Here is a 655,380-nt window from a genome sequence, read left to right on the forward strand (position 1 = left end):
CGGTTCTCCTCGCTTCACCAAACGGCCGATATACTGAATTGGCTGCGACCCTCTCGTCACTGAAAATATTTCGCCGGAGACGCCGTTGATTGGCGTGGTCCACCTGAGCACCCTGATCGGGCTGCCTGATCGGTTCGTGAGAGTAAAGTCAATAATTAGGGGGGTATCGTTTCCATAAGAAGGCAGGCGCGATTGCAGAACTATCTCAATTTCCTGATTCTGCTGCGCAAACGCCAAAGGCACAACGCTAAAAAAACACGAAAGTGCCAATACAATATTTCGAACAATACTCGGCATTTTTATGCTCCTATATAACCACGATTAGACTCTATTGCTTCGTCTAAGTGAGTTTTTAGTTTGCGATAACATACCGGAAACGCCCACGGCCTACCTTGCAAGTTAGGAATGAAATTGCTGCAGGCCGGGCATTGCAACTTACCGCAAATTCAAAAAAACAGGAACACGAAATCATGTCCGTGGCCTCGTATGCCATCGATTTCGGCTGACACCTTCTTTGGGGTGGTATAAGATGAATGGGTACTTTTCCATCAAGCTCCATAAGAGGGGGCCATCATGAGCGAGCGTCGGAAAGGCATAATAACCAGCTGCGCGATTTTGAGGTTTTTTGCCCTGGTTTTCGGGTTCTGTTTTGCTTTCAGCGGCACTGCTTCAGCTGATTCCTGCGGAACAGAGGCTACTCCCGGTTGGAATCTCGAGAATCCTCCGGCCGAAGATCGTCAAGCAATTCAAGATCTTTTGTCCCGCTATGCCTGGACGATCGACGAAAGAAATGCAGCCGCGTTCACCGCCCTCTTTGCGAAACCGCAATCGTCTTACTACGAGATTTGCAGTACAAGCAGCAGTATCCTCAAGTTGACACTCGACCTTGGTCCGGAGTCGCCAGACGATCTTCTTGAGCAGATGAAAATAATAGTTAAGAAACTGGAAACCGATAAGCTCCAGACCCGGCATCTCGTGACCAACACCTTGTTCGACGTGGTTGATGGTAAGACAGTGAATACCAAATCGATAGTCCTGGTCACTCTGCAGGACTCCCACTCTCCGGCACCGGTTCTTGACTATTCGGCGGATGCCCGGGCCTCTTTTGTAAAGGGCGACGACGACATCTGGGCACCTCGAACTACGGCATTTCCGAGACCTGTGGGGCGGCAAAGCGGTTCGGCCCGGGCTGATGGCGGGAAGTGGCTTCGGTTTTGGTCGTTGAGGTTGATGCTGGGTGCCAAGTTTGGCGTCGCGGCGGCGTTTTCCGCCGCTTTTGGCGTCATGCAGGCGCAGTTCGCCCCTGGTGCCAGACGTAGCGCATCAGATTGTAGGCGAGGTTCGTCATGCCGATCTTGGTCCTGGCGCGGGCGATGCCGATCGTGCGGATGAAGAGTTTCATCTGCGCCTTCTGACGGGCGAAGACGTGCTCGACGAAGGCTCGGGTCTTTGAGCGCCGGCCGTTGGCCCGCGACGTCGCTTCGCTCATAGGCCGGCCCTTCGGCTTCTTGTGGTGGATTTCGGAGACATATCCGTTCCGGTCGAGCCACTCCTCGTTCTTCTTCGAGCGATAGGCGGTGTCGGCCCAGACCGTAGACCCGGTATTGGCGCGGTTGAGCACGTTGCGAAGCTGCGCGCCGTCATAGGCGGATGCGCTCGTGACGTTCCAGCCGCGGATGAAGCCGTGCCGGCGGTCGATGGCGGCATGGTTCTTGTAGCCGAAAGCGGGAATGGCGATGTCGCGCTGCTGCGCCTTTCCCTCCTCGGCGACCTTGGCCTTGGAGAACTTCACCGTCCAGCGGGCATCGCGATCCTTCTGGCGCAGCTTGGCCGGCTTCTCCTTCCATGCGTCCGGCACCTTGCCCGCCTTGATGTCGGCCTTCTCGGCGTCGGTGTTGCGCTGCTTCGGCGCCGCCACGATGGTGGCGTCGACGATCTGCCCGCCCATCGCCAGATAGCCGGCCTTGGCGAGGTGCTTGTCGAAGCGGGCAAACAGGTTCTCCACCGCGCAGGCCTGCGTCAGATGCTCGCGAAACAGCCAAATCGTCTTGGCGTCTGGCACTCTGTCGCCGAGCCCCAGTCCGAGGAAGCGCATGAAGGACAGCCGGTCCTGGATCTGGAACTCGGCCTGGTCGTCGGACAGCCCGTAGAGCGCCTGCAGCACCATGATCTTGAACATCATCACCGGGTCGTAGGCAGGACGACCGCCCCTGGCGCCGTCCGAGCGCTTCAGCACCTTGGCCAAAGGCTTGCGGAAAACCTCCCACGGCACAACGGCGTTCAACTTCTCCAGGGGATCGCCGGCTTCGCTTAGCCGAGCATAGCGCTCATCGATATCCCAGAACCCGGCCTGTCCCCGCATCCAATCCCTCCTTCCAAATCGCAACGGCAGTGAATCACAAACCGGTCAAAATGGGGAGGTTTTTCGAGACCTCCATCTGGCGATTTCAATCGCTTACTGTCCACGCCGACTATGCTGCTGGCTCTGTCGCAGCCAAGAAGCGATGACGCCCAAAGATCGGCTATGGGTTCACTGGCACGCTCCAGTGGGCTGAAATGCGTGCCGTTGCGCTGATCGCTGCTGTCCTCGGCATTGCGCTTCTCCTGCTGTCCGGGACGATCGGGCTTCGACATGCAGCTTTTGTATCGATGCCGCGAGCCGGCGAGAGGCACGGCTCCGATCAGGACGACGTGTTTTGCAACAAGGTGAGTGGCTGCGCGGCTTCACAATTGCCGCGCGGTTCCGCTGTCAAGGTGATGCCTTCTCGCGGCGTCGCTTTCGCTCCGGCTGAACTCGATGGGAAGTCGTTTGCCGAAGCCGTTACGCGATGGAACCCTGACATCTTTTGGGCGCCAGCCTCAAAGAGCACCGACGTCATAACCAGGTCTGGCGATGAAGCGCGGGCGGTGTTCGGTCCTATTCCCGATGGCGATTGCGACAGCCCACAAATGCAGGTCATCCCACTGGAAGTTGATGGCAATGTCGTCGACCTCAAGCCCAACCCGACAAAACCAGGTTCTCCGCTGGAGTTCGAGCACAGGAACGAAAACGGAGAGGTGGTGAGATGGACGGCGACATTGCCCAAATGCGACAAGCCTTCGCTGACTGGCAGCACGACCTACTGTGGGCTGAACTCACGTGTCGCAAGGGTCGTGCGCGGCAACGTTGAATGGCTCTTCCTCTGCAGAAAATCCAATATCAGCCAGGAGGTTAGCACCGATCCCTACTGGACGCGGTCGGATCCGAGATTTTCTGTCTTCGGCACCATCGGGTTCAATCGGAAATCCGGAGAAATTATCTTCTTCGACGGCCGCAAGGACCAGAGCGTGTTCGACTGGTCAAAGCCCTTCGTTCCGCCAGGCGGGCGAAACTATTCCGATAATGTCGGAAGGACTGCGGCGGAGAAAATCTATGATCCGACGTTCAAGATCTCGTGCCATGCATGCCATGACAACAAAAGCCCCTATGTGATCGATCCGCACATTGCACAGAGCAGGGTAGGGTTTCGTTCCGCCGACGATCCCAAATCGACCGCCTTCAGCCTGGGAGATTTACTACCGCATCGGCCGCGGTTGCCGGGCGCGCCGTTCCGCGTGGTCGGCTCCGGCTACACCAGCACCTACCCCAATGAACTTCGCCATGCCAGGACGGTCGACGATCCGACGGGCAACTGCACAAGCTGCCACACGCTTACCACACAAATCACGGGCCGCCGTTTTGCCGCGGACGCAGTGGGGCATGAGCCGACGGTCACGTCGCCAACCTGGGTCCAATTGCTCGAGCTGCGCGAGGAAGAGATCATCTACGCAGGGATCGCCGCACACCGGACGGACTGGGCGGCCGGCAGCGGTGGCGTCCATCCCTGGATGTTGCCAGGGTCCGGCAATGACCTGTCCTCCCGCGCGCCGAGCCTGAGCTCAGAGGACTGGCGGAAGCTGAGCGACTGTCTATGGGGAGCCGGCGGCTCGGAATGTGGCTACCGCCCACTCTACACTAGCTGCCCGGCGCCAGAGGCGGAGGATGAAGGCTCTTCGCTCGCCGATGCCACGCTTCAGCTGTTGCCTCGGCCGCCCGGAGAGGAGGCGAAGACGCGTGTCCTTCGCGCAAGCTGGACCTTTCGCAACAGCTACGGTGGTGTTCCGGAGCGCGACGATGTCAGGATCAATGTGGCCGTCAGGACGGACGCGATTCCGGCAAATGGGGAACCGCCACAGAGCGGCGACTATCCGAGCATCGATCAGGCAAGGGGTACCAACGCCGAGGCCATCTCCGGTTCAGTCAGCGCAGCCGGCTCCAGCTTGTTGGTTGAGAACGTTTCGTTTGCCGGTCACACGAAATGGAGCGATCCGACGCCGTCGATGTCGCCGCGCACCTTCCAGATCGATCTGCCTGGCGAATGCAACCGACGCACCTTGATACGCTTGGTGCCCAAACGGTTCTGCTTCGACCAGAGCGAAGCGGCATTTAGCGCGGCAGATCACTTGATCTACGCCGACGTTCAGTGTGACGAGCTACGATGATCCGCTCGACGCGATCGAAAGCGGCTGATGAGCGCCGGTATTTGCGATAACATGACTGGTGCTACATGGTCGCCGCACCAAGGAGGGTCCCAGAGCAGTGACCACACCGGTTCCATTGGCTAGCCCGATTTTGCCCGGCAGCCCAGGGAAGTCTGTTGCAGAGCGGCGTTATCTCACCATTCTGTTTTGCGACATGGTGGGGTCAACCGAATATGCCGACCGCCTGGATCCCGAGGACTTCCAACGCCTGATCGAGAGCTTTCTGCAGACCTGCAGCAGTGTCATCCGCCGCCGCAAGGGTGTCACGGCCAGCTATATCGGCGACGCCGTCCAGGCCTATTTCGGTTATCCAATAGCTGGCGAGGACGACAGCGAGTTCGCCGTGCTCGCGGCACTCGAGATCGTCGATGCGGTTGGCACCATCTCGGCAAGTCTGGGATATCCGTTGCAAGTGAGGGTGGGTATCGCGAGCGGCCAGGTCGTGGTGGGTGAGTTCGTCGGTGCGCCGAGCGGCGTGTCCACCGTCGCCTTCGGCCACGTCGCGCATCTAGCGGCACGGCTGCAGGTCCTGACCAAGCCGAACACGATCCTTGTCGACGCGGCGACCTTCGAGGCCGCGAGCGGCGCGATTGATTTCACCACGTTCGGCAAACATGAGCTGAAGGGATTCGCCGAGCCAGTCCAGGTTTGGCAGGTCCAACGGGCGCGCATGGTGCCGACTCGCTTTGCAAAGCGTGCGCGCATGACCAAGCTGTGCGGCCGCAATGCCGAATTGCGACTGCTGATGGAGCGCTGGGAGACCGTCGTGCGCGACAGGCGCGGCAATGCGGTGTTGGTCTCGGGGGAGTCGGGAATCGGTAAATCCCGGTTGCTCAACGAGATCCAGCAGCGCCTGCGCAGCTTTCCGCAGCTGACCATGCAATGTTCTCCGACCTTTGAGAACAGCACCCTTTATCCATTCCTCGCGGAGTTGCAGAGGATCGCAACGATCGAGGACGGTGACTCGACGGAAGAAAAGCTGCGAAAGCTCAGCAACGGATTGTCGATAGGTTCTGTGTCCAGCGACGTCGCGCTAGCGATCTTCTCAAGCCTGCTCGGCTTACCGACTATGCCGGACAGGCTTGAAGGGATAAGCGCCGAACGACAGCGCAACATTGCCGAGCAAGCGTTCATCGATTTGGTCAGTTATCTGGCGCGTGCTACCCCGATCCTGATCTTGTTCGAAGATGAACAATGGGCCGACGCGACCTCGCGCGACCTTCTCGACAAGATCGTCGCCAGCCTGGCTTCGACTCCTGCGCTGTTGCTTGTGTCGAGCAGGAACCACTCAAGCGTTCCGTGGGTCGACGGGCCGGACGTGCATCACATCAGGCTTGAAGCGCTCGGCCGCGAGGATGCCGAAGCGATTGTCCATGACATCAGTCCGAATGCGCTCGCTGCTGATGTTTCGGTGGTGCTCGACCGCAGTGAAGGCGTCCCTCTCTATATCGAAGAGCTTACGCGGAGCGTGGTCGAAACAGGATTGCGGCTGGACGTATCGCAGCCGAAACGTCTGTCACCTACGACCAACATTCCGAACTCCCTGCAGTTCTCGCTGCTTGCCCGCCTCGACAGGCTGGGGCCCGCCAAGGAAATTGCGCAGATCGCAGCGGCGATCGGCCGCGAGTTCGATTTCGACGTATTGCGCGAGATCTGCGATTGGCCCGAAGCGGAGTTGCGCGCCGCAGTTGGCGACCTGGTGCGCACGGGGCTGATCGTCGCCGAACGGGGGACAGCCGGCGCGGGCTTTTCGTTCACCCACGTGCTCCTGCAGCAGGCCGCAAGAGGCACGATGCTGCACGAGCGCGCGCAGCAGATTCACCGATTGATTGCCGAATGTATCGAACTGCGCGACCACAACGCGGCTTTTGCCTATCCCGAAGTGCTCGCTGAGCATTTCGCAGACGCAGGTCTGTTCGACCGCGCCGCTGACTACTGGCTGCTGGCGGGGCTGAAGGCGGCCAAGACTTGGGCAAAAGTCGACGCGGTGCGTACCTTCAGGAAGGGGCTTGAAGCCGCGAAACTCTTGCCCGAATCCGACGATCGTAGCCGCAGGCTGCTTCGCTTCGAACTGGAGCTGGGCGACGTGCTCTACGCTGCGCTAGGCTACGTGACGGGCGAGGGCAGTGCCGCATATCAGCGGGCCATAGAACTGAGCGGGAAGCTTGGCGAGCCGGAATCGACGATCAGGGCGCTCGACGGGCTTTTCGGCACCCATTTCAACTCGGGTCAGTTCGGTAAGGCCCTCGCGGCCAGTGATGAGTTAATTCGGGTCGGCGAGGAGGGCGGTTACCTAAACGCGCTCGTCATAGGTCTGCAGTTCAAGGGGATGAGTCTGTTCTCTCAGGGCGAGTTGGTGAAGGCCCGGCAATATCTTGAGCGCGCTCTCAGCCACAAGGACAGCGCAGACAAGGTCGGCAGCGACTTTCCGAGCATGGCCATGATCTACCTTTCCTGGACCTTGCATATTCTGGGATATCGCAGCCAAGCGCTGAAACTCTACCTCGAGGCGGAGGCGACCGTTCGGCAGCAGTCCGCCTATCGTCTGGCCGCCTGCCTGGGAAACGGGTGCGTGTTGTTCGCCTTCCGCGAGGACAGCAATTCGATCGCTCGACTGGCGGATGAACTCCTGCCGCTGGCGCAGGAAAACGGTTTCAATCTCTGGGCAAGGGTGGCGCGCTTTTTTGGCGGCCTGGCTGCGTCGAGCCTCGATGACAGTCTGGTGGGTAGCCACATGATGGCATTGACCGAGAGTGATCTTGAAGATGAGGAGGTCGACAAATCGTGTTATTTAGGCTTACTGGCCAAAGCTTTCATGAACTCCGGGCAATTCAGTATAGCGGCAGTGACCGTTGAGAAAGGTCTGCGCGAAGCCGAAAAGATTGGCGAGCATTACTTTACAGCCGCCTTGCTTCGCATTCGCGGTGAGATCGAACTTGCAAATGGAGCAGGAGACAGAGCGGCGGAGGCTTCTTTCCGCGAGGCGATTGCCTTTGCCAGGCAGCAGAACGCCAGGAGTTGGGAGTTGCAGGCGACCAACAGTCTGGCGAAGCTGTTGCGGTCACAGGGTCGGTTCGAAGAGGCCCGTGCGGAATTGCGGGAGGTCAACGATTGGTTCACCGCAGAAGATGTGGCGTAGTCAGCAGTGCATTGCGTCTCTGCCGGCAATCTCGACGAGCGGCTTCTTTTCGTCGCGAAAATTGTAATCGTGGGTCGAGAGCGGAACGCCCGCGCTCGACCGCATGCAACGGGTCGCGATTGAGAAATGCGCGCTTGAACTAAATCCGCAGGCAAACGGTGACGCCACCGCCGTGCTGGCGGCGCCGATGTGCCCGCCGCCGGCGGGATCGGCGGCAGGAATGGTCGGCTATTTGATCTAATTTCTTTGCAAGCCGTTAATGCGGCCATGCTGTTAATCAGGATTTGCTAATGAATCGTTCAAACCTAAGGCAAGCAATGACCAAGAATCTCGGCAATGCGCGCCACACGCCGGCGAAGGCCCAGCAGGTTTCCCTTCTTGGCAAGGTCGCGCCGACGCTGTTTCCGCTGGTCGCGGCGGCGCTGGGCTACATGATCGGCAGGCAATTCTTCGGCATCTAGCGGGCTTGCCGCTGCCCGGCTTGGCGCCCTCAAACGCCTCAGCGAACTGACCAGACCAACGCGCCGGCCGGCATTCGCGCTGCAGCCGCCGGTCGCCAGAGTTCGGCGTCAGACGTGGACGTCGCCGAAGGAAAGTTCGCCGTCGTCGCGGGCTGCGAAAAAGACGATGGCGAGCAGCCAGGCATAGAATGCCGCCACGACGACCACGATCACCACACCGGGAATGGGGCCAAGGGCGGCGCTTTCGACCGCCTCACGAAGCGAACCGACAAACCCGGTCTTGAGGCCCACGGTCTGAAGGCTGGGGGTCGATATCTTGACCACCCAGGCCAGCAGCAGGATCAGGAACAGGTAGATGTAGTTTCGCCGCAGGCGGCGCGCCAGCGCAGCACGCTGCGACAGCAGGAACTTCGGCGCGCGCAGGCCTTCGCCGACGATGAGCAGCCAATCAGAGGCAAAGTCAGGCTGCGGGGAGAAGATCTGCGCGAAATAGTGGCGTTCGAACTGCCGCACGCGAGCCCGGTAGAAGTCGAAGAACCGATAGCGGCGCGCCTCGATCCACAACAAAAGCAGGATCAGCAGCATGGCGAAGAGCAGCACGCCGTGATGCGCACTGGCCGTGGACAGCGATACCGAAAGCAGCGCCGCCACCACCGTGATCGCCCAGTTCGTCGTCCGGTCGAGCCGGTCGCGCCATCCCGCCATACGGGCAATCTCGGCGCGGTGAAAATGCGACAGCGTGTTCACGCGCTCCGTCGATGAAAGGACGAGGCCCGCGGGTTTTGCCGACGCATCGTTCATGACATCCTCCGGCAAGGACTAGAACACTTTGCCGGCAACATGGTTCCCTGTCGGTCACTCAGGCCCGCCGACCCAGTCGACCAGAAGGGCAACAAGGCCGAAGGCGGCGGCGATGGCGCAGACCGCTGGCCATCCGCCCCAGGTCCAGGCGATGCCGGCCAGCATCGAGCCGATGGCGCCACCAATGAAGAAGATGCCGACGAACAGGCCGTTGAGGCGGCCGCGCGCCCTGGGCTGCAGCAGGTTGATGGCGCGGCGGCCAAGCGTCTGGTCGCCGGTGACGCCGATGTCGAGCAACACGGCGCCGATACCCATCGGCATCAAAGGCCCCCACGGGGCTTCCACCTGGACGGAGCCGGACCACGCCGCGAGCGCCATCGAACCGACCAGCAAGAGGTGGCAGGCGATGGTGGCGGAACGCGTCCAGCCGCGATCGCCGGCGCGGCCGAACAACGGCGTCACCAGCGCGCCGCCGGCGCCGACCAGCGCGAACAGCGCAATGCCGCGCTGGCCGAGATCGAAGGGCGGCAAAGCCAGGCGCAACGCCACCGCCGTCCAGAACAGGCTGAACGCTGCCATCACCAGGGCTGCCGTCAGCGCCCGTCGCCGCAGCACCGGCTCGTCGCGCAGCAGGTGGAGTAGCGAGGCGATCAGCATGCCATAGGACGATCTCGCCGTCGGCCGCCGGTGCGGCAGGGTGAAGGCGAGCACGCAGGCGAGCATGACGAGGGCCGCGGCGCTGAGGCCGTAGAAGGCGCGCCAACCCCAGGCATCGGCGATCAGGCTGGCCAACGGGCGTGCCAGCAGGATGCCAACCATCAACCCGCTCATGACATCGCCGATGACGCGGCCATCCTGTCCGGGCGGAGCCATCGAGGCGGCGATCGGCACCAGGATCTGGATGGCCGAGCAGGCAGCACCGAGGATGAACAGGACGATCAGCAGCGCGGCGGCGGTGGGCACCAGTGCGGCGACGCCGGCCGCCAGGGCCGCCGCGATCAGCATGCGCAGGATCAGGATGCGGTTTTCCGAGAGGTCGGCGAGCGGCACCAGGAAGAACAGGCCGGCGGCGTAGCCGAGCAGGGTGGCCATCGCGACGAGGCCGGCGCTTGCCACACTGGCGCCGAGCGATGGCCCGATCAGGCCGACCAGCGTCTGCGGGGCGAACAGATTGGTGACGATGATGCCGACCGCGGTGGCAAAGAGCAGTGTCTGCGGGCCGGTTATGGTCGCGGCCGGCCCGGCCACCTCATCAACCGTCTCAGGCATTGGCGTATCAGGCATTGGCGTCTCGGGCATCGGGTCCTCAGCAAACTGCATATCGTGGGAAGACTTTATGCCGAAGCATTATCATGCTACAATTCAATCAATTCGATAATGATTATGCGAGAAGCGCATGAACATCCATGATCTCGAAGCTTTCATTGCCGTGGTCGAAACTGGCTCGATCGTCGGTGCCTCGGCCAGGCTCAACCTCACCCAGCCGGGCGTGACGCGCCGCATCCAGAATCTGGAAGACGGGCTGGCGACGGCGCTGCTCGACCGCCAGTCGAAGCCGCTGAAGCCGACTGCCACCGGCCGCGAGGCCTATGAGCATGGCCGCCGCGTGCTGCGCTCGCTCGAAGACCTCAAGGCTGGGGTGTCGCCGCAAGGCGAGGTCAGGGGCGAGTTCCGGCTGGGCATCATGCCCTATCTCTCGGATGCCGCGCTGGCGCTGCCGCTCGACAGCCTGCGCGCGGCCTTTCCGCAGTTGACGCTGCGCATCACCTCCGGCTGGTCGCCGAGACTGGTGGAGCAGGTGGCGCGCAGCGAGCTTGACGCGGTCGCGGTGTGCCTCGCCGAGGGCGTGGCGCCGCCGGACGAACTGGTCCAGGACGATCTCGGCCCGCAGTCGGTGCTGCTGGTAGCGTCGCCCGGCCTTGGCGTGCCGCGGCCCGCCGACCTTGCCTCGCTGTCTCGCTTCCCCTGGGTGATGAACGAAAACGGCTGCGGGTTTCGCGCCTTCATCCGCCAGAGTTTCGAGGGCGCAAGGCTGCCGTTCCAGGTCGGGGTGGAGGCGCTCAGCGTCGACCTCAGAATGTCGCTGGTGGCGCGCGGCCACGGCATCGGTATCGTCACGCCGGGCGCCTTCGCCGACAGCCGGTGGCGTGATGCGGTCGAGGTCATCGACTGTCTGGACTTCAAGCCGCAGGTGCGCGCCTGGCTGCTGCATCGCCCGCCGGCCGGTCGGCTCGGCCGACCCATCGCGCTGTTTCGCGACGCGCTGATCGAAGGGCTTGAGGTGCCGATGCCGCTGGTGTCGTAGTGCGGGTGGACCACAATTTGGAAAAACGACCCTGAAATGATTGAGATACAAAGATTTCCTTCAGGCGTACATCAATAAGCCGGCACAATTTTTAGTCAATCTTTAGACAACATGTCGATTGCCGCAGGTCATGCTGGCAAATGGTTCTTTGTCGGATTCGTCCGAGATGGCAATGATTCATGGCTTGACACTGGGCCAAGATGAAGAGCTATGCTGGATCACGCTCAAAAGTTCGCACGGGGGAATCTGTACATGGATTTCATCGAGAGGTGGTTGGGTATTTCACCTGACGGCGGCGACGGATCGACCGAAGCTCTCTACATACTTGCCGTTGTCGCAATATTGGCGCTTGTCTTCCACAAGCGCATCGTGCAGTTCGCGCGCGGTTTCTTCGCGCGCAAATAGCCAGCGTACCGTTCAAGTTCCGCTTTATTCGTGTGACCAGAGTGCAAGCGGCACCAGTCGTCCAACCAGTCCAAAGCGCTGTTGCCGCGCGAATCCCGTCGCTAATCAGGCGTTGCCCTGCGTTAGCTTCAGAAAGGGAGTCGATGCGTGGAATAGCGGCAATCCTGCGAGCACTGTTCTCCGCCTGGATTCCAGCGCTGATCGAGATGGCTCACCGCTTCTGTCGCCGGTGGCGGCTGGGGGGTGACCGTCGGGTCGACCAGAAGGGGTCCCGGGCACATTGCGTGCCGATCGACCATCCTGCATTCTGCCGGCCCGATCCGCTGATCTACGATCAATACTATCTGATCGGCTTTGGCCTCGCGGTGACCTGGGACAATCCCGACATCGAGGTGCGCCAGGGTGGGGTGCCCGTTCCCGCCGGCAAGTTGCAGGCTGACACCGACTACGAGGTGCGCGTCCGCATCTGGAACGCCTCCAAGGATGCCGTCGTCGTCAATGTGCCGGTTCACCTGTCCTATCTGTCGTTCGGCATCGGAACCGTGTCGAATCCGATAGACACCCGGCCGGTCTCGGTAGGGGTGATCGGATCCGCCAGCCAACCCGGGTTCGTCTCCTTCGACTGGCATACGCCTCGGGAAGCAGGTCACTATTGCCTGCAGGCCTTGCTCGACCCGGCCGACGATGCCAACTTCGCCAACAATCTCGGACAGAAAAACACCGATGTCGGGCTGGCGCAGTCGCCGGCGACATTTCAATTCGAGCTGCGCAACGCCACCCGCCGGCCGCACCGGTATCGCTTCACCGTCGATGCCTACACCATTCCGCCGCTCAACCCCTGCCGTGACGACCGCCAACCGACAGAGGAGGCCGTCAAGGCCGAGCAGAAGCGCCGGCTGGCGGCACATTTGCCGGCGGTTCATCCGCTGCCGCCTGGCTGGAAGGTCGAGATTTCCCCTGACCACCCGTCGCTGGCACCGGGCGAACAGGTGACGATCACGGCGGTCGCCACCCCGCCGAACGGCTGGACCGGCCGGCAAGCCCTCAATTTGAATGCGTTCGACGAGGGTGAGCACGCCAGCGGCGGCGTCACCTTGACCGTCCTCAGCAGAGTGGAGCCGTGATGGCCACCGACGACAAATCCTGGACCACGTGCACGACCGCGGACAAGGTGATCTCGGTCAACCAGTACATCAGCGCGGCGATCACCAGCGGCATATTCGCGGCCGTCATGGCTGTGGTGCTGATCGCGATGGGCGAACCGTGGTGTTTGCCGATTGCGCTTGTGGTGACCGGGATTGTCTGGATCCTCGCCTATTGCGACTGGTGGCTCAACAACCGGCTGGTTTGTCTCGGCGACAAGAGCCCGGTCAGCGTTGTCGGCATGGTCATCAGCATCGAGCCGCCGTCAGAGAAGACATGGCCCGGAAGCCTGGACTCCGACTACAGCCTCAACCTGCTGCTGCCGAACAACCCGGTGGGCGTCAGCCAGGCCGTTGCCGGCGCCAGCGTTCCGTTCGGCTACCTGATGGCTGAAACCGCCACCACCTCCTCGCACGGCTTGCTGTTCACCGGGAATCCAGCGGAGGACAAGGCGACCGGGGTAAAATCAGAGGCACTGCACGTGGAGTTCGAGGGCGCGTCGATCCACGACCTGCAGACCGTCAACATCCTCGCGCTGATTGCAGCCCTGACGGCGCTGGCGGTCTGCATGTCGGGCGTCGGCGTGGTCGTTGCCTACATCCTGGCGCTTCTCGCCTTGCTTGCCGCGCTGCTTGGCGCGGCCTTCAGCAGTTCGGACACGGCCAGCCCGAGCGATGCCGGCCTGCCCAGCATCGAGGTCAACAAGGGCGATGGAACCGGAGCGACAATCCTGGGTGTGACCGGCCGATGGGTCTATGACGCCGGACATATCCACGACAGCTTTCATGAAGGCCACAACGAACTGCATCCGGTCCAGCAGGCGCAGATCCTGGGAGGGCCGTGGGACGGTGACTGGCCCCCCGATATCGACGGGATCATTCGCGGCTACCAGGATGGCTACGCGCAATCCCAGGATCCGCTCACCAAAAGTGAGCAGGCGCGACCCGGCTCCAAGTGGTCGGTGCATCCCTATGTCGACGGCTGCAACGACCGGCCGGATCATCCTCCGCACTAGGTGGTTGCAGGCGACGACGCCAAGGAGCTTCTGGGTGCGGTCGCGAGCTTGTGCATGCATACAGGCAGGGCCGTCGCGGCCGGCGCGTTAGGACAGTCGATACATGCGAATCCTTTCAAGCGGTTGTGCGCACCGGTTCAGATTTTGAGTCCGCGGCTTGAGAATCTGCTCGCCCTTGGGCAACATGGCGGCCATGCCTGAGACGCGAGAATGAACAAGCCGATTTCTGCCGCATCGCCGCGCAAGGCGACGATGACGCTGACCGAGGCGCTCGTTGCCCGCACGATGCGTGCGGTCGAAGATGCCGGGCCGACGCCGGGCATGGTCTACATGACCGACGCCGACTATGCGCGCATCCGCGATGAGGTGCTGGCCGGCGCGCCGCCTGGACCCGTAAAACTGTTCGCCTATGGCTCGCTGCTGTGGAAGCCGGTCGGCGAGGTGAGCGGCGGCGAGCGTGCGGTTGCGACCGGCTGGCATCGTTCGTTCTGTTTTACGGTCAAGCGCTTCCGGGGCACGGTCGAGCAGCCAGGCCTGATGATGGCGCTCGACCGCGGCGGCCAGTGCCAGGGCATGGTTTTTGAGATCGCCGAACCGGTGGCAGCCAATCTGGAAGCGCTGCTGCGCCGCGAGATGACCGTCCTGCCGGCTGTCAACGTGCCGCGCTGGCTGCAGGTCAGGACAGAAGGCGGCATGAGCCGCGCGCTCGGTTTCGTCGTCGATCCCGCCAATCCGCGCTATGCCGGCAAACTCGACAAGCAGGCGATCGCGGCGACGCTGGCCAGGGCCGTCGGCCACTGGGGTTCGGGTGCGGAATATCTGTTCGAGACGATCCGCCATCTCGAAGCTTGCGGCATCCGCGACCGCAATCTGTGGCAGTTGCAGGAACTGGTGGCCGAGGAGATCGGTCGTACCGACGCCGGCTGAAGCTAGCCATTTTCAGCGCCGCCAAATAATATTCAACCAAACGGTTGACAATCAAAAGCCGCACACGCATATTCAACCACATGGTTGAATTACTTACATACGAGATGGATCAGGTCTTTCACGCCCTTGGCGACGCGACTCGCCGGCAGATGCTGCGCGAACTCGCCGGTGGCGGGCGCACGGTGAGCCAGCTGGCCGAACCGTTCGCGATGTCGCTGGCGGCTGCTTCCAAGCACATCAAGGTGCTGGAAAATGCCGGGCTGATCCGTCGCGAAGTGCTCGGCCGCACGCATATCTGCCACCTCGAGGCTGGTCCGCTGGCCAGCGCGCATGAGTGGCTTGGAGCCTACTCGCGCTTCTGGACGGGGCGGCTTGAGATATTGGAACGATTGCTGCGCGAAGACGACGCGCGCAAATCCTCGACACAGAAGAAGGGAGACGAGACATGACCGATCGACATGCCGAGAATGGCTATGGCGTGCTGACCGAGCCGGCCACGTTGACGATCGAACGGCTGCTGCCCGGCCCGGCCGAGCGCATCTGGGGCTACATCACCGACCCAGAACTGCGCCGCCAATGGCTGGCCGCCGGCCCCATGGGAAGCGAGGCCGGCTCGCCCTTCGAACTCACCTGGCGCAACGACGAACTGACCGAGCCGGCCGGCGAGCGCCCGCCAGGATTTCCGACTGTGCACACCATGCCGGGTGAGATCACCGAGATCGATCCGCCGCACCGGCTCGGCATCACCTGGGGCAGCACCGGCGGCGTCACTTTCGCACTGACCCCGCAAGGGAAGGATGTGCTGCTTACCATCGTCCATCGCCGCCTGGGTGACCGCTCGCTGATGCTCAACATCGCCCCCGGCTGGCACATGCATCTCGACATTCTCGCCGCGAGGCTGCGCGGAGAACAGCCGGAGCCGTTCTGGGACGGCTGGGCGAGATTGAGGCTGGACTACGACCGACGCCTGCCGGCCTGAGCAGGAGAAACGCGAAACCCGTGGAAAGGAGACGATAGCGCCGGACACTTCGAGACTTGCCTGACCGATGCTTGACGAGCGGGCGATTGCCCGCATGACGACCGCTGCCCCGCAGCGGCATTTCCCAACATTTCCCGAAATTTTTGAGCCGCCGGCCCGCGGGCCGCACAACCGCGCCTTTGTGCGCCAAGGAGAATGCCATGCGTAAATTGATCGCCGCCATGAAAATTTCCATCGACGGCAAGGCGGAGGGACCGACCGGCATCGCCGACTGGGTGCATGCCTGGTCGGAGGATTATGGGCTGACGGATCAGGTCGATGCCTGCCTGCTTGGTGGCCGCATGTATCCTGGCTACGAGCAGTACTGGACCGCGATCCAGAACGCGCCCAACGAGCCGCTACCGATGACCCGCAAGCCAGCGGCGCGGGAAGAGTTGCCCTGGGCACGCTTTGCCGCCAAAACGCCGCACTATGTGCTGTCGAACACGCTGAATTCAGCCAACTGGCCGCTGACGCGTTTTCTCAGGTCGAACGACGATGTCGCGGCACTGAAGCGCCAGCCCGGCAAGGACATTTATTTGATGGGCGGCTCGACCATCGTCGACAGCCTTACCGAGGCCGGGCTGGTCGATGAGCTGCGCCTCGTCCTCTATCCGCTGATTGCCGGCGAGGGCAAGGTGCTGTTTTCGACGACGGCTCAGCGGCGCGACCTGGAACTGACCAAAGTCGAGCAATTGCCAGGCGGGCGGCTGAGCCTGGTCTACAATCTCACCCGTCCCTGAGCCAGACCAGCATTTCGCCGGGCTCGCGGTTGTCCCAGGCGAAATAGGGAATGGCGGTCAGGCGCGTTTGAGTGGTGGCTGGCGGCGCTGGCCGGTAGAGCCCGCTTTGCCAGCCGTCGCCGGCATCGGCTTGCGCGGTGGCCGACAGCGTCACCACGCCGCCGAGAAGCTCCGGCCGCTGCCGCGCTTCGACGCTTGCCGTCCTCGGCAGCGTCAGGCGATGCAGCTGGCTTTCATTGTCGGTCGCCTCGACGCAGTAGATCAGCGGACCGCGCGATAGCGCGACACGGCCGGCATCCTGCCGCACCTGCGGGTTGGCATAGAGCCGCTCGATCGGCATTTCGAGATCGAGAAGGACGCGGTCGCCCTTCTTCCATGTGCGCCGGATAGCGGCATAGCCGTCGCTGGTGGCATCCGCCAGGCCGACCGGCTCGCCGTTCACCGTCATTTCGGCGCCGGTGCTCCAGGCCGGGATGCGCAGGTGCAGCGTGAACTCCACCGGCGCCTGCGGCTCGAGCGTGATCTCGACGGCGCCGTCCCAGGGATAACGGCTCGCCTGCGTCAGGCTCACCGGGGTGCCTGATATGTCGAAGCGGGCGGTCGAGTCGCCATAGAGATGCACGGCAACAGCATCGTCGGCCAGGCTGTAGAAATAGCTGCCGATCGAGGCGACCATGCGCCCGATATTGGGCGGGCAGCAGGGGCAACGGTGCCATTTCCAGCGGTTATGCTTGCCCCGGCTTTCGAGCGGATTCTCGTAGAAGAACAGCGAGCCGTCGAGCGACAGGCCCGAGATCGAGCCATTGTAGAGGGCGCGCTCCATGATGTCGGCGTAGCGGGCGTTCGGCCCCATGCCAAGCATACGGCTGGCCCAGAACACCAGCCCGACCGCGGCGCAGGTCTCGGCATAGGCGCTCTCGTTGGGCAGGTCGTAATCGCTGGTGAAACCCTCATTGTCCGCCGACGGCCCCAGTCCGCCGGTGATGTAGAGGCTCTTGGTGGTGACATCGTCCCACAGCCGGTCGAGCGCCGTCCGCAGCGTGTCGTCGCCATATTCGGTGGCGATGTCGGCCATGCCGGAATAGAGGTACATTGCCCTGACCGCATGGCCGACGACCTTGTCCTGCTCGCGCACCGGAATGTGCGACTGGTTGTACTCATAGGTCTTGAAGTGGAAATCCTTCGGATCGGCACCGCGGGTGCGCGCCTCCTCGTCGAAGTAATGTGGCTGCTGGCCGCGCTGGTCGATGAAGTATTTCGCCAGCTCCATGTATTTCTGCTCGCCGGTCACCCGCGCCAGCTTGACCAGCGCCAGCTCGATCTCCTCATGGCCGCAATAGCCATGTTTCTGGCCGGGCCGCGGCCCCAGCACCGTGGCGATATGGTCGGCGAAGCGGCACATCACATCGAGCAGTTTGCGTTTTCCAGTGGCCTGGTAGTAGGCGACCGCGCCTTCGATCAGGTGGCCGGCACAATAGAGTTCGTGGCAGTCGCGCAAATTGGTCCAGCGCAGGCCGGGCTGGATGCGCTGATACCAGCTCGAGAGGTAGCCGTCCGGCTGCTGCAGCTTCTCATACATGTCGATGACGGCATCAATCTTCTTCTCCAGCTCGGGGTTCTTGCGCCGGTAGAGCGAATAGGCCGCGGTCTCGATGGTCTTGCCCCAGTCGGAATCCCAGAACATCTGCGTCGTCACCGTGCTGGCGGTGAAGCCGTCGCTGACATGGAAGGGGATGACGACACCGGGCGAGGGCCAGTCCGGGTCGATCTGCTCCAGCATTCGGGCCTCGACACAGCGGTCGTAAAGGATGCCGGCGGTGGTGCTGGCGACGGCGTCGGCGCGGTCGCCCCAGAAACCCTGCACGTCGACCTGCGGCACCGGCAGCGGGCGGAAGGCGAGCTTGGGCTTGCCCGTCTTGCCCGCTCCGACGGTTTGGGTGGATGGCGATGCGGTCATGAACTTACTCCATTCGGTCGAATTACTTGACGGCTCCGGCCATCAGGCCGCGGATGTAGAAGCGCTGCAGAACCAGGAACAGGATGAGGCACGGCACCATCATCACGGTGACGCCCGCCTGCACCGCGCCCCAGTCGATGGCGCCGAAACGGCCCGACTGAAGTGCCGTCATCATCACCGGCAGCGTGAATTTGGACTGGTCGGTCATCAGCACCAGGGCGGCGAGGAACTCGTTCCAGGCGCCGAGGAAGGCAAACAGCGCGATGGTGACGACGCCCGGCCAGACCAGCGGCAGCATCACCTTCACAAGCATGGTGAGATTGCCGGCGCCGTCCATGCGGGCGGCTTCCTCGATCTCGCGCGGCACCGCGTCGAAGGCATTGCGCATCATGAAGATCGAGAACGGCAGCTGCAGCGTCACATAGACGCCGACCAGGCCGGTCAGCGTGTTGTGCAGGCCAAGCTTGGTCAGCACCAGGAAGATCGGCGTCAGGATCGACTGGAACGGGATCATGATCGTCGACAGGATGAGGACGAAGAACAGGTCCTTGAACGGAAAACGGAACCGCGAAAAGCCATAGCCGGCCAGCACGCTGACGGCGACCGACAGCACGACGGTCATCACCGAGACATAGATGCTGTTCTGCGCCGAGATCCAGAGCCCGTCACCGAAGCTGTTGAGCGTGACATAGTTCTCCAGCGAGACGCCCGACGTCGGCCACGGCGGCAGGGGCGGCAGGCGCGCTTCCTGCGCCGGCTTGAAGGCCGACAGCACCGCCCACACGATCGGCGCCGCAAACAGCACCGAGGCGATGATGCCGGTCGAATGCTCGGCGATGCGGGCGGCGAGCCTGCGATTGCGGGAGGTGGCCTGCGCCATCAGTCGAGACCCTCCGGCTTGCGCAGCAGCCACAGCTGGACGAGGCTGAGCGCCACCAGGATGACCAGCAGGACCATGGACAGCGCGGCGCCATAGCCGAGCTTGAACGACACGAAGGACTGGTTGAAGATCCAGTAGACTGCCGTCAGCGTCTGGTTGCGCGGGCCGCCGCGCAGGATGATGTAGAACTGGTCGAAGGCGAGGATCGAGCCGGCGACCGACAGGATCAGCGCCAGCGCCAGAGTGCGGCGCATCAGCGGCAGCGTGATCGCCCTGAACCGGGCGAACGGCCCGGCGCCGTCGATGACCGCCGCCTCCTGCAGGTCCTGCGGGATCGATTGCAGGCCAGCCATCAGGATGATCATGGTGAAGCCGGCGACCTTCCAGACGACCATGGCGATGATCGACCAGAAGGCCGGCTGGAAGGTGGCCAAGAGGTTGAACTTCCTGTCGATCAGGCCAAGATCATAGGCGGCGGGACTGAACAGGCCGGAATCGACGTTCAAGAGCCATGACCAGAGCAGGCTGGCCGAAGCAAAGCCGACGACCGCCGGCATGAAGAACATTGTGCGATAGAGATTGGTCAGCGGACGCGGCCGTTCGACGAACAGCGCCAGCGGAAACGCCACCGCGAAGATCGCGATGGTGACGACCAGTGTGTACCAGCCAGTGAAGCGCAGCGCATTCCAGAACCTGGTGTCGTGCAGGATCGCGACATAGTTGCCGAGGCCGATGTAGCTGCGCTCGCCCATCAGCGGCCAGTTGTGCAGCGACATCCACGCCGTCATGCCGAGCGGGATGAGGAAGAAGACGACGACCAGCGCGACGGCCGGCGCGACATAGAGCAGGCCGATCCACTGCCGGCGGCCGGCGCCGGTGAGCTTTCGGGCGCGTGGTGGGGCAGGGGTTGCTGCTGTGATGGAGGTCATGCTTGCTCTTCCGTTGCATCCGGCGCGCCGCCCTACCTCCCCCTTGTGGGGAGGTTGGACCGCAGGTCCGGGTGGTGGGCCGGCGCCGCCCGCACCCCGCTGCTTCGCAGAGACCCTTCCCACAAAGGGGGAGGGTAAGGAGCGGCGCGCCGGCCACCCGCCCAGGGAGACAGGCGGGCGGCCGGCAGGCGTCCGCTACTTCTGCGGCGCCTGGTCTATGATCGACTGCATCGTCTCCTGGGCATTGGCGATGGCGCCGTCGACATCGTCGCCGAAGAAGACCTCGTTGATCATCTGCGTCCACGGACCGTTGGCGGAGTTGATCAAATCGTTGAACACCACGGAATAGGGGGTGCGACCCTTGGCCATGGCCTCGGCGGCGATCTGGTAGCGCGGATCGAGATCCTTCAGCGCTTCCTTGGCGATGTCGCCGCGCACCGGCAGGCTGCCGTACTTGGCCAGGATGGTCTGGCCCTCGAGCGAATAGGCGAAATCGAGGAACTCCTTCACCACGGCGAGTTTCGGGGTGCCCTTGGTGACGACGAAATTGTCACCGCCGGCAAAGGACGACCAGCCGCTGTCCTTGCCCGGCAGGAAGGTAACGCCGTAGTCGACATCGGGATACTGAGTGTTGAGTGCGCCGATGGCGAAGGCGCCGGACGGCGAGATGCCGATATTGCCGGCGGCGAAGGCGGCAAAGAAGTTGGCACCGGTATCGGTCTGCGCGCCTGCTGGCACCAGGTCCTTCTTGACCATCGAGCGGTAGAGGTCGATGGCGCCGCGCAGTTGCGGGCTGTCCAGCGTCGCCTTCGAGCCATCCTCGCTGAGGATATCACCGCCCGAGGCCCAGATCAGCGGCGTGAAGGTGAAGATGTTGCAGCCGCCGCAATTGCCGGAGAAGTAGAAGCCCTTGATGTTGCCGCCGAGCGCGTTGACCTTCTCGGCGTCGGCGGCGATCTCGGCCCAGTTGGTCGGTCCTTTTTCGGGATCGAGGCCGGCCTGCTTGAACAGCTTCTTGTTCCAGATCAGCACCGAGGCGTCGGCCGAGAACGGCAGGCCGTAGATGTGGTCCTTGTAGGTGCCGGTCTTCACATGCGCAGGCGACAGGCTGGAGAAATAGGGCAGCGACTTCGCCCAGTCGGTGATGTCCTCGAGCTGGCCGGCGGCGGCGAAGGACGGGGTGTAGATCAGGTCGAGCGACAGCGCGTCGGGCGCCGTGCCGCCGGCGGCCGCCGCACCATATTTCGGGATGATCTCGGCATTGGGGATGATGTCCAGCTTGATCTGGTTGGTGTGCGCCTTGTTGTAGGCATCGACGATCCTCGGCATGAAATTCGAGCCGTCGGCGCGCACCCAAATGTTGGCTGTCTCGGCGGCCGCGGCACTGATGCCGCCACCTAGAACGGCAGCGGCCAGGGCCAGTTTGGCAATCAGGTTCCTCATGTTCGTCCTCCTCCAGGGTTCGCCGCGGTCCGCGGCTTGGCGCCGATCGCGCGGCGCGTGGTTTTCAGCCATCCAGCGGATGGCCGCATGACTGCCGCACCACCAGCCGGCACGGCAGTTTTCGAATGCCCGGCGCGGCGGGCTGGCCGCCGACCAGCGACAGCAGGGTCAGCCCCGCCTCGCGCCCGAGGGCGACCAGGTTCATGTCGACCGAGGTCAGCGGCGGGCGCGTCGCCTCGGCCACGATCTCCCAATTGTCGAAACCGATGACGCCGACATCGCCGGGAACGTTGAGGCCGCGTTCGCGCAAGGCATCGATGACACCGCGTGCGATCTGGTCGTTGCCGCAAAAGACGGCGTCCGGCCTTTCATTCCTGCTGTCGAACAGCTGCGCCACCGCCTCGTGACCCCAGGCTTCCGACCAGGAACCGAGCAGCGGCTCGGTGACCGGCAAGCCGTTTTCGGCCAGCACGTCGCGATAGGCCTGCGCCCGCGCATGCACTACGGCAAAGCTTGCCGGCCCCGTTACATGGGCGATGCGCTGGCGGCCGAGCCGGCACAGATGCTCGACCGCCAGCCGCGCGCCGCCGGCATCGTCCGAGACGAAGGCGATGGCGTCGGGATCGGGCTGCGTGAAGGCATAAATCACCGGGACGCGCAGATTGCTGAGGTCGACCGGCAGATGGCGGTCGATGCGCTTGCCGGTTGCGATGATGCCGTCGACGCGCTTGTCGAGCATGGCGTCGACATGCATCTGGCCGAGACGCGGATCCTCCTCGACATTGCACAGGAACACCGAGACGCCATTGTCGACCAGCGCGTCCGAAATGCCCGACATCAGCGGCAGCGAGAAGCGGCCATAGGTATCGTTGGTGAGCAGGCCGACGGTGAAACTGCGTCGCCTGAGCAGGCTCTGCGCCAGGCTGTTGGGCCGGAAGCCGAGACGCCGGGCGGTCTCGCGAATGCGCTCGCGCGTCTCGGCGGTCATGCGCCCCTGGTCGTTGAGCGCCTTGGAAGCGGTAGCGACGCTGACGCCGGCCTGCGCCGCCACGTCACGCAAAGTGACTGGCTTGGAAAAGACCGGGACAGGCTCCGATGCCATCGCGCCAAAGATCCTTAGTTGGGAAAAGGTTTTCCCTTGCAGTCCAGAGAAAGAGCCAGCCTTGCGGCCAACCCAGTCAAAACTGTTGGAAAAACCTTTTCTCAAGTAAGGCTAGGCTACATCCAGAGCTTGTTCAAGGGAAAAATTGCCGGCGCCCGTGGGTGGGATTTTCGCGGCAAAATTCCGGCGAAGTCCGGCCACCCGTCAGTGAAGTGTTAATCGCTCGCGCGCCATGGTGGTCGCCCGCCAGGACAGCAGAGTTCCGCCATGCCCGATACGCCCTACACCCCGAAAGGCCCGGCGCGAACCGATGTCTCGCAGCCCGGCAGGGGAGCAAGGGACGACAGCCGCTCCGACGAATGCCGCCGAGAAGCCGCCACGATCGCCCGGCTCAAGGCCGAAATCGCGGCGCAGGCCGAACTGATTGCCAGGCAACAGCTTTCACTGGCCCACAGCCGCAAAATCTTTGACCGCGCCTCGGCAGCCGCGCGCCTCGGCGTGTGGGAATGCAGCCTGCCCGACGAGCGGCTTACCTGGACCGACGTGGTCTATGACCTGTTCGACCTGCCGCGCGGCTCAGCGCTCGATCGCTCGGAGATCATCAAGTGTTATCCGGCGGAGTCGCGCAAGGCGCTGGACAGCTTGCGCGGCCGGGCGATCGCCGAACGCAACGGCTTCACCCTCGATGCCGAGATCACCACCCTTGCCGGCCGCAGCCGCTGGATCCGCATCACCGCGACGGTCGAATGCGAGGACGGCGTTCCGGTGCGGATCTTCGGCATGAAGCAGGACATCACCGAGGAAAAGATCCTGTCGGACCGGATGCGCTATCTGGCCGAGTATGACGTCATGACGGGGCTGGCCAATCGCGGCCGGTTCCAGGCGCGGCTTGCGCATACGGACGAGGGCCGCTCGCTCGGCGCGCTGCTGCTGATCGATCTCGACGGCTTCAAGGCCGTCAACGACACGTTCGGCCATGTCGTCGGCGACGAATGCCTGAAGGCGGCCGCCGAGCGGCTTGCCGGCAGCTGCGGCGGGGCGGATCTGGTGGCGCGCGTCGGCGGCGACGAGTTCGCGGTCTTGCTCGGCCCGCATCTCGACCGCGGCGCGGTCTCCGGCCTGGCGCGCGGCATCATCGAGGCGATGGGCAAGCCGGTCAGCGCTTGCGGCCAGTCGCTCAGGCTCGGCGCCTCGGTCGGCATCGCGTTCGCCCAGGCTGGCGCACCGTGCGACCTGTTCACGCAGGCCGATACCGCGCTCTATGCCGCCAAGGCGGCAGGGCGCAACACGTTCCGCATCTTCAAGTCCGACCCCGCCGCGAAGGGTCGCAGCGCCGCGGCCTGAGGGCCAAGCTCCGGCGTGTTGTACGGCCTTAGTCGACGGGCGCCGCGCATCTTTCACCAACGCCGTCCCTATCTGCATTTGGCATGCAGGGCGCTCGAGAAAAGAGTGCTATGCAAGGTAAGGGAGCATTCTTGCTCCGGCTCCTTCCCCGACATTCGAGGTCATTTTCGTGCGTGAACCGTCACTGCTGCCTGTGTTTGGAAAACTTGGCGTCAAGGCGCCTGTCGCCACCGTCGCGGCGCCGGCTTCGTCGGCAGGTGTCGCGTTGCGGCTGCGGGAGTTTCTGGCCACACATGGCGGCATGCTGCTGAAGCTGTCGGTCATCGCCTGGACGGTGCTGATCCTGGCGGCGGTGTTTTTCATGATACAGGGCTGACCGGCATGGCCAACCGCTACGCGCTGCGCATGGAGCTGCCCCAGAGCTGGACCATCATCGATGTCTTCACCGGCCAGCCTGCAGTGATCCGGCAAAAGGTGATGGTCGGGATGGGCCCGCGCGAGGCCGAGGACATGGTCGTGCAGATGAACGTCCGTGACGTCAAGCGCCGGGAAAGGGCAGAGCGCAAGTCCTGACCTGTGCCGCCGCCGCCGAGGTCAGCACTTTGCCGCCGGCAAGAGCTCGCCACACACCGCAAACCGAGGATTCCCGTGAGAGCCAGCCTGAAGCAGAAGATACTGGAGGTCTGTGATCGCAAGATTTCCGAGAAAGGGCCTGGCGTCGGCGTATCGTTCTACGCGTTCTTCGCCAACAGGAACGACGACCCCGACCTTTTGATGGAAGCCGCCGAATGGTGGATCAGAACCCACCGCCTCGACCATTTTGAAAAGGCTGAAAAGATACGCACCATGGTCGAGAAGATGGATCTTTGATCTTCGTTTCCATGGATGTCGTTGTCTCAAAACCGGGGCGGTTTTGAGCGGCATGCACCAGGCTGATCAGCCGAAATCGGCGGCCGTCAGCACGTACATGCTCTTGCGGGTGCGGTCGTAGGCCTTCGATGCCACGTCGCGGATGGCGCTGCTCTCGGTATCGAATGTGGCGAGATAGCCGGCTTCATTGGCCGCGGTCGCCGGCTGCATCCTGGTCATCGCATCGGCGGCGACGGAGAAGGAGATCTGGAACATGCCGTCATGGCCGACGAAACGGATGCGCTTGCCGGCTTCGTCATAGCTGCGGCTGCGATTGGGGAAGGTCAGGCTCATGTCTTGACCTCCGTGGCTTTCTTGACCACCCGCTTTTTCTTCGGCGTCGGGTTCAGCGCTTCGGCGACACGGTCTGCCTCTTCCTTGGCCAGCCGCAGCTCCCGAAGCCTTGCGGTCTTGATCTCCCTGGCCCGTGCCTCGGACATGTATTCAGCGGTTGCCTTGTTGCGCTCCGCCGTTTTCTTCTGCTTGTCGACAAAGCGGGCTTCAGCTTTTTCCATGATCGTCTGATTGCCTTCGGCCATCGAAGAAATCTCCCTTGTGCCTGAAATCGTGAAAACGAACTTGTCCGATAAATAGGCACTCAATCGGCAAAATTCAATTTTTTGAATTATTTGACCAATCGGCGATATCACGAAACGGCAAGCCGAAATAATACTTTTGAATATTTATTCCGGCCGCGAATAATTTTTGGCACTCCTATCTATCGAGTGCCAAAGCGCCTATAGGAGGGCGCGGCCGCCTGTGCCGGCCCCAGAAGGAAGTTCTCATGAAGTTTCGGCCACTCCACGATCGCGTTGTCATCCGGCGCGCCGAAGGCGACACGAAATCCAAGGGCGGCATCATCATCCCCGACAATGCCAGGGAAAAGCCGCAGGAAGGCGAAGTCATCGCCGTCGGCCCCGGTGCGCGCGACGAAAACGGCGCGCTCGTTCCACTCGACGTCAAGGCCGGCGACTTCATCCTGTTCGGCAAATGGTCGGGCACCGAGGTCAAGATCGACGGCGAGGATCTGCTAATTATGAAGGAAGCAGATATCATGGGCGTCGTCGACAAGGGCGAGACGGACGTCATCGAAAAGGCCGTCAAAGCCAAGAAGGCCGCCTGACTGGAGCGCCGCGCGCTCCGCGCGGCGACTGATTCACTCCAAATTCGAACTGGATAAAAAAATGTCTGCCAAGGAAATCAAATTCTCCACCGATGCGCGCGACCGCATGCTGCGCGGCGTCGAGATCCTCAACAATGCGGTAAAGGTCACGCTCGGTCCCAAGGGCCGCAACGTCATCATCGACAAGGCCTATGGCGCGCCGCGGATCACCAAGGATGGCGTCACCGTCGCCAAGGAAATCGAGCTTACCGACAAGTTCGAGAACATGGGCGCCCAGATGGTGCGCGAAGTGGCCTCGAAGACCAATGACCTTGCTGGTGACGGCACCACCACCGCCACGGTGCTGGCCGCCTCGATCCTGCGCGAAGGCGCCAAGCTGGTCGCTGCCGGCATGAACCCGATGGACCTCAAGCGCGGCATCGACCAGGCGGTCACCGCCGTCGTTGGGGAAATCAAGGCGCGCGCCAAGAAGGTCAAATCGTCGGCTGAGATCGCGCAGGTCGGCACCATAGCCGCCAATGGCGATGCCAGCGTCGGCGAGATGATCGCCAAGGCGATGGACAAGGTCGGCAATGACGGCGTCATCACCGTCGAGGAAGCCAAGACCGCCGAGACCGAGCTCGACGTCGTCGAGGGCATGCAGTTCGACCGCGGCTATCTCAGCCCGTATTTCGTCACCAACGCCGACAAGATGCGCGTCGAGCTGGAAGAGCCCTATGTGCTCATCCACGAGAAGAAGCTCGGCAATCTGCAAGCCATGCTGCCGATCCTCGAAGCGGTGGTGCAGAGCGGCAGGCCGCTGCTGATCATCTCCGAGGACGTCGAAGGCGAGGCGCTCGCCACGCTGGTCGTCAACAAGTTGCGCGGCGGCCTCAAGGTCGCGGCCGTCAAGGCGCCGGGCTTTGGCGATCGCCGCAAGGCGATGCTGGAAGACATCGCCGTGCTCACATCAGGCCAGATGATCTCGGAGGATCTCGGCATCAAGCTCGAGAATGTCACCGTCGAGATGCTCGGCCGTGCCAAGCGCGTGCTGATCGACAAGGACACCACCACGATCGTCGACGGCGCGGGCACCAAGGCGACCATCCAGGCGCGCGTCGCCCAGATCAAGGGCCAGATCGAGGAGACCACGTCCGACTACGACAAGGAAAAGCTGCAGGAGCGGCTGGCCAAGCTCTCCGGCGGTGTTGCCGTCATTCGTGTCGGCGGCGCCACCGAGTCGGAGGTCAAGGAAAAGAAGGACCGCATCGACGACGCGCTGAACGCGACCCGCGCGGCGGTTGAAGAAGGCATCGTGCCCGGCGGCGGCGTGGCTCTGCTGCGCGCAACGTCGGCGCTTGTCGGCCTGACCGGCGCCAATGCCGATGTCACCGCGGGCGTCTCGATCGTGCTCCGCGCGCTCGAAGCACCGATCCGGCAGATCGCTGAGAATTCCGGCGTCGAAGGCTCGATCGTCGTCGGCAAGCTCGCCGACAGCAAGGACCACAATCAGGGCTTCGACGCCCAGAACGAGGTCTATGTCGACATGATCAAGGCAGGCATCGTCGATCCGGCGAAAGTGGTGCGCACCGCACTGCAGGACGCCGGCTCGATCGCGGCTCTGCTGATCACCGCAGAAGCCATGATCACCGACATCCCTGCCAAGGATGCCGCACCTGCGGGTAATGGCGGCGGCATGGGCGGCTACTAAAGTTTCAGGTGATGCCGGCCTGCTCGGAAACCACCGTTTCCGACTCGGCCTGAGCTGAATCTACGCCGGTTCTAGGAGCCGGACATTACCGCCGGGGGCAGTCTCCCCCGGCGCGCAGGCCTCTAGCCCAGGAGACGGATCCATGATCACGTTCGTGCAGAAGCCAGAGACGGTCGCTACGACCGAAATCACCGAGGAAAGCCGCTTCGACCGCATCCGCAGGATTGCCGCCGACAAGCATAAGAAGTCCGCTTCCGACACGGCAGCGCCTTCAAAGAGCGAGCCCAAACGCCCGATGTGAGCGCTGCGGAGCCGTCGCTGCTTCCGCGCAACGCCAGTATCACATAGCGCGTCAGCGGCGCGAGTCCATCGGGCCGGCCGAACACGTCCAGCAAGTTCCTGTAGGCGGTGTCGGGGTGTCCGGTATTGTCATTATATTAGCTTCAGCGCATATTTGGCGGGCAGTGGGCCCTTGGCCGTCAAGGCGTCCAAGGGCGCCTGCAGTTGCTACCGAAAAAATCACTCCGTGCCGGCTCGAATTTGTCGAGCAGTCACGAGACAATGACATTGGGAGGAATAGTCATGAAAGTGACCATATTGGCAAGCTATGCGCCTCACGCCGCCAAAGGATTGATGCAGGGGTCAGACAGGCAAGCTGCGGTCAAGGCGCTTTTTGAAAGCGTTGGCGGCAAGATGACCAGCGTGATGTTCACGCGCGGCATTTATGACGTCGTCGTCAATGGCGAGGTGCCGGACCAGGTCGCAGGGATGGGCATATCCCTTGCGGTGCGAGCGAGCGGCTCGCTGACAGATATGGTTGTACTGGAAGAACTCGACATGAAGGCAGTGCTCGCGGCTGCCAACAAGGCTGCAGGCGCGTACAAGCCCGCCGGCTGAGGACTTGCCTTCTTGATCAAGGCAGCACGGTTCGATGGACGTGCCGTGCTGCCGAGTATCGGACCGGGCATCCTTCTCGCGACTGTCGCAGCGACCGGAATTCTAACTCTTTGTTTTGACGCAATTCCCTTAGGGAAAGCGCACGCGCTTTTCCCGGGAAAACCGTTTCACACTTTTCCTCGAATTCCTCTAGTATCGCCCAGTGGTCGTTTGGTGCAGAGAGCTTGCCGAAACGAACCGCGATCCTCGATACGGAGACAAGCGATGTTTGCGGCCAAGGCCATCGACACCTCGGACAAGGCTGCGTTCTACCGCGACCTCGCCGCGCAACTGAAGGCGCTGCTCGAGGGCGAACGCGATTCGATCGCCAACGCCGCCAACACCGCGGCGCTGATTTTCCAGATGGTGCCCGACCTCAACTGGGCCGGCTTCTACTTCCTGCAATCCGACGAGGAGATGGTGCTCGGGCCGTTCCAGGGCAAGCCGGCCTGCGTGCGCATCGCGGTCGGCAAGGGTGTCTGCGGAACAGCGGTGGAACTGGGCACCTCGATGCTGATCGAGGACGTGCATGATTTTCCCGGCCACATCGCCTGCGATGCTGACTCGCGTTCGGAACTGGTCGTGCTGCTCGAGGACGATGACGGCGTCTTCGGCGTGCTCGATCTCGACAGCCCGTTGCTCGGCCGATTCGACAAGGCCGATCAGGCCGGCATCGAGACGCTGGCGGCGATCTACGCCGCCGCGAGCTCTTTCGAGGACTGAAGGTTCGAACGCCCTAGAGCGCCTCAGGCGAGCTTCACCAGCATCAGGCTGAAGCAGCCGATGAACAGGAAGGCCGAGAAGGCCAGCGCCAGCGGGCGCAGGCCGCGCGAGCGCAGCTGTGAAATGTCGGCTTGCAGGCCCATGGCGGCCAGCCCCATGGTCAGCATGATGGTGGTGGCGAGCGCCATCGCCGACTTCACGTCGGCCGGCACGCTGACGAGGCTGTTCAACGCCACGACGGCGACGAAGGCGGCGACAAACCAGGGCATGGGCGGCCGTGCCGCCGACTGATTTCTGCTCTTGCGGCGCGCCATCAGGCCGAGCGCGATGACCATCGGCGCCAGCATGGCGACGCGGGTCAGCTTGGCGACGGTGGCGATCTCGCCGGACTGGGTGCCGTTCTGGAAGCCGGCGCCGATGACTTGCGCCACCTCATGGATCGAGGCGCCGGCCCACAGGCCGAAGGCGTGCTGGTCGAGGCCGAGCACGGGCGCCAGCAGTGGGAAGCCGAGCATGGCGACGGTGCCGAACAGCGTGATCGAGGCGACGGCGTAGGTGACGTCCTCATCGCGCGCATCGGTGACGATGTTGGTGGCGACGATGGCCGAGGCGCCGCAGATCGAGGTACCGGCGGCGATCAGCTGCGCCAGCTTGGCGTCGACGCCGATCAGCCGGCCGAGCGTGATGGTGAAGAGGAAGGTGGAGCCAAGCGTCAGCGCCACGATGCCGACGCCGCCGGCGCCGATCGACACCACCTGGCCAAGCGTCAGCTGGAAGCCGAGCAGCACGATGGCGAAGCGCAGCAGCCGGCGCTGCGAAAACGCGATGCCGGCCTTGGCGTGGGCGGGGGTGCCGAGCACGTTGGAATAGATCATGCCGGCGACGACAGCGAGGATCATCGGGCTGAACAGAGCGAAGCCGGACACATTGCGGGCCGAGAAGGCGACGCCTGTGATCATCGCGACCAGCACGATGCCGGGCACAACGCCGTTCCACATCGAATTGAGCGACTTTCGACCTTGGTCGAGTTCGGCGGAAATCAGGCTCTTCGGAATATCGTTCGCGATGTGGGTAAGGGAAGACAATGCAATGCTCCAGGCGTGTATGCCGGAGGAATGCCATTCCTGAACCAATCTTTCCAACGAATTATTTTCGTTAGAACGATCGATTTTAGAGAACGATTGCTGGTCTCATCGCGCAAGCCGCCGCCGTCCTCTTCCGCTAGAGCTGCGCTTCGATGGCCGCCTTGTCGATGACCGACCAGACGTGCCTGATCCTGCCGTCGAGAAATTCATAGAAGACGTTCTCGCTGAAGGAGACCTTCCTGCCGTTGACGGGCAGGCCAAGGAAATTTCCCTTTGGCGTGCAGTTGAATTGAAGCCGGCTGGCTATGAAAGGCGCGTCGGAAATCAGCAGCTGAATGTCGAAATAGAGGTCAGGGATCTCGGAAAAATCCCGCTCCAGCATCTTGCGATAGCCGGACAACCCGACCCGGTCGCCATTGTAGTGCACCTCGTCATGGACGAACCGGTGCAAGGTGCTCCAGTCCTGATTGTTGAGGCAAGCGATGTAGCCGCGATAGGTGTCGGCAAGCTTGGTGTCGGTCACGGCGATTGCTCCGATGATTTATGCCATGCCGACTTCTATCAACTCCGGTGCCTTGGCTAAAGCGCGTCGCGACTGAACGGAATCATGCGATGCGCCTGGGTTGTTGCCCATCCATGTCGACGTACCAAAACCGCTGCGCGGTTGGGACGGCATGCACTAGTGCCGTTTTTGCGCTGCCTTTTGGCGGCGAGATCTGACGGCTTCCAGCAGTTCGTGCTCGCTGGTGTGCGCTTTTCGGAAAAGGGCGACAACCATCATCGCCAAGATTTCCGCTTTCGGATCCAGAGGATCGAGATCCTCATCCGCGCATACCTGGTTGAACACACGTTCGCAAATCGCCAGATCATGATGGCTCAGGCAGGTGCGATTGGAGCGCCGGCGCAGCATCTGCGCGAACCTTTCAGAGCCCGCCGCTCGTGCTTGCGGAGGGTCTTTTGCTGATGAACCGCCGAGGCGATGGACTGTTCGAGTGACACTATCGTCGATAGTGTATTGGAAGCAGTTTACTCGCCGCTGGATGATTGCTGTGTTAAGAGACCCAGAATCAGCGCGCACTCGCGAGCTTTATACTGTCCAACAGTCATGAGTTGATGGTAGTCCTGCCGTTTGTCCTCCGGGATATGAAAGCCACGTCGAAAGTCGGCCGCCTCTTTCGGAGTTCGAGTGCAACCGATCTTGCTGGCGGTGACTTTCAAGCTGGCCAATGAACACCCTATTTTTGCCGCAATATCCTTCAACGGTTCGTTGTTACCATATCCATCAAGAATGATCTTGCGACGAGCTTCGCTGTCGAGCTTTGTGTTCATTCTGACGGCCTCCTCAACTACGACTTCATGATGCCCGATTCTATAAGCATCAGGTTGAAGAGTGTCGTTAGCTTCGCATCCAGAAACTTATCTCGGCATTTATTTCTTACTGTAATCCAGCGTGATCGCCATTTCAGTGGACTCGAGTTCCGCCAGTCTTGCTAGAAGCCTGAGGTACACCACATGATTGAGAGGGGCATGGGCATACCGGAATCGGATATGGCACCATACGATGGACACTAAGAGGCAAGACGAGCCCCCTGGGCAGACGCCGGAGCGTGATCGACGTCGTTGGCCGCGCGAGGCTCAATCCCATAACGAGGCTGCTCCGTCACTCGCGCCGGCGCTCAAGCCGCTGTCCTTTTCAACGCTCGAACTGGCGTCGCAGGATCAATTCGCCGCTTGGCAAGCGCATATGGCACCGCTTGTCGAGGTCAGGTTGCCGGATGACAAATCGCTGGACGATGGCTTTCCCGCCGGCCACACGGCTTGGAATCTCGGTGGCATGCTGATCGTTCAACAGCACGCGCCGGCGCATAGTTACATGCGTTCTGCCGCGAAGCTTCGGTCCAGCGCGATCGATCACTGGTATATCGCCTTGCCACGTACCGGCCGCTCGTGGACGGAGGTCGATCGCCGCATTGCAGAAGGCCAACCGGGCAAATTGGAGATTAGATCGCTTGGCTACCCGTTTCGCGGCAGGACAACAGACTCCGAAAGCCTCCTTCTCTATCTGCCGCGTGATTTGTTCTCTGACGCCTCGGCAAACCTCGACGCAAGGAACAATTCAATTCTATCGGGCAACTTTGCCAACCTTCTGGTCGACCACGTCAACAGCATCGAAGCCAGCCTGCCCAGTCTCACGGCTGATGACCTGCCCCGCATCGTACACGCAACTCGAAGCATGATCATTGCCTGCCTCGCGCCTCCGGCCGAACATGCCGCGGCCGCCGAACAGTTGGCGAGTGTCGCGCTGATGGAGCGAGCGCGTCGATACGTCCAGAACAATCTGGATGCGGCTCATCTGACACCGGATTCAATGTGCCGGGCGCTCGGCGTCTCGCGCTCTCGTCTCTATCAGCTGTTCGAACCGAGCGGTGGTGTTCTCCATTACATACAAAGCCGCCGCCTTCTGGCAGCCCATGTTGCGCTTAGCGATGCGGCGGACAGGCGGCGCATTGTCGAAATTGCCGAAGCCTTCGGGTTTAGTTCCGCGGCTAATTTCAGCCGGGCATTCAGCAAGGAATTCGGCTACAGCCCCCGCGAAGGCCGCGGCACTGTGGTGTTGCCGCGTTCCGCCCACTCTGTTTCGCTTGCTGGACACGAGAAGGCCTCTTCCTTTGAAGGTTGGCTCAAGGCGCTCGGAAACTGAATACGGGGATCGGCGTTGCTGACGGGGCGGGCTCAAAAGAGGCTTGCCCGGGGGCGGGGAAGGCTACGCGGCCTCATGGACCACGATATCGTCGACCACAATATCTTCTTGCGGCACCCATCGCGCTATCAAATCGCATAGCTGATTCCCGCCAGTTCACGATCTGTTAACGAACTGTGACTGTTGATCGTTATCGACAATTTGCCGCCAATCACAGCGGAGCATTTATTGCAACTATTCTGCATGCGGCGCTTGTTAAGACAGCGAGTTGAAAGTTTGCCAAGCTTGACGTTTATGCTATTTTTAGACTGGGGGGCGCGAATCTGCACCGCTTATGGAGGTGGCTCTTGCGCCCAGAGGCATCAGGCGTCGGCAGGGAGAGTGAGGAGCCTTCCTTGAGCGATGCTCCACGTGCCGGCGAAGGGGTTCTCTTCGACCTTTTGGCGAACACGGCCGAACTTTTGTCGTTCTATGACCGCGACTTCCGCCTGACGCACTACGCAACAAGGCTCAAAGGCGTGTACGGAGCCGCGGTGGCGCTGGGCGCCGCCGTCTGGGAGATCTACCCGAGCTTTCTCGATGCGAGGTATCGCGACGAATTTCTTCGTGTCTTCGAGGGTGGCTCTCCGGCAAGCCTCGACCTGCCGCGATCATCGGGCGGAGCGCCCCGGTCGGTTTTTGTCTTCAGCACTGCAGATGGTGCCGGAATCATCGAATCAAGGGACCACGGCGGGCGGAGCGTTGCGGAGGAGCAAGAGCATGTAATTCTCCTCCATCAGGCAACGCACGACGCGCTGACCGGACTGCAGAATCGGCGGCGATTCGGCGAGCGGCTGCAGCAAGCAATGGTGGCCCTCGGCGGACAAAAGCCGAAAACCGCCCTGCTGCAAATAGACCTTGACGATTTTAAAGCGGTCAACGACACGCTCGGCCATGGAGCAGGCGATACACTTCTTCAGCTCGCGGCGGGTCGTATCCGCGACGCGCTGCAGGATGGTGAGTCCGCGTACCGGTATGCCGGCGATGAGTTCGCTGTAATCCAATTGGGAAAAGAGCAGCCAGCAGAGGCTGAGCGCCTCGCCGGGTCGCTGGTCGACGCATTCAAGCAACCTTTCGTCATCAACGGCATTCCCGTCTTCGTCGGCTCGAGTATCGGAATTGCTTTCGGGCCCGAGCACGGGACCGATGGCGAGCAGCTGATGAAAGCCGCTGACATTGCTCTTTACGCAGCCAAGACCGATGGACGCGGCTGCGCTCGAACATTCAACCGTTCGATGCTGCTCTTGCTCGAGCAACGCGAGAACCTGAGGCGCAGCCTTCGAACCGCGCTGGAGCGAGGCGAGCTTTATCTGGAGTATCAGCCGCTCATTCGGCCTCCCTCGTCGACGATCGGTTTCGAAGCGCTGCTGCGGTGGCGGCATCCCGACGTCGGAATCATCCCACCCAGCGTGTTCATACCGATCGCCGAAGCCGACGGTCTAATGGATGAGATTGGACGATGGGTGCTCGAGCAAGCCTGTCGCCAGGCATTGAAGTGGCCTTCTTCGCTGACAGTCGCGGTGAACCTCTCGCCGGCTCAGTTCCTTAGCGGTACGCTGACGGACACGGTCGCGCAGGTTATCGACGAAGTTGGAATCCGGGCCGACAGACTAGAACTTGAGATAACCGAGACGGTCCTTCTTGAGAAGACGATCGACAATATCGATACGTTGAATACTCTGAACGTCTTGGGAATACGAATTTCGCTCGACGACTTCGGAACATACTATTCGTCGTTGAGCTACCTTAAGAACTTTCCCTTCGACACCTTGAAGATCGATCAGTACTTCATTGCGGACCTGGAGGCCGATCTCAAAAGCCAAACGATCGTGCGATCCATCATAAATCTGGCGCACGGCCTGGGAATAAGTGTCACTGCCGAGGGGGTGGAGACGTCGGCTCAGGCACGGTGGCTGATCAAGGAAAATTGTGATTGCCTGCAAGGTAATCTCCTGGGGCGGCCGCTCGGAGCCGAGGCAACCAGCGATTTCATCAGGCGGTCCCCGCCGAAGGTGGTACGGGAGATGGAGAAATCAAATCGGGCGCTCTAGCGCCTTGCACCCTTTGTAAGTGGACAGTCGTCGAAACGATCGACGCAGATGCCACGCAATTCTTCGAGTCAGTGCGGGACTGACTCATTGCGAGACGGTCAAATTTCCGCCTCGGAGGCCATCGCCCCACCAGGGCTCAAATGCTGATGGAATAAGTGAGGATGCCGATGGTACCTGTCCAACATGACCTGGCTGGCGAGCCGACTTTTGAGCCCATGATCCAGATCGACATGGAAATCAAAGCTTTTGTCTCCGCTTGGAGACACTGCGATTATGTGTCGACATACATGGCCCGGATGATCAGTCAAAATAGATCAGACTCGGTCCGGCATTCAAATCTCTTTTCCTCTGCCTTCAACGAACTGCTGGAAATTGCCTTTCGTACGCGCCACGCCGACGGCGAGTTGGCATGCAGGGTGTCTCGCCATGGCGCCACGGACAGGATCGAGCTGACATTCCCATGCGTGCCAGGGGAGCGCCAATTCTACGAAGAAGCGATGTCGCAAGTCGCAGGATTCGAGGCCAGGGAGCGGTACCTCAATTCGGTGTCTGGGGATATCGCGCCAAGCCGGGAGGTCGTACTCCTGGAACTGGCTGTCGACTACAACGCCACACTCAGGGTCGAGGAAGCCGATGGGGATGCAATCAAGCTTGTCGTGGATCTTCCTCTCGAAGGCCTGCAACATTGAGCCCTTACGACCTTCCCCCACGCTTCAAGGCGCAATACGACGCGAACAATCAGGAGTTCTCCATATCGGGGGTGGTCCGGCCTCAGGCGATCGATGAGCTTGGGCCCAGCATAGCGTTGCTTCGCGATGCGATCAGTCGTGTGCGCGGCGTTCTCTACGTCAATGTCAGACGCCTGACGCAGATGAACAACGCCGCGTTTCACGCCTTTTCGCAGATCATCCTTGACGCCTGTCGCGCTCGACCCGATCTCAAATTCGTCGTCATCACGTCAAGCGTCGTCGGATGGACCTCACGAAAATTCGGTCGCTTGAGCGGAATCGAACCGAACATCACGGTCGAGGAGTATGACAGTAAATTCTATCCTGGGCAGGGCTTCCTCGAGGAAGGCGGGTTCGTTCCGATCCTGCGCACACAGACAAAGATGACCTGGCGCCACGAGCGTGCAATCTTGCCGCGACACGGCATGAGGCCCGGGATCGTCATGGCCGACATCTGTTGCGGGATCGGTGATTTCGCCTTGCTGGTGCAGAAGGAGTTCGAGCCATCGCGGATCGTCGCCCTCGACCACTCCATGTCAAGCCTCAACTATGCTCGACGCGTGATGCGGGAGTTCGATATCCGGGGCGTGGAATATACCTATGGCGATGCGTCGGAGATGCTGCTTGACGAAGCGCAGTTTGACTTGGTCACCTGCCGGCATTCCCTTCAAATCTTCAATCGACCAGAACTCATCCTCAAGGAGCTCTACCGCATATGCAAGCCAGGCGGTCGGGTCTATATCACCAACGAGAAGAATTCGCATTGCCTCGGCGAGCCGCGCGCCGAGAGCATTCGCTGGACCTACAACGAGGTGGCGAAGCTGTTCGGGTATTTCGAGATGGACGTCGAGCTTGGGCCCAAGAGCCGGCGATACCTGATCGAAGCCGGATTCGAAGATATACGTGTCGAGACCTTCATGGTCACTAATCTGGACGGTGATCCGCAGGACTTCGCCGATGTCATTGTAGCCTGGGCGGATGTCTATGCGGGCGAGATGGCGACCAGACGCGGCGACGGACCGGAGTTCGTTGCACGGTTCCGGCAGGGCTTCCAGGACCACATTTTCGCTGCGCTCCACCCCAAGGGTTATGCGGGTTGGCCGATTTGGGTCGCATCGGGGCGGCGGCCGCAATGAACGCCAGCGATGAGCCTACACCGCGCTTCGGCCTGCGCTCCTTTCGAGCGAAATTCGTATTGGTCGTTGGCGGCGCCGTCTTGTTCGACCTCCTGCTGAGCGGTGGTCTGGCGCTTTGGAACGTTCAGAAGCTGTCGCGCGATGCCACATCGGAAGTCGGCGAGGGCCTGACGACCGCAAACCAGGAATACATTCGTTCCTATGCCCAATCGACTGCGTTGAGCGTCGACCTGCTGCTCGACCGCGTTCATGGCGACGTCAAGGCGCTGGCCGGCGTGCTGCAGGCCCAGATCGACGATCCGAGCAGGCAGCAACAGGTCGGAGCGACCCTTTCGCATGAGGCGCCAGGCTCCGTGAAGGTCGTCTACGACGCGCGGGGCGATTGGGCGCAGAATCTGCCGGGCGCGCCTTCGGTGGTAAGCGTCTGGGGCTACCTGCTGGGTGCCGACCACACCCCGCTGCCGAGCGTTCAGAAGGAAATAGAAGACAGTACCGTGATCGATCTCGTCGCGCCGACTCTCATGGCCAGCGGGTCGTCCAAATTGCAGATGTACTATATTGGCCCAAAGGAACGGCCGATCTTCAGGACGGTTCCGTATACGGACCAGGCACAGACCTTCGACAAGCTCTATCCGGGTCACAACAAGGCGGAGTTCTGGGAGTTCTTTTTTCCGGGTATCTATGGTTCATGGCAGCAATGGGCCGGGAATCCGGCCTCTCGTCCCGTCCCTGACGACATTACCCAGACAGCGCCTTACACCGATGCAATCACGGGAAAGCTGATCGTCAGCTTTTTCCATCCGCTGTGGACGCGCGATCGCACCGGTATCGCCGGTACTGCGGGGGCAGACATCACTCTCGACCAGCTCGCGCAAGTCGTCGAACGTGTGAAGATCGCTGAAACCGGGTTCGGCTTCCTCACGATGTCGACTGGCAACGTGGTGGCGATCAATCCGTCGGGCCAGGCTATCATCGGCCTGACTTCATCGAGCGATGCGGGCACACAAGGCGTCACTGGCCTGGAGAGGTCCCTGCGGGGAAGTGTGCAGCCGGCAATCGCGTCGCTGCCTCTGGACCAGAACAATGACGGCGTCATTCAACATATCATGCTCGACAGCAAGGGCGAGCGCGTACCCTACATCGTCGTGCTCAAGAGATTGAAGCCGACCAATCTGTGGAGTTCGGGCCCGATCAAGTCCGAAACGATGTCGGTCGGGATCGTCGTTCCCGAACGGGAGATCTATGCGTCCCTGTTCGCCGCGCAACAGAGTATTTCGCGGGCAACCAATCGTATCCTGCTCTTTCAGATCGGCGCGATCATCGTTTCGCTTCTGATCGTTTTCGCGGCCGTGCTCGGGATTTCGAAGCGGATCACCGCGGGTCTCAGGGCGCTTGCCAGCGCGGCCCAGCGGCTCCAGTCCAAAGACTATTCAGTCCGCGTGAGCATTCCGACGCGCGACGAGGTCGGAGCGGCAGGGATCGCTTTCAACCGAATGGCCGAGCAGATCAGCTTTCACACGGAAAACCTCGAGCAGCTCGTCGACGACCGAACCAGGGAGCTCGGGGACGCAAATCAGGAAATATCCGCACTCAACGAAAAGTTGCGGGACGAGAACGTCCGCCTCGGTGCCGAACTCGCAGTCGCCAGGCATATCCAGATGATGGTGCTGCCGAAACCATTCGAGCTCCGAGCGATTCCAGGGCTGGAGATCGCGGCCTATATGCGACCGGCCGACGAGGTCGGGGGAGACTATTACGACGTCCTGCAGAACGGATCACGGGTCAAGATCGGCATCGGCGACGTGACCGGTCATGGTCTCGAGAGCGGCGTGCTGATGCTGATGGTCCAATCCGTTGCACGCGCGCTGCAGGAGACCAACGAAGCGGATCCACACCAGTTTCTGGATCGGCTGAACAGAGCGATCTATAAGAACATCGAGCGGACGAACACAGACAAGCATCTGTCGCTGGCCTTTCTTGATTTTGAGGATGAGCGGGTAACGCTATCGGGCCAGCATGAGGATGTTCTCGTTGTCCGTGCGGGTGGCGAAGTCGAACGCATCGATACGATAGATCTGGGTCTGCCAGTTGGTCTGGAGAAAGACATCTCGAAGTTCATTGCCACGCGGAACATCCTGTTTGGGAGTGGCGATGTGATCGTGCTGCACACCGACGGTGTGACCGAGGCGGAAGACCATGACAGAAAACTGTTCGGGTTCGAGCGCCTCTGCCAGAGCGCCCGAAAACGTCATGGCAGCAGCGCCGAGGATATCAAAACCGGGATCATCGAGGATCTGATGGCCCATATCGGAATCCAGAAGATCCACGACGACATCACCCTCGTGATCATAAGGCACACATAGGATGACCACGCTGTTCGGTACCCCTGACCTTGCAATCGGAATGATGGAAAGCGTCAGCCGCGTGCGGCTGTTCGACGGACCTCTCGACTTGAGCTGGCGTCATTGCGCTACGACTTCGGACTTCATCGCCGATCTTTTCGCATTGCGCTTTCAGTCATCCCGCAATGACTACAGGGAAGTGCGGCACAGCATCGGATACCTGGCCAACGAGCTCATCGAAAATGCTGTCAAGTTTCGCGCCCCGGGTGAAATCGTGATCGAGGCGTCGATGGATTCGGAGTGCTTCAAGCTCAAGGTGTCGAATGACCTCGATGGTGAAGACGCGTCCGAGTTCCAAAGTCTCCTGGCGGACATCACGGTTGGGGACCCCAGAGACCTGCTGATACAGCGAATTGAAGCGAATGCTGCCAACCCCGACGTGACAGGCTCCGGGCTCGGATTGCTGACGTTGATGAGCGACTATGGCGCCCGCCTGGCCTGGATATTCAGCTCCGTCGACGAAACCGATCGGATTTGCCTGGAGACATATGCCTCCATTCCGATCTCGCAAACTCACAACTAGGTCACGAAGCAAGGCCATGGAAATCAAGACAGACGACTACCGCGTGTGGATCGAAGGAAACGAAATTTTCTTCGACGGCGCCATGCGGCTTGCAAGTTCCGAAGCCGGTGCGCCTGTCACGGCTTTGGCGACCAGTGTTCTTGCCGCAAATCCCCCGTCCATTACGCTCAACTTGAAGGACCTCCACTTTCTCAACTCTTCCGGCATCAACCTGCTGGCGAAATTCACCATCGAGGTGCGCAAGCATCCCGAAGTTCGGCTCGTCGTGCGCGGAACGCCCGACATACCCTGGCAATCGAAATCATTGCCGAACCTGAAGAAGCTGCATCCCGCCCTGGTCCTTTTGATGGACTAACCAGGGTCGCCCGAAATTTGACAGGGGACTGCGTGGGTTGGCTGCAATCCTGGATAGGACAGGCCAGTCGGTGATGGTGCAAGAGCGCCGCACCGCGTGCGATATGTACGCCAGGATAAATTTTTGGATGCGAAGCTAACGACAATCCGGCCCCGTGCGCAGATGCTGGCGATGCTCGGCGGGGGCTCGGCACAGGCGGCAGGCGTCCAGGTTGGGAGGATGTCGGGCTGCCTGTGCCGATCAGCCGCCGTTGGTCGGTCAAAGGTGGCGTCATTGAGTAAGCGTGCCAAGGTCATCGGCGGCCGGCTGGAATTTATTCCGCCGCAGATCCCGACTCTGGTCGAGCGGCCGCCCGAAGGTGAGGGATGGGTCCACGAGGTCAAGCTTGACGGGTACCGAACGCAGATCATCATCGATAAAGGCGGCGTGCGTCTCTACAGCAAGAACGGCCGAGACTGGACCACGAAATACTGGCCCATCGCGCTGGCCGCCGAGCTGCCATGCCGGTCTGCCATTATCGACGGCGAGGTCATTGTGCCGGGCGAGCAGGGGGCTCCCGATTGCCCTGCGCTGGAAGCGGCTATCTGGAACGAACCGAGCCGGCTGGTGTTCGTCGCGTTCGACATCCTCCATCTCAACGGTCGCAATCTAACGTCCTTGCCCCTGCTGCAGCGCAAGCAGGCGCTGTGGCAACTGGTCGAGCACGGCCTCGGCAAGATCCAGTACAGCGAGCATTTCGAGGGCAATGCGCTGGCGATCTTCCGCGCCATCGACAAGCTTGAGATCATCATCTCGAAGCGCACCGACAGCCGCTACAGGAGCGGACCGTCGAACACATGGCTGAAGGCCAAATATTTCGAGGAGGCCGGTTCCTGAATTGGGGCGCTTCACCCAAAACCACTGCGCACCTTTGGGTGAGATAAGTTAGAACATGCCGAGGTCGTTGCCCGGCCGCTCGTCTTCCACCAGATACTTTCGTCAACTCCATCTAGCCGCGATAGCGCAAGGCATCGACCAGCAGCGAGAAGGCCGGCGTCGCCTGTCGCCGGCTGGGGTAATAGAGGTGGTAGCCGGGGAAGGGCGGGCACCAGTCGGCCAGCACCCGCACCAGCCGGCCGTCGGCCAGATCGGTCGTCACCTGGTCCTCGGGCAAATAGGCAAGACCCAAGCCGGCAAGCACGGCATTCAACCGCGGCGCGGCAGTGTTGAACACCAGCTGGCCCTCGACCCGCACCTTCATTTCGCGATCCGCCTTCTCGAATTCCCAGGCATAGAGCCCGCCATAGGTCGGTAGCCGCAGATTGATGCAATTGTGGGTGGTCAGGTCCTGCGGCGCGCGCGGCTTTGGCCGGGCGGCGAAGTAGGCCGGCGCGCCGACCACCGCCATGCGCATGTCGGGGCCGATGCGCACCGCGATCATGTCGCGCGCCACCTGTTCGCCAAGCCGCACGCCGGCGTCGTAGCGCTTCGGCGACGATGTCGGTCAGGCCGTAATCGACGATGATCTCGATCCTGATGTCGGGATAGTCGGGCAGCAGCCTGGCGATCGCCGGCCACAGGACCGCATCGGCGGCGTGCTCGCCGGCGGTGATGCGGATGGTGCCGGCGGGCTTTTCGCGCAATGCGCTCAAGGCGGCGAGTTCCATCTCGATCTCGTCGAGCCTCGGCCCGATGCTGCGAGCCAGGCGCTCGCCCGCCTCGGTCGGCGAGACGCTGCGCGTTGTGCGGGTCAGGAGCCGCACGCCCAGCCGCTCCTCCATCGCCCGCAATGTGTGGCTGAGCGCCGATTGCGAGACGCCGAGCCTGGCTGCCGCTCGGGTGAAGCTCCGCTCACGCGCGACGGCGAGGAAGGCAGTCAGCTCGTTCAGATTGTCGCGCGGCATTCATGAGTCCTTCTCATAAGTACATGCCGGATATAGCAGCTAATCGCGATCAATCGCAGGCCCTAAATAGGCATCATCGCAATCGGGCGGCCCAAAGGTGCCGGCTCTGAGGCCGGCGGCCGCGTCTGGCCCGCATCGAGAAGGGACAAAACCATGGATATCAAGCGAAGCGGCTCTCAAGCCTCCGGCAAGGGTCCGGGCGACTGGTTCACCGGCACGGTGCGCATCGATCCGCTGTTTCAAGCCATCGCGCCGGCGCGTGCGGCCGGCAACGCCGTTACCTTCGAGCCCGGCGCGCGCACCGCCTGGCACACCCATCCGCTCGGCCAGACGCTGATCGTCACCGCCGGCTGTGGCCGCGTGCAGCGCGAGGGCGGCCCGGTCGAAGACATCCGGCCGGGCGACGTTGTTCGCTTCGAGCCGGGCGAGAAGCACTGGCATGGCGCGGCACCGACCACAGCCATGACCCACATCGCCATCCAGGAAGCGCTGGACGGCAAGGCCGTCGACTGGATGGAGCACGTCGGCGACACGCAGTATGGTAGGTGACAAATGACGTGGTCGAAGGACGAACTCGGCAGGATCGCCGCGACCGACGATCTGCACATCGCGCCGCTGCGCGATGATCGCGTGACCTTTGGCACGCCGACCTGGATCTGGTCGGTGGTGACCGAAGGCGAACTCTATGTGCGCGGCTACAACGGCCGGAAGTCGCGTTGGTACCAGGCTGCGGTCAAGCAGAAGGCCGGTCGGATCACCGCCGCCGGCATGACCAGGGATGTCACCTTCGAAGCAGTCGATGGGCCGGTCAACGACCGTATCGACGATGCCTACCGGGCGAAATATGCGGCAAGCCCATACCTCGCCCCGATGATCGGTGCGCGCGCCCGCGCCGCGACCGTCAGAATCCTAGCGAAGACATGAAGGAGAACTGAGATGCAAAAGCGCAAACTGGGCCAGGGTGGCCTCGAAGTCTCGGCCATCGGGCTGGGCTGCATGGGGATGAGCCATTCATACGGGCAACCGATGGACACGCCGGATGCTGTCCGCCTGATCCGCTCCGCGTTCGAGCGCGGCGTCACCTTCTTCGACACCGCGGAGGTCTATGGCCCGTTCAAGAACGAGGAGGTCGTCGGCGAGGCGCTGCAGCCGATCCGCGACCAGGTGGTGATTGCCACCAAGTTCGGCATCGACATTGCCGGTACAGCCGGACACGACGGCATGGACAGCCGGCCGGGGCATATTCGCGAGGTCGTCGAGGCGTCGCTAAAGCGGCTTAGGACCGACCATATCGACCTCCTCTACCAGCACCGCGTCGATCCGGTCGTGCCTATCGAAGAGGTGGCCGGCGCGGTGAAGGACTTGATCAGCCAAGGCAAGGTGAAGCATTTCGGCCTCTCGGAAGCGGGCGTGCGCACCATCCGTCGCGCGCATGCGGTGCAGCCGGTCACGGCATTGCAGAGCGAATACTCGCTGTGGTGGCGTGAACCCGAGGAGGCGATCCTGCCGGTCCTGGAAGAACTGGGGATCGGCTTCGTGCCCTTCAGCCCGCTGGGCAAGGGCTTCCTCACCGGCGCCATCGACGCCAGCACAACGTTCGACAGCAGCGACTTCCGAAACACCGTTCCGCGTTTTGCAGAGGAGGCCCGCAAGGCGAACCAGGCGCTGGTCGATGCGATCGTCAAGATCGCAGCCGGGAAGAAGGTGACCCCCGCACAGGTCGCGCTCGCCTGGTTGCTGGCTCGCAAGCCTTGGATCGTTCCGATCCCCGGCACGACTAAGCTCAATCGCCTCGAGGAGAACATCGGATCGGCCGCCGTTGTGCTGAGCGTGGACGATCTTCGCGACATCGAGAACGCGGTCTCGGCGATTGCCGTGCAGGGAGAGCGCTACTCGCCACAACAAGCGGCGAGGATCGATCGCTGAAGCGGAAGGAAAATCCCATGACAGAGAACATCAAGGGCAAGGTCGTCGTCATCACCGGCGCCAGCAGCGGTTTGGGCGAGGCGGCCGCGCGGCTTCTGGCCAAGGAGGGCGCAAAGCTGGTGCTGGGCGCGCGCCGCCTCGACCGGCTGCAGGCACTCGCCGAAGGGCTGAAGCTCAGCCAGGACGCCATCCTTTCGACCGACGTGACGGATGTCGGCCAGGTCCGGCGTCTGGTCGACCATGCGGTGAAGGTCCATGGCCGCGTCGACGTCATCATCAACAATGCGGGCCTGATGCCGCACTCGCCGCTGGAACGCGGCAAGGTCGAGGACTGGGACCGGATGATCGACGTCAACATCAAGGGCGTGCTCTACGGCATTGCCGCGGCACTGCCTCACATGAAGACGCAGAAGAGCGGCCATATCATCAACGTGTCGTCGGTCGCCGGCCACAAGGTGGGGCCGGGCGGCGCCGTCTATGCCGCGACCAAACATGCGGTGCGCGTCATCTCGGAGGGCCTGCGCCAGGAGGTAAAGCCCTACAACATCCGCACCACAATCATCTCGCCGGGCGCCGTGGCGACGGAATTGCCGGACAGCGTCACCGAGCCCGATGTCGCCGAAGGCGTGCGCGCGCTCTACGACCGGGTGGCCATCCCGGCCGATTCCTTCGCCAGGACAGTGGTGTTCGCCATGAGCCAGCCGAACGAGGTCGACATCAACGAGATCCTGTTTCGGCCGACGGCGCAGGAGTATTGACCCGGGCGAAGAGCGTGAACGGCTCAAAGGTAGCGCTCTGTGGCGCCCCCCTCTGTCCTGCCGGACATCTCCCCCACAAGGAGGGAGATTGGCAGTTCGGGCGCCGGCCCTATTCCTGCAACGTCGAAGATTGGCGAAGGCCGCAGTGACTGCCAATCTCCCCCCATCGGAGGAGATGTCCGGCAGGACAGAGGGGGGCGCGAAGGAACTCGACGGTCTTCGCCAGGACGACGAAGGCACATCGTATGCTGGCCCAACAGCTCTGGCTCAACGACTGGCGCGCTGGCTCAACCACTTCGGGGGTTGCGTTTGACAGCGGCGTTTGTGCATCGTTATCTCCAGCCACATATGACGGCCGGCGAAGCCATGCGGCGCACCCCAAGGAGAAAACCATGTCACACAATCTGCAGTTCTATATCGATGGCGCGTGGGTCGATCCTGTTGTGCCCAACACATTCGACGTCATCGATCCGTCGAACGAGGATGCCTTCGCGCAGATCTCGCTCGGCTCCAAGGCCGATGTCGACAAGGCGGTGGCCGCCGCCAAGCGCGCCTTCAGCACTTTTGGCTTCACCGAAGTCGGCGAGCGGCTCGAGCTCTTGAACCGCATCATCGAGGTCTACAAGAAACGCAGCGCCGATCTGGCGCTCGCCGTGTCGCGCGAGATGGGCGCGCCGCGCCAGTTCGCGCTCGACAGCCAGGTCGGCGTCGGCCTCGCACATCTGCAGAAGATGGCCGACGTGCTGAAGTCGTTCGAGTTCCGCCATGTCAAGGGCAGCTCGCTGGTGGTCAAGGAGCCGATCGGCGTCGTCGGCCTGATCACGCCGTGGAACTGGCCGCTGAACCAGATCACCTGCAAGGTCGGTCCGGCCCTTGCCGCCGGCTGCACCATGGTGCTGAAGCCGTCCGAGATCGCGCCGCTCGACGGCATCATCTTTGCCGAAATCTTGGACGAGGCCGGCGTGCCGAAGGGCGTCTTCAACCTCGTCAATGGCGATGGACCGGGCGTCGGCCAGGCGCTGTCCAGCCACCCCGACATCGACATGATGTCGTTCACCGGTTCGACCCGCGCCGGCATCCTGGTGGCCAAGGCCGCCGCCGATACGGTCAAGCGCGTGCATCAGGAGCTCGGCGGCAAGTCGGCCAACATCCTGTTTGGCGATGTCGACCTCGCAAAGGCCGTCACCAAGGGCGTCGCCGGCTGCTTCGGCAACAGCGGCCAGTCCTGCAATGCGCCGACGCGCATGTTCGTGCCGCGCGACCGCCATGACGAGGCTGCCGGCTATGCCAAGGCAGCGGCTGAAAAGTTCACTGTCGGCCCCGCCGATGCGGCCGGCACCAAGCTTGGCCCGGTCGTCAGCCAGGTCCAGTTCGACAAGATCCAGGAGCTGATCCAGAGCGGCATCGAAGAAGGTGCGACGCTGGTCGCCGGCGGCCCGGGCCGTCCCGCCGAACTCAACCGCGGCTACTATGTCCGGCCGACCGTGTTCGCCGATGTCACCCACGACATGCGGATCGCGCGCGAGGAGGTCTTCGGACCGGTGCTGGCGATCATGCCCTATGACCGCGTCGAGGAGGTGATCGAAACCGCCAACGACACGGTCTACGGCCTTGCCTCCTACATCCAGGCCAAGGACATGAAGAAAGCGCGCGAAGTGGCGGCGCGCATGCGCACCGGCAATGTCTATATCAACTATCCGACCTGGGACGCCGGCCTGCCGTTCGGCGGCTACAAGCAGTCGGGCAACGGCCGCGAATATGCCGAATACGGTCTTGAGGATTTCCTCGAGATCAAGGGCATCGCCGGCTACGAGGCGGCGGAGTAGGCACGACGCAGTTCCGGGCCGGCGGCAATGCCGGCCCGTCCTGCAATTCAGGGGCGCGGTCCGCACAGTTGGCCGCGCATGCTTCGCTGCGCATGACCCCGGCAATGGCCGCCCGCGTTACCAGCAAGCTTGGAAGGTCAGCGACTTCGTTGCGCTTGTCGAGGCGAAAGAAGCTGAGAAACCGACCGTTCGCGGCCCGTATCGGAAGGCGACGATTGATTGGTTTCAGCTAGCCCACCTTGGATGAGTGTCAGGACTTCACGAAGGGACTGTTGAGGAAGTAACCTGAAAAACTCTGGGCGAAGACCGTCACCGCGTCTTGCTGCAATTTCATGGAACGACAACATTCCAAACATCGGTAATTCTCCCGTGGTATGTCGGGAGTCTGGCCGTTTGGCATTAGTGCCGCCACCCGTTTCCTGTCGAACTCTCCTATATGCTTAGAGCAAAGCATGGGAGGGATCGACATGGACGATCTTTGCGAGAAGATGGACGCCGTTGCGCCGAAGCCGGGCAAACGCGGTCCCTACAAGAAACAGTAAGATCGTCCATGGCAGATCGAGATCGTTGGATAATTCACATCAAAGAGCTTCGCTCTAGGCACGGCGTAAGCCTCCTCGAAGCGGAACGCATTGCCTTGTCATATCCTGACTGGCGACGTTGGGTCGAACGCCAAATAAACACGGATGAGCGCTGTCGCAAGTTCGCACGCACTCACATGGCAGCCAATCGTCAAGCCTCGCTAATCTACAAAGATGGCAGTGTACTAAAAGTGCGCTGACCTGCGAACTTCGACGCGTGCGTTTATGGGATTACGTCTAGATTTCAAACTGAAACACCATCGGCGACATGGCTTCGTTGCTCGCCGAAAGCGACTGGTGATAGGCTGGATTGCAGGCAGCGGGAGGATTCGAGCCTTGAGTATGGGGAGTTCCCAGCCAAAGCTGGAAGGACAAGAGACCGACGAGAGCCACTACCAGGTTTTTGTCGACGATCATTTTCATTATCGCGATGAGAGCCACCGTTACCTCGACGGAAAATTTCCAACCTACGATGGGGCGGTGGAGCGGTGCCGCGCCATAGTCGACAGCGAACTGGAAGATGCTTTCAAACCCGGAGCGACTGCCGAAGAGCTGTTTGAGAAATACAGTTTGTTTGGCTCGGATCCGTTCATAAAGACACCGCCGGGGCTGCGGGTTGATCCGCCTTTCTCCGCTTGGAATTATGCATTGGAGCGGTGTGAAATCCTGGCTCGCGTCTCGACTGTTCCAAAAACCTGATTGCGCGCGGCCCAGGCTTTTGACTGAGCGCTGATGGGGCTTCGCGGAATGCGTCTGATCCACCATTGGATCTGTTTCTTGCCAATTGGCAAATTCATGCTATATATCTGCCAATAGCGAGGACGCAAAAGTGCAACTTCAGCCCATAGTCACCACGCCGGCCACGGTTGGAAGCGCCATTTCGAATGAAGAGGCGGGCGCGCTGGCGCGCACCACCGTCAACCTGTTCAAGGCCTGGAACCTCACCGACCTGGAGGCCTGCATCCTACTCGGCGGCATGTCGGCGCGCACATGGGCACGTTGGAAGACTGGGGCACGCTGGAAGGAGGGCGGCATCGGCAGGATCGACCGCGACCTGCGCACCCGCATGGCGCATCTGATGGGCATCCACAAAGGCCTGCGCTATCTCTTTACGGAGCCGGCGCGCGGCTATGCCTGGATCCGCAAGCCCAATGCCACTTTCGGCGGCCAGTCGGCGCTCGACCTGATGCTGCGCGGCGAACTCTCCGACCTTGCCGCGATGCGCGAATGGCTCGATGCGGAGCGTGGTGCATGGTGAGTGGGCTCGCGGTTCGGCGCCGCGTCCACTGGCACCAGACCTTCCGCATCATCCGCTCCATCCATCCGCCCATCGACCTCTTCGAGGACATTGCCGACCCGCGTGACTGGGAGGCGCTGGCCGCGGTCGAGGAGAAGACCAACCCGCGCATCAGGCTCGAGATCGGCGACCTTGGCAAGGTGGCGGCCACAAGGCGGGTTTCCGGCCCTGGCGCCAGCTTCGTGATGGCGCCCTTCGTGCATTGCTCGACCCTGCGGCCCGGTCGGTTCTCGGATGGCAGCTACGGGATCTATTATGCCGGCGACAGCGAAGAGGTGGCGCTCGCCGAGACCATTCACCACCATCAGAAATTCATGCGCGCCACCAACGAGGATCCGGGCTGGACGGCGGATTTCCGCGTGCTGGTCGGCAGCGTCGACCGCGACCTCGACGACGTGAACGCGGTGCCCGGCGTGCTCGATCCCGACGACTATACCGCCTCGCAGGCCGAGGGGCGGGCGCTGCGGGAAACCGGCAGCGACGGGCTGGTGTGGAACAGCGTGCGCATGCCGGGCGGCGGCTGCATCGGCATCTTCTGGCCGGACGCCATCACCATTCCGGTGCAGGGCCGGCATTACAGCTATCACTGGGACGGCGCCCGCGTGGATTACGTGCGCGAGCACGATACGGGCAAGGTGCTGGCTGTCACCTGAGGCTGGCGAGAGCGAATTGCATCCGCGGTGAGCTTGGTTGCAACCGCCCCGGATCCCGCTTTACAGGTCGCAGTAAAGTCGATATCCATAAATCCAAGGATTCGGATATATGGATAAAAAAGGCACGTTGAACGCGCTGGCGGCCCTTGGCCAGGAGACGCGGCTGGATGTTTTCCGGCTGCTCGTCCGCGCCGGTCCGGAAGGCATTCCGGCGGGCGAGATCGCCACAAGGCTGGATACGGTCCAGAACACCATGTCGGCGCATCTGAAGGTGCTCGCCCATGCCGGGCTGATCCACCCCCAACGCGATGGCCGGATCGTGCGCTACGTCGCCGACATGACCGGGTTTCGAGACCTCCTGGCCTATCTGATGGAAGATTGCTGCAACGGCGCGCCGGAACTCTGCCGTCCCGTCATCAATGCCGTGACCTGTGACTGCTAGGAGCACGCCGATGAGCGAAGTGGCTGTACGAGATCGCCCGCACCCTGCCGAAGGCCGGCTGAACGTGGCGAACGACCTGCCACGCCGCTGCGTTGCCGAAGCGCTGGGAACCGCGCTGCTGGTCGCGACCGTGGTCGGCTCCGGCATCATGGCATCCCGGCTGACTAACGACATTGCCATTTCGCTGCTCGGCAACACGCTGCCGACGGGAGCGATCCTTGTCGTGCTGATCACGATGCTCGGGCCGGTTTCAGGAGCGCATTTCAATCCGGTGGTCACGCTGGTGTTCGCGCTCCGTCGCGAAATCGACGCGAGGCCGGCGCTCGCCTATGTCGTCGCCCAAATCGTCGGCGGCATCGCCGGGACATTCCTGGCGCACGCCATGTTCGAACTGCCGATCCTGCAGGCCTCGGTGACGGTGCGGACCGGAGCCGGGCAATGGCTCGCCGAGGTAGTCGCAGCTTTCGGCCTCGTCTTCACTATCCTGGCAGGCCTGCGCTTCCGTTCCGACGCGATCCCCTGGCTGGTCGGGCTTTACATAACGGCCGCCTACTGGTTCACGGCCTCGACCTCATTCGCCAATCCGGCCGTCGCCATCGCCCGTGCCTTGTCGGACACGTTTTCCGGCATCCGCCCGGTCGACCTGCCGGGTTTCATATCAGCCGAATTGCTGGGCGCGCTGCTGGCCATGGCCCTGGCGGGCTGGCTGCTTGCCGAACCGAAACCAATCAGACAGATGCAGGCCGCGAAATGACCATCACGATCTATCACAATCCCGATTGCGGCACCTCGCGCAACACGCTGGCGATCATCCGGCAGTCGGGCGAGGAACCAGAGGTGATCGAGTATCTGAAGACGCCGCCGTCACGGCAAAGGCTGGTCGAGTTGATCGCCTCCATGGGCATGACACTGCGAGAGCTGCTGCGCGAGAAGGGCACGCCCTACGCCGAACTCGGCCTTGCCGACCCGAAGTGGTCCGACGACGAGATCCTCGATTTTATGCTGGCGCATCCGATCCTGATCAACCGGCCGATCGTGGTGAGCCCGCTCGGCGTGGTGCTGGCCCGGCCGTCGGAAAAGGTGCTGGACATCCTGCCCAATCCGGAGGTCGGCGCGTTCACCAAGGAGGATGGCGAGGTGGTCATCGACGCCTCTGGCAAGCGGGTCGGCTGATGCTATTTCCATATCTATCGAAATTGGGTTGACGTCTCGACAGGCGCCGCGTAGCTTATTTCTATGAAACTCGAAAAAGCAGCCGCCCAGCTCGAAGCGCTCGGCAATCCGACGCGGCTTCAGCTCTACCGCATCCTCGTGCGCGCCGGTGACGACGGGCTTGCCGTCGGCAGCGTCCAGGGCAAGCTCGATATTCCGTCCTCGACGCTGTCGCATCATCTCAAGCGGCTGGTCGACACCGGCCTTGTGACGCAGGAGCGGCAAGCGACGACGCTGATCTGCCGCGCCAACTATCCGGGCATGAATGCGCTGATCGGCTATCTCGCCGACGAGTGCTGCGCGGATGCCGCCTGCGCGCCTGCCGTCGGCAAAGCGCTGGCCTGATTTTTTTCGCTTTGTAATTCGAAGATACCGGAAGGATCGAATATATGGACATGATGGCAAACCTTCCCGTCGCGGTGATCGGCGCAGGCCCTGTCGGCCTCGCCGCCGCCGCGCATCTGGTCGAACGCGGCATCCGCCCGCTGATCCTCGAACGTGGCGAAAGCGTTGGCGCTGCACTGCTCGAATGGGGCCATGTGCGGGTGTTCTCGCCATGGCAATACAATATCGACGCGGCGGCGCGGGCGCTGCTCGACCGCTCCGGCTGGACGGCGCCGGACATGCGAGGCCTGCCGACCGGGGGCGAGATCGTGCGCGATTATCTGGCGCCGCTTGCCGCACTTGCCGGCATCGCCGCCAATTTGAAGCTAGGAGCCGAGGTCACCGCGATCACCCGCCAGGGACATGACAAGGTTGCCAATGACGGTCGCAAGGACGCTCCCTTCGTCATCCGTTACCGCGATGCGGACGGCGAGCACCGCGTTCTCGCGCGCGCCGTCATCGACGCGTCCGGAACATGGTCGCGGCCAAACCCCATCGGCGTCGACGGGCTGCCGGTTGCCGGCGAAGGCGCGGCTTGCGAGCGCATTGCCTATGGCATTCCCGACGTGGTCGGCAAGGCCAGGGACAGCTATGCGGACAAGCGTGTCCTCGTCATTGGCGGCGGGCATTCGGCGATCAACGTCGCCCTGGCGCTCATGGAGTTGCAGGACGCAGCGCCTGGCACCGAGATTTTCTGGGCGCTGCGTCACGCCAGCGTCGACCGGCTGCTTGGCGGCGGGCTGAACGACCAATTGCCCGAACGTGGCGCGCTTGGCCTCGCCGCCAAGCAGGCGATGGCGGTTGGAAGGCTGAACATGCTGGCGGCTTTCGCCGTCAACCGCATCGAGATGCAAGGCGAGGGGCTTGCCGTCGACGCCAGCCTGGCCGGCAAGCCATTCAGCCTTTCCGTCGATTGCATCGTCGTCACCACGGGCTTCAGGCCCGACCTGTCGTTCCTCGGCGAAATCCGCCTCGCGCTCGATCCCGCCGTCGAAGCGCCGCCGGCGCTGGCGCCGCTGATCGATCCGAATTTCCACTCGTGCGGTACGGTTCCCGCGCATGGCATCCGGGAACTTGCCCATCCCGAACCCGGCTTCACCATCGTCGGCTCGAAATCCTACGGCCGCGCCCCGACCTTCCTTATGGCGACCGGCTACGAGCAGGTTCGCTCGGTGGTCGCCGACATTGCCGGAGACCATGTCGCGGCGCGCGAGGTGCGGCTGGTGCTGCCGGAGACCGGCGTGTGCAGCGCCGATGTCGTGACGGGATCGGACAGTGCTGGTTGTTGCGGCGGGCCCGCGCCCGCCAATGTCGATGCCTGCTGCGTCGAGGATGCGGACGCCAAGGCAAAGGGTGCGTCGGGCTGCGGCTGCGCAACGGGTCCATCGGTTGGCGCCAAGGCGACGGAAGCCGTGGGCGTCGATGCTTGACCGGTCTGTCCTGCGCAAGGCGATATGGGCGCTCGGGCTGACGCAGATCATCGGCTACGGCACGCTCTATTACAGCTTTTCGATCCTGGCGCCGGCGATGGCCAGGGAGTTCGGCCTCACGGAAGGGTGGGTGTTCGGCGCGCTGTTCGCCTCGCTGTTTGCCGGCAGCCTGTTCGCGCCCACGGCCGGGCGCTGGGCCGACCGCTTCGGCGCAGGGCGCATCATGACCATCGGCTCGGTCGCGGCAGCCGTCGCGCTGGCGCTGTGCGCCGTCTCGTCCGGCCGCGTGACCTTTGTTCTGGCCTTGCTGGCGATGGAGCTGGCCTCCAGTTTCGTCCTCTACAGCGCCGCCTTCGTGGCGATCGTGCAGATCGGGGTTACCCGGCCGCAACGCAGCATCACCCACCTGACGCTCATCGCAGGGTTCGCCTCGACCCTGTTCTGGCCGCTGACCTCGGCGCTGCATGCGCATTTGACATGGCGCGAGGTCTATCTGCTGTTCGCGGCGCTCAATCTCGGACTCTGCCTGCCGATCCACGCCTGGCTGATGCGCCTGTCGCGCCGTCACGCGACGAACGCGCCGCAAGAACGCGAGCCGGCCCATGAAGCGGGCGCGGCACTCGATCCGCGACGCGGGCAGGCCGTGTTCCTGCTGATGCTGGCGGGCTTCGCCTCCGAGGGCTTCGTGCTGTCGGCGATCCTCATCCACATGGTGCCCCTGACGGCGGCACTTGGGCTCGGCACGGCCGGCCTCTTCGTTTCGACCCTCTTCGGGCCGGCGCAGGTCGCCAGCCGGTTGATCAACATGCTGTTCGGCGGGCGCCTTCAGCAGACGCATCTCGCCGTCATTGCCGCGTCGCTGCTCACAGCCGGGCTGTGCACGCTGCTGTTGACCACGCCATGGCTGCCCGGCGCTTTCCTGTTCGTGCTGCTGTTCGGCCTCGGTTCCGGTCTCACCAGCATCGTCGGCGGCACCTTGCCGCTCGAGCTCTTCGGCCGCCAAGGCTATGGCGCGCGGCTGGGATGGGCGAGTGCCGCTCGCCAGTTCACCTCGGCCTTCGCGCCGTTCGCGCTCGCCTTCATGATGGCGCGGACATCCGTCGCCAATTCGCTGTGGGTGCTGGTGGTCGTCGCCGCGAGCGGCGTCATGGCCTTCCTCGCCATCGCGCTGCTGAGACGGCGCCACGGCCGGGTTGCGTTTGCGATTGGCGGCAGCCCGGAAGAGGCGAGCTAGCCCGGATATTCAGTGCCGCAGGATCTTGCTGAGGAAAGCCCGGCTGCGGTCGGTCCTGGGGTGCGAGAAGAATTCGTCGGGCGTGCCGCTTTCGACGATGGCGCCGGCATCCATGAACACCACGCGCTGGGCGACCTTGCGGGCAAAGCCCATCTCATGCGTCACCACCATCATGGTCATGCCTTCCTCGGCGACCGCCACCATGACGTCGAGCACTTCCGAAATCATCTCGGGGTCGAGCGCCGAGGTCGGCTCGTCGAACAGCATGATCTTTGGCCGCATGCCGAGGCAGCGCGCGATCGCCACGCGTTGCTGCTGGCCGCCGGAGAGCTGCGCCGGATAGGCGTTGACCTTGTCGGCCAGCCCGACCTTGGCCAGCAATTCGCGCCCGGCCTTTTCGGCTTCAGTGCGCGGGATCTTGCGGACATGGATGGGCGCCAGCGTCACGTTCTCGAGCGCCGTCTTGTGCGGATAGAGGTTGAACGACTGGAAGACGAAGCCGATCTCGGTGCGCAGCTGCGTCATGTTGGTGGCGGGGTCGCCGAGGCGCTGGCCGTCGACGACGAGATCGCCATCCTTGATCGCCTCCAGGCCGTTGACGCAGCGGATCAGCGTGCTCTTGCCCGAGCCGCTCGGGCCGCAGACGACGACCACCTCGCGCGGCTCGACGCTGAGCGTGATGTCCTTGAGCACGTTGAGCGCGCCGAACCATTTGTTTACGCCGCGAAAGTCGATCATACCGGTTTTGGTCATATTTGCCGGACCCTTGGGGTTCGCTGTCACAGCTGCACCTCGCCATGCGCCGCGCCCATGCGGCGCTCGAGCCGACGGGCGAGCATGATCAGGGGATAGCAGACGATGAAATAGCCGACGCCGACGAGGAAGAAGACCAGCAGGCCGTTGGGCACACGCTGCACCACCAGCCAGCCGACGCGGGTGAGGTCGGTGAGTCCAATCGCCGAGACGACCGAAGAGTCCTTGATCAGCAGCACATACTGCCCGACCAGCGGCGGCAGCACGATGCGCATCGCCTGCGGCAGCACCACCTGGCGCATGCGATGCCAGCGCGACAGGCCGGATGCCAGCGCTGCCTCGACCTGGCCGGTCGGCACCGAGCGAATGCCCGCGGCGACGATCTCGCAGATGAAGCAGGCGGCAAGGTTGGTCAGCGCGATGATGCCGGCGGTGAAGGCGTCGAGCTCGATGCCGAGCTCCGGCAGGATGAAGAAGATCAGGAAGATCTGCACCAGGAACGGCGTGCCGCGGATCAGGTCGACCCAGGCGCCGATGACGCTGCCCACCAGCCGGTTGCCGCCGGTGCGCAGGATGCCGAGACCGAAGCCGAGCAAGGTGCCGAGCACCAGGCTGATCAGCGACAGCACCACCGTCATGCCGAGACCGCGCAGCGCCAGCGGATAGCTGCCGGCGAGGCTTTGCAGCTGTTGCCAGATCATGTTCGCGCCCCCGCTGTGCCGAGCCAGCGACCGGAGAGAGCAGCCAGCCCCTTCAGGCCGTAGTAGAGCAGCAGGTAGAAGGCGGCGATGGTGAGGAAACCTTCCGCCGGCATGAAGCGGTCGGAGGCGAGCAACTGGCCGGCGCGGGTCAGCTCGGCGACCGAGATCAGCGACAGCAATGCGGAATCCTTGACCAGTACGATCGCCTGGCCGAGCAGCGGCGGGATCGTCACCTTGAAGGCTTGCGGCAGGATGACCAGGCGCATGCGCTGGACATAGGTCATGCCCGAGGCGACGCTGGCTTCGACCTGGCCGCGTGGGATCGACAGGATGCCGGCTCGAATGATTTCAGCGACATAGGCGCCGCTGTTCAACGATAGCGCGAGGATGCCGACAACCAATTCGGGCAGGACGAAGCCGAGTCGGGGCAGGCCGAAATAGAGGAAATAGAGCTGCGCCAGCAAGGGCGTGGCGCGCACGGCGTCGATATAGGCCTTGGCCGGGGCACGAAACAGCCAGCCGCGCTGCAGGTTCATAGCGCACAGCACGATGCCGACGGCGAGCGCGCCGAGAAAGGACAGCGCCGACAGCCAGACGGTCGTGACCAGGCCCTGCCCGAACAGGGGCAGGTACTCGACGATTGTGCGGAAACTGAAATTCTCGAGCATCGCTGGGCGGTTCCCCAAAGCGGGCGAAACGAAAGGCCAGGCGGCTTCGCGGCGCTCAAGACGCGCGCAAAACCGCCTGGGATCCCAAGGCTGGTTAGTGGTCCTTCTTCCAGGCGTCGGAATTGACCCAGTAGTCCAGGTTCTTCTGCAGGCGCCCATCGATGCTGACCTGGTCGAGGAACAGGTTCATCCAGACCAGCAGGTCCGGCTCGTCATAGCGGGTGGCGAAGGCAAGCGGTTCCTTCGACAAAAGCTCCGGCATGATGGTGAAGGTGCCGGCCGGATAGGCAGTCGACTGGCCTTTGACCGCCGAGACGTCGTTGACGCCGCAATCGGCCTGGCCGTTGTTGACGGCGTCGAGCAGCAGCGGACCGCCGCCCTTGTAGCTCTTGATGTCGGCATCGGTGAAGACGGCCTTAGCCTCCTTCTCGCCGGTGGCGCCGAGCAGCACGGCGATCTTGGTGCCCTTGGCCTTGCAGTCCTCGGTGGTCTTGAACTTGCTGTCTGCCTTGGTGAACACGGTGCTGCCCGTATACATGTAAGGTTTGGTGAAGGCGACCTTCATGCCACGCGCCAGCGTCGGCGTCATGTCGGCGACCAGAAGGTCGGCCTTGCCCGACAGCAGCGCCGGGATCAGGCCGTCCCAGTCGAAGTCGAGGAAGGTGATCTTGACGCCCATTTCCTTGGCCATCAGTTCGGCCAGTTCAACCGAACTGCCGGTGCGTTCGCCATTGGCGCCGACCAGCGAGAAGGGCGGTCCCTGTGTCTGCACGGCGACGCGCAACTCGCCGCGCTTGGTGATGTCGTCGAGCGTTCCGGCACTGGCCGCGGTGGCGAGCCCGCCGAGCGCAAGTCCGGCGATGAAAAGTCTGGCAATCTTCATTTGGCATTCCTCCTTGTTTTATTGTTCCACGTTGTTGTTTCACCCTTCGGGGTGCTTTTTTGAGCGGCAGCGCCGTTGCCGGCGGCAGCCACCGTTCGAAAACCCTCAGTCCCAGGCCACTGTCTCGGTCACAGTGATGCCGCGCCTGGCCAACTCGTCGAAGAAGCGACCATCGGGCACATCGAGCAGCGGGTTGAGCAGGCCTGGTTTGGTGATCTCGCGCCGCGCCAGCATCTGCGCCACGATGCTGGCGGGATAGCCGACGCCGAGGCTCATGCCGAACAGGCCGGAGGCCAGGTCGCGCTCGATGATCAGGTCCGAGGTCACCGTCTTGCGGCGACCGCCTTCGAGGCCGGAAAAGACATTGCGCATCACGCAAAGGTCCTTTTCGCCGGGGCCGTACTGCAGTTGCGGCCCGAGCAGCCGGCCGAGGAATTCGCGCGGGCTGGAGCCGGTGCCGGGCACCTTGTCTTCGGAGAGGAAGCCGAGCTCCTTCAGCGGCGCCCAGAAGGCCGACCATCCCGGCCAGCGCAGCGTATAGCGGCCCGAGCGGCGCAGCCCTTTTGCCGCGTCCAGCATCTCGACATAGTGCAGCGCATCGCCATTGGGGAAGGCTTCCAAAGCGCCAAGGCCCGCCACCTCGATCTCGTGGATGAAGGGGTTGTCATGCTGCCGGCCGGCGGGCACCGCGACGCGTTCGCCGTCCTCGATCATCACGCTGTCGCGGTTCTGGCTGACCAGAACCATGTCGAAGTTCCAGCTCACCTTGTAGCACAGGGGCTTGGCCATCGCCTTCGGCTCGGGGATGCCGCCGCAATAGGAATCGATCGCGGCGATGGTATCGAACTGCCTTGCGACGCGCGCGTAGAGCACCAGGTCGATGCCGGGATCGAGCCCGCATTCGGCCATGATCGGCACACCAGCCTGTTCGGCGGCCGGTGCCAGGTCGGCGATGGCCTTGCCGTAATTGGTGGTGACCAGTGGCGTGCGCGTTGCGATCGCGGCCTGGACCGCCTCACGCATCAGTGGCTGCGGCAACAGGTCGATGACGGCGTCGGCATCCGCCAGCACGCCGGCCAAGGCAGGGCCGATCGCGCCCTGCGGTACCACGAAGCGCACGCGGGCAAGGTCGGTCAGGCCGTCAAGGCGAGCCGCACCGTCCGGTGTCGTGTCGACGCAGACCACCTCCTCGACACCGCTGGCAGCGAGATCGGCGATGGCCGCCCGGCCTTGCAGGCCGAGGCCGCCGAGAACCGCTATTCTCATGCCGGCTCCTTGCGATCGTCCGACCAACAGCCTTCCGGCAGGCTGACCCATTTGTTGCAGGACGCCATGACGACGAAGGTCTCGCTGCGAACGACTTCGCCCGGCTCGCCTGCCCCCGGGATCAGCTCGCTGGTGACGCGGTAGAGATCGGCGACGTCACCGGCCACGGTCACGTCGACGATGATGTCGAAGCGCCCGGTGACCACCGAAGCCGAGTTGACGAAGGGCAGTTCGGAAATGCGCTGCGCCAGCTCGCGGGCCCGGCCGCGTCCTTGCGCATTGATACCGACAATAGCCGAGATTAGCTCGGGGCGCTCGGTCAGGTTCAAGAGCCCGACGATCTTCAGCAGATTGCGGTCGAGCAGATTGCGCAGCCGCGTGCGCACCGTTGGCACCGAAATCGCCAACATCTCGGCGAGGCGGTTGATGCCCGGCTGCGCGTCCTGCGACAGCTGTTTGACCAGCCGCCGATCGGTCAGATCGAGATGTTCCCGCAAAGGCTCTGTCTTTCATAAAAAGAAAAAAGACAGGCAAATTATTTGCCTATATGAAAACAAGCTATGTCACGAATTTTTGAAAAGCAAGGTGTTGTTTTCGCACCAAGTGGCATGGTGCGTCGTCTGGCGCGTTGCGGTTGCTCGCTATTGGGTTGCCGGGTTCAGACCAGCGCGGCAGCCAGCAATTTCGCTTGCGGCGTCAATTCGTCGAAGCTGCGGGCGCACAGATTGAGCTGGCGTGTTGCCCAGTCGTCGGTGAGCCGCAGGCTGCGCAGCGAGCGTGCCGAGTGGCGCGCCGCACTTTCCGGGACGATGGCGATGCCGGCGCCTTGCGCGACGAGGCGGCAGACATTGTCGAGGCCGGGCACTCGGATGCGGATATGCAGATGACCGCCAAGGCGGGCGGCCTGGCGTGTGACGTGCTCCTGCAGCGCGTGGCCTGTGCCGAGCCCGACGAAGGGTTCACCGAGAATGTCGGCGAGGCTGGTGGTGCGGCCTTCGAGGCCGCGCCAGTTCCGCGCGGCGATCACCACCAGCCGGTCGATGAAGAACGGTTTCTGCTCGAGATGCGACAGGCCAGCCCAGGTCGCGGCGATGCCGAGATCGGCCGCACCGCTGGCCACCGCCTCGGCGATCTCATGGCTGGGGCGCTCGTCGAGATCGATGTCGATCTGGGGATGCGTGACAAGGAAAGCCGGCAGGACATCGCGCAGCAGCTCGCCAGTGGCGGCGGTGTTGGCGAGCAGCCGGACGCGGGCGCGAAGACCGGTGGCGTAGGCGCCGAGGTCGCCGGCCATCGCCTCGATCTGGTTCTGCACCGCGCGCGCATGATGCAGCAGCGCCTGTCCGGCCGCCGTCGGCACCACGCCACGGCGGCGGCGTTCCAGCAGCGGCGCGCCGAGGCGATCCTCCATGCCCTTGATGCGGGCGCTGGCCGAGGCCAGGGCAAGGCCGGCGAGTTCGGCGCCATGGGTGATGCTGCCGCGCTCGGCCACCAGCAGGAACAGCCGGAGATCGACCAGATCGAAGCGCATTCTTTTGCTCCTGCAAACAGTTCGCCAGCCGCGCAGCTCCAGCCTTCGTCCGGGACGAAGGCTGATAGTGCAATTTCCACATTGTGACCGGCCCGCATCTGCGTCAAACAGTTTCGGTGGAGATGTCTGATGAGCGAACGAACATCTGGCCGTCCCGGCATTCTTGAAAGCACGGCGATTGTGCTGGCCGTCGCCGTGGCCTGCCTTGCGATGGTGCGGGCGGAGCCCGGCCTGCGAGGATGCGCGACGACCTCCGTCAGCCGCGATGCCGCGCCGGCAAAGTCCAGCCCTGAGGCCGATGCCACGGACATGCTCCTGCATGACTGATCCTGCCCTGAAGGTGCGATCGTGCTGAGCGCCGGTGTCATCACCTGGATAGGTGCGGTGTTTCTCGTCGCCGGCGTGGTCAAGGGCGTCGTCGGCATGGGTTTGCCGACCGTGGCGATGGGGCTGCTGGCGGTGACGATGCCACCGGCGCAAGCCGCCGCCTTGCTGCTGATCCCGTCGCTGGTCACCAACCTCTGGCAGTTGTTGACGGGTCCGTCGCTCGGCGGCCTGTGCAAGCGGCTGTGGACGATGATGGCCGGTGTCGTTCTCGGCACCGTCGCCGGCGCCGGCCTTTTGACCGGCTCGCACACGGGATTTGCCTCGGCGGGGCTGGGCGCGGCGCTGGTGCTTTATGCGCTTGTCGGCCTCGCCAGGGCCGGCTTCACCACGCCGGCGCGCCACGAGGCTTGGACGTCGCCGCTGGTCGGCGTGGCAACCGGGCTGGTCACCGGCGCCACCGGCGTCTTCGTCATTCCGGCGGTGCCCTATCTGCAATCGCTGCGGCTGGACAGGGAAGACCTGATCCAGGCGCTCGGCCTTTCCTTCACCGTCTCGACAGCAGCGCTGGCCATCGGACTATTCAGAACGGGAGCTTTCGCATCGCCGACGATGCAGCTGGCGGGATCGGTCGCAGCCCTGGCGCCGGCGCTGGCCGGCATGGTCGTCGGCCAGGCGCTGCGCCAGCGGATGAGCGTCGAGACCTTCCGCACGGTGTTCTTCGTCGGGCTGCTGGCGCTGGGGGTCTATCTCGCGGGGGAGGTGGTGTTTTAGCCGCGCAGGCCTACCGAACCACCAGGACCGGGATTTCGGTTAAGGACAGCACCTCCGCGGTCTGGCTTCCCAACAGCAGCCTGCCCAGTCCCCGGCGGCCGTGCGAGGCCATCACGATCAGGTCGCAGCCCTCAGCCTTCGACAGTTCCAGGATCGCCTCGGCGGGCTTCTTGTCCTCGATATGCACCACCTCAGCGCGCACATTCGCCAGTTCCGCCGACGCCTTGCATTTGTCGAGCACGTCCTTGGCGTATCGGCGACCACCTTCCTGATAGGCGACGAATTCGTCGCCGGCGGCATAGCCGGCCATGGTGCCGCCCCAGGCGAAGATCGGGAATGGCTCGGTGACGTGGATAAAGGTAACGGTGGCGCCGAGGCGGCTGGCCAGCGCCAGGCCGTGGGCAACGCCGTTGTCGGCCAGTTCCGATCCGTCCGTAGCGATCAGCAAATGTGTGTACATGATGATGTGACCTGTTGTGCAAGGGCCGACACGCCCTTGTGGTGGCGAGAGCCTGTAGCGGCTGACCTTGATATAGTTGCGCCACCGGGCTCATCACAGGGGCCAGCTCGATGCGGATCAGGGCCAGGCGATTGCACACTTTCGCGTTGGCCGGATTCCCCTTTGCCGCGTCCTCCTCTAAGGTGCCGGCGATTTGAGGGACACCCATATGAGCAGCGCATATCCGCAGATCCATCTGGTCCGCCATGGCGAGACGGCGTGGAGCCTTTCGGGGCAGCACACCGGCCGCACCGACATGCCCCTGACGCCGGCCGGCGAGGCTGCCGCGCGCGGCGTCGCCGAGCGGTTGAAAGGCCTGTCGTTTTCGGCCGTATGGTCGAGCCCGTCGCAGCGCGCCTACAACACCAGCGTGCTGGCAGGCTTCGGGGCAGAGAGCGTCAAGAACGACGATCTGCAGGAGTGGGACTACGGCGCCTATGAAGGGCTGACGACAAAGCAGATCCTGGCCGAGCGGCCGGGCTGGAACGTGTTTCGCGATGGTTGCCCGAAGGGCGAGACGGCGGCCGATGTCGCCGCGCGGGCCGATACGATCGTCGCCGCGCTGCGCAAGGCCAATGCCGACATTCTGGTGTTTTCCAGCGCGCATTTCCTGCGGGTGCTGGCGGCGCGCTGGATCGGCCTGCCGCCGGAAGGCGGCGCGCTGTTCGTGCTGGACACGGCAAGCATCAGCGTGCTCGGCTACGAGCACGATCTGACCGAGCCGGTCATTCGCAAGTGGAACCAGAAATAGTCTAGGCAACGCCCTGCTTGTCGAACTTCTTGATCGCCTCGGCGGTCACGGGCGTGAAGAAATTCACCAGATTGCCGTCCGGGTCGCGGAAGAGCAGCGAGCGGTTGCCCCAGGGCATGGTGGTCGGCTTCTGCACGGTTGCGTCCTTGATGGTGTCGGACAGCCTGGCGAATTCCGCATCGACATCGCCGACGCGGAATTCGATGATGGCGGTGTGGTTGTCGGCGGGGCGGGCGACGTCGCCGCCGAACAGCTGCAAGGTACGCGTGCTGCCGATCGCCAGCGTGCAGGCCGGTGTCGCCAGTTCGGCGAAGTCTTCGGTGTAGATCGTCACGGGCATGCCGGTGATCTCGCCGTAGAATCGCACGAGGCGCTGGACATCCGACGTGATGATGCGGACCGAGACGAAATTCATCGCATTTGCTCCCTGATTTGCTGGAGCCACGGTCGGGCTCGTGCGCAGATATAGACCAGCCCTCCTGACAGCTTCCCGTCAGGAGGCCGGCCAGACAGGCGGCAGGCCGAAGGGAGCAAAAAGGTCGGGGCCGAGCGGGCCGACATAGACCGTCAGCGAGGCGATCCCGCCGTCGGCCGGCTCGATGATATGCAGCGACTGGGCGCGCCATTCCGAATCCTGATGGCGCCGCGCATAGATCGCGACCGCGGGCTGGCCGTTCGCGCGGGTGGCGACCGGCTGGTAGCCGGCGAAATTGCCCCAGACAGTCTTGAAGAAACCATGGATCGCCTGGCGGCCCTGATACCAGTCCAGCCATGGCGGCATGTGATAGGTGGCGTCCTCGCGCAGCAGCTCGATGAAGCCGTCGAGGTTGGCGGACTGCCAGGCTTGCATGTAGCGCTCCAGCAGCAGGCCCTCTTCGCCGGTGGGCCGCGACCGCTGCAGCGGACGCCCCTGCGGATAGCGTGCCCCAAGCGTTGCGCGGGCCCGCTGCAGGGCGCTGTTGATCGAAGCGGCGGAGCCGCCCAGCAATTGCGCGCTCTCGAGCGCCGACCAGCCCAGCACGTCGCACAGCAAAAGGGCGGCGCGCTGCGTGGGCGGCAAGGACTGGATCGCGGCGACGAAGGCGAGTTGCACCGCTTCGCGGGTCTCGTAGCGCGCTTCCGGGCCCGGCTCGCCGTCGATAAGGTCCGGCAGCTCGGTGTCCGGGTAGGGCTCCAGCCAGGCGAGTTCGGCGGCGGGCCCGGCAGCGGCGCGCCCCTCGGACGGCGGCCTTCCGGGCTGCTCGACAATGCGATGCGCCGATGACCTCGCGTTGATGGCGTTGAGGCAACTGTTGGTGGCGATGGTGTAGAGCCAGCCGCGCAGCGAGCCGCGGCCATCGAATTGCGACCGGCCGCGCCAGGCTTTCAGGAACGTGTCCTGGACGAGGTCGTCGGCCTCGTGCAGCGTGCCCATCATCCGGTAGCAATGCAGCTTGAGTGCGCGGCGATGGGCCATTGTCAGGCGCTCGAAGGCCAGCCGGTCGAGGATCGGCTGGCCTTGCTCGCCCATTGGCTCAAGCGGGCCAGGAGCGTCTGTCATGTCGAGCCCATTGGGTTGAATTCGACTGGCATCCTGCGCGCCTCATGCCGCCGCCGCAAGTCCGCTGCCGCTGACGGTGAAGGAGACGCCTTGCAGCTTGCCACCGGCGAGCGTGACCACGGCGTGCCCGACATCGGCCGGTGTCTGCATGTCGGTCATGCTGGCGAGGAAATCCGCCGGGCTGATGCCGAGATAGGCCGAGACGCCGTCGATGCCGCGCTGGCCGACGCCGGTGTCCGGCATGATCCGCATCGGCACCAGCGCCATGAAGCGCAGGCCAAGGCCGAGCCGGTCGGCTTCCTTCTGGCAATGGGCGGCAAGGAACATCTGCATGCGCTTGGCGCCGGAATAGCCGCCGGAGTTCGGTGGGCCGCCGCTGAGCGCCGCGCCACTGGAGATCAGCACCACGCGGCTACCCGGCTTCAGCCGGCCCTGAAGTGCGGCCTTGCAAAACAGGAACGATGCCTTGACGTCCATGTCCCAGTTCGCGGAGAAGTCGTCCCAGCTTTGGTCCTGGACCGGCGCCGACGGGGCAAGGGCGCCGGCGCAGATCACTAGAACATCCGGCTCCAACGCGGCGAACACCGCATCGGGCGCGATCTCCTGCGTGGCGTCGACCGCCAATGTCTTCACCCTGGGTTTCTCCCAGGACAGCTGTTTCAGATCGGCTGCACCCCGGGCTACGGCGAGCACCGTCGCACCCTCGCTGAGTGTGGTTTCGACGATCGCGCGGCCGACGCCCCGGCTGCCTCCGACGATGACGACATTCTGACCTTGTAACGATGCCATGGATCACCTCGCTTCTTCCGGCCGCCGGACCATTCCAGCGCCTGTAGATCAGGACAGCGCGCGTGAGCGGAAATCATCGGTGGGGGGCAAGAATTTTTTGGAGGTGTCGCGGTTGAAGGGGCCTGCACCCGCCACTTACCCCGCCAGCAGCGCCAATTCCTCCGGCGTCAGGTGCCGCGCCGTGCCCTTGGCGAGTTCGCCGAGTTGCAGGCGGCCGATGGCGATGCGGATCAGCCGCAGCACTTCGATGTCATGCGCGGCGAGCAGGCGGCGGATGTGGCGGTTGCGGCCCTCGTCGAGCACGATCTCCAGCCAGGCGGTGCGGCCGCCGCTGCGCAGAAGCTCGATCGCGTTCGTGGTCAGGGTCTCGCCGTCGACGGTCACGCCGGCGCGCAATCTTTCCAGCATCGCCGCGTCGGGCACCGTGCCGATCTGCACGTGGTAGGTCTTGGGCAGATGTGAGGCCGGGTCCATCAGCCGGTTAGCAAACTGGGTGTCGTTGGTCATCAACAGCAAGCCTTCGCTCGCCTTGTCGAGCCGGCCGACCGGCGAGACGAAGGGCAGGTCGAGCCCGTCGAGGCAGGCATAGACGGTGTCGCGCTGTTGCGGGTCGTCGCGGGTGGTGACCAGACCGCGCGGCTTGTTGAGGATGAGATAGACCTTGCGCTCGGCAACCACGGGCCGGTCGTCGACGACGATGCGGTCGCGGTTGAGGTCGACGCGAAGGGCCGCATTGCGCACCACCTTGCCGCCGACGCGTACGCGCCCCTCGGCGATCAGCACCTCGGCCTGCGTGCGCGAGCACAGGCCGAGCTTCGACAAAGCGCGGTTGAGGCTGACGCCAGGCGGTTTGCCAGTGTGCGGCTTGCCAGCGCGAGCGTTGCCGGCAGGTGGCCTGCTGTTGGGCGGTGGTGGTCGTGCGGCCATGCTGCTGCGGATCGGTCCGTTGTGTCAGACAGATGCCACGGGCCACGACGGTTTCGCAAGCCGGATGCGGCGAGGCTCGCTCACATGCGGCGATGGCGGGCTGTCTCCTTCCACGAAGCTGTTCTTACCGGAGGAGGCTATTCCCGCCCGTTGAAGAACGCCGTCAGCACGGGCGCGTGCGCGGCGGGTTTCAGCATGTGGTTCTGGCCGGCCAGGGTCCGGTAGCGGGCATTGGGCAGCGCCTCGGCCAGCGCCTTGTTGCCACGCTGCATCCAGAGCGGGCTCTTGCCGCCATCGGTCACCAGGATCGGCACGTGCACCGAAGCCCAGCGGGCAGGGTCTAGCATCTTGCCGCGTTGATCGCCCTCGACGATGGCGCCGTCATAGGGCAATGTATGCGCCACCGCCTTGAGTTTGCGCCAGATCGGCGTCAGCCGCATGAAGACAATCAGCAGGCCGGGCATGCCGACCGATTTGAGGAAGGCGGTCACGGCGTCGCCACGCCGGTCTTCGGCGATCGCGGCCCGGATCGCTGCCCAGTCGCCTTGCGTGGTCTTGCGGCTGTCGTCAACGATCAGCGGCGCTTCGTAGAGCGCCAACTTGCCGATGCCAGGCAGGCGGCTTGCCGCCATCAGCGCCAGCATGGCGCCCGACGACATGCCCCAGACGAACGCCTCGCCGCCGGCTGCCTGGAGCACGGCCTCGATGTCGTCGACCTCGCGCTCGACCACGTAGGGCGCGGTGTCGCCGCTGTCGCCACGACCACGGCGGTCATAGCGGAACACGGTGAAGCTACCTTCAAGCGCCCTGGCGAGTGGAAGGCTCGGGCCCATGGTGCGGGAACAGAGCGCGCCGTCGACCAGGATGAGCGGATGGCCCTGGCCACGGCGCTCGCAGGCGATCGGCGTTCCATCCCGCGACAGGACTGCCTGCGTGGTCGGCTCGGCGTTTTCAGCCAGCATGGTTGCCTCCGATCAGTTGCTCGAGCCGGTCGAAGCTCTGAGTCCAGCCGCCGCGCATGCCGAGTGCCAGCAGGCGCTCGCGGTCGGCAGCGCTGGCCAGCGTCACCTCGAAATGGACGTGGGTTCGCTGCGCATCCGGCGTGAAAGTCACCGTATGGCGGCTTTGCCCCGGTGGCTTGCCGGCCCATTCGCGCAATTCGGGATCCGGCTCGTCGGAATAGACCAGTCGGCTGTTCCCCACGATTTCGAGATAGCTGCCCTGGTTGCGGTAGAGCGCGCCGCTCGAGGTGCGCATGTCGATGCGCCAGCGGCCGCCGACGCGCAGGTCGAGCACACAATGCGGGATGGTGCAGTCCTTGATGCCCCACCATTGCGCCACCAGCGCAGGATCGGTCCACAGCCGGAAGACACGCTCGACCGGGGCGTGGAAAGTCCGCTCGATGGCAAAGCTGCGGTCGTCCGCCGAGGCCATGGGCGCGCTCATTCCGGTTTGTCCGCGTCGCGCCGCAGCAAGTCCTCCATGCGGTCGAAACGGCCTTCCCAAAGCTTGCGGTAGCCGTCGAGCCAGCGGTCGATGTCGCGCAGCGGCTTGAGTTCGATGCGGCTCAGATGCTTCTGCGCCGACCGGCTGCGCGTGACGAGGCCTGCCTGCTCCAGCACGCCGACATGCTTGGAGATCGCCCGCACGGTCAGCGCGAAAGGTTGCGCCAGTTCGGCGACCGAGGCTTCGCCGTCGAGCAACCGGGCAAGGATGGCGCGGCGCGTCGGATCGGCCAGCGCGGCGAATGTGTCGTCGAGGGAGATTTGAGTTGCCATTATGGAACCATTTAGTTCTGGAACTAGTTGGTTCTATAAAGCAATCGGCGCGTCACGTCAACGGTGACCGCCTCACGCCGCTTGCAGAACCCACAGAAGGTGACCGTAACGGCGGAAGTAGCGTGCCACCAGGCGCTGCTGTCTGGCTCTGATGAGGTCGGGCAGGCGCCGCTCCTGGCGCCAGCGCGGCATGTTGCGCCAGAAGGCGATGAAGCGGGCGGCGTCCTCGATCGCTTCTTGCGCCGACAGCGCCGGACCGATCGCCGCCAGGAACAGCGCCTGCGAATGTTTCAGTGCATCGATGACGGCCTTGCGCCTGACATGATCCTGGCGGGCGCGCTCGATGCCGTTGCGGCGGATTGCGTCGAAAGCTTCGAGCAGAGCAGGGCTGTCGCCGGTGTAACCGCAGGCGCGGGCGAAATCGGCGGCAAGGGCGTCCATCGTCACTCCCGGATACGATGCGGCGGGCGGTTCGCGCCCCGACTCACATTTGTGAGTTTATATAAGCATAACTCAAATAAATGTAGAAGAAAAACTTTTGGGAATCTTTGAGATGGGCGACTCGACTCGCGGTCTAAAACACAGGATTATGCGAACAAATCAGGAACAAAAGACGAGGCAGAGGCGATGGCATTGCCAGGCAAGGAACCAGTAATCGCGCATGTCGCCTCGATATCGGTCGAGTGCGCCGATTGCGGCCGCAACAGATGGTGGCGGCCCGATCAGCTGAAGCGGTTCGGGGTGTCGGGGAATACGCCGCTGGCCGCCCTTTCAGGCCGCATCGTCTGCTCGGCCTGCCGCGCCGACGGGCTGCCGGGCGTGGCCATTTCGATCCAGGCGGCGTTCATCGACGAGCGCCAGCGCGTGCGCAGCGAAGCCCGGATGCTGAACGACCGCGAGGCGCCGCTCGAGGGAGCGAGGCGGGCGTGAGGAGAGGGCGCTGCGGGAGCCGCCACCCTAATACCCCAGCAGTTCCTTGAGCGGGATGACGCGCCAGACCTGTTTTATGGCGTAGCGGTTGAAGGTCAGCGTCTTCGGCGGATTGTACTGCTCGACCACCAGCTCGGCGGTGGTGCGCTTGACCAGCTTCTTGATGAAGGCTTTGCCGTTGCGCTCGTTCTCTTCGGGAAAGGTCTCGATCACGACATGGTCGCCGGGCACCGCCTCACGGCCGCCGCAGTAGATCATGTCGCCGGGTTCGTAGCGCGGCACCATGGAATCGGACAGCACGTGCAGCGCAAACACCTTGGGGAGGTTGCGGATGCCGGGCGGACGCTGGACATAGCCGGCCGGCTCGCCGTTCAAGGTGAAGTCGCCGTCATCGCCGCCGACGGCGGCGCCCAACACCGGGATATCCATCGGTCCGGCGGGCGGTGCGCCGGCATCGGTGACGATCTCCACGTCGGCGACCGGGCCGGCATCGTCGAGGAAGACAACCTCGCCCTTGCCCAACGCCACCGGGTCGACGCGCAGGAAGGCGGCGGTCTTCAACAGGTTCTCGGTCTTGGGCAGGTTTCGGCCGGTTTCCCAATTGCCGACGGCCGCGACATCGGTGTCGTTGTGCTCGGCAATGTGGCGCATGACCAGGCCGCGCTGCTTGCGCGCCTGGCGGATCGCGGCCCCGACCTTGATTGACAGTTGCGTTTTTGCCATGGCGCGCATGTGAGCGATGAAAGTGGCTCTCGTCTATGAAAGAATGGCTTGCATATATTTTTGAGTTATGCTTATATGCAGACATGCATAACCTGTCCAGATTCGATGGCGCCGTGGCGCCGGCCTCGCATGAGGCGCACCCGGCGGTCACCACCGCCAGCCATTCCCTTCCGCCCCGGCCGTCCTCCTCCCCGGCCGGAGCGAAGCCCGAGGCGCCTTGCCTGATTGCATCGGCCTCGGATCCGGTCCGCCCGTCACCGGCGACCGGAACGGCCGGAGCCGCCGCTCCCAGCGGCTCCGGCCCCCAATTCGATCGAGATGGCGCTGGCCAGGATTTTGCCGGTCCAGCTGACCGGTCATGCATCCGCACGCAGGATGGCACCGTCATCCTGTTCGATCCGCTGGCGGGCAGGGCGGTTTCGGCCTCCGACAGAAAAACGGCCGAGGCGCGGCTTTCGCGCCTCGCTGAACCGGCCAGGCGGCGAGCCCGCTCCCGGTGAGGCTGAACCGGCGCCAGCCGGCCCCCCGAACAGACAACCCTGACTGCGGTCCAGGCACCGGACCGAGACCGCTCACGCTTGCCCGACGGCGCACGGCCGAAGGCAGAATTTTGAATGGAGCCTTGAGATGGCAAGCTATACCGACGCCGAATTGCAAGTGATCGCCGGCTGGCTGAAGGACGGGCTTTCCGCCTCGAAGATCGCGGCGGCTTTCACTGTGCTGCGTGGCAGTCCGGTGTCACGCAACGCCATCATCGGCATCGTGCACCGCAACACCACGCTGGGCGCGATCGGCTTGGCCTATGGCAAGCGGCCGCCAGCCGGCAAACGCAAGGCGAGCAAGCGGGCGAACGGAACGGGCGGGGCCATCGCCAAGGTGTCCGACACGATCGACGTCGCGCTTGCCACCCGCATCGCCGGCACGCCGGTCCGGCCGAAGCGCTTGCCGCAACCCCTGTCGGTGCGCGAAGTGGGCGTGCTGGTCGCCGATGGCGAAGCCTATCGCCTGGAGATGCCGGTGCCGCCTCGTGCGGCCCTCGGCCGCCAGCCGCATGGCGTGGCGATGCGTTTCATCGACTGCCTGTTCGGCCGCTGCCGCGCGCCGCTGGATCTGACGCTGGAAGAAGATCCTGAAAACGATGCGCCGGGCAGCCGGCCTGGCGCCGACATGCTGTGCTGCGGCATGCGCACCAAGGCGTTGAAAAGCTATTGCCCCTACCACCAGGCCCGCTTTCGCCGCCGCGTTTTTGAGGCGCAGGCGGCTGAGTATTCCTTCCCCCCGTTTACGGGGAGAAGGTGCCGGCAGGCGGATGAGGGGCGGCGCTGAGGTGGCGGGATTGAAAACAGATATGATCTTCAAGCATCCGACCGAAGCGCTGGCGCCGCCCCTCATTGCCCTGGCGGGCATTTCTCCCCGTGAACGGGGAGAAAGAAACCTCGTCGCCCTATTTCGGTATCTGCCGGCCTTGCTTGGGCATGCGGCTTTGCACTGTCCTGGTCTCGAGCGTCATGGCCGGTCCGCCTTCGGCCTCCAGTATGTCGGCCACCCTGGCAAAGCCGGTGAACACTTTCATGGCGTCGGATTCGGAAATCTGCGCTGCAATGGCAGCGCTGCAGGCGTTGAGGGCGCTGCGGTAGACATGGCCGCGCCGCTCGAGCGGCCAGCGCTGCAGGAAGTCGGCGGCGTCGTTGACGCAGTCGATCTCTTCGACCTGTCCGTCGATCCGCACCTTGAGCGGCACTCCGGTCTTCATCGTACCCACGGCGTTCACCTTCACTCTGCGCGGGGCTGGAAACCCCGCTCTTATCAACGCGCCACGCTGGCTGGCGGTTGCATCACATTTTCAGCCCGGCCCTGCCCACCAACCTCACAACCCTCACTGGACCACGGCGTCCAGCCAGGCATGGGCGCGGCTTCTTGGCCTGGCCACCAATATATTCTGTTGGCCAGCCGCCCTGGTGAGGGCGTCGAAGGCGATGCGCTGGCTGCAAGTGCCGTCTACCGCCAAGGCGACGAGCCTGGCCGCCTCGACATAGCCTGGTGCTGTCTTGTCTGGCCATTGCTGCCTGAGCGCGTCGGCGGCCTCGGCCACCGAGCCGACCAACATGGTTCTGCTGTCGCAAAAGCGCAGCGTAACCGGCATGAAAGCTGTCATACGCAAACCTCCCGTTGGTATGGACGCGACATAACGTCGAAAGTTCGCGCTGGTTCCATTAGTCCGGACGCGGATATGACCGCAGTCTCGGCAAGGCGTGTGTCCTCCAGCGCGCTCTGCATTGAGCTGCGCTATCCGCGAGCTGCTCGCCAGAAGGCAGAAGGTACGTTGGTGCCGCCGGTGAAGAGGTGACGCTCTCTGATCGACAGATCGGCGGGACAGCGCCCCCCTCTGGCCTGCCGGCCATCTCCCCCACAAGGAGGGAGATCGGCAGCGTTGCCCGCACCGCCTTTCCTGCAGCGTTGGCGATTGGCGAAAGCAGCGGCAACATCCAATCTCCCCACTCGTGGGGGAGATGCTCGGCAGGGCAGAGGGGGCGCGAAGGATCACCAGCCTCCTAATCCCAACACCCCAACCAGGAGTCTCCCGTGAGCAAGAGAACCAGAGCCGCAAGACCGCAGGCGCCAAAACTGCCGAAGGGCGAGGCCGAGCAGGTGCGCATCCGCCGCGAGATCGGCCATGATTTCGCGCTTAAGGATGATGGCTTCGGCCGCACACGGCTGGCCGCCGGCACCCTGGAGGCAACCCGCGTCTACGAGGTGTCGAATGACGGCTTCACCTCCACCGGCGGCATCGTGCGGGTGCGCAATGTGGATCCGCTGCTGGGCATCACCTCGCTGTCGCGTCAGCAGCGCGAGGCCGGCTTGCGCTACCGCGAGGATTTCCGCTGCAGCCAGCAGGCGAGCGTGAAGCCGATGCGCTGGAGCGAGCGCGTCGACGGCGGTCGGCACGGCGGCGGCATCGCCGACAGCGTGCTCGACGCTGGCCGCGCCCACGCCACCGCGAGCAGGGCGCTATGCCATTGGGAGGTGGCTGACATAGTGCAGAAAGTCTGCTGCGCAGGCGGCTCGATCAAGAGCCTGGCCGAGCAGACCGGCGAGGGGCGGGATGTAGTGACGAAGCTCTTGAAGGTCGGACTGGACCTGCTGGCGGTGCACTATGGGATGATGGTGGGGAGAAGGGTCGGGTGACAGGCGACCCGACCGGCAATGCCGGCCGGATCAGTCTTCCCAGTTCAGGTCATCCGCAGACGCGGATTTCCCATCTGCCTCGCCAAAAACTCCACGAATAGCCTTGCCCGCACCGGCAGCTGCCGGCCGAAGGCATGTACGATGTGGACCGGCATGGTTGGCATCGGCACATCTGGCAGGACGCGCATGAGTCGGGCGGTGTCGATGTCGTCTTGCACGGCGACTTGCAGGAGGTGGGCGATGCCGGCGCCGGAAAGTGCCGCGTTGCGGATGGCGCCGCCGTCGTCGGTGTCGAAGCGGCCGTCGGGCACGATTTCGGTACCGTCGGCGAAAGTGATGGCCCGAGGGCGGCCGGCCGAGACATAGCGGACGAAATCGTGGTGTCGCAGATCGGCGATCGAGGCTGGCAAGCCTCGACGCTGGAGATAGGCGGCGGCGGCCACGAGCACGATCGGCAGGCTGGCGATGCGCCGCGCGGTGAGCCCGGCATCGGCCAGCGTGCCCATGCGCACTGCCACGTCATAGCTCTCGCGGATCAGGTCGGCGTGGCGGTCTGTGACGCTGAGTTCCAGCTTCACTTCCGGCTGCTCGGCCAGGAACAATTGCACCCATGAGGCGATGAGGCCGCGGCCGAGTTCGACCGGGGCGGTGACGCGCAGCAGGCCGCGCGCCGTACCGGTGCTCTGCACGATGTCCTGCGCATCGTCGAGCGCCCGCAGCAGCGGCGCCACCCGCTCGTAATAAGCAATGCCTTCGCTGGTCAGCCCCAGCCGGCGCGTCGAGCGTTGGATGAGTTTTGCGCCGAGCCGCCGCTCCAGCTTCGCCACGCTCTTCGACACGGCCGACGGGCTGGAGCCAATCAGCCGGCTGGCGGCCTGGAACGAGCCGGCATCCACCGTGCGCACGAAAGCGACGAGGCCGGCGGTCTTTTCGAGGATGGTGGTCATGGAGACGTCATCGCATGTCGAGAAGGGGCTGATTGCGGAATTCCAGGCAAGAAAGAATGGCGTACTGACAATCTAATACGCTTTTTCGGCGTGCTTAAATACCGCTCATCGTCAGCATCACAAGGAGAGAATGGATGAGCAGTCTGAACGGCAAGGTCGCCATCGTCACCGGCGCATCGAAGGGTATAGGAGCAGCCATCGCCAAGGGATTGGCGGCGGCGGGCGCGGCTGTCGTGGTCAACTATGCCTCATCGCGGGAAGGCGCCGAGCGCGTCGTCGCCGCCATCGCGGACGCCGGCGGCCGGGCGGTCGCGGTGAAGGGCGATGTTGCGCAAGCGGCTGACGTGCGCGGCCTGTTCGAAGCGGCAAAGTCCTCGTTCGGCGGCATCGACATCCTGGTCAACAATGCCGGCGTGTTCCAGTTCGAGCCGCTGGAGGCGGTGACAGAGGCCGAGTTCCACCGCGAATTCGGCACTAATGTGCTGGGCGTCGTGCTCGCCATCCAGGAAGCGGTGAAGCATTTCGGGCCGGCCGGCGGCAGCATCATCAACATCAGCTCGGTCGCCAGTTCCAATCCGCAGCCCAACTCGCTGGTCTATGCCGCCACCAAGGCGGCGGTGGATTCGATCACGCTGTCGATGTCGCGTGAGCTTGGCGCCCGCCACATCCGCGTCAACGCGATTGCGCCGGGCGGCGTCGACACCGAAGGGCTGCAGCGTGTCGGCATCGTCGGCAGCGAACACGAGGAGGCGCTGGTGGCGGTCACCCCGCTCGGCCGCTTTGGCCAGCCCGACGACATTGCGCGGGTGGCGGTGTTTCTGGCGTCCGACGAGGCGGGTTGGGTGACTGGAGAGCGGATTACGGCGTCGGGTGGGTGGCGATAGGAGGGCGGGCGCTGGTTTTCAAAACAACGCCTTCTCCAGCGGCCGCTCCAGCGTCTCGGCGAAGGCGGTGGCGAGGTGGTGGCGGTCGCGGAAGACCAGCTTGCCGCCGATGAAGACGTGGCAGGCGGTGCGGCCGCAGAAGCGGTCGGTGAGGTCGACATAGAGCGTGTCGGGCACGCTGGCCACGACGGCGCGCTCGGCGGCGGCCGCGCCGTCATTGGCGGCCTCGCTCCTCGGCGTGTCGCAGTGCGGCGACGGCGCCTCGCGCCACCACAGCGCGCGCGCCACGCAGGAATCGGCGAAGCTGGCGTTGATCGGCGTGTCGCGGATCACCGCGGCCTCGACGCCGGCCCGGCTGAACGCCTGCAAGGTCGAGCGCAGGCCGGCCTGCCAGCGCGCGGTCTCGGCGGTGCGGCTGGCGGCGGGCATGTCACGCGTCAGATTGCCAATGGAGAATTCCGAGATCACCACCAGGCGCGGCTTGCGGGCGATGATGTCCGATATCGCCTGCTCGCGCCAGGCGTCGCATTCGGTGTAGTCGCGTTTCAGCACGGTGTTGAAGGTCGAGAGCCGCGAGGCGCGGCACGATGATTTGAGATATGTGACCACCCTGGTGTCGTTGCGCCTGGCCGCCTCGATCAGCGGCGTCGACCAATGGTCGGCATGCGAATCGCCGAACAGCACGATGGTGTGGGCGGCATCCGTGGCGCCGAACGTGCAGGGTTTGGGCGTCACCGTGTGGAAGTCGAGCAGGCAGCTCTTGTCGACGGCGCGCGCGATGGAGGGTTGTTCGGCCGCCTGCTCGATGCCTCGCTGGTCGGGGTCGATGTTGCGCTGGGCCAGATGCGCATTGGCATAGGCCATCGCCACGCCGGCGCCGGTCAGCGCCAGCGCCGGAGCCAGCGCAATTGCAGGAAAAGTGAGACGCGGTCTTGCGTCCGGAATCGCGCTGAAATAAGGAGCCCTGGCGTCCGCCGTCAGCCAGCCGGCGCGTCGTCCGGGGTTCTCGATCAGGCGATAGGTGAACACCGACAGCGTCAAGGCCAGCGCGCCGCAACCGAGGCGCTGCGGCGCGCTGAGATCCGGCACCAGCATCTGGGCATAGACGATCACCGGCCAGTGCCAGAGATAGAGCGAATAGGAGAGCGCGCCGATCCATTGCAGGGGCGGCAGCGACAGAGCGGCGACCGGGCCAAATGCCTGCCAGTTGGTCCGCCCGTTGGCCCACATGGCGGCCTGCTCCTCGCCAGCCCCGCTCAACAGCACCAGCACCGTGCCGGCAACCGGCAGCAGCGCCAGGTAGCCGGGAAAGGGCAGGTCTTCGCTCAGCCACAGATAGGCCGCCGCGATCAGCGCCAGGCCGAGCCAGCCGAGTGCAGCGCGCAGCCACGGACGATGCAGCAGGAACGTCACTGGGACCAGCGTCGCCAGGCCGCCGGCGGCGAACTCCCAGGCACGCAGCGGCGAGAAATAGAAAGCCCATGCCGGTGCGGTGCTGGTCAGCCAGGCGCAGGCGACGAAGGAGGCGAGGCCGGCGACGCCGATCACGGCCACGGCCGTTCGCCGGCCGGGACGCAGCCAGGCCGCCAGCAGAAGCAGCGCCGGCCAGGCCAGGTAGAACTGCTCCTCCACGGACAGCGACCAGAAGTGGATGAAGGGATTGCTGGTGGCATCAGTGGCGAAATAGTCGAACGACCAGCGCAACAGCCACAGATTGATGGCGTAGGCGGAGGCGAACATGGCGCCGCGCGAATAGAGCGCCTGCTCCTGCGGCGACAGGATGAAATAGCCGGCCGCAAGCGTCGCCAGGATGACGAACAGTGCCGCCGGCAAAAGGCGCCGCGCGCGCCTGGCATAGAAGCGCCAGAGGTCGAGCCTGCCGGTGTCGCCGATCTCCTGCATGAGGTGGGTGGTGATCAGCCAGCCGGAGATGACGAAGAATATGTCGACGCCGGCAAAGCCGCCGGGCAGGCCGGCGAGGCCGAAATGATAGGCGACGACGCCGCCGACGGCGAGCGCGCGCAATCCCTGTATGTCCGGCCGGAACGATGCTGCCAAGACGGCTCCTTCGTGCAAGCCCACCTCTTGGCCCACCGCCTGTCCCAGCCCGTCGCAAGTGTCGGCCGGGCGGGTTGACATCGCAATGCAACAAATCTTTCGCAGTGCAACATGGCAAGAAAAGGGAGGTCCTCTCCCACCGGCCGCGCCGCGCCGTCAGCCGCTCCGGATCTGGTGCATCAGGCCTCGCGCGCGAGGCTGGCCACCAGATGATCGACGTCGGGGTCATCGAGCCTGACGATGTGAGCCATCCTTATCGCCTGTTTCAGGCTGATCCTGGTGACGTCCCGCCGCATGATGACCGACACGAAGGTTGGCCCTGATCCAGTTAGGACGATGGCCCTGCCGACCAGGACCGGCTCCGAGATGGGGGCCCATTGCACGGCTATGATCGACGGCTCGCCGGTCGGGCGGCTGTTGATGCCGCTGAAATAGATCCAGTTCAGGCGCGAGATCACCACGCCGTAGTGGTTGCCGGGCGCCCGTGCTCCGCCCTGGTCGTCGCCTGGGCCCCACCGCGTCACGCGCCTGAAGGTAACCAGCTCGGTCTCACGCTGCACGAAGGTGATCGAGCGCATCAGAAGGGCGGGGCGGCCGGGGACCGAAAAATAGGTGAAATAGGTGCCACCGGCGATGGCCGGCGAGGGGGGATGCACCATGGTCTCATACAGTCTCTGGCGCAGCGATGCGTGGCTGTCGCTGGCCGCCATGGCAGCGGGCTCGCGATACAGCTCGTTCTCGTCGATCTTGAAGAAGCTGCAGATCAGCCTGGCGGTGGCTTTGTTCGGAATGGCCTGGCCTTGCAGATAGCGCTCGAACTGGGTGCGGTTGATGCCAAGCTCACGGCACACCGCACTCACGGAAGCGTGGCGTTGGACCAGCCGCCTGAGATTGGCGGCGAGATTCTCGCGAATTGGCACGACATCGCCCCCGCGACGTACGGATGCTTATTCAAGCGATAACTTATATTTTGCCAAACTCGCATGCGGCGACGGTTTCGCGAAGAGGGACTTTGGGCCAATAGCGCGGCCGGTCCGGTGACACGAAGACAGTACGGTTTTGACAGTTTGGCTATGCAAGCCAGCCAAATGGGCGTAATCCAGTGCCAAGAGCGACCTGGATCGGCCACTCGACATCCTGTGATGGAGGGCGGTTTGGATCACACCGGCCTGGTCGAGCTTCTGGACTATACGCAAGCGCAATTGAGCAAGATACGCCAGGCGGTGGCCGCGAGCGATCACGCCGGCGCCATGTTCACCATCGATTGCCTTATCGGGGCGGCGGCCGAACAGACGAAATGCAAGCTCGCAAGCCTGGAGCATGCCGGATTGCCAATTGGCAGAGATGAACCGGTTGGCCGGAACAGGGCGGCGGATGACTATGAAGTCGGTGCGACACGGCCCGGCAAAGTGACATCATCGGGCAAGCCGGCGGCGCGGCGCCCTTGATCAGTCGGCATCGATCTCGCCGACCAGCCTGATATATTCGGCCTCGGCTTCGCCGTAACTGCCATTGGCGAGTTCTTCCAATCCGGCGCGGTCGCGGATGACGATTTCGCCGCGCCGCGAACGGATCAGCGCGCGGCCTTCCAGCAACTGGAGGGCAACGGTGACGCCTGGCCGTCGAACGCCAAGCATGATGGCCAGGAATTCGTGCGTGATGGCCAGGGTTTCGCCAGGCACCCGGTCGTCGCACATGAGCAGCCACCGCGCCAGCCGCTCCTCGAGCTTCAGCCTTGCGTTGACGAGCGCGGTGCAACCGGCCTGCGTCTGTAGCGCGTTGACGAAGCGCAGCAGGAACATCCGCAAGGTCGCACTTGCCGCAAGGGCTGCATTGAAAGGGCCGGCTTCGATGCGGATGGCTTCGCCCTCGAGCTGCACATAGCAGGCATGCACCGCACGGTCGTCGCCCATCACCAGCGAAGATCCCGTCATGCCTTCGAAGCCGATGAAGCCCACTTCGGCCTCGTGGCCGCTGGTCGTGCTGGCGACCACCGAACCGATGCCCCGTTCGATGAAGTAGACGGCTTCGATCGGAATATTGGGGCTCACCAGTATCTGGCGCAAAGGCAGGTCGCAGCGCTGCATATGGGGCTCGAGCAGCGCCAGGTCATCCACCGGCATGCGCCGCAATAGTTGGTTTCGATATTGATGGTTTTTGCCCCGATCAGTCATGGCACGGCCCAATGCAGGGCAAGAGCCATCCGATCTCCCAGCCGTCCGCGCCCCGTATCAACGTGCCGACGATCGCCCGTATATAGGGAGTTTGAAGGAAAAAACCCAGGAATGCGGTATGAAATTCGATGCACGGCGACCCCCACCAATGTTCGCATACGCAAAGTTCGACCTGAACGTTAGTGTCGGAAACGTACCAAACACGTCTTGGTACAAAACCGACATATCCCTTGAGAATGCCGGATCACGGCGACGGTCGATAAAATCTGCCGGCTAACGACAAGAGCGCCATGTCACGTCTGGTCATCCGTTCGAGGCGTGGCTGATGACTCGCGTCTTTATTCGGCAGGCGGGAAAGTGTACGATTTTTACGGTTGGCGGCGCGGACACCGTCAGGCAAGTGGCCGCTGCTCCAAGAGAGAGAGCTTCTCATGTCGAGCCTCAACAAGCGCCATCCCGGCTTCTATCCTTCCGATCTGAAACTGTGCCAACGCGTCTTCGATCAGGTCTGCTCCGAACGCAAACTTGACCCGAGGTCATCGGAGCCGGACGTGCAGCGGCTCGCAGCCACGGTGTTCTCGCTGTTCGAGAATGGCTGCAGCAATGAAACCGAGTTGCTTGAGAGTTTCAGGCGGACCCGCCAGTGACCGAAGTCCGGGTCATGTCCTCGGACACCAGGGTGGCATCGAATTGCGAGGCCAGCACAAGCATCGGCCCGGGATTGATCGAGTTCCGGATCGAATGGCGCGCCAACCGGACAGCGCCAAAAACGGCCGCCCTCCGTCAGTTCTTATCCACCGGCTTCGAACGCATCCTCGACACCGTCTCGCGCTCGGCGCGTTTAGAGCGCAGTGGCGGCAGGCCGCGATCGACCAGGTCCATGTCCTCCAGCACCATGTCGCCCATGCGCTTGAACGCGATGTCGAGCGCGCCGGCGCGGTGGGCCGAGCGCAGGAAACCGGGCAGGGCACGCACCGGATGGTCTTGCGCCAGCGGCTCTTCCGGAAAGACATCGCTGGCGGCGACGATGCGGCCGCTTTTCACCGCCGCCATCAGGGCGGGAAAATCGACGACGCCGGCCCGGCTGAGCAGGATGAAGGCCGCGCCCTCGCGCATGCTCGCAAAGGCATCGGCGCCGAGAAATCCCTGGTTCTCGCTGGTCACCGAAGCGACGACGAAGACGAAGTCGCTCTGCGACAGCACCTCGTCGAGCGAGGCCGGCTCGACGCCGTTGTCGATCAGGATCGACGGCGGCAGCCAGGGATCGAAGACTTTTGTGCGGGTGCGGAAGCCCGACAGCAGCCGGTTCAGCGCGCGGCCGAGATCGCCGAAACCGACGATGCCGACATCGGCCCCCGACAGCAACCGGGCTGTCCGGTTGCCGTCGCCGCCCCACAGCTCCTTGCCCTGGCGAAAGGCGAGGTCGGCGTCGACGATGTCGCGGGCAAGGTTGAGCGCCATGGCAAGGCCAAGCTCGGCCACCGGCTCGGCGAAGACCAGGCCGGTGGTGACGACATGGATGCCGTGCGCAAACAGTGTCTCGTAGGGCATGTTGTTGATCAGGTTGGTCTCGACGTTGAAGACGCAGCGCAGGGCCTTCATCTTGTCCAGCGTTTCAGGCGCGATCGGCGGCTGGCCGACGATGTAGCGGGCTTCGGCCAGCACATCGGCCGGCAATTTTGCGACGCCATCGGGTGTCGTCTCGACGATACGGTATGTTTTCCGGAAGCGTGCCAATTGCGGGGACGTGAAGATGAGGTCGAGCGTGCGCGGTTCCGGCGCGCTGATGACCAGCGGCAAGGTGCTATCTGACATGGCAATTTCCTCCGGGCGCGAACCTCATTGCACATTTTTAGTTTGCACATATCGTTATCCCGTTGCACACTTTTGGGCGACACGCACGGAGACAAAATACCTCCGATTAAACGATTTACAATCGCGAAAAATCGATTTACTCGATTGGCGGCGGGCGAAAAATGCTGACGTCCGCGCCTCGTGAGGAGGACCAATGGCGCATAGGCAGGGCCAGCGGCGGCGTCCGTCGATCCACGACGTGGCAAGCCATGCCGGCGTGTCGGCCGCCACCGTCTCCAAGGTCATGGCCGGTGTCACCACGGTGAAGCCCGAGAATGCCCAGCGCGTCTTCGATGCCGTCGAGCTTTTGGGCTACCGCGTCGATCCGCTGGCCTCCGACATGCGGCGGGCCAAGCGCCGCATCATCGGTGCGATCATGCCCGAGTTCGAGAGCGAGTTTTTTGGCCAGATGGTCACCCAGCTCGAAAGCCTGGCCGAGCAGCGCGGATATACGCTGGTGGCCGCATCGAGCCGTGAATCAGAGGTGCGCGAAAAAGAAATCCTCGAACGCATGCATGACTGGAGGGTGGCCGGCGTCGTGCTGGCGCCGGTGCGCAACGAGCACGGCCCGGCGGCCGGGTTCATGAAGGCCAACGGCATGACCGGCGTGCTGATCGACCGTGTGCTGTCGGACGACGCCTTCGACACCGTGTCGGCCGACAGTGCGGCGGCCAGTGCCGAGGTGGCGCGCGAACTGATCGGCAAGGGCCACCGCCATATCCTGGTTGTCGGCCTTGGCGAACAGGCAGCCACGATGCACGCCCGCCTCGACGGCTTTCGCGGCACCGCGTTGGCGCTGGCGCCGGATGTGCGCATCGACGTCGTGCTTGCCGAAGGCGATGTCGAACCGCTCAGGTCGCAATTGCGCGACTATTTCGATCAAGGCGAAGGTGGGGGCGGGGGCCAACGTCCGAGCGCCGTCTATTCGCTGTTCCTCAAGGGCACGCTTGTGGCGCTGTCCGAGTTCCGCCGGCGTGGCTGGCATTGCCCCAACGACATTTCGCTGGTCGGCTTCGACGACGCCGAGTGGATGCAGGTGACATGGCCGGCCATCGCCGCGGTGGTGCAGCCGGTGCGGCAGATCGCGGGCCACGCCATGGACGCACTGTTTGCCAGGATTGAAGGCGGGGCGGGGCCGCCGAGAGCACGGCTCGAGCCTTGCCAGGTTTTGATGCGGGAATCCGTTGGCTTGCCAGGCAACCGCCTGCATTCCGGGGGAGGAAACCGACAGTAGCCAGTGTCGGCAGGCAGTTGCGCTGCACCTGGCCCTGGCGGCCTGCATGGGAGGCAATCGCCGCTACCGGCTACAGCGGCGCCGTTGCGCTGGAAATCTTCACCAAGCGCTCCGCGGCCTCGACCAGACGCCGTTGCGCGGTTTGTATCCTGCTGCGCAGCGCGATGTTCTCGGCCAGCATTTCTTCCGTGCGTTGAATCGCGAGCTCGGTCCGGTTGATGCGCTGCCTGGCATTGGCAACTTCCAAGGCCAAAATATCGGCCACCATCCCGTGACCGTGGGGTTCCATGGTGTTTGTCATAAGTTTCTAACACCTGACGGGCGATATCGTTCCCGCCTCCTGCGCACACGCGCGCCAAGCATGCAAGGCTGGGGTGATCCGGGCGGGGTGTTCTATGACGCTTCGCCGGCGACAGCATTTGCCCGCCGCAGGCCCAAATGCCGTATCTTGCGGCCGACGATCATCAGCTGGCGCGCGGTGTTGTTGCGCAGGCGGCGGATGCGCCATTCCAGCCCTGTGCCGGTGGTGATCTCCTTGGCATAGTAGCTCACCCGCATGCCGTTCTCATCGGAGGCGATTTTGATCGGGTCGTCATAGAAGGCGCAGATCTTGTCAGCCGCCATGCCTGGTGTTTCGAGCCAGCGCGGAATGTGAACCGAATGGAGCCGATCGACATCGGTCATCACCCGCTCGATGCCGACGCCCGGCGTCGGGCATGTGGTCCAGAAGGCGTCGCCGATGAAGACGACACCATCGCGGCGATGGCCTTGCGTCGTGGTCAGATTGATCTGCCTGACCTCGACAGGGCCTGCCATCTCGAAGTTCCCGCATTGCGCTGATATTTCGGGCATCAGCTCGCAAAGCATCTTTTGCGGGTCCTGGCGAAACGCCCTTGTCCACGGCTCGGCCACCAGCCGGTAGACGAACATGTTCGCCCGCATCTTGTTGCCGATCGGAAAGACGCTGATGTAGGCGACACGGTCCCCGGCCCGTTTGGCGTAGCAGGTGACGGACTGATAGGCGAAGTCACGCGGCGCGATGGCGAGATCGAAGCCGATCGACAGCGAAAATGCCTTGGATTCTTCTATGCGGTTCACGCCGATGGCGCGCCGCACCGCTTCGCTGTAGCCGGTGGCTACCACCAGAAGCCGCGCGTCGATGACGGAGCCGTCGGTGAGCACAAGCCGCTGCTTGTCCGGTCCGGTGGTGATCTCGGCGACTTTGCCCACCGTCAACGGAACTTGCGGCGGCAGCGCGTCGCGTAGGCCGTTGATCAGCGCGCCATAGGAAAATCCAAACTCGCGATGCATTTCACGCGCGAACAATTGTCCGAGGCGAAAGACGTGGACCTCGTCCATCGGGGTGACGAGAGGCAGGAGCGTCGCGTCGAGGCCCAGCCTCTCGAACTGCTGCATCTGCTTCGTGCCGATCTTCTCAGCCCTGAACTCATCGTGATGGACGCGGTGCGGATCGATCAACGCCACCTTGCGCCCGGCTTTTCCAAGCACCGTCGCCAAGGTGGTTCCGGCCAGCCCGGCGCCGACAATCGCCACGTCGACTTCGGCTGGGCCAGCCTCTTCGATAGTCATTTTGCCGCCCTTTCTGCTGGTCATCTTCCTGCTCTGCAATCTGTGGTAGAAAATACGTCCGGACCCAAATCAACCTCAAGCAACCTGCGGGCGCGACTGGTAGTAACCAATGTTTAGGTTAATACCGCCCGCCTCGTTGCTTCCAGCGCGGTGCGATCGCCGAGCCGTCGATGAACTCGAAACCACCCGCCTCGTTGAGCGTGTGGAGCTTGCGTCCATCCCATAGCGCACCTGGATTTAAGATCGTCTCAACAACCTGCTCCATGCCGATCAAATCAAGGTGAGAGATGCGTGCGATGCCGAGCGCCGCGCCATAGCTCCTGCGACAGTCCTGCACCGGGCGCAGCAACTGATCGCCTCGTTTCACCATGCGGCCGGCCGGCCGCGCCGAGGCGATGTCGATCAGCACGGGATTGTTCGGGTGCGGCGTCCAGGGGCCGCGAAAATCCGGCGCCGACCACAGATGCAGCGTGTCGGAGAAGGCGCCTCGACCGTCCCGGACAGTGGCGAACATCCACCAGCTGCCGCCGTGCTCGACCAGGGTGGCGTCGCTGGCGACGACGCCGGACAACAGTGTCGCCTCCTTGACCCAGCCGCCGGGAAAGGCAGTCGCCCGGTAAAGATCGACCGTGCCGTTGGCGCAGCTTTCCGGAACCATCCAGACCTCGCCGTCGCGCTCGAAGACGAAGGGGTAGGAGAGATGGTAGGGCAGTTCCAGCACCGGCTCAGGGCGGCCAACCGGGCCGGCTGGACCGAACGGCACAGCCGAGATGATGGCCTTGCCGAGCCGGTGGATATAGTCCTCGACGAACAGGGTCAGCTGACCCTGATACAGGATCGGGAACGGATCGGCGTAGAAGCGGCTGCCATCGTCCGGCAGCACCTGCCAGCCCGATGCCGTATGGGCGCGCAGGTCGAACAGATCCCGGCCCTTGGTTTGGCGCCAGCCGACCTTCCAGTGCGGCGCGTTGTAGCAAAGATGGTAGATCTTCTGGACGATCCGCCGCGCCAGCGCCTTGGCCGCCCTGACGCCAAGCTTGCCGGCCGAGGGCATCGGCGGCAGGGCACCAGCCTGCGCCGGCTCGGGCAGTGCCGGCACGGCCGACGCTGCGCCCGACATCGCCGCGACGATCAGGCTTGCCGTCCGCGCCAGCATGTCCTGGAAGGACGCCAGCGCGATGCCGCCATATTCGGTTCCCAGGCGCCCGGCGGCAATCGCAGCCCCGTTTTCCTCGACGCGGGCGAGTGGCGTCTGGCCGGCGAGGATCAAGGCGAGCAGGGCGGCTTCCCCGCTGGCGCCGCCATAGGTGACGTGCCAGATCCGTGGGCCTTCGAGCTGAACGTCACCGCAGAGGTCGACGACCAGATCGACCGAAGCGGGCGGCGCGCCATAGCGGGCGAGCGCCGAGCGCGGCAAGCGCTTTGCCAGCCCATCGCGGGGCAGGCCATGGATTGCCGTTTCAAGTTGGAACAAGGCCTCAGCGCTGCGCGGGATACCGCCGCCAGCCGGCCGGGCATCGACGGACAGCTCGACATTCGCGAGTGCGGCCAGGCGTTGAGCGAGCAGGACATGGAAGCCACGGACGCAATCGCCGTCCACGCGCAGGCTTAGCCGCATGTTGAACACCTGGCATCTTCGTGGCCGACGTCAGAACATGGGACACTGGTGTCGGCCCGGTTGAAGTGTTGCCCCATTTTCGTCCGTCTCTCGTTCAGCTGCGCGGTGTCAACACCCCAGTACGTTAACCTAAGCAAACTCCGTGCCAAAATTCATGCGGGTTCCAAACATAATTAATAATGTTTTAACAATTGGAGTAATAGCTAGGTTCATGCCCGCGATTTGGTCTTGCAGGCAAATGGAGTATTGTAGGAGGCAGCTATGCTATCATTTCTGCCCATGGTGCCTCAGCAATACTCTCCGGAAGCAGGATCGGTGGAACCAGCGGGATCATACGCACCCTCGACCGTCGAGCTTGGCGATCTGAAGCGCATTCTGGTCCGCCGCCGTCTCTGGATCATCGGCACCACCGTACTGCTGACGCTCGCAACCCTGCTCTACGGCCTCCTCACACCGCCGCTGTACAGCTCCGTGGCGGAAATCATCATCGATCCGCAAGACCTGCAAGTGGTCACCAACAATATCAATCCGAGCGGGCTGGCGCCCGATGGCGGCATCACACAGGTTGAAAGCCAGGTCAGCGTCGTCCAGTCGACGGGCGTGCTGCAGCGGGCGATCGCGGCGACCAAACTGACCGAGGATCCGGAATTCAACGGGCAGGGCATGCTGTCGCGCGCCCTCGGTTCCGGTTCGGCCGCCACCGACAGGACGGTGGCAACGCTCGACGCCCTGCGCCGGCGCCTGGCGGTGAAGCGGGCGGACAAGGTCCTGGTCATCGATGTGATCGTCACCGCCAAGAGCCCCGACAAGGCGGCACTTCTGGCCAACGCCATCGCACAAGCCTATCTGGCCGACCAGGCGAGCGCGCGCGCGCAAGCCGCCACCGATGCGTCGAAGGCGATCACCGCGCGGCTGGACGAACAGCGCAAGCGCGTTCAGCAGGCCGAGAATGCCGTCGAGGCCTACAAGTCCGCCAACAACATGGTGATGGCGGCGGGCAATCTGGTCAGCGACCAGGAACTGACCGAGCTCAACACGCAGCTTTCGGCGGCGCAAAGCCGCACCGCGACGCTGAAGGCGCAGGTCGACCAGATGCGCAAGCAGAGCGGCACGTCCGATGCAACCTCGGAAGCGATGCGCTCGTCGGTGATTTCGAGCCTGCGGTCGCAGGAAGCAACACTTGTCGACCAGGTCTCGCAGCTTGGCACGGAACTGGGGCCGCGCCATCCGTCGATGATTGCCGCGCTGCAGCAACTGCGTGACACGCGGCAGCTGATCGCGCGCGAACTCGGCCGGATCCAGACGGCCACCGAGACCGATTACGAGCGGGCGGTTGCCAACCAGCAGGCGCTGGAAACGAAAGTCGCCAGCCTCAAGAACAAATCGCTCGACACAGACCAGGCATCTGTGCGGCTGCGCGAATTGCAGCGCGATCTCGAGGCGGTGCGTTCCGTCTACGCAACCTACCTGCAGCGGGCACAGGAAACGCGCGAGCAGATCAACGTCGACAGCACCAATGCTCGCGTCATTTCGGACGCCATGCCCGCCCAGAAAAAAAGCTGGCCGCCACTGGGGCTGCTTTTGTTTGGCGCCGTGTTTGGCGGATTGGGGCTGGGCACCGGCCTGGCGCTGATTGCGGAATACTCCTCGCCGACGGTGCTTTCCAGCGCCCAGATGCAATTCACGATCGATGCCCCCGTGCTTGGCATCCTGCCGGCGGGAGCGAAGGCGGGACGGCGCTGGTGGCCTTTCGGCTCAAGCCCGACCGTCGCGACCAGCCAGAAGACGGATGCCGTCGTCGGCCTTGCGCTCCGGCGCATGTTCAGCTCGGGCCGGCGTCCGCCGGATTGGCCGCTGGTGCCGTCGATCCTGGTGACGTCGCCGCCGGAAGACGGCCAGCAACGCAACAGGATCGCGCGACTGCTCGCCAACGCAGCGGCGGCCAGGGGCAGCCGGGTCCTGTTCGTCGATACCAACACCGGCAATGGCCAGAAGGACCCGCAGCCCGGGATACTCGATGTGCTGCGCGGTGAATATGCGTTTGAAGCCGTCAGCCGGTACGCCCCAGGCAGCAACGTCGCCCTTTTGGGCAGGGGCCGACCGAAGGCGATCTTCCAGGAAGCGCACGGCGTCTACTTCGCGCAGCATATGCTGGCCCAGGCGAGCCGGAGTTTCGAACTCGTTGTCGTCGATGGCGGCGCGCTCGCCGAGAATCTCAATGCCTCGCCGCTTGTCGCTATGGTCGACGAGATCGTGCTCGTCGCCAGGCTGAACGCCACGCCGATGCGCGATGTGACCGCGACGATGCAGGCAATTTCCGTCATGGGGCGGTTGCCGACAGGCGCATTGCTGGTCGACGAGGTGGCCTGACATGGCGTCGGGCTGGAGCGGAACAGCCTCGAATTTCGGCGCTGCCGCGCCCCGCGCCGGCACCTCGGTCGATGCGGTGACCCAGTTTGGACTGATCGCAGCCGTGCTGGTGCTGTTCGCCGTCTCGGGCGGCATGCTGTGGCTGCTGGGCTACAATTACGACGGCCTGTCAGGCAGCGCGGCGACCAAGATACATCCCTCCACCTATCTCATCATTCTGCTGTTTGCCTGGCGTTCGTGCACGTTCGGCAATCCGGTCGGCTATTGCGTCCACGTCGCCGACAGGCGGCCCGCCACGGCACTGATGAGCGTCATCGCCGTCGTGCTCCTGGTCGTCGTCATCGTCAGGCAACGTCCAGGCATGGCCGGCATGATCGACACTTTCGTGGCCTCCGGGCTGCTGGTGCTCATGCTCGGCGAGGATGACGAATGGACGTTCGCCCGGCTGCCCACCGTCATTCATGCGGTCATGACGGTCAATGGGCTGCTCGCCCTTGTCGAATTCGCCACCAAGACACTGGTGTTTCCCTATCGTTTCGATGGCGAGGTGTTTGCCACCGATCCGCGCTCGAGCGCGCTGCAGGGGCATCCGCTGGTCAATGCCACGGTGACGTCGATCTACGTGCTTGCCCTTTTGAGTGGCTCAAGATCGCTGCCGGCTCCGCTGCGGCTGGCGATGATCGGCCTGCAGTGCGCGGCGCTCGTTGCGTTTGGCGGCCGGTCGGCGATGGTGGTGACTATACTCCTCGGCGGCAGCTATTTGCTCTTCCACGGCTTTCGCAAATTGCGCACGGGACGCGTCAACCTGCTCGGCGCCGCTTTGGCGATGATGCTGGCCGCGCTGCTGCCGGTTGCCATCGCCGTATTGGCCTCGCAGGGCTTTTTCGATGCGCTGCTCGGCCGCTTCGTGTCGGATGGCGGCAGTGCCAATGCCCGCGTCGAGATGTTCGAGATCTTCAACTATCTGGAACTGCGCGATGTGATCGTCGGGCCGAGTGTCGATCTCGTCGAGAGCCTGCGTCGGATCAACGGCCTGGAATGGGGTATCGAGAACCCATTCGTCCGCATGACGGTCTACCAGGGCGCCTTCTTCACCCTTTTGATGATGTCCAGCTTCGGGCTGTTCATGCATGAGGTGGCGCGCCGCTGCCATCCTGGCGTCTGGCTGCCGGTGGTGGGCTGGCTCCTTCTTCTCAACACCTCGGAAAGCATCTCCTCCAAAACCACGCTGCTCACCAAGGTCGCGGTGCTGTGCCTTGCCCTTTACCGGCCGGCGCGGTCGGTGATCAGGCCGATCGGCGCGGTTCGTCCTTTCGCGGAAACGCAGAACCGCTCCACATCTTTTTGATGCAATTGCGGGCGGACAGCTGTTTCACAACGCTCAATCAACTGGCTGGTGCCAATGGTCGAGAAGGGGCGCCAGAGGAACGTCCAGGTACATCCTCGGTTGGGATTGTGGGGCCGAGAGCGGTCGGTCGGCTTTTGCGTTCCGATTGGCGAAAGTCGTCCTTCGGGTCACCATGACGACGTTTCAGATAGCCCATTTAGATGGACCCGTTGCCATCCGTTGGTTCAACGGGCTTAGGTTATACTGGCCCGAAGGTGGAGGAGCGCATGCCGGGGCAGTTTGCAATCGGGGTCATCGGCTACGTTCTCGCAGTAAACTTGCTGGCGTATGCCACCATGGCGTTCGATAAGGCTATGGCCAAGAACGGTTCCCAACGCATTTCAGAGTCGACGCTTCTTACACTCGCCATCATTGGCGGTAGCATCGGGACTGTGATCGCGCAAAAAACGATCCGGCACAAGACGCGCAAGGAGCCGTTCCGCTCCAGGCTCGCTCGCATCCTACTGCTCCAAGTCCTCGCGGCAATCGCGATTGAAGTGGGATTGCTCTTTCCGGGATCGCCCGAAACGCTCTCGCAATTCCTCGCATTCTGAGGCGAATTCGTGGGCCGACAGCGGAATGGCGGCTTCTGGCGTCCGAAGAACGATAGCGGACGTTCAGCCCGGTGGAACCAAGGGGTCTGAAGCTGGCCCAAAGCGGCTGTTCTCTGACTAGTTGCGCATAGACGCGAGTGCTACGCTCCAGCAAACCCACGTGACGTCTTAGTCCAGGAGGCATCGTGGCGCGCCCGGAACGAAAGCTTGTGGCGGTTTTGGCAGCGGACGTAGCTGGCTACTCGCGTTTGATGGGAGCTGATGAGGCCGGGACTCTCTTCCATCTAAAGGCACTGCGCGCCGAAGTGATCGATCCAAAGATCGCGCAATTCAACGGTCGGCTGGTCGGCACCGCGGGCGACAGTCTGCTGATCGAGTTTCCCAGTGCTGTCGATGCGTTGCAGTTCGCAGTCGAGACGCAAGAACGCATAACGGCACGCAATACGGATCTTCCTGAAGACCGGCGCATGGCCTTCAGAATGGGTGTTAACGCCGGCGAGGTTATTCTGGATGAGACGACGATCTACGGTGACTGCGTAAACGTGGCAGCCAGGCTGGAAAAGGTCAGTGAGCCCGGAGGTGTCGTCATTGGACGCAGCGTCTATGATCAAGTGAAGGGAAAGATTCCCTATACGCTCGTCGACCTAGGCGAGCATACGATGAAGAACATTGCTGAGCCTGTGCGTGCCTACCGGGTTCAAACAGAAGCGCGGGATGATCCAGAACCTTCAGCGTCAATTGCTTCAGCAGAGGATTTGCCGCTCCCGTTCAAGCCATCGGTGGCAGTGCTGCCTTTCACAAACATGTCGGTGGACCCCGAGCAGGATTATTTCTCGGATGGAATAGCCGAGGATCTCATCACCGAGCTCAGTCGCAGTCAGAGTCTGTTCGTGATCGCGCGCAATTCCTCGTTCGTTTTCAAGGGTCAATCCGTAAACATCACCGAGGTCGGAAGGAAGCTCGGTGTACGGTACGTCGTCGAGGGAAGCGTTCGAAAGGCGGCTGCACGCGTCAGGATCACTGCGCAGTTGATAGAAGCGGCCACTGGCAATCACGTCTGGGCCGAGCGCTACGATCGAGACCTCGAGGACCTTTTCGCCGTTCAAGACGAGGTGACGGAGAGGATCGCCTGGGCACTGGTCGGCAAGGTAGGTGCTGCTGAGATCGTTCGAACCAGGCAAACGCAAACGAGCCTCAGCGCATATGACGCGTTCTTGCGCGGCGTCGATGCTATGCACCAATTCACCGAGAAGGACACCGTCTCTGGTGTCGAGTTCCTAAAGCTGGCTCTTGGCTGGGAGCCTGATTCAGCGCGGGTGCATGCATGCCTCGCAGACGCCTATGCGACCCTCTCCGCTTTCAGAGCCGACGGAGACATGAAGGCGTTGGCCATGCAGTCGGCCTTGCGGGCTATCGAACTCGGCGACGCCAGCGGATTGGCAGAGGCGGTCGTCGCCGCTCTGCATGGATGGAAAGGGGAGTTCGAGGCTGCCGAGACTCATGGGCAACGCGCGCTCGCGATGGGCCCGACAAACCCGGGCGTACTCATCTGGGTCGGATATATCTGCCTTTGGAGTGGTCAACTTACGAAGGCCCGCGAGATCGGCGAGCGGCTCAGACGGCTGAGTCCGCTCGAACACCGCGATGTCCACGAGCTACTCGCATTCGCTTACTATCTGCTCGGTGAATATGAGGCTTCGCTGGATTCGTTCCGCCGTTGGGACAACAACAACTATGATCGCGGGTTCGCCAACCTGGCTGCGTGTCTGGGACAGCTCGGACGCAACAACGAGGCAATATCGGCTTGGGGCAGGTGCCTCGAGCGCAAGCCTGGTTTCACTCTAGGCGACTACAAGCGCGGCTCTCCATATCGCCGTCAGGAGGATGTGGAGCACTGGCTGGATGGCCTGCGCAAAGCAGGCATTGCGGACTGACGGATGACCGATGAACAATCAGGCGGTTCGCCGGAAGCGCAACTGCCGTCAATTACTGACCCGTGACGATCTTAGTCCAAGTGCGCGTCGCCACGCGCTGCGTCTTCGGGTCGTACGGAAAGACGTTGAAAAGCTTCTTTAGCGTGGCATCGTCAGGATAGATCGAGCGGTCGCCGAGAATGCTTCTTTCAACGAATTTTTGTGAAGCCTTGTTGCCATTGGCAAAGAATACATAATTTGTGTTCTTGGCGGCGACTTCAGGCTTCATGAGGTAGTTGATGAAGGCATCCGCTTCGTCCACGTGCGGTGCATCTGCCGGGATTGCCAGTTGATCGAACCACATCACAGTGCCTTCCCGGGGGATCGAGTAGGCGATTGTGACGCCGTTACCGGCTTGAGCGGCACGATCGCGCGCCTTCAGGACGTCGCCCGACCAGCCGATCGCCAGGCAGATGTCGCCGTCCGCCAAAGCATTGATGTACTCGGATGACTCGATTTTGCGGACGTCGGGACGGATACGCATCAATGCCTCTTCGGCCTTGCCGAAGTCTTCCGGCGAGGTGCTCTCGGGGTTCAGCCCAAGATAATTCATCGTGATGGGCAGGATTTCGGTGGGCGAATCGACCACGTAGACTCCGCAGTCGGCGAGCTTCTTCAGCTTCTCGGGATCGAAGAAGAAATCCCAACTGTCGAGTCTGTCGACACCAAGCGCGGCTTTGATCTTCGAGGTGTTGTACCCCAAACCGACCGTGCCCCACATGTAGTTCACCGAATATTGGTTGCCTGGGTCGTACTTGGCGGTGCGCTGGGCGATGACGTCCCACAAATTGGCGATGTTGGGCAACTTCGACCTGTCCAGCTTCTGGAAGACGCCGGCCTCGACCTGGCGGGCCAGGAAACTGGCGCTTGGCACGACGACGTCGTAGCCGGAGCCGCCGGTAAGCAGCTTGGTATCGAGGATCTCATTGGAGTCAAAGACGTCGTACACGACCTTTATACCCGTGTCCTTGGTGAAGTCGTCGATAACCGAGGGATCCAGGTAGTCCGACCAGTCGTAAAGGTTGACGACCTTGTCGGCGGCGTGCGCGGGCAGGGTCATGGCCCCTGCGAGCAACGATGCAGCCGACCAAAGAAGCGCCTTGCAAATCATGTGCTCACCATTGGCTGCAGTCCTGAAGCTGCGAGCGCCGTACGTTGTATACAGCCACGCACGGCTGCAATATTAGCACATGCTGAAAAGAATCGGAGTTGTCTGCTCAACGACTGACATGCGGCGCAGAGCGTTCGACCTCCTGGCCCGTGGCAAGGAGCCCGGTGACGCAGCCGAGTTGGCGGATCATATCTGCCGAGTGCCGTTCCCACCTCCGATGACGTGGTCACGAAAGCGAGCCGTTCCTTATGGGGTTTCGTAGAGTTCCAGCGGCAATCCATCCGGGTCGCTGAAAAAGGTAAACCGTTGCTCTGTATATGGGTCGATCCGGATTGGCTCGACGGGAACGCCGGCGGCCTCCAGGCGCATGATTACCGGATCAAGATTCGCCACGGCAAATGCCAGGTGTCTCAGGCCTGTTGCCTCAGGACGGGACGGCCGCATCACTGGTGCAGGGAAGGAGAACAATTCCAGCTGGACGGACCCGATCCGCAGATCGGCCTTCCATGACTGACGCTCCTCCCGGTAGACCTCCCGGATCAGATCGAGGCCGAGGAGTTCGACGTAGAACCGTCGCGACCGATCGTAGTCGGTGCAGATGAGCGCGACGTGGTGAATGGCGTTCAGCATGCCACGAACTCTAGCCAAGCTGGGATTTGAGGCCAAGGTCGCCATCGGGTGCGCGGCATTTTGTTGATGTCGCCGTTCGCCAGGATCGCCTCGTCCATACGATTTTTCATCTGCGCCCAATCGGCGGCATGATGTTGCCGCCGACGCGCTTGAGACCCGCGCGCGGCTCTACTGGTCCGAAAACTTCACGCTCACGCCGCGCTGGCGAAAATAAGCCTGCATCAACTTGCGGCCCGAGCGGTTGTTCTGCGCCAACTTGGTCGGATCGAACACCGCCTGTTTTACCCCTTCTCGTGTCAGCGCCGCCTTCAGCGTCGCGATATGTGCGTCGATGTCGGCATTGTCCGCCCGGAGCGAGACATAGATACTTTCGGTCGCCTGGGCCACGGTCGGTTCGTTCACTGGTGTCGTCCTTTGGTTGGTTGAGCGGCGGCTACCACAGTTTCGCGGCTCTGGCGATACCGATGAGATTGAAGTCGTCTCTACCGGCATAGCGCGATCCTGGCGCATCCCGACCCCCAAGATGGTCGCTGGAGATGTCTGCTTTCGGGCAACCGCAAAATTGGACACTACGTCCAACTTGCGGCGCAAAGTTGCCGTTCGCGTCATGGAAGACGTAAGTCGGCTTGGCGTCGAACTTGTTCGGAGTGATTGGTTTTTTTTCCTAGTCCGCCGGCATGGTCAGGCCAAGTGCCGCGATGATATCCGGGTCGAGGGCCCGCGTGTTGTCGTCCATCATCCCCATGCCGTCGAAGAGATTCCAGAATGCCCAGCCAAAGCCGAGATCCTCGCCGCCCTGGCGCACATCGGCGATGTAGCGTGCCCGATCGGGATTGGGCGCCGCCACATAGCGAGCGTCGGTGCGCAGCGCGCCGAATTCGCCCATGATGATGCGCTCCGGCGCAAGGCCGTGACTGTCACCCCAGGTGCGAACCTGGCGGAGATATTTGTCGACAAAGCGCCGGTCGGGCTGGGCGTCGAAATAGACCTTCAGCACGCGCTCGGTTTCCGCATAATAGGCTTCCTTGGCCTCATCCGTGGTTTCGGTATCCTGCGCCATGCGCGCCCTGACCGACGCCAGCGTCGCTTCCAACGAGCCGGCGGACGCCGGCCACGGCACGTTGTTGAGCGCACGGTAGACGGGCTCGCGCATCCACGGCGCACCCTGATGGCTGAACAGATAGGGCTCATAGAAGTGGAAGGTGAACAGGATCGGCTCGAACGGCGACAGCGGCGCCGGATCTAGCGCGGTCAGCCCGCCGACCATCGAGCCGCAGCCTCCGGTGACCACCAGCGGCAAGGTTGCAGCCGATGCCCTTGCCGCGGTCAGAAGCGCGAGCTGGACCTGCGACCAGACGTCCGAAGCGCAGGCCTGCGGCGGCTCGTTGACGGCTTCGAGCGCCACCTTGCCGGGTTGGAAGCGCTCCAGCCTGCCGGCAAGTTCGCCGACCAGCCCGCGATAGAGATCGAAGGCGGGCGCGGTGACGCTGGCGACCATGCGGTCAGGATTCCAATAGTGGGTGGCGCCGTTGGCCTGCACGTTGATGATGATGCCGAGGCCCGCATCGAGGGTGGCGCTGACTGCCGCGTCCAGCATGTCCAGCAACAGGGCGCGCGTGGTGGCGTCGGCCGCCAGGAACGGGCCGGGATCGACCGGCAGGCGGATGAAATCGAGCCCCGTGTCGCGCAACCGGCGCAGGTCGTTGGCGGTCGGAACCGGCCGCTGCGGCTGGAAGGGCGGCCAGCCGTAGTCGGTGCGCGGCGTCGGGAATTCACGTGTCAGCGAGAACCAGGGCCAGGCATTGACGCCGCGCCTGAAGGGAGGCTCGGCGGCGCGGGCGAATTGCGCGATCGGGAGAGAGCCAAGTGCCGCGGTCGACAGCGCCGTCCGCAGCACCCGCCGGCGCGACCAGCCTGTCATGCAGTGCCGGGCGATGCGCGATTGGCCGCGACGGCGTCGTCGGCGGTGACACCGAGAAGCCGATAGGCTTCACGCTCATAGGCAGCCAGGACATCCTCCCAGCGGAAGGCTTCGCGGGCGCGGGCCCTTGCCGCGATGCCGCAATTCCTGACCAGGGCGTCATCGTCCTGCGTCTGTTGCATCCGCTCGGCGCAACTGTCGGTGTCGGTGAAGTAGATCGCGGCGGCACCCGCGGTCCAGCGATTGAACGGATTGTCGTGCGCGATCACCATGTTGCCGGCCGCCAGCGCCTCGACCAGCGACGGGTTGGTGCCGCCGACGGTGTGGCCATGCAGATAGGCTCGTGCGTGATAGCGCAGTGCCTTCACCGTCGCCTGGTCGTAGATGGCGCCCGGCAGAACAACCGATCCGTTCGCCGCCTTGCGGACGGCGACATGATAGGGGATTTCGTCCGACAGCGTCCCGAGCACCACCAGCTTCGTGTCGCGCTTGCGGCTGCAAAAGGCTTCGACGATCGGCAGGATGTTGTTGTCGGGTTCGATGCGCGCGATCGAGATCAGATAGCGCCCCGGCTCCAGGCCCAGCGCCCGGACCGGCGCCTCGGGCGCCGATGTCACCGGATCGGCGCCATAAGCGATGGTGGCGATGGCGCTACGCGGCCGTCGCGTCGCCAGATGGTCTGCGATGGCAGGATGATCGGCGACCAGACGATGCGAGGCCCAGGCGCCGATCCATTCGTTGAGCCAGAACCAGCTGCGCGCCGCCATCCCCCATTTGGGGCGTCGCCACTCGATGCCGTCCATATTGGTGAAGATCTTGCGCCCCTTCAGCCTGAGCCAGGTCAGGAAAACCGCGCCGTTGTAGCCGAGCACCAGGCAGACACCCGGCCGCCTGGCGGCGTCGCGCACGCATTGCCAATCGAATTCCAAGGTCGCACGCGGCCCTTTCGAGGCAACCTGGACGTGGATGAGTTCGATACCGCGCCAGGTTTCGCTGCGCACCCTCTGGTCGATCCGCTCGACCTCCTCCTGGCAATAGACGCCGACCTTCCAGCCGCGCCCGGCAAGAAAAAATGCCAGTCTTTCGGCGAAGGTTTCAAAGCCGCCATGGGCCGCGGGTATGCCGCGCGTCCCCAGGATCAGAATGGCAGGCGTCTCTGGTTTCATGGCCGCTGGCACTTTCGGAACTTTATATATTAGCGATTGCTGCATCATCAAAATCGGATGGGCAACTTCCATGCCATCCGACGATTTCGGCGTTCGGGCGGATGATCATCGCGCGGGTTGTAAAAAAACTGTATTGAACCCCGTGGTTGTTTCATTATCGGTCAACCCTTCTGTGCGTATCTGTGTCGAAACGAGGCATTGCCAGGGATTGGGCGTCCGCCAGTCGGGCGGATCAATCAGGCATGGTTCTTGCGAAAAGGTTCCCGCATTCCAGCGCCTGGTGCGATGGCTGCGGCACCTGGCGGGATACAAAGATGCGGATTGCCTGCGTTCATCAGGGCTATGAACTCTATGGTTCCGATCGCAGCTTCGCGGAGAGCGTTGCTGCGCTGCGCGCCGCGTTTCCGTCCGCCGACATCGAGGTGGTGCTGCCGCGCAGCGGGCCGATCGTGCAGATCCTGGAACACCATGCCAGCCGCATCGTCGTCGAGCCGCTCTGGGTGCTGAGGCGCCAGGCCATCCTGCGGCTGGCGACGGTCGAGATGGCGCGATTGCCGATGGCCGTGCTTCGGGCCTGGCGGCGCCTCCGGGATTGCGATCTCACCTACGTCAACACCTCGATCGTGGCCGACTATGCGCTGGCCGCGCGCCTTCTCCCCGACAAGGCCATCCTGCATATCCACGAGATCCCCGAAGGCGTCATGCGCAGGATACTCGTCGGCCTGATGCGCTGGAGCCATGCGGATCTCATCTTCAACTCGCGCGCGACACGCGCCGTGTTCGGCGATCCCAAGGTCTCGCGCACGCATGTCGTCTACAACGGTGTCGCTGGGCCGGCGGCGGCCGAACCAATGACTTATGACGGCAAGCGCCCTTTGCGGGTGCTGCTGCTCGGCCGGGTCAACAGGATCAAGGGCCAGGAGATTCTGCTCCAGGCGATCGCTTCGATGTCACCGGAATTGCGGTCGAGGATCGAGGTGCGGCTGGTCGGCGGTGCCTTCGAAAACGTAGAGCGCGAACGCGCGCTGGCCGAACTGGTCGAAAGCATGGGCCTGGCCGAACGGGTCAGCGTGTTGCCGGTCGTAACGGACCCCTCGGCGCATTACCGCTGGGCCGACATCGTCACCGTGCCGTCGCGGCGTCCCGAATCGCTGGGGCGCGTCGCCATCGAGGCGATGGCCTATGGCCGTCCGCCGCTGGTGTCTGCCATTGGCGGCCTGGTGGAAGTGGTCAGCGATGGCGAGACCGGCTGGCATGTTCCGCCCGGCGACCCTGCCGTCCTTGCCGACAAATTGCGGGAGATCGTCCTTCGGCCAGATGCCTGGCGTGGGTTCGTCGCCGCGGGACGGTTGCGATACGAGGAGATTTTCAGCGAGCCGGTCGCGGCGGCGGCGATCGCGGCGATCGCTAGCGACAAGTTGAGGGCGGCGCTGGCGAAGCCTGGCCGGGCGCATGCCGCCCGCGAAGCGGAGACCAGTCCGTGAAGTTCGTGTTTCCAGGCCATCTGCTGCGGCGCCTTGTGCTGATGATCGGCGGCGAGGCCATACAGAGCGGCTTTCACTTCGCGCTGAACATCACCCTGCTGCACGAGCTGTCGGCGGAAGGCTACGGCATCTTCGCCATCGCGATGGTGATGGGGGGCGTTGGCCTGTCCTACATCAGATCACTGACCGCCGTCCCGGCCAGCATTTGGATGGGCAAGAGCACCAACAGGGCCGGTGTCGACGCGCACGACGTGACGTTTGGAGGGGCCGCGGTGGTCGTCGCGTCGATCATGGGCGCCGTGACCGCGCTGCTGATGCTGCTGTGGGGTGACGCGGGCAGTATCGCCGCCGGTTGCTTCGTAGGGGCGTGGTCGCTGCGCAGCCATATGCGCACGGCATTCTTCGCGCGCCGCCAACAGATGGTGGTCAGCATAAGCGATTTCGCCTTCACGGTTGCCGGTGCCGCAATGGCCGCGCTGGCGATCTGGATGGCGCCGAACGTGCTGCAAATGGTGTTTTATGCCCTTGCAGCGGCCAATGTGATCGGCATGGCGGTCCTTGCTCGCCTGGCGCCCCGTCCGCTTCGCGTCAGTTTCCGAGCGCCCGTGCGGCGACGCTATGCCAGGCTCTGGCGCCAACTGCGCTGGTCGGGATTCAGTGCGACGACCACCAACATCCAGGGTCAGTGCCTGGCGCTGCTGGTCGCGGGTATTGCCGGTCCGGCGGCCTATGCGCCCATCGCGGCGGTTATCGTCCTGTTTGCCCCACTGCGCATCGTCAGCCTGGCCTTTGTGAACATGCTGCAGCCCGAGCTTGCGAAGATGATGGGGAACAATGAAGTCAGGCGCGTGTGGATGCATGCCAAGCTATGGTCGCTTGTCATGGGGCTCGGCAGCCTGGTTTACGGAGCCTGCATCCTGTTTGTCCTGCCGACGATAAAATCCCAGTCGCTCGCGGGAGCTTCGGTCAGCGTCATTGGCCTTCTCGCCGTGGCGAACTTCGTACCGATCATGCTCTACATCATGCCGCGCATCGTCCTCGAGATACTCGGCGAATTCCGGGTCGTGGCGTTCATCACAACGGCCGGCGCGGTCGTTGGTCTGGTCTTGATCGCAATCCTGCTCGCTATCGCTTCCCCGTCATGGTCGCTTGCAGGTGCCGCGGTCTCCGAGACCGTCGTGCTCGTGGCCTCATGGTATTTCGCTCACCGCCACATACTCGCGCTTGAGGGCGCGGATGGCCGGCATGACAGCCAGCCGAAATCGTGGCGACGCACCGAACCCGCCCCGCTCGCCACGGGAAAAAGGTAGGAGATGGACGTGTCGATCCAGACGTTGACGACTGCGCCGCCCGATGCGCCGACCGCTGGAGCGCCAGCACCGGCCGGGCAATCTATCGATGCTTCCCGAAGCATTGCGGGGGGAACCTACACGGCGCGGCTGCACACCAGTCTCGAGGCCGTCAAGCCGCTCTGGCTTCAATGCCAGGCGAATGGGACGTGCTCCGCCCATCAGCTCCATGCATGGGTCGAGGGGATCGTCAAACGGCTGGTGCCTGACGGCGCCGAGCTGCTCATCGTCGAGGTGACCGACGCCGGGACCGGCGAATTCAAGATGCTGGTGCCGCTGATGCGGCGATCGAGGCTCGGACATCGGGTCATCGAATGGCTGAGCTGCGGCGTCTGCGATTATTCAGCGCCGCTTCTCTCGGACAGGAGCCAGTGGACCCCGCAGGCTGCCGAAGCCGCGTGGGCGGCGGTCCGATCCATCCTGCCGCGCGCGGACCGCATCCACATCACCGGAATTCCACGGCAAGTCTATGGAGTGCCCAATCCACTGGCGCTGCTGGCGGTCGCGCAAGAATCCAGCCTGATCACATCCGGCCTCGTGCTGGATGGCGACCCGGCGACCCTCATCAAGCGCCATGGCAGACCGTCCTTCGTCAAAACCTACTACAAGGACTGGCGCCGGCTCGAACGGCACGGCACCGTGGATATGATCGAGGCCAACACGCCGGCCTTGATAGAGCTCGTCTTCGGCGCCCTGGTCGAGATGCGGCTTAAGCGGTTTCGCCAACTGGGGCGTTTCGATCTCCTGGCGCAGCCGGCGGTTGTCGATTTCTACCGAAACGCAGCGCTCCAGGGCCTGTCCGACGGATCGGTGCGGATCTTCGGACTGCGGGTCGGCGAGGATTGGGTCTCTGTCCAGTATATGCTGGTCCGGCAAGGCACATTGCATGCCCTGCTGATCGGAATGGACCTGGAGGTGGTGCCCAACGCCTCACCGGGCCTGGGGCTCATGGGCGAACTGATGGGGTGGGGACTGCGGCAGGGGTTCGACTATTTCGACCTATCGGTGGGCAGCCAGCCTTATAAGGAACAGTTCGGCGCCGTGAGTTCGGTTTTGGCCAAGATCGACGAAACGCTGACGCCGCTCGGCAAGGGCGTAGCAGCCGTCGCTTCGCTTCGCGATCGGGCCGAGCTTTTCGTGCGGTCTCATCCGCGGCTGCTCAAAACCGCCCAGGGCGTAGTGCGCGGCTTGCGAAGGTCGAAGGGCTGAGGGCGGCCGCATTTTGCGCTTGTTCCATATCAAAGAGGCTCGCGTTGATGCGCCTGTCTGGTCTGGAAGAACGCGGGTGGGCGGGGTCCATGCGGCTGAAAACAGGATCGCCGGCGACCGCGTCCGATCGCGGCGGGAGAAAGGTGGGAGGCAAATATGTCGAGCCAGGCAATGCGGATGGCACCGATATCGGCGGCGCAGCCTTCTGCTCCCGCCGCCAGCGCCGATACCTCCGAACGTGTCTACACGGCGCGGCTGCACACCAGCCTCGAGGCGGTCAAGCCGCTTTGGCTAGAGTGGCAGGCCAACGGCATCTGCACCGCCCATCAGCATTACGCCTGGGCCGAAGGGATCGCCACGCGGCTGATGCCCAAGAGTGCGGAACTGCTCGTCGTCGAGGTGAGCGATGCCGCGACCGGCGAGCCCAAAATGCTGGTGCCGCTGATGCGGCGCCGGGCCTACCGCCACTATGTGGTCGAATGGCTGAGCTGCGGCGTCTGCGACTATTCCGCGCCGCTGCTGGCGGATGCCAGCCCGTGGACCAGGCAGGGCGCTGAAGCCGCCTGGGCGGCGGTCTGTTCGGTGCTGCCGCCGGTGGATCGCATCCACATCGCCGGTATCCCGCAGCAGGTCTTTGGCGTGGCCAATCCGCTGGCTCTGCTTTCGGCGACGCGCGATTCCATCCAGGTTACCTCCGGCCTGGTCTTGCACGGCGACCCCGAGGGTCTCATCAAGCGCATCTGCAGGCCGTCCTTCGCCAAGGACTTCCGCAAGCACTGCCGCCGCTTTGAACAACTGGGCGGCCTCAGCCTGGTAGAGGCCGACACGCCCGCCCTGACGGAGGAGCTCTTCGGCACGCTGCTTGAGCTGCGGCTGAAGCGCTTTCGCGAGCTTGCGCGTTTCGATCTCCTGACGCGGCAATCGGCCGTCGATTTCTACCTGAACGCGGCCCTCCAGGGCCTGTCCGACGGATCGGTACGGCTCTTTGGACTGCGCGTCGGGCAAGCCTGGCTTGCCTCCATGCTCGTGCTGGCCAGAAAAGGCACTCTTCATGGCATCCTGCTTGCGATCGACAAGGATGCGGTCGCCAATGTGTCACCCGGCCTGACGACGATTGGCAAGCTGATGATGTGGGGGCGCGAGCGGGGGTTCGATTACTTCGATCTGTCGGTCGGCGGTCAGGGCTACAAGGAACATATCGGTGCCGCGAATTCGGTTCTGTCAGAGATCTGCGAACCGATGACGCTGCGGGGCTGGGGTGCGAATGCCGCCATTTTGTATCGCAGCCGGGCCGAGCGTTACGTGCGCTTGAGACCGCGGCTGCTCAAGGCCGTCCAGAGCGTAGCGCGCGGCTTGCGGCGATTGAAGGACTGAACGCGGTTGTCCGCGAAATTGACAGGACAGCGCGTCTCCGTCATCCTTGAGCCCAGTCGCCAGGCCGTGGATCGCGGCCATGTGGTGTCAGGGCGACCGAGGGCAGCGTCATGTTCAGTCCCGTCATCGGCCAGAATGCCAAGCGCGCCGCGGTGCGCGAGGCGCTCGACCGCCACAAGGTCTACATCACCGCGCAGAGTTTTTCGGCCGGCGCCTACCAGGCGCGCGTGCTGGTCGACGGCGAGGCCTACTGGGTCGACGAATTCCGGCTCGCCCAACTGAAGCGAGGCCTGTCGCCAGCCGAGCTCGAGTTGACGCCGGCCACCGACGATTGAGCCGCACGAAGAGCACGGCGGTCGCTAACGTGCCCCTCCTTCCGGCAAAAGCATGGATGCCACCCGCCAGCGGTCGCGTCTGACCATGCCAACGCCACCCAAGCTCAAAGCCTATCGCGCCAAGCGCGAATTCTCGAAAACGCCGGAACCCGCCGGCGGGCTCGTCGCCGGCGAAGGCAACCGCTTCGTCGTCCACAAGCATCACGCTACCGCCGATCACTATGATCTGCGCCTGCAGGTCGGCGGCGTGCTGAAGAGCTGGGCGGTGCCGCGCGGGCCTTCGCTCAATCCGGCCGACAAGCGGCTGGCGGTCGAGACCGAGGATCATCCGCTGGAATACATCGACTTCGAGGGCGTCATTCCCGAAGGCGAATATGGCGGCGGGCCGATGATCGTCTGGGACACCGGCAGCTGGGCGCCGATGGACGATGTCGAGAAGAGCCTGCGGACCGGCGCCTTCAAGTTTCGGCTTGCCGGCGAGAAGCTCAATGGCGGCTGGATGCTGACCAGGCTCAAACCAAAACCCGGCGAGGACGAGAACAAGAAGAACTGGCTGCTGTTCAAGGAGCGCGACCTTGCCGCCGACACCGCGCTCGACATTCTGGAAGCGCGGCCGGAAAGCGTGAAGTCCGGCAGGCGCATCGAGGAGTTGGCGGCGCCCGCGAAGCCGGCGGCCAAGCCCGAACAGGGTTCGCTGAAGCCCGGCACGCTGCCGGGTGCATTCAAGGCCCAGGCACTCAGCCGCATCGAGCCGCAGCTGGCGACGCAGGCGTCAAAGCCGCCCGATGGCGAGGATACCAACGAGGTCTGGCTGCACGAGATCAAATTCGACGGCTACCGCACCATGGCGCATCTGAGCGACGGCATGGTCAAGCTGATCACGCGCGGCGGCATCGACTGGACGAAGCGCTATGGCGACCTGCCGCATGCCTTCGCCAAACTGCCGTGCCGCGACGCCATCATCGACGGCGAGATCGTCGTGCTCGACGCCAAGGGCATCAGCCGTTTCGCGCTGTTGCAGGAAGCGCTGGCCGGAGGCGCCGGCAGCAGACTGCATTTCTATGCCTTCGATCTGCTTCATCTCGACGGCTGGGACCTGACCAAGGCGCCGCTGGTCCGGCGCAAGGCGCTGCTGGCACAGATGTTGTCCGGCCTCGGCGCCAATTCCGCCATCCAGTTCTCCGACCATGTCGAAGGCTCGGGCCAGGGACTCTACGACCAGGCGTCTGAACTCGGGCTGGAGGGCGTCGTCTCCAAGCGCGCCACCGCGATCTACCAGAGCGGCCGCACCAAGAGCTGGACCAAGACCAAGGCGCTGGCGACCGGCGACTTCGTCATCGCCGGCTACACCACCTCCGCCGCGGCCGAGGGGCTGGCAGCCCTGGGGCTTGCCGAGTTCGAGGACGGCGAACTGCACTATCGCGGCAAGGTCGGCACCGGCTTCGATACCGGGACCGCCGCCGAATTGCTGGCCAGGCTGGGGCCGCTCACATCAGGCGCGACGGCGCCCGAAGGGGTGCCGCGCGAGATCATGCGCGAGATGCACTGGGTGCGTCCGCTGTTTTCGGCGCATATCCACTATGCCAACCGCACCGCGGACAATGCGCTGCGCCACGCGGTGTTTCGCGGCTTGAGGGATGTCGGCCTGTCGACGCCAGTGTCGGCCAAGCGCAAGCGGCTGATCTCGGAGGCCGACCTCGCCACCATCTGGGTGACCAACCCGACGCGGCGGCTGTTCGGCAAGACCGGGCCAACCAAGCTCGACATCGCCGTCTACTACGCGCTGGTCGGCGATTTCATGCTGCCGCACATTCTGGGACGGCCGGTGTCGCTGGTGCGCTGCCCGACCGGCCTGCCTAAGGACTGCTTCTTCCAGCGCCATGCCTTCACCGGCATGCCGCCCTCGGTGGTGACCTTCGAGGCAACCAATTCCGAGGGCGAGACAAAGTCCTATCTCTCGGTCGAAGGCGCCAAGGGCTATCTGGCGCTGGCGCAGTTCGGCGTCGTCGAATTCCACACCTGGGGCACGCATCGCACCAGCCTCGACAAGCCCGACCAGATCGTCTTCGACCTCGACCCGGGCGACGGGATTTCGTGGCGCGAGGTGGTCGAGGCGGCGGTGCATATCAAGGCTGAGCTCGAGGGGCTGGGGCTGGTGCCCTTCGCCAAGACCTCGGGCGGCAGCGGCATCCACATCACCGTGCCGGTGACCGGCAAGCAGAACTGGAAGAAACTGCACCAGGCAACCAGCGCGATTTCCACGCATCTGGCGGCAACCGCGCCCGACACCTTCACCACCACCATGGGCAAGGACAACCGCAGGAAGCGCATCTTCATCGACTATCACCGCAATGCACGCGGCCACACCTCGGCCGCCCCCTATTCGCTGCGCGCCCGCACCAACCTGCCGGCCTCGACACCGGTGAGCTGGGCGGATCTGGAGTCGATCGATGCACCGCAGGATTTGAACTATTCTTCGCTGCCGGGGCTCTTGGCGACATCCGGCGATCCATGGGCGGAGATCGATGAGTTCGCGCGGGATTTGCCCCTTCAGAAGTTGGGTTCCTCGCGCCCATGAAACGGGGCGAGGCACCCAAGTCCATCGACGGTCCTGACAATTTGAATTATTCTCCGCCCTCGACCCTGTGCCGACCTAAAAGATTTCGTCAGGGATTTGCCTGTATTGTGCGGGGTCGGTGTAGGATTTCAGTGGCGTCGCTCGTCCTTCGGACGAACAGCGCTGCACCGATGTGACAGTGCATGGCCGCGTAGGAGTGTTTCATGGCGCCCAGGGCAAGTTGGAAAGGTTACCTCAAGCTCAGCCTCGTCAGCTGTCCGGTGCGGCTATACCCCGCCACCAGCGCGAGCGAACGCATCAGTTTCAACCAGCTGCACAAGAAGACCCACAACCGCATCAACATGAAGCCGGTCGATCCCGAACTGGGGCTGGTCGAGCGTTCGGATCTGGTCAAGGGCTACGAATACGAGGACAAGCAGTACATCATCATCGATGACGCAGACCTCGACGCGGTGCGCATCGAATCCAACCACACGATGAACATCGAGGCCTTCGTCGACGAGGGCGAGGTCGACGTCATCTATCAGGACGCGCCCTACTACATGGCGCCCGACGGCGCGATGGCGGAGGAAACCTTCGCCGTGCTGCGCGAAGCGATGCGCAAATCCGGCAAGCTGGCCATCGCCCGGCTGGTGCTGTCCAGCCGCGAGCGGGTGGTGACGATCGGTGCGCGCGAGAACGGCATGTTCGTGTGTACGTTGAGAAACCCGAACGAAGTGCGTGGAACGGCTGAATATTTTGGCAACATTCCAGCCGGCAAGCCCGACGCGGAAATGCTGCAATTGGCCGAAGCGCTCATCAAGCAGAAGGAAACCACCTTCGATCCGAAGAATTATGAGGACCGCTATGAGATCGCGCTGATGACGATGATCCGCGAGAAGCTGAAGGGCCACAAGCCAATCATCGCGGCGGCCCCCGAACGCGGCAATGTCATCAATCTGATGGATGCGCTGAAGGCCAGCCTGTCGCAATCGAAGCCGCCGGCCAAGTCGAAAAGCAAGGCCGACGAGGTCGCCAAGCCCGCGACCAAGAAGGCGGCAGCGGGCGGCGCTGTTGAAAATCCGCTGAAGGCCAATCTGCTGAAGGCGGTCGGCAAGAGCAAGAAATGACGGCACAAGCCGTCCTGGTCCCGGGGGCCGTCTTCGGCGCGATCGGCGCGCTGGCGGCGTTTCCGCTCAGGCTCGCGGCACGCGAGGTCGAGCGCCAGCACGGCCAGTTGCGGCGCGGCGTCACCAGGCGCACCACGCATGTCGTGTTCGGCCGCTCCGTGCTGGCCAGGGCCGGGCTTGCCAAGAACGGCGACGCCGAGATCGAGCGCCGCGTCGCTGCCGAGCGCATGGCCGGCCGTGTTCTGATCAGCGAGAATGGTTTCTTGCGCATGCTCGGGCTGATGAAGGCGCCGGAGGCGTCCTCGCTGTCGAGGCAATCGCTGATCGAACAGTCGCGGCTGCCAGGCGCCGACCTTGACCTGTTGTCGCTGTTCGATGCCTTCGAACATGACGGCGAACCCTATTCCTTCCGCGACCTGATCCTGGCCCGCAAATATGCCGGGCTGGTGGCCGGCGGGGCGACGTGGGGCGCGATCGCGCGTTCCGTCCATCGCTCCGGGCCGGTGGCTTCGCTGACCGCCAAGTCGCTCAATGTCGGCTCGCAGCATGGGCGGCCCGACGCAATCTATCTCGAGGGCGGCCAGAGCGAGCTCGACGGGCAATTGCTGTTCGATCTGGGCACCGCCGGTTCAGCTGGCGACGACACGCTGGAAGAGCTGTTCGAGGAGGCCGAAGCGGCTGAGGAGGGCGGCGACCATGACGGGGCAGCCGCGCTCTACCAGCGCTGTCTGGCCATCGACCCGGGCGATGCCTTTGCCGCCTTCAACCGCGCCAACTGCCTGCGCGCCGGCGGCCACGCGAGGGACGCCGCGCACGATTATGCCCGTGCGATAAAGCTCGACCCGGTCTTCGTCGAGGCATGGTTCAATCTGGCAGGGCTGATGAGCGAGCAAGGCCGCGAAGCCTCGGCGCGAAGGCATCTGCAGAAGGCCATCGCGCTAGACAAGACCTATGCCGATCCGGTGTTCAACCTCGCCCGGCTGGAATTCGACGCCGGCAATTTGCCGGAGGCGCGCCGCAACTGGGCGCGCTATCTCGAACTGGATAGCGATTCCGAATGGGCGCGGGTTGCGGCCAAGGGGGTGCAGTTCGTGGATATGCAACTGGCGCGGACGGCTGGGTGAGGGGATTGATGCTGGCGCTTGAACACCCCCCTCTGTCCTGCCGGACATCTCCCCCGCAAGGGGGGAGATTGGATGTCGCCACCGCTTTCCCCAATCGCCAACGTTGGACATTGAGCGGAACGTCAAAGCTGCCGATCTCCCCCCTTGCGGGGGAGATGTCCGGCAGGACAGAGGGGGGTTGGACGGAACACGACCTCTCGGGGAAGGCCGCCCTATGACCACCTTCCTCTTCGACGGCCCCGAGACCGCCCCCGTCGCCATCCTGCTCGCGCATGGCGCCGGCGCGTCGATGGATTCTCCCTCGATGACGGCCACCGCCAAGTCGCTGGCGGCGACTGGCTTCCAGGTCGCGCGCTTCGAATTCCACTACATGGCAGCCCGCCGCTACGGGCATCGCAAGCCGCCGCCGCGGGCCGAGACGGTGAACCCGGAATATGTCAAGGCGATCGCCGACCTCAGGACGAAGGGCGTAACCGGCCCACTCATCATCGGCGGCAAGTCGATGGGCGGGCGCGTCGCCTCGATGGTCGCCGACGAGATGTTTGCCAAGGGCGAGATATCGGGCCTGCTGTGCCTCGGCTATCCCTTTCATCCGCCGGCCAAGCCCGAGCAATTGCGGACCAAACATCTCGCCAACCTGAAGACGCCGACGCTGATCTTCCAGGGCACACGTGACGAGTTCGGGACGCAGGACGAGGTCGCGACTTACGCGCTTTCCGACCAGATCGAAATCGTTTGGCTGGAGGATGGCGACCATGATCTCAAACCGCGCAAGAGCGTTTCAGGATTTTCGGCGGCCGAACACTTGAAGACGCTGGCCGAGGCTGTGAAGGCGTGGACGGGCCGGATCGTTTCCTGAGCCGATGAAAATCGCCTCCTTCAACATCAACAACGTCAACAGCCGGCTGGAGAACCTGCTGGCATGGCTGGCGACGGCAAAGCCTGATGTCGTGTGCCTGCAGGAACTGAAGGCGCGCGACACGCAGTTTCCGCGTTCGGCATTGGCCGCGGCCGGCTATGGCGCGGTGTGGAAGGGCGAGCCGACCTGGAACGGCGTCGCCTTACTGGCGCGGGCCTCGGAACCGGTGCTGACCCGCGATGCCTTGCCGGGCGACGATGCCGACAAGCAGAGCCGCTACATCGAGGCGGCGGTGGACGGCATCGTCATCGCTTGCCTTTATGCGCCGAACGGCAACCCTCAGCCCGGCCCGAAATTCGCCTACAAGCTCGCCTGGCATGAACGGCTGGAGGCACACGCCGAGCAGCTGTTGGACACCGGCCTACCGGTGGTGCTGGCCGGCGACTACAACATCGTGCCCGAGCCGCGCGACATCTACGCCACCCGCTCCTATGACGACAACGCGCTGGTGCAGCCGGAAAGCCGGGCGTCCTTCGCCCGCCTGATCGAGCAGGGCTGGACGGATGCCCTGCGCAAGAAGCACCCGAAGGAGACGCTCTATACGTTCTGGGATTATCGCCGAAACCGCTGGCCGCGCGACGCGGGGCTCAGGCTCGACCATATCCTGCTGTCGAAGACACTGTCGCGCCGTCTCACCGCCGCCGGGATCGACCGCGAGGTGCGCGGGCAAGACGGCGCCAGCGACCATGCGCCGGTCTGGGTGGAGCTCAGGTCAGCTTGATGGGAACCTCGACGCCGCCGCTTTCGCATGCGCCATTTTGCGAACACCTTTTCCACTGGTAATCTCGTGAACTGAACTTTGCGGCGTGGGGCGAAGCCTGCGATGGCGCCGAGGGGGGCCGATGAACAGAGTCGTCGACAGGCTGATTGCAATCATCCTGCTGGTGGTGGCCGTGGCTTGCGTCTGGCGCGCCTGGCTGGTGCTTGGCGATGCAGTCGTCGTCTGGCGCGGTGTCTCGCCTTCCGCCGAGGCTTCCGCCTCCATCCGGTTGGCCGCATTGGTGGTGGCGGCACTCGCTTGCCTGATTGGCGCTCTGCTGTTCTGGGCAGGTCGTCTGCCGGGGCGCCCGAACCATCAGGCCGGCGCGCCGCTGTTCGGCCGTGCGGCGGAAGTGCAAGACACCGGCAGGCCCGGCCTGCGCAAGGTGTTTCTCGCCCTGCCATTGGTTGTGCTTGCGGTGCTGGCCGTCGACCGGTTCGGCCCCTGGCATGATCGCGGTGGCGAAATTGCCAGCCAGCCCGGCGAACCCAAGCCCAACGAACCCAAGCAGAATGAACCCAAGCCTGCCGAGCCGAAGGGGCAGGACGTCGCCAGTGCGCCGCCGGTCCAGGAACCGGCAGTTCCACCGGCAGCCACGCCGCCGGCGCCATCTCCGCCCGCCCCACCACCGGAAGCGGTCAACCCGCCCGCGGCCCTAGAGCCGCTGACTCCGCCCGCGCTCGCGCCGCCAACGCCGCCTACGCCCGTTCCGGCACCGCCGGAGGTCGCTGTGATCCCGCCACCGACCGTCGCGCCTCTGCCCCCACCTCCGCCACCGCTGCCGACCGAGCCCGAGGGTCATCGCGACGCTGTCGTCTGGCTGGCCGTGGCGACCGACGGGCACTCGATCATGAGCGCTTCCACCGACCACACGATCAAGCTCTGGGACATCGCCGGCAAGCATCTGATCCGCACCCTCGGCGCCCACAAGGATATGGTGCGCACGGCGCTGTTCATGCCCGATGGCGTCAGCGCGCTGACCGCCGGCGACGACGGCGAGATGGTGCAGCGGAAACTTTCCGACGGCGCTGTGCTGCATGTCTTTTCGGCGGGCGAGAATGGCGGTGTGAACAAGCTGGCGATCAGCCCGGACGGCAAGCGTGCCGTGACCGGCCACGAGACCGGCAACGTCATCGTCTGGGACCTAGAAAAGGGCACCGTGCTGCATGTGATGAGCGGGCACGACTGGTCGGTCAGCGCTGTCGCCGTCTCGCCCGACGGCACTCGCGCCGTCTCGGGCAGCATCGATGGCACTCTCAAACTCTGGGACATCGACAGCGGCAAGCAGCTGCGCAGCTGGCATGGGCATGAGCATGGCACCTATGGCGCCGTGTTCACCGCCGACGGCCATCATCTAATCACCGGCAGCGGCGACTACACGATCAAGCTCTGGGACCTCGACAGCGGCCGCGAAGTGCGCCGCTTCGATGGCCATGAGGGCACCGTCTACACGTTGGCGCTGTCGGCCGACGGCAAGCGCCTGGTCTCCGGTTCGCTCGACGGCACGGCGCGCCTGTGGGACATGGAAACCGGCAATCAGGTCGCCATGTTCGACAGCCAGAGCGGCCCGATCTATGCGGTGGCCTTCGCCGCCGACGGCACGGTGCTGACCGGCGGCTACGACCGTACCATCCGCGACTGGCCGGCCGCAGGCGGCGACGGCGTGGTGCTGTTTGCAGGGGCGCCGGGGTGAATGGCGCGCCCGAGGAGCGGCCGGAGCCATTGCGGGGCGGGGTCAGCTACAGCTTCACGCCATGATCGGGTTCGAAACGATGCAGGACCTCGCGTGCTTCAATATCGACCTCTTCTCGTCTGTCATCTTCGCTGGGATGATCCGCTAATCGGCGCAGATCCTCCTCCAGGCCGCGAAGAACGTCCATCGGCAATCTTTGCACGATCGAGTTGATGCAGTGCCACTTTTGAGTTCCATCCTTTCCCTGAAGGATACGTGAGACCGGATTGATCAGCGGTGTCCCCAAAGTGACAAGGAAATCAGCGATGGGACTAGCCACCGGCCATCGGCAGTCCACTCCAACAGTTGGTCCAAAATCGGCGCAACCGCCGGATAGCCCGCTTCGACAATCAGAGCGATTGAGTCAAGATCGTGCTTGTCGCGTGGGAGCAGGCTCTGTGGGTCAATCATACAAGTCGCTTTCCGCCCATAATCTCTACGCTTTTTGAGTGCTCGAAGATTGCTGTCAATGGCCACACGCCTGTCAACCATCCTTGACCCTCTCGCCGCCCACGCTATGTTCGCGCCATGTCAGCATCCAGCCTCGCGGACAAAGCGCCGCTCATCGTGATCGACCTTCAGACCGGCATGTTCGACGGCGTGCACGAGCCGCCGATCCATGAGGCGTCAGCCATTGCCGAGCGTGCCCGGGCGGTGATCGACTGGGCGCGGCGCGGCGGGCGCAAGGTCGCCTTTGTCAGGCATGACGGACCGGCGGGCGATCCGCTGGCGCCGGGTGAACCCGGTTGGCCGGTGTGGCCCGCTCTCGGCCAGGCCGTGGACCAGCCGACTTTCGCCAAGAGCGTCGGCAATGCCTTCAGCAATGCAGCCCTTGGCGAATGGGTCGCCGGGCAGGGCGCCGGTGCTGTCGTGCTGCTGGGCGCGCAGACCGATTTTTGCGTGGCTGCGACCGTCAAGGGCGCGATGGCCAGAGGGCTTGGCGTCACCGTGGTCTCCGATGCGCACAGCACATTGGACAGCGCCAGTGAGAGCGCCCGGCAGATCATCACCCGCCACAACGATGAATTCGCCGAGGCCGGCGTCAATCTGGTGACGACGAAGGCACTGGTCGGCGGCTGAAGCTGTAACGAATTTGGCGGCAGGCTGATCGTCACTTCGCGCGACAACTTGTCCAGCACTGCGGATCGGACGAGACCGCCAGGTGCCTGCCGTGGTCGACGCGGACGGGGGGGCGCATTGTTGGGATGGCTCGGGCGCCCGCGTCAACCAGGGCGGCTCGTACCGCCGCATTGACATCATTGCACATCGCCCGCCGGCCGACACTTCCGCGAAAGCGGAATAGGCCGGGACTAAAGTGCAGATTCGGCGTCCTGGTCATCACGGCGTGAGACAGTTTCTCTTTCTTGCCGCATCGAATGATTTTCCTCAACCCAAACTGGCCGGCGGGTCGCTGTCGATTCGAAAAGGCGGCTGGATGTTCCGCCGAGCGCGCAGCCCGATCAGTTTGCCGCGCTGCGATCGGTCGCCTGAATCGATCGGGCGGGAAGGGACGACAGCGCACGTTGATCCGACGGCTGCTCGTTGAGGTAGAGCGCGCCGCCCAGGACGAGAAACACCATTCCCACCGCCATCAATCCCACCATCAGCACGGCAATCGCCGTGACCGGGCCGTTGCCTGTTTTGACGACGGTGGATCGATGCGGCATCGTTCTGTCCTCCCGATATGGATCCGGCGGCGCCGGCGATATCGCGACAAACGACAGCCAAAGCGAGATGTTCCCTTCTCCGGACGTCAATCCGGGCCACATCGGCCGTTTGCGTTTTCGCCTAGGACCAAGGTCTTAGGTGCCAGCCGCAAAGGTCCGGGGGGCCCTGTTCGGTTCCGGCAATGTGCATTGGACGTTCCGGTATTTTAGTCAAACGCGATATAATGACGCGGTCGTTTCGCGTGGTCAGGATCGGGAAAAAACTTAGCCGGCCAAGCGTCTTCGCCGCAATCGTGGCACCTAAAATGGCCCCGCTGGCAGCCCTGACGTCACAGGCACAGCGCGGCAACGGCCGCCACCACCGCCGCCACGGGGGCGCAGTATGCCAAGGCTGGAACCAAGCGCCGGCGCTTCGCGTTTTGAGTTTGACCTGTGAGGACTGCCACCTCCGGCCACACCGTCTAAGGCCCGCTTTGCTCCCAGCAAGGCGGGCCTCTTTCTTGTCGGAGCTTCCGGCGAAAACAAGAAAGGCGGCTGGAACGACACGGTGCGCTCTACGTTGGCTAGGCAATGAAAATATTGAGGCCGATCCAGCGCCGGTGGCGACGACCTTTGAAGCCCATGCCATGGGGCGTTCTCCGGTGATCCGTGTAGCTGTTGGCAGTTCTGTGTGCAATTCAGCACCCATCTGCATAATTTATCTACGAAATCCGGAAGCTTTTGTGCCTCTTGGACCGATAGCTGGATCAACAAGCGCCAATATCAGGTCGATTTCGTGATGCTTTCAATTCGGTAATTGAAATGGAACCTCACGGTGGCGGCGGAGTTTTCATCCAGGGCGGAGTTCCGATGAATACAATGGAGGCTATGATGAAACATTATCTTTCGAGTGCTGCGGCCGCGATCGTCCTGATGGGCGGCATTGGCGTGGCGATGGCTGAACACGTCGTTGTCGTCCAGCCGGAGCAGGAGACGGTCGTTCGCCAATACATCAAGAAGGAGCCGCTTGCGTCGGTGAACCTGCTGGGCGTCGAACTCAAGCTTGGCTCGTCGGTGCCCGACACGGTCGAATTGCGTCAGGTGCCCGACGTCAAATATCGCGTCGCCGTGATCAATGACCAGACCGTCCTGGTCGATCCAGAGACACGCCAGATCGTCCAAGTCCTGCACTGAGTGAGGCCCGACGCGTAGGCCGACACACCGGGATTGCCCGCGTTGGGTTGTCTTGGGAGGAGCCCGTCACCAGACATTCGCGTCGGTGGCGGGCTTTCCTTTGAGGCAGGTTTTGCCGTGGTCTATTCGGCGGCCAGCTTGTCCTGCGTGTTCGTCTCAAAATCGCGGGCGTCGTGGCGCTCATGCAGCTGCATGGCGGGTTCACCGAAGGCGCGGTTGACCATGCGGCCGCGCTTGACCGCGGGGCGGGCGTCGATCGCCTTGGCCCAGCGCTGCACATGCTGGTAGTCGTTCACGGACAGGAACTCGCCGGAATCATTGTACATGCGGCCGAGCGCCAGCCCGCCATACCAGGGCCAAACCGCCATGTCGGCGATGCTGTAGTCCTTGCCACCGAGATATTCGGACTCGGCAAGCCGACGGTCGAGCACGTCCATCTGGCGCTTCACCTCCATGGAGAAGCGGTCGATGGCATACTCGAACTTCTCCGGCGCATAGGCGTAGAAATGGCCGAAGCCGCCGCCCAGATAAGGTGCCGAACCCATCTGCCAGAACAGCCAGGACAGCACCTCGGCGCGGGCCGGCTGTTCGGTCGGCAGGAATTCGCCGAATTTTTCGGCGAGATAGACGAGGATCGAGCCGGATTCGAAGATGCGCACCGGGGTCTTGCCGCTGCGGTCCATCAAGGCGGGAATCTTTGAATTGGGATTGACCTCGACGAAGCCGCTGCCGAACTGGTCGCCATCGTTGATGCGGATCAGCCAGGCATCATATTCGGCGCCCTTGTGGCCGCGCGCCAGAAGTTCCTCCAACATGACGGTCACCTTGACGCCGTTCGGCGTCGCCAGCGAATAGAGCTGCAGCGGGTGTTTGCCGACTGGCAGGTCCTTGTCGTGCGTCGGCCCGGCGATCGGCCGGTTGATGCTGGCAAAGGCGCCGCCATTCGCCTTGCTCCAGGTCCATACTTTCGGCGGGGTGTAGTCGGTCATCTCGGGGCCTCGTGGGGAAGGATGGGCAGGTCGCCCTACAACTAGGGTTTCAGAGGGGGAAGTTCAACTTGCGTTGAACTATTGTTGACGGAGGCTCCGTTTTCCCTTCCCCTGGTGGGGTGATCAGCCGGATCGCGAAGCGAATTCATCATGCCAGTGGCCGCGCGAACCGCTTCTCACCCCTTGCACCATCTCCCTTGCGGCATACCTATAGAATTATCACCTATCCAGGAATGACAGCATGACCATCAATCCCAATCCGCGCTCGGTCGTTGCCGTGCGGGCCACCGTTCCGGAGGATGCCTTCACGGCGGGTGCCCTTGGCACGCTCAGGGAAGGCAGCGGTGTCGTCATCCGCAACGACGGGCTGGTGCTGACCATCGGCTATCTCATCACCGAAGCGGAAGAGGTCTGGCTGACCAGTCATGACGGCCGCGTCATCCCGGCGCACGCGCTTGCCTATGACCAGGAATCGGGCTTCGGCCTGGTGCAGGCGCTGGCGCCGCTCGGCCTGCCGGCGGTGGCGCTGGGCGATGCCGGCAAGGCCAGGATCGGCGACGCCGTGGTGCTGGCCGACGGCGTCGGCCAGTCGGTGCAGGCCAGGATCGTCACCAAGCAGGAATTCGCCGGCTATTGGGAGTATCTGCTCGACGAGGCGATCTTCATCGCGCCCGCGCACCCGTCCTGGGGTGGTGCCGGGCTGTTCGGCGCCGACGGCTCGCTGCTCGGCATCGGTTCGCTGCGGCTGCAGATGAGCCGCAACGGCGAGGTCGCCGATATAAACATGGTCGTGCCGATCGACCTTTTGCCGCCCATTCTCGACGATCTCCTGACGCGCGGCCATGTGGCCAGGCCACCGCGCCCGTGGCTCGGCGCCTTGTCGGCCGAAAGCGACGGCAAGGTGGTGGTGATGAGCGTGACCGAAGGCGGCCCGGCCGCCAAAGCCGGCCTGCGGCAGGGCGACATCATTTCCGACATCCGTGACGGCGCGGTCGATGGGCTGGCCGATTTCTATCGCAAGCTGTGGGAGAGCGGCTCGGCCGGCGCGGAGATCCCGATGCGGGTGCTGCGCGATGGCCGCGAAACCTGGCTGCGCGTCAAATCGGCCGACCGCGGCAGTTTCCTCAAGAAGCCGCAGCTGCAGTAGGCATCGGCTGGGGCATTTCGTTGCATCCCAGTCGGCCGCTCACCGCGCCAGCGGGCTGTCCCAGACGACAAACAACAGCGCTTTCAGCTGGGCAAAGCGTTCTGGTCCGAGTTCGGTGCGCCACTCTTCCTCGATGTCGCGCAGGATATCGACCATTTTCCAGAAGGCGGCGTGTCCGCGTTCGGTGGACCGCACCACGCGCGCACTGCCTTCGCCCGGAATGTCGGAGCGCATGAGATAGCCGTAACCTTCGAGACTGCTGAGCAGCTGGTTGATGGCCTGCTTGCTCATGCCTGCGCGCTCGGCGATGGTGCCCGGGCGCGCGCCGTCCGGCCCGGGAAACTGCAGCACCGCCATATGCGGCAGGCGCAATTCGTCGAAGCCGGCGGCGTTGAGCTCCTTGATCAGCCGGCGCTGGATCGCCTGGGCCGGCACGCGCAGCAGCGCGCCGATCAGCAGGTCCTCGGTCTTGGTCTGCAGAACTTCAGCGGATGTGGCCATTGACGATCCGGTAAATTGAGTTTACTCATAGGCGGTAAATGTAATTTACTCGGGGAGCTTATGCAATGCCAGCCTTGGATCTTCAGGTCAATCCAGCCAACGAAACCATCGGTACCAAGGGGCTGTCGGTTCGCTTCCTGGTGTCAGGCGACAGTTCGAACGGCAGCGTCGCCGCCTTCGAACTGATGGTGCCCGGCGCGCAACGGCTGCCGGCGCCGGCGCACAGCCACGACCACTACGAAGAGACGATCTACGGCGTCGACGGGGTGTTGACCTGGACCGTCGACGGCAAGGCGATCGAGGTCGGGCCAGGTGAGGCGCTGTGCATTCCACGCGGCGCCGTTCACCGGTTTGACAACAATGGCACCAGGGATGCCAAGGCGCTTTGCGTCATCACCCCGGCGGCGATCGGCCCGGACTATTTTCGCGAGGCCTTTGCGGTGCTCAATGCTGCCGCCGGCGGCCCGCCGGACAAGCTCAAAATGATGGACATCATGCGCCGGCACGGATTGACGCCGGCGGCGCCGCCACCGAACTGAAGCCGGTCAAAGAGACGCCGGTCACCCGTCGCAAGCGCTGAAATCAGCACCCAGGTTCCAGTCCTTGAAGGCGACGGTCCGGCCTTCCACCGAGACAGTCCTGTGCTTCGAGCTGCCGTCAGGCTGCGTCTTGCTGCTGGTGCCCTTGCCGGTCAGCACGTTGTACTCACAGGCGCTGGCGACATTATCCTGCTGGAAGTCCTCGTAGTCATAGGCAAAACCGGCGACGATGAAGGCACCGTTGCGCCAGGCGATGGTCAGCGTCATGTTGGTCCGCTGGCCGCCGATCGGCATCGCCGGCAGATAGAACTTGATCGACCCGTTCGGCAGCATCGTCAGTTCCGGCTCGGTGTCTGAATTTTCGTAGCCCGGCCGGTCGTAACCGTTCCATTCGCCGAGGATCTGCTCGTGCACGATTTCGACGGGCTTGAGGTAATTGTGCTCCTTGTCCCTGAGGAAGAAGTGGATGTCCATCGGATTGCCGGGCTGGGTCTCGACGACCATGGCAAGGTCGACGGCGCCGTCGCCGTTGAAGTCGCCGGTCACCGCCGTGATGATTTTCAGGGTGTCGATCGGTTCGCCGAGGGCAGCTGTGGGCAACAGCATCGCCAGGGCGAAGAGCAGAGATTTCATGATGTGTTCCCAAGCGTGTGGAACAGGACCATCGCAGGTCTGCGAGATTTCGACAGCGGGTGGAGGAAAATATTTTCGGCCGAGGGGCGGCCTAGTCGCGTTGCGCACTCGCAAACACCACCAGGTTCCCGTCGGGGTCGCGCAGGCGCATGATGTAGAAATCGTCGGCTTCCTCGATCGGGCCGGGCTTGAGGCCTGCATCCATCAGCCGCTGCCGCTCGGGCGCCAGCGGCAGCACGCCGAGCGTCAGCGTGCTGGTACCGGCCTTGTCCCTGTCCTCGAAGAGCTGCACCTCAGCGCTGTCGCTGAACTGCCATTCGGCCAGGCCCGGCATCGGCCGGCGCAGCGGCGCCTTGCCGAACAGCTTTGCATACCAGCCGATGCTCGATTCGAGGTCGGCGCAGCTGACATGGGCGAAAATGGTCTGGATTGTCATCGGGAACCTCCATCCGGCGGTTGCACTGAAGCCGGAACGCGGCGATGGGTGGTGCGTTCCATCGTCATCCGCCAGCAGGCTTTGCTGCTGCCGAAAACTGACAGGGGGCCATATCACGATGCTGACGGATGATGTTTGGCACGATGCTGGAGGCAAGATGACGGTGATCCGAGCGGCAAGCGCAGCGAGCGGGCAGGCCGGCTGATGGCGCCGGTCAAGGTCGATCCCGACAAGGTCAGGGAGTTCCCGGACGCGGCCAGCTTCCACGCCTGGCTCGGCAAGCACCACGCTGCGGAAACCGAGGTGTGGATCAAGATCCACAAGGTGGGGTCGGGGCTGAAGTCGATCACGCCGAAGGAGGCCATCGACGTGGTGCTGTGCTTCGGCTGGATCGACGCGGTGCGCAAGGGGCTCGACGACAACAGTTTCTTGCAGCGCTACACGCCGCGCGGCAGGAAGAGCATCTGGAGCCTGATCAACATCGACAATGTCGCGCGGCTGGTCGAGGAGGGTCGCATGACCGAGCATGGGCTGAGACAGGTCGAGGCAGCCAAGGCCGATGGCCGCTGGGCGCGCGCCTACGGCAGCGGCAAGGAGATGAAAATCCCCGATGACCTGCAGGCAGCCATAGATGCCGAACCCAAGGCGAAAGAGATGCTGGCAAAGCTCAGCGCACAGAACCGCTTCGCGCTTGCCTTCCGCACCCACAACATGAAGACCGAAGCTGGCCGCAAGAAGAAGATCGAGACCTTCGTCGCGATGCTGAAGCGCGGCGAGACGATCCATCCGCAGGGCAAGAAGTAATCCTTTCAGGCGCCGCACTGCCGGCGCTTTGCGTTTAGCCGCACCCGTTTCACACTTTCTCGGAATTGCTCCAGCCACGGTGGGTATTGGCCGCCTCGGGCTTTCGGGTGCCATGCAGTCGATCAAGGCGCTGATTAAGGCCGGCTGCGTCAGATCGAGGTCGATTCGCCGCGGCCGAGAAGGACCCTGTCTCCGCCACTCGCGGGAACGTTCGCAATCCCGATACGATGTCCACTATTCGACATAAACCTTATGTCCCGCATCCCAGGCGGGAGGCGCTTTACAGGATTATGGATATCATATATCCTTAAGGATATTAAATGTCCTCAAAAGGAGAGAGCAGTGACACAGCGCCTGAACGTCGCCCAACAATCGCCTGAGCTATTCAAGCAGCTTCTCGACTTCAGCATGGCCGAGGCGCGCAGCGTGATCGAAGAGAAGATCCGCGATCTGGTCCATATCCGGGCGTCCCAGATCAATGGCTGCGCCTTCTGCCTCGACATGCATGTCAAGGAAGCAAAGATCCACGGCGAGAGCGAGTTGCGGCTCTACCATGTCGCCATCTGGCGGGAATCAAACCTTTTCATTCCTCGTGAACGCGCCGCCCTTGCCTGGACTGAAGCCGTCACGAAGCTCCCCGAGGGCGGTATTCCGGACGAACTCTACGAGCGGGTGCGTGGGCAGCTTTCGGAAAAGGAAATCTCCGACCTGACCTTCTCGATCATGGCCATCAACGCCTGGAACCGTGCTAACGTCGCCTTCAAGACCGTGCCCGGCTCTGCGGATAAACTCTACCGCCTCGACAAGGCAGGCCTGAACTAACCCCGCCCTTTTTACAGACCCATCAATCGATGCGGCGCGACGTGGCGGCCGCTAACGGAGAAGTCTTATGAAAATCGTCATCATCGGGGGCACTGGTCTCATCGGTTCCAAGACAGTCGAACGCCTGCGCAAGCAGGGCTGTGAGGTGATCGCCGCCTCCCCGAATACCGGTGTCAACACCATCACCGGCGAAGGTCTGAAGGAAGCGCTCGCGGGCGCCGAGGTCGTGATCGACCTCGCCAACTCACCCTCTTTCGAGGACAAGGCCGCGATGGAGTTCTTCGAGACGTCGGGCCGCAATCTGCTCGCGGCGGACAAGGCTGCCGGCGTCAAGCATCACATCGCGCTCTCGGTCGTCGGAACCGAACGCCTGCAGGACGTCGGCTATTTCCGTGCCAAACTCGCCCAGGAAAAGCTGATTAAGGCGTCCGGCATTCCCTACACCATCGTTCACTCCACGCAGTTCATGGAGTTCTTGGCCGGCATCGCCCAATCGGGTACGGTCGGCGACGCCGTACATCTGTCGCCGGCCTATGTACAACCCATCGCGTCCGATGACGTCGCCGACGTCATGGCCGGTATCGCGCTCGCCGCGCCGATCAACGGCATGATCGAGATTTCCGGTCCGGAGCGTGTGCGAATGAGCGAGCTCGTCGCCCGCTACCTGAAGGCTGCCGGCGATCCTCGCACGGTCGTGACTGATCCGGATGCGCTCTATTTCGGCGCGAGGCTGAACGACACGTCGCTCGTCTCCGACAACAATCCCCGTCTCGGCCGCATCACCTTCGAGCAGTGGTTTGCCACCTCGGCGCGGAAATGACCGTCACGATGCGCCGCAGCGCAGCGTTCCACTCAACGCATGAAAGGAGTTTCGAAATGATCAAATCAATCGTCGCCGCCCTTATCGTCACGGCTGCCTTGGCAAGCCCGGCCGCAGCCGAGGACACAGGCGGGAAGGCCGCGAAAGTCACGCTCGTCTATGAGCATGAACTGCCGAATGTCCCCGGCAAGAGCATCAAGGGCATTCTGGTCGAATATGGTCCCGGCGGTCACTCGGAAGCGCACACCCATCCGACCTCCGCCTTCATCTATGCGACGGTTCTGGAAGGCTCCATCCGCAGCCAGGTCAATGATGGCCCGGTCAAGGTCTACAAGGCCGGCGAGAGCTTTTCGGAGCTGCCGGGTGACCGCCACAGTGTGAGCGAGAACGGCAGCAAGACCAAGCCAGCGAAACTACTGGCAGTCTTCGTGGTCGACACCAACCAGAAAGAACTGACCTATCCGGTCAAGAAGTAGACCGACCAGACAAGTAGGCCGAAGAGGCCGGGCACCTGGTGTCCGGCCGTTCCGGTAGACGGAAATCATGTCGGCGAGGCCATGTTGGGTGCGTGGCATCCTCAGGGTGCCCGATGGCCCGCCTGTTGTCTGTAAGAAGGACTAGCCATCCGTCACGATCTGCCATTTCCATTCATCCGGCGCGCTCCAGCACCCATTCAAAGCTGCTCTTCCAGAGTTCGGCTGGAATCTCCTGCGCCAGGGCCTCGGTGAGATCGGAAAGCTTGACGCTGCGCAATTTTGCACGCCATGCCTCGTCGGCTTCCCACATGATGCGCGACACCGCGCAAGGGCTGCTTTCGCAATAGTCCTGCGGACGGCATGGGTTGTTTGCGCGGATGTTATTGCACACGAACGTCGGCGTCTTGCCCTCGACCGCTTCGACAATATCCAGGAAGGTCAGTTCAGCCGGTGTCCGCGCCAATCGATATCCACCTGACGGACCCAGCGTCGTATGGACAAGGCCCGCCTGCGACAGGCTTTGCAGGGCCTTGGATAGATACTCCTTGGGAAGGCCGTGGAACTCGGCAAGCGCTTTTGTCGAGAGATAGCGCCCGGCAGGCAGGCCTGCGAGAATAGCGCAGCAGTGCAGCGCCCATTCGACTTGGCTTTTCAGGATCATCGATGAATTCCGGGGTCGATACTGACCGAGCTTTATTAAGGATACAAAATATCCCTATTCTCCTGCGGTGTAAACAGACGGGTTCCCGGTCCCGCTTGAGTGGGGTTTCAGCATCGTCCGCAGGGCAAGAGGTAAGCCGTTCAGGCCCCGGAATGCGGGTCAATGCTGTAGGGATGGACCGGATAGCCGGGACCGATGGCGTCGCGTACGCGGCCAATCCACCCCATGACCGCCGGATAGTCCGCCAGCGAGAAGCCGCAATCCTCGGCGCGATGGCTGTAGGCATAGACGGCGATATCGGCGATCGTGAAGTCGTTTCCGACGAGAAACGGGGTGTCGCCAAGGCTGCGGTTCATGGCGGCGAGGGTGCGGGCTCCGGCTTCGCGCTTGCCTGCAACCATGCCCTGGTTGCGCTCGAGGCGTCCGGTCAAGGTCCAGAAGCGCAGCGAGCCGATGACCGGTTCGACATTGTATTGTTCGAAGAACAGCCACTGCATGACTTTGGCGCGCTGATAGCGGTCCGCCGGCAGAAGGGGCGTCCCTTCGGCGAGGTAAGTCAGGATCGAATTGGATTCGGCGATGGCGCTGCCCTCTTCGAGCTGGAGCACCGGTACGGCACCGGCAGGATTGAGTTCAAGGAAGGCGTCGGTGTGGCTCTCGCCCTCGAAAATCGAGACCTTGCGACTGTCATAGGGGATCTTGAGCAGCCCGAGCAGAACCCGGACCTTCCAGCCATTCTGCGATGGGAGATAATCATGAAGCTTGAGCATGGCTGGTCCTCGTGATGGATCAACCATCGCATGGCGTGCCGCCCGGCCACCACCCGATTCCTGCACGCCATCGCATGAAGACTGCGATCCCAGCCACCTAATAAATCACTTCCGCTCGTGCCATCTTTCTCCCGAAGCAATCGACATCCCGGGAGCAGCACATGAACACGCAATCCAGCAAGGTCGCGCTGGTTACCGGCGCCAATCGCGGCATCGGGCTCGAGACCGGGCGCCAGCTGGCGAAGCTCGGCTTCACCGTTCTGCTCGGCGTGCGCGACCTCGCCAGAGGCGAAGCGGCGGCACGAGGCCTCGACGGCCATGTCGAGGCCATCGCGTTCGATGTCGCGGCGCCTGACGCAGCGGCACTGGCGGCGGCGGATGTCGAGCGCCGCTTCGGCCGTCTCGACGTGCTGATCAACAACGCCGCGATCCACTACGACACCGGTTCGCGGGCGTTGCTGCCGGACTGGAAGGTGATCCGCGAGGCGTTCGAGACAATGTCTTTGGCGCCTGGCGGGCCGCGTCCGCCTTCGCGCCGCTGCTCAAGGCCGGTGGCCATGGCAGGCTGGTCAACGTTTCTTCCGAGGGTGGTTCGCTGGCCTCGATGGGGGCGGGGGCGCCGGCCTATTCGACATCGAAGGCGACCCTCAACGCGCTGACCTGCGTGCTGGCGGCCGAACTGCACGGCGCCGGCGTGCTGGTCAACGCCGTCTGCCCCGGCTGGGTCGCCACCGACATGGGGGGGCCGGGCGGGCGCCCGGTGGCGCAAGGAGCAGCGGGCATCGTCTGGGCGGCGACCTTGGCGGATGACGGTCCGACCGGCGGTTTCTTTCGCGACGGCAAAAGGCTGCCGTGGTGAGGATCCCGGACGCGGGCATGATCGGCGGAGCACAGATTCAACCGCTGTCTGGTTTCGGACGGCTCACTTGTTGAATCGTTGAACCGCTGTAAGGTCTTGATTTCACGCAGTTCCGGGCGGAATGCCAGCTTTCGAAAAACCGCGCAAGAAAAAAGCCGCCCTCGCTTTTGCGAGTGGCGGCCTTTCCCTGGGAGGAAGTCAGAGAGAAGGGCGATCAATAAGCCTTGGCGAGCTTGCTGCCGTCCTTCTTGTGGGGGGTGCTTCTTGACGTGTTGAAAGCCTGGGCTTCAAAAAACTGGTTTCATAGATCTGATCTCACTCAGCCTCATCGTCCGGTGTCACCCCAAGCAGCTCCAGAGCGTTGGCCAGCGTCCTGATGCCTTGCGCCTGCTTGCGCTCGGCACAGAAGCGGATGGCTGTCTTCTGCAGTGTCGTTGCCTCGGCGACCTCGGCTGTCTCGGCTTTGGTCTGGATGACTTCGTCGAGTTGATGACTGAGCCGGTCGCAGTGCTCGCTGCGGGTGATGGCGGCTTTTGCTTCCGACGGTCCGATCGCGGTGACGGCAAGCGACATGCCGAGCAGGGCACCCGTCCATCCGTTCAAACCTCGTTGCATTGCCGGTGACATCCGTTGGCGTTGTGCCGCGACCATTCCGGCCGCCGCGGGATGCTTATGCCAGCCGATCTTTTCGCCAGTTTTTCCGAACTGTTGAATCTTGTTTCTGGATTGTGTCCGGGGACGGTCTTGGTTTCTCCCACAAGAAGGAGGGAAGTGCTGCCGCTGCGGCGCTTGCGCCTCTTCCTCTGGCGCCCGCCATCGCGTATGGCCCCGGGGAAAATCCTTCCAAGTTCCAAGCCCCCCGGAAATCGCATGATCAGACTGGAAAGCATCAGCAAGCAGAATGGCCGTCAGCTTGTCTTCATCGAAGCGTCGGCGGCGCTGCAGAAGGGCGAGAAGGTCGGCCTCGTCGGCCCCAACGGCGCTGGCAAGACGACGCTGTTTCGCATGATCACCGGGCAGGAACAGCCCGACGAAGGCCAGGTGCAGGTCGATCGCGGTGTCACCATCGGTTATTTCAGCCAGGATGTCGGCGACATGGAAGGCCACAGCGCTGTGGCCGAAGTGATGAACGGCGCCGGGCCGGTGAGCGACGTGGCGGCCGAGATGGCCGCACTCGAGGCCGCCATGGCCGACCGCGACCAGGCCGACCAGATGGACGACATCATCGCCAGATATGGCGAGGCGCAGCACCGTTTCGAGGAGCTCGATGGCTATGCGCTGGACGGCCGCGCGCGTGAGGTGCTCGATGGCCTGGGTTTCAGCCAGGAGATGATGGACGGCGATGTCGGCAAACTCTCCGGCGGCTGGAAGATGCGCGTGGCGCTGGCCCGCATCCTTCTGATGCGGCCCGACGCCATGCTGCTCGACGAGCCGAGCAACCATCTCGACCTCGAAAGCCTGATCTGGCTGGAATCCTTCCTGAAGAACTATGACGGCGCATTGCTGATGACCTCGCACGACCGCGAGTTCATGAACCGCATCGTCAACAAGGTGGTCGAGATCGACGCAGGTTCGCTGACCGCCTATTCCGGCAATTACGAATTCTATCAGCAGCAGCGGGCGATCGCCGACAAGCAGCAGCAGGCGCAGTTCGAGCGCCAGCAGGCGATGCTGGCCAAGGAGATCGCCTTCATCGAGCGCTTCAAGGCGCGCGCCTCGCATGCCGCGCAGGTGCAGAGCCGGGTGAAGAAGCTCGACAAGATCGACCGCGTCGAGCCGCCCAAGCGCCGCCAGACGGTGTCGTTCGACTTCCAGCCGGCGCCCCGCTGCGGCGAGGATGTCGTGACGCTGAAGAGCGTCCACAAGGGTTATGGCAGCCGCAGCATCTATGAAGGGCTCGATTTCCAGGTCCGCCGCCGCGAGCGCTGGTGCATCATGGGCGTCAATGGCGCCGGCAAGTCGACGCTGTTGAAGCTGGTCGCCGGTGCTTCCGAGCCCGACGCCGGCACGGTGGCGCGCGGCCCAAGCGTCAAGATGGGTTATTTCGCCCAGCACGCCATGGAATTGCTGGAAGGCGAGCGTACCGTGTTCCAGACGCTGGAGGACGCGTTCCCGCAGGCCGGCCAGGCGCCGCTCAGGGCACTCGCCGGCTGCTTCGGCTTTTCCGGCGACGAAATCGAGAAGAAATGCCGGGTGCTGTCAGGCGGCGAGAAGGCGCGGCTGGTGATGGCGCTGATGCTGTTCGACCCGCCCAACCTGCTGGTGCTGGACGAGCCGACCAACCATCTCGACATCGCCACCAAGGAGATGCTGATCACCGCACTCTCCCAGTACGAAGGCACCATGCTCTTCGTATCGCACGACCGGCATTTCCTGGCGGCACTTTCCAACCGCGTGCTGGAACTGACGCCCGAAGGCATCCACACCTATGGCGGCGGCTATACGGAGTATGTCGAGCGGACGGGGCAGGAAGCGCCGGGGCTCAGGAGCTAAGGGGCGCCAAGCCACTACCCCGCGGCCAGCCACTTGCGAGACTGGGCGAAGGTCTTGAAGGCCTTCGCCTCCATCGGGCGGCCAAGAAAGTAACCTTGCAGGATATCGCAACCAAGCTCCTTCAGGATGCGCGCGTGCTCCATCGTCTCTACGCCCTCGGCAACCACTTCGATGCCGAGCGATTTGCCGATCTCGATGATCGACGACACCAGCTGCCGCTGCGCCATTGAGCCAGTGATGGGCGTGACCAGTTGGCGGTCGATCTTGAGGCGACGCGGCCGCAACTTGAGCAGGGAGACGATCGAGGCATAGCCGGTGCCAAAATCGTCGATCTCGATGTCGATGCCGAGCTCCTTGATGTGCTCGATGTTCCAGGTGACCAGATCGTCGTTCTCGTCGAGGAAGATGGACTCCACCAGCTCGAACGACACGGTTCCTTCCTTGATGGCGAGCTCGCGCAAACCCTTGATCAGGTCCTTGTCCTCCAGGCGCCTGGCCGAGACGTTGACCGAGACACGCGGGATGTTGAGATGGCTGCGCGACCAGCGCTCGAAATTCTCCAGCGCATCCTTGAGGACGATGCGGTCGATCAGCGCCACGACATTGAGCTCTTCGGCCACCTTGAGATAGGCGTCGGGGGCCAGGATGCCACGCCGCGGGTGCTTCCAGCGCGACAACGCTTCGACGCCGACGATCTCGAGCGTCCTGGCGTCGAACTGCGGCTGGTAGTAGGCGACGAATTCATCCCGCTCCAGCCCGCCCAGGATCTCGTCGGCGACCTGCTTGGTCCGCACGATCTCGCTCTGCAGTTCCTCGTTGAAGAACTCGTAGCGGTTGCGGCCACGGCCTTTCGCCCGGTAAAGCGCGAGATCGGCGTTGACGAGCAACTGCTTTGCGTCGACGCCGCTGTTGGCGGCAATGCCGATGCTGACCCCGAACCGGCACTGATGGCCCCGATAGTAGACAGGCTGGCGCATCTCCTCGATGATGCGGTCGGCGAGTGCCGAGAGCGCGTCGTCGTCACGCCCATGGCTTACCACGACGAACTCGTCGCCGCCGATGCGCGCAACGAAATCGCCAGAGCCGGCATTGGCCTTGATGACCTTCGAGGCATGCATCAGCATCGCGTCGCCCGCTGCGTGCCCGAGCGTGTCATTGATCTGCTTGAAGCGGTCGAGGTCAAGATGCAGCAGCGCCATGCGGTCGTGTTGGCCGGTTTCGGCCAGCATCTCGTCGAGATAGCGGCGGTTGGGCAGGCCTGTCAGTGAATCGTGCAGCGCCACATGCTCGATATGCGCCTTGGCAAGCTTCAGCTCGGCGTTCTTCGATTCCGACAGCTGGCGCTCGCGAATGAGGTTCTCGTTGAGCAGGACGTCGCTGGTCACATCCCATTCGGCGCCGATCAGCTTGGGCGTGCCGCCGATGTCCTGGAAGAAGCTGGCGCGCGTGCGCACATGACGGACGGCGCCGTCGGGGCGCAGGAGCCGGTATTGCGAGAAGTAGGGGCCTTTTGTCGTCGCGGCCGAATCGAAGTCCTGCTTTGCCCGCTCGATGTCCTCTGGGTGGATCGCCAGCGCCCAGTCGTTATAGCCTCGTGGCTTGCCGTCGGCCGGCCTGCCATAGATTTCGTTGACGCGGTCGTCCCACAGCAGTTCGTTGGTGGCGAGGTCGTGCTCCCAAACGCCGATGCCCGAGGCGTCCAGCGCCAGCTCCAGGCGACCGGACAGGCGCCTCAACTCGGCGTCATTCCTTTGCCTTTCGCCAAACAGCCGCCCGGCCACGAGAATCGGCAGTACCACCAGCGCGCCGGCAAGTGCCATGAGTGCCCGCAAGGTCCACTGATTTTTCGGAGCCGCTGGCCAGCCATTCTTGGGGATGGCCGAAATTTGCCAGGAACCCGAAGGCAGCTGCACGTCGGCCGCTACGGGATTGCCGGCGACGACCGTGCCGTTGCCGAAGAAACGTTCGCCCCCGCCGCCCAACGCATCCTTGCCGGTCAGCGCGACATCGATGTCGAGAGCGGGGTCGGCCAGTCCGCTTGCCGCGTAGAGCCGGTCGACATCGACGACTGCCGAGACGATGCCCCAGAAGCGGTCGCCGCCTCCCGCCGTCGGCACGAAGACCGGGATGCGACCGATGAAGCCGCGCCCGCCTTGCGCCAGTTTGACCGGTCCGGCAAATACCAGCACGCGCTGGTCGCGCGCCCGAAGCGCTGCCAGGCGTTGCTCCTCGTTCTTGCGGTAGTCGAGCCCGATTGCCTTCTCGTTGCCTTCCATCGGGTACATCAGCGAGATGACCAGGTCGGGCGCGCCGGCGATGTTGTGCAATTGCGATTTCTGCTCGAACAGATTGCCTGCGAGCGACGCAAATCTCTGCTGGCCCATGTAGGGCTCTGTAACGATGGCCGAGACGAGCCCCTGAACAAGCTGGAGATTGCCGTTTATGTTGCCTTCGAGCTTGGCGCGGATGACGTTGACCTTAGCCAGCACATCGGCGCGCGCCAGTTGGTCGGAGACCTTCCTGTTCTGCTGGTCGGCAACGACGGCGCAGACCATGAGCACAACAAAGGCTATTGCCGCCGGCAAGTTGGCGGAAGAAAAAACGGCCTGTCTCAAGCGGCCGAGACTGTATCGCGTTGTGGCCAATTCGACCCGGGTACCTTTGCTGGACAATAGCTCGTCGGTCGATCCTACTGCCAAACGCTTAAATTTAACCTTCCAGGCCAGCCTGAAGTTTCAGCATCGTGCCTATGCCGGCATTTCAGCCCGCAGGCTGAACCAATGCATAGCGGGCTGACGCCGGTTGGACTTCTTCACGGTCAATGCCGGCCGCTAAAGGTTCGCCTTAGTGAAGATGCGCGATGCCCAGTCGAGGAAGACGCGAAGCCGCGGCGAGAGCTGCCTGTTTTGCGGGTAAAGCGCTGACAGCGGTGTCGGCGAGGGCGGGTAGTCGGCCAGCACCTCGACGAGCGTCCCATCGGCAAGGTCCTTCTCGAAGCGATAGCGCGGTGCCTGGATGAGGCCAAGTCCAAGCCGTGCCAGATCGGCGGCGGTGTCGGAATTGTTGGCCGCAACGCGGCCCGGCAACCGGACCTCGCGGGCCTTGCCGGCGACGGTGAATTCGAATGGCAGGGTCTCGCCGGTGCGCGACGAGACGAAGCCCACAGCCTGGTGACCATCCAACGCATCGGGGGAGATCGGCATGCCGTGGCGCTCCAGATAGGCAGGACTGGCGCAGGTGATCTCGCGGATCATCGCCAGGCGCCGCATGATCATGCCGCTGTCGGGCGGCTCGCCGACACGTATCACGCAGTCGACGCCCTCGCGCACGAGATCGACCAGCCTGTCGCTCTGGCCGATCTGCAGGTCGATGCGGGAATAGCGGGCGAGAAACTCGGGCAGGCGCGGCAACAGGAATGTGCGGGTGAGCAGCGTGCTGGCGTCGATGCGCAGCAGCCCGTAGGGCTCGGCATTGCGGAAGGCGGCCTCGGCATCCTCGATCTCGGCGAGGATGGACAGGCAGCGCCGATAATAGGCTTCGCCGTCCTGCGTGGCGTTGACCTGCCGCGTCGTTCGCTCCAGCAGGCGCGCGCCGAGATGCTCTTCGAGCCGCCGGATCGCTTCTGTCGCTGTTGAGCGCGGCAGGCCGAGATCTGCCGCCGCGGCGGTGAAGCTGCGTCGCTCCAGGACGCGGATGAAGAGCCGCATGGTGTCCAGACGATCCATGGTCTTTGTTCGCAGTTTCCGAATAGTCATGTCAATAGGCGGCTGATTATCCGGAAGATGGCTTGGCCTATATCCGTGTCACCAACAACGCGGAGACCTTCCATGACAAATCAGCAGACAGATACAGGCACTCAAACCAGAGCGGCGATTGTGACCGGCGCCTCCAAGGGCATCGGTGCCGCCATCGCGCGGCGGCTCGCCGGCGACGGTGTCGCCGTCGTCGTCAACTATGCGCGGGGACGCGCGGAGGCCGAAGAGCTTGTCCGGGCGATCGAGGCCGACGGCGGCAAGGCGATCGCCGTGCAGGCCGATATCGCCGATCCGGCGGGCCTCACGAGGCTGTTCGATGCCGGCGAGAAGGCGTTCGGCGGCATCGACATCCTCGTCAACAATGCCGGCATCATGAAGACGTCACCGATCGCCGAGACCGATGACGCCTTGTTCGACATGCAGGTCGCGATCAATCTCGGCGGTGTGTTCCGCGGCATGCGGGAAGGTGCGCGCCGGCTTCGCGACGGCGGTCGTATCATCAACTTCTCAAGCAGCGTCGTCGGCCTCTACCAGCCGGGTTACGGCGTCTACGCCGCCACCAAGGCAGGCGTCGAGGCGATGACCCACATCCTGGCCAAGGAGCTTGGCGCGCGCCGCGTCACCGTCAACGCGGTGGCGCCCGGACCGATCGAGACCGCCCTGTTCACGGACGGCAAGAGCCAGGCGCAAATCGAGGCCATCGGCAAAATGATCCCGCTCGGCCGGCTCGGCCAGCCCGAAGACATCGCCGGGCTGGTGTCGTTCCTGGCCGGGCCGGATAGCGGTTGGGTCAACGGGCAAATCATCCGCGCCAATGGCGGCGTGGTCTGAGGAGACAATCATGCAACAGACAATTTTGATCACAGGCGCTTCCAGCGGCTTCGGCGCGATGACGGCGCGGGCGCTCGCAAGCGCGGGCCACACGGTCTATGCATCGATGCGCGACCCGGCGGCGCGCGGCGGTGCTGCGGCAGCCGAGATGGAAAAGTTCGCTCGTGATGAGGGCGTGGCGCTCAAGCCCATTGCGCTCGATGTGACCTCGGACACCTCGGCCGAGGCGGCGGTCCGGCTGATCGTCGGCGAGGCCGGCCGGCTCGACGTGCTGATCCACAATGCCGGGCACATGGGGTTCGGACCGACCGAGGCTTTCGCGCCCGAACAGCTGGCGCAGCTCTATGACGTCAACGTCGTCGGCACGCAGCGTGTCAACCGTGCGGCCTTGCCACATATGCGCTCTCTTAGCCGGGGCCAGATGATCTGGGTCGGCTCGAGCAGCACGCGGGGCGGCACGCCGCCCTTCCTCGCGGCCTATTTCGCGGCCAAGGCCGGCATGGATGCACTGGCGCAGAGCTATGCGCTGGAACTCGCCCGCTTCGGCATCGAGACGACCATCGTCGTGCCGGGCGCCTTCACCAAGGGCACGGAGCATTTTCATCATGCGGCAGCGCCGGCGGATGCGGAGCGCGCCGCGCACTACTGGTCTGGCCCCTACGCCGGCGTCGATCAGCAGGTGCTGAAGGGGCTGGCCGCACTTGAGCCGGCGGATGCCGACCCGGCTGATATCGCGGCGGCCATCGTCGACCTCGTGGCGATGCCGCACGGAAGGCGCCCGCTGCGCCTGCACGTCGACCCCGCTGACGATGGTGCGGCGGTTGTCAATGGCGTCGCCGATCGCGTCCGCGCGCAACTCATGGAACGGATCGGCCTTGCCGACCTGCTCCATCCCCAAGCCTGAAATCCAACCTCAAAGACCAAGGAAAACGATCATGCCATTCGCCAACATCAAGATGCCGCAGGAGGCTCTCTCCAAGGCGCAGAAGGAAGACCTCATCCATCGAACCACGGCAATGTTCGTCGACTTTTTCGGCGAAGGCGTCCGACCCTACACGATGGTGCTGGTGGAGGAAGTCGCCGATGGCGGCTATGGCCGTGCCGACGAAGCCTTCGTCGTGCCAGAGGCCTATCGCGCGAAGGAGTAGCGCCCGAACCGCGCCTTACCTTGGGCAGCTGCCCGGATCACGGCTGAAGTTCACTCCGTCTCGGCCTTGCCTAGACGGAGGGTGCCTTTTCGCAAACAGAGGCCTTCGTCGCGCTTACTTGCCGGCCATGTGATCGGCAAGCTCCTGGGCTTGGGCGAGAAGCGCTGGGAAGACCGGCTCGCCCGGCAGGTGCTGGCCCATGCAGGCACGATAGTCGGCGTCACCTTTCTCCCAGGCGGCATTGGCGGCATCATACGCCTTTTGGTCCTTGAGGTCCGAGGCTTGGTAGGCCTCCTGGAACTTCTGGGCGGCGGCGTCCGCCGAGGCCCACAAGGCGTCGCAGGCGGCGATCTTCGGAACAGGCGGTGCCGCGGGGGCCGAGGCGATCATGACGCTGTTGCCCTTGACGAGCGTGACGATGACCTGCTGGTCGGGGTTCGGTCCTATGTCCTGCGCCCAGCCGCCGAGCCGCGCAAAGGCGATGTCGGCGCCTTCAGGCTTCTTCAGCGGAAAGTCGAGCGTCCCCGTGAACGCGGCGTCGCTGTTGATCGCCTGGGTGTAGAAGGCATCGAGCTTTAGTGCCGCATCGACGCCGGTGGGCAGTCTGAAGCTCGTATCCATCTCGGCGGCTCTGGACTGGAGCCACCGCTCGAGAAGCCCCCGCGTCGTTGCCACCAGGCTCGGGCCGTCGTCGCCTTTGGTGTAGCGCAACCCGTCCAGCATGCCGAACCCGATATCGGCATCGCTCAGGCTTTCGAGATTGATCGTGCCGGTTGCCGGAAAACCTGAAACCGCCAAGGGGCCGAGAAGGACTGAAAGCCGCTTTTCCAGATCGGCCAGCGCTTTCGTCCCGGCGGCATCCAGCGCTTCCACGGGTTCGTTCGCGCTTTCCAGCGCTGCGATAGCGGAAATCGCCTTGTCGCGTGCGGCGATATAGTCGTCCTCCGGCGAGGCCGCGAAAGCGGCTCCGGTCGCGAGTGCGAAAACGATCATCCAGACCAACCGCATGACATAACCCCCTTTATGGCGATCGACAGATTGGGAGCCATCGAGTAGCTTTGCGGCTATTGCGCGGCAGTACCGTCGACGCCAAGCATTGTATGCGTCGGCCGGCCCTCCGCTGGCGCTCCGGGCGTTCGTTGTTCGGAAAGCCAAGCAATTGGCTTTCCGTCCGCTTTGCGGACCACGCCTCACCCCTTCCGCTTCTCCACCTCCGCCTTCCTCAGCAAGAAGCGCTGGATCTTGCCGCTCGGCGTCTTCGGCAATTCGGTGACGAAGTCGATTTCGCGCGGATAGGCGTGGGCCGAGAGCCGCTTGCGGACATGCTGCGCCAGTTCCTCGGCCAGTTCCGGGCTGCCGCGAAACGAAGATGCAAGGATGACGAAGGCCTTGACGATCTCGGTGCGCTGCGGGTCGGGCACGCCGACAACCGCTGCCTCGTTGACCGCCGGGTGTTCGATGAGCGCGCTTTCGACGTCGAACGGACCGATGCGATAGCCCGACGAAGTGATGACGTCGTCGGCGCGGCCGATGAAGCTGATCGACCCGTCTGGCTCGAACTCGACCGTGTCGCCGCTGCGGTAATAGCCGCCCGAAATCGCCGGAGTTTCCGCCTGGTGATAACCGTCGAACCAGCGCAGCGGCGAGTTGGCGATGTCGACGGCAAGGATGCCGGGCTGGTTCGGGCCGAGCTCCTGGCCGGCCTCGTCCAGCACGACGATGCGGTAGCCCGGCATGGCAAAGCCGGCCGAGCCCGGGCGCACCGGGTGCGACAGGCCGTGATGGTTGTTGACCAACATGCCGTTCTCGGTCTGGCCGTAGTGGTCGTGGATCGGCACGCCAAGATGGGCGTCGAACCAGCGGATGACTTCCGGGTTGAGCGGCTCGCCGGCGCTGCTCACCACGCGCAGCCGGCCCTTGATGCGGGCGGCGGCCGCCGCGCCTTCGGCCAGCAAAAGTCGGAAGGCGGTCGGCGATCCGGCGAGGCTGGTGACGCCGAGGCGCTCGATGATGTCGTAGGTGCTGTTGGCGGTGAAGGCGCCTTCGTTGAAGGTCGTGGCGATGCCGAGCAGCAAGGGGCCGGTGATCGCGTAATACAGACCGTAGGCCCAGCCGGGATCGGCGATGTTCCAGAAGACGTCGTCGGGCCGCAAACCGATCGCATCGCGCATATAGGCGCCGAACGCCAGCAGCGCGCGCAGCGGCACCGGCACGCCCTTGGGCAGGCCTGTCGTGCCCGAGGTCGACATCATCATGAACAGGTCGTCGCCTTTGCGCATGACCGGCTCGCAGGACGTCGAGGCGGCGGCAAACGCGGCGCGGAAATCGATGTCGCCCCCCGGCAAGGCTTCACCCGGGGCAAGGATGGTCGCCACGCGGGGGCAATCCTCCACCTCGTCGAGCTTGCCGCGGTTGGCTGTGTTGGTGACGACGAGTTTGGCGCCGCTGGTCTTCAGCCGGTGCTCGATGGCCTTCGGGCCGAAGGCGGTGAACAGCGGCTGATAGACCGCGCCGATGCGCCAGGTGCCGAGGATGAGCGCCACCAGGTCGGGAATGCGCGGCAGCATGCCGGCAACGACATCGCCGGGGCGCACGCCCACTTCCTTGAGTATGTTGCCGACGCGCGCCGACATATCGCGAAGATCATCGAAGCTGAATTCCCGCAGCTCGCCATTGGCGGAGATCGCGCGCAGCGCCAGCCGGTTTTGCCCGGCGTGGCGATCGCAGCATTCGACGCAGGCATTGATGCCGGTCGAGGGGTCGCCATGAAGGCGCGCGACTTCATCCTCGATACGAAAGCGCTGAACGGCATCCGCGTAGCGCGGCAAGCCGGCCGAAGCTCCAACCATCGCTGCATCCCTCCGTGGCGGCGTCCCCGTGGACCATCGTCATTGGCGACAGGATAGCCAAGATCGCACTCATGGTCGATGAGGTGATCGCCGCGAGGCCTGGTGCAAACGGGGCAGGGGCTCGCCTTCCCGCTTCGGGCGCCAGGATCGCGCCGAGGGGTATCCACTGGCCCTAGAGGCCGAACCAGCGCGAGCGGCGGCTCGATCCAAAAGTCTCTTTGTCAGCGCGCAGCGCCACCGAGGGCTCGTGGTAGGTGCCGGTTGGTGCTGGGCCTGAGAAGAAATCGACCTCGACCTTGCCGATGCGGCCGCCGCCGAACTCGATATAGCAGGTGCCGAAGCCATCATAGAGCGAGCCGCTGCCGCTCTGGCGCAGTTTTGCGATGAGCCCGGCAGCGACGGCGCGCGCCGCACCCTCGGCGAACACGCCGGCCTTGGGCGTGCCGGTGTTGGCGCCGTCGCCGACGGCATAGACGTTCTCGTATCTTGTTTCGAGCGTACGCGGATTGACCGGGATCCAGCCGTTCTCGGCCATGCCGCTTTCCAGCACCACTGGCGGCACGCGATGCTTGGGAACACCGAGGAAGAGATCGAACGGCATTTCCGTGCCGTCGTCGAGCACCGCCACATTGCGGGCATTGTCGACTGAGGCGGCGCGCCTGCCGGGGACGAACTTGATGTCGCGTTCGGCAAAGGCCGCCAGCAGCGCTCGCGAGGTATCGGGCGAGGGTGGTACCGGGCTGCCCAGCGGCAGCACCAGGGCGATCTCGCAGGCCTCGCGCACGCCCTGCCTGACCAGATAGTCGTGCAGCATCAGCACACATTCGCTGGGTGCCGGCGGGCACTTGTAAGGTGCCCCGCAGACGCCGACCATCGCCTTGCCTTTTCTGAAGGTCGGCAGCACGTCGCGCAGCCGCTCCGCCCCCGCCACGGTGTAGAACTCGTTGGTTCCCGAAAGCCCTGGCGTGGCGTCGAAATCATATTCGGCACCCAGCGCGACGACGAGGTGGTCGGCGTCGAACACGCCGTCATTGGTGGTCACCCGGCGCCTTTCGGGATCGATCGAGGTTATCGTGCGCTTCAGCATCCTGACGCCGGGCTTGGCGTAGCTTTTGTAGGGTAGGCGCACGGCCTGCGGCGTGTTCAGGCCGAACATCACGTCCAGCTTGGAAAAGCCGAACACGAAGGAATCGCTCTGGTCGATCAGCGTCACTTCGATGCTGTCGCCCATCGCTTCGGAAAGCAGTGTCGTCAGTTCCAGGCCGCCGAAACCAGCTCCCAGCACGACGATACGCGGTTTGCTTGCAGTGTTCATCTTTGTTCCCCACCAATATATCCCGGTTGATCGATCATTCCCGTCGTGGCGGCGGGACTTCCCGTGTCCTCGCCGCCAAAATGTTGGCCGTCCAAGTCCAGGTAGGCTTGGCCGATGTCAGGTCAGGACTGGCTGCGGCACGATGCGGATGTAGGGCTTCGGCTCCTTCCAACCTTGCGGGTAGAGTTGCTTCGCTTCGTCGTTCGACACCGATCCCGCGATGATGACGTCGTCGCCTGGCTTCCAGTTGACCGGCGTCGCCAGGCGGTGCTTGGCCGTCAGCTGCAGGGAGTCCACCACGCGCAGCACCTCGTCGAAGTTGCGGCCCGTCGTCATCGGGTAGGATATCACCAGCTTGATCTTCTTGTCCGGACCGATGACATAGACATTGCGCACCGTCTGGTTGTCGGCGGCGGTGCGTCCGTCGGCGCTGTTGCCGGCCGACGCCGGCAACATGTCGTAGAGCTGCGAGATGGCGAGCGTCGGGTCGCCGATCATCGGGAAGTTCGGCGCCATGCCTTGCGTCTCGGCGATGTCCTTGGCCCAGCCAGCGTGCTTCTCGACGGGGTCGACCGAGAGGCCGATGACCTTGACGCCGCGCTTGTCGAACTCGGGCTTGAGGCGCGCCATGTAGCCGAGTTCGGTCGTGCACACCGGCGTGTAGTCCTTGGGGTGGGAGAACAGGATGCCCCAGCCCTTGCCCAGCCATTCATGGAAACTGATCGTGCCTTCGGTGGTCTCGGCGGTGAAGTCGGGGGCGATGTCTGCGATACGGAGTGACATGGTTGCTTCCTTTCCGGTTGGAATTCGATTGCGGGGGCAAATTAGGAAATCTATGTTCCGCGAGCGTTCCCCGACGCTCCGTGGTTGGTGACGGCTCTGGCGCCCCAGGGCTGGCTTTCCTGATGGTGCCTGTATGCGCGTTTCGATCCATCTGCTCGGCCGCTTCGCCGTCAGCGTCGATGGTCGCCCGATCCCGGCGGCCGACTGGCGGCGCGACCGCGCCTCGGCCCTGGTCAAGCTGCTGGCGCTCAGGGCTGCCCACCGCATCCACCGCGAGCAGGCCATGGAAATTTTCTGGCCCGACGCCGATCCCGAGGCGGCCGGCGCCAATCTGCGCAAGGCCATTCATTTCGCGCGCCGCGCGCTGGGAGCCCACGACCTGATCGAGGTGAGCAACGACATCGTCTCGCTTGCCCCGCATGCCGAGCTCGAGATCGATACCGAAAGCTTCGAGGCCGCCGCCAAGGCGGCGCTGCGCGGTGGTGACCGGAGCGCCTATGAGCGCGCCGCCGACCTTTATGGTGGCAGGCTTTTGCCGGACGATCTTTTCGTCGAGTGGCTCGACACACCGCGCGCGCAATCACAGCAGCGCTACAGCGATCTTTTGCGCGCCGGCGGCCTATGGCAGCGCCTGATCGCGCTCGACCCTGCCGACGAGCAGGCCCAGTGCGCGCTGATGCAGGCGGCACTCGATGCCGGCAACCGTGTCGAGGCCATCCGCCAGTTCAACCAGCTGCGCGACAACCTGCACGCCGAACTCGGCGTTGGGCCGAGTGCGGCGACCATCGCCCTTTACGAGAAGGCGCTGGCCCTCTCCGGCGCCGCGACCGTCAACCCGTCGGAGCGCATCCGCACCTCGCTCGCCTGGGGCCTGGTGCATTTGCAAAGCGGCGAGTTCGACAAGGCAAGCGAGATCGCCAGGCACACCCGCGACCTGGCGCTCGGTGCCGACCTGCCGCGCGAAGTCGGCGAGGCGAGCGCGCTGCTCGGCATCGCCTCGATGATGCGGGCGCAGTGGCCGCAACTGTTCCGCACCGAATTCATCGAATGGGTTCGCGCCAAACCGGCCTTCGTGCAGCATGTGTTCGATGGCCACCTTTGCCTATCCGAATTCTGCCTCTGCAGCGCCTCGGGCCATGCCGAAGTCGCGGGCCTTGCCCGCGAACTGCTCACCGTGGCCGAGGAGGCCGGATCGAATGCCGGTCGCGGGCTTGCCTGCCTGCTTCTGGGCGAGGCGGCGCTGTTTTCGGGCGACCTCGACGAGGCCGAGCGCCACCTGACCGAGGCCGAGCGGCTGCTGCTCGAGGCGGACGCGGTGGCCGGCCGCGTGCTCGCCATAGAGCGGCTGGCCGAGATCGCGCTGGAGCGCGGCCAGAAATGGCGCGCCAGCCGGCTCATCCAACGCGGTCTCACCGACGCCGAACGCTCATGGCTGTCGCCGCACCTGATCATGCGCATGCAGGCGCTGGCCGTGCGGGCGGCGGCGACACCCAAGATGGTGGCGCAGGAGATCCTCGCCGGCGACCGGCTGTTGACCCACGGCGCCTGCCAGCCCTGTTCGATGGCGCTGCGCACGGCCTCTGCGATCGCGCTTGCCGAGGCGGGCGAACTGGACCAGGTCGACCGCCGCCTGAACGACGCCGAGCGCATCGCCGGCATGTGGCATGGCGGTCCCTGGGCGGCCGCCCTCTGGGAAGCGCGCGGTGTGCAGCGGCGGGCGCAGAACCACGAGATCCGCGCGCTCGCCGCCTTCGACGAGGCGGCCTCGCGCTATCAGGAACTCGGCCGCCCGCGCGACCAGGCCCGATGCCTTGCCCGCATGGGCTCCGAGGGTTGACGGCAAGGAATCGGTTCCTCGTCCTATGACGGATGGCGCGTGGGCTGGTCTCACCCGCGAGGGCCTGTATGATCGCAACGGGAATGCCTGGGAGGAGGCTCGCTCATGCGGCTGGATCAGAATCTCCGTCATTGGAGGATTTGGGCACTCATCGCCGCCATGGTGCTTTGGCCGCAGGCGGCGCCGGCCGACGGCATCACGCCGGAGCGGATCACGGCTGCCCTGCCCAAGCTTGAAGCGCTCGCCGAAGCCGCCATTGCGGACGGTGCCGTACCCGGCCTCGCCATCGCCGTCGTGCACGATGACCAGGTGATCTTCCTTAAGGGGTTCGGCCATCGCGAGGCCGGCAAGCCCGAGGTCGTCGACGCCGACACGGTGTTCCAGATCGCATCGCTTTCCAAGCCGGTCTCCGCCACCGTCGTGGCGGCGCTGGTCAGCGACGGGATCGTGTCCTGGGATTCGAAGATCGCCGACCTCGATCCGGCCTTCCGCCTGGCCGATCCCTATCCGGCCAGCCAACTCACCGTCCGCGACCTGTTTTCGCATCGCAGCGGGCTCCCGGGCACGGCCGGCGACGACCTCGAGGACATTGGCTACGACCGTGCCGAAATCCTGCATCGCCTGCGGTTCGTCCCGGCATCGTCGAGCTTTCGCGCCGGGTATTCCTACAGCAATTTCGGATTGACGGAGGGTGCCGTGGCGGCCGCGACGCCGACAGGCAAGCCGTGGGAGGCGGTGGCCGAGGAGAAGCTCTACCGTCCGCTTGGCATGGCCTCGACCAGTTCGCGCCATCCGGACTTCGTCAAGCACGCGAACCGCGCCGCGCTTCACGTCAGGGTCGATGGCGCCTGGGCCGCGAAGATAGAGCGCGATCCGGATGCGCAGGCGCCTGCCGGCGGCGTCAGTTCCACGGCACGTGACCTCTCGCAATGGGTGCGCCTCATCATCGGCAACGGCGTCTACGCCGGCAAGACACTGATTGCCGCTGATGCGCTGGACCAGACGCATGTTCCGCTGATGGCGCGCGGCAACAATCCCGTTTCCGGCGGTGCCTCGTTCTACGGCCTCGGCTGGAATGTCGAATTCGGCCGGCACGGCCTGAGCTGGGGCCACGCCGGCGCCTTCAGCGTCGGCGCGCGCACCCTGGTGACAGTCTTCCCGAAGGAGAACCTTGGCATCGTTATCATCACCAACGCCTTTCCGACGGGCCTGCCGGAGGGATTGTCCGATAGCTTCGCCGATCTCGTCTTCGACGGCACGGTCGAGAAGGACTGGGTGAAGGAGTGGGACGATATCTATGCAGGCCTGTTCGGCCCGGCGGTGGCGGCAGCCAAGGCCACCTATGCAGCGCCACCTTCCCCGGCGAGGCCGGCTGGACCGGCCAGCGCCTATGCCGGCCGCTACGCCAACGACTTCGTCGGCGACGCAATCGTATCGAAAGCGGGAGACGACCTCGTGCTGAGGGTAGGCCCGGCTGCAGCCCGGTCCTATTCATTGACCCATTTCGACGGCGACATTTTCCTGACCTTTCCAGATGCCGAGACCCCTGACAGGCCCTCAGGCGTGGGTTTTGTCGTCGGCCCCGACGGCAAGGCGTCGGCCATGACCATAAGCTTCCTCGACGACAATCATCTCGGCACTCTTCAACGTGTGGGTGACTGACCGTCAAATCGAACAGTGCCGGCGGCAGCTCAAGGCGCCGGGCCGTACTGGAGCAGTTTGAAGCAATCGCCGTTGCCCGACTTCGCCTGCGTCAGGAAGGGTTTGGACCGGTCGATCCATTCCTGATGCGACCTCGCATCGGCTTCGATCGCATCGACCGGTGCAAGGCCAACGAAGCTGCGCCCGTGGCTGAAGAGCCAGCACGCACGGCCGAGAAATCGCCTGCTGCGCTGGCGCAGGAGATCGGCATCGTAGAAGACGTCAAGCACCTCGTGCTTGATCTTGCGCCCCGTTTCAGGATTGGCGATCGCAAGCTCGACCGGCTGGCCGCCGATCGCATCCTGCAGGTCCTTGTAGTCGAGGGCGAGCTGGGTGGTGGCATATTTGATCTCGCTCTCGTCACGCACGATGTCGAACCATAGCGTGGGATCGAGCTCGTTGACGACGAACGACGATTCAAAATCGCGCGACAGGTTGAGGACGTCGAAGTCGCGGACGTCGATGTCGCGCTCGACCAGCGCGATCTCGCCGACCTGCTTGCCGAGCGCCGCCCCCTGCGCGTCGATCGCGGCGTTGGTTCCACCAAGTTCGGGGCTGACATAGGCCCCGCCTTCATCCAGCAGAGCGTCGAATTGGCCGAGCGACCCGACGATGGGGGCGCCGTGGGCGATGCGCGCCGCAAGCTTGGCCAGAACCTGCTGGAGTTCCGCTTCACGTCTGCGCTGGTCCTGGTAATTCTGCTGGAAAAAGAAGATGAACAGCGACACCCCTATGCCGATCAGGATCACGCCCAGCTGCGAAAAGATGTTGCGGTAGTATTCCAGCAGCTTTTCGCGGTGGCGTACATCGTCGCGCACGCTGTGGGCGACGCGCAGATTGACGATCAGCGACAGGATCAGCAGGCCGGCGCCAACCAGGATGAGGCCGCCGATGAGCAGGTAGCCATGGCCTGTGCTGAAGTCCATCCGTTTTCCCCCCTGGACTGCGCAGAATAGTGCCATTTTACTCAAATACCTATGGGCTCGCGTCGACGTGTCTGCGGCAAGCAGGTGGTTGACCCGCCTGGCCATCCGGCCGATAGCTCCGCCAGAAATTTCCCCCGAGACATCAGATGACTTCAGACGCCAACTTCTCCGATGCAGTCGAGCGCATCGACACCTCCGACGCCACTTGGCAGACCGACGTCCGCGCCGGCGTGCGCCATGTGCGCGATCTGGCCGCCCTGCCGCTGTCGCCGGGCGAGCGCGCGGCGGCGCAAGCCGCGGCCGCAAACCACAAGGTGCGCATCCCGAAAGCCTATCTCGACCTGATCGATTGGAACGACCCCGCCGATCCGATCCGGGCGCAGGTCATCCCGTCGCCGGACGAATTGCTGGAGCAGGACGGCGAGCTCGACGATCCGATCGCCGACCATGCGTTCAGCCCGGTGCCGCGGCTGACGCATCGCCATGCCGACCGGGTGCTGTTGTTCCCGACCTATCAATGCGCGGTCTATTGCCGGTTCTGCTTTCGCAAGGAATCGCTGACCTCGATCGGCCGCGGCTATACGCGCGAGGCGCTGGAGCCGGCCTTGGCATACATCGCCGATCACCCCGAAATCCGCGAGGTGATCCTGACCGGCGGCGATCCGCTCTCACTGCCGGACAAGGCGCTGGCTGAAATCCGCGCCCGCATCGATGCGATCGCGCATGTGCGGCTGTTGCGCATCCACACGCGCGTGCCGGTGGCGCTGCCTTCGCGGATCACGTCGGGGCTGGTCGCGGCCCTGCAGGGCCGGCTGATGGTCACGGTTGTCACCCATTTCAACCACGCGCGGGAGATCACCGACGCCACCGAAGCGGCCTGCCGCACCTTGCGGCAAGCCGGCTTCGTGCTGCTCAACCAGAGCGTTCTCTTGAAAGGCGTCAACGACACGGTCGAGGTGCTGGAGGAGCTCTGCCGCGAGCTGATGTACCGGCTCGGCGTCAAACCCTACTACCTGCACCATGGCGATCTCGCGCGCGGCATGGCGCACCGCCGCACAACCATCGCGCAAGGCCAGGCGCTGGCCGCCGCACTGCGCGCCCGCCTGTCGGGCATCTGCAACCCTGTCTATGTTCTCGACCTGCCGGAAGGCGGCGGCAAGGTGCCTATCGGGCCGTGTTATGTCGAGGCGCAGGACGGCACGGACTGGCGCGTTCGCGGGCTGGATGGCGAGGTGAGGGGCTATGCGGAGGTTGTCGGCGGCCCCTAAGCTTGAGTTCCTCGCCCCCACGGAGCGGGGAGAGGCGGCCGCGAAGCGGGCGAAGCGGAGGCGTCGTAGAGCTCTGCCTTCTCAAGAGCGCAATTTGCTTAGGTCAGCGCCATTCCCCTCCGGTTCGGCTTCGCCGAGCCACCTCTCACCCATGACATGGGGGCGAGGAACCCAAGCCTTGTGGCCACTGAGCACTTGAATTCGATTATTTCATAAAAATCTTGTCGCACCGGGAATAAAGGCCCGCCCTGCCGGGTCTTCCCTTCAGCGAGGCCATTCGCCCGGCCCGCAACCCGAAGAAACGAAACAAGGACCTACGAAAATGACCAAGCTCGCTCTCAGCGTGGCTGCCATGCTGCTTGCCTCGAGCGCTGCCTTTGCCGGCAGTGACCACGGCGCAAACAACGCCAATTCACCGGTCGCTTCCGTCGACACCAACGCCACCGCGTCGATCCCCTACATCGCACCTACAGACGGCGTCGACACCAAGGTCACGACCGGGCCGCGGCACGCGACGATGCAATCGAATGCGAGCGAACCAGGCCAAGGCATCTGGGGCCGTTGAGTTCGCCAGGGGTCAAGACCGAATCCCAACGGTTCGGACTCAACCACATCGGGATGGCCTGGGGCTTGGCCCTCCGTAACCCCTTCCGCACCCACCAACAGAGGAGACCACCATGTTCAGCATGACACGACGCACACTGCTTGGATCCGCCGCTGCCGCTGCTGCCTTCGGCCTTGCCGGCAAGCTTGAATTCACCCGACCGGCCTTTGCCGAAACGCCGGTGGAGCCGACAGTCGGTTTCTACAAATACAAGGTCGGCGACATCGAGATCACCGCCATCTACGATGGCATCTGGCGCAAGCCGCATGACCCGGCCTTCATCAAGGATGTTTCGGTCGACGATACCAAGGCAGCACTCGCCAAGGCGGGGCTGACCACCGACTTCATGCCCATTCCGCTCACCGTCGTCGTGCTCAAGATGAACGGCAAGCTGATCATGATGGATGCCGGCTCTGGCGTCGGCCAGTGGCAGACCAATGCCACCCATCTGCCGGCCAACATGGCCGCAGCCGGTATCGACTACAAGGCGATCGACACCATCATGATTTCGCATTTCCACCCCGACCATGTCTGGGGCCTGATGGAAAAGGGCACCAACGCGCCTGTTTTCCCGAATGCCGAGCTCATCGTGAACGCCACCGAATACAATTGGTGGACCGATCCCGGCCGGTTGGCCAAGCTGCCCGAGGGCCGCAAGCCGGCGGGCAAGCGCATCGCTGAAAACTTCCCGAAATGGAAAAACTGGAAGCTGGTCGATGACGGCGCCGAGGTGGCGCCCGGCATCCATATCATCGCCGCGCCCGGGCATACGCCCGGCCACTCGGTCTACCTGGCCAACTCCGGCAACGAGCAGATCATGATCTCGGCCGACACCATGTATGTGCCCGCCCTTCTGGCGCCGCATCCAGAATGGCAGGGCAGCTACGACCAGGACGGGCCGACGGCGATCACTACGCGCCGCAAGATCATCGACCGCGTGATTGCCGACAACATCCGCATCTCGGGCTCGCACTTTCCATTCCCGGGCACCGGCGTCTTCGTCAAGGACGGCAACGCCTACGGCTTCGCTCCGGTCCAGATCTGAGGCCGTTTGGAAACTCTACTCTGGCGGCCATCTGAAGGCGTTTTCTGCACTTCTGTTGCTCACGGACCGGACGTCCGCTGCGCTACGGTTCTCGAATCCACCATCAGCTGACTCGCCAGAGCGAATTTCGAAACGGTCTTCTCAACGCTAGCACTCAACCCAAGCGAGAAAGACAATGAAACATTCTGTTTTTGGCAAACATGCCCTGTTCGGCCTGCTCGGCGCCGTTGCGGTGCTGACCGTGGTTCCGGTCGCGACCATCATGCCCGCCTATGCCGTCGACGACATCGAGGGCGCTGACGCGCCTGACCTCACCGCCGTCAAGGCCAAGATCGAGGCCAAGGACTATACTGGCGCGCTGGCCCAGCTGCGCGACCTGGCGCAGGACACACAGCAGCCCGACGTCTACAATCTGCTCGGCTTCACGCTGCGCAAGACCGGCGACTACAAGACCGCTCTGACCTACTACACCAAGGCGCTGGAGCTGAAGCCCGACCACAAGGCCGCCCGCGAATATCTGGGTGAGCTCTATGTCGAGACTGGCGATATGGCCAAGGCCAACGAACAGCTGACGTCGCTGGAAAAACTCTGTCCGGCCGGCTGCGAGGAACTGTCGGACCTGCAGAAGGCCATCGACACCAAGGTGACGAAGTAAGGCCCAGAGGGCTGTTCCTCGCCCCCACGAATGTGGGGGAGAGGTGGCTCGGCGAAGCTGAGACGGAGAGGGGGCTTGGCGCCGCGCCATCCCTCTTAAGCACCATAGTTTGGGCGCTCGTGGCTGGCGCCCATTGCCGGAGCCGGCATCCCCTCCCTTGCGCTGGCTCCGGCCTTTTTCAATCAGACGCTTGGCAGCGCCATTGCGCCTGTCCGACCGGACGCGGCGCCTGCCTGTTAGAAAAATTGGAGCCCGACCATGACACCGACTGAACTTGCCGCGAGGCTGCACCTCCTCGCCACGAAGCTATACGCTGGGGATGTGACCCTCCTTGCCGGCCGCCTGCTGCTTTCCCTGCTCTTCCTGCATGAAGGCCTGACACTGGCCACCCATTTTGACGGCGCCGCCAAGGCGATGGCCGCGCTGGGCGTCAGCCTGCCGCTGTTTGTTGCCACGGTTGCGCTGCAACTGGGGGCAGGGCTCTCGGTCGGGCTGGGCCTTTTGACGCGGCTGGGCGCCATCGGTCTCGGCCTGTTCTGCCTGGCAACGGCGACACTCTTCCACACCAACTTCGCCAACCAGAACGAATTGCTGCATTTCGAAAAGGATCTCGCCATTGCCGGTGGCATGTTCGTGCTGGCCATATCAGGCGCCGGCAGGATTTCGCTGGACAGGGTGCTCACTGGTTTCGTGAAGCCCCGGCGTGGCGACAAAGACACCGTCGACGCGCTCATGGCGGCCTATCCCCAGCACGGCGAGACCAGCCTGCCAATCTGAAAGTGCCATGACATTTGTGCTCCCGGGCAGCGTTCGGCGCGCTTCGCGGCTGCATTCAACGCAAAATTCCACGCTTGCGGTGGTTGGTACCACGTGCCTTCCCACGCCGGTGCAAACACCACGGCCCTATGATTGGCCAACAGCGTACGAAGGACCAACACGACCGTACGCTGAAGCTGCCGCCGCAAATCCGAAGGCATCGCGGTTGGCTGGTTTCGCCCGAGAGCAATCAAGGGACGGCCTCATGAACGCGGTGCGGGCGGCGCGTGGCGGCCAAATGTCAACTTTCAAAGATGGAGCTTGAAATGAAAAAGATCGTTTTGGCCATTGCCACGGTTTTGCTTGCCTCCGGCACGGCTTTCGCCGGCAGCGACAACTATGGCACGGACTACATCCCTGGCCCCGACGCCTATCCGAGCAGCAGCGTCTACCATTCGATGGGGTCCGATGGCGCCAATGCGCTCGACCTCAGCGGCACGAAGAGCATCGGCACTGCCAACAGCGCACCGGCCCTGGGAGGAAGTGCGAACTCCGACATGTCAGCCGGCTATGGCCAGGGAATCTGGGGGCACTGACAACAAGGCCGGCCGGGAACGGCCGACATCCAGGCGGTGGGCTCGCCCGCGAGCCAGCGCTGCCCAGCGCCTCGCGCATCCCAGCAACTGACCCACGATCACGCAGATTTTTTGGATCATTCGGACAGGTGCGGCGTTCCTCCCTGACGCAACGGAGGAATGATCATGGGCGACGAACGGCATGAGAAGATCCAGCAGCGAGCATACCAGATCTGGGAACGCGAAGGCGGCGGCGATCCCGAGCGGCACTGGCATCAGGCCGCGGCCGAGATCGACCGGGAGGCGGCACTGCCGCTGACGGCCGGCGATGCGCTGCCGGAGACAAGCGAGATCGCCAGCTCAGACGTCCTGGCGGTCGAGGCGCTGGCAATGCGCACCGGCATATCGGGTGACGAGGCGCAGGAACTGATCGACAGGCTGGGCCACGATCGCGCGGCGGTTGAGCAAGCCGCGCGCAACCTCAAGGGCAAGCGGCGGTCCTAGGGAGAGACGGATGATCAGGAAACTCAAGGACGGAAAATACCGCCTCTATTCGCGCAAGAAAGACGAAAAGACCGGCAAGCGGCGCAACCTCGGCACGTTTGACACGCGTGAGGCGGCGGAGAGGCATGAACGCGAGGTGCAGTATTTCAAGCGGCACTGAGGGGTGGTGGGTCACGCCGTGACCCATTTCCACCATCGCACGAGACTTAAACCGCCTCTTGGTTAACAAACGCCAAGACGACCACGCGCGGAGCAACGCAGTAAGAGAGGCTGACCTTGCGGCCGCCTTTGGTCGTCGCTCGGCCTGCGTTGAGGTCCACTTCTATATCCTCATAGCCCAAGACCTCGCGATCGAGCGGATAAACCGCCTTGTAGACCGCTTCCTTGGCGCAAAACAGGAGGCGACCGGCAAGACCCGGGTCCGCTGCGTCTGTCCGGTCCGCAGGGGTCGCAACGAGCGCGAGGAGGTCTTGCGGCAAGGGTTGGGCGGGCTCGACATCGATGCCAAGGGAGCGGATGTCGGTAACAGGCGCAACCGCCGCTACGGCCATTTCGTCGTCATGGGCGAGCGAACCGGTTATCCCGCCGGGCCAGACCGGCGTGCCGGATGGCGCGCGCAGGATGGCGAAGTCGTTGACACCAACATCCTCCAGCAGTCCGTGTGCGATCCAGCGGGCCGCTCCGCTTGCGCGCCGCATGGCCGGCTGGCGCGCGGGGATGGAGCGTGCTTCCTCTGGCAGCAGGTGGGCCTCGTCTCCGTCTTGTATGACCCGGCATCCGATCCGGACACTTTTGGGCGCGATAGCGACCATCGCCTGCAGCAGGGATGTTTGCGCAAGCGCGCTTTCAGGGGAGGGCGGCCGCGTCAACGATCATCCGCCGCGAAGGCGAGGTCGGCGATCATTTCTCCATCCTCGTCGAGCCCTTGTTCCACGAAACCGGCGGCACTGTAGAGCTGTCGTGCTGCTTCATTGTGGGGTTCGTAGCAGATTGAAACGTGCCTGATGTGGCCGAGCTTTCTGATTTCGTCCAGCAGTTCACGCAACGCCGCCTTGCCGTAGCCTCTGCCCTGCCAAGTGCGGTCGATCATGAAGCGGTAGATCCGTGCTTCGTCGTCATCCTGCGGCGCCTCGTACATCAGGAAGCCGACGACACGATCCCCAGCCATCACGACGCGGGGCCGCGCGTCACTGTCAGACATGGCTTCGTCCAGGGACTCCGCATTGCTGGCGACGAGATCCATCTGGTCGGGGGCCAGTTGCAGGGACGTGACCAAGGCCCGGTTGGCCTTGGTCACGGAGGCGAGACGAATTTCTGCGGCCTTCAAGCCGATGCCCTGGAGGCATCGTCCGTGACCGGCTCCACGAACCGATGCAGTTTGGCCGGATTGCCCCGCCAGATGGAGTTGGGCTCCAGCTCTTCGCCCTTCATCACGAACGAGTCGACATCGACCACCGATCCTTCGCCCATCACGACGCCGTAATGGACGAATGCGGAAGGTCCAAGCGTGCAGCCTTTGCCGATGCGGATGTAATCGGACTTGAACGCGCCTTCTTCCAGCGAATGGGCCTGGATGACGCAGCCTTCATTGAGCGTGACGTCATCGCCGATCTCGACCAGCGAACGCTCGGTCAGGTTGCTGCCGCCGTCATAGACCCGCTTGCCGACCTTGACGCCCAGCATGCGCAGGATCATCGGCCGGAACGGCGTGCCGGCAAACAGACGCACGATCGGCGAATCCGCAAGCTTCCAGTGGCGTTCATGGCGCCAGAAGGCGACGTCGTAGATCGTCGTCATCTGCGGCTTCAGCCTGCGAAAACCAAGGCTTGCCCGTTCGACAAGGATGTAGAACGGAATGGTGATCGCGGACGTCAAAAGCACGGCGACGAAGAGCGCGACCTCCGCCCATTCGGTGTAGTAGTTCAGCGCGCGGTCCCAGATCGCCAGTGTGGCGAACAGCATGACCCATTGCGTTGCTACGAACAGCAGGATCGTCACCATGTTGTGGCGGTTCTTGAGCGGGATGCGTCGGCGGCGGTCGTCCTCGTCGACACCGGCGATGAGTTCCTTGTCGCGGTTCACCATGCGCGGGATTTCAAAGGAAGGCGAACCGAGAAGGCCGACATTCTCGCGCAATGGCCCGTCGATGGGGATCATCACCTTGGTGCCGAGCAGGACGTTGTCGCCCGTGCGTCCATCCGGCGGGTAATAGATGTTGTTGCCGAGATAGTTGCGCTCGCCTATCCGCGTCGGCTCGAGCCTGAATGCGGAGGCGGACTTGTGCATGTTGATCATGAAAAGGCCGTCCGACACCATGGTCTCGGTGCCGATCTCGCACAGGAGCGGGTTTTCGTGCTGCTGGTTGCTGCCGAAGTTGGAACCGGTCTGCACCACCTTGTTGAGGTTCCAGCCGATGGCGCGCATGTAGTGCACGATTGCCGAACTGTCGCCGAACAGGAGGCCGAGGACGCGGGAATTGCTCGAGAATTCGGCGGCCGTCTGCAGCCAGTAACGGAAACCGTAGAGCGTGTAGGTGCGGCCTGGCTTCAGGATCAGGCTGAACAGGCGCGGCACCAGCGTTGCCGCGAGAAAGGCCACGGCGATGTAGCCGACAAGCGTGACCGTGGTGCCGATCGCGACAATGCCGATGGTCTCCTGATAGTCGTCGCCGACGTTCTCCCAATAGCTGTGGAACAGGAGCGGCAGCGGGGTGACGATGGCAAACAGGCCAATCAGCTGGACCGCTTCGAAGAGGAAGCGCCGGATGTTGGACGGATCGACGTTGCGCACCTTGCAATAGTCCGCCGTGGTCGGCACGGCCGGCGATCCATGCCAGCGTTCGCCGTCGGGGATGCTCTGCCCGCGGTGCAGCGAGGACGAATGGCCGAGCTGGGCGCCGTCGCCGATGCTGGTGTCGATGTCGAGGGTCGAGCCGACGCCGACGAAGGCATCGCGGCCGATGGTCAGCGGGCCGGTGTGGATGTAGCCGGACTGGGCCCTGAAGCCGAGGATCATCGATTCCTTGCGCAGGATGGTGTTGGCGCCGATCGAAATGAGGTCGGTGCAGACGGGCACCGATTTCGATTCGATGACGGCGTTCTTGCCGAGTTTGGTGCCGAGAAGCTGTAGATAGAAACTGTAGAGCGGGCTGCCCCGGAACAGCACGACGGGTGCGGTTCGGATCAATGTCTTGACGACCCAGAAGCGGTAGTAGCGCAGGCCCCAGATGGGAAACGCCTCGGCCTTCCAGCGGCCGATGAGGACCCATTTCGCGATGACGGCGAAGCCCGACATGCCGAAGAACACGGCGGCCGAAAGCGCCACGCAGCGCAAATAGAGCTGCAGCGGATTGTCGAGCGCGTCATACATCCAGTTGAGGCCGTCATTGAACGCCCACAGCGCCACATAGCTGTAGAGTCCGTAGAACAGGAGCTGCGCCGCGCCGCAGGTCCAGTAGGCAAAATTCGACGCCTTGCGGGTGAGAACGCGCTCATTGGTGGCCGTCGTCATCCCCTCCGCCACGCTTAGGTGTTTGGCGAGGCGCGCCACGGTCGGATAGAGATAGATTTCGCGCATCGACGTCGTCGCCCATTCCTTCCTGGTGCGCACGCGCGCGCAGAAATGGGCCATCAGCAGCGAATTGGCGCCGAGATCGTCGAAGAAGTTGTCCTCGACGGACACTTCGTCGAATTTCAGCACCGCGGCCAGTGCGTCGGCCAGGAAACGCTCGTCGTCATTGCCCGGCGGCACCATCGTGCGATCGGCCGACAGCCGGAGGCTTGTCGGTTTCGGCAGCTGGCGAAGGTCGACCTTGTTGGAGACCGTCATCGGGATCGCCGGCAGTTCCTCCAGGTAGGACGGCACCATGTAGTCCGGCAGGCGTCGCTTCATCACCTGGGCGAGATCCGCGCGGGAAATCGCCGGCAGGCCTGGTTTTGGCGCGTAGTAGGCAACGAGTTCGACGCGACCGGGCTCGATCTCCCAGGTGGTGACGGCAGCCTGCGCGATCTCAGGCTGGTCCAGCAGCACCGCCTCGATCTCGCCGAGTTCGATGCGATAGCCGCGGATCTTCACCTGGGTGTCGATGCGCCCGTTATACTCGATCTCGCCCTTGTCGTTGATGCGGCCAAGGTCGCCCGTCCGGTAGATGCGCTGCGACGGGTTGTTGGGCAGGCCGACGAAATCGGCGATGAATTTCTGGTGCGTCAGATCCGGCCGGTTGAGATAGCCGACCGCAAGCCCGATGCCGGCGATGCCGATCTCACCCAGTTCACCCGGCTCGGCAAGCTGCGGCAGCGAAGCGTCGAGAATGACGATCGAGTAGGTCGGCAACGGCGCGCCGATCGTCACCGGACTGTCGGGCGTCAGCACGCTCATGGTTGCGGTGACGGTGGCTTCGGTCGGGCCATAGGTGTTGAGGATTTGCCGTCCAGGCTTCGACCAGCGCACCACCAGATTGTGCGGGCAGGCCTCGCCGCCCACCAGCAGCGTGCGCAGGCTGGGCACGTCGCTCGCCATCGACGACAACAGGGTCGGGCTGCAGGCCATGCAGGTGATGTCATGGAGCCGCAGGAAATCCGCCAGTTCCTCGCCGACAAGAGGCATCTGGCCCGGCGCCGGCACGACCGTCGCGCCGGCGACAAACGGCACCCAGATCTCTTCGGAGGAAAAGTCGAAGGCGATGGTCATGCCCTGATAGACACGATCGCCCGGCCGGTATCCGTAGGACGCGGCGGCGACCCTGATAAAGTTGACGAAGCTCTGGTGCTTGATGACCACGCCCTTGGGTTTGCCGGTGGTGCCCGAGGTGTAGAGGATGTAGCAGGTGTCGTCCGATACAGCGGTCCTCGCATCCGGCTTCAGCGGCGCGCTGGACTGTTTGGAGATCTCGGTGGCGGCGCTGTCGATCAACAGGTGGGGAACGGGCAGTTGATCGGCTCGCGACGCGTAGGCGGCGATGGTGACGATCAGGCTGACGCTGGCGTCTTCGATGATGAGCGTCATCCGCTCCTGGGGAAACGCGGTGGCCAGCGGCACGAAGGCCGCGCCTGCCTTCATAACCGCCAGCACGGCAACATAGGTCTCCGCCGACCGGTCGAGAATGAGCCCAACGCGGTCACCCCTTCGCACGCCTCGCTTGACCAGCAGGCGGGCGAACTGGTTGGCACGGTTGTCCAGCTCCTGATACGTCCAGACACGCCCGTCGGAGATCACCGCCGGCAATGCGGCAAATGTCTCGGCGAGCTCTTCGAAGACGGTATCGAGCCGCTCACCGGGTTGCCCCTGCCGGGCAAAGTCGGCGCCCGTCAGGACCTGGCTGCGCGCGCCCCTTCCGGAGCCGTGAGCGGCCTCCACGAGCGTATCGACGATTGCCAGGCCAGTTTCCGGCTGGCTGTCCGGTCTTGCCGCGTCCAGTTCGGCGATATCGAAACCTTGGTCCATGTCCATTCTTTCCCGTCTTGGCCGAGCAACGGCTACCGCAGCCGTTTCCGGCCGCCGCGGGAGGTTATGCCATCCGATCTTTTCGCCAGTTTTTCCGAACTGTTGAATATTGTTTCTGGATTGTGTCTGGGCGCTCTTCTTGCCCTCCGCCTTAGGGCTCCGAATTCAGGTCAACAAAGGCCTGACGACGGCCAGTCCGGCGGTGTCGGCGGCTTTTGTGCTGGTGGCTTTTCGATAGGAATTTATTCTTGACATGGTGAGGGCAGCTATGCTACACATTCGTCCATGGTGCTGATTTGCGCCAATGACCCGCCGCACAGGCGGGTTTTTGCGTTTGATGCTTCGTCAACCAACGCGCCGGCGCCCGAAGGAACCCGTTAACTTGGATTTGTTGCGCTGCTCTCCCTTGTTGGTCCTTGGGGGAGGGTGAAGCCTCCGCCGTCGAGCTCCACGGCGCCCCCTCTGGCCTGCCGGCCATCTCCCCCACAAGGAGGGAGATTGGCCGGTACATCCGCTTTCGCTAACTTTCAACGTTGCAAGAAAACGCCGGCGCCGAAGCTGCCAATCTCCCCCACAAGTGGGGGAGATGGCCGGCAGGCCAGAGGGGGGCGCCGTAGGGCGCCACCTTCGTGCAGGCTTCGCGCATGGTCATGCAAATTTTTCGTCCGGATTGGCGCCGCGTTCTTCCCTGACGCAACGGAGGAACCTCAAGCCGCAGGCCTAGCGGCAAACCCACTACGGCAGCGCCCGTGCGCTCTGCCAAAGCCAGATTGCGAGCGAGCCGGATCGCCCACGGATCTGTGTTTCCACAGGCCCTTTCAGGGTACCGGATTTGAACAACGCGCAGTCGCTTCCGGCGGCATCGAGCATTTTGTCGCTCACCGCGACTTCGGCATCCTGGTCGGCCGCGATCTCCATCAGGCGGCTGGCAACGTTGACCGTGTCGCCAATGGCCGCGATGTGCTGACGGCCTTCGCCGCCGAGCCGAGAGGCCACGATCGTTCCGTGGTGGGCGCCGATCTTGAAGCCGAGCCGGGATGCGGTCGGTGCAGGCAACGACGCCAGCCAATCGTTGGTGCGGCTGGAGAGCCCCACACAACAGCGGGCGGCATTGAAGGCGTCATTTGCCGCCGGTTCCGGCAGGCCGAACAGGATCATGGCTCCGTCACCCATGAAACTCGTGACGACGCCGCCGCAGTTCGTCACTTCTTCGCCGACCAACGCATGAAAACTGTTCAGGAGTTCTCGGGTGGCGATCGGTCCCAGTGTTTCGCTCAGTCCGGTGAAGCCGGACAGGTCGATGAACAGGATGGCGGCGTCTGTCCGGACGGGCTCCAAGAGGAAGTCGCCATGCCTGGCCAGCCACTCGCCCATGCCTGGGGCTTCAACGCGTTGAAGCAATTGGCTCTGCGTTGCGAAAAATTGCGCCCGGCTCCTGCCCAGCCAAAGCTGCGCGGCACCGAACAGGATGGCAGGCGGAATGGCGGCGGTCATCGGCAGCGCGGCGCTCAGCCAGATGTGGTGCAAGAAAGCGGTCATGTTGACCACCAGCCAGACCAGGATCACGCCGGCGACCGCCGCGAGGCCGCCGGCGTTTCGCCGCCATGCCAACAGCCCGACAAGGACCATTGGCAGCACCACTGCAAAGCCGGCATCGGCAAGCCGGACATACTGGTCTCGCACGACGGCGTCGCCGGCCATCAAGTGGGCAATCGCCGTCGACATGACTTCGACGCCCGGGAGGATGGGATCGAACGGGGTCGGGTAAACATCGCCGGTGCCGGTCGCAGTGGCTCCGATCACCACAATTCGATCCAGGATCGTGCGGGGATCGAGTTGGCCATCCAGCACGGTCGCCGCGCTGATCGTGCGGATCGTGCCGCGCGGGCCATAGAAGGTCAGAGGCAGGATGTGACCAATGTCGGTCCGGATTGAGCGTCCGCCCAGCGATAGATGATCGGCTGCGATTTCTGGATCCCCTCCTGCTGCCATAGCGGCAACACGCAAGGGGAAAGACGTTTCCAGCCGATCTCCGGCCCGAAACAGCAACGGCACGAAGCGGGGCGTTCCCGTCTTGTCGGTGGCCACGTTGACGACGCCGACAGCTGCGGCATCCGAGAATGCTTTCAGCGGCCACAGAAACCGCTCGGCATTCGGCACGCCGGCGATGGGTCCGTCGCCCTTGGCCACCGTCCATTGTTCACCTCCGGGATAGACCGCCGCGGCAGCGATGACGCTCGCACTCCCGCTCAGCGAACGTGCGAGCGCCTCATCGTTGTCTTTTTCCCCGGGATCGACCAGCAGCAGGTCGAGCGCAATGGCTTTCGGTCCAAGCCGCGCGATCGTATCGACAAGCCGGGCAAGCGTGGCGCGGCTAAGGGGATATGCACCCTCGTGGCGCACCGCTTCGTCGTCTATCGCGACAATGGTGATCAGCTCCGGTGGCTTTGCCGTTCCTCGAACAAGCGTTCGAAGATCGGTCATCGTGGCTTCGACGCGGTCGAGAAACCACAAATTGCCGCGCCAGTGCGCGAAGCCCAGGCCGGCGCCCCAAAGACCCGCCAGGATGAGCGCGATCAGCGTCGGAAGCGCTCGCCTGCTCACTGCGGCTCACTGGCCGAAGCGGGCCAGCAAGGCGGAAACGCGCTTGGCGGGCCAGCGCTTGACGGTCAGCGGTCCTGTTCCGGCCTCGACGTCGACGCCATCGCCCGGCGCCAGCACCACGCCGGCTCTGGACGCGGGCCGGTTCACGGCGACGCGGCCTCTGAGGACGAAGACAGACGTCTTGCCCCCGCCGACGTCGACTGCCCATTTGGTGCCGCGCGCCGCGGCGATCGCCTGCGGGGTGACAACCGCGAAGCCAGCCGGGATCGAGCCGGCCGGAGCATCGAGCAGCAGCGCCTTGCGCCGCAATCTGACCGTATCGACCTTGCCGTTTCGATCGCGGTCCGCCAGCGTGAACCGAGCCCCACCTTCGACAATGATGGTAAGGCCTTCCTGACACCTCAGGATCTGTCGGGACGTGCCGCCCTCCGGCTCGAACGCACACCCTGCGCCCTGCGCCAGGGCGGCATCCACCCAGAAGACACCGACAAACAGGCCAGCCACCAGGCTACGGAAAAATCGGTCCCTTGCGCTCATCGATGTCCCCCTTGCTCTTGTAAATTGCTCCTGCAAAAATCCGCGGCAAGAAAATCTGCCGCCGCCAGCCGGGCGGCATGCGTACGAACCGGCACTTGCAGCCGTGTCGAGCTAAGACAGCAGAATGCCGACCGGCGATCCTAGCACGACAAAGCTGCTCCGACACCAAGCAAGGCCCCGGCCGCGATGCGAATGTCGACGAATGTCAGGCGGTGACGTTTGCTGCCGATGACGCAGTCGAGGTGCTGGAGGGACCGGCAATGACGGAGCGCCCCACGCAAGAAGGGCGAAAAACCCGGCAAGCGGGAGGGGCCTTTCGACACTCGTGAGGCGGTCGAGAAGCACGAGTGTAAGGTGCAGGCGTGTATTGACGTTCGTCTCGGCGAGCGGCGACTCAAATTTCACTGACCATTATTTTGTTGAAGTCGGTGCCGATAGGAGAACGTCTACAGTCTTGGGTTCGGACCAAAAGTGGATAGACCGTTGACGGCGGACTGCAGCAACGCAGCATTTTCCACTTTGAGGCGAAATAATTCTCAACTATGGTCCGCGAGGCTTAAGGCATGGGGGATTGCCGATGGTTTTATCACGCAGGGGTGTCGTGCTCGGCGGTCTGGCGCTGGTCGGGGTCGGTGCAACCGGCAATATTGTTCAAGCCGCGACGGCAAAATCCTTTTTCGCCGGTACCGCCATTGACAACAATTTTGTCTATCGCAAGACCAACTTCGCCAAGATCGACAAGAGATGGCATCGCCAGATCGTCAAGTATTTCAGCAGCGAGCCGGTCGGCACCGTCGTGGTCGACACCCGCCACCACTTCCTCTACCTCATCATGGAAAACAAGACCGCCATCCGCTACGGCGTCGGCGTCGGCAAGGACGGCTTCAAATGGTACGGCCGCGCGACGATCGACCGCCGCGCGCTGTGGCCGCAATGGGTCCCGCCCCCCGAAATGCGCAAGCGCAGGCCGGAGCTACCGCCCATGATCGCAGGCGGCGCGTCCAACAATCCGCTCGGGCCGCGCGCGCTCTATCTGTACCGCGACGGCGCTGACATCGGCTACCGCCTGCATGGCACGCTGGAGCCATGGAGCATCGGCACCGACGCTTCCAGCGGCTGCATCCGCATGTTCCCGGAAGACATCATCGACCTCTACCAGCGGTGCCCGATCGGCACAGCGGTGGAGGTCCTGCCGCACATCGCCGACCAGGCGCCCGCTTCCACCACTGTCGAATGATTGGCGCCTCATGAGCCGCATGATTGAAAACACGCGCCGGCTGCTCGCCGCCAGCCTGCTGGTGCTGGCCGCATCCTGCTCGACCAGCAACACGCTGGCCCCTCCCACGCCCGACGTCACCAACGCCGAGGTTGCCGGCTTCCAGAACGTGCAGCCGGGCAGCGAGGAGGATTTTATCCTCAATGTCGGCCGCCGCATCTATTTCACGCAAGGTTCGGCCGCGCTCGATTCTGTCGCCAAGGCCACCCTTGACACCCAGATCGCCTGGTTGGCAAAGAATCCGCGCTGGCTGCTCAAGCTGCAGGGTTTCGCCGACGATCCCGGCGCGAGCGAAACAGCGCTGTCGCAGAAGCGCGCCGATGCGGTGATGGACTATCTCGCCGCCGGCGGCATAGACCGCAACCGCATGTGGGCCAAGGGCTACGGCAAGGACAGGCTCGTCCGCGACTGCCCCAACTCCGCCTGCAGGTCGCAGAACCGCCGCGTTGTGTCTAATTTGCGCGATGAGAGGGACGAGTCGTAGGGGCTGCTGTTTTGCTTGTCACCAAATCAGAGTCTCACAACGCGACGACGGCATGGCTGCTTTGCGCCTCATGTCGGCCGAAGAGATTGGCTTAACCGCTGTCACCGGCGCCACACCAGAGCGGGAATCTACCCGTCTCTGCACTCCTACCTGTATCATCCGCCGCCGCCCGCTTTGGATTCCGGCATGACTTGCAGCAACGGCTGCGGCGACACTGCGATCTCTCCCGTGAAGGGCCGATCGTGGGCGAGAATCAAGAGAACGGATGCCGCCACGCCCGTCGCAAAACTTCCAAGAGCGATCGCCGATGCCATTCGGTTATCACTGTGAACGATCGCGATCGCGAGAAGAGCACAGAAGGCTTGCAGGATCAGGCAGGCCCACTTCGTGGGGTTGACTTGCGCGGAGCTGACGAGAACCCGTTGGCGACGCGCCTCGAAGGCGTCTTCAAGCCACCTCGTCATCTCGCGCTGCGCGATCTCCTGGCCGGGATTGCTTGGCGTCAAAGCCAGCGTCGTCCGCAGCGCCTCGTTAAGCGCAGGCGGGATTATGGTGACGGTCGCCGCGCCCTCGGCCATCAGTGGCCACTCCTGGCTCGTCGTTTCCTCGATATAGCTGTGCACCAGCGTCCGTAAGCGCGCCTCGGGCTCGCCCGGAAAGCTGCTCGCCAGAAGCACGACCGACCGCAATGCACTGGCCTCGCGATTGACTGCCGCATTGGCGTGATCGTTGTCGCTCCAGACCTGAGCCGCGGTGAACGCCACAAACAAGCCAAAGATGATACCGAGCGGCGGCAACATGCCAGGCGAAAGCGCCTTGAATGACCGCGCCGTGGAGCCCACGGACAGAGCGGCGATGCCTTGGTGCAAGATGAACGCGACGATATAGGTGGCCCCGAACACGACGAGAGCCATCCAGGCGAGTGGAAGAGTATGCAACCAGCCACTCATAGTAGCGCCTGCCCTCCTGAGAATTCGTCGTCAGGCGTTTGTAAGGCCGTCGTTCCACTCGTGGCAATGCCACTGTGTTCCATGCACGGGTGCAATCAGCTGCCCACGCCGGTCGAAAGACCAGCTTTATAAGCGCGTCGCAGGGAGCAATCGCCAATGCCAGAAGCCTAGAGGTACAGCGTCTCCCGATATTTGGGGGCACATGGACGCGGTAGCGCGAAAGATCCGGGACGTCGAGAAAGTGGTGGCGGAGGTCGTCAAGCATTGCCGACGCATGAGCGGCGCGGGGGCGGGGCGGATGATAGCGAGGTTATCAGAGCGTTGCCAAGGAACCCTACGGTGAGGTCGACCGGGCAAAAGTGGGGGACAGGAGGCGGCAAGCCCTAACGTGTATCCATGATTTTGCCGACCTGCTCTTTACTCAGCGGCGTATCGGCTTTGCCTTTGCGAAAATGGCTTCGCATGATGCCGTATTTGATGCCGATTTCTGAAACGACTTGGTCGATGTCGGATTTCAGGTCTTCCTTCTTGGCACGGCCAACAATGGTGACGATGGCTGAACGGTAATATTCCGCGAGGTTTAGGATGACGGATTCTAGGTACGACGGCATTTGGCCGGCATGCACTAACTGGTTTCTTGCCCGGTAAACGCGGTGGATCTGCCATCGCACGCGGTCGTAGTGGTCATCCATAGTGCTATTGACCGCCTTGATGTTTTTGTAGTCCCGCTGGAGCTTGTAGACCCGGTGAAGAGCAAGGGGATTTTCCCCCAGAAGCTGGCACAAGGCAGTTTGGTGAGCCTCGTTCTCGGGGAGAAAGAGCAATTCGGCGAAAGCTTCTTGCCCGTGGGACTCAGTCTCCATCGATCTCGTGATCTTATTGAGCCGACTCCGATACCGAGGAAGCAGTTCATTGTAGGTCGCGATAACCTGGCGACGAGCATGTCGCATAACGATGCATGGAACGATCAGCTTGGCATAGTGCACGATCCGCGCCACCTCGCGTGGCTCGCTCAGCAAAACCTCAATCGCTGACCACAGAGAGATCAGCCGGTTCTCCGGGTTGAAGGACGTGCGGGCCAAGGCTGCGGTCCGTATCGAGCTTATGAGGCGTTCAGTTGAGGGCTCATCAAAGTTGCCTGCGATGTCCGCGGCATAGTTGCTGATAGTACGGGCTCGCGTAACGCGTCTCGTCCTTGCTCCGATGGAAGGTGGACGGGGCTTGTCGTCAAAAAAGTCGGATTTGGTGATTGCCCGACCGGTTTGAGCCCGGTGGAGGGTGACGTGCATTGTTTGCCCCCACTCGCAGTGCATTCCGTAAGGGTCGAGAAAGACAATGGCCCTTTGTGCACTCAGAACTTGATATGCAGAGTCCATCGCAGCTTCGGGGTCGAGCGTTTCTACTGACCATTCCAGCACTGAAGGCAGAACGTCGGCATTTGGGTTTTGATTTAGGGTGTTCTCGTAGGCGCTGCCGGTGACCCGCATTGACGCGTTGAATCCCAGACCGCGAAGGTAATTGCCCAGGTCGCGCGTCACGCCTACCTGGACGACGTAACGATGATTTTTTCCATCGAAGGTTTTGAGAAACTTTTCGAGCGTCTTGCGCCCCATCCTGACCACCGGACGCTCGAAGAACGTGTCCTCCACGACATGCCGGATGTAGTTTCGCTCGTACCCGAGATTGATCAGGTGCGAGCAGTAGAAACCAATCAGCTTTCGGTAGTCCATGCGCTGCTTAGGTTGGTCGAATAGTTCCAGAAGCAAACGCTCAATCGTCGCCTTGTAGTCGACCGCTACGAGTTTTTCGATGAGTTCGAGATGGGATGAGAAATCGTCGAGCGAGAAGCTGGTGCCAAGCAAGTCAATAGGGATTCGATTTCGTCTTCCGCCAAACTCTTTGCTGCCGGGTCCTTTTTGAAAGACCACTTCATTTCTTCGATGATCGGGTCGAGGACAGCATGTGGAACGCGCTGATCTCGCACGTCATCTATCAGATCAAGGGCCTCGTGAACGCGAGCGATGGTATCAAGGGAATATACCCTGAAGCTTTCAAAGGTCGTCGGGGTCAGCATTTCGCTCATAAGCTGAGCCAACATCAGTATACCCCGGCTCCCGTCTGTATCAGGCCATTTGTCTTTTGGCAGACGCACAATTTGATCCCCAGCCGTTTGCGGCAGAGTATTGGCGAAGGTTCTCTTCTTCAAGTTGCGTTGGAGACTTTCCCTAGGCCTTCCGTCAAACTCGCACACCATCTGCGTCTGAGCGGCAGGTGAAATTATTGCCGGTGAGCTATCCGCCCTTGCGACGGTTGGCTAGAAATTCACTTGGGTGCGACCCGGTACAAAAAAGCTGTCGCCCACCTCATCTTCAACCAGGAGGAATCGGCTGCCGCTCTCCACCTCAATTCTGGGATTGGGACATGCAAATGGCCCTACATACGCTCATCAAGGAATAAAACTGACCGCCTCTGCTGTCCTTTCCGACTTTCCGCCGCTCGGTTACGAGGTGCTGGACTGGAACCGATTCCCGCGATGCTATCCGGGGATGTCGAAAAGCATCAGAGTGACGACAACCTCTTTGGCGGTGTCGCTCTGGTTAGCAAGGATGAACCGAAAGCGCGTTTCGCCTTCCTTCACCGGTCCGCGCCGGTACTGCGGGTGCGCCTCAACAGCAGCCTTCGCGCTTTCGATCACTGCGCTGAAATCCTTATTCCGATTGAAGACGATGATCGCAGTCTTCGTGTCCCGCCAAGTGACGTAGGAAAGCAGCTGATCGATCGTCTCTATCATCACCTTTTCGCCGCGCCATATCTTGCACTCAGCGATGAAAATGTTGGCGTTTTCAGAGCGCACCAGAATGTCGGTCTTTCCCGCTGCATTGAAAGTTTCGCCGGTGGCGCCGCCCTCATATTGACCGTTCAGCTGGACTAAGTAGTGAGAACGAATGTCTTCTTCGCCCATCCCCTTAAAGGCGTTAGGGCTTCGCTCCATCACGGTTGTCATGTTCTCGATGATGCCCAGAATGTGCCTGTAGTCAGCCTCGTCAATCGTTGGCTCAGGTTTGAAGGGAGCGCCCGCCGCTGGCTTGGCTACCACAGGAGCAATCTTTCGCCTAACCTCGGACGCACGATAGGTCGTCGGTGCATCCGCGCGCTTCTTCATCGGAAAGCCAAGGGCGGCGACTGTTCCTTTCTGTTGGAGGAGTGAGGCTTTGCGCTGCTCTATCCAGTGCCTGACGGTCTGGTCGATTTCAGCGGGCACGTTCTGGAGGTCATGCCCAATCTGCTCGAGATGCTGACGGATTTCGGCGATCGCTCCATCAATGTCAGCACGAATTCGTTGCTGGTCGCGCCCAGCCGTCCGGAAGTGAAGCACAAGTTGGTCGGCTCCGACATCCGCTCGAAGGCCTGATAGGGTGCGTCGAGAAGGCTCAAAGCGAAAAATGTCCCTATCGCCCCTGAATGGCAGGTGGAATACAACAAAATGCTCTTTCACCTTTTGCTCGCGTTCGTTGAACGGGCTGAAACCATAGTCATCAAATCGACTTGGCCTGCGGGTCGACTCGACCTCCTTTTCGTCAACCCAGACCTCATCCGTGAGCAGGACGGGTACATCGAGGGCATATTCGGCTAGAATGATGCCGACCAAATGGTCGGTGCTGTTGTTCAGCAGCTCGTTCTCCGTGAAGCGGCCAGCTCGTTCGACAGCATGCTGGGGATATCCACGCGCAATATCAAAAACGCTGTTCCCATTGAAAAGAACTTCCTCAGTCATTGCTTGCCCTCACCACGGCGAGTTTTAGAGCAGAATATCACGAGCACCAGGGCAACCAGAGGAAATGCGTTACTTTGGCCGAAGTTATTCACGGCTAAACTTGCCGGGATGGGTACGGTCCGGGGCGAAAGCTGGCCTGACTTTACCGTCCCGCCGTCGTTTTTCGTAGCCAGAAGCCGTCAGTCCGCAAACGGCCCTATCAAGACGTTCGGCATGTAGCCGGTCAGCGCTACTGGCCCTAGTAGACCCTGCGATTTCTCGCGCACGTGCCAAGTTCCGCCCCCTCGCATTAACCATTCGTTAACCATTCACTCGCTAGCGTTTACCTATCAGTAAGGATTCGCCGCCAGTGACTTTTGCCGCTCCCCTCGAGGCCAAATCCATTCGCTTTCGCGCCCGCTCGTTCGTCGCGTTCACGCTGACGCCGGAGGCGCCTTTGGGTGCCTGGCTGGAGGGGCTCGATCACTGGATCGGCAACTCGCCCGGCTATTTCAGCGGCCGGCCGGTGCTGCTCGATCTGAACACGCTGAAGCCGCAGCCAAGCGATATCGCGGCGCTGGTGGCGGAACTCGCCACGCGCGGCATTCGCATCTATGCCATCGAGCTCGAAGGGGCCGCGCTTGGCGCCGAATTGCCGCCGGTGCTGGTCGGCGCCAAGGAGGCGACGACCGATGGTTTGCTGCCCGGCCGCAAGGCGAGGGCGGACGAGAAGGCCGAGGGCAAGGCGCCAGAGGTTCGCGCGGACGCGGAACGCGCAGGTGCCGGACGCGCCGATGTGGGGCGCCCGCAGGCTGACAAGGTTGGCGCAAGCAAAGCAGGCGAGAGCGAGCCGCAGGTTGGGCACGAAGCTTCGGGCACGCTGATGATCAAGTCGCCGATCCGCTCCGGCCAGGCGATCGTGCATCCGCATGGCGATGTCATCGTGCTCGGCTCGGTCGCGTCCGGGTCGGAGATCATCGCGGCGGGCTCGATCCATGTCTACGGCACGCTGCGCGGGCGCGCTTCGGCGGGTGCGCTCGGCAACAAGGGCGCGCGCATCTTCTGCCGCCGCAACGAGGCCGAGCTTCTGGCGGTCGACGGCTGGTACGTGACTGCCGAGGAGATGGAAGGCGTTTCGCGCGGCAAGCCGATCCAGGCATTTCTCGACGGGGACGGGCTGCGCGTCGCGCCGCTCAGCTGACATTTGTTGCGGCCGGCAGGGCCGCTCGACCAACGACATAACAACAACGGAGGCATTTTCATGGGCAAGGTAGTGGTGGTCACCTCGGGCAAGGGGGGCGTCGGCAAGACGACCTCGACGGCAGCCCTGGGCGCCGCGGTCGCCAAGACCGGCAAGAAGGTGGCCCTGGTCGATTTCGACGTCGGCCTGCGCAACCTCGACCTGATCATGGGCGCCGAACGCCGCGTGGTGTTCGACCTCGTCAACGTCATCCAGGGCTCGGCGAAACTTTCGCAGGCGCTGATCCGCGACAAACGGGTGGAGACGCTGTTCCTGCTGCCGGCCTCGCAGACGCGCGACAAGGATGCGCTGACCGAGGACGGTGTCGGCGAGGTGATCGACAAGCTGCGCTCGGTGTTCGACTATGTGTTCTGCGACAGCCCGGCCGGCATCGAGCGCGGCGCGCAGCTCGCCATGCGCTTTGCCGACGAGGCGGTCATCGTCACCAATCCGGAAGTGAGCTCGGTGCGCGATTCCGATCGCATCATCGGCCTGCTCGACGCTCGCACCTTGAGGGCAGAGCAGGGCGAGCAGATCGCCAAGCATGTGCTGGTCACGCGCTATGACGCGGCGCGCGCCTCGCGTGGCGAAATGCTGTCCATCGACGACGTGCTGGAGATCCTCTCGACGCCGCTGCTCGGGATCATTCCCGAGAGCCAGGATGTGCTCAGGGCCTCCAACCTCGGCTCGCCGGTGACGCTGTCTGAGCCGCTCAACGCCGCCGCCAAGGCCTATATCGACGCCGCCAGGCGGCTCGAGGGCGAGGACTTGCCCGTCGTCGTGCCGTTCGAACGCAAGGGTTTCCTCGATCGTCTTTTGGGAAGGAGGGCGGCATGAACCTGCTCGACATCTTCAAGCGGCGCTCCAGTGCGCCGGTGGCGCGCGAGCGGCTGCAGGTGCTGCTCGCCTATGAGCGCCGCAACCGCAGCCAGCCCGACCTCGTCTCCATCCTGCGCGAGGAGATCATGGCCGTGATCGCCAAGCATGTGCAGATCGACCAGGACTATCTGCAGGTCTCGATGGACCGCGGCGAGACCATGTCGACGCTGGAAATCGACATCCAGATCCCCAACAAGAGCGCCGTGCCGCTGGCAATGGCGGGCTGATTTTTTACCCTCCCCTTGTGGGGAGGGTCGATCCGCAAAGCGGATCGGGGCGGGGGATCGGCGCCAGGCACCCCCACCCGGACCTGCGGTCTCGTCTGCCGGGTCCCCGCTGCTGCGCAGCGTCCCGGCGTTCGCTGCCTTTCATCGTGCCACCGGCACGATGAATTCGCTTCGCGAACCGATGGCTTACCCCCACAAGGGGGAGGTGGGGAGATCGCGCAGCGGTCGGGGAGGGGGCCTGCCACGCCGGCAAGCTTCCTCTGAATTCATTTGGGGGTCGAGCCTGTCCCCCACTTCCGTAGGGCGAGAAACCCACATTTTGTGGAGGGTCGGCGCCAACCCACCTACGTTTGGTACCTCCACTTTTGGGGTAGCGTGGTCAGTCTCGCCTGCGGCAATCATCTTGCCGTATGGTAAGCCGGAATGAGACAAGTTTTCTCCGAGGCACCTCTGGAGCTCACGCGCGGCGGCGCGGGCTTTGCCACGAAAAATGGTGCGCGGCGGCGACTTCAGGCCACTGGACGCAAGCGAGAAATCCCCTAGTTTCAGCATTCTACAGGCGGGGCTTCCCATACGGAAGCCGCGGATGTAATGATACATTAGCATTTTGTTAAGTACTGGGTTGGGTATGGGTAGGGGAGTTCGGGCATGAACTTCAAGGGCTTGATCAAGCGCGCTGAAGACGTAGATACCGCACTACAGGAACTGCAGATCGATCTGGCGGATGCGCTGGACGCTAGTCTCAACGCCGAGGACGAGGCGCCGCCAAAGAGCGACGAAGTCCCGGATTCCACGGCGGCTCCCGACGACCCGCCACCCGAGGCCAATGCGGCAAACGCGGATGGTGCGGAGAACGCAGACGGTGCGGGCAATCCGGACAGTCCCGAAACCGGGCCGCGGCTGACGTCCCATGCCCAGACCCGATTGGCTGCGTTGAGCGCCTTCGAAGGGCTGTTCCATGACGCCAGGGACTATATGGAGGAGATCACCGGCAAGCTGTCGGAGATCGCGACCTCACATCACCTGACGCGCGAATACCTCAACATCCTGCATGGCGACATTCTTCGCGCCAACGAGCTGGAGCTGGCCAATGCCGGCCTCCTCGCCGAACAAAGAACGCTGTCGGAAAAGCTGCACGACGCGGGGCGAAAGCTGCGCGAGCGTGAAAGCACCTGCGAAGTGCTGCAACAGCGCGAGACAAGCCTGGTCCAGGACAGGGACGCACTTCGCGCGACGCTTGCCGCGACAAGGCTGGAACTCGCGGAGGCAGCCAATGCGAGCGCAAAGCGCGACGCGGACTTCGGCGACATCGCCAAGCGGCTGACCGCCAGGACCGTCGAGGCCAACAGGCGCTTGCGCGAGAGCAAGATGCTGCGCGAAAAGCATGTCAGCCTGTCGATGGAGCTCGACAAGGCTCTGAAGCGGGAATCCCAGGCGCGCCACCGGCTCGACGAGCTCTCGGCGATCCATGCCAGCGAAGCAGCACGGTTTGCCGAACTGCTCGCCGCGCTCGCCAAGAGCGAGAAAGAGGAAGTGCGGCTCCAGAAGTCGCTCGAGGCCGCACAGGCGAAGCTTTCGGGAATGACCGAAGCGGCCAGTATGGTGGAAGGCGACCGGGAAGCGGAACTGGCGCGCAGCCAGACGCAAATGCGCGGGTTGCGTTCCGAGATCGAGGACCTGCAATCGCGGCTGGAGTGGGCCTCGAACGAGAACAGCGATGCCACCGGCGAGATCGCCAGGCTCAAGACTGAATTGAACGACACGCTGGCCGAAAAGAAAATCGCCGATGAAAAATTGTCCGCGCTCATCGAAGAGAACGAAAACGACAAGGCGAGCCTTTCGAAAGTGAACGCCAATTTTTCACAGCTTGTGCTGCAACAGGCGTCGGAACAGATACAGCTCGATGTCCAGAGGCAGGAATGCGAGGACCTCAGGGCCGAAATCGTGTCGCTCAATGCCAGGATCAAGGAATTGCTGCCCTACGAGCGGCTCCACAAGGCCACCAGCGGCAGACCGCGTGAGAGCACCGTGGTCGAGATCACCGGGGTGGTGGCGGAGAAAGCACGTGCAACGGGCAGGCGGCGCGCCCGCAGGAACCTCCGCGCGGCGCCGTAGCCTACTTCGCAGGCTCGCCGCGACGTCGCTTCGCTCCCGCCCCGCCTGGGGCGGCGAGCGGCTCGTGCTGGTAAAGCTCGTCCATGGTGAGCGATGCCAGGGCGCCGAAAGGTGCCTGCTTTTTCACCCGGCCGCCGCTCAGGATCACCACGTCGTCGCAGAACGAGATGGTGCTGTGATGGTGGCTGATGACGATGGTCGTGCGGCGGCCGGCTCTCGACTTCAGGGTCTCGACGATGGCTGCCTCCGACAGCCCATCCACGGCATTGGTGGCCTCGTCCAGGATCAGGAGATCGGGATCGCGCACCAGGGCCCTGGCCAGTGCGATCCGCTGGCGCTGTCCCGCCGAGAGGTTGATACCCCTGTAGCCGACGAGCGTGTCGTAACCGAGCGGAAGCCGTTCGATGAATTCATGCGCCTCGGCCAGTCTCGCGGCACGCTCGGCTTCGGCGGCCGTGGCCGCGTCCTGCCCGTAGGTTATGTTTTCAAAAATGGTGCCGTCGACCAGTTCCAACTCCTGGCTGGCCAGTGCGATGTGCTGGCGCCACTGGCTGGCGTCGATCCCGTCGAGCGGTGATCCATCGACGAGAATCCTGCCGGTGTCCGGTTCCACGAAGCGGCACAGGAGATTGACGATCGTCGTCTTGCCGGCGCCCGAGCGGCCGATCAGTGCCGTCGAGCGGCCGCCGCGGATATCAAAAGTCGCCGAATGCAGCACCACCTCGCGGCGGTCTGTGCCGGAATAGGTGAACGTCACATCGTCGAACTTGATGCCCTGGCGCAGGCCGTGGAACGGGCCGTCGCCTTGCGGCGGTTGAGGCTTGCCGGACGGATCCAGCATCCATGTCACCTCTTCGAGCGATCCGCTCAGGCCTTGCAACTGGCTCCACGACCCCTGCAGGGCTCGCATATGCGGCTGCAGCCTGTAGAGCAGGATGACAAACGCGATGATCAGCGGGAAATTCACCTGCGCCAGCCAGGCGCCGATCACCACCGCCAGGAACAGCGCGGCGTGGAGAACCTCCGTCAGCGGCGGCAACGCTCCCTGGCGCACAAGCAGGACGAAGGAGGCGCGGCGGACCGCATCGGACGCCGTATCGAATGTCGCCTTCTCCCGGCTCTCCTGTCCGAAGATGCGGATCAGGCGTCCGGCATGCACCAGATGGAGCATCTGCGATGCAAGGTGGTTGTTGCGCGAGGCGACGCTGCGGCTGGGACCTTTCAGATTGGCCGAGAGGATGGCGTGGGCAATCTGGACGACGGCCAGTCCAAGCGTGACCAACAGCGTCATGCGCCACGAAAGCAGCAACAGAAAGGCCAGCAGGATGATGGCGGCCGATGCGCTGACGATGGCCGACAGCATGATCTGGATCGCATCCGATGCCCGCCAGGATTCGTTGGAGATGATGTTGAGCAGCCGTCCCGGACTCTGCCGCAGGAAGAATGGGTAGCCGACCCGCAACAACCGCTCCGACAAGGCGCTGCGGATCGAATGACTTGCCTTGCCATAGATGAAGGTCGTCAGCAGCGTGTTGGCGAAGGCGAAAATGTTCTTCAGGACGATCGAGCCGAGGATGGCGATCGAAATGACCATAAGCCGGTCGCGCTCGCTGAGGTTCGATCCGACATGCTGGAGGACGGCGGAAAAGCCGGCCATTCCCGCTGCATCGCCGTGCCCCATGATAATGCCCAGCAACGGGATGATCAGGCCGATGCCGAAACCTTCGAGGACGGCGCCGACCAGGCCGAGGACCACCACGGCCGGAAGCAGGCGCAGTTGCTTCTTTCCGAACGTCCGGAACAGCATCGGCAGGCTTGGCGGTAGCAATGGCATTATGGCGGTTCAACTCGCTTCGGCATTTGCCTGTTGATCTTGTCGCACCGGCGCACCCTGCGCCCGTCTCGCCAGCAGGAGAACCGCGAATCTGGCGGCGCCGAGCAAATTCATGCCGACGATCGGCCAATGCGACAGGTTGAGTTCACGATCGAACGCAGGCCCGCCCGCCGATTCCCGGAAAGCGGCTCTCGCGGCCCAGTAGAAATGACGCAGCAGCCAGGGCGCATGGCGAACATGTTTCAGGCAGAGCCCGCCATTACCCAGGCTGTAGTCGCGGTGGAGCTTTTCGATCGATTTGCGATCCCGCCGGCCGTGATGATGGAAGATCGTCATGTCCGGCACATATTCGACCGCGATGCCGAGCAGCACCGCGCGCACGAGGTAATCGGTATCCTCCGCCGACCGCAACGGCCCGCCGGCGCCGAAGCGTTCGTCGAAATAGCCGATACGAGCCGCGACATCGCGGTGCATCGTCATGTTGCAGCCCAGCACGAAACCGCCGGGATGGACATCCGGCGTCAAGCGCTCACGTACCCGCGAGCGCTTGATCGTGAAGGGCAAATCCCTGGGATCGCCAAGTTCGACACGGCCGCCCCGGATGAGCCATTGTTCCCCGGACGCATAGTGTCGCTCCAGGTCGCGCAGGTAGTCGCAATGGACCGCGCAGTCATCATCGACAAAGACCAGCACACGGCCCCGCGCGCGCTTCAACCCGGCGTTACGGGCAGTCGCCAATCCGGGGCGGGGCTCGTGAACCGGCGTGAATGGAATGTCCGACATGGCGGCGATGCTGGCCAGGCGTTCCGCCGTGCGGTCGCTCGAGCCGTTGTCGACGACCACCAGCTCGGCGGCGAAACCGGCATGGGCGCGGCACGCGGCCTGCACCGACTTGATGCAAGCCTCGAGCACGGCGACGCGGTTGCGCGTGCAGATGATGAAGCTGACTTCCGGCGCCGATCGTTCCGGGCGAGGATTGGCCGGGACGGCGCCAAGCGCCGTCGAACGATCGCGCTGCAGGGGTTGGTGGGCTTTGACGGTCATCCCTCTAACTCAACTGATAAGGCGCCAGGACCGTCTCGGCGGGCGCGGATTTGAAGAAGTATGCCAGGGCATCCGCCTGCCTGCCGGCCGACAGCGAGGCAAGGCTGAGCCAGGGCGCCCAGGAGCCCGGCCGCAGCGCATATTTCTCGCGGCGCCGGATGACGTTCCATTTCGCGGTCCGCGTCAGCAATTCATGCGTCAGCGAGGGCTGCTTTTCGTCGGCGACGAGTTGGTAAAGGAAATAGAACAGGTTCAGTGCGCCGGCCTCGAAGCTTGGCCGCGTCTCGGCCGGCAGCGAGCAGATCTCCTCCTCCAGCGCGACGATGAAGTTGGCCGCACGGGTAACCGTGTCGAGGCTGACCGCATCGCCGATGTCGCGCAGGTCTCGCGTGGTTTCCGCGAGGCCCTCGCGCTCGAGATTCTCCGCCACGATCCGCAAATGCGTCCGGCGCATCTCCTTGCTGTGCCGGCTGGTCACGCTTGCCTGATGGATGCGGTAGACGACCAGGTTTTCGGGCATCATGGCTGCCGGGTAGCGGCCGGCCAACCGCCTGAAAAGATCGAAATCCTCAGCGTGCCTGTAGGTCTTGTCGTAGTGGAGATCGCCGTCTTCGATGACCTTCCTGTTGTAGACTACCGTCGGGTGCATGAAGATGGTGAAGAACATCGCCAATATGGGAATGCGGCCGAACTGGAACACCGGATCGGGCTTGCCTCTGGCGATGCGGCCGCGGATCAACATGTCGACCCCGGCGCCGCAGAAGCCAAGTTCGGGCCGCCGCTCGAACAGCGCCACCTGGCGCGACAGGCGCCAGGGGTAAGCGACGTCGTCCGCGTCCATCCGTGCGACCAGCTCGCCCTGGGCATTCTGCAGCCCTTCGTTGAGCGTCGCCACGAGGCCGCGGTTTTCGCGCGAGATGATCGAGATTCGGCTGTCGGCTTGCCGGTATCGCTCGAGGATTTCGAGCGAATTGTCGGTCGACCCGTCATCGATGGCGATGACCTCCACGCGACAGTAGTCCTGCCGCAGGATGCTTCCCAGCGCGGCGGCGAGATAGGGCCCGGCGTTGTAGACCGGCAGCAGGACGGAGACGAGCGGCGCGGCGGTCACGGTCTCGCATCCGTTCGCTGGAGGTCGAGCGATGGTGCTGGGCCATCGGGCGATCGGCCGGGCGCCCTCGCGACCCATCCGGCATGGCCGGCGCGTGCCGGCGCGGCATGGGTGCGCGCCACATAGGGGAAGTGGCGCTTCAGGCGGTTGAGCGGCCTTTCGAAAACCACCCAGGAAATCGAGGCCACGACGATCGTGGCGGCGCTTGCTACCAGCAACCGCCCTGGCCCTTGCTCCGAGACATTGAGCGGAATCCACGGCTGCGACTTGACGGCGAGCGACAGCAATATCGGATGATAGAGATAAACGCCGTAGCTGATGCGACCCAAAGCCAGCAACGGCGGCAGCTCGGCAAGCTTGCCGAGGGTGCCGCCAAGGCCGCTCGAACAGGCGGCGACGATGGCCATCAACGGCACCAGCGGCAGGACTTGCAGCAGCAGCCAGCGGGCCCATTCCAGTGTCGGATCGGGAGGCGCCGGGACAAACCACTCGATCATCAGGAATGCGGCCGCGAAGGCAGGCCAGCCCAGCCGCATCCATTGCGGCAGGGCAGCACCTCTGGATCGCCAGCAGGCAAGCAGCGCACCTGACGCCAGCGCATCCATGGATGCCGGCGGCAGCAGGTCGCGTGCCAGCGCCGGGGTGGCGGTGACCGGCCAGTAGAAGCGATAGGCCAGCGACAGCAGGATGATGCCGACGCAGATCGGCTCGAAGCGCCGGCGTGGGACCAGCAGGACGATCAGTGGCCAGGCGACATAGAACTGCTCCTCGATGCTCAGGCTCCAGAAATGGCACAGCACCCAGGGCGTCCAGTCATTGCGCAGCGCATACCAGAAATTCGACAGATAGAGCGCATGCCAGAGCAGCGATGGCCTGGCCTGTTCCAGGTCGAAAACCCAAACGAAACCCAGGACGGCGAAATAGGGAGGAAATATCCGCAGCGCCCGCCTGATGTAGAAGGCTCGCAACGCGTTGCCGGTTTCAAATTCGGCGGCCGAACGCGCTTCCAGCAGCAGGCGCGTGATCAGGAAGCCGCTCAGCACGAAGAACAGCCGCACCCCGATATGGCCCCAGAAGGATGATCCTCCGGCCGCGAAGAAATGCGAGTACAGAACCATCGTCACGGCGATGGCCCTCAATGCATCCAGTTGGATGTCGCGGTTGTTTCCCATCAGCGGGGTCCGCCGGCGTGATGTCCGCGATGAAGCCTCAAGCCGGCCATTTCGAACGGCAGGCCAAGGCGGACGAGGCCCGCCACGGGGCAGGCGCCATCAAAGCCGCGCTTTGCGAGTCCGCTCAGGCCGAGCACGAAATCGACGGACAGGCAGCTCAATTCGGTCAAGCCAGGGAATCCTTCACGGCCTATGTCCAGTCGTTAAAACGAGTCCCCCAGAGGATGGTTCGGCTACCGCATTGTGCAGCGCAACACAAAAAATTTACCAAGCCGAAATACTTGTGTGAGGAGGCGCTAGGTCTTGGTAAAAACCACCCGGAGTTCGGCCTTTTTGGCGATTTCCTCCAGCATCTCAACCCTATCGTTAAGCTGACTTGATCTGCTCGCTTTGGTTGATTGGCGAGAATCTCAGCTTGGAAATTGGAAAGTCTAGAATTTTTCTTAAATCGTTCGCGAAACTCGGAAGTCTATATTCTTGCTATATGATTTCTTCCCCAGATCCACAGCGGATGAATTGGAAACATTGAGTTTTGCGCGATGCAGCATAGCTGCCGGCCTTTTCGTGGTCAACGTCGCAGCAGCCTGCTGAATCGCCACTGAGCACTGCTGCTAAGCCGCGTCCTGCTGGCGACCAATCGCTGTCAACAAGGCACTCGGCGGTGGCTGGGACGGCACGGTCGACAGCGCCAGGCCGGAGATCGTCGACGTCAAGACCGGCCTGCGGCTGGCATCGAGGCTGGCGACATCAGTGACCGGTTGGCGGTTGCCGGCGCCTTGCCCTATCAAGACGTCGGCGCTGTCTCACGACAGGCCGGCCGGTTCGGCCTATCGCGATGCCGCCAGGCGGGTTTGGTCCGGCGGCATGGAGGATGAGCCAAAGTGACATCGACGCCGGTTGCCCGTCGCGAAGCGGCCCCCTTGCCGATCGCCGTACTGATGGGCGCCATGGTGTCGATCCAGATCGGCGCCACCTTCGCCAAGGGCCTGTTTCCGCTGATCGGCGCGCAGGGCACGACGACGCTCAGGCTGGTCGTCGGTGCGCTGATGCTGATCGCGGTCCTACGGCCGTGGCAGATGCGGCCGTCGCGCGCCACCATGCCATGGCTGATCGCTTATGGCGTGACGCTGTGCGCGCTAAACCTTCTGTTTTACGCCGCGCTCGCCACCATTCCGCTCGGCATCGCGGTGGCGCTGGAGTTTTCCGGTCCGCTGCTGGTGGCGACGTTGACCTCGCGGCGTGCCAGCGACTTTGCCTGGATCGGGCTGGCTGTGGCCGGCATCGTGCTGTTGTCGCCTTTCGTCCATTCGCTGCAGCCGCTTGATCCGACCGGGGTGATGCTGGCGCTGGCGGCCGGCGGCTTCTGGGCGCTCTACATCGTGCTCGCCCAGAAGGCGGGTGCTGAACTCGGCTCGCGCACCACAGCCTATGGCCTGGCGATCGCAGCCGTGCTGGTGCTGCCCTTCGGCGTGGCACAGGCGGGAACCGCGCTGCTCGCGCCATCGATCCTGACCAGCGCGCTGCTCGTCGGCCTGTTTTCCAGCGCGCTGCCTTTCTGGCTGGAGATGGTGGCGCTGACCCGGATGCCGGCTCGCATCTACGGCACGCTGACCTGCCTCGAGCCCGGGCTGGGCGCGCTGGCCGGCTTCCTGTTCCTGCACGAAAGCCTGACGGTGCCGCAACTGGCCGGCATCGCCGCGGTGATTGCCGCCGCCTTCGGCACCGCGCTGACGTCGCGGCCGCCGGTCCCGTCGCCGGAATAGCTCCCCACAAGGGGATTGTGCGCTCAGCCGCGTTCGCAATCACCGACGTCGCTCTCCTCTTGGACTTCGCCAAAAAACAACCCATATTGAATCCACGGAGCTTTGAGCGTGACCTTCGCGCGGGTGGCCCTTTTTGCCGCGGCCTTCGTCGCCGCAGCTGTCTTTTCTCCCTTCTCTTCGGCCGGGAGCGAGAAGGTTGCGCTGAGCGTCGCAATCGACGGCGCCATCGGGCCGGCAAGCACCAGGCAACTCGAGGAAGCGCTTGATGTAGCCGCCAAGCGGGGCGCCGAAGTACTCATCCTTCAACTCGATACGCCCGGCGGGCTGGTCACCTCGATGCGCGAGATGATCGCCGATATCCTCGCTTCACCGGTGCCCGTCATCGGCTATGTCGCGCCGGCCGGTGGCCATGCCGCCAGCGCCGGCACCTATATCCTCTATGCCACCCATGTCGCGGCGATGGCGCCCGGCACCAATCTGGGTGCGGCGACGCCGGTCGAGATGGGCGGGCTGCCGTCGCTTCCCGGCGGCGACAAGGACAAGAGCGACCAGAACGACAAGGGCGACCAGAAGGACTCCACCGGGCGGCCGTCAGGCGACGCGATGATGGCCAAGGTGACCAATGATGCGGTTGCCTTGATCCGCTCGCTGGCGGAACTGCGTGGGCGCAATGGCGACTGGGGCGAGAAAGCCGTGCGCGAAGCGGCGAGCCTTTCGGCCAACGCGGCGCTGCAGGAACATGTGATCGACTTCGTCGCCCACGACACCACCGAGTTGTTGCAACAGGCCGATGGGCGGACCGTCGATGTAGCGGGCAGGAAAGTGGTTCTGGCGACCAAAGGGCTGCGGGTCGAGACGCTGGAACCCGGCTGGTTCATCCAGCTTCTCTCCGTCATCACCGATCCGAACGTCGCCATCATCCTGATGCTGGTCGGCGTCTATGCCATCATCTTTGAGTTCACCAGCCCCGGCGCGGTGGCGCCCGGCGTCATCGGGACCATCTGCCTCGTGGTTGGGCTCTATGCACTCAATCTCCTGCCGATCAATTATGCCGGCCTCGCCCTGATGCTGCTCGGTGTCGCCTTCCTCGTCGTCGAGGCCTTCAACCCCACCGTGGTGCTTGGACTCGGCGGCGTGGCCGCCTTTCTGCTTGGCGCCACCGTGCTGCTCAAGACCCAAGGTCCGGGCTTCGCCGTGTCATGGGCCGTCATCGGTCCCGCCGCCGCGCTGACGCTTGGGCTGGCGCTGCTGACGGGCACCTATGTCTGGGCGGCGCGCAAGAGCCTGCCCCGTGTCGGCGGTGAGGCCATGCGCGGACTGTCGGCCCAGATTCTCGACTGGCAGGGCGGCGCGGGCCATGTACTGGCCCAGGGCGAGCGCTGGCGGGCGAAGGCCGACGAACACATCGCACCCGGCGACAGCGTCGAGGTCACCGATATCAGCGGCCTCGTACTGACCGTGCGGCGGCGCGACGCCGGAAGGAATGGAGCGAGAAAATGAGCATCGGTTACGTGGCCTATCTGTTGCTTGCGCTGGTCGTGGTCATGTTCCTGTCCGCAGCCATTCGCATCCTCAGGGAATATCAGCGCGGCGTGGTCTTCACGCTCGGTCGCTTCACCGGGGTCAAGGGTCCCGGTCTCATCATCCTCGTCCCCTTCATCCAGCAGATGGTCAAGGTCGATCTGCGGGTGGTGGTGCAGGATGTGCCGCCACAGGACGTGATTTCGCGCGACAACGTCTCTGTGAAGGTCAACGCGGTGCTCTATTTCCGCATCGTCGACGCCGAACGGGCGATCATCCAGGTCGAGGACTTCATGGCCGCCACCAATCAGTTGGCGCAGACCACGCTGCGCTCGGTGCTCGGCAAGCATGAGCTCGACGAAATGCTGGCCGAGCGCGACAAGCTCAACAGCGATATCCAGGAGATCCTCGACCAGCGCACCGACGCCTGGGGCATCAAGGTCTCCAATGTCGAGATCAAGCATGTCGACCTGAACGAGAGCATGATTCGCGCAATCGCCAAGCAGGCCGAGGCAGAGCGGCTGCGCCGCGCCAAGGTGATCAACGCCGATGGCGAGCAGCAGGCGGCGGCCAAGCTGGTCGAGGCGGGCAAGATGCTGGCCGCCGAGCCGCAAGCCATGCAACTGCGCTATTTCGAGGCCCTGCACGACATCGCCGGCGAGCGCTCGTCCACGGTTGTGTTCCCGCTGCCGGTGGACCTGCTCAGCCAGTTCATGAAGCAGCAGGGAAAGTAGGGAGGAGCGTGTAATCTTCCCCCTTTTGTGGGAGACCGGCGGCCTCACCGCAGCCAGGGCGGATCCGGCGCGAAGCGCTGGCCGATCCAGTCCGCGAAGGCGCGGGTCTTGGCGGCTTGTCCCTTGGCTGAGGGCGTGACGACATAGACCGCGCCTTCGTCGGCCAGCGTCCAATCCTCCAGGATTGGCACCAGCCGGCCGTCGGCGAGCTCACGGCCGACCAGCCAGTCGGTGCTCATCATCAGGCCGACGCTTTGCACGGCAGCCTCGACCAACACCTCGGCATCGTCGGAGACCAACGGCCCGGAAACCTCGACGCGCACGTGCCGGCCCTCGCGGTCGGTCATCTCCCAGGCCGGAAAGGTCTGGAAGCCGCTGAAGCCGAGGCAGGAATGTTCGAGCAGCGCCTGCGGTGTCTCCGGCCTGCCCCTTCGGGCGAGATAGGAGGGGGCGGCGCAGAGCAGCCGGCGCCGCGTCGCCACCTTGCGCGCCACCAGGCGCGAATCCTCCAGCGCGCCGAGCCGCACGGCGACGTCGAAATTCTCGGCGACCAGATCGACGAAGCGGTTGGAGAATTCCACCTCGATGCGGACATCGGGAAATTCGGCAAGGAATTGAGGCAGCAGCGGCCCGATCCACATGCGCCCGAATGTGCCGGGCAGCGCCAGCCGGAGCAGGCCGCGCGGGCGGCCGCCGGCATGTGCCGACGCGGCGGCCTCGGCCTCGTCGACAGCGGCGAGGATGGCGCGCACGCGCACCAGGAATTCGGCACCCGCTTCGGTCAGCGACACGCTGCGCGTCGTGCGATGGAGCAGCCTGACACCCAGCCGCTCCTCCAGTGATTGCAGCCGCCGCGACAGGATGGTCGCGTCACGCCCGACACGCGCCGCAGCTCTGGTGAAGGACCGCGCTTCGGCGATGGCCGCGAAGGCCGCCATTTCGGCAAGGGCGACTGGTTCTTGGGATTGCTGCATGATTCGCAGTACTCAAATGCAAAAGGTAATGATTATCCAGAGATAGCGCAGCAGCTAGGTTCACTCAACCCATCAATCGACGCACCGGAGTGAAACCATGAAAGCCATCGAACTGAGCCAACCCAGGCTGGACGCCTTCCGAGCCGCCACCCTGGCTACCCCCGAACCGCAGCGCGGCGAGGTGCTGATCCGCCAGCGTGCGGCGAGCCTCAATTTCGTCGATGTCGCGGTGGCGAGCGGCAATTATCCCGGACCGAGCTTTCCGCTCATCCCCGTCGCCGACAGCGCCGGCGAGATCGTCGCGCTGGGCGAGGGGGTTACGAGACTGGCCGTCGGCGATCGCGTCGTCGCCCACGCCAAGCCGCGCTGGATCGGTGGCCGGCCGCGCCCTTACGAGATGACGCAGATGCGCGGCATCTCGCTGCCGGGGTCGCTGGCCGAATATGTCGCGCTGCCGGCCAATTCGGTCGTGCCGGTGCCGGCGCATCTTTCCTTCGAGGCGGCCTCGACGCTGCCAATCGCCGGCACCACTGCCTGGAACGCCATCCGCGCCGCCGATGTCGGGCCGGGCTCGGTCGTCGTGCTGCTCGGCACCGGCGGCGTCTCGATCTTCACCTTGCAGCTTGCGAAAGCCGCCGGCGCCACGGTCATCATCACCTCGTCGTCGGACGAGAAGCTGGAGCGGGCGAAGGCACTCGGCGCCGATCATTTCATCAACTACCGCGCGACGCCCGACTGGGACGGCAAGGTGCTGGAGCTGACCGGCGGCCTCGGTGCCGACCTCGTCGTCGAGACCGGCGGGACCGCCACCTTCGCCCGCGCCATCAACGCCACCGCGCCCGGCGGCACGCTGTTCACCATCGGCTTCGTCACCGGCGCCGAGGCCACGGTCAATCTGCTGCCGATCATCATCAAGGCGCTGAGGGTGGTCGGCAACAACACCGGATCTGTGTCCGACCTTCACGACGCCGCCCGCGCCATCGGTGCAGCTGGGATCGAGCCGGTCGTCGACAAGGTGTTTTCGCCCAACCAAGCCGCCGAAGCCTACGCCCACATGGCCGCCGGCGGCCTGCACTTCGGCAAGCTGGTGTTCGGGTTGGAGTGGTGATCGGCGAAGATGGCGGAGCTGCCACTCTCCCCCCTTGCGGGGGCGATGCCCGGCAGGGCAGAGGGGGGTGGGAAGGATCGCCAAACTTCGCGGTTACAACCGGAAATCACTGGACGGCGCGATTGTGATTGATGGTATGGATGGCTCCTGCTCCCGGCGTCGTATTGCGCCATAGTTGGGATGTTGTCGTCCCTAGCAGAGGAGCCATCCATGTCCGAGCTTGCCACAGTTGGTATCGACCTCGCAAAGAGCGTCTTCCAGATCCATGGTGTAGACGAGAATGGTCGAGTTCTCGTGCGCCGCCAGCTTCGCCGCAGCCAGTTGCTCGCCTTTTTCGAGAAGCGTCCTCGATGCCTGATCGGCATGGAGGCTTGCGCAGGTTCTCACGACTGGGGACGCAGGCTTCAGGCGATGGGGCATGACGTCCGGCTAATGCCGCCGTGTTATGTCAAACCCTACGTGAAGCGCGGGAAGACGGATGCTGCGGATGCGGCTGCCATCTGTGAAGCCGTGACGCGCCCTTCCATGCGGTTTGTCGCCATCAAGAGCGAAGCCTGCTCATCGGTTCTGGTTCTTCACCGCACTCGGGACTTTCTGGTTCGCCAACGCACGCAGATCGGCAACGCGATCCGAGCCCACATGACGGAATTCGGTATCATCGCGGCGAAGGGCGCACAGAACGTCGATCGATTGCAGGACCAACTGGATCGGCTGCCGGAAGCGGCTCGGATGCCCGTGAGTTTGCTCTTCGATCAGTTGGCCGAGACGAACAAGCGGATCGAGCGGTTGACCGACGAGATCGAAGAGACCTACGCGCAAAACGAGACAAGCCAGCGTCTGGCTACGATCCCGGGCGTCGGCATGCTTTCAGCGACGATCATTGCAGCGACGACACCTGATGTCAGCAATTTCGACTGCGCGAGGGACTATGCCGCCTGGCTCGGCCTTACACCCAAACCCCACTCTACCGGAGGTAAGCAGAGGGTGGGCCGGATATCGAAGATGGGCAATCGATATATCCGACGGTTGCTGTATCTGGGCGCCATGGCGCAGGTCATGCTCAGATGTAGACTCAAGCGCGAGCCGGGATCGGACTGGCTATCGAGCATGCTGATGCGGAAGAAGACGAAGGTCGTCGCCATCGCCTTGGCGCATCGCATGGCAAGAACAATCTTCGCCGTCCTACGCGACGGCACACGTTACCAGCCGCAGGCCACTGCCGCCTGAAGGGCTCAAGGAACGGTCAGGGCAAAGTGAGGTGATGGCGAACAAACGGAGACGAAGAACCAGGACACCCCGATCAATCCGAAGCGCCTCGAGCGCGCTCGATTGAGTGGGACCTGTTCTCCACGCGGATATTCATCAGGGCGCGCAACGATTCCATTGCACATTCAGACGCCGTATACATGGCCGCAACCGACCTGTTCACCAAACCCGATCCGACACCCTTGACCCGCAGGAGCCATCCAGATGCCGGCGGGACAGTACCCCCTCTGGCCTGCCGGCCATCTCCCCTGCAAGGGGGGAGATCGTCGCCCCCTAAATCAGCTTCTCCAGCGTGATCGGCAGGTCGCGCACCCGTTTTCCAGTGGCGTGGAAGACCGCGTTGGCGATCGCGGGTGCCACGCCGACGATGGCGAGCTCGCCGACGCCCTTGCCGCCGAGCACCGAGGAGTGCAGGTCGGGAATGCCGACCGAGATCACTTCGATGTCTGGAATGTCGGCGTTGGTCGGCACCAGATAGTCGGCAAGGTTGTTGTTGACGATGCGGCCATGGCGGCGGTCGACGATGCCTTCCTCGAGCAGCGCCTGGCCGATGCCCATGATGATGCCGCCCTTCCATTGGCTTTCGGCGAGTTTGGGGTTGTAAAGCCGGCCCGAATCCAGCGCCGACACCACGCGCGACACGCGCACCGTGCCGAAATCCTCGTCGACACGCACCTCGATGAAATGCGCGCACCAGCTGTGGCGGGAATAGTCGCCCTCCGTATGCGGCAGCGCCATGGCGATGGTGGTGTAGTTCTTGTAGCGATCCTGCGCCGTCGAATTGGCCGGCATGGTGTCGCCGGTTGCTTCGATATGGTCGCGGCCGACGCTGCCGAGCAGTTCGGCGATGGAGAGATCAGGGCCGTCACCGCGCGGCGATGAGATACGGCCATTGGCAACGACCAGCGTGTTGGCCTGCAGCGCGTGGAACGGCGAGCGCGGATCGCTGATTGCCAGCCCCACCAGTTGGTCGAGCGCCGAGGTCGCCGCCTTGTAGACGGCGCCGGTCATGACGCCGGCCAGCCGCGACCCGCCGGCGACGCCGGCGCGGGGGAAGCGCGAGTCGCCCAGCTTCACCACGACATTGTCGGCCGGCACGCCGACCGTCTCGGCGGCGGTTTGCGCCAGGATCGTGTAGGTGCCCTGGCCCATGTCGATCGAGGAGCTTTCGACCTCGACCGAGCCGTCGGCGAGGATGCGCACGATCGCCTCGCCATAGGCGCGCCGCACCGGATAGGTGCCGGCGGCGACACCCCAGCCGATCAGCTGGTTGCCGTCGCGCATCGAGCGCGGCTGTGGTGTCCGCCTTTCCCAACCGAAGCGTTCTGAGCCCGCAGCAAAAGCCTCGCGCAACTGCCTGGTAGACCAGGCTTTTCTGGCGTGTGGGTCCTGCTCGGCATAGTTTCTCAGGCGGATCTCCAGCGGATCGATGCCGACCTCATAAGCGAGTTCGTCGATGGCGCTCTCGATGCCGAAGGCCGAGGGGTTTTCGCCCGGCGCGCGCATGGCGCCAGGCACCACCGAATTCACCCGCACGACATTCTGCTTCGAGGAGAAATTCGGCGTCGCGTACATGATCGAGGTGACCGATCCGAGCGGCTCGACCCACATGCCGTCCATCGACGTCTCGTTGATGCCGCGATGCACGATCGACTGGATTTTTCCTTGCCGGTCGGCGCCGATCGTCACCGTCTGACGTGTCGCCGCGCGCCCTCCGTAGCCGGTGAAGGTCTGCGGCCGCGTCATCACCAGCCTCACCGGCCGGCCGAGCATCTTGGCGGCACTTGCCGCCACCGCGCCATGGCTGAGCGCCAGCGCCTTGGAGCCGAAGCCGCCACCGATATAGGGCGAGACGAGCCGCACATTCTCGAACGGCACGCCGAACCATTCGGCATAGGTGCGCGCCATGCCGTCCAGCCACTGGCTCGGCTCCCATACGGTGAGCTTGTCGCCTTCCCACTGGGCGATCAGGCCATGTGGTTCCATCGGCGCCTGGTATTCGCGCGGCGTGTTGTAGGCGGCGCAAATCCTGACCGGAGCCGAGGCGAAGGCTGCCTGGGCGTCGCCCCATTTCTTGGTCATGGCATCGATCGGAATGCCGTCGCCGGCCTTGGCGTCGCTGAGGTCGACAATGGAGGGGGTCTCGTCATAGCTGACTTTGACCAGTGCCGCGGCCGCAACCGCCTGCTCGAAGGTTTCCGCGACGACCGCCGCGACATGCTGGCCTGAGAAGGTGATGTCGCGCGCCAAAGGGCAATAGGGCTTGTCGGGCGGCGGTGTACCGAACCAGTCAGAGGCAGTCCTGAGGCTGATGATGGTGTCCGGCGTCAATACCTTGAGCACGCCGGGCGCTGCTTCGGCCTCGGCGGTATCGATCGAGCGCACCTTGCCTGATGCAATCGTGCTTTCGACCAGCACGGCGTAGGCGAGCCCTTCAAGCTGCTGCTCGACGGCATATTTCGCGGAGCCGGTGATCTTGGCCGGGCCGTCGACACGCGACAGCCGGCCGCCAACGGCGTCGGCGCCGCCATCGGACGCATCACCATGTCTCATGTTGTGAACAGTCATGCCGTTTCTCCCATTTTCAGGATGGCGCGGGCGACGACGCGCGGCGCCAGTTCGATCTTGTAGTGGTTGGCGCCGTTGTCGACGGCGCCTTCGACGGCGAGCAGGCTGGCGGCGCGGACGGCGTCCGGCTCCAGCACCTTGCCCTTCAGCGCCTGTTCCACTGCCCGTGCTCGCCACGGTTTGGTCGCGACGCCGCCCAGCGCCACGCGCAAATCCCGGATGGTGCGCCCGTCAGCCTCGAACTCGATGCCGACAGCAGCACTTGCCGCTGCGAACTCATAGGATTGCCGGTCGCGGATCTTGAGGTACGTGGAACGCCGGGCGGCGGCGGAGTTAGGGATCTCGATGGCGGTGATCATCTCGCCCGGGTCGATCGCGTGTTCCCTGTCGGGCGTGGCGCCGGGCAACAGAAAGAAATCGTCCACCGAAACCCGACGCTCGCCGAGATGGACGATCGCGTCGAAGGCGACCAGCGCGGTGGCGAGGTCACCTGGATACATGGCGATGCAGGCTTCACTGGTGCCGAGCACGGCGTGTCCCCGAGTGACACCGCCGATAGCCGAACAGCCGCTGCCGGGTTCCCGCTTGTTGCAGGCAGGGAAATTCGCCGGATCGCGGAAGTAGGGGCAGCGCGTGCGCTGCATCAGATTGCCGCCGATTGTCGCCATGTTGCGGATCTGCGCCGAAGCCGCCTGCCACAGGGCTTCGGAGACGGCGGGGAAGTGGCGCTTAATGTCAGCATGATCGGCGACATGGCCCATTTTGGCCAGTGCACCGATGGTGGCGCCGCTTGCGCTGACTGCGATCTTGTCCAGCCCTTTGAGATGGGTGATGTCGACGAGGCTGTCGGGCTCGGCAACACCGCATTTGGCGAGATCGATGAGCGTGGTGCCGCCGGCGAGCAGCATGGCGCCGGGCAGGGCGGCTGCCTGACGTGCCGCATCGAGCGAGCCGGCACGCAGATACGAAAAATCTCTCATGACTGGACCTCCAGGGCTGCCTGGCGGACAGCGGCGACAATGTGCGGATAGGCGCCGCAGCGGCAGAGATTGCCGGCCATGTATTCGCGGATTTCTTCGTCCGAGCCGGCATGGCCCTCGCGGATGCAGGCGACCGCCGACATGATCTGGCCGGGCGTGCAATAGCCGCACTGGAAGGCATCCTGCTCGAGGAAGGCAGCCTGCACGGGATGCAGTTCGCCCTCCCGTGCAAGCCCCTCGATGGTGGTGACGGTGCGGCCCTCGGCCTGCGCGGCCAGCGTCAGGCAGGCCAGCACGCGCTCGCCGTCGACATGAACGGTGCAGGCACCGCACTGGCCGTGGTCGCAGCCCTTCTTGGTGCCGGTCAGGCCGAGCCGGTCGCGCAAGGCGTCGAGCAGCGTGACGCGCGGCTCGAGCTGCAGGGTGTGGCGATGGCCGTTGACGTCGAGATGGACGGGAATTGTCGTTTTGGTCATGGGCGTCTGGCTCCAGTTGCTTGACGCGGAGTCGATTGAGCTGATGTTGGGCAGGCAAGGACAGCCGGCAGACCTACCGGATCTCCCAGCTGTCCGTCCCTTCGCTTTCGCTCCGGGCATTCGTCGTTTGGAAAGCCAGGCAACTGGCCTTCTGTCCGCTACGCGGATCACTAGTCATCCCAGCAGGTCCTCGATCCGGATTGGAAAGCGCCTGGGGCGCACGCCAGTTGCATGCCAGACCGCATTGGCGACGGCGCCAGCCGTGCCGGTGATGCCGATTTCGCCAACGCCCTTGATGCCGAGCGCGTTGACGTAAGGGTCGTCCTCGTGGACCAGCAGCGCCTCGACCGACGGCACGTCGGCATTCACCGGGACATGGTATTCGGCGAGGTTGGCATTCTGGATACGGCCCGAGCGCCGGTCGGTGACGGCCTCTTCATGCAGGGCGAAGGAGACGCCCCAGATCATGCCGCCATAATACTGGCTGCGCACCAGCCGCGGATTGATGACCCGCCCGGCGGCAAAGGCACCGACCAGTCGGGTGACGCGGATCTGGCCGAAATCGGGATCGACCTTCACTTCGGCGAACACTGCGCCATGCGCGTGCATGGCATAGGCCTCCCGCGAGGCCGGGTCTGGGGTTCCCGTGCCACGGCCATCGATCTCGGCGAGCCCGGCGCGGGCCAGGATCTCGCCATAGCTTTCACTGCGATTTTCGTCGTCGCGCCGGTAGAGGCGGCCGCCACGCGCCAGGACGCCCTCGTTGCCGGCGCCGAACAACGGCGAGGCTTCATGGCCGGTGGCGAGATCGGCGAGCCTGGCGATGACGGCGGCTCCGGCATTGTGGATCGCCATGCCGGCTGTTGCCGTATGGCCGGAGCCGCCGGCAATGCCTGCGTTGGGCAGGTCGGAGCTGCCGGCCCTGAAATCGACCTGGTCGATGTCGAGCCCCAGCCCGTCGGCGGCGATCTGGGCGAAGGCGGTCCAGGCGCCTTGCCCCATGTCCTGCGCGCCGGTCTCCATCAGGCCGCTGCCGTCGGCCCTCAGCACCGCACGCGCCTCAGCCTGGAACATGATCGCCGGAAAGGTCGCCGTGCCCATGCCCCAGCCGGTCAGAAAGCCATCCTTGTCCGGCATCTGGCGCGGCTGGAGCGGACGGCGCTGCCAACCGAAGCGCTCTGATGCCAGCGTGTAGCATTCGCGCAGCGCCTTGGACGAAAACGGCTTGCCGGTCATTGGCTCGACCTCGGCATAATTGCGCAGCCGAAACTCCAGCGGGTCCATGCCGCAGGCCCCGGCCGCCTCATCGATGGCGCTCTCCAGCGCGATCGAGCCGGTGGCTTCACCCGGGGCGCGCATGAACAGCGGCGTGCCCGTGTCCAGCCGCACCGCCTCGTGCGAAGTGGCGATGGCCGGGCTGGCATAGAGCGTGTGCGAGGCATCGGCGGCCGGTTCGAAGAAATCGTCGAACGTGCTCGATGCGGTCTTGGCGTGATGGTCGATCGCTGTCAGCCGCCCTTCGCGGTCCATGCCCATGCGCAAGGTCTGGCGCGTTGGCGCGCGATGGCCGGCGGGCCCGTACATCTGCTCGCGCCGCAGCACCAGCTTGACGGGACAACCGACGAGACGCGCCGCCAGAATGCCCAGCACCTGCGGCCCGGAGATCATGCCCTTGGAACCGAAGCCGCCACCCAGGAAAGGGCTGCGGATGTGGATGTTTTGCGGCGCGATGCCGAACAGGCCAGCGATGCGGCCCTGTGCCATGGCAAGGCCCTGGCTCGGCGTGTCGATCGACAGGCTGTCGCCATCCCAGGCGGCGACGATCGCATGCGGCTCCATGGCGTTGTGGTATTGGGCCGAGGTCTCGTAGGTCGCCTCGATCCGCGTCGCCGCCGACTCGAGACCGGCCTCGACATCGCCCTTGTGGTGCACCGCAGGACTGCCGATGCCGACACCGCCCGGCACAAAGCTTTCGGCGCCGTCGAGGCCAACGCGCGCCGGCTGCGCTTCATAGCGCGGCGATAGCAGTGCTGCTCCTTCGGTCGCCGCCTCCAGCGTTTCGGCGATCACCACGGCGATGGTCTGGTTCGGGTAGCGGATTCGATCGTTCTGCAACAGGTCGAGCCGGAACATGAAGGGATTGTTCTTGGCATCCGGATCGGTGGCGAGCGGCGGCCGGTTCTGAGGCGTCATCACCTCGACCACGCCCCCGTGCGCCTTGGCCGCCTCGACATCCAGTGAAGCAACGCGGCCGCGCGCGATGCCGCTGACGGCCAGTACTGCGTAGAGCATGCCGGGCGGATGATTGTCGGCGGCGTAACGGGCGGCACCGGTGACCTTGAGAAAACCATCGCGGCGGGTCAGCGGTTGGCCGATGCTGGAGCCCTGCCGGAGATGGGCGGGTTGTTGATTGAGGCTGAGTTCAAGCGTCATGGCGCACTCCGGGAATGGAGGAAAATGGGGAGGCAGGAAGGGCTGGCAGCCGTCCAGGCGTTCCCGCCAGAGCAGACATCAGCGCCCTGACTACGATGCGGCGTGCGAGTTCGATCTTGAACGCATTGTCGCCGGAGGGACTGGCATCGGCCAATGCGGCGTCCGCCGCACGGACGAAGCTCGTCTCGTCGGCATCGGCGCCAAGCAGGACCGCTTCCGCCGAACGCGCCCGCCATGGCTTGGCCGCTACCCCGCCCAGCGCCAGACGCGCCTGGCGGATCTTGCCGCCTTCGACGACAAGGGCAGCGGCGGCCGAGACAACAGCGAAGGCATAGGAGGTGCGCTCGCGTACCTTGAGATAGCGGGCATTGGCGGAGAAGGAGGCGGCCTCCGCCGGCAGGCGCACCCCAACGATCAGGTCGCCGGGCTCCAGCCCATTCTCCCGCTGCGGCGTCTCGCCGGGAAGCCGGTGGAATTCCTCCAGCGTCACATGACGCCGGCCCTTCTTGCCCTCGATCTCGACCACGGCGTCGAGCGCCACCAGCGGCACGCAGAAGTCCGATGGATGCGTGGCGATGCAGGCGTCGCTCCAGCCGAGCACGGCATGCAGCCGGTTCTCGCCACCCAGCGCGTCGCAGCCTGCGCCCGGCTCGCGCTTGTTGCAGGCGCTGGCGGTGTCGTAGAAATAGCTGCAGCGCGTGCGCTGCAGCAGATTGCCGCCGACGGTGGCGGCATTGCGAAGCTGGGCCGAGGCGCCCGACAGCAAGGCCTCCGCCACCGCCGGATAGGATCTGGCGAACTCTGGATCATGAGCGAGGTCGGCATTGCGCACCAGCGCGCCGAGGCGCAGGCCGCCATCGGCCAGCCGCTCAATGCGGTTGAGCTCCGCCAGGCGCGAGATGTCGACGATCCGCTCGGGGCTGGTGACGCCGCCCTTCATCAGGTCAAGCAGGTTGGTGCCGCCGGCGAGATAGGCCGAACCCGGCTCGGCCGCCGCCGCAATGGCGTCGGGAATGGTGGTGGGCCTGATATAATCGAAGTTCTTCACGCCGCGGTCCTCCGGTCGGCCTTGGCCAGTTGTTCCTGGGCTTCCAGGACGGCCTCGACGATGCCGCCATAGGCAGCGCAGCGGCACAGATTGCCGCTCATGCCCTCGCGGATGCGCTCGGGATCGTCGCCGGCCTGCGCCTCGGCGATCAGGCCGAGCGTGCTCATGATCTGACCCGGCGTGCAGAAGCCGCATTGGAAGCCGTCATGGGCGATGAAGGCGGCCTGCACCGGATGCAGGTCTTCACCGTGGGAGACACCCTCGATGGTCAAGACCTTGGCGCCGTCATGGCTGACAGCCAGCGCCAGGCAGGAGTTGATGCGCTTGCCATCGACCAGTACCGTGCAAGCGCCGCACTGGCCGCGGTCGCAGCCCTTCTTGGTGCCGGTGAGCTCAAGCCGCTCGCGCAGCAGGTCAAGCAGTGTGACGCGTGGATCGACCTCGAGTTCGTATCGGTGTCCGTTGATGGTGAGAGCGAGGGGAAGGCTGGTCATGGGCGTCTGGCTCCAATTGCTTGACGCTAATGGGAATGATCTGGTGCCTTGCTGGGGATGAGCAAGGTCACCTTGCGGTCGGGTTGGCTAATCTCCTCGTATGGGGGAGATAGCACTCATCGGTCTTCACCGACCTCCCAGCGGGCGGGGAGGCTACTTTCAGCACGTGACATACCGGTTCGCCTTATTATATGATAAAGGTGCTCCACTAAAACGGAGGCGCCTCCGTTTATTACGTGGGGGCTGACCCGGCCGGGTTCAAGCCCCCCGCCACACCGTGGAGAAAAAATTGGCCGCCGAGCCGTCCGCCATCACTGAAGCGAAGGTCGAAGAGGCCAAGCCGCTGCGCGCCGACGCGCAGCGCAACCGTGACAGGCTGGTCGAGGTGGCGGCCGCCGTCTTTGCCGAGCGTGGCATCGACGCCTCGTTGGAGGAGATCGCGCGCCGTGCCGGCGTCGGCATAGGCACACTCTACCGGCATTTTCCGACCCGCGAGCATCTGGTCGAGGTGGTCTACCGGCGCGAGGCGGAGGCGCTGTGCGCGGCTGCCGGCGAACTCGCCGGAAAACATCCGTCCGATGTAGCGCTGGAGCAGTGGATGCAGCGCTTCGTCGACTATATCGCCACCAAGCGCGGCCTGGCGACCAGCCTGCGCATCCTGCTGACCACCAATTCGACGCTGTTTTCCGACACGTCGGGCCGGGTTTCGCAGGCGTTGCGGCAACTCGTCGAGGCGGCGGTGGCCGAGGGCACGATCCGCGGCGATGTCGACGCTTCCGACGTGCTGCACGCACTGTCGGGCATCTATTCGGCACCCGACACCCCGCAATGGCGCGACCGCTCACGCCGGCTGGTGTCGCTGCTGATGGACGGTCTGCGGTTCGGGGCGGGGAAGGGGTGACTCCGTGGATAGCCTCATCTTGGTGCTGACAAGGTTCGTCAGCGGAGAAGACACCAGCCTGGCCGCCGCCAACAGCCTGGAAGTGCTGCTCGACGAGGCCTATCCGGACGACGAGCTTGTTCAAAGTGCCGTTGTAAAGCTTGCGAGCTACAGGCCCGGTGGTGGCCAGTTTCTGTTCGACACTCCGGAAATTCAACGTCGGCTGCTTCGTATTCGCGACTATCTTTCGCATCGCACCTGATAAGACCGCTCTTGCACTGCGAGGCCGGCATCAAGCTGATGTTCATGGACAGCATCCCGGTTGGCCTCGAATCTCCAAAGGATTTTGCCTCGATGATCTCGGCCGACAGCCAGGGCAACGGCCAGATTGCGGCGCAGATCCTGTCTTCCTGCATGCCGAAGGGCGGCACGATCGGCCTGGTGAATTTCGGCGTCGACTATTTCAGCACCAACGAGCGCACCAAGGGCGTCGGCGAGTGGATGAAGAAGAACCGGCCCGACATCGTCATGAAGCAGGTTGATTTCACCGATCCCTCCAAGGTGTCGCAGATCGCCGGCGACTTCCTCACCGGCAATCCCGATGTGAAGGGCCTGTTTGCGGTGTGGGATCAGCCGGCGCTCGACACGCTGTCGTCGATGCGCGCGCAAGGCATCGACATTCCGATCACCACTGTCGATCTTGGCCTGCAGTCGGCGATCGAAATCGCCAAGGGTGGACCGCTGAAGGCAACCGGTTCGCAGCGCCCCTATGATCAGGGCGTCGCCGAAGCGCTGGCGATGATGAAGGCGCTGATCGGTGAACCCACGTCCGCCTGGGTCGGCGTCCAGTCCTTGCCGGTGGTGCAGTCCAACGTGCTGGAGTCCTTCAAGACCGTGTTCCACAAGGATCCGCCGGCCGAACTGGTCGACGCCTGCAACAGCGCCAAGCCGAAGTGCAATTGAGATAGGCGAAAAGCCATGGGTACGGGGGCGACCCCGTGCCCATGTTTTTGGTAAGAGTGGACGCGACGCGCTTTGGGAATCGGTCTCGCAACAGTCGGCTTCATGCCAAGACGGCCATTCATGGTGAGCAAACGGTATGCTAGGCGTGATCGCTTGATTTGCTTGTCATCCACGCTTTCGAGGGCACCCGATGTATGTAGGCCGTTCCTACAAGGTGATAGATTTCGCACTTTGGTCGCGGCGCAGTGTCATCTACATGGTGGTGGTGAGCGCGCTGGCCGTGGCGGCCTACCGTCTTCCAGGCGTCACCGGGTTCTCAGTGCCATGGTCGGTGGTGCTCGTGCTCGGCACCACCGTGTCACTCGTTGCCGGGTTCAAGAATTCGCAGGTGTTCAGCCGCAGCAGTGAAGCGCTGCAAGCCTTTGCGCAAATTACAGCCAGCAGCCGGTTGTGGTCCAATTTCTGCAGGGACTTCAACGATGTGCCGACAGCCAGGCAACTCATCTACCGCCATCTCGCCTGGTTGACGGCCCTCAGGTTCGCCCTGCGGCGGCCGATGCCGTGGGAATCCATGGGACGGGCGGTCAATGTCGAATACCGGCGGCGTTACAATATCCAGGAGGATGCGGGCTCGATCGCCGACGAACTGCGTCCGCTGTTGGGAGAACAAGCCAACGACGTCGTGAAGTCGCCTCATCCGGCGATAATCCTGCTCGAAATGCAATCGGTCCAGGTCAATGCCTTGTTCAAGGAGGCCAAAATCCCTCCGCAGGTCTATGTCGAACTCGTCAAGCTGATCCGCGACTTCCATGATCAGCAGGCGCGCTGCGATCGCATCAAGAACAATCCATATCCCCGGCAATACGCCATCGTCAGTTCCTTGTTCGTTATGATCTTTTGCACCTTGCTGCCATTTGGCGTCGTTCCAGTCTTTGCCGACATGGGCAAATTGGGCGGCGCACTCGGCCCGATCGCGATCTGGCTCACGATCCCCTTCAGCACACTCCTCGGGTGGGCATACATGTCTCTCGACCAGGTCGGCGAGAGCAGTGCCAACCCTTTCGAGGGCAACGCCAACGATGTTCCGATCTCGCAAATCTGTCGCGACATCGAGATCGAACTGCGCACCGGGCTTGGTGAGGTTGACCTCCCCAAGCCATTGCTGCCAGTCAACGATATCGCGACCTAGGCAAGCGTCGCCGACGGCCGATACTAGGTGCCGGGGCGATCTCTCGCGCTGGCTGGCGATAAAAACCTGGCGTGAATGTCACACTGGCGGATCCTGACTCGTCATGAGGTCGGCACCAACAGAAGGAAGCCAATCATGACCGCAAAACTTGATCTCTTCGCCGCTGCCCCCTCGCTGATGAAGGAATGGCAGCGCGCATCCTTCGCCATTTCCTCCAGCCTCGAGCCCAGCCTGGCCGAGCTTGTGAAGATCCGTGCATCCCAGATCAACGGCTGCGCCAATTGCCTCAACATGCACACGGTGTTCGCACGCGAGGACGGCGAAACCGAGCAGCGCATCTACCTGTTGTCGGCGTGGCGCGAGGCGCCTTGCTACACCGACCGCGAACGCGCCGCGCTCGGTTGGACCGAGGCGCTGACGCGGATTTGCGAAGGTCATACGCACGAAAGCGCCTACGAGGCCCTGGAGGCCGAATTCACGCCGGAAGAGCAGGTCAAGCTCACCTTGATGATCAATGTCATCAACGGCTACAACCGCCTTGCAGTCGGGTTCGGTGGCTGGGCCGATCCGGCGGCGATAAGATCCGCGGCCAAGGCGGCGGCCGCCTGATGACGGGCGCAGGGACCGAGCATGCGGCGGCGGCCTTCGATCCGCTGCGTCCGACGCTGATGCGCGTCGCTTACCGCATGCTTGGCTCCGTGGCGGATGCCGAGGATGTCGTGCAGGAGGCCTTCATCCGCTGGATGCGGGCCGACCGCGGCGAGGTGCGTGAGCCCGCGGCATTCCTGCGCCGCACGGTCACGCGGCTTTGCCTGGACCAGCTCAAATCCGCGCGCCGCCAGCGCGAGACCTATGTCGGTCCCTGGCTTCCCGATCCCGTCGTGGAAGAGGACGAAGTGGATGACGTCACCCTGCCGATGATGCTGGTGCTGGAACGTCTTTCGCCGCTCGAACGGGCGGCCTTTCTGCTGCACGATGTGTTCGGGCTGGGATTCGAGGAGGTCGCGGCCGCCATCCAGCGCGAACCCGCTGCCTGCCGCCAGCTTGCTGCCCGCGCGCGCGCCCATGTCCGCCAGGCGAGACCGCGTTTCAAGGTGGAAAAGCAACGCGGCCTCGAGCTCGCCGAGGCCTTCTTCGCTGCCTCGCGCAGCGGCGACATGAAGGCGCTTGGCGCGATGCTGTCGGCCGATGTCAGCGCCCATGCCGATGGCGGCGGGAAGCGTCCGGCAGCCACGGAAGTGGTCCTGGGGTTCGATGCCGTGATGCAGCAATACGAGCGTGTGGCGGCTTGGCTGCAGAAGAACGCCTCGACGCTTGTTCGTGTCGGTTTCGTCAATGGACTGCCCGGCTTCATCACGCTGGAAGCCGATGGCGAACTGCAGACGACCGCACTCGACATCGAAGACGGAAAGATCGCGGCAATCTATGTGGTGCGCAACCCCGACAAGCTCCGCCACTTGCATTAAAGCGCGTCGCGTTGAAACGGATTCAGGCGACGCGCATTAACCCTTGGCTTCGACCAGGATCACCAGCGATTCCGGTACCACGCCATCGTAGACCATCGCGTCAGCGGCTTTCTGGCTCTGCATCATTGTCGCAAGGGCATCCATGTCCGGGACGTCCATCATCAGGGCCACTCGTTTCGGATTCTGCGGATCGACGAACGTGCGGATGTTGGTGATCCCCAGCGCGCCGAAAAGCTCCTTGCGCTTGGGTGAACTGAGCCAGTGCTTGCTGTCCTTCGTGATGTTGTGATGGCCAATTACGGTTGGCATGGCATCCTCCCCAAGGCGACGCCGGCGGTCGATATCGCCCGCCTGTTGTGCGATCCACCTGTGCAGTCAGTCAGCGCCGTTTCCTCCGGGCTGTCAATTAGCTGTTGCTGATGGATGTGCGGGGATGCCGCTTTCGGGGCGCTCAAAGTTCGAGGCAGACCTTGCCGAAATGCCGTTGGGATTCGTAGTGCGTGAAGGCACCGGCGATGTCCTCAAGCGCAAAACTGCGGTCGATGATGGGCTTCAGACGGTTGACCTCCATGGCCCGGATCATGTCCTCCTGGTCCGCCCTGCTGCCGATCGAGATCCCGCTGATGCGGAGCTGGTTCGAAAACAGGGCCGGGATCGACACTTCCGCCGCAAAGCCGGTCAGGACGCCGATCAGCGCAATATGGCCGCCCGTCCGGCAGGCCGCTATCGACTGCGTCAGCGTAGCGGGGCCGCCGACCTCGATCACGTGATCGACGCCGCGGCCGTCCGTCAAATCCCGGGCCTTTTGGCCCCAGTCCGGCACGGCCTTGTAGTTGATGACGGCGTCGGCGCCGAGGCGCCTTAGCCTTTCCAGCTTCTGCTCGTCGGAAGAAGTGGCGATGACCCTGGCGCCGGCGGCTTTGGCAAATTGCAACGCGAACAGCGATACGCTGCCCGTGCCGAGGACCAGCACGGTGTCGCCGGGTTTCACCTTGCCGCACACAACCAGGCCGCGCCAGGCGGTGACGCCGGTGCAGGTGAGCGTTGCCGCCTCCACATGCGTGTAGCCCACCGGGGCCTTGGTGAAGGCGTGTGCCGGCATGCACACATATTCGCTTGCAAAGCCGTCGAAACTTTCTCCCGGTATGTCGCGCCTGGTCGCAGGCGTCATGTCACCGCCCAGCCACCATGGGTAGAAGGTGCTGACGACGCTGTCTCCAGCCTTGAACGCATCGACATCGTCGCCGACTTCGATCACCTCGCCCGCGCCATCGGACAGCGGAACGCGGCCGTCGGCGAGCGGCATCTTGCCTTGAACGACGAAATCGTCACGCAGGTTCAACGAGCAGGCCCGGATCCTGACCAGCACGTCACCCGGTCCTGTCTGGGGACGGTCTTCCTCCACCAGTTCGAGGTTGCCCAAGCCACCCGGCGCTCTCAGCCTGACCAGCCTCATTGCCGGACCGGCCGGCCGGACATCACCCTCAGCCACGGCGCCAGATGGAAGGCACTCATCAGGAGATACATCACCGGCATGCTGGTCAGCAGCGAAGCGTTCGCACCCATGCACAGGATAGCCGCATCGCCATTCTGAATGCAGCTGAACAGCGCCATCAGGGCGAAGGTGGGTGCCGCGGCGAGGCACAGCCAGTCGGCGAGACCCAGCGTTGCCGGGTTTGTGTCTTCAGCAGGGATCGCGCCGCTGGCACCGGTATGGATATCGCTCATGGTCCTTTTCCCTTGATGGTTGTGCCTTGTTGCGTGCGACCTGCTCGCCAGGACTTGGGTTCCTCGCCCCCACGAGAGTGGGGGAGAGGTGGCTCGGCGAAGCCGAGACGGAGAGGGGGCCGCGTCCTACGAAAGCCCCCTCTCCGGCCGCTTCGCGGCCACCTCTCCCCGCTTTTGGAGGGGGCGAGGAACCCAAGCTGGATGGCGGCCGGACACTCTCAGCAGATCCTTACTGGCCGTCCTTGTCCCTGAACGCCGCTTCGCCGGCAGCCGACACTTCTGCCCATTTCTGGTCGGGCGCGGCGTCGTAATTGTCGTGCCAGTTCCACCAGCTGTAGAGCGGGGTCTGCGGATAGCCTTCGGGCGAGTCTTCCCAGATCTCCTGGCGACCGAGCGGCGTTGCGTCGAGGTAGCTCCACACGGTGCCCATCGCCTCGTCGCCGCGGCTGTTGATGAAATAGGTGCGGAATACCCGGTCGCCGTCATGGATGAAGACGTTGTGGCCGTGCCATTCGTCGACGCCGAAGTCTTTGTCGAAGCTATCGGTGATGGTGTACCAAGGCATCTCCCAGCCCATCCGCTTCTTCAGTCGCGCAATGTCGGCCTGCGGTGCGCGCGAGGCGTAGGCAAGCGTGGTGTTGCGGGCGTTGAGGTGGGCGAGATGGCCGACCTGATCGGCACCGAGCGAACAGCCGCGGCAAGCGTGATCGGGCCAGCCATGGACCCCCGGCTCGAAGAAGGCGCGGTAGACGATCAGCTGGCGGCGGCCTTCGAACAAATCAAGCAGGCTCGCCTTGCCATTCGGCCCGTCGAACACATAGGCCTTGTCCACTTCCATCCACGGCATGCGCCGGCGCTCTGCGGCCAGCGCGTCCTTGGCGCGCAGCGTCGCCTTCTCTTTTACCAGCAGCTCTTCGCGCGCGGCTTCCCACGCCTGCTGTGAAACGATTGGTGGGGTCTTCATTGTGGTGTGCTTGGTCATTGCTCGTCTCCTTTGTCAGTCTGTGGCGCCGTGGCGGCGCGTTGTTGCTTGCGGATCGTGAGGCAGGGTAGGGCGATGAAGTGCAGCGGTGGGAGTTACAAGTGTGACAGGATTTGAATGGGCAGGCCCGCCGCAGCAGGGGTGGCGCCCGGCGCGCTCGACCGTGTCGTTCGTCGCGTGGAGAGGCAGATCGTCGGAGTCAGGCATTGTCAATTATCCCTTATGAGATGCTTAATATCGATATCTAAGATGCTCAGGCTAACGAGTGCCGATATTGGCGTCAACGGCGGCTACGGCGCCTTCCGCCTGTCCTGATGGCTAGGTCATCATCCAAGTCATTGCTGTTTGCCCTGGTGTGCCGCCTGTTGCCGATACGGCTTGCTGGTTGGCGGTCATGACTTAAGTTAGGGCGGGCAGTGCAGGGGTGGGAGTTACAAGTGTGACGGGATTTGAATGGACTCGCTGATCACGGCAGCGGCATTGGCGCTGGCCGCGGGCGATCCACTCGGGGCGTTGGACCGCGTCGCCCTGCGCGAGGACGCGCCGGCGCTGGCGTTGCGCGGCATCGCGATGGCGCAGCTCGGCGACCTCGACCGCGCCAAGGCGCTGTTGCGGCGGGCCGCGCGCGCCCTCGGTCCGAAGGAAGCGGTGGCGCGCGCCAGATGCGTCGTCGCCGAGGCGGAGATCGCACTGGTCTCGCGGGACCTTGGCTGGCCCGCCAAATCGCTGGATGCGGCGCGGGCGACGCTGGAAAAGCATGGCGACCGGCTGAACGCCGCGCATGCCGGCCATCTCAAGGTACGGCGACTGTTGCTGATTGGCCGCCTCGACGAGGCAGAAGACGTGCTGGCCGGGCTCGACCCTGCGCCGCTTCCGCCGGCCTCGAGAGCCGCGCACGAACTGGCCGTCGCCGGCATCGCGATGCGGCGCCTCAAGACAAGGGCTGCGCGCACGGCGTTGGAGTGGGCGCGGCACGCCGCTCGCCGCGCCGGTATCTCGGGGCTGATGGCCGAGGTCGACAACGCATTCCTGGCGCTGGACGCGCCGGCGGCGCGGCTGATCGCGCGTGGCCAGCAACGCCCCTTGCTGCTCGAGGAGGTCGAGGCGCTGCAGGCGTCGCCGGCGTTGGTCGTCGATGCCTTGCGCTATCTCGTGCGCCAGCAGGAAACCATGGTCTCGCTGGCAACGCGCCCGGTGCTGTTTGCACTGGCGCGTACGCTGGCCGAAGCATGGCCGGCGGACGTGTCGCGGGCGACTCTCATCGCACAGGCGTTTGGCGGCAGGCACGCCGATGAATCGCATCGGGCCCGATTGCGGGTCGAGATCGGCCGACTGCGCGCCGAACTGCGCACGCTTGCCGACATCAATGCCACGAGCCAAGGCTTTGCGCTGGCGCCGCGCCAGGCGCCCGAGGTGGTGGTGCTGGCGCGGCCGTTCGAGGAGCGGCACGCGGCGGTGCTGGCCTTGCTTGCCGATGGTGAATCCTGGGCGAGTTCGGCGCTGGCGCTGGCGCTTGGCACCGGCCAGCGCAGCGTGCAGCGGGCGCTGGAGCAGCTTGGCGAGGCCGGCAAGGTGCAGTCGTTCGGGCACGGCCGGGCGCGCCGCTGGATGACGCCGCCGGTGGCCGGATTCACGACGACCTTGTTACTCCCGGCACCGCTGCCGAACGGTTAGAGGATGATCCCTGAAAATGCCCGATCATCTCAGTGAGGACAAAGACATGAAACATTCAGCGGCCGAAATCCTGCGCGAATACGGACCCTTTCCGGGCGTCGACACCGTGCACGGGGTAAGCTTCGACGGGCGCAACGTCTGGTTTGCCTCCGGTGAGAAACTGAACGCCTTCGATCCGGAAAGCGGGCAGGCGCTGCGCTCGATCGATGTCGCCGCGCACGCTGGCACCGCCTATGACGGCCGGCATTTCTTCCAGCTTGCCGGGGATCGCATCCAGAAGATCGACCCCGACACCGGGGAGGTGCTGGCATCCATTCCGGCGCCCGGCGGCGGGCGCGACTCCGGGCTCACCTGGGCCGAAGGAACGCTCTGGGTGGGCCAGTACCGGGAGCGCAGGATTCACCAGATCGACCCCGAGACCGGGGCAATCCTGCGCACCATCGAATCCAACCGCTTCGTCACCGGGGTGACGTGGGTCGACGGCGAACTGTGGCACGCCACCTGGGAGGGCGAGCAGAGCGACCTGCGCCGCGTCGACCCGCAAACCGGCAAGGTTTTGCAGAAGCTCGACATGCCGACCGGCATGGGCGTCTCGGGGCTGGAATCCGATGGCGGCGAACGCCTGTTCTGCGGCAGCGTATCCGCCGGGGTGGTGCGGGCGGTGCGCCGGCCGAGATGAGCTCGCACCCGGCAAATTCGACCGCTGTCGACTGGTCGTTGCTCCCTGTCGAACCTAGATAGGGCATGCGCCGGGCGGACCGCCCGGATCATCTTTTGCAAAGGACCTGCCATGCCTGAACAGATACCGTTGAACGACGGCTCCGCCATTCCCCAGCTCGGACTTGGCGTGTGGCAAGTCGACCAGGATATCACCGCCCGGGTGGTGGGTTGGGGGATCGAGGCCGGCTATCGTCTGATCGACACCGCCGAGGGCTATCGGAACGAGGATGGGGTTGGAGAGGCGATCCGCAGCTCCGGCGTGCCGAGAGGCGAGCTGTTCATCACCTCCAAGCTGCGCAACGGCGCACACCAGCGCGATGCGGCGCTGCGCGCCTTCGACGAGACGATGGAGAAACTCGGCATCGAGCAACTCGACCTGTTCCTGATCCACTGGCCGGTTCCTGGCCAGGACAAATATGTCGAGGCGTGGAAGACACTGGTCGAACTCAGGCAGGCAGGCCGCATCAAGTCCATTGGCGTTTCGAATTTCAACCAGGACCATCTGGAGCGGATCATCGGCGAGACCGGCGTGACGCCAGTGGTCAACCAGATCGAGCTGCATCCCCAGTTCCAGCAGCGCGGTATCAAGGACTTTCATGCCAGCAACGACATCCGCATCGAAAGCTGGAGCCCGCTGGGCAGCGGTCGGCTGCTGAACGACCCGACCATTGCGGGCATTGCCGACAAGCATGGCAAGTCCGCGGCGCAGACGATCATCCGCTGGCACCTTCAGGAAGGGCTGATCGTCATTCCAAAGTCGATCCGCAGGGATCGCATCGCGGCCAATTTCGATGTCTTCGATTTCGAGCTGGATGCGCCGGACCTGCAGACGATCCGGGGCATGGATTCGCCAAACGGCCGCACCGGCCCAAACCCCGCCACGGCGTCGTTCCTGTTCTGAGGGGAAGGCTCTCCCTTCTCCCCTTGTTTGTGGGAGAAGGGCGCCTGCCTCAAGATCGCTCGATGGGCTGGGCGCCGGCCAGATAGCGATCGTTGTCAAACGGCTCGGCTTGATTGCTTTGCAGATCCCAGAGTTGTCGGTGGGTCGCCGGGAGATCGCCCAGATAGACATGAAGCGCGCCGGACCGTACGCTGCCGGTGTTGGCGACCGAATGCACGGTATGCCGGGGCAGGTGCAGCACGGTGGGCGCGGTGGAGTCCTGCCGTCGCGGGGCATCGAGCTTGCTGGCGGCATCGGGATAGATGAAGTTCGTCTCGCCACCCCTGTAAATGCCGATCAACGCGTCCATCAAATGGTTGTGCGGCGGGTACTGCAGACCGGGCGACAGCGTGATGTGATAGATCGTCAAATTCCGGCTTGCATGGAGAAGCACCTCGTCGTCTTCTTCTTCATGAACGAGCACCCCCAATGCGTGAAGACGGTTGGTATGGTCGCCCAACACCGCCCTTATTCGTGCGAGAGGATCGGGACTTCCGGCAGCGTTGACGATATCATCGACGACGGCGTAGAGAGGCGAGCCAACCGGAATAGCCATTGCCAGTTATCCCTTTTGAGATGATCAGATGATATATCTGAGATGCTCAAACCTACTCAAAGTCGATGGCGGCGTCAACCGGATCGCCAGAACGGAACAAGCATGACTCCTCGCGATTTGAATGCCGCATCGCCGAAACCGGCACTGTCCGCCGGCACGGCCGCGGTGCCGTCGACAGCCGATCTGCTGCGCAGCGAACAGGCGTACGAGCAGGTGAAGAGCGACATCGTCGCCTGCGTGCTTCGCCCCGGTGAAACGCTGACGGAAAAGCAGATTGGCGATCGATACCTGATCAGAAAGGCGACGATCCGCGCGGCGCTGACCCGGCTGATGCAGGAGGGCCTGGTCAGGAGCGAGCCGCGACGTGGCTATGTCATCACGCCGCTGACGCTGCGCGATGTCACCGAGATCTTCGATGTCCGCAGTCTGATCGAGCCGGAAGTGTTCAGGGTGGGTGCGTCGGGCCTCACCGAGCGCGGGCTCGAAGATGTCAGGCAGGCAGCCAGGAAGGTGTTGAAGCCGGAGACGCTGCGCAGCCACGTTGCATTCCTGGCGGCGGATCGTGCCTTTCGTCTTGCGTTGGCGGAGATGTCCGGAAATTCACGCCTGGCGCAGTTGCTGGGCCAGATACTCGACCAGTCGGAGAGGGCTCTCCACCTCGGATTCAGGTCGCGCGACTTCACGCAGCTGATCATCGGTCAGCAGAAGGACCTTGTTCATGCCTGCGAGGTGAGCGACGTTTCCGGCATCGTCAAACTTGCCCGCTCGCAGTGCCTCAAGCTCAAGAAGCAGGTGCTCGAAGCCCTGCTGGCAGGCGCCAAGCTCCGGGAAACCAATCTGCAAGACTTCGCTTGATGGCATCCGGTCTGATCGCGCGGCGCCAGCATCGCACGCAAGCTGGGGCGATTGACAACAGGACACGGGACTGACAGGCGTCGACCGGCGAAGCTGTCAATCTCCCCCCAAGTGGGGGAGATGTCCGGCAGGACAGAGGGGGGCGCTGTCCCGCCGACATATCAAGGCGTTCCGGCCAAACCTGCAGCGATCACAATATGTTGGCAGACATTGTCGATGTCGCGGACGACGTCATCATTCCAAAACCGCAGCACCGCCCAACCATCCTGTTCCAGACGCTTCGTCCTGACTAAGTCGGCCACGGTGGAATCCGCTCGGCCGTGTTGCGACCCATCGACTTCCACGACGAGCTTCTTTTCCGGGCAGGCAAAATCGATAATGTAGCCAGCGATCGGATATTGCCTGCGAAAGCCTAGGCCCATCAGCCTATGCGCGCGAAGCTCGTTCCAGAGCTTCAACTCGGCGTTGGTCATGACCTTGCGCATTGATCGAGCGTTTGCGCGGTTCTGCGGAGGCAACGGTGTGTGGGGCATGGCCATTTTCGATTGTGATTGAGGCTGGCGATCTAAGGCGCCCCCCTCTGTCCTGCCGGACATCTCCCCCACTTGGGGGAGATTGGCAGCTTAGCCGCTTTCGCCAACCTTCCGCAGCGTCCTCAAATCCCCGAGCCGTCGAGCTGCTGTGCGTCGTCACCCTCCCAGGGGGCCGGCATGGAGGCGCGGCTGAGATTGGCTGTCGGCAGCGGCATCCAGCATTTCAGTTCCGGTTCGGCGTATTCGACGACGCGTCCCGGCGAGGAGTCCGACGCGCGCCAGCCTTCGCTGGCGAACTGGTCGGCGCGCGACCAATAGGCGAGGTCGACTTCCGCCGGCCCCTGTTCGGACGGGCGAACCGTGACCAGGATGCGGCTGCCATCCCTCGGCGCCGTCGACATGTGGCGCCACCGTTCGGGCTCGTCCATCGCTTTTCCTCCTCGCACTTCCAGCGTCGGGGAAGTGTCGCCTCGCGCTCCGGGGCGGTCAACCCAAAGTTTGCGCCAGCGGGCGAGTCTCGACGATGTCGGAACTTGGCGGGATCAGGCGAGGTTGGCGACCGACATATACTGCGAGAGGGAACTTGAAAACGTCGGTCGCCAGGGGGCGGTTGGGACGCACCACGTTGGGGACGCGATGCAAGGTCAGGCTAAGCGGATGCGGCGCGGCTTCAATCGGAACGCCGTCACATGGTGAACAGGTGGTTACTATCCACAGGGTTCCCTTGTTGCGGATGATCCGGAGACGGTCTTTGGCCTGTGCGCAACACGGCGCGGGCGGCCATGCGCGCTCGACGGGCTGTGATCGGGTTGATAAGCCCGTCTGCGAAAGGAGCGCCTGAGTCGAGATGACCGTTGCGATCGAGATGGGACACACGACCGCAGGCGCCCCGGCGACGCTCGATCTCGAGGAGCTCCTGGCGACGCGCCTTTTGGTGCAGGGCAATTCGGGCTCCGGCAAATCGCATCTCTTGCGGCGGCTGCTGGAGCAGAGCGCCCCCTGGGTGCAGCAGACCATCATCGACCCCGAAGGCGACTTCGTGTCGCTGGGCGACCGTTTCGGCCATCTGGTGATCGATGCCGAGGAGCATACCGAGCGCGGCCTGCAGAGCGCCGGCGAGCGGGCGCGCATCCACCGCGTCTCCACCGTGCTCAATCTCGAGGGGCTCGACGCCGAGAATCAGATGCGGCGGGCCGCCGCCTTCCTCGGCGGGCTGTTCGAGGTCGCTCGCGACCACTGGTATCCGATGCTGGTGGTAGTGGACGAAGCGCAGCTGTTCGCGCCGGCGGTGGCCGGCGAGGTTTCGGACGAGGCGCGCAAACTCTCGCTTGGCGCGATGACCAATTTGATGTGCCGTGGCCGCAAACGCGGGCTTGCCGGCATCATCGCCACCCAGCGGCTGGCCAAGCTCGCCAAGAACGTCGCCGCCGAGGCATCCAATTTCCTCATGGGCCGCACCTTCCTCGATATCGACATGGCGCGCGCAGCCGACCTTTTGGGTATGGAGCGGCGCCAGGCGGAGGCGTTTCGCGACCTGGAACGCGGCCAGTTCATGGCGCTCGGTCCGGCGCTGTCACGCCGGCCGCTCGGCCTGCGCATCGGCCCGACCGACACCAGCCCGCGCAACGGCACGCCGCGGCTGATGCCGCTGCCGGAAGCAGCCCTTGAGGACGCACGCGCCATCATCCTGGCAGCGCCGCCACCCGAGACGGTGCGGCCGCAACGCCGGTCGTCGCCGGACCTGCTCGATCAACTGATGGCGGCGAAGTCGGCGGCACTCGAAATCCGCCCCGAGCCGGTGGAGCCGCAAATCAGCGCCGAGGATCTGGCCGAGCGCCGCGAGCGTGTGGACCGTGTGCTGCGCGCCATCCTGGCGCAGCCGGACGCGGGCTTCCGTGTCATAGGCGTGCTTTATCAAGAGTTCGTGGTGCGCTGCCGCATCGAGGGCCTTGCCTCGGTGGTGCCCGATCTGCCGGAGTTCCGCCGCATGCTGACGGGCGCCCGCGCCGGGCTCGGCTCCGACATGGCAGCAGGGGATGACGCCTGGCAGGACGTCTCGGTGCGTGCCTCGCTGCTGCCTGATGATATGCAGGGCGTGTTCATGATGATCGCCAGGGCGGCGAAGGAGGGCTGGCCTTGCCCGAGCGATGCTGCGATCGCCCGCGCCTATGGCTCCCACTCGCTGCGCCGTGCCCGGCGTCTCCTCACCTACATCGAGGAGCAAGGCCTCATCGTCTGCCAGCTCGACGGGGTAGGCCGGCGTACCGTGACGCTGGTCGAACTCGCCTGGGCAACGGCCCCGGGCGACCCCAACGCCGAGGAGGCGGAGCAGGGACGCCTGGCGGTGTGAGGCGGTAGCCTCAGGTTTCCGGCCTGCCGCGAATTTGCGCCAGTGCCGACAGTCGCCAGCAACCGCTGGCCGTACCTTTTCGGAACCATGCGCCTCATACTTGATGTCTCGGTTTCGAGCGCCAGTGTCGTTCAAAACCCGCCATTTCGCATACGCCCGCCGGCATTTTCCCGGCGAGAATATGACCGCAGCTTGACGTAGCGAGACGTCAAGATGCGGCCGATCTGGATGAGGTTCAGAAGCACAAAGAAAACATTCCAGCCGACCACGTTCATGAGCGGCGCCGGCTGGCTGTAGAAATACACGGCGAGACAGATTGCTGCTGCAGTCGTCAGTATCCGCAGCCGCAAAATATCCAACGTGAAGCAAGCGACCACATACATGATGTTCGCCATGTTTATAAGAATTTCCATTTTCCAATTCCATCTAGTTGCGAACGATCAAATACGATCGTGCTTCAGATGCTCTCGAACGGCATACGAGATTGCATCGCGTCGAAGGCCTATGTCCTTCGGGATATGGTCTGGCAGAGCGCGCAAAGCCCTCTCGGTTCTGCGAGCCTTCAGCCCAATCGAAACATGCTTGAGGTAGTGAAACATTGTTTTCTCCATTCGGTAGGATTCGCGGGCGCTGGTATGCGGGCATGCCGCCTCCAACCGCCGTCTGTTCATTGCCTGTTGGTTGCGCGATGCTGCCCCACGCTGATGACGTGAGGCAGCAACTGGACTCCGTCAGGCGGCCGCTGCTGAAATCGGATCGTTTTGAAGGGTGACGGTGTCGGCCACCGGGTAGAATTCCTCTCCCGGCATGCCGACGCGCTTGGCGTGATCCCGGATGGCCTCGCCGTCTTTCGCCTAGTAGATGCAGAAGGTGCCGATGCGCCCATCGGGTTCATTCACCACGTAACTGCGGATCCAGCGGACTTGGCCCGGCATCTGTTCCTTGGCGACCTTCGCTGATTTCGCGCCGGCGGCTTCGAGTTCCTGCAGAGATGCCCATGCGCTAGGGCGACGGATGACATAGAGGTTCACGATTTTTCCCTTTCGCTATCGCGCCGACCCATTGTCGGCGCCGCTGGTGCCATGCGTGTCTGCATGACAGGGAAAAATTACCTGCTGAGGGGACTGACCGTCCTTATCTCGAGCTTATCTTTGGCTGATCTTCGCCCCGGATAGGCGGCAAGAACTGATCCGTAGCTCATCGCGGCAGGCAAGCGAGCGGCGTTCAGCTGATGAGCTCTTGCCTGGGACCATCGATGAGCGTTTGGCTATCGGGCAAAAGGCTGTGGCGAAGCAGTGCGGCTTCTTGGTCCAGGCGCTGCGATCCCAGGTGACGAGCCGATCTTTCTGCCGCTGTGATCTCTACTTTCGCGCCGCTGACGTAGCCCGAGCCGAGCAGAGCTCTTGCCAACTGCAGGCGAATCCTCGCCGCATGATAATCGACACCGGCGCTTGTCCAAAGTTGCCGGGCCAACAGCAAGAAGGCGATTTTTGTTCGGGTCGTCTGGCTTGCAGAGTGCAGCCTTTGTTTCGGCTATCAGCGCCTGTGTCGCCGGTTGTTGCCGGCGTTGTGGTTGTGCATCGATTTCGGTCAGATAGATTGAGGCTTGGTTCGAGCGTCCACCGCGTACTGCAATGCAGGCTGCATTGACCAACAGGTTTCCGCGCCGCTGAAGATGGAACCATGACACCCCTTGTAAGACACGGTCAATTGCAGCGAGCGCACCTTCCAAGTCGCCGGTTTCGAACAACAGCAAGGCATTGCCCGGCTCCGCGTCCCAGCCAAGTGCATAGGCCTGATCGTAGTCAGCTCGCGCCGACGCGAGATCGCCGATCATGGCGAAAATATCGCCACGGACCCGAAAGCCCTCGCCAAGCGACCACGATTCCTCTGCAGAAAGTTTAGGAAGCGCCTCTTTTATGCAAGCCAGGGCCTCAGGCAAAATCTGTTGCGCCGCAACCACTTCGGCACGATGAAGGTCACAGGCCCCTGATGTTTGGGCAAAGCTTGCGGTACACCAGCTTTCAAAACCTTCGCTCCACTGGCGAGCACGCGACCAATCGGCGAAAGTCCTGCAGCTCCAGAGGATGTTGCAATAGACCAGGCTACCGGTGATTGGGTCCACCTGGCTCGACAACGCGATCGCCGCCGCATGGTTTTGCTGCTCGTTGCCCTCCTCGATCTTCCCAAGCGCCAGATTGTAAAATCCCTTGTAGGTCAGGGTCAGGGCTCGCAGGCCAGGGTCATCGCAATGTTCAGCTATCGAGTGGGCGGCCGAAGCCAACTGAAGCGCTTCCTCAGGGCGGCCGCCTGAGGATGCAAGACGTGACTTCATCCTTAGCAGATACGATTCCGTGCTCGCGTCCTTGGACTGAGAAAGAAGCGAAGCAGCACGTTCCAGCCATCCCTCCGCAACGGCAGCCGCTCCCCGTTCGGCTTGGATCTTGGCAAGTGTCACAGCGGATCTGGCGGCGCGCGCTGAATCCCCAGCCTCGATATGAGCGGCAACGGCGCGGGTCAGCATAGGGATCGCCTCAGTCGGCCGCCCTCCGCATTCAACGACCAAAGCCCAAAGATCGATATCGGCCGGAGAGAGCTTCAATATCCCCAAGACCTGCGAAGAGCTTTGCGGCCGCGCTCCAATCGCGTGCCGCCGCTAGCCTGCGGGCCTGCGCAAGATTGTCATCCCCCGCGAACGTGGCAGGCCGCACGTAGCCCAGTCCTGGCTCATCGATAGCGAAGCGATAGCCGTGGCGGACGTAGCTGTGTATTGCGTCCTGCAATCCGCCCGCTGCAAGGGCCTTGCGTGTAAGGCTAACCACCCGCTGAAGCGAAGCTTCTGTCACAATGACATCCGGCCAAAGAGCGTCCATCAACTCCTCTTTGGGTACAACTCTGCCTGCGTTGCGAACCAGATATACGAGCAAGTCAAAGACAAGCGGCTGGATTTTCTGCCCAACGCCCTCCAGGGACGGTTTGCGGGCAGCTTCATCAAGTTCGAATTGTCCAAACGAATGGTGCATCGCCGTCTTCCGATGCTGCAGTCTACCTTATCGGTCCCAGATATGGGAGCGGCCCCGTTCTAGTTGACGGCAACCCGACTTAAGCTTGCAAAGAGAAGCGCCCGTGACTGTCATTCTTTTGGTTCACGGAGCGTGTCTTGCCGGGTGGGCTTGGCGAAAGATGGCGAGACAATCCGAGATCGCCCAGGACAGACCTTCGGCGGTCGCACGGTTGTCAACTGCTTCGCGCACCCTCTGAGGACATTCACTGGCTTGAAATGAAATGCGCTGCAGGGTTGGCACTGCCAAGCGGCAAATCAGGCCAGCAGCCGCCACATGCGCACGCGACCTGTGCCACGCAATTCGGTTTCCTCGAGTGGGTCGCAAGCGAAATCTGGTCCAAGCAGTGTGTGAGTTGCATCCGAAATACGGATTTCATCGGGCTCGGCGGACGTTTGAATCCGTGAGGCGAGATTGACGGTGTCGCCCCACAGGTCATAGGCAAACCGCTTTTTGCCTATGACGCCGGCGACGATCGGTCCTGAGTGAATTCCAATTCTCAGTCTTAGCGGTTCTCCTGCGAACCGTTCGCGCCGACCCGCCTCGCGCAGTTCAAGTGCATAGTGCGCAAGGGCTTCCGCATGATCGGATCGCGCGATGGGCAGGCCGGCGACCACCATCACACAATCGCCGATTGTCTTGATCTTTTCGCAGCCATATCGTTCCGAGAGCTGATCCGCCACCTTGAAGAAGTAATTCAAGATAGCGAGCGTCGTCACGGCTCCGACGCTGCGCGCTCTTTCCGTAAAACCGACGATGTCGGCAAAAAGCACACTCACCTCCGCGTGGTTGTCTGCAATCTGTTCGTGCGCCTTTAGCCGCTCCGCGATCGACGCCGGAAGAATGTTGAGGAGCAAGGTTTCGGCGCGCTGGTATTCACGCGACAATCCCTCCTGGCTCTCCCTCAACGCCTCGTTCGTCGATCGCAATTTCTCGTTGAGTTGACGCTCCCTCTCTTGCAGGAGCGTCATTTCATAAGCCTTCTGTTGAAGCCGCTGCCTGTTGTCGCGTTCGGCGGTGGCGTCAAGAACGAGCAGCCACACGCAGTCATCGTCAGCAAAAAGGTGAAGGTCCGCGACACGCCCGCCGGGCAGTTCGATCATGGCCATATGAAATGGAAGCTCCGGACAAGGCAGCAAGCCTTCCATGAATTCAAGCTGGTCGCTAACTGGTTTGCCAATGCGAAGTGATGAGAGCCCGTAGTGCTTAAGGTTGCCGCCCTTCGCAGCGATGCAAAGCTCCGCGTCAATTTTCAGATATGCGACAGAGTGCTCACGGTAGAAGAAGTTGAAAATCCAGCTTCTGACTTCTCTTGGCAATCCATGCATGGTCTATTCAGTGACCATCGAAGCAAGCTGACGAAACGCATCATCGACACATTCACCCGAAAGCGCGCTTGTCAGATAGATTTGCCATCCAAGTTGCCTCAGTCCGTCAATCTCACTATCCGGTATTGCCCACCGATCGGCCAGATCGGATTTGTTGAACAGCAACACGAACGGCATAGGCCCGAATTCGGCTTCGACCCGCTCGCGCAGCGTGAGCGCCACGGCAAGAGTGGCGGCGCGGGTTCCATCGACGACAAGCACGAGCCCGGTCGCACCTCGCACATAGCTGACACGGAATGAGCCGATATCGTCTTCGCCGGCTAAATCCCACAAAATCAGATCCACGGTTTTATCCGGGAGTACGACACTCTTCTTGTCGATTTTCACTCCCACCGTGGTCAAGTAGGTTTCCGAAAAGATGCTTTGCACGAACCTGCGCACCAGGCTCGTCTTTCCGACAGCGAACCCGCCCAACATGCAGATCTTTTTTTGCAGCATCGTGGGCCCCGCCCTAGTCCAGGTTTACCGTAACCGAAACCCGGCGATTGGTGGAGCTACCAGTTTGAATATTTTCAGGCACCAACGGCTCGAAAGTTCCCGCGCCCCGAACCAGCAGCAGTTCCGGAGGGACGCCGCGCTTGTTGAGAAGCGCGCGAACTGTCTCGGCGCGGGCGGCGCTGATCGACGCGTTGGCCGTCTCACGGCCAGTGGCGTCCGAATGCCCGGTTAACATGAACCGCGCTGTTACGCCTGACTTGCGGGCATTCTGGGCGAATTCCTTGATTTGATCCGCCAACCTGTCGAGAACCGGCACCTGCTCTGGTCCCGGCACAACTTTGCCGGACGAGAAGAAAATATCGGTCGTCTGGATGGCTTCCCTCAAATAATTAAGTTCTGCAAGGTTCAGCTCACGCAGCTGCGAGACATCCAGAACCACTCCGTCCGCCGAAAGTTGCTCGGAGGCGGCCTGCGCCCGGGTGATCCAGGCGGCAGGAGCCTCACCCACGACAACGATGCGACCCTGGACGATCGAAACCTGAACCGATTTCGGCGGGGTCAGCGACGCCGTCAGCCGCTTCACCACGAACTTCGGATCAAGGCTCTGATAGAATTGCCACTGTGAATGAACGCGGGCAGGATCAACCTCCGTTCCGGACAGCAGAGCTTGCGGGTCGGCGGCAAGCGGGTCTCTCAGGCCGGAAATGTAGAAATGTCCACCCCTCGCCGTTTGTTGGGCGACTATGATTCCCGGTTGGGCCTCAAGTCGCGACACATAATACTGCCAGTGCTCTGCCGCGCGTGCTTCGGGGCTCACATCACGAACCTTGGAGATGTCGAATTCCGGTCTGCCTGCCGAAAGCTGTCGGGCCGCTGCGCGCGCCTTATCTATCCAGGTGTCGGGAGCCTCACCCTCGGCAACGATGCGATCATTGACGATCGAAAATCGTACTGTATCCGGCGGATACAGCGACGCCGTGAGCCGCTTCAACACGAACTCTGGCTCGAGGCTCTGATAGAATTGCCACTGCGAATGAACCCGGGCGGGATCGACCTGCGTTCCGGACAACAGCGACAGCGGGTCGGCGCCAAGCGGGTCTCTCAGGCCGGCAATATAGAATTGGCCGCCGCGTATCTTTTGTTCTGAAACGATGATGCCCGGCTGGGTCTCCAGTCGCGACACATAGGCCTGCCAGCGCTCCGCCGCGCGTGCTTCGGGGCTCACATCACGAACCCCGGAGATATCGAAGACCGGCCCGCCTGCCGAAAGCTGCTGGGCGGCGGCCTGCGCCCGGTTGATCCACGTGTCGGGAGCCTCACCCTCGGCAACGATGCGATCATTGACGATCGAAAGCCGTACCGAATCCGGCGGAGCCAGCGACGCCGTCAGGCGCTTCAACACGAACTCCGGCTCGAGGCTCTGATAGAATTGCCACTGCGAATGAACCCGGGCGGGATCGACCTGCGTTCCTGACAACAGCGACTGCGGGTCGGCGGCAAGCGGGTCTCTCAGGCCGGCAATATAGAATTGGCCATCGCGCATCTTCTGATCTGCAACGATGATGCCCGGCTGGGCCCCCAGCCGCGACACATAGGCCTGCCAGCGCTCCGCCGCGCGTGCTTCGGGGCTCACATCACGAACCTTGGAGATATCGAAGACCGGCCCGCCTGCCGAAAGTTGTTGGGCGGCGGCCCGCGCCCGGTCGATCCACGTGTCGGGAGCCTCACCCTCGGCAACGATGCGACCGTTGACGATTGAAAGTCGTACTGTATCCGGCGGGGCCAGCGACGCCGTCAGCCGCTTCAAAACGAACTCCGGCTCAAGGCTCTGATAGAATTGCCACTGCGAATGAACGCGAGCGGGATCGACCTGCGTTCCGGACAACAGCGACTGCGGGTCGGCGGCAAGCGGGTCTCTCAGGCCGGCGATATAGAATTGGCCGCCGCGCATCTGGTGTTCCGCAACGATGATGCCCGGCTGGGTCTCCAGTCGCGACACATAGGCCTGCCAGCGCTGCCCGGCTTGCCAGGAAAGAAAGAACCAACCGCCTGCAGGTACCAAAACCAGCAGGACTGCAGCCACCACCAGCCACGGAAATCCCTCGTTTGAATCCTCGTGCTTCAGTTCAACACAGGTCTGTAGCTGCGCCTCTACGCCGGCCAACTGCGAACTGTCGCCGTCAAACTGCTCTAGAGCTTCTGAGCTCTCATCGTGGATGCGAAGCAGTACGTCGCGAATTATTTCATGTAATTCCTCTGGCGGATTTCCGCGGATCACCGCAACCAAGGTCGCAAACGGTCCAACTTCCGACCAAAGGCGAAGCTCCCCGAAACGGATAGTGTCCAGTCCGCTCTGTTCTTTCTCGTTGAATGAGTCTTTTACAAAATCTTGAATTGCACTAAGCATCGAAGAAATTAGTTGAGGGTCTTCGCTCGTTGCATTTTCGGCGGCTACATGTGTAATCAATAGCCCGGAATTGCGGTTAATGAGAAAGACATGCTCTACTTGATAGGAGAGGGAATGCTTAAGGACAACTTCTGAGAAGCTCGTTCCTGTCCTCCAGGCTTCAAATCTCCACTTAAGTCCATGCCAGGTAAATATATGCCTTAAAGATTCGTTCAGCGACTGAAAGGTCTGGTCGATCTTTTCGCCGATCGACTTGCGAATAGCCGGCAGAAACACCGGGTATAATATATCCGTCAGCGTGCGCGGGTTCTTCTGGATGGACCGTCGCACGGCCCGCTCGACAACTGGCGCAAAGGCCTCGCCGAGTTGCGCATGAGACGCCGATGCGGCTGCGCTGGGGAGAACGTCCCCCACTGCGGCCGCAAGCTGCTCGGGTTCGTCGAGCAGGTGCGTAACGCGTGAAAGCTCAGAAATTTCGCGGCCGACCAGCAGCTCGCGAAGTGTGTCCATGCGATGGTCGGCGGCTGGAACGTCGAAATGCGCATGATTGTCCGGATCGACGTTCCGGGCAATTTCGACCAACAGCCTAGCCAGAGCCTCGCGATCAATCTCGGTATCGTTCGAGGCTGTACTTTGAGGAAGGTTGACTGGGTCGACGGTTGACGTCAAATTCCGATCAACTCACTTTCCAGCTGCGTTCCGAGTTGTTCTTGTTACCGACGGGATCCTGATTCAGACATTTTGCAACCTCGACAAACAGACCAGCCAAAAGATTTCGGTCGGTCTTGACGTTGCTGAGATCGGAGAACATTTTCTCCATGATCATCTGAACGGTTTCATTCTTTTGCTTGATATCCTCACGCAGCGAATGATCATTTCGATTCATCCGATCGGCAACGTCGCGCTCAAGCTCGCTCAATTGATCCGACAACGCGCGCACCTGCTTTTCAAGTGCCTGATTTTGCTCGCGAAGATTCCGGTCAATCTCCTTGTCGGCCTCGGCTCGTGCGTCTTTTTCGTTCCGCAATTGCGCCGCAAGCGATTCGACCTGCTTCTTTGCATTTGACTCGTACATTTCGAGATTGCGCTTGGCCTCGGATTCGACATCCTTGAAGCGCTGCAAGAACCGTTCTTCAAGCTTGGAAAACCGGCGGTCATAGTCCTGCATCTGGTTGCCGAACAGCAGATCGCGTATCTTGTCGACACCTACAGCGTCGCCGGAGCCTCCGCCCTCTCGAGCCTGGGCCGCCATGAAGTTCAGCCCGTTACCCTCCGCATTACCCATCAGATTTACGTCCGCTTTAACTGCTGGAGAAGCGGCATTCGCAGATTCCTTGGCCATCTTTTTGCCCCAATTGCCATAGTGCAAAACTCGGAAACAGATAAATATGTCAGTAAATTAGCCATGCCGCAAGCTGGAATCTTCCTAGCTTAAGCCGATCCCAGCGTCCCCTTTTCGCCTCTTGAACCAGCAACAAAGGCACGAGTTCCGATTGGCGTCACTCTTGTATTTCTTTGTAGTGGCGGCCAACGCCGGCCAGGCAAATCGCCCGTTGTGCGCAATCTACTTGCGAAAAGTGCAATACGATTTCTGTTATAGGTACTATATTTTATATAGATTTCGCAGACTCTTTCGATTCATCGAAACTCGCGGACCTGTCGGCGCGCGTACTGCCTCACATCCAGCTGTATACTGCGACCGTCTGCTTCCGATGCGAACCCAAAGCTAACAAGGAAGGTCTTCTTTCGGGACGGAGAATGGCTGTTCGAGAATGCCGGGGACAGCGACGGTTGTCGGCGGCAAGGCTGCCTGTTGCCTCTGTGGCCGAAACGCGGCGTGGCGCGGATATTCGGTTCCGCGCCCACGCCCTACCGCTCCTCCACGATCCGCAAATACGCCGCCGTCACGAACAGCACGATCAGCCCGAACAAGATCCGCCTGGCCCCTTCCGGCATTTGCAGGATGGTCAGCAACGTCGTCAGCACGGTGAGGATCAGGGCGCCGATGATGGTGCCGGTGTAACCGCCGCGGCCGCCGAAGATCGAGGTGCCACCGATCACGGCTGCCGCCACCGAAGGCAGCACCAGCGGTTCGGCGAGCGACAGGGAAGGGGCTTTGATCAGGCCGATATAGAGCAGGCCGGTGATGCCGGCGAGCACGCTGGAGATGACATAGAGCGCGGTGATGACCTGCCAGTATTGCACGCCGGAGAGGCGCGTCGCGCGCTCATTGTCGCCGACGGCGTAGAGCAGGCGGCCGAAGCCGGTGCGGCTGAGCGTGAAGACGATGAGTGCGGCCAGCGGCACGAACAGCAGCAGCGCGTTGGGAATGCCGTAAGTCAGGCCGGTGCCGAGCCAGGCGAGGAAGTCTGGTATCCTGGCGCCCGACGCGATCACCGTGCGCTGGTAGACCTGCAGGCAGCCGGTGCCGATCAGGCTGGTGCCCAGCGTCATGATCAGCGGATGGACGCGGAAGACGCCGACCCCGATGCCGTTGACCAGTCCGATCAGCACCGCCGGCATCATCGCCAGCGCGAAGGCCACCGCCGGGTCCTGGTTGACGATTTGCGTGGCCATGATGAAGGCGCTCATCGTCGCCACCGTGCCGATCGACAGGTCGATGCCCCCGGTCAGCATGGTCATGGTCTGGCAGCCGGCGAGGATCGCCAAGGGAATGGCGAATTTGATGGTGTTGGCGATCCAGCGCTCGTTGACGATGCCGGGGCGCAGGACCTGCAGGATCACCACCAGGATGACGAGCAGGATGATCAGCGGGATCAGCGGGCGGTCGGCCATGAAGCGCTTTACGCGGCGGCCGAAGGGGACAGGTTGGGGAGAGATCGCGGTTGTGCTCATGACGCTCGTGCTCGCGATTGGTTTCGCCCGATGTTGGTTCGGTTGACGGGAGAGGATGGTGCTCCATGGCGCCCCATTTCATGCTCACTCATGACTGCCGGCTCCGCATGGTGATGAAGGCGCCGAACATCACCACGGCGACCATGATGGCGCCTTCGATGATGGCGGTGACGTTGGGGTCGATGGCAAGCAGCGTCAGGTCGGTGCGCACCAGCCGCAGCACGAAGACGGCGACGATGGGGCCGAGCAGGCCGCCTTTGCCGCCGCCGAGTGCGACGCCGCCGAGAACCACCGCCGCGACGCTGGCGAGCAGATAGGGGCCGGGAATGGGCGCACCGATGCCGGTGCTCATGGTCAGAGCCAGCCCGCCAAAAGCGGCGAACAGGCCCGACAGCGCATAGGCGATGATGCGGGTACGTGCCACCGGCACGCCACTGCGGAACGCCGCCAGCTCGCTCGAGCCGATGGCATAGATGGAGAGGCCGAGGCGGGAGCGCCTGAGCGGTATCCAGATGATGCAGAGGCAGACGATGAGCAGCAGCAAAGCCTTGGGCTGCCAGGCATCGATGCCGTCGGGCAGGCCGGGTATCGGCACCGTGCCCGAGATCAGCGCCTTCAGCCATTCGGCCGCGGCACCGCCTGGCGCATTGAGCACCAACAAGGCAGCGCCTTGCAGCACGAACAGAGTGGCGAGTGTGACGACGATGTCGGGCACCCGGGTGACGACGATCAGCATTCCGTTGATGGCGCCGAGCACGAAACCCATGGCGAGCACGAAGGGCACCACGAACAGCGCGTATTCTTCGCTGGCGCCTGACATCATCGAGGCGGCGGTGACGCTGGTCAGCGCCATCATGGCGGCGACCGACAGGTCGATGCCGCCGGCGATGACGACGACGGTCTGGGCGGCGACCGCAAAGGCGTAAGGCAGCACGGCGCGCACCAGCGAGCCGAAATCGCCGCTGCCATAGGCCGGCTGGATCAGTTTTGTGGTGATGAACAGGAGGACGAAGAGGACGAACAGGCCGGCGACCCAGCCCTGGCGGCGCAGGAAATGGCTCATGGCGTTGCCCCCGGCGTGTTCGAATCCGAGGAACTCGCGCTCTCCGCGGAAGACGAGTGGGGATCTGCCAAAATGCCGATATCGGCCTTGGCGCCGCGCGGCAGGCCGTAGGCGGCGCGCATCAGCGCCGGCTCGTCGGCCTCCTCGACCGCGAAGATGTCGACGACGCGGCCGCCGAAGATCACGATGACGCGGTCGCAGACACGCTGCACCTCCTCCAGTTCGGAGGTGTAGAACAGCACCGACTTGCCGTGGCCGGCGACCTCGCGCAGCAGTTTGTAGATCTCCTGCTTGGTGCCGACATCGATGCCGCGCGTCGGGTCGAAGCACAGCAAGGTCCGTGTGTCGGCGGCGATCCAGCGGGCGATGGTCACCTTCTGCTGGTTGCCGCCGGAGAGACGCTGCACTTCCCCTTGCGCGCGGGTATCGATCTGCAGCCGCGCGATGGCGCTGACCACCTTGGCGCGCTCCTGGCGCATGGCAATCGGCCCCCAGTTGCGCAAGGCGGCACTGAAGGGCAGCGCGATGTTCTCGCGCACCGAGCGCTGCATGGCCAGCGCCTCGGCGCGGTCGCCTGGCACATAGGCGAGGCCGGCGCGGATGGCGTCGATCGGGTGGGAGAATTTCGCCGGCTGGCCGTCGACCTCTATTGCGCCGCCCGATGGACGGATCGAGCCGGCAAGAGCGGCGAACAGCTCGTCCTGGCCCTGGCCCTCAAGCGCGACGACGCCGGCGACCTCGCCATCGGCGAGATCGAAAGAGACATCGTTGAGCTTGGTTCCGACGCGCAGATTGCGCACCGCCAGCCGCGGGCGGGCAGGGGCGGGCGCAGCCTTTTGGGCAGCGCTGCGGGCGGCGACATGGGTCTTGACGATGCGTGTGCCGAGCATCAGCTCGACGATCTTTTCCTCGACGCCGGGCACGATGTCGACGACGCCGACGGTCTCGCCGTCGCGCAGTACGGTGGCGCGGTCGCACAGCGCCGAGATCTCAACGAAGCGATGCGAGATGAAGATCACCGCGCGGCCGCTGTCGCCCTGGCGGCGCACCACTTCCAGCACCTTTTCGGCAAGGTTGGCGGGCAGCGCCGCCGTCATCTCGTCGAGCAGCAGCACGTCGGGCTCGACGGCCAGCGCACGCGCCAGGTCGAGCACGCGCAGCACGGCCAGCGGAATGTCGCGGGCGGTGTCGCGGATATCGAGATCGGGAATGCCGAGTTCGCGCACCCAGGCGCGGAACGGCTCGACCGGCGTGCCGGTCAGCCGCAGATTGGACAGGACGTCGAGATCGGGGATCAGCGACGGTTCCTGGTAGACGGGCAAAAGGCCGGCGCGGCGGCCGGCGGCGGGTGAGCGTATGTCGCGGGCCTCGCCACGGATCAGGATACGCCCGGCATTGGCAGGAATAGCGCCGGTCAGGATCTTCACCAGCGTCGACTTGCCGGCGCCGTTGGCGCCCATCAGCGCGTGCACCTCGCCCGGCAGCACCGACAGCGATGCGTTGCGCAGCGCGGCAACGGCGCCGTAATTCTTGGCGACGCCGGTGGCGTCGAGGAGCGGGTTGCTGGTCAAATCCGGTGGTTCTCGGGTTGCGTGCTCGGATCACTGCGAATGTCAGCGCCGCCCCTCACTGTCCTGCCGGACGACGACGTTCCTCTCCCCGTCTCTATACGGGGAGAGGATGCCGGCAGGCAGGTGAGGGGCGGCGCCGACCGACGGCCGTTAGCGAAAGCCCAGACTTACTCGCCCGGGCCCTTGCAGGCGACGATCTGGTCCTTGGTGTAGGTGGTCCAGTCGGGGATCGAGATCGAGACCGGCCATTCGGGGCTCAGCGACGGGTCGGCGGCGGCCTTCAGCTTGGCCTTGCCTTCGTCGGTGGCGTTCTCCCACAGCTGCGGCTCGACCAGCACGGTCTGCTGTGCCGGCTTCTTGCCGTCGAGGATCTGCAGCGCCAGCGTCACGCCAGCGCCGCCGATCGAACCGGGGTTGGTGACTGCGGCGCCGACGAGACCCTTGACCGAACTCAACTGGCCGACGAAGCCGGCATTGTCGGCACCGACGATCGGCACCAGCGGCGCCTGCGACTCGACCAGCGCGTCGACGATGACGTTGTCGATGCCGGAGGTCCAGATGCCGTTGATCGGCGTTCCCGTCGAGAGGAAGGAAAGGATCTGCTGCTTGGCCTGGTCCTGCTGCCAGCCGGTGAAGACTTCCTGTGCGACCTTCACGTCGGGGAATTCGGCCAGCGCCTTCTTGAAGCCCTTGTCGCGGTCGCTGTCGGCAGACGCGCCGGCGGCACCGCGCATGTAGAACACTTCGCCCTTGCCGCCCATCTGGCCGAACAGCCATTTGGCGCCGAGATAGGCGTACTGCTCCTGGTTGTTGGAGATGATGTAGGCCGACGGTTCGGTGACCGCCTGGTCGACGGCAACGACGACGATGCCGGCCTTGGTGGCTTCCTCGAGGCCCGCCTTGATGCCGGCCGGATCGGCCGGGTTGACGACGATGGCGTCGACCTTGGCGCTGATCAGGTTGCGGATGTCTTCGAGCTGGCCGGCCGCATCGGTGTTGCGGTGGGCGATGTTGAGCTTGGCGACCTCGCCGGAGGCCAGTGCCTGCGCCTTCATGGCGCAGACCATCTCCTCGCGCCAGCCATTGCCCTGCACGGTGTTGGAGATGCCTATGGTGTATTTGCCCGCGGCGGACGAAGCGCCCACTGAGGCCAGGAAGGCCGCGCCGGCAAGTAGCGGGACCATGGTCAGATATTTCTTCATTTCAGATTTCCTCCACATTGTTTTTCAGTTCAGTTCCAAGTCGTTGAAGCGTGCCGCTTAGAAAGTGATTCAGGCTGCGCGCCTTAAGTTCTTGTTCCATGCATGTCGTTGTCCCAAAATCGCTCCTCCGCGCTTTGGGCGACATGCATTTGCGCCGTCATTTTACGAACGGACGCAGCACATCGCGGGCAAGCAGGAAGCCGCGCTTCACCTGATCGTCGCTGCCTTCAAATCGCCTGTCCTCGTGTTCGATGATGATGGGTCCGTCATAGCCGGCCCGGTAGAGGCCGGAGAAGAAGCCGCTCCAGTCGACATCGCCGAGCCCCGGCATGCGCGGCACCTGCCAGCCTATGCCAGCCGAGAGGATTCCGCGCTCGTAGAGTCCATCATGATCAATCATCAGGTCCTTGGCGTGGGCATGCAGCATGTAGGGGCCGAATTCCCGGATGAAGCGGGCCTGGTCGATCATCTGCCAGACCAGATGCGAGGGGTCGAAATTCATGCCGACATCGCCGCCCCAGGCTTCCAGGATGCGGCGCCAGACCTGCGGCGAATAGGCGATGTTGTGCCCGCCCGGCCACTCGTCATAGCTGAAGATCATCGGGCAGTTCTCGAAGGCGAGCTTGACGCCATGGCCGCGCGCATGGGCGACGATTTCGGGCCAGATCTTGAGCGCCTCCTGCCAGTTGACGTCGACGGTCTTGGCGGCATCGCCACCGCAGAAAGTGTTGACGACAGTTACGCCCATATTGGCGGCCAGCACGATCACCTTCTTGAGATGGCCGATGACAGCCTCGCGGTGGGCAGCGTCGGGGTGCAGCGGGTTGGGATAGTAGCCGAGGCCGGAGACCGAGAGGTTCTTCTCCGCCAGCGAGGCGACGATCTCCCTAGCCTGCGCGGCGGAAGTCGAGGCGGCGTCGATGTGGCTGGTGCCGGCATAGCGGCGGCTGGCGCCCGACGATTTCGGCCAGCAGGCGATTTCCAGCGCCTCGAAGCCGGCGGAGCTTGCCCAGCCGGCGACCTCGCCAAGCGGCGTCTCCGCGAAGGGTGCGGTGAGCAGTCCAAGTTTCATCATGCCTCCCCTGAACAGTTTATCGTTTCACGGAACGAGGAACCGTTCTATCCCTTTGTTTTTGACGCAATTCCGGGCGGAAAACCGTTTCACACTTTTCCTGGAATTGCTCTCGTCGTGGCTTCATGACCGACTTCCACTATGCCGATTGTGCGGGCCGCTTCAACCGTACCGCCTCGCCCTGTTCCAGACTGTGTCTGACGGCGGCCATCGGATCGTCCGACAGCAGCTCGCCGAGCGTTGATGTGACGGACCTGCGGAACACATCGTTCGCGGCAAGGCCGGGCTCGAAAATCGTGTCGATGGCAAGGATGCCGGCCACCAGTGCCTGTGGATCGCGGCCGGTTGCGTCCGATATGTCGGCGACCTTGCCGGCATAGGGGTCCGACACCGGCCAGCGTTTGCCGAACCGTACCGAGGCCTGGATCAGATAGGCCATCCAGCCGGCGACCGGGAGCGCCAGCAGCGCGATGCTTTGGCCCTGGCTCAGGCGATCGCGGATCGGGTTGAGCAGGCGCTGGACGATCTTTTGCGAACCGTCGGTGGCAATCTGGTGGTTGCGGTGGCGGATCGCGATATTGCGCAGCCGCCCGAGGCTCTGCGCGACATAGGCCAGCGGTTCCATGCCCGGCACCGGCAGCAGCGTCGGCAGCGTCTCTTCGACAAGCATGCGTTGCACGAAGGCCAAAAGCAGCGGGTCGGCGATGGCATCGAATGTGTGTTCGAGGCCGGCCAGCACGCCGAGCGTGGCAAGCGTCGTCTGGGCGCCGTTGAGCACCCGCATCTTGAGATGTTCGAACGGCGTGACGTCGTCGACGAAGCTGGCGCCGACCCGATCCCAGCGCGGCACGCGGCCTGCGAATTTCTGCTCGATCACCCATTGCCGGAACGGCTCGCCGACGACGACCGCGGCATCTCGGTAGCCGAAACGCTGCTCGACGCCGTCGTGGTCGGCTTGCGTGACCGCCGGCGCGATGCGGTCGACCATGGCCGACGGGAAGGCGGCGTTGGCCGAAACCCAGTCGGCAAGGCCATTGCCGCGCCGTTCGGCAAAAGCCTGCACGACATTGGCCAGGATAATGCCATTGGCCGGGATGTTGTCGCAGGAGAGCAGCGTCAGCGGCCGGCCATGTGTCGCCCGGCGCAATTCCAGCGCCCGCGCCAACAGCCCGGGCACACTGCGTGGCTTCTCGGGGTTGGCGAGGTCGTGGACGATGTCGGGATGGTCGAGATCGAGTTCGCCGCTGGACGGGATGTGGCAATAACCTTTCTCGGTCACCGTCGTCGTCACCAGCTCGATGTCGGAGGAGGACAGCACACCGAGCGCGGGTGCGGCACTCGCCTGGCTGTCGACGACCTCTATGATGCTGCCGATGACGCGCGCCTCGACGTTGCCGTTCTCGCGGATCAACCGCGTGTAGAGACCGCCTTGACGGCCGAGTGTGTCGGCGAGGCGGGGTGGCCGGATGTTGATGCCGACGACGCCCCAGCGGTCGAAATGGCTGGCCAGCAGATCGTCGGTGTATTCGGCCTGGTGGCAGCGGTGAAAGGCGCCGACGCCGAGGTGCGCCATGCCGGGCGCGAGCGCCGCGCGGTCATAGGCCGGTTTCTGGACGGCGGCAGGCAACCGGGCGAGCAGCGCCGGCCCAAGTGTCTCGGGGGAGAGGGCGACGCTCACCGGTTCGCCCCGATCACCCACTGTTCCTGGTCGACCAGCGTGCCGGTCATGGGTCCGGCCGCGTCGGAAAGCAGGAAGACGGCGAGGTTCGCCACATCGCTTGTCGAGAACAGGCGGCCGAAAGGCTGCGAGGCCTTGGCGGCGTCGAGCCAGCCCGGACCATTGCCGAGCGTCTCGGCCTGCATGGTGCGTTCGGCCGGTGTGTCGGTCCAGCCGACATTGATGCCGTTGACGCGGATGCGGTCGAAGCGATGGGCGTTGGCGGCATTCTTGGTCAGCGTCGCCAGCGCGCCCTTGGTGGCCGAGTACACCGCGAGCTCCGGCGAGCCGCAATGGGCATTGATCGACAGGATGTTGACGATGGCGCCGCCCTGGCCGCGCTTCTTCATATCGGCAATCGCCGCCTGCATGAGGAAGAATGGTGCGCGCGCATTGACGGCGAACAGCGCTGCCCAGTCATCGAGGTCGGCATCGAGGAAGGACGCGCGGTCGGTCAGGCCGGCGGCGTTGACAAGGCCATCGATGCGGTCGAAGCGATCGATGCAGGCTTGCGCCAGCAGGGCAGGGGCTTCGGGGTCGGAGAGGTCGGCGGCGACGAAAACAGTGGGCGTGCCGAGCCGCGAAAGCTCGGCTGCCACGGCATCGCCGCGCGCCTTCTCGCGACCGGTGACCAGCAGACCACCGGCGCCCGAACGCGCAAGCGTTTCGGCAATCGCTCGACCAATGCCTTGCGTCGCGCCGGTGACCAGCACCACCTTGCCTTTGAGCTGAAGCTCCATTCCTCCTCCCGGAACAAAGTTTCTATTTTTCGAAATATGGAACGTCAATTCCCGGCAGTCAATTGTGCCAGCAGCGCCTCATTGGCCGCGGCGCGCGACGACTGCGTGGACCAGCGCCATGCCGACGGCCAGCGACGCCGCCAGCGAGCGGAAGCCGGCAAAGTCGGATTCGACCACCTCCAGCCAGGTGTCCGACAGCCGGATCAGCGGGCTGAAGGTGCTGTCGGTGATGGTGACGATGCCGGCGTTGCGTTCATGCGCCACGGCGACGAGGTCGGGTGTGATCGAATTGTAGGGGCTGAAGGACACCGCCAGCACGGCGTCCTGCCTGCCGATGCAGCCGACCTGGTCAAGCGCGGTGGAGCCGACATTATCGACCAGCACGTTGCGCACGCCCTGCTGCGAGAGCGTCAGCGACAGATAGGTGGTGACGGGGAAGGCGCGCTTGGAGCCGATGACATAGATCAGGTCGGCGGCCGCCAGCAGCGTCACCATCTTCTCGAAACTCTCGATGTCGAAACCGCTCTCGACGCGGCCAAGCGAGGCCTGCGAGGCGCCGACCATGCCGTGCAGGAAATGCAGGTCGGCGTTGGGTTCGCTCCGCTGCTCGCCGCGTCCGTCCGGCCACGACCCTTTGATATGGTCCTTGAACAGACCCTGGAAATCGGAAAAGCCGGCATAGCCGAAGATCTGGGCGAAGCGCACCAGCGTCGAGGGCTGCACGCCGGCCTGTGCCGCCACCTGCGCGATGGTGCCGAGCGCGACGTCGCTCGGATGTTGCCACAGGAAGATGGCGACCTGACGCAGCCGCTTGGGGAAATGCACGGTGCCGGACGACAGCACCGCGCGCAACTCCTCATAGGTCCGCGGCTGGATGTAGCCGAGTGCTGCCAGTGAGCGTCCGCGTTTGCGGGTCGCCGCTTCGTCGGCAACGGACCGTCCCGATGTTTTGCCTGCCCCACTCATGATTTCAGGCTAGCGCGGCACGATCGTTTTACAATATGGAAATTGGAAATCGTGTTCGAAAGCGCTGGTGACGTCATCGGCTTGCAAGCCGTCTGAAGTTGCCTGTCCGGAGGAGTTTGAAGAATCATGGTCTATGCAACATCGGACGGCTCGACACGCCAACGCTTGCGGGTCGGCATGGTTGGTGGCGGCCGCAATGCCTTCATCGGCGCCGTGCACCGGCTGGCCATGCGCCTCGACGACCAGATCGTTCTGGTCGCCGGCGCGCTGTCCTCCGACCCGGAGAACGCCGCCGCATCGGCCGCCGAGATCGGTATCGCGCCGGAACGCAGCTATGCCGATTATCGCGTGATGGCGCAGGCCGAAGCCGCGCGACCGGACGGCATCGAAGCCGTCGTCATCGTCACGCCAAACCATCTGCATGCACCAATCGCGACAACCTTCCTCGAAGCCGGCATCGACGTGATCTGCGACAAGCCGCTGTCGACGACGCTGGCCGACGCCGAAGCGCTGGTGGCGCTGGCGCGGTCGAAGAAACGCCGCTTCGTCGTCACCCTCAACAACACCGGCTACGCCATGGTCCGCCAGGCGCGCGAGATGGCGGCGGCGGGCGAACTCGGGCGCATCGTGTCGGTGCATGGCGCCTACATACAGGACTGGCTGACCAGGCCGATCGACGCCGAAGGCCAGAAGCAGGCGGAGTGGCGCACCGACCCGGCGCGCGCTGGGCAGTCGGCGGTGCTGGCCGATATCGGCGTGCATGCCTTCAATCTGGCAAGCTACATCTCGGGCTGTGAGGCCGAGGCGGTTTCGGCCGACCTGTTCACCGCGGTGCCGGGGCGCCGGCTCGACGACAATGCCCATGTGCTGGTGCGCTGGACCGGCGGAGCACGCGGCACAATCCTGGCCAGCCAGACATCGCCCGGCCACTACAATGATTTGTCCGTGCGCATCTATGGCGACAGAGCCGGGCTGGAATGGTCGGGCGCGCGGCCGGAGGAACTGCGCTTCTCCATCTACGGCGAGGAAAGCCGCACGCTGGTGCGCGGCGGCCATGGCTCAACGCAAGAGAGCCGGCGGGTGTCGCGCATGCCGGCGGCGCATCCTGAAGGTTACATCGAGGCCTTCGCCAATTTCTACCGCGACGCCGCCGATATCATTCGCGCGCATCGCTCGGGCGCGGCGGTCGATCCGGCCCGGGCGGCGCAAGTGCCTGACGTCGTCGACGGCGCGCGCGGCGTGAAGTTCGTCGCGGCGGCGGTGGAGTCGAATGCGGCTGGTGGAGCGTGGACGCAAGCCCGGTTCGGGTGAGAGCGAGGCGCGACCCGATCCGCCCAAACATGACCGCTTCTATCCAGGCCGGAAAGCCTCTAGACTGACGGCTGGTCATGACGAGGGGGCGGCATGGGGCTCGACAGACGGCATTTGGTGCTTGGCGCCGGCGTGCTGGCGTTGTTGCCGGCGGTGCGAAGCTTCGCCGCTGAGACGCTTGAGGACATCAAGGATCTCAAGCCCGGCGAGTTCACCTGGCATCCGGAACGCCAGAAGAAGGGGCCGGTCGCCATCATCGTCTCCTTGCCGCAGCAACGCGTGCATGTTTATCGCAACGGCGTGCGCATAGCCGTCTCGACCTGTTCGTCCGGCAAGCCCGGGCATGAGACCCCGACCGGCATCTTTGTCATTCTCCAAAAGGACAAGGACCACAAGTCGAGCACCTACAATGATGCGCCGATGCCGAACATGAACCGGCTGACATGGTCGGGCATCGCGCTGCATGCCGGCAATCTGCCGGGCTATCCCGCCTCGCATGGCTGCGTGCGGCTGCCGCTCGCCTTTTCCAGCAATCTGTTCGGCATCACCCATATCGGCACGCCGGTCATCATTTCGGGCGCGCGCGGTGACCCGGCCGAACTGACCAATCCCGGAATGGTGCTGGGTGGCTACGCGGCCGGGCAGTTCCAGAACGTCGTCGCTTCCAAGGACGGCCACAAGCGCGCCGCCGATTGGGTCGAGCCGGAGGATTTCCCGGTCACCTCGATCATCGCCTCGTCGGGGGACAAGGAGATCATGCTGATCGAGAACGGCGTGGTCGTGGCGCAGGCGCCATTGACCATCACCGGCTCCGGCGGGCTTGGCAGCCATGTGCTGACCTTGCAGGTGGCGGGAGCCGCCAATGACTGGCAATGGGTCGACATCAGTCGCAGCGCCAGTTCCGGTTCGTTCTTCAACAATGAGCAAGACATGCTCAAGCGGCTCAGCACGCAAAAGAGCTTCCTCGACGCCATGCAGGCGAGGATGCATCCGGGCATGGTGATGGTGCTCACCGACGCGCCGCTGCATCCCGACAGCCGCTCCGGCCATGACTTCGTCGTCATGTCGGCGACGGACTAAGGAGGTTTCCGCTTACGGCGGTCGCGCACGAGGGCGACTTTGACCCGGCTTGAGTGGCTTGATCCGAGGCGGATGGGCTGGGAGGGCAGGTTCAACAGGGGCAGTTGCCCTCGTGAACCATGCGCGTTGCCGTCAGCAGTGCTGATCCCATCCTGCCCGAATATTGCCTTTCCGTGTCCCATCCCGGTTAAAAAAGTATCATCCGTTGCCCTGAATCGTGGTGGCGCCTGCTGTCATGAGCCGGTAGCGTGGTCTCGAAATGCAGAGCCGAAACCAATTCGGCCGGTTTAGGGAATGTGGGCCGAACGCCGCAACGATCCGCGCTGGCCCGGAGGAGACGGACATGGAACCGGACCTGGAAGTTGTCCAGATACGACGCGGTGAGTCCTTCAAGGCGTGGTCGCATGGCTACCCCTTCCACACGGTGCGTTGGCATTTCCATCCCGAATATGAACTGCATCAGGTGATCTTCACCAACGGCCGCTATTTCGTCGGCGACTTCATCGGCGAGTTCGAGCCAGGCAATCTGGTGCTGACCGGGCCCAACCTGCCGCACAACTGGGTCAGCGATATCCCGAGGGACAGCTCCATTCCGCTGCGCGGCCGGATCATCCAGTTCTCGGAAAGCTTCATTGGCGACGCCATGCATGTGCTGCCGGAACTGGCGGGGCTCGGGCCACTGCTCGAGGCGTCGCGGCGTGGCGTGCTGTTTTCCAGCCGCACAAGCAAGGAGCTGGCGCCGCTGATGGAAGAGATGATGCAGGCGCAAGGCGTGCGCCGCATCGAGCTGTTCATGTTGATATCCGGCCTGCTCAGCCGGGCCCAGGAATTCCAGCTGCTCGCCAGCGCCAGCTACCGGCCCGATCCCTCGGGCTACATGACCGCCGGCATGAACAAGGCGTTGGCTTATATCCGTGAAAACCTGACGCAGTTGTTCGACGAGACGGATCTGGCGGCCATTGCCGGCCAGTCGACCGGCGCCTTCTCACGCTCGTTTCGGCGCCACACCGGCATGTCGCTGGTGCAATATGTCAAGCGGCTGCGCATCAACCTCGCCTGCCAGATCCTGATGAGCGACGAGCAGGCCTCGATCACCGACATCTGCTACGAGGTCGGCTTCAACAATCTGTCCAATTTCAACCGGCAGTTCCTGGCGGAGAAGGGCATGCCGCCCTCACGTTTCAGGCGCCTGCTGGCCGACAACATCAACGCGGGAAAAGCCGCTTAACGGAGGAGCCAGGGAGGAACCAAGGGAGGAAGCACAATTTTCGCCTGACAACGTGGCCCGCATAACGCGGTCCGCGATGGAGAGCGCTTTTCCTAGAAATCCTTCGTCAGCGGAGGATGTCGGCGCGGCCAAGAGGCCGGTGTCGGGCCCTGGTTCCCAATTGCAGTTGGGGCGAGGGCGGAGGCGTGTCTTCACAACAAAGCAGTCAACGACCTTCTTACAACCATATCCAGAAACGGAGAAGACCGAATGACCCGATTTTCATCTTCATTGAAGTCCGCCGGCATGGCAGCAATTGCGCTGTCGCTGCTGGCCGGCACCGCCGCGATCGCAAGGGCCGCAGAGGTCACCGACGCCACCGTCGCCTTCCTGATGCCCGACCAGGCCTCGACCCGTTATGAACAGCACGACTATCCCGGCTTCGCTGCCGAGATGAAGAAGCTGTGCCCGGGCTGCAAGGTGCTCTACCAGAACGCCGACGCCGACGCCTCGCGCCAGCAGCAGCAGTTCAATTCGGTGATCTCGCAGGGCGCCAAGGCGATCGTGCTCGATCCCGTGGACTCGACCGCCGCCGCCTCCCTGGTCAAGCTGGCGCAGAGCCAGGGCATCAAGGTCATCGCCTATGACCGGCCGATCCCGACCGCACCCGCCGACTTCTATGTCTCGTTCAACAATGAAGGCATCGGCAAGGCCATCGCCGACTCGCTGGTCGCGCATCTGAAGGCGCTGAAGGTCGGTCCGGCCACCGGCGGCGTTTTGCAGATCAACGGCTCGCCGACCGACGCGGCGGCAGGCCTGATCAAGAAGGGCATCCATGAAGGCCTCGACAACAGCGGCTACCAGATCCTGGCCGAATACGACACGCCGGAATGGGCGCCGCCGAAGGCGCAGCAATGGGCCGGCGGCCAGATCACCCGCTTCGGGCCCAAGATCCTCGGCGTCGTGGCCGCCAATGACGGCACCGGTGGTGGCGCCATCGCGGCCTTCAAGGCAGCCGGCGTCGATCCGGTGCCGCCGGTGACCGGCAACGACGCGACGATCGCCGCCTTGCAGCTGATCATCGCCGGCGACCAGTACAACACCATCTCCAAGCCGAGCGAGATCGTGGCGGCGGCTGCTGCCAACGTCGCCATCAAGCTGCTTTCGGGCGAGACGCCGAAGGCCGAGATGACGCTGTACGACACGCCCTCGCAGCTGTTCACGCCGGCGGTGGTGACGCAGGAAAACCTGAAGGCCGAGATCATCGACAAGAAGATCAACACCGCGGCCGAACTCTGCGTCGATCGCTACGCGGAGGGTTGCAAGAAGCTGGGCATCGGGAACTGACCGCGACCCTTGCCCCGTTCCGCTGCCTGGCCGAACAATAGGCTGGAGCCCCACCCCGAATGCATCGGGGTGGAACAGGCTCCGGCGGCGGCCAGGCAGCGCCTACCCGCTTTTTGAACCGGTCCTTTCTTGAAAGGTATTCCAGGCATGATCGATACCCCGGACGAACCGGTTCCGACAGGCGAGCTGGTGCTCAGCCTGCGCGGCATTTCGAAGAATTTCGGCGCCGTCTCGGCGCTCACCGACATCGATCTCGATGTCCATGCCGGCGAGGTGGTGGCGCTGGTTGGCGACAACGGCGCCGGCAAGTCGACGCTGGTCAAGATCCTGGCCGGCGTGCATCAGCCAAGCTCGGGCACCATCAGCTATCGCGGCAGGCAGGTGACGCTGGCCGACCCGAGTGCGGCGCTGACACTCGGCATCGCCACCGTGTTCCAGGACCTAGCGCTGTGCGAGAACCTCGACATCGTCGCCAACATCTTCCTCGGCCGCGAACTCAACCCGCTGCGGCTGGACGAGGTGGCGATGGAGGTGCGCGCCTGGACGCTGCTCAACGAGCTGTCGGCGCGCATCCCCAGTGTGCGCGAAGTGGTCGCGTCGCTGTCGGGCGGCCAGCGCCAGACTGTGGCGATCGCCCGCTCGCTGCTGCTCGAACCCAAGCTGATCCTGCTCGACGAGCCGACGGCGGCGCTTGGCGTCGCGCAGACGGCGGAAGTGCTCAACCTGATCGAGCGGGTTCGCGACCGCGGCCTCGGCGTCGTCATCATCAGCCACAACATGGAAGACGTGCGCGCCGTTGCCGACCGCATCGTCGTGCTGCGGCTTGGCCGCAACAACGGCATCTTCACCCCCGACGCCTCGAACCAGGAGCTGGTCAGCGCCATCACCGGCGCGTCGAACAATTCGGTGTCGCGACGCGCCGAGCGTCGGCAAGCGCGGCAGGATCAAACCCAGGAGCCACGCCCATGAGCCGTCAAGTGGAACGGGCAGCTCCGCCGCAGCTCGACCGCGCCGACGTGCGCGTCAAGCACGAGGCCGGCTTGAGCGGCAGCATCCGCGCCTTCGTCGACCGCGTGCGCTCGGGCGATCTCGGCTCGCTGCCGGTCATCGTCGGGCTGGTCATCATCTGGACGGTGTTCGCCAGCATCAATCCGATCTTCCTGTCGAGCAGCAACCTGGTCAATCTGCTGTTCGATTCCTCCACCGTCGGAGTCATCGCGCTCGGCATCGTCTGCGTTTTGATGGTCGGCGAGATCGACCTGTCGGTCGGCTCGATCAGCGGCTTTGCCTCGGCGCTGGTCGGCACGCTTTGGGTCAACCAGGGCTGGCCGGTGGCGCTCGCCATCCTGGCCGCGGTCGCCGTCGGCGGCTTCATCGGCGCGCTTTACGCGCTGCTGTTCAACCGGCTCGGCATGCCGAGCTTCGTCTCGACGCTGGCAGGACTGCTCGCGGTGCTCGGCCTGCAGCTCTACATCCTTGGCTCCACCGGCTCGATCAACCTGCCTTACGGCTCGAACCTGGTTAATTTCGGCCAGCTTCTGGTGATGCCGAAATTCGTGTCGTTCGGGCTGGCGGCGGTGCCCGGCATCGTCATGCTGATCACCGGCCTGCGCACCGTTGCGCGACGGCGCGCCGCCAACCTGTCGGCACCCTCGACCGGCGGCATCGTCACGCGGGCGGTGGCGATCACGATCGTGCTCGAACTCATCGTCTTCTACCTCAACCAGGCGCGCGGAATTCCGTGGATGTTCGGCCTGTTCGTCGGCTTGGTCATCGCCATGCATTACGCGCTGACGCGGACGAAATGGGGCCGCTCGATGTCGGCGGTCGGCGGCAACCGCGAGGCGGCGCGGCGCGCCGGCATCAATGTGCGGCTGATCTATTCCAGCGCCTTCGTGCTGTGCTCGATGCTGGCTGCTTTCGGCGGCGTGCTGTCGGCGGCCCGGCTTGCTTCGGCCAGCCAGCAGGCCGGCACCGGCGACGTCAACCTCAACGCCATCGCGGCGGCCGTCATCGGCGGCACCAGCCTGTTCGGCGGCCGCGGCAGCGCCTATTCCGCACTGCTCGGCATCATCGTCATCCAGTCGATCGCCAGCGGCTTGACGCTGCTCGATCTGTCCTCGTCGCTTCGGTACATGATCACAGGCGCCGTGCTTGCCATAGCAGTCATCGTCGACTCGCTGGCCCGCCGTTCGCGTGTTTCCCATGGCCGGGCCTGAACCCATCAACAGGAAGAGAGATATGACTCAACTGTCCGGAAAAGTTGCGGCCGTCACCGGGGCGGCGTCGGGGATCGGCCTCGAATGCGCAAGATACATGTTGGCGGCGGGCGCCAACGTGGTGCTGGTCGACCGCGCCGAGGCGACGCTGAGCAGCCTGTGCGCCGACCTCGGCCCCAAGGCGATCCCGCTGGTGATCGACCTGATGCAGCCATCAAGCGTCGCCACTATGATGCCGCAGATCCTGGAAAAGGCCGGGCAGCTCGACATCTTCCATGCCAATGCGGGCGCCTATGTCGGCGGCGAGGTGCTGACCGGCGATCCCGATGCCTGGGACCGCATGCTGAACCTCAACATCAACGCCGTCTTTCGCTCGATCCACGCGGTATTACCGCACATGGTCGAGCGCAAGACCGGCGATATCATCGTCACCAGTTCGATCGCCGGGCTGGTTCCGGTGGTCTGGGAGCCGATCTACACCGCGTCCAAGCACGCCGTGCAGGCCTTCGTCCACACGGTGCGCCGGCAGGTGGCCAAGCACGGCCTGCGCGTCGGTGCGGTGGCGCCGGGCCCGGTGGTGACCGCGCTGGTTGACGACTGGCCGAAGGCCAAGCTCGAGGAAGAGCTCGCCGCCGGCGGTCTGATGCAGCCGCGCGAGGTCGCCGAGGCAGTGATGTTCATGCTGACCCGGCCGCGCAACGTGACGATCCGGGATCTGGTGATCCTGCCGCAGAGCAATGATTTGTGAGGGGAGTATGGGAGTAGGGGAGTAGGGCAGTATGTTGTTCTGCGGTCCAAAGTCCGGGCTCAAATCTAGTCGCTATTCGCCTGCTGCCTATTCCCCTACTGCCTGCCTTACTCCCCTACTCCCCTAACCGAAGGTTTCCCCATGCCCCATTATCTCGGCATCGACGTCGGCACCGGCAGCGCGCGGGCAGGGGTGTTCGACCAGACGGGAAACCTGCTTGCCTCGGCCAAGCAGCACATCGAGGTCTGGCGCGAGGCCGGCGACATCGTCGAGCAGTCGAGCAACGACATCTGGCGGGCGATGTGCATTGCCACCCGCGCCGCTGTCGCTGAAGCCGGCATAGCGCCCGAGGCGATCGCCGGCATCGGTTTCGACGCCACATGTTCGCTGGTGGTGCTGGGTGAGGGCGGCGTGCCGTTGCCGGTGGGCCCGTCCAACAATCCCGAACGCAACATCATCGTCTGGATGGATCACCGCGCGATCGAGCAGACGCGCCGCATCAACCGCAGCGGCGCGGCGGTGCTGAGCTATGTCGGCGGCGTCATCTCGCCTGAGATGGAGACACCGAAACTCCTGTGGCTTGCGGAAAACATGCCCGCCACCTTCAACGCCGCCTGGCAGTTCCTGGACCTCGCCGATTTCCTGACCTGGCGGGCGACTGGCAGCCTTGCCCGCTCGGTCTGCACGGTGACCTGCAAATGGACTTATCTGGCGCATGAGAGCCGCTGGGATGAGACATATTTCCGCAACGTCGGCCTCGGCGCGCTGGCCGACGAGGCGTTTACGCGCATCGGCACCGAGATCGTGCCGGCGGGAGCATCGCTCGGCGGCGGACTGATCGCGCAGGCGGCGGCCGACCTTGGCCTCGCCCCCGGCACCGCGGTGGCGGCCGGGCTGATCGATGCGCATGCCGGCGGTGTCGGCACGGTCGGGGCGCGCGGCGATTTCGGCAGTGTCCTGTCGCGCATGGCCTATGTCTTCGGCACCTCGGCCTGCACCCTGTCGTCGACCGCCGAACCGGCCTTCGTAGACGGCGTCTGGGGTCCGTATTTCTCGGCCATGGTGCCGGGGCTGTGGCTGAACGAGGGCGGTCAATCGGCGGCAGGCGCGGCCATCGACCATCTGGTGTGCATGCACCCGGCGGCCAGCGAAGCGGCGGCCACAGCGCAGGCCGAGGGGCTCGGCCTCAGCGCCTGGCTCTCGCTGCAGGCACAAAGCCGTGGGGGCGCCGCAGCGACGCCGGCGCTGGCCGGCGATATCCATGTCGTGCCGGAATTCCTTGGCAACCGCGCACCTTTCGCCGACCCAGATGCGCGCGCACTGATTGCCGGGCTCGATCTCGACACCAGCCACGAAAGCCTGGTCGGGCTGTATGTCGCCGGAGTCTGCGGGCTGGGCTACGGCGCGCGCCAGATCGTGCGAGCCGAGCATGAGAAGGGCATTCCTGTCGACACCATCGTCGTTAGCGGCGGCGCCGGGCAAAGCCCGCTGGTGCGCCAGCTGCTGGCCGACACGACAGGCATGGTGGTGGTGGCGTCGACCTCGCCGGAGCCGGTGCTGCTCGGCTCGGCGATGCTGGGCGCGGTCGCCGCCGGCTCCTACAAGGACCTGGTGACAGCCATGGCGGGCATGTCGGAACTCGGCGAGGTCTATCATCCCAACGCTTCGCTGTCCGGCTGGCACGCCAAGCGTTTCGCGGCGTTCGAGCTGTTGCAGCAGGCCGGCAAGGCGATCAGGGGCTGAAGCAGGCAGCCACAAGGATGGCGTTGAACGGCAGAGGAACACACGTGCGCCTAGGCTGTCTGTCGTCGTCTCATTGAACAGACTGGATGAGCCATAGGAGAGCCAGAAGGTTGGCGAGCGACATGCCGGCCGGGCCGAAAGTTTTCATCCGATCATCGATCGTGGCGCCTATGATCGCATCCCCAGCCTGCACAAGGATCATTATCCAGGCGATGGCTTCAAGCCATTCCGTCGAACCCGTAAAAAACGGCACGGCGCTTGCAACCACCAAGGCCACGCTGCGTGCACAACCGTAGAAAGCTATTGTCCGGGCGTTGCCGGTTTCGTTCATGGCGGCAGCCAAGGAGAAACCGAGACTGACGACCGCGCTGAGAGCTGTGACTGACGCGCAAACGATGAAGGCTGTGAACATCGCATTCCATGGCTTGTGGCCGCTGCACCTTACTCGAATAGCCACGGCCTGAAATCAAGTCACTCTTTTGCTGCTACCAGTTACAACTTGCGCGGTCATATGCAGGGCACGACTGGCTTCGGCTGCCCTCAGAGCTCCTTCTGCGCCAATTCCCTGAATTCGTCGGGTACGGAGCGTGCGGCCTCCAGCGCCACCGTGCCGTAGCCGACCGCCTGCTTGCCGAAGCGCTCGCGGATCTTGTCGATGGCGCGGTCGGCACCGAAGCGTGCCAGGCCTTTTCGGGTGCCCGGACGGCGCTTCTCATCGGCGAAGCCGAGCGGCAGTTCGAGTTGCAACTCGGCACTTTCCTCGAGATGCGAGACCGAGATCGCCAGCAACGAGATCGTCTTCTCGTAAGGGTGGTCGGCAAGCGCGCCGCGCACCAGGTCGCCAGCGATCTCGGCCAGCATCGCAGTCGCCGCGATCGGCTGGTCAAGCGTAATCGAACGCGTGACGGCGCTGAGATCGGCAAAGCGCACGCGCACCGTCACCGTGCGGCCGGGCCTTGCCTTGGCGCGCAGCCGGCTGGCGACGCGGTCGGCCAGATGCAGCAAAGTGGGCACGATGACCCGTGCAACGGCGGGCTTCTGGCCGAGCGCCGATTGCGCGCCGGCCGAGTGCGCCTGGCGCTTCGTCTCCAGTTTGCGCGGGTCGCGGTTCCATGACAGCGCCGACAACTTTTCGCCGGCGGCGGGACCGAGCAGCCGCGTCAGCGCGCCGCTATGCGTCCTGGCCAGCTGGCCGATGGTCTCGATGCCGATTTCGGCCAGCCGCGCCTTCGTCGCCGGGCCGACGCCCCACATCAGCCCGACCGGCAGGTCGTGCAGGAAGGCGATCTCGGTGCCTGGGTCGACCACCACCAGCCCGTCGGGCTTGGCGACCTGTGAGGCGATCTTGGCCAGATGCTTGGTGCGCGCCACGCCGATCGAGATCGGCAGGCCGAGCTCTGCCCGGACGCGGCGGCGGATGGTCGTGGCGATCTCTAGCGGGGATCCGAACAGGTGTGTGCAGCCGGCGACATCGGCAAAGGCCTCGTCGATGGAGATGCGCTCGACCACGGGAGTGAAGTCGTCGAGTACTTTGATCGCGGCGTCGCCCAGGCGCTGGTAGTCGCTGAAATTGCCGCCGACGAAGATCAGCTGCGGGCAGAGCTCGCGCGCCTTGCGTCCCGGCATGCCGCCGCGCACGCCGAAGGCGCGGGCTTCATAGGAGGCTGCGAGCACCACGCCGCCGCCGACCGCGATCGGCTTGCCGCGCAGCGACGGATCGAGCAACTGCTCGACCGAAGCATAGAAGGCGTCGAGATCGGCATGCAGGATGGTGGCTGTCGTTTCCATCCCGACCGCACATCCGCAGTTGCTGATAGATTGGAACATATAGAGAACAAAGCGCGCACGACTGTCAAGCTGAATGTCGGCGTCCGGTGCTATCAGCCGCGTTCTTCAGCACAAATTGCACAGGTGACGTCGGACCGCGGTTTTCAACAACGTCTTTAGCAGAGATCGCGGTGGCGCGACCGTTTTCTACAAAGATGAGGATGGCAACATCTATTGCACTTTCCAGGTGCGGGGCCGTGGCGGCGAGAACCTGATCGGGACCTATAGCTATCTCGACCTGCCTCCCATCGGCCGCAATGAAAATGGGCCGTCACATACGCTCGGCGATTGGGTCCGTCTTCACGATGAGTATGATGGTCGCTGATGGTCATTTTGTCGGCGCGAGGGATCGCCTGCCTTGGCAGAGCTTTTGCGATCATGTGTTCGCCAGATGCTCCGCCCGCAACGCCACCTTCATCTGGTCCAGTGCGGCCTCGCCGCCGGCCGCCAGATCATCGGCGTTCCGAGCGAGCTTGTCGTCGGCCTTGCGGTGCTTGCTGCCCCAGGCGCCGAGCGTCGCCAGCACGGGCAACAGGTCGATGCCGGCCTCGGTCAGCCTATAGACCGTTTTCAGCCCGTGTGTCGGGTCGTCGCTGCGGGTGAGGATGCCTTCGTCCTGCAGCGTCTGCAGCCGCTCGGCCAGTGTGCGCGAAGAGATGCCTTCGTCGGACTGCAGGAATTCCCGAAAATGCTTTTTCCCGGCGAAGATCAGGTCGCGGATGATGAGCAGCGTCCAGCGGTCGCCGAGCAGTTCGAGCGACAGGTTGATCGGACAGCCGGACTTTCCCTTGGTCGACATGTCTATGGTTCCATTTTTAAATCAATTTACTATTGACATCATTCTCCGCGGTGCGTCAAATGGTTCCAGAAGTAAATCATTCGTCAGCGTCGGACAAACCGAGGAGAATGACCATGAAAAAGCTTATCCTGCAGATGCAGATGTCGGTCGACGGCTTTGTCGGCGCCGACGAGGATCATCACTGGCAGCTCTGGGAATGGGGCGACGACAGCGCCTGGGACGACGCGCTGAAGCGGGACTTCAACGCCGTCTTCGCCGGCGTCGACACCATCCTGCTCAGCCGCAAGATGGCCGAGGAGGGGTACCTGACCCATTGGGGCAATGCGGCGAAGAAATTTCCGCACGATCCGTTCTATGCCTTTGCGCAACGCATCGTCGAAGCACGAAAGGTGGTGCTGAGCGACAGGCTCAACGCCTCGCGGTGGGAGCGCACAACGGTGGCGAGCGGCGACCTGCCGCGCGAGGTCAAGGCGCTGAAGGCGGGCGTGGGCGGCAACATGGCCGTCTTCGGAGGCGCCGGTTTCGCCTCCTCACTCATCGCGGCCGGGCTGGTCGACGAGTTCCAGCTGTTCGTCAACCCGGCGGTGCTGGGCGCGGGACGGCGGATCTTCGACAAGGGCGGTTTCGAGACCCTGCGGCTGCTCGGCTCGAAAGCCTATGCCTGCGGGATGGTGGTCAACCGATACGCGCCAGTGGCATGATCCGAGGCATGGCGGAGGCATCTCGCCGATAAAAATGTTTGGGCGGAATCCTTTGCCCGCGTCTCTTCGTCTTCAACGTGCGGTCGCCAGAGGGCGGGCGCATCAATCCTGAACGGAGAGACAACACCATGATCCTGGTGACAGGCGCCACGGGCCTGAACGGCAAGGCGATCGTGCGCGAGTTCGCACGGCAGAAGCATGAGGTGAGGGCGCTGGTGCGGGACCCGGCCCGGGCCTCGGCGGCGGGGCTCGACGAGCTTGCCGGGATACAACTGATCGAGGGCGATATGCGCCGGCCTGAAACGCTGGGCGCTGCACTCGACGGCATCGACCGCGTGCTGATGATTTCGACCGCCGCCGAGGACATGACGGAAACGCAGTGCCGCTTCATCGACACCTGCAAGCAGGCCGGTATCGCCCATGTGGTGAAGTTTTCCGGCGCGGAATCCAACATCGGCTATGACGCGACGAAATTCCGCTTCACGCGCATGCATGAGGAGATCGAGCGCTATCTGGAAGGGGCAGGCTTGGCGTGGACGCATCTACGCCCCAGCCAGTTCATGCAGGTCTATCTGCGCGACGCGCCAACCATTGCCGCCGAGGGCGTTTTTCGTCTCGCACTCGGCGACACCGAACTGTCGCCGGTCGATGTCGAAGACATCGCCAAGGTGGCCTTTCGGCTGCTGCGCGATGGCGGCCATGCAGGCGAGAGCCTCGACATGACCGGGCCCGAGGCGCTGACGATGTGCGATGTCGCGGCGCGGATATCGCAAGCGATTGGCAAGTCGGTTCGCTATGTCAATGTGAGCCCTGAAGTGCGGCGCCGCAATCTGGTGGCCGGCGGCATTCCAACCGACTTCGCGGATGCGCTGGACGAGCAACTGGCCGAGCGGCTGCGGCGGCCGAAATCGCGGGTGCATCTGGCGACGCACGAGATGTTCGGCGTGCGGGCAACGTCGTTCGTCGAATTCGCCCGGCGTCATGCCGCAATATTTGGCGGCGAGCACTAGCCGCGCTCGCGCAAAAAACTTCCGCGGCCACGTATCCTTTCCGACCGCCCGTTCGTCCTAGGCTTCGAAGGTCGCGCGGCCCGCGATCCGCAACCCCGGGAGACCATAATGGCGAGCATACAGAGCGAGGCAAACAGGAACCACTACGCGGCGCTGGCTGCCAATGCCGGCAAACTGACGAGCCCGCAAGCGATCATCGACTACAACGACACGCATTGGACGGCGCTGACCGGCGAACCCGGCGGCGTCGACTATATCGAGGTCGATGCCGGTGGCGTGCCGGCGATGTGGATCGTGCCGAAGGGCGCGGACGAGCAGCGGGTGCTGTTCTACGCGCATGGCGGCGGCTTCATCGGCGGCTCGATCTACACGCACCGCAAGCTGGTCGGGCATCTAGCCAAGGCCGTCGGCTGCCGGGCGTTGCTCTACGGCTATCCGCTGGCGCATCAGGCGAAGCATCCGGCCCAGCTCAATGCGGCGATGACCGCCTGGAACTGGCTCACCGACCGCACCGGGCAAGGCTTCGACACCAGGCACATCGCGCTTGCCGGCGATTCCTGCGGCGCGGTGCTGACCTATGGCGTGCTGCAGTGCCTTCGTGCGGAAGGCCGGCCGCTGCCTGCCGCGACGCTGATCATCTCCGGCTGGTTCGACATGGCGCTGACCGGTGCCAGCTATGAGACCAACCGCGACAAGGACCCGGCTTTCGCCAAGGCTGCAGTCGACTGGCTGGTGACGAACTTCATCGACGATGGCGACCGGCTCGCTCCGCTGGTCAGTGCGCTCTATGCCGACCTCAGCGGTTTTCCGCCTGTCTTCCTGCAAGCCGGCGCGGATGAGACGCTGGTCGACGAAAGCCGCATGTTCGCCGAGCGCGCCAGGATGGCCGGCCTCGAGACGCGGCTCGACGTCTTTGACGGCATGCTGCATTCCTTCCAGATGATGGCCGGCAAGGCGCCGGAAGCCGACGAAGCCATCGGCCGCCTCGCCACCTGGGTGCGGCCGAGACTGGGCTTGCCAGGTACCAGCGACAAAGCTGCCGGCGACAGAGCGGCTTGAGCATGCGCCGACTGGTCGTATCGAGCTTCGTGCTTGTGGACGTGCAGCACTTGCGCAATGGTGTGGTGACGCTGACCGATATGCCGCGATGAACCAGCAGATCCGCAAACCCGTCGAACCGGCACAAGGGATGCAGCCGCGGCTTGATTCCGAAGGCCTGTTCGACCAGCGCTACAAAGAGTTCCTGGAGACGGTTTCGCATCTACGGGTCAAGCTGCACCGGTACTGCGCGCGCATGACCGGTTCGGCCCTCGATGGCGAGGACATCATGCAGGAGGCGCTGTTCGAGGCCTATCGCAAGATCGAATTGCTCGACGATGCGCAGGCGCTGCGGCCCTGGCTGTTCCGTATCGCCCACAACCGCTGCATCGACTTCATCAGGAGCCGCCGCGCCCGGCAGCGAGCCGAGGCCGGCTATGCCGGCGACGAGATCGTGCTCCCTGTCGAGCCCGCCGGTCCCGCCGCCGGCCGTGCCATCGAGCGGCTGGTCGTGCATTTGCCGCCGAAGGAGCGCGCCTGCGTGCTGCTCAAGGATGTCTTCGACCATTCGCTGGAGGAGATCGCCGATCTGGTCGGCTCGACATCGGGCGGTGTCAAGTCGGCGCTCAACCGCGGTCGCGCCAAGCTCGCCGTCTTGCCGGCGCAGCCGATCGCGGCACCGCTACACGATGCCGAACTGGCGCGGCTGCTCGACCGCTATGTCGAATTGTTCAACAAACGAGACTGGGACGGGGTGCGGGCGCTGACCAGCGCCGATGCCCGGCTGCGCGTTTCGGACTGCTACAATGGTTTGCTCTCCAGCTCGCCCTACTTCGCCGAATTTGAGCGCAGCGAGCTGCCCTGGCGCATAAGGCCAGGCGTCTTCGAAAGGAAAAACGTGCTGGTCGTCGACCGGCTGCATGGCGTGGCCTGGCGGCCGGCGTATCTGGTGCGGGTCCATGCCGACGGCGGCGTGATCGACCATATCAGCGACTACTATGCGTGTCCCTGGATCCTGGATATGGCATCCGCCGACGCCGGATGAAGTCGGCCTCACTTGGCGTCGTGAAAAATAATGCCGACCGTGTGTCGCATGCCTGAGCGCAGGCGGCTGACGCCGTGGCGCAAGTTGACGCGGTAGTTGCCCTTGGTTCCCTGCACCGGCCGGTTGTGGACGGCGAAGGCAACCGCGTCGCCCTGGCGCAAGGGCACCACTTCGACACGGCTCTGCATGCGCGGCCGCTGTTCTGTCAGCGCGAACTCGCCGCCGGTGAAATCTTCGCCCGGTTCGGAAAGCAGGATCGCCACCTGCAGCGGGAAGGCGAGGTCGCCATAGAGGTCCTGGTGCAGGCAGTTGAAGTCGCCGGGTACATACTGCAGCAACAACGGCGTCGGCCGGGTCTGGCCGGCGGCATGGCACTGTTCGAGAAACTCGGCATGCGTCGCTGGATAGCGCATGGCTTGCCCCATGCGCTCGTTCCACTGATTGGCGACGCCGGCCAGCCTGGGATAGAGCGCGCTGCGCAAGCCGCCCAGGAGGTCGGGCAAGGGATAGCGGAAATAACGGTACTCGCCCTTGCCGAAGCCGTGCCTGGCCATGTGGATGTGGCTGCGGAAGTGCTGCTCATGAGGATAGAGGCCGGCGATCCGCCGGCACTCCTCGGGCGAGAGCAGCTTTTCGATCACCGCGCAGCCGAAGCCGTCGAGCTCGGTGGCAAGGGCTGGCCAGTCGTAAGCGGCGACGCGCGTCTCAGCGGCTTCGACCACGGATGCGGCAACCTTGGCATGGGCGTTCATAGCGTTGCCTCCTTGTCGAGCAGGGCGCGCTTGCGCTCGATGCCCCAGCGATATCCGGACAGCGTGCCGTCGGTGCGGACAACGCGGTGGCAGGGAATGCCGAGCGCGATGGCGTTAGCCGCGCAGGCTGTCGCCACGGCGCGGGCACCGTTCGGCTTGCCAAGGCGGCGGGCAAGGGCGGTGTAGGTGACGGTGGCGCCGCACGGGATGGTGCGCAGCACGTCCCACACCCGCTGCTGGAACGGCGTGCCATGGCGCATGTCGAGCGGCAGGTCGAGACCGGCGCCAGGTGTTTCGACGAAGCGCGCTATCGCCGCGAGATCGTCGCGCAAGGCGGTCTCGTCTTCGACCAGCATCTTACCGGGGAAGTGATTGCCAAGGTCCTGCTCCAGCGCGTCGGCATCCGACCCGATCAGGATGGCGCAGACGCCGATATCACTGCGCGCCGCCAGGATCTTGCCGATCGCGGACTGGCCGATGGCATAGGCGATGGTGTCGTTAGCAGCCATCGCTGTCGGGGCGTTCATTTGGGTTTGCATGAGGTTCATTGCCTTCACTCCTTTGTCTGTGCCTGAACCCTAGTCGCGTGCCGGCCGTGTCTCACTCCGATGCTTGCTTTCAAATTCAAATCGCGAGCGCAAAAGTATGTGCTCTACGGCGCCCCCTCTGTCCTGCAGGACATCTCCCCCACAGGTGGGGAGATAGGCAGCTCTGGCGCCGGCTCTCTTCCTGCAACGCTGGAGATTGGCGAAGGTCGTGGTGACAGCCGATCTCCCCCCGTGGGGGAGATGTCCGGCAGGACAGAGGGGGGCGCCGTAGAGCGCTGATATTGAAACCATTCCCATTTTGTCATGCGACGCGGGTCACGGAGATTTCACCGAGCAGGAACACTTCGCCGGTTAGGAGCCGCAGCTCGATCTCGCCGGTCGCGGTCAGGTTCCACTCGGCTTTGCCGTTATCGACCATCTGACCAACGGTGGTCATCACCAGTGATTTCGCGTCTTGGGTGCGTGGGCTGGCGGCAGCGACGTTGCGGGTCTTCGCATCGGTGGTGGGAGACCTTGCCATCGCGCGCATTGTTGCCAGGTCCTCCCGCCGTCAGGCCCGCGAAGACCGATGATCTGCTGGTCTCGCCCCGCCCGATGCGCCGGACGCCGCCTCCCGGTCGAGCAGCGCGCGCTTGCGCTCCGCACCCCAGGCATAGTCGGACAGCGCGCCGTCTTTCCTAATCACGCGGTGGCAGGGAATGGCGACGGCAAGACTGTTGGCCGCACAGGCGGCGGCTATGGCGCGGGCCGCCCTTGGCGCAGCGATGCGCTCCGCGATCTCGGCATAGGAAACCGTGTGGCCGACTGGGATGTCCTGCAAGGCCCGCCAGACGCGCTGCTGGAACGCGGTGCCTCGCACGTCGAGCGGCAGGTCGAGGCCGAGTGCTGGCGCTTCGACGAAACCGACGACGCGGGCGACCAGAGCCTCGTAGCCGCGGTCGCCGCCGATCAGCCGCGCCTTGGGGAAACGGTCCTGAAGGTCGCGCACCAGCGTGTCCGGATCGTCGCCGAGCAGAATCGAGGCGACGCCCTTTTTGCTCGATGCGACTAGGATGGCGCCGAGCGAGGATTCGCCGACGGCAAAGTGGATCTCTTCATGCGTGCCGCCGGCGCGGTAGCGCGTTGGTGTCATGCCGAGCATGCCGGTGGATTTCTCGTAGAAACGTCCGCTCGAATTGAAGCCGGCATCATAGATCGCCGCTGTCACGCTGGCGCCGTCCTCAAGGCCCTGGCGAACGCGGGCGGCGCGCTGCGCGGCGGCATAGTCCTTTGGCGTCAGCCCAGTGACGGCCTTGAAGACGCGGTGGAAATAGCCGGCGCTGCGCCCGGCAGTAGCCGCCAGTTCGGCGAGCGACGGTTCTTCCTCGCTCCGTTCGATCCTGCGGCAGGCATCGGCGACCATCGCGGCGTTGCCGGCCTCCAGCGACGGGCCATCCGGATTGCAGCGCCGGCACGGGCGAAAGCCGGTCGCCTTCGCCTGATCCAGCGTGTCGTACAATTGCACGTTCTTTGGGTTGGCGCGCCGTGACGGGCAGGAGGGCCGGCAATAGACGCCGGTCGTCGCCACCGAATACCAGAATTCTCCGTCGGCCGATTTGTCTCGCGAAACGATGCGCGCCCAGCGCGGATCGTCGGCAACCGGCAGTGGCGTGGATCTCAGATTCTTGGCCAGGGTGATGAACATGGCCGGCATTGAAGCCGCCAAAAGCCGGCCTCGCCACCCGTTTCCTGCCAAGTGCCTGATCGCCGTCGCCCGAGCCCTCGTTGCTACGCCGCCCGCTTGGGTTCGATCGCAAATGGGCTGAGACCCAACCAGGTCTGCATTTTCCTCGCGATGTGCTGGTCGCCGGTCAACGCGACCTTTGCCCCGGCCTTCTCGACCGTGATCAACCCCATCCAGATCGCCGTCATCGTGTGCAAGTCGGTCGAGACGTAGAGATCGACGTCATAGCCCGGATCGTACCAGCACAGATCGACCTCGCCGTGCTTCTCGACGATCAGCCACCACGACCGTTTGGACGCCGGCAGCTCCTGATACAGAAATTGTATCACCGTGCGCCCATCGGGCAGCGGCGAGGGGTTCAAATTGCGCCGCATGTCCCACATCAGCAACGACGGATCGAGGTTTTTCAGCGACAGCCGGGACTCGACCCATTTCTGTCCCCAGAAGCCCATCGCCTCGACGACCGGGCGCAAATCCCTGCCGGCTTCCGTCAGCCGGTATTCGAAGATGCCTTTCTCGCCCGGCACTTCCTTGCGCTCGATGATCCCGGCCAGTTCGAGCTCCTTAAGCCGTTGCGACAGAAGGGTCGGTGACATTTTCGGCACGCCGCGGCGCAGGTCGTTGAAACGGGTCGAGCCCGCCACAAGTTCGCGCAGCAGAACCATGGTCCAGCGGGTGCAGAGCACCTCGGCTGCCATCGATAGCGGACAGAACTGCTTGTATCCGTGCTGGGTCATGATTGGTGCCTCTCCCTCGAACTGGGCTGAATATTAGGCCTTCATGAATGAAGCGGCCAGTACGGAAACTGTACCACCCCAGTACAGATCGCGGACTGGTTGGCCGGCGCCCTGCCATGCGAGCTCTTGGCCGGTGCACGGGATACCCCTTGCGCTACAACCAGGAGACGACCCATGACCGCTTACATCATCGCAGACATCAAGGTGAAGGACCCGCAGTGGATGCCGTCCTATGCCGCCTCGGTGCACGATCTCGTCCACAAGCATGGCGGCAGATACCTGTCGCGCAGCGGCAATGTGAAAACGCTCGAAGGCAAGCCGCTCGACACCACGCTGATCGCCCTGATGGCGTTCCCGTCGGAAGCGGCGGCGCGTGCCTTCACCAACGATCCGGCGTATGCGCCCTTCGTTTCGGCCCGACAGGATGGCAGCGACAGCCGTTTCCAGATGATCGACAACACTGATCTGGCCGGAACGATCCCGTATCTGCCGAAGGGATGACCGTTCCCGGCATTCGTCGCATCGATTGCGGGATCTCCAAGCAACAACAGTCACAGCGCTTGCGTGTCGGGCCTCCGTATTTTCGGCGGCCGGCCAGCTGTGCTTTTTCAAGAAGAATGGAATGAACATGATATCGAACTTCCGAAACAGGCTTCTCATGGCGGGGGCCATGCTGGCCGTCTGTACCGCATTGGCGCAGGCGCATCAGGAAGCGCCTGCGTCCGGCCCCAATCCGCTGGCCGACAAGGTGCAGGCTGCCAACAGCCGGTTTGTCGACGTCAAGGCCGCGACGGCCGAGGGCTATGCGCCCATTCCCTGCGCCAGCGGCATCACCGGCGGCGCCATGGGCATCCACTACGTCAACGGCCAGTACCTGAAGGACGACAAGATCGACATCGCGCGTCCCGAAGCCGTGATGTACGAGCCGATGGCCGACGGCACGCTGAAGCTGGTGGCAGTCGAATACATCACCTCGAAGGGGCCGGCGTCGCTGGACGGACAGCTGTTCAACTTCAACAGCGCGCCCAACCGCTATGGCCTGGGCGCGTTCTACGAACTGCATGTCTGGGCCTGGAAAGGCAACCCGACCGGCACCTTCGCCGACATGAACCCGAAAGTGTCATGCGAACACGCGATGGCGCCGAGCCAGTAGCCGGCAATGGCCAGGCGGCGCCAATGCCGCCTGGCCACTCGCCCGAGGCCTGTGGGGCGCGGCTGTCCGGCGTCAGCCAGGCCCGGTCATTGTGCTACCGGATCGGGGATCGCCGATCCCAGCTCGGCGATGTCCCGGCTCGTTTGCGGCAGGAGCAAACGCCCCGTCACATACCAGAGCAGGGAGACGACAAGGATCGAGAGGTAGCCATCCACGGCATAGTGCCAGCCGGTATAGACCGAGCCGAACAGGATGAAGGCCGCAAAGGACCAGCCGACGATGGCCCAGCGACGACCGAAACCGGTCAGGAAGAGCGCGTTGAGCGTAACGAAGGCGACATGCATGCTTGGCATGGCGGAGATGCCGCTGCCCAGCTCAGGACGTCCGCTCCTGTAGGCTGCAAGCAGATAGTTGGCATAGATATAAACCGGTGCGGCGGAGCCGTTCTCAGTCAGGGCGGTTCGCAGTCCGGCAAACCGGTCACCGCCGTAGAACTGGTCGTGGAATATCGGGCCGGCGGACGACAGCAAGGTCGCAAGAACGGTGCCGCACAGGATCGTCGTCAGTGCGAACGCCCATAGATAGCGCAAGCGCCTGACTGGATCGCGCCAGAAGGCGACGAACAGCAAAATGCCGAACCATTGGACATGCCAAACATATGCGTAGCCGGCGAAAATCACGGCCGAGAACGGTTCGGGAACGACGCTGTGCGCCCAAGTCCACGGATCGGTGCCATGCAGCCAAAGATCAAGCTCAACCAGGGCGCGGTCGGCGTAGAACGGCACGACGTCCGGGATGGCGACCTTCAGGGTGGTGAAGGCGGTGATGCCGAGATAGAACAAAACGATGACAGGTGTGGCTGCCAGCCAACTCTGGCTGAGCGTGTCGAGCATGTACCTGGTCGGGTTGCGCCTGGCAAATGTCAGCGCCGCCAGGCCGAGCCCAGCCGCCAGAAGCGTGGGCAACAACAAGACGAACGGCCTGGCATAGGAATGCGCCAGATGCAGATAGCGATCCGGCTCCAGGTAAAGAGCAGTCAGGGCATAGGTCAGACACAGGGCAGTCAGCAGCCAACCGCTCCTGGTTGCCGCGACGTCCAGGTCAAGAGGGGCGGACGAGCGGCTATTGCCGCCGCGCTGCCCGGTGTGCGCATTCATCGGAGGACATCCCGCCAGCTGCCCAGAAAATTTCTATGGAGTATTTCGCAGGCGATGTATTACCAACTGGTTACACTTGTATCCAAGTAAAATTTTATTCGTCACACAGTTATAATTCACAATTTGTTGGCAAGGATTCATTGACGACGATGTTGCGCCGCAACGCACCTGCGTCATTCGCCGCCATCCGAGGCTTTCGACCGTTGCAGGCTGCCTTTCCATCAGGCTTCGGCCGCGATTGAACGTGGGGCCATCGCCTGGACGGCGATGGCCCAGCGATCAGGCGGCCTTGACCAGGCCGAGCTGGGTGAGGGCGGCGACGCCGTCGTCGAGGCCGATCTCCTCGACGATCCTGCCGTCGACCACCTTCAGCACGGTGGTGCCTGTGAAGCGCATGGTGCGGCCGGTGGCGGCCGGCAGCGAGCCGACGAGGAAATCGCTGAACGCCGGACCGGTATGCGTGCCGCCGCCCTCCCACTGGCCGACGACATAGTCGCCCTCGGCGATGAGGTCGGCGGTGGCCCAGAAGTTGAGGTCCGGGAAGGCGGCGCGGAAATCGGTCATGAAGGCCTTGATGTCGTCGCGGCCGCGGCGCGGCTCATGCAGCGAGTATTTCAGCAGCATGTCGGATGCGGCGATGTCGTCGACGACAGATAGATCGCAGGTTTCACCCCAGAAGTCGGTGAACCATCTGACGACGACGGCTTTGTTGTCTTCCTGCTTGGTCATTGGGAGGTCCTCTTGTTGTTTGTCTTGGGGATCACCGGCCTTCGCCGATGACCCTGGGCAAGCACTAGGACGATCCGGTGGGGGCAAAACTCCGGTTCTTGCCGGCCAATCGAAAGGCGGGGAGGTGCCGGCAACGCTCACGCAAGCTGGCAACGCAGGATCGCCGCCCTGGGGCAGTCTTCCTTCGGTAACTGTTTCTTCTCTGGTTTTGCTGCAGATTGCCCCGCGGGTGGGGATGAGCGAAACAGACGATGGCGCGTCAGGACAAGAAAACTCGTAGTGGAACGTTCTGGGCCAAGGCCCTGGAACGCGCCCATCTTGGCGTCTGGGACTGGGATCTTGCGACCGGCGACTGCTTTTATTCCGCGACCTGGGCGCGGATGCTGGGCTATGACGAAAGCGAACTTGCCAACACCAGCGACCTGTGGCTGCAACTGACCCATCCCGACGATCGCGAGCGGGCGCTGGCCAGCGGCGACCGCCACATTGCCGGACAGACCGATGCCATCGAGACCGAACTCAGGCTGAAGCACAAGCAAGGCCACTGGGTGTGGGTGCTCGATCGCGGCGGCATCGTCGAGCGCGACGCGTCCGGAAAGCCGCTGCGGCTGATGGGCGTGCAAACCGACATTACCAAGCAGAAGGCGGCCGAAGCCGAGCTCGAAAAGGTCAATGTACGCTTCCGCCTGGCGCTCGCCGCCAGCGGCACCGGCATCTGGCACTACGACATCGCCACCAACAAGAGCTATTGGGACACCCGCACCAGGGACATGTTCGGCCTCGTCGCCGACACCGACGAGGTGACGGCCGACCTTTGGCACAGCTATCTGCATCCCGAAGACAAGGAAGCCACCGAGCGCGCGCACCGGGCACCCATGGGAACGGACGCCGTCATCGCCAATCAATACCGTATCATCAGGCGCGACGGCGAGATCCGCCACATCGAATCGCTGGTCCGCTTCGTCGCCGCCGCGGGCGCCGCCGGCCAGATCCTCGGCACGGTGCGCGACATTACCGAGGAAAAGCTGCGCGAGCAGGAGCTCGCCTACGCGGCCCGCCATGACGCTCTGACCGGCCTGTGGAACCGCTCCGCCTTCGACCAGCTGCTCGCCGACCATATCGCGGCAGGTGCGCCGCTCGCCGTGTTCTATGTCGATCTCGACTACTTCAAGGCGCTCAACGATTTTGCCGGCCACGCCGCCGGCGACCTGGCGCTGAAGAGCGTTGCCGCCGGCATTCGTGCTTGTCTGCCGCCATCGGCGCATGCGGCGCGGCTGGGCGGCGACGAATTCGCGCTGGTGGTGCCGCATTGCGATGCCGCGCAGGCGGAGCGGATCGCCACCGCCGTGCTTGGCGCGGTGCGCGAAGCCGATCTCGGCCCGGCCGCATCGACGCGCAAGCTGGCGGCCTCAATCGGTATCGCCTTCGTCGATGACGCCAGCACCACGGTGGCCGACGCGCTGGCCTGCGCCGACGATGCCTGCTACGCGGCCAAGGCTGCCGGGCGAAACCGTTTCGCTGTGTTCTCCGTCAAGACGGCATCGGGGTCGGGCGGGCTGAATGCGGCGCGCATCGCCGCCGACACCGTCGATGCCATGGAAGACGGACGGCTGAAACTGTTCGGCCAGGAAATCCATCTGCTGGGCAGGCCCTGGGAAGAGAGCCGCCATGTCGAAGTGCTGGCGAGGCTCACCGCACGCAATGGCCGCCTGGTGCCGCCCGGCGAGTTCATTCCGGTGGCCGAGCGGTTCGGCATCGCCTCCAGGCTCGACCGCTGGATCATCCGCACCGCGCTGTCGCGGCACGGCGCGGCGTTGCGCTCGGGCGCGCTGACGCTCGGCTTCAACCTGTCGGCGCAGACGTTGAGCGATCCGCAATTGTGGGCGTTCGTCGATAGTGTCATCGAGGAGACCGGGGCGCCGCATTCGGGCATCGGCTTCGAGATTACCGAGACTGCCGCGGTCACGAATTTCGACGCCGCAGAACAATTCGTGCGCAAGGCGCGCGAGCGGCATTGCCGGGTCAGCCTCGACGATTTCGGCGCCGGCATGAGTTCGTTCGAATATCTCAGGCGTTTCCCCGTCGACACGATCAAGATCGACGGTTCCTTCATCGAGCACATCACGCAAAGCCGCTTCGACCGCGAGATCGTGCTGGCCATCACCAGCATTGCCCGCAGCCTGGGCTGCGCTGTGGTGGGCGAGAAGATCGAACGGCAGGACACGTTGACGATGCTGAGCGATATGGGCGTCGCGTTCGGCCAGGGGTTCTTGCTGCACCGGCCCGAACCGCTGGAGGCGATCGTTACGCGCGCGACCAGGGTGGTGGCGGCCCGAAAGGCATCGTGATCCAAGTATATTGATATCCAGGTATATTGAGGTTCAGGTGTGTTGAGATTCAGGCCGGGCCAGCCGGCCTGAGTCTCAAAACATCTTAGGCGGTTCGCCGCGCCGTCGATTGCGGAAATTCCAGCACTCCAGCCTCGGATGGCCTGTGCTGTGCCTCTGCCACCGTTTCGATCAACAGATCGAGGGCCTCACATGCCATGCGACTCGTCTCGTCACTGCCTTGTAGATAGTGATAGGCGCGTTCGAGGTGGATGCGGGCCGCTGAAAAATCACTGGTCAATGGTCTCTCCATGATCCCGCCCTAATCTATCTTGGCGGGCCTGGCGGAATTCGGGGTAAATATCCACAGGCGGCTTTTATTCAAATGCCGTCGAATGTCGTGCGCTGTCAGGAGCGAAGTCTCCAGCTCGTTGCCTTGTCCTGCTGCGCGGCTAGACTGCGACCTTCCTTGTCAGAGTCGAGATCGATGATTGTCCAGGCCTGTATCAACGGCGCGCGCCCACGTGATTTCCACCCCAGGCTGCCGCTCGATGCACAGGCGATGGCGAGCGACGCCGCGGCCTGTGTCGCCGCCGGTGCGGCCGAATTGCACATCCATCCGCGCATTGACGAACGCGAAAGCCTGGCGGCGGTCGATGCCACTGTGCTGGCGGTGCGCCGGGCCTGCCCGGGCACGCTGATTGGCGTGTCGACCGGCGCCTGGATCGAGAACGATGTCGAGCGGACCCGCGCCGCGATCGGCGCTTGGCAGGAACTGCCCGACTATGCGTCGGTCAATTTGTCGGAGGCTGATGCGCCTGGGGTGATGGAGCTGCTGCGCCAGCGCGGCGTCGGCATCGAAGCGGGGCTTGCCACAACAGCCGATGCCGAACGTTTCGTCGGTCTTGCCGACCACAGCCGCGTGCTGCGCATCCTGATCGAGATCGACATCCAGGACCTGCCGGCTGCACTGGACGAGGCGCATGGGATCGCCGCCGTGCTCGAGCGTGCCGGGGTGCGGCGGCCGATCCTGCTGCACGGCGTCGACGCCACGGTCTGGCCGTTCGTCGCGCTTGCGCATCGCAAGCGCTGGTCGACGCGGGTCGGCCTGGAAGACGGCAGGACGCTCGCCGATGGCAGCGTTGCCAGGGACAATGCGGAAATCGTTGCGGCGGCCGTGGCGACTTTTCGGTCCGCGCCTGCGGGCTGAAAGGCGGTATGCCTCAGGCTTACCCACGGGCAGGTCGTGTCCAGCCGCGTAAAATGTGTTTCTGGATCTTGCCGGATGCGGTGCGCGGCAGCGTATCGGTGAGCAAGAACTCCTTCGGCACCTTGTAGCGGGCGATGCGGGCGCCGCAGTGGGTTGCCAGATCGGCCGGGTCGACAACGCGACCGGGTTTGACCACCACGAAGGCGCGCCCGACTTCGCCCCAACGCTGGTCGGCGACGCCGATCACTGCCGCTTCGGCAATGTCGGGATGATCGAGCAGCGCCATCTCGACTTCGACCGGAAAGACGTTCTCGCCGCCGGAAATGAACATGTCCTTGCGCCGGTCGACGAGGGTGACGAAGCCTTCGCCGTCCTGCCGCGCGATGTCGCCGGTGCGGAACCAGCCATCGACGGTGAAGGCGCGCGCCGTCTCTTCCGGCCGGTTCCAGTAGCCTGATGTGATGCCGGGGCCGGACAGCCAGATCTCGCCTGGTTCGCCGGGGGCGACGTCGCGGCCATCGTCGTCGACGATGCGCAGGCCGATCGTCGGCGCCGCAAGACCGGCCGAGCCCGCCTTGCGGGCGATCCGGTCGGTCTCGACCGGCATGCCGAGCACGGTGCCGGCTTCGGTCATGCCGAAGCCGTCGGCCATGCGCACACCTCGCGCCAGCCACCAGTTGATATCGGCTGCCGGGTTTGGCGCTCCGCCGGTGAAGATGGCGGTGAGCGAAGTCCAGTTCGCAGGCGCAAAATCCGGATGGTCGCGCAGCATTCTGGCCATTTGCGGCACACAGAAATAGTGAGTGACGCCAAGTGCGGGATCGGCAAGGCGACGGTTGGTGAGGCCGGCGTCGAAGCCGGGCGAGATCAGCACCGTGCCACCCTGAAGCAGAGGCGGCCGCAGGTTGGTGATGAGGCCGATGACATGGAACATCGGCGCGTCGCAAAGGAAGATGCTGGCGTTGCCGACTCGCCCCAGCACACCGAAATTGACCGCTGTGGCCAGGGCATTGCGCTCGGTGACGATAACCCCCTTCGGCCGGCCCGACGTGCCGGATGTGTAGAGGATGATCGACGGCGTATCGTCCGCCGGCAACGGGCGACGCGTTGCCGGCGGACGCGCCTCGACCGCCGCCGCGAAGGCCGCGACTTCGACCGGCCTGCAGCCTTTGGGCAGCGCCATATCGAGGGCCGAGTCATGCAACAGAAACATCGGATCGCAATCCTGGAGGATCGTCTTCTGCTCGGCGCTGGCAAGCCGCCAGTTGAGTGGCACGAAGATGGCGCCGAGCCGCATCGCGGCCTGCTGCAGGATCAAGAGATCGGCGCTGTTGCGGGCTATCGTCGCGATCCGTTGCCCGGCCGCGATGCCATGGCCGGCTTCGAGAACGCCGACTGCACGCTGGATGGCTTCGTCCAGCGCGAAATAGGTCCAGCGCCGGCCGGTGGCCAGGTCGACACAAGCGAGACGATCCGGCTGCGCTCTGGCGTGCAGGGACACGGGGTCTGATGTCATCCAGGCCGGCATCTGCATCTCCTCCCCAGGATTGCCTGTGCTTTGCGGATCACCTTGCCTTGTCGTAGGCGCCGAGACCCGGTTTGTAGCTCTTTTCGTCGATGAACTGGCGGATGCCTTCCTTGCGGCCTTCATTGTCGTGGGAATTGGCCGCCTCCTGCGCCCGCACGAGATAGTCCTCGGCATTGTCGTAGGTCATCTCGGCAACGCGGCGGATGGCATCCTTGGTCGCCTTCAGGGCAATTGGGTTCTTCTTCAGCAAGAGCGTGGCGACCTCGGTGACACGCGACTTCAGATCCGCCAGCGGCAGGCTTTCATTGACCAGCTTCCAGGCGGCGGCCTTCCTGCCGTCGATGAGCTCGCCGGTCAGCGCGTGGTACATGGCATCGCGCATCGACAGGAGGTCGACCACCACCTTGGTGGCGCCGCCGCCGGGCAGGATGCCCCAGTTGATCTCGGACAGGGCGAACTGCGCCTCGTCGGCTGCGAAGGCGAGGTCGCAAGCGAAGAGCGGGCCATAGCCGCCGCCGAAGCACCAGCCATTGACCATGGCGATGGTCGGCTTGCCGTACCAGCGCAGCCGCCGCCACCAGCCATACGCTTCGGACTGCGCCTTGCGGATGGCGCCAAGGCCCTTGGCTTCGGTCTCGCGGAAATACTCCTTGAGGTCCATGCCCGCCGACCAGGCGCTGCCTTCGCCGGACAGCACCAGCACGCCGACATCGTCGCGGAATTCTAACTCGTCGAGAACCTCCATCATTCGCCGGTTGAGCGCCGGGTTCATGCAATTGCGTTTGTCCGGACGGTTGAAGCGCACCCAGGCGATGCCGTTCTCAACATCGAAGGCAACGGTCTCATCAGTCATGGTCGGGTCCTCCCGTTTCGCCGCTGCATCGATGAAAATTGCTATGCAGCATAGCGATCATATTTGCTATGTCGCATAGTCTTTTTTGCTTGACAAGGGGCTTGATCGCGGCGATCGGTTGCACCATGGACGAGGCTCACATCAGTAGCAGTGCGCCAGGCGCGACACCCGAAGACGCGCTCGACGCGCAGATCGGCTACAATCTCAAACGCGCCTCGGCCGTTGCGCTCAACGATTTCGCGGTGGAACTGGCCGATGCGGTGCTGCGTCCGGTCACCTACGGCATGCTGGCGCTGATCGACGAGAAGCCCGGCATCCGCGCCGCCGAGCTCTGCCGCCTGCTCGGCATGAAGAGCGCCAACATGGCGCCGCTGCTTGCCGAACTGGAAGAGCGTGGGCTGGTCGATCGTGACGACCATGCCGGCGACAAGCGCGTGCAGATGCTTGCCCTGACGCCGGCCGCCAGGGAGGCCATGCCCGGATGGCGGCGGCAGGTTCGCCGGCACGAGGACCGGTTTCTGCATCGGCTGACAAAAAAGGAGCGTGCGACGCTGCTACGCCTGCTGCGCCTGATCTGGACGGACGAAGAGGTTGCATTGGCGCCAGGCCGTCGCTGACCTCAAATTGGTTGCTGAGGAACCGGCGCTTCCATGTTGTTGAAGGACATTGGGCCGAGGTACCCCTCAGCTGGCTGGCAACGTACCTTGACACCAACGATATCGTCCCAGCCGTTGGTGATGATGTCTCTCGCCCTCTCCTGGTCCTTGAGGGTCGGAAATATCGGGTCGACATCATACCCCTCGTGGTCGAGATGTCCGAGCCTTTCGCGCCAATCGATAGGGACCGATCCACGGCGCATGAGGTCTGCGAACCGGATCGGATAACAATGGCCCTTCAACCAGGCGAGCTGCGCCTCGTCTGAATAAAGATACTCCATCCATAGCCGAGCAGCGTTCGGATGCGGAGCATAGGCGCTGATCGCCTGGACATAGACACCCGCAACGACGGCGGTCCTTGGCCTGATGACTTCGATCCTCGTTGTCCCTTCCAGGCGCTCGCGGTCACCCACCCCGAGGTAATCCCAGCGAACGAGGATCGGCGTGCGGCCGTCAGCAAGCGAGTTGGTACTGCCGATGATGGGAACGAAATTGCCCTTCTCATGGAGATCGGCGAAGAACTTCAGACCCAGATCAGCGGCTCCTTCGACGTTGCCCCCCGCCGACAAGCCTGCGGCGAACACGCTCTGGACCGCTTGATGTGAAGAAATATTGCCGGCGAGGCCGACCGAGTTCCTATACTCCGGCGCGGCAAGATCCGCCCAATCCCGAGGCATCTTGGTGATCAGGTCAGCGTTGATCTCGAACGCAAGGACTCCGTAAAAGCCGCCATACCAATACCCTTGTGCATCCTTAGCCGCTTCCGGGATCGTGTCCCACGTTGACGCTTTGTACGGCTGCAACAAGCCGTCTTCCTTTGCCGATGAGGCGAAGGACATGCCAAGGTCGACTATGTCCGGTGTCTGGGGGTCGGTCTTGCCTCGCCCTGCCTTGATCGCCTCTATCTGATCGGCTGAGCTGGCATGGGGCCGGAGTTCGTTGACTGTCAGGCCGTATCTCGCCTTGAACCTGTCGATCACAACGCCGTATGCGCCCCAGTCGCGCGGCAACGCGATGACGGTAAGCTGCCCTTCCGCCTTAGCGGCCGAAACCAGGTCTTCCATCGCGTCGGCGGACGCCAGGGCGTCGCAAACCGACACGGCACCCGTTGATAGGGCGGCTCCAGCCAGACCTGCTGCCTTGAGCGCATCGCGGCGACTCATCGGTCGCTGACCAGCGGCAGGTTCGACCCTCATTGTGTGTTCGTCTGTTGATCCATGTTTCATGGTTCGTTTTCCTCCGTCGGCTTGCGTTCGATGCAAGTTCCTCCACGTCGAACCTTCTTGGCATCGATCGCGGTTTTGAAGGTGGGAGCGAGCAGCGGGTTCGCGACGTCCTCTGACCCACTATGGCATGTTGGGGGGCTGCGCGATATGCGGTCGCACGAGCAAGGCGTAGATACCTGGAACTAAGCTGCGGCGATGACCACGAGACCCGGACGCACGTCCGAAATGGGCCGTTGAAGGTCCGCTATGAGGCAGCAACCCTGAGCCGGGAAAGGATCAAGACCAGGAATTCAACAGGGTACCAAGCGTCTGATTTTAGCCGCTAGCTGGTTTCCCCGTCCGGCTCCGAAAGCCGCAGCAGCAGGGCGAAGAACGCAATCACCGGCGGAACGATGAAGCACCAGACATTGGCGAAGGCAAAGCCGAGTGCTGCGGCAGCGCAGCCGGTGGCGAACACGGCGACTGCCGACGACATGCGCCGCAGGCGGGCAATGAGGGCAGGGCGGGCCTCTGGCTTCACACCGCCGATGAGATCGCCGAGGTCGATCATGATCTGGGTAGTGGTGCCGGTCATCAGCGTCGAGGGTGGTGCGGCCGCGAGATGGACGCGGTGCACCGCATTCTGGATCGCCATGGCGGCGACCAGCACCATGCCGGTGACGATTGCCGCCGCACCGTCACTGGTGGCGAAGGGGCCAAAGCGGATCGCCAGCGCGGCACCAGCGATCAGCAGCACCAGCTTCGCCGCCAGCAGCGGGCCGAGCGCCGGCAGTCCCAGCCCGCGCAAGCGCTCGCCGGCCAGCCGGGTCAGGATGACGACGATGCAGAACACCGGCAACGCCAAAAGCTTTGCCGGCACGCCCGAGATGCCAAGCACCAGCGAGGCGCCCAGGGTGACGAAATTTCCCGTCACATGCGCAGTGAACAGGCCCTGTAGCGCCAGGAACCCGGCCGTATCGACATAGCCGCCATTGAGGCTCAACAGCAGCGGCAGTGTGGGTTTCATCGTTGCATCTCCTGGCCAGGCCTAGCGGTCAGCGTCTCATATCCCGGCGGAGCGTTCCACCTCGGCGCGGCCCCTTGCCGTCGCCCGTGCGGCCCTTCGCCGTTGCCGGAGCGGCCTCTTCGCCATCGCGAGGTCGCCGCCACATGAACGGCAAACTCGGATGTTCACTTGACGACAATTGTGTTCAACGGAGCTTTTGCATGTCGCTGTCCGGTACGACAACCCGCTATGGAAGCCTTGCCCAGGCATTTCACTGGCTGACGGCACTGCTTGTGCTCATCGCCTTCCTGGTCTCCGAAGGCGGCCCGCCGGCGCGGGTCTATTCCGAGGCCCGCGCCTCGACCCTGTTGCTTCACGAGTCACTCGGTTTTACCGTTTTCTGGCTGCTGGTCGCTCGTCTGGTCTGGCGCCTGTTCGACCGCGTTCCGGATGCTCCGCCCATGCCCGCATGGATGGACGTCGCCGCGAAGGTGACGCATTGGGCGCTCTATGCGCTTCTGTTCGCGGTTCCGGCGACCGCCATGCTCGGCGCATGGTTCGGCGGCCACCCGGTGACGGTCTACGGCCTCGGCGCCATCGGTCCGTTTTTCGGCCCGTGGGGTGCGGGCGCATCGCTGGCGGACATTCACGGCACGCTTGGCAATATCATCCTCTGGCTCGCCGGCCTGCACGCCGCCGCGGCCATCTTCCATCACGTCTTCCTTGGCGATCGCGTGCTGAGCCAGATGCTGCCCGGCTTGCCCAAGGCGCGTTGATATTCAACCGGCCTGCCCATCGTACGGGCTATGAGGAGCAGCGCCGACTTAAACGATGAGCCCGGCCAGCCCGCTACAACGCAACAGCCCGCCCCAATCCCCGCCGAACCGCTTCGCGATAGGCGAGTTCGGCCGCCACCATGTCTTCCATGGCAACGCCCATCGCCTTGTAGACAGTGACCTGCTCGGCGCTGACGCGTCCCGGCCGTAGACCGAGCAGCATTTCGCCGAGTTCGGTTCCGTTTTGCGGATCGAGACCGGCGAGCTCGCTGGAGCCGACCGGGGTCGGGGCGAAGGCTTCGCGTGTCTCGACGAACAGGCTTGCCCGCCTGATGAGGTCGACCGGCAGTTCGCCACCGGGCGGGGCGACGCCCACCGACGAGACATGGGTGCCCGGCCGCACCCAGTCGGCCGAGATCACCGGTGCGTAGGAATGCGTCGCAAGGCAGACGACATCCGACGAGCGTACCGCGGCTTCAAGATCGCTGACGGCGACGACGCCGGGATGCTGCGCGGCAAGCGCCTGCGCATCCGCGAATTCCTTCGAGACGACGCGGATCTCGGCGAAGTCGCGCACCAGCGGCAGAAGGTGCAAGTGCTGGCCGGCCTGCACGCCGGCGCCCACCACCGTCGCCACCTTGGCGTCGCGCCGGGCGAGTTCGCGCACCGACAGCACGGCTGAGCCGGAGGTGCGCGCGGCGGTGATGTAGGTGCCGTCCATGACGCAGACCGGCATGCCGGTCTGCGGGTCGAACAGATGGATGGTGGCGAGGTGGCTGGGGATGCCTTTGGCAATGTTGCCCTCGAAGACGTTGACGATCTTCACCGTCAGATGCATGCCCGCCGTCCAGGCCGGCATCGCCAGCGAATAACCTGCATCGGGAATATCGAGCTGCGGCCGCGCCGGATTGACGACCTTGCCATCGGACAGCGCCTTGAAGCCGCTGGCCAGCGCGTCGAGAAGCTGGCGAAGGTCGATGCAGGTTTTCACCTCGGCTTCGCTCAAGAAGAGCACTGGAGTATCGCCCTTGGCCTGGGCGCTGCGGGAGATCGATAGGGCTGTTGTCATGGGATCCGCTTTCGTTGGCTGCTGGAGTGCACGACAACGGTATTGCGATCTGGCGGCGTGATGAAATATGCTGTTTTTGCGATTTTGGCGTGGTTATCACGCTTGTCCTAGCTCAAATGTGTGAATCCTGAAATGGACGATCTCGACCGTATCGACCGCTCGCTGCTGCGCTTGTTGCAGGAGGATGGCCGCCGCACGACGCTCGATCTGGCGCGGCGGGTCGGCCTGTCGCCGACAGGGGCGGCGCAGCGCGTCAAGCGGCTGTTCGCCGAAGGGTTCATCCGCGCGGTGCGTGCCATTCTGGACCCCGCCAGGATCGGGCAGGCACAGCTCGTGTTCATCGAGGTGCGGCTCGACCACACAGCGCCGCAAGTCTTCGACCGCTTCGCCGAGGCGGTGTTGCGGGCGCCGGAAATCATCGAATGCCACATGGTGGTCGGCGGTTTCGACTATCTGGTCAAGGCGCGCATCGCCGACATGGCGGTGTTCCAGGATTTCCTGCAGCGGGTCATCCTGCCGCTGCCCGGCGTCCGGGAAACGCACACTTATGCCTCGATCGCCAATGTGAAGCCCGACGCCCTGCTGCCTGTCTGAACTCCCAGAGCCATGAGAGATTTTTTCTGCATGCTGGTTCAGGCTTTCTGGTTCGAACTGGATGACGAAACCGGCTATACACCGCCAACTGCCAAGGCTTCGCGCCCGCCAACCCGAGAAGGAAAATCAGATGAGTTCAGAAAAAACAGCTGTCGTCGTGGCTGGCGGCAGCGGCATGGGTGCGGCGGCGGCGAAGCGCCTGGCGGCGGATGGCTTCAACGTCGCGATCCTGTCCTCGTCCGGCAAGGGCGAAGCGCTGGCCAAGGAGCTTGGCGGGCTCGGCGTCACCGGCTCCAACCAATCGAATGACGATCTGCAACGCCTCGTCGACCTGACGCTGGAGCGCTATGGCCGCATCGACGTGCTGGTCAACAGCGGCGGCCACGGGCCGCGCGCGCCGATCCTCGAGATCACGGACGAGCAATGGCACACCGGCATGGGTGTCTATCTGCTGAACGTCATCCGGCCGGTGCGCATCGTGGCACCGCAAATGGTCAAGCAGAAGGGCGGGGCCATCATCAACATCTCGACCGCCTGGGTGGTCGAGCCGAGCCCGATGTTTCCGACCTCGGCGGTGTTCCGCGCCGGGCTTGCCGCCTACACCAAGATCTTCGCCAACACCTATGCACCAGACAATGTGCGCATGAACAACGTGCTGCCCGGCTGGATCGACAGCCTGCCGGCCACCGAGGAGCGCCGCGACAGCGTGCCGATGCAGCGCTACGGCACCTCGGAAGAGGTCGCCGCGACCATCGCCTTCCTGGCGTCCGACGGCGCCGGCTACATCACCGGCCAGAACATCCGCGTCGACGGCGGCATCATTCGCGCTATCTGAGGCGCCGACCGGGAGGAGCACCGTGTCCGACACCTATCTGAGTCTGGTGCCTCATGATCCGCACTGGCACCCCGACGAGCCGGCTGCCGCCGCGGCCGTGAATGTTGCGCGCGGACTGTTCCCGCAGGCTGAGCATGTCGCCGTCGAATCCGAAGAGGGGGTGACGTTTTTCGACGCCGGAGCAAATACGGAAAGCGTCCATTGCCCGTTCTGCGGCGGCGACATCGAGGAATGGTGGGGCGGTGCCATGGACCAGGCCTTCGCGGCAGGCTTCGCCGACCTGTCCGTCACCACGCCGTGCTGCCATAAGCCCGCGTCGCTGAACGATCTGCGCTACGTCTGGCCGGCGGCGTTCGGTGTCTGCGCGTTGACGGTCGTCAATCCGGGAGTGACCTCCTTGGCCAGCGAGCAGTTGCGGGCGATCGAGCAAGCCATGCGTTCGCCGCTGAAGGCGATCTGGCAGCGCCTCTGAGACGACGGATTCTGAATATTCCAAGGAGCAAGAAATGCGGCTTATGATACTCGGCACCGGCTGGATGGCGCAGGAACATGCAAGGCGGTTCGGCGCCATCGAGGGCGTCGACATCGTTGGTGCCGTCGATGTCGATGCGGCGCGCGTCGGCGAATTCGCCGACGGCTTCAACATCCCCAACCGCTTCACCTCACTGGAGGAGGCGCTGAAATGGGGCGGCTTCGATGCGGTGGCCAATGTCACGCCGGACCGCATTCATCATCCGACCACCATGGCGCTGATCGCCGCCGGCAAGCCGGTGCTGTGCGAGAAGCCGCTGGCCGAGAACTTCGGCAAGGCCACCGAGATGGCCGATGCCGCCGAGGCTGCCGGCATCGTCAACATGGTGAACCTCACCTATCGCAATGTCGCGGCGCTGCAGAAGGCCCGCCAGATGGTGCAGGCGGGGGAAATTGGCACGGTCAGGCACGTCGAGGCGTCCTATCTGCAAAGCTGGCTGGTGTCGAAATTCTGGGGCGACTGGCACACCGATCCGAAATGGCTCTGGCGCCTGTCGCGCGGCCATGGCTCGAATGGCGTGCTCGGCGATGTCGGCATCCACATCCTCGATTTCGCCAGCTATGGTGCGGCTCTCGACATCGACCATGTCTTCTGCCGGCTGCGCGCCTTCGACAAGGCGCCCGGCAACCGCATCGGCGACTACGAACTCGATGCCAATGACAGCTTCGCCATGACGCTTGATTTTTCCAACGGCGCCTTCGGCGTGGTGCATGCCAGCCGCTGGGCGACCGGCCATCTCAATGAGCTGCGCCTGCGCATCTATGGCGACAGGGGTGGCATCGAGGTGGTGCACAATCTCGACGGCTCGCTGCTCAAGGCCTGCGTCGGCGAGAATGTCGAGAACGCCAAATGGGAAGAGCTCGACGCCGGCTCGGTGCCAACCAACTACCAGCGTTTCGTCGACGCCGTCACCAGCGGGGTGCAGAGCGAGCCCAGCTTCCGCCACGCCGCCGGCCTGCAAAAGGTGCTCGACCTCGCGGTGGTGTCGGACGAGAAGCGGGCGGAGTTGAAGGCGAATGCCGACTCGCAATAGGGCTTGCTGATATTCAGGTGATGCCGGCTTACAAACGACGGTTCCCTGCGCTTCCGGTGCTCACGTACTTGCCTCATTGGTGCTGCTTATGCGGTCAAGGCATCTTGCAGTTCGGGCTGTTCGAAAAGCGTATGAAGCTCGGAAGCCGGCATTGGACGGCCAAAGAGCCAGCCCTGGACATCCGTGCAGCCATTTTCCCTGACCAGCCTGAACTGGTCCTCGGTCTCGACGCCTTCCGCGGTCGTGGTCATGCCGAGCGTTGCGCCGAGTTCGGCGACGGCCTTGACGATTGCCCGGCTTTCCCCGCTCTCGCACATCAGGCTGACGAAGCTGCGATCGATCTTGATGCGGTTGAACGGGAACGACCTGAGATAGCTCAGCGAGGAATAGCCGGTGCCGAAATCGTCCATGGCGATGCTGATGCCGAGGTCGCGAAGGCTGTACAGCGTATTTATGGTGTTTTCGTTGTGCGCCAGCAGCACCGATTCGGTGATCTCCAGCTCGAGCCGTGACGGCAGCAGGTTCGAAGCCGCGAGCGCCGCGGCAACCTGAAGCGGCAGCCCCTGCTGTTTGAACTGGGCGGGCGAGAGATTGACCGCGACCTTGACGGGCAGGGGCCATTTGGCGGCGTCGGCGCAAGCCCGCTGCATGATCCACTCACCAAGCGTGTCGATGACGCCCGTCTCCTCGGCCATCGGGATGAATTCCGCCGGCGGCAGCAGGCCGAGGCGAGGATGGTTCCATCGCACCAGGGCTTCGAAGCCGGTGAGTTTCGAGGTCTTGGCGTCGTGCAGCGGTTGATAATACACGACGAACTGCTCGTTCGTGACGCCGAGAGCCAGTTCGGATTCGAGTTGGCGCCGCTCCTGCAGTCTTGCGTCCATTCCTGGCTCGAACGACCTGCAGGTCCCGCGGCCTTCCATCTTGGCTTTGTACAACGCCAGGTCGGCATTGCGGATGAGGATTTCCGAACTTTGTCCGTCGTCCGGGAAGACAGCGATGCCGATGCTGCTGCCGATGTTGATCTTGTGGCCCTGTATCAAGAATTCGCCGGCCAGGGCATGAATGACCCGGCTCGCCAGCACACCCGCCTCTTCGTCGCCATCGATCAGGAGCTGGAGGATGACGAACTCGTCGCCTCCGGTTCTCGCGACCATGGCGGTTTCACCCGCCTGCTGCTTCAGGCGCCTCGCCACCGCACCGAGAACCTCATCGCCGATCGGATGGCCGAGCGTGTCATTGACCGGTTTGAAACGGTCGAGATCGACGCAATGGACGGCCAACTTCTCGCCGTCCCTGAGGCTCCTCAGCGCCTCGTCCATCGTGTCGGCCAGGAGGCCCCGGTTGGGCAGGCCGGTGAGAATGTCATGCGTGGCAAGGTGCTGGATCTCGGCGGTGCGTTCCTCGACCCGCCGCTCCAAAGTCTCGGCGGCATTGGTCTGCATCATCATCGTGCGTCCGATCGCATACCAGCAGGCCAGCGCCAGCAGCGTGACCACCGCGACCGCCACATAACCGGCCAGTTCGAATTGCCTCACCGACAGGGCGTCCATGTTGCTGTCGTATCTGCTGTTGGGAAAACCGGCCCAGAGACGCCAGGCGCTTCTGGGATCGTTGAGCGAGAGCGGGATGACTTCGGAATAGATCAGATTGGGGTCGGCCGCCGTGAAGGCACGGGAATCCGCCGCCAGGGCCGTCGACATCTTGTGCTGGTCGGATTCAAATCCGTAGCCTGAATTGACGATGACATAGTCGCTGCTCGGCAACAGTTTCCTCAGTGCCGAGGTGAGCATGATTGCCGAGACGGAGCCGCGCAGGCTGCCATCCTGGCCGAAGACCGGGACCGAAAGGATGAAACCGGAGCGATCCGCGTCATTGCCGGTGTGGATGAAATCCGTGTTGTCGCAGGTGATGAGCTCCTTGGTGCCGATGATCGGCACATTCAGCCCGTCAATGGCGCTCGAATTCGGATAGTTCGCCTTCAGCCAGGCGAGCTGTTTGGCCAGTTCCTGGTACTCATAGGTCTCGACCTCTTCGGCGGGCCGGGTCAGCGCGTTCTCGTCAAGCTTTGCAGACTTTGCGGCTGCTGCGTCGGACCGCGCCCTGGCATTCACGATCAGCTGGTCGAACTGGAGGATCGGCTCCTCGAGCTTTCCGGTCACCGCATCGAAGCGGTCGGGGTCGAAATCCAGCGGCAGGAAGTAGACCTCGGAAATGGAGACGTTGTTGGCGAGGTTGTTGTAGATCTGCTGGATTGTCGCGCGGCCCTCGTCGCCGAGGTTGGTTCCATGCCGGTCGAGGTTTCGGACGCTTGGCAGGTAGCTCAGCGTTCGCACATTCTCGTAGACGGCCCGCAAGGCGTCTTCGACCGTCTTGGCCGTTGTCCTGGCTGCCGCCTGGGAGTTCTCGATGTAGCGTTCCTTGGCAAGCGCGAAGTTCCGCTGGGCGTCGATATGCAAGGCCGCCAGCATCGCTGCGCCGGTCACAAGGATCACAACAAATCCGACTGCTCGCCAGAATGCGTTCATCGGCGTCCCACCATCAATTGGTAAGGGATACCCTAGAGCAGTTTAGGAAGCGCTAATGAGTAAGCGCCAATAACCAATGCCCTTCCTTGCGGCGCCGGCGCCGCCGCACACCAAATCCGGCAAGATCCAGAAACCTGTTTTGCGGGTGCGAGAAAGCGGGATTGGGCATGCGCAAGGTCCAGGCATTCAGTTCGCCGGTACCGCCCTGGCCTGCTGATCGGCATCGGTCAGCGTTTGCAGGAAGGCGACGATGTCGTCGATTTCGGGGTCGGTCAGTGCCGGTTTGTCGCCGGGCTTCTTGCCGAAGGGCGGATCATGGTTGAGGTTGGCCCAGTAAGCCTTTGGCAGATCGTCATTTTTACGGATCTTTCCATCGGCGTTCTTGGGATACCAGTGGCCGGGATCGCTGTCGCGGCTGGCATAGAAGGCGACCGCGTCGCGCAGCGTGTGGAAGTAGCCGTTGTGGAAGAAGCTTTTGCGCAGCGCGACGTTGCGCAGCGTCGGCGTGCGAAACAGGCCGCAATACTCAGCCCGGCCATGGAAGTCGGTCCTGAGCGGCCCGCACAGGCCGAGATCGAAATAGGCGGGGTCGGCATTGGCCGGGATGGCCGGGTTGCGCGGCACGGCGACGGCGATCAGGCCGAAATCGGTGAATTGCGGCGGCTCGCCGTCATTGGCGGGTTCGCTCAGGTGGCAACTGGCGCAATTGCCCTTGGTTTCGTCATCGAACAGCGCGCGCCCGCGCAATTCCTGCGCCGACAGCATCGCCTTGCCGGCGAGGAAGGCGTCGTAGCGGCTGGAATAGGGGTAGAAGTCGGTGCTGCTCTGCTCGAAAGTGCCGAGCGCCTCGGCAGCGGCGTCGAAGGCGTCGTCCGGGTGGTCGAACACGGTGTCGCCGAAGGCGGCCTTGAATTCATCGGCATAGCTGGACTTGCGCAATCCGGCGGTGACGGCGGCGGCATCCTTGTTGGCCATCTCGAGTGGCGACAGCAGCGGGATCTTGGCCTGGTCGCGGCCGCGGTCGGCGCGGCCGTCCCAGGTCAGGCCGCCGGTTGGGCCGTTGTCGACGCTTTCGTCGCCTTCATCCTCGGAATCGTAGAAATGCTCTGTGAAGGCTGGCACTGCCTGGAGGTAACGCAGCGAGGGCACGGCGCGCAGGCCGGGCTGGTCCAGCTTCGGACCGCCCATCTCGACCGGTGCGGCCGACGCCGGACCGAAGGCATGGTGCGGATCATGGCAGGACGAGCAGGATTGTCTGCCTGAAGCCGACAGCGACGGATCGAAGAACATCTTTCGGCCAAGCGCTGTCAGCGCCTGCGCCCGCGCGAAGGCATCCGCGCGCGACATGGGTCCGGGATGGACACTGCCGCTACCGGCGCTGACGGCGTTGCCGGGCAGGATCGTGGCGAGGCCAAACATCGATGCCGCGGCGGTCGCGATCATCAAGCCTTTCCATCGTCTTGAGGTCATAAGGTTCAGTCCGATTTGTTCCGGAATTAGGTCCGCACTGCAACGGATTGATGACCGGTCCACCCGCTCACGCAACCGTGTTCGGATGGGCGATAAATGTCACAAAGGTGACAAAGCATCGACCTAGCGTCCGAAGCCGTGGCTCGTCGCCCCCAAGCCATGCACAGCCCTCTAGCCATCACCCTAGCCATGAGGACCTCCCATGACGCGGTTTACGCTTTTCACCTCGCTTTGCCTGGCCGGCACGGCGCTGGCCTCGATTCCGGCTACAGCCAACGCAGCCCCTCCCGGCTTCGACAAGATCGACACCGTCGTCGTCATCTATGCCGAAAACCGCAGCTTCGATAATCTCTATGGCGGCTTCCCCGGCGCCAACGGCCTGGCCAACCTTTCGGCCGGCCAGGTGCGCCAGCTCGACCGCGACGGCAAGCCGCTGAGCGAACTGCCGCCGGCCTGGGGTGGTCTGACCGCCAAGGGCGTGACGCCGCCGGTGACCGAGGCGCAGACGGCCCATCTCAGCAATGCCAGCTTCGCCATCGACGACGCCAGCGGCTTCAACGAGAAGACCTCCGTCATCACGCGCGACCTCTGGCACCGCTTCTATCAGGAGCAGATGCAGATCGACGGCGGGAAGAACGACAAGTTCGTCGCCTGGGCCGATTCCGGCGGCCTGGTGATGGGTCATTATGACAACTCGGTGCTGCCGATGTGGGCGGTGGCGAAGAAATACGTCTTGGCCGACAATTTCTTCCAGGGCGCCTTCGGCGGTTCCTTCCTCAACCATATCATGCTCGCCTGCGCCTGCGTTCCGGTCTATCCAAATGCCGACACCAGTCCGGTGAAGGGGCAAATCGCCGTGGTCGAAGCCGACGGCACGACGCTGAAGGTTGCCGACAACTCGCCGGCCTCTGCCCTCGGCGGGGCGCCGAAATTCGTCAATGACGGCGCCATCACGCCAGACTTCCACGCCGTCAACACCATGCAGCCGCCCTATCAACCGAGCGCCAACAAGCCGGCCGAAGGCGGCGACAAGGCACTTGCCGATCCGGCCCAGCCGACCACGCTGCCGCCGCAGCACGACATCACCATCGGCCGGCCTGGTATTCCGGCGCCTGGCAGGCAACGCTCGACGGCAAGAACGCGACGCCTGTGCCGAACTTCCAGTTCCACCACCAGCCATTCAACTATTTTGCGGCTTACGCGCCAGGCACGGCCGCGCGGGCCGAGCATCTCAGGGATGGCGGCCTCGACGGGACCGAATTCATCAAGGCGATCGACGACGGCAAGCTGCCGGCGGTGAGTTTCTACAAGCCGCAAGGCAATCTCAACGAGCATGGCGGCTACGCCGATGTGGCGAGCGGCGACCAGCATCTCGCCGACGTCGTCTCGCACCTGGAGAAAAGCCCGCAATGGAGCCATATGCTGGTGGTCGTCACCTATGACGAGAATGGCGGCTTCTGGGACCATGTCGCGCCGCCGAAGGCCGACCGCTGGGGACCGGGCAACCGCATCCCCGCCTTCATCATCTCGCCCTATGCGAAGATGGGTACTGTCGACCACACGCAATACGACACGACGTCGATCCTGCGCTTCATCACCGCGCGTTACGATTTGCCGGTGCTGCCCGGCATCGTCGCCCGCGACAAGGCGCTGCGCAACAACGACCAGCCACCGATGGGCGATTTGAGCGCGGCACTCGATCTCAGCCGCTAGGGCAGCTCAGGACCTTGGTGCGGCGAGCCCCCCTTTGCTCTAGCCGCCTGATCTCCGGATCAGGTCGCGGCCGATCGGCTTCGGCGCCTCGCTGCGCAGCACCAGCGCCGTGGTGACCGCGCCGTGGCGGGCCACCGCGTCGACGATGGTTTCAAGCTGCGCCGGCGAGGGGACGACCACTTTCAGGATGAAGCAATCTTCGCCGGTCAGCCGGTGCACCTCGGTGATCTGCGGCATTTCGGCGAACTGCTTGAGGCAGGGCCGGATGTGCTCATGCGTGGTGCGCACCCGGATGATCGCCATCATGCCGAGGCCAAGTGCGGCGGGATCGATCACCGCGGTGTAGCCGGCAATGACGCCGCGCTCCTCCAACCGTTTCACCCGCTCGGAGGTCGCCGGCTGCGACAGGCCGACCCGGCGGCCAAGCTCGGACATGCCGATGCGGCCGTTTTCCTGCATGGCTTCGACAATGGCGATGTCGGTCGGGTCGAGCGGCGCGCGCTCATCGTTGTTTTTCATGATCACCTTGAATCCATCGGAAATGCCGTGACTTTTCCGATGATTTCCCATTCCCGGGGCCCTGGCAAGACACCACCATGCTCCTTCAAGAGATAGGAGCAAGGCGACATGACGCATTTCATCATCCTGCCCGGCAGCGGCGGTTCGGGCCTAGCCCACTGGCAATCGCGCTGGGAAAGCGCCAATCCGGCGATGCGGCGGTTCCAGCCCTCGAGCTGGGACCTGCCGGATTTCACCGACTGGCTGGCGGCGCTGGAGGCTGCCGTGATCGAGGCGCCGGAGCCGCCGGTGCTGGTCGCGCACAGCCTGTCCTGCCTGCTGATCGCGCATTGGCAGAAGATCTCGCGGCGCCCGGTCCAGGCGGCCTTGCTGGTCGGTGTTCCCGATCCGACGGCGGCCGTGTTCCCGGCTTACGGGATGGCCTTTGCCAAAATTCCCGAGGGCCGGCTGCGGTTTGCCTCGCTGGTGGTGACCAGCACCAACGATCCCTATGGCGCTGCGGACTATGCCGAGGCGAGGGCGAAGCAGTGGGGCAGCGGCCTTGCCGTCATCGGCGCGTTCGGCCACATCAATGCGCAGAGTGGCCTGGGCGACTGGCCGGAAGGTGTTGCGCTTCTCGACGGTCTGGTTTCGGAGGCTCGAGGCTAGCGTCAGCCACCATTCACCAGGGCAAGGATGAGTTTTTGCAGATTGCCGCCCTGGCCGAGTTCGATGCGGTCGAAATCGCGGCTCGCCTGTCGCTGTGCCTGAGACAGTCCGGACAGGCGCTTCGTCATCTCGGCGCGGATCTTGCTGCATTTGGGGTCGTCGGCGACGCTGAGGCCGACGGTCGCCGCTTCGATCTTGCGCACCATGTCGACAATGGTTGCGCCGTGGACCTTCTCATGGGCGCTGACGCCGGCAATGAAAACCTCCCAATTCTTCTGGATTGCTGGCGGCAGTGGCGAGGAGGGACTGGGCAAGGTGTAGGTGATGATGAGCTTCGGCCGTGCCGAGACCAGCACGCAGGCTCCCGCTCGCGCCTGATAGTCCCTAGTCCAGGTCAGCTTGAAATTGGTGTGGGCGATGGCGCGGGCAATGCCGACCTTCGGTCCGTTGTCGCCGATCGAGCGGTAGAGCTCCGGCCCGGACTGGCCTGATATGGCGTAGGTCTCGACCTTCTCGACCGGCTTCCAGTCGGCATGGGCGGCGAGCGGCAAGCCCAACAGGGCGGCCAGCGACAGGCACAGACGAACACAGGCTCTCAACACCGCTCTCCGCACAATCAGGATGGCACGCCGCGACGGGCTATGCCACGGAACCGCTTTTCCTATAGAATGCCGATGGGTGCGGCCGCAAATGCCTGAGGGGGAAGTCATGAGATATCTGATCGTCGCGGGTATGGTGGCGGCCTTGCAGGCCGTACAGCCGGCGTTGGCCGCGTCCTGCGGCGGCTGGAGCGCCGAGATGGAGGAGGACGAGGGCGGCAGCGTGCTGACCGCCTCGGTCTGCGGCGGGCCGAAAGGCGATGCGCATCTGATGCTGGCCTGTTTCGACACGCCGGTGCTGAGCTACGACCTCGGCGCCACCGGCCAGCAACTGGAGCCCGGCATCAGCGGCCCGTTCGACTTCAAGGCCGACGGCAAGACGGTGACGAAGACGCTGCAGCTCGAAGCCATGTACAACTACTTCGTGGTGAACCTGGCCAAAGCCGATCCGCTGCTGGATCTGCTGCGTGGGAAAGGCGATGTGCTGGTCAGCGCCGCAAAATACGGCCAGACCAGTTTCCCGCTGAAGGGCTCGAGCGCGGCCATCGGCAAGGTGCTGGCGCAGTGCGGCAAGGCTAAGGCTGGGGATGCGGATTGATTTGCCTGCGGGATTCGTGGAGCCTGGTCGCTGAACCTCAAACACTGGCGCTGCCCCCCCTCATTGTCCTGCCGGACATTTCTTCAATGCCGGCGCTTTTTCTGCGACGCTGGCGATTGGCGAAATCATTGGCGACGGCGTCCTTCTCCCCGTCACTATACGGGGAGAAGATGCCGGCAGGCAGATGAGGGGCGGCGCCAGCCCTGGCCGTTGCCCAACGTGCAACACACGCCGACGCTATCGGTATTGACAAGCCGGCCTCTGGCTCTGTTCTTTCATGCCCATGATTTACGATCGCTCCCGGCTCGAGGAAGCCTTCCGTTCCAAGTCCCGGCTCAAATTCCTGTTCTTCTGGGGGCATCAGCCGTCCAGGGACGGCCGCATCACCGCGTCCTGCTTCAGCCAGTGGTGGCATGCCTCGTTCACGGTGGCTGGACGCAGCTATCCGACAGCTGAACATTGGATGATGGCCGAGAAGGCGAGGCTGTTCGGCGATGACGAGACGGCGGCGCAGATCGTGCAGGCGGGAAGCCCGAAGCAGGCGAAGCAGCTCGGCCGCCAGGTGCGCGGCTTCGACGAAGGCAGGTGGGACGCGGAGAAGCGGCGCATTGTGGGCGAGGGGAGCTTTGAGAAATTCCGGCAGAATGCGGCCCTGCGCGAATATCTGCTGTCGACCGGTGAGCAGATCCTGGTTGAAGCGAGCCCCATGGACCGGGTGTGGGGCATTGGGCTTGCCGCCGATGACGAGAAAGCAGCCAATCCGCTTTTGTGGCGCGGCGAGAACCTGCTGGGGTTCGCCCTGATGCAGGCGCGCAATCGCCTGCGGTAAGTCATGCAACCATGATCGAATTCCGCCGAGCGCAAGCCTTCGACCTGCCTGATATCGTCGCCATGCTGGCCGACGATCCGCTGGGCGCCGGCCGTGAGGACGCCTCGCTGCCGCTTGCGCGCGGTTATGTCGATGCCTTCAATGCCATCCACGCCGATCCCAATCAGCTGCTGGCGGTGGCCGTGGACGGCGGCGAGGTGATCGGCACGTTGCAGATCACCTTTCTTGCCGGCCTCTCGCGCAAGGGCGCCTGGCGCGGGCAGATCGAGGCGGTCCGCATCGCCAGCCGCCGGCGCTCGGGCGGCATCGGCAGGCAGATGATCGAATGGGCGATCGGAGAATGCCGGGCGCGCGGCTGCAGCCTGGTCCAGCTCACCACCGACAGGTCTCGGGCGGACGCGCACCGCTTCTATGAGGATCTCGGCTTCACCGGCAGCCATCTCGGCTACAAGAAGACCTTGTGATGCCCGGCGTGGTTCCGGGCCGGCGGCAACTGGCGTATAGCGGAAGGCTGTCAGGCTCTATTCAAATTGCCGGGGAGAGCTAATATAGGTCAGCCAGGTTGACCTATATCAAAATTGTCGCGGAGGCGCGCCTTGACCTTGATGAATCTGTTGGCTTCGCGCTCGTCGCGCATGAAGGCGTCCGAAATCCGCGAACTCCTGAAGCTGCTCGACCAGCCCGACATCATCTCGTTTGCCGGCGGCATTCCCGATCCGGCGCTGTTTCCGGCCGAGGCGATCCGCGACGCCTATGCCTCGGTGCTCGGCGGCGGCGAGGCGGGCGCGGCGCTGCAGTACCAGGTTTCGGAAGGCTATCTGCCGTTGCGGCGCTGGCTGGCCGGGCAGATGGGCAAACTCGGCGTCGCCTGCGACGAGGCCAACGTCTTCATCACCTCCGGCTCGCAGCAGGCGCTGGATTATCTCGGCAAACTGTTCCTGTCGCCGGGCGATACCGCACTGGTGACATGGCCGACCTATCTCGGCGCGCTGCAGGCGTTCAACGCCTACGAGCCGCGCTACGACCGGCTGACGGTGGAAGGCGGCAACATGACGCCGGCGGCCTATCACGCGGCCGCCGCCGCGAATGGCGGCAAGGTCAAGTTCGCCTATCTGGTGCCGGATTTCGCCAACCCGACCGGCCAAACCTTGAACCGAAAGCAGCGCGAGGCGGTGCTCGACCTCGCCGGCGAACTCGACATCGCCGTCATCGAGGATGCCGCCTATCGCGCGCTGCGCTATGACGGCGAGGGCGTGCCGCCGATCCTGGCGCTCGACTGTGCTCGCTCCGGCTCTATCGACAAGGCGCGCACGCTCTATTGCGGCTCGTTCTCGAAGATACTCTCGCCGGGCATGCGAGTTGGCTGGGTCTGCGCGCCGCGCCATATCGTCGAGAAGCTGGTGCTGATGAAACAGGCCTCCGACTTGCACAGCCCATCGATCAACCAGGTGGTGATGCACCGCGTCGCCGAAGCCGTATTCGACGGCCAGGTGGAAAAGCTCATCGGCGCCTACCGCGAGCGCCGCGACGGCCTGCTCGCAGCACTTGAAGCCAACATGCCTGAAGGCGTGAGCTGGAGCCGCCCGGAAGGCGGCATGTTCGTCTGGGCTACGCTGCCAGAGGGCGCCGACGCCACGGCACTTCTGGCGCGAGCGGTGAAGGAGGCGCGCGTCGCCTTCGTGCCCGGCAGCGCGTTCTTTGCCGACGCAACCGGGCGCAATACGCTGCGGCTCTCCTTCACGCTCGCCGACCGGCGCGCGGTGAGCGAGGGCATACCGCGGCTGGCGGCCATCCTGAAGGGGTGAAGCCCGCGCCGGGCGCACCTATGCCGCCACGTTCACCATGTGATTGAGCTTCGAAAGCCGGCTGCGAGCCAGCTTGCGGATTGGCTTTTCGAACTCTTCCTCGCCGGTTTCGACGACGAAGACCAGTGTCATGAAATCCAGCATGAATTCGTCGATAGCCGTCGCGATCTTCTGCGATCTGCCCTTGAAGCGATGCAGCAAGGCGTTTGCTTCTTCGACATCGTCGACGCCGGCGCTGTCGACCAGCGCCTCAAGCCTCTGAAAACTGTCCAATTTGATTCCTCCCAGCCGCGCCTCAAAACTTGCCTTGGCGGGGAAAGTTCCGGCGGAGAGGGGTTTTGCGAAAAGAAATCGCCTGCACGCTTGAATTTGCGTGAATTCGACGACCCGTTGGCAATCTTTTTTGTTCGAGTGGAACCTCTGCGGCACATAAAAGTTCTCACAGTGTCTGACCCCCCGTCAGACATCTGAAAGCTCGGTACCAGCTTTCCAAAGGCCCGTCGGATCCCCCTCCCGGCGGGCTTTTCCGTTTGAAGGATCGACCGCGGGCTCCATGCCCGGACGTGTGGTGGGACCTGGCGGTCGGCAAGCACCTGTGTTGACGCCACCCTGTGCGGACCTAAGTTCGCAAGCTCACAAGGAGGAATTTTCATGGAACTGCATCGCGGCCGGCTTATCGATCATATCCAGTTGGTGGTGAGGGACCTCGCCGCCAGCCGGCGTTTCTACGAGGCGGTCCTGCAGGTGCTCGATGTTCCGATCGGCGGTGTCGACGACGACTATTTCTGACGAACTGTTCGTTTCCAGCGCCGACAGTCGGGCGGCGCAGGGAAAGCTCACCGGCCGTCATCATCTCGCTTTCCAGGCAAGGGACCACGCCATGGTCGATGCGTTCTACAAGGCCGGGCTCGCAGCCGGCGGCACGGACAATGGCGCGCCGGGCGAGCGGCCCTACCATCCCGGCTACTACGCCGCCTTCCTGCTCGATCCGGACGGCAACAACATCGAGGCGGTGCATCACGGCCCGGCAAAGCGAAGCGCCGCGTCCGTGACGATCACCTTCTGAGAGACTATTGGGAAATTCTACTCCGGCGGCCATCTAACGGCGTTTTCTGCGCTTCCGGTGCTCACAGACCCAAATGTCCGCGGCGCTCCGGTTCTCGAAACCTCAACCGCCAGAGCGAATTTCGAAACGGTCGCTGAGCGGCTTTCCAATCGCCGTGTATCCTCGTTTATGAGAATCTGAATCTGATCGAGGAAGCGTATGAGCCCACTGTCTGAAACCGTGCCGTTTTTCAGCCAATGGGAAACGCCGGACATGACCATGGAGGTGCTCGCCGAAGGTGCTGAAGTCGCGCTGCGGCGCGATCCGCTGTGGCAAAATTCGGGGGCTGAGACACCGGACGAATACGCGGTCTGGGCCGCCAATATCTGCGGCATGGCGTGCCTGAAGATGATCCTGGCGACCCGCGGCGAGATCGTGCCGACGCTCGAGCTCGCCAGGCGCTGCACCGCCTATGGCGGCTATGTCGTCAACGAGGGCTCGATCAAGGGGCTGATCTATGCACCCTTCGTCAGCTTCGTGCGGGAGACCTTCGGCCTGCGGGCCGAAGTGATAACCAATGTCGCGACATCGGACATTCCGGCGATCCTGGCGCGGTCGCGGTTCTTCATCGCTTCGGTCAGCAGCTGGATCCGCTGGCCCGAGCGCGAGCCGCCGGCGAAGGGAGGCCATCTGGTGCTGGTCACCGCGGCGTCGGACCAGGGTTTCCGCTTTCACAATCCGTCCGGCCATACCAGCGCCACACAGGAGAACGCAGTGTTGGCACCGGTCGATTTCGACCGCTTCTTCGCCAATCGCGGCATTGCGGTTGCCATTTGATTTTTTGACAGTTGAGGGATTTCGATGACGGGCAAGACAAGGGTGGCCATCCTCTATGGCGGGCGTTCGGCCGAGCATGACGTGTCGCGCCTTTCGGCCGCCAATGTGCTGAAGGCAATCGACCGGACGCGCTACGAGATCGTGCCGATCGCCATTTCCAGGGACGGGAGATGGCTGCTGCAAGTTTCGTCCGTCGGCGATGCGGCAGGGGCTCCGGTGTCCGAGGACGGCGTGGAGGTCGCGCTGTTGCCCGGCGGCAAGGGCAGGCTGGTCGCCGTGTCGCGGGATGGAACGCAGCCCAACCCCGTCGATGTCGTTTTTCCCGTGCTGCACGGGCCGTTCGGCGAGGACGGTTCGGTGCAGGGCTATGCGGAAGTCGCCGATGTCGCCTATGTCGGTTGCGGCATCCTCGCCTCGGCCGCCGCCATGGACAAGGATGTCGCCAAGCGGCTGATGCGCGAAGCCGGCCTTGCCGTCGCCCGCTCCGCCACCTTGCTGGGTGGCGAGCCTGTGTCCTTCGACGACGTCAGGGCAAGGCTGGGTCTGCCGGTCTTCGTCAAGCCGGCGCGCCAGGGCTCGTCCTTCGGGGTGAGCAAGGCTGTCGACGGCGCCAGTTTCGCCGACGCTGTCGAGGCGGCTTTCCACCATGATAACAAGGTTTTGGTGGAAGAATTTGTCGAGGGACGTGAGATCGAGTGCTCGGTCCTGCAGCGGGCCAACGGCACGCTGACCGTGTCGCTGCCCGGCGAGATCATTCCGGCCGGCAAGCACGGCTTCTACACCTATGAGGCCAAATATCTCGATGCCGACGGCGCGGTGGTCAAGGTGCCCGCCGATGTCCCGGCCGCGGTTGCCGACATGGCACGCGACATGGCACGGCGCGCCTTCCAGGCGCTCGGCTGCGAAGCCATGGCGCGCGTCGATTTCTTCCTGCGCGCCGACGGTTCGCTGCTCGTCAACGAGGTCAACACCATTCCCGGCTTCACCGACATCTCGATGTATGCCAAGGCGCTGGCGGCATCAGGCACAGGCTACAGCCACACCATCGACGTGCTGATCGAGCACGCGCTGGCCAGGCATGACGCGCGAACGGTCTAAAAGCCTTCCTGAGGGAACGTTGATGCCGGCGGCCTGATTGGCCTTTACGGGATGTGGGGCGGCGGGTTTTCCGCCGCCCCGCATCTTACCGGTCACGGATGATGATGGAGATGCCTTTCGGCATCGACTTCGCCAACCGTAAAGCTCTGGAAGCCTGGCATGAGCTGCCATATGGCCGCAAGGCCGATGATCAGATAGGCCAGGCGGGCCAGCATGGCGCCGCCAAGGACAGTGCCGATTACGTCATAGCCCGTTACACCCATGGACAGGAAGTTGAGACCGCCAAGGATGATCAGGGCGAGTGTGACGAGGTTCATGTTACGCATAAACGCCTCCTAAGGTTGCCTGACAAAAAGACGTCTGAAAAAAAACGCCTTCCGTTTCAAACGGTTCCTTCGATCACCAAATTGTGAACGGCCGCTATTGTCCGTGAATGCAACCAGCTTACCCGACCCGGCTTACTCGACCAGGATATGCGCCTCGCGTGCGGCCTCGACAAACGCCTCCCTGGCGATATCGGGGGACACCTCGCCGCTCGTTGCCCGGCGGCAGGCGCGCAGCGCGGACTGATGTTTCAGGCTGCCGGCATCGCGCCAATGTGTCGTGAGCAATTCGATGGCCTGCTCGGTGTTGGACAGGTTGCGGGTGGACCCGGTGACGCCGACCGAAACCACCACGGGTTTGGAGAACCATGCGGTTTGCATTGGAACCTCGACTGCGTTGCAGTCGTAAACGCTTCTGGCGGCGCGAGGTTGCATCGCCGCCAATCACTGTAGCGTGAGGATCGTCGCCCAACTTTGGCTTATGGATACTTTGTCGTGGCCGGGGGGCTCGGCTCGCCCTCGAGTTCCTTCGGCAGCGGCAAACTTGAGCACCGCAAATGGATTTCGCGGGCGAAGATCTTTCGCTCCTTTTGCTCGTGCTCCTTGATGGCTGCTGCGAGCCCTAGTCCGTAGGGGCCAAGGAACACACCAGTCCCCCAACCGGGATGCTCCTTTTCGCGAGCATCATAGTTCGACGCGTCGACACGGGCCTGTTGACATTCCGGCGATACCCACTTCGGGTCTTGCGTCGAAAGCGACGCTCCATATTCGACAGGAGAGCTCACACATCCAGTTGCTGCCGTGGCCAACGCGACTAACACTGCAAGTCTCATGCCGGGTCTTCTCCAGAGGATTTTCGAAAGTACACAGAACCGTCCATGCGACAAGGGGACAGCTATGGTCAGACTGGGGAATACAGTTCTCGGTGCAGTTGATCTACCGAGGGACATGAATTTTCTTTTCTGGCCCAACGTGCTCGTTCTACCCCATCGCCAAGGCGCGGCCGGGATAGCGCTGGCCGGAGATTTCCCGGCGCCATTGCTTCGTCGCGCGGCCATCTCGCGCCATCCCGATCATCGACCTGCAGCCGGTGACGAGCAGCTCGTCACCGGCGAAAGTTGCACGCCGGCTCAATATGCCCGATCATGACCGTTGGCAGGGGAGAGACCAAGTGGCGACCACTCGTCGAAACGGCATGGCGTCTCCGGCGCATGGGTTGGAGGACATTCTTTCGGCCGCCGCGCCCCACCCGCGAACGTCATTGCCCAATGTGGCGACCACCGTCACGACGGTGGCGGCACTGTATTTCGGGCGCGAGGTTTTCCTGCCGATCGCCATCGCGCTGTTGCTGACCTTCGCGCTCGCGCCGCTGGTCGCGGCGCTGAAACGCGTCGGCATCCCCAGGATCGCGGCTGTCATCGTCAGCGTTCTCAGCGCTTTCGCGGCACTCGCCCTGTTCAGCTTCATTGTCGCCTCGCAGGTCAGCGAACTGGCACAGAACATCCCGACCTACCAGATCAACATCCTGACCAAGATCCGTTCACTCAAGGAAACCGGCGTCGGGGGAGGCATCATTGCCAGGTTGAGCGACGTGGTCGAGCGTGTCGGACAGGAGATCGACAGGCAGGACGCTTCGCCGCCGGCGGCCACTCCGGACAGGCCGGCGCGCGAGCCGGTGCCCGTCGAGATCGTCGCGCGCCAAAAGCCGCTCGAAGTCCTGCAGAGCATCGTCGGTCCGCTGATCAGCCCGCTCGGATCGGCCGGACTGATCATCGTCGTGGTTATTTTCATGTTGCTCGAACGGGAGGATCTGCGCGACCGCTTCATCCGGCTTGTCGGCTATGGCGACCTTCACCGCACCACCGAGGCGCTGCAGGATGCTGCCAAGCGGGTGGGCCGCTATCTGCTCATGCAGTTGGTCGTCAACATCGTCTACGCCATACCGATTGCGCTCGGACTGTGGATCCTCGGCATTCCCAATGCATTGCTGTGGGGGCTGCTGGCGCTGGCGCTGCGTTTCGTTCCCTATATCGGCCCGGCCATCGGCATGCTTTTGCCGCTGTTCCTGGCGCTGGCCGTGGCGCCCGGCTGGTCGCTCGTCCTGTGGACGGCCGCCCTGTTCGTGGTGATGGAACTGGTCACCGGCAACGTCGTCGAACCCTGGCTTTACGGCTCGCGAACGGGGCTGTCATCGCTGGCGATCATCGTGGCGGCCATCTTCTGGACCTGGCTCTGGGGGCCGCTCGGGCTGGTCCTGTCGACGCCGCTCACCGTCTGCCTGGTGGTGCTGGGCAGACACGTGCCGCAGTTCGAGTTCCTCGACGTGCTGTTCGGCAACGAGCCCGTGCTCGAACCCCATGCGCGCCTGTACCAGCGGCTTCTGGCTGGCGATCCGGAGGAAGCCACCGACCACGCCGAGGAGATGCTGGAAGAGAAATATCTGTTCGAATTCTACGACAAGGTGGCCATTCCGGCACTTCTGCTGGGCGAGCGCGACCGTGTGCGCGGCGTCATGGGCGACCTGCAAAGACGGCAGGTGGCGGACAGTGCCCTGACGCTGGTGGCCAACCTCGACGATGAGGCGCAACAGGAAGCGGCCGAGGAGGATGACCCGGCCGAAGCCGGGGAGCCCGGCGATAATGGCGATGGCGCCGGCGTGGACGAGGCCGACCTGCCCGATGGCACTGACATGTCGGTGCTTTGTGCCGGTGGGCGTGGCGAGCTCGACGATGCCGCGGCCGCGATGCTGGCACAGGTGCTGGAAGTGCAGGGCGCGACAGCATCGAAAGCGGGCTTCGCCGAGATGGAACCAGCAGGCATCCGCCGCCTCGAGCTCGATGCCATCGACGCCGTCGTGATCAGCTTCCTGAACCGCGATTCCGTCAAGCACGCGCGTTTCCTGGTTCGCCGGCTGAAGCGTGCGAAGGCGGCGCTGCGGGTGGGCATCGTGTTCTGGTCGGAAACCGGCAATGACGACAAGGAGGCGACCGCCAGGCTGGCCCAGGACATGAACGCGGATTTCGTCGCCCACGGCATGGTCGACGCCGTGGTCGGCGCGCTGTCAAACGAGCCGCCGGTTGCCCTCAAGCTCGTCACCAAACGCCGCATGCGCCGGCAGCGGGCCGCGCCCAAAAAGGTTCAGGCAGCAACCGCGAGCTAGGGGCGTCTTGGCACCGGGCGCACCGGCCCGATTTACGCGCAGCAAATACGCGCTCGCCCTGACCGGCGGGACGGGGTCCGATCTCGACGACCTTGGTCGCGCTGGTGCCATCCTTCGGTCCAAGCGTGAACAGCCAAGACCTGCAACGTCATGGTTTTGATGCCTCCGATGCGTCGTCGCAGTAATGAAAGCTGGCGAGATAGCCGGGGAGCACGCGCATGAACTCCTGTTGATGGGTCCAAGCTCTGCACTCGGCCATGGAAGTCATGGGTTTCACTTGGGGGATCCTGATTAGCTCCCCCTGGTCGGTCAGAAGGATTGTGACAGCGATGGCGGTGAACATGCAGTCATCCATCGACCTAAGGCTGGCGGCATAATAGGCGCCGGGGTTGGGACGGACGTCGTCTGAGGCCGCCTCGAAGACATGGTCAGAGCCGCAGAGTTTCGCGATGCGGGAATCCGCTTTCGCAGCCGTTGGCGCTGTCACGAGAAGAGCGAGAGCGATGATGAGCTTGGCGCGTTTCATGTCATCCTCCCGTCCAATCCGGCACTGGTGGGATCACTTGGAAGCGAAGGCCGAAAGGGATAAGCTAGAGCGGTTTTCCCTTAATCGGAGTCGTTTGTTTGCAGTGAACGGCTTGTTCTGATTCCCTGATCGAAGTGATTTGCGGAAGGAGCAGCGGCATGGCACGAGCTTACAGCCTGGATTTGCGGACGCGTGTTATCGAGGCGATAGAGGCAGGCCTGTCGACCCGAGAAGCGGCACGGCGGTTTGCCATCGGGATATCGACGTCTGGTGCATGGTATCGGGCCTGGCGTTCGAGCGGCAATCTGGAACCTGGGCGGCAGGGCAAGCCGAAGGTATCGAAGCTGGACGCGCACGAGACTTTCATTCTCGCCTTGGTCGAGACCGATGAGCGGGACATCACGCTTGCCGAGATCGTCGATCGCCTTGCGGCAGAGCGCGGGGTCAAAGCCAGCCTGACGACGGTCCATGCGTTCTTCGCAAAGCGTGGCATCACGTACAAAAAAAGACAGCGCACGCGGCCGAACAGCAGCGACCGGATGTTTTGGCAGCGCGGGAAGAGTGGTTCGAAGGCCAACTCGATCTCGATCCGAGCCGCCTGATCTTCATCGACGAAAGTGGCCTCAATACCAAGATGGCCCGGCTACGAGGCCGCTCTGCGCGTGGACAGCGTTGCCGGGCGGCTGTTCCTCATGGGCACTGGAAATCCACGACCTTCACGGCCGGCCTGCGCCTCGACGGGATCGTCGCGCCCTGGCTCCTGGACGGCGCCATGGATGGCGAAGCATTCCTGGTCTACTTGCGCCGCGTCCTCGTGCCGACGCTTCAACCCGACGATGTCGTCGTGATGGACAACCTGCCTGCTCATAAAGTGGTCGGTGTCCGCGAAATCATCGAGGCTGCGGGGGCTTCCCTTCGCTATCTTCCGCCCTACTCCCCGGACTTTAACCCCATTGAGATGGCCTTCGCCAAGCTGAAGGCTTTACTGCGAAAGGCAGCAGCCCGGTCCATCCCGGAATTATGGGACGCCGTGGCCGTCGCCATCGATCGTTTCCACCCCAAAGAATGCGAAAACCTGTTCGCCCACGCCGGCTACGATGCCTAACCGTGATTATCCAGAAACTGCTCTAGGGAGCGCGCCAAGAGGGTGAAATGTCCCGAAAGGCTCCTGAAATTGACCCGAAACCTGCTGAAACGATCACATTCGGCGGTTTTTTCTCGCTGACGAAAAGCAAACAACTCCGGACCGTCGAAGGTAAAGCGGTCGACCTTCGCAGCCAGTCCACCGAGGTGCTCTGCGTGCTCGCGGCGCGACCGGGCGAGATCGTGTCCAAGGACGCGCTGATGCGCGCGGTCTGGCCCGATACCTTCGTGACCGACGACAGCCTGACCCAATGCATTGCTGATATTCGCCGCGCATTGGGGGACGACGCGCATGCGATCGTGGAAACCTTGCCCAAGAGAGGCTACCGACTGAATGCCGATCCATCCGAGGCGGCGGACGCAAACGCCGCGGCTGGCACGGAACGAGCCAAGACACGATTCTCGCAGCGCGGCTTCATTCTTGCTGCGATCGTTCTCGTCGCGGCAGCGATCGGCCCATACTACGGCGCGGAAATATGGCGAGCCGCTCCAGTTCGTTCGAGCGACATGCCGAGGATTGCAATCCTTGCCTTCGACGACTTCAGTGCTGGCGGGGACAAGGGATATCTCAGTGATGCCGTCGCCGAGGGGATCATCACCGAGTTGGCGCGGAGCAAGACCTATGCCGTCATCGCCCGGAACTCGAGCTTCAGGTACCGCGGCCAGCCGGTTGACATCAGGCAGATTGGCGAAGAACTCGGCGTCGACTACCTGCTCGAAGGCAGCCAGCAGAAGATCGGAGACCGGCTGAAAGTGACCGCCCAGTTGCTGAATGCGCATGACGGATCGCATGTCTGGGCCAACACCTACAACCGGGAGATCGGCGATCTTTTCGTCGTCCAGGAGGAAATCATCCGCACGCTTGCGGCTCGGGTCGGGCAAAGGATCGAGCGACCCTTGCCACAGAGCGACGCCGCCCGGGTTAGCGCGCTCAGTTATCTCCTGATGGGGTTTGCCGCGAAGGAAAAGGATTTTTCTGCCGCGGGGAACGAACTGCTGCGGCAGTTCAGCCTCAAGGCGATTGAAGCGGATCCGAACTCCCAATTCGGCTATATCGGGCTGGCCTGGTCCTATCGCTTTGACTCGGTATTCTGGCACAAGCAGGAAAACAACCCCGAAGAGGCGTTGAAGCGGGCCGCAGAGTACGCCGACAAGGCGATCCTGCTCGCTCCGGACGATGCCAACGCGCATCAAATCCGAGCCCAAATCCATAGTGAAGCCGGCGAGATCGAGCAGGCCATTGCGCAGTTCGATCAGGCGATCGCCCTGAACCCCAGCGCCTCGAATATCCTCGAGGGCAGTGCGGCCCCGCTGCTCTTTGCCGGCCGCACCGATGAAGCGATCGATCGGATCGAGCAGGCCAAAGGCATCGATCCCTTCTACCCCGACTGGTACAACTGGGACATGGGCTGGGCGCTCTATGAAAAGAACGATTGTGGGCCTGCGCTAACGGCGATGCGGAAAATGTCCCCAATCCCGATCGCCGCACACCGAATGCTTGCGGGGATCTACGCTTGTCTGGGAAACCAGCGGGAGGCAAAGGAAGCGCTTGCGGTTTTCCTTAAAGACTCGCCCGGCGACTCCATCAGCAAACAACGCAAGCAGTGGGAGAAGAATTGGACCGCGCCCGGAAGCCTCGACCGCTGGATCAAACACATGCGGATCGCTGGGCTGCCGGAGTGAACGGCTGTGCGGCCGGCAGAAGCCAATTGGCCGCATAAAAACCGTTGAAGCCTTTGGATTGTGGGCGGTAGTTGCCCTCAAAACCAAGATCATCCTTCACAGGAATATTGGGTGCGGGAAAGTCGGCAATGGGACCGGCTTGCGCCAGCCAGCCGAGGGTCAATGGCATTTCTAAAGGAACGCTAATATACATGGACGCTCGAAGGAGCAGCGCCTGCCAGATAGTTGAGGAAGGCCATGCGAAGGTTCATCGTCACGGCGGTGTGTATCGCCGCCGCAACAGTCGCCAGCGCCCATGATTGGTACGAAAACAAGTTCGACCCGCAGACGAAATTCAAGTGTTGCGGTGGTTCTGATTGCCGCGCCATACCTCGTTCTTCGGTGCGGATGAGGGTCGACGGCGGTTACATTTACTTGCCGCATAACTTCATCATCCCACGGGACCGCGTGCAGGAATCCCCGGACGACCAATACCATATCTGCGAGAATACCTACGTCGTAACCAATCAGCTGTATTTGCGTTGTTTCTTCGCGCCGCGCGTGAAGATCTCCCTACTCCTCCCAGGTTAAGGTCAATACTGCGCGTCGCTACCGGGATCGTTGCCGCGCCGCGCCGATAAAGCCACGCCAGGCGCGGCGAATTCGTAACCTACTTGGCGGCCGTCTCCGATGGCGCTTCTGCCGGCCCCGAAGGCGCGGCCTCGGCACGGGGCTTGCGCCGTGAAAACAGCGACCTGAGCGTGACGTAGAACACCGGCGTCAGGAACAGGCCGACGAGGGTGACGCCGAGCATGCCGGAGAACACCGCGGTGCCGAGCGACTGGCGCATTTCCGCGCCCGGGCCTGTTGCGATCATCAGCGGCACGACGCCGAGGATGAACGAGAAGGCGGTCATCAGGATCGGCCGCAGCCTGAGCCGGCAGGCTTCGACGGCAGCCTCGGCGGCCGACAGGCCGCGTTCCTCCGCCTGCCGCGCGAATTCGACGATCAGGATCGCGTTCTTGGCGGCAAGCCCGATCAGTACGATGAGGCCGATCTGCACGAGGATGTTGTTGTCCAGCCCTCGGAAAGACACGCCGAGCAACGCCGCGAGCACGCCGAGCGGCACCACCAGCACAATGGCGAACGGCAGCACCCAGCTTTCATATTGCGCCGCCAGCGCCAGGAACACGAACAGCACCGACAGTCCGAAGATATAGACAGCGGCATTGCCGGTGTTGCGCTCCTGATAGGCGAGCTCGGTCCATTCGTAGGAGGTACCGGCCGGCAGCGTCTTTGCCGTGATCCCTTCCATCAATGCCAGCGCGTCGCCCGTGGAAACGCCGGGCGCGGCGTTGCCCTGTAGCGGCACCGAGACGTACATGTTGTAGCGCTGGACCAGCGCCGGGCCGGTGACGTCGCGGATCTCGATCAACGTGCCGAGCGGAACCAGCGCGCCGGTCGCCGAGCGCACCTTCAGTTTCAAGATGTCGGCGCGATCGAGGCGGAACGCCTGGTCGGCCTGCGCCCGCACCTGGTAGACGCGCCCGAAAGCGTTGAAGTCGTTGACGTAGGCGGTGCCCAAATTGATCGACAACGTCTCGAAGATGTTGGGGATCGGCACGTTCAGGATGCGCGCCTTGTCGCGATCGATCGCCAGGAAGAATTGCGGGCTCGACGCGGAGAACGTCGTGAACACGCCCGTCAGCCCCGGCGTCTTGTTGGCCTGGCCGGCGATGTCGTTGGCAAGCGCCAGGACCTGCCGCATGTCGGCGCTGTTGCGCTCCTGGATCAGCAGCTTGAAGCCGCCGGCATTGCCGACGCCGCGGATCGGCGGCGGCGGCAGTGCGATGATGAAGGCTTCCTTGATGGTTTGCAGGCTGCCGAACAGATTGCCGATGACCTTGGTCGCCGACTGGCCGGCTTTCAGTCGCTCGTCAAACGGCTTGAACCTGGCGAAGATCACGCCCGCATTGCTGGCGTTGGTGAAGGTCGCGCCGGAGAAGCCGGCGAAGGCGACTGCGTAGTCGACGCCTGGCGTTTTCTGGATGATCTGCGACGCCTGCTTAATGACCGCATCGGTCCTCGTCAGAGAGGCGCCGTCCGGCAGTTGGACGACGACGATCGCATAGCCCTGGTCGAGCGTCGGAATGAAACCGCGCGGCACCGCCTGCACCATGTAGACCGTGGCGCAGATGAGGGCAGCGAAAACGGCCAGCATGGCGGCGATCGTTATCCACGAGCCGACCAGAACGCGGATGATGCTCGAATACCAATGGGCGACCCTGTCGAAGCCGCGATTGAAGCCGTCGGCGAGCGCCCGTGCGAACCGTGCCAGGAAAAAGCGCGGCGGCGCCGCCGCGGCGTGGTGCGGCTTGAACAGCAGTGCGGCCAGCGCCGGAGAAAGCGTCAGCGAATTGAATGCCGAGATCGCCGTCGACACCGCGATGGTGATCGCAAACTGCAGGTAGAACTGCCCAGAAATGCCAGGGATGAAGGCTGTCGGCACGAACACGGCTATCAGCACCAGCGAGATCGCGATGACCGCCGTTCCGACTTCGTCCATGGTCAGGTGCGACGCAGGATTGGGCGCCAGCCCTCTGGCGATATTGCGCTCGACGTTCTCGACCACGACGATCGCATCGTCGACGACGATGCCGATCGCCAGAACGAGGCCGAACAGCGTCAGCATGTTGAGCGAGAAGCCGGCGGCGTAGAGCACCGCCAGCGTGCCGATCAGCGACACGGGGATCGCCACGATCGGCACGATCGCCATGCGCCACGATTGCAGGAAGACGATGATGACGATGATGACAAGCACCATCGCCTCGAGGATCGTCTTGTAGACCTCCTGGATCGACTCGGCGACGAACTCGGTCGGATTGTAGACGATGTCGTAGCTCAACCCCTTCGGGAAGTCGCGGGAAAGCTCCTTCATCTTGTCCTGGATCTGCGCGGCTGCGGCGAGCGCATTGGTGCCCGGCCGCTGGAAGATGGCGAGCGCCACCGCCGGTTTGCCGTTGAGATAGGAGTTGGTGACGTAATCCTTGGCGCCGAGCTCGATGCGCGCCACGTCCTGCAGCGAGATCAGGCGGCCGTCGTCGGCCGATTTGACGATCACGTATCGGAAGTCGCGTGCGTCGTTGAAGCGGCCTTGCGTGGTGACCGTGTACTGGAACGCCGTGCCGGTGTTGGTCGGCGGCGCGCCGATCGAGCCGCCCGACACCTGGACGTTCTGGTCGCGCAGTGCCTGCACCACATCGCCCGAGGTCATCCCCAGGGCGGACAGTTTTTCCGGATCGAGCCAGATGCGCAGCGAATATTCGCGTTCGCCGAAGATGGTGAGATCGCCGACGCCGTCGAGTCTGAGCAGTATGTCGCGCACCTGCGAGCGGGCGTAGTTCGAGACGTAGAGCTGGTCGTAGGTATTGTCGGGCGACAGCATGTGCACGACCATCATCAGGTCGGGCGAGCTCTTGGTGGTGGTGATGCCGAGGCGGCGGACTTCTTCGGGCAGGCGCGGCTGGGCGATCGACACGCGGTTCTGCACCAGCACCTGCGCCTGGTCGAGATCGGTGCCCAGCTTGAAGGTGATGGTCAGCGCCATTGCCCCGTCGCCCGACGAATAGGACGACATGTAGAGCATGCCCTCGACGCCGTTGATCTCCTGCTCGATCGGCGTTGCCACCGTCGCTGCGATCGTCTCGGCGTCGGCGCCCGGATACTGCGCGCGAACGACGATGGTCGGCGGCGCGATCTCGGGATATTGGGCGACCGGCAGCTGGGTATAAGCAATCCCGCCGAGGATCAGCAGGACGATCGAAACGACCGATGCGAAGATCGGACGGTCGACGAAGAAATGTGCGAACCTCATTGCTGCAACCCGGCGGTCTCGGCCTTGGGCGGCAACGTCACCATCTCGACCTTCACCTTGGTGCCGGGCCTGGCGTGCATCAGCCCGTTGACGATGATCGTCTCGTCGCCGGTCAGGCCCTGGCGGATCACCCGGTAGCCGTCGAGAAGCGGGCCGGTGCGCACGGGCTTCGCCGACACCATCCCGGCCTCATCCACCAGGAAAACGATGCGGCGATCCTGATCGGCGCCGATCGCCTCGTCGGGCACCAGCACGCCGCTATGCGGCAGCGACCCCGGCACGTTGATGCGCCCGAACATGCCTGGCTGGAGAATGCCGTCGGCGTTGGGAAACGTTGCACGCACCCGCATGGTGCCGGTCGCGTTGTCGATCCGGTTCTCGGCAAAATCGAGCTTGCCTTTGAATACCGCCTCCGCGCGGTCGGCGACGCGAACCACCACCTCGAGCCCGCCGTCGCCTTCCTGCATGCTGCCGCCGCGCTCCTTCGCGTCGCGGGCGTAGCTGAAATACAGGCGCTCATCGACGTCGAAATAGAAGTCGATCGGATCGCGCGTAACGATGGTCGTCAGCAAGGTGGAATCCGGCTGCACGAGGTTGCCGACCGACACCAGCCGGCGGTCGATGCGGCCGGACAAGGGCGCCTTGATCTCGGTGAATTCCATGTTCAGGCTGGCCGTCCTCAGCGCAGCCGTCGCGCCCTGCATCTGCGCCTGCGCCGAAAGGTATTCCCGCCGGCGGTCGTCGACCGTCGAGGTTGAGATATTGCCGGTCTTGGCGAGTTCGTCGGCGCGATCCAGCTGCATCTTGGAGAATTCGAGCAGACTCTTGGCGACGTCCACTAGCGATTTGGCGGCATCATAGGCCGCCTGGTACGGACGCTGGTCGATGGTGAAGAGCAGGTCGCCCTTGTTGACCAGTGCGCCGTCCTGGAAGCTGACCTTGTCCAGATAGCCGCTGACGCGCGAGCGGATGGCGACTTGGTCGACGGCTTCGAATCGCCCGACGAACTCGTCGTCTTCGACGATTTCACGGACCACCGGCTTGGCCGCCGTCACCACGGGTAGCGGCTGGTCCTGCGCAAACGCAGTGCTGCTGAAAGCCATGCCGAGCAGGAATGCCGCCGACACGGCGGCGCGGGCAAGCCAGCCGGCCGATCGACGGGGTTGCCCGCCCGCGTCGCGATGCCATTGCGCATCCTCAGGGGTGTCCATTTGCGTCCTCGCTCGCTGGACCCGGAGGTCGGTTGATCCGCTTCTACGCTCAGGCTTGTTCGTCGAGATCAGAGCACTGCAGTGTTGTGCAGGGCAACATGATCATTTTCCATGTCGGCTGAAATGTCCACCCTGTGGCTGCCCCGCACCGGGCTAAAGCGAGTCGAAAGCGTGCGCAGAGGCGCTGCGCTTAGATCCTCGCGCTCCCGGTTGGTATTTCTGGGTTATTGGAATGGCTCAGATTTCCGCCGGCTATGCCCAGACCCCTACCGGTCGACCATCGCCAACCCGCGCTGGCCGTAGCGCGGGCCGGAGATTTTGCTCGGCGCCAGCGCTTCGTCGAGGGCGGCCATCTCGGCGGCATCGAGCTTGATTGCGACGGCGGCGATATTCTCCTCCAGGTATTTCCTCCGCTTGGTGCCGGGGATCGGCACGATGTCGATGCCAAAACCGGTGCCCTTGTGCAGCAGCCAGGCCAGCGCGACCTGGCCCGGCTTGACGCCTTTGGCCGCCGCGATGTCGCGCACCTTGGCCGCTGCCTCGACATTGGCGTCGTAGTTCTCGCCCTGGTAGCGCGGGTCGTTGCGGCGGTAATCGCCCTCGGGATAGTTTTCCGCACGGCTAACCTCGCCGGTGAGGAAACCGCGGCCGAGCGGCGAGAACGGCACCAGGCCGATGCCGAGTTCGCCGAGCAGCGGGATGATCTGCGGCTCCAGATTGCGCTCCCACAGCGAATACTCGCTCTGCACCGCCGACACCGGATAAACGGCATGCGCGCGGCGGATGTTGGCCGCACCCGCCTCGGACAGGCCGAAGAACCGCACCTTGCCTTGGGCGACCAATTCGCCGACCGCGCCGGCGACATCCTCGATCGGCACCGCCGGGTCGACGCGGTGCTGGTAGAGCAGGTCGATATGGTCAGTGGCAAGCCGGCCGAGCGAGCCTTCCACAGCCGCGCGGATATGCTCGGGCCGGCTGTCGGTTCCATCGAGCTGCTTGCCGTTTTCGATGCGGAAGCCGAATTTGGTGGCGATGGTCACCTGGTCGCGCTTGCCCTTCAGCGCCCGGCCGAGCAGGGCCTCGTTGGTATGAGGGCCATAGACCTCGGCGGTGTCGAGGAAGGTGCAGCCGAGTTCGATGGCGCGGTGCAGGGTGGCAATGGATTCGCCCTCGTCGGCCGGACCGTAGGACTGGCTCATGCCCATGCAGCCAAGGCCGATGGCCGAGACCTGCAGCCCTTGGCTGCCGAGCTTGTGGGTTTTCAGGGTCATGGCTGGCGTTCTCCGGTGGGGGGATCACCAGACTATAGCGGCCGCTCGCTCATTTCCCACAGCCTTTCGGCTGCGCTGTCTTCACATGTTCGAGGCCACGTCGCGGGAAGACAGTGGCTTGGGCTTGTGGGCCGGACGCTGCCCTGTCTTGTGTTCAACTTTGCGGGGCGCGGCTTTGACCGTGTTCAAGGTCTTGGGGGTCGCGGTCTTAAGGTTGGCGGTTTGCGGCGCTTGCGCCTTGCGGCGCCTGAGCCAGCTCAAAGACAGTTCGGCAAGGAGACTGCGCAGACCTTTCACAACGTCCTCCTCCTGTTGGGCGACGGGATAATTTCCGATGGCGCGACTTGTTCCACCCACGGATGTTCCCGGGTTGGGCTTGGGTCGAGCGGCGCATGAGACCTAAGTCCGATCACAAACCGCAATGGTCTTGCCGGTGGCGCCGCTGGGAACAGTCGGCTCTCACGGTCGTTGTCCGCTGCAGATTTGCTGGAGGAAGCTATGGATAGGAGTGTTGGCCAGGCACGCTGGTTGCTCGCACCGATCTTCGCGGTTGCCATCACTTTTATGGTGATTGGAATTACCTTCGGCTGACCGACCTCCAAGGATCGACCTCGAACTTTTCCGATCGGCGCAGCCACGTCCCTTCCTGCGCTGATAGGGTTTGCTCGCCGCACCTGTGCGGCGAGCAAACCCTCAAGTCTCAGCCCTTATGTGTCAGTGAGAGTAGTAGGCCAGGGTAAGATAGACTGCCGGTGCGGAGATCAGGCAAATCGCCATTCCGATGACCAACGCCATCGCAAGGCGCTCTGTGCGCCTGACAATATCAGCAAGCTCGTGGTCGTCGGGAGAGGGGATGAGATCAAGCACGGAAAGCACCTCGGGGACACGAGCATGGTTGTCATTTGCGGGTCGGGTGTCGTCGTCATGTGTGCTCGGTCTCTGGATACAGGTCACTGTTCGCCTCGCTGTGGGAAACGCCACGCCGCCGCTGCGGGGACGTTAGAGGTGTTACCCCGCTGTGTGGGGGAATGGTGGACTCTCGGTTGATGCCGAGGAAAAGGGCTCGTGCTCGGCGCCCCGATTCTCGCGCGGTTCTAACGTATCGGCCAGGCATAGGTTGCCCGCTAAGACTTCAGTCGTACCACCCCCGGACCTTAGCCTGAGCGGCGGAACGCAATGCTGTGGGGCTCGTTGCTGACTCGTGATTGGCAGTCAAACCTGGCTGCCAAATTGGCGCAAGAAGGAAAGATTTTGTCATGAAGAAATATCTTGTCAGTGTAGTCGCAGGCCTCGCGCTGGTCGCTGGAATTGGTGCTGCCTTCGCGGAAAACGTCGTAATTCTCAAGCCGGAACAGCAGACGGTGGTTCGCGAATACATCCACAAGCAGAAGCTCGCATCCATCAGCCTGCTGGGTGTCGAACTCAATGTCGGCACGGCGCTTCCGGACACGGTGGAGCTTCACGCCATCGACGTGCCCGACGTCAAATACAAGTACACGGTCGTCGGCGACCACGCCGTTCTCGTGGATCCGGATACCCGCAAGGTCGTGCAGATCATCGAGTAGGCCTGCCGCAGCAGGCGAGCCCGCTTCGCGATCTATTTCGGGAAGCGGGCTCCGTGAATTTCTCCGTTGCGGTCATATGAGGAATCACTAATGTTCACAGACAAAGAGACCCGGTTTTTGGAGGCGGGCATGCTCCTGGCAGTGCCTGTCTGCGTGGCGGTCACCGCGCTGATCGCTGTCTTCGCCTTGGCCAGGCTATGATGGACAATATGGCAGGCAGCCGCTGCGATCTCGAGGCTTGGCAAGTCGGGAACGGGGACGGTTAGCATGAACCGCTTCCTGTTCGTCGCGGCCGACTTTCTTTCCCGGCCCCCGGGTTTCTATGTGATGCTCGTGGCCATGGTAGTTTGCACTGCGCTCGTGCCTTTCGGCCTGACAAATGCGGTTACCTATGCGCTGTCGGTTGCGGCCATCGTGATCACCGGTGTTGTCCTCATACAGGGCTATCGCGACACCGCCGCCATCCACGCCAAACTCAATGAGATCATCATTGCCCTTGACGAAACCCGAAACGACGTTGTCGGGTTGGAGCATGCCGAGCCGGAAGAGATCCGGGCAAAGCTTGTGAAGCTCGAAGAAGAAGCGGCCCGAACAATTGGGCCGGCATAATCCCCATTGCGTGACAAGGAAGATCAGCGGCACGCCGCCTTGCAGGGTTCCAGGAGGAATGAACGATGAGCCCAATCGATCCGCCAGTAGAACGACGCTCTGATGCACGGGGGATTGTTCTGAAGGAGGCGACCATCATCACGGACGATGCCAAGATCAGTTGCTCGGTCAGGAACCAGCACGTTCACGGTGCGGAGTTGCGGGTGGACCCAGGCGTAACAATTCCCGACCGCTTCGTCCTTCACGTGCCCGCGGATGACGCCAGCTATCGTGCCGTGGTTCGGTGGAGACGGAACGAACGGCTTGGCGTGCAGATTTATTGAACCAGGATCCCTGACCCTGCGGCCAGTGGGTGGCCAGGTCGGGACTGCGCTACCCCTGACGAGAATGTGCTACCCCTGACGAGAATGCGCTATCCCTGATATCCGAGCGGCAACCGCATCCAATCCGTTGTCATAGATGCGCGTCAGCACGCCTTCCGCGGCGTTGGCTCGCCGGGATGTGCAACCAATCAGGTCCCGCCCTCCCAAGCTCGCCGGGGCATTGGCAATACGATCCCAAACCGCCCAGGTTCCGTCCGTCTCGATGTGGCAATAGAATCGGTGTTGGTGATTTTCCATAATGGGAAACGTTCAACACCCGCTTTGGGGGCCATGCTGATGGCAAACTGGTTAATGTCGCAGCCGTTTCGACTGAAAGCCGCCTCAGGTGCACAGAGCCGCAAGGCATGGAGCAGGCCGGCAGCGTCCTGCGTCTGGTCGAATGGCGCAGCGCTTACAGGCAGCCCGCCGTTTTGGCTGCCTATTGGATCGAGGCCAGATGAGGCAGGTCAATCGGGGAAATGCGCTCGCCATCTTCATCGGCAAGGCCATCCACGAGCAAACCGGCAAGGCCGTCGAATTCGATCGCCGCGCCAATGAGTTGTGCCGCCTGCAGGACTAGGTGTTCAATGTCCTCGAGGGCGACATTCTCGGCCAGATTCCTGACCCTGACCTGCTCCGCAACCATCGAGATGTTGACGATGCCCGCCTTTCTGAATGCCGTCAGGACCGCTGAATTGACGTCATCGCGCAAGCGCGCCGAGTAATCATACCGCATCGAAACCTCCCAGAGGGATCGTTTTCCGTTCAGGTTCCACTATGCGCCGGGCATGAACTCATGGCAAGTAAAATCTAAAAAAATTCAATTAAATCAGGTAGTTAGCATAGTTACACAAATGCGCAGCCGGCGTTTGATGCTCATCATGCGTGGGATACACCGTTCACCCATCGCAGGGTCTTGACGCAAAATGCGGCCTATCCTAATTATAAGCCGAGTGAGACAGATACTAACTCAACACATTCTTGGTCTTGAGCGAGGAAGCGCCATGGCTGAATTGGAACGCCCCGAACGACTGCAGATCATGCTGACCGCCGATGAACTGGCCGCGCTGGAAAACTGGCGATATGACAAGCGCATGCCGAGCCGCTCGGCTGCGGTCAGGGAACTGCTGCGGCGCGGTCTGGCCTCGGACGGGTTCCTGACGGCGGAGCAAGGGGTGAAGTCGCAGGATTTTGGAATCCTGCCCACCGACGGCAATGGGATTGCCGAGGGCGACAAGGAGTAGGTCGCAACTGAGCTGGTCAGTTGGTCGCAGACGGCAGCGGGCGCCGGCTGACAGGCCGGGACCCGACTGCTCTCGACCCTACAGGATGTTGGTCGTCACTTCGACGACGATCCCGCACCTTCCAAAGAGCCATTCGTGACATGCACGACACGCGATAGCCGCAGGTCCTGCGCATTTCCGTTGATCGACAGCGAAACGCTTTCGCCGATCCGGGGAACCGCCTGGAAGACGGCATCGGTGGCTTCCGGCCGGTTGTCGATCGAGATGCGGCAGTTGACGGTCATGGGATATCTCCTGGGTCTGACGGCCCCCCGGTCGTCAACGCAGGTTCGACAAAATGGTTTTAGGATGGCCGGAGGTGAAACTTATTGGAGCCTGGGTTCGTATAGGGCTCCAGTTGCTCCATTTCTCGTTCTACGCGGAGCAACTGGCTCGCTGGGGAGGGCGTTGGGGCTGCCCCGGCGAGTTGCTTTATTATCGATGATGCAGCTCGCCCGGCTTTGCCTTTGCGGGATTTTCTTCAGGGTGGCCAAGCGGCCCCACGCGCTTCCGGCACCGCATTTTCATTTCGTCTCGCGTGGCACGAGATAGCTGGTCACCGTGCCTTGCCCGATTCCTCGCTTGACCACGACCGTCGTGTATTGCGCAGGCAGGGATGCGGTGACGTTCGGGTCGATCGACTTGCACCTTCCGACGATTTCGCCGTTGGGAGAGCTTGCCAGCCTCCGCGCCAGCGAAGCCCGGCACTGGTCAAGCGATGTGTACATCGTCGACGCCGTATCGATGGGTTTGCACACAGAAGCTTCTCCCCCCGGGCTGCACGAAAGCAAAAGCATCACTGCCGCGGTTGCCGAATCCATTCGTCGAGCTCCATGTTGGATGAGCTTCAACGCGGAAGTGCGACCTTGGTTTCGCGGTCGCTAAAAAACCAATCCGCATTGCCCAACCTTGAGAGCAGAGAAGTGCCAGGGATGCGCGAGGCACTTCGGCGGCGAGCTGCCGCTCAGCTTGTATGATCCAGCAGTCTGGTTGTGGGACCACGACGATGTTCGGTATGGGTGCGGTCGATGCCTTCCACGGTGATCGCGAACGTCCCGTTCTCTATCCTTCCTATCCAGCCTTTGGCTTTCAGATACCAAAGATGAAACTCCAGATGTTCACGCGGGCAGTCGGCCATGCGTTCGAGTTCTGTATCGCCAATGCCGGGATTGTTGACGTCTTGTCGGCGTTTGACATAGAGCAACGAGAGCACTTTGGCCTGAATGACGGCGTCCCGTTCTATGCCTTTGGCGTTGCTGGCTTCCTCGCTCAACTCGCGGCGAATGTTCAAATGCTCTTTATACTCGATGTCGTACTGCGCGCGCTTGACCGGATCTTTGAGCGTATTGTGGGCATCTATGATTTCACTGAAGCGAGATTCGTCGCCGGTATCCCGGTTGTCGGGATGGTAGCGCATGGCAAAATAACGAAATATCCGTTCTATCGTTTCCGAGTTGGCGTTCGGACTGATTTCCAGAAGTTCATAGTAGTCAATGAACAAATCGGCGCTCCCACGACACCACCGTCAGGCAATACATTGGTCTTATAAGACAAAGGGCCTGGCCGCGAAAGAGTTGCGATCACAGGCCCTTGTCGTCGGGTTCGCTTAAAGAGTGCGCCTGTTGTCGCGCAGTCGCAAGCTGGACCATGGTCCGTGGACCTGAGATGGTAAATGCAGCGTCAAAATGCCTGACATAACGGTCAGCGGCGGCACGAGCCTAGTTAGATGCTGCGATCTCCAGCCAAAGCGCGTCGCGTTTGAACGTATTCAGGCGACGCGCTTTGGGTCTTTGTGTTGTGCATTTCGTTTATCCCAAAACCGGCCACTTTTGGGCACATGCACTAACCGCGCGGTCTAGCCTCCGGCCCTGGTCTGCTTTCCGACGGGCTTGCGGCCAATCTGGCGGATCGCCTGTCTCTCAGCCACAAGGTTGTCTTTTTTCTTGCCAGCAGCTCATCGCGATCGCCTTCCGCGCCATGCTTCGCGGCAATCGCATAGTCGGCCCTGTTCGTTCGATAATCGTCCTTTTGCACAGACATTGCTTCCTCCCGTGCCGCGGGCGTTTTTCCCCTTGGCCCGCGCAGGACTAGCTAAATGCCGGTGCACCGCGCGAGTCTACAAATTGGGGATTGTATTAAAATGATACAGGCCGCCGTCGCGCCTGCCTCTCGTTGTTTTTGATGGCGTCTGCCTGGCTCGGTGCCTCCTTGGAGCCTGCAAGATGGAGCCTGCAAGATGGAGCCGGCAAGGAAACCTGGACGCGAGCTACTCCGACAAATCCAACCCGCCGTGAACGGCTCAGTCCACGATGATCTGTCCCTCGACATCTCCGTCGATGCTCATCCCACTCATGCGGTGATGCCAAAAGAGGCACTGGGCCGAATGATGGACAAATGTGCCGTGGTCGTCCCGCGTCGCGTACTCAATCGTTGCGACACGGGCGGCGAAATCTTCTTCGGCATGCAGGAGCCGATAGCCGTCGTATAGGCGAACAGACCTGACTGTGCTGACGGCCGAAGCGGTCCTGAGTGCCGACATCATCCTGACGGCCGAATCGCACGCCGGTATCATGCCCCAGCGCTCGCCATCGGCGTGTGCAGACAGAGCCGCCGTTACCAATAGTGCTGCCAGGCAAACGCGCTTCATCGCCTCGCCTTTCGCCAGCCCACTGCCAGCGCTTCATGCCGTCAATTCGTGAGGTGCTTTCGCCAACGGTCAGCCTGATTGGCGCCGGATGATGGTGGACCTTGCCAAGTTCCCTTGAGAGCTCGCGATTTTTACGCGGTCTGAATCTGTTCGGGAGGCATCCTGTCTGACATTGCAATCAACCGTGCACCGGCAAAGGCGGCCAGAATTGTGAACACCGCAGTGATGTTTAGGAACGCAAGAACGATCCCGCCCTGGTCATAGCAACTGGCGAATTCCATGACATTTCACCCCTTGAAACCACCGTGCATGATGACTCCAGATCAGGCGAAATACAAGCTACCGCTAATGGAGGTAGTGGGTCAGTTTGAAATTCAGGAATTCAGATCGGTAACAGGATTCGCGTAAACGACGATTCCATAGCCTTGTTGCAGCGCAGTCTCCGCAGCATTTCGCAAGGCGTCATCGCCGATCGAAGAAATTTCAATGGCAAGCTTTTTAGCGTCTCTCAGCTCGATCTGCTCCCAGCCGCATGTGGTCAGAAACCGTGGCGTCGATGAAAGCGCGGACTCCAAATCATCGGTATTTGCAAAAACCAAGAGTGCGTGGCGTTCCCCATCGGGATACTCATGATGCTTCTCCGCACAAGCTACAACTTTCAATATATGAACGCTCATTTAGCCTCTCGTACTTTCTTGTAGGGACCGCGCACCACTGGCTTTTCGGCTTCCTTGGCCTCGATCAGCGCAACGATGTCGGCGATCTCCCAAAGCCTGCTAATGACGCGGGCGGCCGGTAGTGTCTCAGTCTGAAATAAGCGGAATGATCAGCACGCCGACGACTTCGATGAGGGGGATTACCACGTAGATAGCAAGAAAGCCGGCAATCCACATCCCGATTTTGACCAGCCAGGACGAATGAAGGGTCGCCCTCCAAGCGAAAAATGCGCTCGCGACGCCCAAACCCAATGCGACGATGCCAATGACCGGAGACCGCGTCATTGGCAGCATTAGATCACCAAAAAGTAGAAAGATCGCGGCAATGAAGATTAGCTGGGCCGCGAGCCCAAATAGAAACGCGCGTTTCACGCGGCCCTCCCGGTGCTATCTTTTATAGGCATCAGGCGACGGCTTTCGTTTGTAAGTGCCGCGCGGCCCCGGCCTCGGCGCAACTGCATTCATCTTCTCGCAAAGATCGTCCGTTGACCAGAGCGTAGCGGAAACGCCAGCGGCCATTGCTGGCGTCATCTTCAGCGTCTTGTGCATTTTCCTTCGCCCGCGTAGGCGAGCGGACAGAGGGCACGCGTTGGTGGGGGGCCTGGTCACCTGGCCGCAATCGCGGCGCTAGCGTACTCGCCAGCCGAACACAAGCCGGTAGGCGATTGCCGACACTATGGCCCCTATTTGTGCGTCGAGGGCGAGCGTGCCGATCGGGTTCGGCCACGGGGCAAGCGCATACTGCAGACACCCTACAGCAAATGCGACAAGCGCCCCCAGGATGATTGCTTGCTTGAAGGAAATAATGACGTGTCCGGGGGCCTTCCCGAGAGGCATTCCCGCTGGCCGATCTGAAGACAAATTTCCGGCCGTCGAAAGAATGGCAGAGTGAGCCCCGGCCACCGCGCTCACCGGCTCGGCTTCGTTGTTCAGTGCCTGCTGCCGATAGGTGTTAAGGACTTCGACCATCTTCTCAGTCGATAGCGGCCATCCCGAACCGGACAGGCCAAGCTCCATCCCAGGCCTCCGGTTCAACGGCGTCTTGGCGCCAAGTTCGAAGCGAAAGCCGATCGACTTGTAGCGGTTCTGCTTCCGGACGTGAAAGCCTTGAATGTCCCGCCATGCAATCTTCAACGGAGATCGAACAAAGCCGCCGCCGATCGCAAACCCACTCCCGTCAAGGATCAAAGCACGCGGGCGGATGAACGATAATGCGCCGCCCAGCGCAGCCAGTCCGAAGAAGACTATGGCAACCCATCCCACGACTTCGTACTTGACCGCGACCAGGCCAGATTGAGCGGCGAAGTCGCGGACCATATGAACTCCCATCCAAACGAAGGCGATGCCTCCGAGGAGATAGAAAAGGCTCTTAGCGCGTGACCCTCTTATGGTCCGAGGCTCGACTGGTTCGGTCGCGTCCTGCATGATTTCCCCCGACACTTTCCTCGCATTCCTGCTGGGACTTTGCATGGGCTGAAGCCGCAACAGAAATTGTCGCAGCCACGATCAATATTCGCGTTCTTGGCCAGCCATTGCTCGCCCCTAAGTATTCCCCAACGGCAGCATCGCGCCAGTCGAGCGCAAATTCAAGCCGGCTCCCCGAAGGGAGTAGCTGACGCCGGCGGAGGGTAATCGTGGGACGTGATCTGCGAGAAATAATGGCCCGCTGCGCGTTCGCTGCAATCCGCCAGCGCTTATTCGACGGATATTTGACGCATCCAGGGTTCTTGGTTCCCGCTCATGGGCTCGAACCACGATTCACGCCTTCAAAGGGCGCTGTCCTACCATTAGACGAAGCGGGAAAATGCAACCTGCGCCGACACCCCTAGCCGGTTCGCGCGCCGGGATCAACGCGATCCTCTTGAGATCGGGTAACTGGCGATCGGCAATTGGCGGTAAGCCGTCACCGTCAAGGGACACGGCCAACCGGCTCGGCGCACCTGTGGACCGGGCAGCGGCCGTCACGGGTCGGGACATAGGCCGACATCGGAACGTCGGGCCAGTCGCATTCGTTGCCGAACTGCCTGACATAGCGGTCATAGGTGTTGGGGCCGGTGGTCAGCACCACGGCGCGGCGGCTCTGGATCAGTTGTTGGAGCTGTTGGCAGCTCATTGTGCGGGTGTCGGGCCGGGCCTCGGTGAGACCGGTCGCGGCGAGCAGCATCGCTACAGTCGTCAAGGCAGTTCGATGGATGGGCATGGTGGTTACCTCAGCGGTTCACGTACCAAGCAAACGTGTCACGCAAAACTCGCATCCCCGCCAGCGGTTTCGCAACAGCGCGATCCTATTTTAATCGAGTAACTGGCGATCGGCAATTGGCGGCAAGCCGTCGCCGTCAATCCGGGAGATCGCCGATCGCCTGGTCGCAGCGGTAGACCGGGCAGCTGCCGTCACGGGTCGGGACATAGGCCGACGTCGGCACCTCCGGCCAGTCGCATTCGATGCCGAATTGCCTGACATAGCGGTCATAGGTGTTGGGGCCGGTGGTCAGCACCACGGCGCGGCGGCTCTGGATCAGCTGCTGAAGCTCCTGGCAGCCCATCGTGCGGGTGTCGGGCCGGGCCCCGGCGAGGCTGGTTGCGGCAAGCAGCATGGCCGCTGTCGTCAAAGCAATTCGGCGGATGAGCATGGCGTACCTCAGCGTTTCACATACCAAGCAAACGTGTCACCCGAAACTCGCATCCCTGCCAGCGGTTCCGCAACAGCCAGTTGGCCGTTTTTTGCGGCGCAACCAAATGCCGCGTCGCGCATTGCTGGGGATGGACGGCAGGAAGCCTTACGAGACCCCGCAATGGCCACCCGGAGACGAGGATCGCGAAGCCATGTGTTGTTCCTTCTGCGGCGGCCGCGACCACCGCTACGAGGATTGTCCGCAACGGTATCCCGAGGCCGATCCTCCGCTTGACGCCCCGGACGACGCCGCCCCCGAACCGAACTGATTGCGAAGCTTTTGGTCCGCGCCCTTCGGTGGCTGTCGCCGTCGGCCAATGAATGTCGCGCGCCGATTGCAACCAAACGCGCCACCACGCATTGGTGGGCATGGGGTGGAATGTCGTCACGCCGTGAGGGCGACGTGACGGGGGAAGGTGGGCAATGACAGAATTGGCAAGCATCAACGGTCCGATGGACCCTCCCGCCGACGCACGGCTGGCGGCTATTGTCGATTCATCCTTCGACGCCATCATCAGCAAGGATTTGAACAGCATCATCACCAGTTGGAACGGGGCGGCGCAGCGCATGTTCGGCTACACCGCCGAGGAGGCTGTCGGGCAATCGGTGCTGATGCTCATTCCCGATCACCTCAGGGATGAAGAGGTCGACATCATCGGCCGGGTTCGCAATGGCCAACTCGTGGCCAGCTACGAGACGATCCGGCGCCGCAAGGATGGCGGGTTCATTGCCGTATCGCTGACCGTCTCGCCGATCAGAAACGCAACGGGCGAGATCGTCGGCGCCTCGAAGATCGCCCGCGACATCACCGCGACCAAGGAGAGCGAGCGCCGGATCAGGCTGTTGTTGCGGGAGGTGAACCATCGCGTCAAGAACCAGTTCGCGGTGATCCTCTCGATGGTCAGGGAGACAAGCAAGCGCTCGACCGATCCGCGCGAATTCGAAGAGCTGATCCGCTCCCGCATCATGGCGCTGTCGCGGTCGCACGACCTGCTGGTCAACTCGGAATGGGCGGGCGCCAGCCTCTTCGACCTCATCCAGGAGCAGCTCAAGCCGTTCGGCCACGAGGCACAGGTATCGCTGTCGGGACCGCTGCTGACCTTGCAGCCCAACGCCGTGCAAAATCTCGGCATGGCATTTCACGAGCTTGGCACCAACTCTTCCAAATATGGCGCTCTGGCGGTCGATGCCGGGAGGCTCGAGATCACCTGGCAGATCGCCGCCGGTGCTTCGGGCAAGCGGGAAATCCATCTCGTCTGGGACGAGACGATGCCGGTGCCTGCAGGCGACCGGCCAGGGGGACGGCAAGACGAAGCCACGCGCAAGGGCTTTGGCACGGTCGTCCTGCAGCGGGTCGCGCCGCAATCGCTGAACGGCTCGGCCGTCCTGGAGCGCAACCCGGGTCGTGTCAGCTGGTCGCTGACGGCGCCGGTGGAATCGATCGTCGTTCCGCAGCTCGGCGCCGAAATGGCTGCCGCGGAGTCGTCTTTCGACCTGTGAGGGTCCGGCCCGGTCGGTTCACCTAACCTTTGGGCGCTGCATCGACTTGAACTCAACCCGGCTTCGCCGGCGGCCAACCTTTTCCATCGACAGGCGTTGTCCCCCGTGAAGGGAAGCGGCCGGGAACAAGGAGGCCGAGATGAGAATCCTCGCCATCGTGCCATTCACCCTGCTGGCGCTGTCGGCAGCGGCGCAAACGGGTCAGCAGCAGGACCCTGGGTCGCAGACCGACAAATGCCGGGTCCAGACCGAACAGGGCGCAAAACAGCAGCCTGGCAGCGACAATCTGACGGACACGCTCGATGACTGCGGCGGTGTGCTGAAACCGCCTGCCACCGGCGATCAGGGGATGGCCACGCCGGCCCCCGATGAAGGCAAGACACCGGTCATCAAGCCGGGCGAAGTGCCGGCCCAGCCGCCGGCACAGTAGGAGGCACGGCAGCCGAAAGGATTAGCGGACCAGCACGCCGGCCTGGTTGCACAGGGCAACGAAAGCTTCCTGCGCCTGGGCGGCACCCGCCTTGTTTTCCAGCGCCGCTTCGACCTGCTCGCGCGCGGCCTGATAGAACGGGCCGCGCTCGGCCTGCGGCCAGTCGATCAGGATTTCGCTGGCATCCTTCAGCGTGGTGATGTCGCGGATCGTGTCCGAGCCATGCGGCCTGATCCGCATCGGTGTCGACAGCATCGGCTCGGCCATTCCTGTTTTCCCGCTAATGAAGGAGTTTTGCTTCGCGCGCGGCGTCGACCATCGCCCGCATCGCCTTTTCCGGCGGCGTCCAGCCATCCAGTGCATCGCGGCAGCTGCGCAATGCCGCCCGGTAGCGCCGGCCCTGGCCCGCCGGCCAGTCGCCGAGGCATTCGAGGCTTTCCCAGGCACTGCGCACCACGCGCTCGCGCCCGGGGCTAAATTTCAGTCTGATCGGATGGGGAAACATCTTGTCGTTCAACGGTCGTCTCCGTGACTGGTGCATGCCGCCCGAAAGGTGCGCGGAGGTTTCGGGACGTCATGCACAAAACGAGGCGCCGGTTAACGTCGGCAACAGGGCAGGGTTCCCTGCCTTCGAGATCAAAATTTCAGTCGCCCGCAACGGCGTCCGACAAGGGCCTCGGCGGCGGCAATTCAGCGGCGTTCGCCGTTGGCCGGTCATGCTCGAACTGCTCGGTGCCGGGCAAGGCATGCAGCCATGTCTCGCGCCGGCTGGTCCACAACTCGTATTCGGGCATGAGATCGGTCGGCGCGATGTCGAGGCTGCCGATCATCACCTCGGCCTCGTTGTCGTCGACCCAGGCAACACGACCGCCGCAAGTCGGGCAAAAGCTTCGCGTGCCATAGGAACTGACGATGCCCGTCGTCTCGAAGGCCTCGCGCGGCCAGATGGCATAGGCCGAATAGACCGAGCCGCTGGCCTTGCGGCAGTCCTTGCAATGGCAGAGCCCGATTCTGAGCGGCGCGCCGTGGACCTCGAACTGCACGCCCCCGCACAGGCAACTGCCGGTCCTGCGTATGGTGTCGGACATGATGCGACCTCCATCTTGTCAGTCTGCTGCGGGGCCGGGCGGGACAGGAGATCGTCCCAGATGTTTCGTCCAGGACAAAGCCCCATCCCGATCCCATTGGACCTAGCCGCGGGCCGCCATATGGGCGTCGAGCTTCTTGCGCGACGGCCCATAGCGCTTGATGATGGTTTGCGCCTCGCTTGGCGGAATGCCGTATTTCCGGGCAAAGGCAGCGACCTCGTAAGGCTCCTCGCTCGAAACCAGCTTGCGGTCCTGCTTCGTCTTCGACTTGTCGTCAGCCATTTCAGGCCTCGCTTTCTGTTGCCGTGGAAACGCGCAGCCGTCGGCGCCCGATTCCACGATCAACAGGACATAACACAGATCGGCCGTCGCGAGTTCCAAGGCCACGACAATATCGCCGTGCCGCCCGACCTCGCTACCGTGGCATCAGGCGGGCGTGAGGCGCTTGGCGGCGAGATACATCAGCGCCGACGCCGCCTGTCCGCGCTCCCAGCCGGCGGCCTCGACCTTGTTGAGCAGCGCGTCGAGATGCGGGACGAGCATCTCCCTGCATTCCTGTTCATACGCGGCGCTCGTCACCGGATGTTGCGGCGCGGCGATGGTCAATGCCTTGGCCATGTCCTGTTCCCCGTTTGAGTGCGGCGCCATCATAACATCAGCCGGCAAAGTGAAATCGGTTTTGCCGCACCAGTGGATTCAACGGGTTAGAGGTGTCTTGGCGCCGGGGCAGGGCGCCTGCATCGGGGATTCCCACAAAAAATCTGGCTGATGTGTCGGATTTGGCGCCGGTCGGCCGTCCTTGGGCCGGAGCCCATTGCAATCCTGGAGAAAAGACCATGTCGTCGCAAATCATTCAGTCGCAAACCACTCAGTCGCAAAGCATTCAGGCACCGTGGCAGACCGCGGCACTTCTCATCGCCCGCCTGATCTTCGCCGGCGTCTTCCTGATGGCCGTGACCTTCAAGTTCATGGGCATGGGCGACACCGCCGGCTATATCGCTGCCGCCGGCTTTCCGTTTCCGCGGTTCCTGGCCTGGTGCGCGGCGCTGCTGGAAGCCGCGCTCGTGCTGTGCTTGCTGACCGGCGCCTTCTTCACGCCGGCGGCCCTGGTCGCCGCCGCCTATGTGCTGTTCCTCGGCTTTTCATTCCACGGACCCAGCCACTGGGCCGGCAACCAGGCCGAGTTCGGCTTCTTCATCGACCATTTTTCGTTCATGGCCGGACTGCTGTTCGCGGCGGTGCATGGCCCGGGCAGGGTGCTCTCGCTGAATCCAGGATGGCCGGGCCGGGCGTAGGCGCGGGAGCCCGTCGCTAGCCCCGGATCAACCATTTGCTCACCTGGCAAGCAGTTTTATGAGTTCACGGCCTGGACCAAACCTTGGAGATGGACGCATGGCGCTCAAACGGATGGACAATGTAGGGATCGTCGTCGATGACCTCGGTCAGACGATTGATTTCTTTCGCGAGCTCGGCCTCGAGCTCGAAGGGCAGGCCACGATCGAAGGAGAATGGGCCGGACGTGTCACTGGACTGGGCGATCAGCGCGTCGAGATTGCCATGATGCGCACACCGGACGGCCACGGCCGGCTCGAGCTATCCCGCTTCCTCACGCCGCGTCCCGTCGCGGATCACCGCAACGCCCCGGTCAACGCTCTGGGCTACCTCCGCGTCATGTTCACAGTGGACGACATCGACGAGACGCTTGAAAGGCTCCGCAATCGCGGCGCGCAGCTCGTGGGCGAAGTGGTCCAGTATAAGGACGTGTATCGGCTCTGCTACATCCGCGGGCCTGAAGGGGTGCTCATCGGACTCGCCCAAGAACTCGGCTGAGCGCAATACGACGGCTAAAGCGCGTCGTCTGAATGGATTCAGACGACGCGCTTTAGGCCTTTGTTTTATGCATGTCGTTCTCCCAAAACCGGAGCCACTTTTGCGCGACATCCATTAGTGCAGCTTGGCCGGCGAAGGCCGGCTAGCGGCCTTGCAGGATCTTGATCACCTTGCTGCTGTCGGCCGATGACGACGAGAGATTGCGGTAGTCGGCATAGGTTATGCGTCCTCTGGCGACGGCATTCCAAAGGCGATTGCAGGTCGTTGCCGGCTGGCGCTCCAGGCTGACGTTGACGACTTCGGCGACGGTCTTTCTCTCGGCCAGCGGCAGTTTAGCCTGGTCCGAAATGCACTCCTTGATGACTTTGGCCTTGATCGCCGGGCTGCCGCTGAGGACGGCCTGGGCGTTGTTGAACTCGCCCTCGCTGAGTGTTGTGCAGCCGGCCAGCATGACGGCGCCAAGAAGCAAGGCGCCAAGGCGCGATTCAAATCTCATATGTCCCCCCAAATTTACAGGCCGCAACCAAGCAAAACTTGGTGACATCGGCAAGACGTTAGATCAATCGCGCCGACGGATAATATTGGGCCAACGGTTTAGCTTGCCCGGAAGTTCGACCTCGCTCGGGATCAGAGCCCGCTTAACATGATCTACGTCATGCGACGCGCCAATCTCCTCGCCAACCGGGAGGGGGTCGGCTATCGTGCCTCACATCTGGTCGTTGTAGGGCTCCTTGATCTGGCCGACCATGCGGGCGAGCTTTGAAAAGGAGGGCATGTCCGCCTCCGGCTGGCATTGATTGGCCAGTTCCAGCAGCCGTATCGGAAAGCTGACGGCGTCGCGGCTTGACGCGGACATGCCTTCGGACCGCTCCTGGCTGATTTCGCCGGCCTCGGCCTTGCGCAAGGCCAGGTCTATTTCCTCCGCCGTCAGCACCCCCTTTTGAACCAGGAGGTGGTTGATCGACGCGACGGCCATCAGCAGGCCTTCGAGTTGCAGATTGGCGACGTTCATGGCGATTGCTCCCGTGGCTATGATCGAAAACGCGCCAGCGGCGTTTCCGCTCCGGCGGTGCGGGCAGGGCGTAGTCGAGGTCGCAAAAAGATCACAGAGCTGGCTGCCTGGAAATGCCTATTCCTGCGTCAGGCGCTCGCCATATTCGCGCCACAGCGCTTTTACTTCCAGACCCCCGAGGCGGGGGATCGAGGGATCCGCCGCGGCGATGGCGACGGCGCTGATGTCGTATTGGGGGTAGGCGTGGGCGACGAAGCGGACCGCCTCGCCAAGCGAGCGCACACGGATGATCGGATCCGCCTGTCCCTGACCGGTGCTGCGCACACCCGAAACCGTGGCCGGCGCATGCCGCACCCTGAAGACGGATGCCATGGTTGGTCTGTCCATCGCCCTCTCCTACAAGGCCGTACGACGCGAATCATTCCATGAGCTTCAGCTAACGGTCTCACAGATGTCGGCTTATGAAAAGCCGACACGAAAAGTCTGGCCTTGTCGCCCGCTCGCATGCCGATCAGGTTGTCCGGTGAGGGCATGCTATTGATTTGGGTATGGTGCCGATTTGCGCCAACGACCTCCAGACCCGCCGCGCCGGCGGGTTTTTTGTTTTCCGGCTGCCCTTTGGCAGTGCGCCAGAACCTGCGCGGTTTCTTATCGGGGAAACCGGAATAGGAATTTTTTCACAGAAAGCCGTTGACGAGGTGAGGGCAGCTATGCTACATATTTGTCCATGGTGCTGATTTGCGCCAACGACCCGCCGCCGAGGCGGGTTTTTGTTTCTAGGCCTTCCGTGTCTCCGAGACGCCTCCTGGTTCTTCATCGAAAGTTGAAATTCGCTTGACGACCTGAAAGGTCGGCTCCTTGGCAGAAAGAACGTCAAGGCATGTCCAGCCGGTTAAGAAGCGATAATGCGTTGCCGGTTGTTGTGTGAACTTCCACGTCTCGGATTGTGTTGTCTCGAAGACGGCTCCCTCTACCCGATAGGCGAAGTGGTGGGGGACGTTGCCTTCCTTGGGCGTGCTCTCATCCTCGGTGCTCAGCGGCATTTCATCGAGAATGCGGATGATCACAGGATTGGTGAAGAGCACGCGCAAAACGTGGTGTTCGTCGCCGGGAATTATGAAGTCCGCGACGACTGCGTCATCTGTCCAGCGGAATTCCAGCAGGTCGCTTTGGACGCAATCTATCTCGGGGGTCACGCTGATTGGGTGGTATCGAGGCAATCGGTGTCACTTTCTATCTGGGCTTGGCCATTAGCCACGGCGACGCGACCGTCTGTGATTGAACTAAATTAAACCAGCCATCAAGGGACGAACGATGCGCCGCTACGCCACCATCATCACCGACGATGACGGCCGCGAGGTCGTCAGCGCCATTGGCGAGTTCGAGGGGGCGGCGCCGCAGCCGCGTCTCGGGCTCATCGAACAGGTCGCGCTCGGCGTGCAGATCGGCATGGTGCGCGGCGGTCCGGTCGATGCGGCCGGCGGCTTCGGGTTTGTCCTGGGATCACTGGGTAGCAGCGACCTGGCGACAGGGGCGGCACGGCTGATGAAGCGGTTGCGCCTTGCCTGCCAATGTGGGGCGGCGGGTTTCGGCGCGGCGAGCTGCAAAGCGGCAACATTGGCCGGCGCGACAGAGGCGAAGGCCGGCTCGGCCAAGCCGGCTCGGGCAGCCGGCAAGCCGCGCAAGCGCGTCGCGCGGTCGAAATCGCAAGTAGCGAAATCCAAAGTGGCGAAATCCAGGACGGCCGCTGCAAAGACCACAGGGGGCGAGCATGGCTGACAAGCCGCCGCCGGCTCGCCGGGCGCTGAAGCGCAGGACCGCGACGCCAGCCACCAAGCCTGCCGCCAGGCGCCAGCCGAAGCGCGCGAAAAAAACGCTCGGCGATGATTTCCTGGCCGCGGTGCGCGCCGATTTCCGCACCCATGGCGCCGGCGTCATCGCCGAGGTGCGTGCCGACAAGCCCGACCAGTATCTGAAGATCGTGCTTTCGGTGCTGCCCAAGGATTTGCATGTTTCCATCAACCAACTGGACGGCTTAAGCGATGACGAGATCCGCAGCCGTATCCGCGGCCTCGAAGCCGCCCTCAAGCCGTTCCTCGAAGACCTCGACGGCGAAGACGGAATATCTGGCGCTGCTGGCGGAACTGGACCGCAGGCGCCGCACTAACCAGCTTGCCGCCTACCGGCCCTATGCCAGGCAAGCCGAGTTCCATGCCGCGGGCGCGCAGAACCGCGAACGGCTGTTCATGGCCGGCAACCAGCTCGGCAAGACCAGGGCCGGCGGCGCCGAATGGGCCATGCATCTGACCGGCCGCTACCCCTCGTGGTGGCAAGGCAAGGTCTTTGACGGCGCGGTCCGGCTGTGGGCGGCTGGCGTGACCGGCGAGGGCACGCGCGACAACCCGCAGCGCGTGCTGGTCGGCCCGCCGCAGCAGCAGGCGGCCTGGGGCACCGGCATGATCCCTGCCGACGCTATTGTGCACACCATCATGGGGCGCGGCGCGCCGGGCGCGCTCGACAGCGTCGTGGTGCGCTGGGGCGGTGGCGGCGACGTGCAGGCCGATGAATCGGTGCTGTCGTTCAAGAGCTTCGAAAAGGGCCGCGAGAAATGGCAGGGCGAGACGCTGCACGGCGTCTGGTTCGACGAGGAACCGCCGCTCGACATCTATTCCGAAGGCCTGACCCGCACCAACGCCACCGGCGGCATCACCATCGTCACCTTCACCCCACTGCTCGGCATGTCGGATGTGGTGCTGTTGTTTTTATCGGCGGAAGAGGTTGAGGGAATGGGGAAGGGGTGAGGGGTTAAGCGGCAGTGGCTTCGATGGCTTCTTGTCTTCGGCTTGTGCTGCCCCTCACCTGCCTGCCGGCATCCTCTCCCCGTATAGTGACGGGGAGAGGGGAGGCTGGCCGCAACCTCGGCTCCTTTGTTCAACGCAGGTTATTTGCGAAACCATTGGTGACTGCGTCCTTCTCCCCGTCACTATACGGGGAGAAGTGCCCGGCAGGGCGATGAGGGGCGGGGCGACGGTGACTAGAAAAGATCGCGCCTTAACAAAACGATACCCCCTTCGTCTCGCAAGGTGATTCAGGAGTTCGCCATGACCCGCCACGTCACCTTCATGACCATGGACGATGCCGAGCATTATTCACCCCAGGAGCGCGCGGCGATCGTTGCCGCCTATCCGACGCATGAGCGGGAGGCGCGCGCTCGCGGCATTCCGGTGCTGGGCTCCGGGCGCATCTTTCCGGTCGCCGAGGAATTGATCGCCTGCGCGCCGTTCCGGCTGCCGCGCTACTGGCCGCGCATCGGGGCGCTGGATTTCGGCTGGGACCATCCGTCGGCCGCGGTCCAGCTTGCCTGGGATACCGAGGCCGACGTCGTCTATGTCGCGAAAGCCTGCCGCGCTTCGCAGCAGACTCCCGCGATGCAGACGCTGACCCTGAAACCATGGGGCGAATGGCTGCCCTGGGCGTGGCCGCGCGATGGCCACCGCGAAACGCTGGAAGGAGCGGGCGTGGCGCTTGCCCGGCAATATTCCGCGCACGGGCTGAACATGCTGACCCGCCACGCGCAATTCCCCGACGGTTCCGTCTCGGTCGAGGCCGGGCTGATGGAGATGCTCGACCGCATGCAATCCGGCCGCTTCAAGGTGTTTTCGACGCTTGCGCCCTGGTTCGAGGAATTTCGGCTTTATCATCGCAGGGACGGCCAGGTTGTAAAACTGCGCGACGATCTGATGGCGGCGACCCGTTATGGCGTGATGATGCTGCGCGAAGCGGTGGTCGATCCGGCGGAGTTCAGGAGCTCGCGGCGACAGGCGAGGCAGAGCGATCCGCTGGGGGAATTTAGGTGAGGGCGAAGTGCCACGTGCTTCGTCATCCTCGGGCTTGACCCGAGGATCCATGCCGCGACTTCCAAGCGTCGCGACGGCACAGAAATTCTGCGCCGCTGCATGCGTCGGCCGAGGTCACGGCATGGATCCCAGGGTCTCCGCGACGTCGCTTCGCTCCTGCTTCGCCCTGGGATGACGAAGTGGCGAGGCTTCGGCCGCTATGCCATCCGTATCATTCCCGCCGCTTCGAATAGCTGCGATGTCTCGAATTGATCTCGTGGGTCACTCCACGATCTTCCAGTAAGAATCCTTGCGGATCACCTTGCCATCGCGAAACGTGTAGAAGTCGCAGCCTTGGACTTCCTTTCTCACACCCTCGCGGGTGGTGCCTGTGAGGGTCCATTTCGAGATGCCGGTATCGGCGGCCGCATCCGCAAAATGTTGGCCGTTGCCGTAGTGGACATCGGGCAAGCCTTCGAAGCGTGTCGCCAGCGCGTCTCGAACGTTGCGTTTGCCCTCGCAACGCGTGCCCCAAGGCATGCTCCCTCTCGGCATCTCCAGGACGCAATCGTCGGCAAAGAATGCCATGATGCGATCGAGATCGTGCGCGTTGAAGGCGTCGCATAGCTCCGTCAGCGTCGATCGAATGTCCATTCGCCCGTCTCCTCCAGTCGTCGGCAGCCTGCGTGTTCGATGCCCGAAGTAGGTCACTGGCGACGGGGCCGGTCAAGTGCGCGGGCCTTCGAGACTCCGCCCGAAAGCGGGAAGCGCACCCCATCGCTCTGGCCTGCCCATGACCCTCCGCATCATCCCCGCCACGCTGCGCGATCTCTCCTACATCGCCGCCAACCTGCGCGCGGAAGACCGCGCCGAGATCGACTGCCAGATTGACCAGTGGTCGCCGGCATTGCTGGCGCTGACGGCGTTGCAGGGGTTCGCCTATGTCGCCGAGCTCGACGGCAATCCGGAGGCCGGCTTTGGCGCCGCCGAACAGCGCGGCGGGCTGTGGATCGCCTGGAGCTGGGGCACGCGCCGCATGAAGCGCTGCGTGCCTGGGATCACCGTGTTTTTTCACACCGTGCTCGGGCCTCAAGTCGCGGCGCGGGGCGCCTGGCGGGTCGAGGCGCGGGCGCTGGCTGCCAATGGACTGGCGTTGCGCTGGCTTGGCCGGCTCGGCGCCACGCAACGCTGCCTGTTGCCGGGCTACGGCAGGAACGGCGAAGATTTTTTCCTCTATGACTGGACAAGAGAAGGCTGGAACCATGTGCCTGTTTCAAAAACCACCGGAACTGAAACCGCTGCCGCCGACGCCGACGGCCGAGGACAAGGATGTGCAGGCGCGCGAGGCGGCGCTTCGGGCTGAGCTCGAACAGCGCCAGGGAACGCTGAGCACCATCAAGACCGACCTCGCGCCGGCAAGCCTCACCGGCCAGCGCCGCGTGCTTCTGGGGCTTTAGACGATGACCGCGATGAAGCGCAGTTTCAGGAAGCGCGTGCTGGCGTGGTGGTTTTGGCGCCGGCATGCTCGGTTGATGGGAAGGCGGGGGTGAGGGTCAGCTGATCTCCCCCCTTGCGGGGGAGATGCCCGGCAGGGCAGAGGGGGGTGGGAAGGATCGCCAACCTTCCCATATCTCACTCTCAACGAAAGTCGGTCATTCCGCCGGCGAGCCTGGCCGGCAAGGCGGTGCGGCCGACCTTCACCGGCCCGCTCGACGTGCTGCGCCGCTCGGCCGAGGCGCGCGACACCATCCAGGTGGTGACGACGGCCATGCAGATGGCGCAGTTCGATCCCGGCGTGATGGACAACATCGACAGCGACGAGGCAATCAAGATCGTGCAGGGCGCCGGCCGCAGCCCGCAGCGTATTTTCCGCCGCAGGCAAGAGGTCGACAACCTGCGCGATGCCCGCGCCAAGGCAAGCCAGGCCCAGGCCGACATGGCGGCGATCGCCAGCGCAGGGAAGGCGGCCAAGGATGCCGTACCGGCGGCCGTGCAGGCGCGCGACAGCGGCCTGCTCGACGGATTGCAAGGCATGCTGCAGGGCCAGGCCGGGCCGGGGGATCCGGGAGGGGCGAGTGGTTCGGCGGGTGGCGGCGCATGAGCCACAAACGCTTTGCCCATTCCGCGCAGGCCGGCGGCCCAACCAAGGCCCGTGAGGCGCTGGCCAAGGCGTATCTCCGGGTGTTTTCCGGCGCCGACGGCGAGATGGTGCTGGCCGACCTTGCGGCGACGGTCGGCTACTACAGGCGCCCGTCCTATGGCGAGTGGATGGCACGGACCCGTACGCCCAACGGCTTCGAGCTGCACAGCGCGCTCAGCAACGCGCGCGCCGAAGTGGTGCAGCACATCATGGGATTTCTGACGCTGGACGAGGCGCAACTGCTGGCGCTGGAGAAGGCGGCGAAGGCTGAGGAGGGGTAGGTGGCGGTTCTGCTGAGTTTGGCGCTCTACGGCGCTCCCCTCTGGGCGGCCGGCCATCTCCCCGCACCGGGGGAGATTAGCCCTCAGCGCGCCGCTTTCGCCAATCGCCAACGTTGCGGAGTGAGCGAGGCGTCGAAGCTGCCAATCTCCCCCCGTGTGGGGGAGACTGGCCGTCACCGGCGCCAGTGCCTCAATAATCGCCGTTATAATACCGGTCGTCGCAGGGCGCGGTGTAGATGCGGCCGTCGCGGTCCTGGTAGCGGCACATCTGTTCGCCGCGGCGTTGCGGTTGCGGGGTGGTGGCTGAGCCGACGACCGCGCCGAGCAGGGCGCCGCTGGCCGCGCCAATGACCGTGCTCTTGGTGTTGCCGCCAATGGCCTGGCCGACGAGAGCGCCGCCGGCGCCGCCGATCAGCGCGCCGGTTCCGGCTCTCTGCTGGCCTTCGGTCTGTGCGCAGCCTGCAAGTGCTGCAGTCATCAGCACGGCGGCGATGGCTTTGTGAAAGTTCATATGAAGTCTCCCTTGAATGCCTGAAATCCCTATCGCTCGCCACGTGCCGCCGCATTGCGGCGGAACGGGGGCACCAGGCCTCACGATATAAGACAGGGTTTCTCGGGCGTTGATGGACCGAGGCCCGAAAACACCTCATGCGAACAAGGCGGTAGCGCCGATCCTTGTCAGAATGATTCAGCCTTTGCCGGTTCGGCCTGGTTGCGCCCGGCCCTTCGCTATCGCTCCGGGCGTTCGTCGTTTGGAAAGCCAAGCAATTGGCTTCCCATGCGCTGCGCGCACCACTCCTCACTGAAACAATGGAGACATACCAATGACCCGAGGTCTTCCCCGCACACTTGTCCGCGCCGCCGCCCGTGAGGCCGGCCTTGCCCCGCCGAAAGCCGGCCTAAAGACCATCACATCAGGGCAGGGCGGCGCCTTCCGCACCGTCTTTTCGTTCAGTGCCATGCCGGTGCCGGTCACAGACGCGCTGGCCTATGCCAGCCAGAAGATCTTCGACTTCACCGACGGCAAGGTGCGCATCAAGGGCGGCACGGCAAGATTGCAGTTCGCCGTACTCAGCCCCCGCGCGGCGACCATCAATGACAATGCGGCACTCACCTGGTCGGTCGGCTCGTCGGCGGCATCGAGCGCGACGCTGGCCTCGACCATGGTCAACGTGCTCGCCGCCACCGCTCGCACGCTCGACGGCGCCGGTGCGGCACTCTCCACCGCCTCGACCGCCGACATCGCCGCCGCCGCGACTCTGGATGGCACCACCACGCCGGTCGATCTCTATCTCAACCTGGCCTTGCCCACCGGCACTGATATCGATGCCGACGGGACGATCGCGGTGACCGGGACGATCACGGTGCTGTGGGAGAACTGGGGGGATAATATCTAGGCGCGCCCACAAACATAGGCGATTGACGCAAGCGGCGATGACGGCCGATCTCCCCTCTCGTGGAGGGAGATTGGCAGCTTTGCCGCCGGCTCTATTCTAACCTCTCACCAAAGGAAATCTCACATGACAGATCTGGCAGACGCCGGGTCCGTGGCGGCGCGTGCGCAGCCGGCGGGCAACCCGGCACGGTCACCGGCTGGTGCGGACAACGGGTCCGCCGCGCCTGTCGTCCAAAGTTGGTTTGACGGTCTTTCCGAAGGCAACCGCAAGCTCGCTGAAACCAAGGGCTGGACCAAGCCTGAAAGCCTCGATCGGGTTTTCACATCCTATGCGGAGCTGGAGCGGCAGCAGGGTGAGAGCCTGCGCGTTCCCCAGCCTGACGCATCCCGGGAAGACTGGGACCGGTTTCATGCCCGGCTGCCGGAGGCGATGCGTCCGGTCACCTCGTCCGAGAAGGTCGAGTACCGACGCCCGGATGGGTTGCCGGAAAACTTCGCCTATTCGGACGAACTCGCCCAGGCGTCCAAGGCCTGGGCGGTCGAAGCCGGTGCCTCGCCGAAGACCGCGCAGGCCTATCACGACAAGTTCGTCGGCTACATGGCCGAGCAGGCAAAAGCACAGGAGATCGCGCTCGCCCGCTCGGTCGAGGCCACCCATGACGACCTTGTCAGGGACTGGGGGCCGACCGACAGCGACGGCTTTCGCCGCAAGCTCGAGGTCGCCAACCGGGCCATGAAGAAGCTCGGCCTGGTCGACGCCTACAAAGCGAAGGGCATCCTTCTGCCTGACGGGGCGCTGACCGATCCGCAGATCGCCAAGGCGTTCCACGCCATCGGCGAGGCGATGTTCACGGAAGACACGATCGACGGCGGTGCTGCTTTCAGCGGAGCCAATCCGTTCAAGCGCAACGCCGCCGGCGAACGCAACATTTCGGCGATTTCAGCCCTCGTCAAAAGCGACCCCGCCCGTGCCCGGAGGCTGGCCCGCGAAGCCGGTGAGAACCCGGATCGGTGGATGCCGAATAATCCTCGCTGACTTTGAGAGATCACCGCTAACCAACGCAAAAGGAAGAGAAAAATGGCAGATGCCTACACCCGTATTGCGGACGCGATCGTTCCGTCCGTCTATGCGCAATATGCGTTCGAGGAACATGTCCAATCGCTCGAAATCTACCAGGCCGGGATCCTGTTTTCCGACCCGGCCATCGCCTCGAAACTGTCTATGGGTGGCCGCTCGGTCGACATGCCCGGCTGGAAGGATCTCGGCAACGATCCGTCCGAGCCGGTCAATGACGATCCGGCCGATTCGATCGAGATGAAGAAGATCGGCTCGCGTCGCGAGGTCGCCGCCCGCGATGTCCGTGCCCAGGCGTGGGGCGTTCCGGACCTGACCTCGATCCTGGCGGGTGACGATCCGCAGAAGCTGATCGTCAAGCGGCAGACCGAGTACTGGCAGCGCGCCAACAAGCTGACCTTGCTCGGCATCCTGAAAGGCGTCGTCGCCGACAACATCGCCAATGACGGCAGCGACCTGGTGCGCACCACCGGCGCCTCCATTGTCGACACCGACATCATCGAGGCCGCCTATCTGATGGGCGACCGCGCCGACAAGTTCAAGACGATCTGGATGCACTCCAAGCAGATGAAGGCGCTGAAGCTCGCCGACCTCATCGACTATGTGCCGTCTTCGCAGCAGGGCGGGCCGCTGATCCCCTATTACATGGGGCTGCGCGCCGTCGTCGACGACGACATTCCCGTAGTGGCGGGCGTCTACACGGCGTTCATGTTCAAGGACAAGGCGATCCTGTGGAACGAGCTGCCGGTGAACACCGAAGGCGGGCCGCTGGAGTTCGACCGCAAGCCACGCCAGGGCCATGGCGGCGGCGTCACCGAAATGGTCGGCCGAAGGCACTTCGTGCCGCATGTTCCCGGCACCCGCTTCCTCGACGCCGCCTCGGCCGGCGAATTCGCCACCGATGCGGAACTGGCGCTGGCGGCCAACTGGGACCGCACCGCGTCGAGCGTCAAGGCGATGACTTTCATCGCGCTGAAGACGACCGAGGCCTGATCAAGCAGGGCGGGGGCGAAGGCTCCCGCTCCCTTTCCGAAACTCGACGCCAGCCCCGCCCCGGATGACCTGCGGCGCGACAAACCAGCCGCCACCCGTGCCGGCAGAGGATCGGGCCGCTGAAACGCGGGCAATGCCTCGTTGATGCGCTGGAGCGGCCGAAGCCCTAGCCAGATCAGAAGGCGGAACTGGCCCATCCGCCGCTCAAGCTTGCTCCGCGGTGATGATGGAGGTCTGAGTGGGAATTGAACCCACTACGTCGGTTTTGCAGACCGATGCGTCACCGTCCCGCCCTCAGACCATCCTGCGTCTTTAGGCAATGCATTGTATCCCGTCAACGAGGGGGAGATCGGATGTCGCGTCGGCTTTCGCCAATCTCAAACGTTGAAGAAGAGGCCCGGCTTTGAAACTGCCAATCTCCCCACTTGAGGGGGAGATGGCCGGCAGGCCAGAGGGGGGCGCCGTGGAGCGCGATCTCTGATTATCGCCATCCAATCCCCAAGCCGCTTCGCAGCGGCTTTTTTCATTCCCGAAGATATCCCCATCAACCCCGTTCACGGAGGCCTGACCCATGGCCATCACCCCGCTCGATATCGCCAATATGGCGCTGGCCGTGCTCGACGAGGCGCCGATCGACAGTCTCGACCAGGACGTCAAGGCTGCGCGCCTCATCAACCTGCATTTCGACCTGACGCGGGAGGCGGAGCTGACCAAATACGCCTGGTTGTTCGCGATCCTGCGCGCCACGGTCGCGGGCTCGGACACCGGCGGCGACGCGTGCAGCCTGAACTTCGCCTACGAGTTGCCGGCCGACTGCCTGCGGCCGCTGCCGCCGACCCGCAATGGCGAACCGGATGGCGTGCCAATCTCGTGGCGGCAGGAGGCTGACCTCATCTACAGCGACCAGCCCGGGCCGCTGGCGATCCGCTATGTCGCCAACCTCACCGATCCGAACGACTGGGACGCGCTGTTCACCGAAGTGCTGGTGGCGGCACTCGCCATCAAGGTCGCGCATCCGCTGACTCACAAGTCGGGCATGATCGACATTGCCCGCTCGGCCTATGACCGGGCGCTTGACGCAGCGCTCAACGCCAGCGCCATCCAGCGCGGCGGCCGGTCCTACACCGCGTCCTGGGCTTACCAGCGCGGCGACAACCGGTTTGCGCCCGGCGACAGCAGGACTATGCGCTGATGACGACGCTCTATCCGATCCAGGACGTCTTCACCCGCGGTGAGATCTCGCCGCGCCTGCACGCACGCGCCTCGCTCGATTTCTATCGAGCGGCACTGGCCAAATGCGAGAACTTCGTCACGCTGCCGCATGGCGGCATCCGCAAGCGTGGCGGCACCTACTTTGCCGGCGAGGTGAAGATTTCGGCGAAGAAGACGCGGCTGATCCCCTTCATCTTTTCGGCCAACCAGGCCTACGCGCTCGAATTCGGCGACCTCTACATCCGCGTGTACGCCTATGGCGCCCGCGTCGGCACGGTCGAGGTGGTGACGCCGTATCTCGAGGCCGACCTGTTCAACCTACAGTTCGTGCAATCCGCGGACCAGATGTGGATCACCCATGAGACCTATCCGACCAAGGTGCTGACGCGCACCGCGCAGACCGCATGGGCCCTGAGCGACTACCAGTTCCTCGACGGTCCCTATGACCCGATCAATGCCACGGCGACGGCGCTGGTCCCGTCCGACTACGGTTCGCTGACGCCGCCGATGACATCCAACGTCGCGCCAAGCGGCACGGTGTCGGGCTTTGGCGGGTCCGTGGACGCGTGGAAAGTGTTCGACAAGGACAGCGTCAGCCACGTCGGCACTGTCGGTGATACCGGTTCCGTCACCTACCGGACGGCCGGCGGCGCGCAGGTCATCGTCGAAAACTACACGCTGACCGCACGCTCGGGCGGCACCCAGGACAGGACGCCGACGAACTGGGTGCTCGAAGGGTCGAACAATGGCACGACATGGGTGGCGCTCGACACCCGAACCAGCGAGATCGCCTGGAACGCCGGTGAAACCCGCTTCTACGAGTTCGTCAACAAGACCGGATTTGAATACCATCGCTTCACCTGGAAGGCGATCGACGGCGCCACCGATGTCGACTTCGCCGAACTGACCTTCAATCGCGCCGCCGCCAGCCAGACGCCGTTCAACCTGACGGCCTCCTCCACCGTCGGCATCAATGGCGGCACCGGATTCCAGGCCAGCGATGTCGGCCGCGCTGTCCGCCTGTTCGGCTCGGACGGGCGCTGGCGTTGGGCCAAGATCATCGCCCGCGCCAGCACCACCGTGGTCACCATCCAGCTTTATGGCTTCGCTCTGCCTGACCTCGGCCCGATCACCCGCTGGCGGCTCGGTACCTTCGTTCCCGGCAAGTACGTCCAGTCGGGCTCGCTCTACGAGGAACGCCTGGCCTTCAGCCGGAAATTTTCGGTCTATGCTTCGGCCACCGGCGATTTCGACAATTTCGCGCTCGGCGAGAAGGACGACGACGCGCTGGAGTTCGTGCAGGCCGGCGGAGGCCAGGCCAACGACATCGTCTGGATCGCCGAATCCGACGGCGCGCTGCTGATCGGCACGTCGGGCGGCGTGCGGGCCCTGTCGGGCTCGGGCATCGACGAGGCGCTGACGCCGACCTCGTTCAAGAACCGGCGTTCGCGCACCTTCGGCTGCGCCCGCATCCGTCCGGTCGATGCCGGCCAGTCGTTCCTCTATGTCACCCGCTCGCGCAAATCGATCGCCGAGCTGACGCAGACTGCGCAGAGCCGTTTCACCTCCGATGATGTCGGCCAGATCTCCGAGCATATCCCGAAGCTTGGCGTGGTCGAACTGGCCTTCCAGACCGACCCGGATCCCCTGCTGTGGTTCCCGCTCGGTAATGGCGAGCTTGGCGGTTATACCCATCAGCCATCCCAGGAAGTCCGAGGCATGCACCGGCATCGCCTGGGCGGCGACTTCGGCGGATTGGGACGGGCGATTGTCGAAAGTGCTGTGGTGACGCCCGGCCAGAACGGCAACGACGATCTCTGGCTGGTGGTCAAGCGCACCATTGGCGGCGCGACCAGGCGCTTCATCGAGATCAAGACCGCGCCCTTCGAATATGGCGCGATGGCGGACGCCTTCGAGGTCGATTGCGGCCTGACCTATTCCGGCGCGGCGGTGACCACGGTGGGCGGCGCGCTACATCTCGCCGGCCAGTCCGTCGACGTGCTGGCCGGTGCAAAGGTCTATCGCGGCCTCACCGTCAGCAGCGGTGGCACCGTGACCTTGCCGCCCGGCTCGGCCGCATCCGCCAAATGGCAGCTTGGCCTGCCTTATGCGGCGGGCGCCGACACGCTGGAGCTCGATGTCGGCGGCCGTGACGGCTCGGTCATCGGCCGCCGCAAGAAGGTGGCGAAAGCAATCCTGTCGCTGCTCGAGACCGACACCACCGGGCTCGAAGTGCAATCGCTCATGCGCGGCCGCTGGGAGCCGGTGCGCATACCCTCGATCGTCGCGCCGGATGGCGGGGCAACGCTGTTCACCGGCAATGTCGAGGTGCCGATCGACGACAGCTGGGAAGGGCAGGGAAGGGTGAGGATCCGCCACGTCAACCCGACCCCCTGCACCATCCGCGCCTTCACGCCGGTGTTCGACGCGGAGCCTTAGCGGCGAGGCGCAAGCCGAAGGTTGCATTCCCGCCCACCCCCCTCTGGCCTGCCGGCCATCTCCCCCGCAAGGGGGGAGATCAGACGGCACCCCTGCCTTCGCCAATCGCCAACGTTGTAGGCGCAGCGGCAACGTCTGAACTGCCAATCTCCCTCCTTGCGGGGGAGATGGCCGGCAGGCCAGAGGGGGGTGCTGTCCCGTCGGCGTTGATCCTTTCCGCTTCGCGGATCGCCCCCTCACTCCCCCAAAAGGACCCCCAACCAATGACATCCCCCCATGCCGAGCAACTCGGCAGGGCGCGGACGGCTGCCGAGTTCGCTGCCGTCATCGCCTTGCTCGACACCGACCTCAACGACGCGCGTCGCCGCAGGGCCGATCTGGCGCAAGCCGAGGATCGCGCGGTGTTCGGCGATGGCGACCTTGCCGCCGCGCGTGCCGCTCTCGACGACTGCAACGCGGCAATCGCGTTGCTGGAAAAGACCATCGACGCCGCCGGCAAGCGCCGCGCGGAGGTCGCGCAGAGCGAAGCCCGCGCCGACATCGCAGCGCTTGGCGACGCGATCAAGGCGAGGGCAGCCCTGCTCGGCGAGCGCTGGCGCTGCGTCCACCGGCTGGTCGAAGAGCTGCGCCAGCAATTGTTCGAGGCCGATGCGCTGGCCCGCGCCATCGCCACCGCCAACGGCCTGTTCGACGCCGCCGGCGTCGCCGATTTGAAGGTGAACCTGACCACCACCCGCCGCACTGCCATGGCCGGGCCGCGTGCCGCCGTGCCCGCCCGGCTCGGCCGGCCGGCGCTGCAGGCCGACCGGCTTTTGCTGTCCTTCCTCAGCCCCGGCGGCGCGCTCGACCCGCGCCCGGCGCTCGGCGCGCCAGTCAAGCGCGTCGAAGGCAAGTCCCCCGAAGTCAGGCGTCCCGAGGGCGCCAAAAGCAAATTCCTTCCCGCAACCAAACCCTTCGGCGAACGAGGCTGAACCATGTGCACACTCGCTCTTCTCGGCACCGCTCTTTCTGTCGGCGGCGCGCTGGCCGAGGGCCGGCAGTCGAAGCAGATGGCCGACGCCCAAGCCAGGGCCTACGAGCAGCAGGCGCGGGCCGACGCGCAAAGCGCCGCCTTCGAACAAGGCCAGGAGCGCCACAGGCAGGATCTCCTGAAGGCGCAGGCGCGCGCCCAGGCCGGCGCTTCCGGTGTCGGCATTGCCGGCTCGCCGGCCGAGGTGCTGGCGGCCAACGCAGGGCAGGGCCAGCTCGACCTCAAGGCGATCCAGTACAGCTCGCAGCTGCGCCAGAACAATCTCGGCACGCAGGCGGCCATCTCGCGCTTTTCCGGCAGGCAGGCGGTGGCGGCGTCGATCTTCAACGCGGGCAATGCCCTCGCTGGCGGCCTTTCCAAAATCTACGACCCGACGAAGAGCCCGACCTCAGGCACGGCAACGAGCGCGGTGCCGGCGCGGTCGGTGATCCTCGGCGGTTCGACCCTCAGGGCTCCTGGGGCGGGGAATACCTAAATGGCGACCATTCCTCTCCAAATAGCCCAGCGCCGGCTCGATACCGGCAATGCGGTGCAATACCCGAACGGCTCACCGGTCGGCCGGGCGATGCAGGGTTTTGGCGACGAGCTTTCCGCCGTCGCCGAGCGCTACCGGCAGATGAAGGAGCGGCAGGACGCGTTCGACGCCGAGATCGCGCGCCGCCGCTTCAACGGCCGCATCGCGCAGGCGGAAGACGAGGTGACGGCCAATGCCCCGGCCGACGGCAGTGGCCTGCATGACGCCATGTACGGCCAGGTCGATCCGCGCACCGGCCGCGTGGTCAAAATTGGCCTGTTCGACACGATGTTCGACGATGCCTTGCAGACCATGCCCGAGAGCCAGCGCGCCGCTTTCGCCAGCCAGAAGGAGGCGACGCGCGCGCCCGGCTCGCTGCGCATGGCCGCAAGGCAGCAAGCGCGGCGTGATGATTATGAGCTGGCCGAGTTGACCGAGGTCGGCAACATCTCGACCAGCGCGATCGCAAAAGGCAATCCGAACGACATCGGAAGTTTCGAAGCGATCCGGCAGAGCGGCTTCGACCTGATCGCCAAGATCGGCAACCCGCTCATCAGGCAGGCGGCGGAGGCCACCTGGCGCGGCAACACGGCCAAGGCGCTGGTCCAGGCGATGATCGCCCAAGACCCGAAGCGCGCCGCCGAGATGCTTGGCACGGCGCAGACCGGAAGCCGGACCAAGAACGGCAGCGCCGGGGCCGTTGGCGAGCAGCAGGGGAACGTCGCAAGTGCTGTGACGACGGCCGTTCAGAGCGCCGGTACGTCAAGCTCTACCCCTGTTGGGGGCCTTCCGAGCGATCGGCAGGGCGCTCCGGTCCAACAGGCTCCCGCCGCTACAACAGACAACGTCGGTCAGCGCTTGAATGGCTCCAAGGCACCATCCGAGAAAGGCGACCGCGCCGGCAAGGCGACGCCCGATGAGAGAGTGGCTCAAGCTTTCCAGAACCACAATTCGGCACAGCCCGATGGAAAGGTCATTTGGGCCGAGGCTCCGTGGATTGCAGACTTGCGACCAGGAGACCTGCAGGATCTCGGTCAGCGGGCGCAAGCGACCATTGCAGCGCAGCTCTTCGATGCGCGCACCAATGTCGAACTCGCCTACCAGAACGCACCCGACGACCTCATGTACACCGGCAACTACTCCGGAAAAAAGCCGGACGATGGAGACTTTGCCGCAGTCTATGGCGTCGATGAGGGCGGCAAACAGTCTCTGGATCTCCAACGGACGTTCAAGGTCGGTCTTCAGGCATTCGACATGCTCAGAATGCCCAAAGACGCCATCGATGCGGCGGTTCTCGCGGCTACACGCAAGCCAGACAGTGCGACGCCGGAACAGGATCAAGCGCAGTTTGAGATAACAGTGTCGGCTGCCAAGCGGGTTTTGCAGGCACGTGCCGCCGCTCCCGCTGATTTCGCTCGCAAGATCGACCCGACAGCGGACGTCTACTGGAAAGCGGTATCGAGCGAGGACAGCTACGATCCGGCTGGCTACCAGAAGGCGATTGCCCGTTCTGTCGCCGTGCAGTTGCAGCTTGGCATCAAAAACATCCAGCCCTTGCCGCAGTCGATCGTCAAGAATCTCGTCGACACCTTGAACGATGAGAACGTGCCGCAACGCGAGCGGGATGCAATCCTGCGTGATCTGTTCGCGGGCACATCAGATCCGGGTGTTCAAGCAGCCATGGCGCTGCAACTGGCCAACGAGAACCAGGCGCGGATCGCCCGGGCCATCGCCAACAATTCAGTTCCCGTGTCTGCAGAGGAGCGCGTGAATCGAAATCTGGCGGCCTTCGACGCCTTGCCTACGCCCCTGAAGCCGCTCGTTGCTCTCAATGACACGGTGCGGCTGATGGCGGATGGCGCCACATTTGGCTACGCGGACAAATTTGCCGCCCTCATGAATTCGCTGATCTCGGGCAGCAATTACGAGGAACAACTCGTTGCTCAACGTGCTGGAACACAAGATGCACAGGATCGAGCCGGGTATGCGGGTACTGCGGCAGAGATCCTTGGCGGCTATCTCAGCGGCAGGGCCCTCGGCCAAGCGGGAATAACTCTCGTTGGCCGGTTTGGCACCGCCGCTATGGAAGGCCTGCCCGGATTTCTCGCTCGCACTGGCCTTCTAGGCGTTGAGGGTGCCGTGTACGGCACGGTAGAGGCCACTGGTCGCGACCAACCCATCAGCAGCGGAGCAGCTTCCGGCGCATTTTCGAGTGCTGGCAGCAATGTTCTTGGGGAAGGCCTTGGCGCTGCCTATCGCCTGGCGGCAGACTGGTCAAGGAGACGCGCGACGTCTTTCCGGCGATCTGCTGAGCCAGCAACAGCAGAAATTGCTTCAGATTCTACGATCTCTGGGGCTGGTCCAAGCTCTCCAGTTGGGGGTCACGCTCCAACCAATAAGGCCCCTGTCGGCCAAGACCTGGGCTTAACCTACATGCCTCATTGGAACGCCGCGCAGCGGGCGGCCGCAGATCTCAAGGTGAAGATGTTGACGGAGGCCGTTACGGTGGTTAGCCGTGCAGTTCGCGTAGGGACATCCGCCCGAAAAATTTTCAAGAGGGCGGGGTTTCTAATTCCGTTCGGCAACGATATCGATCACATAATTGACTTACAATTAGGTGGCCTTCACCAGCTGTCCAACTTCGCCATACTGGATTCAAGTGTTAATCGAAGTTTGGGAAAACAAATTCACGATTTAATCAAAAACTTACCTGTGGGAACTGTCATAAATAAGGTCACAATAGGAGAACGATAGTGTTCGAAGCATTCCGACAAAATTTCCTCATCGACAGCAGGGTTGCGGCGGAAGCCGGCGGACCTGTTGTGGATAGCGGAATCCCCGGCCTGAATGAACTGCTGGCCAATTTCGGGGGAGCTTCTTTCAAGCGGGGTCTGTATCGGATCATCCGGGCACAGGATATGCCAGCCTGGAACGCAAGAATTAGTCTTGGGTTCCCGGAAGCCAATGGGCGGATCACTTGCTTCGGCTACGAGTGGCAAGGCTCCGCGTTTGCAGTTGACACTCAGAGGCTTGAGGAAGGACAGCCTGGCGTGCTCCTGTTTGAGCCGGGTACAGGCGAGGCACTTGAGATCCCTGCCAATATCGAAACCTTCCATGACGGCCTGATCATCGAAAACGCGGATGCCGCACTGGCAGCCAGTCTGTATGAAGAATGGCTGGCGGCAGGCGGGGCGCAGCCAGCCTACGACCAATGCATTGGGTATAAAAAGCCGCTTTTCCTCGGAGGAGAGGACGACATCTCAAACCAGGAGTTGTCGGATCTCGAGGTTTACTGGCACATTATAGGCCAGGTCATAGCCAAGATTAAGGGACGGCCTCCGGGGGTTCGATAAATCTCAGAAATTAACTGAGACGACTTTCACATGACTAGACCTAGGCTGAGATTGATCAAGATGACCTAATTTTAGTGGCCTTAATCGAGGTGGTAGAGCTTGATCAAACTGTTGCACAGTTGGCGGATTTGCCGTCGGGGCATGCTTGGCGCGATACAAAAACCTCGCCGTGGAAGCGTGCCAAGATGCCTGATGAGCCGAAAGAATCGGAGCTGAGTTAGTTTCGTCTTATGGACGTTTCCCATGAGGTTCCGCTGGCCGAGGGTGGGGGAGATCACGTATTGAATGTGAAGCCTCGTTTCCGGGACGACCATATTAGGCATCATCAAGATGCTGGAGATTTTGCGCGCTGGGCTGAGAGGCGATGGCGCAAGAAGAACTTGATTGGTGGAGACGGAGTATGAATGCGATCGCCCCAGATCTCGGCAAGGTCAGTCGTTTGCCGCTTGCGGCGGACGATCCGGACGCGGACGATAATTTTGACGCTGCCCTTGGCGAGGCCCGTGAATACATTAAATTTTTTGAGTGGGGGAAGAATATCAAGACGGAGTATTTTGGATATGGTGCCGAGGGCATAGTATACATTTTTCTCTTCGAGATTTTGCCTGGAAGGTCAGATGTACCCGCATGGATATGGGTGATCGTGGGTGATGTGCCTCCAGCTTACATGCCAGGCGACGACGTCAGAACTTCGTATGAGGCGCTGGATGGATACATTGGCGCCATGGAAGAATGGGTTGAAGCCGCTCGGAAGGGGAAGTCCATTGCGAAGCTGATTCCTGTCAATGTTCCGGCGAATCCCGCCAACGCGGAAATGTTGGGTAGGCGTCTCAAATTCCTGGACGAAAAGGTTCTGCCGCTGCTTCAAGAGTGATGTGTGGTGGCTCGTCGGCAGGTGCGTCAGGGTCCGGCCTCGCGCAAGCGACAGAGACAGAGACAGTCGTGCGAACATCGCGGGATGGGCTGAGCCGGCAATTGCGCAGAATTGCAGGTGATACTGCACCACTTTTCGCCGCCTTCCTCGCTCCCTCTACGTTCAACCTGCACGCAGTGGCAGCCAGACGAACATGGAAGTGCACCGATTTCCGATGAGAATGGCTATACTTTGTGCGGCTATTGTTGACCGCGACCGGTGTCGCTGTCGCGACGCCAGTCCGTGGTTCACACTTGGCTTTTGACTTCACTGCCGGCCAAGGCAATCGCGTTACGCGTCCGGCGGAACTTGTTTCGGCACCGGCCAATACGGTGACTGTGCACGGTTTCCTTTTCGCCACCTGACTCGTTTTCCGGATTTCGCGGCTTTTCCGGTTTGCCCGGCAATCCGATCCAGGCATGCCTCGCCGCCTACCGGCCGGCCGACAGCCCTGCGCAGGGCGCGGTGTCACCCGTAATTCCTCTTGCGTCCGGTTGAAGGGCTCTGGGACCGCTGTGGCAAGCCAATCCCGGCGTTCCATCAAAGTTTAACGATCGGGAAAGGGCCGTGGAAAGCACGTGCGGTAACAGTTGATTCAACCATCGCTGGTATATTAGGGAGTGTAAGTAGCGGCTCCGACAGTGCGGGGGGCGCTGTGTGCCGGAGCCGCCGGCGCAGTCCGGTTGGGGTTGACCGCGCCGTCCTATTCTGGGACAGCGCGGTCAACGATTCGTTAAAATTTTCTGGAACTAATAAAGCTCATGCTAATTGCATCGGCGCCCGACGATTTTCTTTTCGGCGGCTGCCTCGCCTTCCCGGTTAACCTGCACACAATGACGGCCGAACGGACTTGAGTGCACTGTCACGGTAAGTCCGGGCCAGGCTATTTCAAAGCAGGGCCAGGCCGCATCTAGACCGCCACACAATCCGCAACGTTCACAGCCTCGCTTTCGCGGGGCTTTTTTCATGGAGCAAGCCCTATGGCCCGACCTGCAACTGCCGCCGTTCGCCTGTTGACCGGCGAACGCGAACCCGTGCGCGTGGCAACCACGGGCAACATCATCTTGTCGGGTCTGAAGACCATCGACGGCGTGCTGACCGAGGTCGGCGACCGGGTGCTGGTGACGAACCAATCGGACCAATCAACCAATGGCATTTACACAGCCAGCGAAGGCGTATGGTACCGCGCAGCTGACGCGCGCACGTCGCGGACTATGCAGAAGGGGACCACTGTCTACGTGCAACTGGGGTCGGGGAACGGCGCGAAAACGTACCAGTTTAACACTCTCGACCCAGTCATCGGCACTACCAGCCTCAGCATTACGGGGGATGCCGATCCGGTGCTGAAATCTGACATCGTCGATGAAGATGACATGCACTCAAACAGCGATCAAAAAGTGCCCACACAGCAAAGCGTCAAAGCCTATGTGGACAATAACATTTTGCTTGCCTACGGCGGCGCAAAGGCCGCGCTGGCGGCAAAGGCCGTTGACATGTGGAACGGCGTGTCCACACAGATCGAGTGCTTTGGGGACAGCACTATGCTGGGTGTTGACAGCGGTCTTGGAGGGATTACTCCGCAGCCCGCCCCGGACAAGCTGCAATCCGTGCTGCGGGATTACTATTTTAGCTCTGCCGTTACGGTCACCAATCGTGCTGTCAGCGGTTCCCGTTCACAGCAGATGCTTGAGGGCACCGATGGTTCCGGCTCAACATTCGAAGCCAAGATGGCCGTCAGCACTGCGGAGATCGTCATCTGTAATCACTGCATCAATGACTGCCAGAACATACCTCCGACCACACCGGATCAGTATCGGAAAAACCTGCTGGCATTTGTCAATGCTTGCATCAAGTACGGCAAAATTCCGATCCTGCAGACGCCCAATCCGATGTTTGCTATTGCCGCCTTGGGGACGCCCGACAAGGCAAACCGACTGAAGAACTACGTTCAGATCATGCGGGACGTGGCACTGGCTAGCGATGCGCCTCTCATCGAGGTTTACGACATGATCAACTCATGGGTGCGCACTGGCCGCTACCGCGTGCCGGACCTTGTGCCGGATGGATGCCACCCCACGGTAATCACCTATCGGGCTATTGGCTTACAGATGGCGACCCCCTTCTTGCATCCTCATGCTGGTCTTGCTGGTCCTGAACAGTTTATATCGACCATCGAGGGAGCCGTTACCATCGATCCAGCGAATGCGCCCCTCCCTGCGCCGGCCACACGGACAGGCTTCCAGTTAATCTCGGACGCCATAGACCACGCCAAGAGCCTCAAGGTTGTGGTGCGCGTCGACGTGCCGGGGTTAGACATCTGCATCGCCTATCCCATCTGGGCTGGCGGCAAGAACGGTGTTGACGTCGCTTGGGATCAAGTGTCGGTCGGTGGCATCAACCAACTGTCGACAGCCGCTTTTGGCGGTGACTTTGTGCATGATCACGAAGTGTGCATCGCGCGGGACGTTCCCGTTGGGCTCCATCTGCTCACCATGGCATCCGGTGGCGGGACAGCCTCCCTCGGCCTCAGCTACGTTAGATCGAGAAGGACGAGAACCAAGAAGGCATTCGTCGGAGGTGCGCAAAGCCGTGACCTTTGGAGGGATCGCGCCTTGCAGACGATTACGCACTATGGGGCCGGTCCAGACAGCGCCTTCATTGAAGACGATCTCCTGATCTCGCCGCATTTTGCAGCGGGTGGGCTCGACATCACCTTCAACTCAAACATGGCGAAGGACACTCAATTCATCCTGTACGGCGTCACGACAGTAGCCTCTGGTGGTGCTGGCCCCCTTACAGCCCGTATGGGAGTCGGCGTCGGACTGGATGCCTCCGGCTTCGTCAACGTCTACCAGTTGACAGGCGCCGCCACATACGCAACGACCGCTCTTAACGCCGTGGATTTTAGCGGTGTGGCCCGCCAATGGCGGCTTATCCTTGCGGCCGGTACGTCTAACCTTCAAGTCTTCGTCAGCGGTGCCAACCTTGGCACCGTGGCGCTCACCGGGCCATACCTTGGCGGCTTCATGGGGGCGCGCGCGAACGGCGCAGGCAAAACCATCATCGTCACCGACCTTCGCGACATCGAGCATTAGCGCCCGGCGTTGATCTTGCGTCGAAATTCTAATCCATGTACGGCAGGGACATCACGGTTTGGCGGTGGGGTCGATCTGGGAAAAACAATGACGCCGGGCAAGTCGGACCGCTTCCCCTACCTCAGCGCGCTGCGTGGTATAGCCGCCCTGTGGGTCGTGATGGCTCACGTCGCGCTGATGCCCAATCCGCGCTTTGTGCTTTCATGGTGGCCGGAAACATTAGTCCGAAGCGGCGTCATGGGCGTCAATCTGTTCTTCCTTGTGAGCGCCTTTTCCCTCTGTCTCACAATGCCGAAGCACGACAACGAACAGAGGCCATATCTCGGCTTCATGCTGCGGAGGTTTTTTCGGATAGCTCCGCTGTTCTATGCCGTCGTAATCTTTTCGTATTGGTGGAACCCGGCCGGCCTTCCCTACAATCTCAAAACGATCCTGGCGAACCTGACGTTTATTTTCAACTTCATCCCAGGCCGTGGCTACCAGACCTCCATCATCTTTGCGGGTTGGACGATTGGTGTTGAGATGGCGTTCTACCTGGTGTTCCCCTTCATTTACGCGAAGACCAAAAGTGTAACCTTGGCGATCCGAGCGCTTGTCATTGCGCTCGTCGTGGCCACGGTCTTTCGCTCGGTCATCGGGGATCTAGTGGCAGACCCGGGCATCTATATTCGTCAATCGATATTTGACCTGGCGCCGATGTTCATGTTCGGAATCATCGCGTTTCATGTGGTTCAGATTGCCGGCGAATGGACCCATAGACGGGCGATCGGCGCCGTCCTGCTGGCGTCCGTGCCGCTTCAGTTCTATGTGATTGTCACGGGTAGGGTGCCATTTGGCCCGGCTATCTATTGGCAAGGGCCGATGTTTTTTTGCCTGCTGGTTGGGCTCTACCTGTTCCCCATCAAGCCGCTGGTCAACGCGGCAACGAGATGGCTAGGCGATATCAGCTATTCGGTCTACCTAGTGCATGGTCCGATTATTGCTGCTCTTTTTCCGTTGTTCGGACGGCTTCGGCACTCAGGGCTCAGCGAACTTCAGGCCTATGCGCTTGCGCTCGCAATATCGTTACTGTGTATCGTCCCGGTCGCAACGCTGACTTTCCACGCATGGGAGAACTGGACCAATGAATGGGGCAAACGCTTTGCCTCGCGACGCGCCGGCAAAAAGCGTGTCGAGATTGATGGGGTCAAAGTCGAGAGGCCGGCAGTGCCTGTCGCCGCCTAACCCTAGGGTGAGTTCTTGCCGGCCGCCTGCTTTGTGTCGAGAAACGGGAAGATGGCTACGCCGTTCTTGGCCGCTATAAGTTGCACGCCGGCTTTCGTCCAATGCATGCTATCCCAAAAAACCGGCGCGGATTTGTCGGTAAATATTTCGCACTGGTTATGCGGGCATACGGCAACCAACGGATCGATATAACTTACGTGCGATAGCGTCTTGAGGAAAGTGTCGATCTTTCTGGCCACGGGGCTGATTTCTCGGAATGCGTACTCATCGATGCCTGCAAAGGTGCCGTGCTTATTAAGCAACTGAAGGCTGCTGCCTGTGAAATTTTTGCTGCCGACAACGTAGATTGGAGCGCTTGTTTGGGATCGCATTTCGTCAACCGAAGTCTGGACGTATGGAAATGCGAAATCTTGCCAATACAGCGCGATCATCACCAGATCGGCATGCTCTAGCGACGCCGGTGTGGACCGGATGAGTGAGTACGCTTCGTTGCAGGGTTTCATAACTGCTGCAGCAAACGGGTTTATTGATTTCCAATACCTGTCAGACAGGTCGACAGGGAGGGTCGGTACGCCACACCGCCAATCGAGTTGGCGATAGATAATTTCGAATTGTTTTGCCGCGCCAGTCTCAACGAGCAGGTTAATGATATCCGCTCCCTGAGAGTCTCCAATGATCAGAAGATGCCTTTTGGTGGTTTTGAAATCGTGCGGTGTCAGCAACGGAGTGGAGTTCGAAAAGGTGTATGTGTGTTCTTTTCTCAGGTCCAAAACATAAGCATTACGGAATGCAGCGGGCATCCGCCAGACCCACCCATCTGTCGCCCAGCTCTGTGTGGCGGCTGCCATGAGGCCGGCAGTGAGGCAGGCGAAAATCAACGTCTTCCCCAACTTCAACGGGCACGGCTTGCGATAGCGCACTTCGATGAAATGGTAACTGGCTGCGCCAAGGGCCAAGGTTGAGACAAGCGAGGCGAGGATCTGCCACACTTCCAAGGCGCCAAATCTATACACCATGAAGACAACCAGCGGCCAGTGAACCAGATAGACCGAATAGCTGATCTTGCCGAGGTAGATAGCCGGTCTGAACTGAGCCTGTCTTGCCAGCCGGCCCTGACCGCCGAGCAGCATCAATGCCGCGCCCAGGACGGGCGCGAGAGCGGCAACGCCAGGATAAGCCGTCCGTCCTGAATAGCCGAAGATGGCAAACAGGATCGCGGCCAGCCCCACGACATAGAGCAGGTCAGCATACACTTTCGACAACCGTCTCTCGGTAAGAAACACCAGCCCGCCTGCAGCGAACTCCCAGACCCGGAATGGGACGAGGAAAAAGGCTGCCGTCGGATCGTACCCCATCATCCACAGGCAACCCGCCAGGGATGCAGCGAAGGCTGCAGCGATCAAAGAGAAGGCCACCCAATAGCTTTTTCGAACGGCCATGGCGATGAGGAAGGGCCAGAACGCGTAGAACTGCAATTCAACGGCGAGCGTCCAAATGTGAAGCAGCGGCTTCAGAATTGCGCCGGAATCGAAGTAGCCTGACTGCATCCAGAAATCGACGTTGGCCAGTCCAAGCAGAGAGAATATCGCTGACCTCGACAGGTCCTGGAATTGCTCCGGTATGAACAGAAAAGCGGCGACGACGAAGGTGACGACGATCGTTGCAAACAGGGCTGGCAACAGCCGGCGAGCGCGCCGAGCGTAGAAATTCTTGAGTGAGAACCGACCTTGCGCGCTCTCAGTCCAGATGATGCGTGATATCAGATATCCGCTGATTACGAAGAAAACATCAACGCCAACAAACCCGCCGCTAACCGTCGTCCAGCCGAGATGAAACAGCACGACCGCAGCAACCGCAATCGCCCGCAAGACGTCGATATCTGAACGATGATCCGACCTGCTGCCAATATCCGTGGTCGACTTGGCTTCTACCATTTGATCCATAGAAATCGTCTCTACGCGAAGGCCATATTCCAGGCAATCCATTGCGCCTTCCGGGTGCTGATAATCCCCAATCCCCAACGCAATGTGACCTGTCATCGCATCGGGCGGTGGTGCGATGCCGGAATTGCCCGGCAACCGCCGTAGAGGATGGCTTTGGAGACTTCGGGGCTGTGCACTATCGGAACGTCCAGTTCCTGCGCGCCGTCGCGTCATTGATGGTCTTGGTCAGTCATGTGCTTCACCCCTTCGTGCCGATGCGGGGGCACCGGACAACGCCTTACATCTACAATTTCGGGCCTGGCGGTGTTGACATCTTCTTCGTTATTTCGGGCTTCATCATCTACACCGTTGGAGAAAGGGCCGGCAGCCAGTCCATGGATAGGGGCCGGTTTGCCGTGTCGAGCGGTGGCTTCTGGACAGGGTCTGCAATGCCTTGATCGGAATGCGCGTCAGGGTTTCGACAATCCAGCCGGCCGAGTGACTGGGACCACTCGCCGAGCGTTTCGGGTTCAGAGTGGTATTTCCCCAACCCGAGCTGTTCCATCCAGTGTGATGTTCGCCAACGTCCGCCGCTATGTGAGCGCCGGCGCCCCCGAGGCTTCCTCCGGTGCTGGCTGGCCGGATCTAACACCTCCATTGGCAACCGGTTGCTGAGGCGCCGGTGGCTTGGGCGCCAGGCGCGATATGCGTCTGCGCAGCGGCGTCTCGACGTAGCGGAATGAACAGTAGCTGGCGATCGTCACAACGATCAATGTCAGCCCGAACCAGATGGGTTTGGGCAAAAGCGAAATTGGCGTCCACATCTTGATCGCGACATGGATGGGCAGATGGAGCAGATAGAGGGAATAAGAGATGTCGCCATACCACTTCAGCACGCCCCGCCCCAACAGGCGCTGGGCAAGCGGGGAGGCTGTCGAAACCAGGACGAGAGAAGGCAGATAGACAAGGTACAGCGTGCCGCCGAAAAGGGATCTTGGCAATTCCAGGACATCGATCATTCCAGGCCAGGACAAGACGTAGAGGACCAGCAGTGCAACGAACGGGACGTTGTACGACTTGTCCGGCTCAAGTTCGATACGCCCGGCGACGACGCCGGCGAGAAACAGAGGGGCGGCCTGCATGAGAAGGGCGTGCCGATAGCGGCTCCCTGGAGAATGGCCGCCGCCGCGAGCAGCAAGAAGTTGGCAGCATTGCCCAGACGCTGGCAAATCCACCAGATCAGCGGAAAAACCAGATAGAACTGGATCTCTCTCGGGATCGTCCAGAACACGGATTGGCCGGCCCAGAATGCGTAATGGTGCCACCATCCATCCCATTTCAACCCGTAAAAAGGCTGGCCCCGACCTGTCAGCAAAAGCCAGGCATAGGCTGCCGTCACGCAGATCAAAAACAGTGGAAGGACGCGCGCCGCGCGCTTGACCCAGAAGTCGATCACCGCCGAGCCTGAAATCGGGGCAGTCGAATACTTCCTGCCCATCAGAAACCCGGACAGCACGAAAAAAAGTTCAACGCCGATGAGGCCGCACCAGGCAAAGGTGAGGGGATGCCAGGGTGTATCGGTCGCGAAATGCTGAAGGAAGACTGACAGCGCGGCGATGCCGCGCAGCCCATCGAGCGCGAATATTCGCGCATTGTTGTTCAGCAAGTTAGATCCCTCGTCCTGCGCCAACTATAGCCAAATTCCAAAACTCAGCAACCTGCCCGGAGAGGGCGGAAAGGAACTGCCATGGACCGCAACTTTGCGCGGGCGCTTGCGCTCGTCTTGAAATCGGAAGGTGGGTGGTCGGACAATCCGGCCGACCCCGGCGGCGCCACCATGAAGGGTGTCACGCTCGCCAACTTCCGCCGTTATGTGAAGGCGAATGCCAGCAAGGCTGACCTGCGCAAGATCAGCGACCAGCAGGTCGCCGCCGTCTTTCGCCGCTACTACTGGGATGCGGTGCTCGGCGCCGAATTGCCCGACGGGGTCGACCATGCCGTGTTCGATTTCGCCGTGAACAGCGGGCCGGGCAGGGCGGCGAAAGCCCTGCAGGCGGCCTTGGGCGTCGCCCAGGATGGCCGGATCGGGCCGGCCACCCTTGCCGCGGCCAGGGCAAGGCCGGCCGGCGTCACCATCGACGCGCTATGCGATGCGCGGCTGGCGTTTCTCAAACGGCTGCCGACATGGGCAACATTCGGGCGCGGCTGGTCCGATCGCGTCACGTCGGTGCGGGCTCAGGCCTTGCTGATGTCGGCGACACCTGTGACCGCGCCGGCGCCTGTGCCGGCCGCGCCGTCGCCCGGCGCCGAAAAGGCCTTTGGCGGGGCGCCGGCGGCCCAGCCCGTGCCGCCGGCCGTCAAGACTGCTGCCGCCGCCGGCATCCTTGTCCTCATCGCCGGAGCGCTAGCGGCCTTCCGGCAGCACGTCACCGATCTTTTCGGGAGCCTCTTTTGATGAAATTCCTCAACACCAACGCGCTGCACAATCTGCTCAACACGCTGATCGCGATCATCTGCGGTGGCGCCCTGGTCGGCTTCGACTGGACGATGTTCGGCGTCACTGATCGCACCGCGCTTCAGATCAGCGGCGCTATCGCCGTTGCCAAGATCATCATCAACGCGGTGCGAGACGGTCCGCTCGGCATGGTCGCGCCGTCGCCGCCGGTCGAGGAGAAATGAGATGGGAGCGCTCGCCATGCTTGGCCAGTTGTGGCCGTATCTGCTTGCAATGGGTGCCGCGCTCGCCGGTCTCTGGACGGCCTACGCCAAGGGCAAGGCCAGCCAGAAGGCCAGGCAAGATGCCGCCGACGCCGCCGCGCGCCGCCGAGCCCAGAAGATCGACGACGCCGTTGCCGGCCGGACGCCGGCCGACAACAGGGGGAGGCTAGCGAAATGGTCAAGATCATAGTGCTCTCGCTCCTGCTGGCCGGCTGCGCAAGTGCTGGCGGGTCGTTCTGCGCGGTCGAGCATCCCATACGGCCGGCAAAGGCAGAGGTGGCGACCCTTTCCGGCGCGTCGGTGGCGGCGATCCTGGCGCACAATGAAAAGGGCCAGGCGCTTTGTGGATGGAGGCCGTGATGCACGATCTTTTCGACCTGCTCGGCATCAAGGGACCGGTCGTCGCCGCCGGTCTTGCCGGCGGTGTCCTGCGGGCGCTGTCGCGGCATCGCTACAAGCTGCGCGAAATGGTGGCTTCGCCGATCTGCGGCGCGCTTGCCGCGGCCTATTTGACGCTGCCGGTGGTGTCCTATGTCAGGATCGCCGGCCTGCCGATGCCCGACCCCGCCGACGACACCACCACGCTTGCCGCGGCTTTCCTGATCGGCGTCTGCGCCATGTGGATCTCGGACATCCTGTTCGAGTTTGTCGTTCGCAGGTTCAAGCCGGGGGTGCAGGAGTGAACCGCAAACGGCAACCAACCCCTCCGCCGCTCGTTGACCCTATGCTTGGTTGATCCCTAGCACTCCAGAGCCTGCCGCTGCCGCAAGGTGGCGGGCCTTTTTGCGCTCCGGCCCGATCACGCCAGGATGTTGACGGCGCGTGCCGCGACCAGCGCGATAGTCAGCAGCGAGATCATGGCCTCGGCCATCATCAGCAGCTTGGCGCGTTGGGAAAGCGGCAAGGTATCGGTGGGCGAAAAAGCTGTCGCATTGGTGAAGGCGAGGAAGAAATAGTCGACGAAGCCGGGCAGCCAATCGCGGAGATCACGGTCGTTCAGCGTCATCTGCGCAAACAGGAAATCAGCCTGCGCGAGCTTGACGAGGCCGCAGGTCGGCGGCCCGCCCCGGTCGGTGCTCCAGAACCACAGGGCAAAGACGATGACGTTGGTCACCCAGATGTTGAGTGCGTCTATCAACAGCGTCGTGCCGCTGTTGCCGGCGTGCCCCTCCAGCAAGGCTCGCACCAGCAAGGCCAGCGAGCCGCAATTCATGACGCTGATGATGGCGGTCATGGTCAGGGCCGTTCTGCGGATCATGATGCGAAACTGGCCGATCGCATGCCATTCGTGATCCTCGACCGCCTTTCTTGTGGCGACCTGTGTCCAGGCCGTGGCCACCGACAAGGGCAGCAGCAGGGCGGCTTCCAGCGCCGGCGCCAGCCAGCGCGGCCCGTAGGAGAGGTTGTTGATGACCAGAAGCTGCAGGCAGATGATGACGAGGACGGCCGCACGCGCCATCCAAAAGTCGAGCGCGCGGTAGTGGATGACGGCATGGTGGTGGCGCATCGGGACCCGGATTTTTTCAGACAGGGTCAGACGTGCAACGCTGTCCTGCCTGGAGAGAGGAGCGCCGATGCTCCTGCCCGATCTTGGTGCTGCAATGGCACACGGCTATACTTTTTCGTAAGCTTCGATTTTTGGGGCTGTTCGTCAAACCGGACTATGTGATTTAAGCGCCGCATGGCGGGGATAGATAGATCCATGGATCACTTGGTGCCGGCGGGATTGCCCGCCGCCGGCGTCGATTCCCCATCGGTTTTGTCCAGTCTGATTCGTCATCCCTGGCATCTGCTGGCGCTTTTGTGCCTGATGCAGATCCTGTGCTGGACGGTGGCACCGGCGCTTATCAACGTCTCACCGCCCAACGATGTCGTCGAAGGCTTCATGTGGGGACGCGAATGGGTGCTGTTGACCTACAAGCATCCGCAACTTCCCGCATGGCTGCTCGAGACCAGCCATCTCCTGACCGGATCGTTCCGCTGGCCGCAGTATCTCGTGGCCCAGCTGACGATCTCGGCGACGTTCGTCCTGGTCTATCTGCTGGCCCGCGACATGCTCGGGCAGAGGCGTGCGCTGGCCGCCGTGCTGTTGATGCCGTCGCTCTATTTCTTCGGCTGGCCGACCCCGCAGTTCAATCATGACTACGCGCAGATGCCCTTCTGGGCCGCTATCTGCTGGCTGTTGTGGCGTGCGGGGCGCGGCGGTGGGCCGATCTGGTGGCTGGCGCTCGGACTGGTTTCGGGCGTCGGGCTCTACGCCAAGTTCTCGACCGGCCTGCTGTTGCTGTTTGGCGCGATCTGGCTGCTGTCGGATACGCGGGCACGCAGCCGGCTCGCCACGCCTTGGCCATGGCTTGGGCTTGCGGTTTTCGTCGCTGTCGCGGCGCCGCTGGCCATCGAGCTCTACCGCGTCGATTTCCTGCCGCTGACCTACGCCGCCTGGCGCGATCAGTGGGTGATGGCGCATCGCTCCCGCTTTTATTATATCGGCGTCCAGACGGCCGGACTCTGCGGCTTTTTTCTGGTGCTGGCGATATCAGGGCTGCTGCGGCGCTCGCCCCCGCCGCAAGAGCCGGTCGGGCGCGGTACGCTCGTCTATCTCTTGTGGATGGGACTTGGCCCGGCGATCCTAATCATGGTGGCGTCCCTGTTCACCGGCACAGGCGAGGCCTGGGGCGCGCCGATGTACAATCTTGCGGGCGTCGTGGCGCTCGCCTTCCTGGGCCACCGTCTCGGCGCCGTCGAGATGCGAAAGCTGGTAATCTGCGCGCTCATCTGCATCATCGGCATATCTGGTGCCTATGCGGGCATCCGCTGGACGAAATGCAATCTGCGCGGGCGCATGGACGCCGTCTGCTGGCCGGCTCAGAAGATCTCGGATGAGGCAGAAGCCGTTTGGCACGCGGCGACGCCCGGTCGGCTCGACATCGTCGGCGGCCATAACATTGTTGCGCCGCTGGCGGGCCTCAATGCTTATGACAAGCCGTCGATCTTCACCGAGCTGAACATGCAGTACGCCCCCTGGATCACCAAGCAGCGGCTGCGCGATCACGGCATACTCCTGGTCTGGCCCGGGCGCGACGTGCCACCCTATCTGCAGGCGTGGCTAGGCAAACTGCCGGTCAAAACCGTTCTCTTCGACTGGTCGCTCAAGGCGGCGCCGATGGCGATCAGCTTTGCCGCCGTTCCGCCCGGCGCGCCGCAGCTGCCGAGTGTGATCGACAGCCTCGCCCAACCCGGCAACTGAAGCAGGTCGGCCGGTCCGCTGGACGAAGCGAGAGACAATGCCCATTTATGGGGAGATCCAACTTGCTTTTTTGCGCAATTCCAGACGGAAAACCGCTACGCATTTTTCCTGGAATTGCTTTTTGAGGAGACGTGATATGGCGACTTCGACCGAACGCGCAGTGCTTGCGGGCGGCTGTTTCTGGGGCATGCAGGATTTGATACGGCGCTATCCCGGCGTCATCTCCACCCGTGTCGGCTATAGCGGTGGCGATGTGCCCAATGCCACCTACCGCAACCATGGCACCCATGCCGAGGCCATCGAGATCAATTTCGATCCGGCCATCATCAGCTATCGCACGCTGCTGGAGCGCTTTTTCCAGATCCACGATCCGACGACCCGTAACCGGCAGGGCAACGATGTCGGAATGAGCTATCGCTCGGCGATCTATTACACGAGCGATGAACAGAAGCTCATCGCCGAAGACACCATCGCCGATGTCGACGCATCTGGCCTGTGGCCGGGCAAGGTCGTCACCGAGGTCGCACCGGTTGGCCCCTTCTGGGAAGCCGAGCCTGAACATCAGGACTATCTGGCAAAATACCCCAACGGCTACACCTGCCACTTCGTCAGGCCGGGCTGGAAGCTGCCGGTTCGCGAGAAGGCGGTTTCGTAGGGTTTACAGCGCCGGTTCTGCCGGACATGCCGCTCGACGACTTCGTCGAGCGGCATGTTGCATTCCAAACGCCTTTTCAGTCAGCTTGCCGCGTTGGTGAAGCCGTCCAGCTTTTCACCAATGTCCGAAAGTGCCCTTCGAACGATTGTTTCGACCATGTCTTGCCGATCGGGATCGAGCATACGAAGACCCCGCTGGATTGCATCACGCCAGCTGGTGCCACGGTTCCATGCTTCGGCAAACACCGCGGCGAGGTCGTCTTGCCTGCGGGCAGTTTTCATCGCCTCGACAAGCAAGCTTGCCTGAAGAATGTCCTTTTCCCGCTTTGCGGCACCGTTTGCATTCTTTTGGCGCAGGGAGGCAACAATCAGTTTGTGGACAGCATATCGCTCGGGTGAGGGGACCAGCACCGGGACTCCGGATCGATGCAGCAAGACGGTTCGTACGGGTTCGCGGATCAGAAAATCCAGGAATCGCAAAGGCTGCGCCGATGCGCCGCCCAGAGACGGCATCGCGCTCGCGTGGTCGGCGTAGTCGTCGCTGCCCCGGTTTGGGGTCAGGAATTCGACCTTATACCGGGAAGCGTTTTCGAACTGTGTGGTGCGACCGGCATCCGTTCGGTGTGGAATTTCGCGAAACGAAGGATCGATATCGCGCAGCACGTCCATGATCGGCGGCAGACTGTCGTTCACTTCGACGGAAACCGAGTGAAATTGAGCAAAGTCGGCATCGCCTGTTTGCAGCGCCACCCCCGGCAGCCTTACGCCCAGATATCCGGCGTAGGTTTGGAACGCGACGGTGCCGACCAGTACGCCTCGCAGGCGGAAAAACCCGGCCTTGCCAAGGGCTTCAACGATATCACCGGTAAATTTCTCCGGCTCCATCAACCCAGCCTCGCGGACAAGCGTCGATACAAGCTTGCGACGGCTCTTCAGGTCGCTTTTGATTTCCCTGAAGGCGGCGACGCGTTTTGCGATCTCGGGATCGTCGGCCGGGCCGACATATCGTCTTGTTGTCTTCGGCCGAGTCTCCTCAAAATACCAGTAGTCGCGGCCTTTTACGGGGACTCGCACGAAATTGCCCGCGGTCGAGAAGTCGGTTTGGAACGACGCGTCCAGGCTTCGTTGCACGAGTTCAGCGAACAAGGTGCGATAAGCGATGTCGATCGATTTCATCGTGCGTTCGACCAATGTCTCTAGGTTATAAGAAATTTGCGGTTCCCTTATAGCTGCGCGCTTTTGCTCCGCATTTCAAGCGAGTTATAAGAAAATTGCGAAAATCTTATAACTGTCGGACTGGCGCCACGCTCATACGCCACGGAGCAATCCATTGCGGCGGGGAACGGGCTGCGGCGGGTTATCAAGCCTGCTGTGTCGGATAGAGGGTCAGGATATTGACATTGACCCTTGGTGGCTGCGAGACCGCGTAGAGCATGGCGGCGGCGATGTCCTTGCTCTCCAGTTGCTCCATGTCGCCCAACCTTTGCTCGACAGCCAGCCGAACATCGTCGCGCATATTGGCGGTGAACTCAGTCCTGACCGCGCCCGGCTCGATCACAGTGACGCGGATGCCGTCCTTGCCGATTTCGCGGCGCAGTGATTCGGCGATAGCGCTGGCCGCATGCTTGGTGCCGGAATAGACCACCGACGGGTGGATGTAGCGGCCGGTGCCCGACGAAACGATGACGATGTGGCCTGATCCCTGCCGTTTCATTGACGGCAGCGCCGCGTTGATCGTGTAGAGCAGACCCAGAATGTTGAGGTCGACCATCTCCCGGTATTCGCGGGTGGTGGTGTTCTGGAAGGGGGCGGCGACGCCGACACCGGCAACATTGAACAGCAGGTCCAGCCGGCCATGGCTTTCCAGCACGCGTCGGACCATGGCTGTGGCCTGCGCCTCGTCGGTGATGTCGGTCTCGATGGCCAAGGCCTCGCCGCCGTTGTCGCGGATGCGTGCGGCCAGGTCGTCGAGGCGCTGCCGACGTCGCGCCGCGATGGCGACGACAGCACCTTGCTCCGCCAGCGCCAGCGCGGTTGCCGCGCCAATGCCCGAGGAGGCGCCGGTCACCAAGGCGATTTTTCCGTTGAGTTTCTGCATGTTCGTTGCTCCTGCTCAGAGGGAAATTCAGGTGTGCTCGATGCCGATGATTGCAGCCGTTCGAGGCATGTCCTCAAGCTAGGCAGCAGACCCCATACCGAAAATGCGATAGGATGCCATCATACTCATTGGAGAATCTGGCATAATGCGCGGTAGCGACTATGCCGAGCTGAAAGCCTTTGCCGCTGTCGTGGCGCATGGCAGCTTCGCCCGTGCCGCTGAAGATCTGCGGATTTCAGCGTCGACGCTCAGCCAGACGATCCGTCAGCTCGAAACGCGGCTTGGCCTGCGCCTGCTCAACCGCACGACCCGCAGCCTCTCCTTGACCGAAGCCGGCGCGAGCCTGCATGCGCGCTTCGCGCCGGCTATGGCCGAGATGGAGGCGGCGGTCGGCGATGCGACGGCCTTGCGCGACACACCGGCCGGCGTCTTGCGCGTCCATATGCCCAGCGTTGCCGCCGCCACCTATCTGGAGCCGTTGCTTGGCCGTTTTCATGAGGCATGGCCGGACATCGTGCTCGATGTGACGATCGACGATGCCGCCGTCGATATTGTCGAGGCCGGCTATGATGTCAGCGCCAGGCTCGGCGAATTTCTCGAAGCTGACATGGTCGCGGTGGCGCTTGGCGGCACGCAGCGCCAACTCGCCGTGGCCTCGCCGGACTATCTCGCCCGTTACGGATCGCCGTCGGCACCGGCCGATCTGCTCCAGCACCGCTGTATCAACTGGCGCCGGCCGGGCAGTGCCGGGCCCTACGCATGGGAATTCGCCAGAGGCGGCGAATGGTTCTCGGTCGTGGTCAATGGTCCGCTTGTCGTCTCCAGCCGCGACATGGCGATTGCCGCCGCCGTGCAGGGCGTCGGCATCGCCTTTTGGGCTGAAGACCTCGTGCGCCCGTTGATCGATGCCGGCAAGCTGGTGTCGCTGCTGGATGATTGGTGCGCGGCCTTTCCCGGTTGGTTCCTCTGCTATCAGAAGCAGCGTCATACAGCACCAACCGTACGGGCCTTCGTCGATTTCCTGCGCCATGCGCATACCGGGCGCCAGACAACGCCTGTTGGTTGAAAGTTTGTCGCTCGACGGTCCGGTTTCGCAGGCCTGGCGCAATGCTTTTGGAGGAGCACACCAAAAAAACGGCTTTCGCTTCAACTCGAATGGTGCTTTAACCCGCGCATCCACAGGGGTGCTCCGTACGGTCGGGGCTGAGACGGGGGCGGCAAGCCCACAGACCCTAGAAGCTGATCTGGGTAATACCAGCGGAGCGAGGCGGGCGATGTTTTCAGGCGCACAGATTTCCCTATATCCCATGGCCGACGATTTCGTCGGCGTCATCCTTGGCGCGCTGGATGGGCTCGACCCCTACCGCGATCGGCTCAGGATCGAGACCGACGACATCTCGACCTTGCTGGTCGGGCCGCCCGAAGTGCTGTTTCCGGCGATGCGAGACCTGTTCGTGGCGGCGGCACGCAGCGGCAAACATTGCGTGTTGTCAGCCACCATCTCGCGCGGCTGCCCTGGCGAGCCGGATGATCCGATCTGCCGTTCCGATGCGCTTGGTGGGCCTGTCGGCCCCCTCGGCCCGCGCAAGGATGCGGCAATCGCCGCGGTGCGTGGCGCGGCTTTGACCGGCCAGCCGGCGGCAGCGCAGTTCTCGCTCTATGTGATGGGCACCGACGACCACATGGAAGAGATCTACGGCTGCATCGATTTTCTCAAGCAGTCCGGCGTCTATGAGCGCTCGAAGCATTTCTGCACGAAATTGCGCGGGGATGCCGGCGCGATCTTTTCGGCGCTGGACGAAGCCTTCTGCCGCTTCGGGCCAGGCGCCGGCCACGTAACCCTCGACGTCACGGTCTCGGCGAACAGCCCGTCGGCCAGCTGAGCGGCCGCATTCGCGACCCCGTCAAAGGTTATGCCCGTGGTCTCATCATCAGCCGCTTCGAGCCCGATCGCGAGCCTTCTTGTCAAGGCAGCACCGGCCATGATTTCGGTCGGGTTGCTGCTGCTGGCTTGGGAGCTCTATGCCACTTATTCCGGCATCAAGTCGACGACACTGCCGGCGCCTTCGCGTGTGTTCGAGCAGGCGATGCTCAATCGCGAAGCGCTGGTCGACAATGCCATTCCGACCATCCGGGCCACGCTGATCGGCTTTGCCTTTTCGCTCAGCGCGGCCTTTGCGCTGTCGATGCTGGTCGACTTCTTCCGGCCGCTGCGGCGTGCGCTGTTTCCCGTCTTCATCGTCAGCCAGACCTTGCCGCTGGTGGCGATCGCGCCGCTGGTGGTGCTGTGGTTCGGCTTCGGGTTGATGCCCAAGATCATGCTGGTGGCGCTGGTCACCTTCTTTCCGATGCTGGTGGCGCTGGTGCAGGGCTACGAGGCGACGGAGGCCGAGATCGGGCAGATGCTGCGCGCCATGGGGGCAGGGCGCTGGCGCGTCTTCTTGTTGGCGCGACTGCCCTCGGCGCTGCCCTATTTCTTCGCCGGCCTGAGGATCTCCATCACCTATGCCGTGGTCGGCGCCATCTTCGCCGAATATGCCGGTGCCGCGAAGGGGCTGGGCATCTACATGCTCAACGCCAAGAACAATTTCCGCCCCGATCTGGTGCTGGCCGCCGTCGGTGTCAGCGCCGCGCTCACGCTCACTCTGTTTGGGCTGACGGTGCTCCTGCAGCGCCTTGCCATGCCCTGGGAACGGGCCGCCGGCCAGCACCCCGCCGGGACGGGGCCGTGGCGATGAGCCGGCTCGAACTGCGGCATGTGCGCAAAGCATTTGGCCGGCTCGACGTGCTCGCCGACATTTCGCTCAGCGTCGGCGCCGGTGAATTCGTCTCCATGCTCGGGCCGTCGGGCGCTGGCAAGTCGACGCTGTTCCAGCTTCTGACCGGCGCGCAGCACGGCGAGGGCGAGATGTTCTTCGACGGCACGCCGCTCGACGACCACGGCAGGCATTTCGCCTTTATGCCGCAGCGTGACGCGCTGATGCCGTGGCGACGCATCCTCGACAACACGACGCTTGGGCTCGAAGTGCAAGGCATCAGGCGCAAGGCGGCGCGGGCGCGCGTTGCGCCGCTGTTTGCCGAGTTCGGGCTTGCCGGCTTCGAACGGCATTTTCCGGCGCAGCTTTCGGGCGGCATGCGCCAGCGCGCGGCGCTGTTGCGCACCGTGGTGCAGGAGCGCGACATGCTTTTGCTCGATGAACCGTTCGGCGCGCTCGATGCACTGACCCGCACCGCCATGCAGCGCTGGCTCGAGCAGATGTGGCGGCGCCATCGCTGGACGGCACTGTTGATCACCCACGATGTGCGCGAAGCCGTCTTCCTGTCCGACCGCATCTATGTGCTGTCGGCGCGTCCGGCCTGCATCGTCCGCGAAATCAAGGTGCCGCTGCCGCGCCCGCGCAGCCTTGGCGGCGCTGACGCGTTGCAGACAAGCGCAATCGAGGCCGAGATACTCGACATCCTGCTCAACCCCGAGCCCAACCCGCACTCATCCAAAGGACACGACCATGACTGACTTGACGCGCCGGCAGGCCTTGTTGCTCACCCTTGTCTCCGGTCTTCCGCTGGTGGCCGGAGCTGGCCGTGCCCAAGCACAATCGGCTGCGCAAAAGGTCACCGTCGCCCTCGACTGGACGGTCAACACCAACCACATCGGGCTGTTCGTCGCCCGCGACAAAGGGTTCTATTCCGAAGCCGGGCTCGAGGTCGACATCCTGCCCTACAGCGATACCGGTGCCGGCACCCTGGTCGCCAACCGCGTCGCCGATTTCGGCATCAACGGCACCATCAGCCTGTTCACCCAGAAAACCGCCGGAGCCGACCTGAAGGGCGTCTATGCCGTCGTGCAATCCGAAACCGGCCGGCTGGTGTTCGACGCGGCACGCAGCGAGATCAAAAGCCCGAGGAACCTTGACGGCCTGACCTATGGCGGCTTCGGCAGCGCCTGGGAAAACGCCCTGATCGGCACCATCATCCGCCACGATGGCGGTAAGGGCAATTTCGAGACGGTGACACTCGGCACTTCAGCCTATGAAGCGCTGGCCAACGGTTCGGTCGATTTCACGCTGGAGGTCTCGACCTGGGAAGGTGTCGAAGCCGGGTTGAAAGGCGTCAAGCAGCGCAGCTTCGTCTACGCCGACTATGGCGTGCCTGATGAGCACACGACGCTGATCTCCTCGAGCGAGGCCTATCTCCAGGCAAACCCCAAACCTGCGGCCGCCTTCGTCCAAGCGACGCGGCGCGGCTACCAATTCGCCGTCGACCATCCCGATGCGGCTGCCGCACTTCTGATCGCCGCCAATAAGGACACATTGACAAATCCGGCGCTGATCGAAGCCTCGCTGAAGGCACTGATCGATGGCCACTATTTGCGCGGGGACAATGGCGCAATCGGCACGATGGATCCGACCAAGATGCACGCGATTGGCGACTACCTCTTCGCTGCGGGCATTCTGCGCGATGCCGATGGCAAAGTTCTGACGCAACGCCCTGAATTCGCGGAGTACTTCAGCAACTCAACTCTGGGGTAGGGAGCCTATCTGATTCTCGAAACTTCGAAGGACTCGCGTGGCGTGGCAGCTTCCCGTCAAACGCGCACGCATTGGCAGATTCCAGCTAATTCCTCGCGATCTCATAGAGCAGAGTGGTTATGCCGCCCGGGTTCACCCTGCAGCGACAAAGCGGCTGCGTAGAGTTTCGCCACGCGACAGGTGGCTCCGGTTTCCCGCGACATGACATGGTTGAGCACGGCCAATTGTGCACGCAGCGCCTCGGCGGCTTTGCTGTGGAGCCGAAGACAGCAGAGACGCGTATCTTTGCCTGGGGCCGGAGACATCCTGCTCGTGTTTCGCACGATCGTTGAAGGCGTTCGCTGGCGTCCGGAGACACATAAGCGCTTTACTGCCGATCTGATCTTCTTGATTAACCGTACGGCAATGGTTGCGTGCAAAGGTCGCCCCGAGGGATAACCGGGTGCTTGGCCTTGCTCATGTCAAAAATTGAAACCCTTTCGCACGTCAACGACGAAGGGATTTTGTCCGCAGCCCGAAAGCGGGAAATCCTGGTCGACCTGCGGGAAGGCTTCTTTCGGCTCTGCGCGCTGGCTTTCGCGGGGCTGTTTGTCTATCGCGGCATACACCACCTCATGCTCGACCCGACCCGTATCAATGTGGCACTGGTGGCGACGTCCGAGATCCTAACCTTTACCTGGCTGCTTTTGTCGCGGCGGCCGCAGGTTCGCGACTGGAACCCGCTCACGGTGATCGTCTCCGTGATTGCCAGCTTCGGTGTCGGATTCATCACCTTCGAGCCGGGCGTTGCCATCATCCCGGTCTATGTCGCCGCGCCGCTGCAAGCCCTGGCGTTGAGTTTCGTGATCTGGGGAAAGGCATCGCTGGGGCGTTCGTTCGCCATTCTGCCGGGCAATCGCGGCGTGATGACCGGGGGTGCCTATCGCCTGGTACGACACCCGATCTATGCCGGCTATCTGGTTGGCCATGTCCTGTTCCTGCTGTCGGCCTTTTCCTTCTACAATCTCGCCGTCTACGCCGTCATCACGTTCTTCCAGGTGCATCGCATCCTGCGCGAAGAGGCGCTGCTTGCCGCCACGCCGGAATATCGGGACTATATGAAGCGCGTCCGCTACAGGCTGTACTACGGGATCGTCTGACAACAAGGCCTGTGGACAGAGGCAGCTACACCGCGAGTTGCGCCTGCTGACCTCGCGCCGTTAAAGCTGGAAAAGGCCAAGGGCCTGCTGCCGCAAGGTGGCGGGCCCTTTTTCATTTTGCCGGCGAATCTTCTTCATGCATGCGCTGCATTACAATCTCGCGGAACGGTAAGGCTGCTCGAACGTTCACGTCAACGAAACATTGCGTTCGACGATGTTTAAACCGGCGCGTCAGCGTCTACAGGAGCGGGAAACCATGAGCCTTGGAACCATACTTATCATTCTTCTTGTCATAGCGCTGCTCGGAGGCTTCAGTGGCCTCGGCGGCGGTCCATTCTATGGTACCGGTTACTATGGCGGCGGCGGTCTCGGGCTCGTGCTGCTCATCATCATCGTACTTGTCGTGCTCGGACGGATTTAGCCGCTTGCTGGCCGAACCGATCGCAATCCCGTGACCGCGTCGATTCCGGCGCGCACCGGAATGTGAACTTCGCAAGCCGGCTTGTGATCCGGTTTGTTTGGAAAACTTTGTAAGGTGATCGCGGTCCACACCCCCCGTGGAAACAAGAGGAAAGGGTCCCACCCCTTGTCCTCCTCCAAGGCCCGCTCCGGTTCGCCCGTGGCGGGCTTTTGCTTGGCGGTCTAGGAAACCGGTTTGCCGCCGACATTGAGTTCGGGCCAGAGGCCGAGGCCAATCGATCATTCCATGTCAGGCACGTCGCCGCTGACGAACAGGGTGTTCGGCGGACCGTACTCGCCAAGTGTCGGGTCGGCCTCTCGGCTCCAGGCGATGACGCCGACATGTTTTGCCGCCAGCGCCCTGGCCGTGCGTATGGCACGGTCCTCGCTCTGCTGGTCGGCAGGGCCGAAGGCCGGAAACAACTCGCCGTCATCGCCGCGGTCGAACGCGACCACGACAATCAGTTTGGGACTTTTCTGGCCTTGGGAATCGGACATCTTGCACCTTCCTAAGGAAATCTATCACACTACAAGGAACTAGGTCGGCACGTTCGATTTCGGGAGGTGGCGTGGTGCAGGACCAGCGTTTCGATGAGCCGGTGAGGATTGCGCTCGGCCGGTCGCGAAACTCGATCTTCAACGTGGAGCGTGTCGCTCAGGCCGCCGACATTCTGATGAACCGCTGGCCGGTTGCGACAGGGCAAAGGCACATGGCAGCCCGTAAGGTCTGCCTGGCCGTGCTTGAGGGAAGGAAGGAAGCCTCGGCGGCACGAGCGGCGTTCATCAGCGCCGCAATCGAAGCGGATATCCTCGTTGAACCCCGTGAAGTGTCGATGCCGTCCGGCCAAAATTGAATCAAGACTTGGCTCTATCCTCTTGATTGATTGCGGTGTTTTCGGCGATCACGATCAACTTTTCGGGTTCATGCCGCCCGGCCTGCCGACGCTTTGCAGGCACCTCCGCACAATTCGCTGGCCGTTTGGCTTGCCTTCGGCATCCCGTTGACACGGTACCCACGTCGATATATTGAACAGGACTATACAGGTTCACTAGACAGGTACGCATATGAAGCGGCGCGCGGTTCAACTGTCTCCCGGCACGGGCAAGCCCGAGCAGATCGCCACTGTTCTGGAGCATGAAATCCGCTCCGGCGTGCTCGGCTTCGGCGACCGCCTGCAAAGCGAGAACGAGCTGGTCCAGCGCTTCTCCGTCAGCCGCAACACGGTTCGTAAGGGCCTCGAGGAACTGTCCAGCCGCGGGCTGATCACCACCAAGGTCGGCATCGGCTCGTTCGTCACCTTTGACGGCATGCCGGTCGACGACGCGGTCGGCTGGTCGCGGGCGCTGGCCAATGCCGGCGCCAATGCCGAGACGCGAACGCTGCGACTGGAAGTGATCGAGGACGCCGACCTGGCTGCCTGGCTTGGCATTGAGAGCCCGTTTTTCATCGCCGTCGACCGGGTTCGCACCAACGCCAGCGACGGCCATGCCATTTCCATCGAACGCAGCCGGCTGCCGCTGTCGCCGGAACTGGAGGACGTGCCGCTGCGCGGCCTGCGCGAGGGTTCGCTGCACCAGACGCTGCGCGGCGCCGGGCTCATTCCTGACCATGGTGAGGAATGGGTTGAAATCGAGATGCTCAATGCCGGGGATGCCGCCATCCTCGGTTGCCCGCAAGGCTCGCCGTTCCTGCGCGGCCGGCGGTTGACCCGCGCCGCCGACGAGCGGCCGATCGAATATGTCACCAGCCTGCTCAACCCGGCGCATTTCGCGCTGCATATGAGGTTCTGAGCGATGTCGGATGCAGCCAGCAAGGCGATCGACCGCGCTATGGGCGCACTTGTCGGCGGGGCGATTGGCGATGCGCTGGGCATGCCGACGCAACTCCTGTCGCCGGCGCGGATCGCCGAGCTTTATGGACATGTCGATGATTTCGTCGCCCCGGTGGCCGACCACCCGGTGTCGAAAGGGCTGCTGGCCGGCACCATTACAGACGACACCGAACAGGCGCTGCTGCTTGGCCGCATCCTTGTGGAGTCCGGTGACCGTTTCGACCACGCGCGCTGGGTCAACGCACTGCTCGACTGGGAGCGCGAGGTCAAGGCTCGCGGCAGCTACGATCTGCTGGGTCCGTCGACCAAACGTGCCATCGATGCCATCAACAACGGCGTGCCGGCGGAGGACGCCGGGCGCGGCGGCGATACCAATGGTGCGGCGATGCGTATTGCGCCAGTCGGCATCATGATGCCGATTGAGCCGCTCGACGCGCTGGTCGCCAAGGTGGCGGAGACCTGCCGGGCGACGCACAACACTTCGATCGCCATCGCTTCGGCCGCCGCCGTCGCCGCCGCCGTCAGCCGTGGCGTCGCCGGCGGTGGCTGGCGCGCCGCGTCCGACAGCGCGGTTGCGGCGGCGAGGCGCGGGGCCACGCTCGGCCATTGGGTGACCGGCGGCGACATCGCCGTGCGTATCGTCTGGGCGCAGGATATAGTGCGTGGCAAGGTGATGAAGGATGCGATCCGGCTGATCACCGATCTGGTCGGCACCGGCGTCGCCAGCCAGGAATCGGTTCCGGCGGCCTTCGCGGTGCTGGAAGTCGCCGGCGGCGATCCCTGGCAAGCGGCCGTCATCAGCGCCAACCTCGGCGGTGACACCGACACGATCGGCGCCATCGCTGCCGGCATGGCGGGAGCCTGCACCGGCTTTTCCCGATTGCCGCAGCAGCATATCGCCAGGCTTGTCGGCATCGACATGTCGGAGGTTCGCGCCCTTGCATCCGATCTCATGGCGGCGAGGGTTGCGAAAAAAGGTTCCGGCAAGGACGCGGCGGCATGAGCGGGCGTCTCGTTCATATCGGCAGTGCCGTCGTCGACTATGTCTACCGCATCGATGCCTTGCCGGCGCCCGGCGCGGAGAAGACCGCATCGAGCTTTGCCCAGGTCGCCGGCGGCGGCTTCAACATGATGGTCGCGGCCAGCCGTACCGGCATGAAGGTGGTGTTCGGCGGCCAACTCGGCAGTGGACCGAACGGCGACTTCCTTCGCGCCGCTCTCGCCAACGAGGGCATCGAGACGCTGACGCCGCCATCGCCCTTGATGGATAGCGGCAATTGCGTCGCCATGATCTCGAGCGACGCCGAACGCACCTTCGTGTCGTGGCCAGGTGCTGAGAGCGTGCTCAGCCTCGACATGATGGCGCCCGTCTCGGTCACACCGGGTGACTGGGTGTTCACCTCCGGCTACACGCTGAGCTACCCCGCAAGCCGTGACGTGCTCACCGACTGGATCGAAACACTGCCGGCGGACACTCCCTTCGTCTTCGATCCGACGCCGGTGATATCGGACATTCCGCGCCTCATCCTGTCACGGGTGCTGGCCCGCACCACATGGCTAAGCTGCAACGCGACGGAAGCGGCCGAGATTGCCGGTCCGGGCGACGTTGAAACGGTTGCCGCGCGGTTGCTGGAAGTCCATTGCCCGAAAGCAGCCGGCGTGGTCATCCGCGCCGGGGCCAAGGGCTGTCACGTACGGCGGGCCGACGGCTCGGTGCAGACCGTTGCCGGCTTCAAAGTTTCCGCCATCGACACCAACGGCGCCGGCGACACACATATCGGCGCCTTCGTCAGCGCGCTGTCGCGCGGCATCCCGCCTTTCGAGTCAGCGCGCTATGCCAATGCAGCGGCGGCGGTTTCGGTGACCCGCCATGGCGGTTCTTCGGCGCCGACCGATCACGAGATCCAGACATTCCTGAGCCATGCCGCCGACCCGTCGGGCGCACAGGGCCGGACACAGAAGGCCAATGCATAACTGCCAGAAAGCCTGACAAGCCCGGGAAGCGGGCAAACACAGAGAGGAACCAACCATGCGCATGCCTGACTTGACTGCCCTTTTGACGGCGACCGCCGTATTTACCTCCGCACTCGCGTTTGCCGCCAAGGCCGACGAAGTGCATGTGCTCAACTGGAAGGGCTACGGCACCGACGAGCCGTGGGCCGTCGAGGCGTTCGAAAAGGCCACCGGCAACAAGGTCATCAACGACTTCTTCAATTCCGAACAGGAAATGCTGACCAAGATCCGGACCAATCCCGGCCTCTACGATGTCGTCATGATCAACGCTGCCTTCAACGACCAGGCGATGGACGGAAAGCTGATCCAGCCGATCGATACCTCCAAGTTGCCGAACTACGCCGACATCAGCAAGGACAAGGCAGGATCGCCAATGCTTGTCCATGACGGCAAGGTCTATGGCGTGCCATGGGTGTGGGGACTGACAGCGCTCGCCATCAACGAGAAATCCTTCGACAAGCCGCCGACTAGTATCGCCGAGATGTGGGATGCCGCCCACAAGGGCCGCGTCGTCATTCGTGACGACGCCGTCGAGGCGGTGCAGTTCGGCGCTATCGCCACCGGTCAGAACATAAACGACATCAAGGATATGGATGCGGTCAAGACCAAGCTCACCTCGCTGATGCCGCAGATCAAGACCTTCTGGAGCTCGGAGAACGACTGGAACCAGATGGTCGCCTCCAACCAGATCGACATCGGCACCTACTGGAGCGGTTCTGCCGACCGCGCCAAGACGCATTTCAAGCTCCCGGTCTCGCTGGTCGTGCCGCAGGAAGGCGCCGTCGCCTGGCTCGATGCCTTTTCCATTCCGGTCGGCGCCAAGAACGTCGCCGGCGCCGAGGCCTTCATCAACTACATGATCGACCCGAAATTCTATGTCGAATGGGTCACCAAGGTCGGCGCTCCGGTCTCGGCCAACACGAAGGCGGTGGAAGCGCTGCCCGAGGATGCCTTCAACCGCAAGGTGATGGGGGACCCCGAAGTGGCCAAGCGCATCCAGTTCCAGGCGCCGATTACCGACGCGCAGCGCGAAGCCTATCTGGCGCTGTGGCAGCAGCTCAAGGTCGACGTGAAATAAGGCCGACATCCGGGCCAGCCGGCGGTTCGCGCCGGCTGGTTCTTTCAATCCTGGGGAGGAGGGTATCATGGCAGCTGCGACAGCGTCGCGAAGCGGGCTGAGATCGGCATTGCCGCTGCTGGCGCCGGCCTATCTCTGGCTGACGGTGGCGATCTTCCTGCCGCTCTCGGCCATGGTCTTCTTCTCGTTCATGACCGAGCTGCCGCTGTCGGGGAAGCCGTGGGCGTTCACGCTCGGCAACTATGCCGCCTTCTTCTCGCAAAGCCTCTATCTGACACTGCTGCTCGCCTCGCTGCGGCTCGGCCTTGAAGTGACGCTGTGGTGCATCGTCATCGGCTATCCCGCGGCTTACGTGCTGGCCAAGGTGCTGAAGGGCCGCAGCCGCGAGGCGATCTTCCTGCTCGTCATCCTGCCGTTCTGGTCGAATGGCCTGGTGCGCATCTTCTCCTGGGCGATGGTTCTGCGCGAAGGCGGCATCCTCGACACGGCGCTCAACGCCGTGCTGCCGTTCAAGATCAATATCGACCTGATGTATTCCTATCCGGCCGTGATCATCGGGCTGGTGCATTCCTATGTGCCCTACATGGTGTTGACCTGCTACCTGACCCTGCAGGCGATCGACGACTCGCTGATCGAGGCCGGGCGCTCGCTCGGCGCCTCGCGGCTACAGGTGCTGAAGCGCGTGATCATTCCGCTGTCGATGCCCGGATTGGTGGCGGGCGCGGCGCTCATCTTCGTGCCGGTTGTCGGCTCGTTCATGGAGCCACGCATCCTCGGCGGCCGCACAGGCACCTTCTACGGCACGGTCATCGAGGACCAGTTCGTCGCCGTGTTCAACTGGCCGCTGGGTGCGGCGCTCTCCTTCATCCTGCTGGCCGTCGTGCTGGTGATCCTGGCGGCTGCCTCGCCAGTACTCAAGAGGGCCGCGTGATGGCGACAACCCGCGTCCTCGAATGGCTCGGCCGCCTTTACATCTGGCTGCTGCTGGCCTTTCTCTATTTGCCGATCATCATCATGGCGCTGATGTCGTTCAACGTCTCGCCCTTCTACCAATTGCCGTTCGAATGGACGACGGAGTGGTACGCATCGCTGTGGCAGAACGATCAGCTGATCGCCGCCACCTGGAACAGCGTCGAGATCGCAGTCATCACCACCATCGTCTGCACGGTGCTTGGCTCGGCGGCGTCGCTGGCGCTCTATCGTTATGAATTTCGCGGCAAGAAATTCCTGCAGGCGCTGCTTTTCCCGCCGATCGCCATTCCTTGGCTGATCACCGGCACGGCGATGCTGATCTTCTTCTTCGGCGTCGGCATCGGCCGCGGCCTGCATGCCATCCTGCTTGGCCATGTGGCGCTGGCGCTGCCCTATGTCATCGTCGTCGTTTCGGCCCGGCTGCAGACCTTCGCGCCGGAACTGGAAGAGGCGGCGCGCTCGCTCGGCGCCAACCAGTGGCAAGTGACGTGGCGTGTCACGCTGCCGTGGATCATGCCCGGCGTCATTGCCGGCGGGCTGTTCGCCTTCGCCGTCTCGTTCGACCAGTTCGTGGTGTCCTATTTCCTGGCGACGCCGGGGCAGACGACGCTGCCGGTCGAAATCTACGCCGCGATCCGCAAGGGCTTCACGCCCGAGATCAACGCGGTCTCGACAATCATCATTGTCGTGTCGATGGCACTGATGCTGCTCACGGCGCGCTTCTTCAAATTCGGCGGAGAGAAATAATGGCCGGCGTGCAGGTATCGAACGTCTCGCGCAGCTTCGGCGCGCACAAGGCGCTGGACGATGTCTCCATCGATTTCGCCGATGGCGGCTTCTATGCGCTGCTTGGGCCGTCGGGCAGTGGCAAGACCACGCTGCTGCGCCAGATCGCCGGGTTCGACTTTCCCGATTCCGGCCGCATTGCCATCGGCGGCGAGAGCGTCGAGCGGGTGCCGGTCGAGAAGCGGCGCATCGGCATGGTGTTCCAGAACTATGCGCTGTTTCCCAACATGAGCGTTGCCGACAATGTCGCCTTCGGCCTGTCGGTGCGCGGCGAGGCCAAGGCGGTGATTGCCGCCGAGGTGCAGGCCGCGCTCGATCTCGTGCAACTCGGCAAGCTCGGCGGCCGGCGCCCGCACCAGCTGTCGGGCGGTCAGCGCCAGCGGGTGGCATTGGCACGGGCCATCGTCACCAAGCCGCGCGTGCTGCTGCTCGATGAGCCGCTTGGCGCGCTCGACAAGGCGCTGCGCGTCGACATGCAGATCGAACTGAAGCGCATCCAGCGCGAGATCGGCATCACCACCATCTTCGTCACCCACGACCAGGAAGAGGCGCTGACGATGAGCGACCGCATCGGCATCTTGCGCGACGGCAGGCTGGTACAGGAAGGGCCGCCGGAAGAGATCTACGACCGGCCAAAGAGCGAGTTCGCCGCCACTTTCCTCGGCGACGCAAACATCTTTCGTGGCGACAGCACCGGCAACGGCATCCGCCTGGCGGACGGCACGGCGATCGCTGCGGGCGCGGGCGCGACGCTTGCCGCCGGCGCCAAGGCGAGTTGCGCCGTGCGGCCTGAACGCATCCGCATTGCCACCGATGCCGGGGTTTCCAATGCCACCGACACGAACGTGCTCAAGGGCCAGGTTTCCAAGCGCATCTTCGCCGGCAACAACAGCACGTACTTCGTCGACCGTGCCGGCCAGACGCTGAAGGTCATCGTGCAGAACACCGGCATCGAGCGGCTGTCGGAGGGCCAGGACGTGGTGCTGCGCTGGTCGCCGGAGAGCACGGTGCTGATCGCTGCGAGTTGAGATCTGCAACGGGTCTTGCCAGACTGTTCGTAATCAGGGACAGCATAACCGGGCACGAGCCCGGAGCACATTGATGACGCTGGAATTGACGGCCGAGGACCGATCCATGCTCGACGGCGAGCAGGGTCCGTCGGCAGCCGCTGCAATGAAAATCCTGGTCGCGTTTTCCAATGCAGTTGGAGCTGGCAGCCTGCTCGATATTGCCGGCGCCCATATCGATGGCTGCCTTTACCACGGCAAGGCCGGGCTCGATTTCGTCGAACGGCTGGTCGAGGGCGGTGGCCGTGTCCGGGTGCCGACGACGCTCAATGTTGGTTCGTTCGATCTCATCCATCCCGGCATGGTGAAGATGCCGGCGGCGGAGGAAGCGCCGGCGCGGCGTCTGATGAAGGCGCATCTCGAACTCGGCTGCCAGGCGACGTTCACCTGCGCACCCTACCAGACGCGGTTCCGGCCGGGCTTCGGCGAGCAGATCGCCTGGGGTGAATCCAATGCCATCGTCTTTGCCAATTCGGTTATCGGCGCGCGCACCAACCGTTATGGCGATTTCATCGACCTTTGCTGCGCCATGACCGCGCGTGCACCGGCCTGGGGCCTGCATCTGAGCGAGAACCGGCGCGGCCGCATCCTGTTCGACCTGGCCGTTCCTGAGCCGGAGCCGAGCGACAGCCTGTTCGTCGGCGTCGGGCTGTTCATCGGGCAGGCAAGCGGCGATCGGATTCCGGTGATCGCCGGCCTGCCACAACCGCGTGACGAGGACCAACTGAAGGCGCTGGGTGCTGCGGCGGCAACCGCCGGCGCGGTGGCGCTGTTCCATGCGGTCGGCATCACGCCAGAAGCGAAGACGCTCGATGAGGCGTTCCAAGGCCATGCGCCAGAGGCTTCGATCCGCATCAGCCGCGCCGACATCGATCAAGCGCTGGCCAGGCTATCGACCGTGCCTGATGGTGCGCCACTGGCGGCCGTGTCGCTGGGCACGCCGCACTTTTCCCATGACGAATGGATGCGTCTGTTGCCGATGGTGCGCGAGATCGCGCCGGCCAGGCGTATCCCGATCTATGTCAACACCGGTCGCGCGACGCTGACGCGATTGCAGGAGGAGGGCGCGCTGGCTGGCATGGAGGGGTTCGGCTTGATCCCGGTCGCCGACACCTGCACCTATGTCACCTCGATCCTCGAGCGCCTGGACGGCGTGGTGATGACCAATTCCGGCAAATGGGCGCATTACGCGCCGGGCAATATCGGCGTGTCCGTCGCCTTCGCCGACATGAGGGATTGCATCCGCTCGGCTGCGATCGGGCATGTTGTGCGGAGTGCGTCATGATTTGGTCGACTGACACCGGGGTCGAGCGGTTCGGGACCTTCCAACTGGCCGGTGAGGCCGAGGGCCAGGCGCTGGCTTTTTCGCAGCCGCTCAGCTTCTGGGGCGGCGTCGACGCCGAGACTGGCGACATCATTGACCATTCGCATCCCGGTCTCGGCCAGAATATCGCCGGCAAGATCCTGGTGATGCCGAGCGGGCGTGGCTCGTCCTCCTCATCCTCGGTTCTGGCCGAGGCGATCCGCAAGGGCACGGCACCTTCCGGCATCCTTCTGGAGCGGCCGGACCCGATCCTGGCGGTGGGCGCCATCGTCGCCGAATTCCTCTACGCCATTCGCATGCCGGTGGTGGTGTGCGACATTGCCGGTGTCGCCTCCGGCGACCGGATCGCGATCAGTCTCGGCGTGGATGGCCGGTCGATCGTCAGCATCGGGAGACGCCCAGACTGAGTGGCTGGAGTGCTGCCTCGCGTCGCCACTTCGAACAGACGGCGCGCGCTTATCAGCGCGGCCTTCGTCATTCCTGGTCTGAATCGTCGGTCGTCACACCCCATGATGGGAAATGATGGTGTCGGCCTTGGCCGAGGCGCAGGCCATCGCGTTATATCCTGTCCTCCACGGGAGGAATGGATGGCAGGCACGGATTTCGAGCCGGATGTGAAGATTCGCACCAGGGAATACCGGATCGGCTGCGTCGGTGCCGGCATGATCATGGCCGAATGCCATCTCGCCGCCTATGCAAAGGCCGGCTTCCCGGTGGTCGCGATCGCTTCGCGTACGAAAGCCAGCGCCGAAAAAGTGGCCGGGCGCTGGGGCATCCCAACCGTTCATGAGACGCCGGAACAGCTGATCGAGGACGACCGGGTCGAGATCGTCGATCTTGCCTTTCCGCCCGACCAGCAACCGGCGCTGATCCGCCATGCGCTGAAGCAGAAGCACATCAAGGCGATCCTGGCGCAGAAGCCATTGGCGCTGTCGGTCGAAGAAGCGGTCAGGCTGCGCGACGAAGCGGCCGGGTCCGGCAAGATACTCTCGGTCAACCAGAACATGCGCTACGACCAGTCGATGCGTGTTCTGAAACAAATCATCGATAGTGGCGCGCTGGGCGACATCGTCTTCGCGCAGATCGACATGCATGCGATCCCGCACTGGCAGACTTTTCTTGCCGACTATGATCGGCTGACGCTCGCCAATATGAGCGTGCATCATCTCGACGTGCTGCGTTTCCTGTTCGGCGATCCGCAAGAGATCACGACGCTGACGCGCAAGGATCCGCGCACGAAATTCGACCATTCCGACGGCATCACCGTATCGACGTTGCGCTTCCCGTCGGGCGTGCTCGCCGTGTCGCTGGAAGACGTCTGGTCCGGCCCGCGCCAGGAGGGCTACAAGGACGACCAGCACATCAACTGGCGCGTCGACGGCACCAGGGGAGTCGCCAAGGGCACCATCGGCTGGCCGACGGGCGTGGCTTCGACCCTGACCTATGCCTCGGCCGAGACGACAGGCGGCGAATGGGTCAGTCCCAGATGGGACACGATGTGGTTCCCGCACGCATTCATCGGCGTGATGGAACAGCTTCAGCATGCGGTGAAGACGGGCACGCCACCGGCGCTGTCTGTCGCCGATAACGTCAAGACCATGGCGCTGGTCGAAGCCGGCTACCGCTCCATGGCACAAGGCCGCACGGTCAAGCTGTCCGAGATATCGATCGACTGAACATCTGGCCGCCGAATAGCGTGGCGACTGAATCGCTTACCGGGAGGAGTTCACATCATGATGCAGGCGGGTATCTTCACCGGCTATTTTCCCTATGGCCTCGAAGAGGTGGCCAGGCGCATTCGCGCGCTCGATTTCAACACGGTACAACTCGATCTGCATTTCAGGGATATCGACCTCTCGGCTGGGCAGATCAGCAAGGATAAGGCGAGGACTGTGCGGGATACGTTCCGCGACCACAATCTGCCGGTCTGCTGCATTTCCGGCTACACCAACATCATCCACCCGGACAAGGTCGAGCGCGACAAGCGCGTCGGCTATCTCAAGGAGATCATCCGCAACGCGCGCGAATTCGGCTCGCCTTACGTGATCTCGGAAACAGGCACCTACAACACCGAATCCGATTGGGTGCACCACCCCAGGAACAAGACTGAGGAAGGATTCGAGGAATGCCGTAAGGTGATCTCCGACCTTGCCCAGACGGCCTATGACCATGGCGCGGTCTTCCTGCTCGAAACTTATGTCAACAATGTCGTCGGCTCAGTCGAGGAAACGGTCAAGATGTTCGCGCATGTCGACCATCCTGGTCTTGGCCTGCTGATGGATCCGACCAATTATTTCGAGGCGCACAACATCGACCGCATGGACCAGGTGCTGAACCAGGTGTTCGACACGCTGACCGACAAGATCAGGATCGCGCATGCCAAGGACGTCAAGCGCTCCGGCAGCGACAAGTCGGAGAAGCACGCCGACATTGGCGATGACAATGCTTCGGAAGGCCTCACCTTTCGCGGCGTCGGCGAGATCGAATTGCCGGCGCCCGGCCTCGGTTCGCTCAATTATGATCTTTATCTCAAGCGGCTCAGCGAAAAGCACCCGAACATCCCGGTCATCATCGAGCATCTGACCGAGGACGACGTGCCACGCGCCAAGACATTCCTCGATGGAAAATTCCGCGCCAACGGCCTTTGAGGACCGCACGGGAGGCGACGATGGCGACGGTCAAGACAAAGCGCGACTACAGCCTGGTCGGTGAAAGCACGCGGATCGCGATCGAGACCGGGCTGGCCTCCGCCGAGTGGTATCACACAGACGTGCCGCGCAAGACTATGAAGGAGCTGATGCAACGCTCCGATATGCCGGCGATCCGCGACACCCTCATCTGGATCGCCGCCATATTGGGCTCGGCTGCCGGCGGCATCTGGTTTTGGAGTTCATGGTGGTGCGTGCCGTTCTTCTGCGTCTACGGTGTGCTCTACGGCTCCTCCAGCGACTCGCGCTGGCACGAATGCGGCCACGGCACAGCCTTCCGCACCCGCTGGATGAACGACGTCGTCTACCAGATCGCCAGCTTCATGCTGATGCGCAATCCGGTGACCTGGCGCTGGAGCCATGCCCGACATCACACCGACACGATCATCGTTGGCCGCGACGCCGAGATCGCGGTGATGCGTCCGCCGGATCTGTTGCGCGCCGCACTTGCCTTCACGGGCGTCCTCGATTTCCGCTATTCGCTGCCGACGCTGGTGCGCAATGCGTTCGGCAAACTCTCGCCGGACGAGAAAAGCTTCGTGCCGGAGATGGAGCAGCACAAGGCGGTCATCGCCGCGCGCTGGCAGATCGCTATCTATCTCGCTGCGATCGCGCTGGCGCTCTGCCTCTGGTCGTTCCTGCCGCTGGTGCTAATCGGCCTGCCGCGCCTCTACGGCAGCTGGCACATGGTGCTGACCGGCCTGCTTCAGCATATCGGGCTGGCCGACAATGTCACCGATCATCGGCTGAACACGCGCACCGTCTACATGAACCCGATCAGCCGTTTCATCTATTGGAACATGAACTACCACGTCGAACATCACGTGTTTCCGATGGTGCCCTATCATGCGCTGCCGAAGCTGCATGAGTTGATCAAGCATGATCTGCCGGAACCGAACCCTTCGATGTGGCATGCTTATCGCGAGGTCTGGCCGGTACTGATCAAACAGCTCCAGTACGAGGACTATTTCCTCGAGCGCGAATTGCCGCCGACGGCACGGCCGTACCGCGACGAATTCCATGCGCTGACCGTCCCGGCGGCAGCGGAATAGGGGAGAACCAGATGGCCGGCTGGGTTGAAGCGTGCGGCGTCGATGATGTCGAGGAAGAAGACGTCATCCGCTTCGACCATGGCGGTCGCACCTTCGCCATCTATCGCAGCCCGGATGACGAATTCTTCGCCACCGACGGCTACTGCACGCATGAGAAGGCGCATCTGGCTGACGGGCTGGTGATGGACGACATCATCGAATGTCCCAAGCACAATGGCCGCTTCAACTACAAGACTGGTGCCGCCAAGGGCGCACCGGTGTGCGTCAATCTCGCGACCTATCCGGTGAAGGTCGAGGCTGGCAAAGTGATGATCCAGATCGGCTGACCTGCCGCAGCACGTAACAGAGGGAATTCTTTCGATGAGCCGAAAAAGACCGACGGTGGCGGACCTGCGCGCCATGAAGGGCAAGCGCCAGCTGACGATGCTGCGCGTACTGACGATGGACGAGGCCGAGGCCGCCGAGCGGGCAGGGGTCGACATCGTCTCGGTGCCGCCCGAACTGGTGCTCAACCCGCAATACCGCGATGCGGCGCCCAGCCTGTTCACCATGCCGGGGGAGAATTTCTTCGAGATCGGCACGGCGGACGATTTCCTGCGCTGGGCCTTCCGGCTCTACAAGGCCGGCGCCGACGCGGTCTATTGCAGCGCCGGCTACGCCACGATCAAGCGGATGGCCGACGATGCCATCCCGGTCATCGGCCATGTTGGCCTCATTCCATCGCGCGCCACCTGGACGGGCGGCTTCAAGGCTGTTGGCAAGACAGCCGACACCGCCATGGCGGTCTTCGCAGCGGTGAAGCAACTGGAGGCCGCCGGCGCCATCGGCGCGGAGATCGAAGTGGTGCCGGTCGAGGTGGCGAAGGCAATCTCGGAGCGGACGTCGCTGATCATGCTGTCGATGGGGGCGGGCACCGGCTGTGACGCGCAATATCTGTTCGCCGACGACATTCTCGGCCAGAACCGTGGGCACATGCCTCGCCACTCCAAGGTCTATCGCAATTTCGCCGCCGAATATGATCGTTTGCAGGCTGAGCGGATCGCGGCGTTCTCCGAATATGTCGCCGACGTCAACAGCCTGGCCTATCCCGAGGACAGGCATGTCGTGCACATGGATCCCGATGAACTACGGCTGTTCCTCGACAAGGTCGGCCGGGCGTAAGGTCACCTGCCAGGGTCCGTTGGCGAGCGCGGCGAAGAGCGCTTCGGCGTCGATGCCGAGTGGCCGATCCTCCTTCAGGCTAGGGACCAGCGCGCGTATCGCCGTGTGAATTGCGGCGGTGCGTGGCGCCAGGGTGAGCCCGTCGCGCATGTCGACCGCCTGTGCCGCCGCCATCAATTCGAAGGCGATCAGCCGCCGCCACAGCGCGACCATCCCAGCGCATTTCGCGACAGCCAGCGGTGTCTGCGTGGCATGGTCCTCGACGCCTTCCGAGACGGCCAAGAAATCCAGCATCACCGGATTGGCTCTGTGGCGGATGGCGGCCAGGATCGATGTCGCCGTCTTCTGCAGCGGCACGAAGCCGGCCGAGGCGCCGCCGACCGGCGACAGATATTTCGGCAGGCCGTTACGGCCGGAGCCAGTAAGCTGGATGAAGCGGGCAGCGCTCGCGGCGGCACACTGGGCGATCGCCAGGCCGAGCGTTTCGAAGGCGAGCGACAGCGAGGCAGTGTGGAAATTGCCGGTCGACAGCACCAGCCCGTCGTCGCTGAGCACCAGCGGGTTGTCGGCGGCGGCATTGAGTTCGATCTCGACGGCATGTCTCGCCTGGCCGATCGCCTCGATCAGCGCGCCATGGATCGAGGGCATGCAGCGGATCGACAGGGGATCTTGCAAGGTGGTCGGCGTCGGTGCCTCGTCGCGGGCGAGCAGATGTTGCAAGGCCTTGGCCGCTTCCTGCTGGCCGGCCGCCGGCCGCGCCATATGCAGGCGCGGGTCGAGGATGGTGCGATTGGCGCCGATACCTTCCATGGTCAGCGCGCCAGCCTGGTGCTGCTGGGCAAGGGCGGACAGCGCATCCGTCACCACGAGCGCACCGCTGCCCGCTGAAACAGCCGAAGCGTTAATCAGCGACAGCCCGTCCTTGGGCGCCAGGCTGATGGGGACGAGGCGGGCCATCATCAACGCCTTGGCCGCCGGCATGCGCCGGCCCTGATAGTCGGCGTCTCCTTCACCGGTCAGCAGGCGGGCAAGCGCCGTCATCAGCACCAGATCGCCGGCGCCGATCGAGCCGAGCGACGGCATCACCGGGTGGACGCCGGCATTGAGCGCGTCGACCAAAGCGACAAACACGGTGGGCGAAAGTCCGGAGCCTCCCGTTGAAAGCATCGCCGCGCGGGCAAACATAGTTGCCCGCACGGTCTCGACCGGCAGCGCTTCGCCGACCGCGCCGCTGCGTCCTTCCAGCAGCTGGCGCTGGAAGGCGCTGGCGTCGCCCTCGACCGTCGTGCCGAGATTGGCGCCGAGCCCGGTGTTGAGGCCATAGATCTGCTGGCCGGAGGCGGCGGCCTGGTCGAGCACTGTTCGCGCCTTCTGCAGCCTGCCGAGGACATCGGATCGGACCTCCACCTTGCGCGCTTCGCGGGCCACAGCGGCGACATCCGCAGTGCCCACGCCGGCTCCGGTGAGGACGAGCGCACTCATGCGAAGCGCAGCCGCTGGCCGATGCCTTGCGCCTGCGCCTTGGCCAGCATCGCCTTGCCCAACGCAATGTCGGACAGCGACAGGCCGCGGTGCCAGAACAGGATCGTCTCGCTGTCATTCTCTCGCCCGGCCTTGAGACCGGCGGCGATCTGGCCAAGCTCGGCATGCAGCGTCTTTTCGCTCAGCCGCCCGGTCTCGACATGGGCGCGCAGCGAGCCGAACTTGCCGCCCTTACACTGGCCCCAATCGTCGACGACCATCTTCTGCATGATGTCGGTCAGCGACAGCTCCACGGCGCTCATGGTGCCGTAGGGCACGACCAGCGCGCCGGGCTTGATCCATTCGGTCTTCAACAAGGGCTGCGGTTCCGGCAGCCGCGAGGCCTCGACCACGATGTCGGCGCCTTCGACACAGCTCTTCCAGTCGGCCACAGCGGTGGCACGCTTGCCGAGATCGGCGGAGAGTTTTGCGGCGAAACCGTCGCGGCTTTCCGGGCGGCGCGAATGGACGCGGATTTCGTCGAAGTCGAAGAGATGATCGAGCAGGCGCACGTTCCAGTAGGCGGTGCCGCGCGCGCCGATATGGGCCAGCACTTTTGAGCCCTTGCGCGCCAGATGCTTGGCGCCGATGGCGGTGACGGCACCGGTGCGCATGTCGGTGATGACGGTGGCGTCGAGGATGGCGCGCGGCGTGCCGGTGCGCGGATCGAACAGATTGAGGATGCCGAATTCGGAGGGCAGGCCGTGCAGGTAGTTGTCGACATAGTCGCCGACGATCTTGACGCCGGCGGTGTCGAGAGGCGCGACGTAGCCGCGCAGGACATTGAAATGACCGTGGAAGGACGGGTCCGGCTCGAGATGGACGCGCGGCTCGATCACCGTCTGGCCATTGCCTTGCGCCACCAGGCCGGCCTCGACGGCTGCAATGATTTCACCATCGGACATGGCAAGGGCGTCGATATCGAGGGCATTGAGATAGTCGATATAGATGGGTTTCATCTGCTGCGTGCACTTTCCCCGGTCGCCTCTCATCCATAACAGGCCGTGACGCGACACGAAAGTTTGTTACGCCGTCTATGGACGCGGCCGGCTAATTGCTGTTCAAACCGGTTCCGTCATGACTGCCATTCCCGACACTGAAGCCTTACCCGAAACGGCCACCAATGCGCGGCGCGTGGCGCTGATTGTCGCCATCGCCTTCTTCATGCAGTTGCTTGATTCGACGATCATCTCGACATCGCTGCCGCAGATGGGCGCTTCCTTCGGCGTGCCGGCGGTGGCGATGAGCATCGGCATCACCGTCTACATGCTGACCATGGCAGTGTTCGTGCCGCTGTCGGGCTGGCTCGCCGACCGGTTCGGTGCGCGCAATATCTTCCTGCTGGCAATCATCCTTTTCACATTGGCCTCGCTCGCCTGCGGCTTCTCGCAAAACCTGACCCAGTTCGTCGCCGCACGTGTCGTGCAAGGGCTGGGAAGCGCACTGATGACGCCGGTCGGCCGCATTCTCGTCCTGCGCAATGCATCGAAGTCCGAGCTGCTCAACGCCACCGCGCTGATCACCTGGCCGGCACTGTTCGCGCCGGTGGTCGGGCCGGTGCTGGGCGGCTTCATCACCACCTATCTGTCCTGGCACTGGAACTTCTTCATCAACATCCCGCTCGGCGTGATCGGGCTGGCGCTGGTCGCCCGCTTCATTCCCGGCGACCGCGATGCCAACCCAAAACCGCTAGACTGGCCGGGTTTTTTCCTGACATCGGCGGGACTTGCTTGCCTTCTGTACGGGCTCGAACGCATCGCGCATCCAGAAGACGGTGTCTTGCCGACGGTGGCGCTCATCGCCTTCGGCGTCGCCATCGGCTGGCTGGCGGTGCGCCATCTCAGGCGCGCACCGCATCCGCTGCTCAACCTCTCATCGTTCAAGGTGCTGACCTTCGCCATCTCGACGCTTGCCGCCGGCACCAATTTCCGGGTGGCGATCAACGCCACGCCGTTCCTGTTGCCGCTTCTGTTCCAGGTCGGCTTCGGTCTCAGCCCCGTCGATGCCGGCATGATGATCCTGGCCTATTTCCTCGGCAATCTCGGCATGAAGACGGTGACGACGCCGACGCTGCGGCGCTTCGGCTTTCGATCTGTGCTCGTCGTCAACGGCCTGATCGCCTCGGCGTCGATCATGGCGTGCGCGGCGATCTCACCGCAGACGCCGCAAGCGCTGGTGATCCTACTGATGCTGATCGCCGGCCTGTCGCGCTCGATGCAGTTCACCGCACTCAACACGCTGGCCTTCGCCGATATCGACGCGGCGCAACGCAGTTCGGCCGCGACACTGTCCAGCATGCTGCAGCAAGTGGCGATGCTGTTCGGCGTCGCGGTGGCGGCGGCGATCCTCAACCTGTCGCAGATCGCCAGGGACCGGCCGGCGCTCGACCTCGTCGATTTTCGAATCGCCTTTCTGGCGATCGGCGCCATCGGGCTGGTGGCGGCGTTGCGTTTCCTCGCGCTGCCACCAGGTGCGAGTGCCGAGGTTTCCGGCCACGCACGGGGGGACTGAAATCGAATTTTTCCACCTGACGCGGAGATAAATTCCGCCTTGCCCTTTCGCCTTGGTCGGTGCTTTCGCACGCGATCGCATTGGCGCAACCAATTGCTAAAAATCCAGGCTTTTCCGGGCATTGCGCCAGTTTTGGCAATCGATGCGTCCACTCGATGAATATCGCCGCCGACCGGGCTTCTGAACGCGGATTCATTTGACGAACCGGCGCTAAGCCGATTAGCTTTCCGTGGGATGGCAGCGCTGCCATTGGGGCGTAAGCGGGACATGAACGCGATCGGCTGGCCGAATTTCAGGAGCCTGAATCAGGAAGGCATTGTCTTTGCCATTGCCGTGGTGCTGTTTGTTGCCGCTGCCATCGGCCTGCCGGGCTTCATCGACCCAAACAATCTCTTGGCCATCGTCCGCTCGGTGTCGGTGCTCGGCATACTGGCGCTCGGCATGGCTGTCGTCATCATCGGCCGAGGCATCGACCTCTCGGCCGTGGCGATCATGGCAATGTCTGTCGCCTGGTATCTGCAGCTCCTGAATTCAGGAACGCCGGACGGGCTGGCCTTCGCCTATGTGCTGGCCGGCGTGCTCGCGATCGGCCTGCTAAACGGCTTCCTCGTCGCCTATGCCGATGTGCCGGCGATCTTCGTGACGCTGGCGACTGGTTCCTTCGTCTTCGGCTACGTCCGCTCGCAACTGATCACGCAGGATGCCGTGCCGGTGCCGCAGGGCCATTGGGTCGAGCTGCTCGGCGGCCTGCGCTTCCTCGATATTCCCATCGAGGTGTTCGTCTTCGCGGGCCTCGCCTTCTTGTTCTTCCTGTTCCTACGCTACACCAAATGGGGCCGCTACATCTATTTCGCCGGCGACAATCCGGTCGCGGCGCGCAACATCGGCATTCCGGTGCGGCCGATGTTGGTGCTGCGCTATGTGCTGTCGGCCTTCGTCGCGCTGATTGCCGGCCTGCTGACGGCGGCCAGCCTGCATTCGATCAACACCCGCGTCGTCAACTCGACGCTGCTCTACGACATCGTGCTGGTGGCGGTGATCGGCGGCATCGGCCTGTCCGGCGGGCGGGGCGGGGTGCGTAACGTGCTGGTCGGGGCGGCGCTGATCGGCATCCTGCTCAACGCCATGACCATCATCGACATTCCGCTGCTCTATCAGAACCTGATCAAGGCGGCGATCCTGCTGGGGGCGATCATCGTCGACGGCGTCATCAACCCACGTGACGAACAGACCGCGCAGCAGGGCGATATCTAAGCATGATCCCGAAGAGATCATGCTCGAACCAGAGGACTTGACCAAACGCGGACGGTTGGGCCGTCGGTGAACCACAATGACCAAAACAGAGGATGTGACATGAAACTGATCAGAACACTCTTGGCCGCCGCCACGGCGCTTGCCGTTGCCGCCTTCGTAGCGCCCACCTTTGCCGCCGACGATCCGGGCCCTGCCGCCTATGCGCAGTCGCTGAAGGGCAAGCGCGTCATGCTGGTGCCGCTGGCGATGGGTTTCGACCTGGCGCAGGGCTGGGCGCATTATCTGAAGACCGAAGTCGAGGCCTGGGGCGGCGTGTTCGAGACGCGCGACCCGAACTGGGTTGTCGATGCCGGCGCGCAGGCAATCACCGACGCCATCTCGTCGGACACCAGGCCGGACGTGCTGATCATTCATGCACCGGACCTGAACTCCTATTCCAAGCTGATGAAGAAGGCGCAGGCGGCCGGCACCTATGTGCTTCTGGTCGATAATCCGGCCAACTTCCCGGCCGACGCCTTTGTCGGCAGCGACTGGGACCGTCTAGGCCAGCTCGAGGCCGAAGCGGCGATCAAGGGCTGTGGCGAAAACTCGTCGAAGAAGATCGGCCTGGTGCAGGGCGATCAGGCGAACTCCTCAAGCCTTTATCAGTATGCCGGTATCATGAAGGTTCTGGACAAGCATCCCGACTTCAAGGTGGTGGCCAAGCCCGACTCCAACTGGGATGCGACGACCTCGCGCAACGTGACGACAACGATGCTGCAGCAGAACCCGGACATTTGCTCGATCATCGACTTCTGGGACGGTGACGCCACCGGCGCGTCGGCCGCGATCCGAGACGCCAAGCTCGAGGGCAAGGTGTTCCTGGTCACTACAGGCGGCGGTGAAAAGGCGGCAGACTGCGACAAACTCCAGGACGGCACCTATGGCGCCGTGGTGATGACCGAGCTTGCCCGCCAGTCGGGCGACATGAACGCTATTATCAAGTTCCTGCTGCAGAGCGGCCAGCCGGCCGGTACCTCGCACACCTACATCTACACGCTCGAGAAGGCGACGACCAAGGCCGACCTCAAGCCCGACAGCTGCTGGGACCTGAAGGCGCTGCAGGCCGAAGCGGCGGCGAAATAGACCGATCCTTGCCAACACCAATCAACGAGGTGGCCGGATTGCCCGGCCACCTCCTTCTCTTGCAGCCCAGATTTGCAGTGACCTGATGTCCTTCCGCGAACGCCTCCAGTCCTGGCGCTACAATCTCGTGCCCGACCATCTTGTCGGCGAGATCCTGACCAAGCGCTGGACCGACAACGCCATTCCGTTCCTGGCGCTGGTGGTGACATTGGCGACCTTCGGCTCGATCATTCCGGGCTTCTTCAAGCTGACCTCGCTACAGGAATCAACCCGCCAGCTCGGCGAGTTCTCGATGGTCGTCACCGGCATGACGGTGGTGATGCTGGGCGGCGGCATCGACCTGTCGGTCGGCTCGATCTTCGCGCTGTCGTGCTTCTCGGCCGTCTATGTCTTCTTCATCCTCGAACAGTCAATCTGGCTGGCGCTGGCCACTTCGCTTGCTACCGGCCTCGTCTTCGGCGCCATCAATGGCTATCTCGTCGGCTATCTCCGCCTGCGCGCCTTCCTCACCACGCTGGTCACCTTCATCTTCGGGCGGGCGCTGTTCGACATACTGGTCACCACCTATGCCGCTGATGTGCAGCTCTCGACCGCCACCTCGGATGTGCTCGACTTCATCGGCGACAGCACCTTCTGGGGCCTGTCGGTCTCGGTCTGGCTGGCGATCATCCTCGCGATCGTCACCCATATTGCGCTGACCCGTTCGCGACCGGGCTGGCATGTGCTGGCGGTCGGCGGCTCCAGGCGCTCGGCGCACAATGCCGGCATTCGGGTGCGCCGCACCGTGTTCATGACCTATGTCTTCTCAGGTTTCTGCGCCTCGATCGGTGGCTTCCTTATCGCTTGCCGCCTGAGCGGGGCAGGGCCGGGCACCGGCCTCAATCTCGAGATCATGGCGCTGACGGCGGCGGTGGTCGGCGGCGTCAGCTTGGGCGGTGGGCGCGGCTCGGTGATCAAGGGGCTGATGGGCGCCATCATCGTCTTGACCATGACCAACGGGCTGATCCGGCTGGGCTATGGCACCGGAACCAACCAGATGGTGCTCGGCATCATGCTGGCGGTGGCGGTGACCATCGACATCCGCTGGCTGAAGAACCGCCACAAGGTGCTGAACGAGGTCTATGTCGCGCCGGTCTATCTCAAGATGGGCGCGACCCAGTCGGCGGCGCCCGGTTCGGGCACGCCATACGAACTCGATAATCGATTGTCGAAAGCTGACCATATCGGGCTCGGCGAACTGGAGGGGCCGGAGGATGTCATCCTCGACCGCGACGACAATCTCTATTGCGGCACCCGCCATGGCGAGATCGTCCGCTTCTTCGCGCCGGACTATGTCAGGTCGGAAGTGTTTGCCCATATTGGCGGCTTTCCGCTCGGCCTGGCCTTCGACAAATCAGGCAACCTGATCAGCTGCGTCGGCGCCATGGGGCTCTATTCCGTGTCGCCGACGCGCGAGGTCAAACGCCTGTCGGCCGAGACCTCGCGCTCGTGGACCTCGATCGTCGACGATGCGCGGCTGCGCGATCCCAATGACTGCGACGTGGCACCCGACGGCCGTATCTATTTCACCGACTCGACCAAGCGCTACGACGCCCATGACTGGGCTCTGGATTCGATCGAAAACCGCGCCACCGGCCGCTTGCTGGTCTACGACCCGAAGGATGGCTCGACCAAGGCACTGCTCGACGGTTACCGCTACACCAACGGTGTGTGCATGGCGCATGACGGCAAGTCGCTGTTTTTCGCCGAAAGCTGGGCTTGTCGCGTGCATCGCTACTGGCTGGAAGGGCCGAAGGCCGGTACGGCCGAATGCGTCATCCGCGACATGCCGGGCTACCCCGACAACATCAACCGCGCCTCCGACGGCAATTACTGGATGGCATGGCTTGGCATGCGCACGCCGAGCTTCGACCTGTCGCTGCGCCATCCCGACATGCGCAAGCGCATGACGCGCCGGCTGCCGCAGGATGAATGGCTGTTCCCCAACATCAACACCGGCGGCGTGGTCAAGTTCAACCAAACCGGCGGCATCGTCGAGGCGATGGGCGACCTGACCGGCGGCGCACACCCGATGGTCACCTCGATGCGCGAGCACAAGGGCTATCTTTTCGTCGGCGGCATCCTGAACAACCGCATCGGCCGCTACAAGATATCAGGCGCCGACCCGAACTGGACCAGCCCCGCTTCCTACTGGGGGGCGAAGTCGTGATCCTCGATCCTGTGCTTGACCTGTTTCGCGGCAAGGCAGTGACCATTCCGCCGCTCGACGGCGCCTTCCGTCCCAACACGCGGCTGGACGACGCGCCGGCGGTCGCCGAACTGACCGAGCCGGATAATCTGCTGATTTCCAGCGACAGGCTGTTGGCCTCCAGCGGCAATGCTGTCCACGCGATCGCCGCCGGAGCCGTGCCAACCGTGGTCGAGACCTTTCCATCTCCGGTTACGGCGTTGGCGCTGTCGCCATCGGGCGAACTGACGATCGGGTTGGAGAGCGGTAGGCTGTTGATTGCCGGCAAGGAGGTTTCGCTGCCGGCCGGGATACGCTGCATCACCGCGCTTGCCTATGCAGATGATGGCACGCTGTGGCTGGCCAATGGTTCGGCTGAACACGCGCCGTCGCAATGGGCCGCCGACCTGATGAAGAAGGGCACGTCCGGTTCGCTGTGGAAGCGGGCCGCGGCGGGCGCAGAATTCCGCAAGGTGGCCGACGAGATCGCCTTTCCTTATGGGCTCCATCCCATGGGGCGGGATGTGCTGGTCAGCGAAAGTTGGCGCCACCAGCTCGTCCGCTTCGACGGCGCGACCGGCAACCGCTCGACGGTTCTGGCGCATCTGCCCGGCTATCCCGCACGGCTGTCGCCGACCGCCGATGGCGGTGCGTGGCTGACCTTGTTTGCGCCGCGCAACCGGCTGATCGAATTCGTGCTGCAGGAAACGCACTACCGGCAGGACATGGTCGAACAGGTGCCGCCGGCCTACTGGATCGCGCCTGCCCTGGCTTCCAGCCGCAGCTTCCTTGAACCGCTGCAATGCGGTGGCATCCGCACCATGGGCATCCACAAGCCTTGGTCGCCAAGCCGCTCCTACGGGCTGGTGGTAAGGCTCGACCAGAAGCTGCAGCCGCAATTCAGCCTGCACAGCCGCGCCAACGGCACGCGCCACGGCATTTGCAGCGTCGCCGAGAGGGCCGGCCTTCTGTTCATCGCCTCCAGGGGCGGCGACTGCGTGTTGTCCGTCGACCTCGCGTCGGGAGGGCTTTGATGGAACCGATTGTCCGCCTGGAAAATGTCACCAAGACTTATCGCGGCGTGCCCGCGGTGAAAAACGTCAACTTCGACCTGCGCAAGGGCGAGATCCACGCGCTGCTCGGCGAGAACGGCGCGGGTAAGTCGACGCTGACCAAGATCGTTGCCGGGGTGGTCGACGCCACCTCCGGCAGGATGTTCCATAAGGGCGCCGAAATCGCCTACGCCTCGCCGCATGCGGCGCTCGAAGCCGGCATTGCCATGGTGTTCCAGGAAACCAGTCTGGTGCCGTCGATGACGGTGGCGCAGAACCTCTATCTCGGCACCGAGAAATTCCTCAACCGGCTACGCGGCAGCTACATTTCGGCGCAGCAGTTCCTGCAGTCCCTCAACTTTCCCGTCGACCCGAACGCGATGGTGGCGACGCTGGGTGCCGCCAAGCGGCAGATGGTCGAGATTGCTCGTGCCGTCCACCACAATGCCGAGGTCATCATCTTCGACGAGCCGACGGCGACGCTGACGCCAGAGGAGAAGCGGCATTTCTTCGCGCTGATCCGGCGGCTGAAGGCGAGCGGCGTGTCGATCGTCTTCATCAGCCACGCGCTTGAAGAAGCGCTTGATATCGCCGACCGCATCACCATCTTGCGCGACGGCGAGTTGGTCATCACCGACGACACATCCGCCTTCGACCGCGACCGGATCGTCGCCGCCATGGTCGGGCGAACACTGTCCGCGCAGATCTACAGGCAGCGCGACGAAGCAAAATTGCGCAAGGCCGGCAAGAAGGTGCTGTCGGTGCAGGACATTTCGATGAGCAATGTCGTGCGCAACAATTCCTTCTCGATCTTCGAGGGACAGATTACCGGCGTGTTCGGGCTGATCGGGTCTGGCCGCACCGAGACCTTCAAGATCGTCTCCGGCATCTACAAGCGCGATTTCCTGCGTGGCGGGGCGATCGAACTCGACGACAAGCCGGTGCGCTATCTCGTGCCGAGCGAGGCGGTGGCCGACGGCATCGTCTATGTCACCGAGGACCGCAAGAGCGAGGGCATCTTCGAGACGATGGGCATTGCCGAGAACCTGTTCGGCGGGCTGTTGGCGGCGGGCCGCGAAAAGGCCTGGGTGATCGACCAGCAGGAGATGCGGCAGCTTGCGGCCGAATGGACGAAGACGCTGAACATCAAGGCGATCAACGACAATGCACGCGTCGTCGAGCTATCCGGCGGCAACCAGCAGAAGGTGGTGATCGGCAAGGGGCTAGTGCAGCGGCCCCGCATCGTCATCTTCGACGAGCCGACGCGCGGCGTCGATGTCGGCGCGATCGCCGAGATCCATCAGATCATCAACCGGCTGGCCGATGAGGGCCTCGCTGTCGTCGTGATTTCCTCCTACCTGCCGGAGATCATGAACCTGTCGGACCGCATCCTGGTCTGCCGGCAAGGCCGCATCGTCGAAGAGTTTTCGCCGGCGGAGGCAACCGAGGAAAAGATCATGTACGCGGCGGTTCACTAGATTCAGGTCAGGTCGGCCTGCAAATGGCGACTTCTTGGGCTTCCTGACCTGAATCGCCACGCCGTCGCTAAAAAGTGAATCGGGCAATGGATTGGCTGCGATTGCTCAAGACCTGATTTAATTCACACGACGATCCAAACGAAAGGACCAGCCATGGCCACCACAAAACTTCTGACCGATGCCGACGTGGAGAAGATCCCGGCTGTGAAGGCGGTGTTCGACGACATCCGTGCGACGCGCAAATCCGATTTCGTCAACAATTTCTGGCGCGGGCTGGCCAATGATCCATCAGCGCTGAAGCGGATCTGGGAACAGTTGAAGGTGGTGATGGTCGCTGAGAGCGCCATCGATCCGTTGACCAAGGAGATGATCTATATCGCGGTGTCGACCGCCAATGGCTGCTCCTACTGCGTCCACTCGCACACCGCCGCCGCCCGGGCGAAAGGCATGACCGACGCGCAGCACGGCGAACTCGTATCGATCATCGGGCTGGCCGGCCAGACCAACCATATGGTCACTGCGATGCAGATCCCGGTCGATCCGCAGTTCGAGGTGAAGTGAGGGCGGCTGCTTTCCATGGCTGGAATTTTCATGGACAAAAGCACCAGATTTCCAACGTCGCTCTCTGGCTACGAGATTGAAGGCCTGATTGGGATTGACGCTTCACGACTGGTGCCGCTGTATCAGGGCTGCTCTGACTATGTCGTGCTGGAACGAGGCGAGCCGCCCAACGCTGCCACTGCAAAGGAGGAATTTGAGAGCTTTCCACCGAACCGGACGGAAGCCGACAAGTTCATATTCGGGGTGAAGGCAATCGATGGTGAATTTGTAGGCTTACTGGCCTGCGACCGCAATTATCCGCGAGTGGAGTGTTGGTGGATCGCGTTGTTCATGATCGACAAAGCACTTCGCGGAAGAGGGTTGGGGCGTACACTGTGCGACGACTTTTTCAGGTGGCTGAAATCCCAGAACGTCAAGTGGGTGGAACTCGGCGTGATCACAGAAAATGAGCAGGCTCTTCGCATTTGGCAGCGGCAGGGCTTCAAGCTGGTGCGGACGGCGGGGCCAGTCAGTATTGGGGCGAAACGGGATATGGTCCAGGTTTTAGGCCGGCCGTTGTGAGCAGGTCCATCAAAGGCGCTTGGCCACCTTCTTGAAATGAGAAGGGAAGGCGTGTGCTATGCAGGCCGATAAACTCTCTCGGCCGTGTTCCAGAAAATATCCGCCTCAGCTTTCGCGCCATGCTTGGCCACCGCCGCGCGATGCGCCTTGATCAGCTCGGCGTGGCTTGTCCACAGTTTCTCGATCGGGAAGTTCGAGCCGAACATCAGATGGTCCGCGCCCAGGATGTCGATCGCATTGTCGACGATGTAAGCGATCAGAGCTGGGTCGTTGCGATGGACGAAGGTGCCGAGGCCGGACAGCTTGGCGTAAAAGTTTGGCGCTGCCGACAGCGTGCGCAGGCCTGCCTTCCAGGCTTCCGTGATTTCGGGCTCCATGCCGGTGAGCATGCCGGCATGGGTAAGGATGAAATTGGTCTCCGGGTTCTCGCCGACCAGCGACAGCCCGTCCTTCATCTGGGCAGGGAATAGCTGAAGGTCGAAGGACAGGCCGTAATGCTTCAGCCGGGCGACATTGGCGCGGACCTTGGGATCGATGACCTGGTCGGCCGAAGTGGCGAAGCGGAAGGCCGGCGTCTCGTGCCAGTGCAATTGCATGCGCACGCCGCGCAGCAGCGGATATTTCTTCAGCCGGTCGATCTGGGGCCTGATATCGTCCACGGTCATGTCGGTGTAGCCGACGATGGCGTGTGGCCAGCCGGTCTCATCTGCGGTCTTCTGCAGGAAGGCGACCTCCTTCTCGAAATCCTCCTTGGCCCAGTTGGTCTGGACATAGACGGCTTTTTCGACGCCCGACCCCTTCTGGTCGGCCAAGAATTCCTCGATCGGGTAGTCGCGGCGAATCGGCTCATAGGGGCCAAAGATGCGCGGCACCATCGGTCCGACCAGCCAGGGCTGGTCCTGCTGGCGCCAGATGTGGAAATGCGCGTCGATTGCTTTCTGCATCACGAAACCCTCTTCCAGATTGCCGCCGCCGCCGGGGCTGGGCGGGCGAGCGACAGGATGAAATCGGTGAGGCCCTTGAGCGACGAGCCGTCGATGAGATCGTCGAGCACCGGCAGGATGGCGCGCAGTGCGGCCGTTGCCGGCCGGTAGCGCGGATCGCCGGCCAGCGGCGTTGCAAGAGACAATCGGAAGGCACGCGCGCTCAGCCGACGCATCGCTGTCTCTAGTGCGGCGTGATCGCCGCGCTCCAGCGCATCGGAGAGGATGACGATCGCTGCACCGCGGGCGAAAGCGGAGAAGCGTGGCACCGAGAGGAAAGCGAGCAGTGTCGGCCCCATGCGGGTGCCGCCGTCCCAGTCGTCGACCTGTGCCGCGGCGCGCGTCAGTGCCTGGTCGCGGTCGCGAATGCGCAGTGCGGCGGTGATGCGGGTGAGCCGCGTGCCGAAGGTGAAGATTTCGGCGCGGTCAGCACCTTGCACTGCGGCATGGGCGAGCTTGAGATAGTCTGACGTGTGCAGCTTCATCGAGCCGGAGACGTCGATCAGGATCAGCAGCTTGCGCGGCACAGTCTGCCGGCGGCGCAGCAGCGGCGAGGGCACGTCGCCATCGGCGCTGACGATTTCCCTGAGCGACCGGCGCAAATCGAGCGTGCCGCGCGAGTGGGTGCGCACGGTGCGGAAGGAGCGGCGGGCAGGCAGGGCGGAAGCGAGCTTGCGGCGGAAAGCGGCCAGCCTATCGTCGTCGCGCTGAAAATCGCGCGTGCTCAGTTGTTCGGCGCCGGAGGACAGCTCGCCGCCTTCCTGCTGGCTGATCACCTCGATCTCTTCCAGGCTCGCGCCACCATCGTCCTTGATGCGGGTTTCCTCGTCGGCATCGCCTTCGAACACGGCGGATGCGTTGCCGTAGAAATGGTTCTGGAAATGCGCCTCGAATTCCTCGCGGCGGTCGGGCGGCGGCGCCAGCGTGGCAAGGGCCGCTTCACGGATGTCGGCCATCGAACGCGGCCCGAGCAATGTCACCGCCTGCATGAAGCCGGACACCTGCTCCTGCGCGACAGCGAAGCCGTAACGGCGCAGCAGCCGACCGAAGCCGAGGAACGGCGTGGCCGCGCGGGGCAGGGCTGGTAGGCGCTCGGCGCTCACGCCATGGCCTCCTCGACAATCCGGCCAAGCTCCGGCGCGATGCAGATCAGGTCTTCTTCGTCCTTGATCAGCACGCCGATCGATCGGCGGAAGGCTTCGGGCCACGGGCTGCCGCCCTTTTCCAGAATGGTCGCGGCGTTGGCCCATTCGACCGCCTCGGCAATTCCGGGCGGCTTGGCCAGCGGGCGGGCACGGATGCTCTGCACGGCTGCCGCCACCGCGCGTGCGGTGTCTTGCGCCACATCGCCGGCGCGCAGCATGATGATGGCGGCCTCGCGCTCGGCGTCGGGATAGCCGATCCAGTGGTAGACGCAGCGGCGGCGCAGCGCCTCGGCGAGTTCGCGGGTGCGGTTCGAGGTCAGGATGACGATCGGCTGAGCTGTGGCGCGGATGGTGCCGCGCTCGGGAATGCTGATCTGGAAATCGGAGAGGAATTCCAGAAGCAGCGCCTCGAATTCATGGTCCGATCGGTCGATCTCGTCGACCAGCAGCACGCGCTGCTCCGGCGCCCTCAGCACCTGCAGCAGCGGCCGGGCGATCAGGAAACGGTCGTCATAGATGTCGATCTCGTGCTCGCCGGCATGGCGGATGGCGAGCAATTGGCGCTGGTAGTTCCATTCGTAGAGCGCGTGCGCGGCGTCGATGCCTTCGTAGCATTGCAGCCGTACGAGATCGCGGCCGAGCAGTTGCGCGATCGCCTTGGCCGCTTCCGTCTTGCCGACGCCCGGCGCGCCTTCGAGCAGCAGCGGCTTGCCCAGCCGGATAGCCAGGAAGATGGCGGTTGCCAGGCTGTCATCGGCTAGATAGCGCGAGGCGGCCAGCTGCTGCGCCACTGCCTCCGGCGAGGTCGCTGATGTCTCGGCATTCACCTCGGGCATTTCGATCGCTCAGTTCGCCGCTTGCGCCCTGAGCGCGCGCAGGATGCGCTCTGGCGTGATCGGCAGCGTGTCGATGCGCACGCCGACGGCGTCGAAGACGGCATTGGCAAGCGCTGGTATCTGCGGGTTGGCGCACATTTCGCCCGGCCCCTTGGCGCCATAAGGCCCGTCGGCCGACGGTCGCTCCAGCACAATGATCTCAGTCTCGGCAAGATCGCCGGGGCCAGGCATCAGGTATTGGTTGAAGTCGGTGCCGCCATGGTCGCGGTTGGGATAGTAGGGCTCGGTCGTCTCGTAGAGCGCGTGGCTGATGCCCATCCATGAGCCGCCGACCAGCTGCTGCTCGACCATTTTCGGGTTCAGCGCACGGCCGATCTCAAAAACGTTCTTCACCGTCAGCACGGTGACCTCGCCGGTCTCGTCGTCGACCTCGACCTCGGCCACGGTGCAGGCATGTGCATAGCAGGTCGACGGCTTCATCGCGCCGGTCTCTTTCTCGGGATAGGAGCGCGGGATCAGGAACATGCCGCGGCCGGAGATCGAGCGGCCGCGCTTGAAATGAGCCGACAGTGCGACGTCGAAGATCGAGATCGATTTTTGCGGCGCGCCCTTGACCAGGATGTTGCCCTGTCCATCGGTCTCGAGGTCGGAGGCGTTCACTTCCAGCTCCTCTGCGGCCACTTCCAGCATCACCTGGCGGGCTTCCTTGGCGGCCTGGATGACGGCGTTGCCGGCGCGGTGGGTGCCGCGCGAGGCGAAGGTGCCCATGCAGTGCGGGCCGGTATCGGTGTCGGCGGTGTCGACGACGACGCGGTCGGTCGGCACGCCGATGGTCTCGGCGCAGATCTGCGCCATGATCTGTTTCATGCCCTGGCCGAGATCGACTGATGACAGCGTGACCATGAAATTGCCGGTCGGCGTCGAATGCACCAGGGCCTGGGTCGGGTCGCCGCCAAGGTTCATGCCGGTTGGATAGTTGATGGCGGCAACGCCGCGTCCGCGCCTGATCGCCATCTCAAGCTCCCTTCACGTAGGACGACATCGCCATGAATTTTTCCGCCACAGGCCAGTTGGCCGCGCGCGAGGCTTCCTGCATGCACTCGATTAGCGCCGCACCCTCGGTCGGCTGGCGATGCGCCTTCATATCGCCGTCACGATAGGCGTTGATGAAGCGGAATTCGAGCGGATCCATGCCGATCAGCCGCGCCAGCTTGTCCATCTGCACCTCCAGAGCGAAGTCGCCAATGGTGACGCCGAAGCCGCGCATTGCGGAGGAGGGCGTGCGGTTGGTGTAGACGCAGTAGGTGTCGATCCAGACATTGGGGATGGTGTAGGGGCCGGGATAGTGGCCGGCGCCCTTCTGCGCGCCGTAGGGCGAATGGCGCGAATAGGCGCCGGCGTCGGTATAGCCGGTGACCTTGCGCGCGACGATGCGGCCGTCCTTCATGACGCCGTCCCTGATGACCACCTTTTCGGCGGCGCGCGGCGAGGAGATCTGCATCTCCTCCTCGCGGCTGTAGATGAAGGAAACCGGACGGCCGGTGAGCTTGGCGCCGAGAATGGCGATCGGCTCGACGATGACGTCGACCTTGCCGCCGAAGCCGCCGCCGACGGTGCCGCCGACGAAATGGAGCTTGTTGCCGGGCATTTGCAGGATGATCGAGGCGTTGTCGAGGGTGAAGAACATCGCCTGCGTGTTGGTGTAGCAGGTGAAGCGGTCATTGCCTTCGGGCGCCACCACGCAGCCGGTGGTCTCGGTCGGCGCATGCTCGATCGGCGAGGACTGGTAGCTCTGCTCGAGGACGTGGTCGGCGGCCGCGAAGCCTGCCTCGACATCGCCGAAACGCACCTTGCGGCATTCGCCGCTGTCATAGAGATAATAATTCTGGCCGTGGAACTCGTTGACCAGCGGCGCGCCGGGCTTCAGCGCTTCCTCCATGTCGAAGACGGCCGGCAGCACTTCATAGTCAACCTTGACCTTGGCGGCGGCTTCTTGGGCGGCGCGCTCGGTTTCGGCCAGAACGGCGACCACGGCCTCGCCCTTCCAGCGCACTTTGCCGTCGGCCAGCACCGTCTCGTCCTCCGGTCCAATCTGGATCAGGATCAGGATGGTGTAGACATTGTGCGGCACGTCCTTGGCGGTAATGATTTTCACCACGCCTGGATGCTTTTCCGCCTCCGAGGTGTCGATCGAGCGGATGCGGGCGTGATGATGCGGGCTGCGCACCATCTTCAGGTGCAGCATGCCGGGGAAATTGCGGTCGGCGAAAAAAGCGGTCTTGCCGGTGACATGACCGGGTGAATCCGAGCGCGGCCGGGGCTGGCCGATCTCGTGCAGATCATCCTTGCGGACATCGGCGAAGTAGCTCTTGCGCAGTTCCATGTTTGCTTCCCTCAGGCCGCGTTTTGCGAATTGGCGCGGGCTGCACGCAGCACCGCCTGGATGATCGGCTCGTAGCCGGTACAACGGCAGACGTTCCCCGACAGCGCCTCGACCACGTCGTCGCGGCTGGGATTGGGTGTATGGTTGAGCAGCACCTTGGCGGCCATGATCATGCCCGGCGTGCAGAAGCCGCATTGCGTGGCGAAGGTGTCGAGGAAAGCGTGCTGCAGCGGGTGCAGAACGCCACCCTCCGAAAGCCCCGATGTCGTCGTGATGGCAGCACCATTGCACGTCTCGGCCAGCGTCAGGCAGGACAGCCGCAGCTCGCCGTCTATGATGACCGAACAGGCGCCGCAGGTGCCTTGATGGCAGCCGCCTTTCGGCGAGGTGTCGCCGATCTTGTCGCGCAAGGCGTGAAGCAGCGTCGTGCCGCTGTCGATGAATTCGGCCTTTTCAGAGCCGTTGAGCGTGAACTGGACCGGGACCTTTGCCATGTTTCCTCCTTGCGCGCCTGCCCGATTGATCCGACAGACGCGCGCCCCCCAACGGGTGTTTCAGGTCAGCAGCAGCCGGCCGAGATGGACCGGCAGCACTTCGTTGCGATACCAGGCGCTGGCGATCGGATCGGTGACGGGCGAGGTGCCTTCGTTGCCCACGGCGAGCGCCGGGGCGATGCCGTCCTTGGTCAGGCTTTGGCCGATCAATGCTTTTTCCGCCGCCTTGGCGCGCATCGGCCGGTCTGCCATGCAGCCGAGCGCGATCCGCGCCGAGGACACGGCGCCGTCGCCGGCCAGTTCAAGTACGGCGGCGATGCTGAGCAGCGAGACGCCCTTCGGCTTGACCCGCGACACTTTCAGGAAGCGAAAGCCGTCTGCCTTCGGAAGTGCGAAAGCGACCGAAGTGACGATAGCGCGGTTGCTGTCGCGCCGGGTCAGAAAGGTTTCGATCGGCGTTTCGCCGTCATGGGTGCTGACCGTGGCATCGAGCGCCAGCAGGGCAACGGCGAAGTCGCCATAAGGCGCCGGTGCGAACAGATTGCCGCCAACCGTCGCCATGTTGCGAACCGCCGGGCCGCCGACGGCGCGGGCGGCTTTGGCAAGGAAGCCGAGATCCGGATTACCGCCGATCGCCGCCATGGTCACTGAAGCGCCGATGCGGGCCTTGCCGTCGGTAACGGTAATTGCTGAAAGCGACGGCTCGGTCGAACGGATCAGGCTGGAGACCGAAACATCGCCTTCATTGGCGGCGCGCACGACCAGCGTGCCACCACCGAGATAGCGGGTGCCCTGGGATTTCAGCGCCGCGTTGGCCTCCTTCACCGTCGCAAAAGTCTGCAGTGCTAGCGCCATAGCCAGGCTCCCTCAGCTCTGGCCGGCGAAATGGCTCTTCAAGGCGTTGAAGCCGCCCTGGAAGACATTGGCGCCCATGCCCTCGGCCAGCTTGCTGGCTTCCTCCGGCGCTGCGTCGAAGCTGGCGGTCCATTCGGCATAGGTTCGGTCGCCATCCGTCACGCGCCTGAGCTGCAGCGTCGCCTTGTGGTTGGTGAGCGGCTGCGGCGTCTCTAGGATCGAGTAGCTGACGAGGAAATTGTTGTCGGAGAAGTCGAGCAGCTTTTCGCGAATGCGGGCGCCACTGGCGAGCTGGAAATTGCGCACGCAGCCGATCGTCGAGGCGTCCTTGCCGTCCTCGATATAGCTTTCCACCATTCGCGGGTGCCAGCCTGGCAGGCCGTTAAAGTCGCGAATGCGCGCCCAGACCTGTTCGACCGGCGCGTCGATGACGCTTGAGATGGTGACGTTCGCCATATGGATGTCCCCTTGCAGATGCGGCAGTTGGGCAAGGGTAGGGCGGCCAAGTCAAAGGCGCTTATCAATGCGTCTTGAGCCCGTATCAAGGAGTCTGAAAAAGGGTGGGAGTCTGAAAAAGCGGCCGGTTGGCTCAGGCGATCATCCGCGCCGCTTCACGGTAGAGCGTCGGCGGTACGCCGACATGGTCGCGGAAGAAGCGCGAGAAATTGCCCTGCGTGGTGAAGCCGAGATTGCAGGCGACCGAAATCAGCGGTTCCTGCGACCACTGCAATTGCCGCACCGCTTCCTCCATGCGCAGCGTGTTCCAGTAGACATTGGGCGTCAGATTGGTCTGTTCCTTGAACAGGGCGAAGAAGTGCGGCCGCGACAGGCCGACGGCGCGCGCCACCTCGTCGAAGTAGATGCGCTCGCAGACATTGGCCTTCATCAGCTGGATTGCCTTGCGGACGCGGAAATCCTGCATGGTGTTTATGCGGACGCGGGCTTCCTGCGGCGCCGAAGCGTCCGCGGCATCGAGGACACTGTCGATAAAACGCTCGATCTCGTAATTGGCGACATCGTCGACGCTTTCATTGTCGATGAGGTGATCGAGCAGACTGGCGGCCGCCTGGTGCAGCCAGGGTTCCAACGTGATTGCGGCCTGCGAGAACAGCGGTGCGGACGAAGGCAGGTCGCGGCGCCGCCGCGCCCAGTCGGGATCGATGTAGAAGGCGAGGAACAGGCCCGGCGTGCCGTTCCGCGACAGGACATGGCTGTGCGGCTGAAAGGAGTTGATGCCGGCGGCGGTGCGCGGGCCAAGCCGCACCGTCTCGCGGCCGATGGTCATCTCGCCGGCCGTGCCTTCCAGCCAGATGATCAAATGTGCTTCGACATGGGCATGGGTGACGAAGTCGCTCGCGACATTCAGGACAGAAACATGTCCGAACCGGCCCCAGTAGAGCCTGATCGCTTCCGTCATGGGTATTCCTCCCGCAGACGACTGGCCTCCCTTCGCCTGCGGGGCGGATTGTGCGGCTGAGTTCGGGGCCGCGTCAAGACGTGGGCCTGTGGCGAGGGTGGATGACGGCCGATGCCGGTGGATTTTCAGACTGAGCGATAGGCAGTGAACCGAACAACGGTTGGATGGCCGCGCCGGCGTTGGTGGCTCAAACCGAAGCCGTCATGCCGCCGTCGACATAGAGCGTATGGCCGTTGACGAAGGACGATGCGTTGGAGGCGAGGAACACGGCGGCGCCGATCAGTTCGTCGACATTGCCCCAGCGCCCGGCAGGCGTGCGCTTCTCCAGCCAGGCGGAAAATTCGGGATTGTCGACCAGCGCCTGGTTCATTTCGGTGCGGAAGTAGCCGGGCGCGATCGCGTTGATCTGCAGGCCGTATTTCGCCCAGTCGGTGCACATGCCCCTGGTCAGATTCCTGATCGCGCCCTTGGTTGCTGTGTAGGGCGCGATGTTCGGCCGCGCCAGTTCGCTCTGCACCGAGCCAATGTTGATGATCTTGCCCATGCCGCGCGCGATCATGTGGCGGGCGACCGCCTTGCCGGCATGGAAGGCGCCTGACACATTGGTCTTGAACAGCCGCTCCCATTGATCCTCGGGAAAATCCTCGAGCGGCGCGCGGAACTGCACGCCGGCGTTGTTGACCAGGATATCGATGGCGCCGATCTCGGCTTCGATGCGGGCGATGTCCGCGTTGACCGCTTGAAAATCAGTGACGTCGAAGGTCGAGGCGTGCGCCTTGAAGCCGGCATCGCGCAGCTTTTCGACGGCGCCGCCGATCCTGGCGGCATCGCGGCCGTTCAGCACCACGCCGGCGCCATGTTCAGCCAGGCCGCGCGCCAGGGCAAAACCTATACCCTGACCAGAGCCGGTTACCAGCGCCAGCCGGCCCTCAAGGCTGAACAGCGAGTTTGCCATCACTCTGTCTTTTGTTCGACCATGATATCTGGACAAGCGGTTTCCGTTTGTCCGAAAAGCCGGTTTCCACTTTCGGGATCATGGTCCTAGTCGTTGCGGCGGAAATTGCGGATGCGGTCGAACAGAACCGCCAGCAGGATGGCGCCGCCGATGAACACGCCTTGCCAGAACGCGTTGATGCCGAGCAGGCCGAGACTGTTGCGGATCACCTCGATGAGCGCCGCGCCGACGATGGCGCCGAAGGCGGTGCCAACGCCGCCGGCAAGGTTGGCGCCGCCGATGACGGTGGCGGCGATGACCTGAAGCTCCATGCCGGTGCCGAGATTGGTGGTGACCGCGCCCAGCCATCCAGTCTGGATGATACCGGCAATGCCGGCCGACAGCGCCGAAATCATGTAGACGGCGACCTTGATCTGGCGCACCGGAACGCCGGTCAGCGTCGCAGCATGCTCATTGCCGCCGATGGCGAAGATGTGCCGGCCGAACTTGGTCCAGCGCAAGATGAAGCCGGTGATCAGCGCCAAAAGGATCATGTAAAGCACTGGATTGGCGATGCCGAACACCCAGGCGCCGCCGCCCAGCGCCAGCAGCTTGTTGTGGTCCGGTCCGAACTGGAAGACGACGGTGTTGTTGGAAGCAACCATGGCCAGGCTGCGCGCGATCGACAACATGCCGAGCGTCACCACGAACGGCGGGAAGCCGAGATAGGCGATCAAAATGCCGTTGAAGGCGCCGATGGCAAGCGCGGTTGCGATAGAGGCCAGGATGCCGATCTCGATCGAGTAGCCGGCATGCATGGTGACGGCCAGCACCATCGACGACAGGCACAGCACCGAACCGACCGAGAGGTCGATGCCGCCGGTGATGATGACGAAGGTCATGCCGAGCGCGATGATGGCGACGAAGGTGATGTTGCGGGTGATGTTGTAGAGGTTCTTCTGCGTGGCGAAGGCGTCGGTGGCAAACGACAGGAACAGGCAGGCAAGGATGACCGCGATCACCACCCAGAAGGTCTGGCTGGCAAACAGCTTCGACAGCAAGGTGTGCTGTTTCTGTGCGATCGTCTGGTCAAGGGTGACTGCCATTATCGACCTTTATCTGTCGGTGAAACGCGCTGAAATCAAACCTGTTCGATAGCACCGGTGATCAGCCCGGTGACTTCCTCGGGCGAACTGGACGCGATCGTCTTGTCGGCGACCTTGCGGCCACGCCGCATGACGATGACGCGGTCGGCGACGGTGAAAACGTCGGGCATGCGGTGGCTGATCAGCACGACCGCGATGCCCTGGTCGCGCAAATGGCGGATCAGGTTGAGCACCTCGGCGACCTGCCGCACCGAGATCGCCGCCGTTGGCTCGTCCATCAGCACGATCTTGGCTTGCGACAGCATGGTGCGGGCGATCGCCACCGCCTGGCGCTGGCCACCCGACATCTGCTTGACGAGGTCGCGCGGGCGGGTCTCGGACTTGAGCTCCGCGAAGATCTGGCCGGCGCGCTTGTACATAGAAGCGTAGTCGAGGATGCGGAAGGGGCCGACGCCGCGGCGCAATTCACGGCCGAGATAGACATTCGCCGCTGCCGTCAGATTGTTGCAGAGCGCCAGGTCCTGGTGGACGATCTCAATGCCGTGCTGGCGGGCTTCGACCGGCTTGTGCAGGATCAAATCCTTGCCGTCCATCTGCATGGTGCCGTGGCTCGGGCGGAAATTGCCGGCGATCATCTTGACCAGCGTCGACTTGCCGGCGCCATTGTCGCCCATCAGGCCGACCACCTGGCCGGGCTCGATCGACAAAGACACGTCGTTGACCGCCTGGATGGCACCGAAATGCTTCGATATGTTGGTGAGTTCGAGAACCGCCACCAGCCTTCTTGCCTCCCCGTGCTTTGCGACCTGCTGCTGTTCCCGGCGTCAATGCCGGCGCTGCTTTGGCCTCGCTCTTCCCAGCTCCTCCCGGAAACAGCGTTAGCGTTCTTTTACGCAAAAGCCGGCGCGCGTCAATCAATTGTCGGACGAATTAAGGTTGGATTATTCTAAAAATCCGTTTTGTAGGACAAATAGCATTGACGTTGGCGGCGAGCCGATATTAGCTAAGCGTCGGAGGAGATTATGCCGATCCCTGCCTGCGGTTCGCCGGGTGGAATCGGTGGAGGTTTATCGGTCGAGGTTCCGGCTGCACCCCGTGTGTTGAGCCGGTCCAAGGCCGCATCTGGAAATGCTTATCGATCTGTCTTGGCGACACGAGAGCTCGCGAAACGAACCTCGGTCATCACGCGTCCGGTCGATCTGTGTGGCGGGCACGCCGTGTCCGTCTGTTTCAAGGGAGGACTGATATGAGGAAATCACTTTTGCTTGCCGCCGCCGCCATGATGGCGCTTGGCGCCGGGCCGGCTTTGGCCAAGAAACAGCTCGTCATTGTCGTGAAAGGTCTCGACAATCCGTTCTTCGAAGCCATCCACCAGGGTTGCGAGAAATGGAACAAGGAAAACGCCAGCTCGGAATATGAATGCTTCTACACCGGCCCTGCTTCGACCTCGGACGAGGCCGGCGAGGCGCAGATCGTCCAGGACATGTTGAGCAAGGCCGACACCGTGGCGATGGCGATTTCGCCATCCAACGCGCCACTGATCGCGCAGACCATCAAGACCGCCAATCCGACGATCCCGATCATGACGGTCGATGCCGACCTCAGCAAGGAAGATGCGGCGCTGCGCAAGACCTATCTCGGCACCGACAACTATTTGATGGGCAAGAAGATCGGCGAGTACATCAAGAAGGGCAAGCCGAATGGCGGCACGATCTGCACCATCGAGGGCAATCCTGCGGCCGACAACATCTTGCGTCGTGCGCAAGGCATGCGTGACGCACTGTCGGGCAAGGAAGGCCTCGCGGCGCTCGCCGGCGAAGGTGGCTGGACCGAAGTCGCCGGCTGCCCCGTGTTCACCAATGACGATGGCGCCAAGGGCGTTCAGGCGATGACCGATATCCTCGCCGCCAACCCCAAGCTCGACGCATTCGGCATCATGGGCGGCTGGCCGCTGTTCGGCGCGCCGCAGCCCTATCGCGATCTGTTCGGGCCGCTCAAGGACCGCATCGCCAGCAACGACTTCGTCATCGGCGCAGCCGACACGATTGGCGACGAGGTGGCGATTGCTCGTGACGGCCTGGTCACCGCACTGGTCGGCCAGCGGCCGTTCGAAATGGGCTACAAGGCGCCCTCGGTGATGATCGACCTGATCGAAGGCAAGACCGTCGCCGATCCGGTGTTTACCGGTCTCGACGAATGCACCAAGGACACGGTCGACACCTGCATCCAGAAGTAGGTTCTCGATTTGGGGCGCTCGGCAACGGGCGCCCCCCGTCGATTCCTGAACGGGACACTGCGGTTGGGGCGGCAGGCTCCGGCTTTGCCGCGTCCCATGGTCTGGATTTTTCGGCAACGAGATCGGCGTGCCGTGCGGGTTCGGACCAGTCCGGACGACAGACGGCCGACGCATTGGAACGTGGATGCCGGACAAGAAGTCAAAGAAGCGAACCGACCGGGCCAAGGCACAAGACAGCCTCCGTCCGGTTGTCATGCGCAGGGCCGGCGCTGCACACTTTTCGGGAGCGAGCGTTCATGTCTCGCTGGCCAGCGAGATTGGTCTCAGGATCGTGCGCGGCGATTATCTCCCCGGCACCATCCTGCCCAACGAGGCCAAATGGGCCGAAATCTTCGACGTTAGCCGTTCGGCGGTGCGCGAAGCGATCAAGATGCTGATGGCCAAGAGCCTTCTGGCCTCGCGCCCCAAGATCGGCAGCTGGGTCGAGCCGAAAGAGCGCTGGAACCTGCTCGACCGCGACGTGCTGGCCTGGTACGCGACAGCGCCCGATCGCGAGGCATTCCTGCGCACCGTGCAGGAGTTTCGCCATATCATCGAGCCGGAAGCGTCGGCCTTTGCCGCCATGCGGCGCAGCGACGAGCAGATGGCCGAGATCAGCCAGGCCTGCCGCGAGATGGGCGATGCCTTGAGCCTGCAGGAGCGTATCCGCGCCGACACGCGTTTTCATCTCGCCATCCTGCGCGCCTCCGGCAACGATCTGCTGGTGCCGCTCGGCGTGCTGATCGAATCGGCACTCGACCATCTCTTCGACTTCACGACGCAGAGGGTTGGTGATCAGCGGCAGGCGCAGAAGCTGCATGAGGCGATCGAGAAGAACATCCGGCTGCGGCGTCCGACAGCCGCGCGCAACGCCGTGCACAAACTGCTTGAGAACACCGATGAAGGGATCGGACGGTCAAGGCGATGGTAGTGCGGCAGTGACAGCCGGCCCTTCGCGCGTTCCCTTTAAAATGTCCACTGGCTCTTTTTTTCGCCCGGAAGCGGACCCGGCCTTCACCGTTGAAACTCGAAAAGCCAAGCAATTGGCTTTTCGTCAGTTGCGCGGACCGCCTCTCACCTCAAATCGTCTGTTTCTTGCCATCCTTGGTCGGCATCAGGTCGACGCCGTTGACCTTGCCGATATGGGTTGCCAGCATCGGCACGAATTGCTCGGCCGGGCCGGTGGCGAAGGCGCCGGCGAAAGAGTTCTTGGTGGCGTTGCCGAGCGGGTTGGCGATGCCGGCCGCGCCGGCCATCGATTCCAGATAGGTCAGGTCCTTGAAGGCGTTGGCGATGGAGAATTTGTGGGCGTCGCGGTCGCCCTCCAGCGTCCAGCGCATGAAGGTCTGGTAGAAGCCGCAATCCATGCGGCCGTTGCGGATGACGCTGTCGAAGCGCGGCGGCGAGATGCCGACCTTCTGCGCCAGCGCCAGCGCCTCCGAATAGATCGCGGCATAGCCGAGCGAGATGAAGTTGTTGAGCAGCTTCATGCGGTGGCCATCGCCGGTGTCGCCGATATGAACGATGCGGCCGGCCCAGGTTTCCAGCACCGGCTTCAGCCGGGCGAAGACGGCGTCCGGCGCGCCGACCATGGCGTCGAGCGTGCCTTCCCAGGCCTCCTTCGGCGTGCGGCTCAGCGGCGCATCGACATAGTCGATGCCGAGAGCCTTGAGTTCGGCCGCCAGTGCAATGGTCGAGACCGGATCGGAGGTCGAGCAGTCGACGACGACCGCGCCCTTTTTCAAGCCCTCCTTGAGGCCGCCGGGGCCGCGAATGATAGCCTCGACTTCGCGCGATCCGGTGACGCAGATGAAGACGATGTCCGATGCCGCCGCGACGTCGCGCGAGGTCGATACTTCAGCCGCGCCGCGGCCAAGCAGGTCTTCCGCCGGCTTGCGATTCTTGCGGCCGAGAAAGGTCAGGTTGTAGCCCTTGTCGACGATGTTCTTGGCGATCCCATGCCCCATCAGGCCAAGCCCGATGAAGCCGATCTTTTCGCTCGCGGCAGTCGTGTTCATGTCTTCAAGTCCTGTTGCAATGATTGATGATCAGCGCTGCCGTTTTGCAGGCAAGGGTGGTTGCGGATCGCGATTTTGTCTGACAATACACATAAATCCCAGCGTATGTGGAGAGCAAAATGACGAAGCGGATCATGTTCACCGGCGGCAGCGGCAAGGCCGGACGCCATGTCGTGCAGTATCTGGTGGAGCAGGGCTGCCAGGTGCTCAACATCGACACCAAGCCGCTCGACAATCCCAAGGTGCGCACGCTGATCACCGACATCACCGACAGCGGACAGGTGTTCAACGCGCTGTCGAGTTATATGGGATTGCACGAATTCGACCCGTCTCTACGCGCCCAACCGGTCGATGCGGTGGTGCATTTCGCCGCCATCCCGCGGATCATGATCACCACCGACAACGAGGTGTTCCGCATCAATGCGCTCGGCACCTACAATGTCATCGAGGCGGCGGTGAAGCTCGGCATCCGCAAGGTGGTGATTGCCTCCAGCGAAACCACCTATGGGCTGGTGTTCGCCAACGAGCCCCGTGATCCCCAGTATTTCCCGCTCGACGAGGATTATGATGTCGATCCGATGGACAGCTACGCGCTGTCCAAGGTCGTCAACGAGAAGACGGCGCGCGCCTTGGCGCTGCGCAGCGGCACCGACATCTATGCGCTGCGCATAGGCAACGTCATCGAACCACATGAATATTCGCTGTTTCCGAAATGGTTCGCCGACCCGGGGTTCCGCAAGCGCATCGCCTGGAGCTATGTCGACGCGCGCGACCTTGGCCAGATCACCCTGCGTGCCATCGAGAAGGATGGGCTCGGCTATCAGGTGTTCAACGCCGCCAATGACGATACCTCATCCGACCTGCCGACCGCCGAACTCCTGAAGCGGTTCTATCCCAGCGTACCGGTCAAGGCCGACCTCGGCGAATACGAGACGCTGCTGTCGAACCGCAAGGCGCGGGATATTCTCGGCTTCCGCCCGGAGCACAGCTGGCGCAAATACGTCAAGCAGGCCTGATCCTTTGGAGCAATCGGGCTGATCTGTGCACAGCGGCCGGCTTTGCCGCTTGAGCCGCTTGCCGCGCTTGACAGCCCCTGCAATCCGGCCTTTCTGGAGCCTATGCGGGACGCGAAGCCGAACAAGGAAAAATCGCCAGCGAAAGCGGCCTCCGGCGAGCGCCCGGCGGGCGTTCGCCGACCAGACGCGGCGCGCATCCCCGGCTCGAGTGTCCATGCTTCGCTGGCTAGCGAGATTGGTCTCAGGATCGTGCGCGGCGACTATCCGCCCGGTACCATCCTGCCCAATGAGGCGAAATGGTCGGAAACCTTCAGCGTTAGCCGCTCGGCGGTGCGCGAAGCGATCAAGATGCTGATGGCCAAGAGCTTGTTGGCGTCGCGCCCCAAGATCGGCAGCTGGGTCGAGCCGAAGGAACGCTGGAACCTTCTCGATCGCGACGTGCTCGCCTGGTACGCGACATCCCCGGATCGCGAGGTGTTCCTGAAGACCGTGCAGGAGTTCCGCCATATCATCGAGCCGGAAGCGACCGCCTTTGCCGCCATGCGGCGGACCAACGAGCAGATGGCCGAGATCAGCCAGGCCTGCCGCGAGATGGGCGAGGCGACGAGCCTGCAGGAGCGCACGCGTGCCGACACGCGTTTCCACCTGGCGATCCTGCGGGCATCCGGCAACGACCTTTTGGTGCCACTCGGCGTGCTCATCGAATCCGCGTTCGACCACCTGTTCGCCTATACGACACGGGAGCTGGATGATTTGCAGGACGCACAGAAGCTGCACGAGGCGATCGAGAAGAACATCCGCCTGCAGCGGCCGGATGCGGCGCGCAACGCGGTGCGCAAGTTGTTGGCCAACACGGACGGCGTCATCCGTTCGCGCTAGGCGCCTAAAGGGTCGCGGCTAATCCTCTTTCTCCCGCCCGAAGGCGGCGCGAAGCTCGTCCTTGGCGTCCTCAAGCACTTGTCTGCGCGAAGCGGGCAGATTCTTGCCGGCGCGGTTGATGTAGAAGTTCAGCATCGACATGGCGGACTGGAACGGCTCGGCCTTGCGCCGGTGGCTGTGTTCGGCGGATCGCTTGAGCGAGGCTGCGATCTTCCTGGCGTCGTCGAATTCAAAGACGTGGTTCTCGAGATCCATAGCGTCGCTGTGCTCGGTCACCTGGGCCGACCATTTCTTCTTCGCGATCATGGCAGGACTCCTTTGCAGGGTGGCTTGCCGGGAAACTCCACACCTTGGCATCGGTTCCCCATTGGCCTTGGGTCTGGTGCGACGGATTTGCCTGCCGTGGCGCTGCTGCGCGTTGCGAATGTGCCGATAGTGGCGCAAACGGCAGCCGATTTTCGAGACCGCCGACAGGAAACGCCTTGACCCGAACCGACTTGAACCGGCCGAGCCCCGGTATCGACAGCAGCTATGCCTGGATGCGGCTCGCGATTTCGATGCTGCTGGCGACGATCGGCGGCGTCGGCATGTGGGCTGTCGTCGTCGTGCTGCCCGCTGTGCAGGCCGAGTTCGGCGTTGATCGCGCCGCGGCGTCCATGCCTTACACCGCGACCATGGTCGGTTTCGCCGCCGGCAACGTGCTGGTCGGCCGCGCCATCGACCGCATGGGCTACTGGATCCCCGCGCTGCTCTCCTCGATTGCGCTCGCCGCCGGCCTCCTGCTCGCGGCGCTGTCGACCTCGATCCTGCAATTCACCCTTGCTCAAGGGCTGTTGATCGGTGTCGGCACGTCGGTGATCTTCGGGCCGCTGATCGCCGATATCTCGCATTGGTTCAACCGCCGGCGCGGTGTCGCGGTGACCGCGGCGGCCGCCGGCAACTACCTTGCCGGAGCGATCTGGCCAACCATCATGCCGACGCTGATGAAGGCTGATGGCTGGCGCTTCACCTATGCCGCGATCGGCGTCATCTGCCTGGTGACCATGGTGCCGCTGGTGCTGTTGCTGCGGCGCGGTGCTCCGGAGACTGCCGCAGCTGGTTCGCCGGGAAGCCGGCCGGTGCAGCCGATCTCGCTGTCGCCGGCGGCGTTGCAGGTGCTTCTGGTCGTCGCCGGCCTCGGCTGCTGTGTGGCGATGTCGATGCCGCAGGTGCATATCGTCGCCTATTGCATGGATCTCGGCTATGGCATGGCGCACGGCGCCGACATGCTGTCGATCATGATGGCGGCGGGCGTCGTCAGCCGGCTGGCCTCCGGGTTTCTCGCCGACCGCATCGGCGGCGTGAAGACGCTGCTCGTCGGCTCGGTGCTGCAATGCCTATCACTGCTGTTCTACATTCCCTTCGACGGACTTGCCTCGCTTTACGTCGTATCGTTGGTGTTCGGCCTGTCGCAAGGCGGCATCGTGCCCTGCTACGCGATCATCGTGCGCGAATACATGCCGGCCAAAGAGGCCGGCCAGCGTATCGGCATCGTCATGATGGCGACGATCTTCGGCATGGCGATCGGCGGCTGGATGTCGGGTTGGATTTACGACCTGACCGGCTCCTATGCCGCGGCATTCCTGAACGGTATAGCCTGGAATCTGCTGAACATACTGGCGATCGGTCTGTTGTTTTGGAGGGCAAGGCAACGTGCCATGGCGATGGCTTAAAAGGGCAGAGCTATTTCGCGTTGCTTGACAAGGGCGAAAGGCTGCGCGACGCCAGAACACGAGTGGTGCGGCAAGGCAAGCCGGGTGAGATGACGACAGCAAGGACGATCGTATCCCCGCACTTTGGTGGGTGCTCTTCCGAGGGAGCGGGTCCTTGATCAAGCCGCGCTCGCGCCGGGGCGGTGGCCGCCCGACCATTGCCGATGTCGCGCGCAAGGCCGGTGTCGGCGCCATCACTGTGTCGCGCGCTCTGCGCGAGCCGGCGCGCGTCTCGGAGGAATTGCGCCGCCAGATCCAGGCCGCGGTCGACGAACTTGGTTATGTGCCGGACCCGAATGCGCGGGCACTGGCTTCGGCGCGCGCCGAGGTGTTCGGCGTGCTGGTGCCGTCGCTCACCAACAACGTCTTTGCCGAGGTGGTGCGCGGCATCTATGACAGCCTGTCGGCCAGCCCGTTCCGCATCCAGCTTGGCAACACCCATTATTCCGGCCTCGAAGAAGAGCGGCTGCTGCAGGTCTTCGGTTCGCAGCGGCCGGCAGCGCTGATCGTCGCCGGCATCGACCAGACACCGACCTCGCGAAAACTGCTGGAGAGCGCCGGCTGCCCGGTGGTGCAGGTCATGGAAACCGGGCCTGATCCTGTCGACATGATGGTCGGCTTCTCGCATTTCGACGGCGGCAGGACGGCGACCGAGCATCTGATCGAGACAGGCTACCGCCGCATCGGCTTCATCGGCGCACGCATGGACCCGCGCTCGCAGCGGCGCCTTGCCGGCTATCGGGCGGCGATGGAGGCCGCCGGGCTGTTCGACCCACGCCTCGTCACCACCACGCCGGTGCTGTCGAGCGTGCCGCTCGGGCGCGAAATGCTCCGCGACGCGCTGGCCAAGGTACCGACGCTCGACGGTGTGTTCTGCAACAATGACGACATCGCGCTCGGCGTGTTGTTCGAGTGCCATCGCGCCTCGATCGCGGTGCCTAAGACGATAGGCATCGTCGGCTTCAACGATCTCGACATGATGCAGGTGGCGTTTCCTTCGATCACCAGCATCCGCACCCACCGCTATGAGATCGGCCGACGTGCGGTCGCCATGGCGCTGGCGGCGATCGCCGGCAACAGGCCGGAACAACGGATCGTCGATCTCGGCTTCGAACTCAAGCGCCGCGAGAGCACCGCCCGTTGAAACACACAGAAGCGACTGTGTGAATGCCGGTTTACACAACGTCATGGTAGCGCTACCAATTGCCTGGAGTGGAAACTTACGGCAAAAGCCAAGGCCTGTTTATTATATATAAGCGACAGCTGATGCTTGTTTATTATGTATAATATGATAGTTTTTATTTCCCATTTAGAGGTGGCAAGGGAGGGAGCCGGGTCGACATTGGCGACTTAAGAAAGCGCGACAGGCAAGGCAGGAGGTGCCTGGCCGGACGCGTGAAGTGCATGGCAGCCAAAACAATCAAAACTGCAACTGGGAGGAATATCGATGATCAAGTCACTCGTGGGTGGCATCGTTGCCGCCACTGCATTTGTCATGCTCAACTCGGCCGCAATGGCCGCCGGTCCCGAAGTCGTGAAGGGACCAGCCGCTGAACCGGACTGCTTCGCGCCCTGGGCCGCAGATACGCAGTTCTTCAAGTTTCCCAAGAAAGATGGCCCGTACCGGATCGCGCTAGCCAATGGCTATATCGCCAACACCTGGCGTATCCAGATGATCCAGACGGCCAAGGCGTATGCAGCGCAGAAGGACGTCGCCGCCAAGCTGAAGGAATTCAAGGTGGTGTCGACCGGCGAGGATGTGCCGGCGCAGATTTCGGCGATCAACAACTTCATCGATTCCGGCTATGACGCGATTGTTGTCAACGCGCAGAACCCGACCGCTTTCGCGCCGGTCATCAAGCGCGCCAAGGAGGCCGGCGTCGTGCTGGTCGCCTTCGACAACATTCTCGACACCAAGGATGCCATCAACGTCAATGTCGATCAGAAGGGCCTTGGCGAACTTTGGGGCAAATGGCTGACCGGCCATATACCCGAAGGCGGCAAGATTCTTGAAGTCCGCGGCGTTGCCGGCACGTCGGTCGACACCGATCGCCACAATGGCATCCATGAGGTTCTCGACGCTTCGGGCAAGAAATGGGACGTCACCGAAGTCGCCGGCAAGTGGGACGATCCGACGGCACAGAAGGTCACGGCTGACGCGATCGCCACCAATGGTCCGTTCGTCGGCATCACCGGCCAGGGTGGCGATACCGGCATCGTGCAGGCGATGATCGACGCCAAGCATCCGTTCGTGCCGTTCGGCGGCGAAACAGAGAACGGCTTCCGCAAATTCTGCGCGGCCCATGCGGCGGACGGATTGAAATGCTCGTCAGCCGGTACCGGCCCCGCCCAGGTGGCGGTTGCCATCAAGACGGCGATCGCAGCCCTTGAAGGCAATGTCGTCCCGCAGTCGGTCAAGCTGCCGCTTGCAATCGTCGAGGATCCGAACTTCAAGGCAGGTCAGGATTTCTTCCCTGATCAGTCCGACAATTTCTTCGTCGGCAATTCCTTCCCGACCTGCGGTATCAATTTCACCGCGCAGGAAATCATGGGCCAGACCAAGGCCGACCAGTAGCTGCACCCAGGCGCCGCGGGATATTCCGCGGCGCCGACCACTCGATATCCCTAGTCGTCAAAGAGCCTCGGGAGGCCCGATGGACGGTGCGATTCCGCTCTTCCGGATGGAAGGCATATCCAAGCGCTATGGTGGTGTGCGGGCGCTGGAAAAGGCCGAGCTTTCGGTCTCATCCGGCAGCATTCACGGCATCCTCGGCGAAAACGGTGCCGGCAAATCGACGCTGATCAAGGTGATGGCCGGTGTCGTTGCGCCCGACGAAGGGCGCATGACGCTAGATGGCCGCGAGGTGACGTTCGCTTCGCCGGCTGCCGCCAACCAGGCCGGCATCGTCTGCATCTTCCAGGAACTGTCGCTGGTTCCCGAACTCAGCGTTGCCGACAACATTGTTATCTCAGACCCGCCGACGCGGTTCGGAATGATCGACCGCAAGGCACAACGCCGGATTGCGGAAGAAGCGTTGGCGCGCGCGGGTGCCGCAGACATCCACCCGCTGGCGCTGGTCAAGGACCTGCCGCTGTCGCGCCGCCAGATGGTCGAGATCGCCAAGGCGCTGGCACGCAAGCCGCGCATCCTGATCCTCGACGAGGCGACCTCGGCGCTGACCGCGACGGATGTCGCCAAGATTTTCGGCGTGCTGAAGCGACTGCGCTCGGAAGGGCTGGCGCTGCTCTATATCTCGCACCGCATGAATGAGATCGCAGAACTGGCCGACCAATGCACGGTGTTTCGCAACGGTCGCAATGTCGCCAGTTACGCGGCGGGCACAAAGAGCGACAATGAAGTCGTCGAACTGATGATCGGGCGAGAATACAGCCACATCTTTCCGCCGAAGCCGCCACGCGCTTCGGCTGCCGCCGTTCCGGTGTTGGAGGCACGCAAGCTTTCATGGACCGACCGGTTGGACAATGTCTCGCTGACTGTTGGGGCAGGCGAGGTCGTCGGTCTTGGCGGCCTCGACGGTCAGGGCCAACGCGAACTGCTGCTTGCCTTCTTCGGGGTGTTGCGCGGCCTGTCGGGCCAGATCTTCATCGACGGCAAGCCCGTTGCCATCGCCAGCCCCGCCGCCGCACGTGAAGATGGTATCGGCATGGCGCTCATTCCCGAAGACCGCAAGACCGAAGGCCTAATGCTGCCGATGACGGTGCGCGAGAACCTGTCCTTCGCCGCGCTCGACCGGCTGTCCAAAGCCGGCATCATCGACCGTGCCGCCGAGCAGCGGCTGATCGATGACATGGTCGGCCTGCTGGCGATCAAGACCGCGGGGCTCGACATTCCGGTCGGCGCGCTGTCGGGCGGCAACCAGCAGAAGGTGGTTATCGCCAAATGGCTGATGCGCCAGCCACGCATCATCCTGCTCAACGATCCGACGCGCGGCATCGATGTCGGCACCAAGCAGGAGCTTTATCAGCTGATGCGCAAGCTCGCCGATGCCGGTGCTGCGATCCTGTTCTATTCGACCGACTATGACGAGCTGATCGGCTGCTGCGACCGTGTGCTGGTGCTCTATGACGGGGCGGTCAGGCGTGAGCTGGTTGGCGCCGAGATCACCGAACGGGCGCTGATCGCCAGCGCGCTCAACATCCATGGCGAGGAGAGCCCCGTGAACCTGGGAGCAAACGCGTGAAGGATTGGCGCTACTGGCTGGCGGAGCAGCGCGGGACGCTGCTGGCGCTTGGCATCTTCATCGTCATGTTCGTCATTTATACCTCGAACCACCCGGCGGGCTTCACCGCCAATGTCGTGCAGACGGCAGCGAACAAGGGCGTGCTGCTCGCCTTCGTCGCCATGGCCCAGACGCTGGTGGTGATCACCGCCGGCATCGACCTGTCCGTCGGCATGATCTTCACCCTGACCAATTGCCTGGCGTCCTGGCTGGTCATCGGCACTGGCATCGAAACCGCCTTCGGCGTCCTCGCGGTGCTCGGCACCGGGCTGCTGTGCGGGGCGATCAACGGCGCCATCGTCATTTATGGGCGGCTGCAGCCGATTGTCGCCACCATCGCCACCGGCGCCGTCTACTTCGGCATTGCCCTGCTGCTGCGACCTTTTCCCGGCGGCTCGGTCAACGAGGGCCTCGCCGACGCTTTGACCGGACGACTGTTTGGCGTGGTGCCGGCAAGCTTGGTCGTGTTGCTGGCCGTGGTCCTCATTGTCTGGGTGCCGTTCAGCCGCTCGGTGCTCGGTCGTGCGGCCTACGCAGCCGGCTCGTCGGAGACGGCGGCCTACATGTCCGGCGTGCCGATCCGCCGTGGAAAATTCGCCGCCTACGCACTGGCCGGGCTGCTTGCCGCAGTCGGCGGGCTGTTCCTGACCTTCTTCACCTATACCGGCGACGCGGCCTATGCCAGCGGCAACGCCTACACGTTGTTCTCGATCGCCGCCGTGGTGCTCGGCGGCGTCTCGCTGTTCGGCGGCAAGGGCAGCGCCATCGGGGCGATCTTCGGCGCGCTGGCGTTCCGCACCATCGGTGACCTGCTCTTCGTCTTCGATTTCGATCCGCTCTGGCAACCGCTGTTCCAGGGCGTTATCCTGCTGATCGCGGTCAGCCTCGGCGCCTTCGCCCTGTTTCGGGTCCGCAACCGGCTGGAGTGGTTCCTGTGAGCGAAACGACGCTTGGCGGCATTGCCGGCCGCATGCCCAGATTCATCCGGCGCGCCGATCCGGCGGTGCTGACGGCCTTCGCCTGCATCGTGCTGCTGCTGTTCCTCGGCAGCCTCTATTCCAGAAGCTTCCTGTCTCCTGAATACCTTCTGCAGCAGCTCAAGGTGGCGTCGTTCCTCGGCGTCATCGCCACCGGCATGATGCTGGTCATCCTGCTTGGCCAAATCGACCTGTCGGTGCCGTGGTCGGTCGCAATGGGCGCCATGATGGCCAGTGCGGCGGCGGCCTATGGTCCCGTCGGCGTGGCGCTTGCCATTCCGTTCGGCATCGTCTGCGGCATGCTAATCGGCGTCGTCAACGGCATCGGCGTCGCCTATCTGCGCATCCCCTCGATGATCATCACGCTGGCCACCAACGCCGTCGCGCAGGGGCTGATGGTGGTCTACACCGGCGGTTTCTCGCCACAGGATTCGGCGACTGGCGCGATGCGCTACCTGGCGACTGGTTTTGCCATTCCGGGCGTGCCCAACGCGGTCATCATCTGGGCGCTGATCGGCGCGGCGATGGTGTTCGTCCTGACCCGCACCAGCTTCGGCCGCGCCGTCTACGGAATCGGCAATCGCGAGCGCGCCGCCTATCTCTCGGGCATCGACACACGGCGCGTGGTGATGATTGCCTTCGCCGTCTCGGGCGGGCTTTCGGCCTTCGGCGGCGTGCTCCTGGCCGGCTATGCTTCCAAGGCGGCGCAATCGATGGGCGACGCCTACCTGTTGCCGTCAATCGCGGCAGTGGTGCTTGGCGGTACCTCGATCCTGGGCGGGCGCGGTTCCTATCTCGGCACCGTCGCCGGCGTCATCCTGATCACGCTGCTGCAATCCATCCTTTCCGTCATGCAGATGCCGGAGGCGGGGCGGCAGATCATCTATGGCATCGTCATCGTTGCCATGCTGTTGCTCTACGGCCGCGCGCCGGCAAGCCGCTGACAGTGGACGAAAAGACAGAACAGGCGCCAACGGGCGCACCCGGTTCGGTGCCGGCCATTGTTGTGATGGGTGTCGCCGGCTGCGGCAAGTCGGCCGTCGGCACCGCGCTGGCCGCCACGCTGGGCGCCATCTTCGTCGAGGGCGACCAGTTGCATCCGCCCGAAAACGTCGCGCGCATGGCAAGCGGCGAGCCGCTCACCGATCAACTCCGTGAAGGCTGGCTCGACGCGATTGGCGAGCGCATCGTGATGTCGGTAGGGCAGGGCGAAGGCGTGGTTGCCGCCTGCTCGGCGCTGAAGCGCAGCTATCGCGAGCGGCTGAGCAGCTTCTGCCCGGAGATCGTCTTCCTCTACCTGAAGATCGACGCTGCCACGGCCAGGCGACGCGTCGCCAGCCGCAAGGGTCATTTCATGCCGGCAAGCCTGGTCGACAGCCAGTTCGCCATCCTCGAGCCACCGGCGGCGGATGAGCGGGCATTGACGCTCGACGCGAGGCGCCCGGTCGACGAACTTGTCGCCGCCACGGTTGGTCAGATGCGCTAAATCTGCGACGTCAGTTCGACCGGAAAATCATCATTGTCGGCGTCGCGCATGGCGGCGAGGCTGCGATTGTCCAGCACTTCGGCAATCGCCTGGCGTACCTCCAACATCATGTGCCGGACCTGGCACGTCGCCTCGTCGCAGTCCTCGCAGCGCTGATATTGCGTGCGGCTGGCACAGGGGATTGGCGCCAGCGGTCCGTCAAGCACGCGCACGACATGGCCGATCTTGATTTCGGAGGCCGGCCGGGCGAGGCGGTAGCCACCTTCCTTGCCCTTGCGGCTCTGGACGAAGCCGGCGTTGCGCAACTCGCCCAGGATGGCATCGAGGAACTTCTTCGGAATGTTGTTGGCAACTGCGATGTCGTTGACAAAGGCCAGTTGGCCAGCCGGCAGGCCGGACAGATGCACGAGGGCCTTGAGGCCGTATTTGCCTTTTTTTGTCAGCATGCCCAGATCAACCCATTGAAGCCCCAACCACCCGCATCTGGCGACTGTTTGTGTGCAAATAATGACGTTTTCGCCGCGCGATGACGTTTCGCGAAAACAAGCCACCAGATGGCACGTTAGGCACAAATGCGTTGATTCTTTGTAACGTTTTGCATGATGAAGCCGATAGAGCCTGTTCCACCCGATAGAATCGGGATGGAACTCTGCTTCTCGGCTCGAACATGATTCTGGCGAAAACCGGATTCCGCTGTTCGGGATCATGCTTTGGTCCGCTGAATACCGGATTGCCGGCGCACGAAACGAAAAAAGCCGGCACAGCGCCGGCTTTCGCGTTCACCTCGGATGCTGCCCCGTCAGCGACTGCCGTAGGTCTGGTCGAGCAGGCCGCCGGCGGCGAAATGCTCCTTCTGGACCTTGTCCCAGCCGCCGAAGACGTCGTCCACCGTCAGCAGGCGGACATCGGGGAAGTCGGCCTTGTATTTGGCGGCGACTGCCGCGTCGCGGACCCGGTTGCCGTTCTGCGCGAGGATGTCCTGGCCTTCCGGCGTGTAAAGGAAGTCGAGATAGGTCTTGGCCAGATCGCGGGTGCCATGTTCGTCGGCCACCCTGTCGACGATCGCCACCGGGAATTCGGCCAGCAGGCTAACCGAGGGCGTGACCTGCTCGAACTTATCGTCGCCATATTCCTTGCGGATGCCGCGCGTCTCGGACTCGAAGGTGATCAGCACGTCGCCGATCTCGCGCTGCACGAAGGTGGTGGTCGCGGCGCGGCCGCCTGTGTCGAAGATCGGCACGTTGTTGAACAGCGTGGTGATGAATTCCTTCACCTTGGCGTCGTCGCCCTTGAAGGCTTCCTTGGCGTAGGCGGTGGCCGCCAGATATGTGTAGCGCGCATTGCCCGAGGTTTTCGGGTTGGGGAAGATCACCTGGACGTCGTCGCGCACGAGATCGTTCCAGTCCTTGATGTGCTTGGGGTTGCCGGCGCGCACGAGGAAGGACGGCAGCGAATAGAAGGGCGAGGCGTTGTCAGGAAAATCCTTCTGCCAGTCGGCCGAAACGAGGCCCTTCTTGACCAGGAAATCGATGTCGGTGACCTGGTTGAAGGTGACGACATCGGCGCCGAGCCCTTCGGCGATGGCGCGCGCCTGTGCCGAGGTGCCGGCATGCGACTGGTCGACGGTGACGCCTGGATGCCCTGCGATGAAGGCCTTGTTGACCTGGACGAACAGTTCGCGGCCGACATCATAGGATGCGTTGAGCAGTTTGTCGGCCGACCAGGCTTGGGAGGATGCGAGGAACAGGCCGGCTATGGCGGCGACGCCAAGGAAAAATCGCTTCATGAAAACGGGCTCCGATGCAATGTGTTTATGGTCGAACCATAGCCGTGGCGCAGGGTACGCGACGAGGCACGCGCAGCGGCCCGTGCCCTAGCCACGAGAAAAGATATCGCCAAAACGGCCGGCTGTTAGGATCTCTTTTCTGGCATGGATATTTTCGATGCCCCAGCCGGCACAACGACGCTGCGTGCGCGCACAATCCTTCCCGGACGATGGGCAGGCGGATTGGATCAAGCGGTCGGGAAGAGCTTCCAGCGACCGGGGCGGAAGGCCACCCGACTTTTCTGCGCCGCGGGGTGATCGACCGGCAGTTCGATTTCGACCCGCTGGCGCTCGCCGCCGATCTCGAGTTCTACTCGCCGCGTGCCGGCGACGCGGCGACTGGCCGCGACCGTGCCGGCGATGCAGCCGCTGCAGCCGTCGAGCAGCTCGACATCGTGCGGGCGGAAGAACAGCGTCGCGTCGCCCGAGGGCTCGTGGGGTGCGGCAAGTCCGATCGGGCGGTCGGCAAGCCAGATCTCGCCATTCTCGACCTTGACGGGAAGCGAGCTCGATTCACCGATAAAGCCATAGACGAAGGGCGAGTTCGGCGTGTCGTAGATGTCGTCGGCGGTGCCAACCTGCTCGATGCGGCCCTGGCTCATCACCACGACGCGATCGGCAAGCTCCAGCGCCTCTTCCTGGTCATGGGTGACGAAGACGGTGGTGTGGCCGGTGGCGTCATGGATTTCGCGCAGCCAGCGGCGTAACTCCCGGCGCACCTGTGCGTCGAGCGCGCCGAACGGCTCGTCGAGCAGCAGCACCTTGGGTTCGATCGCCATGGCGCGCGCCAGCGCCACGCGCTGGCGCTGGCCGCCGGAGAGCTGAGCCGGATAACGCTTTTCCAGCCCTGAAAGCTGGACGAGGTCGAGCAGTTCGGAAGCGCGGCGGCGGATCTCCTGCGCCGGCGGTCGCGACGGCCCGTGTCGGACCTTGAGGCCGAAGCCGATGTTGTCGGCCACCGTCATGTGCCGGAACAGCGCATAATGCTGGAAGACGAATCCGACATTGCGCTCCTGGATCGACCTCTGCGAAGCGTCCTCGTCGCCGAAGAAGATTTTTCCTCGCGTCGGCCGCTCCAGCCCGGCAATCAGCCTGAGCAGCGTCGTCTTGCCGGAACCGGACGGCCCCAGAAGCGCGATCAGCTCGCCCGACTTGATGTCGAGCGACACGTCGTGAAGCGCCGGAAACCGGTCAAACTCCTTGCGCACGTTGGCAACGCGAACTTCCATGCAAACCCCTCTATCAGTGTCCGCGCGTCGCGGCGATCTCGGCGCCGTAGCGCATCTCGAGAAGTGTTTTCAAGACCAGCGTGACGAGCGCCAGGCCCGCAAGCAATGAAGCGACGGCAAAGGCGCCGACGGCGTTGTACTCGTTATAGAGGATTTCGACATGCAGCGGCATGGTGTTGGTCAGGCCGCGTATGTGGCCCGACACCACCGACACCGCGCCGAACTCGCCCATGGCACGTGCATTGCACAGAAGCACGCCATAGAGCAGCCCCCATTTGACGTTGGGTAAGGTCACATACCAGAAGGTCTGCCAGCCATTGGCGCCGAGCGACAGGGCTGCCTCCTCGTCGCCATTGCCCTGTTCCTGCATCAGCGGGATCAGTTCGCGGGCGACGAAGGGAAAGGTGACGAAGACGGTGGCCAGCACGATGCCTGGCACTGCAAACAGGATGACGATGCCATGCGCCTTCAGCCAGCCGCCGAGCAGCCCCTGGGCGCCGAACAGAAGCACATAGACCAGACCCGATATGACCGGCGAGACCGAGAAGGGCAGGTCGATCAGCGTGGTCAGGAAGGCCTTGCCCTTGAACTCGAACTTGGCGATCGCCCAAGCGGCGGAGATGCCGAAGACGATGTTGAGCGGCACCGAGATCGCTGCGACAAGCAGCGTCAGCCGGATCGCCGAGCGCGCGTCAGGATCGCTCAGCGATTGCGTATAGGCGCCGACGCCTTTCGCCAGTGCCTCGTTGAAGACGATGATCAGCGGCAGCAGCAGGAAGATGCCCAGGAAGGTGAAGGCAACGGTCATCAGCGCCACGCGCGCCGGGCGGCTTTCCGTGACGGCCGCCGACTGGCTCTCGTGATGCGGCTCGTAGGATTTGATCTCGGGATCAGCCATAGCGCTTGCGGCTCCATGTCTGCGCGAGATTGACGACCAGCAGCATGACGAACGACAGAGCGAGCATGATCGCCGCGATCGCGGTCGCTGCCGGATAATTGTATTCTTCCAGCCGGATGACAATCAGCAGCGGCGCGATCTCGGATTTGTAAGGCAGGTTGCCGGCGATGAAGATGACCGAGCCGTATTCGCCGACGCCGCGGGCGAAGGCCAGCGAAAAGCCGGTGACAATGGCCGGCGCCAGCCCTGGAAACAGGATGCGGGTGATGATCTGGAAGCGGCTGGCGCCAAGCGTGGCGGCGGCTTCCTCAACCTCCTTGTCGATCTCTTCCATGATCGGCTGCACGGTACGCACGACGAAGGGCAGGCCGATGAAGACCAGCGCGATGACGATGCCGAGCGGCGTATAGGCAACCTTGATGCCGAGCGGCATCAGCAATTTGCCGATCCAGCCGTTCGGCGCGTAGAGCGTGGTCAGCGCGATGCCGGCCACCGCCGTCGGCAGCGCGAAGGGCAGGTCGACCATGGCATCGACGATGCGGCGGCCGGGAAAGCGGTAGCGCACCAGCACCCAGGCGACCAGCGTGCCGAAGACGACGTTGACGGCAGCCGCGATGAAGGCGGTGCCGAAGCTGATTTCCAGCGCCTTGATGGTGCGGCGATCGGTGGCGATGGCCCAGAATTCAGGCCAGCCAAGGGCGGCCGAGCGCCAGAGCAGCCCGGACAGCGGGATGAGGATGATGAGGGTGAGGTAGGCAAGCGAGAAGCCGAGCGTCAGTCCGAAACCCGGAATGACACTCGGCTGTCTGAACCGCCACCCCGCCTGCGCGGGTGCTGTGGTCATATCGTCCTGATCTAGATCTAGCTCACTGGGCCGGCTTGTAGATCTGGTCGAATATACCACCGTCGCCGAAATGATAAGGCTGTGCTTTCTTCCAGCCGCCAAAAAGCGGATCGTCGATGGAGATCAGCTTGATGTCGGGTGTCTTGGGAAGATCAGCGGGAGCCACAAGGTCGGGCTTGGCCGGACGATAGTGGTTCTTGGCGATGATTGTCTGGCCTTCCTTGGAATAGAGCCAGCCCAGATAGGCTTCGGCGACCTTGCGCGTGCCCTTGGCGTCGACATTGGCGTCCACCACCGCCACCGGAGGCTCGGCCAGGATCGAAGTCGGAGGATACACGATGTCGAAATTGTCGGCGCCGAATTCGTCCAGCGCCAGATAGGCATCGTTTTCCCAGCCAATCAGCACGTCGCCGATGCCCTTTTGCGCGAAGGTCACGGTCGAGCCACGGGCGCCGGTGTCGAGCACCGGGGCATTGGCATAGAGCTTGCCGACGAATTCCTTGGTCTTGGCCTCGTCACCGCCGTCGTTGGCGTTGGCGTAGGCCCAGGCGGCGAGATAGTTCCAGCGCGCGCCGCCAGAGGTCTTGGGATTGGGCGTGATCACCTGGGTGCCGTCCTTGACCAGGTCGTTCCAGTCATGGATGCCCTTGGGATTTCCCTTGCGGACAAGGAAGATGATGGTCGAGGTGTAAGGCGCTGAATTGTTTTCGAATTTGGTGCGCCAGTCGGGATTGATCTTCTTCGACTTGGAGACGATGGCGTTGATGTCGCCTTCGAGCGCCAGCGTCACCACATCGGCGTCGAGGCCGTCGATCACGGCGCGGGCCTGGGCACCCGATCCGCCATGCGATTGCTGGATGGTGACCGTCTCGCCGGTCTCGGCCTTCCAGTGCGCCGCGAAGGCTTCGTCATAGGCCTTGTAGAGCTCGCGCGTCGGATCGTAGGACACGTTGAGGATGGTGGTGTCGGCAAACGCGAAACCGAGCGTGCCGAACTGGACAGATGTGGCGACCAGTGCGCCGAGCAGTTTCCTGAAATGAGGTTTGGTCATTTCTGCCTCCGTTGAACCGGCGCCAAATCTACCGAATTGATAGAAATTAGATGCATTCAATGTTGCCTTTTTTGGCCCCCTGAAGAAAATGTTCGACGATATTTCGCTGTGCGGAGAAATTTCTTCCTCATGGCTGCACTGAGCAAACTGTGAGCCTGCCTGACGTTTGATCTAGGCTTTGGACCGGCCGGGACAAGGACTTCGCCTGCCGGGCCCGATTCGCTCAGCCTTCGCTGTCGATGGTGATCAGCGAAGCCATGTTCGGGCTGTTGAGCGGCACGGACGAAGGGCAGCGGCAGCCCGCAATGGCGGCGACGTCGAAAAGCTCGGTGATGTGTCCCTTCAACTCGATCCACTCGGCTATGCCGCCGGTATGCAGGTCGATGATGTAGAGCGCGCAGCGCGGCTCGGCGTCGCGCGTCTGCAGATTGTCCTGCAGCGGCAGGTCCTTGAACAGGCCATCGCGCGGCAACGACGTGGTGACGGTGGCAAAGCGGCCATGAAAGCTCAGGCCGCGCAGGAAGCCGGGGCAAAAGGCGATGTTCTGCCGCTGCCCGGTTCCGGGATCGATGCGGACCAGGAAGCCGCGGCCGGAATCCAGCACCCACAGCGCACCGTCATGGACGCGCGGCGAATGCGGCATCGACAGATCGTCGACCACCACTTTGTCCTCGGTGATGTCGATGATCATGCCGCCTTCCCAGCGGCGGTCGCGCCAGCCGCCGACCGAGTCCGACCGACTGATCGCGCTGACATAGCGGGCGCGCCCGTTCTGCATGGCGAGACCATTGAGATGACAGCGGTCCTCAGGCACCAGCTTGCTGATGAAGGAGGGCTTCCACAACGGCCGGAAGGAATGCGTCGGGCTCAGCGTCGCCAGGCAAGAGAACTTGGTGTTGATGAACACGATCTGCCCGTCTTCGCGCACGGCCAGTTCATGGATGTCGAGGTCGCCTGTGTAAGAAGCGGCGCGCGGCATATACATGCGGTCGTAAATGGCGTTGGCGACCTGGTCGGGTCCGAGGATGTTTTCCAGCCGCCACACCGCCGTGTCGGAGGCTAGGATGATCCGCTGCCCGGCAACGGTCACGCCCATGGCCCTGACGAAACTGGTCTGGTGGATGGAGGCCTTCCTGTCGCCGGTGAGGCCGACCAGGAACAACTGTCCGGTCTGGTAGGAGGTGAAAGCCAGCGAGCACTGCGCCGTCTCCATCCAGTTGATGAAGCCGCGCGACAGCGAGACGTTGGTCTGCTGTTCGGCCGCGCTGGGAGACGCGGCTTCGGGCGGTCTCGCCGGGGCCTCGTCAGTGGCCTTGGATGTGCTCACGCTTGCTCCATGGGTAGACCTGGTCATGACTACGCCGGCCGCGAGGGCCGGCGCAAGAAGTTCAGATGCAATCCGCTGGACTACCAGCCGTAACGGAGTGCCGCGCCAATGGAGCCGGCGCTGTAATTGTTGCCGAAGCGGACGCTGCCGCGGACCACGCCGGACCAGTTGCTGGCGCTGGCCACGTTCACGCCGACGCCGACCTCGCCGAACGTGCCGTTGCCGGCGCTGTCGGTGGCCGAGAAGGCGCTGCCGGGGAAGTTGATGTCGACGGCGTTGCTGTCGCCGAAATGGTTCCAGACACTCAGCGTCAGGTCCGGACTGACAGTCATGCCGTTCATCTGCATATCGGTGCCGATGCGCGCGCCGATCCTGGCGCGGCCGCTGCTGCCGTTCTGGAAGTCGATGTCGCCGCCAAACAGCGATACCGAATCCATATTGGTGCGGACCCATTCCAGGCTGGCTTGCGGCTCGATGAAGCCCCAGCCCATGGCGACGCGGTAGCCGGCGTCGAGGCGCGCGCCGATATTGGTGGCGTTGGTGCTCGCCTTGCCGCCGACGTCGTTGATGTCGACATCGAGGAAGTCGGCCTTGACGAGGCCGTCGAGGTAGAAGCCGCCATTCAGGTAGGTGGCGTAGGCGCCGACCGTGCCGCCCTTGTAGTTCCAGCTGTCGTCCGTCGCCTTGAAGTCGAGCCTGGAGGTGACGTAGCCGCCCATGACGCCGAACAGCATATCGCCGCCGGCGATACCTTCGAGCCCCATGTCGATGCCGCCGAGGAAGGCACCGGTGCGCTGGCTGCGATCGAGGTCGAGGGTCTCTGCCTGCAGCGAGACCGGATCGGTGAAGCTGACGCTGCTGTCGCGATTAGACCAGTCGCCGGACGCCCGCGCCCAGAGACCGCCCATGCGCGCCGCGAGTTTTTCCTCCGGCATATCCGCATTGTGGACGCCACTTTCCTGCGTGCGCAGATCCGCCATGCGGTCCCGCCAGAAGCCGGTCGTGTCCAGCCACACATCCTGTGCTCCGGTCACGCCGGCAGGCAGTTCGAAACCGGCATTGTCAAGCCCGATGGAACGCAGGCCGTGTGTGTTGCCCTGCAGGAACAGGCCGTAGGTGAAGAAGCCGGCATTGACTGGGCCAGCCAGATCGAAATCGCTGTCGGCGGTTGTTCCGCTCACCGTGACCACGGGGATGAAGACCGCCGGCGCGCCGGCGCCGACGACATTCACGACCAAATCGGTATGACCGGACGAATTGCCGCCGATCGTCAGAGTGTCGGCGACGCCGGTGGTAAAGTTGGCGTCGACGCCGAGCTTCGAATTGCCCTGGCCGGTGAAGTTGCCGCTGGTGATCAGCTTGTCGCCGGCCACGCCATCGATCATCGTCGTCAGGCCGGCTCCGGAGCCCAGGCTGCCGTTGACGAAGCTATCGAGGCCGATGAACCTGACAGTGCCCGGTGGAGAGCCGAAGAAGCTGCCCGATGCGTAGAGGGTGCCGCCATTGTTGAGCGTATCGCTGCCGGCGCCGAATTTGCTGTCGGTGAATGCCCTGAAGACGCCGGTATCATTGACGTTCATGACATTTCCGGCGTCGCTCAATTCGACCCGGCCGGCAATCACGCCGGCATCGTCGATCTTGGTTGTTCCGGCGGTCGACTTGATGGCCAGGTTGTTGTTGGCGCCGACAAAGCCCGACGTGCCGATGGTGACCGTGGAGCCGCCGGTCGAATTGACCTGCAGGCCGCCAAGCTCGCCGCTGATCTTGCCATCGTTGGTGACGAGGATCGTGCTCGATGTACCGGTCGCGCCAGCGATTGCGCCGAAGCCCACGCTGCTGAACAGTTCCGCATTGTTTCCGCTGTTGCCGATGACGATGTTGCTGCCGGCGCCGCTCGTGTAGGCAGCCAGCCCGGCAACGCCGCCCTTGGCATCGACGGATGCCGTATTGGCGACGGCAATGCTGCTGTTGTCGCCAATGGACTTGGCATAGAGGCCTTCGCCGGCCGACGTAAAACCCATTGGAAGCCCTCCAGCGGCCATGCGTATCCTTGCGGAAGGGAATTGCAATTCGAGTCTGCGCGATTTCAGGGCAATCACTAGTGACGGCCAATTTAAGTTGTATTTATACAACAACTTGTTGAAGTATCAGGTCGCTGAACAGCAGTTCCACCGGTTTGGTGGCTGTCTCACCTGGCGGTGACGGGAAAGTCGAATCGCTGCTTGGCGAACGGTTCATTTGCCTGCGTGAAATGCCACCATTCGCGCGCATAGTTCTTGAAGCCGCCGTTGCGCATGGCATCGAGAAGCATCTTGCGGTTTACCGCGGCTTCGCTGGCGAGCCCGCGGTGGGCGGTCTCGCTTATCGGGTCAAAGCAGTCGAAGCCGGTGCCGAAATCGAGCGTGTCGGCATCGACGGCACCGCAGGCCGGTTTCGGCGCGGATCTGCTGTCGGCTCGCGCAATGGCGACATCGACCGTCGAGCCGCGGGAATGGCTGGACAGTTCACCGACATAGCCGTTGGCGATGAGGTCGCCGCGCTTGACCCGCGGATACCATTGCGGATCGGGCGGCCCGCCCTCTCGCGACCATTGCCCCATGTCGGTGACGGCACGGGCAGGGCGGTAGCAATCGAACACGACCAACGTCAGGCCATTGGCGGCAATCGCCTTCTGGACGCCGGAAAGCGCCTTGGCCGCCTGCTCGGTGAGGATGCAGGCCGGCGCTTCATAGCCGTTCACCTTTCGGTGCAGGAAATTGTCGGATCCAGCGTAGCGGATGTCCTGGCGGATCGAGGGGTCGATGTCGGCGAGGCGAACAAAGCCGGCGGGCAGGGTGTCGGCATGTGCCGGCAGAGCGAAAGCCGCGACCATCAGCGCGCAAAAGCCAATGCACTGAATCGCCTGGCGCATTCTATTCAAGGAACGCTTTCACTCGACGAACACTTTCACGCTTGCTGCGCGTCCAGCGGCATCGATCACGGTCAGCGTCGAGTAGCCGGCGCCATCCGGCTGCCAGGTTGCGGTTCGGCGGCGGTCGATGCCGGTGAGTGGCTTGCCGTTGGCCAGCCAGCGGAACGGTGCGCGGCCGCCCTGAAGCTTCAGCACCAGCGGCGATGCATCGGCTGAGTTGGTGCCGAGGTCGACGCGAGCACCGTCCGGCGGAAAGATGATAGTCGGCGCGGGTTCGGTCGGCGTTGCCTGCACGAGCCCGTCCGAACCGGTGCCAAAGCGGGCGAGCGTCATCGGAAGGTCTTCGCGTTTGGGGCTGAAGACGCCGGGCGGCTTGCCCGGCAAGGGCACGGTGACCAGACCCGAACGGACAAAGCCCTCGAACAGGATGGGGGCGGCCGAGACGTAGCCGGAGAGGCCGGGAACCGCGCCGGCGTCGGGGCGGCCGACCCAGACGCCCAGCACGTAGCGGCCGTCGAAGCCGACCGACCACGCGTCGCGGTAGCCATAAGAGGTGCCGGTCTTGTAGGCGATGCCGCGCTGCAAGGCGCCCTCGGGCGGCTTGACGCCCGACAGGATGTCGATGATCTGCCAGTTGGCCTGACCGTCGAGGATGGTGGCGGTGGTGCGCTCAGCATTGGCCGGCTCGGTGCCGTCATGCAGCGTGTGTGTCTTGCCGCCATTGGCGAGGCCTGTGTAGAGCTGGACGAGATCGCGCAGCGACACACCGACGCCGCCGAGGCCGATGGCCAGGCCCGGCGCCTCGTTGACCGGCAGCGTGGGGCGCACCCCGGCCTGGCGAAAGCGCGCCATCAGCCGCGTTGGCCCGACCGCGTCCAGCACGCGGATCGCCGGCACGTTGAGCGACAGCTGCAGCGCTTGGCGGATGCTGACGTCGCCCTGGTAGCCCATGTCGAAATTCTTCGGCCGGTAGCCGGAGAAATCGACCGGGCTGTCGTCGATCAGCGTTTCCTGCGCCACCAGGCCCTGCTCGAAGGCAAGTCCATAGATAAAAGGCTTCAGCGTCGAGCCGGGCGAGCGGACGATCTTGGTCATGTCGATCCAGCCGGAGCGGCTGGCATCGAAGAAATTGGCCGAGCCGACCTCGCCGAGAATGTCGCCGGTGCGGGCGTCGGCCAGCACCATGGCAACGGAGAGGCGAGGCCCTAACTTGGTGGCGGCGTCCCTGGCCACCTGCTCCAGCCCTTCCTGGACGCTCTTGCGGATCGTCAGCTGCACGGGCTGGCCTGGCACGGCCTTAGGCAGCATCGCATAGGCGGCGTGCGCGGCGAGCGCCGGCAAGGTGCGGCGCAGGCCTGACACATCGTCGAGGGCGGCACGCGCCGCCTCGCGCTCGCCGAGCAGGCCGGAGGAGACCATGCGGGTCAGCACCCGGTCGCGCGCGGCGTGGGCGATCTGCAGGTTGCGGTCGGGCCGGCGCTTTTCCGGCAGTTGCGGCAAGGCAACCAGCAGGGCGGCTTCGGAAACGGTGAGCCGCTTCGGCTCCTTGCCGAAATAGGCCAGCGAGGCGGCGCGCACGCCTTCCAGATTGCCGCCATACGGCGCCAGCGTCAGGTAGCGTTCGAGGATCTCGCGCTTGGACAGCCGGCGCTCGATCTGGATGGCACGCAGCATCTGCTTGATCTTGGAGCCGAGGCTGCGGCTTTCGCGCGGCTCGATCAGCCGGGCAAGTTGCATCGACAGGGTCGAGCCGCCGGAGACGATATGGCCGGTTGTGGCGAACTGGCCGGCGGCTCGGGCCAGCGCCAGCACGTCGACGCCCTCATGGTCCCAGAAGCGCTTGTCCTCATAAGTGACCAGCATGTCGACGAACTGCTTGTCGACCTGGTCGAGCCTGGTTTCGAGCCGCCAATAACCGTCCGGCGTGGCGAAGGTGCGCAACAGCTGGCCGTCGCGGTCCTGGACTTCCGTCGAAACCGTGAGCTCAGCCGGCAGCGGCGGCGGAAAGGCGCGGTCGAGTTCCCAGAGGGAGGCGACGGATAGGGCAAGGATGCCGGCGCAGGAAGCTGCGGTAATGGCTGCGCGGCGCAGGATCTTTTTTGAGAGCATGGCGCTGCCCCTCATCCGCTTGCCGGCACCTTCTCCCCGTCTGGTGACGGGGAGAAGGGGGCTGTCGCGAGCGCCATCGTTCTGTTCATGATCGCCACCATCGGCACCTTACGGCGCCTTGACCTCCATCATGCCGGTGGCCGTGCGGGCCGAATATTGCGGCCGGTACATATCCTCCACCGTCGCCGCCGGATGAGCGTAGGTGCCCGGCGTCACCGCGCGCACGACATAGGCCAGTGTGATGTTGCGGTCGCCATCGCCGTCATTGGGGTTGAACGCCGCGACGAAACGGTCGTCGCGGAATTCGAGATGGGCGGCGTCGGTCTGGGCGAGCCAGGAGAAGTTCGACAATTGCGCACTGGAGACCAGGCCCGGATTGTCGATCTCGAAGCCTGCCGGCAACAAGTCGGTGATCAGGAGGCGCGAAGGCCATCTGTTCTGCTCGTAGATCTTGAGCACAACGACATAGCGTTCGTTCTGCTTCGCCTCGGTGACGTTGGCTTCGGTGCCATCGAGCTTGTAGTAGGTTCGGCCGATGGTGAAGCCGTCGCCGCTGGCCGGCAGCGGCTGGATCGGCGACGCCACGGTGGTGACGACGGCCTGCAGCGGGGTCTTGCCGGTGTTGGCGATGGCGAGCGGGCTGTCGACCAGGTCGCTGCCGTTGATCTGGTTGGAATAACCGCCTGAATGCGGCGCGCCATTGACGGTCAGCGTGATCGAATCATTGCCTTCCTTCAATGCGCGGGCCGCCAGCAGCATCCAGGATTCGTCCTGGGTGGTGGTCCAATCGGCTTCGGCGCGTTCTTTCGTCACCAGCTTGATAAGCTCCGGCACGATCGTCGGCACCGGCTTCGATTCCGCCGCCAGCGCCAGCATCGCCGCGCCGTCACGCAGCGGCGAGCCATAGTCGGAGCGGTAGTAGTCATAGTCGGTTGTCGCCTTGGCGAGCTGGAGCGCAGTCTTGAACGTCGCTTCAGCGCGCGGCGTGTCGCCGTAGAGCGCCAGGCTCGCCGCCAGCTGGGCAACCGCCATCGGGCTCGAGAAAGCCTCGAGCTGGGTGTCGGCATAGTAGCGCAGGTCGCCGATCGAGGCCTTCTTGTTGCGGGCCAGGACGTAGAGGGCGTAGGCGATCTCGCTGCCACGGTCCTGTACGCTCTGGTCGTAGCCGAGCGAGTTCTGCAAGTTGCTCAGCGCCTGGTTCATCGCCAGGCTCGGCACGTCGTATTTCTGCTCGCGCGCCCTGGTCAGGAAGTCGGTGACATAGGCGTCGAGCCAGAGGTCGCCGGAGCCCGGACCCCACAGGCCGAAGCTGCCGGCAGAGGCCTGGTAGCTCAGAACCTTGTAGATGGCATCCTGGATGCGGCCGTGCAGGTCAGGGTCACTGGCCATGCCGATGCCGGACGCCAATTCATTGACGTAGAGAAGCGGCATGGCGCGGCTGGTGGTCTGCTCGGCGCAACCATAGGGGTAGCGGTCGAGCGTCATCAAAAGCGACGGCACGTCGAAGGCTGCGGCCTGCGAAACGCCGACGCTGACGGAAGCGCCGTCGAGCAGGCTTGCCGCCAGGAGCTCCTTGTCGACGCGCAAAGCGCCGCCATTACCCTTGAGGTCGACGACCAGGCGGGTGGTGACCGGCAATTGCGCCGGACGCACCGGCACGTACAGCGTCTGTTCGACAGCGGTGCCGTCCGCATGGGCAAGCTTGATGGTGATCGAGGCATTGCCCGCCGTCTGTGCGATCAGCGGCACGGTCAGTGTCTGCCGCTTGCCCTTGGCCAGCGCCAGCTTCTCAGGCAGAGGCTTGTCGCCGGTCGACAGGTCGCCGGTCGTGTTTATCGACAGCGCATAGTCACCGGCCGGGCCATCGGTGTCGGCGACATCGAGGCGCATGACTGCGGCGTCGCCAGGCGCCAGGAAGCGCGGCAGGCCGGCGGTGATGACCACCGGATCACGCACGATGACGTCGGACTGGGCATGGCCGACCGCTTCCTTGGTCCAGGCGACAGCCATGACGCGCACGGTGCCGTTGAACTGCGGGATGTCGAAGTCGATCCGCGCCTTGCCGTCGGCGTCGAGCTGAACCGGACCAGAGAAGAAGGCGACCAGCTTTTCGGTCGGCGGGCTGCCTTGCGTCTGCATGTTGGCGCCGTCGCCGCCGGTCCTGAGCTTGCCGGTGTTGCCCAGCGAGCCGTCGATCAGGCGGCCGTAGAGGTCGCGGATTTCCATGCCCAGCATGCGCTGGCCAAAGAACCAGTTTTCCGGATCCGGCGCTTTGTAGTTGGTCAGGTTGAGGATGCCGACATCGACGGCGGCAACCATGACATAGGCGTTGCTGCCCGACTGCACGCCGGCCACCGCGACCGGGATCGACAGCTGCTGGCGCGGCATGGTCTTGTCCGGCGGTGTCAGGGTGACGGCGAGCTTCTTCGAGCCCGGATCGACCTTCAGCCATTTCACGCCGATGGCGCGGGCCGGCATGCGCGATTCCTGCGCGTCGCCAGGCCGGAACAGGGTTGCCGTGACATAGGCGCCGGCGCCCCAGTCGTCACCGACCGGGATGTCGACTGTGCTGCCGCCGGCCGGCACGGTTGCCGTGACGGTCTTCAACAGCTTGTCCGAGCCGATGTTGATCAGGAGTTCGCCGGCAAAATGCGGCGAGACCTTGAGCTTGGCCACTTCGCCAGCGGCATAGGTGTCCTTGTCGAGGGCGATCTCCAGGCCGTCAGGCGTTTCGGTGGTGGTCGAGGAGACGTACCAGCCGGCGTCGAACTCGTAGCTGGTCGCCGGTCCCTCGGGATCCGATGTCTCGACCTCGAGGCGGTACTGGCCCCAGTCGACCGGCACGGAGACCGTAGCGTCGCCGTCGGCGCTGAGGTCGACCTGGCCGTTGGCGATCGACTTGGTGAAGGTGACCGGCTCGTAGTTCCAGGAGTTGTTGGAGCGGTACCACTGGTAATTGCGTTCGACCTTGACCAGCGTCCATTGGGCGCCTTTCAGCGCCTCACGCTTGCCGTCGGGATCGACAGCGATCAGGCTGAACTTCGCCGTGCCGCCCTGCGGCACTTCATTGTCGGCGAAATCCGGACGGATGCCGATCATATGGCCTTGCGGGCGGATGCCGATGTTGAGCGAACGCTCGATGGCGCGGCCACCGGTTTCGCGCATCCGGACCGTCACCTTAGCGTCGACCAGCTTGGTGGTCGAGGGCAGTTGCTCGACGGAGACCGGGAAGGTCGCCTTGCCGTCATCGCCAACCACCGGCAGATCAGTGAGAGGGGTGACCGTGGGTTCGGCCGACTGCTCATCGGCGAGGCCGAAGGAGAAGCCCTGGAAACGGTCCCAATCGCGGGACGTCGACAGCGTCAACTCGCCTTCCAGCGCCAGGCCTGCTGCCGGCGCACCGTAGAGGAAGCGGCCGTCAATGTTGATGTTGGCGGTTTCGCCCCGTGCGATCTCCTGCTTGTCGGCTTTCATGTCGAATTCGATGCGATCCGGCACGAAATCCTCGACCAGGAACATCTGGCTGGCGACAGCCGGCTGCTTGGGATCGGTGTAGATCGACACCGACCAGGTGCCACGCATGGCGTTGGGCTCGAGCGGCAGGTCGACGGCGTGGCCGCCGGCCGATGCGCCGTCGCTGACGATGCGGCGGTCCTCGATGCCATCGGGACGCGAGAAGATGAAGGTCAGCGGCAGGTTCTCGACCGCCTTGGCGGCGCCGTCGCGGGCAAGGGCCGCGACATGAACATCCTCGCCGGCGCGGTAGATGCCGCGCTCGGTCCAGGCATAGACGTCGAGCGCGCCGGGCGCCGCGCGTCCGGTGACGCCGCGGTCGGACAGGTCGAAGCCTGCCCGACCCATGTCGAGGAAGACGAAATCATTGTCGCCCTGCTTGCCCATCAGCACAGCCGGCACCATGCCGCCGTCGCCACGCGTCAGGCCAGGGTTGAACACGGCGTGGCCGTCGGCATCCGTGGTCGCGGTGCCGAGAACCTCGTTGTTGCGGGCAACCAGTGTCAGTTCGGCGCCCGAGATCGGCTTGGCGCTGCCCAGCGAACGGGCAAAGACATTGAGCCCGTCCTGGCCGGTATAGGTCGACAGGCCGATGTCGGAGACGACGAACCATTGCGTGGCCATCGAATTGTAGTCGTCGCTCTTGTCGTTGACGGCCTGGGCGGTCAGCACATAGACGCCGGGTTTGCGTTGCGGCAACGCCTCGTCGACCGGGAAGGAGGTGGTGACCTCCTTGTTCAGATCATTGGCGATGTCGAGCTGGCCTTGCCAGACCGGCTCGCCCATCTGCTCGGAAATGTTGGAGATGTCATAGCTGTCGAGCTGGTGGAGGAACTGATAGCCCGAAAGAAGCTGCGCCAGCGAACGGTCGCCGATACGGTAGAGCTTCATCTCGGCCGCGTTCATGTTGACGGTGACGACCGGAATGCCGCGGCGCGCGCCAGCCGGCAGCACGAAGCTGTCGCCGGTGAAGCGGGCCGAGGGCGCCCGGTCCTGCACATAGATCGACAGCACCACGGGGGCGGCGGTCACCTCGCCGATGGCGGCCGGCAGGCCGGCGCGGAAGGTGACCTCGTAATGCTGGCCGTGCTCCAGACCTTCGACGCAGATCTGCTTGTCCTTGGCCTCGACGCCCTTGGGCGGCGCGTTGTCGACGGTGACGAACTGGGCGTAGTCGACGCCGGTCTTGACTAGGTCCTCGGAGAATTGCGCGCAAATGCGCGGCGCGCTGGTGTCGGCATCGACCGTGTGGTCGATGACGCGGAAACCCTTGCGGGCCTTCAGGTCGGCATAGTCGGCCTGGACCGCCGGCGAGGGGACCAGCGCAAGGCTGGCCTCATAGGCCTGCAGGGCTGGGCGGTAGAGATCGCGCTTGTCGAGGCCGTTGCCGAGCAGCGCCAGCACTTCGGCGCGAGTCTTGGTGGTGCGCGAGAGCTTGTAGGCGTTGAAGGCGGCCGAGGTGCCGTTTGCCGGCAAAGTGGAAGCCTCGGACGTGTTGGCGGCAGGCTGCACGGCCAGCGTTTCACGCGCCAGGGCGAGCCAGAGCTGGCCATCATCGGGCATGACGGACACGGCGCCTTCATATCTCAGCATGGCGGAGCGGTGATCGCCGGTAAGTACGGACTGTTCGGCGGCATTCGTCAGCGCCGTCAGCCCTTCCGTTGGCTTGACATAGGCCGGACCCGACAGCTTGTTGCGGTATTGCTGGGCCTGATCGGCCATCCAGTTGGGGAAGAAGGCAAGTTCCGGCGGCGCGCCGATGTCGGGGTCGCCATCGATGTTGACGACCTTGCCGGCAACCGCACCGTTGAACGGCTTCAGCTGATTGTAGTCGGATTTGAGGAAACACCATTTGGCCTTGGTGTTGTAGGTGAAGGCGCGGCAGGCCGGATCACCCAGACATGTCGTCTTGCACTGGTCGAGCGTGACATTCTGGTCGGACCGGAGATCAAAGCCGAAATAATCGGAATTGTCCGTTGTCGCGATTCGCCTGGCTTCAGCCGCTTGCGCGACACCATTCCAGGCAAAAAAGAGAAGAATCAGGATCGACAGACCACGAGCCGCGCGCATTGCCATTACACCCTCCCAGACACTGCTGACGTCCAGGCATGATCAAGCATCAGTCATGCTTGTCAACACAAGGACGCGGCAGGGTTCCGCCTGCCAACGGTTTCCTTTCCGGCCGATCGCCGGTAGTAGCTCCATAGGACAGGGGATCACGCTTTCTTGCGGCGACGCAGAAGGTGTGAATTCCAAGCCCGTCCTATTTCAGACAATTGGATTGTGGCCCCTTTACGAGCGCTTCAGAACTTCATTCCAATTTTAGGTTTTCATTCTAGGTTGTCTTAATGCCGGCGCATGAAGAGCAGATGTCAGGAGGTACCGCGCCAGGGCGTGTGCTTTCGCGCGCCCTGCTTTTGGCCATGATCTGCTCAACCGCGCTTGTCGCCGAGGCCGGAAATGCTGTTGCTTTCGAGCTTTTCGGCATCAAGCTGTGGGGATCGTCGAAAGACGAGGACGCCGACATCGTCGACCCCCTGCGCTATGCCGTCACCATTTCCGCGCCCGATGCCGACAAGGATCTCGTCAAGAAGCTCGAAAATGCCTCGGCGCTGAAAAGTGACGAGGAACGCCCGGTTTCCGGCTCGCTCGGGCTGATGGCCAAGGCGCGTAGCGACCGTGAACAGTTGGTCGCGGCGCTCTATGCCGATGCCCGCTATGAAGGCGTCGTCACCATCACCATCGACGGCAAGCCGCTCGACGATTTACCGCCAGATGCTGAATTCAAGGGCCCGCAACCGGTACCGGTGGTCATCGATATCGCCAGCGGGCCGAAATTCACTCTCGGCAATGTCCGGTTGGAGGGTGACGCGGCGGGGCTGATGAGCGCCGATTATGGCCTGATCGCCGGCGGCGACGCCGGATCCGGCGCCGTGCTCAAGGCCGAGGCGCTGATCGTGCGGGCGCTGAAGCAGGAGGGCAGACCGCTGGCCAAGGTGACCGACCGGCAGATCGTCGCCGACCATGCCACCTCGACGCTCGACGTGACGCTGACGGTCGCCGCCGGGCCGGTCGCCGGCTATGGCGACACCACGGTGGAAGGCACCGAGAAGGTCGATCGCGACTTCACCGAATACATGACCGGCCTCAAGCGCGGCCGGCAATACTCGCCCGACGAGATCAGCGATGCGCGCGACCGGTTGCTGGCGCTTGAGGTGTTCAACAGCGTGACGTTCAAGGAAGCCGACAAGCTCGATGCCGACGGCAACATTCCGATCGGCGTCCAGGTCAGCGAGCGCAAGCCACGCTATTTCGGTGTCGGCGGCACCTTCTCCAACACCGATGGCCTCGGCCTGGAGGGCTATTGGGGCCACCGCAACCTGTTTGGCCGGGCCGAAAAACTGCGCATCGACGGGGCCATCAGCGGTATCGGCAGCAACGACCTCAGCGAGCTCAACTACAATGCTGGCATCATGTTCGAAAAGCCGGGCGTGATCGGGCCGGCATCGAAGTTCTTCGCCAGCTTCAAGACCGTGCTCGAGCATCCGGACGCCTATGACCATTTCTCGGTCAAAGGCAGCACCGGCCTGTCTTACGAACTCACCAAGAAGCAGACGGTTTCGGCGGAAGTGTCGCTCGACTATTCGCGAATCCACGATGCTTTCGGCAAGCACAAATATCTCATCGCCAGCATTCCGCTACAGTATGTCTACGATAACCGTGACAACCGGCTGAACCCGACCGGCGGCTTCCGGGTGCTGGCCTATGCCGAACCGAGCTATGACATTCTGAGCGGTGCGGCCTTCCTTAAGCTCAAGGGCGAGGGTTCGGCCTATCAGTCGCTGGATTCGGCTTCGAAGTTCGTGCTGGCCGAGCGTGTCGCCGTCGGTTCGATCGTCGGCACCAGCCTCGAAAATGTACCGGCCGACCGGCGCTTCTATTCCGGCGGCGGCGGTTCGGTGCGCGGCTATGCCTATCAAGGCATTGGTCCCAAGGATTTCACCGGCCAGCCGATCGGCGGTCTGTCCTTCTTCGAAACCTCGGTCGAGATGCGCATCGCCATCACCGACACGATCGGCATCGTGCCGTTCGTCGATGCCGGCACGGTGTCGACCAAATCGGTGCCCAATTTCTCCGATGTCAAAGTCGGCGCCGGTGTCGGCTTGCGCTATGTCACGCCATTCGGGCCGCTGCGCATCGACGCGGCCGTGCCGCTCAATCGAGATCCAGACGATCCGCATTTCGGCATCTATGCCGGCATCGGACAGGCGTTCTGAGCGATGAAGATATTCAGGCGCATCCTTCGCATTGTCCTCTACACGCTGCTCATCGCTGTCGCCGGGGCGATCGGCGCGCTGGTGGTGCTGACAAAGACCGAGCGTGGACGCGACAATCTTGCCGGCATCATTTCGCGGCTGGCGTCGAGCGATGACCGCAAGATCACCGTCAGCGGCATCGACGGCATCTGGTCGGGTACGCTCAGCGTCGACCATGTCGTGCTGGAAGACCGTGAGGGCGCCTGGCTGGTGGCGCGCAAGGTCGCCGTCGACTGGTCGCCGCTCGCGCTGCTGTCGAAAAGCTTCAGTGCCGACCGCATCGCGGCCGGGCGCATCGAACTGGCCCGGTTGCCTGTGGCCAGCACGCAGCCGGCGCAGAGTGGCGGCACGACGACGCTGCCGGTCTCGCTTGACATCAAGCAGATCGACCTTCCCGAAATCGCGCTCGGCCAGGATCTGGCCGGCAGAGGCATCGCCGAACTCGCCGCTAAGGGCATGCTCAAGGTCGACGCCGCGCCGCTGGCGGTCGAGACGACGCTCAACGTCACCCGCCATGACGGCAAGCAAGGCAATGTCGACGCCAAAGTCCATTTCGCGCCAGCCGACAACAAGCTCGACCTCGATCTGAAGGCATCGGAGCCGGCGGGCGGCATCATCGCCAACCTGCTCAATCTGCCTGATACGCCGCCGGTTGACATCATTGTCTCGGGGACGGGCCCGCTGGCCAACTGGAGCGGCATCGGGACCTTCGTTGTCGACGGCCAGATCGTCACCCAGCTCACCGGGCGCCATCAACTGACTGACAAGGGCAATCACATCGAGGCCAAGGGCGACGGTGATTTCGCGCGCTTCCTGCCGGAGAATTTGAAGCCGCTTTTTGCCGGCAAGACCAGCTTCGATGTCGCCGGCACCGCCACATCGGCCGGCGGTGTCAGTGTCGACCGCGCCAGCATCGACAGCGATGCGGTGCACGGCACCGCATCCGGCATCGTCGATCCTGCCGGTGCCAGCGATCTCGCGGTCGAACTCGCCGCCAAGGGCCCGCCTGTGGTGATCAGCGTCGGCAGCAAGGCGCAGCCAATCACGCTGGCGATCAACAACGCCACCGCGCGCGCGTTCGGCGACGGCAAGACGCCGATCATCGACATCGGCGCCTCCTTCGTTTCCATCGTCGCCGGCGGCACGCGGCTGGACGATCTGGCGGCGCAGATCCATTCGGACGGCTTCGATATCCAGAATCGCGCCGGGCCGGTCACCGTCAAGCTGGCGGCGGGTGGCCTCAAAACCGACGTGGCGACGCTGGCGCCCTTGGTCACCGGCAAGGTCAATGTCGATCTGGCAGGATCGGTCAGCAAGGACGCCATTGCCGTCGACGAAGGCACGCTGCGCTCCGACGCGGTCAACGCCTCGCTGACCGCCACGGTGGCGCTTGCCGACCTGTCGATGCAGCTCAAGATGAATGCCGATGCCGTGGCGACGGCGTTGCCGCCGCAGATCGCCTCAGTGCTCGGCGCCCGGGTGAAATTCTCGGCCGCGGCGACGCGCGATCCGCAGGGATCCTTTGCCGCCAACTCGATCTCACTCACCTCCGGCACGCTCAGCGCCAGCGGCACCGCCAGCGCGCAAGGCACCGACATCCAGGCCGATATCAAGGGCAAGCTGGGCGACGTTTCGGTGCTGTCGCCGATGGTTGGCGTGCCGGTGGCCGGCGGCGTCGATTTTGCACTGTCGGCAAGCGGCGCCAGGACGGCGCCGGATTTCACGGTCTCCGCCGACAGCGACAGCCTGACGGCCTCGGGCCGCACGGTCAAGAGCATAAAGCTGACGGCAAGCGGCAAGGCCGACATTGCCAGCCCTTCCGCCAATGTCTCGCTGACCGGTTCCGTCAACGACCAGCCGCTCGACATCAAGGCGGCGCTGGTGACCAGCGAAGGCAAGCGTTCGATCAATGGGTTCTTGGTTTCGCTTGGCGACAACAAGGTCTCGGGCGATCTCGCGCTGGATGACAAATTCATGCCCTTGGGCACGCTGAGGCTCGCCGCGCCTGCTATCGACCAATTGGCCGCGCTCGCCGGCCAGGCTGTGACGGGCGACATCGACGGCACCATCAGCTTCGCCAGGGATGGCGACGCGCCCTCGGTGGCTATCGACGCCAAGAGCACGTCGATCGCGCGCGGCGAAGTGACGGCCAAGGCAATCACCGTCAATGCGCTGATTGCCAATTATCTCAAGGCGCCGGCGATCGCCGGTTCAATCAAAGCCGATAGCGTCACCTCGGGAACCACGGAAATCGGCGGCATCGGCGTCGACCTGAAGCGCGATGGCGACTGGACCAATTTTACCGGTGGCGCCACCATATCGGGTATTCCGGCGACCGCTGCCGGCCGGGTCAAGATCGCGGACGGGACGACCAGCATCGAGATCGCTTCGGGTGAAGCCACGGTTCGCGGCATCAAGGCCGCGATCGCGCAGCCATCGACGTTGAGCATTGCCAATGGCACGACCAGCATCGAAAAACTGGCGCTCGATGTCGGTGGCGGCTCGGTGACGCTATCCGGCACCGCCGGCCAGGCTCTCGATCTCGCGGCGCAATTTTCGGCACTGCCGGCAGCACTCGCCAATGATTTTTCGCCCGGTCTCGATGCCGTGGGCACGCTCGGTGGTACCGCTGAAGTGACCGGGTCGCCATCTGCGCCCAAGGTTAGGTTCGACGCACAAGTGGCCGGCGTCGAAACCAGCCAGACCCGGCAGGCGGAGCTCGGTCCGCTCGCCGTCGATGCAGCCGGCAGCTACACCGTGGCCGGCGGCGTCGTGCTCGATCATGCGACGCTCACAGGCGACAAGATTTCCGGCAAGGCGGCGGGCACCCTCAACCCGAACGGTGCCAGCGATTTCGCCCTCGATCTCGCCTCGACGGGACCCAGCCTGCCGCTGACGCTGGGCAGCGCAGAAAGCCCGATCAAGCTCGAACTACAGGCGCTGTCGGTAAAGGCAGCTGGGCAGGGTACGCAGCCGCGGCTCGACATTTCGGCGGCGCTGCCGTCGGTCGCCACCAAGCTGACCAAGGTCGAGGGCGTCGCTGTCGCCCTGCATTCCGATGCTTTCGATCTGAAGGCCCGGACGGGACAGATCTCCGGTACAGTGTCGGCCGACCAGATTGGCCTCGACAACCCAACCATCGCGCCACTGATCGCCGGCAAGGTCACGGCCAAGGTTGCCGGTAGCCTCGCCAAGGATGCCATCACCATCGACAGCGGCTCGGTGACGAGCGATGCGCTGAACAGTGGCTTTAGCGGCCGGGTATCGCTGGCCCATGGTGCCATCGAGCTCAATTTGAAAGCCGACGCAGCCTCCGCTGCGCTGCCGGCGGCGGTGCGCGGCGTGCTTGCCGAACGCGCGGAACTTAGTGCTGCGCTGAAGCGCGATGCGTCGGGCAATGTCAATGTCGACGGATTGAAGCTGGCCTCCGGTGCACTGACTGCCGAGGGGCAGGCAAGCCTTGCCGACAACAAGGTCGCCGCCGACATCAAGGGCGCGCTAAGCGACATCTCGCTGCTCTCGAAAGACGCCAAGGGCGCCATCGGCTTCGCCTTGAACGTACAGGGCCCCGCGACCGCGCCCGATCTGTCGCTAACGGTCGACAGCGACCGGCTTTTGGTGGCCGCGCGCGAGATCACCGGACTGAAGCTTACCGCCACCGGCAAGGCCGATGGCGCCAACCCGGCGGCGAATGTGCAACTCATCGGCAATGTCGCCGGCCAGCCACTGCAAGGCAGTGCGGTGCTGGCGACGGCGGATGGCAAAAGCGCCATCAACGGCCTGCTGCTGTCGCTTGGCAAGAACAGGATCTCCGGCGATCTGGCGCTGGACGAGAAGTTCGTGCCGGTCGGCACCATCGCGCTCGACCTGCCCGATATCGGCCCACTGGCGGCACTTGCGCTGGAAAAGGCGGAAGGCGACGTGCGCGGCACCATAGCCTTTTCGAAGAACGGCACCGCCCCGCAGGTCGCGATCAAGGCGGCGACGGCGTCGATCTCGCGCGGCGATTTGCAGGCAAAGACCGTTTCCGTCGATGCGCTCATCGCCAACTATCTCGCTGCTCCGGTGATTTCCGGAAAGATCCGCGCCGACACCGTCACATCAGGCGGCACCGTGATCAGCGGCATAAATGTGGATTTGAAGCGCGATGGCGACTGGACCGGCTTTTCCGGTGGCGCCACCGTAAAAGGCATCCCGGCGCAGGCCGCTGGCCGGGTGAAAGTGGCCAACGGCACGACCACCATCGAGCTTGCTTCCGGCCAGGCCACGGTCAAGGGCATCAAGGCGGCCATAGCCCAGGCCTCGACTGTCAGCATTGCCAATGGCACGACGACGCTGGACCGGCTGGTGCTCAACCTGGGCGGCGGCACGGCGACGGTGACCGGCAAGGTCGGCACGGCGCTCGACATCAACGCGACGCTGGCGCGAGTGCCGATGTCACTTGCCAATAGTTTCTCGCCGGGCCTCGATGCCGCCGGTTCGATCTCGGGCACAGCCAAGGTGACGGGTGCGCCGGCGAGCCCCGCTGTTGCCTTCAACATCGACGCGACCGGCGTGCAGACATCGCAGACCCGGGGTGCGGGCGTCGGTGCGGTGAGTGTTTCTTCGTCCGGCACCTTCGCCGCCAACAAGCTGGCCTTCAACGCCAACGTCAGCGATGGAGCCGGCCTTGGCCTCAAGGGCGGCGGCACCGTGACGACGGCAGGCACGCCGGCGCTGGTGCTCGATTTCAATGGCGCCGTGCCGTTCGGCCTGCTCAGCCAGAAGCTTGCCGCGCAGGGGCTGTCCCTGTCTGGAACGGCCAATGTCAATGTGCAGGTTCGCGGTCCAGCGACATCGCCTGTCATCGGCGGCTCGGTCAGCACCTCCGGCGCGCGGCTGGTCGACGCGCGCTCGGGCCTTGCGGTCAACGATATCGCCGCCGACGTATCGATCGCCGGCGGCGTCGCAAGGATCAACCGGCTGACCGGCACGCTGTCGACGCGCGGCAGCCTGTCGGCCAGTGGCACGGTCGGCATCAACCCGGCGCAAGGGTTTCCGGCCGATCTGTCGATCAAGCTTGTCGACGGCCGTTATACCGACGGTCGTGTGGTAACCGCCAATCTCGGCGGCGACCTGACGATCAAGGGGCCGCTGACCTCCGCACCGGTGATTGCCGGCACCATCAATCTCGCCAAGACGGTGATCACGGTTCCAGACAGGCTGCCAGGTTCGCTTTCGGCACTCGACGTCAAGCACAAGAATGCGCCGGGTGCCGTGCGGGCGCAGGACAAGGCGCTGCGCCCGCCGACGACCAGTGGCGGTGGCGGCGGCAGCGGCCTCGTCCTCGATGTCACGGTCAACGCGCCGAACCAGATCTTCATCCAGGGCAGGGGCGTCGATGCCGAACTCGGCGGCTCGCTCCGGCTGACCGGCCCGGCTTCGTCGCCGCAAGCGGTCGGCACCTTCACCCTGCAGCGCGGGCGGCTGTCGATTCTTGGCAAGCGGCTGACCTTCACCGAAGGCACGGTCGGCTTCTCCGGCTCGCTGGTGCCTTACCTTAATTTGACGGCGACAACGACGACGACCTCCACCACCGTCACCATCGTGGTGTCGGGTGAGGCGACCAATCCGAAATTCACCTTCTCCTCGGTGCCGGCGCTGCCCGAGGATGAGGTGCTGGCGCAGCTGATCTTCGGGCGCTCGATGTCGAACCTGTCGCCGCTGCAGATCGCCCAGCTCGCCGAAGCGGCCGGGCAACTGGCCGGAGTCGGCGGCTCGACGTCGCTGCTTGAAAACCTGCGCAGCGCGATCGGTGTCGACGATCTCGATGTCACCACCGACGACCGAGGAGGCACAGCGGTTTCGGCGGGCAAGTATCTGAACGACCGCACTTACGTGACGATCCAGAAAGGCGACAAGCCGGGTTCCGGCAAGGCAACCATCGACCTCAATGTTGGGCGCGGCGTCAAACTGCGCGGCGAGGCCAATGATGCCGGCGAGGCCAAGGGCGGCATCTTCTACGAGAAAGAGTATTGATATTCGAGGGGCTTTTGGCCCCATCGTGGCCCAAGGCTGGTGCTGTCCGGCCTTCAGTAAATGTCTCAGTTTATTCGACTATCGAGATTCCAGAGGAATCCGTCGGGCAGTAGCAATTTTGCGCCAAGACTGTCGTTATCACGCGAACCGCCCGCTTTCCAAAGTTGCACATTCGCTAACATGTTCCAATCCATACCGGCTTTGACATCATGGCCTGGATGCGGAATGTTAAAAGGCGGAAAGCCAACAATGGGAGTTAAGTCATGACAATTTATAAGAGTAACGGCGATCGCGTTCCCGATCACATCCTGGCCATGGCCGAAGACGCCAAGGCAGGCACGGTGGATCGTCGCGAATTCCTGGCCATGGCCAGCGTGTTCGGCGCGTCGACGGCAATGGCTTACGGCTTGCTCGGCCTCGCCGACCCGACGCCGGCGAAGGCCGAAGAGGTAAAAGGCAAGAAGGGCGGCACGCTGAAGATCGCCCAGTGGATCAAGGATCCGAAGGACCCGCGCAAGGCCGACTGGTCGGAAATCGCCAATGCCGAGCGCCAGGCGCTCGAGCCGCTGGTCAAGTACACATCCGAATACACGTTCCGCCCCTATCTGCTGGAAAGCTGGGACGTGAACGACGACGCCACGCAGTACACGCTGCATGTGCGCAAGGGCGTCACCTGGTCGAATGGCGACCCCTTCACCGCCGATGACGTCATCTTCAACCTCAAGCGCTGGGCCGACAAGAAAGCCGAAGGCAATTCCATGCCCGGTCGTCTCGGCTCGCTTGTGAAGGACGACAAGCTCGACGAAAGCGCCGTCACCAAGCCGGACGACCACACGGTCGTGCTGAAGCTCGCCAAGCCTGACATCGCGCTGATCCCGAACATGTGCGACTATCCCGGTCTCATCGTTCACAAGAGCTTCGATGAGAAGGGCGGCGATTTCAAATCCTGCCCGATCGGCACCGGCCCGTTCGAACTCGTCTCCTACGATGTCGGCCAGAAGGTGGTCTACAAGCGCCGTGCCGACGACAAGTGGTGGGACGGCGAAGTGTTCCTCGATGGCCTGGAATTCATCGACTACGGCACCGATCCGGCAGCCATGGTCAGCGCTTTCGAAGCCGGCGAAGTCCACACCAACTTCGAGACCTCGGCCGACTATGTGTCGATCCTCGACGGCATGGACCTGGTCAAGTCGGAAATCGTCACGGCGTCGACCATCGTTTGCCGCACCAACGTCAACAACAAGCCCTATGGCGATCAGAAGGTGCGCAACGCGTTGCAGCTTGCGGTCGACAACAATGTCGTTCTTCAGCTCGGCTACGGCAATGCCGGCACCGTTGCCGAAAACCACCATGTCTGCCAGATTCACCCGGAATATTTCGAGCTTGCGAAGGTCGCCCGCGATCCGGCCAAGGCAAAGGCGTTGATGGCGGAGGCAGGCCAGGCCGACTTCGAGCACGATCTGATCACCGTCGACGAGGACTGGCACAAGAACACCGGCGATGCGATCGCCGCCCAGATGCGCGACGCCGGCCTCAAGGTGAAGCGCACCGTGCTGCCTGGCTCGACGTTCTGGAACGATTGGACCAAGTATCCGCTGTCGATGACCAACTGGAACATGCGGCCGCTTGGCGTCCAGGTGCTTGCGATCGGCTATCGCACAGGCGAGGCCTGGAACGAGACGGCCTGGTCGAACCCCGACTGGGACGCCAAGCTCAATGCAGCGCTCGCCGTTGCCGACGCCGCCAAGCGCAAGGAAATGATGAAGGACATCGAGCAGATCCTGCAGGATTCCGGCATCTTGATCCAGCCGTACTGGCGCAAGCTCTACAGCCACTCGGTCAAGGCGGTGCAGAACTACAAGATGCATCCGACCTTCGAGCGCGACTACGGCAAGGTCTGGCTCGACCAGGCTTGATCGCACGGACAAGGGGAAGGGGCATCAGCCCCTTCCCTCGCTGTTGGCATCATCCGTCCCTGTAGGTCCGCTTCTCAAGAAAGTTGCGGACTCCCGGGCTAGGTCATGCAACAAAAACAGGGTTGATCGCATCCGAAGGCCTGTTTGACAGCCAGCCCCGCCGGTCACGGCAGGGTTGGCTTTCATAGCCGGCTCAAACCCCAACCCATCGGCAGGGGACCGCCATGCTTTCTTTCGTTATCAGGCGTCTTGGCACCATGGCATTGACGATGCTGTGCCTGACCATGGTCGTCTTCTTCCTGATCAACCTTGAACCCAATCTGAAGAAGCTGGCGATCAGCCAGACCGAAATGCACACCTCGGCCGAGCAGCTCGAAAGCTGGCTGGTCAACCATGGCTACCGGCAGAACTTCTTCGTCCGCTATGGGCAGTGGCTCGGCGTCGTGCCCAAGCAGCCGGTGACTGATCCGGCGACCGGCAAGCCGGCGCAGCGTTTCTCCTTCTGCAACGATCCGGTCGTGCCGACCTTCGCCGGCGTTTTCGAGGGTGATTTCGGCTGTTCGACCAAGTTCAAGGCAAGCGTCGCCTCGAAACTGTTTCCCGCCCTTGGCGCCACTGGCATCCTGATGTTCTGGGTGCTGGCGGTGATGGTGCCGATCTCGCTGCTGATCGGCATTCTGGCCGGCATGCGCGAGGGATCGCGAACCGACCGCGTGCTGTCGGTGGCCTCGATCGCCTCGACGGCGACACCCGAATATGTGTCGGGCGTCATCTTCACCGTCATCTTCGCCTCATGGCTTGGCTGGCTGAACGGCTCGGCGGCTTCGGCCAGTCAGGGCATCACCTTCTACAATTTCACTTTGCCAGTCATGACGCTGGCGATCTACGGCATCGGCTACATCGCCCGCATGACGCGCGCTTCGATGGTCGAGGTGATGACGCAGCAATATATCCGGACCGCCCGATTGAAGGGTCTCTCCTTCGGCAGCGTAGTGGTGAAGCACGCGCTGCGCAATGCGCTGATCGCGCCATTCACCGTCATCATGCTGCAGTTTCCCTGGCTGCTCACTGGCGTCGTCATCGTCGAGGTGATGTTCCGCTACCAGGGCTTCGGCTACACGCTGGTCGAGGCGGCCGGCAACAACGACATCGACCTGCTGCTCGGCTGCTCGCTGGTTTCGGTGTTCATCGTCTTGATCACGCAGCTCATTTCCGATGTCGGCTACGCGTTTCTCAATCCGCGTATCAGAGTTCAGTAGGGGGCGAAGCGGATGCCGATCCAATACATCAGTACGTTCACCGTCGTTCTCGAAGTGCTGTCGCGCTTCTGGCCGGTCTGGATCGCGCTCCTCATCGTCATGGGAGCGAGCTTCGCCTACAAGAAGAAGCTGGCGCTCTACGGCCAGCTGTTCGACAGCGGCGTCGGCATAGTCGGCGTCGGCATCTGCCTGTTCTGGCTGTTCACGGCGATCTTCGCCGCGACCATCTCGCCCTTCGATCCGCTTGCCCAGGTCCCCATCATGAAGGACGTGCTGCCGGGCGCCATCGAGCCGCAGTCAGGTCTGACCTATCTGTTCGGCGGCGACAAGCTGGCGCGCGACGTGTTTTCGCGCATGGTCTATGGCAGCCAGATCGTGCTGATCATCGCGCCTGCCGCGACGGGTTTCGCGCTCATGGTCGGCATCACGCTCGGCCTGCCGGCCGGCTATTATGGCGGCAAGATCGACACCGTGCTGTCGTTCCTGGCCAATCTGGTGCTGGCCTTCCCGGTGATCCTGCTGTTCTACCTGCTGGTGACGCCGGGCATCATGGACACGCCGATCCCCTATGCGATGGCCGGCGTGTTCTTCCTGTTTCCGATCATCTTCTTCAGCGTGCTGTTCTGGACACGCTACAAGAACCGGCCCGATCGGCTCTACATACTGCTCGGCATCACCCTGATCGTTGGTGGCTGGATCTATGCCGGCCTGGTGTTCGACGCTGATCCGCTGAAGATCGTGCACATCGACCCCAACCAGCTCAACATCTTCGTGGCGGTGGTGTTCGCCTCCAGCCCCGGCGTGTTCCGCATCGTGCGCGGTCTGGTGATGGACATCAAGACGCGCGATTATGTGGCGGCCGCACAGACGCGCGGTGAATCGCCCTGGTACATCATGCTGTGGGAGATCCTGCCCAATGCACGCGGGCCGCTGATCGTCGATGCCTGCCTGCGCATCGGTTACACCACGATCCTGCTCGGCACGCTCGGTTATTTCGGCCTTGGCCTGGCGCCCGAAAGTCCGGACTGGGGCACCGCGATCAAGGACGCCAGCCGCCTGCTGCGCTCCTTCATCCACCCGGCGCTGCCGCCGACGATCGCACTGATGTCGTTCGTGCTGGGCTTGAACCTGTTGGCCGACTCGCTGCGCGAACAATCGATGAAAGACTGATGGACGGATCTTCAACCCCAAGAGCGAAGAGCCGGCCTGAAACAAGGATTGGAGCGACCCATGAATGAGGCAGTTCGAAATCCCGCCAAGCCGACCAATGGGCCGATCATCGAGATCGAAAACCTGTCGATCTCCTTCTTCACCCGCAAGGGCGAGATCCCGGCGGTCATGGATTTTTCCTGCACGGTCATGCCGGGCGAGGCGATGGGCATCGTCGGTGAATCCGGCTGCGGCAAGTCGACCGTGTCGCTCGGCATCATGCGCGACCTCTCCAATATCGGGAAGATCGTCGGCGGCAAGATCAAGTTCCAGGGCAAGGACATGGGCGAGCTCTCCGACGAGGAGCTGCGCGCCATCCGTGGGAACAAGATCGCCATGATCTACCAGGAACCGATGGCGAGCCTCAATCCGGCGATGAAGGTCGGCCAGCAATTGATGGAAGTGCCGCTGATCCACGACAAGGTGTCGAAGGAAGAGGCTTACAAACGGGCGCTCGAAATGGTGCGTTCGGTCAAGCTTCCCGACCCCGAGCGCATGATGCGCTCCTATCCGCACCAGCTCTCCGGCGGTCAGCAGCAGCGCATCGTCATCGCCATGGCGCTGCTGTCGAAGCCGGCGCTGCTTTTGCTCGACGAGCCGACGACGGCGCTCGACGTGACAGTCGAGGCGGGCATCGTCGACCTGGTCAAGGGGCTGGGCGAGAAGTTCGGCACCTCGATGATCTTCGTGTCGCACAATCTGGGTCTCATCCTGGAGACCTGCGACCGCATCACGGTGATGTATTCGGGCGAGGCGGTGGAGACCGGCAAGATCAAGGACGTGTTTGACCGCATGCGCCATCCCTATACGCAAGGGTTGTTCCGCTCGATCCCGCTGCCCGGCGCCGACAAGAACTCGCGGCCGCTGATCTCCATCCCAGGGCAATTGCCGCTGCCGCATGAGCGGCCGAAGGGCTGCAATTTCGGCCCACGCTGCCACCATTTCGTCGAGGGCGTCTGCAATGCCGCCGAAATCCCGATGATCGAGGTCGCGGGCCACGAAGGCCATTTCTCGCGCTGCGTGCGTTTCAACGAGATCGACTGGGAGGCCCTGCCGCCCGGCGCCAAGAAGGTCAATGAGCGCGTCGTGCCCGGCGCGCCGGTGCTCAAGATCGAGGATCTGAGAAAATACTACAAGGTCGGCGGCAGCGAGGTGTTCGGCTCGAGCGAAGGCCGCGTCGTCAAGGCCAACGAGACGATCTCGTTCATGGCGCGCGAATCCGAGACGGTCGCCATCGTCGGTGAATCCGGCTGTGGAAAGTCGACATTGGCCAAGGTGCTGCTCGGGCTTGAGACGGCAAGCTCCGGCAGCGTGACGCTGGGCAATACGGAAATCCAGTCGACCGGCATCGAGAAGCGCAGCGTCGACACCGTGTCGTCGATCCAGATGGTGTTCCAGAACCCGTTCGACACGCTCAATCCCAGCCATTCGGTCGGTTCGCAGATCATCCGCACGCTGGAGAAATTCAACGTCGGCAAGACGGTTGCCGACCGCCGCAAGCGCATGCTGGAACTGCTCGACCTGGTGAAGCTGCCGCGGGCGTTCGAGACCCGCAAGCCGCGCCAGTTGTCCGGCGGCCAGAAGCAGCGCATCGGCGTGGCGCGCGCCTTTGCCGGCGACGCCAAGGTGGTGGTGGCCGACGAGCCGGTGTCGGCGCTCGACGTGTCCGTGCAGGCGGCGGTGACCGAACTCTTGATGGACATCCAGCGCAAGAACAAGACGACGATGCTGTTCATCAGCCACGATCTGTCGGTCGTGCGCTATATCGCCGACCGTGTCGTCGTGATGTATCTCGGCTACATCGTCGAGCAAGGCACGACCGACCAGATCTTCGCGCCGCCCTATCACCCCTATACCGAGGCGCTGCTGTCGGCGATCCCGATCGCCGACACCAGCGTGGTGAAGCGGCACATCGTGCTGGAGGGCGACATTCCTTCGGCGATGAACCCGCCGTCGGGCTGTCCGTTCCAGACACGCTGCGGCTACAAGAAACTTGTGCCGGACAATCTGTGCGAGACCAAGGTGCCGCCGGTCAAGAACCTGGGCGACGGCCATATGAGCCTGTGCTGGCTGGCGGACGACGTGCTGGCCAAGATGGAGCCGGTGATCAAGTTCGACAAGGAACACGCCGCGCATGAGGGCGTGCCGGAAGACGCGCCGCATGTTTCGGAGACACCCGCGCCCAAGCCCCCACGCGGCAAAAAGCCGAACTGACAGGCGCAGTCGGAGTTAGCGCAGCGGGGCGTTCAGTTGCCGCACTGGCTAAGCTGCTGCGCATAGTCCCGCGCCATCTTTTCGGTGGCCCTCGCATAGCCCTGGACGCCGGCATCGCCGCGGTTGCCGCGGCCATACGCGGTCCAGCCGAGATAGTAGGCGAGATAGAGATTGTAGGTGTCGTTGCGGGCGACACCATAGCTGTCTGCCGTCTTGGAGTGATACCAGCCGACGAAATCGACGGCGTCGGCAAATTTGGTCCGCCGCGCCGCCCAGTTGCCAGTCTCTCTCTGATATTGCGACCAGGTGCCATCCAGTGCCTGCGAGAAGCCGGTGGCCGACGAGACGTGCTTCCATGGAATGAAGCCGAGCAGCTTGGTGCGCGGCGGCCGGGCGTTGCTCTTGAAGCCGGATTCCTTGCGCACCGTCGCCATCAGCACGGGGACCGGCACGCCGTATTTCTGCTGCGTGTGCTCGGCGGCCGACTGCCAGTTGTCGAACCAGCCATCGTTCTGGTCGAAGACGGCGCAGACATTGTTGATATGACTGGGCGCCGTGGCGCAGGCCGAAAGCGCCAGCAGCACGCAAACCGCACCAATTTTACTAAAACTCGAACTACGCATTGGAGGAGCAATAGGGCGAAAACATAAAAGGAATCTTGCGACGTTCGTTAATGCCTCACCGGCGTAGCTGCTCGACAAAATCCATTGCCAATAACACGACGCATTTTGTCGTTTTTCCTAAACGGACACTGCAGAAATGCCGCCGTGGCTAAAATCACGTCCGCAAACGGCGTATTTCTGACAGCTTGCCCGGTTTGCCGGGGCTTTGATGTCAGGCATGAACGAACCAAGACGCAAGCGCGGTGCCGAGCGCACCAGCAACAGGGGGCCATCGGCCATCCCGCAATTGCCGCTCCGGCGCGTGACCAATCCCTATCCGCCAATGGCAATGCTCTCGGCCGACCAGATCGAGCAGATCCATCAGGCGTCGATGCACATATTGGAGAATTTCGGCATCGAGGTGATGAGCCCGCGTGCGCTATCGCTGTTCGAGAAGGCCGGCGCCAGCGTCGATCATGCCTCGGCGAATGTCCGCATCGATCGCGGCCTCGTCGCCGAGGCGCTGAAGACCACGCAGTCCAGCTATGTGCTGACGCCGCGCAATCCGGTCAACGCCATTCATCTCGGCGGCAACACCATCAATTTCACGCTCGTCGCCGGGCCGCCCAATGTGCATGACATGGAACGCGGCCGCCGCGCCGGCAATCTGCCCGACTATTCCGACCTCACCCGGCTGGCTCAGCACTTCAACTGCATCCACATGCTCGGCAACCAGGTCTGCGCGCCGGTGGAACTGCCGGCGAATTCCCGCCATCTCGACACCTATTTCACCAATCTGACGCTGACTGACAAGAGTTTCCATGTCTCGGCGATCGGCAGGGGTAGGGCGCTGGACGGCATCGAGATGATGGCGATTGCGCGCGGGCTGACGCTGGACCAGATGCGCGACGATCCCGGGATCACCACCATCATCTCGGTCAACTCGCCGCGCCGCTTTGACGAGATGATGGCCGAGGGGCTGATGACCATGGCCGAGTTCGGCCAGTCGGTGGCGGTGACGCCGTTCACGCTGATGGGGGCGATGAGCCCTGTGACGCTGGCCGGCGCGCTGGCGCAACAGAATGCCGAAGCGCTGTTCGGCGTGGTGCTGACACAGTTGGTGCGCCCCGGTGCGCCGGTCATGTATGGCGCCTTCACTTCCAATGTCGACATGAAGTCGGGCGCGCCGGCCTTCGGCACGCCGGAGAATACCAAGGCCAACATCGCGTCGGGGCAGTTGGCGCGACGCTACAATCTGCCCTACCGCACGACCCCGGGTTCCGCCTCCAACGCCGCCGATGCGCAGGGCGCCTATGAGACGCTGATGGCGCTGTGGGGCGCGGTGCTGGGCCATGGCAATCTCGTCTACCACGCCGCCGGCTGGCAGGAGGGCGGACTGACAGCGTCGTTCGAGAAGCTCATCATCGATGTCGAGATGATCCAGCACATGATGGAGTTCCTGCGCCCGATCGAGGTCAACGAGGCGGAGCTTGCCGTCGAAGCCTTGGGCGCGGTGCCGACCGGCGGCCATTTCTTCGGCGAGCCTCATACGCTCGAGCGTTACGCCACCGCCTTCTACCAACCGATGCTGTCCAATTGGCAGAATTACGAGGCCTGGCAGGAAGCCGGTGGCCTCGACGCCAGGGCGCGGGCGACGCGCCTGTGGAAGAAGGCGCTCGAGGACTATGTCGAACCGGTGATGGATATCGCCGTGCGCGAGGCGCTGGAGGCATACATGGCCAAGCGGCGCGAAGCGATCGGGCAGGGTGAGCCGTGATGCCTTGCGTTTTGATTCATCTCACCCATTCAACACACTGATATCAGAGAAAAATCCATGAAATCGCATGCAAAGGTCGTGGTCATTGGCGGCGGCGTCGTCGGGTGCTCCGTACTGTTCCATCTGGCCCGCCATGGCTGGACCGACGTCGTGCTTCTGGAGCGTGACGAGCTGACCTCGGGCTCGACCTGGCACGCGGCCGGCGGCATGCACACGATCAATGGCGATCCCAACGTCGCCAAGCTGCAGAAATACACGATCAACCTCTACAAGGAGATCGAGGAGCTTTCCGGCCAGGCGACCGGCGTGCACCTGACCGGCGGTGTGCTTCTGGCGGCGACCGAGGCGCGGCTGGATTGGCTGCGTGGCGTGGTCGCCAAGGGCCGCTATCTCGGCATCGAGCTTGAGGAGATCTCGCCCAGCGAGGCGGCCGAACTGATGCCGCTGCTCGATCCCAAGCAGTTCGTCGGCGCTGTCAGAAACAAGGAGGACGGCCATCTCGATCCGTCGGGGGTGACGCACGCCTATGCCAAGGCGGCGCGCAAACTCGGCGCCGAGGTCGAGCGCTTCACCAAGGTCGAGGACATCGTTCGGCGCGCCGATGGGATGTGGCGCGTGATCACCAACAAGGGCGAGGTGGTGGCCGAGCATGTCGTCAATGCCGGCGGCCTGTGGGCGCGCGAGGTCGGCCGCATGGTCGGGCTCGAACTGCCGGTGCTGGCGATGGAGCACATGTACCTGATCACCGAGGACATGCCGGAGGTCGCCGCCTGGAACGCCAAGACCGGCACGGAGATCATCCACGCGGTCGATTTCGATGGCGAGCTCTATCTGCGCCAGGAACGCGGCGGCATGCTGATGGGTACCTATGAGAAGGCCAACAAGCCGTGGTCCGAGTTCCAGACGCCGTGGAATTTCGGCCACGAATTGCTGGCGCCGGACATCGACCGCATCGCGCCGTCTCTCGAGGTCGGCTTTCGGCATTTCCCGGCGTTCCAGAACACTGGCATCAAGCAGATCATCAACGGCCCCTTCACCTTCGCGCCGGACGGCAACCCGTTGGTCGGGCCGGTGCGCGGCCTGCCGGGTTTCTGGGTTGCCTGTGGAGTCATGGCCGGCTTCAGCCAAGGCGGCGGCGTCGGCCTGGCGCTGTCCAACTGGATGATCGAGGGCGATCCCGGCGCCGACATCTGGGCGATGGATGTCGCGCGCTATGGCGACTGGGCGACGATGGCCTACACCAACGCCAAGGTGCGCGAGAACTATTCCAGGCGCTTTTCGATCCGCTTCCCCAATGAGGAACTGCCCGCCGGACGGCCGCTGAAGACGACACCGGTCTATGACCTGCTGTCGGCCAAGGGCGCGCAATGGGGCGTCGCCTATGGGCTGGAGGTGCCGCTGTGGTATGCGCCGGAGGGCGTCAAGGACGAGTTCTCGTGGCGCCGCTCGAGCGATTTCACCCAGGTCGCCAGGGAGGTAGCGACCGTTCGCGACGGTGTCGGCCTGTCAGAGATTTCGAGCTTCGCCAAATACAAGGTGACGGGTAAGGGGGCGGCCGCCTGGCTCGACCGGATGCTCGCCTGCAAGCTGCCCAGGCCCGGCCGCATGACGCTGGCGCCGATGCTGAAGGAAGACGGCAAGCTGATCGGCGACTTTACGCTGGCCAATCTGGAGAGCGAAGGCTGGTTCCTCGCCGGCTCAGGCATCGCCGAGCAATACCATATGCGCTGGTTCGAGAAGCACCTGCCTGGTGATGGTTCGGTTCGCATCGACGCGCTGGGGCCAAAACTCACCGGCCTGGCGATCGCCGGGCCGAGAGCGCGCGAAGTGCTGGCCAAGGTCAGCCGCGCGGATGTCTCCAACGCCGCGTTTCCCTTCATGGCGGTGGCAAGAATGGACATCGGCATGGCGCCTTGCCTGGTCGGCCGCGTCAGCTACACAGGCGACCTCGGCTACGAGATCTGGGTGGCGCCGGAGTATCAGCGCGCTGCATTCCAGGCCCTGATGGCGGCCGGCGAGGAATTCGGCATCGGCCTGTTTGGCTCGCGGGCGCTGAACGCGCTGCGGCTGGAGAAGAACTACGGTTCATGGGCGCGCGAGTACCGGCCGATCTATGGGCCACTGGAAGCCGGTCTCGACCGCTTCGTTGCGTATAGCAAGGATGCTGATTTTATCGGCAAGGCCGCGGCGCTCGCCGAGCGCAAGCAGGGCGGCAAGTTGCGCCTTCGCGCCTTCATCGTCGATGCCGACGACGCCGATGTCATCGGCGACGAGCCGATCTGGTTCGATGGCGCGGTGCGTGGCTGGGTGACTTCGGGTGGCTACGCGCATCACTCGAAACAATCCGTTGCCGTGGGCTATGTGCCGAAGGAGATCGCCGACGAGAGCGACGGCTTCGAGATCGAGCTTTTGGGCAAGCGGCATGCGGCGCGCGTGCAGGCGGCGCCACTGTTCGATGCCAATTTCGAGAGGATGCGCGCTTGAGCACGCATCCCTCTCAAGTGGTCAGGCGCTCCGGCCGTTGTCCAGTGCGAAGGCGCCGGCGCCGGCAAACACCAGATAGAGGAAGATGAAGCAGAACGAGATCGCCAAATCTCCACCGTTGTTGACGGGGAAGAAGTCGCGCGGCATGTGCGCCATGAAATAGGCGATCGCCATTTCGCCGGCCAGCAGGAACGCGACCGGGCGGGTGAACAGCCCCAGCGCCAGCAGGATGCCGCCGGCGAATTCGAGAATTCCAGCGGCTAGAGTCAGCCCGGTAAGGGTATGGGGTTGTTCGCTTATGGGAAAATTGAACAATTTCTGGCTGCCGTGCTCGATGAACTGCAGCGCCGTCATGATGCGCAGCACCCCCAAGGCCTGCGGCTGATACTTGGCGAGGCTTTCGAAAAGCTTCATAATTGGCTCCATTTGTCGCTTCCCGACCGGCCATAGATTGTCGCTGGGTAACGGACCATTCACTTCCCATGGCATGCCATCAACAATCGGTGATTGGAAATGTTCCCCGGTTTGACCTTTCATATTGTTCTCGTAGGGGTTGCATTTGTATCGCTATGGTTGTATCCATAATATGGACATTCCGAACAGGTGGGTTCCCTTGGTTATGAAAAAAGTCGCTATCAGCCTATTCGCAATCCTTGCAGGGACCAGCTTTGCCATGGCCGAGGATGCCGGCTGCGAGGCCTTCAAATGGCCGGTGACGCGGGAACAGGCGTTGTTTGCTGCAGCGCCTGCAACGCCGTCTGGAGCGACGCTGGTGGTGGGTGCTGCTGCGGATCTGGCACTGGTGCCGGCGGAGAAAGCCGGTTTTGCGCTGCCGCCCGAACATGCCCCCGCATCAGGCACGTTCGGTGCCGTCGCCAGCGTCGAGGTGCCGGCCGAGGGCGCCATCCAGATAAGTCTGTCAGGCGAGGCCTGGATCGATGTCATTCAGGACGGCCACGCCATGAAGTCAGTGGGCTATAGCGGTGTGAAAACCTGCCCCGGCATCCGCAAGAGCGTGCGTTTCAAGCTTGCGGCCGGCCCGGCCACCGTCCAGTTCAGCGGCGCGAAAAAGGCAGACCTGAAGGTCGCGGTACTGACGCCCGAGTAATTCTCAAAGAGCGCCACAGTCAGCGAGACAGCGCCCCTCTGTCCAGATGGACAGAGGGGCGGAGAAACCGGGCCTGGCCTCTTACCGTACCGGCGCCATCAATGCGAAATGGGCGCCTTGCGGGTCCTGGCATTGCACGATCCAGCTGCCGCCGGGGACCTCCATCGGGCCCATCAGGATCTTGCCGCCATTATCGGTCACGCGTTTGGCCGCCGCGTCGATGGCCGGAACGTTGAAGTAGAACTGCCAGACCGGGACTGGGACCTGCTGCGGCTTGTTCATGATGCCGCCACCGGATTCGGGGCCGGCTGTGAAGGTCTGGTAGGTGCCCATCGGGCCCATGTCGAAATCGCCGGCATTGGCCCAGCCGAACTGGTCGGAATAGAAATCGAACGCGGCCTTCCAGTCCGATGTGTAAAGCTCGTGCCAGCCGATATGGCCTGGGGTGCTGGCCGGCACGATGGGCTGGTCCGGGCCGTTCGGCTGCAGGAACATGAAGGTCGCGCCTTGCGGATCGGCGACGACGGCAAAGCGGCCGACGCCCGGAATGTCGTCGGGCTTGCGGTGAACCGTACCGCCGGCTTTCTCCAGCGACGCCGTCGCGGCATCGACGTCTTTTGTATGGATGTAGCCGAGCCAGGCGGGCGGCATGCCCAGCTTGGCGGCGTCCTCGGGCATCGTCATCAGCCCGCCGACGCCACGCTCGCCGACATTCATGACGATGTAGCGCGGCATGTCGGGGGCCTTGTCGAAAGGCTGCGCAGTCCAGCCGACCACCTTGGTGTAGAACGCCTCGGCGGCGTCGAGATCTGTGGTCATCAATTCGTACCAGAAAAAGGGCATCGGGGATTTTGGCATGGTCGGTCTCCTCACCGGTTATGCATCGATCGTCGGTCGATCCATCCTAGGACGATCTTCACGACGGAAATCCGACAATCGCCCAAACAAGAATGTCGATCCACGACAAGCGTTCCCGGGTTGCGCGCCCACCGGTTTTCGATTTCTCTGCGGTGGAGAGGGGATGTCGTTTCATGCGCCGGATGTCGCTCACGCCTGAGCTTGTCGCACTGTGCCATCGGGAGGAGGCCGATCCTGGCCCTGACCCGAGCTGGACGGAGTTGAAAGACGAGGATTTCCGGCCCCTTGCCTTGCGGCTGTCCGATGAAGCCGACGAGGGGCCGCTATGGGTGTTCGCCTATGGGTCGCTGATCTGGAAGCCAGAGTTCGAGTCGGTCGAGCAGCAACTCAGCATGGCCATGGATAGCCCGGACCTCGTCCGCGACCAGTTCCTGCAACCGCCACAGATTGCGGTCGTGGATGCCGAACGCTTCGAGATGACTGACCGTGTTGTAGAGATATTCGGCGCCGGATCCGATGTGCCCGCAGGCTCTGGCCAGCACGCTCGCCACCTTGTCCAGTGGCTGGTTCAGTGACGTTCCCCTGCCCTTCACGCCAACCCAGAAGCCAAGCGCGCGCAGCGACCCTTGTGCCGTATGCACCGGCAGCCACCTGACCGTGTCGATACTTTCGTGGTCGCTGATCTCGCGCCGCAGCAGCCTTTCGATCTGAGCCGGTTTTTCGCCCTCCGGCAAGCGGTAGATGACGCCTTTGCACCGTCCACCCCGCTCGAGCGCCATCATCAGCCCCGGCTGCTCGGCGCTGCCGCGCCAACGCACCATGTCGAGGCAGAAGGAGCGGTGCCAGCCAAAGGCCGTGGTGTCGCGCCCAGCCATTCGCTCCCACTGCAAACGCCGTAACATGAGTAAAACAATCATGTTTTATCCAGCCTTTTCAGCGCCTTGCGTCGAAAATTGACCAATTGATAAAAAAATAAAACGTGCTAGCCTTCCCCAAAACAAAACATGGGGAACTGACGATGCCAGAAGGCCAGTTCAAGGAAGGCATTGCCGGCGGCCGGCTCGCGGCCGACCAGTATGCGGACAATTTTTCCGACCTGCACCCGCCGCTCGATCACCACGAGGCGCTGGTCGAATCCGACCGCTGCTATTTCTGCTACGACGCGCCGTGCATGAATGCATGCCCGACCTCGATCGACATTCCGCTGTTCATCCGCCAGATATCGACCGGCAATCCAATCGGTTCTGCCAAGACCATCTTCGACCAGAACATTCTGGGCGGCATGTGCGCCCGCGTCTGCCCGACCGAGACGCTGTGCGAAGAGGTTTGCGTGCGCGAGGTGGCAGAAGGCAAGCCGGTCCAGATCGGCCGCCTGCAGCGCTATGCCACCGATGTCGCGATGAGCGAGAACAAGCAGTTTTACCAACGCGCCACTGCGACCGGCAAGACGGTTGCCGTGGTCGGGGCAGGGCCGGCAGGCCTCGCGGCTGCACACCGGCTCGCCCGCCATGGCCATGACGTGACCATCCTGGAAGCGCGGCCGAAGGCCGGCGGGCTCAACGAATACGGCATCGCCGCCTACAAGAGCGTCGACAATTTCGCCCAGGCCGAAGTCGACTATGTCACCGCCATCGGCGGCATCGACATCCAGAACGGCAAGGCGCTTGGCCGCGACTACCAGCTGTCCGACCTGATACGCAACTATGATGCGGTGTTTCTCGGCATGGGGCTTGGCGGCGTCAATGCGCTGCGCGCCGATGGCGAGGATGCCGACGGCGTAACCAATGCGGTCGAGTTTATTGCCGAGCTGCGCCAGGCCAGTGATCTCGCCAGCCTGCCGGTCGGCCGGCGTGTCGTCGTCATCGGCGGCGGCATGACGGCGATCGACGCGGCGGTGCAGTCGAAGCTGCTCGGCGCCGAGGAAGTGACGATCTGCTACCGGCGCGGCCACGAGCAGATGAACGCTTCCGGGTTCGAACAGGATCTTGCCGCCGCCAACGGCGTCACCATCCGCCACTGGCTGCAGCCGAAGCGGGTGATTGCCGAAGGCGGCAAGGTGTCGGCCATCGAACTCGAATACACCGCCATGGACGGCGACAGGCTTGCCGGCACCGGCGAGAGGCTGACACTGGTCGCCGACCAGGTGTTCAAGGCGATCGGCCAGAGTTTCGTGCCGGCCGCGCTTAACGGCAGCGGTGCCGAGATCGAGCTCGAAGCCGGACGCATCAAGGTCGATGCGGAAGGCCGCACCTCGCTCGCGAAGGTCTGGGCCGGCGGCGACTGCATCTTCGGCGGCGACGACCTCACCGTTTCGGCCGTGGCGCAAGGCCGCGACGCGGCGGAGAGCATCCACAGGAGCCTCGCTCAGGGATAGGATCATGGCCACGGTGGAACCGGGCATCGCCCGTCACTATGACATATCGGGCCTGGAGGAGCGGATCATTGCCGCGCTCGCCGGTAGCGGCGTGGACGTTGCCAATCTGCGTGCAAGCGATCTTGAAGCGGTTGACGAATTTCACATTGGCGGCGTGGCCGCGACCATGGCACTCGTCGGGCAGATGGGGCTGAAGCCGGGGACAATGCTTCTCGACATCGGGTCTGGTGTCGGCGGGCCGGCCCGCTTTGTCGCCAACAATGTTGGCGCCGATGTTACCGGCATCGACCTCACGCAAAGCTATGTCGATATCGCGGTTAGCCTGTCCGAGCGAACCGGGATGGCGGGCAAGACGCGGTTCGTGCAAGGCAGTGCGCTGGACATGCCATTTGCGGATGCCAGCTTCGATGCGGCGGTCATCCTGCATGTCGGCATGAACCTCCCTGACAAGCCGGGACTGATGAGCGAGGCTGCTCGCGTGCTGCGGCCGGGCGGCGTTTTCGCCGTCTACGATGTGATGCGGTTGAAGGACGGCGTGTTGACCTATCCGCTGCCATGGGCGTCTGATGAAACCATGTCCTTCGTTGCCACCCCGGACGACTATCGCTCGGCGGCCGTCGCCGCCGGGTTCTCCGTGATCGCCGAGCGGCCGCGCGGCGCCTTTGCCATCGAGTTCTTTGCCACGATGCGTGCGCGCCTGGCAGCCGCGCAAGCAGAAGGCAGCAAGCCGCCGCCCGGCGTTGGCCTCGTCATGGGCGACGACGCCCGCACCAAGATCGCCAATCTCACCGCCGCACTTGAAGGCGGCATTCTTGCACCCGTCGAACTGCTCCTTCGTCTCGGTTGAAAGGGACCTGTCATGGCAGACATCCGCAATAATTTCGTCGGCATCAAATCGCCCAATCCGTTCTGGCTGGCCTCGGCGCCGCCGACCGACAAAGCCTACAACGTCATCCGTGCCTTCAAGGCCGGCTGGGGCGGCGTTGTCTGGAAGACGCTTGGCGAGGAAGGCCCGCCGGTGGTCAACGTCAACGGCCCGCGCTACGGCGCGATCTGGGGCGCCGACCGGCGATTGCTCGGTCTCAACAACATCGAGTTGATCACCGACCGCGACCTGCAGGTCAATCTGCGCGAGATCAAGCAGGTCAAGAAGGACTGGCCCGACCGCGCCATTGTCGTCTCGCTGATGGTGCCTTGCGTCGAGGAGAGCTGGAAGGCGATCCTGCCAGTGGTCGAGGAGACGGAAGCTGATGGCATCGAGCTCAATTTCGGCTGTCCGCACGGCATGTCGGAACGCGGCATGGGTGCCGCCGTCGGCCAGGTACCGGAATACATCGAAATGGTGGTGCGCTGGTGCAAGGCCAACACCCGCATGCCGGTCATCACCAAGCTGACGCCCAACATCACCGATGTGCGCAAGCCCGCGCGCGCCGCGCTTGCCGGCGGCACCGACGCGGTGTCCCTGATCAACACCATCAATTCGATCACCGGCGTCGACCTCGACAGTTTCGCGCCGCAGCCGACCATCGACGGCAAGGGTTCGCATGGTGGCTATTGCGGCCCGGCGGTGAAGCCCATCGCCATGAACATGGTGGCCGAGATCGCGCGCGATCCCGAAACCCACGGCTTGCCGATCTCCGGTATCGGCGGCATCACCACCTGGCGCGACGCGGCCGAATTCATGGCGCTCGGCGCCGGCAATGTGCAGGTCTGCACGGCGGCGATGACCTATGGCTTCAAGATCGTGCAGGAGATGATCGCCGGTCTCGAAAACTGGATGGACGAGAAGGGGCATGCCTCGCTCGACGACATTGTCGGCCGCGCCACGCCCAACGTCACCGACTGGCAGTACCTCAACCTCAACTATGTCGCCAAGGCCCGTATCGACCAGGACGCCTGCATCAAATGCGGCCGCTGCCACATCGCCTGCGAGGACACGTCGCACCAGGCGATTACCAGCATGGTCGATGGCAAGAGGCATTTCGAGGTGATCGAGGCCGAGTGCGTCGGATGTAATCTATGCGTCAACGTCTGCCCGGTCGAAAATTGCATCACCATGGAGCCGCTGGCGGCAGGCGCAATGGACCAGCGCACCGGCAAGCCGGTGTCGCCGATCTATGCCAACTGGACGACGCACCCGAACAACCCGATGGCCAAGGTGGCGGCGGAGTAGGGGCAGCCATTCGTCGAAAAAAGCGGCGTCTTCGGGCGCCGTTTTTCATTTTTCCTATTGAAGATATGAATCATCCACGATAAAAATTATCCATGAATTGGAGGTCGACACAATGAAGCTGGGCGAGGGCGTTGAAGCAGCCATCCACTGCGCCGCCATGCTGGCCGGCGTCGAGGGTGAAGCGACGATGCCGGGCGCTGCACTGGCGGAGGCCTTTGGCTTGTCGCCGAGCTACCTCCTGAAACATCTCAACATGCTGAGCGCGGCGCGCATCCTGGAATCGGTGCCGGGGCCGGCGGGGGGCTACCGGCTGGCTCGGCCGGCCGCGCGCATAACGCTGCTCGATATCGTGCTTGCCGTCGAAGGGCGCGAGCCGGCCTTCCGTTGTGGCGAGATCCGCCGCAACGGTCCGACCACACTAGACGCCTCGGCTTATGTCAAACCCTGCGGCATCAATATCGCGATGCTGAAGGCCGAGAAGGCCTATCGCGCCGCACTCGCCGAGGCAAAGCTGTCCGACATCGTGGCGGAATATGTGACCGATGCCGATCCGCGTTCGGTCGCTGCCGGCTGCGCCTTCGTGGCGCGCCACCAGCGGCCGCAGAAATCCAGTTCAACCAAGCAAGCGTAGAGGACATCAAGATGAAACAGAGGCTGCAATTTTTCGCCAAGGCGCCGGAGGTCATGAAGGCGGTGTCGGCGCTCAACAAGGCGGTCGACGAATGCGGGCTCGAGGTGAGCCTGCTGCACCTGATCAAATTGCGGGCATCGCAGATCAATGGCTGCTCGTTCTGCGTCGAGATGCATAGCCGCGAGGCCAGGCGCGACGGCGAGACCGAACAACGGCTTTATCTGGTTTCGGCCTGGAAGGAATCGCCGCTGTTTTCCGAGCGTGAGCGCGCCGCCTTCGCCTGGACCGAGGCCGTTACCCTGATCGCTGACAATGGCGTGTCGGACGAACTCTATGCAAAGACGCTCCAGCATTTCTCGGAAGAGGAACTGGTCAAGCTGTCGGTTGCGCTCGGCATGATCAACACCTGGAACCGGCTTTGCATCCCGTTCCAGGCCATTCACCCGATGCCGGCGGCCAAGGCTGCCTGATTGTCCTCTTTTTGTTTGGAGCGCCGTCGTGGAGGCGGCGCTCCAATATAGTTTGCGGCGGCCTTGAGGGCCGCTGCCATTGCCCGGGTGGGCGGTTCCATAGTGACTGCGGCCCGACGGCATCGATCTTAAATCGGAACCAATCGAGCCGTTGATGCATTTCGCACCTGTATGCCGAGCATCCCGGGACGAAATATGAAAATTGCGCATGTCGCGCCGCTTTTTGAATCGGTGCCGCCCAGACTTTATGGTGGCACCGAACGCATCGTCTCGTACCTGACCGAAGCGCTGGTTGATCTTGGCCATGAGGTGACCCTGTTTGCCAGTGGCGACAGCCAGACCTCCGCGAAGCTGGTCGCCGGCAGGGAATGCGCGCTTCGCCTCGATCCCCGCCCGCTCAAATCCGAGATTGCGGCGCATCTTTCGATGCTTGCCGAGGTGCGGAAACGGGCGCGAGAGTTTGACGTCATTCACTTCCACCTCAGCCACTTCCTGCACTTTTCCTTCTTCCAGGACATGGCGGAGCGGACAGTGACGACGCCGCATGGCAGGCTGGACTATGTCGACTTGGCGCCGGCCTATGAACGGTTCCCGCGCTTCCCGATGATTTCCATTTCGCGCAGCCAGAAGTCAGGCCTTGCGAGGGCCAACTGGCTGGCAACGATCCACCACGGACTGCCGACCGGTGTTTACGAACCGACGTTCGAGACCAAGGCGCAAGAACCCTATCTTGCCTTCCTCGGCCGGTTGTCACGCGACAAACGACCGGATCGCGCCATCGAGATCGCCTTGCGCTCCGGGCTCAAGCTGAAGCTTGCGGCAAAGATCGGCGACGACGACCGAGCATATTTCCACGAGGTGGTCGAGCCTTTGATTGACGGCGATCGCATCGACTATGTCGGCGAGATCGAGGAGGACCAGAAGGCGGAATTTCTTGGCAACGCGGCCGGCCTGCTGTTCCCGATCGACTGGCCGGAGCCGTTCGGCCTTGCCGCCATCGAGGCAATGGCCTGCGGCACGCCGGTGATCGCCTGGAATTGCGGCGCGCTGCCCGAGATCATCGATCAAGGCGTCACCGGCTTTATCGCGGATTCGATGGATAGCGCGGTCGCCGCGGTGCCGGACTTACTGCAGCTCGACAGGCGAAAGGTGAGGGGCGTCTTCGAAAAGCGGTTTTCCGCCAGAAGAATGGCCGGCGACTACCTGGCCGCCTATGCGCGCCTGCTCGGTGTCCCGAGCGAGGCGAAGGCGTCGTGAGCAGCGACGCGCTCGATCTATGGGAATGAAACGACAGGGATTTGTGACGAATGGCCCAACTCGATGAGCGCCAACTCGATCCCGCCGTCGCGCTTGCATCGCTCGACGCGACCGCGCCTCGTGAGCCGCACCGGCTGTTTGCGCTCAAACAGGGCGACTGCTTTGCGGTTGCCGATGCCTATGGCGACATACGCGGCGCCGGCGACGGTTTTTCCGCGACGACACACGGGTGCTGTCCGAGTTCCGGCTGACCGTCGGCGGCAGGCAGACATCGCTGCTTGGCGCCTCGCTCAGCCAGGACAATGTGCTGTTCACCACCAACCTGACCAATCTGCCGATGGCGAGCGCCAGCGGTCGCGACATTCCACAGGGCGCAATTCACGTCGAACGCGTCCGGCTGCTCTGGCAGGACAGACTGTTCGAACGCATCACCCTTTCCAACTACAGTCGGGAGACCTCGACGATCGGCGTTTCCCTGCATTTTGCCGCCGATTTCCGTGACATGTTCGAAGTGCGCGGCTCGACACGGCTGCGGCGCGGTATGACGCATGTGGCCGAGATGGATGCGACATCCGTCCTGCTGCGCTACGACGGCTTGGACGGGTTGGCGCGCGCATCGGCGATATCGTTCTCGCAGGCGCCCGATCAACTGACAGCCGACCGCGCCGATTTCTTGCTTGCGGTGACCAAGCGCAGCAGCAGTGTGCTCTATGTCGAGGTCGGTTCCGAGGTGGCGGATGCGCCCGATCGCGACCGTTTCCGCGCCGCCGCCGCCGGGCCCGCTTTGGCATGCGGGCCAAGCGCCGCCATGGCGCGACGGTGCACAGTTCCGGTCGCGTCTTCAACGACTGGGTCGAGCGCGCCCGCGCCGATGTCGCGCTGTTGACCACTGAGCTTGCGACCGGACCTTATCCTTATGCCGGCATCCCCTGGTTCTCGACGGCGTTCGGCCGTGACGGCGTCATCTCGGCGCTGCAGATGCTCTGGCTCAATCCCGGCCTGGCGCGGGGCGTGCTGGCCTTCCTGGCCCAGCATCAGGCGACGGAGACGTCGCCGTTCAGCGATTCGCAGCCGGGCAAGATCATGCATGAGACCCGCAAGGGCGAGATGGCGGCGCTGCGGGAGCTTCCATTCGGCCGCTACTATGGCGGCGTCGATACGACGCCGCTCTATATCCATCTCGCCTGTGCCTATGCAGATCGTACCGGCGACATGGCGTTCATCGACAGCCTGTGGCCGTCGGTGTGCGCGGCGGCCGAATGGACGGAGGAGGCGGGCCGCGAGACCGGATTTGTGACCTACCAGCGGGCTGCCGATTCAGGCCTCGCCAACCAAGGCTGGAAGGACAGCTTCGATTCCGTCTTTCATGCCGATGGCCGCATCCCCAAGGGTCCGATCGCGCTGGTCGAGGTGCAAGGCTATGTCTTTGCCGCCTTCCGGGGGCTGGCGGCGCTTGCCCGTCGTCGTGGCGAGGACGAGAGAGCCGACCACTGGGACAGTCTCGCCGAGGCCATGCGAGCCGCGGTGGAACGCGATTTCTGGCTCGACGACCTCGGCTTCTATGCCCTTGCGATCGACGGTGCCGGCGAGCCCTGCAAGGTGCGGACCTCGAATGCGGGCCATCTCCTCCTTGTCGGGCTTCCCGAGCCGGCGCGGGCGCAAATGGTCGCCGATCAGCTGCTTTCCGCCTCCTTCCATTCCGGCTGGGGGCTGAGGACGCTTGCCGACGATTCTGTGTTCTTCAACCCGATGTCGTACCACAATGGCTCGATCTGGCCGCATGACACCGCCATGTGCGGCGCCGGCCTGGCGCGCTATGGCGAGCGCGACAGCGTGGTGCGCCTGATGAGCGGCACGTTCGAATCCGCTGTCCATTTCAACATGCGGCTGCCCGAACTGTTCTGCGGTTTTACCCGCGCACCGGGCGAAGCGCCGATCGCCTATCCCGTCGCTTGCCTGCCGCAAGCATGGTCGGCGGGATCCGCCTTCATGCTGATGCAGGCCTGCCTCGGCCTGGAAATCGATGGCTGGGATGGCGAAATCCGCGTCACCCGTCCGAGGCTGCCGATCGGTATCGACACACTCACGCTGCGACATCTGGGCGTCGGCGAAAGGGTGGTCGATCTCACATTCCAGCGTGTCGGCGACCGGGTCGTCGCTTTCCTGGCCGACCGGCATGAAGGCCTGGTGCCGCTCATCGTCAGAACATAATGCGAGCCAGATTGGCTGGAACCGATCGCTGCTTTGTGCGTTGCACAATACGGGTCCGGGCGCCGACCAGGTTGCCGGCGGACAGTTTCTAATCGGAAACACGAACAAAAAGGCCGCCGAACGGCCTGAGGTGAGTTGGCATTCCAATGACAGATTATGGTGCGGATCTGCTCTGGGTTCTGATCCTCGCGAGCCTCGGTCTCTCCGCTCTTGCCGTTTTCTTCTCCATATCGCGGCAACGCCGCAGCCACCCTCCAACGGTTGCACATCCAGCCGGCGAGGACGTGGCCGCGGAAGCGGCGCGCAAGGTGATACGGGAGTTCGAAAAGAACGGCCAATCAGCCGATGCCGCCCTGGTGACGTGGTCGCCCGAGACATTGCGCAAGATCCTGGCTGACGATCTGCCCGATGCGCAGGTCATCGTGGTCTCCAACCGCGAACCGTACATCCACAACGTCAGAGGCAATGGCGTGGAACTGCTCGTGCCGGCCAGCGGGCTGGTTTCGGCGCTGGAGCCGATCACCCGCGCCTGCGCTGGCACCTGGATAGCCTATGGCGGCGGCACCGCAGACCGTCTCATGGTCGACGAGGACGACCGGGTCCAGGTGCCGCCCGGCAATCCGTCCTACACGCTGCGCCGGGTCTGGCTGACGGAGGAGGAGCATCAGGGCTACTATCTCGGCTTTGCCAATGAGGGCCTGTGGCCACTTTGCCATATCGCCTTCACCCGGCCGATCTTTCGCGCCTCGGACTGGGAGGCCTATGAAGCCGTAAACCGGAAGTTCGCCGATACGGTGGTGGCCGAAGCACACAACGAGCGACCGATCGTGCTGGTCCAGGACTACCACTTCGCGCTGCTGCCGCGGATGATCCGCGAGCGTCTGCCAGAGGCGATCGTCATCACCTTCTGGCACATCCCGTGGCCGAACTCGGAAGTCTACAGCATCTGTCCATGGCGTGAGCGCATCCTCGAAGGACTACTCGGCAGCTCGATCATCGGTTTCCACACCCAGTTCCATGCCAACAATTTCACCGAGAGTGTAGATCGCTTCCTGGAAAGCCGCATCGAGCGGGCGGATGCGGCCATCTCCTATGGCGGGCAGACGACGCTGGTGCACGCCTATCCCATCTCGATAGAGTGGCCGGCGGACCTTCTGGCAAGATTGCCTGATGTCGATGACTGCCGCGTCCGCCTGCGTGCCAGGTTCGGATTGAAAGCGGATGTGAAGCTGGGTGTCGGCGTCGAACGTCTCGACTACACCAAGGGCATCTTGGACCGCTTTCAAGCGCTGGACGAATTGTTCAAGCGATACCCGGAATGGATCGGAAAGCTGGTCTTTCTGCAGATCGCGGCACCCAGTCGCGGCACGCTCCCGGCCTACAGGCAGCTCCACGACGAATGCCACCGTTATGCTGAAGAGCTCAACGAGCGCTATGGCAGCGATGGCTACAGGCCGGTGATCATGGTGGCCGAACATCACACGCAGGAACAGGTCTATGAGATCTATCGTGCCGCCGACATCTGCATGGTCACCAGCCTGCATGACGGCATGAACCTGGTCGCAAAGGAATTCGTTGCGGCGCGCAACGACGAACAGGGCGTCTTGATGCTCAGCACATTCGCCGGTGCCTCGCGCGAATTGCTGGAGGCGCTGATCGTCAACCCCTACGATGCCGCCATGATGAGCGAGGCACTGCTGCAGGCGCTGACGATGACGCCGGATGAGCAGCGCGAGCGCATGCGGCCGATGCGGCAGATGGTCCGCGACAACAACGTCTATCGCTGGGCCGGCAGCATGCTTCTGGACGCGGCACGCTTGCGCAAGCGCGGTGACGTCGATCGGGCAACCGGCACTGGCGACCGACAGCCTCCAAGCGCCGACAATGTCGTTTCCATGTTCGAGCGCAAACGGCTGGCAATGTCATGAGCGGGACTCTGCGAAAGCCACAGACTGTGCTGGCCGGCGAATGGGCGCTGTTCCTCGACATTGACGGCACCCTGCTGGAACATGCCGAACACCCGGACGCCGTCTCGGTCAGCGCCGAGCTTCGCTCTTTGCTGCAAGGCCTGGATCACAAGTTAAACGGGGCATTGGCTGTTATCACGGGCCGCTCGGTTGCAGCCGTGGATCAGCTTTTTCAGCCCTTGAAGCTGCGCGCGGCCGGGCTTTATGGCCTGGAACACAGGCTCCTGCCGGATGACCAAGTCGAAGTCGCTGGAGAGCCGGCGGATATCGCGGCCCTTGCCGACGAGATTGAGTCCGAGCTCGGTCGTGGGCAAGCCTATATCGAACGCAAGGGCCGGGTACTGGCCATCCACACGCGCGCTGCCCCGCATTTGCTTCCGCGCGCGACGCAGCTTGTCGAGCAGGCGCTGGCCAGCCTGCCCGAGGGCTACCGGGTGGTTGCCGGCAATGCCGGCGTGGAACTGTTGCCGCTCGAGGCAGCCAAGGGTGCCGCGATCCGGCGGTTCATGGGCATAGCGCCCTTCACAGGCCGCCGCCCGGTCTTCCTGGGCGACGACACGCCAGACGAAAACGGCTTCGAAGCCGTCAACGATGCCGGCGGCATATCGATACGGGTCAAACCCCCCGCGCATACCGCCGCGCGGTACGGCCTTGACGGCGTTGGCGAAACGCTCGCCTGGCTGAGGGGTCAACTTTAGATCCAGCCACGACACGCAACCGGGGCTTGGGGCGATGTGGATCAAGCCGCATATTTAGCCGAGCGCGTGTTTCAGCGTTGATCGCTCCGTCCACCCAACTGCTCGTCCATGAGGAAGGAAGCATCGGGCTTGTTCGCGTGCGAATATTTCACCGGAACCTACAATCGAATAAACCAAGAGATTGGTAGTTCCCGCCTCGGCACCCACTCGCAAAAGAACTGACACCCGAATCGATATCCTCGCGACGGTCGAAATGGGCAGGGCGTAACGGCGGTTGCCGCGTCCGACCCTTATGCAGGTCGCCGCTTGGACGGCGCTTTCCGTGGCGACCAAGCATTCTCATGTCAGCCGGGGCTGTCAATGAGTGCCTTTCACCTTTGCTTCGCGTAGAGCCTTGAGCTTGGTGGATTTCGCCCTCTGGTCCGCCCGCTCCGTGTCCGTAATTTCCTTTGAGGCGCGGTGCGTTTCGTCCCGACGCTGTTGGGTGTTGGTAACGCGTCGATCGGTCTTCGGCTGATCGGGCATTGCGGCCTCCCTGATTGGCCGAATAAACTCGAATCGTTAGATTGTGGTTCCGTCGAATTTTCTTTTTCCGGAACTACGCATGCTGATTGAATCGCGCCCCTACGGTCAGTGCATGCGTTTGAAATTTGTCGCGCCTTTGATGCCTACCTTGGTGGAGAAGCCTCCCGAAGGCGACGGCATTCACGAGGTGAAGTCGACGGCTACCGCTCCCAGATATTCCATTGGCCTGAGCTATATCCGGTCGAGGCGAACCCGGAGCAAGAAGACCTTCATCGGGCCGTCCTCGAGCAGTGACCGTTGGCGTGATCGACCATTGCAAACTTTTATCCACTACGGTGCCGGCGCCGACAGCGTGACCTTAGTGGATGAACTTCCAATCTCCCGTTCCTGGCCGCTGATGGGCTCGACCTCACCTTTAATGCCGTCATGGATCTGGATTGCCAGTTCGTCTTGCACGGCATTACGACGGTCGCTTCTGGCGGCGCCGCACCCCTGACGGCTCGCAATCTTCAATCGCGTCTCGTGGCAACCACCCCTCCGCCGCTCGTTGGCCAATGCTGGCTGATCCCAGCGCACCCCAGAACCTGCCCGCCCGTTCCCATTTCGGGTGGGCATTTTTCGTTAAGCGTAGAAACTTTTTCAGGGAAGCGAAGTTGATGCGACAAGCTGCCGCTTTGGCAGCCTTAATTGGGAGAATTGTCATGAACCTGAAGATGCTCACGATGGGCGCGATGGCGCTTGCGATGATGACTGGTGCCGGACTTGCCGGCAGCACCACCGGAACGTCCGCGCTCGATGACTCGGCGAAGATGTCGCCGTTCTTCACCGATGCCGGCATGAAAACATTGAGGTCGGAAGCGGATTTCAAGACCGCGTGGATGGCCATGAAACCCGATGAACAGAAGGCTGTGTTGAAAGACTGCGGCGATAGCACGATTAACAAATCTCATGCAGATTTCTGCGCGATGGCAAAGATGATGGGCGGCTAGGCCCGGCCGTCTGGCGGGCTTAGTGTCCACCTTCAGTTGACGGCGGCGTGCGCCTCGCGAAGGGTTTCTACAAATGCGCCGGCCGGCCGCTCGGAGATGGGTCGGCGTCGCGCCTAGGTACGCGGCGCCGATCGAATTCGACCACCCCTGCCGGCCATTCGATTTCAGCTTGGATTTTGCCTTCGAGTTGACCGCGTTTACCGGCGATGCGATCAAGATCAGCATCAGGGAGTTAGCGTGTATCCATAAGCTGTCGCCCGCTTACGCCGCGACATCGCCGTAACCATACTCGGCCGCCGATTTGTGAGATCGACGGATTGCAACCAGATCGCCGATCGACCAATGCATCTGCCTGGCGGCGATGCGGGGCAGGAGATCCGGCAAGACCGGTTCGTGACGACGCGCGCGTGCTCTCTGAGATCCGTTCCTCCGGCGAGGCGGGAGTTACCCAGAGGGGACAGTGACAAATATTCTGCGAAGGCAGGAACCGCATGCTTGGGGCGAAGTTCCACTCTACACAACAGGAGTGAAACATCGTGAACACGTCAGACACAAACGACTTTGCCGAATCTGGTCTTTCTAACGAGAATCAATGGCAGGCTGATGGCAACCGCGCCGGCAAAAGCAAGGAGGCGCTCGGCAGATTGAAGACGAGCGCGGCCGAGACAGCCACCCACCTGAAAAGCGCTGCGGCCTCAGTGTCGACAGACGCTAAGGACTATGCCGGCTCTGTCGCTTCCGACGCCGCTGGTGCGTTCAAGGAAGCGGTCGAGTCCAACAAGACTGCCGGAGCCGATGCGATTGCCAACATCGCGCACTCCGTCAAGGAGGCCGCTGACGGGATCGAAAAACAATCGCCTCAGGTCGCGAGCATGGTGCGAAGTGCAGCGGAAGGTGTGGAACGGATCTCCACCGACGTCAGGGACCGCAACGTCGGCGAACTGCTCGACTCCGTTACGAAATTCGCGCAGCGCCAACCGGCGGCGTTCTTTGGAGTCGGGATCCTCGCCGGCGTGATGCTGACCCGCCTCATGCGAAGCTCGGATCGTTCCTGAGAGGCTTGCTAGATGGATGATGGTATCGATCGCCGGCCCTTCGGCAGCATCGTCAACGAAGCGCTCGAAAAATTCGCGTCGTTGATCCGCTTGGATTTGCGCCTGCTAGAGGCGGAAATGAAGAGCAAGACTTCCACAATCGTCTCGTCCGGCGCCTGTGGGATAGCGGCTGTTGCCCTGTTTGTCTTGGCATCGTTTGCCATGGTCCAATTCTTGATTCTGGTGATGATTCATCTTGGCATCAGCCCCATAGTCGCCTGCTTGGCAGTTGGCATCGTCTTGTTTGGCGGAGGTTTGCTCTCCCTTCACCTAGCCCGCTTGATGCACGGCGATCGGCTTTCGGCGGCCTGCATGGCGATCTGGCCGCCCTTGGGGTGCATTTTGACAAGCCTCGTCGGGCGCCGGCGATGATCCGTCGTGACGGAAGGCGGGGGTTTGCGGGTTGAGGTCGGCGGGTTTGTTTCGGGACGTCTGCGCCCCATCGTTTATGTCGCGAGTTGCGGGATGCGGCTGAGGACGATGCGCAGAATACGCTGGTCGGGGCAGGATGTCGGCAGGTGCAGACGGATCTGGGTTTTCATCTCGACCACGCGGGCGGCGATCTTGATGAGGCGCAATCGCAGCGTGTCGAATTGGGCGACGGCAAAGCTCGAGCGTTTCGGCATCGCGGCGCGCAGGCCCCACATCAGCCAGTAGGCGCCGGCATGCAGGAACAGCCGGAACTGGTTGGCCGTCGCTCTTGTGCAGGATGTGCGGTCGGCGGCGAGATGCGTCTTCCACGACTTGATGTGGTTCTCGGCAGCGCCGCGCCGGCAGTAGACATCCTCGTAGAGCGCCTTGGCCTTGCCACTTGCAAGGTTGGTGACGATGAAGCGGGTATCGGCACCTTGGGCGCCGACCTCGACGCGGGCGATGATGCGCTCTACGCGGCTCCAACTGGCGGCGCCATCCAGGAACTCCTTGAAGCGGCGGACCTTGTTCGTCTTCGATGACACTTCAAAACGCGCCATCGTGCTGCTCTCCAGGTCCGCGACATGCTTGCGCAGGGTCGTGGTGGGCGCCACGCCGAGGATGAAGTCGACATCGTTGGCGCGGCACCAGTCGATGACCTGCGGACTACAATAGTGGCTGTCGGCCCGGATCAGGATGCGGATGTTCGGCCAATTGCTGCGGATCGCCCGCACCAGGCGGCGCAGGTGGGGGCGGATTTCTGCCCCGCTCGGCCGCTTCGCTGGTCGCAGGACCGCACCGACGAACCGGCCGTCGCCATCGAACACAACAATCGGCTGGAAGCCGTATTCGTCGTGATGGGCATTGAACAGGCGGAGCTGCTGGCCGCCATGCACGGCGTCAAAAGTGTCGTCAATGTCGAGCACGATCCGCTTCGGAACCTGGCGGAAGGAAGCGCAATAGAGGTCGACCATCGCACGGCCCATAACGACCAGTTCCCGCACGCCAGGCAGGTTCTCCAGCCGGCACATCGTCGATTGAGAGGCCAGATCCCGACCCGAAGGCAGCGCATCCTGGGCCATCTTGAAGATCGGATCGCAGCGCAGCCGGTTGGCGTCGTTGCCATCCTCATAACCGGCGGCGATCATCTTCATGCGAAAGCCGATCATGTCCGCCAGGCTGTGGATGATCTGGTCCGGGCGGCGCGGATCGTCGATGCAACGCGCCACACGGTCGGCCACACGCAGCCGCTTTTCCACCTCGGCCAGAGCCAGAACACCACTGTTCGAGGACAACATGCCGCCGTCAAAACGGGCGACGACGGACTTGCCGCCGACTGATGACAAACCGCTCAGCGGCAGCGTAAGATCATTCATGGCGGGTGTGGTCTCCGGGAAATGGTTCGGATCGGCTTAAGCAACCAAATCCTACGTCATTTCAACGGCTTGCACCACATCCGCCAACCTCCATGAATTTTCCGGGCTAGCGAAGCGGGCGCTTATCGGCTGGACCATCACTCCCATCGAGACCGTAAATCAGGTGCGCAGCGATATAGCCGCATTGAAGCAGGGGATACGCTATGGCACCACACAACGATGACCTCGACGAGATCATGGCGCAAAGCCGCGTCGAACGGCAGGCCCTGTTCGGGCCGGTCAGTGAAATAAGCCGCCGCCTGCAACCCCGGCATTTGGTCGACGTGACTACGCGGTATGCCAAGGACAAGGTAGCCGAGGCGGTGAGTGGTGTGTCAGACGCCATCAAAGAAAACGGCGGCACTGTGGCTGCAGTAGCACTCGGCGCGGTGGCGGTATTTGATGCGGGCAGAAGAAGTGTTGGCAGCCGCACACCGCCGACGAACCCCAATGGATTTCCTTTGGCGAGTGAAACACATCTTGGACCAAAAGGCCCGGGCGGGGCGACCATTCCAAGGCGCTCGCGACCGCCCGTCACCAACGCCGCTCGGACCAAGGTGCTCGCCGGTTCAGTTGGAGGGCTGTTGATTGGCCACGTGATTGGCCGGGCGTTTGATCCAACCGCAACAGAACGTGAGCTGTTCGGGAAAGCGTCGGGCGAAGCCCAGGACGTGGCCGCCGAATTTGTCAGTCAGCATTTGCACGGCGCAAAGCTTGTAGCGGCCCAGGCCTTCGGTTTTGCAAGATACTCCGCCGCGTTCCTGGCCATAATGGCGGCGGTGAGCGATCATTTCGGTCGCTCGGAGGATAGCGGCGATCCGCCCACTCACTGATTCAAGCGTGTAGCAACCACGCCTTCGGTAGCGCGCCGAAAACGCATGGCCCGGCTCGATCGTGGCGAATGGGTCGTGGCGGATCCAGCCCGGTTCTTCCACGGTCAACGCCGCATTACTTGGCCCATTGCGGCACGCGCAGCAGGTCACGCAGGTGGATCGGTAAGCTGGGCGAAGCGCCCAATTCGACGCAACTCGCCTCCCATCGCCCAAGATAATCGCCGATTGGCAGACCGGTGCGGCCCGACCAGCGGTTGAGTGCGCCCAGCGCCTCGACGCAATCCGGCGCGCGGTCGTATTCGGCAAGGATGGTCACAGACATCGCCCGGGCGAACGGATTGAGGGCGGGCATCTCGATCTCGCCGCGATGGTCGGCGAACCACGCCGCGGCGTCGCGCGTCAGCCCCTGGCTGTCGGCGAGCGCGGAATAGCCTCGGGTGATATTCTCGCGGTACGCGGCAATGGCATCGCCGAAAGCGTTGTCGCCGGCGAACGGCGGGTTCTCCTTCCAGTCCTTCGCCAGGCGCCCCAGGCCGCGCAGCGAGAATGCTTCAACCATGGCTTCCTCGAGCCACTGGCAGGGCGTTGCCGGCTTGGCATCCGGCTGCCAGCTATTAGCAAACACGTGGCCGAGCTCGTGTCCGAACTGGTAGGTTAGCTTCGACCAATCGCGCTCCCCGATGTCGACAATGATCCAGGCCATGCTGCTGCCGTCGGGATGCAGCCAGACCGCCGGCGTGCCGGACGTGTGCTCGTCGACACGCAGGCGCGTCGGCTGGCGGTCGGAGAGCAGGCGGACGCCATCAAGGCATGCATGCCGCATGCGCTCGACGACCTGATCAGCCGCGCCCTCCAGCATGCGGCCCCAGTCGCCGGCCAGCTCGATGGGAGCGGTGAGGAGGATATTTGAAGTTTCCGTCATCGTCATCGGTTCCTCGCCGCTCTTTTGCTAATGCGCAACGCCCGACCGGCCTCTTTTGTTGCAGTCTCCGGTCTTGGAACCATTTTAGCCAAAGCTGATTGAACCGCGTTTTCGTGGGGCAGTTCATGCGTATGACGTTCATTAAGCCGTTGGTGCCGATCCTGGTGGAGAAGCCACCTTGGGCGACGAGTGGATTCATGCGTTCGGACGGGTACTGATCGCAGATCATTATCGACCACCACTTCGAATTTTCACCCGCTACGGCCTCAACTGGACCACGAAGTATCGAAGCCTGAATCGGCGCGGTTAAGGCTCGGGCTCGAAAATGCCATCATCGATAGTGAAGCCGGCCGGAAATAATCAGCGAGGATCTCAATCGAGCAACCGTTCGTCTTGCGCGATTGGAGGCTGAGCGGCAGGGGCTGCCGGAACTACAGCTTCCAGCCAGCCTGCGGGCGCGCACGAGCGATCCGGAACTGGCCGCACTTATCAGCGGCGAACGTGCCCTGTTCGAAAGCCGTGCAACCGCGCTGACAGGTCAGAAGGCACAGTTGCAAAGCCGCTCAAAGCAACTCGAACGTCAGATCGATGGACTAAAGGCACAGCAGGCTGCGGTAGACGAGTCTGTTGGCCTCCTTAACGGGGATCCTGCCGATGTCGAGGCGCTTTATAAGAAGAAGCTGGTTTCCAAAGACAGGCTGAGCACCGCCCGATTGGATGCAACTCGGGCTCGCGGAGAGTCGGGACGGCTTGCTGCTGCCGTCGCTGAGGCGCAAGCCAAGATCAGCGAGACCGGGTTGCAGATCCTCCAACTCGACGAACAACAACGCAGCGAGGTGACGAGCGAACTTCGTGAAACGGAAGCCAAGCAGACGGAACTTAGTGAGCGCAAGATCGTGGCGGATGATGAGCTCGCCAAAACAGATATCCGCGCCTCACAGTCAGGCACGGTACAGGAATCTTCAGTCCACACTGTTGGCGGCGTCGGCCCCGGGGAAGTGCTTATGATGATTGTCCCCGATGCTGACAATCTCGTCGTGGACGCCTTGATTCCTCCGTCGTGCATAGATGACGTCCGCCCCGGTCAACCGGTGTCGATCCGTTTCCCCGCTTTCGATGCAGGGACGACACCGACATGCCGAGGTTCGGTCAAGCGCATCTCGGCAGACCTGATTAGGGATCAGCAACGGCAGCTCTCCTATTTCTCGGCGCGGATCAATGTTGAAAACAAGGCGGCTTGCTTGACGGAGGCCAAGGTTCTCAAGCCAGGTATGCCTGCCGAAGTGCACATAAGCACTGACGAACGCAGCGTCTGGTCCTATTTGCTGAAGCCTCTTACGGATCAGATATCGAGGGCCTTCCGCCAATGAAGCGGCGGGAATTCTAAGCTGATCTTGACGCTCACCTCCCGCCGGAGTGCCGACGCAGGCGAGCATTTCTAACGCTCCTTTGTCCACATACGAGGGAGTGCAAGAAAGCGATCCTCAATGTCTTCGCGATTGCCCTGCACTCGGTCGAGCGGCCCGACAGCCATCTGGAGGGACCATTCTGACAGCCGGACCCACCGGCTGTTAGGTGCGTCATGCGTGCCGGCTGGGTCAGTATGTCCTTCGCCGACGGAATCGCAACATTCGAACGAAGACCGAGTTCCTCGCGAGACCGTTGCTTGCGGCCATCACGAAGCTGGTAGCGGTCCTCGGTAGCCCAAAATGGGCTGTTATTGAGCCGTCTTCATCCCTTTGGAGGATGACGAGCGCCAAGGTCTCTGGGATCTGATAGTACTTAAAGTCGCCTGGGGCGCCCAAAGCTTGGCGAATTGGCCGCTTCAAATTCCCGACCGGCACGAGATGCTACGCTCGCATTTCCTTTGGAATGGTCAAGAGATGAGCTGGTTTAAAGATACGGAAATTCGTCGGTCTGCGAAGACTGTGACTGAGGCCCAACGCGCCGAACGCGCCGACAAAACGGCCCGATTGAAATTGCTTCGCACTGGATTACTGGTGCCGGAGCTTGATTTCGAATTTTCGTTCACGGAGGAGATAGATTGCTCTCTGGTTATTGCGGCATTCACCGATCCTAGGGAGACGGCCCCAGGTCCATCTCGGTCTAGATCCATCCGCAGTCTACATCGCTGATCAAAAAGATATCGATGAGCTCGTTTTCTCCTCGATTGGAGCCAGAACATCCGGACCGGCTCAGACGCCAGCATTGTGACGTTGACGGCTTGTCGCCTGCGCCTTCGCGCCAGCGAGGCCCGCCACGGTTCTGGTCGGGAGGAGAAGGTGAAAACCAATACCCGCGCGCTTCAGGACCTGAGCAATAACGGCACAAGCGAGTATCAGCGCAACCGCTACTAGCGGCGTGGGTTCAACGCAAGATTCAAAATGATAAGGGCCGCCCAGTGCTGATCCCCAACGGTCATCGCCTGGGGCCATCTGAGGCTTCGGCGTTTTGTGGCGTTCACCGATGAGATATAGCAGTCCCCGCTCCAGAGTCTCATTCATGGCTTGGAAAATTGCAGATATCGGCATTGGCGATGAGGTGACGATAACGGCGCCCGTGCTCAGAATGCTGGATGGTGGGCGAGCAAGCGTCAGCATCCGGTCGTATGGCTTTCCCTATTCGGTCCCAGCTCAAAAGAGGGCCCAACCAGGTGACGAGTTGGAGGTTAGAGGGATAGTCAGCCGGATTGAGGAGGACTCCCAAGGTGACTGTGAAGGCTGGCGGGTTGATTGCCGTTGATGCCGACGCGATCACTGACTGGACGCCTATTGTCTGCCATGAAGATCAGAAGGGGCTTTGGCGTACTCTGCCTAAGGGCGCGGCACCAGACTTGAATCGGCTGTTGCAGGGTACGCGTCCTGCATCGACTGGCCCTAGGCGCATTATTGGCGTGACCTCATTGAGTTCTATCCGGACGCCCAGGTCATTCTGACATGCCGATCGCCGGAATGTTGTTGGGACAAGCTTCGAGAACGCGATCCTGGCAGGTATCAGCCAGAGCACGGATCAGGAATCGCGGGGCCTTACCTTAATCTCTAGGAACGTCTTCGGCACTCGGCCGCATGATCGCGCCAATGCCATCGCCGCCTACGGAGCCAATGTAAGGGCGGTCATTGCAACGATTCCGTCGGGTCAGCTGCTGGTCCACAATCTGGGCGACGAATGGGGGCCGCTCTGCCTGCATCTTGGTGTGCCAGTGCCGGACCATTCCTATCCCAATCGCAACAACCCCAACGACTTGCAATCGGCTCTTGCACACAGAACGAGTTAACCGTCTGCAATCGTCAGGTCACGACTATCTTCGCGACGACGGTCAGAACCGGGCTTGGGCTAACATAAAATTTTTTTGACCCAGAGGGACCGGCGTTCCATCAATTTTCAACGACGGCTTACATCTCGGCCATTGAGGGTCTCTTTCCACAACGAAGCTGACATAGAAAGACCAACAGATTTCGGCTCCCTCTGCGGGGCGCGCCGTCAGCGGTTTGGGTCATTGGTCAGTCCAAAGCCCCGCCGCTCCAAGGCCGCCCCATACACGATCGAAAACAGTGTGGCCCGCGCCTAAACAGCGCGGGCCACGTTGGGGTCTACTGGCCAACAACGATCCGCTGCTTGTCGCGATTCTGCGCGTAGGTGCCCTTGTCATAGGCAGTCTGCGCCTCAAGCTGGGCCTTTGTGAGGTTTGTGTAGAGATACCGGTTGCCATCCTTGTCGGACAGGAACTTCAATTTCTCCAAGCCAACAGCAACTGGCTTTTCGCCCATGCCGAGGAAGCCGCCGACGTCGACGACCACGGCATCCACCTTCTTGTCGCCGCCCAGGACGACGTCGCCGATCTCGCCGACTTTTGCATCGTCTGCTCCATAGACTGTGGTGCCAATGAAATCCTTGGTGCTGATTTTGTCCACCGGCATCTCGGTCAGCGAAGACTTGTCGATTGCCGCGGTGGCCGTGTTGTCCGTCGTGGCTGGAGCCGGCTTGTTGGCCGCGGCGGTGGCAGCTGCATCGTTGTTGGGCGATGCCGATGCGGTGTCGTAGACTTTCAAGTCAAAATCTTGCTGGGCCTGAAGGTCCTCCTTGGTGGTCTTTGCGACCAACCAGCGATCACCCTTCTTCTCGACCCACTCGGCCTTGCTGAAATCGTAGGCGACGTTCTTTTCCCCCAAGCCCAGGAACCCGCCTACGCCGATGATGATGTACTTGGCTTTGCCGTCCTTGGAGAGGACGATGTCTTTGACATCACCTATCTTCTCGGCATTGTCTGCGGCGCTATCATAGACGTCGGCGCCTATGATCTTGGTGACCAGGCTGCCGTCTGCAACGGCCGCCGGCGCCGTCGCCGCAGTGGTCGTGGCGGTGGCAGGTTTGGTGGCGTTTTCAGCGGCGGCCCCCGATACCCACATGCCAGACGACAGAAGGGTTGCTACTGCGGTGGTAGCCAAAAGTTTGCTGATCATGGTACGTTTCCTTGTGCGTTAGTGTTGATGCACGCCGCGTTCGGCCGAACCATTGCAGGGAGGCTGGACGCGGCACAGTTTGCGACGTCACAACGGGCCGCACGATGTGAAGTTCCTTTGGAATTCGGAAGTCGCCTGAGATGGCTAGTGTGACTCGCGTTAACCGCAGCGGAGTTGTCGGCATCCGAAACGCCAAGTTAGATTCCCTGCTGCGACTCGCATTTTTCCGTGCGTATACGGAACCTGTATCGCGGAAACCTTGTTGGCTCCCCTCCCGAGCCGATTTGCTGTTCGAGGAAAGGGGAAAACTAGGCAGAATCCTGGCGTCGGCTGGCTGGCAGCAATCATCAGCGGTATCGCGGGATGGCTCGCCGAGATCATGAAGAGCAACATGGGCGTGCTTATGAGCATCATCTTGGGGATCGTGGGGGCCATTGTCGTCAACCTCATCCCCTGAGCGTGCTTGGCATATCGTTGGCCGGCTGGCTCGGCTATCTGGTCGCCGGCTTCATCGGCGCTTGCATCTTGATCGCGGTGGCCCGAGCGACAAAACGCTAATCCGCGAACGATTGCGGTCACGCTCAACCTGAGCCCTTCGCCCGACGAAGGGCTCAGACTCCCTCAGCTCGCAGCATGTTCCCGTACCGAACAAGCCGCTGCCGTCGGCGGCTTGGGTGGTGCGGCGATCGGTGCCGCGGTGGCCGGCGATCCGGTATAAGGTGCTGTCGTTGGTGGTGCAGTCGGCGCGATAGCCGGTGCAGTGATCGGTCACGCCAGCGAGGCCGGCCAACGCCGGTATCGCGATCGTCATGGCCGGGTTTACATTGCCCGGTGCCCGTAAGGCTACTGATGCCTGGCGCGTGATTTGTCGCGATCACGTGCCTTCGATCAAGGAAGGACAACTGGATGGCCTATAAAGACAAAACACCGTTCGCTCTGGTGTCTCAGCGCTGCCGCGATTTCCTTGGGGCCCACACCGGCCACTTGCGGGAAAGGATCGAGGCTCCCCACGTCGCCTAAATTTGGCTTATCGCCCGGCCGGCCTCTTTGTTGCAGCCGCGGTTCCGGTTTGGAACGCCGGCGGGCAATACAGCCAAATGGCCCAGCCTGCAAAAATCCTCTCTGCCCTCAAGGTTGCACGGCAACGGGCGGGTGGTTTAAACCAACTTAGTATCACTTTTCGCTGTTTGCATGGTTGTCAGATCTAGACGGTATATGACGCAACGCTAAATCAATCCCTATGGTACGTTTTCTGCTGAGCCTCGTTCCGGTCCTATTTTGTAGCACGCTTCTTCAGGCCCAAGCGTGGCAGCCCTTCGGTGTCAGGCAGCTTGGCTTCACATTCGATGTTCCCCCGGCTTTTGTGCTGACACAGCGTTCCGACCAAGGCGCGGCTTTTCAGGGCGAAAACGATGCCTTCCTCGCGGTTTGGGGCGCCAGAATCGGGAACGCCAGTTTTCGCGCAGAGATCGAGCATCGCATGATTGAGGACGAAAAGGCTGGCTGGAGGCTAACCTATCGACGCCTCACCCCGAGGTGGGCCAGTTACTCCGGTGTCAAGGAGGGCCAGATCCGATATGTCCGCGCTATCGCGGTCTGCAACGACCGAGCCGCTCTCTTCACCATAAATTACAGCAGATCGGAAAAAATCCCGTACGACCCTGTTGTTATCCAGATGGTGCGATCCCTGAAAGCGGAAGGTTGCTAAGCTGAACCCGCAGTTCGAGGTAGCAAAGCTCCTTACTTCGTAGGCAGAAGAATGCGGCACATAGCGCGCACAGACGCCTCACAGAAAGTGCAACAAGAGCCTGGTTGGGCAACCGCATTCTCGGTTCTGTAGATCTAGGCTAGGCACATGGATCTCGAGCTAGGGATTATCGTTGCGGCGTAGATATTGGTGACGGCTTCGACGGGTTTTCCAGCAGTCTCGATGACCGCTGAAGCCTCGAAGATCTTTGCTTGGTCGTTGGTTCTACCTTGGCGACAATCGGCCTTTTCGCGATGAGGTAGTCGGCTCTATTTGTCCGATAATCTTCTTTATGGGTTCGGGTTGTCATCTCGATTTCCTCCGGGTGAAGATGCAACGCGGCCGAGCACCTACTCGTTCCGGGTGTCAGCCTTTCGGCCAATCTATTCTCCGGACACATCGTACAATGCACGGATCAGCTAAAAGCGAGAGCCATCCTATTCAACGTAAAGCTATAGCGGTCCGCGAATTCGTCGGCCTCATACGATCGAGAGCGACTTTTTCTGATCTGGGGTCATGCGGCTGTGCCGCGCGGCAAACCAAGACGGATGCGTTGCCCCTCGGCAAAGGCTAGCGCGTAAGCCTCTATTTCAAAGGAGCTGACATGGGCCTTGCCATTTCTCGGACGAACCACTCGCCCATGCTTTCCATAATTTCAACGGAGTGGGACCCAGGTCCGGGGTCTCATCAAGCATGGCTTTCTTCCCTTTGGTGGGCGAAAGCACCTGAGTTGACTTTCAAGCGTCCGTATGCCGGAGGAGGCGGACGACCTAATCAATATAAGCTACCGGAGCGCATTGCCCATAACATTTGATAGGTGGTTTAGACGGCACGGGGGTCTAAAGCGCGGAACATTTTAGCAAGAGCCGCATTCCATCGGTCAGCTAGCTAAGGGAGGCTTTCTTGACCCAACGGCGGGTCGACAAGGAACGGATCGAGCGAGCAGATAGGGAGTCCAAACTTGCGATAGAGGCAGAGCGTCTGGCCCGCAAGAAGTCCTCGAGGCGTCGCCAAGAAGCCAACGCGAAAGATTATTGAGGTCGACTGAGCAACAAACCGAAAGTCTTCGCGAGCTGAGCACATGCGAAATCAACTTCCTCGATCAAGGACGAAGGGCCGATGTCATTTCGGTCGACGAGATAACCCACAAGCTCTCGGTATCAATCGGAGGAGTCGCCATCTGAGCCTCACCGCGCTTGTACCGTTCGGCCTGACCAATTCGGTTACTTATGCCCTTTCGGTTGCGGTGTTGTACTCATACAAGGCTATCGCGACACCGCCGCCATCCACGCCAAGCTTGACGAGATCATCATTGCACTCGACGAAACCAGAAACGACGTTGTCGGCATGGAGCATGCTGATCCGGAGGAGATTAGGGAAAAGCTCGTGAAGCTGGAAGAGGAAGCGGCCCAAAAACTTGGGCCATGACGGGAGCGACAGAATGTCGGTCCGCGCCCGCCGAGGAGCGTCCGCTGCTTTGGGCAGATTTCTCGATTGTCACCGTCTCGTCATCGATCGGGCTGCCCTCGCCAGTAACCTCGATCCCCGCCAAGCGCTAAGTGCAGGGCACGGCCTGAGGGGCCTTGTCCAACATTCGTTTCAAAACCATCTATGCAGCATGATCTCCAAAGCCTCTTATTTTCAGTTTGATCTGTTCGGTTCGGCCAACGCATTGCCGAACGGCTTCCACTACCTGCCGGAACTTATCACGCCTGAGGATGAGGCATTTCTCGTGTCCGCGCTCCAGGAGTTGACGTTCGAACCGTTCGATTTCGACGGCCACCTCGCCAATCGCCATGTCGTCAGCTTCGGAACGCGCTATGACTATCAGCGGCGTCAGGTGGTCGAGGCGCCCATGCCGGAATTTCTTCTGCCGCTTCGGCAGAAGGTCGCTGCGTTTGCGTGCGTCCCTGAACAGAACTTGGCTCAGATGCTGATCAACGAATATCGTCCAGGCGCCGGCATTGGGTGGCATCGCGACAAACCGCACTATGAGTTGATTGCGGGCGTGTCGCTTCTGGCACCGTGTGACTTCAGGCTGCGTCGTAAGAACGGGGACAGATGGGATCGTCAGACCATCACGGTTGAACCGCGGTCAGCCTATCTCATGTCAGGCCCGGCGCGCAGCGAATGGGAACACAGCATTCCGCCTTTGGCCAAGCATCGCTATTCAGTCACGCTGCGAACATTGCGGCTGTAGGCCAAAATCAAATGCGTGGGCGGCGCGTTCGGACCGGCAAGCACTGCAGAGGGGATCCGGCGAGCCGAAATATCAATCCGCAGTCTTGCCTAATGTGTCGGCGACGACCGCACCGCGCTTGCCCATGGGCAGGGCAGGGCCCGTGGTCGAGTCGACAGCCGTCTGATGTTCCATCTCCGCGTTGATGGCGGCGCCGGCAATAAGGATGATGACTGAAATCCAAGTCCACATCATCAAGCCGACCACCGCGCCAAGCGATTCGTACGTGGCGTTGTAGTTGGCGAAATGCTGCAGATAGAACGAGAAGAGCCACGATGCCCCGATCCAGACAGTGGTCGCGATCAAGGCTCCCCAACTCAGCCATCGCCACGCTTCTCAATCTCATATGTCACCCAGCGGCATAACATGCCGATGATCGATAAAGCGGCGCCGCCAACCAGGCAGGCTGTGAGCACAAAGCTTTTCGAAGCGCTCGACCAGCTTACGAGGGCGAGCATGATCACGCACGCCGTCGAGATGAGATAACCCACTCCCTTCAGCATGTGCAAAGAAGCTTTCGTCATATCGGAACCTCTCCTTAGTCGGCTCTTTGGAACATTCCGTGCGCTCTGAAGTTCCATCGCGGGCCCGAGCTGTGTTTCGGCGTGGAATAAGGGCTCTGACGCACTTTTGGTGGTGATGGAGCCTACGCAGCGCCGATGACGCGCGCCTGGAGTAGGTCGAGTTTTCCTCGGCCGTACATTTGGCGTTTCACGAGCTTGAGTTTGGTGATCTGCCCCTCGGTTTGGCCATTGGACCAGGGAGATGTGATCGCCGCGCTCACAGCCGCTCGGTCCTTGACGATGCCGTTGGCGAAGGGGGCAACAAGGCCCGATCGAGCTTGCTCCAGCCATGGCTCAAGATCGACGAGAGACTTCTTGCGGATCATGGCCTGGAAGGCGGCGATGATTCCTCGGGCATCGACCAGCTGGGGCACACCGCCCTCAATCGCGGCGACAAGGACGGTTTCGGACTTGGAGAGGTTGTCGCGACCGACGGTCATCAGCCGCGCTATGGTCCGCGCCGAGGGCGCCCGGCTCAAGGCGCCACCATCGACCTTTTCCGCCTTCCGACGGCGCGTAGCCCACTCGGTGACAACCCGAAGACTACCACGGAACCCTTGGCCTTTGAGCCGTCGCCATAGCTCGGCGCCGTTCCGCCGTCCGGCCGACCACTGGGCGTCGAGCCATGGCAGGTGCAGTTCGAGCGAGTTCTCGCGGACGCGGAAGATATCCGAGCGTTGACCGCGCATGACGCGACGGACAAGGCCGCGGCTGTACCCGGTCCGGCGAACGATCTCCTTGATCGTCACCCCGGTCTTGGCCAGGCCGAGAATGGCGGCGTTGGTGTCTTCCCGGCGAAGATATCCCTCATATTGGATCCGCTCGGCGGCAGTGAGCAGGTCGGGATTGATCGTGACTGCGCCGATCGCGGACCGAATCTGGCGCATGGATTTGCGCACGGCGTCGAGGAAGGCGCGGCTGGCGTTCTCCATCAAGTGCCAACGGTCGGCCACCTGGATCGCCTTCGGCAGAGCCTTGGCTGCAGCCATTGCGTAGCCACCGCCACGGTCGCGGGCGACGATGCCGATCTGAGGCTGGTCAGAGAGCCAGGCCTGAGCCGTCGCTGGTTCCCGGTCAGGCAGCAATGCGATGGTCTTGCGCCGCTCCAGATCGCAGATGAGGGTTCCATAGCGCTGGTTGCGTCGCCACGCCCAGTCGTCGATCCCGATCACGGCTGGCGGAACGAAGCGCGGGCTGCCGCGCCGCCGCACGACGCGCAGCAGGGTGTCGTTGCTCACTGGCAGCATCAGTCTCCGGGCGAAGCCCGCTGCCGGGCGCCCGCCCAGAACAAGCCCAAGATGATGAACGATATCGTCGAGGCGAGCGGTTCGCCGCGCCCATGGCGCCAGGACGCCCTCGTCAAAGCGCTCGGCGAAGATTCGCCGGCCGCACAGAACCGCGTCGCAGTGGAACCGGCGCACCAGGACGACCAGCCGAACAGGCTTTCCAGCCAACGGCAGATCCGCCAAGCGCCGCTGATACCGGCTGTGGATCCGCTCCGATCTCGTTCCGCAGCCCGGACAGGCACTCGCCATGCTCAAAGGTCGGATCGTGATGAGCGTCGCGTCGACCGCACTGGCGGCATCTTCAACAACAAAGCCGCGAGGGACGAGAGTCGATGGTCGGAGGGCCTGGCCCATGGCATTGATTCCTTTTGTGAAACCAGTGCCAGCCGACGTCACAATGTCATCAAAACTGAGTCAGAGCCCCTTTTGCGAGCCGATCCAGGGTCCCAATTGCGGGCCGATTGACAGGACGTCGACCGCTTTGAAACTGAGTTCCTTTAGCGACTCGCAAAGCAGACCATCCGGATCTCTGGTGAAGGCTTGCCCATCATGAAGGTCAAAAAAGTAACGAGACATACGCCCTCCGACAACATCGATATTTCGCGATATCTGTTAACCTGAAAAGTCTGGAAATGTTCCGGAATGGCGTCGGTGCAGCGCGAGAGCGGCAAGCAGGCGATGGTGCTTCTAGGATGCCCTGTCTCCCGTATACCAGCGCGTTTTGGCGATAGCATGAAGGGCCAACGTCACCGCAGCTAAGTGGTCTTCTGGCTTGCCTTTGTCGCAAGCGGGACCCGATATGTGGTAGCGCCTTCCTCGGGCAAATATGCGCCTTGTGGTAGCCACTGGCTGGCTAGCGAAATAACTGAAGCACAGGCCCGCGAGTTTATCGGGTTCCTCGGTTCCATTGGGCATCACTCCTGTAGGAAGCGCGGATGCAGGAAGCGCGGATAGTGAACAGCACGCCGTGACACCGAGCGTTGAGCCACGTGATCCACTGATCAGATCACGCGGCTTAACAGCATCAATACCCGTCGGGACACCGTGCGATGTAGACACGCCCATGACGATCTCTGTAGCGGCACTGACCGGCTTCACTGGCATGCCCGATCACCGCGCCCGCAATGGCCCCAGCGGCACCGCCAACGATCGCGCCTTTGACGGGATCGCCGGCTACGGCTGCACCAATTGCCGCTCCACCCAGACCACCGACTGCAGCGCCCTGCTCGGTGCGCGAACATGCTCCGAGCGGGACGATAAGGCTCAAGATGAGCATTTTTTCATGAATTGTCCTCCAGCGGCCCGAGATTGAGCCCGGGGTAAATGCGCGATTTGTTTTTTCGATCCGTCGACTTTCTAAATTACCGATTGATTGTGCGCGCCGGCGATCCACCCACCTGAGCGCTCACGCTTCCATAGCAGGATTTGGTCAGTATCGGGAAATCGAGGGAGTGCTCAGCACTTCTCACCTCGGGCTCACGGCAGGTTGTCCACAAAGAGTTCCGATCCAATTCCTGAACCCACGGGCGCGCCCAATCGGAACATCGAAAGCTCCACCGTATTGGTACTGGACGCCATTGCAAATGCCTACGGACGCAAAATGCGACCCTCGATCACAAACGTATGGGCCTTGGTGAGAGAAAGCGTAGTCGGCTTCGTCAACGACAATGCGCTTAGCCATGGGGCGGCAATGGCTTTTTACGCCGCCACCTCCCTGGCCCCAATTTTGCTAATTGTGGTCGCTATTGCAGGCCTCGTTTTCGGTCAGGATGCGGCTCAATTGGCTTTGTCCGCGCAAATCTCGGGGCTGATGGGGCCAGAAAGCGCAGATCTTCTTCAGACCGCGCTGGAGAGCGCCTCGAGCAGATTATCCGGAACCTGGGCCGCGGTGATCGGAATTGTGACGTTGTTGGTGGCCGCATCGGGCGTCTTTGGCGAAATGCAGCAATCACTAAATTCGATTTGGAAGGTCGAACCTCAGGGGAGTTCGTTGTCGCGTCTAGTCCGGGCCCGTGCAGCAAGTCTGGGTTTGGTCGCTGCGCTGGGTTTCATGTTGCTCGTGTCGCTCGTTGCGAGCGCAGCGATCGCGGCACTGGGAACCATCATCAACCCTCACCTGCCGTTTGGCACAATCGTCCTCGGCATGATCAACGCGGTCGTCTCATTTGTCCTGATCTCGTTGATGTTCGCGGCAATCTACAAAGTTTTGCCAGATCGAACCCTCGAATGGCGCGACGTAGGGATTGGTGCTGTGGCGACGGCTGCCCTGTTCACCCTCGGAAAATCACTTATCGGCTGGTATATCGGCAGTAGTGCGATCGCATCCTCGTATGGGGCCGCCGGTGGACTGCTCGTCATACTCCTGTGGGTGTACTACTCATCGGAGATCTTTCTTCTCGGCGCCGAATTCACTCGCGCCTATTCTGTTCGACACGGCAGCAGGTCCGATCTGAACGCGCTGGTTCACAGTGCTTCGCCCGCAAGAGACGTCCCATTTCGTGCAAAGAAAACGTCCAACTCTGCTGGCGTGGTGGCGCTGTTGGCGGTGGCGTGCGCGAGCGCAACGATGACCGCGCTTATGCTAGGTCTTCGCCGCCCCTAGGCGGTTGATCATCTGAGGGTTTGTTCCTCTAGCAAGCGCCGCATTGCCAGGGCGTTCCTTGGCGCAAAGCCTTCATAGTCATTGTTGAAATAGACCCAAGCTCTCCTTGCGCCACTGGCGCGGATCTTGTCAGCCCATCCGCTTAGCTCGTCTCTGGTGTAATCATGCCGGTACCAGCGCTCTGGACCGTGGAGCCGCACGTAGACATCCTCCGCTGTACGCACGAGGACATCCGGAAGACGAGGGCCGCTGCATGAGCAAAAAATTGTGCCTGTATTCCGAAAGGCCGAGTATACGGTCTCGTTCCACCAACTGGCGTGACGAAACTCCACCACATTGCGCCGGGCCGGGTCGAGTTGGCTGAGAATGCCGTTCAGTCGTGACTTAGTGAAATGGTAACTGGGCGGGAGCTGGAAGAGAAAGCAGCCCATTCTCTCACCGAGGATATCGGCCATCATTCCAAAATCCTTTACGAGGGTTTTGGTCCCCTGAAACCTCTTGATGTGGGTAATCAGCTCACAGACCTTTACCGTATAGACGAAACTGCTTTTTCCGGGTTGCCGAAGCCAGCTTTTGACATTTGTGACGGTTGGCCAAGAATAAAAGGATGCGTTGATTTCGACAGTATCGAATCGTTTCGCGTAATAGTTGAACCATTGGCTGGTGGGCAGATCCGTCGGATAAAACTGTCCCCGCCATTTCCAGTAAAACCATCCCGAGCACCCGACATAGGCAGATGCCTGCAAACACGAGACGGTGTCACGCTCTCCTATTGCCCCGGCCAATCGGGCGGTATGCATCTTGTCGGCACGTCCAACGTTTTCAATTCGCTGCTTCTCTCTGCGCAGCCTACGCAGCTCACGGCGCTCCTCGGGTCCAAGTGCTTTCCGTTTGATGGCTTCCGAACCCATGAAATTACCCTTTCCGCCTTTAACGCGGGGCACGGCCGGATGGCTCCGTGGCAACTGGCCAAAGTGGCGCAGGGGCGGATCGCTGCCATCGGGGTACGGATCTAAGTACAAAGTCTGGTGTCGATGTCGATGCGACGATGCGACCAGCTCTCGAAAACGCCAGGCCGCCCTGAATGCGTGCGCTGATGCCGCGTTCAAGAAACCGAAACGAAGCTCAATGAGCTCTACAGGCAGATCGAAGCTCGCCTGAAGGACGACGCGGATACCAAAAGCGACCCTGGCCGCGTCCCCGGGGGTATCGGGAGAGAAGAGTCGAACCAACAACTTCAACGCGACTTCGTTGAGGTGTTGTTCTCCCGGTTTGCCGCGTAATCGATAGTGAAGGTTCCCTCGGCAACGCGACCGCCCTGCTTCACGTTGAAGATTGTTACCGTCGTGGTCAATCCCTTCTCGTCTATAAGGCTCCACTTTCGTAAGTCGAGATTTTTCCTGTCAAACACCATAGAGATATTTGAATTACCGAAGGATGATTTGTCAGATAGTTTAATAATTATCAGATCGCCTTCCTCCCTGATGCTTTTGAGCCGGCTGCCAGAGAGGTCGACCTTATTGTCGAGTAGCAGCTTGAGTGGCGTCTTCGAGAGCGAATAAAGCCGCGAGGTCTTAAGCTTCTTATTATACACGACTACCGATTTGCCATCGGCAATGACGATGATCCCCGATTGGCCGGCGTAGTTGAATCGGATCTTGCCCGGGCGTTGGAGAAAAAACCTGCCACTGGTCCGTTCCGCCTTTGGGCCGGACTGGACGAAGTCCCCAGACATGGATTTTATTGAGGAGAAGTGATCGGCAATCGCCTGCGCGTCTACCGGTGCAGCCGGGAGCGCAGTTGTAAATCCAAGATTTGTCGCGGCAGCGCCGACCATGACGAAACACCAACCACGCAGTCTTTTCCTCTTAGAGGCCATACCATTGTCCAAGTTCACCTAGCAACGCGCCTACTGGAGGCCCTCGTCAACCGACTCCACCGTTTCGTCTTTGAAGATAACCTTTGTGCCCTTTTGCACCTCAGAAGCGAGGTCTTCAGCATCCCAATTGGTCAGCCGGATGCAACCATGTGAGAAGGTCTTTCCAATCTTGCCCGGTTCGGGCGTACCGTGAATGCCGTAGCTTTCGATGGACAAATCAATCCATACCGATCCGACCGGATTATTTGGCCCGGCCGCTATAGTGAATGGGCGGTTGGTCTTAACCCCCTTGAAGGCGAAGTCAGGATCGTAATGATAGGTCGGGTTGTGCACCACGCGTTTGACTTCTGCCTGGCCGCTCGGCGCCGGCTTCTCTTGGCTCCCGATCGAAGCGGGGTACACTGCAAGCACTTTGCCGGAAGAGTCGAGCACGCGAACTTGGCGAGCGCTCTTGTCGACCTCAACTCTGGCAATAACCGAGGGAGGATCGCCTCGGGCGATAGCTGGCACCAGCAACTTTGCGCCGGCAACCCTGAAGCTGATGCCGGGATTGAGCCTTTCGAGCAGCTGTCCGCTGGTATGGAAGCGTTCAGCCATCTTTTCCACCGCATTGTGATAGCCAAGCCTAGGCAGGCGAGCCATTCCTTCCATGCGAGCCGGAATTCGCTTGGTAAACGGTCCACGCACATCCTTGCGTGTCAGCTCGTAGGTCACAAGGGCCGGGCTTGAGGATGTTGCGACTAGCTTGTCCCAAGTCTCCCGGGTGAGCTTGCCATCGGCGGGCAATCCGTTCGCCGCCTGAAATGCCCGGACCGCCTTGGCGAAGTTCTCTGCTCCGCGGCCGTCGATCAAGCCCGGCGAGAACCTCGCGCGATCCAAAAGGATTTGCGCCTTCAGCACGATAGGATTGACGCCCTTCGCTTCGCCGTCGTCGAATTGGGCATTGTTGACGGCGGCTCGGTCCAGCTTCGCCGCCTCTGTCCTGCCGCATGCGAGGACGAGCACAGCGGCTGCGACAAGAACGGGCCTGATCATCAATGTCACTCCTGGAGCTGCACGACACTGCTTCTATGACGCTGCACGGGAGATCTGGTTCCATTCCCTGGAGCTAAACATTGTCGGTCACGATACAGGTCGCTGGCGACTGGCCTGTCCCTTTCTTGCTTCCGACAGTGCTGCAATCGACGCGGAAGTGGCGGCTTCGATGCGGTGGTCGCAGTTTCCCAGTAAAAGGTTTTGATCCATTGCTTGTCCGATTCCAGAGTTGGTCGAACCAAATCTCGCCCACCGCGTTGAAACTCGCGTTGCGTCATCAGCCGGGGCATTTCCATGACAAAGGGCGAGCTTTCCACCTACAGGGCCAAGCGGGATTTCACCAAGACGAAAGAGCCCAGCGGCGCAAGCACGATCGGGAAATCTAACCGGCTTCGATTTGTCATTCAGAAACACGCGGCCACGCGGCTGCACTACGATCTTCGCCTTGAGCTTGATGGTGTGTTCAAGTCGTGGGCCGTTACCAAGGGACCGTCGCTGGATCCTCACGACAAACGTCTCGCAGTCGAGGTGGAGGACCATCCGCTAGACTATGGCGACTTCGAAGGCACCATCCCCAAGGGCCAATATGGCGGTGGCACCGTGCAGCTGTGGGATCGGGGATACTGGGAGCCGGAAGGCTCTATGTCAGCTGAACAGGCTTTGGAAAAAGGCGATCTTAAGTTCACGCTCGACGGTAAGCGCCTGCACGGAAGTTTTGTCCTTGTGCGCATGAAGCATGATCGCAATGGAGGCAAACGCACCAACTGGCTGCTGATCAAGCATCGCGACAAATACGCGACCGATGGCAATGGCGACGCGGTGCTGGCGCAGGACCGATCCGTCGCCTCTGGACGAAGCATGGATAAGATTGCCGCGGGGAAGGGTGCCGGACCGAAGCCATTCATGATGCAAGGCTCAGGGGTGGCCGATGCGGATGCCGTGTGGAACGGCAATCGCGGCCATGCTGCTGACGAGCGCGCCGCCAAGCCGTCAAAGCCATCTACGCGCCCCGAACGAACTTCTCGTGCTTCGGCGGCGAAAATGCCCGACTTCATCGCACCGCAGCTGTGCCAGACGCTTTCCCGGCCGCCAGCGGGAGCGAATTGGGTCCATGAAATCAAGTTCGATGGCTACCGCGTCCAGCTGCGGGTCGAGGATAACGCCACCACGTTGAAGACCAGAAAAGGCCTGGATTGGACGGAGAAGTTTGGCGCCATCGCAAAGGAGGCGGCCAGCCTTCCCGATGGCATCATCGATGGCGAGATTGTCGCGCTCGGCGAGAATGGCGCGCCCGATTTTGCCGCCATGCAAGCTGCATTGTCCGAGCGCCGCACAAACGATCTCATCTTCTTTGCCTTTGATCTGTTATTCGCCAACGGCGTTGATCTGCGAAACCTGCCTCTCTTGGGACGCAAGGAGCGACTGAGTGCGATGCTCGGTGAGGTCGATCGCGGCGAGGAAAATCTTATCCGCTATGTCGAGCATTTCACCAATGGCGGCGATGCGGTGCTGCGCTCCGCCTGTCGTCTGTCGCTTGAAGGCATTGTCTCCAAAAAGGCTCATGCAACCTATGTCTCAGGCAGGACCGACACCTGGGCAAAATCGAAATGCCGCGCCGGGCATGAGGTCGTCATCGGCGGCTGGGCCACCACTAATGGCAAATTCCGATCGTTGCTGGTCGGCGTCAATCGGGGCGAGCATTTCGCTTACATCGGCCGTGTCGGAACCGGATACAGCGAGGCAAAGGTCAAGCAACTGCTGCCAAGGCTGAAGCAGATGCAGGCGGTCAAGTCGCCATTCACTGGCGATGGCACGCCAAAAAAGGATTCAACCGTCTTTTGGACAAAGCCCGAACTGGTTGCGGAAATCGAATTCGCCGGGTGGACTGGCGGCGGCAATGTCAGGCAGGCCGCCTTCAAAGGCTTGCGCGAAGACAAGCCCGCGAGAGAGGTTGAGGCCGAGCGACCCGCTGATCCTCAAAAGACGCAGATTGCCGAACCCGCCAAGGCAACTGCCCGGAGTGGGAAAAGCCCGGTCGTCCTGGGCGTCATCATCTCCAAGCCTGACAAGCCGCTGTGGCCGAATGCCGGCGACGGTGGCCAGCCGGTCACCAAGCTCGATCTTGCAGAGTACTTTGAGGCCATTGGCCCCTGGATGATCGAACATCTCAAAGGTCGCCCCTGTTCGCTTGTCCGAGCCCCTGATGGATACGCCGGCGAGCAGTTCTTCCAGCGCCACGCAATGCCAGGCACGTCGAATCTGCTGGAGTTGGTGACAGTCTTCGGCGACCACAAGCCATATCTTCAGATTGACCGCGTTGAGGGCCTGGCCGCGATCGCCCAGATCGGTGGCCTGGAGCTGCATCCCTGGAATTGCCAGGCCGATCATCCTGAAATTCCCGGGCGACTTGTCTTCGACCTCGACCCTGGTCCGGAGGTTGCCTTTGCCGAGGTGGTAGCCGCAGCGAAGGAAATGCGCGATCGTCTTGAAGATCTGGGCTTGGTGAGCTTTTGCAAGACGACGGGCGGCAAGGGCCTGCACGTTGTCACCCCATTGGCCACCCAGCGTAACAAAACGACATGGCCAGAGGCCAAGGCCTTCGCGAAGGCGGTGTGCATGCAAATGGCGGCGGACCGTCCAGACCTCTATCTCGTCAACATGGCCAAGAAGCTGCGGACGTCTCGGATCTTTCTCGACTACCTTCGAAATGATCGTATGGCGACAGCCGTTTCACCGCTGTCTCCCCGCGCCAGAGAGGGTGCGCCTGTATCGATGCCGCTGACATGGGGGCAGGTGAGGGCGGATCTCGATCCGAAAAAATATACCGTCCGCACCGTGCCGGGCCTCCTGAAGAAGACCGTCGCCTGGGCGGACTATAATGACGGCGAACGGTCGATCAGCAGTGCCATCAAACGGATGGGTTCAGCAAAGCTCGCCGCATGACATCGAAAAATGTGAAGCCGCTTTTTCGCCTTCCGTTGGATACTGCGCCGATGGAGGCAAAGGCTGCCGACGCGTTGCCTGCTAACACCGGCCAATGGCAGTACGAACCCAAATGGGACGGGTTTCGATGTCTGGCCTTCAAAGCTGGCGATGAGGTGGACTTGCGAGCAAAATCAGGTAAGCCGCTCGGCAGATATTTTCCGGAAGTCGTCTCGATTTTGCGTGAGCTGAAAGCCACGGAATTCGTCGTCGATGGCGAGATCGTTATCGAAGTCGATGGCTCGCTTTCTTTTGACGCACTCCAGATGCGGCTGCATCCGGCAGAAAGCAGGATTCGAAAACTGTCGATGGAAACCCCGGCCAGACTGATCTTGTTTGATATCCTGGCCAATCCCGGTACCAGCTTGATCCATCAGCCTTTGTCCGCACGGCGCGTAGCGCTGGAGGCGTTCTTAAAGTCGGTTGAAAGTACCGGCCTTGAGTTGTCGAGCTGTACCCAGGATTTGACGACTGCAAAGAAGTGGCTCGGGGACTCGGGTCAGGGGTCAACGGACGGCGTCGTCGCCAAGCTCCTCAATGACGAATATCGGCCTGGTGAGCGCACCATGGTCAAAATCAAACGCCTACGCACTGCTGATTGCGTGGTCGGAGGGTTTCGCTACCTGGCGAACTCGCGCGAGGTCGGCTCCTTATTGCTTGGCCTCTACAATGATCAGCGCAAACTCGACCATGTGGGATTTACATCGACAATCGCGCAGCAAGACCGGACAACGCTAACGCGACGACTTGAGGCTTTGCGAGCGCCGCCTGGCTTTACAGGCAAGGCGCCCGGCGGCCCCAGCCGCTGGAGCACGGAAAGAAGCGGGCAGTGGGAGCCATTGCGGCCAGAGTTGGTCGCAGAAGTGCGTTTCGATCACGTGACCGGCGATCGCTTCCGGCACGGCACCAAATTCCTTCGATGGCGGCCCGACAAGAATCCGGGGCAGTGCACGTTCGAACAGATCTTGCAAAAATGAAGCGCTCGTCTTGCAACGAGCATGAAGTGTCCTCGCATCCGCAGAGCGCAAAATCATTTGTCCGGTTGCTGCTGCGCGGCTGGAATTTCCGGTTCCAGTGGCGGCGCGTCGATGGGGTGGGGCTCTCGGTCATGTTCGAACTGCTCGGCCCACTGCAGATCCATCAACCAAGGTTCGCGCCGGCCGATCCAGAGTTCGTAGCCGGGTATGATGTCGCCGGGAGCAAGATCGAGAGCGCCGAGCGATATCTCCGCCTCGTCACCCCGTAATGAAGCGACACGCGATCCGCAATCGGGGCAAAAGCTTCTTCCTTCAAACGTCCTGAGTTCGCCGGCTCCCTCATAGGCAGATCGCGGCCAGACTCCAAAGAAGTTGAAAGCACTGCCGCTTGCACGTCTGCAATCCTGACAATGGCAAAGGCCAACGCGGAGCGGAGCGCCTTTGACCGAGAAGCGAACTGCACCACAGAGGCAACCCCCGTTGCGAACGACATCTTCGCTCATGTGCGGCTCGCATCGGAGGATCACGGTTCTCATCGGGGTTAGGCACTGGCAGCTCATCGGGCAAAAGATCCGGGTCAGGCTCTCGCACGTCAGGTGTCCAGGTTGGCGCATCCATCGGCGGTTGTTCGCTCGGCTCGCGTTTGGGCGGCATGGCTACGCTCCGGGTTTGCCGGTCGGGCGAGGTCTTACCGGCCACGGGCCGAGCGTCGCTCTGTCTGGCCGGGAAGGGGTCTGCGAGAGGGCTTTTAGGCGGTGCGCCAGCTGTCTCGGGGCTGGACTGCCCGTGACCCGCGCCTTCGTCGCTTGGGGTTTTTCGCTCGATTTCGGCGCCGGCCGCCTCCGGCTCTTTGACAATTGCATCGTTGCGATTCTTGATCTTCGCCATTCCGGTTGCCTCCTTTGCTGGCCAACGACCGGCCGCAAGGAATGTTCCATTTCAGGCGGAACTGACAGCGAGCGGGGCTGTTATCGGTCATCACACGGGAGATCGACAACAATGTCTGGCAATCAAGACCGTCGCGAAACCGGTGCAACAAAATATCCGGCCAAGACCGGTGCCGACCCGTCCGATGCATTCTCCCAGGACGCGGCTGGCAATAAGAAGCCCAAGACAGGGGTTGGACTAACGCGCCCTGCGGATGAAGTGGATGACCGGACGCATCAGTCAGACGGTCAGAACCCTCCTGGCCAAGGGTCACCGGGCGGTAGAAAGAGGGATCGGCGATAAATTGCCCGCACCTTTTCCGCAAGGTCTTCGAGGCTGAATGGTTTTGGCTACTTGAGCTCTACCGGCCATGAAGACACCGGTCCAAGCGCGCTGTCGCTCCCGGGCTGCGAAAGGCAGAGGGAACTCGGTTTTGGTTGCATCCCCACGTGGCTACGGCTGTAGGGGCGGGTTTTCTAGGCTCCGTTAGACAGGCTGCAAGTGACGGGCACTCAGCGAGCTTTTTTCCAGTCAGCACAGCCAACTTTTTCCTTAAACGCACGTTGTTCCTCTGCAACCGAGGAGACATCGATGCCGAGCGATACGAAAACCGACACCTCGACGACCGTCCGAAAACAGCGGCGCATACAGCGCAAGGTCGACGCCGACGATCGAATGAAACCAAAATCGACACCCGTCGGCGCGATGCAGGCCGGCGCGCGAAAATACCCGGCGCCGCCGTTTCCAAAGCAGCATCATCCGAAACCCGGCCATGAAGCAGAGATCAAGCCAGCTCCGCTATACGTTGCACCGTTCTGGCGCGGCTCTGGCAAGCTCGAGGGCAAGGTGGCGCTGGTCACCGGAGGTGATTCCGGTATTGGGCGTGCGGTCGCCGTCCTGTTCGCACGCGAAGGCGCAGACATTGCGATCGTCTATCTGTCGGAGGATGGCGACGCCGAGGTAACGAAGCAGTCGGTGGAAAGCGAAGGCGGCCGCTGCATAACCATCCGAGGAGATGTCGCGGACCGAAACTTCTGCCGCAAAGCTGTGGCCAACACGGTCAAGCAACTGGGAGGGCTCGACGTGCTCGTAAACAACGCAGCATTCCAGGTGCATTCAACGGATTTTGCCGACCTGACTGAGGAGCATTTCGACACCACCTTGAAGACCAACCTCTACGGCTATTTCCATATGGCCCAAGAGGCGGTGGCGTATATGAAGGCCGGCTCGGCGATCGTCAACACGGGGTCCATAACCGGAATAGACGGGTCGAAAGAACTGATCGACTACTCGATGACCAAGGGCGGTATTCACGCCTTCACGAGGGCCCTATCAGGCAACCTTATCGGCAAGGGCATTCGCGTCAATGCAGTCGCTCCGGGGCCGGTCTGGACACCGCTCAACCCGTCTGAAAAGCAGGCCGACGATGTCTCGAAGTTCGGCGCGAAAACCCCCATGAAGCGCCCAGCACAGCCGGAAGAAATCGCACCAGCCTATGTCTTTCTGGCATCGCCGCAATGTTCGAGCTACATCACCGGAGAGATCCTCCCGATCATAGGTGGCTATTGACGAACCGTGCTCGCGTCGCGCTGCGAAAGCACGCGGGGCAATCAGGGACAAAAACCCGTCAAGACGTTCGCAAGAACGCGCTAATCGCTTCGGCCACAGCTTCAGGAGCCTCTTCGGCCATATGATGCCCACTCTGGATCCCTTTTCCGCTGAGCGTGGTGGTCCATGGACGCCAAACATCGAGTACGTTGCCATAGAGCATCTCGAGATCATCCCGGGTCGACCACAGGGCCAGCGTCGGACAGGCAACCCGGCGGCCGGCCTTTCGGTCTCCGGCATCATGACATCGATCGATTGTCAGCCCTGCCCGGTAGTCTTCAAGCATACCATGGACTACTGCCGGGTCGTGGATCGCTCGCGAATAATCGGCATAGGCCTCAGCTCCCATCGCTTCGGCCGAGCCACCATACCAGGCGTCAGGGTCGGCCATGATGGCGCGTTCAGGCTGAGCATAAAAGAACCAGTGCCACCACAGTTTTGCGAAGCGTGCATTGCAACGCTCGAGGGCTTCCAAAATAGGAACACCGTCCATGACGCGATCAGATGGGAAATTGCCGACGGGTGGTCCATGGCCGTCCGGAAAGCGGTATAGCTGCCGCGATCATGTCCTGCGATGGCAAACCGGTCAAAGCCGAGGCGATTCATCAGCGCGATGCAGTCCCTTGCTTTCGCAGCTTTGAGGAGCCGACGTGGTCGGCTGCGTCCTCCGGTATGGAAGACCGGCCGAAGCCTCGCAAGTCAGGACAGACCACCGTGTGGTCAGCGGCGAGAAGCGGCGCGACCTGGTGCCAGGTGACGTGTGTGCGGGGGTGGCCATGCAGCAGTAGCAACGGCGGCCCGGAGCCGCCGAACCTCACCCGTAGCGAAGCCTCGGGCAGATCCACCATCTGGAGACTGAACTTTTCGAACATCAGCCCCTTTCGGCGCCGGGAGTGCAACAGATCGCATATCTGACACCAATCCGCGCGAGCGGTATTGGTTTCGAGCGATCGTGGAATTCGAAATCGCTTCATCTCGATCGAATTACAATCCAGGCATTTTTAGTAGTCACGACAGTTCAATCAAGAATGGTGCACGGGTCCGACAGACAGTCGTTTTCTAACCCTGCGTAAGCTTGTTATTGTGCAGTGCAGCAACGATTTTGTTGCATGTGCATTGTGCGCGGTTTTCGTCACCTTGGCGCCTGAGGATCACGATTTGCGAAACCTCTCAGATACAATCACTCGGCTGACCGCTATGCGTGGCCGGCCGGGTTTGTCCGTGCACCGCGACGACCGCTTGTCCGACATAGCCGGTTTCGGATCCAATCCCGGTGCCTTGCGTGGGCGCGTCTATGTTCCTGAGAATCTCCCGCGGGGAGCCGCGTTGGTTGTCGTCCTGCACGGCTGCACGCAGACGGCGGATGCGTACGATCATGGATCTGGATGGTCGAAGCTGGCGACCGACCAGGGTTTTGCGCTGCTATTTCCGGAGCAGCAGCGCGGCAACAATCCCAATCTGTGCTTCAACTGGTTCGTGCCCGAAGATGTCACACGCGACCGTGGAGAAGTGCTCTCCATCCGCCAGATGATCCAAGCCATGGTGACAAAGCATGGTCTCGACCACCGGCGCATTTTTATCACCGGTCTTTCTGCCGGCGGCGCCATGGCGGCGGCGATATTGGCAACATATCCGGAAGTGTTCGCCGGCGGCGCAATCATAGCAGGGCTCGCCTACGGCAGCGCGTCGACGATCCCGGAAGCCTTCGATCGCATGCGTGGCCATGGCGGCCCAACGAAAACTGAGCTCCAGAGACGCTTGGCCGGAGCTTCGCCTCATAAAGGGACTTGGCCGAAGATTTCAATCTGGCAGGGCTCGGCCGACACCACAGTGGTCCCGTCGAACGCGGATTCCATTCTCGCTCAATGGCAAGGAGTTCATGGCGTTGGCGCAAGCCCCACCCGAAAAGAAACGGTCGATCGACAGATACGTCAGGTGTGGTGCGACGCGGACGGCAATGAGTTGATCGAGAAATACACGATTGCCGGCATGGGCCATGGTACGCCACTGCAGACGCTCGGTGATGATGGCTTGGGCGTTGCCGCCCCATTCATGCTGGACGTCGGTATTTCATCAACGCGCCATATTGCGGATTTCTGGGGTCTTACAAGCCGAACTGAAGCCAGATCTGGGGAAGCTCCGAAAAGGTCGCCAGGCAAAGCAGTGAGGACTTATGCACCTGTCGAGAATCCGCGAGCAGTACGCGCCGATGCCGCTAAGGCGCCGCAGCCTGATGCTCCGGGCGGTTCGGCCACAGGCATTACCAAGGTGATTGAGGACGCTCTGCGCGCAGCCGGCTTAATGGGTTAGCGAAGACGCCAGCCACAGAGCGAGACGTTGGACATGAATTACCACCTTCCTTCCGAAGTTCGAAATTTCGGCTGGAAGGTCTCGCGGTCGGGGAGGGCGTGCGCGGTTGCGCTAAAGGCCGCGTCCATCTCACCACCTGCCAGGCCGATCCAATGCGGGTTCGGCTGAAGCTTGGCGAGACCTGCGAGCGCGCACGACAGCGCGGTTAGCCGCGATGTTCCGCTGCATATGTCGAATGCTCCGCTTCCATGACGGCGGGCTTTTTCATTTGGCCGGAACATCGATGCTCACGGGTGGTTGAGCTTCAGCGCGTTCTTCCGCGGTTCCTGCCGGCGGAGGCCAACTGACCGAAGCATTCGGCGGGTGTCCAGTTCCAGAGGCTCATGCCTACCTCCTTGTGCCAGCCGCATGTCGCGCATGTCGGACCATCTGGGCGCAGGCCAAGGACGAGTAGAAAACTGCTCGCTCGCATGCTCGCTGCCGGGGGACGGCGGATCGGAATACGATAGCTTAACCCGGTATCTCAGCGGGTTCCGAGCGCCTTCGCTTCGCGTTCCAGTGTCTCGCGGTTGTCGCCGTGCTTTTTGATCAACTCGCGCACATGATCAGTTGAAAGGCCGAACTTGCTGGCTAAGTAGCCAACCTCATATTCCTCGTCTCCGCTGACGCGAGTACGGTCTTGATAGCCGAGCTTATTCTTGTCGTCAGCCATTGGATTTCTTCCTCGCCGCTGCTGGATTTTGGCCGGTAGCAGCCGTTGTCTTAGCGTCTTTCGAGTGGGCAGCCAACGCTGGGCCTGCCCCAGTCGCCTTGCGCATGTCGCCACTGCGCGTTTCGGGCTGCCGTTTCTTCCCTAGAAGGCCTGAAAAATACTTGCTTAAAAACCCCATCCTATCCTCCTTTTGATCGGGCATTTCAGCCGAGTCTAATTCAAGAATTTGCGTGGGCGGGATTTGTTCCTGTGGGCAGTGTCACCGTGGTACCTGAGATGACGAAGGCCAATGCATTTCGGTCGACGAACGTACCCATAAATTGATTGCCAACGCCAAGTTTGTTGGGATCAAGCGGGAAGAGACGACGAAAAGGCACACCGCTCAGCTGATGCCACCTTCCGGCATGCCTCTGTCTCCCTGCTCCAGATGCGATCCTGGAAATCGGTTTGCGATCACCGTTCCAGGGAACATCTGGCATCGCCGCAGGTTGCTGAGCAGCTCATTCCCAGAGCAAGCCCCAAAGGAGGACCGCATGGCGCGTAAGGCAGCAACCAATCCCAATTCCGCGACGATCCACGACCAAACCCTTGTTCGAGGGGAGGGCGGAGAGCTGCATCAGATTGCAGCCGGCAAGACAGACATTCTGACCACAGCCCAGGGCGGCCCGGTCGCAGATGATCAGAACACGCTTAAGATCGGGCCACGCGGCCCAACCCTGATCGAAGATTTCCACTTCCGCGAAAAGATTTTTCACTTCGACCACGAACGCATTCCCGAGCGCGTCGTCCATGCCCGAGGCTACGGCGCCCACGGCTTTTTCGAGACATATAAATCGCTCGCCAAGTACACCCGTGCCGACGTTTTTCAGCGCGCTGGTGAGAAGACGCCGGCGTTTGTCCGGTTCTCGACCGTAGCCGGCAGCAAGGGCTCGTTCGATCTGGCGCGCGACGTGCGCGGGTTCGCTGTCAAGCTTTACACCCAGGAAGGCAACTGGGACATCGTCGGCAACAACATCCCGGTGTTCTTCATCCAGGATGCGATCAAGTTCCCCGATGTCGTGCACTCGGTCAAACCTGAGCCCGATCGTGATTTCCCTCAAGCCCAGTCAGCGCATGACACGTTCTGGGATTTCATCAGTCTGACGCCCGAATCCATGCATATGATCATGTGGGTGATGTCGGACCGCGCGATCCCGCGGTCGTTCCGCTTCATGCAGGGCTTTGGAGTGCACACCTTCCGCCTGCTCAATGCCGCCGACGAGTCCACCTTCGTGAAATTCATCTGGAAGCCGAAACTTGGTATGCAATCGGTGGTCTGGAACGAGGCCGTCAAAATCAACGGCGCCGATCCTGACTTTCACCGCAGGGATCTGTGGAACGCTGTCCAGTCCGGGGCTTTCCCGGAGTGGGAACTATGCCTGCAGCTCTTCGACCAAGAGTTCGCAGACAGCTTCGATTTCGATGTCCTCGATCCGACAAAGCTGATCCCGGAAGAGATCCTGCCGCCGATTCCCGTCGGCCGGCTGGTTCTCGACCGCATGCCGGACAACTTTTTTGCCGAGACCGAGCAGGTTGCGTTCATGACGCAGAACGTGCCGCCCGGCATTGACTTCAGCAACGATCCACTGCTGCAGGGCAGGAACTTTTCGTATCTCGACACGCAGCTGAAGCGCCTTGGAAGTCCCAATTTTACCCATCTGCCGATCAACGCTCCGAAATGCCCGTTCCACCATTTTCAGCAGGACGGGCATATGGCGATGCGCAATCCCGTCGGACGCGCTAACTATCAGCCCAATTCGTTCGGCGAGGGGCCACGAGAGTCGCCGGAGCGCGGCTTCCGCTCATTCGCCGATGCCGAGGAAGGTCAGAAGATCAGGCTGCGCCCTGAGAGTTTCTCCGATCACTACAGTCAAGCTGGTCAATTTTTCAACAGCCAGACGCCGACCGAGCAACGCCATATCGCCATGGCGCTGACGTTCGAATTGAGCAAGGTTGAAATGCCGGTCATACGTGAACGCATGGTCGCCCATCTCCTCAACATCGACGAGGGGTTGGCCGCCACGGTCGCCGACAAACTCGGTATCACCGACTTGCCGAACGCCGCGGACGCAGCCGTGCCGCCGCGTACGGATCTGGAGCCATCGCCGGCGTTGAGCATCATCGAAAACGGACCCGACAGTTTCCAAGGCCGCAAGGTCGGCGTTCTGGTGGGCAATGGCGTCGATGCCGCGCTGCTCAAAGCCTTGCAAGCCGCTATCGAAGGCGAAGGGGCGACGATGGAGGTCATTGCTTTGAAAGTCGGTGGCGTGCAGGCCGACGATGGCACCAAGATCATTGCCAAGCATATGATTGACGGGGGGCCGTCGGTGCTGTTCGACGCGGTGGCCCTTCTGCTTACGGAAGAAGCCGCGGAACTTCTGACTGGAGAGGCAGCAGCCCGGGATTTTGTGGCAGACGCTTTTGCGCACTGCAAATTCATCGGTTTTACGCCCGGGGCGGTGCCTCTTCTTGCGAAGGCGGGCGTCGACCCGGCAGCCGACGAGGGCCTTATTCCTCTGCCCGATGGGGACGCTGCCGGAACGTATATCGAGGCGTGCCGCAAATTGCGACTGTGGGCGCGGGAGGCGAGCGTCAAGCTATAGGTGAGCTTTATCCGGCAGGCCATCGCCTGCCGAATAAGTCCTTTCGAGATGAAAGGGAAACAGTAGTGACTGAGGAAGAAACCGGACGGCCGGTCATAGCCCCGCAAACCGTGCGGAGTCACAGAGCAGCAAATCCGTGAGATCGTCTCATTGGTGGGAACGGACCGGGCGTCGATCCTGCGCGAGGCCAGGCTTCTTCAAAAAGGCCGGGGTTGAGAACACGCGCGGCGCCGATTTCTTCCACTACACGTGGATTCCCGACGTGCCGGAGACGATACTCGTTCGCTGCGTGCTATTGGGATTACGACGGCCAAAGCTGACTGTCGTTTATGATGCAACCGTCGTTGCCAGGACTGCGACAAGGTCGGCAGGGGTAAAGGGTTTGTTGACCCGAGGAGCGGACTGGAGGGCGGCGGTTGAGAGCTCAAGGTTGCCGTACCGGTAACGACGGCGAAGGGCAGGCGACGCGAGGCCACCTCCGCCGCGATCGGAGCACTGCTCGTTCCGCCAAGATTGGCATCGACGAAGCCCATTCCACTGTCGGGCGGCATTGCCCTCAGGAACTCAGTCGCGACCTCAAGGCCGCCAGCCGACAGGCCGATGCCGACATCGGGAAGGGGCCGCGGTCGTTCTCGTCCGGGTTCGCGCTACGGGGATCGGCGGCTGCGGGACGCTGCTTTCGGGTAGCCACCGGCTTACCTGGTGCCAATGCTTTTTGGAGGGGGGAACTGGCCCTGCCCATCTCGATCTCCCAGTCGATAACGAGGGCAAGCCCTACCGGCCGCGGTCACAAGTTTTTGTAACAGGAAGAACGGGATGCAGAAAGGATGTTCCACCATCAGATGTGGCTGCCTCGCTCCTGCATCGTCCCAATGTAGATTTATCCACACGGATCTCAGCATCGGACGCCGTTCGCATTTGATTGGCGAAACAGCCAATGAGCCGCACTTAACTTACCGCGGGGCTATCCAAAAGCGAGGCCTCGACGAAAGAGATCGGCGCCTCGATCGTCCAGATCACATCATTGAAGCCGAACTTGAGTTCCCCTGTCCCGCTCAAAGCCTGCGGCGCAACGCGCTTGAGCACGACGCTGCCAAAACCGTGGTTCCCGATTGACTTGATCTCAGGCCCGTCCTGCTCCGCCCATGTCAGCTTGAGTGTTCGATTGGCAAGCTGGCCGGCTATGCTCCACGTCACGGCGATACTGCCACGGTGACCGGACAATACACCGTACTTAGCGGAGTTTGTGCATAGTTCGTGGAATGCGATACCGAGATATTGGACGGCATTGGGGTTGAGCGTAACAGGCGGCCCCACCGTGGTGATTGCCTCTTCCCGGCCGAATGGTTTGGCTTGGGCCAAGATAAGATCGGAAATGGTGGCGCCTTTCCAGTCAGCCGACACCAATAGGTCGTGCGACCTCGACAGCGCCATGATGCGCTCCCGGACCTGTTTTTCAAATTCGTCGGGATTTAGTGACCGCTTGTTCGTCTCGCGGATCATTGAAAGGATGACCGAGTACTGGTTCTTCACACGGTGATTGACCTCGCGCATCAGCATGCGGATGCGATGTTCGTTCTCCTTGGTCGCAGTTATGTCGCGCGCAATCTTCGAAGCGCCGACGATGCGGCCCGCCGCGTTGCGAACCGGCGAAATGGTGAGCGAGACCGGCACTTGTTCCCCGTTTTTGCGCTGGCGAATCGTCTCGTAGCTTTCGATCCGTTCTCCGCGCCGGAGACGCTCGAGGATCCGCGGCTCCTCGTCATGGTGTTCAGGTGGGATCAGCATGCTGACATGCTGCCCAACGGCTTCAGAGGGAGCGTAGCCGAAAAGCCGTTCGGCGCCTCTGTTCCAACTCTTGATGAACCCGTCCAAATCCTTGCTCACGATTGCATCGAAAGAGGACTCGACTACCGCGGACAGATGCTGGGCGGCGTCTTCGCCTCTTTTGCGGTCCGTGAGATCTAAAAGCATATTGACGGCACCTGTGAGGTTGCCATGCTCGTCCCTGAGCGGAGTCGGAAATGGCAAGAATGGAAAAAAGCTCCCATCGGGGCGTTGGGCGATGGCTTCGACGTTGCGGATCGGACGATTTTCCTTGAGCGTGATTGCCATGGGGCATTGGTCGTGCGGCAATTCCTGGCCATCGACGGTGAACAGGCGGAAGGTGACGCACCACTCATCCTGGCCGATCTTCGGTTCCCGGCCGGCAAGTTCGGCCGAAGCCCTGTTACAATAGGTAATTACACCTCGTGCGTCGGTCGTGTAGACCGCGACCGGCAAAGCATCCAGGATTTGGTGGAAGCGGGCGTCTTTCTGGTGGCTCGCCTGCTCGGCAGACCTCAGTTGAGTCACGTCGACGGTGAAGCAGCGCGAATGCACCAGTTGGCCGTTTTCGAATTGACCGCTTGAACTGATTTCCACGTGCCTGATGGAGCCATCGCGTGCGAGGAGTTTGGCCGGATAACGCTCGACTGCTTCGCCTCTCGATAGGCGGGCCAGGATATCGTTGATGGCGCGCTCATCAGCGTGAAAGCTGGCGATGTCGCGACCAATGTAATCAGGGGCTTCATAGCCCAAAAGGGTTAATTCGGCTTTGTTGGCATGGAGAATACGTCCGGCGCCATCTACGATATGCAGACCAATTCCACCGTTCTCGAAAAAGTCCTGATAATCAATTTGCGGAAGGCCCAGCCCGGACATGTGCCCCGTCATAACTGCGCTTTCCATGAATTCACTATCCCAACCCGACCCTCAACAGCCTTGTGAAACGTCGACACCCTATAATGGTTCCGGTTTCGACTTCGCCGGATGATGGCGTGTCAGTGCAATGAAGGGAGCTCAATGCCTGCCACGGTGTCTCCGCGCAGCGGAAATGGCCCCGGCGAGGACGCCGGGACCATTGAAAACCGGCCCAAATTCACGCTGCTTGCAGTTCGGCCGCCCGGTCATTGACGAGGGCTTTGCCCAGCGACGACAGCGCCCTGTCGGTCGCTTTTTCCTCCTCGAGGGTCGCGTTGAGAAGTTCAACGATATCATCCTTGCCAAGCGAGGTGGCCCACGCAATCAGAGTGCCATATCGTGCAATTTCGTAGTGCTCGACAGCTTGCGCAGCGCCTACGAGACCGGCGTCCAGTGAAGTCGATCCCATATACTCCTCGAGAATTTCCGATCCTTCCTCGAGGATGCCGTCGATGGCGGGGCAGGTTTTGCCGCGCGCCGCTGCACCGAGGATGTCAAAGACCTCCTCAAGCCGCTCGACCTGGCCTTCGGTTTCGAGACGGTGCTTTTCGAAGGCTGCGGTGACCTGCTCGTCATCTGCGCCCTTGGCCATCTTGGGCAAGGCCTTCAGAATTTTCTTTTCGGCATAGTAGATATCCTTGAGACCATCGAGTAGCAGATCCTCAAGGCCCTTGGTTTTGGCGGTTGCCTTTTTGGTGGTTGCCATTGCTGTGTCCTCATTGTTTGAAATGACCCGGTGCCGGGTATTCCCTAACTCAGAGAAAAGCCGGGAGTTCCAATTCCATTCGACGCCCTTCGGATGCGTCAGTTCAACGTTTGGCCGTATCCGAGCTCTTTCAGTTGGTCCGCCGCTAGCGCGAGCAGGGCGATGCCGATTTCGGGAGCTTGCCAGCCAGCACGAAGGGCGATGTGCCTGATCTCCTGGACATAGGGGGCAAGCGCGTTTTTACACTCTGCTCCTCGAAGGGCGGCGTCTGTGCGAGCCGGCATTTTCATCTTAACATTCCCGTGCTTGCTCGGCGCCATACCCTGTGTCGAGGAAGTAGCGATGGCGGTTGTCCGAGACACATTTAGACTCTCTTCGGGACGCGGCTAGAGCAGCCTTCGACCCCCTAACTATCGAGCAAGGTAGTCGTTCCCAACGTCTTAACGTGATGGCCGGTGGAGCATCATGAAATACGGCTGCCATGACCGTGATTGAAGCAATGAGGTCAGCGACCTTCAGACGACGCGGTCCATGCCTGCGCTTTAACAAGCATCATGTGATTGGCCCGGCAGGCAAATTTGCGAGCGCGGCGGAACCTTCCCGCCCCAGCAACTTTACTCATGAGAGGGACAAATGGAGGCCAGAAGTAGCAGCATCGGTTGTGATACGAGCGTGGGAAGGCATGCAATGGACTTCTTCGTATTTCTCCACAACGTGGCCTCTCTCCGAAGTGACGGACTCCACCCCGAACTTGTGCGTCTTTTCAGACAAAGGGCCGTGTTGTCCGGGCCAACCGTTAGGGAGTTGCAATCCCGTGGGCCACGCAGTGGAGAGCAGGCCGGTCCCAATCCTTCCCGGATCTCAAATCGGCGCTTGCCCAGGGATGTGATCCGCTTTCCTAGGAAAGCGAAATCCAAAGTGCGGGGTCCCTGATCCACCGCCTGTTCTGACCATCTTCAGATACGCGTCGGACGGAGTGACATCGGCACCATGCAGCTAATACTGGCCATTATTAAAAATGAAGGCTATCAGCTTTGCCGCTCATTCGTGTTGGCGACCATGCTTGCTCTGGCCGCGTGCTCGTCTTCCGAGCCCATCGAGCAGCAATCAAAAATCGCGGCGTCGGCGTCGCAGACGGCAGCCATGGTCGTCGACGCGTGGGCCGCTGGCGCCGTCCCTTCACACTATGCATCGGCCACATTGCAATCGACGGCCGAAACGCTTGCCAATGCCAGCAGGCAGATGCAGTCCGAAGATTCTCCTGAATCTCCCGAGAGGCATGATGTCATCACGGCGATGGGTCGGCTGTCGGCTGCGGCAACGCACGCCCAAGTGGGGGTGGTGGCTGGCAACCCCCGGCAGGTGAGCCACGCGCTGCAGGAACTTCGAACGGCCGCGAGCGATCTCGCCGCCGCCCATGCTCGATATTCCCCGCCGAAATCATGAAAAAGCTGCTTGAAATCTCGCTTGGTATCGTGACCAGCGTTGGCGGCTTCCTCGAGGTCGGATCGATGGCGACGGCCGCCCAAGCTGGCGCGACTTTCGGCTTCCGGCTGATCTGGGCAATCCTCCTTGGTACCATCTGCATCATCTTTCTGGTTGAGATGGCTGGCCGGTTCGCTGCCGTCAGCGGCCACACGATCTCCGACGGAATTCGCGAGAGGTTTGGCTTCAATGCCTTCCTGTGGCCTTTGTTGGCCACCTTACTCGTCAACCTCATGGTGATGTCGGCAGAGATCGGCGGCGTTGCTATCGCGGCGGAACTTGCGACCGGGATCGGCTTTCAATGGTGGGCACTGCCACTGGCGTTCCTCGCGTGGCTGTTTCTCAAGAAAGGATCGCGCAGGATCACCCAGAAGATGCTGGCTCGCACCGCCTCGATCTGAGCGAGGCCATAATACAGCAGGAAGAGTTGAACCAGCATCGGCGTGCCGCGTATGACATAGGTGTATGCCAGCACTGCGAGCGAGAGGCCGGGACGTCCGAACGCGCGGATGAAGGCCAGCGGCACGGACACAAGAAATCCGGCCGTCAGCGACAAGACCGTCAGGGTCAAGGTGAGCCCAACGCCCGAAGGCAGGACAACCATTGCGTCGAACATCAAGCCGAGGTTCATGGGTTGCTCCCTCTATCGGCCGAGTGCCGGATAGCGTCGCTCAGCCAGCCGGATCGACAGCAGCGTGACGGTGGTCAGCGAGAGGTAGAGAGCGGCGGCCGCAAGGTAGAAGGTCAATGGTGCGCGCAAGGATCCGGCCCCCACATACGCGACGCGCATGATGTCGGTCAGGCCGACGATCGAGACCAGCGCGGTGTCCTTGAAGAGCGAAATCCAGAGATTGCCGTAGGCAGGCAGCGCCAGCCGCAGCATCTGTGGTCCGATAACGAACATCCAGCGCTGCCAGGCGTTCAGGCCAAGCGACTTTGCCGCTTCGGTTTGACCCGCTGGCACTGCCGCAATCGCGCCGCGAAACACTTCGGTCGCATAGCCGCTGAAGACGACCGAGAGCGCGATAACGCCTGCGGTGAATGCGTTCACCTCCACGTACCGGCCGGCGATCTTGCTGGCGAGGGTCGTTCCACCGAAGTAGATGAGCAGGATAATGAGAAGTTCTGGTACACCACGGACAACCGTCGTGTAGGCCGTCACGACGCTGTTGAGGCGCGGCTGTGCCGTGCCCTTCGAAATGGCCAGAAACAGCCCTAATGCGGTACCCAGGCAGCCGCTGACAAGAGCCAGGCTTATGGTCACGGTGAGTGCGACAACAAACTGAGTAGTAAAACCACCCATGGGGCGCGTTCCTTGGCACGCAATACCGCGAGATACGACGGTCCGTGTCAATCAGACCAAGTCGTATAACCCAAGGTTGCGAATTGTTATATTGGTAATTTGGAGTTAATTGGAGATATTGCCCAATTCTAACGCTTGAAATTACACACTCAATCCATAATTTTTATTATTTTATCTATAACGCACCGTTATATACTGAGGCGGTTCGTTGCTCCCCAGGTTGGCGGTATCTGCTTCCCGGGTGGCGTTGTCAGGGAAGGGAGCGCAGGGAATGGAGTTGCTGCAGAGCGACCTGAAGCTCCGTCAACTGAAGGTCTTCCGAGAAGTGTTGCGGGCCGGTTCGACAAGGCGAGCAGCGGTTGCGCTCGGGATAAGCCAGCCGGCCGTCAGTCAACATGTGAAGCAACTCGAGACCACGCTCGGCATCACACTCTTCAAGAGATCAGCCAACCGCATCGTCCCCTTGCAGGAAGCCTGGGAACTCCTGCGAAACGTAGAACTCGCCCTGACGTCCCTGGATCGGCTGGAAGCGTCAATCTTCGCGATGAAGAACGACGAAAAGCAGCGGATTGCGATTGCCGCGCCTTCTGTTTTCGGTTTCGTGACCTTGCCCAAGGTCGTGGCGATCATCCACTCAAAGACCGCCTCGAATGTCCGGTCACTTTCGGGAAGCTACGAGCAGATCGGCGAGCACATCCTGGCAGGGCGTGCCGAAATCGGAATCTCGAGGCTGCCCCTGGATCCAAGTCTGTTTGAGTGGGCGCCGCTTGGGTCGGCACGAAACGTATGCATCTTCCATCCCGACCATCGGTTCTCAAAACAGACCTGTATCGAGGCTCAAGACCTGGCAGGCGAAACGATCGTCGATATCGATCCCCAGTTCGCCGCCCACCAAATGAACTTCAATGCCTTGCGCTTCGCCGGCGTTGAGCCAGACATACTGGTGGAATTCGACTGCAACGGTCACGAAGCCGGATACGTTTCGGCTGGCCTGGGCATTTCGATAACCAACGAGATCATCGCGCGTGAGTACGCTGCGTTTCACTTGGGAATAAGGCCAGTGGAGCCGTCCGCGCTCTATCACTACGTTGCGATTTGGCAGAAGGGCCGGACCTTTTCCAGCGCATTGAATGTCTCGCTCGAGGCGATCATCGCTGCGTTTTCCACGGAGCCGCCTGCGGTTTCCTTAGGAAGCGCCAATTTATTGGCGGTCGGCTAGGCTGCCCTCGCAACTCGGATCGTGTGCAGGGTTTCCGGCTGAGATGCGTATATCAACGCAACATCTTCCAATCCTTGCGACCCGTGACAACATCGCTCAATCCATCCTGGATTCGTCGTTGTCCTCCCAGCAACGGCGGATGCCTGGCAAAGTGGTATCAGCCGATTGCTTGCCGCAACTCCGTATGTGGCGGTGTCTGTTGAAGCCTCGCCGCGATCACATGAAGTTGCTCCGGCCTCAAGTGGGTATAGCGGCGGAGCATCTTCCAATCCTTGTGCCCGGTGACCATGGCGACCTGCTCGATGGTGAAGCCAGCTTCAAACAGGCGGCTTGTGCCTTCGTGACGCAGGTCGTGGAAGTGCAGGTCCTCGACCTTAAGTTTATGACAGGCACGTCGGAAGGCGGTTCCGGCCGACTTCCCATTGTAGGGGAAGATGCGTCCCTTTCCCTCAGTGGAGAAACGCTGCTCTTCGAGGATCGCGCGGGCGTCGTAACCGCTCACATCGAGGAGCGGGATACGCATGTGATTGCCCTTTTTGTGGCGGGGGTCCTTGCGATCTCGTATCAGCAGGGTGTTGTTGCGGTCGTTCAGGTCCTCCCAAGTGGCGTTGCAGATTTCCCCGAGCCGCATGGCGGTGGCGATCGCAAAGCGGATGATCTTGTCGACGGGGATAATCTGGAAGTTGTTTTCTCTGAAGTACCGGATCAGGGCCTCTATCTCGCCAGGTGTCGGCCGCCGATCGCGTTCGTTGCCCTTGCCAACAAGACCCAAGCGGGCGAGGGCGACACGACCAAGTTCCACCGGCTCCGCTGAATAAGGCAGTCCATGCACAGCCGCGCCGTGCACCAGCAATGTCCGGATGTATCCGATGTCTATTCCAACGGTGACAGGTCCGGCGCCTTCCTCGGCTCGTTCCTTGCCGAACTTTATGACCTGTTCGCGACTGAGATCCGCGATGTTGAGCCTTCCGAGCCTGGCTCGTAGCAGGTCCAGGCTGAATGCCTTCGAACGCCCGATCAACTTGCCAACTTCCGTCATATCGGCGATATGCAGGTCGATCAGGTCGGAGACCGTTTTGATCCCGTCCTTGTGCTTGGGAGCAGGCTTCTGACCCAGGTCGATTTCTCGCTCAATTCGGCGCGCCCACATCTCGGCGTCCTTGCGGAGCGAGAAGCTGGTGCTGAGGTAGTGGCCCTTGCAGCGAACCTGCACACGCCACTTGCCGGAAGCCAACTTGTTGATGGTTGCCATGGGTGGTCTCTTTTTCGTGCACGCTGTGTGCACAGGGAGGGGTACAAAATGCGAAAACTGACGGATATCGTGTCGTACAAACGGCGAACGTGTGCACGTTTTAAGGCCCTGAAAATACGAGAAAAAGCGTGATAAATCAAGCCCATAGGATTTCCGTTGCGCCTATGATGGATTGGACGGATCGGCATTGCCGGTTCTTCCATCGCCAGCTGACCTGCCGTGCGCTGCTTTACACCGAGATGGTGGTGGCCGACGCGGTTATCCATGGCGCGCGCGAGCGGCTGCTTGGCTTCGATGCGGCGGAGCATCCCGTCGCCTTGCAGGTCGGTGGCTCAGATCCCGGAAAACTCGCCGAGGCGGCGCGCATCGGCGAAGCCTTTGGCTATGATGAGATCAACCTCAATGTCGGCTGCCCGTCCGACCGCGTCCAGTCGGGCGCTTTCGGCGCCTGCCTGATGAAAGTGCCTGACCTCGTCGCCGACTGCGTCGCGGCGATGAAAGCGGCGGTGACGGTTCCCGTCACCGTCAAATGCCGCATCGGCGTCGACGAGCAGGATCCCGAGCCGGCGCTCGATACGCTGGCGGACGGTGTTTTCGAAGCCGGCGCCGACGCGCTGTGGGTGCATGCGCGCAAGGCGTGGCTGGAAGGGCTGAGCCCCAAGGAAAACCGCGACATCCCGCCGCTCGACTACAGCCGCGTCTATCGGCTTAAGGCCAGAAAACGAAACGAATGCATTGGCATCAACGGCGGCATTCAGTCGATCGAGGAGGCGCGGGCGCATCTCGACCATGTCGACGGCGCCATGCTTGGCCGCGCCGCCTACCACACGCCCGGCATCCTGGCCGGCGTCGACGCCGCCTTCTACGGCGTCAAGTCCGACACGTTCGATTTCGCCGCGCTGATCGATGCCATGGCAGAGTACGCGGCCCACCATATCGAACAGGGCGGGCGGCTTGGCCATGTCACCCGCCATATGGTCGGACTGTTCCATGGCTTGCCCGGCGCGCGCCGCTACCGCCAGATCCTGTCCACCGATGCGACCCGGCCCGGCGCCGGACCGGACGTGCTCAGGACGGCCTTCGCAGCCGTCGAGTTCGGTGGAGCGGCGGCCGAAGCGGCCTGACGAGGTCGGGGTCAATCCCTGAGGATCATGCGGTCGCCGCGCACATCGAAGCCCGACAACGAGCCGATGAAGTTCATGCCAAGCAGGCTCTGGCTGAGCATGCCGGGTGCTGCAATCATCACTGGCATGTCCTTGCGCACGATGCCGCCGATCGCCAGTTGATCGGTCTTGACGGCCGCGGCGCGCGCCATGCCGTTGGCGGTCGAGACCGGTATTGTGTAGTTGAGCGCCGCTGGTTTGAATCCGGATGCCTGGGCGTCTTCGGACGTCAACACGGTGCTGGTCGCGCCGGTATCGACCACGGCCCGCACTGGATTGCCGTTGACCAGGATGCGGGCTTCGAAATGGCCGTTGTCCGCCTTGTCGAGTGTCACCGTGGCGTGGCCGTCCTCGACGCCCAGAGCCAGCGGGCTGCCGGGAACAAGGCCTGCGGTGACGCGGCTGGCAACGTCCTGCAGTTCGTATCGATACTGGTAGCCGGCGATCAGCGCGAGCGCGATGGCCGCCCAGGCGCCGAGGTTGCGGGCCATGGCGCCCAGGGGCCTGCCTGAGCGAAGCAGGCCGGCGCCGACCAGCGCGCCGAAAGCGCCAAGCCAGATCAGCCGGCCAAAATCGTAATTCTCGACGCCGAGCGTGCTGCCGGTGGAATCGTTGAGCATGAGCAGGGCTGCTCCCACCCCGATTGCGGCAATCAGTATCCAGAACAGGCGGTTCATCTGTGTGGTCGCCTCACGAAAGCGCGTCGCGTTCGCGCGTCATGCGAGCGCGGCGCGTTTCCCGCCGCGGCCGACGCTCGACCGTTTCCAGACGGGCAGGCAATTCAGCCATGACGGAGCGACGCGTTTCGGGCGTCATGCCGATCCAGGCGCCGATTTCCTCGCGCGTGCGTCCGCAACCGAAACAGAACCCGGTTTTCATGTCGATCGAACAGACGAGGATGCACGGGGATTCGATGACCGTCATGTCTTTCTCTTGAGGGTTTCCATCAGAAATCCCTTGTTCCACCTCCACATGGTGCAACCGCAAAGCCAATGCAAGCCCTCGCAATTGCCCCCTTCGCGGCGACCTTTGCGGCAAATGCATGAGCATGATCCAGGAGGTTGTGCCAACCACGCAAGGCGGCTATGCCGCTCACCAACCCAGGGAATGATTGCCGACGACATGACCAGCGCGCTGCCTTTCGACGATTTTCGCAACCTGTTGGCCAACTTGCCGGCGGCCGACACGACAGCCGAGGCCCGTGTGCGCACGCTGTTTGCCAAGGCCGACAAGCCCAGCAATTCGCTTGGCCGCATCGAGGACATCGCCGCCTGGCTCGCGGCCTTGAGTGGGCGGGCTCCACCCGCCGTGACAAGGCCTTTGATGGCGGTCTTCGCCGGCAACCATGGCGTCACCCGGCATGGCATTTCGCCACGGCCGGTGGCGGCGACCGCCAACGCAGTCGAGCTTTGTGCCGCCGGAGGTGCTGCCATCAACCAGATCTGCATTGCCAATGATCTCGGGCTGAAGGTTTTCGATCTTGCCCTGCACATCCCGACCGCCGACTTCACCGAGGATGCCGCATTGGACGAGCGCGGTTGCGCCGCCACCATGGCCTTCGGCATGGAAGCGATCGCGGGAGGCACCGACCTGCTTTGCCTCGGCGATCTCGGCGTCGGCAACTCCACTGTTGCTGCGGCCCTGTTTGCGGCGCTGTTCGGAGGCAAGGGCGCCGACTGGGTCGGCCCGGGATCCGGAGCCGGTGCGGCGATGCAGGTGCGCAAGGCTGAAGTGGTCGATGCGGCACTTGCCTTTCACGGCGGCCATCTCGGCGACCCGTTGGAGGCGCTGCGCCGGGTCGGTGGCCGGGAGTTCGCGGCGATCGCCGGCGCCATCCTCGCCGCGCGGATGCAGAAGATACCGGTTCTGCTCGACGGATTCGCGGCAACGGCGGCTGCAGCAGTGCTGCGTGCCGCCAACCCCACGGCACTCGACCACTGCCTTCTTGCCAGCGTGTCGCCGGACCCCGCGCATGCCAGGGCCGCCGAGCGCCTCGGCCTTCGTCCGTTGCTCGATCTGGGCATTAGCCATGGTGAGGGAGCAGGGGCCGCTCTTGCCGCAGGCCTGGTCAAGGCAGCGGCGCTGACCAGTTCAGGCATGGCGGCGGCCGTTCGGGGTTAGACGCCAGACAGACGAGCGAAGTCTGCTATCGCCGCCGCGCCGCCACCGCCGCGGTCGGCAGTGCCGGCAGTTCTTCCATCACCCGGCTCAGCGGGAAGATGGCGATCGCCTCGGTGCCTTCGCGCAGCTTGGAATGAAGTTCGAACTCGCCGCCATGCATGGCGAGCAGGCCTTGCACGATCGGTAGGCCGAGACCGGTGCCTTGCTCGGCGCTCTTGATGGCAATCGAGCCCTGGCCGAAGGCCGAGAGCACCACCGGGATTTCGTCTTCGGGGATGCCGGGACCATTGTCCTTGACCGAAATGTACTGTCCGCCACCCGCTGTCCAGCCGACGCGAACGCGGATTTCGCCGCCGCTGGCAGTGAACTTGATGGCGTTTGACAGAAGGTTGAGCGTGATCTGCCGCACCGCCCGCTCGTCGGCGAACAGGCGCAGCAACTCATGCTCGAAATCCTGGATGACGCGGATATCCTTGTTGCGCGCCCTCAATTCCATCATGTGACAGCAATCCTCGACGATGTTGAGCAGCATCACCGGCTCCTCGTTGAGCTGGTAGCGGCCGGCCTCGATGCGCGACAGGTCGAGGATTTCGTTGATCAGGTCGAGCAGGTGCTGGCCGGACTCGTGCACGTCATGGGCGTAGTCGCGATAGGTCGGGTTGCTCATCGGTCCGAGCACCTCGTTCGACATCACCTCAGAAAAGCCAAGAATGGCATTGAGCGGCGTGCGCAGTTCGTGGCTCATCGAAGCGAGAAACCGCGACTTCGCCAGATTGGCGTCTTCCGCCCGCCGCCGCGCCTCGTCGGACATCGATTTCGCCGTCTCCAGTTCGGCGACCAGCGCATCCTTTTCGGAGCGGAACGACAACAGCATCAGGGACGCGCGGTTGAGGTGACGGGCGACATAGGCGAAGAAGGGCAACGACACGACCAGCAGCCCCGCCATGATCGCCCCTACCGGCATCCACAGCTTGACGCCGGCATAGGCGTAGAGCGCCACCGGAACGGCAAAGGTCGCCAGCAAGGCGCCACCCAGGGAGGAGGTCATGACAGCGGTCGCCGCCATGGCGACCAACAGCACCACCGCTTTGACAACCTGGAACTGGTCGGGCAGGCAAGTGCTGCAGCCAAGCCAGACGAACCACCCCCAGCCGAGACCGCAAAGGAAGTGGCCGATCAGCAATTCTCTTTGTGTTTGCAATGGGTTGAGCTCGGAAGCTTCAGTGCGCTCAATGCGCCGCGCCAGGAAGGTGACGATGATGTAGCAGGCGAGCGTGAACAGGGCCCAAAGGCCGATCTCATTGCCGACGCCGGTAAACCGGCCGGCTGCCGCGATCGCCAGGACGAGCAGCGGGATGGCGATGGCGCCGCTTGTCATCGCGCGGGCGTGGAGCTTCAGGAGTTCGCGATCAAAGTCGGGATTGCCGGCCTGCTGCGAAAGACGGTCGCGCGTCTTGCGCACCGCGCGCGCGACATCGCTGTTGCGATGAGGTTTCCTGCGGTCCACTATGAACTTGTCCGCTGTGTTCGAGCGTTGCAAGGGCATGAAACTTCAATTTATGCGAGCAGCGGTTTCCAAGTGTTAAGCTACGTTCGAATGATTAACCAACCGTTTGCCATATGAGCCGTTCATGGGGCACGAGGCCGCGCCGGCGATACGCTGCGCCACCCCGAAGCTTGGGGCGCCGGCTGATGGATTACGGGCTTACCGTCATCATTCTCGGATTGCTGATCCTGTTGGCGGCTCGTCTCGACCGGGTGGAAACACGCAAGACGGAGGGTGTGGCAATCGTCAACGATGGCGATTCCATCACGCTTGGCGCCGAGCGTGTCCGTATGCGCGGTATAGACGCTCCAGAATATACGCAGACCTGCCGCAGGAATGGCGCCGACTATCCCTGCGGCACGCTTGCGCGCCAGGCGCTGGTGCGACTGATCGCCGGCAAGCCCGTCTCCTGTACCGGCTGGCAGCGGGACCGCTACGGCCGGTTGCTTGGCAACTGCACCGCCGGCGGCAAGGATCTCAACCGCGCGCAGGTGGAGGCGGGCTGGGCGGTTGCGTTTGGCGGCTTCGAGAGCGAGGAGGCCACGGCCCGTGCGGCAAGGGTCGGCATGTGGGCGGGTACATTCGACCGGCCGCAGGACTGGCGCGACAGCCATCACGGCGAAGTCGTTGAGAGAAAGCATGGCACGCTGGCGTCGATCGGCGATGCCGTGCGTGAGATTTTTCGGTTCTGGTAAACCCCGTAAGGGGTTGAACTCTATGGTTGTTGGGAAACCGGGAGGATGGGAATGAAGTTGTTCGACGGTGGCCGCGCACCCAATCCGAGGCGGGTCCGCGTTTTCCTGGCCGAGAAGGGCATTACTGTTCCGCTGGTGCCCATCGACATGGGCGCGCTGGAGCACAGGAAGCCGTCGGTCAGTTCGCGTAACCCTTTGCAGCGTCTGCCGGTGCTTGAACTCGACGACGGCACGATCCTCACCGAATCCGTCGCCATCTGCCGTTATTTCGAGGAGTTGCAGCCCGAGCCGGCCCTGTTCGGGCGTGGCGCGCTCGGCAAGGCGCAAGTCGAGATGTGGCAGAGACGGATGGAATTCAACCTGCTCAGTTGCGTCGCACAGGCCTTCCGTCACATCCACCCGGCGATGAAGGAATGGGAAATTCCGCAGATTGCCGAATGGGGCGAGGCCAACAAGCCCAAGGCCGTGGAATTCCTCAGGCTGCTGGACGATGAGCTGGGCAGCCGGGAGTTCATCGCCGGCGACAGCTATTCGATTGCCGACATCACCGGCCTGATCGCCGTCGACTTCATGAAACCGGCACGCATCAAGGTGCCGGACGAATGCGCGAATGTGTTGCGCTGGCACCAAGCCGTTTCCAGCCGGCCGAGCGCCGCCGCCTGACCATGATCCTGAAAAGCGGAAGCCAGTGTTCGGACGAGATCACGGTCGACGAGGATGCGCTCGAAAGCTTCGCCGAGACGGTTCGCGCTTGCCGCATCTGCGTCGAAAGTCCGATCGGCAAGCCACTGCCGCACGAACCGCGACCGGTGTTGAGACCATCGTCCAGCGCCCGCATCTTGATCGCCAGCCAGGCGCCGGGAACCAAGGTGCATATCACAGGCATGCCGTTCACCGACGCCTCCGGCGACCGCCTGCGCAGCTGGCTCGGGGTGACGAGCGAGGAATTCCACGACATCGATAAGTTCGCCATCGTGCCGATGGGCTTTTGCTTTCCCGGCCAGGATGCCAAGGGTGGCGACTTGCCGCCGAGGCGCGAATGCGCGCCGGCGTGGCGCGCGCCGTTGATGGCGTTGATGCCGCGGATCGATCTGGTGCTTACCATCGGCATCTATGCGCAGGCCTGGCACATGGGTGCCGTGCGCCGACCTTCGCTGACCGAAACGGTGATGGACTGGCGTGCCATCTGGGATCAGCCCGGCAGCCGGAAAGTGCTGCCGCTGCCGCATCCGTCGTGGCGCAACACCGGCTGGCTGAAGAAGAATCCGTGGTTTGAAATGGATTTGCTGCCATTCCTGAGATCGGAAATCCGCTATCGTCTCGATTGAACTTTCAGCAAGAAATCACTCGCTTTTTGCCCGATCGGCAGAATTTCTTTCTTGTGGAAGGCTCCAATAAGGCGGAATATAGCCAATCTATTCCCCCGGAGAGAAAAAGATGGACCGCCTCGATAGAAAAATTCTCCGCCTCTTGCAGGAGGACGCGACACTCGCGGTCGCCGACGTTGCCAAGAAAGTCGGGCTGTCGACGACACCTTGCTGGCGGCGCATCCAGAAGCTTGAGGAAGAGGGCGTCATCAAGCGGCGCGTCGCCATCCTCGACCATGAAAAGGTCAATGTGCGGGTCACCGTCTTCGTGTCGATCCGCACCAATTCGCACAGCCATGAATGGCTGCGGCGGTTTTCCGAGGTCATCCAGGAATTTCCCGAAGTGGTCGAGTTCTACCGCATGAGCGGCGATGTCGACTATCTCCTGCGCGTCGTGGTGCCCGACATCGCCGCCTACGACGCCTTCTACAAGCGACTGATCGCCAAGATCGAGATCCGCGACGTGTCGTCGTCCTTCGCCATGGAGCAGATCAAATATACGACCGAGATCCCACTGGATTACATGGTGCTGGACAAGGAATCTGGCGCCAACGCCGCTTGAGCTGACCGGGCTTCTCAGTTCTTTTTCTTGTTGAGGAAGCTCCAGGGTGAGTTCACCGGCAGCGTGATCGTGTCCGGCACGCTGTCGACGTTCACCACATCGGCCTTGCGCACGGTGTAACCGGACTGGATGACGCTGACGCCATCGAGTATGAACAGCTGGCTTTTCTCCATAGCCGGCTTCAGCGCGCCGGTGACGGCAACCGGCTGATAGGCCTCCGACATCTTGTAGGGGTGGGCCGGCGTGACCAGCACGATCTGGTTGGGCGGCGGCGTCGGCATGTGGCTGCAGGCGCCCGTCCACGGCACCAGCAGGAACTGATAGACAAGGTCGCCGTCGCGATCGACGGGCAATGCATAGCCTGCCAACTGGATAGTCTTGTCCTGCAGATTAAGCGACAGCGTCTCGCCATGGTCAGGCAATTTTGCCGCGATCATCGGCAGCCCGACGTTTTCGGCTGCGGTCTGCGTCGCCGGGCGCAGATCCTTCCAGAGTATGTGTGCGGTCTCGGCCGAGGCATCGGCGGTAAGGGCCACAAACAGCGCGGCTGCGAGCGCTATGGATGATCTGATATCGTTGCTCATTGGCCGCTTCCTTTGGACCCGAGTAGAGACGCCGTTGCCAATGGCGTCAACGCTCGAGCCGCATCACATGTCTGCGAGAACCGGCCATGCCGATCTCGTGGAACCCGCGCGCCGCAAACATGTCGCGAAAGCCCATGAAGCTGTAACTCGGCGATGCCTGATCGACCGGATAAGCCTCGATCGTTCCGGCCCCCTTGGCGAAGGCGTGATCGATGGCGCCGTCGAGCAGCGCGGATGCCAGGCCACTTCCGCGCAAAGCCCTTGGCACGTAGAAACAAACGATCGACCAAATATCGGTCTCGCTGTCGTCCTGTTCGCGTGAAAGCTTGCGATAGGTCTGGCGTGGTGCGACCGAGCACCAACCAACGGTCTTGCCATCAAGATGGGCGAGGATTCCGACCGGCGTGCCGGCATCGACAAGCGCCATCATGGCCCGCCTTTTCTCGTCGCTCTCGACATGCTCGCGGCTGGGCAGATGGCGCCACGCCATGCACCAGCAATATTTCGGTGCGCCCGGCTGTTCGAACAGGGTTTCGAAATCCGCGCGTGTCGAGCGCGTCACTTCCGTAAAGCGGATTTCAGGTCCGTCAGCCTTTCCTGGCGGCGAGGCGCTCGAGCGTCCTGGCATCCGATAGTTCCTTCACAGCATCCTTGCCGATCCAGCGCGCCGTCTTGTCGGTCGATTGCGCGAGCCTTTCGGCGACAGCAAGGGCAGCACCGTGCATATCCATTGATCGCTTGCCGATCGAACGAAGGGCCCAGTTCACGCCCTTCTTCACGAAGTTGCGGCCGTCGGTGGCATGCGCTTCGATGATCGGCAGGAAGGCGAGAAAGGTCGCTTCCGGCTCTTTCTTCCGGTGGACGACGGACCAGGCCATCATGGCAAAAGCCGTGCGTCGAACGAACTCCCGTTCGTCGGCCGCGAACTCGCCGATCAGTTCCTTCCAGGCGTCAGTGTCGACGAAAAGGTCCGAGACGCCATCGACGATATCCCAGGAGTCGAAACTCGACGCCCATTGCCTTGCATCCGCTGCAGAAAACCGCTTCGGGTCGGCCGTGACGGAAGCGATGAACTGCGCCTCAATGATGCCCGTCTGCCACAGCGCGAAAGCGCGCTCATGGTTGCGTTTGATTTTCCTGGCAATCTGCCGCTGCATGCCGTGCGAGATGCCGAGCGCACGTTCGATCTTGATGCCGTAGCGCAGCATGCCAAGGCGATTTTCCTCCGAGCCGATCGAGCGCAGATGCGCGACGATTTCGTCGGCACTGGATTGGGGCGAAAGCTCGGTCATCGCGAACCTTATTTTTCCAGGCGCGCCAGCAGCGAGGACGTATCCCAACGCTTGCCGCCCATCGCCTGCACATCCTTGTAGAACTGGTCGACAAGTGCTGTCACCGGCAGTTTGGCTCCGTTGCGGTCGGCCTCGGTCAGGCAGATGCCAAGATCCTTGCGCATCCAGTCGACGGCGAAGCCGAAATCATATTTGCCGGCATTCATCGTCTTGTGCCGGTTCTCCATCTGCCAGGAACCGGCCGCACCCTTGGAAATCACCTCGATCACCTTCTCGATGTCGAGCCCGGCTTTCTTGCCGAAATGGATGCCTTCTGCCAAGCCCTGCACGAGGCCGGCGATGGTGATCTGGTTTATCATCTTGGTGAGCTGGCCAGCACCGGCCGATCCCATCAAGCCGACCATGCGGGCATAGGCATCGATGACGGGCCTGGCCCTGTCGAAAGCGTCCTGTTCGCCGCCGACCATGACCGTAAGCACGCCATTCTCGGCGCCTGCCTGGCCGCCGGAGACCGGCGCATCGAGAAACGAAAAGCCACCGGCCTGCGCGGCCGCCGCCAGTTCGCGCGCGACCTCGGCCGAGGCCGTTGTGTTGTCGATGAAGACCGAGCTTTTCTTCATCGATTTGAAGGCGCCTTCGGGACCTGTCGTCACCGAACGCAGATCGTCATCATTGCCGACGCAGGAGAAGACGAAATCCTTGCCCTCGGCCGCCTCCGCCGGCGTCTGCGCGAGGCTGCCGCCATGCTGGCCAACCCATTGCTCGGCCTTGGCTTTGGTGCGGTTGTAGACGGTGACGTCATGGCCACCCTTGTTCCTGAGGTGCCCGGCCATCGGATAGCCCATCACGCCAAGACCGAGAAATGCCACAGATGCCATGATATTATCCTTCAGACGGAAACGAAATTCGCTGCGAAAGCTCTAGGCTCTGCGCTCATTTCGTCAAGACGCCTGTGGGCTGATCGACTGGTGCAGGCAATATGGAATTGGTCAACGCTTCAGGTGGATGGTGATCCGGCGTTCGATCCATTCAATGCCATGGCGCAATATCTCGACCATGACGAGGTAGACGACGGCTACCCAGATATAGGCCTGAATGTCGAAGGAGTTGGCGAAGGCGAGCTTTGCGTTGCCCATCAGGTCGTAGACGGTGATGATGGCGACGATGGCCGAAGCCTTGATCATCAGGATCAGCTCATTGCCATAAGGCCGCAAGGCAACGATCAACGCCTGCGGCAGGATGATCTTGCGCAAGGTCTGCAGTTTGTGCAGGCCCAGGGAAGCAGCGCCTTCCCACTGGCCCCTGGGCACGCTCTCGATGGCGCCACGCAGGATTTCGGCCTGGTACGCGGCTGTGTTGAGCGCAAAGGCAAAGACGCCGCAGTTGAATGCATCCTTGAAAAAATCCCAAAGCGTGAATCGGGCGACGGACAGCCCGTCGCTAAAGACGGGAAGGTAGATGCCGAATTCGCTGAGTTGCGGCCGGAAAGAGCCGACGCCGTAATAGACCAGAAACGTCTGGACCAGCAGCGGCGTGCCACGGAAAAAGTAGACATAGCAATAGGCGAGGCCGGATAGGATTCGGTTCCTGGACATACGGCCATAGGCGACAGGGAGCGACAGTATCGCCCCAAGCACCATCGCTATGGCGACCAGCGACAGGGTGACCCCAAGCCCGCTCAGATAGGCCGGCGCATACTTGGCAAAGAAGGCCGGATTCCAGGCAAGGACGAGATAGGCAACAATGCCCAGGCCGAAGGCTATCCACAGGCCGACGAGCGCATAGCCGGCGATGCGGGGACGCGGCCAGCCCCGCGCCCGTGGCGGTGGCCGTTCGACCATCGTGGCTGTAGCGCTCATCGTTGTGCCTCCCGCCGGCCGAGCGAGCGCAGGATCGCGCTGGTGGCGAAGGACGACACGATGGCCAGGCCGAGAAAGACCAGGGCCGCCACGCTGTAAAACAGGAACGAGTGCTTGGTGACGCGAGCCGCCACACCGGCATTGCGCAGCGTCTCGGCGAGACCGACGACCGACACCAGCGATGTATCCTTGAGCAGACTAAGCCAGCAGTTTTCCAAGCCGGGAAACGCGATACGAAGCAGCTGCGGCAAGATCACCTTGCGCATGGTCAACCAGTTGGAAAGGCCAATGGCATAGCCGCCCTCATACTGGCCCTTCGGTATGGCGCGGAATGCCGACAGGAAAACTTCGCTGGCATAGGACGAGAAGATCAGGGAAAGCACGATCATGCCGGCGACGAAGCCGTTGACGTCGATAGTCGCGTCGGGCCGGAAATACCGGATGAGATGCTGCAGCAGAATTGGCACGCCGAAGAAAAACAGGAAAAGCGTTACCAGTTCCGGCAGGCCGCGGAAGACCGTGGTGTAGATGTTGGCGGCGAGGCGCAGCGAGGGTTCTTCGGACTGTTTGGCGTATGCAATGAAAAAGCCGATTGTCAGCCCGATCGGCAGCGTGGCGAGTGCGAGCGCGACGGTAACCAGGGCGCCATAAGCGATATCATCAAGCCAGCCATCGGGTCCCCAACTGAGAAGTGTCCATAAGCTCTGGGCTGGCATTGACTGGTCTTGTCTCCACGGCGATCACAGAAGACCTAGAGGCGGCGGGGGACCCCCGCCGCCTTTGTCATATTATCAGGATTCGGCGCCGAAGACGTCGAACTTGAAGTACTTGTCGTTGATTTCCTTGTACTTTCCGTTGGCGCGAATAGCCTCGATGGCCGCATTGAACTTGTTGACGAGATCGGTCTCGCCCTTGCGTACGGCAATGCCGGCGCCCGGTCCGAAGATGTCGACCGGTTGCGGCGAAGGCTGGCCGAGAATCTTGCAGCATGCGCCATCGGGCGAATCCAGCCACTGCTGAAGCACAACAATATCGTCCTCGATGGCGTCCAGGCGACCATTGGCAAGATCTGCCTGCTCCTCGGGGCTGCTCGGATAGCCCTTGACGGTGCTGTCGGTGTAAGTCTTCGAGGCATAGTTGAAATGCGTGGTCGTGGTGGCGACACCAATGGTCTTGCCAGCGAGATCTGCCTTGGTCACGCCTTTCAGGGTGCTGTCTTTAGGCACGGCCAGGGCCGACGGCGTGTTGTAATATTTGTTGGTGAAGTCGACCTTCTCCTTGCGCTCCGGCGTGATCGACATCGAGGCGACGATGGCGTCGAACTTGCCGGCCTGGAGAGCGGGGATGATGCCGTCCCAATCCTGGGCGACGAAGGTGCACTTGACCTTCATCTGGTCACAAAGCGCCTTGGCGATATCGATGTCGAAACCGACGAGCTGGCCATCGGCGGTGAGGTTGTTGAAGGGTGGGTAGGCGCCTTCGGTGCCGATCCTCAGGGTCTTTTCCTGGGCCTGGGCTACGCCGAGCGTCAGCAGCGCAGCCGATGCGGCAAGCGCGATACGCAGTGCAATACGCATGATAGTCCTCTCTTTATGGTCCCGGCCGTCGTTCCAAACGGCTCTGTGGGGCGGTGCTTTTGACCGCCCGCTGGCGCGATACTCCCACTCTTTCCAAGAAAAAAGCAACTGCAAAACCGCAAAAATGGGCAAGGCTATTCTGCCGCTGCGTTAGCTCTCAAGCAACGAGCCCAATGTCCCGCTCGATGAAGTCGGCTATTGATTTCACATCGTCGAGATCGAACACCGGCAAGAGCTCGCCTTCGGCCGCAAAATCGGCGGCGACAGCGACGATGTTGGGATCCGTTGCCGACAGCGGTGTGCGGTCCTTCGCTTCCAGCCGTCGGGTTTCGATCTTGCGGTGGGCTTCGCGCTTGTAGCCTTCGACCAGCACCAGATCGCACGGCGCGAGCCGTGATAGAATCGCCTCCAGCGTCGGCTCATTCTCACCGCGCAGTTCGTGCATCAGCGCCCAACGGTTTCCTGACACGATCGCGACTTCGGTGGCGCCAGCCTGCCGGTGGCGGAAGCTGTCGGCGCCCGGCTTGTCGATGTCGAAGTCATGATGGGCGTGTTTCACCGTCGACACCTTCCAGCCGCGCCGGACAAGTTCGGTGACCAGCCTTTCGGTCAATGTCGTCTTACCGGAATTCTTCCAGCCGGTGATGCCGAAGACGCGTCTGTTCATGATCTCATGCTCCGCAACAAACGTTCGGCCTGAACAAGATCATCGGGCACATTGATGTTGAAGAAAGGGTCGACCGGTTGGCCTGCGGATTGCAGAACCGGGAATTCCACCTCGACAAATCCATGCCGGTCGATGAAGGCCGAAACCCGCCTGATATCCTCATCGACCAGAAAGTGCCGCAAGGCGTCGCGGCAGTCCGTCGGCCACAGCGCGAAGGTCGGATGGCGCTTGCCGGCCGAGCAAGCAACGGCAATCGAACCAGGACGCTGATCGGTGGCTGTCGCCAGTCGTTCGACAAGATCCAGCGGCAGGAAGGGCGTGTCGCCGGCAGCGGTGACGACAGTCTTGCAAGCCGTGTTGGCGGCGGCCCATTCGAGGCCGGTCAGGATTCCGGCAAGCGGTCCGGCAAAGCCGGTCACAGTGTCGGCAAGCACTGGCAGCTCGTAGCGTGAGAAGCGTGTGGCGTCACCGTTGGCGCTGAGCGCCAGGGGGGCGATCTGCGGGCCGAGGCGCGACACGACCTGGTCGAGCACGCGACCACCGCCAAGCGGCAACAGGCTCTTGTCGCCACCGCCCATTCGTCTTGACTGGCCGCCGGCCAGAATGAGCCCTGCAACATCTCGCTTCATGCCACCGAGCCTGTACGCCAGCCGTCGGAAATCACAAGAGCCGGCTAGATTCCGTCCGGGACCATGCTTGGCCCGGTGCTCTCGGCAACGATCTTACGCCGGCCGACCACTCGCTCGCGGTAAAGCGCATAGAGGCCGGAGCCGATGATGATCGTGGCGCCGACGATCATCGGCAGATCGGGAATATCGGCGAAGACGAACAGGCCAAGCAGGATCGACCAGATCAGGGCCGTGTAGCGGAACGGCGCGATGAAGGAGATGTCGCCCGCCCGCATCGCCATGATGATGAACTGGTAGCCGATGAGCACCAGCACCGCGGCGAGCGCCAACAAGGCTGTGCTGTTTCCCGTCATCGGCGTCCAGCCCCCCATCGGCGAAAGCAACGCGGCTCCCAGGATTGTCATGGCAAACGCGGTAGCGGTCGACACCAGCAGCGTCGGAATGGCCTTGGGAATCCGCTTGGTGGCAAGATCGCGTACCGCACAACAGGCAACGCAGGCCAGCGCCACCAGCGAGTAGACGCTGAACCCCTCGAAACCTGGCCGCACGATGACCAGCACACCGGCAAATCCGATGGCGATGGCCAGCCAGCGCCGCCAACCGACGCCCTCGTTGAAGACCAGTGCCGCGCCCATCGTCACCGCCAGCGGCAACGCCTGGAGTACAGCCGAGACACTGGCGATAGGCAAATGGGCGAGCGCGATCAGGAACGTCACCGTGCCGCCGGCTTCGCCGAGGACGCGCAGCGCCACCATTGGCTCGAGCATCGAGCGTAGCCGGACGAGGGCACCGCGCTGCCAGGCAAGCGAGCCGACGAACAGGGTGGCAAACACTCCCCTGATCAGCATGACTTGCGCCATGTTCATCGATTGCGACGAGTATTTGGTTATGGCGTCGTTGAGGGTGAAGCCGGCCATCGCCACAACCATGAACAACGCGCCGCGAAGGTTTGGAGAAAGGGGCAAGATGACTACCGGCTCTGCTTTGCCAAAGCCTGTAGCATTCGGGCATGAAACAGCAACAGCAAAGGGCTGGGCCACAGGATTGTCCGGTGCCCAGAATATCGCCTGCCATGGCGGCGGACCTTATTTCTTCGGCGTCAGAATTTCGGTGCCGTTGCCTTCCTTGCCGGCGATCGTCCACAGGCCGTGCAGCGACCCGTCATCCTCGACCTTGTAGACGACAAGGCCGATGTCCTTGCCCATCACATAGCCGGCCGAGAAGGCGTCGTCATTGCGCATGCAGATACCGTCCGAAGACGAGCCGCCCGTCTCCCAATGGATCGCGCAGGTCGTCCCGCTGGTCAGCGTGATGGTGGCTTCGCCACCATAGGCCGAGCCGTCGAAATTGGTGCCGGCGACGGTATACGTGCCGCCGATCGACTGGGCCGCAGCGGGCAAGGTGGCGAGGCCAAGCAATGCGAACGAAAGAAGAAGTTTGCGCATGGTGTATTCCCCCGGAGCGAAAGACCGCTACGAGACGGAGGCTAAGCGGGAAAACGCCACCGGTAAATCAGGCGAACATTCGCGTGCGGAGATTTGTCCACGGTGTGGCCGAAAATGCTCATGGTCCCTTGAGGCTGCCGGCGATGGCGCCGACCAGCGGATCGTATTTCGATTTCAGGGCCGGCGGGTAATCGATCCAGACCGTTCGGATGACGCCATCCCGGCCGAACAGACGTCGCTCGTAAAAGATCTTTCCATCCTTCAAGCCCGACAGCACCGCCCAGTCCTTGCCGGCCTTGCTGTAGGTGACCTTGTAGCCGGGCTCATCGCTGGTTTTCTCAGCCGCGACGAACCCCTTGGGCGTGTCGTCGTCGACGTTGAGGATGCCCGAGCAGATCAGGCTGGCGCCGTCGGCACTTAGCCACGCCTGTCCGTCGCCATTGTCCGGCTCGGGCTGGCGGTCGGTGAAGATGTCGTCGGGAAAGGTGCAGACGGTGCCGAAGCGCTCATTGGTGTAAGTGAATGGCGCGGCAATGGCGTTTGTCGCTGCAATTGTTGCGATAACCGCCAGAAATGAGGAACGACTCAGCATATCCCGCCTCGAAGCCAATGACCCGGAGGCGATCCTGCATGAATTTCGCGCAAAGATCAGCCGCCGGTGACGCTCATGTGCCGCGAAACGGAGGGGCGGCTGGTCCGGCGGTCGATGATGAAGTCATGGCCCTTCGGCTTGCGGCCGATCGCTTCGTCGATGGCCTCGGCAACCAGCTCGTTGCCTTCGGACGCACGCAAGGGCGCGCGCAGGTCGGCGGCATCCTCCTGGCCGAGGCACATATAGAGCGTGCCGGTGCAGGTCAGCCGGACGCGGTTGCAGCTTTCGCAGAAATTATGCGTCATCGGCGTGATGAAGCCGAGCCGTCCGCCGGTCTCGGCGACATGCACGTAGCGGGCCGGGCCGCCGGTCTTGAAGGGAATGTCGGCCAGCGTGAACTGGCGTTCCAGCGACGCGCGCAGCAGCGACAACGGCAAGTACTGGTCGGTCCGGTCGGCGTCGATCTCGCCCATCGGCATGGTTTCGATGACCGTCAGGTCCATGCCGCGGCCATGCGCCCAACGCATCATGTCGGGCAGTTCGGCGTCGTTGAAATCGCGCAGCGCCACCGCGTTGAGCTTGACCTTCAGCCCGGCCGCAAGTGCTGCATCGATGCCTTGCATGACCTTGTCGAGATGGCCCCAGCGGGTGATCTTGTGGAACTTGTCGGCATCGAGCGTGTCGAGCGAGACGTTGATGCGATTGACGCCGCAATCGGCGAGTTCGGCGGCGAAGCGAGACAGCTGCGAGCCGTTGGTGGTCAGCGTCAATTCTTCCAGCGCGCCGCTTTCGAGATGCCGCGACAGCTGGCGCACGAGGTGCATGATGTTCTTGCGAACCAGCGGCTCGCCGCCGGTGAGGCGCAGTTTCCTCACACCTTTTTCGATGAACACCGTGCACAGCCGGTCGAGTTCTTCCAGCGACAGCAGGTCCTTCTTCGGCAGGAAGGCCATGTCCTCGGCCATGCAATAGGTGCAGCGGAAGTCGCAGCGGTCGGTGACCGACACCCTGAGATAGCTGATGGTGCGCCCAAAAGGATCGATCATGTCCATGCTTCAAGCAATTCCCGTGGCCGTGAGCGGCATCGTTATATACCGCTATGTGATACGATCCGGCCTGCCATTCAAGATACCGCTTCTCGATCTTTGGTAACATTCCCTGGCCGACATCGCATGTCGGCTCACCTCAACGGCCTTTTCCCTTCCGGCGAAGCAGCGTAGGGAAGGGTGGATTGCTACGGGATCGAACACCATGACCGCACCCAGGGAACTCCGGGTCTCGAAGGACCGCAAACTGCTGTCGGTCACCTTTCCCGATCATCGGCCGTTCGAACTGCCGGCGGAGCTGTTGCGTGTCGCTTCGCCATCGGCCGAAGTGCAGGGCCATTCGCCGGATCAGCGGGTGACGGTCCCCGGTAAACGCAATGTGGCGATCCTGAAGATCGAGCCGGTCGGCAATTATGCGGTGCGCATCACCTTCGATGATTTCCACGACACCGGCATCTTCACCTGGAATTACCTGCACACGCTCGGCCATGAAAAGGACGAGCGCTGGAATGCCTATCTCGCCGAGCTTGCGGAAAAGGGCTTGAGCCGGGACCGCTAGGCCGTCGCTGTCGTCAAAACGTCATCGATGTGGGGTAGCGCCGGCAAAGGTTTGGAGACGAGGAAGATGTCGGTCATCACCACGGTCGAGCAGCTCGAGGCGCTCTATGGCGTTCCAGGCGAGGCTTCGTTGGTCAAGGAACTCGATCACGTCATTCCGGAATACGCAGCCTTCATCGAGGCCTCGCCGTTCGTCGCGCTGGCAACCAGCGGACCAGAGGGCCTGGACTGTTCGCCGCGCGGCGATCTCGCCGGTTTCGTGCGCATCGTTGATCCGAAAACGCTGATGATGCCGGACCGTCGCGGCAACAACCGCGCCGATTCGCTGAAAAACATCATCCGCGACCCGCGCGTCGGTCTTTTGTTTCTCGTGCCGGGCTCCGGCACGACGCTGCGCATCAACGGTCGGGCCCATATCACGACGGATACAGCGCTGTGCGCGTCGTTCACCGTGGACGGCAAGGCGGCGCGCTCGGTCACTGTCGTCGATATCGATACGGTCTACTTCCAATGCGCCCGCGCCATTGTCCGCTCCGAGCTGTGGAACCCGGCGAGGCATGTCGACCCGAAGTCGCTGCCGACGCCCGGACAGATCCTGGAAATCACCAGCCGCAGGAACATCGACGGCGAGACCTACGACAAGGAATGGCCGGAGCGGGCGAAGAAGACGATGTGGTAGGTTTCGGGGTTGAAAGGGCTAGAGCATGATGCCGAAAAGTGTGAAGCGGTTTTCGGACGACATCATGCTCTATCTCTTTGATTTAGAGGCGGATTCAGATTTCGGGTCGATCCGACCTGAAATCATCCGGCTCTAGGCGTCTTTCAGCACATCATAGATCTTGCGCATCTGCTCGCCGATCATGTCGCATTGTTCCGGCGTCGACTGGCTCATCGCCTTCTCGATCAGCGCCATGTGCACTTTCAGCGCCTGCATCAGCAGCGTCTCGCCGGCTTCGGTCAGTGCAAGCCGCAGGATGCGCTTGTCCTTCTCGTCGCCTTCGCGGCGCAGCAGGCCACGCGCCTCCAGCTGCGGCAGGAGCATTGTGATGTTGGAGCGGCCGACGAGCAGCTTGCGGGCAAGGTCGTGCTGCGACATGCCGGGGTGGCGATAGAGGTTCATCAGCACGTCGAGCTGCGCCGGCTTCAGGTCGAGCGGCGCCAGTTTGGTCGCCAGCGTGCGTTCAAGCACATGGCAGGCGCGCGCCACCGCGACCCAGTTGCGAAAACGCGGGTTGTCCCAAGGTAACTCTTGTTTATTGTTCATCTTTGAACTATTATGTTCATGCTTGAACGTATGGATGGATTCTCACTATGGCATCAATCGGGCTGAAGGTCATCCGGCGGGTGTTTGGTGCGGCCGAGCGTATTGCGCCGCGCCTGACCGGACGCGCGGCTTTCGAACTGTTCTGCCGCACGCCGAATGTGAAGGCGCTCAGCGATGGCGAGCGCCGCGCCGTCGACCGAGCGGCTGCGTTCATGACCGAGGCACGCCATCACCGGCTGAAGACCGCGACCGGCTGTGTCATGGTGCACGAATTCCGGCCGGAGCCGGGCAGGGCGGCCGCCGGCACGGTGCTTGTCGTGCATGGCTGGCGTTCGCGCACCGAATATATGCGTGCGCTGATCGAAGGCTATCGCGCTGCCGGCTACAGGGTGGTTTCGCTTGACCTGCCTGGCCACGGCCAGTCGCAGGGCCGACGGCTGAACATGGTCAATGCCGTGGATGCGGTGCGGGTCGCCGGCCAATGGTTCGGCCCATTCGTGGCTGTTGTCGGCCATTCCTTCGGTGGCGCCGTCGCCGCCAATGCCCTCGCCGGTTCGGTCAAGAACATCCCGCCGCTGGCGGCCGGACGCCTGGTGCTGATCGCGGCGCCCAGTTCCCTGCCGGCGATCTTTGCCGACTTCAGCCGCATGCTCAATGTCGGACCTCGCTCGCAGGCCGCCATGGCGGACCGTGTCGAACATCTTTCCGGCCGGCCGCTGCACGAATTCACCGGCGACCGCCAGCTCGCCGATGCGCCGGTGCCGACCCTGGTCATCCACGCACCGGACGACCGTGAAGTTCCGGCCGACCATGCAACACGTTATGCCGGCGCCGGCGGCCATGTGCGGCTCTACTGGGCTGACGGCCTCGGCCACCGCCGCATCCTTGCCGACAAGGGCGTGGTCGGACGCGCGGTCGGTTTCGTCGGCGAGCATCGCGAGCCGTCGCTGCTGCACTGAACGGCCATCGAGGCTAATTCTTCTTCCCGCCGGGCTCGACCGGCAGTCCGGCCGCCTTCCAGGCGGTGTAGCCGCCAAGGATGTGCTTGACCGGCGATAGTCCCATGTCCTGCGCCGTCTTGGTGGCCAGCGCCGAGCGCCAGCCGCCGGCGCAGAAGAAGACGAAGCTCTTCCCCGAAGCGAAGAACGGTTTGTGATAGGGGCTTTCGGGGTCGATCCAGAATTCCAGCATGCCGCGGGTGACATGCTTGGCGCCGGGGATCCTGCCGTCGCGTTCGACCTCGCGCGGATCGCGCAGGTCGACGAAGATGGTGTCTTCATCGTCAAGCAGCCCGGCCGCTTCCTCCGGCGACACCACCTCGATCTCGGCATTCGCCTCATCCAGCAGTTCGCGATACCCTTTTTTCACAGGCTTGTCCTCCCGACCGGCTGGCTGTCTGGATTTGCAGCACAATGGCCGGCGTTTGTCACGCTCTGTCCGTGCCGGCCATCGTCTGCCACGCCGCCATCGCGCCGGCCACGGTTGCCAGAAGCGCCGAATGCGAGGCGCCGTCGCGGGCCTGGATCGACATGCCGTGCTGGACCGTGGCGTAGAAGGTGGCGGCAGCGCTGCAGTCGAATCCGACCGGCAGTTCGCCTTCGGCAACGCCGCGTTCGAGACGTTTGCACAGGGCGGCATGGTTTTCGGCGCGCCGACGGCGCAGATCGTCGCAGATGGCGCCGCGGCTGGAGTCCTGGTGCAAAGCGCCGAGCGTTATCAGGCAGCCCTGCGGGCGATCGGTCTGCGCGTAGGCTTTCGCCGTCAGGCATAGAAATTGTTCGATCGCCTGCCGCGCGGTCGGTGCTTCCTCAAGCGCCAGCCAGATGTCGGCACCCTCGGTGCGCGAATAGAAATCGGTCGCCTCGAGGAACAGCGCCTCCTTGCTGCCGAAGGCGGCGTAGAGGCTGGGCGAGTTGATGCCCATGGCGGCGGTCAGCTCACTCATCGATGCGCCTTCGTAACCGCGAGCCCAAAAAACCTCCATCGCGCGGTGCAGGGCTGCGGTTCGATCGAAGGTGCGGGGGCGGCCTCGTTCCGACATGACGCTCTTTTCTGTGTTGATCGATACATAATTCAGTTGACGCGGCCGGGCAAGACTGACAGTTATTTATGTATCGATCATTACAAAAAGGAGAATCAAATGTCATCCGACAGCTTGAACGGCAAGGCCGCGCTCGTCACCGGCGGCAGTCGCGGCATCGGTGCGGCGATTGCGCGACGGCTTGCCGCCGAGGGCGCCAGCGTCGCGCTGACCTATGTGCATGGCGCGGAGCAGGCCCGCTCGGTCGTTGCCGAGATAGAGGCCAAGGGCGGCCGCGTCATCGCCATCAAGGCCGACAACCGCGATGCGGTGGCCATAGACAAGGCCGTCGATGACGCTGTGGCCGCATTCGGCCGGCTCGACATCCTGGTCAACAGCGCCGGCATCTGGCGCGCCGCACCCATCGACACCCTGTCGCTCGCCGATTTCGACGAGACCATGTCGGTCAATCTCAGGGCGCCGTTCATCGCCTCGAAGGCGGCGGCAGTGCATATGGGCGAGGGCGGCAGGATCATCTCGATCGGCAGCAATCTTGCCGAGCGGGTGACCGACACCAGTCTTGGCGCCTATTCGGCCAGCAAGGCCGCGCTCGTCGGCCTGACCAAGGCCTTGGCGCGCGACCTTGGCCCGCGCGGCATCACCGCCAATGTCGTCCACCCCGGTTCGACCGACACCGACATGAATCCGGCCGATGGCCCGCACGCCGAACACCAGCGCCAGAAGATGGCAACGCCGCGCTTTGGCAAAGCCGAAGACATTGCCGGCATGGTCGCCTGGCTCGCAGGGCCGGAGGGCCGATTCGTCACCGGCGCCGCGCTGACCATCGACGGTGGCGCCAACGCCTGATCCCCGGAGGATTTCCCCCGGCCGGAGCGGAGACACCCCCGCTTCGGCCGTCACGATGTTGTGAAACCGTTCTGCAACAAGCCTTCCAAAATTTATGGAAGCTTAACGAAATCAGTATGAATCAGTATAGTCGCGCCTTACATCCGCCATGCGGTGAGCGAGATCGTCTTAACGGTGCGGAACGGGAACCGGGTACAACCGGGCGGGTGATTCATGAAATTCCTCCGAAACAAAGCAACCGTGATGCCGCTGGTGGCGATCTCGGCAACGCTGGCCTTCGGTGTGCCACAGGCAGGCGCGCAAGGGCTCTTCGACATGCTTTTCGGGGGTGGCGTCAGGCACGAGCCGCAAGGTGAGTTTCCGCCGCCGCCCAAGCACAAGCCGAAAGTGCCGGGTAGCGGCGGCGGCACAAAAATCAGCAGCCCGTCCTACTACACCTACAAGGCCGATCGGCTGGTGCGCATCGACTTTTCGGCGCTGGCAGCGGCACCAATGCCGGCGGCCCCGCAGGATGCCGCTTTCGTGCCCTCAGCCACGGGGGCTGCGTTCCACGACGCCATTGCCGGCTTGAGCGACTACGAGCTCTATGCCGAGCCCGATATCGCCAAGGCGCTGATCGCCTACTATTCGGCCAATCCGGATTTCATCTGGGTGACCGGCACGGGCCTCAACAGCCGCGCGCAGGATGCGGTGCGGGTGCTGGGCGAGGCAGCGAGCTACGGCCTCGAGCCGGCCGACTACACGGTCAATGTGCCTGCCGCCAACGCCTCGCCGGCCGACGCCAATGCACAGCTGAAAGAGCTCGTCCGCTTCGAGATGTCGCTCTCGGCACGCGTGCTGCGCTATGCCCACGATGCCCAGAACGGCCGCGTCGAGCCCAACCGCATGACCGGCTACTATGATTTCCCGGCCAAGCCGCTCGACTTGCAGGGCGTGCTGAAAACGATGGCGCATACCCAGGAGGTGCGCACTTATCTCGAATCGCGGCATCCTCAGAATGCGGAATACCAGGCGCTGCGCGTCGAACTGGAATCCTTGCAGGCCAGCGCCGAGAACGAGATCGTCGTCGACCCCAAGCTGTTGCTGAAGCCGGGCGAAACCAGCCCCGAACTGCCGAAGCTGCTGACCCTGATCGCCCGCAATCTCGATGACGAGATGGGTGGCGCCTATGGCGAGACCCTCGCGAGGCTGGCCACCAGCGAAGTCTATGTCCCGGAACTGGTTCCGGTGATCGAGGCCGTACAGAAGAAAGCCGGCATGAAGGGCGACGGCGTCATTGGACCGCGCACCGTCGCAACGCTGGCCGGAACATCCAAGGCCGACAGGCTGCTGAAGGTTGAGGTGGCGCTGGAGGAACTGCGCTGGCTGCCTTCTGATCTCGGCAGCCCGCGTGTCTTCATCAACCAGCCGGCCTTCACGGCGAGCTATATCGACAATGGCGAGGAAAAGCTGAAGACGCGTGTCGTCGTCGGCCGGACCACCAACCAGACCGCCTTCTTCTACAACCAGATCAAGCAGGTCGACTTCCATCCCTATTGGGGCGTGCCGCAGTCGATCATCGTCAACGAGATGCTGCCCCGGCTGCGCAGCGATCCCGGCTATCTCGACCGGGCCGGCTATGAGGTCACCGATTCGCGCGGCAAGCGCATCCCTTCGTCGGCGGTCGACTGGGGCGCGTATGGCGCCAACATTCCCTACAGCGTGCGCCAGCAGCCGAGCGAAGCCAATGCGCTGGGCGAACTGAAGATCCTGTTCCCCAACAAGCACGCGATCTACATGCACGACACGCCGCAGAAATCGTTCTTCAACCAGGATATGCGTGCGCTCAGCCATGGCTGCGTGCGGCTGCAAGATCCGCGCGGCATGGCCGCCGCCGTGCTCGGCACTTCGGTCGACGACATCGCCGAGAAGCTGAAGCACGGGCATTCGACCGAGGACGTGACGCGCAAGATCCCGGTCTATGTCGCCTATTTCACCGCCTGGCCTGATATGTCCGGCAAGGTCGAATATTTCGGCGACGTCTACGATCGCGACACGCGGCTCAAGCAGGCATTGGACGCCACCGAGGCGGTGCGCTCGCCGTCGAGTTGAGCAACGGCCGTTTTCGGCTTCTAGAGCGCGTCGGCTGAAACAGTTTCAGCCGAGCTCGAACAGCGGGCGCCTGAAACCCGCGTCGCGTCCGGCGATCAGCCAATAGACCAATCCGGCGACAAGGCCGGCGGCGGCGATGATGCCGATGTCGGCCCAGCGCTCGGGGTCCATGTCCTCCGCTGAACTTGGCCAGATCAGGAAGAACCCGCCGGCGGCGGCCGCGGCGCCGAAAAACATGTGCAGCAGGAAATTGCGCAACGAGAAGAGTTCGGCAATCAGCGCGAAGATGAGCGTCTGCAGTGCGGTCACGACAATCGTCAGGAAATAGACGAACATGCCGAGCGGCGGAACCACAAGGACGGCGATCGGCGAGACGCCCATGACGTCGAAATAGGCGGGCGCGTTGGGTAGGGAACTGAGCGCCGCGTAGATCGCCACGACAGCGATCAAGCCGACCAGCACCGATACGAGGTAGCCGGCCAACATCATCAGTATGCGCTTCAGCACGTGCTTCGCCGTCGCCATGCCCATCCCCCATGCGGCGCCTATGGGCCGCAGTCAGCCATCAAAGCGAGACTAACGCAAGGGGAGGGGCAGGATGGTGCGGGGTAGTCGCTCCAGACCAATGACAAGCTCGACTTGCGGTGGAGACCACCGATTGCGGAGGTCGGCGCCGCCCCTCATCGCCCTGCCGGGCGTTCGTCGTTCGAAAAGCCAAGCAATTGGCTTTTTCGTCCGCTACGCGGACCACTCCTCAACTCCCCGTATAGTGACGGGGAGAAGGGGCTGACCGCAACGACGGCGCTCGTCTTGCAACGCTGGTGATGGGCGAAACCGGCGATGAGAGCGCCCCTCTCCCCGTCACTATACGGGGAGAGGATGCTGGCAGGCAGGTGAGGGGCAGCGCCACGCGGAACACGAAGCGGCATTCAGGCGCCGCCGCACATATGCTCCGAGTCCGGCAGCGCCCATGACGCCTTGATGGCGAGATCGATGCCGTAGTAGATGCGGCCGCGCTCATCGTGCTTGGGGCAATCCCTGGGAATGGAGATCAGACATATGACGGCCGCGTCGCCGACCTTCGAGGCGGCCAGGCCAGGGTCGCGATCATAGGAGACGGCGCTGCCGTCATTGGTGAATGTCGCGGCACTGCCGCCATCCGGACTGGCCGTTTCCAGCGGATCGTCGCCAAGCCGCGTGGTCAGCGTCTTGATATGGGTGGAGGCGCATTGGCCGATTGCCGAGGGCAGCGGCTGGTCGGTCTCTTTCGGGTCTTGCGCCGCGGCCTCCAGCGCCTTCTTGCCGATCAGCGCGATGTTGTAGTCCTGCACCCATTGCGGCGCGGCGCCATAGGTTTGCAGCGCGTTGTTCAGCGCGCTGACGATGCAGGCGGTGTCGCTCTTGCAGGCATTGCGGTCGGCAATCAGCCCTCGGGCGATCTTGCGCTTGTCGCCGTCGAATGCCGGCTCGAAATCCTTGAACGCCTTGGAGACCAGCAGGTCGATGGCCGACAGCTGCGGATCGGCGCAGATCGCCTTTTCCGCCGGCAGGCTTGCCTTGGCGCAGTCGAAGGATGGCCCATCGGCCCGCGCCGGAGCGGCCCCAAGGATGCCGCCGGCCAGAATGATGGCCAGCACTGCCAGACGACGGGTTAGAACGGAAGATCGCATGATTGCCCCCAAGCCACGATTGCCCAAGGCGCGGCCCACGCCCTGGCATGCATGTCATACCTCAAGAATGGACAATTTTGGGCGAGGCCAGGGCAATCGCTTCAGGACAATGACAGTTCGACTTATGGCGAAGACCATCGCCGAAATCGGCGCCGCCCCTCATCGCCCTGCCGGGCACTTCTCCCCGTATAGTGACGGGGAGAAGGGGCTGGCCGCAACCTCAGCGCCATTCTGGCGACGCTGGTGATTGGCGAAATGGGCGATGAGAGCGCCCCTCTCCCCGTCACTATACGGGGAGAGGATGCCGGCAGGCAGGTGAGGGGCGGCGCCAGCGCCAGGAAAGGCCAATAGAACTAAATTCAAGGCGCGTGCCGACGAACCCTATTTTGGCTCGGCGGTCACGGGATCATAGGTGATTTCGACCTTGGCCTTGTCGGCTGTGTAGTAGGTGTCGACGTAGGCGCCGCTGTCCCAGTCGACTTCCTTGACATAGCGAAAGCCGTCGCGCTTCTCGACCTTGGCGAGGATCTCCGACAGTTTCTTGGCGTTGGGCGGCGGCAACAGGGGCTCGTCCGCGGCAAAGACCGGCCCGCCGGCGAGAAGAACGGCGACGCTTGTCGCCAGCAGAAATCTGGACATGGCTTTCCCTCAAGTTCTCGTCGGACAGAAACTCGCTGCCATGCCGGTTTGTTCCGCAGCTGAAGTGCGTGGCGATTGAGTTCACCGATTGCAGGTTTCGGAAGAAAAGCCCGTGCGCCAAAAAAACCACGATGCGCCGCTTCAGTATTCATGGCCATATTATCTTGGCGGTTCATTGGGGGTCACTATGCGCGCGCGTCATGTCTCTTGCTTGCACTGTCGGTGCTTTCCATCCCGGCCGTTTGCATGCCTGTGCAGAAAGCCAACGCGCTGGAACCTGAACGCTACACGGTCTATTGCGCCGACGACCGCATCGAGGTTTCGTTCTGGGATCTCGAACAGATGAAGGTGCGGAACGGCTCCGACGTCTGTCAGTTCCAGAGCTATACGAGCTACAGCAGCGCCCTGAATTTCGCCCAGAAGAATTTTGGCGGCGAAGGGGCGGACTGCAGCTGCTAGCTCTGTTGCATTGGATTGCGATGTTGAGGAAAGCAGGCCCGGGTGTCGGCCCTAGCCTTGGTCCTCATAGGCTGCGAGTGCCTTGGCGACGCCGGCAATGAGGTGTTCAGCATCACTCGCGTGTTCGAAGGCGATTCCGGTTTGCGCAAACTCAAGTGGCGAGTAATCAGGCGCTATCCGCTTGACCTCTGCCATAATGCGCTGAGCTTCATTCAGTTCGCCGAGTTGAGCGTGACACCCCGCCAGCCTTGCTAGTCGCCAGGGGGTCCTCGGTGGGACCTTGGACATGCTGACAAGCGCGGCCTTGTAATCTCCAGCCGAGTATTGGGCGATGGCGCGATCATAGTGGTACCAATCAGGATGGATCGGGTTGATCCGTATCGCACTGTCAATCGCCGCGAGTGCTTCAAGCGGCCTGCCTCTCATCGTGAGCAAGTACCCCATTTGCGCAATCGTATCGGCGTCATATGGATTGAGGTCGAACGCGCGTTGAAGGTGATGTTCCGCCGCTTCGAACCGGCGGGCAGAGATCAAGGCCTGGGCAAGCACACGATGGCAGCGTGGCTCTTCCGGCGCCAGCGTCACCGCACACTCCGCGCGGTCGATCAATGAAGCAAGCAACGCCGAGGATGCCTCGGCATAGCCACCGATAATGAGATCGGCGAGCGCGGTGTAGGAATGCGCCAAAGCATAGGTCGGGTCCTTGTCGACCGCAGCCTGAAAGAGATCGCGCGCGGCCTGATTGTCATCATCGCCATAACCGCGCAGCCGGGCCAGTCCACGCAGGACAAGCTCATATGCGGCCAGGCTATCGGGAGGCTTCGGAGTTGCCTGCTTGATACCCGCGTCGTCAAGCCGAGCGACCAGCCGGTTCACCACACGGCTGGCGATTTCTTCCTGCATTTCGAAGATCTGGCCGCCAGAAGCAGAAAACGTATCGCTCCAGAGGACTTCACCCGTCGAAGCGGTCATGAGACTGACGGTGACCCGCATGCCGTCTGCGCGGGTCGTCGCCCTGCCGCGGACCAGATAGGTTGCGCCGAGGCTGTCGCCAACGGCACGCCAATCGGAAGCGGAATCCGAGACAAATGCAAATCCGGAATTGCGCGCCAGCACAACGACCGTTCCGAAGCGAGCCAACGCATTGACAATGTCCTCGGCGAAACCGTCGACCAAAGGGGAGTCGTCCGGCGCACCTTCGTTGCTGAAGCGCAGTACCGCAACGCTCGGCTGTCCAGAGCGCTCTTGTCTTGGCGTATCGGGAAGAGAGAGGACGTAGCCGCGTTTGGCAACCGTGCGGATAATGGTTTGGCTTTCGTCCTGCAGCGCCTTTCGCAACTCCCTGACCGCCTGCGTCAGTGAGTCCTCGGTCACGAAGACATCGGGCCATACCGCTGACATCAGTTCGGACTTGGTCGCGACACGCCCGACATTCCGGCTGAGATAAGTTAACAGATCAAACGCCTTGCAGCGCAGAGCAACAGGTTTTCCATCGCGCACAAGCAGCCCGCGGGCAATATCAAGCTCGCAACTGCCAAGTGCCAGTATGGGCCCACCGTTTCCTTGCGACATTGAATGCCGATCTGACCAGCTCGACCAAACGCAGCCTGATTGGGGTCCCAATCGGCTCGGACGTCAAGGGATCAGAGGAATTTGACCTGTCTTCACCTTGGCTGGAAGTCATCCGCCTCTCCACGGCGATGATCTCCAGCATTTCGAACATTGTTCCAGGCATGGGCGCACAAGGGGACCCAACCATGACGCTGGACGCAAATTCCAGCAGTTCCTGCCGGGCGGCTTGGCGCATGTTCTCATTCAGCGACATGTTCGACCTCATCCGGTTCGTTCTTTAGAACAATGACGCCAAGGAACGGTCGCGTACCGGAAGATTTCTGAAATTCTGCTGAAACTCTCCCCTCGTCGCGCTCGCGGTCGGGGGAGGCCGCCCGCTTAACTTACGCGGCGCGTCGTTGGGCGGGTTGGAGACCAGAACGGGTTCGACGAGGGTCGACGGCGGTCACGATGCTATGGTGGTGATCGCAATAGACGCGATCCGGCGAAGTTGGCCCAGCACAAAAACGGTAACCGCCGGGTACTGACGCGTCTTCGCTCACCGGGAAGCGGCACTGATAGACGCCTAGCTGGATGAGGGGGACGTCTCTCGAAGTTGGTCTGGTATTTTCAGGCATGATTTTCAGGTTCCTAGTTGATAGCCATTGCCGGCTGACGGCCGCAGTGCGACCGCGTCAGGGCGAGCTTCTCTCGTTTTGGAGGGCTGTGGATCACCATATGGTGTTGGTCACAGCATCAATGAAGCCCAAGGCCCTGCTTTCGGAAGCCAGTTATTGCGACTTAAGGCCACACGTGCCGCTAGGGTGCGGTTGACAGCGCGAAGGCACCCGGCGGGCGATGTTGTCGCCCCCGGGTTAATCGGCAGGCGGGGTGAGGGGTGGCTTGTGGGCTCAACGCGCTGCGCTTTCGGTTTTTCAGGGCCCTCAACCGGCCAGCCCCGGGAGGGCGATCTGCGGGAGCGAAAACATTTTGTCAGCAGACAGTATGGTCGCGTCCCAGAGCATCTCTCCGAACCGTTGCGCCGGTGCTATAGTGTGCCCGCATGATCAGACAGCAGGGATATGAGGCATGCCCGAAGTCACCCGCCGTACACTTCTCGCGTTCGCCGCCGTGGCCTCGGTCGTTGAACCGACACTTGCTGAAGGGGAAGGCGCCTCACCCGAATTGCGGGCGCTGATCGGAGCCCATGAAGCCACCTATGCCGGGCTTTACAAGGTTGTTCATCAAGCGGGCAGTAGCAGCCACGAACGCAAGAGAGCAGACCGGATTGAACAGGACGCATTGCTGGCCATCTGCTCCTATCCTGCGATCAGCCGAGGCGACCGCCGGGCTAAGGCCGAGTACCTGTTGACCGCTGAGGCTCGGGGCGAACTCGACCTGGAAGAGCACATGCAGGCCATCCTGCACTCGATGAAGCGCTGATCGCGGCTCGACGCCATTGTCTTTCCGCGCTGGCGCGTGGTTGGTCGCTCATACTGGAATTCCCACCGCACTCAGCCCGTCGTAAAAGCGACTGCCAAAAGCGTGGCGACCCCGGCTCGAACTGACGTTTGCAAAACACCTGCTATCCGTGCACCCGCTCAGCGCACTGCGCCGCTACTGACCAATATGCGACGCGACCGACATCATCGCCTCAGAGTTCGGGTGGGCGCCCAAGCCGCCATCGAAAACTTCGGAGAACGTCCAGCGAACGACGCCGTTGCGGTCGAGCAGGAACTGGCCGGTGAGCTGGCCCACGCCGGTTGCCATCATTTGCTGGTCCGCTTCAGTGATATCGTAATTGTCTTTCTTGTTCAGATATTCGAGCGTGGCAAACGGATCCATCGGCTCAGGCATTTCGCCCGGCACGTTGAGCCGCATCGCCTTCACATCGCTCATCGAGACCTTGTCCGGCAATGCGCTCTCGCCCTCAGTTACTATTTGCATGTTGGGCAATCCAAAGGCGCGGTGTGAAACGCGCTCCGGATCGGATGCAGCAAGCAAACCAACCATCGGATGGTACCGGAGATAAAGGCGCGCCCGCTCGATGGGCGTGTTCACCACCGTGAGGCTTTCGATGCCCTTTGCGTTAAGGGCTGGTGTGAGCAGCGAAACCGTCGCGATATGACGCCTGCAAAACGGACAATGCAGACCTCGATACAGCCCAACCAGCACTGGCTTCTCGCCGCGGAAATCGTCGATAGCTATCTTGCCCTCGCGAGTAATTGCGTCGAGTACGAAATTGGGCGCACGTTCGCCCAGTTGCAGAGGGCCTACGGCGGCGCGGTCAGACATGCTTGATCCTCCTCGCGGCTCAATCCAGTGACGAAAGTGCGGCGGTAGTTCCGGCTCCAGCCCGTGTTCGGCACACACTTCCTGAGCGTGCTGAATTGCAATGTAGCACAGAGATGGGCGGACGTTGAGGCGCTACCTAAGACTACGCCTTGCGGAGCCTCGCTCCTAGCGCACAGAAGCAAACGGCTGGCAATCAAGGAATCGATTACAGGTTGGAGCCTACCAACGAGCGGAGCATTTCGGGCCTTCGGGACGGAATACCACCGTGAAAGAGGCGAAGCCAGCTGCTCAGTTCCCGACGCCGGTGTCGAAAACAATCGTCGAATTGGTGGCGACTTAGTGGCGAAACGAAAAAGGCCTAGATCGACGATTTTGGCCAACACGCTAGTAAGCTGCTGACTTTCCTAGGGATTTTGGTGGGCGATGCAGGGATTGAACCTGCGACCCCACCCGTGTGAAGGGTGTGCTCTCCCGCTGAGCTAATCGCCCGCTCGTTGCCCGAAGGCCAAGCGAGCCGCGATATAAGGGAGGCGGGTGCGGGAAGTCAAGGCGGTGTCAGGCGTTCCGGCAAGGATCGGATTGTTGTCCTGTGGACCCGTCTCCGACGTGACACCGGCTGCTTTCTGGTCAGTTCCCTGCGGCGACAATCAGCCTTTGCGCCAGATCGAGCGTCAGGGCGTCGAAATGCGAGATCACCGCCGAGGGTTCGAATTCGCGCACATGGCGGTCGGTGTAGCCGAAATCGACCGCCACCACTGGAATGCCGGCCGCCTTGGCGGTGTCGATGTCTGTCTGCGAATCGCCGACCATCAGCGCGCGATCCGGGTCGCCGCCAGCCAGTTTGATGGTTTCGATGAGATGACGCGGGTCGGGCTTGCGGAACGCGAACGTGTCCTGCCCGGCGATTGCCGCGAAATGCTTCGTCAGGCCAAGCGCCTCGATCAGCGCCAGCGAGTTGGCTTCGTACTTGTTGGTACAGATGGCCAGGAGATAGCCGGCGTTCTCGAAGCGGGCGATCGCCTCGACGACGCCGGGGTAGGGGCGCGATTTGCCGGGGATGTTGAGGGTGTAGTGATCGAGGAAGAGTTTCAGCAGCCGATCGTGCTCTTCGACGTCAAGCGATCGCTGCTGGGCTGCATGTGCCCGTTCGATCATCACGCGGCCGCCGTGACCGACAAAGCGCCTGAAGCCGGCTTCGTCGACCGCAGCGATGTGGCTGGCGGCAAGGCTGTGGTTCAGGCTGTCGAGCAGGTCCGGCGCTGTATCGACCAGCGTACCGTCGAGGTCGAACACGATGATCGGGCGAGTCATGGTCAGTCCTGGGCCAGGTTCATGCAAGTGGCAGGCGATAGCGGCTGCGGCGCGTCAAGGCAAGCGGGATGGGGCAAGCCGGCTGAGTCGTTCGGGCAAGCAAGCCCCGCCGGACCGGGTATTTCGTGGCTTGCCGCCAGAAATGAAAAACCCGCCATGGCGGCGGGTCGTTGGCGCAAATCAGCACCATCGATAGATATGTAGCATAGCTGCCTTCACCAGGTCAAGAAAAAATTCCTATCGAATATCCCTGACGCATTGCCCCTGACCGCGCGTTGCGCAGAACAGCCATGCTGCTCGTCACCAGGGCGTACGCCGCTGCCAAAGGCTTTGACCCGACCGGCAAAAATGCTAGGAGCCCAGCAGCGAATTTCCGGGGCAGCAAGCGGCATGGATGCAAGACAGTTGAAGGTCGAAGCCGCGCGGGCAGCGCTCGCCTATGTGAGCGACGGCATGCGGCTCGGCATCGGCACCGGCACCACCGCCGAAGAGTTCGTGCGGCTGCTTGCCGAGAAGGTTGCCACCGGCATGACCGTCATCGGCGTGCCGACTTCGGAGCGCACCGCGTCGCTCTGCCGCGAGCTTGGCGTGCCGTTGTCGACGCTGGAGGAAACGCCAGAACTCGATCTCACCGTCGATGGCGCCGACGAGGTCGACCCGGCGCTGACCCTGATCAAGGGCGGCGGCGGCGCGCTGCTGCGCGAGAAGATCGTCGCAGCCGCTTCGCAGCGCATGATCGTCATTGCCGACCAGTCGAAGATGGTCGAGACGCTCGGCCGTTTTCCGCTGCCTATCGAAGTCAATCAGTTCGGCCTGCGCGCAACCGAAATCGCCATCGGCGCCGCAGCTGAAAAGCTCGGCCTTTCCGGTCCGGTTATATTGAGGATGACGGGGGGCCAGGCTTTTGTTACAGACGGCGGCCATTTTATCCTCGATGCATCTTTTGGCCGCATTCCGGATACAAGAGCGCTTTCGAATGCTCTCCACGCCATTCCGGGCGTGGTCGAGCATGGTCTTTTCATCGGGCTGGCGTCAGCGGCCATCATCGCCGGCGGCGACGGTATCCAAACTGTCCATGCCGCCCGAAAACCAGGGAGTTCTACCGATCATGATGTTGCATAACCGGGTTCGCAGCCTTTGCGCCGTTCTGGCGGCTACGGCCGTTTTCGCCCTCTCTTCGCCGGCGTTTTCGCAAGAAGTCACGGACTCGCACCTGAAGGCCGCCCGCGCGGCGGTCGCGGCGATCCACGCGACCGACCCGTTCGACAACATCCTGCCGCAGGCGGCAGCCGCGCTCGAATCGCAGCTCATCCAGAAGAACCCGGACATGCAGGAGCTGATCGGCAAGACCATCAACGAGAAGGCGCTGGCGCTGGCCTCGCGCCGCGCCGACCTCGAGAAGGAAGCCGCACTCGCCTACGCAAAAGTGTTCTCCGAAAAGGAACTGACCGATATCGCCGCCTTCTACAGTTCCGATTCGGGCAAGAAGCTGCTGGATAGCGGCCCGACCGTGACCCGCGAACTGGTCAAGGCAGCCGACATCTGGCAGAACGGCCTCGCGCGTGATCTCGCCCAGCAGGTTGGCGAGACGCTGGCCGCGGCCGCCAAGGCCAAGGCGCCGGCAGCCCCTGCCGCAGCGCCCGCGGACGCAGCCGCACCAGCCGATGGCGCCGCACCCGCCGACGGTTCGGCTCCGGCAGACGACACGCAGAACTGATCTTGCGTTTCCAAATGGCCTTGCGGCCATCGATGAAGCCCGGCTTGTCCGGGCTTTTCTTTTGCTGCCTGGCGGCCTACCTGTCACTGGATTTCTGAAGCTTGAGGAGCCGCTAGATGGCCGGTTACGACTACGATCTTTTCGTCATCGGCGGCGGCTCGGGCGGGGTGAGGGCGGCGCGAGTCGCCGCCGCACTCGGCAAGCGCGTCGGCATCGCCGAGGAATATCGCTATGGCGGCACCTGCGTCATCAGGGGCTGCGTGCCGAAAAAGCTCTATGTCTATGCCTCGCAATTTCCCGAGCATTTCGCCGACGCCGCCGGCTATGGCTGGACGGTGCCGGAGGCAAGTTTCGACTGGCAGACGCTGGTCGCCAACAAGGATCGCGAGATCAGCCGGCTTGAGGCGATCTACCAGAGGAATGTCGAGGGCGCCGGCGGCGAGGCCTTTCACTCGCGCGCCATGATCGTCGATCCGCATGTCGTGCATCTTCTGGGCGAGGATCGCACCGTCACCGCCGACCAGATCCTGATCGCCACCGGCGGCCGCCCAGCACCGCATCCGGCGCTGCCCGGGCATGAGCATTGCATCTTCTCCAACGAGGCTTTCGATGTCAAGCAGCTGCCCAAGGCGATCATGATCGAAGGCGGCGGCTATATCGCGGTCGAGTTCGCCAACATCTTCCACGGCCTCGGCGTCGACACCACGCTGGTCTATCGCGGCAAGGAGATCCTCAGCCGCTTCGACATGGACCTGCGGCGCATGCTGCACGAGACAATGGAAAAGAAGGGGATAGAGATCCTCTGCCATTCCGTGTCGGAATGGATCCGCAAGCGGCCGGACGGCCGGCTCGACGCAATCGTCACCGGCGGCAAGGTGCTGACGGTCGACCAGGTGATGCTGGCCATCGGCCGCATCCCCAACACCGAGAACATGGGCCTGGAAGGCATCGGCCTGGAGATGACCAAGACCGGTGCGATCGCTGTCGACAAATACTCGCGCACCAACATCGACAACATCTGGGCGATCGGCGACGTCACCAACCGCGTGCAGCTGACGCCGGTGGCGATCCATGAGGCGATGTGTTTCATCGAAACCGCCTTCAAGGGAAATGCGACGGCGCCCGACCACGACACCATTGCGACCGCCGTCTTTTCACAACCCGAAATCGGCACGGTCGGCCTGTCGGAGGATGATGCCGTCAAACGCTTCCCCGACATCGAGATCTACCGCGCCACTTTCCGGCCGATGCGGCACACGCTGTCCGGCCGCGACGAGAAGATGCTGACCAAGCTGGTGGTCGACGGCGCGTCGAAGCGGGTGCTCGGCGCGCACATCCTGGGACCGGATGCCGGCGAAATGGCGCAGCTTCTCGGCATTCCGCTGAAAGCCGGGCTGACCAAGGATGATTTCGACCGCACGATGGCAGTGCATCCGACGGCCGCGGAAGAGCTCGTCACCATGTACAAGCCGACCTATCGCGTGAAGGACGGCAAGCGGGTGGATTGACCTGGCAAATGCCGAGGTTCAGCTCTCCACCGCGGCAAGGGTCTTGCCACGGCGGAGATTTGAGAACTGCTACAGCAGCGTGCCGCGCAGGATTACCAGCGCCACCGAGAAATAGATCACCAGCCCGGTGACATCGACCAGCGTGGCGACGAACGGGGCCGATGCGCTGGCCGGATCGAAGCCGATGCGTTTCAGGGCGAACGGCAGCATCGACCCCGACAGCGAGCCGAAGGTGACGATGCCGACCAGCGCGGCGCCGACCGTCGCGGCGATCAGCGGCCAATGCGGCCCATAGTCGTAGAAGCCCATATATTGCCAGAGCGCGATGCGGCCGATGCCGACAACGCCGAGCATGGCGCCGAGCACGAGGCCGGTGGGCAGTTCACGCAGCGCCACCCGCCACCAGTCGCGCAGCCCGATCTCGCGCAGCGCCAGCGCCCGGATGACCAGCGAGGTCGCCTGCGAGCCGGAATTGCCACCCGAGCTCATGATCAGCGGGATGAACAGCGTCAGCACGATCGCCTTTTCCAGCTCGCCCTCGTAGCTCTGCATGGCGTTGGCCGTCAGCATCTCTGAGATGAACAGGGCGCACAGCCAGCCGCCCCGCTTCTTGATCATGGCGAGGAAGCTCATCTTCATGTACGGCTCGTCGAGCGCCTCCATGCCGCCGAAACGGTGCACGTCCTCGGTCGTCTCCTCGATCATCGCGTCGATGATGTCGTCGATGGTGACGATGCCGAGGATGTTGCCGTGGTCGACGACCGGGACAGCGAGCAGGTCGTATTTCGAGATCGTTTGCGCCAGGGTTTCGCGATCGGTCAGCGGGCTGACGGTCACCGGCGCGCGATCCGGCGCCACCGTCATGATCGAATCCTCCGGCTCCCCGGTGATCAGCCGGCGCAGGCCGGTCGAACGCATCAGGAGATGCGTTTGCGGATCGACGATGTAGATCGCGTAGACGGTTTCGCGCGTCCGCTCGACCTTGCGGATGTAGTCGAGCGTGCGGCCCACGGTCCAGTCCGAAGGCACGCTGACGAACTCCGTCGTCATGATCGATGCGGCACTGCCTTCGGGATAACCCAGAATGGCAAGCAGCGTGGCGCGCAGCGGCGGCGCAAGCCCGCCGAGCAGCTCAGAACGAGCCGGCTCGTCCAGCTCGCGCAGGATGTCGGCGGCGCGGTCTTCCGACATGGCGGTGAGCAGCTTGCCCGCCTTGGCGCGCGGCAGCGCCTCCATGAGTTCGGGCGCGCGGTCGAGTTCAGGCTGGTCGAAGATCTCGACCAGCCGCTCGAACGTCACTTCACAAAGCAGTTCCGTCGCGCTTTCTCGCGGCTCCCTGTTCAGGGCCTCGACAATGTCGGCGACGTGATCGTTGGCTAGGATACGGGCGATCGCGACGGCCTCGTCGCTCGCTACGGGGGTAAATTCGTTCATGGCTCACTCCTTGCCGTCCGGGAGGACATGAACCATTCAGGTCACGTCTAGGCGGACGGCTGTTGCGTTCGACTGTGACTGTCGCCAGGCATGGCGCTGTGACCTTTCCGCTTGCGGGTTCGCGTTTGACTGTCTGCAAGCCGGCGCAACATAGGTGCGCGCCTTGCCGAGTCAATCGCGGTGAGGATGAAAAACGGTGCCGAATGGCACCACTCGCGAGACTGTGATCAGCGGCCGCCGCATGGCGCGGCCGGCCGAGATCCGCTATTTCTGCTTCAGCCGGCGCGAGAAGCGCAGCCACTTGTCCTCGACTGGCCTTGGCTGGACAAGAATCGTGGTGAGTTCGACAGGCAGGGTCGGAACCAGGGGCTTCTTGGTGGCGACGCCATCGGCGATCGCCACGATGCTGTGGTAGAATTCTGCGCCGGTCAGCGATCTCGGCGCCATCGCCTCGTGCATGACGCTGATCACCGTGACATCGGGGCAGTTGTCCTTGATGGCCTGGTGGAAGGCGATCTTGCCCTCGGGGTCGAGCGCGCCCGTCGCCTCGTCGAGGAACAGCAGCCCCGGCTGCTGCAGCACGATGCGCGCCACCACCAGCTTCTGCTTCTGGCCACCCGACAGAACCTGGTCCCAGCTTTTGCCTTCGCGGCTTGCGTCGGCCAGATGCGAGATGAAGTCGCCAAGGCCGGCCTTGTAGAGCGCCGCCGCGACATCCGCATCGCTATGATTGTGCTCGGAGCCCGGCAGGCAGACCAGCTGTTTCAGCGTCACCTGCTGCAGCTTGACCTCCTGGGCGGCATAGAAACTCTTCACGCCCTCCGGGAAGACGATGGTGCCATGGCCATAGGGCCACAGGCCGTTGATCGCCTTGATCAGCGAGGTCTTGCCGCAACCGGATTCGCCTTTCAGGAACGTCCATTCGCCGCGCCTGAAGCGCAAATTGGCGGCGCTGAGGAACGGCGTGGCGTCCTCGCCCTGATGCGCCAGTTCGAGCTTCTGGATCGTCAGGCCGAAAACCGGGTTCTGGCTGGCGTAGTGGAAGTCGGAACGGCCGGTCTGGCTGTAGAACTCCTGCGGATGCTGGACGTTCTCGATCGCATTGGCCAGTTCGGTCACGCGCTGGCTGTTGGCGCGCAGCGTGGCGATGGCCGGCATGACGTGGATGAACCACGAACATTGGCCGATCAGCGAATTGACCAGCTCGGAGCCGGTTATGTAGCCCTTGAGATCGAGACCGTTGTGAATGAACGGCACCAGGCCAGGTCCGTAGGCGACGATGCGGGCGCCGATGAAATTGTAGATCAGTTCGAACGACATGTAGACGGTGTTGACGATGTTCAGCCGCGTCCATGTGCCGTCGATATCGACATAGAGCCGGCCATGCATCGTCCTCTGCACGCCTTCGCCCTGGGACGCGGCGACATGGAAGCTGCGGCGCAGGAACGTCGTCAGTTCGCCGCGATAGCTGCCTTCGGCCTGCTGCATCCTGACGTTGAGGCGCTCGAGCAGGCCGCCGAGCTTAACCGCGATCCAGGTGTTCAGCGGCACATAGGTGGCGACGGCGAGGAAAGCGAGGACGGCGCTGCCATAGCTGCCGAGGAACTCCAGCCCCTTCACCTCGACGGAGTTTTCGAGCAGCTTCTGGCCGACGAAATAGAGCGAGGTGGCGACGCCCAGCACGCCCATGGCGAGCCCGATGGCGCCGCCGGTCATGTCCTTGATGGATTCCTGGACGCGCTGGTCGATGTTGTCAGGTGCCGTTGCGCCGCTGCCGGTCGACGCATGCTGGGCATGAAAATGCGTATGATTGTTGTCCAGCAGTGCTTCGTTGAAGCGGCTGTCCAGCCAACCACGCCATTTGCGGTGCAAGGTCGCCGAGACAAGATTGCGGATGCCGGTAAAGCCGGCGTCCTTGAGCAGGACCAGCAGCACGAGGATGCCGGCATTGACCAGCAGCGTGCGAAGCGGCGTGGTGTTGGCTGCGTCATGGAAGAAGGCGATCGAGTTGACCAGCTCGCCGGAGGCTTCGGCGAACCAGACACCGGCCTTGCTGGACAGCGCCGTGAGCAGCGCGATCACCAGCGTCAGCGTCCAGGCTTCCTTCCACCGATCCGAGAACCAGTAGGCCCGCATCAGGCCCCAGAAGGTACGCATCGACGATACCGGCGTCAGAAGCGATGGCCGTGCGGCATCGCGAGGTGTTTTTTCCGGTACTGACTCTTGCGTTGGTCTATCGACCCGAATCACGATCCCGCCCAAACCATTTTTGTTTTGTTACGGATGGTAACACCAATTGATCATTTTCTATTAATTTTTAAAGCTGGCCAAAGGGATTACCCCGGACGACCGTTGCCATGAGGCAACAGATTGCCGGGTCGAAGCGCCGTCAAACGGATCGGCAAAAGCGGAATATTGCTATTGATTTCAATTTGTTGAGGGACGCGGGAGGGCCATCGGTGAAGTTTCCCTTAGGGAAGGTTTTCACACGGGTTTGTGAACTCGAAAATCTAATTGACTGGTAAATTTCTTGACTGCGGACTGACCGAATCTTCGAAAATCTTCCGCTCGTGACCTCGCCAGAGGCAGAAAAGTGACCCGAAACGGTCGTTGCGGCAGGCGCGCCGGGCGGCACATCCGGGCCCGTTGGGTGAGGTCAGGAACCGCGTTTGACAATTGCTTCGTTCGGGATTGAACCTTGCCGGGCACTGTCGGCACCCATGCATGTCCGGTTCTCCAACGAGGAAGCTTCCAATGCTTGTACGCGCAGCCGCAACCCTGTTCCTCCTTGCCTGGCACCCCCTGGCACAGGCCGCCGAGCAGAGCATTCCGGCGGGCGCCGAGGGCCAGATCGAGTTCAACACGCCGTCCGGCAACATTGGCTGCATCTACACCCCGAAGGGCGGCACCAGCACCTATGAGCCGCAGGACGGTGGCCCGGAACTCAGCTGCTCCCGCGTCGCGCCGAGCTATGTCACCGTCATCCTGGGTCCCAAGGGGCCGGCGACATTGATCAAGAACCCCGGCGAGCAGCCTTGCTGCAGCAATGTCACCAAGCTCGCTTACGGCAAAAGCTGGAGCGCGGGCCCGTTCTCATGCGAATCCACAACCAAGGGACTGGCCTGCACGGCCACGAATGGCCACGGATTTTTCATCAGCAAGGCCAAGGTGACCGTGAAGTGACGCCGGCTCCCGCCGCATAAGGGCAGGGGCAGCCGGTCTCAGCCGGCCTTTTCCAATTCGCCGCGCGCCTTGGCGGCGGCCACCTGACGGATGGCATCGGCCACGGTATCGGCATCCTGTGCGCCCATGACCGCGTATTTGCCCTCGATCAGGAAGCACGGCACGCCTGTTATGCCCATGCGCGAGGCGGTGGCGATCTCGGTGCGAACCGCCTCGACGTCGGCCTCGGTCGGCAAAAGAGTCGCAACCACGGATGCGTCCATGCCGGCCTCGCGCGCCGCTTCGACCAGCACGGCATGGTCGCCGATGTCAGCGCCTTCTTCGAAATTCAGCTGGAACAGGCGGCGCACCAGCCGGTTCTGCACGGCTTCGCCGGCGGCGCCGGCCCAGCGGATCAGGCGGTGCGCATCGAGCGTGTTCGCCGCCACCTTGATAGCGTCGAACGCGAACGAAATGCCTTCGGCTTCGCCAAGCGGCTCGATGCGGGCATGAATTTCGCGGATGCGATCGTCGCTGCCGAACTTGGCCAGCATATAGTCGCGGCGATCCTTGCCTTGCGGCGGAATGGTCGGATCGAGCTGGAACGGCCGCCAGCGGACATGCACCTCGGTGTCGCCGACAGCTGATATCGCCCTGTCGAGCCGCTTCTGGCCGATGAAGCACCATGGGCAGACGACGTCGGACACCACGTCGACGGTGATGGCGTTCAGCTCACTCATCTCGATCTCCCGAAATCCTCAGTTCGGCTTGCGCCACCAGCTTGGCAGTTGATACCCAAATATGGGCGTCTTTTGCGGATGTTCCAGGTAGTTCCAGTACGCAATCCATTGCTGCGTGTTGTACTGCGTCGGCACCATGTAGTTGCCGGAGATCAGCAGCCGGTCGAGAACCCTGACGGCCGCGACATAGTCTTCCTTTGAACGCGCGCGCAGCATCGCGTCGATCGCCGCATCAACCGCCGGATCGGCGACACCGGCCAGGTTGAACGAGCCTTCGGCCTTGGCCGCTTCGGATCCCCATCGGCCAAGCTGTTCGATGCCGGGCGACAATGAATTGTTGAAGCCGCTCGATCCGATCAGGGCCTCGAAATCGAAGCGCTGCTTGCGCGACTGGATCTGATCGCCGTCGAGGCTGCGGATGGTGACGTCGATGCCGATCTTCTCCAGCGTGCGCTGATAGATGCCGGCAAGCCGCTCCTCATCCTGCGAAGCAACCAGAATCTCGAAGCCAAACGGTTTGCCATCGGGATCGAGCATCGTCCCGTCCTGCACGTGATAACCGATGCTTTGCAAGAGAGCGAAGGCCGCTTTCAGCACCTTGCGATCCTGTCCTGAGCCATCGGTGACCGGTGGCCGGTACGTGCCATCCATGACATCGGCCGGCACGCGGCCGGGGTAGGGCGCCAGAAGCGCCTTTTCCCTGTCGTCAGCCGGATGACCAAGCGCGGAAAGCTCCGAATTCTGCCAATAGCTCATCGCGCGCGCGTATTTGCCGCCAAACAGGTTCTTGTTGGCCCATTCGAAGTCGTAGAGCATGCCGAGCGCACGCCGCACCACCGGGTTGGCGAACTTCTGCAGCCGCATGTTGAACAGGAAACCGGTCACCACGGGCGGAATGCCGGTGTCAAAGGTTTCGGCGACCACATCGCCCTTGTGGAAGGCCGGAAAATCGAGGTCGCGCTCGCGCTTGACCGGATCGCCGTCGTCGTCGATGGCGCAAAGGCCCTTTTTGAACGCTTCGAGCTTGGCGTTGGCGTTGAGGAAATACTCGATGGTGATCTGGTCGTAATTGTCGAAACCGCGCTTGGCCGAGACGTCCTTGCCCCAATAGTCCGGGTTGCGCTTGAAAACGATGCGTTGGCCAGGCTGTACCTGCGCAACGGTGTAGGGGCCACTGCCGATCAGTGGCTTCAGCGTCGTCTTGTCGAACGTGTCCTTGTCGAAGGCATGCTTGGGTATGATCGGCGTCAGCGCGATGATCAGGGGCGTCTCGCGATTGGCCTTGTCGTTGAAGGTGAAGCGCACGCTGTGATCACCGGTCTTTTCGAGCTTGGCGATCAGGCTCATGCGGGCGCTGTAGGGTGGACGGCCTTTGTCGGTATAGACATCGTAGGTGAACAGCACATCCTCCGGCGTCACCGGCTGGCCGTCGGACCATTTGGCTTTCGGGTTGAGATGGAACTCGATGCTCTTGCGCTCGGGATCCATGTCGGCGGTATCGGCGAGCAAGCCGTACAGGCTGAAGGGCTCATCGTAGTTGCGCTGCATCAGCGGCTCAAAGACGAGATTGCCGTAAGTCTGGTCCATCATGCCGCGCGCCGTCGTGCGCAGGCTCTTTAGGATGAACGGATTGAGATTGTCGAAGCTGCCGACGACGCAATAGGTGATCGAGCCACCCTTCGGCGCGTCCGGATTGACGTAGTCGAAATGCGTGTAGTCGGGCGGCAAAGCCGGTTCGCCCTGCATGGCGATAGCGTGCTTCGGCTCCGATGCGGCCGGCTGATGCGAAAGGGCGAGAAACGATATCGCGGTGATCAGCCAAACAAGAACGCGGCCCATGACCGTCTCCTTACTGGGTCGGCTTGATGATTCGGTGCGCACCCTAGCATGAGGCAACTGCGTGCCGGCCAATGGCGTCATCAAGAATTACAAGTGGCGGGCTGGATTCGACATCGCTTGCAGTGTAACACGCCCCCCGAAGTCATTCTGTTGCCTCATTTTGGCAACAGGTAGCTGGACCACACGGCACGAAGAAGCCGGTCCCGGGATCATTTGAGAGGAAGTGCACGACATGACGAGCCTGAACAGCAACGCGTACCGCCTGTCGGTCATGGCCGCTGGCGTGGTCGGCTTTCTGGGCGCAGGGCTTCCCGCTGCTTCCGCACAGCAGCAACAGCAGATTCCGCAAGGCTGGTTCAAGGCTTGCACCAAGCAGGAAGACGTCGACATCTGCAACGTCCAGAACATCACCACGGCCGGCAACGGCCAGCTGATCACTGGCGTCAGCCTGATCGAGTTGAAGGGCAAGGTGAACCGCAAGGTGTTCCAGGTGACGGTGCCGACCGGCCGTCTGGTACCTCCCGGCATTGGCCTGCAGATCGATACCGGCAAGGCCGTGAAGCTTGATTACGTCATTTGCTTCCCGGATCGTTGCGTGGCCGAAGTGCCGCTCACCGACCAGCTCGTCGGTGCCTTCAAGAAGGGCCAGGCGATCACGCTGACCTCGGTCAATTTCCAGAACCAGCAGAACCCGATCAAGATCGCCCTGCAGGGTTTCAGCGGCGCCTATGACGGCCCGCCGCTGCAGCAGTCCGATATCGAAGACCGGCAGAAGAAGCTCCAGGACTTCGTCGCCAAGAACAACCAGGATTTCGCCAAGAAGCTCAAGGAAGAGCAGGACAAGGCGAAGACCGCCAACTGATTAGCCGGTTTTTGCCGGCCTAACAAAAAAGCGGGGTCATGCCCCGCTTTTTTTGCGCCTGTCGTCTGGTCGGTTAATGCCTCGACTGCCGTTTCGGCTCGTAGCGCCCGTCCGGCCTCTTGTCGAACATCTCCTTGATCTGCGGATGCCGGACCGGCTCGCCCGACTGATCCTCGAGCAGGTTCTGCTCGGAGACATAGGCGATGTATTCGGTTTCCGAATTCTCGGCGAGCAGGTGATAGAAGGGTTGATCCTTGCGCGGGCGCACGTCGGCCGGGATGGCTTCGTACCATTCGTCGGTGTTGGCGAACTGCGGATCGACGTCGAAAATGATGCCCCTGAAGGGAAACAGCCGGTGGCGAACCACCTGTCCGATTGCGAATTTGGCTGTTTTCATCGTACTCACCACTGAATTCCTTGAACTTATTTGGCGCAGACTGGGCATCAATTCAATCCCGAAGCGTTTTGAGCGTGCCTTGAAGCTACGCAGGATGCGGGGAAAAGGTTTTGCCGCAGGCCGCCGATGTCTACACTCGCCGAGGACGCGGATTGGCGGAATGTTCGGAAGATCGCTATCAGCGCGCCGGCTTTCGCAGGCCGCCGGCCAGCGCCGCAAAGCCGCTGCCCGGACGAAGCCCCTCGCGCATGAAGAAGGCGCGAAGCGGCGCGAAGCCACCGAGCACGCCGAGCCCGGCAACACGGGCCATCTGCGCCGGCAGCATGTCGGAAAGCAGCGACATGTTGAGCAGATTGACCGCACTGCTGCGCGCCAGAATATCGGGGCGGCGTTTGAAATCGTAGGCTGCAAGGGCCTTCGCAGCGCCGGGGTCGGTGCGATTTTCTCCAGCGATACCAACGAGATCGTCGATATCCCTGATACCGAGATTGAGGCCTTGCGCGCCGATCGGCGGAAACACGTGGGCGGCTTCGCCGACAAGCGCCACACGGTCCCGCGCGAAACGCAGCGGCGTCACCGCCGAAAGCGGATAAATCTGCCGGCCCGGCTCGACCGTCACCCGGCCCAGCATCGACTGCATCTGCTGTTCGACCCGCACGGAAAGCGTCGCATCGTCCAACGCGGAGAGTTCCGTTGCTGTCTCGGGCTTCACCACCCAGACCAGGCTCGAGCGATTGCCGGGCAGCGGAACCTGCGTGAACGGACCGGTCTCGGTGTGGAATTCGGTCGAGGTGAAGGCATGATCGCCGCTGTGACGGAAATTGAGGACAAAAGCGGCCTGCGGGTAGGAGCGGGCCGAGGTCGAGATGCCGGCCGCCTGACGCGCCGGTGACAGCCGCCCATCGGCGGCGACCGCCAGGGAAGCATCCACCGTGTTGCCGTCGGTCAGCACGGCACGGGCATGTTCGGCGTCGAGATGCCAACTCGCCACCATCGACCTTCGCCAGTCGATGCCGGTATGCGTAGCAACCGTGCTGGCGAGTGCCGGATTGAGGACGCTATTGGGCAGGTTCAACCCGAACTGGTCCTCGCCGATCTCGCTGGCGCGGAAGGTGACGACGGGGCTACGGATCAGTCGGCGGGTCGCGTCGACGATGCGCATCACCTTCAAGGGCGCCGCTTTGGGCTTGATGTCTTCAAGCACACCAAGCCGCGCAAGCACCTGCAGAGCGGGGTTCATCAGCGCCGTCGTGCGGCCATCGGGGGCAGAAGTTTCGGGCCCGACAAGCGTCACCGGGAAACCGGCCTCGGCGAAAGCGAGCGCCGCGATCAACCCTGCCGGCCCCGTGCCAGCAACCAGTATCCGCGCAGTGTCTCGATGCTCCAAGATCGGCTTCCGGCTTGCAATGCGAGGCAGCCCACCCGACCTGCCAGTCGATCCAGCATATAGGTCAATTCATGCCGCTTGATCAACGCGGCGATTCGGCTCATTCGGATGTCATGACCGGCCAGCAAGACGACTTCAGCCATCTCGACCGCGCCGGCCGCGCCATGGCGAACATCGCGCGCAGTCCGCGTGTGACGGCAAACGTCGTTGTCGGCGCCTGCATCCTGCTTGCCTGGCTGTTGCTTGCCGCGATGGCAATCCGCAGCGCCGAAGGGCGGATTGCGGGCGTCAACGCCCCTGGCGACGCGCTTCTGCGCAACCTGCCGCGACTGCCGCTACCGGATTTCCTGGAACGGTTCTTTGCGCTCTGCCTGTCGCCGACGCCGCTCGACGGAAGCCTCGGCCTCAAGGCCAGCGCGCTCGTCTTGATGTGGTTCCTGATGGCGATCGCCACCATGCTGCCTTCGGCCGCACCGATGATCCGCACCTATTGCGAGATTGCCGACACGGCTCGCATCAAGGGCGAGCCGGTCGTCCATCCGCTGGTGCTGGTTGCTGGTTACCTCAGCGTCTGGCTCGCTGCCTCGATGATGTTCGCGGCGCTGACCTTGGCCATTCATGCATCCGCCTCGTCCAACGGGTTGCTCGACCCCGTCATCGGTATTGCCGGCGCGCTCGCTCTGCTGATTGCGGGCCTCTACCAATTCAGCGGTCTGAAGGAAGCCTGTCTGAAGAAATGCAGGAACCCGTTCTCGATCCTGTTTGCGAACTGGAGCGCGAGGCCCGTCCGCGTCTTCCGGCTTGGCGTCGCGCAAGGCCTGTGGTGCCTCGGCTGCTGCTGGGCGTTGATGCTGGTGATGTTCGCCGTCGGGGTGATGAACGTCTTCTGGATGGCGTTGATCGGGCTGTTCACCCTGATCGAAAAACAGACGGCGACCAGGGTTCCAACCAGGCTGGCCGGTGCGATACTGCTTGTCTGGGCAGCAGCGCTGCTAGTAGTCTCGCGATGAGTGGGGGAAAGTCGATGTCAGACCAGAGCTGGGCGATGAAAGGAGAGCTCGTACTCTCCTGCAATTGCACGGTTTTTTGCCCCTGCGTGCTGTCGCTCGGCAGTCATCCGCCGACCGAAGGCTATTGCCAGACCTGGGCCGGCTTCCGTATCGACGCCGGCCATTTCGGCGAGGTCGACCTGTCGGGGCTCAATCTCGGATTGATCATGGAAATCCCCGGCTATATGAGCCGCGGGAACTGGACCGCCGGCCTGTTCATCGACAAGCGCGCATCGGTCTATGCGGTCAAGGCGCTGACCAAGATTTTCACCGGCAAGGCGGGCGGGACCACCTCGTTGCTTTCCATCCTTGTCGGCAAATTCCTCGGTGTCGAACAAGTGCCGATCACCTATGAGACGCGTGACAGGACACGCATCTTCCAGATACCGAAGATCATCGACGGGGCGGTAACGCCGATCCCCGGCAAGGACCGAGACAAGGATACGGTGATCAGCAATTCGGAATACTGGATCGCGCCTGAGATCATCGTTGCCAGGTCCGACAAGAGCAAGATGCGGGCTTTCGGCCGAAACTGGAATTTCGCCGGCCGGTCGGCCGAAATCTGCAAGCTGGATTGGCGGGGCCCGTGAGCAAGAACACAACGGCCAAGAAGATCAGGGACCGGATTCCGCGACCGAAGAAGAAAGTCACCTGGCCGCAGGCGAGGGCGTTCTCCGTCCATCTGCTGACCGCCTCGGGCTCATTCCTGGCCTTCCTGTCGCTGGTGGCCGCGAGCGAAGAGCGCTGGACCGCGATGTTCTGGTGGCTGGGACTGGCCTTGTTTGTCGACGGCATCGACGGGCCGATCGCCAGAAAGCTCGAGGTCAAGGAGATCCTGCCGACCTGGTCGGGCGAAATGCTCGACAACATCATCGACTACGTGACCTATGTCCTGATCCCGGCCTTCGCGCTTTACCAGCGCGGCTTCATGGGCGAGGGATTGTCATTCCTGTCGGCGGCGATCATCGTCGTCTCAAGCGCCATCTACTATGCCGACACCGGCATGAAGACGAAGGAGAATTTCTTCAAGGGATTCCCTGTTGTCTGGAACATGGTGGTGTTCACGCTGTTCGTCATCGAGCCGGGACAATGGGTTTCGTTCGCGGTGGTGGTGGTGGCCGGCATTCTGACTTTCGTGCCGATCAATTTCATCCACCCGGTGCGGGTGGTGCGGCTGCGGCGCATCAATCTCGCGATGACGCTTTTGTGGTGCGCTTTCGGTGCGCTGGCGCTGGCGCAGGCGGCACTCGCTGCCTTCTACGATCAGATCGGCGTGCTGGGCGAGCAGGTCAGCACCTTCACCAAGATCGGCATCTCAATTACCGGGCTCTACCTTGCCTGCATCGGCGGCGTCATGCAGTTCTTTCCAAATCTCGGTGCGAAAAAAGCCTGATCAGCCCAAGGAAGTTCAGCCCATGTCCAAAGCGATCCGCATCCACGCCAATGGTGGCCCGGAAGTCCTTACCTATGAGGACAGCGATCCCGGCCGTCCGGGATCGGGGCAGATCCTGATCCGGCATACAGCGATCGGCCTCAATTTCATCGATGTCTATCACCGCACCGGCCTTTATCCGCCGCCTGGCGGATTTCCACTGGTTCCGGGCAGCGAGGCTGCTGGCGTGGTGCTGGAAGTCGGCCAGGACGTCGACTGGCTGAAGCCGGGCGACCGCATTGCCTATGCGACGAATGTCGGCGGCGCCTACGCCGAGCAACGCGTCATCGCGGCCAGCCAAGTGGTCAAGGTGCCGGACGGCATCAGCGACGAACAGGCGGCGGCGATGATGCTTAAAGGCATGACCGCCGAGTATCTGCTGCGGCGCACCTTCAAGGTGAAGGCAGGCGACACGATCCTGTTTCATGCCGCGGCCGGCGGCGTTGGGCTGATCCTTGGGCAGTGGGCCAGATATCTCGGCGCGACCGTCATCGGCACGGCCAGTTCAGCCGACAAGATCGAGCTCGCCAAGGCGCACGGCTTCGATCACGTCATCAACTACAAGGAGCAGGATTTCGTTGCCGGCGTCGCCGCCATCACCGGTGGCGGGAAATGCGACGTCGTCTACGATTCGGTCGGCAACGACACGTTTCCGGCGTCGCTCGATTGCCTCAAGCCGCTCGGCATGTTCGTCAGCTTCGGCCAGTCCTCGGGATCAATCCCGCCATTCAGCATGTCATTGCTGGCCCAGAAGGGCTCGCTGTTCGCCACAAGGCCGACCTTGTTCGTCTACAATGCGAAACGCGAGGACCTCGAGGCCTCCGCCGCCGCCCTGTTCGAGGTGGTGCTCAGCGGCGCCGTCGAGATCAAGATCAACCAGCGCTACGCGCTCAAGGACGCCGGCAAGGCGCATTCCGACCTCGAGGGCCGCAGGACAACAGGGACCACCATTCTCATCCCTTAGTCCCTTCTGCCTTGCTATCCCTTGAATTTCCGCTGAAATTCTTGAAGCTCTTTCAAGACGCGTGCCGCTTTCCGATGAGAGCCGGCCGCGCCTACCATGCTTGCGGGAACACAGAACATATCTGGCTAACCAGATGGGAGGCACTGTGAGTGCAAATCAGGACGGCACGAACCTGCTCGAGGTCCGTGGTCTTACCAAGATATTCGGCACCCTGACGGCGTGCGATCATATCGATCTCGACATCGCCAAGGGTGAAATCCACGCCTTGCTCGGCGAAAACGGCGCCGGCAAGTCGACGCTGGTCAAGATGCTGTTCGGTTCGCTGGAGCCCAATTCCGGCGAGATTTTCTGGAACGGCCAGGCGGTCAGGATTTCGAGCCCGGGCGCGGCGAAAAAGCTCGGCATCGGCATGGTGTTCCAGCACTTCTCGCTGTTCGAGGCGCTGACCGCCGCCGAGAACATCGCGCTGTCGCTCGATGACGGTTCGCCGATCAGCAGCATCGCGGCGAAGGCGAGGGCGCTTTCCTACAGCTACGGCCTGCCGCTCGATCCGGAATCGCTGGTCGGCGACCTGTCGGTCGGCGAACGCCAGCGCATCGAGATCATCCGCTGCCTTTTGCAGACGCCGCAGCTCATCATCCTGGACGAGCCGACCTCGGTGTTGACGCCGCAGGAGGCCGACAAGCTGTTCGAGACGCTGGAGCGTCTGCGCTCGGAAGGCAAATCCATCCTCTACATCTCGCACCGGCTTGAAGAGGTCAAACGCATCTGCGACCGCGCCACCGTGTTGCGGCATGGCAAGGTGGTCGGCCACTGCAATCCGCGTGAGGAAACGGCCTCGTCGCTGGCCCGCATGATGGTCGGCAACGAAGTGCAGGCCGTGGTGCGTGCGCCGGTCGAGGGGATCGACAAGGCGCAGCCGCTGCTCGAGATCCGCAACCTCACCCGCAAGCCGGCAACGCCGTTCTCCATACCGCTCAAGGGCATCAGCCTGAATGTCCGCGCCGGCGAGGTGATCGGCATTGCCGGTGTCGCCGGCAACGGCCAGGGCGAATTCTTCGAATCCGTCTCCGGCGAAGTGTTGCAGCAGGATGCCGCTTCCGTGCGCATCCGTGGCAAGGACGCGGGCGGCCTCACCATCACCGGACGTCGGTTGCTGGGCGCTGCCTTCGTGCCGGAAGAGCGCCTCGGCCACGGGGCCGCGCCGCGCATGAAGCTTTCCGAGAACCTGCTGCTGTCGCGCCACGCCACCGACGGCAAGGCGTTTGTCGGCGCCGGCGGAATGGTCAAGAGCGCTGCCATCTACACCGCCGCCCAACGCATCATCGTGGCGATGGACGTGCGCAAGAGCGCGCCGGATCCGGAAGCCGCGGCACTTTCGGGCGGCAATTTGCAGAAATTCATCGTCGGCCGTGAACTCGACCGCCGGCCGAGCGTCATGGTGGTCAACCAGCCGACCTGGGGTGTCGACGCGGGTGCCGCTGCCCACATCCGCCAGGCGTTGATCGAACTGTCGCGCAGCGGGTCGGCGGTGCTGGTGATCAGCCAGGATCTCGATGAGCTGTTCGAGATATCGGATGCGATCGCGGTCATGCACAATGGCGAACTGTCCAAACCGTTGCCGATCGCCGAGGCGACCTTCGAGAAGGTTGGCTTGCTGATGGGCGGCGCCGAGCCCGGCCACGCCGAACATACGCTGGAGACGGCATGATGCGCCTCGAACTCGTCAAACGCCCACAGCGCTCCGGGCTGTTCTCGGCCCTGTCGCCATTCATCGCCTTTGCGCTGACGATCGTCGCCGGCGCCATCATGTTCGCGCTGCTTGGCGTCAACCCGTTGACCGCTTTCCGGATCTATTTCATCGAGCCGGTCAGCCAGGTCTGGCAGCTGCATGAACTGGCGATCAAGGCGGCGCCGCTCATCCTGATCGCTGTCGGCCTGTCGGTCTGCTACAAGGCCAACATCTGGAACATCGGCGCCGAAGGCCAGTTCATCCTGGGCGGTATTGTCGGCTCGATCATTCCGGTGCTGTTTCCGCAGTTCGAAAGCCCGCTTGTGTTGCCGCTGATGCTCCTGCTCGGCATGGTCGGCGGTGCCGCCTATGCGGCCATCCCGGCTCTGCTCAAGACGCGCTTCGGCACCAACGAGATCCTGACCAGCCTGATGCTGGTCTATGTCGCGCAGCTCTTCCTCGACTGGCTGGTGCGCGGACCATGGCGCGACCCTCAAGGCCATGGGTTCCCGCAGACCATTCAGTTCAACGACTCGGCCGTACTGCCGGAGCTGATGCCGGATGCCGGACGGGCAAACTGGGGATTTGTCTTCGCCCTGGTCGCCGCGGTGCTGGTCTGGATCCTGATGAGCCGCATGCTGAAGGGTTTTGAAGTCCGCGTGCTGGGCTCAAGCCCGCGGGCAGGGCGGTTCGCCGGCTTCGGCCTCAACCGCATGGTGTTCTTCGCCTTCCTGCTGTCGGGTGCCTTGGCGGGCCTTGCCGGCATCTCGGAAGTCTCGGGCGCCATCGGCCAGCTGCAGCCTGTCATTTCGCCCGGCTATGGCTTCACCGCCATCATCGTGGCGTTCCTTGGCCGCCTCAATCCACTCGGCATCGTCGCCGCCGGCCTGGTGCTGGCGCTGACCTATCTCGGCGGTGAAGCCGTGCAAAGCGCGCTCGGCATCTCCGACAAGGTGGCGAGGGTGTTTCAGGGCATGCTGCTGTTCTTCGTGCTCGGCTGCGACACGCTCATTCACTACCGCATTCGCCTGATCGGCCTGACGCTGACCAAACCGGAAAGCGCTGCGAAACTCGAAGCCGCGCCAAAGTTGAAGGAAGCCCGTTGATGGACATCACCATAAACATCCTTCTGACCATCGCCACGGCGGCAACGCCGTTGCTGATCGCCGCGATCGGCGAACTGGTGGTCGAGCGCTCCGGAGTGCTCAATCTCGGCGTCGAGGGCATGATGATCATGGGCGCCGTCGGCGGCTTCGGCGCCAGCTATCTCACCGGATCACCCTGGATCGGTTTGTTGGCGGCTATCGCCATGGGCGCGGTGTTCTCGCTGCTGTTTGCCGTCATGACGCTGTCGCTGGCCACCAACCAGGTGGCGACGGGCCTGTCGCTGACGCTGCTCGGCCTCGGCCTCTCCGGCATGATGGGGACGAGTTTTGTCGGCCAGCCTGGCGAACGGCTGCCCAACCTCGATATCCCCGGGCTGACCTCGATCCCTGTCGTCGGCAGATTGCTGTTCGGGCAGGATCCGATCTTCTACATCTCGATCGCGCTGACCGCAGCCGTCATGTGGTTCCTGTTCAAGACCCGGACCGGACTGACGCTGCGCTCGATCGGCGACAGCCACACGTCAGCCCACGCCCTGGGGATCCAGGTCATCCGCTATCGTTATCTCGCGGTGATCTTCGGCGGCGCCTGTGCCGGTCTGGCCGGCGGCCATCTGTCGTTGGTCTATACGCCGCAATGGGTCGAGAACATGACCGCCGGCCGCGGCTGGATCGCGCTGGCGCTGGTGGTGTTCGCCTCGTGGCGGCCATGGCGGGTGCTGGCCGGCGCCTACATCTTCGGCGCGGTGTGGATCGGACAGCTTCATGCACAGGCTTTTGGCATTCCAGTGCCGTCACAGTTTCTTTCTTCGCTACCCTATCTGGCAACCGTCGTGGTTCTCGTTCTAATCTCGCGCAACAAGCGTCTGACGATGATGAACACGCCGGCTTCCTTGGGGCAGCCATTCGTTCCGGATCGTTGACAATAATAACAAACGGGAAGCTCCAAGGCTTAACACAGAGAGGTAACACAATGAAAAAACTGCTTATTGCCCTGATGACCACGACAGCGGCAGTTTCGCTGGCGGCGTCCGCAGAGGCAGCCGACAAATTGAAGGCTTGCTGGGTCTACACCGGCCCGATCGGTGATTTCGGCTATTCCTACCAGCACGACCAGGGCCGTCTCGAGGTGGAGAAGGCGCTCGGCGACAAGGTCGAAACCGCTTATCTCGAAAACGTCTCCGAAGGCCCCGATGCCGACCGTGCGTTCGAGCGGCTGGCGCGCGAAGGCTGCAAGATCATCTTCGGCACCTCCTTCGGCTTCATGGACCCGGAAGTGAAGGTCGCCAAGAAATTCCCCAAGGTGATGTTCGAGCACGCAACCGGCTACAAGACCGGTGACAATCTCGGCATCTACAATGCGCGTTTCTATGAAGGCCGCTATGTGCTCGGCCAGATCGCCGCCAAGGAATCGAAGGCCGGCGTTGCCGGCTACATCGTTTCCTTCCCAATCCCCGAAGTCGTGATGGGCATCAATTCCTTCATGCTCGGCGCACAGTCGATCAACCCGAACTTCAAGGCCAAGATCGTCTGGGTGAACTCGTGGTTCGATCCGGGCAAGGAAGCCGACGCCGCCAAGGCGCTGTTCGACCAGGGCGCCGACATCGTCGTCCAGCACACCGATTCGACCGCTGCCCTGCAGGTGGCCGAGGAGCGCAAGCTGCACGGCTTCGGCCAGTCCTCCGACATGATCAAGTTCGCGCCGAACGCGCAGCTGACCTCGCTCACCGACGAATGGGGTCCGTACTACATCAGCCGAGTCCAGGCGGCCCTCGACGGCACCTGGAAGCCTGACAATGTCTGGCTCGGCATCAAGGACGGCGCGGTCAAGCTCGCCCCCTTCACCAACATGCCCGACGACGTGAAGGCGATGGCCGAAGCCACCGAGAAGAAAATCGCCGGCGGCTGGAATCCCTTCACCGGACCGGTCGCAAAGCAGGACGGCACGCCGTGGTTGAAGGATGGCGAGGTCGCCGATGACGGCACGCTGCTCGGCATGAACTTCTACGTGAAGGGCGTTGACGACAAGCTGCCGCAGTAAGCGGCGCGAGATACCAAAAAGGAAAGGGGCGCCGCAGGGCGCCCTTTTTCATTCGGCGGGTTGCGTCGCGGCCTGGGTGCGACGAAACCTCGCCAAGCCGACATCGACCGCGCGGCCCAGCCAAATCCTGAGCAGCCGCTGCGCCGGTCGCTCGCAGGTGCGCCAGATCGCCCAGGAAACAAGGAGCATGAGTGCGGTGCAGCCAAAGGCAGCAAACCATTTGCCGACCAGGGGAACTGCGGCGTTGATGGCGAGGTAGCCGATGTTCTGGTGCAGGAGGTAGAGCGGATAGGTCAGCCCACCCAGCGCCAGGGTGAGCGCCGATGACCGCAGACGATGGCGCAACAGGACCGCGCCGATCAAGGCCGCGTGCATGACGACATTGGCAACGACGAGATTGGCCGACGAAACGGCGATGCCATAGTGATCCTGCATCCAGTGCTGCGTCACGGACAGTGTGCCGCATGAGATCAGGAACGATGCCGCGAGCAGCAGCAAGGCCGGCAGGGAACCGCCATGTGCGTGGAGGTGGTGGACCAGCACGCCGGCGGCGAAGAATGGCGCGAACTCTGTGATAAACAACAGTCTGGCCGCGCCGCTGCCAAGGAAGAATTCGTTCAAGGCCGAGATCGCCAGCCAGATGAAGATCAATTCCAGCTTGTGTCTCTGGAACAGCCCGGTGAACAGGGCCAGCGTCACCCAACCGTAGAAAACCAGTTCAAGAACGATCGACCAGTAGACGCCATCGACGAAGGGCTGGCCGAAGGCTGGCGCGAACATCGTCAGATTGGCGCCATACTGGGCGAACGAGGCCGGAAGCAGCGGTGTGCCGGCAAGCACGACAATCGCGAAAGTGATCGTCATGCAGAGCAGGAAACCCGGATAGAGGCGAACGAAACGTGCGATCGCGAACTGGTCCCAGCGGCGGTTTTCCGCCGACCAGGCAATGACAAAACCGCTGATCAGAAAGAACAGATTGACGCCGAGATAGCCATGGATGGCGAACGGTGCTGCACGTGGATACCCCTCGCCAAGGAAGCCTTCAGCGGCCGCGCCGCGAAAGAAATAGTGGAAGAGCACGACCGCCAGCGCCGCCGTCAGCCTGAGCAGGTCCAGCGTCGCGATGTGATCCTGGCTGGCAGGTCTGACGTCCATCCGAATTTCCGCATTTACGGTCTGGAAACCATACTGCGGATCGCGGCTGAACGGGTTAAGCGAGCTGAACTATCGCCAGGTGTAGTAAATACGGCAGCGTCAGACCGCCGAACCGTAGAGGTCATAGGCATCGGCGCGGTCGATCTTGACAGTGACGATGTCGCCGGCGCGCAGCGGACGGCGCGACTGGATATGCACCGAGCCGTCGATCTCGGGCGCGTCGTATTTGGTGCGGCCCTTTGCCGATGTGCCGTGCGCTTCGTCGATCAGCACCGGCAGGCGCTTGCCGACCTTCTTGGCCAGCTGTGTCGCCGAGATCTTCTGCTGGCGCTGCATGAAGCGATGCCAGCGCGCTTCCTTGATCTCTTGCGGGACCTGTTCGAGACCGAGGTCGTTGGAGCGGGCGCCCCGGACCGGCTCGTATTTGAAGCAGCCGGCGCGGTCGATCTTGGCCTCGTCGAGCCAGTCGAGCAGCATTTCGAAATCGTCGTCCGTCTCGCCGGGAAAGCCGACGATGAAGGTCGAACGGATGGCGAGATCCGGGCAGACCTCGCGCCAGCCGCGGATGCGCTCGAGCGTCTTCTCACCATGGGCGGGCCGGCGCATGTTCTTCAGCACCTGCGGCGAAGCATGCTGGAACGGGATGTCGAGATAGGGAAGGATCTTGCCGTCGGCCATCAGCGGGATGACGTCGGCGACATGCGGGTAGGGGTAGACGTAGTGCATGCGCACCCAGATGCCGAGCTTGCCCAGTTCCTCGGAAAGATCGAGGAATTTCGCCCGCACTTCACGGTCGCCGAACACGCTGGTCTGGTACTTGATGTCGATGCCGTAGGCGCTGGTGTCCTGCGAGATGACGAGGATCTCCTTGACGCCGGCCTTGGCCAGTTTCTCGGCCTCGCGCAGCACGTCAGCCGCGGGCCGCGAGACGAGGTCGCCACGCAACGCCGGGATGATGCAGAAGGTGCAGCGGTTGTTGCAGCCTTCAGAAATCTTGAGATAGGCGTAGTGGCGCGGGGTCAGCTTGACGCCTTGCGGCGGCAGCAGGTCGATATAGGGATCGTGCGAAGGGGGCGCCGCTTCGTGAACGGCGGCCATCACGCTCTCATAGGCCTGCGGCCCGGTGATCGCCAGCACATTGGGGTGCCTCTCGCGAATGACGTCCGGCTCCGCACCAAGGCAGCCGGTGACGATGACCCTGCCGTTTTCCGAAAGCGCGGAGCCAATGGCGTTGAGCGACTCGTCGCGGGCGGAATCGAGAAAGCCGCAGGTGTTGACCACGACAAGGTCGGCGCCGTCATGCTTGCGTGCGATCTCGTAGCCCTCGGCGCGCAGGCGCGTGATGATGCGTTCCGAATCGACAAGGGCTTTCGGGCATCCAAGACTGACAAAACTCACGCGAGGAGCGGACATATAGGGTTTCCGGGCTTTTCAGGATTGCCGGCGCAGTACCACACTTATTGCGGCATTGGTATGGGCACGCCTTCGATGCGGCAAAACGCACGGCGACTGCGCTTGCGACCATGCTCTTCCGAATCGAAGACGCAGCCGGCAGGCGCCTCAGCTGACCACGTTGTTGACATGCGGCCAGACTTCCACCGCACCGCGGTAGACCATGTCCACGGCCACATAGAGAATGATCAGCAGGCCGATATAGGCGATCCAGCGGTGGCGATGCAGCAGCTTGGCAATGAAAGTCGCGGCGAGCCCCATCAGTGCGATCGACAGCACAAGGCCGATCACCAACACCGGAAAATGATCGCGCGCGGCGCCCGCGACCGCCAGCACGTTGTCGAGCGACATCGACACGTCAGCGACGACGATCTGCAACGCTGCCTGGCCGAGCGTCTTGCGCTTGGTTTTGCCGGCCACCATCTTGTCGCTGTTGAGATCGGAGTTCGACAGCGCCTCGGTCGCTTCCAGCTCATCGGCATGCGATGTGCGCAGCTCGCGGTACATCTTCCAGCAGACCCACAGCAGCAGGATGCCGCCGGCCAGCAGCAGGCCGACGATCGCCAGCAGCTTGATGGTAACCGCGGCAAAGCCGATGCGCAGCACCGTTGCCGCCAGCACGCCGATGAGGATCGCCTTCTTGCGTTGTTCGGCCGGCAGGCCGGCAGCGGCAAGGCCGATGACGATCGCATTGTCGCCAGCAAGCACGAGGTCGATGGCGATGACCTGGAGCAAGGCGGTCAGGCTGGCAGCGCTGAAAATGTCCATCGACCGGAAGCCCTTGCTGATTTGCCGAGTGTTCGTCGATTATTCAGGACGGCCCTAACTTGGTGGTCCCTTGGCGTCAAGGGATCACTCACGGCGACGTGATCAAACCATCTTTGCACTGAAGCCGCGTTGCGGGAGCGGCCGCGCGCGCCCGCAGCCGGGCAGAACCACCGCGGCCGGCTGCCAATCAATCGTAGAGATTATACTTTGCCCAATCGGCTTCCGGAATCTCGTCGCCGATCCGATAGCGGAGCTGCAAAACCACCATATGGTCGGGCGCCGTCTGGCACTTGAATTTCAGCCGGTACCATTGCCCCTTGCTGCGAAACGCGGCACCCGGACTTCTGATCGCATCGGCGCCCATCTCGGGCGTCGCGAAGGCGTAGGCTACGACGCGATCCGCCTTGAACTTGCGATCGTCGTGAGTGATCCGGTCGAGCACTTCGGCGTCACAACGCTGTTCAAGGCGGGTTTGGGGATCGAGTTTCAACAGACCGGCGCGCAAGGCATTGTCCATTGCGTTGGCCGGGAAACCCAGTGTCACGGACGCAAAACCCAGTGTCACGGACGCCAGGGCCATTATGCAGAGCTTCTTCATGGGTGGGACAAGCATCATATTTTACCGGAAAAATCAACCAAGGGGAGGGCCCCGAAGCCTGCAGGACCCTTCAATCAAATGGCCGGTTCGTTCAAAATTGCGTGTCGAGATTCATCATGCGATGGTTGCGGCCAACGGACCAACGAGGCACGGCCGGCATCCGTGAGATCGTAGAGGCCGCGGTCGACGCGCGCGAACCAGCCATAGACATTGTGCCGCAGAATCTTCGGCGCGATCGGCGTCAGCGCCGTCAGATCGCGCGGGCGCTTGGGTCCGTCCGCCATGGCGGCGGCGCAGGCAAGCGCGCTTTGGCGATAGGCGGTCATGATCGGATTGCGCGATCCTCCTCCCGCAACGGGATCGCCGCGGCGGCGCTGGTGCTCGTCGACCAGGCGAGAGCGCCGCCGCGCATTCTTGCGCGGCGCCACGGCGATCGGGCTGAGAAGCACCTCGACCCGGTCGCTCGCGGTCACGCCAAGCAAGCCGAAGCCAAGCCGGCGGCAGAGATTGCGAAACCGCGCATCGCTTTCGCGTCCCTTGCCCCGGGCCGACATGCGCGCGGCCAGCCATAGCTCGTCGCAGGACGTCGCGCGGTCCACGCCCTGCAGCACGAGTTCAAGATTGAACTGCAGCTTCAGTTCGCAGATGACGACGATGGGCGGCTCTCCGTCGCGCAACGCGACGATGTCGCAGCCACCGATCTCACCCTTCACGACGAAGTCGAGGCCTTCGAGGAACCGCTTCACCGGCGCATAAAGTGAGGTCTCGTTCATACAGAGGAGACTTAGCCGATTCGGCGCAAAAAGCCTTCCTGCCAGCGCACAGCAGGAGACAGCCTCCTTTGCCGAACAGCTCTCCGTTGAGGACATGGAACCCTGCGAGTTCGACAACGCGGCCTTTGATCATGAAAAGTGGCGCAGCCGTCCGGAAAATTAGAGCCGACTGATGTACTAGTGTCGCATCAGTGTCGCAATCGCGCGATAATTAACCAATGCGCGATTGACGAACGCAGCGTGACGCGCGTCCTCCCAAGATGACCCCTCTGGTCCCTGCCGGTGGGGTTTTCTCTTTCAAAGAACCGTAGTGGCGCTCGCGAAGGTGGCAAACCTGTCTCGACGCCTTACGACGTCAACCTTCCGCTTCAGTGCTCGGTGCTGCTGGATTAGATCGCTGCCTGCGGGGCTGGAGCGGATAGCCGATCTGACCAAAGTAGGTCGAAGGGACCGGATCATCGACGCCGTACTTCTCCGGCACCTTGTTGCCGGTGGCATTATAGGTACCGAACATCACGTCGAGGAAGGGCAACTGCCCGGCGAAGTTCTTGTCATAGGCTTCGCGCTGATTGGCGTGATGCCAGCGATGGAACTGCGGGCTGGCGATCAGCCACTTCAAAGGGCCGAACGAAATCCGCATGTTCGAATGGACCAACATCGTGTGCCAAAAATAGATGACCGAAAAGATGGCGATCGAGGCTTCCGAGAACCCGAGGAAAAAGACCGGCGTCAGCGATATTGCCTTCGTGACTATGATGTCGACCGGGTGAGAGTGGAAAGCACCGAGCCAGTCCAACTCCTTGATGCCGTGATGAATGGCATGGAACTTCCAAAGCGCAGGGATTTTATGAAAGGCGCGATGTGCCCAGTAGACGCCGAGATCGGTGATCAGGATGATTTCCGCAACCTGTAGCCAGACGGGCTGACTGCCAACGGCTTGCGTTATCGATTGCGGGACAAGCATGGCAGCGAGCCCGAGGACACCGGCGGCCATCAAGACGACGGCCGCCTTTACGATGAAGCTGTTGAACAGCAGGTAGATCACATCGACGGTAAAGCCCTCGCGGAGGATCTTTTGCGGCCGCTCGGCAAAAAGATGTTCGAACGGAATGAAGATCAGCGCGCAGATCAACAGCGCCTTGATACCGAAGATATCCATTCACCCGCCTCTATCGCCCTGCCTTCATGTCACCGCGGAAAGCCGGTGATTCGCTAGTTTAGCGCGCAAAGCCGCGTTTGATGCGATCGACAACCGCCCTTACCGGGGCGGATGCACGCCACGTCGTGCTGGAGGTTATGGCGTCCTGGCGAGCCTGTGCGTCCCGGCTTGCCTTTCGCGCATGTTCAATCTCCTCGACCAGCCGCGAATTGTCCGAGCGCAGGTGCTCCAGCTCGGCATCGTTTTGCCGCGAGTGCACGCTGGCTATGTGAGACCATAGCTGCCGTTGCCAGCGGTCCAGGGACGTCTCCCGGTCCAGGGCATGAGGCTGGAGCTGATCCCGGACCGCGGATGCGAGCCTGCCGAGGCCCATGACGGCGACGGTGTCGGGAAGAAACGCCGTCTCATGCTCGATGCCGAGATGATCGAGAAAGCGCTCCGCATTGACAATGGCGTCCGCGATCAGGTTGGCGTCGTGGAAGGAAATGATGCAGTCCGGCTTCATAAGCCCGAGCACGCCGACAAAGTCCGAAAAACAAGCCGTGTTTGTGTGCTCCGCGTCGATCAGCGCGAGCGTCGCCTTGGGCTCGATCGACTGGGGCGGCACATTGGAGACGTCACTATCGATGGTGGTCAGCTTGGCCATTGCGTCTGACGGAAGCTTGTCCGACAGCAAGGCAACCATCCGGGCCGCCGTGTTGTCAGGGTAGTGAAAAACCTCGGCACGCTCGTCGGGCTGGGTTGCCGGCCGCAGATCGACCGATATCACCGCCTCGCAGGCCGGATCGATCAAATGCGGCAACAGGCTGCCGCCGATGTCTGAGCCAACCTCGAGATAGACGTAGCGGCCGAGCGTCGATCGGGCGAAGTTCTGCACGCGCAGGAAACTTGTGCGGTCACTGAGCGTGCTTCCGGTATCGACCTGGAAAACAGCAATGTCGAGCGTCTCGATCATGCCCATCGCTTGATTGGCGGTTAGCATTCAGGGGCTCCCATTGGACAATTATTCGCCGCTCGCTTGCATGGCGCGACTGTTTGAATCGCGCAAATCCTGTTGCACTTCGGCTGGATATCCGCAACAGCGTATTTCGCCATGGAACAGTTGCGCGCCTTGAAAGGTCGACGATGAACCGCCTCTATACTGATCTCCTGATCAAGATCATCGCCAACACGATCTACGGCTCTGGTTCGCAGGTGATCGATCCGTCGAAAATCGGAGAGTCGACCCCCTTCAATCGCGAGGATCGCCTCGTGGGTCGCGATTGGCCGACGGTTGCTCACTCCATGGCGGGCGTCAGGCGCCTGACGAATGTCCGCGACCTCGTCCAGCGCGTCATCGACGAGAACGTGCCCGGGGATTTGATCGAGACCGGCGTCTGGCGCGGTGGCTGCTGTATCCTGATGAAGGGCGTTCTGGCCGCCAACGGGATCAAGAACAGGAAGGTATATGTCGCGGACTCGTTCGACGGTTTGCCGCCGCCGGACCCCGAGAATTTTCCGGCCGACCTGGGTGACAGGCTGCACGAATACCGGCAGCTGGCTATTGATCAGGCACAGGTCGAATCCAACTTTGCCGCCTATGACTTGCTGGACGACCAGGTGGTCTTCGTCAAAGGCCTGTTCGGGGACACCTTGCCTAGCCTGAAAGCCGGTCCATTCGCCCTGATTCGACTGGACGGCGATATGTACGAGTCGACGATGGACAGCCTTGAAGCGATTTATCCAAGGCTGTCCCCCGGCGGGTTCGCGATCATCGACGACATGGCGTTTGGGCCATGCCGGCAAGCGGTCGAGGACTACCGCGCGCGCAACGGCATCAAAGCCGAGATCCACGAGATAGACTGGACGGGCGGTTGGTGGCAGAAGCCATTGGCTGACAACTGAGCCACGGAATCGCGATGAAAACGAACACCCTGTCCGTCGTTGTTGTCGCCTACAACATTCCCCGAGAGCTGCCGCGAACCTTGCTTTCGCTCGCAACGCCCTACCAGCAAGACGTGACGACGGATGATTACGAGGTCATCGTCGTCGACAACGGATCGTCACCGGCCGTTGGTGAGGGCCTGGTTGCGGACTATGGGCCGAACTTTCGCCTGCTGCGCATCGATGATGCACTGCCTTCGCCCGCGGCTGCCGTCAATCGCGGGATAAGGGAGGCGAGGGGGGACAACATCGGCGTGATGATCGACGGCGCACGGATCGTGACGCCAGGGTTGGTGCATTTCGCTCGCATCGGCCTGGGCATGGCGCCGACGGCAGTCGTGGCCGCACCCGGCTGGTATCTTGGCAGCGACACCCAGGTGAATGCCCGTAGCAATGGCTATACGAAGGCCATCGAGGATTCGCTTTTGCAATCGATCCGATGGCCGGAAGATGGGTACCGTCTGTTCGAGATCGGGACGATGGATGAGTCCTCGGTCGATCCGTGGTTCACGCCGATATCCGAAGCCAATGCCCTGTTCATGAGCCGGGAGAGCTGGCAGGTGATCGGTGGCATGGATGAGCGCTTCACCTATCCCGGAGGCGGCCTCGTCAACATCGATACGCTCGAACGTGCGATGGAGATGCCGCGGGCAAAGCTCATCCTCACCCTGGGAGAGGCTACATTTCACCAGTTGCACGGAGGTGTCGCCACCAACGCAAGCGTCGAGCAGCCCAAACACTGGCTCCTCTGGAAGGCCGAAAGGGATGCGTTGAGGGGGCGCGCGAACTTTACCTTTCACGCCCCCTCGGCTTTCGTGGGATCGTTGCCTCCAGCGCTTGCGCCGCACCTTGCCCGCGCCCTGATTGTGTCTCCACACGGCGCCGGGCCAGCCACGGCCGCGGGCTTCAGGGCGCAATTGAAGCCGTCGGAAGAACCCGCGCTGACCAACCAGGCAGCCGCGGCGCTTGTCGAGTTGGCCAAGGTCGAGTTGGAGCGCGGGAATTACAAGGCGGCGGCAGACGTCGCTCGCATGGCAAGCAGCCATGCACCCGCCGAGCTTGCAACGTCTCGCGTGCTTTTGTCAGCCGGCCTTCTTTCGCGGTACAATGAGCATCGGGATGCCGCCTATTTCACGGCGATAGGCGATGCGCACCGTGTCATCGGCGAGAACGAAACCGCCGACATTCAATACCGCAACGCGCTGGCGCTTGCCGCCGACAGCGTGGGTGCCCATGCCGGTCTGGCCAGCACGCGGATGTCGGGGCCTTCCTATTACGACTGGCTGGAGCGTTTTTACTCAGAGCTGAAGCCCGCCGTGGTGGTGGAGATAGGTGTCTTTGACGGCGTGTCGCTTTCCAAGGTGAAGGCACCAACCCTTGCAATAGGCATCGATCCCAATCCGCGCGCCACGGTGGCGCTCGGCGCGCAAACGCACATTTTTCCGGAGACGAGTGACGCCTTCTTCGATCGCGGTGGAGCGGACGCCCTGCTTGCCGGTCGCCCGGTCGGTGTCGGGTTCATCGACGGTCTGCACACTTTCGACCAGGTTCTGCGCGATTTTGCGAACCTTGAACGCTACTGCGACGCCGGCTCGGTTCTGCTCGTGCACGACACCGCCGCCTTGGACGAGGCGACGCAAAGGGTTCCGCCGACGACGCAATTCCACACCGGCGACGTCTGGAAACTGGTTCCGGCGCTCAGGACGCTGCGCCCCGATCTCGACGTGTTCACCATTGCAACGCCCTGGACCGGGCTCACCGTCATATCCGGGTTCGGCAAGGGCAGATATGATCGTTCATGGATCGCCGACGCCGGCCAACGCTTTGCAAACATGGAGTTTGCCGAGATCGAGGCAAACCTTGGCGAAGCGCTTGGCCTTGTCGCAAACGAATGGGAGCCTGTGCTTGCTCGGATCAGGGCCAACCTCGTCGGCAAAGCTGTGGCAAGTCACAATCAAGGCGGCTGGCGGCGGCAAATTGCCAGGCTGATGAAGAGGCTATGATGGGCGGGTTCCTGCATCAGTACTTTTTGAACAACAGCGGCAAAGAGATTTACAAGTGGCTGCATTATTTCGACGTCTACGAGCGCCACTTCGAACGGTTCAGAAACCGGAGGCCGGTCGTCGTTGAAATCGGCGTCTACAAGGGCGGATCGCTCGACATGTGGCGTGCTTATTTCGGTGAGGGCGCGCGAATCGTCGGAGTAGACATCGATCCTGCATGCAAGGCGCACGAGTCCGAAGGGGTCGAGGTCTTCATTGGAAGTCAGGACGACCCTCGACTGCTCGATCGGATCGTCGAGAAATATGGCCCCATCGACATCGTCATCGATGATGGCAGCCACATGATGGATCATGTCATCGCGACCTTCGAGCATCTCTACCATCATGTGCAGCCGAACGGCGTCTACTTCGTCGAGGACACGCACACGAGCTATTGGGACGACTATGGCGGAGGGCTGCGCAAGCCGGGATCGTTCATGGAATTCGCCAAGGGAAAGCTCGACGAGATCAACGCGCATCACGCGCGGGGCGCCTTGCCGCCGAACGCCTTCACCCATGCAACAGACTCGATCTGCGTTTATGACAGCATTGTCGTCTTTGAAAAACGGCCGCAGGGCAGACGTCAGTCGCTCTTGACCGGGCAGGGGTAGAATCCGCTCACGGGCACACGCGTCTGTGTCAGGGCGGCCCATGGATCCATAACGGCCAGCAACTGTTGGCTCGGTGCTTCGCGCTTAAGGCCGGTCCGAGCTGAAGGCACCCGCGCCCACGATCTTGCGGGCAATTATTCCCTGAAGGCCCGGGAAAGCTGATCGGTGATGGGTTTCATCAGATAAGACCAGATAGTGCGGTCGCCGGTCTGGATGTGCAATTCGGCAGGCATGCCCGGAATGAGCCGGGTTGCCGTTTTCAGGCAGACCGCCTCGTCTGTAATGTTGATGCGGGCCTCGTAGTAGGCTGTCCGGTTGGCTGTGTCCTTGACCAGATCGGGGGAGATCCGATCGACCGTCCCGTGGCACTCCGGCGTGGTGTTGCGGTCGAAGGCCGAGAAGCGGATGACGACCGCCTGGCCAAGGCTGACATCGTCGATGCGCAAGGGCGGAACCTGGGCATCGATCACCAGATCGTCCGTCTGAGGCACGATCAGCATCATGGTCTCGCCAGACGCGACAACGCCGCCAACCGTGTGGATCGCAAGCTCCTGCACGACGCCTGATTGCGGGGCCTTTATCGTCATATGGTCCAGCTGGTCCAGGGCCACCTGCTTGCGCTCGACCAGTTCGGCCTCCTTGCCTTCGGCCTCGCGCAGGTCGGCGTTGGCGCTTTTGCGGAAGTCGTTGTCAAGCTGGATACTGGCTAGCGCATTCTCGCTGATGCGCCCTTCCACTTCGGCGATCGCGGCCAGGAGCCTTCCGGCCTCCCCCTTTTGCTGGATGGTCTGCGTTTTCAAGGCGGTCAAGCGATCCAGCGATGCGAACCTCTTGGCGTAGAGATCCTGGATGATGATGAGGTCGTTGGTCGCCAGGTCGAGAGCTTCCAGGGCCGCGGCGCGCTGGGCCTTGAGGCCCTCGATCTGTTCGCGATATTGATCGTTGCGGGTTCCAAGCTGCGCCTTCTGGCTTTCCAGAAGCGTCATGTTGCTTCGATGCAGCGCGTTTTCACCCGCAATGAGGATCGCCATTGCGGGATCGCTGGCCCGGGCGGACAGATCGTCCGGTATGATCATCTCATCGCGGCCAATGGTCTCTGCCTCCAGGCGGGTCATTTGCAGCCGCGCACGGTCCAGCTGTTGGCCAATGATGCCGAGGTTTGCGCGTGCCACCGTGTCGTCGAAGCGAACCAGGACCTGGCCGGCCGTTACCTTGTCGCCATTTCGCACGAGGATTTCGTGGACGGTTCCGCCAGTCTGTTCCTGCACCTTCTTCACATTCGATTCCACCACCACCGTTCCACTGGCGATGACCGCACCGGCAAGGGAAGCGGTCCCGGCCCAGATGCCGATGCCGCCAACAAGTGCCGCGACAACGACGAGGCCGGATCCAATGGTCCATCGAACTCCGTCACCGCGCATCGACGGACGTCGCAATGCCGGCAGGGTTGCCGCGCGCGGTAGCGTCATGTCGGTCGTTTGCATGGGCGCGAGGCTCATCATGGCCGCCTGTCATGCAAGGTGACGACAGTTGGTGCGCGTTCGCCGCCCGGAGCCTGTTCCGGCCGCACATTGGCTGGGCGCGTCATCTTCGCCAGCACTTCGTCCCGCGGTCCAATCGCCTGTACCGTTCCGCCGGCCATGACCAGCACGGTATCGATATTCGCCAGTGCCGCGGGACGATGTGCGATGACGACGACGATGCCGCCTCGATCGCGTACGCCCTTTATGGCGGCGCCCAGGGCGATGTCGCCTTCGCCGTCCAGATTGGAATTCGGCTCGTCGAGAACGACGAGGAACGGATCGCCATACAATGCCCGTGCCAGACCGACCATCTGGCGCTGGCCTCCGGAGAGTGCTGAGCCGCCTTCGCCGATACGCGTCTGGAAACCGTCGCTCAGCCGGAGGATCATTTGTTTGACACCGGCGGCTTCGGCCGCTGCCACGACGCCGTCCGCGCTCGCATTGGCGTTGAAGCGGTTGATATTCTCGGCAACGGTACCCTCAAACAACTCGATGTCCTGCGGCAGGTAGCCGACGTCGCGTCCAAGCGCTTCTTCATCGAATTGATCGAGTGCGGCCGCATCAAGACGCACAGTGCCGCGAAGCGGGGTCCATGCCCCGACAAGCGCACGCGCCAGCGTGGATTTGCCTGACGCGCTGGCTCCGATGATGCCCAGCCCGGCTCCCGCCTGCAAGGAGAACGCTACGTTCTGGATGATTGGTTTTTGCTGGCCGGGAGCACCGACCGAGACCGCCTCGACCGACAGCGTCTCCCGAGGCCGTGGCAGCGTAAGAGGCGCTTCTTGTGCATCGGCGTTGCGCAGCATCTGTTTGAGCCGGCCATAGCTCTGTCTGGTGGAAACCCAGGGGCGCCAGTTGGCGATGACGAGATCGACGGGCGACAGTGCCCTGGCGAGCATGATCGACGTCGCAATCATGATGCCGGGCGATGCCTCGCCTTCGATCACCAGGTAAGCGCCAAGTCCGAGCATCAGCGATTGCAGGATCATTCGCCACGTCCGCGAGACGGTCCCGGTCGCGCCGACGACATCGGAAATGCGCAACTGATTGGCAAGATACGCTTCGCTCCGATCCTGCCAGAGACCGCTGATGCGACGTCCCATGCCAAGCGCGCGCACCACCTCGGCATTGCGACGCCCGGCATCGGAAAGCTGCTTGCGGGAAATGGACGATTCCATCGCCCGTTTGGCGGGTCCCCGGCTAAGCCCTTCGGCAACCAGTGTCAGCAAGACGCTCACGATCGCGCCGGCCGTCGCGAGCGCTCCAAGCAGCGGGTGGAGGAAAAAGATGCCGACCAGATAGAAGGGCAGCCAGGGCAGATCGAAGAAGGCTGTCGGGCCCGATCCCGAAATGAAGCTGCGTATCTGGTCGAGATCGCCGATCGGCTGAAGGCGTGTGCCTTCCTGACCGGACCTGAGAGGGAGCGAGACCGAGAGAGCGAAGACAGCGGGTTGCAGGCTGGTGTCGAAACGCCTGCCGATCCGTGCAAGCAGCCTGAGCCGCAGGAGATCAAGCAGACCATAGGCGATGTAAAGTCCCGCCATGGCGATCGAGAGCACTGTCAGGGTCGGAATGCTGTGCGAAGGCAGGACACGGTCATAGACCTGAAGCATGTAGAGCGAGCCGGTCAGACCAAGCAGATTGATCATTCCCGAGAAAACGGCAACGCAAACCAGTGCCGCGGCGCACGACCTTAGCGCACGGCTGGGCGCGGACAATCCCGCTGGGGCAGGACGGGAGCCGCCGCGGTTCTGAATCTGAATTGCCACGTGCCCCCGCTTAACGTTCAGACTACGACGAAATCGGCGTTGGTCAGCGCCAGGTTTGCGGCAAGCGTGGCGAAATGGGTGGAACCACCCGCCGCACTGCCGTTGCTGTCATAGGTGAGCCAGCCGGTATCCGTCTCATAGATGATATGATCGTTGCCGTCACCCGCAAGGCCGGTGGTGTTCTTAACGAACTGTTCCGCCGTCAGCGTGCCGTTGCCGCCAAGCGCTGCAAAGATCGCATTGTCGACCTGGATTGTGTCGTCGACCACTGAGAAGTCGGTGATGCGGTCGACATTGGCAGAGGCGTTCAGCGCCGTGGTGAAGACGAAGGTGTCATGCCCGGTGCTGCCGGACAGCGTGTCGTTGCCGAGCAGGCCGTTGATGATGTTGTTGCCGGAATTGCCGGTGATGATGTTGGCAGTCGAGTTGCCTGTGCCATTGATGGAAGCCGCGCTGCGCAACGCCAGGTTCTCCAGCTCCTGGCCGGAAAGATTGAACGAGACATAGGCCTGCACATTGTCGGTGCCGCCGCCGTTGGCCTCGATGACATGGTCTCCGGCATTGTCGACATAGTAGGTGTCGTTGCCTTGAGCGCCACTCATCGTGTCGGCGCCGGCAAGGCCGTTGATGACGTTGTTGCCGCTGTTGCCGGTGATGATGTTGGCAGCGGAATTTCCGGTGCCGTTGATCGAGGCCGCGCCGCGCAGCGCCAGGTTCTCCAGTGCCTGTCCCGATAGGTTGAAGCTGACATAGGCCTGGACATTGTCGGTGCCCCCGCCATTGGCCTCGATGACATGGTCGCCGGCATTGTCGACATAATAGGTGTCGTTGCCTTGCGCGCCGCTCATGGTGTCGGCACCGGCAAGGCCGTTAATGATGTTGCTGCCTGAATTGCCGGTGATGATGTTGGCAATGGAATTGCCGATGCCGTTGATGGAGGCCGCGCCGCGCAGCGTCAGGTTCTCCAGCTCCTGACCAGAGAGATTGAAGGAAATCGTGCTGTTGACTGTATCGGTGCCCTGGCCATTGGCCTCGAGGACAACGTCGCCGGCATTGTCGACCCAGAAGGTGTCGTTGCCGGTGCCACCGCTCATCGTGTCGGCGCCGGCGCCACCATTGATGGTGTCGGCGCCGCCGAACCCATAGAGCACGTCGTGCAGCGGCGTTCCGTTCAGCGTGTCATTGCCACTCAGCGCGAGATTGAGCAGACCCATCGTGTCATTGCTGAAGACGAAGCTCGCAACGTCGGTGGCCGCTACGTTCAGGCCCGTGATCTGCAGCACCGTGCTGCCAGCCACCACATACTGGACGGATGTCACGGTCCCACCGGTAGGGACGCCGGCGTTATAAGTGAATCCAGAGCCCTGAAAGAGTGTGTAATTCGACGCGTCGTCAAAAAACCTTGCATAGAGAGGCTGCGGGTCTTCGAAGTCGTAGTCGACCAGTGCTCCCACCTGCAGCGTATCGAAATTCAGTCCAAAAACCGTACCGCCACTGACCACAGCCATGACGTTCTCCCACCCAAGATTAACAACCCCAACCTATATTTACGAGGTTTCCTGAAACAGCACAACTGACCGTTTTTACTTGCAGTTAGCCGGCGAGGGTTCGGGGATGGAATTGTCGCGATGGACTTTGACGGCGGCGGCAAGGTCCGCTTCGGGCGGACCGGCATGACTTCCCTACACCACGACGAAATCGGCGTTGGTGAGTGCCAGGTTGGCGGCCAGGGTGGCGAAATGGGTTGAGCCACCCGCGGCACTACCGTTGCTGTCATAGTAGAGCCAGCCGGTGTCCGTCTCGTAGATGATGTGATCGTTGCCGTCGGCGGCAAGGCCAGTTGTGTTCTTGACGAACTGGTCGGCCGTCAGCGTGCCGTTGCCGCCGAGCGCTGCGAAGATGGCGTTGTCGACCTGGATGGTGTCGTCGGCGACCGAGAAGTCGGTGATGCGGTCGACATTGGTCGAGGCGTTCAGCGCCGTGGTGAAGAGGAAGCTGTCGTTGCCGGTGCTGCCGGAGAGCGTGTCGTTGCCGAGGAGGCCGTTGATGACATTCGCGCCCGAATTGCCGGTGATGATGTTGGCGGTCGAGTTGCCGGTGCCGTTGATCGAGGCCGCGCTGCGCAGCGCCAGGTTCTCCAACTCCTGGCCGGAAAGATTGAAGCTGACATGAGCCTGGACATTGTCGGTGCCCTGGCCGTTGAGCTCGACGACATGGTCGCCGGCGTTGTCGACATAATAGGTGTCGTTGCCGGTGCTGCCGCTCATGGTGTCGGCCCCGCCGAGGCCATCGATGACGTTGTTGCCGGAATTCCCGGTGATGGTGTTGGCAGCGGAATTGCCGGTGCCGTTGATGGAAGCCGAGCTGCGCAGCGCCAGATTCTCCAGCTCCTGTCCCGACAGGTTGAACGAGACATAGGCCTGGACATTGTCGGTGCCCTGGCCGTTGAGTTCTACGACATGGTCGCCGGCATTGTCGACATAGTAGGTGTCGTTGCCAAGACCGCCTTGCATGGTGTCGGCGCCTTCCTTGCCGTCCAGCGTATCGTTGCCGCCGAGGCCGCTCAGCGTGTTGACGCCTGAATTGCCATTCAGCGCATTGGCCAGGCTGTTGCCGGTGGCGTTGATCGAGGCTGCGCTGCGCAGTGCGACGTTCTCGATATTGCCCGTGAAGTGGTTGCCGTCGCTGAGGTTGATCGAGATATAGCCATTGACGATATCCGAGCCGTTGGCGCCGGTGGTGCTTTCACTCACGATATCGCCAGCATTGTCGACGAAGTAGGTGTCGTTGCCGGCCCCGCCATACATCGTGTCGGCACCTGCCTTGCCATCCAGCGTGTCATTGCCGGCCTTGCCGTCCAAGTGGTCGCCGCCCGAGGAACCATATATGGCTTGGGTGCCGTCGGTGCCGATCAGCGTCAAGGCGTTCGTGCCAAGCCCGACGATAGATGAAATGCCGTTCAGCGCTGTCACCGATACCGACGTGCGGATGGTCGACTGGCCCATCAAATCGATCTTGGCGTTGAAGCCGGCAGCGATCGTCGCGGTGAGAACCACCGGTGTCACCTGATCGCCGCCGGCAAACGTGATGGTCTTGAGACCGGCCGTCACCTCTTCGGAATAGCCGCCGGCGCTGCCGCTGGCCGTGTTCGGTCCGCCGCTGACGGAAACCGTTATGTTGCCGCGCCCTTCGTCGATCGAATAGAACTGGTCGGCGGTCACGGTATCGTTGAAGGCGACACCGGTGAGAAACTGGTGATTGCCGCCTGGCCGGCCGAAATCTTCGGTCAGCATCGTCGCGTTGAGGCCCTGATAGATGCCTTGGGCCTGGCCGACACCGACCTCCTGATAGTCCGGATCCATCAAATTGACACGGTGGCCGCGGCCAACGATGCCCGAATCGACAAACAGAAGTTCATGGAGCTGCAGAGACATCTCTGGTGTGACAGTGCCTGATGTAGATTGATACGCGATGTTTTCGCCTGCCCGGTCGAAGCTGTAGCCAGCGGCCGTCATCCGTTCGAATGGAGTGTTGCCGCTCAGATCGTCATGCGCGAAATAGTCGTTGTTGATCATATCCTGGCTATGATTCCGCGCCGTGCCGAGCAGAATGTCGTTCATTGCCAGCGGCTGCTTCATCGCCGCTGAAATGGTCTCTTCGGGCGGGCCTTCATTGAGGCTTATGCCGTATCGTGCGGCTTCGGCGGCGGGATCGAGCCGTGCGCGATTGATCAATTCCAGGATTGCCTGCTCGACGGCACTTTGATTGGCCACGGCTTTTCTCCCACTCAGTATTGTCGAGTATTGTTCTAGTCAAAATACTGCCAAAGCACCAGTCGGCTAGGAGCGAGCCTGCTCAAAAGCTTGTGCCATTCAACGCTTGAATTGCCGGCGCGGCAGACACGTCCACGCAATCGCCGACGCCGTAATCGAGCGCCTGCGATTGCGTGGGGAGCTCTATCTTCGAGCGGATCAGACCACGGCGAAATCGGCGTTGGTGAGCGCCAGATTGGCGGCCAGCGTGGCGAAATGGGTGGAGCCGCCGGCGGCGCTGCCGTCGGTGTCATAGTAAAGCCAGCCGGTGTCGGTCTCGTAGATGATGTGATCGTTGCCGTCGCCGGCAAGGCCGGTGGTGTTCTTGATGAACTGGTCGGCCGTCAGCGTGCCGTTGCCGCCGAGCGCGGCAAAGATCGCATTGTCGAGCTGGATGGTGTCGTCGACCACCGAGAAATCGGTGATGCGGTCGACATTGGTCGAGGCGTTCAGCGCTGTGGTAAAGACGAAGGTATCCTGGCCAGTGCTGCCGGACAGCGTGTCGTTGCCGAGGAGGCCGTTGATCGCGTTCGCGCCACTGTTCCCGGTGATGACATTGGCAATGGAATTGCCGGTGCCGTTGATGTTGCCGGCGCTTCTCAGCGCCAGATTCTCCAGCTCCTGCCCGGAGAGGTTGAAGCTGACGTAGGCCTGGACATTGTCGATGCCCTGGCCGTTGAGCTCGATGACGTGGTCGCCGGCATTGTCGACATAATAGGTGTCGTTGCCTTGCGCGCCGCTCATCGTGTCGGCGCCGGCAAGGCCGTCGATGATGTTGTTGCCGCTGTTGCCGTTGATGATGTTGGCAGCGGAATTGCCGGTGCCGTTGATGGAAGCCGAGCTGCGCAGCGCCAGATTCTCCAGCTCCTGCCCGGAGAGGTTGAAGGAGACGTAGGCCTGCACATTGTCGATGCCCTGGCCGTTGAGCTCGATAACGTGGTCGCCGGCATTGTCGACATAGTAGGTATCGTTGCCTTGCGCGCCGCTCATCGTGTCGGCGCCGCCGAGGCCGTCGATGATGTTGTTGCCGGTGTTGCCGGTGATGATGTTGGCAGCGGAATTGCCGGTGCCGTTGATCGAAGCCGAGCTGCGCAACGCCAGGTTCTCCAGCTCCTGTCCCGACAGGTTGAAGGAGACGTAGGCCTGGACATTGTCGGTGCCGCCGCCATTCGCCTCGATGACATGGTCGCCGGCGTTGTCGACATAGTAGGTGTCGTTGCCGGTGCTGCCGCTCATCGTATCGGCGCCGCCGAGCCCATTGATTATGTTGTTGCCGGAATTGCCGTTGATGATGTTGGCAATGGAGTTGCCGGTGCCATTGATCGAAGCCGCGCTGCGCAACGCCAGGTTCTCCAGCTCCTGGCCGGAGAGGCTGAAGGAAACGTAAGCCTGGACATTGTCGGTGCCCTGGCCGTTGAGCTCGACGACATGGTCGCCGGCATTGTCGACATAGTAGGTGTCGTTGCCGGTGCTGCCGCTCATCGTGTCGGCGCCGGCAAGCCCATCGATGACGTTGTTGCCGGAATTGCCTGTGATGATGTTGGCAGCGGAATTGCCGGTGCCATTGATCGAAGCCGCGCTGCGCAGCGCCAGGTTCTCCAGCGCCTGTCCCGACAGATTGAAGCTGACATACGCCTGGACATTGTCGGTGCCCTGGCCATTGGCCTCGATGACGTGGTCGCCGGCGTTGTCGACATAGTAGGTGTCGTTGCCGATGCCGCCTTGCATGATGTCGGCGCCACCGCGGCCGTCGATGACATTGGCAACATTATTCCCGATGACGGTATCGGCATGGGCGTTGCCGATGACGTTCTCGATCGTTGTCGAGAACGCAAGGCCCAGATTTCGCTCCCATTCATAGGCCGGGGTGGTCGGATCAGTCAGGGTGTTTCGAATAAAGTCCCCAAAGCCATCGAATTGCGCGGTGAGGTCAGCAATCTGATCCTCGACATTGTAGTAGTCGAGATCCGAATAGGCGCCGGGCCGCAAATCGACGGTCGAGCCTCGGGAAAGCGCGGACAGGTCTAGAGTGTCCGTGCCGCCGGCATCGTAGATCGCCTGCCTGCCATTCAAGCCATTGTCGGTAAAGGTGTAGACGGTATTGCCGGTGGCAGTGGTGAGATCTGCGCCGTAGTGGGACTGGATCGCCATGATATCGAGCACCATTGGCGTAAAGGACGACGTTCCCTCGACGCTATAAGAGATCCCGCCGCCCCCTTGGTCCGACCAAGTGAAGAAATTGTCTTCCGACGTGTAGCTCATCACCGTGTAAGTTGTGCTGTCGTACCCCGCTGGCACAGTCGGCGGCTCGAAGGGGTGTTTCAGTCCCAGGGCATGCCCGGATTCGTGGATGAGAATCTCGAAATCAGATGTATGCAGGGAGAAATCGGATGACTTATAGGTTTCGTCGACCCAGACGTCGCCGTTGACAGCAATTGCCGTGTTGCCGGGCAGGGGCGGGCCATAGGCATAGGCGGCTATGCCTGAGCCCTGGCGCGCTGTGACGTCGGTGAATGCGACGCGGATTTTCCCGGGGATTGCGTCCGATACCTCAGTTATCGAAGGCGCGATCAACGCGTCCCAAAGAGACAAGGCGACCCGAAAGCTTGCCGCCTGGGTGCTGTTGAAAGGTCCGGACTGAGCGTCGAAAGGCTCTCCCGATCCATAATCCGTCTCCCAGAGTGAACCGGCGCCTGGAATTGAATAAGTGATCGTCGAGCCCGACCACTTCGCACCGTCCACGTCAACAAGCCCATTCCGAGCCTGTGTCACGGTCACATTTGTCAAAGTCATCGCGCACCCCCCGCGGTTGTTGGACGATAATATCCGGCGACAGTATGGATCATAGATAACGGTGTCCGCTACGCTCGGAGAAATTCCAGGAAAAGTGTGAAACACTTTCCCGTCCGGAATTGTGTCAAACAAAGAGAAAGAGGGGTTTTGCGTTCAGTGAAACGATTGACCGCTCCTACCTTCACACCACGATGAAATCGGCGTTTGTCAGCGCGAGGTTAGCGGCCAGCGTGGCGAAATGGGTTGAGCCGCCAGCCGCACTGCCGTCGCTGTCATAGGTGAGCCAGCCGGTGTCCGTCTCGTAGATGATGTGCTGGTTGGCATTGGTGGCGGCGCCCGACGCGTTGGCGGCAAACTGGTCAGCCGTCAGCGTACCGTTGCCGCCAAGCGCTGCGAAGATCGCATTGTCGACCTGGATGGTGTCGTCAACCACTGAGAAATCGATGATGTGGTCGACATTGGTAACGTCATTGAGCGCTGTGGTGAAGACGAAACTGTCGTTGCCGGTGCTGCCGCTCAGCGTGTCGTTGCCGAGGAGGCCGTTGATGACATTGGCTCCCGAATTGCCGGTAATGATGTTGTCGGTGGAGTTGCCGGTGCCGTTGATGTTGCCGGTGCTTCTCAGCGCCAGATTCTCCAGTTCCTGCCCGGAGAGGTTGAACGAGACATAGGCCTGGACATTGTCGATGCCCTGGCCGTTGAGCTCGATCACGTGGTCGCCAGCATTGTCGACATAATAGGTGTCGTTGCCTTGAGCACCGCTCATGGTGTCGGCACCGGCAAGGCCGTCGATGATGTTGTTGCCGCTGTTGCCGGTGATGATGTTTGCGATCGAATTGCCGGTGCCGTTGATATTGCCTGAGCCGGTCAGCGTCAGCTTCTCCAGTTCCTGTCCCGACAGGTTGAAAGAGACGGAACTGAAGACGCCGTCGGTGCCCTGGCCGTTGAGCTCGACGACATGATCGCCGGCATTGTCGACGTAGTAGGTGTCGTTGCCGGTGCTGCCACTCATGGTGTCGGCGCCGCCGAGCCCATTGATGACGTTGTTGCCCGAATTGCCGGTGATGATGTTGGCAGCGGAATTGCCGGTGCCGTTGATCGAGGCCGCGCCGCGCAGCGCCAGGTTCTCCAGCTCCTGACCGGAGAGGTTGAAGGAGACGTAGGCCTGTACATTGTCGGTGCCCTGGCCGTTGGCCTCGATGACGTGGTCGCCGGCATTGTCGACATAGTAGGTGTCGTTGCCGGTGCTGCCGCTCATCGTGTCGGCGCCGGCGAGCCCATCGATGACGTTGTTGCCGGAATTGCCGGTGATGATGTTGGCAGCGGAATTGCCAGTGCCATTGATCGAAGCCGCGCTGCGCAACGCCAGGTTCTCCAGCGCCTGGCCGGAGAGGTTGAAGCTGACATAGGCCTGTACATTGTCGGTGCCCTGGCCATTGGCCTCGATGACATGGTCGCCGGCATTGTCGACATAGTAGGTGTCGTTGCCGACGCCGCCGCGCATCGTGTCGGCGCCGCCCTTGCCGTCCAGCAAATTGTTGCCGGAATTGCCGATCAGCGTGTCAATGCCGGAACCGCCAACGGCGTTCTCGATTGTCGCGCCGAAGGCTATTGAAACATTGCGGTGGCCGCCGCCGATGTCGGAGAAACTGCCTGCGGCCAGATTGATGGTTTGGGCTTGGCCGAACCCGGACGCATTCAGCGTATCGACACCACCAGCGTCCCAAATGCAGATTGCCGGCGAGGGGTTCAGGGCGAAGTTGTACACGTTGCCCGCATTGGAACCAAAACCGTAGACGGTATTGCCCGTACGCGTCGTCATATTGGGGCCGTAGAGCTGCTGAACAGCCAGAATGTCATACAACATCAGCGTGTCGGGATAGTCATTGTAGTCGGATGCGCCGGTGTTGGTCTCGTCGAAATAGCTCATCACGGTGTATTGGTTGCTGTCCTGGATGAACTGGGCATCGTTGCCGTAGGTGGGGGTTCCGGACCCGGCGTTGTACTCACCGGGATGTGAGAGGCCGAGCGCGTGGCCAGTTTCGTGCAGAATGGTCTGATATTCGTAAGAGCCGATCGGCAGATTTCCCGTGTCAACGGCGTCGGTGTTCAAATGCACGTCTCCGGAAATGTCGCCCGGCGCCGTCGTTCCCGGGTAAATTGCGTAGGCTCCGGCAGGGTCCGGCTTCGATGTGTAGTTTCCAAACAGCATCGTCGCGTTGTCGCTGGTGCCAGCGGGGTTGACTTGCGTGAACGTCAGGCCGCAGACCGACGAATACATGGCAAGCACGGACTTGACGGCAGCGATTTCCGCGGAACCCAACGGACTGAACGGGGCGGCAAACCCTCGCGAGTCCGTGCAATTGACGTCCGTCATTCGCACAGCCCATGTCACGTTCACCGGCTGCCCGGGCGCTGTGCTCCAGCTGCTTCCGGGCCTCAGGATCGCGCCGGCCCCCATCAATTCGTCGTAGCTGGCCCGGGTTCCGCTGACTACGGAAACACCATATTGCCCCACGTAATCATCGTTATATGCGCCGGCATTGATGAAGTAATCGCCGGTGGTCGAGGCCGTGTAGGTGATCGTCGAATAGCGGTACTGGCCCGGGATGACGTCATCGTTGGACGCAACCAATGTTCCGGATGCGTTCATGAGGGCCATAAACGTATCCTCGACATTGTCGCCGACGGTCGGACTGACACGCGCACCTTCACCGACTTCCGCGAATGTGTAGGTCTGGCCCGCCACCAGGTGCACTCGGTACCAATCATGGTCGCCGGCCGAAGACAAATGGCCAGTCGCTGTCTGGCCGACTGCCAGGGTGTAGCTCGTGGCGATGGATGACGCCGCATCCGTTGTTTCGGTGACGTTTGGCATAGCCTCCCCCTCTGCGTTTCCCGCGGCCGCGCCGTTTATTATCGATAATGGAGCACGAGGCTGACAACCCGCATGTCCGGCTGGCCTATTTGCCGTCGTTCACTTTGTCCTTGCCGCATAGCCGTTCTGCCACTTCGAGTGCCCTGCGAAGGACTTCCCGATTTTCCGCTGCCGAAATGATCGGGCTTCCAAGGCGTGCTTCGTGCAGACGCGCCAGCGCCTGCTCACAGGTTTTGGCATTCATCGGGCGCTGCGGATTTCGAGGATAGGATTGTACTGGCTGAGGTCCGATGGTGGATGCCACCACGATAGCTCCCACGCATAGGAGGTTCCGAGTCATGAGCCTTTTCCGTGACCGGTCTGTCTTTGACCAGGCGGCCGTCCAATTCTCGGCTTGGTGACAGCCACCCATGCCTGTCGCCATCATGATCGGCCACAACCACCTTCCAAAAGATACAATCGCTTTCCGCGGCTTCGCGCCGACAGGTCAATTGCGAAACATTTGTTTCCGAAATCCTATGCCCCAACCCTAGATTGATACTCTATGTCACGGTCACGACTGTATTCAACGCTGTTCTTGAGGACCAGCTAAAATTCCTGCTTGAATTCCGTATGTACCGCGTTGCTTTGTTGGCATGGGTGCATCTCTCCTGGCATCGGGCTGGACTGCTTTGGGTGCACCCAGGCGACAAGGTACGGATCGCAGGCGCGGAAATATCGGTGTTGCCGCCCGCCAGTGCGAGTTCCGCCGCCCTGGTTTGCATGGTGGTGCTGAGTTCCTTCTGTTTCAGGCGCAGGTCCTCGTCCATAACATTCCTCCGTTAGCTGGAGGTCTAACGTATCGACGAAGGGGAAGTTGCCCCCACGCGTCTAATAGGCTGTCTTTGGCCGTTTAGGTCCTTGGTTTTCACAAGGACCTTCCTTGGCTTCCCGAAAAGCGCGTGTAGCTTGTCCGCGACCTCCGTAATCGCAGGGAAGGCGGCATAGAAAATCGACATGGCGTCGCCTGCAAGGCCGTTACGAGCAGCGTAGTCCTCCAAGGCTTCCTGCGAAACGGTCAAGGTGAACGTGCCACCGTCTTGGTCCCAGACTAGAACCTCTACACCGCCGGCATTTATGTAGGGTTCATTCTTACGCCGATGATCCAGCAGGGTAGCACCGTATTGCGCCCACAGTCGCTCGCAGTCGTTTGCCCTCAGGCTTGGCGTTCCAGGTTTACCATAGAATACCATCGCCGCCCGGACGTCATATCCAAGCACCTCTGCATTGGCGACGAACTGGATGGCGTCCCCGAGGCGAGTGGTGCCGAGCTTGACCTCCGTCTTGCTCGCGAGGTCGATCACACCAATGATTTCGGCTTCGTTATTCCTGGCAGCCAATACCGTACATACAGTCGCGAGCATGTGAGCCTCCGCTAATAATCTTAACCTCCAGGAGCCGGCTTGTTTCCCGCCGCGACTAGCCGACCTGCAAACCAACACGGACAGCCAGCCCAACCGGCCACTGATGCCGTCGAGGAGCGAGAATGCCCACATTAGTTAAAAAAATAACAAAAACCTAAAAGGCCCTAGTCCAGGTCGGCCCAAGGGAACGCCGAACAAGACCACGCTGCTCAAGCACGCTATTTTGAAAGCAGCGGCGGAATATGCCTAACTGCGCGGGGCTTCGCAGTTACCAGCCGGGAACTCCGTCTACCTGGAGAGGAAACACGATCCATTCGTCAGGAAGGCGGCTACCCCAGCTCCGTCGCAGGTGGCAACCCTCGAAGCTGCCTTTCATGCCGAGTGGAAAAAGCTTCGCGCCATAGAGCCGGCGCTGAACGCAGCAGAGCAGCGCTATATGGACATCAAGGGACGGCGACCTGTCATGGCCGAAATGACAGCGGAGGAGGTCGAAAGGGTCCGGCGGACGACTGTCGCTGATCTCGCAAACCTACCGCCAAGCCGCGCTGGCGTCGAACATGCCGAGGCTTGCGCGCCTATGACAAGGCTGATGCTGGCATCCGGCGCAAGACAGGCTATGGCAAGCTCGATCGAGAATACTCCAAACAGACCCACCGCACGGGGAACGCAGCTAACGCGCTGCTTCGCTACCCTGCAAAGACGCTGGCCGATCTCGCGGCGAAGGAGCGAGTGCATCGCACGTGGGAATTTAACGGACAGGACTTCAATTACATCATGGATGACATTGCTCGGTTGGCTCGCAAGACGATCTGAACAAATGCCCTTCGGACACTTGATGCCCGCTGCTCACGGCAGCGGGCCTATATTGGCGCGACCGGGCCGTCACTCAATGGTTATGGGACTGCTGGAATCCGGCCACGTCGTATTGAGATACGCTCTTCGGATTGTTTGAGTTCTGCGGTTGCTCGCCCGCGTAGTGTGTCCCCGCATTCCCCTCGGGGTTGAAGGCTGAGCCCGGGGCAGAACTGGCGTGACCAGGGGTAACGCTTCCTGTTTCAGTGGTTCCAATCGTTTGGCTGGGCTGACCTGTCTTGCCTGTTACGGTGTGGACGTTGGCAGCTGAAGCCGTGCCGGCCGAGGCTACAAGCAAGCCCACCGCTATCGGAATGAGGCGATGTTTCATGGTTGTTCTCCCAAAGCGTTTCGACAGGGCGCTCGGATCTTGGGAGCACCCGGCGAACTAACTAAACGCTTTTGGGACCACCACTCATCCGGAAGATCGCGAACTCGTGATGTCGCTGCCTCACGGTGGCGGGCTTTTTGTTGGCCTGCTACTTTTGCAACTAAACGCTACGGTATGAAACAGGATAGCCCAAGCATCGTCGAACGACGTTAGGAACGGAGTTAGGAAGAGAATAAGGCTACGGCCAATAACGTCGCAATATCAGCAGGATGACAGAAAATCTGGCGGAGGAAGTGGGATTCGAACCCACGGTGAGCTTGCACCCACGCCGGTTTTCAAGACCGGTGCCTTAAACCGCTCGGCCATTCCTCCGTTGTGATTTTTCAATCACTTAGGTAGTGCGCTGCCGGCTGGCTTCGGCCTGTTGGCACCGGATTGGCACCGAAGGCATTCCCGACTGGTTCGCGCTTCATTCCTGTAGTGCGGCATTGAGGGCCGCGTCAACCACCGCTGCGGCACCTTCCTGCTGACCTGGGAGCAGGTGCGCATGAATGTTCAGGGTGACTGACGGATTGGCGTGACCGGCGCGGGCCGACACGACATGCTGCGCAACAGGTGGGTGATGTGGGTATGCCGGAGGCCATGGAAGGTGACTTGCGGAACACCAGCAGTTTCGGCTTCCCGATCCTTCTCATCCTTGCCCATGCCAAGCTTCAAGCGATGCTCCTCGCTGGCCGTCATTGGCGCCATGTGCTGCATTGAAAGAAAACTCGCCGGGCGAAGGAACCCCAATCCCTCAAGCCCGGCGAAAGTTTACTTCCTGATCCCCGATCAGGACCGGTAGGAGGAGGGTACCGGCAATCTATGCAGTGCAAAACCGGTGCCAGCATTTTTTGTCCCGAAATGAGACAGGCCAACGCGAGCCATGCGCGACAGCGAACTTACCGAACGCCCTGGCCGAGGCTGGACGTGATGGGCCGAGGGCGTAGGCGAATACGAGATTGAGCGGACATGGTGGCAGGCCAAGGTCTTGCACTTCCCCAAGCTCAACGTGTCGGTCTGGTTCGAGGGATCTGAAGGGGTCGACGAGCGCCAGGCCGCGCGGGACGCTTCGGCGCTGTAGGACGGCGGCCAGGGGAAACGCTTGCTGGCGAGGCCGTTGGCGCTCTGATACGATCGGCCTGTGGATCAAGAGACCTTAGATCATCATGCGCTCGGCTTGCTGAAGCAGTATCGAGATGTCCTGGTCGAGAGCTTTGCGCCCCGTGACGCTGATGGAGTGCCTGAAATCAGGACTCTAGCCCAAAGCACCGACCCTTTAGAAATCGCAGCTTTGAAGGACATTGAATTACTCGATGTCGTGATCGGCGCGATGTCAGGCCAGGTCGTTCGCCACTCTATCTGAAACCGTCCGCTGGAACCTGAGCCGTTGCCGACTTTATGGCTCAATGAGCACGCGCGGAATCGATTTCCTAGATCAATGGATTGCCAACAACATCCCCGAGACGGCAAAGGCCCAATGTCATCTCGGTTGACGAGCTCACCCACAAACTGATTGCTGACGCGGCAGTGATCGGAATTCGGGGGATCGAGATCGGCGAAGAGGTCGACAGATGCTGGCGTGCCGGAGTGACCATTCGCCGCTTGCCGGCGAGATCACGCGGCTTGACCTTCCATGTACTGGAAGGTGTATGGCCGAAGCATGACTTGGAGGTAGGCGCATGAAGGTTGGAGTTGCGGCCTGCCCGCACTGGGGAGCGCACAACTCGGTGAAACGCATCGTCCTTGCGGTGGGGCTTGCACTGGCTTGTGTTTCAAGCCTGGCCGCTGCCAAGGTTGGCAGTGAAGCGCTCATCGAGGCCCGCCAAGCGTCCATGAAACAAATGGCAGCGGCTGCAAAAACGCTTGCTGGGATGTTTAACGGCCAAGTCCCTTACAATGCTGCTGCATTTCGAGACGCTGCCGAAACCCTACGAGATCGAACCGGGAGCCTCGTTGGCGAGTTTCCATCCGGATCGCTCGGTCCACTGTCCGGTGCCAAACCGGAAATCGACCAAGACCGACGAAGTTTTGAGGCGCTGGCTCACCACATCGCCACGCTCACAACTGCACTGGCAAAGGAGGCTGCGAATGCGCCCCCGAAAATCAACGGCGAAATGCGGATGGGGCCCGGAACGATGATGGACGGCGGAAGTCTGCTGGGGAAGCGCACTAACGCGGCTGAACCCGATCCGGCGACGCTGCCCGCAGAACACTTGGTGCACATGATTTTGCAGGATTGCACCGGTTGCCACTCCAGGTTCCGCCAAAAGATTCGATGACGGTCGTCCACGAATTAATTCTCTGATGATTTTGTCGACGCGCAACTCCTGCTCACCGGCAAGAGTGAACGGGCGCTTGCGGGGCGCTGTTTTGCCCTGAAGGGCGGCGCTTGCCGCTGCTCCCGCCGTCGCTGGTACATCCGCAGTCGACGGCGGGTGCCGGACTTAAAGCTTGCACCGGCCATTGCGGGGGAGGTCAGGTCTCCCGCGCGAGTGACTCTACAACCACGTCAGAAGTTGCTCAATTAAGGCTAAGTGCGGGTGGCCATCATCCTTTCAGGGGCCTTACCGGGCGCTTGCCGGAACCATCTCCAAGCGCTTATCGACCGGCTCGGCCCGGATCGCGGCTGCATTGGGATCTGGTCGAGGCCCTTCGGCTGCTCGGATTGTACGGCTGCAAGGCGCGACCGCCGGCCGGTGTTACGAGGGTATCCAGGCGCAGCGCAACCGCGACTGGAAACCGACGTTCTCATATCGCCAAGCGAACGGCGCTAGATGTCCCGCCACGGATCAATTGTGCTTGGCACCGAAATTGCTCTGTTGATTAAAACAGCGAGATATCTCTCTAGATGATCGAAAGCGCCCCTAGGATTGTCTGCAATTCGTGCAGAGTGCCCCTTAGCAGCGTCAGTGAGCCTCAAGGGTCCGACCTCTTATCTTGCCCCAATTGCCGGATTTCCGACACATACGACAACGTCATGCTTGAACTTGGCCAACGCACGGCGGACGCACTTTTGCGCGCGATCTACCGACCTGTTCCCTCGAGGATCTATCGTTTCGCCCTTCTCTTTTCAGAAGGGGGACACCACCCCAAGCCGACAAGGTCGCCCCTGATGAGCACGACTAGTGACGAGGACCACCGCCGTATGCGAATGCGGGTCAGGCGGAGGAAGGATGGTCCGTCCCGTGCCTAAAGAGGCCAACGGAAACGCGCGCTGTGCTTCATATTAGACCAGAAAGATGGAGTAGGTGGGCAACTCGCATGCCGAGGCCCACTGTGAATTCGCCATCGTTGGCAGCAAAGTCCCAACCGAAGAATGCCGCCCAGCCAAAAAGCAGAATGGAGAAGCGCATTAAACGACGCTAAATTAGACATGTTGAATAAAGGTTAAGGGCTTTATATGCGACGGTTAGCCCTGAGCCTTTCCCCCCGGCCGGGCACTACCATGTTGACCCAGAAATGCCAGTGAAGCCGGTCGCTTTTCCGCCAGGCAATCCATCCCGGCGCCCTTTTGACACTCAACAAACCAGCGGGGCGCCGAGCCATTACCCGGCGGCGCTTTGAGGGGAACGGCGCCGAATATTCATCATAGCGCGCTCGCTGGAGTTTGTTGGAATACAGCCTTTTGGACGATGCCCCGCGGTTGAAAATGCCGGCCGGATGCCCGTCACCAAAAAATCCGGGCTTTCTTAAATCCGAACTCTATTCGCTACGGCTGGCCTGCCTCTTAGGTCTGACCCCGGCAAGCGATTGTCGCCTACGAAACGGTCTTCGGACGATAGTTTGGGCGGTATGAAAGGACCCGTAGCGCCGATCTCGCCTAGCCAATCCTCGTAGCCAGTGTTCATTTTGGACACCAGTTCATCGGGATCATGTATCCCGGACTGGAATAGGCTCTTGAGGCGCCGGCCGAAGTGTTCCCATGCCGGATGGCCTTCTGGAATTCCTGCCTCTGTGCAATAGTCGTTGAGAACCTTTGTTAGCATTGCAAGTTGCTCAGAATCGAGATGATCGTCGGATGACATCGCTTTATCCCTCGTGGGGGCGAAAGCGTGATCGACTCTTCCAAGCGCCAGGCGCCCGTTCAAATTGGCCAGCGACGTCCTTTCAGTACGCTTTAGTCAGGGATTAGCGAGTCAAATCGGGCGTGGAGCGGAGCTTGGGAAATATCTTTCAGCCGACGGAACGTTTGTGGTCGCCCGGTGTTATCACCCTGATCCCCGCATAGGGATCATAAAGGGCCTTGCCCCTCCTGGCCCTAGTTTGAGTCCGCTGTCTCCCCGGCAGCGGACCCGACGTATTTCAGTGATCGTGCCTTACGAATCAGTAAGTCGTCGGTCCGCGCAAAGCCAGATAACCAGCATCGTCGTCACCGAACGGCACTTTGCTGCCCGGCGGGCCTCCACCTGCCGAGAATCAAAGGCCCGCTGCCCGCTCTCAGTCTGCTGGCGGCGGGCTTTTCGCCCAAGGGGGCATTGGTGGTGACTACGCAGCGGAGGCGGAACGACTTCATAAAAGCATAGTCCAGCCGCTTCTATCACCTAGCAGCGAGCATTACCGGGCGCTCCAGCGCACCCACGAAGCGCTGTTGAAGACGGTGAAGGACGTCACCGGCAAGGATTCGCCGTTCATTCAATGGTTCGGGACAGGGCCTGTGCGGCCTCCCAAGGCTGGGTAGCGCCATCCCATGACCATGAAATATCCGTTCGTCGAGGACACGCTCGGCAAGAAGCTGCAGATCGGGTCGGGGCTTTCCGTCGACTGCATGACGTGCCGCCGGCATGCCGACCTCAATATCCAAGCGCTGGTTGACCGTCTCGGCGAAGATTACGGCTGCCTACACTGGGATTTGATCCGGGTCCTATTCTGCCAGCCCTGCCGTGACGCTGGGCGCCCTGACCGAAACATCTCGTTCACCAGCCACCCGAAGACACCAGGGCAGCGACGCTCAGACTAAGCGGCCCGGCATCTCCGCACGGCGGGGGGCCAGCAGACTGTCGGGCCTGACCGGCGCGGGTTGGGGAGCGTGCCGGCTGGTGAAAATATACGCTTTCGCTAATATGTTCGGGACCTATCCGTAAGAACGATGGAAGCAGCAAAAGGTGGAGCACAAACCCGTAAAGATCTAAACGGAAGGCCAAAGTGATGGCGAAGGGGTTCGACGACAAAGGGAGGGAGCACAAATGGCCGCCTATCTTATCGCGGATGTGGACATAAAAGACGCTGCCGCGTTCGAGGAATATCGGCGGGATGTTCCGGCCACCGAGGCGCGCTACGGCGGGCGATACTTAGGTCGTGGCGGTGCGACCAAGGTTCTGGAAGGTGACTGGGAGCCACACCGTTTGGTTATTATCGAATTCCCCGATATGGCGTCATTGATGGGCTGGTATAATTCGCCGGAGTACGCCCGCCTGATCGAGATCCGAAAACGTTGCGCCAACACCAGGATCATTGCGCTGGAAGGGATCACAACACCCATTGTCTGACGGTGCTGCGAAGCGGGCCTTTAGGGCCGGCAGAACAAGGACTTCAGTCTTAATTGCGCGATATCTAATATACGATAAACTTAACAGCGCGGGGGGCTTTTCCCGCCAAGGTGGCCGGTGCGGCTTCGCTTCCCCAAGCATCCCCTGCGCCGGCCATTCGCGTCGATAATCGGGAATTGTCAGATTGGATGCTGCACGCGTTAGCTTCGAGGCCAGGCGACGGGCAGACACGGTTGCGCCGCCGCCAAGATTTGATCCTATCAGGGGAAGTGTGGCGGCGGCGGCGATAGCCAGCAGCGTCGTTGCGGTTTTCTATTGGCTTGCAGGCAGCAATCACATCGCGGGTCCGATCGGCGTAATCACGATTTTGGCATTTGCGCTGCCGTATCTTTATCTCCGGAGAAAGGAGCGGAAGAACAGTGAGGCCTTTGATACCTATTACATCAGATTTTTGGAACTAGAGAGGGCAAGGGAGAAAAGCTTGGCTGCCGCCAAACCAAGCACCGCTCCCGGTAAGCCCTCATCGCGCCTGGCGCCGCTGCCCCTACATCCTGATCGAGACATACGACAACAGGTAAATGATCGCGATGGACGCCGTAGCGAGTACGACCCATACTCCTAAGCTGCTCATGCTTCCTCAATTCCCGCCGGCGCACTCGTTGGGCAGGGTGTTGGGATGGTGGACGCCGGCCCAGACGGAAAAGGTCCCCAAGCACAAGCTAATATAATTGAGATGCAGACGCCTATGGTGTGATCGCGGGAACCCATGGCCCAAGCGCTCCCGTCGGTCTCGCTTTCCTCGTCGATCATCCGGACCCGCAATGAAGGCTGATGCCTGATGCCAATGAATGTTTCGCGGAGGTGGATCTTCCCGCGCTTTATCTAGATTGCGCTGATTCCATGCACAGATAGCAGCGCCCGCTGCTGCATCCCGAACCACGAACGCAATCACCTATGGCGGAGGAAGTGGGATTCGAGCCCACGGTGAGCTTGCACCCACGCCGGTTTTCAAGTCCGGTGCCTTAAAACGCTCGGCCATTCGTCCGCTGTGACTTTCCAATCACTTAGGTAATGCGCTGCCGACTGGCTTCGGCCCGTTCGCAACGGATTGGCACCGAAGGCGTTCCGACTGGTTCGTAGTGCGGCATTGAGGGCCGCGTCAACCACCGCAGCAGCGCCTTCCCGTGATCTGATCAAGGTATTGTTCTGCCGACGTTGCAGGAGGAAAGGCGCCCTGATCGGAACCTCGCCTTCACCAGGCAGCCGACGATGCCTCACAAGAGACGATGGGGGCGAGAACTTTTCCATTAGTAAATACTAATAGGCAAGGGTATGGTCCGGCGGACGCAGCGTCAGGCATCGCGTAGGTGCCCTGGCCGATGGTGGCATGAACATCACGAAAATCGAAGCGATCCGGGCACCTGCCCAAGGGGGACTGGCATGGCTTTGACCACCACCTACTCCGTCACGCCGCTGCTCGAGCGCATCTTCCCGGCCGTGGACCCCGCCTCGAATTCCGACACAGTGGCCTTGAACGGCGGCGGCTTCGCGACGGTTGCCGACGTTCCGGGGGGTATTTCGGTCCCCGTCTTCTACGACGCCGCCGGCAACCAGCAGCCCCAGGTCATCAGCGCATTTGCCCCCGATGCCAAAATCGCGCAGCTGACGGACGGCACCGTTGCCATCGTGGGAGCGCATAGTGGCGGGGGCATTGATTTCGTCAGACAGACGGCCACCGGCGTCATCGTCGGAACTCCGTTGTCCATTGATACAGGTTCAGGCGCCTCGAACCCCGACATCGCTGCGAGAGCCGATGGCGGCTTTGTCGTTGCCTATCAGTATGACTACGGCGCCGGGGCAGGCAATGACATCGTGATCTACAACTCCGGGGCTTCCTATCCATTTGACGTGGACGCTTCATCGGCCAACGATCAGAACGCCAGCGTGGCGGGGCTTAACGACGGCGGCTTCGCTGTTGCCTGGGACCGGATAGACGCCGACGGTAATAGCATGATCTGGTATGCCGTCTACAACCATGACGGTTCGGTGAGGAAGCCGCCGGCCGAGTTCCAATCCGGCCACCAGGCGAATGTGACTGCACTCCAATCCGGCGGTTTCGCGATTGGGCTCGAAAAAGATGTGTTCCACAACGGACAGACCGACATAGTAGTGGCAGGCTTCGGTTCGGCCGGACAGCCGCTAAACTATGGCGGCAGCGTGGTAAGCCAACTGCCTACCGATGACAGCGAGACCGCCGTTACACAGCTGTCCAACGGCATGGTCCTGTCGACCTTCACCAACCTTTTCGATGCCGTCCACGGTGATCATGATATCCGCGGAGCACTGGTTGATCCGGTGACCGGATCTTTTATCAGCAACCCCGGCGATCCGCTGAAGATCGACTCCTCGGCGGACGACAACTCTCAATCATCGGTCTCGGCGTTCGGCCTTGCGCAGTTCGTGGTGAGCTACAGCAGCAACACAACAGGTGATGTCTCTCAAAAGACCTTCCAGCTTGTGCGGACCGTCACCGGCGACGCCGCCGCCGACAGCTTTACCGGCGATGATGCCGTTGACATCGTAAATGGCCTGGGCGGCAGCGACAACCTCGCCGGCGGCGCCAATAACGACACGCTAAACGGCGGCGACGGCAACGACCGTCTCGTTGGCGGCAACGGCAACGATTCGCTGAACGGCGGAACGGGGGCTGACGCCTTGCTGGGTGGTCCCGGCAATGACGCCTACTTCGTCGACAATGCGAGCGACGCGGTCGATGAGAGCAGCGCAGCCCTTGGCGCTGGCATCGATACCGTCAACGCCTACATCTCGATCAATCTAAGCGACGGCAACCACTTCACGGGCAATATCGAGAACGTCGCACTGCGCAGCGCAGCTTCGATCAACGCCACCGGCAACAGCCTGGCCAATACGCTGAATGGCAATTCAGGCGTCAACACGCTGAGCGGCCTCGGCGGCAACGATACGCTGGACGGCAAGGAAGGCGCCGACACCATGCAAGGCGGTCTTGGCAACGACACCTACTATGTCGACAATGCCGGCGATCATGTCGTCGAACTCAACGGCCAGGGCACCGACAAAGTGCAGGCCTATGTCAGCTTCAGTCTTTCCGGACAGGAGTTGGAGAACCTGGCATTGCGCAGCTCGGCTTCGATCAACGGCACCGGCAATTCGATCGCCAACATCATCACCGGCAATTCGGGCAACAACATCATCGATGGCCTCGGCGGGGCCGACACCATGAGCGGCAGCACCGGCAACGACACCTATTATGTCGACAACGCCGGCGACCATGTCGTCGAGCTCAACGGCCAGGGCACCGACAATGTCCAGGCCTATGTCAGCTTCAACCTTTCCGGCCAGGAACTCGAAAACCTGCAGCTGCGCAGCGCAGCGAACATCAACGGCACCGGCAATTCGATTGCCAACATCATCGCCGGCAATTCGGGCAACAACGTCATCAACGGCCTCGGCGGCAACGACACGCTGAGTGGTGCGCAGGGTCAGGACAACTTCGTCTTCACCACGGCGCTCAACGCCGCCACCAATGTCGACCACATCTCCGACTTCTCGGTGGTCGACGACACCATCCAGCTCGATAACGCCGTCTTCGCAGCGCTTGGAGGCAATGGCACACTGACGGCCGCCGCCTTCCACATAGGGGCAGTGGCCACTACTGCCGCCCAGCACATCCTCTACGACTCGGCGAACGGCTGGCTGAGTTACGATGCCGATGGCAATGGCGCCGGCGCCGCCAACCATTTCGCCACGCTCACTATGGGGCTCGCAATGACCAACAACGATTTCTTGGTCGTATGAATCCGCAAGCAGCCGGATGACACCATGTTCAAGGTTACCGACGGGCGGCGTGGCCTTTTCGGTGATCGAGCCAGAATGCCGACCGCGTGGGCCTTCCGTCCAAGCTACCGGCTGGCCGCAAAGGCACCGTGCCACAATATTGCCCGGTTCCGGCCATAATCGATTAATACCGTGATAAACAATTCCTGCGCACAAAGGATCGGGGTTCAAGGCGTCGTTGGCATTGTCGAGTGAGTGCACTGGCACCTGCGACGGTTAAAATAGCGGCGTCTTTCATTGAGACTGTAGGGGACATCTGAAAACATGCAGGCTGTGACGCACCCGCGTATTCGTCGCGCTGCTACAGTCGCGTTGTTGGCGATATCGGCTGCCTTGCTGGCGGCTTGCGCATCGCCTGAGCCCAAAGCGATGGTCTACAAAAAGACCCGCTCCAAGGAATATTTCTCCGAATCCGAATATGGCGTGAAGGCAAGCCCACGTGTGGCCTTCCGGGGCGGGCGGCTGCAGCGTGGCGGCGGCCGGGACCAGCTCGGCAAGCCCTATCAGGTCCGGGGCAGGTGGTATTACCCCAAGGAAGACAAGCACTACGCCAAGGTCGGTCTGGCCTCCTGGTATGGCGATGCCTTCCACGGCCGGCTTACCGCCAATGGCGAAGTCTACGACATGACACACCTGACGGCGGCGCATCCGACCATGCCGCTGCCAAGCTATGCCCGTGTCACCAATCTCAAGACCGGCAGCTCGGTCATCGTTCGCGTCAACGATCGCGGCCCCTATCACGAAGGCCGCATCATCGATGTGTCGGAGCGCGCCGCCCAAATGCTTGATTATGCCAATATCGGCACCGCTCAGGTGAAGGTCGAGTATGTCGGCCGCGCACCGCTCGACGGCGATGACGACCAGTATCTGATGGCCTCCTACCATCCCGGCAACAAGGCGCCGGACCCGTCGGATGGACTGCCGACCGGCGTCATGGTCGCCATGAACGGACCGTCGCCGAGCCTTCCCGTTGGTGCCGCCGCCGTACCGTTTCCTGGCCAGTTGACCGATTCGGAGACGGCCCAGGCGGTTATGCCGGCGCAGTCGCCGGCCTATGGCGACCTGGCATTGCCGGATTTCGGCCCGATCGTGCCGGAGCGCCCGGAGATCAGCCTGCCGCCGCAATCGCCGTTTGCCGTGGCCTCGCTCTCCTATGCGGACGATCGGGTAGAGCGCGCCTCCAACGCCTTCGCAGCGCTGGGCGGCGACGGCATGTCACCGGCCGACCTGCTGCAATCGTGGAAGCGTCAGTCGCCGTCGGCCGGTTCGCCCACCGACTATGTTGCGGCAGGTTCGTTCGAGGATGCGGCGGAGGCCAAGCGCGTTGCCGCCCAGCTTGCCGCATTCGGCAAGATCGAGATCCAGCGTTCAGAACTCGACGGCGAGGATTGGTATTCGGTCAATCTCTATCCCGACGGCCACCGAAATCTGGATGATTTGCTGCAGGCAGCCTGGTCGCATGGCGCGCCGGACGCGCTGGCTGTGCGCAACTGAACGCAAGCAAGGTCGGATTTCCACTGCGCGGTTGATCCGCCACGGAAAAAGCCTGATACTTTTCGCGGGCTTGCCGGACGTGCCGGCCAACGGGTCGAATTTCATGCAATTTCGCTTGCTCCAGCCTTTCGCCGGGCTTCTGTTTTTTTGCCTGCTATTGCTTTCCCTGGCTCCAGCCAGTGCGCAGCTTTTCGAGACCAAGGCCGCGCAGGTCTTCATGATCGATGCCGAGACCGGGACGGTGCTGTTTTCAAAGGATGCCGACAAGCCGATACCGCCGGCTTCGATGGCCAAGCTGATGACCATGGAAGTGGTTTTCAACGCCATAAAGTCCGGACGCCTGAAGCTCGACGACACGTTCGTGGTCAGCGAAAACGCCTGGCGCAAAGGTGGTGCGCCTTCGGGAACTTCGACGATGTTTGCCAAGCTCAAATCGTCGATCCGGCTCGAGGACCTCATTCAGGGCGTAACGGTGCAGGCGGCCAATGACGGCTGCATTGTCATTGCCGAAGGCATGGCCGGGTCGGAGGACAATTTTGCTTCGCAGATGACCGAGCGCGCGCGCCAGATCGGGCTCAAGACATCGACGTTCGTCAATTCGACCGGCCTGCCGGCGGACGGCCAGCAGACGACGGTGCGGGAGTTGGCGCTGCTGGCCGTGCATCTGTGGCGCGATTATCCGGATTTCTATCACTACTACGGCCAGAAGGATTTTACCTGGAACAAGATCTCGCAGCGGAACCGCAATCCGCTTCTGGCAATGGACATTGGCGCCGACGGCCTGGCGGTCGGCGCGAGCGAGACGTCAGGCTTCGGCATCGTCGGTTCGGTCAACCACAACGGCACGCGGGTGATCGCGGCGATGAGCGGACTGGCCAGCGACAAGGAGCGTGCCGAAGAGGCGCGAAAACTGCTCGACTGGGGTGTTCGCTCTTTCGAGAAGACCGAAATCTTCGCCAAGGACGAGGTGGTCGGCGAAGCCCAGGTTTTTGGCGGCGCGAAATCCGGCGTGACGCTGAAGGCGAAGGGTCCGATCGCCATCTTCCTGCCGATCACCAACCGCGACAAGCTGACGGCCAAGATCGTCTACACAGGCCCGGTTGCCGCCCCGGTGGAGGAAGGGCAGCCGGTGGGCGCGCTGCGCGTCTGGATCGGCGACACGCTCAGCCAGGAAACGCCGCTTTTCGCCGCCGAGTCGATCGGCGTCGGCACGTTGCCGCAGCGCGCGCTCGATGCCGTCAAGGAACTGGCGATCGGCTGGCTGCGCTAGAGCGGTTCATCGTTTCACGGAAATGCAGAACCGCTCTATCTCTTGGCTTTGACGCAATTCCCTAGGGAAAGTGCTGCGCTTTTCCCGGGAAGACCGTTTCACACTTTTCCTGGAATTGCGCTAGCGCCGACGGCATAGACGTTTGCCCCGACGCGGACTATCTAGAGCGCTATAACCACCCGCAAGCATGGCAAAGGCTTTTCGATTGGCGCGCGGATTTTTCATCACCTTCGAAGGCGGCGAAGGAGCAGGCAAGTCGACGCAGATCGAGCGGCTGGCCAGGAAGATGCGCGCCAAGGGATATGATGTCCTCCCCACCCGTGAACCTGGCGGCTCGCCTGGCGCCGAAGCTGTCAGGCATGTGCTGCTTTCAGGCGCCGCCGAACCATTCGGGCCGAAAATGGAGGCGCTGCTGTTCGCCGCCGCGCGCTCCGACCATGTCGAGCAGGTCATCCGTCCGGCGGTCGAGCGTGGCTCCATCGTGCTTTGCGACCGCTTCCTGGATTCATCACGCGTCTACCAGGGCGTCACCGGCGGTATCGACCCGGCGTTCATGGATGCGCTGGAGCAGGTCGCCATCAACGGCATGATGCCGGACATGACGCTGATCTTCGACATCGATCCGGCGGAGGGCCTCAGGCGCGCGACGTTGCGGCGTGGCACCGAAGCAATCGCCGACCGCTTCGAAAAGGAGAGGCTGGCGATCCATCAGGCCCGCCGCGAGGCGTTTCTGGCAATCGCGGCGGCCGAGCCGGAACGCTGCATCGTCGTTAACGCCGCCGCCGATCCCGATACGGTCGAGAATGTCGTGACCGCCACCGTGTTCGCGGCGCTGGAGGCAAGAACGCCTTCGCGCAACAGGCAGGCGACGCCGGCATGATCTTCGAGCGCATCGCACCCGAGCAGCACGACACGCTGGACGGCGTGCCCGAGCCATCCGAAACACCGCGTCTGGTTGGACACCGGCAGGCCGCGGGGATGCTGACCGCCGCCTATCGTGCGGGAAGGCTGCCGCATGCGCTGATCTTCTCCGGGCCGGTCGGCATCGGCAAGGCGACACTCGCCTTCCATCTTGCGCATCATCTGTTGAAGCACCCGTACTTTGCGCAGGCGCCGGAAAGCCTTGCCATTCCCGATCCGGCCTCGTCGCTGTTCCGACAGATCGCCACCGGCGCGCATCCTTGCGTGCTGCATCTGACCCGTCCGCCCAACGACAAGACCAAGAGCTTCAAGACCGTCGTCACCGTCGACGAGATCCGCAAGGTCAGCCGCTTCCTGTCGCTGACCTCGCATGACGGCAGCTACCGGGTTGTGATCGTGGACCCGGCCGACGACATGAACACCAATGCCGCCAATGCCTTGCTGAAGAATCTCGAAGAGCCGCCGGCACGAACGCTGTTCATCCTGATCGTCCATGCGCCGGGCAGCCTGCTGCCGACAATCCGGTCGCGCTGCCAGGTGGTGCGATTGACGCCGCTCGATGCCGACGACCTGATGGCGGTGCTGGAAACGACCGAACCGCCACCGCCGGACGATCCTGCCGCGCGCGCGGCGCTGGCCGAGCGGGCAGGGGGCAGCGCGCGCAGCGCGATCCTGTTGACGCAGTATGGCGGGCTGGAGATCGCCTCGACACTCGATACGCTGGTGGCGGCAAGAAAGAACGATGTCGGCGGCGCGTTTCGCCTTGCCGAGGCTGTCGCCGGCCGCGACCAGGCGATCCAGTTCGATATCTTCAACCGCCGGGCGCTGGAGCTTCTGTCGGATGCGGCAAGCCAGGCAGCGCTGACCGGTGACCTCGGACGGGCCAAAACGCTGTCGGACACTTGGCATGAGGCGCTCGACGCTATATCGGAGACCGACACCTACAATCTCGACAAGAAGCAGCACGCCTTGACCATGATCGACCGCCTGAATTCTGCAATGCGAATGTGACGGTTTTTTCATGCATGCCGTGCCCCAAATCCGGGGCCACTTTTGGGCGGCATGCATTGGCCTCGGGATGGCAATCGCCGCCCCGATGCGATATCCACCGCCACGCCTTTCCATTCAGACATTCATGACGGTTCATTCATGTCACGCGACAAGTTCTACATCACGACGGCGATTTCCTATCCGAACGGCAAACCGCATATCGGCCATGCCTACGAACTGATCGCAACCGATGCGCTTGCCCGCTTCCAGCGGCTCGACGGCAAGCAAGTCTTTTTCCTCACCGGAACCGACGAACACGGCATCAAGATGCTGCAGACCGCCAAGCGCGAAGGCATTTCGCCGCGCGAACTGGCCGATCGCAACTCGGCTGAGTTCAAGCGCATGGCGGAGGCGCTCAACGCCTCCAATGACGATTTCATCCGCACCACGGAAGAGCGGCATTACGCGTCGTCGCAGGCGATCTGGAAGGCAATGGCCGACAATGGCGACATCTACAAGGGCGGCTATGCCGGCTGGTACTCGGTGCGCGACGAAGCCTACTACGGCGAGGAGGAGACGGAGGTCCGCCCAGACAATGTCCGCTACGGGCCACAGGGAACGCCCGTCGAATGGGTCGAGGAAGAGAGCTATTTCTTCCGCCTCTCGGCCTATCAGGACAAGCTCGTCGCGCTCTATGAAAACCAGCCCGACTTCATCGGCCCGGCTGAGCGCCGCAACGAGGTAATGAGCTTCGTCAAATCGGGACTGAAGGACCTGTCGATCTCGCGCACCACCTTCGACTGGGGCGTGCCGGTGCCGGGCGACGAGAAGCACGTGATGTATGTGTGGGTCGACGCCTTGACCAATTACATCACAGGTGTCGGCTATCCCAATGAAAATGCTGACGATTGGCATTTCTGGCCTGCGGATGCGCACATCATCGGCAAGGACATCGTCCGCTTTCATGCGGTGTATTGGCCGGCCTTCCTGATGTCTGCCGGCATCCCGCTGCCGAGACGTGTCTTCGGCCACGGCTTCCTGTTCAACCGCGGCGAGAAGATGTCGAAATCAGTCGGCAACGTCATCGACCCCTTCACCATGATCGAGCACTACGGTCTGGACCAGGTGCGCTACTTCTTCCTGCGCGAGGTGCCGTTCGGCCAGGACGGCAGCTACAGCCATGAAGCAATCGTCAACCGCACCAACGCCGATCTTGCCAATGGCCTTGGCAATCTGGCGCAGCGCTCGCTGTCGATGATCGCCAAGAACTGCGGCGGCGTGGTGCCCCAACGCGGCACCCTGGCGGATGAGGACAAGGCGATCCTCGATCAGGCAAGTGCCGTGCTCGCCGTGGCGCGCAAGACCATGGCCGAGCAAGGCATCCATCTGGCGCTGGCGGCGATCTTCGGCGTGGTGGCGGAAGCCGATCGTTATTTCGCGGGCCAGGCGCCGTGGGCGCTGAAGAAGAGCGATCCGGCGCGCATGGAAACCGTGCTGTGGACGACTGCCGAACTCGTCCGGCGCGTGGCGCTGTTGTGCCAACCCTTCATTCCGGGATCGGCCAACAAACTGCTCGACCTGCTGGCGGTGCCGGCGGACACCCGCGATTTCGTGCATGTCGCGGCGGACCACGCGCTTGTGTCGGGAGTAGCCTTGCCCGCGCCGGAAGGGGTGTTTCCGCGTTACGTTGAACAGCCGGATGCGAACGCCTGATGCTCGTCGACAGCCATTGCCATCTGGATTTTCCAGACTTCGCCGAGGAGCGGGCAGCCATTGTCGCCCGCGCCAAGGCGGCCGGTATCAGCCGCATGGTGACGATCTCGACGCGCGTGAAGCGGTTTCAGCAAATCCTTGAAATCGCAGAAACCTTCGAAGAAGTGTATTGTTCGGTCGGCACCCACCCGCATAACGCCGCCGAGGAACTCGATGTCACCGCCGCGGACCTTGTGCGCCTGTCGGCTCATCCGAAGGTGGTGGCGATCGGCGAGGCGGGGCTCGACTACTTCTACGACAAGGCGCCGCGCGATGCCCAGGCGCAGGGCTTTCGCGCCCACATTAGCGCCGCGCGGGAAACCGGGCTGCCGCTGGTCATCCATTCGCGCGATGCCGATGACGACATGGCAGCCATCCTCGAGGACGAAACAAGGAAGGGCGCCTTCCCCTTCATCCTGCACTGTTTTTCGTCCGGACGCCGGCTGGCCGAAATCGGCGTTGCGCTCGGTGGCTATGTATCGTTCTCGGGTATCCTGACCTTCAAGAATTCGGCGGAATTACGCGCCATCGCAGCCGATGTGCCGCATGACCGCTTGCTGGTCGAAACCGACGCACCCTATCTGGCGCCCGTGCCATTTCGCGGCAAGCGCAACGAGCCAGCCTATGTCGCGCACACGGCCAAAGTGCTGGCCGAAACAATCGGCGTCAGCGAGGCTGACATCGCTGATCTGACGACGAACAATTTCTTCCGTCTGTTCGGCAAGATGCCGCGACCTCCCGAGCAAACTGCTTGGCCCGAGCAAAGCGCCTGAACGATGACCGACCGGCTGCGCCTTACCATTCTCGGCTGCGGCTCGTCGCCAGGTACGCCGCGCATCACCGGCGACTGGGGCAATTGCGACCCAGATAACCCGAAGAACCGGCGCACCCGCGCCGCCGCACTCGTCGAGCGGATTGCCGCGGATGGCGGCCGCACCAGCGTCGTCATCGACACTGGACCGGATTTCCGCCAGCAGATGCTGATGGCCTCCGTCAGGCGCATCGATGCGGTCGTCTACACGCACCCGCATGCCGATCACATCCACGGCATCGATGACCTGCGTGGTTTCGTCCTCGATCAGCGCCAGCTGATCGATATCCATGCCGACCAGCCGACGATGCTGCGCCTGCGGCAGGCCTTCGGCTATTGTTTCGAGACGCCGGCGGGCAGTTCTTATCCGCCGATCGTCGACGCTCATGTCATCCATCACGCCAAGCCGGTGGTCATCGAAGGAGAGGGGGGTGCCCTCACCCTCGAGCCGCTGCCGCAGGTGCATGGCGACATCATATCGCTCGGTTTCCGCATCGGCACGCTCGCCTATTGCCCTGATATCAGTGACTTTCCGGAGGCCACCGTCGAACGGCTGCGCGACCTAGACGTGCTGATCATCGACGCGCTGCAATACCGGACGCATCCCAGCCATCTGTCGCTTGGCGAAGCGTTGGAATGGATCGAGCGGCTGGCGCCACGGCACTCCGTGCTGACGCATATGCATGTGCCGCTCGACTACGCCACCGTGATGGCCGAGACGCCAGCCAACGTCGAGCCAGCCTATGACGGCATGGTGATAGATATCCCATATGATTCATAGTGATGAAGCCAATCCTTCATCGCTGGCCGCACTGGAATTTCGACAATGAATGACGCCCGGCCAAATCGTCTGGTCAAAACGGATTTCAGCTGCCGTGCATGCCGGATCGACTTGCCGCGATAGACACGACGCCTGGGCTACTCAATCGAAGAGATATTGAGATCGCGGGTTGGCGTGACCGCCATAGCGTTGTGGGTATCATCTATCTGCTGCAGCCGGATGGGCGCCAAACGGCTGATAATGCGGGAAAATCTCCGCTTGCCGTCACACGCGTCAGTTCCATAATCTATCTTATGCGACTTTCTGATGTGCGGTAATGCCACCCGGCTAGAGCAATTGGCCGCAGCGTGATGAGCCTATATTGGCACGTCGACAACAAAGAGGATGTCTTTGATCTGGCGCTCGACTCGGTGCTCGAATATCGCGAACCGCCGCAAATGGCTGAATCTCAAGACTGGCGCAGAGAAGTCGTTCATATGCTCGAAGACTGGCGCGCCATCATGCTGCGCCATCCCTGGTCGGCATCGCTGTTGCCGCGCCGGACGACAGGGCCGCCGCGCAGCAGCGCCTTGCGCTTCTCAGCGGACGCTACCCGACAATCGAACGCTCTCGTCTGCTGCTGGATGACGATTGGCTCGGCGCTTTCAGGAAAGGCCTCGACTTCCTGCTCGATGGCCTCGCTCCAAGATAAAGTTCCGCCTGCCGACTTTTATTCCTCGCCTTCCTTGGCCTTGGCTTCCGCAAGCTGTTTGCGTACCACCGCATCCCTGGCAGCAGCCGCACTTGCCCCATGGTCCTCATTGCCGGCCGCGACCTGCACTGTGGGCGAGGCAAACTCGATCCCGTTTGCCGCGAACGCTTCGCGGATCATGACATAGGCCCGGCGACGGATCGTGAATTGGTGTCCCGGCTTGGTCGTCATCGCGAAACTGAGGTTGATGCCATAATCGCCGAAAGCCTCGACGCCCTTCATCTTCAAGGTCTCGATGATCTGCGGACCGAATTCCTCATCTGCCAGCAGCTCGGCGCCGACCCCCTTGACCAGTTTTTTGACCTTGGCAATGTCCGTGTCGTAGTTGACCGAAATGAAGAACTTATCGATCACCCAGTCCCGGCTCATGTTCTGGACGGCGCCCAACGAGCCGAATGGAACTGTGAAGATCGGGCCGCGGTGATGGCGCAGCTTGACCGAGCGAATGCTGAAGGACTCGACCGTGCCCTTGTAGGTGCCGCTCTGGATATACTCTCCGACGCGAAACGCATCGTCGGTCATGTAGAACACACCACTGATGACGTCCTTCACCAGCGACTGCGATCCGAAGCCGATGGCAACGCCGAAGATGCCCGCGCCCGCGATCAATGGACCAATCTCGACGCCAAGGCCGGAGAGAACCATCATGATCGCAATGGCGGCAATGAGTGCGGCGAGAAAATTCTTCAGGATCGGCAGCAGCGTTAAAAGCCGCCCGCTGCGGGCAAGCGCTGCCTCATCGCCGCCCTCCGTGCGGGCACGATCGATGCGACCGCCAATGAGACCCTTCACAAGTTGCCAGATGAGATCGGCGGCGAGCAGCACCACGATGCCGCTCAATACCCCTCGGATGATGCGGTCTATACTCTCGTCACCCATCATTCCGCTGGCACGCAAACGCACGACGGTCGCGAGCCAGGCGACGGCGAGCCCGATAACGATCGCCCTCGCCCCACGCTCAACGAGCACTTCGAAGATGGCATTGTTCGACTTCGTCGTCTCGTCGGAGCTGGCGAAAAACGACTTGGTGATTGAACTGGCGGATCTCAGGATTGGTGGGAGGATCAAGCCATAGATGCCAATCCACAAAAGCGTGCTCATCCCCACGACCCACAAGAGCCAGAGCATGCAAAGGAAAAATGTCAGCAGCCATTCCTTGAGCCGATAAACCTTGGAAGCCCCGACCGCCGCCGGCCGCCGCCATACGGATTCGATCGACACAGCGAGGAGACCGAGACCGAGTATGTAGACGATGAGATTCCTGACGTTCGGCGTGAAGTGGAGGATGTTCATCTCGCCTGCGAGCGCCCATCCAAGGAAGAATACGCCAGCAAACAACGCGACGCGGCGGCGCCAGAAAGCCGCGGTGACATCGTCCATCGGAATGAGCCGGACCTTCGGCTGGTCTCCAAGGTTCAAATTGCCGTCCGCCGTGCCGAGAATAACTGACGCGATCCGCATGATCACGCGCCAGGCGATGACAGCGATCAGCAAAGGCAGCACCAGCGCAGAAAGCAGTGGTGGCCAGGTAAACGCCAGGAAGGCGCCGACACTGGCCATTGCGAACACGACGAGCGGCGCGATGGCGACGAACAACGTTCGGGCGATCACATGATGTCGGGCGGGTGCGCCCGATTCCGGGCTTTGAGCTGGGTTGCGGCGGTGAGCCCTGCCGACGATCCGGCGGAAGATCAACTCGGCACCTAACCCAAGCGCCACAAAGGCCGCGAACAGGACGAGGATCGCTCCCGGCCCTCGCCCGTGAATCTCGGTCATTATCGTCGAGCTTGCGCCGGAAATCTCGTCAGGGACCTCAGGAACCGCATTGCCAATGCCCTGCAAATGCTCGCGAATGGCGTTGGACCAGACCATGAAGTCAGTGGCGGAAGCGCCCATTGGCATTGCCGAATCGGCCGCGGGTGCCGCGCCCTTCTCGGCGATCCACGCCTTGACTTCGGGATCGTTCAGCAATTTCAGCAACTGCTCGACTTTTTCAGGTGGAGGGGGCGGCGCCGCAGTCGTCTGCGCCCGGGCGATCGCAGTGAATGCGATCAGGGACGCCATCAGCATTGCAAACAACACGCCGGTTCTGCCAGCCCGGAAAACCATCACACTCATCTGCTGACCCCCGATGGACTCACTTTCACTATGCCCACAACATACTGCCTCACGAACAAAATAAAGTAGCGATGCAATACGCCCGAACAGGGCCGGAATTGTCCGTCGAGGCGGAGTGCCAAGGGAGCTCGGCCATCAATCGCCAGTCCCCGTTCAGGTAAGGCAATTTCGCGTTTCAGCTGGGGTGGCGCGTTTCGCTCCACAGAGCTTCGCCAAACTGATACATCCGCATTCGACAAAATTTCAGCCAGACCATCATCAAGACCAAATGACGGCATCTCTCTTTCTCGGCTTTCCCGATCGCCTCGCCGATGGCCGCATCCCCAGTGCGGTGATCTTCGGAGCTGGTCACGGCAGCACTTATCCCGGCAAGGACAGCAGCGGCCATGCCTTGGCCGCCGATGCTATCCGCGCTGCGAGCCAGGACGATGCCGCGCTCGTCGAGCACTGGGATTTCGATCTCGGCGGCCCGCTGTTCAACGGCAAGCCGGGCTGCTGCATCGACGCCGGCGATATCCCGACTACCATGCATGACAATGCCGGCAACCGGGCCAGGATCGAGGCGAAGACGCGCGAGGTCCTGGCATTGCCGGCCGTACCGATCCTGCTCGGCGGCGACTGTTCCGTGACCTTTCCCTTCCTCGCCGGCTTTGCGGATCGCGGGCCGGTCTGGATCCTGCAGATCGACGCGCATATCGATTGGCGCGACGAGGTGCATGGCGAGCGCTACGGCTATTCGAGCCCGATGCGCCGAGCGAGCGAGATGCCGCATGTCGCCGGCATGGTGCAGGTCGGCCTTCGCAGCGTCGGCAGCGCAGGCATAACCGAGATCGAAGCGGCGCGCCGCTATGGCAGCCGCTTCGTGACCGCCCGCGAGATTCACGCCCAGGGCGTCGAAGCCGCGCTGCGGCATATTCCGGAAGGATCGCGGGTTGTTGTCACGCTGGACGGCGACGCCCTCGATCCCAGCATCATGCCGGGCGTGGCGGCGCGTACGCCCGGCGGCCTCACCTACACGCAGGTGATCGACCTGATCGCGGGCCTCGGCAGGCGGGCCAGGATCGCAGGATTCGATCTTGTCGAATTCTATCCTCCCGCCGATATCGACAGCCTGTCGGCCCTGACCGCGGCGCGCCTTCTCGTCAACGTGATCGGCACCATCGTCCGGCAGGTTTGAAAGCCGGCTTCCTCTCGTAGCATGACGGCCCAACAAGGTTCCCCGCTGCCGCGAGGATACCCAGACTCGGCCTGACCCTCGGACCGGCGGCAATTCAGGCGCATCCATTGGGCTTCCCGAAGGGAAGTCCTTCCTATCGACCACATCCGCTCGGACTTCCCTAGAGTTGCTATAGGTTCCGGCCGCGTGCGGCTACATCCGCCGGCGCCTCATCCGCCAGATAGCCGAGATCCTTTTGTTCCGGCAGAGACAGGCCGGCAAGTGCCCTGCGCTGCCTGAAATCCTGATATCGGCGTCGAAACCTTGCGAAGACACGCGCGACATGCCCGGCGAGCAAAACGGAAAAACGGGAGGTCGGCTGGAAGGTCCTGTGGCTGATGGAGGTCATTTCATTCTCCCTCGTTCGAATTCATGAGGGCAGTGTCCCACCGGCGCGCTTTGTCGATGTTCATCTAGGCGTGAAACCGGAGGAGAAACCACTGCCGAAGCCGCTAAATCGTCGTTAAGTCGGCGGCGGGAAGTGATATTCTACCCGAGGCTGCTACAGGGGGTCGGGGTGCACATCGCATTGCTTGGCGGTATCGAGGTTGTTTCTTCAGGCGGGCAATCCCTGCACTTCGCGACGCGCAAGACGTCGTTGCTGTTTGCCGCGCTCGTTCTGGCCGGGCCCAAGGGCCTTCGCCGCGAGAGGGTGGCGGCGATGCTATGGGCCGACAGCGGCGACCAGCAGGCGCGGAACAGCCTGCGCCAAGCGTTGGTCGACATCAGGCGGCTGTTTCCGCCCACCGACGACGAGGCCATACGTGTCGAAGGCAATGCCCACACCATATGGCTGGCGGCAAATGCCGACGAGGCCGACATCTGGATGTTCGACCGGAATATCCTGGCCAGTGACGGCGCCAGCCTAGCGACAGCGGCGAACCTCTACCGGGGCGACTTGCTCGACGGTCTGTCGTTTCCCGGCGAGATCGACGAATGGCTTGCGCCGCTTCGGGCGAACTATGCCCGCAAGGCGCTGGACCTTGCCGAGCGGCTGAGCCTTCTGCCGGAGACGGACGCCAGCGAGGAAATGGCTTGCGAAAGGCTGGCGGAGCGGCTGGTGGCGCTCGATCCATGCGCCGAGCAGGCCCACCGGGCGCTTATCCGCATCTTCCGCCGTCGCGGCAAGACCAACGACGCCTTCCGCCAGTTCCTGGCCTGCGAGGAGGCGCTGAAGCGCGAGCTCGGCGTCGCCCCTGAAGAGGCGACGCAGGCGCTGGTCGAGCGTATCGAGGCGCCTGAGGCAAAGGATCGGCACGAGCACGCGTCCAGCAGCTCCGGCCCGCCCAAAGCCGGGGCGCCGCGGCGGGAAACGGAGGCGGAACCGGCACGCCCCGTCGTTTCCATACCGGATAAGCCGTCGATCGCGGTGCTACCGTTCCAGAACATGAGCGGCGACGCCGAGCAGGACTATTTCACCGACGGCGTGGTCGAGGAGATCACCACGGCGCTGTCTCATGTGAGCTGGCTGTTCGTGATCGCGCGGAATTCCGCTTTCGCCTACAAGGGTCAGGCCGTTGATATAAAGCGCGCGGCGCGCGAGCTGGGAGTGCGCTACGTGGTTGAGGGCAGCGTGCGCAAGGCGGGTAGCCGGCTCCGCGTTGCGGGCCAGCTGATCGAGGCAGCAACGGGCGCGAGCCTGTGGGCCGACCGTTTCGAGGGCAACGTCGCCGACGTGTTCGAACTGCAGGACCTCGTCGCCTCCAGCGTCATAGGTGCGATTTCGCCCAGGCTCGAACAGGCCGAGATAGCGCGGGCCAAGCGCAAGCCGACCGAGAGTCTCGACGCCTACGACAATTACCTACGCGGCATGGCGAGCCTTTACCGCTGGACGAGAGCGGGACTGGAGGAGGCGCTGCCGCATTTCTACAAGGCCATTGAGCTCGACCCTGACTTTGCCGCCGCACAGGGCGCTGCCGCTTGGTGCTACTTCTGGCGAATGGCGAACGGCTGGATGACGGACCGGCAGAAGGAGACCGCCGAAGTTTCCCGGCTGGTCGGCAACGTCACCATAGCCGGCCAGGACGACGCGGTAGCGCTGGCTTTCAGCGGCCTCGCACTGGGCTATGTCTTCGGCGACTACGAGGCCGGTTCGGCACTGACCGACCGGGCGCTCGTGCTTAACCCCAACTGCGCCGCCGCATGGAGCGCCAGCGGCTGCCTAAAAGCCTGCCATGACGACCCGGACATCGCGATCGAGCATCTGTCGCGGGCAAGGCGGCTGAGCCCGCTCGATCCGCTGACTTTCTTCATGCAGTGCTTCACGGCCTTCGCCCATTTTGTGGCCGGCCGCTATGATGCCGCCTGGCCGATCGCGGAGGCGGCATCCCGCGCGCAGCCCTATTATCTCACCGGTCTACGCGTAGCCGCAGCCAGCAACGCCATGGCCGGCAGGCTGGATGCCGCGAGCAAGCACATCGCGCTGTCACTGCAGCTCGATCCCGAATTGACCCTCTCCAACCTCAGGCACCGGGTGGGGCAGATCAGGCCGGCCTATTTCGTCAGATATGTCGAGGCACTGCGGCTAGCCGGCCTGCCCGATTGAGCCGGGCGGCGTGAGCCCGCTCCCTGACCGCCCCGCGCCCTCTCGTCAATGTGATCGAAACCGTCACCCGGCAGGTTTGAACGCCGGCTTCCTCTCGTAGCATGACGGCCCGACAAGGTTCCCTCCGCTGCCCAGAGGATACCCAGACTCGGCCTCACCCTCGGACCGGCGGCAATTCAGGCGCGTCCAATCCCTTGAAGGGATCGCGCCAGGCCTCGATCTCTTCAAGCCTACGATACCAGCGGCCGACAGAGGGATAGTCGTCGAGCGGCAGTCTGGCGGCCTCGTTAAACGGCAGAAAGGTCGCCATGCGGAAGTCGGCGTAGGAAACCGAATTTCCGACCAGCCATTCCCGTGCGAAAAGCTCTGTTTCGAGTATTGCAGCGGCCGTGCGGAAATGCGTCAGCCCCTCCTCCACACGCTGTTGATCAATCGGGCCTATGCCGTACCGCTGTTTGGTGCCACGTTCGAAATGCACCGTGTCGCAAGCGAATGCGAAGTGCTCCTTGCCCCAACTCAGCCACCGGATCATCTCGGGCTCGTCATCGCCGGTGCGCCAGAAATCCGAACGCACATCGCACGACAGCCGGCAGGCTATGGCGTCTGCCTCCCAGAGGCTTTTTCCGCCGTCGCCCACAAGTATGGGCAATGAGAGATTGGGGTTTAGCAGGCGATATTTCTCGGCCTGCCCCGGAGCGAATGGCGAGGCGAATTCAAATTCGACATTCGCGTCGAGATAGCGTGCCACCGCGACGGCGAGCCGAGGATTGGGATTGCGGCTGAAGTATAGCTTCATTGGACACCTCCGGTGTGGCTGGCCAACGCTATTGCCTGAGCTGTCGATGACGGGCGTCACAGCAGCCGGATTTGATAGCTCAGCACGCGCTTGGCGGCGGGTGCGATCAGCATCAGGCCCGGCTTGTCGACAAAATCGCCGTCGAAGTCCACCGGACTTGCGATGCCGTGCCAGGGCTCGATGCACAAGAACGGCGCGCCGCCCGGCTTTGACCAGACGCCCAATTCCTGAAATCCCTGCCAGGCCATCTCGATCGCCGGACCACGCTCGCCGGCATAACGCACGCCGGTGCTGGCGGGCTGGTCGAGAATGACCGCGTCCTGGTCGAACAGCCGCTCGGAGAGCGCGAGGATGTTGCCTTCGACGGGCGTCGGCTGCGGCGTTTTCAGCAACAGGCCGTCCTTCAGGCGACGGACCGGAGCAGGTTCGGCAGCAGCGAAAGTCAGCTGGTAATCCGTCTTGGCCAGATCCGGCAGTAACGGCCAATTGAATGCCGGATGCGCCCCGATGGACGCCGGCATCGGCTCTTCGCCGGTGTTGGTTATGTCGAACGTGACGCCAAGCTGCCGGCGGTCCAGCGTGTAGGTCACGGCGAGGCGGAAGGCGAATGGATAGTGCGTGCGGGTATCGGCGTCGTCGGTGAGAACCAGCGTGCAGGATTGTGGGCCGCTCTGGGCCCAGGCAAACGGCTTGTCGCGCGCGAACCCGTGCTGCGTCATCGGGTAGGTCTGGCCGCGATGGCGCAGCTGATCTCCGTTCAGCCGGCCGACGATCGGAAACAGCACCGGCGAATGCCGCCGCCACTCCGGCCCGGCCTGCCACAGGAACTCAAATCCTTCTGCGTCTTGCAGCGAAACCAGTTCGGCGCCCTGCGCAACGATGGTCGCCGAGATGCCGTCGCCCTGAAGCGTTTGGCTGTCTTGTGCCACATATCCTCGCGCGGTCGGTATTGAAGGGTGGTGCGGTGGCAGACTAGCAAAAGCTCTTGGGGACTCAAGGTGTAGCCGGTCCTGCCAGAACGAATTGTGGCCGGAGGATCTCCCTCCGGCCACCTCCCCGCATCAGGGGCGATAGTCCTCGCCCCTGCCCACAGCGGACAGTCGTTACTCGCGTTCGCCGGTGAAGTTCAGCAACAGCTGGAAGATGTTGATGAAGTTCAGATAGAGCGAGAAAGCGCCGAACACGGCCAGCTTCTGGCGCGATTCCGCGTCGAAATTCTCGGCATACTGCTCCTTGATCGTCTGCGTGTCCCAGGCGGTCAGGCCGATGAACACGGCGATGCCGATCACCGAGATGGCAAACTGCAGCGCGGTCGAGCCGAGGAAGATGTTGACGATGCTGGCGATCACCACGCCGATCAGGCCCATGATCAGGAACGACGAGAACTGGGTCAGGTCACGCCTGGTCGTGTAGCCGTAGAGGCTGGTGGCACCGAACATGGTGGCGGCGATGAAGAAGGTGCGTGCGATGCTGGTTCCGGTGAAGACCAGGAACACCGAGGCCAGCGACAGGCCCATGACCGCGCAGAAGGCCCAGAACATCGCCTGGGCGCTGGCCGCCGACATGGTCTGCATCTTGAACGAGAACAGCATGACGAAGGCGAGCGGCGCCAGCATCACCACCCATTTCAGCGGGCTGGAGAAGATCGGCACGTAGAGCGCGGGCGTCGATGAGATCATGAAGGCGACCAGGCCGGTGACCACGAGGCCAACGCCCATATAGTTGTAGACGCGCAGCATATGCTGGCGCAGGCCCTCGTCGTAGACAGCTGCGGTTTGGGCACCGGCGCCCACGCGGTATCCCAGATTGGGGGTGTTCATATAAATAAATTCTCCTTTGTGTATCGGTCAGCAAAGCGTGGGTCGGTCAGTAAAGCGTTTTGGCGAGCGTCTCGGCGGCGCGGTCGAGATCGCGGACCTCGCTTCGTCCGACCACCGCATAGGCGACCTCGCCGATCTGGAAATAGGCCGAAGAAATGTCGCCCGAGGGCGCGACGGTCGGCTTGACGACGTCAAAGGTGCCCGGCCGGATCGCAAACAGCGAGACCAGGCCCATCTCATTCGTCTCGACAGCCATCTCGACGCTCGGACCGAAGCGCGACGGATAGATCTGCACGTCGCGCACCTTCCAGCCCTTGGGCAGCGAGGGCATGACGATGGCGGTCGCGGCGCGGATCTCGCCGGCATTGTAGTTGGGCGCCTCGGGCTGCGAAGGCATGGTCTCGCGCACCAGCGTCGTTTTATGCGCCCGCACCGCCTCGTCGACATAGGCGGGCGGCTGCGGCGAGGCGACGACCTTGGTCACCGACATCGGCCCGATAATGCCGTTTGCCAGCCAGCCGGCGGCGACGAAGGCGGCCACTGCCGCCGCGCGCTGCAGCACGCCGAAGATGCGACCGCGGGAAAGCCCCCTCTCCAACCGCCGCGCGGCATCGGCGGTCGCCGGCCGCGCCATGCCCCTGGACCCGGCAAGCGCCACGCGAAGCTCGTCGCGGGTCCGCAGATCCGACATCACGCGCGCCGCCGCCTCCGGACGGGTGGACAAAAACGCCTCGACCTCGATGCGGCGGGCGACATCGAGCTGGTCGTCGACATAGGCGTCGAGGTCGGTGTCGGCCACGGGATCGACAGTTCCAGTCATGACGGTCCTCCAACGATCCTGAGGTGGTTTTTCGTCTTCGAGGGCGCCGCGTCCTCCATCTTGCGCAATGCGTCGCGCGCCCTGCCGATGCGCGACATCAGCGTTCCCAGCGGCACGCCGCTGGCATCGGCCGCCTGTTGATAGGAAAGCCCTTCGATGGCGACGAGATGCAGGGCCGAGCGCTGTTCTTGCGGCAGGCTGAAGAAGGCTTCGCGCACCTGCGCCAGGCGCACGGAGTGTTCCTGCGGCGCCGGTGTGCTGCCATCGGCAAGATATCCGGCCTGTTCGAGGCGAGCGGCATCGGATTTGCGGGAGCGCATTTTGTCGATGAATGTGTTGTGCACGATCGACAACAGCCATGCGCGCAAATTGCCGCTAGAGCGGAAAGTGGCGCGCCGTTCATAGGCCCGCACCAGCGCGTCATGCACGAGATCCTCGGCGTCCGTGCTGTCACGCGTCAGCGAGCGCGCGTAGCGGCGCAGCGAACCGAGCTGTCCTATGATGTCAAAGCGCGGCATCGACCGTTTCATGTCCTGTTTACGGAGCATGTGGGGATTTTAATCCCAGCCGCGCCATCTTTTTCGCGGATCGCTGGAGGACAACCGTTCGCAACTGCCCTCGCCTCGCCGGCACAACCGGGCAATCCCGCGATACCGGCGCAGGGTACTGCAAAGCAGGTGGCACTCGGCCGAGTGAGCGATCAGGGCCTTTCGCCGCGCCGCAGCTTGCCTTCAATCGCGGCTATCACGGGCATCAGATCGGCGACGCCCTTGACGACGAAATGCGCGCCGGCGGCCGTGAGCTTGGCCGATGCCTCGGCCCGTTTCATCCTGAACACATCCGCAGCCATAGCCTGCGTCTCCGCCAGCGTGTGACCAAAGACATTGCCGGTCACCGCCACGCCGACGGTCCAGGCGCCAGCATTGATCCCCTCGCCGATACCGACCTCGGTGTCATCGACCTTGACACACAGCCACGGCGGATAGACGCCGAGTTCGGTCAACGCTTTCCAGAGCATGAACGGCGTCGGCCTGCCGTCAGGTGTGTCGCCGGTGCAGACCAGGCAATCCGGCGAAAAGCCCTGCGCGGCGGCAACCGGCAGTATCTCCGCCATGATGTCGCGCGTATAGCCAGTTGTGGTGCCGATCTTGAGGCCGCGCTTCCGCAGTGCCTTGACCACGTCGGCAACACCGGGAATGACATCCGAGAACCGCGCCGCCACAGCCCGGTTCTTCGGCACGAATACGTCATAGATGGCGTCGATGTCGGCATTTGTCGGCGCATGACCGTGCTGCTCCGTCCATGCGGCGGCGATCCTTGGCTGTGCCAGCAGTGCTGCGATGTGCGGGCGCTTGGCCATTCCCATCGGTCCCCTCGCCTCATCGACGCTGATCGCCACGCCGAATTCGGCGAAGGCCTCGACAAAGACACCCATCGGCGCCAGCGAACCGTGATCGACAACGGTGCCGGCCCAGTCGAGGACGACGGCGCGAAGCAAACCTTGAGTGGGCATCATGCGATTTTCCTGGCGTCGGCCGTGGTTGAACCGAAAAGCTCGTCGACCACCTCTTCGGCGATCGCGAACGAGGTGCTGGCGCCGGTACCGCTGGTGATCATGACCAGCCGCACGCCCTCCCGCGGCGCGTCGGCGAACATTGTCTGGCCGGTTGCTGAGGCATAGATGCCGGTCCAGCGTTCCAGCACGGGCGGCGGCGGGCCACCAAAGACGGCGCTGAACTCCTCAAGGATGAGGTCGTCGACACGCCCCGAGGCGAACGGATCGGGCGTTGTCGCGTAGTGGTGTGAATCGCCCACCACGAGCGTACCATCGGCACTCTGGACGACGATCAGATGAACGCCATTGTCGAGCGCGTCGCCTTGTTCCACTTCCAGCCGGCTTCGCAACGCGGCGGCTTCTGGCAAGGCGGCGTAACCGCTGTAACGCGCCAGCCCAAGATCCGACATCACCGCTGCCGGCAACCGGAAGCCGGGATCGGCAAGGCGCATCATCTGCAATCTGCAGCGGGTGACGCCGTATCGCGCGATGCGATCGGGGTAAAGCGTGGCCAGGTCGTCGCCCGGGCAGACGATCACCTTGCCGGCGAAAACCGGACCCCGGCTGGTCTCGATATCGGGCGGCTCGATCGAGCGTACCGCCGTCTCGCGCCGGAATTCGACGCCATGTTTTTCGGCGAGGAAGGTTGCCAGCTGCGGGATGGCCTGGCGCGACTCGACACGCACATCGTGCGGGCTCCACAGGCCGCCGGCAAAATTCCGGCCCGCCAGTTCGGGATAGTCGCGGCGAAGCGCATCGGGTTCGAGCAGGAGGCAACCCTCGCCCATCTCGGTTTGAAGAAACGCCTCGACCACCGAGAGCGCTTCCGGACGGCGCGCGACGACGACCAAGCCGCGCTGGATGACTTTGATGCCGGCGGGCGCGGCCAGTTCCAGCCAGATGTCGCGAGATCGCATGGCACGGCGCCATACCTGGCCGCGTTCCTGACCGCTGACCGTAACAAAGCCAAAATTACGCACTGAAGCGCCGTTGGCCTGAGCGTCGCGGTCTATGACGACGACGCTGAGACCGCGACGGACGGCGGCGAGCGCATGGGCGAGACCGACAATGCCGGCGCCAACGATGGCGAGGTCGAACTGTTGGCGTTGGCTTGTCATTTTCCCCACGCAGATCAAAGAGTTCTCTCATCAAACTCTGTCCATATGACAGGAGCGTGTACGACGCACCTGCAGCATCTGCGTCTCGGGGTGGCGCAACTAAAGCGCTGGCGAAATACGTTCGATTTGCGTATCACTCCGCCGCGTCAACGGAACCATTGCCAATGTTTGAAGACCTGCAGCCCGCCCCCGCCGACAAGATCCTTGCCCTGATCGGCCTCTATCGCGCCGATCCGCGTCCCGACAAGGTCGACCTCGGTGTCGGCGTCTACAAGGATCGCGATGGCAAGACGCCGGTCATGCGCGCTGTGCGCGAGGCCGAAAAGCGCCTGCTGCAGGGCCAGGACACCAAGACCTATCTCGGCCTGGCCGGCGATGTCGGCTTCAACTCGGTGATGGCCAAGCTTGCCTTCGGCCCAGGCGCCGACATGACGCGCATCCGCGCCGCACAGGCGCCCGGCGGGTCCGGTGCGCTGCGGCTGGTGGCGGAATTGCTGAAGCGGACGCGTCCGGACGCGACGGTCTGGCTTTCGGACCCGACCTGGCCGAACCACATGCCGGTGATGCGCGCCGCTGGCCTGCAGATCCGCGAATACCCCTATTTCGATGCGGCTTCGGGTGCCGTTCGCTTCGACGACATGCTGGCAGCGCTGCGGACGGCAAACAGCGGTGACGTGGTGCTGCTGCATGGCTGCTGCCACAATCCGACCGGCGCTAATCTGGACAGCGCCCAATGGGCCGCCGTTGTCGATCTGGTGGTCGAGCGCGGCCTGCTGCCGTTTGTCGACATCGCCTATCAGGGCTTTGGCGATGGCCTTGAGGCCGATGCTCTCGGCTTGCGCCTGCTGGCCGCGAAGGTTCCGGAAATGGTCGTCGCGTCGAGTTGCTCGAAGAACTTCGCCGTCTACCGCGACCGCGTCGGCGCCGCGATGATCCTGGCCAAGGACGGCGCCCAGGCCGATCTGGCGATGGGTCAAATGCTATCGGCGGCGCGCGCCATGTATTCGATGCCGCCGGATCATGGCGCTGCCGCTGTGCGTATCGTGCTGGAAGACGCCGCGTTGCGCGCGGACTGGGAGGCCGAACTCGAGGAGATGCGGCTGCGCATGCTCAGGCTTCGGGTCCAGTTCGCCGAGGCGCTGCGCCGGCAGTCCAATTCCGACCGTTTCGATTTCGTTGCCAGCCACCGGGGCATGTTCTCCCGCCTTGGCCTCACGGAAGCGCAGGTCGAGCGGCTGCGTGCCGAGCACGGCATCTACATGGTCGGTGACAGCCGCATCAACGTCGCGGGTCTGCCCGAGGACGGGATGGACGAACTCGCCAAGGCGATCGTTTCCGTTCTTGATTGACAGGCCGGGTACCCAGCACCTGTGGACAAGGCCCCCTCGCCGGCTGACAACGTTGGCCGCGCGAGTGGCCCCGCGGTAGCATCGGTCGCATGACGCCATCGAATGACATTTCGCGCCTGATCGAGATCATGGCGGCGCTGCGAGCGCCGAAAACCGGTTGTCCATGGGACATCGAGCAGGATTTCTCGACCATCGCGCCCTATACGATCGAGGAGGCCTACGAGGTGGCGGATGCCATCGCGCGCGGTGACCTCGACGATCTGCGCGACGAACTCGGCGACCTTCTGCTGCAGGTCGTCTACCACGCGCAAATGGCCGAGGAGGCCGGTGAATTCGCCTTCGGTGATGTGGTCCGGGCCATCACGACGAAGATGATCCGTCGCCATCCGCATGTCTTCGGCGACGAGGAGGCCCGCAGCGCCGGCATGGCCAAGGGCATGTGGGAAAAGATCAAGGCCGAGGAAAAGGCGGAAAAACGAGGCGCACGCCTCGCCCGCGGTCTCGACCCCGAGGACAATGGCAAGGGGTTTCTGGACAGTGTTCCGGTCAACCTGCCCGCGCTGACGCGAGCGCTGAAACTGCAGGAGAAGGCCGCCCGCGTCGGCTTCGACTGGAGCGAGGCTGCGCCTATCCTCGACAAAATCGAGGAAGAGATTGGCGAGTTGCGCGAGGCGCTGGCCAATGGCGACACCGCGTCGATCAAGGACGAGTTCGGCGACATGCTGTTTGCCGTCGTCAATCTCGGCAGGCACCTCAAGCTCGATTCGGAAGCCGCGCTAAGCGGCACCAATGAGAAGTTCCGCTCACGCTTCCACTATGTCGAGCAGGCCCTGGAAAATTCTGGCAACACGCTGGACAAGGCGAGCCTGGCCGAGATGGAAGCGCTCTGGCAGGAAGCAAAAACCGCGAAGTAAGCGACGTTACCCTTTGGTTTTGGCGCGCAATCTGCTTTCGATCTCTTCGCGGGCGCTTTGCGTCGCCTTGAGCGAGATGGTGGCGCTGCCGTTGTCATTGTCGGTTCGCGAAACGACGTCGCCATTGCGGTAAAGCCAGTCGACAAGACCGAACTGTGCCGGCTCGATCGTCACCGTCAGGTCTTCGAGTTCGCCCGCCATGCGCGTTTCGATGATCGCCTTCAGCGCATCGATGCCCTCGCCGGTCACCGCCGACACCGCGACCGGCGGCGCCTTGCTGGCGTCAGTGCCATCGGCAAGCAGCCGGTTCCTGTTGCCTTCGTCGAGCCTGTCGATCTTGTTCCACACTTCGATGACCCGCTTGGCGTCGCCGGCATCGACACCGAGGTCGGCCAGGATGCGCTCGACATCCTCGGCCTGTGCGGCTGTATCGGGATCGGAAATGTCGCGCAGGTGGATGACGAGGTCGGCCTCGACCACCTCTTCCAGCGTGGCGCGGAAAGCGGCGATGAGATGCGTCGGCAGGTCCGATATGAAGCCGACGGTGTCCGAAAGGATGATCGGCGTGCCATGCGGTAGGCGCACGCGGCGCAGCGTCGGGTCGAGGGTGGCGAACAGCATGTCCTGAGCCAGCACGCCGGCTCCGGTCAGCCTGTTGAACAAGGTCGACTTGCCGGCATTGGTGTAGCCGACGATCGCCACCACCGGAAACGGCACCTTCTTGCGCTTGGCGCGGTGCAGGTCGCGGGTGCGGCGTACGGTTTCCAGTTCGTGCTTCAGCTTGATGATCTTGTCCTGAAGGACGCGCCGGTCCGATTCGATTTGCGTTTCACCGGGACCGCCGAGGAAGCCGGCGCCGCCGCGCTGGCGCTCGAGGTGGGTCCAGCTGCGCACAAGACGGCCCTTCTGGTAATTGAGATGGGCAAGCTCGACCTGCAACGTGCCTTCCTTGGTGCGCGCGCGCTCGCCAAAGATCTCAAGGATCAGGCCGGTGCGGTCCAGCACCTTGGCATTCAGTTCCTTTTCGAGATTGCGCTGCTGCACCGGCGTCAGCGGATGGTCGACGATGACCACTTCCGCATGACCCTCTTTGACGATTTCGGCGAACTCGGCGACTTTGCCGCTGCCGAGCAACGTCGCCGGGCGCGGATCGTTGACGGTCACCACCGCCGTGTGGATCAGATCAAGGTTGATGGCGCGGGCAAGGCCGACAGCCTCGTCGTGACGAGCGTCAGCCGAACGCGTCAGCCGCGGACGGTTGGTATCGTCGTCACCGCGCTGCTGGCGCGTAAGCACAGGCACGATGACAACGGCCCGGGTCGGGCCCTTGGCTTCCGTCCCGGGATGATGTGCTGGTTTTCCGCGAACTGGTGCGTCCGCGTCTTTCTCACGTGCCAATCAGGCGCCCTGGCTTTCCTCGCCATCGAACATCTGAACCGGCTGGCTCGGCATGATCGTGGAAATGGCGTGCTTGTAGACGAGCTGGGAATGACCGTCGCGGCGCAGCAGGACACAGAAATTGTCGAACGAAGTGACCACGCCGGTCAGCTTCACGCCGTTGATAAGGAAGATGGTGAGCGGGTTCTTGCTCTTGCGAACTGAATTCAGGAACAGGTCCTGAAGGTTTTGCGATCGTTCCGCCATTGTTCTTGTCTTTCGCCGATCCCCTTCGGTTTGCAAGCCAATGCGCCAAATTAACGGGCACATGTCAAGCGCGCAAACACCCTCTTGTCGTCAGTAACGACAAGCAGAACGAGATAAATTGATGTTCATTCCACCTGTGCGGTTATCAGGCTGGACTTTTTTCCGCAATGTCAAAAAAGGCCTTACGCAAGGAAAGTGTTGCTGAGCCGGGGTGTCCATTGGCAACCGGATCGCCGTCGATGGCCACCACCGGCATGGCAATTGTGGTCGCGGAACTGATGAACGCCTCACGCGCTGCCTTGGCCTCGGCGACGGAAAAACCACGTTCCTCGATCTTCAAGCCAAGGCTGGCCGCCACCTCGAACATGGTCGTGCGGGTGATGCCGCGCAGGATGCCATGCTCGGCCGGCCTGGTGACCAGAACGCCATCCCTGGTGACGATCCAGGCGTTCGACGAGCCGCCTTCCTTGACCATGCCGTCGCTGTCGACGAACCATGCCTCCTGCGCGCCCGCTTCCTTGGCCTTCTGCTTGGCCAGCACGTTGGGCAGCAGTCCGACGCTCTTGATATCGACCCGGTCCCAGCGATTCTCCGGCACGCTGATGACCGCAATGCCGGTTTCAGCCCGCTTTGCTCCGGCGGCAGGATCGGCTTTCCTGGCTGTGACCACCAGGGACGGCCTGGTGTCCGCCGACGGGAAGACAAAGTCGCGGCTGGCAACGCCACGCGTGACCTGGACATAGACCAGGCCATTGGCGACATGATTGCGGTTGACCACCTCGCGCAGGATGAGCGGCAAGACACCGCGCGTGACCGGCCAGGCAATCGACAGTTCGGTCAGCGAGCGGTTCAAACGGGCCAGATGGCGCGGCATGTCGACGATGAAGCCACGCGCCACCTCGCAGACCTCGTAGACACCATCGGCGAACTGATAGCCGCGGTCCTCGATATGCACGGAAGCGTCCGCGTGAGCGACATAGCGCCCGTTGACATAGGCAATGCGCGGCATTGGCGACCCCTGGATAACTCTCGGGCTTTCTTATGCGATTCCGCCGCTGCCGTAACCGGCAAATGGTTGGCCCAAGCGCGGCCGATCGGACGTCGCGGCGGTCAGACGCCCAGCGACTTCAGCTTGCGGTGCAAAGCGGAGCGCTCCATGCCGATGAACTCGGCGGTTTTCGAGATGTTGCCGCCAAAGCGGTTGATCTGGGCGATCAGATAGTCCTTCTCGAACTGTTCGCGCGCCTCGCGCAGCGGCAGCGCCATGATGTGCTGGTCGGATTGATTCGGCGTGCGCGGCATGACATCGCCGATCTCGGACGGCAACAGGTCGGCGGTGATCGGTGCATCGACGTCATCGCCGCGCGCCAGGATCATCAGGCGCTCGACATTGTTGCGCAGCTGGCGGACGTTGCCCGGCCAGTTGTGCGCCTGCAGCACGGCAAGCGCGTCATCGCCGATGCGGCGCGGCTTGATGCCGGCCTGGCGCGCGATCTGCTTCATGAAATTGTCGACGAGGTAGGGAATGTCCTCGCGCCGCTCGGCCAGTCCCGGCACCATGACCGGAACCACCGCCAGGCGATGATAAAGATCCTCGCGGAAACGCCCGTCGGCAATCATCGCTTCGAGGTTCTGCGAAGTCGAGGAAATGATGCGAACGTCGACCTTGACCCGCTTGGTGCCGCCTACCCGCTCGAACTGCTGCTCGACCAGCACGCGCAGGATCTTGTTCTGCGTCTCGCGCGGCATGTCGGCCACTTCGTCGATGTAGAGGATGCCGCGATGCGCCTCCTCGAGCGCGCCGACCTTGCGTTCGACACCGTTCGATTCGGTGCCGAACAGCTCGATCTCCATGCGCTCGGGCGTGATGTTGGCGGCGCTCAGCGTCACGAACGGCGCGCCCTTGCGTGCCGACAGCGTGTGGATGGCGCGCGCGGCCAGTTCCTTGCCCGAGCCTGAGGGGCCGATGATCATGACGCGGCTGTTGGTCGGCGCGACTCGCTCGATCGTCTGGCGCAGTTGGCTCATCGCCGACGACATGCCGATCAGATCGAAGGTTTCGCCGCTGCGCAGCTTGAGGTCGGAAACCTCGCGCCGCAATTTCGAGGTTTCGAGCGCACGCTCGGCAATGAGGATCAGCCTGTCGGCCTTGAACGGCTTTTCGATGAAGTCATAGGCGCCGCGACGAATGGCGGAGACTGCCGTTTCGATGTTGCCGTGACCGGAGATCATCACCACCGGCAAGGTCGGGTGCATCGTCTTGATCTCGTCGAGCAGCGCCAAGCCGTCCAGACGCGAGCCCTGCAGCCAGATGTCGAGGAAAATCAGCCGCGGCGCCCGGTCGGCGATCGCCGCCAATGCGCTGTCGGCATCGAATGCCGTGCGGGTTTCGTGACCTTCGTCGCTCAGGATGCCTGCGACGAGCTCACGGATGTCTTCCTCGTCATCGACGATGAGAATATCAGACGCCATTACCGACCTTTTCAGTTTCTCGTTCGTTTTCCGACCTGCTTTCGCCGCGCGGAGGCGCGACCGCCACAGGCGGCAAGATGATGCTGATCATCGCGCCGCGCCCGCCGTGGAAATCCGCGGGCGCATCATGAAGTTCCAGCCTGCCACCATGGTCCTCCACGATCTTCTTGACGATAGCGAGACCGAGCCCGGTGCCCTTCTCGCGTGTGGTCATATAGGGCTCGAGCAGCCGTTGGCGATTCTCGCGCGGCAAACCTTTGCCATTGTCGATGACGTCGATGCGAATCGCGCCATTCTGGCGGCCGGCTTGAATCCGGATTATGCCGTGCGAACCATCCTTCTGTTCCAGCCCATCGATCGCTTCGGCGGCGTTCTTGATCACATTGCCGAAAGCCTGCGCCATCAGCCGGCTGTCGAACGTGCCCTTGAGCGGCTCGCTGCCGAATACCCGCTCGAAGGTGATGTCGGCGCGGCTGACCTCGACCAGGAACGAGGCCTCGCGCAGCGATTCGCGCAGGTCGATGGCCTTCATTTCGGGCTTCGGCATGCGGGCGAACGCCGAGAACTCGTCGACCATGCGGCCGATGTCCTCGACCTGCCGGATGATGGTGTCGGTGCATTGGTCGAAAACCTCGCGGTCCTCGGTTATGACCTTGCCGTAGCGGCGCTTGATGCGCTCGGCCGACAGCTGGATCGGCGTCAGCGGGTTCTTGATCTCGTGCGCGATGCGCCGCGCCACGTCGGCCCAGGCGGAGGAGCGCTGCGCCTGAACCAGATCGGTGATGTCGTCGACCGTCACGACATAGGATTTTTCCTCCGCGCCGTCGTCGCCGGCCTCGATGGTGATCTGCACGTTGAAGGTCCGCTCGGCACCGGCGCGATAGAAAGTGACCTGTTCGCGGTAGACCGGCTTGCCGGACTTGCGGCCGATCTCGAAGACGCGGCCGACATGCGGCAGCACGGCGGAGAGGTTCTGTCCAAGTGCCGCGTTGGCGGATATGGCCAGCATCGCCTCAGCCGAGCGGTTGACGATGGTGACGATGCCATAGGGGTCGACGCCGATGACGCCGGCGGTGACACCGGCAAGCACCGCTTCGGAGAAACGGCGCCGTTCGTCGATCAGGTCCTTGGCGGACAGGATCTCGTTGCGCTGTGATTTCAGTTCGAGAAGCATCTTGTTGAACGTGTCGCCGAGCGAGGCGACATCGCCGTCCGATGGCCTGACGGGAACCGCGACGTCGAGATTGCCGGTCGCCACCTCGTCGGCGGCACCGATAAGCTGGCGAATCGGCCGCACCAGGCGATCGGCAACGGCAATGCCGGTCCAGATCGCGGACAGGATGATGATCAGCGTCAGCGACAGATAGGGCAGCGCGAAGGCCACCTGCGACGTGCGCCTGTTATCTTCCAGCCCGCGATATTCGTCGGTGTTGGATCTGACGATCTGCCGCGCCTTGATCACTTCGGGATCGACGAGGCGAATGGTGTAGAGATAGAGCCCATCGATCTCGCGCAGCTTGACGATGGCGCCCATGATGTTGCGCGTTTTCGGCTCGATCAGCACCGGCTTGCCGTCGGAGGCACTGGCCACGGCGCCTTCCGGCGGCTCGGGCATGGCGAAATCTGTGTCGGTCTTGGCGCTCATGACGAACGAGCCGTCGGGTTTGATCAGCGCTGCATGGGCCAGCGACCGGCCCACGGCTTCCTTGTTCATCAGGTCGAGAAAGCCAGTCCGATCAAGGCCATAGAGCGTCCTCGACGCGTCGAGATCATAGGCCATCGACAGCGTCGTGCCCTGGAGGTTGCGGGCGTTTTCCTGGACATAGGCATCGGCGATCGACAATGACGAATTGACGATCGTCTTGGTACGGATTTCGAACCAGCGGTCGAGACCGATGTCGAGCGTGATCGAGGCGATGATCGCCACCATGATGGCGGGAATTGCGGCGACCAGGGCAAACATGGCGACGATGCGCACGTGCAGCCGCGAGGCCGCCTTGCCGTGCCGACGAGCCATCAGGATGCGGTGTACTTCGCGTCCGACCAGCGCCATGAGGAACAGGACGAATATGGCATTGAGGGCGATCAATGCGAGCGTCGTCGACTCGTTGGGCGTAATCGGCGTGGCGCCGACGAGGATGGTGAACGAGATCGCCGCGGTCACCAGCGCGCCGCCGACCGCGACCACACCGGGCAGCGCAAGCAGCCTGCGCCCGTCGCGTGCGCCGGGTTCGCTGAAAAGCGGTTGGTTGAGTGTCGGTGCCTGCGGAGCCATGTCGCCGTCTAGAGCCATCATTGCGTCGGATGTATGCAACGCATTGTGGCGATTATGCAACAAGTGTGACCGAGACGGAAATCTTTCGCGAGATGGTCCCCTGAAAAGAGCCCGGGCTCGGATCAGGGCTCAGGGCTGTCGCGATGATTTGTAGACGTTGACGCCGAGGTCGCGAATCTTCTTGCGCAGCGTGTTGCGGTTCAAGCCCAGCAGTTCGGCGGCCTTGATCTGGTTGCCGCGGGTTGCCGTCATCGAGGCCAGGACCAGCGGATACTCGACCTCGGACAGAATGCGCTGATAGAGACCGGCAGGCGGCAAATCGCCGGCAAACGAGGCGAAATAACGCTGCAGGAAATGCTCGACCGCCTGGCCGATCGACAGGTCGTCGGGAATGAGGTTGCCGCCGCCCGGCACCACCGGGCGCTCGCCGGTCTTGAGTTCCGCCTCGATGATCTCGGCCGAGATCTCGTCCTGCGAATAGAGCGCGGCGAGCCTGCGGACGAGGTTTTCCAGTTCGCGCACATTGCCCGGCCAGGGGTAGCGCTTCATCAGTTCGATGCCGCCCGACGAAATGCGCTTGGTCTGCAGGCCTTCCATCTCGCCGAGCTTGAAAAAGTGCCGCACGAGGTCGGGCACGTCCTCGGAGCGCTCGCGCAGCGCCGGTAGCCTGAGCGGCACGACGTTGAGGCGATAGAAAAGATCCTCGCGGAAAAGCCCCTGGTTGATCAGCGTGCGCAGATCCTTGTTGGTAGCGGCGACGATGCGCACGTCGGTCTTGATCGGCGTGCGTCCGCCGACGGTCGTGTACTCGCCCTGCTGCAGGACGCGCAGCAGGCGCGTCTGCGCCTCCATCGGCATGTCGCCGATCTCGTCGAGGAACAGTGTGCCGCCCTCGGCCTGCTCGAAGCGACCGGTGGAGCGGTTCTGCGCTCCGGTGAAGGCGCCCTTCTCGTGCCCGAACAGTTCCGATTCGATCAGGTCGCGCGGGATCGCCGCCATGTTGATGGCGACGAACGGGCCGCCACGACGGCGGCCATACTCATGCAGCGCACGCGCCACCAGCTCCTTGCCGGTGCCGGATTCGCCCGAGATCATCACCGTCAGGTCGGTCTGCATCATGCGCGCCAGCATGCGGTAGATGTCCTGCATGGCCGCCGAGCGGCCGACCAGTGGCATCGCGTCAGGTTGCTCTTCCGGCCGCGCATCGATCTTCGGCCGCCGCGGCTCGGAAAGCGCCCGGTTGACGATGTTGAGCAGTTCGGTCAGGTCGAATGGCTTCGGCAGATATTCATAAGCGCCGGTTTCGGATGCACGGATCGCCGTCATGAAGGTGTTCTGGGCGCTCATGACGATAACGGGCAGCTCCGGCCGCGCCTTCTTGATGCGCGGCAGCATGTCGAAGGCGTTCTCGTCCGGCATCACCACATCGGTGATGACCAGATCGCCCTCGCCCGCCGCCACCCAGCGCCACAATGTCGAAGCGTTGGAAGTGACGCGCACCTCGTGACCGACGCGCGAAAGCGCCTGGTTGAGGACGGTGCGGATCGCCGCATCGTCGTCGGCGACGAGAATATTGCCGCGAACGGTCATTTGCGGTCTCCTTCACCGTCATCATCGGCGCCGTATGGCACTTCTTTCCAGGCCGGCATCAGGATGCGGAATGTGGTCCCGCGCGGCGTCGATTCGCATTCGATGATGCCACCATGCTCGCCGACGATCTTGGCTACCAGCGCCAGCCCCAGCCCCGAGCCGTTCGGCTTGGTGGTGATGAAGGGATCGAACAGGATCGGCAGGATATCTTCCGAGACGCCGGAGCCATTGTCGCGCACGCAGAATTCCAGCGGCAGCGATACGCGATCCTGCGTGCCCGGAACGGAAACACGGATGCCTGGCCGGAAGGCGGTCGACAGCACGATCTCGCCCTGCGGGTCACTGCCGATCGCCTCGGCGGCGTTCTTGACCAGGTTGAGGAACACCTGGATGATCTGGTCGCGGTTGGCAAACACCGGAGGCAACGAAGGATCATAATCCTCCATTATCTTGATTCTCTTGGCAAAACCGTTCTTGGCAATCGCCTTCACATGGTCGAGAACGACGTGGATGTTGACGGGGTAGCGATCGATCGGCCGCTCGTCGGAAAACACCTCCATGCGGTCGACCAGCGACACGATGCGGTCAGTCTCGTCGGTAATCAGCCGCGTCAGCGCGCGGTCCTCGTCGGAAGCCGACAGTTCGAGCAGCTGGGCAGCACCGCGGATGCCGGAGAGCGGGTTCTTGATCTCATGGGCAAGCATCGCCGCCAGACCGGTCACCGAGCGCGCAGCGCCGCGGTGCGTCATCTGCCGGTCGATCTTGTCGGCCATCGACCGTTCCTGGAACATCACCACGACCGAGCCCGGAAATTCCGACACCGGCGCGACATAGAGATCGACGACCTTCTCGATGCCGAGGCGCGGCGACGATACGTCGACCCGGTACTCGTTGACCGGAGCCCGGCGCTCGCGCACCTGATCGACCAGCGTCAGCAAAGGGCTGCCGAAAGGAATGAGTTTCGACAGCGTGTTGCGCGCCAGCATCGTCGCGCTGGAGCGAAAGAAGTCTTCCGCGTCGGCATTGGCGAAGGTGATGAACCCTGCCTCGCTGATCATGATCACAGGGCGGCGGATGGTGTTGAGCACGATCTGGGCGGCATCCGCCATTTCAACACTCTGGCCAGCGGCGGCGATCATGCGGCGCTCCGCAGGTTCGACGGTTGCGCATCGTGCGAAAACACATCGCGCAGCATGGCGATGACGCGCGCGGGCTCGAATGCGGTCAGTATGGCCTTTCGGCTGTCGTCAGCCATGCCGCCGGCATGACTGTCGAGATACCAGCCAAGATGCTTGCGCGCCTGGCGCAGGCCACTTTCGACGCCATAGAGCGCCAGCATGTCCTCATAGTGGGCCACGACATAGTCGGCCAGCGCCATCCGGTTCTGCGGCACCTTGGCTGCTGCCTCGCCCGTCGCGGCCGCCGCGATGCTGCCAGCGATCCACGGCGCACCGTAATGCGCGCGGCCGATCATCACAGCATCGGCACCGGATTGATCGAGAATGGCAGCCGCTTCCGCTGGCGAAGAAACATCGCCATTGGCGACGACCGGGATCGACACGGCTTCCTTGACGCGGGCGATGGCGCGCCAGTCGGCCTTGCCCTGATAGAACTGGCAGCGCGTGCGGCCGTGCACCGTCACCATCCTGACACCGGCCTGTTCGGCGCGGCGCGCCAGCATCGGGGCGTTGAGTGCGCCTTCGTCCCAGCCCAACCGCATCTTGACCGTGACCGGCACCTTGACCGCGCCGACCACGGCGTCGATCAGCGACAGCGCGTGGTCGAGATCCAGCATCAATGCCGAACCGGCATAGCCACCGGTGACCTTCTTGGCCGGGCAGCCCATGTTGATGTCGATGATGTCGGCGCCCTCGCCAGCGGCGATCCGCGCGCCTTCCGCCATGTGCGCCGCCTCGCGGCCGGCAAGCTGCACCATGTGAACCGGCAGGCCGGAATGACGAATGCGCAGGTCGCAACCGGCCCTGCCCTTGGCAAGCTCGCCGCTGGCCACCATTTCGGATACGACAAGACCCGCGCCATGGACATGGGCGCGCTGCCGGAACGGCTCATCGGTGATGCCCGACATCGGCGCCAGGAACACGCGATTGCGAATTTGCACGCCGCCGACGTCGAGTGGCGCGGCCAATTTGGTCACATCAGGCATGCACAAAAACCAAGCATATTAGTTCGCTGCACATTCTCTAGCCAGAACCGGCGCAATGTGCAACGCGGAATGACGCCACATTAAGGCGCAATTGGGAAAAATGCTGGCCTTCTGAATTGGCGCAAGACGCCCCTTGGAAGGCGCAAAGGACGCCTTCGAAGTTCATATTTGGCGCACGATCTTTTCCGAAAACCGATTACACTTTTCGGGATCGTGCGCTAAGCCAATCTGCATGACTGACGCAAGTGAAAATTCGAATGACGATGGCAAGGTCGCCGTGGTGATCGTCGCCGCCGGCCGCGGCGCTCGCGCCGGGCAGGCCAACGGACCCAAGCAGTATCAAAGCATTGGCGGCCACGCCGTCATCGCCCACACGATTGAGATTTTCCTGGCCCACCCGCGGACCAGCGAAGTTGTTGTCGCCATTCATGCCGACGACAACGAGCTGTTCCAGCAGGCAGCAGGCGCCAACGCCGGGCGGGTCATCGCCATCATGGGCGGGGCGACTAGGCAGGCTTCGGTGCGGCTCGGACTGCTCGCACTGAGAGGCCACGCGCCGGGCCGGGTTCTGATCCACGACGCCGTCCGCCCGTTTGTCGATGCGGAGTTGATTGACCGCACAATAGACGCCATCGGCGAGCGCGAGGGCGCGCTGCCCGCCCTGCCCGTCGCCGATACGCTGAAGCGCGAGTCGGCCGCCGGCGTCGTGGGAGAAACCGTTTCCCGCAACGGACTTCACGCCGCGCAGACGCCACAGGGCTTTCCGTTCTGGCCCATTCTTGCCGCGCACGAGAAAGCCCATCACCTGGGGAAAATGGACTTCACCGACGACGCCGCGATCGCCGAATGGGCGCATATTCCGGTAAGGATCGTTCCGGGTTCACCGGACAATGTCAAACTCACCTGGGCACGGGATATTGCAATGGCGGACCAGCGGCTTTCCGGCGACCGTGCGCGCTTCCCCGATATCAGAACCGGCAATGGCTACGACGTGCATGCCTTCGAACCTGGCGACCATGTCACCCTGTGCGGCGTCGCTATCCCGCATGACAAGAAACTTTCGGGCCACTCCGACGCCGATGTCGGCCTGCATGCCTTGACCGATGCGCTGCTGGCGACCTGTGGCGCCGGCGACATCGGCACGCATTTCCCGCCGTCCGATCCGCAGTGGAAAGGCGCTGCATCGCGTATCTTCGTCGAACATGCGGCAAAGTTGGTGCGCGAGCGCGGCGGCCGCATCGCCAACGCCGACATCACGCTGATCTGCGAGGCGCCGCGCGTCGGCCCGCATCGCGAGGCGATGACGGCAGCCCTGTCACAGATGCTGGCAATTTCCCCTGATCGCATCTCGATCAAGGCGACAACCAACGAAAAGCTCGGCTTTGTCGGCCGCGAGGAAGGCATAGCGGCCATCGCCACCGCCAGCGTGGTGTTTCCCGGCGAGGTGCCGGAATGACCAACAACGAGCTGGCAAACGCGCTGCTTCAGGCCTGCCAGCAGCGCGGCATCATGCTGGCAACGGCGGAAAGCTGCACCGGCGGCATGATCATCTCCGCGCTCACCGACATTGCCGGCTCGTCCGCCGTGGTCGATCGCGGCTTCATCACCTATTCGAACGAAGCGAAGATGGACATGCTCGGTGTTTCCCCCGCCACGCTTGAGGAGTACGGCGCGGTTTCACGCGAGACGGCAATCGAAATGGCAAAGGGCGCGCTCGACCGTTCGCGCGCCAAGCTGACGCTCGCGGTCACCGGCATTGCCGGCCCCGGCGGCGGCTCGGCGCAAAAGCCTGTCGGCCTGGTCTGGTTCGGCGTCGGCCTGGACGGCCAGGCCGTGACCGCAGAGCGCCAACTGTTTGCCGACAATAGTCGCGATTTTATCCGCCGTGAAACAGTTGGGCATGCGCTGGAACTGGGACTGCGTGCGCTTGGCCAGCGTTAAAGCGCGACGCGCTTAAAGTCTTTGTATTTATGCCTGTCGTTGTTTCGCTGCGCACTTTTGGGCGACATGCATCAGGCCGACGATGCAACACCGTAAATGACGTCGGCGCGCTTCTCGAAAGCCTCGGCGAACATGCGGAAGGCGCGATCGAACATGGTGCCCATCACCGCGCCCAGAATGCGGCTCTTGAATTCATAATCGATGAAGAAGCGGACAATACAGCCGCCGCCATCGGGTTCGAAGCGCCAGACATTGCTTAGATATTTGAACGGGCCATCGATGTATTTCACGTCGATGGTGTTCTCGTCGGGTTTCAGCAGCACCTGCGTGGTGAAGGTTTCGCGGATCGCCTTGTAGCCGATGCTCATGTCGGCGACGAGAACGGTGCGTCCGTCACGCTCCTTGCGCGAGCGCACCGTCAGCGCTTCGCAAAGCGGCAGGAACTGCGGATAGGCCTCGATATCGGCAACCAGTGCGAACATCTGTTGCGGCGTATGGGCAACCCGGCGGGTGGCTTCGAATTTCGGCATGAACCGGCCCTAAAGCGCGTTGCGTTGAAACGGATTCATGCGACGCGCTTTGGATTCCTTGTTTTTATGCATGTCGTTCTCCCAAAACCGAGGTCACTTTTGGGCGACATGCATTAGAGCGATTTCTTGAGAAGCGCTTCCCGCGCCGCACGCAGCCTAGCGAAATCGTCGCCGGCGTGGTGCGACGAGCGCGTCAGCGGGCTCGACGCCACCAGCAGAAAACCCTTGGTCCGGCCGATCGTCTCGAAGGATTTGAATTCCTCCGGGGTGACGAAGCGGATCACCGGATGGTGCTTCTTGGACGGCTGCAGATACTGGCCGATGGTCATGAAGTCGACATTGGCCGAGCGCAGATCATCCATCAATTGCAGGATTTCATTCCGCTCTTCGCCCAGACCCACCATGATGCCGGACTTGGTGAAGATCGACGGGTCGAGTTCCTTGACCCGCTGCAACAGCCGGATTGAATGGAAATAGCGAGCGCCCGGACGAACGGTCAGATAGTTCGACGGCACGGTCTCGAGATTGTGGTTGAAGACGTCGGGCTTGGCCGCCACGACAATCTCCAGCGCGCCTTCCTTGCGCAGGAAATCGGGCGTCAGGATTTCGATCGTCGTCAACGGCGTCGCCGCCCTAATGGCGCGGATGACCTCGGCAAAATGCTGCGCACCGCCATCGGCGAGATCATCGCGGTCGACCGAGGTGATGACGACGTGGGTCAGGCCCATCTGCTTGACCGCGTGCGCGACGCGGGCCGGTTCATCGGGATCGAGTGCGGTCGGGATGCCGGTGGCGACATTGCAGAACGCGCAGGCGCGTGTGCAGATCTCGCCCATGATCATGAAGGTGGCGTGCTTCTTCTCCCAGCACTCGCCGATGTTGGGGCAGCCGGCCTCTTCGCAGACGGTCACCAGCTTGTGCGACTTCACGATCTCGCGGGTCTCGGCATAGCCCCTCGAGACCGGCGCCTTGACGCGGATCCAGTCGGGCTTGCGCAGCACGTCCTGATCGGGCTTGTGCGCCTTTTCCGGGTGCCGCAAGCGCGGTGCGTTGGCAATCGTATCGAGGACAGTGACCATCTGGAAACCTGGTTTGTTCGCGACAGCCAGTCCGGCTTTCGCTGTCATAACGTCATCTAAGACTTTTCAACCCAAAGAAAAAGGCCGCCGCAGTGCATGCCGCGGCAGCCCTTTTCGCATAGCAGCTGTTCAACGATATTAACGGCGCACCAGGCGTCCGACCCAGATCAGCAGGCAGGCGCCGATAAAGCCGGTGATCAGATAGGCGGTCCAGCCGATGCCGAAGACACCGACGTTGAGCGCCTGCAGGATGGCGTTCAGCACGATCGCACCGACGATGCCCAGAACAATATTCATGAAGATCCCGGTGTTGCTCTTCATGACCATTTCGGCGAGCCAGCCTGCCAGGCCGCCGATAATGATTGCTGCTATCCAACCGACGCCATTCAAGTGCATATGCCCTCTCCTTGTGTGATGGGTGAAAATGCATCCGCAAACGAACATCCTTGCCGCCGGGTTCCATCGACTACCCGCGGGCCTGATTTATCACGCGTTCAGCGCGCGGCCATAGGCGTCGAGCACGCTTTCCTTCATCATCTCCGAGAGCGTCGGATGCGGGAAGATGGTGTGCATCAGCTCTTCCTCGGTCGTCTCCAGGTTCATCGCCACGACAAAGCCTTGGATCAGTTCGGTCACCTCGGCGCCGACCAAATGCGCGCCGAGCAGCTGACCTGTCTTCTTGTCGAAGATGGTCTTCACGAAGCCCTGGTCCTCGCCAAGCGCAATGGCCTTGCCGTTGGCGGCGAACTGGAACCTTCCGACCCGGATATCCCAGCCTTCGGCCTTGGCCTTGGCCTCCGTCAGGCCGACGGAGGCGACCTGCGGATTGCAGTAGGTGCAGCCCGGAATCTTGAGCTTGTCGGTGGCATGCACGCCGGGAAAGTTGGCAATCTTTTCGACGCACACTACGCCCTCGTGCTCTGCCTTGTGGGCAAGCATCGGCGGGCCGGCGACATCGCCGATGGCATAAATGCCGGGCACATTGGTTTTGCCGTAGCCGTCGATGACAATACAGCCCCGGTCAGTCTTCACGCCCAGCGCCTCAAGCCCGAGGTTTTCGATGTTGCCCTGCACGCCGACGGCCGAGATCATGCGGTCGGCGGTGATCTTCTCGACTTTGCCGTCCTTCATCTCGACATGCGCGGTGACCGAATTCGCGCCCTTCTCGACCTTGGTTACCTTGGCCTCGAGAATGATCTTCATGCCTTGCTTCTCGAACTGCTTTTGCGCGAATTTCGAGACTTCGGCGTCCTCGACCGGCATCACCGCAGGCAGGAGTTCGACAACCGTCACTTCGGCGCCCATGGTGCGGTAGAAGGAGGCGAATTCGATGCCGATGGCGCCTGAACCCATGACCAGCAGCGATTTCGGCATCTCCTTCGGCACCATGGCTTCGAAGTAGGTCCAGATCAGCTTGCCATCCGGCTCGATGCCGGGCAGCGCGCGCGGCCGGGCGCCGGTCGCCAGAATGATGTGCTTGGCGGTGTAGGTGCCCTCACCCTTGACGCCTTTCGGCACCGGCGGCTGCGGCTCCATCGGCGTCTTGGCCGTCTTGGACACGACGATCTCACCCGGCTTCGAGAGCTTGGCTTCGCCCCAGATCACGTCGACCTTGTTCTTCTTCATCAGGAAGGCAACGCCGCCATTGAGTCGCAGCGAGACTTTTCGCGAACGGTCGACCACGGCAGAAGTGTCGACGCTGACCTTGCCGTCGAGCTTCAGCCCGTAATCCTTCAGGTGATCCGAATAGTGCATGATCTCGGCCGAGCGCAGCAGCGCCTTGGTCGGGATGCAACCCCAGTTGAGGCAGATGCCGCCGAGATGCTCGCGCTCGACGATCGCCGTCTTAAAGCCAAGCTGGGCGGAACGCACCGCCGTGACATAGCCGCCCGGGCCGGAGCCGATGATGATGACGTCGTAGTTCTCAGCCACGATTTTCTCCTTGATTCACGATTCCAGCATGCCGCGCACGAGGGGCGCTAACGCCTCGCCGATGTTGCGCGTATTTTCGGCATCGAGATGGACGCCGTCGAGCGGTGTACATCTAGCGACGCTCGCTGCATCAAAAAAGCCGCAGCCCATCTCGTTGGCGGCGGTTTGATAAAAGCGGCGAGCTTGGGCGACTCGATTGCACCCGTTCCCAACATTTCGGCGTAGTCCACCTTGCGGGTTTCCACGATATGCGGTGGCGCAACCAGGATAATCCTGGGGGCGGCACCGCCGAATGGATAGGCGTGCCCCCTCACGATTTCGACGAGGCGTCGCATGCCATAGGACGCTATGACTGCGCTGCCATGAATCGACGGCTTCATGTCGTTGGAGCCAAGCATGATGACGATCAGATCGATCGGCGAATGCGTGCTCAGGATCGTCGGCAATATCCGGGCACCGTTTCGGTCCGCGCCCGACAAGAAGTCGTCGTAGGCCGTGGTGCGGCCGCCCAGTCCCTCGGCAATGACGTGGAAGCTCGGTCCGAGCGCTCTCGCCAGTGTGGTTGGCCACTGGTCTTCATGTTCATGTCGACCCAAAGTCTCCGGGTCGTGTCCCCAGGTCAGCGAATCGCCGTAGCACAGAACTGTCTTCATGCACCCACACCCACCTGTGCCTTGATCAAACCGCGTCTTACCCGCCAGCTCACGAACAGCCAGTGAAGAATGATCGTCACCAGCCCCGGCAGGCCAAAGCCGACCACCATGGGAATGTCCTTCTTCACCACCGCGGCACCGCTGTCGGCGTAGAGGACAAGCGCGACCAGCAGGGCAAGCAACACCGCAAACACGATCAGCAGCCACTTACCCGTCCTGGCCACCGCCGCGACCGGATCCGTCATGAACTGCGCCACGAAGAAGACGAAGGTAACCATGAAGGTCACCAGCACCGAGAACATGAAAACGAGGATGTATTCTTCCTCGGCGCCAGTGGCGATGGCCAACCACTGCGCGACCAGCCCGCCGGCCAAACCGGAAAGAATGAGAGCGAAAAGGCTGGTGAAGAATGTCCGCACCGCCCTTTCCCTTCCTAGACCAGCATGCCCATCGGGTTCTCGATCAGGCGTTTGAAGGCAACCAGCAGTTCGGCCCCCAGCGCACCATCGACGGCGCGATGGTCGGTCGACAGCGTCACCGACATCACGGTGGCTATCTTGATCTCGCCGTTCTTGACCACCGCCCGCTCTTCACCGGCGCCGACCGCCAGGATCGTCGCATGCGGCGGGTTGATCACCGCGGCAAAGTCCTTGATGCCGAACATGCCGAGGTTGGACACCGCCGTGGTGCCGCCCTGATACTCTTCCGGCTTCAGCTTGCGGCTGCGCGCCCGGCTGGCCAGGTCCTTCATCTCGGTGGAGATGGTCGACAGCGTCTTTTCGTCCGCCTTGCGGATGATCGGCGTGATCAGACCACCGGGGATCGACACCGCAACGCCGACATCAGCATGCTTGTGCTTGACCATGGCGCTTTCGGTCCACGATGCATTGGCATCCGGCACCGCCTTCAGCGCCAGCGCCATTGCCTTGATCACCATGTCGTTGACCGACAGCTTGTAGGCCGGCACGTCACCCTTTTCAGTCTTCTTGACTGGGGCTGCCGCATTGATCTGCGTGCGCAATGCCAAGAGCGCATCGAGTTCGCAGTCGAGTGTCAGGTAGAAATGCGGGATGGTCGTCTTGGCCTCGACTAGGCGGCGCGCGATGGTCTTGCGCATATTGTCGTGCGGGACGAGTTCGTAGGAGCCTTGCTCGAACAGTTTCAGCACCTGCTCGTCCGACATCGCCTTCACCGGCGCGGCGGCAGCAGCCGCAGCCGCCGGAGCACCCGCTGGCGCTGCCTTGGCGGCAGGCTTGACGCCGCCACCGGCAATCGCCGCATCGACATCGGCTTTCACCACGCGGCCATGCGGGCCGGTGCCGGTCACGGCAGACACATCGACACCGGCTTCGCTGGCGATGCGGCGGGCGAGCGGCGACGCAAAGGTGCGCTCGCCAGAGGCATGGCCGTTGGCGGCCGGAGCCGCTACTGCCTTGGATGCGGGCGCAGGCTCGGCCTTTGGCGCCTCAGCCCTTGGTGCTTCCGCCTTAGGTGCCTCCGTTTTCGGGGCTTCCGCTTTCGCTGGCGCAGCAGCGCCACCGCTGTTCGCAGCGGCGCCGGCGTCTTCGCCTTCGGCAGCGAGCACGGCGATCAGCGCATTGACCTTGACGCCTTCTGTGCCGGCCGGAACGACAAGCTTTGCAACCGTGCCCTCGTCGACAGCTTCGACTTCCATTGTTGCCTTGTCGGTCTCGATCTCAGCAATGACATCGCCGGGCGAAACCTTGTCGCCCTCCTTGACCAGCCACTTTGACAGATTGCCCTCTTCCATCGTGGGCGACAGGGCCGGCATGGTGATGTTGATTGGCATTTTGTCCTCCCGCCCGGTTCAGCGATACGTGACGGCTTTAACCGCCTCGATGACCTCGCCGACATTCGGCAACGCCAGCTTTTCGAGGTTCGCCGCATAGGGCATCGGCACGTCTTTGCCGGCAATGGTGATGACCGGGGCGTCAAGGAAATCGAAGGCTCGCTGCGACACCTGGTTGGCGATGTGATCGCCGACCGAGCTCTGCGGATATCCCTCTTCCACGACGATCAACCGGTTGGTCTTCTTGACCGAGGCGACGACCGTGTCGAGGTCGAGCGGGCGGATGGTCCTGAGGTCGATGATCTCGGCGTCGATGCCCATGCCGCGCAGCTCGGATTCAGCCTTGACCGCATAGGTCATGCCGATGCCGAAGGAGACGATGGTGACGTCCTTGCCGGTCTTGTGGATGCGCGCCTTGCCGATCGGCAGCACGAAATCATCCAGCTTCGGCACGTCGAAGGAATGACCGTAGAGGATTTCGTTCTCGAGGAAGATAACCGGATTGGGATCGCGGATCGCCGCCTTGAGCAGGCCCTTGGCGTCGGCAGCGGTGTAGGGCATCACGACCTTGAGGCCGGGAATGTGGCTGTACCAAGCGGCATAGCACTGTGAATGCTGAGCTGCGACGCGAGCGGCGGCGCCGTTCGGTCCACGGAACACGATCGGCGCGCCCATCTGGCCGCCCGACATATAGAGCGTCTTGGCAGCCGAGTTGATGATCTGGTCGATCGCCTGCATGGCGAAGTTGAAGGTCATAAACTCGACGATCGGCTTCAAACCGGCCATCGCCGCGCCGACGCCGACGCCGGCAAAGCCATGCTCGGTGATCGGCGTGTCGACGACGCGCCGCGGCCCGAACTCCTGCAGCAGTCCCTGCGTGATCTTGTAGGCGCCCTGGTATTCGGCAACTTCCTCGCCCATGACGAAGACATCGCCGTCGCGGCGCATTTCCTCGGCCATCGCATCACGCAGCGCTTCGCGCACCGTGGTCGAGACCATTTCCGTCCCGGCCGGAACATCCGGATCGGCGGCGATTTCCGTCTTCGGGGCGGCTGCGACCGGTGCTGAGGCCTCGCTTTTGGCTGCCGCCGGCGCAGGCGCCGCTGTTTCAGCCTTCGGGGGTTCTTCGCCGATGCCTTCGCCGGCCTTGTCGACATCTTCGCCGTCAACCGCGAGTACGGCGATCACTGCATTGACCTTGACGCCTTCGGTGCCGGCAGGAACCACGATCTTGGCAAGGGTGCCTTCATCGACGGCTTCGACTTCCATCGTCGCCTTGTCGGTTTCGATCTCGGCGATGACGTCACCGGCGACGACCTTGTCGCCCTCGTTCTTCAACCACTTGGAAAGATTGCCCTCTTCCATGGTCGGCGAGAGAGCGGGCATGAGAATTTCGATCGGCATGTCCTTGCCCTCCCGTTACAATACGATATCGGTCCAGAGCTCGGACGGATCCGGCTCCGCGTCGTTCTGGGCAAATTCGGCGGCGTCCGCGACGACGTCGCGAACCTCCTTGTCGACGGTCTTCAGTTCGTCCTCAGTCGCCCACTTCTTCTCTATCAGCCGCGCCTTGACCTGCTCGATCGGGTCATGCTCGGAGCGCATCTTCTGCACTTCTTCCTTGGAACGATACTTCGCCGGGTCGGACATCGAGTGGCCGCGGTAGCGATAAGTCTGCATTTCGAGGATCAGCGGGCCGTTGCCGGCACGGCACCATTCGGTGGCCAGATCGCCCGCAGCCTTGACGGCGCGGACATCCATGCCGTCGACCTGCAGCCCGGGAATCTTGAACGAGGCGCCGCGATGCGAAAAGTCCGTCTCCGCCGACGAGCGCGAGACAGAAGTGCCCATGGCATAGCGGTTGTTCTCGATGATGTAGATCACCGGCAGCTTCCACAGCGAGGCCATGTTGAAGCTTTCATAGACCTGGCCCTGGTTGGCCGCACCATCGCCGAAATAGGTCAGCGACACATTGTTGTTGTCGCGGTAGCGATTGGCGAAGGCGAGACCAGTGCCGAGCGACACCTGCGCGCCGACGATGCCATGGCCGCCGTAGAAATGCTTCTCCTTGGAGAACATGTGCATGGAGCCGCCCTTGCCCCTGGACAGGCCGCCACGACGTCCGGTCAGCTCAGCCATGACGCCGCGCGGTGAAAGCTCCATGGCCAGCATGTGGCCGTGGTCGCGATAGGCGGTGATCATCTGGTCGCCCTGGATCAGCGCCATCTTCATGCCCGTGACGACCGCCTCCTGGCCGATATAGAGATGGCAGAAGCCACCGATGAAGCCCATGCCGTAAAGCTGGCCGGCCTTTTCCTCGAAACGACGGATGAGCAGCATGTGCCGGTAGGCGGCAAGCTCTTCCTCCTTGGTGAACTCTGCAGGCTTGGGGGCCGAAAGCCCCATTTTGCCGTCGGATTTGGATTTGGCAGGCGCTTTTCTGGCTGCGGTGGCCATGCATCACTCCCTGTTGGCGTCTCTTTGCGGACATTAGGGCAGGATCAAATCCGCCCTGGGGAGATCAGCTCCTCCCCACCGATTTTGGAGAGGCTAACACGCGCTAGAGCGTTATGCCATGCCGAAATTGCATAGCTCACATGCGTCTAAGCGATTAAAATCATTGAAAATATTGGCTATTAACTGAAACCTGGTTACTTCGTCGAGACCGGCAACATGATGGTGATTTCGTCAGCCTGGGACAGATTGAGCGCCTTGCGCGCCTGCTCGTCGAGCATGTCCTTCTCGATCGACCCTTCATGCATGAGCCGAACGCGCCGTTCGAGCTCCATCCGGCGTGCCTTGATCGCGTCGAGCTGACCTTGCAGCGCAACCGTCTGGGCTTCCAGCTGATATTTCGAGTTGATGCCGAATTCGCCGTGGTAGGCATGAAAGCCGAAATAGGCCAGGAACGCCACGCAGAGCGAGGGAATGATCAGCCGGCCGGTGTTTCTCTGCTTGTGCTGACGCGTCCACATATCCAAGTCCTCGCGGCCGCGAACTCCTGCAGCTCCCCATCTTTTTCGCCCGATTGTGCTTAACGGACGGTTACGGATGACCGGCTGCGCGAGACCCGAAATGAAAAAGGGCGGGAATGCTCCCGCCCTTTCATCAAATATCCCAGGCCCGGGTGTTTCCGGATCAGCCCTTGACCACCGACTTGCCGGCGTAGCTCGCCTGCTTGCCGAGCTCTTCCTCGATGCGGATCAGCTGGTTGTACTTGGCCATGCGCTCCGAGCGCGACAGCGAGCCGGTCTTGATCTGTCCGCAATTGGTGGCAACGGCGAGATCGGCTATGGTCGAATCCTCGGTTTCGCCCGAACGGTGCGACATGACGGCGGTGTAGCCGGCCTTGTGCGCAGTCTCGACGGCGTCGAGCGTTTCGGTCAGCGAGCCGATCTGGTTGACCTTGACCAGGATCGAATTGGCGACGCCCATGCGGATGCCGTCACGCAGCCGTGCCGTGTTGGTGACGAACAGATCGTCGCCGACCAGTTGGGTCTTCTTGCCGATCAGGTCGGTCAGATACTTCCAACCTTCCCAGTCGTCCTCGGCAAGGCCGTCCTCGATCGAGATGATCGGATAGTCGGCGGCGAGCTTGGCCAGGTACTTGGCCTGGGCCTTGGGATCGCGGGTCTTCTTCTCGCCCTCATAGACGTAGTTGCCGTCCTTGAAGAACTCGGTGGCCGCGCAGTCGAGGCCGAGCGCGATCTCTTCGCCGGGCTTGAAGCCGGCCTTCTCGATCGATTCCATGATGAAGTCGAGCGCCACCGGCGCGCTCTTCAGGTTCGGGGCAAAGCCGCCCTCGTCGCCGACATTGGTGTTGTGGCCGGCATCCTTCAGTTTCTTCCTCAGCGTGTGGAAGATTTCTGAACCCCAGCGAACGCCTTCGCGCAGCGTCGGCGCGCCGATCGGCAGGATCATGAATTCCTGGAAGTCGATGGGGTTGTCGGCATGGGCGCCGCCGTTGATGATGTTCATCATCGGCACGGGCAGGACGTGCGCCTTGGTGCCCCCGACATAGCGGTAGAGCGGCAGGCCGGCGGCATCGGCCGCTGCCTTGGCCACGGCCAGAGAAACGCCGAGGATGGCGTTGGCGCCGAGCCGGCTCTTGTTGGGCGTTCCGTCGAGCTCTATCATGGTTTGGTCGATATGGATCTGGTTTTCGGCTTCCATGCCGCCGATGGCCTCGAACAGCTCGCCATTCACTGCTTCGACTGCTTTGAGCACGCCCTTGCCGAGATAGCGGGCGCCGCCGTCGCGCAGTTCGACGGCCTCGTGGGCGCCGGTCGAGGCGCCTGACGGCACCGCAGCGCGGCCCATCGAGCCATCTTCGAGAACGACATCGACCTCGACGGTCGGATTTCCACGGCTGTCCAGGATTTCACGCCCGACAATGTCGATGATGGCGGTCATTGCGATGTCCTCGATTGATCTGAAGAAGGGTCGCGCACGTCTTAGCCAAAGTGCCGCAAAAGGCAATCGGCCCGCTCGCAATTATTGCCGTGGCGTCAGCTCAAAGCGTGTCCAGCCTGAACGGAGTCAAGCGCCGCATGGCATTCTCCCTAAACCAGGGGCTTGTTTGTGGCGATATGCATCAGGCGATTCACGAAGCGCAAATCGCTGTCATCATAAGTCATGTGCGGCGGATGTACTTCCGGCTATGGTGCGGGTGCGCGGGGCGAAACAGGAGGAGTTTCGCCATGTCCCAGTTGAGTGGTATCGTGAGTCTGTTCCTGATCGCGGCGGCGTTTCTGACGTCGTGCGACAATCAGCAATCGCCACCCAAGGCAGCAGGGCCGCTACCGGCCTTGCATGTCAGCGAATAGGCGCAGCATCGAATCCAAAAGGCCCCGTCTGAACGGGGCCTTTTGTTTCCGGGCGTCAATGCCAGTAAGGCGTGACCTTGTAATAATCATAGGACGCGTCGCGCGCCGTCTCGCCATCCGCGCCGGCCAGTTCGTTGATCGAATAGGCGGGTGCGGCCTTCAGCTGTTCCTTGGAGAACGGAACGACATAGCCCCCCTTGTCCTCGTCATAGTCGAGGCTGGCCCACGGAATGGCGTGGTACTTCTCGCCGATGCCGAGAAAACCGCCAAAACCTATCACCGCGAACATGATGCCGTTCGAGGTCTTGTCGAGCATGATGTCTTCGATGCTGCCGATGCTCCTGCCCTCGGTGTTGTAGACGGACGTGCCGATGACGCGCGAAGCGGCAATGGCTTCGGTGTGGCCTGTCTGGGTTGTCATGATGTGCTCCTCGTTGTCGTTGATCTATGCTTTGACAATGAGGGGCGCGGGCGAAAGTTCCCGACTTTTTCGGCGGCAGCCGGTTACTCCGCGAGGATGAAGGTGACCTTCATGTTGACGCGATAGGCAGCGATCTTGCCGTCCTCGACGACGACCTTCTGGTCCTGGATCCAGGCGCCTTCGACGTTCTTCAAGGTCTTTGCGGCACGCGCAATCCCCTTCTCGATGGCGTCTTGAAAGCTCTTCTTCGACGATGAGGTGATTTCGGTGACGCGGGCGACAGACATGGCTTCCTCCTGCCAAAACGCTCATTTGCGAGGCGAGCGTACAGCCGGCTTATGTCTTCCACAAGCGCCGGGGCCATAGGGCCATTGTCAGTTGCCGACGCTGGAGCGTCCGTGGGACGCTTCAGTGACCCTTGGCGATACGATCGAACGCCATCAGTCTTTCCAGCAGTACCGGCATATCCTTCAGCGGCACCATGTTCGGGCCATCGGAAGAGGTCGAATTGTCCGGATCCTGGTGGGTCTCGATGAACACGCCGGCCACACCAACGGCGACAGCCGCCCGGGCCAGCGTCTCGACAAAGCGGCGCTCGCCGCCAGAGGAGCCGCCCTGCCCGCCTGGCTGCTGAACCGAATGCGTGGCGTCGAAGATCACCGGCGCGCCGATCTCGGCCATGATAGGCAGAGCGCGCATGTCGGACACCAGCGTGTTGTAGCCGAACGACGCGCCGCGCTCTGTGGTCAAGACATTGGCGTTGCCGGAACCGGTGATCTTGGCAACCACGTTCTTCATGTCCCAGGGAGCCAGGAACTGCCCCTTCTTCACGTTGATCACCTTGCCGGTCCTGGCGGCGGCGACCAGCATGTCGGTCTGGCGCGACAGGAAGGCCGGAATCTGCAGGACGTCGACATGCGGCGCGACGATCGCGCACTGTTCCTCGGTGTGGACATCGGTAAGCACCGGCAGCGAAAATTCCTTGCGCAGTTCGTCGAAGACGGGAAGTGCCGCTTCCATGCCTGCGCCGCGCGTCGCCGACAGCGAGGTGCGGTTGGCCTTGTCGTAGCTGGTCTTGTAGACGAGGCCTATTCCAAGTTTGCCGGTCAGTTCCTTCAGCGCGCCGGCCATGTCGAAGGCATGCTGGCGCGATTCGAACTGGCAAGGACCAGCGATCAGCGACAACGCCGCGTTGTTATCGAAGACGACATTGCCGACGGTTACCGACGAATTGGGCGCCAGGGGCTTGCTCATGGGATCTCCCGGAAGATGAAAGCCGCGCCCTGTCCGGATGCCGGCTGCACGACAATATCATTGCCCGCTATATCGTGTTTGACGGAGTTGCCTGCAAGCAGCCTCGAGGCGATATAGGCGCTGCGGACCGAAAAGACCACGGCGGCGAAGCGTAGGTCCGTCGGCGCGTCGGCAGGCAAGCCAAAGCGTGCGGTGAAAGACGTCGGGGCAAGCACACTCAAGGTCACATTCGGCAAGTGAAACGCGCCGCCTTGCCCGCTGGCGGCCGGATCGTCCACCGCCAAGGAGATCAGCCGGCGCTGCGCGGCGGGCCGGTCGCTGACCGCCACGATCTCGACAATTCCCCTGGCGCCGTTGGCGTGCGCCTGCAAGGCCGTCCGATCCACTTTCGGCGCGTTGACCCGCTCGCAGGCAAACAGGAAAGCATCCGTAGCCTTGCTGCTCGATGCAAAAGCGAGCTTGAACGATGCAATGTCGCTTTTACCCGCCGTGTCGGTGAACGCGCGCGAAAAGCTCAGCATGTCTCCCGCGGAGATGCCGGCTTCGACATAGCGTGCCTGGTCGGCATCTGCGTTGCTGGTCCCCAGGACCACGGCGGAAAACCCCTCGTCACCGTGGCTGTTGCGATAGATACGGTCGCGCGCGACGAAAACATTGCCCTCGGCAATAGCCGCCGTCGCGGCCCGTTCGTCGCCGACCGCGAGCGGCTCAAGATAGGTGCCGTCGGCGAGGAAAACACAACAGTTTTCGGTCCCGAAGGGATGAATGCCGGTCGGGGCAACAACGAAGCCAAGCGCGGTCAGCCGGGCTCGTGCCACGTCGAGGTTCTGTGTCGGCAGCACCAGATGATCGAGCGGATGAGTGCCGGCGGCTGTTGTTCGATTCATGCAGGCGCGATGTGCATCATTCCGCAAACCGGTTCAAGTCTCAATCAGGCACCGGCCACGACATCGGCGGAATAACGCAGCTCGCGCAATGGTTTGACCTTGCTGGTCGTCTGCCCATAGAGCGGGTGCGCCTTGTAGGCGGCCAACGCCGCCTCATTAGCGAACTCGGCATAGACGACCACATCGATCTCGTCCGACAGCGGGTCGACCTTGGTGTTGATGGTCACCTCGAAGAGGGTGGAATGGGGAATGTTGCCGAGCGCCTGCAGGCCGGTGCGAACGGCCTCCACATCCTCTTTACGCCGCGCGCTGAAGAAAACGATATGCCGGATCAACGCCGCCTCCTCGATCGAAAGCGCGTCGGGCGACGCGCTTCAGGTCTTTGTCTTTATGCATGTCGTTGCCCAAGACCGGGGCCACTTTTGGACGACATGCATTAAGTGCCGGGGTCTTTTGTGACGACAGGATGGCCGCGTCAATCGACAAGGATGTCGCGGCAGCGCCTCATGCGGATGGGCGCTAGCTCTCGCCGGTGACGGATCGCACCACGTGCGTGACACCCCTTACCGCCGTGTCGAGATACCGGCCCTGATTGTAGAGGCCGTCCCAGATCAGGAAAAAGGTGATGGCAGCAATGACGATCACATAACGCATGGCTAAAACTATTGCACAAGCACGGTTGCAACCATAGGCGTTTTGGGCGTGTTCGGCCTTTGCTGTGTAAAAGCCAGATCCACGACTGCGAGTGCCCTCCACTTGGCACAGCCCGGCTTGCAGCCTGCCTCTTGATGTTCCCCCTCATGACGTGGAAGATTGTCGCAGGGATTCACTGGGCAGCGCTGAAGCTCTGGTTAAAGGGTGCGCGCTTTCGTTCGAGCCCGCCTGTCGCCGAAACCGGTCAACTGCCGGAATCAGGCAATGGCGTTCGAACCCGGCGAATGAACCGCGAGAACCGAGGCTCGGCAATTTGCGCCGACACCGCGGAAGCGCAGGGGCGTGAGATGACAAACAAGGAACATCATGGTCTGGCGTTGAGCGACGCGGTCAGGCTGGATGAATTCAATTTCGCCGAGATCGTCAAGGGCTTGCCGGCTAAGGCGCGCATGGTGCTGTCGGCGGCAATGAACCTGCCGCGCGGATCGCTGAAGGTCAGGATGCCGGACGGACGCGCCGTGCTGGTCGGCGGCAAGGGACCGGGCCCGGACGCCGAACTGGTGCTCAAGAACTGGCGCTTGCCCGGCCGTGCCTTTTCCGGCGGCACGATCGGCCTTGCCGAATCCTACATGGACGGCGATTGGGAAAGCCCTGACGTCACCAGCTTCCTAGAGCTGTTCGTGGTCAATTCGGCCATCGGCGAACGCGTTGCTGGCGGCGCCAGCTGGCTCATCAACACCGTCCAGCGCATCCGGCACTGGTTCAACGAGAACACACGCACCGGCTCCAAGCGCAATGTTTCGGCGCATTACGATCTCGGCAACGCCTTCTACAAGGAATGGCTCGATCCGAGCATGACCTATTCCTCGGCACTCTATGCCACCGGTGCCAACGACCTCGAAAGCGCCCAGGCCGCCAAATATCGCGCACTGGCCAAGGATACGGGGATCGGACCGAAGGATCACGTGCTGGAGATCGGCTGCGGCTGGGGCGGCTTCGCCGAATTCGCGGCTCGCGAGATCGGCTGCCGTGTGACCGGGCTGACGATCAGCCGCGAGCAGCACGACTTCGCCAAGGCGCGCCTCGCCAAGGCCGGGCTTGCCGACAAGGTCGACATCAAGCTGCAGGACTATCGCGACGAAACCGGCACCTATGACCGCATCGCCTCGATCGAGATGTTCGAGGCGGTCGGCGAGAAGTACTGGCCGGTGTTCTTCGGCAAGATGAAAGCCTGCCTGAGGCCCGGCGGCACCGCGGGCCTGCAGATCATCACCATCAACGAAGCCGCCTACGACACGTATCGCGCAAGGCCGGATTTCATCCAGCGCTATGTTTTCCCAGGTGGCATGCTGCCGACGCCGTCGATCCTGAAGGCACTCGGCAACGATCATGGGCTTGCCCATCTCCGCGAGCGGGTGTTTCCGGACGACTACGCGCGTACGCTCGCCGAATGGCGTCAGCGGTTCTGGGCGTCATGGGAAAAGATCGTCCCGCTTGGCTTCGACGACCGCTTCAAGAAGCTCTGGGAATTCTACCTGCATTATTGCGAGGCCGGCTTCCGCGCCAGCTACATCGACGTGCGCCAGGTGGTCTACAAGGCATAGAACCACGCTGCCGTACCGGCGCGGACCTATGCCGACGGTCAGAGAAGGATTCGGTATTTCGCAAATCCCGCTTCGCCCTCTCCTACCGGCTCGATCTTCAGCGACCTCACCTCGGCAATGAAATCCTTTGCCTTGGCGCCGGTCTCGAACACGACGCTGGTTCCAGGCAGCGGCGCGAACGACCAGTTGCCGTCCGCCGACGGATTGATCGTGCCCTCGCTGACGATGTAGCGAACGATGACGTCGCGATTGGTGTCCGGCGCCTCGTAGATGATCTTCGAGGCATTGATCTCCGGGAAATTGCCGCCACCGCCGGCACGGTAGTTGTTGGTCGCAACGACAAATTTCTGTTTGGGATCAATTGGCTTGCCGCCAAACATCAAGTCGACGATGCGATTGGCGCCGGCATTCGCCAGTCCGCCCTTGGCATCGTATTTCGGCGGCTGCGACAGGTCTATCTCGTAGGTCACGCCGTCGATGACGTCGAAATTGTAGGACGGGAAGTCGGTGTTGATGAGGGCCTGGTCGGCCTTGCCCGGTTCGATCCGGTTGAAGATGCCGGCCGACATTTCCAGCCACTCCTTCACCTGTGCGCCGGTGATTTCGACGGCCCGCACGGTGTTCGGGTAGAGGTAGAGGTCGGCGACGTTCTTGATGGCGATGTCGCCCGCCGGCACGTCGGTATAGTAGTCGGCGCCGCTGCGTCCGCCGGCCTTGAAGGGTGCGGCGGCCGACAGCAGCGGCACGTCCTTCCATTGCGTGTTCTTGAGAATATCCTTCAGGTACCAGGTTTGCGCCTGGCTGACGACCTGCACCGACGGATCGTCGGCGACCAGCGCGAAATAGGAATAAAGCGGAGCCGAGGTCTTGCCGACGGGACGGCGCACATAGGCAAGAGTTGCCTGGTGGTCCTGCTCGAGTGCCGCGATGATGCGCTTGTCGTCGGGAACGATCGGCTTGGCCTTGTTGTCGACGCGTTCGAAGATCGGCCGCGCCTCGGAGGTGGCGGAAACGACCTTCCATCTCGACCCGTCGCGCTCCAGCATCAGGTCGACCAGCCCCATATGCGAGCCCCAGAAGCCGCCCATCACGGCGGGCTTGCCCTGCAGTGTGCCTTTTTGCGTGTCGACGCCGTCCAGCGACTGGAAGTCCTTCTTGCCGGGAAAGACCAGATGCTGGTGGCCGGTGAATACCGCATCGATGCCGTCGACACCGGCGACGAAGAACGACGCGTTCTCCATCATGTCGCCCTGCTTCACGTCGATGCCGGAATGTGAGAGCGTAATCACGATGTCGGCGCCTTCCTCCTTCATCTGCGGCACCCAGGCCTTGGCCGCCTGGACGATGTCGCGCGTCTTGACGTTGCCCTCCAGATTCTTGAGATCCCAGACCATGATCTGCGGCGGCACGAAGCCGATGATGCCGATCCTGATCGGCTGCTCTGCGCCTGACCCGTCCCTGATCTTCTTGTCGAGGATGACATAGGGCTTGAGATACAGCTTGTCGTCGCGCGGGTTCGCGGCAAGCTCGGTGCCGCGGATCAAATTGGCGCAGACAAAGGGGAAATTGGCGCCAGCCAGCACCTTGTCCATGAACGACAGGCCATAATTGAACTCGTGGTTGCCCAGCGTCGAGCATTCGTAGCCGAGCAGGTTCATGGCCTTCATGATCGGATGCAGGTCGCCATCCTTCATGCCCCTCTCATAGGCGATGTAGTCGCCCATTGGATTGCCCTGCAGCAGGTCGCCATTGTCGATGAGCATCGAATTGACGGCTTCCTTGCGCACTGCGTCGATCAAGGAAGCCGTGCGCGATAGGCCCATCGTGTCGTTCGCTTTGTCGGCGTAGTAATCGTAAGGCAGCACGTTCACATGGATGTCGGTGGTTTCCATGATCCGAAGATGGGCCTGGTTGGCCTGGGCGCGGGCGGAGAACGGATGCAGCATGATCAACGCTCCAGCGGCGGCGGCACCGCCAAGGAGATCGCGGCGGGAGACGGGATGGAGCAGTCGAGACATGTTTTCTCCTCCGACAACGTGACAAGCCTTGCCCCGAAGCGAACTTCGCGCTGAAACCCATCCGAGTCCATTCAAGAAGTCGAGCGCATAACGCCGCCACTCGATCAGCAACAGATGACGTGCGGATGAACGGTCTGGGGTCAGCCCTTGTCGTCGTCGCCCTGGGTGATCAGCCGCGCGCTGCGCTGGCCCGTCGCGTAGATCCATAGCCAGCTTAGTGAAACCGCAAGCCGGTTGCGAAAGCCGATCAGGAAATAGATGTGGGCTATGCCCCACAGCCACCATGCCGCCCAGCCGGTCAGCTTGATCCAGCCGAAATCGATCACAGCGGCGCGCTTGCCGATCGTGGCGAGGTCGCCGTCATGCCGGTAGCGGAACGGCCGTTGGCCGGTGTCGCCGGCAAGCCGCGCCTTCAGCGTGGCGGCGACATGACGGCCCTGCTGCTTGGCGGCCGGCGCCACGCCGGGAACGGGCCGCCCGTCCGGCCGCAGGACATGCGCGGCATCGCCGACGACGAAAATCTCCGGGCTGCCCGGCACGCTCAAGTCAGGCTCGACGAGCACCCTGCCCGCCCGGTCCGCCGCCGCGCCGAGCCACTCGGCGGCAGGCGAGGCGGCGACGCCCGCTGCCCACAGGATTGTGCCCGCCGACAAGTGCTTGTCGCCGAAAACGACGCCTTCGGCGTCGCACCGCGTAACAGCCCTGCCGAGTTCGATGGTCACACCGAGCCGCTCGAGCGCCTTCATCGCATAGTCGGAAAGTTTCGGTGCGAAGTTGGCCAGAATTCGGTCGCCGGCCTCGATCAGCACGACGCGCGTTTGTCGTGTATCGATGTTGCGGAATTCACCGCGCAGCGTGTCATGCGCCAGTTCGACGATGGTGCCGGCAAGCTCGACGCCGGTCGGCCCGCCACCGACGATCGCAATGGTCAGCAGCGCCTGGCGCTTGACGGGATCGATCTCGCGCTCGGCCTTCTCGAAGGCCAGCAGAATGCGCCGCCGAACCGTGGTGGCATCCTCCAGCGTCTTCAGGCCCGGCGCGAAAGGTTCCCATTCGTCGTGGCCGAAATAGGCGTGGCGCGCACCGGTGGCGAGCAGCAGGGTGTCGTAGGCGACAGCATTGCCATCATCGAGCAGCACGCGTTTGCCGGCACGGTCGACGCCGACGACATTGGCAAGCAGCGTCGTCACATCCTTGCGCTTGCGCAGGAGGTGGCGGACCGGCCATGCAATTTCGGACGTCGCCAGCGCCGTGGTCGCCACCTGGTAGAGCAGCGGCTGGAAGAGGTGATGATTACGCTTGTCGATCATGGTGATGCTGACCGGCGCACCGGCAAGCGCTCGGGTGAATTCGAGACCGCCGAAACCTGCGCCGACAACAACGACATGATGGCTGGCCTGGTTCATCTCATTCACCGCTAACGGGCAAGATTGCCTAGGCTAGATGTAGGTACTTTTGTGCATCGCAGCAACGCGGGGGTGGTGCCTGAGACTCGTCGTTCTATGTCGTGAACGCACATGTCGTATCGTGTCACGAGGTATAGCGTGATCAAATACGCGATGAGGTAAAGCATGGCTAGCAATCATGACGACCAAGGTCCGGCGCAATATGCCTCTCCTCCCTGCTTCATGCATGAACTCGATCCCGCGTTTCAGACACCACTAACCGACTGGACCGACGTCCGGCGCTGGCGCAAGGCCGAGCGCGAACGCCTGATCGCCGCGCGTCTCGCCGTTTCGGCCGACGCGCGAACGGTGATGTCGCAGCGCATTGCGGAAGGTCTCGACGCAATCGTCGGCGAGATCGCCGGCCGCATGGTCAGTCTTTACTGGCCGTTTCGCGGTGAGCCGGACCTGCGGCCATGGATGGCGTCCGTCAATGCGCGCGGCGGCCGCACCGCCCTGCCCGTCGTCATCGAGAAAGGTCAGCCGCTTATCTTTCGCGCCTACGCGCCGGGCGACCGGCTGGAAAAAGGTGTCTGGAACATCCCGATCCCGGCCGAGGGCGATCCGGTGCTGCCGGACATCGTCATTGCGCCAATCGTCGGCATCGATCCTAGAAACTACCGCCTGGGCTATGGCGGCGGGTTCTTCGATCGCACGCTGGCGGCGATGCCGTTCAAGCCGCTGGTGATCGGCGTCGGCTATGAGTTGCAGCGTATCGCCACCATCTACCCGCAGCCGCACGACATCCCGATGGATCGGATCGTCACCGAGGCCTAAGAGCCTGTTTGGAAAATGAGACCGGCTGGATTTCTGTTCCGCTGCGAAGCAGCGCAAATGTCATGTGACAAAAATCCGATTTGGTCGATAAATAGTCTGATCTTTAAGGGAACCATGCCGCGGCGTTTCGACATGCGCTCCGGGCGGATCCAACAGTGTCCGGTAGCTCCTAGGATTGGCTGCGTCACAACGGATGATAAGATGATCGGACGAACCACAGCGGCGGCCCTTGCAATTGCGTTTTCCGTTTCGCCTTCGCAGGCGCAACCACAGCATCGTTTACCGAGCGGCTATAAATGGGGCCGCTGCCTGCTTACTGTTGACGGTCAGACTCGCATATCCGGAAGATGCTACTATCAAATCGAGAAGGGCGGCGATTTTAATATCCAGGGGCCTCGGCAAGTTTTTGCAGGTATCGACTATCCTGATACGCATAGTGGGGCTGGTGAAATGTCCAAAGACTACTGGGCAGTAGTATACAAGGACGGTGATCTTTGGGAAGGCTATAGCAACTCGGACGTTTCCGAAACTCACGGTGACGAACGCTGGGAAGACCTTCGCCGCGAAGGCGCATGCTATGTTGGGAAGGACGTCCGGGTATGCCTTTGGCGTTAAGCCATTTCCGGCTTCATGCCCATCGCCGTGCGGTCGACGATCTCACGCAAGGCGAATGACGAGTTGATCTTGGTCACATGCGGCATCGCCGACAGCCATTCCTTGTGGATGCGTTCGTAGTCGACGAGATCCTTGGCCGCGATGCGCAGGATATAGTCGTATTCGCCCGACATCAGGTGGCAGGACAGCACATTCGGGCAGCGCTTGATTGCCGCCTCGAAATCCGACAGCGTCTTCTCGAACTGTCCTGACAGCGAAATATGCACGATCGCCGTCATCTGATGGCCAAGGGCGGCATTGGAAAGCCGGGCATGGTAGCCGCGGATGGTTCCGGATTTCTCCAGATTGTCGAGCCTGCGCGAACAGGCCGACTGCGACAGGCCAACCTTCTCGGCCAGTGCAGCATTCGGTATCCTGCCATCCTTCTGCAAAGTCTCGAGAATGGCGATATCAATCCTGTCGAGCGGCATTTTTCGTGAATCCTGCGAATATCTTACCATTTTGCGCAACGATTATCGAAAACCGCCCGTTTGCGCAAGCGCATTCGCAAACACCTGCGCAGCGATTTGTGGTTCACTCCACCTATACAGGGAACGAGCCCAAAAGGGCCGGATCAGGAGAAGAAAATGCGCGTCGGCTGCCCCAAGGAAATCAAGAACCACGAATATCGCGTCGGCCTAACGCCCGGCTCGGTCCGCGAATATGTCGCCCACGGCCATGAAGTGCTGGTCGAGACCGGCGCCGGCGCCGGCATCGGCGCCGATGACAATGCCTATCGCGCTGCCGGTGCGACAATCGCCAAGACGGCTGCCGACGTGTTCGCCAAGTCGGACATGATCGTCAAGGTCAAGGAGCCGCAGCCCAACGAATGGGCGCAGCTTCGCGAAGGCCAGATTCTCTACACCTATCTCCACCTGGCTCCGGACCCGGAGCAGACCAAGGGCCTGCTCGCTTCCGGTGTCACCGCAATCGCCTACGAAACCGTCACCGACGACCGTGGCGGCCTGCCGTTGCTGGCGCCGATGTCGGAAGTTGCCGGTCGGCTGTCGATCCAGGCCGGCGCAACGGCGCTGCAGAAGGCCAATGGCGGCCGCGGCGTGCTGCTTGGCGGCGTGCCCGGCGTGCTGCCCGGCAAGGTCACTGTGCTCGGCGGCGGCGTCGTTGGCTTGCATGCTGCCAGGATGGCGGTGGGGCTTGGCGCTGACGTCACCATCATCGATCGCTCGATCCCGCGCCTGCGCCAGCTCGACGACCTCTTCACCGGCCGGGTGCACACGCGTTACTCGACTGTCGAGGCGCTCGAGGAGGAGTGCTTCTCGGCCGACATCGTCGTCGGCGCGGTGCTGATCCCGGGCGCCGCGGCGCCGAAGCTCGTCACGCGCGAAATGCTGTCCGGCATGAAGAAGGGATCCGTGCTGGTCGACGTCGCCATCGACCAGGGCGGCTGCTTCGAGACCTCGCACGCCACCACCCATGCCGAGCCAACCTACGAGGTTGACGGTGTCATCCATTACTGCGTCGCCAATATGCCCGGCGCGGTACCGGTGACGTCGGCCCACGCGCTCAACAACGCGACGCTTCATTATGGCCTGCAGCTTGCCGACAAGGGCCTGAAGGCGCTGGTCGATGACCACCATCTGCGCAATGGCCTCAACGTCCACAAGGGCAAGATCACCAACCGCGCGGTCGCCGAGGCGCTAGGCTACGAACTGGTTGAGCCGAAAGCTGTTCTCGCGGCCTGATTCTCCTTCAGAATTCCTCCGTCAGCCCGCCGGTTCATGCCGGCGGGTTTTTTCTTGGCGCGAAGGTTTTCTTGAGCTCGAGGCCGGGCAACAAAAAAGCGGAGCCAAAGCCCCGCTTCCTAGATATCGAGATTTGCCGCCGGTTCATCCGCGGTCGGCAAATCGATCGACAATGGCTTTCTAGTGCGATTGTGCGACGGGAGTACGACAGGCCCTCACCCAGCGTTCCAATGCCTCAGACGCGCTCGATGCGACACTGGTAGCAATTGTTGCGCGCCGAGCGGACATGGACGTAGGCGATATCGTCGCGCTCGAAGAGGGCCTCGGCCCGCGCTGTAATTGCTGCGGTCGGGATGACGCCGCCGCTGCCGTAGACGATACGATTGTCCCTGCCGTAGCCGCGCACGATATAGTCAGGGCTTTCGAGGATCTCGGGTAACACCTCGCTCTCGGCGGCGCGGTCGCATTCGTCGGCATGCAGGAAGATCGGTCCGGTTTCGGCATAGGGCTGAAGCTCCGGGAATGGCCGGTAGGCCAGAACGAGGTAAGCGTCGCCCGCGGCGATGTTCTTCAGACAGTGCCGGCAAGGCATGCCGTCACCGTCGGAAATCTTTCGCTCGGGCGTCTGGCCGTAGACGTCCGGGCCGCCGTGCTGAAGTGCCCTGACATTTTCGGTCGGCAGCGCTTTGAACTGAATGGTCATGGTAGGATCTCCGGTGTTGTCCACCGGAAATTATGCCCTCAAGTTCACGCTTCCCACCCGATTCTTGCGCAGTGGCGGATGCTTCGGATTTTTGGCTGATGTCACGGCCGCATGACGCTGGCCGAGCGTTCTCCGAAAGGCAGCGGATGCACGATTTCCTTCTTTTGCGCCACCGGCGCAAAGCCGAGCTTTTGGTAGAGCGGCAAAGCAGCCGGATGATCGAGCGTGCAGGTCTGCACTGTCACCCGCTTCGGCCCGTACGACCACGCCGCTGCGATCGCCGCCCCCAGGAACCAGCGGCCGATGCCTTGCCCGGTCGCATGTTCCATCATGCCGAAATAGGCGAGCTCGACTTCTTCCGGCAGATGCGGCTTGAGGTCGAAGAAGCCGGCCGGCGCGCCGTCGAGGTAGAGCACTCTGATGTCGCGGTCCTCGCGGTGGATGCCGGCCGAAAGCTCCTCGTCATCCAGCCTCAGCACGTTGACCCAGTGCCATTTGCGTCCCACCCGATCCATCAAATAGCGGTAGAAATGCAGGGGAATGTCCTTGGTCTTCAGCAGCGCGACCTGACGGTTGTAGGGCACCGGCGGCGAATAGGCCGGCGGCACATGCATCTCGAGGAACGTCACCGTGACATCGATGTCTTCCAACGCGCCGTTTTCCATCGTCTTCATTCCTTGCCGGTCACGACCGGCGTGTCGGAGAGCCCACCCCATTCCGTCCATGAGCCGTCGTAAAGTTTGTTGTCGGTATGGCCAAGCGTTTCCAGCGCCAGCGTCGCCACCGCGGCTGTAATGCCCGAACCACACGAAGTGATGACGGGTTTCGACAGATCGATGCCGGCCGCCTCGATCACCTTGCGCAAGCGGTCCTTCGACAAGAGCTCGCCATTTTCCGACAGCGCCGAGTAGGGCAGATTGCGCGCGCCAGGCATGTGGCCGGAGCGGATACCGGCGCGGGGTTCGGGCTCCGTGCCAGCAAAGCGGCCCGGTCCACGGGCGTCGGCGATCTGGCTTTCCCCGGTATCGACGATCCGGCGCATGTCGGCGAGGCTGGCGACGCGACCGGCGTCGAAATCGGCATGAAACACACTTGGCGCGATCCTGGTCGGTTCGGCCGTTACCGGCCGGCCCGCCGCTTTCCAGCCATCGAAGCCGCCGTCCAGAATATAGGTCTGGAAGACGCCCATCACCCGGAACATCCACCACGCCCGAGGCGCCGAGAAGAAGCCCGGACCATCATAGATGATGACGGTGTCGTCGGCCGAAACGCCCATCGATCCGACATACTGGGCAAAATGCTGCGGTGACGGCAGCGTGTGCGGCAGCGGCGAATCCGGGTCCGAAACCGCGTCCTGATCCAGAAACCGTGCGCCCGGAATGTGGGCCGCGCCGTATTCGCCGCGCGCATCGCGCTTTTGCGCCGGCAGATACCAGGATGCGTCGATGATCGTCAGGCCCGGCTCGCCGAGGCGCTGCTGCAGCCAATCCGCGTCGACGGTGAAAGGACTGTCCTCGGCCATTTTTTCTCCTGCTCGCCGTTTGGCGGTGATTGTCCGATTAAAGTGCGTCGCGTTGAAGCGGATTCAAGCGACGCGCCTTAAGTCTTTGTTCTTGTCGTTGACCCAACATCGAGGCCACTTTCTTGGGCGACATGCATCAGGTCGCCGGCATCGGGCCGAAGCGGATGCGGAAGCGTCTGTTTTCACGGCCCTTCTTCTCGATCTTGCCGATATGGATTTCGCCGACCTCACCGGTGCTTTTGACATGGGTGCCGCCACAGGGCTGGCTATCGACCGAAGCGTTGTCACCGATGCAAACCAGGCGGATCTTACCGGTGCCAACCGGCGGCCGGACATTCTTGGATTTCACCAGGCCCGGGTTGGCGGCCAGCTCCTCGTCGCTGATCAGCCTGGTGAAGATCGGGTGATCGGCCCGCACCAGATCCATCAGGCTCGCCGTTACGTCTTCCCTGGTGAAGCTGGCGTCGGGAATATCGAAATCGACGCGGCTGTCATCCTCGGAAACGGACGCACCGGTGATCGGGAACGGACAGACCACAGTGAGCAGGTGGCAGGCCGCGTGCATGCGCATCAAAAGATGCCGGCGCTCCCAGTCGATCGCCAGACTCAAGCGTTCACCGACCTCTGGAACCCTCTGCTCCAACGCCGGGACATGGATGATCTCGTCCTTGGTCTCGCCCGTAATGGTGGCGGCGATGGCGATGCGGCTGCCGTCGGCGCGCCCCAGATGCCCGATATCGCCCGGCTGGCCGCCCGATGTGGCGTAGAAGATCGTCCGGTCGAGGATAATGCCGCCGCGGTCGTTGACGGCAATGATTGTGGCGTCCGCTGTCCGCAGATAGGCGTCGTCGCGAAACAGCGCTTCGGTCCTGTGCGCCATCAACCGACCTTTTCGAACGGCACAGAAATCGTGCTCCGCTGCTCCATCCAGCCCGGTATCGGCAGGTTCTTCTCGCGCAGGAATTCCGGGTTGAACAGCTTCGATTGATAGCGCGTCCCATAGTCGCAAAGAACAGTCACGATGGTGTGGCCGGGGCCCAGTTCGCGCGCCAGTCGGATCGCGCCGGCAATGTTGATGCCGGTCGAGCCGCCGACGCAAAGGCCTTCTTCCTGGATCAGGTCGAAGACGATCGGCAGCGCATCCTCGTCCGGGATCTGGAACGAAAAATCCGGCGTGAAGCCATCGAGATTGGCGGTGATGCGCCCCTGCCCGATGCCTTCGGTGATCGAGCTGCCTTCGGACTTCAACTCACCGCTGGTGTAGAAACTGTAGAGCGCAGCCCCCAGCGGATCGGCCAGCGCGATCTTGACGTCCTGGCGCCTGGCCCTCAATCCGAAGGCGACGCCGGCCAGCGTTCCGCCCGAACCGACCGCCGAGACAAAACCGTCGACCTTGCCGCCGGTCTGGTTCCAGATTTCCTCCGCCGTGGTGCGGATATGGCCGTCACGGTTGGCGACATTGTCGAATTGGTTGGCCCAGATGGCGCCGTTCGGCTCGGTCCGCGCCATCTGCTCGGCCAGCCGCCCGGACAATTTCACGTAATTGTTGGGGTTCTTGTAAGGCACCGCGGGCACCTCGATCAGCTCGGCGCCGAGCAGTCTGATGGTGTCCTTCTTTTCCTGGCTTTGCGTGTCTGGAATGACGATGACCGTGCGGTATCCCAGCGCCTTGGCGACCAGCGTCAGCCCGATACCGGTATTGCCGGCCGTTCCCTCGACGATCACACCGCCGGGCTTCAGCAGCCCGCGCTGCTCGGCGTCGCGGATGATGAACAGGCCGGCGCGATCCTTGACCGACTGGCCTGGATTCATGAACTCGGCCTTGCCCAGGATCTCGCAGCCGGTTTGTTCAGACGCTTTGTTGAGGCGGATCAGAGGCGTGTTGCCGATCGCGTCGATCACAGAACGGGGCATTCAGGATTCCTTGTGCAGCTGTGCCGAAACCGTAGAAACCCGAAGCTTCGGTTTCAAGGCAAGAATTTGTCTGGACCAGTCGCATTTGCGGCATTGTTATCGCGGCCGACGCTTCTCAATATCGCCTTCATGCGCCACAGTTCATTTCCTCACTGTGATGAAAGCACTCTTTTCATTCGATTTCTTCATCGCTAGAGCAAGGTACGAGCAAGTCGACAGGGCGCAGCATGACACTCTATCGGGCCAATCCGAAGCACGGCGTCGCCTGGATCACGGGCGGCAGCAGCGGCATTGGCCGTTCGCTGGCCAGGGATCTTGCGGCCCAGGGCTATACCGTCGCGGTGACGGCGCTCGACGACGATCCGATCGACACGCTTGTCGTCGAAACCGCGCAGATGCCGGGCAGTGTCACGGCCTTTCCCTGTGATGTCACCGACGAGCCGCGCATGGCAAGGACGGTCGCCACGATCGAGAAGGAACTCGGGCCTATCGTGCTCGCCGTCTTCAATGCCGGGAACTACATTTCGACGCCGGGTGAGAATCTTGTCGTCAACGACTTTCGCCGGTCCTTCGATGTGAACTATTTCGGCATCATCAACGGCCTGGTGCCGGTCATCCAGCGCATGCGTGTGCGGGCACGCGGCCATGTCGTGCTGGTCGGCTCGGTCACCGCCTATTTCGGCTGGCCGACCACGGCCGCCTATGGCGGCACCAAGGCGGCGATCAACATCCTGGCCGAGTCGCTGAAATACGACTTCGACAAGATGAATGTGCGTGTCCAGGTGATCAACCCGGGCTTCATCGACACCGCTCTTACAGAGAAGAACATGCTGCCGATGCCGGGGCTGATGCCAGTCAGCCGCGCGACGCGCCGCATGGCGCGGGGCATCAAGTCCGGCGGCTTCGAAGTCACCTTCCCGCGCCGGCTGAGCTGGCCCCTGAAAGTGCTCAGCCTGCTGCCGAGGCCGCTGTGCAGAGGGGTGATCGGCCTGATGACCAACTGGAAGGCGCGGCCGCTGCACTACGACCGGAAGCCCCAAAGCGAATAGAACGCCATCGAGATTGGCAGGCTCCCTCTCCGGGGCATGGCGTTGCCCGATAGTGACCGCCGCCATAGGTTGAGAAATTGTTCTTTGGAGTCTGCGATGGGGCGACGGATCGTGCTTGCTGTGCTTGGCCTTATCGTTGTCCTCGCACTGGCTTTCGTGTTTGGCCCGCGCGTACCCGTCGACACCACGATCCGTTTCGATCCCTCGGTCATCGGCGACGATCCGCAGGCCTATGTGGCGAAGACAGAGGCCGCCATACCCGGAATCCGTGACGGGCTGGAGAAAGAGATCGTCTGGGCCAATCCGATGGTGCATGCCAGGACGCCGCTGTCGATTGTCTATATCCACGGCTTTTCCGCATCGAAGGGCGAGGTCCGCCCGCTGTCGGACGAGGTGGCCGACCAGCTCGACGCCAATCTGTTCTACACCCGCCTTACCGGTCACGGGCAGGACGGCGCGGCGATGACGCAAGGCAGCGTCAATGCCTGGATCAACGACTATGAGGAGGCACTCGCCATCGGCAGGGCGATTGGCGACAAGGTGATCGTCATCTCGACCTCGACAGGCGGCTCGCTGGCGACATGGGCTGCAACGCAGCCGGGCGCATCGGACGGGGTGGCGGCGATCGCGTTCATCTCGCCGAATTTCGGCGTCAGGGCGTCTGGCGCCGAACTGCTGACCATGCCCTGGGGCAAGCAGATTGCCGAGCTTGTCGGCGGCAAGGAACGCAGCTTTCCGACCCGCAACGCCCTGCACGAGAAATTCTGGACGCACAAATATCCAATGGCCGCGACACTGCCGATGGCGGCGCTGACGGAGCTCGCCTACGCAGCGCCGGTGAAAAAGGCGACCATCCCTGCCCTGTTCATCTTTTCCGATTCCGACAGGGTGGTGCGCGAGGACCGCACCCGCGAAATCGCCGGGCGCTGGGGCGCGCCGCATGAACTGGTGCCGGTCGACGACACTGGCGATCCCGACCACCACGTCATCGCCGGCGACGCGCTGTCGCCTTCGACCACGGCCTATCTCGCGCAAAGGATCGCCGTCTGGGTCGAGGCGGTAGCCAAATAGCCTCCTGACGAAAAAGGGCGACCGAAGCATCGCTTCGGCCGCCCTTTCCTTGTCAGTCACGGCAATCAGCCAGCCTAAGCTTGGCCGACCAAAACGCTGTCAGGCTTACGCAGCCCGCGCCGCCGGACGCTTGCCGCCGAAGCGGCGCTTGTTGTTGCCCTTGAAAGGCTTGGCGCCTTCCGGCTTGCGCTCGCCAGCGAAGGCCGGCTTGTCGCCGAAGCGCTTCTTGCCAAAGCCATTGCCCTTGTTCTCGCCACCCGGCCGCCTGCCGTCACGACGACCATTGCGGTCGTTGCGGTCATTGGCGGGCTCGAAGCGCTCGTTCTTTTCGGCCGGATTGCGCAGCGGATCAGGGCTGCCGAGATGGTCGGCAACGATCGGCAGCTTGGTGCGGATGATGCGCTCGACCTGACGCAGCTTGCTGTTCTCCGAAGGATCGCAAAGCGTGATGGCAATGCCGTCCATGCCGTTGCGGCCGGTCCGGCCGATGCGATGGACATAGCTTTCGGCTTCGTCCGGCAGGTCGAAATTCACGACATGGCTGATGCCGGGCACATCGATGCCGCGCGCCGCAATGTCGGTCGCCACCAGAATGCGCACCGAGCCCTCACGGAAATCGTTCAGCGCCTTCTGACGGGCGTTCTGCGACTTGTTGCCGTGGATGACGGCGGCCTTGAAGCCGTCGCGCTCGAGGTCCTTGGTCACCCTGTCGGCACCGTGCTTGGTGCGCGAAAAGATGATGACGGACTTCATCGACTCGTCGGCGAGCATCGTCGACAGCACCTGGCGCTTCTGCTTGGTGCGGGCAAAGACGACGCCCTGCACGATCTCGGCGGCCGCGGTGCTTTGCGGCGCGACTTCGACGCGGATCGGGTTCTTCAGCAGACCCTTGGCCAGGTCGGCGATTTCATTGGGCATCGTCGCGGAGAACAGCACCGTCTGACGGTCGGGCGCGGTCGCCTTGGCGATGCGCTTGACGTCGTTGATGAAGCCCATGTCGAGCATGCGGTCGCCCTCGTCCAGCACCAGCCACTTGGTGTCGGCAAGCATGAGGTCGCCTTCGCGCACCAGATCGGTCAGGCGACCGGGCGTTGCGATCAGGATGTCGACGCCGGGCGCGACCTTCTTCACCTGGCTGAAGCGCGAGACGCCACCCAGCACAAGTGCGGTCGAGACATGCGCGCCCTTGGCGAGGATCTTGATGGTGTCCTCGATCTGCACGGCAAGTTCGCGCGTCGGCGCCAGGATCAGCGCACGCGCCGTCTTCGGCCGGCGCTTGGTGCCGAGAGCGATGATCTTCGACAGGATGGGCAGCGCGAAGGCAGCCGTCTTGCCGGAACCAGTCTGGGCGATGCCGAAAATGTCACGGCCTTCCATCTGCGGCGGGATCGCCTGCGCCTGGATCGGCTTCGGATCGGTAAAGCCGGCGGCATGGGTCGCCTTGAGCAGCGCACCCGTAATTCCCAGTGCTGCGAAACCTGAGAGTTCCCCAGTTTTATCAGCAAGCAAAGTGTTTTCGTTGGTCAAAATATTCTTCTTTCACGCGGCCTCTGGCCGCAAACATCAATGGCGGCAGGGCGCAACCTGCCGTCGGATAAATTGTCATGGAACGACAAGGCGGGCGGACGGTTTCGTCCACTCGGCTGCGCTGTCGTGCCCGCAGGCATCATGCCACGGGGCTTTTTCGCCACTTTGTGATTTACCGGAAAGAGAGGCCGATATACCGGAAAGAGGGAAAACAGACGCAACCAGTCTCATTTGTCGAGAAGGCCGGATTGTTCCCGGCCCAAGCGCCTATGTCGCCGCATATGGCCCAGTTCGCGGTCAAATGCAAGGGCCGTCATGCTGCAGCGCAACAAAACCACGGCGCAAGCGGTCCTTGCGCTCGCCCGCCCGCACGATTACCACGAAATGCCGCTGGCTTGGGAGGTAACCGATGAAGGACGTGCTGAAAGAACTCGAGCGCCGCCGTGACATCGCCCGCATGGGCGGCGGCCAGGCCCGCATCGATGCACAGCACAAGAAGGGCAAACTCACCGCGCGCGAACGCATCGAGGTGTTTCTCGACGAGGGCTCGTTCGAGGAGTTCGACATGTATGTCGAACACCGCTCGACCGATTTCGGCATGGAGAAGACCAAGATCGCCGGCGACGGTGTGGTCACCGGCTGGGGCACCGTCAACGGCCGCCCGGTCTATCTCTTCGCCAAGGACTTCACCGTGTTTGGCGGTTCGCTGTCGGAAGCGCATGCCGAAAAGGTCATCAAGGTGCAGGAGATGGCGCTGCGCAACCGCGCGCCGATCATCGGCCTCTACGATGCCGGCGGCGCGCGTATCCAGGAAGGCGTGGCCGCACTGGGCGGCTATGCCGAGATCTTTCAGCGCAACGTGCTCGCCTCCGGTGTCATTCCGCAGATTTCGCTGATCATGGGCCCCTGCGCCGGCGGCGACGTCTATTCGCCGGCGATGACCGACTTCATCTTCATGGTGCGCGACACCTCCTACATGTTCGTCACCGGACCGGATGTGGTGAAGACGGTCACCAACGAGACGGTAACCGCCGAGAGCCTCGGCGGCGCCTCCGTCCACACGACGAAATCCTCGATCGCCGACGGCGCTTACGACAATGACGTCGAGGCGCTGCTGCAGATGCGCCGGCTGGTCGACCTGCTGCCCGCCTCCAACACATCGGAGCTTCCGGAGATCGAATGCTATCAGTCGGTGACCGACCATGATCAGTCGCTCGACCGGCTGATTCCCGACAACGCCAACAAGCCGTACGACATCAAGGAGTTGATCCTTAAAGTTGCCGACGAAGGCGACTTCTTCGAGATCCAGCAGAATTTCGCCAAGAACATCGTCACCGGGTTCGGACGGGTCGAGGGCCGCACCGTCGGCTTCGTCGCCAACCAGCCGATGGTGCTGGCCGGCGTGCTCGATTCAGACGCCAGCCGCAAGGCGGCGCGTTTCGTGCGCTTCTGCGACTGCTTCTCAATCCCGATCGTCACCTTCGTCGATGTTCCGGGCTTCCTGCCCGGCACGGCCCAGGAATATGGCGGGCTGATCAAGCATGGGGCGAAACTCCTGTTCGCTTATGCCGAGGCCACCGTGCCGAAGATCACCGTCATCACCCGCAAGGCGTATGGCGGCGCCTATGACGTGATGGCGTCAAAGCATCTGCGCGGCGACATGAACTATGCCTGGCCGACGGCGCAGATCGCCGTGATGGGCGCCAGGGGCGCGGTCGAGATCATCTACCGCAAGGACATCGGTGATGCTGAAAAGATCGCAGCCCATACAAAGGCTTACGAAGATCGCTTCCTGTCGCCCTTCGTCGCCGCCGAGCGCGGCTATGTCGATGAGGTGATCATGCCGCACTCGACCCGTCGCCGCATCGCGCGCGCGCTCCGGATGCTGCGCAACAAGGACATGCAAAACCCCTGGAAGAAGCACGACAACATCCCGCTGTGAGGCGCTGATGTCGCGTCTGGTCATCAGCGCAGGGCGGCGGTTCGGCAGGTTTGCCGTGCTGTTTTTCGTGATCCCTGCAGCAATCATCTTCTGCGTCTGGATGTCACTGCTCGACAGCCATCCGATCTGGTTTATCGCCAGTGGATTTGTTGCCATGCCGATCGCAACCACGGCGGCGGCATTCCTGTTCGGCACATTGTTTGCCGGACTTCGGCGCCGCAAGGTCAAGGGCGTGCCCAGAACCGAGGCACCCGGCATATGGGCGCACTGGGAAGAAATTGCCGGCCCGCGCCGTGCGGCACGCACCGTGATTGCGTTGGAAGACGACCTTAACGCCAGCGTACGGGAAGAACGCACACTTCTCGGACTCTTGGGTCGCCGCGTGTTCTTGACCGTCGGCATTCCCCTCCTGGCGGTGACCGATGAGAAGGCGCTTGCAGCGATTCTTGCTCATGAAGATGCCCATTTACGCAACAAAGACACCAATGGCGGCCTCAATCTCGCAGAGTTCGAAAATAGTTTCGGATTTGTGTTCGAGTACGCCCCTCCGGGAGCGACGATTTCGGGCAGCCTGCTTCATGCTGCAATCGGTTGGCTGTCGGAATCGTTTGAACGGGAGGATATCCGGCTTTCACGCGAAGCAGAGATCAAAGCGGATCGTCATGCGGCAGTGTCTGGCAATGCCGAGCAAGCCGCGCGTGCGCTGTTGCTCGTTGCGGCTGCAGACGTACACTTCAAGGAGAAGGTGTATGACGCTTTGGGGCTTGAACTGAGGGGAGCAATGCGTCCACCACGGCCACCACTCGACCGCCTTCTGCAGACGGCCGGGCAGTTGTCGGAACAGACTTACCTGGACGCTTGCGTCCACAGAGCGTGGGAACGTCCCGATGACGGGAAGTCGACGCATCCATCATGGGCACAGCGACTGGTGGCACTTGGGTATGCCGAAGCGCCCGACATCCAGCCGATAGCCGTCACGGCCCTCTCGACGCTGCTAAGCCCGAGTGCCACCGAACGATACATTGCGGAATTCAACAAGACGTGGACCGAGCAGATGGAGGACTATCTTCAACGCTAAGGCGATGCTCGCACGTTGATGTCGACGAGACCCAAGTGCGGGACGCCTTTTCACCGATCGCCGTCACCCGCGACTGATACCTACTCCTCTTCCGCCGCGCCAAATCCTGCCCCCATGGTGGCACGGACGGAACTGCCCCAGGGCGTCGCGTGGTTGTCGATGCGCATCTGGAAGATGAAATAGGTCGGCGAGCAGAAGCCGATACCCTTGATCTTACCGATGCCAGGCGTATCGGGCGGCAGCGATTGGCACATATAGTCCTCGCGGCAGAAATGATCGGCCGAACAAGCGGGCCGGTTGCCGCGGTTGACGGCGCCGCCAAGGCATTGGTCGAAATTGTTGGTGGCCACGCAGATGTCGAATTTCTTGCCGCCGACCAGCCCGCAGATCTCGTTCGGCATCGGCTTGCCGGATTTGAAGGCCGCGAAGGCGCGGTCCTTGTCGTCGCAGCCGCGATAAGCGATGCCGCCAGGCACGCCGATCTTCGGCGGACGGCAGGTGTAGGCAGTGCGCGAGACATCCGGCGCGAAGGCCGCGAACTGGCCTGATATTTTGAAGCGGTCGTTGAAAGGCTGCGTGGCGTTGCTGGTGATCGATCCGGTCAGGCAGGGATGGCCGGAAAACATGTCGGGACTGTCCTTGGGTAGCAGGCATTGCGCCAGTTTCGTCCGCACACCCGAAGCGCTGGCTAGCGGCGTGCAGATGGTGCCGCCGCCGCACTGCCACGTCTTGGCGAAGCGTGCGGCATCGTCCGGCATCAGGCACGGCATTGTCATCTCTGCCGGCGCGTAGTCGATCGCGCCGGCGTCCGTCCAGGCAGCCGGTGGTGCAAAGGAGAGCGGGCGGAAGCGGTTCGGCTCCATGCCTTGCGCCATGGCGCGCAGCCAGGCCTGGCGGCGCGGTATCTCGGCGTGAAGATGCGGCGAAATGCCGACCTCGATGCGGTTGAGCGGCGAGGTCGTCTTGTCGTCGAGGCCAATGAAATGGAAACCGGCGGTGGAACCAGCCTGATGGCAACCCTGGCAGGCGCCATTGTCCAGCCGTTCGATGAGAGCTTCCGGTGTGCGCAGCAGTTTGAGCCCGGAATAGTCGAGCGATGCGAATTCCCCGGGCTGAAGCAGTGGCGTGAAAGGGTGGTTGGCCTGCCGCGCGCTGCCGAAGGTCGACCACGAGATGACCTTCCTGGCCAGGAATTCGTCGGGGATTTCGTAGACGCCTTCGTCGACGGCCGGCAGATTGGCGCTGACATAGGCGGCGAGCCTTGCCTTCAGCGCCGCGTCTTGCGAAAGCCGTGCGGCGTCAGGCGTGTTCTCCAGCGGCTTCTCGCTGACGGCGCCGCCATCGATGCCGAATATCCGCATGAGATAGGCGGCCTGGCCGCCGAACTCGGTTTCCTGGCCGGAGGGAAAGCGCACCACCTGGGCGTTGAGTTCCAGCTGCTTGAAGGTCAGCCCGGCTTTCTCCAGCGGACCGCCAGTCAGCCAGCCAGCATCGACGGTCTCGTCAAGCTGTGGCGTCCAGCGTCCGGCAACGCCGACGCAGCCGCCGTCGGCATCGGGCGCCGTGCTGTAGACGGCGTTGAAATTGAACGGCAGACGCGACGCCAACAGCTTGCCATTTTTGCGGAAACTGTAGGCAAGGCGGTAGATGAAACGCACCTCGCCGCAGCTCTTGTCACCCAGTAGGGCCGCGAAGTCGCGACGGTCGAGCCGGTTGACGACGCCGACCAGCCGGAAGCGCGCTGCATCGGTCTTCAGCCAGCGCAGGTCCATGATGCGGCCGACATTGCCGTCGGTGACCTCGTAGAGCGGCCGCCCGCCGGCCTTCATGTCGGCGCGCAGCGCGGCGACATCGGCCGCCACAGTGTCGACGACAGCGTGATAGGCCGGCGCCTTGTCGTAGAGAGCTTTCAGGTCGCCCGCGCCCGCCGCGCCAAAAATATCGGCAAAGCCGTAGCCCTTGGCATCAAGTGCGGCGAGTACCGCCGGATCATCAACGATCGTCACAGGACCTTCGGCGCGCGCTGCTGACACCACGAAGACAGCAAGGAGGGTGGCGAGCAGCAGAGCCAGGGCGCGGCTCATCGAGCGGTCGAACGTGCTTCGACAAGGTCGCGCAGCACCGGCACCAGCGCCGGCGGCAGATCCTCGGCGATCAGCCCCGGCCCGAACCGGCTGCCGGCCTCAGCATGGATCCACACCGCGGCGCAGGCCGCTTCGAAGGCCGGCATGCCTTGCGCCAGCAGCCCGGCGATGACGCCTGACAGCACGTCGCCCGAACCTGCGGTGGCCAGCCACGGCGCGCCGTTGGCGTTGATTGCCACCCTGCCGTCAGGAGCGGCGATGACGGTGTCGGCGCCCTTGTAGACGATGACGGCATTGGCACGCACGGCGGCTGCGCGGGCCTTGTCGAGCTTGGAGGACGCAACTTCATCGGCGATATCGGGAAACAGCCTGGCGAACTCCCCTTCGTGCGGCGTCATCACCAGGGCCGGCGCGCCCGGTTGGCGAGAAGCTTCGAACAGGACGTCCGGCGCCTCACGAAAAGAGGTGATCGCGTCGGCATCGAACACGAGGCCGTCAATCCGGGTTGACGTATCCCTTGGCTGGACAGGGCTGAGCAGCGCAAGTGCAAATTGCCGCGTCTTTTCGCCAATGCCGAAACCGGGCCCGAGAACAAAAGCCGACGGCCGGCGTTCGCCGATGAACGAGTCGATGTCGACGCTGTCATCGGCCTTGCGCAGCATGATCGAGGTGAGATGCGCAGCGTTTACCTGCATGGCATTGGCCGGCGACAGCACGGTGACCGCCCCTGCCCCGCTTCTCGCGGCGGCTAGTGCCGACAGCCGCGCCGCGCCGGTGGCGCTCGGACCGCCGGAAAAGACGCCGACATGGCCGCGCTTGTATTTGTGCGTGTCCACCGCCGGCACGGGAAATTCCCGCGACCACAGGTCTGGCACATTCTCAAAAGTCGACACGGCGAGTTGGGCGATGATGCCGTCGCCTATGCCAATATCAGCGAGCACGATTTCACCACATTGCTCTCGTCCCGGGAGCAGCAAGTGGCCGGGCTTTTGCCGCGCGAAGGTGACGGTGACCTCGGCGTGAAACGCCCTGCCCAATATTGCGCCGCTGGCTCCAGAGACACCCGATGGCAGGTCGACCGCGACCACAGGCAGGCGCAGAGCTGTTGCGGTGTCGACGGCTTTCGCGGCATCGCCGGCCAGCGGCTTGGACAGCCCTGCCCCGTAAAGCGTGTCGACGACGATCGAGCCGGCCTCGGCGGCAAAATCCGACAGTGGCCGAGGTTTCACCGGGCATTGCGCGGCGGCGAGCGCCGCATCGCTTTGCGGCCTCGGCGTGCCGCTCGCCCAGATCGTTGTGCTTACGCCGCTGCCGGCCAGCAACCGGGCAACGACATAGCCATCGCCGCCATTGTTGCCGGGGCCGCACAGCACATGGACACGCGTCGCTGCGGGATAACGCGCCAGGATCACGGCCGCGACCGCTTCGCCGGCACGGCGCATCAGCCCGAAGCCATCGAGCGGACCGGCGGCAATCGCCAGCCGATCGGCCTCACTCATTTCGGCCGGGGAAAGAAGTTCGTTGCTCATGGATTGCCGATCCGCATTCGATCAAGCATTGTCCAATTTTCGATCCGAAGCAAACAAAGGGGAGTGGCGAAATTTGCGGCCATATCGTTGGAATGAGGGCGTCGCAGGCACAAAACTGCCCGCTGAATAGGCGATATGCCTAATTATTGTGCGGACGCACATGCTGGCTCCTTCGTGGCTCCAGCGGCCTACGGCGCACCTGATGCAGTGAATGACGCTAATTTGCTTCCCGGCGCGGCGCGGCTTTGAAATCGTATGAGACCGCTTCAAATCCGTCCAATTGGCACAGTTCGTGCTTGATGGAGGCGCAAGCGGGGGTTCACAACCCGTTTTTTTGGCAGTGGAGGCCACTTTTTACATGAAAAAGATCGAAGCGATCATCAAGCCATTCAAGCTGGACGAAGTGAAGGAAGCGCTTCAGGAGGCCGGACTGCAAGGCATCACCGTCACCGAGGCCAAAGGCTTCGGGCGCCAGAAAGGCCATACCGAACTCTATCGCGGCGCCGAATATGTCGTCGATTTTCTGCCCAAGGTGAAGATCGAGGTCGTGCTTGGCGACGACGCGGTCGAAGGCGCGATCGAAGCCATCCGCAAGGCGGCCCAGACAGGCCGTATCGGGGACGGCAAGATCTTCGTCTCCAACATCGAGGAAGTCGTGCGAATCCGCACTGGCGAAACCGGCATGGACGCGGTCTGATCCGACCCGGCCATCCGCCTGAAAAACCGTCATCATCAAAAAACGTCATCAAACAGGGATACATGACATGACGACAGCCAAAGACATCATGAAGCAGATCAAGGACAACGACGTGAAATTCGTCGACCTGCGCTTCACCGATCCGAAGGGCAAGCTGCAACACGTGACGATGGATGTCATCGAGGTCGAGGAAGACATGTTCGCTGATGGCGTCATGTTCGACGGCTCCTCGATTGCCGGCTGGAAGGCCATCAACGAGTCCGACATGGTGCTGATGCCCGATGCGGACACGGTCCACATGGACCCGTTCTTCGCGCAGTCGACCATGGTCATCCTGTGCGACATCCTCGATCCGGTTTCGGGTGAATCCTACAACCGCGATCCGCGTGGCACGGCCAAGAAGGCCGAGGCCTACATGAAGTCGGAAGGCATCGGCGACCAGATCTTCGTCGGCCCGGAAGCCGAATTCTTCGTCTTCGACGATGTGAAATACAAGGCCGACCCTTACAACACCGGCTTCAAGCTTGATTCCACCGAACTGCCGTCGAACGACGACACCGACTACGAGACCGGCAATCTCGGCCACCGTCCGCGCATCAAGGGCGGCTATTTCCCCGTGCCCCCGATCGATTCCGCGCAGGATATGCGCTCGGAAATGCTGACCGTGCTCGCCGAAATGGGCGTGCGGGTCGAAAAGCACCACCACGAGGTGGCGGCCGCCCAGCACGAACTCGGCATCAAGTTCGATACGCTCGTGCGCAACGCCGACAAGATGCTGATCTACAAGTATGTCGTGCACCAGGTCGCCAACGCCTACGGCAAGACGGCCACCTTCATGCCGAAGCCGATCTTCGGCGACAATGGTTCGGGCATGCACGTCCACCAGTCGATCTGGAAGAACGGCAAGCCGACCTTCGCCGGCAATGAATATGCCGGCCTGTCGGAAAGCTGCCTGTTCTACATTGGCGGCATCATCAAGCATGCCAAGGCGATCAACGCGTTCACCAACCCGCTGACCAACTCCTACAAGCGTCTGGTGCCGGGCTACGAAGCGCCGGTGCTGCTCGCCTATTCGGCGCGCAACCGCTCGGCATCCTGCCGCATCCCGTTCGGCTCATCGCCCAAATCCAAGCGCGTCGAGGTCCGCTTCCCCGATCCGGGTGCGAACCCCTACCTCGCTTTCGCCGCCATGCTGATGGCCGGTCTCGACGGCATTAAGAACAAGATCCATCCCGGCCAGCCGATGGACAAGGATCTCTACGACCTGCCGCCGAAGGAGCTGAAGAAGATCCCGACCGTCTGCGGTTCGCTGCGCGAAGCGCTGCAGAGCCTCGACAAGGATCGCGGCTTCCTGAAAGCCGGCGGCGTCTTCGACGACGATCAGATCGACAGCTACATCGAGTTGAAGATGGCCGAGGTGATGCGCTTCGAAATGACCCCGCATCCAGTCGAGTACGACATGTACTACTCGGTCTAAGATTCGACAGACTATTCAAGCCCTTGAAAGAGTTCCCTCTTTCAAGGGCTTTTTGCCGCGCTCCGATGGGCCCCGCCTGTACCGACAGGTCCGCGCCCATCGCGATGGATGCACCTTTGCCATTGAGCTTTTCGGCGTGCGTGAATGGCTGGGTTGCTCAGCCCGCGTTTCATGGGCCGGCAGAAACAGTTCGGTCGATGGTGAATATGAAAGCCAGGAGCGAGCGGCGCACTGCCTCAGGCTACAGTGACCGCTCGTCCGGCGCCCACGCCTATGCCGCCGTTCAAGTAAACCCCGCCCGTCCGAACAGCATCGCGCGACGTAACCCCAAGCGCTTCGAATACGCATGCTGCACTGCAATCTGTCAACGCCGCCAAGCCGGCTGTGGACAGCCGATTCCGCAACATGAACAGGTGGTTATGGAAGGGTGCGAGGTCACGGATAGTGCTCAAAATGCCAGTTTTCCGGGCTTTCTGGCGTGCTACCGCTGGAAACTGGAACAGTGGCAGCCGAGCGCTCGACCGGATTCGCGACCGCCTGCATTGCCTGACTTTTTCTGGGTATGTTTTGCCCGAGGCCCGATCCGCCGGGTAACGGCAAAAAAGAACCCCAGCTTTCGCCGGGGTTCTTGTATGGACTTGGAAGAATCTCAGACTGTCACGGCATGGACGTGAAGTCCGATTCGAATGACTACGCGGCAGCCGAAACCTCAGCACTCGCCGGCACCGAGGCGATCGTCTTCAGGATCTGCGAAGCGATCTGGTAGGGGTCGCCCTGGGAATTCGGACGGCGATCTTCCAGATAGCCCTTGTAGTCGTTCTTGATGAAGGAATGCGGGACGCGGATCGAAGCACCGCGATCGGCGATGCCATAGCTGAACCTGTTCCACGGCGCGGTCTCATGCTTGCCGGTCAAACGCTTGTCGTTGTCGGGGCCATAGACGGCGATGTGATCCATAAGGTTCTTGTCGAAAGCCGCCATCAGCGCTTCGAAATAGGCCTTGCCGCCGACTTCGCGCATATAGGCGGTCGAGAAGTTGGCGTGCATGCCCGAGCCGTTCCAGTCGGTGTCGCCGAGCGGCTTGCAATGGTATTCGATGTCGATGCCGTATTTCTCGGTCAGGCGCTGCATCAGGTAGCGGGCCATCCACATCTGGTCGGCGGCCTTCTTGGAGCCCTTGCCGAAAATCTGGAATTCCCACTGGCCCTTGGCCACTTCGGCGTTGATGCCTTCATGGTTGATGCCGGCCGCCAGGCAGAGGTCGAGATGCTCTTCGACGATCTGGCGCGCGACGGAGCCGACATTGGAATAGCCGACGCCGGTGTAGTACGGGCCCTGCGGTGCCGGATAGCCGCTTTCCGGGAAGCCCAGCGGACGGCCGTCCTTGTAGAAGAAATACTCCTGCTCGAAACCGAACCAGGCGCCCTCGTCATCGAGGATGGTGGCGCGCTTGTTCGAGGCATGCGGCGTAACGCCGTCTGGCATCATGACTTCGCACATGACGAGCACGCCGTTGCTGCGAGCCGGATCCGGATAGACAGTGACTGGCTTCAGCACGCAATCGGAGCTGTGGCCTTCGGCCTGCTGTGTCGACGAGCCATCAAAGCCCCACAGCGGAAGCTGCTCGAGCGTCGGGAATTCGGCGAATTCCTTGACTTGCGTCTTGCCGCGAAGGTTGGGGACCGGGGTGTATCCATCGAGCCAAATGTACTCGAGCTTGTATTTCGTCATTCTAGCCTCTCGTTGCTTGATCACCGAACACTGGACGGCGTCGACATGCGTCTGCCACCAGCAGTCGGCCTGCCGGATCACTAAAATGCAATTCGTGTGCCACTCTTGACCTGCAGGGTGCGGCAAAATTGACGCCGCATTCCATTGAAGTTGGCAAGCCGCCTAAGCAATGCGTTGAGATCAATCACAATCGCAATTCGCACAAATAATAGGCAAATACTGATCTTTTCGTAGGCATATTGCCTAACTTGATTGCAGACCTTATCTTCGAGGTAGGTTGAATCGACAAGGTTCGACAGAAGAAAGGAGCCCGACAATGGAAATCATTTCCACGCGTCCGTCGGCAAAGATTCTGATGTTCCCGACGGCAGCGCGCGTCTCTGCCTCAAATTTGAGCGGCAAGGCTAAGTTTGCGGCAGAGCTTGCCTCACTGCGCGGTGTTCGGGCGGATTTCGGCGACGGCTGGTATCACGATGCGGCGATAGAGGACGCGAAGCAGGACCGTCAAAGCTAAGCCCCTACCCTCATCGCATGACTATCATTGAAAAACCCGGCGCGATCGCTCGCGCCGGGTTTTCGTTGACTACCGAGCAGTCATTACTGCTTGGTGTTCAGATCGGTTCCCAGCGTGTCCCTGACGAAGATCATGCCGATGACCAGCGACATCGCGGCGATCACCACCGGGTACCACAGACCAAAGTAGATATCGCCCCTGTAGGCACTGAGTGCGAACACCGTCGCCGGCAGCAGGCCACCGAACCAGCCATTGCCGATGTGATAGGGCAACGACATGCCGGTGTAGCGGATGCGGGTCGGGAACATCTCGACCAGGATCGCGGCAATCGGGCCGTAGACCATGGTCACGAACAGGACCAGGATGAACAGGATGCCGATCGTCATCGGCCAGTTGATTCCCGCCGGATCGGCGAACATGGCGAAAGCGCCGCCGCCCGGTATATTGTAGACGGTGACCTCGGGCGCACCCGCGGCCTCGTCGGCGGTTAGCAGCTTGTCCTTGATCGCCTGATCGGTCGGGACCGTCGCCTTCTCGCCGGCGCGAATGGCGGTGGCATCGAGCTTCAGTTCCGGGTTGGCGGCGACAAACGCGTCAAGCTTCTGGTCCGGGATCTTGATCGCCGCGCGCTTCAGCGGATAGCCGCCGTCCCGCAGCGACATGTTGACGGCCTTGATGAAGGCGGCGTCCTTGGCTTTCGCCTGATCGCCAGCGGCGATGGCATCGTAGGATTCCACCGTCTCGTTGCCGATTTTGACCGACGCGGCCGTCCCGGCCGCGGCCGTCGACACCACGTCATAGGGAACCGAGTTCTTGGTCAGGAACGAGGTCGCGATGTCACAAGACGTCGTGAACTTCGCCGTGCCGACCGGATTGAACTGGAACTTGCAGTCGCCGGGTGCCGCCGTCACCGTAGCACGTGTGTTCTGCTGGGCCGTGGCGAGCGCCGGATTGGCGGCCCAGGTCAATGCCTTGAACAGCGGGAAGGTGCAGACGATCGCCAAGGCAAGGCCCGCCATGATGATCGGCTTGCGCCCGATCTTGTCGGAGAGCCAGCCGAAGACGACGAAGAAGATCGAGCCGAGGGCGAGCGCTATGGCGATCATGATGTTGACCGACTGCGCGTCGACCTTGAGCACGTTTTGCAGGAAGAACAGCGCGTAGAACTGGCCATTGTACCAGACCACGGCCTGACCGGCGGTGAGGCCGAGCAGCGCCAGCAGCGCGATCCGGGCATTCTTCCATTGACCAAACGCTTCCGAAAGCGGCGCTTTGGAGCCCTTGCCCTCATCTTTCATGCGCTGGAAGGTCGGCGATTCGGAGAGCGAAAGCCGGATCCAGATCGAGATGCCGAGCAGCAGGAAGGAGACAATGAACGGAATGCGCCAGCCCCATGAGGCGTAGGTTTCCTTGCTCATCGAACCCTGGACAATCAGGATGACGACCAGCGACAGGAACAGGCCGAGCGTCGCCGTCGTCTGGATCCACGAGGTGTAGTAGCCGCGCCGGTTGTCGGGTGCATGCTCGGCGACATAGGTGGCCGCGCCGCCATATTCGCCGCCCAGCGCCAGGCCTTGCAGCATGCGCAGGACAATCAGGATCACGGGAGCCGCGATGCCCAAAGTCGCATATCCAGGCAGCAGGCCGACCAGGAAGGTCGAAAGGCCCATGATCGTCATGGTGACAAGGAACGTATACTTGCGGCCGACAAGGTCGCCGATGCGGCCGAACAGCAGCGCGCCGAACGGTCGCACCAGGAAGCCAGCGGCGAACGCCAGCAGCGCGAAGATGTTACGCGTCGCTTCCGGAATGGTTGGACTGAAGAAGGTCGAACCAATGAACACCGCGAGCGAGCCGTAGAGATAGAAATCATACCATTCGAAAACGGTGCCCAGCGAGGAAGCGAAGATGACCTTCTTTTCCTCCCGCGTCATGCCGCGGCTTGCTCCGCCGGCAGTCGATGCCATTGCCATAGAATTGTCCTCCCGTGAGACCTTGTCCTCGATGCTGTGCTTCATTGTCCGCGTTCTCCTCCGAACATGGACTCATGCACTGCGATCACGGAAAAAATGACAGAAAGCGTGCGCCAACGTCAGGGCGTCTTTGGGATTATGACTTTGGTATTAGGTGCGCTGCGGGATGAAGCGGAGCCGTCAGCCCTTGAGCGCTTCCAATAGCCCAGCGGCAGCCATCATGTCGCGCTTGCGGGCCGAGCGGCGCGCGACCGCTTCGGCGTCCTGTCCCCAATGCTCGATCTGCCAGTCCTCGTCGACATGGCCGGCCGCCCAGGCCGCCTCGGCGTCGAGTTCGCCGAAATCGACAGCCAGCGCCAGCAGCGCCGAACCAGTCAGCGAGGTCATCACATGGATGGCGGCGAGCCGCAGCGGTTCGGCACGCTGAGCAAGATGACTTCCCAGCACGGCGATCGTTTCGCGCGGCTGCTCGACATGGATGATGCCTTCGGCGAGATTGAAGCGAGCCCCGAGGCTGCGGCGCACCCAATCAAGGACCGGGTCCCAATGTTCGTTCTGCCGCTCCACCAAGCCTTGCGGCGCATCGGCGCGGTAGAAGAGCAGATCGGACGAAGCGAAGCGCAGAATGTCTTCCAGCACCGCCTGCGGATCGCTGGCGACGCCGTCAATAGCAGTGTTGACGAGGCGCATCACCGGCATCGTCACCGGGTTGATGGTTTCGCTCTGCGCTGCGAATTCGTCGGCGACGAGTGCAGCCGCCGCCTCGGTCGGCAGCGCCAGCAGCGCCTTGCCCGGCGTGCGCACCGGCTTGCCGTCGAGATGCACGGCAAAGCCGTCTTCCACCGGCGCCACCGCGACGATCTTGTAGAAGCGCTTCGGCAGAGGCGTCTTCATCTGGATCTGGGCGGGGCGCACCGGATCCGGATCGGAAAGCTGCTTGCCCGCTTCGAGATCGTTGAGGATATCACCCATTGAAAGGCTCTCTCAAACCGGCACGAGCTTGCGCGACGGCCGGTTGACAATGATCAGGCCGGCGGCAATCAGGCCAAGTGCCAGGAAGATGCGCATGGTCAGCGGCTCATTCAAGAACATGGCGCCGCACAACACGCCGAAAACCGGCGATAGGAAGGTGAAGCTGGACAGGCCTGAAGCCGGATAGCGCCTCAGCAGCCAGAACCAAAGCACATAGGTAAAGGCAACGATGTAGACCGCCTGGAAAAGCAGCGCCAATGTCGGCAGCACGGCAGGGTCGCGGATGGGCGAACCGGCGAGCGGCAGCACCAATATGCCGACAACTGCCGCACCGGCGAGCTGATAAAGCAGCAGCTTCTCGGCGCTCGCCTCGACCAGCTTCGACCGCTTGATGAGGATGTTGGTCAAGGCCCAGAAAAATCCGGAGCCAAGGCTCAAGAGATCGCCGAACAGCATGTCCCCGCCGCCGCCAAGCTTGTCGGAAAAGACCGCGGTAAGGCCGGCAAAGGCCAGCAGCAGGCCAAGGAACTTGCGCAAAGTGATCTGCTCGCCGAGCAGGAAGTGGCCGCCGACCAACATCCAGAACGGCATTGTGTTGACCAGCAGCGTGTTGCGGGCGACGGTCGTGTGCTCCAGGCCGACATAGAGGCAGAGGAACTCGATGCCGAACAGCGCGCCAACCGCGATGCCGGCGAGCAATGTCCCGTCGCGCGTGAAAAGCGCGATGCCGCGCCAGCGGCACCAGGCGAAGACACACAGGCCGCCGATGACCGAGCGCGCGATCGACAGGAAGACAGGATCGTAACCGGCGTAGGAGATCTTGGCGGCGACGTAGTTCAGCCCCCAGGAAAAGGTCAGGCCGACCATGATTGCGGCGGCGGCCATATCGACCGTGTCGCGCCGGTCGAGCGTATCGGTCACGCCGCTCACGATCAGTCCTCCGCGCTGGCGTCGTCGAAGCCGATCAGGTTCCAGCTCTGGCGCATATGTGGAGGCATCGGCGCGGTGACATCGATGACACCCTTGTCCGGGTGCGGAATGATGATGCGGCGCGCATGCAAATGCAGGCGGTTCTGAATTCCACCGGGGAAATCCCAGTTGGTGTCGGCCTCGAAATATTTCGGGTCGCCGATGATCGGGCAGCCGATATAGGCAGCATGAACACGAAGCTGGTGCGTGCGGCCGGTGTAGGGCTCCATTTCCAGCCAGGTCATCGTCTGCGCCGCCTGCTCGATGATGCGGTAGTAGGACACGGCGTGGTCGGCGCCCTTTTCGCCATGCGCGGCGATGCGCACGCGATCGCCATCGGGCGTCGGCTCCTTGATCAGCCAGGTCGAGATCTTGTCCTCACGCTTGGGCGGCACGCCCTTGACCAGAGCCCAATAGGTCTTCTTGGTCTCGCGGGCGCGAAACGCTTCCGACAGCTTCATGGCGGCAAGCCGGGTGCGGGCGACGACCAGTACGCCCGAAGTGTCGCGGTCGAGGCGATGGACCAGCCGCGGCTTCTCGCCCTTCTGGTTGCGCCAGGCTTCCAGCATGTCGTCGACATTGCGGGTGACCCCCGAGCCGCCTTGCACCGCAAGGCCCGCCGGCTTGTTGAAGACGAAGACCTTGGGATCTTCATGGATCAGCATTTTCGCCAGGACGTCGGCATCGCCCTGGTTGCGGATCGAGTGACCGGTCAGCGCGCTCTCGCCCTTCTTGTCCACCTCAAGCGGCGGAACGCGCACCATCTGGCCGGGTTCGACGCGGGTGTCGGCCTTGACCCGGCCGCCATCGACGCGGATCTGGCCGGAGCGCAGCAGCTTTTGCAGATGGCCGAAGCCCAGGCCCGGGAAATGGGTCTTGAACCAGCGATCGAGCCGCATGCCCGCCTCGCCGGCCTCCACTGTGATCTGTTCAACGCCTGCCATATTTTTTCGCTTATCCGTTTCCCGAGCAGGGTTCGGCCCGCTCTTGGCGCGGCAATAACACTATGAAACGGTTCTTGCGAGCCAAAGTCCCAGAAACAGGGCGATAATGGCGCCAATGACGCTGGCAAGGGCATATCCAAACGCCGGCAGCGTGGCTCCCCGCTCCCACAAAGTCGCGAAATCGAGCGAAAACGCGGAAAAGGTGGTGAAGCCGCCAAAGATGCCGGTGGCGACGAACAGTCTGAGCTCGTTCGATCCGCCGCGGCGCGCCAGGGTGGCTATGAACAGGCCCATGGCGAACGAGCCGACGATGTTGATGGCCATCGTCCCCCAGGGATAGTTGGGGCCGACAAGGCGCAGCGCGCCGATGTTGGTGAGGTGACGAATGCCGGCGCCGATGCCGCCGCCGACCACAACGAGAAGCAGATTGAACATGATCGATTACTGCCTCCACAAGGGCGACACGGTCAATCCCCTGAAGCTGACGACGATGCGGCTGGGACCGCGCAGACAATCGGGCGCGAGCCGCCTTCGCGGCCATCGTCGAGTTGGTCAGAGCGTGTCAACCTGATCGTCACCACTCAGGCGTTGTCCAGCCTGGGTATTTTTTCCTGAACTCGCTGTAAAGGGCATCGAGTTCCGTCTTGCTGACCGGGCGCACCTGTTCGTAGAGATAGCCCGTGACGCCGTCGGACAGCTGATATGTCGCAATGCGCTCATAGGCGGCGCCGATACCTTTCCCTTCGACAATATCCTGGTCCGGTATCGTGACGCAGATCTGCGCTCCCGATTGCAAATGGGTAACAGGAGGATCGGTTACGACGACATATCTCGATTTCAATGCCTCTGGTGCGAATTGATCGCGACTATCAACCTGGCAAGACCATCCAACACGAGGGAAAAGGTCCATATCCATTCCAAACAACAGCGAGCTATTCATGACCGCGCCAGAGGCAAACACCGAGAAGCGGTCCTCAGGCCGCATTTCCCTAATGAGATCGTCGATGAGGCGCCTGTATTCGGGAAGATTGTCGAGGTGAAGAGGAAGCGTATCTTCCCTGGCAAAAACATAGCCGATCGGTGATAGCAACTGGCGGCCGATCGGGAAAAAGGTACCCAAATACGCAAACCCGGCGACGACGGCTATGACGACGGTTGACCATCGAGATTTCAGCGCCGGCATCGAAACGATCGAGACGATTGCCTGGGCATATGCAGGAAAGAGCCAAAGAAACATTGGCATCGAATGATGACGGTCCGGATCCTGCGTCCGGGTGAAGAGGAAAAAGGTGAGTACCGAGGCAAGAGCACAGAACAAAACGAAACTGTTGCGGCGTATGATGGAGATATAAAGGCCCACTATGATCAACAGCCAGTTCACATAGCTCAGCCGCGATCCCACCTGGTCGATCTGCGAAACGAAGTTGGTTTTGTATCCGCTGTAAAGGTCACCGTAGCTGGTTCCCAGAATCTTGAGGATCAGCGGTTGCTGGAAGGCCAATGCGGCTCCGGCAATCACAAAAAGCGTGCACACGCCCCCTAACGCCGTGTTCCGGAATGCCGCGAAGTCGCGGTCTTTTGCGACCTGCAACAAACAAAAGAAGGCTGCAGAAAGTGCGATCCCTATGACGGCAAATGCATACCAACGGCGCAGCATGAACGCCAACCACAGGCATATGCCGATGCGTATCCCGTTGATCACCGGTTCGCGGGTCAGGAACCTTGATTTCCAGAGAAAATAAGTTGCCGCAGAAAGCGCGAGGCAGCCGGCAATATCCGGCAATCCACGAAGCGTCGCCGACCAGAATGGCGTGTAGAGAAAGGCCGCGATCCACACGACAAACCAGCTTCGGGGCGAAGGAGTGTCGGAGACCGCCTCCAGGTAGCTCATTCGTCCTATGAAAAGAGCGGTCGGGACCAGGTAAACGATGACTATTCCAGCGATATAGGAAAGCCTTGAACCGCCGAAAAACATGTGAAACGGCATAAGCGGCACCAGAATTGCCGCGCTGTAGTCATCCCTCGCGACAGAAGCCCGCAATTGGCTCAGCCACTGGAGCGGGCTCTCGGCCAGGAGTGAGCCATACTGGTCAAACCCATTGAAGTAAGCGGCAAAATCCCAATAGTAGACGGGCTCCTCAAGCCTTACGTATATCGCGGCGAAAGCAACGCCCAGCAACGCGGTACATATGTAGATTTTTAGCCAGAATCCGAGAGTTTCGTTCGTCGTCACTTGAGGCCGCCAAGGAAGGGAAGAGGCAGGACTGTCGAGGCAAACCGGGACTCCCGCCGATGCAGCCAGAAGCCGTTTCGGCAAACAGGAACCCCACGCGATTCGTATCAGGAACTGTTGAGAGCTTGGCGGGATGTATACTTGAACGCGTGGCCATCGCAAGCATTCAGAACGCCCTCAAAAGACACGGGGCGGAACAGCGAGCACGGGGTGGTGGGATGAGTGGCGCGTTAAAAGCGCCTCACTGCCGCCGGCAGGGCCGGCAGCATGGACGATTTCAGGCTCAGGTCGTCCCGACCTTCTTCGGCTTGGTCGAACCGATCATCTTCCAGTTCTTGTAGAACATCGAGTTGATGCGCTCGACACTCACCGAGACGACGGCAAGCATGCCAGCGATCAGCCCGGGAACCGGGGATGGTCTGATAATGTCCATGAACACGCAGTAGCGGCGGCCATCATATTCGTTGACCGAGCGATGCAGCAGCGTGTCGTCGAAGATGAACAGCGGATTGTCATACCAGTAGTTCTTGACGTTGCCGCATTCGACGAAAATCTCCGACTTCACCGGGATCAGATTGTAGAGAATGCGCAGGCTGAGCCGCAGCGGACCGAAGTGCCATGAGGTCGATTCGCGCTTGCTGAAGACGGAAACGGCGATGGTCTTGATGTATTTGAAGTCCTTGTTGAACTCGGCGACGTTGTCGATCTTGTGCTTGCCGTACCA

At 62.6% G+C, this 655,380-nt stretch carries 635 protein-coding genes, 4 tRNA genes, 17 pseudogenes and 1 riboswitch (1 of these 657 running past the window's edge); of the genes and pseudogenes, 331 read left to right on the forward strand and 325 right to left on the reverse strand.

The features are described from left to right. On the reverse strand, positions 1 to 297 hold the 5' end (the start) of the coding sequence (locus CGZ66_RS34600; protein ID WP_095091120.1) for a M35 family metallo-endopeptidase. It extends 768 nt beyond the left edge of the window; only the first 297 of its 1,065 coding nucleotides appear in the window; its start codon is at positions 295 to 297; the stop codon falls past the left edge of the window. 276 nt (positions 298 to 573) lie between these two features. Between CGZ66_RS34600 and CGZ66_RS41925 the strand changes: the two genes are divergently transcribed. Beyond that, positions 574 to 1,392, forward strand: a complete 819-nt coding sequence (locus CGZ66_RS41925; RefSeq protein ID WP_095091121.1) for a nuclear transport factor 2 family protein — start codon at positions 574 to 576, stop codon at positions 1,390 to 1,392. Here CGZ66_RS41925 and CGZ66_RS34610 read toward each other — a convergent pair. Next, the gene (locus CGZ66_RS34610) at positions 1,283 to 2,362 is read right to left on the reverse strand and encodes an IS5 family transposase (protein ID WP_095085660.1); all 1,080 of its coding nucleotides are present in this window, start codon (positions 2,360 to 2,362) and stop codon (positions 1,283 to 1,285) included. The genes CGZ66_RS41925 and CGZ66_RS34610 overlap by 110 nt on opposite strands. Positions 2,363 to 2,556: 194 nt before the next feature. On the opposite strand from CGZ66_RS34610, the gene CGZ66_RS34615 reads away from it, so the two are divergent. The 3 genes from CGZ66_RS34615 to CGZ66_RS34625 all read left to right on the forward strand — a co-directional run bounded on the left by CGZ66_RS34615 (position 2,557) and on the right by CGZ66_RS34625 (position 8,160). After that, positions 2,557 to 4,521 carry a hypothetical protein gene (locus CGZ66_RS34615; RefSeq protein ID WP_095091122.1) on the forward strand — a complete coding sequence of 655 codons (1,965 nt, stop codon included), beginning with the start codon at positions 2,557 to 2,559 and terminating at the stop codon, positions 4,519 to 4,521. Positions 4,522 to 4,618: 97 nt separating this feature from the next. Continuing rightward, complete coding sequence (locus tag CGZ66_RS34620) at positions 4,619 to 7,699, forward strand: ATP-binding protein (RefSeq protein WP_143748938.1); 3,081 nt, start codon at positions 4,619 to 4,621, stop codon at positions 7,697 to 7,699. A 317-nt stretch (positions 7,700 to 8,016) separates the two neighbouring features. Next, positions 8,017 to 8,160 carry a hypothetical protein gene (locus tag CGZ66_RS34625; protein WP_095091124.1) on the forward strand — a complete coding sequence of 48 codons (144 nt, stop codon included), beginning with the start codon at positions 8,017 to 8,019 and terminating at the stop codon, positions 8,158 to 8,160. A 108-nt stretch (positions 8,161 to 8,268) separates the two neighbouring features. On the opposite strand, the gene CGZ66_RS34630 is transcribed toward CGZ66_RS34625, so the two are convergent. Together CGZ66_RS34630 and CGZ66_RS34635 are read right to left on the reverse strand one after the other, a co-directional pair. Beyond that, positions 8,269 to 8,961, reverse strand: a complete 693-nt coding sequence (locus tag CGZ66_RS34630) for a DUF2270 domain-containing protein (protein WP_095091125.1) — start codon at positions 8,959 to 8,961, stop codon at positions 8,269 to 8,271. A gap of 54 nt (positions 8,962 to 9,015) precedes the next feature. Then, a complete protein-coding gene (locus CGZ66_RS34635) occupies positions 9,016 to 10,230 on the reverse strand; it encodes an MFS transporter (RefSeq protein ID WP_095091742.1) in 1,215 nt (404 codons plus the stop codon). A gap of 127 nt (positions 10,231 to 10,357) precedes the next feature. Between CGZ66_RS34635 and CGZ66_RS34640 the strand changes: the two genes are divergently transcribed. The 8 genes from CGZ66_RS34640 (at position 10,358) to CGZ66_RS34675 (ending at position 16,517) form a co-directional block, all read left to right on the forward strand. Further along, a complete protein-coding gene (locus CGZ66_RS34640) occupies positions 10,358 to 11,266 on the forward strand; it encodes a LysR family transcriptional regulator (RefSeq protein ID WP_095091126.1) in 909 nt (302 codons plus the stop codon). 252 nt (positions 11,267 to 11,518) lie between these two features. Next, positions 11,519 to 11,671: a hypothetical protein gene (locus CGZ66_RS40180; RefSeq protein ID WP_167392362.1), complete on the forward strand. Its 153-nt coding sequence runs from the start codon at positions 11,519 to 11,521 to the stop codon at positions 11,669 to 11,671. Between the two features lie 143 nt (positions 11,672 to 11,814). Continuing rightward, positions 11,815 to 12,795: a hypothetical protein gene (locus CGZ66_RS34650; protein ID WP_143748939.1), complete on the forward strand. Its 981-nt coding sequence runs from the start codon at positions 11,815 to 11,817 to the stop codon at positions 12,793 to 12,795. Then, positions 12,795 to 13,829 (forward strand): hypothetical protein, encoded by a 1,035-nt coding sequence (locus CGZ66_RS34655; protein ID WP_095091129.1) that lies wholly within the window; start codon positions 12,795 to 12,797, stop codon positions 13,827 to 13,829. Before CGZ66_RS34650 ends, CGZ66_RS34655 begins: the two co-directional genes overlap by 1 nt. A 210-nt stretch (positions 13,830 to 14,039) precedes the next feature. Further along, entirely contained in the window at positions 14,040 to 14,756 is a 717-nt protein-coding gene (locus tag CGZ66_RS34660; protein WP_095091130.1) for a gamma-glutamylcyclotransferase, read from the forward strand. A gap of 80 nt (positions 14,757 to 14,836) precedes the next feature. Next, a complete protein-coding gene (locus tag CGZ66_RS34665; RefSeq protein ID WP_095091743.1) occupies positions 14,837 to 15,205 on the forward strand; it encodes an ArsR/SmtB family transcription factor in 369 nt (122 codons plus the stop codon). Next, positions 15,202 to 15,735: an SRPBCC family protein gene (locus tag CGZ66_RS34670; RefSeq protein ID WP_095091131.1), complete on the forward strand. Its 534-nt coding sequence runs from the start codon at positions 15,202 to 15,204 to the stop codon at positions 15,733 to 15,735. Before CGZ66_RS34665 ends, CGZ66_RS34670 begins: the two co-directional genes overlap by 4 nt. Before the next feature lie 200 nt (positions 15,736 to 15,935). Continuing rightward, a complete protein-coding gene (locus CGZ66_RS34675; RefSeq protein ID WP_095091744.1) occupies positions 15,936 to 16,517 on the forward strand; it encodes a dihydrofolate reductase family protein in 582 nt (193 codons plus the stop codon). Here the strand turns inward: CGZ66_RS34675 and CGZ66_RS34680 are convergent. From CGZ66_RS34680 to CGZ66_RS34700, 5 genes are all read right to left on the reverse strand, one after another. Beyond that, positions 16,504 to 18,474 carry a glycoside hydrolase family 127 protein gene (locus tag CGZ66_RS34680; protein WP_095091132.1) on the reverse strand — a complete coding sequence of 657 codons (1,971 nt, stop codon included), beginning with the start codon at positions 18,472 to 18,474 and terminating at the stop codon, positions 16,504 to 16,506. The two genes, CGZ66_RS34675 and CGZ66_RS34680, sit on opposite strands and share 14 nt — an antisense overlap. A gap of 22 nt (positions 18,475 to 18,496) precedes the next feature. After that, positions 18,497 to 19,354, reverse strand: coding sequence for a carbohydrate ABC transporter permease (locus CGZ66_RS34685; RefSeq protein ID WP_095091133.1), 858 nt, complete (start codon positions 19,352 to 19,354; stop codon positions 18,497 to 18,499). After that, positions 19,354 to 20,283 carry a carbohydrate ABC transporter permease gene (locus CGZ66_RS34690; protein ID WP_095091134.1) on the reverse strand — a complete coding sequence of 310 codons (930 nt, stop codon included), beginning with the start codon at positions 20,281 to 20,283 and terminating at the stop codon, positions 19,354 to 19,356. Before CGZ66_RS34690 ends, CGZ66_RS34685 begins: the two co-directional genes overlap by 1 nt. A gap of 195 nt (positions 20,284 to 20,478) precedes the next feature. Then, positions 20,479 to 21,726, reverse strand: coding sequence for an ABC transporter substrate-binding protein (locus CGZ66_RS34695; protein ID WP_095091745.1), 1,248 nt, complete (start codon positions 21,724 to 21,726; stop codon positions 20,479 to 20,481). A 64-nt stretch (positions 21,727 to 21,790) separates the two neighbouring features. Continuing rightward, the gene (locus CGZ66_RS34700) at positions 21,791 to 22,828 is read right to left on the reverse strand and encodes a LacI family DNA-binding transcriptional regulator (RefSeq protein WP_095091135.1); all 1,038 of its coding nucleotides are present in this window, start codon (positions 22,826 to 22,828) and stop codon (positions 21,791 to 21,793) included. 267 nt (positions 22,829 to 23,095) lie between these two features. Here CGZ66_RS34700 and CGZ66_RS34705 point away from each other — a divergent pair, with 267 nt between their 5' ends. The 4 genes from CGZ66_RS34705 (at position 23,096) to CGZ66_RS34720 (ending at position 25,042) form a co-directional block, all read left to right on the forward strand. Beyond that, positions 23,096 to 24,172 (forward strand): diguanylate cyclase domain-containing protein, encoded by a 1,077-nt coding sequence (locus CGZ66_RS34705; RefSeq protein ID WP_095091136.1) that lies wholly within the window; start codon positions 23,096 to 23,098, stop codon positions 24,170 to 24,172. A 169-nt stretch (positions 24,173 to 24,341) separates the two neighbouring features. After that, positions 24,342 to 24,548, forward strand: coding sequence for a hypothetical protein (locus tag CGZ66_RS34710; RefSeq protein WP_095091137.1), 207 nt, complete (start codon positions 24,342 to 24,344; stop codon positions 24,546 to 24,548). A gap of 5 nt (positions 24,549 to 24,553) precedes the next feature. Then, positions 24,554 to 24,745: a hypothetical protein gene (locus tag CGZ66_RS34715; protein ID WP_095091138.1), complete on the forward strand. Its 192-nt coding sequence runs from the start codon at positions 24,554 to 24,556 to the stop codon at positions 24,743 to 24,745. A gap of 75 nt (positions 24,746 to 24,820) precedes the next feature. After that, positions 24,821 to 25,042 carry a DUF6500 family protein gene (locus CGZ66_RS34720; protein ID WP_095091139.1) on the forward strand — a complete coding sequence of 74 codons (222 nt, stop codon included), beginning with the start codon at positions 24,821 to 24,823 and terminating at the stop codon, positions 25,040 to 25,042. A gap of 66 nt (positions 25,043 to 25,108) precedes the next feature. On the opposite strand, the gene CGZ66_RS34725 is transcribed toward CGZ66_RS34720, so the two are convergent. Then, positions 25,109 to 25,375, reverse strand: a complete 267-nt coding sequence (locus CGZ66_RS34725) for a DUF1488 family protein (protein WP_027044354.1) — start codon at positions 25,373 to 25,375, stop codon at positions 25,109 to 25,111. Continuing rightward, positions 25,372 to 25,620 carry a hypothetical protein gene (locus CGZ66_RS34730; protein ID WP_095091140.1) on the reverse strand — a complete coding sequence of 83 codons (249 nt, stop codon included), beginning with the start codon at positions 25,618 to 25,620 and terminating at the stop codon, positions 25,372 to 25,374. Before CGZ66_RS34730 ends, CGZ66_RS34725 begins: the two co-directional genes overlap by 4 nt. A 245-nt stretch (positions 25,621 to 25,865) precedes the next feature. On the opposite strand from CGZ66_RS34730, the gene CGZ66_RS34735 reads away from it, so the two are divergent. The 5 genes from CGZ66_RS34735 (at position 25,866) to CGZ66_RS34750 (ending at position 29,553) form a co-directional block, all read left to right on the forward strand. Continuing rightward, on the forward strand, positions 25,866 to 26,204 hold the full coding sequence (locus tag CGZ66_RS34735) for a co-chaperone GroES (RefSeq protein WP_095091141.1): 339 nt from the start codon (positions 25,866 to 25,868) through the stop codon (positions 26,202 to 26,204). 61 nt (positions 26,205 to 26,265) lie between these two features. Continuing rightward, positions 26,266 to 27,894 (forward strand): chaperonin GroEL, encoded by a 1,629-nt coding sequence (groL, locus tag CGZ66_RS34740; RefSeq protein WP_095091142.1) that lies wholly within the window; start codon positions 26,266 to 26,268, stop codon positions 27,892 to 27,894. 142 nt (positions 27,895 to 28,036) lie between these two features. Beyond that, positions 28,037 to 28,195: a hypothetical protein gene (locus CGZ66_RS40185; protein WP_167392363.1), complete on the forward strand. Its 159-nt coding sequence runs from the start codon at positions 28,037 to 28,039 to the stop codon at positions 28,193 to 28,195. A gap of 281 nt (positions 28,196 to 28,476) precedes the next feature. Next, on the forward strand, positions 28,477 to 28,791 hold the full coding sequence (locus tag CGZ66_RS34745; protein ID WP_095091143.1) for a GYD domain-containing protein: 315 nt from the start codon (positions 28,477 to 28,479) through the stop codon (positions 28,789 to 28,791). Positions 28,792 to 29,055: 264 nt separating this feature from the next. Next, on the forward strand, positions 29,056 to 29,553 hold the full coding sequence (locus CGZ66_RS34750; protein WP_095091144.1) for a GAF domain-containing protein: 498 nt from the start codon (positions 29,056 to 29,058) through the stop codon (positions 29,551 to 29,553). A gap of 23 nt (positions 29,554 to 29,576) precedes the next feature. Here CGZ66_RS34750 and CGZ66_RS34755 read toward each other — a convergent pair whose 3' ends face one another. The 4 genes from CGZ66_RS34755 to CGZ66_RS34770 all read right to left on the reverse strand — a co-directional run bounded on the left by CGZ66_RS34755 (position 29,577) and on the right by CGZ66_RS34770 (position 31,967). Next, entirely contained in the window at positions 29,577 to 30,638 is a 1,062-nt protein-coding gene (locus CGZ66_RS34755; RefSeq protein ID WP_095091145.1) for a YeiH family protein, read from the reverse strand. A 136-nt stretch (positions 30,639 to 30,774) separates the two neighbouring features. After that, a complete protein-coding gene (locus CGZ66_RS34760) occupies positions 30,775 to 31,161 on the reverse strand; it encodes an ester cyclase (RefSeq protein ID WP_095091146.1) in 387 nt (128 codons plus the stop codon). Positions 31,162 to 31,317: 156 nt separating this feature from the next. Beyond that, the gene (locus CGZ66_RS34765; RefSeq protein WP_095091147.1) at positions 31,318 to 31,548 is read right to left on the reverse strand and encodes a hypothetical protein; all 231 of its coding nucleotides are present in this window, start codon (positions 31,546 to 31,548) and stop codon (positions 31,318 to 31,320) included. A 116-nt stretch (positions 31,549 to 31,664) separates the two neighbouring features. Beyond that, positions 31,665 to 31,967 carry a hypothetical protein gene (locus tag CGZ66_RS34770; protein WP_095091148.1) on the reverse strand — a complete coding sequence of 101 codons (303 nt, stop codon included), beginning with the start codon at positions 31,965 to 31,967 and terminating at the stop codon, positions 31,665 to 31,667. 232 nt (positions 31,968 to 32,199) lie between these two features. Between CGZ66_RS34770 and CGZ66_RS34775 the strand changes: the two genes are divergently transcribed. From CGZ66_RS34775 to CGZ66_RS34810, 8 genes are all read left to right on the forward strand, one after another. Next, positions 32,200 to 33,339: a helix-turn-helix domain-containing protein gene (locus CGZ66_RS34775; RefSeq protein ID WP_095091149.1), complete on the forward strand. Its 1,140-nt coding sequence runs from the start codon at positions 32,200 to 32,202 to the stop codon at positions 33,337 to 33,339. Between the two features lie 395 nt (positions 33,340 to 33,734). Beyond that, entirely contained in the window at positions 33,735 to 35,429 is a 1,695-nt protein-coding gene (locus CGZ66_RS34780) for a putative bifunctional diguanylate cyclase/phosphodiesterase (protein WP_095091746.1), read from the forward strand. 161 nt (positions 35,430 to 35,590) lie between these two features. Then, on the forward strand, positions 35,591 to 36,118 hold the full coding sequence (locus CGZ66_RS34785; RefSeq protein ID WP_425352334.1) for a ubiquinone biosynthesis methyltransferase UbiE: 528 nt from the start codon (positions 35,591 to 35,593) through the stop codon (positions 36,116 to 36,118). Beyond that, positions 36,115 to 37,293 carry a class I SAM-dependent methyltransferase gene (locus CGZ66_RS34790; protein WP_095091150.1) on the forward strand — a complete coding sequence of 393 codons (1,179 nt, stop codon included), beginning with the start codon at positions 36,115 to 36,117 and terminating at the stop codon, positions 37,291 to 37,293. Before CGZ66_RS34785 ends, CGZ66_RS34790 begins: the two co-directional genes overlap by 4 nt. After that, on the forward strand, positions 37,290 to 39,656 hold the full coding sequence (locus CGZ66_RS34795) for a SpoIIE family protein phosphatase (protein WP_095091151.1): 2,367 nt from the start codon (positions 37,290 to 37,292) through the stop codon (positions 39,654 to 39,656). Before CGZ66_RS34790 ends, CGZ66_RS34795 begins: the two co-directional genes overlap by 4 nt. Before the next feature lies 1 nt (position 39,657). Next, positions 39,658 to 40,218, forward strand: coding sequence for a slr1658 superfamily regulator (locus CGZ66_RS34800; protein ID WP_206073834.1), 561 nt, complete (start codon positions 39,658 to 39,660; stop codon positions 40,216 to 40,218). A 16-nt stretch (positions 40,219 to 40,234) separates the two neighbouring features. Then, positions 40,235 to 40,573, forward strand: coding sequence for a slr1659 superfamily regulator (locus tag CGZ66_RS34805; protein WP_095091152.1), 339 nt, complete (start codon positions 40,235 to 40,237; stop codon positions 40,571 to 40,573). 273 nt (positions 40,574 to 40,846) lie between these two features. Beyond that, the gene (locus CGZ66_RS34810; RefSeq protein WP_095091749.1) at positions 40,847 to 41,449 is read left to right on the forward strand and encodes an ATP-dependent DNA ligase; all 603 of its coding nucleotides are present in this window, start codon (positions 40,847 to 40,849) and stop codon (positions 41,447 to 41,449) included. Positions 41,450 to 41,561: 112 nt separating this feature from the next. On the opposite strand, the pseudogene CGZ66_RS34815 reads toward CGZ66_RS34810, so the two are convergent. Further along, positions 41,562 to 42,456, reverse strand: a pseudogene (locus CGZ66_RS34815) (LysR family transcriptional regulator). A 153-nt stretch (positions 42,457 to 42,609) separates the two neighbouring features. Between CGZ66_RS34815 and CGZ66_RS34820 the strand changes: the two are divergent. The 5 genes from CGZ66_RS34820 (at position 42,610) to CGZ66_RS34840 (ending at position 46,966) form a co-directional block, all read left to right on the forward strand. Then, positions 42,610 to 43,005: a (R)-mandelonitrile lyase gene (locus tag CGZ66_RS34820; RefSeq protein ID WP_095091153.1), complete on the forward strand. Its 396-nt coding sequence runs from the start codon at positions 42,610 to 42,612 to the stop codon at positions 43,003 to 43,005. A 3-nt stretch (positions 43,006 to 43,008) separates the two neighbouring features. After that, a complete protein-coding gene (locus CGZ66_RS34825) occupies positions 43,009 to 43,380 on the forward strand; it encodes a DUF2255 family protein (protein WP_095091154.1) in 372 nt (123 codons plus the stop codon). A 12-nt stretch (positions 43,381 to 43,392) separates the two neighbouring features. After that, the gene (locus tag CGZ66_RS34830) at positions 43,393 to 44,382 is read left to right on the forward strand and encodes an aldo/keto reductase (RefSeq protein WP_095091155.1); all 990 of its coding nucleotides are present in this window, start codon (positions 43,393 to 43,395) and stop codon (positions 44,380 to 44,382) included. 17 nt (positions 44,383 to 44,399) lie between these two features. Then, positions 44,400 to 45,140, forward strand: a complete 741-nt coding sequence (locus CGZ66_RS34835) for an SDR family oxidoreductase (protein WP_095091156.1) — start codon at positions 44,400 to 44,402, stop codon at positions 45,138 to 45,140. Positions 45,141 to 45,532: 392 nt separating this feature from the next. Continuing rightward, positions 45,533 to 46,966 (forward strand): aldehyde dehydrogenase family protein, encoded by a 1,434-nt coding sequence (locus CGZ66_RS34840; RefSeq protein WP_095091157.1) that lies wholly within the window; start codon positions 45,533 to 45,535, stop codon positions 46,964 to 46,966. An 818-nt stretch (positions 46,967 to 47,784) separates the two neighbouring features. Here the strand turns inward: CGZ66_RS34840 and CGZ66_RS34850 are convergent. After that, the gene (locus tag CGZ66_RS34850; RefSeq protein WP_095091159.1) at positions 47,785 to 48,312 is read right to left on the reverse strand and encodes a hypothetical protein; all 528 of its coding nucleotides are present in this window, start codon (positions 48,310 to 48,312) and stop codon (positions 47,785 to 47,787) included. A gap of 64 nt (positions 48,313 to 48,376) precedes the next feature. On the opposite strand from CGZ66_RS34850, the gene CGZ66_RS34855 reads away from it, so the two are divergent. The 8 genes from CGZ66_RS34855 (at position 48,377) to arsK (ending at position 54,199) form a co-directional block, all read left to right on the forward strand. Further along, positions 48,377 to 48,805: an MbcA/ParS/Xre antitoxin family protein gene (locus CGZ66_RS34855; RefSeq protein ID WP_095091160.1), complete on the forward strand. Its 429-nt coding sequence runs from the start codon at positions 48,377 to 48,379 to the stop codon at positions 48,803 to 48,805. Further along, entirely contained in the window at positions 48,799 to 49,497 is a 699-nt protein-coding gene (locus tag CGZ66_RS34860; protein WP_095091161.1) for an RES family NAD+ phosphorylase, read from the forward strand. The genes CGZ66_RS34855 and CGZ66_RS34860 overlap by 7 nt, the downstream gene beginning before the upstream one ends. Positions 49,498 to 49,606: 109 nt before the next feature. After that, positions 49,607 to 49,939 carry an ArsR/SmtB family transcription factor gene (locus tag CGZ66_RS34865; protein ID WP_095091162.1) on the forward strand — a complete coding sequence of 111 codons (333 nt, stop codon included), beginning with the start codon at positions 49,607 to 49,609 and terminating at the stop codon, positions 49,937 to 49,939. A gap of 64 nt (positions 49,940 to 50,003) precedes the next feature. After that, positions 50,004 to 50,693 (forward strand): aquaporin, encoded by a 690-nt coding sequence (locus CGZ66_RS34870; RefSeq protein ID WP_245331390.1) that lies wholly within the window; start codon positions 50,004 to 50,006, stop codon positions 50,691 to 50,693. Next, entirely contained in the window at positions 50,690 to 51,112 is a 423-nt protein-coding gene (gene arsC, locus CGZ66_RS34875) for an arsenate reductase (glutaredoxin) (RefSeq protein ID WP_095091164.1), read from the forward strand. The genes CGZ66_RS34870 and arsC overlap by 4 nt, the downstream gene beginning before the upstream one ends. Before the next feature lie 63 nt (positions 51,113 to 51,175). After that, the gene (locus CGZ66_RS34880; RefSeq protein WP_095091165.1) at positions 51,176 to 51,496 is read left to right on the forward strand and encodes an ArsR/SmtB family transcription factor; all 321 of its coding nucleotides are present in this window, start codon (positions 51,176 to 51,178) and stop codon (positions 51,494 to 51,496) included. A 44-nt stretch (positions 51,497 to 51,540) separates the two neighbouring features. Then, positions 51,541 to 52,965: an NAD(P)-binding domain-containing protein gene (locus CGZ66_RS34885; RefSeq protein WP_095091166.1), complete on the forward strand. Its 1,425-nt coding sequence runs from the start codon at positions 51,541 to 51,543 to the stop codon at positions 52,963 to 52,965. Then, entirely contained in the window at positions 52,958 to 54,199 is a 1,242-nt protein-coding gene (arsK, locus tag CGZ66_RS34890) for an arsenite efflux MFS transporter ArsK (protein WP_095091167.1), read from the forward strand. The genes CGZ66_RS34885 and arsK overlap by 8 nt, the downstream gene beginning before the upstream one ends. A 9-nt stretch (positions 54,200 to 54,208) precedes the next feature. Here arsK and CGZ66_RS34895 read toward each other — a convergent pair whose 3' ends face one another. The 7 genes from CGZ66_RS34895 to CGZ66_RS34925 all read right to left on the reverse strand — a co-directional run bounded on the left by CGZ66_RS34895 (position 54,209) and on the right by CGZ66_RS34925 (position 60,001). After that, entirely contained in the window at positions 54,209 to 54,952 is a 744-nt protein-coding gene (locus tag CGZ66_RS34895) for an amino acid ABC transporter ATP-binding protein (protein ID WP_095091168.1), read from the reverse strand. A gap of 26 nt (positions 54,953 to 54,978) precedes the next feature. Then, complete coding sequence (locus CGZ66_RS34900; protein WP_095091169.1) at positions 54,979 to 55,653, reverse strand: amino acid ABC transporter permease; 675 nt, start codon at positions 55,651 to 55,653, stop codon at positions 54,979 to 54,981. Beyond that, on the reverse strand, positions 55,650 to 56,321 hold the full coding sequence (locus CGZ66_RS34905; protein WP_095091170.1) for an amino acid ABC transporter permease: 672 nt from the start codon (positions 56,319 to 56,321) through the stop codon (positions 55,650 to 55,652). Before CGZ66_RS34905 ends, CGZ66_RS34900 begins: the two co-directional genes overlap by 4 nt. Before the next feature lie 94 nt (positions 56,322 to 56,415). Continuing rightward, positions 56,416 to 57,204, reverse strand: a complete 789-nt coding sequence (locus CGZ66_RS34910; protein WP_095091171.1) for an ABC transporter substrate-binding protein — start codon at positions 57,202 to 57,204, stop codon at positions 56,416 to 56,418. 105 nt (positions 57,205 to 57,309) lie between these two features. After that, on the reverse strand, positions 57,310 to 58,470 hold the full coding sequence (locus CGZ66_RS34915) for a saccharopine dehydrogenase family protein (protein WP_095091172.1): 1,161 nt from the start codon (positions 58,468 to 58,470) through the stop codon (positions 57,310 to 57,312). Then, entirely contained in the window at positions 58,467 to 58,967 is a 501-nt protein-coding gene (locus CGZ66_RS34920) for an Lrp/AsnC family transcriptional regulator (RefSeq protein ID WP_095091173.1), read from the reverse strand. The genes CGZ66_RS34915 and CGZ66_RS34920 overlap by 4 nt, the downstream gene beginning before the upstream one ends. A 161-nt stretch (positions 58,968 to 59,128) precedes the next feature. After that, positions 59,129 to 60,001 carry a LysR substrate-binding domain-containing protein gene (locus CGZ66_RS34925; RefSeq protein ID WP_095091174.1) on the reverse strand — a complete coding sequence of 291 codons (873 nt, stop codon included), beginning with the start codon at positions 59,999 to 60,001 and terminating at the stop codon, positions 59,129 to 59,131. 129 nt (positions 60,002 to 60,130) lie between these two features. On the opposite strand from CGZ66_RS34925, the gene CGZ66_RS34930 reads away from it, so the two are divergent. Together CGZ66_RS34930 and CGZ66_RS34935 are read left to right on the forward strand one after the other, a co-directional pair. Beyond that, complete coding sequence (locus tag CGZ66_RS34930) at positions 60,131 to 60,328, forward strand: hypothetical protein (RefSeq protein WP_095091175.1); 198 nt, start codon at positions 60,131 to 60,133, stop codon at positions 60,326 to 60,328. Between the two features lie 21 nt (positions 60,329 to 60,349). Then, positions 60,350 to 61,099, forward strand: coding sequence for a sulfite exporter TauE/SafE family protein (locus CGZ66_RS34935; protein WP_095091176.1), 750 nt, complete (start codon positions 60,350 to 60,352; stop codon positions 61,097 to 61,099). A gap of 10 nt (positions 61,100 to 61,109) precedes the next feature. On the opposite strand, the gene CGZ66_RS34940 is transcribed toward CGZ66_RS34935, so the two are convergent. Then, complete coding sequence (locus CGZ66_RS34940) at positions 61,110 to 61,559, reverse strand: universal stress protein (protein ID WP_095091177.1); 450 nt, start codon at positions 61,557 to 61,559, stop codon at positions 61,110 to 61,112. 208 nt (positions 61,560 to 61,767) lie between these two features. Between CGZ66_RS34940 and CGZ66_RS34945 the strand changes: the two genes are divergently transcribed. Next, positions 61,768 to 62,349: a histidine phosphatase family protein gene (locus CGZ66_RS34945; RefSeq protein ID WP_095091178.1), complete on the forward strand. Its 582-nt coding sequence runs from the start codon at positions 61,768 to 61,770 to the stop codon at positions 62,347 to 62,349. A 1-nt stretch (position 62,350) separates the two neighbouring features. Here CGZ66_RS34945 and CGZ66_RS34950 read toward each other — a convergent pair whose 3' ends face one another. From CGZ66_RS34950 to CGZ66_RS34985, 8 genes are all read right to left on the reverse strand, one after another. Next, the gene (locus CGZ66_RS34950) at positions 62,351 to 62,764 is read right to left on the reverse strand and encodes a VOC family protein (protein WP_095091179.1); all 414 of its coding nucleotides are present in this window, start codon (positions 62,762 to 62,764) and stop codon (positions 62,351 to 62,353) included. Between the two features lie 78 nt (positions 62,765 to 62,842). Next, positions 62,843 to 63,889 (reverse strand): RNA polymerase subunit sigma-70, encoded by a 1,047-nt coding sequence (locus CGZ66_RS34955; protein ID WP_095091180.1) that lies wholly within the window; start codon positions 63,887 to 63,889, stop codon positions 62,843 to 62,845. 42 nt (positions 63,890 to 63,931) lie between these two features. After that, a complete protein-coding gene (locus tag CGZ66_RS34960) occupies positions 63,932 to 64,678 on the reverse strand; it encodes an SDR family NAD(P)-dependent oxidoreductase (RefSeq protein ID WP_095091181.1) in 747 nt (248 codons plus the stop codon). Between the two features lie 135 nt (positions 64,679 to 64,813). Beyond that, a complete protein-coding gene (locus tag CGZ66_RS34965; protein WP_095091182.1) occupies positions 64,814 to 65,605 on the reverse strand; it encodes a pseudouridine synthase in 792 nt (263 codons plus the stop codon). Positions 65,606 to 65,742: 137 nt separating this feature from the next. Next, on the reverse strand, positions 65,743 to 66,567 hold the full coding sequence (locus tag CGZ66_RS34970; RefSeq protein WP_095091183.1) for an alpha/beta fold hydrolase: 825 nt from the start codon (positions 66,565 to 66,567) through the stop codon (positions 65,743 to 65,745). Further along, on the reverse strand, positions 66,557 to 67,051 hold the full coding sequence (locus tag CGZ66_RS34975; RefSeq protein WP_095091184.1) for an SRPBCC family protein: 495 nt from the start codon (positions 67,049 to 67,051) through the stop codon (positions 66,557 to 66,559). Before CGZ66_RS34975 ends, CGZ66_RS34970 begins: the two co-directional genes overlap by 11 nt. Further along, on the reverse strand, positions 67,048 to 67,383 hold the full coding sequence (locus CGZ66_RS34980) for an ArsR/SmtB family transcription factor (RefSeq protein WP_095091185.1): 336 nt from the start codon (positions 67,381 to 67,383) through the stop codon (positions 67,048 to 67,050). Before CGZ66_RS34980 ends, CGZ66_RS34975 begins: the two co-directional genes overlap by 4 nt. Before the next feature lie 72 nt (positions 67,384 to 67,455). After that, positions 67,456 to 67,824, reverse strand: a complete 369-nt coding sequence (locus CGZ66_RS34985) for a hypothetical protein (protein ID WP_095091186.1) — start codon at positions 67,822 to 67,824, stop codon at positions 67,456 to 67,458. 186 nt (positions 67,825 to 68,010) lie between these two features. Between CGZ66_RS34985 and CGZ66_RS34990 the strand changes: the two genes are divergently transcribed. Beyond that, positions 68,011 to 68,313, forward strand: coding sequence for a hypothetical protein (locus tag CGZ66_RS34990; protein ID WP_095091187.1), 303 nt, complete (start codon positions 68,011 to 68,013; stop codon positions 68,311 to 68,313). 27 nt (positions 68,314 to 68,340) lie between these two features. On the opposite strand, the gene CGZ66_RS34995 is transcribed toward CGZ66_RS34990, so the two are convergent. Beyond that, positions 68,341 to 69,045 carry an XRE family transcriptional regulator gene (locus CGZ66_RS34995; RefSeq protein ID WP_095091188.1) on the reverse strand — a complete coding sequence of 235 codons (705 nt, stop codon included), beginning with the start codon at positions 69,043 to 69,045 and terminating at the stop codon, positions 68,341 to 68,343. A 618-nt stretch (positions 69,046 to 69,663) separates the two neighbouring features. Between CGZ66_RS34995 and CGZ66_RS35005 the strand changes: the two genes are divergently transcribed. Beyond that, on the forward strand, positions 69,664 to 70,362 hold the full coding sequence (locus tag CGZ66_RS35005) for a GcrA cell cycle regulator (RefSeq protein ID WP_245331355.1): 699 nt from the start codon (positions 69,664 to 69,666) through the stop codon (positions 70,360 to 70,362). A gap of 118 nt (positions 70,363 to 70,480) precedes the next feature. Here CGZ66_RS35005 and CGZ66_RS35010 read toward each other — a convergent pair whose 3' ends face one another. Continuing rightward, on the reverse strand, positions 70,481 to 70,789 hold the full coding sequence (locus tag CGZ66_RS35010) for a DUF982 domain-containing protein (RefSeq protein ID WP_095091750.1): 309 nt from the start codon (positions 70,787 to 70,789) through the stop codon (positions 70,481 to 70,483). A 123-nt stretch (positions 70,790 to 70,912) separates the two neighbouring features. After that, complete coding sequence (locus CGZ66_RS35015) at positions 70,913 to 71,191, reverse strand: DUF982 domain-containing protein (RefSeq protein WP_095091190.1); 279 nt, start codon at positions 71,189 to 71,191, stop codon at positions 70,913 to 70,915. A gap of 428 nt (positions 71,192 to 71,619) precedes the next feature. Between CGZ66_RS35015 and CGZ66_RS35020 the strand changes: the two genes are divergently transcribed. After that, on the forward strand, positions 71,620 to 72,222 hold the full coding sequence (locus CGZ66_RS35020) for a DUF6456 domain-containing protein (RefSeq protein WP_095091191.1): 603 nt from the start codon (positions 71,620 to 71,622) through the stop codon (positions 72,220 to 72,222). Positions 72,223 to 72,266: 44 nt separating this feature from the next. Here the strand turns inward: CGZ66_RS35020 and CGZ66_RS35025 are convergent, their stop codons facing one another. Then, a complete protein-coding gene (locus CGZ66_RS35025; protein WP_095091192.1) occupies positions 72,267 to 73,169 on the reverse strand; it encodes a LysR family transcriptional regulator in 903 nt (300 codons plus the stop codon). Positions 73,170 to 73,303: 134 nt separating this feature from the next. Here CGZ66_RS35025 and CGZ66_RS35030 point away from each other — a divergent pair, with 134 nt between their 5' ends. After that, positions 73,304 to 74,053 (forward strand): SDR family NAD(P)-dependent oxidoreductase, encoded by a 750-nt coding sequence (locus CGZ66_RS35030; protein ID WP_095091193.1) that lies wholly within the window; start codon positions 73,304 to 73,306, stop codon positions 74,051 to 74,053. 18 nt (positions 74,054 to 74,071) lie between these two features. On the opposite strand, the gene CGZ66_RS35035 is transcribed toward CGZ66_RS35030, so the two are convergent. Together CGZ66_RS35035 and CGZ66_RS35040 are read right to left on the reverse strand one after the other, a co-directional pair. Next, positions 74,072 to 76,111, reverse strand: a complete 2,040-nt coding sequence (locus tag CGZ66_RS35035) for an acyltransferase family protein (protein ID WP_095091751.1) — start codon at positions 76,109 to 76,111, stop codon at positions 74,072 to 74,074. Between the two features lie 179 nt (positions 76,112 to 76,290). Continuing rightward, entirely contained in the window at positions 76,291 to 77,031 is a 741-nt protein-coding gene (locus CGZ66_RS35040; RefSeq protein ID WP_095091194.1) for a helix-turn-helix transcriptional regulator, read from the reverse strand. Positions 77,032 to 77,265: 234 nt separating this feature from the next. On the opposite strand from CGZ66_RS35040, the gene CGZ66_RS35045 reads away from it, so the two are divergent. Further along, the gene (locus CGZ66_RS35045) at positions 77,266 to 77,559 is read left to right on the forward strand and encodes a hypothetical protein (RefSeq protein WP_095091752.1); all 294 of its coding nucleotides are present in this window, start codon (positions 77,266 to 77,268) and stop codon (positions 77,557 to 77,559) included. Here CGZ66_RS35045 and CGZ66_RS35050 read toward each other — a convergent pair whose 3' ends face one another. Next, positions 77,560 to 78,234 carry a Crp/Fnr family transcriptional regulator gene (locus tag CGZ66_RS35050; RefSeq protein WP_425352335.1) on the reverse strand — a complete coding sequence of 225 codons (675 nt, stop codon included), beginning with the start codon at positions 78,232 to 78,234 and terminating at the stop codon, positions 77,560 to 77,562. A gap of 482 nt (positions 78,235 to 78,716) precedes the next feature. Between CGZ66_RS35050 and CGZ66_RS35055 the strand changes: the two genes are divergently transcribed. After that, positions 78,717 to 78,932: a hypothetical protein gene (locus CGZ66_RS35055; RefSeq protein ID WP_095091196.1), complete on the forward strand. Its 216-nt coding sequence runs from the start codon at positions 78,717 to 78,719 to the stop codon at positions 78,930 to 78,932. 136 nt (positions 78,933 to 79,068) lie between these two features. Here CGZ66_RS35055 and CGZ66_RS35060 read toward each other — a convergent pair whose 3' ends face one another. After that, on the reverse strand, positions 79,069 to 80,100 hold the full coding sequence (locus CGZ66_RS35060; RefSeq protein WP_095091197.1) for a hydroxyacid dehydrogenase: 1,032 nt from the start codon (positions 80,098 to 80,100) through the stop codon (positions 79,069 to 79,071). A 193-nt stretch (positions 80,101 to 80,293) separates the two neighbouring features. Between CGZ66_RS35060 and CGZ66_RS35065 the strand changes: the two genes are divergently transcribed. After that, a complete protein-coding gene (locus CGZ66_RS35065; protein WP_095091198.1) occupies positions 80,294 to 81,373 on the forward strand; it encodes a LacI family DNA-binding transcriptional regulator in 1,080 nt (359 codons plus the stop codon). Between the two features lie 70 nt (positions 81,374 to 81,443). Here the strand turns inward: CGZ66_RS35065 and CGZ66_RS35070 are convergent, their stop codons facing one another. The 3 genes from CGZ66_RS35070 to CGZ66_RS35080 all read right to left on the reverse strand — a co-directional run bounded on the left by CGZ66_RS35070 (position 81,444) and on the right by CGZ66_RS35080 (position 84,581). Further along, on the reverse strand, positions 81,444 to 81,674 hold the full coding sequence (locus CGZ66_RS35070; protein WP_245331356.1) for a hypothetical protein: 231 nt from the start codon (positions 81,672 to 81,674) through the stop codon (positions 81,444 to 81,446). Between the two features lie 92 nt (positions 81,675 to 81,766). Continuing rightward, positions 81,767 to 82,987 (reverse strand): FAD-dependent oxidoreductase, encoded by a 1,221-nt coding sequence (locus CGZ66_RS35075; RefSeq protein WP_167392364.1) that lies wholly within the window; start codon positions 82,985 to 82,987, stop codon positions 81,767 to 81,769. Between the two features lie 94 nt (positions 82,988 to 83,081). Beyond that, positions 83,082 to 84,581 (reverse strand): glucosamine inositolphosphorylceramide transferase family protein, encoded by a 1,500-nt coding sequence (locus CGZ66_RS35080; RefSeq protein WP_095091755.1) that lies wholly within the window; start codon positions 84,579 to 84,581, stop codon positions 83,082 to 83,084. Positions 84,582 to 84,842: 261 nt separating this feature from the next. Here CGZ66_RS35080 and CGZ66_RS35085 point away from each other — a divergent pair, with 261 nt between their 5' ends. The 4 genes from CGZ66_RS35085 (at position 84,843) to CGZ66_RS35100 (ending at position 90,826) form a co-directional block, all read left to right on the forward strand. Next, positions 84,843 to 86,951, forward strand: coding sequence for a GumC family protein (locus CGZ66_RS35085; RefSeq protein ID WP_095091199.1), 2,109 nt, complete (start codon positions 84,843 to 84,845; stop codon positions 86,949 to 86,951). Between the two features lies 1 nt (position 86,952). Then, entirely contained in the window at positions 86,953 to 88,299 is a 1,347-nt protein-coding gene (locus CGZ66_RS35090; RefSeq protein ID WP_095091200.1) for a VpsF family polysaccharide biosynthesis protein, read from the forward strand. A gap of 266 nt (positions 88,300 to 88,565) precedes the next feature. Next, positions 88,566 to 88,892 (forward strand): DUF1294 domain-containing protein, encoded by a 327-nt coding sequence (locus CGZ66_RS35095; RefSeq protein ID WP_095091756.1) that lies wholly within the window; start codon positions 88,566 to 88,568, stop codon positions 88,890 to 88,892. A 185-nt stretch (positions 88,893 to 89,077) separates the two neighbouring features. Continuing rightward, the gene (locus CGZ66_RS35100; protein WP_167392365.1) at positions 89,078 to 90,826 is read left to right on the forward strand and encodes an adenylate/guanylate cyclase domain-containing protein; all 1,749 of its coding nucleotides are present in this window, start codon (positions 89,078 to 89,080) and stop codon (positions 90,824 to 90,826) included. Positions 90,827 to 90,878: 52 nt separating this feature from the next. On the opposite strand, the gene CGZ66_RS35105 is transcribed toward CGZ66_RS35100, so the two are convergent. From CGZ66_RS35105 to CGZ66_RS35125, 5 genes are all read right to left on the reverse strand, one after another. Beyond that, complete coding sequence (locus CGZ66_RS35105; protein WP_095091202.1) at positions 90,879 to 91,976, reverse strand: polyamine ABC transporter substrate-binding protein; 1,098 nt, start codon at positions 91,974 to 91,976, stop codon at positions 90,879 to 90,881. Between the two features lie 246 nt (positions 91,977 to 92,222). Then, positions 92,223 to 92,606, reverse strand: coding sequence for an SMU1112c/YaeR family gloxylase I-like metalloprotein (gene gloA2 / locus CGZ66_RS35110; protein WP_095091203.1), 384 nt, complete (start codon positions 92,604 to 92,606; stop codon positions 92,223 to 92,225). Positions 92,607 to 92,774: 168 nt separating this feature from the next. Next, positions 92,775 to 93,008, reverse strand: a complete 234-nt coding sequence (locus tag CGZ66_RS35115) for a hypothetical protein (RefSeq protein WP_095091204.1) — start codon at positions 93,006 to 93,008, stop codon at positions 92,775 to 92,777. A gap of 262 nt (positions 93,009 to 93,270) precedes the next feature. Beyond that, positions 93,271 to 94,527 carry a glycoside hydrolase family 5 protein gene (locus CGZ66_RS35120; protein WP_095091205.1) on the reverse strand — a complete coding sequence of 419 codons (1,257 nt, stop codon included), beginning with the start codon at positions 94,525 to 94,527 and terminating at the stop codon, positions 93,271 to 93,273. Continuing rightward, positions 94,524 to 95,693, reverse strand: a complete 1,170-nt coding sequence (locus CGZ66_RS35125; protein WP_167392366.1) for a DUF1972 domain-containing protein — start codon at positions 95,691 to 95,693, stop codon at positions 94,524 to 94,526. The genes CGZ66_RS35120 and CGZ66_RS35125 overlap by 4 nt, the downstream gene beginning before the upstream one ends. A gap of 314 nt (positions 95,694 to 96,007) precedes the next feature. Between CGZ66_RS35125 and CGZ66_RS35130 the strand changes: the two genes are divergently transcribed. The 11 genes from CGZ66_RS35130 to CGZ66_RS35185 all read left to right on the forward strand — a co-directional run bounded on the left by CGZ66_RS35130 (position 96,008) and on the right by CGZ66_RS35185 (position 109,627). Continuing rightward, on the forward strand, positions 96,008 to 97,177 hold the full coding sequence (locus tag CGZ66_RS35130; RefSeq protein ID WP_095091758.1) for a glycosyltransferase family 4 protein: 1,170 nt from the start codon (positions 96,008 to 96,010) through the stop codon (positions 97,175 to 97,177). After that, positions 97,174 to 98,487 carry an MATE family efflux transporter gene (locus CGZ66_RS35135; protein ID WP_245331357.1) on the forward strand — a complete coding sequence of 438 codons (1,314 nt, stop codon included), beginning with the start codon at positions 97,174 to 97,176 and terminating at the stop codon, positions 98,485 to 98,487. The genes CGZ66_RS35130 and CGZ66_RS35135 overlap by 4 nt, the downstream gene beginning before the upstream one ends. Positions 98,488 to 98,490: 3 nt before the next feature. Further along, complete coding sequence (locus CGZ66_RS35140; RefSeq protein WP_095091206.1) at positions 98,491 to 99,735, forward strand: GNAT family N-acetyltransferase; 1,245 nt, start codon at positions 98,491 to 98,493, stop codon at positions 99,733 to 99,735. 156 nt (positions 99,736 to 99,891) lie between these two features. Then, on the forward strand, positions 99,892 to 101,109 hold the full coding sequence (locus CGZ66_RS35145) for a GNAT family N-acetyltransferase (protein WP_095091207.1): 1,218 nt from the start codon (positions 99,892 to 99,894) through the stop codon (positions 101,107 to 101,109). A 110-nt stretch (positions 101,110 to 101,219) separates the two neighbouring features. After that, on the forward strand, positions 101,220 to 101,444 hold the full coding sequence (locus CGZ66_RS35150; protein WP_095091208.1) for a hypothetical protein: 225 nt from the start codon (positions 101,220 to 101,222) through the stop codon (positions 101,442 to 101,444). An 85-nt stretch (positions 101,445 to 101,529) separates the two neighbouring features. Further along, the gene (gene ligD / locus CGZ66_RS35155; protein ID WP_095091760.1) at positions 101,530 to 104,022 is read left to right on the forward strand and encodes a DNA ligase D; all 2,493 of its coding nucleotides are present in this window, start codon (positions 101,530 to 101,532) and stop codon (positions 104,020 to 104,022) included. A gap of 203 nt (positions 104,023 to 104,225) precedes the next feature. Further along, a complete protein-coding gene (ku, locus tag CGZ66_RS35160) occupies positions 104,226 to 105,131 on the forward strand; it encodes a non-homologous end joining protein Ku (RefSeq protein ID WP_095091209.1) in 906 nt (301 codons plus the stop codon). Continuing rightward, positions 105,128 to 106,255 (forward strand): tetratricopeptide repeat protein, encoded by a 1,128-nt coding sequence (locus CGZ66_RS35165; protein ID WP_095091210.1) that lies wholly within the window; start codon positions 105,128 to 105,130, stop codon positions 106,253 to 106,255. The genes ku and CGZ66_RS35165 overlap by 4 nt, the downstream gene beginning before the upstream one ends. A 214-nt stretch (positions 106,256 to 106,469) precedes the next feature. Beyond that, the gene (locus CGZ66_RS35175) at positions 106,470 to 107,114 is read left to right on the forward strand and encodes an alpha/beta hydrolase family protein (RefSeq protein WP_095091212.1); all 645 of its coding nucleotides are present in this window, start codon (positions 106,470 to 106,472) and stop codon (positions 107,112 to 107,114) included. Positions 107,115 to 107,118: 4 nt separating this feature from the next. Continuing rightward, the gene (locus tag CGZ66_RS35180; RefSeq protein WP_095091213.1) at positions 107,119 to 107,895 is read left to right on the forward strand and encodes an exodeoxyribonuclease III; all 777 of its coding nucleotides are present in this window, start codon (positions 107,119 to 107,121) and stop codon (positions 107,893 to 107,895) included. Between the two features lie 121 nt (positions 107,896 to 108,016). Further along, positions 108,017 to 109,627 (forward strand): WD40 repeat domain-containing protein, encoded by a 1,611-nt coding sequence (locus tag CGZ66_RS35185; RefSeq protein ID WP_095091214.1) that lies wholly within the window; start codon positions 108,017 to 108,019, stop codon positions 109,625 to 109,627. A 46-nt stretch (positions 109,628 to 109,673) separates the two neighbouring features. Here CGZ66_RS35185 and CGZ66_RS35190 read toward each other — a convergent pair whose 3' ends face one another. After that, entirely contained in the window at positions 109,674 to 109,946 is a 273-nt protein-coding gene (locus CGZ66_RS35190) for a DUF5071 domain-containing protein (RefSeq protein WP_245331358.1), read from the reverse strand. A gap of 248 nt (positions 109,947 to 110,194) precedes the next feature. Here CGZ66_RS35190 and CGZ66_RS35195 point away from each other — a divergent pair, with 248 nt between their 5' ends. Then, entirely contained in the window at positions 110,195 to 110,746 is a 552-nt protein-coding gene (locus CGZ66_RS35195) for an isochorismatase family protein (RefSeq protein WP_095091215.1), read from the forward strand. 380 nt (positions 110,747 to 111,126) lie between these two features. Here CGZ66_RS35195 and CGZ66_RS35200 read toward each other — a convergent pair whose 3' ends face one another. After that, positions 111,127 to 111,333, reverse strand: coding sequence for a hypothetical protein (locus tag CGZ66_RS35200; protein ID WP_095091761.1), 207 nt, complete (start codon positions 111,331 to 111,333; stop codon positions 111,127 to 111,129). A gap of 870 nt (positions 111,334 to 112,203) precedes the next feature. On the opposite strand from CGZ66_RS35200, the gene CGZ66_RS35205 reads away from it, so the two are divergent. Continuing rightward, a complete protein-coding gene (locus tag CGZ66_RS35205) occupies positions 112,204 to 112,506 on the forward strand; it encodes a DUF1236 domain-containing protein (RefSeq protein WP_095091762.1) in 303 nt (100 codons plus the stop codon). Between the two features lie 122 nt (positions 112,507 to 112,628). Here CGZ66_RS35205 and yghU read toward each other — a convergent pair whose 3' ends face one another. Then, the gene (gene yghU / locus CGZ66_RS35210) at positions 112,629 to 113,495 is read right to left on the reverse strand and encodes a glutathione-dependent disulfide-bond oxidoreductase (protein ID WP_095091216.1); all 867 of its coding nucleotides are present in this window, start codon (positions 113,493 to 113,495) and stop codon (positions 112,629 to 112,631) included. Positions 113,496 to 113,736: 241 nt separating this feature from the next. Between yghU and CGZ66_RS35215 the strand changes: the two genes are divergently transcribed. After that, the gene (locus CGZ66_RS35215) at positions 113,737 to 114,642 is read left to right on the forward strand and encodes a S1C family serine protease (RefSeq protein WP_095091217.1); all 906 of its coding nucleotides are present in this window, start codon (positions 113,737 to 113,739) and stop codon (positions 114,640 to 114,642) included. 39 nt (positions 114,643 to 114,681) lie between these two features. On the opposite strand, the gene CGZ66_RS35220 is transcribed toward CGZ66_RS35215, so the two are convergent. Further along, entirely contained in the window at positions 114,682 to 115,143 is a 462-nt protein-coding gene (locus CGZ66_RS35220; protein ID WP_095091218.1) for a MarR family winged helix-turn-helix transcriptional regulator, read from the reverse strand. 65 nt (positions 115,144 to 115,208) lie between these two features. Between CGZ66_RS35220 and CGZ66_RS35225 the strand changes: the two genes are divergently transcribed. Further along, entirely contained in the window at positions 115,209 to 115,682 is a 474-nt protein-coding gene (locus tag CGZ66_RS35225) for a cupin domain-containing protein (RefSeq protein ID WP_095091219.1), read from the forward strand. Positions 115,683 to 115,703: 21 nt separating this feature from the next. Here CGZ66_RS35225 and CGZ66_RS35230 read toward each other — a convergent pair whose 3' ends face one another. After that, positions 115,704 to 116,315, reverse strand: coding sequence for a hypothetical protein (locus CGZ66_RS35230; protein WP_095091220.1), 612 nt, complete (start codon positions 116,313 to 116,315; stop codon positions 115,704 to 115,706). Between the two features lie 91 nt (positions 116,316 to 116,406). Continuing rightward, positions 116,407 to 116,751 carry a VOC family protein gene (locus tag CGZ66_RS40190; RefSeq protein ID WP_095091221.1) on the reverse strand — a complete coding sequence of 115 codons (345 nt, stop codon included), beginning with the start codon at positions 116,749 to 116,751 and terminating at the stop codon, positions 116,407 to 116,409. Positions 116,752 to 116,955: 204 nt separating this feature from the next. Between CGZ66_RS40190 and CGZ66_RS35240 the strand changes: the two genes are divergently transcribed. Beyond that, complete coding sequence (locus CGZ66_RS35240) at positions 116,956 to 117,555, forward strand: YdeI/OmpD-associated family protein (RefSeq protein ID WP_095091222.1); 600 nt, start codon at positions 116,956 to 116,958, stop codon at positions 117,553 to 117,555. A 123-nt stretch (positions 117,556 to 117,678) separates the two neighbouring features. On the opposite strand, the pseudogene CGZ66_RS41930 reads toward CGZ66_RS35240, so the two are convergent. Next, positions 117,679 to 117,790, reverse strand: a pseudogene (locus CGZ66_RS41930) (helix-turn-helix domain-containing protein); the annotation flags it as partial. 107 nt (positions 117,791 to 117,897) lie between these two features. Between CGZ66_RS41930 and CGZ66_RS35245 the strand changes: the two are divergent. The 3 genes from CGZ66_RS35245 (at position 117,898) to CGZ66_RS35255 (ending at position 119,673) form a co-directional block, all read left to right on the forward strand. Further along, positions 117,898 to 118,377 (forward strand): carboxymuconolactone decarboxylase family protein, encoded by a 480-nt coding sequence (locus tag CGZ66_RS35245; RefSeq protein WP_095091223.1) that lies wholly within the window; start codon positions 117,898 to 117,900, stop codon positions 118,375 to 118,377. Between the two features lie 67 nt (positions 118,378 to 118,444). After that, complete coding sequence (locus CGZ66_RS35250; RefSeq protein WP_095091224.1) at positions 118,445 to 119,197, forward strand: SDR family oxidoreductase; 753 nt, start codon at positions 118,445 to 118,447, stop codon at positions 119,195 to 119,197. A gap of 56 nt (positions 119,198 to 119,253) precedes the next feature. Further along, positions 119,254 to 119,673: a cupin domain-containing protein gene (locus CGZ66_RS35255; RefSeq protein WP_095091763.1), complete on the forward strand. Its 420-nt coding sequence runs from the start codon at positions 119,254 to 119,256 to the stop codon at positions 119,671 to 119,673. Between the two features lie 172 nt (positions 119,674 to 119,845). Here CGZ66_RS35255 and CGZ66_RS35260 read toward each other — a convergent pair whose 3' ends face one another. After that, positions 119,846 to 120,334, reverse strand: coding sequence for an RrF2 family transcriptional regulator (locus CGZ66_RS35260; RefSeq protein ID WP_095091225.1), 489 nt, complete (start codon positions 120,332 to 120,334; stop codon positions 119,846 to 119,848). A gap of 140 nt (positions 120,335 to 120,474) precedes the next feature. Continuing rightward, on the reverse strand, positions 120,475 to 121,104 hold the full coding sequence (locus CGZ66_RS35265; RefSeq protein WP_095091226.1) for a glutathione S-transferase family protein: 630 nt from the start codon (positions 121,102 to 121,104) through the stop codon (positions 120,475 to 120,477). 161 nt (positions 121,105 to 121,265) lie between these two features. On the opposite strand from CGZ66_RS35265, the pseudogene CGZ66_RS41430 reads away from it, so the two are divergent. Both CGZ66_RS41430 and CGZ66_RS41435 read left to right on the forward strand, forming a co-directional pair. Beyond that, positions 121,266 to 121,502, forward strand: a pseudogene (locus CGZ66_RS41430) (SDR family NAD(P)-dependent oxidoreductase); the annotation flags it as partial. A gap of 140 nt (positions 121,503 to 121,642) precedes the next feature. Then, a complete protein-coding gene (locus CGZ66_RS41435; RefSeq protein WP_280952846.1) occupies positions 121,643 to 121,963 on the forward strand; it encodes an SDR family NAD(P)-dependent oxidoreductase in 321 nt (106 codons plus the stop codon). A 315-nt stretch (positions 121,964 to 122,278) separates the two neighbouring features. On the opposite strand, the gene CGZ66_RS35275 is transcribed toward CGZ66_RS41435, so the two are convergent. Then, positions 122,279 to 122,578 (reverse strand): hypothetical protein, encoded by a 300-nt coding sequence (locus tag CGZ66_RS35275; RefSeq protein WP_095091227.1) that lies wholly within the window; start codon positions 122,576 to 122,578, stop codon positions 122,279 to 122,281. Between the two features lie 255 nt (positions 122,579 to 122,833). Here CGZ66_RS35275 and CGZ66_RS35280 point away from each other — a divergent pair, with 255 nt between their 5' ends. Beyond that, the gene (locus tag CGZ66_RS35280) at positions 122,834 to 124,456 is read left to right on the forward strand and encodes an ABC-F family ATP-binding cassette domain-containing protein (protein ID WP_095091228.1); all 1,623 of its coding nucleotides are present in this window, start codon (positions 122,834 to 122,836) and stop codon (positions 124,454 to 124,456) included. A 14-nt stretch (positions 124,457 to 124,470) separates the two neighbouring features. Here the strand turns inward: CGZ66_RS35280 and CGZ66_RS35285 are convergent, their stop codons facing one another. Further along, complete coding sequence (locus CGZ66_RS35285; RefSeq protein ID WP_245331359.1) at positions 124,471 to 127,011, reverse strand: bifunctional diguanylate cyclase/phosphodiesterase; 2,541 nt, start codon at positions 127,009 to 127,011, stop codon at positions 124,471 to 124,473. Here CGZ66_RS35285 and CGZ66_RS40195 point away from each other — a divergent pair. Continuing rightward, the gene (locus CGZ66_RS40195; protein ID WP_167392367.1) at positions 127,010 to 127,252 is read left to right on the forward strand and encodes a hypothetical protein; all 243 of its coding nucleotides are present in this window, start codon (positions 127,010 to 127,012) and stop codon (positions 127,250 to 127,252) included. The genes CGZ66_RS35285 and CGZ66_RS40195 overlap by 2 nt on opposite strands. A gap of 35 nt (positions 127,253 to 127,287) precedes the next feature. Here the strand turns inward: CGZ66_RS40195 and CGZ66_RS35290 are convergent, their stop codons facing one another. Continuing rightward, positions 127,288 to 128,181, reverse strand: coding sequence for a LysR family transcriptional regulator (locus tag CGZ66_RS35290; protein ID WP_095091229.1), 894 nt, complete (start codon positions 128,179 to 128,181; stop codon positions 127,288 to 127,290). Positions 128,182 to 128,283: 102 nt separating this feature from the next. On the opposite strand from CGZ66_RS35290, the gene CGZ66_RS35295 reads away from it, so the two are divergent. The 3 genes from CGZ66_RS35295 to CGZ66_RS35305 are packed head-to-tail and all read left to right on the forward strand — an operon-like array spanning position 128,284 to position 130,190. Next, a complete protein-coding gene (locus tag CGZ66_RS35295) occupies positions 128,284 to 129,042 on the forward strand; it encodes an SDR family oxidoreductase (RefSeq protein ID WP_095091230.1) in 759 nt (252 codons plus the stop codon). A 7-nt stretch (positions 129,043 to 129,049) separates the two neighbouring features. Then, positions 129,050 to 129,946: an SDR family oxidoreductase gene (locus CGZ66_RS35300; protein ID WP_095091765.1), complete on the forward strand. Its 897-nt coding sequence runs from the start codon at positions 129,050 to 129,052 to the stop codon at positions 129,944 to 129,946. 31 nt (positions 129,947 to 129,977) lie between these two features. Next, positions 129,978 to 130,190 carry a tautomerase family protein gene (locus CGZ66_RS35305; RefSeq protein WP_095091231.1) on the forward strand — a complete coding sequence of 71 codons (213 nt, stop codon included), beginning with the start codon at positions 129,978 to 129,980 and terminating at the stop codon, positions 130,188 to 130,190. Between the two features lie 114 nt (positions 130,191 to 130,304). Here CGZ66_RS35305 and CGZ66_RS35310 read toward each other — a convergent pair whose 3' ends face one another. From CGZ66_RS35310 to CGZ66_RS35325, 4 genes are all read right to left on the reverse strand, one after another. After that, positions 130,305 to 131,198: a hypothetical protein gene (locus tag CGZ66_RS35310; protein ID WP_095091232.1), complete on the reverse strand. Its 894-nt coding sequence runs from the start codon at positions 131,196 to 131,198 to the stop codon at positions 130,305 to 130,307. Between the two features lie 182 nt (positions 131,199 to 131,380). Then, a complete protein-coding gene (locus CGZ66_RS35315; protein WP_095091233.1) occupies positions 131,381 to 133,039 on the reverse strand; it encodes an acyl-CoA synthetase in 1,659 nt (552 codons plus the stop codon). 172 nt (positions 133,040 to 133,211) lie between these two features. After that, positions 133,212 to 134,354, reverse strand: coding sequence for an NAD(P)/FAD-dependent oxidoreductase (locus tag CGZ66_RS35320; RefSeq protein ID WP_095091234.1), 1,143 nt, complete (start codon positions 134,352 to 134,354; stop codon positions 133,212 to 133,214). Positions 134,355 to 134,471: 117 nt separating this feature from the next. Then, positions 134,472 to 135,137 carry a peroxiredoxin gene (locus CGZ66_RS35325; RefSeq protein WP_095091235.1) on the reverse strand — a complete coding sequence of 222 codons (666 nt, stop codon included), beginning with the start codon at positions 135,135 to 135,137 and terminating at the stop codon, positions 134,472 to 134,474. 133 nt (positions 135,138 to 135,270) lie between these two features. Between CGZ66_RS35325 and CGZ66_RS35330 the strand changes: the two genes are divergently transcribed. Continuing rightward, a complete protein-coding gene (locus CGZ66_RS35330; protein ID WP_095091236.1) occupies positions 135,271 to 136,974 on the forward strand; it encodes an AfsR/SARP family transcriptional regulator in 1,704 nt (567 codons plus the stop codon). Between the two features lie 105 nt (positions 136,975 to 137,079). Further along, positions 137,080 to 138,636, forward strand: coding sequence for a serine hydrolase (locus tag CGZ66_RS35335; protein WP_095091237.1), 1,557 nt, complete (start codon positions 137,080 to 137,082; stop codon positions 138,634 to 138,636). A gap of 29 nt (positions 138,637 to 138,665) precedes the next feature. Here the strand turns inward: CGZ66_RS35335 and CGZ66_RS35340 are convergent, their stop codons facing one another. Next, positions 138,666 to 139,601 carry a hypothetical protein gene (locus CGZ66_RS35340; RefSeq protein ID WP_095091238.1) on the reverse strand — a complete coding sequence of 312 codons (936 nt, stop codon included), beginning with the start codon at positions 139,599 to 139,601 and terminating at the stop codon, positions 138,666 to 138,668. Positions 139,602 to 139,747: 146 nt separating this feature from the next. On the opposite strand from CGZ66_RS35340, the gene CGZ66_RS35345 reads away from it, so the two are divergent. From CGZ66_RS35345 to CGZ66_RS35380, 8 genes are all read left to right on the forward strand, one after another. Next, positions 139,748 to 140,869, forward strand: coding sequence for a KamA family radical SAM protein (locus CGZ66_RS35345; protein WP_095091239.1), 1,122 nt, complete (start codon positions 139,748 to 139,750; stop codon positions 140,867 to 140,869). A 322-nt stretch (positions 140,870 to 141,191) separates the two neighbouring features. Further along, the gene (locus tag CGZ66_RS35350) at positions 141,192 to 141,434 is read left to right on the forward strand and encodes a DUF680 domain-containing protein (RefSeq protein WP_095091240.1); all 243 of its coding nucleotides are present in this window, start codon (positions 141,192 to 141,194) and stop codon (positions 141,432 to 141,434) included. A gap of 112 nt (positions 141,435 to 141,546) precedes the next feature. Next, positions 141,547 to 142,518, forward strand: coding sequence for an MBL fold metallo-hydrolase (locus CGZ66_RS35355; RefSeq protein WP_095091241.1), 972 nt, complete (start codon positions 141,547 to 141,549; stop codon positions 142,516 to 142,518). Between the two features lie 175 nt (positions 142,519 to 142,693). Further along, on the forward strand, positions 142,694 to 143,173 hold the full coding sequence (locus tag CGZ66_RS35360) for a tetratricopeptide repeat protein (protein ID WP_095091242.1): 480 nt from the start codon (positions 142,694 to 142,696) through the stop codon (positions 143,171 to 143,173). A 258-nt stretch (positions 143,174 to 143,431) separates the two neighbouring features. Continuing rightward, positions 143,432 to 143,950 carry a DoxX family protein gene (locus CGZ66_RS35365; protein ID WP_095091243.1) on the forward strand — a complete coding sequence of 173 codons (519 nt, stop codon included), beginning with the start codon at positions 143,432 to 143,434 and terminating at the stop codon, positions 143,948 to 143,950. 305 nt (positions 143,951 to 144,255) lie between these two features. Beyond that, entirely contained in the window at positions 144,256 to 144,525 is a 270-nt protein-coding gene (locus CGZ66_RS35370; protein WP_095091766.1) for a vWA domain-containing protein, read from the forward strand. Positions 144,526 to 144,690: 165 nt separating this feature from the next. After that, positions 144,691 to 145,008 carry a DUF2934 domain-containing protein gene (locus CGZ66_RS35375; RefSeq protein ID WP_095091767.1) on the forward strand — a complete coding sequence of 106 codons (318 nt, stop codon included), beginning with the start codon at positions 144,691 to 144,693 and terminating at the stop codon, positions 145,006 to 145,008. Between the two features lie 10 nt (positions 145,009 to 145,018). Further along, positions 145,019 to 145,168: a hypothetical protein gene (locus tag CGZ66_RS35380; protein WP_095091244.1), complete on the forward strand. Its 150-nt coding sequence runs from the start codon at positions 145,019 to 145,021 to the stop codon at positions 145,166 to 145,168. 46 nt (positions 145,169 to 145,214) lie between these two features. Here CGZ66_RS35380 and CGZ66_RS35385 read toward each other — a convergent pair whose 3' ends face one another. The 5 genes from CGZ66_RS35385 to CGZ66_RS35405 form a co-directional block, all read right to left on the reverse strand. After that, positions 145,215 to 145,877 (reverse strand): 4'-phosphopantetheinyl transferase family protein, encoded by a 663-nt coding sequence (locus tag CGZ66_RS35385; RefSeq protein ID WP_245331360.1) that lies wholly within the window; start codon positions 145,875 to 145,877, stop codon positions 145,215 to 145,217. After that, positions 145,874 to 146,335, reverse strand: coding sequence for a GNAT family N-acetyltransferase (locus CGZ66_RS35390; protein ID WP_245331361.1), 462 nt, complete (start codon positions 146,333 to 146,335; stop codon positions 145,874 to 145,876). The genes CGZ66_RS35385 and CGZ66_RS35390 overlap by 4 nt, the downstream gene beginning before the upstream one ends. Then, positions 146,332 to 150,450 (reverse strand): Pls/PosA family non-ribosomal peptide synthetase, encoded by a 4,119-nt coding sequence (locus CGZ66_RS35395; protein WP_425352336.1) that lies wholly within the window; start codon positions 150,448 to 150,450, stop codon positions 146,332 to 146,334. Before CGZ66_RS35395 ends, CGZ66_RS35390 begins: the two co-directional genes overlap by 4 nt. Positions 150,451 to 151,185: 735 nt before the next feature. After that, the gene (locus tag CGZ66_RS35400) at positions 151,186 to 153,054 is read right to left on the reverse strand and encodes a CHASE2 domain-containing protein (protein WP_095091248.1); all 1,869 of its coding nucleotides are present in this window, start codon (positions 153,052 to 153,054) and stop codon (positions 151,186 to 151,188) included. A 6-nt stretch (positions 153,055 to 153,060) separates the two neighbouring features. Further along, a complete protein-coding gene (locus tag CGZ66_RS35405) occupies positions 153,061 to 153,591 on the reverse strand; it encodes a FecR domain-containing protein (RefSeq protein ID WP_095091249.1) in 531 nt (176 codons plus the stop codon). Between the two features lie 577 nt (positions 153,592 to 154,168). Here CGZ66_RS35405 and CGZ66_RS35410 point away from each other — a divergent pair. Beyond that, the gene (locus tag CGZ66_RS35410) at positions 154,169 to 154,828 is read left to right on the forward strand and encodes a L,D-transpeptidase (RefSeq protein WP_095091250.1); all 660 of its coding nucleotides are present in this window, start codon (positions 154,169 to 154,171) and stop codon (positions 154,826 to 154,828) included. A 10-nt stretch (positions 154,829 to 154,838) separates the two neighbouring features. Beyond that, the gene (locus tag CGZ66_RS35415; RefSeq protein ID WP_095091251.1) at positions 154,839 to 155,351 is read left to right on the forward strand and encodes an OmpA family protein; all 513 of its coding nucleotides are present in this window, start codon (positions 154,839 to 154,841) and stop codon (positions 155,349 to 155,351) included. Between the two features lie 155 nt (positions 155,352 to 155,506). Here the strand turns inward: CGZ66_RS35415 and CGZ66_RS35420 are convergent, their stop codons facing one another. The 3 genes from CGZ66_RS35420 to CGZ66_RS39615 all read right to left on the reverse strand — a co-directional run bounded on the left by CGZ66_RS35420 (position 155,507) and on the right by CGZ66_RS39615 (position 160,076). Then, positions 155,507 to 156,301 (reverse strand): bestrophin-like domain, encoded by a 795-nt coding sequence (locus tag CGZ66_RS35420; RefSeq protein ID WP_095091252.1) that lies wholly within the window; start codon positions 156,299 to 156,301, stop codon positions 155,507 to 155,509. A 383-nt stretch (positions 156,302 to 156,684) separates the two neighbouring features. Continuing rightward, entirely contained in the window at positions 156,685 to 158,229 is a 1,545-nt protein-coding gene (locus CGZ66_RS35425) for a hypothetical protein (protein ID WP_143748941.1), read from the reverse strand. A 608-nt stretch (positions 158,230 to 158,837) separates the two neighbouring features. After that, on the reverse strand, positions 158,838 to 160,076 hold the full coding sequence (locus tag CGZ66_RS39615) for a hypothetical protein (protein ID WP_143748942.1): 1,239 nt from the start codon (positions 160,074 to 160,076) through the stop codon (positions 158,838 to 158,840). 349 nt (positions 160,077 to 160,425) lie between these two features. Between CGZ66_RS39615 and minC the strand changes: the two genes are divergently transcribed. From minC to CGZ66_RS35460, 4 genes are all read left to right on the forward strand, one after another. Continuing rightward, positions 160,426 to 161,256, forward strand: a complete 831-nt coding sequence (gene minC, locus CGZ66_RS35445) for a septum site-determining protein MinC (protein ID WP_095091257.1) — start codon at positions 160,426 to 160,428, stop codon at positions 161,254 to 161,256. 60 nt (positions 161,257 to 161,316) lie between these two features. Further along, positions 161,317 to 162,132, forward strand: a complete 816-nt coding sequence (gene minD, locus CGZ66_RS35450; RefSeq protein ID WP_095091258.1) for a septum site-determining protein MinD — start codon at positions 161,317 to 161,319, stop codon at positions 162,130 to 162,132. Then, complete coding sequence (minE, locus tag CGZ66_RS35455; RefSeq protein WP_024501686.1) at positions 162,129 to 162,401, forward strand: cell division topological specificity factor MinE; 273 nt, start codon at positions 162,129 to 162,131, stop codon at positions 162,399 to 162,401. The genes minD and minE overlap by 4 nt, the downstream gene beginning before the upstream one ends. 648 nt (positions 162,402 to 163,049) lie before the next feature. Further along, entirely contained in the window at positions 163,050 to 164,516 is a 1,467-nt protein-coding gene (locus CGZ66_RS35460; RefSeq protein WP_095091259.1) for a coiled-coil domain-containing protein, read from the forward strand. A 1-nt stretch (position 164,517) separates the two neighbouring features. Here the strand turns inward: CGZ66_RS35460 and CGZ66_RS35465 are convergent, their stop codons facing one another. The 4 genes from CGZ66_RS35465 to CGZ66_RS35480 are packed head-to-tail and all read right to left on the reverse strand — an operon-like array spanning position 164,518 to position 169,677. Further along, positions 164,518 to 166,350: an ABC transporter ATP-binding protein gene (locus CGZ66_RS35465; RefSeq protein WP_095091260.1), complete on the reverse strand. Its 1,833-nt coding sequence runs from the start codon at positions 166,348 to 166,350 to the stop codon at positions 164,518 to 164,520. A gap of 9 nt (positions 166,351 to 166,359) precedes the next feature. Continuing rightward, entirely contained in the window at positions 166,360 to 167,394 is a 1,035-nt protein-coding gene (locus CGZ66_RS35470; RefSeq protein WP_095091261.1) for a glycosyltransferase family 2 protein, read from the reverse strand. Positions 167,395 to 167,398: 4 nt separating this feature from the next. Beyond that, positions 167,399 to 168,505 carry a glycosyltransferase family 2 protein gene (locus CGZ66_RS35475; protein ID WP_095091262.1) on the reverse strand — a complete coding sequence of 369 codons (1,107 nt, stop codon included), beginning with the start codon at positions 168,503 to 168,505 and terminating at the stop codon, positions 167,399 to 167,401. Then, positions 168,502 to 169,677, reverse strand: coding sequence for an acyltransferase family protein (locus CGZ66_RS35480; RefSeq protein ID WP_095091263.1), 1,176 nt, complete (start codon positions 169,675 to 169,677; stop codon positions 168,502 to 168,504). Before CGZ66_RS35480 ends, CGZ66_RS35475 begins: the two co-directional genes overlap by 4 nt. A 20-nt stretch (positions 169,678 to 169,697) precedes the next feature. Between CGZ66_RS35480 and CGZ66_RS35485 the strand changes: the two genes are divergently transcribed. From CGZ66_RS35485 to CGZ66_RS35505, 4 genes are all read left to right on the forward strand, one after another. Next, a complete protein-coding gene (locus CGZ66_RS35485) occupies positions 169,698 to 170,057 on the forward strand; it encodes a hypothetical protein (protein ID WP_095091264.1) in 360 nt (119 codons plus the stop codon). A gap of 501 nt (positions 170,058 to 170,558) precedes the next feature. Beyond that, entirely contained in the window at positions 170,559 to 171,440 is an 882-nt protein-coding gene (locus CGZ66_RS35495) for an EamA family transporter (RefSeq protein ID WP_095091265.1), read from the forward strand. A 108-nt stretch (positions 171,441 to 171,548) separates the two neighbouring features. Then, on the forward strand, positions 171,549 to 172,940 hold the full coding sequence (locus CGZ66_RS35500) for an NfeD family protein (protein WP_095091266.1): 1,392 nt from the start codon (positions 171,549 to 171,551) through the stop codon (positions 172,938 to 172,940). Next, a complete protein-coding gene (locus CGZ66_RS35505; protein WP_095091267.1) occupies positions 172,937 to 173,695 on the forward strand; it encodes a slipin family protein in 759 nt (252 codons plus the stop codon). The genes CGZ66_RS35500 and CGZ66_RS35505 overlap by 4 nt, the downstream gene beginning before the upstream one ends. A 44-nt stretch (positions 173,696 to 173,739) precedes the next feature. Here CGZ66_RS35505 and CGZ66_RS35510 read toward each other — a convergent pair whose 3' ends face one another. Then, positions 173,740 to 174,669 (reverse strand): LysR family transcriptional regulator, encoded by a 930-nt coding sequence (locus tag CGZ66_RS35510; protein WP_095091268.1) that lies wholly within the window; start codon positions 174,667 to 174,669, stop codon positions 173,740 to 173,742. A 97-nt stretch (positions 174,670 to 174,766) separates the two neighbouring features. Here CGZ66_RS35510 and CGZ66_RS35515 point away from each other — a divergent pair, with 97 nt between their 5' ends. Next, complete coding sequence (locus CGZ66_RS35515; protein ID WP_095091269.1) at positions 174,767 to 175,777, forward strand: zinc-dependent alcohol dehydrogenase family protein; 1,011 nt, start codon at positions 174,767 to 174,769, stop codon at positions 175,775 to 175,777. A 210-nt stretch (positions 175,778 to 175,987) separates the two neighbouring features. Continuing rightward, entirely contained in the window at positions 175,988 to 177,004 is a 1,017-nt protein-coding gene (locus CGZ66_RS35520) for an IS110 family RNA-guided transposase (RefSeq protein ID WP_095091768.1), read from the forward strand. 312 nt (positions 177,005 to 177,316) lie between these two features. Here CGZ66_RS35520 and CGZ66_RS35525 read toward each other — a convergent pair whose 3' ends face one another. The 6 genes from CGZ66_RS35525 to CGZ66_RS35550 all read right to left on the reverse strand — a co-directional run bounded on the left by CGZ66_RS35525 (position 177,317) and on the right by CGZ66_RS35550 (position 185,042). Then, complete coding sequence (locus tag CGZ66_RS35525; protein ID WP_095091270.1) at positions 177,317 to 179,611, reverse strand: xanthine dehydrogenase family protein molybdopterin-binding subunit; 2,295 nt, start codon at positions 179,609 to 179,611, stop codon at positions 177,317 to 177,319. Then, the gene (locus CGZ66_RS35530) at positions 179,608 to 180,591 is read right to left on the reverse strand and encodes an FAD binding domain-containing protein (protein WP_095091271.1); all 984 of its coding nucleotides are present in this window, start codon (positions 180,589 to 180,591) and stop codon (positions 179,608 to 179,610) included. Before CGZ66_RS35530 ends, CGZ66_RS35525 begins: the two co-directional genes overlap by 4 nt. Continuing rightward, complete coding sequence (locus CGZ66_RS35535) at positions 180,588 to 181,067, reverse strand: (2Fe-2S)-binding protein (protein ID WP_095091272.1); 480 nt, start codon at positions 181,065 to 181,067, stop codon at positions 180,588 to 180,590. Before CGZ66_RS35535 ends, CGZ66_RS35530 begins: the two co-directional genes overlap by 4 nt. A gap of 174 nt (positions 181,068 to 181,241) precedes the next feature. Continuing rightward, on the reverse strand, positions 181,242 to 183,500 hold the full coding sequence (locus tag CGZ66_RS35540) for a xanthine dehydrogenase family protein molybdopterin-binding subunit (RefSeq protein WP_095091273.1): 2,259 nt from the start codon (positions 183,498 to 183,500) through the stop codon (positions 181,242 to 181,244). Then, entirely contained in the window at positions 183,490 to 184,548 is a 1,059-nt protein-coding gene (locus CGZ66_RS35545) for an FAD binding domain-containing protein (RefSeq protein ID WP_095091274.1), read from the reverse strand. The genes CGZ66_RS35540 and CGZ66_RS35545 overlap by 11 nt, the downstream gene beginning before the upstream one ends. Continuing rightward, positions 184,545 to 185,042: a (2Fe-2S)-binding protein gene (locus CGZ66_RS35550; protein ID WP_095091275.1), complete on the reverse strand. Its 498-nt coding sequence runs from the start codon at positions 185,040 to 185,042 to the stop codon at positions 184,545 to 184,547. The genes CGZ66_RS35545 and CGZ66_RS35550 overlap by 4 nt, the downstream gene beginning before the upstream one ends. Positions 185,043 to 185,331: 289 nt before the next feature. Here CGZ66_RS35550 and CGZ66_RS35555 point away from each other — a divergent pair, with 289 nt between their 5' ends. The 6 genes from CGZ66_RS35555 to CGZ66_RS35580 all read left to right on the forward strand — a co-directional run bounded on the left by CGZ66_RS35555 (position 185,332) and on the right by CGZ66_RS35580 (position 189,540). Beyond that, on the forward strand, positions 185,332 to 185,943 hold the full coding sequence (locus tag CGZ66_RS35555) for a TetR/AcrR family transcriptional regulator (protein WP_095091769.1): 612 nt from the start codon (positions 185,332 to 185,334) through the stop codon (positions 185,941 to 185,943). A gap of 19 nt (positions 185,944 to 185,962) precedes the next feature. Continuing rightward, the gene (locus tag CGZ66_RS35560) at positions 185,963 to 186,184 is read left to right on the forward strand and encodes a hypothetical protein (protein WP_143748943.1); all 222 of its coding nucleotides are present in this window, start codon (positions 185,963 to 185,965) and stop codon (positions 186,182 to 186,184) included. 11 nt (positions 186,185 to 186,195) lie between these two features. Further along, positions 186,196 to 186,885, forward strand: coding sequence for a substrate-binding domain-containing protein (locus CGZ66_RS35565; protein ID WP_245331362.1), 690 nt, complete (start codon positions 186,196 to 186,198; stop codon positions 186,883 to 186,885). 190 nt (positions 186,886 to 187,075) lie between these two features. Further along, complete coding sequence (locus CGZ66_RS35570) at positions 187,076 to 188,074, forward strand: bestrophin family protein (protein WP_095091277.1); 999 nt, start codon at positions 187,076 to 187,078, stop codon at positions 188,072 to 188,074. A gap of 135 nt (positions 188,075 to 188,209) precedes the next feature. Next, the gene (locus tag CGZ66_RS35575) at positions 188,210 to 188,683 is read left to right on the forward strand and encodes a carboxymuconolactone decarboxylase family protein (RefSeq protein ID WP_095091770.1); all 474 of its coding nucleotides are present in this window, start codon (positions 188,210 to 188,212) and stop codon (positions 188,681 to 188,683) included. Further along, positions 188,683 to 189,540, forward strand: a complete 858-nt coding sequence (locus CGZ66_RS35580; RefSeq protein WP_095091278.1) for a sigma-70 family RNA polymerase sigma factor — start codon at positions 188,683 to 188,685, stop codon at positions 189,538 to 189,540. The genes CGZ66_RS35575 and CGZ66_RS35580 overlap by 1 nt, the downstream gene beginning before the upstream one ends. Before the next feature lie 36 nt (positions 189,541 to 189,576). Here the strand turns inward: CGZ66_RS35580 and CGZ66_RS35585 are convergent, their stop codons facing one another. The 4 genes from CGZ66_RS35585 to CGZ66_RS35600 form a co-directional block, all read right to left on the reverse strand. After that, positions 189,577 to 189,849, reverse strand: a complete 273-nt coding sequence (locus tag CGZ66_RS35585) for a hypothetical protein (RefSeq protein WP_095091279.1) — start codon at positions 189,847 to 189,849, stop codon at positions 189,577 to 189,579. A 142-nt stretch (positions 189,850 to 189,991) separates the two neighbouring features. After that, positions 189,992 to 190,996: a zinc-dependent alcohol dehydrogenase family protein gene (locus tag CGZ66_RS35590; protein ID WP_095091280.1), complete on the reverse strand. Its 1,005-nt coding sequence runs from the start codon at positions 190,994 to 190,996 to the stop codon at positions 189,992 to 189,994. Continuing rightward, the gene (locus CGZ66_RS35595; protein WP_095091281.1) at positions 190,993 to 191,268 is read right to left on the reverse strand and encodes a hypothetical protein; all 276 of its coding nucleotides are present in this window, start codon (positions 191,266 to 191,268) and stop codon (positions 190,993 to 190,995) included. Before CGZ66_RS35595 ends, CGZ66_RS35590 begins: the two co-directional genes overlap by 4 nt. A 229-nt stretch (positions 191,269 to 191,497) precedes the next feature. Continuing rightward, the gene (locus CGZ66_RS35600) at positions 191,498 to 192,250 is read right to left on the reverse strand and encodes a DUF899 domain-containing protein (RefSeq protein WP_095091282.1); all 753 of its coding nucleotides are present in this window, start codon (positions 192,248 to 192,250) and stop codon (positions 191,498 to 191,500) included. Positions 192,251 to 192,703: 453 nt separating this feature from the next. Here CGZ66_RS35600 and CGZ66_RS35610 point away from each other — a divergent pair, with 453 nt between their 5' ends. From CGZ66_RS35610 to CGZ66_RS35620, 3 genes are all read left to right on the forward strand, one after another. Next, complete coding sequence (locus CGZ66_RS35610; protein ID WP_095091284.1) at positions 192,704 to 193,924, forward strand: helix-turn-helix domain-containing protein; 1,221 nt, start codon at positions 192,704 to 192,706, stop codon at positions 193,922 to 193,924. Between the two features lie 46 nt (positions 193,925 to 193,970). After that, the gene (locus tag CGZ66_RS35615) at positions 193,971 to 194,603 is read left to right on the forward strand and encodes a Vgb family protein (RefSeq protein WP_095091771.1); all 633 of its coding nucleotides are present in this window, start codon (positions 193,971 to 193,973) and stop codon (positions 194,601 to 194,603) included. 111 nt (positions 194,604 to 194,714) lie between these two features. Further along, a complete protein-coding gene (locus CGZ66_RS35620) occupies positions 194,715 to 195,545 on the forward strand; it encodes an aldo/keto reductase (protein ID WP_095091285.1) in 831 nt (276 codons plus the stop codon). 49 nt (positions 195,546 to 195,594) lie between these two features. On the opposite strand, the gene CGZ66_RS35625 is transcribed toward CGZ66_RS35620, so the two are convergent. Continuing rightward, positions 195,595 to 196,140, reverse strand: coding sequence for an autotransporter (locus CGZ66_RS35625; protein ID WP_095091286.1), 546 nt, complete (start codon positions 196,138 to 196,140; stop codon positions 195,595 to 195,597). Between the two features lie 102 nt (positions 196,141 to 196,242). On the opposite strand from CGZ66_RS35625, the gene CGZ66_RS35630 reads away from it, so the two are divergent. Next, entirely contained in the window at positions 196,243 to 196,995 is a 753-nt protein-coding gene (locus tag CGZ66_RS35630; protein ID WP_095091287.1) for a GntR family transcriptional regulator, read from the forward strand. A gap of 161 nt (positions 196,996 to 197,156) precedes the next feature. Here the strand turns inward: CGZ66_RS35630 and CGZ66_RS35635 are convergent, their stop codons facing one another. Together CGZ66_RS35635 and CGZ66_RS35640 are read right to left on the reverse strand one after the other, a co-directional pair. Next, on the reverse strand, positions 197,157 to 197,528 hold the full coding sequence (locus tag CGZ66_RS35635; protein ID WP_095091772.1) for an endonuclease domain-containing protein: 372 nt from the start codon (positions 197,526 to 197,528) through the stop codon (positions 197,157 to 197,159). A 122-nt stretch (positions 197,529 to 197,650) separates the two neighbouring features. Then, on the reverse strand, positions 197,651 to 197,956 hold the full coding sequence (locus CGZ66_RS35640; RefSeq protein ID WP_095091288.1) for a hypothetical protein: 306 nt from the start codon (positions 197,954 to 197,956) through the stop codon (positions 197,651 to 197,653). Between the two features lie 419 nt (positions 197,957 to 198,375). Here CGZ66_RS35640 and CGZ66_RS35645 point away from each other — a divergent pair, with 419 nt between their 5' ends. Beyond that, positions 198,376 to 199,878, forward strand: a complete 1,503-nt coding sequence (locus CGZ66_RS35645) for a helicase HerA domain-containing protein (protein WP_095091289.1) — start codon at positions 198,376 to 198,378, stop codon at positions 199,876 to 199,878. A 131-nt stretch (positions 199,879 to 200,009) separates the two neighbouring features. On the opposite strand, the gene CGZ66_RS35650 is transcribed toward CGZ66_RS35645, so the two are convergent. The 16 genes from CGZ66_RS35650 to CGZ66_RS35730 all read right to left on the reverse strand — a co-directional run bounded on the left by CGZ66_RS35650 (position 200,010) and on the right by CGZ66_RS35730 (position 218,360). Then, complete coding sequence (locus CGZ66_RS35650) at positions 200,010 to 200,291, reverse strand: hypothetical protein (RefSeq protein WP_143748944.1); 282 nt, start codon at positions 200,289 to 200,291, stop codon at positions 200,010 to 200,012. Between the two features lie 441 nt (positions 200,292 to 200,732). Beyond that, positions 200,733 to 200,909, reverse strand: a complete 177-nt coding sequence (locus CGZ66_RS40475; protein ID WP_206073837.1) for a nickel-binding protein — start codon at positions 200,907 to 200,909, stop codon at positions 200,733 to 200,735. A gap of 236 nt (positions 200,910 to 201,145) precedes the next feature. After that, on the reverse strand, positions 201,146 to 202,402 hold the full coding sequence (locus CGZ66_RS35665; protein ID WP_095091292.1) for an ATP-binding protein: 1,257 nt from the start codon (positions 202,400 to 202,402) through the stop codon (positions 201,146 to 201,148). 31 nt (positions 202,403 to 202,433) lie between these two features. Then, positions 202,434 to 202,901: a winged helix-turn-helix domain-containing protein gene (locus CGZ66_RS35670; protein WP_095091293.1), complete on the reverse strand. Its 468-nt coding sequence runs from the start codon at positions 202,899 to 202,901 to the stop codon at positions 202,434 to 202,436. 296 nt (positions 202,902 to 203,197) lie between these two features. Beyond that, on the reverse strand, positions 203,198 to 204,268 hold the full coding sequence (locus CGZ66_RS35675) for an adenylate/guanylate cyclase domain-containing protein (protein ID WP_095091294.1): 1,071 nt from the start codon (positions 204,266 to 204,268) through the stop codon (positions 203,198 to 203,200). Positions 204,269 to 204,271: 3 nt separating this feature from the next. Next, positions 204,272 to 204,766, reverse strand: coding sequence for a Rab family GTPase (locus CGZ66_RS35680; RefSeq protein ID WP_095091295.1), 495 nt, complete (start codon positions 204,764 to 204,766; stop codon positions 204,272 to 204,274). A gap of 13 nt (positions 204,767 to 204,779) precedes the next feature. Beyond that, positions 204,780 to 207,755: an OmpA family protein gene (locus CGZ66_RS35685; protein WP_245331363.1), complete on the reverse strand. Its 2,976-nt coding sequence runs from the start codon at positions 207,753 to 207,755 to the stop codon at positions 204,780 to 204,782. A gap of 94 nt (positions 207,756 to 207,849) precedes the next feature. Continuing rightward, positions 207,850 to 208,515 (reverse strand): hypothetical protein, encoded by a 666-nt coding sequence (locus CGZ66_RS35690; RefSeq protein ID WP_095091773.1) that lies wholly within the window; start codon positions 208,513 to 208,515, stop codon positions 207,850 to 207,852. 527 nt (positions 208,516 to 209,042) lie between these two features. Next, entirely contained in the window at positions 209,043 to 210,029 is a 987-nt protein-coding gene (locus tag CGZ66_RS35695) for an ABC transporter permease (RefSeq protein ID WP_095091297.1), read from the reverse strand. A gap of 88 nt (positions 210,030 to 210,117) precedes the next feature. Beyond that, complete coding sequence (locus CGZ66_RS35700; RefSeq protein ID WP_095091298.1) at positions 210,118 to 211,092, reverse strand: ABC transporter permease; 975 nt, start codon at positions 211,090 to 211,092, stop codon at positions 210,118 to 210,120. Continuing rightward, the gene (locus tag CGZ66_RS35705) at positions 211,089 to 212,663 is read right to left on the reverse strand and encodes a sugar ABC transporter ATP-binding protein (RefSeq protein ID WP_095091299.1); all 1,575 of its coding nucleotides are present in this window, start codon (positions 212,661 to 212,663) and stop codon (positions 211,089 to 211,091) included. The genes CGZ66_RS35700 and CGZ66_RS35705 overlap by 4 nt, the downstream gene beginning before the upstream one ends. A gap of 167 nt (positions 212,664 to 212,830) precedes the next feature. Next, the gene (locus tag CGZ66_RS35710) at positions 212,831 to 213,865 is read right to left on the reverse strand and encodes an ABC transporter substrate-binding protein (RefSeq protein ID WP_095091300.1); all 1,035 of its coding nucleotides are present in this window, start codon (positions 213,863 to 213,865) and stop codon (positions 212,831 to 212,833) included. Between the two features lie 157 nt (positions 213,866 to 214,022). Next, on the reverse strand, positions 214,023 to 214,937 hold the full coding sequence (locus CGZ66_RS35715) for a sugar phosphate isomerase/epimerase family protein (protein WP_095091774.1): 915 nt from the start codon (positions 214,935 to 214,937) through the stop codon (positions 214,023 to 214,025). A 139-nt stretch (positions 214,938 to 215,076) separates the two neighbouring features. Beyond that, positions 215,077 to 216,615, reverse strand: a complete 1,539-nt coding sequence (locus CGZ66_RS35720) for a mannitol dehydrogenase family protein (protein ID WP_095091301.1) — start codon at positions 216,613 to 216,615, stop codon at positions 215,077 to 215,079. After that, on the reverse strand, positions 216,612 to 217,394 hold the full coding sequence (locus CGZ66_RS35725) for an SDR family oxidoreductase (protein ID WP_095091302.1): 783 nt from the start codon (positions 217,392 to 217,394) through the stop codon (positions 216,612 to 216,614). The genes CGZ66_RS35720 and CGZ66_RS35725 overlap by 4 nt, the downstream gene beginning before the upstream one ends. A gap of 78 nt (positions 217,395 to 217,472) precedes the next feature. Beyond that, positions 217,473 to 218,360 (reverse strand): MurR/RpiR family transcriptional regulator, encoded by an 888-nt coding sequence (locus CGZ66_RS35730; protein ID WP_095091303.1) that lies wholly within the window; start codon positions 218,358 to 218,360, stop codon positions 217,473 to 217,475. A gap of 126 nt (positions 218,361 to 218,486) precedes the next feature. On the opposite strand from CGZ66_RS35730, the gene CGZ66_RS35735 reads away from it, so the two are divergent. The 8 genes from CGZ66_RS35735 (at position 218,487) to CGZ66_RS35770 (ending at position 228,015) form a co-directional block, all read left to right on the forward strand. Continuing rightward, on the forward strand, positions 218,487 to 219,671 hold the full coding sequence (locus CGZ66_RS35735; protein ID WP_095091304.1) for a Gfo/Idh/MocA family protein: 1,185 nt from the start codon (positions 218,487 to 218,489) through the stop codon (positions 219,669 to 219,671). A 93-nt stretch (positions 219,672 to 219,764) separates the two neighbouring features. Further along, positions 219,765 to 220,751, forward strand: a complete 987-nt coding sequence (locus CGZ66_RS35740) for a L,D-transpeptidase (protein WP_095091305.1) — start codon at positions 219,765 to 219,767, stop codon at positions 220,749 to 220,751. Between the two features lie 343 nt (positions 220,752 to 221,094). Continuing rightward, positions 221,095 to 221,979 (forward strand): AraC family transcriptional regulator, encoded by an 885-nt coding sequence (locus tag CGZ66_RS35745; RefSeq protein WP_095091306.1) that lies wholly within the window; start codon positions 221,095 to 221,097, stop codon positions 221,977 to 221,979. A gap of 249 nt (positions 221,980 to 222,228) precedes the next feature. After that, positions 222,229 to 223,305, forward strand: coding sequence for an ABC transporter substrate-binding protein (locus tag CGZ66_RS35750; RefSeq protein ID WP_095091307.1), 1,077 nt, complete (start codon positions 222,229 to 222,231; stop codon positions 223,303 to 223,305). A gap of 147 nt (positions 223,306 to 223,452) precedes the next feature. After that, complete coding sequence (locus CGZ66_RS35755; RefSeq protein WP_095091308.1) at positions 223,453 to 224,274, forward strand: ATP-binding cassette domain-containing protein; 822 nt, start codon at positions 223,453 to 223,455, stop codon at positions 224,272 to 224,274. After that, complete coding sequence (locus CGZ66_RS35760; RefSeq protein ID WP_095091309.1) at positions 224,271 to 225,524, forward strand: sugar ABC transporter permease; 1,254 nt, start codon at positions 224,271 to 224,273, stop codon at positions 225,522 to 225,524. Before CGZ66_RS35755 ends, CGZ66_RS35760 begins: the two co-directional genes overlap by 4 nt. 22 nt (positions 225,525 to 225,546) lie before the next feature. Next, the gene (locus tag CGZ66_RS35765) at positions 225,547 to 226,272 is read left to right on the forward strand and encodes an SDR family oxidoreductase (protein ID WP_095091775.1); all 726 of its coding nucleotides are present in this window, start codon (positions 225,547 to 225,549) and stop codon (positions 226,270 to 226,272) included. Between the two features lie 141 nt (positions 226,273 to 226,413). Then, positions 226,414 to 228,015: an FGGY-family carbohydrate kinase gene (locus CGZ66_RS35770; RefSeq protein WP_095091310.1), complete on the forward strand. Its 1,602-nt coding sequence runs from the start codon at positions 226,414 to 226,416 to the stop codon at positions 228,013 to 228,015. A gap of 70 nt (positions 228,016 to 228,085) precedes the next feature. On the opposite strand, the gene CGZ66_RS35775 is transcribed toward CGZ66_RS35770, so the two are convergent. Further along, positions 228,086 to 228,346 (reverse strand): hypothetical protein, encoded by a 261-nt coding sequence (locus CGZ66_RS35775; RefSeq protein ID WP_095091776.1) that lies wholly within the window; start codon positions 228,344 to 228,346, stop codon positions 228,086 to 228,088. Positions 228,347 to 228,555: 209 nt separating this feature from the next. After that, the gene (dinB, locus tag CGZ66_RS35780) at positions 228,556 to 229,803 is read right to left on the reverse strand and encodes a DNA polymerase IV (protein WP_095091311.1); all 1,248 of its coding nucleotides are present in this window, start codon (positions 229,801 to 229,803) and stop codon (positions 228,556 to 228,558) included. A 160-nt stretch (positions 229,804 to 229,963) separates the two neighbouring features. Between dinB and CGZ66_RS35785 the strand changes: the two are divergent. Then, positions 229,964 to 230,167, forward strand: a pseudogene (locus CGZ66_RS35785) (DUF899 family protein); the annotation flags it as partial. A 51-nt stretch (positions 230,168 to 230,218) separates the two neighbouring features. Here the strand turns inward: CGZ66_RS35785 and CGZ66_RS35790 are convergent. Next, on the reverse strand, positions 230,219 to 230,641 hold the full coding sequence (locus CGZ66_RS35790; RefSeq protein ID WP_095091312.1) for a winged helix-turn-helix transcriptional regulator: 423 nt from the start codon (positions 230,639 to 230,641) through the stop codon (positions 230,219 to 230,221). Positions 230,642 to 230,754: 113 nt separating this feature from the next. Here CGZ66_RS35790 and CGZ66_RS35795 point away from each other — a divergent pair, with 113 nt between their 5' ends. The 4 genes from CGZ66_RS35795 (at position 230,755) to CGZ66_RS35810 (ending at position 234,435) form a co-directional block, all read left to right on the forward strand. Beyond that, positions 230,755 to 231,342, forward strand: a complete 588-nt coding sequence (locus CGZ66_RS35795) for a dihydrofolate reductase family protein (RefSeq protein WP_095091777.1) — start codon at positions 230,755 to 230,757, stop codon at positions 231,340 to 231,342. A 128-nt stretch (positions 231,343 to 231,470) separates the two neighbouring features. Continuing rightward, positions 231,471 to 232,352 carry an SDR family oxidoreductase gene (locus CGZ66_RS35800; protein ID WP_095091313.1) on the forward strand — a complete coding sequence of 294 codons (882 nt, stop codon included), beginning with the start codon at positions 231,471 to 231,473 and terminating at the stop codon, positions 232,350 to 232,352. 108 nt (positions 232,353 to 232,460) lie between these two features. After that, complete coding sequence (locus tag CGZ66_RS35805; protein ID WP_095091314.1) at positions 232,461 to 233,411, forward strand: alpha/beta hydrolase; 951 nt, start codon at positions 232,461 to 232,463, stop codon at positions 233,409 to 233,411. An 88-nt stretch (positions 233,412 to 233,499) separates the two neighbouring features. Further along, entirely contained in the window at positions 233,500 to 234,435 is a 936-nt protein-coding gene (locus CGZ66_RS35810; protein ID WP_095091315.1) for a sigma-70 family RNA polymerase sigma factor, read from the forward strand. An 8-nt stretch (positions 234,436 to 234,443) separates the two neighbouring features. On the opposite strand, the gene CGZ66_RS35815 is transcribed toward CGZ66_RS35810, so the two are convergent. The 5 genes from CGZ66_RS35815 to CGZ66_RS35840 all read right to left on the reverse strand — a co-directional run bounded on the left by CGZ66_RS35815 (position 234,444) and on the right by CGZ66_RS35840 (position 238,195). Continuing rightward, positions 234,444 to 235,187 (reverse strand): 2OG-Fe(II) oxygenase, encoded by a 744-nt coding sequence (locus CGZ66_RS35815; protein ID WP_095091316.1) that lies wholly within the window; start codon positions 235,185 to 235,187, stop codon positions 234,444 to 234,446. Beyond that, positions 235,184 to 235,735: a methylated-DNA--[protein]-cysteine S-methyltransferase gene (locus CGZ66_RS35820; RefSeq protein WP_095091317.1), complete on the reverse strand. Its 552-nt coding sequence runs from the start codon at positions 235,733 to 235,735 to the stop codon at positions 235,184 to 235,186. The genes CGZ66_RS35815 and CGZ66_RS35820 overlap by 4 nt, the downstream gene beginning before the upstream one ends. 301 nt (positions 235,736 to 236,036) lie before the next feature. After that, positions 236,037 to 236,264: a hypothetical protein gene (locus CGZ66_RS35830; RefSeq protein ID WP_095091318.1), complete on the reverse strand. Its 228-nt coding sequence runs from the start codon at positions 236,262 to 236,264 to the stop codon at positions 236,037 to 236,039. A 21-nt stretch (positions 236,265 to 236,285) separates the two neighbouring features. Further along, a complete protein-coding gene (gene ada, locus CGZ66_RS35835) occupies positions 236,286 to 237,419 on the reverse strand; it encodes a bifunctional DNA-binding transcriptional regulator/O6-methylguanine-DNA methyltransferase Ada (RefSeq protein WP_095091778.1) in 1,134 nt (377 codons plus the stop codon). Between the two features lie 83 nt (positions 237,420 to 237,502). Continuing rightward, positions 237,503 to 238,195 carry a winged helix-turn-helix transcriptional regulator gene (locus CGZ66_RS35840; RefSeq protein WP_095091319.1) on the reverse strand — a complete coding sequence of 231 codons (693 nt, stop codon included), beginning with the start codon at positions 238,193 to 238,195 and terminating at the stop codon, positions 237,503 to 237,505. Positions 238,196 to 238,369: 174 nt separating this feature from the next. On the opposite strand from CGZ66_RS35840, the gene CGZ66_RS35845 reads away from it, so the two are divergent. Beyond that, positions 238,370 to 238,696 carry a DUF1330 domain-containing protein gene (locus tag CGZ66_RS35845; protein WP_095091320.1) on the forward strand — a complete coding sequence of 109 codons (327 nt, stop codon included), beginning with the start codon at positions 238,370 to 238,372 and terminating at the stop codon, positions 238,694 to 238,696. A gap of 121 nt (positions 238,697 to 238,817) precedes the next feature. After that, positions 238,818 to 239,348 carry a hypothetical protein gene (locus CGZ66_RS35850; protein WP_206073838.1) on the forward strand — a complete coding sequence of 177 codons (531 nt, stop codon included), beginning with the start codon at positions 238,818 to 238,820 and terminating at the stop codon, positions 239,346 to 239,348. 86 nt (positions 239,349 to 239,434) lie between these two features. Here CGZ66_RS35850 and CGZ66_RS35855 read toward each other — a convergent pair whose 3' ends face one another. After that, the gene (locus tag CGZ66_RS35855) at positions 239,435 to 240,505 is read right to left on the reverse strand and encodes a phosphatase PAP2 family protein (RefSeq protein WP_095091321.1); all 1,071 of its coding nucleotides are present in this window, start codon (positions 240,503 to 240,505) and stop codon (positions 239,435 to 239,437) included. A gap of 279 nt (positions 240,506 to 240,784) precedes the next feature. Beyond that, complete coding sequence (locus CGZ66_RS35860) at positions 240,785 to 241,234, reverse strand: ester cyclase (protein ID WP_095091322.1); 450 nt, start codon at positions 241,232 to 241,234, stop codon at positions 240,785 to 240,787. Between the two features lie 251 nt (positions 241,235 to 241,485). On the opposite strand from CGZ66_RS35860, the gene CGZ66_RS35865 reads away from it, so the two are divergent. Further along, the gene (locus CGZ66_RS35865) at positions 241,486 to 243,582 is read left to right on the forward strand and encodes an EAL domain-containing protein (RefSeq protein WP_095091323.1); all 2,097 of its coding nucleotides are present in this window, start codon (positions 241,486 to 241,488) and stop codon (positions 243,580 to 243,582) included. A gap of 85 nt (positions 243,583 to 243,667) precedes the next feature. Here CGZ66_RS35865 and CGZ66_RS35870 read toward each other — a convergent pair whose 3' ends face one another. Then, a complete protein-coding gene (locus CGZ66_RS35870; RefSeq protein WP_167392369.1) occupies positions 243,668 to 243,862 on the reverse strand; it encodes a hypothetical protein in 195 nt (64 codons plus the stop codon). A gap of 186 nt (positions 243,863 to 244,048) precedes the next feature. On the opposite strand from CGZ66_RS35870, the gene CGZ66_RS35875 reads away from it, so the two are divergent. Next, positions 244,049 to 244,771: a 3-keto-5-aminohexanoate cleavage protein gene (locus tag CGZ66_RS35875; protein WP_095091325.1), complete on the forward strand. Its 723-nt coding sequence runs from the start codon at positions 244,049 to 244,051 to the stop codon at positions 244,769 to 244,771. A gap of 19 nt (positions 244,772 to 244,790) precedes the next feature. On the opposite strand, the gene CGZ66_RS35880 is transcribed toward CGZ66_RS35875, so the two are convergent. Together CGZ66_RS35880 and CGZ66_RS35885 are read right to left on the reverse strand one after the other, a co-directional pair. After that, the gene (locus tag CGZ66_RS35880) at positions 244,791 to 246,305 is read right to left on the reverse strand and encodes an AMP-binding protein (RefSeq protein WP_095091326.1); all 1,515 of its coding nucleotides are present in this window, start codon (positions 246,303 to 246,305) and stop codon (positions 244,791 to 244,793) included. Between the two features lie 31 nt (positions 246,306 to 246,336). Next, positions 246,337 to 247,152: a p-hydroxycinnamoyl CoA hydratase/lyase gene (locus CGZ66_RS35885; protein WP_095091327.1), complete on the reverse strand. Its 816-nt coding sequence runs from the start codon at positions 247,150 to 247,152 to the stop codon at positions 246,337 to 246,339. Positions 247,153 to 247,277: 125 nt separating this feature from the next. Between CGZ66_RS35885 and CGZ66_RS35890 the strand changes: the two genes are divergently transcribed. Next, entirely contained in the window at positions 247,278 to 247,769 is a 492-nt protein-coding gene (locus CGZ66_RS35890) for a MarR family winged helix-turn-helix transcriptional regulator (RefSeq protein WP_095091780.1), read from the forward strand. Between the two features lie 2 nt (positions 247,770 to 247,771). Here the strand turns inward: CGZ66_RS35890 and CGZ66_RS35895 are convergent, their stop codons facing one another. Together CGZ66_RS35895 and CGZ66_RS35900 are read right to left on the reverse strand one after the other, a co-directional pair. Further along, positions 247,772 to 248,971 carry an ABC transporter substrate-binding protein gene (locus tag CGZ66_RS35895; RefSeq protein ID WP_095091328.1) on the reverse strand — a complete coding sequence of 400 codons (1,200 nt, stop codon included), beginning with the start codon at positions 248,969 to 248,971 and terminating at the stop codon, positions 247,772 to 247,774. A 385-nt stretch (positions 248,972 to 249,356) separates the two neighbouring features. Next, positions 249,357 to 250,040, reverse strand: a complete 684-nt coding sequence (locus tag CGZ66_RS35900; protein ID WP_095091329.1) for a YoaK family protein — start codon at positions 250,038 to 250,040, stop codon at positions 249,357 to 249,359. Positions 250,041 to 250,240: 200 nt separating this feature from the next. On the opposite strand from CGZ66_RS35900, the gene CGZ66_RS35905 reads away from it, so the two are divergent. Continuing rightward, positions 250,241 to 250,795, forward strand: coding sequence for a cytochrome b (locus CGZ66_RS35905; protein ID WP_095091330.1), 555 nt, complete (start codon positions 250,241 to 250,243; stop codon positions 250,793 to 250,795). A gap of 73 nt (positions 250,796 to 250,868) precedes the next feature. Here CGZ66_RS35905 and CGZ66_RS35910 read toward each other — a convergent pair whose 3' ends face one another. Beyond that, positions 250,869 to 251,864 (reverse strand): ornithine cyclodeaminase family protein, encoded by a 996-nt coding sequence (locus CGZ66_RS35910; RefSeq protein ID WP_095091331.1) that lies wholly within the window; start codon positions 251,862 to 251,864, stop codon positions 250,869 to 250,871. A 132-nt stretch (positions 251,865 to 251,996) separates the two neighbouring features. Between CGZ66_RS35910 and CGZ66_RS35915 the strand changes: the two genes are divergently transcribed. The 4 genes from CGZ66_RS35915 to CGZ66_RS35930 all read left to right on the forward strand — a co-directional run bounded on the left by CGZ66_RS35915 (position 251,997) and on the right by CGZ66_RS35930 (position 254,858). Further along, on the forward strand, positions 251,997 to 252,458 hold the full coding sequence (locus CGZ66_RS35915; RefSeq protein WP_095091332.1) for an Lrp/AsnC ligand binding domain-containing protein: 462 nt from the start codon (positions 251,997 to 251,999) through the stop codon (positions 252,456 to 252,458). A gap of 130 nt (positions 252,459 to 252,588) precedes the next feature. Further along, positions 252,589 to 253,293 (forward strand): SDR family oxidoreductase, encoded by a 705-nt coding sequence (locus CGZ66_RS35920; RefSeq protein WP_095091781.1) that lies wholly within the window; start codon positions 252,589 to 252,591, stop codon positions 253,291 to 253,293. A 22-nt stretch (positions 253,294 to 253,315) separates the two neighbouring features. Beyond that, positions 253,316 to 253,765 (forward strand): hypothetical protein, encoded by a 450-nt coding sequence (locus tag CGZ66_RS35925; protein ID WP_095091333.1) that lies wholly within the window; start codon positions 253,316 to 253,318, stop codon positions 253,763 to 253,765. Between the two features lie 34 nt (positions 253,766 to 253,799). Then, a complete protein-coding gene (locus CGZ66_RS35930) occupies positions 253,800 to 254,858 on the forward strand; it encodes a Gfo/Idh/MocA family protein (protein WP_095091334.1) in 1,059 nt (352 codons plus the stop codon). An 86-nt stretch (positions 254,859 to 254,944) separates the two neighbouring features. Here CGZ66_RS35930 and CGZ66_RS35935 read toward each other — a convergent pair whose 3' ends face one another. Both CGZ66_RS35935 and CGZ66_RS35940 read right to left on the reverse strand, forming a co-directional pair. Then, a complete protein-coding gene (locus tag CGZ66_RS35935) occupies positions 254,945 to 257,353 on the reverse strand; it encodes a putative bifunctional diguanylate cyclase/phosphodiesterase (RefSeq protein WP_245331364.1) in 2,409 nt (802 codons plus the stop codon). 219 nt (positions 257,354 to 257,572) lie between these two features. Next, positions 257,573 to 258,805: a cytochrome-c peroxidase gene (locus tag CGZ66_RS35940; RefSeq protein ID WP_425352342.1), complete on the reverse strand. Its 1,233-nt coding sequence runs from the start codon at positions 258,803 to 258,805 to the stop codon at positions 257,573 to 257,575. 253 nt (positions 258,806 to 259,058) lie between these two features. On the opposite strand from CGZ66_RS35940, the pseudogene CGZ66_RS35945 reads away from it, so the two are divergent. Next, positions 259,059 to 260,569 (forward strand): annotated as a pseudogene (locus CGZ66_RS35945) (acid phosphatase). A 39-nt stretch (positions 260,570 to 260,608) separates the two neighbouring features. On the opposite strand, the gene CGZ66_RS35950 reads toward CGZ66_RS35945, so the two are convergent. After that, positions 260,609 to 261,088, reverse strand: coding sequence for an Lrp/AsnC family transcriptional regulator (locus tag CGZ66_RS35950; RefSeq protein WP_095091783.1), 480 nt, complete (start codon positions 261,086 to 261,088; stop codon positions 260,609 to 260,611). 108 nt (positions 261,089 to 261,196) lie between these two features. Between CGZ66_RS35950 and CGZ66_RS35955 the strand changes: the two genes are divergently transcribed. Further along, positions 261,197 to 261,736, forward strand: coding sequence for an RBBP9/YdeN family alpha/beta hydrolase (locus CGZ66_RS35955; RefSeq protein WP_095091336.1), 540 nt, complete (start codon positions 261,197 to 261,199; stop codon positions 261,734 to 261,736). A 2-nt stretch (positions 261,737 to 261,738) separates the two neighbouring features. Here CGZ66_RS35955 and CGZ66_RS35960 read toward each other — a convergent pair whose 3' ends face one another. Continuing rightward, positions 261,739 to 262,335: a DUF922 domain-containing Zn-dependent protease gene (locus tag CGZ66_RS35960; RefSeq protein WP_245331366.1), complete on the reverse strand. Its 597-nt coding sequence runs from the start codon at positions 262,333 to 262,335 to the stop codon at positions 261,739 to 261,741. Positions 262,336 to 262,444: 109 nt separating this feature from the next. On the opposite strand from CGZ66_RS35960, the gene CGZ66_RS35965 reads away from it, so the two are divergent. The 4 genes from CGZ66_RS35965 (at position 262,445) to CGZ66_RS35985 (ending at position 265,567) form a co-directional block, all read left to right on the forward strand. After that, on the forward strand, positions 262,445 to 262,933 hold the full coding sequence (locus CGZ66_RS35965) for a hypothetical protein (RefSeq protein WP_245331367.1): 489 nt from the start codon (positions 262,445 to 262,447) through the stop codon (positions 262,931 to 262,933). Between the two features lie 277 nt (positions 262,934 to 263,210). Beyond that, positions 263,211 to 263,762 (forward strand): riboflavin biosynthesis intermediates N-glycosidase, encoded by a 552-nt coding sequence (locus tag CGZ66_RS35975; RefSeq protein ID WP_095091338.1) that lies wholly within the window; start codon positions 263,211 to 263,213, stop codon positions 263,760 to 263,762. A gap of 11 nt (positions 263,763 to 263,773) precedes the next feature. Beyond that, entirely contained in the window at positions 263,774 to 264,226 is a 453-nt protein-coding gene (locus CGZ66_RS35980) for a GNAT family N-acetyltransferase (protein WP_095091339.1), read from the forward strand. 141 nt (positions 264,227 to 264,367) lie between these two features. Continuing rightward, positions 264,368 to 265,567, forward strand: coding sequence for an aminotransferase-like domain-containing protein (locus tag CGZ66_RS35985; protein WP_206073850.1), 1,200 nt, complete (start codon positions 264,368 to 264,370; stop codon positions 265,565 to 265,567). Between the two features lie 18 nt (positions 265,568 to 265,585). Here CGZ66_RS35985 and CGZ66_RS35990 read toward each other — a convergent pair whose 3' ends face one another. Further along, positions 265,586 to 265,840, reverse strand: coding sequence for a hypothetical protein (locus CGZ66_RS35990; protein WP_245331368.1), 255 nt, complete (start codon positions 265,838 to 265,840; stop codon positions 265,586 to 265,588). A 378-nt stretch (positions 265,841 to 266,218) separates the two neighbouring features. Here CGZ66_RS35990 and CGZ66_RS35995 point away from each other — a divergent pair. From CGZ66_RS35995 to CGZ66_RS36005, 3 genes and pseudogenes are all read left to right on the forward strand, one after another. Then, positions 266,219 to 266,633 (forward strand): annotated as a pseudogene (locus CGZ66_RS35995) (VOC family protein). Positions 266,634 to 266,831: 198 nt separating this feature from the next. Further along, entirely contained in the window at positions 266,832 to 267,449 is a 618-nt protein-coding gene (locus CGZ66_RS36000; protein ID WP_095091341.1) for a C39 family peptidase, read from the forward strand. A 24-nt stretch (positions 267,450 to 267,473) separates the two neighbouring features. Beyond that, positions 267,474 to 268,547, forward strand: coding sequence for a D-alanine--D-alanine ligase family protein (locus CGZ66_RS36005; protein WP_095091342.1), 1,074 nt, complete (start codon positions 267,474 to 267,476; stop codon positions 268,545 to 268,547). A gap of 92 nt (positions 268,548 to 268,639) precedes the next feature. Here the strand turns inward: CGZ66_RS36005 and CGZ66_RS36010 are convergent, their stop codons facing one another. The 3 genes from CGZ66_RS36010 to CGZ66_RS41205 all read right to left on the reverse strand — a co-directional run bounded on the left by CGZ66_RS36010 (position 268,640) and on the right by CGZ66_RS41205 (position 269,703). Beyond that, on the reverse strand, positions 268,640 to 268,873 hold the full coding sequence (locus CGZ66_RS36010) for a DUF378 domain-containing protein (RefSeq protein ID WP_095091343.1): 234 nt from the start codon (positions 268,871 to 268,873) through the stop codon (positions 268,640 to 268,642). Between the two features lie 132 nt (positions 268,874 to 269,005). Next, on the reverse strand, positions 269,006 to 269,251 hold the full coding sequence (locus CGZ66_RS36015) for a DUF982 domain-containing protein (protein ID WP_095091344.1): 246 nt from the start codon (positions 269,249 to 269,251) through the stop codon (positions 269,006 to 269,008). Between the two features lie 98 nt (positions 269,252 to 269,349). Next, positions 269,350 to 269,703 (reverse strand): hypothetical protein, encoded by a 354-nt coding sequence (locus tag CGZ66_RS41205; RefSeq protein WP_095091345.1) that lies wholly within the window; start codon positions 269,701 to 269,703, stop codon positions 269,350 to 269,352. 338 nt (positions 269,704 to 270,041) lie between these two features. On the opposite strand from CGZ66_RS41205, the gene CGZ66_RS36025 reads away from it, so the two are divergent. Next, on the forward strand, positions 270,042 to 272,030 hold the full coding sequence (locus CGZ66_RS36025) for an AI-2E family transporter (RefSeq protein ID WP_167392371.1): 1,989 nt from the start codon (positions 270,042 to 270,044) through the stop codon (positions 272,028 to 272,030). Positions 272,031 to 272,178: 148 nt separating this feature from the next. On the opposite strand, the gene CGZ66_RS36030 is transcribed toward CGZ66_RS36025, so the two are convergent. Next, positions 272,179 to 272,556, reverse strand: a complete 378-nt coding sequence (locus CGZ66_RS36030) for a hypothetical protein (protein ID WP_095091347.1) — start codon at positions 272,554 to 272,556, stop codon at positions 272,179 to 272,181. A 158-nt stretch (positions 272,557 to 272,714) separates the two neighbouring features. Between CGZ66_RS36030 and CGZ66_RS36035 the strand changes: the two genes are divergently transcribed. After that, positions 272,715 to 273,661, forward strand: a protein-coding gene (locus tag CGZ66_RS36035; protein ID WP_417568608.1) for an IS630 family transposase whose coding sequence is annotated in 2 segments (ribosomal slippage) — positions 272,715 to 273,056 and positions 273,059 to 273,661 — 945 coding nt in all. Because the reading frame shifts where the segments join, the coding sequence is not laid out codon by codon here. A gap of 47 nt (positions 273,662 to 273,708) precedes the next feature. Continuing rightward, positions 273,709 to 275,382, forward strand: a complete 1,674-nt coding sequence (locus CGZ66_RS36040) for a winged helix-turn-helix domain-containing tetratricopeptide repeat protein (RefSeq protein WP_095091348.1) — start codon at positions 273,709 to 273,711, stop codon at positions 275,380 to 275,382. Here CGZ66_RS36040 and CGZ66_RS39625 read toward each other — a convergent pair. Further along, positions 275,348 to 275,575: a hypothetical protein gene (locus CGZ66_RS39625; protein ID WP_143748946.1), complete on the reverse strand. Its 228-nt coding sequence runs from the start codon at positions 275,573 to 275,575 to the stop codon at positions 275,348 to 275,350. The genes CGZ66_RS36040 and CGZ66_RS39625 overlap by 35 nt on opposite strands. 44 nt (positions 275,576 to 275,619) lie before the next feature. Here CGZ66_RS39625 and CGZ66_RS39630 point away from each other — a divergent pair, with 44 nt between their 5' ends. Next, complete coding sequence (locus CGZ66_RS39630; protein WP_143748947.1) at positions 275,620 to 275,952, forward strand: hypothetical protein; 333 nt, start codon at positions 275,620 to 275,622, stop codon at positions 275,950 to 275,952. Positions 275,953 to 276,031: 79 nt separating this feature from the next. On the opposite strand, the gene CGZ66_RS36050 is transcribed toward CGZ66_RS39630, so the two are convergent. The 5 genes from CGZ66_RS36050 to CGZ66_RS40200 form a co-directional block, all read right to left on the reverse strand. Beyond that, positions 276,032 to 279,235, reverse strand: coding sequence for an efflux RND transporter permease subunit (locus CGZ66_RS36050; RefSeq protein WP_095091350.1), 3,204 nt, complete (start codon positions 279,233 to 279,235; stop codon positions 276,032 to 276,034). Beyond that, a complete protein-coding gene (locus tag CGZ66_RS36055; protein WP_167392414.1) occupies positions 279,232 to 280,338 on the reverse strand; it encodes an efflux RND transporter periplasmic adaptor subunit in 1,107 nt (368 codons plus the stop codon). Before CGZ66_RS36055 ends, CGZ66_RS36050 begins: the two co-directional genes overlap by 4 nt. A gap of 374 nt (positions 280,339 to 280,712) precedes the next feature. Continuing rightward, positions 280,713 to 281,717: an aldo/keto reductase gene (locus CGZ66_RS36060; RefSeq protein ID WP_095091352.1), complete on the reverse strand. Its 1,005-nt coding sequence runs from the start codon at positions 281,715 to 281,717 to the stop codon at positions 280,713 to 280,715. A gap of 81 nt (positions 281,718 to 281,798) precedes the next feature. Beyond that, positions 281,799 to 282,014 (reverse strand): hypothetical protein, encoded by a 216-nt coding sequence (locus CGZ66_RS36065; protein ID WP_167392372.1) that lies wholly within the window; start codon positions 282,012 to 282,014, stop codon positions 281,799 to 281,801. Between the two features lie 417 nt (positions 282,015 to 282,431). Beyond that, entirely contained in the window at positions 282,432 to 282,584 is a 153-nt protein-coding gene (locus CGZ66_RS40200; protein WP_167392373.1) for a hypothetical protein, read from the reverse strand. Between the two features lie 389 nt (positions 282,585 to 282,973). Here CGZ66_RS40200 and CGZ66_RS36070 point away from each other — a divergent pair, with 389 nt between their 5' ends. The 3 genes from CGZ66_RS36070 (at position 282,974) to CGZ66_RS36085 (ending at position 284,214) form a co-directional block, all read left to right on the forward strand. Beyond that, positions 282,974 to 283,282 (forward strand): DUF1236 domain-containing protein, encoded by a 309-nt coding sequence (locus tag CGZ66_RS36070; protein WP_095091354.1) that lies wholly within the window; start codon positions 282,974 to 282,976, stop codon positions 283,280 to 283,282. Between the two features lie 267 nt (positions 283,283 to 283,549). Beyond that, positions 283,550 to 283,891, forward strand: a complete 342-nt coding sequence (locus CGZ66_RS36080; protein ID WP_095091356.1) for a low affinity iron permease family protein — start codon at positions 283,550 to 283,552, stop codon at positions 283,889 to 283,891. Between the two features lie 65 nt (positions 283,892 to 283,956). Further along, the gene (locus CGZ66_RS36085) at positions 283,957 to 284,214 is read left to right on the forward strand and encodes a PilZ domain-containing protein (RefSeq protein ID WP_095091357.1); all 258 of its coding nucleotides are present in this window, start codon (positions 283,957 to 283,959) and stop codon (positions 284,212 to 284,214) included. Positions 284,215 to 284,692: 478 nt separating this feature from the next. Here the strand turns inward: CGZ66_RS36085 and CGZ66_RS36090 are convergent, their stop codons facing one another. Next, complete coding sequence (locus tag CGZ66_RS36090; protein ID WP_095091358.1) at positions 284,693 to 284,989, reverse strand: hypothetical protein; 297 nt, start codon at positions 284,987 to 284,989, stop codon at positions 284,693 to 284,695. Positions 284,990 to 285,257: 268 nt separating this feature from the next. On the opposite strand from CGZ66_RS36090, the gene CGZ66_RS36095 reads away from it, so the two are divergent. Then, the gene (locus CGZ66_RS36095; RefSeq protein WP_095091359.1) at positions 285,258 to 285,497 is read left to right on the forward strand and encodes a hypothetical protein; all 240 of its coding nucleotides are present in this window, start codon (positions 285,258 to 285,260) and stop codon (positions 285,495 to 285,497) included. A 95-nt stretch (positions 285,498 to 285,592) separates the two neighbouring features. Here CGZ66_RS36095 and CGZ66_RS36100 read toward each other — a convergent pair whose 3' ends face one another. The 11 genes from CGZ66_RS36100 to CGZ66_RS36150 form a co-directional block, all read right to left on the reverse strand. Further along, positions 285,593 to 285,781: a hypothetical protein gene (locus CGZ66_RS36100; RefSeq protein WP_245331369.1), complete on the reverse strand. Its 189-nt coding sequence runs from the start codon at positions 285,779 to 285,781 to the stop codon at positions 285,593 to 285,595. 279 nt (positions 285,782 to 286,060) lie between these two features. After that, the gene (locus CGZ66_RS36105) at positions 286,061 to 286,264 is read right to left on the reverse strand and encodes a hypothetical protein (protein ID WP_245331370.1); all 204 of its coding nucleotides are present in this window, start codon (positions 286,262 to 286,264) and stop codon (positions 286,061 to 286,063) included. Positions 286,265 to 286,500: 236 nt separating this feature from the next. Then, entirely contained in the window at positions 286,501 to 287,037 is a 537-nt protein-coding gene (locus tag CGZ66_RS36110) for a DnaJ domain-containing protein (RefSeq protein WP_095091361.1), read from the reverse strand. Between the two features lie 798 nt (positions 287,038 to 287,835). Further along, positions 287,836 to 288,183 (reverse strand): hypothetical protein, encoded by a 348-nt coding sequence (locus tag CGZ66_RS36120; protein WP_095091363.1) that lies wholly within the window; start codon positions 288,181 to 288,183, stop codon positions 287,836 to 287,838. Positions 288,184 to 288,314: 131 nt separating this feature from the next. Continuing rightward, the gene (locus CGZ66_RS40205) at positions 288,315 to 288,464 is read right to left on the reverse strand and encodes a hypothetical protein (RefSeq protein ID WP_167392374.1); all 150 of its coding nucleotides are present in this window, start codon (positions 288,462 to 288,464) and stop codon (positions 288,315 to 288,317) included. 93 nt (positions 288,465 to 288,557) lie between these two features. After that, a complete protein-coding gene (locus tag CGZ66_RS36125; RefSeq protein ID WP_143748948.1) occupies positions 288,558 to 288,860 on the reverse strand; it encodes a hypothetical protein in 303 nt (100 codons plus the stop codon). 126 nt (positions 288,861 to 288,986) lie between these two features. Further along, the gene (locus CGZ66_RS36130; protein WP_095091365.1) at positions 288,987 to 289,271 is read right to left on the reverse strand and encodes a hypothetical protein; all 285 of its coding nucleotides are present in this window, start codon (positions 289,269 to 289,271) and stop codon (positions 288,987 to 288,989) included. Positions 289,272 to 289,526: 255 nt separating this feature from the next. Continuing rightward, on the reverse strand, positions 289,527 to 290,369 hold the full coding sequence (locus CGZ66_RS36135) for an STM3941 family protein (protein ID WP_095091366.1): 843 nt from the start codon (positions 290,367 to 290,369) through the stop codon (positions 289,527 to 289,529). A 258-nt stretch (positions 290,370 to 290,627) separates the two neighbouring features. Beyond that, positions 290,628 to 290,701 (reverse strand) — tRNA-Gln (locus tag CGZ66_RS36140). A gap of 107 nt (positions 290,702 to 290,808) precedes the next feature. Continuing rightward, positions 290,809 to 291,099, reverse strand: coding sequence for a hypothetical protein (locus tag CGZ66_RS36145; protein WP_095091367.1), 291 nt, complete (start codon positions 291,097 to 291,099; stop codon positions 290,809 to 290,811). Positions 291,100 to 291,235: 136 nt separating this feature from the next. Then, positions 291,236 to 291,529, reverse strand: a complete 294-nt coding sequence (locus CGZ66_RS36150; protein WP_095091368.1) for a hypothetical protein — start codon at positions 291,527 to 291,529, stop codon at positions 291,236 to 291,238. 106 nt (positions 291,530 to 291,635) lie between these two features. Here CGZ66_RS36150 and CGZ66_RS39635 point away from each other — a divergent pair, with 106 nt between their 5' ends. The 3 genes from CGZ66_RS39635 (at position 291,636) to CGZ66_RS36160 (ending at position 293,500) form a co-directional block, all read left to right on the forward strand. Continuing rightward, on the forward strand, positions 291,636 to 291,839 hold the full coding sequence (locus CGZ66_RS39635) for a hypothetical protein (protein WP_143748950.1): 204 nt from the start codon (positions 291,636 to 291,638) through the stop codon (positions 291,837 to 291,839). Positions 291,840 to 291,993: 154 nt separating this feature from the next. Then, positions 291,994 to 293,070, forward strand: a complete 1,077-nt coding sequence (locus CGZ66_RS36155) for a sensor histidine kinase (protein WP_095091369.1) — start codon at positions 291,994 to 291,996, stop codon at positions 293,068 to 293,070. A 139-nt stretch (positions 293,071 to 293,209) separates the two neighbouring features. Continuing rightward, positions 293,210 to 293,500: a hypothetical protein gene (locus tag CGZ66_RS36160; RefSeq protein WP_095091370.1), complete on the forward strand. Its 291-nt coding sequence runs from the start codon at positions 293,210 to 293,212 to the stop codon at positions 293,498 to 293,500. Between the two features lie 21 nt (positions 293,501 to 293,521). On the opposite strand, the gene CGZ66_RS36165 is transcribed toward CGZ66_RS36160, so the two are convergent. The 5 genes from CGZ66_RS36165 to CGZ66_RS36185 form a co-directional block, all read right to left on the reverse strand. Beyond that, a complete protein-coding gene (locus tag CGZ66_RS36165; RefSeq protein ID WP_095091371.1) occupies positions 293,522 to 293,767 on the reverse strand; it encodes a DUF982 domain-containing protein in 246 nt (81 codons plus the stop codon). A 13-nt stretch (positions 293,768 to 293,780) separates the two neighbouring features. After that, positions 293,781 to 294,017 (reverse strand): DUF982 domain-containing protein, encoded by a 237-nt coding sequence (locus CGZ66_RS36170; protein ID WP_095091372.1) that lies wholly within the window; start codon positions 294,015 to 294,017, stop codon positions 293,781 to 293,783. Positions 294,018 to 294,144: 127 nt separating this feature from the next. Further along, positions 294,145 to 294,588: a GFA family protein gene (locus CGZ66_RS36175; protein WP_095091373.1), complete on the reverse strand. Its 444-nt coding sequence runs from the start codon at positions 294,586 to 294,588 to the stop codon at positions 294,145 to 294,147. Between the two features lie 102 nt (positions 294,589 to 294,690). After that, positions 294,691 to 294,975, reverse strand: a complete 285-nt coding sequence (locus tag CGZ66_RS41935) for a DUF3606 domain-containing protein (RefSeq protein ID WP_245331371.1) — start codon at positions 294,973 to 294,975, stop codon at positions 294,691 to 294,693. Positions 294,976 to 295,014: 39 nt separating this feature from the next. After that, on the reverse strand, positions 295,015 to 295,206 hold the full coding sequence (locus CGZ66_RS36185; protein WP_095091787.1) for a hypothetical protein: 192 nt from the start codon (positions 295,204 to 295,206) through the stop codon (positions 295,015 to 295,017). 218 nt (positions 295,207 to 295,424) lie between these two features. Between CGZ66_RS36185 and CGZ66_RS36190 the strand changes: the two genes are divergently transcribed. Together CGZ66_RS36190 and CGZ66_RS36195 are read left to right on the forward strand one after the other, a co-directional pair. Further along, a complete protein-coding gene (locus tag CGZ66_RS36190) occupies positions 295,425 to 295,883 on the forward strand; it encodes a DoxX family protein (RefSeq protein WP_095091374.1) in 459 nt (152 codons plus the stop codon). A gap of 97 nt (positions 295,884 to 295,980) precedes the next feature. Next, a complete protein-coding gene (locus tag CGZ66_RS36195; protein ID WP_095091375.1) occupies positions 295,981 to 296,418 on the forward strand; it encodes a VOC family protein in 438 nt (145 codons plus the stop codon). A gap of 142 nt (positions 296,419 to 296,560) precedes the next feature. On the opposite strand, the gene CGZ66_RS36200 is transcribed toward CGZ66_RS36195, so the two are convergent. The 4 genes from CGZ66_RS36200 to CGZ66_RS40480 form a co-directional block, all read right to left on the reverse strand. Next, complete coding sequence (locus CGZ66_RS36200) at positions 296,561 to 296,914, reverse strand: hypothetical protein (RefSeq protein ID WP_095091376.1); 354 nt, start codon at positions 296,912 to 296,914, stop codon at positions 296,561 to 296,563. A 210-nt stretch (positions 296,915 to 297,124) separates the two neighbouring features. Further along, entirely contained in the window at positions 297,125 to 297,430 is a 306-nt protein-coding gene (locus CGZ66_RS36205) for a hypothetical protein (protein WP_095091377.1), read from the reverse strand. A 117-nt stretch (positions 297,431 to 297,547) separates the two neighbouring features. Beyond that, the gene (locus CGZ66_RS36210) at positions 297,548 to 297,817 is read right to left on the reverse strand and encodes a hypothetical protein (RefSeq protein WP_095091378.1); all 270 of its coding nucleotides are present in this window, start codon (positions 297,815 to 297,817) and stop codon (positions 297,548 to 297,550) included. Positions 297,818 to 298,206: 389 nt separating this feature from the next. Next, a complete protein-coding gene (locus CGZ66_RS40480) occupies positions 298,207 to 298,626 on the reverse strand; it encodes a hypothetical protein (protein WP_206073839.1) in 420 nt (139 codons plus the stop codon). A 118-nt stretch (positions 298,627 to 298,744) separates the two neighbouring features. On the opposite strand from CGZ66_RS40480, the gene CGZ66_RS36220 reads away from it, so the two are divergent. From CGZ66_RS36220 to CGZ66_RS36240, 4 genes are all read left to right on the forward strand, one after another. After that, on the forward strand, positions 298,745 to 299,209 hold the full coding sequence (locus CGZ66_RS36220; protein ID WP_095091379.1) for a hypothetical protein: 465 nt from the start codon (positions 298,745 to 298,747) through the stop codon (positions 299,207 to 299,209). After that, a complete protein-coding gene (locus tag CGZ66_RS36225; RefSeq protein ID WP_245331372.1) occupies positions 299,202 to 299,597 on the forward strand; it encodes a hypothetical protein in 396 nt (131 codons plus the stop codon). Before CGZ66_RS36220 ends, CGZ66_RS36225 begins: the two co-directional genes overlap by 8 nt. Next, the gene (locus CGZ66_RS36230; RefSeq protein WP_425352343.1) at positions 299,575 to 300,231 is read left to right on the forward strand and encodes a terminase large subunit domain-containing protein; all 657 of its coding nucleotides are present in this window, start codon (positions 299,575 to 299,577) and stop codon (positions 300,229 to 300,231) included. Before CGZ66_RS36225 ends, CGZ66_RS36230 begins: the two co-directional genes overlap by 23 nt. Before the next feature lie 300 nt (positions 300,232 to 300,531). Further along, positions 300,532 to 301,287: a phage terminase large subunit family protein gene (locus CGZ66_RS36240; protein WP_095091789.1), complete on the forward strand. Its 756-nt coding sequence runs from the start codon at positions 300,532 to 300,534 to the stop codon at positions 301,285 to 301,287. A gap of 261 nt (positions 301,288 to 301,548) precedes the next feature. Here CGZ66_RS36240 and CGZ66_RS36245 read toward each other — a convergent pair whose 3' ends face one another. Then, positions 301,549 to 301,920, reverse strand: a complete 372-nt coding sequence (locus CGZ66_RS36245) for a nuclear transport factor 2 family protein (RefSeq protein ID WP_095091381.1) — start codon at positions 301,918 to 301,920, stop codon at positions 301,549 to 301,551. A gap of 139 nt (positions 301,921 to 302,059) precedes the next feature. Here CGZ66_RS36245 and CGZ66_RS36250 point away from each other — a divergent pair, with 139 nt between their 5' ends. The 3 genes from CGZ66_RS36250 (at position 302,060) to CGZ66_RS36260 (ending at position 303,687) form a co-directional block, all read left to right on the forward strand. Further along, positions 302,060 to 302,629 (forward strand): hypothetical protein, encoded by a 570-nt coding sequence (locus CGZ66_RS36250; protein ID WP_095091382.1) that lies wholly within the window; start codon positions 302,060 to 302,062, stop codon positions 302,627 to 302,629. A 240-nt stretch (positions 302,630 to 302,869) separates the two neighbouring features. Continuing rightward, positions 302,870 to 303,367, forward strand: coding sequence for a portal protein (locus CGZ66_RS36255; protein ID WP_245331373.1), 498 nt, complete (start codon positions 302,870 to 302,872; stop codon positions 303,365 to 303,367). Continuing rightward, positions 303,364 to 303,687 carry a Bbp19 family protein gene (locus tag CGZ66_RS36260; RefSeq protein WP_095091383.1) on the forward strand — a complete coding sequence of 108 codons (324 nt, stop codon included), beginning with the start codon at positions 303,364 to 303,366 and terminating at the stop codon, positions 303,685 to 303,687. The genes CGZ66_RS36255 and CGZ66_RS36260 overlap by 4 nt, the downstream gene beginning before the upstream one ends. A gap of 190 nt (positions 303,688 to 303,877) precedes the next feature. On the opposite strand, the gene CGZ66_RS36265 is transcribed toward CGZ66_RS36260, so the two are convergent. After that, positions 303,878 to 304,198, reverse strand: a complete 321-nt coding sequence (locus CGZ66_RS36265; protein WP_095091384.1) for a YMGG-like glycine zipper-containing protein — start codon at positions 304,196 to 304,198, stop codon at positions 303,878 to 303,880. A 313-nt stretch (positions 304,199 to 304,511) separates the two neighbouring features. Between CGZ66_RS36265 and CGZ66_RS36270 the strand changes: the two genes are divergently transcribed. From CGZ66_RS36270 to CGZ66_RS36280, 3 genes are all read left to right on the forward strand, one after another. Further along, positions 304,512 to 305,084: a hypothetical protein gene (locus tag CGZ66_RS36270; protein ID WP_095091385.1), complete on the forward strand. Its 573-nt coding sequence runs from the start codon at positions 304,512 to 304,514 to the stop codon at positions 305,082 to 305,084. A gap of 123 nt (positions 305,085 to 305,207) precedes the next feature. After that, positions 305,208 to 306,119, forward strand: coding sequence for a hypothetical protein (locus CGZ66_RS36275; RefSeq protein WP_095091386.1), 912 nt, complete (start codon positions 305,208 to 305,210; stop codon positions 306,117 to 306,119). A gap of 42 nt (positions 306,120 to 306,161) precedes the next feature. Next, entirely contained in the window at positions 306,162 to 307,151 is a 990-nt protein-coding gene (locus tag CGZ66_RS36280; RefSeq protein ID WP_095091387.1) for a Coat protein, read from the forward strand. Positions 307,152 to 307,378: 227 nt separating this feature from the next. On the opposite strand, the gene CGZ66_RS36285 is transcribed toward CGZ66_RS36280, so the two are convergent. Further along, positions 307,379 to 307,452: transfer RNA gene (locus CGZ66_RS36285), tRNA-Cys, on the reverse strand. Between the two features lie 270 nt (positions 307,453 to 307,722). Between CGZ66_RS36285 and CGZ66_RS36290 the strand changes: the two genes are divergently transcribed. From CGZ66_RS36290 to CGZ66_RS36340, 9 genes are all read left to right on the forward strand, one after another. Beyond that, positions 307,723 to 308,343 (forward strand): phage connector family protein, encoded by a 621-nt coding sequence (locus tag CGZ66_RS36290; RefSeq protein WP_095091388.1) that lies wholly within the window; start codon positions 307,723 to 307,725, stop codon positions 308,341 to 308,343. After that, a complete protein-coding gene (locus CGZ66_RS36295) occupies positions 308,343 to 310,802 on the forward strand; it encodes a phage tail protein (protein WP_095091389.1) in 2,460 nt (819 codons plus the stop codon). Before CGZ66_RS36290 ends, CGZ66_RS36295 begins: the two co-directional genes overlap by 1 nt. 263 nt (positions 310,803 to 311,065) lie before the next feature. Next, positions 311,066 to 311,773 carry a hypothetical protein gene (locus tag CGZ66_RS36305; RefSeq protein ID WP_095091390.1) on the forward strand — a complete coding sequence of 236 codons (708 nt, stop codon included), beginning with the start codon at positions 311,066 to 311,068 and terminating at the stop codon, positions 311,771 to 311,773. Between the two features lie 3 nt (positions 311,774 to 311,776). Continuing rightward, positions 311,777 to 312,307 (forward strand): hypothetical protein, encoded by a 531-nt coding sequence (locus CGZ66_RS36310; protein WP_095091391.1) that lies wholly within the window; start codon positions 311,777 to 311,779, stop codon positions 312,305 to 312,307. Then, positions 312,308 to 315,100, forward strand: a complete 2,793-nt coding sequence (locus CGZ66_RS40485; RefSeq protein WP_206073840.1) for a hypothetical protein — start codon at positions 312,308 to 312,310, stop codon at positions 315,098 to 315,100. It begins immediately after the preceding gene. Then, complete coding sequence (locus CGZ66_RS36320; protein WP_095091392.1) at positions 315,100 to 315,699, forward strand: T6SS immunity protein Tdi1 domain-containing protein; 600 nt, start codon at positions 315,100 to 315,102, stop codon at positions 315,697 to 315,699. Before CGZ66_RS40485 ends, CGZ66_RS36320 begins: the two co-directional genes overlap by 1 nt. Positions 315,700 to 316,099: 400 nt before the next feature. After that, the gene (locus tag CGZ66_RS36330) at positions 316,100 to 316,573 is read left to right on the forward strand and encodes a hypothetical protein (RefSeq protein ID WP_206073841.1); all 474 of its coding nucleotides are present in this window, start codon (positions 316,100 to 316,102) and stop codon (positions 316,571 to 316,573) included. Between the two features lie 1,019 nt (positions 316,574 to 317,592). After that, positions 317,593 to 319,707 (forward strand): SGNH/GDSL hydrolase family protein, encoded by a 2,115-nt coding sequence (locus tag CGZ66_RS36335; protein WP_095091395.1) that lies wholly within the window; start codon positions 317,593 to 317,595, stop codon positions 319,705 to 319,707. An 87-nt stretch (positions 319,708 to 319,794) separates the two neighbouring features. After that, positions 319,795 to 320,931, forward strand: coding sequence for an acyltransferase family protein (locus tag CGZ66_RS36340; RefSeq protein ID WP_095091396.1), 1,137 nt, complete (start codon positions 319,795 to 319,797; stop codon positions 320,929 to 320,931). A 2-nt stretch (positions 320,932 to 320,933) separates the two neighbouring features. Here CGZ66_RS36340 and CGZ66_RS36345 read toward each other — a convergent pair whose 3' ends face one another. After that, the gene (locus CGZ66_RS36345) at positions 320,934 to 323,009 is read right to left on the reverse strand and encodes an acyltransferase family protein (RefSeq protein WP_167392375.1); all 2,076 of its coding nucleotides are present in this window, start codon (positions 323,007 to 323,009) and stop codon (positions 320,934 to 320,936) included. 35 nt (positions 323,010 to 323,044) lie between these two features. On the opposite strand from CGZ66_RS36345, the gene CGZ66_RS36350 reads away from it, so the two are divergent. Further along, positions 323,045 to 323,311 (forward strand): acyltransferase family protein, encoded by a 267-nt coding sequence (locus CGZ66_RS36350; RefSeq protein ID WP_167392376.1) that lies wholly within the window; start codon positions 323,045 to 323,047, stop codon positions 323,309 to 323,311. A 135-nt stretch (positions 323,312 to 323,446) separates the two neighbouring features. Here the strand turns inward: CGZ66_RS36350 and CGZ66_RS41440 are convergent, their stop codons facing one another. Both CGZ66_RS41440 and CGZ66_RS41445 read right to left on the reverse strand, forming a co-directional pair. Then, positions 323,447 to 323,980, reverse strand: coding sequence for an acyltransferase family protein (locus tag CGZ66_RS41440; RefSeq protein WP_280952847.1), 534 nt, complete (start codon positions 323,978 to 323,980; stop codon positions 323,447 to 323,449). Continuing rightward, positions 323,869 to 324,519 (reverse strand): acyltransferase family protein, encoded by a 651-nt coding sequence (locus tag CGZ66_RS41445; protein ID WP_167392377.1) that lies wholly within the window; start codon positions 324,517 to 324,519, stop codon positions 323,869 to 323,871. Before CGZ66_RS41445 ends, CGZ66_RS41440 begins: the two co-directional genes overlap by 112 nt. Before the next feature lie 81 nt (positions 324,520 to 324,600). Between CGZ66_RS41445 and CGZ66_RS36365 the strand changes: the two genes are divergently transcribed. The 5 genes from CGZ66_RS36365 to CGZ66_RS36385 are packed head-to-tail and all read left to right on the forward strand — an operon-like array spanning position 324,601 to position 326,254. After that, positions 324,601 to 325,308 (forward strand): glycoside hydrolase family 108 protein, encoded by a 708-nt coding sequence (locus CGZ66_RS36365; protein ID WP_095091401.1) that lies wholly within the window; start codon positions 324,601 to 324,603, stop codon positions 325,306 to 325,308. Further along, on the forward strand, positions 325,308 to 325,532 hold the full coding sequence (locus CGZ66_RS36370; protein ID WP_095091402.1) for a hypothetical protein: 225 nt from the start codon (positions 325,308 to 325,310) through the stop codon (positions 325,530 to 325,532). Before CGZ66_RS36365 ends, CGZ66_RS36370 begins: the two co-directional genes overlap by 1 nt. A gap of 1 nt (position 325,533) precedes the next feature. Then, positions 325,534 to 325,761, forward strand: coding sequence for a hypothetical protein (locus CGZ66_RS36375; protein ID WP_095091403.1), 228 nt, complete (start codon positions 325,534 to 325,536; stop codon positions 325,759 to 325,761). After that, positions 325,746 to 325,931: a hypothetical protein gene (locus tag CGZ66_RS36380; protein WP_095091404.1), complete on the forward strand. Its 186-nt coding sequence runs from the start codon at positions 325,746 to 325,748 to the stop codon at positions 325,929 to 325,931. Before CGZ66_RS36375 ends, CGZ66_RS36380 begins: the two co-directional genes overlap by 16 nt. After that, positions 325,931 to 326,254: a hypothetical protein gene (locus tag CGZ66_RS36385; RefSeq protein ID WP_095091790.1), complete on the forward strand. Its 324-nt coding sequence runs from the start codon at positions 325,931 to 325,933 to the stop codon at positions 326,252 to 326,254. The genes CGZ66_RS36380 and CGZ66_RS36385 overlap by 1 nt, the downstream gene beginning before the upstream one ends. Before the next feature lie 116 nt (positions 326,255 to 326,370). On the opposite strand, the gene CGZ66_RS36390 is transcribed toward CGZ66_RS36385, so the two are convergent. Then, positions 326,371 to 327,078 (reverse strand): hypothetical protein, encoded by a 708-nt coding sequence (locus tag CGZ66_RS36390; RefSeq protein WP_095091405.1) that lies wholly within the window; start codon positions 327,076 to 327,078, stop codon positions 326,371 to 326,373. 195 nt (positions 327,079 to 327,273) lie between these two features. Here CGZ66_RS36390 and CGZ66_RS36395 point away from each other — a divergent pair, with 195 nt between their 5' ends. Together CGZ66_RS36395 and msrA are read left to right on the forward strand one after the other, a co-directional pair. Further along, a complete protein-coding gene (locus tag CGZ66_RS36395) occupies positions 327,274 to 328,818 on the forward strand; it encodes a glycosyltransferase family 39 protein (protein WP_245331374.1) in 1,545 nt (514 codons plus the stop codon). A gap of 136 nt (positions 328,819 to 328,954) precedes the next feature. After that, complete coding sequence (gene msrA, locus CGZ66_RS36400) at positions 328,955 to 329,473, forward strand: peptide-methionine (S)-S-oxide reductase MsrA (protein WP_095091407.1); 519 nt, start codon at positions 328,955 to 328,957, stop codon at positions 329,471 to 329,473. Between the two features lie 80 nt (positions 329,474 to 329,553). Here msrA and CGZ66_RS36405 read toward each other — a convergent pair whose 3' ends face one another. Together CGZ66_RS36405 and CGZ66_RS36410 are read right to left on the reverse strand one after the other, a co-directional pair. Beyond that, entirely contained in the window at positions 329,554 to 330,648 is a 1,095-nt protein-coding gene (locus CGZ66_RS36405; protein ID WP_095091791.1) for a nucleotidyltransferase family protein, read from the reverse strand. 184 nt (positions 330,649 to 330,832) lie between these two features. Then, a complete protein-coding gene (locus CGZ66_RS36410) occupies positions 330,833 to 331,570 on the reverse strand; it encodes an SDR family oxidoreductase (RefSeq protein WP_095091408.1) in 738 nt (245 codons plus the stop codon). A 145-nt stretch (positions 331,571 to 331,715) separates the two neighbouring features. On the opposite strand from CGZ66_RS36410, the gene CGZ66_RS36415 reads away from it, so the two are divergent. From CGZ66_RS36415 to CGZ66_RS36445, 7 genes are all read left to right on the forward strand, one after another. Beyond that, positions 331,716 to 332,636 (forward strand): LysR family transcriptional regulator, encoded by a 921-nt coding sequence (locus tag CGZ66_RS36415; protein ID WP_095091409.1) that lies wholly within the window; start codon positions 331,716 to 331,718, stop codon positions 332,634 to 332,636. Positions 332,637 to 332,740: 104 nt separating this feature from the next. Then, a riboswitch (TPP riboswitch) is annotated at positions 332,741 to 332,854 on the forward strand. Next, a complete protein-coding gene (locus tag CGZ66_RS36420; RefSeq protein ID WP_095091410.1) occupies positions 332,845 to 333,453 on the forward strand; it encodes a YkoF family thiamine/hydroxymethylpyrimidine-binding protein in 609 nt (202 codons plus the stop codon). (Overlaps the previous riboswitch by 10 nt.) Positions 333,454 to 333,552: 99 nt before the next feature. Then, positions 333,553 to 334,308 carry an ABC transporter permease gene (locus tag CGZ66_RS36425; RefSeq protein ID WP_095091792.1) on the forward strand — a complete coding sequence of 252 codons (756 nt, stop codon included), beginning with the start codon at positions 333,553 to 333,555 and terminating at the stop codon, positions 334,306 to 334,308. Beyond that, on the forward strand, positions 334,305 to 335,084 hold the full coding sequence (locus CGZ66_RS36430; RefSeq protein ID WP_095091411.1) for an ABC transporter ATP-binding protein: 780 nt from the start codon (positions 334,305 to 334,307) through the stop codon (positions 335,082 to 335,084). Before CGZ66_RS36425 ends, CGZ66_RS36430 begins: the two co-directional genes overlap by 4 nt. Further along, a complete protein-coding gene (locus CGZ66_RS36435; RefSeq protein WP_095091412.1) occupies positions 335,077 to 336,099 on the forward strand; it encodes an ABC transporter substrate-binding protein in 1,023 nt (340 codons plus the stop codon). Before CGZ66_RS36430 ends, CGZ66_RS36435 begins: the two co-directional genes overlap by 8 nt. Before the next feature lie 458 nt (positions 336,100 to 336,557). Then, positions 336,558 to 337,238: a methyltransferase family protein gene (locus tag CGZ66_RS36440; RefSeq protein WP_095091413.1), complete on the forward strand. Its 681-nt coding sequence runs from the start codon at positions 336,558 to 336,560 to the stop codon at positions 337,236 to 337,238. Positions 337,239 to 337,494: 256 nt separating this feature from the next. Continuing rightward, entirely contained in the window at positions 337,495 to 337,659 is a 165-nt protein-coding gene (locus tag CGZ66_RS36445) for a DUF3309 family protein (protein WP_095091793.1), read from the forward strand. Positions 337,660 to 337,937: 278 nt separating this feature from the next. Here the strand turns inward: CGZ66_RS36445 and CGZ66_RS36450 are convergent, their stop codons facing one another. Beyond that, the gene (locus tag CGZ66_RS36450; RefSeq protein ID WP_095091414.1) at positions 337,938 to 338,195 is read right to left on the reverse strand and encodes a hypothetical protein; all 258 of its coding nucleotides are present in this window, start codon (positions 338,193 to 338,195) and stop codon (positions 337,938 to 337,940) included. A 74-nt stretch (positions 338,196 to 338,269) separates the two neighbouring features. Between CGZ66_RS36450 and CGZ66_RS36455 the strand changes: the two genes are divergently transcribed. The 15 genes from CGZ66_RS36455 (at position 338,270) to CGZ66_RS36525 (ending at position 351,690) form a co-directional block, all read left to right on the forward strand. Beyond that, positions 338,270 to 338,551, forward strand: a complete 282-nt coding sequence (locus tag CGZ66_RS36455) for a DUF982 domain-containing protein (protein WP_095091794.1) — start codon at positions 338,270 to 338,272, stop codon at positions 338,549 to 338,551. Between the two features lie 211 nt (positions 338,552 to 338,762). Beyond that, positions 338,763 to 339,488: a GntR family transcriptional regulator gene (locus CGZ66_RS36460; protein ID WP_095091415.1), complete on the forward strand. Its 726-nt coding sequence runs from the start codon at positions 338,763 to 338,765 to the stop codon at positions 339,486 to 339,488. 3 nt (positions 339,489 to 339,491) lie between these two features. Further along, on the forward strand, positions 339,492 to 340,532 hold the full coding sequence (locus CGZ66_RS36465; protein ID WP_095091416.1) for an ADP-ribosylglycohydrolase family protein: 1,041 nt from the start codon (positions 339,492 to 339,494) through the stop codon (positions 340,530 to 340,532). After that, positions 340,529 to 341,503, forward strand: coding sequence for a PfkB family carbohydrate kinase (locus tag CGZ66_RS36470; protein WP_095091417.1), 975 nt, complete (start codon positions 340,529 to 340,531; stop codon positions 341,501 to 341,503). The genes CGZ66_RS36465 and CGZ66_RS36470 overlap by 4 nt, the downstream gene beginning before the upstream one ends. A gap of 55 nt (positions 341,504 to 341,558) precedes the next feature. Continuing rightward, complete coding sequence (locus CGZ66_RS36475) at positions 341,559 to 342,620, forward strand: extracellular solute-binding protein (protein ID WP_095091418.1); 1,062 nt, start codon at positions 341,559 to 341,561, stop codon at positions 342,618 to 342,620. 67 nt (positions 342,621 to 342,687) lie between these two features. Further along, positions 342,688 to 343,551 carry an ABC transporter permease gene (locus tag CGZ66_RS36480; RefSeq protein ID WP_095091419.1) on the forward strand — a complete coding sequence of 288 codons (864 nt, stop codon included), beginning with the start codon at positions 342,688 to 342,690 and terminating at the stop codon, positions 343,549 to 343,551. Further along, on the forward strand, positions 343,551 to 344,339 hold the full coding sequence (locus CGZ66_RS36485; RefSeq protein WP_095091420.1) for an ABC transporter permease: 789 nt from the start codon (positions 343,551 to 343,553) through the stop codon (positions 344,337 to 344,339). Before CGZ66_RS36480 ends, CGZ66_RS36485 begins: the two co-directional genes overlap by 1 nt. Then, positions 344,339 to 345,406, forward strand: coding sequence for an ABC transporter ATP-binding protein (locus tag CGZ66_RS36490; RefSeq protein WP_095091421.1), 1,068 nt, complete (start codon positions 344,339 to 344,341; stop codon positions 345,404 to 345,406). The genes CGZ66_RS36485 and CGZ66_RS36490 overlap by 1 nt, the downstream gene beginning before the upstream one ends. Before the next feature lie 73 nt (positions 345,407 to 345,479). Next, on the forward strand, positions 345,480 to 346,730 hold the full coding sequence (locus tag CGZ66_RS36495; RefSeq protein WP_095091422.1) for an aconitase X: 1,251 nt from the start codon (positions 345,480 to 345,482) through the stop codon (positions 346,728 to 346,730). Further along, positions 346,727 to 347,176, forward strand: coding sequence for an aconitase X swivel domain-containing protein (locus CGZ66_RS36500; RefSeq protein WP_095091423.1), 450 nt, complete (start codon positions 346,727 to 346,729; stop codon positions 347,174 to 347,176). Before CGZ66_RS36495 ends, CGZ66_RS36500 begins: the two co-directional genes overlap by 4 nt. A gap of 180 nt (positions 347,177 to 347,356) precedes the next feature. Beyond that, a complete protein-coding gene (locus CGZ66_RS36505; protein ID WP_095091424.1) occupies positions 347,357 to 348,445 on the forward strand; it encodes a Gfo/Idh/MocA family protein in 1,089 nt (362 codons plus the stop codon). 57 nt (positions 348,446 to 348,502) lie between these two features. After that, positions 348,503 to 349,417 (forward strand): sugar phosphate isomerase/epimerase family protein, encoded by a 915-nt coding sequence (locus CGZ66_RS36510; protein ID WP_095091425.1) that lies wholly within the window; start codon positions 348,503 to 348,505, stop codon positions 349,415 to 349,417. Positions 349,418 to 349,437: 20 nt separating this feature from the next. Beyond that, positions 349,438 to 350,529 (forward strand): fatty acid desaturase family protein, encoded by a 1,092-nt coding sequence (locus CGZ66_RS36515; RefSeq protein WP_095091426.1) that lies wholly within the window; start codon positions 349,438 to 349,440, stop codon positions 350,527 to 350,529. An 11-nt stretch (positions 350,530 to 350,540) separates the two neighbouring features. Then, positions 350,541 to 350,855: a MocE family 2Fe-2S type ferredoxin gene (locus CGZ66_RS36520; protein ID WP_095091427.1), complete on the forward strand. Its 315-nt coding sequence runs from the start codon at positions 350,541 to 350,543 to the stop codon at positions 350,853 to 350,855. A gap of 34 nt (positions 350,856 to 350,889) precedes the next feature. After that, complete coding sequence (locus tag CGZ66_RS36525; protein WP_095091428.1) at positions 350,890 to 351,690, forward strand: 3-methyl-2-oxobutanoate hydroxymethyltransferase; 801 nt, start codon at positions 350,890 to 350,892, stop codon at positions 351,688 to 351,690. On the opposite strand, the gene CGZ66_RS36530 is transcribed toward CGZ66_RS36525, so the two are convergent. Continuing rightward, on the reverse strand, positions 351,655 to 353,172 hold the full coding sequence (locus tag CGZ66_RS36530) for an HAL/PAL/TAL family ammonia-lyase (protein ID WP_095091429.1): 1,518 nt from the start codon (positions 353,170 to 353,172) through the stop codon (positions 351,655 to 351,657). The genes CGZ66_RS36525 and CGZ66_RS36530 overlap by 36 nt on opposite strands. Next, positions 353,169 to 354,170, reverse strand: coding sequence for an ornithine cyclodeaminase family protein (locus tag CGZ66_RS36535; RefSeq protein WP_095091795.1), 1,002 nt, complete (start codon positions 354,168 to 354,170; stop codon positions 353,169 to 353,171). The genes CGZ66_RS36530 and CGZ66_RS36535 overlap by 4 nt, the downstream gene beginning before the upstream one ends. 118 nt (positions 354,171 to 354,288) lie before the next feature. Here CGZ66_RS36535 and CGZ66_RS36540 point away from each other — a divergent pair, with 118 nt between their 5' ends. The 8 genes from CGZ66_RS36540 (at position 354,289) to CGZ66_RS36575 (ending at position 363,980) form a co-directional block, all read left to right on the forward strand. Next, a complete protein-coding gene (locus CGZ66_RS36540) occupies positions 354,289 to 355,722 on the forward strand; it encodes a DHA2 family efflux MFS transporter permease subunit (protein ID WP_095091430.1) in 1,434 nt (477 codons plus the stop codon). Between the two features lie 267 nt (positions 355,723 to 355,989). Next, a complete protein-coding gene (locus CGZ66_RS36545) occupies positions 355,990 to 356,976 on the forward strand; it encodes an ABC transporter permease (protein ID WP_095091431.1) in 987 nt (328 codons plus the stop codon). A gap of 99 nt (positions 356,977 to 357,075) precedes the next feature. After that, positions 357,076 to 358,101 (forward strand): sugar ABC transporter substrate-binding protein, encoded by a 1,026-nt coding sequence (locus CGZ66_RS36550; RefSeq protein WP_095091432.1) that lies wholly within the window; start codon positions 357,076 to 357,078, stop codon positions 358,099 to 358,101. A gap of 85 nt (positions 358,102 to 358,186) precedes the next feature. After that, on the forward strand, positions 358,187 to 360,310 hold the full coding sequence (locus CGZ66_RS36555) for an ABC transporter permease (RefSeq protein WP_095091433.1): 2,124 nt from the start codon (positions 358,187 to 358,189) through the stop codon (positions 360,308 to 360,310). Continuing rightward, complete coding sequence (locus CGZ66_RS36560; RefSeq protein WP_095091434.1) at positions 360,307 to 361,362, forward strand: SMP-30/gluconolactonase/LRE family protein; 1,056 nt, start codon at positions 360,307 to 360,309, stop codon at positions 361,360 to 361,362. The genes CGZ66_RS36555 and CGZ66_RS36560 overlap by 4 nt, the downstream gene beginning before the upstream one ends. Further along, positions 361,362 to 362,858 carry a sugar ABC transporter ATP-binding protein gene (locus CGZ66_RS36565; protein WP_095091435.1) on the forward strand — a complete coding sequence of 499 codons (1,497 nt, stop codon included), beginning with the start codon at positions 361,362 to 361,364 and terminating at the stop codon, positions 362,856 to 362,858. Before CGZ66_RS36560 ends, CGZ66_RS36565 begins: the two co-directional genes overlap by 1 nt. A 153-nt stretch (positions 362,859 to 363,011) precedes the next feature. Continuing rightward, positions 363,012 to 363,419, forward strand: a complete 408-nt coding sequence (locus CGZ66_RS36570; protein WP_095091436.1) for a carboxymuconolactone decarboxylase family protein — start codon at positions 363,012 to 363,014, stop codon at positions 363,417 to 363,419. Positions 363,420 to 363,449: 30 nt separating this feature from the next. After that, entirely contained in the window at positions 363,450 to 363,980 is a 531-nt protein-coding gene (locus CGZ66_RS36575) for a GNAT family N-acetyltransferase (RefSeq protein ID WP_167392379.1), read from the forward strand. Between the two features lie 56 nt (positions 363,981 to 364,036). Here the strand turns inward: CGZ66_RS36575 and CGZ66_RS36580 are convergent, their stop codons facing one another. From CGZ66_RS36580 to CGZ66_RS36635, 12 genes are all read right to left on the reverse strand, one after another. Further along, on the reverse strand, positions 364,037 to 364,924 hold the full coding sequence (locus CGZ66_RS36580) for an amidohydrolase family protein (protein WP_167392415.1): 888 nt from the start codon (positions 364,922 to 364,924) through the stop codon (positions 364,037 to 364,039). After that, positions 364,924 to 366,000 carry a vWA domain-containing protein gene (locus CGZ66_RS36585; protein WP_425352344.1) on the reverse strand — a complete coding sequence of 359 codons (1,077 nt, stop codon included), beginning with the start codon at positions 365,998 to 366,000 and terminating at the stop codon, positions 364,924 to 364,926. The genes CGZ66_RS36580 and CGZ66_RS36585 overlap by 1 nt, the downstream gene beginning before the upstream one ends. Before the next feature lie 62 nt (positions 366,001 to 366,062). Further along, positions 366,063 to 366,944: an AAA family ATPase gene (locus CGZ66_RS36590; protein ID WP_095091439.1), complete on the reverse strand. Its 882-nt coding sequence runs from the start codon at positions 366,942 to 366,944 to the stop codon at positions 366,063 to 366,065. 9 nt (positions 366,945 to 366,953) lie between these two features. After that, positions 366,954 to 367,958 carry a xanthine dehydrogenase family protein molybdopterin-binding subunit gene (locus tag CGZ66_RS41450; RefSeq protein WP_095091440.1) on the reverse strand — a complete coding sequence of 335 codons (1,005 nt, stop codon included), beginning with the start codon at positions 367,956 to 367,958 and terminating at the stop codon, positions 366,954 to 366,956. Position 367,959: 1 nt separating this feature from the next. Next, positions 367,960 to 369,327: a xanthine dehydrogenase family protein molybdopterin-binding subunit gene (locus CGZ66_RS41455; RefSeq protein WP_095091441.1), complete on the reverse strand. Its 1,368-nt coding sequence runs from the start codon at positions 369,325 to 369,327 to the stop codon at positions 367,960 to 367,962. An 11-nt stretch (positions 369,328 to 369,338) separates the two neighbouring features. After that, positions 369,339 to 369,821, reverse strand: a complete 483-nt coding sequence (locus CGZ66_RS36605; protein WP_095091442.1) for a (2Fe-2S)-binding protein — start codon at positions 369,819 to 369,821, stop codon at positions 369,339 to 369,341. Between the two features lie 60 nt (positions 369,822 to 369,881). Next, the gene (locus CGZ66_RS36610) at positions 369,882 to 370,676 is read right to left on the reverse strand and encodes an FAD binding domain-containing protein (protein WP_095091443.1); all 795 of its coding nucleotides are present in this window, start codon (positions 370,674 to 370,676) and stop codon (positions 369,882 to 369,884) included. A gap of 12 nt (positions 370,677 to 370,688) precedes the next feature. Beyond that, entirely contained in the window at positions 370,689 to 371,132 is a 444-nt protein-coding gene (locus tag CGZ66_RS36615) for an SRPBCC family protein (protein WP_095091444.1), read from the reverse strand. Positions 371,133 to 371,265: 133 nt separating this feature from the next. After that, positions 371,266 to 372,093 carry an AraC family transcriptional regulator gene (locus CGZ66_RS36620; protein WP_095091445.1) on the reverse strand — a complete coding sequence of 276 codons (828 nt, stop codon included), beginning with the start codon at positions 372,091 to 372,093 and terminating at the stop codon, positions 371,266 to 371,268. 187 nt (positions 372,094 to 372,280) lie between these two features. Further along, positions 372,281 to 373,048: an SDR family oxidoreductase gene (locus CGZ66_RS36625; protein ID WP_095091446.1), complete on the reverse strand. Its 768-nt coding sequence runs from the start codon at positions 373,046 to 373,048 to the stop codon at positions 372,281 to 372,283. 86 nt (positions 373,049 to 373,134) lie between these two features. Beyond that, the gene (locus tag CGZ66_RS36630; protein WP_095091447.1) at positions 373,135 to 374,133 is read right to left on the reverse strand and encodes an ABC transporter permease; all 999 of its coding nucleotides are present in this window, start codon (positions 374,131 to 374,133) and stop codon (positions 373,135 to 373,137) included. A 35-nt stretch (positions 374,134 to 374,168) separates the two neighbouring features. Further along, on the reverse strand, positions 374,169 to 374,909 hold the full coding sequence (locus CGZ66_RS36635; RefSeq protein WP_095091448.1) for an ATP-binding cassette domain-containing protein: 741 nt from the start codon (positions 374,907 to 374,909) through the stop codon (positions 374,169 to 374,171). Between the two features lie 470 nt (positions 374,910 to 375,379). Between CGZ66_RS36635 and CGZ66_RS36640 the strand changes: the two genes are divergently transcribed. After that, on the forward strand, positions 375,380 to 376,369 hold the full coding sequence (locus tag CGZ66_RS36640) for a sugar-binding protein (protein ID WP_095091449.1): 990 nt from the start codon (positions 375,380 to 375,382) through the stop codon (positions 376,367 to 376,369). Positions 376,370 to 376,553: 184 nt separating this feature from the next. Next, positions 376,554 to 377,339: a FadR/GntR family transcriptional regulator gene (locus CGZ66_RS36645; protein ID WP_095091450.1), complete on the forward strand. Its 786-nt coding sequence runs from the start codon at positions 376,554 to 376,556 to the stop codon at positions 377,337 to 377,339. Positions 377,340 to 377,487: 148 nt separating this feature from the next. Here the strand turns inward: CGZ66_RS36645 and CGZ66_RS36650 are convergent, their stop codons facing one another. Continuing rightward, positions 377,488 to 378,426: an NAD(P)-dependent oxidoreductase gene (locus CGZ66_RS36650; RefSeq protein ID WP_095091451.1), complete on the reverse strand. Its 939-nt coding sequence runs from the start codon at positions 378,424 to 378,426 to the stop codon at positions 377,488 to 377,490. A gap of 119 nt (positions 378,427 to 378,545) precedes the next feature. On the opposite strand from CGZ66_RS36650, the gene CGZ66_RS36655 reads away from it, so the two are divergent. Both CGZ66_RS36655 and CGZ66_RS36660 read left to right on the forward strand, forming a co-directional pair. Next, positions 378,546 to 379,442: an NAD-dependent epimerase/dehydratase family protein gene (locus CGZ66_RS36655; protein ID WP_095091797.1), complete on the forward strand. Its 897-nt coding sequence runs from the start codon at positions 378,546 to 378,548 to the stop codon at positions 379,440 to 379,442. A gap of 102 nt (positions 379,443 to 379,544) precedes the next feature. Further along, entirely contained in the window at positions 379,545 to 380,321 is a 777-nt protein-coding gene (locus CGZ66_RS36660; protein WP_095091798.1) for a FadR/GntR family transcriptional regulator, read from the forward strand. 18 nt (positions 380,322 to 380,339) lie between these two features. On the opposite strand, the gene CGZ66_RS36665 is transcribed toward CGZ66_RS36660, so the two are convergent. Further along, positions 380,340 to 380,627 (reverse strand): DUF3175 domain-containing protein, encoded by a 288-nt coding sequence (locus CGZ66_RS36665; RefSeq protein ID WP_167392381.1) that lies wholly within the window; start codon positions 380,625 to 380,627, stop codon positions 380,340 to 380,342. 176 nt (positions 380,628 to 380,803) lie between these two features. Here CGZ66_RS36665 and CGZ66_RS36670 point away from each other — a divergent pair, with 176 nt between their 5' ends. From CGZ66_RS36670 to CGZ66_RS36700, 7 genes are all read left to right on the forward strand, one after another. Then, a complete protein-coding gene (locus CGZ66_RS36670) occupies positions 380,804 to 382,033 on the forward strand; it encodes an MFS transporter (RefSeq protein WP_095091452.1) in 1,230 nt (409 codons plus the stop codon). 154 nt (positions 382,034 to 382,187) lie between these two features. After that, complete coding sequence (gene gntR / locus CGZ66_RS36675) at positions 382,188 to 383,216, forward strand: HTH-type transcriptional regulator GntR (protein WP_095091453.1); 1,029 nt, start codon at positions 382,188 to 382,190, stop codon at positions 383,214 to 383,216. Between the two features lie 303 nt (positions 383,217 to 383,519). After that, positions 383,520 to 384,647 carry a sugar ABC transporter substrate-binding protein gene (locus CGZ66_RS36680; RefSeq protein ID WP_095091454.1) on the forward strand — a complete coding sequence of 376 codons (1,128 nt, stop codon included), beginning with the start codon at positions 383,520 to 383,522 and terminating at the stop codon, positions 384,645 to 384,647. 79 nt (positions 384,648 to 384,726) lie between these two features. Further along, a complete protein-coding gene (locus tag CGZ66_RS36685; RefSeq protein WP_095091455.1) occupies positions 384,727 to 386,274 on the forward strand; it encodes a sugar ABC transporter ATP-binding protein in 1,548 nt (515 codons plus the stop codon). Beyond that, the gene (locus CGZ66_RS36690; RefSeq protein WP_095091456.1) at positions 386,271 to 387,251 is read left to right on the forward strand and encodes an ABC transporter permease; all 981 of its coding nucleotides are present in this window, start codon (positions 386,271 to 386,273) and stop codon (positions 387,249 to 387,251) included. Before CGZ66_RS36685 ends, CGZ66_RS36690 begins: the two co-directional genes overlap by 4 nt. Further along, entirely contained in the window at positions 387,248 to 388,234 is a 987-nt protein-coding gene (locus CGZ66_RS36695) for an ABC transporter permease (RefSeq protein ID WP_095091457.1), read from the forward strand. Before CGZ66_RS36690 ends, CGZ66_RS36695 begins: the two co-directional genes overlap by 4 nt. A 2-nt stretch (positions 388,235 to 388,236) precedes the next feature. Beyond that, on the forward strand, positions 388,237 to 388,776 hold the full coding sequence (locus CGZ66_RS36700; RefSeq protein ID WP_095091458.1) for a gluconokinase: 540 nt from the start codon (positions 388,237 to 388,239) through the stop codon (positions 388,774 to 388,776). On the opposite strand, the gene CGZ66_RS36705 is transcribed toward CGZ66_RS36700, so the two are convergent. The 11 genes from CGZ66_RS36705 to CGZ66_RS36755 form a co-directional block, all read right to left on the reverse strand. Further along, complete coding sequence (locus CGZ66_RS36705) at positions 388,773 to 389,222, reverse strand: RrF2 family transcriptional regulator (protein ID WP_013530871.1); 450 nt, start codon at positions 389,220 to 389,222, stop codon at positions 388,773 to 388,775. The genes CGZ66_RS36700 and CGZ66_RS36705 overlap by 4 nt on opposite strands. 353 nt (positions 389,223 to 389,575) lie before the next feature. Beyond that, a complete protein-coding gene (locus CGZ66_RS36710; protein WP_095091459.1) occupies positions 389,576 to 390,562 on the reverse strand; it encodes a sulfate ABC transporter substrate-binding protein in 987 nt (328 codons plus the stop codon). 227 nt (positions 390,563 to 390,789) lie between these two features. Further along, positions 390,790 to 391,830, reverse strand: a complete 1,041-nt coding sequence (locus tag CGZ66_RS36715; protein WP_095091460.1) for a sulfate/molybdate ABC transporter ATP-binding protein — start codon at positions 391,828 to 391,830, stop codon at positions 390,790 to 390,792. Positions 391,831 to 391,843: 13 nt separating this feature from the next. Beyond that, positions 391,844 to 392,728: a sulfate ABC transporter permease subunit CysW gene (gene cysW / locus CGZ66_RS36720; protein ID WP_095091461.1), complete on the reverse strand. Its 885-nt coding sequence runs from the start codon at positions 392,726 to 392,728 to the stop codon at positions 391,844 to 391,846. Continuing rightward, on the reverse strand, positions 392,721 to 393,572 hold the full coding sequence (gene cysT / locus CGZ66_RS36725) for a sulfate ABC transporter permease subunit CysT (protein ID WP_095091462.1): 852 nt from the start codon (positions 393,570 to 393,572) through the stop codon (positions 392,721 to 392,723). Before cysT ends, cysW begins: the two co-directional genes overlap by 8 nt. Before the next feature lie 22 nt (positions 393,573 to 393,594). Then, positions 393,595 to 394,623 (reverse strand): sulfate ABC transporter substrate-binding protein, encoded by a 1,029-nt coding sequence (locus CGZ66_RS36730; RefSeq protein WP_095091463.1) that lies wholly within the window; start codon positions 394,621 to 394,623, stop codon positions 393,595 to 393,597. A gap of 223 nt (positions 394,624 to 394,846) precedes the next feature. Then, the gene (locus CGZ66_RS36735; RefSeq protein ID WP_206073842.1) at positions 394,847 to 395,950 is read right to left on the reverse strand and encodes a TIGR03032 family protein; all 1,104 of its coding nucleotides are present in this window, start codon (positions 395,948 to 395,950) and stop codon (positions 394,847 to 394,849) included. An 80-nt stretch (positions 395,951 to 396,030) separates the two neighbouring features. Continuing rightward, on the reverse strand, positions 396,031 to 397,971 hold the full coding sequence (locus CGZ66_RS36740) for an autotransporter outer membrane beta-barrel domain-containing protein (protein ID WP_167392382.1): 1,941 nt from the start codon (positions 397,969 to 397,971) through the stop codon (positions 396,031 to 396,033). Positions 397,972 to 398,138: 167 nt separating this feature from the next. Beyond that, positions 398,139 to 398,861, reverse strand: a complete 723-nt coding sequence (locus CGZ66_RS36745; RefSeq protein ID WP_095091466.1) for a M15 family metallopeptidase — start codon at positions 398,859 to 398,861, stop codon at positions 398,139 to 398,141. 18 nt (positions 398,862 to 398,879) lie between these two features. Beyond that, the gene (gene pbpC / locus CGZ66_RS36750) at positions 398,880 to 400,970 is read right to left on the reverse strand and encodes a penicillin-binding protein 1C (RefSeq protein ID WP_245331376.1); all 2,091 of its coding nucleotides are present in this window, start codon (positions 400,968 to 400,970) and stop codon (positions 398,880 to 398,882) included. A 108-nt stretch (positions 400,971 to 401,078) separates the two neighbouring features. Beyond that, on the reverse strand, positions 401,079 to 406,559 hold the full coding sequence (locus CGZ66_RS36755; RefSeq protein ID WP_095091468.1) for an alpha-2-macroglobulin family protein: 5,481 nt from the start codon (positions 406,557 to 406,559) through the stop codon (positions 401,079 to 401,081). A gap of 272 nt (positions 406,560 to 406,831) precedes the next feature. On the opposite strand from CGZ66_RS36755, the gene CGZ66_RS36760 reads away from it, so the two are divergent. The 6 genes from CGZ66_RS36760 to CGZ66_RS36785 all read left to right on the forward strand — a co-directional run bounded on the left by CGZ66_RS36760 (position 406,832) and on the right by CGZ66_RS36785 (position 421,415). Then, positions 406,832 to 408,760 (forward strand): autotransporter assembly complex protein TamA, encoded by a 1,929-nt coding sequence (locus CGZ66_RS36760; RefSeq protein ID WP_095091469.1) that lies wholly within the window; start codon positions 406,832 to 406,834, stop codon positions 408,758 to 408,760. 3 nt (positions 408,761 to 408,763) lie between these two features. Further along, entirely contained in the window at positions 408,764 to 414,817 is a 6,054-nt protein-coding gene (locus tag CGZ66_RS36765) for a translocation/assembly module TamB domain-containing protein (RefSeq protein ID WP_095091470.1), read from the forward strand. 263 nt (positions 414,818 to 415,080) lie between these two features. Further along, complete coding sequence (locus CGZ66_RS36770) at positions 415,081 to 416,733, forward strand: ABC transporter substrate-binding protein (protein ID WP_095091471.1); 1,653 nt, start codon at positions 415,081 to 415,083, stop codon at positions 416,731 to 416,733. Positions 416,734 to 416,957: 224 nt separating this feature from the next. Then, positions 416,958 to 417,992: an ABC transporter permease gene (locus CGZ66_RS36775; RefSeq protein ID WP_095091472.1), complete on the forward strand. Its 1,035-nt coding sequence runs from the start codon at positions 416,958 to 416,960 to the stop codon at positions 417,990 to 417,992. 12 nt (positions 417,993 to 418,004) lie between these two features. Beyond that, entirely contained in the window at positions 418,005 to 419,162 is a 1,158-nt protein-coding gene (locus CGZ66_RS36780) for an ABC transporter permease (RefSeq protein ID WP_095091473.1), read from the forward strand. Between the two features lie 60 nt (positions 419,163 to 419,222). After that, positions 419,223 to 421,415, forward strand: a complete 2,193-nt coding sequence (locus CGZ66_RS36785) for a dipeptide ABC transporter ATP-binding protein (RefSeq protein ID WP_095091474.1) — start codon at positions 419,223 to 419,225, stop codon at positions 421,413 to 421,415. A gap of 32 nt (positions 421,416 to 421,447) precedes the next feature. Here CGZ66_RS36785 and CGZ66_RS36790 read toward each other — a convergent pair whose 3' ends face one another. Next, positions 421,448 to 422,038: a transglycosylase SLT domain-containing protein gene (locus tag CGZ66_RS36790; RefSeq protein WP_095091475.1), complete on the reverse strand. Its 591-nt coding sequence runs from the start codon at positions 422,036 to 422,038 to the stop codon at positions 421,448 to 421,450. A gap of 217 nt (positions 422,039 to 422,255) precedes the next feature. On the opposite strand from CGZ66_RS36790, the gene CGZ66_RS36795 reads away from it, so the two are divergent. Further along, positions 422,256 to 423,794, forward strand: coding sequence for a trimethylamine methyltransferase family protein (locus tag CGZ66_RS36795; protein ID WP_167392383.1), 1,539 nt, complete (start codon positions 422,256 to 422,258; stop codon positions 423,792 to 423,794). Between the two features lie 57 nt (positions 423,795 to 423,851). Beyond that, entirely contained in the window at positions 423,852 to 426,278 is a 2,427-nt protein-coding gene (locus CGZ66_RS36800; RefSeq protein WP_095091477.1) for a GcvT family protein, read from the forward strand. A 21-nt stretch (positions 426,279 to 426,299) separates the two neighbouring features. Here CGZ66_RS36800 and CGZ66_RS36805 read toward each other — a convergent pair whose 3' ends face one another. Continuing rightward, positions 426,300 to 426,692, reverse strand: coding sequence for a DoxX family protein (locus CGZ66_RS36805; protein WP_095091478.1), 393 nt, complete (start codon positions 426,690 to 426,692; stop codon positions 426,300 to 426,302). Between the two features lie 205 nt (positions 426,693 to 426,897). Here CGZ66_RS36805 and CGZ66_RS36810 point away from each other — a divergent pair, with 205 nt between their 5' ends. Next, entirely contained in the window at positions 426,898 to 427,386 is a 489-nt protein-coding gene (locus CGZ66_RS36810) for a hypothetical protein (RefSeq protein WP_167392384.1), read from the forward strand. 81 nt (positions 427,387 to 427,467) lie between these two features. Here CGZ66_RS36810 and CGZ66_RS36815 read toward each other — a convergent pair whose 3' ends face one another. Next, complete coding sequence (locus CGZ66_RS36815) at positions 427,468 to 428,244, reverse strand: VOC family protein (protein WP_095091480.1); 777 nt, start codon at positions 428,242 to 428,244, stop codon at positions 427,468 to 427,470. A 173-nt stretch (positions 428,245 to 428,417) separates the two neighbouring features. Between CGZ66_RS36815 and CGZ66_RS36820 the strand changes: the two are divergent. Then, a pseudogene (locus CGZ66_RS36820) lies at positions 428,418 to 428,642 on the forward strand (gamma-glutamylcyclotransferase); the annotation flags it as partial. On the opposite strand, the pseudogene CGZ66_RS36825 reads toward CGZ66_RS36820, so the two are convergent. Continuing rightward, positions 428,568 to 429,104 (reverse strand): annotated as a pseudogene (locus CGZ66_RS36825) (gamma-glutamylcyclotransferase); the annotation flags it as partial. The pseudogenes CGZ66_RS36820 and CGZ66_RS36825 sit on opposite strands and share 75 nt — an antisense overlap. 158 nt (positions 429,105 to 429,262) lie before the next feature. Between CGZ66_RS36825 and CGZ66_RS36830 the strand changes: the two are divergent. The 13 genes and pseudogenes from CGZ66_RS36830 to CGZ66_RS36890 all read left to right on the forward strand — a co-directional run bounded on the left by CGZ66_RS36830 (position 429,263) and on the right by CGZ66_RS36890 (position 443,005). Then, complete coding sequence (locus CGZ66_RS36830) at positions 429,263 to 430,618, forward strand: NAD(P)-dependent oxidoreductase (RefSeq protein WP_095091481.1); 1,356 nt, start codon at positions 429,263 to 429,265, stop codon at positions 430,616 to 430,618. A gap of 4 nt (positions 430,619 to 430,622) precedes the next feature. Continuing rightward, positions 430,623 to 431,465, forward strand: a complete 843-nt coding sequence (locus tag CGZ66_RS36835; protein ID WP_095091482.1) for a class I SAM-dependent methyltransferase — start codon at positions 430,623 to 430,625, stop codon at positions 431,463 to 431,465. A gap of 12 nt (positions 431,466 to 431,477) precedes the next feature. Further along, entirely contained in the window at positions 431,478 to 432,791 is a 1,314-nt protein-coding gene (preA, locus tag CGZ66_RS36840) for an NAD-dependent dihydropyrimidine dehydrogenase subunit PreA (RefSeq protein WP_095091483.1), read from the forward strand. Positions 432,792 to 432,903: 112 nt separating this feature from the next. After that, the gene (locus CGZ66_RS36845; RefSeq protein ID WP_095091484.1) at positions 432,904 to 433,422 is read left to right on the forward strand and encodes an RrF2 family transcriptional regulator; all 519 of its coding nucleotides are present in this window, start codon (positions 432,904 to 432,906) and stop codon (positions 433,420 to 433,422) included. Between the two features lie 11 nt (positions 433,423 to 433,433). After that, complete coding sequence (locus tag CGZ66_RS36850) at positions 433,434 to 433,892, forward strand: carboxymuconolactone decarboxylase family protein (protein ID WP_095091485.1); 459 nt, start codon at positions 433,434 to 433,436, stop codon at positions 433,890 to 433,892. A gap of 195 nt (positions 433,893 to 434,087) precedes the next feature. Further along, the gene (locus tag CGZ66_RS36855; RefSeq protein ID WP_095091486.1) at positions 434,088 to 435,149 is read left to right on the forward strand and encodes a glycosyltransferase family 4 protein; all 1,062 of its coding nucleotides are present in this window, start codon (positions 434,088 to 434,090) and stop codon (positions 435,147 to 435,149) included. A 50-nt stretch (positions 435,150 to 435,199) separates the two neighbouring features. Then, a pseudogene (locus tag CGZ66_RS36860) lies at positions 435,200 to 437,360 on the forward strand (amylo-alpha-1,6-glucosidase). Positions 437,361 to 437,506: 146 nt separating this feature from the next. Further along, positions 437,507 to 439,288 carry an alpha,alpha-trehalose-phosphate synthase (UDP-forming) gene (locus CGZ66_RS36865; protein ID WP_095091487.1) on the forward strand — a complete coding sequence of 594 codons (1,782 nt, stop codon included), beginning with the start codon at positions 437,507 to 437,509 and terminating at the stop codon, positions 439,286 to 439,288. After that, positions 439,285 to 440,025 carry a trehalose-phosphatase gene (gene otsB, locus CGZ66_RS36870; protein WP_095091488.1) on the forward strand — a complete coding sequence of 247 codons (741 nt, stop codon included), beginning with the start codon at positions 439,285 to 439,287 and terminating at the stop codon, positions 440,023 to 440,025. Before CGZ66_RS36865 ends, otsB begins: the two co-directional genes overlap by 4 nt. 604 nt (positions 440,026 to 440,629) lie before the next feature. Further along, the gene (locus CGZ66_RS41230) at positions 440,630 to 441,046 is read left to right on the forward strand and encodes a hypothetical protein (RefSeq protein WP_245331377.1); all 417 of its coding nucleotides are present in this window, start codon (positions 440,630 to 440,632) and stop codon (positions 441,044 to 441,046) included. Between the two features lie 205 nt (positions 441,047 to 441,251). Beyond that, entirely contained in the window at positions 441,252 to 441,539 is a 288-nt protein-coding gene (locus tag CGZ66_RS36875; RefSeq protein ID WP_095091489.1) for a hypothetical protein, read from the forward strand. Between the two features lie 536 nt (positions 441,540 to 442,075). Continuing rightward, entirely contained in the window at positions 442,076 to 442,594 is a 519-nt protein-coding gene (locus CGZ66_RS36885) for a hypothetical protein (RefSeq protein WP_095091491.1), read from the forward strand. A gap of 12 nt (positions 442,595 to 442,606) precedes the next feature. Beyond that, positions 442,607 to 443,005 (forward strand): phage holin family protein, encoded by a 399-nt coding sequence (locus CGZ66_RS36890; protein WP_095091492.1) that lies wholly within the window; start codon positions 442,607 to 442,609, stop codon positions 443,003 to 443,005. 74 nt (positions 443,006 to 443,079) lie between these two features. Here the strand turns inward: CGZ66_RS36890 and CGZ66_RS36895 are convergent, their stop codons facing one another. After that, positions 443,080 to 444,420 (reverse strand): IS1380 family transposase, encoded by a 1,341-nt coding sequence (locus tag CGZ66_RS36895; protein ID WP_095091493.1) that lies wholly within the window; start codon positions 444,418 to 444,420, stop codon positions 443,080 to 443,082. A gap of 203 nt (positions 444,421 to 444,623) precedes the next feature. Between CGZ66_RS36895 and CGZ66_RS36900 the strand changes: the two genes are divergently transcribed. After that, a complete protein-coding gene (locus tag CGZ66_RS36900) occupies positions 444,624 to 445,292 on the forward strand; it encodes a hypothetical protein (protein ID WP_095091494.1) in 669 nt (222 codons plus the stop codon). 115 nt (positions 445,293 to 445,407) lie between these two features. Here the strand turns inward: CGZ66_RS36900 and CGZ66_RS36905 are convergent, their stop codons facing one another. Then, a complete protein-coding gene (locus CGZ66_RS36905; protein WP_245331378.1) occupies positions 445,408 to 446,220 on the reverse strand; it encodes a hypothetical protein in 813 nt (270 codons plus the stop codon). A 353-nt stretch (positions 446,221 to 446,573) separates the two neighbouring features. On the opposite strand from CGZ66_RS36905, the gene CGZ66_RS36910 reads away from it, so the two are divergent. After that, entirely contained in the window at positions 446,574 to 447,584 is a 1,011-nt protein-coding gene (locus CGZ66_RS36910) for an HlyD family type I secretion periplasmic adaptor subunit (protein WP_280952848.1), read from the forward strand. An 825-nt stretch (positions 447,585 to 448,409) separates the two neighbouring features. Here the strand turns inward: CGZ66_RS36910 and CGZ66_RS36920 are convergent. Then, positions 448,410 to 448,814 carry a hypothetical protein gene (locus tag CGZ66_RS36920; protein ID WP_143748953.1) on the reverse strand — a complete coding sequence of 135 codons (405 nt, stop codon included), beginning with the start codon at positions 448,812 to 448,814 and terminating at the stop codon, positions 448,410 to 448,412. 301 nt (positions 448,815 to 449,115) lie between these two features. On the opposite strand from CGZ66_RS36920, the gene CGZ66_RS41610 reads away from it, so the two are divergent. Beyond that, positions 449,116 to 449,256, forward strand: a complete 141-nt coding sequence (locus tag CGZ66_RS41610) for a hypothetical protein (RefSeq protein ID WP_342586896.1) — start codon at positions 449,116 to 449,118, stop codon at positions 449,254 to 449,256. After that, positions 449,207 to 449,488: a sulfotransferase gene (locus CGZ66_RS41235; RefSeq protein WP_342586897.1), complete on the forward strand. Its 282-nt coding sequence runs from the start codon at positions 449,207 to 449,209 to the stop codon at positions 449,486 to 449,488. Before CGZ66_RS41610 ends, CGZ66_RS41235 begins: the two co-directional genes overlap by 50 nt. A 316-nt stretch (positions 449,489 to 449,804) precedes the next feature. Here CGZ66_RS41235 and CGZ66_RS36930 read toward each other — a convergent pair whose 3' ends face one another. Continuing rightward, positions 449,805 to 450,674: a PRC-barrel domain-containing protein gene (locus tag CGZ66_RS36930; RefSeq protein WP_095091497.1), complete on the reverse strand. Its 870-nt coding sequence runs from the start codon at positions 450,672 to 450,674 to the stop codon at positions 449,805 to 449,807. Positions 450,675 to 450,936: 262 nt separating this feature from the next. On the opposite strand from CGZ66_RS36930, the pseudogene CGZ66_RS36935 reads away from it, so the two are divergent. The 5 genes and pseudogenes from CGZ66_RS36935 to CGZ66_RS36955 all read left to right on the forward strand — a co-directional run bounded on the left by CGZ66_RS36935 (position 450,937) and on the right by CGZ66_RS36955 (position 454,621). Next, positions 450,937 to 451,232, forward strand: a pseudogene (locus CGZ66_RS36935) (GlsB/YeaQ/YmgE family stress response membrane protein). Between the two features lie 28 nt (positions 451,233 to 451,260). Then, a pseudogene (locus CGZ66_RS41240) lies at positions 451,261 to 451,515 on the forward strand (glycine zipper domain-containing protein). A gap of 399 nt (positions 451,516 to 451,914) precedes the next feature. After that, positions 451,915 to 452,382 carry a hypothetical protein gene (locus CGZ66_RS36945; protein ID WP_095091498.1) on the forward strand — a complete coding sequence of 156 codons (468 nt, stop codon included), beginning with the start codon at positions 451,915 to 451,917 and terminating at the stop codon, positions 452,380 to 452,382. 1,198 nt (positions 452,383 to 453,580) lie between these two features. Beyond that, a pseudogene (locus CGZ66_RS36950) lies at positions 453,581 to 453,849 on the forward strand (low affinity iron permease family protein). A 190-nt stretch (positions 453,850 to 454,039) separates the two neighbouring features. Then, complete coding sequence (locus CGZ66_RS36955) at positions 454,040 to 454,621, forward strand: alpha-ketoglutarate-dependent dioxygenase AlkB (protein WP_095091499.1); 582 nt, start codon at positions 454,040 to 454,042, stop codon at positions 454,619 to 454,621. Positions 454,622 to 454,693: 72 nt separating this feature from the next. Here CGZ66_RS36955 and CGZ66_RS36960 read toward each other — a convergent pair. The 5 genes and pseudogenes from CGZ66_RS36960 to CGZ66_RS41245 form a co-directional block, all read right to left on the reverse strand. Next, a pseudogene (locus tag CGZ66_RS36960) lies at positions 454,694 to 454,990 on the reverse strand (YihY/virulence factor BrkB family protein); the annotation flags it as partial. Next, a complete protein-coding gene (locus CGZ66_RS39670) occupies positions 454,978 to 455,184 on the reverse strand; it encodes a hypothetical protein (protein ID WP_143748954.1) in 207 nt (68 codons plus the stop codon). The pseudogene CGZ66_RS36960 and the gene CGZ66_RS39670, both read right to left, overlap by 13 nt. Before the next feature lie 122 nt (positions 455,185 to 455,306). After that, positions 455,307 to 456,863 (reverse strand): ISL3 family transposase, encoded by a 1,557-nt coding sequence (locus tag CGZ66_RS36965; RefSeq protein ID WP_095091500.1) that lies wholly within the window; start codon positions 456,861 to 456,863, stop codon positions 455,307 to 455,309. A 60-nt stretch (positions 456,864 to 456,923) separates the two neighbouring features. Further along, on the reverse strand, positions 456,924 to 457,085 hold the full coding sequence (locus CGZ66_RS41940; protein ID WP_425352337.1) for a DUF6894 family protein: 162 nt from the start codon (positions 457,083 to 457,085) through the stop codon (positions 456,924 to 456,926). A 448-nt stretch (positions 457,086 to 457,533) separates the two neighbouring features. After that, positions 457,534 to 457,785, reverse strand: coding sequence for a YMGG-like glycine zipper-containing protein (locus CGZ66_RS41245; RefSeq protein WP_245331393.1), 252 nt, complete (start codon positions 457,783 to 457,785; stop codon positions 457,534 to 457,536). 210 nt (positions 457,786 to 457,995) lie between these two features. Here CGZ66_RS41245 and CGZ66_RS36975 point away from each other — a divergent pair, with 210 nt between their 5' ends. Next, a complete protein-coding gene (locus CGZ66_RS36975; RefSeq protein ID WP_425352338.1) occupies positions 457,996 to 459,111 on the forward strand; it encodes a YihY/virulence factor BrkB family protein in 1,116 nt (371 codons plus the stop codon). An 8-nt stretch (positions 459,112 to 459,119) separates the two neighbouring features. Here the strand turns inward: CGZ66_RS36975 and CGZ66_RS41250 are convergent, their stop codons facing one another. The 3 genes from CGZ66_RS41250 to CGZ66_RS36990 form a co-directional block, all read right to left on the reverse strand. Continuing rightward, entirely contained in the window at positions 459,120 to 460,352 is a 1,233-nt protein-coding gene (locus CGZ66_RS41250; RefSeq protein WP_245331381.1) for a DUF72 domain-containing protein, read from the reverse strand. Next, entirely contained in the window at positions 460,349 to 460,948 is a 600-nt protein-coding gene (locus tag CGZ66_RS36985) for an outer-membrane lipoprotein carrier protein LolA (RefSeq protein WP_245331382.1), read from the reverse strand. Before CGZ66_RS36985 ends, CGZ66_RS41250 begins: the two co-directional genes overlap by 4 nt. A 72-nt stretch (positions 460,949 to 461,020) precedes the next feature. Next, positions 461,021 to 462,025, reverse strand: a complete 1,005-nt coding sequence (locus CGZ66_RS36990; protein ID WP_095091503.1) for a L,D-transpeptidase family protein — start codon at positions 462,023 to 462,025, stop codon at positions 461,021 to 461,023. A 294-nt stretch (positions 462,026 to 462,319) separates the two neighbouring features. Between CGZ66_RS36990 and ligD (CGZ66_RS36995) the strand changes: the two genes are divergently transcribed. Together ligD (CGZ66_RS36995) and CGZ66_RS37000 are read left to right on the forward strand one after the other, a co-directional pair. Next, positions 462,320 to 464,968, forward strand: a complete 2,649-nt coding sequence (gene ligD / locus CGZ66_RS36995; RefSeq protein WP_095091504.1) for a DNA ligase D — start codon at positions 462,320 to 462,322, stop codon at positions 464,966 to 464,968. Further along, complete coding sequence (locus tag CGZ66_RS37000; protein ID WP_095091505.1) at positions 464,965 to 465,984, forward strand: ATP-dependent DNA ligase; 1,020 nt, start codon at positions 464,965 to 464,967, stop codon at positions 465,982 to 465,984. The genes ligD (CGZ66_RS36995) and CGZ66_RS37000 overlap by 4 nt, the downstream gene beginning before the upstream one ends. A gap of 53 nt (positions 465,985 to 466,037) precedes the next feature. Here CGZ66_RS37000 and CGZ66_RS37005 read toward each other — a convergent pair whose 3' ends face one another. Beyond that, a complete protein-coding gene (locus CGZ66_RS37005; RefSeq protein ID WP_095091506.1) occupies positions 466,038 to 466,487 on the reverse strand; it encodes a GFA family protein in 450 nt (149 codons plus the stop codon). A 1,015-nt stretch (positions 466,488 to 467,502) separates the two neighbouring features. Between CGZ66_RS37005 and CGZ66_RS37020 the strand changes: the two genes are divergently transcribed. Then, positions 467,503 to 468,480 (forward strand): SDR family oxidoreductase, encoded by a 978-nt coding sequence (locus CGZ66_RS37020; protein ID WP_095091507.1) that lies wholly within the window; start codon positions 467,503 to 467,505, stop codon positions 468,478 to 468,480. Positions 468,481 to 468,538: 58 nt separating this feature from the next. Here CGZ66_RS37020 and CGZ66_RS37025 read toward each other — a convergent pair. Further along, a pseudogene (locus CGZ66_RS37025) lies at positions 468,539 to 469,391 on the reverse strand (alpha/beta fold hydrolase). Positions 469,392 to 469,677: 286 nt separating this feature from the next. Here CGZ66_RS37025 and CGZ66_RS37030 point away from each other — a divergent pair. After that, a complete protein-coding gene (locus tag CGZ66_RS37030) occupies positions 469,678 to 470,829 on the forward strand; it encodes an extracellular catalytic domain type 1 short-chain-length polyhydroxyalkanoate depolymerase (RefSeq protein WP_167392386.1) in 1,152 nt (383 codons plus the stop codon). A 523-nt stretch (positions 470,830 to 471,352) separates the two neighbouring features. On the opposite strand, the gene CGZ66_RS37035 is transcribed toward CGZ66_RS37030, so the two are convergent. Then, positions 471,353 to 471,541, reverse strand: coding sequence for a DUF3606 domain-containing protein (locus CGZ66_RS37035; RefSeq protein ID WP_095091509.1), 189 nt, complete (start codon positions 471,539 to 471,541; stop codon positions 471,353 to 471,355). A 533-nt stretch (positions 471,542 to 472,074) separates the two neighbouring features. On the opposite strand from CGZ66_RS37035, the gene katE reads away from it, so the two are divergent. Next, positions 472,075 to 474,183 (forward strand): catalase, encoded by a 2,109-nt coding sequence (gene katE / locus CGZ66_RS37045; protein WP_095091510.1) that lies wholly within the window; start codon positions 472,075 to 472,077, stop codon positions 474,181 to 474,183. Between the two features lie 948 nt (positions 474,184 to 475,131). Here katE and CGZ66_RS37050 read toward each other — a convergent pair. Then, entirely contained in the window at positions 475,132 to 476,913 is a 1,782-nt protein-coding gene (locus CGZ66_RS37050; RefSeq protein ID WP_245331383.1) for a PAS domain S-box protein, read from the reverse strand. A 190-nt stretch (positions 476,914 to 477,103) separates the two neighbouring features. After that, positions 477,104 to 477,631, reverse strand: a complete 528-nt coding sequence (locus tag CGZ66_RS37055; RefSeq protein WP_095091512.1) for a YciE/YciF ferroxidase family protein — start codon at positions 477,629 to 477,631, stop codon at positions 477,104 to 477,106. Between the two features lie 990 nt (positions 477,632 to 478,621). On the opposite strand from CGZ66_RS37055, the gene CGZ66_RS37065 reads away from it, so the two are divergent. Beyond that, positions 478,622 to 479,077, forward strand: coding sequence for a hypothetical protein (locus tag CGZ66_RS37065; RefSeq protein ID WP_095091514.1), 456 nt, complete (start codon positions 478,622 to 478,624; stop codon positions 479,075 to 479,077). Positions 479,078 to 479,142: 65 nt separating this feature from the next. Then, positions 479,143 to 479,517, forward strand: coding sequence for a divalent metal cation transporter (locus tag CGZ66_RS37070; protein WP_245331384.1), 375 nt, complete (start codon positions 479,143 to 479,145; stop codon positions 479,515 to 479,517). Here CGZ66_RS37070 and CGZ66_RS37075 read toward each other — a convergent pair. Beyond that, a complete protein-coding gene (locus tag CGZ66_RS37075; protein ID WP_342586895.1) occupies positions 479,415 to 479,747 on the reverse strand; it encodes an ABC transporter permease subunit in 333 nt (110 codons plus the stop codon). The two genes, CGZ66_RS37070 and CGZ66_RS37075, sit on opposite strands and share 103 nt — an antisense overlap. A 12-nt stretch (positions 479,748 to 479,759) precedes the next feature. Then, entirely contained in the window at positions 479,760 to 480,419 is a 660-nt protein-coding gene (locus tag CGZ66_RS37080; protein ID WP_095091515.1) for an ABC transporter permease subunit, read from the reverse strand. A 271-nt stretch (positions 480,420 to 480,690) separates the two neighbouring features. Here CGZ66_RS37080 and CGZ66_RS37085 point away from each other — a divergent pair, with 271 nt between their 5' ends. Then, positions 480,691 to 481,638, forward strand: a complete 948-nt coding sequence (locus CGZ66_RS37085) for a LysR family transcriptional regulator (RefSeq protein ID WP_095091516.1) — start codon at positions 480,691 to 480,693, stop codon at positions 481,636 to 481,638. Between the two features lie 157 nt (positions 481,639 to 481,795). Here the strand turns inward: CGZ66_RS37085 and CGZ66_RS37090 are convergent, their stop codons facing one another. After that, on the reverse strand, positions 481,796 to 482,890 hold the full coding sequence (locus tag CGZ66_RS37090) for a site-specific integrase (protein ID WP_095091517.1): 1,095 nt from the start codon (positions 482,888 to 482,890) through the stop codon (positions 481,796 to 481,798). Between the two features lie 128 nt (positions 482,891 to 483,018). Between CGZ66_RS37090 and dusA the strand changes: the two genes are divergently transcribed. Next, positions 483,019 to 484,014: a tRNA dihydrouridine(20/20a) synthase DusA gene (dusA, locus tag CGZ66_RS37095; RefSeq protein WP_095091518.1), complete on the forward strand. Its 996-nt coding sequence runs from the start codon at positions 483,019 to 483,021 to the stop codon at positions 484,012 to 484,014. 11 nt (positions 484,015 to 484,025) lie between these two features. Here the strand turns inward: dusA and CGZ66_RS37100 are convergent, their stop codons facing one another. Both CGZ66_RS37100 and CGZ66_RS37105 read right to left on the reverse strand, forming a co-directional pair. Further along, positions 484,026 to 484,730 carry a TIGR02281 family clan AA aspartic protease gene (locus CGZ66_RS37100; RefSeq protein WP_095091519.1) on the reverse strand — a complete coding sequence of 235 codons (705 nt, stop codon included), beginning with the start codon at positions 484,728 to 484,730 and terminating at the stop codon, positions 484,026 to 484,028. A 13-nt stretch (positions 484,731 to 484,743) separates the two neighbouring features. Beyond that, entirely contained in the window at positions 484,744 to 484,977 is a 234-nt protein-coding gene (locus CGZ66_RS37105; protein WP_095091520.1) for a DUF1289 domain-containing protein, read from the reverse strand. A gap of 198 nt (positions 484,978 to 485,175) precedes the next feature. Between CGZ66_RS37105 and CGZ66_RS37110 the strand changes: the two genes are divergently transcribed. Continuing rightward, positions 485,176 to 486,174: a nicotinate-nucleotide--dimethylbenzimidazole phosphoribosyltransferase gene (locus CGZ66_RS37110; RefSeq protein ID WP_095091803.1), complete on the forward strand. Its 999-nt coding sequence runs from the start codon at positions 485,176 to 485,178 to the stop codon at positions 486,172 to 486,174. Between the two features lie 25 nt (positions 486,175 to 486,199). Here the strand turns inward: CGZ66_RS37110 and CGZ66_RS37115 are convergent, their stop codons facing one another. Further along, a complete protein-coding gene (locus CGZ66_RS37115; RefSeq protein ID WP_095091521.1) occupies positions 486,200 to 487,720 on the reverse strand; it encodes a sensor histidine kinase in 1,521 nt (506 codons plus the stop codon). A gap of 74 nt (positions 487,721 to 487,794) precedes the next feature. Here CGZ66_RS37115 and CGZ66_RS37120 point away from each other — a divergent pair, with 74 nt between their 5' ends. The 4 genes from CGZ66_RS37120 (at position 487,795) to CGZ66_RS37135 (ending at position 490,344) form a co-directional block, all read left to right on the forward strand. Continuing rightward, complete coding sequence (locus CGZ66_RS37120; protein ID WP_095091522.1) at positions 487,795 to 488,415, forward strand: thermonuclease family protein; 621 nt, start codon at positions 487,795 to 487,797, stop codon at positions 488,413 to 488,415. Positions 488,416 to 488,466: 51 nt separating this feature from the next. Continuing rightward, positions 488,467 to 489,078 carry a glutathione S-transferase gene (locus tag CGZ66_RS37125; RefSeq protein ID WP_095091523.1) on the forward strand — a complete coding sequence of 204 codons (612 nt, stop codon included), beginning with the start codon at positions 488,467 to 488,469 and terminating at the stop codon, positions 489,076 to 489,078. Further along, a complete protein-coding gene (locus tag CGZ66_RS37130; RefSeq protein ID WP_095091524.1) occupies positions 489,018 to 489,743 on the forward strand; it encodes a uracil-DNA glycosylase family protein in 726 nt (241 codons plus the stop codon). The genes CGZ66_RS37125 and CGZ66_RS37130 overlap by 61 nt, the downstream gene beginning before the upstream one ends. A 109-nt stretch (positions 489,744 to 489,852) precedes the next feature. Beyond that, positions 489,853 to 490,344: an Lrp/AsnC family transcriptional regulator gene (locus CGZ66_RS37135; protein WP_006205209.1), complete on the forward strand. Its 492-nt coding sequence runs from the start codon at positions 489,853 to 489,855 to the stop codon at positions 490,342 to 490,344. Between the two features lie 14 nt (positions 490,345 to 490,358). On the opposite strand, the gene CGZ66_RS37140 is transcribed toward CGZ66_RS37135, so the two are convergent. The 13 genes from CGZ66_RS37140 to moaA all read right to left on the reverse strand — a co-directional run bounded on the left by CGZ66_RS37140 (position 490,359) and on the right by moaA (position 500,041). Then, positions 490,359 to 490,928: a DUF3299 domain-containing protein gene (locus tag CGZ66_RS37140; RefSeq protein ID WP_095091525.1), complete on the reverse strand. Its 570-nt coding sequence runs from the start codon at positions 490,926 to 490,928 to the stop codon at positions 490,359 to 490,361. Positions 490,929 to 490,974: 46 nt separating this feature from the next. After that, on the reverse strand, positions 490,975 to 491,556 hold the full coding sequence (locus tag CGZ66_RS37145) for a GNAT family N-acetyltransferase (RefSeq protein ID WP_095091526.1): 582 nt from the start codon (positions 491,554 to 491,556) through the stop codon (positions 490,975 to 490,977). Further along, positions 491,516 to 492,220 (reverse strand): DNA alkylation repair protein, encoded by a 705-nt coding sequence (locus CGZ66_RS37150; RefSeq protein WP_095091527.1) that lies wholly within the window; start codon positions 492,218 to 492,220, stop codon positions 491,516 to 491,518. The genes CGZ66_RS37145 and CGZ66_RS37150 overlap by 41 nt, the downstream gene beginning before the upstream one ends. Positions 492,221 to 492,228: 8 nt before the next feature. Beyond that, positions 492,229 to 493,098 carry an NAD(P)-dependent oxidoreductase gene (locus CGZ66_RS37155; RefSeq protein ID WP_095091528.1) on the reverse strand — a complete coding sequence of 290 codons (870 nt, stop codon included), beginning with the start codon at positions 493,096 to 493,098 and terminating at the stop codon, positions 492,229 to 492,231. A gap of 111 nt (positions 493,099 to 493,209) precedes the next feature. Continuing rightward, positions 493,210 to 494,079, reverse strand: a complete 870-nt coding sequence (locus tag CGZ66_RS37160; RefSeq protein ID WP_095091529.1) for an ABC transporter permease — start codon at positions 494,077 to 494,079, stop codon at positions 493,210 to 493,212. After that, positions 494,076 to 494,795, reverse strand: a complete 720-nt coding sequence (locus tag CGZ66_RS37165; protein WP_095091530.1) for an ABC transporter permease — start codon at positions 494,793 to 494,795, stop codon at positions 494,076 to 494,078. The genes CGZ66_RS37160 and CGZ66_RS37165 overlap by 4 nt, the downstream gene beginning before the upstream one ends. Before the next feature lie 75 nt (positions 494,796 to 494,870). Then, the gene (locus CGZ66_RS37170) at positions 494,871 to 495,656 is read right to left on the reverse strand and encodes an ABC transporter substrate-binding protein (RefSeq protein ID WP_095091531.1); all 786 of its coding nucleotides are present in this window, start codon (positions 495,654 to 495,656) and stop codon (positions 494,871 to 494,873) included. Positions 495,657 to 495,813: 157 nt separating this feature from the next. Beyond that, a complete protein-coding gene (gene mobB, locus CGZ66_RS37175; RefSeq protein WP_095091532.1) occupies positions 495,814 to 496,323 on the reverse strand; it encodes a molybdopterin-guanine dinucleotide biosynthesis protein B in 510 nt (169 codons plus the stop codon). Continuing rightward, positions 496,320 to 496,952 (reverse strand): molybdenum cofactor guanylyltransferase MobA, encoded by a 633-nt coding sequence (gene mobA, locus CGZ66_RS37180; RefSeq protein ID WP_095091533.1) that lies wholly within the window; start codon positions 496,950 to 496,952, stop codon positions 496,320 to 496,322. The genes mobB and mobA overlap by 4 nt, the downstream gene beginning before the upstream one ends. Before the next feature lie 44 nt (positions 496,953 to 496,996). Beyond that, positions 496,997 to 497,917 (reverse strand): DMT family transporter, encoded by a 921-nt coding sequence (locus tag CGZ66_RS37185; protein ID WP_095091534.1) that lies wholly within the window; start codon positions 497,915 to 497,917, stop codon positions 496,997 to 496,999. 120 nt (positions 497,918 to 498,037) lie between these two features. Beyond that, positions 498,038 to 498,397: a hypothetical protein gene (locus tag CGZ66_RS37190; RefSeq protein WP_095091535.1), complete on the reverse strand. Its 360-nt coding sequence runs from the start codon at positions 498,395 to 498,397 to the stop codon at positions 498,038 to 498,040. Positions 498,398 to 498,515: 118 nt separating this feature from the next. Beyond that, a complete protein-coding gene (locus tag CGZ66_RS37195; protein WP_095091536.1) occupies positions 498,516 to 498,989 on the reverse strand; it encodes a hypothetical protein in 474 nt (157 codons plus the stop codon). A gap of 56 nt (positions 498,990 to 499,045) precedes the next feature. Next, entirely contained in the window at positions 499,046 to 500,041 is a 996-nt protein-coding gene (gene moaA / locus CGZ66_RS37200; protein ID WP_095091537.1) for a GTP 3',8-cyclase MoaA, read from the reverse strand. A gap of 199 nt (positions 500,042 to 500,240) precedes the next feature. On the opposite strand from moaA, the gene CGZ66_RS37205 reads away from it, so the two are divergent. After that, complete coding sequence (locus tag CGZ66_RS37205; RefSeq protein WP_095091538.1) at positions 500,241 to 500,594, forward strand: gamma-butyrobetaine hydroxylase family protein; 354 nt, start codon at positions 500,241 to 500,243, stop codon at positions 500,592 to 500,594. A gap of 66 nt (positions 500,595 to 500,660) precedes the next feature. Continuing rightward, complete coding sequence (locus CGZ66_RS37210; RefSeq protein WP_095091539.1) at positions 500,661 to 501,272, forward strand: pyridoxamine 5'-phosphate oxidase family protein; 612 nt, start codon at positions 500,661 to 500,663, stop codon at positions 501,270 to 501,272. Positions 501,273 to 501,404: 132 nt separating this feature from the next. On the opposite strand, the gene CGZ66_RS37215 is transcribed toward CGZ66_RS37210, so the two are convergent. After that, positions 501,405 to 501,857 carry a MarR family winged helix-turn-helix transcriptional regulator gene (locus CGZ66_RS37215; protein ID WP_095091540.1) on the reverse strand — a complete coding sequence of 151 codons (453 nt, stop codon included), beginning with the start codon at positions 501,855 to 501,857 and terminating at the stop codon, positions 501,405 to 501,407. A 47-nt stretch (positions 501,858 to 501,904) separates the two neighbouring features. Between CGZ66_RS37215 and CGZ66_RS37220 the strand changes: the two genes are divergently transcribed. Next, positions 501,905 to 502,816 (forward strand): alpha/beta hydrolase, encoded by a 912-nt coding sequence (locus tag CGZ66_RS37220; protein ID WP_095091541.1) that lies wholly within the window; start codon positions 501,905 to 501,907, stop codon positions 502,814 to 502,816. Between the two features lie 13 nt (positions 502,817 to 502,829). Here the strand turns inward: CGZ66_RS37220 and CGZ66_RS37225 are convergent, their stop codons facing one another. Next, positions 502,830 to 503,225 carry a rhodanese-like domain-containing protein gene (locus CGZ66_RS37225; protein WP_095091542.1) on the reverse strand — a complete coding sequence of 132 codons (396 nt, stop codon included), beginning with the start codon at positions 503,223 to 503,225 and terminating at the stop codon, positions 502,830 to 502,832. Positions 503,226 to 503,283: 58 nt separating this feature from the next. Continuing rightward, complete coding sequence (locus CGZ66_RS37230; protein ID WP_095091543.1) at positions 503,284 to 503,898, reverse strand: TetR/AcrR family transcriptional regulator; 615 nt, start codon at positions 503,896 to 503,898, stop codon at positions 503,284 to 503,286. A gap of 99 nt (positions 503,899 to 503,997) precedes the next feature. On the opposite strand from CGZ66_RS37230, the gene CGZ66_RS37235 reads away from it, so the two are divergent. Together CGZ66_RS37235 and CGZ66_RS37240 are read left to right on the forward strand one after the other, a co-directional pair. Next, complete coding sequence (locus CGZ66_RS37235; protein WP_095091544.1) at positions 503,998 to 504,744, forward strand: 3-oxoacyl-ACP reductase family protein; 747 nt, start codon at positions 503,998 to 504,000, stop codon at positions 504,742 to 504,744. Positions 504,745 to 504,957: 213 nt separating this feature from the next. After that, the gene (locus CGZ66_RS37240; RefSeq protein WP_095091545.1) at positions 504,958 to 506,835 is read left to right on the forward strand and encodes a L,D-transpeptidase family protein; all 1,878 of its coding nucleotides are present in this window, start codon (positions 504,958 to 504,960) and stop codon (positions 506,833 to 506,835) included. A gap of 45 nt (positions 506,836 to 506,880) precedes the next feature. Here CGZ66_RS37240 and CGZ66_RS37245 read toward each other — a convergent pair whose 3' ends face one another. From CGZ66_RS37245 to CGZ66_RS37265, 3 genes are all read right to left on the reverse strand, one after another. Beyond that, on the reverse strand, positions 506,881 to 507,366 hold the full coding sequence (locus tag CGZ66_RS37245) for a hypothetical protein (protein WP_167392387.1): 486 nt from the start codon (positions 507,364 to 507,366) through the stop codon (positions 506,881 to 506,883). Between the two features lie 398 nt (positions 507,367 to 507,764). Next, entirely contained in the window at positions 507,765 to 508,505 is a 741-nt protein-coding gene (locus CGZ66_RS37255) for a lysozyme inhibitor LprI family protein (RefSeq protein ID WP_095091546.1), read from the reverse strand. 381 nt (positions 508,506 to 508,886) lie between these two features. Then, the gene (locus tag CGZ66_RS37265) at positions 508,887 to 509,144 is read right to left on the reverse strand and encodes a PepSY domain-containing protein (protein WP_095091547.1); all 258 of its coding nucleotides are present in this window, start codon (positions 509,142 to 509,144) and stop codon (positions 508,887 to 508,889) included. A 246-nt stretch (positions 509,145 to 509,390) separates the two neighbouring features. On the opposite strand from CGZ66_RS37265, the gene CGZ66_RS37270 reads away from it, so the two are divergent. After that, the gene (locus tag CGZ66_RS37270; RefSeq protein WP_143748955.1) at positions 509,391 to 509,603 is read left to right on the forward strand and encodes a hypothetical protein; all 213 of its coding nucleotides are present in this window, start codon (positions 509,391 to 509,393) and stop codon (positions 509,601 to 509,603) included. Between the two features lie 51 nt (positions 509,604 to 509,654). Here CGZ66_RS37270 and CGZ66_RS37275 read toward each other — a convergent pair whose 3' ends face one another. Continuing rightward, positions 509,655 to 511,175 (reverse strand): winged helix-turn-helix domain-containing protein, encoded by a 1,521-nt coding sequence (locus tag CGZ66_RS37275; RefSeq protein WP_095091549.1) that lies wholly within the window; start codon positions 511,173 to 511,175, stop codon positions 509,655 to 509,657. Between CGZ66_RS37275 and CGZ66_RS37280 the strand changes: the two genes are divergently transcribed. Then, positions 511,175 to 511,456, forward strand: coding sequence for a hypothetical protein (locus CGZ66_RS37280; RefSeq protein WP_095091550.1), 282 nt, complete (start codon positions 511,175 to 511,177; stop codon positions 511,454 to 511,456). The genes CGZ66_RS37275 and CGZ66_RS37280 overlap by 1 nt on opposite strands. Before the next feature lie 102 nt (positions 511,457 to 511,558). Here CGZ66_RS37280 and CGZ66_RS41945 read toward each other — a convergent pair. Beyond that, positions 511,559 to 511,810 (reverse strand): annotated as a pseudogene (locus tag CGZ66_RS41945) (GcrA family cell cycle regulator); the annotation flags it as partial. 433 nt (positions 511,811 to 512,243) lie between these two features. Here CGZ66_RS41945 and CGZ66_RS37290 point away from each other — a divergent pair. Then, a complete protein-coding gene (locus CGZ66_RS37290) occupies positions 512,244 to 512,597 on the forward strand; it encodes a hypothetical protein (RefSeq protein ID WP_095091552.1) in 354 nt (117 codons plus the stop codon). 174 nt (positions 512,598 to 512,771) lie between these two features. Here the strand turns inward: CGZ66_RS37290 and CGZ66_RS37295 are convergent, their stop codons facing one another. The 3 genes from CGZ66_RS37295 to CGZ66_RS37305 form a co-directional block, all read right to left on the reverse strand. After that, positions 512,772 to 513,449: a peroxiredoxin-like family protein gene (locus CGZ66_RS37295; RefSeq protein ID WP_095091553.1), complete on the reverse strand. Its 678-nt coding sequence runs from the start codon at positions 513,447 to 513,449 to the stop codon at positions 512,772 to 512,774. Positions 513,450 to 513,863: 414 nt separating this feature from the next. Beyond that, positions 513,864 to 513,938: transfer RNA gene (locus CGZ66_RS37300), tRNA-Val, on the reverse strand. Positions 513,939 to 514,076: 138 nt separating this feature from the next. Then, positions 514,077 to 514,760, reverse strand: coding sequence for a phosphoglycolate phosphatase (locus tag CGZ66_RS37305; RefSeq protein WP_095091554.1), 684 nt, complete (start codon positions 514,758 to 514,760; stop codon positions 514,077 to 514,079). A 390-nt stretch (positions 514,761 to 515,150) separates the two neighbouring features. Here CGZ66_RS37305 and rpiA point away from each other — a divergent pair, with 390 nt between their 5' ends. From rpiA to gor, 3 genes are all read left to right on the forward strand, one after another. Further along, entirely contained in the window at positions 515,151 to 515,882 is a 732-nt protein-coding gene (rpiA, locus tag CGZ66_RS37310; RefSeq protein WP_095091555.1) for a ribose-5-phosphate isomerase RpiA, read from the forward strand. After that, a complete protein-coding gene (locus tag CGZ66_RS37315; RefSeq protein ID WP_095091556.1) occupies positions 515,869 to 516,477 on the forward strand; it encodes a DUF2059 domain-containing protein in 609 nt (202 codons plus the stop codon). The genes rpiA and CGZ66_RS37315 overlap by 14 nt, the downstream gene beginning before the upstream one ends. A 116-nt stretch (positions 516,478 to 516,593) precedes the next feature. Next, on the forward strand, positions 516,594 to 517,985 hold the full coding sequence (gor, locus tag CGZ66_RS37320) for a glutathione-disulfide reductase (RefSeq protein WP_095091557.1): 1,392 nt from the start codon (positions 516,594 to 516,596) through the stop codon (positions 517,983 to 517,985). A 69-nt stretch (positions 517,986 to 518,054) separates the two neighbouring features. On the opposite strand, the gene mgtE is transcribed toward gor, so the two are convergent. After that, a complete protein-coding gene (mgtE, locus tag CGZ66_RS37325; RefSeq protein WP_095091558.1) occupies positions 518,055 to 519,419 on the reverse strand; it encodes a magnesium transporter in 1,365 nt (454 codons plus the stop codon). A gap of 264 nt (positions 519,420 to 519,683) precedes the next feature. Continuing rightward, positions 519,684 to 521,576, reverse strand: coding sequence for an ABC transporter ATP-binding protein/permease (locus CGZ66_RS37330; RefSeq protein WP_167392388.1), 1,893 nt, complete (start codon positions 521,574 to 521,576; stop codon positions 519,684 to 519,686). 597 nt (positions 521,577 to 522,173) lie between these two features. Here CGZ66_RS37330 and CGZ66_RS37335 point away from each other — a divergent pair. Continuing rightward, positions 522,174 to 522,602: a hypothetical protein gene (locus CGZ66_RS37335; RefSeq protein WP_095091559.1), complete on the forward strand. Its 429-nt coding sequence runs from the start codon at positions 522,174 to 522,176 to the stop codon at positions 522,600 to 522,602. Positions 522,603 to 522,640: 38 nt separating this feature from the next. Here CGZ66_RS37335 and CGZ66_RS37340 read toward each other — a convergent pair whose 3' ends face one another. Both CGZ66_RS37340 and CGZ66_RS37345 read right to left on the reverse strand, forming a co-directional pair. Continuing rightward, positions 522,641 to 523,321, reverse strand: a complete 681-nt coding sequence (locus CGZ66_RS37340) for a DsbA family oxidoreductase (RefSeq protein WP_095091560.1) — start codon at positions 523,319 to 523,321, stop codon at positions 522,641 to 522,643. 18 nt (positions 523,322 to 523,339) lie between these two features. Next, positions 523,340 to 525,160: an extracellular solute-binding protein gene (locus CGZ66_RS37345; protein WP_095091561.1), complete on the reverse strand. Its 1,821-nt coding sequence runs from the start codon at positions 525,158 to 525,160 to the stop codon at positions 523,340 to 523,342. Positions 525,161 to 525,392: 232 nt separating this feature from the next. Here CGZ66_RS37345 and CGZ66_RS37350 point away from each other — a divergent pair, with 232 nt between their 5' ends. After that, entirely contained in the window at positions 525,393 to 526,022 is a 630-nt protein-coding gene (locus CGZ66_RS37350; RefSeq protein ID WP_095091562.1) for an invasion associated locus B family protein, read from the forward strand. 73 nt (positions 526,023 to 526,095) lie between these two features. On the opposite strand, the gene hspQ is transcribed toward CGZ66_RS37350, so the two are convergent. Further along, on the reverse strand, positions 526,096 to 526,419 hold the full coding sequence (hspQ, locus tag CGZ66_RS37355; protein ID WP_167392389.1) for a heat shock protein HspQ: 324 nt from the start codon (positions 526,417 to 526,419) through the stop codon (positions 526,096 to 526,098). Between the two features lie 178 nt (positions 526,420 to 526,597). Next, positions 526,598 to 527,806 (reverse strand): UbiH/UbiF family hydroxylase, encoded by a 1,209-nt coding sequence (locus tag CGZ66_RS37360; RefSeq protein ID WP_095091564.1) that lies wholly within the window; start codon positions 527,804 to 527,806, stop codon positions 526,598 to 526,600. 113 nt (positions 527,807 to 527,919) lie between these two features. Here CGZ66_RS37360 and CGZ66_RS37365 point away from each other — a divergent pair, with 113 nt between their 5' ends. The 8 genes from CGZ66_RS37365 to CGZ66_RS37400 all read left to right on the forward strand — a co-directional run bounded on the left by CGZ66_RS37365 (position 527,920) and on the right by CGZ66_RS37400 (position 536,127). Then, a complete protein-coding gene (locus CGZ66_RS37365; protein ID WP_167392390.1) occupies positions 527,920 to 528,816 on the forward strand; it encodes a DUF2182 domain-containing protein in 897 nt (298 codons plus the stop codon). Between the two features lie 14 nt (positions 528,817 to 528,830). Next, on the forward strand, positions 528,831 to 529,445 hold the full coding sequence (locus tag CGZ66_RS37370; protein WP_095091806.1) for a DUF1326 domain-containing protein: 615 nt from the start codon (positions 528,831 to 528,833) through the stop codon (positions 529,443 to 529,445). Further along, positions 529,442 to 530,248 carry a phosphatidylcholine synthase gene (gene pcsA / locus CGZ66_RS37375; RefSeq protein WP_167392391.1) on the forward strand — a complete coding sequence of 269 codons (807 nt, stop codon included), beginning with the start codon at positions 529,442 to 529,444 and terminating at the stop codon, positions 530,246 to 530,248. Before CGZ66_RS37370 ends, pcsA begins: the two co-directional genes overlap by 4 nt. A 22-nt stretch (positions 530,249 to 530,270) precedes the next feature. After that, on the forward strand, positions 530,271 to 531,251 hold the full coding sequence (locus tag CGZ66_RS37380) for a quinone oxidoreductase family protein (RefSeq protein WP_095091567.1): 981 nt from the start codon (positions 530,271 to 530,273) through the stop codon (positions 531,249 to 531,251). 133 nt (positions 531,252 to 531,384) lie between these two features. Then, complete coding sequence (locus tag CGZ66_RS37385; RefSeq protein ID WP_167392392.1) at positions 531,385 to 532,962, forward strand: ABC transporter ATP-binding protein; 1,578 nt, start codon at positions 531,385 to 531,387, stop codon at positions 532,960 to 532,962. Further along, the gene (locus tag CGZ66_RS37390; RefSeq protein ID WP_095091568.1) at positions 532,959 to 534,089 is read left to right on the forward strand and encodes an ABC transporter permease; all 1,131 of its coding nucleotides are present in this window, start codon (positions 532,959 to 532,961) and stop codon (positions 534,087 to 534,089) included. The genes CGZ66_RS37385 and CGZ66_RS37390 overlap by 4 nt, the downstream gene beginning before the upstream one ends. Next, positions 534,089 to 535,009, forward strand: coding sequence for an ABC transporter permease (locus CGZ66_RS37395; RefSeq protein ID WP_095091569.1), 921 nt, complete (start codon positions 534,089 to 534,091; stop codon positions 535,007 to 535,009). The genes CGZ66_RS37390 and CGZ66_RS37395 overlap by 1 nt, the downstream gene beginning before the upstream one ends. A gap of 50 nt (positions 535,010 to 535,059) precedes the next feature. Then, on the forward strand, positions 535,060 to 536,127 hold the full coding sequence (locus tag CGZ66_RS37400; RefSeq protein ID WP_095091570.1) for a BMP family ABC transporter substrate-binding protein: 1,068 nt from the start codon (positions 535,060 to 535,062) through the stop codon (positions 536,125 to 536,127). Between the two features lie 48 nt (positions 536,128 to 536,175). On the opposite strand, the gene CGZ66_RS37405 is transcribed toward CGZ66_RS37400, so the two are convergent. From CGZ66_RS37405 to CGZ66_RS37435, 7 genes are all read right to left on the reverse strand, one after another. Next, positions 536,176 to 537,282 (reverse strand): acyltransferase family protein, encoded by a 1,107-nt coding sequence (locus CGZ66_RS37405; RefSeq protein ID WP_095091571.1) that lies wholly within the window; start codon positions 537,280 to 537,282, stop codon positions 536,176 to 536,178. 99 nt (positions 537,283 to 537,381) lie between these two features. Further along, positions 537,382 to 538,695 carry a 30S ribosomal protein S12 methylthiotransferase RimO gene (rimO, locus tag CGZ66_RS37410; protein ID WP_095091572.1) on the reverse strand — a complete coding sequence of 438 codons (1,314 nt, stop codon included), beginning with the start codon at positions 538,693 to 538,695 and terminating at the stop codon, positions 537,382 to 537,384. Between the two features lie 147 nt (positions 538,696 to 538,842). Then, on the reverse strand, positions 538,843 to 539,502 hold the full coding sequence (locus CGZ66_RS37415) for a TerC family protein (RefSeq protein ID WP_095091573.1): 660 nt from the start codon (positions 539,500 to 539,502) through the stop codon (positions 538,843 to 538,845). A gap of 187 nt (positions 539,503 to 539,689) precedes the next feature. Further along, positions 539,690 to 540,118, reverse strand: a complete 429-nt coding sequence (locus CGZ66_RS37420; RefSeq protein ID WP_167392393.1) for a DUF930 domain-containing protein — start codon at positions 540,116 to 540,118, stop codon at positions 539,690 to 539,692. A 56-nt stretch (positions 540,119 to 540,174) separates the two neighbouring features. Then, positions 540,175 to 540,873: a DUF2161 domain-containing phosphodiesterase gene (locus CGZ66_RS37425; RefSeq protein WP_095091574.1), complete on the reverse strand. Its 699-nt coding sequence runs from the start codon at positions 540,871 to 540,873 to the stop codon at positions 540,175 to 540,177. A gap of 355 nt (positions 540,874 to 541,228) precedes the next feature. Beyond that, complete coding sequence (locus CGZ66_RS37430; protein WP_095091575.1) at positions 541,229 to 542,032, reverse strand: sterol desaturase family protein; 804 nt, start codon at positions 542,030 to 542,032, stop codon at positions 541,229 to 541,231. A gap of 58 nt (positions 542,033 to 542,090) precedes the next feature. Then, positions 542,091 to 543,014 (reverse strand): class I SAM-dependent methyltransferase, encoded by a 924-nt coding sequence (locus tag CGZ66_RS37435; RefSeq protein ID WP_143748956.1) that lies wholly within the window; start codon positions 543,012 to 543,014, stop codon positions 542,091 to 542,093. A 212-nt stretch (positions 543,015 to 543,226) separates the two neighbouring features. Here CGZ66_RS37435 and CGZ66_RS37440 point away from each other — a divergent pair, with 212 nt between their 5' ends. Genes CGZ66_RS37440 through CGZ66_RS37450 form a run of 3 tightly spaced genes read left to right on the forward strand, consistent with a single transcriptional unit; the run spans position 543,227 to position 546,608 of the window. Further along, positions 543,227 to 543,916 carry a TylF/MycF/NovP-related O-methyltransferase gene (locus CGZ66_RS37440; RefSeq protein WP_425352339.1) on the forward strand — a complete coding sequence of 230 codons (690 nt, stop codon included), beginning with the start codon at positions 543,227 to 543,229 and terminating at the stop codon, positions 543,914 to 543,916. 14 nt (positions 543,917 to 543,930) lie between these two features. After that, a complete protein-coding gene (locus tag CGZ66_RS37445; RefSeq protein WP_095091578.1) occupies positions 543,931 to 545,958 on the forward strand; it encodes a glycosyltransferase in 2,028 nt (675 codons plus the stop codon). Beyond that, on the forward strand, positions 545,958 to 546,608 hold the full coding sequence (locus tag CGZ66_RS37450) for a class I SAM-dependent methyltransferase (protein ID WP_206073843.1): 651 nt from the start codon (positions 545,958 to 545,960) through the stop codon (positions 546,606 to 546,608). Before CGZ66_RS37445 ends, CGZ66_RS37450 begins: the two co-directional genes overlap by 1 nt. Positions 546,609 to 546,742: 134 nt before the next feature. Here CGZ66_RS37450 and CGZ66_RS37455 read toward each other — a convergent pair whose 3' ends face one another. The 8 genes from CGZ66_RS37455 to CGZ66_RS40490 all read right to left on the reverse strand — a co-directional run bounded on the left by CGZ66_RS37455 (position 546,743) and on the right by CGZ66_RS40490 (position 560,786). Continuing rightward, a complete protein-coding gene (locus CGZ66_RS37455) occupies positions 546,743 to 548,107 on the reverse strand; it encodes an HlyD family type I secretion periplasmic adaptor subunit (RefSeq protein WP_245331386.1) in 1,365 nt (454 codons plus the stop codon). Beyond that, complete coding sequence (locus CGZ66_RS37460; protein ID WP_425352340.1) at positions 548,107 to 549,900, reverse strand: type I secretion system permease/ATPase; 1,794 nt, start codon at positions 549,898 to 549,900, stop codon at positions 548,107 to 548,109. The genes CGZ66_RS37455 and CGZ66_RS37460 overlap by 1 nt, the downstream gene beginning before the upstream one ends. A gap of 17 nt (positions 549,901 to 549,917) precedes the next feature. Continuing rightward, the gene (locus tag CGZ66_RS37465; RefSeq protein ID WP_095091582.1) at positions 549,918 to 551,408 is read right to left on the reverse strand and encodes a beta strand repeat-containing protein; all 1,491 of its coding nucleotides are present in this window, start codon (positions 551,406 to 551,408) and stop codon (positions 549,918 to 549,920) included. Between the two features lie 174 nt (positions 551,409 to 551,582). Continuing rightward, the gene (locus CGZ66_RS41460) at positions 551,583 to 553,673 is read right to left on the reverse strand and encodes a CAP domain-containing protein (RefSeq protein WP_095091583.1); all 2,091 of its coding nucleotides are present in this window, start codon (positions 553,671 to 553,673) and stop codon (positions 551,583 to 551,585) included. 198 nt (positions 553,674 to 553,871) lie between these two features. Continuing rightward, the gene (locus CGZ66_RS37475; protein ID WP_143748957.1) at positions 553,872 to 556,505 is read right to left on the reverse strand and encodes a M10 family metallopeptidase; all 2,634 of its coding nucleotides are present in this window, start codon (positions 556,503 to 556,505) and stop codon (positions 553,872 to 553,874) included. A 181-nt stretch (positions 556,506 to 556,686) separates the two neighbouring features. Then, positions 556,687 to 559,383: a M10 family metallopeptidase C-terminal domain-containing protein gene (locus CGZ66_RS41265; protein ID WP_143748958.1), complete on the reverse strand. Its 2,697-nt coding sequence runs from the start codon at positions 559,381 to 559,383 to the stop codon at positions 556,687 to 556,689. Between the two features lie 85 nt (positions 559,384 to 559,468). Next, complete coding sequence (locus tag CGZ66_RS40220) at positions 559,469 to 559,687, reverse strand: hypothetical protein (RefSeq protein ID WP_206073844.1); 219 nt, start codon at positions 559,685 to 559,687, stop codon at positions 559,469 to 559,471. A 529-nt stretch (positions 559,688 to 560,216) separates the two neighbouring features. Continuing rightward, entirely contained in the window at positions 560,217 to 560,786 is a 570-nt protein-coding gene (locus CGZ66_RS40490; RefSeq protein ID WP_206073845.1) for a hypothetical protein, read from the reverse strand. Between the two features lie 567 nt (positions 560,787 to 561,353). Here CGZ66_RS40490 and CGZ66_RS37495 point away from each other — a divergent pair. Continuing rightward, the gene (locus CGZ66_RS37495) at positions 561,354 to 561,599 is read left to right on the forward strand and encodes a hypothetical protein (RefSeq protein WP_095091586.1); all 246 of its coding nucleotides are present in this window, start codon (positions 561,354 to 561,356) and stop codon (positions 561,597 to 561,599) included. 73 nt (positions 561,600 to 561,672) lie between these two features. On the opposite strand, the gene CGZ66_RS37500 is transcribed toward CGZ66_RS37495, so the two are convergent. From CGZ66_RS37500 to CGZ66_RS40225, 3 genes are all read right to left on the reverse strand, one after another. Continuing rightward, positions 561,673 to 561,969 carry an adenylate cyclase gene (locus tag CGZ66_RS37500; protein ID WP_095091587.1) on the reverse strand — a complete coding sequence of 99 codons (297 nt, stop codon included), beginning with the start codon at positions 561,967 to 561,969 and terminating at the stop codon, positions 561,673 to 561,675. Between the two features lie 282 nt (positions 561,970 to 562,251). Then, a tRNA-Ser gene (locus tag CGZ66_RS37505) sits at positions 562,252 to 562,341 on the reverse strand. A gap of 183 nt (positions 562,342 to 562,524) precedes the next feature. Further along, positions 562,525 to 562,686, reverse strand: coding sequence for a hypothetical protein (locus CGZ66_RS40225; RefSeq protein WP_167392395.1), 162 nt, complete (start codon positions 562,684 to 562,686; stop codon positions 562,525 to 562,527). A gap of 466 nt (positions 562,687 to 563,152) precedes the next feature. Between CGZ66_RS40225 and CGZ66_RS37510 the strand changes: the two genes are divergently transcribed. From CGZ66_RS37510 to CGZ66_RS37590, 13 genes and pseudogenes are all read left to right on the forward strand, one after another. Next, on the forward strand, positions 563,153 to 563,374 hold the full coding sequence (locus CGZ66_RS37510) for a hypothetical protein (RefSeq protein WP_095091588.1): 222 nt from the start codon (positions 563,153 to 563,155) through the stop codon (positions 563,372 to 563,374). 316 nt (positions 563,375 to 563,690) lie between these two features. Next, on the forward strand, positions 563,691 to 564,290 hold the full coding sequence (locus CGZ66_RS37520; protein WP_095091589.1) for a c-type cytochrome: 600 nt from the start codon (positions 563,691 to 563,693) through the stop codon (positions 564,288 to 564,290). Positions 564,291 to 566,698: 2,408 nt separating this feature from the next. Further along, positions 566,699 to 566,968: a hypothetical protein gene (locus CGZ66_RS37530; protein ID WP_095091591.1), complete on the forward strand. Its 270-nt coding sequence runs from the start codon at positions 566,699 to 566,701 to the stop codon at positions 566,966 to 566,968. Between the two features lie 226 nt (positions 566,969 to 567,194). Next, complete coding sequence (locus CGZ66_RS37535) at positions 567,195 to 567,497, forward strand: DUF1330 domain-containing protein (RefSeq protein ID WP_095091592.1); 303 nt, start codon at positions 567,195 to 567,197, stop codon at positions 567,495 to 567,497. Positions 567,498 to 568,937: 1,440 nt separating this feature from the next. Next, positions 568,938 to 571,334, forward strand: a complete 2,397-nt coding sequence (locus CGZ66_RS41465; RefSeq protein ID WP_167392396.1) for a calcium-binding protein — start codon at positions 568,938 to 568,940, stop codon at positions 571,332 to 571,334. Positions 571,335 to 571,637: 303 nt separating this feature from the next. Next, positions 571,638 to 572,867, forward strand: coding sequence for a septal ring lytic transglycosylase RlpA family protein (locus CGZ66_RS37555; RefSeq protein ID WP_095091594.1), 1,230 nt, complete (start codon positions 571,638 to 571,640; stop codon positions 572,865 to 572,867). Positions 572,868 to 572,970: 103 nt separating this feature from the next. Continuing rightward, positions 572,971 to 574,137 carry a D-alanyl-D-alanine carboxypeptidase family protein gene (locus tag CGZ66_RS37560; protein WP_167392397.1) on the forward strand — a complete coding sequence of 389 codons (1,167 nt, stop codon included), beginning with the start codon at positions 572,971 to 572,973 and terminating at the stop codon, positions 574,135 to 574,137. Positions 574,138 to 574,342: 205 nt separating this feature from the next. Beyond that, positions 574,343 to 575,017 (forward strand): dTMP kinase, encoded by a 675-nt coding sequence (tmk, locus tag CGZ66_RS37565; protein WP_167392398.1) that lies wholly within the window; start codon positions 574,343 to 574,345, stop codon positions 575,015 to 575,017. Beyond that, positions 575,014 to 576,069 (forward strand): DNA polymerase III subunit delta', encoded by a 1,056-nt coding sequence (locus tag CGZ66_RS37570; RefSeq protein WP_095091597.1) that lies wholly within the window; start codon positions 575,014 to 575,016, stop codon positions 576,067 to 576,069. The genes tmk and CGZ66_RS37570 overlap by 4 nt, the downstream gene beginning before the upstream one ends. Before the next feature lie 138 nt (positions 576,070 to 576,207). After that, positions 576,208 to 577,761 carry a methionine--tRNA ligase gene (metG, locus tag CGZ66_RS37575; RefSeq protein ID WP_095091811.1) on the forward strand — a complete coding sequence of 518 codons (1,554 nt, stop codon included), beginning with the start codon at positions 576,208 to 576,210 and terminating at the stop codon, positions 577,759 to 577,761. Next, positions 577,761 to 578,573: a TatD family hydrolase gene (locus tag CGZ66_RS37580; protein WP_095091598.1), complete on the forward strand. Its 813-nt coding sequence runs from the start codon at positions 577,761 to 577,763 to the stop codon at positions 578,571 to 578,573. The genes metG and CGZ66_RS37580 overlap by 1 nt, the downstream gene beginning before the upstream one ends. 3 nt (positions 578,574 to 578,576) lie before the next feature. Beyond that, on the forward strand, positions 578,577 to 579,392 hold the full coding sequence (locus tag CGZ66_RS37585) for an MBL fold metallo-hydrolase (protein WP_095091599.1): 816 nt from the start codon (positions 578,577 to 578,579) through the stop codon (positions 579,390 to 579,392). Positions 579,393 to 579,718: 326 nt separating this feature from the next. Then, a pseudogene (locus tag CGZ66_RS37590) lies at positions 579,719 to 580,083 on the forward strand (TetR family transcriptional regulator); the annotation flags it as partial. Positions 580,084 to 580,101: 18 nt separating this feature from the next. Here the strand turns inward: CGZ66_RS37590 and CGZ66_RS37595 are convergent. Beyond that, on the reverse strand, positions 580,102 to 582,261 hold the full coding sequence (locus CGZ66_RS37595; protein ID WP_095091600.1) for a mechanosensitive ion channel family protein: 2,160 nt from the start codon (positions 582,259 to 582,261) through the stop codon (positions 580,102 to 580,104). A gap of 268 nt (positions 582,262 to 582,529) precedes the next feature. On the opposite strand from CGZ66_RS37595, the gene CGZ66_RS37600 reads away from it, so the two are divergent. Continuing rightward, positions 582,530 to 583,438, forward strand: a complete 909-nt coding sequence (locus CGZ66_RS37600) for an agmatinase (protein WP_095091601.1) — start codon at positions 582,530 to 582,532, stop codon at positions 583,436 to 583,438. Between the two features lie 169 nt (positions 583,439 to 583,607). On the opposite strand, the gene CGZ66_RS37605 is transcribed toward CGZ66_RS37600, so the two are convergent. Continuing rightward, entirely contained in the window at positions 583,608 to 583,826 is a 219-nt protein-coding gene (locus CGZ66_RS37605; protein WP_095091602.1) for a hypothetical protein, read from the reverse strand. 168 nt (positions 583,827 to 583,994) lie between these two features. Here CGZ66_RS37605 and CGZ66_RS37610 point away from each other — a divergent pair, with 168 nt between their 5' ends. Continuing rightward, positions 583,995 to 586,022, forward strand: coding sequence for a BTAD domain-containing putative transcriptional regulator (locus tag CGZ66_RS37610; RefSeq protein ID WP_095091603.1), 2,028 nt, complete (start codon positions 583,995 to 583,997; stop codon positions 586,020 to 586,022). 154 nt (positions 586,023 to 586,176) lie between these two features. Here CGZ66_RS37610 and CGZ66_RS37615 read toward each other — a convergent pair whose 3' ends face one another. The 7 genes from CGZ66_RS37615 to CGZ66_RS37645 form a co-directional block, all read right to left on the reverse strand. Further along, positions 586,177 to 586,818, reverse strand: coding sequence for a glutathione S-transferase family protein (locus tag CGZ66_RS37615; protein WP_095091604.1), 642 nt, complete (start codon positions 586,816 to 586,818; stop codon positions 586,177 to 586,179). 56 nt (positions 586,819 to 586,874) lie between these two features. Further along, positions 586,875 to 587,747 carry an aldose 1-epimerase family protein gene (locus CGZ66_RS37620; protein ID WP_095091605.1) on the reverse strand — a complete coding sequence of 291 codons (873 nt, stop codon included), beginning with the start codon at positions 587,745 to 587,747 and terminating at the stop codon, positions 586,875 to 586,877. 174 nt (positions 587,748 to 587,921) lie between these two features. Next, the gene (locus tag CGZ66_RS37625) at positions 587,922 to 588,638 is read right to left on the reverse strand and encodes a Bax inhibitor-1/YccA family protein (RefSeq protein ID WP_095091606.1); all 717 of its coding nucleotides are present in this window, start codon (positions 588,636 to 588,638) and stop codon (positions 587,922 to 587,924) included. A 46-nt stretch (positions 588,639 to 588,684) separates the two neighbouring features. Beyond that, positions 588,685 to 589,458: an anti-sigma factor family protein gene (locus tag CGZ66_RS37630; RefSeq protein WP_095091607.1), complete on the reverse strand. Its 774-nt coding sequence runs from the start codon at positions 589,456 to 589,458 to the stop codon at positions 588,685 to 588,687. After that, positions 589,455 to 589,988 (reverse strand): sigma-70 family RNA polymerase sigma factor, encoded by a 534-nt coding sequence (locus CGZ66_RS37635; protein ID WP_425352345.1) that lies wholly within the window; start codon positions 589,986 to 589,988, stop codon positions 589,455 to 589,457. Before CGZ66_RS37635 ends, CGZ66_RS37630 begins: the two co-directional genes overlap by 4 nt. A gap of 170 nt (positions 589,989 to 590,158) precedes the next feature. Next, positions 590,159 to 590,974, reverse strand: coding sequence for a phosphonoacetaldehyde hydrolase (phnX, locus tag CGZ66_RS37640; protein WP_095091609.1), 816 nt, complete (start codon positions 590,972 to 590,974; stop codon positions 590,159 to 590,161). Then, a complete protein-coding gene (locus tag CGZ66_RS37645) occupies positions 590,971 to 592,131 on the reverse strand; it encodes a TIGR03364 family FAD-dependent oxidoreductase (protein WP_095091610.1) in 1,161 nt (386 codons plus the stop codon). The genes phnX and CGZ66_RS37645 overlap by 4 nt, the downstream gene beginning before the upstream one ends. Before the next feature lie 164 nt (positions 592,132 to 592,295). On the opposite strand from CGZ66_RS37645, the gene CGZ66_RS37650 reads away from it, so the two are divergent. Further along, complete coding sequence (locus CGZ66_RS37650) at positions 592,296 to 593,480, forward strand: amino acid aminotransferase (protein ID WP_095091611.1); 1,185 nt, start codon at positions 592,296 to 592,298, stop codon at positions 593,478 to 593,480. An 89-nt stretch (positions 593,481 to 593,569) separates the two neighbouring features. Beyond that, positions 593,570 to 594,394 carry a nucleoside triphosphate pyrophosphohydrolase gene (mazG, locus tag CGZ66_RS37655; RefSeq protein WP_095091612.1) on the forward strand — a complete coding sequence of 275 codons (825 nt, stop codon included), beginning with the start codon at positions 593,570 to 593,572 and terminating at the stop codon, positions 594,392 to 594,394. 6 nt (positions 594,395 to 594,400) lie between these two features. Here mazG and hflX read toward each other — a convergent pair whose 3' ends face one another. The 8 genes from hflX to dusB all read right to left on the reverse strand — a co-directional run bounded on the left by hflX (position 594,401) and on the right by dusB (position 604,539). Further along, positions 594,401 to 595,792 carry a GTPase HflX gene (hflX, locus tag CGZ66_RS37660; RefSeq protein WP_095091613.1) on the reverse strand — a complete coding sequence of 464 codons (1,392 nt, stop codon included), beginning with the start codon at positions 595,790 to 595,792 and terminating at the stop codon, positions 594,401 to 594,403. After that, positions 595,793 to 596,038: an RNA chaperone Hfq gene (gene hfq / locus CGZ66_RS37665; protein ID WP_006202172.1), complete on the reverse strand. Its 246-nt coding sequence runs from the start codon at positions 596,036 to 596,038 to the stop codon at positions 595,793 to 595,795. It abuts the gene before it with no gap. A gap of 145 nt (positions 596,039 to 596,183) precedes the next feature. Then, positions 596,184 to 597,047, reverse strand: a complete 864-nt coding sequence (locus CGZ66_RS37670; RefSeq protein WP_095091614.1) for a D-amino-acid transaminase — start codon at positions 597,045 to 597,047, stop codon at positions 596,184 to 596,186. A gap of 101 nt (positions 597,048 to 597,148) precedes the next feature. Further along, positions 597,149 to 598,510: a nitrogen assimilation response regulator NtrX gene (gene ntrX / locus CGZ66_RS37675; RefSeq protein WP_095091615.1), complete on the reverse strand. Its 1,362-nt coding sequence runs from the start codon at positions 598,508 to 598,510 to the stop codon at positions 597,149 to 597,151. Then, entirely contained in the window at positions 598,500 to 600,785 is a 2,286-nt protein-coding gene (locus CGZ66_RS37680) for a sensor histidine kinase NtrY-like (protein WP_167392399.1), read from the reverse strand. Before CGZ66_RS37680 ends, ntrX begins: the two co-directional genes overlap by 11 nt. 129 nt (positions 600,786 to 600,914) lie before the next feature. After that, positions 600,915 to 602,375, reverse strand: a complete 1,461-nt coding sequence (ntrC, locus tag CGZ66_RS37685) for a nitrogen regulation protein NR(I) (protein ID WP_095091616.1) — start codon at positions 602,373 to 602,375, stop codon at positions 600,915 to 600,917. Next, a complete protein-coding gene (locus tag CGZ66_RS37690; RefSeq protein ID WP_095091617.1) occupies positions 602,372 to 603,514 on the reverse strand; it encodes a two-component system sensor histidine kinase NtrB in 1,143 nt (380 codons plus the stop codon). The genes ntrC and CGZ66_RS37690 overlap by 4 nt, the downstream gene beginning before the upstream one ends. Then, the gene (gene dusB / locus CGZ66_RS37695; RefSeq protein WP_095091618.1) at positions 603,511 to 604,539 is read right to left on the reverse strand and encodes a tRNA dihydrouridine synthase DusB; all 1,029 of its coding nucleotides are present in this window, start codon (positions 604,537 to 604,539) and stop codon (positions 603,511 to 603,513) included. Before dusB ends, CGZ66_RS37690 begins: the two co-directional genes overlap by 4 nt. 232 nt (positions 604,540 to 604,771) lie before the next feature. On the opposite strand from dusB, the gene CGZ66_RS37700 reads away from it, so the two are divergent. Together CGZ66_RS37700 and CGZ66_RS37705 are read left to right on the forward strand one after the other, a co-directional pair. Next, positions 604,772 to 605,995, forward strand: coding sequence for a bifunctional 2-C-methyl-D-erythritol 4-phosphate cytidylyltransferase/2-C-methyl-D-erythritol 2,4-cyclodiphosphate synthase (locus tag CGZ66_RS37700; protein WP_095091619.1), 1,224 nt, complete (start codon positions 604,772 to 604,774; stop codon positions 605,993 to 605,995). Beyond that, entirely contained in the window at positions 605,992 to 606,480 is a 489-nt protein-coding gene (locus CGZ66_RS37705; RefSeq protein WP_095091620.1) for a CinA family protein, read from the forward strand. Before CGZ66_RS37700 ends, CGZ66_RS37705 begins: the two co-directional genes overlap by 4 nt. A 71-nt stretch (positions 606,481 to 606,551) precedes the next feature. Here CGZ66_RS37705 and CGZ66_RS37710 read toward each other — a convergent pair whose 3' ends face one another. The 11 genes and pseudogenes from CGZ66_RS37710 to eno all read right to left on the reverse strand — a co-directional run bounded on the left by CGZ66_RS37710 (position 606,552) and on the right by eno (position 616,897). Continuing rightward, on the reverse strand, positions 606,552 to 607,010 hold the full coding sequence (locus tag CGZ66_RS37710; protein ID WP_095091621.1) for a type II toxin-antitoxin system RatA family toxin: 459 nt from the start codon (positions 607,008 to 607,010) through the stop codon (positions 606,552 to 606,554). Between the two features lie 113 nt (positions 607,011 to 607,123). Then, on the reverse strand, positions 607,124 to 608,089 hold the full coding sequence (lipA, locus tag CGZ66_RS37715) for a lipoyl synthase (protein ID WP_095091813.1): 966 nt from the start codon (positions 608,087 to 608,089) through the stop codon (positions 607,124 to 607,126). A gap of 138 nt (positions 608,090 to 608,227) precedes the next feature. Continuing rightward, a complete protein-coding gene (locus tag CGZ66_RS37720; protein WP_095091622.1) occupies positions 608,228 to 608,485 on the reverse strand; it encodes a GlsB/YeaQ/YmgE family stress response membrane protein in 258 nt (85 codons plus the stop codon). 90 nt (positions 608,486 to 608,575) lie between these two features. Next, positions 608,576 to 610,021, reverse strand: coding sequence for a dihydrolipoyl dehydrogenase (lpdA, locus tag CGZ66_RS37725; RefSeq protein ID WP_095091623.1), 1,446 nt, complete (start codon positions 610,019 to 610,021; stop codon positions 608,576 to 608,578). Positions 610,022 to 610,036: 15 nt separating this feature from the next. Continuing rightward, positions 610,037 to 610,674 (reverse strand): annotated as a pseudogene (locus CGZ66_RS37730) (SGNH/GDSL hydrolase family protein). Continuing rightward, entirely contained in the window at positions 610,671 to 611,093 is a 423-nt protein-coding gene (locus CGZ66_RS37735; RefSeq protein ID WP_095091624.1) for a hypothetical protein, read from the reverse strand. The pseudogene CGZ66_RS37730 and the gene CGZ66_RS37735 overlap by 4 nt, the downstream one beginning before the upstream one ends. A 14-nt stretch (positions 611,094 to 611,107) precedes the next feature. After that, a complete protein-coding gene (locus CGZ66_RS37740; RefSeq protein WP_095091625.1) occupies positions 611,108 to 612,484 on the reverse strand; it encodes a pyruvate dehydrogenase complex dihydrolipoamide acetyltransferase in 1,377 nt (458 codons plus the stop codon). Between the two features lie 18 nt (positions 612,485 to 612,502). After that, a complete protein-coding gene (locus CGZ66_RS37745) occupies positions 612,503 to 613,888 on the reverse strand; it encodes a pyruvate dehydrogenase complex E1 component subunit beta (RefSeq protein WP_095091626.1) in 1,386 nt (461 codons plus the stop codon). Positions 613,889 to 613,903: 15 nt separating this feature from the next. Further along, entirely contained in the window at positions 613,904 to 614,941 is a 1,038-nt protein-coding gene (pdhA, locus tag CGZ66_RS37750; protein WP_095091627.1) for a pyruvate dehydrogenase (acetyl-transferring) E1 component subunit alpha, read from the reverse strand. A 194-nt stretch (positions 614,942 to 615,135) separates the two neighbouring features. Continuing rightward, positions 615,136 to 615,459, reverse strand: coding sequence for an FtsB family cell division protein (locus CGZ66_RS37755; RefSeq protein ID WP_095091628.1), 324 nt, complete (start codon positions 615,457 to 615,459; stop codon positions 615,136 to 615,138). Between the two features lie 163 nt (positions 615,460 to 615,622). After that, on the reverse strand, positions 615,623 to 616,897 hold the full coding sequence (gene eno, locus CGZ66_RS37760; RefSeq protein WP_095091629.1) for a phosphopyruvate hydratase: 1,275 nt from the start codon (positions 616,895 to 616,897) through the stop codon (positions 615,623 to 615,625). 287 nt (positions 616,898 to 617,184) lie between these two features. On the opposite strand from eno, the gene CGZ66_RS41470 reads away from it, so the two are divergent. Further along, complete coding sequence (locus tag CGZ66_RS41470) at positions 617,185 to 617,310, forward strand: hypothetical protein (RefSeq protein ID WP_095091814.1); 126 nt, start codon at positions 617,185 to 617,187, stop codon at positions 617,308 to 617,310. A gap of 55 nt (positions 617,311 to 617,365) precedes the next feature. On the opposite strand, the gene CGZ66_RS37770 is transcribed toward CGZ66_RS41470, so the two are convergent. The 6 genes from CGZ66_RS37770 to CGZ66_RS41475 all read right to left on the reverse strand — a co-directional run bounded on the left by CGZ66_RS37770 (position 617,366) and on the right by CGZ66_RS41475 (position 620,526). Continuing rightward, positions 617,366 to 617,731, reverse strand: coding sequence for a PRC-barrel domain-containing protein (locus tag CGZ66_RS37770; protein WP_095091630.1), 366 nt, complete (start codon positions 617,729 to 617,731; stop codon positions 617,366 to 617,368). Positions 617,732 to 617,814: 83 nt separating this feature from the next. Then, positions 617,815 to 618,018 (reverse strand): dodecin family protein, encoded by a 204-nt coding sequence (locus CGZ66_RS37775; RefSeq protein ID WP_095091631.1) that lies wholly within the window; start codon positions 618,016 to 618,018, stop codon positions 617,815 to 617,817. A gap of 121 nt (positions 618,019 to 618,139) precedes the next feature. Continuing rightward, the gene (gene kdsA / locus CGZ66_RS37780) at positions 618,140 to 618,985 is read right to left on the reverse strand and encodes a 3-deoxy-8-phosphooctulonate synthase (protein WP_095091632.1); all 846 of its coding nucleotides are present in this window, start codon (positions 618,983 to 618,985) and stop codon (positions 618,140 to 618,142) included. Further along, positions 618,982 to 619,872, reverse strand: a complete 891-nt coding sequence (locus CGZ66_RS37785; RefSeq protein WP_095091633.1) for a VOC family protein — start codon at positions 619,870 to 619,872, stop codon at positions 618,982 to 618,984. The genes kdsA and CGZ66_RS37785 overlap by 4 nt, the downstream gene beginning before the upstream one ends. 44 nt (positions 619,873 to 619,916) lie before the next feature. Beyond that, entirely contained in the window at positions 619,917 to 620,207 is a 291-nt protein-coding gene (locus tag CGZ66_RS37790) for a Dabb family protein (protein ID WP_095091634.1), read from the reverse strand. 184 nt (positions 620,208 to 620,391) lie between these two features. Next, positions 620,392 to 620,526: a hypothetical protein gene (locus tag CGZ66_RS41475; RefSeq protein WP_280952844.1), complete on the reverse strand. Its 135-nt coding sequence runs from the start codon at positions 620,524 to 620,526 to the stop codon at positions 620,392 to 620,394. 347 nt (positions 620,527 to 620,873) lie between these two features. Here CGZ66_RS41475 and CGZ66_RS37795 point away from each other — a divergent pair, with 347 nt between their 5' ends. Then, positions 620,874 to 622,130, forward strand: a complete 1,257-nt coding sequence (locus tag CGZ66_RS37795; protein ID WP_095091815.1) for an SAM-dependent methyltransferase — start codon at positions 620,874 to 620,876, stop codon at positions 622,128 to 622,130. 38 nt (positions 622,131 to 622,168) lie between these two features. Here the strand turns inward: CGZ66_RS37795 and CGZ66_RS37800 are convergent, their stop codons facing one another. Both CGZ66_RS37800 and CGZ66_RS37805 read right to left on the reverse strand, forming a co-directional pair. Then, positions 622,169 to 624,148 carry a bifunctional 2',3'-cyclic-nucleotide 2'-phosphodiesterase/3'-nucleotidase gene (locus tag CGZ66_RS37800; RefSeq protein WP_095091635.1) on the reverse strand — a complete coding sequence of 660 codons (1,980 nt, stop codon included), beginning with the start codon at positions 624,146 to 624,148 and terminating at the stop codon, positions 622,169 to 622,171. 140 nt (positions 624,149 to 624,288) lie between these two features. Beyond that, positions 624,289 to 625,554: an NAD(P)/FAD-dependent oxidoreductase gene (locus CGZ66_RS37805; RefSeq protein WP_095091636.1), complete on the reverse strand. Its 1,266-nt coding sequence runs from the start codon at positions 625,552 to 625,554 to the stop codon at positions 624,289 to 624,291. A 165-nt stretch (positions 625,555 to 625,719) separates the two neighbouring features. Between CGZ66_RS37805 and CGZ66_RS37810 the strand changes: the two genes are divergently transcribed. Next, complete coding sequence (locus tag CGZ66_RS37810; protein WP_095091637.1) at positions 625,720 to 626,370, forward strand: 5-formyltetrahydrofolate cyclo-ligase; 651 nt, start codon at positions 625,720 to 625,722, stop codon at positions 626,368 to 626,370. A gap of 201 nt (positions 626,371 to 626,571) precedes the next feature. Then, on the forward strand, positions 626,572 to 626,985 hold the full coding sequence (locus tag CGZ66_RS39685) for a hypothetical protein (protein WP_143748960.1): 414 nt from the start codon (positions 626,572 to 626,574) through the stop codon (positions 626,983 to 626,985). Here the strand turns inward: CGZ66_RS39685 and CGZ66_RS37815 are convergent. Next, positions 626,982 to 627,455 (reverse strand): Lrp/AsnC family transcriptional regulator, encoded by a 474-nt coding sequence (locus CGZ66_RS37815; RefSeq protein WP_010909317.1) that lies wholly within the window; start codon positions 627,453 to 627,455, stop codon positions 626,982 to 626,984. The two genes, CGZ66_RS39685 and CGZ66_RS37815, sit on opposite strands and share 4 nt — an antisense overlap. Before the next feature lie 156 nt (positions 627,456 to 627,611). On the opposite strand from CGZ66_RS37815, the gene ald reads away from it, so the two are divergent. Further along, positions 627,612 to 628,727 carry an alanine dehydrogenase gene (ald, locus tag CGZ66_RS37820; RefSeq protein WP_095091638.1) on the forward strand — a complete coding sequence of 372 codons (1,116 nt, stop codon included), beginning with the start codon at positions 627,612 to 627,614 and terminating at the stop codon, positions 628,725 to 628,727. 235 nt (positions 628,728 to 628,962) lie between these two features. Here the strand turns inward: ald and CGZ66_RS37825 are convergent, their stop codons facing one another. The 5 genes from CGZ66_RS37825 to CGZ66_RS37845 form a co-directional block, all read right to left on the reverse strand. Continuing rightward, the gene (locus CGZ66_RS37825) at positions 628,963 to 629,430 is read right to left on the reverse strand and encodes a DUF1203 domain-containing protein (protein WP_095091639.1); all 468 of its coding nucleotides are present in this window, start codon (positions 629,428 to 629,430) and stop codon (positions 628,963 to 628,965) included. A 101-nt stretch (positions 629,431 to 629,531) separates the two neighbouring features. Beyond that, the gene (locus CGZ66_RS37830) at positions 629,532 to 630,095 is read right to left on the reverse strand and encodes a GNAT family N-acetyltransferase (RefSeq protein ID WP_095091816.1); all 564 of its coding nucleotides are present in this window, start codon (positions 630,093 to 630,095) and stop codon (positions 629,532 to 629,534) included. 5 nt (positions 630,096 to 630,100) lie between these two features. After that, positions 630,101 to 630,952, reverse strand: a complete 852-nt coding sequence (sseA, locus tag CGZ66_RS37835; RefSeq protein WP_095091640.1) for a 3-mercaptopyruvate sulfurtransferase — start codon at positions 630,950 to 630,952, stop codon at positions 630,101 to 630,103. A 136-nt stretch (positions 630,953 to 631,088) separates the two neighbouring features. Further along, the gene (locus CGZ66_RS37840; RefSeq protein ID WP_095091641.1) at positions 631,089 to 631,832 is read right to left on the reverse strand and encodes an alanyl-tRNA editing protein; all 744 of its coding nucleotides are present in this window, start codon (positions 631,830 to 631,832) and stop codon (positions 631,089 to 631,091) included. Continuing rightward, complete coding sequence (locus CGZ66_RS37845; RefSeq protein ID WP_095091642.1) at positions 631,832 to 632,866, reverse strand: cysteine synthase A; 1,035 nt, start codon at positions 632,864 to 632,866, stop codon at positions 631,832 to 631,834. The genes CGZ66_RS37840 and CGZ66_RS37845 overlap by 1 nt, the downstream gene beginning before the upstream one ends. 227 nt (positions 632,867 to 633,093) lie before the next feature. Here CGZ66_RS37845 and CGZ66_RS37850 point away from each other — a divergent pair, with 227 nt between their 5' ends. Together CGZ66_RS37850 and CGZ66_RS37855 are read left to right on the forward strand one after the other, a co-directional pair. After that, complete coding sequence (locus tag CGZ66_RS37850) at positions 633,094 to 633,915, forward strand: SDR family oxidoreductase (RefSeq protein ID WP_095091643.1); 822 nt, start codon at positions 633,094 to 633,096, stop codon at positions 633,913 to 633,915. Positions 633,916 to 634,011: 96 nt separating this feature from the next. Next, positions 634,012 to 634,986 (forward strand): alpha/beta hydrolase, encoded by a 975-nt coding sequence (locus CGZ66_RS37855; protein WP_095091644.1) that lies wholly within the window; start codon positions 634,012 to 634,014, stop codon positions 634,984 to 634,986. A 105-nt stretch (positions 634,987 to 635,091) separates the two neighbouring features. On the opposite strand, the gene CGZ66_RS37860 is transcribed toward CGZ66_RS37855, so the two are convergent. Further along, positions 635,092 to 636,513 carry a DEAD/DEAH box helicase gene (locus CGZ66_RS37860; RefSeq protein WP_095091645.1) on the reverse strand — a complete coding sequence of 474 codons (1,422 nt, stop codon included), beginning with the start codon at positions 636,511 to 636,513 and terminating at the stop codon, positions 635,092 to 635,094. Positions 636,514 to 636,922: 409 nt separating this feature from the next. Here CGZ66_RS37860 and CGZ66_RS37865 point away from each other — a divergent pair, with 409 nt between their 5' ends. Both CGZ66_RS37865 and CGZ66_RS37870 read left to right on the forward strand, forming a co-directional pair. After that, positions 636,923 to 638,455 carry an acyl-CoA carboxylase subunit beta gene (locus CGZ66_RS37865; RefSeq protein ID WP_095091646.1) on the forward strand — a complete coding sequence of 511 codons (1,533 nt, stop codon included), beginning with the start codon at positions 636,923 to 636,925 and terminating at the stop codon, positions 638,453 to 638,455. Positions 638,456 to 638,462: 7 nt separating this feature from the next. Beyond that, complete coding sequence (locus CGZ66_RS37870; RefSeq protein WP_095091647.1) at positions 638,463 to 639,533, forward strand: M48 family metallopeptidase; 1,071 nt, start codon at positions 638,463 to 638,465, stop codon at positions 639,531 to 639,533. An 80-nt stretch (positions 639,534 to 639,613) separates the two neighbouring features. Here the strand turns inward: CGZ66_RS37870 and CGZ66_RS37875 are convergent, their stop codons facing one another. Then, positions 639,614 to 641,617 (reverse strand): hypothetical protein, encoded by a 2,004-nt coding sequence (locus tag CGZ66_RS37875; protein ID WP_095091648.1) that lies wholly within the window; start codon positions 641,615 to 641,617, stop codon positions 639,614 to 639,616. Further along, positions 641,614 to 643,146, reverse strand: coding sequence for an NAD(P)H-hydrate dehydratase (locus CGZ66_RS37880; protein WP_095091649.1), 1,533 nt, complete (start codon positions 643,144 to 643,146; stop codon positions 641,614 to 641,616). Before CGZ66_RS37880 ends, CGZ66_RS37875 begins: the two co-directional genes overlap by 4 nt. A 358-nt stretch (positions 643,147 to 643,504) precedes the next feature. Here CGZ66_RS37880 and CGZ66_RS37885 point away from each other — a divergent pair, with 358 nt between their 5' ends. Together CGZ66_RS37885 and glnA are read left to right on the forward strand one after the other, a co-directional pair. Next, positions 643,505 to 643,843 (forward strand): P-II family nitrogen regulator, encoded by a 339-nt coding sequence (locus CGZ66_RS37885; RefSeq protein WP_006205430.1) that lies wholly within the window; start codon positions 643,505 to 643,507, stop codon positions 643,841 to 643,843. A 67-nt stretch (positions 643,844 to 643,910) separates the two neighbouring features. Further along, entirely contained in the window at positions 643,911 to 645,320 is a 1,410-nt protein-coding gene (gene glnA / locus CGZ66_RS37890; protein ID WP_095091650.1) for a type I glutamate--ammonia ligase, read from the forward strand. 690 nt (positions 645,321 to 646,010) lie between these two features. Here the strand turns inward: glnA and CGZ66_RS37900 are convergent. Next, a complete protein-coding gene (locus tag CGZ66_RS37900) occupies positions 646,011 to 647,051 on the reverse strand; it encodes a glutamine synthetase beta-grasp domain-containing protein (protein WP_095091817.1) in 1,041 nt (346 codons plus the stop codon). 316 nt (positions 647,052 to 647,367) lie between these two features. On the opposite strand from CGZ66_RS37900, the gene CGZ66_RS37910 reads away from it, so the two are divergent. After that, positions 647,368 to 647,565, forward strand: coding sequence for a DUF2735 domain-containing protein (locus CGZ66_RS37910; protein ID WP_095091653.1), 198 nt, complete (start codon positions 647,368 to 647,370; stop codon positions 647,563 to 647,565). Between the two features lie 83 nt (positions 647,566 to 647,648). Here CGZ66_RS37910 and CGZ66_RS37915 read toward each other — a convergent pair whose 3' ends face one another. From CGZ66_RS37915 to CGZ66_RS37945, 7 genes are all read right to left on the reverse strand, one after another. After that, on the reverse strand, positions 647,649 to 649,538 hold the full coding sequence (locus CGZ66_RS37915) for an MFS transporter (protein ID WP_095091818.1): 1,890 nt from the start codon (positions 649,536 to 649,538) through the stop codon (positions 647,649 to 647,651). A gap of 180 nt (positions 649,539 to 649,718) precedes the next feature. Further along, a complete protein-coding gene (locus CGZ66_RS37920; protein ID WP_095091654.1) occupies positions 649,719 to 650,510 on the reverse strand; it encodes an ATP12 family chaperone protein in 792 nt (263 codons plus the stop codon). 12 nt (positions 650,511 to 650,522) lie between these two features. Next, complete coding sequence (locus CGZ66_RS37925) at positions 650,523 to 651,395, reverse strand: DMT family transporter (protein ID WP_167392419.1); 873 nt, start codon at positions 651,393 to 651,395, stop codon at positions 650,523 to 650,525. A 47-nt stretch (positions 651,396 to 651,442) separates the two neighbouring features. Then, a complete protein-coding gene (locus tag CGZ66_RS37930) occupies positions 651,443 to 652,423 on the reverse strand; it encodes an RluA family pseudouridine synthase (RefSeq protein WP_095091656.1) in 981 nt (326 codons plus the stop codon). 60 nt (positions 652,424 to 652,483) lie between these two features. Next, on the reverse strand, positions 652,484 to 652,858 hold the full coding sequence (gene crcB / locus CGZ66_RS37935) for a fluoride efflux transporter CrcB (RefSeq protein ID WP_095091657.1): 375 nt from the start codon (positions 652,856 to 652,858) through the stop codon (positions 652,484 to 652,486). A 139-nt stretch (positions 652,859 to 652,997) separates the two neighbouring features. Beyond that, positions 652,998 to 654,656: a hypothetical protein gene (locus CGZ66_RS37940; RefSeq protein ID WP_095091658.1), complete on the reverse strand. Its 1,659-nt coding sequence runs from the start codon at positions 654,654 to 654,656 to the stop codon at positions 652,998 to 653,000. Positions 654,657 to 654,939: 283 nt separating this feature from the next. Then, a partial coding sequence (locus tag CGZ66_RS37945; protein WP_143748961.1) for an aspartyl/asparaginyl beta-hydroxylase domain-containing protein occupies positions 654,940 to 655,380 on the reverse strand: 441 nt, incomplete at its 5' end.

Source organism: Mesorhizobium sophorae, from assembly GCF_002270415.1.
In the GTDB taxonomy this organism is placed as follows: Bacteria; Pseudomonadota; Alphaproteobacteria; order Rhizobiales; family Rhizobiaceae; genus Mesorhizobium; species Mesorhizobium sophorae.

What these genes read in the sequence shown, in the direction of transcription:
- CGZ66_RS36655 (WP_095091797.1), top strand. Translation starts at nt 378,546, where the DNA reads ATGACGAAGCGGATCATGTTCACCGGCGGCAGCGGCAAGGCCGGACGC.
- CGZ66_RS34825 (WP_095091154.1), top strand. Translation starts at nt 43,009, where the DNA reads ATGACGTGGTCGAAGGACGAACTCGGCAGGATCGCCGCGACCGACGAT.
- CGZ66_RS37595 (WP_095091600.1), bottom strand. Translation starts at nt 582,261, where the DNA reads ATGAGTGTGATGGTTTTCCGGGCTGGCAGAACCGGCGTGTTGTTTGCA.
- CGZ66_RS35635 (WP_095091772.1), bottom strand. Translation starts at nt 197,528, where the DNA reads ATGCCCCACACACCGTTGCCTCCGCAGAACCGCGCAAACGCTCGATCA.
- CGZ66_RS36755 (WP_095091468.1), bottom strand. Translation starts at nt 406,559, where the DNA reads ATGGCAATGCGCGCGGCTCGTGGTCTGTCGATCCTGATTCTTCTCTTT.
- CGZ66_RS35420 (WP_095091252.1), bottom strand. Translation starts at nt 156,301, where the DNA reads ATGAGTGGCTGGTTGCATACTCTTCCACTCGCCTGGATGGCTCTCGTC.
- CGZ66_RS37920 (WP_095091654.1), bottom strand. Translation starts at nt 650,510, where the DNA reads ATGGGTGATATCCTCAACGATCTCGAAGCGGGCAAGCAGCTTTCCGAT.
- CGZ66_RS37650 (WP_095091611.1), top strand. Translation starts at nt 592,296, where the DNA reads ATGTTTGAAGACCTGCAGCCCGCCCCCGCCGACAAGATCCTTGCCCTG.
- CGZ66_RS35050 (WP_425352335.1), bottom strand. Translation starts at nt 78,234, where the DNA reads ATGCCGGTGGATGACCTGGCGCTGCTCGAGCCCCATATGCAGCGCTGC.
- CGZ66_RS36270 (WP_095091385.1), top strand. Translation starts at nt 304,512, where the DNA reads ATGACCCGAGGTCTTCCCCGCACACTTGTCCGCGCCGCCGCCCGTGAG.
- CGZ66_RS34990 (WP_095091187.1), top strand. Translation starts at nt 68,011, where the DNA reads ATGGCATTGCCAGGCAAGGAACCAGTAATCGCGCATGTCGCCTCGATA.
- CGZ66_RS37090 (WP_095091517.1), bottom strand. Translation starts at nt 482,890, where the DNA reads ATGGCAACCATCAACAAGTTGGCTTCCGGCAAGTGGCGTGTGCAGGTT.
- CGZ66_RS35880 (WP_095091326.1), bottom strand. Translation starts at nt 246,305, where the DNA reads ATGCAGATGCCGGCCTGGATGACATCAGACCCCGTGTCCCTGCACGCC.
- otsB (WP_095091488.1), top strand. Translation starts at nt 439,285, where the DNA reads ATGAGCGGGACTCTGCGAAAGCCACAGACTGTGCTGGCCGGCGAATGG.
- CGZ66_RS36125 (WP_143748948.1), bottom strand. Translation starts at nt 288,860, where the DNA reads ATGAGCGTTCATATATTGAAAGTTGTAGCTTGTGCGGAGAAGCATCAT.
- CGZ66_RS35745 (WP_095091306.1), top strand. Translation starts at nt 221,095, where the DNA reads ATGGAACCGGACCTGGAAGTTGTCCAGATACGACGCGGTGAGTCCTTC.
- CGZ66_RS35230 (WP_095091220.1), bottom strand. Translation starts at nt 116,315, where the DNA reads ATGAAATCTCTGCTCTTCGCCCTGGCGATGCTGTTGCCCACAGCTGCC.
- CGZ66_RS34970 (WP_095091183.1), bottom strand. Translation starts at nt 66,567, where the DNA reads ATGCTGGCTGAAAACGCCGAGCCGACCACGCAGGCAGTCCTGTCGCGG.
- CGZ66_RS36760 (WP_095091469.1), top strand. Translation starts at nt 406,832, where the DNA reads ATGCCGGCGCATGAAGAGCAGATGTCAGGAGGTACCGCGCCAGGGCGT.
- CGZ66_RS35335 (WP_095091237.1), top strand. Translation starts at nt 137,080, where the DNA reads ATGCGGCTGGATCAGAATCTCCGTCATTGGAGGATTTGGGCACTCATC.
- CGZ66_RS34930 (WP_095091175.1), top strand. Translation starts at nt 60,131, where the DNA reads ATGAGCGAACGAACATCTGGCCGTCCCGGCATTCTTGAAAGCACGGCG.
- CGZ66_RS35980 (WP_095091339.1), top strand. Translation starts at nt 263,774, where the DNA reads ATGATCGAATTCCGCCGAGCGCAAGCCTTCGACCTGCCTGATATCGTC.
- CGZ66_RS35340 (WP_095091238.1), bottom strand. Translation starts at nt 139,601, where the DNA reads ATGGACTTCAGCACAGGCCATGGCTACCTGCTCATCGGCGGCCTCATC.
- CGZ66_RS37845 (WP_095091642.1), bottom strand. Translation starts at nt 632,866, where the DNA reads ATGCCCCGTTCTGTGATCGACGCGATCGGCAACACGCCTCTGATCCGC.
- CGZ66_RS35285 (WP_245331359.1), bottom strand. Translation starts at nt 127,011, where the DNA reads ATGGTCTGCGCCGTCGTTGCCGACCAGCAGAACAGGAAGGTCTCCGAC.
- CGZ66_RS36540 (WP_095091430.1), top strand. Translation starts at nt 354,289, where the DNA reads ATGACTGCCATTCCCGACACTGAAGCCTTACCCGAAACGGCCACCAAT.
- CGZ66_RS37125 (WP_095091523.1), top strand. Translation starts at nt 488,467, where the DNA reads ATGAAGTTGTTCGACGGTGGCCGCGCACCCAATCCGAGGCGGGTCCGC.
- CGZ66_RS37775 (WP_095091631.1), bottom strand. Translation starts at nt 618,018, where the DNA reads ATGTCTGTCGCCCGCGTCACCGAAATCACCTCATCGTCGAAGAAGAGC.
- CGZ66_RS36090 (WP_095091358.1), bottom strand. Translation starts at nt 284,989, where the DNA reads ATGCGGTATGATTACTCGGCGCGCTTGCGCGATGACGTCAATTCAGCG.
- CGZ66_RS36310 (WP_095091391.1), top strand. Translation starts at nt 311,777, where the DNA reads ATGTGCACACTCGCTCTTCTCGGCACCGCTCTTTCTGTCGGCGGCGCG.
- CGZ66_RS37190 (WP_095091535.1), bottom strand. Translation starts at nt 498,397, where the DNA reads ATGCGCAAACTTCTTCTTTCGTTCGCATTGCTTGGCCTCGCCACCTTG.
- CGZ66_RS35515 (WP_095091269.1), top strand. Translation starts at nt 174,767, where the DNA reads ATGAAAGCCATCGAACTGAGCCAACCCAGGCTGGACGCCTTCCGAGCC.
- CGZ66_RS36805 (WP_095091478.1), bottom strand. Translation starts at nt 426,692, where the DNA reads ATGAAGCTTTTCGAAAGCCTCGCCAAGTATCAGCCGCAGGCCTTGGGG.
- CGZ66_RS37855 (WP_095091644.1), top strand. Translation starts at nt 634,012, where the DNA reads ATGGGGCGACGGATCGTGCTTGCTGTGCTTGGCCTTATCGTTGTCCTC.
- CGZ66_RS35810 (WP_095091315.1), top strand. Translation starts at nt 233,500, where the DNA reads ATGAACCAGCAGATCCGCAAACCCGTCGAACCGGCACAAGGGATGCAG.
- CGZ66_RS35520 (WP_095091768.1), top strand. Translation starts at nt 175,988, where the DNA reads ATGTCCGAGCTTGCCACAGTTGGTATCGACCTCGCAAAGAGCGTCTTC.
- phnX (WP_095091609.1), bottom strand. Translation starts at nt 590,974, where the DNA reads ATGATGCCCACTCAAGGTTTGCTTCGCGCCGTCGTCCTCGACTGGGCC.
- CGZ66_RS37140 (WP_095091525.1), bottom strand. Translation starts at nt 490,928, where the DNA reads ATGAGCAACGATATCAGATCATCCATAGCGCTCGCAGCCGCGCTGTTT.
- CGZ66_RS36545 (WP_095091431.1), top strand. Translation starts at nt 355,990, where the DNA reads ATGAACGCGATCGGCTGGCCGAATTTCAGGAGCCTGAATCAGGAAGGC.
- CGZ66_RS37800 (WP_095091635.1), bottom strand. Translation starts at nt 624,148, where the DNA reads ATGTCTCGACTGCTCCATCCCGTCTCCCGCCGCGATCTCCTTGGCGGT.
- CGZ66_RS37615 (WP_095091604.1), bottom strand. Translation starts at nt 586,818, where the DNA reads ATGAAGCTATACTTCAGCCGCAATCCCAATCCTCGGCTCGCCGTCGCG.
- CGZ66_RS34690 (WP_095091134.1), bottom strand. Translation starts at nt 20,283, where the DNA reads ATGACCTCCATCACAGCAGCAACCCCTGCCCCACCACGCGCCCGAAAG.
- CGZ66_RS35755 (WP_095091308.1), top strand. Translation starts at nt 223,453, where the DNA reads ATGATCGATACCCCGGACGAACCGGTTCCGACAGGCGAGCTGGTGCTC.
- CGZ66_RS37110 (WP_095091803.1), top strand. Translation starts at nt 485,176, where the DNA reads ATGACCAGCGCGCTGCCTTTCGACGATTTTCGCAACCTGTTGGCCAAC.
- CGZ66_RS36515 (WP_095091426.1), top strand. Translation starts at nt 349,438, where the DNA reads ATGGCGACGGTCAAGACAAAGCGCGACTACAGCCTGGTCGGTGAAAGC.
- CGZ66_RS36050 (WP_095091350.1), bottom strand. Translation starts at nt 279,235, where the DNA reads ATGAGGTTCGCACATTTCTTCGTCGACCGTCCGATCTTCGCATCGGTC.
- CGZ66_RS36375 (WP_095091403.1), top strand. Translation starts at nt 325,534, where the DNA reads ATGGGAGCGCTCGCCATGCTTGGCCAGTTGTGGCCGTATCTGCTTGCA.
- cysW (WP_095091461.1), bottom strand. Translation starts at nt 392,728, where the DNA reads ATGGCTGATCCCGAGATCAAATCCTACGAGCCGCATCACGAGAGCCAG.
- CGZ66_RS37350 (WP_095091562.1), top strand. Translation starts at nt 525,393, where the DNA reads ATGACGAGCCTGAACAGCAACGCGTACCGCCTGTCGGTCATGGCCGCT.
- CGZ66_RS36460 (WP_095091415.1), top strand. Translation starts at nt 338,763, where the DNA reads ATGAAGCGGCGCGCGGTTCAACTGTCTCCCGGCACGGGCAAGCCCGAG.
- CGZ66_RS36550 (WP_095091432.1), top strand. Translation starts at nt 357,076, where the DNA reads ATGAAACTGATCAGAACACTCTTGGCCGCCGCCACGGCGCTTGCCGTT.
- CGZ66_RS37275 (WP_095091549.1), bottom strand. Translation starts at nt 511,175, where the DNA reads ATGTCGCAAGGAAACGGTGGGCCCATACTGGCACTTGGCAGTTGCGAG.
- ada (WP_095091778.1), bottom strand. Translation starts at nt 237,419, where the DNA reads ATGTTCATCACCCTGGCCAAGAATCTGAGATCCACGCCACTGCCGGTT.
- CGZ66_RS37415 (WP_095091573.1), bottom strand. Translation starts at nt 539,502, where the DNA reads ATGGACATTTTCAGCGCTGCCAGCCTGACCGCCTTGCTCCAGGTCATC.
- CGZ66_RS36145 (WP_095091367.1), bottom strand. Translation starts at nt 291,099, where the DNA reads ATGCCCATCCATCGAACTGCCTTGACGACTGTAGCGATGCTGCTCGCC.
- CGZ66_RS35650 (WP_143748944.1), bottom strand. Translation starts at nt 200,291, where the DNA reads ATGGAAATTCTTATAAACATGGCGAACATCATGTATGTGGTCGCTTGC.
- mobA (WP_095091533.1), bottom strand. Translation starts at nt 496,952, where the DNA reads ATGAAGCGAGATGTTGCAGGGCTCATTCTGGCCGGCGGCCAGTCAAGA.
- CGZ66_RS34685 (WP_095091133.1), bottom strand. Translation starts at nt 19,354, where the DNA reads ATGGCGCAGGCCACCTCCCGCAATCGCAGGCTCGCCGCCCGCATCGCC.
- CGZ66_RS37625 (WP_095091606.1), bottom strand. Translation starts at nt 588,638, where the DNA reads ATGAACACCCCCAATCTGGGATACCGCGTGGGCGCCGGTGCCCAAACC.
- CGZ66_RS36450 (WP_095091414.1), bottom strand. Translation starts at nt 338,195, where the DNA reads ATGTCCGATTCCCAAGGCCAGAAAAGTCCCAAACTGATTGTCGTGGTC.
- CGZ66_RS35200 (WP_095091761.1), bottom strand. Translation starts at nt 111,333, where the DNA reads ATGCCGCATCGATCCACCGTCGTCAAAACAGGCAACGGCCCGGTCACG.
- CGZ66_RS35030 (WP_095091193.1), top strand. Translation starts at nt 73,304, where the DNA reads ATGAGCAGTCTGAACGGCAAGGTCGCCATCGTCACCGGCGCATCGAAG.
- CGZ66_RS35620 (WP_095091285.1), top strand. Translation starts at nt 194,715, where the DNA reads ATGCCTGAACAGATACCGTTGAACGACGGCTCCGCCATTCCCCAGCTC.
- CGZ66_RS36210 (WP_095091378.1), bottom strand. Translation starts at nt 297,817, where the DNA reads ATGGACAGACCAACCATGGCATCCGTCTTCAGGGTGCGGCATGCGCCG.
- CGZ66_RS36850 (WP_095091485.1), top strand. Translation starts at nt 433,434, where the DNA reads ATGAAACAGAGGCTGCAATTTTTCGCCAAGGCGCCGGAGGTCATGAAG.
- CGZ66_RS37230 (WP_095091543.1), bottom strand. Translation starts at nt 503,898, where the DNA reads ATGTCGGAACGAGGCCGCCCCCGCACCTTCGATCGAACCGCAGCCCTG.
- CGZ66_RS35015 (WP_095091190.1), bottom strand. Translation starts at nt 71,191, where the DNA reads ATGACAGCTTTCATGCCGGTTACGCTGCGCTTTTGCGACAGCAGAACC.
- CGZ66_RS35715 (WP_095091774.1), bottom strand. Translation starts at nt 214,937, where the DNA reads ATGAAACTTGGACTGCTCACCGCACCCTTCGCGGAGACGCCGCTTGGC.
- CGZ66_RS35095 (WP_095091756.1), top strand. Translation starts at nt 88,566, where the DNA reads ATGCCGGGGCAGTTTGCAATCGGGGTCATCGGCTACGTTCTCGCAGTA.
- CGZ66_RS35145 (WP_095091207.1), top strand. Translation starts at nt 99,892, where the DNA reads ATGTCGAGCCAGGCAATGCGGATGGCACCGATATCGGCGGCGCAGCCT.
- CGZ66_RS36435 (WP_095091412.1), top strand. Translation starts at nt 335,077, where the DNA reads ATGACTGACTTGACGCGCCGGCAGGCCTTGTTGCTCACCCTTGTCTCC.
- CGZ66_RS35070 (WP_245331356.1), bottom strand. Translation starts at nt 81,674, where the DNA reads ATGACAAACACCATGGAACCCCACGGTCACGGGATGGTGGCCGATATT.
- CGZ66_RS35465 (WP_095091260.1), bottom strand. Translation starts at nt 166,350, where the DNA reads ATGCCATTGCTACCGCCAAGCCTGCCGATGCTGTTCCGGACGTTCGGA.
- CGZ66_RS35005 (WP_245331355.1), top strand. Translation starts at nt 69,664, where the DNA reads ATGGCAAGCTATACCGACGCCGAATTGCAAGTGATCGCCGGCTGGCTG.
- CGZ66_RS35250 (WP_095091224.1), top strand. Translation starts at nt 118,445, where the DNA reads ATGAAAATCGTCATCATCGGGGGCACTGGTCTCATCGGTTCCAAGACA.
- CGZ66_RS37220 (WP_095091541.1), top strand. Translation starts at nt 501,905, where the DNA reads ATGGCATCAATCGGGCTGAAGGTCATCCGGCGGGTGTTTGGTGCGGCC.
- CGZ66_RS40490 (WP_206073845.1), bottom strand. Translation starts at nt 560,786, where the DNA reads ATGCTCGCGACTGTATGTACGGTATTGGCTGCCAGGAATAACGAAGCC.
- CGZ66_RS36855 (WP_095091486.1), top strand. Translation starts at nt 434,088, where the DNA reads ATGAAAATTGCGCATGTCGCGCCGCTTTTTGAATCGGTGCCGCCCAGA.
- CGZ66_RS34730 (WP_095091140.1), bottom strand. Translation starts at nt 25,620, where the DNA reads ATGGCCGAAGGCAATCAGACGATCATGGAAAAAGCTGAAGCCCGCTTT.
- CGZ66_RS36430 (WP_095091411.1), top strand. Translation starts at nt 334,305, where the DNA reads ATGAGCCGGCTCGAACTGCGGCATGTGCGCAAAGCATTTGGCCGGCTC.
- CGZ66_RS35350 (WP_095091240.1), top strand. Translation starts at nt 141,192, where the DNA reads ATGACCAAGCTCGCTCTCAGCGTGGCTGCCATGCTGCTTGCCTCGAGC.
- CGZ66_RS36625 (WP_095091446.1), bottom strand. Translation starts at nt 373,048, where the DNA reads ATGGCAAACTCGCTGTTCAGCCTTGAGGGCCGGCTGGCGCTGGTAACC.
- CGZ66_RS35590 (WP_095091280.1), bottom strand. Translation starts at nt 190,996, where the DNA reads ATGAGGCTGGTCAGGCTGAGAGCGCCGGGTGGCTTGGGCAACCTCGAA.
- arsC (WP_095091164.1), top strand. Translation starts at nt 50,690, where the DNA reads ATGACCATCACGATCTATCACAATCCCGATTGCGGCACCTCGCGCAAC.
- CGZ66_RS36730 (WP_095091463.1), bottom strand. Translation starts at nt 394,623, where the DNA reads ATGACCAAACCTCATTTCAGGAAACTGCTCGGCGCACTGGTCGCCACA.
- CGZ66_RS35830 (WP_095091318.1), bottom strand. Translation starts at nt 236,264, where the DNA reads ATGCGCGCGATGGCAAGGTCTCCCACCACCGATGCGAAGACCCGCAAC.
- CGZ66_RS35615 (WP_095091771.1), top strand. Translation starts at nt 193,971, where the DNA reads ATGAAACATTCAGCGGCCGAAATCCTGCGCGAATACGGACCCTTTCCG.
- CGZ66_RS36795 (WP_167392383.1), top strand. Translation starts at nt 422,256, where the DNA reads ATGAACGAACCAAGACGCAAGCGCGGTGCCGAGCGCACCAGCAACAGG.
- CGZ66_RS35700 (WP_095091298.1), bottom strand. Translation starts at nt 211,092, where the DNA reads ATGAGCCATTTCCTGCGCCGCCAGGGCTGGGTCGCCGGCCTGTTCGTC.
- CGZ66_RS36220 (WP_095091379.1), top strand. Translation starts at nt 298,745, where the DNA reads ATGCGCCGCTACGCCACCATCATCACCGACGATGACGGCCGCGAGGTC.
- CGZ66_RS35470 (WP_095091261.1), bottom strand. Translation starts at nt 167,394, where the DNA reads ATGACCGTCAAAGCCCACCAACCCCTGCAGCGCGATCGTTCGACGGCG.
- CGZ66_RS37405 (WP_095091571.1), bottom strand. Translation starts at nt 537,282, where the DNA reads ATGGACGTCAGACCTGCCAGCCAGGATCACATCGCGACGCTGGACCTG.
- CGZ66_RS35795 (WP_095091777.1), top strand. Translation starts at nt 230,755, where the DNA reads ATGAAAAAGCTTATCCTGCAGATGCAGATGTCGGTCGACGGCTTTGTC.
- CGZ66_RS37385 (WP_167392392.1), top strand. Translation starts at nt 531,385, where the DNA reads ATGGGAGGCACTGTGAGTGCAAATCAGGACGGCACGAACCTGCTCGAG.
- CGZ66_RS37065 (WP_095091514.1), top strand. Translation starts at nt 478,622, where the DNA reads ATGCAGCTAATACTGGCCATTATTAAAAATGAAGGCTATCAGCTTTGC.
- CGZ66_RS37370 (WP_095091806.1), top strand. Translation starts at nt 528,831, where the DNA reads ATGTCAGACCAGAGCTGGGCGATGAAAGGAGAGCTCGTACTCTCCTGC.
- CGZ66_RS34915 (WP_095091172.1), bottom strand. Translation starts at nt 58,470, where the DNA reads ATGAGAATAGCGGTTCTCGGCGGCCTCGGCCTGCAAGGCCGGGCGGCC.
- CGZ66_RS36380 (WP_095091404.1), top strand. Translation starts at nt 325,746, where the DNA reads ATGGTCAAGATCATAGTGCTCTCGCTCCTGCTGGCCGGCTGCGCAAGT.
- CGZ66_RS41940 (WP_425352337.1), bottom strand. Translation starts at nt 457,085, where the DNA reads ATGTCTCGTTACTTTTTTGACCTTCATGATGGGCAAGCCTTCACCAGA.
- CGZ66_RS36920 (WP_143748953.1), bottom strand. Translation starts at nt 448,814, where the DNA reads ATGCTGACGCTTGCTCGCCCACCATCCAGCATTCTGAGCACGGGCGCC.
- CGZ66_RS37255 (WP_095091546.1), bottom strand. Translation starts at nt 508,505, where the DNA reads ATGCGATCTTCCGTTCTAACCCGTCGTCTGGCAGTGCTGGCCATCATT.
- CGZ66_RS34865 (WP_095091162.1), top strand. Translation starts at nt 49,607, where the DNA reads ATGGATAAAAAAGGCACGTTGAACGCGCTGGCGGCCCTTGGCCAGGAG.
- CGZ66_RS35735 (WP_095091304.1), top strand. Translation starts at nt 218,487, where the DNA reads ATGGTCTATGCAACATCGGACGGCTCGACACGCCAACGCTTGCGGGTC.
- CGZ66_RS37425 (WP_095091574.1), bottom strand. Translation starts at nt 540,873, where the DNA reads ATGAACGAGACCTCACTTTATGCGCCGGTGAAGCGGTTCCTCGAAGGC.
- CGZ66_RS35820 (WP_095091317.1), bottom strand. Translation starts at nt 235,735, where the DNA reads ATGAACCTCATGCAAACCCAAATGAACGCCCCGACAGCGATGGCTGCT.
- ntrC (WP_095091616.1), bottom strand. Translation starts at nt 602,375, where the DNA reads ATGACCGTTCGCGGCAATATTCTCGTCGCCGACGACGATGCGGCGATC.
- CGZ66_RS36865 (WP_095091487.1), top strand. Translation starts at nt 437,507, where the DNA reads ATGACAGATTATGGTGCGGATCTGCTCTGGGTTCTGATCCTCGCGAGC.
- gloA2 (WP_095091203.1), bottom strand. Translation starts at nt 92,606, where the DNA reads ATGCTGAACGCCATTCACCACGTCGCGCTCATCTGCACCGACTACGAT.
- CGZ66_RS41925 (WP_095091121.1), top strand. Translation starts at nt 574, where the DNA reads ATGAGCGAGCGTCGGAAAGGCATAATAACCAGCTGCGCGATTTTGAGG.
- CGZ66_RS35775 (WP_095091776.1), bottom strand. Translation starts at nt 228,346, where the DNA reads ATGAACGAAACCGGCAACGCCCGGACAATAGCTTTCTACGGTTGTGCA.
- CGZ66_RS35085 (WP_095091199.1), top strand. Translation starts at nt 84,843, where the DNA reads ATGCTATCATTTCTGCCCATGGTGCCTCAGCAATACTCTCCGGAAGCA.
- CGZ66_RS34980 (WP_095091185.1), bottom strand. Translation starts at nt 67,383, where the DNA reads ATGGCAACTCAAATCTCCCTCGACGACACATTCGCCGCGCTGGCCGAT.
- CGZ66_RS35195 (WP_095091215.1), top strand. Translation starts at nt 110,195, where the DNA reads ATGTCAGCATCCAGCCTCGCGGACAAAGCGCCGCTCATCGTGATCGAC.
- CGZ66_RS36660 (WP_095091798.1), top strand. Translation starts at nt 379,545, where the DNA reads ATGCGGGACGCGAAGCCGAACAAGGAAAAATCGCCAGCGAAAGCGGCC.
- CGZ66_RS35920 (WP_095091781.1), top strand. Translation starts at nt 252,589, where the DNA reads ATGAGTTCAGAAAAAACAGCTGTCGTCGTGGCTGGCGGCAGCGGCATG.
- CGZ66_RS35295 (WP_095091230.1), top strand. Translation starts at nt 128,284, where the DNA reads ATGACAAATCAGCAGACAGATACAGGCACTCAAACCAGAGCGGCGATT.
- CGZ66_RS36120 (WP_095091363.1), bottom strand. Translation starts at nt 288,183, where the DNA reads ATGAAGCGCGTTTGCCTGGCAGCACTATTGGTAACGGCGGCTCTGTCT.
- CGZ66_RS34610 (WP_095085660.1), bottom strand. Translation starts at nt 2,362, where the DNA reads ATGCGGGGACAGGCCGGGTTCTGGGATATCGATGAGCGCTATGCTCGG.
- CGZ66_RS35910 (WP_095091331.1), bottom strand. Translation starts at nt 251,864, where the DNA reads ATGACAACAGCCCTATCGATCTCCCGCAGCGCCCAGGCCAAGGGCGAT.
- CGZ66_RS34640 (WP_095091126.1), top strand. Translation starts at nt 10,358, where the DNA reads ATGAACATCCATGATCTCGAAGCTTTCATTGCCGTGGTCGAAACTGGC.
- CGZ66_RS37270 (WP_143748955.1), top strand. Translation starts at nt 509,391, where the DNA reads ATGCCTGTGCAGAAAGCCAACGCGCTGGAACCTGAACGCTACACGGTC.
- CGZ66_RS37205 (WP_095091538.1), top strand. Translation starts at nt 500,241, where the DNA reads ATGACCGCACCCAGGGAACTCCGGGTCTCGAAGGACCGCAAACTGCTG.
- CGZ66_RS36500 (WP_095091423.1), top strand. Translation starts at nt 346,727, where the DNA reads ATGATTTGGTCGACTGACACCGGGGTCGAGCGGTTCGGGACCTTCCAA.
- arsK (WP_095091167.1), top strand. Translation starts at nt 52,958, where the DNA reads ATGCTTGACCGGTCTGTCCTGCGCAAGGCGATATGGGCGCTCGGGCTG.
- CGZ66_RS36565 (WP_095091435.1), top strand. Translation starts at nt 361,362, where the DNA reads ATGGAACCGATTGTCCGCCTGGAAAATGTCACCAAGACTTATCGCGGC.
- CGZ66_RS35315 (WP_095091233.1), bottom strand. Translation starts at nt 133,039, where the DNA reads ATGGTTGGAGCTTCGGCCGGCTTGCCGCGCTACGCGGATGCCGTTCAG.
- CGZ66_RS37570 (WP_095091597.1), top strand. Translation starts at nt 575,014, where the DNA reads ATGATCTTCGAGCGCATCGCACCCGAGCAGCACGACACGCTGGACGGC.
- CGZ66_RS36810 (WP_167392384.1), top strand. Translation starts at nt 426,898, where the DNA reads ATGAAAAAAGTCGCTATCAGCCTATTCGCAATCCTTGCAGGGACCAGC.
- CGZ66_RS36370 (WP_095091402.1), top strand. Translation starts at nt 325,308, where the DNA reads ATGAAATTCCTCAACACCAACGCGCTGCACAATCTGCTCAACACGCTG.
- CGZ66_RS36525 (WP_095091428.1), top strand. Translation starts at nt 350,890, where the DNA reads ATGAGCCGAAAAAGACCGACGGTGGCGGACCTGCGCGCCATGAAGGGC.
- CGZ66_RS35405 (WP_095091249.1), bottom strand. Translation starts at nt 153,591, where the DNA reads ATGAGCGCAAGGGACCGATTTTTCCGTAGCCTGGTGGCTGGCCTGTTT.
- CGZ66_RS36100 (WP_245331369.1), bottom strand. Translation starts at nt 285,781, where the DNA reads ATGACCGTCAACTGCCGCATCTCGATCGACAACCGGCCGGAAGCCACC.
- CGZ66_RS36485 (WP_095091420.1), top strand. Translation starts at nt 343,551, where the DNA reads ATGGCGACAACCCGCGTCCTCGAATGGCTCGGCCGCCTTTACATCTGG.
- CGZ66_RS36010 (WP_095091343.1), bottom strand. Translation starts at nt 268,873, where the DNA reads ATGCGTAACATGAACCTCGTCACACTCGCCCTGATCATCCTTGGCGGT.
- CGZ66_RS37880 (WP_095091649.1), bottom strand. Translation starts at nt 643,146, where the DNA reads ATGAGCAACGAACTTCTTTCCCCGGCCGAAATGAGTGAGGCCGATCGG.
- CGZ66_RS37330 (WP_167392388.1), bottom strand. Translation starts at nt 521,576, where the DNA reads ATGCGTACCTTCTGGGGCCTGATGCGGGCCTACTGGTTCTCGGATCGG.
- CGZ66_RS37020 (WP_095091507.1), top strand. Translation starts at nt 467,503, where the DNA reads ATGCCGAGCGATACGAAAACCGACACCTCGACGACCGTCCGAAAACAG.
- CGZ66_RS35320 (WP_095091234.1), bottom strand. Translation starts at nt 134,354, where the DNA reads ATGAACACTGCAAGCAAACCGCGTATCGTCGTGCTGGGAGCTGGTTTC.
- CGZ66_RS34950 (WP_095091179.1), bottom strand. Translation starts at nt 62,764, where the DNA reads ATGAATTTCGTCTCGGTCCGCATCATCACGTCGGATGTCCAGCGCCTC.
- CGZ66_RS35225 (WP_095091219.1), top strand. Translation starts at nt 115,209, where the DNA reads ATGCCAGCCTTGGATCTTCAGGTCAATCCAGCCAACGAAACCATCGGT.
- ligD (WP_095091760.1), top strand. Translation starts at nt 101,530, where the DNA reads ATGCCAACGCCACCCAAGCTCAAAGCCTATCGCGCCAAGCGCGAATTC.
- CGZ66_RS35345 (WP_095091239.1), top strand. Translation starts at nt 139,748, where the DNA reads ATGACTTCAGACGCCAACTTCTCCGATGCAGTCGAGCGCATCGACACC.
- CGZ66_RS34985 (WP_095091186.1), bottom strand. Translation starts at nt 67,824, where the DNA reads ATGGACGCCCTTGCCGCCGATTTCGCCCGCGCCTGCGGTTACACCGGC.
- CGZ66_RS37555 (WP_095091594.1), top strand. Translation starts at nt 571,638, where the DNA reads ATGCAGGCTGTGACGCACCCGCGTATTCGTCGCGCTGCTACAGTCGCG.
- CGZ66_RS35265 (WP_095091226.1), bottom strand. Translation starts at nt 121,104, where the DNA reads ATGCTCAAGCTTCATGATTATCTCCCATCGCAGAATGGCTGGAAGGTC.
- mobB (WP_095091532.1), bottom strand. Translation starts at nt 496,323, where the DNA reads ATGAACAGACGCGTCTTCGGCATCACCGGCTGGAAGAATTCCGGTAAG.
- CGZ66_RS35975 (WP_095091338.1), top strand. Translation starts at nt 263,211, where the DNA reads ATGCCCATGATTTACGATCGCTCCCGGCTCGAGGAAGCCTTCCGTTCC.
- CGZ66_RS37120 (WP_095091522.1), top strand. Translation starts at nt 487,795, where the DNA reads ATGAGCCGTTCATGGGGCACGAGGCCGCGCCGGCGATACGCTGCGCCA.
- CGZ66_RS36665 (WP_167392381.1), bottom strand. Translation starts at nt 380,627, where the DNA reads ATGATCGCGAAGAAGAAATGGTCGGCCCAGGTGACCGAGCACAGCGAC.
- CGZ66_RS35305 (WP_095091231.1), top strand. Translation starts at nt 129,978, where the DNA reads ATGCCATTCGCCAACATCAAGATGCCGCAGGAGGCTCTCTCCAAGGCG.
- CGZ66_RS35915 (WP_095091332.1), top strand. Translation starts at nt 251,997, where the DNA reads ATGGACGATCTCGACCGTATCGACCGCTCGCTGCTGCGCTTGTTGCAG.
- CGZ66_RS36875 (WP_095091489.1), top strand. Translation starts at nt 441,252, where the DNA reads ATGAACCTGAAGATGCTCACGATGGGCGCGATGGCGCTTGCGATGATG.
- CGZ66_RS36150 (WP_095091368.1), bottom strand. Translation starts at nt 291,529, where the DNA reads ATGCTCATCCGCCGAATTGCTTTGACGACAGCGGCCATGCTGCTTGCC.
- CGZ66_RS35220 (WP_095091218.1), bottom strand. Translation starts at nt 115,143, where the DNA reads ATGGCCACATCCGCTGAAGTTCTGCAGACCAAGACCGAGGACCTGCTG.
- CGZ66_RS35065 (WP_095091198.1), top strand. Translation starts at nt 80,294, where the DNA reads ATGGCGCATAGGCAGGGCCAGCGGCGGCGTCCGTCGATCCACGACGTG.
- CGZ66_RS37700 (WP_095091619.1), top strand. Translation starts at nt 604,772, where the DNA reads ATGACTGACGCAAGTGAAAATTCGAATGACGATGGCAAGGTCGCCGTG.
- CGZ66_RS34715 (WP_095091138.1), top strand. Translation starts at nt 24,554, where the DNA reads ATGGCCAACCGCTACGCGCTGCGCATGGAGCTGCCCCAGAGCTGGACC.
- CGZ66_RS41230 (WP_245331377.1), top strand. Translation starts at nt 440,630, where the DNA reads ATGCTGATTGAATCGCGCCCCTACGGTCAGTGCATGCGTTTGAAATTT.
- CGZ66_RS35855 (WP_095091321.1), bottom strand. Translation starts at nt 240,505, where the DNA reads ATGAATGCGCACACCGGGCAGCGCGGCGGCAATAGCCGCTCGTCCGCC.
- CGZ66_RS36800 (WP_095091477.1), top strand. Translation starts at nt 423,852, where the DNA reads ATGAAATCGCATGCAAAGGTCGTGGTCATTGGCGGCGGCGTCGTCGGG.
- mgtE (WP_095091558.1), bottom strand. Translation starts at nt 519,419, where the DNA reads ATGAACGAATTTACCCCCGTAGCGAGCGACGAGGCCGTCGCGATCGCC.
- CGZ66_RS35360 (WP_095091242.1), top strand. Translation starts at nt 142,694, where the DNA reads ATGAAACATTCTGTTTTTGGCAAACATGCCCTGTTCGGCCTGCTCGGC.
- CGZ66_RS36510 (WP_095091425.1), top strand. Translation starts at nt 348,503, where the DNA reads ATGATGCAGGCGGGTATCTTCACCGGCTATTTTCCCTATGGCCTCGAA.
- CGZ66_RS36770 (WP_095091471.1), top strand. Translation starts at nt 415,081, where the DNA reads ATGACAATTTATAAGAGTAACGGCGATCGCGTTCCCGATCACATCCTG.
- dinB (WP_095091311.1), bottom strand. Translation starts at nt 229,803, where the DNA reads ATGGAAACGACAGCCACCATCCTGCATGCCGATCTCGACGCCTTCTAT.
- CGZ66_RS35765 (WP_095091775.1), top strand. Translation starts at nt 225,547, where the DNA reads ATGACTCAACTGTCCGGAAAAGTTGCGGCCGTCACCGGGGCGGCGTCG.
- CGZ66_RS36715 (WP_095091460.1), bottom strand. Translation starts at nt 391,830, where the DNA reads ATGGAAGTTCGCGTTGCCAACGTGCGCAAGGAGTTTGACCGGTTTCCG.
- CGZ66_RS37870 (WP_095091647.1), top strand. Translation starts at nt 638,463, where the DNA reads ATGTCGCGTCTGGTCATCAGCGCAGGGCGGCGGTTCGGCAGGTTTGCC.
- CGZ66_RS36955 (WP_095091499.1), top strand. Translation starts at nt 454,040, where the DNA reads ATGATCTCCAAAGCCTCTTATTTTCAGTTTGATCTGTTCGGTTCGGCC.
- CGZ66_RS36340 (WP_095091396.1), top strand. Translation starts at nt 319,795, where the DNA reads ATGACGCCGGGCAAGTCGGACCGCTTCCCCTACCTCAGCGCGCTGCGT.
- CGZ66_RS35165 (WP_095091210.1), top strand. Translation starts at nt 105,128, where the DNA reads ATGACGGCACAAGCCGTCCTGGTCCCGGGGGCCGTCTTCGGCGCGATC.
- CGZ66_RS35140 (WP_095091206.1), top strand. Translation starts at nt 98,491, where the DNA reads ATGGACGTGTCGATCCAGACGTTGACGACTGCGCCGCCCGATGCGCCG.
- CGZ66_RS35900 (WP_095091329.1), bottom strand. Translation starts at nt 250,040, where the DNA reads ATGAAACCCACACTGCCGCTGCTGTTGAGCCTCAATGGCGGCTATGTC.
- CGZ66_RS36480 (WP_095091419.1), top strand. Translation starts at nt 342,688, where the DNA reads ATGGCAGCTGCGACAGCGTCGCGAAGCGGGCTGAGATCGGCATTGCCG.
- CGZ66_RS37435 (WP_143748956.1), bottom strand. Translation starts at nt 543,014, where the DNA reads ATGCTAACCGCCAATCAAGCGATGGGCATGATCGAGACGCTCGACATT.
- CGZ66_RS36615 (WP_095091444.1), bottom strand. Translation starts at nt 371,132, where the DNA reads ATGGCGAACGTCACCATCTCAAGCGTCATCGACGCGCCGGTCGAACAG.
- CGZ66_RS34675 (WP_095091744.1), top strand. Translation starts at nt 15,936, where the DNA reads ATGCGTAAATTGATCGCCGCCATGAAAATTTCCATCGACGGCAAGGCG.
- CGZ66_RS36405 (WP_095091791.1), bottom strand. Translation starts at nt 330,648, where the DNA reads ATGAAATCGATCGACATCGCTTATCGCACCTTGTTCGCTGAACTCGTG.
- CGZ66_RS35365 (WP_095091243.1), top strand. Translation starts at nt 143,432, where the DNA reads ATGACACCGACTGAACTTGCCGCGAGGCTGCACCTCCTCGCCACGAAG.
- CGZ66_RS37930 (WP_095091656.1), bottom strand. Translation starts at nt 652,423, where the DNA reads ATGGCAGGCGTTGAACAGATCACAGTGGAGGCCGGCGAGGCGGGCATG.
- CGZ66_RS35130 (WP_095091758.1), top strand. Translation starts at nt 96,008, where the DNA reads ATGCGGATTGCCTGCGTTCATCAGGGCTATGAACTCTATGGTTCCGAT.
- CGZ66_RS34770 (WP_095091148.1), bottom strand. Translation starts at nt 31,967, where the DNA reads ATGAACACAAAGCTCGACAGCGAAGCTCGTCGCAAGATCATTCTTGAT.
- CGZ66_RS37915 (WP_095091818.1), bottom strand. Translation starts at nt 649,538, where the DNA reads ATGGCAATGGCATCGACTGCCGGCGGAGCAAGCCGCGGCATGACGCGG.
- CGZ66_RS37055 (WP_095091512.1), bottom strand. Translation starts at nt 477,631, where the DNA reads ATGGCAACCACCAAAAAGGCAACCGCCAAAACCAAGGGCCTTGAGGAT.
- CGZ66_RS35460 (WP_095091259.1), top strand. Translation starts at nt 163,050, where the DNA reads ATGAACTTCAAGGGCTTGATCAAGCGCGCTGAAGACGTAGATACCGCA.
- CGZ66_RS35415 (WP_095091251.1), top strand. Translation starts at nt 154,839, where the DNA reads ATGAGCCGCATGATTGAAAACACGCGCCGGCTGCTCGCCGCCAGCCTG.
- CGZ66_RS35695 (WP_095091297.1), bottom strand. Translation starts at nt 210,029, where the DNA reads ATGAGCACAACCGCGATCTCTCCCCAACCTGTCCCCTTCGGCCGCCGC.
- CGZ66_RS36685 (WP_095091455.1), top strand. Translation starts at nt 384,727, where the DNA reads ATGGACGGTGCGATTCCGCTCTTCCGGATGGAAGGCATATCCAAGCGC.
- CGZ66_RS35580 (WP_095091278.1), top strand. Translation starts at nt 188,683, where the DNA reads ATGACGGGCGCAGGGACCGAGCATGCGGCGGCGGCCTTCGATCCGCTG.
- CGZ66_RS35090 (WP_095091200.1), top strand. Translation starts at nt 86,953, where the DNA reads ATGGCGTCGGGCTGGAGCGGAACAGCCTCGAATTTCGGCGCTGCCGCG.
- CGZ66_RS34635 (WP_095091742.1), bottom strand. Translation starts at nt 10,230, where the DNA reads ATGCCTGAGACGGTTGATGAGGTGGCCGGGCCGGCCGCGACCATAACC.
- CGZ66_RS36710 (WP_095091459.1), bottom strand. Translation starts at nt 390,562, where the DNA reads ATGAAGCGATTTTTCCTTGGCGTCGCCGCCATAGCCGGCCTGTTCCTC.
- CGZ66_RS37850 (WP_095091643.1), top strand. Translation starts at nt 633,094, where the DNA reads ATGACACTCTATCGGGCCAATCCGAAGCACGGCGTCGCCTGGATCACG.
- CGZ66_RS36225 (WP_245331372.1), top strand. Translation starts at nt 299,202, where the DNA reads ATGGCTGACAAGCCGCCGCCGGCTCGCCGGGCGCTGAAGCGCAGGACC.
- CGZ66_RS35840 (WP_095091319.1), bottom strand. Translation starts at nt 238,195, where the DNA reads ATGACCCAGCACGGATACAAGCAGTTCTGTCCGCTATCGATGGCAGCC.
- CGZ66_RS35205 (WP_095091762.1), top strand. Translation starts at nt 112,204, where the DNA reads ATGAAACATTATCTTTCGAGTGCTGCGGCCGCGATCGTCCTGATGGGC.
- CGZ66_RS37420 (WP_167392393.1), bottom strand. Translation starts at nt 540,118, where the DNA reads ATGATGCTTGTCCCACCCATGAAGAAGCTCTGCATAATGGCCCTGGCG.
- CGZ66_RS34630 (WP_095091125.1), bottom strand. Translation starts at nt 8,961, where the DNA reads ATGAACGATGCGTCGGCAAAACCCGCGGGCCTCGTCCTTTCATCGACG.
- CGZ66_RS34765 (WP_095091147.1), bottom strand. Translation starts at nt 31,548, where the DNA reads ATGCTGCGCCGGCGCTCCAATCGCACCTGCCTGAGCCATCATGATCTG.
- CGZ66_RS36305 (WP_095091390.1), top strand. Translation starts at nt 311,066, where the DNA reads ATGACATCCCCCCATGCCGAGCAACTCGGCAGGGCGCGGACGGCTGCC.
- CGZ66_RS35680 (WP_095091295.1), bottom strand. Translation starts at nt 204,766, where the DNA reads ATGCTGCAAAAAAAGATCTGCATGTTGGGCGGGTTCGCTGTCGGAAAG.
- CGZ66_RS36105 (WP_245331370.1), bottom strand. Translation starts at nt 286,264, where the DNA reads ATGTACACATCGCTTGACCAGTGCCGGGCTTCGCTGGCGCGGAGGCTG.
- CGZ66_RS35805 (WP_095091314.1), top strand. Translation starts at nt 232,461, where the DNA reads ATGGCGAGCATACAGAGCGAGGCAAACAGGAACCACTACGCGGCGCTG.
- CGZ66_RS35645 (WP_095091289.1), top strand. Translation starts at nt 198,376, where the DNA reads ATGACCGTTGCGATCGAGATGGGACACACGACCGCAGGCGCCCCGGCG.
- CGZ66_RS37785 (WP_095091633.1), bottom strand. Translation starts at nt 619,872, where the DNA reads ATGAATCGAACAACAGCCGCCGGCACTCATCCGCTCGATCATCTGGTG.
- CGZ66_RS37400 (WP_095091570.1), top strand. Translation starts at nt 535,060, where the DNA reads ATGAAAAAACTGCTTATTGCCCTGATGACCACGACAGCGGCAGTTTCG.
- CGZ66_RS41265 (WP_143748958.1), bottom strand. Translation starts at nt 559,383, where the DNA reads ATGCCAAACGTCACCGAAACAACGGATGCGGCGTCATCCATCGCCACG.
- CGZ66_RS36175 (WP_095091373.1), bottom strand. Translation starts at nt 294,588, where the DNA reads ATGTCCGACACCATACGCAGGACCGGCAGTTGCCTGTGCGGGGGCGTG.
- CGZ66_RS37080 (WP_095091515.1), bottom strand. Translation starts at nt 480,419, where the DNA reads ATGGGTGGTTTTACTACTCAGTTTGTTGTCGCACTCACCGTGACCATA.
- lipA (WP_095091813.1), bottom strand. Translation starts at nt 608,089, where the DNA reads ATGGTCACTGTCCTCGATACGATTGCCAACGCACCGCGCTTGCGGCAC.
- CGZ66_RS36055 (WP_167392414.1), bottom strand. Translation starts at nt 280,338, where the DNA reads ATGGCTTTCAGCAGCACTGCGTTTGCGCAGGACCAGCCGCTACCCGTG.
- CGZ66_RS37795 (WP_095091815.1), top strand. Translation starts at nt 620,874, where the DNA reads ATGACAAACAAGGAACATCATGGTCTGGCGTTGAGCGACGCGGTCAGG.
- CGZ66_RS34955 (WP_095091180.1), bottom strand. Translation starts at nt 63,889, where the DNA reads ATGACAGACGCTCCTGGCCCGCTTGAGCCAATGGGCGAGCAAGGCCAG.
- CGZ66_RS36830 (WP_095091481.1), top strand. Translation starts at nt 429,263, where the DNA reads ATGCCAGAAGGCCAGTTCAAGGAAGGCATTGCCGGCGGCCGGCTCGCG.
- CGZ66_RS36985 (WP_245331382.1), bottom strand. Translation starts at nt 460,948, where the DNA reads ATGGTCGGCGCTGCCGCGACAAATCTTGGATTTACAACTGCGCTCCCG.
- yghU (WP_095091216.1), bottom strand. Translation starts at nt 113,495, where the DNA reads ATGACCGACTACACCCCGCCGAAAGTATGGACCTGGAGCAAGGCGAAT.
- CGZ66_RS37210 (WP_095091539.1), top strand. Translation starts at nt 500,661, where the DNA reads ATGTCGGTCATCACCACGGTCGAGCAGCTCGAGGCGCTCTATGGCGTT.
- CGZ66_RS36575 (WP_167392379.1), top strand. Translation starts at nt 363,450, where the DNA reads ATGGACAAAAGCACCAGATTTCCAACGTCGCTCTCTGGCTACGAGATT.
- metG (WP_095091811.1), top strand. Translation starts at nt 576,208, where the DNA reads ATGTCACGCGACAAGTTCTACATCACGACGGCGATTTCCTATCCGAAC.
- pbpC (WP_245331376.1), bottom strand. Translation starts at nt 400,970, where the DNA reads ATGCTCTCAAAAAAGATCCTGCGCCGCGCAGCCATTACCGCAGCTTCC.
- CGZ66_RS36160 (WP_095091370.1), top strand. Translation starts at nt 293,210, where the DNA reads ATGAGAATCCTCGCCATCGTGCCATTCACCCTGCTGGCGCTGTCGGCA.
- CGZ66_RS36785 (WP_095091474.1), top strand. Translation starts at nt 419,223, where the DNA reads ATGAATGAGGCAGTTCGAAATCCCGCCAAGCCGACCAATGGGCCGATC.
- CGZ66_RS37050 (WP_245331383.1), bottom strand. Translation starts at nt 476,913, where the DNA reads ATGGAAAGCGCAGTTATGACGGGGCACATGTCCGGGCTGGGCCTTCCG.
- CGZ66_RS36335 (WP_095091395.1), top strand. Translation starts at nt 317,593, where the DNA reads ATGGCCCGACCTGCAACTGCCGCCGTTCGCCTGTTGACCGGCGAACGC.
- CGZ66_RS34625 (WP_095091124.1), top strand. Translation starts at nt 8,017, where the DNA reads ATGACCAAGAATCTCGGCAATGCGCGCCACACGCCGGCGAAGGCCCAG.
- CGZ66_RS37455 (WP_245331386.1), bottom strand. Translation starts at nt 548,107, where the DNA reads ATGAGCCTCGCGCCCATGCAAACGACCGACATGACGCTACCGCGCGCG.
- CGZ66_RS37100 (WP_095091519.1), bottom strand. Translation starts at nt 484,730, where the DNA reads ATGAACCGCCTGTTCTGGATACTGATTGCCGCAATCGGGGTGGGAGCA.
- hfq (WP_006202172.1), bottom strand. Translation starts at nt 596,038, where the DNA reads ATGGCGGAACGATCGCAAAACCTTCAGGACCTGTTCCTGAATTCAGTT.
- CGZ66_RS34840 (WP_095091157.1), top strand. Translation starts at nt 45,533, where the DNA reads ATGTCACACAATCTGCAGTTCTATATCGATGGCGCGTGGGTCGATCCT.
- CGZ66_RS36890 (WP_095091492.1), top strand. Translation starts at nt 442,607, where the DNA reads ATGGATGATGGTATCGATCGCCGGCCCTTCGGCAGCATCGTCAACGAA.
- CGZ66_RS37690 (WP_095091617.1), bottom strand. Translation starts at nt 603,514, where the DNA reads ATGATCGCCGCCGCTGGCCAGAGTGTTGAAATGGCGGATGCCGCCCAG.
- CGZ66_RS36530 (WP_095091429.1), bottom strand. Translation starts at nt 353,172, where the DNA reads ATGAGTGCGCTCGTCCTCACCGGAGCCGGCGTGGGCACTGCGGATGTC.
- CGZ66_RS36240 (WP_095091789.1), top strand. Translation starts at nt 300,532, where the DNA reads ATGACCCGCCACGTCACCTTCATGACCATGGACGATGCCGAGCATTAT.
- CGZ66_RS35600 (WP_095091282.1), bottom strand. Translation starts at nt 192,250, where the DNA reads ATGACCAAGCACACCACAATGAAGACCCCACCAATCGTTTCACAGCAG.
- CGZ66_RS35290 (WP_095091229.1), bottom strand. Translation starts at nt 128,181, where the DNA reads ATGGATCGTCTGGACACCATGCGGCTCTTCATCCGCGTCCTGGAGCGA.
- CGZ66_RS35930 (WP_095091334.1), top strand. Translation starts at nt 253,800, where the DNA reads ATGCGGCTTATGATACTCGGCACCGGCTGGATGGCGCAGGAACATGCA.
- CGZ66_RS35530 (WP_095091271.1), bottom strand. Translation starts at nt 180,591, where the DNA reads ATGAGAGATTTTTCGTATCTGCGTGCCGGCTCGCTCGATGCGGCACGT.
- CGZ66_RS41205 (WP_095091345.1), bottom strand. Translation starts at nt 269,703, where the DNA reads ATGAGACTTGCAGTGTTAGTCGCGTTGGCCACGGCAGCAACTGGATGT.
- CGZ66_RS35275 (WP_095091227.1), bottom strand. Translation starts at nt 122,578, where the DNA reads ATGCAACGAGGTTTGAACGGATGGACGGGTGCCCTGCTCGGCATGTCG.
- CGZ66_RS35595 (WP_095091281.1), bottom strand. Translation starts at nt 191,268, where the DNA reads ATGAGCGATATCCATACCGGTGCCAGCGGCGCGATCCCTGCTGAAGAC.
- CGZ66_RS37365 (WP_167392390.1), top strand. Translation starts at nt 527,920, where the DNA reads ATGACCGGCCAGCAAGACGACTTCAGCCATCTCGACCGCGCCGGCCGC.
- CGZ66_RS36620 (WP_095091445.1), bottom strand. Translation starts at nt 372,093, where the DNA reads ATGACGGAAGCGATCAGGCTCTACTGGGGCCGGTTCGGACATGTTTCT.
- CGZ66_RS34650 (WP_143748939.1), top strand. Translation starts at nt 11,815, where the DNA reads ATGCGTGGAATAGCGGCAATCCTGCGAGCACTGTTCTCCGCCTGGATT.
- CGZ66_RS37520 (WP_095091589.1), top strand. Translation starts at nt 563,691, where the DNA reads ATGAAGGTTGGAGTTGCGGCCTGCCCGCACTGGGGAGCGCACAACTCG.
- CGZ66_RS36740 (WP_167392382.1), bottom strand. Translation starts at nt 397,971, where the DNA reads ATGGGTTTTACGTCGGCCGGCGAAGGCCTCTATGCCAAGTCCATTGGC.
- CGZ66_RS37810 (WP_095091637.1), top strand. Translation starts at nt 625,720, where the DNA reads ATGGCTAGCAATCATGACGACCAAGGTCCGGCGCAATATGCCTCTCCT.
- CGZ66_RS35380 (WP_095091244.1), top strand. Translation starts at nt 145,019, where the DNA reads ATGATCAGGAAACTCAAGGACGGAAAATACCGCCTCTATTCGCGCAAG.
- CGZ66_RS35180 (WP_095091213.1), top strand. Translation starts at nt 107,119, where the DNA reads ATGAAAATCGCCTCCTTCAACATCAACAACGTCAACAGCCGGCTGGAG.
- CGZ66_RS37600 (WP_095091601.1), top strand. Translation starts at nt 582,530, where the DNA reads ATGACGGCATCTCTCTTTCTCGGCTTTCCCGATCGCCTCGCCGATGGC.
- CGZ66_RS34905 (WP_095091170.1), bottom strand. Translation starts at nt 56,321, where the DNA reads ATGCTCGAGAATTTCAGTTTCCGCACAATCGTCGAGTACCTGCCCCTG.
- CGZ66_RS41465 (WP_167392396.1), top strand. Translation starts at nt 568,938, where the DNA reads ATGGCTTTGACCACCACCTACTCCGTCACGCCGCTGCTCGAGCGCATC.
- CGZ66_RS36040 (WP_095091348.1), top strand. Translation starts at nt 273,709, where the DNA reads ATGTCCCGAAAGGCTCCTGAAATTGACCCGAAACCTGCTGAAACGATC.
- sseA (WP_095091640.1), bottom strand. Translation starts at nt 630,952, where the DNA reads ATGGCCGAGGACAGTCCTTTCACCGTCGACGCGGATTGGCTGCAGCAG.
- CGZ66_RS35640 (WP_095091288.1), bottom strand. Translation starts at nt 197,956, where the DNA reads ATGGACGAGCCCGAACGGTGGCGCCACATGTCGACGGCGCCGAGGGAT.
- CGZ66_RS41470 (WP_095091814.1), top strand. Translation starts at nt 617,185, where the DNA reads ATGTCCCAGTTGAGTGGTATCGTGAGTCTGTTCCTGATCGCGGCGGCG.
- msrA (WP_095091407.1), top strand. Translation starts at nt 328,955, where the DNA reads ATGGCGACTTCGACCGAACGCGCAGTGCTTGCGGGCGGCTGTTTCTGG.
- CGZ66_RS35665 (WP_095091292.1), bottom strand. Translation starts at nt 202,402, where the DNA reads ATGCTGACCCGCGCCGTTGCCGCTCATATCGAGGCTGGGGATTCAGCG.
- CGZ66_RS34925 (WP_095091174.1), bottom strand. Translation starts at nt 60,001, where the DNA reads ATGCGCTTCGATCTGGTCGATCTCCGGCTGTTCCTGCTGGTGGCCGAG.
- CGZ66_RS37235 (WP_095091544.1), top strand. Translation starts at nt 503,998, where the DNA reads ATGTCATCCGACAGCTTGAACGGCAAGGCCGCGCTCGTCACCGGCGGC.
- CGZ66_RS35850 (WP_206073838.1), top strand. Translation starts at nt 238,818, where the DNA reads ATGAACATGATATCGAACTTCCGAAACAGGCTTCTCATGGCGGGGGCC.
- CGZ66_RS34885 (WP_095091166.1), top strand. Translation starts at nt 51,541, where the DNA reads ATGGACATGATGGCAAACCTTCCCGTCGCGGTGATCGGCGCAGGCCCT.
- CGZ66_RS36005 (WP_095091342.1), top strand. Translation starts at nt 267,474, where the DNA reads ATGACGGGCAAGACAAGGGTGGCCATCCTCTATGGCGGGCGTTCGGCC.
- CGZ66_RS36000 (WP_095091341.1), top strand. Translation starts at nt 266,832, where the DNA reads ATGAGCCCACTGTCTGAAACCGTGCCGTTTTTCAGCCAATGGGAAACG.
- CGZ66_RS39615 (WP_143748942.1), bottom strand. Translation starts at nt 160,076, where the DNA reads ATGACTGAGGAAGTTCTTTTCAATGGGAACAGCGTTTTTGATATTGCG.
- CGZ66_RS36275 (WP_095091386.1), top strand. Translation starts at nt 305,208, where the DNA reads ATGACAGATCTGGCAGACGCCGGGTCCGTGGCGGCGCGTGCGCAGCCG.
- CGZ66_RS40485 (WP_206073840.1), top strand. Translation starts at nt 312,308, where the DNA reads ATGGCGACCATTCCTCTCCAAATAGCCCAGCGCCGGCTCGATACCGGC.
- CGZ66_RS37825 (WP_095091639.1), bottom strand. Translation starts at nt 629,430, where the DNA reads ATGACCATTCAGTTCAAAGCGCTGCCGACCGAAAATGTCAGGGCACTT.
- CGZ66_RS34995 (WP_095091188.1), bottom strand. Translation starts at nt 69,045, where the DNA reads ATGCGCGCCATGGCAAAAACGCAACTGTCAATCAAGGTCGGGGCCGCG.
- CGZ66_RS36535 (WP_095091795.1), bottom strand. Translation starts at nt 354,170, where the DNA reads ATGAAACCCATCTATATCGACTATCTCAATGCCCTCGATATCGACGCC.
- CGZ66_RS36465 (WP_095091416.1), top strand. Translation starts at nt 339,492, where the DNA reads ATGTCGGATGCAGCCAGCAAGGCGATCGACCGCGCTATGGGCGCACTT.
- rimO (WP_095091572.1), bottom strand. Translation starts at nt 538,695, where the DNA reads ATGTCCGCTCCTCGCGTGAGTTTTGTCAGTCTTGGATGCCCGAAAGCC.
- CGZ66_RS35330 (WP_095091236.1), top strand. Translation starts at nt 135,271, where the DNA reads ATGCGCGTTTCGATCCATCTGCTCGGCCGCTTCGCCGTCAGCGTCGAT.
- CGZ66_RS37745 (WP_095091626.1), bottom strand. Translation starts at nt 613,888, where the DNA reads ATGCCGATCGAAATTCTCATGCCCGCTCTCTCGCCGACCATGGAAGAG.
- CGZ66_RS39625 (WP_143748946.1), bottom strand. Translation starts at nt 275,575, where the DNA reads ATGTATATTAGCGTTCCTTTAGAAATGCCATTGACCCTCGGCTGGCTG.
- CGZ66_RS36745 (WP_095091466.1), bottom strand. Translation starts at nt 398,861, where the DNA reads ATGCGCCAGGCGATTCAGTGCATTGGCTTTTGCGCGCTGATGGTCGCG.
- CGZ66_RS36080 (WP_095091356.1), top strand. Translation starts at nt 283,550, where the DNA reads ATGAACCGCTTCCTGTTCGTCGCGGCCGACTTTCTTTCCCGGCCCCCG.
- CGZ66_RS35690 (WP_095091773.1), bottom strand. Translation starts at nt 208,515, where the DNA reads ATGGCCAAGGAATCTGCGAATGCCGCTTCTCCAGCAGTTAAAGCGGAC.
- CGZ66_RS34805 (WP_095091152.1), top strand. Translation starts at nt 40,235, where the DNA reads ATGGAAATCAAGACAGACGACTACCGCGTGTGGATCGAAGGAAACGAA.
- CGZ66_RS36580 (WP_167392415.1), bottom strand. Translation starts at nt 364,924, where the DNA reads ATGCAGAAAGCAATCGACGCGCATTTCCACATCTGGCGCCAGCAGGAC.
- CGZ66_RS34615 (WP_095091122.1), top strand. Translation starts at nt 2,557, where the DNA reads ATGCGTGCCGTTGCGCTGATCGCTGCTGTCCTCGGCATTGCGCTTCTC.
- CGZ66_RS35570 (WP_095091277.1), top strand. Translation starts at nt 187,076, where the DNA reads ATGTATGTAGGCCGTTCCTACAAGGTGATAGATTTCGCACTTTGGTCG.
- CGZ66_RS37430 (WP_095091575.1), bottom strand. Translation starts at nt 542,032, where the DNA reads ATGGATATCTTCGGTATCAAGGCGCTGTTGATCTGCGCGCTGATCTTC.
- CGZ66_RS37390 (WP_095091568.1), top strand. Translation starts at nt 532,959, where the DNA reads ATGATGCGCCTCGAACTCGTCAAACGCCCACAGCGCTCCGGGCTGTTC.
- CGZ66_RS35895 (WP_095091328.1), bottom strand. Translation starts at nt 248,971, where the DNA reads ATGAGTCGCCGCGATGCGCTCAAGGCAGCAGGTCTGGCTGGAGCCGCC.
- CGZ66_RS37215 (WP_095091540.1), bottom strand. Translation starts at nt 501,857, where the DNA reads ATGAACAATAAACAAGAGTTACCTTGGGACAACCCGCGTTTTCGCAAC.
- CGZ66_RS37155 (WP_095091528.1), bottom strand. Translation starts at nt 493,098, where the DNA reads ATGGCATCTGTGGCATTTCTCGGTCTTGGCGTGATGGGCTATCCGATG.
- CGZ66_RS37465 (WP_095091582.1), bottom strand. Translation starts at nt 551,408, where the DNA reads ATGGCTGTGGTCAGTGGCGGTACGGTTTTTGGACTGAATTTCGATACG.
- CGZ66_RS37245 (WP_167392387.1), bottom strand. Translation starts at nt 507,366, where the DNA reads ATGGGCATGGCGACGGCGAAGCACGTGCTGAAGCGCATACTGATGATG.
- CGZ66_RS34820 (WP_095091153.1), top strand. Translation starts at nt 42,610, where the DNA reads ATGGATATCAAGCGAAGCGGCTCTCAAGCCTCCGGCAAGGGTCCGGGC.
- CGZ66_RS37680 (WP_167392399.1), bottom strand. Translation starts at nt 600,785, where the DNA reads ATGGCTCCGCAGGCACCGACACTCAACCAACCGCTTTTCAGCGAACCC.
- CGZ66_RS36280 (WP_095091387.1), top strand. Translation starts at nt 306,162, where the DNA reads ATGGCAGATGCCTACACCCGTATTGCGGACGCGATCGTTCCGTCCGTC.
- CGZ66_RS37160 (WP_095091529.1), bottom strand. Translation starts at nt 494,079, where the DNA reads ATGAGCGCTACAGCCACGATGGTCGAACGGCCACCGCCACGGGCGCGG.
- CGZ66_RS34695 (WP_095091745.1), bottom strand. Translation starts at nt 21,726, where the DNA reads ATGAGGAACCTGATTGCCAAACTGGCCCTGGCCGCTGCCGTTCTAGGT.
- CGZ66_RS36780 (WP_095091473.1), top strand. Translation starts at nt 418,005, where the DNA reads ATGCCGATCCAATACATCAGTACGTTCACCGTCGTTCTCGAAGTGCTG.
- CGZ66_RS37500 (WP_095091587.1), bottom strand. Translation starts at nt 561,969, where the DNA reads ATGAAACATCGCCTCATTCCGATAGCGGTGGGCTTGCTTGTAGCCTCG.
- CGZ66_RS35625 (WP_095091286.1), bottom strand. Translation starts at nt 196,140, where the DNA reads ATGGCTATTCCGGTTGGCTCGCCTCTCTACGCCGTCGTCGATGATATC.
- CGZ66_RS35875 (WP_095091325.1), top strand. Translation starts at nt 244,049, where the DNA reads ATGATTGTCCAGGCCTGTATCAACGGCGCGCGCCCACGTGATTTCCAC.
- CGZ66_RS37740 (WP_095091625.1), bottom strand. Translation starts at nt 612,484, where the DNA reads ATGCCAATCAACATCACCATGCCGGCCCTGTCGCCCACGATGGAAGAG.
- ntrX (WP_095091615.1), bottom strand. Translation starts at nt 598,510, where the DNA reads ATGGCGTCTGATATTCTCATCGTCGATGACGAGGAAGACATCCGTGAG.
- CGZ66_RS36290 (WP_095091388.1), top strand. Translation starts at nt 307,723, where the DNA reads ATGGCCATCACCCCGCTCGATATCGCCAATATGGCGCTGGCCGTGCTC.
- CGZ66_RS34960 (WP_095091181.1), bottom strand. Translation starts at nt 64,678, where the DNA reads ATGGCATCGTTACAAGGTCAGAATGTCGTCATCGTCGGAGGCAGCCGG.
- CGZ66_RS34940 (WP_095091177.1), bottom strand. Translation starts at nt 61,559, where the DNA reads ATGTACACACATTTGCTGATCGCTACGGACGGATCGGAACTGGCCGAC.
- CGZ66_RS34680 (WP_095091132.1), bottom strand. Translation starts at nt 18,474, where the DNA reads ATGACCGCATCGCCATCCACCCAAACCGTCGGAGCGGGCAAGACGGGC.
- CGZ66_RS37670 (WP_095091614.1), bottom strand. Translation starts at nt 597,047, where the DNA reads ATGCCGCGCATTGCCTATGTCAACGGGCGCTATGTCGCTCACGCGGAC.
- CGZ66_RS35105 (WP_095091202.1), bottom strand. Translation starts at nt 91,976, where the DNA reads ATGATTTGCAAGGCGCTTCTTTGGTCGGCTGCATCGTTGCTCGCAGGG.
- CGZ66_RS37135 (WP_006205209.1), top strand. Translation starts at nt 489,853, where the DNA reads ATGGACCGCCTCGATAGAAAAATTCTCCGCCTCTTGCAGGAGGACGCG.
- CGZ66_RS37830 (WP_095091816.1), bottom strand. Translation starts at nt 630,095, where the DNA reads ATGGAAAACGGCGCGTTGGAAGACATCGATGTCACGGTGACGTTCCTC.
- gor (WP_095091557.1), top strand. Translation starts at nt 516,594, where the DNA reads ATGGCCGGTTACGACTACGATCTTTTCGTCATCGGCGGCGGCTCGGGC.
- CGZ66_RS36440 (WP_095091413.1), top strand. Translation starts at nt 336,558, where the DNA reads ATGTCAAAAATTGAAACCCTTTCGCACGTCAACGACGAAGGGATTTTG.
- CGZ66_RS37145 (WP_095091526.1), bottom strand. Translation starts at nt 491,556, where the DNA reads ATGCCAGGACGCTCGAGCGCCTCGCCGCCAGGAAAGGCTGACGGACCT.
- CGZ66_RS37885 (WP_006205430.1), top strand. Translation starts at nt 643,505, where the DNA reads ATGAAAAAGATCGAAGCGATCATCAAGCCATTCAAGCTGGACGAAGTG.
- CGZ66_RS34700 (WP_095091135.1), bottom strand. Translation starts at nt 22,828, where the DNA reads ATGGCATCGGAGCCTGTCCCGGTCTTTTCCAAGCCAGTCACTTTGCGT.
- CGZ66_RS37340 (WP_095091560.1), bottom strand. Translation starts at nt 523,321, where the DNA reads ATGAGTGAGCTGAACGCCATCACCGTCGACGTGGTGTCCGACGTCGTC.
- hspQ (WP_167392389.1), bottom strand. Translation starts at nt 526,419, where the DNA reads ATGAAAACAGCCAAATTCGCAATCGGACAGGTGGTTCGCCACCGGCTG.
- CGZ66_RS37000 (WP_095091505.1), top strand. Translation starts at nt 464,965, where the DNA reads ATGACATCGAAAAATGTGAAGCCGCTTTTTCGCCTTCCGTTGGATACT.
- CGZ66_RS36470 (WP_095091417.1), top strand. Translation starts at nt 340,529, where the DNA reads ATGAGCGGGCGTCTCGTTCATATCGGCAGTGCCGTCGTCGACTATGTC.
- CGZ66_RS37380 (WP_095091567.1), top strand. Translation starts at nt 530,271, where the DNA reads ATGTCCAAAGCGATCCGCATCCACGCCAATGGTGGCCCGGAAGTCCTT.
- CGZ66_RS34945 (WP_095091178.1), top strand. Translation starts at nt 61,768, where the DNA reads ATGAGCAGCGCATATCCGCAGATCCATCTGGTCCGCCATGGCGAGACG.
- CGZ66_RS37805 (WP_095091636.1), bottom strand. Translation starts at nt 625,554, where the DNA reads ATGAACCAGGCCAGCCATCATGTCGTTGTTGTCGGCGCAGGTTTCGGC.
- CGZ66_RS37240 (WP_095091545.1), top strand. Translation starts at nt 504,958, where the DNA reads ATGAAATTCCTCCGAAACAAAGCAACCGTGATGCCGCTGGTGGCGATC.
- ald (WP_095091638.1), top strand. Translation starts at nt 627,612, where the DNA reads ATGCGCGTCGGCTGCCCCAAGGAAATCAAGAACCACGAATATCGCGTC.
- CGZ66_RS37305 (WP_095091554.1), bottom strand. Translation starts at nt 514,760, where the DNA reads ATGACTCGCCCGATCATCGTGTTCGACCTCGACGGTACGCTGGTCGAT.
- CGZ66_RS35865 (WP_095091323.1), top strand. Translation starts at nt 241,486, where the DNA reads ATGGCGCGTCAGGACAAGAAAACTCGTAGTGGAACGTTCTGGGCCAAG.
- CGZ66_RS34910 (WP_095091171.1), bottom strand. Translation starts at nt 57,204, where the DNA reads ATGAAGATTGCCAGACTTTTCATCGCCGGACTTGCGCTCGGCGGGCTC.
- CGZ66_RS37265 (WP_095091547.1), bottom strand. Translation starts at nt 509,144, where the DNA reads ATGTCCAGATTTCTGCTGGCGACAAGCGTCGCCGTTCTTCTCGCCGGC.
- CGZ66_RS36415 (WP_095091409.1), top strand. Translation starts at nt 331,716, where the DNA reads ATGCGCGGTAGCGACTATGCCGAGCTGAAAGCCTTTGCCGCTGTCGTG.
- CGZ66_RS34895 (WP_095091168.1), bottom strand. Translation starts at nt 54,952, where the DNA reads ATGACCAAAACCGGTATGATCGACTTTCGCGGCGTAAACAAATGGTTC.
- CGZ66_RS35280 (WP_095091228.1), top strand. Translation starts at nt 122,834, where the DNA reads ATGATCAGACTGGAAAGCATCAGCAAGCAGAATGGCCGTCAGCTTGTC.
- CGZ66_RS34860 (WP_095091161.1), top strand. Translation starts at nt 48,799, where the DNA reads ATGGTGAGTGGGCTCGCGGTTCGGCGCCGCGTCCACTGGCACCAGACC.
- CGZ66_RS36085 (WP_095091357.1), top strand. Translation starts at nt 283,957, where the DNA reads ATGAGCCCAATCGATCCGCCAGTAGAACGACGCTCTGATGCACGGGGG.
- CGZ66_RS37450 (WP_206073843.1), top strand. Translation starts at nt 545,958, where the DNA reads ATGGGCGGGTTCCTGCATCAGTACTTTTTGAACAACAGCGGCAAAGAG.
- CGZ66_RS36610 (WP_095091443.1), bottom strand. Translation starts at nt 370,676, where the DNA reads ATGGCGCTAGCACTGCAGACTTTTGCGACGGTGAAGGAGGCCAACGCG.
- minE (WP_024501686.1), top strand. Translation starts at nt 162,129, where the DNA reads ATGAACCTGCTCGACATCTTCAAGCGGCGCTCCAGTGCGCCGGTGGCG.
- CGZ66_RS35150 (WP_095091208.1), top strand. Translation starts at nt 101,220, where the DNA reads ATGTTCAGTCCCGTCATCGGCCAGAATGCCAAGCGCGCCGCGGTGCGC.
- ligD (WP_095091504.1), top strand. Translation starts at nt 462,320, where the DNA reads ATGACAAAGGGCGAGCTTTCCACCTACAGGGCCAAGCGGGATTTCACC.
- CGZ66_RS36835 (WP_095091482.1), top strand. Translation starts at nt 430,623, where the DNA reads ATGGCCACGGTGGAACCGGGCATCGCCCGTCACTATGACATATCGGGC.
- CGZ66_RS34795 (WP_095091151.1), top strand. Translation starts at nt 37,290, where the DNA reads ATGAACGCCAGCGATGAGCCTACACCGCGCTTCGGCCTGCGCTCCTTT.
- CGZ66_RS37085 (WP_095091516.1), top strand. Translation starts at nt 480,691, where the DNA reads ATGGAGTTGCTGCAGAGCGACCTGAAGCTCCGTCAACTGAAGGTCTTC.
- CGZ66_RS37580 (WP_095091598.1), top strand. Translation starts at nt 577,761, where the DNA reads ATGCTCGTCGACAGCCATTGCCATCTGGATTTTCCAGACTTCGCCGAG.
- CGZ66_RS34900 (WP_095091169.1), bottom strand. Translation starts at nt 55,653, where the DNA reads ATGATCTGGCAACAGCTGCAAAGCCTCGCCGGCAGCTATCCGCTGGCG.
- CGZ66_RS37530 (WP_095091591.1), top strand. Translation starts at nt 566,699, where the DNA reads ATGACCATGAAATATCCGTTCGTCGAGGACACGCTCGGCAAGAAGCTG.
- CGZ66_RS37150 (WP_095091527.1), bottom strand. Translation starts at nt 492,220, where the DNA reads ATGACCGAGCTTTCGCCCCAATCCAGTGCCGACGAAATCGTCGCGCAT.
- CGZ66_RS35610 (WP_095091284.1), top strand. Translation starts at nt 192,704, where the DNA reads ATGGACTCGCTGATCACGGCAGCGGCATTGGCGCTGGCCGCGGGCGAT.
- CGZ66_RS34670 (WP_095091131.1), top strand. Translation starts at nt 15,202, where the DNA reads ATGACCGATCGACATGCCGAGAATGGCTATGGCGTGCTGACCGAGCCG.
- CGZ66_RS35675 (WP_095091294.1), bottom strand. Translation starts at nt 204,268, where the DNA reads ATGCATGGATTGCCAAGAGAAGTCAGAAGCTGGATTTTCAACTTCTTC.
- CGZ66_RS34665 (WP_095091743.1), top strand. Translation starts at nt 14,837, where the DNA reads ATGGTTGAATTACTTACATACGAGATGGATCAGGTCTTTCACGCCCTT.
- CGZ66_RS37115 (WP_095091521.1), bottom strand. Translation starts at nt 487,720, where the DNA reads ATGCCCTTGCAACGCTCGAACACAGCGGACAAGTTCATAGTGGACCGC.
- CGZ66_RS35240 (WP_095091222.1), top strand. Translation starts at nt 116,956, where the DNA reads ATGGCGCCGGTCAAGGTCGATCCCGACAAGGTCAGGGAGTTCCCGGAC.
- CGZ66_RS36765 (WP_095091470.1), top strand. Translation starts at nt 408,764, where the DNA reads ATGAAGATATTCAGGCGCATCCTTCGCATTGTCCTCTACACGCTGCTC.
- CGZ66_RS35750 (WP_095091307.1), top strand. Translation starts at nt 222,229, where the DNA reads ATGACCCGATTTTCATCTTCATTGAAGTCCGCCGGCATGGCAGCAATT.
- CGZ66_RS36815 (WP_095091480.1), bottom strand. Translation starts at nt 428,244, where the DNA reads ATGCCAAAATCCCCGATGCCCTTTTTCTGGTACGAATTGATGACCACA.
- CGZ66_RS35010 (WP_095091750.1), bottom strand. Translation starts at nt 70,789, where the DNA reads ATGAAGACCGGAGTGCCGCTCAAGGTGCGGATCGACGGACAGGTCGAA.
- CGZ66_RS37035 (WP_095091509.1), bottom strand. Translation starts at nt 471,541, where the DNA reads ATGGCTGACGACAAGAATAAGCTCGGCTATCAAGACCGTACTCGCGTC.
- CGZ66_RS37170 (WP_095091531.1), bottom strand. Translation starts at nt 495,656, where the DNA reads ATGCGTATTGCACTGCGTATCGCGCTTGCCGCATCGGCTGCGCTGCTG.
- katE (WP_095091510.1), top strand. Translation starts at nt 472,075, where the DNA reads ATGGCGCGTAAGGCAGCAACCAATCCCAATTCCGCGACGATCCACGAC.
- CGZ66_RS36790 (WP_095091475.1), bottom strand. Translation starts at nt 422,038, where the DNA reads ATGCGTAGTTCGAGTTTTAGTAAAATTGGTGCGGTTTGCGTGCTGCTG.
- CGZ66_RS37335 (WP_095091559.1), top strand. Translation starts at nt 522,174, where the DNA reads ATGCTTGTACGCGCAGCCGCAACCCTGTTCCTCCTTGCCTGGCACCCC.
- CGZ66_RS35215 (WP_095091217.1), top strand. Translation starts at nt 113,737, where the DNA reads ATGACCATCAATCCCAATCCGCGCTCGGTCGTTGCCGTGCGGGCCACC.
- CGZ66_RS40205 (WP_167392374.1), bottom strand. Translation starts at nt 288,464, where the DNA reads ATGGAATTCGCCAGTTGCTATGACCAGGGCGGGATCGTTCTTGCGTTC.
- CGZ66_RS36845 (WP_095091484.1), top strand. Translation starts at nt 432,904, where the DNA reads ATGAAGCTGGGCGAGGGCGTTGAAGCAGCCATCCACTGCGCCGCCATG.
- CGZ66_RS34835 (WP_095091156.1), top strand. Translation starts at nt 44,400, where the DNA reads ATGACAGAGAACATCAAGGGCAAGGTCGTCGTCATCACCGGCGCCAGC.
- CGZ66_RS37560 (WP_167392397.1), top strand. Translation starts at nt 572,971, where the DNA reads ATGCAATTTCGCTTGCTCCAGCCTTTCGCCGGGCTTCTGTTTTTTTGC.
- CGZ66_RS35575 (WP_095091770.1), top strand. Translation starts at nt 188,210, where the DNA reads ATGACCGCAAAACTTGATCTCTTCGCCGCTGCCCCCTCGCTGATGAAG.
- CGZ66_RS35255 (WP_095091763.1), top strand. Translation starts at nt 119,254, where the DNA reads ATGATCAAATCAATCGTCGCCGCCCTTATCGTCACGGCTGCCTTGGCA.
- CGZ66_RS35985 (WP_206073850.1), top strand. Translation starts at nt 264,368, where the DNA reads ATGAATCTGTTGGCTTCGCGCTCGTCGCGCATGAAGGCGTCCGAAATC.
- CGZ66_RS36195 (WP_095091375.1), top strand. Translation starts at nt 295,981, where the DNA reads ATGGCGCTCAAACGGATGGACAATGTAGGGATCGTCGTCGATGACCTC.
- CGZ66_RS36680 (WP_095091454.1), top strand. Translation starts at nt 383,520, where the DNA reads ATGATCAAGTCACTCGTGGGTGGCATCGTTGCCGCCACTGCATTTGTC.
- pdhA (WP_095091627.1), bottom strand. Translation starts at nt 614,941, where the DNA reads ATGGCCACCGCAGCCAGAAAAGCGCCTGCCAAATCCAAATCCGACGGC.
- kdsA (WP_095091632.1), bottom strand. Translation starts at nt 618,985, where the DNA reads ATGAGCAAGCCCCTGGCGCCCAATTCGTCGGTAACCGTCGGCAATGTC.
- CGZ66_RS36490 (WP_095091421.1), top strand. Translation starts at nt 344,339, where the DNA reads ATGGCCGGCGTGCAGGTATCGAACGTCTCGCGCAGCTTCGGCGCGCAC.
- CGZ66_RS37585 (WP_095091599.1), top strand. Translation starts at nt 578,577, where the DNA reads ATGACCGACCGGCTGCGCCTTACCATTCTCGGCTGCGGCTCGTCGCCA.
- CGZ66_RS36295 (WP_095091389.1), top strand. Translation starts at nt 308,343, where the DNA reads ATGACGACGCTCTATCCGATCCAGGACGTCTTCACCCGCGGTGAGATC.
- CGZ66_RS37865 (WP_095091646.1), top strand. Translation starts at nt 636,923, where the DNA reads ATGAAGGACGTGCTGAAAGAACTCGAGCGCCGCCGTGACATCGCCCGC.
- CGZ66_RS35790 (WP_095091312.1), bottom strand. Translation starts at nt 230,641, where the DNA reads ATGTCGACCAAGGGAAAGTCCGGCTGTCCGATCAACCTGTCGCTCGAA.
- CGZ66_RS35770 (WP_095091310.1), top strand. Translation starts at nt 226,414, where the DNA reads ATGCCCCATTATCTCGGCATCGACGTCGGCACCGGCAGCGCGCGGGCA.
- CGZ66_RS36250 (WP_095091382.1), top strand. Translation starts at nt 302,060, where the DNA reads ATGACCCTCCGCATCATCCCCGCCACGCTGCGCGATCTCTCCTACATC.
- CGZ66_RS36605 (WP_095091442.1), bottom strand. Translation starts at nt 369,821, where the DNA reads ATGGCAAAGGTCCCGGTCCAGTTCACGCTCAACGGCTCTGAAAAGGCC.
- CGZ66_RS37290 (WP_095091552.1), top strand. Translation starts at nt 512,244, where the DNA reads ATGCCCGAAGTCACCCGCCGTACACTTCTCGCGTTCGCCGCCGTGGCC.
- CGZ66_RS37815 (WP_010909317.1), bottom strand. Translation starts at nt 627,455, where the DNA reads ATGCCGCTCGACAGGATTGATATCGCCATTCTCGAGACTTTGCAGAAG.
- CGZ66_RS36590 (WP_095091439.1), bottom strand. Translation starts at nt 366,944, where the DNA reads ATGCCCGAGGTGAATGCCGAGACATCAGCGACCTCGCCGGAGGCAGTG.
- CGZ66_RS36945 (WP_095091498.1), top strand. Translation starts at nt 451,915, where the DNA reads ATGGTACGTTTTCTGCTGAGCCTCGTTCCGGTCCTATTTTGTAGCACG.
- glnA (WP_095091650.1), top strand. Translation starts at nt 643,911, where the DNA reads ATGACGACAGCCAAAGACATCATGAAGCAGATCAAGGACAACGACGTG.
- CGZ66_RS35950 (WP_095091783.1), bottom strand. Translation starts at nt 261,088, where the DNA reads ATGAAAAACAACGATGAGCGCGCGCCGCTCGACCCGACCGACATCGCC.
- CGZ66_RS37105 (WP_095091520.1), bottom strand. Translation starts at nt 484,977, where the DNA reads ATGACGGTCATCGAATCCCCGTGCATCCTCGTCTGTTCGATCGACATG.
- CGZ66_RS35885 (WP_095091327.1), bottom strand. Translation starts at nt 247,152, where the DNA reads ATGACTGATGAGACCGTTGCCTTCGATGTTGAGAACGGCATCGCCTGG.
- CGZ66_RS34775 (WP_095091149.1), top strand. Translation starts at nt 32,200, where the DNA reads ATGGACACTAAGAGGCAAGACGAGCCCCCTGGGCAGACGCCGGAGCGT.
- CGZ66_RS35955 (WP_095091336.1), top strand. Translation starts at nt 261,197, where the DNA reads ATGACGCATTTCATCATCCTGCCCGGCAGCGGCGGTTCGGGCCTAGCC.
- CGZ66_RS41450 (WP_095091440.1), bottom strand. Translation starts at nt 367,958, where the DNA reads ATGGCGATCAGGCGCGGACGCGGCGTTGCCGCCATCAACTATCCAACC.
- CGZ66_RS37720 (WP_095091622.1), bottom strand. Translation starts at nt 608,485, where the DNA reads ATGCACTTGAATGGCGTCGGTTGGATAGCAGCAATCATTATCGGCGGC.
- mazG (WP_095091612.1), top strand. Translation starts at nt 593,570, where the DNA reads ATGACGCCATCGAATGACATTTCGCGCCTGATCGAGATCATGGCGGCG.
- CGZ66_RS36520 (WP_095091427.1), top strand. Translation starts at nt 350,541, where the DNA reads ATGGCCGGCTGGGTTGAAGCGTGCGGCGTCGATGATGTCGAGGAAGAA.
- CGZ66_RS35060 (WP_095091197.1), bottom strand. Translation starts at nt 80,100, where the DNA reads ATGTCAGATAGCACCTTGCCGCTGGTCATCAGCGCGCCGGAACCGCGC.
- CGZ66_RS34850 (WP_095091159.1), bottom strand. Translation starts at nt 48,312, where the DNA reads ATGGTGGATCAGACGCATTCCGCGAAGCCCCATCAGCGCTCAGTCAAA.
- CGZ66_RS35080 (WP_095091755.1), bottom strand. Translation starts at nt 84,581, where the DNA reads ATGCGGCTAAGCCTGCGCGTGGACGGCGATTGCGTCCGTGGCTTCCAT.
- CGZ66_RS36570 (WP_095091436.1), top strand. Translation starts at nt 363,012, where the DNA reads ATGGCCACCACAAAACTTCTGACCGATGCCGACGTGGAGAAGATCCCG.
- CGZ66_RS35815 (WP_095091316.1), bottom strand. Translation starts at nt 235,187, where the DNA reads ATGAACGCCCATGCCAAGGTTGCCGCATCCGTGGTCGAAGCCGCTGAG.
- groL (WP_095091142.1), top strand. Translation starts at nt 26,266, where the DNA reads ATGTCTGCCAAGGAAATCAAATTCTCCACCGATGCGCGCGACCGCATG.
- CGZ66_RS37605 (WP_095091602.1), bottom strand. Translation starts at nt 583,826, where the DNA reads ATGACCTCCATCAGCCACAGGACCTTCCAGCCGACCTCCCGTTTTTCC.
- CGZ66_RS39635 (WP_143748950.1), top strand. Translation starts at nt 291,636, where the DNA reads ATGCCGCGTCGCGCATTGCTGGGGATGGACGGCAGGAAGCCTTACGAG.
- CGZ66_RS36390 (WP_095091405.1), bottom strand. Translation starts at nt 327,078, where the DNA reads ATGCGCCACCACCATGCCGTCATCCACTACCGCGCGCTCGACTTTTGG.
- CGZ66_RS36410 (WP_095091408.1), bottom strand. Translation starts at nt 331,570, where the DNA reads ATGCAGAAACTCAACGGAAAAATCGCCTTGGTGACCGGCGCCTCCTCG.
- CGZ66_RS36505 (WP_095091424.1), top strand. Translation starts at nt 347,357, where the DNA reads ATGGCAGGCACGGATTTCGAGCCGGATGTGAAGATTCGCACCAGGGAA.
- CGZ66_RS35670 (WP_095091293.1), bottom strand. Translation starts at nt 202,901, where the DNA reads ATGCACCATTCGTTTGGACAATTCGAACTTGATGAAGCTGCCCGCAAA.
- CGZ66_RS35510 (WP_095091268.1), bottom strand. Translation starts at nt 174,669, where the DNA reads ATGCAGCAATCCCAAGAACCAGTCGCCCTTGCCGAAATGGCGGCCTTC.
- CGZ66_RS35725 (WP_095091302.1), bottom strand. Translation starts at nt 217,394, where the DNA reads ATGGAGCTTCAGCTCAAAGGCAAGGTGGTGCTGGTCACCGGCGCGACG.
- CGZ66_RS35630 (WP_095091287.1), top strand. Translation starts at nt 196,243, where the DNA reads ATGACTCCTCGCGATTTGAATGCCGCATCGCCGAAACCGGCACTGTCC.
- CGZ66_RS36030 (WP_095091347.1), bottom strand. Translation starts at nt 272,556, where the DNA reads ATGAAACGCGCCAAGCTCATCATCGCTCTCGCTCTTCTCGTGACAGCG.
- CGZ66_RS35940 (WP_425352342.1), bottom strand. Translation starts at nt 258,805, where the DNA reads ATGTTTGGCCTCGCCACGATCCTGCCCGGCAACGCCGTCAGCGCCGGT.
- CGZ66_RS36650 (WP_095091451.1), bottom strand. Translation starts at nt 378,426, where the DNA reads ATGAACACGACTGCCGCGAGCGAAAAGATCGGCTTCATCGGGCTTGGC.
- CGZ66_RS36155 (WP_095091369.1), top strand. Translation starts at nt 291,994, where the DNA reads ATGACAGAATTGGCAAGCATCAACGGTCCGATGGACCCTCCCGCCGAC.
- CGZ66_RS35125 (WP_167392366.1), bottom strand. Translation starts at nt 95,693, where the DNA reads ATGAAACCAGAGACGCCTGCCATTCTGATCCTGGGGACGCGCGGCATA.
- CGZ66_RS36930 (WP_095091497.1), bottom strand. Translation starts at nt 450,674, where the DNA reads ATGATCAGCAAACTTTTGGCTACCACCGCAGTAGCAACCCTTCTGTCG.
- CGZ66_RS37770 (WP_095091630.1), bottom strand. Translation starts at nt 617,731, where the DNA reads ATGACAACCCAGACAGGCCACACCGAAGCCATTGCCGCTTCGCGCGTC.
- CGZ66_RS35025 (WP_095091192.1), bottom strand. Translation starts at nt 73,169, where the DNA reads ATGACCACCATCCTCGAAAAGACCGCCGGCCTCGTCGCTTTCGTGCGC.
- CGZ66_RS36775 (WP_095091472.1), top strand. Translation starts at nt 416,958, where the DNA reads ATGCTTTCTTTCGTTATCAGGCGTCTTGGCACCATGGCATTGACGATG.
- CGZ66_RS37165 (WP_095091530.1), bottom strand. Translation starts at nt 494,795, where the DNA reads ATGCCAGCCCAGAGCTTATGGACACTTCTCAGTTGGGGACCCGATGGC.
- CGZ66_RS36185 (WP_095091787.1), bottom strand. Translation starts at nt 295,206, where the DNA reads ATGGCCAAGGCATTGACCATCGCCGCGCCGCAACATCCGGTGACGAGC.
- CGZ66_RS36425 (WP_095091792.1), top strand. Translation starts at nt 333,553, where the DNA reads ATGATTTCGGTCGGGTTGCTGCTGCTGGCTTGGGAGCTCTATGCCACT.
- CGZ66_RS37840 (WP_095091641.1), bottom strand. Translation starts at nt 631,832, where the DNA reads ATGGCGCACAGGACCGAAGCGCTGTTTCGCGACGACGCCTATCTGCGG.
- CGZ66_RS36060 (WP_095091352.1), bottom strand. Translation starts at nt 281,717, where the DNA reads ATGACCCTGAAAACCCACAAGCTCGGCAGCCAAGGGCTGCAGGTCTCG.
- CGZ66_RS36245 (WP_095091381.1), bottom strand. Translation starts at nt 301,920, where the DNA reads ATGGACATTCGATCGACGCTGACGGAGCTATGCGACGCCTTCAACGCG.
- CGZ66_RS41455 (WP_095091441.1), bottom strand. Translation starts at nt 369,327, where the DNA reads ATGGAACTGCGCAAGAGCTACTTCGCCGATGTCCGCAAGGATGATCTG.
- ku (WP_095091209.1), top strand. Translation starts at nt 104,226, where the DNA reads ATGGCGCCCAGGGCAAGTTGGAAAGGTTACCTCAAGCTCAGCCTCGTC.
- CGZ66_RS34660 (WP_095091130.1), top strand. Translation starts at nt 14,040, where the DNA reads ATGAACAAGCCGATTTCTGCCGCATCGCCGCGCAAGGCGACGATGACG.
- CGZ66_RS37395 (WP_095091569.1), top strand. Translation starts at nt 534,089, where the DNA reads ATGGACATCACCATAAACATCCTTCTGACCATCGCCACGGCGGCAACG.
- CGZ66_RS37705 (WP_095091620.1), top strand. Translation starts at nt 605,992, where the DNA reads ATGACCAACAACGAGCTGGCAAACGCGCTGCTTCAGGCCTGCCAGCAG.
- CGZ66_RS37445 (WP_095091578.1), top strand. Translation starts at nt 543,931, where the DNA reads ATGAAAACGAACACCCTGTCCGTCGTTGTTGTCGCCTACAACATTCCC.
- CGZ66_RS36905 (WP_245331378.1), bottom strand. Translation starts at nt 446,220, where the DNA reads ATGACGATGACGGAAACTTCAAATATCCTCCTCACCGCTCCCATCGAG.
- CGZ66_RS34745 (WP_095091143.1), top strand. Translation starts at nt 28,477, where the DNA reads ATGAAAGTGACCATATTGGCAAGCTATGCGCCTCACGCCGCCAAAGGA.
- CGZ66_RS35905 (WP_095091330.1), top strand. Translation starts at nt 250,241, where the DNA reads ATGTCGCTGTCCGGTACGACAACCCGCTATGGAAGCCTTGCCCAGGCA.
- preA (WP_095091483.1), top strand. Translation starts at nt 431,478, where the DNA reads ATGGCAGACATCCGCAATAATTTCGTCGGCATCAAATCGCCCAATCCG.
- CGZ66_RS35965 (WP_245331367.1), top strand. Translation starts at nt 262,445, where the DNA reads ATGAGATATCTGATCGTCGCGGGTATGGTGGCGGCCTTGCAGGCCGTA.
- CGZ66_RS34830 (WP_095091155.1), top strand. Translation starts at nt 43,393, where the DNA reads ATGCAAAAGCGCAAACTGGGCCAGGGTGGCCTCGAAGTCTCGGCCATC.
- CGZ66_RS34880 (WP_095091165.1), top strand. Translation starts at nt 51,176, where the DNA reads ATGAAACTCGAAAAAGCAGCCGCCCAGCTCGAAGCGCTCGGCAATCCG.
- CGZ66_RS37635 (WP_425352345.1), bottom strand. Translation starts at nt 589,988, where the DNA reads ATGAAACGGTCGATGCCGCGCTTTGACATCATAGGACAGCTCGGTTCG.
- CGZ66_RS41475 (WP_280952844.1), bottom strand. Translation starts at nt 620,526, where the DNA reads ATGCGTTATGTGATCGTCATTGCTGCCATCACCTTTTTCCTGATCTGG.
- CGZ66_RS36900 (WP_095091494.1), top strand. Translation starts at nt 444,624, where the DNA reads ATGGCACCACACAACGATGACCTCGACGAGATCATGGCGCAAAGCCGC.
- CGZ66_RS36190 (WP_095091374.1), top strand. Translation starts at nt 295,425, where the DNA reads ATGTCGTCGCAAATCATTCAGTCGCAAACCACTCAGTCGCAAAGCATT.
- CGZ66_RS36205 (WP_095091377.1), bottom strand. Translation starts at nt 297,430, where the DNA reads ATGAACGTCGCCAATCTGCAACTCGAAGGCCTGCTGATGGCCGTCGCG.
- CGZ66_RS35185 (WP_095091214.1), top strand. Translation starts at nt 108,017, where the DNA reads ATGAACAGAGTCGTCGACAGGCTGATTGCAATCATCCTGCTGGTGGTG.
- CGZ66_RS36445 (WP_095091793.1), top strand. Translation starts at nt 337,495, where the DNA reads ATGAGCCTTGGAACCATACTTATCATTCTTCTTGTCATAGCGCTGCTC.
- CGZ66_RS35710 (WP_095091300.1), bottom strand. Translation starts at nt 213,865, where the DNA reads ATGAAGAAATATCTGACCATGGTCCCGCTACTTGCCGGCGCGGCCTTC.
- CGZ66_RS36330 (WP_206073841.1), top strand. Translation starts at nt 316,100, where the DNA reads ATGAATGCGATCGCCCCAGATCTCGGCAAGGTCAGTCGTTTGCCGCTT.
- CGZ66_RS37295 (WP_095091553.1), bottom strand. Translation starts at nt 513,449, where the DNA reads ATGTCTGACCGCGCCGCCGTAGGCCCTCTGCAACTGGGCGAACGTGCG.
- CGZ66_RS35585 (WP_095091279.1), bottom strand. Translation starts at nt 189,849, where the DNA reads ATGCCAACCGTAATTGGCCATCACAACATCACGAAGGACAGCAAGCAC.
- CGZ66_RS37875 (WP_095091648.1), bottom strand. Translation starts at nt 641,617, where the DNA reads ATGAGCCGCGCCCTGGCTCTGCTGCTCGCCACCCTCCTTGCTGTCTTC.
- crcB (WP_095091657.1), bottom strand. Translation starts at nt 652,858, where the DNA reads ATGTTCAATCTGCTTCTCGTTGTGGTCGGCGGCGGCATCGGCGCCGGC.
- CGZ66_RS35055 (WP_095091196.1), top strand. Translation starts at nt 78,717, where the DNA reads ATGTCGAGCCTCAACAAGCGCCATCCCGGCTTCTATCCTTCCGATCTG.
- CGZ66_RS37345 (WP_095091561.1), bottom strand. Translation starts at nt 525,160, where the DNA reads ATGGGCCGCGTTCTTGTTTGGCTGATCACCGCGATATCGTTTCTCGCC.
- CGZ66_RS37645 (WP_095091610.1), bottom strand. Translation starts at nt 592,131, where the DNA reads ATGACAAGCCAACGCCAACAGTTCGACCTCGCCATCGTTGGCGCCGGC.
- CGZ66_RS40180 (WP_167392362.1), top strand. Translation starts at nt 11,519, where the DNA reads ATGGATTTCATCGAGAGGTGGTTGGGTATTTCACCTGACGGCGGCGAC.
- CGZ66_RS34800 (WP_206073834.1), top strand. Translation starts at nt 39,658, where the DNA reads ATGACCACGCTGTTCGGTACCCCTGACCTTGCAATCGGAATGATGGAA.
- CGZ66_RS34785 (WP_425352334.1), top strand. Translation starts at nt 35,591, where the DNA reads ATGCCGATGGTACCTGTCCAACATGACCTGGCTGGCGAGCCGACTTTT.
- CGZ66_RS37070 (WP_245331384.1), top strand. Translation starts at nt 479,143, where the DNA reads ATGGCGACGGCCGCCCAAGCTGGCGCGACTTTCGGCTTCCGGCTGATC.
- CGZ66_RS35740 (WP_095091305.1), top strand. Translation starts at nt 219,765, where the DNA reads ATGGGGCTCGACAGACGGCATTTGGTGCTTGGCGCCGGCGTGCTGGCG.
- CGZ66_RS35730 (WP_095091303.1), bottom strand. Translation starts at nt 218,360, where the DNA reads ATGAGTGGGGCAGGCAAAACATCGGGACGGTCCGTTGCCGACGAAGCG.
- CGZ66_RS35760 (WP_095091309.1), top strand. Translation starts at nt 224,271, where the DNA reads ATGAGCCGTCAAGTGGAACGGGCAGCTCCGCCGCAGCTCGACCGCGCC.
- CGZ66_RS36495 (WP_095091422.1), top strand. Translation starts at nt 345,480, where the DNA reads ATGACGCTGGAATTGACGGCCGAGGACCGATCCATGCTCGACGGCGAG.
- CGZ66_RS37130 (WP_095091524.1), top strand. Translation starts at nt 489,018, where the DNA reads ATGCGCGAATGTGTTGCGCTGGCACCAAGCCGTTTCCAGCCGGCCGAG.
- CGZ66_RS35355 (WP_095091241.1), top strand. Translation starts at nt 141,547, where the DNA reads ATGTTCAGCATGACACGACGCACACTGCTTGGATCCGCCGCTGCCGCT.
- CGZ66_RS36630 (WP_095091447.1), bottom strand. Translation starts at nt 374,133, where the DNA reads ATGGCAGTCACCCTTGACCAGACGATCGCACAGAAACAGCACACCTTG.
- CGZ66_RS35370 (WP_095091766.1), top strand. Translation starts at nt 144,256, where the DNA reads ATGAAAAAGATCGTTTTGGCCATTGCCACGGTTTTGCTTGCCTCCGGC.
- CGZ66_RS36365 (WP_095091401.1), top strand. Translation starts at nt 324,601, where the DNA reads ATGGACCGCAACTTTGCGCGGGCGCTTGCGCTCGTCTTGAAATCGGAA.
- CGZ66_RS37900 (WP_095091817.1), bottom strand. Translation starts at nt 647,051, where the DNA reads ATGACGAAATACAAGCTCGAGTACATTTGGCTCGATGGATACACCCCG.
- CGZ66_RS35175 (WP_095091212.1), top strand. Translation starts at nt 106,470, where the DNA reads ATGACCACCTTCCTCTTCGACGGCCCCGAGACCGCCCCCGTCGCCATC.
- CGZ66_RS35395 (WP_425352336.1), bottom strand. Translation starts at nt 150,450, where the DNA reads ATGGACCAAGGTTTCGATATCGCCGAACTGGACGCGGCAAGACCGGAC.
- CGZ66_RS36070 (WP_095091354.1), top strand. Translation starts at nt 282,974, where the DNA reads ATGAAGAAATATCTTGTCAGTGTAGTCGCAGGCCTCGCGCTGGTCGCT.
- CGZ66_RS36260 (WP_095091383.1), top strand. Translation starts at nt 303,364, where the DNA reads ATGAGCCACAAACGCTTTGCCCATTCCGCGCAGGCCGGCGGCCCAACC.
- CGZ66_RS36265 (WP_095091384.1), bottom strand. Translation starts at nt 304,198, where the DNA reads ATGAACTTTCACAAAGCCATCGCCGCCGTGCTGATGACTGCAGCACTT.
- CGZ66_RS36015 (WP_095091344.1), bottom strand. Translation starts at nt 269,251, where the DNA reads ATGCAAACCGCATGGTTCTCCAAACCCGTGGTGGTTTCGGTCGGCGTC.
- CGZ66_RS36385 (WP_095091790.1), top strand. Translation starts at nt 325,931, where the DNA reads ATGCACGATCTTTTCGACCTGCTCGGCATCAAGGGACCGGTCGTCGCC.
- CGZ66_RS37535 (WP_095091592.1), top strand. Translation starts at nt 567,195, where the DNA reads ATGGCCGCCTATCTTATCGCGGATGTGGACATAAAAGACGCTGCCGCG.
- moaA (WP_095091537.1), bottom strand. Translation starts at nt 500,041, where the DNA reads ATGGACATGATCGATCCTTTTGGGCGCACCATCAGCTATCTCAGGGTG.
- CGZ66_RS36095 (WP_095091359.1), top strand. Translation starts at nt 285,258, where the DNA reads ATGGCTGAATTGGAACGCCCCGAACGACTGCAGATCATGCTGACCGCC.
- CGZ66_RS35540 (WP_095091273.1), bottom strand. Translation starts at nt 183,500, where the DNA reads ATGACGCTTGAACTCAGCCTCAATCAACAACCCGCCCATCTCCGGCAG.
- CGZ66_RS37910 (WP_095091653.1), top strand. Translation starts at nt 647,368, where the DNA reads ATGGAAATCATTTCCACGCGTCCGTCGGCAAAGATTCTGATGTTCCCG.
- CGZ66_RS35890 (WP_095091780.1), top strand. Translation starts at nt 247,278, where the DNA reads ATGGACGAGGCTCACATCAGTAGCAGTGCGCCAGGCGCGACACCCGAA.
- CGZ66_RS35550 (WP_095091275.1), bottom strand. Translation starts at nt 185,042, where the DNA reads ATGACCAGCCTTCCCCTCGCTCTCACCATCAACGGACACCGATACGAA.
- CGZ66_RS36475 (WP_095091418.1), top strand. Translation starts at nt 341,559, where the DNA reads ATGCGCATGCCTGACTTGACTGCCCTTTTGACGGCGACCGCCGTATTT.
- CGZ66_RS40190 (WP_095091221.1), bottom strand. Translation starts at nt 116,751, where the DNA reads ATGACAATCCAGACCATTTTCGCCCATGTCAGCTGCGCCGACCTCGAA.
- CGZ66_RS34735 (WP_095091141.1), top strand. Translation starts at nt 25,866, where the DNA reads ATGAAGTTTCGGCCACTCCACGATCGCGTTGTCATCCGGCGCGCCGAA.
- CGZ66_RS35535 (WP_095091272.1), bottom strand. Translation starts at nt 181,067, where the DNA reads ATGACCAAAACGACAATTCCCGTCCATCTCGACGTCAACGGCCATCGC.
- CGZ66_RS34705 (WP_095091136.1), top strand. Translation starts at nt 23,096, where the DNA reads ATGCCCGATACGCCCTACACCCCGAAAGGCCCGGCGCGAACCGATGTC.
- CGZ66_RS36640 (WP_095091449.1), top strand. Translation starts at nt 375,380, where the DNA reads ATGAGGAAATCACTTTTGCTTGCCGCCGCCGCCATGATGGCGCTTGGC.
- CGZ66_RS39670 (WP_143748954.1), bottom strand. Translation starts at nt 455,184, where the DNA reads ATGACGAAAGCTTCTTTGCACATGCTGAAGGGAGTGGGTTATCTCATC.
- CGZ66_RS34975 (WP_095091184.1), bottom strand. Translation starts at nt 67,051, where the DNA reads ATGAGCGCGCCCATGGCCTCGGCGGACGACCGCAGCTTTGCCATCGAG.
- CGZ66_RS36645 (WP_095091450.1), top strand. Translation starts at nt 376,554, where the DNA reads ATGCCGGACAAGAAGTCAAAGAAGCGAACCGACCGGGCCAAGGCACAA.
- eno (WP_095091629.1), bottom strand. Translation starts at nt 616,897, where the DNA reads ATGACCGCCATCATCGACATTGTCGGGCGTGAAATCCTGGACAGCCGT.
- CGZ66_RS37475 (WP_143748957.1), bottom strand. Translation starts at nt 556,505, where the DNA reads ATGACTTTGACAAATGTGACCGTGACACAGGCTCGGAATGGGCTTGTT.
- CGZ66_RS36200 (WP_095091376.1), bottom strand. Translation starts at nt 296,914, where the DNA reads ATGAGATTTGAATCGCGCCTTGGCGCCTTGCTTCTTGGCGCCGTCATG.
- CGZ66_RS35375 (WP_095091767.1), top strand. Translation starts at nt 144,691, where the DNA reads ATGGGCGACGAACGGCATGAGAAGATCCAGCAGCGAGCATACCAGATC.
- CGZ66_RS35260 (WP_095091225.1), bottom strand. Translation starts at nt 120,334, where the DNA reads ATGATCCTGAAAAGCCAAGTCGAATGGGCGCTGCACTGCTGCGCTATT.
- CGZ66_RS36705 (WP_013530871.1), bottom strand. Translation starts at nt 389,222, where the DNA reads ATGCTGACAAAAAAAGGCAAATACGGCCTCAAGGCCCTCGTGCATCTG.
- CGZ66_RS35800 (WP_095091313.1), top strand. Translation starts at nt 231,471, where the DNA reads ATGATCCTGGTGACAGGCGCCACGGGCCTGAACGGCAAGGCGATCGTG.
- CGZ66_RS37315 (WP_095091556.1), top strand. Translation starts at nt 515,869, where the DNA reads ATGATGTTGCATAACCGGGTTCGCAGCCTTTGCGCCGTTCTGGCGGCT.
- rpiA (WP_095091555.1), top strand. Translation starts at nt 515,151, where the DNA reads ATGGATGCAAGACAGTTGAAGGTCGAAGCCGCGCGGGCAGCGCTCGCC.
- CGZ66_RS36555 (WP_095091433.1), top strand. Translation starts at nt 358,187, where the DNA reads ATGTCCTTCCGCGAACGCCTCCAGTCCTGGCGCTACAATCTCGTGCCC.
- CGZ66_RS34655 (WP_095091129.1), top strand. Translation starts at nt 12,795, where the DNA reads ATGGCCACCGACGACAAATCCTGGACCACGTGCACGACCGCGGACAAG.
- CGZ66_RS35410 (WP_095091250.1), top strand. Translation starts at nt 154,169, where the DNA reads ATGGTTTTATCACGCAGGGGTGTCGTGCTCGGCGGTCTGGCGCTGGTC.
- CGZ66_RS36395 (WP_245331374.1), top strand. Translation starts at nt 327,274, where the DNA reads ATGGATCACTTGGTGCCGGCGGGATTGCCCGCCGCCGGCGTCGATTCC.
- CGZ66_RS36420 (WP_095091410.1), top strand. Translation starts at nt 332,845, where the DNA reads ATGTTTTCAGGCGCACAGATTTCCCTATATCCCATGGCCGACGATTTC.
- minD (WP_095091258.1), top strand. Translation starts at nt 161,317, where the DNA reads ATGGGCAAGGTAGTGGTGGTCACCTCGGGCAAGGGGGGCGTCGGCAAG.
- CGZ66_RS35310 (WP_095091232.1), bottom strand. Translation starts at nt 131,198, where the DNA reads ATGCGGTTGGTCTGGATGATCGTTTTCGCACTCGCGACCGGAGCCGCT.
- CGZ66_RS37630 (WP_095091607.1), bottom strand. Translation starts at nt 589,458, where the DNA reads ATGACTGGAACTGTCGATCCCGTGGCCGACACCGACCTCGACGCCTAT.
- CGZ66_RS39685 (WP_143748960.1), top strand. Translation starts at nt 626,572, where the DNA reads ATGATCGGACGAACCACAGCGGCGGCCCTTGCAATTGCGTTTTCCGTT.
- CGZ66_RS35845 (WP_095091320.1), top strand. Translation starts at nt 238,370, where the DNA reads ATGACCGCTTACATCATCGCAGACATCAAGGTGAAGGACCCGCAGTGG.
- CGZ66_RS36990 (WP_095091503.1), bottom strand. Translation starts at nt 462,025, where the DNA reads ATGATCAGGCCCGTTCTTGTCGCAGCCGCTGTGCTCGTCCTCGCATGC.
- CGZ66_RS37195 (WP_095091536.1), bottom strand. Translation starts at nt 498,989, where the DNA reads ATGCTGAGTCGTTCCTCATTTCTGGCGGTTATCGCAACAATTGCAGCG.
- CGZ66_RS36135 (WP_095091366.1), bottom strand. Translation starts at nt 290,369, where the DNA reads ATGCAAAGTCCCAGCAGGAATGCGAGGAAAGTGTCGGGGGAAATCATG.
- CGZ66_RS34965 (WP_095091182.1), bottom strand. Translation starts at nt 65,605, where the DNA reads ATGGCCGCACGACCACCACCGCCCAACAGCAGGCCACCTGCCGGCAAC.
- CGZ66_RS37755 (WP_095091628.1), bottom strand. Translation starts at nt 615,459, where the DNA reads ATGTGGACGCGTCAGCACAAGCAGAGAAACACCGGCCGGCTGATCATT.
- CGZ66_RS37075 (WP_342586895.1), bottom strand. Translation starts at nt 479,747, where the DNA reads ATGAACCTCGGCTTGATGTTCGACGCAATGGTTGTCCTGCCTTCGGGC.
- dusB (WP_095091618.1), bottom strand. Translation starts at nt 604,539, where the DNA reads ATGCCTGATGTGACCAAATTGGCCGCGCCACTCGACGTCGGCGGCGTG.
- CGZ66_RS34725 (WP_027044354.1), bottom strand. Translation starts at nt 25,375, where the DNA reads ATGAGCCTGACCTTCCCCAATCGCAGCCGCAGCTATGACGAAGCCGGC.
- CGZ66_RS37005 (WP_095091506.1), bottom strand. Translation starts at nt 466,487, where the DNA reads ATGAGCGAAGATGTCGTTCGCAACGGGGGTTGCCTCTGTGGTGCAGTT.
- CGZ66_RS35860 (WP_095091322.1), bottom strand. Translation starts at nt 241,234, where the DNA reads ATGACCAAGCAGGAAGACAACAAAGCCGTCGTCGTCAGATGGTTCACC.
- CGZ66_RS41245 (WP_245331393.1), bottom strand. Translation starts at nt 457,785, where the DNA reads ATGCTCATCTTGAGCCTTATCGTCCCGCTCGGAGCATGTTCGCGCACC.
- CGZ66_RS40195 (WP_167392367.1), top strand. Translation starts at nt 127,010, where the DNA reads ATGAGCACAACAAAGGCTATTGCCGCCGGCAAGTTGGCGGAAGAAAAA.
- CGZ66_RS36965 (WP_095091500.1), bottom strand. Translation starts at nt 456,863, where the DNA reads ATGGGCCAGGCCCTCCGACCATCGACTCTCGTCCCTCGCGGCTTTGTT.
- CGZ66_RS37925 (WP_167392419.1), bottom strand. Translation starts at nt 651,395, where the DNA reads ATGGCCGCCGCCGCAATCATGGTCGGCCTGACCTTTTCCTGGGGGCTG.
- CGZ66_RS35485 (WP_095091264.1), top strand. Translation starts at nt 169,698, where the DNA reads ATGTCCGCGATGAAGCCTCAAGCCGGCCATTTCGAACGGCAGGCCAAG.
- CGZ66_RS40185 (WP_167392363.1), top strand. Translation starts at nt 28,037, where the DNA reads ATGATCACGTTCGTGCAGAAGCCAGAGACGGTCGCTACGACCGAAATC.
- CGZ66_RS36165 (WP_095091371.1), bottom strand. Translation starts at nt 293,767, where the DNA reads ATGGCCGAGCCGATGCTGTCGACACCGATGCGGATCAGGCCGCATGGC.
- cysT (WP_095091462.1), bottom strand. Translation starts at nt 393,572, where the DNA reads ATGACCACAGCACCCGCGCAGGCGGGGTGGCGGTTCAGACAGCCGAGT.
- CGZ66_RS34750 (WP_095091144.1), top strand. Translation starts at nt 29,056, where the DNA reads ATGTTTGCGGCCAAGGCCATCGACACCTCGGACAAGGCTGCGTTCTAC.
- CGZ66_RS35120 (WP_095091205.1), bottom strand. Translation starts at nt 94,527, where the DNA reads ATGACAGGCTGGTCGCGCCGGCGGGTGCTGCGGACGGCGCTGTCGACC.
- CGZ66_RS35505 (WP_095091267.1), top strand. Translation starts at nt 172,937, where the DNA reads ATGAGCATCGGTTACGTGGCCTATCTGTTGCTTGCGCTGGTCGTGGTC.
- CGZ66_RS39630 (WP_143748947.1), top strand. Translation starts at nt 275,620, where the DNA reads ATGCGAAGGTTCATCGTCACGGCGGTGTGTATCGCCGCCGCAACAGTC.
- CGZ66_RS35075 (WP_167392364.1), bottom strand. Translation starts at nt 82,987, where the DNA reads ATGACCAGCAGAAAGGGCGGCAAAATGACTATCGAAGAGGCTGGCCCA.
- CGZ66_RS37710 (WP_095091621.1), bottom strand. Translation starts at nt 607,010, where the DNA reads ATGCCGAAATTCGAAGCCACCCGCCGGGTTGCCCATACGCCGCAACAG.
- CGZ66_RS35325 (WP_095091235.1), bottom strand. Translation starts at nt 135,137, where the DNA reads ATGTCACTCCGTATCGCAGACATCGCCCCCGACTTCACCGCCGAGACC.
- CGZ66_RS36895 (WP_095091493.1), bottom strand. Translation starts at nt 444,420, where the DNA reads ATGAATGATCTTACGCTGCCGCTGAGCGGTTTGTCATCAGTCGGCGGC.
- CGZ66_RS35480 (WP_095091263.1), bottom strand. Translation starts at nt 169,677, where the DNA reads ATGGGAAACAACCGCGACATCCAACTGGATGCATTGAGGGCCATCGCC.
- CGZ66_RS35525 (WP_095091270.1), bottom strand. Translation starts at nt 179,611, where the DNA reads ATGACTGTTCACAACATGAGACATGGTGATGCGTCCGATGGCGGCGCC.